The organism is Clostridium saccharoperbutylacetonicum N1-4(HMT), from assembly GCF_000340885.1.
Taxonomy (GTDB): domain Bacteria; phylum Bacillota; class Clostridia; order Clostridiales; family Clostridiaceae; genus Clostridium; species Clostridium saccharoperbutylacetonicum.
Genome location: NC_020291.1, coordinates 1,612,397 through 2,535,142 on the forward strand (window position 1 = coordinate 1,612,397; position 922,746 = coordinate 2,535,142).

Sequence of the window (922,746 nt, forward strand, 5' to 3'; positions counted from 1 at the left end):
TTTTTAGTAATTCTAAGCATTCCTCGCCACTATGTGCAGTTGATATATCCATAGCAAAACTACTCATTATGTCTCTCTCAATTGTTAAGGTTACATTACTATCATCAACAATCAATACTTTAGCTTTAGGAGCAATAAAAGGTTTTACAATAATATTTTTTGATGTGACCATATCTATTTACCTCCTAAATCTTCAATATATGATTGTGAAATATAAAGAAAGGAATCACTTACTGATAAAAATACATCGACAATAGCTGGTTCAAAATGGGTTCCAGTCCCTTGTGATATTATTTCAACAGCATTTTCATGGTTGAATGGTTTCTTATATACACGTCTTGAGGTAAGCGCATCATAGACATCAACAATAGCCATAATACGTGCACATAAAGGAATATTATATTCTGAAAGGCCATATGGATATCCAGTACCATCCCATCTTTCATGATGACAAAGAGCCATATCTTTAGCTATGAATAGAAAATTTTCTTCATTTGAAGCATCTATTACCTTTTGGAGTGCAGCCCCTCCTAAGATAGTATGTTGTTTCATGTAATCACGCTCATTTTTATTATAATCTTCTGTTTTTAGAAGTATGTTATCAGAAATGCCTATTTTTCCTATATCATGAAGAGGGGCTGAACGAATAATGTTGCGAATATAATCTTCTGTAAAAATATCTGGATATAATCCTGCATCAACCATTGCTAATACTAAGATTTCTATATATTTCGCTGTTCGCTTAATATGTCCACCTGTTTCACCATTTCTGCATTCAACTAGCTCTGCAAGTCCAACAACGATACTGTCTTGCAAGTTTTCTATAGTTTGTGTTTTTTTAAGTACAAGATATTCAAGTTCCTTTCTGTACCGTGCAAGTTCCAAATGAGTATTAATTCTAGTTAGCATTAATTCAGGTACGAAAGGTTTACTTATAAAATCTACAGCACCAAGTTTAAGGCATTTTAATTCACTTTCAATATCTGTTGATGAAGTCAAAAATATAACTGGTACTTTATTTAATCTATCCATTGATTTAATAGTACTCATTACTTCATATCCATTTATACCAGGCATATTTATGTCAAGTAATATTAAATCTGGAGTATTTTTTAGTAAGAATTTCATCGTTTGTATAGCAGAAGTCAACAGAGTGACTTTATAATATGGTTTTAAAACCTGTTGTGAAAATTTTAAATTAGTCACGCTATCATCCACGATCAAGATATGTTCCATATGATTCCCCCTAACTAATTTTTAAAAAATATATTTGGAATCTATATACTAAATAAAGTGTTCTCATTTAGCCCCGATATAAATAACATTTAATAATAGTATATTTATTTTTAAATTATAACTAAATGACAAATTTAAGTAACTATATATTAAATAATTATATAAGTTTTAAAAAAAAATATAAATTAACAATCCCCTAATATTATTTTAGCAGAATTATGGCAATAAGTAAAAGATAATGTAAAATAATGAAGGGGTAAATAAAATTTTAATTAAATGTATAAATATTGTAGTTTACGTAAGAAGTAAGAGTATTTTTATAATTTAAATTTGAGAAAAATTGATGGAATTTTCGACATCAACTTGTAATTATTCGCTTTTACTTCTTACCTATTTTAAAATGCTAGTTTGAATCTGACATACTTATTATTTTAATACTCTGAGTATTGCTAATAATATAAGCAGAGCACCAGAAAGCCAGGACAAGTTTAAATTTAATTTTTGTGCAAATTTTTTCCCAAGGAAACTGCCAAAGGAAACTGCAATAAGGCCGATAATAAAGCAGAGTACTAAAACTTCAAAATAATTTACATTGCATAAACTTGAGCCAATTCCAACAGCAAGACTGTCTAATGATAGGGCTAATCCTAAATAGAAGGATTCTTTAATATTTAAAGATTTAGAATTATCAAAATCTGCTTTAATTTCATCTGCATAGACCTGTAGAATAAATTTAAAATCAAAAATTTTAAAGGTTAGTGGTTTGTCTGACCTAGAATATTTGGAAATATATGATTTAAAAATACTTTCAAACAGCCTGTATATTCCTAGTAACATTAAGAGAAAAAAACCTAAAATTACGGGGAGATTACTTGGAAGAAAACTTTTTAATATAGAACCAATAAGTAAAGAACAAGCTAGTGTGATTGTACATACGAGGTTTATAATAATTTTTGATATATGAGGAATATGAATTTTAGAAGTCCCATAAGCAATGCTTGCTACAAAGGAATCTATACATAAGGATGATACTAATAATAAAGATTCAAGCATAAATATTACCTCAGAAGTTTTGATACACTTTATGATATGAAAAATAATTACTATTAGTGACAAATTTTGAGGAATTATTTAGGAAAATATTAACTCAGAATTACAATTGAAATAAATTATAGATACACAACGTAAGAATTAGACATATGCGGAACTTACCGAAATTAAACACATATTTATTACAGCGAACTAATGAAATTTTCGCTGGATGGGTTCTAAGTGGAAGGATGCACCCATTTCTGCATGTTCCTAAAGTAAATTTATGACAAGCAGAAAGTGGAACAACCTTCCACTAATAACCATCACAGTTTAATTTCATATGCCGCTTGCACAAATATGTATCTAATTTCTAGTGTAGTGTTACGCTTATAATTTCTCAATAGTGTATTTATATTCCATTTATAAGTTTGATTATTTATTTGGATATCTATAATAATACTTGTAAACTTAGTATATTAGATTAAAGTTGAAGTGAAATAGGATAGTTAACTTTGTGAATAGTATAAGTTGGATTGATAACTTACAATTGTACATTGATAATTGCAATATATATATTATAATTAGATTATATAGTAAATTTCAAATGTAGAAAGATTGCACATCAAAAGAAAACTATATTATTAATAAAAGATATTACAGAAGTTAAATTAGTTATATCATGAGTATTAGTAATAATTGTATTAGCAACAAATGGAGGAGAAATATGTATAAATTAATAGCATTAGATATGGATGGAACTTTATTAACAACAGATAAAAAGGTTTCGATTAAGACTCAAGCTGCAATAAAGGCGGCAGAAGCAAAAGGTGTTAAAGTTGTACTGGCATCAGGAAGACCGTTAATTGGTTTAACCAAGCATTTAGAAGAACTTGATTTAATGAAAGATGAAGATTATGTTTTGAGTTTTAATGGTGGATTAGTTCAAAATGCCAAAACAAAAGAAATTGTATCTAAGTTACCATTAAAGGGTAAAGATTTAAAATACTTATATGAGATCAGTAAAAAAAATAATGTAAATATTCATGCCTTTTCTGCAAGAGAAGGATTAATAGCTCCTAAAATTAGCAAATACACAGAGTATGAGGCAGAAATAAATGAAATAGATATAAATGTGAGAGATCTTAATGAAATTGATGATAAGGAAGACATTATTAAAGTTATGATGATTGACCCACCAGAAATATTAGATCCAGCTATAGAAAAATTACCTAGTGAAGCTTATGAAAAATACAATGTATTTAAGAGTTCGCCTTTCTTTTTAGAATTTACTAACAAGGAAGTTGATAAAGGATTAGGTTTGAAAAAGCTTGCAGAGTATCTTGGTATAAAACAAGAAGAAATAATTGCTTGTGGTGATGCAGCTAATGACTTATCTATGATAAAGTATGCTGGACTAGGAGTTGCTATGGCAAATGCAACTTCAGATGTAAAGGAAATAGCTGATTTTATTACTACATCAAATGACGAAGATGGAGTAGCAAATGTAATAGAAAAATTTATTTTATAAGATATGCTTTATGGGTAAATAATATATGGGGAAGAATAAAATTTCTATGTTCAGCAAAATTAAATATAGAAAAGTAGCTGATGCCTTAAAAAATGGGAATTATATAGTGAGTGGGAGGGGATACGAGCTATGAGATTAGTCCCAATTGAAAGTGTAAAGCCTAATACAGTTCTTGGAAAAACCTTATATGATGTAGACGGTAGAGTTTTGCTAAGGGCGGGAGTTGTTTTAAGAGAAGTTACAATTGCAAAAATAAAAGAAATAAATATTTTATCTATATATATTGTTGATAAATATAGTGATGAGGAAATTGACGATATCATAAAACCAGAGATAAGGCAAAAAGCAATTATAACTATAAAAGAAGCCTTTTCCAATATTGGAAGACTTAACACTACTGATCAAGAAAGAAATAAAGAAAGTGATTACACATGGCAAGAACAAAGCTATTTTTATAATATAGGAAAAATGGCAGTTAATATAATTGAAGATATTTTAAAGCATAAAGATGTACTGTTGGCTTTAGTTGATATAAGAAGTATGGATAATTATATGTATTCTCATTCAGTAAATGTTGCTGTAATATCACTTACAATAGGAATAACTTTTCAGATGCCCAAAAAGAAATTGGAAGCTCTTTGTATAGGTGCTTTGATTCATGATATTGGAAAATCATTTTTGCCAAAGAGACTATCTGACATAGAAGCTGAATTAACTGCTGATGAAAAAGAAATGATTAAGCAACATCCGAGATTAGGATATAAATATTTATCAAGTACTTATAATATAAATAGTTTAAGTAAAATGATTGTATTACAGCATCATGAAAGACCAGATGGGAAAGGTTATCCAGATAGATTAAACAAAGATAATATTGTGGATTTGAGTTATATAGTAAGCATTGCGGATGCTTATGATAATTTATCAACAGATTTACCTGAAAAAAGAGCTATGTTTCCTAGTGATGTATTAGAGTATTTAATGTCTAATGCTGGATCAATGTTTGATTATAATATTGTTAATATTTTTTGCAGAATTGTTATTCCTTATCCAAAGGGAACTATAGTGGAAATCAGTACTGGAGAAAGGGCATTAGTAAGAGAAACAATCCCAGGTTTTCCGCTAAGACCAATTTTGAAAATAATTGAGAGCCAGAGAGTAACTAGGATTGGTGATGAAATTAATCTAATTAAAGAAATTTCTATAGTAATTACAAAAGTTGTACATGATGTATAGAGTGGTAAAGTATTAGTAATATAGAGTTAATATTAAGACACAATAAAAAGTTACAAGTGATAAGTAATTGTAAACACTTATCACTTGTAACTTTTCTTATTTTTCAGGAATTTATAATGCAGTAAAATCTGTGGATAATGTATAAAGTTAATTTTTACAAATATCTATAAATTCAAATTTAGTAACATCAAATAGACCCTTATCAGTAATTTTTAAATCTGGAATCACTGGTAATGACAAAAATGACAATGTCAAAAATGGATTGAAATTAATATCTGGAGCTATAGCTTTAATAGCAAAATGAAGATTTTTTAAATCATCTTCAATTTCATGATACTGTCTGTTAGTCATAAGCCCTCCAATTTCAAGGGAAATATGAGCTAGGATAGTTTCATCTTTAACTATAATTATTCCACCATGCATTTTTTCTAACTCTTTAGCAGCAAATAGCATATCTTTATCATTTGTACCTGCAAGGATTAAATTATGGGAATCATGAGCAATAGTAGTTCCAATTGCACCTTCCTTAAGACCTAAGCCTTTTAATATTCCAAGACCAACATTTCCAGAGCCTTTATGTCTTTCAATGACTGCAATTTTTGCTAAATCATCTTTAGGAGAAGGTTTGAATTCTGTATAATTATTATGATTCATAGATTTTATATCATCAACATTTAATTCTAAATGAATACTTTCTAATTTGTTTGGAATTATTTCTATTACATTTAATTTAGTGTTATCCTTACGTTTTATGCTAATGGTAAAGCTATTTTCACTAAGAAAGGGTAAATTAACAGTATTGCTGTATAAGCCAGAAGCTTTTTTTACTAAACTAGCGTTGTAATTAGTAATTTTATTGTTATCAACAATAAGTTTTCCAGCCTTAAATACTTTAGAAATCTTAAATTCTTCTAAATTATCCAAAATAATAAAATCAGCAATATATCCAGGAGCAATAGCACCCTTATCATTTAATTTATAAAGATTAGAAGGATTAATAGTTGCCATTTGAATTGCAGTTTCAGGTTTCAAACCATTCTTTATAGCATAAACAATAGAATTATTAATTGAGCCATTGTTAGCAATATCATCAATATGTTTGTCATCAGTACAAAAACAAAATCTACTGCTATTATTTTCATTTACCGCTGGTAGTAATTCTTTTAAATTTTTAGCAACAGTACCTTCTCGAATTAGGATATGCATTCCTCGTCTGATTTTTTCTAGGGCTTCATTTGCATTGATACATTCATGATCTGTTAAAATGTGAGCACTTCTATAAGTGTTTGACATCATAGGTGTAAAACCAGCTCCATGCCCATCAATTACTTTATTATTATGTACAGCATCATAAATTTTATCAATAATATTTTCTTTACAATAGGCTACAGAGGGATAATCCATAACTTCAGCCAAACCTAGAATTCTATCATTTTTATAATAATTTATGAGATCTTGAGATAATAAGGTAGCGCCAGAACTTTCAAAACAAGTTCCAGGAACACATGAAGGAAGCATGAAATATATATCAAAAGGAAGGTCTTTTGAAGAATTTAGCATAAAATCTATGCCATCAGTGCCCATTACATTAGAAATTTCATGAGGATCAGCAATAATAGAAGTTATTCCGTTTAATAAAGCATACTTAGAGTATTCTGCAGGGGTAACTAAGCTGGATTCTATATGACAATGTGAGTCAATAAGGCCGGGACAAATATATTTGTTAGTACCATCTATAATTTCTTCACCATCGTAATTTCCAATACCAACAATATAACCATCTTTGATTCCTATACTGCCAACAAATCTATCTTTATTAAAAACATCTATTATAGTTATATTTTTAATTACTAAATCACATTTGATTTCTTTTCTAGATGCTTTTATAGTGTTTATTAATGTTTGTTTATTCAAAGTAATATCCTCCTCCTAATAATCATCAGATTATAAAAAAAGCGCAAAGCGCAATCACGTTAAAATATATTTTTATTATTATAATTAAGTTAATTACTATTGTCAAAAAGATAAAAGGTTTACAATAAAATAAATTTTATTTCACGTATGATTTGGAATATATGAAGTGAAATTTTATTTATATATACGTATATTAAAAAAATATAGGAGATGAGCATCTGTTAAGATAGTCATCTTCTATATTTATATATAATTAAATAAATTCTATGCATGTAGGAGTTGGAATATTCTCAGATTTTATGAAAGTAAGTACTCCTGTTAATTGATTAATAGAGAATATTGTTATATTGTCAGAATTCTCGTTAGCACTAAGTAAAAAGTTTCCTGTTGGATCTAATTGAAAATCTCTAGGAGAATCACCTTTGCAAGAAAATGAATCGATATATTTTAAGTGGCCATTATTTTTGTCAATTAAAAATAAACTTATTGAATTATTTCCTCTGTCAGAAGTATATAAAAATTTATTATTATTGTGAATTCTAATTGCACCTCCAGATTTTTTCTCAGTGTAATTAGGTGGTAAACTACTCAAAATTTGAATATTTTCAAAGAGATTTTCTGAATTTACGTTATATTTAAAAACAAAAATTTCAGAAGTTAATTCACTTATTACATAATAGTATTCAGGGAATGTTTTTGAATAAGTAACATGTCTTGGTCCTGTTCCAGCAGGAAATGTATAATTAAGATTATCCTTATAATTAAGAGTACCATCATTAATTGTTGAAACCATCAGTTTATCAGTTCCTAAATCTATTGAAATAATATAATTTTCATCATGTGTAAACATTGAACAATGGATATGAGGTTTTTCTTGTCTTGAAATATTTATACTATGTCCACAATGGCTTCCTAAAATAGGAGAATCTAAAATTAATCCATCTAAGGTTTTATATATAAGCATCTTATTTTCATGATAATTTGATGAAATCAGTATTTGTTTATCTTTGCTTATACTTACATGACACGGTGGTTTTTCTTCTGAGATATAGTTATTTATTATATTTAGCTCATCTTTTTCTTCCCAATATTTAAAAGAGGAGACCCCAGCTTTTTTATCATCTTTGCAGGAAGAATATAGAATGTGTCTATCTCTATCAATAGATAAATATGTAGGGTTTTCTATTTCAAAAGCTAAATTTACTTTTTCAATATGACCTGATGTAGTATTAAAATTAATTCTATAAATTCCTTTACTATTATTCTTAGTATATGTTCCGATATATCCAATTGCGATATTATTATTTGACATAAATACACGAACTCCTTTTTCTTACATATGTATTAGTATAGCATAAAGCTAAAAACAAAGCACAGTAATAAGATTATTATGTGAGGGTTTGTGATATATATACAGATTTAATTAACTTAAGTCGTGCTGCAATGTTGATTACAAAAGGAATTTTGATATAATAAATTATAAGCAAAAAATAGCAATGTCTATAATTTTTTAGTTATAGTAAAAGCACTTGCTGAGAAGTATATCATATGGATAATGTGAGGGTTACTGTTTTCAGTAATATTATCCTATGAGTAAGAAATATTTAAATAGAAGGGGGACTTAGGAATGCCAATAAAAATTCCTATACAATTACCTGCGTTTCAGGTTTTATCTAATGAAAATATCTTTGTAATGAATGATGAAAGGGCTAATACTCAAGATATAAGACCATTAAAAATAGCAATTTTAAATTTAATGCCTAAAAAAATAGTTGCTGAAAATCAATTGTTGAGATATTTATCGAATACACCTTTACAAGTTGAAATAACACTTATTCAAACAAAAACTTATATTTCACAAAATACACCATCAGAGCATTTAGATAAATTTTATAGTTATTTTGATGATATAAAGGATCAAAAATTTGATGGACTGATAATAACAGGTGCACCAGTAGAAAAAATGGAATTTGAAGAGGTTACATACTGGAATGAACTCACTAAGATAATGGAATGGAGCAAAACTAATGTGTTTTCTACAATTCATATTTGTTGGGCATCTCAAGCAGGCTTATATTATCATTATGGAATACCTAAATATGATTTGGAAGAAAAGATGTTTGGAGTATTTCCACATTGGGTAAATGATGAAAAAGCAGATCTTACTAGAGGTTTAGATGATGTATTTTATGCACCTCATTCAAGACATACTGAAGTGAAACGAGAAGATATTGAGAAAGCACCAGAATTAGAGATTTTATCTGAATCTGAAGAAGCTGGTATATTTATTGTCGCAACAAAGGATAGAAGAGGTGTGTTTATTACAGGTCATATGGAATATGACAGAAATACACTTAAAGATGAATATATTAGAGATAAAGAGAAAGGTGATAATGTAGCAATACCTAAAAATTATTTCAAGAATGATGATGTGAATGAAACTCCTAAGTATATATGGAGGGCAACAGCAAGTTTAGTTTTTGGAAATTGGTTAAATTACTGTGTATATCAAAATACACCTTTCGATCTTAATAAACTATAAATTAATAAAAAATGACATGCTTTAATTTTGATAATTTCATAAGCATGTCTTTGTTTTTTTCTATTGATTTATTAAATTTTATGGACTAAACTTAGGATAAATAAAAATGTGTAAAAGAGTAATAGCTTAATATATTTGGAAATATTAAATAGGGGTAAAGTAATGAGAAGAGAGTATTTATGTAAGTTCTTATTAATTAGTATATGTATAATTTTGATTTTATCAGCGATAAATTGTCATGATTTATTTACATGGGCACTAGAAGTATTACCGGCTATAATAGCGGGGGGAGTATTGATAGTTACATATAATAAATTTAAATTTTCAAATTTCACTTATTTGCTTATATGGATTCATGCAATAATATTAATAATAGGTGGGCATTATACGTATGCTGAAATGCCATTGTTTAATTGGATAAAAGATATTTTTCATTTAAGTAGAAATTATTATGACAGGGTAGGACACTTTGCACAGGGATTTGTTCCTGCAATAGTTCTTAGAGAAGTGTTTATTAGAAATAAAGTAATAAAAAACAGAGCATGGACTAATTTTATTGTGATTTCTATATGTCTTGCAGTTAGTGCTTCTTATGAATTGATAGAATTTGCTGTTGCAACATTTACTGGGGAAGCAGCAGATGCTTTTTTAGGAACTCAGGGAGATGTTTGGGATACTCAATGGGATATGACGTTTGCATTGATTGGAGCAATTTTTTCAATAATAGCATTAGGGAAGTATCATGATAAATTATTGGAGAAATTATAATTGCTCCAGTACCCTTTGATAAGTAAATCAAATTATTGTAAATAATATATAAAATGAGGTGTATTATAAATGAATAAAGAAAATAATTCAAAACATTGGAAATTTGGGATTTTTTATTATAATCCAGATGACCCATCAGAAGTTATTGAAAAAAATAATGGGAAAGGATCAACAATTAACTTTGCAAGTAAAGGAGGAAGAAGAACTTTTGCCCTTATGATGATACCTGCCTATATAGCAATTATTTTAGTCATAGCAATATATTTATTTTACGTTTAATTTCTGTGTTAATGTATGTAAGTTATGTATAATTAATAATTAAAATACAATATGATTAATCCAATTTGAATAAAAAGTATGAATGGTACACCAAACTTAAATTTTATATGTTTAGTTTTATGTCTAAAAGCAGACATTCCAAACAACATACCAATAGAGCCACCAATTATGGAAATGCCAATAAGTGTATTTTCAGGTATTCTCCATTCCTTGTGAATAGCCTTTTGTTTGTCAATAAGCATGATGATAAAGCCAACTAAATTAATTACTAATAAATATGCTAGAATAATTTTTAACATAAGTTTCACTCCTAAATAAACAATGTAAATTATAACAATATAATTTATTTTAGAGTATAAACCTAGTATAGTAAAGTATATTCTAATTTCAACCGCCTAAAGTAACATCCTGTTCATCATACCAAGCTAGAGCGTTATAAAAATCTTTAGTTTTAAAATCAGGCCAATAATTTTCTAGAACATAAAAATCTGCGTAAACAGCTTGAATAGGCAACAAACCACTCAAACGTCTACGTCCACCCCAGCGAATTATCAAATCAATTCTAGAAATATCCTTTGAATGAATGTAACGTTGAATGTTTTTATTAGAGGCACTGCTATTTTTTAATAAATTTAAATCCCACTCCCAACCATAATTAATTAAAAAGTTTACCTTTATTCCACCATTACCGAATTTTCTTCTTGTGGTGAAAGGTAATAATTCAACTGGAAAGCAATTAGATTCTGTATTTCCCAATACTAATATTTCACAATCTTCTTTAGTTAAGAGAATTACTGAATCGATGCACGCCTTGGTAAAAGCTATTGTTTGATCTTTGGGACGTTTAGTATTATCTACAGTAAAACCATAAAAGGTCACTTCTTCAACCTGTTCTTTTTGGCATAACTTAAAAACTTCAAGTCCGGGATTTATACCATGCTGATATCCCTTATCTTTAGTCATAGAATTAAACATAGCCCACCGTCTATTTCCATCAGGAATAATACCTATATGTTTTGGAATGCGCATTTTTATATCACCTCATAAATTTTAATTTTGCCTTTTAGAGTATATCCAAATGGGAGAAAAAAATACACACATATAAAAAAAGCGCGAAGCGCAACCAAGATCATAAAACGAGAAAATCATGCACCTTAAAAAAGCGCGCACCTATGAAAAGAGTGCGAAGCACAATAAGGAACTTATTTCGCGCAACCACGATCATAATGAAAAAAACAAGAACCTATGGAAATAGTTTGAAGAACAATTAGGAACTTATTTGCGCAACCAAGATCATGAAACGAGAAAATCATGCACCTTAAAAAAAGCGCGCAGCTATAAAAAGAGTGCGAAGCACAATACGGAACTTAATATTAAAAATCTACGGCTCCACAGTCGCCTGCGATTTTTTTATGCATTGGAAAAAGACGTATTTCCGCTTTAGGACAAAAAACACCCACAGACATTCTCAGAAGAGAAAATCCGTGGGTTTCCTTATATTGATATATTTAGTGTTACTATTTGGCTCGACATGACAGAGTTGGCAAGAATCGTTTTCGGTTTCCTGAATTATTCAATAATTCTATGTCCTGTCTCTGCCATTCCTTCTGTAATTTCATTGTTATCTAATGTCAACATCGAGCTTCCATGTCCGGCAAAAATGACCGACATAATTTTATCGTTCATTTTTAACTGATCGTATTAATCTCGTATAAATGCAAATCTCATGCAAAACAAGAATTTACAAATATTTTTTTCCTTCGCCCCATGCATTTCCAGCTTTCTCACCTAATGAAAAATAGCTGTTGCTGAACGAATCAAAAAATAACATTCCTGTTTTCTTGGCATTAATTCTGCCGGTGCTATCTAACACTGACTCATCTGCCGCTACATTGACAATCCTGGCAAGTACAGTAGTGAAATTATTTACTCTTACAACATCTATAAGTTCGCATTCGATGACTAGTGGACTGACTTCGATGATAGGGGCATTGACGTGTTCACTCTTTACAGCCTTCAAGCCTGTTTTTGCAAATTTATCAGGAACTCTATGGCCGGTTACAATTCCAAAGTAATCAACTTCCTTTATCAAATTCTTATTAACAAGTGCAACAGTAAATGCACGTCTCTTTTTAATATTCTCATGCGTCTTACTACGTGGACCAATACATAATGAGAGATCACCGGCATTCGTCCTTGTACACTCATGCAAATTCATCACATTGACTGTTCCATCATCATTATAAGTGCCAACCATTAAAACCGGCGCTGGATAACCATACGAAAAAACGTTTGGACCTAAATTTTTCATCATAATAGCAACCTCCTCTTAGTTCTTCTCTCTCAACTGAAGCCCGTCACGGTAAGCATCACCGACCTTCTCACCAACGGACAGATATGACTTATTCATCCAATCGAAAGTGATCGGATGGAATTTTTTAAATGATACCTTGCCATCTTCTCCAAGAATCCGTTCATCCAAACTTACATTGACGATTTCGCCTACAAGTCTCCAGGTTTCCTCATCATAGCTCTTCACTCTGCACTCAACGGCAAAAGGAAGCTCATCGATAATCGGTGCATCTACGAATTCGGACTTTGTTGTATGGAATCCGGACTTCTCAAACTTATCTTCCACTTTACTTCCTGTTGTTATACCAAGGTAATCACAGGCAACTTCATTTTCCACATCCGCCATACTTACAACAAAGGAACCTCTGGCAAGAATCCCCTTTAACGTATTTCTCTGGGATGCTACGATAATAGTAATTTCTGTCTCATGCGTGATTCCACCCCATACTGCTAACATGGCTGTAGGCTTTTCAGCCTCATCATAAGATGAAATCATCAAAACCGGCATCGGTGTGATGTATGGCTTTGCTCCGATATTTTTTCTAGACATATTTATCCTCCTTAAATTATGTGATAAATCACAGTTATTCAATGCATTATGCTCTTAAAGATATGATTTCTTATAGATTTCAAGATAATCTTCATCCGTAAGCAGTAACGGGTCTGCGGTAATGTCGCCGCCGAGCACCTCGTGTATTCTCTTAGTATACTTTGTGAGCTCTTCTTCATTGATTCCTGCATCACTTATGCGGAGATCTTTACATCCGACTAGTTCATCCAATGCTCTGATAAAATCTTTTCCGGATGTCGGGTTCTCCACTCCCATTGCTTTTGCCATTTTGATCATCTGTTCTTCTGCAGCCTTACGTTCTGCAAAGAAATCATAATAGGCATGAGCAATCATAATCGTTACTAATCATTATATAGATTTTTACCTTCCAAATCAGCGCTAAATATTAACTTGAATTATGGCATATTTTAACCTACAATTAGATAGAAGTATATCTGATTTACCAAAAAACGTTGCAATGCTTGAAATAATTGCTCAGAAATCTGAAGAAAGGAATGTTGTTATGTCTTGGAATTGCGATACTGAAATCGATCACGCATTAGAAAAACTCAGTCAGGACTTTCCGCACCTCAATTGGGACTTTAGCCCGGATCCATTCTCAGGAAATAACGAACTAATTTCGCATTGGTTAGGAGAGAAATCCGAGGAAGTTATGGTGGGTGTATTTAAAGGGAAAAAAATTGAGGAGCGTTTTCACCGCCAGGACTTTTTTTTCATTCATTTTGCTTACCACGGAGATTATGATGCATTAAGCGCCAACTATAACAATCGGATCACGGTAAAAGAAGGAGATTGCTATATCGGTCAGCCCTACAGCGGCTATGCTGTTAAGCATGATTCTGATCACGAATGTATTATTCTCGGAGTGCTGATTCGTAAAGAAACCTTTTTTCGGGAATACCTGAGTGCGCTCTCAGCAGATAGCTCCATGCTTAATTTTTTTCTGGAACCACAGAAAAACAAATATGCAGAAGAGTTCGTTCATCTGGAAATTCCAGCTTCTTCGCCAATCTGGCAGCTGCTGAATGTCATGATTCTTGAATATGCCCATAAAACAGAGGACTCACAGAAAATTTTAAAACCTATGGTCATGTCCCTTGCAATGTATATTTCTTATGAGTACAAGCGTCAGCATCTACCTACTGGTACGACATTAATTGACCGGATTATGGAATATATCGAATCACACTCTGATTCTGTAACATTGAATGACATTGCATCCCATTTCGGATATCACCCCGTTTATATTTCCCGTCTTTTGCCGAAAAAGACAGGCAAGACCTTTTCTGCTCTGCTAGCAGAATCACGTATGCGAAGAGCCAAGCTATTATTGGATCATACGGATCTTTCCATTGAAAAAATTGCTGATATGCTCGGATACAGCAATAGCAGCAATTTCTATAAGACCTTTAAACAGTATTATGGTACTTCTCCTCGCCAGCTTTAATGGTCAATGTTACGGCTTTAACGTGAAATGCATAAATAACGTTATTAACCCTTTTTTTAACCGTAACACTGATTAGTTTATCATGCAAGATCTCACCTTTATTAAATTTAGTACAGTTCTCAAGAAATTGGCTGCTTCTGCTCGTCACCTGCTTTGGTGCAGTCTTCAGATGCTAACAAAGATGGCGAGAATAAGGATCAGCCAGTTCTTCAAAGTTTATCTATGTTTTTTCGGTCGGAGCGAGTTTTAAAGAGATTGAGCTAATGCAAATTTATACGATTCCGCTTCCTTCCAAACTTAAAGCTTTTCAATACAAATCAACTTTGAATATTAAATATTGAACATTGATAATTGAAATATATATAATAAAAAAACCTAAGTATAAATAAGGGAATATTATACTTAGGCTAGCCATAAAATGACTAAAGTTATATTTTATAAGGGGTAAATAACAATCAACTACTTTATAATATTATTATAATCATATTATGTGTCAAATTTATGGCAATAAATAATAAACTTCAATTAATGATTTTTCTATGATAATAGTATATACTAAATTATTGTTGAGATATTTTTGTTAACAATGTAAATTAAATATATAATTGGATGATATAATTAAATCAACAGGTGAGGTGACAATAGGTGATAGGTTTAATTGGTATAAAGAAAGACACTCCGTTGGAAATAAGAGAAAAGTTTATAATAAAAACTAAAAAACGTGAACTATACTTGAATGAATTACTTACGGAGTTAAAAGAAGCAGTTATTTTAGCAACCTGTAATAGAACAGAGATTTATTTTAATGCATCTTTTGAAAAAGAAGAATTATTAGAAAAGGTTTTTTTAATTTTTAATTGGAATTTTGAGTATAGAAAGTACATATTTATTGCTAGTGATAAAGGTGCATATAGACATCTTTTTGAAGTATGTTGTGGATTTCACTCTAAAATACTTGGAGAAGATCAAATTTTAGGCCAGGTAAAAGAGGCTTATGAAAAAGCAATAAAATTTAAAGCTGTATCTTTAGAATTACATAGATTATTCCAAGAGGCTATTACTGCTGGAAAGAGATTTAGGAAAGAGGCTAAATTGTTTGAAATTCCAGTCTCTTCTGCATCAATAGTTATAAATGAAGCTATAAAACAAAAGTGTAATAGTTTTATGGTTTTAGGATATGGGGAAGTTGGGCAACTTATTTTGAAATATTTACTTTCTCACAAGGTTGAAATTATATACTTAGTGGTTAGAAATGCTAAAGTTAATGATGAGATAAATGATAAAAGAGTTAAAGTAATTGATTTTGAAGGGAAAAATAATTATATAGATAATGTAGATTGTATAATTAGCTGTACATCTGCACCTCATGCAGTCGTTAGAAAAGGTGATTTTAATGAGGAAGGGAACAAAATTTTAGTGTACGATTTGGCTGTTCCAAGAGATGTAGAAGAAGAAGTTTCTTTTATAAGTAGAACTGAAGTTTATAATATTGATACTATAAGCCGAATCGATGATAACAACAAATTATTAAGAAAAGAAAGAATGGAAAATAATAAAGATATTATGCTTAAATATCTTAATGAATATGAAGAGTGGCTTAAGCTTAGGGAAGTTTCTCCTGTTATACAAAAATTAAGAACTTTAGGTAATGAAGTTTATGAAAAGAGGAGCAAAACTTTTATACATAAAAGTGATAATGATAAGGATATAATTTTAGCTGATAGATTAATTAAAAGTACATCAGATTTTTACATAAATAGAGCCATTGAAGTTGTTAAGGAAGAAGCTTTAAAAGGAAGTGGTGAAGAATGGATAAATATAATGCAAAAGATATTTTTCACGAAGGAATAGATTATTCTTATATTTCATTGATATCAAAAAAGCTTAGAATAGGAATAATTGGAGGAGGAAAAGCTGGTACAATAAAAGCAAAGCATTTTGTTAAGAGTAAATCTTATGTAGAAGTCTTAGCAAAAACTTTTGACGAGGAAATAATTGAATTAGCTAAGAACTCAAAAGACAATTTAAAGCTTATAAATGAACCCTTTAATTTTAGATTTTTACATGATAAACATATAGTAATTTTAGCCTTTAACGATGATATTTTAAAAAATAAAATAAAAGACTATTGTGATGAAAAATATAAAATATACATAGATTCTTCTGATTTTATGAATGGCATGGGAGTTGTTCCAGTTCAAAGAAATACCGATAACTTAACTTTTGCATTGAATACTGAATATGGAAATCCTAAAGGTTCAGTTTTTCTTTCTAATAAGATAGAAAATTTATTAAAAGAATATGATAGTTTTATGGAGTTTATCACTAAAATACGAAATAAAACAAAAGGGCTGGAACCGTATAAAGATGATATAATTAAATTTATAGTAAGTGATGAATATAAAAAAGCTTTTGATGATGGAAAAAGTGAAGAGGAGCTAAGAAATAATTTCCCAAAGAATATTGTAGATTACTTACTTGAGCCTTAGAATAAAAAGATAAGGAGGGGAAAATAAAAAGTGGATAAGTTTATAATAGCAACAAGAAAAAGCCAATTAGCGCAAGTGCAAACTGAAATAATAATGAAGAATTTAAAAGATAAGTTTAATATAAATAGCGAAAAATTGCTTATAGTTACAGAAGGGGATAGAAGATTAGATGTTTCCTTAACTAAAATTGGAGGAAAAGGTCTTTTTGTCAAAGATATAGAAGTTGCTTTGCTAGAGGAAAGAGCACATGGTGCGGTTCATAGTATGAAGGATGTACCCTATGAATTAAGCAGTGAATTTGAAATTGCAGCAATAACTGAACGAGAAGATATAAGAGATGTCCTTATTTCAAAGGACAATATACCTTTTAAAGAAATGAGATCAGGAGCTGTAATAGGGACTAGCAGCATTAGAAGGGCATGTCAGCTTAAATTACTTAGAAATGATTTGGAAATTGTATCAATTAGAGGAAATGTGCAAACTAGATTAGAAAAGATGAAAAGGGAAAATTTAGACGGCATTATTTTAGCTAGTGCAGGATTAAAGCGGTTAAATGAGGAAAATTTAATAACTGAATATTTTGATCCAAAAGAATTTATACCAGCAGTTGCTCAAGGTGCATTAGGAATTGAGTGCTTAAGGAATAGTGAAAGCAGACAATATTTCAATAAATTGGAAGATGCAAATGCAAAATTAACAGTAGAAGCTGAAAGAAGCTTTATGAAAGAATTAAATGGTGATTGTCATAGCCTTATTGGCGCATATTCAGAAATTAAAGGTAATGATTTATATATGATTGGTATATATGATATTGGTGGAAAAATAGTGAAAAAAGATATCCTAGGAAGTGTAGATAAGAATGTTGAATTAGGAAAGAACCTAGCAAAAAAGATCCTACAAATTTAATTGCGAACTGTTAACTGCCAGCAGGGTACACTAAAGAGCATAAACTGTAAATTGTAAATTGTTAACTGTAAACTGTTAACTGAACTAAGGAGGGTGTTATGAGTCAAGTATATATAATAGGAACAGGACCTGGTGACGAAGAATTATTAACATTGAAAGCAGTAAAGGCACTTAAGAAGTGTACAGCTGTTCTTTATGATAGATTAGTTTCAAATAATATATTAAATTATTTAAATGAAAATTGTGAAGTTTATTATTGCGGAAAAGAGCCTGGGGCTCATTCAAAAACTCAAGAGGAAATAAATGAACTCTTGGTTGAACTTGCAAAGAAAGGACATATAGTTGGAAGAATAAAGGGTGGAGACCCTTATGTTTTTGGAAGAGGTGGAGAAGAGGTATTAGAATTAAGAAAAGAAAATATTTCTTTTGAAGTTGTTCCAGGGGTAACATCGCCTATTGCAGTATTGAATTATGCTGGAATTCCAATAACTCATAGAGGTATTGCACAAAGTTTTCATGTTGTAACTGGTAAATCAGCACAAGATTTAAATGTTAATTTTAAAGCTTTAGCTGGGGAACAAGGAACCTTAGTTTTTATGATGGGGCTAAGCAATCTAGATAATATTATTAGTCAGTTAATAGCTAATGGTAAATCACCATTAACTCCATGTGGAGTTGTAATGCGAGGGACTTCAGCAAAACAAAAAAAGGTAATAGGAACATTAGAAAATATATCTGAAAAAGTTAAAGCGGCAAATTTAAAATCACCATGTATAATAGTGGTTGGAGAAGTTGTAACTTTAAATGAAAGTTTAAGTTGGTATGAAAATAAGCCACTTTTTGGTAAAAATATCTGTATTACAAGAACTAAAAAGCAGTCAGAGAATCTAAAAGAGAAATTAGTAAAAATGGGTGCAGAAGTTACAAGCTTTAATGCTATAGAAATAGAAAGCTGTGCAGAAAAGTTAGATGAATATTTAAATACAATAGAGAATTATGATCATATAGTGTTTACTTCAGTTAATAGTGTGGAAATATTTTTTGATTATTTAGTTGAAAAAGCGTATGATGTAAGAAGAATTAAGGCTAAGATTTCTGCAATTGGCCGTGCCACTGAAAGAGCCTTAAACAATAGAGGTATTGTATGTTTTGCAAAGGCTAAAGAATTTGTAGGTGAAGGCTTAGTAAGTATTTTGAAACCTAACTTAAAGGTAAATGAAAAGTTACTTTTACCATGTTCAGCTAAGAGCAGACAATACATATATGAAGAATTAGTTAGAACAGGTGTTGAAGTAGATAGAGTATTTATTTATGATACAATTTGTGGTAAGGTAGTAAATAAAAAATCTTTTGAAGAAGTTGATATAGTATTTTTTACAAGTCCATCTACTGTGAAAAATATGGTTGATATGTTAGGAATAGATGAAATAAAAAAGAAACAGGTTATAGCTATAGGACCTAAGACAAATGAACCTTTAATAGAATTAGGAATAGAGGCTTATGTATGTAAAGAACATTCTGAAGATGGTTTTTTAAAGGAAATAGAAAACTTATTATTAAGAGAGAGGAAGTGAAGCTTTTAGTGATCAGGTAATTGATATTATTACTCTTGATCAACTAAAATTATATTATGATTAAAAGAGGAAGAAGACTTAGAGCAAATTCAGCTATTCGTGATATGGTTAGAGAAACAATATTAAATTCCAAGGACTTTATATATCCTATTTTTGTTGTTGAAGGTAAAAATATAAAAAATGAAATTTCTTCGTTACCAGGAAATTATCATTTTTCAATTGATAGATTACATGAGGTAATTAATGAGGTAAAAGAAGCTGATATTGCAGGAGTTTTACTTTTTGGAATACCAGAACATAAGGATGAATGTGGTTCAGAAGCTTATAATGATAACGGAATTGTTCAACAAGCTATAAGAGAAATAAAAAGAATAGATAAGAATTTACTTGTTGTTACTGATGTTTGCATGTGTGAGTATACTTCTCATGGACATTGTGGGATAATTCATGATGAAGATGTGGATAATGATGAAACCTTAGATTATTTAGCTAAGATATCTGTATCTCATGCAAAAGCAGGAGCTGATATTATTGCGCCTTCTGATATGATGGATGGGAGAATTGGAGCTATCAGAAAAGCATTAGACGAAAATGGATTTAAAAAAATAAGTATAATGAGTTATTCAGCAAAATATTGTTCAGCATTTTATGGACCATTTAGAGACGCAGCAAATTCTGCACCTCAATTTGGTGATAGAAAAACTTATCAAATGGATCCAGCAAATAGAATGGAAGCTATTCGTGAAACACAAATGGATATAGATGAAGGTGCTGATTTTATTATGGTTAAGCCTGCACTTGCTTATTTAGATATAATTAGGGATTGTAGAGAAAACTTTAATCTGCCTTTAGTAGCCTATAATGTAAGTGGAGAATTTGCAATGATAAAAGCAGCTGGTAAACTTGGGCTTATCGATGAAGAAAGAGTAATGATGGAAACATTAACGTCAATTAAGAGAGCAGGAGCAGATATTATTATCACGTATCATGCTTTAGAAGCGTCGAAAATAATTAACTCAGTTAGGAGTTAGGAGCAGTTATGAGTTATGGATGAAAGCATTAAGTGGGATTTCATAATTAACTAAGAACTTAAGGAGGAAATTATTGTGAAGAATCTTGAGATATTTAAAGAGTCAGAAAAGTATATGCCAGGTGGAGTTAACAGTGCTGTTAGAGCATTTAAAGGAATTAATTTAAATCCACCTATAATAAAATCTGGAAAAGGCGTAATGATTACAGATGAAGATGATAATGAATATATAGATTTTGTATTAGCGTGGGGGCCATTACTCCTTGGACATAGTGATGAAGATGTTGTAAAGGCTATTCAAAAAATTAGTTTGAAGGCAGTAGCTTTTGGGGCTCCAACAAAATTAGAATTAGACATGGCTAAATTTATGTGTACCAATTTAGATAATATTGAAATGATTAGAATGGTTAATTCAGGTACAGAGGCTACTATGAGTGCAATAAAACTAGCAAGAGGATATACTAATAGAAATAAGATAGTAAAATTTGCTGGATGTTATCATGGGCATTTCGATGGATTTTTAGTAGAAGCAGGTTCAGGAGTAATGACTGGAGGAATTCCTGGTTCTCTTGGGGTTCCAAAAGAGAGTATAGAAAATACGTTAATAGGTATTTACAATAATAAGAAGCAAATAGAAGAATTGTTTGAAAAGCATGGTAATGAAATAGCAGGAGTAATTATTGAACCAGTAGCAGGAAATATGGGCGTCATAAAAGCAGAAGATGACTTCATGGAAACTTTGAGAAAACTATGTGATTCTTACGGTGCTTTATTAATTTTTGATGAAGTTATGAGTGGATTTAGAGTTGACTTTAAAGGAGCTCAGAGCCTATTTAAAGTTAAACCAGATTTGGTTACTTATGCTAAGATTATGGGAGGTGGACTTCCATGTGGAGCTTATGGCGGAAGAAAAGAAATAATGGAAAAATTATCGCCATTAGGTGGAGTTTATCAAGCAGGAACTATGTCAGGAAATTCAATTGTTATGGCAGCAGGACTTGCAACATTAAATAAAATTAAGAATAATTTGGATTATTATGATCATATAGAAAAAATGGGAGCTAAGTTTGAAGAGGGTGTACTAACTATATCAAAAAAATATAATTTACCAGTAGTTATAAATAGGGTTGGTGGAATGATGACTATATTCTTTACTGATCTTAAAGTAGTTAGAACTTACGATGATGTTAAAAAATGCGATGTTGAGAAATTCAATAAGTATTTTGAGCATATGTTAAAGAATGGAATAAACATTGCACCATCACAATTTGAAGCTATTTTTTTAAGTGCAAAACATGAAGAAAGTCATATTGATAAATTTATAAAGACATTTGAAGAATTTGCATGTAATTGTTAATTACGATATTAAGTTTGTAAAGGAAATGGCCAACATATGAATAAGATAAATTATCAAAAGGAACTAGATTTTTTGATAGAAAATTTAACAAAGGAAGAAAAAGTACCTACATTGTTACTACATAGTTGTTGTGCACCTTGTAGCAGCTATGTCTTAGAATATTTATCGCAATATTTTAAGATAACAATTTTCTTTTATAATCCTAATATATATCCTTTGGAAGAATATGCTAGGAGAGTTGAAGAACAAAAGAAATTTATTTCTGAGCTTAAAGTTAAGAATAAAATAGAGTTTGTTGAAGGAGAATATGATACAAAAAGTTTCTATGAAATAGCAAAAGGGTTAGAAGAGGATAAGGAAGGCAACGTAAGATGCTTTAAGTGTTATGAATTAAGACTTAGGGAAGCCGCAATTGCCGCTACGAAAGCTGGTTTTGATTATTTTACAACTACATTATCAATAAGTCCTCATAAAAATTCACAAAAATTAAATGAAATTGGCAAAATGTTAAGTGAAGAGTATAATGTAAAATATCTATATTCTGATTTTAAGAAAAAAGAAGGATATAAGCGTTCAATAGAATTATCTAAAGAATTTAACTTGTATAGGCAAGATTATTGTGGGTGTGTATTTTCTAAAAATGAAAGTATGAAGGAAAAATAGGCTATTTACAGTGGATGAAATCTTGTTATTATAGAATAAAGGAGATGATCAAATGTCTGACAAAATCATAGACTTCAATGAATTAAAAAATAAAGTTAAAGATAAAGATGTAGATAAGTTTGAAGAATATATTTACTCAATGTATTATAAATTGGCTGAAGGTAAAATGAATATGGCAGATTTCTCAAAAAATATAATGTCTTATATGCAAGAAAATAATATATCTCAAGATAAACTTATCAATATACAAAAAAAATTTTTAGAGAGATATGGAATAGATCCATCTACCATAGAAGAGCAATTTAATATTCCAGGCTTTAATATGAATAACAATAATTATGAAACTATGAAAAAGACAGCTAGTTTCCATGATAAATATAAAAGCAGAATAGCAACAAGAACAATGTCTGAGTATTTTGTAAAAAATGAAAAAAATGATTTAAAGATATTTTTGGAAAATACAGATGTTATTTTAATAAGTGAAAAGAACGTGGATTTAAATGACAATGAACTAAATGAATTTTTGTGTTCATATAAAAAAGTTATTGATGATAAGAAGATAAATATAATTTTATGTGAAAATACAAAAAGTTATGAATATTAGTTAGTGATGTTAAGATATCATTAAAGGTACAAATAAAAATACAGTAAAGAGGCCATCACATATAGGATAAAAAATCCGTTAGTGAAAGCTTCTTTTTTTTGTTATATAAAATAAAGATATCCAAAGCGAGAATTAGACTTATGCAACAATTACCGAAATAAGATACATTTATCTTCCGCAGGACTAGTGAAATTTTCGCTGGAAGGTTCTAAATGGCGGCTTGTCGTAATTTCAGCGTGTTCCAGATGTAAAAGCTCCAAGGAGAAAGTTCATGTTTCCAAATATAAAATTTGGACATTCACTTTTGGACAAGCTTTAAATGAAACAAGCCCCCATTAAGAACCATCATCAGCTCAATTTCACATGCCTGCTTCCAGAAAAATGTATTTTATTTCTAGTGTAGTGTTACGATTATAATTTCTCAATAATACATATATATTACATTTATAAGTTGAATTATTAATTTGGATATCTATAATTGTTAAGTTGAATAATTGATTAAGCATGAAATCTTTAAAAATAAACGTGTATAGAATAAATAATAAGGACTTTATTTTTTGAATTGGAGAAAAGTATATATTTTAAGGAATAAAAAGAATATTTTACATTAAATTATAATTAACTTCCGTTTATGACTTATTTTGTATCTTTAACGACTAATATATTTACTTGGATTAATTCATATGTTAGTCTTTATTTGAACATTAATAGTTTAATTTAATAGCAAAGAGTAAAAATAACTATGCATAAATTGGAAATTGCATAGGGATTTTTAAGTGGCTGAATAGGGGGGGATTTTATAGGTAAAATGGATATTTAATTATGTTACAAAGGAAGGAAAATATTTATTGTTAAGAAGGGGAAGTGTAAATATGATCAAAAGATCGCCAATGTTTTTATTGACATTTACATTATTATCTGGATTTGCTCTGAATACGTATACAGCAAGTGCAAATACAGATATAGGAACGACTGCATTAGTTACTACAAAACAAGCTGTATCAGTTGTGAGTACAAGTGCTCTTGCTAAAACCCCAGGGTATTCTAATCCTCTTATTACTCAAAAGTTTGGAGCAGATCCGTTTGCCATGGTTTATGATGGCAGAGTATATGTTTATATGAGCAGTGATGCTTTTATGTATAAAAACGGAAATGTATCTGATAATGATTATAGTAATATTAAGACTATAACATGTATATCATCCGATGACATGGTAAATTGGACAGATCATGGTGAAATTCCAGTTGCAGGATCGAATGGTGCAGCAAAATGGGCAAGTAATTCTTGGGCGCCAGCTGTTACACATAAGATTATTAATGGAAAAGAAAAGTTTTTTCTGTATTTCGCAAATAATGGAGGAGCAATAGGAGTTCTTACAGCAGATACACCTATTGGACCATGGACAGATCCTATTGGAAAACCTATTGTTACTACTAGCACTCCAGGAGTAAATGGTGTTGTATGGCTTTTTGACCCAGCAGTATTGATGGATGATGATGGAACAGGTTATTTGTATTTTGGTGGGGGAATACCAGGAGGAAGTAGCCCTAGTCAAAGTCAAATTGCAAATCCTAAAACAGGAAGAGTCATAAAATTAGATAGTGATATGATTCATACTACTGGAAATGCATCAGTAATTGATTCACCTTTTATGTTCGAGGATTCTGGTATTCACAAATACAATGGAAAATATTATTATTCATATTGTTCTAATTTTTCTGGTACACATCCAACAGGAACTCCACCTCAAGGAGAAATTGCTTATATGGTAAGTGATAATCCTATGGGACCGTTTACTTATAAAGGTACTTTTCTTAAAAATCCAGGAAGTTATTTTGGAGTAGGCGGAAATAATCATCATGCTGTGTTTCAATTTAAGAATCAATGGTATGTAACATATCATGCTCAAACGCTTGGAAAAGCAATGGGAATTACAAAAGGATACCGTTCACCACATATCAATAAGCTTGAATATGATGGAAGCGGACTTATAAAGACGGTTCAAGCTGATATGCAAGGTGTGGGTCAAGTTGCTAATCTTAATCCATATAAAAGGACTGAGGCAGAGACAATTGGATGGAATAGTGGACTTTCAACTGAAAAAAGTAAAGCTTCAGGAAGCATGGTAAGTAGTATTAATCTTGATGTTACAAATATAAATAACGGTGATTGGCTTGCAGTATCAAAAGCTGATTTTGGAAGTGGAGCTAAATCATTTAAGGCCAATATTGCATCTACTGTAGGAGGAACAATAGAAATACATTTGGATAGTTTAGATGGACAGCTTATAGGCACCATTAATGTAAGTCCTACAGGTGGAGAACAACAATGGAAAGAAATGAAATGTGACGTAAAGAGTGTTAGTGGAGTGCACAATGTTTACTTTAAGTTTAATGGAAATGGCACTAACAACTTATTTAATATTGACTATTGGCAATTTATTTCTTAATTAATAGGTTAATTACAAATTACATGGAGAAGTCCAAATATTAATAAAATAAAATTGCATGAAAGGGAGAAGGTAGAAATGAATGTTAAGGTAAGAAGGCTATTATTGTCATTGTTAACGATTTCTATAACGGGTTCACTATGTGTAGGATTATCAGCAACAGCTAATGCTGCATCAAATGTTTCAATAAATTTATCAGCAGAAAAGCAAGTGGTTCGCGGTTTTGGAGGAATGAATCTTCCAGCTTGGGCTGGAGATTTAACAGCAGGTCAAAGAGAAACAGCTTTTGGTAATGGAGAAAATCAGTTAGGCCTTTCTGTCTTGAGAATTTATGTAGATGATAATAAAAATAATTGGTATAAAGAGTTGCCAACTGCAAAAAAAGCAATTGAACACGGTGCAATAGTTTTTGCTACACCATGGAATCCACCAAGTGACATGACTGAGACTTTTAATCGTAATGGTGATACATCAGCAAAGCGACTTAAGTATGATAAGTATGCTGCATATGCACAGCATCTTAATGATTTTGTTTCATATATGAAGAATAATGGTGTAAATTTGTATGCTATATCTATTCAAAATGAACCTGATTATGGAAAAGAGTGGACATGGTGGACACCACAAGAGGTACTTAAATTTATGAAAGAAAATGCTGGAACAATAAATTGTAAGGTAATGTCTCCTGAGTCATTTTCTTATCAAAAAAATATGTACAATCCTATTTTGAATGATTCACAAGCTCTTGCTAATATGGATATTCTCGGCACCCATACTTATGGTACTAAGGTTAGTGATTTTGCTTATCCACTTTTTAAACAAAAAGGAGCTGGAAAAGAACTTTGGATGACAGAAGTATATGTACCAAATAGTGATGCTAATTCAGCAGATCGTTGGCCAGAAGCATTAGATGTTGCAGAACATATAAATAATGCTATGGTAGAGGGAGATTTTCAATCATATGTATGGTGGTACATTAGAAGATCCTATGGTTTCATTAAAGAAGATGGTAATGTAAGCAAGCGTGGTTACATGATGGCTCATTTCTCTAAATTTGTTCGTCCTGGATATGTAAGAGTTGATGCAACAAAGAATCCAACAACAAATGTTTATGTATCTGCGTATAAAGGCAATAATAAAGTAGTTATTGTTGTAATAAATAAAGGAACTTCTGAAGTAAAGCAAAGTTTTAATGTTTCAAACAGTAAAGTTTCTAGTGTATCGTCATGGCAGACTACAGCAACAGCAAACTTGGCTAAATCAGCTTCAAGCATAAATGTATCTAATGGAAGTTTTACAGCAACACTTCCAGCACAAAGTGTGACTACCTTTGTGGGTGAAATTAATTAGAGTGGTTTTAAGTATAAGTATATTATTGCTAATTTGTATGTCTATATTAATATCCCCAAATATAAATGGTACATTCCATTATAACTTATCAAGAATATAAAAAGTTGAAGGAGGATTATTATGTTAAGATCAAAAGTTATCAAAATGTCTGTAGGAGCAGTTGCACTTAGTTTATTTTTTTCAATGTCTACTTCTATAAATGCAAATGCTGCAATGTCTAAAAATAAGTTTATAGGAAACATAATTGGAAATAGTGTTCCGTCTAATTTCACAACTTACTGGAATCAAGTAACACCAGAAAATGCCACTAAGTGGGAATCGGTTGAATCAACCAGAGATAGGATGAACTGGTCTGGTGCAGATACTGATTACAATTATGCAAAAAGCAAGGGGTTAAAATTTAAATTCCATACATTAGTGTGGGGAGCTCAAGCACCAAAATGGATAACAAGTCTTTCAGCGGCAGATCAAAAAGCAGAGATATCTGAGTGGATTCAAGCTGCAGGTCAAAAGTATTCGGGTTCAGAGTTTGTAGATGTTGTAAATGAACCGTTGCATACTAAAATAGATTTTAAGAATGCTATAGGTGGAGATGGTGCAACAGGCTGGGATTGGGTTGTTTGGTCCTTTGAACAAGCAAGAAAGGCATTTCCTAATTCAAAATTACTAATTAATGAATATGGTATCATTGGAAACCCTAGTGAAGCCGATAAGTATGTAAAAATTATAAATATACTTAAGAGCAGAGGTCTTATCGATGGAATAGGTATTCAATGTCATCAATTTAATATGGATACGGTTTCTGTAAGCACAATGAATAATGTTTTAAACAAATTATCAGCAACTGGTTTGCCAATATATGTATCAGAACTTGATATAACTGGTGATGATGCAACACAATTAGCAAGATATAAGGAAAAATTCCCAGTATTATGGGAAAACCCTAATATTAAAGGCGTAACCTTATGGGGATATATCCAAGGGCAAACATGGAAAAGTAATACTCATTTGATTAATTCAAATGGAACTGAACGTCCAGCACTTAAATGGTTAAAATCATATTTAGCAAGTCATTAATTAATATAATTTAATAATTGAGTAAAGGAGAGATATTGAATGATAAATAGAAAAATAGGTATTTTCTCAATAGGATTAGCTATGCTTTTAGGAACAATGACTACAATGACTTCTATAGCTGCCAATGCTGCAGCGAATCCAAATCCTACTTGGCAAGTAGGTTCAGTATGTTTTTATAATGGGCCAACAAATGCATGGGATGCTGTTTCAGTTAAGGATCCATCTATAGTTTATGCTAATGGCAAATATCATTTGTTTTATACTGGTTATGATAAAACTGGTAAGTTCCAAATGGGATATGCTTCTGCATCTACAATTAATGGGCTAAGCAGTGCTCAGCATAAAAAGCTGAACTTAAATGGAAATGGAACTGGAAGTTATGGTGCACCACAAGTTTTTTATATGGAGTCTAAACAAATGTGGTATCTCATTTACCAAGGTAGCCTAGGAGCTTGTTATGCAACAACAACTAATATAGATGATCCAAATTCATGGAGTGGACCAAAATCTTTGGGGGCTAGTGGAAACATGGGTTGGGATTATTGGGTTATCTGTGATGATAAATATGCATATCTTTTCAATACACCATCAGATGGTTCGCATAATATTTACTGTCGTAAAACATCTCTTGCAAACTTTCCAAATGGTTGGGGACCAGCTACAGTGGCAGTAAAAGATACTTTTGAAGGAGCTTGTGTTTATAAATCCAAAGCAGATAATAATTACTACATGTTAGTTGAAGATATGAAGGATAATAGGTATTATGAACTACATCAAGCTAGTAGTTTAAGTGGTCCATGGACAAAGGTTAGTGAAAAGTGGGCGTCTTCCCATAACTTATCGTATACTGCTAATAAGTGGACAAATCGTGTTTCTCATGGTGAAATACTTCGTTCAGGCATAAACCAAAAATTAGAGATTAATGATATTAATAAAGTTGATTTCTTAATTCAAGGTTCTACTGATGGTAACGTTGCATATGAAAAAATCAAGTGGAATCTTGGGATAATAAAAAATTATAAGTAAGGGATAGCATCTATTCAGAATTTAGAGACAATCAAATTAAATTCAGGTAATTTATAGAAAGTATTAAATCATATATTGGATTTAGTCATTAAATTGTGATTTAAACAATAGATGTTCGGAAGAGTATGTAAAAGGCTATGAAAAATTAATTAATTTAAAATGAGATGAGGAGGATAAATTTATGAAAAAAAAGATTTTCAATGTATTACTAATGTGCATGATGCTTTTAACATTTATATGTGGTTCATCAAGCACAGCATTAGCAGCAACATCAACAAGTCCAACTATGCCACCATCAGACTTTGACAGCTTTAAAAGTAATATTTCACATGGTACTGTCAAATATATTTATTACCAGTCAACAGCAACAAACAGTCAACGTAGGGCAAAGATTTATTTACCACCAGGATATTCAGCAGACAAAAAGTATAGTGTAATGTATTTATTACATGGCATTGGTGGAAGTGAGAATGATTGGACTAATGGTGGAGGAAATGCAAATCTTATTGCCGACAATCTCATTGCAGCAGGGAAAATTAGCCCTTCAATAATAGTAATGCCAAGTTGTAATGCAACTGGAGCAGGAGTATCTGATGGTTATGAAAATTTAACCAAAGATTTGATTAAAAGTTTAATTCCTTATATAGAAAAGAATTATTCAGTTTATACTGACAGGGCTCACAGAGCTATATCTGGATTATCAATGGGAGGTGGACAATCGTTTAATATTGGTTTACCAAATTTAAACTTATTTCCATATGTTGGTGCTTATTCTGCAGCCCCAAATACCCATTCAAATTCTACATTATTTCCTGATGGTGGCGCTGCAGCAAAACAACAGTTAAAACTATTATTTATTTCTTATGGTACCAATGATAATCTTATTAGCTTTGGTACAAGAGTGCATGAATTCTGTGACTCTAAAGGAATTTCAAATACCTATTGGTTATACCAAGGGAGAGGGCACGACTGGAGTGTTTGGAAACCAAGTTTGTGGAGCTTTCTCCAAATGTTAGAGAAATCAGGATATACTGTGGGTAAGTAAGACGCATCTAAAGTTAAGTGCCTGCTTTAAGTGTTGCTGCAGGAACTTATAGTTCTGCTCAAACAGTAACTATTAGCAGTAAAACTTCAGGTGAAGCTATTATTATACAACTGATGGAAGCATTCCTACAACTTCATCTACAGTATATAAAAGCCCAATAACAATATCGAAAACTACGATATTAAGAGCTATTGCTACAAAAAGTGGAGAACTGCTATGTTGAACTTTCTCCAACTACCATTTCCAGCAAAGCAAGACAATAGAAAGTAAAATGACTAAGTATTATAGGGGGAGGTTTAATGAAAAAAATTATTATTTCAATTATTGGTATTGTAATTATAATGTCAGCTTTTACGTTTAATGCAAATGCTGCAACATCAGTAAAAATTCCAGTACTAATGTATCATAGGATTGAGACAAATCCTAATGTAAATGACACTTGGCAAATAGGCTTAAATGAATTTAAGCAGGAAATGAAATACTTAAAAGACAATGGGTATACTACGCTTACTAATGATCAATTTTATAACATCATTACTAAAAAAGCTTCTATGCCAGTAAAACCAATTCTTCTAACCTTTGATGGCGCAACAATAGACTTTTATAATAATGCATATCCAATACTTAAACAATATGGATTTAATGCTACAGAATATGTTGTTACAGATCAGATTGGAACGTCTTGGGGAAGCTCGTCAGATACAATTAGAATAATGAATGAAAATCAACTCAAGACAGTTGCAAATAACAAAATAGAGTTGGAAAATCATTCTACAACACATGGACATATAGCAAATTTGAGTACTGCAGAATTAACAAAGAGGGTAAGTGGTGCAACTACTAAACTTAAAACTTTAACAAGCAAACCAGTAGAATACTTTGCATATCCATTTGGTGAATCAAGTAACAATTTTGTTAATGTATTAAAAAGTTTAAATGTAAAAATGGCATTTAAAGTAGGTGGAGGAATGGCTACAGATTCTAGTGACTTAATGAACATGCCAAGAATAGCTATTGTTAATACCGATAACATTACAACATTTACAAAAAAAATAACAACTGGGAACTAGCTATAAAATATTAAGATAATAATTATATATTAAGGGAGGAAAAACTATGAAAAAATATCTAAGCGTAATTTTGTCAGCAACTCTTATGATGTCTACATTTCTTACTTCGGGAATTCAAGTAAATGCAGCAACAACAACTAATGTAGCAGCATCTGTCCCAAGTAATGCCAATTTATTAAACACTTATGGTAAAGTGTTTGGAAAGGTAGGAAATATATTAAATGGAGGTCAAATTTCAGATAGTAACGCAACAAATGCTATAAAGAAGCAATACAATAGTTTAACTGCAGAAAATGAAATGAAACCTGATGGTATTTTAGGTTCCTCTGCAAATGTGATTTCTATATCACAAGCAAAAGCACTTGGGTACTATATTCCTGATAATTATCCAGAAAGTACAGTTCCAAAACTTAATTTTGCAACTGTAGATAATATGTTGAAATTTTGTTATGACAATGGATTATCAATGCGTGGTCATACACTAGTTTGGCATTCACAAACTCCAGATTGGTATTTCAGAACAGGCTATAACGGTAATGGAGGATATGTAACTCCAGCAGTTATGGATAAGAGAATGGAATTCTATATTAAGAGTGTTATGGGACATGTTTTTTCAAGTAAATATGGAAGCGTTATTTATGCATGGGATGTTGTGAATGAATACTTACATGCAGAACCTGCTGGAAGTTCTAAAGCTACTGGATGGCAAAAGATTTATGGAAATCTTGGGACAAAACCAGGTTTTGTAAAACAAGCTTTTCAATATGCATATGATACATTAGCATATTATAAATTAACAGATAAAGTTAAATTATTCTATAATGATTATAACGAATATATGGAAGTAAATGATATTATCAGTTTGATTAATTACATTAATTCAGGCAAAAAAATATGTGCAGGAATAGGTATGCAATCTCATTTAAGTACTAATTTCCCATCAGTTGCTTATTATAAAAATGCATTAGATGCATTTGCAAAAGCAGGCTTTGAAATTCAAATTACAGAACTTGATGTTGGATCTACTTCTTCATCAGAACAATCAAAATACTATTATGATTTAATGACTGCTATTTTATCTTCTAAAAAATCAGGTGCTAATATTACAGCTCTTGTATGGTGGGGATTAAGTGATGATCATTCATGGCGTTCTAAAGATAAACCATTATTATATTCTAATTATTCAACACCAAAAGAAGCATATAATTCAGTATTAAAAGCATATTTTGATGCTGGATATACTATGAAATAATTAATATCTTTGGGCTATTGCATTAACGGATTAAAACCCGTTAGCAATAGCTCATTTTTTGAAAAAATAGCTGTACACTAATTATTTAGTGCACAGCTTGCTTTAATGTATTTGTTATAAAGGGGAATTAAGAATCACAAAGGTTGCTAGACCTTTTGTAATTGAAGTAATATCTTCATTCGAAATTGTTGATAAATCATGAGCACTGCTATTTAAAGTTATTAGTTTAGCTTTTGCATGCACTTGATTGGATTTATCATAAAGTTCTTTTGAACTTTCGTATGGAACCATAGCATCAGAATTGCTATGAATTATTAAAGTGTTAGGTATTGATGCAGTAACATAATCTATAGGATTATATTTTTTTGATAAATCATCCTTGTTTTTTATAGATTTAAAAATTTTCAATAAATCATAGTTTAAATTCTTAGTATCTAAAAGACTTAAGTCAGTTGGACCAGCAAAATCAATTAAATATTTTATCCTTGAAGGATATTTACTTAATTCTGAGTCATCAACAAATTCATCTTCTTTGCTATAGCTAGCCATAAGTGAAAGGTAAGCTCCAGAAGAGATACCTATAACTCCTATTTCGTTAGTATCGATATTATAATCTGAACTATTTTTGTATAGCCATCTTATAGTATCTTTAACATCTGATATCTGCTTATTAAATTTTTCTTTATTTTTCATTAATTCATAAGAAGTACTTACTATTGTATAGCCTTGATCTCTAAAAGTATCTAGAAGAGGGCTTAAAGCATCAGGAATATTCTTATCACCATATGCAAAACTTCCTCCATGAACATAAAGGAGTACAGGGGAAGTTTTATAAACTTGTCGTGTTGGACCATAAATATCCAATGATAATGGAACCTTATTAGTGTTTTTATAAATGACATCTTTATAATTCATAGAACTTAGAGCTATGCTTGGATTAAATTCTTGTGAAGTAAGCACTGACTCTTTTGATAAAATATATTTATCAACAATTCTATAGCCTAGTAATATTCTTTTATGAAATATTGTAGTAAATGCAATGACTACAGTTAATAAAAGAAGAAAAAATGTTTTGAAAAATTTCTTCATGATAATTCACGGGCCTAATAATAAATTAAAAAAATTATAAAAGTAAATTAGGCGTCTCTCCTTCTATAAAATTTTCAAAATATAAAGTTCACTTTGTAAAGATATCCAAAGCGAGAATTAGACTTATGCAACAATTACCGAAATCAGATACATTTATCTTCCACAGGACTAGTGAAATTTTCGCTGGAAGGTTCTAAATGGCAGCTTGTCGTCATTTCAGCGTGTTCCAGATATAAAATCTGAACAAGCTTTAAATGAAACAAGCCCCCATTAAGAACCATCATCAGCTCAATTTCACATGCCTGCTTCCAGAAAAATGTATCTGATTTCTAGTGTAGTGTTACGATTATAATTTCTTAATAATACATATATATTACATTTATAAGTTGAATTATTAATTTGGATATCTATAAAGGTTATATATTTTGAATTAAAAAATGTGATTTAAACATACCTTAATATAATTTCTATATTAAGAATAACTTATACATAAATTATAGCACAAAAAACTAGGTGAATTTAGAAAGTAAGAATTTTGTAACTTATTAGTAAAAATTTGAGAAAAATATGACATAGAGGTAAGATTTAGTTAAGAGAGATGTTAAATTGTAATTAGAACTTATATATGAATAATATTTTATAGATATATGAATATTAATAATATATAAGAATAAAATAATTAGTTATCAATTTGTTTGAAGGGGAATTTATGAATAATCCTTTTGATATACTTATTTATTTAGATGAGCCTTTAGTTACAAATTTATCATCCTTAGTGTTAACTGGATTTATAGAAACAGTAACTCAGAAGCAAGCCTTCGATAGGTCTTTAGCAGCAGGCTTTCATGAAGGAGATAGAATTGAAGATTCCAATCAGGGAAGTATTACTAGAATTGAAAGAGAAGGGTATAAGGATAAGAATAAATTGCAAGCTAGTAATAATATATTAAGTCATCATATGGAAAAAGATATAGATGCAAGAAATTGCATAAGAGAAGAAAAAGAAATTAAAACTACCTACACAACCTTTGTGTTAAATGGGAGTTTAATAGACTACTTTAATAAAAATAATCAATTAAAACATAAGCATGAAAATGATATTGAGAATAATAATATAGAGGCAGGAGATTTGATAGAACTTAATGGTACCATTACTAACAAAGGTGTTATGCCTTTTATTGACACGCTTATTAATTTAATAACTATATTTGGACCAGAATATTTGGATAATATAACTAAAGAATGTAATCTAAATATTAATTTTTCTATATATCTAAAAATGTTGACTTATATAAAAAGTATATTAGCATATAATAACACTGCAGATTTGATAATGAAAAGTGGCAAAGGAACAGCTATCTTAACTGTTAATCAAGATAATTTTTTAAATAGTAAATTTAATATGTTTGATAATATAAATTGTAAATGCAGAGTAGTAGGAAAAGTAATAAAAACCTGTACAGAGGAATTTGACTCTATAAGTTTACTTAGGAAAACAGGACAGGAAGAATTTTATGAAAGGTTTATAGAGGGATGCAAGCCACTTTTAGAATGTTTAAAGAAAAATAATATTTTGGTACCAGAGTGCCCAAATTTAAGAATAAATGAATGTGCGATTCAAATTATGCCATTAAACATTTACATGTAAAAAAATATTAAAAACTCATGTATTTTATAGAAAAACACTTGTATATCTGTAAAATACATGGTAATATAGAAAACAAGATGAAGGATGTTAATATATATTCATATTTGACAGCAAAGATGAATATTTATGCATTTTTAATACAGTATTGAGGTGAATTTATAATGAAATTTAGAAGTACTAGAGGTTTAGAAAAAGATATGCTATCAGCTCAAGCCATAATCAATGGGATTTCCAAAGATGGCGGTTTATATGTACCAGATGAATTTCCAAAGGTATATGATGAGTTGAAAAAGGACACAAAAGTTAAATATGAAGATTTAGCATTTAAAGTTATTAATGAATATTTTACGGATATTGATGATGCAGAATTAATGGGGGCAATTAATGATGCATATAATGATAGATTCAGTGTAGAAGTTAAAAATAACTTTTTAGAATTATATCATGGTCCTACATGTGCATTTAAAGATGCTGCATTATTATTTTTACCGCAAATTATGAAGAGAGCTAAAAAGCTTTGCAATGTTAAAGAAGATATAACAATTCTTACTGCAACCTCGGGAGACACAGGAAAAGCTGCTCTAGAAGGCTTTAAGAATGTTGAAGGCTTCAAAGTTGTAGTTTATTATCCTAAAAATGGAGTAAGTGCAATTCAAGAAAGACAAATGTCAAGTCAAGAAGGAAACAATGTTAAGGTCATCGGAATAAAGGGGAATTTTGATGATGCTCAAACAGGAGTTAAAGAAATCTTTGGAGATGATGAGTTTAGAGCAGGGCTAGTTCAAAAAGGATTCATTTTATCCTCGGCAAACTCCATTAATATTGGAAGACTTGTACCTCAAATAGTGTATTATTTTTACGGTTATTTTAATTTAGTAAATCAAGGTGTAATTAAATTAGATGATTCAATAAACGTTGTGGTTCCAACAGGTAACTTTGGAAATATATTAGCAGGCTATTATGCTAAACAAATGGGATTACCAATAGATAAATTTATTTGTGCATCTAATGAAAATAAAGTCCTAACAGATTTCTTTGAAACTGGAGTATATGATAAGAAGAGAGAGCTTGTATTAACAGAATCTCCATCAATGGATATACTTGTGTCGTCTAATCTAGAAAGATTATTGTTCGAAGCAAGTGGAAGAGATACAACAGTTGTCAGCGAATTAATGAAAGATCTAAATACAAAAGGTGTTTATGAAGTTAATGAAAAAATTAAAGGATTTATAAAAGAATTCTATGGAAACTTTGCAAATACTGAAGAAGTTTATAAAGCAATAAGAGAAGTTTATGAAAAAGATGGTTATTTAATGGACACTCATACAGCAGTAGCATATGTAGTTAAAAATAAATATGTTGAAGATACAAAGGATGATAAACCAGCTTTAGTTCTTTCAACAGCAAGTCCATTTAAATTCCCAAGAAGCATTTGTAATGCAATTGATATTGATGTAGAAGGAATAGATGATTTTAAAGTATTAGAAAAGTTATCAACTAAAACAAGCAATAAGATACCAACTAACTTAAGTGGGTTAGAAACTGCTAAAGTATTACATGATGAAGTATGGGATAAGTCAGAGATGAGAGATGCTCTATTATCTTACTTAAATGCATAGGGGCAATGTGTATGATTAGGGTAAGGGTACCAGCTACATCAGCAAATATGGGGCCAGGATTTGATTCATTAGGAATTGCTTTAAATTTATATAATGAATTTGAATTCAGGGAATTAGAAGAGAGCTTAAAATTCAATGGAATGCCAGAGGAATTTTGTAATGAAGATAATATAATATATCAAGCAATGAAATATTGCTTTGATAAAGCGGGCTATAAAATAAAAGGATTAGAAATAAGTGAACTCAAACAAGATGTACCAGTATCTAGAGGTCTTGGAAGCAGCTCCACATGTATAGTTGGGGGACTAGTTGGAGCTAATGAAATCTTGGGGAAGAAGTTTTCAGATGATGAATTATTAGATATGGCAGTAGAAATTGAAGGCCATCCTGATAATGTTGCACCAGCACTACTTGGGGGCATGGTTGTTGCAATAGTCGATGAAAACAAGACTTTTTATGATAAAGTAAATATAAAAAAGGGACTGAAGTTTGTTTCAATAATTCCTAATTTTAGATTATCTACAGAAAAAGCTAGGAGTGTACTTCCAAAGGAAATAAGCTTAAAAGACGGAGTTTACAATGTTTCAAGAGCAGCTCTTATGGTTTCAGCTCTAGGAAGTGGTAATTTTGAATTAATAAAATACGCGTGTAAAGATGCCTTTCACCAAAATTACAGAAGTAAATTAATTTCTGGTTTTGAAGAGGTGTATAATAAGAGCTATGAGTTAGGTGCATGGGGATGTTACCTAAGTGGCGCGGGTCCAACAATCATGGCAATTATCGACGAAAAGGATGAGCGCTTTAGCAATAAGCTTGGAGAATATTTAAAACAAAAAGGATTTGAATGGAATATATTAGAGTTATCTTTAGATAATGCGGGGGCAACCGTTATAGAAGGTGCAAATGAATGAGTGGAGATTACTTAGTTATAGATAAACGGGTTTTACCTGATGTTTATGAAAAAGTTCTTTATGCAAAAAAACTTTTAAAAGATGGTAAAGTCAAAGAGATAACTGAAGCAGTAAAAATTGCAGGAATAAGCAGAAGTGTATATTATAAGTACAAGGATTTTGTATTTGATTTTTCAGAAACCTCTGAAGGAAGAAAAGTTACTTATAATATTATCTTTAAAAATGAAAAGGGGCTTTTATCAAATATAAGTAATTATATTACTGAAAAAGGTGGGGATATCCTTACCATAAATCAAGGGATTCCTTTAAATGGATATGCGAATTTAAGCATAACAATAGATCTTTCAACTGTAGAGGGAGATATTAAGACCTTAACTGAGGGCTTGCTTAATATTAGGAATGTTGAGAAGGTAGAGTTTATTGGGATGGAGTAGGAATAGCGAGGGAAACCTCGCTATTTTTACCATGTATTTATTATATTTTTTGTAGAGTAGTGATTATAAAATCTTTTTAAGGCTACTATTGAGCAGTTACACATATAGTTTGAAGAATTCCAATTCCATGCTGCATTATTTATTAGCACCTTTCATAAGAGCAGAAACTACTTCTGGGCAATCTAAATTTAATGTATTTCTATTTAATAAACCATAGGTGTCTGATTTCCCAGCTGTAGAGTATCCATTATCCCACCAAACAGGAGTAATATGTCTAGATTTTGCTGCTTTAACATAATATTCAGCATGGATTGCCCTAGCTGAGTTATTGTTTTTATTAATTGTACCAAATTCACCAATAACTACAGGATGTCCACTTTTTACGAATTTATTAGCAATTGCATCAAATTCAGAATCTAATTCACTTTTGTCTGTGGCAGTTCCCCAATTAGCTGTACCAGCTTGATCCATGGCGAAGAAATAAGGTGAGTACATGTGTAATGATATTATAATTCTCTTATCATTATTTGGAATAACATAATCATTAACTGCTACAGAAGTTGTTGATGCAGCAAGTGTAGGCACCATAATACATCTAGTTTTATTGTTTCCACCAGTGTTCCTGATTGTATTTACAGCAGCTAGGTTATAGTTATTAATTACTTCACGATTTTCATGGGAGCCACCTGTCCATTCGTTAGATGCTCCAACTGGCCTCGGTTCATTCATTGTTTCAAAAATTAAATGGTCACCATATTTATTAAATCTATTTGCAATTTGTGCCCATGCCTTAGTTAGTTGAGCTTTTACTTGTTCCTGTTTTTCATAAGTTGGTATTAACCAAGAGTCTTCATGATGCATATTAAGAATAACGTACATATCGTTATCAAAAGCGTAATTCATAACTTCTTCAACTCTGTCAAACCATGCTGAATCAATTGTGTAATTAGGTGAAGATCCCATATGGTTATACCACGTTGTCGGAATTCTAACAGTATTAAATCCTGCCGCTTTGATCCTATCAATCATAGCATGAGTAGTTTTAGGATTTCCCCAACTTATTTCGGAGGAAAGTGAATTAGATGTTGAAGTGCTATAAGCATCAAGGGTATTTCCTAAATTCCATCCAATTTTCATATCGTCAACAATTTGTTGTGCTGTAACATCGCGCATTCCAGTGTAAGCAGTAGATGCTGAAGCTGGAATTGCACTAAAAAGGGCAAGTGTAGAAAAAGTAAGTGCTAAAATTAATGATTTTTTTCTAATAATCATGATATCATCCCCTTAATTATTTTTTAAAGAATATAATTATCTCATGCATTTTTATAAATCAAATCAAAAGTAAGCTTTCTTTTAAGTTTATCAAATTATGAGTTGTGTAAATTATCTATTATTTTTTGCGCATTTACTATTCATGAATATTCTAAGTACATATGACACTATTATAGACATTCTAAGAATGCGAGTTATGTACACATATATTTTAACAAATAATTTTCTTATTTCGAATAGTTGTTTGCGATGAAATAACTCTATATTACGATAATAAGATATAACTTTAGATTATATATTATTAGATCTCTATAAATTCATAAATTAATATTATTATGGATTATGATATATAAAGTGGAATGAATAGCATTAATAGGTAATATAATATTATCAACTTTACTATTTACAACGTTTATGATATTATAATCTTAAAAAAATTATTTTGGGAGGAAAAATACTTATGGACATAGACCCGGAACAGACGAGTATAACGTTACAATTAATTTTAATAGTTGTTTTAACGCTGATTAATGCATTTTTTTCATCAGCAGAAATGGCTATAGTATCTTTAAACAAAAATAAGATAAAACTTCTTGAAGAAGAAGGCAATAAAAAAGCAAAACTTTTATCCAATCTTATGGAAGAACCTACAAATTTCCTATCTACAGTACAAGTAGGAATAACACTTGCAGGCTTTTTAAGTAGTGCGTCAGCAGCAACTGGAATATCAAAAGAGTTAGGCATTTACCTACAGAAATTGAATGTTCCTTATAGTGGACAAGTTGCTTTAATAATAGTGACAGTCATATTGTCATATATTACATTAGTTTTTGGAGAACTTTTTCCAAAAAGAATAGCACTAAAAAAATCAGAAGCTATTGCAATGCTTTGTGTTAAACCAATAATGTATGTATCTAAAATTACAGTTCCATTTGTGAGACTACTTTCAGCATCAACTGATATATTAGTTAAAGTAGCTCATCTTGACAATGATGATTCAGATGAAAAAATATCCAAGGAAGAAATACGATCTTATGTGGAAGCTGGACAAGAACATGGAGTTATTAATGAAACTGAAAGAGAAATGATAAATGGTATATTTAAGTTTGATGATAAACTAGCACATGAAGTAATGACACCAAGAACAGAAGTATACATGATTGATATAGAAACCCCTTTAAATGAATATTTAGATGAATTAATTGAAGAAAGATATTCGAGAATTCCTGTATATGAAGGCGATACGGATAATATAATTGGTATTCTTTATATGAAGGATTTATTTAGTGAAGCAAGAAAATTTGGTTTTGAAAATGTTAATATTAGGAGTATAATACACCCGCCATATTTTGTTCCTGAAACTAAAAAGATTGATGAATTATTCAAGGATTTACAGGAATCTAAAACACATATGGCCATATTGATTGATGAGTATGGAGGCTTTGCGGGTGTAGTTTCAATTGAAGATTTAATTGAAGAGGTTATGGGAAACATAGATGATGAATATGATGAGGATAACCCTGAAATAGAAAAGCTTGATAACAATACTTTTATAATATCAGGTATGCTTTCAATTAATAATTTCAATGAATACTTTAATGTGGATATTAAAAGTGAAAATTATGATACTATGAGTGGATTTATTATTGAAACTATTGGTTATATACCGGAAAATAATGAAGTAAATCATATTGAGTACAAAGATTTAGTATTTAAAATAAAAGAAATGAAAGAAAAGAGAATTGAAAAAATAAAACTTTTTGTTAAACAGAAAGAATTAGTCTCATAATTATAGATATCCAAAGCAAGAATTAGACTTATGTGATAACTTACCGAAATCCAATACATTTGTCTTCTGCAGGACTAGTGAAATTTTCGCTGGAAGGTTCTAAATAGGAGCTTATCACCATTTTAGCGTGTTCCAGATGTAAAATCCCCAAGGAGAAAGTTCATGTTTCCAAATATAAAAGCTCCAGGGAGAAAGTTCGTGTTTCCAAATATAAAATTTGGACACTTACTTTTTGGACATTCACTTTTAGACAAGCTAAAATGGAACAAGCCCCCATTAAGAACCTTCATCAGCTCAATTTCACATGCCTGCTCCAGAAAAATGTATCGGATTTCTAGAGTAGTGTTACGGTTATAATTTCTCAATGATATATGTATATTCTATTTACAAGTTTGATTATTAAATTGGATATATATACTGAAAAAAGAATTATTTAAGGTATAAAGATTTACCAAGGAAATCAATATTTATTGATAATTGAGCATTGCAATATATATGATAGTGATGATGAATGATAGAGGAAGAAACATTTGTAGAATTTCGAACTAAATCATTCATCATTTTTTTCTATTATTCTGGTAAAAGCACTAAATAACTAGCAAACGTAACATTAAAAAAATTTAATAATCGTAATATTTGAAACTTGAATTAGCTAGAAAACCTTATAAATCAATGGATTAAGCAATAGTGCTCTTAAATAAAATTGACTATCATAGCATTTAAGCGATTGAATGATATTGGGAGAGATAATGAAGATTAGTTAATTATAACTAGGAACGGCAATAAATCTAGTGAAAAAATTTGACTAATTTGGACATTTACAATTGCTTAGCAAAGGAATATATTACTATCTATAACAATTCAATAACATATGTTTTTTGAAAAGGAAAATGAATTATGGAGGGAAATTTTATGAATTCAGGAACAATATCAATTTTAATTTTTGCTGGTATTGGAATCGTAGCGCTAATTTTATTATTATATGGCATAGGATTCACAAGTATTGGCACAGACGAAGTGGGGATAGTTGAAAAATGGTGGAGTTTAAAAGGAGCTGTACCAGCAGATGGTTTAATTGCATTAAATGGTGAATCAGGCTATCAACCACACGTACTTAGAGCTGGTGTTCATTTTAAAACACCTTTTAAGTACAAAGTAAAAAAAGTAAGACTTGTAACCATACCACAGGGACAAGTAGGTTATGTCTTTGCTAGATCAGGTGAAAGCCTTGCAGATGGACAAACTTTAGGAAGAGTAGTAAGTGAAAGTAAATCCTTTCAAGATGTAGTTGCATTTTTAAATAATGGTGGACAAAAAGGTCCTCAAAGGCAAATTCTTCGTGAAGGTACTTATGCCTTTAACTTAGCCCAATTTATAATTATTACTAAGGACAAAGTACATTCAATATTTACATCAAAGGATGAATCAGCTCAAATAGAAACTATGAGAAGCGATTTGTTAAAAGTGAATGGATTTCTTCCAGTTATTATTTCAAGTTCAAAACATCTTGAAGATGAAGATGCTTACACAGCACAAAGAAGCAAAGATACAATAGGAATAGTTACTGTTAATGAAGGTCCAACCCCTGATAATGGAGCTATAATTGCTCCGATAGTAGGAGAAGGAATAGATAATGAATTTTACCATAATAATTTCCAAGAACCAGAGAAGTTCTTGGCTGCTAATGGTAGAAAAGGTAAGCAGATGCAAGTATTAACAGATGGTGTTTACTTTATTAATAGGTTATTTGCTAATGTAGACATAGTACCTAAAAGTATAATAGATATAGGATACGTTGGTGTAGTTGTAAGTTATTTTGGTGATAAAGGTGAAGATGTATCTGGAGCAGATTATTCGCATGGAGAACTTGTTGAACAAGGTAAGAAGGGTATTTGGAGAGAATGTATGATGCCAGGTAAATATCCATTCAATACTTATGCTGGTAAGATTATTCCAGTTCCAACTACTAATGTTATTTTAAAATGGATTAGTGGACAAGTTGGAGATCATAAATTAGACGATAACTTAAAAGAAATAAGTTTAATTACTAAAGATGCTTTTGAACCTAATTTACCACTGACTGTAGTATTTAATATTGATTATAGAAAAGCTTCTTCAGTTATTCAAAGATTTGGAGATATTAAACTATTAATTGAACAATCACTTGACCCTATGATAGCAGGTTATTTCAAAAATATTGGACAAACTAAGACTTTAATAGAATTAATTCAAGATAGAAGCACTATTCAAGAACAAGCGTCTAGAGAAATGAAAGATAAGTTTAAGTTATATGACCTAGAATTACAAGAAGTATTAATTGGTACACCAGCTGCTTCTTCAACTGATAAGAGAATTGAACTTATTTTAGCTCAATTGAGAGATAGACAAGTTGCATTAGAAGAAATTAAAACTAATGAGGCTAAACAAAAATCAGCTGAGAAACAAAGAGAATTAAACGAAGCTATTGCAAAAAGTGCAGCTCAAGCAGCTCTTACACAATCAAGTATTGATATAGAAGTTGCAGACAATAAAGGTAAATCTGAATTAAAATTAGCTGAACAATTAGCATTAAAAACTCAAAAGCTTGCTGAAGCTGATAAATATAAGAGAACTCAAGAAGCAGATGCTTCAAGATATACAAAAGAAGCTGAAGCTGCAGCTAATGCAAAAGCAACTGAACTTAATGCAGCGGCTAATGCTAAACAAGTAGAGTTACAAGCTGGTGCTGAAGCCTTTAAGCTTGAAAAGGTTGGTGCGGCACAAGCCTTGAATATTAAAGCAGTTGCAGAAGCTACAGCTGAACAAGAAACTAAAGTTGGTCTTGCAAAAGGTACTGCTGCTAAAGCATTGGTTGATGCTTATGGTGGACCTGAATTACAAGTACAACAAAGTGTATTAACAGCATTTGCAGAAGCATTAAAAATAAGCAAATCACCTCTTGTACCACAAACTGTAATTATGGGAGGTACTGAAGGAAAAACTCCTAATGCAATGGAAGGTATTTTGAGTATGATTTTAGCTAATATGGCTAATACTAACGGATCAATAGTTAATATGGTTAATTCAAATGAGTCAGTTGTTGCTAAAGAAAAGAATGATAAAATTAATGTTAAAGAAGTTGAGGATAAAAATGAAAAAACTTCAACTAAGAAGACTGAAATGTAAATTCATGTAAATAAAGATATCCAAAGCGAGAATTAGACTTATGCAACAATTACCGAAATCAGATACATTTATCTTCCACAGGACTAGTGAAATTTTCGCTGGAAGGTTCTAAATGTCAGCTTGTCGTCATTTCAGCGTGTTCCAAATGTAAAATCTGGACAAGCTGAAAATGAAACAAGCCCCCATTAAGAACCATCAGTAGCTCAATTTCACATGCCTGCTTCCAGAAAAATGTATCGGATTTCTAGTGTAGTGTTACGATTATAATTTCCCAATCATGCATTTATATTCTATTTATAAGTTTGATTATTAATTAGGATATCTATATAGATTTAATACAAGTTTTTATTAAATTTGAGATAACTTAGTTATATATCAAAGAAAGATAAATACAGTTGTGTTCAGCAGTCTTATAGAGTTTTTTATAGGCTGGTATAGCACAACTGTATTTTATTGGGTGAAGCTCTATATAAGGATGGATTTAATAGTTAATTTAGACTATTTATATATTATTTATAAATAGTTTATAAAAAAATTATATATATTTATTATACTTAATTCGAGCTATTAAAAAGAAATTGTTAATTTCAATTTTAATTGTTTTTTAGCTAAAATATTGAGGGGATGGGATTTGTGAAAAAAATAAATAATAACAATAACCATCATAAGTACTGCACTGAAGGGTAAGGTGTTAGTATAAATTATTAAATAAATCTTAGAAAAGGCAACGAACAAATGGGTATGAGAGGTTTTTTGATAGATAAATTAAAGGGTATTTTATCTTCAGTTGTCAATTCTAAGGTTTATTTTGTTATAATTTAATATTTTATTTAAAGTCTAATGGGTTAATTTTTATAAAGAAAAGGTGGGGGAGGATGAAACCTGTACTTAAAGTAAGTGAACTGACAAAGAAATATAAAAATGATCGTGGAATTATAGATATATCTTTTGAAGTTGAGCAGGGAGATATATTTGGACTACTTGGACCAAATGGATCAGGAAAAACTACTATTATGAAAATCATCACCGGCTTATCACATGCTGATAAAGGTAGTGTTCAAATATTTGGAAATAATATTTTAAAAGAAAGTTTGAAAGAAGTAGGATGTCTTATTGAGGAACCTGCAATATATGAATATCTTACAGCTAGAGAAAATTTAAAGCTTGCAGCAAATTATTACGATGAAATAAAGAAGCCTAGAATAGATGATATTCTTACACAAACGGGATTGATAGAGCATGCAGATAAGAAAGTTAGAAAGTATACTCCAGAGATGAAGCAGAGATTAGGAATAGCATTAGCTTTTATTTCTAAACCTAAATTAATTATTTTAGATGAGCATAATAATAAATTGGATAGTAATGGAATTGAAGAGATTAAGGAAATGATACTTAAACATTCAAGGCTTGGAGCTACATTTCTTATTTCTAGTCATAGACCACATGAAATAGAGTCAATGTGCAATAAAGTTGGAATTATAAAAGAAGGAAGAATATTAGAGGTAGTTTCAATGAGAAATGCATTAGAAGAATGCGAAAATTTTAAAAAATATTATTTAATGCAGGTTGGAGGAAAGGAGATATATGAAGCAAATAAAAGCTGGAATAATTAGTGAGAGCACAAAATTATTTTCTAGAGACAAATATAGAAGGTTATTAATTTGTATTGGTATTCTAGTTATATTAATAGTTCTTTTTGATAATTTTACTAAAGGATATAACAATGTCTCGTTGTCAAATCCACCACTGAATATTTTATCAATATTAAATATAGCTTTAATTCCAATCATAAGCTATATGGCAGCTGCTGATTTATTTACCTTAGAGTATAAAAATGGTTCGATCAAGGCAATCTTGACAAGGCCTATAAGTAGGAAAAATATTATTATTACTAAGATGTTATCTATTTTAATTTATGAAATGAGTATATTGTTTACAGTATTTATATTAAGCTCAATCTTAGGAATAGCTCTTGGAAAAACCCAAATATTAAGTATACCAAAGATTTTTCTTGCATATGTTATGTCTATCTTTCCAATAATTCCAAATATATTTTTTTCAATATTAATTTCTCAATTCTCAAAAAATGGCTTTTCAACAATAATGCTTTCAATTCTTATTTTTATTATTCTCTTTTTATCTTCATTATTAATTCCATCAATATCGTCAATGATATTTATTTCATATGTAAATTGGTATAAAATATTTATGGGAGTGCAAGTATCAATAAAAATAGTAGTAGAAGTTATTGGGTTATTTATAATATATTCATTAATATTTTTTTATGGAGCATATGTTATATTTAAAGCGAGAGAATATTGATTTTTGAAGGCACATTAGAATTAGTTCGGAAATAGTAAGCGACTAGGCTACAAGTTTTATTATGGTGCTTAATTGTTATATAAATTAGGAGGATATTATTATGATGATAAAAAAGCGTCTTGCTATTTCAAATATTATTATGTTAGTAGTCCCTGCAATATTAATTGTGGTAATTGCTGGTGGATTATTAGAAGCTTTTACAGAGAAATATGGCAAAAAAATAAGAATTATTAATGAAGGGACTGGGACATATAAGGTACAAAAGGCATTGGATTCTTATATAAAAAATAAAGATGTAGACAATGAGAAAATAGAGGAGAGTCTAAAAAATGCAGGTTACAATTTATTAATCACTGATAATGGGGCTACTGTATTCTCAAATCTAACATATGATGATAAAGATGCTATATCTAAAATTAATGAGGATATATTATCTTCATCAGATTCAATGGTACTTGAGGTAAATGCTATTAGTTTAATAAAAAATAGTATACTTAATGATGGAAAACGCATTAATATAATTGCAATCAAAGCAAATAAGTTTATGAGCAAACAACAATTTAAGTCGGATATGAGAGCTTTTTTTATAAGTTATATAAGTGTTGTATTAATAATAGCATTAATTATAATTACATTAACTAACGGTATATTATCATCACGTGTGGCTAAAAGCCTAATTGAGCCATTAGATTTATTGAGTTATGGTGCAGGACAAATAGAGGAAGGAAATCTTGAATTTAAAATCAATTATGATGGTAAAGATGAATTCTCTAAGGTTTGTGCAGATTTTGATAAAATGAGAATGAGATTAAAAGAATCCATAGATATGAAGTTAAAATATGAAGAGGACAGAAAAGAATTGGTTGCTGGAATATCTCATGATTTAAGAACGCCACTAACAACAATAAAAGGATATGCAAAAGGTTTAAAGGATGGAGTTGCAAATACGCCTGAAAAATGTGAAAGGTATCATGAAATTATCTATAGTAAGGCATGTGATATGGATATGCTAGTGGATAAATTATTTTTATTTTCTAAATTAGATACAGGAAAATTTCCCTTTATTTTTGAAAAAGTGAATTGTAATGATTTCTTTTTAAGTTTTTTAAATACAGTTGTTAATGAATTTAAAGTAAAAGGTCTTGATTGTAGTTATGAAAATAATTGTGAGGATAATGTATATTTTAATATTGATTGTGAAGAAATGCACAGAGTGTTAGCAAATATACTTGAGAATAGTGTAAAATATAAAGGGAAAGATGTTGGAAATGCTAAAATTAAAATAGATAAAAAGGAAGATGAACTTGTCATAATAGTTCAAGATGATGGTCCAGGGGTTATAGAAGAAAATCTTTCACGCTTATTTAAAGGTTTTTTTAGAGAAGATGCATCAAGATCTAACCCTAGTGAAGGAAGTGGGCTTGGCCTTTCTATTGCGGAATATATAGTAAAAGCACATAAGGGAACAATTAGAGCTGAAAATAATAATGGGCTTACAATTATTATAACATTACCAATTTATAATGAATAAATTGGTATAAAGGAGTTCTTTTTGAATAAACTTATAAATACATACAACTTTGTTTGATTTTTAACAATAAATATATAAGAACGAGATTATTAATATATGGGTGTTATGGGAGCGATAAAAATGAAAAAAATACTTATTATAGAAGACGATAAGCTTATAGCTGAATTAGAGAGAGATTATTTAGAAATAGGTGGCTTTGAGATAGAAATTGCAATGAATGGAGATGAAGGCTTGAATCTTGCATTAAATAAAGAATTTGATTTAATACTTCTGGATTTAATGCTTCCAGGTAAAAGCGGTTTCCAAATTTGTAAAGAGGTAAGAAAGCATAAAGAGATACCAATATTAATGGTTACAGCAAAAAAAGAATCTATAGATAAAATTAGAGGTCTTGGAATCGGCGCAGATGATTATATTGTTAAGCCTTTTGATCCAAGTGAACTTGTAGCAAGAGTAAATGCGCATCTTTCACGTTATGATAGATTAACTACAATAGAAAAAAAGAAGGAACTTTCAGAGCTTGAGGTTATGAATTTTGGAAGGCTTAAGATATATACAAAGGCTTGGAGGGTGTATGTTGAAGATAAGGAAATTAAATTTGCAAATAAAGAATTTGAACTATTATTATTTCTTGCAACAAATCCTAATATAGTTTTTTCTAAAACAGCTCTTTTAGATAGGATTTGGGGAATGGATTCTCTTGCAGATGTTCCTACAGTGACTGTACATATTAATAGAATAAGAGAAAAGATTGAGGAAAATAGTAGCAATCCTAAATACATAGAAACCGTATGGGGAGCGGGTTATAGATTCAAAATATAATTTTAAATTATATTTTGAATCTATTATTAAATTTAGCTATATCATATTATAGGATTCATTTGAATAGTTTAAATTAAAAACAGAAGAACAAACTAAAAATGTTAATTCGAAGCAATGTTTGATATCCCAAAAATAAGATGCCTGTCCTTTGGAGTAATTAGATAATATATCATCAATTGAAGCTTTTAGTGTAGATAAATTATTTAAATTTAAAGAACTTGTTTTAGAATTAAATTGATTTCTTAATTTATCAAAATTCTTAAGTAAATATTTTTGTAATTCACGTTCGTATTTTAAATGTGATGGAATATTGCCAATTGAACCAGAAATGTGAGAGTGGCAACAGAAATCACATAGATAATGAACTACAATTCCTAATTGTAAGGAAGAGAATGCATCAAACTTTTTCACTGAAATAAGTTTTTCTATTTTTTTATTTATATAGGACAAAGATTTTTTCATATAATGAGGGTGAGTTTTAACATGCCAGCTTTGATCAACCATTATTAATCCAAAGTTAAACATAAATTTAGAGAAACCTTTGGGAATGATGTTTATATTTTTACTTAGGAGTAATTCACCTAGTTTAACATGAGTTTTTACTTTCATAATTAATCCTTCCTTTAGTATTAAAATAATTCGTTCGTGACGCGATTTTGAAAGAAAAATGTAGAATTTTAGAAACTATATATTTTATAATACATATTTACATTATAAATGTAAAGATAATATAAAGAAAATTTAAAATTATTATAAAATTTAGAAAAAATAAATAATTCAAAATTAACCTTTTATTGGCTTAGAATATAGTGTATAATGCATAGTAATACTTTAAAGTGCGTGTTTACGACGCTTTTTTTTGTAATAGACAACTAAATGGGGGGGCTATAAATGAATATTTTTAACACTTATAAAGGGCTGCCGAGAAGTATATATGCTCTATTTTTCGTGCAGATAATTAATAGGTTTGGGGATTTTGTATTTCCATTTTTATCTTTGTTATTAACACAAAAATTAAATTTCTCTTATTCAATTACGGGTGTGATTGTAATGATAACGTCATTAGTTTCAATGCCTGCAGCACTTTTAGGAGGAAAATTTGCAGACCAGATTAGCAGACGAAAAACTTATTTTGTGGGTCAGGGATTAGCAGCAGTAGCTATATTAATTTGTGGAATTATAAAAAATCCTATAATCATTGTTGTATTGTTAATCATTTCAGCATTTTTTAATGGTTTTGTAAGACCAACACTTTCAGCTATTATTGCTGATGCATTAACACCAGAAAAAAGACAAATTGGAGGGTCATTGACTTATTTAGGAATAAATATAGGAGTTGCAGTTGGACCTATTGTAGCGGGATTTTTGTTTAATAATTATATTTCACTTCTGTTTATATTAGATGCTTTAACTTCATTTATTGCAATAATAATTTTTTATATCTATATAGATGAAACAAAACCTAAACTTAATGTGAAAGAAGATGAAAATTCAAAGGAAAAAGAAGAAACAGGTAATTTGCTTCAAATCTTATTGAAAAGACCACAATTAACACTTTTTATGATATTTAACATGTTTTATTGTTTTGCATATACCCAAATTTCATTTTCAATGCCTATGATGTTAAATGAAGTTTTTGGAACTGAGGGTACCACAAAGTTTGGATATTTAATGAGTATAAATGCGCTGACTGTAATATTTTTAACTGTTATAATCATCACAATAACAAGAAGATTAACAACCCTTGTTAATATAATTCTAGCAGGAATTTTTTATGCAATAGGCTTTGGAATGATAGGGATAATAGGAAATTCCTTCTTTCTATATATAATTTCAACCATAATCTGGTCAATAGGTGAAGTTATAGCATCAACCAATAATGGTGTGTATATAGCTAATAACAGTCCTAAAAATTTCAGAGCAAGAATTAGCGCAGTTAGTAATTTAACTTATGCTATTTCAATTTCTTTAGCCACTTCACTAGTTGGAAGATTCATAGATTCCTATGGCTTGAATAAAGTATGGACATTAGTATTTGTTGTAGTTGCTGTTGGGGTAGGTTTCATGATAGCATTACACATATATAATTTAAAGAGCAAGAAAAAGGCAGTGAAACATAGAGAAGTTGCTTGTTAAATTTAGTTTAGAATAAATTTTTCTTATATGGTAAACATATTTCATATAAGGAGGCGCTTTTATGACAAATAAACGAAAGGTTACCAAAAAGCAAATGGCTTCTCTAGGATTGAAAAAAACAGAAAATGGTGATTATGAATATACAAATCCAGAAGATAAAACAAAATCAAAATATAAACCTGTACGAAAAGAGTCTAATTAAAAGGCTCTTTTTTGTTGGAATTAATTGTATTCATAAGTAGATTAGAGAGTTTATATACACAAAACAGTTTTTAATTATAATATTTCAATTAGTGTTGTCAGATTTAAAATTATTATTACGAAATGAATAGTATAAAAGAAAATATTACTCTTCCAATATTGGCACAGGAAAAAATTAAAAGTTTAAGATTGAAAGAAGGTGCATTTTGATTTCAGATATTGAATTACTTAACCTTTTAAATACAAAACCAGAAGCTGGTCTGAAGGTTATGATGGAAAAATATATGCCGCTTATTTATACAATAATATTTAATAAACTTTCAGGGATATATTCAAAGGAGGATATAGAAGAATGTGTAAGTGATGTTTTTTTAGCAATATTTCAAAATAGGTATAGGATCAATTTGGAAAAGGGATCTATAAAAGTTTTTTTAGCAGTGGTAGCCAAAAGAAAAGCAATAGACTTATATAGAAAAAATAAAAATAATAACTATATTCCTTTAGAAGATATTTCAGAAGATTTATTCTGTATAGAAAATCATGTAGAAGCTTCGGTAGTTACTAAAGAAAACAATTCTATTTTAATTAATGCCATAAAATCTTTAGGTGAACCAGATGGTGAGATAATTATTAGAAAATATTACTTACACCAAAGTTCAAAAGATATTTCTAAGGAACTAGGGATTAAGGTTAATACTATTGATAAAAAGGTATCAAGATGCATGGGAAAATTAAAAAAATTATTAGGAGGTATTATATAAGTTGGAAGATAAATTGTTTGCAAAATTAGATGAATTAGATATAAAAGAGACAAATTTGCTATTAGATGATGAAATTAAAATACAAATGAGTATTTTAACAAAAAGAAGAATTGAACAATCCATAATGAAAAAAGCAGGATATGAGCCTGAAAATAAAACACTTAAAGATAAAATTTATAATATTTTAGGAGGATTAATTATGAAAAGAAAAATCGCACTAGCATTATCAGGAGCGTTAATTTTAAGTTTAGGAGGAGGGGGATTTGCATATGCAAAAACTACTCCAGTAGCATATGTTAGCATGGATATAAATCCAAGTGTAGAATTAGGAGTTAATACTTTTAACGAGGTTGTGTCAGCTGAAGCTTATAATGAAGATGGAAAAAAAGTATTAGAAGGCACAAACTTAATTAAAACTGATGTTGATAAGGCTGTAAGTACAATAATTACTAATGCTATTGAAGATGGATATGTAAAAGAAGATGGTACATCAGGTATCGAAATAGCTACAGCTTCTGACAAAGATAAAGTTGCGGATAAGTTAGAGGAAACTGTAAAAGAAGTAGTTAATAAAACTTTAGAAGATAATGAAGTTGATGCAACAGTTGAAGCTGAAAAGGTGGCACTTCAAAGAAGAGATGAAGCGAGAAAGCTTGGAATTACACCTGGAAAGTTAAATCTTATACAAAAACTTCAAGAATTGGATCCATCAATAAAAGTTGAGGATTACAAATCAAGTTCTGTTAAAGAGATCATGAAAAAGACTAATGAATTAAGAAAAGCTAACAAACAAAATGAAGAAAATTTAGAAAGTACAGCAACAGATAGTGAAAATGTAAGTAAGGATAGTGAAACAACTACTCAAAATGATGATAAGCAAAGCACTTCAACACAAAATACAACTGATTCAGATAAAACTTCAAATGTAAAAGAGGAAAAAAATAATGGTGTTTCTAAAACAAATGAGAATAATGGTAAAAAGGACGATGAAGTTAAGAATGACTTAAAGCAAGGCAACAATGCTAATTCAACTTCAGAAAAGAAGAATAATAGTAATGCAAATGCTCAAGGTAACAATAATTCCTCAAAGTCAGAAAATAACAATAAAAGCAATAGCAGCAATAAAGGAAATAATAAATAACAGTTAATAGCTGAAAGAAATAAGATAACCTGCTTTATAGTGGTGGGTTATCTTATTTTTTAGGAATAATTTATTTTTTTACCACATAACATAAATTTATAAGGGTGTTATAGAAAATGATTTGATATTATTTACTATAAATTATCAATAATAATAAAATATATATTAAATAATATTTAATTATTAAATTTATACTAAATTTATAAAGGAAATTTCTAATATTTGTAGAATATAATATATATAATTATAGGAGGTGGTTAAAATGGGATAATTGTTTTATGATAATTAATTTGGGTTATGGTATAAAATAGACATCCTTTGCATAAAGACGTTAACATAAGTGTTTATTAATGTTATTAAGATAACATTTTTAATATAGTATAGATGTGTCCTCATAAGCATCGATATACTAATTGAAAAATAACAGATATAGTTACGTAGTAATTGTAAAAGGAGAGTGGCATATGGGTAAAAAATACATTATGTTTGTTAATGAAAATGGGTTTTTAACAGACAAAGATGAGAATTTCACGATGGTTGGGGTAGTATTTGAATGCGATTATTGCGGTGATTCTAAGTATTATGAATGTGAACTTAAAATGAAGTTGGATGAGTATAAGAATAAGGTATTTAGTGGTGGTACTAATGTATTTTTAGATGATATGATTCTTAAAGAAGAGGTTTACAGAGGGATAAATAAGAGAGAAAGAACAAAATTTGCAAGTGAATTAGCATCATTATTTAAGGATTTCAAATTTTCAATAGTTACTAGTACTGTTAAAAGAGATATGTCAGATTCATATTCAAGAGCAGCTAAAAAATTATTGAAAGAATTTTATACTTATGTAATGAAAAAGAATGGACAATCAGGTGGGATTATTTTAGAAGCAAAAAATGATAAGAGTGGTAATCAACAGGCTTTCTTTGATATATATAATGATAGAAATGAGAACTTAAATATAATAGGTGACGTTTCTGAAAAGATTAGTAGTTTTATGATATGTGATAAAAGCAACAATATGTTTGGAACTGGTATAGAGTTATTGAATGTATTAAATAATATATTGTTTAGAGTATCTAACGGTTTTAAAGAATTCGATTCAAAAATAATATCTTATGTTGAATATGGTAATAGAAATAAAGTTTTTGATATTATTAAACGCAAGATATATAAAGATGTAGAAATAAGAATTGGAGAAGAACTATCAAGTGAAAAGCTTGTTAACAGTGCAACTCTATTTAATCAAGAATTAAAGGAATTAAAAGAATTAAAAGACGAATTAGTATTTAAGAACATAATAATTAATAAACAAGAAGAAAAAATTGAACAGTTAACTGCTAAAGTTAATTTATTAAATGAACAGTTAGAAGCAGTTTTATTTAATAAGGAAAGTGAAAATATGATGTCTAAAATTCTTTCTGAAATAAATGTCAAAATTCAAGGCTTCGATAAAATGACTAAAGTAGCTAAGAATTAAACTTTGAATTTAAATGAAGAACAGAATAATAATTATGAATATTAGGATATAGAAGTGGTAAGAAAATAAATGGGTTAGAACTACCTCAAAGTAAAATAATGCTTTGAGGTAGTTTTTTTATGCTTAATTTTTAGAAGAAAAAGTGCTAGGTGATCTATTAAACATATTTTTAAAGGAACGAAGAAAGGATGAATAATCATTAAATCCACATAGTGCATAAACTTTAGTAATGGACTCTCCTGATTTAATAAGATCCTTAGCCAGTAAAAGCCTTTTTTGATTCACATAATTGTGAACAGTGTATCCAGTTTCTCTTTTAAACTTGTGCATAAGATAATATTTACTAAGGTAAAATTTTTGAGATAAAGTTTCTATGGAAAGATCTTCACATAAATTATTATTTATGTACTTTAAAATTGTTTCTATTTGCTTATCGTATTTAAGGTTAAGAGAATTTTCATCATTTATATATGCATTATCTAGGTGAACTCTATTTAAATATATAAGCAATTGGATAAATAATGAATTACTTAAAAGCTTGCTGCCAAAGTTATTTGAATTAAAGGAGTTTTCAAGAGATTCAATTATAAATTTAATATTGTCTTGAAAATTTGTTTCTAATCTAATGAGATTAAAACTCTTTTCGTTTGCTAATTTAAAGCATGTCAATAAATCACAGTTTTCATAGCTATGATTATCTATAAAATTTGAATCAGCCCAAATAATGATTCTTTCATAAGTTTTAGCTGGATTAATAATAGGTTTATGGACATCATGGTTATTAACAAGTAAAATATCCCAAGGTTTTAAATTATAAGCCTTACCTTCAATTAAATAAGTTACATCTCCAGAGAGAAAAATTATTATTTTATTAAAGTCATGGTAATGAAATTCAAATTCTTGATTTTTTTTATCCTTTAAATGAAAGAGTTGAAAGTCTCTATTTAAGTAGCCAGATTTATTATTAATATAATCTTTATTCATATAGCAATCACCTTTTAAATTTATATATAAGTTCTATATGCATTCCAATTATCAATTAATTGAACTTTATCCTTGGAATTATAGATATCCAAAGCGAGAATTAGACTTATGCAACAATTAGCGAAATCAGATACATTTATCTTCCACAGGACTAGTGAAATTTTCGCTGGAAGGTTCTAAATGGTGGCTTGTCGTCATTTCAGCGTGTTCCAGATGTAAAATCCCCAAGGAGAAAGTTCATGTTTCCAAATATAAAATTTGGACATTCACTTTTAGACAAGCTGAAAATGAAACAAGCCATAGAGGAAACTCGACTCACTTTCGTTCGCTGAGTAAGCGATTCACACCAAATCACAGATTTGGGTTCTCTGCTTAACAACCATCATCAGCTCAATTTCACATGCCTGCTTCCAGAAAAATGTATCTAATTTCTAGTGTAGTGTTACGATTATAATTTCTCGATGATGCATACATATTCCGTTTATAAGTTTGATTTTTAATTTGGATATCTATGTCAGTATTTATAATTGGCACATATATAGTCAATTTAAATGATAGAGCACTTTTTGCAATATTTCAAGCAATATATGCACTATTTATTGCGAAAATGTTGAATATAATTATATTATGGTAAAAACATATTTGGAGGAAAAAACAATGAAGTTATATAAATTATTGCAGGATATAAAGTACGAAGTGATTAATGGCGGTGTTGATATAGATATCTCAAATATTAGTTATGATTCAAGAAAAATAAAAGAAGATTCAATATTCGTTTGCATAAATGGGGCAAATGTGAATGGACATGATTATATAAAAGAAGCAATAAAAAAAGGCGCTTTAGCAATAATAATTGAGGAAGAAATACAAGTTAATAATGAAAATATAACTGTAATAAAAGTAGATAATTCAAAAGTGGCATTAGCAAGTATTGCAAACTTATTTTATAATAAGCCATCAAAAGAGATTAATTTAGTTGGAGTAACAGGGACTAATGGAAAAACTACGGTTATTCATTATATCAAAGATATACTAGAAGCATATAATAAGAGAACAGCTGTAATAGGTACTTTAGGCTATGAATTTGAAAATAAAGAGGCAAGTATACAAAAAATAAATCCAACAACACCAGAAGCATTGGAGTTACAAGGTTTGTTTAGAGAGTTCATTGATAAAGGTGCTGAAAATGTAGTAATGGAAGTTACGTCCTCTGCGTTGGCAAAGTATAGAGTTGAAAATTGTGACTTTAATGTTGGTGTATTTACAAATTTATCTCAAGATCATCTAGATGAACATGGTACTATGGAAAATTATAAAAATGAAAAAATGAAATTATTTAGAAAATGTTCTATAGGAGTTATTAATTTAGATGATAAGATTGCAGAAGAAATTATAGAAAAAGCAACTTGTAAGATTTTAACTTATGGAATAAATAAAGAAGCTGATATTAAAGCAACAGATATTAGATATAAAAATGATTGTGTTATCTTTAAGATTAAGTTTAAAGAAATGAATTGGTCTTGGTGGTCAGGGAAAGATTTAAAAGTTAATATTCCAGGGAAAGTGACTGTTTATAATGCTTTAGCAGCAATAGGTGCTTGCTTAGGGCTTGGAATGGATATTAGTGATGTTATTAGTGCATTATCTAACCTTAAATATGTTCCAGGTCGATTAGAAATGGTAACAAACAGTTTAAATAAAAATATAATAGTTGATTATGCGCATACACCAGATGCTTTGGAAAGATTATTAATGATGGCAAGAGAAACTACTGATGGAAGATTAGTAACTGTATTTGGCTGTGGTGGAGATAGGGATAAATCAAAGAGAAAGATTATGGGAATGGCAGCTGGAATTTTATCAGATTATTGTATAATAACCTCTGATAATCCAAGGACAGAAGATCCAGAAAAGATTATTGAAGATGTAGAAGAAGGAATGGAGAAAATAAATTCAAGCTATGAAAAAATTGCAGATAGAAGAAAGGCCATTGAAAAAGGCTTAAAGCTTTTAAAAGAAGAGGATTTGTTAATAATAGCAGGAAAAGGTCATGAGAATTATCAAATAATAGGTGATGAAAAGATACATTTTGACGACAGGGAAATCGTTAAAGAAATTTTAGGATAAATTAAAGATATCCAAATCGAAAATTAGACTTATGCAACAATTACTTAAATCAGATACATTTATCTTCCACAGGACTAGTGAAATTTTCGCTGGAAAGTTCTAAATGGCGGCTTGTCGTCATTTCAGCATGTTCCAGATGTAAAATCCCCGAGGAGAAAGTTCATGCTTCCAAATATAAAATTTGGACATTCACTTTTGGACAAGCTGAAAATGAAACAAGCCCCTATTAAGAACCATCATCAGCTCAATTTCACATGCCTGCTTCCAGAAAAATGTATCTGATTTCTAGTGTAGTATTACGATTATAATTTCTCAATAATACATATATATTATATTTATAAGTTGAATTATTAATTTGGATATCTATAATAATATGGTTTAGAAGTTAAATTCAAAAAGTTAAAAAATCTCTGCAATTTTAGATTGTAGAGATTTTTTGTAATAAGTATTATTAATTCTAATTATAGTATATAGATATATTATAAAGGAATGGTCTAAAATATTAATTATATTAGAAGGAGAGGAATGAAGATCTATGAGAAATACATTAATTATTAGTGAAAGTCATTATGGAACTGCTAAAAGGGCTGCGGACATAATTGCTTTAATTTTAGGAAATTCAAGAAGTGTTGATGTAAGCAAGGTTCCACTGGAAATTAATAAATATAAAAATATAGTCTTGGTATTTGGGTTTTATGGATATAACACTGGAAAAAAGCTTAAAGAATATTTAGTGCTTGAAAAAAATAATATGGTAACTAAAAATGTAGCTATTATTGGAGTTGGATTATCGTGCAAAGATATTACTAAATATGCAGAATCTATTGAAAATTGTATTGGTAAAAAGGCAGAGTTTGTAGATTTTGTTCAAGGAGAATTGAGAATTGATAAGCTTACTGAAGAAGATAAAATAATTTTAATGGATTTTTTTAAAAAGACAAATATGAAATTCGAGGATATGGGGAATTTTGATAAGAAAAAAGCAATTGAATTAGCAAGCAGATTAGCAAGAATTTTAAATAAGCCTGAACAAGAAATGGAAAGGGAAGAATTAATAAATGAAATTAATAAGTTTATTACGAGTCATAATACCTGTACTCTTTCAACTGGAAGTGGAAATTTTATTAGAAATACACCAATAGAACATATATATTATAAAAATAATTTCTATTTTATTAGTGAAGGCGGATTTAAATTTAAGGGATTATTACAAAATTCAAATGTGTGTATAGCTATATTTAATAATTACACTTCTATGAGTAATCTTAAAGGGCTGCAGGTATCAGGGAAGGGGATGCTGATTCCTTATTTAAGTGAGGAATATATTGAAGGGATGAGCTTTAAAGGAATAAAAATGGAAACTTTGAATAATATTCCAATAAACATGAATTTGATAAAGGTTGTTCCAGAACAATTTGAGTTTTTAAATACAGATTTTAAAAATAAAGGATTTGATTCAAAGCAGTATTATTTTGCATAATAAAAAAGGCGCTATGTAGTTTTTATAATTATCAGCAACGTGACTATATAGAGTTGGTTTACTTGTATATAGATATTGTATTAAAATATAGTATAATAATTAATAGATTAAAAAGTGAGAGGAACTAAAGTCTATGGATATTAAGTCGAATGAATTATTTTGGAGTGCTGGAATAGATGAAGTAAAAAAGGGTTATATTGAAACTGAAAATGATTATAGATGTATTATATGTGAAGAAGCTTATGAAAAAGGACGCATATTTGAAGTGAATTCAAAATTATATGATGCAAGAAAGGCAGCAGAATTACATATTCAAGAAAAACATGGTTCAATGCTTGAATATTTACTTAGAATGAATTCAAATTTCACAGGCGTGTCTGAGGTACAAAGAGAGTTAATAACACTAATAGCTCAAGGGTTAACGGATAAAGAAATAGCAGCAGAGCTTGGAGTTGCACAATCAACTATAAGAAATCATAGATTTAAGTTAAGAGAAAAGGAAAAGCAAGCAAAATTATTCTTAGCCATGATGGATTTACTTTCAAAAAATACTAATAAGAAGATTAATAAATTAGATAAAGGCATTATATGTGATCCTCATAAAACAGCAACTACCATAGATGATAGGTTTAATATAACTGATGAAGAAAAATTAAATGTAATTAACACATATATGGATGAAAATAAAGCTTTGAAGAGCTATCCTGCTAAGGAAAAGAAAAAAATTATTGTCTTAGAAGAGATATCAAAGAATTTTACAAATGGAAAGACTTATTCAGAAAAAGAAATAAATAGGATCCTTGAAAGAGTGTATGAAGATTATGCAACAATAAGAAGGGCGTTAATAGAGTATGGTTTTATTGAAAGAGCTAAAGATTGTAGCAGTTATTGGTTAAAAGAATAAATTTAAATTAAAAATAAAGGGGCATATATAGATGGATAAAAAATTTAGTATGCATGGATTTTTATCCAAGTATCCTAGAACAGAAGAAACTATTTTAAAACACAATATAAATGTGGATAATCTTAAGGAAATTTACGAAGATTATATGGAATATAAAAATTCATATGAAAGTCAAGCAGAGTTTATAGCTAATATATTGAGATCAGAAAATATGGTACATTCAGTTAAATCCAGAATTAAGGATCCAGATAGATTAATTGAGAAGATTATAAGAAAAACAGAAGATAGAAAGAGTAAATATGGAAGTGATTTTGAATTTACAGTAGAAAACTATAAAAATGAAATAAATGACTTAATAGGAATTAGGGTTATTCATATTTTTAAGGATCAATGGCAGGGAATACATGAATTTATTTCTAAGACTTGGAATGTAATTGAGATTACAGCTAATGTTAGAGATGGTGATAACATAGAAGTTTTTGATGATCCTAGTATTGAGGTAAGATCGAAAGCATCTGGATATAGATCTGTTCATTATCTTGTGGAATTTTATCCAACGAATCAAAAGGTTATTGCCGAAATACAGGTTAGAACGATTTTTGAAGAAGGTTATGGAGAAATTGATCATAGATTAAGATATTCACATAATGAAATTCCAGAAATTTTGAAATCAAACTTATTATTATTTAATAGAATTGTAGGAAGTGCAGATGAAATGGCATCTTTAATCAACAATTTAAGCAAGGAATGGGGAGAAAAAGAGACAAATTATAAAAAAATAATAGAGAAACAAAAAGCAGAAATATATAAATTAAAAAACAACAAAATACAAAATTAGCAGTATGAATTATAACTAGTAACGATTCATTTAATTTCCTTGACCGACAATAGCTAGTCTTTATATAATTATATATAAAGAGTATTGAGAGGGGGTATTTAAATGATTTATGTGCCTCAATTTAAATTGAAAAGTGGTATGGAACTGGCTTGCGATATAGAACTAGATTCTAAAATGAAATCAAAAGCCTTGCTATTTAAAAAAGGAACTATATTAACAAAAGATAATATTGATAATTTAGTTAAGTTCGGTATTGTTGGCGTTTATATTGAAGACGGAAGAAATAATGAGATTTTAGATTACAAATTAAGAAAAGAATCAGTATTTGCAATTAAAAAAATATTTGATGTTTGCGAAAACACTCATAAGATTTTGGATGAAAATAGTATAAAAGAAATTGAGAAAATATCTGAAAAACTTGTTGAAAATATTAGTAAAAATAAAGGCGTTACTGTAGGAATTTCTGATTTGCAGACCTACGATGAAGATACATATTTACATTCTCTAAGTGTGACTGTCATATCAATTGCAATAGGAGCAGAATTGGGATTAGATAAGCAACAGCTTTGCAATTTAGGTGTATGTGCTTTGATGCATGATATTGGAAAAGTTGAAATTCCTATTGAACTAATTTCAAAACCAGGTAAATTAACTGATATTGAATTTGATATAGTAAAAACACATGCAACATTAGGTGCAAATTACATAATAAAAAATGATTTGTTAGATAAAGAAATATATTTAGGGATAATTAGTCATCATGAAAAATATGATGGATCTGGATATCCGAATGGATTGAAAAAAAATGAGATACCTATTTTTGGAAGAATAATTACAGTTGCAGATGTGTATGATGCTTTAACAGCCAAAAGACCTTATAGACAACCAATAAAACCATTTGAGGCAATTGAATATATCATGGGTGGCGTAGGGACTAGCTTTGATTATGATGTGGTTAAAGCTTTTTTGAGAAAGATAGAACCATATTCTGTAGGAGTTCATGTAAGATTGAGTGATGGTAGAAAGGGCATTATAATGAAAGTAAACCATGAAAATCCATTAAGACCAATATTAAAAATTGTAGGGGGAGATGGGGAAGTTTTAGATCTTTTAAGTGATTCCAGTTTGAAGAATATTGTTATTAAGGGTATTGATTATAATTATTTGATAAAATAATATTGGAATATTTGCGAAAATAATGATAAATTTTGATAAATATTATGAAAAAAAATATAAATTATGTGTTCCAATTCGTCATAATTGTGTTATAATAGAGTTAACCCTAATAAATACTAAATAAAACCCCTTAACAATTTTCTCTCTCTAAAGCAGTAAATAAGCTTTCTTATTTACTGCTTTATTTGTGTGTGAGGATATTATGAAAAATAAATAATCAGTATGATAGACTTTGGAGAGCTAAAAAATAAAGGGACTATACAGATAATTTTTTTTTGTTATAATAAAATGTGTAAAATACATAGTAAATTTATAAGAAAAATCAGAAAAATATATTTTGATTTTTTCTTATGTCAAAAAATGAAAGGAAGAAAATAATTTTGGAAGTTTATTTTGATAATAGTTCAACTACAAAACCTTTAGAAGAAGTAATAAACGAAGTGACTTTTGGAATGAAGGAGTTTTATGGAAATCCTTCATCTTTACATAATTTAGGCTTAAAGAGTGAGAAGAAACTCAAAGAATGTAGAGAGGTCTTAGCGAAAACTATAAATGCTGCTGAAAATGAAATACATTTTAATTCTGGTGGAAGTGAAGGAAATAATTTCATTCTTAAAGGGCTATTGAAAAGCGGATCACATATTATTACAACACCATTTGAGCATGCTTCAATTTTAAATACAATAAAGAAATTAGAAGAAAATAATATTAAAGTGACCTTATTAAGAGTCGATGAAGAAGGAAAGATAGATTTAAATCATTTGAGAGATGCAATAACTAAGGAAACTGTACTTATTTCAATAATGCATGTAAATAATGAAATTGGAGTAATTCAAGATTTAGATGACATAAGTAAAATAATAAGAGAAACCAGTAGTAGAGCTAAATTTCATGTGGATGCTGTTCAGAGCTATGGAAAAATTCCTATTGATGTAAAGAAATTAAATATAGATTTTTTAACAACAAGTGCTCATAAAATTCATGGACCAAAAGGAGTTGGATTTATATATGTTAAAAAGCCAAACGCATTAGTTTCATTAATTGAAGGCGGTGCACAAGAATTTGGCTTTAGAGCTGGGACACAAAATGTACCGGGAATTATGGGTATGAGTTTGGCTGGTAAGATAGCTAATGAAAATATGAAAGATAATTATGATAAAGTGCTGAAAATAAAAGAAAAGTTTATTGAAAAGTTAAAAAATATTCCCAATATAAGGATAAACAGCTTATTAAATGATAGTTTTTCACCGTATATTTTAAATGTATCTTTTATAGGTGTTAGAGGTGAAGTTTTACTTCATTATTTAGAGGAAGCAGGAATATATGTATCTACAGGATCAGCTTGTTCATCGAAAGAAAGAGAAAGAATTGGCGGTAGCTATGTCTTAAAGTCTTTAGGTTTAAGTAAGGATGAAATTGCTGGAGGAATTAGATTTTCTTTTTCAGATGATAATAAAGAAGAAGAAGTTAATTATGTAATTGAAATTTTAGAAAAAGGATTAAAATTTTTGAGGAGGATTAAGAAATAATGAAAGAACTTATTTTAGTAAAATATGCCCCAGAAATATTTTTAAAGGGATTAAATAAAGGAAAATTTGAAAGAAAATTAAGAGATAATATCGGAAAGAAACTTGAAGGAATAAAAGCAGAATTTATACATGATAGTGGAAGATATTTTATAAGAACTGATGAGGTAGAAGAAAGTATTAATAGAATAAAAAAAGTATTTGGAGTATTGGAAGTATGCTTGGTTAGAGAAGTAGAAATTGATTTTGCTGCAATAAAAGATGAAGCTTTACAAAAAATGAAGGAAGCAAAGGGTAGTACTTTTAAGGTTGTAACAAATAGAGCAAATAAAAAGTTTGAATTAAATTCTATGGAAGTGTCAAGAGAAGTTGGAGCATATGTTTTAACTAATTTAGATAGGGAAATAAATGTTGATGTTAAAACTCCAGAAATCCTATTAAATATAGAAATCAGAAATAATTATGCTTATGTTTGGTCTAATAATGACATAACAAAAGGGGCAGCAGGTATGCCTTATGGTACAAATGGTAGCACTATGTTAATGCTATCAGGTGGAATTGATTCACCAGTTGCAGGATATCTTATGGCTAAAAGAGGAGTAGAATTAAACTGTGTATATTATCACAGTCATCCATATACTTCAGAAAGAGCTAAAGACAAGGTTAAGGAATTAGCTAAAATACTTTCCGAATATACTGAAAAAATAACCTTATATATAGTTCCATTTACAGATATTCAAATGGAGATTATAGATAAGTGCAGGGAAGATGAACTTACTATAATAATGAGAAGATTTATGATGAGAATAGCATGTAATCTTTCTGAAAAGTATGGAATAAACTCTGTTAGTACAGGTGAGAGCATTGGGCAAGTAGCAAGTCAAACTATGGATGGACTTATAGTAAGTGATGATTGTGCGGATAGACCTGCATTTAGACCTTTAATAGCTATGGATAAGACGGATATTATGGAAATAGCAAGGAAGATAGGAACTTATGAAACTTCTATACTTCCATATGAGGATTGCTGTACTATATTTGTACCTAAGCATCCAAAAACAAATCCAAAGCTTAATGAAATTAGAAAAGAAGAAGAAAAATTAAATATAAATGAATTAGTAGAAAAGGCAATTGATAATATTGAAATTGTGAATTTCTAGGATTTAAAAACAAAGTTGTTATTCATTATATATAATTAGAATAAAACATTTATACATATTTCTAAGTTGAATTTTGTATAAATGTTTTTTTATTATAAAGGATGTAAACATTTATAATAATTCATAGGATTTAATAAATAATTGCATAGAAAAAATTGAAATAATATAAAAAATGTGATATGCTCATTGTAGTAACATGTTATGTACTATTAGATAAAAAATAGTTATAATAAAATTAAAAAACATAACTTTATAACTTGAAAAATAGAAAAGAGGTAAGAGTATGATAATAGTAAATTGTGCATTGAGACAAGATGACGTAATAAAGATTGTAGAAGAAATCGAAGTTGAAGGTGAAAAAGTATTTAAATTTGTAAAAAAAGAAGGTCTTAAATTATTTTTTGATTGTAGCCTTGAGGATTCAGCAAAAGCTGCTACAATTGCAAAACAAGCAATAAAAGATACTCAACTTGGTAAAGCTTTATTTTTTAGCGTAAATCCAGCATAATTATAAAAGAAATAATAGATTGTCCATATTCAACAGTACAGATAAATGTTAAATATGGACAATCTATTTTTATTATTTTTTAATAAATAATATTAAATTATGTAAATAGAATCAAGAATCATAAATTCTCAATAAAATTAAAGAGAAAACTAATATTACAGATGCAAACCAAATCGACTTTACACCTACCCATATGCTAGTTATTCCACCAATGCAAGAGCCTAGCAAAAAAGATAATATTATTATTGAATACCTCATAGTGCTTGCAGCAGCTTTTTCATCTTTTCGAGTGAATGCAATATATGCTGAGTGACAAGCTGATCTTAAATTCCCTGTGCACATAGTTGTGCAATATGGAGAATCAACCAAAGTTCTAAACGAAGATATTTGAACAGCTGAAACAAAAGAAATAGGAACTGTAATAAAAATATCAGGAATTGAGTTTGGTATAAATCCAATAATAAATAATACAACTATTTCTAAAGCAAGAATAATAGATTCGGAATTAATGGTGAAAGCAATCGAAGGAGGACTAAAATCCTTTATTCTTTCTGCAACTAGAGTTCCGACTATAAATGCTAAAATTGGGAAAAAGGCCATTAATGCTTGCATAAAATGTCCTTTAGTAAATTCTATTCCTACTAAAACAATGTTTCCGGTTTGAGCATTTGCAAAGACTCCGCCTCTACAAATAAAAGTATAGGAATCTAAAAATCCACCAACTATTGCTAGAAGAAACCCCAATTTAACTGATTGTGAAATTTTTGGATACATTTTAGTTTCGTTGGTATTTGTATTATTATTTGTTGTTGTATTTTTAGTAATCAATTCTATAATTACTCCTTTCATATTATTGAAAACATGATGTTTTCATATTTACTATAATAGTTAAAGATGATATAAAAATCAACTTTCTTGAAAATTTTTTAGAATTATTGACATGCAATAGAAAATACTATATTATAAATTTAATTACAGTTTAGCACGTTAAAGCGATAAAATATAAATGGATAATAGTGGGGTGGAAAATGAGTAAGAAGAATATGCTTCCAGAGGGAACAAGAGACTTGATTTTAAACGAATGTATAATAAAGAGAAAATTAGAAAGAGATATAGACAATCTATTTGAAAAGTGGGGATATAAAGAAGTTATTACACCAACTGTTGAATTTTATGAAACTTTCAACCATGATTCACAAACATTAAAAGAAGAAGATATGTATAAGTTTTTTGATAATAGGGGACGTATTTTGGTGTTGAGGCCAGATATGACAATTCCTATAGCTAGAGTTGTTCAAACAAAATTAAAGGATGTAGAATTTCCAATTAAGTTAAGATATACTTCTAATGTATTTAGAGTGCATGAAAGCTTAGGTGGTAAAAGAAATGAATATACCGATTGTGGTGTAGAATTTATAGGTCTTGAAAATAAAAAGTCTGATTTAGAAATTTTAGTGCTTGCATTGGAAGCATTGAAAAAATTGGGATTAAGTGACTTTAAACTTGAAATAGGTAATATAGGAATATTTAATGGGGCTTTTAATGATTTGAAAATAAATGTAGAAGATAAAGAGATAATCGCAAATTTTATTGAAGAAAAAAATTTAAAAAATTTAGAGGATTATTTAGGTAACTTAGAAATTAAAGAAGAATATAAAAAATTTTTCAATAAACTTCCTTGGCTATTTGGAGATAAACAAATCATAAGTGAAGCAAAAAAATTAGCATTTAATAATGAAATAATTGAAAATTTAAAATATCTTGAAGAGTTATATAATCAGTTAGAGGAATTGGGATATGGTGAAAGTGTGACTTTTGATTTGGGAATGGTTCCAAGACTCAATTATTATACAGGTATAATTTTTAGAGGTTATGGAGAAGGCCTTGGAAATACTCTATTAAGAGGTGGAAGATATGATGGTTTAATAAAATTTGCTAATTCTTTTGTGCCAGCTGTTGGGTTTTCAATAGATATTAATTCGGTTATCTCAACTTTTGAATTAGATGAAAGTTGTATTAAAACAGAAAATGAATATAAGATTTACTACAATGATAAAGATAGAATTAAAGCAATTAAAAAGAGTGAAGAACTTAGAGAAGAAGGGTATATTGTTGAATTACTTCCGAATAATGATATTAATGAAATAAAAATTATTAATGGGGGCGAACTATAAAATGAGCATAAGCATAGCATTGACAAAGGGGAGACTAGAACAAGAAACAATAAAAATATTAGACAAGGCAAAATTTGATCCATCTGAACTAAAAAATAAAGGAAGAAAACTTGTATTTAAAGATAAAACTCAAGATATAGATTATTTTTTGGTTAAAGCTGCTGATTCAATAACTTATGTTGAACATGGAGTAGCTGACCTTGGAGTTGTGGGGAAGGATACTATTTTAGAATATGATAATAATTGTTATGAAGTATTAGATTTAGGTTTTGGAAAGTGTGGTTTTATAGTTGCATCATTACCTGAAAATGATATTTTCAAGAAGGTTGGACATATTAAGATAGGAACTAAATATCCAAAGGTTGCTAAAGATTACTTTAAAAAGAAAGGAATGGATGTCGAGGTTATAAAAATAGAGGGCTCTGTTGAACTTGCACCAATACTAGGATTGTGTGATGGTATCGTAGATATTATGGAAACAGGAACAACTTTGAAGGAAAATGGATTAGTTGTACTTGATAGAATTTGTGAAATAAGTGCAAGATTAATAGTAAATAGGGCTAGTTTTAAAATGAAACAAGCTGAAATAGGAAATTTTATAGAAAGGATTAAAGAAGTGATAAATAATTGACAAAAAACGTGAAATGTTGATAATTATAATTAGTATATTTTAATTTATTAATAAAAATATATATTAAAAATTAAAAAAACGATTTTTGGCAAGGTAGAGGGGGCGGTTTATTCCATGTTAAATTTGATGGAAATAACAAAAGAAAATAAGGAAACCTTAATTAAGGAACTTAAAGGAAGAGTTGCAGAGACAGAACAGGAAATAATATCAAATGTGAATGGCATTTTATCAAAGGTTAAAAGCGAAGGGGATAAAGCTTTATTTGATTTTACAGAAGCCTTTGACAAAATTGTTCTAAAGAATTTGGAGGTTTCAAAGGATGAAATCGAGGAGTGTTTTAATAAGGTTGAAGATGATTTTATTGAAGCATTAGAAGAAGCAAAAGCAAATATTGAAGCTTATCATAATAAGCAGAAATCAAATGGCTTTTTAATGACAAAAGATAAGGGAGTTTATCTGGGGCAAAGAGTACTTCCTTTAGAAAGAGTTGGAGTATATGTTCCTGGTGGGACTGCTGCATATCCTTCATCAGTACTAATGAATGTAATTCCTGCAAAAGTTGCAGGGGTAGATGAAATTATAATGGTTACTCCTCCTGATAAGGATGGTGGAATTAATCCATATATAGGGGTAGCTGCTAAAATTGCTGGAATAGATAAGATATATAAAGTTGGAGGAGCTCAAGGGGTAGCTGCCTTGGCATATGGAACTGAGACTATTCAAAAAGTTGATAAAATTGTTGGGCCTGGAAACATATTTGTTGCTACTGCAAAGAAGCTAGTATTTGGAGAGGTTGATATAGATATGATTGCAGGGCCTAGTGAAATATTAGTTATCGCTGATGAAAAATCAGATCCAAGTTTTGTTGCTGCAGACTTAATGTCACAAGCGGAACATGATAGGTTAGCATCTTCAATATTAATAACAACTTCCAAAGATTTATATGAAAAAGTAGAAGTAGAATTGGAAAAGCAAATTAATACTCTTGAAAGAGAAGAAATAATAAGAGCTTCCCTTAAAGATTTTGGTACAGCAATAATATGTGCAAATATTGAAGAGTGTATTGATATATCTAATGCAATTGCTCCTGAGCATTTAGAAATAATGGTAGATGATCCAATGCAATATTTAGGAATGGTTAGAAATGCAGGATCTGTGTTCTTGGGAAGGTATTGTCCAGAACCTATTGGAGATTATTTTGGAGGAACAAACCATGTATTGCCTACTAGTGGTACAGCAAGATTTTTTTCACCATTATCAGTTGATAGTTTTATAAAGAAATCTTCATTTATTTATTATTCAAAAGAAGCAATTGAAGAAAATGGAGAAAAGATAATAACTTTAGCAAATAAAGAGGGACTTACAGCTCATGCTAATTCAGTGAAAGTGAGATTAAACCATGGGCGTGTATAATGAGTATATCGATGCTTATGATGAATATGTTGTTAGACTAGATAGTAATGAGATATATCTAGAAATGGATGAAAATATGCACAGGCAGATGAAATCTTGTTTAACTAGCATGGAGTTACATAGATATCCTACTAATGAAATGAACGAAATTAAAGAGTTATATGCAAAATATTCAAGTGTAGAAAGCAAAAATATTATAGTAAGTAATGGTTCTGATGAAGCAATTGAACTGGTTATAAGTAGGGTGATAAAGCAAGGGAAAAAAGCATTAAGTTTGTGCCCTGATTTTGTAATGTATGATTTTTATGTTTCAAGATTTGGTGGAGAGCTTGTAACCTATAATATTGATAAAACTATGAATTTTAAGGTGGAAGAATTTATAGAACTCGGAAAGCAAGAAAAGGTTGATTTGATTATTTTTTCTAATCCTAATAATCCTACAGGGATAAGTATAGAAATAAAAGATATAATTAAAATATTAGAAGAATTTAAAGATACAATAGTTCTTGTGGATGAAGCTTATTATGAATTTCATGGGGAGTCTATGCTCCAGTATATAAATAAGTATAAAAATCTCATGGTGACGAGAACTCTTTCAAAAGCATGGGGACTTGCATCCTTGAGAATTGGTTTTTTAATTACTCATGAAGGTAACGTAGAGGAATTATTAAATTATAAAGTGCCTTATACAATAAGTTCTTTTTCACAAAATTTAGCAGCTATAGTATTGAGATATCCACAAAATGTTGTGAAAAATACAAAGCTAGTAGTAAAACAAAGAGAAGCGCTATATGAAAATCTAAAGGAGATTCAAAAAAATGCAGCTATGAAAATCGAGTTTTACCCATCTAAAGGAAACTTTATTTATGGCAGAACGAAACATAAGGATGCTTTAATAAAAGGACTCGAAAATAATGGCATTGTGATTCGAAGTCTTAAAGGCGATACCTTTAGAATAACTGTTGGATCTGCGATGCAGAATAGAAAAGTGGTAGATGCCATAGCAAAGATTTTTATGTATTAATTATTCTATTATACAATTTTAGGAGGCAAATATGATAGAAAGAAGTTCAAAGAGAGAAAGAATAACCCAAGAAACAAGTATTAATTTGGAACTTAATTTGGATGGAAGTGGAAATAGTCAAATAAACACTGGCATTGGCTTCTTTGATCATATGTTAAATTTATTTGCTTTTAATGGAAAAATGGATTTAAAAGTTTCTGCTAAAGGTGATTTAGATGTATGTGATCATCATACAATTGAGGATATAGGAATAACTCTTGGTGAGGCTTTTAAGGAAGCTTTAGGAGATAAAGCTGGAATTAATAGATATGGAACGTTTTATGTTCCTATGGATGAAACTTTAGCTTTGGTATCCTTAGACATAAGCAATAGACCTTATTTGGTTTTTGATTGTGATTTCAAAAGAGAAAAAGTAGGAGAAATGTCAACAGAGATGGTTGTGGAATTTTTTAGAGCTTTTGCTTTCAATGCTGGAATAACTCTTCATTTAAAAGTTTTATATGGGGAAAATGATCATCATAAGATTGAAGCATTGTTTAAAGCATTAGGAAGAGCTATTAAGGAAGCAAAGTTTAGAAGTGAGGAAAATGGAATACCATCTACAAAAGGAAGGATTTAGGCAGTTTACAGTGCACAGTTTACAGTTTACAGTTGGGGGACAAAGTTGTGGGAAAAATAACAAACTGTAAACTGTACCTTGTAAACTGTAAACTGAACAATTGGGGTGTTTGAATGATAGTAATAATTGATTATGGAATGGGAAATTTAAAAAGTGTTAAAAATGCTCTTGATTTTCTGAAATTAGAAAGTAAAATTTCGGCTGAGATAGAAGAAATTCAGAAGGCAGATGCATTAATATTGCCAGGGGTTGGAGCTTTCCCGGATGCAATGGACACTATTGAAAAACTAGCTTTGGATAAAGTTATTAAAGAAGAAGTGAGGAAGAAAAAACCTCTTCTTGGTATATGCCTTGGTATGCAGTTACTATTTGAAAAAGGCTTTGAAGGAATTGAAAGAAAAGGTCTTGGATTGCTAAAAGGGAATATTGTTAAAATGAAAGAAGATAAAAGTAACAGTGTAAAGATTCCTCATATTGGCTGGAATAATTTGTTATACAATAAAAAAGATGAACTTTTTAATTCAATAGAAGAAGGAAAATTTGTTTATTATGTTCATTCATATTTTGCGCAAGATTATAATAAGGAAGATTTAATTGCGTATAGTGAATACGGTGATAACAAAATTCCAGGTGTTGTTAGGAGTAGCAATGTCATTGGGGCTCAATTTCATCCAGAAAAGAGTGGAACTGTAGGATTAAGTATTTTAAAGAACTTCGGGGAGTTGATTAAATGATAATTTTACCAGCAATTGATATCATAGATGGAAAACCAGTAAGATTATATCAAGGAGATTATGATAAAAAAGAAATAGTTGCAGAAGATGTATTTGAGACAGCAAAGTCTTTTCAAGCTGTTGGGGCTGAATATGTACACTTAGTTGATTTAGATGGAGCAAAGAGTGGGAGCAATGAAAATCATGAACTAGTAATAAAAATTGCTAACATGCTTAAAATTCCTGTGGAGCTTGGAGGAGGAATACGTTCTTTTGAAACAATAAAATACTTATTAGATAATGGAATTTCTAGAGTTATTCTTGGAACCATAGCAATGGAAGACGAGGAGTTACTAAAAAAAGCAATAAATACATATGGAGAAAAGATTGCAGTTGGAATAGATTGTAAAGATGGAAAAGTATATGGAAGAGGCTGGTTAGCTGGAAGTGATTTAGATTATATTGAATTTGCTAAAAAGATGGAAGCTGTTGGTGTTAAAAACATAATAGTAACTGATATAAGCAAAGATGGGACCTTGGAAGGACCAAATGTTGAAATGCTTAAAAAGTTAAAAGAAACAGTTAATATTGATATTACTGCATCTGGCGGGATTAGAGATATTGAAAATATAAAGGATTTAGCAGAAATAGGATTATATGGTGCAATAACAGGTAAAGCAATATATGCAAAAACCTTATCCTTAGAAGAAGCAATAGTTGTTGCTAAATCAACTGTAACCTACTAACTATAACTGTGAATTGTAAATTGCCACAGGATACCATAAAGGGCATGAACTGTAACTTGTAAACTGTAAACTGAAAAAGTTGGGGGTGTTTTATGCATACAAAGAGAATTATTCCATGTCTTGATGTAAAAGAAGGAAGAGTTGTAAAAGGTATTAATTTTGAAGGCTTAGTAGACGTTGGAGATCCTGTTGCTTTAGCTGAATATTATAATAAACAAGGTGCAGATGAATTGGTTTTTTTAGATATTACTGCCACCCATGAAAAAAGAGGTATAATGGAAAAAGTGGTTCAAAGTGTAGCTGAAAAGATTTTTATTCCATTTACTGTTGGTGGAGGATTAACCAATTTAGATGATATAAAGTCTATCCTTAGAGCAGGAGCAGATAAAATAAGTTTAAATTCAGCTGCAGTAAGAAATAAGAAGCTTATAAAAGAAGGAGCCTTCTATTTTGGGAGTCAATGTATAGTATTAGCCGCAGATGCTAAAAAAAGAGCAGATAATACTGGATGGAATGTTGTGATAAATGGTGGGAGAATAGATACAGGGATAGATTTGCTAAAATGGATTGAAGAAGCAACATCCCTTGGAGCAGGAGAAATACTATTAACATCAATGGATGCAGATGGAACTAAAAAAGGCTTTGACCTAGAATTAACAAAAGCAGTGAGTGATATAACTAATGTTCCTGTAATTGCTTCAGGAGGGTGTGGATGTTTAAAGGACTTTTATGATGTATTTGAAAATAATATTGCTGATGCAGCTTTAGCAGCTTCGCTTTTTCATTATGGAGAACTCACAGTAGATGAAGTTAAACAATATTTAAATGAAAGAAATGTTCCTGTGCGTATTTAATTAGAGAGATATATAATAATGGTTGGAGGAAAAATTCTAATGGATATTTGTAAAAGAGTGGAGCAAGTTGATTTTGAAAAAAGCAATGGTTTAGTTCCGACTATAGTTCAAGATTATGTAACTAAAGAAGTTCTAATGTTGGCTTATATGTCTAAAGAAAGTTTGAGGAAAACCTTGGAGGGAGAAACGACTTGGTTTTATAGCAGAAGTAGAAATGAACTTTGGAATAAGGGAGCAACTTCTGGTCATTTTCAATATGTTAAGGAAATAAGAATAGATTGTGATAATGATACATTGCTAATCCTTGTGGAGCAAAATGGTGCTGCATGTCATACAGGAGAAAAAAGCTGTTTTTATAGAATGTTATAATATTGCTACTAATGAAATGTTTACTGAGTATATGATAATGGAGGGATAGGAATGGATGGAAATATTAAAGCCTTATATGATGTGATTTTGAAAAGAAAAACCGAAGGTGAAGAAGGGTCTTATACAAAATATCTTTTTGAAAAAGGAACAGATAAAATATTAAAAAAAGTTGGAGAAGAATGTACTGAGGTAATAATTAGCTGTAAGGAAGATAATAAGGAAGAACAAATTAATGAAATATGTGATCTTACATTTCATCTTCTTGTATTAATGGCACAAATGGATATTTCAGTTGAAGAAGTTTCAGCAGAACTGGAAAGAAGAAGAAATAAAATTAATAATTTAAAAAGTGAAAGAAAGCCTATAATAAATGTCTAATACAAGTAGAATGAATTATAGATATACGATGCAAGAATTAGCGAAATCAGATACATTTATCTTCCACAGGACTAGTGAAATTTTCGCTGGAAGGTTCTAAATGGAGGCATGTCGTCATTTCAGCGTGTTCCAGATGCAAAATCTGGACAAGCTGAAAAGAAACAAGCCTCCATTAATAACCATCGTCAGCTCAATTTCACATGCCTGCTTCCAGAAAAATGTATCTGATTTCTAGTGTAGTGTTACGATTATAATTTCTCAATGATGCATGTATATTCTGTTTATAAGTTTGAGTATTAATTTAGATGTCTATATGAATTTTATCGAGAGGATTGTTTTTTATAGAGCAATTCTTTTTTTTATTCAAGAGAGTTAAGGTGTGGTAACTAGTATTGCGAACAAAAAAAGAAAACCTGTAGACTATGAGCACAGGTTTTCGTATGTCCATTTGAGAAAGGGAATAAATGAACATACCATTGTGGGTTTATATAACTTTATAGTGTATACTATAAAGTGTATGGGCATAATAATAGTTAATTAATTTTATTATACAATAAACAAAGAAAAAAACAATATTTTTTTATAATGCGACAATTAACTTTTAAAGAAATGTTTATTAAATGGTTGAAATAAATAAAAAAGTTTGATTTAATGTAAAAAAACTGTGAAAAATAAAAACATAAATTATTGAAGAAAAATCTTAATTATATTTTAGGGAGAAAAAATTATGATTGAAATTAGAAAAGAAGATTTATTAAAAGACACAATAGATTATGAAGAATATTCAGAAAATGTATGTAAGTTAACAATAGAAGAATTAAAGGCAGAAGGTTTATTGAAGTGTGGGGGGTGTTGTATGAAGGGTGAAAATAAAGAGAATAAATGCAGTAATTGTAAAAGTAAAAATAGCTGTAAAAAATAGATATCTGTGAAATTCAAATATTATTATTTTATTACAAATTATAATATATTGTAGATTTAAGTATAGTAATAATATATAATGAATTTGTTTGTTAATACATAAAAAGATTCGGAGGGATCTAGGTTTGGGAAAGCCAAGTATTTTTAGTAAAGAATATGAAAAAAAAATGAAAAAGAGAAAAAGAACTATATTGATATTTTCTTTAGCTGTAATAGTGGTAATAGCTGTACTTGTATTTAAAGTTATTTATAATCCAATTGATTATAAAAACATTAAAAATAATATACAAGCCTGGATTGATAGTGATACTACTAATGTAGACAAAAAGACACAAACTGAAACAAAAGCTAATAATAATGAAGATACGAATAAGAAGGAAGAGCCGGCTAAGAAAGAAACACCAAAGCCTGCAGAAGAATTTATTAATATAACTTTAGCCAGTGGAAATACTGCTAAGGCAATATACGTTGATAATAATGGTGAAAAAATATTTAAAACCTTAGAGAGTAGTGATACAGGAATAAGTTTTGACTTAAGTCCGTCAGGAAAGCAAATAATTGTCATGGATACGAATGCTGTAATAACATTATATAATGTAGATGGAACCAATAAGGTTGTATCAAAGGATCAATATGTATCTACAAAAGGAAGTGTTTTTGCAAAAGACGCTATAATTCAATCTAACCCAGGATATTTGTGGAATGTCAATCCTAAATTTATTAGTGAAGATAAAATCATTTTTGTGACTAATAGACCTTATTTTGGAGGTGCAGCACTTAAACAATATATATGGATGACAGATATTTCAAATGATAGTGATAAAATATTTTGGGATTTAGCTGGTCAGAGCATAGAAATTGGAGCAAAGGAAGAAAAAGGAGTTAAAGTCACTGTTGACGGACAGACTCATTATATAGATATGAATGGTAATAATATTCAATAAAGATAATATTAATTAATAAATTATTTGATAAGATTTACGGGTTTATGGTATAATGACCTAGTTAAAATAGATGTACACTGTTTAGGAGGAAAGAATAAATGAAAGCTAACGTAGAAAAAATAGAAACAAATGTGATAAAACTAGAAATAAGGGTTGAAGCTGAAAAATTCAACGCAGCAATAACTAAAGCTTATAATAAAAATAAGAGTAGATATAACATTCCAGGTTTTAGAAAAGGAAAAGTTCCAATGGCAATGGTTAAAAAATTCTATGGAGTAGAAGTATTCTATGATGATGCAGTTAACTTTGCTATTGAAGAATCATATCCAGCAGCATTAGATCAAGAAAACATTAGACCGGTAGACTACCCACAAATTGATGTAGTTGAATTAGGAGAAGGTAAGGAATTAGTTTATACTGCTACTGTTGCTACTTATCCAGAAGTAGAATTAGGAGAATACAAAGGATTAGATATTAAAAAACCTATGTATGAAGTAGAAGATAGCGAAATAGAAAAGCAAATAAAAGATATGCAAGAAAAAAATGCTAGAATTGAAGTTAAAGCAGAAGGTGCTATAGCTAAAGGTGATATAGCTGTTATAGATTTCAAAGGATACATAGATGGAGTTGCTTTTGAAGGCGGCGAAGGAAAGGAGTATTCATTAGAAATTGGTTCTGGAACATTTATTGATAATTTTGAAGATCAACTAATTGGTTTAGCAATAGGAGATAAGAAGGAAGTTAATGTAACTTTCCCAGAAGCTTACGGTAAAGAAGATTTAAATGGTAAACCAGCTATGTTTGAAGTTGAAGTTAAGCAAATAAAAGTAAAAGAATTACCAGAATTAGATGATGAATTTGCTAAAGATGTTGCAGCTGTTGATACATTTGCAGAATTAAAGGAAAATTTAAAGAAGACTTTAGAAAAGAACAATGAAGAAAAAGCTGAAAGAGAATTTGAAGAAGCTGTTATTACAGCAATAATAGAAACTTCAAAAATGGATATTCCAGCAGCCATGATAGAAAAAGAAATTGATTCTATGATGAAAGACCTTGAAGGAAGATTAAAATATCAAGGATTAAGCTTAGAACAATACATGGAATTCACTGGAAATACAACAGAAAAAATGAGAGATTTCATGAAAGAAAATGCTGAAAGAAAAGTTAAGGCAGATTTAGTTCTTGAAGCAGTTGCTAAGGCAGAAGATATCAAAGCTACAGATGATGAAGTAAGTGCAAAAGCTTTAGAATTAGCAAAAATGTATAGCCCTAAAGAGCCAGAAAAAATGGCTGACGTTTTAGCTAAAGCTCAAAGAAGTATTCTTGAAAAAGACATAATATTAGAAAATACAATTAAATTTATAAAAGAAAATTGCAAATAATTTATTTTGCGATATAATATAAAATAAGCATAACAATTAAGATTGCCAGAAAAATTTTTCTGGCAATTTATTCAAATAAGGATTAACAAATTAATCCAAAAATTATATAATTAATGTTAGGCAAGAATAAAATAGTAGAGGAGGATTTATATGGCTTTAGTACCAATGGTTGTAGAACAAACAAGTAGGGGAGAACGTTCCTATGATATATTTTCTAGATTGTTAAAAGAAAGAATAATTATGTTAAGTGGCGAAGTAAACGATGATACAGCCAATTTAATAGTAGCACAATTATTGTTCTTAGAAAGTGAAGATCCTGATAAGGATATATTTTTATATATAAATAGTCCAGGAGGATCTATAACAGCAGGAAATGCTATTTATGATACTATGCAATTTATTAAGTGTGACGTGTCAACAATATGTATTGGAATGGCAGCTTCAATGGGAGCATTTTTACTTTCATGTGGAGCAAAAGGAAAGAGATATGCTCTTCCAAATGCTGAGGTTATGATACATCAACCACTAGGTGGATTCCAAGGTCAAGCAACAGATTTTGAAATTCATGCTAAGAGAATATTAAAGATGAAAGATACTTTAAATAGGATTTTAAGTGAAAATACTGGAAAACCTTTAGAAGTTATAAAAGCTGACGTTGAAAGAGATAACTTTATGTCTGCTGAAGAAGCTAAAAATTATGGCTTAATAGATGAAGTTATGATAAGACACAATACAGGAAAAGATAAATAGGATAAAGTATTTAATTAATGCGTTTAAGTGAGGTGAATGTATGGCTAAGTATGATGAAAAGAAACAGTTAAAGTGTTCTTTCTGCGGGAAAACACAAGAACAAGTAAAAAGATTAATTGCAGGGCCTGGTGTATATATTTGTGACGAATGTATTGACTTGTGCTCTGAAATCATAGCAGATGAATTTCAAGAAACTGTTGATTTTGACCCAAAAAGTGTTCCAAAACCAAATGAAATTAAAGAGTATTTAGATTCTTATGTTATTGGTCAAGAAAGAGCAAAGAAATCTTTGGCGGTAGCAGTTTATAATCATTATAAGAGAATAAATACTAATAAAGAAGAGATGGATGTTGAGCTATCAAAAAGTAATATTTTATTATTAGGACCAACTGGTTCTGGTAAAACATTACTTGCTCAAACTCTAGCAAGATTTTTAAATGTACCTTTTGCAATAGCTGATGCTACAACATTAACTGAAGCAGGATATGTTGGAGAAGACGTAGAAAATATTCTTTTAAAGCTTATACAAAATGCAGATTATGATGTAGAAAAAGCAGAAAGAGGAATAATATATATAGATGAAATAGATAAGATTGCTAGAAAATCTGAAAATCCATCTATTACTCGTGATGTATCAGGAGAAGGTGTGCAACAAGCTCTTCTAAAGATTTTAGAAGGAACAGTTGCATCAGTTCCACCACAAGGTGGGAGAAAGCATCCTCATCAAGAATTTATACAAATAAATACTTCTAATATATTATTTATTTGTGGTGGAGCCTTTGATGGAGTTGATAAGATAATAGAAAAGAGAACAAGAAAGAGTTCTATGGGATTTGGAGCAGAAATCCAAGCTAAACATGAAAAAGATGTAGGAAGCTTGCTTAAAGAAATTATGCCAGCTGATTTATTAAAGTTTGGTTTAATCCCTGAATTTGTTGGAAGACTTCCAATACTTGTTACATTAGAATCTTTAGATAGAGAAGCGTTAATTCAAATTTTAACTAAACCTAAAAATGCTCTTGTAAAGCAATATAAGAAGCTATTTGAAATGGATGATGTAAAATTAGAATTTGATGATAAATCTCTTGATGCAATTGCAGATGAAGCTATAAGCAGACAGACTGGAGCTAGAGGCTTAAGAGCTATCATTGAAGATATAATGAATGAAATAATGTATGAAATACCTACAGATAATAGAATAACTAAGGTTACAATAACAGATGATACTATTAAGAGTAAGAAAGAGCCTATTATTGAAAGGCTTGAAGAAGGAAAAGTTAGACCAACTTTAGTTAAAGCTAGAACTAAAAAAGGTATAGAATCAGCTTAAGATATTTATAAATCTATAGAAACAAGTTAGTATACTTATTACAGGTTATACTAGCTTGTTTTTTATTGTGCATAAAATCATAAAAGATGAATAATGAATGATTAATAATTGATTATTGAGCATTGAGAATTGCAATATATATTTATAAATTAAGAATATATTTGTAATAATAAGCAAATAATACTAATAACAAAAATGTAAGTAGAAAGGAGATAATAACAATAATGTTATTATGGTTATTGTTATTATGTTAAAGGTTATGACGAATATATTAATGATTTTGCAAATTATAGTTTTAATTCTTATGGTTTATGTTATGTTTAACTCCATGAATAAGCCACAAAAGACTAGAGAAGTGGTAATTGATAGGGAAAATACAAAAGAACTAAATAAATTAAATAAGTTAAGACAAATAAGTTTATCAAAACCGTTAACAGAAAAAAGTAGACCTTCAACCTTTGAAGAAGTAATAGGTCAAGAAAAGGGAATTAAGGCATTAAAAGCAGCACTGTGCGGCCCTAATCCACAACATGTGATTATATATGGCCCTCCTGGAGTTGGAAAAACAGCAGCAGCTAGATTAGTATTGGATGAGGCTAGAAAGTCAAAATTATCACCTTTTACACAAAACTCTAAATTTGTTGAACTTGATGCAACCACATTAAGATTTGATGAGAGAGGTATTGCAGATCCTCTTATTGGCTCAGTACATGATCCGATATATCAAGGAGCAGGATCATTAGGGGTTGCAGGTATTCCTCAACCAAAGGCTGGGGCAGTTACTAAGGCTCATGGAGGAGTTCTTTTTTTAGATGAAATAGGAGAATTGCATCCGATTGAATTAAATAAGCTTTTGAAAGTTTTGGAGGATAGAAAAGTTTTTTTAGATAGTTCATATTATAGTTCTGAAGATAGTAATATGCCTAGGTACATAAAAGAAGTTTTTGAAAATGGATTGCCAGCAGATTTTAGATTAATTGGTGCTACAACAAGATCGCCAGAAGAAATAATACCTGCAATTAGATCAAGATGTGTCGAAATATTTTTTAGAGCACTATTACCAGAAGAAATAGAAAAAATTGCAGCTAATTGTGTTAATAAAGTGGGGTTGATGATTACAAAAGAAGCAATTGAAGAAGTGAGTAAATATTGCACTAATGGAAGAGAAGTTATAAATTTAATACAATTAGCATCAGGAATAGCAATTAATGAGAATAGAATTGAAATAATATTTGAGGATATTAAATGGGTATTAGAAAATGGGCAATATAATAAAATAGTTTCTAATTTTATACCGTCCAAATCAAAAGTTGGAGTTGTAAATGGTTTAGCAGTATATGGTGCGAATATTGGAATGCTAATGCCACTTGAAGTAAGCTGTAAAAGAGTTGATGATAGAAGAGGAGAATTAAAGGTTACAGGAATAGTAGAGGAAGAGGAAATCACAAATAATAATAAAAAAATTAAAATGAAAAGTACCGCATATTCTTCAGTTCAAAATGTACTAACAGTTTTAGATAATTTATTTGACTTGAATACTGATAAATATGATATACATGTTAATATACCAGGTGGAATGCCAGTTGATGGCCCATCGGCTGGTATTAGTATAGCTACGGCAATATATAGTGCTATAACAAAGCAGGCAGTTAATAGATTTGTTGCAATGACAGGTGAGATAAGCATTTTGGGGTCAGTTAAGGCTATAGGAGGGGTGAAAGCAAAAATATCAGCTGCACTTAAAGGAGGGGCCACAAAAGTTATTATACCTAAAGACAATTTTGATGAGTCTTTAAATGAAATAGCTGGAATTGAAATAATTACAGTAAGCAAATTTAGTGAAGTTATAAAGGTTGCAATAGAAGTTAGAGAAGTTGTTAATGGAAATGATGTGGAAATATTATCAGCAGAAGCAAATTCTTCATTAAAAAATTAAAATTAATACAAAAATTGTAATAAGCCAATTTAGTTTTTCTTTAAAATTAGGAGAAACTAAATTGGCTGCAATAAATATTTTTACACATTTTCTTTTTTTTATTAATATATATATGGTATAATAGATGGATTAAACAATAATTATTATAAGGTATAAAATAATTTTAAGTTTGAAATTGTTTAGATGACATATGTTGATTTTTTATGTTTTGAAGACATAATATAATAGATAGTTTTTGTATTAAGAATTATTGAAAAATTTAATTATTATGTGTATACTATTTAAGTCAAAAAAAATATGTTATTAAGATATGGGGGGAAATAGTACTATGAAAAAGTTATATACGATTCCGCTAATTCCTTTAAGAGGATTGACTGTTTTTCCTAATGTAGTTGTGCATTTTGATGCGGGAAGAGAAAAATCCACAGCAGCCATTGAACAAGCTATGCTAGATGGACAAGAAGTCTTTCTTGCGGCTCAAAAAGATTCTGTGGTAGAAGAACCTGGTCAAGATGAAATTTATTCTATTGGAACTATATGTAAAATAAAACAAATTCTTAAAATGTCAGATAATACTATTAGAGTTCTCGTGGAAGGAAAAGAAAGAGGCAAAATAGTAGAATATATAGAAGAAGGACAAAATTATTTGAAAGTTTCAGTTGAAGCATTAGAAGAGGAAGTTGAAAAAAGTGAAGAATTAGACGCTTATATAAAGCTTTTGAATAAAGAATTTAATAGATTATTAAAACTAGTTGAAGAAAATTATGGAGATGCTGTTAAATTAGTTGATTCTTCAGAGCAACCAAGTCAATTTATAGATATGGTAGCTTCGTATGCAATTACAGAGGAAAAATTAAAGCAAGAAATTCTAGAAACTATGAATTTAGCAAAAAGATCAGAAAAAGTATTAGAGAGAATAAAAATAGAAATTTCAATTGCTAAAATCCAAAGGAAAATCGCTAATAAGGTTAAAAGCAATGTCGCAAAGGAACAAAAGGAATATTATTTAAGACAACAATTAAATGCAATCCAAGAGGAATTAGGCGAAGATGATGATGATAAGAAGGAAATAATTAAATACGAGGAAAAAATTAAAAAAGCAAAACTTAATAAAGAAGTTAAGGATAAAGTTAATTATGAATTATCAAGATTAAAAGGAATGAATCAAACATCATCGGAAAGTAATGTTGTTAAGACTTATTTAGATTGGGCATTAGATATTCCTTGGGGAAAATATACTAAGGAAAGTATTAATGTTGTAAAGGCAAGAGAAGTTTTAGATAATGAACATTTTGGTCTTGAAGATGTTAAAGATAGAATAATAGAATATTTAGCTGTAAAGCAATTTAGTAAGTCTCAAAAAGGACCGATTCTTTGTTTAGTTGGACCACCAGGGGTTGGAAAAACATCCATTGCTAGATCTATAGCTCATGCCATTAATAGAAAATATACAAGAATATCTTTAGGTGGAATGAAAGATGAGGCAGAAATAAGAGGTCATAGAAAAACATATGTAGGAGCTATTCCAGGTAGAATAGTTTATGCAATGAAGGAAGCAAAATCTATGAACCCACTTATGCTTTTTGATGAAATCGACAAGATTAATTCAAATTATAAAGGAGATCCATCTGATGCTTTGCTAGAAATATTAGATAGTGAGCAAAATAAGGATTTTAGAGATAGCTATTTAGAGGTTCCTATGGATCTATCAAAGGTTATGTTCATAGCTACAGCAAATACGTTAGAAACAGTGCCAAGGCCTCTATTAGATAGAATGGAAGTTATTGAAGTATCAGGATATACTTATGAAGAGAAATTTAATATAGCTAAAAGACATTTAATCCCTAAAATATTTAAAGAATTAGATATACCAGTAAATAAAATAAATATTGAAGATAATTCAATTATGGATGTTATTGAAGGTTATACAAGAGAATCAGGAGTCCGTGGCTTAGAAAGAAAGTTGAATTCTCTTGTGAGAAAAGCTTTAGCAGAAATGTTGAAGGATGGGAAAAAAGAAGTCTCTATTAGTAGTGAAAATGTTGAAAAATTATTAGGAAAAAGAAGTTTTGACATTGATAAAATAGATAAAGTGGACAAAGTGGGCGTTGTTACTGGAATGGCATGGACAGCTTATGGTGGAGATACGCTTCCAATAGAAGCTATGGTAATGACAGGCTCAGGTAAGTTAGAGCTTACAGGAAAACTTGGTGATGTTATGCAGGAATCTGCAAAAACAGCATATAGTTATGTAAGAGCTAATGCACTTAAGTTTGGTATTAATGAAACTTTTTATAAGGAAAAGGATATACACATTCATGCACCTGAAGGAGCAGTTCCAAAAGATGGTCCATCAGCCGGTGTTACAATGGTAACGGCACTTGTATCAGCTTTATCAGGTAAGAAAGTTAAGCATAATGTAGCAATGACTGGAGAAGTAACTTTGACAGGAAGAGTTCTTCCTATTGGAGGTTTGAAAGAAAAATCATTAGCAGCATTTAGAGCTGGTGTAGATACAATAATAATTCCAAAGGAAAATGAGAAAGATATAGAGAAGATACCTAATTCCATAAGAAATAGTTTAAATATTATTTCAGCTAAGGAAGTAAATGAGGTATTGAAAAATGCACTAATTGGAGAGGATGCTAATGAGAATTAAAAAGTCGGATTTTGTTACTTCAGCAGTAAAGAAAAATCAATATCCTATAGATAATCGAGCTGAAATTGCGTTTGTAGGCAGATCTAATGTTGGAAAAAGTTCAATAATAAATGCTTTAACAAACAGAAATAAATTAGCTAAAGTAAGCCAAACACCAGGAAAAACTAGATTAATTAATTTCTTTATAATAAATGATGATTTTTATTTAGTTGATTTACCTGGTTATGGATATGCTAAAGTATCAAAATCAGAAAAAGAGAGTTGGGGAAAGACCATTGAAACCTATTTAACAAGTAGGGAACAATTAAAAAGAGTTGTTTTACTTGTGGATTCAAGGCATAAACCAACAGGCGATGATATTTTAATGTATAAATGGATTAAGCATTTTGGATATGATGTTATAATTGTTGCAACAAAAAGCGATAAACTTTCTAGAAATGAATTGAAAAAAAATGAAAAAATAATAAAGGAAACTTTAGAATTAACCTCAGAAGACAAGTTGTATTTCTTCTCGTCTGTAAGTAAGGATGGAAGAGATCAATTAATAGATAATCTTTTTCTTGAATTCGCTACAGATATAGATTAAAATATCTACTTTTTATAAAAGGTATAAAAATTTTTTCATTAGAATGTATTTTAATATTAAAAGAGTCTACTACAAATATTTTGTAGTAGGCTTTTTTGTGCATATATAGAAAAAATGGAATTTTAGAAATCTGAGAGTTTGATGAAACCTAGGGTTGTCATTCATTATTACTTATTCATTAATTGGCAAAGTCAATTAGTGTGCCGCAGACACTTTGTTCTTGAGAATAAAATCTTGTATAAAAACTAGTGTCAAAAGTTATGTGGGAGAATAATATATAGTATAAAAAAGAAAAAATATTTCCAAGGAGGAATAAATATGGAAATGAATGATATCCTAAATGGTTTAAATTCATGTAGTGATGATTGTTGTGAATCAGCTTCAAACACTTCAGGATGCGGATCAAGTTTTGGTGGCCCAGGATTTGGAGGCTGCGGAGGTTTTCCAGGTGGAGCAGGTTTTGGTAATCCATGCGGTTGTGGTTTTGGAAGCTGGATTTGGATTTTATTAATATTATTCTATTGTGGTTGTGGAAAGAACTTTGGTAGAGTAGGAAGCGGCTATGGATACGGTGGTGGCTGTGGTTGTGGCTGCGAAAAGAAACGTGAATGTTGTTGCGAAGGTGGAAACTACGGTGGATTTTTAAGTAACTGTTCACCATATTTGTTTGTATTAGTAATTTTATTCCTTTGCAATAATAGCTTCAATGGTTGTGGAGTTGGATCAGGAATAAATCCTTGCAATAATAATTTTGGCTGCATTACTGGCTGCTAGAATTCGTAATTTTTAGAAAGGAGAGATAATTATGTCTAAAAAGAAATGCTGCTGTCAAAAGAAACATGATGAATGCTGCTGCCCTAGTAACTCTGGTTTTTTGGGAGGCGGAAATAGCTGTACACCAATAATATTCTTATTAATTGCATGTGGTTCTGGATTATTAAATTGTAATAAATCCTATTTAATTATTTTACTATTTTTATTATGTGGCGGATGTAGTTTCTTAGGTGGAAATCACGAAGGATCTAGCTGCTGTTAATTTATAAGATAGTGGATAGAGGGCTTTTAGGCCCTCTAAAAAAATGCCTAAAAACATAAACATTTTTTTAGTAATATACATATATTAGTAAGAGGTAATTATAATGAAAGGGTTTTAATATGGCTAAGCATAAACATAGAGATCAAGATTCAACAAGAAATGATACAAATGCTAGTGCCAACACTAACAATAGCACAAGAAGCAGTATACCTTTTGGTATAGATCCAATGCAATTGATGGGATTATTAGGTGGCAATTTTGATATGAATAATATGGGTAATATGCTAGCTTCAATGAATACAAATGGATTTAATTTGGGAAATTTGAACTCGATAGCACAAATGATGGGGTTGAATTTGGACAATAATCTTTTTCAAAATAGTATGACCAATCAAAATGTTGATAATAATAAGATTTATCCTAATATGAGTCAAAATCCTAAGAAATATTCTAATAACACAAATTCAAAGAGTGCTGAAAATTCATATGTAGATAGAAGTAGTAAAAAAAGTGAAAACAGTGGCAGTAGCAAAAGTATCAAAGAAAATGATCCGAATTTGGAGTTTTTAATGGCTTTAAAGAATTATGTTCATCCAGATAGAGCACGGCTAATAAATAAAATAATTGAAGCATATAAAACTGGAGAATTTGATGAAAGTTAAAATTAATCCAAAATTACTGAATATTAAATTAGAAAGTGTCAATAATATCAATGTAATAGATAGTGGTTCTATTATAGACTTGATGAAACATTCATTTCATTAAGTATCCCCTCATCCCCCTTAGGCCGCATAGTGCGGCCTTATATATTTTATTTGGCTTTTTGTATAGCACTAATTTTATAAGAAGCAGCATCTTTTTGTAAGTCTATAACAAAGATGAATTCTGATTTATCATTTCTATTTCCTTTTAAGTTACTCTTTTCAAAAGATAATCTCCATCTTATTGAATAAGGCTCTCCAGATTGGGTCCATTTATAATCATAGAAAAAAGCATTTTGAAAAGAATAGGAATAATTATCTTTATCTAACCCCCAAAGTAAAGATAAGTTTTCTTTATCAATTCCTGTGGTGAATATGTCAGGGAGATCATCAACAATATATGGTAGTTCTATTAAATTTATAAAGTTTGTGATAGATTCTAATGAAGGAACATTAGAATTATTATTACTAGTGTTAAGAGTCTTATTATTAATAAGCATAAAGGTATTTAATGAAGAAAGTCCTCCGGAAGAAGACAGAGAATAGCATTGAGGAGTTTTTTGGTTTTTACAATCTAGTATTCCAAAAATATTATTATTACTATAATATACTAAAGTGAAGTTTTTTCCATTCCAATGAAATACATAACATGCTGATTTATCATTTTTACTGCCTTGAAGAATAATTTCAGGAATATTGTCTCTAGAAATGTCATGAATAAAAACTTTAGGTTCCCAATGAGTATTATTATTAAAAAGTGTTTTATCTTGAACTTGATTTGATAGATAATAACTATTATTAGAGGATGTAATATTTAAGTCAATTTTGTTTTGGGCATTTACTATTTGTAAAGAATCTTTTTTTCCGTCACCAGTAAGGTCTATTTGTGATGTTTGAGAAGGATTTAAAGGAGATATAGTTTGAGTTGCTTTATAATTATATGGGTTAAAATGAATAATAATTGTTGTTAGAGTAATTATTACTGCTATATACAATAATAAACTTATTAAATTTCTTTTATTTATTATTAAGATTTTCATTATGTATCACCTCGTTAAATTATATGATTATTTTGGGATACATATTAATCATAATGAAGAGATTAACTAAAAAAAGACTGTAACTATAAATTTGTATTTATAGCTGCAGCCCGGAACTAAGATTTATTGACAATTAGTACAATAACCATAAAAATAAACCTTATTACTAACAATTCTATAATCTGTATGAGTTTCTGCCAAAGAATTAAGATTATCTAGAGTTAAATCTTTGAAATCATCAACTTTGCCACAACCTAAACATTGTAAATGTGGATGTGGAGCTGAATTGCCATCATATCTAAAGTTTCCTTCTCCAACATTTATTTCTTGAATTAATCCAACTTCGACTAATGTTTTTAATGCTTTATATACAGTAGCTAAACTCATAGTCGGGTATTGAACGTGAATGTCTGTATAAATAACATCAGCAGAAGGATGTGAAGTAGTATTAAGTAAATAGTTATATACTGCAAGTCGCTGAGGAGTTAATTTTAGCTTTTTTTCTTTAAAAATTGAAGCTATATAGTCCATATTGTACACCTCGCTTTCAACTGTTTTATTAAAAATTATAACATGTAAATATCTATATAGTCAATTATATGGAGTAAAATTATTTATTGATAATAATTATTAATACAAAAAAGTTTTATAAAAGAATAAAAAGAGGTTGTATAGGAAGGAAAAGTCTGCTAAAATAAAGGTATAAAGAATGTTAATAAATTAACATACTTTTAAAGAATTATATTATTACTTTCGTGAAGCCACAGACTAGATACTAATTTTTATTACAGACTTTAGAATATATAGCCTATGATAAAAATCAATACAAGAAACAATAAGGAGGCGTATTTTTGTGGGAAAATATAAGGTTGGAGATGAGTTAATAATTGTAAATGATCCAGGTAAGGATAATGAAAAGTTGAGAGAATTAACAACTTTAAGTGTTGATGGAGATTTTGCACAAATATCTTGGGGGATACAAATATTAAATGTAGAGTATGATAAGCCAAATGTAACTTTGACTTATAAAAATGCTAATGGTGAAAAGAATAAAGTTTTTGCAGTATGCAAGGATGTTGAAAACTTTGTTCAAGAGAAAGTATTAGAAAAAGCATTACTTAGAGCTTTCCAAAACGAAATTATAAATATTTCTGTTTGTAAGAATAAATAATAATTAAAATTGATAAGAGTAACTTTGGTTTGAAGTTACTCTTTTTTTTAATTAATGTTAATGAAATTATAGGGAAAATGTTTACTTTTTATCATTCATGTAATATAATTGATTTGTAATAATAGAAAATTGAGAGAATTATGAAAAAAAGGGTGGGGTATTATGAGTAAATGTCCATTTTGGTCAAATTCTAGGGAAAAAGTTGAATGCTATAGTGAGTGCCCGATATTTGGAAGCGAGCTAACACAAGGAGAGGGAAGTGAGAAATGTGTTTTTCATGATTGTTCTGATGTAAGCGATATAAGCTTTAAGGAAAGCATGAAAGAAGAATATAATTTCTTGAATGTTTCAATGTATGATAGTGAAAAATATCTAAATATGAATTTTTAGATAGAAAGAGCGAGATAAAAATTATTTTATCTCGCTTTAATTATATAGAATTATCATAAAAATAGTGTCATAAATATTCAAAATTATTAATGTTTAGATGTACAAAGTAATACTATACTTCATATGAATTTGTATATTTATGAAGCAGAGAATGTTTTAATGACCACAAATTTTGAGATAAATCGACATAATAAGTATGAGGATTTTCAAATCTAAGTACTTCAGGCCACAATTTTTCTGTTTCAATTTTTGAAAACTCTTTTATTTCTAAAACAGATGGAGATTTATATACACATTCACCTTTTTTAAATATTTCAACTTGAAGTTCTTTAGTGTAGAAATTTTTGATTTTTTTCCTCTTCCAAGTGTGGATAGGATCAAATATCACTAAAGGTTCATTTTCATTAATTATTTCATCTCTTAAGGTAATTAAATCAGCTAATGCTTTATGAGAGGTTTTATCGAAAATTCTAATTATCTTTTTAAAACCTGGATTAGTTATTTTTTCATCATTTTCACTAATCTTAATTTTGGGAATTATCTCATCTTCGTTGTCTAAAGCAACTAGCTTATAGACTCCACCAAAAACAGGTTCGGATTTTGCAGTTATAAGTCTTTCTCCAACTCCAAAGGAATTTATACATGCACCTTGATCTAGTACATCTTTTATGATGTGTTCATCCAAAGAATTTGAAATAACTATATTACAATCTTCATAGCCAGCATCATCCAGCATTTTTCGGCATTTTTTTGTTAGATAAGTTATATCACCAGAATCAATTCTAATACCACGAGGACGCTTACCAAGAGGCTTTAAAATCTCATCAAACACTTTAATTGCATTTGGAACACCTGATTTTATAACATTATAGGTATCAATAAGTAAGACACAATCATCAGGATAAATTTCAGCCCAAGCCTTAAAAGCTTCATATTCGGTATCGTACAATTGAACCCAGCTATGAGCCATAGTTCCTACAGCAGGAATGTTAAACATTCTATCAGATAAAGTACAAGCAGTTGAACTACATCCACCAATAATAGCAGCTCTTGCACCATAAATTGCACCATCGTATCCTTGAGCTCTTCTTGAACCAAATTCCATTACAGGACGTCCTTCAGCAGCTCTGCATATTCTATTAGCCTTTGTAGCAATTAATGTTTGATGATTTATAGTTAAAAGAATCATAGTTTCAAGAAATTGAGCTTGTATTACAGGGCCACGAACAGTTACTAAAGGTTCATTTGGAAATACTGGATTTCCTTCTGGAACTGCCCAAACATCACAAGTAAATTTGAAGTCTTTTAAATATTCAAGAAATTCGGCAGAGAAAATATTTTTTTCTCTTAAATAAGTGATGTCATCATCTGTAAATTTTAAGGTGCTTAAATAATCTATTAATTGATCAACACCAGCCATTATACAATATCCACCTTCATCAGGAATTCTTCTAAAAAACATGTCAAAATAAGCTATTTTGTCTTTAAGTCCTTTAGCAAAATAACCATTTCCCATAGTTAATTCATAAAAATCAACTAACATTGTTAGATTTCTTTCATCTCTTACGTTGAAATTAGATTTATTATTCATAAATAATCTCCTTTATAAAAACCATTAAATAATTTCAGTTTAGTTATGTACATATTTTTTCTTTAGAATTAAAATACATAAAACTATTGTACATCTAGAAGACATTGATTACAATATAGTTGCTGTAAACTTATAGATATCAAACGCAAGAATTTGACTTATGCAACAATTACCGAAATCAGATCCATTTATCTTCCACAGGACTAGTGAAATTTTCGCTGGAAGGTTGCACCCATTTCTGCATGTTCCTAAAGTAAATTTATGACAAGCAGAAAATGAAACAACCTTCCACTAATAACCATCATCAGCTCAATTTCACATGCCTGCTTCCAGAAAAATGTATCTGATTTCTAGTGTAGTGTTACGATTATAATTTCTCAATGATGTATGTATATTCCATTTATAAGTTTGAGTATTAATTTGGATATATATAGGTTTGTAACATGAATAATAGATTTTAGATGGAACTTAGAAATTCAAATGAATTTTTACATCTATGAAATTAATCTAATAATTATGGGTAAAATTTAAGATAAATAATAATAAAGAAAAGAAAGAGGGATTTTTGTAGTGGGGGTTAACCTTGATAAGTACCAGATGAGTGCAGTAAAGGCAGAGGAAAGAAATGCATTGATAGTAGCAGCACCAGGCTCTGGAAAAACAACAGTTATTATAAATAAAGTTGACCATTTGGTTGAAAATAAAAAAGTTCCTAATGGAAATATAATAGTAATTACTTTTACAAAAGCGGCAGCACAAAATATGAAAAATAGGTATGAAGCTGCTTTTAATAAAAATAGATCTCCTTTCTTTGGAACGTTTCATGGCCTTTTTTATAAAATTCTTTTAAGAAGTGGAAAAAATATTGAAATAATAGATGGATCAATTGTTCACAAAATAGTTAGCAACGTTTTAATGAAATATTTTGATGAAATTAATGAAGATAAAGTAAAGGAAGCTGTAAATAATATTTCTTTATTTAAAACTTCAAGAGTGCCTTTGAGTGAATTTAAATCTTCTCTTGCAAAAGAAATTTTTATTGAAGCTTTAGAAAAATATGAAGACTATAAGAAAGAAAATAACAAACGAGACTTTGATGATTTAGCAATTGAAGTTTTGGAGATGCTTCAAAGAGATGAAAATATGCTTGAAAGTTATAGAAAATTATTTAGGTATGTATTAGTTGATGAATTTCAAGATTGTGATGAAATGCAGGTTGATTTCTTAAAGCTAATAAATGATGGAAAAGAAAATTCACTTTTTGCAGTTGGAGATGAGGATCAATGCATTTATTCATTTAGAGGCTCAAAGCCAGAATATATGGTTAGCTTCGATAAAATATTTAAAAATGGTAAGAAATATTACTTATCAGTTAATTATAGAAGTAAAATGAATATAGTTGATAAATCAAAAGAAATAATAAGATTTAATAAGGAAAGAAATAATAAAGAAATACATTGGAATAGAGAAGCTGAAGGCATTATTAAATGGTTTAATCCATATAATGAAAAAATGCAAGGAGAAAGTCTGGCTGATATTATTGAAAAGAATAGAAGTTTGGGTACTCCTTATGAAGATAATGCAATATTATATAGAACTAATATAGAATCTATGACGATTATAGAGGTATTAGCAAAAAGAAAAATTCCATTTACTTTGCTAGATAGGGAATACAATTTCTTTGAAAATTTTATATGCAAAGATTTAATTGCATATTTAAAATTATCCATTAATCAATTTGATTTAGAAAGTTTTATACAAATAATAAATAAGCCTTTTAGATATATAAGTAAAGGAAATATTGCATATATAAAAAATTATGCTAAGGAAGAAAATCCTTTTGATATATTGATTAGTAAAGAAGATATTCCTCCATTTCAAAAGAAAAAGTTTGATGATTTAAGAAAAGAAATAAATTATTTAAATAAAATATCATTATCAGCAGCAATTTCCTGTATAATTACAGACCTAGGATATATGGAGCATTTAAAAGGATATGCTAAAAAGCTTAATCAAAGTATAGAGGATTTGGAAGATATAATAGAGGAATTTAAGGTGGCTGCAGAAGGCAGCAAAACTATATTTGAATTTTTGTCACATATTGAAGAAGTCAAGCAGTCAATAGAAGAAAGCAAGAAGAAAACTAAAAGAGAAGGGGTTATATTGAGTACAATCCACGGGGTCAAGGGAATGGAGTTTAAAAACGTCTATGTTATTAACTGTGTTGAAGAAACAATACCTCATGCTAATAGTATAAAAGATAATATTGAAGAGGAAAGAAGACTTTTCTACGTTGGAGTAACAAGAGCTATAGATAATCTTTATTTATTTTCACCAAGAAATAGAAAAGGACAGTTTAAAGAGGTTTCACGATTTATAATTGAAGGAAAGTTAAATGATTTGCCAGTTGATACCTTTGGATATGAAGTTGGAAACAAGGTTGCGCATAGAACCTATGGAGTGGCTGAAATAGCAGAACTTGATGAAAAGGACAACGATAAGATTAAACTGAAGTTTGGTGATGGGACATTTAGGAGTTTTTCTTTGAAGGTGTTGGTGGATAATAATTTGATTGAGAGGGCTGAGTGATAGATAAAGGATAAAACTCACTTTGTCTTAGATATATTTCTTAAATGAAAGTGTGCTAATTAAATTACTAAAAATTTAAAAGGGAAATTTATATGAAGAAAATTCAATTGCCTAAACCAACAAGTCAATGTGAAGAGGAACCATATGTCCAAATGAATAATAGTATGGTAATAATTAGATATTCGTATGAAGATGAGCGATTAAGCAGTGTGATTTCAATAAAATTTAAAATAATCTATAGTTTTACCTATACTGAATGCGAGTATATGGATACTAGTGATTATACTTTTGGATTAGTTGAAATTGATAATTCAAGAATCAAAAGTGATTTGTTGACAGTTTGGGATTTGAAAAATAGACCTATTGATGAAGCTTTTGGTGGAGAAGTAGAGAAGATAAAACATTATAGATTATATTTTGATGATTATGGTATGTATGACATCATATGCAAAAATATTCAAATTGGAGAAGAAGTCAAATAAAGATTATTTGATAAATGCTAATTTTACATATTTAATTGAAATATGCACTGATGTATAATTATGGTATATAAATTTTAGGGGGAAAATAGATGAAAAAACCAAAATTAAAAAATGTAATTATAAGTTCATTAATAGTAACTTCAGTGTTTGCTTTAAATCCAATAGGCGTTTCAGCAGAATGGAAATCTGATAGTAATGGCTGGTGGAATACAGAAGGAAATTCTTGGTCTGTTGGCTGGAGAAATATAAATGGTAAGTTGTATTATTTTAATGCTAATGGATATATGGCCCATGATACTACAATAGATGGACATTATTTAGATTCTAATGGAGCTAGTACAACATCAAATACTCAAAATCAAACAGAGTACTCTGAGCCAGCAACAGGAGATATGACAGGGTGGCAGAAACTCAGGGGGCATAAATATGAAAGTGTAGCAGAAATTTATTTTAAACTGGAAAATGGAATTCAAAGTGTTCAAGTAAAGGATATAAGAAATGTTGATGAAAATAAAGTTGTTGAATGGGTAGACGATAATGGCGTAAAGAGACATAACACTGTTGGAGAAATATATCAATTGTTTAAGTATTCTAATACATATACAACAGATTGGTTTAGCAATAAATTTGGAAATTTATATGGCGAGTGGCTGTTAACGGGTTCATTGGATGCAGATAACGTGGTAGCAGATTATTTACAAAAGACAGGACAAATTAAAAATAGATCTTATGTAACACTTACTCCAACTACAGTAATTGAAACTGAAGAGAGGAAAGAAAAAAATATTAGTACTGAAGAAATAATAAATAATATTGAAAAATATATGGATAAGGAATATAAAAAAGAAAAAAATAAAACTGCTGATGACAACAATTCCAGTGATGAATGAGTAATTAATGTAGTTAAAAATTAATTTTCTATGAAAGTTGTATAAGCTATTCAGTAAAGATTACTTAATATAATTCGAAAAATACAATATAAACATATTAAGTAAGAAGGTGGAAGGGTGAATATAAGAAGTGGTAGTACTGTAAGTGTATATAAAAAAATGCATGAATACATTATTGAAGAAAAGAAAAAAAACGCTCAATTAAATACTACTCTTAATTCAAAAGATAAAAACAAAAAGAACTCTAATAATGATAGTTTTATCAAAAATATTATTGATCAGAAAGCTCAAATGAATGATATATTAGATAAGGTAAATCAAGAGAACTTTAAGAGAAGAGTACAATTAGAAGATGAAAAAAATGAAGCTATAAAAAATGTAAAAGATGTATGTAAAGCTAATAAAGCATTATTTTCAAAGGATAAAGGATATTCAAAAGAACTAGATGCTATATTATCTGGTAATGTAGATGAAGTCATAGATTCAATGGATTTCGCTGATGTTTCTAAACATATTGGGAATTTAGAATATGGTGTTGCAAAAGGCACAAGTGAAGAGATAATAAAAAAATATCAAGAGGCTTTAAAGAAATATTATGAAGAAGGTGCAGATAAAAAAGAAACTTTTGCTCAATATATGGGAGATAGTAAAGGCTTAAATATTGATGAAGTTATGTCAAGTAAGTCAACAAGTGATCAGGTTAAAGGTCATTTAGCTGCATTGGAATGCTTAAAAGCTTCGTATAAAGGGTTATATGATACTATAGATAGAATAAAGGCATTTAAAGAAGAAAGTGCTAGGAGAGTCAAAGAATTAAAAGAAAATATGGAAAAAAATATTCAAGCTCTTGGGAAATTTGAGAAGATATAGAGTAAAGTATGCTATATTAGTGAAAATATAAGAGTCTTGAAGCTTTTAAAGGCAAGATTATTTTAGTATAACCTTGCCTTTTTTTATTGAAATTATTGTTGAATTTATTATAAAGATATTCATTTCTTCTCTACATCACCTATCTCTAAGTACTATCGCTTGTACATAATTATAATTTATGACTGATAATTCTAATCTATATTACGTTAAAACTGTTTAAATAGTATATAAAATCATTAAGTAATTATTAGATAATTACTTAATGGATTTGTTTATTGCTTTTTTAAGATATATAGAACTAATAAAACATTGTATGAATATGCCTAATAATATATAATTTATAGTGTATTTATCAATAATTAAGAAATATAAATAAGATAAATAAAGGTTGTGTTTATATGGAATTAAAAAGGTTTAATCAAAAAGATATAATTTTTGCCCTAGATATAGGTACGAGATCTATTATAGGAACAGTTGGAATAATTAAAGATAAAAAATTTCAAGTAGTATGTGAGAAATACTTGGAACATGAAGAAAGAGCCATGGTAGATGGACAAATTCACGATATAACTTTAGTAGCATCTGTTGTTCAAAAAGTTAAAAGTTATTTAGAAGAAGAACTTCAAATACAATTAAATGAAGTATCAATTGCTGCGGCAGGAAGATTCCTTAGGACAATTGATGTTAAGACTGAACTTGAGCTTAATGAAGATGAAGAAGTCAATAAAGAAATTGTAAGAGGCCTTGAATTAAGTGCGGTTAAGAAAGCAGAAGAAGAAATTTCTGCTGTAACTGAAGGAAAACTATATTGTGTTGGATATTCAGTAAAAAACTATTATTTAAATGGATTTTTAATATCTAATCTAATTGGTCATAAGGGAGAAAATATTGGAGCTGAAGCAATAGCTACATTTTTACCAAGATCTGTAATAGATTCTCTTTATGCGGTTATGAATAGAGTTAATTTGAAGGTTGTAAATTTAACTTTGGAACCAATTGCTGCAATGGAAGCAGCTATACCAAAGAATTTAAGACTTTTAAATATTGCTTTAGTAGATATTGGAGCAGGTACTTCCGATATAGCAATAAGTTCAAAAGAAAGTATTTCAGCTTATGGAATGGTGCCAATGGCAGGAGATGAAGTTACAGAAACAATTGTGCAGGAATATCTAGTTGATTTTAATACTGCAGAAAATATTAAAAGATCTATAGTAAATGAAAAAGAAGTTACATACATTGATGTTTTAGGAATGGAAAATACAGTTTTATCAGAAAATGTGTTTAAGCTTATTAATTCTATTGTTACTAAAACAGCAGATGAAATATCTAAGAAAACTTTAGAATTAAATGGGGGGAAAGCTCCTAGTGCAGTATTTTTAGTTGGTGGTGGAGCACACACACCAGGCATTTTAGAAGCAATATCTGAAAAATTAAATTTACCACCTCAAAGAATTGCTATTAAGGATAGACAAGCAGTAATTGAATGTATTTCTGATAATAAACTAGGATCAGCTGGAGTAACTGTATTAGGAATTGCTTTAACGGCATTAAGGAGTATGGGAAATGACTTTATTGACGTTATTTTAAATAATGATGTAATTAGTTTGTTTAATTCCCATAAGCATACAATCATGGATGTTTTACTTCAAGCAGGAATAAATCCTTCATTATTAATAAGTAAAAATGGTAAAAGTGCTAGATTCAATTATAATGGCTGCAAGAGAATTGTCTTTGGTGAATATGGTACCAATGCTAAAATTACAATTAATGGAGAAGAGGCAACTTTAGAAACAGAAGTTAAAGCTAATGACAATATAAACTTAGAATATGCTCAAAATGGTAGAGATGCGGCACCTAAATTATCTGAACATATTAGAAATATTAATTCAATAGCTATTAATTTAGGAGATGAAATAATAAACATTGATCCTATAATTCTTGTTAACGAAAAGCCAGAAACTATAAATTATATAATAAAAAACAATGATGATATAAGAGTGTTTTTGCCAACTAAGGTAAGCGAATTTAAAAAATATGTTTTAAAAGAAAAAGTGAATTTAATAAAAGATGATATGCCTTTAGAGGATGATTATGAATTAATCGAAGGTGATTATATTATTAAAGAAGTTGTAGAAGTTGATGAAATTGAAACTGTTCAAGAAAACATAGTAAATGATGATAAAGAGTTTGACGGCTTTGAGGAGGAGGCAACTATTGAACTTGATAAAGAAGTAATAGATAGTTCATCTAAAAAAGAACCTGCAATAATTAATGATGGATTTCATAGTATAACAGTAACTATCAATGGAGAAAATAAAATATTAATGGGAAAATCAGAATATGTTATTGTTGATATTTTTGACTATATAGATTTTAATTTGACTATAGCTCAAGGGATAATTAATTTAACTTTGAATGGGGAGAAAGCTGCATATACCGCTAAGTTAAAAGAAGGCGATGTTGTAGAAGTATTTTGGAGTAAAAACTAGGAGAATAATTGTCAGTAGATAATTATAAATGGGCAATATTAACAATGATCAATTAAGAAATATGGAGGAAGCAATAAGTGATAGATTTTAAAAATGAAGCAGACGCTATAAAAGAGGAATTAATTAAAATAAGAAGAGATTTGCATGAGCATCCAGAGCTTGGCTTTGAAGAAGTGAGAACTTCTAAGGTGATCAAGGCTTTCTTGGAGGCAAATGGAATACAATATATTGAAGTGGCTAAAACAGGTGTATGTGGAATTATAAAAGGAACTAAAGAAGGCAATAATAAAACGGTAGCTTTAAGAGGAGATATTGATGCTCTTCCTATTAAAGATGCGAAAACCTGTGAATTTAAATCTAAAATAGATGGGAAAATGCATGCCTGTGGACATGATGCACATACGACAATTCTTATGGGGGCTGCAAAGTTATTAAATGATCATAAGGATGAATTTTCTGGGAATGTAAAGTTATTATTTGAACCGGCTGAAGAAACAACGGGGGGAGCTACTCCTATGATAAATGAAGGAGTTTTAGAAAATCCAAAGGTTGATTGCGTTCTTGGACTTCATGTAGATGAAGAAACTGAATGTGGAACTATTAAAATAAAAAAAGGTGTTGTAAATGCAGCTTCAAATCCATTCAACATTAAGATTACAGGACAAGGAGGACATGGGGCCTCACCTCATACTACTGTTGATCCAATTGTGATTGCAAGTCATATTGTAGTAGCACTTCAAACAATAGTTAGCAGAGAAATAGCTCCTGTAAATCCTATTGTTATAACAGTTGGAACTTTACAGGCTGGAACAGCTCAGAATATTATTCCAGGGGAAGCAACCTTAAGTGGAATGATTAGAACTATGACTAAAGAAGATAGAGCCTTTGCAGTAAAAAGATTAAATGAAGTAGTAAATGGAATTGCTCAAATGTCTAGAGCAAAGGCAGAAATAAAAGTAGATGAAAGTTATCCGTGTCTTTATAATGCTGATGAATTTGTAGATTTAATTTGTGATAGTGCAACAGAAATTATAGGGAGAGAAAATGTTATAGAGCAAAGAGCTCCTAAAATGGGGGTTGAAAGTTTTGCTTACTTTGCTAATGAAAGGCCAAGTGCATTTTATTTCTTAGGTTCAGGAAATAAAGAAAAAGGAACTACTGAACCTGCTCATAGCAATTTGTTTAACATTGATGAAGATTGCCTTACCATAGGGGTTTCTATTCAAGCGTTAGCAGCTTATAATTATTTAGCTAAATAAGCAAAGAGAAATTAGGATAATAGACATAGCAATGTTCAGTGGTCAAGGATCAGTGTTCAATTGTCAGTCAATCATTGACCTGGGACAGTTGAATATTGATAATTGACCATTTATGCCTTATTAGAGTGTTCGGAAATATTAGAATTGACAAGGTGTGATTAAAAAGGTAAAATTCACAAGGATGATTAAATGAAAAATGTCAATTGAAAACTATAAAATTGAAATTGTTAACCATAAAACTGAAAAGCAACAACTGCAAACATAGAAACAATAACTAGTAAACTGACCAACTGCAACAGAAACTCTAAATTGTAGATTGTGATCTATAAACTGCAACTGTAAATTGTGAAATACAACTGTGAATTGTAGACTGAACAACTACAACTGTTAACTGTAAATTGTAAACTGTAAACTGTAAACTGAACAAAAGGTGGGATTATATTTGAAAATAGAAATAGGTCCAAATGAGGCGGGCCAGAGATTAGATAAATTTTTAAGAAAATTATTAAAGGATGTACCATTAAGTGCTATCTTTAAGGCTTTAAGAAAAAAAGATATCAGAGTAAATGGTAAAAAGCAAAATGAAAAATATTTCCTAGAAGAAGGAGATATCGTTGAAATTAAATACATACAAAGCAATAAAGAAGACAAATCTGAAAAATTCATAAAAGTTGATCCTAAAAGAATTAAAATTGTATATGAAGATGAAAATGTGTTAATAATTGAGAAGTGGCCTGATGTATTAGTGCATTCAGATAATAAGGAGAGTCAGGAACCTAATCTTACAGATTATGTACTTTCATACTTAAATGAAAAAGGTGATTATATACCAGAGAATGAATTGACCTTTACACCAGCAGCATGTAATAGGCTTGATAGAAATACAGCTGGAATGGTTGTCTTTGGGAAATCCTTTGAAGGATTAAAATGTATTAACGAAGCTATAAGAGAAGATGAAGTTAAAAAATATTATTACACTCTAGCAAAAGGAAAAATAAGAGATGGACTTCATGAAGCTTATATCTTAAAAAATCCTGAAACTAATATTTCAAAGATATATGAAACAGAAGTTCCGGGATCTAAAAAAATTGCAATGAAAATAACTACAGTAGAAACTAATGGTGCTTATTCCCTTATAGATATTAATTTAATTACAGGAAGAAGTCATCAAATTAGGGCTCATTTAGCTCATTTAGGAAACCCTATTATTGGAGATAATAAATATGGAGATAAGAAACTAAATTCATTTTTTGAAAATAAATATGGTTTAAATTATCAATATTTATATGCATACAAATTAAATTTCAGACAAATTAATGGTAAGCTTGAATATTTAAGAAATAAGACTATTGCAGTTGCATTACCTCCAATACTTAAAAAAATAAAGCAAGATGTATTTAAATTTTCACTTTAACAGGAGGTAATTATGGAAGAGAAGTCGACCAGCAGTAGTAAAGGCTTTTTAATTCTTTCAGTTGCTGGGCTTTTAACGAAAGTAATATCAGTATTTTACATACCTCTTCTTCAAAGAATAATAGGGCTTAACGGCTATGGAATATATCAAAACTGTTATGAAGTATTTTTATTTGCTTATGCAGTTACAAATTTAGGTACTCAGCCAGCTATAGCAAAAGTAGTGGCAGAACTTACGGCATTAGGAAAACCTAATGATGCTGTGAGGGCTCTTAAAATATCGCGGACTATTTTAGCAGTAGTAGGAGCAGTTATAACAATATTTTTGATGTTATTTGCATTTAATATTGGAGATGCTATTGGAAATCCAGATGCATCCTATGGAATATTAATGCTAGCTCCAAGTATATTTGTTACAACGCTTTTATCATCTTATAGAGGATATTTTCAAGGTAGACATAGTATGACTGCTATAGCCGTATCTCAAGTATTAGAGCAAGTTATCAATATTGCTGTAAGCTTAGCATGTGCATATTTCTTAGTTAAAATAAGTATTAAATATGGTAGTGCTGGAGGTACAATTGGTACTTCGGTTGGAGCAGCAGTAGCCTGTGTTTACATGGTTTATATTTATAGCCGAAATAATTATGAAGAAGAATCTATTGAAGAACAAAAAGATAACAAAAGAGTAAGGACAAGGCATATAATTAAAAAATTAATTAGATATGGGTTGCCAATTACATTGACTTCAGGTCTTCAAAATTTCGGAAGCTTAGTTGATATGGTTAATGTAAATAGTAGACTGGCGTTTGCAGGCTTTAGTATGGAACAAGCTCAAATGCTTTATGGTGTACTAGGTAGGTATAAAACTTTGTTATCAGTTCCGCTTATAGTTGTAACAGCGCTTGGAACAACTGTTTTGCCAACTATAGCAGCAGCTATGGCCTTAAGGGATAAGAAAGAAATAAGGAGAAAGTCTTCTTTTGCCTTTAGATTAACTTTTATAATAACAATACCAGCAGCTGTAGGGCTTTCTGCTATGGCAAAGGAAGTTTTTGAATTACTATATGGAACAGAACAAGGATTTAATTTAATGGTAATAGGTTCAGTAGTACTAGTGCTTATGGCTGTTGTACAAATACAAACCGTTATACTTCAAAGTATGAACAAGCTTTATTTTGTCCTTGGTACTTTTTGTATAGGTATAATTGCTAAAATAGCTGCAAACTATATCTTAGTTGGAATACATGATATAAATATTCTAGGAGTAGTTGCAGGTAACTTTTTGTGGTTTGTAATACCAATGATTTTAAATCAAAGAGCTTTAAAGAAAGCTCTTAGGGTGAAAATTCCACTATTTAGAAATATGCTTCAACCACTTTTTGCGTCAGCAATAATGGCATTAGTTATATATATACTTAAAACACCAACAAATATATTAATTACAATTACAAATGGAAATATGGCATTGAAATTAATATCAACAATAATTATTATTTCTGTTTCAGGGTTTGCTTATTTATACATAATGATATTATTTGGAGGAATTAGAAAGAGTGATGTAGATGCTATTTCTGTAAGGATTTATAACTATCTTCCTAGATTCCTAAGGAAAAAACTTAAATAATTATAAGTGATCAACTTAAATAATGCTCAATTATCAATGTGTACATATGTATTGATAATTGAGCATTTATTATTGATAATTAATTATTAAACCTAGGATTATTGTTTAGATAGTTCTAGGTTTTATTCATTTTCTCCGAAAGTTCCAAGGTAAACAAATATTGAGAAAACAAGGCCCATGATAATGAAATTATTTATAATTAAGGAGTGAGTATATATATGTTTTGAAAAAATATTTATAATTAAAAAAGTTAAAAAACCAAGCATTAAATATATTATAATATTAGATTTGTTTAAATTAAGATTAATATGTTTCTTAACCTCATGAAGATTAAGGATGAATCCAATAGTGCAGGCTATTAGCATGGTTATACTATATCCAAAAATATTAATTGAAGGAATACCTGTAAAGATAAATAAGCATATCAATTCAATTATAGCTTCAATTAAGGAGTTTCTTAGAATAATACCTTGTCTATTTAGTCCATTCAAAATTCCAAACATAGTTATTGCAGGAAAAAATATTGGTGAAGTTAGGGAAGCAAATCTTATATATTGTCCCAAATCAGATCTGCTATAAAACATTTCTCCCAAGGAATTTGGGATTACATTACAAATTATCGAAGTTGCTATTCCAAGTAAAAAAGCAACTTTTAACACTTTTTTAATTCTAATGGAAGCTTCATATTGTTTACCTAATACCAAGGATTGAGAAAGATCTGGGATTAGTAAGGTATTAATTGTAGTAACAATAATTAATGGTATCATAATTACGCTAAGAGCCATTCCAGTATATTTTCCAATCATAGATAAAGCTGTAGGATAATTAAAACCAGCAGCAAGTAACCGTCTAGGAACAATTAAGGTAGATAAAGTTCCTAAAATATTAGTTAAAAAGCCATTTAGACATAAAGGAAGTGCTATCACTATGACATCAAAAAGAAGCTGAACTCTACTTTCTGTTCGTTCTTTTGATAAAGGCATTTTTTTGATTGAATATTTATAATAAATATATAAAAAAAATAAACTTTGAAATTCGCCTATACATAGTGCAACTGTAGCAAGTGTAACCATGCTTTCAAGGGTTTGAGCTTTGGTTAAGAAAATAAGAAGGCTTACAGTTAAAATTCTCATAGCTTTTTCAAAAATATCAATTATAGCTGGAACTGTAATTTTTGAAGTTCCATAAAAGTAACCCTTTAGAATATTAGAAATTGCTATACATACCATAGCAGGACAAATTACTTTTATTGCACTTATAGTTCTAACGTCATTAACTCCATATTTGCCTATGACTGGGGCTGATAAAAAAACAATAATACCAATTAAGAAAGCCCAAGATATATTAAACAATGAAACAATTCTAATGGTCTTGACTATGTTTTGATGTTCACCCTTTTGATTGTAAACAGCAGTTATTTTAGAAATTGATGCAACGATACCAGCAGTCATAAGACATATAAATAAATTGTAAATAGGCATAACAAGATTATACAAACCCATTCCCTCAGCACCTAAAACTTTAGAAAGGTATATAGAAAAAATAAAGCCAAGGATCCCAGTGGTTATATTTGAGGCTATAAGTAAAAAAGAATTTTTTAAAAAATTGTCATTAGGCAAAATTATTTCACTCCTTTAAGCTTGGCACAATGCAAAAAATATGTAATACTTATAGATATCAAAGCGAGAATTAGACTTATGCAACAATTACCGAAATCAGATACATTTATCTTCCACAGGACTAGTGAAATTTTCGCTGGAAGATTCTAAATGGCGGCTTGTCGTCATTTCAGCGTGTTCCAGATGTAAAATCTGGACAAGCTTTAAATGAAACAAGCCGTAGAGGAAACTCGATTCACGCCAAATCAGTTTTTTAAAGGAGGTTAACTCATGAATGAGTTAACTAAGTTCAAGAAACCAAATCATAGATTTGGACTTTCACTTATCTGCTTAACAACCATCATCAGCTCAATTTCACATGCCTGCTTCCAGAAAAATGTATCTAATTTCTAGTGTAGTGTTACGATTGTGCATGTATGTTCCATTTATAAGTTTGATTATTAATTTGGATATCTATAATTGAAGTTTTAGATGTGCCCTACAATAAAACATATTCCAAATAATCACAAATTATGAATTAAGAATTTAATGTTAATGCTAATAGTTCATAAGATGTGTTTACAAAGTTTATTAAGGAAGATACAATTATATTAGAAAGACTATTAACGCAATTATTAGGGGGAGATAATATGAATAAAATTTCAAATATAGAAATGATAAACTTTTTCTACAATGCAATGCCAGTAATAGAACAGCTTTTTGATGAGGATGTTTCAATGGGAATAACTGATACGGAAAAATATGTTGCAACGAGATATTGTAAGGAATTGGAATTGAGTGCAAAAGAAGGTGACAAGATTCCAGCAGGAGGAGCTATAGCAGAGGTAATAAGAACTGGAAACGCTGCTATAAAGGTTGTGCCTGAAAGTGTATATGGGGTTGTAATGAAGTCATATGCAATTCCAATAAAAGAAGATAATAAAATTGTTGGTGTTTTTGCAGTGGCAAAAAGTTTAGCAAAGAAAAATGAGGTTACCACTATTACAAAAAATTTAACAGAATCCCTTTCGCAAATTTCAGCAGGCATTAATGAAATTTCAACAGGAGTACAAGATTTAGCTGGAATGAATGAAAAATTGTTGGGGGAAACAAAGGTTGCTAATGAAAAAGCACAAAATACTGATGAAATAGTAAATTTTATTCAAAGTATTTCGTCTCAAACTAATCTTTTGGGCTTAAATGCTTCAATTGAAGCTGCTAGAGCTGGAGATGCAGGAAAAGGCTTTAGTGTTGTTGCGCAAGAAATTAGAAAATTATCAAATTCCTCAAATGAATCAATTAAAAAAATTGACGATGTAATAAAGCATATTTCATTGGCAATAGGAAGTATTAATAATAATTTGAGTAAATCAAATGATGTTTCTCAAAATCAATCTGCTGCTTTAGAAGAAATTGCTGCATCAATTTCAGAGCTGAATGTTACAGCAAAGAAATTAGAAGAATTAGCTGATAGGCTATAATTATACATAAATAGGTAAAGATATCCAAAGCGAGAATTAGACATATGCGGAACTTACCGAAATTAAACACATATTTATTACAGCGGACTAATGAAATTTTCACTGGATGGGTTCTAAGTGGAAGGTTGCACCCATTTCTGCATGTTCCTAAAGTAAATTTATGACAAGCAGAAAGTGGAACAACCTTCCACTAATAACCATCACAGCTTAATTTCATATGCCGCTTGCACAAATATGTATCTAATTTCTAGTGTAGTGTTCGATTATAATTTCTTAATGATGCATGTATATTCCATTTATAAGTTTTATTCTTAAATTGGATATCTATAATTAAAAACAGGGAAGTTCCTTTAAATAACTAAATGGAAGCTACGCTCTAGTTCCAATTTTTTGATTGGAAAGAAGAGAACAAGCTTCCATTTAGTGCTTTTGTAGTTTAGTTAAAAGTCCTTGATAATATTATTTTAAATTTTCAGGGTTTAATACTTTAAGTTCGTCAATTACAAATAAACCATCTTTTCTAATTAAAACATCATCAAAATAGATTTCACCGCCACCGTAATCAGCTCTTTGAATTAATACTAAATCCCAATGAATAGCTGAATGATTTCCATTTGGAGCATCATCATAAGAATTTCCTGGAGTGAAATGAATTGAACCAGCAATTTTTTCATCAAATAGAGTATCTTTCATAGGATGAAGGATGTATGGATTTACACCAATTGCAAATTCACCAACATATCTTGCACCGTCATCAGTGTCTAAAACTGCATTGATTCTTTCAGTATCATTAGCTGTAGCATTTACAATTTTACCATCTTTAAATTCAAATTTTATTTCATTAAAAGCAAATCCATTATAAATTGATGGAGTATTATAAGCTAAAGTACCATTAATTGAGTTTTTAACAGGAGCTGTATAAACTTCTCCATCTGGAATGTTAAGTTTACCATCACATTTAATTGCAGGAATATCCTTTATTGAAAAAGTTAAATCAGTACCTGGACCAACAAGTCTTACCTTATCAGTTTTATTCATTAAGTTAACTAATGAATTCATAGCTACTGACATTTTTGAATAATCTAAATTACAAACATTATAGTAAAAATCTTCAAAAGCTTCTGTGCTCATATCTGCATCTTGAGCTAAAGAAGGTGTAGGATATCTTAAAACACACCATTTAGTGCTTTTGATTCTTATTTTAGAATGTACTTCAGAAAAAATATGTTTGTTATATAAATTCATTTTTTCTTCTGGAACATCAGAAAGCTCAGAAGAATTTTTGTTGGCTCTAATTCCTATATAAGCATCCATATCCTTCATTCTTATAGCTTCATATTTACCCATAAGTTCTAATTGTTCTTTAGTAGCGCCCATTAGTAATTCACGCTTTGATTCGCTGTTGTTTACAGCTAAAAAAGGAACAGCTTTAACTTTATATGCTTCTTTTATTAATTCTGTAACTAAAGGCGATTCCATTCCATTAGATTCGATAAGGACTTTTTCACCTTCTTTAAGTTCACAAGAATAATTAATTAAATTATTTGCAAGTTGAGTATTTCTTGGATCTATCATATATGTTTCCTCCTTGAATTTTGTGAGTTTATTTTGCTCATAAGTATTGGTTTATTTCATTAATTTAACCATTATATAGTATACCATATAAATAAGATTTTTAAATATTGGTCTTATTTATTTTACTTTACAATATAAATATAGAAGGGAGAATTAAGGATTAATTTTTAGGGGAAATATCTAATTATTAATTATCAATTGTCAGTAGAAATGTATAATTATCAACGATTAACTTTCAATTATCAAGGAAAAATTATTATGGAAAATATTTAGTTGATAGTTGAGCATTAACAATTTAAAGTTAAGATTCAAGTCCAAATAGCAAGATAGTAATCAATGAACAATGATAATTGAATATTGTTCATAGTAAGGGGAGAATGAAGTGAAAAGGTTTCTAAAATTTTTGATTATTTCAATAATAATTGTCGTTTCGGCCTTTGGGGTTTTTAGTGTTTCAAGTCAATATAGAATGAATACCTTAGGAAGTAATGTAAGCTGGAGTGTAGCTTATAAAAATTGTAATGGAGCTGAGGCTTTTGACAAAGATGAAAATAGAAATACATATATTGCCTTTGACAATTCTATTAAGGTTATTAAAGAAAATGGATTAGAAGAAAATTTAATACAAGATAAAACTTTAAAAATTGAAAATATGATTTTTTATAATAATAAGTTATATTTTATATCAAAATCAGAGCTATATTCTTATGGCCTTAACAATAAAGCCTTAAAAGTGTTGCTAGACAATATACCTTGTGAAGGCAAATATTTAGATAGAAACCTAATTATAAAGAATTCAAACCTACTTTTATCAATAGGCAGTGCAACCAATTCAGGAATTGCTAGCTGTGATAGCAATTATTCTCCAGATAAAATTCCCTATGATAGAAGTTCTATGGATATAATTTTAAATGGAGCAAATTATGGAGATGAAAAGACAGGGGCATTTATGCCCTATGGAAATTCAAGTCAGGAAGGACAAAAAATTAAGGCTCAAAATTTAGCTAATGCAAGTGTGTATGAAATAAACTTAAATAATAATAAATCAGTCTTATATGCGTCAGGTTTAAGAAATATCACTGGGTGGGATTTTGATGATAAAGGAGATTTAATTGGAATTATCGGAGGCATGGAGAATGTTGGAGAAAGGCCTGTTGCAATGGATTCTGATTACCTTTATAAAATAGATAAAGGTAAGTGGTATGGATGGCCAGATTTTAGTGGAGGAGATCCAATAAATTCACCTAGATTTAAAGGAGAAAAATTAGTAGCACCACTAATTGCAAATCCACCTAATAAAATTGTAGCAGGTCCAATTTATAAATATACTGAAGCTGGAACTATGAGGTATTTAGCTATAGATAAAGAAGGTAAGATATTAGATAAAGATACAAAAATATATTACGATAGTAAGCAAAATATTATAACTTCATTAAGTTCAAATTATATTATTTCTGATTTGCTAAAGTTAAAAGATAAGAGTGAAATAAAAGGCATAAAATATTATGAAGGCGATGTTTATATATTAGATTCAGGACTTGGCTGTATTTATAAAATGCAAGCTAATAATTTAAAATTTCAATTTAAACTTCCAATGCAGGTTTGGATATTTGTGGGAGTAATGTTGGCGATATTAGTAAGTTTAATTATTTATAAATTACAGCGTAAGAGAAAAATTAAAAGGTAATTAATTTTTATAGCAGTTTTAGAAAATAAATTTCTAGGCTGCTAATTTTTTTGTAATTTTTAGAGTGAAAAAGTAGTTTCAAATACTTGGAAAAAATTATAGATTTATATTAAAAATGAAAAATATTATATATCAAAATTCGAGTTAAGTCAACAAAGTTGTCTTAAAAAGTAGAATTTGAGGAATGAAAAGAAGTATTTGATAAAAATAATGAAAAAAATAAGAAAATTTCTTTTTATTCCAAATTTTATACGTTTAATTCTTAAAATAATGACATTTATTGGAGAAATAAAGAGGGATATATGGCCTTAAAAGGTTTAAATTACTAGTTTTATGGGAAAATAGCTATAATATATTATTAATTAGTATAGCTACAATTAAATTACAATACTATACTTTAGTATAATATTCAAGGTTATATTTTAATTGTATAATAACTTACAGAAAATATGAAAAATATTACAAGCATGAATTTAACAATATGATTGAAAAACATTATTTGAGGAGGATTAAAAGTGGATGTAATTCAGCAAACGAACAGAACCATATTATTTGAGGAAATCAATCCTGAAAAATTAGATTTACTTACAGTTGTAGGTGATACAAAGGGATTGAACAGCTTAAATGACGATAAGATAAAGGAAATTAATGAATTGCTTTTAGTAAACAGCTTTGATGAATTTTTAGATAAATTCTCACCAGTAGTTTATTCCTTTTACAATGCAACTAACCAAAAGGTTATGTATACCTTAAAGAAACCAGAAAATTTTCCACAAGAGTTAATAACAGAAATTCCAATTAATAAGTCTAATGACTTCTTAAAAATGTTGTTTACGTTAATTGATACAAAACGTGCTCAAGGAATAGCTAATGTTGATTTCAAATTTGAAAATTTATTGGATATGATATCTCCTAAAAAGGTAATGGATGATATAAGACAAACTAGAAAAGAAATTCAATATACTTACAGCAAATATGATGAATTAGATGAGGAAGATCCAAGTAAGTTAGATTTAGGGGACAAGCTTAATGTGATGTTTGAAGAAGCAAGCGGAAATTATAATAATATAATGGCAATGCTTCCACTAGCGATTGAAGATATTAAGACAAGATTATTACTTGGTGGAGATGATAATAATAATTCTAATGAACCTCTTAAGCTTGGAGTATTAAGCATGGGGGAAAATGGAGAATTAAAAGTTTTAGAAGCTCCAAAAGCAGAAGAAACTTCTTTAATTGCCATAGATGATAAAGCAAATATGGGATTAATTGAAGCTTTTGAAGAAGATTATGATGAAGTAAATGAAACTAAATCAGATTATGTAAAAAGCTTAGTAGTTAGAACCTTCTGCCCATTAGCATCAACTATGGAAAGCAGTGTAGATATAGATGTTGAAATAAACAACTATAACACTTATTTAGAATTTTATAAGAGTTCAAAAGATGATTTTATAAAAACTGTTAAACCACTAATTGAGAAGATTTTAGGAGTTAAAATGTTCTTCGATCAATATAAGACTAAGAGCAAAGGAATGAAGCCAAGCTTACTAGTTACAAATACAAAGCTTAGCAGATTAGTTAATGCTCAAAATCTTCCGAGATTAGATACTTTCTTAAGCTCAGTAAATGATAAGAATGATTTTGATAATACAATTTGGTTTGGAGTTGTTCCATCAATTGAGCTTGAAGGGCAAGGTAAAAATAAGGTTAGAAGAGAAAGATTTAAATCTAATAAGCAGGCAGAAAAAACAGATTCAAATTCAATGGAAGATTTGTCAATGCTTTTAGATACGGTTCGAAAGTATCGTATACAAGTATTCTTTAGTTTTGAACCAAGAGAAGATACGACTTTTAATCATATAGCAACAAATGGAATCGAAAAATTTATGGATAAATGTGAACCGCTAATGCACAATCCTTATAGTGAATTTGCAATTCCATGTATACCTAACTTTACAGTAATTCCAAAGGAAAAATCAGGGGTTGTTTTAGATAAGAGAATGGTACTTTCAGAAGAAGGGGCAGCAGAATTATCTAAAGAAAAAGAAGACATCTTGAAACTATGGATTGAAGGGGTTTATGTAGGAAGTTCATATATTGCAGCAGGAGTTGTAGCTGCATATCAATGTCCAGAATACTTGAGAGAACAATTAAAGGATGTATATAGTGAATATCCAGGAGTGAGATTTGATATAGAAGCAGGGTCTAATTCACTTATGATAACAACAACTTTAGCTAAGGAAATATCAGGTTTCACTAATGAAATTAAAAATATGATAAATAGGAAAAACTTTGGATTTGTATTCTCTTCAGAAAATGCAAAGCTTCAAGGTAAAGATATAAAACAAATTACAGTATATAAAGCTAGAAGCTTACAAGCTACTGAAAATGATTTTGAATCAATTTATAAGACACTTGTAACTACATATATAGAAAGAATCTTAAGATTCTACACAAATGATTTTAAAGAAGATAATATTATTAAATTCTTTAGTAATAATCCAACAAGTGTTAAGAGTAAGTGGATGGCACACAAAGGATATAGCAATGCTATCGTAAAAGATGGCGATGATATTAACTTTGTAATAAATGAAAGAACTGGAACTTGTAATATCGACTTAGTATTTAACGGAAATGTTAAGAACTTAGAGGTTGAAATTACACGTAATGACGCACATTCAGAAGTGGGCTAATTACAATAAGTAACTAAATACTTATTTTAATTATATATAAAATTTTAAGGAGGAGAAAAAATGGGATTTAGAGTAAAAGTTGAGGGCGCAGAAAGCATTGATTTAAACATTGAAAGTATCGAAACAGTAGAATTCAAAACAGATACTCCAGATGATTCAAATGCTCGTTCAACAGATTTAGGAACAACACTAGTTATTACAGGTAAAATTTTAACACCTGTAAATGGAGAGGCAGCAGATACTACAATCAAGCTAGCTCAATGGTCATTAGTACCAGCAGAAAAAGCTGATTGTTATAGAAAGGTAACTGTTGATGTTATCTCAGCATCTCAAATTGTAAGACAATTTTCATTACCAAATGCTTTCGTAGTTAGCTATGAAGAAGAATATGGTGATGTAGAAGGTGTAGGAACATTCAAATTATGTGCTAAACAAAAGAAAGATAAAACTGCAGCAGTAAAATTTGAAGGCGGTTTTGCTGAATAGAATTAAAGGAGGATATTAAGAATGGGATTTAAAGTTAAAATTGAAGGCGCAGAAACAATTGATTTAAGCATAGAAAGTGTTGAAACTGTAAAACTTACTACAGATACTCCACAAGATTCAAATGCAAGATCAAAAGACGTTGGAAGTACAATGGTTATAACTGGAAAAATATTAACAGCAGTAGATGGAGATCCATTTGACAGCACAAGAAAAATGGGTACATGGTCATTAGTACCAGCAGAAAAAGCTGACTGTTACAGAAAAATTACTGTAGAAGTAATTTCAGCTGATCAAGTTATCAGAAAGATAACATATCCAAATGCTTTTGTAGTAGACTACAAAGAAGTTTTTGGAGACACTGAAGGTATTGGTACTTTCGAACTTGTTGTAAGACAAAAGAAAGACAAATTAAGCATTGTTACAATAGAAGGCGGATATAGCGCTTAATATAACAGCAGCAAACCAAAGTAAGTAATATGATGTGTTCCGGTTTCTGTGGAATTTAGATGGGTGATTCTAAGACCAGAAGTTGCACCCAAAATGCTTGCTTCAATGACAAGCATTGAACAAGCGTTTTGGAACAACTTCTAGTCAAGAATCGCTACCATCAAAATTCCAATGAAACACTCCACTCATCATATTACTTATTTCTAATATAGATACAAACAACCGAAAAGGACTAATCTCAATTGTTTCTGGTGCTATATAATATAGCTATGAGATTCTAACTTCAAGAAGACATAACCATTTCAAGTTGCATACAAAGCAAGCTTGGGACAAGCTGAACTGGAACAACTTCTGCTGAAGAAATATCTACAGCCATATTCTAAATTCAACACAGAACAAAAGAGCGTACCACTTTGTGGTATTATAGGGATTCAAAATTATAAGGAAATTAAGCTTAGGGTATTTTGAATTGTGAGAATCCAAACTAGGAAATCCGTAAGGATTTCACCTCTCAACTGTAAATTGTGAACTGTAGAATGTAAACTGAACAAACCGGGGTGTAATGTGAAAGATTATTATAAAATATTAAATCTAACTACTAATGCAACAGCCGATGAGATAAAAAAAGCTTTTAGAAGTCTTGCTAAGAAGTATCATCCAGATAGAAATCCTGATGATAAAGATGCTTTAAGCAAATTTCAAGAAGTAAATGAAGCTTATGAAGTATTAAGCAAAGAAGAAACAAGAAAGAAATATGACAATGAAAGAGCCAATTTTAAAGATAAAAGTGGCAATAGAGAAAGTAATGGAAAAACTAATAGGACTAATAATGATAATAGAAAATATCAAGACAAAGGTGAAAGCATAGATAACTTAAATAAATATTTTGAGAGCTTCTTTGGATTTAATGCTAATAGCAGTGAAGTTAATAAAGACAAGTTAAAGAAAGAAAAGAATCCAATAGATACTAGCAAAATGTTTGATAGTTTTTTTAATGTAAAAAGAAAGTAATGGAGTGGTTACTTTGAATGATGAAAACAATGTGAAATTTAATAATAAATTACTAATGACAATACAATTAATAAATGTGTGTATAGGAATTATAATTGCTTTAATCTGTGTAGTTGCCTATATAACTATAGACTCAATTTACATAAGGGGATTTTTAATCTTAATTGCCTTAGGTTTTGGTTTAGCAGGCTTTATTAATTTGTATAAGAAACTATATAGAGAAGATACAGTTAAAGATGAAAGTAATATAAGCAGAATTGAATTAGTTAATGAAGAAAATGAAATCATAAGAGTTTGGGAGATAGGAGAGAGGATTTCCTTTATCATTGGAAAAAACTCAATGGACAATGAAGTTTTTATAGATTTGAACTGTTCTATTTACTCAAAGTTTATTGATAATAATCATGCAGTTTTAAATTATGCAGCAGGAAAATGGTATATAGAAGATCTATCAGATAGAAGCGGCATAACCATTAAAAAAAGTGATGATGATACAAAATACAGGATAGTAAAAGATGCTCCTTGTGAATTAAAAAGGGGAGATATTTTATTTATATCTAAGATTAAACTTTTACTTAAGTAGATAAGTGAGAGCCCAAGTTATGATTGTGATTCTTGAATTAAGTTAATTTGCTTATGAAAATTAACTTTTTTAACAAAAATATTGGTGCAATCATTTACTCAAAGACTGAAAGAAGTCGAGTTGTTTCATATATAACAGAATTAAGAATTGTGAATTGTGACTAAAAGTCGAAGACTTTTGCCACTCAACTCATAACTCTAAACTCATAACTCATAACTGAATAAATTGGAGGGTTAAGAATGGGATTAATTAGATGTCCAAATGGACACATGTTTAGTGAAAGACGTTATGGCAGCATTTGTCCATACTGCAATATAGATACTTCAACAAAAGAGAGGCCAGAACCAGTTCAAGAAAAATTTGAAATAGAAGCAAATCTTTTATATCAAGAAATTGACCCAGTATGTGGCTGGCTTGTATGTATTGAAGGGACAAGGGTTGGTAAGGACTATAAAATTAAAAATGGAAAAAACTTTATAGGTAGAGCTGATGATATGGATATACAAATTATTGGAGACAACGGCATTTCAGCAAGGAATCATGCAATAGTGGTTTATGATCCAAAGAAAAAGAACTATGTATTATTACCAGGAGATTCCTCAGGAATTGCTTATTTAAATGAAGAACCTGTGTATATGCCATCAGAGTTAAAGCCTTTTGATGTGATTGAGCTTGGAAAGAGTAAATTTTTATTTGTACCATTCTGTGGAGAACATTTTGAATGGCAGGATAATGAGTAGGTGCATTTATGCTAAAGGAAATTAATTATTCGAATTTAAATTTAATATTTTTTCTCTGTGTAATGCTCATAGTTCTTCTTGCTTTAAGAGGGTATTTATTTCATAAAATAAATGAGAAAACCTTAGAAATAGCACAGGAAATAAGTATTGGCCAGGAAGAAATCCAAGAAGATTATGGAGATGTTATTACAACCAGTAATGGTACCTTAGCTGTTATGGCAGATGGACTTGGAAATAATGAAGCAGGAAGAATTTCAAGTATTACCTCAGTTAAAACCATAATAAAAATGTTTGAAGAAGAAGGAAGTAAGGATAGATTTCCTTATTTTTTTAAGAAAGCCTTTAATAAAGCAAATCTTGAAATCTTAAAAAGAGTTGAAAATGATAGAGGTGGAGCAAGTGTAATGGCTGTAGCTGTAACCAATAATTTATTAAATTATGCTTTGGCTGGAGATGTGATGCTTGCAGTTTTTAGAAATAAAGAACTTATTAAATTAAGTAATGGACATACAATAAGTGAATTAGCACAAAAAGAATACTATAAAGGTAAGCTTCAAAAAAAAGAAGCCCTTTATGCTATTAAAGAAAGAAAGCTGCTTTATTATATTGGGCAGGAAGCCCTTGGAGATATAGAACTTTCTAAAACACCAATTAGGCTTAACAAAAATGACATAATTGTGATAATGACAAAAGGAGTATATGAAGGTTTAAGATGGACTGATTTTGAAAAAATCTTAGGAGATAAGAACTGTAATATAAATGAAAAATGTGAAATAATCATGGGAAATGTTGAAAATAACAATAAAAATAATAGCAATGGAAGTATTATACTTATGAAATGCAAAAGCAATGGTCGATGAGCAATGAGCAATGCTCAATTGTCAATGGAACTACATTATTAAGCATTGATAATTGAAAATTATTAGAGTCCATTGATCATTGAAAATTGACAATTGAATAACAAGGTTAGGGTGAAGATAATGAGGAAGCTAAACTCAAAATTTAATACAAGTTTTGTATCAGAAGAAGGAACGTATCTGCAAAATAAAGATTATTTTGCATTTGTTGAATTAGATAATTATGCATGTTATGTAATAGCTGATGGAATAGATGAAGATAAAGACTTAGAAAGTGCTAAGCTTGCTGTAACAACATTTATAAAAAACTTTTCAGCAAGACCTACCATGAATAGATTCTTCTTAAGAAAATATTTAAGGGATGTGAACAGTGAATTAATTGGAAGCAGCAGAAATGTAAGATTAAAGGCTTCAATTACTGTAGTTGTAACTAATTATAGTAAAGTAATTTATTCGGTTATAGGAAACACTAGATTTTATTATTTCAAAGATGGCTACTTAAAACATAAAAGTAAGGACCAATCTTTAGCTCAAAATTTAGTAGATGATGAAATGATTCCTCAAGATGCTATTGCAAAGCATTTTGAAAGAAATAATCTTTCCTCCTATTTAGGGCAAAGCAATTTAGGAAAGATATATATGTCAAAGAAAATTAAAGTCGCAGATGGAGATGTTTTTGCATTACTTACAAAAGGTGTATGGGAAAATTGTGATGGCAAGGAAATCGAAGATGCTTTAGAAGGTGCTAAGGAACCTAAGGAAGTCCTTGATAGCGTCGAAGATATGATTTTATCAAAGCAGCTAAAAGATATTGAAAATTACACCTTAGCTTTGACTTTTGTAGAAAAAGCATATTTAGATCCTAAAAGAAGCAAAAAGATAAAAATAGCAATAATAGTTGCAATACTCTTACTCTTAATTATAGCAATCGGGGTAGGGGCATTTATGATATATAAAAATAAAAAAGAAAATGATATAGCTGCAATGAATAAGGCAAAAAATAATGCAGAACAATACATTCAAAATGGAAATATGGAAAAAGCAGAGGAAGAATATAAAAAAGCTTTAGATATAGCAGAAAAGTATAAGCTACCTGAAGAACAAGACTTAGATGATGATTATAAAGATACAGGAATAGTAATCGATGGAGATAAAGCTTTAGATGGAAAAAAATACGAAGATGCTCTTGATAAATATGTACTTGCCTTGGAAAAGGCAGGAGATGCAGAAAATATTGAAAGAAGTTATGTGTTAAAAAAGATGGATTTAGCAAAGCAGGCTATAAAGATTGCAGATTTATTAACCTTAGGAGATAAGCAAGTAGAAAATGCAGATTTAGATGGAGCTTTAGGGAATTATCTACAAGCTAAAGATTTGGCAATAGATGCAAATTTAAAGGATGAAAAGAAAGAAGCTATGGATAAAATCCAAAAGATTTATGATCAAAAAGGAGCAGATGCTAAGCAAAAGAAGGCTGATGATGATAAGGCAGCAGCAGATGCTAAGCAGGCAGCTGATGATCAGAAAAAACAACAAGACGATGCAGCTAAAAAAGCAGAAGATGATAAGAAAGCTGCTAAGGATAGCGAAGCAAAAGCCATAGATTTAAGAAAAAATGGAGATTTAAAATATACAGCAGGAGACTATGTAAGTGCAAAAATGTACTATGCATTAGCTAAGGAAGCTTTTGAACAAGCTAATGATAACAGCTTAGCCGATGAATTAGTGGAAAAAATAGCACTTATGGATAAAAAAATTAATGAAACTTCAGATAAGAAAAGTGAAGCAGATAAATACAAGGCAGAAGCTGATAAAAAATATTCAGCAGGAGATACAAGCTCTGCCAAGGTACTTTACCTTTTAGCCAAAGACGTATATAGCAGCTTGGGAGATGCAGATGATGTAACAAAGGTAACTGAAAAAATAGCTGCAATTGATCAAGTAACAGCAAAAGCCCAACCTACAGCAAAATAAAATTTAAACGCAGGTGAAAATATGGATGATAGAATTTATGAAAAATTAAATGAAATAAAAGACTTAAAGGATAGAGTGTTGCTAAAACAAATAATGAATAGTGTGTTTGAAGCTTTAGAGGAGCATTCAAATAATAAGGTATATGAATTAGAAAAGAGAGTATTTAGTGAGTTACCTTATATCAAGGAAAAGTATAATGTTTATTCAACTATTGTAAAAAGAGATAGATATGATGTTACAGAAGACTTTTTATTTCCAATGATTAAAGAAGATCTAGAAGATAAGGTATATGCTGCTGAAGAAATTCAGCAGTCCCTTGAAGCTAAGGAACATAAAAATTTATTTAAGATTTACATTAAAGGCGATTACTCCACTTATAAGAAATTTCTTGAAGAAAGCTTTAAGTTAAAAGGAGTAATTAAAACAGATAAAAAGACACATGAAGCCTATTTTACAGTTGCTCAAAATTGTGAATACAAAAATATAGTATACAAATTATATAAAGGCTTCATAAATAGCAACATAGCTTGGACAACAATAAATAATCCATATATTCATAAGTTTGCAAATGTTATTTTAACAGGCTGTGAAGATAGCATTGAAGAAGAGGAAAACATTACTTCAATAGAAGTGGATTTTCAGGAATATAGTGAGTTTATAGAATATGACATGATGCCACTTTGGAATGTAAGAGAGTTAATCTTAAAAGGTGATGGCTTCCCAATACCTTGCATTGATAAGGTTGGCTATGAACACAATATTTCAATTGAAAAAGAAGGAATAAATAACGGCTATTTAGTTGATCATGAAAATGAAGCTATTGACGGGGTTACCTTTACTAAAAAAGCTGTAGTAATTGCTTCAAATATTGATAAAGCAGTAGAGTGGAAATTATTAAGCATTATAGGCAGTGATAAAAATAGTAAGAAAAAGTATGAACACGAGCTTATGAGTAATGAAGTTAATATAAATTTTTCTAATAAGTTAGCTTTTGATAAAGCTTATACTATAAAGACAAAAACAGAGCTTGCAAGGCTTATAAATTCCTTTAAAGCAGCAAAATATCTGAATTTTAAAGAGGTTGTTTTAATGGAAGAGACTTTAGAGGAAGACAAGGAGACTTATGAAGTTAATGATTTTATCATTGATGAAATAAGAGAAGATAAAATAAAGAAAGTTCTTGTTTTATATTTTGAACCAATTGATAAAGAAAATTATTTAAACAAAGACATTTTAAGCTTTTTAGTTTCAGAAGTTCAATTTATTTATCCAGAATACAGATGTGAAGGAAGATTAATATGAATTATATTTGGGAAGCATTGTTAAAAGCAGATAAAGAAAAGATTCCCAGAGGGGATATTAAATTTATACCTGCAGAAATCTATAGTCCCTATATTGAAGTTGCATTAGAGCATCTTAATTCAGTTTCCCTTCCAGAGGATAAAGTTATTGAAGTAAATCAATACTATAGATTTTATGAAGTTTTCAAGGATTTATTTAATATAAATGTTCAGGAAAGCAGGGAATTTAGAGAAGTTCTTTTAGATATTTTGTTACATTACCTAGGAGAATTAGATTTAAAGCAGGGTTTAAATAAAACAGAGATATATAAAAGGTTTTTATATAAGGATATATTAAACGAGGTTTATGGAGAAAAGCTAGCAAAGGATATAAGGAGTTTTGATAATAAGGAAAGGGATGTTTTATTAAATGGTTTCGTTACCTTATATAAAACTGGTACTTCGATTCAGCTGCTAAAAAAAATTATCAAGGAAATCTTTAAAAACAGCATAGTTTATTTGAATAAAGATAAACCCAAAAGTATCTATATTTATTTAGATGAAGTGAAAGAAAAGAAACTTGAAAATAAAATAGAAGTTGTTTTAGAAACTTTTTTACCTATTAATATGGAGCCCTTTATATTTTGGGATAAGCATTTTGGAATTATTGGACTTGATTATACTATGAGAATTAATGAGATAGTTATGGTGGAATAGCAATGGTCAATTATCAATGCTCAAGGATAAATTATGGAGTAATAACTGACGATTGATAATTGAAGATTGGCCATTGATTTTAGGAGGATGAAATGAGTTTATATTCATATAAGCTGCATAAGAGCAGTGAGGGGACAGGCAGAAAAACTAAATATAGAGAAAAAGATTTAAGACTCATGACTACTTTTCAGTTAAGAGAAATATGTAACAAAGAAAAGTTAGTAAAGAGTATAATGAATCCTCTTGATAAAGAAGAACTTGTAAGGCTCATAATGAAGTATAGGGGAGAAAAAGATTTAAAGCTTATAAAAAAACATCAAGCTGGTGGAGTTGAAAGACTTGAGAGTTTTTTAGGAAGAAGTAAAAAGGAACTAATTAAAAATAACAATATAGATTATCCAGGAAAGCTTACAATATATGAAGCTTTAGCTCTTGAAATTTATGACAACTATATTTTGAAGAGTAAGGAAAAGCTTGAAGAATGCAATGTACTTTTAGTTGATAACAATTATAAAGTATGCACTATCTTTAATATAAAAAAATTAATTCAAAATAATAAAGAAGAATATTATTTAACGAAGAGTGAATTTATAGAAGCACAGGAGTCAGAGAGCAAGCATTATAGCCTTTTGTTCTTTTCAGAAAAGGATTCAGAGCTGCTTTATGATATTTATGAAAATAATGTTGTTGAAAAGGATCATATTTTAAGCTTTATTTCACTACCTATTCTTCAATTTGAAGTAAAGCCTTTAGTAGAAACAAAAATGCCTTTAGCTATTGATTTCGGAACTTCAAATACAACAGCTGGAATTTATATAGATAAAGAAATCTTTCCAGGGTTAAAGGAAACTGAAACTGATAGTGAAAGTTACGAAGATGATAGAGTAAAATTCGTTAAGCTAATAAATGAAACTAAAGAAAATATTGAAATAACACCCCTTATACCAAGTGTTGTAGGAGTTAAAAATATAAGGGATGCTGAAATTGAATATGTTTTTGGCTATGAGGCAATGCTGGAGTCTAGAAGAAGATATGTTGAAGATGGAATGAGTTTATTTTATGACATAAAGAGATGGATAAGTGATTTTGAAAAAGAAGAAAAAGTTATAGATGTAAAGGAAAAAACAACCTTTATAAAAAGAAAAGAAATTATAAAGGCTTACTTAGAATACATTATAGCTTTAGCGCAGCAGAGGTTTAAATGTAAATTTAAAAACATTTATATATCATGTCCATCAAAACAAAAATATAAATTCCATACTTTATTTAAAGATATTTTAAGAGATTATACCGTTGAAAGTGAAAATATTTTAGAAGAAAGTGCAGCAGTACTTTACAATACTATTTCTGAGTTAATTGAAAAAAAGAAATATGTACAAGGAGAATGGTACAAGGCTCTTATTATAGATTGCGGAGGTGGAACCACAGATCTTACTGGCTGTAGCTTTAGAATTTCCAACAGCAGAGTTTCTTACAAGTTAGATATTGAAACCTCTTATGAAAATGGTGATACAGATTTTGGAGGAAATAATCTTACCTTTAGAATAATGCAGTTTATAAAAATTCTAATGGCAAATGAGTTAGTTAATAAGGATAAAAGCATTAAAAAAGCTATAATAGATGAATTTAAAATAGATGTATTTAGATTTGTTGATAAGAATGGAATAAAGGAACTATATGAAACCTTAAATGAAGAATATGAAAAGGCAGAAAGCATTATACCAACAAAATTTCAACTGTATGAAACAAGAAGTAAAGAAGATTACTGCAAGGTTAGAAGTAATTATTATTTCTTATTTGATTTGGCAGAAGAAGTTAAAAAGCTATTCTTTTCAAATCCAGATATGTTGAAGGTAATTTTAGCACCAGAAGGAATTAAAATTTCTGAAGAAAATTTAATTAACTTTGATAAGTGGAAATTATCTTATATGAATAGAGGAAAGCTTGAAGTAGTTAAGGAAGCACCAAGTGTTTCACTAAGCATATATGAAATAACAACTTTAATTAAAGGCGATGTCTACAGCATAATAAAGAAATTTTTAGAAAAGTTATATGAAAATGATGAGCTTTACGATTATTCATTAATTAAACTAACTGGACAATCTTGTAAGGTGGACATCTTTAGAGATGCTTTAAAAGAATTTATACCAGGAAGAATAATTGAAATAAATAAGAGCAAAAAAGAAACAAAAGAAGAATATGAATTAAAACTAGCATGTCTTAAAGGTTCTTTGAAATACTTATATGCTAAAAACTTTGGATATGCAGACATAAATATAGAAAGTAAAACACCAACACTTCCATATGTCTTAACTGCTTATACTCACACAGGAGAGCAAAAGACCTTAATAAAAGGAAGAGAAATAAATAAAGGCTTTATATCAAGATTTATGGATAGGATTCTTCTTAAATTATATTTAAAGGATAGTCATGATAAGGTTAAGTTCGAATATGATTATCAATTTAATGAAGAAGAATTAGAAAAAGCAAATGCAGAAATAATAGGAGAAAAATTTCCTATTAATCAACATGAAACAGACAATATTGAAAACAATGAAGTTAAGTTTTTTGTATGGGAAGAAGAAGAGCTTTGGGGCTTTTATGTATTAGCTATTTTAAGGAAAGATGAAGAGCTATATATAGGAAAGGAAAAGTTCTTCTATTTTGAAAATGATAAGTGGGAAGAAAACTTTTTCGACGGAAGAAAGTAAAATAGTTCACAGGTTACAATTTACAGTTTACAGTTAGGAGCTGGCGCGTTCGGGATTTTGAAGTACTACTTACAGTTGTTGGCTAGCACGGCTGGGTTTTAGAATTAAAAATGAAATACGGCTCACATGCGTTTGCTGGATAAGTGATTCACACCAAATCATTTTTTTAGGATGTTAATTCGTATACACGAATTAACTAAGTTCGAATAACCAAATTCAAGATTTGGATTCTCACTTATCTACTTGAGAATTTGCTTGCGGAATGCGGGTTAAGGGGATTTTGAAGACGAGGAGGGAAAAAGGTGTTTCAAAATAATTATCCACTATTTAATGGTGGAAGGCTTTTGAAAATAGAAATGCTTGAGGAGCTTAGGGATTTTCCTAGAGAATTTTTTAATGCACAGTTTAGGGAATACTCCAATGGAATAATTTCTGGATGCGATATTGAAGTTTCTGATGATTATATAAAGTTGACAAAAGGAATAATAAAATATCAAGGGGTTCTTTATCTTTTAAAGGAAGAAAAAAAGATTGAATATGTCTGTAACAATAAGCTTATGCTTGTAAAAATAAAATTTCTGCCTGAGAAATTGGAAAGTGATTTTAAAATAAATTCAACTGAAATAAGTTTAACGGATAAATTAGAACTTAGAGAAGATGAAATTGAAATCTGTAGGTTTAAATTAAGAAGTGGTGCAAAGCTTAGAATTAATCATACGGATTTCACAGACTTGAGCACTGAATATGATACAGTAAATACAATTTATGCACCTTATGCTGCTTGTGGAGATACCAGTTTAAATCCTGAGATTTTAAGAAGGTTTGGGAGAGAAGCCTTAAGCTGTAATTTAAATGAAGCTTGGGATATATCATTTGCTATGCTTTGTGTTCAAAGTAAAGAAGCAATTCAAAAAGAAATAATAGTAAGTTATCTTATGAACAAGTTAGGAATTGAGTTTAAGGAATATGGGAATGAGGAGCTATACAACTATCTTTTAGAAGTACTGAGAAGCGTGAAAGATGGAAGAGATAGAAATGGACATAGAGGCAGTGGAAGATTTAAAAAGATACTAATTGATTAGCAAGTCTCAAGGATTAATCGTCAAATTTTAACGATCAATTAATGAGAATATAGAAATATAAAATTCAAAAACAATGAGATCTTTATATTTAGATTTAATTATAGAGTTTTAAGGAGAATCAAAACAATAAGGAAGGGATTGATGTAATTTTGATGGAAGATTTTATGTCCTATAATAATTTGAGAATATCTACTTATGATGTTAAATCTATAGAGGAGATGTATATAAAAAATGAATTAAATGATCATGCTGTTTTAAAGCTTACCTGCATTATAGATGATCAAATGAAAGATGATTATGTACAAAAGACAGATGAGAGAACACCAATAGAAGTATTTTATGAAAAAGAAGAAGCACATACTTCTTTATTTAATGGAATTATTAAAAATATTAAAGTAATTACTGAAGGTTATGTGTATAAATTATTTATTGAAGCTAAAAGTTTTGATTACACAATGGATATTCAGAAGAAAAAAAGAGATTTTCAAAACATAAATATGACTACTCATGAGTTAATAGATGAAGTTATGAAGGCTTACTCTAAGGCAAATTATGATATAAATATTCCTAATGAACCAATTGGAGAATTTATATTGCAATATAATGAAACCGATTATGAATTTTTAAAGCGTATAGTATCAAGATATAATCAATGCCTTATATGTGCAATGGAATTACAAGAAATTCATTTGCATCTAGGAACTCCTGAAATTCCTGTAGAATCCAAGACAAGCATAGTAAATTATAAAGTATCAAAAGCAATAGAAGAATATAATGATATAAAAAATAATGACATAGCTGATGCATTAGAAACTGATTTTATAACATATCAAATAAGAACTCAAGAGATATTTAATTTAGGGGAAAACTTTACTTTTAAGAATAAGCAATTTTATATTAAAAGCGCAAATTATACAATGGAAGGTGCTAATTTAGAAAACATATATGAATTACGAGTTAAAACTGGTCTCAAATCAAAACGTCTTTATAATATGAATGTTATAGGAATTTCAATTAATGGTTCAATCTTAGAGGTTCAAAGAGATAAAGTAAAAGTTAAACTCGAAATCAGTAGTGATATAGATACTTCAACAGCCTATTGGTTCCCATATGCAACTGTTGCAGCATCTCCAGATGGTGGAGGTTGGTACTGCATGCCTGAAGTTGGGGAAAGAATAAGATTAAATTGTCCAACTAAAGATGAAAGTAGAGCTTTTGTTGTAAATGCAATAGATAGCCACGAAGGAAAATCAGGCTCAGAGGCAGGGGGAGATAGAATGTCAAATCCTGATAATAAATCGTTAAAAACTGATTCAGGGCAAGAAGTAAAATTCACTCCAAGCGGGATAGTTATAGAATGTAGTGGTGGACAAGCATCTGTGAATTTAAATAACGATGGAACGGTTGATGTTGTAGGACAAAATAATATAAATATTGCGTGTGCTCAAAAACTTTCATTAAGAGCTGAAAATGAAATGACAATAAGTGCACAAAAGTCTGTAGATATTTTATGTGAAGCTGGAAGCAGTCTAATATTATCAGAAGGTGATGAGATATTAGTGAGTGGAACTAGAGTTCAGAATAATGGATAAATAGTATTAAAAGATATTTTTAAAATTTAAATAAAAAATTTAGGATAAATTTTAATATAAAAGGAGGAGTTAGTTATGGATAACATAGATGAAAAAATTGCAAAGCTGAAAATGCAGCAAAGGCTTGAAAAAGAAGAAATGAACAAAGTTACGGAGGAAAATAGTGTAGATTCTAAGAAAGAAGAAATCACGCTTGAGGAAGTAATAGAGCAAATGAAAGCGGGCTTTGTAAATATAAATAATACTGAATTTAGATTTGCGAAGAAAGAATATTTAAAAGGCAAGTTACAAATTCCAATTCCATTAGCTTATTTTGAAGAAAAGGCAAATACTGATAAAAATGTTACTTTAATTAATGATAATAATGGAGTAAGTTTCACATTAGCTTATGTAGACAAAGGAGCTCAGAAACAAAGTTTTGCAAGCTTTAAAAAAGGTATGGAAAAAAACTTTAAGGATATCGGACTTTTCTTGGAATGGATAGAAGAAGGAGAAGCCGGGGAAGGTACTTCAAAAGTATCATATGGAACATATATGACGCCAACAGGAAAAGGACAACTTTATAATTTGATTTTTTATAGAGAATTTAAAGGAACATTGATGATTGGTAATTATAATTGCTTTGAAAAAGATCTAAAAACATGGGAACTTTTAATTAAGGCGAGCATAATGCTTATGAAAATAAAATAAATATAAAGCTGAGTTAATTAAATGAGGGAGAAAATTTAGAGGGAGTGATAAAAATGGATGGAAATCAAATTGTTGAAGCTATTAATTATGAAAAAATAAGAGTTAATGGTTACAATCTAGAGGCAATTAAAAGTTTGAAAATTGAAACTAATATAAATGAACATGCTCTCTTAAAGTTAACAGGAATTTTGAAGAATGAAGTTAAAGACGATGATATTAATTCGACTACAAATAACAAAACTATAGAAATTTGTTATGTAGAAAAAGAGAGTACGACTTTATTTTATGGTGTTGTTACTAATATAGAAATAAATGTAGAACTTGATGTATATACGTTAAATATTGAAGCAAAAAGCATGTCTTACCTAATGGATATAAAACAGAAATCCAAATCTTTTCAAAACACATCAATGACAACTCATGCTCTTATAGATTCTATAATGAAAAATTATAGTGCCTCTAATTATATTTTGAACATACCTAATGAGGAAGTAAAAGAATTACTTATACAATATGAAGAAACAGATTGGGAATTTTTAAAAAGAATAGCTTCTAAATATAATCAAGGTCTATTTTCAGTTATGGATGGAAAGGCAATACAGTTTGTAATGGCAGTGCCAGAGCAGGCTAAAGAATTAAAAGCAGAAAATATAAATTATAAAATATATAAAGATTTAAATAGTTATAAATATATGCTTGAAAATTATCTACAAGATGCAAGTGAAGCCGACTATATGACATATGAAATAGAGAGCCATGAAATTTTGAAGCTTGGAGATAATATACAATTTCAAGGACAGACTTTTTATGTATATGAAGGGATTTATCAAATCAAAGATAGTATATTGGCAAATTGCTATAAATTAAGAGTTAAAAATGGGTTAAGGCAGGAAAGAATATATAATACAAAAGTTATTGGTAGCTCAATTGATGGGAAAATCATACAGGTTCAAAGTGATTTGGTGAAAATTCATTTAGAAATAGATGAAGCTCAAGATACAGGAACAGCGTATTGGTTTAAATATTCTACCATGTCAGCATCAAGTGACGGAAGTGGATGGTATTGTATGCCTGAAATAGGAGATAGTGTAAGAGTATATTTCCCAACAAAGGATGAAGATGAAGCTTTTGCAGTCAGTGCGGTAAGTAACTATGAGCAAGGAACAGGTGAAGCAGAAGATAGAATGGGGAATCCAGACGATAAGTATTTAAGAACTAAAAATGATAAGCAAGTAAAACTTACACCAGGTGGAATCTTTATTTCTTGTGATAGTGGTCAGGCAGATATGAGTCTTACAAGTGATGGGACACTTAGTATCACAAGTCAAAATAATATAAATATTAATGCAGCACAAGATATTAAAATTATAGCTCAGAAAAGTTTTTTAATAAGTGCAAAACAAGGTGTGAATTTTGCTTGTGATAAAGGTGGAGGATTAGAATTTAATAGTTCTGGTGAAATAAAAGAAAAAGGTACTCAAGTTAATGTTAACGCAGAGTAGGTATATAGAAAGTAAAAGCTACAAAACTGATGATTAATTTTAAATGTTTTAAATCAACTTAAAAAGAAGGATTCCCAAAATAGAAGGAAGGGATTGGAATGAATAGAGAAGAGGCATTAGAACATTTCGATGAAAATATAACGAAAAAATTAGCTGAAGATTTTAAATTAAAGGTTGAAGAAAATTTTAAAGCAAATGAAGAAAAGATTAAAAATTTAATAATAGCTGCAATGAAAAGCATAATAAAAAAAGCAAAAGATTTTCAAGAAATAAAGAAAGAGTATAAAATAGCAGTTTTTCAATTTGAACTTCTTAGAATTAATATTCTGAATCAATCGTATAAGATATTAGCTCATGGCTATAATTCATCTTGGTATTTAGATTCGGATTCTATATATGAAGAAATAGATTTAAGCTTTTTATTTGAACCTTTTGATAGCTTCAAGGAAAAATTAAAAAAAGAAAAAAAAATGTATATGGGTAAGGTTAATGATTATGATATTGAAAAAATAATATTTGAGCTTGTATCAAAATATTATATGGATATATCAGAAAATGTAAGAAATTGGCTATGGGATTTAGATGAAGAGGATTGGATGCAAGAAAGTTCAGTAGATAATTATTATGTAGTAAAGTGGAGCGAATATCATGGAAAAAGTGAAACGCTTTTTGCTATGGATAATAGGGAAAAGAATATAAAAGAACTTTTAGAATTAAAAAAACAAGATGAGGAAAAGTTGCCGTTTGTATATTCCGTGTGGAAGAATAGTGTATTTGAAAATGGTGATTTAACTAATCAGAATATGTTATTTATAAATTTTAAAGGAAGTAAGCTTAAGAATATAAATTTTTCAGAATGCTGTATAGTAAGAGGACAGTTTAAGGCTACAGAAATAAAAAAATGTCAATTTGCAAATTCAAAATTAGTAGGGACTTCTTTTGAAAATTCAAAAATTGAAGACTCTGAATTTAGCAGTGGAAACTTGTTAGGGGGAGATTTTAGAAAAGCAGAGCTTAGATATGTAGATTTCTCAAATTCAAATCTTAAAAATTCAAATTTTATAAATGCAAAGTTTAAAAACGTATCCTTTGAAGGTGCAGATTTAGAAGGTGCAATATTTAGTGCTAAAGATATTCCTTTTATAAATTTAACTTCAGAACAGCTTCAAACTATATATATAGACGGAGGCGAAGAAATATGAAGTACTTTATTTTAAAGCAAGACAGAAAGCTCGAAAATGCAATTGAAATAAAAGATTTTAATAATAGTCAAAAGATAACTTTATTAAAAGAAGATGAGAAAAAATATAAAGATTCTACGAATGTGCCTGTTAAAGGAGATGAAAATAGTATTTATCCTGATCTTATACAAGCGCCTGTGTTGCTTATTTCAGATGAACTTCATAAACTTTTTAAATTATATGAAAATACTATAGTTTATAAAATAGCAGTATTTTCAGATTTAGAAATGGAAACACAAAAAGTATATAGATTAGTGCTACCAGAATTACTAGATGCATTAAGTGATAAAGCTGTCTACTTTAAAAATGGCTGGATAGATAAGATTGTCTTAGATTCTAAGAAAATAAAAGATTACAATATATTTCAAATTAAAGCAGGGGTAGATTATTATTTTATAGTGTCGCTAGATGTAGTTGAAAGCATGCTAAAAAGAGGTCTATTTGTGGGTATTAAATTTGAGGAAGTAGAGGTGATATAAGATGGCAAGTGATAACGAAGAGAAATATGGTGTCATAGCAGGTACAGCAATAAATGAAACTGAAAAAGGTGTTAAAGACACCGTAAATACAATAAATCAAACTGTGACTATGGCAGAAAGAGTTGGAGGCTTTCTTAAAAGGGATATTGGCAATGAAATTGATTGGTTAATGTTATCTCCAGAAGAAAAAGCAGCTGAAAAAGAAAAAGAGAAGCAGGAAGCAGAAGCGGCTGAGGCAGCTGCTCAAAAGAAAAAGGATGATGATAAAAAAGCTGCTGATGCTGAGGCAGAGAGAATAAAAGAACTTCAAAAAAGTTATATAGTACATACAGCGGCTATTACTTGCAGCTGCGCACTTCATGAAAGTTATGTCGTAGTTCCAGTTGGTCATGGAGAATTTATACATGGAATTCCACAATTAAATGTAGGAGATAGCAAGCCAGAAATAAATATAAGAAATTTTGGAATATGTAATAGTCCTCAAAATCCAAGTGTGCAAGAAAATGCTAAAAAAATAGCAAAGGATATTAAAGATAGACCAAAAAGTTTTACGGAAAAGGTAATGGATTTCTTTTCAAAACCACCAGAAGAAGATGTAGGTAAAGATTTATTAAAACAATGTGTTGGGGTATGTACTCCAATGATAGCTACAGAATGGATAGATGGGAAGGAAGATGTTCTCATTGATGGGAAACCAGCATTGCTTGGAAAGTGTACACTTCGATGTACATTTGGGGGAGAAATTAAATTATATACAAGTGGACAAAAAGGGTAAAGGAGACAATTTTAATTTTAGTATGTGAGAAGGAGGGACTAATATGATGCTGACATATAAAAGTTTGAAAATAGAAACACCTTATAATGCGCTTCAAGTTGAAGATATAGATATAGTATATCCTATTAATGACCATGCGTATTTAAAGGTAAAACTGCTAATAGAAGATGGAAAAATATTAGAGTATTTAAATAAAAATGTTAGTGAAGAAAAAATAACTGTAGCAAGAATTGAAGAGACAGGTGAAGAAACTAAGCTATTTTTAGGAAAAATAAGTGAAGTTTTTATGACTTATGAAAGCAATGTTCAAGTTATGGAAATACATGCTATTTCTTATACAAAGGAATTTGATATTAAAAAGAATAGTAGAACTTTTTGTGATTTAGATATGACCTATCAAAAAGTTATAACAAAGGTGTTAGAAGCTTATGCTAATAAAGCCTTTACAGATAGTATAACAAATGGACAGGCAATAGGGGAATTTGTGCTTCAATATGAAGAAACAGATTGGGAATTTTTAAGGAGAATAGCAAGCCATTTTAATGGTGTGTTACTTGCAGAAGCTACAGAAGAGTATGGACGTTTTCACTTTGGAATACCAGAATTAAATAACAATGTAGAAATAAATAAAGAGGATTATGAAGTTGTAAAAAATATCGATAGCTATAATCAGCACACAGCTATGGGATTTGAAGAAAATTTTCTTCAGGAATATACAAACTGGGATATTATTAGTTCAATCAAATTAACCCTTGGTGAAAAAGTTTTATTTAATAAGATTGAATGTGTAGTAGCGAAAATTCATATTGAAGTTTACAAAGAAGAAATTAGGACAATATATACTTTAGGTCTTCAAAGAGGACTTAGAACATCACTTAAGGTAAATCATAAGATTTTTGGAATGAGTATTCCTGCAACAGTTAAAGATGTAAAAGGAAATACTATGAGTGTTCATTTTGAGATAGATCCAGTATATGAAGTTGGTTCAAATCAAAAATATTTTACTTATGCTATAGAAAGCAGTGCTTGGTATTGTATGCCAGAGAAGGAAAGTCAAGTTCATATATATTTTCCAACCAATGACGAAAAAGAAGCGATTGCAGTTCATGCTGTAAGAGTGGGAGGCGGTTCAGCTAAGACACAAAATCCAGATATTAAGTCATTTTCTCATACCGGTGGAAGTGAAATGAAATTAACACCAAGTGATATGAATTTTTCACCAGGTGGAGGAGGTGTAAGCTTAAACTTAGCTCAATCAGGAGATGTGTCCCTTAATGGGCAAAACATAAATCTTACAGCATCTGAAAATTTAGAGCTTGGAATGAGAAATGGAAGTGGAAACACGCCACCTTTTAGACCACAAAATGTAGAGGTTTCTGCCAAAAGCAAAATAGAAATAGTTAAGGGAAGCATTGGAATACAAATGGCGGATGCAACCTTTTTAAAGGGAAATACCATCAAATATGAAGGAAGTATTAAAGATCCAGCAGAGTTGCCAGATGAAATAGCTCATAGAAATGACGGAGATGCAGATAAAATAAAGGAAATTAATAATCAGGCTAAAGCGGAAATGGAAGCCAAAGTAGATGAGGCTAAAAGCAAGATTGGATTTGGAGTAGTTGCTTCAGTTATTGGGGCAGTTGCAGTTGGAGTTGGGATTGCAGTATTTGCAGCTGCTACAGTTGCAACAGGAGGTTTAACTCTTGCTATAGCTGGAGTTGCAGTAGCCTCTGGTGCTACAGCGTTCACGGTAGGTATAGCTGAAAGTAAAGAAGGTTTGTCGGATTATAGTAAAGCTCAAAGTGGGGATTACTCGAAATCGGATAACTTTTTTAGGGATAAGATATGCGGTGGAAATGAGGCACTTTATAATGCTATAAAATATGGATCAGTTATGATAGCTGGAATAAGTACAGCTCTATTAACAGGTGGAGCATCTTTGCAGGAAATGGCACAGACAATGGGGAAAATTGGCCTTGATTCTGGTATCAATACAGGTTTTGAACTGCTCGCAGATTACGCAGATGATGGGCAAGTAAATAATGGATGGGAAAGCTATGCAAAGTCCTTTGCTTTAAGCTGTGGCTTAAGTGGCGGAGGTACAACTGCATTTAAAGGGGTAGAAAAAGTTGGAAAAGTTGCAAAGCTAGGCTGTTCAACATTAGGTAAAGTTAGGCTAGCTACAGATGTGGCTGTAGATATGGCAGGCCAATTGGCAACAACCGGAGATGCAAATCTAACAACTACATTAATAAGAAAATATGTTAGTAATAAAGTATGCTTCTCTGACCCAGTGGATGGAGCAACAGGAAGTTTATATATTCCAGCAACAGATATAGTATTACCAGATATTTATGAAGAATTTAAAATTGAAAGAAAATATGAATCTGTAAATAACAGAATAGGACTTCTTGGACTAGGATGGACAACAAATTTTGAAACTTGCCTTGGAGTTGAAGGAGATAAAATAAATGTACTTTGTCCAGATGGTCATATTGAAAGCTTTTATTTAAGTGATGATAAATGGGTAAATGATAAAGGCGGAGCTAAGATTTATTCCTTAAAACAAGAAAAGGATTATTGGATATTTAAAACAGCTTTTGATAAGAAAACTTATAAGTATAATAGTTCAGGGAAATTAATAAATATAACTGACAGACATGGAAATAAGCTTTCTGTAAGTTATATAGGAGAAAATATAGAGACTTTAACTACCTTCTCAAATTATAAGTTATTCTTTACTTATAAAGATGGAAAAGTAATCGAAATAAAAGATGAGCTAGGAAGAATAGTTAAGTATAAGTATGATGGCGATTATTTAACAGACGTTATTCATGTTGATCAAGGAATTACAAGATATACTTATGATGATAAGGGATATATAAGCAGCATAACAGACCAAAATGGACATACTTATACTAAGAACTTCTTTGATAATAAGGGAAGAGTAATACGTCAAGACTTCCCAAATAATGATACTTGTAAAATAACTTATGATGATTCAGAAAAAGAAGTAACCTTCTATTATACTAAGAGCCAAAGAACAGAAAAAACAAGATTTAATAAAGATGGCTTAATAACACATCTATTTTATGAAGATGGAAGTACAGAAGAATACAAATATGATGATTATGAAAATAAAATATATATAAAAGATAGAAATGGATATGAAACTCACAAGGTTTATGATGAATTTGGATATTTATTAAAAGAGATTTTACCAAATGGATTAATAACAGAATACACTTACGATGAAAATGGAAACATAATAAAAGAAGCAGATAATGAAGAAAAAGAAATTATATATGTTTATGATAACATTGGTAATTTAATAGAGAAGAAAACAAAACTTTCAGCATCAAATTGGACAACTGAAGGATTTACATATGATTCAAATGGAAGAATTTTAAGTAAGACAGATGGAAATGGAAGCAGTACAAGATATGAGTATGAATATCTTGGAGGTTTAGATGGAAAACTAGGAAAAGATCCAGTAAGGGTAATAACAAACAGTGGATATGAGTATGAATATACCTATGACAAAGTAGGCAGAAATACTGAAATAAGTACAAAGTATGGAACAATAGAATTTGGTTATAATAACTTAAATTTTGTAGCAAGTATAAAAGATGTTAATGGAAATGTGACAATAAAAAATTATGACAACATGGGGAATCTAACAAGTCTTTATACTCCAAATGCATGTATGAAGGGAAATATTTCTGATGAAGGCTACAAATACTCTTATGACCATATGGATAGGCTTATGAGCATAAAAAATCCACTTGGAATTGTAGAAAAAAACATAAGAGACAGTGAAGGAAATATAATAAAGGAAATAAATCCAAACTATTATAGTGATGAAACTTATGATGGAATTGGAGTAGAGTATGTCTATGATAAGGATAATAGAAAAATAAAAACAATTTATCCTGATGGAGGAATAGAAAGATTTTTCTATGACTCAAATGGAAATGTTATAAGGCATATAAGTCCGGAATATTATAATGCTGAAACAGATGATGGTTTAGGTTATAGTTATACTTATGATTCTATGAATAGATTAAGTTCAATAATAAATGAAGAAGGAATTGCAGAAAAGACTTTTGAATATGATCTTCATGGAAATATCATAAAAGAAATAGATGTTGAAGGAAATGCTATATTATTTAAATATGATTTAGTTGGAAATTTAATTGAAAAAAGAGTTCCAGTTGAGAAAGCTGAAGCAGAAATTAAGTATAACGTAACTTGCTATGAGTATGATAAAAATGGAAATAAGATACTTGAAAAGCATGGAATAACCTTAGTTTCTGAAAAGGAAGCTTGCAGTAATTATCATGAGATTTATTTTGAATATGATGAAGAAAACAGATTGATTAAAGTTAAAGATAAGTATGGAGCAAAAGCAAAATACAAATATGACTGCTTGAATAATAAGACTTATGAAAGCTTTAAGATCAATGATAAAACTACTAAAGCAATTCATTATATTTATGATAAAGTTGGAAATCTAGTACAAAAGAAAGAAGAAATAAACGGAGGCTTTGTAGCACCAGAAACTGCTGGTAAAAATATTTGGGCCGTAACAAATTATGAATATGACAAGAATGGCAATATAACAAAGATAGTAACTCCAAAAGGCTTTGAAATAGGAAGGGTTTATGATAAGGCAGATAGAGTTATAGAGCAACATGAAAAAGATGAAGCAAATGGAATCTTTAGAAGTTATGTTTATAATTATGATAAAGCAGATAATGTAATCAGTATAAGTGAATATTCTGGAGAAGAAGCTAAGCTTATAAGTAACAAATTTATAAGCGAAAATGACTATAGAGTACATTGGACTGAAAGGCATGAAAATAGAAAAGAAAATGAGAAGTTATTTGAAAAACTTAATTTCAAGGAAGATGAAGGAAACTCGACTCACATTCGTTCGCTGAGTAAGTTCCACGAGACAAATGTAAAATTTGGAGTGTCACTTAAGAAAAAGGCTTATACTTATGATGCTCAAAACAGACTTACTCATTTCATAAATGTTTCAGGAAATACAACAAGATTATTCTATGATAAAAATGATAGGATAATAAAACAAGTACTTCCAGAGCAATATGATAGAGCTAAAGATGATGGAGTAGGAACAACTTATACTTATAACTTAAAGGGAAAAGTTATTGAAGTTAAAAATGCTTTAGGAGAAACAATAACTAAAAATACTTATGATCCTAAAGGAAATATAAAAACTTCTATTGATGGAGAAAATAATAAAGTTGAGTATACTTATACACTACTCGGACAAATTAAAGACATCATTACTCCAAATTCAAGAAAAGAAAATAAAGCAGCTCAAAGCTACAAGTATGATGCAAGAGGAAATATTACAGGAATAACTGATGGTAATGGAAATCAAACAAGCTATCTTCTCGATGATTGGGGAAGAATAATTCAAATAACAACACCAGAAGGCGGAGTTGAGAAATATACTTATGATTATGCTGGAAATATAAGAAGTACAACAGATGCAAATGGTGGGACTATAGAATATATCTACAACAGTTTAGGACAAGTATGTGAAATAAGAGATCAGGAAGGAAATAGTGAATATTTCTATTATGATAAGGAAGGAAATCTTACAAAGCATATAGATAGAAATCAGAATTATGTAGATAGAAGCTATAACTTAGATAGAAATATAGTTTCAGTAAAGGCTTATAAAATTGATGAGGAAGCAATTGCCTTAGAAGCAAAGAAAACTGAAGAAGCTAGAATAAAAGCTGAGGAAGAGGCTGAAAAGAAGGCAGAAGAAGGTTTTGTAAGTAGTCCATTAAGCCAATCTAGCCATCGTAGAAGCTTTACAGAAAGACTAAAAGATAGAAAAGAAAGAGAAAAGCAAGAAGAAAAATCAAATAAAACAAATGCAGCTGGAAAATCAGAAGATCCAAATAAAAATAAGCTGAATGTAATAGATCAAAGATTTAAATATAATCCTGATGGAACTTTGAAAAATGCATATACAGGAAATATGCAATATGAATATGCTTATAATATTGAAGGAATGCTTGAAAATAAGAGTGCTTCTGGAAGAACACTTTTAAGCTATACTTATGATAAAAATAATAATATAAAAACTATTAAAGATATAACAGGTAAGAGTAGTATTTACAGCTATGACGAAGCTGACAGAGTTAAGTTAATTCAAGATGATAATCAAAATAATCTTGCTATTTATGATTATTATAAAAATGACAGTATAAAATCTGTTACTGTCGGAAATGGATTAAAGACAGATTATACTTATGATGGTGATGGAAATGTCCAAAGCTTAGTTACGATATCATCAAATGGTGAAGTTTTAGTAGATTATAATTATGCTTACGATTTAAATGGAAACAGACTTCAAAAAGTAAGCTCAAAGCATAAGAACTTCTATAGTTATGACTCAATGAATCGTCTTGTTGATTCAAATTATGATGGCAGAAAAGAAAGCTTCACTTATGATAAGGTAGGAAATAGGCTAACTAAAACTACAAATGATATCACTGAAAAATATGTTTATAATGTAAAAAATCAATTAAAAGAACTTCATAACAAAAATGGAGCAAACTACTTTACATATGATAAACAAGGAAATACAATAAAAGAAGAAACTTCAATTGGAAATAATATTTTTGAGTATAATACTTTAAATCAGCAAGTTAAAGCTATAACTAAAGATGGAAATACTTTAGTAAGTAGATATGACACTGAAGGATTAAGAGCTGAAATTGAAGAAAATGAAAAATTAACTAAGTTTATTTTCCATAAGGATAATGTTTTAGTTGAGTCTGATAAAGATTATACTGTTGTTTCTAGATTTACTAGAGGATATGAAGTTGTAGCTGCTGATATTTTGGAATTGAGCGAAGGCGAAGAAGTTAACCTAAATAGGAATTACTATACTGTTGATGAGCAAGGTAGTACAGTATTTATTACTGATAAGAATCAGCAAGTTAAAAATGAGTACTACTATGATGCTTTTGGAAATGTTTTAGAGACACAAGAACAAGTTCATAACAGGATAACTTATACTGGTCAGCAGTTTGATGGAATCACAGGGCAGTATTATTTAAGAGTGAGATTCTATAATCCTGTAATTGGTAGATTTACTCAAGAAGATATTTATCGTGGTGATGGATTAAATCTTTATGCTTATTGCGGGAATAATCCTATTAGGTATTATGATCCTAGCGGATATGAAAAATTGCCATCAGATGATAGAGTTGTATGGGCTATTGATGAAGATGATAAATCAATACAAGATGCACTCAAAGGTATAAATACTGGAGAAAGAGGAAATAGTTTGGCAGTACTAAAAGGTACTACAGAAAGAGATAGAAAAACTAATAAGCTATTAGAAGAACATGGATTAAAGGGAATTATGTATACAAAAAAGAACGGAAAATCAATACCAGATTTTGACCCAGTATCTATGTTTAATGTTAAAATCCCTAATATGAGTGAAAAGAGACAAGGTTTAGGTAAGAATTATGATCAAACAAGGGAAGCAATAGCAAATGAGATAATCAAAAGTAATGGGGATATAAATATTTTAAGGGAAAATGGGGTTGTAAATAGTAAAGTCACTAATAAAACACTGGGTGAAGTAAATAATTTTTTAGATAATAAAGCAAAAGAAATATTGAATAAAGATTTAACATTATCAGAGAAATTAAGTCAACTTAAAAAAGAAGTTGCCAAGCTTGAGTATAAAAATAAGGTAAAGGTAAAAACAGTACATGAAAAATGTAATCCAGATGCTCAATTAGTGCCAACTAATATTAACGGTAGTTTTTCACATGATGGTGGTGTCAGTGAATGTAAAAATAACAATACAAAACAATGTATTGGTAAAGGAAGAAATTAGAAGGATGTGTTGAAATGGAAATTTTGAATGAAATAGAGCACAAATATTTAGGAAATATTTGTTGTGTAGCCGATGAAGATGGAAATCCATTTGAATGGAGTAAAGTTAAAAGTATAACTATTTTTAATAGAAACTATGAAAGTGTAAAAATAAGTTTCAATTTCTTCTGCTTTAATAAGTACTTCGAGGTAAATGAGGTATTTGAGGATATAGCTGAAAATGTTGATAAAAGTATAGTGGAAAATTATAAACTTTTTATTGATGATAAAAAAGAAATAGAAGAGATATTTTTTGAATGGTTTAAAAGGGATGTTGAATGTATATTAGAAGATAAAGAAAGCATGAGTAATAAGGAAAATATATATGCATTAATAAAAATTGTTGAAGTTAGAATCTTTACTGATGGATATGCAGTTATTTTTGAAACACCATGGCATGATGAATTATTAGGAATTGAAAAAAAAGTGTTTGAAGATGGAGCTGAAGATATATCAATTCAATTGGAATCTGATATTGATGTTGTTGAAATGGATTATGAATAAACAATAGTTAATCAAATAGAAATAACTTATCAATGAATATATAATAAGATTAAATACAATTAAATTTACTAATAATTAATAAAAAAGGTTTTGCAGCAGGTGATAAATTGAATCACCTGCTTTTATAATGATTGGGGAGAATTTATGATAAGGCAGATAGAGTAATAGAGCAACATGAAAAGATGAAACTAATGGAATCTTTAGAAGTTATGTTTATAATTATGATAAAGCAGATAATGTAATCAGCATAAGTGAATATTCAGGAGAAGAAGCTAAGCTTATAAGCAATAAGTATATAAGCGAAAATGACTATAGAGTACATTGTAGAGAAAATGATAGATGTGTATAAGGGAAAAAATTTTATAGATACTGAGGTTGGATATATATTAATCTCAATCTATGAGTATTTATGTACGCCGAATCTTCAAAACAGTAGAGAAATATTGAATAATGTTAGTTCACAATTTCAAACATACTTAAGAATGTTAGTTGAAGTTGATGGATAATGTTATTCCCTAGTTATACAAGGCTATCACTAGTTGATATTATTAGAGCTAATGATATTAAGCTTAAAAGAATTAAATGAACAGCATAGTGAGAAATTGTAAGGCTTTTGTTAAGTATTATATCTCATCTAATATAATCAGAATTTGTTTTTAATAGTACTTAAATAGTGAAACAACCTAATACCGAAGAAATAATATTCGGTAATGAGAAAGTCTGGCTATTTTAGAGAAGAGTAAAGATTATCAGGTAAAATATAAAGGAAATATCGATAAAAACACATGTAATTGTAGCAAAGGTTAGATTACTGAGAATAAGGTGTTATATATTTTAAATATAGTAAATAGTGTTCTAACAGCAATTAATATACAAGATACAAAAGATTTACTTAATAAATATATGAAGGGAAAATAAATATTATGAAATATACTATTAGAAAACTTTTTGAAGTTATTGATGAAGTTAAAGATGAAAATGAGTTTTTTTATGAATTAGAAGGTGGAGATGAAGGTGCAGATTACTTTATTGAATTAATAACAAATTTTTCACCAAGAGAAAAAGAGATTATTAAATCAGAGTGTCATGAACAGTGTTTAAGTAATTTAAGTTTAGGAGAACAAGAGGTAGATGTAGATGGGTTTCTAGTATTTGAACGTATGGCACATGAAGAAGATTACAGAATTTTAAGAGTTAATAGTATAGATGAAGTTGAAAAAATTATTTTTGGAAAAGCTGAGATAACTAATATGTTTACAGCAGATATAGTAATTTTGGAAAATGGAAAACGAAAGAAATACTCTATAAAAGATAAGAAAGGAAATAGCATAAACTTCGAATATTTTTATAGAAAAGATTATAAAGATTTAGATGATGAGTATTTTCTTCAATGGCTTTAGATATATACATAGTTATTGTTTTTATAGGAATTATGTTAAAATTTAACAGATATTTTGGATATTGTCATGTATATTATGATAAAGAAGACAAATGTTAGGCAATTGAATTTTTTGAGACATCTCCAATTACATTTAAAGGATAATTCTTTTTAATACTCAATGTTCTAATAAACAATTAGGTATTGAAAAAGGAGAATCAATAAGGCAGATATAGTTGTTATTAACGACAAGATATGATGGAAAAGGAAATTCAAAAGTTGGAAATTAAATAAGTAGGGTAAGATATGGAGTGAATAATGAGAATGAAGGAAAATATTATAGAAAAGAAATTAATAGATGAATTAAGAAATAATATTTTAGGATCAGAAGATGAAGAAATGGGGTTTTTGGTTAGATTAAGAGATGGAGAAGGATTAGATAAAAAAAAATTAGAAAACACATATATTATTTTAGATGAGATGATAAGAATATATGATAATTATAATCAAATAGATAAGAAAGTTATTGAGCTAATTATGAATATTCCAAGAGATATGAATAGTTTTATCGAGTGGAACCCAGGATGTAAGGATGATATCGAAACAGCCATGGTCAAATTTTTAAGATATATTAGTAGAATACTTAAAACAGAATAAATCTATTATAACTGTATATTAGATGACAGTAGCTTTACATAAGATCAACTAATGATTGGTGTTAAATATGGATAATTAATATTTAAATAAAATTGGAGAGATAAATATGGTTAATGAAAAAAATATAATTGAACTTGCAAATGGGGATGGGATAATAAGATATTTTAATAAGTTATCTTTGAACTATAATTTTCCAGAAGATACTCGAAAGATACTTGAAGAAATAGGTGTACCTAAATATGTTGCACCATTTATAGAATTTTTTGATGAGTCAAATGGAGGTGGAAAAAGGTTAAGTGACCATTTTGATTTAAATTTATACCAAGACTCTGAGAGTGTTGAAAAAGATGAACTAGAAAAGATAAAAATTTATTTTAAGGAGTATATTGTCTTAGGAAACATTGAAACTGATGTCTTTGTTTTGAATGAGAAATTTAGAGTTATCCAGATTAATTATGAAACATTAAATGAGTATTATGTTAATTATTCTTTAAATAAATTTTTAGAAAGTTTATTAGTCTACAAAAATATTGTGGATATAGTACGTAGTAGAGGAGCGGAAACAGCATTTTTTGATGATGAAGTAACAGAAAAGGATATTAAATTATTAAGGGAAAAATTATCAGAAATTGATAAATATTCATTCATTGATGATAGTTTTTGGAGTAATGAAATAGAGAGATTAGAAGAAAACATATAGAAATAAACAAAAATACTTGTAGAAATTAAACACAATATTAAGTGAAAAATCTAGAAAGTAGACTAACAAAAGGTGGATTTTGTTTGCAAAAAATCAATAAAGGTATAAGGTTAATTATTTACTATTCCTGAATGGGAATAATATTAACTGTCATTAAAAATTATAATAACAAGATAGAGTTAAGCAAAGAGTTTATAAAATATTTGAATGAAAATACTAATTATAAAAAAATAATGTATTGTAAAATGGTAACGGTTTGCTTTATGAATTATAAAACCATTGATATAACTAGTGTTTTTACTAATTTAAAAAGTGTATCAAATTCGTAAAATTTTCGCTATAAATAAACCCTCATTTTTGTTAAATTAATAACCGAAATGAGGGTTTATTTTGAGAAGAAATTACTTTGTAAAATTGATAAGATACATGAAAAAGGTATATAGTATTGAAAATGGATTAAACAAATTAACATCATTTATTTTAGTTAAAAGTTTGAAGGGACTTACAAATTGGTTATAATAAATATAGACAAACAAAATATAATTAACTAGAAAATAAAAAAATAACACACTTTGGATATAAAAATAAAATATACAATGATAGGAAGTGATGGTATGCAGGAAGGATCAATCTATTTAAAACGTGATGCTTATAATAAATTATTAGAATGGAAAAATAACCATACTAATAAAGTATTATTAGTAGAAGGTGCAAGGCAAGTTGGGAAGACCTACTTAGTAAAAAAATTTGCCAATGAGAATTATAAAGATGTAATTTACATTAATTTATTAGAAGAAAGTGGAGAAGATTTACTCTCTATTTATAATAAAATAAAGGATGAACGCTCAAGTGGAATACTTGATAGAGAAAATACTAATTCTTTAAAGGAAATGTTTAAACGATTTTCTAAGAAATTCATAGACAATAAGGAATGTGTAATAATAATTGATGAGATTCAAGAAGAATATAAAATATACAATATGATAAGACAATTTGCAAGAGAATTTGAAGCTCACTTTATTATGACAGGAAGTTATCTAGGCAGAGTTGTAATGAAAAAGGAATTTTGGTCTCCAATGGGAGATGTGGATTTTCTTGAAATAAAACCATTATCTTTTGTAGAGTTTATTAATGCGATTAATTTAAGCGAAGTTTATGAAGCTTTAGATTTATTTGGAAAATCTGAAAAGAATAACTATGAACTTATTTATAGTAAATATAAAGACTATTGTATTGTAGGTGGATATCCAGAAGTAGTTTGTGAATATTTAAATGGTGGTGTGGATAACTTAGAAGGATTATTTGAAAAGTTATTACGTATTTTTTGTGAAGAATCTGCAAGATATTTTGATGGAGACATATTAACAGCAAGAATGTTTGAAGATTGTATAAATGCAATAATTCAAATGCTTGCAAATAATAAAAAAGGTTTTAGTAGTGGAAGTTATACTGAAGAATTGCAACAAATTATAGTAAAACAGTATTCAAGTAATATAAATAAAGAAAATTGTAATAGAATTCTTCAATGGTTTCATACCTCAAAATTTGTTAAAGATTGCGATAAATTAGTGGAATTCGATTTTACTAACATAAAAAAACGCCAAAGATATTTTCTGTCAGATATAGGAATGGCAAATTATGTTTTGAATAAATCCAATATATTATTATCAGAATCTAATGGTGTATTGAATGAGACTTTTGTCTATCAATGTCTAGTAGATAAAATACCAACAGTTCCAATGTTTGCTGTATATGGGGATGGAGAATTAGATTTTGTTTATAGAAATAGAGAAAATGCTTATGTTTATGGTATAGAAGTTAAAGCAGGAAAGAACTCAGGAAAAACTATAACTAAGTCATTAAATAATGGGAAAATAAATTTTGCTATTTATCTTAAAGGATTAACAGAAGGTGGAGTAGCAAATAAAATATATACAATTCCAATATATTTATTCCCACGATTTGAGTTTAAAGATATAAAAAATATTTAGTAAGTTAAACTGTACGAAAAGACTTTAATCATTAGTTGAATTTGCTATTGATGTTTATAAAAAGATTTAGGAATGACAAACTGTATATAATAATTATGCATAGAGAAGCTTAGAGTTGGGAGAAGGTGAATTAAATGAAAAAAATAATACAAATAGGAACTTCTGATTTTAAAGAATTGATAGAAGAAAATAATTATTTCGTAGATAAAAGTTTACTTATAAAAGAATTTTTTGAGAATGGAGCCAAGATTATTCTTACTCCAAGACCAAGAAGGTTTGGGAAAACTTTAAATTTAAGTATGTTAAGATATTTCTTTGATATAAGAACTAAGGAAGAAACAAAGAATTTATTTAAAGGGTTAAAAATAGAAAATGAAAGCAAAATATTAGAAAATCAAGGAGCATATCCAATAATTTTTATTACATTTAAAAATCAAAAGCATTTATCTTATGAAGATTTTAAAGTTGGAATACAGATGATGCTGTCCAATTTATATAAGGAGTATGAATATTTATTAGAAAGTGATAAGTTGTCTGAGTTTGATAAGGCAGATTTTAAGGAAATAATATCAAGAAAAGCTCCAGTAGGGGTTTTCTCAGAGGGTATAAGTAATCTGATGATGTATATTAATAAGCACTATGGCAGAAAAGTAATGTTATTTATAGATGAATATGATGTACCAATTCAAGAAGCTTACTTAAATAAAGGAAACCCGACTCACATTCGTTCGCTGGGTGCGTTCGAGGAGCCAAATACAAGATTTGGACTCTCACAGCATGATGAAATGATTGTTTTAATAAGAAATTTATTAACCTCTGCACTCAAAGATAATATGTATTTAGAAAAAGCCATGATAACAGGAATACTTAGAGTTGCAAAGGAAAGCATTTTTTCGGGACTTAACAATCTAGAAGTAGACACTATTTTAGGATATGATTTTAATGATAAATTTGGATTCACAGAAGAAGAAGTTGAAAATTTATTAAACTATTATGACACGATGGCTGAGATAGAGAATATAAAGAAGTGGTATAATGGATATATTTTTGGTGGAGAAGTAATATATAACCCTTGGTCAGTTTTAAATTATTTAAAAAAGAAGAGAGAAGGTTTTAAGCCTTATTGGATTAATAGCAGCAGCAATGATTTGATAAAAAAGCTATTGCTTAAAGGTGACAATAATATGAAGCTTGAACTTGAAGAGCTTATAGAAGAAAAATCAATATACAAAGTAATTGAGGATAATATAGTAATGTCAGAGGTGGAAGATTCAAATGAAAATATTTGGAGTTTTTTACTGATGAGTGGATATTTAAAGGCAATTAAAACTGAAAATGTAGAGGGAGTATTAAATTGTGAACTCAAAATTCCTAATCAAGAAGTATTGATTTTCTACAATAATTTAATTAAAAAATGGTTTTTAGAAACTATAACGAATCAAAAATATGAATTAATGTTAGAAACATTAATAAGTGGGAATATAAAAGTATTTGGGGGTATTTTTAAAGAATTTGTAATTAATAATTTAAGTTATTTTGATGCATCAGGAAAAGAACCAGAAAGAGTTTATCATGCTTTTGTACTTGGAATGCTTATATCACTTTCAAATGATTATGAAGTAAAGTCAAATAAAGAAAGTGGTTATGGAAGGTACGATGTTATTATAATACCTAAAGATGTTTCTAGAACAGGAATTATTATTGAATTTAAGAAAATTGATTATTTCTTAGATGATACAATAGAAGAAGCAACAAAAGATGCCTTAAAGCAAATAGAAGAAAAGAAGTATGAAACTGAGTTAGTACAAAGAGGGGTACAGAATATATTAAAGCTGGCAATTGTATTTAAAGGTAAAGAGGTTAAAGTTACACAAGGTTAGAATATAGAATTTACAAGGTAGTCTGAATGATAGACTACCTTATTTCGTGTACCTAAATTATAAACTAAGATACTTCTTGATTTACTATTTAGGTACTAAATACATATTATTTAAAAGCAACAGTTTAGCTTCTAAATTATAAAACCATTGATATCATTAGTGTTTTTGCTAATTCAAAAAGTGTATCAAATTCGGAAAAATTTCACTATAAATAAAACCTCATTTTGGTTAAGAATAACCAAAATGAGGTTTTACAATTAAGAAAAATTATTTTTCTATGAGTTTGTCTTTTCTATCTAAATTAAGATAGGTATATAATGGATATCATTAGTGAATAGCCTTTTTACTGTATCTCTTTCCAGAAGCTTCAACGCTGGTAACAGTTACTAATGCATCTTCATCGAAGTCGCTGACTATTCCTTTTAACTTTGCAATTTCTAGCCTTGATACAACTACATAGATGACATTTGTTGATTTGCCTTTATAAGCACCTTCTCCATGTAATAAGGTAACACCTCTTCCAAGTCTGTCAGTTAATGCTTCAGAAATATCTTTATTTTTTTCAGATACAATGATTACAGCTTTTGACTCATCGAGACCTTCAACGGTAATGTCTATAGCTTTAAAAGCAATAAAGTATGCCATTAGTGAATACATTGCTCTATCCCAGCCAAAGAGTATACCAGATCCACCTAATATAAATAAATTAATGAACATTACGATTTCTCCAATAGAGAAACTACTTCTTTTATCCATGATAATTGCAACTATTTCAGTTCCATCTAAAGAACCGCCATTTCTTATAATTATACCTACGCCAACGCCTAGTATAATTCCGCCAAATATAGTTGCTAGTAGTATGTCTTTAGTTATACCTGGTATTGGATGTAAAAAAGATACGCCAATTGATAAGCATATAACGGAAAATAAGGTTGATAGAGCAAAGGTCTTACCTATTTGCTTATATCCCAAAACTAGGAAAGGTATATTTAAGATAAATACAAATAACCCTAAAGGTAAATTTGTTATATAACTTGCCATTATGGATATACCTGTTATTCCACCATCGATTATGTTATTAGGGATTAAAAATATTTCCAGACCTATTGAGGCAAGAACTGAACCTATGCTCATCAATACAACTCTATAGACAAGAGTTAAAATGTGATTATTCTTACTTTTCATATAATCGCCTCCTATTTTATTTTTATACGTTCTTTATGCATATTATACTATAGTTTAGCCTAATTACAAAATTATCAATATATATATGAAAAGTATATTCAAAAACTGAAGAAAAAATTTCAAAATAATGGTAAAATGTAATTAATATATGGATGTAGGAGGAAAAGTTATGGGAAAGACTTTGGTAATTGATTTAGAAGATGTTTGTCTACAAGGAGACATATTAGATGTAGGAGAAAAAAATCTTGGAATTATCTACAATATATCAAAGGACGCAGAAGAGGAGTTATCCTTAGATTATGTTGATAATAATAGTAAAATAAATTTGAAAAGTAGAAAATATGATGCATGTACTTTCTTTTTTGATTTAAATAAGATATGGACGAGCTTTGAAAAGGAGCGCTTAATAAAGGAGATGAGCTCATATATAAAAGATTCTGGAGAAATATTTATTTGGGATATTAATAAAGAAAGAGGAAAAGTATTTAATAATAAAATAAAGGTTATCTTACCAAAAGGAAAAGTCAAGGAATTTACTTTCAAAAATTTAAATATACTTTTAAGTTCAAATATTGAAGAAATAAAAAAAATTCTTGTTAAATATTTTAAAATAGAGGAAGTTAAAGCTTGGGAAGATGTTTTTTTTGTGAGAGGAACTAAGTTAAAAACTGAAGTTATAGTAGAAGAAAAAATTGATTGTGAAAGTGCTAATTATAGCTGTTTAACATAAATTAATTCCTGCTAATTTTGTCCCCACTAGGAGGGGATTTTTTTTGCATAAAAATGAATTTTGTTGCAAAAACTATAAGTAAAGTATTGATAGCTTGACACTAAATATAACCTAAAGTATACTATTAGTATACTTTAGGTTATATTTAGTGAAGTTGGTAAATTGGAGGAATAAAAATGGGGATGCTTGAACGAAAAGAAAAGGAAAAGCAAATTAGAAGAAATGACATAATCAATGCAGCAGAAAAAGTATTTGTTGATAAAGGTTTTGAAAATTCAACAATGGATGATATAGCTAAAGAAGCTGAATTTACTAAGAAAACCATATATTCGTATTTTAGCAGTAAGGAAGAATTATATTATGAAATAATGCTAAAAGGATTTTTAATGATAAATGAACTGGTGGAGAAAAAGTTATCTGAAATCTCTGATAAGACAGAAAGTGAAAAAATAAAAACTATGGGTATGTGTTTTATTGAATTCAAAGATAAATATCCTGCACACTTTAAAGCAATGATGGACTATCAAAATAAAGATGAGGATTTTCATAGTAAAAATAAATCAACAATAGTCGGGAAGTGCTATGAAGAAGGAGAAGTGACTATAGATATTTTAAAGAAATGTGTGGCTAGAGGAATTGAAACAGGAGAATTTTCAAATAAGATTGATCCTATAGCAATTGTATTTACACTATGGTCACATTTAATGGGACTAATATGGTTAATTGATAAAAAGGAAAAGTACATAAATAACAGCTACAACAAAACAATGTCAGAATTAATTGATGTGGGTTTTGAAATTGTAATTAACTCAATAAGAAGTAATTAGAATTGTGTAAGATAAAGGATTAAAGGAGTTTTTGTATGATTAATGTAAAAAATATTCTGATTATAGTCATTTGTATTTTGATTTTATGTGGTGGAGTATATGGTATTAAATATTTTATGGATGTTAAACAATATAAAGAAGCTATAAAAGAAATTAAAATAGCAGATGTTGATTTGTCAAAAATAAAAGATGGAAATTATCCAGGTGAATTTGAGACATCTTTTATTGGAGCCGAAGTTAATGTTAAAGTTGAAAAACATAAGATAGTAGATATTGAATTAGTTAAACATAAAAATGAAAGAGGAAAGAAGGCAGAGATTATTCCAGAAGAAGTAGTACAAGCTCAATCTCTTCAAGTCGATACGGTTTCAGGTGCTACTAATAGTTCTAAAGTTATTTTAAAAGCTATTGAAAATGCGCTAAAAAGTGCAGATAAGATTAAGCAATGAATGTTAATTGAGTTGAAAATTGTTGTTTGGAATGCCTTTAAAGGACTAACACTAAATTAGCGTTAGTCCTTTTTATTAAGGGATTAATAAGGTATACTATATAAAGTATTAAAAATTATTATTATTTTCAAATTTAATGATACATGAAAGGACGAGTTACAGATGAAAGTATTGTTAACAGCAGTTGATTCTAAATTTATTCATAGTAATTTAGCTGTTAGATATTTAAAGAATTTTACAAAGGATCTTGATTATGAAGGAAAAATTAAAGAATTTACTATAAATGATAGAGAAGGAAGAATCCTTGAAGAAATAATTAAGGAAAAACCTGATGTAGTTGCATTTTCAACTTATATTTGGAATGTTGAATTAATTTCTAGAATTGCTAACTTAATTAAAAGAGTGGATTCTAATATAGAAATTTTATATGGTGGACCAGAGGTTTCTTTTGACTCAAGAAGTTTTCTTCAAAATAATGTAGGAGAATACGTTATTGAAGGCGAAGGAGAAAAAACTTATAGGGATTTCATATTATATAAATTAGGAAAAATGAAATTAGAAGAAGTTAGAGGTCTGCATTATAAAGCTAATGAAATAGTTCATTCTAATGAAAAACGTCCATTAATGTCTATGGAGGAAATTGTATTTCCTTATGAAGAAGGCGAAGATTTAAGTAATAAAATTGTATATTACGAAGCTTCAAGAGGCTGCCCCTTCAACTGCAAATATTGTCTTTCATCTACAAGTCATGGAGTTAGATTTTTAGATATAGATAGAGTATTAAAGGATTTAATGTATTTTATAAATAAAAAAGTTAGATTAGTTAAATTTGTTGACCGTACCTTTAATTGTAATTCAAAATTTGCAATGGCTATATGGGACTTTTTAATAAACCAAGACACAAATACTCAATTTCATTTTGAGATATCAGCAGATATATTAAAGCCTCAGGAAATAGAACTTTTAGCAAATGCTCCAAAAGGAAGATTTAGATTTGAAGTTGGAGTCCAAACTACTAATGATGAGGTTTTAAGAAATATTAATAGATTTGTTAATTTCAGTGATATAAAAGAAAAAGTTTTAGAAATTGATGCCTTAAGAAATATAGATCAGCATTTAGATTTAATAGCAGGACTTCCAGGAGAGGATTATGAATCTTTTGAAAATTCTTTTAATGACATGTATGAAATAAGACCGGAGGAAATACAACTTGGATTTTTAAAACTATTAAAGGGATCTTCCATGAGAGAAGATGCAGATAAATATGGAATGGAATATTCACCATATCCACCATATGAAATTTTGAAAACAGATAAGATATCTTATGAAGAACTTTTAAAACTTAAAAAAGTTGAAGAAATGGTTGATAAATACTATAATTCTCAAAAGTTTAAACTTATAATAAAATACTTTGAGGAAAAATTTGATAAGCCTTTTGATTTTTATTATAGCTTGGGAATGTTTTTTGAAGAGCAAGGATACTTTAATAAAAATATAGGAAATGTTGAGTATTATAAAGTGTTTTTAGACTTTAATGAGTTAGCCCTAAAAGAAAGTAATAAATATTTAAAAGAAATAGTTAGGTTTAATTATTTGACTTATTATAAAAAAAGAGGGTTGCCAGACTTCTTAAGAAGTGAAATGGACAGAGAAGAAGAAAAGAGTATTAAAGAAAAGCTAAGAGAAGAGTATTCCTTTAAGGAACATCATTTAGAGAAGTTTAGCATGAATATAGAGCTATATATGTCAAAAGACGAACTAGTAGAAGAAACTACATATTATTTGTTTAATAATAATAATGAATATATTAAATTAGATAATATATAAAGTTAAACTTATGCTAGCAAAGGGAACAATACCAAAGAGTGCATAGTCCATAAAAAAACAGAGCCTTATGGGCTCTGAAAAAGTTTAGGCATATGAAAGAAAATAACAAGAAATAGACTAGAATGTTCATTTGTTATTTTTTGATTATGCCTTAATTAATTTATAATTTTTTGACTGGAACCTGTATTTCAGACAAGTATTCATGGGAGTTTTCTTCGCTACAAACTCCTTTTAGGGGTAGTGCACGTGCAGACCCGTAAATGGTATATTCATTTTCTTCAATCCACTGTGCTAGAAAATTATATGCAGGAGCAATATTTGAATAATCACCTGGAACTAATACACTTGCAACTTGTTCTATTGGGATAGTTTCTTTGAAAGTAAAGCCACCAGCATCATTTAATAATTTTTCAACAACAACTGAAACTTCTATGTCAACTGGCCCTTCTTTATAATCTTCATCGTAGTAAGTAGCATAAGCAATATTACCACAAGAAATCTGTTCATCTTGAATATATTTGCTTAACTTTTGCCAAAGGATTCCTTCTGCGTCAAATGTGGGTATAGTATCTCTTAATGAGATAACTTTATAGGACGGTACTGATTTTAGTGTGACATTATAATTCATATTGATTTTCTCCTTTTTTAAATTCTTAATTGTAGCAGTGATTTTTCTTAGTTTATCTTTTTCGGCTTTAATATTATTTTTAACTTCTTCTTCTTTTTGTTTTAAAATGTCTCTCAATTTAGCATCAGATTGCTCATTCACAGCAATGGCTATATCAGACACATTAAAGCCCATATCGCGAAGGGCAACAATGAGATTAAGTTTGGTGATTTGCTTAGCTGAATAATACCTATATCCGGTGAATGTATCTATTTCAGCAGGCTTAAAAAGTCCAACCTCATCATAATATCGCAGCATACGTACAGATACCATTGTCAGTTTAGAAAAATATCCAATCTTAAACATAAAATCAACTCCCTGAAAAATATCATTGCTAACTACAAATTAAGAATAATGCCTCACACTATGTTAGAGTCAATATCTTATTTTATATTTTATCATATTATTGCAGAAATGAATTTGACATAGAATATATTAAGGAAATAGTAGAAGATAGCATACGCAAAATTAAATGATTTTTAGTAAAGTTTACTGACAGGAGATTCTTGTCAGTATTTTTTTATATTTAGAATACCACCGATTAAGGGTGGTGCTAACTTGAAAAATTATAATTGACATACATATTATCTTGTATTAATATATCTTTAAGATACATATATATAACTAAAAGATATATTATGGGGGAGTTAAAATATGAAGAGACAAAATGTTAGAAAATTGTTTTTAATAAGTTCAATGTTACTGTTTCCAATAACTATATATTATTTTTCACCATATTTAATTATTCAAGGAGCATTGGAAGGAGTAATTAATGGTAGTTTCATTATATTTCTTTTAATGTTAATAAGTTCTGTTTTTTTAGGAAGAGCATATTGTGGGTATTTGTGTCCAGTTAGCGGAATACAAGAATGTACTGTGCTCATTAATGACAAAAAAGCTAAACAGGGTTGGAAGAATAATATAAAATATGTAATTTGGCTAATATGGATAATAGGTATAATTCTTTGTTTTGTATTTAGCAAACAAAAATTAACGGTAGATTTTTTTTATATGACTGATCATGGAATATCAATATCAAATATATATGGATACATTATATATTACTTGGTAATACTTCTAGTTTTTATTCCATCTGTCTTATTTGGTAAAAGAATCTTTTGTCACTATTTTTGTTGGATGGCACCATTTATGGTGATAGGCAATAAATTAGGAAATCTGCTTCATATTAAAAAAATCAGATTAGAAGCTCACAAGGATAAATGTATAAATTGCCATATATGTGATAAGAGTTGTCCTATGAGCCTTAATGTTTCAGAGAAAGTTAATGTGGAGAAAATGGAGGACAGTGAGTGTATATTATGTGGAGCTTGTGTTGATAGCTGTCCTAAAAAGGCTATTACTTATAAAGTGAACTAAAGGGGATAGATAAGTGAAAAAAACAAGATATGTATTGCTTGGGTTGCTTCAAGAAGAAGAACTAAGTGGATATGAAATGAAAAAAATTATAAATATGCGAATGTCGTTTTTTTGGCAGGAAAGTTTTGGACAAATATATCCGGAACTTAGCAAAATGATGAAGGAAGGATTAATTGATTTTTCTAAGCAGGAACCATCTGATAAAATAAAACGTGAAAAAATAAGATATACAATAACTTCTAAAGGGCAAAAAGAGCTTAAGCAATGGATGGAAGCAGAAAATGAAAAGGATACTGCCAGAAGTGAATTGCTTTTGAAGATGTATTTATCAACTGATAAAAATTCTGAAGAAATGAGAAAACATATTATTAAGTTCAAAGAAGAAGCTGAGGGAAAATTAGAGTTATTCAAATTATTTGATGCAGATTTAAAGCAAAATATAGAAATGCATAATAATCATAAGAATATATTATGCGTCTTAAATTTGGGTATACGCCAGACCAAATTGTATGTTGATTGGAGTAATGAAATGTTGGAGCTTTTGAATAAAGATTATGAATAAAACTGAAGATACAGTAAATTTTACTGACAGGAGATTCTTGTCAGTATTTTTTGTATAGAGAATAATACCAGTTAGATGAAAGATTCTATTTTCCGCTGATAATTTCACTTAACTGGTGAATATTATTAACTACAATTTGCAACAGGTTAAGTTAGAAAAAGTGTTTTTTTATATACAAAGAATAGTCAATGGAAAATTTATACTTAAATATCTTGACAATTATGGATTACAGTTGTACTCTTAAAGTGGATTACAATTGTAATACTAAATAAAGGAGTGAAGGTTATGGAAGAAATACCTAAGATATCTGAGGCAGAATGGGAAGTAATGAAAATCGTTTGGTCAGAAAAGCTGTGTACATCAAATCAAATTATTGAGGCTTTAGAAAATATAAAGGATTGGAAACCTAAAACAATAAAGACTTTAATAAGTAGATTAGTTAGTAAAAATGCACTTGGATTTAAAGAAGAAGGAAGAAAATATCTTTATTATCCTTTAATAAATGAAAATGAATGTATACATGCAGAAAATCAAACCTTTTTAAGTAAAGTTTATAATGGTGCCATTAAAAATATGTTAGTAAGTTTTATCAAAGAAAGTGATTTAAGCAAAGAGGATATAGAAGATCTTAAAAGTATACTAGATGAAAGGAATAAGTAATTTATGTATTATTTAGGCCAATTATTTAAAGTAATACTTCAAACATCTATTACAACTAGTATATTAATTTGTTTACTTCTTATTTTTAGAAAATATTCAAAAGGAAGGTTAGGAATTAAATTTCAATATACCTTATGGTTTTTAGTAATATTCCGTTTAACTATATTTAAGCTACCTGAAAGTCCATTTAGTATCTTTAATATTATTAATGGAGTAGGAAACAATATTTTGTTATTGTTCTCAAATAAAACTGAAACTTTCGGAACTGTATTGGCACGAAGTGGAAGTAAAATTAGCTCTTTAGATAACCATGATGTGATTCTAAGAACCATAAATTCTATGGATTTTTCTACTGATAAAGTTATGAATTCTAGTTTATCAGGAATGAATATTTTTAGTTTTATTTGGCTAATTGGAGTAATATTTATTTTCGCTTATATACTTTTTGTGTATAGAGGACTAAGAAGAAAGATAAATAACAATGGTAAATCGAACAATAATGAACTTCTAAGTATATTAAAACAGTGCAAAAATGAAATGAGCATCAAAAAAGAAATAGCTTTAGTTGAAACGTCCATTGTGAAGATTCCTGCATTATTTGGTTATTTTAAGCCTGTAATATTAATTCCTAATAATATTAATAAGGTAATAGATGTTGATAAATTAAGATATATATTTCTTCATGAATTATCTCATTTAAAACGTAGAGATATAGTTATAAATTGGATAATTATTTTCTTAAAGGTAATTTATTGGTTTAATCCAATTATCCATTATGGCTTTAGAAAAATGAAGGAAGATATGGAAGTATGCTGTGATTCGCTTGCACTTTCTTATACTGAAGATAAAGAAGTTAAGGAATATGGTTATACAATTATTGAGATGATTGACAAGTTTTCTAAGTCAACACATTTAATTGGAACAACTTCGATAGTAAATAATAAGTCTGAAGTAAGAAGGAGAATTGTTATGATAAAATTATTTAATAAAAAAGCCTATAGATTTTCTGCAATGGCAGTTGCAGCTTTACTAGTAATTAGTAGTGCTGTACTTACTAATGCAAGAGCAGCTTCAAACATAAATGGCAGCAATGCAGCAAAAGTTGATAAAATTGACTATGCGTTTGTTAAGGATTCTAATATAGTTGGTGAATGGAAGAGCTTAGATTTTGTTAAGAACATAGAAGAATTTAAGGTAAATACCAAGCAGTTCACTGGCGATTTATATGTAAAAGATATAAGTTTTACAGAGGATGGAAAGGTTCCAAGAACAGTTTTTACCTGGACAAAGGATCATATTATTAATGACGTAGACAAGACAGATAGTAGTTATGTTATCAAAGATATTGATGGGACAACTTATATGTTCTTTCAATGGAAAAGTGGAGATTATACAATTAGAGGTATGGAGCCCTATTACTATGTATTACAAAAGGTTAGTTCAACACCAGCACTCGATATTAACATTTCTGGAGACAAAGTTGAAACAAGAGTTGACAAAGTTGATTATCCTTTTATAAATGATACTGAAGTACTTGGAAAGTGGGAAAGTGTTGATTTCGTTGAAAATGTAGATAAATTTAATCCTGATAAGAAGGCATGGAATGGGGATTTATATTTAAAAAATTTAATTTTCGATGAAAATGGCAAAATTGAAGATAAAACTATAACTTGGACAAAAGATTTAGTATTAGATGTAAATAATAAAACAGCATCAAAGTACATAATAAAGGAAATTAACGGTTCAAAATATATGTTCTTTGAATGGAAAAATGGAGATTATAGAGAAAGAGGAGCAACTCCTTGGTACTATGTTTTAAAACAAGTTAGTGAAAGTTAAATAATAAATTATTAATTTTTATAAGTATAACCTTAATAATTTTGTAATTGATATAAGATACCTTTAATAGTATAATCAAATGGGAAGTAAGCCAAGATGGAATAATTGGATATTGGTGGATATAATTTACTTTCATAGACTTAACTAAGGAGTAGAAAAGATGAATTATATATTAGCAATGGTAGTAGCCCTTTTAGGTGCAATGATTACCATGCCTTTTCTTATGAGATTAGCTAAAAAGATACATTTTACAGATAAACCAAATAAAAGAAAGCAACATAAAGCACCAACACCATTATGTGGTGGAATAGCTTTATATATTGGTTTTTTCATATCATATTTTGCATTTTATCAAGATGATTTTGAAAAACAAAAAACAGTATTTATTGCAGCCACAATGATATTAATAATAGGGCTTGTAGATGATTGGTATAAAACTAAAGGAAAGGAATTTCCTATATTTCCTAGATTGGTTATTCAATTGATAGCAGCTGTTTTAGTGTTTAACTCTAAGATTGCTTTTTCAGGCTTTACTAATCCTTTTACAGGACATTATATAGAACTTAATTCCACTGTACAATTTATACTTACAATAACTTGGATATTTGGAGTTACTACTGTAATCAATTGGTCAGATGGAATGGATGGATTAGCAGGAGGATTGTCTTTAATATCAGCAATGACATTCTTGGTTGCTGCAATAATATTGAAGCAAAGTGAATCAGCAATGATATCTGTAATTTTAGTAGGAACTATTTTAGGTTTCTTATATTATAATAAATTCCCAGCACGGGTGTTTATGGGCGATTCTGGAGCTAATTTTTTAGGATTTATTTTAAGCATTACAGCTTTAGATGGAGCTTTTAAACAAACTACTATTATGAGTTTGTTTATACCAATATTAGCTTTAGCAGTGCCTATCTTTGATAATCTGTTTGTTATCTTTAAAAGATTTTCAGAAGGTAAACCTGTATATCAAGCTGATAGAAGTCAAATACATTTTAGATTGGCAGAAAAAGGTTTTACTACTGTTCAAGTTGTAAATTACATAATGTTAATAAGTTTAGCTTTTAGTATAGCATCATTACTTTTATTATGGATTAAGAAATAAATATATAATTTCTTTACAAATATGATTTAATAATATATAATGGCTAATTATAAGACTTATCAAGAGTGGTGGAGGGACTGGCCCGAAGAAACCCAGCAACCGATATATTTGAAAATATATAAGGTGCTAAATCCTGCAGCGTAAGAGCTGATAGATAAGGTGTTTTGAAGATTTAAAGTCTAAAGGAAATACCTTTAGGCTTTTTTGTTCTTTAAAAATAATTGACAATTGAGCATTGACGATTGAAATTAGAAACTCTCAGTTATAGATATCCAAAGCAAGAATTAGATATATGCGGAACTTACCGAAATTAAACACATATTTATTACAGCGGACTTATGAAATTATCACTGGATGGGTTCTAAGTGGAAGGTTGCACCCATTTCTGCATGTTCCTAAAGTAAATTTATGACAAGCAGAAAATGGAACAACCTTCCACTAATAACCATCACAGCTTAATTTCATATGCCGCTTGCACAAATATGTATCTAATTTCTAGTGTAGTGTTACGATTATAATTTCTCAATGGTGTATGTATATTCCATTTATAAGTTTGATTATTAATTTGGATATCTATAATAAAAATTAAATCGGTAGAGGTTGGATAAAATATGAATGTATTTGAACTTGCAATAAGCAGGAAAGAAGTTCTTAGATATCTTGGATACAAAGGGCAAGCTCTAGATGAAAACCTAGAGAGAATTATTGATGAAGCTAGAGAAGAAGGGAAAAAGGTAATTATCCCAAGAGTTATATATGAATATAAAGATATAATAACTGTTGAAGCTGGTGTGGAAGTAATAGGCACAAATTTAATTCTTAAAGGAAAAGATATAAAAGAGCATTTAAAAAAATCAAAGAAATGTGTATTATTAGCTGTGACTTTAGGTAATGAAGTGGAAAAGAAAACTAGGCTATATGAAAAAACTGATTTAACAAAAGCACTTATACTTGATGCTTGTGCTACTACAGCAGTAGAAGAAGTCTGTGATGCTGTAGAAAATGTTGTTAAAGAAAAGGCAGCAGCAAATGGCTGTAGTATTACTTTTAGATATAGTCCTGGGTATGGAGATCTGCCATTAGATGTTCAAAATAGCTTTCTAAGAGCATTAGATGCGCAAAAGAAAATTGGACTTACAGTATCTGAAAATAATTTATTATTTCCCAGGAAATCTGTAACAGCAATAATTGGTATAGTTGAAGGTGAAATAGAAAAGAAAAAAAGGACTTGTAAGGAATGTAATAATTACGAAAATTGCAATTTTAGAAGAGAGGGTGAATCCTGTGGGGCTTAAGGAAATTATAAAGGATAACATTTTAATATTTGATGGAGCAATGGGAACTATGCTTCAAAGGAAGGGGTTAAAGCTTGGCGAAAATCCAGAGGTTCTAAATATAAAAGAACCACATATTATAGAAGAAATTCATAAAGAATATATAGATAGTGGAGCTAATGTAATAACTACTAATACTTTTGGAGCTAACGAATTAAAGTTAAAGCTTTGCAATTTAGAAGTAGAAGAAGCTGTAGATGCAGCTGTTAAAATTGCAAAAAGAGCAAAAGGTAATAGTAATACTTATATTGCTTTAGATATTGGCCCAATAGGTGAGCTTTTAGAACCTATGGGAACTTTAAGCTTTGACAAGGCTTATGAAATTTTTAAACGTCAAATTGTTCAAGGTGTTAAATCAGGTGCAGATATAATTTTAATTGAAACTATGACTGATTTATATGAACTTAAAGCAGCAATATTAGCAGCTAAAGAAAATTCAAAGCTGCCTGTATTTTGTACAATGACCTTTGAAGAAAATTTAAGAACTTTTACTGGCTGTTCTCCAGAGGCTATGGTACTTGTTTTAGAAGGACTTGGAGTTGATGCTCTTGGAGTTAACTGTTCCTTAGGACCAAAACAATTAAAGCCTGTTATTGAAGAAATATGCAGTTTGGCGCATATTCCAGTAATGGTACAGCCTAATGCAGGGCTTCCAACGCTAGATTTAAATGGTGAAACAAAGTACGATGTAACTAAGGAAGAATTTGCTGATACCTTGTGCAGTTTTATTGATTTAGGAGTTAGAATAATTGGAGGATGCTGTGGCACAAGTCCTGAGTATATTAAAGAATTAGCTGCTAGGGTTAAGGATAAAAAATTAGCGCCAATTGAAAATTTAACGTACTCTGCAATTTGTACGCCATCAAAGGTGGTAAGAATAGATGGTGTTAGAATCATAGGTGAAAGAATTAATCCAACAGGAAAGAAATTGTTTAAAGAAGCCTTGAAAAATGAAGATTTGGATTATATATTAAAGCAAGGAATATCTCAAATAGAAGCTGGAGCCCATATTTTAGATGTTAATGTTGGACTGCCTGAAATTGATGAAGCAGCTATGATGCATAAGGTTGTGAAGGAATTGCAGGGAATTGTGGATATTCCACTTCAAATTGATTCCTCAGATCTTAAAGCAATAGAAACTGGCCTTAGATATTATAATGGAAAGCCTATATTAAATTCCGTAAATGGAGAAGATGCAGTTTTAGATAGAATACTTCCATTAGTTAAAAAATATGGAGCAAGTGTTGTAGGTTTAACTTTAGATGAAAGAGGAATTCCTAATAAGGCAGAAGAGAGATTTAAAATTGCTGAGAAAATAATAAATAAAGCAGCTGAATATGGAATAAAAAAAGAAGATGTATTTATTGACTGCTTAGTTTTGACTGTATCTGCACAGCAGAAAGAAGTTCAGGAAACTTTAAAGGCTGTAAGAATGGTTAAAGAGAAGCTGGGTGCTAAAACAGTGCTTGGGGTTTCAAATATTTCCTTTGGATTGCCAAATAGAGAATTAGTCAATGAAACTTTCTTAGCTTTAGCTCTTGCAAATGGTTTAGATTTACCAATAATAAATCCAAATGCTAAGGGTATGACAAGAGTAATTGATTCCTATAATGTTTTGTATAATTATGATAAAGGGGCAGAAGTATATATTAATAATTATGCTAATGTAGAAGTATCAACAGAAATTACTGCTAAGGATGGAGCAACAGTAAATAATAATTTATCTGTAAGTAATAATGAAAAAGCTGATTTGAAATATATAGTTATAAAAGGTTTAAAGGAAGAAGCAAAACAAGCTACTATAGAATTGTTAAAGGAGAAAAAGGAACTTGAAATAGTTAATGAATATTTAATTCCAGCATTAGATGTGGTTGGAGAAAAATATGAAAAAGGTGAATTGTTCCTTCCACAGCTTATTCAAGCTGCTGAAACAGTAAAAAATGCCTTTGAAGTTTTAAAAGCTGAAATAGCGAGGAATAATACTGAAGCTATATCAAGAGGAAAAATAGTAGTTGCAACGGTTAAAGGCGATATTCATGATATAGGTAAAAATATTGTAAAAGTCATTTTGGAAAACTATGGATATGAAATGATTGATTTGGGTAAAGATGTACCTATAGAAACAGTTGTGGAAGAGGCTAAAAAGCATAAAGTGTCGCTAATTGGTTTGAGCGCTCTTATGACTACGACCCTAAAAAGTATGCAAGAAACAATAAAAGCTTTGAAAGAGGATGGATATCAAGGAAAAGTATTTGTTGGAGGAGCAGTGCTTACTAAAGATACGGCAGAAAGAATAGGGGCTGACTTTTATGCTAAGGATGCAAAGGAATCAGTAGAAATAGCTAAAAAAGTATTTGGATAATGCTTTGAGGGGAATTTAAAAATTTAACATCTAATATGAATATTCTTTGATATTTTGGGTATAACATAAATGATGTTCCAAATCCAAAAACCAATAAAGGACTTATACTAATCTTCAAGAATAGTATAAGTTCTTTTTATTATATAGAAATTTATTAGAAAGATGTATATAATTTGTATTAAGTTATTACATTATTACAAATTATGTAGTCATTATATTATAAATTGGAGTGGTAATTATTAATATAGATTTTTTAGGTGGAGCTTTAGAAGTTGGTGGAAGTTCAATCTTAATTAAAATAAATAATAAAAATATTTTATTTGATGCTGGTATTAGGCAAAATGCAAGCAAGGATAGTATGCCTAATTTTAGGGATATTCAGACTTATGGTGGCTTGGATGCAATAATCATAAGTCATGCTCATTTAGATCATATAGGTTGTCTTCCTATTATTAGTAAAGAATATCCGAATGCTAAAATATACATGAATAATATGACTAAGGATTTAGTTAAGGTTTTGTTATATGACAGCTTGAAGATAATGAGTAACAGGGAGGCAGAAATTCCTTTATATGCTGAAGTAGATGTGGAAAATACCTTGAACAGGATTTTTACTATAAATTATGAAGTGAAATTCCCTATCTTTGAAGATATGCATGTTACCTTTTATAATGCAGGACATATAGCAGGTGCCAGCTGTGTGTATTTACAGAGTCCCGAGGGGGCAGTATTTTATTCAGGTGATTTTTCCGTGTTTTCTCAAAGAACTGTTGAAGGAGCGAAATTGCCAAAGTTAAGACCTGATGTAGCAATAGTTGAATCTACTTATGGAGATAGATTACATTCTAATCGTGAAGTTGAGGAAAGAAATTTAATTGAAGCAGTAAAGGAATGTATAGAAAACAATGGAAAGATGCTGATACCAGCGTTTGCCTTAGGCAGGGCTCAAGAAGTCATTCTTATTTTAAAAAGTGCCATGAATAAGGGGCTTATAAAAAATGTTAAGGTTTATGTTGATGGAATGGTAAGAGATATTAATAGGGTTTATAATAAGAATCCATTATTTCTAAAGAATTCTCTTGGAAAGAAAATATTAAGAGGTGCAAGTCCTTTTTACGATGATAATATAATGGAAATTATGATTACAGATAATAGAGAAGAAATACTTAACCAAAAGGAACCTGTAATTATTATTTCAAGTTCAGGTATGCTCACTGGTGGTCAAAGTGCCTTTTATGCAGAAAAAATAGCACCAATGGAAAATGGATACATTATTATTACAGGATATCAAGATGAAGAGTCACCGGGAAGAAAGATTTTAGAGCTTACTGAAGCTGATGAAAATAGTGAGAGATATTTAAATATAAATGGTTTAAATATTCCAGTTAAATGCAATGTAAGAAAAGTTGGATTATCAGCCCATGCAGATAAAAATGAAATTAAGGGCGTATTAGAAAGAATATCAGCAAGAAATATTATTTTAGTTCATGGTAATGAAGAAGTTATAAGAAGTTTAGGTAAAGAAATATCAGATGAATTTATAGGAAGAACTTTTACACCAGCTTGTGGAGAAGAAATTGTTATAAACATCAGAAATCCTAGAAAGCAGTTATATAAGAACTTTCCATATGTTTTGAGGAGGAAAGAAGCATTAAATGAAGCTAATATAAATGAACTATGGAAGTGTGTTAATGAAAATTATAATAATAAGCTTTTGACAATTGAAGAATTGGCATTTATATGGAGTGGAGAAAAGAAATTTGGAATTTTACAAGATAAAGGAATGAATAATTCTTCTAGTAATAATAGTGATAGCAAGACACAGGATTTTAAAAAAATTATAATAAATAGTATATATTTTGAAAGTGATGTAAAGCGATTATTTTTATTTAAGGCAAAAACTAAGGAAGATATAGAAGAAGCATTAAAACCAAAGGAGCTTACTCAACAAGAATTGATACAGCTTGTACAGGATAAATTTAAAGCTTTTGACTACAAAAAAATTAGTGTAATGCTTGGAACAAAAGAAATAGTATTGAATTTCGATTTTCCTCAAGGAGTAGATTCTAATATTGAGGGCTTAATGAAGGAATTTTATGAAGAAACAAAATGGAAAATATGTATTAATGAAAAAATAAATAATAGTGCAGCAGAGCTTCTTATTAAAAAAATAATTGATCCAACATTGATTAAAAAAATATCCTTTTATCTAGAAAAGTTTTCTATAAATGTATTTCTTAATGGAAAAGATTCTGGGGCTGTAAGTGAAAATAAAATATTTGAAAAGGAAACTGGGTGGAAGCTTGTAATAGTTGAAGAAGGAAGTTCAGCAATTAATAATGTTTTAAGTAGTGATAAATTATTTTTTGAAGTTGATAGAATTAAAGCTATAGAGCAAAATGTAGCCTTAAATTCTATTGACAAAGCTTTTGAAAATGAAGAACATAAGCCTTATAAAAAAAGTATAAAGACTAATGGAAATGTGAAATATATTGAACTTGTATTTATATCACCTAAAATAGGACAGAAATATGAAGAAAAGCTTGAACACCTTTCACTTGAAATAGGCTGGAGTATTGCTATTTCTGGCAAAGTAAATCAAAATGAATTAATTAATATAGCAAAGCTTTTATGCGAAAAAAATGAGGTGTTATTAAAGAAAAATCCATCCTATAATCCAAGTAATATGAGCATTTCATTAAATATTACAGAGGGTGAAGAAGGTTTTGAGAAGGTTAAGTTTGAATTCGAAAAAATGACAGGATGTAGTATGACCTTAAATTAGCTGCTGAAGAATTAATAGAAATAAGTGATGAGCAAAAGCTCAAAAACTTATTTCTATTTTTTTGAGGAAGGATTTGTGATATATACATCATGTGGGGCAATGCTTTAATTAAATTTTGGACATCATTTTTGTCATATATATGTTGCAATTATCAATGTTCAATTCCCCACAGGGTACCCTTTCAGGGCATCAATTGTCAATGAAGGTTGATTTCCTTTGGAAATCTTTAAACTTTGAAGAATTATTTTTGCAATATAGATATCCAAATTAATATTCAAACTTATAAATGGAATATACATACATCATTGAGAAATTATAATCGTAACACTACACTAGAAATTAGATACATTTTTCTGGAAGCAGGCATGTGAAATTGAGCTGTGATGGTTATTAAGCAGAGAACCCAAATCTATGATTTGGTGTGAATCGCTTACTCAGCGAACGAACGTGAGTCGAGTTTCCTCTAAGGTTGTTCCATTTTCTGCTTGTCATAAATTTACCTTAGGAACATGCAGAAATGGGGGCAACCTTCCACCTAGAACTCATCCAGCGAAAATTTCACTAGTCCTGTGGAAGATAAATGTATCTGATTTCGGTAATTGTTGCATAAGTCTAATTCTCGCTTTGGATATCTATATAGGTCTTTTATATTCTTTAATAGGATAATATAAAATTTTCGATAATATTGGTATAAAACGTCTAATTTTGGGAATAAAAAGAAGAATTAATAAGAAGAATATAAATTATTGGAGTTTAAGGAGTGATTTTATACGTTTAAAGAAAAATGCATTTACATTATTTATGAATTATGAGAGTATGTATTTATTGAGAGTTAAATAGTTACTTGCAAACGATACAATGTATTATATGGATTAAATTACTACCTATGTAAAGGTATTAAGGTAAGCGTTTAATTCAATATAAATAAAAAAATATGGTTATAAAATGGAGGAATGAAATGAAAAGAGAATTAAAAAAAAGCAAACAAATGAAAAAAGATTTCAAATTATTTTCACAAAGAGTAGCATTAGCTACTTTAGCGTCTTCAGTGGTTATGTCATCAACATTTATTACTAGTGCTAGTGCTAGTACATTAAGTGGAAATAAAAGTGCTACTACCGCAAGTGATGCAAAAACGGCAGAAACTACAAACAATTTAAGTATGGCTACAAGAACTACTTTAGCAGCAGTATCTGTAGTAAATAATTCAGTATCTATATTAGATAGTGAAGGGTGGTTAGAATCAGCAAGCGTAGAATGGAGTCCTGTTGAAGAGGCTATTGGATATAATGTTTATTACAAAGCAGCAAATGGAGCAGATTCTACATATAAACAATTAGACAATCAATTAATTAGAAAATATCAATCATATTTTAGAGCTGATGTATTAGGTTTAGCACAAGGAAATTATGTGATAAAAATAGTCCCTATTATAAATAATCAAGAAGCTTCTTCCTCACAAGCAATCACAAAAACTCTTAAAGTAGATACAAATACAAGAGAAGGTTTTGCATTTTCAAAACAATCACCAATGGGTACAGGTTCTGGTGGATATAAGGATGATGGTACTGTAGCAAGTAATGCAAAAATATTATATATTACAGCAGGCAATGTAAATACAGTAACAGCAGATGTTGTAACAAATGCTAAGGGAACTAAAACTACTTGTACTGGTATCGTTAATATTTTAGCAGCACGTCAAAAGGGTTATGATAAAACTCCACTTATTATTCGTATGGTAGGAGAAATTAAAGGCTCTGATATTAATGGACTTAACAGTTCTGGATATTTACAATTAAAAGGCTGTTATAATGTAACGCTTGAAGGCGTAGGAGAAGATGCTACAGTTTATGGATGGGGAATACTTGTTAGAAATGCTCATAATGTAGAAGTTAGAAATCTTGGAATTATGATGTTCCCAGATGATGGTGTTTCACTTGATACTGATAATGAAAATATATGGGTCCATAATAATGACTTTTTCTATGGAGCACCTGGAAGTGATGCAGATCAAGTAAAAGGAGATGGATCTTGTGATATAAAACAAACTTCAACTTATGTTACAGTATCATATAATCATTTCCATGATTCGGGTAAATGTTCACTTTGTGGAATGTCAGATACAAACAATTTCTTTGTAACCTATCATCATAATTGGTTTGATCATTCTGACTCAAGACATCCACGTATTAGGGTTGGTTCTGTTCACGTGTACAATAATTATTTTGATGGTAATTCAAAATATGGAGTTGGTGTTACAAAAGGTGCTTCTGTTTTTGTAGAAGGTAACTATTTTAGAAATTGCAAATATCCAATGTTAAGTTCATTACAAGGCAGCGATATTTATGAAAATCCTAAAGGAGGCTTTTCAGGAGAAGCAGGTGGAATAATTAAAGCATATAATAATCAAATTGTAGGAGAAACAAGACTTGTTTATGCTAATCAGGATGCTAATCAATTTGATGCGTATTTAGCTTCGTCAAGAAATGAAGCAGTTTCAAGCACCTACAAGACAGTAAGTGGAGGAAATACTTATAACAACTTTGATACAGCTTCAAGTATGTATTCATATACACCAGACTCACCAGAAGCAGCAAAAGATAAAGTTACTGCTTATGCAGGAAGAGTAGATGGTGGAGATTTCAAATGGACATTTACAGATGCAGATGATGCTGATCATTCAATAAATGCTGAATTAAAGGATAAGATTGTGAATTATACATCTGACTTAGTAGCTGTTGGAGGAAACTCAGTAAGTAAATAAAGACTTGAAAATAATAACTATAATTTTTTTGAAATTATAGTTAACGTGAACAATGAGTATTTTAAAGAGAATGATATATATTTACTATAAAAGTTATATATATAAATTCTAACTAAGATTATTGTACAGCTCAATTTAAGAAATACTCAATTGATGCGACCATCAATTGATAATTGGTAATAGGACATTGATTATTGGAATAAATACAAAATTAATATTACGTATAAATTATAATGAAAAAGGGGATAGTATTATGTCAAAAAAATTAAAAACTTTATTAGCAAAATTAGCAGTTGTGTCTATGGCTCTATCTATTTGTTATGTTTCAGGAAATCCTGCTGTAAATACTTTTGCAGCAACAACTAGTTTAAAAACTACTACTGGTAGTGCTGTAACTTTCAAAGCTGCAGAGGTTGTTACAGTTAAAACTTTTGATGAATTAAAAGCAGCTGTTGCAGCAGCAGTGAGTGGACAAACAATTGAAATTGCAGCAGATAGGCTTGATTGTACAAGCCAGCTTGTACTTGATAAAGTAAATTCAGGTATTACAATAAAGGCAGCAGATGGATATTCTCCAGTGTTAGATTTTTCTTCATTTAGAGATGCAGCTAAGAAAGCAAGTCCTAAGGCAACTGGAGATTCATATGTAGGTGTTAGAGTAAGTGGAGGTAATTATACAATCCAAGGACTTACAATTGAAAAGGCATATGATAATGGAATGCTTATAAAGCCAAATTATAATAGTACATTACCAGCAGCAAAACAAGTTCCTGGAAAGCCTGATGACAATAACATTATTGACTGTGTATTCAGCTATAATGGTGATGCAGGTCTTCAAATTTCAGGAAGTAATGGTCTTGAAGATATAGGAATTAGTGTGCGTCCAAGCAACAATACAGTAACAGGTTGTGTGGCGTATAGAAACTTTGACCCACTAACAACTGGTGGAAATGCTGATGGATTTGCAGCAAAACTTTTCCTTGGAACAGGTAATGTATTTTCATATTGTGTATCAGCTGAAAATTCAGATGATGCTTGGGATAGTTTTGGTGTGGGAAATAGTGATTTAACCTATGACCATTGTGTAGCATATCATTGTGGAGATGCATCGGTTTATAGTGGAGCTTATGATAAAGCCAATGGGCTTCCAGTTGATAAGGATTTAACAATTGGTAAATGTAAAGGTAATGGGAATGGATTTAAGATGGGTTCTGGCTCATCAAAATATGGAGCTCAAACAAATGGTGTTAGAAATATGACAGATTGTTTAGCAGTTGATAATATGTCAAAGGGCTTTGATGAAAATAATGGAACAGGTACAATTAACATAACTAATGGTATGTCCTTAGGAAACAAAGCAGGTGATTATCAACTTGATCTTATGAAGGCTGGAACCTTTACAAATGTACAAGCATTTGCACAAAAGAATCTTAAAGCTCCAAGTGGTGGAAGTATAACAATTGTAGATACAACAAAACAAGCAGCTATAAGAACAGAAGTAAATGCAGCAATAGCTAAGATGAGACAAGAACTTGCGGATAAAAAAATTCCAACTCGTATGAATTTTAGTTTCTGGAAGTAATTAAATGAAAAGCCATACAAGATAGGTGATTAAATACCTAATTTTGTATGGTTTTTCTCTTTATCTGTGGATAATATATGAAAAGGACTATTAAAATGAGCTGTGTATAAGAAAATAATAAAAAACAAATCATATTCGCCTGCATAAAATGTTCTCATATGCAGTAATCACTTTGTTCTTGAAAAATATAGAATAGAATATACATGTCACAAATGATATAATATATTTCGACATATGATTATAAATAAACGTTAAGATAAAATATTTAAATGAACGGAGATGTGTTATGGAAATTATTTCAACGATTGTAAGTCAAATTAGCATTATGTGTGTATTAATGATAATTGGGTTTATTGTATATCGTAAAAAATTAATTAATGATGAAGGCTCAAAACAGCTTTCAAATTTGTTAGTATGGGTTATTAATCCTATGATTATGTTAACTCGTTATCAAATGAATTTTTCAATGGAGAAGTTAATTCAGCTTGGAATATCATTTATAATTTCTTTAGCTGTAATGATAATAGGATTTCTAATAGGAAAAATTTTCTTTAAGAAGGAACAGAGAATTGATAAGTTTGCAATAGGTTTTGCAAATGCAGGCTTTATTGGTATTCCTTTAGTTACAAGTATTATAGGTTTAGATCAAGTCTTTTTCCTTTCAGCATATTTAGTTTGTTTTAATATTTTAAGTTATACATATGGAATTTACCTTGTATCAAATAACAAAAGTTTAGTTACCTTAAAAAGTATTGTGTTAAATCCAGGAATTCTTGCTGTAGTCATTGGATTGATAATTTTTATTTCACCAATAAAGTTGCCTGATTTCTTATATAACTCTTTTAACTTAGTTGGACAAACTAATACCCCTATAGCTATGATTTTACTAGGTACATATATAGCAAAGAATAAGGTTATTACGTTATTTAATAATAAATATGCTTATTTTGTTTGCTTTATAAAATTAATTGTAATTCCAATGGTAATATTAATTTTATTTAAATTTCTTCCAGAAAATCTAGCAGAAATCAAAAAAGTTGTACTAATAGCAATGTCTACTCCAGTTGGTCTTACAGTACCAATGTTTTCACAAATGTATGGTGGGGATTATGAATATGGAGCGAAGTTAGTAGGGTTAAGCACTTTATTATCATTAATTACAATTCCTATGATATTGTATTTAGCAAATATTATTTGGTAAATGGAAGGTTGATTAATAATATTAACAGGTTAAGTCGAGAATTTAATGAAATAAAAACATAATAAAACAAGCACTAAAGGAAATTTTGATCGTGTACTAGGGATATAAAGTGAAATTATAAAAAACTATTGACTTTAGACTAAGTATATAGTTTATAATTATAGGTAATAAAATTAGTATAAATATTTTTGGCGAGGATGTCATAACTTTTTTGATGTCCTTGCTATTTTTTTGTAAAAGAAAATTATTGGGTATTAGAAACTTGAAAGAGCTATGAAATATATATTTTTTAAGTATTAATGAACAGTGTAAAAAATTAACAAAACATAAATTATTTAAAAGAGTGATGTAAGATGATAAGTAAAATTAAGATAACAGCAAAAACTAAACTTTGTTTGAGAAATACTATATTATTTTCTATTTTGATCAGTGTTTCTGCTCAAATATATATTTACCCATTTAGCAGTCGATTTGTTTTAGGCCTTGGGGTAGTTGCAATTGGTTTTGTGCTTGCAATTACAGAGCGTTCTTATCCATTAGTAATAGGAATAATCAGCGGGATTCTAACTACACTTATTCGAAGTTTTGGTTTAGCATGGGCTTCTTATAGCTATTCATTGGAAGTGGTAATACAATTTGCTCCAGCAGCTATATTTTATTTTGCTTATGGAATGTTAGGAACAATATTTCCGCTATATAAGCAGAATAAATCAATACTACGTTTATATTTTTCGTTATTAGGTTTTGATGTAATATGTAACCTTATAGAGATATCGGTTAGAAGCATGATTTCCTTAGATGCTATTAAGATAATAGTATTTACTGCAATTATACGTGCTTTTGTACAATGTATGATTTTTTTAATATACAATTATCAAAAGTTATATATTAAAAAATCAGAACACCAGAAACGTTACGCGGAATTAAATTTAATGGTTTCAAAGATATATGCAGAAGCATTTTATTTACAAAAATCTACTAATGACTTAAATAATGTTATGAAGGAAGCTTATAATTTGTATGAAATGACTAAAGGTGAAGCACAAGTTTCAACTAAAGCTTTATCTATAGCGCAAAATGCTCATGAAATTAGAAAAAATAATGATCGCGTGCTTAAAGGTATTAATGCATTGGTGGAGAACGTTGAGAAAACTGAATATATGTCAGTCTCAGAAATTTTCTCCATAATATCGGATAACACTAAAAGACAAATAGAAAGTATAAATCCTAATATTTTCATAGAATTCAAATTAGAAAAAGATATCTATATAAGAAGGTATTATGATGTATTTGCAATCTTGAATAATTTGATTATTAATGCAATTGAAGCATGTGATGATAAGAGTACGATTAGTGTAATCGGTGAAATATCAGAAAAAGAACTTGCACTTATAGTTTGTGATAATGGGACAGGCATTGAGGAAGATGTATTACCATATATTTTTAATATTGGATTTTCCACTAAATTTAATCAGGATACTGGAGCTATGTCTACAGGAATAGGACTGTGTCATGTAAAAAATCTCATTGATGATTTAGGTGGTTCAATAGAAGTAAAAAGTCAGGTTAGTATGGGAACAAAGTTTATTGTTAAGATACCAATTGTAAAGTTGTAGGTGATAAGAAACTAGTTGAGAAAGAAATCCTTTTAGGAATTGTTATAATATATATTTTATGAAAAGTCGAGGGCTTTTCAGTATGAATTATGAAGTGTAAATATAAATTGCTACATTGATTATACAATGTGCAATATTTAATAGGGGGAGCTGTTTATGGAAACAACATTTATAGTTATTGATGATGATATAGCAATATGTAAGATTTTAGAGCAAACTATTAAGAAAAATCAATTAGGCAGGGTATTATCAATATTGACAACAGGAAAAAATGCAAAGGATGTTATTTTAAAAATTAATCCTGATATTGTACTAATTGATTTATTATTACCAGAAGTTGATGGTATTGAAATTGTAAAGAATATTATTTGGAGTGGATATAAGGGGAAAGTTATAATGATATCTCAAGTTGAAGAGGGAGAAATGATTTCAAATGCATATAAGAGCGGGATACTTTTTTATATAAATAAACCTATAAATATGATTGAAACAATAAGTGTAATTACTAATGTGAAAAAGCAAGTTGAATTAGAAAAGTCCATTTCTATGATTAAGAGTGTAGTTTTCCAAGAAAATATTGAAAAAAATCAAAGTGCAAAAAAGGAATCAGAAGATTCATTAGAAGATAAATTAATGAGTATTTTTTCAGATATAAATATTGTAGGCACTGCAGGAGTAGATGAACTTAAGCTTGTTATATTGAATATAGTGAGTAAAAAACAAGTTAGTCCATCAAAGCCTTACCAACTTAAAGGAGTATATATGGACGTTGCAAGAGAGCTATATGGGGATATGTTAGCTTCTATTAATTGCAAATCTATGGAGCAGCGTATTAGAAGAACTATTACTAAGGCAATGACTTCATTAGCCAGTTTTGGAATTGAAAATGAAGAGAACAGTTTATATAAAGAATATGCATACTCCCTATTTGATATTAAGCAGGTGAAGCAAGAAATTAAACATTTGAAACATCCATCTTTTATTCAAGGAAAAATTAATACCAAAAAGTTTATAGAAGGAATATTGATTAAGATATTAAATTAAAACATATTTAAAAACTACAGAAAACTACAGAAAACACAAAATGATAAATCTCATTGACTTAAATACTTTTGAAATATATAATCTTATTCAAGATAAGTAGAAGCAAAGGAGCTTTGGTGTACATGCCAAGGCTCCTTTTTGGTTATATAGAAAAAATATGATTTTAGAAATTTGAAAGGCTTATGAATTCAAATGTGGTGCAGCCACGTTGTTGAAGAAACCTATAAAAATTATCATTGGAATGGAGAAAGAACTATGGAAGAGAATAGCAGAGGAAAAGAAAAAGTAAGCTTAAATACTGCACAGCTATTAGTCAAATGTTTAGAAGAAGAAGGCGTTAAATATATTTTTGGTATCCCAGGTGAGGAAAATCTGGAAGTCATGAATGCAATTAATGATTCATCTATTAAATTCATTACAACTAGGCATGAACAGGGTGCAGCATTTATGGCAGATATATATGGCAGGCTAACAGGAAAAGCAGGAGTATGCTTAGCTACTTTAGGGCCAGGGGCAACTAATTTGGTTACTGGGGTTGCAGATGCTCATAGTGATGGAGCGCCACTTGTTGCAATTACTGGTCAGGTTGGAACTGAAAGGATGCACATTACTTCACACCAATTCTTAGATTTATGTAAGATGTTTGAACCAATTACAAAGAGAACAAAGATGATAGTTCGACCTAATACAGTAAATGAAATTGTAAGAATTGCTTTTAAATATGCAGAAAGTGAAAAGCCAGGTGCATGTCATATAGATTTACCTGTTAATATAGCTAAGATGCCAGTTGAAGAGTGTGAAAAGCCATTAATAAAAAAAATACCACCAAAGGAACTAGCGGAACTTGATACTATTGAAGAAGCTGCTGCTGCAATATTTAAAGCAAAGAATCCTATAATATTGGCTGGAAGCAGTGCAGTTAGAGGACAAGCTAGTGAAGCATTAACTAAATTTGCAACAGATTTAAAGATTCCCGTTGTCATGACGATGATGTCAAAAGGAATTATCCCTTGTGATAATCCTTATTCTATAGCAACTATCGGTATTCCGCAAAAGGATTATGTAAATAAATTAATTGAGAAGGCAGACATGGTGATAGCAGTTGGATACGATATTGTTGAATATGCACCGTCAAAGTGGAATCCTAAAGGGGATATAGAAATCATACACATTGACACAAGGTCAGCACACATTAATAAATTGTATCAAACAAAAGTAGAAGTAATTGGTGATATTTCAGATTCACTTTTGAAGGTTGCAAGAAGAACTTCTAGAAAAGATGAGCCTAAATATGCTTTAGACATTAAGGAAAAACTTGAAATGGAAAATGAAAGCTATTCAAAGGACATGTCATTTCCTATGAAGCCACAAAAAATATTGGCAGATGTAAGAACAGTTATGGGAGCAGAGGATATTGTAGTTTCAGATGTAGGGGCACATAAAATGTGGATAGCACGACATTACAACTGTTATAAACCAAATACTTGCATAATATCTAATGGGTTTGCAACTATGGGAATTGGGGTACCAGGTGCAGTTGCAGCAAAATTAATAAATCCAGATAAGAAGGTGCTTGCAATTACTGGGGATGGAGGCTTTATGATGAATTCTCAAGAAATTGAAACAGCTATTCGTATAGGAACTCCATTTGTAACTCTAATCTTTAATGATAGCAACTATGGACTTATAAAATGGAAGCAACTTGAACAATATGGTAAGAGCTGCTATGTGGATTTCACTAATCCGGATTTTGTGAAATTAGCAGAAGGTATGAATGCTAAGGGATATCGTATTGAAAAGGCTGAAGATTTAATACCAACACTAGAAGAGGCATTTAAGCAAACTGTTCCAGTTATTATTGATTGTCCAGTTGATTATGGTGAAAACATACGATTAACTGAACGCTTAAAAGAAATTTATGCTAGTGATAATTAAAAGATAATAAAGTAAAGAATGTTTAATTTAATAAGAGTGTAAGTGAATTTTGAAGATGTGGGGATAAAGATTTGCATATGCGATTGTATAATAATGTTTAATTTTAAAATTATGATAGTGTAAAGTGAGCTATGAAAAAAATCAAGGGGGCAAGAAATGATTAAATTAGATAATATAGTTAAAAATTTTGGGGATGTTCATGTATTGAAGAATGTTAGTTTAACAGTGGAGGAAGGGGAAAAACTGGTTGTTATAGGGCCAAGTGGATCTGGTAAATCAACACTCATAAGATGTATGAACTATTTAGAAGAACCTACATCAGGAAAAGTTACTGTAGATGAGTGTGATTTAAGCTTAAAGAAAGAATTGGCTAAGGTGAGGCAATCAACTGCAATGGTTTTTCAACAATTTAATTTATATCCACACATGACAGTATTAGAGAATCTAACACTGGCACCAATAAAACTTCAAAATGTGAGTAAGAAGGATGCAGAAGAATCTGGATTGAAGTATTTAGAAAAAGTAGGACTAGAGGAAAAGGCAAATGCCTATCCAAGTCAATTATCAGGAGGTCAGCAGCAAAGGGTAGCAATAGCAAGAGCACTTAATATGCATCCAAAGATAATGTTATTTGATGAGCCTACATCAGCATTAGATCCAGAAATGATTCAAGAAGTCTTGGATGTTTTAGTGGGATTATCAAAGGAAAATATAACAATGGTGGTTGTAACTCATGAAATGGGATTTGCAAAGCAAGTAGCAGATAGAATTGTGTTTATGGATGGAGGTCAAATAATAGAAGAAGGAACTCCAGATGAATTTTTTTCAAATCCAAAGAATGAAAGAGCAAGAAGTTTTTTAAACAAAGTAATAAGATAAATAATATTATAAAAAAGGGGAGCTATATATGAAATTGAAAAAGGTATTTTTAGCATTAGGATTAGGAATGTGTATTATGATGTCAGGCTGCAGCTCAGCACAAACAGCAAGCAGTTCAGGGGGAAGTAGCTCTGAAGCAAAAGAGATACAAGCAATAAAAGATAGAGGGGTACTTAAAGTTGGGGTAAAAGTCGACGTACCTAAATATGGATATAAAAATCCTCAAAGTGGGCAAATTGAAGGTTTTGAAATTGATTTGTCAAAAGCAGTAGCAAAGAAATTATTAGGTGATGAAAACAAAGTTGAATTTCAAGGGGTTACAGCTAAGACAAGAGGTCCACTTCTTGATAATGGCGAAGTAGATATGGTTGCAGCGACATTTACTATTACAGATGAAAGAAAGAAAAGTTATAATTTCTCAGACTCTTATATAAAAGATGGAGTTGGATTACTTGTTAAAAAGAGTCTTGGAGCAAAATCATTAAAAGATTTAAATGGAAAAACTATAGGTGTGGCTCAAAGCTCTACAACTAAAGCGGCTCTAGAAGATGAAGCAAAGAAGCAAGGCATCACCCTTAAATATTCTGAACTTGGTGGCTATCCAGAACTTAAGGCAGCATTAGATTCAGGAAGAATTGATTGTTCTGCAGTTGATGCATCTATTTTAAATGGGTATGTAGATGATTCAACAGTGATTTTAGATGATAGATATAATCCTCAAGAATATGGTATTGCAAGTAAAAAAGATAATACTGAACTTGCTAAAGTTATAAATGGCGTAGTAAATGATATGAAATCTTCTGGTGAAATGGATAAATTAATTGCAAAGTGGGAAATTAAGTAATGAATGGACCTTTTTCGTTATTTAAATGGGAAGCACTTTTTAAAGACTTTAGCATATTCATTGAGGGATTTATAACAACACTTGAAGTATCAATATTAGGGCTTATGCTGGCCCTAATACTTGGAGTCATTTTTGGAATGCTATCTACAAGTAAAATCAAATTTTTTAAAATTATAAGTAGAATATATGTTGAGATAATTCAAAATACGCCCCTTGTAATTCAAGTATTCTTCTTATTTAATGGTTTGCCATATGTAAAAATAGTATTGCCAGTGTTCCTTATAGGAGTACTTGGAGTAGGGGTATATCATGGAGCATATATATCTGAGGTTGTAAGAACTGGTATAATATCAATACCAAAGGGACAGTTTGAGGCTGCAAAATCACAAGGTTTTTCACACATTCAAACAATGAGATATATAATATTACCACAGACAGTAAAGATAATAATACCGCCACTTGCAAATCAGTTAGTAAATCTAATAAAGAATACATCTATATTAGCAATGATTGCAGGAGGAGACTTAATGTATACAGCTGATTCATGGTCAAGTTCAAATATGTACTATGGACCAGCATATGTGATAACAGGTGTACTTTATTTTATATTGTGTTATCCACTTGCAATGTTTTCAAGGAAACTTGAGCTAAGGGAAAAAAAGAAATCGTCAATTAATATTGAAAAATCTATGGCTGCACAAACTATTGCAGCGGAAGGAGGGCTATAATTATGTCAACAGTATTTAATCAAACTAATTTGATGTTTTTAATGCAAGGAATAAAATTGACATTAACTATAGCCCTAGTATCAATTATCCTTAGTATGTTTTTTGGAACTATTCTTGCCGTCTTAAGAAATTTTTCAAAAGGAATCTTAGGAAGATTTGCAGCTGTATATATAGAAATTTTTAGAAATACTCCATTACTATTATGGATATTATCTATTAGATTTTTAGTTCCAATAAAACCTATGTATTCAGGAATTCTATCATTTACACTATTTACTTCAGCAGTTATGGCAGAAATATTTAGAGGTGGGATGAATTCTGTAAGTAAGGGGCAATATGAAGCGGCTTATTCACAAGGTTTTTCGAAATTCCAAGCATTAAGATATATTATTTTGCCTCAAAGTTTTAGACGCTGTATTCCCACATTTTTATCACAGGCAGTTACTGTAATAAAAGATACATCCTTTTTATGGGCAGTTGGAATAGAGGAATTTACAGGAAAAGGTATGATTCTCATGGGAAGTTTTGTCTCATCATCCCAAATATTTTTATTGTTTGGAGCTATAGCAGGAACTTACTTTATAATTAACTTTGCTATATCATGTGGTGTTAGAAATATTAGAACTGAATATTAATAATATAAAATTCTATTAGAGCAGGTTTGTTATTAACCTGCTCTGTAAATTTTTCACTTATAGTGAAGTTTTTTCTTATATTTACGAATATAAAGAAGTAGATAATATAATTTATAAAACACAGAACGGAGGAATTTATTTATGAAGATAAATTCAAAAACATTGAGAAATGTTAAAATAACTAAAACCATAATATTAATATGGTTCTTGTCGCTTATAGGAACAGTTGCTATTGGAGGGGTAGGTTACTTTAGCACTAATAAGATGTATAATTTAACAAATCAAATTAATAGTGATGTCATTCCTAAACTGAGGGATTGGGGAGACGTTAATGGATATATGGGCGTTTTACGGAACACGTTAACAAAAATAATTGATAGGGATTTTGATCCTGCAAATGAAAAATCAATGCTAGAACTTCATGATAATATAACTACTATAATTGAGCAAGAAACAGTTGCATGTAAAGATGATGAAAATGAAGCAAAGCTGGTTAATGATGCTAAAACAGCATTTGAACACTATTATTCCTTTATACCTAATATTATAGAACAAAGAAAACAAGGACTAACACCAGATAAACAAATAACTAATGTAGACATGGGAAAATACGGATCAGATTTGGCTAAAAATATTACTGATCTTGTAGATTATCAAAAGAATGCTGCTAATATAAAAAATGATGAAGCAAGAAAGCTTTACCACAATAATATGATTATATTTGGCATTATATTTGGATTATCTTTATTGATATTATCAATAATTTCATTGATAGTGGCTGTAGCTATAAAAAATCTTATAGGAGAATTTACAGCTAAATTAAAAACTTTATCAGAAGGTGATTTCACCATTGAAATTGATACAAGCTTGAAAAACGAGTTTGGTGTTATGAATGCAGCCTTGAAAAAAACTATTGATTCAATTGCAAATATCTTAAAAAATATTGAATCAGATTCAGGATTGATATCTGAACAAGCTAGTTCTCTGTCTAATCTATCTGAGGAAATGAATAATTCAACAAAAGAAATATCAAATGCAATAGAGGCTGTTGCTCAAGGTTCTTGTAATCAAGCAGCAGAACTTTCAACTATGAATAGCTCTTTAAATTCTTTTGGAGTAACACTAGATGATGTTGCAACGACTATAAGTGGTGTAGATAGTAGTACTAAGGAAATAAGTGCTAAAGCTCAAAATAGTAATAAGGAATTAACACAGTTAATAAGTTCAATAGGAGATATATCAAATTCCTTTAATGAAGTAACTTCAAAAATATCAAATTTAACTAATAGCGTTAAAGCTATAACTGAAATTACAGTTTTATTGAATGATATAGCTGAACAAACAAGCCTTTTAGCTTTGAATGCAGCAATTGAAGCAGCAAGAGCTGGAGAAGCAGGAAAAGGATTTTCTGTTGTTGCTGAGGAAATAAGAGATTTAGCTGAGCAATCAAAGAATTCTTCGAGTGATATTAATGAATTAATAAGTTCTATAGAAAATGAAACCAATGTAGTAACAAAAACTACTACTGATGCAAATGAAGCTCTTTCAAAGCAGATTTCTATTATAGATATATCAATAAATTCGTTTAAAGATATTATTGTTTCAATAGAAGCTATTATACCTAAGGTTAGTGAAATTAATAATTCTATATTAGAAGTAAATAAGAGTAAGAATAATATTATTTCTGTTGCAGAAAATACTTCAGTTGTTGCAGAAGAAAATTCTGCCTCAGCAGAAGAAATTTCAGCTACAACTCAAAATATGATAACTTCTTCAGATAAAGTAGAAGGAACCTCTAAGTTATTAAAAGAAAAGACAGCTTCAATGATAAATCAAATTGAAAAATTTACTCTATAACTATATAACTTTTTGCTAATTTATGGTATGTTATTTATGTATGCATAATCAATAATAAATTTATTGGTTATGCATACAGTTGTTTAAAGGAGGTTTAATATGGCTAAGATTATGTTGATAGAGGATAATGAAAATATAAAAAATGAACTTATTGAATTTTTAAGAAGATATGGATATGAAGCTTATGGACCAAGCGACTTTGAAAATATAGTTGAAATAGCTTTAAAAGAAGAACCAAATTTAATTTTACTTGATATAAATCTTCCCTACTATGATGGATATTATATATGCAGGGAAATTAGAAAACAAAAGGATATACCTATAATAATTGTAACAAGCAGAGATAGTGAAATGGATGAAATTATGAGTATGAATCTTGGAGCCGATGATTTTATTACAAAACCATATAATACTCAGATACTTCTTGCAAGAATTGCAGCGGTTCTAAGAAGAGCTTCAGGAGGCAATTCGTCTTCTGAAATAGTTGAACATAAGGGATTAAAGTTAAATATAACAAATGGAAGTGTAAGTTTTAAAGAAGAAAAGATTGATTTAACAAAAAATGAACTTAGAATACTTCTTTGTCTGATGAAAAATAAAGGTGGAATAGTTAAAAGAGATGACCTAATGGATTATTTGTGGAATTCGGATATTTATGTTGATGATAATACTTTGTCTGTGAATGTCACAAGATTAAGAAAGAAACTTCAAGAGATAGGATTTAAAGATGGAATAGAAACTAAGAGAGGATTAGGTTATATTTTGTTATGAATACAAAGGAATATTTTCTTTCAAAGGCTCCATATATTGTAATTAATTTAATAGTATATTCGTTAATTCTTGTTATTATGGGGATAATTAATGTCTCTGGAGTTATAATGTTTGTTGTTTTTTTAATTTGGTTTTTGCCTTTGACCGTGTATATAATAATAGATTACTTTAAGAAGAAAAGTTTTTTTGATAATATCAATTCAATTATTGAAAATTTGGATAAAAAGTATCTATTGCCTGAATTAATAAAATCACCAAATTTTTATGAAGGAAGAGTTATATATGAAACATTAAGTGACTGTAATAGAAATATGCATGAGCATGTTAATTTTTATAAACATCTTCAACAGGAATATAGAGAGTATATTGAAGCTTGGGTGCATGAAATAAAAACGCCAATATCATCATCAAAATTAATTATAGAAAATAGTGAAAGCAAAGATAAAAATGCTTTAGGAGATGAACTTAGAAAAATTGAAGGCTATATAAATCAAGCGCTGTATTATTCTAGAAGCACTGATGTAAGCAAGGATTATATAGTGCGTGAATTTGAAATAAAGGAAGCAATTCAAGAGGTGATTAGAAATAATAGGAGGGATTTTATAAATAAAAAAATATCTGTAGACATTGAACAAGTAGTTGGAAAAGTGATTACAGATATTAAGTGGATAATATTTATTGTAAATCAAATTATTATTAATTCAATAAAATATAGTAAGACTAATAATGCTAATTTAAAAGCTTATACAACTTTTGGGAAAGAAAATATCATATTAACAATTGAGGATAATGGAATTGGTATTCCTAAAAATGAGATAAATAGAGTTTTTGATAAAGGCTTCACAGGTGAGAATGGAAGAAAGTATGGGAAATCTACGGGGATAGGTCTTTATTTGTGCAAAAAGCTTTGTGAAAAGTTAGGCCTTGGAATATCTCTAAGATCTGTAGAAGGTGAAGGTACTGAGGTTAATATAATTTTCCCAATTGGAGATTTTTCAAACATAAAATAGTCGCAATTAATAAGTGTAACATTAAATAATGATTGTTTTGATAATTTGAGTTAATATTCCCTATGGTTACTCGATAATATAAGTAATGGATAATTTTAGGGGGAATAGCTGATGAAAGTTGAAGAGGAGAAGATCCTATCAGTACAAAAGAAGTGCTTTAAATCAATTTTAAAAGCTAACAAACACAAAGAAGAAGATTTCTCGAAAATTATTAAAAATTTTCAAAAAGTACATAAGAAGATGTTTAATGTATATTTAATAGCAGAAAAAATAGAAAATAATGCTGCTGTAAATGCTGAAGAATATTCGTTTATAAAAGAAAACGCACCAGGTCTTTTACAAGCAGCCGAACTAGAAAATCAAAGGAAAAATGAAAGTAAAATAGAAGAAAAAATACAAAATTAATTCATTAAATGTAGAGCGCTTACCTTATTTGAATAAGTAGGTGCTCTATATTTTATGATTATTATTTAATTTACCTTACAATAATGAAAGAAATATGAAAGCTAATTCAATATGAAAAAAAGGTGCTAGATATTAGAATATAGTCATGGAGTTAGAAAAATCCAATTTAATTAGAAAACGGAGGAACAATTATGGAAAATATTTTAAACGTACAAAATGTAGAAAAGTATTATGGAAGTAAAGACAATGTGACTAAAGCACTTGATAATATAAGCTTTAAAGTTCAAAAAGGAGAATTTGTTGGAATTATGGGGCCTTCTGGTAGTGGGAAAACTACTTTGTTAAATTGTATTTCAACAATAGATAAAGTTTCTACTGGAGAAATAATAATAGATGAAGATGATATTACAAGATTAAAAAGTAGGAAATTAGAAAAATTCAGAAGAGATAAGCTTGGATTTATATTTCAAGATTTTAATTTATTAGATACATTAACTGCATATGAAAATATTGCATTAGCCTTGACAATTGCCGGTAAGCGAGGAAAAGAAGTTGATGAATTAGTTAGGAAATCAGCTGAAAGCTTAGAAATAACAGAAGTGCTAAACAAATTTCCATATCAAATGTCAGGAGGACAAAAGCAAAGGGTTGCATCAGCTAGGGCTATAGTAAATAATCCAAAGCTTATATTAGCGGATGAGCCAACAGGAGCTTTAGATTCTAAGGCTGCAAAATTGCTTTTAACTTCTATTGAAAAATTAAATAAAGAATTAGAAGCTACTATTTTGATGGTAACTCATGATGCTTTTACAGCAAGTTATGCTCATAGAATATTGTTTATTAAAGATGGAAAGATTTTTAATGAATTAGTCAGGGGAGAAGATTCTAGAAAAGATTTTTTTAATAAGATTATTGAAATTGTAACTCTTCTTGGAGGTGATTCTAAAGATGTATTCTAAAATGGCTCTAAACAATGTAAAGAAAAGCTTTAAGGATTATACTATATATTTTTTGACTTTAACTTTTGCAGTATGTATATTTTATAGCTTTAACTCAATTGAATCTCAATCTGTAATGGCTGATATGAGTAAAGGTCAGGCAGGATACGTTAAAGTAATGGAACAAATGATTTCAATTATATCAATAGGAGTTTCTGTTATTTTAGGTGGGTTAATAATATATGCAACTAAATTTTTGATTAGTAAAAGAAAAAAAGAATTTGGAGTATATATGATTTTAGGAATGGCCAAAAGAAAGATGTCAAAGATATTATTTTTTGAAACTTTATACATCGGTATAATATCCTTAGTGGCTGGATTATTACTTGGACTACTATTTTCACAAGTATTATCAATTTTTACCGCTAAACTTTTTGCAATGCAAATGACAAAATATAGCTTTGTAGTATCAACAAAAGCTATATTAAAAACAATCTTATACTTTGCAATAATGTATTTATTAGTAATGATATTTAATGTAATTATTGTTTCAAGATATAAATTGATTGATTTATTATGTGCAGACAAGAAAAATGAAAGGGTAAAGATTAGAAATCCTTTTTTAGCAGCACTTATTTTAATTCTTTCAATAATTGTTTTAGGCTATGCTTACTATTTAGTAAATAAGGCTGGCTTAAATTTCTATGATAATAGATTTAAAGCATCTATAGCCCTTGGAATTTTGGGAACTGGACTTTTCTTTTATGGAATTGCATCAGCTGCATTTTTTCTACTTCAAAAAAATGAAAATTTGTATTTAAGTGAATTAAATATATTTAATATAAGGCAGATTTCAAGTAAGTTTAATACTAATTTCATTTCTATGACAATAATTTGTTTAATGCTTCTTGTGACAATAGGTACTCTAGCATCAGGGCTTAGCATTAAAAATTCTATGGAAGGTACATTGAAAAATCAAACACCCTTTGATGCATCTATTGTATTATCTAGCAATAAAGGCAATGAGGTGCCTTCAACAATTGATGTTTTAAAACAGTTGAATTTGGATTTAGATAAGGATATTAAGTATTTCACTATTGCAAGTTATGAATATAATGCAAGTGCAAAAGATTTATTGAATAAGTATGCAGTTACTGATGATCAAAAAGGTGTGCTAAATATGAAGATTTTTGAAAAACTAAGTATGATTAAAGTATCTGAATATAATGACATGAGAAACTTAAAAGGTGAAGCAAAAATAAATCTTAAGGATAATGAAATTTTAGTATCCTCGAATTACGAACCGTTAAAAGAATTATTAACTAAGTTTGTAAATAATGAAAACTCAATAAAACTTGGAAATAAGGAATTTAACCTTAAAGAAAAGAAAGTTAATGAGGAGGCTTTTTCAACTTCACCTTCAAGTGATAGTTTATTAACCTTAATCGTTCCAGATAATTTAGTGGAAGGCTTGAAACCAACAGAACAAATGGTGAACTTGAATTTTACTGGAGACAATAAAGAAAAAGCTAAAGCAGAATTAACTACTATACTTAATGATTTTACCTATAATGCTGGCAATGAAAGTGAAAAAGCTAATTATAATATTTATGGGTTTACAAGGGAAATGGCATATGAGGCCAATAGAGGCGTATCAGCATTAATATTATTTATAGCTGTATATTTAGGAATAGTATTTTTACTAGCAAGTGCAGCAGTATTAGCACTTCAACAATTATCTCAGTGTAATGAATCAATAGAACGATATAGAGCTCTAAGAAAAATAGGTGCAACTAAGAAGATGATTAATAAAAGTATATTTAAGCAAGTGGCAATATTCTTTACATTACCATTAGGTCTTTCAGTGGTCCATTCTTATGTTGGAATAAAAGTGGTAAACAATTATTTAATTGTATTAGGTTCTTCAGACCAGTTAAAATCTATTTTAGTTACAGCTTTGATAATGGTTATAGTTTATGGCGGATACTTATATGCAACTTATATAGCTTACAAGAATGTAGTTGCAAATGAATATAATTAGTTATTAATCCAAACCAAGAATCAGACTTATGCGGTAACTTACCGAAATCCAATACATTTGTCTTCTGCAGGACTAGTGAAATTTTCGCTGGAAGGTTCTAAATTGGAGCTTATCACCATTTTAGCGTGTTCCAGATGTAAAATCCCCAAGGAGAAAGTTCATGTTTCCAAATATAAAAGCTCCAGGGAGAAAGTGCGTGTTTCCAAATATAAAATTTGGACACTTACTTTTTGGACATTCACTTTTAGACATGCTAAAATGGAACAAGCCATAGAGGAAACTCGACTCACGTTCGCTCGCTGAGTAAGCGATTCACACCAAATCAGTTTTTTAAAGGAGGTTAACTCATGATGAGTTAACTAAGTTCAAGAAACCAAATCATAGATTTGGACTTTCACTTATCTGCTTAATAATCATCACAGCTTAATTTCATATGCCGCTTGCACAAATATGTATCTAATTTCTAGTGTAGTGTTACGATTATAATTTCTCAATAATGCATAATGCATACATATTCCATTTATAAGTTTGATTATTAATTGGGATATCTATAGAATAAATATACATTGAAAAAGTAATTATTGAAAGCTTAAAGAGACCTTAAGCAGAAATTAAAATACATTGATTATGAGCATTGACAATTGATCAATGTAACATATATATTAAGGCATATTAAAAATTTAAATTAGTTTTAGTATGCTTTTTTATTAGTGATTATAGAATTATTATCTAAAATATAGTAAATTATATAGTAGTATACATAAACTTATTAAAGTAGGAGGAAAAATTATGTACGATAAAATAATGGAATCAGTAGAATACATTAACAGTAAGGTTAATAGAAAGCCTAAAATTGCAGTAATCCTTGGAACAGGGTTAGGAGATTTGGTTAGTGAAGTAAAAGAAGTAGAAGAAATTCCTTATGAGAATATTCCAAACTTTCCTGTGTCAACAGTTAAAGGACATGAAGGTAAGTTAGTATTTGGAAAAATTAATGGAATAGAAGTAATGTTAATGCAGGGAAGATTTCATTACTATGAAGGTTATACAATGAAGGAAGTTACATATCCAATATATGTGATGAAAAAATTAGGTATAGAAAAAATCGTTGTAACTAATGCTTGTGGTGGAATAAATAAAAGTTTTGAGCCAGGAACATTAATGATCATTAATGACTTTATAAATTTATTTGGAGATAATCCTTTAATTGGAATAAATGATGAGAGACTTGGGCCAAGATTCCCTGATATGTCAGAGCCTTTTAAGTTAGAATTTATTGATAAGGCAAAGAAAATAGGAGAGGAATTAAAAATAAATTATGCAGAAGGAGTTTATGCAGGATTTATGGGGCCTTATTATGAAACTGCAGCAGAAATAGTGATGATTGGACGTCATGGAGCTGATGCAGTTGGAATGTCAACTGTACCTGAGACTATAGTTGCAAATTATTTAGGAATGGATGTACTTGGAATAGCTTGCATAACTAATATGGCTACAGGAATACAAAAAGTAAAACATTCTCATGATAGAGTAGTAGAAATAGCTCAAAAGGCTTCTATAGATTTATGTAAGTGGGTAGCAAGGATTATAGAAGAAATTTAGTAATATGTAGACTGAGATTGGGTATAATAAATAAAGTTTGGAGGCTATTGTAACGTGAGTTGCAATAGTCTCTAAATATTATTGAATATTTTCATAATATAAGATATAATTTGCTAAAATGTATGTAAAAAAAGTATAAATAGAGAATAGTTTCTTAAATTAGGAGAATTAATATGATTATGTGGATTAGAAATAAAATTTATTCACTTTTTTCAAGCAATCAGTATTCATTCAAACGTCAAAATATAAATATATGCTTAATATATGCTATAATTGGTATTGTTTGGATTTATTTTTCAGATACAATTATTGCAATAATTGTAAAGGATCAGAATGGAATATTAAAATTCAGTATTTATAAAGGTTTTCTATATATAATTGTAACAACAATCATTCTCTATTTATTAATTGGAACATTTTTGAAAAAAATATATTTTGTAGAACGACAACTTAATAATACTCATGAAGAGCTTGAAGCTTATGCTCAACAATTAGCTGCTTATGAAGAGGAATTACGAAGTCAATATGAACAAATAAATGAAGAGCAGCAAAAACTAAATAAAAGCGAAGAAAAGAGTAGAGCAATTATTAAAGCTATTCCAGATGTCTTGTTTATTATCAATTTTCAAGGTGTTTTTATAGGATGTGAAACCGATGATGATAATTTGCTATTAGTATCAAGAGAAAAATTTATAGGAAGAAGTATCGCAGAAATTATGCCAAATGAAGTAGCTGAACTGGCTGATAAAAGTTTAAAACTTCTATTGCAAACTGGTGATTTACAAAGTTTTGAGTATAAGTTAATTGATGAAGGAATTGAAGGCTATTTTGAAATAAGAATGGTTAAGAATGGAGAAAATGAAGTATTAGCTATATTAAGAGATATAACTGTTAGAAAGAAATTAGAAGAAAGTTTGCAATACTTAAGTTATAATGATCAATTAACAGGACTATATAATAGACGTTTCTATGAGGATGAATTGATTAGGTTAGATGTGAAAAATAATTTTCCTCTGACCATAGTTTTAGGTGATGTAAATGGCTTGAAATTAATTAATGACTCTTTTGGTCATGTTGTGGGGGATGAGTTAATTAGAAAAACAGCACAAATAATAAAAGAAGGCTGTAGACCTCAAGATATTATCGTTAGGTTAGGCGGAGATGAATTTGTTATTTTGATGCCTAAAACAGATACCGATGAAGCAGAAAGGATTATTAAAAATATTAATAGTTTAGCTAAAGAGGAAAAAATACAGAATATAGATTTGTCTATTTCTTTTGGATATGAGACAAAACATAATGTGGAAGAGAATATCCAAGATATATTTAGAAAAGCTGAAGATTATATGTATAAAAGAAAGCTTTTTGAAAGTTCAAATATGAGGGGAAAAACTATTAGTACAATAATTAATACCCTTAATGAAAAGAATAGGAATGAAGAACAGCATTCAGTTAGAGTATCACAATTATGTGAAGCTATGGGGATGAGGCTCAAGTTACCAGAGACAAGAGTTCAAGAGTTAAAAACAGCTGGATTATTGCATGATATAGGAAAAGTAGCAATAGCAGAAAGTATTCTTAATAAGACAGGAAAACTTACAGTTGAAGAATATAATGAAATTAAGCGACACCCTGAAATTGGATTTAGAATATTAAGTACAGTAAATGAATTATCAGATATTGCAGAGTACATACTTTCCCATCATGAAAGATGGGATGGAAGTGGATATCCTAAGGGGATTAAAGGTGAAGAAATTCCTATGGAAGCACGCATTATATCAATTGCAGATACATATGATGCAATAACTAGTGATAGAAGTTATCGAAAAGCATTAACAAAGGAGTTTGCGATAGAAGAGTTAAAACGAAACTCTGGAAGTCAATTTGATCCCAAATTAGTTAATTTATTTGTAGATGAAGTGATTGATTTTTTATAGGATTTGCATTATGTTTCAAAAAGTTGTATAATTTTGGATTAAGTATTACTTAGTGGAAAAAATGTATTAACGTGATAATTATTAGATATTAAGAGAAGGAGGATATCTTGATAATTTTAGTTGTCATGTCTTAATATCATTGAAAGGAGATGTTATGTTTAAAATTAGACAAAGTTTTGAGCAGTATAGGGGACTACCGAGGGAAATTTATATTCTTTTTATTGGGAGAATTATAAATTGCCTTGGATCCTTTGTTGGCCCTTTGATGACGCTTATTTTAACACAAAAATTTGGTATGTCTTCAGCTGAATCTGGAAGCTTTATTGCATTGCAATCATGTTTGCAGGGGATTGGTTTGGTGATAGGTGGAAAAATGGTTGATTCCTTTGGTCGTAAAAAAGTAATAGTTGTATGTCAATCATTAGGTGCTGTTTTGATTATTTTATGTGGAATTATACCAATATCAATGCTTACGGCTAAAATGATGATAGCATCATCCTGCCTTTATTCAATGGCATTTACAGCGTATGATGCATTGCAAGCAGATGTTACAAATACTAAAAATAGAAAAGTTTCATATTCCTTATTATATATGGGAATAAATATTGGGTTTGCTATTGGACCAATTATTGGAGGGTTTCTATATAAAAATTATATATCATTAGTATTTATTGGTGATGCAGTTACAACTATAATTTCTATGGTTCTTGTTATGGTCTTAATTAAAGAGAAAACAATTTATAAAAGTACAATAGAGAATGAAGAAGAAAACAAAATGGAAGAAAGAAATGAGTTAGAAGATAATGTAGAAGGCTCAGTATTTAAAATTTTAATGAGTAGGCCAATTCTTCTTGTATTTTGTATGATTATGTTTTTTAGAAATTTTACATATGCAGAGTGGCCTTTTGCTTTGCCGCTTCAACTTGGAAAGATATATGGAAGTGATGGAGCAAGTATGTTTGCGTTATTAGGAGCTGTAAATGGGACGATTGTAATAATTGGAACTCCTTTCCTAATGAAACTAACTAAAAAATTCTCGGAATTAATGAATATATGTTTAGGAAACTTTATATATGTAATTTCCTTTTTTATGTTTGGATGCATAGGTTCTATGCCGTTGTTTATTATGGCGGTTTCGCTTATGACTTTTGGAGAGATAATTGGAGCAGCAAATTCATCTGCCTTTATTTCCAATAATTCTCCGGCATCTCATAGAGGTAGATTAAACTCAACCTTATCAATAATAATAATGAGTGGTGGTGCACTTTCTCCTATGATAATTGGAAATATAATAGAGAAGTATGGATTAATGCCCGGATATACCTTGGCTGCTGCTAGTGCTTTATTAGCTGTGGTTTTAGGAATTATTGCAGAGAAAATTGCAAAAAATCGAATGATTATTAGGAATAGCGCAACTATTTGATAGCAAGAATTATTTGACAATTTTTATTGTTTATTCTAAAATATTTTTTGGGAAAAAATTAAGAGGAGTGGTTATACATGATAAAAGAAAATGGTAATATTTCAATTGATACTGAGAACATATTTCCTATTATTAAGAAATGGCTATACTCTGATAAAGACATATTTATAAGAGAAGTAATAAGCAATGCATGTGATGCAATTAGTAAATTTCAAAGGTTAGTTTCTCTTGGAGAGGCAAATAACAATGGAGATGATATATATAAGGTTACAGTATCAGTAAATAAGGAAAAGAAAACTCTTAAATTTATTGATAATGGTATTGGTATGACAGAAGAAGAGGTTAAAAAGTACATTAACCAAGTAGCTTTTTCTGGAGCAACTGACTTTATGGAAAAGTATAAGGACAAAATGGATGAAGGAAAAGATATAATTGGACATTTTGGACTTGGGTTTTATTCAACTTTTATGGTATCAACTAAGGTACAAATAGATACTCAATCTTATAAAGAAGGAGCAGAATCTGTAAGATGGGAATGTTCAGGTGGTACTGAGTATGAAATTGCACCTTCAGAGGAAAGAAAAACAAGAGGTACAACTATCACATTATTTATAGATGATGAAAGTACAGAGTTTTTAGAAGAATACAAGGTTAGAGAAATAATAAAAAAATATTGTTCATTCTTACCAACAGAAATATATTTAGAAGATGAAAATAAGCCAAAAGAAGAACCGAAATATGAAACAAAGAAAAATGAGGATGGAACTGAATATCAAGAATTAGTTGAGCCAGAAGCACCAAAACCTTTAAATGATACAAATCCATTGTGGGTTAAGGCTCCTAAGGATTGTACTGATGAAGAATACAAAGATTTCTATAGAAAAGTATTTATGGATTTCAATGAACCTTTGTTTTGGATTCATTTAAATGTAGATTATCCATTTAATTTAAAAGGAATATTGTATTTCCCTAAATTAACTCATGAATTTGAAGCAACTGAAGGTCAAGTAAAATTATATAACAACCAAGTGTTTGTTGCTGATAATATTAAGGAAGTAATTCCAGAATTCTTATTATTATTAAAAGGTACAATAGATTGTCCTGATTTGCCTTTAAATGTTTCAAGAAGCTTCCTTCAAAATGACAAAGAGGTTTCAAAAATTTCAAATCATATAGTTAAGAAGGTTGCAGATAAATTAGTAGATTTATTTAAAAATAGCAGAGAAGAATTTAATAAGTTCTGGCCAGACATACAAATATTCATTAAATATGGTTGCTTAAGAGATCCAAAATTCTATGATAAGATAAAAGAAATAGTTATCTTCAAGAATTTAAAAGGTGAATTTGTAACATTAAAGGATTATCTTGAAGCTAATAAGGAAAAGCATGAAAATAAAGTCTTCTATGCTAACGATGAAAAACAACAATCACAGTACATTAAAATGTTCAAAGAATATGACTTAGATGCAGTGATTTTAGATTGCTCATTAGATGATCACTTTATTTCATTCTTAGAAATGCATGAAGCAGGGGTTAAATTCAACAGAATTGATTCAGATATTTCAGATACATTAGGAAGCAAAACTGATGAAAATGATGAGACTGCAAAAGCATTAAATAAGGAAATTGAAGAGTTATTTAAAACTTCTCTCGGAGATAAAATTAAGAATTTATCAGTAGAAGGATTAAAAAATGAAGAAACTCCAGCACTTATACTTGTATCTGAAGAATCGAGAAGAATGGCTCAAATGAGCAAGATGTATGCAAAATCAGGAATGAGTTTCCCAGGAATGTTTGATGAAGAAAAAACTTTGGTAATTAATAATAACAATGCTATTATTAAAAAACTTTTAGAGGTATATAAGGATGATGGGAAAAAGGATGAGGTTAAGTTTATTTGTGAGCATATTTTAGATTTAGCTAAGATTGCTAACAAGGAATTAGATGCAAGTGAAATGGATGAATTTATAAAAAGAAATAATCAATTATTAAGTAAGGTTATATTATTATAATTTAATTGAATAGACAATGTGTTAAAATGGTTCTAAGCATCTAAAATAAATTTATAGGATGCTTAGAATCTATTTTTTTTCATCTAATTAGACAATTAATGATATGAAGATCATTGGAAAAATAAGGATGGAATATGACAAATTTAGTACTTTTAAAAAAATATATGAAAATTGAAATTGGATTTTAAATATGATAAAATATTTCTATATAAATTATAGCACGGTTTGACAAGGATGTTTAATTTGTGAGGAGCGTGGTTACAATTTATAAATTGTAACCAATAAGAAAGGAATATGCTGAATTTGTATGAGATGGAAGGGAAGCCTTATGATTGATAAAATTTTTAGACCTAAAATATTAAACAGACCTCGTATAGATAAAATGTTATCACAAATGTTGGAAGTGTCAGTGTTTTTTATATCAGCTTCCATGGGATATGGTAAAAGTACTGCTGTTAAAAATTTTTTACGAAAGAAAAATGAAATACAAACTATTTGGTTTGATAATCCAGATGAAGATATTGATTCCACTTGGAGATGGATTAAATTTTGCAATTCAATTAAAGTTGCAAATCCTAATTTAGGTCAAAAACTTAGCGCATATGGAGTTCCCAAAAATAATACAGATTTATATACAATAATAGAAACAATACAAAATGCAATAAGGCAAAAAACTGTAATGATTATTGACGATTGGTATGATGCGGAAAATATTTATGTTAATTATTTAATAAAAGCTATTGCGTTAGAAGAAATACCTAATTTGCATATTGTTATAATAAGCCGTAATAAACCTTCTAATCAATATATAGAACTTGAACTAAAGCAAAAATGTTTGGTGATGTGGCAGGATGATATTTCATATACGTTTGAGGAAACTGTAGATTTTTTTAAACTTAATGGAATTAGACTAAATGATGAAGAGAAGGAAAAAGTATATGAGTATACAGCAGGATGGACTTCTGCTACCTATCTTTCATTGATTCAATATTATAATGAAAAAACCTTTGATAATATACCTCAGGCAACAGAATTAATTAAGCTGGCAGTATATGATAAACTTGATGAATCTACTAAACAAATACTTTTAAAATTAGCACCTATTGATAAATTTACGTTGGAACAAGCTATTTATGTAACAGAAAATCAGTGCTCAAGAGATGTTATCAGAGCTTTATCATCGAATAACTGTTTTATAAGATATGATACTGAAAGTAAAATTTATACGTTACATTCTATTTTGAGAAGTGCATTGATAGAAGAGGCATTGCTAAATTCAGATATAATTAAGATAAATAATCTGTGTGGGGAATGGTACTATGAAAAGCACCATGATATGGAGGCTATAGAATATTACTACAAGGCAAATAACTTTGATCGAGTAATGGATATAATGGAAAGGAATACCTTAGTATCACTTACCAATGTTTGGGATAGAATTATGAAACCAGTTATAGAAATGCTTAGCATGGAGCAAAAGGTAAATAGACCTGTAGCATATTTGATTTATATTGTTTTTTATATTGTTTATTTAAATATAGAAAAAGGGAAAGAACTTTTATATGAATTTTGGATTATTTATGAAATGAATGAGGATTTACCATATAGGCAACAAGTATTGGGAGAGATAGCATATGTTGAAACACTAGGTATATATGGTGATTCTAGTAAGATGGTTCAATATCTTAAGAAGGCATATGATTTGCTTGGAGGAAGAGTATCAAGAGTAGGAGAAAATTCAATGCCGCTTACCTTTGGTTCACCACATTTATTAAGCTTATTTTATAAAAGTGAAGGCAGCTTAATAAATGATGAAGCAAACTTAAGGCAGTTTACAAAGTATTTAGCTAAGATTTCGGGCGGATGTGGCGAAGGTGGAGATTATTTAGTAAGTGCTGAATATTTTTTTGAAACTGGTGATTGTGATAAAGCAGAATTATTTGCATATAAGGCATTACATAAGGCTAAACTTAAAAATCAAACTTACATAGAAATATGTGCACTATTTCTTTTGATGCGAATTAGTGTAATTAAAAATGATGCAAGCGATGTTAAAGAAAAATATGATATTTTAACGGATCAATATAGAAATTTTGAAGTGCCAAGATTTTTTAATGGAACAGAAATTGCACTGGGCTATATTGATGGAATCACTGGAAATTTACCTAATATGAGTAAATGGCTCGAAGATGGTGAATGTCCTAATCTACAAATAGTTTTTCCATCTAGAAGGATGAAATATATTGTTTCTGCTTTTACTATGCTGCACGAAAAAAGTTATATTGAATTAGAAGTACAAGCGGAAATTATGTTAGAAGTTTATTTGACAAAAAAGCTTATCTTTGGGATTTTATATGCATATATGATAGATTCTATAGCAAAGTACAAGCTTTATGGAGTAGAAAGTGCTAAAGAATCGTTACAGAAAGCTATAAATTTAGCAAAAAGAGATAACATAGTAATGGTTTTTGTTGAACTTAGTCCTCATATAATCCATGTTTTAAGAGAACTTGCAAAAGAAGATGAGTTTGCTAAGGTATTATTACCAAAATGCGAGCGATTTAATGATATATATCAAAAGAATTATGCTAAAAGTGAAGAAATAGAATTGACACCGAGAGAACTTGAAGTTATGAAATTAGTGGACGAGGGGTACAAGCAAACTGAAATTTCAAATAAATTACATATAGCATTAATAACTGTAAAAAAGCACATGGCATCTGTTTACTATAAATTGGATGTTAATAATAAAACAGTAGCAATAAATTTATTAAAACAAAAAGGAATATTATAAAAAAAACATAAAAAAATACAATAAATTATACTTTAGTATAATACACAAATTTTCCAAATAGTAATATAATCTAATTGTTGAGAGATTTAATATGTTAGGGTAAATATAGATCAACTATGGGTGAAAATTGAATTTATAGAGTTAATGAAGGGTGTGGTAGTACTAATTAAGGGGTTAATTGTACTACCGAAAAATCAAAATATAGTAAATACTTTTTTGGGGATCTAAAAAACAAGGGGTTTAGGGATAGGTTCTGATTATAAGGTATTTATTATATTTTTTTCTAGAAAAATTAGGGAGAAAATTGTTAAGTTTGTTGAGAAGTATTGAAATATACAATATTGTAATATTTTGTGAAATTTACAATTTGTATGCTTTTAATATAGAATCAATTAAAAATTAGGGGGAGAGTTTAGATGAACACAGAACTTACTAAATCAGCAGAAGATATTTTAGGTTTCATTGGATATGAAGATAATATTGTATCCGTTGGAAACTGCACAACAAGATTGAGATTGAATTTAAGAGACAAAAGAAAGGTAGATGTTGGACAATTTAAAAAAGTTGAGGGAGTTTTAGGGATTGTTGAAACAAAAGAACAATTGCAAATAATACTTGAGCCTAAAAAGGCAAAAATTTTAATTACTGAATTCAAAAAAGTTTATGAATTCAAAAATAGAATTTAGATAAATCTTTAATAACCTCCTATAGTATGATATAATAGCTACGGATATTTTTTTTGATGGAGGATTTTGGAATGAAACACATAAAAACTATAAACAAACCAAATATAAAAAATAGTTTATGCAAACCAGGATGCAAAGAATGTGCAAACTCATGTCAATCAGCTTGTAAGACATCTTGTACAGTTGCAAACTTAGAATGTGAAAACTAATTTTCAAGCAGTAGCTTTATAGTTACTGCTTACTTTATATGTTTAGGAGGGAAAAGATTTGTCTTTAATACATAAATTTAAACAAGGTGAAAATTATTTTGTTTTAGATGTGAATACAGGTGCAGTTCATGTTGTTGATGAACTGGTTTATGATATATTGGATGATGATAAATTGAAAAATAAAAAGGAAGTAATGGAAGTCCTTAAAGGTAAATATAATGAAGAGGAACTTTCAGAAGCTTATGATGAAATACAAGAATTAGCAGAAGAAGGGATCCTTTATTCAGAAGATCAATATGAAGAAATTGCACATAGTTCTATGGATGACAGGGATTATATTAAGGCTATTTGTTTAAACGTAATTCATGGATGTAATTTAAGATGTAAATATTGCTTTGCTGATGAAGGTGAGTATCATGGACATGGTGGTGTCATGAGTGCTGAGACAGCTAAAAAGGCAATAGATTATGTTATTAAAAGAAGTGGTCCAAGAAAAAATATAGAAATTGATTTATTTGGTGGAGAACCAACCTTGATCATGGATACAATAAAGGAAATAATTCAATATGCTAGAGATAATGAAAAGAAGTGGGGCAAAAATGTTAGATTTACTATGACAACTAATGCAACGCTTTTAACTCCAGAAATGATGGATTATATGGATAAAGAAATGGGAAATATAATTCTTTCTTTAGATGGTAGAAAAGAAGTTAATGATAATGTAAGAATTAAGCCTGATAAGAGTGGTTCTTATGAAGATATAGTTCCTAATATTAAGGAAATGATTAAGAGAAGAACTAAAGGCAAAACTTATTATGTTAGAGGTACCTTCACAAGAGAAAATACTGATTTTTATGAAGATGTAATGGCTATGGTAAACGAAGGGTTTAGAGAATTATCTATAGAACCTGTTGTTTTAGAAAATGGACATCCTCTTGCAATCAGAGAAGAAGATATTGATACGATTTTTGAAAATTATGATAAGCTATATGAAGAAATGAAAAACAGAAAAAGAGAAGGAAATGATGAATTTAAATTCTATCACTTTAATATAGATTTACAAGGTGGTCCATGTGTTTATAAGAGAATTTCAGGCTGTGGAGCAGGTTTTGAATATGTGGCAATAACACCTCAAGGAGAAGTATATCCTTGTCATCAATTTGTAGGAAAAGAAGAGTTTAAGTTAGGAAGTATCCATGAGGATACATATAATTCAGAACTTGCTAAGAAGTTTAAGACAGCTCATATCTACAATAAACCTAAATGTAGAGAATGCTGGGCAAAGTTCTACTGTAGTGGTGGATGTCAGGCAAATAACTACAATTTTAATGGAGATATGAATATTCCATATGAAATTGGTTGTAAAATGCAGAAGAAGAGAATTGAATGTGCAATCGCATTAAAGGTTGAAGAAAACTAAAAATAAAAATATTAAAGATAATAATTTTGATAATATGCAAAGTTATTATCTTTTTCTATATCAATTGTCAAAGGTCAACTAATGAGAAAAGATCTATTGGACACTCACTTTTCTTTTAGAATGTATTAAACTATAATATACAATAATAATTAGAATTTATATATATAGATATCCAACGCGAGAATTAGATTTATGCAAAACTTACCGAAATCAGATACATTTATCTTCCACAGGACTAGTGAAATTTTCGCTGGATGGTTCTAAATGGCAGCTTGTCGTCATTTCAGCATGTTCCAGATGTAAAATCTGGACAAGCTTAAAATGAAACAAGCCATAGAGGAAATTCGACTCACGTTCGTTCGCTGAGTAAGCGATTCACACCAAATCAGTTTTTTAAAGTAGGTTAACTCATGAATGAGTTAACTAAGTTCAAGAAATCAAATCATAGATTTGGACTTTCACTTATCTGCTTAAGAACCATCATTAGCTCAATTTCACATGCCTGCTTCCAGAAAAATGTATCTAATTTCTAGTGTAGTGTTACGATTAGACTTTCTCAATAATACATATATATTACATTTATAAGTTGAATTATTAATTTGGATATCTATAATAAAAGACAAAGAGTAAATTGAAAATTATCTGTGATTTTTTGGGAGAACAATTAATGAAAGAATATATTTTGGAAAATGATTTAAAATTGATATACAGGCGTAGCGATTCTGAATTAACGTCGATTTGTATAGCAGTAGATGCTGGAGCAGGAGTTGAAAATGAAAAGTATGGGATTGCTCATGCAGCTGAACATATGGTTTATAAGGGAACAAAAAATAGGAATGAGAAAGAAATAAATGAAGGTTTAAGTAATGTTTTTGGTTTTAATAATGCTATGACAAATTATCCTTATGTAATTTATTATGGAACTTTGCTTAAAGAGGATTTAGAAAAAGGATTAGATTTATTAAGTGATATAGTTATTAATCCAAGTTTTAAGGAATTTGGCTTTGAAGAAGAAATGGCTGTAATAAAAGAAGAATTAAGGGAATGGGATGAAGAGTTAGAGCAATATTGTGAGGATAAGTTGTTTTTTAATTCCTTTGAAAGTAGGAGAATAAAATATCCTATTATAGGTACAGAAGAGAGCTTGAATAATATTACTTTGAAGGAAATAAGAGAATTTTACGAAATGCATTACTTTCCAGGTAATACATCTATAGTAATAGTTTCATCTTTAGAATTTGAACAAGTAAAAGCTGAAGTGAATAAATATTTTGGTGGCTGGAGAAGGCAGAGTGGTGAAAAGCAAGATAGAAATAGATTAGAGAGATATATTAAATATGAAGCATTGAAACCTGGCGAATATAATGATAAAAGAGAGGGCATAAAAACTTGTAGGGTTGAAATCATATTCCCTATAGATTCATTAAGTGAGAAGGAAATGAAATGTCTAAAAATCTTCAATCAGTATTTTGGAGAAGGCGTAAACTCTGTACTTTACGATACCTTAAGGACTAAAAATGGACTGATATATGATGTTATCACTAATGTTGCTTATGAAAACTATATAAAATTATATAAAATTTCATTTAACACATCAAAAGAAAATGTTGACAAAGCAATAAAGTTAGTAAAAGAGTGCATACAAAATATATCGAATTTAATATATAAGCTTGATGAAAAGCAATTAAACCAATTATTTAAAAGTTTTAAATTAAAAAGGTTATTCAGGGAAGAACAAAGTATAGTATTAGCAAAAGAATTAGCAACTTATGATTGTATGTTTGGTGATTATAATATTTACATTAATGAAACTGAGGATTTAAATAAGATTACAAGTGAAAAAATAGTTGAAGTTACTAATAAAGTATTAAATAATATGACAATACAAATAATTAATAAGGCATAGATGGAGGAAAAGATTATGTACAGTTTTAAAAATGATTATAGTGAAGGTGCTCATGAAAGAATATTAAATGCACTGGTTGAAAGTAATTTTGAACAAACAGATGGCTATGGTGAGGACTATCATACAGAAAGAGCAGTTCAAATATTAAAGGATAAAATAGATAATCAAAATGTAGACATTCATTTACTTGTAGGTGGCACTCAAGTTAATCTTACAGCAATATCAGCATTCTTAAGACCTCATCAAGCAGCAATAGGAGCAGATACAAGTCACATTAATTGTCATGAGACAGGAGCAATTGAGGCGACAGGACATAAGGTAATAACAATGAAAACAGATGATGGGAAATTAACACCAAGTTTAATTCAAAAGGTTGTGGATGCACATCAAGATGAACATATGGTTCAGCCAAAGCTTGTTTATATTTCTGATTCCACAGAACTTGGAACTTTATATACAAAAGCAGAATTAACTGATTTACATAATTGTTGTAAGAAAAATAAATTATTATTATATTTAGATGGTGCTAGACTTGGAGCAGCTCTTACAGCAGAAAAAAATGATTTAACTTTGGCTGATATAGCTAAATTAGTTGATGCATTTTATATTGGAGGAACTAAAAATGGAGCACTTTTTGGAGAAGCGCTTGTAATATGTAAGGATGAGTTAAAAGAAGATTTTAGATATTTTATTAAGCAAAAGGGTGGACTTTTAGCTAAGGGAAGATTGCTTGGAATTCAATTTGAAGAATTATTCAAAGATGATTTATATTTTGAATTGGCAAAATACGCAAATAATCTGGCTATAATATTAAAAAATGCATTAATAGAAAAAGGCTATAAGTTTTTATGTGAATCTTATACTAATCAACAGTTCCCTATTTTACCTAATGAGGTTGTAAAAAAAATAAGTGAAAAATATTCTTTTAATGTTGAAAGAGTAATTGATGAAAACAATACTGTGATTAGATTAGTAACCTCTTGGGCAACAAGTAAAGAAAAAGTATTAGAATTTGTGGAAGAACTAAATTTATAGTTTACAATTTACAGTTTACAGTTGGTGAAGAATAGTTTACAGTTTACAATTTACAGTTGATAAAAAGAATTAATAATTAAGAGGTATATTTTATGGTTGAAAAGTTACCACTATTACAAGAATTGCTTAAGTATCATGATGAAAAGAATTTACTTCTTTCAATGCCAGGAAATAAAGGCGGAAGTGGATTTCTAAGGGATGAGATTGGGAAGGAATTCGTAGAAAGATTAGGAAATTTGGATATAACTGAAGTTGAACCTTTAGATAATTTACACTATCCAGAGGGAATAATTAAGGAAGCACAAGAATTATTGGCTAAAACTTATACGGCTCAAAAAGCGTATTTTTTAGTTAATGGTAGTTCGTCAGGAAATATGGCTGCTATTTTCTCGGCATTTGAAGAAGGCGATGAGGTATTAGTTGAAAGAAATTGCCATAAATCAATTTATAATGGTTTGATAATGAGAAAATTAAAAGTTAAATATATTGAGCCAGTAATTGATGAGGAATATGGGCTTTTTTTACCTCCAGATAAAGAAAATATTTATAAGGCATTAAGCGAAGGTTTAAATCCAAAGGGGATTATTTTAACTTATCCTAATTATTTTGGAATCACTTATGATATTGGGGATATAATAATAGACTTAAAAGCAAAAGGGATTAAGGTTATTGTAGATTGTGCTCATGGGGCTCACTTTGGAATAAACACGAGACTACCTAAATCAATTGCAAGTTTAGGTGATTATGTTATTTTAAGTGCCCATAAAACATTGCCAGCTTTGACGCAAGGTGCATATCTTTTGGTTAATGAAGAAAATAATTTATTAGAATTTTATTTAAGAGCCTTTATGACAACATCACCGTCCTATTTAATTATGGCTTCTTTAGATTATGCTAGACATTATTTAGATAATTATGGTGAAAGAGATTATGAAATACTAATAGATAAAACTGAAAGCTGGAAAGAAAAAATTAATAAATTAAACAAAGTACACTTGCTTGATGAACATGCATTAAATAAATCACATACAGAAGAGGGAATGTATAGTATTGATTTAAGCCGATATATAATGATTTTGCCAAAAGGATATAGCGGACATAAGTTATTAGATTATCTTAGAAAAGAAAAAATACAGGCTGAAATGAGTTTTGCAAGAGGAGTAGTTTTAATATTATCACCTTTTAATACAGATGAGGATTTTAATATTATCTATAATGCTATTGTAAAATTAGAAATGAAGGATATAGTTGGTGAAACAGAAGCAAAGTATGTTTCTGAGATTCCTATAAAGAAATTAGAACCTTATGAAGTATTTGAAAAAACTAGTGAATGGTATGACATTAAAAAGTGTGAAGGAAGAATTGCAAAAGATTCAATAATACCATATCCACCAGGAATACCTGTAGTTTGCCCTGGAGAAGTGATTTCTAAAGAAATAATTGATATTGTAATAGATTATAGTAGAAATAAAAAAACTATTATTGGCGTTAAGGATAATAAAATAAGAGTAGTTATTAATTAGTTTTATGCAACAATTACCGAAAGCAGATACATTTATCTTCTTCAGCAGCTCAATTTCACATGCCTGCTTCCAGAAAAATGTATCTAATTTCTAGTGTAGTGATATGATTAAAAATTTCTCAACAATACATGTATATTCCACTTGGTTGTCTGATTATTAATTTGGATATCTATATATAGTTATGATAAAATATACACATATAAAAAAAGTAGCTATGCTACAATTAAGAACTTATATAAAAAAAGTAGCTATGCTACAATTAAGAACTTATATAAAAAAGTAGCTATGCTACAATTAAGAACATATAATATAATGGTATTTTTGACTTTTTAGTTCATGTGTCTAAGTAAAATATAGGATGATTTCTACTACTTGATAGTTAAACATTGACAGTTGACAATTGAAAAAACAATGTTAGGGGGCAAATCGATAGCTTATGGAAACAAATATTGCTACCAAGCAAAAGGAAAAAATTAAGGTGAAAAAACCTAAATTATATAAAGTTATTATGTATAATGATGATTATACTACGATGGAATTTGTTATTGAAATATTGATGGTTATATTTAATAAAAATCAAATTGAAGCTGAAAAAATAATGTTAGATGTACATAAAAAGGGCAAAGGACTGGCTGGAATATATAGCTATGATATTGCAATGACTAAAGTTACAACTGCAATGTCTTTGGCTAAAGAAAATGGATTTCCGTTTAAACTTACTGTGGAGGAGGCGTAATGAATGAAAATTACTAATGAAGTGAATTTAATATTACTAAAGGCTTATGAAGAAGCGAGTGGAAGAAATAGTGAATATATTACACCAGAGCATTTGCTTTATGCAGCTACCTTTGATAATGGTGTTGGAGATGCTATAAAAGAATGTGGTGGGAGTTTAGAGAATTTAAGATATAATTTAATTACTTATATTAGGACATATATTAATAAAATTGGTCAAGGGGAACCTCAAGAAAGTATTGAATTTCAAAGGGTGATTTTAACAGCAAATGAGCAAATTAAATATAGTGGTAAAGATGCTATAGACGTTGATCATATACTTGCAGCAATTTTTGATTTGGAAGATAGTTACGCCCGTTATTATTTAGAACAGGAAGGTGTTACTAAAAGGGACTTGTTATATTCTTTATGTCACAGTATAAACAATGAGGAAAATTCTTATGAAGATCAAATGAAGAAAGAACTTAAGGAAGATTCACAAATAAATTCTCATGAGGCAGAAGAAGACGAAGCAGTTGTTGCTAAGAAAAAAGAAGATGCTTTTCTTAGTAAGTTCACTATAAATCTAATTGAAAAAGTTAATGAAGAAAATAATGATCCTTTAATAGGAAGAGAAGATATTTTGGAGAGGAGTATTCAAATCCTCTGCAGAAGAATAAAAAACAACCCAATTCATGTTGGAGAATCTGGTGTAGGAAAGACTGCAATTACCTTTGGCCTTGCAAAGCTTATTAGAGAAAATAAAGTTCCTGATAGAATAAAGGGCAGCTCAATGTTTTCTTTAGACATAGGTTCTGTGATTGCTGGTACTAAATATAGAGGTGATTTTGAAGAAAGAATAAAGAGAATTTTAGATATAATAAGTAAGCAGGAAAAGCCTATTGTTTATATAGATGAAATTCATAATATTGTTGGCGCTGGAGCATTGAATGGTGGAGCTTTAGATGCATCAAATCTTTTAAAACCTTATTTAACAGAAGGGAAAATAAGATTTATTGGAGCAACTACTTTTGATGAATATAAAAAGTTTTTTGAAAAGGATAAAGCTTTAAGTAGAAGATTTCAAAAAATAGATGTTAAAGAGCCATCTATTAAAGAAGCTATAGAAATACTTAATGGGCTTAAAGGAAATTATGAGGAATATCATAATGTAATTTATACAAGTGATGCAATAAGTGATGCTGTAACTTTAAGTGATAAATATATCAAGGATAAATTTTTACCTGATAAAGCTGTTGATATTATAGATGAAGCGGGGGCTTATGCTCGTATGCACAATGAAAACTTGGAAGAAAAAATAACTATTGATAGAAAGAGCATTGAGGAAATAATATCAAAAGTGTGCAGTATTCCAAAGCAAACTGTTGAAAGCAGTGAAATAAATGCACTGCAGCACCTTGAAGCTAAATTAAAAGAAAATATTTTTTCACAAGATAATGCAATTGAAGAAGTTGTAAGATGCATTAAGATGTCTAGATCAGGATTAAATGAAGAAGATAAACCAGTTGCATCAATGCTTTTTGTTGGACCAACAGGGGTTGGTAAAACTGAAATAGCAAGGACTCTTTCTAAACTGCTTGGAATAGATCTAATTAGATTTGACATGAGTGAATATGGAGAAAAGCATGCGGCAGCTAAATTAATAGGATCTCCTCCAGGATATGTAGGGTATGAAGAAGGTGGATTATTAACAGATTCTATAAGAAAAACACCACATTGTGTATTGTTATTAGATGAAATAGAAAAAGCTCATGAAGATATCTTAGGGGTATTGCTTCAAGTTATGGATTATGCAACCCTAACAGATAATAAAGGCAGAAAAGCTGATTTTAGAAATGTAATAATAATAATGACTTCTAATGCAGGTGCAAAGAACATAGGGAAAAAGCTTATAGGTTTTGGTGAGCGTGAAGTTAAAGGTGAAGCTATAATGGAAGAAGTTAAGAAATTCTTTACGCCAGAGTTTAGAAATAGATTAGATAAGATTGTTGTGTTTAACAGCATGAGCGATTCAATGGCCTTAAGTGTAGCTAAAAAGCAATTAAATGATTTTGAAGCTAAGCTAAGTAGTAAAAATATAGAAATTAAATTTAGTGATGAATGTATAAAGCATGTTGCTAAGATTGGAACCTCTGATGAATTTGGTGCAAGAGAAATTGCAAGAGTTATAGCTTCAAATATTAAGCCTTTATTAGTTGATGAAATTTTATTTGGAAAATTAAGTGATGGTGGTAAATGCCAAATTGATTTAATAGGAGATAAATTTGAATTAACAATAAATTAAAACAATAATTAATGAATAAAAAAATAATATTTAGGCATAATATGTTTATACAAAGAGAAATCTTTAAACTAAAAGAGGAGGTGAACTATTGTAAAGTTATTATTTAACTTTAACAATGGGACATTTTAATGGAAGATAAACATTTAATATGCAAAGACTGCGGAAAAGAATTTACTTTTACTGTAGGAGAACAAGAATTTTATAAGGAAAAAGGATTTGAAAATGAGCCTGTTCGATGTGCTGAGTGTAGAAGAGCTAAAAAAGATCAAGCTAGAAGATAATTAATAAGTATAAAGTTGTTTGTTTATTAAAGAACCATAGAAATGTGGTTCTTTTTAATTGTAAAAATAATAATTTAATAAAAATATTTAAATTCTATTGAATTTTTTATACTTTTACTAGTATAATGTAAAAAAAGCTTTAATTGAAGGAATGATTTGAAAATTATATTTTCTTTATTTCTTTAAAAAATAATTAATAATGTACATTAAATTAATTACTATTTAATATAATTAAAAATGGTGATAAGGAATAGTATATGGAGTGAGTTTTTAAGAGAGCTAGAGGTTGGTGTAATCTAGTAAGCAAACTTTATAGAAGCAGCCTTTGAATTTTATAACTGAAAAATAAAAATTGTAACATACGATAATTTTTAATTAGGTTATAACGTATTCCTCACGTTATAGAGGCGGAGTATGAAAATATACTCTAACTGAGTGAACAATATTTATATTGTTTATTAGGGTGGTACCGCGAAGTAGTTCCTTCGTCCCTTTTTTGGGATGAAGGATTTTTTTATTCTTTAGGAGTTTATAATAAAGTTAAATCTGTGGATAACTTATTGAAAAGGCCAATTAAGTAGGTTTTGTGTGTCAAAAAGAATAAAAAATAAATCTTATTCGCCTGCATAAAATGTTCTTATATGCAGCATAGCTGCTCTTTCTAAGGTGCATATTTTTCTCACATGCGTTCGAAAAGGCAGATGCGTAAAAAAAATCTCCGGCTCCACAGTCGCCTGCGATTTTTTTATATTTTAAGGAGGTTATTTTAAATGGAAGAAATACTTGAAATTCTAGAAAAGAATAGTCGTTATAGTGATGAAGAAATTGCTGTGATGGCAGGAAAAACAGTTGAAGAAGTTAGAGAAGCAATCAGAGATTATGAAGAAAAAAGCATAATAGCTGGGTATACAACTCTTATAAATTGGGAAAATACAGGTAGTGAAACAGTTACAGCGCTAATTGAAGTTAAAATAACACCTCAAAGAGGAGAAGGCTTTGATAAAGTGGCAGAAAGAATTTATAAATTTTCAGAGGTTAAAGCATGTTATTTAATGTCTGGAGGTTTTGATTTAACCGTTATAGTTGAAGGGAAGACTATGAAGCAAGTGGCACTATTTGTTTCTGAAAAGCTTGCAGTTCAGCAATATGTATTAAGTACAGCTACTCACTTTGTGCTAAAAAAATATAAAGATCATGGAACAATATTTAAAGAAAAGAAACTAGATGATAGGGAGGCAATATTCATATGATTCTAGAAGATATGATTTTAGATAATGTTAAAAATATGCCTCCTTCAGGCATAAGAAAATATTTTGATATTATAAATGAAATGGAGGATGTAATATCACTTGGGGTGGGGGAGCCAGACTTTGTTACTCCTTGGAATGTTAGAGAAGCTGGGATTTATTCCTTGGAACAAGGGCATACACATTATTCTTCAAATGCTGGATTTATTGAACTTCGTACTGAAATAGCAAAATATCTTCATAGAAGATTTAGTTTAAATTATAATCCAGTAGATGAAATAATAGTTACCGTTGGAGGTAGTGAGGGTATTGATATAGCACTTAGAGCTTTAGTTGGACCAGGAGATGAAGTTATAGTTCCAGAACCAAGCTTTGTAGCTTATAAAGGATGTACAGCTTTTACTGGAGCAACTGCAAAGGTACTTGATCTTAAAGCAGAAGATGAGTTTAAACTTACAGCAGAGGCATTAGAAAAAGCTATTACTCCTAAAACTAAAGTTGTTATAATTCCTTTCCCTAATAATCCGACAGGTGCAATAATGACAAGAGATGAATTAGCTAAAATTGTAGAAGTTTTAAAGGATAAAGATATTATAGCAATTTCAGATGAAATATATTCAGAACTTTGTTATGGAGAAAAGCATGTCTCAATAGCATCTTTTCCAGAAATGAAAGAAAAGACTTTAGTGATAAACGGGTTTTCTAAATCTTATGCAATGACAGGCTGGAGACTTGGATATATTTGTGGGCATCCAGTTTTAATCGAGGCTATGAAAAAAATTCATCAATATGCACTTATGTGTTCTCCAACAACAGCACAGTATGCAGCTATTGAAGCATTAAAAAGTGGTGATAAAAATGTTGAAGAAATGTGTAAGGAATATAACAGAAGAAGAAGAGTGCTTTTAAATGGCTTTAGGAAAATAGGGCTAGACTGCTTTGAACCTCTTGGAGCATTTTATATATTTCCAAGTATTAAGTCTACTGGCATAACTTCAGATGAATTTTGTGAGCAGTTACTTATAAATGAAAAAGTTTTGGTTGTACCAGGAAATGCTTTTGGTGATTGTGGAGAAGGCTTTATCAGAGTTTGTTATGCATCATCTATGGAGGATATTACTGAAGCGTTAAAAAGAATAGAAAGATTTGTTAATAAAATAAAACGAAAGTAAGTTCAAAAAATGTTGTAAGAAAATTATATTTTGGATTTTTTTATGTAAAATTAATCATCAAATTAGTTTTGAAAGTGACAATAAAACTAATTTAAGCAAGGTGTAATCTGGCTTTAGCTATAAAAATAACAATTTATTGTCATAAAAGCAATAATATATTAAGAATATTGACATGATATTCTTAATATATTATCATATATGTGGTAGCGATACCATATACAATTCTTGGATCGGGGTGGAATTATGTCAGCAACAATAAGTGATATTGCCAGGAGAGCAAAAGTATCTCCAGCAACGGTTTCAAGAGTTTTAAATAGTTCGGGTTATGTAAAAGAAGATACAAAACAAAGAATATTAACGGCAATTAAGGAAATGAACTATACACCAAGTGCAATAGCAAGGAGTTTGTCAAAAAGTGAAACAAATACAATAGGAATTATTGTACCAGACATAACTAATACATATTTTGGTGAAATTATAAAAGGTGTAAGTGAAATTGCCGAAAAAAGTAATTTGAATATAATTTTATTTAATACAGATAATTATCTAGAAAAAGAAATAAGAGCCATTAATTTATTAAAAGAGCAAAGAATTAAAGGGATTATTATGACTCCAGGTTTTGGAGAAGAAAAATTTAATGAAACGTATTTAAAAACAATAACTTCACTTAATGTTCCAATAATATTAGTTTCTGCAGATATTAAATTTACTCAGTTAAATGGAGTTTTTGTAGATAATATTAAAGGTGGATATGATGCAACGAATTTGTTGATTAAAGAAGGCCATAATAAAATTGGAATTATGACTGGATTATTAAGTTCTGAACCCACAACTGATATGTTGGAAGGGTATAAAAAAGCACTATTTGATAATAATATAAAATTGAATAAAAATTACATATATCATGGAGAGTTTAAACTGGAAAAAGCATATGAATTAACAAAGAAAATGCTTTGTGAAGACGATCCTCCTACAGCACTATTTGTTTGTAGTAATATGATGACAATGGGAGTAATAAAAGCATTAAAAGAGGAACATAAGGATATTCCTAAGGATTTAGCCATAGTGGGTTTCAACAAAATTGACTTATTAGACATTGTAGGAATAAATATCACATATATGGAAGATAGTCCGCTTGAGCTAGGAAGAGCAGCAATGGAGATGCTCAGTCAGATTTTTAGCGATGCAGAAATGACAGACATAAGAAGGATGATTATTTCACCTCAAATAATAATTCGAGGGTCAGAAAAGAAGCTGTAAATAAGATTCTACAACGGGGTATAATCTTTATTTGTAGGCATAAAAATCAAGTTACATATTATACATAATTATAGTTAGATTAACAATAGTTAACATTTGTAATTTAAATCATGAAATTTTCATGATCTTAAATATTAATTATTTAATTAGGAGGAAGATTAATGAAAAAAAGATTATTATCATTAATTGCAGTTTCAGCAATATCAATGGCTTTATTTGCTGGATGTGGAAGTTCATCAGGTGCTGGTGACAAAGCTGGTAAGACTGAAGAAAAATTAAAAGTAGGTATGGTAACTGACTCAGGAACAATCGACGATAAGTCATTCAACCAAGGTACTTGGGAAGGATTAAAGAAGACTGAAAAAGATTTTGGAACTGAAACAAAATATGTTAAACCAAGTGGAGAAACTGAAGCAGACTACTTAAAGAACATTGGGGATCTTTATGACTCTGGATTCAAGTTTATAGCTACTCCAGGATTTAAATTTGAAACAGCTATTTTCAAAGCTCAAGATCAATATAAGGATGCACACTTTGTATTAATTGATGGTACTCCAAATGATGGAGCTACTCCAAAAGCAAACTACAAAGTAGGAGACAATGCAGTATCTATATTATTTGCAGAACATCAAGCAGGATTTATTGCAGGTGTTGCAGCATCAGTTCAACTTAAAGAAGGAGACCTAGGATTTATTGGTGGTATGGAAATTCCTGCTGTTCAAAAGTTCAACTGGGGATTCCAACAAGGTGTTGCTTATGCAAACAAGAATTTAGGAACTAAAATGACATTAAAAGCAGAAAATGTAGTATATCAAGGTACATTCAACGATTCAGCAGCAGGACAACAACTTGCAGCTCAAATGTATGACAGAGGCGTAAAAGCAGTATTCTGTGCAGCTGGTGGAGTTGGAAATGGTGTTATAACAGAAGCTAAAGCAAGAGCAGCAGCTGGTAAGCCAGTTTGGATGATTGGTGTTGATAGAGACCAATATCAAGATGGTGTTGGAGCAGATGGTAAGTCAATCGTGCTTACTTCAGCTATTAAGAAAGTTGAAGCAGCAAGTTACGACATGGTTAAACAATTAAAAGATGGTAAGTTCCCAGGTGGTCAAACATTAACTTTTGATATCACTAAGGATGCAGTTGGTATTCCAGAAAAGAATCCAAATTTAACTGATGATACAATGAAAACAGTTAATGATGTAATTGCAAAACTTAAAGATGGATCAGTTAAAGTAAATGACAAAAATGATGGATCATTAATTAAATAATATAGAATAAATTCCTAAAACAACGTAATTAGGATGAAGTGATATTAGTGAAGGATGTATTTCTGCAGTTCTATAGTCTTAATTGATTTAAAACTGATAGAAATTCCATCCTTCATTGTATATATAGAGCATAATGCAAATAACAAATTATGATCGAAATAAGGAGGAGTCTATTAATGGAATATGTAGTTGAAATGCTAAATATTCGAAAAGAATTCCCAGGAATAGTAGCTAATGATAATATTACTCTTAGATTGAAAAAGGGTGAGATTCACGCGTTACTTGGTGAAAATGGAGCTGGTAAGTCGACATTAATGTCAGTGCTTTTTGGAATGTATCAGCCAGAAGTGGGAAGTATAAAAGTAAGAGGAAAAGAAGTAAAAATATCAAATCCTAATGTAGCAAATGATTTAGGAATAGGAATGGTTCACCAACATTTTAAACTAGTTGAAAATTTTACTGTTACTGAGAATATAATTCTAGGCTGCGAACCTAAAAAAGGCTTAGTAGTAGACATTAAAAGTGCAGCTAAAAAGATAGAAGAGTTATCTAAAAAATACGAATTAAAAGTTGATCCATATGAAAAAATAGAAGATATATCAGTTGGAATGCAGCAAAGAGTTGAAATTTTAAAGATGCTTTACAGAGATGCTGAGGTGTTAATTTTTGATGAACCTACAGCAGTACTTACACCACAAGAAATTGAAGAACTAATGAAAATAATGAAAAATCTTATTAGAGAAGGTAAATCAATTATCTTAATTACTCATAAGCTTAAAGAAATTAAAGCTGTTGCAGATACTTGTACAGTAATTAGACGTGGAAAATATATAGGAAGTGTAGATGTTAAGGGAACTTCACAAGAAAAAATGGCTGAAATGATGGTTGGTAGACCTGTTAGCTTTAAAGTTGATAAAAAACCTAAAGAACCAGGTGAAGTAGTTTTAAAGGTTGAGAATCTTTCTGTTTTAAATAATAAGAAGGTTCTAGGAGTTAATAATTTTTCCGTAGAAGTTAAAGCTGGAGAAATCCTTGGAATTGCAGGAGTAGAAGGAAATGGACAGTCCGAACTAGTTGAAGCAATAACAGGAATGAGAACAGTAAAATCAGGAAAAGTTTATTTTAAAAATGAAGATATAACAAATATGTCAATACGTAAGCGTATAAGAAGCGGAATTGCTCATATACCAGAAGATCGTCAAAAAAGAGGCTTAGTATTAGACTATACAATTGAAAATAATATGGTTTTAGAAATTTACAATAAAGAACCATTTTCAAAGCATGGCTTATTAAATAAGGGTGCTATACACGATTATGCTGAAAAAATCATAAAGGAATTTGATGTTAGATCAGGAGAAGGTGGAAAATCTTTTGCTAGAACAATGTCAGGTGGTAATCAGCAAAAGGCTATAATTGGGCGTGAAGTAGAATTAAACCCAGATTTATTAATAGCTGTTCAACCAACAAGAGGTCTTGATGTAGGATCTATAGAATATATCCACAAAAGACTTGTAGAACAAAGAGATCAAGGAAAAGCAGTACTGCTTGTATCCCTAGAACTTAGCGAAATTATGAATTTATCAGATAGAATTGCAATAATTAATAGTGGAGAATTAATAGGAATAGTTAATGCTTCAGAAACAAATGAAAATGAAATCGGTCTGATGATGGCTGGAATTCAAAAAGGAGGAAAGTCAGATGAGTAAGAAAGAAGCGTTGAATTCTATACTTGCAGTTGTATTAGGATTAATAGCAGGTGCAATCTTAATGTTTATTATTGGAGATAACCCAGCAGAAGGCTATATGTATCTTTATAAAGGCGCACTTATAAATTTTAAAAGATTTGGTGATACCTTAGCTACAGCAACACCATTAATACTTACAGGACTTTCTGTTGGATTTGCCTTTAAGACTGGTCTTTTCAATATTGGTACACCAGGACAAATGCTTTTTGGTGGATTTTGTGCAACTGTAATTGGATTAACTTATGGAGCAGTGCTTCCAAGAGTTATATTATTACTTGTTATGATAGTAGCAGGAGCTATAGCAGGAGCTTTATGGGCTTTTGTACCAGGAATATTAAAAGCTAAATTTAATGTTAATGAAGTAGTATCAGCAATTATGATGAACTGGATTTGTTATTGGATAGTTTATTATGCTATACCAGCTTACTTTAAAGGTTCAACTGAAACAGAATCTAAGAGTATTGTGGAAGCAGCTTCCTTAAAGACAAAATGGCTTACAGACTTATTTTCAGGTTCTTATATTAATTTAGGAATATTTATAGCTGTAATAGCTGTTATAGTTATAGCTTTCATATTAAATAAAACAGTTTTAGGTTATGAATTAAAAGCTGTTGGTTTTAATAAGAGTGCAGCAGAATATGCAGGTATGTCGGTAAATAGAAATATAGTTGTGTCTATGATGATAGCTGGGGCTCTTTCAGGGCTTGCAGGTGTAGCTCAATATGTAGGAAATGCATCAAATATGCAAATTGGTGTAATGCCATCTCAAGGTTTTGATGGAATAGCAGTATCTTTATTAGGTGCAAACAATCCGGTTGGAATATTAATATCAGCTTTATTCTTTGGGGTATTATACTCTGGAAAAGGATTTATGAATGCAAATACAAATATTCCACCAGAAATAGCAGACACAATAATTGCAACTATAATATACTTTGCAGCTATAAGTGCAGCAGTACCAATGATAGTAAATGCAATTAAACATAGAAAAGCTATGGCACAAGCAAAAGTGGCTGAAAATAATGCTGTTAGCAGTAATATGCAGCCTGAAGAAAATCATGATGAAAATAAAGAAGAGAATAAAGAATTAGAGAAAGACAATATAGAATCAGGACAAAACAATATAGAAGAACCAAAGGAAACTGAAGATATAGATAACAAGGAGGAGAAATAATATGTGGGCAATACTACAACAAATTTTTCCATATGCTGTTGCATATACAATTCCTCTACTTATGACTGCCCTAGGAGCACTATATTGTGAACGTAGTGGTGTAATTAATATAGGACTTGATGGTTTTATGATTGTTGGTTCCTTCGCAGGGGCTTTAACAATATCTAAATTACAAGAATCTATGGGCGCAGGTAGTACTACTGCCATTTGGATAGGTTTAGTAGTTTCTATAATAGTTGGTATGTTATTTTCACTTTTACATGCCTTTGCAAGTATTAATTTAAATGCAGACCAAACAATAAGTGGTACGGCTATTAATATGATGGCAGGAGCTGTAACAATCTTTTTAGCAAGAACTATTACAGGAAGCGGACGTATTAGAATAACAAATGGATTTTATCCAATGGATATACCGGGTTTATCACAAATTCCGATAATAGGAGATCTATTATTTAAAAAGACATATATAACAACATGGGTTTCTTTAGGAATATTATTTTTAAGTGCTTTCTTAATATATAAAACAAGATTTGGTTTAAGATTAAGATCATGTGGTGAGCATCCACAAGCCTCTGATGCAGCAGGTATCAATGTTTATAAAATGCGTTATATAGGTGTTTTACTTTCAGGAGGCTTATCATCTTTTGCTGGTGCAGTAATGCTTGTAACTTTCTCAGGAGAATTTAATGGAAGTGTTTCAGGCTTAGGATTCCTAGCATTGGCAGCATTGATATTTGGACAATGGAAACCACTTGGAATTCTTGCAGCTACAGCTTTCTTTGGATTTGCAACAACAATTGCAAATGTATCTCAAGTTATTCCGGCACTTGGTTCAATTCCATTAGTTATATTAAAGGTATTCCCTTATGCAGCTACTTTACTTGCTCTTGTAGTATTCTCTAAATCATCTAGAGCACCAAAGGCTGAAGGAGAACCATTTGATAAAGGAAAGCGTTAGGCCGTTTACAGTGTACAGTGCACAGTTTACAGTTAAGGAGGAAAAGCTTTCAGCTTTTCTTATTTAAAGAAATCCCGTAAGGGATTTCAACCAAAACTGTAAACTGTAAATTGTAAATTGTGAACTGAAATAAAATAGATTAAGGAGAGATAGAAAATGGATATAGCAAAATATATTGACCATACAATTTTAAAGGCAGAGGCAACAGTAGAAGACGTAAAGAAACTTTGTGTAGAAGCAAAGGAATATGGATTTGCATCTGTTTGTGTGAATGCATGCTATGCAAAATTAGTAAGTACTGAACTTAAAGGAAGTGATGTTAAAACTTGTGTAGTAGTAGGTTTTCCATTAGGTGCTATGACTAAGGAAGCTAAGGCTTTTGAAACTGCTCAAGCAATTGAAAATGGTGCTAACGAAATAGATATGGTTATTAATGTTGGTGCATTAAAAGCTAAAAATTATGAACTTCTTAAAGAAGATATAGAAGCAGTAGTAAATGCAGCTAAAGGAAAAGCAATTGTTAAAGTTATTATTGAAACATGTTTATTAACTGATGAAGAAAAAGTTAAGGCTTGTGAGATTTCTAAGGAAGCTAAAGCTGATTTTGTTAAAACTTCAACAGGATTTTCAACTGGCGGAGCTACAAAAGAAGATATTGCTCTTATGAGAAAAACTGTAGGACCAGAATTAGGAGTAAAAGCATCAGGTGGAATTAGAGACTTTAAGACAGCTATGGATATGATAAATTCAGGTGCAAGCAGAATTGGTGCAAGTGCTAGTATTGCAATAGTTAAAGAAAGTAAATAATAAGATTCTAACAAAGAAAGCAAAATAAGATATAATCAATGGTTTTCAAATAATAAGCGAAAATAAGGAAGCGGTTTCATTAGAATTTATATGCTTTGAATCCGGATATAGTTCATTTTGTAAATGGATATGTATATTCTGAATCATAAAAGGAGGAAATCTTCATGGATTATAAAAAACTTATAAAAGTAGCTTTAGATTATAGAAATAGGGCATATTCACCATATTCTGATTTTAAAGTTGGAGCAGCGGTACTTTTTGAAAGCGGGGAAATCTATGGAGGATGTAATATAGAAAATGCATCTTTTGGAGCTACAAATTGTGCTGAAAGAACTGGTATATTTAAAGGAATATCAGAAGGGGAATCAAAAATAAAAGCAATAGCTATAGTAGGAAGTTTAGAAGAATACACATATCCTTGTGGAATTTGTCGTCAAGTAATTGCTGAATTTGGGGATGAAGATATTAAAGTAATTTTAGCTAAAAGTGAAAATGATTATATAGAAAAAGAAATGAAAGAAATTTTACCAGGAGCATTCAAAAAAGATGCATTAGGTAAATAATAATAGTTCACAGTTTACAGTTTAGGTACAAATTACTGCGTAATTTGAGTATAATATAAAAATTTCTGAAAGAAATTTTATCCTTAACTGTAAACTGAATAATTTTTTGGAGGTAACGAAATGAGCGTTCATATTAATGCACCAGAAGGTGCTATTGCAGAAAGTGTATTATTACCAGGAGATCCTTTAAGAGCAAAGTTTATTGCTGAAACTTTTTTAGAAGATGCAGTATGCTACAACGAAGTTAGAGGAATGTATGGATTTACAGGAACATATAAAGGAAAAAGAATTTCTGTTCAAGGAACTGGAATGGGTATACCATCAATTTCTATCTATGCTAATGAATTGGTTCAAAGCTATGGAGTTAAAAATCTTATAAGAGTTGGTACTTGTGGTGGATATAGTGAAAAAGTTAAAATAAGAGATCTTATCATTGCAATGTCAGCTTCAACAGATTCAAATTTAAATTTAGTAAGATTCCAAGGAAGAACATTTGCACCAACAGCTAGCTTTGAATTATTAAAGCCAGCTTATGATATTGCAGTTGAAAAAGGACTAGATCCTAAGGTAGGAAGCATTTATAGCTCTGATGTATTCTATGGAGATGATAATGAAGATTGGAAGAAATGGGCTAAGTTTGGATGCTTAGGAGTAGAAATGGAAGCTGCTGCATTATATACAATTGCAGCTAAGTTTGGAGTAAATGCATTAGCATTGCTTACAGTAAGTGATCACTTTGTAACTGGTGAAGTGACAAGTGCAGAAGAGAGACAATTAACATTTACAAATATGATGGAAGTTGCTCTTGATACAATAGTACAATTAGATAAGTAATAAATGAATCAATGGAGATTCTTGTTTGGATGATAATATACTCATAATTTTAAAGTTATTTGCTATATATGATTTGAAACAAGGATCTTTTTGATTATATAAATAAAATTTAAATTAAAATTTGGGAGGAGAAGGTAATATGAAAAAAAGAAAAGTCATGAGTTTATTTTTAGGATTAGGTATTTGTGGAATGCTTATGGGGCAAGGTGTTCCAGCTGCAGAAACAGCAAAATACATGGATGGAACAGCATCTGCACTTCAATACCAATATGTTAGTGGTGAAGTTGAAGCACTTCAATATCAAACATATAATATGGCTACAGAAAAAATTAAAGACATAGCTAAAAATTATAAAAAGACTAAACCAATGGCAGTAGTACTAGATCTTGATGAAACAGTACTTAACAACTATGGTAGTGAAATCGGAGATTTTCTTGATGGAAAACCATATAGATCAGACAGATGGCATGCTTGGGTATTAAAAGAAAAGGCTACAGTTATCCCAGGTGCAGATAAATTTTTAGATACAGCAAATACTTTAGGTATGCAAGTATATTATATTAGTAATAGAAGTGTTACAGAACAAGATGCTACAATAAATAATTTAAAGAAATTAGGATTACCTCATGCAGATAAGGCTCACGTTTTAGTTAAAACAGATAGTTCATCTAAGCAAGCAAGAGTAGATGCAGTTGCAAAGGATAATAATATAGTTATGTATGTAGGCGATAACTTAGGGGATTTCCCAGCAGATTTTTATAATAAATTAAATGATGCAAGAAAAGATATCGTTGAAAAAAATATTGATAAGTTTGGAACAGAATATATCATTCTTCCTAACGCAACTTATGGTGATTGGGATAACGCAACTTTTGGTTATAATTTTAAGAAAACTGATGCTGAAAAAATTCAAGATAGAATTAATGCATTAAAAACATATAATGATAAAGAAGCTCAAAAGATTAAGTAATTAATCTAAAAATTTAAGAGATATATAGTAAGTTAAAGTTATTCATATAGATACACAACGTAAGAATTAGACTTACGCGAAAATTACCGAAATCCAATACATTTGTCTTCCACAGGACTAGTGAAATTTTCACTGGAATGTTCTAAATGTGGGCTTGCCATCATTTCAGCGTGTTCCAGATGTAAAATCTGGACAAGCTGAAATGAAACAAGCCCCCATTAAGAACTATCAGCAGCTCAATTTCACATGCCTGATTCCAGAAAAATGTATCTGATTTCTAGTGTAGTGTTACGATTATAATTTCTCAATGATGTATGTATATTCCATTTATAAGTTTGATTATTAATTTGGATATCTATATAGATATCCAAAGCAAGAATTAGACATATGCGGAACTTACCGAAATTAAACACATATTTATTACAGCGGACTTAAATCAGTTTACAGTTAACAATTAACAGTTATCAGTTGAGGAAGAAAAGCTAATAGCTTTTCTTAAATTATACATTTTCGAAATACTTAAAGCGATTTCATACGTAACTCATAACTAATTCCAAGCCTGATTCCAGAAAAATGTATTTGATTTCTAGTGTAGTGTTACGATTATAATTTCTTAATAATACATATATATTACATTTATAAGTTGAATTATTAATTTGGATATCTATAGAAGCCATATATGGGAATTCCCGTGTATGGCTTTTTTAAAATTTTTAGGGGAGTATAAAATTCTTTTGTTTTAAAAGACAGTAATACCAATGGTTACAAGGGTGCTAAGCTGTAAAAAATGGTATCAAGAAAGAGCGTGGCGCAGTCACTTTTGTTCTGCCCAGGAAAGTATTGAATTTCAGAATAATGAGAGACTTATGAAATCTAGACATTCAAAGATGATAATGAATAATGAAGGTATTACTATGACAATATGGGAAAATAGAAAAAATTAGAGTATAATAATAAGGCATACATTATTGGCTGTTTTTTAGGAGGAAGATAAATGATTAAGAGGATTTTTTGGGCTGGAGATTCAACTGTAGCACAAAATAAAATAGATTCATATCCGCAAACTGGAATAGGACAAACTTTGGGTTTATATTTAAATGAGGACATTGTAGTTTATAACTATGCTAAGAATGGAAGAAGTAGCAAAAGCTTTGTAGCGGAAGGAATATTAGAAAAGATAAAGAAAGAAATAGAGGAAGGAGATTTTCTTTTTATTCAATTTGGACATAATGATCAGAAGGTTGATAAAGAGAGAAATACTGAACCATACTCTACTTATCAAGAATATTTAACTAAATATATTGAAGTTGCTAGAGAACAGGGAGCATATCCGGTATTGATAACATCATTATATAGAAGAATATTTTCTGAAGATGGGCATATTAAGGATGAAGTTCATTATGAATATCCAAATGCAATGAAAATATTGGGGGAAAGATTAGAGGTTCCTGTGATTGATTTATGTCAAAAGAGTAAGGCGTTATTAGAAAAAACAGGTGATGAAAATTCAAAAAAGTGGTTTATGCATCTTAAAAAAGGTGAATTTATATCTCATATTGAAGGTTTAGAGGATAATACTCATCTAAAATATGAAGGTGCAGTGATAATGGCTGAATTAGTGGCAGAAGGATTACAAGAATTAGGTGGAATTTATAAAGAATTGATAAAATATTAGTAATTAATTGTCGATTATCAATTGTAAATTGCCAATGAAGAAGAGATGCTCAGAAATTGTTGACAATTGAACATTGAAAATTGATAATTGCCGCAGGAGGAGTTTTATGAATATACAAATATTTGGAACAAAAAAATGTTTTGATACCAAAAAGGCTGAACGTTTTTTTAAGGAAAGAAATATAAAATATCAATTGATTGATATAAATGAAAAGGCTATGAGTAAAGGTGAACTTACAAGTGTACTTAAATCAGTAGGCATTAATGATTTAATAAACAATAAATCAAAGGATTATACAAAATTAAATTTTAATAATATTAGGAGTGCTGATGTAAAAACAGAATTATTATTTAAAAATCAAAAAGTAATGAATACACCAGTTGTAAGGAATGGTAAAGAAGCAACAGTAGGATATAAGGTGGAAGTTTGGAGTAATTGGATAGCAGCAGAAAAATCATGTAAAGAAATATAAGTAACAGGTCAAAAATTTAAAAATGATCTTCATTGCAGCAAAGCTGCTCCCTTTTAATGTGTGTATATTATAAAAAGCTTTTGAAAATACTAAGTATGAAAGTATTTTAGAAAGGATGATATGATTATGGCAAAAGCAGGTATGAGAAGACCTGATCCTAGCGACCCTCATGGAACAGAAAGCAATCATAAGATGAATTTGAAAAAAAATGATGTTATGGATGTTCCTCAAGAAATACAGGGAAAAGCTAAAACAGGTAAGAAAAAAGCATCATCAATTGAATAATTTAAATACAATTTAAATAATTTTAAGCTTTGGATGAAATAAAAATATTTCGTCCTTTTCTTGTTTACTGATTAAATTTAGTTTAGATGTAGAATTTTGTTAAAAGTAGAAAACTTGTTTTGACAAAAGATAAAAAATATAGAATAATATAAGTAAATAAGTATATAATTCTTGAAAAATGGGTTTTAAATCGAGTTTTATAGTAAGTGGGTTCAATTAATATTATTTGTAGAAAAATGAAAAAATTTTTTGTAAACTTAACTATAGTTTGCATAAAATTAATATATTATCAAAAGTATAAATTAGGGGTAGGATGCATATGGAGAATAAGGAAGAGAAGAAAACTAAAGTTGTAGACTTTAGTCAATTAGAAGAGGGAATGATTGTTGCCAAAGAGGTTCAACAAAATGGGAAGGTACTACTTAGAAAAGATATTCCTATAACTGGGCAAATGATAAAGAAAATAAGGAATATTCTTTTTATTGGAACAGTGGAAGTTTATGACAAAAAGGTGAGTGTCAAAAAGAAGGTTGCTAATTATGAGAAAGAGAAGCAATATATCAGAGTTCAAGAAGAATTTAAGGAAATAGCTTTTAAATTACAAAAAACTTTTAGACAATTAATTAATGATGATGAAATTGCAATGCATGAAGTCAGAGAGTTTGCAAAAAAAATTCAAAGTGAATTGACTCCTAGTAGTATAGTAATAAAAAATATAGTACTTTATGGGAGTGGAGATGATTCTATTTATAGACATTCAGTTAATGTGGCGGCACTAAGTGCTATTATTGGAAAATGGATTGGTTATGACCATGCAAAATTGAATTCTCTTGTATATTCAGCCATTCTTCATGATTATGGTAAAACAAAAATAGATAGGGAATTATTAAAAAAAGAAGCAACATTAACTACAAATGAATTCAATGTGATAAAAACTCATGCACAATTAGGATATAAATTCGTCAAAGAAATCAAACAATTGGATACTTCTGTTTCATATGGAGTTTTAATGCATCATGAAAGGTTAGACGGTTCAGGCTATCCATTAGGGTTAAAAGATGAGGCAATACATGCATTTGCTAGAATTATTGCAATAGCTGATGTATTTGATGCTATGAATTCCGATAGAGGATATAAGAAAAAGAGACTTCCATTTGAAGCGTTGCAAATAGTTAAAAATGAGAGTTTAGGAAAATTGGATTATGAATATACAAAAGTGTTTTTAGAGCATATTGTAGACTATTATACGGGGGAAGAAGTTTTACTAAACACTAATGAAACTTGCAAAATTATAAAAATGAATCCTAATGATTTAGAAAAACCGTTAATATTAAAAGATAACGATTTTATAGATTTAACAAAAGAAAAGGAGTTTTATATTAAAGAAGTTCTTATATAGTTTTACTTTAGGGGGATGGAGAGAAATGGACGGTAAAAAGGAATATTTTAATGTTCAAGAGCTGAAATCTGGAATGATTATTACAAGAGATGTGCTTAAAAATGGAGCTCTTTTAATTAAGGAAGGTACTGTAGTAAATGACGAGATAATAACAAGATTAAAGAAGGCATATTTCCTCGAAAAAATTGAAGTTAAAGTATCTCAAGCTGTAATAGCACAAAGTACCAAAGAAGCTGAAATGCAAAGGGTAGAAGAAACCTTTAAAGAAATAAGTGATGGGTTAAAAGATTTGTATGAAAAGTTTGGGAGAGTAAAAGAAAATAAAGTTAGTGAGCTTAGATTATTTGCTGAAAAGATTTTAAAGGAATTGAATTCTATAGAAATAGTGATAAGTACAGTGGCATTTAAAGGTAGCGGTAATGATCCACTATATAGACATGGAGTAAATGTAGCTGTATTAAGTGGTCTTTTAGGAAAATGGGTTGGTCTTGAACAATCAAAGGTTAACTTATTAATTTATTCAGCACTACTACATGATTTTGGTATTACTAAATTAGAAAAGAAGTTTCATACAAAACAAGATATTTTAATACAAGACAGGTATAAAGAAGTATGCCAACATGCAAAAATAGCTTATAAATATGTTGACAGTATTGACTATTTAGATAAAGCTGTAAGTTACGGAGTTCTTATGCACCATGAAAGAGAAGATGGATCTGGGTATCCGTTAGGAATAACTGGTGAAAAAATACATTCATTTGCAAAAATTATAGCTATTGCTGATGAACTCGATGTAATGAATTCAGATCCAAATTACATAGATAAAAGAGGCCCATTTGAAATTTTAGAAATAATAAAAGAAAAAAGTTTAAATAAATTAGATTTTGAATATTCAAAAATATTCTTGGAACATATAACAAATTATTTTATGGGTGAAGATGTATTATTAAATACAGGAGAAAAGGCAAAAATACTCCAAATTAATATTAACGAAATAGCAAAACCACTGTTATTAAAAGACGGAGAATTTTTGGATTTAAGTAAACATAAAGATGTATATATTAAAGAATTAGTATTACAATAAATTATTTTATATATTTATATATAGTTTTAAAATGGTAGTCTATTGCTAGGGGATAAGCAATAGGCTACCATTTTTGTACTAATTAGAGTTGAATTTTATATGTAAAATTAATAATCAAAAAATAATTAAATTTATCTTAAAAATTGGTCAAGTATTTCTTCAGTTGTGTGTTTAGTTCCATCAAGGATTGCATTATAATCATTTAATCTTTTACTTTCATCCTCGGATAAGTTTTTATTTGAGTTCTTTCTTTGCATTAAGTATTTAAAGTCTTCATAATCCTTATCACCAAGTTTTCCTTTAATAATGCAATCAGTAATTGAATTTAAAGTTTTTTGTTGGTCTTCTGAAAATGTATCACCTTTTTCTTTACATTTCTTTAATTCTAATAATACTTTTTTTTGGTCATAGGAAAGATATTTATGATTTTCCTTGCCAAATACATTGAAGCCTTTGCTTTTTCTATTTTCATCAGCTTTGTTTGTAGACCAAATAACATCAGAACTATCTGAAAAAGATGATGAGGTTGCCGTTGCTTTAATAGAAACAGATGTTAGGCAACTAAGGAAGATTAGAGAAATTATAATATATGAAATTGTTTTTTTAGTCATATTAATACCTCCGTAATTAATTTAATTTCAATAATTAGTATGTGGAAAAAATAAAAAATTATAAGCAGATATTAAAATTTAATATGATATTCAACGGAGAAAACTGGCAAATATTATACTAAAAATGATATAATGTAAATATAAACTAAAGGGGATGAATTTATGAATGAATGGATTAGAGAAAGTGTGTTTTTCCAATTCTTTCCGTTAGGTCTTTGTGGTGTATTGGAACCGGGAAAAGTATATGAAAAAGGAAAGAATAGATTTATTAAAATTGAAGAATGGATACCTCATTTGAAAGAAATGAGTATAAATGCAGTATATTTTGCGCCAATTTTTGAATCAACTTATCATGGTTATGATACAAAGGATTATTATAAAGTTGATGAAAGACTTGGATCAAATGAAGATTTTAAAAAATTATGTAATAAGCTACACACAAATCAAATTAAAATTGTATTAGATGGAGTGTTTAACCATGTAGGCAGAGACTTTTGGGCATTTAAAGATGTTCAGGCAAATGGAAGAAACTCGAAATATTGTAATTGGTTTGTAAATTTAAATTTTGATAGTAGAAGTCCTATGGGTGATGATTTCAATTATCAAAGTTGGAATGGCTGTTATGATTTAGTTAAGCTTAATTTGAAGAATAATGAAGTTTTAGATCATTTATTAAAGGCGGTTGAAACCTGGATAGATGAATTTGATATAGATGGATTAAGATTAGATGCAGCAGATAGTATAGATTTTGAATTCTTTAAAGTTCTAAAGAAGTTTACAGAAACTAAAAAGAAGAATTTTTGGCTTATGGGTGAAGTCATTCATGGAGACTATACTAGATGGGCAAATCCTGAAAGTTTAGATTCTGTGACAAATTATGAATGTTATAAAGGTATTTATTCAAGTCATAATGATAAAAATTATTTTGAGATTGCTCATTCTTTAAACAGATTGTTTGGTGCGGGTGGAATTTACAAAAATTTATGTTTGTATAATTTTGTAGATAATCATGATGTTAATAGATTAGCAAGTACTCTAAAGTTCCCTGAATATTTATATAACTGTTATACTTTGTTATATACAATGCCAGGAGTACCAAGCGTATATTATGGAAGCGAGTATGGTATTAAAGGAGTTAAGGGAAAAGGCACAGACTTGCCATTGAGGCCTGAATTAACGCTTGAAGAAATAGATGATTCAAATGAGAAATTATTTGAATTAATTAAGAAATTAGGTCAAATCAGAACTGAAAGCAAAGCATTAAAATATGGGAATTATGAGCAAGTAATAGTTAAGAATGAACAATTTGTTTTTACTAGAACAAGCGATGATGATAAAGTATATGTGGTTTTAAATTTAAGTGATAAAGAAAGTAATTTGGAGTTTGAAGCGAAGTTTACTCAGGGAATTGATTTATTAGATGAAAATAAGACCATAATTAATGGTGGAAAAGTTATGCTTAAAGTACCTGCATTTTCTGGAAAAATAATAAAAGGGTTAAAATAATTGGTATATTTGTTAATGAAATTATAGATTTAATAACAATAACAAAGGGGTAGGTAGAATGAATTTATTAGATAATGATTATAATAATTATGGTGGTAAATTGGGTGCAGAATATTCAAATGAAATGACAAAATTTGTTATTTGGGCGCCAAATGCAAATAATGTAAGATTAATTCTTTTTGGTAAGAATGGTATGAATTATACCAATCCACCTGAAGAAATATTAGATATGAATAGAAGTGAAAAAGGCACTTGGAGTATAGAAGTAAAAAGAGATTTAAAAGGGGAATTCTATAATTACTTGGTCACAAATAGTGGAAATGAAAGTGAAGTAACAGACCCATATGCAAAAGCAGTTGGTGTTAATGGAAATAGAGGGATGGTTGTAGATCTTAAAGAAACTAATCCAATAGACTTTGATAAAGATAAAAGACCTGAGCTCAGCAGCCCAACAGGATCAGTAATATATGAGCTGCATGTAAGAGATTTTTCTATAAATGAAAATTCTGGAGTTAAAGATGAGAAAAAAGGAAAATTTCCTGCGTTCTGTGAGCATGGAACTAGCATTCCAGGACAATATACAAAAACAGGAGTAGATTACTTGAAGGATTTAGGGATAACTCATGTTCATTTGCTTCCTGCCTTTGATTATATTACAGTAGATGAAAGTAAACCAGATGTGCCACAATATAACTGGGGATACGATCCACAAAACTATTTCGTACCAGAAGGTTCCTATTCAACAGATCCATTTAGTGGAGAAAAAAGAATAATGGAATTTAAAGAAATGGTTAAAACTCTTCATAAATCAGGTATAAGAGTTGTAATGGATATGGTTTATAATCATACTTATAAAAGTCATGACTCAAATCTAAACTTAGCGGTACCCAACTATTATTATAGGCAGGATTCATATGGTAACTTTTCTAACGGTTCAGGCTGCGGTAATGAATTAGCATCTGAAAGATATATGGTTAGAAAGCTCATAGTGGATTCAATATTATATTGGGCTAAGGAATATCATATTGATGGATTTAGATTTGATTTAATGGGACTACATGATATCGAAACTATAAGAATGATTAGGAATGAACTTGATAAAATCGATCCATCAATATTAATATATGGAGAAGGATGGACTGGCGGATGGACACCTCTTAGAGGAGAAGATTCAGCAGTAAAACAAAACATTGTAAAATTTGAAGATATGCAAATTGCAGCCTTTAGTGATGATACTAGAGATTCTGTTAAGGGACATGTATTTAATATAAATGAAAGGGGATATGTAAACGGTAGACCAGGGTTAGAAGAAAGTATTAAATTCTGCATAGTTGGAGCAACAGGTCAAGTAGGAATTAATTATGATAGAATTATATATTCTCGCTGGGCATGGGCTAACGAGCCGTATCAATGTATAAATTATATTTCAGCTCATGATAATTATACTTTATGGGATAAGTTATATATGGCTAATAGTGATTCCTCCTTGAAAAAGCGAATTAATATGAATAAACTAGCTGCAGCTATAATTTTGACTTCTCAAGGAATACCTTTCTTTCAAGCAGGAGAAGAATTTTTAAGATCAAAGAAAAATGATGATGGTAGCTTTAACCATGATAGTTATAATGCTCCAGATAGGGTTAATAATTTAGAATGGTCAAGAGTAGAGGAGTATAAGGAAGTTGTTAATTATTATAGGGGATTAATAAAGTTAAGAAAGAAATATAAGGCTTTTAGAATGAATACAAGGGAAGAAATTAGAAAAAATCTTTCATTTTTAGAATTTGGTGAAGAATTTTATAAACCAAATGTTGTTGCGTACAAAATAGAAGATAACAGTGGAAAAAATTTATGTAATACTATAGTTGTGATTTTTAATCCAAATGATGAGGAAGCATTTGTAGATTTGAAGCAATGTGGATGGAGTGTACTAGTTAATAAAGAAAGAGCAGGAGTGGAAGAGATTTACCCTATACCAGGTAATAATGTTACTGTTCCTTCGAAGAGTGCATATGTATTAATAAAAAAATGATTTAGATTTAGACGGAAGGTTTTCGGTGATATTGGTGGAAAAAGAGAGATACTTAGTGTTTTTAAATGATGTAAATAAAGATAAACCAAATGAATTTCATAATATAAATATGAAGGAATGCCCATTTTGTAATAGAGATAAACTAACTGATATTATTGATGAAAGTGGTCCATTTATTTTACTTAAAAATAAATATCCAACTATAAAAGATACTTGTCAGTTAGTTATTATAGAAACTTATGATTGTAATACTAATATGGGTGAATATTCAGAAGAATATATGCTTGACTTAATGAAGTTTGGAATTAAACATTGGTTAAGAATAGAAAAAAGTGAAGAATATAAGTCTGTCATTTTTTATAAGAATCATGGACCACGATCTGGAGGAAGTTTAAAACATCCACATATGCAGATTGTGGGCTTAGATGATATTGATTATAAAGAAAGAATAAAAGAAGCATATTTTCAAGGCATAGAAATTCATAAAACTGATAACTGCTTAGTAAATTTATCTCAAACGCCATTTAATGGATTTACTGAATTTAATATAATTATAAAGGATGATTTATCAGCAATAACAGAACTTTCAGGAAGTCTTAGAAAAATAGTTCATTATCTTTTAAATAATTATTTTGTAAAGTGTGATAGCTTTAATATATATTTCTACCATTTAGATGAAAGGATTATATGTAAAGTTATGCCTAGGTTCACTAGTTCACCATTGTTGCTTGGTTATGGAATAAGACAGATATCAAGTATTGAAAAAGAAATTGCTGATAAGGTTAAAGCATTATATTTTTCTTGAAAAAGAGGTATTTGTACATATGATAGAAGGAAATAGCTAAAATGATTTGCATAATTATTTTTACTATTTCCTTTTTTTGTTAATTATCAATTCTCAATAGACAAGTAAATTATAGATATCCAAAGCGAAAATTAGACTTATGCAACAATTACCAAAATCAGATCCATTTATCTTCCACAGGACTAGTGAAATTTTCGCTGAAAGGTTCTAAGTGGAAGGTTGCACCCATTTCTGCATGTTCCTAAAGTAAATTTATGACAAGCAGAAAATGAAACAACCTTAGAGGAAACTCGACTCACATTCGTTCGCTGAGTAAGCGATTCACACCAAATCAGTTTTTTAAAGGAGGTTAACTCATGAATGAGTTAACTAAGTTCAAGAAACCAAATCATAGATTTGGACTTTCACTTATCTGCTTAACAACCATCATCAGCTCAATTTCACATGCCTGCTTCCAGAAAAATGTATCTAATTTCTAGTGTAGTGTTACGATTATAATTTCTCGATAATGCATACATATTCAATTTATAAATTTGAGTATTAATTTGGATATCTATATTAATGTTCAATGCTTAACTATCAATCAAAGCTGATTTCCTTTTGAAAGCTTTAAGTTTTGAAAAATTCTTTTTAACATATATAGCTGGAAAATTATAAATTTATTATTGCCTAATGGAATCTTAGATTATGAAGTAGAAATGATGAATAATTAAGGAGGAAATTGCTACTAATATAATTATAAATATTGCAAATAATTAAAGTAGATAATTAATATTGCGGGGTGAAAATATGAATAAAAGTGAATTGGAAGAAGTAAAAAGCAATAAAAAAGTAAGAGGTAAAAAAGTTCCTTTAAAAATAATTCCCTTAGGCGGCTTAGGCGAAATAGGTAAAAATATGACTGCCTTTGAGTATAACGATGAAATAATTGTTATAGACTGCGGTTTAGCTTTTCCGGATGAAGATCTTTATGGAATTGACAGTGTGATTCCTGATGTAACTTTTTTGATTAAAAATAAAGAAAAAGTTAAAGGAATTTTTATTACTCATGGACATGAAGATCATATAGGTGCATTGCCATATATTTTGAAACAAATTAATATTCCTGTATATGGAACCAAAATGAGTCTGGGATTAATTGAAATAAAGCTTAAAGATCATAAAATGCTAAATGATTGTACTTTAGTAATGGTTGAGCCTGGAGAGTTAATAAAGCTTGATAATTTTAAAGTTGAATTTATTAGAAACAATCATAGTATACCTGATAGCTGCTCTATTGCGTTACACACGCCTATAGGAGTTGCAGTTCATAGTGGGGATTTTAAAGTTGATTTTACTCCTATTGATGAAAAGATGATGAATTTACAAAGGTATGCAGAACTAGGAAAAAGAGGTGTATTGCTTTTAATGGCTGATAGTACAAATGCTCTTCATAAAGGCTACACTATGTCAGAAAAATCTGTAGGTGAGACTTTAGAACATCTTTTCAGTAAGGCAAGTGGAAGAATTATAGTGTCTACCTTTGCATCTAATGTACATAGGTTACAGCAAATTAGTGACTGTTCTATAAAGTATGGAAGAAAAATAGCTTTTAGCGGAAGAGGTATGGAAAATGTATCAGAAGCTGCTAGAGCACTTGGTTATTTATTTATCCCAGAAGATATGATTATAAGTTTAGATGAAATTAAGAATTATCCTAATGATAAGTTGACTATAGTAACAACAGGTAGTCAGGGTGAGTCTATGGCTGCACTTACTAGAATAGCAGCTTCAACACATAGACATGTTCATATACAAGAAGGAGATATGGTCATAATTTCAGCAGCACCAATTCCAGGAAACGAAAAAGCCGTGTCAAACGTAATAAATGATTTAATCGAAAAGGGAGCTAATGTTATATATAAAGCAATACAAGATATACATGTATCAGGTCATGCCTGTGAGCAGGAACTTAGGCTTATTCAGGCACTTTTGAAACCTAAGTTTTTTGTGCCTGTGCATGGAGAATATAGGCATTTATTTACACATGCTAAAATAGCCCAAAGCATGGGAGTTGATAAAGCTAATACCTTTATTTTAGAAAATGGGGATGTCCTTGAATTGAATAAGACCAATGGGGAAGTTACAGGAAAAGTCCCTTTTGGAAGAGTACTTGTAGATGGTATGGGCGTTGGGGATATTGGAAACATGGTACTTAGAGATAGAAAAAATTTAGCGGAGAATGGAATTATAACAGTGGTTGTAGCTATAGATATGAAGAATAAGATCATAATTTCAGGGCCAGACATAGTTTCAAGAGGTTTTGTATATGTAAGAAATTCAGAAGAATTAATTGATCAAGTTAGGGATATAGTCACTAATGTTGTTGAGAGCTGTTTAGATAGAAACATAACTCAATGGGCAGAAATAAAAAATAGTATTAGAAGAGAAGTAGATAATTTTGTTTATGATAGGATGAAGAGAAAGCCTATGATTCTGCCTGTTATTGTTGAAATATAATATCAGAAGAGTGCTTTTATTGGTAGTTTTTGCTAAATGTTTTATTGAAAATATGATCAATTAGCCTTATTGCTAATTTTTACTTGACTCTGACCTAAGGTGTGAGTTTATAATAAGATTAAGGTACATGAAATAGATAACAAGACTAAAGCTTACAGCTGATAGATTTTGTAAGTAATTGATTGTGCTGAAGGAAAAGTTAAGTTAATGATTTTTAAGTTGACTTAATAAATCTTATTTGATTAGGAGAGGATTGAATTTTATGAAGAAGATACCATTTTCACCACCAGATATAACAGAAGAAGAAATAGAGGCAGTAGCTAACGTCTTAAGATCTGGTTGGATAACTTCAGGTCCAAAGCTTGCAGAATTTGAAGAAGGAATAGAAAAGTATTGTAAGGTTAATAAAGCTTTAGCATTAAATAGTGCAACAGCAGCAGAAGAATTAGTACTTAAAGTGTTTGATTTTAAAGAAGGAGATGAAATAATAACAACTCCTTATACTTATACAGCTACTTCAAGTGCAGCAATACATAGAGGTGTTAAGCCAATATATGTTGATGTAAAAAAAGATACTTTTATGTTAGATATAGATAAAGTTGCAGAAAAGATTACAGATAAGACAAGAGCAATAATCCCAGTTGATATTGCAGGTGTACCATTTGATTATGATGCATTAAAAAAAGTTCTTAAGGATTTAAATCGTGAAGATATTATGATAATTTGTGATTCAGCTCATTCTTTTGGAGCAAAATATAAAGGAGAGCCTGTTGGATCACAAGCACATTTTCATTCATTTTCTTTCCATGCAGTTAAAAATTTAACTACAGGTGAAGGTGGAGCCGTTACTTTCAATGATAATCATTTTGGGGATCACGAAGATTTACTTAAGTATATGAGATATACTGCAATGCATGGCCAAACTAAAGATGCTTTAAGTAAACTTAAGGCTGGAGCTTGGGAATATGATATCATAAATGATGGGATGAAATGTAATTTGACTGATATCGGTGCTGCAATTGGTGTAGTTCAACTTAAGAGATATGATGCAATGCTTGAAAAAAGAAGACAAATCTTTAAGGTATATACAGATATCTTAGGAAAAGAAGATTTTTCAATAATTCCATTTACTAAAGATGATAAGGGAACAGAAACTTCATATCATTTATATCTTTACAGAGTTAAAGGCTTTAATGAAGAAAAGAGAAATGCTGCTATTGAAAAGTTAGCTCAAATGGGAATAGCTACAAATGTACACTATAAGCCATTACCAATGTTAACATTATATAAGAATCTTGGATATGATATTAAAGATTATCCAAATGCTTATGCTCAATATGAAAATGAAATTAGTCTTCCAGTATACACTATATTATCATTAGAAGATGCTGAATATATAGCAAAAGAAGTTGTAAAGGTAATAAAAGAATTATTATAATTTTTAGTAGGTTTTTAACAAAAATGGGATGTATGTTTTAAGGTGTAGACTATTTTCATAGTTAGCACCAAGGACATATATCCTTTTTTAATAAATGATTAAGGATTAAAGAAGAAAAGTCGATAATTTAAGTTGACTCTGACCTAAGGTAGTAGAATAAAATATAGTTGATAAGGGGGGAAGGTATTGAAAATTGGTGAATTTGCTAAAAAATCAGGAGTAACAGTAAAGACATTGCTTCATTATGACAAAATTGGATTGCTTGAACCTAGTGAAAAAACTGATTCAGGATATAGGATATATTGTGAAGAAGATTTATTAAAACTACAGCAGATTACAACCTTAAAATTTATTGGATTATCCTTAAATGAAATAAGCCATATTTTACATGAAAGTGGAGAAAACTTAGAGAGTATGATAAGTTTTCAAAAAAAGGCCCTAGAGGAAAAGAAAAAGCATATTGATGCAGTTATTGAAGTTTTTAATAAAGCACAAAATACTGCAAGGAAAAATGGTTTTTTAGATGCTAGCAATTTAATTGATATTATTAAAGTAACTAATATGGAGAGCAGGGTAAGAGAACAATATAAGAGTGATAAAAACTTAAATATTAGGAGTAATCTTCATAGTTATAATACAAATAAAGTAGATTTTGATAAATGGTGCTTTAGTAATATAAACTTTTTTGAAAATGCAAAAATTTTAGAACTTGGATGTGGAACTGGTAAGCTTTGGCTTAAAAACAAAGAATATATAAGTAGTGATTTAGATATTACTTTATCAGATTTCTCTAAAAGCATGATAAAAATAGCTAAAGGTAGATTAGAAGAAGTTTCTCATGATTTTAACTATGAAGAAATTAATGCTGAAAATATACCCTATGAGGATGAAACCTTTGACATAATAATTGCACAGCATATGATATACTTCATTCCTGATATTGAAAAAGCTTTAGCTGAAATACAAAGAGTATTGAAGCCTAAGGGAATCTTTTATGTGACAGCAAACTCCTGCGAGGCGATGAAGGAACTAAATAAGCTTGCAGAGAAATTTGCACCTAATTTAGGGCTAGATACAAACGGGTATTCAGAGAGGTTTGACTTAGAACATGGAAAAGGAATACTTGAAAAATATTTTAGCAAAGTTGAGGTTGAAATTTTAGATGGAAAAATAATAGTAGATGATCCAAAGCCTGTAGTGTCCTATAAAGCATCAACAATTCAAGGTAGCTCTATACTTGTGGGTGAAAGAAAAAAGGAATTTACAAAGTATTTAGAAGAGCATATAAGAAAAAATGGTCATATATCAATAACAACAAAAACCTGTATGTTTAAAGCAGAGAAATAAAGGAGAGTAAAAAATGAACATTCCATTAGTAGATTTAAAAGCACAATTTAAAACAATTGAGGATAAAGCAACAAAGGCAGCTTGTGAAGTACTTTCATCAGCAAATTACATTATGGGGAAAGATGTAATAGAATTTGAAAAGGAATTTGCAAATTATGTGGGAGCTAAACATGCAATATCCGTAGGAAATGGAACAGATGCCTTAGTTATTGCACTTATGGCTTGTGGTGTTGGGAAAGGCGATGAAGTTATTACAACAACTTTTACATTTTTCTCAACAGCAGAAAGTATTTCAGCAGTAGGAGCAACTCCAGTTTTTGTAGATGTTGAAAAAGATACTTATAATATTGATTCAACAAAGATAGAAGAAAAAATTACTGAAAAGACTAAAGCAATTATGCCAGTTCATATATTTGGACAACCAGCAAAGATGGAGGAAATAAATAAAATTGCTAAAAAACATAACTTGAAAGTTATAGAAGATGCAGCTCAAGCTGTTGGGGCTGAGTATAAAGGTAAGAAAGTTGGAGTTATAGGGGATATAGGTTGTTTCTCATTTTTCCCAACTAAAAATCTTGGATGTGCAGGAGATGGGGGAATTATAACTACCTCTGATGATAACTTAGCAACCATTGTAAAGGCTCTTAGAACTCACGGTAGTGGTGAAAATGGACAAAGAGCATATAATTATTTAAATAATATTAATGAGGAAATTGAAGTTTCAGAAGGACATGATGATACAGTATATAATCCATTAAAATATTATAATTATTTAATTGGATTTAATTCAAGATTAGATACAATTCAAGCTGCAATTTTAAGAATAAAACTAGGGTTTATAGATAGTTGGAATGAAAAAAGAAGAGAAAATGCAAAAAATTATGATGAAAAGTTAAAAGAAACAGCATTAACTTTACCTGTAATAATAGAGGAAGGCAAGTCAGTATATAATATGTACGTTGTACAAGCTGAGAATAGAGAAGAAGTTATTAGTAAATTAAAAGAAAAAGGTATAAGCACAGGAGTTTATTATCCAGTGCCAATGCATTTACAAAAGGTATATAAGAACCTTGGATATAAAGAAGGAGATTTACCTGTGGCAGAATATCTATCACATAGAACTTTTGCTATACCAGTTTACCCAGAACTGAATACTGAGCAAAAAGAATATATAGTTGATACAATAAAAAATATAATTTATATAGATATTCAACGCAAGAATTAGACTTATGTGGTAAATTACCAAAATCCAATACATTTGTCTTCTGCAGGACTAGTGAAATTTTCGCTGGAAGGTTCTAAATTGGAGCTTATCACCATTTTAGCGTGTTCCAGATGTAAAATCCCCAAGGAGAAAGTTCATGTTTCCAAATATAAAATTTGGACACTTACTTTTTGGACATTCACTTTTAGACATGCTAAAATGGAACAAGCCATAGAGGAAACTCGACTCACATTCGTTCGCTGAGTAAGCGATTCACACCAAATCATAGATTTGGGTTCTCTGCTTAACAACCATCATCAGCTCAATTTCACATGCCTGCTTCCAGAAAAATGTATCTGATTTCTAGTGTAGTGTTACGATTATAATTTCTCAATAATATATATATTACATTTATAAGTTGAATTATTAATTTGGATATCTATAAATAAAAACTAAAAACATAATACTGGTAAATTTTATTATTTGAAGAAAAATATAAAAATATAACTGGAAATGAAATTTTCAGTTATATAACATATCAAATATTCAATTTACACAAATTATTATACATTCTCAATAAAAACTAAAAATAAAATAATTAAAGGACTAACTTAAGAATTTAAACCACTAAAATCAGAGAAAAAACTTCTAGAGGCACTGATTTTAGTGGTTTATATTTTGGGTAAATCTCTTTTTATATATCCTAATAATTAATTCGGTTAAATTCTACTCAAAATCCTTATATAAAAGACTTGGCTGAACCCCTTGATTATTTTGATATTTCCCACTAGAATACACATCATAATCACCTTCAATGCTGTGGTAGTATATTTGACACAATTCAATTCCTGAATAAATTCTTATTGGTTGAACACAGAATATTTCTAATGTCCAATATCCGTGAAAACCTACGTCACCAAATCCAGCAGTAACGTGAATAAATAAACCTAACCTTCCAACGGAAGAACGTCCTTCTAACATGGGTACATATTTATCTGTTCCAGTATACTCTATTGTTCTTCCCAAGTATAGCTTCCCAGGCTCTAAAACTAATCCTTCATCAGGTATAATTATCTTTTTTGCTTTATTTTGCTTTTTCATATCTAATACTGTTTCATCATAAACAAGTAATTCGTTATGTAATTTTAGATTATAACTATTTGGATTAAGTTGTTTTTCACTAAAGGGTTCTATTATTATTTCTTTTCCTAACTTATTCTTTATTTCTTTTCCAGAAAGTATCATTTTCCTTTTGCTCCTTTTAATTCATATATATAAATTATTAATTAACAATCTTATATATATGATATAATTATTTAGAATTTAATACAATAATTTGTTTAGGAAGGTACATATATGAAAGAAGTAATAATTAGTGTAAAGAAAGAATTTGTAAATAAATATAAAAAAGGATATTCTTTAATTTTAGAAGAGGCTTTGGTAAATCCAATGGTACTAAAAGAAGAAGGTCAGCTTATAACGTTTATAGATGATAAAAAAGCTTTTTTAGGTAAAGGGTATTATGGAAAGCAAAATAAGGGTTGTGGCTGGATTTTAAGTAATAGTAAAAACAGTAATGTAGATTATAAGTTTTTTTATGATAAGCTTAGAAATGCATTTTCTAAAAGAATGAAATATTATCATTCAAGGGATACCTCTGCTTTTAGAGTATTCAATGGTGAGGGAGATGGAATAGGCGGACTTACTATTGATTATTTTGATGAATATTATCTTATAACTTGGTATAGTAAGGGAATGTATGGATTTAAGGAATATATAATTAAAGCTATAAAAGCTCTAGTTTCTTTTGATGGAATATATGAAAAGAAAAGATTTGAAGAAAATGGCATGGTTGTTGATGAAGATAGTTATTTATGTGGAAAAAAAGCACCAGAACCTCTTATAGTTAAGGAAAATGGAGTTAATTTTGCAATTTATTTAAATGATGGAGCAATGGTAGGGGTATTTTTAGATCAAAAGGAAGTTAGAAAGTCTATTAAAGAAAAATACTCCAAGAATAAAAGAATATTAAATACATTTTCTTATACAGGAGCCTTTTCTATGGCAGCAGCAAAAGGTGGTGCTATTACTACAAGTGTTGACTTAGCAAGCAGAAGTTTAGAAAAAACAACTGAGAACTTTAAGATAAATAATATTGATTCAGAAAAACATGAAATAATTGTTGAAGATATTTTCCAGTATTTTAAACGAGCTAAGAAAGAAGAATTAAAATTTGATGTGGTTATTCTTGATCCGCCAAGCTTTGCAACCTCTAAGGACAATAGATTTAGTGCAGCAAAGGATTATAAAGATTTAATGAAGTCAGCTATTGAAATAACAGAAGACGAAGGGGTAATTGTAGCTTCAACTAATTGCGCTACCTTTAATATGGCTAAGTTTAAAAAGTTTATAGATGATGCTTTTAAAGAATTGCATAAAAATTATGGGATTTTAGAAGAGCACAGCCTTCCAGAGGATTTTGCAGTGACAGAAAAGTTCCCAGAAGGGAATTACTTAAAAGTTGTGTTTGTAAGAGTTTATTAATAAAAAAGTGATTACACTACTATAAGTAAAATATACGTGGTTTTTAAAATAATAAATTTGCAAGATATGTGAAGAATATAAGAGAAATAATTAGCTATACAGAGTTAATTTCGAATATTAATTGTAAAACGCCTAAAAGATATAAAAAAATAATTTTATAGACTTTGACCTTCTTTGACTATTAAATTATAATTTACTTGTAAAAACAAACAATACAAAAACAAGTATAAAAATAAAATAAATTAAGGAGGTCTTAAGTATGTTTGGATTGATACCTTTTAGAACTAATGGAGTAAGCAAGAAAGGAGGTTCATTTGATGATTTCTTTGATGGATTCTTTAATGATGATTTCTTTTCACCAATGAATTTTGGTTTTAGTAGCAACCAAAAATTTAAGGCTGATATAAGAGAAACTCAAAATGAATATTTAGTATCAGCAGAATTACCTGGTGTTAAAAAGGAAGACATCAGTCTAGAATATAGGGACAATACATTAATTATTTCTGCTAAAAGAGATGAAGTGATTAATGAAGAAAAGGATAATTACATCCGAAGAGAAAGAACTTATGGACAAATTTCTAGAGCTTTCCATGTAGAAAATGTTGATAATGCACAAATTTCAGCAAAATTTGAAAATGGTGAATTAAAGATTATTTTACCTAAATTAAATGAAACTATTAAAGAAAATAGTAGAATTTTAATTCAATAGAGAATATATAATTACCTTAGTATGATTTAAATTGTCCCTCTTTCTAGTTTATATAAATAAAAGTTGTATAAAATAATGGAACCCTTTAAAAGGGTTCCATTATTTTATGATCATTTCTTAAACATCGAAAATATTCTTTATAGTTAATAATACTAATCCAAGTCCTGATATTAATGAAAGCAATGCACCAACTACCATAAACGAAATTGTTTTTTATCAAAGGATAATACAGTATTTATCTCATGGATGGAAAGCAAGTGACTATATTGAGAGGTAAAGAAAGTGAAAAATTTTTGAGAAAAATAGAAGCTGCCGATTTTTTGACAGCACAACTAATAATGGCAAAGGTTACAGGGAACTTTAAAAGAAGAAATGAAAGAGAGAGTAAGCAGAGAAACAAATAGAAAACTGAAGTGAATGGTATATTTGAGAACCAATCTTAATATAAATAATTAGTTATATTATAGAGGAGGCTATTTTGTGAGCTTTATTAATAGTTTTTATATTAAGTATTTGGAGAAATTCGATGATATACCGTTTAAAGTAAAATTTCAAAATAACGAAGAATATGTTATTGGGGAGGGTACACCACAGTTTGAAATAACTGTTAAGAATGAGATAAGCAAAACAGAATTATTAAAAAGTACATCTATTGCCCTTGGAGAAGCCTATATGAGAGGTGATATTGAGATACAAGGAGACTTATTTCAAGTTTTAAATTTATTCCTTAGCCAAATGGATAAATTCACAACTGATGCTAAATCTCTTAAAAACTTGATTTTTACATCGAGTTCTCCAAAAAATCAAAAAAGTGAAGTTCAATCTCATTATGATATAGGCAATAATTTTTATTCTCTTTGGCTTGATGATACTATGACTTATTCTTGTGGATATTTTAAATCGGATAATGATAGTTTACATGATGCACAAATTAACAAAATTAATCATTCATTAAAAAAACTTAATTTAAAGGAAGGCATGAGTCTTTTAGATATTGGCTGTGGATGGGGTTCATTACTTATAGAAGCAGCAAAAAAATATAAAGTTCATGGTCTTGGAATTACCTTAAGTGAAGAGCAATTCAAAAAGTGTAATGAAAGAATAAAAGAAGAAAAACTTGAAAATTTATTGGAAGTTAAGCTTATGGATTATCGTGATTTAATTAAGAGTGGCAGAGGCTTTGATAGAGTTATAAGCATAGGCATGCTTGAGCATGTTGGAAGAGAAAATTATGAATTATTTATTAAAAATGTTGATGGGGTTTTAAAACCAGAAGGAGTATTTTTACTACACTATATTAGTGCTTTAAAAGAATATCCAGGAGATCCTTGGATTAAAAAGTATGTTTTTAAAGGTGGGGTAATTCCAAGTCTTAGAGAAATAATAAACATTTGTGGTGATTATAAATTCTATGTTATTGATGTTGAAAGTCTCAGAAGACATTATGTAAAAACACTTTTGTGCTGGAGGGATAATTATAATAAAAATATAGATAAAATATCAAAAATGTTTAATCAAGAATTTATAAGAATGTGGGAACTTTATTTAAGTTCATGTGCAGCAACTTTTAATAATGGAATAATAGATCTTCATCAAATTTTAATTACAAAAGGCTTAAATAATAATATTCCTATGACTAGAGATTATTTATATTAAAAAATCCATAAAGCAGTAATTGCAGCAATAATTGAACCTATTACATCAGATAATAAATCAAAGTTTGTGTCTTTAAGCCCATGTTGATTATTATAGTTTAAAGTAGAATCTAGAATAAATTCATATATCTCATAAATGCAGCCTAGTGAAATTCCAATAGTTGCTACAAATATAGAAACATAATATTTCGGAGAGGTTATATGAAGCACTAGTTTGTCTAAGATGGAATAAAAGAAAAGTGCAAAAGAAAATGAACCTAAAGCGTGTAAAAATCTGTCGTAGTGTTTAGTGCTATTATAAAGATCCATATAATCACCAATAAAATTATTGCCAATTATACTTATTAAAACTAACATTATAATATAAATATTAATTTTAAATGCATATTTATATTGGATAAATAGAAAAAACAAATATGCGATATAGGCTACTATGTTTTCACCTAGGAGCTTATATCTTTTTTTTATTATTATATTAATGCACGTATATATTGTTATAATAGAAAAAATAATAGTCATAATTAATAACAATGTATTATAATTCATAATAACACCTCATTGTAAATTTATTTAATATATCTGTTTTAATTATCAATTATAGAATATAGATATCCAACGCAAGAATTAAACTTATGTGGTGACTTACCGAAATTAGATACATATTTATTACTGCGGACTTAAGAAATTTTCGCTGGATGGGTTCTAAGTGGAAGGTTGCACCCATTTCTGCATGTTCCTAAAGTAAATTTATGACAAGCAGAAAATGAAACAACCTTAGAGGAAACTCGACTCACATTCGTTCGCTGAGTAAGCGATTCACACCAAATCATAGATTTGGGTTCACTGCTTAATAACCATCATCAGCTCAATTTCACATGCCTGCTTCCAGAAAAATGTATCTAATTTCTAGTGTAGTGTTACGATTATAATTTCTCGATAATGCATACATATTCCATTTATAAGTTTGAGTATTAATTTGGATATATATAATTAGAACATATATATTATCTTTTACTAAACAGAGGGGATTTATTCAAAATCATATAAAGATTACATTTAATAAAAAGATATAATTGGAGGTGTGTAAAATGACTGAAGGAAATGAGCAAAAAGTATATGATGCACTAAAAGCCTTAGAAATTAAATATATAAGGTATGAGCATGAACCACTTTATACTGTTGAAGACACTAAGAAATTAGATATAAACATTACAGGACAGCATTGTAAAAATCTGTTTTTAAGGAATTCCAAAGGGAATGTACATTATCTTGTTTTATTAGATGATGCAAAAAAGGTTAATCTAAAAGATTTAGCTAAACAAATAGAAAGTACAAAACTCTCCTTTGCATCAGAAGAAAGGTTATATAAATATTTAGGTCTTAGGCCAGGTTCAGTTACACCATTTGGCATAATTAATGATATTGAAAGTGAAGTTATAGTTTTAATTGATAAGGATATAACCAAGGCTGATGTGGTAAATTTTCATCCTAATGTAAATACAGCAACAATAGGGCTTTCATATTCAGATCTTGAAAAATTTATTAAATGGCATGGAAATAAAGTTTATTATGTAGACATAAGTATTTAATCATACTAAAATGCAATTTTTCATTGATATATAAGTATTCTTTTCGAGGTTTATAGATATCCAAAGCAAGAATTAGACATATACGGAACGTACCGAAATTAAACACATATTTATTACAGCGGACTAATGAAATTTTCGCTGGATGGGTTCTAAGTGGAAGGTTGCACCCATTTCTGCATGTTCCTAAAGTAAATTTATGACAAGCAGAAAGTGGAACAACCTTCCACTAATAACCATCACAGCTTAATTTCATATGCCGCTTGCACAAATATGTATCTAATTTCTAGGGTAGTGTTACAATTATAATTGCTCAATAATACATATATATTCCACTTATAAGTTTGATTATTAAATTGGATATCTATATGAGGAATAAATAGTGCACTTATAGTTTAATATATTATTAATAAAACAAAATAATATGGAGGCTACAATGCAAATAATAAGAAAAGCAGCTATAGTTATTATGATTATAATGATAAATACTGTAGTTATAGGTGAAAATTTTATTACTACCTTTGCCAACCAAACACAAAATTTAAATAGTAGGAATGCTGCAAATGTTGCAGTGCTTCTATATAGTTTTGAAGATTTATTCTTACAAGATGTTAAAAAAGAGTTAGAAAGAATTCAAGAGGAAAATCCAGATAAAGTTAAATTTACTTTTTACGACGGAAAAAATAATATAGCCAAACAAAATGAAATACTAGATTCACTACTTAGAAACAATGAAGATCTTATAATAGCAAATTTAGCAGATGTAAAAGAAAGTGTGGTTGAAGACTTTGTTAATAAAGTTAAAGTTAAAGAAATTCCTTTAATAGTGTTTCATGTTGATCCTAAAATAGCAGAAAAGCTATCGAAAAATTATAACAAAGTAGTTTTTATTACACCTAATGTGCCTAAATCAGGCTTTGCTGAAGGAGAAATTCTAGTTGATTTATGGAAGGCTGATAAGGACAGCATTGACAAAAATGGTGATGGTATTTTGCAATATATTTTATTGGAGGGGGAAGCAAATAATTTAGGAGCAATAGAAAGATCAAAATATGCCATTAAAGCAATCAATGATTCGGGAATAGAAACAGAAGAACTTGCGCATGTTAATGCAAATTGGTTAAAAGATATGGCAAAAAATGCAGTGGATAGTTTATTGCTTAGGTATAGTGGTAAAGTTGAAGCCATAATTTCTAACAATGATGCTATGGCAATTGGTGCAATTGAAGCACTACAAAAATATGGATATAATACAGGTGATAAATTTAAATATATACCAGTAGTTGGAATTGATGCGATACCAGAAGCTAGAGCTTTGGTTGACGAAGGATTTATGGAGGGAACAGTTATTCAGGATCCGAAAGCTTTTGCGGAAGCATATTATGCCGTTGGAATGAATTTAATTAAGAATGAAAATCCACTTGCAAATACTGATTACAAATTTGAAAATGGAGAGGTTGTAATTACTCTGCCATATGATAAATATGTGAAGAAGACTAGTGAGCCATAGGAATAAGTATGTTAAGGAAGGGATTAGGTTTGTTTCAATATATAACCCTGCACTTTTTGTACACCATAACTGTTTATTCTATGAGCATATTGTTTATCACTTTCACCAGGTTCTCGTTCTATAAAGACATCTAATCTATTAGCTGTATCAAAATGTTCATGTGAGCCTCTATCATTTACAACTACTTGTCCGTAGTTCTCTAAATATATTTTTGTATTTAAAGGAATTACATTATTGGCAACACCTCCAGGTATTAAAGGCTTGTTTTCACACGTAACAGCACCAGCACTGCTATTTTCAAAGTCCAGGGAGGTGTAGAAGGTAAGAATAAATTCTTTCCATTCAGGTGAATTTACATTCTCTTTCAGTAATGATTTCTTTTTCATTTCTTCTTGCTTGTCTTTTTCATATTGAATTTCAATAGGATTTTCAATTAAATGCAGTTCTGTGCTATGTATAATTGCTTGAGGTTTATCTTTTATAATTTCTTCAGTTACCATATGAATTGGTGTTGTGGTATTTATATTACTAGCATTAAATAAAAAAATAACATTTAATAAATACAGTAGCGTCTTTATTTTAAACATTTGTCAACTCTCCTTTGGCAATCCTAAATTTAATATGACATAAATATTTATTTTTAAATTATAACATAAATGTAAAATATTAACAGTAAAATTTAAAAAATTATACACCTATATAAAGAGCAGCTATGCTGCAACAACGGATCTTAATTATTTCAGTTCACAGTTTACAATTTACAATTGAGTAGAAAAGTCGATGGCTATGCCACAATACGCACCTATAAAAAGAGCAGCTATGCTGCAACAACGGAACTTATCTGCAACTTGAAACTTATTAAGATGAGGATATTCCGAAGGAATATCCTCCTTAATCATTTATTATTCAATATTCATAATTAACTACTTTAATCCTAAGCCTTGCCTCTTTGCTAGAATATGAGCTTCAATATCATTAGCTACATCAGCTGGATTATCACCTAAAGCAATTTTTCCACCAGTTACATCTTCAGCTTTATCGGTTAATAATTCAACTAATTTAGGAGCTCCTGTCATAAATGGAGTAGGAGATAAATGAGTGTAAGCACCATAAGCTAAAGCAAAGATTCCATCTATGGTTGCTTTTTGCTCCATCCATTCAGGGGCAGTTACTGCTATTGGCAGAGCAGAGACATCCACGTCTAAGTGATCAGCAAGAGCTGTTACAAGCATTGAAATTCTTCCTGTATCAGTACAAGTTCCGAAGCTTAGTACTGGAGGGATTTTTAACATATTACACACTTCTTTTAATCCTTCTCCAGCCATTTCGTTAGCTGCCTCAAGAGTACATAAGCCAGCTACTTCAAGAGCGTGATTTCCACAACCGCCAGCAACTACTAAAATATCCTTTTTTATAAGTTCTTTTGTTAGATTTATAGTCATCGAGTCTTGAGGACCATTTCTTAAGGTTGAGCAGTTTGCAAGGGCCACAACACCTTTTATTTTGCCAGCAGCTATCACTTCTACTAATGGGTCAAGTTTGTTGCCGATAGCTCCTAAGACGGCTTCAGTAGAAAAACCTGCAATGGCTTTTTGTATTTTCTTTGGAACCATAGGTACAATGTTTCTTTCTTTTCTCTTTTTATAGTTTTCTATACCGAGTTCAATTAATTTATCAGCCATTTTATCAACTTCATAAGGATTATAAGGTATTTTGTGTTCAACACCAGGTAAATCGATTATAGTACTTACAGCTACTAAAGTTACTTGATATTTTTCAGCATACATATCTATGGCTGGAGGTGAACAATTTTCTTCCATTGCAAATACATCTACAGTACCAGTAGCTAGTAATGGCTCAATAGTAAGCCAATTTCCCATATGCCCTATAAATACATCGTCCACTTCAAATCTTTGAAGCAATTCTTGACCTGTTTCAATTGAACCAACAATTCTAAGTCCCTTTGCACCAGTAGCTTTTGCTTTTTCCTGCACTTCCTGAGTTCTGGCTTTTAAGATTGTTGCAACTCCTGGCCAAGGTTGGTGTCCATTAAATACTATGTTTACATAGTCAGGATCCATAATCCCTAAATCCATGTTAACCTCATGAGGAGTAGGGGTCCCAAAAAGTATATCTTGAACCATTTCAAGTCCTATTTGTGTATTGTAAATTGTAGCAATACCAAGTCTAAGGGCCTTCATCGCTAAGGACACATGACTTCCATCCACATTAGTTAAGCAGCTGGCTACACAATTTTGTTCTTCATGAACTGTTCCTGCAGGATAGATCGCTAACTTTTTCCATAATTCTTTTCTCTTTTTGGGAGCAAAAGCTTCAACCATTATGTTTTTATCTTCAATATCGATGTGTTGCTGTTCTTCAAGAAGGGTAGCTAATTGAATTGCCATAGCATTAGTATCTTGATTTGTATCTATCCCAACTTTTTCACACATGAACTTAAGCTTATTAACATCAGTGATTTTAAATGGAGTTTTTCCTTCCCCGGTAGCCTTTAAAGTTCTAAAAGCTTCATAAGCATGATGACTGTAGGTGCCAGCACCCATTATATTTTTTAAAAGAAAGTTTCTCATGGCCATAGCATCAGGATCGATTCCACAAACTCCTTTTTCTTGACCAGTTTTTTCACTTATTCTACAAGGTCCATTAGAACATAATTGACAGCTTACACCTTGTAGGCAAAAAGTACATCTGATTTTTTCTTGCTGAGCATATCTGTCAAATACATTAGACATATTATCTTCACGAATTCTTTTAATCATTTCTTCAACAGAATCATGATAGCTGACTCTGCCTTGAAATCTTTCAGGACTTTTTTCACTCATAAAAATTTCACTCCTTAAATTTGGCTATAAAAACATGAACACAGTTGTGTTTTGTTTCCACAAAGATTTTATTGTTAATCAAAGAATAATTTTTCCAAAAATAAAAGTAATTATTCATAAATCGTTAATTGCCAAGGATGATTAACGTAATATATAGATACACAACGTAAGAATTAGACTTACGCGAAAATTACCGAAATCCAATACATTTGTCTTCCACAGGACTAGTGAAATTTTCGCTGGAAGGTTCTAAATGGGGGCTTGCCATCATTTCAGCGTGTTCCAGATGTAAAATCTGGACAAGCTGTAAATGAAACAAGCCATAGAGGAAACTCGACTCACATTCGTTCGCTGAGTAAGCGATTCACACCAAATCATAGATTTGGGTTCTCTGCTTAACAACCATCATCAGCTCAATTTCACATGCCTGCTTCCAGAAAAAATGTATCTGATTTCTAGTTTAGTGTTACGATTATAATTTCTCAATGATGTATGTATATTCCATTTAGAAGTTTGATTATTAATTTTGATATCTATAGACTCTTTATGAGAATTGAGAATTGAGAATTGAGAATTGAGAATTGAGAATTGATCATGGATCATCGAGTATTGAATGTTGAATCTTGCAATATAATTAAAATTTTATTGGATTTTCTAAGTATATAAAGCACTAAATAATAAAATACTATTTATGTAATAAAGTACTTAAGTGTAAAAACTTTAGATAAATATCATTACTAGGAGGACAATATGGATATTTTTAAGAAAAAATCAGTTGAGCAATTATTAGAAGGCGTACATAAAACTGCATTAAAGAAAAATCTTAAAGCAAAGGATATAGCAGCCTTTGGAATAGGTGCAGTAGTAGGTGTTGGAATTTTCGTGGCTACTGGAGAGGGCGCACATTTAGCAGGACCTGCAGTTATTATTTCCTTTATTATAGCTGGTATAGTAGCATGTCTTTGTGGTTTATGTTACTGTGAACTTTCAACAATGTTTCCTGTAGCAGGAAGTACATATTCATATTCCTATATAGTATTTGGTGAAATAGTTGCTATGATTATTGGATGGTGTCTTACAGCAGAATATTTAGTTGCTTGCAGTGCTATAGCATCAGGATGGTCAGGCACTTTTGTAGGAATATTAAATTCCCTAGGAATTTCATTGCCAACCGCGTTTATATCATCACCTGCAAAAGGAGGAATAGTGGATTTACCAGCAATAATAATAATTGCAATAATAACTTTACTTTTGTGTTATGGTATGCAAGAAAGTGCAAAGGTTAATAATATAATTGTAGGAATAAAAATAGCAATAATTCTTATATTTATAGCACTTGGAGCAGGTCATATAAATATAGCCAACTATCAGCCATTTATCCCATATGGTTTTGGTGGGATTTTTGCAGCAACGGCCACTATATTTTTTTCATATATAGGCTTCGATGCTATATCAACAGCTGCAGAAGAAGCTGAAAATCCTAAGAGGGATATTCCCTTAGGACTTATTATTTGTTTGATAGTGGTCACAATACTTTATGTATCCGTCGCAGTTGTGCTTACAGGAATGATTCCTTTTAAAGAAATAATATCAGAAAATGCAGTGCCCGGGGCTTTGGCAAGAGTAGGGATAAATTGGGGAGCAGCATTAGTAGGAATTGGAGCTATACTAGGAATGATTTCGACACAAATGGTTGTACTTTATGGTCAAGTTAGAATATTTATGGTCATGTCTAGAGATGGCCTTTTACCCAAGCTATTTTCAAAAGTACATCCTAAGTTTAAAACTCCGTACCTTTCTACGTTAATAACAGGTACTTTAGCAGCAATAATAGCAGGATTTTTACCACTAGACTTTATAGTACAATTTTTGAGCATCGGAACTTTATTAGGATTTTCGGTTGTCTCATTAGCAGTTATAGTTCTTAGAAAAACAATGCCTGATTTTAAGAGAACTTTTAAAACTCCATGGGTACCATTTACTCCAGCAGTGTCAATAATAAGTTGCATTGTTCTGTTGAGTCGTTTGCATATGAAAACTTGGATAGGTTTTTTAATTTGGTTAATAATAGGACTTTTTGTATATATTTTCTATGGAAGAAAACATAGCTTACTTCAAAATGGAGAAAAAATATAAGATCTATACTTATTTCTAAATTATTTTAAATAATTTTTTAATAGTGCTTATACATAGTAAATTTAAGGATTAAGGGTACTTTAATATTATATATAGAGAATTAAAATTAAAAAAAACTCATTTATCAGAATGTTAATATCTTGCGGAATAATATCAAAATATGATAATATACTAAGTGATTTGTTAATTTTTTATGATTATTTTGGGGAAAAAATTAAATCTTAGAAAATTGTAAGATATAAGATATGAATTTTGGGCTAATTAAAAAATAGGAGGACCCTTATGAACATTTTTAAGAAAAAATCAGTAGATAAGCTGCTGGATGGAGTGCAGAAGACAGGATTGAAGAAAAATCTTAAAGCAAAAGATATTGCTGCCTTCGGTATAGGAGCAGTAGTGGGAGTAGGTATATTTGTTGCAACAGGTGCAGCAGCTCACTTAGCGGGACCAGCAGTAATTATCTCATTTATTTTGGCTGGTATCGTAGCTTGTCTTTGTGCATTGTGTTATTGTGAACTTTCAACTATGTTTCCTGTAGCAGGGAGTACATATTCTTATTCATACATAGTATTTGGTGAAATAGTTGCAATGATAATTGGATGGTGCCTTACAGCTGAATACTTAGTTGCATGTAGTGCAGTAGCAGTAGGTTGGTCAGGTACTTTTGTAGATATATTAAAATCCTTTGGGGTTATGTTACCAGAATTTTTAACAGCATCACCAAGTAAAGGCGGAATAGTAAATTTACCTGCAATGTTAATAATAGGTATTATAACTTATCTTTTATATTATGGTATGAGTGAAAGTGCAAAAGTTAATAATATAATTGTTGCAATAAAAATATCTATAATTATTATATTTGTAATTCTTGGTGTAGGACATATAGATACAGCTAACTATGTGCCTTTTGCGCCAGCTGGATTTGGTGGGATTTTCGCAGCAACCTCGACTTTATTCTTTTCCTTTATAGGTTTTGATGCTATTTCAACAGCAGCTGAAGAAGCAGAAAATCCAAAGAGAGATATTCCACTAGGACTTATAACTTGTTTAGCAGCAGTTACAATTTTGTATGTTGCAGTGGCAGTAGTACTTACAGGTATGGTTCCTTATAAGGAAATAATTTCTGAAAATGCAGTACCAGGTGCTTTAGCTAGAGTAGGTATACATTGGGGAGCAGCATTAGTAGGTACAGGAGCTATTCTTGGAATGATTTCTACAATGATGGTTGTACTTTATGGACAAGTTAGAGTATTTATGGTTATGTCAAGAGATGGACTTATACCAAAGGTATTTTCAAAGGTTCATCCAACTCATAAAACACCACATATTTCAACTTTAATAACTGGAACAATTGCTGCAATAATAGCAGGATTTTTACCATTAGACATTATTGTAGAATTTTTAAATACAGGAACCTTATTTGGATTTATTGCAGTTTCTGCTGCAGTAGTAGTTCTAAGAATAACTATGCCAAACTATAAAAGAATATTTAAAGTTCCGGGAGCACCAGTTACACCAATTATAGCTATAATTTGTTGTATAGTATTATTATGCGGTTTGAAATTAATTACTTGGGAAGGCTTCTTAGTTTGGATAGCAATAGGCTTTATAGTTTACTTTGTTTATGGACGTAAGCATAGCGTACTTCAAAATGAAGATAGGGCAGAAAATACAGAAAACTTAACACCAGAAAATATAGAAAACTAAAAAGATAATAAAAGATGTAAGTTTTCAATATAAATTTGAAAGCTTGCATCTTTATTTTACATATAAGCTCTAGTTAAGATTGCACAGATCAATTTTAGATACCAAATTAATACTCAAACTTCTAAATGGAATATGTATGCATTATCAAGAAATTATAATCGTAACACTGTACTAGAAATTAGATACATTTTTCTGGAAGCAGGCATGTGAAATTGAGCTGATGATGGTTATTAGTGGAAGGTTGTTTCATTTTCTGCTTGTCATAAATTTAATTTAGGAACATGCAGAAATGAGTGCAACCTTCCACTTAGAACCTTCCAGCGAAAATTTCACTAGTCCTGTGGAAGATAAATGTATCTGATTTCGGTAATTGTTGCATAAGTCTAATTCTCGCTTTGGATATCTATAAAGAAATCCCGAAGGTGCTTTCTTTGAACAATTGCAATTTTAATATAAATGTAAGATTATTATTAGAAAAAGTTAATTGGTTTTATGCTATAATGTACGAAGAAAAAATAGTATAGAGTATGGACAATATACTTATTGCATAATAAAAGGAGTTTAAAATTATGAAATCTAAATTATTTATAGCAAAGTTAACTATGACATCTTTAGCAATATGTCTTTTCTTTACATCAGTTGAAGCAGTTCCAGTTTTTGCAGATTCATTTAAGTCTGTTACTTTAGGAGCTGATTTAAGCGAAGCTCAAAAACAAGAAATGTTAAAAGCTTTTGGAGTGACTAAAAACAGTGCTAATATATTAGAAGTAACTTCAAAGGAAGAACATACTTATTTAGCTAAAGTTGCATCAGAAGCTCAACTTGGAAATAAAGCAATATCATGCTCTTATGTTGAACCAACAGAAAAAGGCGGATTAAATGTTTCAACCAATAATCTAACTTGGGTTAATGATGGAATGATAAAAAATGCATTAATCACTGCTGGTATAGAAAATGCTAATGTTAAAGCATCAGCACCTTTTGAAGTATCTGGAACAGCAGCATTAACTGGAATATTAAAAGGTTTTGAAAATACTAGCACAGGAAAGAAAATAGATGAAAATAAAAAGGAAGCAGCAAATGAAGAATTAATTACAACTGGTGATGTTGGTGAGAAAATTGGGCAAAATGATGCCAGCAATTTAATGAATAATATCAAGAAAGATGTAATAAAAGATAAACCTAAAACAAAAGAGGAATTGAATAAAATTGTTGATAAGGCTACTAATGAATATAAGGATAAATTAACAGACAAAGATATTGAAAATATAAGAAATGTAATGAGTAAAATAAATGACTTAGATCTTAATTATAACAATTTAAAGGATCAAATGAATGATATAACTAATCAATTAAAAGATAAATTAAATACAAAAGAAGCCCAAGGATTTTTTGCTAGATTAGAAGAAATGTTTGCAGACTTTTTAGATTCAGTAAAAAGTTTATTTTAGTTGACAAATGAAAATAAAAATAATATATTAAAAGTATACTAAAGTAGTAAGGTTTAGAGGAGATAAGATGAAAATAACTCAAGAAGCAGATTATGGAATGCGTGTAATACTTTATCTGTCAAAGTTAGAATATGGAGCTAAAGTTGATGCAGCAACAATGGCAAAACATGAGGAGCTTCCATTAAGGTTTTTATTAAAACTTTTAAGGAAATTAATTGCACCTGGAATAATTAAATCTTTCAGAGGTATTAATGGGGGGTATTCTCTTAATAAGTTACCAGAAGAAATTACACTATTAGATGTTATAGAAGCCATAGATGGACCAATATATGTTAATAGATGTATTGCTGATCCAGGCTTTTGTAATGCTAAAAAGGGAAATAGATGTGAAATTCATAGAGCTCTTTCAGGAGTGCAGAAAAGTCTTGTTTTACAGCTATCAAAGATAAATTTTAATGATTTAAAAGATGGTAACTTTTAATACTTTGCACAGTAAATTAGCACTTAGGATTAGTGTGCTGACCTTAAGTCCTTTTCATGTATTAATTACTTGATGAGGATTTTATTTTTGCAATTTAATATCTATTAAATTACAAAAAATAATTTATAAGGAAATGTTAATGTTAATAGTACAAATTTACTAATAATGATATAATAATTATAAATGTCAATTAAATTGTAGTATATTAAGAATAATATTAAATAAAAATTTAGACAGTATGATTTTCTAAGGAGGAGAATGAGATGAAAGGCACAGTTGTAGCGACTTGGATGAGAACCAATAGAAAATTATTTGGTGATGCTACTGTTAACGATGCAATGGATTATGTTGGGTGGGGAGCAGAAAAAATTTTTTCACCTATCGAAAACATAGATGATGCAGAAGTTAATAAAATAATGAATTACATAGCAGATAAGGAAAATATGAAAGTTGGGGAACTTTGGAGGAAAATTGGACAAGACAATATAGTATCCTTTAGTCATGATTATCCTGCGTTTTTTAAACATGAAAATGTTTATTCGTTTTTAAAATCAATGTTTGATGTACATGTTGTTATGACAAAGAAATTTGCAGGAGCAAAGCCACCATTAGTATTGATGGAACCAATTTCAAATAATGAAGCTATTTTTAGTTATAATTCTTCAAGAGGAATGTTTGATTATTTCATGGGAATGCTACAAGGCTCTTGTCAGCATTTTAATGAAAAAGTAAAGATGGAAGAATTATCACGAACTAGTAATGAATTAAAGCTAAAGTTAACTTTTGATAAGGATATATATTATAATAAGAAATATTTCTTCAATAAATTACTCTCTTTAGGTTTTATAAAAAGCTTTGGAGGTAAAGCAGGTTTATTTACTTTTGTAATATCTGCAATAGTAATGCTTCCTATGTTAGGTTTTGATAACATTATTAAAGCGTTGATTGGAAGTATTGTAGCTGGAGTAGGAACTTTTGCAGGAGTTTCTTTGATGATGTCTCCAATGAATCAAATAAAAGAAGAACTTGATAGAATAATAAACAATAAATATAATTTAGATGGAAAAATTCAAACAAATGATTTCTTTGAGGAAATCTATGAGCTTCTTAAGAGTCATAAAAAGGTTATTCAAGCTGATTTTGTTGGTTTCAAAGGTGTTACAGATGAAATGAATACTTTTGTAAATAAAATTAATGAAATATCAACTTCTATGGATAATACTACTAATGAAATAAGCGGAGTAGTTGAACAAGTTGCAAATGGTGCATCTATGCAGGCACAAAATACAGAAACTGCTGTACAAGCTCTTAATGGTAATATTGAAGCATTAAGAAATATAGTAAATAAAGAAAATGGTAATAAATCAGAACTTGAAAATGCAATGATAAAGATAAATAATAGTTATGAAAATGTAGATAACACAAGTAAGAATATTTTAGATTCATTAGAGAAATTTAATGAAGTTAAGGAAAAAGGTACACATCTTGAAGGTAAGGCAAAGGATATAACTAATATTGTTGCTATTGTTTCAGGAATTGCTGAACAAACTAACTTGTTGGCCTTAAATGCATCAATAGAAGCAGCAAGAGCTGGTGAACAAGGAAGAGGCTTTGCCGTTGTAGCTGATTCCATAAGAAAATTAGCTGAACAGTCAAAGGATGCTGTTTTAGAGATAAATTCAAATTTAGAGATATTTGTTAAAGAAATAGAAGTATTATCAGATCAAATTGATAGTCAATACGATGTGCTAGCAAAAGAAACTGACACTTTAAAAGATGTTAGAGATATAAGTTTCGAAGCTAATCAATCTGTACAAAGTGTAGCTAATTCTATGATTGAAACAATTAATAGATTAAATACAGAGGCTGACTCTATAACTAAAGTTTATGATGATATAGAATCTTTAGCTGCCATTGCAGAGGAAAATTCAGCATCTTCTGAAGAAGTAAGTGCAAGTGTTACTAATTATACTAATGAAATTAAGAGACTTATAGAAAATATATATGACTTTAAAGGAATTACTGAAACCTTTAAAAATGATTTATCGAAGTATCAAATCTAAATTAAAGATGGGTAAGCTGTGTCTGATTGACAGGAAACAGTTTGCTCCTTTTTTAATTTTAAGTAACCTCAAGTGTAATAGATGATTATAAAGATTTTGCTTTTCATCAAGGAGTTACTATGGCTAAGAATGGAAATTTATATACAAATATTTCTTAAAAATAACATTTGAAGTCAAAGTTATAAAGGTAATAGTTATTAATTTAGCTGCTACCTTTATTTTTTTAGTAAATTCAATCAAATATCTCATTAATATAAGAGTTTCTTTATTAATTGTAATTATATGAAATGAAGTATAATTTTATAAATACTATTGAAATAATTAAACTAAAGTATGTTACCAATCGAGAATTACTATATAAAGTTTTGAGAGGTGGAATATTCTTGGATAAGATTAAAAACTTTATTATAGATGTTATTAAATATATGGTCAAGTATATGATTATATTAATAATTGCTATTGGTATTCTTATATTAGGAGTATACATGTGTGTAAAATATAATGATTTACATCCAAAGGTATGGAATGAATTTGAAAAAAACATACAAAAAGAATATGGATCTATAAAAAATGTGGAAGTTTACGACAATGAAAGGTGTATTTTTGTTAAGTATTCTTTAGAGAAAGATGTGGATTTTATTAGAGTTAAAGAGGTTTTTAAAGATACCAGGGATTTTTTGCTAACTGATGATGTATTCTCCAGCATTGAAAAATATCATAATAAAAAGTATCATAATGATTTTCATGAAATATATATCAGATTTTACAATGAAAAAGGAAGTGGAAACTTTTTGTATGAATTTCACTGTATTAGGAATAGTGATTCTGATGAAAAATATGAAAACTTTAAAATGTGGAATATTCGTACTCATGACCAAGAAAATCAAATATTTATTGATTAGTAAATATTGAAATTGTTAATACAATTATCATAGTGGATTTTTTAGAGATATCGTTGAAGATAGGAATATATTAAATTATAAAGTAGGTAGAGTAATGAAAAGAAAAATTATATATGTAGTTCCATTTGTTATTATTTTAAAGGAAGATAATTAAGAGGAGAGTTAGGTTATGCGTAAGAAAATAATTGCTATAACAGTAATTTTTATAGTTATAATATTTATTTATCATATAATTGGTGCGGTTTCTAATTATGTGATAAATAAAATGGCTGATAAGGGTGGAGATAGGATTAATAATATAATGATTTATAGGGATACTCCAGTGTGGGAATTAGCATTAGCTGTGAGGGATCAGGAGACAGAAAAGATAGAAAAAATAGGGAAGAATAATCAAGCGTTATTAAACTATCAAGATCCTAAATATGGTGCTACACTTTTATTATGGGCAGTAGGAATGGAAAAGTATGAATCAGTAGAAGCATTATTAAAATGTGGTTCTAATCCTAATATAGCTTCAACAAAGGATGGAGAAACACCACTTTTTTTAGCTGCAGGTTATTCTTGGATAGATAACAATTACAAAACTGATCCTAAGTATGTGAAAATTTTACTTAGTTATGGAGCAGATCCTAATAAAAATTATGTTGGACACGCTCATGATATTTTGGAGAAAGGCACAAGTCCTTTGATGAATTCTATTGGGTGTGGGCTTGAAAAAACAAAGGCGTTGGTAGAAGGCGGGGCTGACATTAATTATAAAACGAAAAGTGGAGCGAGTGCGGCAATTGAGGCATTGAATCATGTGGGGCCTAACACTAAAAGTGAAGAAATTAAATATGCATATTATTTAATAGTGGAAAAAAAAGCAAAAGTAAATGAGCCATATTATAGAGGGGAAAATGTTACAATGCCTGGTGATAATCCAGAAGATAAATTCTATCCAGTAGATATATTAAGAAATTGGATTATTGAATTAGGTTCAGAAGGATATAAAAAAAAGATGGAGATAGTTGATGAGTTTGAGAGACAAGGTATAGATTATTGGAAGACTAAAATTCCAAAAGATAGACTTGAACAAATTAAAAAGATTTATCCGGATGCGTGGGAGGAATATACAAAAAAGTATTAATAGATTGAATGTAGATGAAGAAATAAAGTCTGCAATAAGAGTATTAAAAATTATATCTAAAGAAATTTCTAAAAAAGAGACTGTGTGCAGTCTCTTTTTTCTTACATTCTACAAGGAACAGTTTAGAATATTTTTTAAAAGAATTGTATTTTTTTGAGTTTTAAAACTATAAAGATGAAAATTATAAGGAAAAATTATATAAATAGGGATGAATTGTAAAAAAAACTTCTTTTCATTCCTGATTTTATACGTTTAGAGTAAAATATATTAACTTTTATTCTAAATTATGAGAAACTTGTTTGAGTGTTTAAACGCAATAAATGTTGAAAAAATAATTATTATAAATTAAAAAATATATACTTTAGTATAATATGAAATATTTATAAAAAATATTACAATTTATAATTATAAACAGTTTGGAAAAGAGTGTAAGAAATAAAAAAACTTTATTCTTATAAAAAGGGGGAAAGGAAAAAAATTGAAAAAAGTAGGTGGGAAATTTACAACTTTATTAGAATTAATTAGGGGAATAAATATACTAAATTTAACACTAATTTTATCTATGATATTATCCATAATGAAAATTAATAAGTATATTGTATTTGTCGTTGTCATGCTTATTTCAACGTCTTTAATGAAATTAACACAGAAGATTATAGATAAACAATTGAATGGAGATAAATCAATATTTCAAAGCAAATTTTTTGTTTTTGTATCTTTTATTTTTAACATATCTTTTCTTGTATATTTTATCTATATAAAGGAATACATAATGATAACATTATTTAGCGTTTTGTTTATTGGAAGTTTTATATTGAAAAAATTACCAGATATAAGAAATAGATTTAATTATGGAGAATAGCATATGGGAGAAAAGGAAAAAACTTTTTTGGGATTTTTAGGTTTAATTATTTCAATAATAATATTTTGTATAGTAATTTTTAATACTATTGATTCCGATAGCATTAAAGTAAATACGTTAAGTGGAAAAATGATAGATTATTTATGTCAGAATAAATACGAAGAATTTTACGAAAATTTATCTTGTGACGAATTTCCAGACTTAAATAAATTCATAATATATCAAGAAAATATGAAACAAATATTAGGTAATATCAAAAGCTATAGAAGTATTGGGATTTATAAAAATAATAGTTTAGATGAAAAAAATAGTTTTTCTGCTGCATATGATATTAATTTTGAGAATTTTTCTGATAAAAAAGTAAGGATGATATTAACTTTTAAATGTATGAATAATAAGTGGCAAGTTTCTAAATATAAAATAGAATCAGAAAATCAAAATGATAATATAGAACTGAGGAATGATATTAAATATATAAATATGAGTATAAAAGATGATAATAAGGAAATTAGTGATGTAAGAAAAATGGCCTTAGATATTATTGAAAAATACAATAATGGAGAATACAAATACATTTATTCAATATTGGATTATGAACTAAAGAAAAAAGGTAATGAAGATGAATTTCTTAAATACCTAGAAAAGCAAAATAATACTTATGGTAAAATTTCTAATATTAAATTTGATAGAGGTGAAGTAGGAAAAGATAAATCAGAATATAAGCTTGATTATCATTATATTGAAGAGAAGACCAATAAGAAGATTTACCTTACATTCTGGATTAGAAATAAAGATAAATTATATTTATCAGGTATTAATTTTAGTGAAAATGTATGGTAAATCACTGAAAAATGACATTGAAGGTGTTAGTAAGTGGTATAAACAATTAGAAATAAAAAATATGAAAGGTTAAGGGGATAATCTTGGAAGCGAAGGATATAAAAAATGAGAAAAAAGATGTTATTGATGAAATATTACCTGAGGTATCAATTGAGTGTCTTAGAAAAATAAAATCATCATTTCTAGTGCTTAAGGATAGCTTTATTACTATAGCTAATAAGGATCTAATTGTATTGAAATATTTTATTAGCAAGAATTCTAATGTTAATATAACAAAATTTTTACCTCTAGTAGGTAGTGATTTAAGCAATGTGTCACAGGGGAAAAGTTCTATATTTTTTGCAAGTATGAGAAAAGCAACTAGCCAAATTACCAATAAATTAAATTATAAAAAAGGAGTTATTAATGTTGAATCTATTGCAGTTCCAGTAAAATACAAAGAAGAAATAGTAGGGTATATAAGTATAACTACAATGAATACGGAACTACTAAAAATTATAAATATATTTATTGAAAGTTTAGCTATTAATATAGAAAGAGAATTAGAAAAAATTTTTATAGAAGAAGAAATTAGAGAATTCACAAATCTAATTAACATTAAATTAGATAAAAAGCCTATAAATTGCTTGTCAGATAAAGAATTATTAGTTACAAGATATATGTTGATGGCATATTCGAATGCTGAAATTGCAAATGAACTTTTTATATCTGAATCAACTGTTAAAACATATTTAAAAAGAATATACGACAAATTTGGGACAAGTAATAGAGTCGACACAACAATTGCCATTATGTGCAGTAGAATTCTAGGGAAATTATAATATACCAGAAAGGTGAGTTAAATGTCATTATATACAAAATTAAAGGTAGTCCTAATAATTATACTTTCTATATTTGTTTCACTTTTTACATATAACTATCTTAAAAACTTAAAAGATGATACGACAGTTGTTGTTTCAACAGAAGATATAAATCCTCATACAATAATAAAGCCTGAAATGATACAAGAAATTGAAATAAGTAAGAGGGACAAAGAAAACTTTGAAAAAGATGCGATAATTTCAAAATCTAATTTTGAATATGCAATTTCAAATACAAAAATAAAAAAAGGTGATGTAATATCAAAAAACGGAAATGTAATTGCAGGATCAAAAGAAGAGCTTATAGAAAAAAAAGCAATGCTTGAGAATGGAGAAGTTAATGATGCTTATTTTATTTCAGAAAACAGCAGGATTACCACAGTAACATTAGATTCAGAAGGCGCTGTAGGAAATAAGCTAAATATAGGGGATTATGTTGATGTTATATTTTCACATACTGGAGATGAAAAAACAAGCTTTTCAACAACTATTATGCAGCATGTAGAAATATATGATATTCAAAAGTCAGGGAGTTTAGATTCTGCAAAAGATATTTCTCTTATTGTAACTCCACAGCAAGCAACAGATATTACTTATGCTAAAAGACAAGGAAAAATTGATTTGGCAATTAATTCCTTGAGTGGTGATAGTCAAACAGCTTCTTTTGCTAATTTAAAAAAGTTTTCTAATATGATGAATTCAAATTAATGATATGTTTAGTGAAAAAGAGATAATTGAATGGAGAAGTTAATATGAGTATTAGTAATAGGAAGAAGAGTAAAAATATTTTATTCTATTCTCCACAAGGAGGAACTGGAAAATCAACATTAGCAATAAATACAGCAATTTTTTCTGCAACATTTGGCTTAAAAACATTGTTGATTGATATGTCTATATATGGAAATATAATATCATCATTAAAAATTCAACAAAAAGGAGGTGGTGGATTAACTTCAATTATTACATTACTTGATTTAGACAAGGGGTTAACAATTTCTACTGATTTTAATGAGGAGGTGAAAAATTCAATTCGTAAAAATATAACTGTAGATAATTTAGATGTCATTATTAGTGCCAATCCTATTAAAATGGAAGCTATGAATGTAAATTATACTAAAGCAGTTATGGAAGTTATTGAGAATTTAAATTATGACATAATTATAGTAGATACATCATCAGAACTTGATGAGAAAAACTTCACATTACTTGAAAAAGCTGATTACATTGTGATGCCAGTTATACAAGATATTTCATGCGGATGGAAAATGGTGTTGTTTAAAGAAATTTCTGAAAGGTATATCGCAAAGAATGACAAAATTGGATTAGTAGTAAATAAATGTAGCAAGTATTCAGGGTTCAATAATATGGAATTTCAAAATGAAATTGGGTTCAAGATTGTTGGAGAAATTCCTTTATTCTTAAAGCAATATCAGAATTATATAAATAGTGGTGTATCAATTAATCAAATGAAAAATAGAAAAGCATATAAAAGTTTTGCTAAGATAGCTCAACAGATTTTAGAAAAAGTTAAGTAATGGAGGAAAAATGAGTGTTGAGAGTATAATAAAAGAACGACAGCTAGATCTTGAAAATAAACTTTATGAAAGGTCTAGTATTACTGAAAGCAATAATGAAATTTTTGAAGATAAAGATGAAGCTAAATTATTGCTAGAGAAAAAGATAAGGGAAAAACTAATTGAAAATTATAGTTTTAATGACATTAATTCTATTGAAAAATTTGGGATAATAAGAAATGCAGCTTGGTCAATGATTGAAGATGAAATAAATATGAATAATCTTACGATATATTTTGATTCATATGATAAAGCAGAGATAATCGAGCAGGTAATTTACACGATTTTTGGATATGGAGTTTTAGATCCATTAATAAAAGATTCTTCAATTACTGAAATAATGGTTAATGGTATTAACAAAATTTTTGTGGAAAAGAATGGTGTAATTGAAAGAGTAAAAAATAATCGTGGTGAATTTTTAAAATTTAATAGTAAAGATGAACTAATAAATATTATAGAAAAAATAGTTGCTCCAATTAATAGAAAAGTAGATGAAAGCAATCCTATTGTTGATGCAAGACTTCCAAATGGCTTTAGAGTTAATATATTATTAAGCCCAATCTCTTTAGATGGACATATTATTACAATTAGAAAATTTCCAGAATCTCCTTATACAATAGATAAATTGGTTGATTTTGGGATGCTTCCTAGTAATGTAGCAAAGTTCCTAGAAAATCTAGTAAAGAGTAAATACAACATAATTGTTTCAGGAGGAACTGGAGCTGGAAAAACAACATTTCTAAATGCTTTAAGTAATTTTATTAATGAGAATGAAAGAGTTATAACAATTGAAGATGCAGCAGAATTAAAATTATCAAGTTTGAATAATCTTGTTAGATTAGAGACAAGGCCACCAAATATTGAAGGTAATGGAGAAATTACTATGAGAGATCTGGTTCGGAGTGCTTTAAGAATGCGCCCTGATAGGATAATTGTTGGTGAGGTTAGAGGTGGAGAAGCACTAGATATGCTACAGGCTATGAATACTGGACATGATGGTTCTTTATCAACAGGTCATGCTAATTCATCTTTAGACATGCTTATGAGACTTGAAACTATGGTTCTAATGGCTGGAATTGATTTACCGCTGATTTCTATTAGGCAACAAATAGCATCTGCTGTGGATATTATCATACATATAAGTAAGCTTCAAGATGGGAAAAGAAAACTTATTGAAATAACTGAAATATTAGGAGTAAATAATAGCGGATACATAACGCAAAACTTATTTGAATTCAAAAGAGGTTCTTCTAACAATAAGGAAATTGGTGTTTTAGAATATACCGGAAATGCAATGAAAAAAACAAATAAATTAGAATTTGCAGGTATGAATTTTGAAAAAATATTAAATGAATACAATATGGAGGGATAACAATGCTAAATAAACTATTAATTAAGTTATATATTAAGGGATACAATTTTATAAAAAAAGATAACAAGGGTCAATCGTTAGTTGAATATGGGTTGATAATTGCTTTGATTGCAGTAGTAGCAATAACTTTGCTTGTTAAGATAAGTGGAGGTTTGACAAATACTTTCAATAAAATAATTTCTGCACTTCCAAGTTAATAGATAAGATGTGTTTTGCAAAAAAATTAGATTTGAATAATAGGGGACAATCATTAATTGAATTTGCAATTACATTACCAATTCTTTTAATTTTAATATTTGCTATGATGGGGATTGGTTTCTATATTTATGATATGTCTGTGTTTACTTTTGCTTCTAATAAAGCATTAGATACAGGGATAGGAAGAGTTGTTTCTGCGGCTATAACACCAACAGATATAGATAATATAAAGAATGATGCATTGAATTATACAAATGCAGCAATATTTGTTTCTAAACCTAAAATTGAAGTTAATAATAATGTAAATAGTTCTACAGGTGAATCAAGATTAACAGTTTCAATAGAAAGTGATTATAATTTTAAAATTTCTTTTGTAAATGAAATATTTGGAAGTAATCCAAAAGTATCATCAAAAAATTCATATATATATATAAAATAATTAGAGAGGTAGTAGTTAATGAAACCTACTTTGAAAAATAATAAGGGTAATATGTTAGTTTTGGTATGTGTTGCATTACCAGTATTTATAGGAATTGCTGGAATATGTTTAGATGGAAGTTTAGCTATTTATTATCAAACAAAATTAATGGCTGCAACTAAGTTTGCAGCCATCTCTGCATCTTCACATAATTATGTTGTTAGTGGCAAAACGGTAATTAATGCAACTCAAGATCAAGCAGAAGCTGCACTTAAAGAAAATTTTGGCGTAGCTAAATTGAGGAGTTTTAGTATAAACCAATCATCAAAAAATAAATGTACACTTGTAGCGGAGACAGAAGTTAATTTTGTTTTTGTTAAAATATTTGGAGTTAATAGTAAAAAGATAAGTGAAAGTTATACTGTCACAAGAAAATAAATTCAAATTGGAAGGGGAGTAGGATGGAACCATTAATTATTTCTTGTATTTTATTTGTAATCATATGCATAGTATTTATACCTTTAGATAAATTTATGAATAGAAACAAGTTACATAAATTAATAGTATTTCTAAATCAAGGTGATTTTAAGCAGAATAAAAATAAGGGAACATTTAAAGAAAAATTTTTTATGCTTTCTGAACGAACTTATAAAAAGTTAAATATTAAGATTAGTGAAGAAAAGTATGAGTTATATAAGGGAAAATTAATTTTAGCAAATATAAATGATAAATTGAGTGTAGAGTGTATTGTAGGAATGAAGATATTAATATCTATTCTAGCATTTGCTTATACAGGTATATTAGCTATTATCATGGACTTTTCAGGATTAATGATAGTATTGCTATTTATTTTAACAGTATTAGGATATTATTATCCAGATATCACGATTAATGTAAGAATAAAGAATAGGCAGCAAGAGTTACAGAGACAACTACCAAATACTTTGAAAACTTTAGCAATAACTACTGAAGCAGGTTTGAATTTTTGGGAAGCAATTAAAAAGGTATGTGAAATAAAAAATGGAGTTTTAGTTGATGAATTTCAAAATATGCTAGATGAGATTAATATGGGAGTATTACAAAAAGATGCATTATTAAAATTAGCAGAAAGGTGCAAAGTAACTGAGATCACGGTTTTTGTTTTTACAATTATGCAGAATTTGGAAAAGGGTTCCGGAGGAGTAATTAAGGCTTTAAATGAGCAAGCAAATGAAGTTTGGGAAATTAGAAAAAGCAAAGCAAGGGAGTTAGGACAGAAAGCATCAATAAAGCTTTTTTTCTCAATGTTAATATTTGTATTTCCGTGTTTGTTAATATTTTTGCTTGGGCCTGCAATTATGTCAATTTTTAAATTTTTCGTAAATAATTAGAGAATTAAGGTGGTGTGAAAGTGGAGCTGTTCTACATAAGTATTTTTGCTGGAATTATTGCTTTTTTAACTTGCAATGTTATAGAATATTTAGTTTTGGGAGATAAAGGGAAAAACAAGCAAATATCTAATTACTATAAATTTATTAAAGGGGATATTATAGTAGCAAAGAGGAAAAAAGTTTTACACAAAAATAATAATTTTGGTGGTGAGATAACTAAAGAAAAGTATGTTATGTATTCTATGCCAATTTGTGTATTAATTTTTATGATAAGTTATATATCATCAAGATCTATGGGACTAGCATTTTTTCTTAGTTTTTTAGGATTACTTTATCCAAAAACAATTATAAATAATAGAATTAAGAAGAAAAAATCGATAGTTAATATGCAATTAATAGATGCATTAAATTCCATTGTTGCTTCATTAAAGGCAGGATTATCAATTAATAGTGCATTGATAAAATGTTCTGATGATTTAGAAAATCTATATTCTTTAGTAAAAGATAAACCTATGTTAGAAGAATTTAATAAAATTAAAAGTGACTTAAATATGGGAATGTCAGTAGATGATACCCTTAGAAACTTTATGGTAAGAATGAAGATGGAAGATGTGGATGATTTTGTTCACTCAGTTATAATAGTAAGACAAAAAGGTGGAAATCTTGTTGAAGTAATGACAAATGTAACTCAAATGATTACTGATAAAATCGCAATTAGAAGAGAAATAGAAATTCTTACAACGAGCAAAAAAACAGAAGCGAAAATAATAACGATAATACCTATATTTATAATAATATCACTATCTATTTTTTCATTTGATTATATAAGACCTCTATATGACTCATTTTTTGGAAAAGTATTAATAGTTGTAGGATGTACATTTTTATTTCTAAATTATTTTATATCTAAAAAAATAGTTGATATTCAGATTTAGATTAATAAGACATTATTTTACTAGGGGATAATTTGGAGGTATTTTAATAATGAAGAAAAGAAATGAATTGGAAAATAACTTAAGAGTTCATAATAATGAAGCAATAAGCACACATTTTACAAATATGATGTTAATAATTACAAATAGCTGTAATTTAAGATGTAGTTATTGTTATGAAAAAAATCATGAGTATGATCCTAACAAAGATATGACGCTAGAAATTGCAAAAAAATCAGTAGATTTATTTTTTGAGCAAATTCCAGAAAAGGAAAATAGGACTAGCATAACTTTTTTTGGAGGGGAACCTCTAATGGCCTTTGATTTAATGAAAGAAATTATAAAATATTCGTATAATCATAAAACAATAGGAGGTTACAAAGGAAGCGGTTATAATTATGTTGTTAATACTAATGGTACTATCTTAACTGATGAAATGTTTTTACTGTTTAGTAAACTTGGTCATAAAATAAATATAAGAATAAGTGTTGATGGGTACAAAGATAATCATGATGTAACTAGAAAAACTATATTAGGAAATGGAAGTTGGGATATATTAAAAGAAAATTTGATGAAATATAAAATTTTGAAGGAAAAGTATGGTGTTAAAGTAGGATTAATAAACACTATAAATAAATCTAATTGTAAAGATATCTATTATAATTATTCATCATTATACGAACTTACGGGAATGAATATAGGATATTTATTTGTACATGAAGATAAGCTAGATGAGAAGGATTTTGAAATAATAAAGGAGCAGGTTGAAAAACTTCATAATTATTGTATTAAACGAAAGATGAGATTTTCAATATGTAATGTTGTAAGTAACAAAAATGAAATTAATGTGCAGAATAATGCTCCAATATGTAGTGCAGGGGTACGATCATTTACTGTAAATCATAAAGGGAAAATATACCCATGTCATAGATGTTATTTTAATAATATGGGAAGTATGTATACTATGGGAGATGTTTATAGTGGTATAAGTAGACATAAAATACAATTTATGTGCGATATAAATAATATGAATATGCTTCCAGAAAAATGTAGGCAGTGCGATTTTATTATAAGAAGAAATTGTCATATATGCTTCACTACAAATAAAAAAGTATATAATGATCCGTATAAAATTCCTATTGAATATTGCATGTTTCAAAAGGAATTATATTATATGTTGCGTGAAAAAGAAGCACAGGCATTAAAATTGAATAGATATGAGGAAGATGTTTTTGAATAAATAGTATGAAAACTTTTTGGGAAGGATAGTATTTTATAATTTTATATATAAGATGCTAAGAGAAAAATATGAATATATTATTTTTAAAGAAGAAAGCTTTTACAAAATTAAATTGTTTAATAATGGTGATTAATATAATAATTTATGTGTTAATTTATAATCTTTATGGAATAACACCTAGGTTTATTCAAATGATATTTTTAACTTCCATTTTGAGTGTTATTAGTGCTATCGATTTGAAATTAAATATTATTCCTAATAAATTAGTCTGTTTAATTTTAATTTTTGGGATTGTATTTAATATTTTAAATGAAACGATAACTTTAGGGAATATGATAGTAGGATTTTTTGTTATTAGCTTACCTTTGCTTATAATCTCTATTGTTCTTAAGGGAAGTATGGGTGGTGGAGATATAAAACTTATGGCAGCAGCAGGAGCTTTTTTAGGATGGAAACATATTGTTGTTGCTTTTTTTATAGCATCTGTGATTGGTTCATTAATATCAATAATTCTTATAATTTCAAATAAAATAAAAGGTAAGGATATGATACCGTATGGGCCATTTTTATCAATAGGAATTCTTATAGCTGGTTTATATGGTGATAAAATTATAAGTTGGTATATTGGAATTTGATATATTATGGTTATGCCAAAAGAGGAGTGTATTTATGAGAGTTTTAAATAAAAATAGTGATATGCTTTTAGCAGATGAAGTTATTATAGCAAATACATTTATGACTAGATTAAAAGGGTTGATGTTCAAAAAAAGTTTAGTGGAAGGAAATGTTTTGCTGATAAAACCATGCAATTCTATTCATACATTTTTTATGAAGTTTCCCATAGATATAATTTTTTTATCAAAGGATAATGTAGTTATACACATAATTGAGAATATGATGCCAGGGGAAATTAGTCCATTCATAAAAGGAGCTACAAGTGTATTAGAATTACAATCTGGTATAATAAGGAAAACTGAAACTAAAAAAGGTGATTTATTAGAGATTTTATAAAAAAGAAATAAAAAATGACCTAAAGGAGGACATACAAGAAAAAAATAATATGCTATCCTTGTTATAGTTTGATAAAAACATAAATTTATAATTTAGGGGTGGCGGAATTGAAAAGGGGAAATGCTTTATTTAAGAAAATATACCTGGTTACAATTTTAACGATGCTATTTACAATATTATTAACAGGAATACAGGTAATGGCATCAACAAATGGTCAACAAGGTAAGGTAAATTGGAAAAGTACTACAAAAGATGAGGAAATAGATTTACCAGATGGAGTCACTGTTGATGGAGGAGTATGGAAAAGTCCTACATACTCGTCAGCGGAAGAAGATACAAGTAGTTCAAAATTAATAGGAACATTAATGAATTCAGGGGAAGAAACGGGAGCGATAATAGCAGCTTTAATGGGAGTATTAGCTATAAGTGCGTCGAAAAGCGGAGCAAATGAGACTAATATTGAGACTGTAGCATCAGGAAACGGAATATGGGTTCCAGAAACTGATAGAGAAGCAGTAACAAAGATGATAAATGATGCAGCGAGTAAAAAATACTACATAGATGAAAATGGATTTGTAAAAGCGGTAGAAGGTGCGGCTGAAGATGCAAGTAAATCAAGTACATATTCGTCAGTAATAGATAGGTTGATAAATGGAAGTAGCAAAGTAGTAATAGGTGTAGATGATGGCTGGGTATCATCAGGAGAAAATGGATTGGAAGCAAATGCTTTTGGTAGTGATGGAGGTATAACTGTAGGAGATAATCATACTCCGCAAGTTGTAATAGTAAATGGAAAAGATACAGCAGGATCAAAAGCTGATATAACATTAGCCCATGAATTAACTCACGCCTTAAGAGGAGAATTAGGACTAAAAAGTATTAATACTGAAGGGGGAGTAAACAAAGATGAAGAAGCTCATACTATTGAATTGGAAAATAAGATAAGAGCAGAGCTTGGATATGCAATAAGAACAGATGGCGATAATACTGATGGTGGAGATGGAAGCTATGGAAAGTTTAATGATGCAGCTTCGGAAAAAGATTGGTATAGCATTATAGATAAATTACAAGGGACAACAACCTTATCTGGAAATGCATACTCGAATTATTCGGAGGGTTCAATAGTTGGTATAGTAATAAAATCAATATTTAGTTCTCTTTCGGATGTATTGTTGAAAAAGAAGAAGAAAAGTAAAAAGAGTAGAAGCTCAAGTTCAAGCTATAGTGTGCCAGAATATGGTGCTGGGTTTGATTGTAATTCTGATTGGGATTGTGATTGCAGCTGGGCTTGGGATTGTCATGGAGATTGTGAATGGGTTAGTGATTGTCATAGAGATTGGACTGCATTTTGGGACACAGCTTGGAACAGTGCCAAAAAGGGAGCAAATGAAGAGACTAATAAGGTTTTGACAGGAATAGAATCTATAATGAAGAATTTTATACCAATAATATTAAATGTATTAGGATTAGATAAGAGCAATAACTTGGATGATCTTTTTAATATTGGAGGAAAAACAGATGGATGGGCTCAAGGTAAAAGTGGAGCTTGGTATTATTTAAAGAATGGTGAGAAACAAACAGGCTGGATACATGATACTGATAACAAGTGGTATTATTTAGATAAAGATACAGGAAAAATGCAAACAGGTTTAATCTATGATAGTAATTTTAAAAATTATTATTATTTAGATGAACACGGGGTTATGCAAACAGGCTGGATACAAGATGAAGGCAGTAAAGATTGGTCTTACTTTGATGAGAGTGGAGCTAGGAAAACAGGCTGGTTTAAAGATGGTGATATATGGTACTATGTAGATAAAAATACAGGAAAAATGAAAACAGGCTGGATAAATGATGATGGAAAAACATATTATTTATATTCTAGTGGAGAAATGGCTACAGGTTGGGTAAAGCAAAGTGATGGGAATTGGTATTATTTTGATGGGACTAGTGGAGAGATGGCTAAAAACAAATGGGCACAATATGCTGATAATAGCTGGTATTACTTAGATGAAAAGGGCCTTATAGTAAAAGATAAATGGGAGCAGGATAGTAATGGAAGTTGGTTCTATGTAGGTTCAGATGGGGAAATGGTTAAAAATACATGGAAACAACAAAGTGATGGAACTTGGTACTATCTTGGTTCAGATGGGCAAATGAGTACAGGCTGGCAGCAGATAAACAACAAGTGGTATTATTTAGGCGATGACGGTAAGATGAATCAATACTGGCAAAAGATCAATGGAAAAGATTATTACTTCTATTCTAATGGTCAAATGGTAACAAAATGGATGCAGGTGGATGATAAAACTTATTATTTTAATGCCGATGGAGAGTTACAACCAACAGGATGGATAAATGATGACGGAAAATATTACTTCTTAGATTCTAATAATCACCTTGAAAAAGGATGGTTTAAGTATGGAAATAGTTGGTACTATTTGGATTCCGATGGTAAAATGCAAACAGGATGGAAACAAGATGGTGATAAGTGGTATCATTTGGATGAAGATGGACAAATGCAGGTAGGTTGGCAAGAAGTAGATAACAATTGGTATTATTTTGATTCTGATGGAAAGATGGTAGTAAATGATTGGGGAGAAGATTACAAGGGTGACTGGTTTTATTTAGGCTTAAATGGTAAAATGGTAACAAACCAGTGGATAAAGTATAATAATAATTGGTACTTTTTAAGACAAGATGATGGTAGAGTGCAAAAGGGATGGTTTAGTGATGATGAAACTAAGTTATATTATTTAGATGAGTCTACTGGTAAGATGCAGACTGGAGATAGAGAAATAAACGGGAAAATGTGTCATTTTGATGAAGATGGAAGGTTTCTAAGCTTTGATGGACAAGAAAAAGGAGATGCTGAATTAGATTATTTTGCTGCAGCTTTATTGGGGGTTGGGGCTTATATACTGCTTAGAAATGGTAAGAAAATATTCTCATCAAATGTTGGAAGTGAAGCAGAAGAAGCAGGTAGTAACATTAAATTTGGGAGCGATACAAAATCTACTCAAAAGCTTTCAAATCAGATGACTCAAAGGGGGTGGACTGAAAGTACAGTTAGAGATATTGTTAGCAAACCTTACACAACTCGTGCAAGTATAAATAAGGCGACAGGCAATTCTGCAACTGTATATTATAACAAAGCAGGAGGATATGTTATTATTGATGATATCACAAAATCAGTTGTTCAAGTTAGTGATAATATAAATCCTTCTACTTGGATTCCAGATCCAAGTATAATTGACCCATTTAAACCATGATTGGAGAATATAAAATGACGAAAAGCTTAAATGATTTATTAAATTCAATAAGTGTGTTAGAGAGATCAGATACTAAATATTACAAACTGAATGATTTTCATAGTGCTTTGAACAAAATGTATGGAGAGGCAGTTGAATTAAGTGATACAATTATAACTCCATTCTATATCTGTGATTCTGGGATATTAGAGATCTATGATTACGAACTTAATATAAGATTGGTAGATCATCCTAATGAAGAATCCTTTATACTAACAAAAACTGGGAAGAAAAGTATTCATGAAATAAGCTCTGAAATTATACAGAAATTAAGTAATTGTTATTTAGAAATAGTTAAGCCACAAAGAGTTCTTTTAACGAATATGTTAGAAAAATATGTTGATTATGTAAAGACTTCTCCTGAAATCAAAGAACGAATTAGCGAATATTTACATGAGTTTGATAATGAAAAATTATATTTTGAAGTTTATTAAAATCAAAAGTAATTGAATTTTTTGCAAATATTTAGGACATATGATATCTATTTGATGATATATTATGGAGGATATTAATTTTGATTTGAATTTGAAACTGAAGTGATTTTTTTAAACGGATGACGGTTGTCTATAGATAACCGTTTTTCTTTGTGTAAAACAAATGGAAGAAAAGAAGCTTTGCCGTTGAACAGAAAAAAGAAAGATACAAATAGTTTATTTCGTACAACATAGGATTGCAATTGTATATTATAGAAGAAATTTAATATATTGAAAGAAAAAAAGATATAGAAAATACATTAAGAAAAGTATGTATATGAACTAAATACAATAATAGCAAAGTAAATTTTCAAAAAAGTATTTTTTGAAAAAGGGCATGACAAACGAATTTTTTTAAAACACAAAAGATCACAAAAATTGGAATGCTATTAAGAAACCTTGTTTGTGAAACAGGTAATTCCCTAAGAAAAAATTAACCAGCTAAACATGGAATTATACCTGATATAATGATACCATTTTTTACGAGTATAGGCTGGTGGGATATATACTAAATTATATTAAATTTGGTTAGATTCCTTTATGGAATTTAAATAAAAAACTATTTAAGATATGAAATGCATATTCCCTAACGGGCGTAGGCAGAGTAGTAAATAAGAATATTAAAAATAATAAGAAGTGTAATGTTCGTTAGAAAGATAAATAGTTTCTATCAAATGTTACAACTAGATTATACAAGGAGGATATAAAATGTTTTCAATAGAGTATTTGATATTAAAAGAAGAAATTGAGAGAGTGTCTAACATCACAAATATTAAAGAGTTTGATACAGAGTTAAACACTATAGAAGGACAAATTAGTTTAAGTTTTAATGATGAAATAGAAGGATTTGTAGATAAAGACATACCTTATGCAGATGAATTATTGTTTACCTGGTTTAAAAGATTAAATAAGGTTTTGATTTATTTACAAACGAATGAATTTGTGGCACTAAGTATACCTGAAAGGGATAATGTCTGGTTTGAGTTTAAGAGAAAAGAAAATTTATTAGTAATTAATAAAGTTAAATCTGAACAGCAAACTAGTGTATATGATTTTGTTACAATAACACCAATAAAAAATATTGGAGTATTATGGCAGGAAGTAATTGTTATGGAAGAATTCTATAACAAAATAATTAATAAAACAAAGAAATTGCTTAATGATATTAAGTCGTATAATGCTATACTTGTGAATTCATTAGAGTATAAGGAGTTAAAAGAAATATTAGAAAAAGCACAATAATTCTAATATACTTATTTTAAATTTAAATAGTATTGAGAATATGGTGTTTCTAGGAAATACAATTAATAGGTATTAATATATTACTAAAAATTTATTCAATATCTCGAAGATATTAGTTTGAAAATATAAAAATATTCTGCATAATTAGACTTCTGTATTAATTTTGGTAGCAACAATAAGAAAAATATATTTTAAAAGCTGTAACAATTATTAAAAATAGGTTTCAATGCTTGTTGCTATTGAAATATATATAGCTTTGTAAAAGTTTTTTATGTCTGATTCAAGTAAAAAGTAAAATTCTAATGGATGCCATAAAGGTGTCTATTAGAGTTTTTTTTCAAGGTCTAACTTGGATACAATAGGATATAGCTTAGGCGTACTTTGGACGTAGGAAATTTAGTAAAATAAATGATTTGGTTGTATGAACAGTTTGCTATGATCTAAATCTACTCAATTTGTGACCTATATACAACATAAATATAAAAATTCAAGACTAACATTGTATGACATCTATACCATGGGGTGGATTTGGTACATTACTTAAAATAGGACTAATTAAGGCCGGAGAAAAAATAATTGTAAAACAAGCAGAAAAAGAAGTAATTAATACAGTAGATAAAGAAATAGTGAATAAATTAGATAAAGAAATAGTTGAACAATTGGGTAAGGATGCTACTAAGGGGGTAGGTAATCCTAAGATAATACGTAGTGTAGGCAATGATATTCTTGATATAATGGAAAGTAATGGTGGCCATACATTAGAAAAACATGTGTCTAAATCTAATGAAGATTTGATAAAAAGAGCCATACAGGAAGATGTTGAAGCTGCTACATGTTATACTAATAAAAGTACTGCAACAAAAGCTGTACAAGAAAATTTAAGAAAAAATGCTGATGAAATTTCTAAATGGTTAAATGAAGAAAGCACTGGTAAAAAGATTTTTGATGTTGAACATGAATATAGTATAGGAAAAGGTGTATTAGAAAATAGTAAACAAGTTATGTATAATTTATCAAAATCAAGAGTAGTTTTAATAAGAGATAGTTCTTCAGAATTAGGGTTTAGGATACTAACATCTTTTCCGTTGCCATAAAAATTATATGAGGAGAGTTAGAATGATTGATGAAAAACAATTAAATAAATTAAGATATTTTCTTGAATGCTATTTTAATGTAAGTGCTGATTATTCGGAATTAGATAGTCTTATTAAAGAGTATAAGAAAATTGAAAACAGAGAATACATTGAGGATTTAAAAGAGGAAATTAAATTAGCATTGTTGGCCAATAATATAGAATTTCTTAGAGGCTTTATAAAAAAATATGGTATGAGAAACATAAAAAATGATGATAAAATCATATGGCTTTTGAATAACATAAGAGATAATATTTAAAACTATATTTCACCTAAAAATTATTATGATTATGATATATAATGAGTGGATTGGAATGGAGAAAGAGTTATTATTTGAAAATATTGAAATAGAAGCATATATCCATGGAAAAGTGTTATATACTAGCGAATTATTAACAAGATCTATATATGATGATATTTGTTATTTTAAAAATGCTACAGATGTATGTATAAATAGAGATGTTGAATGTTTAGAGAAAGTAAGAGATATAGCTTTATATGACAAAGATTGGAGATGTTGCTATAGCTAACAAGTGAAGGTTTATTGAAGAATAAAGATAGAAAAGTATTTATAAAATAGTTATCTATATGAGTTAAGAATTACTAAATAAGCTCAAAACTTAATGAATATTTATAAGTAAACCAACTGAATAAAGAAAGAAATTTGAGGAATAAAATAGAAAGAATCATATTAGTTATCAATTTTACTGTATAATAATAATTCTGTAGTAAGTCTGCAGTTAACTGAGAGAAAAATATACTATAAAAGTAACAAACAGCTATCAAAAGAGGTTTCAATGCCGATTGCAATAGAAACATAGGTCCTTCTGTAAAAACTTCTTTTAGTCTGATTTAAGCTAATAACAAAATTCCAATGGATACTGTAAAGGTATCTGTTGGGATTTTTTTGAAGGTCTAACTTGGATACGATAGGACATAGCTTGGACGAACCTTGGATTTGGGAAATATAGTGAAATAAATAGTTTTGGCGTATAGATCTAAGTTTAAAGGTAATTCAGCTATGGAAAAAATATTAAATAATAAAATAAAGAATGAAGAATTCATATGCTGATATAAATAAAATAGAGGAATTGTTTAAACTATTTGGGGGTATAGATAATGTAGAGTAGTAATGAAACAATAAGTAAAATTTTAAATGTAAAGAGTGAGGAGATAGATATAAAATGTGAGTTGGATAAATGGTATGTTATGTTGCTAAATAAGACAATAGAGGAAATAAATATTAGTGATATTTCCAGAATGCTAAGACAAGATATATTGATAGCTGTTAGTAAGTCAATAGAAATTTTAAATATAAATCCATTAGCTGGAGAGATGTATGATGGACAATTATTAGAGTTACTCTATTCAGTAGATTTAAACAAATATAAAGAATATGTTAATAAAATTAAAGATATTCTCATAAAGATAAAAAATAATATAGATAGCTTTGAATGGATATGTACTGATGATTCTAAAGAATATTTAGAGATTTTAGAGAAATATTTGAAAAAAATTAGTTGAATGATTATTAATGTTTATATGGAAACTTCAATAGATAATAACAACTTGTCTATTGGAGTTTTCCTTTTTTGTATGCCAATAGTATATAATTATAGATATATATTTATGACACCTAGTGCGATTAATCTATGAGTAAGCCGGAAAAAAAGAGTTTGAAATTGAGGTGATTTAGATGCAGATTCAAAACCTTACATTGGATGAGTGGAAATTGGAGTAGGTAAAATTGTTGGAAGACAGTCAGCTGATGGTAAAGTAAGATGGAGATTAGATTTTTCCCATGAAGAAGGTCCTAATGCCACAAAATTTGCGATCCCATTTGAAGGCGATATTAGTTCAGTTGAATTGATATTTAAGTATTTAAATAGTTAGGAGAAAAATTATATGAAGAATGCTTAGTAGCTCTAGGGAATAATGCTCAGGCTATGAGTAGAAAAGAAACAAAAGATATTTTTGGAGAAATGATTGGTTATTTTTCGATGACTTCTTGGGGAAGGATAGATTTAAACAAAATTAATAGGAAAATAAGAGCAGATTCAATTCATGAAGGAATTAATAAGCTTAAGGAAGAAAACTTAATAGATAGGGATGTATATATACTGTGGGATGAAGCATCATTACCAGCTATTAAGACAGAAATTGAAAGTGTTATAAATGTAATATATGATATTACTGCAGTTAGTTTTGATACATGGATTTTTTGTCCATCAAAGAAATACTTGATAGAGTTTTATCATGAACATGAAATAACTATATGTCTTAAATAGTTGCATTTTAATGACTTGGGTTAATGAGCTTGAAAAATGCTTACTATATTTTTAGAGAAGGTGAAGGTTATTTCTTATTGGATTTAACTACAGATTTATTAAGTCCTAAAAAGCCATAATAATGGGGGTTTTAATATATGAATTTAAGTGTTGAAGAGGCTTATCTTGCAATGGTTGATTTTTTAGAAAAATATTATGAAAGAACTAATTCTGATGATATTGGTAGTTTGTTAAGTAATATGATCCTTATAAAAAAAGAAACTACAGCAGACCCAGCTACTTGGGAGGATTGGTTACAAGCTATTGATAATATAAGGAATAAAAAATAATAATTAATTTAGAAAAATAGCATTACTAATAGAAATTAAAGTTATTTAATTGTAAACGTCAAAGAATTGATATGTAGTAGTATAAAATTAAATGATAAAGGAACAGTGAAACCAAGCTTAGATACAGGTGGTCAATTAACATCATGGATTCAAATTTATACTGATTCAAAAGGAAATTTGATTACAACATATCCAGTTATAGCACCTTAATATACTATAAATGAAAGGATACAAGATAATTATGTTAGATAAGGAAATTATTTTATGGGATGAGTGTATTGAAATATTTAAAAAAGTAAGTAATAAAAGGCTAAATGAATTTTTAGATGAGATGGTGTTATTTATTACTAAGCACAAAATGAGTTTTAATGAAGTTGCAGATTTGAATTTTTTAGAGTTTATTTGCAGTATTGATTCTAATAAATTTATTATAGGAACAACTGGTGATAACTTTGAGGGACTTTCTAAAAAGTACATTAATACTAAACAACCAACTCTAAGAGAAATATTGAAAATTATATCTAATACAATTTGGGACTTAACAACAATTACAACAGATGAAATATGCCCACATTGTAAAAGTGATAATTTGAGAATATTAACTGATTTTAAAAAAGAGAATATTTATAAATCATGTGAAACATGTTTTTGGATTGAATGTAATGGGAAGGCGTATGTAAGGCCACAAGATCTTTTCCCAGCTGACAAAGATATAATATCAAGGTTAAAAGAAAATACATAAAACTAAATGCATAATAATTATTAAACTGAGTTCATAAAAAATAAAATGATTCAATTTATTATAAGTATACTTACACAACTCGTGAAAGTATAAATAAGGCGACAGGCAATTCTGCAACTGTATATTATAACGAAGCAGGAGGATATGTTATTATTGATGATATCACAAAATCAGTTGTTCAAATTAGTGATAATGTAAATCCTTCTGCTTGGATTCTAGATCCAAGCAGAATTGACAAATGTAAACCATGATTGGAGAAGGTAAAATGACAGAAAGCTTAAATGATTTATTAAACTCAATAAGTGTGTTAGAGAGATCAGATACTAAATATTACAAACTGAATGATTTTCATAGTGCTTTGAACAAAATGTATGGAGAGGCAGTTGAATTAAGTGATACAATTATAACTCCATTCTATATCTGTGATTCTGGGATATTAGAGATCTATGATTACGAACTTAATATAAGATTGGTCGACAGCCATAATAAAGAAGCCTTGATATTAACAAAAACTGGGAAGAAAAGTATTAATGAAGTAAATCCTGAAATTGTACAGAAATTAACTAATTGTTATTTAGAAATAGTGAAACCACAAAGAGTTCTTTTAACGAATATATTAGAAAAATATGTTGATTATGTAAAGACTTCTCCTCAAATCAAAGAACGAATTAGCGAATATTTACATGAGTTTGATAATGAAAAATTATATTTTGAAGTTTATTAAAATCAAAGGTAATTGAATTTTTTGCAAATATTTAGGACATATGATATCTATTTGATTATATAGTATGGAGGATATTAATTTTGATTTGAATTTGAAACTGAAGTCATAACGGCTTGGGGAAAAGCTGATTTTGATGATAATATGATAGAAATAGTGAATAAATTTTAGGGGAAGTAAGAGAATATGAAAGATATAATAATGACAATAATAAATGATTGGGATCCTATTGGATTATTTCCTATGGCTCCAACCGATGAATATATTTCAGAAATAGAAAAAATACAGGAAGTCCTAAAATCAAATAATTATATGACAATAGGGCAATTAGCATTTGAGATAAATAATATTTTTTTAAAAACATTTGGTGATGAAGTATATACAAAAAGTTTAAATGAATGTAAAAAGATAGCAGCAGAAATAATTAATAAAGTTGATGAAAAATAAACATATATAAGGGGTGAGAGGGGAACTTCAATATGTTTTGGTTCTGATGGTAAAGCTGTTTTATGTGATGATGGTATAGCTGAAAAGGATGAAACGATTGAGAATATTATGACTTCCATACCATGGGGTGGATTTGGTACATTACTTAAAGTAGGACTAATTAAGGCCGGAGAAAAAATAATTGTAAAACAAGCAGAAAAAGAAGTAATTAATACAGTAGATAAAGAAATAGTGAATAAATTAGATAAAGAAATAGTTGAACAATTGGGTAAGGATGCTGCTAAGGGGGCGGCTGGAGCTATAACAGTAGATTCAGAAGCATTATTTATTAAATACGAAAGACATATATTCTCTGCAGACCATATTAAGCAGGGGATAGAAAATCTCCGGAATAGCAGAAAAGAGATATATGATAATTTTGTGAATATAATAAACGAAAATAAAAGTAAATTAATACAAGGAAATAATCAGTTAAGAACCGTCATTAACGGCTATGAAGTAGAAATTAAGGCTTTCGTTAAAGATGGAAAAGTAGCGAGTATAGATGGACAAATAGGGTATTCAAATTGGAAGCCAGGTAGCGTAAATATAATAAATGTAGGATAATAAGGAGATGTAGGGATATGGATATTGAACAACTGCGTAAAAATATTAAGAGTCTTAGTGGTTCTAAACAAATTGAAAATTTCAATAATTTTAAAAAGATTGAAGAAGATATAGAAAGCTTTTTGAATGCTGAGCCAGGCAATATTGAGGTTTGGTTAAGACTTGCTATTCTACAATTACGTACGAATCTAAATGATTTAGAGAAATGTGAATTTTGCCTTAGAAAAGTTTTATTCTATGCCAATAATAATATGGATGCGCTAATATTATTGGCATTTGTACAATTATGGTGGCTTGGTGGCTTGGATAAGGAGATAAAAGAAAAACTTATGGCTTTAGAATGTTCAGACTGTGAAGTGATGTCTATGAAGTATTATATTCTTGCTTGGCACTATTATGATGATGATATCAGAAAGGCAGAGGAAATGTTTTTAAAGTCTATAGAAAAATACTCTTACCATGTAAATAATTATGCAGATCTAGGAATATTGTATATAAGTATGAATGAAGCTGAAAAAGGTAAGAAACTTATAAGTATAGCAATTAATAATGTTAAGTGTATATGCGATACAAGTAATTCTAATGTTGAAGTCTATGATGTTACAAATTTAGATGACTATATTAATGAGAGAATTAAGGGTGTATACATGGAAAAGGGTAACTATCTGAGCTTAAAAGAAAAATTATAGAAAAATGGATTATAAAATTTTTAATATCATACTACAAAACAAGGGTAAGACTGACTACAAAACTTATGAAAGCATATTTAAGATTCATAAGCTATAATATTATTAATATAAATTGCTAATCAAAACATAAGATATACTGCATAATAATAAATCTGTAGTGAGCAGATGAACAAAGATTAAATCAATGTTAAAATGGTAGTAATAGTAAAAACTATTGCTACCATTAACTTTTGTAACTACAGTTTCAGCCCTTAGGGGGCGGTTGAAGCTGAGGCTATTATTGCTAGGCTAAAAGAACTTGGAGCAACAGATGAAGCAATTTCCTTAATACAAAAATCTGAGGGAACAGCTGGTTTAGAGAGGCTAGAAAACTTATTAATGAAATATTATCCATGTGATGATATTGTTACATTGAGTAAATATGGAATAAGTACTGCAGAATATGAGGCTAAAGGAATAACCAATTCAAAGGTTCTTGAAAATGTTTCACGAATGCTTAATACTGAGGATTCATGCGTGTAACTTTATAGGTCAGTTGGTGCAGATGAATATGCTGACCTATAAAGTACTGGACAGTTTAATGTAGTACCAGGAGCTTACTCAGGAAAACAATTTGGTTTTAATTTTGATGAAATATTAAAATTAAGTTATGGACTTAAAGATACTGTTGCAATTTTAAAAATTAAGATACCAAAAGAAGTGTTTATTAAGTTTGATCTTACTTCAGTTGATACAATTACTCTAAAAAGTGGATCATTAACAGTTGAGGAAGGAGATTTATTAAATCTTCTTAATAAAAATATAATAGAGTTGGTTCAAGTATTTTAATAAGAGACAGGAAGTGAGATCATGTTGGAGTTTATTGCAGAAATATATTTATTTAATGACAATGGAGGTGCTATGGTAGGGGATGGATGGTCTGGAATGATGCCCTCTTTTAATATGGGTGATGAGTTTATAATGTCAAGAATATTAAGTGATAAACCACTAACAAAAGAACAGTGGCATGAAGTCATTATACAATTACCCTTTGGAGACGAGGATCAACAGGTAAAAGAAAAACTTAAGAATGGTTATGAATTCAAATTAAACTTTGGTAGAAGGATACTTGGTAAAGGTGTTATTACATGTATTTATTAGGTAAAGTTAGAGAAAAACTATATCTAAAATTATTTTATACTTAGTAATTATCTTAAATAGAATTAATATCTAAATACAAAAATATACTAGGTATTTACATAGTATTAAAGTAATAGAAACTTAATAAAAGTATGGTTAGAGAATTGCTGCATAATGTTAATTCTGTAGTGAGTAGATGAACAAAATTTAAATCAATGTTAAAATGGTAGTAATAGTAAAAGACTGTTATTGCCATTTGTATTTGAAACTACAGTTCAGCCCCAATGGGGCGGCTGAAGCTGAGGCTATTATTAGCTAGGCTAAAAGAACTTGGAGCAACAGATGAAGTACAAGTGATTCATATGTAGACCTTTATAGGGCTGTTGGTGCAGAGGAATTTACAGATAAAAAAAGTACAGGCACGTTCAATCCTAAGTCAGGTGGAAACGGAGGATTTGCTGGAAAGCAATTTGGATTTTTAATGGATGAAATATTGAAACTTAGCGATGATTTTCCAGACAGTGTTGCAATTTTTAAAGAAAGAACACCTAAAGAAGTATTCATTAAGTTAGATTTCAATGCGGTAGATACACGAATATTAAAAAGTGGGTCTCTAACTGTTGGGGAGGATGTCTTAGGTTTATTCAATAAATCATTAATAGAGGTAATGCAAGTATATTAGAGTAAAGAGGTGGTTTCATTTTGTTAGAATTTATAGCTGAAGTATATTTTTTTAAAGAAAATAGCGGAGCTATGCCAGGAGATGGGTGGCCTGGAATGATGCCTTCATTTAATATGGATGGCGAACTGATAGCTTCAAAAATATTATGCGATGGGCCACTTGCAAAAGAACAATGGCATGAAGTAATCATGCAATTGCCATATGGTGATAGGTTTGAAGATATAAAAGGAATTCTAAAAAATAATTATGAGTTTAAGCTAAATTTTGGAGGAAAAGTATTTGGTAAAGGAATAATAAAATATATAGATTGATAATTCCTTTAAGTCACTACAAATTTTAGGCAAAATTTACTGCATAAAAATTTGATTTTCATGTAAGGAGATAGATTTTAAGGACAGCAGTGAAAATATGCAAGAACTTGAGGGCTTTACCTTCTGGTATTTTGATTTTTAATATTGGTGGTTATAGTGATTAAGGATCTAATCAAGTTATATTTTCAAAAGTTACTAGTATTATAATTAGGTTGTTAGTTGCAAAACAAGATAACATTGATTTGGAGGAATTAAAAACTATTGTCAGAAATGAATTGGAAAAATCATTAACTGATATTTAATTAAGTGTAGGTATACATTTTTAAGTTCACTTACTACTAACAGAAAAATAAGTAAGCTGCAGTATTACTCTGTATAGTGATAAAATAGTATTCGAACTAACAATAAATATGTTTATTAGAGGAATAGGAAGTATTTGAATGATAGAAGGCAAAGAATTAGAGTTAGCTATAGAAGAATTTAATGTATTAAAAGCGGAAGAATTAATAGAAGCTGCACTAAAAGATGATGACAAGAATATTGAATTGTGGCTAAAATTAGCAGTTACAGAGTTTGTGTGCCACTTGTAGATTATGTAAAATGTCTTGACTGTATAGAGCATCTGTATGAAATTGATAAAAATAATATATATGCTTTAATTATAGAATGCTGTGTGTATCAGTTTCATCTGGGTGGAATTGATGAGAAGTTATTTCGTAAGCTTAATAATATAAATGATGACAATAAAAAAACAATGTCTATTATTAAATATATAATGTCATGGTATTATAGAGATAATGATGAAAAAAATATGATTAGTTTATTGGAAGAATCCATAAGTCTATATGATAGGTATGTATCAAGCTATGAAAAATTAGGAAAAGTCTGTATAAAGCAAGGTAATATAATAGAGGGGAAGAAACTAATAAGAAAAGCGTTAAATAATATAGAATTAATTTATGATAAAGATTCCATAGTAGATTTTACAGATTTTAATGAGTATATAGCTGAAAATGTTATAGGAATTCATTTAAGTAGTTTTAATAAAGAAAGAATAGAAAAAATATATAACAACTGTTAAAATTGTAGAAGAGTAGCTGATTAAGTATAGTTTATTTAATTTAGTTGCCGTAAAAATATAATTGAAATATTAATGGTTAAATAGTGAATAATAACAATTTACTACAAAAGTGGTAGCAAGTCACAATGTGAACTGCTACCACTAAAATTTTGATTTTAAAGTTATTCTATTAACCAATTAATTGGGATGCAAATAAAATTACAGAAAGAGTAATAATAAATAGTACAGTTGCCCAAGAAATAATATTTTGCACTTTTGTATTAATGTGTTTACCCATTATTCTTTTATCATTAATTAATATTATCATAAAGGTTAATATTATTGGTGATAGTAATCCTGCTATTTGTTGAGTAGCAAGTATAATATCAATAAGTGATATACCTGGAATTAATATAAATAACGCTCCAAGAATTATTATACCAGTATATATTCCAAAGAAAGCAGGGGCATCCTTATAGTCATTATCGACACCACTTTCCCAACCAAAGGCTTCACATATTGCATAGGAAGTTGATAGGGGAATAACGGCTGTAGCTAAAACAGAAGCTCCAAATAAACCTGCACCAAAAAGCATAAAGGCAGCATCACCAGCTAGTGGTTTTAAGGCAAGAGCTGCTTCTTCGGCACTATTTATTGATATTCCAGCTTTATAAAGAGTCACCGCTGTACATACAATTATAAAAAATGCTACTGCATTACCCCAAAAGGAGCCTAAATAAACATCAAGTTTCTCATATTTATAATCTGAAAGGCTTAATTTTTTATCAACTATTGAGGATTGTAAATAAAATTGCATATAAGGTGTTATAGTTGTACCAATCATACCTATAAAAGTAAGTAGGAAACCTGAATTTAGTTCAATTGTAGGAGTTGCCATTGATCTAAAAACATTACCCCAATCTGGTTTTGTTAAAAAAGCAGATATAATATAAGTAAAAAATACAAAGGTAAAAAGTAAGAAGATATTTTCTACTTTTTTATAAGAACCTTTAGTGACAAGAAGCCATATAGCTATTGATACTATAGGTATTGAAATAAATTTACTTATACCAAATAATTCTAAACTTGCAGCAATACCTGCAAAGTCTCCAAATACAACTCCCATGTTGGCTATAAGCAAAATACTCATTGCAAAAAAAGTTAATTTAACTCCAAATTTTTCTCTAATCAAGTCAGATAAGCCTTTACCTGTTACTACTGCCATTCTAGCATTCATTTCTTGAATTACTGCAAGGCTGAAGGTGATTAAAAGTAATCCCCATAACATTTTATAGCCATAGCTAGCTCCAACAGTTGCATAGGTTGTAATTCCACCCGCATCATTTCCAGCATTTACAGTTATTAAGCCTGGTCCGATAATTGTCATAATAAAGAATAATTTTTTTGATTTTCCTGAGAATACTTTTTTCATAATACAACCCTCCTTAATTGTTTGTATTCGTGAATACTATCATTTAAGGATACTACACCAACTAAATAATTTTCTTCATCCATAACAGGAACACAAACAAGATTGTACTTATGCATTAGGCTGATTGCATCTTCTATTTCATCAGTATCGTGTAAACTTTGAGGTCTAGTATTCATAATGTTATAAAGTTTATCATTTTTATTTGAAGTAATAAGAGAAAATAAAGAAATCATGCCTATAAGATTTTCTTTATCATTTGTAATGTATATATAATAGCCTTCTTCATCATCAGGTGTATTATCTTCAATCCATTTCAACACATCGCTTACAGTTAAATCAGGTAGAAAAGTTAGGAAATCCTTTGACATTATACTTCCTACAGTTTCTTTTTCGTATTCCATAAGTTCTCTGATTTCGTCTTGACTTTCTTCATCTAAATGAGTTAATAACTTTTCAGCTCTGTCTTCTTCTATTTCTTCTAAGATATCAGCTATTTCATCAGATGGCATTATTTCAAGAATATCAGAAGCTTTTTCGTCAGACATGGACTTTAAGATATTTACTTGGACATCAGTTTCAATTTCTTCAAGAACTTCAGCAGCTTTTTGATTATTTAAACTGTGGAATAATATATCTCGACTTTTAGTATCAAGATCTTCGATTATATCTGCAATATCAGCTGCATGTAAAGTTTCAATTTTATTTGCAGGCATATGAAGCTGCAAATTATTAATATCTGTGGATAGAGTTTGAACATCATTCCAAATAATTAATTTATTTCTTAATCTATAATTAAAAGTTTCTATAACTTTAATAAACGGATACTCAATACCAAGTCTTCTAAGTAAACCTCTTGTACCTATATCAACAGCAACAATTTGCCAGAGAGAATTTATGTTTCCAAGTCGCACATCATTTACACGCTCAACTTTTCTACCATTAATATCTACTATTTGCTTGTCTAAGAAATCTCTTACTAAAAAAACATCTTTTTCATTTGGAAATTTCATTACAAGACTTTCACTGTTAATTTTAATATAATATTTTTCTCTATCATCTTTAAAAACATCAAGCGCTTCAGCAGATATATAAAAGGATTTTCTGCCGCTAATAATTTGTACATAAACTATTGTTGGTTTTTCTTTGTTAAAGTCTAAAACGAAGTCCTTTAACTTACCAATAGTTTGATCTGAAATATTATGAACCTCTTTATTGAGAATTTTACTGAAAAAGAAATTTGTTGTTCTTTTCATGTACTTCACCCCTTTAAATTAGGGCATCAAAAGGGTATCCAAATTAATGCCCATAAAAATAGTATTACTTGAACTTAAATAAAAATACATATTATCCTCATCCGTATCATTATCATCCATTTGGATACACCTCCTTAAAAAATAAACCCCTTCACTTAAGGTGAAGGGGTAGTAATCTAAATAAAAATCATATAAATGCACATAAAATGCCTATACTAATATTAATTTTGATGTTTGCCTTCACTCGTTGAGTTTTAGCACTATACAGCATAGAAAAACTAAAGTTTTCGGCTACATTAAGTAGAACCTTAATCCGGTAATACCTGTTGACCCATTGGCGTCTTTCGACGTTTCCGGGCAGCAGCATGTATCTGTATAGGAGCCTCACCTAACAAAGTTTCAATTTTCTTGATAATTTTACTACTATATATAATGTTTAGTCAAGTGTATCTTTGTTAATATTTAATTAAATAAGGCACATGAAAGTAAATAACAAGTCAAAAGTTTCTATGCATATTTTTCATCAGGCAAGGAGGCAAATTGCTCTTATAGCGAGCTATTAGGGCAATTTGCCGACGTAGAATGATGGAAAATAGGCTAGAAAATAGACTTGTTATTTGTTTGAATGTGCCAAAAATAAAAGCAAGGAAAATTACTGTTTTCCTTGCTTTATAATAAGTCTATTTTTAAATTGATTCTATTGTATTTAAGAATTCTTGTATTGGTTGATTTCCAACTAGCTCATACTTATCATTAATGACAATTTTAGGTACACTTGATACCTTAAAGCGAGAAGACAAATCTCTAAAAGTTTGAGCTTCAATCATTTCTGCTTCAATATTTTCATTCATTAATGCAAGCTTATTAGCTGTTTGAACTGCACCAGGGCAGTGAGGGCAAGTTAGTGTAACAAAGACTTTGATATTAACAGGTTTATCTATTGCCTTTATTCTAGCTACTATACTTTCTGGAAGACCCTTTTGAGCTCCAGAAACCTCTAATATAGTACTAATAAAGGAATTTATTTCATGCCCAGCAGGTACTCCATTGAATTTAATACCTAGATAGTTTCTTTTTGCATCTAATAAAACCAAACTTGGTGCTAATTTTACGTTATATTTATCAGCTAAATCAGCATTATCTGCTAAAGTATATTTTTCTAAGTGGATTTTATCACTTAGCGCTTCAATTTCATCTACAAAATCTATAGTTGCAGCGCAACTGTCACAGTTGTTATCTGTAAATAAAAGTATATTCACATCATCAACTAAATTACTAAATACATCTTTTAATTGCTCTTCTAATTCTTTATTAAAAAGTTTCATAATATTTATTCCTCCTTGAATAATTTCTATAATTTGTTTTGATTAATATATTCATTGATTGCAAGTGCGGCAATAGCACCATCGCTTGCAGCAATAATAATTTGTTTATACATCGAATTTGTTATATCACCAGCAGCGAAAATCCCTGGTATATTAGTTTCTTTTCTTTCATTAGTGATAATTTCTCCACGTTCATTGAGCTTTAAAATATCTTTAAAAGGACCTATATTAGGTGTATGGCCTATTTCTATAAATATTCCATCGCCTTTTAAGCGGAATTGTTTAAGCGTTTCGGTATTTTCAAGTGATAGCCCTGTCATAACATCATCACCTGTAATTTCTAATATCTTTGTTTTTAAATATACAGATATTTTGGAATGACTATAAAGTTGATCCACTAAAATTTTATCTGCCCTTAACTGGCTTCTGTGAATTAAAGTTACAGAATTTGCAAATTTAGCAATATCGAGTGCTGCTTCGACAGCTGAATTACCGCCACCAGCAATGAATACATTTCTATTTTTAAATAGAGGAGCATCACATATTGCGCAATAAGCAACGCCTTTGCCAGCATACTTAATTTCACCAGGTACATCTAATTGTCGAGGTTTTGAGCCTGTGGCAACCAATAATGTTTTGGTTTTATAAGTTTCACCAGTTGATAATACAATCTGGTGTATTAAATTATCAGAAAAAGTATCAATAACTTCAGTATCTTCTAGAATGGGTATTTCTAATTTTTCAACATGATTTAAAAATTCATCAACTAAGCCTTCGCCACTAATGTTTGCAAAACCTAGATAGTTATCAACGGTAGAAGTATCAAGGATTTGACCACCTTTTCTTTTTGTAATAATTGCAACATCAAGTCCTTTACGTTTTGCATATAAAGCGGCATTAAGTCCAGCTGGACCAGCTCCGATAATTAGTAAATCATAGATGTTGTCAGGTTCAAGCTCTGGCTGACTTCTAAATATATCTGCAGTACTGAAGGATAAATTAAAATCCATATAAATCCCTCCTTATTCAAAAAAATTTTAACAAAATATTATTAATAGATTTGTGACAAAGTCACAGAAAAAAATATTTTAATTTTATATAGTTAATTTTATATGAATTTTTAAAATTCAAAAAATTTTAAAAGTTCTTTCTTAATATTAATTATACACAAAAAAACTTAATGTTAAAGAAAAAACGAAATAAAAATCATAATTTGTAATAATAAGGGATAACATATAATTAATTTATCTTCATAATTCCCCCACATTTCCTTTATATAATAAATATATAGAAAGCAATACATTATAATATGCGTAAAGGAGGAAATAGTTATGTTTTGTAGTAATTTTGGAGGACGTGGTGGCTTTGGACCAGGTAATGCTATGGGATATGAAGGAATGTTTTTAGGAATGGGCTTTAGATTATTGATATTTATTTTAGTAATATTTATAGGTATAAAATTATATAAAGAATTTATCAATAAATCTAATTCAGCCTTAAAGATACTTAATGAAAAATATGCAGGTGGAGAAATTAGCGAGGAAGAATATATAAAGAGAAGAAATATACTTTTAGACAGAAAAATTAAGTAAAACATAAGGACTAGAGTAAGGTAATTTAAAATAATCTATACTCTAGTCTTTTTTATAGCTATATAATATAGTCATAGGATAAAGGCGGTGAGAGAATTGAGTAATAACTTTAAAATATTAGTTGTTGATGATGAACAAAATATATTAGATGTAGTTAAGGCATACCTTGAAAAGGAAAACTTTGAAGTTATTTCTGCAATGGATGGAAGGACAGCAATAGATATATTTAATAGTGGCAACATTGATCTTATAATTTTGGATTTAATGCTTCCAGGGCTAACAGGTGAAGAAGTATGTAGAAGAATTAGAGCAAGTTCCAGCGTACCAATAATCATGCTTACAGCTAAAGCAGAAGAAGATGAAAAAATAGAAGGAATATCAATAGGAGCTGATGACTATTTAACAAAGCCCTTCAGTGTACGTGAACTTGTTGCAAGGGTTAGGGCTTTACTTAGAAGAACCTATAAGAATTTTGCACCTATGGCTGATATATTAACCTTTAACAATAAGGATTTAGAAGTTGATATAAAAAAAATGCTTGTTAAAAAAGAAGGCAAACTTGCCAGTTTAACAACAAATGAATTTAAAATATTAACTATTTTTATCATGAACCCTGAAAAAGTATTTTCAAGAGAAGAATTAGTAGAAAGAGCTTTTGGAGGGGAGTATGAAGGTTTTGACAGAACAGTAGATACATATATTAAAAATATTCGCCAAAAAATAGAAAGTAATCCTAAGGAACCTGTATACATAGTAACACTATATGGAATTGGCTATAAATTTAAACCAAATGCTGAAGAGGTGAAGAAATGAAAATATCTTTAGTAAAAAAATTATCCTTAGGTTTTATTTTAGCTGTTTTAGGGTCAATTATCTTGGTAAGTGTTATTTCCAATTACACAGTAGGAAGTAAATTTAAAAATTATTTAGTTGATGAGCATAATGCAAAGGTAGAAAATGTTGTTAAAATTATAGATGAATTATATAGTACACAAAATGGAAACAGCAAAATAAACACAGATGAAATACAGAGATATGCTGAGTTGCAAGAGATGTATATAGAAATTAAAGATATAAACAACAATACAATTTATTCTTCAGGAAAAGCTCATTTGCAGCATAAAAATATGATGGGGTCTATGATGGGCGGAGGAATGATGCGAAATTTTTCCGGCATTAATGTTGGAGAATATAATGAAAATAAATATCCTTTAACTGTTAATGATAAAAATGTTGGAAGCATAATTGTAGGCTATTTTGGAACTTCTTATTTATCTTCTGCATCAGTAACCTTTGTCAGTACTTTAAATCATTCCTTTATGATATCAGCTTTAGCAGCATTAGTCTTTGGAATTATTCTTAGTGTAGTTATTTCAAGGCAAATATCAAAGCCTCTAGCTAAGATAACAGAAACGGCAAATTTAATGAGAAATGGTGAGTTGAGTGTTAGGGTAAAGACTAATTCAAATACAAAAGAAATAATTGAACTTTCAAATTCTATAAATTACCTTGCAGAAACTTTAAGTAATCAAGAAATGCTTAGGAAGAGAATGACTTCAGATATGGCTCATGAACTTAGAACTCCATTAACTACCTTAAAGACTCATGTAGAAGCTTTTATGGATGGAATTTGGGAACCAACTAATGAACGGTTTGAAATTTTTTATGAGGAAATAGAAAGACTAACTAAAATGGTGGATAATCTACGAGATTTAGCAAAGCTCGAACAAATGAATATGAGCTTAAGCAAAAGTAAAATTAATGTTTCAGCTGAAATAGAGAAAATTATAGATAATTATAAACCTATTTATAATAAAGAGAATTATGAATTAATCAGCAGCATAGTTCCAGATATAACAGGAATGATAGATAAAGATAAATTGGTGCAGATTATGAATAACTTACTTTCAAATGCTTATAAATATTTGAAGGATAAAGGAAAAGTTACAGTTATATTAAAAAAAGAGAAGGATAATATTATAATTAAAGTTAGGGATAACGGGTTAGGAATACCTGAAAAAGATCTTCCTTACATTTTTGAACGTTTATATAGAAGTGATATATCTAGAAATAAAAATACGGGAGGCTCAGGTATAGGGCTTACAATAACAAAAGCTTTTGTTGAAGCTCATGGAGGGAAGATCGAAGTAGAAAGTGAAGTGAACGTTGGTACCACCTTTACAATAGTACTTCCAGGATTAATAAAAGAATAATATAAGTATATATGTTGCAAAAAGAATTGTTCAAAATTTAAAGATTTTAAAAGGAAATCAACATTAATTAATTATTGAGTGTTGAACCTTGATAATTTAAATATATATTGTTAATGAAATAAGAAGGAATGGAACTTGAATTGATTTGAGTTCCATTTTTTTATTGGAGTAAAGTTTAAAAAACTTAAAGATATCCAAAGCAAAAATTAGATTTATGCAACAATTACCGAAATCAGATACATTTATCTTCCACAGGACTAGTGAAATTTTCGCTGGAAGGTTCTAAATGACCGCTTGTCGTCATTTTAGCATGTTCCAGATGTAAAAGCTCCAAGGAGAAAGTTCATGTTTCCAAATATAAAATTTGGACACTTACTTTTTGGACATTCACTTTTGGACAAGCTGAAATGAAACAAGCCCCTATTAAGAACCATCATCAGCTCAATTTCACATGCCTGCTTCCAGCAAAATGTATCTAATTTCTAGTGTAGTGTTACGATTATAATTTCTCAATGATGCATGTATATTCCATTTATAAGTTTGATTCTTAAATTTGATATCTATATTTAAAGTAAATATATAAAGGTCTATTAAGTGGTAGTTGAGAATTGAAATTATGGCAAAATGATATATTAATAAAAAAGTATATAGAATTAATAAATAAAATGAAAATAAGTTAAAAATACAACGTTATCAATGATAAAAATGCATTTTGAGAAAATATGAATGAAAATCATTTTCAATAAGTAAAAAGAGTGGTATCATATAAGTGTAGTGATTGATATAAAGTATCAATTGAATGGAATTATTAATTTAAATTTTTTTGTAGTTTAAGTACTGGATTTAACTAAAACTATGATTTAACTATATGAAAATAGAATAGGGGGAGATTTGTATGCCATTGATACTAGCAGACAAAGGTAATGAAATGAATATTAAAAAAATTACTGGAAATGATGAAACAAAAAGATTTTTAAATAGCTTAGGTTTAGTTATTGGAGAAAGCATAAAGGTTATTTCTGAACTTGGAGGAAATCTCATAATCAGTGTAAAGGACAGTAGAGTTGCATTAGATAAAAGTTTAGCAAGCAGAATAATAGTTTAGGAAGGAATGGAATTATAATGAGTTCTTTAAAAGAAATAAAATGTGGAGAAACAGTTAAAGTAAAAAAGGTTGATGGGCTTGGAGCTGTTCGCAGACGTATCATGGATATGGGAATTACAAGAGGTTGTGAAGTTTATGTTCGTAAGGTAGCGCCACTTGGAGATCCAATCGAAGTTACAGTTAGAGGCTATGAATTATCACTTCGTAAAGCTGATGCTGAAATGATAATTGTAGAGTAAGATTAGGGGGAATAGAAATGTCAATTAAAATAGGTTTAGCAGGTAATCCTAACTGCGGTAAAACAACTATGTTTAATGAACTTACAGGTTCATCTCAATATGTTGGAAACTGGCCAGGGGTTACAGTTGAAAAAAAAGGTGGTAAATTAAAAGGTCATAAGGATGTTGAAATTGTAGATTTACCAGGTGTATATTCTTTATCACCATATACTCTTGAAGAAGTTGTAACTCGTAATTTTATGTTAAATGATAAGCCTGATGCAGTAATTAATATAATAGATGCATCTAACATTGAAAGAAACTTATATTTAACAACTCAAATTTTAGAGCTTGGAATACCAACAGTTATAGCTCTTAATATGATGGATATTGTTCAGAAAAATGGTCATAAAATTGATATAAATAAATTATCAAAAACTCTTGGCTGCCCTGTAGTTGAAACTTCTGCCCTTAAAGGTGAAGGTATTAAATTAGCAGCAGAAAAAGCAATTGAGGTCGCTAATTCAAATAATAAACCTAAATTTGCATTACAATATTCAAAGGAAGCAAATGACGCTTTCAAAAAAATTGAAGAAATCATAACTAAAAATATTTCAATTGAAGGAATAGAGAAACGTTGGCTTTCAGTTAAACTTTTTGAAAGAGATGAAAATATAATTGAAAAGTTAAAAATTTCTAAAGATATATTAGATGAAGTTGAGATCTTAATTACTGAATGTGAAACTGAACTTGATGATGATAGTGAAAGTATTGTTACAGGTGATAGATATGCATTTATTGGGGAAGTAGTTTCAGCTGCTGTTAAAAAGAATAGTAATATTAAGGAAACAACTTCTGATAGAATAGATAAAATTGTAACTAATAGATTTTTAGCTTTACCTATTTTTGTGGCTATAATGTATGTTGTGTATTATATTGCAATAACAATAGGAACAATAGGAACTGACTGGATAAATGACACCTTGTTTGGAGAAATAATTCAAGGAAATGTTTCTGATTGGATGGCAGGTGCAGGAGTTGCAGATTGGTTACAAGGATTAATATCAAGTGGAATAATTAGTGGTGTTGGAACTGTTATCGGGTTTGTTCCACAAATAGCTTTATTGTTCTTATTCTTATCTATCCTTGAAGATTGTGGATATATGTCGCGTGTTGCTTTTATAATGGATAGAATTTTCCGTAAGTTTGGTTTATCAGGAAAATCATTTATACCAATGTTAATTAGTTCAGGCTGCGGTGTACCTGGTATAATGTCTACTCGTACAATGGAAAATGAAAGAGATAGAAAAATGACTATTATGTTAACTACTTTTATTCCATGTAGTGCTAAGCTTCCAGTAATAGCTTTAATAGCTTCAGCCTTCTTTGATGATGCAACTTGGGTTGCTCCATCAGCTTACTTCTTAGGAATAATTATGATTGTTTCTTGTGGTATCATTTTAAAGAAAACTAGATTGTTTTCAGGTGATCCATCACCATTTGTTATGGAACTTCCACAATATCATATTCCAGGTTTAAAGAGTGTTATGATTCATATGTGGGATAGAGTAACAGCTTTTATGAAAAAAGCAGCAACAATTATTCTTGTTTCTTGTTCGGCAGTATGGTTCTTACAGACCTTTAACTGGTCGTTTGAAATGGTTGATGCAGATAATAGTATACTAGCTAGTATAGGAAATGTTGTAGCACCTATATTTGCACCGCTTGGTTTTGGAAATTGGCAGTCAGCAGTTGCAACTGTAACTGGACTTGTAGCTAAAGAAAATCTTGTTGGTACATTTGGAGTTTTATATGGAATTGATGGTGCGTCAGAAACTGATCCAGCTTTAATTAGTAATATTGGAGTAATGTTTACAGCAGCAAGTGGCTTTGCATTTATGGCCTTTAACTTACTTTGCGCTCCTTGTTTTGCAGCAATTGGTGCGATAAGACGTGAAATGGGAAATTGGAAATGGACATTCATTACTTTAGGTTTCCAAACTGGAACTGCATATATAGTTGCCTTAGTTATTAATCAAGTGGGAAATTATATATTAGGAACAGGAAGTTTAATTGGCGCAGTAGTATCTGTAATTATTGCAGTTGGTGTTGTGGCAATAGTTATACTAACTGGAAGAAATACTAAAGAAAAAGAAGTTAAGGGACAATTGAGTTATACAAGATAATAAAGAAAAAAGGCAGTGTTCATTCACTGCCTCAAATTTTAGAAATAGGAGAGTGGTATTTATGATAGCAACAATAGTATTAAGTGCAATTATATTTGGATTTATAGCATTTGTAATTGGTAAACAAATCAAAAAAGCTAAAAGTGGTGAAAGTGGCTGTGGATGTGGCTGTAGTGGTTGCTCTTCAAGCGATTCGTGTCATGGAATTAAAATAAAAAATTGATAAAAATAATTATGACACTTCATATATTTTTATGTTATAATAGCATTACTCTGAATATTTTGTGAGGTGACATATTTAGTGGATAATGAAATTCTAGAGATACTAAAACAAATGCAAAAGGACCAGCAGGAAATGAAAGCTGATATTAAAAGTATTAATGGAAGATTAGACAGAATAGAATCTGACATAAAAGACATAAAAGTTGATACTGGTTCGATTAAAGTGAATATAAAAGAAACTAGAGAAGATGCAAGAAGTTCAGAACTAGCAACAGCACAAAATAGTTTTGAGATAGCACAAATAAAAATGCGTATGAAAATGGCGTAAGTATAAAATTGAAATATTAGTATTATAGATAGGTTAGGGAGTAAGAGAGCTCCCTAGCCATTTTTTTTGCAATTTTCAGTGGACAACATTAATTCTGGGGCCTTTTAAAATATGTTTTTTATAAAGTTCGAAAAAATTTAACATATATACTTATTTCTAAAATGGTTAAAAGGTGATATTCTTAAGTAAGGAGAAAGGAAGTGGATTTCTTGAAAACATATAAGGGCTTTGAAGCATTAGATGAAAGATGTAAATATATTTTTAGTGTTCTACAAGAAAAGGGGCCTATTACTAAAAACGAATTAATAGATATGACAAAAATTAAGTTAACCACATTAAATAGAAGTCTTAAGATATTACTTGGTGAAAAACTAATTGTAGAAAGTGAAATTGGAGAGTCTACAGGAGGAAGAAAACCAAGCTTATATGATGTAAATAAAGAGGAATATTATCTTATAGGGCTTGATATATCCAGAATATACACAAAAATAGTTATAACAAATTTAAAGTTGGATATAAAGGGAGAAAGATTGTTAAGTAATGAATATAATATTGACTCTATATCCGAAATTATACCTAATGCCATAGAAGAGTTAGCTGAAAAAGTGCATATTAATGATTCGTATATTGTTGGTATAGGTATAGGTATAGTTGGTGGTTTTAATGCCATTCCATTGCAGAAAGAATTAGAAAAAAAATTTGCTTCAGCAATATTTATTGATAATGGTGCTAATGCAGCAGTTATTGGAGAGTATAATTTTGGAATGGGAAAGGGCAAAAATAACATAGCATATATTAATTGTGGTGTTGGAATAAGAACTGGAATTATATCGTCAGGGGTACTAATAAGAACAATTAATAATTTAGAGGATGCCTTTGGACATATGATTGTAGAAGCAAATGGACAAAAGTGTTCTTGTGGAAATTATGGATGTATAGAAAGTTATGTATCTATATTAAACATAACAGATAAATTTATAGAAGAAATTAAAGGGAGTAAAGCATTAGCTTTAAAGAAAAATTTAAACCACATAAATTACATGGATGTTTGCAGTTTAGCAGAAAGAAAAAATGAAATTGCTGAAAATATCATTAAAAATTCAGCTTTATATTTTGGAATTGGACTTGCAAATTATATAAAATTATTCAATCCAGAACTAATAATTTTAAGTGGGCCATTAATACAACATTCAAAGTTGTTTTATGATAAAGCAAAAGAAATTGCTACTCAAAAGTGTCATATAAAAGATACACGCATTAAATTTAGCAAAGGAGGATACTTTGAAGATAATTCTATAGCAGTGGGAGCATGTGCTATGGTTATAGAAAAAATACTAAATTAATCCGTTTAGCGCCGGCTACACGAGAAATGATAAGGATGTGAAATTATGAATCCAACAGCGTTTTCAATTGGAGGCTTTGATGTAAGATGGTATGGAATATTAATTGCAACAGGAATTGTACTAGGGATATTAATCTCACAATATAATTGCAAGTGGAGAGAAGTTGATTATGAAAATTTATTAAATATTGTACTATGGTCACTGCCAATTGGGATTGTAGGGGCAAGATTGTATTATGTTATATTTGAATTTGATAATTATAAAAATAATATTATAGATGCTTTTAACATAAGAAATGGAGGCTTGGCTATACATGGAGGGCTTATTTTTGCTATAGGAACAGCCTTGATTTATACAAAAGTCAAAAAATTAAACTTTATACAATTTGCAGATGTTGCAGCACCTTCAATTATTTTGGCCCAAGCCTTAGGGAGATGGGGGAATTTCTTTAACCAAGAAGCTCATGGGGATGCAGTAAGCTATGAATTTATTAAACATTTTCCTATGTTCATACAAAAGGGAATGAATATACAAGGAGTTTATTATAATCCTACGTTCTTATATGAATCTGTTTGGAATATTAGTGTTTTCGTAATATTAATGCTTTTACTTAGAAAGAGTAAAAAGAATGGAATTGTATTTATGACATATATTGGACTATATTCAATAGGACGATTTGTAATTGAAGGTATGAGAACTGATAGCTTGATGCTTGGAAATATTAGAATGGCTCAGTTTGTAAGTTTAACAGGAGTTATAGCTTGGATAATTTTTTTAGCAGTAAGTTATTATAGAGTAGGACTTAAGACAAGTAGAAATTGATTTAATTATATTTTAGAAATCTCTTAAGGGGTTTCTAAAAATATGAAAACTTATCACCAAAATGGTTAAAAGTATGGTATAATATTTAATAAAGGATTTGTAAATTAATATAATGAGAAAGTTGAGATTGGTCAATAGATACTAAAAATTATAAGTAATATGGAAGAAGGTCTTAAATTTGTTGCAATTTTTATGGTTAACCCCGTTAGGTTTCCTTGTTGGTGCCTTTGGAACTTTAATAGGAGCTGGTGGAGGATTTATTTTAGTGCCTATATTATTGCTGTTATATCCGGATAAAAGTCCAGATACAATAACTAGTATTTCATTAACAGTTGTATTTTTTAATGCATTATCTGGCTCTTTTGCATATTATAAAATGAAGCGTATAGATTATAAATCTGGAATAGTTTTTGCAATTGCAACACTGCCAGGTTCAATATTAGGTTCAATAATAACCTCATATGTACCAAGACAACTTTTTAATGGAATATTTGGAGTGATATTAGTTGTAGTAGGAATATTTTTGATATTTAAGACTAAAAATGAAACAAAAGAAACTACTATAGCAGTAAAGAATGGATACGTAACAAGAACAGTAATTGATGTTGAAGGAAATGAACATACATTTTCCTACAATCCTATAACAGGGATTGTTGTAAGTGTATTTGTAGGATTTATGTCCAGCTTTTTAGGAATAGGTGGAGGAATAATACATGTTCCTGTACTAGTTAATCTTTTAAATTACCCTGTACATATTGCAACTGCAACTTCCCATTTTGTTTTAGCAGTAATGTCCTTTTCAGGGACAGCAGTTCATGTAGTAAATGGAGTGCTTCAATCTAGCATTATACAGACAGTGGCCTTATCAATAGGAGTATTATTTGGAGCACAGATAGGTGCAAGATTTTCTAAGAAAATCTGTGGGACAGCAATAATTAAAAGTCTTGCAGTTGCTTTAGCTATTGTGGGAGTAAGAATATTTATTATGGCCTTTTAAAGTGATATAAAAATATTGTAATAAGAATTATGGATAGTATTTTGAAGAAATGCTATCCATAATTTTTTAGTTTAAAATAGAGTTATGTGAAAATATAATACATTCCTGACTTAAAATAAATAATATAGTTAAGTTGATTTCGAATTAACATTTTCATGGGCAGAATGTTTTTGGTTAATTGAAAACAAATTTTACAAAAAAATTTGATGGCTAAATGTGGAATTTAGAACATTATACATATTTCTTGTATGAGGAAGAGTTGAAAAATTATAATTTGTGGCATGGTAATTGCTTCTTAATTGATAGTACGAACTTAAATAGAAGAGAGTATGATTGATATCAATAGAGAGAAATAGTAATAATTGCAATGATGCGTAAAGATAAAAGAGAAGCAAAGATATTAATCAGGTAACTAAGGATAAAGCAAGAGGTATTTTTAAATAATAATATAGGAGGAGCATAAATGAAAGAAGTAGTTATTGTAAGTGCTGTTAGAACTGCAGTTGGAAAGTTTGGTGGAGCTTTGAAGGAAGTTCCAGCAGCTGAACTAGGGGCATTAGTTATTAAAGAAGCGCTTAATAGAGCAAAAGTTAAACCAGAATTAGTAGATGAAGTTATAATGGGAAATGTTATACAGGCAGGTTTAGGTCAAAATGTAACTAGACAGGCTATAGTAAAAGCTGGTTTACCAGAAGAAGTTCCTGGATTTACCTTAAATAAAGTTTGTGGGTCAGGATTAAGAGCAGTAAGTTTAGCAGCTCAATTAATAAAAGCAGGAGATGCTGATGTCATAGTAGCTGGTGGTATGGAAAATATGTCAGCAGCACCATATGTACTACCAACTACAAGATGGGGACAAAGAATGGGGAATGGAACTATTGTAGATACAATGGTTAATGATGCTTTAACAGATGCTTTTGAGGGATATCATATGGGAATTACAGCAGAAAATATAGCTGAAAAATGGAATTTAACGAGGGAAATGCAAGATGAATTTGCAACAGCATCTCAACAAAAAGCACAAGCGGCTATAGAAGAAGGGATATTTAAAGCTGAGATAGTTCCAGTAGTTATAAAAACTAGAAAAGGCGAGATAGTGTTTGATACAGATGAGTTTCCGAGATTTGGAACAACTATAGAAGATTTAGCTAAGCTAAAACCAGCTTTTAAGAAAGAGGGAACTGTTACAGCTGGAAATGCTTCGGGAATAAATGATGGTGCTGCAGCTATAGTAGTTATGAGTGCTGAAAAAGCAGAAGAACTTGGCTTAAAGCCAATGGCAAAAATAGTATCTTATGGATCAAAAGGATTAGATTCAGCTATTATGGGATATGGACCATTTCACGCTACTAAGAAGGCTTTAGAGAAAGCAAATCTAACGATAGAAGATATAGATTTAATAGAAGCAAATGAAGCTTTCGCAGCTCAAAGTTTAGCTGTAGCAAAGGATTTGAATTTTGATATGAAGAAAGTTAATGTAAGTGGAGGAGCTATAGCAATTGGGCATCCAGTTGGAGCATCAGGCGCTAGGATACTTACTACTTTGCTTTATGGAATGCAAAAGAGAGATTCAAAATATGGATTAGCAACTTTATGTATAGGTGGGGGTATGGGTACTGCACTTATTGTAGAAAGATTATAATAATAGATAAATTGATACGTATAACTATTATACCTTCACAAAGAGTAAGTTGAAAAAAGTGACTTGACTTAAAGTTAAGTCGCTTTTTTATGCTTTACATAACCAAACTTGGATATTCATATGTAACTTAATCACATACAAAAATATGGAAATTATCTATAATATAAGGTGAAGAATTATATATAGATATCCCAATTAATACTCAAACTTATAAATGGAATATGTATGCATTATCAAGAAATTATAATCGTAACACTGCACTAGAAATTAGATACATTTTTCTGGAAGCAGGCATGTGAAATTGAGCTGATGATGGTTATTAGTGGAAGGTTGTTCCATTTTCTGCTTGTCATAAATTTACTTTAGGAACATGCAGAAATGGGTGCAACCTTCCACTTAGAACCTTCCAGCGAAAATTTCACTAGTCCTGTAGAAGACAAATGTATTGGATTTCGGTAATTGTTGCATAAATCTAAATTTTATGTTGTGTATCTATAGTTTAAGCAAATAAAAATATAGAAAGGATAAGAGATGGAATATTTTTTGTTATTTTTAGAAGGTATTATAACTTTTATATCACCTTGCATCTTACCACTTTTGCCTTTATATGTTTCTTATTTTATTGGAAGCAATGAAAAAGAAAAAAGAGGTAAATATGATGCATTTACAAATTCGTTGGGGTTTGTATTAGGCTTTACCATAATATTTACATTACTAGGCACATTAGCAGGAACCTTTGGAAGCTTTATTAAAGAGGAAAATTCTATTATCAACTTTTTTTGTGGATTATTAGTAATTATCTTTGGGATGAATTATATTGGAATATTTAAAATTCCATTTTTGGAAAGAAGTTTGAAGCTAAATGCACAAATAAAAAATTTGAAATTCTTATCTTCAATTCTTTTTGGAATGATTTTTGCAATAGGTTGGACACCATGTGTTGGAACTTTTTTGGGAGCAGCTCTTATGCTTGCTGTTAATGCTCAAGACGTTACAAAGGGAGCGATAATGCTTTTAATATATAGTTTGGGCTTAGGAATTCCTTTTGTGCTATGTGCCATTTTAATTGATAAAGTTAAAGAAACCTTTGATTTTATAAAGAGAAATTATAAAATTATCAATACTGTATCTGGAATAATTCTTATTGTTATTGGTATTTCTATTATGACTGGATATTTAAATAAATTACTTTCATTTTTAACTGTATAGGAGGATTTTATGAAAAAGAAAGAATTGTTAATAGCAATAATATGTTTTGTAGGATTTTTGGGAATAGCTTATATAGGCTATAACTCCTTGAGTACCTCTTATAGCCAAAAGGATACTCAGAGTCAAACAGATAATTCACAAAACAAAAAGAAAGAAAAAGACTTCGTTGTATATGATGAAAATATGAATAAAGTAAAATTATCAGATTATATAGGAAAACCAGTTATAGTAAATTTCTGGGCTATCTGGTGTCCACCTTGTCAAGATGAAATGCCAATATTCAATGAAGTTTCAAGTAAATATAAGCAAGAAGAATTGGTAGTTTTAATGGTGAATATGACTGATGGACAAAGAGAAACTGTTGATATTGCTAAGAAATATATAAGTGATAATAATTATAATATGAAGGTATTATTTGATAAAGATATTTCTGCAGCACGAAGTTATAATATTGAATCTATCCCTAGAACTTTGTTTATTGATAAAAATGGAGATATAGTTAATGATCATTTGGGAGAGATAAGTAAAAAAGAAATGGATGCTCAAATTAAAGGCCTATTAAGTTAGTGAGGCATATTATAATTAAGAAACCATAGAGAAGCACAATGCTCTATGGTTTTCTTGTAAATTATGAAGAATTTCTCTGAGGTAGTGGAGTGCCATTAAGTTCTTCTTTATTATTGAATTTTAAAAGTTCATCTTTAAAAAAATTTAATTCTATTTTTAGGTTATTTGATTTCCATACCGCAAAAATATCAGAGTCCCTTGAAGGGTTAGAATAATTATATAGGCGAATTTTTTTATCAACTGGTATTTTATTATTACAAAAGGTAACTCCATCGCCATTTTTAACAGCTAGAATTAAGGAATTCATATTCTTAGTGTATTTTACTATATTTGGGGAAAATCCATTTAGTTTGCAGGCTTCTTTAATTCTTTCAATTCCATTGGAAGATTCATCAGAAGATATAACTACGAAAGGTTCATCCAGCAAATCTTTTATTGTTAAGTTATCTAATTTAGATAAAGGATTAGAAGTTGATATGGCAATTGCAAGTTCAACTTCTTTAAAGTGAATACTTGTAATATCTTTATAGGCTGCAAGTTCGAAATATGGAACAAAGACAATATCTAAGGCCTTTGAATTTAACTTTTCACGTAGCTCCTTAAAACCATATAACTCTAAATTAATATTTATATTTGGATAAGCTTTTCGAAAAGTTTCAACTAATTCAAGAATGGATTCTTCACAGTCGAAGGTTTCAGTACTTCCAATATTTAATGTGCCTGTCGAAGTATGACTTAAGAGTTTAGCATCAGAAACGGATTGTGTAAACATTTCTTCTAAACTGCTCCATTTCTTCACAAGAGCTTGTCCGCTTGGCGTTAAGGATATAGATTGATTATTACGTATAAAAAGGGATAATCCCAATTCCTTTTCTAATATTTGTATTTGTTTACTGAGTGCAGGTTGCGAAATATATAATGATTTTGAAGCTTCAGTAAAATTTAATTTTTCTGCCATTACCAGAAAATAGTTGATTTGCTGAAAAGAAACTTTATACATGTATTCACCTGTTCCTTTCTTAAATAATTTCTAAATTATAGATATTCAAAGCAAGAATTAGACATATGCGGAACTTACCGAAATCCAATACATTTGTCTTCCACAGGACTAGTGAAATTTTCGCTGGAAGGTTCTAAATGTGGGCTTGCCATCATTTCAGCGTGTTCCAGATGTAAAATCCCCAAGGAGAAAGTTCATGTTTCCAAATATAAAATTTGGACATTCACTTTTGGACAAGCTGTAAATGAAACAAGCCATAGAGGAAACTCGACTCACGTTCGTTCGCTGAGTAAGCGATTCACACCAAATCACAGATTTGGGTTCTCTGCTTAACAACCATCATCAGCTCAATTTCACATGCCTGCTTCCAGAAAAATGTATCTGATTTCTAGTGTAGTGTTACGATTATAATTTCTCAATGATGTATGTATATTCCATTTATAAGTTTGATTATTAATTTGGATATCTATAATATGTAAGTTCTAATTAAGATTTTACATCTGACATCAAGAAATCCTAAGGGGATTTCTTGACTAATGATAATTAATAATTGAAACGTATACATAATAAATGAAAACGTTTATTTATTTGGCTATAATATATTCAAATTAATTATAAACTATTTTGGATTTGTTGAAAAGAGACATTAGTTAGCAGAGTGTAGGAAGATATTAGTTTCAAAGGTTATAAGAAAGATGTGTATAACTTTTTGTTATAAGTAGGTATGCTTTTTTGTTATTAGACTATGTATACGTTTAAATATATAATTTGGTTATAACGGATATATTTAAAAGGTGTATATGTTATAGGTATATTGTTCACAAAACAATATATTGAAATGTTTTGAATTGAAATGTTAAAAAATAATCAAAGTATACATGGAGGGATTTTTAATGAAAAGTATGGAAACAGATGTAATTGTGGTTGCAGCAGGACTTTCAGGACTTGCTGCTGCAGTATCAGCAGCAGAAAATGGTGCGAGAGTAATAATGTTTGAAAAATCTAATACAACTGGTGGAGCTGCAAATATGGGAATGGGACCACTTGGTGTAGGCTCATCAATTCAAAGAAATCAAATGGTAGCACTTACTCCAGGAGAAGCTTTTAGAAAGCATATGTATTTTACTCATTATCGTGTAGATGCTCGTATGGTTCGTGATTATTATTTTAAATCAGGAGACACTATTGATTGGCTTGTAGATATGGGAGTTGAATTTTTAGGTGTATCAAGAGCTTTTGGAGCACCAGAAAATACAAGAGCATATTCTGATGGAGAATTCACATGGCATGTTGTGAAACCAGAAGGTGGCGGAGTTCCAGGTCCTCGCGCAGCTACAACAATGACAAAGAGAATGACAGAAAAAGCAAGAGAATTAGGTGTAGAAATTATTTTTGAAACACCTGTTAATAAAATTATTATGGAAAATGGTGAAGCTGTTGGAGTAATAGCTAAAAATAAGGCTGGAGAAGAAATTGAAGCAAGAGGTAAAGCAGTTATTTTAGCTACAGGCGGCTTTGGAGATAATCCTCAAATGATTAAAGAAGAAACAGGCTATGAATTTGGAAAAACTATTTTCAATTTTGCCATCCCAGGTATGAAGGGTGATGGAATCAAAATGGCTTGGGAAGCAGGTGCAGGACATACACCATGTTCAATGGAATTAATGTATCAATTACCAGACAATATGAACCACTTCATACTTGATGGTGCGTTCCGTCAACCATGTCTTTGGGTAAATAAATTAGGACAAAGATTTATGCCAGAAGATCAAATTGCAAATACAACCTTTACTGGAAATGCAATTACTGCACAGCCTGGAATGGTAGCATATGCAATATTTGATAGTAAACTTCTTAAGAAATATAAGAAAAGAGGACCAGATATTATATCTCACGTACATCCACATGATTTATTTGATCATTTTGATGAACAGTGGGAAAAAGATCTTGAAGCTGGATATGAACCAATAGCTCAAGCAGATACAATTGAAGAACTAGCAGAAAAAGCAGGCGTTGATGTAGCAGGGTTAGTGACTCAAGTGGAAGAATACAATGATATGTGCGCTCAAGGTTTTGATGAAATATTTGAAAAAGATAGACAATATATGCAGCCAATTGAAAAAGGTCCTTTCTACATCTGCCGTCAAAATGTTGGAGCTTATGGTTCAATAGGAGGAGTACTTATTAATCATAAAACAGAAGTTATGACAGGAGATTATAAAGTGATTTCAGGGTTATATGCTGTTGGTACAGATGCATGTAACATTTTTGGAGATAGTTATCCATTTATATTATCAGGAAACACAATGGGCTTCTGTTTAAATAGTGGCCGTATTGCAGGGGAAAATGCAGCATCTAAAACAAGCGATTTTTAATTAGTTAAGGGTTTATACTTGGCAGGTGATTTAAATTACTTGCCAAGCTATTCAATAAATAAAGGGTTAGATAATAAACTATATATGATATAAAAAAGAATTGTTGAAAATTTAAAGATTTCCAAAGGAAATCGCCATTCATTGATGCCCTAAAAGGGTACCCAGTGGGGTATTGAACATTAATAATTGAAATATATAATTTATAAAAATTTAAAAGGTAAGGTGAAATAATATGAGTAAATTTAAAGTTATGGGAATTACGGCTGGAAGACATGATGGAAATTCAGAAATTTTATTAAAACAAGCACTTCTTGAATGTGAAAAAGCAGGCGCAGAAGTAATAATGGTAAATCTTCATGATTATCATATAGAAGATTGTACAGGCTGCACTGCATGTTCACAAGGAATGGCAATGGGAAAACGCGTTCCTTGTACACTAAAAGACAAAGATGATAAAGATAAACTAACTACCGCTTTACTAGAACAAGATGCAGTAATAGTTTCAGCTCCAACATATGACTTAATGCCTTCTGCTACATATTTAAAATTTGCACATAGAAATTTAGCTTATGAATCTTCCTTTTTACAATCAATCGGTGCAATAGAAAAAAGAGATAGAGTAGCTGGAATTATTTCAGCTGGAGGATCAACACGTTCTTGGCAGTCTATGGCTTTAGAATGCATGGGAGCAACTATGTTTACACATTCCTTTAAAATTGTTGATATGATTTTAGCAAAAAGAGTGCCTACTGCTGCACAATGTTTATTAAATGATGAACTTATGGAAAGAGCATCAGAAATGGGGAAAAATATAATGAAAGCCCTTGAAACACCTGTAGCTGAAAGAAAATGGTTAGGAGAGGAAGGCTTTGGATGGTGTCCGAATTGTCATTCAAATGCACTTGTAAAAGGGGAAGTGCAATGGGATGGAACATATTGGCCAATTGAATGTCAAGTATGTGGTGCAGGTGGAGACTTAGAGAAGGATGAAAAAGGAGAATGGAAGTTTGTAATAGCTGAAAATGGATTGATTCGCGACCGTATGACAGATGAAGGTCGTCAACATCATTTGGTAGAAATTGGTGAAACTCATGGGATCTTCTATGTGCCAGAAAATAGAGCGATAATCAATGAGAAAATTAAAAAATTTAAAGAATTGAAATTTCCAACAATTGAGTAATAAATAATTAAACTGTCTAAGCAGCAAAGGGACTAACTTTTCATAATGTTGATAAATATAGTAACCTAGCTGCTATTTTTCTAAGCTTATATAAAAAATGGACGTAGAAATATAATATTTAATGACTATATCGATTTTATATTGGAGGAATCATTATGAAAATTAATAGAAAAGTAAGATTAGTTCAAGCATTATATGGTTCAATTATATTAACTGTGATGATGCAGCCTATTGGAATGTTGGGTTATGGTAGTTACATATGGATGTTGTTTATGCCATTATTACTATTTTTTGCATTTGGTGCTAACTTTAAGATTATACCATCCATGATAGTCTCGTATATATGTGGAGTGGCATGGGCACTTGTTAATGGAGTTTTAGCTGGACTTCTAGGAGGTCTTCTACCAGAAACAATGGTTAATATAGCCGCACCTATAATTGTGATATTCTGTATTTTAACCGTTCATGAAAATTTCTTAGCTAAAACTATAGTTGGCAATGTACCTGCTTTATTTATGGGCTTAGCATCAACGTTTTTCTCATTCTTGATTGTTCCAGCTAATGCACCAGCTATAACACCGGTACATTTAATAGGATTTTTCTTATATGGAATTTTACTTTCAGTTATATTAGCAGGTGGTGGCTTTGCAGTGTGTAGTTTGATATTTGGTAAAGATAAAGTTATTGAAGTGTTTGAAGGAAAATAGACGAGTTTAATTGTATATATGTTGTAAAAAGAATTGTCCAACAAGTGAATTTTTAATTTTAGACAATAATAAAGTTGTAAGGAATATTACTTAAAACTCACAAATTTAATAGAATAACTTAAAGAGCTATGCACATCTGAAAAGAGTGGCTATGCCACAATACGCACCTATAAAAAGAGTGGCTATGCCACAATACGGAACTTATACACCTATAAAAAGAGCAGCTATGCTGCAACAACGGATCTTAATTATTTCAGTTAGCAGTTAACAGTTTACAATTGAGTAGAAAAGTAGATGGCTATTCCATAATACAAAATTTTCCTGAAACCAAGAACTAATTCACTTTTCCCTTTGGGATTTCTTTAATTGCAATGTATAATTTTAATTAGAATTTATATATATGAACAGCTTATATTTTTATATATACATACTCAAATTGTTTTGGAAATTGAAGTCCCTTGTGGTTCAGCTACTTATTTTTTTTGTATATATATACTCAAATACCAATTAAAAGTATTGGAATTGGAAGTATAAGATTATATAATAGTGGTTGAATAACTAAATTTTCATTAGAAAAGAATATGTTCTAATATTCATAATAAAGATGAAGTTAAGAAAGGGAATTGATTTATGAAGAGAATCGAATTAATTCTTATGAAGCTTAAAGAGAAAACGAGTACAAATCCTAATGGCTGTTCTGCAATGGAAATTGCAGAAGAATTAAAGCTTATTAGAGGAAATGTTAGTACTGATTTAAATAAGTTAGTAAGTGAAGGTAGGGCTATCAAGTTAAAAGGAAAGCCAACTTTATTTATTGCTACTGATGAAGAAAAGGATGAATCAGAAGTATCTGTAATAAATAAATTTTCAGAGGCAAACCCAAGTTTATATACTGCAATAGAACAAGCTAAAGCAGCTATATTATATCCACCTAATGGTATGAATTTATTGCTTCTTGGAGAAACTGGTGTTGGTAAATCTACTTTTGCAGGTATTATATATAAGTATGCAATTGAAATGAAGGTAATGCCTAAAGAAAGTCCCTTTATAACCTTTAACTGTGCAGATTATGCTAATAATCCTCAGTTATTACTTGGACAATTATTTGGAGTGAAAAAGGGTGCATATACAGGTGCTGATTCTGATAAGCAAGGTCTTTTAGAAAAAGCCGATGGAGGGATTTTGTTTTTAGATGAAGTTCATAGACTACCAGCAGAGGGACAGGAAATGTTTTTTACCTTTATGGATAGAGGAGTTTATAGAAGACTTGGAGAAACTGATAGTGAAAGAAGTGCAAAGGTACTTATAATAACTGCTACAACTGAAGATCCAAACATGAATTTACTTCAAACCTTTACAAGAAGAATTCCAATGGTAATAAATATACCAGCCTTAAGAAATAGGGGAATGGAAGAAAGATTTAATCTTATAAAGCAATTTATGATTGAAGAATCTGGCCGCTTAGGAAAGAGTATTAAGGTATCAGTAAATTCCTTAAAAGCCTTTTTATCTTATGATTGCCCTAATAATATAGGACAGTTAAAATCTGATATACAGCTTACTTGTGCTAAAGCTTATGCAGAATTTCTTTCTAATAGAAAAGAAGATATAAGGATTAGTAGTCTAGAATTGCAGCCTTATATAAGAGAAGGGTTATATAAAGAAGTTGAGCATAGACAATTATGGAACAAATTAATTGATATAAATAATAGATATTGTGTTTTTGACAAAAATGAAAAGCAAATGATTTTTGAAGAAAAAGAACAAAATCAAAATATTTATGAAATGTTAGAGGCAAAAACCAGGGAACTTAAAGCAAAGGGAATTGAAGGTAAACAATTTGAAGAAGAAATGGAAAGTGACATAGAAGAGTATTTTAAAAATTACATGATTAAGTTTCATAATAAGGCGGATACTGCAAATTTTGAAAACATCATTGAACCATATATTATGAGTGTAATAAAAAAAGTTGTGAACTATTGTGAAACAGAATTAAAAAGAGAGCTTGATAAGCAGATATACTATGGCTTAGCAGTTCATATAAGCAATTCTATAGATAGAATTAAAAGAAATAAAAAAATTGAAAATCCAAAGTTAAATAAGATAAGAAAAGAATATAGTAAAGAATTCAATATTGCCCTAGAAGCTTTAAAGCTAATAGAAGAAGCTATAGACAGGGAAGTTCCTATTGATGAAGCTGGATTTTTAACTATGTTTTTAATTTACAATAGCGGAAAAATAAAAAATAAACGAGATAATGTAAAGGTAATAATCATTGCCCATGGGGAAGGAACAGCTACTTGCATGGCTAATGCAGTAAATGGACTTTTAGGAACACAATATACTAAAGGAATAAATGCCCCAATAGAGGAAAAACCACAAGTTATATTAGAAAGAACTAAGGATTACATTAGGGAAAATAAAATTACCTCAGATGTTTTATTCTTAGTTGATATGGGATCTTTGGTTACCTTTGGTAAAGAAATAGAAGTAGAATTTAAAATAAAAACAAGGACAATTCCTTTGGTAAGTACTTTACATTGCATTGAAGCTACTAGAAAAGCTATGATTGGATATACTTTAGATGAAATATATAGGGATACCTTGGAGGTGAATAATCTATATGACAACAATGTATTAGATTATATTCCAGAAGCGCCTGAAGAAAGAAAGTTAGCAATCATAACAGTATGTACTACTGGCGAAGGCAGCGCTAAAGCTATGAAGGCATTACTAGAAAGAAATCTAAAGTTTGAAAATGATTTTCTAGAAATAGTTCCTGTTAATTTTATAGGAAAAGAAAGCATATATAGTAGATTAGATAAATTATCAAATAAATATGAAATAATTTGTTTAGTTAGCCCTTTTGAACTTGAAAGTGATTATATACAATATAATTTGGAAGATATCATTGAGGGCAATTGCATAGAAAATATACAGGATTTAATAAATAGAGAAAAAGTTTATGCAAGGATGGAAGAAACCTTAGAACATCAATTAAAGAACATTGAAGGTAAAGCAGTTCTTAGTGATATAAAAAGGTTCACTACAACAGTTACTAAGCTGCTAAATATAAAATTAACCTCAAATGCAGTTATAGGAATAACACTTCATATGGCAGTAATGATAGATAGATTATGTGGTGATCAAGGTGTAGACGCATATAACAACATGGATTCATGCATAAAAGAAAATTCAGAATTATATAGAATAATAAAAACTGAATGTTCAAGATTAAATACTAAGTACACAATTTATATTACAGATGATGAAATATGCTATCTCATGAATTTATTTACAATGAAAAGTAGAAAAAATAAAGCACATTGATAATGTGCTTCAAAAGGTTTTCAAAAAGTAAAGCACATAAATACTTTTTGGAAACCTTTTTTATATTAAGCTAAAAAGGCTGAAATACAGGGCTTGAAGAAATTAATAAAAAAATTTTATTAATCCTTTAAGTTGGCATGAAGATTGCTATATATATTATTGAGATGCAAATCAAATAATTAAAATAGAAGGTGAAGAAATGGATACATTATCAATGGATCAAGTAGTTATGGAATTAGTAGTTAATGGCGGACATGCAAGAAGTAAATCTATGGAAGCTATTAAAGCAGCAAAAAAAGGTGATTTTGAGTTTGCAAAGGAAAAAATAAAGGAAGCTAATGAAGCCTTAAATAACGCTCATAATTTTCAAACTAGCTTAATTCAAAAAGAAGCAGCTGGAGAAAAAGTAGAAATAAGTTTACTTATGGTGCATGCTCAAGATCATTTAATGAATGCTATGACAGTAAGAGATTTAGCAAAAGAAATGGTTTCTATGTATGAAGAGTTTAGAAAGTAGTTATTATATTTATATTGCAATTGTCAATATTCAATTCCCCACAGGGTACCCTTTTAGGGCATCAAGGATCAATTGATGACGAAGTCCCTTCAGGATTTCTTGAATTGAAGGTACAATCTTAATTAGAATTTTTATATTAAAATAAAAAGTTAAATTTTAGGAGGAATAAAAATGAGATATATAACTTTAGTTTGTGCAGCAGGTATGTCAACAAGTATATTAATGGGTAGGATGCAAGAAAGTGCAAAGAAACAAGGAATAGAAGCAAAGATTGTTGCTATGTCAGAATCAAAATTTGAGGAATATGAAGAACCAACAGAAGTTTTACTTTTAGGGCCTCAAATTGAATATATGGCAGATGAAATGAAGGAACAATATGAACCAAAGGGAATTAAAGTAGCCGTAATAGATATGATGGATTACGGAACTCTTAATGGAGAAAAAGTTTTAAAGGATGCACTTGCATTATTAGATTAATCTAGAAAATTAGGATTAATATTTTAGTGAATTGCAAAACTAATGAAAATTAAATTGGATAAATTATTGAGGAGGAATTATTATGTCAAATTTTGATGCAAAAGCTATATCTAAGAAAATATCCCCAATATTAAATAAGATTCAAAAGAGTAAATTAGCTAATGGTATTTCAGGGGGAATGATGGTTGCAATGCCTATTACACTTTTTGGTGCCTTTGCTGCATTGTTTTTAAATGTACCAATACCAGCATGGAAAGGTTTTATTGCAGCAACAGGAATTGCCTATGCCTTAAATGTAGCTATTATGTTTTCAACAAACTTTTTAGCTGTAGTTTTTGCAGTAACTATAGCAAGCAGTTATGCAAAACAATATAAAGAAGATGGAACAGTTCCATCGCTATTAGCTTTGGTTTGCTTTTTCATAGTAACGCCGTTTACTACAGAGAAAGCAGGTACTACACTCTCTATGTACTGGTTAGGGGCACCTGGTATATTTTCAGCTATGATTATTGCTATAGTATCAACTAGAGTATACATCTATATTAAGCAAAAAGGGATCACTATTAAGATGCCTTCAACTGTACCACCTGTTGTATCAAGTAGTTTTAGCAGCTTGATACCTGGTTTTGCATCTATTATTATATTTATAATTGTTGCAGCTCTTTTTGCTGCAACCCCATTTAAAACTATGCACCAATTTATATATAACTTTGTTCAAACTCCACTACAAGGGGTTGGTGGAAATATTGTATCAATAATAATTTTATGGACATTTGCACAAGTATTATGGTTCTTTGGTATTCATGGAACATTGGTTATTTATTCAGTTGTACTTCCAATATTTACAGCAATGGATGCTGCACAATTAGCAGCATACTCAGCAGGAGAAGCTCTTCCTAACATAACAGGCCGTGCATTTGTAAGTACCTATACAATGTCTGCAAGTGCTATTGGATTTACACTACTTATGTTATTTGCAGCTAAGAGTAAACAATATAAAACTTTAGGAAAGCTAACAACAATACCAGCTCTATTTGGAATTAGTGAACCATTAGTTTTTGGTACACCTTTAGTATTTAACTTTAAGTTTGTTGTTCCATTCGTATTTATGAATGCAATTAACTTAACTATTGCATATTTCTTAACAGTAGTAGGAATAATTCCAAGAGTTGCAGGAATATCTGGTATGAGTGGAATACCAATAGTAATTACTGGTTTTGTAGAAGGAAGCTGGAAGATAGCTGCATTACAAGTTGTACTTGTAGGTTTGTCAACTTTAGTGTGGTATCCATTCTTTAGAAAAGCTGATAAAGAAGCTTATGAATTAGAACAAAATACAGAAAATCAATAATATAAGCTTAAAATAAAATATAGATATCCAGCGCGAGAATTAAACTTATGTGGTAAATTACCGAAATCCAATACATTTATCTTCCACAGGACTAGTGAAATTTTCGCTGGAAGGTTCTAAATGGCGGCTTGTAGTCATTTCAGCGTGTTCCGATTGATAAATCGGACAAGCTGAAATGAAACAAGCCGTAGGGGAAACTCGACTCACGTTCGTTCGCTGAGTAAGCGATTCACACCAAATCACAGATTTGGGTTCTCTGCTTAACAACCTTCAACAGCTCAATTTCACATGCCTGCTTCCAGAAAAATGTATCTGATTTCTAGTGTAGTGTTACGATTATAATTTCTCAATCATGTATTTATATTCCATTTATAAGTTTGATTATTAATTGAGATATCTATATGTATAAATAAATTTAAATTTTGACCACCACTTTTTTAGTGGTGGTTGAATTTGCAATTCGAATATTATTAATAAGGAGGAGAAGATTTTGAAAACAATAGCTTTAAATGATAAATGGTTATTTACAAAAGAAAATAGTGAAGTTTATATAGAAAAAGAAATAGATAAAGGTGAAAATGTGAACTTACCACATTGTTTTAATGATGTGGATGGACAAAGTGGAGAGGGTATGTTCAAAGGAGAAGTCTGTTATCAAAGAAAATTAAATATAACAGAGGAAGAATTAAAGAAGTTTATATTTTTAGAAATAGGGGCTGCAAGTCTTGTAGCTAAAGTATATGTTAATGGAAAATTAGCAGGAGAAAGTAAATGTGGATTTTCTATGTTTAGGGCTCAGATTACTTCTTTTTTGAAATGTGGAGAAAACCTTATTTCAATTATTGTGGATAATAGTCGCCATGATGATGTTTATCCTCTTATGGCTGATTTTTCATTTTATGGTGGTATATATAGAGAAGTAAAACTAATAGTAGCAGAAGCTCTTCACTTTGACTTATTGGACAATAGTAGAGACGGCATATATTTAACTCAAAAGGGTATTGGCGAAGATAAGTTTGAATTAAAGATAAATGGAAGAATTATAAATGAATTAACTGAAGCTAAAGCTTCTAAGGTTGAATTTAAATTATTAAATAAAGAAGATAACATAGTATTTAATAAAACAATTGAGGTTGAAGTTTTAAAGGAAGCAGGATTTGAATTAGTAGAAGAAATAAATAATCCTGAGTTATGGCAAGGGATAGAAAATCCTTACCTTTATAAATTTGAAGCTGAATTATACTCTGAAGGAGCAATCTGTGATAAACGAAGCATAGATATTGGCTTTAGAACAGTTGAAATTACTCCAGATAAAGGTGTTTTCTTAAATGGTAAAGCTATTAAGTTTAATGGTGTAAGCCGTCATCAGGATTTTGCAGGTATAGGCAATGCCTTAACAAAAGAACATATGGATTTAGATATGTCTATTATTAAAGAAATAGGAGCTAATACAATAAGACTTTCACATTATCAACATAATGATTATTTTTATAGCCTTTGTGACCGTGAAGGGATACTAGTTTGGGCTGAAATTCCATTTATCAGTATTCCAACTACTTCAGATAAAGAAAATACCAATGCAAAAGAACAATTAGAAAGACTAATAAAGCAAGCCTATAATCATAGCTCAATTTATTGCTGGGGAGTTCAAAATGAAATTACCATAGCAATAGAAAATGAACAAATATATGAAATGGTAAAAGAGCTTGCAGTTATGGCTAAAGAGTTAGACTCAAGCAGATTTATTGCACAGGCCAATATTCATTCTGTAGCTAATGAAAGTGCATTAAATGAGTTGACTGATTTTGTAGGTTATAACCTATATTATGGCTGGTACTACAAGGAAATGCAGGATTTAGGAACAAGATTAGATGATTTTCATAAAGCAAGACCAAATGTACCAGTAATGGTTACTGAATATGGAGTTGATACTAATCCAAAGCTTCATTCCTATAATCCAACAGTAAAAGATTATACTGAAGAATATCAGCTATTGTTCCAAAATAATGCCCTTAAAACTTTTAATGAAAGACCCTTTGTTTTAGGTGGTTATGTATGGGCTATGTTTGATTTTGGCAGCGAAATAAGAAATGAAGGCGGAGAAAAGGGAAGAAATCAAAAGGGCTTAGTGACTATAGATAGAAAGCTTAAAAAAGATTCCTTCTATTTATGCAAGGCTTATTGGTCAAAGGAAAACTTTGTTAAGTTAGCTGGCGAAAGATTTGTAAACAGACATGAAGAAATGAATGACATAGTAGTGCTTTCAAATATTAAGTATATTAAACTTTATGTTAATGATGAATTTGTAGGTGAAATTAATAGCAGTGAACCAATGAAAAAATTTGAGGCAGTTAAACTTGCTTTAGGGGAAAATAAAATTAAGGCAGAAGCTTTTGATGAAGCAGGAAATGTTTATATTGATGAAATGCTTTTAAAGCATGTTAAGGAAGCTGATGAAAGCTATGTACTTAAAAAACCAGAAGAACAAACCCATGTTACTAACTGGTTCCAAAAGTTTGATTTATCAAATGTTCAAGAAGTGGCAATTAAAGAGGGATATTATTCAACCTTTGATACCATTGAAGAACTCTATAAAGACGAAGAGGCAAAAGTTGTATTTAAGAAGTATTTTGGAGATTTAGCTGAAAGCCAGCAGTTTAAAGTAATGATGGGATTAATGACTATTGATAGTATGTCCAAGAGATCAAGATTTAACATACCAAAAGAACTATTAACTGTTATTAATACAGAATTGAATGTAATACCTAAAAAATAAGGCATATGAGTTCTAAATAAGATTGCAAATCTCAATTCAAAGAATATTTAAGATACCAACATTAATTGAGAATTGAACATTGATAATTGTAAAATATATATTAAAAAGACAGTTCGCATAAATAGTGATATACTCCCTTTAAAGTAGACATGGTACAGTTCAAATTTCGTTGGTTATTTTTTGCAAGAAAATCTAAATAAAGAGAGTATGGTTTTTTACAAATCAGCACTGAACTTTTAGAATTAAAAGGTGATATGCATAAAATATGATGATATAATAAAAAATAAAATTTAATGATAATTTTAGAGTTAGCAAATAATGAAATAGGATATTGATTTTAAATAAATGAAAGCTTTTACTAAACTATTTCAATAAGGAGGTACCATGGGAGTATTAAAGGAGCTTCAGAAGTCGGAGGGGTTTACTGAAGGTGAATTAAGCATTTGCTCTTTTATTTTAAAGAATCCAGAAAAGATTGCAGGTATGTCTACAAGGGATTTGGGAATGGCGACATTTACTAGTAAAGCAGCTATTACCAGATTTTGTAGAAAGATAGGATGCGACGGATATAATGATTTTAAACTTAAATTTGCAAGTGAAATAAAATCAATAAATTTAAATGATTTAGAAGAACAAAGTGAGCTCTCAGAGAGAGATAATATTGTTTCTATTATAAATAAGGTAAGTGAACTTCAAAGAAAAGTAATAGAAGAAACAAAACAGGAATTTTCTTTAGAGCAATTGGTGCGAATAGGAAATATATTGGAGCAGACAGAGTACATTGATTTTTATGTATATGATATGAATGTAAATATTGCACAGTATGGATGCAATCAGTTGTTTCATTGTGGAAAAATTGCCAATACATATATTGCTACAAATGTACAACAGCTATTAGCACTCAGAAAATTAGAAAAACATTTAGCTATTATTATAAGCAATACTGGGGAAAATTCTAGATTAATTGAAGTTGCTAAATCCCTAAAAAAAAATAAAGTGAAGACAATTGTTATTACTGCTGATAGGAAAACTACTTTGGGACAGTTAGGGGATGAATTTTTACATGCTGTTACGACAGAATATGTAGAAGGTTTGCAGATAAGTGCTTTTTCAACTTCTGTAAAATATATTTTAGATGTATTGTTTTGTCTTACATTTACAAAGCAATTTGAAACTAATCTGCAATTAAATAGAAGCTACGAAAAAATAGGAAAGAGTAAATTATGGGCATTACTACCTGATATGTAGAACTATTTTATTAACATAACAATCTGGCAAGAGATTTGTATACAATCATATTGCCAGATTTTTTGTTTTGTTATAGAAGTATCATTTCTATAATAATATTTTTTAAAGATAATTTCATGAAACGTTGTCTCATGAAATTATATATTTTTAAAACTAATTATGAGACAAAGGCTCGAAGTGCGCAAAAAGTATTTAACTAAAATATATAATTGCTATAATGAGTTTAGTTAGCTAACGATTACATTAAATGAGATTCTAAGGAGGAAAGCAAAATGGATGAAGAGTTAATAGTTATGGATATTATTGTGAATTATATACATACTGTTTGTTCATTCACAAGATTACTTAATGACATGTGTGTCAGAAAATAATTTAATTAGAGAAATAATTGAGATGAGAAAAGAAAGACAAGCGTAGTAAAATATGTAAAATCAATTAGATTTTGATTTGAATTCAATTCAAATAAGACTTATTTTTATGAATTACTTGAAAACGTTTATGAAATTTTAATTATTATAAAGAAATTATATTTTTAGGGAGGAATTATTATGTCATCATTTCAGGATAATATAAATGAAAAAGTGATACCAATGATTTTGAAATTTGTTAACTTAAAGGGTGTTATCGCATTAAAGGACGGTCTAATGTGTACATTACCTTTAACAATGGCAGGATCAATATTCTTATTATTAGCTTGTATTCCATATCAGCCATTAAATGATTGGTTATCTATTACATTAGGTGCAGGATGGACAGATCCATTATGGAAAGCCTTTGGAGCAACCTTCAACATAATAGCACTTATGGGAACAATGGGAATGGCATATACTTATACTAAAAATGAAGGATATGAACCTCTTCCAGCAGGCATAATAGCATGTGTAGTATTTGTATTAACAATTAGGACTTCTATAACAACAAAAGGCGGAGAAACAATAGGTGACGTTATCCCAATGGCATGGACTGGCGGAAAAGGAATGATAGCTGCAATTGTTATAGGATTAATAGTTGGTGCAGTTTACTCATGGTTTATGAAAAAGAATATTATAATAAAAATGCCAGAAGGTGTACCGCAAGGTGTTTCTAGCGCATTTGCAGCATTAATACCATCAGTAGCTATAATACTTGGAGCAACAGTAGTTTATGCAATATTCAATTGGGGATTACAAACAACATTAGTTGAATGGATATATAAAGTAATTCAAACACCATTACAAGGTATGTCAGATTCAATGGGTGGAATAATAGTAATAGGATTTGCAATGCCATTCTTATGGTGGTTTGGAGTTCATGGTTCAACAATAGTAGGCGGTATAGTAGGAAGTCTATTAGGGTCAAATGCATTAGATAATGCAGCTATAGTTGCAAGTGGAAAAGAATTAACTATAGCAAATGGAGCTCATATTGTTACAAGTCAGTTTACAGATAATTTTTTAACATTTACAGGTTGTGGTATAACAATAGGCCTTGTTTTATCAATGTTACTAGCAGGAAAATCAGCACAATCAAAGACATTAGGTAAACTTGCAATTGTGCCAGCTTTATTTAACATTAATGAACCAGTATTATTTGGGTTCCCGATAGTTATGAATCCATTTATGTTCTTACCATTCGTAGCTGTTCCAACAATAACAGCAATATCAACTTATTTGGCTATTAAAGTTGGTTTCTTACATCCATTTAGTGGTGTATCATTACCGTGGACAACTCCTCCAATAATTTCAGGTTTTATCCTTCAAGGTTGGAAGGGGGCATTATGGCAAATATTAATAATGGCTATGGCAACAGCTATATACTTCCCGTTCTTTAAGAAACAAGAGAGTATCAATCTTAAAGCTGAACAAGAAGCTGATCAATAATAGAAAACATGATTATTACTTTAAAATAAGATAACTAATACTAATCCAACCTTCAATTGGCGGTTGGATTAGTACTTAATAAGGCAAATTTTTCACCAATATAGTTTATAAAACATAGTGATAGCAATGAAACTAGGAGGATTATTTATGAAACTTTTTAAATTAGTAGTATCAGGAAGTGAACAAGATTTTTCAATTGCTTATAATAGTTCAAGTGATTTCATGAATTATAATGATTGTAAATATTCTGGTTCTGAAGAAGAAAAATACATTAGTTTTTTAGAGGATTTAAAAAAGAATGGTGGACCGCAGCCAGTAAATATAAAGGTTAAATTGAAAACTAAAACAGTTGATAGAGCATTTCCTAAAGATAAAGTTTTAAGTATAGAAAGTGTAGGGAATTTTGTAAGTGCATTATAGTTTAACTGCTAATACAAATATATTTGGAGGATTGTGATGTTTAAATTAGATGATAAAATAGATTTTCAAAGTAGAGAATGTTCTAACAGTAGGGGAACTTCTTATAGATATGATATCATGTGATTATGATGATGGTAGCTTTAGCAACAACACTTATAATAAACTGTTCGGTGGATCACCTTCAAATATTGCTATGAATGTAAAGAAACTAGAAGCCAAATCCATTGTTGCTTCTGCTATAGGAGAAGATGGGCTTCGAAAAAAGATAGCAGATATTGCGAATTATTTATAGATTTGAAAACTAGTAATTGTGTAATAGATTATATTGATGAAGAGGACAAGTTGGTTAAATATTTTGTATAAAATAAACGAGAAAAATTTGTATGAAAAATATTTTTTAGGTATAGGATTTTTAATAGGTTAAATAAAAAAATGTAATTATAGTAATTATGCAGATATATTAGATGCAGCAATGATTGTAAGTAAGTTACAGATAGGATAACAGCATAGATATAGAGGAGGAATTTTAATATGGCATTTGATAAGAATTTCCTATGGGGAGGAGCAGTTGCAGCTCATCAAATAGAAGGTGGATGGAATGAAGGAGGAAAAGGAGTAAGTACTGCTGATGTAATGACATCTGGAGCACATGGAGTGCCAAGAGAAATTACAGATGGAGTAATTGAAGGTTTGAATTATCCAAATCATGAGGCTATTGATTTTTACCATAGATATAAAGAGGATATTAAATTATTTGCAGAAATGGGCTTTAAGTGTTTCAGAACTTCAATTGCATGGTCTAGAATTTTCCCAAATGGGGATGAACTTGAACCAAATGAAGATGGTCTTAAATTTTATGATGATATGTTTGATGAAATTCTTAAATATGGAATTGAGCCTGTAATTACATTATCACATTTTGAAATACCATATGGAATAGTTAAGAACTATGGTGGGTGGAGAAGTCGAGAAGTTATAGATTTTTTTGTTAGATATGCTACCACAGTAATGGAACGTTATAAGGATAAAGTTAAGTATTGGATGACCTTTAATGAAATAAATAATCAAACAGAAACAGAAGTCGATTTATTTGCATTTACTTGTTCAGGAATTGTATTTAAAGAAGACGAAAATAGAGCAGACGTAATATATCAAGCTGTACACCATGAATTGGTAGCTAGTGCATTAGTTGTTAAAAAAGGTCATGAAATAAATCCAAATTTTAAAATTGGATGTATGCTTGCATTGGTGCCGGTTTATCCTTATTCTTGTAATCCAGAGGATATTATGCTTTCTATAGAATCAATGAATGATAGATATCTTTTTGGAGATGTTCATAGTAGGGGATATTATCCAAGTTATGCCCTTAAAAATTGGGAAAGAAAAGGCTACAACATTAAGATGGAGGCAGGAGATGCTGATATTTTAAGAGAAGGCTGTGTTGATTACATTGGATTTAGTTACTACATGTCAGTAGCAGTAAAATCGGGAAATGAAGAAACTAAAGATGACGGATCAGTATATTCAAAAGCAGTTAAAAATCCATACGTAAAAGAAAGTGATTGGGGATGGCAAATAGATCCTGTTGGATTACGCTATACGTTAAATTCTTTATATCAGCGTTATGAAAAACCATTATTTATTGTTGAAAATGGTTTTGGAGCAATTGATATAAAAGAAGAGGATGGTTCCTGCAATGATGATTACAGAATTGATTATCTAACTCAGCATATTAAAGAAATGAAAAAAGCTGTTGAAATTGATGGTGTTGATTTAATGGGATATACACCATGGGGATGTATTGATTTAGTTTCCTTTGGAACTGGCGAAATGAAAAAGCGTTATGGATTTATTTATGTTGATAAAGATAATGAAGGTAATGGAAAATTAGAAAGAAGTAAGAAAAAATCCTTTGATTGGTATAAGAAAGTTATTGAAACTAATGGAGAAATACTTTAATTAATAAATCATAGTATTAATAAATTAGTTACATTAATAAATAAAAATATCTTATTATCTATTAGATATTTAAGAGTGTAGAGTAACAGTCAAAGATATTATTAAAGCTAATTATACGAAGCAGGAGGAAATTAAATGAATAAAAAGTGGTGGAAAGAAAGTGTAGTATATCAAATATATCCAAGAAGTTTTAAAGACAGTAATGGTGACGGAATAGGAGATTTAAAAGGAATAATTGAAAAGTTAGATTATTTAAAAGAGTTGGGAATTGATGTTATATGGTTATCGCCAATTTATAAATCTCCAAATGATGATAATGGATATGATATAAGTGATTACAGAGATATAATGGATGAATTTGGGAGTCTTGAAGATTTTGATGTGCTGCTAGATGAAGCTCATAAAAGAAATATCAAAATAATAATGGATCTTGTAGTAAATCATACTTCAGATGAACATCGGTGGTTTATTGAGAGTAAAAAATCTGTTGATAATAAATTTAGAGACTATTATGTCTGGAAAAATGGGAAGGATGGTCAACCACCTAATAACTGGGGATCATTTTTTAGTGGCTCTACGTGGGAATATGATGAAGAAACGGAAATGTATTATCTTCATTTATTTTCAAAAAAACAACCTGATTTGAATTGGGAAAATAATGAGGTGAGAAATTCAGTTTATGATATGATGAAATGGTGGCTTGATAAAGGCATTGATGGCTTTAGAATGGATGTAATAAATATGATTTCAAAGGTACAAACTTTTCCAGATGGGCCTAAAGAAGAAAATGCCTCGTATGGTGATATAGTTCCATATGCAATAAATGGACCAAGAGTACATGAATTCCTTAAGGAGATGCATAAAGAAGTACTTTCAAAGTATGACATTATGACCGTAGGTGAAACTCCGGCAGTTAGTCCAGAGGATGTTTTGAAGTATGCAGGGGAAAATGAAGAAGAATTAAATATGGTTTTTCACTTTGAGCATATGGATTTAGGATTTGGCCCAGAAGGAAAATGGAGTAACCTTGGATTTAAGCTCACTGAACTTAAGGGGATTTTAACTAAGTGGCAAAAGGCCTTAGAGAATGACGGATGGAATAGTTTGTATTGGGACAATCATGATCAACCTCGAGCAGTATCAAGGTTTGGAAACGATAAGGAATACTGGCTGGAATCTGCCAAAATGCTTGGAACCTGCCTTCACATGATGAAAGGAACCCCATATATATTCCAGGGGGAAGAAATAGGTATGACTAATGTAGCTTTTGACAATATAGAAGATTATAGGGATATTGAAACTTTAAATTCATACGAAGAGTTGGTTGAAAAAAAAGGCAAAAACAAGGAGGAAATGATGCAGGCCATACATGACAGAAGTCGTGACAATGCACGTACTCCTATGCAATGGGATGATAGTGAAAATGCTGGATTCACTTTAGGAGAACCTTGGATAAAAGTGAATCCAAATTATATAAATATCAATGCTAAAGCACAAATAGACGACAAAGATTCTATATTTAATTATTACAAAAAATTAATAAGTATACGAAAAGAATATCCTATTGTAGTGTATGGAAGATATGATTTAATTCTTGAAGAAAGTGAAAAGATATATGCATACACAAGAACTTTAGACAATGAAAAGTTATTGGTTATATGTAATTTTACAGAAAAAGAAACCTTATTTCAAACTCCAAGTGATATAAATACAAATTCTCAAAAGCTAATAATAAGTAATTACGATGTATTTAATCATGATTTAACAAATATAGTACTTAGACCATATGAAACTAGGGTATATTTATTGCAGATATAATACTATTAAATTAGTTGCAAGTAGTTAAAAGCCTTTTAAAAAATTATATAGCTATATCAGATTGAGTTTTTTAAACCAATATTGATATAGCTTTTTTTGTATTTTAATTCACGAAATTTTTTTGTAGAAGTTTTAGCATTGTGCAAAAAATAGAAACTGTAATTAAGAATGAGATAAGAAATATATGACATGATGTAGGAGAAGTCACTATGAATAGAGTAAAATAAGATGGGCATTTTAATATTACATTTGTAAACATAGAATAAATTTTTTGAGTGTGCCTTAACTTTTTTATTAAAAACAATCTGCTTTAATGTTATAATTATTGTAAATAAGTTAAAAATTATAATGAGCATAAGTTAAATAATAGATTAGAATAATTATAAAGAGATAGGGGTGATTTCATGACCATATATTTAAATACTAATAAATCTTTTGAAAATTATAGAGAACTTGTGAATGAAGAGTATTTTGTAGATAAATCATCTATAATAACATTGCTTAACCAAAAAATATCTACGAAAAATAAATATATATGTGTAACAAGGCCAAGACGTTTTGGAAAATCAAGTGTTGTTGATATGTTAGGTGCTTATTATTCTAAGGTTATGGATTCAAAAAAGATTTTTAATAAACTTAATATAAGCAAGTCTGATGATTATGAAGAACATTTAAATAAATATAATGTTATAAGTATAAGTTTCAATAGGATACCAGATAAGAATAAAAGTTACGAAGGGTATATAGATTTAATACAAAGTGCATTAATTGATGATATAAAGAGTATGTATACCAATTTGGAATTTAAAAGCCATTTTACTATAAGTGATATGTTATTTTCCACAAAAGATAAATTTATATTTATATTTGATGAGTGGGATTATATTTTTAATAATAATCTTTTTATAGAAAATCAGAATGATTATTTAGAATTTTTAAGAAATCTTTTAAAGGATCAGCCTTATGTAGCTTTAACCTATATGACAGGAGTTCTTCCTATAAAGAAATATTCAAGTGGTTCAGCTCTTAATATGTTTGATGAGTTTACTTTTTTAAAGGATAGAATATTTGGAGAATATTTTGGATTTACAGAAAATGAAGTTATGAGGTTATGTGATAAAAATGGAGAAATGAAATTTAAAGAACTTGAAAGTTGGTATAATGGATATTTAACAGCAAAAGGTATTAAAATATATAATCCACGTTCAGTAGTTAAATCCCTTCAAAATAACCATTGTGAAAGTTATTGGACTAATACCGGTGCTATGGATGAGGTAGCAGAGTATCTTAAATACAATACACTAGAAATTAGAGATGATATTATAGAAATGGTATCGGGTGAAGAAATTGATATTATAATAGACGAAGAATTTAGAGCTGGTCAAGGAGCACCAAGAACTAAAGAAGAAATATACGCTGCTATGATAGTACTTGGATTTTTATCATATCATGATGGGTATTTAAAAATACCTAACAAGGAGCTTATGAAGGAATTTGAAAAGGCATTGAAGGATAAATCATTCGGTTATGTTTCAAAGGTATTAGAGAGCTCAAAAAGAATGCTAAAAGCAACAGTTAATGGAGATACAAAAACTGTTGAAGAAATACTACATGATATTCATAACTCGGAAATACCAATACTTCAGTATAATGATGAGAATAGTCTTTCCTGTGTGTTAACTTTAGCGTATCTTTCTGCTAGAGATACTTATAGAATAGAAAGGGAAGAGAAATCTGGAAAAGGGTATGCAGATTTTACTTTTCATCCTAGGCGAAAAAATGATATTTCTTTTATAGTTGAACTTAAGAAGGATGAAGTTCCAGAGATGGCAATAAATCAAATAAGAAAAAAAGAATATGTAGAAAAATTTAGAAAAGAGAATGAAGATAAGAAGATATTAGCAGTGGCAATATGCTATGACTCAAAAGAAAAAGAACATAATTGTAAAATTGAAGAGATCTAGAGTTATTAGATAGGCTGTTTTAGTATATCTCTATTTTTTTCTAAAAAGGTAAAATAAAAATTTGCAAGTAAGAATAAATATAATGTAGGAAGGGAAAATTTTCTTTGCGATATGGTGAGCATTATCATAAATAACTGAGAAGTTCACTAAAATTTAAACCCACGACAAATTGTCGTGGGTTATTTTAGTTATAAATATTTATAGAAAGACTTCATATTTATAAAGGTTTAAAATGATTTTTCAAAAAGTCAATACATAATAACCAATTTGTAAAAAGGTACTCAAATAGGAACAAGGAACAACATGAGAGCTTAAGACCTAATACGTCAGATATTATTGTAACTGTTTACTCGTTTTGTTATTATAAAGCCAACGAAAGTACTTTCAAAAAATTATTAATGAGATTTTTTTACAGTAATAAAACAAAAGATATATTTAAATATTAAATTACAGGAGGATCAGATTATGATGCAAAAAATTCAGCGTTTCGGTGCTGCGATGTTTGTTCCAGTTTTATTCTTTGCATTCTTTGGTGTTGTAGCAGGATTATCGATATTATTTATGAATTCAGATATTGTGGGTTCAATAGCAAATAAAGGCACAGCGTGGTATAACTTTTGGTATGTAGTTCAACAAGGTGGATGGACAGTATTTAACCAATTGCCATTATTATTCGTAGTAGGGTTGCCAATAGCGTTAGCTAAAAAAGCTCAAGCTCGTGCTTGTTTAGAGTCTTTAGTAATTTATTTAGTATTTAATTATTTTATTAACGCTATATTAACTCTTTCAAGTTCAACATTTGGCGTGAATTTTGAGTTGCAACCTGGAATTAACAATGGTGTTTCGAGTGGACTTGCAATGATTGCAGGTATTAAAACACTTGATACAGGGATGATAGGTGCTATTTTAGTTGCAAGCATAGCAGTTTATCTCCATGGTAAATTTTTTGAAAAGAAATTACCTGCATATTTAGGGATTTTCCAAGGTTCAGTTTTTGTAGTAATGGTAGGCTTTGCAGCTATGTTACCAACATCACTTGTTATGTGTTTCATTTGGCCAAAGATTCAAGCTGGAATGAGTGTATTACAAGGATTCTTAGCTTCATCTGGAATCATAGGAGTATGGATATATACATTCTTAGAACGTATTTTAATTCCAACAGGCTTACATCACTTTGTTTATGGACCATTTGTTTTTGGACCTGCAGTAGTTCCAGACGGTATTGCTTCATATTGGCCAAAGCATTTAGCAGATTTTGCAACAAGTGCACATTCATTAAAAGAAATGTTCCCAGCAGGTGGTTTTGCATTAACTGGAATGTCAAAGATATTTGGATGTACTGGGATTTCATTAGCTATTTACGCAACTGCAAAACCTGAAAAGAAAAAGATTGTAGCAGGTTTGCTTATACCAGCAACATTAACAGCAATTATGGTGGGAGTTACAGAACCACTTGAATTTACTTTCTTATTTATAGCTCCAGCATTATTCGGAGTGCACGCTGTATTAGCTGCAACTTTAGCTGCAACAGCATATGGTTTTGGGTTAGTAGGTAACTTTGGTGGTGGAATAATTGAATGGTTTTCTCTTAACTGGATACCACTTTTCAAATATCATGCAGGCACTTATATAGCACAAATAATAATTGGTTTATGTTTTATAGCAATATATTTCTTTGTATTCCGTTTCTTAATATTAAAGTTTAACTTCGCAACTCCAGGACGTGAAGCAGATGATGAAGAAACTAAGCTTTACACAAAAGCTGATTATAAAGCTAAACAAGGTGAAGCAGTAGAAGATAAAAAGGATGTTGCAGAAGATAATCAAGCAGTACAATTCCTACAAGCCTTAGGTGGAAGTGAAAATATTGTTGATGTTACAAATTGTGCAACTAGATTACGTGTATCAGTGAAAGATGAAAGTAAATTGGCTTCAGATGCTATTTTCAAAAAAGCAGGAGCACATGGCGTTGTGAGAAATGGAAAAGCTATTCAAGTTATTGTTGGATTATCAGTCTCACAGGTAAGAGAAGAGTTTGAAGGTTTAATTGGAAAAATATAAATCTCTATTTTTTCTATTTAATCTACGTGGCAATATATGAAGAATAATATGTATAAAAATTATGATAAAAAAATTAGGAGGAATTGAGATGAAAAAATTTTCGATTACTATTGCAGGTGGGGGAAGTACATTTACACCTGGTATTATATTAATGTTACTTAATAATTTAGATAAATTACCAATCCGTAAAATAAAATTTTATGATAATGATGCGGATAGACAATCAATTATAGCTGGTGCTTGTGAAATTATCTTAAAGGAGAAAGCACCAGAAATTGAATTCATAGCAACTATAGATCCAGAAGAAGCATTTACAGATATAGATTTTGTAATGGCTCATATAAGAGTTGGTAAATATGCAATGAGAGAATTAGATGAAAAAATTCCTTTGAAATATGATGTAGTAGGCCAGGAAACTTGCGGACCAGGTGGAATAGCATATGGAATGAGGTCTATAGGTGGAGTTATTGAAATACTTGATTATATGGAAAAATATTCACCAAATGCATGGATGTTAAATTATTCAAATCCTGCTGCAATAGTAGCAGAAGCAACTCGTAAATTGAGACCGAATTCAAAAATACTTAATATATGTGATATGCCAATAGATATAGAATCACGTATGGCAAAGATTTTGGGCTTAAAATCAAGAAAAGAAATGACAATTCGTTACTATGGACTTAATCACTTTGGTTGGTGGACAGATATTCGTGATAAAGAAGGTAATGATTTAATGCCAAAAATAAAAGAATATGTAGCCCAATATGGATATGTAGTTTCAGAAAATGGAGTTCAACATACTGATGCAAGTTGGGATGATACTTTTGGAAAAGCTAGAGATGTATTTGCTATTAATCCAGAAACATTGCCAAATACTTATTTAAAATATTATTTATTCCCTGATTATGTTGTAAAGCATTCAAATAAGGAATATACAAGAGCAAATGAAGTGATTGATGGTCGTGAAAAATTTGTTTTTGGTGAATGTAAAAAGATTATTGAAAATAAATCGACAGAAGGGTGTGCAATGAAAATAGATGAGCATGCTTCATATATAGTTGATTTAGCAAGAGCTATTGCTTATAACACAAAAGAGAGAATGTTGTTAATCGTTGAGAATAATGGAGCAATCAGTAATTTTGATCCAACAGGGATGGTTGAAATCCCTTGTTTAGTAGGTAGTAATGGACCTGAACCTATTGTAATGGGGAAAATTCCACAATTCCAAAAAGGTATGATGGAACAGCAAGTATCTGTTGAAAAATTAGTTGTAGAAGCATGGATAGAAAAATCATATCAAAAATTATGGCAGGCACTTACTCTATCTAGAACTATTCCAAGTGCATCAGTAGCAAAATTAATTTTGGATGAGTTAATTGAAGCAAATAAAGAATACTGGCCAGAATTAAAATAATTAAAATTTATTAGTTAATGCAAAATATACAAAATGTGCCTTTTGTATTTAAGATACTAATTTGTTATCTACAAATATATTTTGATATAATGTAGATAACAAGGAGGTATCACTATGAAATTAGAAGAGTTGATAAATAAAAATTATAGTAAGTTGAATGAAAATGATATATATATATTAAAATATGTTTTAAAAAGTAAAATTCAATGCTGCAATTTAGGCATTAATGAATTGGCAAAACGTTGCAATGTATCTAAAACTACTATATTACGATGTATAAAGAAGTTGGAATTTGAAGGTTATAGCGAATTTAAAGTACATCTAAAATTGGAAGAAAGTAATGTTTACAGTGAAAGTGAAGAAGATAATAATATTGAAAAACTAATTACAGATATAAATCAAACTATTAATTATTTTAAGAATAGGGATTTTACAAAAATATGTAAGTTAATTTACGAGGCTGAAAAAGTTTTTGTTTATGGAACAGGTGCACCACAGAGAGTAGTTGCTCAAGCTTTAAAACAAACTTTTTTTGCAGTAAATAAGTATTTATATGTTATTGAAGGAGAAGGAGAATTTGAAGGACTAACAGATAAGGTAGGTGAAAAGGATCTAATTATCATTATATCATTATCTGGAAATACAGCTTCCTTGGAGAAATATACAAATAAGCTTTCTTTAAAAGGCATTGAATATGTTTCTATCACTAAACTTATAAATAATAAGCTTTCAACAAAAACTCCATATAATTTATATGCAACTACATCAGAATTTAGGTTAGATAGTGGTAACAGCTATGAAACATTTACAATATTTTATATTTTAATTGAAGTATTGTTTAGACATTATGTTAAGTATGAAAAAGAACAGAAGGTTAAAACTTTAAAAATTGAAGAGTAATAATTTGCAGTAACTAGAAAAAATAGTTTTGAAAATAATCAAGAGATAGAGAAATAGTTATGTTTAAAAATATTTTAAAAAGGAAACCCAAAACTGTTGAAATTTTTTCACCTTTAAATGGGAAAGTTATTGATATTTCAGATGTGCCTGATCCAGTGTTTTCAGAGAAAATGATGGGGGATGGATTTGCTATCATTCCAAGTGACGGAAAGCTAGTATCACCAGTAAAAGGAACTATAATACAAGTATTTCCTACTAAACATGCTATATGTATTGAAGCAATAGATGGATTAGAAATCATAATCCATATAGGTTTGGATACTGTTGAACTTAATGGGTCAGGTTTTGATGTAAAAGTAAAAGTTAATGATAGTGTTGATGTTGGAGATTTATTAGTGAATATTGATATTGATTTTTTGAAGATAAACAATAAAGATACAGTAACCCCAGTAGTTATTTCTAACTATGCGGATAAAGTGAAAAGTATGACATTGGAAAAGAATTCAAAAGATGTTAAGTGTAAAGAACTAGTATTAAAATGTAATTTAATTTAAGTAAAAATATTAGAATTTAAATCCTAATTCTTAATTTAGGAGATGGAGAATAAAGACTATTGGAAGAGTTACAAAAGAAAAGAGTGATATGTAGCATTGTTATAAACAGTAAATGAATTTATGATGTTTTAACAGATTGTTATATTAACGATACGCACAAATAGAAACGCTTCAAAATTTTTCTATTGTGTATATTGATACTACAAGCAATAATATCAATAAGTAAACGTTTGCTAAGAAATTTCCCTAGTTAAAGGCTATATTAAAGTTCAATGGAGGATAAAAAATGATATATTTTAATGAAGTATTAGATTTACAAGAAAAGAAATTTGATATATTTACCATTGGTGAATTACTAATAGATATGATCTCCAATGATTATAGTGATAACTTTCAGTGCAATAATTACACAAAATATTTTGGTGGCTCTCCTGCTAATATTGCAATGAATGCAAAAAAATTAGGCGCAGAATCTGTGATTGCTTCTTCTGTAGGAAAGGATGGACTTGGTGATTTTTTAATACAACATTTAGAAAATAATCATATAGATACAAGTTATATTAGTAGAGTCGATTTTCCTACAAGTATGGTTCTTGTAACTAAGAGTAAAACAACTCCTGTACCTATATTTTATAGAGGAGCAGATTATAATTTACCATTTGATTCAAAGCTAAAATCAGTATTAAATAATACTAAAATTGTACATTTTTCTTGTTGGCCTATTTCTCAAAAGAATTCTAGAGAGACTATAGAAAAGGTAATTGTAGAAGCAAGAAAGAATAAGGTACTTATAGGATTTGACCCTAACTATCATGAAATGATATGGGAACATGGGCATGATGGAATAAAGTATATAAAAGATTTAATAAGTAAAGTAGATATAATAAAGCCTTCAGAGATTGATGCAGAGAGAATTTTTGGATCAGATATTCCTGAAAATCAAGTAAAGAAATTTATTGATTTAGGTGTAAAACTTGTAATTATGACCCTTGGGAAGGATGGTGCTATAGTTTCTAATGGATTAGAGACTATCAGATTCGAGACTTTAGCTAAAGAGGTAGTTGATACAACTGGAGCTGGAGATGCTTTTTGGTCAGGTTTTTATACTTCAATAATTAAAGGATATTCTATAAGAGAAGCATTAAATCTTGGATTTGCAGTAAGTGCGTATAAACTTAAATACGTAGGTGCTGTTGTTAACTTACCAACTATTGAAGAACTAAAAAGTACTTGTAGCATATAAGGAGGTTTTTAAAATGGCGGTTAAAAATAAAGTACAGCTTATAACTTACCCCGATTCTCTTGGAGGCGACTTAAAAACACTTAATAATGTACTTTTAAAATACTTCTCTGATATATTTGAAGGTGGAATACATATACTCCCTCCATTTCCCTCATCTGGAGATAGAGGTTTTGCTCCATTAACCTATTTAGAAATTGAGCCAAGCTTTGGTACCTGGGAGGATATAAAAGCTATAGGAGAAAACTTTGATATTTTAGTAGATTTAATGGTTAATCACATTTCTAAGAAGTCTAAATATTTTCAGGATTTTATTAAAAAAGGACGAAATTCAGAATATGCAGACTTGTTTATAACCTTAGACAAAATTTGGGAAGATGGAAAACCAAAACAAGAAGATATTGAAAAAATGTTTTTACGTAGAAAATTACCATATTCAACTTTTACTGTGGAAGAGACTGGTGAAGAAGAGAAGGTATGGACTACATTTGGTAAGACAGATCCTTCTGAACAAATTGATTTATATATAAAATCTCAAAAAGCAAAAGATCTTCTTAAAGAATTTTTTATGAACTTTAAGAAGCAAAATGTTAAAATAGTAAGATTAGATGCAGTGGGGTATGTTATTAAAAAACTTGGAACAAGCTGCTTCTTTGTAGAGCCAGAAATATATGACTTCCTTGATTGGATTAAAGAACTGGCAGATTCATTGGAAATTGAATTGCTGCCTGAAGTTCATTCACACTATTCAATTCAATATAAACTAGCAGATCACGGATTTTGGATATACGATTTTATTTTACCTTATACTATTTTAGATACGTTAATAAATAAGTCTAGTGAGAAACTTTGTGAGTACCTTAAAGTACGTCCTAAAAAACAGTTTACAATGCTTGACTGTCATGATGGAATTCCAGTTAAGCCAGATATGGATGATCTTATAGATACCAAGGAGGCAAGAAAATTAGTTGATGTATGTGTAGAAAGAGGTTCAAATCTTAGCCTCATTTTATCAGAGGAACACAAGGCTGAGGATGGTTTTGATGTACATCAAATAAGATGTTCTTACTATTCAGTACTTAATTGTGATGATGATGCATACTTAGCAGCTAGAGCAATTCAATTTTTTACACCTGGAATACCACAAGTATATTATGTAGGAGCATTAGCAGGAGAAAATGACACTGAAAATGTAAAGAAAACCGGTGAAGGTCGTGAAATCAATCGTCATAATTTTAGTATTGAGGAAATTGAACAGTCCCTTAAAAAAGATGTAGTTCAAAGACTTTTAAAGCTAATAAAATTCAGAAATGAGTATGATGCTTTTAATGGAGAATTTAAGGTTTTAGATTGTGCTAAAGATGAAATTAAACTTATTTGGGAAAAGGACTCTAAATTTTGTGAATTATTTATAGATATTAAAACCAATGAGAGTGTTATAAACTATATTGATGAAGTGGGTAATTTGGCTAAATATAAGATATAAATTAACTAAAGAAAAGGATATAACCTTAGGAGTAAATAAATTACATAGTAAAATTCAAGCAGACCGTACTGGTAAGCATTTATTTAAATTAAAGAAAACAGCATAAATATATTTTATGCAAGCAAAAAGAAGCTATCGCTAACGAATTTTAATCCGCTAATGCGATAGCCCCTTTCTAAATTTACCAAGTTTTCTAGGGTGTTTTCAGGAAAAGTTAAAATGAGTTATAATATTGACATTGAAGTCATATATCCATCTCTAACTGAATCTCCAAGCTTGCCTGGTTTTGCACTATCGCCTATAACATATACCTTTCTTTCCTTGCAAGCTTTCTTTAAATTTTCAACTACTTCAAGATTTGATTTCATTCCCATAGAAAAAATTACGGTATCAGCTTCAATAAATGATTCTTGTCCATCTTTTGAAACAAGAATACCATTCTTCTTAAATTCAAGGCATTTAGCTCCAAGAACTTGTTTAATAGATCTTTTATCCATTTCATCTAAAAGCGCATTTCTATAATATCCAAAAGTTTCATAAGCCATCATTGTATTCATCTCAACAACAGTAACATCTCTACCTTCATTTGCAAGATGAAGTCCTACTTCACAGCCAACAAGACCACCACCTACAAGTACAACTTTTTTGCCAATTCTATTTATAGAATCATATGCTTCAAGAGCATTCATAGCAGTTTCAATTCCAGGAATTTTTGGTACAAGCGGATGAGCTCCAACTGCAATAATTACTGCATCTGGATTTATATTATTTATAAGCTTTTCATCTGCAGCTGTATTCATAATAACTTGAATATCTGCATCATTTTCAACTTCTCTAATTAATAGATTTTTGAAATTCCTTAAATCAACTTTGTCTTCATCTTTATCTGTAAAATTAATAATTCCACCTAATTTATTCGACTTTTCAACAAGGGTTACTTTATGTCCTCTTTCCTTAGCGGTCAAGGCAGCCTGAAGGCCTCCTACACCTCCACCTATGATTAATACATTCTTGCTTTTTTCTGGAACAGGCATACGATCTGGATAATGTCCAAAACCTGAATTAGGATTAATAGCACATCTTCCCATAGAGGCTGGTGAATAAATTTTGAAAGCTTCTTCCTTAGGTATCTTTTCCCATAGTGGAATATCTGTCTTATGCTCACAGAACCCTGGATAACATTGGAAGCATCTTACACATCTTCTTATCTTATGAGCTTCACCATTTTTTGCTTTATTAGCAAATTCAGGATCTGAAAAGCCTTGTCTGCCAAGCTCAATAAAATCTGCCTTTCCTGATGAAATAATATCTTCAGCTAGTTCAGGACTATTAATACCACCAATTACAGCTACTAATGATTTATTTACAGCTCTTTTTATTTTTGCTGCATGCTCAACATTAACACCATGTTCATTAAAGAAATCTGAGAAGGTATTGGTTTGATTACCGGCCCATTTTAAGCCATTTGATACATGGATTATATCAACCTTTCCATCAATTAGTTTACAAAATTCAACTGTATCATCTATTGTAAGACCGCCATCAACACCATCTTCTGCACTTATTCTAAGCTCAATTATCATTTCATCTCCTATGGCTTCACGAACTGCATCAAGAATCATCATTGGGAAACGAGCACGATTTTCCATACTGCCGCCAAATTCATCAGTACGGTGATTTGTCCATGGAGAAAGGAATTGCTGCATATTGAAACCATGTCCGCCATGAACTAATACACCATCAAAACCACAGGCTTTAGCAAAACGTGAAATTCGTGCAAAATCATCACATACCTTCTTCATCATTGAAAGGTCCATTTCTTTAACTTCAATACCATCTTCTCTTACATATCCATCAGGGCCCCAAGGCTGATAAGGAGGTTTTGCTTCAGACCGTGAACCTTCATGGCAGAATTCCAAATATGCAATAGCACCATGTTTCTTAATTCTTGTAGCAAATTCTTTAATGTCTTCAAAATCTGATCCTTCATATTTATTAAAATCTACTGGACGTTCTAAAAATAAGCATGAAGCTTCTTCAGCATTAACAGAAATCTCTCCTGTTGATACAGCTGCTGAACCACCTTTGGCTCTATTTTCAACCATTCTATATACATTTTCCTTTATTTCAGGCAGAAATAGCACAGAATGTGCAAATAAGGTAGGGGCATTTATAATCCTATTCTTATAAGTATAGTTACGCACCTTAATTGGATTAAATAAATTTGGAAAATTACTCATATAAATTACACTCTCCTTTGTTAAATTACTCCATTATTGTTTATGATAACGTTTTATATTATTATGATAGCATAGCTGTTTTTTTTAACAATCATCAAAGGGATTGTTAATTATTGCTTAAGCAACATTTTGTATATAAAATGTTTATTAAATTTTTAAATGCATCCAAATATTAAAAAACAAGGAGTAGAAATATGAGGGAAAAAGATTTAAGAGTGATTAAAACAAAACAAAGCATCTATAATGCATTGCTTGAATGTATGAATAAATACCCAATGAAGAAAATTACAGTACACAAAATAACAGAACATGCTCAAATTAATCGATCAACTTTCTATAAGTATTATGTAGATAAATTTGATTTAATTGATAGTTATATTAAAGAAGTTCTCGATAATTTTGTGAAAAATATAAATGCTGATTTTATTAAGGCCTCTAACAATGAGATTTATGATTCGATATATCATGATTATTTTAAAAATATCTTGAAGTTTTTTAGTGATAACAGTGAAGCGTACAAAATTTTGTGGAATGCTAATATAGAACAAGATATTTTCATTGAAATGCTTAATATTCTTCAAGAAAATATAATTAATATTATTTATACCGATGGAACCTTTAATAAATCAAAAAATAACTATGCTAAATTATATTCTCATCTTTTTGCATCTAATTGTATGACCACTATTAGATGGTGGCTTGAAAGTGCTCCTGAAATGTCTATTGATGATGTCGGAGTACTTATGAAAAGTAACATGGAAAATGGCTTCTTCCAAACGTATAGATTAATAATTGATGATAAGTTACTAAGTAAATAGACACATTAATTATGATTTAAGATAAGCGCTGTAACAGCCTGTTTAAAGTGAAATTTTAGTTTAGATATATCATGGAAACATTTGCTCATACCAGCAGAAAGCTTCTTTTCTTGGCTTAATAGAGTGTGTTAAAACCTCTCATCTAATTACTTTGTAAAAGTATATTAAATGAGAGGTTTATTTATATGATTATATTTGTTAAATAACCAATAATTTTTTGCCTTTTATATACATTCAACTAACATATTTATAAATTCTTCAAATGAATTACATCGAATCAATTTATCTAAATTAATTTCATCAGATAAAATGTTTGTTAATGCATCAAACATATCGTTAAATACCTTTCTTTCGCTTTTATTTATAGTTAATAAAAAAATAATGCTTACTTGCTGATTTCCCCAGTTTAAAGGTTTTTTATTTACAAGTGTAAACATACCTGTTTTTATGGCATTCATATGCATAGAATGTGGGATGGCTATACCATTAAAGGCTGTAGAGGACATAGCTTCACGTTCAAATACTTCTTGTTTAAAATCAGGCTTTATATAGCCTTTTTTCTGCATTTCATCGCACATAAATTCAATTGCTTGATTTTCATTTTCAAAATATTTATCTTTAAAAAATAAGGATTCATTAAAAATTGAATGTAAATTCTCTAAAAATTCTGATTTTTGTTTATTTTTCTTTACTTCCTCAATTTTGTTAGCTATAAGTTTGCGATCTTTTTCTGTCAAAAAGGTATTTACAATAATAAAGGGGAAGGATTTAAAATTAACAAATTTAATTGTAGAAATAACAAAATCAACTTGTAGATCTTCTAATTCTTTTTCCTTTGTAACGATATTTTTAACTAATAGAGAATCACCAAAAGCTGAAGCTATGCTTTCTGCCAATTTTATATCTAAATCATAATGCTTAGGAAAAAGAATTGCACAAGTAATTTTAGTATGCATATTTTTTTGATTAACTAAATTAGCGCCAATATGCAAAGCTATATAAGCAATTTCATCTTCATTAATTTCACAATTTGTGTAATTTTTAATTTTGTATGAAATAGTAACAGCACAATCATAAATTAATGGACAATTACTTTTAATAGAGTCAGTTAAGGGATTTTTACTAAAGTTTCTACTTTTAATTCGAGTAAGTAGATTTTTTATATGTAGAGCAAAGCGTACTAAAAATTCGGGTTCATTAAAATCAATATAATATTGAGTGTTAATTTCTTTAATTAAATCGTTTACTATATTCATGCATTCTTTTCCAACAAATTGTTCCAAATTAATTTTATTGACATCTTTATAATCCACATTAGTTGCATTACTGATAATTAGCAAGGTTAATTCATAAATTTCATTTTCATTATAATTAATATCAAAAACATCTTGAAGCTTTTTTACTATCTCTTGCGCTATTCCATATTCATGGTTTTTAATTAATAATTCTTTACTTGCTTCTGTATAATCATAAATGTTATTATTTTTAATTCTATCAATAGTAATAGTAATATGTAAAACTAAATTCATTAAAGAATATCCATTAATAAAATAATGATATTTCTTAAATGCATTTACAATTATTGATTCAATTTCTTCAATGTCATAGTCCACAAAGGCAGCTTGTATTGTATTAATATCTAATGGATTTTCATTAAGCTTTTCATATAAAATTGAGTTCATAATTTTTCGTTTATTCTTTTCTAATCCATCTAAAGAAATATTATTCCCCTTAATATATAAAGTTAAATCAAATTTATAACATTTTTTCTTAACCTTATTTAAATCTCCTTTTAATGTAGCTTCACTGATATAAATTTCTTGACTAAGATCATATATGTCAATGATTTTCTCAGTATTATTAATTAGCTTTATAATAATATAATCGATTCGTTCTTCAGGGGTTTGAGGAATCAAAGAATCTGACATTTTTAAAAACCTTTGAACTTCAGGCTTATTTACTTTATATCCATTTCTTGATGAAATAATTAAGTTATTATTGACTTTTTTTATTTCTGAAATATAATTCTTTACACTCCTCAAAGAAACATTCAATTTTAATGATAATTGTAAAGCTGTGGTCCAATCGTCTTGATTTTGTAAATAACTTAATAATTTCAATGATTTTGAATTAACCATACAATCCCTCTATCTTAATTTATTTTGTTAGCTTTAAATATACTACATTTTATAGTTAAAACTTAAAACAGTCAAATAATTATTTGCACCATAGATAGGCAATAAATACCTGCACCTTTAGGGTGTATTTATTTAGTTGAAAGGCTTTCTATTTTAGGCAATAATATAGACATAAGCTAACCTTAAACGTTATCAATTGAACTTCGAAAGGGGAATTATAATATGAAAAAATTAAATGTTTTATTAGTTTGCGGTTCTGGTGCAAGCAGCGGATTTATGGCTGCAAATATGAGAAAGGCAGCAAAAGAAAAAGAAATAGACATCACTATAACTGCAAGAAGTGAGGCCGAAATTGATAATTATGTAGATGAAATTGATGCACTAATGATTGGACCACATTTGGCTTATTTACTTGACGAAATTGATGAAATTTTAGATGGGACTCAAGTAAAAGCAATTTTAATGAAACCAGAATATTATTCTACACTTGATGGTAACAAAGCTTTAGATCATCTATTATCAGAAATTTAATATTTAATAAACAAAGGAGGATAAAAATCATGAATAATTTAATTAACTGGCTTCAAAATAGCTTTTCACCAAAGATGAATAAAATTAATAATAATGTGTGGGTTGTTTCAATAAAAGATTCTATAATGCAGACACTTCCATTTATTTTCTTAGGTTCAGTATTTTGCTTGTTAGCTATCTTAAACGACTATTTTCCCAATTTACCTAGCTTTTGGACACCATTTGGATGGACGATGGGAAAAATCTCTCTATTTGTTGCTTTCTTAATTCCATTCAACTTGATGGAAAAGAAACGTCTACGTAAACAACGTCTTATTGCTGGTATGAGTAGCTTGATATTGTTTCTAATAGTAGTTACTCCTCAAGTTGAATTTGATAAGGTAATAGGTTTTGGACACACTTCTTTAGGTGCAGGTGGAATGTTTATAGCAATATTCTGCGGAATTTTTACTGGATATGTCATGAGCCTATTTGGAAAATTTTCTTTCTTTAAAGAAGATTCTGTAATTCCTGATTTTGTAAGATCATGGTTTGACGCAATGTTGCCTATAGCAATTATTATATGTACAGGCTGGATTGTTGTATTAATTATGAAAGTTGATTTATATAATGCTGTACTTTCAATCTTTATGCCATTATCTACATTTATCCAATCACCATTTGGATTCATTATAGTAATGTTTATTTATTGTTTCCTATATTCTATGGGGATTTCAAGTTGGGTATTAACACCAGTAACTTCACCAGTATTTTTAGCAGCTATAACTGCTAACATTGCAATGGCGCAAGCTGGGACAGCTACTGCTGCTAACTTAAATTTAGCTACAAGCAGTACAATTTATTCAGCATACCTATGGGTTGGCGGTATAGGATGTACCTTACCTCTAGTAATAATGTTAATACGTTCTAAAGCAAAGAAATTAAGTGCATTAGGAAAAGCTTGTCTTGTACCAAGTATTTTCAATATAAATGAACCAGTAGTATTTGGAACTATAGCTTGGAATCCATACTTAATGATTCCAATGTGGATTCAAGGAATTGTACTTCCTATAGTAACTTATATATTTACTAAAGTAATTCCATTTGCACCAATTCCAACTTTACAATTTGAAATGTGGTATTGTCCATTCCCAATTTCAACATGGATTACAACCGGTTCAATTAGCGGTATCCTATTACTAGTTGTAAATATTGTTATTTCGGCTACTATATGGTATCCGTTCTTTAAAGCTTATGAAGCACAAGAAATAAAAGCATTAAATGAACAAGAAGCTGCTAATTAGAGCACAATAAATAATAAATGCAAGAGGAGAAAACACATATGGATGATAATAAATTACAAGCAGCTATGGAAATAATTTTAAATGCAGGTGATGCTCGTGTAAAGTGTAAAGAAGCTTTAGATGCAATTGCAGCTTATGATTTTAAGCTTGGAAATGAAAAGCTTAAAGAGGCTCAAGTAAAAATTAGTGCTGCACATAAAGTACAAACTGATGCTATTCAAGGAGAAAGTGCAGGAGAAGCTAGCAGCTATTCAATATTATTTACCCATGCACAAGATACATTAATGACAATTAATAGTGAAATCATTATTGCAAAACAAATGATTAAAATCTTTGAAAGCTATGAAAAAAGAATTGCTGCATTAGAAAAATAATAATAACGTGTCTTCAAGAATTAACGCTTGGAGACACTTTTTAAAAAGGAGGAACAATATTATGAACAGAGTACCAAGTGGTTTTCCAAAAGATTTTTTATGGGGCGGCGCTGTTGCAGCGAATCAATTAGAAGGTGCATATGATTTAGATGGAAAAGGTTTATGCATTGCTGATATTAACGAATTTCATGACGATATAGCATTAGATAAAAAATATAATGGTGAAGTAACTTCTACATATATAAAAGAAGCTGTAAATAGCACCAAGAAAATATTTCCTAAAAGATGGGGTATAGACTTTTATCATACTTATAAAGAAGATTTGAAATTATTGGCAGAACTTGGGTTAAAAACCTTTCGTACATCAATAAACTGGGCACGAATATACCCAAATGGTGATGAGAGTACACCAAATGAGGCAGGATTAAAGTTTTATGATAATCTTATAGATGAAATTATTAAAAATGGTATGGAGCCAATGATTACAATATCTCATTATGAAATGCCATTAAACTTAACAACTGCTTATAAAGGCTGGTATTCAAGAGAGACCATTGGATTCTTTGTAAATTACTGTAAAGCTCTTTTTGACCGATTTAAAGGCAAAGTTAAGTATTGGATTATAGTTAATCAAATTAATCTTATTATTCACGAGTCCTTCAATCATTTAGGAATAGCAGAAGATATGGTAGATGATATGCTAAGTGCTAAATATCAAGGTGTTCACAATGAAATGGTAGCATGCGCTCTAGCAACAAAATATGCGCATGAAGTAGATCCAAATTATCAAATAGGCATGATGCTATGTGGCGGTCCTGCTTATGCTGCAACCTGCAAGCCTGAAGATGTATTTGCTACATTAAGAATAAATCAAATGGAATATTTCTTCTCAGATGTTTTATTACGCGGCTACTACCCTGGTTATGCATTTAGATATTTTGACGATAACAATATTCATATAGAATTTGGTGAAGATGATGAAGAAGCTCTAAAAAATACTGCTGATTTTATGTCTTTCTCTTATTACTATACTCGTATTTGTGATGCTGAAAGTGTTAAAGAAAAGCAAGGTACTTACAGGAATCCTGAATTATCTGCCAACCCATGGGGGTGGAGTATTGATCCAATCGGACTTCGCACATTTTTAAATTTATTTTATGATCGTTACCAATGTCCAATTTATATTACAGAAAATGGTGTTGGATATCATGATGTTTTAGAAGCAGATGGCTCAATTCATGATCCATACCGAATTGAATTCTTTAAAGCACATATTGAACAAATGAAAGAAGCAATTAAGGATGGAGTTGATTTACGTGGATATTATGCATGGGGACCAATTGATATAGTTAGCTGCTCCTCGAGTGAAATGAGTAAACGATATGGCTTTATATATGTTGACATTGATGATTACGGAAAAGGTAGCAGAAAACGTTATTTAAAAGATAGTTATACATGGATGAAAAAAGTTATAGAAACCAATGGTGAAGATTTAAATATATAAAAATCATACCAAAAATGTAGAAAAAATCTATCAAAATTAAAAAATAATTTTGATAGATTTTTTTCTATGCTCCATTGGCAGCATTTCAAATTTTTCTTTAAATTTTGAATAAAAGTAGTTTAAATTAGAGTATCCAATTTGCTCTGATATTGAATATATAGATGTAACAGGAGGAATAAACTATTAAAAAATTTAGATAAAACCAATAAAAATAATAGATGAAATATTTTGCCGAAAGCTATAAAATATAGATAAGAGTATAATTTTTGCTAATTTTTTGTGTTAAAATTAGTTTTCTTTGGACAAGATTACAGGAGGGGATGATTTGCATGATAAAAGGGATAAAGCTAAAAGTATTGTTACCATTAATAACACTTAGTTTGTTTTTTTTGGTGTTTATGGCAATACAATTTAATTCAACAAGTAATAATCTAAAAAAAGTACGGGAAATGAATAGTAAATACTTCTATACAAGTACTAAAGCTGATCAGCTAAAATTAGATGTTGTACAGGTTCAGCAATTTCTAACCGATATTAGTGCAACAAGAGGCGCAAAAGGTTTTGATGATGGTTTTGATGAAGCAGAAAAATATGCTAAGGATTTAGAAAGTGTCTTAGGTGAGCTTAAAGAAAAAAATCCAGAAAGTGCAAGTGAATTAGATAATATACAAAAAAGTTTTAAACCCTATTATGAAACTGGAAAGAAAATGGCTCAAGCGTACATAGACGGTGGCCCTGAAAAAGGAAATTTATCTATGGAGGAATTTGATTCTACTGCAGAAAAGATTAATGATGAAGTTGATAAATTTAACGAAGAAACAGCAAAAAATATCGAGATATCTATAAATAGTATTGAGAATGATATAAGAAATACAGTGATTTTAATAGGAATATCCATCGTAGCTTTAATAATAATATTAGTTATGACTTGGAGATATATCTCTAAACATATTGTTACACCAATAACTACTATGCTTTCGAAACTTAATGAAATGTCTAATAATGGCGGAGATTTAACCCAAAGGATAGATTTTCATAGCAATGACGAGATTGGTGAAATGGCAAAAAGTTTTAATTTAATGCAGGATTCTTTTAGGCAGATTATCCACGTAGTTATTAATGAATCAAGAAGTGTTGAAAATAAAGTTGAAAAAGCTAATGAAAATATGGGTAAGTTATCTGGATTAATCGAAAATGTTTATGCTACAACAGAAGAATTATCAAGTGGTATGGAGGAGACAGCAGCGTCAACAGAGGAAATGAGCAGTACTACGTCTTTAATTAACTTAGATATGAAAGGAATTGCAGAAAAGGCAAAAAGTGAAGCTGAGAATTCTAAGTTGATCAATGAGAGGGCTAATGAGCTTAAAAATAAAGCTGTTCTTTCTATGGAAAATGCTAAAAGAATTAATTCACAAACTCAAAGTAAATTATTAGAAGCTATTGAAAAAGCTAAAGAAGTTGAAAAGATAAAGGTTTTATCAGAAGCTATTTTAGAAATTTCATCTCAAACGAATTTATTAGCATTAAATGCATCAATAGAGGCTCAAAGAGCAGGTGAAGCAGGCAAAGGGTTTTCAGTAGTAGCAGAAGAAATTGGAAATCTTGCAGAAGATTCTAAAAATACTGTATCAGAAATAAGTAATGTTAGTAATATAGTTATGGAAATAGTAGACAACTTAGTTTCTACTTCTCAAGATATGATTAAATTTATCAATGAGGATATAGTAAGTGATTATGAAATGATTGTTAAAACAGGAGAGCAGTATAGTGAAGATGCAGCTATGATTTATGATATGACAACAGAATTTAGCAACAAATCTAATCATATAATGGATTCTATGTTTAGGGTTGGTGATGCTGTAAAGCAAATAACTGATTCAAATAATGAATTGGCTATTGGAACAAATAATATTGCAGAAAATATGAATACTATATCTGAAAGTTCAGGAAATGTTGTTGAATTAATTAAGGAAGTTAATGTAAGTACGAATGAGCTAGTTAGTATGGTTAATAATTTTAAGGTATAACTATTGTTACTAAAAAGAAATAAGTAAGAGAAAAGACAAGTATAATAGAGATGAAAAAAATAATAGGCCAGTATGCTTGCATATTTGGTCTATTATTTTACAGACTTTTTTTCACAGTCTGTTTTTTTTATATGAATTAGTGGGGAAGTTTTTAGTATATTAATGTTGCAATTTAAATTAATTTAGCAGTTAATATCCAAACAAATTTATTCATTTGTTGGAAGTCTACAGTGAAACCTTCAGCTTCAAATAATTTATTTAAAAATTTACAAGTTGAATAAAATTCTGTTTCTAGATCATGTGCTAGTGCTGGGAAATTCTTATTATAGGTATCTTTTATTATAAATTCTCTACTTTCAGTGGAATCATACATGGTATCTGTTATTATTATAGTTCCATTCTTCTTGAGTTTGCTCTTTAGTAATTTAATTGATTCTTCCTTTTCAGAATCTGTAAGGTGGTGAAAGGCATAACTACTGATGATAGCATCAATACTATTATCATCAATAGGCAAGGATAAAAATGTTCCTGGCAAGAAGGAGAGTGATGGAGCTTTTTTTAAAGCAATAGTACGCATCTTAACATTTGGCTCAATGCCTACAACATTATAACCAGCCTTTGAAGCAGCTAAGGTTAAATTTCCAGTACCTGCACCAATATCAAGGATTTTAGCAGCTTTAGATTTTGAAATATGCCTAACAGTTTCATCCAATATTTCTGTATAATTTTTAAAAACCTCCTCATACTCACCGTTTTTAATATAAACAGTTTCATCATAATTATCTGCCCAATCATCAAATAGAGCATTAAAGCGAAAATCAGATAATTTTATAGAAAAATCATATAAGTTTTGACTGAAATATCTATCACTTCTATCTGGTAAAATAACAACAATGTTACTTTTTTCTTTTGTTTTGTATGCCTGTCGTATAGCACCAGCCACAGCAGCACCAGAAGATGAACCAGCTAAAATACCTTCTTTTTGTGATAAAAGACGTACAAAATACATGGATTCATCATCAGGTATCTTTTCAACTTCATCTATATAATTTCTATCAAAAATACTAGGAATGAAGTGATTTCCGATACCCTCAACCTTGTAAGTGCCTTCTTCACCACCACCTAATATAGAACCGATTGGATCACTTAAAACTATTTTTATGTCAGGATTTTTTTCTTTGAGGTAGGAAGCGATTCCAACAATTGTTCCACCAGAGCCAGCGCCAGCAACTAAAATATCAATTTTACCATCTAATGCATCATAGATTTCTTTGCCAGTCTTTCTATTTGCAACTACATTAGCAGGATTATCAAATTGTTTTGGAACAAAGGAGTTTGGAATTTGTTTTGCTAATTCATTAGCTTTTGCTACAGCACCTTCAATTCCTTCTGAAGAGGGCGTTATTATAAGATCTGCTCCAAGAGCTTTCATTAAAATTTGTTTTTCAATAGAAAATTTTTCGGGAATAACAATTATTAAATTATATCCTTTTTCAAAAGCAGCCATAGCAAGACCAATACCGGTATTACCAGCACTTGCTTCTATAATTGTATAACCAGGCTTTAAAAGACCTTGCTTTTCAGCAGTTTTTATAATTTCCATTCCTATTCTATCTTTGATACTTCCGCCTGGATTTAAATATTCCAGCTTGGCAAAGATATTTACATTTTTATTTGGTGATATGTGGTTTAGTTTTAGCAATGGTGTATTTCCAATTAAATCTCTAATATCATTAATATAATTCATTATTATCACTCCTTATCTATAAAGTGCCTGTTTGAAGTCTTTAATTAAATCCTCAGGATCTTCTATACCTACAGAAAAGCGAACAAGACTATCTTTTATACCAAGTTTCTCTCTTAGTTCTAATGGAATTGAGGCATGTGTCATGATATAAATGTCATAATTTAAAGTAGCTTGATATATTATTGATTATTTGAAAAATAAATTACTAGCTTTAAAAAATATAAAATACACTAAACCAATATGATTAATAAAATATGCTTGTTTTTAGATGAATGTTACTAATATTTTTTTCCTTGCCTGATGAAGAATATCCATGAAATTCTTTAGAATTACCCATGTGAAAATATAGATTATGTACTAAAATGGTTGATTATAAGCTTGAGTATAATTAAATGTGATTAAAATAGTAGGAATTATAGAGTATTTGTTCAATATAAATTTGAACCTGAAAGATGCGTTGCAAGAGGGAGTAGGTTATTAAAAGATATGAGTTCTATGGAACAAAATACACTTCCTTAATATTTTATTCAACTATGATTTTGTACAGGGAATATGTAAAGTGAAAAGACAAGCATAAATATTTACACTACATTTGTAGTGGTTATAATTTTTTTATTACGAATTGTTTGATGGGATTTTATAGTAAACATTTTCAAAAAAATATGCACCAAAACAGAAAAAATACTCACTATATTGTAAAAGTATACACTAGTATAATTAAGCTGTACCCGGGAGAAATAAATAATTATTAAACTTAAAAAATTATTCTATTTTAGTGTGGAGAGTGATAATGTGGAAAATCTATTGAGAGATAAAAAAGCAATTGCAGTATTTATTTTACCAGCATTGATTTTATATTTAATAGTTGTATTTGTTCCAATAATTTGGTCTATTGTGTATTCTTTATTTTCAGGAATGCCAGGGATGGATTTTAAATTTACTGGCTTAAGCAACTATCTACATCTTTTTAAAGATGCTGACTTTATTAACAGTGTAGTGACAAATTTAAAGTATGTTGCAGTAGTTGTTATAGGACAAATTGGATTAGGATTTTTAGTATCATTATTATTTGTATTTGGGCTTAAAAAATATAAAACACTCATAAGAACCATAGTGTTCTTCCCAGTTGTTTTACCAACAGTTGCAACCTCACAATTATTTGCAAAGATTTATGAGATAGCACCCCAATATGGATTATTAAACAGCTTACTTCATGTGTTAAACTTGGATTTTTTTATTCAGCCATGGCTAGGACAACCATCAACAGCTCTTTGGGCTCTATGTGTAGCTGATATTTGGAAAGCTGTAGGATTATATGCATTAATCTTTTATGGTGGTTTAGTTGAAATTCCAGATGAAACTATAGAATCAGCCAGATTAGATGGAGCTAGTGGTATAAGACTTGTTAGACATATTATTTTACCTCTCGTTAAACCAGTTATAATTACTGGATTAGTATTAAGCTTAACAGGAACAATAAAGGCTTTTGATTCAGTTTTGGCATTAACAGCTGGAGGGCCAGGAACATCAACTCAAATGGTATCAATGTATATGTATGATACAGCATTTAAATATGGCCAATATGGTTATGGAAGTGCTATTGCTATATTTATATTATTTGAATGTTTAGTGGCAACAGGTATCGTAAATAAATTATCCAGAAATAATTAATTAACTTTAAGGAGGGTTTCTATGAATATTACACAAGGCGGAATGGAAAATGTAGGCAAGAGTTCCAGCAAGACTAAAATTGTAGGTATAGTATTAAAAATTCTTATAGGCCTTTTACTTGTTGTTGAAATATATCCAATTGTATGGCTACTTTTATCATCAATAAAGGGGCCAACAGAATTTTCTACATCACCTGTTTATGCATTACCAAAAGGATTCTATTTTAAAAACTATATAGATGCTTGGAATATAGGGAAAATGAGTATTTTCTTTAAGAACAGTTTATTTGTAACGACAGTAGCATTAGTTGTTATTATTGTTTTTAGTGCAACAGCTGCTTTTGCGATAACTAAATTAAAATGGAAATTAAGCAAAGCTACATTAACTTTATTTTTAATGGGAATAATGGTTCCGGTTCAAGTAGTTTTAATTCCTTTATTTATGATATATAAAAAGTCTGGATTATTAAATAATCCTTTAAGTCTTATTATTACCTATGCAGCATTTGGATTACCAATGTCTATATATTTGTTTGTAGCATATTTTAAGAATATTCCATTAGAAATAATGGAAGCAGCTGTAATGGATGGCTGTAGTATATATGGAGTATTTTTAAGAATAATTCTTCCACTAATACAAAATGCAATTGTGACTGTATTAACGTTGCAGTTCTTATTTAATTGGAATGACTTGATCTTTTCAATGACCTTTATAAGTAAAACAGATCTTAAGACAATTCAAACTGGAATGATGATGTTTACAGGTCAGTTTGGTCAAAAAGATTGGGGACCTATATTTGCATCAATAACAATGGGAACTATTCCAACCTTATTACTTTATATCGGATTAAATAAGATGGTAATTAAAGGAATGACAGCAGGAGCAGTTAAAGGTTAAATATATAATATTTAATTCTAGATATTAATGTCAGGCAAAGAGATTCGTTAAGAATTAATAACGTACAATAAATAATTTAAGAGTATATAATAGTTACTAGTATTCTGTTATAAAATTAGAAAAAAGTGTACATTAACTAAAAAAAAGTACACTATAACAAATAAATATGATGTGCTAATATTACAATGTAAACGTTATTCAAATATCTAAGTGTAAAAATAATTTGTTCAAATTTAATTTTAGGAGGGTATTTATGAAATCGATTAGAAAAAAGGTTTTAAGTGGAATTTTAGTAGGAATAATGAGTGGAGCATTACTAGCAGGGTGTTCTTCATCAGGTGGTGATAGTAGTAAACAATCAAGTGGAACAAAGGGGAAAACAGTTAAGTTCGTATCAATATGGAATGAAAGTACTGGTGTAGGAAAGGTTATAACTGACTTAACTAATGAATATAAGAAGGATCATCCTAACTTTAATCTAGAAATGGAAGTAGTTCAACAAACTGATTTAGATCAAAAGTTAAATGTACTTGCGGCTAGTAACGATCTTCCTGATTTATTTGTATCGCAAAGTAATTCACAATTGCTTCAATTTGTTAAAGCAGGTCAAATTATAGATATAGATACTTCATTACCAAGTGCAAAGGAAGCTCTTCTTCCAGCTACAGTTACAGGTGTAAATAACATATTAGGTACAGATAAATTATATGCATTGCCAACTGAAAATAACATTGAAGGAATTTGGTATAACAAAAAGATTTTTCAAGATAATAATATTAAAGTACCAACAACTTTAGATGAATTAATGGCTGCATGTCAAAAGTTAAAGGATAAGGGAATACAACCAATGGCACTGGCAGGAAAAGAAAAATGGCCGATAACTCGTCAAATTGCAAACATAGCTATGCGTAAAGCAGGCGTAAATGTTATAGCTGATGCAAACAGTGGAAAGGTATCATATACTGATCCTGCATTTGTAGAAGCAGCTAAAATGGTACAAGAAATGGGAACTAAAGGATACTTTGGAGAAGGTGTAACTACAATAGACTATAATGTTGCAAATGACAGTTTCTTAAATGGAAAAGCTGCAATGTACTATATGGGTAGCTGGGCTACTAGAGATCTTAATGATGATGCAAAAAATACTTTAGGAAAAGATGGCATTGGATTCTTTAACTTCCCAAGTGTAAATGGTGGAAAAGGAAGTCAAGAAGATTATTTAATGAACTTTGGAACATTACTAGCATTCTCAAAAGACAAGTTTGATGATCAAACAGCAGATTGGGCTAAATACATTGCTTCAAACTTTGGTGATTATTCAATGAATAAACTTGGTAATATTACTGGATTTAAACTTAACAAGACAACTGGAGATATACCAGTATATACAAAAATGGTAACAGATGAAATGAAAAAAGTTAAAAACAGTGGTCTATGGATGGAATACAATTTCGATCAAAAGACTAGTGACTTAAATCAAAATAATTCTCAACTTTTACTACTTGGTAAAATGACTCCAGAAGATTATTGTAAACAACTTGATGATGCAGTAAAAACTAGCTTGAAAAAGTAATAGTTAAATAATAAATTTTAAACATATAAATTCAAAAGCAACTTTGGGAAATTATTCTTTAGGTTGCTTTTGAACTATTTATTTTAAGAGGAGAAGAATGTATATGAACAATATAGAATATAAAGAAAACATTATTTTTACTGCTTTTAACTATATAGCATGGTTTGTTTTAGGAAATCTTTATTTTCTAGCGGCAAATGTACTTTTTATTGGATACAATATTATCTTTGGAATTGATATGTCATCAAATATTTCTATTTTAGGGTTCATTACATTAATTCCCATGGGGCCAGCATTAACTGCACTTTGTGCTTCAATGGGTAAAATAATAAGAGAAAAAGATATTAACATTACAAGTTACTATATTAAAGCATATAAGACAAATTTTAAACAGTCGCTGCAATTATGGTGTGCGGAATTAGTAATACTTTTTATATCTTATATTAATTTGAATCTTTCAGTAAAAGAGGGGATTTTAAGTGAATTTGCAATTTTATTTATTGCTATATGTGTATTCACAGTGATAATAGGAACAATTGCTTTCCCTATAATTTCGAGATTCAATTTTACAACTATAGATGTAGTAAAAATAGCTTTTATTTACTCTATAAAAAGGATACACGTCACTATTATTAATATAATTGCATTATTAATTGGCTTCTTTTTTATTTACATGCTTCCAATAACAGTATTTTTATGTTTAAACAGTTTAATATGCTTTGTTATTATGTTTAATAATAAAAATATAATAACAGAAATAGAAAAAGAATTAGCTTCAAATCAGCAATAAATTACCGTGTATATTTGATATAATATAAATATTGTAGAAGAGGGATATTATTAGAATACTGCAACTAGAGAGGTGATAAAGATTATTAATATAACACATAAATTACTAAATATGATTGAAAAATATTTTAAAATAAAAACTATTAAAAATAGATTTTTAGCAGTAATGATTATTTTGATTATTTTTCCAATACCTTTAATAGGAATAATTTCATTTATAAACTCTTCCAATATGATTGAAAATAATCATAAAGCATCATATCTCTTGAATTTGCAGAAGTCCAGTGAATTAATGGACAATAATTTAAAAAACACTACAAATATTATGCGAAGTATTACAAGTAATGAAAATTTGAGAAATGAACTTAAATCATCGAATGAAGTTACTGAAGCTACGGATAATTATTTTCCTATTCAAAGTGTTAATGTATTTAGTAGAATATTTAGGGAGTACACAATAGATACTACATATATTGATTCAATATGCTTATATGATAATGATGGACGGCTTTATTATTTTGGAACAAAATTTAGTGGAGCAACAGTATTAAAAAATAATCCTTACGATAAAATAAAAGAAAAAAATTGGTATAAAGAAGCAATAAAGGCAAATGGAAAAGAAGTAATACTAGGTTATAATATTTTAGATGAAGAAAGCAGAGAATTTTCATTTTCTACAGTGAAACTGGTAAGAGATGTGGACACTTTAAAGCCAATAGGACTTATGATTATTAATGTAAAGGAAAATGCATTTACTAAAGCTTTTCCTAATATAAATCCAGATTCTGAAGAAGGAACCTTTTTGGTTTTGGATAAAAATAAAAACAATAATAATAATAATTCTCCCATTGTCTTTATGAATAGAAATGACGAGGATATTAAAAAAATAGTAGATAATTCACAAGAATTTAATTCAAGCACTTTAGAGAAGCAAGGATATTCAGTAAGTAGTTATACTAATGATATTACTGGATGGGAAATTGTACATATTATAAAAAAGAGTCAATTACTAAAGGATACTAGGCTTATAGGAGTTTATACAGCCATAGTTTGTTTAGTGACAATTTTATTTGCATTGATATTATCAATAGTTTTTTCAAATACTATAAATAAACCAATAAAAAGATTAAAAAGAGCTATTTCAGATGTAGGTAAAGGCAAAAGGGATATTACTGAAGAATTTGGTGATGATGAAATAGGTATTTTAGGAAATCAATTTAAAGTTATGGTAAAAGAAAATTTAGAATTAAATGAGAGAATAACTAGCTCAAAGCTAAAGCAGAGAGAAGCAGAACTTAAGTTATTACAGGCTCAAATTAATCCACATTTCCTCTATAATACTTTAGACTCAATTTATTGGCTGGCAAAAATAAAAAAGGTTGATGATATTGCAGATATGGCTATTGCATTATCTGATATTTTTAAGTTGAGCTTAAATAAGGGAAGTGAAATAACAACTGTAAGAAATGAAATAAAGCAGGTGCAGAGCTATTTAATTATACAGAATTTAAGATATAAGGATAGATTTAAGGTAGACATTGATATAGATGATAAGATTATGGATTATGAGATAATAAAATTAATAATTCAGCCATTTATTGAAAATGCAATGATTCATGGGCTGGAACCTAAGGCTGGAGATGGAGAAATTAATATAATAGGGAAGTTAGAGGGAGACGAAATTGTATTTGTTATTGAAGATAATGGAATAGGTGTAGAGGATATTAATAAATTTAATTCAGGTTATGGCATAAAGAATGTTCAAGAAAGAATTGAACTCTATTATGGAGAAGAATATGGAGTTACATTTGAGAGTGAAATAAACAAAGGAACTATAGTCACGATTAAAATCCCATTTGAGAAAAAGATAATATTATAAGGGGAGAGTAAGATGATTAAAGCTGTACTTATTGATGATGAATATATTGTGGTTGAAGGATTAAAAGCCATAGTAAATTGGAGTGGATTTGGAATAGAAGTGGTTGGATCAGCTTCTGATGGTGTAAGTGGACTTGAGTTAATTGAAAAGGAAAAGCCTGATATAGTATTTACTGATATTACTATGCCTCGTATGAACGGGCTAACATTGATTGAGAATGCAAAGAAGATAATTCCAAGTGGAGTATTTATAATTTTTAGTGGTTATAATGAATTTGAATATGCACGAAAAGCTCTAAGTTTAGGAGTAATTGATTATCTTGATAAGCCTGTAACAATTGACAAAGTTGAAGAAACCTTAAAAGAAGCAATAAAGATTATTGACAAAAAAAAAGAAGAAACTAAATTGGTTGAAAACTTCTTAGAGTCTAAAAAGGCTATATTAGAAGGGTTAATTAGAAGATTAATAAATGGGGAAAATATTAATGATGAAAAATTGCTTTATATGTTAAATGATAACAATATAAATTTATTAAGCATGAACAATTTTACAGTAGCTGTTGCAAAGCAAGAGGAAGATACGGAGAATACTAAGAAGTTTATTAATGAGGTAAAAAAAACTTTTGACTTAAATAATCATAATAATTTAATAAGGCATTTTATTTTAAATGAAGGTAAAGAAGTAATCTTTATATTTTTTGAAATATCAGATATAAATAGTGAAACTGAATCTAACTTAATAAACTACATGACTAAAGTTAGAAAGCAGCTTCAAGAACAAAATATAGATTTCTATATGGGAATCGGGGAAAGTCAGAAGCAGGTTTTTGATATTAGTAAATCTTATTCAGATGCTAAGAAGGCGTTGAAGTATGCATTTTTTAAGGATACTTCTTCAATAATACACATTAGAGAGGTTGAATATAGTAATCATATATCAAAATTAGCAGATGATGGTCATGACTCAATAATTTTTAATATTAGATCTTCAAATAAACAGGAGGTTATAGGGCAGGTTAAAAACTTTTTGAAAAATTTAGAATCCTATAATTTACCGCCGGAAATGTTTTGCCATGAATGTTTAGAACTTATATATTTAGCTTTAAAAGTATCTACTGAGACAGGAAAAGATTATGTAGCTGAAAAAGAAGGAGGCTTTATACCTCATGTTGAAATTTTAAAAGCCAATACAGCCTTTGAGATTTCAGCTTGGATGATTTCATTTTTCGATGACTTAATGAATTGGATAGCTAATATACAGAAAAACAGCAATAGAAAATCTATTGTGAAGGTTAGGGAATACTTAGATGAAAATTACCATAAAGATATTACTTTAGATGAAATGGCCGAAATGGTAAACATTAATACTACTTATTTAAGTATGCTATTTAAAGAGCAAGTAGGAACAACTTATATAAAATATTTAACAAATGTAAGGCTTGAAAAAGCTAAGAAGCTGTTAAATGAGGGGTATAAGGTTAAGGAAGTAAGCGAGATGGTTGGATATCATAATAGTAGACACTTTAGTGAACTTTTCAAGAAAACTGTAGGTTTGACTCCAGATCAATTTAAAGGAAAAATTAAGTAGGATAGATAAAAATGATAATTATGGTTATAGTTATTGGGAATAGAGGCCAAATTTACAAGGAGTTATAAAGTTAAACCACTACGTTTGTAGTGGTTTAACTTTATAATAATGAATAAGCTTATAGGAAATACTTCCTTATAAAATATGATGGTGTACAGCTCCAAGCATGGCAGTAACTATTAATAATACGAGAACCATATGGAGATGCATATTTATTTTTAGGGTCGTATAATTCCCAGAAACAGTCAGCTCCATCCTTAACCATTTCTCCCCAATAGCTTCTCATACAAGATAGTGCTTCAGCTTTTCTGTTATTTAAAATTAAAGCTTCTATTAAATGGTGATATGCATAAGGAGTTACAAGATCAACTCTTGGAGAAACCTTTAGTAGGTTATCAAGTATTTGGCCATTAATATCTGTATCAAATACTTCAGCAAGTACAAACCAAATTTGTGAAATCCAAGATACTTGCTTTTGATTACCGCTTACAAAAAAGCCTTGTTCTTTATCCCATAGCTGATTAATTGCCCCTTTAGTAGTTTTCTTTATTTCTTTTTCAAGTTTTTCTTTTCTTTCAGCATCTCCTAATATAGAAGCCAATTTTTTTGCTTGTTTCAATGTGTATATTAGAATTGCTTGTGCTCCAGCCTGTTTGTTTAATTCATCATGCCAGTCTAAGAAGCACCACCAGTCGTCGCTATCACGAACTACACCGTTTTCATCTACACGATTTAAAGCCAGTTGAGCTTGATGATATGCAACTTCCCATAGATCATTTAATACAGTCAAATCTTTTGTTTCTTCATAATAATCGTAAAGACAAGAAATAAAGAATAGTGAATAATCGTATAATGCAGTATCATCGACCAAAAGCTTTGGCTCAATAAATAAACATGCACCAACTCTTCCTTCATTTTGAGCTAAACCTGCAAATAAGTATAAGCATCTCTTTACTAAATCATAGTTTTTAAAAGTATAATAATTTGCTTGAGCTTGTAGTCTCAAATCGCCAATCCATAAACGTCTATCTCTCTTAGGTCCATCTTCAAATACAGAATGCATACAATCTTGAAGGGTTTTTAAGGATATTTTATCCATTTTAATTAGATCATCAGAAATTTTAGTTAATGGAGAAACAGTTGACATATCAGCAGAAGATACAGCTATGCAATTTACATCTTCAATTACAATTTCATATTTAGGGGATGTATCTACTACCTTAATTTCCATATATCTAAAAGCATAACGTCTTGGCATGCTAACTGTATTTGGTAATATATCTATATGGAGGAACTCTTCTTGAATCCAGCTGCTGCTAATGCTTCCGTTATAAGTCGAACTATCTTCAGCTATTTCACATAAGGTTTCACCAAGTTTAATTCTAAGATGTGCAGGTGCATCAGGAGGACTTCCTACTGGTTTAAGCTTAAAACTTACATATCCAGCGTGATGATCACCAAAATCAATACATACGCTTTGACCTTTACCTAAAGAGATATTAGAAAGTTCATCAATTGATTTTCTTTCAGTTATTTCCCAGTCTTCTTTTCCTTTTTCAATGGTTACTAGCCCAATTGGTTTAACTGTATTTTTAATCAAACTTGGTTCTAGTGCTACTGCTTTATCTACAAGAGCTTGATTAACTTCCATTTTAAAATCTTTAATACTGTTAGTAATACTCATATATTCATCTCCTAATTTATGATTTATGCTAAAACTCTTTTGAAATGCAGAGTTTTAGAAACACTACTGTGATTTCTAACTAAGGGCTGTTATTATTTTAGATGATAACATTTTCATAAATTATCATCATAAACTAAGTATATATTTATAAAAAAATCTTAACAATTATCATTTCTAGTCAATTTGATTGATTGATTTTAATATTTGTGATAAATTTTTAATTAACAGACCATGGTGACTGTCACTGATTTAAAGGAGTTTTTATGAATTTAAATGATTTAACCCAATATTTGTATACTTATAATGAAGATGAGATATTTTACAGAAAATATTATGAAGCAAGACAGGATATCGTATTGCATAAAGGCCTTTTAGAAAATATAGATAAAGACTATATTATTAAACATAAATTAATAATTCCTGAAGTTTCAGATAAAGAAATACCAAAACAAATGGCTGATGAAACTTACTTTGAAATGAATAGTCAAAATAGTATTATTCTTCTTAAGCATAATCGCTATACGCCAGAATTTACACATAAGCATGTCTTTTTTGAATTAATTTATGTATTGGCAGGTCAATGTACTCAAAAAATAGGTGAACATCATATAGAAATGGGAGAAGGAGATATAACTATTGTTTCCCCTAATGTAAAACATTCTATTGCTGTGTTTGATGACAGTATTATTATCAATTTATTAATACGCAGAAATACCTTTGAAGATATATTTTTTGATTTTTTACGAAATAATAATTTACTTTCAAATTTTTTTATAAATAATTTATACAAAGAACAGCGAAATGATTATATTATTTTTAGAACAAGTAAAGATGAGGAAATAAGAAATTCAATTTTAGAAATGTTCTTAGAATATAAGAATCGTTCCAGGTATTATAATAATATTCTCAACAATCTTCTTATGGTGTTTTTTGCTAGATTGCTTCGCTCTCATGAAAAAAATGTTGAATTGCCAAGCCTCTTAAAAAAAGAGACATTGAGACATATAGAAATGATTACTTACATTCAGGATAATTATATAGGGATTACATTAGATGATGTTGCTAGGAGATTTCATTTTTCTAGTCCACATAGTTCAAAGTTGATTAAAGAAGCAACAGGACTTACTTTTACTCAGCTAATACAAAAGATACGTCTTGAAAGAGCAGAGAATTTGTTGCTCAATACTAATATTTCTATTGCAGATATCAGCAATAGTGTAGGGTATCCTACTGTAGAGCATTTTATTAGGCTATTTAAAAGGAAAAATGATATTTCTCCAAGTCAATATAGGAAAAATAATAAATTGAACTAGATGTTTTAGCTAATGCTGAAGATATACCTGCTAAGTGACAACCTTGGGCAACAAACAATTTTAATTAATAAAAGTTTTTCAAAGCCTTTTAAATCATTAGTGATATTAATTTTTTTACCATAGGCTTCACCGCCAGGCATTAAAATAGTTATAAAGATTTTTTAAAATTATGTCTTCATTGGAATTATGGAACTGAATTAAAAGTTTTACTGAGTGGAAAAGGCTGTGATGAGGAATTAAAAAGTGCAATGGAGGCAAGTATATATAACAAACCAAAAACTACTACATACTGAATTCGCAGTATATAGTAGTTTTTATTTCTTGATGATATAGTTCTTTTCTTAATGAAATTATATATTTTGAGCAAATAACTTATTTTATTTGATTGTGGCTAATTATATTAATTGGTTTTATTATGGTTAAACTCCTGAATAAGCTGAGAAACCACCATCAATTGGTATAACTATACCATTTACAAAGCTTGATGCTTCTTCATTTACTAAGAATAGAAGTGCACCTATAAGTTCTTCAGCTTCACCAAATCTTCCCATTGGAGTAGCGTTTAAAATCTTGTGAGAACGCTCAGTATAGCTTCCATCTGCATTTTTTAGAAGTGCTTCATTTTGTTTTGTTACAAAGAAGCCAGGAGCTATAGCATTCACTCTTATACCAACCTTTGACATATGAACAGCTAGCCATTGTGTAAAGTTTGATACTGCAGATTTTGCACCTGAGTATGCTGGTATTTTTGTAAGTGGAGTGAAAGCATTCATTGATGAAACATTGATAATGCTGCAACCTTTTCTTCCAATCATGTCTCTTGAAAATTCTTGTGATGGAAGTAAAGTTCCAAGGAAGTTTAAGTCAAATACAAATCTGATTCCATCTTCATCAAGATCGAAGAAAGTTACAAGATCTTTGTTTTCTTCTTTTAAATCTTCTTCATATAAATATTCCTTAGTAGTTGTTCCTTTTGGATTATTACCACCAGCACCATTTATTAAAATGTCGCAAGGACCAAACTTTTCTAAGATAACTTCATGAGCTTTTTTAAGACTTGCTTTATCAAGAACGTTAGCTTCAACGCCTATAGCAGTTTTTCCTTTAGCTACAACTTCAGAAGCCTTCTTTTCTGCACTTTCTATGCTTCTATCTAAGATTGCAACTTTTGCGTTGCATTCAGCTAAGGCATCAACCCAAGAGCTTCCAAGTACTCCAGCTCCACCAGTTACTACAATAACTTTATTACTTAAATCTATACTAAAAGGTAATTTCATTTTATATCTCTCCTTTATTTATTAGTTTTTTCTAGAGTTTCCCAAATTCCTGCAATATACATAGCACCTAAAGCACGGTCATATAAACCATAGCCAGGTCTTCCTGTTTCTCCCCAAATCATTCTTCCGTGGTCTGGACGAAGATATCCATCGAAGTTGTTTTTATGAAGCACTTTCATAATTGCAACAATATCTAAAGAACCACAAGGTGAGTAGTGAGCACTTTCTTCAAAGCTTCCATCTTCAAGAAGTTTTACATTTCTAACATGCATAAAGTGAATACGACCTTGGCTAGAATATTTATCTACCATTTCTACAATATTATTAAAGCTTGCTGATCCAAGAGAGCCAGTACAGAAAGTAAGTCCGTTGTATTTGCTGTCAACTAGCTTTAAGAATCTATCCAAGTTCTTTTCGTTTGTGATTATTCTTGGAAGTCCAAAGATATTATATGGAGGATCATCTGGGTGAATTGCCATCTTAATATCATTTTGTTCAGCAACAGGTATAATTTGTTTTAAGAAGTATTCTAAATTACTCCATAAAGCTTCTTCATCAACTTTTGAATATTGCTTGAATAAATCTGCAAGTTGATCCTTTGTATAGCTTGAATCCCAGCCTGGAAGTGATAATTCACCAGTAAGAGGATCCATTTTTTCAAGTTGTTCTTTATAATAAACAAGAGCAGTAGAACCATCTTCTAAAACTTTATCAAGTTGAGTTCTAGTCCAGTCAAATACAGGCATGAAGTTATAACAAATTACTTTAACTCCTGCTTTTGCAAGACGTCTTATGTTTTCTTTATAATTTTCAATATATTTGTCTCTTGTAGGTAAGCCAAGTTTTATGTCTTCATGAACAGGAACACTTTCAATAACATCAAATTTTAAGTTAGCATTTTCAACTTCAGCTTTTAATTTAACTATGCTTTCATTACTCCATACTTCTCCTACAGGAACGTCGTAAATTGCAGTTACTATGCTGTCCATACTTGGGATTTGTCTAATGTATTGAAGCTTAACGGCATCGTCAGCTCCATACCATCTAAATGATAATTTCATATTTTTAATCCTCCAATTTTAAATAATTTTTTATATTTTTGTAGCAGATGCCTTCAACAATTTCTTTTAGAAGCTCAGGATCATTTTCAAATTCATTATCATCAACCAATGAACCTATAAAGCTACATAATATTCTTCTGAAATAGTCATGTCTTGCATAAGATAAAAAGCTTCTTGAATCTGTAAGCATTCCAACAAAGTCAGCTAGCATTCCTTGGCTTCCAATTGATTTTAAATGCTCATACATGCCTTCTTTATGATCGTTAAACCACCAAGCAGCCCCAAATTGAATTTTTCCTCTTACACCATCTTCACCAAAGCAGTGAGGAAGTGCAGAAAGTACAATATTATCCTTTGGATTTAAAGTGTAAATTGCTGTCTTTGGAAGTCCAGAGTTTTCATTAATATCATTAAGAAGTTTTGATAATGATGAAGCTATATTAAAATCATTCATAACATCAAAACCTGCATCAGGACCTAACGTTTTAAACATAGTTTCATTGTTATTTCTCATTGCTCCTATATGAAGCTGCATTGCCCAGCCATTTTTGTGATATTCCTTAGCAAGCAATTTAAGAGTATAACATTTAAATTTTTCAGCATCTTCAGTTGATATTTTATCTTTATATAAGCGCTTCTTGAAAATTTCAGCTACTTCTGCTTCAGTAGTAGGTAAATAATATAAACTTTCTAGTGAGTGGTCAGAAAGCTTACAACCAATTTCATTGAAATATTCAACTCTGCTTATTAATGCTTCTATTAAAGTTGAATAAGAGCTTGTAATTTTGACACCAGAACTTTCTGATAAGGCATTCATATAATCTGTAAAACCTTCATTTAAAATGTTAAGCGCTTTATCAGGTCTAAAGGTTGGCAATACTTTAAAAGTTAAAGCCTTATTTTCAGCTATTAATTTATGATATTCCAAGTTATCAATAGGATCATCTGTAGTGCAAATTAATTTTACCTTGGAATTAGTTATAAATTTTACAGGAGATAAAGCTTCAGCAGCTATTTTCTTATTACAATGCTCATAGATTTTTTCAGCATTGCTTTCCTTTAAAATTTCTGTAACTCCAAAGAAATTTCTTAGCTCAAGATTAGTCCAGTGATATAAGGGGCTACCTATTAATCTTTCACAAGTTCTTGCCCACATTTTGAATTTATCAAAATCATTTGCAGTACCAGTAATATATTCTTCAGGTATACCTGCATATCTCATAGCTCTCCACTTATAGTGGTCAAACTCAAGAAAAATTTTAGAAATATTACTAAATACCTTATCCTCATAAATTTCTTTAGGAGATAAATGACAATGATAGTCATAAATAGGGGCATTTTTTGCAATATCCTTATAAAGGATATTTGCAGTTTTTCCCTTTAACATAAAATTGTTATCTAACAAAAAATCACCTCATTTTAAATATTAAGAAACATAATATTTATGATTAGTTGTACTTTAATATACGCACAACTTAATTAATAACTCTATTCTATATTGTAAGCTTATATAATACATTAACTATTTTGATATATTGTATAAAATTATTGCATTAAAATAATATAATTAAATATGCTGTTCTAGGAGCTTGAAAACAATTAACTTTGATTTACCTTAATTATATTAATAATTCAAAACGATGAATATGTTATTATTGCTATATAACTTGCAAAAATTGCTGTGATAATATTAATAATGGACCAATTATTAAAGGAATTTTTAAGATAGCTTTGAGTGTTAGAGCCAAATGACCTAGGTGATGAAATTAATAATTGAAACTGTTATTAGAATTGCAAACTTAGTTAAGGAGTATGAATTAGGCGAGGAGTATATAGTTCCTATTGTATTTAAAGGGGGAGTTTTGTTTTAGCAGTACAATCAGTGATATTGCGAAAAATGTACAATAAATGATATGGAGAAAAATGTACAAGGAATGATTTGAATTTTGCTTATAGACAAGTTATATAATTTAACAACTTGTCCATAAGCTTTTATATGATTGGAATTATGCTTTTAAGATAGAGTTATAGATATCTAAATGAATAATCAAACTTATAAATGGAATATACATGCATAATTGAGAAATTATAATCGTAACACTACACTAGAAATGTGATACATTTTTTTCTGGAGCAGGCATGTGAAATTGAGCTGATGAAGGTTGTTAATGTGGGCTTGTTTCATTTTCAGATTGTCCAGATTTTACATCTGGAACACGCTGAAATGATGGCAAGCCCACATTTAGAACCTTCCAGCGAAAATTTCACTAGTCCTGCGGAAGATAACTGTATCATATTTCGGTGATTGTTGCATAAGTCTAATTCTTACGTTGTGTATCTATAGTTAAGATGAAGTTATATTTAAAGTTATCGAAATCAAAAATAAGTTTTCTCTTCTTTTAATATCAAATTCTCCTTTATGCATTTCTATGATCTTCTTGCAGGTTTTTAGTCCTATACCTGTGCTATCTAATGCTTTTAAATTATTTATTTGGTTTTCTACAGTTATAAATAGTTTTTCTTTTTCAATGTAGTAGTTAACTTTAATCACTTTAGATTTATCTGCATATTTAGATAGATTAGAAAAAATATTATCAAAAACTCGTTGCATTGATATTAAATTCACTTCGAGTAAAAAAGGTGTATTGCAAGAAGAAAAATCAAAGAAAAATCCTTTATTGTCTAACAGGAAAATTTGCTCTTGAATTAGTTGTTCTAGTAGTTCATTTCCATTAAAGGTTTCTAATTCTAAAGCATCACAGGTATTAAAAACTGTAAAGTACTCAAACAGTTTATCTGATAGATATTTAATTTGATATGCTTTTTCCCTACTATTATGAATATATTGTTTAAAGTTTTCTTCAGTTTTATATTTTTTATATTCTATAATATCTAAATACCCAACTAATGCTGTTAGAGGAGTTCTTAGATCATGTGATAAGGCTGTAATCAACTCACTATTTGCAAGTTGAGCTTCACTTTCATTTTCTAACCTTTCGATAAAGGATTTTCTCATATCATTAATACTTTGAGCCAATGATGAAAGCTCATCATTGCTATCTATAGTAATATCATAGGTTAAATCTCCTCCTTCTAAGATTTTTATTTCAGTTTCAAGAAGTCCAATATAGGTGATTTTTTTGTTAATAAAAAACAGTATAAGAATTATAAAGAAAAGCAATGATATAGCGATTCCAGCAAAAGCTAGAAAATAGTAATACTTGTATTCAAAAAAGCATTCCATATGCATTTTTGCATCAGAATCAATAAATGACACATCAACAAGAGTATTACTAGGGAAAATTGGACTTTCTTTATATTGTTCATAACTTGTTACTTCATCATTTATATTAGAAGCATAAACTAAATCATTATCTTTATAAATATAAAGATTCACATTCTTGTTTTGGCGAATCCAACTTTCGATTTTGTCATGATCATTTATTGATAAGCTATTATCCGATACATATTCTTTAAACTCTGACACAGCTTGTTTTTTTTGGTTAACAAGAAAGGAAGTCTTGTTAAAGTAGTTATCTAATATATTTTCACCTGCTGTATATATTAAAAGAAATATACAAACAGATATAATAAATGAAAATACTAAAGCTATGATTAATTTAATTTCTAATTTAGTAGATAGAAATTTTTTATTCAATCCTGTACCCCTTTCCCCAAACTGTTTTTATATATTTTGGATTTTGTGGATCGGATTCTAACTTACTTCTTAAATTTCTTATATGAACCATGACTGTATTATTACAAGAGTAAAAATAGGGTTCGTTCCAAATACTTTCATATAAATTTTGTGCTGAAAAAATCTTTTTACGATTTTTAGACATCAATAAAAGAATACTATATTCAATTTCAGTTAAAGCGATTTCTCGCCCGTCTATTGAAATTTCGTTTGAAGTTAAATTTATTTTTAATCCGTTAATACTAATTGAATTTATTGAGTCACTTGCCTCTTTCCCTTTATAAACATAATATCTTCTAAGTAAAGCTTTGACTCTTGATACTAGTTCTGTATATGAAAATGGTTTTGAAAGATAATCATCACTTCCAGCAGAAAAAGCCATATATTTATCTGAATCTTGGGATTTGGCTGTTAAAAATAAAATTGGTGCACTTGTCTTCTCGCGAATTTCTATACACGCTTTAAATCCTGTTTTTTTAGGCATTACTATATCAAGGATTATTAAATCAATGCTTTCATCAACCTTGCATATAGCATCTTCACCATCTACAGCCTCTAGCACATTGTAGCCTTCACTTTCCAATAAAACTTTAACTATTTCTCTTATCTCGTCATTATCATCCGCAATTAAAATATTCCTCATAGTACTTATTGGCCACCTCCATTTGTTATTAGTATATAACGCTGTATTGTTTAAATCTACATTATTTAAGATGACTTAAGAATTCTTAAGATTTAGTATATGTAGATTTTAAGATGTTGTAGATAAACTTTTAATTATTAGATTACAAACAAGAAAGGAAAAAATTATGGATAGAGCAAAAAAACTATTAATAGGAAAAATATTATTGGCAATATTAGGTGGGATAGCTATTACGTTAACTATTAAGTATTTACCATATATTCTTGAAATAACAACATCCCTTGATAAGTTTAGGGATTATATAATTTCTACAGGGAGGTTTGGTTCATTTTTATTTATATTCTTTCAAATATTACAAACCGTGATTGCACCAATTCCAGGTGAAGTGATTCAAGTTGCTGGTGGATACATATATGGAGTTCCTCTTGGGCTAATTTATACCACATTAGGACTTATGATTGGTGGGATTATAGCTTTTTATTTCACAAGATTAATAGGAGCTTCCTTTATAGAAAAACTGATTAAAAAGAAAAAATCCAACTGGCTTTTGGATATTATGAATAGTAAAAAGTTTACAGTTATATTATTTGTATTTTTTATTATACCTGGTTTTCCAAAAGACTTTTTAATATATGTAGCAGGGTTAACTCCAATAAAGCCATTAAAATTCTTTGGAATTTTACTTATAAGTAGATTTCCATGGCTATTAGCTTCCGTAGGAATAGGATCTAATATTCATTATGGAAATTATATGTCAACAATAGTAATTTCACTTATAGCTTTAATAGCATTTGTATTAGGGATAATTTATAAGGATAAGCTTATAAGTAAGTTTTCCCAAGGTAATCAAGTTAATGAACAGATGTAGTTAAGTAAGTAAAAGGAGTCGAGGCATGTTAAAAAAATATATACCAAATATATTAACATTTATGAATTTATCGTTTGGAATTCTTTCAATAATTGAAGTTTTTAATAAAAATTTTAGTAGAGGAGCTTTATTTATAATTGCTGCTGCGTTAATAGATAGATATGATGGCAGAATTGCAAGATATTTTAAGGTATCCAGTGAAATAGGAAAAGAACTAGATTCTTTAGCAGATTTAATTTCCTTTGGAGTTGCACCGGCTATATTAATATTTTCTAAATATATTTTTGGTTTTCAGGCGTTTGGCGTGATTGGAATTATTTCAGCACAAGCTTATATTATATGTGGTTGTTACAGATTAGCAAAATATAATGTTAGTGAATTTAATGGAACTTTCACAGGAATTCCAATAACTATTGCAGGTTTAATTCTAGCATTATTTTCGTTATTTGTACCTAAAAATAACGTATTTGTAATAATACTATCAGTTATTTTAATGAGCGTTCTTGCTTATCTTATGATAGCAAAATTTAAGTTGAAAAAGATTTGATCTGGTGAATAAGCAAGGCTTGAATAAATGTTATCAGCCACAGAGGAGGAATTTTAATATGGAAGTAAAAAAAGATGAGTTTTGGAAAAATGTAATAAGAACTGTTATAGAATTTATGGTTATAGCTTTAATAATTTATCTTATTAAAGATTTGTTTAATCTAATTATTTTTACATTCTTATTTTCTTATTTACTATATAATTTGCAAAAATATATAGTAAGAAAAACGCGCTTGCCAAGAACCTTAGTAACGATTGTTTTATATATTATTATTTTTGGATTAATAATATTTTTTGCGTGTAGGTATATTCCTGAAATTATAAGAGAAATTCAAATCATATATGAAGAGCTATGGAAAATAAATGTACCTGATAATTGGAAAGGATATATAGATATCTTAAGGAAGCAGATTGATATATCAAAATCTTATGATACGCTTATGAATACTTTGATAGTTACTGGCAAAAGCTTAGTACAGGGAAGTGCTAATTTATTTATTTCATTAATATTAAGTATGCTTTTTATCTTAGATATAGAAAGAATAAAAAAATTTATAAGCAAATTTAAAACGAGTAAAGCATCAAGACTTTACAATCGTCTTGAGTATTTTGGATTAAATTTCTTAAATTCCTTTGGAAAAGTAATACAAGCTCAATTTTTAATAGCATTAGTAAATTCTATTCTTTCTACCATAGCTTTATGGATTATGGGATTTCCACAATTAATAGGTCTAGGCTTTATGATATTTGTGCTAAGTTTTATACCGGTGGTTGGAGTTATAATATCTTTAATACCACTTTGTTTAATAGCATTCAATGTTGGCGGTGTAATTAAAGTAATATCCGTTATTATAATGATTGCTTTATTACATGGGTTAGAAAGTTATATATTAAATCCAAAGTTAATGTCCGATAAAACATCATTGCCAGTATTCTTTATATTTATAATATTAGTTTTGGGAGAACAATTTATGGGAACATGGGGATTATTGTTGGGAATACCTTTAGTTATTTTTATTTTAGATATTTTAGAGGTTAAGGTATCAGATGAATAATTAAGAATTAAAAATTAAATTGAAAATGAAAGGGAAAGTTATGTTAAAGTTACTTAAATATTTTAAATTTAATAAAGTAATTGTTACTTCATTAGTTATAGTTATATTGCTCAAAACCTTAGGAATACTTTATGTTCCAACCTTGACGGCTAGTATAGTTAACAATGGAGTAGTAAAAGGGGATATGGATTATGTATTAAAGACTGGTGGGATAATGATAGGTGTTGCAATACTTACAGGAATATTAGCTATATTATCGACATATTTGTCAGCTAATTTATCAGCAGCTCTTTCGCGAGATATGCGTAGGAAAATATTTTTGCATTCACAAAAGTTATCTATAGAAGATTATAAAAAATTTTCTACTTCCTCTTTAATAACACGATGTACAAGTGATGTAAATCAAGTGGAAAATACAGTAATAATGATTTTTGAGATGATTATTCCTGTTCCGTTTATAACCTTAATAGGAATGTTATTAGCATTTTTTAAAGATAAGTATATGGCTTTAATAATACTTATAACAGGGGGATCGCTTCTAATATTTATTTTATTGATAAGTAAAAAAGTTATAAGTTTATCAATTGGAATGCAGGAAGAGTTAGATAAAATAAATTCTAGAGTTAGGCAATTTATTTCTGGAATACGAATTATACGTGCTTTTAATCGTGACAGGTATGAAAAAAAGCTAATGGATAGCACTTTTGAGAGCTATGCTGATATTAATATAAAAATGAACAAGATATTTGCAATGGGAATGCCGTTAATATTATTTATACTAAATTTATGTACTGTGGCTATTTTATGGTTTGGAGCTGTTAGAATAAATGCTGGAAAAATGTTAGTTGGAGATATTATGGCAGTTATAGAATATTCAATAATTATACTTGTGTATTTAGTTATGGCTGTAATGGTGCTTATGAATTTACCACGTGCTAGTGCATGTTCTAAGCGTATATTAGAAGTGTTGTCGTACAAGCCTGAAATTATAGATGAAAAAATAACTAACCAGATTTCAAATAATAAAAAAGTCTTAGAATTTAGAAATGTTATATTTTCATATAAAGATGCACAGGAGCCTGTACTTAAAGGTATTAATTTTACCTGTGAAAGTGGTAAAACAACTGCAATTATAGGTGCTACAGGTTCAGGGAAAAGTACTATTGCTAAATTAATACCAAGATTACAGGACGTAAAAAATGGAGAAATATTAATTAATGACCTTAACATAAAAAAGTTTCCACAAAAAGATTTAAGGAATAGTATAAGCTTTTCGCCACAAAAAGCATTTCTATTTAGTGGAACTATAGCTAGCAATATAAGACATGGAAAAAAGGATGCAACCTTAGAGGAAATACGAAGCGCTGCTATAACGGCTCAAGCAGATAACTTTATAATGGATTTAAAATCTGATTATGATTCAATAGTATCGCAGGGGGGAAGTAATTTTTCTGGAGGGCAAAAACAGAGAATATGTATTGCACGAGCTTTGATAAAGAAAAGTGATATATATGTATTTGATGATAGCTTTTCTGCCTTGGATTATAGCACAGATGCTAGACTCAGAAGAGCAATGAAGGAAAGGTTAAAGGATTCAATTATTATAACAATTGCTCAAAGAATAAGTACTATTATGGAAGCAGAGCAGATTATAGTTTTAGATAAAGGACAAATAGTAGGAAAAGGAACTCATAAGGAACTTATGAAAAATTGTTCTATTTATATAGAAATAGCAGAATCACAATTGAGCAAGGAGGAATTAGCTAATGAATGATGAAAGATCAAATGATATACTCTCCTTCGATAGTGAAATATCAATAGAAAAAGCTAAAGATACGAAGAAAACATTAAAAAGGCTAATGAAACTGCTCCTTAATCAAAAGTGGAAATTAATTGTTGTAATATTTTTTGCTATTATGAGTTTAGCCTTTACAATGATTGCTCCATTAATTTTTAGTGAGGCTATTAATACTATATATGATGGAATAAAAAATACATCTTCTAGTAGTTACTTTAATATAAGATTTGATATCATAATGAAGCTAGCTTTTATACTATTGGGAATATATTTGTTATCATTCATATCTAATTATATTCAACAGTATATAATGGCATCAGTAGCTCAAACTTTAGTGTTATCTATAAGGAAAAAAATAAGTGAAAAGCTAACAAAAGTCACTTTAAAATATTATGACACACATAAAAAGGGAGAAATTTTAAGCAGGATATCAAATGACTTGGAAAAAGTATCTGATACACTGCAGTCAGGACTCATGCAGTTTATTACAGCTGTTCTATCAATAATAGGAGCTGTCTCACTTATGATTTTTATAAATTGGATATTAGCCTTAGTAGCTATTTTTATTATTATCATGGGAATTATAGCAGCATCTATGTTTGAGAAAAAAAGCATTAATTATTTTACTAATAGGCAAGAATCTTTAGGAAAATTTAATGGGCAAATTGAAGAATATTTTACTGGGCAAATGGAGGTAAAGGCCTTTAATATGGAAGAAGATATAATAAAGGCTGTGGAAATGTCTAATGAGAAATTATATTTAGATGAGAAAAAAGCACAATTTATCACCTATGCCATAAATCCTTTAATACGCTTGATGAATCAGGTAGGATATGTAGTAATAGCTGCTATTGGAGCTATATTCGCTATTCAAGGAAGATTGTCTATTGGAATAATACAAGCTTTTTTTCAATATGTAGACCAAGCCTCAGAGCCACTAACTGAAGCAGCATATATATTAAATTCAATGCAGGCAGCTATTGCCTCAGCAGAACGAGTATTTGAAATCCTAGACGAAGTCGAAGAAGCAGGAGATATTGCAGATAACCAAATAATATCAAATCCAAAAGGTAATATAGAGTTTAAGAACATAAGATTTGGATATGAAAAAGAAATTCTAATTTCAGGCGTGAGTTTAAAGGTGACGGCAGGACAAAAAGTTGCTATAGTTGGTCCAACTGGTGCAGGAAAGACTACATTGATAAATTTGCTTATTAGATTTTATGACTTAAATAGTGGAAAAATAGAAATTGATGGGATCGATATTACCAACTTAAAACGAAGTGATTTACGAGCTTTGTTTGGTATGGTGTTACAGGATTCGTGGCTTTTTGATGGAAGTATAAAAGATAATATTTCATATGGAAGAGAAGGTGCAGATATTTCTGAAATTCAAAATTCAGCAAGACTTGCCAAGATTGATGATTTTATAAGAGCACTTCCACATGGATATGATACAGTTTTGAGTGATGAAAATTCATCCATATCTCAAGGGCAAAAGCAGCTGTTGTGTATTGCTCGTGCAATTTTAGCAGACCCTAAAATCTTGATTTTAGATGAGGCAACCTCAAGTGTAGATACACGTACAGAATTGGAAATACAAAATGCCATGGATAATCTAATGAAAGGTAGAACAAGCTTTATAATTGCTCATAGATTATCTACCATAAAGAATGCTGATAAGATATTAGTTATGGATAAGGGAAATATTGTTGAACAAGGTACACATGGAGAATTACTGACTAAAAATGGGTTATATAATAAGATATATAACAGTCAATTTTCACATGGGAAGTAATGATTTATATTGTCATAAAAGCTACAATGCATGAAATATTTTTGCCAATATTGGATTTGTTATTAGAATTATGTTTGTGGTAGAATTAAACAGAATGTAAAATCTGTAATTTAAATAATACTTAATTCGTTCAAAGAAAAGAAAGGCTAATATTTTTATTTGGTTTCCTACTTGGAGCGAGTGAAAGGAATGGCATAAATATGAAAACAATATACAAATGTTTCCCAGAAGGAAAATTTAAAGTATTAACAATGAGTTATGATGATGGAAGGGAGCCAGATAAAAGATTACTGTCACTATTTAATAAGTATGGAATAAAAGGAACCTTTCATTTAAATTCTGCACTTTTCAAGGATGCTCCACCAACACCTAATGATGTTTATGGCTTAAGAATACCTGAAGAAGAAATTAGAGAACTTTATAAAGGACATGAAATATCATGTCATACGGCTACACATCCAACTATAGCAAGAGCACCATTAGCACATGTAGCAAAGGAAATTATTGCTGATAGAGAAAAGCTAGAAGAACTAGTAGGATATACAGTAAGAGGTTTATCTTATCCAAATGGGTCTTATAGCAATGAAATAAAAACTATGCTGCCAAGCCTTGGAATAGAGTATGGTAGAGTAGTTGAAACTACAGGAACCTTTGATTTGCCAATAGATTTTCTTGAGTGGAAAGGAACTTGTAAGCATGCAGATCCCAATTTACTTAAATATGCAGAGGATTTTGTGGCATTGACTAAAAAACAATATATGTACATGTTTTATGTGTGGGGACACAGCTTTGAATTCCCTAGGGACAATAACTGGGAGGTAATTGAAAAGTTCTGTGAAAAAGTAGGTAATAGAGATGATATATGGTATGCAACTAATATTGAAATTGTTGATTATTTAAAGGCTTGTGATAATTTACAATATTCAATGAAGGGGGATTTTGTATATAATCCAAACTTCAGATCAGTTTGGGTCAGTGTAGCAGGAGAAATCTATGAAATTCCTGGAGGAAAGCAAGTTTACTTTAGTGAATCTACTAAAGATACCCAAAGCGAGAATTAGACTTATGCAACAATTACCGAAATCAGATCCATTTATCTTCCACAGGACTAGTGAAATTTTCGCTGGAAGGTTCTAAATGTGGGCTTGTCGTCATTTCAGCGTGTTCCAGATGTAAAAGCTCCAAGGAGAAAGTTCATGTTTCCAAATATAAAAGCTCCAGGGAGAAAGTTCGTGTTTCCAAATATAAAATTTGGACATTCACTTTTTGGACACTTACTTTTTGGACATTCACTTTTGGACAAGCTGAAAATGAAACAAGCCGTAGTTTGATTATTCATTTGGATATCTATATTAATAAATCATTAGTTTATAAAAAACTAATGTTAAAATCAAAAATGTAAGGAACAAAGGAGATGAGGACATCAATGTTGCAAAATATAGATGATTCTATACTATTATTTATAAAAAATAATATGCATAGCTATATTATGGACAAGGTTATGATTACAAGTACTCACTTAGGAAATAATGGTGCTATATGGATTTTAATAATCCTATTATTAATGATTAATAAAAAATATAGAAAGATAGGGTTTATAGCCTTAGGTGCTTTAATATTAAGTGCAATTTTAGGCGAAGGAATACTAAAACATTTGGTACAGCGAACACGTCCCTGTGTTAATATACCTGCAATAGATATGCTGATTAAAAAGCCCACATCATATTCTTTCCCATCAGGACATTCAGCTTCTGCTTTTGCAGTTGCAGCAGTATTAGCAAATTATTTTAAAAGGTATAAATTTGTTTTATTTGGGTTAGCATTATTAATAGCCTTTTCAAGGTTATATTTATATGTACATTACCCAACGGATGTATTAACTGGCATTGTTTTAGGGTTGATTTCCAGCAAAATAGCAATTGCTTTTTCAAAATATCTTACGGAAAAAATAGATAGTAAGGAATGCAGAACTTTTTAAATTAATAAAGGTTTTACATATTTTTATAGAATACTTTATTAAATTTATATTTATTTATATTTTGAGGAGGTATTGGGTATGAAAGAAATGGCAGGTTTATTTGGATGGATTGGTGTTTGGGGCTATGCAATAGCATTACTTAACTTTTTTATGAAGTATATAAATAAAATATATATAAATAGGTTACCCAAAGACAAGGAGAAATTCAAAGGTATTTATAGAGGCATAATGAAATTTGTAGTGAAATATCATAAAATAGCTGGAGTAATTGCATCAATAGCAATCGTAGTACATTTTTACTTAATGTATAGCTATAAAGGCTTATCAATACCTGGACTTATAGCTGCTATTGTAATGTGGCTTGTATTTACAATAGGGATATATGGCTTTGGAATCAACAAAAATATGAGGGGGAACTGGGTGAAAATACACAGGACCTTATCCTTTCTTTTAATAGTCCTTGTAGTATTTCACGTAATGTTTACAAAAGTATTATTAATACATAAATAATACTATAAGCTGCCACACTAATGACATAATTATCTTATATTATAAAGGTATAAGATAATTATTTATTATTTACCCCTTATAAAAATATATAGCCAGTATTTAGAATGATCTATTCACCCTAGTAGATCATTCTTTTTTGTTTTAAGTAAAGATATCCAAAGCGAGAATTAGACATATGCGTAACTTACCGAAATTAAACACATATTTATTACAGCGGACTTATGAAATTTTCGCTGGATGGGTTCTAAGTGGAAGGTTTCACCCATTTCTGCATGTTCCTAAAGTAAATTTATGACAAGCAGAAAGTGGAACAACCTTCCACTAATAACCATCACAGCTTAATTTCCTATGCCGCTTGCACAAATATGTATCTAATTTCTAGTGTAGTGTTACGATTATAATTTCTCAATGATACATGTATATTCCATTTATAGGTCTGATTATTAAATTGGATATCTATAACTTATTGGTTATAATAAAAATAAATAATGCCCAATTGAGAAGCAGGAGTTTGTAATAATTCTCAAGTCTTTATTATTAAAGAAGGAGAGGCTAGTAATGCTATTTGAAAGAACAAAATTTTATAACGATTTTAATCCTGCTCTGGATAAAAATAAATTAAAGCAAGGAATAGACTAGAATTTAATACTTTAATGGTCGATTTTTATAATAACAAAGATGGTGATAGGATTTGTGAATTTTTCTACGAGCATTGTTTGGAAAGATATTAAGACTGAAGTATATGATAATTGATTAATTATATAAAAACGTTCGACAAAATATTTGTGCAAATCTTTGTTATATAATGCTTTATGTCGAAAAATGAAGAGAATAATATATATAAATGATATGAATATTATTGATTAGAAAATCTGGGAAAAGGCTGTATATATGTCGTATTGTAAGCTTTGTGATTTTAGTAAATGTAGAATATAATTACTGTGCTTGTGCGATTGGAGTAGTAAACTGATATAAAAGAATTATTAAAGTAATTTTAATACAAACCGATAATTAAAGTGTAATAAATACATTTATTACTAAATTTAATTTGAGGAGTGGGTTATATTGGTCGAAAAGATTAAAAAAAGAAAAATTGCTATGGGTATTGTTACAAGTTTATTTATTGGTTTTTTATCAGGAACGAACTCTTTTATCGACAAGGCATACGCATCTGCATCCGCATTACCAGGGGTGCACCATGCTACTGTAGGAAATGATGTATTTCTAGGCGGAAATTACATAGAAGTTGGAGTTAATAAGCATGGATCTTTTGGTACGTCAAGTGCAGCGCCTGCTGGATTCCATCCAGTAAGCAGAACAATGCTAGGAATGGTGGTAGATGGAGATGGCTTTGATACAGGGAATGCATCAACTACAGGGGATTTCTTTTTGCCAGGTTCTCCATATGAAGGCTATGTGGTTGGATATAAAGATTCAGAAGGCACAAAAACATTAGCAAAGGTTTCTGAGAGAACATCAATGAATGGTATAACAAGTATTTCTACAACAGATACATCAAGTGGAGATACGCTCTCAGCAACAACTGAAGGAACTACTAATGATGGAAAATTAAAAATAACTCAAGTAGTGTCTTTTAATGTTAATGATAAATATTTCAAGGTAAAGGTGACATATGAAAATTTGAGTGGAGATAAAATCTATGATGCTAGATATCTAAGAAGCGTTGATCCAGATCAAGATGCAGATAAAAATAGTAATTATGCAACAAAAAATTCAGTTGTAGAAAATCCACCTGAAGATAGTAGAGCTATTGTTATTGCAAAAGGTGCTGTTACAAATGAACCATTTTTATATCTTTCTTCAGATTCAAGAGCAAGAGCAGCAATTACCAATCAGACAGATCCTTATAATACAAGTTGTTATATTGCTGATGGAGCAGGATTATTGAAAGCTGAGACAACAGCTGATACATGGATAGCTATTACTTTTGATTTAGGTGATATTGAAGCAGGAAGCTCTGTTTCCTTTGAGTTAATAAATAGTTTGGATCCAGACCTTAGTTCTGCATTAAATATAGTTGGAACTACAACACCACCGGCTGTAACTGTAACAACACCAGCAGCAGTAACAACACCGGCAGCTGTAACAACTAAAAAGCATCATGATACAACAAGTATATATACTGATAAAAAGAATGTGAATAATGATAGCACAAATAATAATACAACAAATAATAATACAACAAATAGTAAAGCAGGATGGGTAGAAGGTGAAAATGGCAAAAAATATCTAATAAAAGAGGATGGCTCTAAGGCTATCGGTTGGAAATTAGTGGATAATAAATGGTATTTCTTTAATAATCGTTCTGGTGAGATGGTGACTGGTTGGTATAAATCTGAAGTCGGAGATTGGTCTTTTGATGGAAAAGATACAGCAGGGGTATGGTTCCATTTAGGGGCAGATGGTAAGATGGATACAGGATGGTTTAAAGACATAGATGGTAAATGGTATTATTTGTGTGATGGAAAAAACTATGGCACTTTAGGGCATATGGAAACAGGTTGGAAATATATAGATAATAAATGGTATTATTTAAATGCTGATGGTGCTATGGCAAGTAACACAGTAGTTGATGGGTATGAATTAGGTAGAGATGGTGCTGCAATTTAGTAGTATATGAAATTTATATTATAGAGGTTTCGTAGCAATAAGTCTTTGGATTACATAAAACAAGTAAATGTGGAAAATAAAAATATGTTTTGATAAGTGCAAGAGTCAAAATTGATCCCAGTAAAGTATAGAAAATTGCTTTACTGGGATGTTTTAATTGGTTTGATTTTTTATAAAATTATTCTTTTCTCCAGATGCAGAAGTAAAAAAGGACTTGCAATCCACAGAGGCAGCGTGAAGAGTGCAAAAAATTCGATATTTAACTATATTGAAAAATAAAGTAACAAAAAGTTATAATAATATAAAATAACTTTTTCAATATATTAGAAGGTAGACGGAGAAATTAAAATGGAGATACGAGTATTAAAATATTTTTTAACAGTTGCTAGAGAAGAAAGTATTACTAAAGGTGCAGAAATACTACATATAACGCAACCAACTTTATCTCGTCAATTGATGCAGCTAGAAGAAGAACTAGGTGTTGAATTATTCACAAGAGGGAAATCTAAGATAACTCTTACTGATGAGGGAATGCTGCTTCGAAGAAGAGCTGAAGAAATTTTGGATTTGGTTGATAAGACGGAAAGGGAGTTCGGTGAACAGGATAACCTAATTACCGGTCAAATTTTTATTGGTGCTGGGGAAACTAATGCCATGCATGTTCTGGCCAATCTAATTAAGGAATTTAATAAAGAATATCCTCAAGTGAAATACAATCTATATAGTGGTAATGCAGATGATATTAAGGAAAAAATAGATAAAGGACTCATAGATATTGGTTTATTGACGGAACCAGTAAATATTGAAAAATATGATTTTGTAAGACTTCCTAATAAAGAAATTTGGGGAGTGCTTATGCAAAAAGACAGTCCGTTAGCTAAAAAAGAGAATATAAAACCAGAAGACTTAAGTAATATGGCAGTTATAAATACTAAACGTCCTATGGTTCAAAATGAAATCGAAAATTGGTTTGGTACTCAATATGAAAAAATTAATGTTATTGCAACCTATAACCTTATTTATAATGCAGCAATTATGGTAGAAGAAGGGTTAGGTTATGCTATATGCTTTGAAAAATTAGTTAATATAAATAATGAGACTAATTTATGCTTTAAACCTTTCTATCCTAAACTTGAAACTGGAACAGTTATAGTATGGAAGAAACATCAAGTATTTTCTGCAGCAACAACAAAATTTATTGAAAAAATAATTAATGCCTTGAAGGCATAACTTGAAATAGAAAATAGGTATTAGACATAATAAAAACATTAAGATAATATGTAGGTATTCAAAAGAAAACCTACATTTTTTTATTAAAATTTGATAAAGTGAGGGGAAAATGTGATTGAGGAAAAAATAAAATGCTTAGACTATTTAATATATAAGATGAAAAATAATTTATAAGGGGTGAATATAAATGACAATAAAGGAAGCATCAGAAAAAACAGGGATATCCATTGATAATCTGCGTTATTACGAAAGAATTGGCTTAATTCCAGAAGTACCGAGAACAGAATCCGGAATAAGAGATTATGATGAAATGGCAATACATTGGGTTGAGTTTGCTATGAGATTTAAGAAGGCAGGGGTCTCATTAGAGGCTATTCGTGAATATATACAACTTGCCATACAGGGACTCTCAACTAAGGAGGCAAGAAGGGATATATTGCTTGAAACAAAAGCTGGTCTAGAGAAAAAAATGCGTGATATACAGGAGACTATGGAGGTTATTAATTTTAAAATTGATAATTATGATCAAAAGTGCGAACCTATTACAAAGGAATTGATAGCTTCATGGAGAGCAGCTAGGAAAAAATAGAAAATATGAAAAAAGAACTAGATTGTTTAGATTATAAAATAGAGCAGTATGAAAAAGATATAGTTACTAAAGAAAATGAGTTAAAAAGGCCAGAAAATTAGATTTAAGAGGAGAAGAGGAGTCATGAATTTGATTCCTTTTTTATGGACAATATTTTTAGTTGTTTTTATAAAAAAGTCATTGACCTTGACTTGAGTTAAGGTTTTATAGTTAATATATCGATGAAAAACAAATACAATTAATTGTAAAAATATAATTTTTAATTTAGAAGGAGAGTCAAAATGAAGGTAACAGTTATTACAGGAAGTCCACATAAGAAGGGTACATCAGCTTTATTAGCAGATAAATTTATTGAAGGAGCTAAAGAATCAGGACATGAAGTATTTCGTTTTGATTCAGCATTTGAAGATGTAAAACCATGTTTAGCATGTGAATACTGTGCAATCCATGATGGAGAATGTGTACGTAGAGATGATATGAATGCTTGGTATGGAAAAATAATAGAGTCAGATATGGTAGTGCTTGTAACACCAATATATTATTACACAATGTCTGCGCAAATAAAGGCAGTTGTAGATAGATTCCATGGAAATAATGCTAAATTATCAGGAAATAAAAAAGCAATGATTATTGCATCTGCATATGGTGAGGATGCTTCAACAATGGAAGGCTTAGAAAAAACTTATGAAGCTATACTTGGTTTTATGAATTGGGAAGATGCAGGAAAGTTATTTGCAACAGGATGTCCTGTAAGAGAAGTGCTTGAACAAACTAATTTCCCAACTCAAGCATATGAATTAGGAAAATCTATATAATAAGGACTAATCAAAAAAATAATAAGTCCATTAGCCTAATTAAAAGTATATAAAGAAGAAGGAGAAATGAATATGCCAGTTATAACAGTAGAAGCAGGAAAATTAAATAAAGAGCAAAAGAGTGAATTAGTAAAGGAACTTACAGGAATTGCATCAAGGCTTATGAAAGTGCCTGAGCAAGCTTTTATAGTTTTATTAAAGGAAAATGAACAAGATAATATTGGATTTTGCGGACAGCTTTTATCAGAAAGAAAGTAAAGTTTTAACCATCAGATATTAAATCAGATATATAGTATGTTTTTTCGTACTACGTATATAAAAAAAGAGTACTTGTATAAATTCTATCGTAGTTATATTATTGGAGTGAATAATTTTGTGAAGTAAATAGAGAAAATAGGAGGAGATAATTATGAATTTTTGCTGGATAACATTAAATGTAAGTAATATGGAGAAATCATTAAAATTTTACCATGAGGTAATTGGATTGGAGATTTTTGAAAAATTCAATGCAGGAGAAGATCTTGAAATTGTGATGCTTGGAGAAAAGGACGGAACAAAATTAGAATTGATACATAATAAGAAACTAAATATTCCAGCTAAAGCTGAGAGACTTTCAATTGGTTTTCAAGTTAAATCTCTTGATGAAGCAATGGAACTTTTAAAAAATAATAATATTTCAATAAAAAGGGGACCAATTTCACCAAAACCAGGGACTATATTTTTATTTGTAGAGGATCCAGATGGTATTGAAGTACAAATAGTTGAACATAATTAGGTATAAATATTATTAAATATAAAAACAATTTATTTGACTTTTTACTAAGTTCATTATAGCTTGATTTTGAGAAAAAGACTTCTAAGAGGATGGTTTAAAATTAAAAAACTATCCTCTTATTTGTATATATGATTTATATATACATTTTATTTTAACAATGCCTTTTAAGCATAATTAAAATGAAATATAAGCATTAGTCGTAGAAAAAATCAAATGTTATACTTTTGAATATAGAAAGAATTTTATTTGATACGGAAGTTGAGGTGCTTTTATGTTTTCGAATCAAGCTCTTAGGAAATTAATTATTCCAATATTTTTAGATCAGCTTCTAATTATACTTGTTGGGATAATTGCTACAATGATGGTTTCTTATGCTGGAGAAGCTGCTGTTTCTGGTGTTTCATTAGTAGATATGATAAATATGCTTCTAATTAATGTATTAGCTGCACTTACTACAGGTGGCGCGGTTATAGTTTCTCAATATATTGGACATAAAGATAAAGGACAAGCATGCAATGCGGCAAGTCAATTAATCACAATATCTTCAATTATTTCTGTAGGAATTACATTAGGAGTAATTCTCTTTCATAAACCATTATTACAGATTTTATTTGGTAATGTGGAAGTCGATGTAATGAATGCTGCAATCACATATTTTGTTTTATCTGCGTTATCATATCCGTTTTTAGCTATATATGATTCTGGTGCTGCATTGTTTCGTTCTATGGGAAATTCACGTGTTCCTATGATTGTTTCTATTATTATGAATTTAACTAATTTAGTTTGGAATGCTATTGGAATATTTATGTTACATGCTGGAGTGGTAAGTGTTGGAGTTTCATCAATCCTTGCACGTTTAGTAGCTGCAATAATTATGGTATGTTTATCTCTAAATAAGAAGAATCAGATTTTTATAAGTTTTAGAGAAATTTTTTCTTGGAATGGAGAAATGATTAAAAAGATTTTAAATATAGCTATTCCTAATGGGATAGAAAATGGAATTGTTCAATTAGGACGAGTCCTTTTAATCAGTATTATAGCATTGTTTGGAACAGATCAGATTGCTGCAAATGGAATTACAAACAGTTTGGTAGGAATATCTATAAGTTTTGCAACAGCTATGAATCTTGCAATAGTTACAGTTATAGGCCAATGTGTTGGTGCGGGGGATTACAAGCAAGCAGATTACTACACAAAAAAAATAATAAAGATTACATATATAGGAACAATATGTATTAGTTTAGCACAAATTTTAATGCTGCCTTGGATACTAAGCTTATATACTCTGTCTGAGGAAGTAACTAAATTAACATATATTCTTGTAGTTATACATAATTGTTTTGCAATATTTTTATGGCCAGTTTCGTTTACTCTTTCAAATGGACTTCGTGCAGCAGGAGACGTACGTTTTACTATGGTCATTTCAATCAGTTCTATGTTTATTTTACGTATATCCTTTGGATACATTTTAGGAATTGTATTTAATATGGGCGTTGTTGGAATATGGATAGCTATGGGGGGAGATTGGCTGCTTCGATCTATTATTTACATCTTTCGATTTAAGGGCGGTAAGTGGAAGAATTTTAAAGTTATTTAATTCTAGTGCTACATAATTGTATATATAAAATAATGTAAAAATAATTATTGACTTAGAGTTAACTCAAGGGTTTATAGTAAAAGAGAAGTGATAAACTCATGGGAGTGTGGCGATGGTCAAATGCCTGCCCAAATTAAATAATAAGGAGATAATAAAATATGTTTTTAGAAAAAATAAATTCACCTATGGATATTAAAAAGTTAAAAATTGAAGAATTAAAAGTGCTAGCATATGAAACTAGAGCAGCATTAATTAATAAAATTAGTAATGCAGGTGGGCACAGTGGGCCAAACCTTGGAATGGTGGAAATGAGCGTTGCCATGCACTATGTTTTTGATTCACCAAAGGATAAATTTGTATTTGATGTTTCCCATCAAAGTTATCCACACAAGATTCTTACTGGAAGAAAGGAAGCTTTTACAGATCCAGCACATTTTGCTGACGTAAGTGGTTATACTAATCCCTTAGAAAGTGAGCATGATTTCTTTACAATAGGTCATACCTCAACATCTGTTTCATTAGCATTAGGTTTAGCAAAAGGGAGAGATTTGAAAAAAGAAGAAGAAAATATAATTGCAATCATTGGAGATGGTTCCCTTTCAGGAGGCGAAGCTTTAGAAGCTCTTGATTATGCAGGAGAATATAATAATAATCTGATAATTATTGTAAATGATAATGACCAGAGTATCGCTGAAAATCATGGTGGTATATATAAGACGTTACGAAAATTAAGAGAAACAAATGGAGCTAGTTCTGAAAACATGTTTACTGCATTTGGTCTTGATTACAGATATTTAGAAGAAGGCCATGATGTTGCAAAGTTAGTAGAATTCTTTGAAAGCGTAAAAGGAATTGATCATCCGATTGTTTTACATATTCACACTATAAAAGGAAAAGGACTTTCATATGCAGAAGCTAACCATGAAGGATGGCATTCTGGAGGACCATTTAATGTAGAAGATGGATCACCTAAAGGTGGTGGCTGGGTAAGTGACAACACTGTATTCGAAAGTTTAAAAGAGCTTCTAGATAATAATGATAAAGCTGTTGTATTAAATGCGGGAACACCAATGGGTCTTGGATTTGTTCCAGGTGTTCGTGAAGAGTATGTTGAAAGAGGACAATTTATAGATGTAGGAATTGCAGAAGAAAATGCGGTTGCAATGAGTAGTGGTATTGCAAAAAATGGTGGAACACCTGTATTTGGAACGTTTGCTCCATTTTTCCAAAGAACTTATGATCAGATGTCTCATGACTTGTGCCTAAATGATAATCCAGCAACATTCCTTGTACTTATGCCAGGAGTATACGGTATGAATACAAATACTCATATTGCTTTATGTGATATACAGATGTTTGCACACATTCCAAATTTAATATATCTTGCACCAACAAGTAAAGAAGAATATCAGCAAATGTTTAAATTTGCAACAACTCAAAAAGAACATCCAGTTGGAATCAGAGTACCAGGAATGCTGTCTGTAACTGGTGTACCTGATACAACAGATTATTCAGATTACAATAAAAATAAGGTTGAAAAGCAAGGATCTAAAGTAGCAATTATTGCAGTTGGACCGATGTTACAGATGGCTATTGATACTGAAAAGAAACTTAAAGAAGAGACTGGTATGGAAATTACAGTAATTAATCCTAGATTCTTAACAGGATTAGATGAAGCACTATTAAATTCTTTAAAAACAGATCACCAATTAGTAATTACTTTAGAAGATGGTGAGCTTATTGGTGGATATGGCCAAAATGTTGCATCTTTCTATGGGGATAGTACAATGAAAGTGAAAAACGTTGGTATTTCTAAAGAGTTCCATACAGATTTTAATCCAGTAGAATTATTAGCTGAAAATGGAATGTCAGTAGAAAAACTTACAGCTTATATCAAAGAAAATGTGAATGAATAAGAGTTCAAGGCATTGATGTATTAACATTTATTTGTGATTGGAAGAATAGTCTATACATATAAAATGTAATTACTCTAGTAGGATTAGAACATTTGCCTTCACGTGATTTGGGTTAACTGTTATTTTATTTATACTAAATAAGGCTAAAGTTCTAAGGAAATAGACATTTTCATTATTGCATAAAATTTGAGACTGTATGTAGATTTGTTAAAAAAATCTACATACAGTCTTCTTGGATAAATGTGTGCCATAAAAGGAAGCTTATGGAGCTTTTTTGTGGCTTACCAATTTAGCTTATAAAGGATTTGTAAAAATTATAAATAGGAAATGGAGAGATAAAAATGGATAGAAAAGAATTAGAAAAGGTATCTGACTTTTTACTTGGAGAAGAAAATACTGCTTATGCACCATATTTTATTGGAAAAAGTTATTTAGGTGTTTTAAACACCAAGGAAGCGTTTATTGCTAACGTTACATTTGAACCAGGATGCCGTAATAATTGGCATATTCATCATGGAGATGGACAGATATTAATCTGTGTAGGAGGTCGTGGCTGGTATCAAGAGTTAGGTAAAGAACCACAAGCTATAAAGAGCGGAGATGTAGTATACATTGCACCTGAAATTAAACATTGGCATGGTGCTGTACAAGATGAAGCTTTTGCACACTTATCATTATCAGTTCCAGTGGAAGGTGCTTCAAATGAATGGTGTGAACCTGTAACAGATGAGGAATATATGAAATTAAAATAAAGACTAAATGATTTGATAGAATTAATAGTGGATTTATATAGAAAGGAATAGTTACAATTATGAAAAAACAAACAGCTGGAAGAGATTCACTTGGCGCATTTGCACCTAAATTTGCAGAATTAAATGATGATGTTTTATTTGGTGAGGTTTGGGCTCGTGAGGATAAATTATCACTTAGAGATCGTAGTGTAATTACAGTGACAGCCTTAATGACAAAAGGAATTTTTGATAACTCTCTAAAATATCATTTGACAAATGCAAAAAATAATGGAGTTACTGCAGAAGAAATTGCTGAAATTATAACGCATCTAGCATTTTATATTGGGTGGCCAAATGCGTGGGCTACATTTAACTTAGCTAAGGAAGTATGGGTAGACTAGGTATTACAGAAAAAAGTATATGAAAGAAAACGTAAGAAAATCATAATATTGCTTATTCTATTATATTTGCTATATTATTATTAATTGCATTTACTGAAAATTTTTTAGAAGAAAGAGAATATAATTTTTTAAATCTAGGGATGTAGGAGAGTAACATATGAAAAAGATATTATATTTAATTAGACATGGACAAACGATGTTTAATCTTAGAAGAAAGGTTCAAGGATTCTGTGATTCACCACTTACTGAATTAGGAATTAAGCAAGCAAAAGTTGCAGCAAAGTATTTTGAAGATAACAATATTACATTTGATCATGCCTATAGTTCAACTTCTGAAAGAGCATGTGATACTTTAGAAATAGTTACTGATATACCTTATAAAAGATTGAAAGGTTTAAAAGAATGGAATTTTGGAACATTTGAAGGAGAAAGTGAAGACTTAAACCCACCGATTCCTTATGGTGACTTCTTCGCTAAGTATGGTGGAGAAGAAGAAAAAGAATTTCAAAAGAGAATTGCTGATACCTGCAAAAAAATAATGGAAGAAGATAATGAAATAGTTTTGGCAGTTTCCCATGGAGCAGCTTGTAGGAATTTCATGAGATATTGGGCTTATACAAGTTCTGTTGATCAAAAAGAAAGAATTGGGAACTGCTGTATATTAAAATTTGAGTATGAAAATCAAGAATTTAAACTAATTGAAATTATAAATCATAATTTTAATTGAAATCATAAACTTTCTTAGTTAAAGTATAGCATCAATAATAAATCCACGACCATTTGTATAAATTACAGATGAGCCGTGGATTTATTAGTCTTTTTACATGGAACATCAGTAAAATAGATGAAGTAATAAGGAGCGTATTTCAAAATAAAATAGTATTTGGAAATGTGTTTTAAAAAAATGAAAAAATATATTGACATTAAGTTGAGTTAAGGGACTATTCTAAAAGCGTAAGGATTATTTAAGTATAAATAAAGCAAGGAGATGAAATTATGAGTAAAACATTAGTAACTTACTTTTCAGTAAGTGGTGTTACAAAAAAGGTTGCTGAAAAAATTTCAATAGCTGCAGGAGCGGATTTATATGAAATAAAGCCAGAAGCTCCATATACAAGGGAAGATTTAAATTGGAATAATAAGAATAGCCGCAGTAGTATAGAAATGAATGATCCTAATTCAAGACCATCCATAGCTTATAAGGTGGATAATTTTGATGAATATGATGTTGTATTTGTAGGATTTCCAATTTGGTGGTATATAGCACCAACAATTATTAACACTTTTATAGAAAGTTACGATTTTTCAGGAAAGACAGTAGTTACTTTTTTTACTTCAGGTGGTAGTGGTCTAGGTAATAGTGACAAGATATTAAAGGAAGGTTGCAATCCTTCTGCTAATTGGATTTCAGGAAAAAGATTTAGTGCAGGAGTAACAATAGAAAACATTAAAGAATGGATGACGGATTTAGGATTATAAAAAAAGCTTATTGGAATATTCAAATAGTAAGCTTAAAAATTGTATATCTATATCTGAAGAATAATTAAATTTCAAAGGAGTAAGATGAAAATGGAATATGTAAAATTAGGAAACTCAGATTTGAATGTATCACGAATTTGTATGGGATGTATGGGATTTGGAGATGCAAGCAATGGTCAGCATAGCTGGACAATTGATGAAGAAAATTCTAGAAAAATTATAAAAAGAGGTCTTGAGCTTGGAATAAATTTTTTTGATACAGCAATAGGTTATCAAAGTGGTACTAGCGAAAAATATTTAGGTAAGGCAATTAAAGATTTTACGAAAAGAGAGGATGTCGTAATAGCAACAAAGTTTCTTCCTAGAACTGTTGAAGAAATAGAACAAGGCATTTCTGGGCAACAGCATATTGAAAAAATGCTAGATAAAAGTCTTCAAAATTTAGGGATGGATTATGTAGATCTATATATATATCATATGTGGGATTATCAAACACCTCTATATTATATATTAGAGGGTTTGAATAACGCAGTAAAATCAGGTAAAGCTCGTTATATTGGAATTTCAAATTGCTTTGCATGGCAACTTGCAAAAGCAAATGCTATGGCTGAAAAAGAAGGCTTTTCCAAATTTATTTCTATTCAAGGACATTATAATCTTATATTCCGTGAGGAAGAAAGAGAAATGTCACAACTTTGCAGAGAAGATAACATAGCTATGACTCCTTATAGTGCACTTGCTAGTGGAAGATTGGCAAAGCATCCAGAGGAAACGTCTAAACGTTTGGAACAAGACACATATGCAAAATTTAAATATGATGAAATGGCTGAATATGATAATGTAATCATTAATCGTGTATCAGAACTTGCAAAGGAGAAGAATGTTTCGATGACAGAAATTTCTTTAGCATGGTTATTAACAAAGGTTGCATCACCTGTAGTTGGAACTACTAAGCTTCATCATGTGGAAGGGGCAGTTAATGCCGTAAAATTAAAATTAACTGATGAAGAAATAAAGTATCTTGAAGAGCCATATGTACCACATAGATTAGTTGGAGTTATGTCGCAGAATACTATTTCCACAAGCACTGAGAAGAAAGTATGGTCTGTAGGTAATCAAAAAGTTTGATTTTTTGAATATACGAGCTTAAGGGGTGATTTAATCAAGCTTTAAGCTCATTAGTGTTTTAAAATATATTTATCTTTGTCTTTTTTCAATCATGTATTTCATATCTGCTTTTAAGGCTGCAATTAATAATTTGCCAAGTGAGTCTTTAGGCATGTTATCTTGATCAAATATTTCGTCAATATCTTTAATTGAACCCAGATCAAGAATAGCATCTAGAGATTTTTTTAGCGATTTAAAATCATCTCTAGTATTTACATAGTCTTCTTTCTTTATTCCATATATCCAGTATTCCTCAGGGGATTCGCTTATTAAAACTACCTTTTCAATAAAATTTTTTGAGGGATTTCTTTTTCCGCTTTCAATTAAGCTATAATAACTTTCGCTAACCTCGAGTTTAGCTGCCATTTCTTTTCTTCTTAGCTTTAGCTCTTTTCGAAATTTTTCTAAGCGTTCATTAAACATATGCTTATCTCCTTTATATATCTAGTGTACTTGCTTGTATACTACTTGATTTTACTTATTTTATACATAGACTACATATACGCAAGGTAGTCTATAATTTGCCTATTTTGTTCTAAAATATAAGAACATTTGATGTAAATTATATCTTTGATATAGTGTTGTAAGCAATTGTGTATTTTAAATTATAATTAAATTATAAAACAGCTTTACAAATTTGTAAAATATATATTTCAAATAAATGGAAAAATATTTTTGGTAGATGTAATTTTCTGAAAAGGTATCTAAAAATGATACTTTTAAATTAGAAATTAGAGGGATATAATTTTAAAATTTCAATAAAGAAAATAAATTTTAAAAAGTGAAAATTATTTTAAAAAAGTACTTTACATTTAAATGTAATATATTTACAATTGAGTCGAGGAGGATTGAGAAGGGATTTTAAAAAATGAGAAAAGAAATGTGGATAAAGGCTTATAAGGCTGCAGAAAAACTTCATATCATTAGAATGCAGTTTAGTAATATTGAAAATGGTAAGTGTGAAGTTGACATATTAGAAATAGAAAAGTTAAGAAAATTTATGAAAAGAGTATTGATGAAGTTAAATCAGCATGAGAGGTGACATATGGTGAATGAAGAAGAAATACTATTTAATAAACTTCATGATGTTATTAAAAATTCTTACTTGAATAGAAAGACACTTACGGTTTTAGAATGTGCAGAGTTTATAAATGTTAGTAAAGAAGAAATAAGAGAGTTAATAAATAAGCCTAATACTGACTTTCCTTATTTTAAAGTAGGAGCAAAAGTATTGATAAATAGAGATTTATTACTAGAATGGCTTAAAAAATATCATTAGAACATAGAAATATATAGACTGAATTTAAATTATCGCATGAATTTAATAAGAAAAATAAGTATAATATTTTCTAAATTGAAGCAATTATATTCAAAATTGAAATATTTTATATGTGGGAGCGTGAAAGTTATGGCAGATATTAAATGGATTAAATTAGCTACTGGTATGCCTGATGATGAAAGAATGAAGTTAATAGATGAAATGCCAGAGAGAGATACAGTTCACTATTTATGGATAAGATTACTTATACAAGCAGCTAAGACTAATGCTGATGGGGCAGTTTTCTTATCAGAGGATATGCCATATACTGATACAATGCTTGCTGTAATATTTTCTAGGCCTTTAGCATCTATAAAACTTGCATTAAAAACATTATTACGTCTTGGGATGATTGAAATAGATTCTGATAAAATAATCAGAATTGTAAACTGGGACAAGCATCAAAACATAGAGGGAATGGAAAGAGTTCGTGAACAAAATAGAAAAATAGCTGAAGCTCATAGAGAAAAGAAAAAATCAGAGAAGAATGCAACTAAAAGCAATAAGGAAGAAACTTATAAAGATGAAGCATTAGAAGAAGATATAGATTTAGGAGAAAATAAAGACTTAGATGAAAATGAGGTATTAGAAAATTTAGAAACTAGTGAAGAAGCTTATGAAAATGCTGTTAGTGATGATAAAACTAATACTCATACTAATGAATCAGTTAGTAATATCAGTGCTGAAACTGCTAATAATAATTGTACTGTTACTAAAAATACTAGTAACGTTACACAAAATAAAAGTAACGTTATAGTAACGAAACAGAATAAGAAAGAGATAGAGAATAAGAAAAAGAATAAGAATGAGAAAAAAGAGATAGATAAAGATAAAAACATAGAGAGTAATAAAAATAATGCTTGTGATTTAAATAATAAAACCTCAGCTTGTGATAAAGCAACAGGTCATTCTAGTATCTTTGAGCAGCATAATAATACTAAAAATGAAGCTGTAGAAGAAGCGGATATAAATCTTAAAGCTTTAGAGCTTATGCATTATCATGAAAAAATAACAGGGAAAGTTGGAGGTTGTGACTACGTTGCACTAAGATCAGCTATTGATATTCATGGAGAAAAGTGGGTTAAGATGGCTATGGATGTTAGCTTTGAGAAAAATTGTCCAGACATAAAGTATGCTATTGGTATATTAAAAAATTGGAGACGGGAAGGGTATCCAGAGGATAAGGTGGAGGTAAAGAAAAATGGGTTTAGAAGCGCTGGAAAGAATAGCACAGCGGATAAAAATGAATTTACAGGATTCAAACCAAAAGAACCAAAAAAACTTACAGAAGCCAAACGAAAGTGGGCAGAGGCGAACCTTATATAAATGCGAGAAATGTTCAGATACTGGCTGGATTTTAGTACCACAGAAGAATAGACAGACTCTTGCAATAAGTTGCGAATGCAGGATGATAGAGAAGTTGAAAAGTGAGTGGACTTATTCTGGAATCAATGTAGAACATGGTAAAAATACCTTTTCTAATTTTGAGGTTTGGAATAAAGAAGCTGAAAGATTAAAGGAAACTGCAGCATCGTATTGTAGTGACTTTGATGAAATTAAGGATAGAAGAAGAAATAGTATTTTATTATGTGGTCAAGTTGGAAGTGGAAAAACACATATTAGTATTGCTATTGCATTAAATTTCCTAAAGCAAAAAATAAAAGTTGTGTACATGCCTTATAGAGATATAATCACAAAGGTAAAACAAAATATGCTTGATCAAGAATACTATAGAAAAATGATATCAAAATATCAATTGTGTGAAGTATTACTTATTGATGATCTTTTTAAAGGAAAAATCAATGAAAGTGATATTAACATAATGTTTGAAATTATAAATTATAGATATCTAAACTTCCTGCCAATCATAGTTAGCAGTGAATTTTCTATTGATAGATTATTAGCTTTTGATGAAGGGGTAGGGTCAAGGATATATGAAATGTGCAAGGATTATTTAGTTGAAATTGAGAAGGGGATTTGGAATAATTATAGGCTTAGATGAGCAATTATAAATGGTCAATTGTCGCTGGTCAGTGATCAATTTTGGAGCTGTAAGGCCCAATTGATAATCGATAATTGAGAATAGAATTTGAATATGTTTGAATGTATTGTCAATTTAATTGACAATTGTAATATATTATGAAAAGGAGATTTTGAATATGAGAGAATCAGGAATGGTTAGAAACCTTGACAATGTGGGGAGACTTGTAATACCAAAGGAAATTAGAAAGGTATTAGGAATAAAGGAAGGAGAGCCACTAGAAATAGTAAAGGTTAATAATGAAATTGTTGTTAAAAAATATAGTAGGGGATGCATTTTTTGTGGAAGTGAAAAAGATATTTTGAGATACAAAGCTGTGCTTGTTTGTGGGGAGTGTAAAAGGAATTTGGGACAAGAATAATATTAAATATAGCAATGTTTACAAAATATGTTATAATCTAATGATAAATTGGAATTTGGAGGGACTTACATGAAATTTAATGAAAAAGAAATCAAATTAAAAGATGGGACAAGATGTATATTAAGAAGTCCTAATGAGCTTGATGCTGAAAAAATGCTTGAATATTTGAAAATGACATCAGAAGAAACACATTTTATGGTTAGATATCCAGAAGAAATTAAAATTACAACTGATAAAGAAATTGAATTTATTAAGGAAAGTTTAAACAGTAAGCAAGACCTTATGATTGCAGCATTTATTGATGATGAACTTGCAGGTAATGTAGGACTTAATTGTATAAGAGATCATATTAAACTTAGGCATAGAGCAGCCTTTGGAATTTCAATAAAGGAAAAGTATTGGAATAAGGGTATTGGAAATATACTTATTAAAGAAGTAATTGAGCAGGCAAAGCAAATTGGTTATGAGCAGATTGAACTGGGAGTATTTTCAGACAATGAAAAAGCCATTGATTTATATAAAAAGTATGGTTTTGAGACTTGGGGGATTATGAAAAATGCTTTTAAACTTAAAGATGGAAACTATCATGATGAAATTAACATGGGAAGAATGCTAGAATAGTTATTTAAATTCAAAAGGGAAGTATACTTATAAATTATTTGTAGTATGCTTCCTTTTTTGTGAAATTTCTTAATATATGTTACAAAATAATTATTTTAAGCTTAAATATTTTAGCAGGAAATCAGCCTTCATTAATTATTAAATATTCACGACTTTACCATACATATCTAGAGTTTTGTTATTTCTGAATTAACTCAGTTACCTTTATGTCTGGATTATGATAGCGGTCTCTGCTTATAGTTACTTTTTTATATTGTATAGATTTTTGTGGACACCATTGCATACAGGCAAGACAAGATTCACAGTGATGCTCCCATTTTGGCTTTCCTTCATCCATAACTATATTGTTTGCAGGACAGACCTTGGAACATATACCACAACTTATACATTTTTCATCAGTCCAAAAGTTCTTATCAATATTTTGGGGTTTAAAAGTTTTATATATCAATTTACCCAAGGTATTTATAATGGGATTAGTCTTATATTCAACCTGTAGATTATCCTTTATGTTTGAAGCTATTGTAGAAATTTGATTTTGCTGATTTTTAAAAAGTTTATCTTGTTTTTCTTTTGAGGCAGGAGAATATAATAGCTGATCGTTACCTGGTAATAAAATACCAAAGGATGCAGATAATTTAATATCTTTCTTATTCAGTAAGGTTTTTATTTGATTAAGAGATGTACCGACTGTTCCTCCAAAAGTTGATATAGCAAAAACATAGGTGTTCTTATTGATGTGCAAATTTTCTATAAAGTTTTTCACCATTACAGGTATTCCTGAAAAATAAACAGGAAATACAAAGCCTATTTTATCTGATTGAGTGTCTTCTGAAGTGGACATAGTGTTTTTGGAAATTTGTATAATTTCAGAGTCTTCTAATTGCTCACTTAGATCTTTTGCAACCTTTAAACAATTTCCAGTACCAGAAAAATAATAAATTGTTGTAGTCATGTTAATATCACTCCTTGATTTTTAATAGTAAGTTTATTATAGTAAAGAATTTAGATTAATTATATTCAACAACATGTAAAGTATTCGTTATCCCAAGCAGGAAAATATTTATTTTAAAAGTAATGCTGAAAATTTTTTGTGAAAGAAATTTTACTCAACTTATATTATAAATGATTTTGAATGAATGATTATCAATAACAGTGCATTGCCTGCAAAAAAGTAACTATGGTTAATTTGTAGTTGTTAATCTTTTTATTGTATCATTTAGATTTTCTACAGTAGTAAATCTATCTTTAAATATAGTAAAGTTATAATAATCATATAAGTCTTTAGCCAAAATATTTCCATTATTAAAAGTTGTATTTGTTTTTTCAGGTGTAATAATATTAAAACCATATTCAAAAGCAACTTTACAAGTAGTATCTATGCAATATTCAGTTTGCATACCGGTAATAATTAAATTAGTTATATCTTTGCTGTCTAAATATTCTTTTAAATCTGTTTGTCTAAATGCAGAATTGTAATTTTTAGACAGCACCTTTTCATTTTTATTTGGACTAATTTCATCATAAATATTCCAACCATCTGAATTTGGTTCTAGAATGCTCCCAATTTCTCCATTGTGCTGAACGAAAATCACTTCTGTATTATTTTCTCTACATATTTTTATTAGGCTTTTTATGTTATGTATAACTTCATTTATATCAAAAGGATTCAATTTTACTAATGCCTTTTGAACATCGATAACTAAAAGTGCTGTATTTTTCATTTTTTTATCTCCTTTTTTATTTCAAATTATAAATACTCTAACTGACTTATTTTTGTTTTATTATGTGCATAATAATGATCTATATATTTGAATATAATATTATAATTATTGTAACTAAAGTAGTTACAACAAAAATAAAAAAATTAAATTTCGTTATTTATTTTATTATTTAGATCTTTAATTAAATTTTCAAGTGTAACAGAAGATAGAACATTTTCCATAGCATCTTGAGCTTTAAATAACACTAATTCAAGAAGGCTTTGAATATTTTTCCCGATAGGGCAATCTGGATTAGGATTTTCATTGAATTGAAAAATGCCTCCTTCATCTACAACGTTAACTGCTTTATAAATTTCAAGTAAAGTTATATCGTTTAATGGCTTATTAATAGATGCACCTCCAGTTCCAGAAGTTACATTTATTAAACCTGCTTTTTTTAACATACTAGTTATTCTTCTAATTACTACAGGATTTGTATTTACACTGCCTGCAATAAATTCAGAAGTACAAAGTACGTCTTTTTGAATAGCTAAAACTGATAATATGTGAATAGCTACAGTAAATCGACTACTAATTTTCAATTTTTATCACCTCGTTGTAACTATTATAGTTTCAACCATAAAAACAGTCAAGTATATTTTAACATTTCCCAAATTACTTGTCGGATTTAAAATGAAAAAATATATGAATATAGTATTGACAAAATTAATCGATGTAACTATAATGATTACAACATGATGTAACTGACGCTGTTACATCTAGAGTTAATGTTATAAGGCGTTTTGTTTTGAAAGGTTTATATTTTCAAGATTGTGCAAAAAGTATATGTTACAGAAGACAATTCTTATAGATATAACTAAAGACTTAATTGAAAAAATAGATATGAAAAGGAGAGAATAAATTATGAAAGTAGAAATTTGGTTTGATTTTGTATGTCCATTCTGCTATATGGGTGAAAGGAAGTTTGAAAAGGCATTAGCAGCTTTTGAACATAAGGATGAAGTTGAAATAATATTTAAAAGCTTCCAATTAAATATGTCACAGAAAGATGTTAAAGGAAAAGACATTCATCAAGTTATAGCTGATAAGTACAATATTACTTATGAACAAGCTAAGGATAATAATGATAGAATCACAAAGGCTGCTGCTGAAGTTGGTCTTAATTATAGATTCGATATATTGAAATTGAATAACACTCAATTAGCTCATGAAATTTCGAAATATGCTGAAAGTGTTGGAAAGGGAACAGAGCTAGTGGACCTTTATTTTAAAGGATATTTTGAAGAAGGCTTAGATATAGGTAATGAAGAAAAACTACTTGAACTAGCAGAGAAGGCTGGCTTAGATATAAGTGATTTGAAAAATCAGTTAGCTGGAGAAAGTTTAAAAGCTAAAGTAAAAGAAGATGAAGCTTTAGCAAGGAAGCTAGGAATAAGCAGTGTTCCATATTTTGTTTTTGATAATAAATATGCTGTGTCAGGGGCTCAAGAGCCTGAACAATTTTTAAAAGCTTTAAAGCAAGCCTATAATAATTAAGATAGAGAAACCTAAAATAGACGGTAGTGTCGCAATTAACACTACCGTCTATTTTTAAGCTCTAAATTAAGCTACATCAAATTTGGTAACTTGTCTTTGAGTAATTTGGGCACCAGATTTCTTAGCAAAAGTGCCAGAATTAGTTTCAAAAACATTCTTAGCAACTATTGTGTCCATAAGGCCATTGATTTGGTCCTTAGTAAGATCTGGTTTAACACCAGCAACACTTAAAGTGCTTTTCTCACCAGATGTTGTTAAAAAAGTCATAGCTAAAGTATATTCCATTTAATCACCCCCTTTTTGCAGTTTACAGGTTATAATTTACAGTTTACAGTTAGAGATTAGAGTAATTTAGATTACGAAGTAATCTTCTCCTCAACTGTAAACTGTGCACTGCTAACTGTAAACTGTCTAAGCGTTTGCTAAGCTAGAAGATTCATTTATAAAGTAATCTCTAGTCTTAGCTTGCATAGCACCTTTAATTGCATCTGCAACAGCATATACATTTTCAGGTGCAGCATCTTTCTTGATGTTTGAAAAAGTCTTTTTAGTATAGATTGGATCACCTGCCTTGTCAGTACCTTTTTGAACTTCGATACTAAGGGAAACAGAATCAATGTTTTTTGTTACTGCCATTTGTTTTTACCTCCTTCATTGTCTTTTCATAAAGGATATATGGATAAAATTCGGTTGTAACATAAATAATTGAAAAAAGTTTTATTGAATAACATTTTTAATAAGCAGTTCAATATAAGCATTCCTCTTTTTAGGATCATTTAATTTAATTCCAAAAATTTCTGTAGCACGATCTCCCAACAAAACAGGAAATAGTAAACAGCTTAATAATTGCGTAACTAGTATCTGCAAAGTAACATCATCCTTATCTGGTCGAATTTGTTGAATCGTGGCTTTAATTAGTTCTACGCCTTCCATCTCTAGATATTCTTGAAATTTATTTTTAGTGGAATTCTCATAAATGCTTTGATGTATTAAATTTTTTATCTGATCAGGATACTTGATCAAATTTTTCGTATACTTATCAATGAAAGTTCTTAATCGAAGTTCGGGAGCTTCATTAGTATTTTTTAAACATTTAAATATGTTTTTTGATTGAATCATTAAATATTCAAGTGCTTCATTGATGACATTATCTTTAGAACCGAAATGATAATTAACTGCAGCAACATTTACGTCAGCAACTACAGCTATTTTCCGAATTGTAACATTTTGAAATCCTTCTTCAGATATAATGTTCAATGTAGCTTCTAAAATCTTGTCTTTTGTGTTGAGATTGCTCATATCTTTTTTCATTATAATTTACTCCTATATAGAATTTAGTTTTAAACATAGTTTGATTATTATTTTATAAATGATGGTTGTTTTTGTCAAATGAAATCTAAATGACCTTGCTTATTTTAATTGACATAAAACGAATTTAAAAGTATAATTTAATCATAATTTAAAACAGTGTTTTAAATTATGATTAAATTATAGGGGGATTGATATTATGGTACATGAGTATTTTCTATGGATTGCAACTTTAGCATATGGTCTACACATTGTTGAAGAAATGGTACTGGATTGGAGGGGATGGGCAAGAGGTTTTCTAAAATTACCTGCAGAATGGAACGAGTTTTATGTTTTTAATGCAGTGGTTATTTTATATGGATGCATTTCAGCAATTATTGGATGGAAATGTCCAATGATCGCTCTTTCATATCCTGCATTAATGTTAATAAATACTGTTTTTTTTCATCTCTTGCCAGTCTTAAAAAGCGGTAGGTTTTCCCCAGGATTGTTTACAGCGCTAATACTTTTTGTCCCGATTGCTGCTTTGACATACTATGGTGCTAGTGTTGATGATGTTATTTCCATCAAGTCAATTGTATTTTCAACCGTATTTGGTATCATTTTTATGGCATATCCAATTACTTTGCAAATTCTTAAAACAAAACCATTTTTTTTACAACAAAATAGAAATGACTAAAAGTTATAGTAGGATACAGCTAACATACGTATAAACTTGACCACATATTGGATTTAATAACCGATATGTGGCTTTTTCAGCTTTCATATATAGGAATATTTACACTATGTTTTGTATTGACAAATATAAAACATACTACTATAGTTTATAGTAGTATAATGAATGGTGGTGATTAAATTGTCTTCAATAAATTTAATAATACTCGGTTATTTGCAGAACAAAGAAAAAAGTGCTTATGAAATGGTTAAAGAATTTGATAGTTGGAATCTTAGTAATTGGTTAAAGATCAGTGATCCATCAATTTATAAAAATATAATTAAATTATGCGATAATGGATATTTAAATTCAAGAACTGTTAAAGAAGGTGAAATGCCCGAAAAAACATTATATTCAATGAATGAAAAAGGAAATACATATTTCAATGAACTAATGGAAGAAAGTTCAAAGAATATAGGAAAAGTTTATTTTGAATTTAATGCATTTTTTAATAATATTGAGCATTTATCAGAAGAAAAAAGAAAAGAATATCTAATAAACTTCAAAAACAAGATAGAAGAACGTAGACTTACTGTAGAGTCAAGATATAATCATGAAAAGCACAATGAAATAATTGGCTCTGGATTTTTTCTATTGGAACTATATAATGAATTTTATAATGTTTTAGAAAAATGGTCTGAAAAAGTTATTGATCATTATAATTAATTAATGAATGTCTCTAATAAATATTTATATTTGGAGACATTTTTTTACCCGAGTACTATATAATATAGTAATTTATTATACACTAATATATTTTTTATTATAATATTATTTAGGAGGTTTATCTTATGAAAAGAATATTATTTGCGCCTGGAATAGCTTCTATTGAAGCATTAGGAAGTATAACCAGATTAATTGCCATAGCAGATGAAATAAAAAGATTACAGAAAGATTGTAGTATAATGTTTAGAACTGCAGGAAGAGAAGCAGACTATGCTGCGGCCTGTGGATATAAAGTAGTGCAAGGATATAAACCTGAGTTTGATCTACAAAAGATGTTGCAGCAAGGTAACAATAATAGTAGAAATTCATCTAATAAATTCAATATCAGCAGTTTAGCTGATGTAATGAGACTTAAAGGTCTTATTTCTGAAGAATATGTTCAAAATACATTTAAAGAAGAAATGGAGCTAGTAGAAAGTTTTAAGCCAGATCTGATATTAGGGGAATTTGAAACATTAATGCCTATAGTTGCAAAGAAAATGGACATACCTTACTTTTGTACAGGAGGTACTTCAAGCAAGAAAGATTTCTCCAAGTTTGGATATTCAAATAAAACTAAATATGGATATGAAGAAAGTTATAATGAGCTTTTAAAAACTTTAAATTTAGATACCATAGAAAACATATGTGAACTTAATCAAGACTATAACTGCAGCAAAGTTTTTATTCCAAGCATATCTGAATTAGAGGCTTTAGAAGATAGTTCAAGATATATATTTTTAGGATCAGTTACACCCAAGAATTTTATAAAATCAGATTTTAACTTTGAAAAGAAACGTCCGTTAATATACGTATATTTAAGTGCTAGTCAAATAACACCGGCGATATATGAAAAGGTAATTTTAGATGCCTTTTTAGGTTCAGAATTTGATGTTATTGTCACAGCAGGAGGGAACCCTAGCTTTAAAAGCAATGTGTCCTCTAATACTAGTAATGTTCACTTTATGAGTATGGTTCCATCAGATAAGGTAGTAGAAATGGCAGATATAGCTATTCATCACGGCGGACAAAATACCACAGTACAGTGCATTGAAAATGAAGTACCTGCAATTATTTTCCCGGGAAATCATTTTGAACGTCATTTTAATGCTGAAAAAGCTTCTGAAATAGGATGTGCATCAAATCCTGGCATAAATAATTTTAATAGTGAATTCCTTTTAAAAACATGTAGAAAAATTATTAATGACAACGAATTTAAACAAAATCTCAAGATATATTCAGCCAAAATAAAAAGTGGTGGCGGTGCAGTTAAAGCTGCTGATTTTATATTGAATTATTAAATTCTGTAGAAGTTTATTATTGCGTGATTAAAAAATGATGTAGTAAATTATAAAAATGTCTTTGAAAATTGAATAATGAGATTTTTACAAAATATGCTATAATTAATGCAGATTAGTAAATTATTATGGAAGAGGAGGTAATTTATGAGCGTTTGTAAAAATGAAAATTTAATGATTATTTTTTATGTAAAAGATCAAGGAAAAAGTAAAGTATTTTATAAGAAATTGCTTGGGTATGAACCAACTCTAGATGTTGTAGGAATGACTGAATTTCACATAGTAAACAATGTTTTATTAGGATTAATGCCAGAAGAAGGAATCATGAGAATTCTTGAAAACAAAATACCAAATCCTAAAGATGCAAATGGAGTGCCAAGGAGTGAGCTATACATATTCGTTGACGATCCTGATGAATACTATCTCAGAGCAATAACTGCTGGTGGAACTGGTATAAGTAAAACAGAACTAAGAAATTGGGGAGATTATGTTGCGTATTGCTCTGATGTTGATGGACATATACTAGCGTTTGCAAAGAAAGCAAATTAGTGAGTTAGAAAATATAATGTACAAAAAATCTATGAAAATGGGGATTAATATATGGATGATATAAAACTTGTTAGAAGAGCAATAACAGCAGATGAATTTATTGAAATGAGACAATCGGTTGGTTGGGATTATCCTGAAAAAGAAGTGATTTCTATTGGACTTAAGAATACAATATTTTCAGTATGTTTAGAAAAAGATAAAGAGATAGTTGGTTATGGTAGAATTATTGGTGATGGTGCATTTACACTATATATTCAAGACATAATTGTTAAACCTGAGTATCAAAGGAGAAGCTTAGGTATTGGAATAATGAATGAAATTATGGAATATATAAAAAAGAATTATGCAAAAGGAACAATGGTATGCTTAATGGCGGCTAAAGGTAAAGAAGATTTTTATAAGAAGTTTGAATTTGTTGTTAGACCAAATGAAGTGTATGGTGCGGGTATGATTCAGTATATTGATAAATAACCTTTAAAATAAAACCAAATAAAGATAAAAGTTCAATGATTTTCTGGATGATAGTATTAATAATAAGGGCGGCAATATTTTGTTTTTCTATAAGTAATTATACTAATTATGGTAAAGACAGAGTTTGCAATAATATTTTAAAATTCAATTTAAAGTAAATGCATTTTTAGAAACTATATAGAAGCTTTGCAATTTATAGTAGAAGAATTTAAAGATAAAGTAGACTAGAAGTTTTTATTAATTTTTAAGGAGAGTAATGAATAAAGCGATAAACACTGAAAAAATATATGTTTATCGTTTTTGCTTATGCTACTTTATCAGGATTGTCATTATTAATAACAATTCCAAGTTTGGTTGAGATTATGGTATTTAATTTGCTAATAGAATTAGACAGGTTATTAATTTGTTTTTCCAAACGAATTAGCAAATATACTGCTACAGCAACGGCAAAACCATTATTTGAAAATTGAGTAATGTGTATTTTTAAAATATGTTATAATCACTGTAGAATAAGTGTCAGTTTATGGGGAGAAGTGATAAATTATGTTTCTTAGTTTTTTTCAAAATGCATGTATTTTAATAGCATCTATGAGTATTGTTCAACATTTTCTTAAAGATAAAAAAATTTCACTAGATATGTCCTTGAAAAGTAAGTTTCTATGGGGCTTTTATAATGGTATATTAGGTATAATACTGATGATAAATAGTGTCCCTATTACATCAGAGACTTTTATTGATTTTCGGTACATACCAATTTTATTTTCTGCTCTCTATAGTGGTTTTTTATCTTCAATTGTTTCTTCAATTTTGATAGGTATTTTTAGATTTCTAATTTTAGGAATATCTAATATATCACTAGTTGGATTAATAATAGCTTTGCTTATGGGGGTTGGATTTGGAATTATTTCTTTATTAAAGCTATCAAAGAAAAATCAATATATTTATTGTATGCTCTTCTTTATTATAGTATCAATTGCTTCGTCATTTGTGGTATCAGTACCGCAAAATTCAACAGGAGTTTTTCAAACCGTGATATTATACTATCCAGGATATTTAATAGTATCTTATCTTTCAATTAAATATGTAGATCACATACTGGAAGTAATTAAAATTTATCAAAGATTAAAAAATGAAGCAGCAAAAGATTATTTGACTGGTTTGAATAATGTAAGGCAATTTGATGATAGGTTCAATAGTATTTCTCAGATGGCTATACGAAAAGGAGAAGAGTTATCTCTGTTATTTATAGATATTGATTTCTTTAAAAAAATAAATGATACTTATGGTCATAATGCAGGAGATACTATTTTAAAAAGTTTAGCTCCAATCCTTATTAATACGTGTAGGACTTATGATGTTGTATCTAGAATGGGAGGGGAAGAGTTCTCTGTAATATTATTGGATTGCTCAGAATCTAAGGCTGTTAAAATTGCAGAAAGATTAAGAAAGAATGTTGAAGAGAATGATTTTTACATTTCAGATAATGAAGCTATAAAAATTACAATTTCAATTGGAATAGCATCATATCCTAAACTGACAAGCCAAATTGATAATTTGCTTGAAAATGCTGATATCGCATTATATGAAGCAAAAAACAGTGGAAGGAATAAAGTGGTTTTATTTAACCATGAAAATAATAATAATTTTTAAAACAGGGTAATGAATAAGGCGATAAACATTATAAAAATAAATGTTTATCGCCTTTACTTATGCTACTTTGTCAGGATCGTCATTATTAATAACAATTCCAAGTTTGGTTGAGATTATGGTATTTAATTTGTTAATAGAATTAGACAGGTTAATAATTTGTTTTTCCAAGCGAATTAGCAAATATGCTGCTACAGCAATAGCAAAACCATTATTAACGATCAAATTAATTAATTGATTTACCTCCATGACTTGATCACCTCCTATAAATGATATATGAGAAAAATACACTTAAGTATGGTGTTGTACTTTAAAGGAAGCAAAATTTCATGAATCTAATATCAACTCTTTAAAGATGAATAAAAAATAATATTGTTTTGAGAAGGATTAGTGGAAGGTGGAATAATCTCAACTACAATATGAGTTGGAGTAGCAACTGCAGCAGTTGTTGGAACAGCTATAGGTTTAGATGGTGCAGCAATAAAATAAGTAATGGAGAAAACGGTATTGACGAACAATGATATAAATGGACTAGAGGATATCATTAGATTAGATAAGAGACTTTTTAGAATAAATATATAACTACTATTTATGTTATAATTGAATTTGATTGGGAAGTTATTGCATGGTAGGGATAAAAATCTAATTTTTAGAAATTTTTAAAATCATACCTATACTTTGGGTTGCAAAGTATTAATTTCGTTCTTTTTAACATACTTTACTGGATAACAATGCTTAGAGTTAGTGTTAAAGGTTGAAAGTGAGGATATGATATGCGTATAAAAGCTTATAGTTAAGAGGTAGTATTTATCGTTTATGGGGGAAAACAATGGAGAAGTTTAAAAGTGATATTACAAAAAGGGAGCAAATGATTTTGCTCTTAAAAAAGTCAGGGTGGTATGAGGGGCGTCAGGTAGATATCTTAGGATTTGAACAACAATGTAATGAGTTAGGAATAGAGCTATTTGATAGTGCTAAAAAGTTTCTAGAAGAATTTATGGGAATAGACAAGTATGTAGAATTTAAATCTATTCACCCATGTGAGGAAGTTAAAGACTGGGACTATGACTATACATTTGATTTTAGAACAAATCCTCATGATAGAATATGGTGGAAACAATATCGAGAAATTTTAAATTTTGTTGAAGAAGAGTGTTTTTATTTGGGGATGTCAGGATATTACTATTCTGCTGCAGTAGCAATAGGTCGCTCAGGAAAATTATATTTTAAACATGATTATAATGATAAGATTCAAGTATTCGATGATTTGATAGACAGCATGCTTAGTGAATTAGACGACATGAATATAATAACTTCATCATTATATAAAGTTAAAGAAGATGAACATTATTACAATAAAAGTTTTATTATTGCTGATGATGTTGTAGAGTTTGAAAGAATATATGGAATTGATTTAGACAAATTTAATACTGAAACCTATGATGTGTTAGAAAAGGTATATCAAAGTTTGCCATCTTATATTGAAAGTCCAATATTTCTTCCTCGTTGGTATGGAGATGAGGAAAAAGAAGATAGATATTTTATAACAGTTACATATGATATGGAAGGAGTGCAGTTTTTTGGGAAATTGCCTATAGATGATTTTTTCCAATGGGAAAATAAATTACATGAGTTAATACAGATAGAAAAATTTCCGTTTAAATATAATTAGCAAAGTAAAAGAAAATTAATAATTGAAACACATATAAAAAGAAAGCAAGGAGAATAAGATGAATCCAGAAGAAATAGTTAAAAAGCAATTGGATTTTTATAATAAGCATGATTTAGAAGGCTTTGTGTCTACTTATCATAATGAGGTTGAAATTTATAATTTAATAGATAATTCAATTATGATAAAAGGTAAAGAACAATTAAAGAATAGCTATAGAGAAAGATTTGAAGTGTTAAAGGTTTATGCAGAGATAGAAAATCGAATTGTTATAGGAAATAAAGTAATTGATCATGAATATGTAACTGGCTTGGAAAAAGATGCAATAAAAAAAGCTGTTGCAATTTATGAAATTGAGAATAATTTAATAAAAAGAGTTTGGTTTATTTTTGAATAAATTAAACAAAAAATAATTAAGTATACTTACCGTATTATTCAGAAAATGAATTTTGCGGTATTTTTATATGAAAATTAAATAATATGATGTTTATCTTAAAGAATTAATTAAAGGTTTGTAAGCAATTTAAGGATACAATAACTATTAATAATTGAGAACTTAAAAGAATGCATAGTTCTATTAGTAAAGAAAATACTAATAGGAAGAGGTGAAGGATATGCAAATAAAGAAATTTTTAATAGTGCTTTTAGTATTTTTATTTATATTTGGGGAAGTTGCTCAAGCAGAACCGATTCCTACTTCAACTACTTTAAAAAAAGGTATATATGATATTTCACCTGAACACAAAGGGTATTATCGCAATATTAAACTTATAACTCCAGATAAACCTGTTACTATTACATTACTTAACTCTAAAGGTGCTCAGATATTGTTTGCGATACTTAGTAATGAAAATGACTATATAAAATTTGGACCTATAGAAATTGGAGAGATATTAATTGTAACTGGTGAAGGAGAAATATCTGTAATTCATTAAGAGTAGATTCTTATTCTTTTATAAATTTCTATAACACTTTTTGTAAATTATTGATTTGCAATTAATCAAATAAAAAAGAAATAATAGGAATTGAATGTGCCATAATGTAATTATAAATTACGGCGCATTTTTCTTTCAGAATTATTTTTGAGGTTGTTGGTTACTAAATTAAAATAATATAATTTAAATGTAGTATATAATAACTTACAGAAATTTATTTGGGAGATGGTTAAATGGAATTAGAGGAAATGAGTAGTTTTTTCAATAGCAGAGCTAAAAACTATGAGCAACATATGATGAATAATATTGAGGGAGTAAATGAACTTTATAGTGAAATTGCAAAATTAATACCAAAAATAAATGAACTGAATTTGCTTGATTTAGGATGTGGGACAGGTTTAGAGTTAGATGAAATTTTTAAAATTAATTCAACAGTTAAAGTCACAGGGATTGATTTAGCTGAGAATATGATGGAAAAAATAAAACAAAAGCATAATGATAAATTAAACCAACTTAATCTCATTGTTGGTAACTACTTTGATTATGATATTGGAACATGTATGTTTGATTGTGCTTTATCTGTGGAAACTCTTCATCATTTTACACATGAAGAAAAGATTAATTTGTATAAGAAGATTTTCAAAAGTTTAAAGCAGAATGGTTTTTATATTGAAGCGGATTATATGGCGCCAAGTCAAGAATATGAGGATTACCACTTCAATGAAAATAGAAGAATTCGCTCAAAATTAGGGATAACTGAGGGCTTCTATCACTATGATACTCCGTGTACTGTAGAAAATCAGATACAAATGCTGCAGAAGGCTGGGTTTAAATCTGTAGAAAAAGTTTGGGAATATACTAACACTGTTATTTTGTTAGCAAAAAAATAGTTTGGTTGTAATTTGAAGATTAATCTTAAAATATCTCTTTTTAGATTGATTACTTCTACTATAGCAAAAATATAGTAGAAGTTTTTTTCTGTACTATACTTCATTTTTGCATCTTTGTGGATGAGTAATTATATAGCCGCAGGCGTTATATTTAGATTCGGTATTGTTCATAATATTATTTCATATCAAAACTTGTTCTCAGATGACTAGTCATATTAATACAGTAAATCACAAAAATGTTCTTTGTAACTGTATAAGGCTACATTTACAAAATATGTTATAATTAATTTGATATAGTAATTTATTAGATAAAGTATTTGATTAAGATAAATTAAGAATAGCATTTTATAAAAATTATTATATTAATATTTGCATAATTAAGGAAGTGTAATATGGGAATACAAATAATTTCAGCTGGTAGTTGTTTACCTGAATTAATAGTAACAAATGACGATTTATCAAAATTTCTAGATACTAGTGATGAATGGATAAGTACCCGTACTGGTATCAGACAACGTCATATTGCTACAAATGAAACTACCACAGATTTAGGAGTAAATGCAGCTAAAATAGCTTTAGAGAATAGTGGATTATCATGTAATGATATTGATTTAGTTATATGTGCTACTGGAACACCAGATGTATGTGTACCAACAGTAGCAGCAAACATAAAAAAAGAATTAGGTATAGAAAGTGCTCCTGCATTTGACATGAATACTAATTGTTCTAGTTTTGTATATGCTATAACAGTTGCAGAGAGTTTAATGAAAAATTGTAACTATAAAAATGCAATTGTTGTTGGTGCTGATGTAAATAGTCAAATTTTAGATTGGGAAGATAGAGGAACAGCAGTACTTTTTGGTGATGGAGCTGGTGCAGTAGTATTATCAAACACTGAAAGCAAAGGGATTCTTTCCACCTATTTAGATTGTGTTATAGACAAGGACAATTCCCTTGCATGTAATAATAAAATAGAATCAACTCCATTTTTTGAGGCAGATTCTGAAAGAAATACAAAGGTAGTGATGAGTGGAAAGAGTGTTATGAGGTTTGCAACTAAGGCATTTTCAGAAGCAGTTAATGCAGTTGTAGAGAAAGCTGGCATTTCAGTAGAGGATATTAAATTAATAATTCCACATCAAGCAAATTTAAGGATTTTAAAAGCAGCTGCTAATAAGATGAATATAGATGAAAAAAATATATATGTAAATATAGATAAAGCATCAAATACCCAAGCAGCAACTATTCCAATTGCATTACATGAAATTTTAAGCAAGAATATGATAAGCAGAGGTGATATTGTTCTATTTGTAGCTTTTGGAGCGGGACTTTCATCGGGAGCAGTATTACTAGAGTGGTAATGCATGAAATATTAAATTCCATGAGAATATGGAATGACTTGTGTAATTGAATAATTTGATATGTTATATATTTCTTATGAAACACTACAACCAGATGATATTATCTTTCTAGTTTATAACTAAAAATGATAATACACATAGTTTTATAGTAAGGAAAAATTTAATCATATCACTGGTGAGTCAATTGTTCTCGCTCTAGTAGCTGCAATACCTGCTCAGCCATATATTCTGCAGGATAAGGCATTGAGTTTACAATCCACCATTCCATTGCACCAACAGCAGCTGAAGCAACATATTGCACCAGTATTTCCTTTCTTATATTTTGATTACTTCCAGTCATATCTAGGTGCTTTTCTATCTGCTTAATAGCGAGTGTTAAAAGACGCTCTCTAAAAATAGGCATGGATTTGTTAGTTAGCATATTGGAATAGAAAAAGGCATGCTGCTCAAGGTATCGAAATGTATTAAGTAGCGAAGCTTTTGGGGCAACATTGCTAGTTTCTCCATCTGACAAGCAACTTTCACATAATTCGTTTAAATGAGTATCTATACATTGATTCAGCAGATCAAATTTGTCCTCATAGTGCAAATATACAGTTCCACGGTTTACATTTGCTTCTTCTGCAATTTCGTTAATGGTTATCCTTTCAAAATCTTTTTCTGACATGAGCTTGATAAAGGCACCCATAATGGCCTGTTTTGACTTTATAATACGTCTATCCATAAAGATATCTCCTCGTCTTAAAAAATTTCGTGATATTCAACATTCAGTTGTATTTTGTTCATTAATAAACAAATCTGACTTTTTTAACTATTGAATTGCACTAGCATAGTTGATAAATTAATTATATTGAACAGATGTTGAAAAATCAACGAGAATTCAAATAAAGAAAGGCGGACGTTAACTTGAAGATATTTTATTTTACTGCTACAGGGAATAGTTTATATGTTGCAAAAAAGATTGGTGGAGAATTGTATTCAATACCTCAGATGATAAAGGCAGGAGAATATGAATTTGAGGATGAAGCTATAGGTTTTGTATTTCCTTGTCATGGATTCGGAATGGCAAAAATAGTTAGTAATTTTATCAAAAAGTCAAAATTTAAAGCTGATTACTTTTTTGCAATTATGACATATGGTGCTAAACCATTCTCAGGACTGAGGCATATTGAACTTGTAGCCGAAGAATCTGGTATCAAGTTCAACTATACAAATGAAATACTGATGGTTGATAATTTCCTTTCAGCATTTAAGATGGAGGAGGAAATAATAAATAAGAACCCAGAAGATATTGATGAAAGGCTTAATAAAATAATAGCTGATATTACAAATAGACGAAAATCTCTTGTAACAAAAGGAGTAGCATCCAATATTCTATCTAAATGCGGCCGTGGGCTGGCTGATAAACTTAGTAATAATTTTGCAGCTAAGCGATTTATAGTTAATGATAATTGTACTAGCTGTAAAATATGCGAAAAAGTTTGTCCTGCAAATAATATTAAAGTTGAGAATAAACCTAAGTTTTTAAGTAGATGTGAAACATGCCTAGCCTGTATACATCATTGTCCACAAAATGCAATACACATGAAATCTGAGAAAAGCAAAGCAAGATTTATAAATCAAAATGTTAAGCTTAAAGAATTAATTGATTCTAATAATCAAGCTTATTAAGAAGCACAAAATAATAAGTCAGAAATATTAGGATGAGCAGATAAAGATATGCCCTATAATTATTAATTAAGTGAAGATACATTAATTCAAAAAGAGCAGTAAATTGAAACCTAAACATGGATAAATACTATTATAGTATATATTTATGTTTAGGTTCATTTTATTATAGGAGTTATTTATTAACTATGTGTTTATAATAACAAACCAGTTATATATAAATTCACGATATATATTCTAAAGAATATGTGTCTAAAATGCGATGGAGAGTGATTTTAGATATGGTTATGAAATTGGTAAGCTAATATAGTTTGGATGAAACGGAAGTGTTCTCTAGATTTAAGGCAGTGAGGAGAAAATAGCTTAATTAATCTGGGATATAAGAATGATGAGAATAATAAATAAAAAAATACAAATATTTAGTATTGCGTTTTATAATTTCCAGTGTTATACTTCATTTAAGGTACTGCAGTACCTTAAATGAAGTATAATACTGGAGGTGTTTGAGTTTTGCCAATAATACAAACGAAGAAGTTAACAAAGAGTTATGGCTCGAAAAATAGTGTGTATGACATTAATCTGACTGCTAATGAAGGTGAAATATATGGTTTTTTAGGCTTAAACGGTGCAGGAAAAACAACTACAATGAGGATGTTGCTTAAAATGATTAATCCTACATCTGGTGAAATTTATTACTCTGGACAATCAATTTCAAAGCTGTCTTCTGAATTTTGGAATCAGGTTGGGTACTTAATTGAAACACCACATGCTTATCCAAACTTTACTGTAGAAGAAAATCTTATATTGTATGCAAAGCAAAGACTAATACCCGATTCAGAAATTAAGAAACGAATTGGTGACATTTCACAGCAGTTATTGCTAGATAATTACCTACAGGCTAAGGTAAAAGAGCTTTCCTTAGGAAACAATCAGAAAATTGGATTAGCAAAGGCGCTTATTCATAAACCAAAGATTCTTTTGTTAGATGAACCAACAAATGGATTAGATCCGGAGGGGCTTGTAGTTGTTCGTAATTCTCTATTAGAAATGGCTAAAAATGGGACAACCATTTTTATATCAAGCCATCTATTAGATGAGATGGAAAAGCTGGTAAGTCGAATTGGTATATTAGTTCATGGGTGTCTGCTACGGGAATTAAACTTTTCAGAATTTGAAACCTGCAGAGAATCCAAGCTTTACATAAAAACGGAGGGCTCCAGCAAGAAGCTTGCACATTACCTTGCTACAAAAAGCTTGGAATTCACATCAGTAAGTGAAGAGGAAGTACTTGTTTCGGATATATCTATTAACCAATATTCTGATTTATTACAGCAGTTAGAAAATCAGAAATTGAATCCAATGATTTTTCAACCTGTAAATGAAAGCTTGGAAGAATTCTTTCTTAGAACTATTAAGGAGGGCAAATCATTATGAAACAGATATGGTCGGTGACTAAAATTGAGTTTTATAAAATAAGACGAGGTCATATACCAATTTACATTCTAGCTTTTTATAGCTTTTTGTTACTTATCCATATGCAAGATAAGACGTGGGGAGAATTTTTGAAAAATACTTTTTTTATGTATTCTACTGTTATTGGATTAATGGGTTTTGGTATTTTAAGCAGTTGGGTATTTGGTAGAGAGTATCAGGATCAAACTTTTAAAGATCTTTTATCATTGCCAATTTCTCGTACAAGTTTAGTATGTGCAAAGTTTTTTGCTTTAGGATTATGTTTTTTAGGTATAACGGTATTAGCAATTGGTGCGACATTTGCTATAGGTTCTTGCTTAGATTTGAAAAATTTTGATGTGCTATTGACTGGAAATCTTTTAAAAAGGTTAGGGATAGCAACACTCTATAATTCTGGTCTTAGTTTTCTATTTCCTCTTATCGCCAGCATGACAAGAGGAATATTGGCTCCTGTTAGTACTTCTTTTGGAGCTGTAATTGTAGCTGCTATTTTTGGATCACAGCCTCTAGGGCGTTATATCCCGTGGACAATTTCTGGAATATATTTAAACAATCCTGAGCTTATTAATTGGATCAGTAAATTGACGATTTTTGTTATTCTATTTATTGGTGTTTATGGTACTATATTATGGTGGAATTATGTAGACCAAAAGTAGGAGGTTTTATCATGAACGACAATGTTAGTAGACGCCGAGGCGCTATACTTGAAAATGCGATTTTAGATGAGGCTTGGTTATTGCTTAATCAAATAGGATATAGCAAATTGACTATGGATGACGTAGCTCGTGCTGCAAAGACCAATAAAAACGCTATTTATCGCCGATGGCCACAAAAATGTCATCTTATTCTTGCTGCTGTAGAGCGAAAAGCACCACCAATAGAATTAGAAATCAGTGATTATGGTTCATTAAGAGAAGATTTAATTGCTCTATTTAAGGTTTTAGATCCAATTTTTGAAATTATCAGACCTGAGGATCTACGAGAGGTGATTTCAGATAAGTTTTCCGATACTACATCTTACGATTTATTTAGTATTGTTAATCACGATAATGGTATCCGTAAATTAATGGAAATCATTATAACGCGGGCTAATCAGCGCAAGGAAATTTCACTTTCAATAGATGATATTTCTGAAAAGGCTTTAAATTTGCCTACTTTACTAATTATCAATGAAATTGTATTATATGGAAGGCCTAATGAGGCGAGTAGTGAGGAGATTATTGATAATATTTTGCTGCCAATATATAAAGTACATAAATAATTCAATCAGTAAGAATAACATGGGGCTTATAATTAAGTTTCCATTGTTACTTCTTATTAGAAGTTGGATTCATAGAATAAATACAATTATATCAGAAAACCTATCATAATTTTATGGAAATTTGATACTGGAGCCAGCTTGGAATATAGCGTTATGGACGGAAAATCTTTGGATTTTTGAAATAAACAGTACAAGTAAACTAACAGGAATAAAGATATTGAGAACCACTTTAATCTTTTGAGTTTACATTATTATGAATATATTCAAAATATTAGATGAAAATATTGTGAACAAATTTAGTGAAAGTGTTTTTATAGCAATAGACTATAGTTACAAAGTTCTCATAATTTTTTTGATTGGAAGCAAGGGAGTATTACATTGAAAGCAGGGGAATTATGACTTCGAGGCATAATTATAGTCATTGGAAAACCAACAGAAATAACAAAAGGAAAGGCCAATGAAGCCAGATTCAATAAAATGGAATCTTAACTAATTACATAAATTCGGTGATGAAAATTTAAAAGCTTAATGAGAACGATAGTTCTTATCAATAAATAATTTGTTAAAGGAGTAAGTGATTATGAAAAAATATATTATGTTAATTTTATTGCCAGCGCTTATAGGAACATCTTTATTTTCAGGATGCACTGCAAAGGATAATAGAAATGAAAATGCTGTTCAAGCAGAAGAGATTAATGAACAAAAATCCGTATATCTCATGGCTGGAAAGCTTGCGACAGATAATCAAGTCAATGTAGCTTCAAAAATTTCTGCGAGAGTTTCAGATATATCAGTTAATGTAGGGTCAGTTGTAAATCAAGGCGATACTGTCATTAAATTAGATACTCAGGATTTGCAAGCTCAGGTAGACCAAGCCCAAGCAGCTGTAAATACTGCAAATGCAAATTTAGCTAATGCTATGAACAGTACACGTCCTGAACAAATAGCTCAAGCCCAAGCAACTTTGGACAGTGCTAAAGCAACTTATGATATTGCTAAAAAGAATTATTATCGTACAAAAGCGTTAACTGGTGTAGGAGCAGCTACAGAGGCGCAGCTTGAAACTGCACAGCAGCAACTTACTTCAGCAGAGTCAGGACAAAAATCAGCTGAAGAACAATTAGAAATGCTAAAAAAAGGCTCTACAGAAACAAGTATAGATGTCTACAAGGCACAAGTAAAGCAAGCGGAAGAAGCATTAAAAACAGCGCAAATAGTATTAAATAATGGAAACATTACAGCACCTATTTCAGGGAAAGTAACCGTTAAAAATATAAATAAAGGTGAAATAGCATCACCTGGCAGCACTCTTATTTCAATATCTAATCCTGATGCTTTATGCGTGAATGCATATGCACCCTTAAGCATTGTAAAAGATCTGAAAGAAGGACAAGCTGTAACTGTTAAAGTGTCAGAAATAAAGGATTCAGAATTTGAAGGAACCATATCAGTAATAAATTCAGAATTAAATTCTAAGAGTAGTAATGTTTTAGTAAAAATAACTTTAGTAAATTCAAATTCGCAATTAAAGCCAGGTATGTTTGCCGAAATTGGCGTGAGAAGTTAGGAGAGGATGATAAGAATGCAAGGAAAACGTAAAATAATAATTATTTGTATAGTTATAGCTATGTTAATAACTCTTGGCGGAGTTGGCGTATATTATTGGTATGAAAATGAATATTTTGTCTCAACTGAAGACGCACAGGTAGCTGGAGATTTTATAGATATAACTCCAAAAATTTCAGGAAGTCTTCTTGAATTTAGTGTAAAAGAGGGAGAAACTTTAGTTAAAGATCAAATAGTAGGGCACATGGATGAAAATGGAATAGCTGATGAAAATGTTAATTCTTCCTTACTTAGAGCGCCAATTAATGGGTTAATTATTAAAAAGGAAGCTGAGGAGGGACAATATATTGCAGCTGGAGCTACACTTGCAGTAATGGTTGATCAAGAAAAAATATATATAACTGCAAATATAGAAGAAACCAAGGTGGAAAAATTAAAAGAAGGGCAAAATGTAGATATAAAAATTGATCAATTTGAGGGAAAAGTATTTCAAGGCAAAGTTGAATATATAGGAAAAGCTTCAAATTCAGCATTTTCACTTCTTCCATCCTCTTCAGGTGGAACTTTCACTAAGGTTGTTCAAAAGGTACCTGTGAAAATTAAATTTGAGGAGAATCATGAAAATCTTCTACCTGGTACAAATGCAGACATAAAGATACATGTAAAGTAGGTGGGAGAATGGAAAATAAAAAAGAATCTTCAGCTAAATGGCTTATTATGAGCGTTGTAATTATGGCAATTTTTATGGTGAATCTAGATACTAGCATTATTAATATCTCTGTTACTAAAATGATGCAGACCTTTAATGCATCCATAGATCAAATCCAATGGGTTGTTAGTGCATATACTCTAACCTTAGGAGTTGTAATTCCATCAACAAGTTATTTTGGAGACAAATTTGGCACTAAAAACGTATTTATTACCGCGTTAATTTTATTTACCTTAGGTTCACTATTGTGCGGGATTTCATGGAATGAAAGCATAATGATAATTGCAAGAGTAATTCAAGGTATTGGAGGGGCTTGCATAATATCTCTTGGTATGGCAATATTAATGACTACTTTTGATAAAAGTGAACTTGGAATGGCAATAGGAGTAATGGGAATATTCGTAATGGCAGCCCCAGCTTTAGGGCCAAGTTTAGGTGGATATATTATTCAAAATTTTAATTGGAGATTTCTTTTCTTTATAAATCTTCCAGTTGGAATAGTTGCTACAATGATGGCAATACTTATATTCAAAAAATCAGAGCATAAATCCTCAAAGAAATTTGATATTATTGGATTTATAACTTCAAGTATTGGAATGTCCTGTGTTCTCTATGTACTTGGGAAAAGTGATTTAGACTGGAACGATATAAAAAATATCGTGCTTATGATTGTTGGATGTTATAGTCTTGTAATCTTTGTTGTGAATGAATTACTCATTGAAGAACCTATGCTTGATTTAAAACTATTAAAGAATTATACCTTTTGCATGAGTAATATTATTATGAACATTGCAATGCTAGCTCTTTATGGTGGTGTGTTTTTGATGCCGATATTCCTTCAACAAATAAGAGGACTTGACTCAATGAATACAGGCTTGATTTTATTTCCAGAAGCAATAGCAACAGCCATATCCATGATTTTATATGGGAAAATTGGCAACAAATTTGACGTTAGATTATTTGCTGTATTTGCATTAATTTTAATAGGCATTAATAGCTATAGTATGTCAAAAATTACGTTGGATACACCTAATATGGAGATAACAATTCTATTATTGATTAGAGGTTTTGGTGTCGGATTTCTCATGGCACCTGTTCAAACAATAGGTTTTAGTGGATTACCAAAGGAAGCAATGTCAAACGCATCTGCTTTAACTAATACAGTAAAACAAGTAGGGACTTCCATAGGTGTTACAATTATTACAAGCGTTATGCAGCATAGAAATGTGATTGATTACTCTAACTTAGCTTCACAAGTGACATCTTTTAATAAAAATAGTATGAAACTATATGAAATGCTTCAAGGGATGTTTATTAAAAGCGGGATGTCAGCAGGCAATGCTCAAGGAATTGCTTTAAACAAGATGTTTGGAGAAGTTGCACTTCAGGCACAGCTCCAAGCTCTTAATGATACCATGTTTGTAATTTCGATAATTACTGTTATTGTAATTATTCCAACACTATTATTAAAACAAGGTAAACAAGAAGAAACAAAGGTGGTAGTGGTAGAAGGATAAGATATATAATAGTCAGAAATTATGAATAATGCATTCTAATATTCTGTACCTTATTTATTCTTCAGAATATTGCTATAGTAGAATATACATTCTAAACCATATCACAATATATATTCTTAATAATATGCACCTAAAATGCCGGCTGAGAGTGATTTTGTATTAGCAATTTGTTAGTTAATAATATAGTAAAAGCATTATTTATTGGAGGAAGTTCAATGGTAAAGATAAATGAACAAAATAGTTTATATGAGCAGTTTTTAAAATATTCATATACAGATTTTATGGAACTATTTAATAAAGCAAAAACAAAAGAGGAATGGGATTTTTATGTTGCTTTATCTGAGTTAGTACTGAGGAGAGAACAATAAAGAACTGTAGTTAAAAATTAATGCTATTTATACTATACTTGCGAGAGTGAATTATGCAGGAAAAACATTCATATATGAGCCTATTTATTATGGAAGAAATAAATATGAAAAGAAAATAAAGATATGATGAAACTATTTGATACTGTGATGCTAAAATTGTTTATTTAGGGGCGTAATCTATCTATATGATAACTCATATAAAAGAAACAGTCTATATTTTTTTTGATTTATCCATATAATTAATATTGTTGCAACAAATAAATAATTGGATTGGAGAAAAAATATGATAAAGAAGAAAATAGCAAATATCCCTTTTGGACCATTTATTACAGTTTTAGCAGGAGCTATGGTTAATGGAAAACCGAACTATGCCACAATAGGTGCATATGGGGTTGTAAGTGAGAAGCCTGTATTGTATATTTCATTGAAAAATTCACACTATACAACTTCAGGTGTAGTGGAAAATGGATTCTTCAGTGTAAACATACCATCCTCCGAATCTATTTATAAGACTGATCTTTGTGGGTGCGTCTCTGGTAATAAAGAAGATAAATCGAATGTATTTGATTCTTTTTATGATGATGGAGGAAATGCACCAATGATAAAAGAATGTCCTGTAAATTATCTTTGTAAAGTAATACAGACAATTCCTATATTTGATTTTACTATGTTTATTGGGGAAATTGTTGCAGTATATGCGAATGAAGACTGTTTGGAAAATGGAACACCAAATGCTCTTGAGGTTAAACCAACAATTATGATGTATCCAGGATACTATAATTTAAAGGATAAAGTTGGTACAATATTTAAAACATATAGATAAATAAATTTAAAATATATGAAAAGAAATCAAGGCAGATATAGGTAATGTAATAAAATATTAGAATTTTATTAATCAAGTGACACTAAATAGGATTTTATATGGAATATATCAAAATATAAATAAATTATAGGAAAATTTTAGGAAAACTAGAGATAGTGTATAAGAAATAGATAATTAAAAGCTTTATAATAGTAATTGGGAACAAAAGATAATTTCCTCTCATAAATAAATACACTTTTTTAAAAGTATCTAGTTTAATCCATGAGCTAGGTACTTTTTTGTTATGGAAATTAGTATTTAGTTTAACAAAGGGAATGATCATAAATCACCCTAAAAGTAAATGCTTACAAAAGTAGGTGAATTTAAGATTAATTATTTAGGAGGAAAATGAAATGTGGACGATTGATTAAACAAAGAAATAGTTTCGTAAACTATTTAAATGTAGTAAAGGGGGCAGAAGAATATGTATTAATGAAGCAATTGATAAGGTATTATCGTTTTATCGAAGTAGTAAGGATATAAGAATCCAAAATTCTCAAAGAAGTAGTGGCAAGAGTGGAAAAATTTATTCTTCGAGTATGATAATGAATATATCTATAGTGCATTTTTAGATCAATATAATATGGATCTTCAGGATGTAAAGGAGATTTATGGGTGGAAGTTTAACCATGTTTAAAGCACTTAAGGAAGATAATAAAATAGTGAAGATAATTGGATATGGAGTTATGAACATAGTTAATAAAACACCTAAAGAGCAAAAGGAATATTATAAAAAAATCGAAAAACTTTATGAAATTCCAAAATCCAAAAATGAAAGAGAAAAATTAATGCTCAGAAGAAGCATTAATGGGTGATGGGGATTTAAGTGGAATATTATAAAAATTTTATATTATCATATGAAAAAAAGCAAGTTAAGAATGGGAATGTTTCACATTATTAACTTGTTTTTTATGCTTATGTAAGAAAGGAATGATTATTTATGGGATTGGATTGCAATAAATGTGCAAAAATTTACTATACTCTTGCTAGAAAGCCTCCACGCTTCAGCGTATAAGGATGAATGACAAGCTGTCCTTTAAATAAATTATGAAGGAAAAGGAGTGATAAAATGGACAATCTTACCTATATTTTAGGCAAAAAATATGCTCAAAGCATAGGCTGTGAAATACCAGGGTTTAATCCAACGCCAACAGGATTTGAATTAGTAACACATACAAATTTAAATAATATCTTAGAAAAATTGATTTTAGACGCAATTGGAAATGTATTATTTGATGGCAAAATGGTTATTAATACACCAAATATAAATTATAATAAAGAATTTATAATATCAGCATCAGAGTGGATTCAAGATTCTACAGATAAAGAAAAATACATTTGGACAAAGGTCCATAATCTTGCAACAAAAGATCTTGTGTGCGCAGTGTATAATGGCTTAGATGAAGAGGTGGCTGTAGGGGTTAAGACTCCTGATATAAACACAGTAATATTAAGAAATTCAAATCCTTTTAATGGTAGAATTGTAATTAATTATTCTATTGAAATGTCTTCTAATGGAGGCTCTAATAGTGATTCAAATGGAACTGTAAAAATGACAGCCAATGATAGCACTAGCAAATATTTAGCAGATTTAATAGATGGGTTAACAATTAAAAATATAAATGGAAGCTTAGTGGCAACAACTTTAGATGGTTTAACTGTTACAATAGCAGAACTAAACTCACTGCATAGTATTACTGAGGATATAAAAGATAGACTTAGTTCATTATCTGGAACAATATCATTAAAGGATACACATAAAGCTACTTATGCAGATTTAAGCATAACAACTGGAATAAAACAAGGCGATGCATATATAGTTGATGCAGATGAAACACAAGGTGGAGAACAAACGTGGTATGTATTTAATGATAAAAAGTGGGTTTGTCTAGGCGTAATAAGTGTATCTGTTAGAGATTTTTTAGTTAATCCACTAAATGTTGTAACAGAATCAACAGGAATATATAAAGAGTCACGCATAGATCCATTAATTGCAAGAAAATCTGATATTCCAAGTATACCTAATTTAAGTTTATTAACTACGTATACTCAAACTGATACAGATTTAGCAGATGCAGTAGTTAAGAAACATGATCATGCTAATAAAGCATTACTTGATACTTATACTCAAACAAATGCAGACTTAGCAAATGCGATATGTAAGATACATGACCACACTAATAAAGAATTACTTGATGCTTATACTCAGACTAATGTTGATTTGGTAGATGCAGTAGCTAAGAAACATGAACATGCTAATAAGTCTGTAATTGATAATTTCTCTGAGGATAGTGATGGAATACCACTATATAAAGGTAATCCGATTACAAGTAGTGGTAGTGGTGTGAGTGATTTAAGCACTTTTAGTACTGCTGATTTAAAAGACACAACAAATTATAGATATGTAACTGATGCAGAAAAAGCTAACATTAAAAACTTGTCTGCTGTTGTAGCAACACAAACTAATATAAATAACACTTTATCTACTATCACTAATGAGATTTCATCTAGTGCATCAAGTTCCAATAAATTAATCACTACTAATGAGGTAGATACAAAGATAAATCATGTTAAGTTTGTTGATTTAGCTGATGTAGATCATAAAGTAAAAATAAACTCATTTATTGTTACTAATCCCACTGGAACTCAATTAACTTATCGTGATTCCATAAAGGATTTGATAAGGATACAAAAAGTTACAGATGAAGGTGGAGTTGATTACTTTGATATTCCAAGTATAAAATTTAAAAATATGACTGGTGTACAAGATTTAGGCGGAAATTTAGAATTGACTTTGCAAAATCTGTTCACTACAGATTTGAAGGATATGCCAGCTAGTTATGAAAATGGTAAGGTATTAGTTGCAAATAGTGGTTTACAAGCATATGAATTAAAAGACATTGGAACATTAACTAATAGTAAGGAAAACTTTACTAAATCTATAGAGCAAACGGACTGGTATTACAATACTGATTTGGAAATTTATACATGTGTTGTATCTCATGGATTAAATTCCAAGAATTTAATTATAGGAATAGTTGATGCACATGATAATTTTATAAGTAATGTAATTTGGAAAATTATGGATAATAATGTGGTTATGTTTAAATCAACTACTGGAGATTCTATAAGAGTAATTATAAATTGTTCTCAAGGAGCTGCTGGTAGTGGTACAGGAGGAACAGGTGGAACTACAAATGTTATTTCTACTGATTTTATTGATGATACTAGGGTTAGAACAGATAAGACTTTTAGTTCATCTAAGATAATATCAACATTAAATAACTATGCGCAAAAGAGTACAGTTTACACAAAAAATGAATCTAATGCTTTATATGCTAGCAAATTAAATGAGCATATTCATGCTAATATGTCTATTTTAGATAGAATAACTGAAGATTCAAATGGAAATATCTACTTTGGTAATCAGAAGCTTTTAACTAATCTTAACCCATACACATATCAAAAACATTGGGAAAAACAAAGTTATACAGATTCTACGCTGCTTGTTGATGTTAATACAATTTTTAATACAAATCAATATAGTGCAATTTTAAACACAGAATTTACAATACAAAATAATATAGCTAGTGTTGATGAAAAAACTGATGCATTAGCTGGAAATCAAGTACATTTAGTTGTGATTGATAATTCAATGGTTGTATTAGATGTATTAATTGCACCAGGAAGCGTTCAAAAATATTTATTAGGAATATCACCTAATGTTCAAATAATGGTACAAGGTCAATTTAGTAGTAATTATTATTTGACAGCTTATTAATAAATTATAAATAAAAAGGAGGAAATAAATAATGGCAAAGATTTTAGGTTCAACAGCTATAGGTGGTAATATATCAAAAATGATAGAAACCCCAGATTACTTTTTAATAAACGGACAAGTATATGATAAAAATACACTTTCTCCAGATCCCTTTGATTTTTGTCCAGTAACTTCAAGTGCATTAAATGAGATGTCTTTAGCTCAAACTGCATATGTTAATGGTCACTGGGAAAGACAAAGAACAACAAACGGCTATATGATTGATAGTACAGACCCATCTACTTGCTATGTAGCAACTCAAGGAACATTTAATTCATCAACAGCTGGGATTTATAAATTAACTAAAAATGCAAATGGAACTTGGACAAATACACCATATACTGACTGGGGGGGGAGCTATAGTCCATTTATAGATATGATAAGTCAAGATAGTCAAAAAATTTATTATACAATTCATAGGATGGTAGGTGGTGGTTACGTTTATATTGGGCAATTAAATAAAACTACAATGAAATCTACTTATACAAATTTAGTAAATGTGGGAGCAGTAAGAATACTCAAAGATACTGATATGTATATTTATTTTACATGTAGCTCAGTCAATGAGACAACTATTAATGTTGGTAAATATGACAAAGTAGCAAATACAGTATCATGGTTATTAGCTGATAAATTTACAGCTGGTAATTTTTATAATTTTGAAGCTTCGGATATAGATAATAATGGTGTATTTTATTCTGTCAGAGATGGCTTAGGAATGGGAATGAGTGACCATTACGTAGGTATTAGAAAATTTGTGCTAGATACCTCAAAAGATACCATTATTGCATCAAATGTTACTTTAGATACATCATTATATCCAAATGGTAAAATACCATTGGTTACTGGTGCTGCTATGGGTGTAACACATACATTATTAAGGCATGCAGATTCAGGCACTGGAAAGAACTATATGACACATATAATTTATAATGGTGGAACTAGTGGCAACTATACTAATGCAGCTGACTCAGCTTTATACACTTATGAGATAGTAGATGATATTAATTGGAAACTTGTATCTTACACTAGTTTTAATCCGGTAATTTATAGAACATGTTTACCAATTTTAAATAATCAAACAATTATACTTGCTTATGAAAGTGGCTGTCATATATATGTTTGGGATTCTGGAACTACATCTTATAAGAAGGTATCGTCTTTTGATTCTCCAATAGGTGCTGTAGGAATTGATAGTAACAACAATATATATATTCAATATGCTGATACAAGCATAGAAATGATTTCAAATGTAATGCCAATTACTGTCTTTGCTGATTTTCAGGAAGATGTATATAACTACAATGGAACAGATATAAGTACAAATATAGTGGCATATGTTAAAAATTATCAAGGAAAATACTTACCAGCAAGTATACAAATTAATCTTTATGGTAATTGTAAATTTACAGATGATGGTAAGAGGACTAAAACCGTAACTACAACTAATCTTGATAAACTAACAATACCAGTTACTATTTATGATACTGGTAATTTAAGGGTTTCGGTAAAAATATTATAGGATAACAAATTATCATTTTGATGATAAAGATAGTTATAAAAAATCAATCAAATAAAAGAAAGAAATAAATAAATAATAGTCGAGGAAAAGAAGTAAATTAATGATACTTCTTTTTATTATGTTAAATTTTAAGGAGGAATAAATTATGGCAAAAATACTAGATTCTAATACAATAACAGGAGCAGTTCAAAAAGTGGTTGAGACTCCAACTGGATATATTATAAATGGACATTTTTACGATAAGGTACAGATGATTCCTAAACCATTAAAACTATTTCCAACACTAGGAGATACTACTGATTTAAGTATGTCACAAAAATTACTATTAGGCAGCCCAATAGCTAATCACTTTAAAACACAAGGAGATACTATTGTTAGTGATAGATATGATTCAACAATATCGTATGTTTGGGTAGTAGGAGCAAGAACTGCTACAACACAAAGATTATTAAAAATAAAAGAAAATAGTGGAGATGTTAGCTTAGTTAATTCAAATTCTTATGTATCTGTACCAACTTATAACCCGTTAGTTAGAGCTTATTGCGGGCAAGATTCTACTTATTTATATTATATAGTTTCTTGTGCTTCAGTATACACAGAATATTTTGTAAAAGTAGATAAAACGACATTAGTTATGACTGTTATAGAAAGCCTTTTAAATTATTCTTGGGGATCAGCAATAAAGGAAAATTCTACTCATATATATTATGGTAGAAAGCAAGGTTATGGTACTAGCACCTTAAAGAGATATAATAAAACAACTAGTACAACAGATACCTTTAGTATAACTGCTAAAACATCAAATATTTACTTTAGCACATGTTTCTCAGAAATAGTATCAAATAGTGATACTTCTTTCTACACCTATTCATTATCACATAATCAATCAACTAATAAGTTTGGAGTTACAAGATATGCTTTTGATACTACACAAACTTCTTTAGATAAAGTTTGCACTGAAGCAGATATGAATATAACTTGGGGTTCTATTACACAATTCCCTGTAGTTGCTTCTAATCCATCTGTTACTTATGAACCATTTATAACTACTGCTAGTAATGGTGATAAGTATCTTAATTTTGCAGTGTATGAAATAGCTAGTGGTTCAACTCCTACTAACATTCCAAGCTATGGTATATATACATTCTTACTTGATAATTCATCAAATACGTTAACATTTAAGAATTTTGTTCAGGTTACTGCTGATTATTTTAGAGGATTTATTGGAACTAAAAGCAATACATTCTTAGTTTGTGCTTCTTCAACAACTACTATATTTATGAATTTTGATGAAGCAAGTGCAAAATTCAGTATTACAGACACAATAAGCAATCAACCTTCACATATAGGAATAGACCAGTCTGAAAACATTTGGATAGTAAATGCACTTGGGGAAGTAGACTACTTAAATCCATTTGTACCAACTAATATAAATGTTGCTTATGAAAATTCAGCATATAAATATGAAGGAACAGATATAAGTACTTTCTGTACAGTTAATTGCCAAAACTATAGCGGAAAATATATTGAAGCTAAATTGCAATTAACATTGAAAGGTAATGGAGTATTTACTTCAAATAGCAGTAAAGTAATAACTGTAAATGCATTAGCCACTGGTGATTTAAAAGTTCCTATTAAAATTACTGGAGCTGGTAGCTTAACAGTATATCCGCAATTAGTAATGTAATAACAAAAATGGGGGCGGAATTCCCCTATTTTTATTTAAGGCACAATCAAAAAATAACAGGCCAGTATGTTTGTCTGTCATTTTTTTCATGTGCTTAATTAGGAGGTGAAAGTAAAATGAGTTTTGGTGATGGTATAGCAAAAAGCATTGGTAATGTAGGATATAGTAAAATAATACCTATTGCTGACGGAACTGCAATAGTGAACAGCAGTGTTGATGTAGATATTCTTCAATTTCTTAGTCCTTCAAGAGACAAAGACGTACCATTTGAAAGAACTGTAATTACTGATAATATTACAATAAATAATATAAGAATAAATTCTGATACTCAATTTGTTATTTCTGGTGTAGATATACCTATTACATGCTATACATGTGGTACTGAATGGCATAATGTGTTATCTACAGTAATTGATCAGTATTATCCTAATCCAGCAATGCTTAAAGCAACTTGTCAAGTTATAGATAAGAATGATGCTAATAAGTATATCACGCAGTATTTAACTATGAACTACACAAGAGTACATTCCAATATAATTCCTATCAGTTGTTATAAATCAAAATATTTGATGAATAACAGCAAGTATGTTTTAAGTAAGAGTATGGGACATAAGGAGCAATTGTATGACATTGATGTAGAAACAAAAGCAACTATTAATTGGGAAGAGGATTATGATATAGTTTGTAATCCAGCAGTTACATTTATAGAAAATAGAATTCCTTATACAAAAAATAGTATTACTTTAAATCAACCAGTTTCGGTAAATGTAGAGGATTATAAGCCTCCAATTATATCTCCAGATTTTTCTGGTGGAGCTTTAAATAGCTTCAGAATAGTAGTTCAAAAGTGTTCGTATTTTGAACAATACTTATCATTTAAAACAGGAAAAATAGTTGATATCAGTGGATTACCTCAAGGCATGGTTTATGAACTTGGATATTTAAAGGGTTCACCTTTAATTTCGGGAAAGTATCCCATTTCTATTAAAATGGAGGATAAATCTGTTCTCAGTGGGTTGCTAATTGTAACACAAGTGCCACGTGAACTTTAGGAAAGGAGGGTTAATAACATGGTTAGATATTATTTTAATTCCAATTCAGAAATAGTTTTAACTAATGATTTAGATATAAATATAGTTCAACATGTAAACCCAGTTACTCAAAAATATTTTGCCAATAAAGATGAGGCGATAGCGTGGGCAACGGAATATATAAAGCATTTTGATGAAACTCTAGTTAAATCAGATGAGAAAGTGGAACAATCAAATGAGATTGAGGACATAAAAGGAAAATAGATTAATCATCAAACAAATGAGTGATGCAATAGTGGAAACGCCTGCGGGTATAACTATGTAAAATTGTAAATGATAACTTAATAATGTATTTAAGTAATGGAGGAGAACCAAATCCAGATGGAGGAGGCTCTCCTTTTTTTTTGTTTCAAGAAGAAGGTTGATGATAAGTTTTGTGAATATTAAAAACTTATATATAATAATGCTGACTATTCTTATATGATGTAACAGTCAAAAGTAGAATGACAAGAAGTATCTAAAAAGGTACTTCTTATTTTCAATAAAAGAACTTGTTATATAAGTGAGAAAAAGAATGGGTTATCACTTGCTACTGATACGGTGAACCGTACCATAAATGACGTAGACTTTTACTAAATTTGTATGAAATATATTGACAATGTAATTAAGAAGAGTATAATGATTACAAATGCAATGAAGAGGAAAGTAACTTTAAGAATACTTATACAGAGAGTTTCCATTGGTGAGAGGAAGCAAAGAATATTAAAGTGAAAATGGCCTTGGAGCGGTGTACCGAGATTTTTATTATAAAAATTAAGGCTGCAACGGATTCACCCGTTATAGTGATAGAGTATAATCATATGATATATGACGTACTTGATGAGGTGCATATTGTAAGGTATGCATGAAATAGGATGGTAACACGAAGTTTAGCTCTCGTTCCTAAGATTAATTTCTTAGGACGGGAGCTTTTTTATATTTAAGTTTTATTATAAATAGGAGGATTTAGAAGATGAATATTTTTATTGGAGGGGCTTGGCCATACGCTAATGGTTCATTACATATTGGCCATATAGCTGCATTATTACCAGGAGATGTATTAGCAAGATATTATAGGGTGAAGGGAGATAATGTATTATATGTTTCAGGGAGTGATTGTCATGGAACTCCTATATCAATAAGAGCAAAGAAAGAAGGTGTATCGCCAAAGGATATAGCCGATAAATATCATGCAGAATTTAAAAAGTGTTTTGAAAGGTTAAATTTTTCATATGATTATTATGGTAGAACAGATGATGAATTTCATAAGAAGGATGTACAAGAAGCTATAGTCTTACTATACAATAAAGGATTAATTTATGAAAAGGAAGTAGAACAAATATACTGTCAACATTGCAACCAGTTTTTGCCAGACAGATATGTTGAAGGAGTGTGTCCAAAATGTAATTCAATTGCAAGAGGAGACCAATGTGATAATTGTGGCACTTTACTAGAGCCATTAGAACTTTCAGAAAGAAAATGTAAGTTGTGCAGCAATACACCAATAGTAAAGAATACAAAACAGTTATACTTCGCTTTATCTAAGTTTCAAAACACTATTAAAGAAAACCTAGATAAAACTCAAAGTAATTGGAGAGTTAATGCAATAAATAATACAGAAAGATACCTAGATGAAGGGTTATGTGATAGGGCTATATCAAGAGACTTATCATTAGGAATAGATATACCTATACAACAGTTTAGAGATAAAAAGGTTTATGTATGGATAGATGCTGTATTAGGATATCTTACAATGAGTAAAAAATGGGCATTAGAAAATAAAAAATCCTATAAAGAGTTTTGGGATGAAAATGCCACTTCATATTATGTACATGGTAAAGATAACATACCTTTTCATTCTATAATTTTACCAGCTTTAATAAAGGGCATAGGATATAATAAGTTGCCTGATAGGATAATATCCAGTGAATATTTAACATTGGAGGGTAAAAAAATATCAACAAGTAATAGCTGGGCCGTATGGGTGCCAGATATAATAGAACGTTACAACCCAGATGCGTTAAGATATTTTTTCTTAATTAATGCACCAGAAAAAAGAGATACTGATTTTTCTTGGAGAGAATTTGTGAATAGCAATAATGGTGAATTATTGGGGGCATATGGCAATTTAGTTAATAGAACTTTAGTTTTTGCTAAAAAATATTTTAATAGTAAAATTCCTAATGGAGAAGTAGCTATTAATATAAAAGAAGAAATAACTAGTTTATATAATGTTATAGGAAATCATATTGAACAAGGAAACTTAAAAGTTGCACTTGAGAAAGTTTTTGAATTTATAAGAAGTATGAATAAATATTTTGATGAAAATGCACCATGGATTACAGTAAAAGATAATTTGGAGGTTTGTGGTAATACAATATATAATTGTATTTATTCAATAGCAAATTTAGCAAACTTATTATCACCCTTTTTGCCAGAATCTTCAGGGAAGATAAAAGCATGGTTAGGTATTAGTGGGGATAGATGGGAAACTGTTGAGCCGAGGTATGGTGTTTCAATAGAGGAAGTTACAATATTATTTGAAAGACTTGATAAGAAGATAATAGAAGAAGAGAAAAATAGGTTGTTGAACTGTAAAAATTAAATATATATTATAATAAGGATATATATAAAATCTTTAAATTTACAAAAAATGACTCTTGCCATAGATGAAAAAAGTAATTTGCAATATAGAGCAAGGCAAAATGTTGTATTTGAACATGGATATTTAATTGGGAAATTAGGACGAAAGAAAGTATGTGCATTGGTGAAAGAAAATATAGAAAAACCTAATGATATAGCAGGCGTTGTTTATATACAAATGAATGATGACAAATCATGGAGGTGGGATGTAATTAAGGAAATGAAAAAATTAGGATATGATATAGACACAAATAAGTTGGTATAGTCTTGTAATTAACTATATTTAAAGAATATTAATATAGGTATATACTAAATTAAAAAGGTGTTATCACTTGCTACTGATACGGTGAACCATATCATAAATGAAGGATAGCATGTAAAATCAAAGAACAAAACTAAGGATATCAAGCTACACATCAAGGAAATAGTAAAATAGACTATTGTATATGTTAACTTTCTTAATAACCATGAATAAGTCTAGAGATATGGAACTAATAGAGCATAAATATAATTAACAACTTAATAACGTATTTAAGTATTTTAGGAGAACCAAGTTATTCTTATTTTACTTTTAGAAGAAGGTTCATGATAAATCTTATCAATATAAAAATTTGTATACAGTATAATAAAGAAAAACTTTCAAAAAGCATGTTATAATTGATTCAGAATGGGAAATAAATACGCAAAAATTTCTTATTTTTGCGTATTTTATAAAGACATATGTGGAAATGATTTCTGATAGTAATCTTATTCTTTATTATGTCATATTTCATAAATAGCTTCTGCTTCTTTTATTCCTTGATTAAATCCAGCCTTTGCAGATGCTGGAGTATGAGTTGGGTCATAAGGATTTTTTCCTATTGCTAAAATGCTATCTTTATTAGGTACAATAAGGGAAACAGATGAGCTTTTTTGCATTTCAGCAACATCTTCTTCAACGCTTGGAATTAGACCATGCTTTTGGGGCATAGGAGATAAAACTACAACTTTATCATAAGAAGCTGCTAAATGTGCATTTGTAGTTGAAACCATTCCTCCATCAATCCAATCTATTCCATTAAAGTTTACTAATGGCCAGAGTCCTGGAACTGCACCACTTGCAGTTACTGCATTTATTAGCGTTGTTCCTGAATCTTTATCAAGTACATGGAGATTTCCAGTTTCCGCATTTATTGCAGTGACCTTTAACTTTGAAGGCCAGATACTTGTGGTAAGTCGTGATTCAACTACTAATTTACGTTCTTCTACTGATGCCTTTGGAGGATATTTTTTTGCAATATCTCCAAATATCCTTCCTATTTCTTTTTTATTATCTTTACCATATTGAAACGCTTGAAGCCATAACATCATAAGTTCAGAGCTAACAGATGCATTTACTTCAGATGTATTTGGGATGAGTTGAGACTCATAAAGTTTTTTCATATCGTAGTTACTTGCTAATGCGGATCCAACAAACGAACCAGCAGAAGTTCCAATTATAACATCTGCGTCTGCTAAATTAAGTCCCTCTTGCAGTAAGGCTGTAATTATACCAATCTCCCAAGCAATTCCAGTTACTCCGCCTCCACCTAATACGACAGCTCGTGTTTTTTTATTAATGTTTTGCATGATAATACTCTCCATTTCTTTATTGTATTAACTAGTAAAGGGTTTAGATATAGTATAAACTATGAAGTAAGGTTTAGAGTCAAGAGAAATTAGTGAGGTATTTTATGAAAATAAATGAAGTTTCAAAAAAAACTGGGTTGTCTATATCTACTATTAGATTTTATGAAAAGGAAGGCTTGATTCCTGAAAAATATGTTAGTAGGGATACAAATAATTATAGGAATTATTCTGTAGATATAATTGAGTATCTATTAATGATAAAAACAGTTCATTCTGTGGGTTTTTCTTTAAAAGAGATCAAAGAGATAGAAAAAAGTAATGAAAATACATTTTCGATTGATAGAAAAATTGAACTCTTACAAAAAAAGATAAAGGAAGTAGAAGAGCAAAAAGAAAATTTAAATAAAACGGAAACTAGATTAAAAAAGATGTTGAAAAACAAATTAAATTTAAAATTTAGATTAACTGAAGGGGTTACCAATGAAGATAAGAATTAGTTCTGATAGTTTCTCGAAAAGCTAATAACGCTGTAGATTTGCTACGTTCTATTTCTATTTTATTAAACAGTTAACAGTATTATGATAAGAAGTATTTCTTAGGTACGTTTTTTATTTTAAATAAAATATTTTGTTATATTAAGTGAGAAAAAAAGGTATCACTTGCTGCTGATACGGAGAACCGTATCATAAGTAAAAGATAGCATGTAAAAAAAGAAATATTATAGATATAGAAATAATTATAAGAAATAAATATTGACACTTGAAAGTCTAATTGTTAAACTATAAATAGTTAGAGTTCTAAGTAAAGTTTAGGAGGAATTTGAATGACTAATTCTGGATACTCTGTAGAAACAATATATTCACAATTAATTAGAAGTATTGCGATAAAAATGAAACTCAGTTCTGATGAAAAAGTAAAAAAGTTAGGATTGAATTCTCAACAAGGACGTATGATTGGTTATATTTATGAACATCAAGATAGTGGTATTATTCAAAAAGATTTGGCAAAAGTCTTTCAACGTACAGAAGCAAGTATTACAAGTATGCTGCAAGGATTAGAGAAAAAAGGGTATATTGAAAGAAGAATTCCTAAAGAAAATGAGAGACAAAAAAATATATATGTATTGCCTAAAGGTGCTGAACTTATAGAAGATTTTAATAAATTGGTAGTCGAGGAAGAGGAAAATATTATTGCAAACTTGACGGAACAAGAGAAGGAAACTTTGTTAGCTTTGTTATTGAAAGTAGATAGAAATATATAAGTTATTAATATAATAACTTATATTAAAAAACTTAGAATTCTAAGAATACGAATTCTAATAATACTTATTATGGAGGATGAAATTATGAAACAAAAATTGTCAAATGAATATTATTTAGAAAGTGCACCGATTACTAAGGCAATTGCACATTTATCTATTCCTATGATGATCGGTATGTCAGTAGGTACAATATATAACGTTATTAATGCTTTTTTTATTGGACTATTAAACAATACAGATATGTTAACTGCCATTACTTTAGGATTACCAATCTTCACTATACTAATGGCTTTTGGAAATATGTTAGGAGCTGGAGGTGGAACATTTATAACTCGTCTCATTGCTAAACAAGACGTAGACAAAGCTAAGAAGATAGCTGGATATTCTTTTTATAGTAGTATTATCATAGGAATTTTGCTTGGAATGATTGCTATGATAGCACTTAATCCTATTGTTAAGATTTTGGGGGCAGATACTTCTGCTATTATTAATTATACAAAAAGTTATTCTTTAACTATGTTTATTGGTGGTTTTGCAATTATAATGAACTTCGCATTGGAGCAAGTTGTGCGAGCAGAAGGAGCATCAAAAGAATCAATGTTCGGAATGGTTGTAAGTACAATTTTTGGTCTTATATTTGACCCGTTATTTATACTAGTATTTAGATTTAATGTTGTAGGGGTAGCATTATCAATGATTTTAGCTAATATAGCTTCATCAATTTATTATATTTACTACTTGGAAACAAAAAGTGAGAATTTAAAAGGATTTATTAAGAATATTAATATTTCCCTTAAAGATAAAATAGAGATATATAAAATTGGGGTTTCTGAATTGTTCCTAGCTGGTTTTCTAATTATTACAACGCTTCTTTTGAATAATTATTCAATCAGATATGGAGAAAGTGTAGTAGCTAGTTTTGGTATTGCCTTGAGACTTGTACAAGTACCAGAATTTCTTGCAATGGGGCTCGCATTAGGAATTATTCCTTTAATTGCATATAATTTTTCTAATGAAAACTTTAAGAGATTAAAAGACAGTATAAAACAATCAGCTTTATGGATTTTAGGATTATCAGGTGGATTTGTTACTTTAGTTTTTATTTTTAGAAATGTAATTATTCATCTGTTTTCTAATGATTCAGCAGTATTAACTGTTGGAGTTTATATCATGGCGGCCATGCTTATTTCTGCATTTTTCAATGGATTTACTACATTATTTACAGGAATTTTTCAAGCATCAGGTCAAGGAATACCATCAACAATTATGGGAATTACACAAGGAATTCTTTTTATTCCTGTCATAATAGTATTGAATAATTTCTATGGATTGCATGGTGTTATATGGTCTATGACCATTACAGAGATAATTACCTTTTTAACTGGAGCAATACTATATATTATTTTTAATAATAAAATAAAAAAGAATCAAGTAGTAGCAAACTAGCATTAATAAATATTGTGTCTTTATAACCACCTAGATTTAATAAAGTAAGGCACATGAAAATAAATATAACTTTAATTATGGATAATATATATATAGGAACAAAATGAAAAAAGTATAGCTTAGTAGTATTTATTCATCTAGAATTTCTTTACCAATAAACTATTTCAAAAAGTTCTATGATATAATGACTTAAACAAATGAACTATTAATACAATTCTTCTACAGAAGGAGTTTAAAAATGAATGAATTTGATGAGCTTTTAGAGTTATTAAAAGAATTTAAAGAGTCCCAAAAAGCATTAATAGCTATAGGGGATGAAACAAGACAATTAATAATAAGTACGTTACTCTTGAGTGATTGCAGGGGAATAAGAGTAGGTGATATTGCAGAGAAGGCTAAGCTTTCAAGACCATCTGTGTCCCATCATTTACAAATATTAAAGAATGCAAATATGAGAAGTGTTCGAAAAGAAGGAACAAGGAATTATTACTATTTGGATGCAAGGGAAAATGAACTAAACAAGCTAATAAAACTTTTTGGTCATGTAAATTCAATTATGAAGTTGGTACCTGATAGAAGAGATAATTTTTAGGGTTGCGATATAACTGTTACGGAGAACTGTATTGTAAATAGAGGATAATATGTGAAATACTATAGGTATCAAGTTAGGTTTCAAGGGAGCAACAAAAGAAACTGTTGCATATGTTGATTTCAAAAATAACAATAAACAAAACTAGAGATATAGAATCAATAGAGCTTAAGTAGAGAACTCAAATCTATGATTTGATGTGAATCACTTAGCGAACGAATGTGAGTCGAGTTTCCTTTATTAATGAGTTACTTAAGTAATGGAGGAGAACCTAATCCAGATGGAACTGGAGGCGGTTCTCCTTCTTATTTTGCGTCAAGAAGAAAGTTGATGATAAATAGTAATTTCTCGGCATATACCTATTTTAGAAAGTCGCCTTGACAAAAAACTAAGAACGAGATAATATAGTTGATAATATCAATTAATTTGGGGGCGCGGTATGAATAAAGAGAAAGTAATTAGAAAAGAGATAAGATTAATTGTGAGAGAATTAGGTTTATTAAACCACAATTGCTTTAATTCAGGCTTGACACTTGCACAAGCGCACATATTAAACTACCTAAAGCAAAATGGAAATACTCCTTTTAATGAATTGTTAATAAACCTGGGTATTGATAAGGCTTCACTTAGTAGAATAGTTAGTAATATGGAAGCAAAAAATTATTTAGAATTGAAAAAGTCTGAAGATGATAAGAGAATGAAGGATATTTGCCTTTTACCATTAGGTTTAGCAACTATTAATGATGGGGATTATAAAGCAAATACATTTATGAATGAAATTTTAGATTTAGGAGATAGCGAGGACATAGACAATATTGTTAGGGCATTTAGAGTATTTCGTATTCTTGCATTAAAAAACAATCTTAGAAAGAATGATTCTAGAATTTTGATTGAAAAAATTTCAGAAAATTATATGGATGATGCAATAAAATTAGCAACAGAAGTATTTGCTCATGAGCAGGGTATTCCAGCAGAATCAATTGTAATTGATGCTGATTTAAAACCAATCTGGTGGTGTGCAAGAGTAGGAGAAGATATTATTGGAGTTGTTGCAACATGGAAAGAAAAAGATAAATGGAAATGGGGAAGATTTGCTATTGATAAGAGACTACGAGGTCTAGGTATTGGTCAGAGAATGGCTATTTATTCATTAAAAGAAATTTTTAGACAATATACGGACGAGTTATATATTGAAGCAAGAGAAGTAACTGTAAATATGTTAATAAAATTTGGATGTAAAGTTATTGGAGAAGCAGAAGATTTTTATGGCGAACCCATAACACCAATATTATTAAATAAAGAATTGTTTGATGAACATTTGAAAAGTTACATCAATGTATGAAAGTAATGAAGAAAAAATGTAAAAATATTGCTTAAAAACATGGTGTAATTAATTCATAAAGGTAAAATAAAGTGACACAGCAGTAGAATAAAAGCAAAAACAGCGACAAGGCATAAAATGGTGAATTATGTCTTGGCGCTGTTTTTATATGCTGATATACCACATATTAGTTTCATAATATATAATTTCACTTACCTTGAATCTGTTGACAGGATGTTGTTATTACCGAAATGAGTAAGAAGAAAGAATTCTGTATATATTCAAATATGTTTAATGCTACTTAGAGTTATCTTGACTTATTAATGGTATCCTTATAACGAAGTCCATGGCTAACAATAGTGAAGAATTAAAAGAATTAAATACGCACAGGAGTAGAAGAATTAGTGAAAAAACTCAATACTATTAGTATTAAAAGTACATTTTAAAGCATGAAAGGAATATTTTAGTGAGTAAAAGGAATATTTTAGATAAAATAAAGCAAATACTGAAAGTATTTGCTTTTAATGCATGATTTTCTATCTTTGGAGCAATATGTATTTACATAGTTTTAAGAGTGTGTAAATATGTAATTGTAGATAGCGGTAATGCAAAATAAATAGATATAGACGATTAGTTACCGAATGTATTATTATGTAATTCATCTTATAGAAGGAATTGAGTTTATGAGTAATAGAGAAATTATTAAAAAATTATTTTTATTATTTAAACCATATAGAAAAAATATTACTTTAATAATTATTGGATTAATAATTTCTTCATTGGTAAGTTTAGTAATACCTTTTCTTAGTAAAAGTATCATGGATGATGGATTTTTAAAATCAGACATAAAAAAGATTATGTTTATTTCTACGCTTTTACTTATAGCAATTACAGTTGATAACATAATATTATTGTTTAGAGAATATCTTAGAGTTAATCTACATTCTAAGATAAAATATACATTATTTGAAAAAGCTTTTAACCATTTATTAAATAGTAATTTAAGTTATTTTACCAATAAAAGTAGTACAGAAATATTAAGCAATATACAGTATAACTTAAATAATATAATTAAAATAACTGATCAAGACTTTTTTTCTCCAATAACACAAATATTTAATATGATTGGTGCCACAATTGGACTTCTCATAATAAATCCTAAACTCACAATTTTAATTTTATTCTCTATACCAATAAAATATCTAGTTGTTAGATTTTTTTCGAAAAAAAGAGAACGTTTAACAAAAACGTGTATAGAAGCAAATAGAAATTTTGCTAGTTGGTTTGGAGATGTAATTGATGGAATAAAAGAAATAAAACAATTTAATATATCTAATTGGAAAAAAGAAGAATTTGAAGAAAAACAAAAAAAAGTGATTAATATGGACAAACAGTTCTCATTATTAGATTCATATAATCTATCATTTGATTCATTTTTTCTTAAATTAATAACGATATTACTTTATATACTTGGAGCAAATTTATTTCTGGATTTAAATATGACAATTGGAAGTATATTTGCATTCATCACTTATAGTTCATATATAATTACTCCAATATATTCAATATTAAATATTAAATACATAGTTGCTGGGATATTACCTTCAGCAAAGAATTTTTACGAATTTTTAGATTTAGAGGTTGAAGATAAAATGCCATACAGTCAGCTACCAGCAATAAAAGGAAAAATCAATTTTGAAAATGTGCAATTTTCATATGATAGCACAAAAATTATTCTTAATAATCTTAATCTTACAATTGAAGCAGGTGAAAAGGTAGCATTAATTGGACTTAACGGAGCTGGGAAATCTACTATTTTAAATCTTATTTTAAGGTTTTATAAACCTATCTCTGGTAAAATTCTCATAGATGATAGAGATATTAATAAAATTAATATAAATCAATACCGTAATATAATTTCTACAATAAACCAACAGGTATATCTTTTTAATGGAACCATAAAGGAAAACATATTACTGTATAAGAATGTCGATTCAGATAAATTTAATAAAGCTATTGAAGATAGTCAGCTTAGTGATTTTATAAATAATGTTAGTGAAAATTATTTTATAGATTCAAATGGCAAAAATCTATCAGGTGGACAAAAACAAAAAATTGCCATAGCAAGAGCAATTCTTCGAGATACTCCAATAGTAATCTTTGATGAAGCAACATCAAATTTAGATATAGAAAGTTCAATGAAAACTTATAAATTAATAGATACAACTTTAAAAAATAAGACTATTATTATTGTTTCTCATAAATTAGAAATTTTGAAACATGTAGATAAAGTTGTATTAATTGATAATGGTAGCATTAGTGCTATTGGTAGCCATGATTACTTATTATCCAATAATGAAGTATATAAAAATTTGATATATAAGCATTATATAGATTAGTACTATATAGTGATATATATATATATTTTTCTTCAAGGGGGGTGAGACCTATGAGAAAACTAGGAAAAAAATCTAATAAATTTAGACAAGAGACTGAAAACTCTTGGGGAAGGTGCACTTGTACTTGTCAATCTAATTTATACAACAGTTATAGCCATTCAAACGGTACAGGGTACTAATAAAAAAATAGAAGTGATAGTCATATCACTTCTATTTTTATAGAATAGGAGGTAATATTTTTGAGTAAAGATCCTTTTATATACAAATTTAAAACACCTAGAAGTAATTATATATATGATATAAATACAAATATGCTTGTTAGTATTAATAAAGAAATTTATGATATTTTAGGAAAAAAAGATATATCAGATTCTATTGATAATTCTAGTGAAGAATTTGAAATAATAAATGAAATGAAAAAAAGTGGGTTATTGTCCCCTAATAATATAGAAATAATTGAACATCCTGAAAGCTATTTTTTAGAATCTACCTTTAAACGTAGATTAAATACAATAACATTACAAATTACTCAACAATGCAATTTAAGATGTAAATATTGTGTTTATTCAGGTGACTATGATACTAGAACTCATTCCAATAAAATGATGACCATTGAAGTGGCTAAGAGATCAATTGATTTTCTAATTAATAATTCAATTGATTCTAATATGTTGAATATAGGGTTTTATGGTGGTGAGCCACTGTTAAGATATGATTTTATAAAAGAGTGTATTGAATATGCTGAGAATAAAGCAGAAGGAAAAGAAATATCATTTCAAATTACTACTAATGCAACACTTATCACTCCTGAAATAGTCAGTTATTTCGAAAGGCACAATGTGTTTTTAACAATAAGCTTAGATGGTAATAAAGAAGCTCACGATAAAAACAGGGTATTTGCTACTAGTGGATGTGGTTCTTTTGATGTAATCATTAAGAATTTAGGAGAAATAAAAAAATCATTTCCTAAATACTTCAGTAAAATTCTTTTTAATACCGTAATAGATCCTAAGAATGATTTTTCTTGTACAAATAACTTTTTTACAAATTATGAGACTATAAAAGATTCAACCATAAGTACAAACTTAATAAATTATAACTATTCAAAAATTCATGTTGATAAAAATGAAGATTTCATTATAAATTGGGAATACGAGCTTTTTAAGTTATTTCTATATAAATTAGGTGAACTAAGTAAAAAACATATAACTAAGCTTCAAGATGCATATTTTGCTTCTATAAAAATGACTCTATTTGATAGGGGTGTTACGAATTTAAGACAAAGAAAAGCCCATCCGGGAGGTCCATGTATACCCGGAATACAACGATTATTTGTAAATACAGACGGAGTATTTTATCCATGTGAACGAGTAAGTGAAAAGTCTGAAATAATGAAAATAGGAAATATTGAGGACGGATTTGATATTGAAAAAATATATAAGTTATTAAATATAGGCAAAATAACTCAAGATCAATGCAAAAATTGTTATGCTTTTTATTTTTGTGGGTTATGTGCAGCATTTGCTGACAATCTAACTGAGCTATCCAAAGATATAAAATTAAATAACTGCGAGTCTACTCGCAAACGTGTAGAAAATATGCTAAAAGATTATTGCATGCTTCGAGAATTTGGATATGACTTCGAAAAAGAAAATTTATAAATAGTGGAGGTATATACATGGAAAGTTTGATGATATATCCATTTGATATAGAAAGTATGCCATTAGTAAGGCATGAAAAGTTACTTTCTAAATATTCAATAAAAGTATTAGTTTCACCAAATGGATGGGGAATGACTAATAAAGATGCTGGTATTATTGATAATAGTAATGAAACCAATATAACGATTAGTGAGAATTTTGAAAAAGAGATCACTAATGTTGATACTGTGCTTTTTGTAGAGTCAAATATCAAATTAGATTTTGAAACGGTGATATATCCTAAAGTTCTACTTGCCATAGAACAAAACAAAAATATTATTTGTTCAATTAAGCTAGAAGAAAAAATCAAAAATGAAATTATGCATAAGTGTATGGAAAAACATATTAGATTTGAATACTTGATGTCAAATGAAAAGAATGATATGCAATCAAAAGATGAACAAAAAGCATTATTTGAAATTAATTCTCCTGTTGTTTTTGTATGTGGGAATGATGAAAGAACAGATAAGTTTGAGATACAACTACTCTTAAGGGAGTACTTGTTAAAGGATGGCTATATTTTTTCTCAAATCGGAACTAAAAACTATTCTAACTTGCTTGATTTTCATGTTTTTCCGCAATTCATGTATGAAAATTCTTTGTCAGAGACAGATAAAATAATACGCTTTAATCATTATGTAAAATATATAGAATTAACAGAAAATCCAGATTTAATAGTTATAGGAGTACCTTTTGGTATAATGCCTTTTGATAATGAATTCAATAACAACTTTGGAATAATGCTTTATGAAATTTCCAATGCATTAAAACCAGATTATGTAATTATTTCCAATACTTATAGAGAATATTTAAAAGAAGATTTCAAAGACATGTGTAATTTAGTAAAATATAAATTTGGCTTTGATATTGATTGTTTTAATATATCGAATACTAGGATAGATTGGAATAGTTCTAAACAAGCATCCAGAAAGGCTTATACTAAAATACCGTCTACATTTATAGATGAAAAGATTTCACAATTTAAAGAGAATGATATACCAGTAGTAAATATTTTAAATGAAGATAATTCTTTATTTTTATATGAACATTTAATAAATAGTTTATCTGAAAATGAAAAAATCACATGGTTATAAGGAGTTAATATTATGGAAAATGATCGAAATAATAAAGAATTAATCAAAAATGAAATAGCAGAGGTCATGGATAAATTATTTAATATACAAATAGATGAAGAGTCATTAGATGAACCACTGTTAGGGAAAAGATTAAAACTTACAGCTAGAGATTTAGTATACTTGTATTTTGAAATTAAAAATATTTGGAACATAAATATTTCAGAAGAATCAATCATTTCAGGTAAGTTTCATACCATTAATTCTATAATTACGCTTATACAGGAAAATTAAGAATAGCCATAGTAATGCCGACGTATAAAGATAATATGTGATATAGATGCAACAGTGATTTTCAAGAATATTAAAACATTATAAAGCATTAAAGGAAAAATATATAAATTAAGGCATAAGTTTGGTTAAAAGAATACGAGTATATAAATATAGGATACTAATATATTTGGCACATGTGCCGTATGAAGGAGTGAAAAATATGAAAATAGGACATTCACAAGGAGCTACAATGAAAGTTTCTTTCTCTAGTTCACAAAATATAGGAAATAATATTCCTAAAACAAAAAAAGACAATGATAAAAGTGAAGAGCAAAAAAATGTATCAAATAATTCGAAAAACTTAAGCTTAAAAATGAAAAATGATAGAAGTGCTAATCTATTGAAACAAAAAGAAAATATAAACAAAGCAAAAAATGATTTCAAAGATAATGCCCTTAAACAAAATATGGATCCAAAAGCAATGAAAGATAAACTTGATGAATATGATAAGCAGCTTCAAGATATTGATAAAGAAATAAATCAAATAGAAATGGAAGAACAGAAAAAAGCTCTAAACAATGAAGCAGATGAAAAAAAGGCAGATGATAAAACAGATAATCATACAAATTCTCAAAATAAAAATAAAAATACTGAAAGTGATAATACAACAGATTTAATGAATGTTTTAGTAACATCTTCTGAAAACTTAAATATTATCAAACAGAATAAATCAATAAACGTAGGCTTAAAAGGTGAGAAAAAGGTTTTAGAATCTAATATTGAATTAGATGCTTCACGTGGATCATCTAAGGTAGATCGTGATAGACTTTCTAAATTAGATGATACAATTAAAGAAAGTCAAAAGAATATGTTTAATTCTTTACATGATATAACTAAAAATACGGGAAAAATTAATGGAGATAATTTAAAGGGTGATGATAATATAGATTCAAATTCTTCAGAGGCATTAGAGGATTTTGACGCTCAAAATTCAGACGCTGATTATGATAAAACTTCTTTAAATTCCCAATATATAAAAAAGTATGCTGAAAATTATGAGGAGAAAGATAAAGAAGGTAATACGATAAATTCATTATCATAGCAAGCATTTCAGTGAGTCTTCGATATGATAAATTAGATACATATCCATCATTAATAATAATTTTTTCTATAGAAGTCCAAGGGGAGAGTATAATTGTATTTTCATCTTGGTCTTTTTTTGATTATTTCATTTTTATTTTAAATTAGATTTCTTTAGTGAATATATTATTAGAATAAACTTTGTTGATTTGTTTTAAGGCAACATTCCTTTTTGTTTCCCAAGAGATATTTATACATATCAATAATCATAGCATTAGAAATTCTTTTTCGAAATTAAACCCTTTTATTTTTATTCATATCAACTTAAAAATAAATTAATTTCCATATTGTAGTAAAAGTTTTCGTGAAATATAAAAATGTAAACATAAAAAAATAAGGTGTTAAATTTAAGCTAATCATGACCGTGGTTGATTACTTTACGATAAACATATAACTATTGTTATTTTTTTGTCGGATAATATTAGGTATCACAATATATTTTTAGGAGGAAAGATGAATGAAAAAGAAAAAATTAAGTTTAATTGCAACTTTATGTCTTGTGACAACATTTGCTACCTCGGTTTCAATTACGGATACAATAGTAAAAGCTGAAACAACAAACAATGTTGAACAAGAAACATATAATTGGAATAGAGCTAAAACGGGAGCAGGTGGAGGTTTTATTCCAGCTGTGATTTTTAACCAAAGTGAGAAGGATTTGATTTATACAAGAACTGATATGGGTGGAGTTTATAGATGGAACCCTTCAAATAAAACCTGGAAAGCGCTTACAGATTGGGTAAGCCATGATGATTGGAATCTCCTTGGCTGTGAAAGTTTAGCTACTGATCCAGTTGAAACCAACAGGGTTTATTTAGCAGCAGGAACCTATACAAATGAATGGACTAATGATAATGGTGCTATTCTCCGTTCAACTGATAAGGGAGATACTTGGGAAAGAGTTAATTTACCTTTTAAAATAGGAGGAAATATGCCAGGTCGTTCAATGGGAGAGCGCCTAGCTATTGATCCAAATGATAACAGAATACTTTATTTAGGTACGCATAATGGTAATGGTCTATGGAAAAGTACAGATTACGGAGTTACTTGGTCTAAGGTAGATAGCTTTACAGCTGTTGGCGATTATATTGATTCAAATTTTAAAGATCAAATTGGAGTGGTATGGGTAACTTTTGATAAATCTACAGGAAGTAAAGGAAATGCATCTCAAACTATATATGTAGGAGTAGCAGATACTAAGCAAAGTATCTACAAGAGTACAGATGGTGGTGCAACTTGGTCAGCTGTTGAAGGTCAGCCAACTTTAGCTAATCAGTCAAGCTGGGTAACATCAACTACAGATTCAACTCCAAAGGCATTTTTACCACACCACGGAGTATTATCTTCTGATGGATACTTATATGTTACTTATAGTAACACTTGTGGACCATATGATGGAGCTAAGGGTGATGTATGGAAATACAACACTAAGACAGGGGAATGGAAGAATATAAGTCCTATTAAACCTACTAGCTCAGACAACTTTTCTGGTTATGCCGGACTAGCTGTTGATCCTGAAAATCCAAAGACTATAATGGTAACAAATTTAAACTGGTGGCCTGATGTTCAAATGTGTAGAAGTACAGATGGGGGTGAAAACTGGACATCAATTTGGTCTTGGGGATCTTATCCTGAACGTAAATTGAATTATACGCAGGATATATCAAAAGCACCTTGGCTTGATTGGGGTGAATATAAGAGTCCTCCAGAAGTTACACCAAAACTCGGCTGGATGGTAGGCGGAATTGCAATTGATCCATTTAATTCTGACCGCATGATGTATGGAACAGGTGCAACTCTTTATGGGACAGATGATTTAACTAATTGGGATAAAGGTAAAAAAATTGATATTTCAGTAAAAGCTGATGGTATAGAAGAGGAAGCTGTAAGTGCAGTAATCAGCCCGCCAGCAGGTGCAAATTTAATAAGTGGAATGGGAGATGTTTGTGGATTCCGTCATGATGATTTAACAAAGACACCAGATAAGATGATGTCTACTCCAAATTTTAGTACTACAAGTATGGATTATGCAGAGCTTCAGCCCAATTTTATAGTTCGTTCAGGAAATGTGTCAAAAGATAATAAAGACCGTGTAAAGAGCTGTGGATTTTCATATGATGGTGGTAAGAATTGGTTCCAGGGAAAAGATGCCGAGGGTATGGATGTTGATTCAGGAGGAACAGTTGCAGCTGCAGCAGATGCAACTGCAGTTGTATGGAGTCCAACATCTGGAAAGATTAGTTACTCTAAGACTAATGGAAGTGCGTGGACAGCATGTACTGGAATTCCAAATGGTGCTAAGGTAGCTTCAGACCGTGTGAATCCAAAAGTATTTTATGGATTCTCAGACGGAAAATTCTATAGAAGTAATGATGGTGGGGCTACATTTAAAGTGACAAATGCTACAGGTCTTCCTAAGAGTGGAACAGGTAAGTTTAAAGCAGTTCCAGGTAAAGAGGGAGAAATATGGCTTACAAGTGGAAGTAAACAAGAAGGAATATATGGAATGTGGCATTCTAAAGACTATGGTGAAACTTTTACAAAGATTGAAGCAGTGCAGGAAGCAGATACAATTGGATATGGTAAAGCGGCAGAGGGAGCGAATTATTTATCAATATATACGAATGCTAAAATAAATAATGTTCGTGGAATATTCCGTTCTAATGATGAAGGTAAAACATGGACAAGAATCAACGATGATAAACATCAATATGGAGCTGCAGATGCAGATATCAGTGGAGATGCTAGAATTTATGGAAGAGTATATATAGCAACTAATGGACTTGGAGTAGTATATGGAGATACCACTAAAGATAATACTCTAAAAGTTGTAGGTGACGTTAATAGCGATGGTATAGTCGATATTTCAGATTATATAGCTATGCAGAAGTATGTAATGGGAGAAACTATTGATATAAATACTCAAAACTCGGATATAAATGGAGATGGAAGAATTAATACAGCAGATCTTTTTGCTTTAAGAAAAATAATTAATAGTTAATATTTACAGCAGCGAAAAAGTATTTAAAATATAAAAATCCACAACATTTTGTTGTGGATTTTTTGATTGGCTAAGTAAATAAATTATGGAACAATATGTCTTATAAACGTTTTCTAACACGTGAGTTTTGTCAAATAAATTACATAAATAATAATAAATTTATCTTAAATGTATTTATAGAGAAAATAATAAGTTATATGACATATATTAGATAGAATGCGATATTTTAAGAAAAAATGGTGAAATTCGTGAGATAATATATACAGAAAATTTATTCTGTAAAATTATTAATGATTTAATTAATTTATGGAGTATTAGTCAAAATTATGAAAACTATTCTTTAGGGGGGTGAAAAATGAAGGGGACTTTTATAAAAATTAATTTTAGGGATTTTTATTAAACAAGGGAAAGGATGATCTTTATGAAAAGAAAAAAAATTTTAAGCGTTATGCTGGCAGCAGCTATTGTTTCAGCAAACTTATGTACTACACCTGTATTTGCAGCTGAAACTGCTAGTAACTTAGGCTTAGACTTAACAAATGTAAAAACAGATGAATCAACAAATGCAATAAATGGAACATTTAATGTGACTAATAATGGTGAAGAAGCAATTAATTTATCGGATGTAAAAATAAGATACTATTTTACAGCTGATAATAAAAAGGGACAAGAATTCCACTGTTACAATGCAGACATTGCAGACCCATATAAAAGCGTAACAGGAAATGTTACAGGAAAATTTGTTAAGATGGAAAGCAAGGCTGATGGAGCAGACACATATCTTGAAATAGGATTTGATTCTAGTGCAGGAACCCTTGATTCAGGAAAGACAGTAAACATTCAATCAAGCTTTAATAAAAAGGATTGGTCAAGCTTTAATCAAAGTAATGACTATTCCTTTAATGATGCTCAAAAAGTTGTAGTTTTAGTTGGTGGTAAGGTAGTAAGTGGAACTGAACCAACTGTATCAACAGTAGATCCAAGTAAAACAACAACAGGTGCTGCAGTAAATGTTTCAGGAAAAGTTGAAGTAAATGTATCTAATGGGTCAAGTGCAAATTCAATAGCACCTACATTCACAATTACGAATACAGGTGATGAGGAATTAGATCTTACAACCTTAAAACTAAAATATTTTTACACAGCAGATGGAGATGAAGCAGAAACATTTAATTGTTATTATGCAGGAACAGTAGGAGGAGATTATCAGAATCTTACTGGAAATGTAGAAGGAAAAATAGTTAAATTGGGTTCAGCAGTTGCTAATGCTGATTCATATATTCAAGTAGGCTTTAATGGTGGAACTCTTGCAGCAGGACAATCAGCACAAGTACAAGCATCAGTTAATAAGGATGGCTGGAAAGACTATAATCAATCAGATGATTATTCATATGGTGACAGTAAACATGTGGCAGCTTATGTAGATAATAAATTAATATGGGGAAGCGAGCCAGATGGTACACCAATTGTGATATCTGCAAAATTAGATAGAACAAGTATTTCAGTTGATAAAGCATCATTAAAAGATGAAACAATCAATATTACCCTTAATGGAAATACTTTTACAGGAATCAGCGGATTAACAGAAGGTACAGATTATACAGTTTCAGATGGAAATATAGTAACAATTAAGAGTTCTTATTTTGGAAACTTACCTGTAGGAAGTAAAGCACTTACATTTAATTTTGATAAAGGAGAAGCTCAAAAGTTAAATGTTAATGTTACTGACTCTAATGTAACGCCAGATGTTGATCCAGTAATATCACCAGTATCAGGAGATTACAATAAGTCAAACAAAGCAGATATGAATGTTCAAATGACATTAAACGGAAAATCTTTTGTTGATATTAAAAACAAAGATGCAGTTTTGAGTCAAGGTACAGACTATGTTGTAAATGGAGATGTAGTTACAATAAAACAATCTTATTTAGATACACTTTCAGAAGGACAAGCTACAGACCTTACATTTGATTTTAGTGGAGGAAAATCTAAAATATTTACAGTTAATGTAATCAAGGCAGTTGAAGATGGTTTAGTTATAAATATTCCAGATGTTACAACAAAAGCTGGAGCTACAGTTACAATACCAGTAACTATTACAGGGATTGATCCTACAGAGGGACTTAATGGATGTAATTTCAAATTAAAATATGATCCTGCTCTATTTGAAAATGTATCTATAACATCAGGAGATATTTGTGTGAATCCAGCTAAGACTCTATTTAAAACAATAGACAGTACTAGTGGAACAATGAGTATAATGTATGCTGATTCTACTGGAAAAGACCTTGAGGCTATAGTAAAAAATGGAGTGTTCATGAATATCAACCTTAAAGTTAAGGATTCAGCGGCAAATGCAACAAGTCAAATACAAGTAACTAAAGCTGGAAAGTTTGTTGATAAGGATTCACATGTTTATACAATAAATTATAAGGTTGGAAAAATAACTATTGGAGATGGTGGTGTAGTAACACCTGTACAAGATTCTACATTAGCTACAAATAGTGCAACTGTTGTATCTACAACATCAGCAGGGATACAAGTTGGCATGGTCTTAAATGGAAATAAATTTGTTCAAATACAAAATGGAGATAAGGTATTAGTGCAAGGTACAGATTATACAGTTGATGGAACAAAGGTGACAATAAATCCTTCGTATATTTCAACTTTACCAGAAGGAAGTAATGAGCTTACATTTAAATTTAGTGCTGGAAATGATGCGAAGTTTACCCTTAATGTTACAAAGCCAGCTACTGAAACATTGGCTGCAGGCATTGGAAAAATAGAAGCAAAAGCCGGAGATACTGTAACTATTCCTGTTACTTTATCACAAGCACCAACTGCAGGAATAGCAAACTTCTCATATAGAATCAAATATGATCCTAGTTTAGTAGAAGTAGTAGGTGTAGATGCAGGTAGTATAATTACAAATCCAGAGCAAAATTTTGTATCAGGAGTATATGAAGATACAAAAACAATATCTATCCTATTTATAGATAATGCATTGAGTGATGAAGAAACAATAAAAAATGCTGGTGTATTATCAAACATCAAATTAAAAATAAAAGATAATGCTCCAAAAGGTTTAATTCCTATAGAGTTTAATAATGATGATCATTCATTCTATGATATAAATGGAAATGAAATAAAAGCTGATTTTAATAATGGAAGTATAGAGGTTAAATAATAAACTATAGATATCCAACGCGAGAATTAGACTTATGCAACAATTACCGAAATTAGATACATTTATCTTCCACAGGACTAGTGAAATTTTCGCTGGAAGCTTCTAAATGGCAGCTTGTTGTCATTTCAGCGTGTTCCAGATGTAAAATCCCCAAGGAGAAAGTTCGTGTTTCCAAATCTAAAATTTGGACACTTACTTTTTGGACATTCACTTTTAGACAAGCTAAAATGGAGCAAGTTCCTATTAAGAACCTTCATCAGCTCAATTTCACATGTCTGCTTCCAGAAAAATGTATCGGATTTCTAGTGTGGTGTTACGATTATAATCTCTCAATTATACATGTATATTCCATTTATAAGTTAAACTCTTAAATTGGATATCTATATAAAAAAGTTAAAAAATACATTGGCTGATCTTCAAAATAAGGGATAAAAATAATAGATAAATAATGTGTATTGTGCTTGCTAATACATTAAACTATAAGTCTGGCTAAAACAGAGAAGATTATGCTGGCTGAATATTTCTTTGATATACCAAAGATCAGCCAATGTATAGAAAGTATTAATTAGATTGTCTTACAGCCAATTTTAATTGGTAAAATTATAGGGGGGAAATACAATGATAAAAGCAAAGTTAAAGATATTAGTTGCATCTGTTATGTGTTCAGCAATTTGTTTAACACCGTTATTCAATACTGCAGCTATGGCTGCTACTACAGCTCAAAATGCTTCGACAACTCAAACTGATGAATATCAACAACGTTTCATGACTATGTGGGGAAAAATTCATGATTCTAAGAATGGATATTTTAAGAACTTTACTGATGGGGGAACAACTTTAAAAGTACCATATCATTCAGTTGAAACATTTATGTGTGAAGCACCAGATTATGGACATGAAACAACAAGTGAAGCGTATAGTTATTATATGTGGCTTGAAGCTATGTATGGAAAATTCACAGGTAACTGGAATGAATTTAAAAATGCATGGGATTCAGCAGATAAATATATTATTCCTCATGGTCAAGATCAAGCGGGAATGAATGCGTATAATCCGAATAGCCCAGCAACTCTTGCTAATGAATATCCAACTATAAATAAGTATCCAAGTAAATTACTATTTGGAACACCAGTTGGAAAAGACCCAATTAACAATGAGTTAAAAAATGCATATGGTTCAGGGGAAATGTATGGAATGCATTGGCTTCTTGATGTTGATAACTGGTATGGCTATGGTAATCGTGGAGATGCAAATAGTAATGCTCCAGCATATATAAACACATTCCAAAGAGGATCAGAAGAATCAGTTTGGAAAACAGTACCTCAACCATCCTATGAAACTTTTAAATGGGGAGGGAAAAATGGATATTTAGATTTGTTTACAGGAGATAATAATTATTCAAAGCAATGGCGTTATACAGATGCACCAGATGCTGATGCTCGTGCTATTCAAGCAACATATTGGGCTGATGAATGGGCAAAAACTCAAGGTAAGGATGTTAGCCAATATGTAAGTAAAGCATCAAAAATGGGTGATTACTTGAGATATTCTATGTTTGATAAATATTTTAAACCTATTGGAGTAGGAGCAGATCAGCAAACAGAGGCTTCTGGTCAGCATTATTTACTTTCATGGTATTATGCTTGGGGCGGTGGCGCTGGTGGAGACTGGTCTTGGAAAATAGGATGCAGTCATAACCACTTTGGATATCAAAATCCAATGACAGCATGGGTAATGTCAAAGGATGCAGATTTTAAACCTAAATCATCTGGTGGTGCGTCAGATTGGAATAAGAGTTTAGATCGTCAATTGGAATTATATCAATGGCTTCAATCTTCAGAAGGTGGTATAGCTGGTGGAGCAACAAATTCACTCACAACTGATGCTGGAAGTTATCAAAAATACCCAGAAGGTACACCAACCTTCTATGGAATGGCTTATGACTGGCAGCCAGTATATCATGATCCACCAAGTAACAACTGGTTTGGTATGCAAACATGGTCAATGCAACGTGTAGCTGAATTATATTACAAAACAGGAGATAAGAGGGCACAAGCTGTACTTGATAAATGGACAAAATGGGTTAAGAGTGTAGTTAAACTCAATGATGATGGAACTTATGCAATACCAAATAACTTAACATGGTCAGGACAACCAGATACATGGAATGGAACGTATACAGGAAATCCAGGTCTTCATGTGGATGTAAAAGATTATTCACAAGATGTTGGAGTAACATCATCATTAGCTAATACATTAACTTATTATGCGGCAGCAAGTAATAAGTATTCAACATTTGATAAAGACTCTGCGAAGCTTGCAAAAGAACTTCTTGATCGTATGTGGAAATTAGACCAAGATAGCAAAGGATTATCAGTAGAAGAAGAACGTGCTGATTATAGTAAGATATTTGACACTAAGGTATATATTCCAGACGGATGGAGTGGAAAAATGCCTAATGGAGATGTAATTAAACCAGGTGTATCATTCTTAGACATTCGTTCTAAATATAAGCAAGATCCAGATTTTGCAAAGGTAGAAGAAGCTTATAAAGAAGGAAAAGCTCCAGTATTTAAGTATCATCGTTTCTGGGCACAGTCAGAAGCTGCCATAGCAAATGGTGCATACTCAATTTTATCTAAGGAATTCCCAGCTGACAGCATTCTAAAAGGAGATGTTACTGGTGATGGAACAGTTGATATCCAAGATTATATTGCATTACAAAAATATATCTTAGATCCAGCTACGCAAATAAATGCTGCAAATGCTGATGTAAATGGAGACGGAAGAGTAAATACAGCTGATTTATTTGCATTAAGAAAAATGGTATTGGATAATCAATAAACTTATAGGATAACAATTAGTTTATGTAAAGCTAACTAAATAACACATATATATAAGTTGTATATATAGATATCCAATGCAAGAACTATACTTATGCAACAATTACCGAAATCAGATCCATTTATCTTCCGCAGGACTAGTGAAATTTTCACTGGAAGGTTCTAAGTGGAAGGTTGCACCCATTTCTGCATGTTCCTAAAGTAAATTTATGACAAGCAGAAAATGAAACAACCTTCCACTAATAACCATCATCAGCTCAATTTTACATGCCTGCTTCCAAAAAAATGTATCTAATTTCTAGTGTGGTGTTACGATTATAATTTCTCAATGATGCATGTATAGTCTATTTATAAGTTAAACTCTTAAATTGTATATCTATATTTAGTTAGCAATATGAAAATATAGGGGGGAAAACAATGATAAGGAAAAAAATAGCATGTTTAATGCTTGCAGGTAGTTTATTTATGTCTTTTGTTCCAACTACCTTTGCTAATGCAGCTGATAAAGTTTCTGTAGGAAACTTAATAAAAAACAATACTTTTGATAATGGTGTAGGATTACCTTGGAATCAAGTTGAGACTTACCCAGCTGATGCGGACTTCGATATAGATAATGGAACTTACAATGTAACAATTAAAACACCTGATGAAACAAAATCAAAGGATACAAGATGGGGGGTTCAATTCCGTCATAGAGGCCTAACCCTTGAACAGGGACACACCTATGAAGTATCCTTTACAGTAAAAGCTACAGCAGATTGTAAAGTATATCCTAAGATAGGACAACAAGGAAAAGAATATAAAGAATATTGGAATTACAATCATAAAGGCTGGGAACCATTAAGCTTAAAAGCTAATCAACCTGTAACTGTTAAAGAAACTTTTACTATGACTGATCCTACAGAAAATGCATGTGAATTTGCATTCCATCTTGCTGGAGACTGTTTAGCAGCTAATCTTCCTTACACAGTTTCGTTTGATAATATAAATCTAAAAGATCCTCAATTTCCAGGATACGATAAAGAACCAGAAGAACCAACAAATGCTGTTCGAGTAAATCAAGTAGGATATTTTACAGATCTTGAAAAGAAAGCAACTGTAGTTTCTAGTTCAACTACACCTATAGCATGGAGATTATTAGATAGCAGCAATAATGTTGTAAAATCAGGACAAACAACTGTATTTGGAAAAGATCATGCATCAGGTGATAATGTTCATACAATTGACTTTTCTGATTTTAAAACAGAAGGAAAAGGATATAAATTAGCAGTAGATTCAGCAGATGTTTCTCCTAAGGAAAGCATGAAATTTGATATTGGCAATAGTATCTATTCAAAAATGAAATCTGATGCCATAAAATATTTCTATAATAATAGAAGTGGTATTGAAATAAAGGGGAATTATGCTGGAAGGGCAGATTTAGCAAGGCCAGCTGGGCATCCAAATGATGTATTAGGCAATGCACCAAATACCTGGTATAAAGCAAATTATACATTGGATGTAACCGGCGGATGGTATGATGCAGGAGATCATGGTAAATATGTTGTTAACGGTGGGATATCTACATGGACAATGATGAATCAATATGAGCGCGCATTATATAATAAGGTAGATCTTAAGAGAGCTCCTTTTGGAGATGGAACAATGAATATTCCAGAGAGTGGAAATGGAATTCCAGATATTCTTGATGAATCACGTTGGAATTTACAGACACTTTTAAAAATGCAAGTACCAGATGGTAATGAACTTGCAGGAATGGTACACCATAAGGCTCATGATGAACGTTGGACAGCTCTTGGAATACGTCCAGACCAAGATCCACAAAAGCGTTACTTACAGCCACCAAGCACTGCAGCGACATTAAATTTAGCAGCTATTGCAGCACAAGGGTCTCGTCTTTGGAAGAGTTATGATAGTGCTTTTGCAAGTAAATGTTTAGCATCAGCTGAAAAAGCATGGGATGCAGCAGTGGCACATCCAGATAAATTAGCACCACTAACAGGAGCTATTGGTGGAGGTGCATATGGAGACAATAAAGTTGATGATGAATTTTATTGGGCAGCATGTGAACTTTATGCAACAACTGGTGAAAGTAAATATTTAGATTATATTAAGAGTTCTAAATACTATTTACAAATGCCAACATCATTAACAGGAGGAGAGGATAATGGAATAACAGGTCCTTTCGACTGGGGAAATGTACAAGGCTTAGGAACAATAACTTTAGCTCTTGTGCCTAATGGATTACCAAAAGAAGATGTAGATACTGCTAAGAAAAATATTAAAGCAGCAGCAGATGCCTTTATAACTAATGAAAACAAAGAAGGTTATGGTACACCTATGACTGAAGGACCATATGGTTCACCTTTAAACGATGGTTCTGCACCATCTGGTAAAGGATATCCTTGGGGATCTAACTCATTAGTAGTTAATGAAGGTATTGTAATGGCTTATGCAAATGATTTCAGCGATAAAACAGATAATAAATATATTAATGGTGCTGAAAGGTCAATGGATTATATATTAGGATGCAATCCAAATGTACAAAGCTACATTACAGGCTATGGAAGCAATCCACTAGAAAATCCACATCATCGTTTCTGGGCATATCAAACAGATAATACTTTCCCTAAGGCTCCAGCAGGTGCTATGGCAGGGGGACCAAATTCAGGTTTAGAAGATCCATGGGTTAAAGGATCAGGATGGAAACCAGGTTCAAGACCAGCAGCAAAATGCTTTATGGATAATATAGAATCTTGGTCTACAAATGAAGTTACAATTAACTGGAATGCTCCATTTGCATGGATGAGCTCTTATATGGATGATAATGGAGGCCAGAAAGGCGGAAATGCTGTAAAGGGAGATGTAAATAATGATGGTGAAGTTGACAGTATGGATTATATAGCTTTACAAAAATATATAATGGATCCATCAAATAGTAATATAAATACTGCAAATGCCGATTTAAATGGAGATGGAAAAATAAATACAGCAGATCTTTTTGCATTAAGGAAAACAATTATAAATAGTTAAAAAAATATTTTACTAATATAAGGAAATATGGTATAATTATCACGTGTTAACGATAACATTGTCATATAAGTAATATTATCCCATTACATCTTAAATTCAAAATGTTGCACACTTAATAAAGGGAATTTAATTGTAAGGGATTAATTACTTAAAATAATATAAATTATGGGAGGGATAATAATGACAATATCTAGAATTAAGGGCTTAGTCGCTATGGGACTTTCAGCAGCAGCAATGTTTGTTGCAGCAACTTCATCAAGTATGTGTTTTTCTTGCCATTTTGAAGAAGTTAAAATGCCTAAATCATTATACAAGCGTGATTAGTTATAACTTAATTGTAAAGGCTATATAAAGAAAAAATTCCTTTGACATATTAATTATTTATGTCAAGGGGATTTTTTTTATAGCTCTCATTTATAAAGGTGCTTAAATTTATATTTTATAAAAAAGCATAACATAATACAATTTGGTCGTAAAAACTAATAAGAAATTAGAATATTATATTATGAAAAATTAGTGTAAACTTGGGAAAAAAGGTGGAAAAAGTGTAATAATTTGATAGATAATAAAAGAAAATGGATAGGAGGGGATATAAAATGCTAAAGAGAAAAGGGTACATTTCTTCAATTATTTCAATTATACTTTTAACAGGATTTATTGGAACTTTATGTCCAATAAAAGTTAAGGCTGATGAAAGCAGCATAAAATACAATTATGGAGAAGCACTGCAAAAATCAATAATGTTTTATGATTTTCAACGTTCAGGAAAATTACCTAATGATAAAAGAGATAACTGGAGAAGTGATTCAGGGATGGATGATGGAAAGGATGTAGGCTTAGATCTTACTGGTGGGTGGTATGATGCTGGAGATCATGTGAAATTTAATCTGCCTATGTCATATACGTCAACCATGCTTGCCTGGTCACTTTATGAAGATAAGGAGGCTTATGAAAAGAGTGAACAGTTAAAGTACATTAAAGATGAAATAAAGTGGGCAAATGACTATTTTATAAAATGCAATCCGGAAAAAGATGTATATTATTACCAAGTAGGTGATGGAGGGCAGGATCATTCTTGGTGGGGGCCTCCAGAAGTAATGCAGATGAAAAGACCATCATATAAAGTAGATATAAATAATCCAGGGTCTACAGTTACAGCTGAAACAGCAGCATCACTTGCATCAGCAGCCTTAGTTTTTAAGGACAGTGATTCTGAATACTCACAAAAATGTCTGAAGCATGCCAAAGAACTATTTGAATTTGCAGATGAAACAAGAAGTGATTCTGGATATAAAGCTGCATCTCCGTATTATACTTCTAATAGTGGTTTTTGGGATGAGCTTTCATGGGCTGCAACATGGCTTTACATGGCTACAGGAGACAGCGCATATTTAGATAAAGCAGAAAGTTATGTTCCGCATTGGAGCGTAGAACAGCAGACTTCAACTATATCCTATACATGGGGGCATTGCTGGGATGATGTGCATTATGGTGCAGAACTGCTATTAGCAAAAATAACTAATAAAGAAACATACAAAGAAAGCATAGAAAGGAATCTTGATTTTTGGACTACTGGATATAATGGAAGGCGTGTAACATATACACCAAAAGGATTAGCATGGTTGAGTGATTGGGGTTCTTTAAGATATGCTACAACCACAGCATTTTTAGCAGGTGTCTATGCTGATTGGTCAGGATGTTCTAAGGAAAAAGCTTCAACATATAACAATTTTTTAGAAAGTCAAGTTAATTATGCCCTTGGAAGTACAGGAAGAAGTTTTGTAGTGGGATTTGGTGAAAATTCGCCTAAAAATCCACATCATAGAGGTGCACAAGGATCTTGGTTAGATGATAAAAAGGTTCCAGGTTATAATCGCCATGTTTTATATGGTGCTCTGGTTGGAGGACCAAGTTCAAATGATTCTTATACGGATGATGTAGAGAATTTCAGATGCAATGAGCCAGCATGTGATTATAATGCAGGTTTTGTAGGAGCTTTAGCAAAGATGTATGAAAAACATGGAGGGGAACCTATAAAAGATTTTAAAGCAATAGAACAAAAAACTAATGATGAATTCTATGCGGAAGCTGGGGTAAATGCTAGTGGACCGAATTTCATGGAAATAAAGGCGTTGTTATATAATAAGTCAGGCTGGCCAGCAAAGGTTGGAGATAAGCTTTCCTTTAAATATTTTATAGACATTAGTGAAATTATAAAAGCTGGCTATACTTCAAAGGATATAACAATTTCAACAAATTACAATCAAGGAGCTAAGGTGTCTAATTTAATACCTTGGAATGAAGCTCAGAATATATATTATGTAAATGTTGATTTTTCTGGAACAAAAATATACCCAGGAGGACAGCCTAACTATAGAAAGGAAGTACAATTTAGAATGTCAGCGCCAGAAAAGTGTTCATGGGATAATTCTAATGATTTCTCATACAAGGGAATTTCAACTGTACCTGGAGGAACACCGCTTCAAACATCTAATATACCTGTATATGATGACAATGTTTTGGTTTATGGAAATACACCTGATAAAGGGGATAAGCCAGCTATAATTGGAGATGTAAACAATGATGGAGAAGTTAATATTTTAGATTATATTGCACTGCAGAAATATATAATGAATCCTTCAGCTAGTATAGAGTTAAAGAATTCAGATTTAAATGGTGATGGAAGAGTAAATACTAGTGATCTTTTTATATTAAGAAGAACCATAATTGAACAATAAATTTAATGAAATGGGGTAGAGTGAAATGATAAAAACAAAAAAAGGGTTAGCATTTTTGATTGCTTGTGCATTAATTACATCAGTTTTACCAATGACAAGTGTGCATGCAGAAGAGACAAATTCTATTAACATAAGCATTGATACAGGTGCTGACAATGCTAAAATTAGTCCATATATTTATGGCGCTAATTATGATTCTAATGGAAATGAAGGTACAATTCCACAAGTAGCAACTGCAAGCAGACTTAGTGGAAATAGGCTCACAGGATATAATTGGGAGAATAATGCTTCAAATGCAGGAAGTGACTGGAAGCATAGTAGTGACAATTATTTAAATATGAATAGACCATATGACACTCAAAATATACCAGGAGAAGTAGTCACTAATTTTCATGATGAAGCATTAAAAAATGGTTCAACATATTCTCTTGCTACGTTACAGCTGGCAGGATACGTTGCCAAGGACAAAAATGGATCTGTAAGTGAAAGTGAAGCAGCACCTTCAGCAAGATGGGATCAGGTTAAAGTAAGAAAAGGAAGTGCTTTTTCCCAAACACCAGATTTAACTGATAATTATGTTTATATGGATGAGTTTGTGAATTCGCTAATATCTAAATATGGTAAATCAGATACTGCAACAGGTATTAAAGGCTACAGTCTTGATAATGAGCCAGGGCTTTGGTCTGGTACTCATCCTAGAATCCATAAAGACAAAGTTACATGCGCAGAACTTATATCAAAAGGTACAGATTATGCGAAGATGGTAAAGGATATGGATTCAAAGGCAGAAATATTTGGACCAGTTTTATATGGAATGGGTGCATATCAAAGCTTACAAAGTGCTCCAGATTGGGATAGTGTAAAAGGAAATTACAAGTGGTTTCCAGAGTATTATTTAGATAATATGAAAAAAGCATCTGAAAAAGATGGAAGGAGATTATTAGATGTATTTGATATTCATTATTATTCAGAAGCTACTGGTGGTGGTATTAGAGTAACTGAAAGCAATGACACAAATGTTGATTGTAATAAGGCTCGTATACAAGCACCTAGAACCTTATGGGATTCAACTTTTAAAGAAGACAGCTGGATTGGTCAATGGTGTGGAGATTTTACTCCAATAATTCCTAAGATGCAAAGTGCAATAAATACCTATTATCCAGGAACAAAACTTGGAATAACAGAGTATAATTTTGGTGGAAATAATCACATATCAGGTGGAATTGCTCAAGCTGATACATTGGGTATTTTTGGTAAGAATAATGTATATTTTGCAGCATTATGGCCATTTGATGGTAAAAGTGATTACACACAAGCAGCGTTTAACCTATATAGAAATTATGATGGTAAAAAGTCAACTTATGGTGATATAAAAGTTAAGGCTGAAACTTCTGATGTTGATAATTCATCTGTATATTCTGCTTTAGACAGTAAGGATCCTTCTAAATTACATGTAATCATGATTAATAAAAATTATGATAAGCCTATGACTATGAGTTTTAATATTGGAGGAAATAAAGTTTATCAATCAGGAAAAGTGTGGGCTTTTGATGAAAGTAGCGCTCAAATTACAGAAAGAACTCCTATAACAAATATTACAGATAATAAATTCCAATATACAGTTCCAAAGTTAACAGCATGCCATATAGTGTTAGATCTTAAGCAAGGTTCAACAACTATGCCTGGGGATGTAAATAATGATGGAGAAGTTAACGTTTTAGATTACATTGCACTTCAAAAATATATAATGAATCCTTCTGCTGGAATTGAGTTAAAAAATGCAGACCTTAATGGTGATGGAAAGATAAATAGTGCAGATCTTTTTGAACTAAGAAAAAAGATAAATGAATAATAAAGTTAAGGTAAGGGAGTAGATAAAAATGTTTAAAGTAAAGAAAGGCGTAGCACTTTTGATAGCATATGCACTTACAATTTCATGTGTACCGATGATACATGGAAATGCAGCAGAAATAAGTCCGATTAATTCAAGTATAGAGAAAAATCTTAATCAAGATGTAGTTTCTAGTACTAATTCGGATATTAGCACCAGCAGCTTTGTAACCTGTGATGGGAATAAGTTTAAAGTAGACGGACATGATTTCTATTTTGTGGGACAAAATAATTACTATTTACCATATGCACCAGATTATATGGTAGATGATGTATTTGCTGACGCTCAAGCCATGGGTTCAAAGGTTATGAGAACATGGGGATTTATTGACGGAGCATCAAGCTGCGATGTAGTTTTACAACCTAGTCTTGGCGTTTATAGTGAAGAAGGATTTAAGCATTTCGATTATGCTGTGAAAAAAGCTAAGGAGTCTGGAATAAAACTTGTGATTCCATTTGTGAATAATTGGAAGGACTTTGGCGGAATGGATAAGTATGTTGAATGGACTGGGGCTGGCAATCATGATGCATTTTATACAAATGAAGCATGTAAAACAGCTTATAAAAATTATATATATCACTTCTTAAACAGAACTAACACATATACTGGAGTAAAATATAAAGATGATCCAACAATTATGACTTGGGAACTTGGTAATGAACCTAGATGTAAGTCAGATGCAACTGGTGAAACGCTTTATAACTGGGCAAAAGAGATGAGTGAATATATAAAGAGCATAGATTCAAAGCACCTTGTTGCACTTGGAGATGAAGGTTTCTTTAAGAGAGATGGAGCAAAGTATAATTGGGATTGGAACTATACTGGCGGTGAAGGTGTGGATTGGGATAAATTGATTAGTATACCTACATTAGATTATGGGACATTCCATTTATATCCAGATGGATGGAATGAATCTGTAGATTGGGGAACTAAATATATTAAGGATCATATTGATGCTGCAAATTTAGTAAATAAACCAGCAGTGCTTGAGGAATATGGAATTAAGAACAATCAATTAAATGTTTATACAACCTGGGGAAATGCAGTAATAAATAATGGAGGTGCAGGATTAATGCCTTGGATGTTATCAGGCATTGGATTTGATAACAGAACTTTATATCCAGATTATGATGGATTCCGTATAATATATCCTAGTGACATAGCTACTTTACTTTCTGATAATGCAAAAGTAATGAATGCTAAATCCATAGCTACAACTGGTCCTTCTGTAATGCTCGGAGATGTAAATGAAGATAATGCAGTTGATGTATTGGATTATACAGCACTACAAAAATATTTACTTGTAGGAACAGGTGATATAAATAAAGCAAATGCAGATGTAAATAAGGACGCAAGAATTAATACAGCAGATCTTTTTGCATTAAGAAAAATAATTTTAGAGGGATAAAAGTTTTAGGAATAAGTTGTTATTACTGAAAAAAGGGCAGGTTATTTTTTATAACCTGCCTGTAAATTTTTATTTATTGCGTATTAATAGTTCTTGAACAAAAATACAATCTTCAATTGTAGTATTAAAAAGAACATTTTTATATCGTTTATTGATTATATCTTTAACATTGTTTAAGCCAAGACCTCTTCCCTCTCCCTTTGTAGAAAAGTTTTTTTGGTACAGCTTATGAATAGGAGGTGTAGAACTCAAACAGGAGTTGCGTATATTAAAAATAACTTCATTGTCAGTATTTATGGCAGCAAAATGAATAAATTTATTATCACATAAAATACTAGCTTCTATAGCATTATCAAGAAGAATGCCGATGATCCTGCATATGTCAATAACACTCATATTAATGAGTTCTATATCATCTGCCATTTCGATTTTAACATCGATACCTTTTGAATGTGCATTAACAATCTTTGAAGATAACAAGGCCTTCAAGGGACTAATTTTAATATGTGATAAGTAAGACAAAGACATATCTTTATTTACAATTTCATCACTTTCAGGAAGTAAATCATTGTAATAGTAATTCTTTAATCCATTAATATCGTCAGTTTCTATATAGCCTGCTAAAGTTGAAAGAATATTCAAATAATCATGTTTGAAGCTTCTTAAATCTGAATACATATTTTCAAGCATGTTTGTATAATTTTGCAATTGAGAATATTCTTTAGATCTATGTTTGTTTACCAAAATGGTAAAGCAGTAATATGTTATAGTTGTAATTAATATAAAAAATATAAATAAATTTAGTGCATTAAATAGAAGCATATTTTTATTCCATGTTACTACAAAATCTTTTAAACTATATTGGTAGTATAAGAATATAATTAATAGAATACTTATTATAAATGCAATAGGTGGTTTATTTGAAATTTTAATATTAATATCAATTCGACTAGAAATCTTTAATAAGATTAGTCTAATAATTTTACTTAGAACAAAAACATTAAGCAGAATAAGAAGTTCTGACATGAAATTTAATAGAAGATTAGCATTTATGTCAGAATAATTATATTTTAATAGATATATTAATATTGCTCCTGTAATAGCATCAGAAATAAATAGTAATATCCATATAAAAGCAGAAAAAATAACAGAAATAAAAAAATTTCTATATATTAATAGCAAACAAGTAAAAATGCAAAGCGGCATTACATATATAGGCAAGGCAGCTTTGGTATTAATAAAGAAATAACCGATTAATATATATATTATTATTGAGAATTTAATTAATATATTTTTATTAGGCTTTACAAAAAAAGTAAAGTTTAGAGCCGGGACCAGAATCTCAAGCATGATAATTAACGGAAAAAGTATATTAAGTACTATTTCAAGCATTTCTTCAACAACCCCTTTATATACCTTAAGGATACATAGCAAATCTCACTATTTGTCATTTCTACAATCATCTTACTTTTATCAATGGATTTAATCTTTTTAGTATTAACTAAATATGATCTATGAGTTTTATAAAAATTAGAAGAAACTGCTTGTTCAATGTTTTTTAAGGTACCGTAAAATTCATATTGTCCTTTAAAAGTATGTACTGAAATTTTATGTTCTTTGCCAGCAGTTTCGAAAAAAAGAATTTCATCAAAATCTAAAAAAATAACATTGCTACCAACATCTATTGAAAGCTTGTTATCATTTTTTGTTTTTGCAGCATTTAGATTATTATGTACAGCATTAAGGCAATCAGCTATTTTAACTTTTATTGCATTAATATCTCCCTTAACTATGTAATCAAGTGCTTGGACTTTATATTGAAATGTAAGAAGCGTTAATTCAGCATGAGCAGTTAAAAATATAATATATCCCTTAGGATCATAGGTTCTTATTAAGTGTGCCAATTGAAAGCCATTAAGATCACTATTTAAGTCTACATCTAAAAAATAGATAAAACTATTTTGACTATTATCAATATACTGAATAACTTCGTGAGGATTGTTTGTAGAAAGTGCAATTTTACAATTGAATTTTTTAGTCTCATTAGATATAATGGCTTCAATTTTTTTTCTTTGATCTAGATTATCTTCACAGATTATAATATTATTCATAATTTTCCCCCTAAAACTATTTAAGTACAAAGTAGTTCTTATAGTCATTCTTTTTACTTAATTTTTGTTTTATATTCTTCAAAATCTTTATGTATCATATATATTTCTACATAAAATGAAAAAGTGCCCATATAATTATAGGCACCAAAACAAAGCTTAAAATTTGTATAAATACATTTTGGCAACCTGACAATCATAGAAAATTAAATTATCCTTAGACTCATAGCTTTGCGGCCCTACCTTTCAGTAAGTGTGCTATTAGCATTGTATTTTTATTATTACTAGATTTATAAATTTTTGTAGTTAGCATATTTTTTACCAAATAATCTGTAAGCTATTGGCGTAACTACTAAGGCTCCTTCTAAAATAGAAAAGGTTATTAAGTTGGTATATATGTTATTATGAAGCAATAAAGCTAAAATATAGAAAGCTATAATAACTATAATAGATTTTATCTTTAAAGATTTTCTCAATTTTAGGCTTATAAGAGGACGTTCTTCAGTATCAGCAGGAGCATATAATAATATAAGGGCAAAACTTATTAAAAATAAAATAGATACTAATAATAGATTTCTTTGTATATTTCGACTTAAGTAAACATTTCCGAAAAAGAGTATGTAATTTATAATAATACATTGGAAGGTCGAATTTGCATGAACTCCAGAAGCAAAAATTCTAAGAGCTGCAAAAACTAGAAAAGCAGTAAGGGCATATCCTAATATTCCTAGAAAATATGCAGTAGCAAATAAAATAATAGATTTAAATATAGTCAAAAAAATGACTAATATTCCATAATGAATTTTTTCCAAATCTTCAGTAGAAGCTGAGGTATTGTTTTTTATAAATTTTGTACATTTCTCACTTAATGGTTTTGAAAGTATCATAAAATCAGTCCTTTTTTGGTTAACGTTAACAACATATTCAATTTATTTTGTAGATAGCTATTTAAATTATCTACAAATATATTTTCTCATAATATTTATTTTCTCATAATATTTAGATTAAATAAACATATTTTTCTCTAAACGTACAAAATTAAGCATTAAAAGTAAAAATTAACATTTGATGTTCTGAAATATTCTTTTTATGCCTAAAAATGGACGTTTTATTACAATGGTATTGACTTTTTGATAAAATGAGTTCTAAATTTATTATAACTAATTGTTATAAAATGGAGATAATATGTTTATTTACATAATTATGAAAATATTTAAGACTATTGTATAAATTTTATTCAATGGAGGTGATTATATAATGCTTGACGTAAAATATTATATATACAGTTTGTTAATGTATCTATTAATATGTATTAGTCCAGTAATTCTTTATATAAAATTTAAGGAAAAAGCAAATGTATTGGCATATCTGAAGTTAACAGGAAATTCCCGAAAAGGTGTAATTGTTGGAAGTGTAATAAGTATAATCTTTGTAGTGTTAATAATTATAAAAAATACAATTATTGGTTTTGATAAGTTTAACACAAATTTGGGATTGCTTTGGATAAGTGGTTTATTAGTAGGTTTTTTTGAAGAGATTCCGTTTAGGGGATTTTTATTGCAAAAGTTATGGAATCATATGAATTTTTGGAAAGCAAATTTGTTAACAACAATAATATTTGTATTATTTCATATACCAGTATGGATGAGCAGTAATACGCCTCTTTTAAAAGCAGCAGTCAGCATTGGAGCGGTGAGTCTCGCATTAGGATATTTATTTAAGGAATATAAGTCTTTGTGGATACCAATAATATGCCATTCTATATATAATTTATGTATATGGATGGGATTGTAAATTAAAAGTGGATGACTGATAGTATATGATTTATATATATGTCAGTCATTTGTTTTTTTATTCTATAGGAAATTATATTGTTGGACAATCTGTGGATAACTTTTGAAACAGACTAATTAATTAGGTTTAATATCTTAAAAGAATAAAAAATAAATCATATTCGCCTGCCAGATTTTTCTCACATGCGTTTGAAAAGGCAGATGCGTAAAAAAATCTACGGCTCCACAGTCGCCTGCGATTTTTTTATTCTTTACGAGGAATTTATAATACAGTAAAATCTGTGGATAATATATGAAAAAGACTATTTAACTGAGTGTGTATAAGAAAAAGAATAAAAAACAAATCATATTCGCCTGCATAAAATGTTCTTATATGCAGATAGTTCCGTATTGCAGTAAAGTTCCTTATTGTGGCATAGCCACTCTTTTTATGAGTGCATAGCTGCTCTTTTTATAAGGGCATAGCTGCTCTTTCTAAGGGAATGTTCTTATATGCAGATAGTTTCCGTATTGCAGCATAGCTGCTCTTTTTATAGGGGCACATTTCTTGAAAGCGCAATTTTAAGGCCGAAAGCAACAAATGTGAGATAGATATTATTTTAGGAATGAAAATAAGATATTAGTGATTATAAGCTTGTATAAAGGCGATAAGTATATAATAATTTATTTGTTATAAAGAGTCATTTTGTCATATTTTTAGGAGGTGGGTGAATGAAAATTAAAGTGAATTACATAGCTATAATCATGACTATGTTATTTTCGCTAATGGCACCAATTAATGTGTTAGCAGCAGAAAATGATAATAGTGATGATTATCTTCACACTGATGGAAGTAAAATTTTTGATGCAGAGGGAAATGAAGTAAGGCTTACTGGTATTGCTTGGTTTGGGAATGAAACACCAAATTACTCATATCATGGATTATGGGCAAATACATTAGATGATATTTTAGACAAGGTTGCAGATAATGGTTTTAATTTATTAAGAGTACCCTTGTCAGTTCAATTAGTTAATGAATGGAGACAAGGAAATTATCCAATGCCTGATTCAATTAACGATTATGTTAATCCAGATTTGAAAAATAAGAACAGTTTAGAGATACTTGATAAATCTGTAAGTGTTTGCAAGAAAAAGGGTATAAAAGTAATGCTTGATATGCATAGAGTGATAGATGGAAGTCAATCTAATGCATGGTATACGGATAAATATAGTGTTGAAGATTATGAAGAATGTTGGAAATGGCTTACTAATCATTACAAGAATGATGATACTGTAATTGCTATGGATATATTTAATGAACCACATGGTAAAGCTTATAGGCAGGAACAATGTGCAAAATGGGATGAGTCAACTGATGCAGACAATTGGAAGCATGAGGCAGAAAAGGTTGGCAAAGAAATTTTGGATATTAATCCCAACCTTTTAATTATGGTAGAGGGTGTGGAGACATATCCTAAAGAAGGTAAGGATTATAGTTCAAAAGATGTAAATAATTATTATGGAACTTGGTGGGGCGGTAATCTTAGGGGAGTTCAAGATCATCCTATAAAAATAGAAAATCATCCTAATCAAGTAGTATATTCCCCACATGATTATGGTCCAGGGGTATCAAATCAACCTTGGTTTGAAAATGGGTTTACTAAAGAAAGTCTAGTGAAAGAAGTATGGGAACCAAATTGGTTTTATATCCAACAAAAAAATATTGCTCCATTGCTTATAGGTGAATGGGGTGGAAACATGGATGGTTCAGATAATCAAAAATGGATGCAGGGATTAGCAGATTTTATTAAAGAAAATAATATAAATCATACATTTTGGTGTTTAAATCCTAATTCTGGTGATACAGGTGGAATTCTTGGATATGATTTCAAAACTGTAGATACTGCTAAAATGGCGCTTGTTAAGCCTACTTTATGGCAGGAAAAAGAAAGTGGAAAATTTATTGGTTTAGATCATAAAATTAATTTGGGTAAGAATGGTACCCATGTAGCAGCAAATACAAATGTTAATCCGGCAGTTAAATTAGGCGACGTAAATGGCGATGGAAGTGTAGATACAATGGATTATATAGCATTACAAAAATATGTAATGGATTCGTCAAATACAATAAATACAAAAAATGCAGATATAAATGGAGATAATAGAATTAATACTGCAGATTTATTAAGTTTAAAAAAATTAATTTTACAATAAACATAAAATAATAAATAAAACGGGGTGATGTGTTTTGAGGATAAGGCTTAAAGGATTTTTACAATTAGCATCAATGGTAATAGTTACTTTGATCATGTTTGGAAATGTACAAGTTGCTTCGGCTAGTACTGAGATTCAAAACAATAGGGAACTTCAATATGGAGCATGGATTGGAAGCTGGCCGACTGCACAAGGATTGACAGATTTTCAAAACCTACAACAAAGGCATCTTGATGTAGTTAATATGTTTATTGATTGGAACACCGATTTTGATCATATTAAGCCAAACTTCGATGCCATATATGCAAATAATTCGATAGCTTCACTTACTTGGGAAGCTCATGGTCTTTCAAATGCAGATATAAGAGATGGAAAAAAAGATAATTATATAAGACAAATGGCTAAGGATATAAAAGCTTACAATAAAAGAATGATTATAAGATTATTTCATGAGGCAAATGGTAATTGGTATGCATGGGCTGTGGGGGATAGTAAGATAAATACAAATGAAACATATGTAGCTGCATTTAGGCATGTTGTAGATATATTTAGACAAGAAGGAGCTGCTAATGTTAAATGGGATTTTAATGTTAATGCTTCAAGTGTTGGACAAGGTGCAAGTTATTTGGGACATTACCCAGGAGATGACTACGTAGATATTATATCTATAGATGGATATAATTGGGGAACTACTCAAAGCTGGAGTAGTTGGCAATCTTTTGATCAAATATTTTCACAAGCCTATAATGCATTAAAAATAAAAAATAAACCAATGGCAATATCTGAATTTTCATCAGCAGAAAAAGGTGGAGATAAAGCAAAATGGTATGAAGACGCTTTTAATAATATAAGGTCAGAGAAATATAACTTGATTAATACAGTTGTTTGTTTTAATGAAAACAAAGAAACTGATTGGAGAATAAACTCTAGTGAAAGCGCATTAGAAGCTTTTAAAAAAGCTATTAATTTAGGGAAAAGTTCAAATGTTGAGCCAGAAGTTAGGCTAGGAGATGTGAATGATGATGGAAGCAAAGATGCAATGGATTATATAGCATTGCAAAAATATATAATGGATTCGTCAAATACAATAAATACAAAAAATGCAGATATAAATGGAGATAATAGAATAAATACTGGAGATCTTTTTGTTTTGAAAAAATTAATTTTAGAATAAATACTTAATATAGATATCCAACGCAAGAATTAAACATATGTGGTAACTTACCGAAATCAAATACATTTATCTTCCACAGGACTAGTGAAATTTTCGCTGGAAGGTTCTAAATGGTGGCTTGTCGTCATTTCAGCGTGTTCCAGATGTAAAATTTGGACAAGCTGTAAATGAAACAAGCCACCATTAACAACCATCATCAGCTCAATTTCACATGCCTGCTTCCAGAAAAATGTATCTGATTTCTAGTGTAGTGTTACGATTATAATTTCTCAATGATGTATGTATATTCCATTTATAAGTTTGATTATTAATTTGGATATCTATATAACTGAATTCCTTATGGAGATAGGTCACATTTTAATATGTGGCCTATTTCATTTTAAGTTTTTATTTAAACAATATTATATTCATGTTTTTTTGAAAGAATGAGCCAAAGGATTAAGCTTATAACTGAGGTTATTAAGTACATAAGTCCCATAATGATTATTCTATTAAAAAAATTAGAAGAAATCACAATCATGCCTATACATCCAAATAATGTTAAAGCACAATTTATAAGAGAAGACGCCGCACCAGTTTCTTCAGGTATCTGGTTCAGCATTATACTTGTTGTTTGTGGACGAATTAAGCTCCCAAAGAATGATGCAGGTATTAAGGAAATCATAAATATAACGGGGCTTAAATTACCAGTTATAAACATTGAAAATCCACTAATAGCCATAACGATGTATGCTATTGTTATATATGGAATCTTATTGTAGTGCTTTGATAATTTTACATATGCTAATGGTCCTAGAAGAAAGAAAACAGCATTTGCTGCAAAATAGTAACTATATACTTTGGGACTTAATCCAAAACCATCAACAAAAATATAAGAAGACGCTGATATAAATGACATAGATGGAATTGACATAATTGAAAAAGTAATAAGTAGAGACATAAAGCTTCTATTTCTTGATACCACTCCTATGTTGCTTATGGAACTTATTATGCTTCCAGTATATCGTTTTTCAATAGTTTCTTCCATAGCTATACTTCCAGCTAATGTTAAAATGCCTAAGGCTCCCAATACTTCAAATACACCTCTCCATGAAAGAACACTTAAAATCATAGCTCCAATAACAGGTGAAATTATTGGTGATAACATTGCCGTTGATTGAACTAAAGCTAAAACAGTTACAAGCTTCCTTCCACTATATGAATCTTTTACTATTGCTGTAGATACTGCAGTTGCTGCTCCACAACCAATAGCTTGTAAAATACGAAATAAAATTAATTGATAAACATTACCAGAAAACACACATGATATACTAGCGATAGTATAGATAGTAAGCCCAATGATTAGTATAGTTCTTCTTCCGTATTTGTCACTAAGAGGGCCCCATAAAATAGTTCCTAGTGCATAAAAAGCAAAGAAAAGTATTAATGTAAGATTTACAATACTAGTATTTGTATTAAGGCTTTCTACCATTTTTGGCAACGCTGGCAAATAGATATCTGTAGATAATGGAATAAATGCACTTAGTAACGTTATAAACGCTAGAAAGCCTTTTTTTCCTAAATATTTTTGTTTTTTCTCTTTTTCTACATAATTGTCTTTTATAATTTCCATATGTTCCTCCAATTTTAATAATGCTTTTTTGATTAGCTTGTTTTTATTTGTCCGAGGCCTCACCAGCATTATGCAGATTTCGTACTATAAGCCTTCCGTCCAATCTTATTTTTTGTGAAGACGTTGGAGAATGAGTTTATTCTTCTAGATATTCCTCAGTAAAATCAGCATCACTATATATACTTAGGATATAGAGTGATGTCTTACATATGAAGAGTGCATGTCTCGTTTCACCTTTAATCAATAGGTTATCACTCTCATTGATACAGTTTAGAGATATAATGTTTGATTATAGATCAATCCGTTCCACTTTGTGTCCTAAAAATTCCTCAAGTCTCTTATCGGAGTATTGGATATTGACTGTTTTATAGATATGCTGGTATCCTCGACCTAAAGGCCCTCGGTCAAACGGTTTATCCTTTAAATAATTCTGCTGAAATTCTCCCGAAAAACATTCAATGTATGCGTCGACGTAATTCATTGTAATTGGGAGCTGTCCATGGGCACTATAAATATCTTTGATATCATTTTCTAATCGTTTTATCTTTTTCCAGCTGTCTAGTGCCATGGAAAATGGTGCGTTTCTATCAGATTCAAAAAAGTAAATGATGACGTAATCACAAATCATATCTCCTGAAAAAAGTCTCTTTTTTTCTCTATCCAGCAGCATGATATGCCCGTAAGAATGCCCTGGTGTAAATATTACCTCCAAAGTTTTTCCGCCTAAGTCAAACAATTCGCCATCCTTTACAAAATGTGGAGTCAAGGTTCGAAGCAGGCTCCTTTCAGCGAATGCCTTGCTATCGAAATGTTCAATGGCTTCAGGCTTATTTTCTTTCAGAAAATTTACCCCCATCTCAGCTATGAACTGCCTTTCGTGCTTTGTGTCAAAACCCATAATCTGACCGTAGTCAGGCTGGTACAGCCATACGTCTCCAAAATATTCGCTTCCGTAGCTGTGGTCAGGATCGCCATGGGTCAATACCAGCATTACTGGCAGACTTGTTATACTTCGAATGATAGGCCTTATGTCCTCGAATCCATAACCGGCATCAATTAAGATCGCTTTTTTTTGCCCTAGGATAAGATAAAAATGCACAAGTGCAGCTTGAGTAATGACATATAAATCATCGTCTAGTTTTTGCACTTTACAGAAATTTGTTGATGTAATCATGATTATCACCTTCCTTTATTGTTATTAAGATTTCATCTATATACACATTTTATGGTTGTACAATAATTATATCAAGTACTATAATATTTAATGTATACTATCAAAAATGATAGTATTGAGTTGAAAAAATGAATGATGTGTACATATTGGAAATAAGATTCCTGCCACGAATCCAGGAACAACAGTGATAAAAGACTTCTTATCCCTTTATCTTTACTTTTGAATAATACTATGTATAATGAATACTAAGAAGTACAATAATATTTGATTGGTACTATTAAATATGATAGTAATGAGGTGGCATATGAAAAGAAAGTCTGAAGATGATTATGTAGAAAATTGTCCGATATCAAGCGTGCAAAAGATAGTACGTGGAAAGTGGACCATGGTTATCGTATTTTTCTTGAGCCAAGGTACTTTAAGATTTGGGGAACTTAGTAGGAAAATGCCACAGGTAACTCAGGCAAATTTAACGAAAGAGCTTAGAATGCTAGAAGAATACAGGATTATACATAGAGAAATATATAAAGAGGTTCCTCCTAAAGTAGAATATTCATTGACAGAGTTGGGGGTGAAGTTTTTACCAGTATTGAAATCCCTAGAAAAATGGGCAATAGAATATGAAAAAATGTCAAACTAATTTATCAGCCATTTTATTTTGTTTTAGATGAAACTCTTTTCGATATGCTTCCAAACTTTCATTAAACATAATGCCTATCCTTTATTTATAAGCTAGAGAATAATAGGCTGAAATATGATTCTATATTAGCCCTAAATTTGATAAATTATAAAAATAAAAGTATTGAAAAAAATTTGAAATTCATATATGATGTAACCATACTAAAATATAAACATGAAAAGAATATGAATGTAAAGGTGATGTAAATATGCTAAAAGAGGTAGTTTTAAATTAAACTAACTAAATAGGGATTATTTTAAGAAGTATATGAAAAAAAGCTTGAATAACTCAAGTTTTATTTATGGTGCAATCAATTAACAATAATGTTAATGTTGCCATGTTTATTTGTGTACTCTAAAAATAATCAGTATATAATGAGCATGTTACATCTTTATCTGCAGAATAGGAGCCGTGTTCTAAACACGGTATTTTTATGCCTATTTTTGCTACATTTATAGATATGTTATGAGATTTTAATTTGTATAATTTTAGGAGTATTAAAAAATAACAAGTCAATCTGCGAAGCCTATTTTCTATAATATTGGGTCAGCAGATTACCATAATAAAAAATAATCATTGTATTTTGAATTGTTATTTTATTTCGTATCCTTTACTAATAAGTTATATAAATTAAAATTGTATATTTCATGTTTGTATTTAGGTTAGGCACGTGAAAATAAATAGCAAGTGGATTTGTTATTTATTTGATAGTGACTCATATGATTATAAGGCTGTAAATGGATTGTTATGTTCATTTATGGTCTTTTTTTATTTATTTTTAAGGAGAATATTATGGTAATTTATATATTTGAAATTGAAGATTCCAAAAGAAAGACAAATTTTTTAAGAAATACTAGGATGGTGATTATTAATGGTTAATAAACTTTCAGCATATAAAATTTATTTATTATTTTCAGCGATTACTGCAATGTGTTTTTCACTGACAGCAACAGTTATGATAGTGTATCACATTGAAAATGTTCATCTAAATCCACTTCAGCTTATACTTGTTGGGACTACGTTAGAGACAGCATGTTTCATATTTGAGATCCCTACTGGTATAGTTGCAGATGTGTATAGTCGTAAATTATCCATTATTATAGGTGCAGTTTTAACAGGGGGAGGACTTATTTTAGAAGGATCTATTTCTAGTTTTATTTTCGTACTTACTGCACAGATTGTATGGGGAGTGGGTTCTACTTTTATCAGCGGGTCTCTTGAGGCATGGATTGCAGAAGAAGAGAGGACTAAGGATTTAGATCGAATTTATATAAAAGGAGCACAAGTAGGACAGATAGGATCAGTTGTTGGAATAGTATTAAGCACTGTAATAGCTAATTTTTCCGTAAGACTGCCTATTATAGTTAGTGGAGTTTTATTTATAATTCTTGCATTATTTTTAGGGTTATATATGCCAGAAAATAATTTTAAACCATCTGCTCCAGAGGATTTAAATACATTCAAAAAGATGGAATATACTTTTAAGTCTGGTCTTAAATTTATAAAAAGTAAATCTATAATCATGATTTTACTTTCTGTAACTTTGTTTTATGGATTGTCAAGCGAAGGGTATGATAGACTTTCTAATGCACATTTTCTGCAAGATACTATGCTTCCTAAGCTTTGGAATCTTCACCCAGTCACTTGGTTTGGGATCTTTGGAATTGCAGGAATGGTATTAAGTGCAATAGTTATGCATTTTATGTCAAATAGGCTTGATGATGATAAGAATAATAGTGGAAAGCTTTTGTTAGGTATAAATATATTTTATATATTATTTATGTTTATATTTGCTATTACAAAAAACTTTAGCTTAATGTTAATGGCTTATTTAGCGACAAATACCTTTAGAACTATAAATGAACCTATATTTAGTGCATGGATTAATGGACATATAGACGATAAGGCTAGAGCTACTGTACTTTCTATAAATGGACAAATAAATGCCTTAGGTCAAATTTTAGGTGGGCCAATTATAGGAATTATAGCTACAAATATTTCAATAAGTATTGGTATAGCATGTACTTCACTATTAGTAACACCAGTACTGATTTTATATGTTGCTTCTATGATAATGGATAAAAAGGTTGCTGATAGAGTTGGAGGTGGCGATTATGAAGAAAATAATTAATATAGGAATCGTTGCACATGTAGATGCTGGAAAAACAACTATAACAGAGAATTTATTATATTATAGCGGGGCTATAAAAGCGGTCGGAAGGGTTGATTTAGGTAATACACAGACAGACTCTATGGAGCTTGAACGTAAGAGAGGAATTACTATTAAATCGTCAACTGTATCTTTCACTTGGAATGATGTTAAAGTAAATATTATTGACACTCCAGGACATGTAGATTTTATTTCAGAAGTTGAACGCTCATTAAGTGTTTTAGATGGAGCAATAATAGTTATATCAGGAGTAGAAGGGATTCAGTCGCAAACAAGAATATTATTTAATACGTTAAAGAAGTTAAATATTCCAACAATAATTTTTATAAACAAGTTGGATAGAATTGGGGCAAATTCTAATAAAGTATTAAAAGAGATAAAAAAGAATATGTCTAGTAAAGTGGTTAGATTACAAAAGGTATACGACGAAGGAAGTAAAGAGGTTTATATAAAAAATCTACACGATATATGTATGATGAATGATGATGTTATTAATGTTTTATCAGATTTAGACGAAGCATTTCTAGAAAAATATATTAGTGGAATGGAGATTGATAAAAGAGAAATACAAGAAAAACTTTCATTATATGCAAGGGAAGGAAAGCTATATCCAGTATTTTGTGGCGCTGCAGCAATTGGACTCGGAATTGAAGATTTATTAGAAGGAATTTGCAGTTATCTCCCATTTGCAGGAGATGATTGTGTAAGGGATTTATCAGGAGTGGTTTTTAAAATTGAAAGAACAAGCACTAATGAAAAGAAGGTTTATGTAAGATTATTTAATGGAAAAATATCAGTAAGAGATAAAATTCAAATGCCTAATAAGGAGACAGTAGAAAAGGTAAAGAAAATTAATAGGTTAGAAAATGGGAAAATTACTGAGGCGCAGAGTATAAAAGCAGGGGATATAGGTATTTTATATGGACTTGCAAGCTTTCAAGTTGGAGATGTAATCGGAATTTCAAATAATAAAGTTAAAAATATATCTATGGCTAAACCAACATTAAAAACAACTATTTCTGCAATTGATAAAGAAAAAAATCCTGAGCTATTTAGGGCACTAACATTTCTTTCAGAGGAAGATCCATTATTAGAATTAGAGATGAACGATTTAGATAAAGAAATTCATGTTAATTTATTTGGTGAAGTTCAAATGGAAATACTGAGTGCTATAATAGATGATTTCTATGGAATAAAAGTAGAGTTTTCAAATATTCAAACCATTTATAAGGAAGCACCTAAAGGTGTTGGAACATCAATAATACATATTAAGGAAGAAGCAAATCCTTTTTATGCAACGGTAGGTTTGAAGATAGAGCCTTTGGGAAGAGGTGAAGGACTTAAGTATATTTCTAATGTTTCAGTAGGTTCACTGCCAAAATCTTTTCAAAATGCAATTGAGGAAGCAGTTATTAAGACTAGCAAACAAGGACTTTTTGGATGGGAGGTTACGGATGCTAAAGTTACACTTACCTGTGGTGAATTTTTTAGCCCAGTCAGCACGCCAGCAGATTTTAGGAATGTGACACCTATGGTATTTATGGAAGCCTTATATAAGGCACAAACTGTTTTGTTAGAACCATTACATGAGTTTGAATTAAGAATTCCTCAAAATGTTTTAAGTAAAGCGATTTGGGATTTGGAAACTATGAGAGCTACTTTTGATAATCCTGTTGTTATAGAGGATGAATTTTCAATAAAAGGATTGATTCCAGTAGAAAACTCAAAAGAATATAAAATGAAAATAGCTTCATATACACAAGGCAAAGGAATGTTTGTGACAAAATTTTATGGGTATAATGAAGTTCCAGCTGAATTTGGAAAGGTAAACCCAAGAACAACGTATGATCCATTGAATAAAAAAGAGTATCTTCTTCATAAATTAAACGCAATTAGGGATTAAGTAATCTATACATGATTATAATATTATGATTATTAGTTTGTAATAATTAATACTGGGACAAAGACAGCTAAGGCAGTAGTGGTTAATGATCCGGCACCAAATCATATTGATTTTAATGTTAGTGGAGTAACAACTACTCAAGGTAATGTTGATTCGCGTTCAATATCAAAAAATATTATAGTTAACGTTGGAGATATATACTACCCCCTAAATATAAATGGAAGTTTGTCCAACAGGTCACTATTGTCGAAATATAAGATTAATAATATTATAATATTGCACTTATTAATATGGATAGTTAATATAGTAAAAATTAATCGGGAGGAATAGAAAATGATAGGAACTGGTTTAGGCAAGATATTATCAGGAATTACAATAGCAGCAATGATTACAGGGGCAGGTATAGGCTTTGATAGAATGATTAATACAAACAAAATTGACAGTACTACTGCAGTAATTCAAAAGGCAGAGCAACAAATTGACGAAATAGGGAAACAAAATGATGCAGATAAAGGAACAGTACAAAAATTAATTGATTATGTTAAAGGACTAGAAAAACAAATAGATGATACCAATAAAAAATTAGATGATTTAGATAGAGAAGCATCTAAGTTAAATAGCATGTTAAAATAATATTTTAAAATCACTTTTTATAAAGGTTGAGGTATTAAAAAAAGAAGAGATTGATGATGACTAACATGGAATATAATAAAATATGCATTTAAGACACTTGCAGCAATGTAGGTGTCTTTTGTTATACAAAATTAAAAAAAGGCAGGTGCAATATGAACGAAGAATTAGTAAAAGATAAACTGGAGACACATGATAAAAGGCCCAACAACCATGGGGAACGATTAGATAAAATAGTAAGAGTGTGTTTGGGATATAGGAGTTAATCTTGTATCCTTTATTTTTTTGCCTAAAATTGTTATTATGTTTAATTTTATTAATGGCATAAAACATATCATAAGTGAAATAAGAGAAAGTAGTATAGTGAATAATTACTTTAATGTATAAATATAAATAATTAAGGCAAAAAGCATTTAATTATCTAAATGTTGATGTAAAATATTAGTAATAAATAGTTGGCTATTAATAATATATTAAATTAACAATGAAGCATTTATTATGTCATAAAAATTTACAATTTACTTAAAAGAAATAATAAGTAATTCAAAATTTAAAGATATATATGTTGCAAAAATAATTATTCAAGATTTAAAGATTTCCTAAGGAAATCAACATTCATTGATAATTGAGTATTGAACATTGATAATTGCAATATATATATATTAAGTTTTTAAATTAAATATTTAATTTAAGGAGGTAAAGAAAAATTATGTTTCAATCAAAGATTTTTAAAATGGTTCCTGTAGTCTTACTAGTTTTTTTATTTACATTAATCATTCCTAAAAATACTAATGCTGAAGTTATTTCTGGTAATTTTTCGGAGAAATCAATCAATAACCTACCAATAAGTAAAGTGACTACAGTCAAGGGCAATGACGTTCTGGTAATTGGTGAATCGTTTATTGCACTATCTCATGATATTACAAAATATCTTGAACAAGATGCTCGTAATGCTGGTGTCCTAGCTAATAATGAAAATTTTCGTGACTATGCAGTGAGTGGAACAAAGTTGTCTGGAGGCATTTATCCATCTATACCTAATCAATATAATAATGCTGCAAAACAAAGTAAAGTCAAGTATGTTATTATGGATGGTGGTGGAAATGACTGTTTACAACCAACAGGCCAATATGCTCAAGATGCGACTAATGCTCTGAAAAATCTTTTAGCTCAAATGAAGAAAGATGAAGTTTTAAAAGTTGTATATTTCTTCTATCCAGAGCCTCAATCAGATTTTGGAGGATTAAAAAATAGACTTGATATTTTAAGACCACAGATTCAAAATATAGTAAATAATAACATTAGCCCAAAATGTTATTGGCTTGATTTGAGACCTGTATTTGCAGGTAAATATAGTCAATATATAAAAGCGGATGGAATTCATCCAACTGCAGATGGATCTAAAGCTGCTGCGGATGCAATCTGGAAGGTAATTCAAAATAATAATGTATTTAATAAATAATAAATATATATTGAAAAAGTTAGAATTTGATAAAACTATAATTAGTGAAGAAGTTCAGAATATCAGTAATAAAGAAGGTAGATTTTTAGTTAATGAAATAGCTAATGAAGTACTTAACCTTAAAGAGCGATTTTAAAAATTGTTTATATGAGTATACATTATATAATAAATTATAAGATAAAAGGCAGTAGTCATGGGCAATCCACTACTGCTTATTTTTGCATAAAATTTTAAATATCATACTTACAGAATATATTATAATCAATGTGTGATGGTAAATTAATAAGCATTAGGGGGGATTTGGTTGGAAAGACGATTTAGCCTTTTGTTTGGAATAATTGGAAGTTTTTTTCTTACACAAATAAATGGATTATTTCAATTAAGAATGGCTTTAGGAAACGTAAATGGATATGTCACAGATGTTATATTTAGAATACTTTCAATTATAGGACTTATATGTATTATTTATTTTAGCATTTTATTGATTATTGGCACGATTAAGACAGCACTCAAAAGGTAGTAATGAATTTATGATTATGACGCAATATTCATAAGATGTTTAGAAATAAAGATTTTGTAATTACTACATTATTGTATTATTGAACTAAATCGCTAAAAGCGATGGCTTGGTTTGGTGATTAAATAAAATTTTAAAAGATATGTAAAATAATGCCTCGGAGTACTTCAACACCATAAATAAAGATAAAAGTGAATAAGTACTCAATTATGGGGATGGGGATTTTATGTTCTAAAATAAATAAAAACATATACTTTCAAGAAATACAGCTTTGAAATGTTAATAAAAATATATATTTTAAGGGAAATCGTAAATTTTGAATATTCATACGAGACGGTCTGCTTTTAGCGACTTCGTTCTAGTAATTGATTGCGATATTGAGATGCATAAATTTAAGATAGTGCTAATACAAAGTTTAGCTGTATCTTAAGTTTATGCTATTATTTTATGCTCAACATCGCAATCAAACCAACTCGAAGTATTAAATATTTGACCAAATTTAATGAAAAATAGAAATAGATTGATGGGTAAATTAAAAAGAAAGGAATGAGTTAATTGGGAAAAAGAAACAGTTTATTTGCAAAACTAAAAGAACTTACAGGGGTTAGTTATGAAAAAATAGCAAAGGAATTTGGAGTATCAAAGCAGCATATTAGCCAATCTTTTTCTAATCATTTAATGACTTATGAAAACTCTAATAAATTTATGGCATTGAATATACTCAATTTAAAGATAAATGAATATCAAGAGGAAATTAAAAAGCTAGAGAACTTCAAGGGAGAAATTTCAAATGTAAAGGGCGGAGCAAATTATGAGTTTTAAATGCGCAAGTTGGGATTTAGATAGAGGTAATGTTTGTAGTGTAACAGGAGATGGATGTATGTTCATGATTCCAAATAGTAAAGCATGTGTTGAAATGTGTATGGAGAAGGTCTAGATGCAGCTAAATAAGAGGAGTATATATTACTTGAAGTTACAATAATAAAAGCCAATAATGAGGAGATTGAGGAAACATATGATTTTCCTAGTAATTATACAGATAAGAACATAAATGAAGTTTTATGGGATAGGTACACAGATAAATATGGTGAGCTTAAAGAAATAAAATGAAAAGAGATTTAGTTTATAAGTTGTAGATTAAAATCAGGAATATAGAGGAAGTAGGAAAGTTTGATAATTTGAACCTACAAATTAATATTATAGGCTCAAAGTCATTAGTTTTAATATTCACATACTGTATATCTTTGGTGGCAAATAGTGCACATGTAGGTATGACAACCATTATGAACGTTCTACCCAATTATGATTATGTGTGGCTTGTATAATTTTATTTGCTTGATTAGTTTCAGTTGCATGAATTAAAGTATTAGACATTATAATTACCAGGTCAAATTAATATGTTTAGTTAGAAAGTGAGTTGGGGAATATGGAGCTATTAGATACTCCAATTTATACAGTTCATAAAGGTAATAATTCAGGGTTAATTAAAAAAGTGGTTGCATTGTATTTTAAACAAAGAGAAAAAATTGTAGATGTTACATGGGGGAAAGGTGCATTTTGGAAGGAAGTTGATCTGACTAAAATAAACGTGGTTGGTACTGATATAAAAACTGGCACAGATTTTAGGGACTTGCCTTATAAAGATAATTTATTTAACCATAGTGTAATAGATCCACCATATGCAAGAATAACAAATCTTAAAAGTATGGTTGATTGCTACAATACAGCGAGATTTACAACACATGAGGAAATAATAAAACTTTATGAAGATGGCTTAAAAGAACTTACAAGAATAACTAAGGAAGATGGATATATTTTAGTAAAGTGCCAGGCTGAAATAGAAGATTGCAAGTAAAAATGGATACATATAGAAATATTTAACATAGCTATGGAGTTTGAATTATATCTTAAAGATTTATTTATACTGGTAAATGAAAAGAATCCAAAGGCAATATATAAGCAGCAACATGCAAGAAAAACACATAGCTATTTATGAATTTTTCAGAAATAGTAAATAAAAAATTGATCTTTGAAAATTGAATAATGCGGTAGTGCGACACGTTGCTAATTGAAAAGATTATCTCTAACTTATTTAACATAATATGATATTGATTTATGTATGAATATAAAATAATTAAATGCGGATAATAACAGTACTTGATTAATTTCTAAATTAGATATAGAAGGAGACGCTAAATTAATGGAAAAGGTTTTGTTAATGACAATAATAAAATGTGTAGGAGTATATATACTTGCAATATTTTTAACGAAAATTATTGGAAGAAAACTTATTTCTCAAATGAATTTCTTTGATTTTGTTATGGGAGTCTCAATGGGATCAATAGTTGCTTATTCAGTTGTTGATAAACAGTTTGTGTCAACATCAGCTATAACAGCATTGATTTTATTTTGTGCTCTTACAATTGTAACTGGATATTTAAGTATGAAAAGTTTAAAAATAAGGAAAATAATAAATTCTGAACCAACAAATTTAGTGGAAAATGGAAATATAATAGAGAAAAATATGAAAAAAAATAAGTTAACAATTAATGAATTAATGATGAAGCTAAGAGAAAAAAGTATCTTTCATTTAGCGGATGTAGAATTTGCAATAATGGAAACAGATGGAGAATTATCTGTACTACCAAAAGCTAATAAAAAGCCACTTACACCTTATAATATGAAAATTAATGTAACTAGTTCAGGAATTGATAAGGATGTAATAATTGACGGAATTGTAGTTGATGAAAATTTAAAAAATATTGGGTTAGATCAACAATGGTTAAAGTCAGAATTGAATAAACAAAATATAAAAGAAATTTCGGAAGTATTTTACGCTGGGATTGATAGCTCGCAAAAATTATATGTATCAAAGAAAAATATGAGAAAAGAATAAGAAATAGATATTAAATACCGCATTATTCAATGAATTTGTGGTGTTTTTTATATTTAAAATACTACGCAATTCTAGCAATGCTATAGATTCTAATATTCCTAAAGATGTTGATTTAAGTGCAACTGGAAGTGGACAAGCAGGATATGTAATTACAACTTATTTGCCTAATGGATATCAAGGAAATAATGAGTTTGATAGAGTGGATTCAGATTATGTACTTCAATATTTTAAAGATATAAGATGCTATTTTAGAGGTAATGAAAAGGGAATCTGGATAGAAACTCAAACATTACCTATGGATAAATGCTTAGAACTTAAATCAACTTTAGGTAGTTGGTTTTATAAAATCGAATAATAAATAGAAAGAGAGTGATGTAATTGAATCAAAATTATTAGCTAAGTTTCCAGAATTATCGAAAGATGATGTTGATTCATTAAGAATGAGTATTGGTGGAGAAATTAATATAATGATAGAGAAAGTATCAATAAAGGATTGATAAAATAACTGATAAATAATGCACTGGTATATAGAATTGAGATTTTTAAACCAGTGCATTTCATTGTTGGCTAAAAATTAATAAAAATTTTTATAGATCCAAAATCTGAATTATATTTTAAATTTTTGTACCATTTCATTGAGTTTCTGTGAAAGCTCAGCTTGACTTTGTGATGATTTTGCAACATCAGTAATAGCACACGTTATTTGATTAACACTACCCAATATTTCTTCACTACCTGCTGCAGATTCTTGAGCTACAGCAGATACATTTTGTATGGCGCTACTTACTTGCATGACAACTTCATCCATTTGTTTTGATGATGATGCGAAGTCTTTTATAAGAACATTAATAAATTCAGCATCTTTTTCATATTGAACACCTGTATTCATAAGAAGTTCATAATTAGGTTTTACATTATTAGACATGAATTCAAGTACATCTTGTCCGCTTTTAGAAAGACTTCCAACTGCATTTTGAACTTGTGATACCATATTTTGAATATTAGTAACTGCTTCAGAAGACTGTTCAGCTAGTTTTCTTACTTCATCAGCAACCACTGCAAATCCCTTGCCTTTTTCACCAGCTCTTGCGGCTTCTATAGCTGCATTAAGTGCAAGAAGGTTTGTTTGCGTTGCCATATTTCCAATGGAATCAGCCATCATTTTAACTTCTTCTACAACTTTAGAATCTTCTATAGCCTTTAAAATATTTGAACGATTTTCATTATAAATTAAATTGCTAGTTTTGATATTTTCAGATGCTTTAGATTTTATATCAATAGCACGATTTTTTATTTCATTTACAGATACTGTTGCATCATTTGCATTTTTTGCAAGTATATTTGTAGTAGCACTTATTTCTTCTGTTGAAGCAGTTACTTCTTCAGTAGTAGCACTTAAATCTTGAACTCCTTTAGCAATCTGTTCTGTGGATTCATTCACTATTTCCATTTGAGATGAAATTTCTTCAGTAGTAGAAGAAAGTTCTTCGCTTGTAGCACTTATATCACTAGCACTATTCATTATTTCAATTATTAAATTTTGTATATTTTTTTTTGCATTATTTAAGGCTGTTGAAAGGTTACCTATTTCATCCTTTGAATCAACGTCTATTGATTTTGTTAAATCGTTATTTCCAAGAGCTTCAGCAAATAATAAAACTTTTTTTACTTGACTTGAAATCATAAATGATATTAATAAACCTAGTGTAATGGCAATAATAAAACCTAATATTACTATAAAAGTAGCAATATATGAAGAATTTTTATAGGTTGAGTTATTTTCTTTATAAGAATCATCAGCTTGATTAATATTATTTTCTATTAACTGGCTAGTGTTTGTAGCTATACTTTTTCTAGTTTCGGTGAGTTTTAGAAGATTAGCCTCAGCCTCATTATAATTATTTTCATTAGCAGATTTTATTATTTCAGTTGATCCAGAACTATATAATTTAATATTCTCTTTAAGATTAGAAAAAGTCGTTTCTTCTGATTTGGAAAGCAATGATTTTTCATATGTATCAATTAATGCATTGGTTTCATTAAGTAAATCATTAATTTCTTTTTCTATACTATTGTTGTCTACATCTTTGTTTTGTTGATAAACAAGTTTTAATAAGTCAGCACGAACGTCAGTAAGATTTTGTTTTATAGAAGTTAAATTATTTATAGAAGCTAAATTATAATCATGCATAGTAATTGCATTGATATTAATTTTATTCATATTATGTATTCCGATGAATCCAACAACTCCTATTAATATTGCAACTGTGATAAAAGCTGATATTAGTTTTTGTGCTATTTTCAAATTTTTAAACCAGTTCATAAATACACTCCTTATTCTCTTTTACTAATAGATTATTTAGTTATACTCCTTTCTTTCTTTAAAGCAAGAACACAATTATTACTTATTGGAACAATATAAGTATTTTGTCTTATTAGAATATTTATCAATGTGTTTTTTACGCTAAAAAAATACATTTTTTATATATTATTGTCATATATAGATGCCTATTTTTTAAATAAATAGAACTATTTTACTATTTTTTATACAATATTTACATATGTTTCAATATGTATTATAATAAAATGAGACAAAATACTTATAATGACCAATTATTGAGAAATTTATTGTTGACTAAGAAATAATTTCTTATATTTTTATAAGCAGTAACTAGGAGTAATACACTACTGCTTATTTTTTTGCATAAAATTTTAAATATCATGCTTACAGAATATGTTATAATCAATGTATGATGGTAAATTATTACGAGTTATGTTGTTACGAATTATGCGATGAGGTTAAAAAGTGAGATTAGGATGGAAAAGAAGATTTATCTAGGATGGGGTGGATTAATTGAATATGATTCATGGATTTTCAATTTTATATATACCATTGATTATTGTTGCATTAGTTTTTTGGATAAGAGATTTATATAGAGTATATCATCATGGAAAGATTATTATAAAACTAAATAAAGATAAAGGTTCGATGATTTTCTGGATCATAGTATTAATAATATGGGTAATAATGTTTTTGTTCTCTATAAGTAGTTATATTAATTATGGTGAAGACAGATTTTATAATAATATTTTTATGAGCATATTTTGGATAGAATTATCAATCATAAATATTATGAAGTCACTTAGAAAATCAGAAATACGAGAAAATGGAATATATAACTATGGGTGTTTTTTTTTATGGTCTAAAATTAAGAGCTATAACTGGGTATTATCAAATTCAATTCAATTTAAAGTAAATACATTTTTAGAAACTAATAGAAGCTTTGAAATTATAATAGAAGAAGAATTTAAAGATAAAGTAGATCAAGTAATAAGAAGTAAACTTGATTTATAGTTCTTATATTTACTTTTTATATTAATTCTGGCATATTTAGTGACAGAAGGTGACTTGATAGAAATAGGAATATTAACTATAACCATATTTTTATATTTAGGTTTAAAAAAATAGAATGAGTTCAAAATTTAATTTTATTATAGATACCGCACTATGTTAGAAATTGAAGGAGTTTTTATGCTTTAAATGCTACACAATACTAACAAAAAATGCGAAACAACATAGGAGCCTAAAAGGTTTGGAGTGGTATAATAGAATTGCAAAAAAACACTAAACTAGTGAATTTGGAAATTTATTATAGAGAGGAAATTATAATGTTAATAGAAAAAATTAACTTATGGAACGATAATGAAGATGTTACGTTAACAGCATACATTTTAGATAACGAGCACGAAACCAGATTAAAAAAACGTCCAACAATAATTATTTGTCCAGGTGGCGGATTTTTATATACTTCTAATAGGGAAGCAGAACCAATAGCAATGAAATTTGCTGGAGAAGGATATAACACTTTTGTGCTTAGATATACAACATATTTTAATAGTGGTAAAGTGGATTTTAATAATCTACCAGATGGAAATAGACAAGCAAAATATCCACAGCCTTTGTTTGATTTAGCTAGGGCAATATTGACTGTAAGAGAAAATGCAGATAAATGGGCAGTTGATAATAATAAGATTTTTGTATGTGGATTTTCAGCAGGTGGATATTTAGCTGCTAGTCTAGGTGTGCATTGGCAAGATGAACTATTAAAAGAAAAGTTTAATGTGAATAGTGATTTATTTAAGCCCAATGGTATGATATTGGGATATCCTCTATTAGATAATATTTTAATGAAAGAACTTTTATTAGAAGTTAATGATAAGTCTTTGGAACAATACTGGAGATTATCTTGTTATTCACTTTCTGGTGAATCAGAACCATCAGATGAATATCTTAAAAAATTAAGTCCAGTAAATCATGTGTGTCAAAATACACCTCCTACGTTCATGTGGCATACAGCTAATGATGAATTAGTAAGTGTAAGAAATTCAATAAATTTTGCAACAGAACTATCAAAAAATAAAATTCCATATGAACTTCACATATTTGAAGCTGGTAGTCACGGCTTGGCACTTTGTAATGAAGTCACAGCTAAGGATGAAACTCAGATTAAGCCAGAAGTTCAAGTTTGGTTTGATATGGCTTTAACATGGCTTAAGGCACAAGTGAAAAAATAGCAAATCAATTAAAATTTCTATTTTTATAAAATTGCATAACATTGTTTTATAAATTCTTACTTTACAATTAGTAAGATTAAAATTTCGCATTATTCAAGAAGTGAATTTGCGATTTTTTTGTACGTGATTTTAATAATAGATGCAGATTTTCTACACTAAATATAAAGCTTGCGCAGTAGATTTAAAAAATATGTTCTTTAAAAATTAAATAATATTACTTTTACAAAATATGTTATAATAAGTATTAAATAGTAAATGGCGTAATATAGATAGGAGGAGTTAAAATGAATGAAAAAATCATCTCTAGAGCTGGAGAAATTGTTGAGAAAAATACAAAGGAAGGAACTTATTGTGAATTGGCACTTATTGATTTAGAGGGGTATCCGACTGTTTCAACCATCACAGCTTCTAAAGCAGACGGTATTAATTGGTTGACATTCTGTACTGGAATTGGCAGTGATAAAGCTATTAGAGTTAATAAGTGCAATAGGGCAAGTGTTTGCTTCAATTCTGATGAGTATAATATAACCCTCGTAGGTACAATTGATATAATTACTGATCCAGATGTGAAAAAAGAAATGTGGTATGGAGGATTAACTAATCATTTTAGCGGTCCGCAAGACTCCAATTATTGTGCATTACGATTTAAAACGGAACGCTATAACCTCTTAGTTGACTGGGAAGAGGCGAAGGGAAGATTGTAAAACAATCAGAAAAAGAACAAAACAATATATTGCTTCTTTTAAGATAAAACCGGAAAGTTGTTATGAAAGATTACTTAAGGTAATAAGATTTGGCTCAAGTCCAGAAGATATTGAAAAGTTCTATGATGAATGGCGTGAATTGGTTAAGGATTTAGAAAGTGTTTGTAACAAAGAAGCAGCATAATAAAAGTGAAATTTGAATTTGACAGATTATTTATCTTGATAGTGTAGAGTGAACTATGAAGAAACAGAAATATAAAATAGATGCCAACATTAGTTAGTGGGGGTAATAAAATGAGGATTGAAATTAAAAAATTAACACCTGCTCATGTAGATGAATATATGAACTTTTTCGAGACAACACCACATGATGATAATATACCTGAACATACCTGTTATTGTGAGTGCTGGTGTAGCGCCGATCACCGTTTTGAAACAGGGATTCCATCACGTGAAGAAAGAAAAGCAATGGCTATTGAATATGTTAAGAGTGGACAGATACAAGGATATTTAGCATATGTTGATGATTGTATAGTTGGTTGGTGTAATGCAAACACAAAGACAGAATGTGTGAATTGTATAGGCTGGTATCGTTTTATGCCACAAGTAAATGAACTGGAGATTGATGTAAATGCTAAAGTAAAGTCGATATATTGTTTTCTTGTTGCACCTGATATGAAAAGAAAAGGAATAGCAAAACAATTATTGCAATATGCTTGTCAAGATGCGAAAAGCGATGGTTATGATTATGTTGAAGTATATCCCGAAAAAGAAACTACCGATGAACTTAAACATTTTATGGGGTTTGTTGATATGTATAAAAGCTTTGGATTTACTATTCATGCAGAAACAAATCAAAAATTTATAATGAGGAAGCAGTTAAAGGGCTCTAGAGGATAAGGAGTATAGGAAGCAAACATATTCCTATTTGCGTAGCTGTGCTCAAATCTTTTTTGATTAATTTACATATTTCTTTACATAATTTATATTTGTATGCTTTGTGCAAAAACTTATGTAAAGATTAAGGTATTTTTAAGTTAACATTAATTGCTAATTAATATTATAGTAATAAACTAAAAATGGAAAATAAATTTAATTAGTATAAAATGTTACGGGGGTACGTATGGAAACTAGAGAAATAAAACAACGATTATTAACAACCTGCTTACTGATATTATATTTGCTCGTATTAACCTGGATTATAATATTTAAAATGCAATTTTCAATTCAAGACTTGGACCATTTGCGAAGTATTAACTTAATACCATTTAAGGAATCGGTAATAGTGAATAATAGGATTGAATTTTCAGAAATATATGATAACATACTCGTATTTGTTCCATTTGGACTTTATGTTAGTATGTTAAAAAGTAATTGGTCTTTCTTAAAGAAAGTTGCTCCAATAGCAGGTGTAAGTTTGCTTTATGAAGTATTACAATTTATATTTTCAGTTGGTGCATCTGATGTAACTGACCTTATAGGAAATACATTTGGAGGAATAATTGGAATTGCAATATACATTGTTTTTCGTAGACTATTAAAAACAGATTTTAAAACAAATAAAATTCTTAATATTATTGCACTAATTGGGACAATAGGTGTGATTATATTGTTAGTAATTTTAGTGAGTTAATTTTAATACATGATATTCTTATTAAAAGCTTTAGGCTTATCACCCTTACTTATGCTGTTTTATAAGGATCGTAATTATCAATAACAATTCCAAATTTGGTTGAGATTATAGTAGTTATTTTTTTAATAGAGATAGATATGTAGTAAATGAATGAAGGAATGCGAATATTAAGTTGAAAATAATAGTTGACCATTGCCAATTACTACAATCTTATGGTCATACTGCATTGGTTTTAGAGTATATTCAATTGAGTTTGGTTCAAGTCGTATTGATTGTTGAATAAGTTGATCACCACTAAATATAATCATGAAAATCTTACCGGAAGAAGCATTTTTTACTTTATAGGAAACATTAGGCATCAACTTCAAATCATTAATGGTATAAAATCCTTCGGAAAATGTTTGAGGATTAGGAGCAGCTATAACAGCTAGATTATTCATAGTAAATGCTAGTAATAAGAAAATAGAAAATATAATAGCTGATTTTTTCATTAGCTTAACCTCTTTTCATAATTTAGATGGTATAGTTTATAATAAGTTTATTATATGTAAAGCATGAGAAAATATTCTAAGCACTTGATTTTATACAATTTTCTTTATGATTTTTGGTGATATTTGGTACCATATATAATTATGACACATTGGATTAAATTCATATGTATGAGTATTTATTTTTCTGGTGTTACATAGAAATACTGTAGCACCAGAGAAAATCCTTACTAGCAAATAATTTAAAAAATTTTGTTTTGCTAAATTTTTTACAACCTTAGTAAAGGGTAGGAACTGGGTAACATGCAACCTGACTTATAGATTTTTCATCAAATCCATAAAACACCCATTTTTTACCGTCCCATCTATAACCAGAAACTTCTCCTTGCTCTAGTCTTGTAGGATAGAACCAGAAAGGTTTTCCGTGTTTAGGCCATACATACGTATATGATTGTAAGCAGTCAACGATATATGAAACCTTTGGCTTTTTAGGTTTAGTTTTTGGTGGAGGAGAATTTGGTGGTCCATATTCTCTCATATGATTTTGCTCCTTAAAAAACGCTCTAAATTATATTATGATTGGAAACAGATATTGTTCATTTCACCTGCATAAAATGTTCTCATATGCAGCATAGCTGCTCTTTCTAAGGTGCACATTTTTATGCTAATCGTGAAGATATTTTAAGTATATTTCATAATTTTGATATAGAAAGAATACGCCATATAGATTATTGCTACATAAATCATGAAAAAACAGATTGTAAGTATTATTACATAAATGGATATAAAAAATAGTGAGAGTATTTGCATTTAATGCATTATTTTGGACATTTTAGGATAAATAATAATATTTAATTTTTATATATGGTAATATGTAAGAGGAAGGATGTTAATCGTTTTTGGTTATAATTTGGATGGTACAACTCCATAAACGATTAATCTGAATTTTAGTAAACTAGGGAGGAATTAAATATGTTGAAAAAAAAAGTAATTTTTACTGCTTTAGCAGCATTAGTTATGACAAGTTCTTTAACTATGGTTGAGAATACTGTTTTTGCAGCAACAACTTTAAGCACAACAGAAAATACTTTTGCTAAAGAAGCTTTAAGTACGCAAAAAATTTCTTCAGCATTTAACACACAGGCAGTACCGAAAACGATTACCTCAAATGAAATTGGTATTAATGGCGGCTACAACTATGAACTTTGGAAGGACCACGGAAACACCAGCATGACGCTAAAGGATGGTGGCGCGTTTAGTTGTCAGTGGAGCAATATCGGAAATGCGTTATTCCGTAAAGGCAAGAAATTCAATGACACCCAGACATACAAACAGCTTGGAAATATATCAGTAAACTATGATTGTAATTACCAGCCATCTGGCAATTCCTACATGTGTGTATATGGATGGACGAGAGGTCCTCTCGTGGAATATTATATAGTAGATAGCTGGGGCAGCTGGAGACCGCCTGGCGGAACATCAAAAGGCACAATTACAGTCGATGGTGGTATCTATGACATATATGAGACCACTCGAATCAACCAGCCTTCAATTGAAGGAAATAATACAACTTTTAAGCAGTATTGGAGCGTCCGCAGATCTAAACGCACTAGCGGAACAATATCTGTCAGCAAACACTTTGCCGCTTGGGAAAGTAAAGGAATGCCACTTGGAAAAATGCATGAAACTGCATTTAACATAGAGGGATACCAAAGCAGTGGGAAAGCTGATGTGAATAGTATGTCAATTAATATCGGAAATAAATAATAATCAATAAAACGCTCTTTTTCAAGAGCGTTTTTAAAAAAATATACACCTATGATTATAAAGGAGAAAATGAATTTTGGGCTGGGGAGTATAAGGTAAGTGGTAGGACTATATTTACTGAAAAAGATAATAAGGCTACTTATGAAGGTAATAGTAGTGAAATTTTCACGGTGACATATAAGGGAGATATATCTGAACTTCTTCAATAGGACATTTAGAAATATATAGTGAAGGTGAAAAACTGCAATTAAGTTTGAAAAACATATTTACAATATGGAAATTTAAATATATAATTAAAGATTAAAACTTTTTCTTTCTACTAGCTTTTGCTTAACAATATTATTTTAGCTTAAAAGTGATAAATATACAAGATAAAATAAGCATATGCGAGTGTATATTTGCAGTTTCGCTAGTAATTAGTATTAGTATATTAGAACAGTTTATATAAAGTTTAGTATTTTTTAGGTCTGATGATATAATACTTTTGGATAGAGACGTCTTTATACTAATTATAGATAAATTTGGAGAGTGATCTTAATGCAAAAAGTTTATGAAACTGAAAGACTTTTGTTAAAAGTTTTAGATAAATCTTATGCGGAAATGGTTGCTGATTATTGTTTAAGAAACAAATCTTTTTTAGAAGAGTGGGAACCTTTGAGGAGCGAAGAATTTTATACAAAGCAATATCAGGAAGAACAACTAGATAAAGCGTTAACAGATATAAAAAATAATAATTCATTAATATTATGGATATTCAAAAAGCAAGACGAGCAAAGAATATTGGGTTCTATTGCTTTTACTAACATAGTAAAAGGCGTATTTTTATCGAGTTATCTTGGTTATAAATTTGATAAAGATGAAATCAATAAAGGGTACATGACTGAGGCTATTCAAAAAGGAATTGAAATTATGTTTAATGAATATGGATTACACAGAATTGAAGCTAATATTATGCCAAAAAATAAAAGATCATTAAGGGTAGCTGAGAAATTAGGCTTTTATAATGAAGGACTAGCATATAAGTATTTAAAGATAAATGAAAAATGGGAAGATCATATACATATGGTTTTATTAAATGATAAGGTTTAGTAAGAGTTTTGGCATAGGTTTTGATTATAAGTTAATATTTAAGAGTTAGATTATTTGGAGTTGTGTAAAAAATAGTTTGGTTGCAATTGGGTTATTATTTTGTTGAAAGTTATTGTAATTTAAGCTAGAATTACATTAAATAGGAATGTGAATAAGTGTGAAAAAGAATTTTCATAGGTGATGAAGTTCGCTTTTAAATATCTCCTTTGAGATTGATGACCTCTACTATATCAAAAATATAGTAGAGGTCTTTTGTTTTATATTAGATATTTTATGGATACTAGACACCTTCAAAAGAAGAATAGGATAAAAAAATAAAATTTAAAGTAATTATTTGTACTTTTATGAGATTTTATATACAATAATATCAGGGGGGATGTGTTAATGAAGAAAAAACTTAGACCAATAATTCTAGTTATTGCTATTGTTCTAATAGGAATATCTGTATTTGGATGCGCTAAAATAAAAGATTTGGCTGGAAAAATTAAAGGTGATTTAGTGGGACAACAATTTACTGTAACCACCTATGATGATTATGGAAATAAAACTTTAACAGTTGAAGGTAGCAAAGTTACAGTAGGATTGCTGCAAAATAGTGATAATTTTGATAAAAAAGCTTCAGAATTTAAGTCAGAAGTATTGGAAGTTACAGTTAATGGAAATCAAATGTTCCAAGTTGGTAATACAGTAATATTTGCTGAAAATGGATTGGATATGATTGAAGGCTATGATGTTCCAACAGATGTTAATGTAAATAAAGGTGGCGGTTATGTTCCACTTGATAGATTCGTTAATGATGTTAAAAATAAAATAGGAAAAGACAAGACAATTATTATAAGCTCACAACAAGGGATTCCTATAGGAGTATATCAAGGCAAAGACGTCTATGTTACAATACCAGAAGATTTACCTAAAATGACCAGAATAAATATAGATGGAAAAACCTTGTATATTCATAGAGCTAATTATACTATTCTTGATAGTAAAATGATAAAAGGCAAATAACAAAGTGGACAAGTATATAAAAATGTAATAGTATTTATTAACAAATCCTAATTGCTAAATTAAATAGTAATTAGGATTTTTTTTATTTAAGATGTTTGGGAAAATCATGCATAGGTAGTAAAAAGTTTTATAATACTATTTTGTAACAGCAATTTATTTTTTGAATAATATAACTATATAGATAATTGTTTATTTAGTTATGTTAAATATAAATTAAATAACTAAGCTGTATTGACAATAGATAGACAATATTCTATATTGAGTATATAGATATATATCTATATAGGAAAGGTGCGAATCAATATGGATTATGAAGGAAACTCAAAAATTTTCAAAGCATTAACTGATCCAAGTAGATTAAAAATAATTGATATATTATCGTGTGGCGAAAAATGTGCATGTGAAATTCTAAATTATTTTGATTTTACTCAACCAACACTTTCACATCATATGAAGGTATTAAGTGATTGTGGCCTTGTAGAGGTAAGAAAAGAGGGGCTTTGGAATTACTATAAGTTAAACATAAACAATTGTAATAAACTTACATTGTTTATGATGAATCTCATAACAGAAACAAAAGATTGCATTTGTAAAGATAAAGCTAATTGTACTTGTAAATAAGAATTATAGATATCAAAAGCAAGAATTAGGCTTACGCGAAAATTACCGAAATCCAATACATTTGTCTTCCACAGGACTAGTGAAATTTTCGCTGGAAGGTTCTAAATGTGGGCTTGACATCATTTCAGCGTGTTCCAGATGTAAAATCTGGACAAGCTTAAATGAAACAAGCCCCCATTAAGAACCATCATCAGCTCAATTTCACATGCCTGCTTCCAGAAAAATGTATCTGATTTCTAGTGTAGTGTTACGATTAGAATTTCTCAATGATACATGTATATTCCATTTATAAGTTTGATTCTTAAATTGGATATCTATAAGTTATAAAATAACTTAAATAGGAGGGATGAAGGTATGAAAACAAAAGTAGCATTTGTTTGCGTTCACAATTCATGCAGATCACAAATGGCAGAGGCACTTGGAAAGCTTTATGGAATTTCAGTATTTGAAAGTTATTCTGCTGGAACAGAAACAAAGCCACAAATAAATCAAGATGCAGTGAGAATAATAAAGGCCTTATATAATATTGACATGAACAAAACTCAAAAATCTAAACTTTTATCTGATATTCCAGGTGTGGATATCGTTATAACTATGGGATGTAATGTGGAGTGTCCATTTTTGCCTTGCAAATATAGGGAAGATTGGGGATTGGACGACCCAACAGGTAAAAATGATGAGGAGTTTATAAATACAGCTAAAACTATAGAAGAAAAGATAAAAGACTTAGCAAATAGAATTGAGAATAATGAAATTAATTTAGACCAATAATTAAATAGTAGGGGGATTTGAAAATGAATAACAAATCATCAAAACTATCATTTTTAGACAGATACTTAACTCTATGGATATTTGCAGCAATGGCACTTGGAATATTCCTTGGATGGGGAGTGCCATCATTATCAGCAGGACTTGCAAGCTTATCTGTTGGAACAACATCAATACCCATAGCTATAGGTCTTATTGTCATGATGTATCCACCACTTGCAAAAGTAAATTATAAAGAACTTGGAAAAGTATTTAAAAATCCAAAAGTTCTTGGTTTATCATTAGTCCAAAATTGGTTTATTGGACCAATCTTAATGTTCATACTTGCTTTTGTGTTCTTAAAATCCGATTCGGAATTAATGATGGGACTCATTTTTATTGGACTTGCTAGATGTATAGCAATGGTAATTCTTTGGAATAGTTTGGCAGATGGGGATAGTGAATATGCAGCAGCTCTAGTAGCCTTTAATTCTATATTTCAAGTAGTATTTTATTCAGTATTTGCATATATATTTATTACAGTTTTGCCACCAGTATTTGGACTTACAGGATATGAAGTTCATATTTCAATGGGAGAAGTAGCAACGTCTGTTGCAATTTATCTTGGAATTCCTTTTTTATTAGGAATGCTTACCAGACTTATATTAGAACCTATGAAGGGAACAGAATGGTATGTAAAGAAATTTGTGCCTAAGATTAGCCCACTAGCATTAATAGCTTTATTATTTACAATTGTAGTAATGTTCATGTTTAAAGGTAAATATATTGTAGAATTACCTTTGGATGTTATTAAGGTTGCAATACCACTAATAATATATTTTATAGTTATGTTTTCTGTTTCATTTTTCATAAGCTATAAATCAGGTATAAATTATCAGCAAACTACTACTTTATCATTTACAGCTGCAAGTAATAACTTTGAATTAGCAATAGCTGTTGCAGTAGCAGTATTTGGGATTCAATCAAGGGTAGCTTTTGCAGCAGTAATAGGTCCATTAATAGAAGTACCAGTAATGATTGCATTAGTAAATGTAGCATTACATTGGGGAAGAAAGTATTTTTTGTATTCTAAGGAAGAAAATAATTAATACGTTTATTATCAATGTTTTATAGAGGGTAGTGTTAAAAATGGATAGAGATAAAATTCTAAAACAGTTATTAAACTCTAGCGAAACACTTATCATGCCAGATGCGTTTGATCCAATTTCTGCAAAAATAATTGAGTATGCAGGATTTTCAGCTGTTCAATGTTCAGGATATAGTTATGCTATATCAAAAGGATATAAGCATGAGGACGATATTGATTTAAAGACTAATTTAGATATTACAAAAAGTATTGTTGATACAGTAAATATTCCTGTCATGGCAGATGGAGAAGATGGTTATGGTGAAGGGGAGAATTTTAAGAACACAATTAAAGAATTCATTAATACAGGTGTGTCAGGAATAAATATTGAAGATCAAGTTCATAATATGGAATGTAAAAAATTAAGAATTATAGATGAATTGGACATGTTAAATAAGATTAAGGATGCAAACAGTATTAAATTTGACCTTGGAAAAAATGATTTTATTATTAATGCTAGAACTGATGCACTCTTGTCATTAAGTAATAGGAAAGAGGCACAGAAATTAGCAATAGATAGAGCAAATAAATACTTAGAGGCTGGTGCAGATCTTTGTTTTGTAGCATATGTAAAAACACTTGATGAAGTTAAGTTGTTATCAAGAGAAATTAATGGACCTATTAGTATTGCTGCAGGACTACAATATAATATACAAGAATTTTCAATAAATGATTGCATTGAATTAGGAATTGCGAGAGTAAGCCTTCCTACAGTTATGATTTTGAATTCGATTGAAAGTATGGTTAAAAAATTAAAAGAAATAAAAAGTACTGGTAACTTTAATGAAATAATTAAGGACATCAATTTATTATATAATAGCAATCTGTTAGAAGAAATTTTAAATGGAAAAAATAAATCTTTGTTACAATAGTTTAACTTGGGTGAAGTAGCAAAAATTATATGCCTCTTATAAAATAGAGATGAACTTTCTATTTTATAGGAGGCATTTTTTTATTGTCGAGTAAAGTATAAAAATTTCGATTTTTTAAGCCAGTTATATCAACACTTAAGAATGATATGGCTTGTGAAAATGTGATTAAAAGAGAGCGTAGAGCAGCCACTTTTTTATGGGAAGCACTTTATTTAAAAGATTAAATTTCATACTATAAATTAATCAATTCCAATTACTTTGCTTCTACGCTCCATTAACACAGTATCATGCCAAATACCATTATTCATTTTTGCTATCTTTTCTCTAATTCCTATTTCTCTAAAACCACAGTTTTCATGAAGTTTAATACTTGCAACATTTTCTTTTATAATCCCTGATTGTAAAGTCCAGAAGTTATTTTCTTCAGATAGTTTTATCATGTCTATCAGAAGAGCATGACCTATTCCTAAACCTCTGTAATTCTCGCCTACATATATGCTGACCTCAGCAACGCCAGAATAAACACATCTGCTTGAAGTAGCACTTAGAGTAATAAAACCAAGTACTTTTTCATTTGATTTAGCAACTAGTCTACAAGATTTCACATGTCCATTATCCCAAGCTTCAAAAGTTGGTACTGAATTTTGGAAAGTAGCAATACCAGTATTGATGCCTTCTAGATAAATTTGTGAGACTTCGTCCCAGTCAGAATTTTTCATTTCTTCAATTGTATAATTCATAGTCTATTAACTCCTCCAATATAAAAAATATTTTATCAGTAAGAATGAACTAGTTATACATTTTTTAAATTTTCATCATTACAACAGTTAGATGTGTTTTCAGCCTTAGTAAGAGCCTCAATTATAATATTTAATCCATTAAAAACTGTTAAACGTTCTTCAGTAGATATTTGATTAAAAATATTCATAAATTTATCATCCATTTTACTTTCAATATCTCTAAAAAGAATTAAACCTTTATCCGTTAATTTAATATCTACACTTCGTCTATCTGTTTTTGACTGAGCTCTAAATACAAATTCTTTTTTTACAAGGCTGTCAACAGTTCTACTCATGGTACTTGTGTCTAAACCTATCAATATAGCTAAATCTTTTAAGGTAATACTCCCAATGCGTCCTATCTCAACTAAGGCATGGCATTGAGCTAAAGTAACTTCTAAACAACAACTGTCTTGCTTGTTTAATAAGCCAAGTTTTCGCTCTAATAATCTGATTAATTCTCTAAAATTTTTACTATTAATATCATTCAAAGATATCACTCCTTAGGTAAATAATAGCACTAATAGTTGTAATACACAATTATTGTTTAATACAAATTAATTAGATTTTAACTTTTCATTTTGTTTTTTTAATATTACTGAGCACTAGTAATTGATTGCGATATTGAGATGCATAAATTTAAGATAGTGCTAATACAAAGTTTAGCTGTATCTTGTTTATGCTATTATTTTAGTCTCAACATCGCAATCAAACCAACTCAAATGGTGCAGAATTGAATAAGTGTAGATAACATTAAAGGCTTAAATAAAAAGTCTTTTTTTGTTATCTATTTTAAGCAAAATAGTATAAAAATGGATAATATTAAATGTAAAAAATTACTAAATTTCTTAGATATAAAGGAATTTGTATTACGATTATTGTTGGATTTTACCAGGTATGGAATTAGAATAAGTATATAGAATGCGCATTCGTTTATTATTGAAAAATAAAGGAGAAATGATAAATGAAAAATTACTTTAAAAAGTTTTGTTTAATGTTTGTTATGGTATTTACAGTTATTAGTGTTGGATTAATTCAAAATGGAACTATGGCTAGTGCGGCTACTACATATGATGCTAAAACATTGGATACTGGTATCTATTGGTTTGGTAAAGGAAATGTATCTCAAAAATTCGTTTCAGGAGAAAGTAATAAATACTTTGACTCTTCTAAGCCAACTGTTATTTATATTCATGGCTGGCAAAAGGATAAAACAGAAAAGCTATATAGAGAAATTTTTAATCCTAGTCACAATGATTCTAGTTACGGTGCTGATGTAGATACTGTGAATTATTGGGTTGATAAAGGATGGAATATAGGTATTTTTTACTGGAATCAATTATCCGATGAATCTGAAGTTAAAGATGCAGAAGCTAAAATTTGGACAACTTCTGGATCTAAAGGTATGAGATGGAGAAAAGTTGACGGTAGCTATAATTCAATCAATGTACCTACTGTATCTGCTGCTCAACTTTTTGTAGATGATTATGTAAAAGCTATGAAAAATTTTTCGGGTAGTGAAATAAGATTGGCAGGTCATTCTTTAGGAAGTCAAATGGTTATAAATGGTGGTATGCTTATCAGTAACTTAGTTGATAGTGGAACAATTAGCAGTAATATTTTACCTGATAGAATATGTTTGCTAGATCCATTCTGGTCAAAGGGTGAAAAATCTTATTTAGACAACAAATGGACTGGGGAAGTTAGCCGTAATTATGTCACATCATTAAAAACAAAAGGTGTTGTTTTTGAACAATATAAGTCAAGTAATATAAATGATCTATGGATTGGAGATAGTAATGACGGAATGAAACAGTTAACTGCTTTTATAGATGTTTATCCTGATTATACTGGTCTGATAAACCAAGCTTCTAAACATGGAGCATCAAGAGATTTATATTTTTATTCAATGGGATTTGATGCTCCAGCCGAAATGGTAAATGGAGTTGATACTGGAAATGATGCAGGATATGCGCCTACTAGTACTTCAAGAATACTTGAAATGATGAATTCAAAATATAAGTGGACACAAAATGCTGGAAAATCTACAAATACTCCTGCTGATGATAATTTCAATAAAACTACTAAATAAAAATATTTATAGTAGATCATATTAATTAACCACTACAAAATTGTAGTGGTTAAGATTTTGGGCATCAAATCATTACAAGTTAAATATGAATAGCACTGTTCACATAAGTGCAGTAATGATGCTACATCATAAGAGAATAAGGTGTACAAGTATATAAGTGCAGATAACCTTAAAGGCTTAAATAAAAAGTCTTTTTTTTGTTATCTATTTTAAGCAAAATAGTATAAATATTGATAATAAAACATGTAAAAATTTACTGAAATTCTTAGATATAAAAGAATTTGTATTACGATTATTGTTGGATTATATTGGGATAACAATTAAAATAAATATATAGAATGCGCATTCATTTATTATTGAATATAAGGGAGAGAATGATAAATGAAAAATTATTTTAAAAAGTTTAGTATAATGTTTGTTATGACATTAGTTATTATTGGATTTGGTATCATTCAAAATGGAAGCAGTGCTAATGCAGCCGATATAGGATGGCAAAGATATGAAAAAACATCTTCTTATTTTTTATATGAGGGGAGTTGGTCTTACACTAATGGTTCGGCTTATCTTGATGCATTTACATATAATTCTTCAGCTGACCTTAGATTCAATTTTTATGGAAGCAAGTTGAGATTTTATTCATTAGGGCGTTCTGATCATTCTTTAAATGCTGTAATAAACATAGATGGTATAGATTATCAATTTAAAGAAACAACAAGCTATTCAAATGATTATTCTCTAGATTTTGAGAAAAATGGACTGGAATTAAAGAATCATTCAGTAGTAGTAAAAAAGCTAGATGCTAATAATAGATGTCTATCATTTAGGGCTATAGATATAGATTCAACAGGAAAGATGTTGCCATATGATTATACAACTTTAACAGCTTTAACTAGTGAAACTAGCAATGCTATAACATTGAAGTGGAACACAGCTAATAGTAGTAATGTTACAGGTTATAATATAAAAAGATCAACAACATCAGGTGGAACTTATGAAACAATAGCAACTAGCAGTGATACTAGTTATACAGATACAAATGTACAATTGGGTGTTACTTATTATTATATTATTACACCTATTATCGCTAGTAAAGAAGGAACTAAATCAAATGAAGCTTACGCAATATGTAAATTTAATGAATCAATATCATTAGATAAATCATCAATAAATGTTAATGTAGGTGATACACAACAATTAACAGCAACAACAACTCCAGCAGGAGCACAAGTAACTTGGACATTAGATAATACAGGAGTAGCAACAGTAGATTCAACTGGAAAAGTTACTGGAGTAAAAGAAGGAAGTTGTACAATAACAGCTACAACTGCTAATGGCTTAACTGCAACCTGTGTTGTAACTGTGACTAAAGAAACTAAGTCGATTTCCTTAAATAAGTCAACTACAAGTTTAACAATAGATGATTCAGAAACCTTAATTGCAACAACAACTCCAGCTGGTATAAATGTTAAATGGAGTTCATCTGATACCTCTGTTGCAACAGTAGATTCAAATGGAAAAGTGACAGCTATAGGTTCAGGAACAGCAACAATAACAGCTACAACATTAGATGGAAGCAACTTAAGTGCGTCATGTTTAGTAACTGTAGCACAAAAAGGAAATGATCCAGCACAAGCAGGTTCAGAGTATATAACTAATATTGCTCATGCCAAAGGTGATAATACGAATAATCCTGGCGGAGAGGTTACGATTATATTTCATGGAACAGCTGATACTACATTGAGTGTAGTAAAAACAGCAGATGTAAAAGACGTATGGGTAGGAGATAATTTTACATATACTCTTGTAATCACTAATACTGGGACAAAGACAGCTAAAGCAGTGGTAGTTAATGATCCAGCACCAAATCATATAGATTTTAATGTTAGTGGAGTAACAACTACTCAAGGAACAGTTGATTCAAGTTCGACATCTAAAAATATTATAGTTAACGTTGGAGATATTCCACCTACAGGAACAGTAACAATTAAGATACCAGCAACAGTTATAGCGTAAATTAATTGTTTGAAAAGATAATTAAATATAAAGTTTATAAAAGGTGCTTGCAGGATGTAGGTACCTTTTAGTATTGTTATATAATGGGGAAATATAGTGTGTAAATATATTATTTGTTGATTTTAGGCGAAAAATAGTATAATATTAAATTCATAAGAAAATGTGGAAACAGTGAAAAATTCTCTTTATTTGGGCACTTTGAGAATTTAGAGTTAATAGTGCAACCGACCACTAATTAGTTTAACGCTGATTAGTGGTCTTTATTATTTAAAGCAGAAAGGGGCTATGCTTTATTTAGTTGTATTATGAAAATGATAATAGAAAATTATATCTTTAAATGTTACGGAGAGGAATCTAGGGAGGAATAAATTATGAAATGGTTTGAAAATTTAAAAATTAAGCAAAAGTTGATATCCGCATTTATAGTAGTAGTGCTATTTATAGTGATTGTTGGGGTTATTGGTATTGCAAATATGAGAGCAATAAATTTAAATGCAATTTCTATGCATGATTACAATCTAGAATCTATAAAGCAACTAACTACTATAAGGCAAAATGTAAGTGACATAAGATTTGATGTATTAAAGATTGATGCTCAAAGAAATATGAACAATCAAAATGATGCACTTGAAAAAGAAATTAATAAATTAGAAGATGAAAATAATAGTATTATAACAAATTATGAAAAATCAATATTATCTGATGAAGAAAAACCAACATTCTCACAACTTAAAGATAATTTAAAAACATACAAAAGTACATATGAATTAGTTGTGAAACTTGCAAATGAGAACAATTATACAGAGGCTGATATAAAATATTCACAATTATCATCGATAAGGACAGAAATATATACTAATCTGAGTGATTTAATAAAAATAAATACAAATCAGGCAGATAACTCATATAGTGAAAACAACTTAATGTATAAAAATTCTTTATACAAAATAATTACAATAGCATCTTTAAGTTTGCTAACTGCCATTATATTGGGTATTTTGATATCAGTTTGGATTTCAAAGCAGATAAATAAAGTTTTAAAATTTGCTGAAGCAATTGGAAGAGGGGATTTAACTCAATCAATAAAAATTGATACAAAAGATGAAATTGGAAATCTATCTAAAGCACTGAATAAAGCTAGTAAGAACATAAAAGATTTAGTAAACGAGATAATTAATAGCGCTGGCGATATGAGTGCAACAAGTGAAGAACTGTCAGCAACTGTTGAAGAGGTTTCTTCTAAAATGGAAGTAGTAAATGAATCGGTAGAACAAATATCAAAGGGAGTTCAAGATTTAAGTGCTACTACTGAAGAAGTAAGTGCGTCAACAGAGGAAATAAGTGCCAATACAAATGGGCTTGCAAACAGAGCAGGTGAAGCTGATACAGCTGTAAATGAGATAAAAAAACGAGCAGTTGAAATTAAGGCTAAAGCAACAAAGGATATAGAAGAGAGTAATTTAATTTATATGAAAAATCGCTCTGATATCTTAAAGGCTATTGAGGAAGCAAAAGTAGTTGAAGAAGTTAAAATGATGGCTGATTCTATTGGAGGTATAGCTGAACAAACAAATTTATTAGCTTTAAATGCAGCAATCGAAGCGGCAAGAGCTGGAGAGCAGGGAAGAGGCTTTGCTGTAGTTGCAGATGAAGTAAGAAAGCTTGCAGAGCAATCTTCACAGGCAGTTGTAAATATTCAAAATATGGTTATGCAAGTACAAACAGCAGTAAATAAATTATCACAAAGTGGAGAAAATGTACTTGATTTCATTGATAATAATGTAAAACCTAATTATGAATTTCTTAATAAAACAGGTATGCAATATGGGAAGGATGCTGAATTTGTAGATAACATTATAGGCGAAATTTCAGAAGCATCAGCTAACATGAATGATGTGATTGAACAAATAGCATCTGCGATACAAAATGTATCTGCAACTGCACAAGAATCAGCTGCAAGTTCTGAGGAAATATCAAATAGTGTTAATGAAGTAACTTTTGCTATCAGTGATGTGGCAAAATCTGCGCAAAGCCAGGCAGAACTGGCACAAAAGTTAACGGAGATGGTACAAAAATTTAAAGTATAAAGACTAAATATAACAATGTAATATATAATAGTAAGCAGTAGCAGTTCACAATCCACTTCCTAAAACAAAAGCTTATATCTGCACAGTTGATAAAGATCTTAAAATGACTTTGAAAGAAAAATAAAATTAATTAAAAGATATAGTTCCAGAATTATATTTCTGATATTGATATGACTATAAAGTATCAGATTTTATTAAATTTAAACTATGCCAAAATTTAATAAAAAACTATTAAGCAACGGGGAAATTAACCACAAAATGGCTAGAGTTATCATTAGAGAAATAGTGACGCTCTAGCTATTTTTTATTAATTTTTTAAATTGCTCACTTTTTCTAGGTTACTCAAATACAAGAAGAAAGGAGCAAAAAATATAGAATTAAAACAGGTGAGCTAATATATTCTGCAGATAATAATAATCTTTATTCTATTGATCTAAAAGACATATCAACAAAAAGATTGGGAATAATGAATGGAGAAGACATGAAGATTTTTAATGGAACAATATATTTTATAAATGTAAGTAATAATAGACATCTTTCAAAAATGACGGTAGATCTAACAACTCCAAAGGTAAGTTTCGCTGATTTTTCTGATTATGAAATAAATGAATATTATCCAACTAGCAAAGGGATATTTGCACGAAAGGGTGTTAATGTTGATAATAGTTATATATACTTACCTATATAAGGTATAGTTTATTTTTTACGTATAAGCATATAAAAATCGGCTTTTTATAGCAATGAGTAAGATTAATATGAAATAATTTTAAATATTGGAGGTGGTTTCATGTTTACAAAATTAAAAGGAGGTAATCATATGTGGTTTGCATTTGCAATATTGTCTGCAGTATTTGCAGCGCTTACATCTATATTGGCAAAAATAGGTATTGGTAGTATAAACTCGAATTTAGCAACAGCTATACGGACTGCCGTAGTTTTAGTAATGGCTTGGGGGATAGTTTTTATCACAGGTGTACAAAATCAAGTTTCGAATATAAATCAGAAGAGCTGGATTTTCTTAATTCTATCTGGTATTGCTACAGGATTGTCATGGCTTTGCTACTATAAGGCATTGCAGATTGGAGAGGTTTCAAAGGTTGTTCCTGTGGACAAGTTTAGTATTGTTATTACAATGATACTTGCTTTTGTAGTTTTAAAGGAAACATTAACTGTAAAAACAATTATTGGAGGTATATTCATTACTATCGGAACATTTGTTATGATTTTATAGCAATTGACTTGTTATTTATTTTATTGTGCTTTATGATAGCCTGTGTAATCAAATTAAACTAAAGGACTTAAATAAGACTATGAATTGCAAATCTTATTTAAGTCCTTTTTTATTGTGAAAATAAAATTCAAAATTAGTTTATAAACAGTTTAACTTTGATTTATTTCTATTTAACCTTTCAAATATATACTGTTGAATGTAAGAGAGGAAAAGGGTGTTGGAAAAAATGAAGATAGGACTTTTTACTGAGAGTTACATGAAATTTGATACAGTTAGTGTTAGTAAGTAAAATTTGCAAAATAATATTTAGCTGGAAAAGTTAGATGCTTTTTATAAAAATATATTATAGAGGAGATAGTTAAAATGAATATGGAGATTTTTAAAATAATAAACAATTTAGCAAATAAAAATATAATTTTAGATAAAATAATGATTTTCTTTTCGGAATATGGTCCTTATATATTTATGGCGGCCATTGTAATAGTATTTATTTCAGGACTTAAACAAAAGAATTGTGAAAATAGAAAAATTGCTGTAAGTACGGTTGTTGTAACAGTAATTAATTTAATTATAAACATAATCGTTAGAAGTATATTTCATGTGGATAGACCTTTTGTTCACAATAAGGTGAATTTATTATTGCCTCATGATTCAGCTTCATCCTTCCCAAGTAATCATGCAACAGGAACAATGAGTATAGCATTGGGACTTGAAAAATACAATAAATTACTTAGTAGAATATTAACTATATTATCAATAATTATTGGTTTTTCAAGGGTTTATGTTGGACATCACTATCCTATGGATGTAATAGGTGGATATATAATTGTTTTTGCAGTAAATTATATTTACAATTTGAAATTAAGAAGTAAAGTTGACAATTTATATGAACTAGTCGAGAAAAAAATAGCAGAAAGATTAGGAAAGTTACACAGTAAATTATTTCAACCAAAAAGTTCAAATTAAATTCTAATGTTAATCGAGAAAAGTATAATTTACATAAATTTCATGCAATTTTCATTTTCTTTGAATAGAATAAAAAATGAAAATGAGATGATAGAATAAGGGGCATGAGAATGAAGATATTATTTGCTGAAGACGATATTAGATTAGGTAAACTAATTACTCATATGCTAAAAAAAGAAAGTAAATATCACGCAGAATGGGTCAACAATGGAAATGAAGCCTTGTTCTTGGCTTCTAATTTTCACTATGATTTGATAATATTGGATTGGATGATGCCAGAGATGGATGGAATAACCGTTTGTAGAAAATTACGTGAAAAGGAATATAATGGAGCAATACTAATTTTGACTGCGAAAGATTTTGTATCAGACAAAGTAGAGGGATTGGATGCAGGTGCTGACGATTTTCTTGTGAAGCCTTTTGAATTTGAAGAGTTGTTTGCGCGTATTCGAGCATTGTCAAGAAGAGGCACTCAGCAAATTAAAGCTGATATTATACAATACAAAGATATTTTATTAAATAGAACTACTTTCATATTACAAATAAGGGGAAAAGAAATTCAACTTACACCAACGGAATTTCAACTGTTAGACTTATTAATTATAAATCAAGGCTGCGCATTAACCAGAGAAGTAATCCATGATAGGGTATGGGGATATGAATCTGATGTGAATTATAATACAATAGATGCATTTATACGTATCCTGAGGAAAAAGATTGATGATGCAGGTTATCCGTCTTTGATAAAGAGTATTCGAGGGGTAGGTTATAGGATTGAATAATAAAAAAGACTTATTTTCTAAAACCAGAGGGTATTTAAGAGCATTTAACAGTAGAATAATTATTACAGTTCTATTTTTATTCATAGTTCTTACGAGCATGGTGATGGCTGTTAGTATTTACAATGAACAGAAGACAGAACTAAAAGATATAATAGAGTCTGAAGTGGCAGAACTACAACAAATACAAGTTGATGAAATGGATGGGATAGATAGTGCCTCCCAATCTACGACTCAAGATGATAGCTCTTATGAAATGTTTTTCAATTATTTTATAAAACCTAATGGTGAAGTAATTGTAAGGGATGAAATTTCTACCACTATACGATCTCAGATATTAAATTATATAAGTGGATGGAAACCAAGTGAGCCTCAGATAAAATATAATACAATAAAATCAACGGACGGTAAAATAAGAAATATATTAATTGTGGCACAAAATGTACAGCTAAAGGAAGGGCAATGGGGAACGGTATATGTAGGTAAAGATGTTACATATATTTGGAGTATTTTTCAAAGGGCCTTTTGGATTCTTTTGGGATTTTCGTTATTATTTTTTTTGATTTCAATTTTGTGCAGTAGATTTATGACCAATAAAGCTATGAAACCAATTATTGAAGCTTACGATTTTCAACGACAGTTTGTTGCTAATGTGTCACATGAACTTAGAACGCCATTAACAGTTATAAGTGCAGGATTAGAGGTTATAAAATTAGAAGAAAAGGATAAATTGTCGTCTTTTTCTTGTGAGGTACTCGAAGATTTACAAAAGGAAGTAAGAGATTCAACAAAGCTCATCAATGATTTACTATTCTTGGCTAAAACAGATAGTAGAGAATTGGAATTAATTATTGAATCAATAAATGTAGTTAACTTAATTAAGCAAGTGGCAAGAAAATTTCAATCATATGCGGAAAAACAAAATATAAAAATATCAGTAAAGGAATCAAAAGAGTTTAATATATATTCAGATGCAGATAGATTAAAACAAATTTTAAATATATTGGTGGATAATTCTATAAAATACTCACCGAATGGTGGAAGTATATATCTATCAGTAGGACGAGAATTGTTTATGGGAGAAGATAGTGTTTGTATCAAGATAACTGACCAAGGGATTGGTATTAGTAATGAGGAGCAAAAAAATGTATTTAAACGATTTTATCGTGTAGATAAACAAAGACAATACGGCATAGGTGGCGCAGGATTAGGTTTATCTATTGCCAGTGAAATTATATCTGCTCTTAGTGGTACCATTGAGGTAGTAAGTGAAATAGGGAAAGGAAGTACATTTATCGTATGGTTGCCAGTTGAGATTAAAAAAATTTAATAATTTAATTTTCATTTAAATTTCATTTTTATATGCAAGAATAGTAACATGAAAAAACAATAATAAGTTTTATGTAGTTTTTAATTACAACTTATAAGGCGCATTTAAAAAATAAATACGCTCTTTTCTTTCATGTGCCTAAATTCAAAACCTAAGGAGGTAAAAATGGAAAATTATAATACAAAAGAAAGTAAAAATTTATTAAGTAAAGTTCCAGAGGTAACTATTTTCTTCTGGATAATCAAGATTTTATGTACGACTGTCGGTGAAACATTTTCAGATTATTTAAGTGTCAACCTTGGATTAGGCTTAACTCTTACCACAATTATAATGGGAATAGTATTTATGGGTATATTATATCTTCAATTCAGAGCAAATAAATATGTGCCAGGTATTTATTGGTTAACAGTTGTACTTATAAGTGTATTTGGAACCTTAGTAACCGATAATCTAACAGATGCAATGGGAGTACCACTTGAAGTCAGTACAGTAGTTTTTAGTATACTATTAGGATTAACTTTTCTTTTTTGGTATCTTAGTGAAAAAACACTGTCTATACACTCGATTTACACAAAGAAAAGAGAAATTTTTTATTGGTTCACTATTCTTTTCACATTTGCACTTGGAACAGCAGTAGGAGACTTATATTCTGAACTGCTTGGTCTTGGCTACCTTCGTACAGGAATAGTAGTTGCTATTGTAATAGCTTGTTCATTTTTAGCATGGAAATTTATGAAACTTGATGCAGTATTAGCGTTTTGGGTTGCGTATATTTTTACTCGCCCACTAGGAGCATCACTTGGGGATTATTTATCTCAACCTAAAGAATATGGGGGATTAGGTTTTGGTACAACAGTTACTAGCGTAATTTTTATTATACCTATTTTAGCTATAATAATATTCCTTGCTGTTACAAAATGTGATATAAATCCCAAAAACAAAATAGTAGTAGAAAATCAAACAAATGGAAGTAAGAAAAATGCTTTGGCACAAACTATTGCGGTATTGTGTATTTTCTTAGTTGTTGGTGTAGGTGGTTATGTTTGGTTAAGTAGGAATATAGCACCTGAATCTAATTCTTCGCAAACTACATTAAACGGACAATTAACAAATTTCATTACAATTGAAAATGACATACTAAAATCTGTGAATTCAAATGACTTTGCTTCAGCCAAAAAAAGAGCTGATGATTTAGAGCATGATTGGGATACATCAGAACCGCAGTTAAAGAAAATAGATAGTACAACATGGACGCAAATTGATGGAACCATTGATAGTGTATTAGCGGGAGTACGTTCAAAAAATCCTGATGCCAGCAAGTGCAAATCAGTCCTTGAAAATTCACTTAGTGTATTAAATGGAGCAAATAATACAGAGAATAATATGGAGGGAAATACAGATTCTACTGCTGAGAATAATACAAATACTAATACTAATGTAGAGAAAAATACGAATAATAATACAGATACTAGTGAAACACCAAAATCTGAATCTCCGCAAACTGTATCGCAAAATGCATTAAAAGGACAATTAACAAATTTCATTACAATTGAAAATGATATGCTAAACTTCGTAAATTCAAAGGACTTTGCTTCAGCGAAAACAAAGGCTGACGCATTGGAGCATAATTGGGATACATCAGAGCCTCAGTTAAGGAAAACTGATAACAAAACATGGACTCAAATTGACGGAACTATTGACAGTGTATTGTCAGCAGTACGTTCAAAAAATCCTGATGCTAGCAAGTGTAAATCAGCAATTGAAAATTCAATCAGTATCTTAAATGGAGCAAACAAATAAAAATGAAAAACGGTCATCAACAGGTGATCGTTTTTTATGGTGCGCCCAGCATGGGCATGGACTAATAGGTGAGAGTGCGTGTTCTTAACTTGGGAGGTCTGATAGATAAGTATCAAACGAATTAAATTTCTAGGATACAACCTATATAGTGATATATGGATGAACTATCATAAGTCAGGCAGAACTGGCACAAAAGTTAACGGAGAGGGTACAAAAATTTAAAGTATAAATACTGAATATAACAATGTACTATATAATGGTAAGCAGTAGCAGTTCACAATCCACTACTGCTTATTTTGTGCTTAAATTCCATTTCTAAAACAACATAAAAAGTATGCTTGCCAAAAAGCGTAGTATAAGATATATTATTGTAAATAAGATCTAATAGAACATTAAAGGCTTAAATAAAAAGTCTTTTTTTATAATCACTAATTGATTCCACGATAAAATAAATTATATGGGAGATTGAAATTTTGGAATGGGACTTTCTATTTGCAAAAAAAATTATAGATTTTCATAATGGAGAAATAGTGGCTATTAATAACAATATTGGAGTAAGTTTTATAATCAAATTACCTTGTACTAATATTAAGAACAATCAGTGAGAAATAACTGATTGTTTTTAATTTTCATAAAATCACATAAAGTTCACACAATTATTAGATATCAATAAGATATTCTCTTATTATAATTTTAAATATATGAAATAAAAAGCTTTAAGAAGTTGTAGTAGTTTATATAAACAGAAAAGGATTGGTGAAGTTAATGAAAAAGAAAAAAATTATATATATTATAGGAATATTGATAATTACAGGTACATTAAGTGCTGCATTCTATGTGGAACATATGTATAAAGCAAACAAAAGCATAGATACAAAAGCAGAAAGCATACAAAATGGGAAGGTGAATCTTGTAATAGACACTGAAAATAAAGCTGTGCTTCCTAAAAACTTTAGAACTACAAAAGATAAGATTAACAGTGAAAAAGCAGGTGATGTTAATCTGGCAGGAATGTCTGATCTAAATATTTCCGGTAGTGGTGCTCTTTCAGAAAAAGGTTTAGCTATGATAAAAGAAAAAATAGGTAGTAAGTCCATCATAGATGTTGACCTACGTCAAGAAGATCATGGATTTGTTAATGGTATGGGAATAAGTTGGTTTGGAGATAATGATCAAGCTAATAAAGGAATTTCCAGAGATCAAATTATAGCTGATGAGAAAAATAAATTAAATGGAATATCTAAAGATAAACACGTTGCTTTTGATAAGCTGCCTAAAGGTAAATCTATAAATACAATTAGTGAAATTAACAATCCAGAAAGTGTACAAACCGAAGAAGAACTAGCTAAAAGTCTAGGTATGAGTTATCTGAGAATCACTGTAACTGACCATGAAAAACCATTAGATGATCAAGTAGATTTATTTGTTGGATCAGTGAAAAATCTTCAACAGGATACTTGGTTGCATTTTCACTGTAGAGGAGGAGCTGGGAGAACTACTACTTTTATGGCAATGTATGATATGATGCATAATGCAAAAAATGTCAGCTTTGAAGATATAATGAAACGCCAAACTTTAATAGGTGGATCAGATTTATTAAAAGGCGAAGATCAAGATGAAAGTCAAGATAGGTCGAATTTCATGGAAGAATTTTATAATTACTGTAAAGATGATAAAGATGAATTTCAAACATCATGGTCTGAATGGATTAAAAGTAATAAAAAATAGCACTATTCAAACTTGATTTAATAGTAAATTTATCAACTGCTTCAAAGTATAGATATCCAAAGCGAGAATTAAATTTATGCAACAATTACCGAAATATGATACATTTATCTTCCGCAGGACTAGTGAAATTTTCGCTGGAAGGTTCTAAATGTGGGCTTGTCGTCATTTCAGCGTGTTCCAGATGTAAAAGCTCCAAGGAGAAAGTTCATGTTTCCAAATATAAAAGCTCCAGGGAGAAAGTTCGTGTTTCCAAATATAAAATTTGGACACTTACTTTTTGGACATTCACTTTTGGACAAGCTGAAAATGAAACAAGCCGTAGGGGAAACTCGACTCACGTTCGTTCGCTGAGTAAGCGATTCACACCAAATCAGTTTTTTAAAGGAGGTTAACTCATTCATGAGTTAACTAAGTTCAAGAAACCAAATCATAGATTTGGACTTTCACTTATCTGCTTAATACCCTTCAACAGCTCAATTTCACATGCCTGCTCCAGAAAAAAATGTACCATATTCCTAGTGTAATTTAGTAATTTTAATTTCTCAAGAGAGTATATATATTCCATTTATAAGTTAAACTCTTAAATTGGATATCTATAGCCTAGAAAAAGTATTATATTAAAGTAGCTGTTGCAAATATGTAACAGCTACTTTTTGTTCAGATAATAAAAATTTAACATCAGTTTATAAATAGTTTAACTTTGATTTGATTTTAATTAACTTTTCAAATTTATACTATTTTATATAAGAGAAAGGGAGTTGAAAAAGATGAAGATAGGACTTTTTACTGACACATATTATCCACAAATCAATGGAGTAGCAACTTCTGTTCTGATGCTTAAAAAATATCTTGAGAGGCGTGGACATCAAGTATACGTATTTACAACAACAGATCCAAATGCTGATAGTGAAGAAATAAATGTATATAGAGTACCAAGTATACCTTTTATAAGTGCAAGGCGTGTTGGAATGTTCTATAATCCACGTCTATCAAAAATTATAAAAAGAATAGGACTTGACGTGATTCATACACATACAGAATTTTCTCTTGGTATTTTTGGGAGAGCTATGGCTAGAGAATTAAGTATTCCTCTTTTACATACATATCACACTATATACGAAGATTATACACATTATTTAGGAAAACTTGGAGTATTTGATCCTATTGCTAAAATGGCAGTAAGGAAAATAAGCATAAATTTTTGTGACTCAGTAGATAAAGTAATTGTTCCTACAGATAAAGTAAAACAATTACTTTTATCCTACAATGTAAAACAAGATATTTCTGTTATACCTACAGGAATAGAACTTACAAAATTCTCTAAACTTAATTTAAATTCTTATAAAATACAAAAGATAAGAAAGAGTCTTGGAATTGAAGAAAAGGATAAAATTTTACTTTATATTGGTAGATTAGCAAAAGAAAAAAATATTGAAGAAATTTTAATTAACTTGAAGTTTTATTTAAAAGATAAAGAAAATATTAAATTTCTATTAATTGGTGATGGACCAGAAAAAGCTATTTTAGAAGAAAAGGCAAAAGAACTTGGAATCGATAAAGAAACAATATTTGCAGGGGAAAGGCCATGGAGTGATATTGGAATATATTATCATTTAGGAGATGTTTTTATAAGTGCATCACAAAGTGAAACTCAAGGACTTACTTATATTGAAGCCTTAGCTTCAGGAGTACCTGTTGTAGCAAAAGCTGATAAATGTTTAGATGGTGTAATAGAAAATAATGTTAATGGATATACATTCTTTACGCAAGACGATTTTGGAAATGCTTTAGATTCGATTCTCAATAATAATTTAAAGAAGGAGACCTTGTCTATTGGAGCATTAAAATCCTCAAAAGAATTTTCTGCTGAACATTTTGCAAATAGAATGGAAGAATTGTATATAAAAATGCTTTCAGTAGATTTTTATAGATATTATATAATCAATAGTTAACATAGGATAGCGTAAAGTGAGTTATGAAAAATAGAAATAAAATCTATATGACAATATTAGGAAAGCTATATAGCATAGAAAGGAGAGTCAAGTATGAAAATTAGGACTCATGTAAAACTTGCAGAATTAGCATTTCGGAACATAAAAGTAGTTCCGAAAGGATTCTCTAAAGTTATGTTCAATTTTGGACTTGTCATGGTTGATCAAAGCTGGCTTGTAAAAACACATCCACATTATATGCAAAAATCTTTTAAATATGTTATTGAAAAATTAGAAGAACTTTTATCAATAAAAAGGTTCAACGGTTATTATTCAATGCAGCTTGGTGTAGTTATTCATTATTTATGTGATTTTTGTTGTAATGCACATATATCTGGATCTGTAGGTAATATAATATCCCATGTAAAGTATGAGCGGGAATTACAAATGTATTTATTAGATAATTTTGAGGAACTAGGAAACCATTTTAATAAGAAAGCAAATAATAGGATAAAGAGATTAAATAATATTACTAAAATAAAGGAAGCAATTGAAAATATTTTAGATAATTATATGAAAAATCAAGCATCTTATTTTTGGGATATTAAGCAATGTGTTAAGATAACATCGGTAGTATGCTCGAATGTATTTGCCTATAATGAGAATTTATCAAGAAAAATTGTATTAACTGAAGGAATTGGCTACTCATGATATAATGAATTAAGGAGGCGAAGCTAGTGACTATAAAGAAACGTTTATTTATATCAAATCTTTTAATGATTGCTATACCTGCAATCTTAGGCCTTATAATGGTAGGTGGTACAATATTTGGAGTTATGGAAATAATGGGAGAGCATGATCCAAATGAAAAATTCTTTTATGAATCTATGGATAAAATCAATAAACTTACAAATAAATGGTCTGAAAATATGAATTTTGATAAAATGAAAGAAGATATAGATAAATTTAATGATAAGAATAAAGATAGGAATATTTCTTTGAGAGTTTATGAGGGACAGAATCTGGTATATCCTTTATCAAACGCTGAAGACACCTCTATCTTAGATACTGCCTTAGCTAAAAATGATAATCATATGCTTATTATGGATAATGTAGCAATTTATAAGGAAACAGTAGGTAAATATAACGTAGTCATAGAAGACACCGACTTTACTCATTATAATAAGGAAAATAGCAAGGTTTATGATAGGGTAATATATACTTTGGGAATAGTAATGCTTTTTTTAGTTATTGCTATAATATTGTTTACTAATAGATTTTTAACTAGTTTTGTATTTAAACGAATTATTACACCATTAGAAACTTTAGTATATGGTGTGCATCAAATTCGAGATGGTAATTTGAATTATTATATTGATTACAATGAAAACGATGAATTTCAAGAAATATGTTCTGATTTTAATGAAATGGCCAAGCGGCTTTTAGATTCTGTAAAGGCTAGACAAAAAGATGAAGCTAACCGTAAAGAATTAATTGCTGGAATTTCTCATGATTTACGAACACCTTTGACATCGATAAAAGCATATGTGGAAGGCTTAGAAACAGGTGTGGCGTCTACTCCAGAAAGTCAAAAACGCTATTTGGAGACAATAAAGAATAAAACTAATGATTTAGAGCATATTGTAAGTCAATTGTTTTTATTTTCTAAGTTAGATATTGGTGAATTTCCTTTGTATTTGGAAAAAGTTAATATTGGAAAAGAACTTTTAAGTATTGCAATTAATCTATTTGAAGAATACAAGGAAAAGGGATTAATCATTACAATGATGGAAAATGTAAAGGATGTTTATATTGAAGCAGATATTGTACAGTTACGTAATGCTGTAGTCAATATTTTAGAAAATAGTGTTAAATACAAAAATAAGGAACAAGGTCGAATGAAAATAAGCTGTAAAGAGAAGGATAACTACGTAGAAATTAAATTAGAAGATAATGGCCCAGGTGTTAGTGAAGAAGCACTTGAGAAGCTATTTGATGTTTTTTATAGAACAGATCCATCTCGAAGTAATCCAAGTAAAGGCAGTGGATTAGGCCTTTCTATAACAGCAAAAATTCTAGAGCAGTTAGGTGGAGCAATAAAAGCTGAAAATGTTGCAGAAGGTGGTCTTGCTATTATAATGACACTACCGAAATATATAAATAATAAGTCTAAGAACAATTGAAAATAGTTCTAACGTCAAGGGGAAATATGGAAGGCAAAATAATTGATGATTGTTTTTGGATTAAATACAATACAGGAGAGAAAATAACTAGTAATTATTTTGTTATCTGAAGAAGTGTAGGGGGAATAGTATTGAAAAAAATTCTAATTATTGAAGATGATAACTCAATTGCTGAAATTGAAAGAGATTTTTTAGAGATAAGTGGATTTGAAACTTTTATTGTGGCTGATGGAATAGAAGGATTAAAGCATGCTTCTTCTGGAGAATACGATTTAATACTTTTAGATTTAATGCTGCCAAATATAGATGGGTATGAAATTTGTAAAAGAATACGCGGAACAATTGATATCCCAATAATAATGGTTACAGCTAGAATAGAAGATATAGATAAAATAAGAGGTTTGGGTTTAGGAGCAGATGATTATATTTCTAAGCCTTTTTCTCCTACAGAGCTTGTTGCAAGGGTAAAAGCTAATTTAGCACAATATGAGCGATTAACAACTGGCAATTCAGAGAAAAATGAAGAGCTAAAAGCTGGTAATGTTACTATTAATTCAAAGGCTCATCGTGTTTATGTAGATGGAGAAGAAATTGAATTTAAAAACAAAGAATATGAACTATTATTATTCTTAGTTACAAATGCTGATATTGTTTTTAATAAAGAAATATTATATGAGAAGATTTGGGGAATGGATGCATATGGAGATATTAAAACTGTTGCAGTTCATATCAATAGACTAAGAGATAAAATAGAAAAAGATCCATCTAATCCTGTACATATCCAAACTGTGTGGGGAGCTGGGTATAGATTTAAAGTTTAATTAAAATATGGTATAGATATCCAAAGCAAGAATTAGACATATGCGAAACTTATCGAAATCCAATACATTTGTCTTCCACAGGACTAGTGAAATTTTCGCTGGAAGGTTCTAAGTGGAAGGTTGCACTCATTTCTGCATGTTCCTAAAGTAAATTTATGACAAGCAGAAAATGAAACAACCTTCCACTAATAACCATCATCAGCTCAATTTCACATGCCTGCTTCCAGAAAAATGTATCGGATTTCTAGTGTAGTGTTAGGATTATAATTTCTCAATAATGTATGTATATTCCATTTATAAGTTTGATTATTAATTAAATTTATAAGTGTAGGCAATAATCTTTTAATAGATTAAAGCTTGCACTTATTTTTTTGTTTAGCAAATAGTTTAACTTTAGTTTAACTTTTAAGTATTTTGAGTTTAACATTCACTGATATTATTTAATTAAGATAAAAATGGTAAAAAGAATGAATTTAGCAAGAGGGTGGGAGTGAAATGGAATATATACAGCGTACAAAATGGAACATTTTAATTAATGGTTCAGCATTAATTGGTATAATCTTAACAATTACATTTTTTGTATATGGTATTCAGATGAATTTATTTACATCTCAAGCAGCACTACAAACATTTTTACAGCCCTTTGGTTGGTTTGCACCAATAATATTTATAATATTTCAGGCTGTACAGGTGGTATTACCTATATCTCCAGGAGCTATAGGATGTGTTGGAGGCGTTTTGATATTTGGGTCAATTCAAGGGTTTATTTATAATTATATTGGTATTTGTATTGGTTCAATTGTAGCATTTTTGCTCGCTAGGCATTATGGACTTAACTATGTTGTAAATATGTCGAATAAAAAAGTTTTCAATAAATATATTAGTTGGCTTAAAAAACCTAGCTTTGAACGTATATTTGCTATAGCGATATTTTTACCAGTAGCACCTGATGACTTTCTTTGTTACATTGCAGGGCTTAGCAAAATGAAATTCAAAAAATTTGTTATCATTATACTTTTAGGTAAACCTTTTGCAATTGCTATGTATAGTCTTATATTAAATATTATAGTTCAAAAATTATTACCTTTAATGCAAGGAGGAATTATACGATGAAAGTGTTTTTATATACTGGTCTTTTAAAACTTGTAGAGAAAAGTGGAATAGGAAGAGCTATACATCATCAGCAAAAGGCATTAGAAGATAATAATATTTTATATACAACAAAATTTTATGATTCGTATAATATTGTCCAACTTAATACTATATTTCCAGATTCGATTTTTATTGCAATTTTATCAAAGATAAGAGGTAAAAAAATTATATATTATGGGCATTCCACTATGGAAGATTTTAAAAACTCCTTTAAAGGCTCAAACTTCATTGCCCCTATGTTTAAGCAATGGATTAAATTTTGCTACAGTCTTGGAGATATAATAATAACTCCAAGTGAATATTCTAAAAAAATATTAACAAGTTATAATCTTAAAAAACCTATTTTTGCTTTATCTAATGGAATTGATCTTTCATTTTTCTATAAAGACTTAGAAGGTGGAAAAAGATTTAGAGAAAAGTATGGTTTATCTGAGAAGGAAAAAATAATCATTTCAGTAGGTCACTACATGGAGCGCAAAGGCATAAGAGATTTTATAAAATTAGCAAAAAATATGCCGGAAATAACATTTATTTGGTTTGGATATACCAATCCTAGTCTTGTACCTCACTCTATACAAAATGAAATTGATACCGCCCCAGAGAATGTGAAATTCCCAGGCTATATATGCAGAGAGGAATTGCGTGATGCTTATAGTGGAAGTGATTTATTTTTGTTTTTAACATATGAGGAGACAGAAGGAATTGTATTACTAGAAGCTCTTGCAATGAAGACTCCAATTCTAATTAGAGATATTCCAATTTATAAAGAAATGTTTCTCGACGGAAAAGAAGTGTATAAAGGTAAGACTATTGGAGAGTTTAAGGAAAAAATTGAAAAGATACTTACAGGAAGACTGCCATTATTGCAAGATTCGGGTTACGAGTTAGTAAAGGAAAAAGATATCAGAAAAATAGGGATGCAATTGAAATCGATATATAAAAATTTATAGTTTAAAAAAATATTTGAAATTTGAAGGGAGAAGAGAATTATGAAAAATTTAAAAGATAAAATAATGGAGTTTTTAAGGAATGAAAAGGTAAAGAAATTTGGTAAAAGAGTTTTTAATAAAAAAACAGTTATAACAGCATTAATACTTTTGATTATAGTTGCAGCAGTAAAAATATCTTTTTTACTAATGTTTGAGATAAACGGAGTTGTTAAAAATATTGATGGTAAAAACATTACAGTAGCAAATCTTATAAGTACGAAAACAGTAGATGTAGGAAATTATCCAATTGAAGCCAAACAAATAAAGATTGGAGATAAAATAGAAATTACAAAAAATTTAAGTGGAGATATTTTAAATATAAGAGATAGAAATAGTGACCAAATGAATAGAGAAGATGGTTCAAGAGACAACAGAAAAGAAAAAGATAATAAAAATGAGAAAAATAATCATAGAGAGAAAAATTAAAATAGGTCCATAGTTCTTGATAAAGGTTAAAAGGAATGCATGTACCTTTTGCAAAAGATTACTAATGTGAAAGTACATGCATTTCTTATAATTTTACCATAGGTATTAGTAACTTAGATACTATGAGAGAATTAAAAACTTAAAGAAGGGATGAACAAAGGATGTCATTGTTACAAAATATAGATAATTCAATTTTAGAATTTATTAAAAATAATATGCATAGCTCAATTATGGATAAAATTATGATTATATGTACTTATTTAGGAAATGGAGGAGCAATATGGATTGCAATAGCTGCGTTATTGACAATTAGTAAAAAATATAGAAAAGTTGGTTTTCTAACATTAGGTGCTTTAGCACTAAGTGCAATTTTAGGTGAAGGAATATTAAAACATCTGATTCAACGAACACGACCATGTATAGATATACCTGCAATTGACATGTTGATTGCTAAGCCTTTATCTTATTCATTCCCATCTGGACATGCAGCTTCAGCATTTGCAGCAGTGACAGTATTATCTAAATATTTTAAGAAGTATAGAATAGTGCTTTTGGGGTTAGCATTATCAATTGCATTTTCAAGATTATATTTATATGTACATTACCCATCGGATGTAATAGCAGGTATCATTTTAGGGTTAATGTGTGGTAAAGCTTCAATGACTCTATTACAATTTATAACAGGAAAAATAGATGACAGCGAACCAATAGCTTTTTAAAGTATACATAATTTTGCTAATAAAAATATATATTGCTGTGAAATGGTGATTTTTGAAATTGAGTAAAAATACATAGGATTTTATCATTTATTTTAATAATATTTATAGTATTTCATGTGGCGTTTACAAGAGTATTATTAATTCATAAATAGTAACGAAAAATCGAAGTATAAAGATTTAAAGGGAGTAACACACAACTTTAAAGTTTGGGTTGTTATCAAACGTGAATAATTTATATTTCAATCAGAAACAATAACTATAAAAATGTCTGGTATTTTAAAGGAGAGTTCTATTTATGAAAAAAAAATTCGCTTTAATTGTTGTTATAAATCTTATTGGAATAATAATTGGTTGCGGTGCAAGCACTGTGGAAGCTGCAATAGAAAAAGATAGGTTGCAAACAATAATAGAAAGAGGAGTAATAAATGTTGCTTCAGGATACGATGTTCCATTTTTTTATATGGATTCTAAAACAAATCAGATAAGCGGAATTGATGCTAATATCATAACTGAAATTGTAAAGCGACTTGGAATTAAAAAAACTGAAGTGAAGAAAGTACCATTTGAAATCTTATTAGAAAAATTAAATACTGATGATAGTATTGATATTGCAGCTAGCGGAATATATATAATTCCTGAACGTGAAAAGCTTGTGGTATTTACACAACCTTTGTATAAAGAAACAGAAGCTGTTATTGTTCCAAAATTTTCTGAAATTAATTTTATGAGCGATTTAAAAAATGCAGTAGTTGGAGTAGAAAAAGGAACAGCATTTGAAGAGTTGGCAAAAAAGTGGAAGGAAAATAACTTAATAAAGGATATAATGTTTTTTGAAAATTCATCTGAATTATTGAATGTTATAAATAACGGGAAAGTTGATGCAGGTATATCTGATTCCGTTGTTGTAAACTACTTATTATTAAAGAATAAAAACCTTTTATTAAGAACGCTAAAAGGTTATACTACTGAAATACCTGGAACTGTAGGAATAGCTGTTAGAAAAGATGATAAATCTTTATTAAATGCATTAAATAAAACAATTAGTGATATGAAAGCAGATGGTACATTGTATACGATTCTTGTAGATAATGGATTAGATAAAAGTAATATAATTGAAAATCGATGACATAAGTGTAAATTTAACATATGTTATAACTTTAATATTGGCGTGTTATGTGATTTGCATGTGGAATCTATATTCCTGGTATTGGGTAGTATATTTTAGATTAGGGATTATAAAGAAAAAGCAACATTTATATAGTGAAATTTTTATACACTTTTTAAATTAATATTTTTTAAAAAAATTTAAAAATTGCTTAAGCTATAAAAGAATAGTATCTAATATTATGAAGACAATAAAATAGACTAATATTTAAGGAGTGATATTTATGGAGGAAAATCCTATGTTTTGTTATCAGTGTGAACAAACAGCTGGAGGAAAGGGGTGCACAAAGAGTGGTGTATGCGGAAAAACGCCAGAAATCGCAAATTTACAAGACTTAATAATATATCAATTAAAAGGAATTTCTTGCTATGCAAAGCCTTTAATTGAACAGGGTAAAACTATAGACAAAGGAATAGTTAAATTTGTTGAGAATGGTTTATTTACAACATTAACAAATGTAAACTTTGATGCTGAAGTTCATATAAGATTATTAAAGGAATCACAAAAAATAAAAGAATATTTAAGAGATCAAGCACCAGAAGGACAATATCCAGATGCAGCAACATATAATTTAAGTGACTCAAAGGAAGAGATGTTAAAGGATTCAGTAAAAGCAGGGATAATGTATGATCAGAATCTAGATGCAGATATTCGTTCCTTAAGATCAACTATACTATATGGATTAAAAGGTGTAAGTGCTTATGGGCATCAAGCAAGGTTTATTGGTTACAATAATGACCAAGTAGATAATATTTATTTCTTAGGATTAGAAGCTACTACAAATGATAAGTTAAGCTTGGATGATATGATACGTATGACAATGAGAGTAGGAGATATGAGCGTGCAAGTAATGCAACTTTTAGATGAAGCTAATACTAGTAGATACAAAAATCCTTCACCTCATAAGGTAAATGTAAATATTAAAAAAGGCCCATTTATTATAGTATCTGGTCATGACTTGAGAGATTTAGAAATGCTTTTGGAACAGACAGAAGGTAAAGAAATTAATATTTATACACATGGCGAAATGTTACCATCACATGGATATCCAGAACTAAAAAAATATAAACATCTAGTAGGCAACTTTGGTTCTGCATGGCAGAATCAACAAAAAGAATTTGATGGAATTCCGGGATGTATTTTAATGACTACTAACTGTTTAATGAGACCAAGAGAAACTTATAAGGATAGAATATTTTCAACAAGTGTTGTAGGCTGGGATGGGATAAAGCATATCGATGTTTTAGAAGATGGAACTAAGGATTTCAGTGAAATAATAAATAAAGCATTAGAATTAGGTGGTTTTAAAGAGGATGAAGAAGAAAAAGAAATACTAGTAGGCTTTGGACATCATGCAACATTATCTCATGCTGAAGCAATTGTTAATGCGGTTAAGGAAGGAAAGGTTAGACATTTCTTCTTAATTGGTGGGTGTGATGGTGCAAGGCCAGGAAGAAATTATTATACTGAATTTGCTCAAAAGGTTCCAGAAGATTGTGTTATCCTCACACTGGCATGTGGAAAATATAGATTTAATAAATTAGACTTTGGAGAAGTTGCTGGACTTCCAAGATTATTAGATGTAGGTCAATGTAATGATGCATATTCAGCAGTTAGAATTGCAACAGCACTTGCAGATGCTTTTAATACAGATGTTAATGGATTGCCATTATCAATAATTCTTTCATGGTATGAGCAAAAAGCAGTTGCTGACCTTTTAGCATTACTTTCATTAGGTGTAAAAGGAATTTACCTTGGACCATCACTTCCAGCATTTATAAGTCCTAATGTATTACAATATTTAGTGGATACATTTAATATAACACCTATAAGTGAACCGGATGATGATTTGAAAACTTGCTTACAACAAGGTGTGTAAAATATAGAAAAATACATTAACAATATTAATTAAAGTATGATAAACTATTTAAAAGAATCTAATTGATGAAGGTTATATTATCAATTAGATTTTTTTGTATTATTATAAACGTACATCTATGTATTTATATAATAGTTGTATTTTTATAGTAATAGCTGTCATTAACCACAGTATTAAAACTTAAAAATAAATACTTTTACATATTTTATACTATAGTCTTTTCTAAAATGATAATTTTATCATTTTGCATTTTTTTCACGAGAAGGGATGGTAAGTTGAAATAAATCTCAATTTCTTCTTGTGTTACATCTTTAGGAAACTTACGTCGTCTTAAATGTGCATATCTTTTATAGTTATATCTTCCCCAAAAATACATTAATATAAAGCAACTACCTGCAATAACAATGGTGATTATAAAAATATGTATTATTGCACTTACATCATCTAAGGAAGATAACTTGTTATAAAAATTAGATAAATTTAATGACCATAATACTGTATATAATAATGAAAATAATACAATAGATAATAAAGTTTGAATTATATAATACAGCATGACAAGCCATCCAATTGTAGTTATTAATATTTCTAATATTCTAATGCTCTTTTTTTGCAATCCATCAATTATATTCATGTTTAAATACCCCTATCAGGACTATTCCATGTTGCAAATTTTTTTTTGTTTCCAAATAATGCTTTTGGAATAGCTCTTAATATAACTACGGCACTAAAGTACCAAAAAAAAGTTGGATACCAAATTGCCCATAAATAATATTTTAATAATTCATCATCATATCGTTTATCTAATGACATTGCTACAATGAATTGAATTAAGCAGATAAAAGATAGATATTGACCTTGCCAAAAGATAATGGAAAAGGTTTGGGTTCCAATAGCGAGTTGTACAGTCAGTATTATAAACAATATAAACCATGTTATTGACCAAAATATGCTTAATATTTGTTCTATGTATACAGGCATCAAACGCCTATATTTCCAACTTAAAAATATGTTCCAGTGGCGCATTATGACTTCAATGCCACCTTGAGCCCATCTTACTCTTTGATTCCATAAACCAACAAGTGTTTCAGGCACCAACATCCAGCAAAGAGCTTTGGGCTCATATCTAATATCCCAAAAACGTTTTTGAAGTTTCCACGTTACTCCTATATCTTCTGTAATTAAGTCTCTGTCCCATAATCCACAATCTATTAAGGCCCTTTTTCTATACACTACAACAACGCCTGAAACAGTCATTACTTTTCCAAGTAATCTTTGTGTTCTTTTAATCAGGCTGATAATACTTGAGGATTCACATAGCTGTATTTTAGCTAATAAAGAACTACGGTTGCGGACTCTAGGATTTCCGGTTACAGCACCAACTCTTTCACCATAGTTTGGAGTAATGAAATGAGGTATCATATAATTTAAAGCTTCACAATCAAGATACGCATCTGCATCTATTCCAGCCAAAAACTCTCCTTTTGATGCAATTAAGCCTAGGTATAGCGCATTTGCCTTACCTGCATTAGTTTTAAGCTGAATAACTCTTAATTTTTCATATTCTGCCGATAGGGTGTTTAATATTTTTTCAGTTTTATCTTTACTACCATCATTAATAGCTATGATTTCATAGTTAGGATAGTTTAGATTATTAAGACGTTTAATTGTATCTTCTATAGTATTTTCTTCATTATGACATGGTATTAAAATTGATACCATGGGACTCTCAGTTAAGGGTAATGTGGGCTTTTTCTCTCTTCTGTAATAAAATAGAACACCACCAATTATCCAAATTGTACTCATTATAAGTGGATACCAAAATACAAATGATGATGCATATGTTATTAATTTATTCATAAAAACTCCTTGAAAACTAATATAGAATTCCTTGATATTCTTGTATAATGCATCTTGACAAATTATTTAAGAAAGAAATTAACTTAAACTAGATTATAATTATTATGTGGAGTATAAAGTAAAATATTCAAAGCATAATTTTGAAATTAAAATTGATAGATGGTATAGATACACAATGCAAGAATTAGACTTATGTGGTGACTTAGCGAAATTACATACATTTTTATTCCACAGGACTTATGAACTTTTCGCTGGAAGGTTCTAAATGGCAGCTTGTCGTCATTTCAGCGTGTTCCAGATGTAAAATCTGGACAAGCCATAAATGAAACAAGCCCCCATTAAGAACCTTCAACAGCTCAATTTCATATGCCTATTCCAAAAAATGTATATAATTCCTGGTTTAGTGATTTGATTAAGGCTTAACAAATTCATATTAATTTTCTATTTATAAGTTAAACTCTTAAATTATACATTTTCGAAATCTTTAAAGAGATTTCATACGTAAGTCATAACTCATAACTGATCCCAAGCCTGCTTCCAGAAAAATGTATCTGATTTCTAGTGTAGTGTTACGATTATAATTTCTCGATAATGCATACATATTCTATTTATAAGTTTGAGTATTAATTTGGATATCTATATAGTTGGCTATTAATAATAGTAAATAAATTATGAACTTTAAAAAGTTATTGCCAAGTAATTGTTGGAACATGCTATAATTGACTTATAATGGTAAGGAGTTTATTGTCATTATAAATTAAAAAATGTAATTAAATTGAAGGTGAAATAATGAATTTTTATGAAGAAAAATATATTTTAGGTAGTTGGAAATTTAATGATGGTAAAGGTGCTCTTAGTATTGAAAAGATAGGTGAGACATACAAGTGTGCTTGGAAGATAGACAAAGAAAATACTTGTTATGAGTATTTTGGAATTGGAATATTTGTTGATAATAAGTTACTTGTGTCAAGATATCAGAAGCAAGTTCCAATGGCTGGAATTGGCGTGTATAAGCAAATAGGTGATTTAAGGTCGAATTCAGCACTTTGGGCTTCAACACAAAATTTTGATATATTAGGTTCAGGAATTGCATTAAGGAAAGAAACAAGTGAAAGTTTTGAAGGCAATTATAGGGTTAGGTATTTTATAAAAGAATACGAATCTCCTATTTTTGATTTAAATATTATAAAAAAGGAACAAAGTGATAATTTATATGACCTTAATTGGGCTGTTAACAATGAAGTTAAATTACATGGAATTGGTACAATTGATAATGGACAAATGTATCTTGCTTATGGAGGAGTAGATTTTGAGTATGAAGTGGTTGTTTTAAGTAATGATAGTGCAAGGACATTGAATGGTAAATGTGCTTCGGTAAGCGGTTGTAATATTAATGAAGAAATTTATATTAGATAGTTGTAAAATATGGATTAAATGAAATTTAAATATATTTTAATCCAGCCTATTTATGGGGATTTTTTATTCAAGAAGAGAAAAATTATCAGATTCTCAATTACTTTAATTAAGTTATTTGCATTTTAAAATTGGATAATGTTGCGCTTGTAATATGTGTTATAATTTATGCATACTGGTAAATTAAGAAAGGGGAACTACATTATGAAAGCACAAATTAATCTTATTACGATTTGGACAAACGATATAGAGAAAATGAAAAATTTCTACAATCAAGTTCTTGGATTTAAAATTGAAAATGACCTTGGCAATTATGTTGAATTTGAAAATGCTGGAGTAAGATTTGCCATTTGTATGAGAGAAGTAATGCACGGATATAGTAACGAATATAGGAAAGAAGCATTTGGACAGGGATTTGAACTTGCTTTCCCATGTGAAAATCCTAAAGAGGTTGATGAATCCTTTAAAAAGTTAATCTCAAAAGGGGCAATATCTATTCATGAACCACAAGATATGCCTTGGAGTCAAAGAACAGCACTATTTGCCGACCCGGACGGAAATATTCATGAAATTTTTGCAGAAATTAAATAGCGTATAATCTTTAATTTGCTTTTAAATTACAACTATGAGCTAACAAAAAATACAGCTATATAAAAAACAAATCATCTTTTATCAATTATTTTTCTAGAAATGTCTACGTGGCAGAGTGCAGTTTAGAAATGTAGGCGTATTGTAATATTGCTTAGCACTAGGAAGAGAATATGTGATAAAAACATTGAGGACTTAAATAATAAAGTCCTTTTTTGTTATCTGTTTAAAGTAAAATAGTATAAATATGGATAATAATACATGTGAAAATTTACTAAAATTCTTAGATATAAAGGAATTTGTATTACGATTATTGTTGGATTTAATTGGTATTAGAATTAAAATAAATATAAGGAATGCGCATTCATTTATTATTGAAAAATAAGGGAGAGAATGATAAATGAAAAATTACTTTAAAAAGTTTAGTATAATTTTTATGATGGCTTTAGCTATTATCTGGATGAGTATTCTTCAGAATGGAAGCGTTGCTAATGCAGCTACAGACTATACAAGAGGAGTACAATATCTTAATCCTCTGGAAGGTTTTAACAGATTCGATGATAGCGATGGCAGAATCACATATTCTAGCAACTTTAAAGAAATTACCCAAGTAGAGCCAAGTACAAGTAATACTTCGGGTTTATACAACAAAAATAGAATGGATTTAGCTAATGGTGCAGGTAATGGTACCATTAAATTTTCTTTTTATGGAACTGATATAGCACTAATAGATTATATCGCTAATAATAGAACTCAAAATTGTACTATAAGCTTCGACGGTGGAAATACTAATGAAATATTTACATCGTATAGTAGTTCTTATAGTCCAACAAGTGCTATTCCACAAAGTGCTTTTTATGTAAAAAAGGGACTTGAGAATAAAAGACATGATGTAATAATTAACATTCCTGCATCTAGTACAACTTGGTTCTGTATCGATGCTATAGATATAAATGGTTATTTATTATACAATAATGAATCAATAACTTTAGATAAATCAGCAATTAATTTAACAATTTGTGATTCAGATAAAGTAACAGCAACAACAACTCCATCAGCAGTAGGAGTGACATGGAAATCAAGTGATCCATCAATAGCAACAATAGAAGTAGATCCTGCTAACGGAAAAATTGTAAAAATAAATGCACTTAAAGAAGGAACTTGTACAATAACAGCAACTACAGCAGATGGAAGCAATTTGAGTGCTCCATGTACTATAAATATAACTAAAAAAAGTGAACCAATACCAACACCAGACCCCAACCAACAGACACAGAGTATATAACTAATATTGCTCATGCCAAAGGTACCAATACTAATAACCCTGGTGGAGAGGTTACGATTATATTTCATGGATCAGCTGATACTACCTTGAGTGTAGTAAAGACAGCAGATGTAAAAGAGGTATGGATAGGAGATAATTTTACATATACTCTTGTAATAACTAATACTGGAACAAAGACAGCTAAAGCAGTAGTTGTAAATGATCCAGCACCTAATCATATTGATTTTAATGTTAGTGGAGTAACAACGACTCAAGGAAGTGTTGATTCAAGCTCAACCTCGAAAAATATTATAGTTAATGTTGGTGATATTCCACCTGCAGGAACAGTAACAATTAAGGTACCTGCAACTGTAATTCTTTAATTAAAAAAGTAATTCAATATTATAATACAAAAAAAGATTATAAGTACAGATATTTCTCGGTATCTAAAGATTATTGGGGATATAATATCATTCAGTAAAGATGATTTACAAAACAATGAAGTTATTAATATAAAGAAAACTGAAGAAACCGAAAAATTATTTTATGTACTAAATTCAAATAAATTAATTAAATCATATAGACAACGTGAAGAGTTTTATATTTTATTAATGGATTAAATGATGATTATTCAATTATATAAAAGTATTTTAAATAAAACTGTACGAGCTTAATCGAAGTTCACTATCTTAAATTAAGTTCGTGCAACTTTATTTATAGTTGTGAAGTTTTAATTAAAGAATAAATACTAGGTAAGTTTATGATTACAAAGAACATATGCTGTTTTATAATTGGCTAAGAATTGGGATTAAAGTGTAATATGGTTTAAAAGATATGAATGTGTCTATTAAATAAAATAAATAGTTTAGTTATGAAGCTAAAAGAAGGATAATTTTTTCTTTTGTCAAATATTAAAATTATTACATTCAATAAATTACAATATATGTATTTACAGAAGGTTTTTTGTTGTCTGATAAACGTTCGTTTTTGAGACAGTAATCATAAATTTACTCATATTATCATTTAATTTATACATATCTTCTAACATTGGTCTGTTTAGAACATATACTTTTACAACCTTATTAATAAGCTCTGCAAATTCTTTTCTACCTTGTATATAGTTTCTACCGAATCGTTCAATAGCTGAAACTATGATATTGTCTCCATTAACAGCTACTTGTTTCAAGAGTTGATATTGAGGCCTTTCAAAGTGCTTGCCGGTTTCCTTTTCCTCCATGATTATTATATCTTTATTATTTATTCTATTTCTTTTGCAGAAATCTTGAAGCTCAGAGCTATACATTTGTCTATCTGTCTTTTGCTTTCCCGTAGTTGATACTCTAACATAATAAAACCATCTATTCATAAAATACATCATTAAAATTTAATTACTTGATGAATATAGTATATAAAACATCTACGCAAAGTTAAATTCATTTTACGTAGATGTTTGTAAATAGTTTGTTATACTTTACACATGCAATTTTACAGGGTTTTTAACCGTAGAGATATATAGTTGGAATGAACTTTCAGTGGCAAATAATGTCTTGTTGGCGGATTCTACACGAATATTGGACATCCACTAGCTGAATAGTTTGATTTTCTATATGATGCTAGTTATTACAGTATAAACCATATATTGATTATATTTGGAAAAATGATATAATTTAATTTATTAAATCAGTACAATTTGAATTTAGTATATAAATCATGAAAGAGATGAGGGGAAAAATGACGAATATTATCGATAACATTAGTGAAAATATTTCAAAAAATAATTCATCTAGTAATAAAACTGAAAAAAGTGTGAATTTTAACATGTTGGTTTTAATGTTAGGGTTTGCAGGATTTGTTTCAGCCGCTGATAATTGGTTTGTTTCACCGGCCATTTCAGCAATTGCAACAGAATTTAGTATATCAATTTCTATGGCTGGTGTAGTATTAACATCATATATGATACCGTATGGATTTTTGCAACCATTTTATGGATTTTTTGGCGACTATTGGAGCAAGTATAGTGTGTTAAAGTATATTGTATGTGGTTTAGCTATTGGAACTTTAGGAAGTGCTTTTGCTAGTTCACTATTAGTATTATGTATTTTTCGTATAATCACAGGATTTTTTGCGGCTGGTATTGTTGCTGTATCATTGGCGTTAATAGGAGATACTGTTCCAGTATTAGATAGACAAATTTATGTTGGAAAATTTATGGGAATTGTTTTTTTAGGACAAGGTTTAAGTGCAGGCTTGGGTGGATTAATCACTAAATTCATTAGCTGGCGCGGAGCATTTGTCTTTTTTGCTATAGCAGCTACAATTTCAGCTATAATTTTATTGACAAAATCACCTAAGGATAAAAAAATTGTATCCAATGGAAAAGGGAATTTTTTTTATAAAGCTAAACGAACTATATGTTCTGCTAAAGGAAGAATTATTTTTCCCTTATCTCTAATAACAGGATTCTTATTACTGGGCGTATATTCGTATCTAGGAGCATTTCTAAATAAGATTATAGGATTGGATTATTTACAATGCGGTATAGTAATAATGTTTTATGGATTTTCTTGCTTAATAGGTGGAACAAAAGTTGGAAATTTAAGCAAAAAAATTGGAAAGAAAAACGTAATACTTTTAGGAGAATTTTTTGCTTTAATTGCAATTTTATTTTTGTATTTTCTTCATTATTGGCAATTTGCTATATTAGCTACAATTTTATTAGGATTAGGTTATATATCTATTCAATCTACTTTGGCCACACTGGCATTTGATATTACAGATGATAGTAAAGGACTTTCATCAGGCCTAATAGGTTTAGGACTTTTTGGAGGTGGTGGTTTAGGTAGTTTGTTTAGTGGGTGGTTACTTTTTATAGGAGGATATCAAGTTATTTGGCTCGTTTTTTTTAGTGTAATATTGTTATTTATTTGTATTACGCTAAAAATTAAATTATATTAAATAAAATTATCATATATAAAGAGGAGGAATTCGATGATAAAAAAAACTTTATGGGGGGCTCATTTATTTGTCCCAGGAAACAATGCAGGATTTTTATGCAAGCTACCAATAATAAATGTAAAAAATATAATTATTGACTTAGAATTTGCAACTAAAATGCCATTTAAAACGGATGGTAGATATTTAACACGTAATGCTATTTCATATATTAGATCAATCAGACCTGATATAAATATATGTGTTAGAGTAAATCTTTCTTCTGCAAGGGAACTTCAAGATGAAGATATAAAAACTGTTATTCAGGCTAAGCCAGATTCTATTAGAATACCATCTGTTAGCAATAAGTATGAAGTTGAATATGTAGATGAATTACTTACAAAATTTGAAAAAGAAAATAAAATGGAAATTGGAAGCATAAAATTACATCCCATGATTGAAAATCCACAAGGATTAAAACATATATCAGATATAATACAAGCAAGTAATCGTGTTGAAGCAATTGCATTGGGAGGTGAAGATTGGGCATATAATTGCGGCCTGCATAGAACTAAAGAAGGGCATGAGTTAGAGCTTATAAAATTTGAAATGGTAACTGTAGCCGCTGAATACAAAATTTTAGCTATTGATACAGTTTTTTCATTTTTAGATGATACAGCTGGATTAATTTCTGATTGTAAAAATAGTAGAATACTAGGATTTAGAGCTAGATCTACAATAAATCCAAGACAACTTGAAATTATAAATAATGCATATGCACCATTAAATGAAGAAATAGAGTGGGCAAAATCAACTTTAGACGATTTAACAGAAGTTAAATTTAATAATACAATAAATTACGTATCAAAAGGAGTTATAGTAGATCCACTGGCTATTTATCAAGCAAAAGATATACTAAATAATATTAATGAGGTGAATTTAAATGAAGTTAGTTAATGATAATATTAATTTATTAAAAAATAATTCTAAAATAAAAAAATTAGATATAAAATTAAGTTTAACGGAAATTAAAGAATGCATGTACAAGTACAAATCAGATTCTATGTGTAAAACAGATATAGAAATTAATGAATATGATGGTATTACTGTATTACTAAAAGGTAGTAGTGATGAAACAATAGAAACTGATTGGAAATATTTCAATGATATTGTTACTTACATAGTTAACAATAGAAAAGAGGATATAAAGAAAGATACATTTAAAAATGAATGTATTATTAATGAACGTGATAGAAATTATACAAGACCATATGAAATTTTAGCAAGTGATTATGTTAATCAATATTCTAATGGTAGATTATATATTACAGGACATGTTGCTTCTTTAATGGATAAATTAGATAAATGTATTCTTGAATTTGCAAAACAAGAAAATGCAATTGAATTTTATTCAGAGCCATTATGGTATGAAGATGAACTTGAAAAGTTTGGGTATAGCAAAGATAATGAAAATTTATTTAAAATAAATAAATTTGATGATAGGTCTGATATATATTGGCAAAATGCTGTATGTGATAATATTTGGGAATCCTTAGAAAATAAAACGATTGATAAATTTACGGTTTACAGTTCATTAGGAGTATGCAGTAGAACTGAAAGAAATCAAACATATTTTTTTGAACGAATGAATGTATTTCATATGAGAGAAATAGTAGCTGTTGGAGAAAAAGAAAATGTAATTAAATTTCGTGAACGTGCTATTCAATTTGTAATTGAACTTAGTCAAAAATTAAAATTGAATTTTTCATTAGAAGAAGCTAGTGATCCATTTTTTATTGAAGATACGAACACATTGAAAGACACTAATTCCAAATTAGAACTACCAGAAGTTGTAAAAGTTGAATTTAGACCACATTTATATGATAATAAGTCACTTGCATGCGCTAGCTTTAATGTTCATGGAAACTTTTTTGTAAAAAAATTCAATTACATGAGTAAAAACAATGATGAGAATTTATGGACTAGTTGTATTGCTTTTGGATTGGAAAGATGGTGTTGGGCTATCCTTGTTCAATTTGGAACAGATGTAAATAAGTGGCCTGAGCATCTAAAAAGCTTAATATTTTAATTAAGTGGAAAATGTTAATATATTTACTCAAGAAAAATACGAAAAAGTAGATTATAATTTTGGAGATGATATCAATAATTTATTATTGAATAAGTTTATTACTAAACTTTGTTTTGATGCAATAGTAAAAGAACCATGTATATGGCCAAGTTTTGGATTAGTTACTTTTAACAGTTCTGGTTTTCATAATGATATGGATTATCATCTATTGGTAAAGAGCGGTAAAAGTATTGTTCCATATTTTTATTTGTGTTTTGAAATAGGATGCAATAGTTCATATAGTAAGGGAATAATTATTGTTAATGAACTAGAAATATTAATGAAAAAAATAAATGGAGTGCAGCTGCATCTGGAGATTTGATAATAGTATTATTGGTTATGGTGAGTATTTATGAATCAATATTTATCGATAATAGGTAAAAAAATATTAATGGCTAGAGAAGAACGCTATTTAAAAAAAATAAAAATTAGTAAAAATCACAAATGCATTATAGAACTATCGTTGAACATTCCAGGGTTTCCGAAGTCAGGGGGAATATGGGCAGGAGTTTTTAAAGTTTGCATTAGGTCTATTCAAGATAATATTCCATCACAATTGTTATTATATAACATAGATATTGCAGGATATTATGCAGTATTTAGCTCTTATATTTCATTAAAGGATACAAAAATAAAAAGTTGTCTAATTGAAGAGCAAAATATGTGGGGAAGGCTAGTTGATATAGATTGTTTTGAAAATGGAGTTAAGATATCAAGAGAAGATGTAGGCTTCAAAGAACGTAAATGTATTTTATGTAATAATTACAATTCAGTATGTATAAGAAATCATGTTCACAATATTAAAGAATTAAGATGTGAAGCCGAAAAATTAGCTAAAAATATTGAATGAAATAGAAGGTGAAAATATTGAATTATACTGTTTTAGAAAAAAGTGGTAGTGATGCTTCATATGATTTAATAATAGAGGCTATAGAACCAAAACCAGATAATGGTTATATAGTAAAATCAGTTGTTGCTACAAATAATAAAATAATAGAAGATATGATTAATAATATGTTAAATTTTGAATTTTTACAAGGCATTAGCTGGGGGTTAAGATTTAATTTCTTTCAACATATACCTGATCAATGGATACTTGAAGCGCGTTTAGAATCTCTTTTTGAGAAAATGACTAAAAAAGAAATGAGTATTAATAGATAATTTTGTTATAACTAATTATATTAAAAGTACAGAGAAGGTGAAAAGGAAAGAAATGAAAAAAGAAATATTAAACTTGCCTAATGTGAAACAACCTGATTACCCATATAATCAAGTGGTAAAAGCTGGGAATACTTTATATTTATCAGGCCAAGTATCATGTGATTTACAAAGTGGACAATTTATATTGGGAAATATTGAGATTCAAACAAAAAATGCATTAGAAAATATAAAATATTTACTTGAAAACTCAAATTCTTCAATGAATAATATCTTAAAAGTTGTAGTATATATGAAAAATATTTTTGAAGTTGATAAAATGAATGAAATTTATAAAATGTATTTCAAAAAAAATGAATTACCAACAAGAGTAGCAATTCAAACTACATTTCCAAATAAAAATATAGAAATTGAACTAGAAGTAGTTGCTTTAACAAATTAAAATATTATAGGGGCTGTCGCATTAGCGTATTAAAATCCGTTAACGACAGCTCTTTTCTGGTTTATAAACAAGTTGGAAAAACTGATAATGTTGTAGTGAGTATTGGAGCAACTGACAAGTTCAGTGAGAATGAATTAAATGATGCAGTGAATTGCGTAAAGAAAAGTTTTAAAAGTTATAATGGAGCTACTCTGACAAAATTATGGTATGATAAAAAAAATCAGATCAATTTATTGAGGGGTATTTGAAAAATGGGAGAGGTTCAGTGAATGGTGTTAAAACTGAAAATGTAATTGTTTTGCTATCAAATTTTGATGTAGATTCTTCAGGTGGGGATGGAAGTTTAAATCCAAATTCAACTTATGATAATTATAATTGGATATTAATAAGAGACAGTAAAACGGATAGTTGGAAAGTTGATGATCGTGGATATTAAAAAAGAAAATAACTAAATACATTGTATACATAATTACAAGAAGTTCACAATTTTCTATAATGCCTGAATTAATAAAAAAGTTGTCACATGCTTGACATAAATATTATGTATTATAAATATATAAAGTAGTTAAAACATTATTTACCCCTTATTAAATATAAATATCCAATATGCAGAATGATCTATTCACCCTAGTAGATCATTCTTTTTAGTTAGTTTTAATAGGGTTTATTTATTAGAAATTTTAGATAATTATGCGCCATATCAATTTTTTATATACAAGGTCTATGAACCAAGTAATATGGCTTTTAACCCAAATTATAATGGCTATTAGCCAGATTTGTGATGTTAAAATACCGTGTATGCTAGTAATTATAAATACTAGCATAACCTTAATGTTTATGCATAAAATGTATTGACAATTTAATAAGCTGAATATATACTAAACTTATAAGAAATGAAGGAATTGAATAACTTATCAAGAGTGGTGGAGGGACTGGCCCTATGAAACCCAGCAACCGATCAAGTAATGATTTACGATGACGTGGTGCTAATTCCAACAGCGTTAGCTGAAAGATAAGAGAGAAAATTTTTATGCAAAGATGCACTAGAGATTAATCTCTAGTGCTCTATTTCTATATAATAAGTTTTTAATTTATCTTTGTACTGCTATTGTATCTAAGATAGAGATTTTTATATAAAAATATATGAGTATTTTGATAAGAATTATAAGCTTATAATTTAAATATATTGGGGGTATAAATATGTCAAAATTAAGTAATAGATTAGATTGGTTTTCTGAATCTATAATAAGAAAAATGACTAGAATAGCTAATAAATATGGAGCAATAAATCTTTCACAAGGTTTCCCGGATTTTGATCCACCTAAAGAGATACTTAATCAATTAAAAGAAGTTTCAGAAAAAGGTCCACATCAGTATTCGGTGACTTGGGGAGCACAAAATTTTAGAGAAAAGCTAGCATTAAAGCAAGAGAGATTTATGGGAATTAAAATAAATCCAGATGAAAATGTGTTAGTAACCTGTGGAAGTACTGAAGCTATGATTTGTGCGATGATGAGTGTTTGTAATCCGGGAGATAAAGTAATTGTTTTTTCGCCATTTTATGAAAATTATACAGCAGATACAATTTTATCTGGATCTCAGCCTATCTATGTTGAATTAAAGCCGCCAGCTTTTAACTTTGATAAAGAGGAATTGAAAAATGCATTTAAGCAAAATCCAAAAGCACTTATTCTTTGCAATCCGTCAAATCCTACAGGCAAAGTATTTACCGAAGAAGAGCTGCTATATATAGGAAGCCTTGCAAAAGAATATGATACTTTTGTAATTACTGATGAGGTTTATGAGCATATAATTTTTAAGCCTCATAAACACACTTATTTAGCAGCTTTAGATGGAATGTTTGAAAGAACAATTTCATGCAGTTCATTATCAAAAACATATTCAATTACAGGATGGAGACTTGGATATATTATTGCAAGCAAAGAGGTAATAGAAAATTGTAAAAAAGTTCATGATTTCTTAACTGTAGGAGCAGCAGCACCTCTTCAAGAGGCAGCAATTAAAGGCTTGGAATTTGATGATGAATATTATGAAGAATTGAGTAAAATTTATAGAAAAAAAAAGAAAAAAATTATTTTTTGGATGGATTAGACGAAATAGGGCTTAAGTATTACGAGCCTCAAGGTGCATACTATGTAATGGTTGATATATCTGAATTTGGATATGATGATGATTATGAATTCTGTAAATGGTTAGCTAAAGAAATTGGAGTAGCAGCAGTACCAGGTTCAAGTTTTTTCAAAGAAAAAGTAAATAGTTATATAAGATTTCATTTTGCAAAGAAAGAAGAAACCTTAAAAGAAGCTCTTAAGAGACTTGAAAAACTTAGGGAATATAGAAATAACTAAATTAATTAAAGCAAGATAAAGTTAAAAGCATTAGCAATAAATACAAAAACAATAAATTTTGGAGGGAATAAAAGATGAAGATTTTAAAGAAATTAGCAGCACTAGTGATTATAGGAACAATAGGAGCAAGCTTGGTTGCCTGCGGAAGCAGTAAAGAAAGTGCAAAAACAGATAGTAAAGAAGTGGGGAATAAAAATATTGTAATTGGTGTATGCCCAGGACCTTATGGGGATATGGTCAAGGAGGCGTTAGCACCAGCCTTAAAAGCTAAAGGATATACAGTTTCGACTAAGGAATTTAGTGATTATATTCAGCCAGATAAAGCCTTAGATAATAAAGAAATAGATGCAAATTTATTTCAACACACAGAATATTTAAAGAAATTTAGTTCAGATAATAATTTGAAAATTTCACCAGTAATAGTTGTACCAACTCTTTCAATGGGAGTGTTCTCAAATACCATAAAGTCATTAGATCAATTAAAAGATGGTGCTAAAATAGCGATACCAAATGATGCTTCAAATTTAGCAAGAGCATTAAAATTATTAAAGGAAAATGGAATTATTAAGTTAAAAGAAAACATTGATGAAACTAAGGCTACTGAAAAAGATGTTGCAGAAAATCCTAAGAATATTAAATTCACACCAATTGAAGGTGCACAACTTGCTAGAAGTATTGACAGTGTTGATTTAGCAGTAGTTCCAGGAAATTTTGCATTTGCGTCTAAGCTTGATTATTCAAAAGCAGTAGCTGTTGAAAAATTAGCAGAAAATTATAAAAATGTTGTTGCAGTTAGAACAGAAGATTTAGATAAAGATCTTGGAAAAGATTTGAAAGAGGCTGTACAATCTAAGGAATTTAAAGATGCTATTGAAAATGGGAAATTTAAAGAATTCAGTAAACCGGATTGGTGGAAATAATTTAAAACAATAAGTTGTGAATGAAAATATAGATATCCAACGCGAGAATTAGACTTATGCGAAACTTACCGAAATCAGATACATTTATCTTCCACAGGACTAGTGAAATTTTCGCTGGAAGGTTCTAAATGGCAGCTTGTCGTCATTTCAGCGTGTTCCAGATATAAAATCCCCAAGGAGAAAGTTCATGTTTCCAAATATAAAATTTGGACATTCACTTTTGGACAAGCTGAAAATGAAACAAGCCATAGAGGAAACTCGACTCACGTTCGTTCGCTGAGTAAGCGATTCACACCAAATCACAGATTTGGGTTCTCTGCTTAAGAACCATCATCAGCTCAATTTCACATGCCTGCTTCCAGAAAAATGTATATAATTTCTAGTGTAGTGTTATGATTATAATTTCTCAATGATGCATGCATATTACATTTATAAGTTTGATTCTTAAAATGTATATCTATATATAATTAGATATATATTTTCATTCATTAAAATAATAATACGTATTTAAAGATCACAAGAAATATTAAAATGGTCATTAATATAAGTTCCAATTATCAATGTTCAATTGTCATTAGCTACGAAAGCCCTTACGGATTTTTTGATGTGAGATGTAAAATCTTAATTAGAACTTATATATTTATAAAATTTAGAAGGTGGTGAAAATAATGATTGTATTAAAAGATGTTAATGTTGAATTCAAGTTAAAAGGAAATTTAGTTCGTGCAGTGAATAATGTGAATTTAACGATAAATAAAGGTGAAGTTTTTGGAATTGTAGGCTTAAGTGGAGCAGGAAAAAGTACTTTGGTTAGGGTTATAAATTTACTACAAAAACCTTCGTCTGGACAAGTTTTTATTAATGGAAAAGATATTACTAAATTAAATAGGACAGAACTTAGAAAAACGAGACTTAAAATAGGTATGATATTTCAACACTTTAATTTAATTGGTGGGAAAACAATTTATGAGAATATAGAATTTGTTCTGAAAGCAAATAATTATGAAGAAGAAAAAAGAAGGGATAGGATTTATGAATTATTAGAACTTGTAAATCTAAAGGATAAGGCAGATGTATATCCTTCAAATTTAAGTGGTGGGCAAAAACAACGGGTTGGAATTGCAAGAGCTATTGCAAATAATCCAGAAATACTGCTTTGTGATGAAGCAACATCAGCATTGGATTTGGAAAATACTGAGGAAATATTAAACCTTTTAAAGAATATAAAAGATAAGACTGGAATTACAATAGTGTTTATAACTCATGAAATGGAGGTTGCAAAGAAATTATTCAACAGAGTTGCAGTAATGAGTAATGGGGAAATAGTTGAAGTAAATGATATATATTCAATTTTTTCAGATCCTAAGCATGAAGTTACTAAATCATTAATAAGTAGAAATTCCAATTTAGATTTGCCAAAAGAAATTATTAAGTCTATAAATGAAGGGGAAATAATTAAAGTTTACTATAAAGGGGATAATAGTTTAAAGCCAATTATTTCTGATGCAGCTAAGAATTTTGATGTAGACATTAGCATTATTCATGGAAAAATTGATTATATTGATGGAAAGCCAATTGGGATATTAATAATAAGTATAACTGGACATAAAGATGAAATAGCTAAAGCAAAGGTATATATTAAGGAAAATGTTATTAAAACAGAAAGAATTGTTAATGAATATTTGGAGGTGATTTAGCAAATGGATTCTACAATTGAAATATTAAAAAGTGAACTTGGTCAAGCGGCTTTAGATTCGGGAAAAATGATAGGAACAGCAATGATTATATCATTAATTGTTGGAGGAGCTTTAGGTCTTATATTATATTTAACATCTAATAAATTATTTTTTAAAAATAATTTAGCTAATTCATTTGCAGGATTTGTTATAAATATAATTCGTTCACTTCCGTTTATAATATTATTGGTTTTATTACTTCCAATTACTAAAATAATAGTTGGTTCTAATATTGGACCAGAAGCAGCAACAGTTCCTATTACTATTGCAGCAATTGCATTTTTTGCTAGATTGTCAGAGGGAGCTTTTAATGAAGTTGATAGTGGGGTAATAGAAGCAGCAATTTCATCTGGTGCAAGTTTACGCCTTATTTTGTTTGATGTATTAATAGTAGAAGCTTTTCCAAGTTTAATAAGGGCAATTACAGTAAATTTAGTAAGCTTAATTGGGTATTCAGCTATGGCAGGAATTGTTGGCGGCGGAGGAATAGGTGATTTAGCAATAAGATATGGATATTACAGATATGAAACTGGGGTAATGATTGTAACGGTTCTTATTTTATTGGTTTTAGTACAAGCAATTCAAATAACTGGAGATGCTTTGGCTACAAAGTTATCTAGAAAATAGAATTATTATTTTTATTAGTTTCAAAGCATTAAGGGGGCAGAAAAATGAAATATGATTTATTAAGAAATATAATTAAGGATACAGAAAGAATTATCTTTGGAGAAGAAATAGATAAAAAATATTTAACGGATGGACTTAATTTAGATTATGGGGAAGCTGATGTTTTGGTTTTTGTAGAGAATGGGGAGGAAATCAGTAATATAATAAAGTTTGCCAATGAAAATTTAATACCAATTACACCTAGGGGAGCTGGAACCTGTCTTACTGGGGCAACAATACCTAATAAAAAAGGAATAGTTTTAGATTTATCAAAAATGAATAATATATTAGAATTAGATGAAGAAAACTTTAATATAACTGTAGAGCCAGGAGTCTTATTACAGGATGTTCAAGTATATGTAGAAGAAAGAGGCTTGTTTTATCCTCCAGATCCAGGTGAAAAAGCTTCAACTATTGGAGGCAATATAAGCACTAATGCTGGTGGGATGAGAGCAGTAAAATACGGAGTAACCCGCGATTATGTACGTGAACTAGAAATAGTTACAGGAAATGGTGAAACAATAACTGTTGGAAGTAAAACTATTAAAAATAGTTCGGGATTGGATTTAAAGGATTTAGTTGTAGGATCTGAAGGCACTTTAGGGATTATAACTAAAGCTACCTTAAAGCTTATACCAAAACCTAAAAATACAGTTAATATATTGATATCATTTGAAAAGCTAGAAGATGCTATAAAAAGTGTAAGCAAAATAATAAAATTAAATGCAAATCCAACTGCAATAGAATTTATGGAAAGAAATATAGTGGAAAATTCAGAGAAATACTTAAATCTAAAATTACCTTCCAATATAGGAAATGCTTACTTGATTCTTACATTTGATGGTGAAGAAAAAGAAATAATTTTAAATTACACCAATGCAAAAGAAGCAGCAATAAATAGTGGAGCGTTAGATTTTAAGGTTCTAAATGAAAATGAAGCTATAGATACTTGGAAAATAAGAGGTGCGCTAGCAAGTTCAGTAATGGAATTTAATGAACAACTGCCTATAGATATAGTTGTACCTATAAACAAAACATCAGAGTTTGTTGAATTCACCAATAAAAGTGGGGACAAGCATGACTTACAAGTTATTTATTTTGGACATGCTGGAGATGGAAACACTCATGTGAGTATAATAAGAAACGGCATGGAAAAAGTGAATTGGAAGAAGAAATCCTATGATTTGGCCTATGAATTATATATAAAAAGCCATGAACTCAATGGTCTGCCATCAGGTGAACATGGAATAGGATTAAGTAAAAAAGAATTTTTTAAGAATGTTACTGGAGAAAAAGAATTGCGATATATGAAAGGGTTAAAAGCTGTATTTGATAAGAATAATATTTTAAATGAAGGAAAAGTGTATTGTTAGATTCTCATAAAATACAATGTTTGTAAATATGTTTTAATTAACTAAAAGATAAATTTGATTTATGAACAAATAATAAAGTCCTTTTTTGTTATCAGTTTAAAGAAAATAGTATAAATATGGATAATAGCTTATGTAAAAATTTACTAAAATTCTTAGATATAAGGGAATTTGTATTACGATTATTGTTGGATTATATTGGAATAACAATTAAAATAAATATAAGGAACGCGCGTTCATTTATTATTGAAAATAAGGGAGAGAATGATAAATGAAAAATTACTTTAAAAAGTTTGTGATTATGTTTGTTATGTCTTTGGTATTAACGATAGGATTTTCTGTCAGTGCCTTTGCTAGTGATGATGGAGTTATTGGAATTGCAAATTTAAACAATACTACAGAAAATAGTGCTAAAGTTGGATCTATATTAAAAGATCCTGAAAAAGGTTGGAAGAGGTATGATGATGCAAATAATAAAATAGTCTATGGTAGTGGGTGGAGCAGCTATAATAATGGACCTAATGTATATAAAGGAGCTTATACTCATAATAATAAAACGGTAGGAAAAGCACTTAAATTTAAATTCTATGGAGAAAAATTAAGAATATTAACTTGGACAGCTAATGATAATTCTGGTGCGGATGTTAAAATTGATGATAAGGATTATGGAAATTTTAGTAATTGCTCTAATTCTTATGAAGGTTCTTATCTTTTTTTTGAAGAATTGAATTTACCTAAAGGGGTACATGAAGTATCACTGATTACTATTGATAAAAAATATACAGTATCTAAAGATAATTGGTTCGCACTTGATGCAATAGATATAGATTCAAATGGTCAGTTATTACCATATGATGAATATTTAACATTAGATAAATCAACACTAAATCTAACAAAAGGGGATTCAGGACAATTAACAGCAACAACCACACCAGCAGGAGCAAAAGTGACATGGAAATCAAGTGATCCTTCAGTAGCAACAGTAGATTCAACAGGTAAAGTTACAGGAATAAAAGAAGGACAAGCAACGATTACAGCAACAACTGCTGATGGCTTAACAGCAACCTGTGTTGTAACTATAACACCAAACGGAACTGATCCAAATCCTAATCCAGATCCAACAGATACAGATAAGATAGTAAATATAGCACATGCAAAAGGTTATAATACAAATAATGCTGGTGGAGATGTTACAATTATATTTCATGGATCAGCTGATACTACCTTGAGTGTAGTAAAAACAGCAGATGTAAAAGAGGTGTGGATAGGAGATAATTTTACATATACTCTTGTAATAACTAATACCGGGACAAAGACAGCTAAAGCTGTAGTTGTAAATGATCCAGCACCAAATCATATTGACTTTAATGTTAGTGGAGTAACAACTACTCAAGGCAGTGTTGATTCAAGTTCAACCTCAAAAAACATTATAGTTAATGTTGGAGATATTCCACCAGCAGGAACAGTAACAATTAAAGTACCTGCAACTGTAATTCTTTAATTGAAAAATTAATATGTTTAATATAAGACACTTGCAGAAATGTAAGTGTCTTTCAATATTAGTCGCAATAGGAAAAAGAAGTGTTTTAGCCTAAACAAATCTGTATATATTTCATAATAAATACGTACAGAACTGAATTCTATTTACACAGAATTTACTCTTACATACGGAATTTAACTTTTCATTTTAGGATTGTAAAATCGCATTATTCAAGAATTGAATTTGCGATTTTTTTTATACGCAATTCTAAAAAAATATATTATAGGTATTTTTATCAAAAATCTTCTTAAAATAATGCTATAGAACAATTTTGGGTTAAATAATGCTTTAATACTTTTCAACAGGGTAATGATTTGGGAGGATATTATTTATGAAAAAAAATTATAGAAAAATAATAATTTTAGCACTTCTGATTACACATTGTATTGGATTAGGTAAAATATGTAGTGCTGAAATCACTAACAACCCAATCCAAAATAATGCCTCAAACAAAGATAGACTGGAAAATATAAAAGAAAAAGGGGGAGTAACTGTTTTAACAACTGATCTTCCTCCATTTTCTTTTCTAGATACCAAAACTAATAAGGAAACTGGAATATATATAGATATAATAAATAACATTGCAGAACAATTAGGTGTTAAAACAGAATTCAAAGTAGTCCCATTTTCAGATTTAGTTGAAACCTTAAATACTGATGATAGCATAGATGTAATAGTTACTGGACTTACCATTATAGATGAACGTAAAAAATTAGTAAGTTTTACTGAACCATTATCTAAAAGTTCAGAGGTTATCGTCACACCTAAAGTTTCATCAATCAATTTTAAAGAAGATTTAAAGAATGTAGTTGTTGGAGTGCAAAGAGGAACAGTTCATGTAAATTATGCAGAAGATTGGAAAAGAGAAGGCAAAATAAAAGATTATATACTTTTTGATAGTATTTCCCAATTGTTATCAGCGGTAAATACAGGGAAAATAGCTGCTGCAATAGCAGACTCCACTGTTACAGATTATACAATACGTAGAGATAATCTATATTTAAAAATAATAAAGCCATATACACCAGAATACCCTAAATTTGTAGCAATAGCAGTAAGAAAAAGTGATATTAGTTTATTAAATGAATTAAATAAACTAATTAATAATATGAAAAATTTTAAAGTTATCGATAAAATTTTTGAAAAATATGGCTTAGATGATGAATATTCAGTTGGCAAAGGACAATAGAGGTACCGCCAACATTTCCAGATTAACTATACTATAATAGTAGGATGCAGATGGAACATTAATTTATATAAACAAGCTGAAAATGGTGTAAGTATACCACCAGTATATGAAATAGTAAAATGATTGACATAATAATGATGAATTGATCTTTGTAAATTGAATATTACGGTATTTATAAATATAAAAAACAAATAGAATCAGATTTTGTTTGTTGCTTAATTGAAAAATATTTTATACTGTGTTATTATTTTTATATCCCTGGAGGGGGGATATAAAAGGAGGTATAATGGTGGCTGAACAACATGAACATGAAAATACAAAAGCAGTTATTAATAGGCTTTCAAGAGCTATAGGACATTTAGAATCTGTTAAAAAAATGGTGGAGGATGGAAGGGACTGTAGTGAAGTACTAATTCAAATTTCTGCGGTAAAATCAGCAGTAAATAACATAGGAAAAATAATTTTGCACGACCATATCAATCATTGTGTAGTGGATGCTATAGAAACTGGCAATAAAAAAGTTTTAGATGATTTATCTTTTGCAATTGATAAATTTATTAAATAAATTAGGAGGAATTTTATTTTGAAATCAAAACATAACATTGCTATATTTTGGGCAATTTTATCAGCAGTTTTATATGCAATTAGTTTACCAGTTTCCCAAATACTTTTGAAAAAAATTCCTCCAACAATTATGGGGGCGCTTTTATATTTAGGAGCAGGTTTTGGAATATCTATAATATATTTGTATTGTTATAAGACTGAGGACGTAAAAAGTGAAATGAGACTAACAAAGAAAGAATTGCCTGCTACTATTTGGATGGTAGTTGTAAATATAGCATCAGTTATTTTTATGATGGTAGGGTTAACTATGACTACATCAGCAAATGCATCATTACTTAATAATTTTGAAATTGTTGCGACTTCTTTACTTGCATTTTTCTTTTTTAATGAGAAAATTAATAAAAGATTATGGATTGCAATTACTTTGATTACTGTTTCAAGCATAATTCTTTCAGTAGAAGATATAAGTGGTTTTGCATTTTCGATTGGTTCTATTTTTATTTTATTTGCCTGTGCTTGTTGGGGAATTGAAAATAATTGTACGAGAGTGTTATCAGTAAAAGACCCGCTACAGGTAGTAACAATTAAAGGGTTAGGTTCAGGTTTTGGGGCGCTAATAATATCATTTATTATTAAAGAGAACACTAATAATATTGCTTATATTATTGCTACACTTATATTAGGATTTGTTTCATATGGATTAAGTATATTTTTTTATGTGCGTGCACAAAGAGAACTTGGAGCGGCCAAAACAAGTGCATATTATGCTATAGCTCCATTTATTGCAGCAGGCCTTTCATTTATTATTTTTCTTCAAGTTCCTACAACTTCATTTGTTATTGCATTGTTAATTATGATAGTTGGAACTTATTTTGCCTCTACAGATAGTAAATAGAGAGCATAAGTAAGATATTTAAAAGTTAATATAAAATATTTAAAATACCGTATTATTCAAAGGAATGACGGTATTTTTTTTAATCGAACAACAGATAGTACAATAACTATTGATGGGAATAAACCTGAAATTTGTTCATTCTCTAATGGAGCTAATACAGCTCAACATTATTTGTACTATGAAAAAACAGGACTAGAAAAAAGTTGCATAAAATTGTGATTTATAATCCAGAAAGTAATTTAAAAAGAGCATTTGTTTTAGATGATGTAGATATAGATCCAGACGGATATATTCTTGGAGATAAAAATATGTCAATTACATTTGATAAAAAAACAATGAATATAACAGAAGGAAACTTTGGACAGGTGATAATACTAATAATCCTGGTGGAGACGTTACAATTATATTTCATGGATCAGCTGATACTACCTTGAGCGTAGTAAAAACAGCAGATGTAAAAGAGGTATGGATAGGAGACAATTTTACATATACTCTTGTAATTACTAACACTGGTACAAAAACAGCTAAAGCGGTAGTAGTAAATGATCCGGCACCAAATCATATTAATTTTAATGTTAGTGGAGTAACAACTACTCAAGGCAGTGTTGATTCTAGTTCAACATCAAAAAATATTATAGTTAATGTTGGAGATATTCCACCAGCAGGAACAGTAACAATTAAAATACCTGCAACTGTAATAGCATAAATTGATTTTTTGAAAGATAATTTAATATAAAGCTTATGAAAGGTACTTGCAAAATGCAGGTACCTTTTAATATTGTTACATAATTAGAACAAATGGATATTTTATAAATTATTAGAAGCTGTTTTCTGGTTTTGTAACTGGCGGAAAGTATGAATTGTTCTGTGTTTTTAGAATACAAAAGAATTTTTTTGTGAAGAATGTTTAGAGTAGATGTAATAAATAAAAGATATTCTTAAAAATTTAGCAATATGATATTTATTAACAATACATGCTATAATTGAAGTAACGTAGTTAGATTATGATGACGTAAATTATTAATTGAGGTAGGATAAAATGGGTTTAAAAATATTGAAAACAACTGGTACTAATATTGATTTTATAAAACTTATAAAACTGTTAGATGATGACCTTGATGAACGATATGGGGAACTACAAAAGCAGTATAATAAGCATAACAAAGCTGACTATATAAATGATGTGATAATTATTTATAAAGATGAAATACCTGTTGCATGTGGAGCCTTCAAGGAGCACAATATTGAGGACATAGAATTAAAACGAATATTTGTAAAAAAAGAATACAGACGTCAAGGATTATCCAAATTAATAATTAGTGAATTGGAGAAATTAGGAAGAGACAAAGGGTATAAATATGCTCTGTTAGAAACAGGAATAAAACAGCATGAAGCAATTAATCTGTATAAAAATACTGGCTATGATATAATAGAAAATTTTGAGCCGTACAAAGGAAATACAAATAGCGTATGTATGAAGAAAAAGTTATTTGGGAAACAAACAATGCCAATTTGTGTTCCGGATTTGTCATTAAGACCATTTAGTCTTTTTGTAGAGAGGACAATGCCATTTTCACCAAGCATTTTGTACAGGGCTTGGACTGAACAGTTTGATCTCTGGTTTGCAGAACCAGGTTCAGTCTTGATGAAAGGAGAAGTCAACACTGCTTTTTTCTTTGAAACGGCTTTTGAAGGGAATCGCTATCCACACTATGGGCGTTTTCTCAGACTTGTGCCTGACAAATTGGTTGAACTTACATGGATAACTGGCGCTGGTGGAACTAAAGGTGCTGAAACAATTGTGACTGTAGAATTGAAGGAAATAGAGGATGGAACTGTATTACGATTAACTCATGCAGGGTTTCTAGATGAAGAGTCAAAGAATGGGCATGAGCAAGCATGGCCAATGGTTCTTGCACAATTAGAGAATAGATTGATCAAGTTCTGCCACAGTTAACTCGTATATTGTAGAAAGTATATAGTAATTAAATAAAGAATGAAAAATTGCACCTAAGGTTATGGTTAAGTGCAATATATAAAATTGGTTATAGGTTTTTACGGTAACTTTCAAGATCTTAACAAATAGATGTTGTAATATAAGATACAAGTTTTTGTTCAGTGTAATTGTCTATGTTTCCTAAGTGAAGTTGTGATCGAGTTTATACATTGACAATCATGTTTGATTGTCAGCTATTATTTAAATTTGTGGTTGGGTTTGCTAGTAGGCATTTGTTTTAGCAATTGAGTGTTTATATACAGTTGAAAAAGTAGATTTATTTATATAAGAGAATGATTTTGGGTATAGTGCTTATGGGAGAACTAAATATATTAGATTAAAATGGAGAAAAAGATACTTCTCCAGCACCAATTATTATTAGAATATCGCCTTCTTGGACAGGTCCCAATTTTACGGTTTCGTTTAGGTTCAAAAAACGTAAAAATATTTTCTGATTACCTTTAGAATCAATTACTACTACACTAAGAGTTTTATCAGGAGTTATTAGTTTAGCTGTAATATATTTTCCACTATATTGAGTGATACTATGTATACCTTGTGTATAAGTAGTAGAAATAGGGATTGGCTGTGCTTGTGGCGTTTTAACAAATAAAAATATATAAATTAGAAAAAACACTAAAAATCTCTCTATTTTCATAAGAACACCTCCATTATATTAGTATTTTATTTTAATAATTAGAATATGCATCCTACTGATAATTAAAGTGTCAATAATGTTTTATGTCGTAATACTAGTATAAAGATGTATGCTTAAGAAAATTAATGATTGTCACAGCACTGACATGAATATTATGTATCATAAATTTATAAGATAGTTAAACATTATTTTCCCCTTGTTAAAAATAAATATCCAGTTTAAAGAATGGTCTATTCACCTTAGTAGATCATTCTTTTTATTTATAGAAAAAGTAGATTAAAAAAGGATGAGAAAAAGTATGATTCAAAAACATAAATTAATCTTAGATGATGATTACAAGATGGCTATAAGTAGTAAGGAGAAGAGTTTGTGTTTGTGGATTGATGGTGGGTGCTATGCTTTTGGAGAGGATGGAAAGATGTATAGTGATTGTTTTACTCCAAATGGTTTTAGAGCTAATGAGAGTGGAAAATGAATACAGTAAATTCACAATGTATATATTAAATGCATTTTTGGGAAGACTTTAGGCATGATTTATGGAAGAATAAAATTATATATAATATAATTAAACAAAGGACGTGATAATATAATGAGCAATCTTATGAATAATGAAAATATAAAGCTTTTATATAAAGAGATAGTTAATGTAATTGATAATAGCAAGAAAAATGTAGTTATGGCAGTAAATTCTGAAATGGTAATTTTATATTGGAATATAGGTAAAATTATTAAAACTGAAATATTGCAAAGTGAAAAGGCTGAGTATGGGAAATCGGTTATTAGTGATTTAAGTAAGGAATTAACTAATGAATATGGGAAAGGCTATAGCCAGGCTAATTTATTTAATATGGTCAGATTATATGACACAATTCAAGAGTCTGAAATTTTACAGACACTGTCTGTAAAATTGACTTGGTCACATTTGTTAAAGCTGATAACAATTGATGATGATTTAAAAAGAGATTTCTATACTCCAATGTGCATTAATGAGCATTGGAGTGTAAGAACTTTAACTGATAGAATAAATTCTATTTTAAAGGAAGCACCTATTCATATTCATTCATAGGTGTAAGTTCCAGATACTAAAGACAAGCTTTAGAATGTCACTTAAAAGAACTGCTATATCTAAAAAGCCAGAATTAACAATTAGGAATGACTTAAAGCAGCTAAATGATAAAAATAAAATGACAACAGATTTATTTTTCAGAGATCCTTATGTATTAGATTTTTTACAATTGCAGGATACCTATTCAGAAAAGGATATTGAGAATGCCATATTGGCAGATTTGGAGAAATTTATTCTTGAGATGGGAAGAGATTTCGCATTTCTAGGCAGGCAAGTAAGGATGACTTTAGGCAATAAGGATTATTATATTGATTTATTATTTTATCATAGAAAATTAAGACGACTTGTTTTAATAGAACTGAAATTAGGAGAATTTTTACCAGAGCATAAAGGGCAAGTAGAACTGTATCTAAGATGGCTTCAAAAGAATGAGATGAATGATGGTGAAGAGCCACCTATTGCTATAATATTATGTGCAAGCAAAAATGAAGAAGAAATAGAATTGCTTGAGGTAGATAAAAGTGGAATACATGTTGGGCAATATTTAACTCAATTACCACCTAAGGAATTATTTCAGGAAAAACTACACAAGGCAATAGAAAGAGCTAGAGATAGTTTGGCATCAAGAGAATTATAGTAAATAAAATTAAGATTTGGGGTGGGTTGTAATGAGAAAATTATTGTTAACTGCATATGGTTTGTGTTCAGAGGAAATACGAAATGCATTTTTTAAATTAGTACCTAAAGACTTCAAGGATTTAAAGGTTGGGATTATATCAACCTCGCAACCAAAACTAAAGGAAAAACATCCTCAAATGATTTCAGTAAAAAATACCTTTCATGAGCTTGGATTTAAAAAAGTTGAATTTATTGATATTGAGTTTGAGGATATCTTGAAGTTAAAAAAGTATGATGTAATATTCCTTAATGGTGGTTATCCTTTCTATTTGATATACCATTTAAAAAAGAGTGGAGCAGATATAATTCTAAATGAATTAATAAACGATGATAAAATTGTAGTAGGTTTAAGTGCAGGTTCTATTGCATTAGGCCCAGATAATGAGATGTGTAATTATATTTATCCAGAAGATAATACCTTTGGAGTTGCAGATTTGAGTGCATTAAATGCAATTGATATACGAATCTATCCACATTATAAGGAACATTGTGGACTTAATCCTGATTTAGAAAAAAGGATTTTTGAATTTGAACTAGAGTACAATTGCAAAGTAACACGATTAAATAATGATCAAGCAATACTAGTTTTAGATGATACAGTAGAAAAAATAGGTTAAAAAACAACACTTTTAAATATAAATTAAAGGAAGTTAATACGTCCCCTAAAAATTTTTATGAACATTATTATTTAACATAGCCATTATTTAATGCGTTGATTTATAGAATTGAAGTTCTTTAATCAACGCATTTTTCTTTATACTATATCTAAAAGCTCTGAAATATCACATATGGTATGTTTGGAATATGTACATATAGTAGTTTTATCATATTTATAAAAGCAAGAGTCAATTCCGCTGTTAATTGCTCCTTGCACATCAGAAGTAGGGCTATCCCCAACCATTAGTATTGAACTTTTAGGAACTCCAGCCAGAGTTTTTACACAAAAGTCAAAGAAATACGGTGACGGCTTTTCATGTTTTATTGTTTCAGAGATAAAATGTCCATCAAATAAGTTTATTATGCCAGCCTTTGATAAGCGTTTTATTTGGGTTGAATATACACCATTTGAAGCTGAATATATTTTTTTACCCATTGCTCTTAGTTTTATTAAGGTATCTTCTGCATTAGGAATAAGAGCAGAGGAATTGTCAAGATAGAGCCTGTACTTTTTTTCTACAGCTTCACCATCGACTTGGAGATCATAAAGCTTAAAAAACTCACTAAAGCGGGTATTAAGAACAGTTTCTTTAGAAATTTTGCCTTGCTCAAGTTTGTGCCATAAAGCTTGATTTATTTTTTTGTATTGTTGTAATAACTCCTCTGTGTAGGTTAGGTCTGTCTCTTTAATGACTTCTTTGAAGCTATCTTTTTCAGCAACATTAAAATCTAAAATAGTGTTGTCTAAGTCCATTAAAATAATATCATACATAATATTGTCTCCTTCTATATACGTTTTTTATGATAATAATATGATAAACCCATTAAACGGGAAAGTAGCAAAAAACTTATTATAGTGCCTTCTCTTATATAAAGAGCATGGCTAGTTATTAGAGTTAGTACTAGTGTGGCAAGCATAAAGAAAATATCAAACCTCATTCTTATTACTGTTAAGCTGCATCCAAGCTTTTGACCTAACACCAGGCATAAACTTTCGAGAGGAAACTTGATGATTTCCATAGAAAGAATTGCACCTAAGCTAATTGAAGCTAAGCCAAGCCCAAGCATAAATATAACTAATTTAAAGAAATAAGCTTCTATTACTAAATTATTTAAAATAGAATAAACAAATAAATTGATAATATAACCATTTACTATTGTAGCTATTATTTGAATAATATCATAGCGATTTAGAGAAGCTTTTCTAATAATAAGATAGATTATGAAAAATAATAAATTTAATAAGTTTAGAAAAGTACCAATTTCTAAATTTAAAAGGTCAGCTATCAGCAAGGCAAAAGCATTAAGCATACTTTGACCAATTTCAGCCTTGATTTGCAAAGAAATTCCTAAGCCAAGCATTAAAAACAATGCTATTGAGGATAAAGCTTTTTTTATATATTGAACCTTCATTTTATTCACCTCGTATAATGAGCATATATTATAAAAAATAATAAATTTAGTGAGTTTAGAAAAGTTCCAATCTCTAAATTTAAAAGGTTAGTTATCAATAAGATATATAGATATTCAAACCAAGAATTAGACTTATGTAACAATTACCGAAACCAGATACATTTATCTTCCACAGGACTAATGAAATTTTCGCTGGATGGATTCTAAGTGGAAGGTTGCACTCATTTCTGCATGTTCCTAAAGTAAATTTATGACAAGCAGAAAATGGAACAACCTTCCACTAATAACCATCACAGCTCAATTTCATATGCCTGCTTCCAGAAAAATGTATCTAATTTCTAGTGTAGTGTTACGATTATAATTTCTCAATGATACATCTATATTCCATTGATAAGTTTGATTCTTAAATTTGATATCTATAGTAAAAATTCATTATACGTTTCCTTTCTTAATATTTTTTACTACAATTAACATAAGACGTTGTGGATTAGTTTTCTCGTCTTGTAATTAATTATTTTATATAAGTATGATAAAATGAAATAAGAATATTTTATATGAGAAATATCATATTTTAGGAGAAGAATAAAATGTTTTTTGATAAGGAAATACCATCAATAATATTTGAAAATGGAAAGAAAAGAACTTTTAAAAAAAATCATAATATTTATAAAATAAACAGTAAAATAACACATTGCTATTTTATTTTATCAGGTACAGTTAAAATTTATATAGATCATACAAATGGAAGGCGTTCAATTCTTGACTTTGCTTTAGAAAATGATTGGTTAGGAGAACTTTCTTTGTTCCATGAGGAATCTGATATAAAAGAAAATAAAGTGCTTCAAGAGGTTGAATGCTTAGAATTTGATATAGAAAAATTACAAGCCTTATGCAAAGAAAATGCAGAAGTTTCTTTTTACTTTGCAGCATATATTTCTAATAAATTATTAACCAGAAGTTATCGAATGAGTGAAAATTTGAATTATTCCTTGGAAAATAGGCTGGCAACTTTTATTCTCCAATATGAGCAAAAAGGTATATATAATATAAGCCACACAGATGTTTCTGAATATATGAATGCTAGCTATCGCCATGTACTATATGTTATAAAGCAGTTTTGTGAAAATGGTGTGTTAGCTAAGGACAAGGAAAAAGGGTATATTATTTTGGATATGGAGAAATTAGAGCGATTGCAGGAAGAAAAGTAAAGTTATAATCAAGTAGCATAAAATTTAAAGTAAGACAAATTCAGCTTGCTATTAATTTAATGCTATTTTTTTGTTTTGTAAAGCTTACAAAATGTGAACTTGGTAATACATGATTTTTAAGTCATAGGTACTCAAGCTTGTTAATTTTTTATGGAAATAGGAGTGGCACCTTAAAGCACCGATTCATATACTGTCATATAATAAAAATGGTTTTTAATAGCTGCTTATGTTTTTATGTGAATAATTGCAACAATTAAAAATTTGTTTATATAACTAAAAAAGAAAATTAATTGAAATGGAAAAAGAAAACTATATGAATGAACTAATATATTTATACAGATAATTTAGGAGGAAATTTATGAAAAATAAAGAAATATCATTAGAAGAAATTATGAAAGATGCAGATCTAGCATCAGGGTTAGATTTAGATATGTTAATAGAGGAATATGTATATGAAGATGAAAATGAAGATGAGGATATAGAAGGAGAACCTAAGAAAAAAACTAAAAAAGAAATAGAAACTGATGGAGAAAGATGTCATAGGTGTCATGTGCCACCAATTAAAATAAGTTGTGATTTAGAAGTAGCTGTTGGACATAAAAATAAGATTATTTATGTGCAACCAGGAAAACTACAATATTTTACAGCAACTGCAAAAAAATGTTGTGGTGATGAGACAATTGAAATAGAATATTGCGGTGATAATATAAAGTGTATATGTGGGGAAGCAGTTATACGCGGTTCTCTTGGATATTATAAAATAGTTAAATCAGGAATAATATTTATACCTCGTCGAAATCTATCTGAATTTCCTGATGAGTGGTTTCCAACAGATATTTTATGTTTCAAAGCAAAAAGTAAATGTGATAATGACGTTAAATTTGATGTAATATTCACTTATTCTAGATGTGTAGATAGACATTGTAAATGTCATTAAATCTACTAGAAAATTATATATAAATTAGAAGATAATGAAATTTAATAAAGAAGAGGATAATAAGGCTCTGTAAATAATTTTGTGTAAGCTAAATAGAATGAACTTCTTCTTGTCAATAATTGAGATAACAAATTATTACAAGAAGAAGTCTTTTTTATTTGCTGATATTGATGAAAGAGAGACTTTGTACAAAACCAGTCATCAAATTATGATAAAATAAATCGTTTATCAACGCACAAAAAGGAAAAGTTTGTATAATCTATATATTAGAAAGCATTAACATTAGAAAAAATGGAGGAAACATTATAATGAGTGACAATAAAGAAAATACAAATTATGGTAAGAGTGTAGAATATTCTCGTGAAAGTGCTGAGCCTTGCGCTATCGTTAAGTCTCAAGTAGAATCACTAACTGAACAAGTTGCAGTAAATCCTACTGTTATTGAACCAGGACCTGTATTTGTTAAGATTCCAGTTGTATTGGCAGAGACAAATATAACCATTCCTGTTGAAGCTACTATCAAATTGGACAAAGCAGCTATGGAAATTAAACGAATTAAAAAGAATGTATTTTTAACCCAATCTCGTATTATTCCATTTTCTCAAGATGATCGACCTGGTACTGGAGTACTATTTATAGAAGGTTTTATAAGAAAGAATATTGAGTATGCAACACAAACTTGTACTACAGCTGGAACTCCAAATGTTTGTGGAGATATAAGACATTGTACAGTTGAAGTACCTTTTAATTTCACTACAAGAATTACTTTCCTTAGACCACCAATTTTTATTGAAAATACTACTCCAAGTGAATTAGAATTTTTTACAGATAAACTTCAAGGTTGCGATGTTTGTTCAGATCCAGTGATTGGACGTAATCCTTGCGATCAGAGTTCTTTCGTTACTGAATTCTTTAATGAAAAACCTTTTACTGAATTAGTAAAAGCGGACATTACTGAAGTTGATATTCACACAAATCCAACTAGCAGCTGCAAAACTCCTACAGAACAAATGTTTACTAAACTCACAGAAAAAGTAGTAGTAAATTTAACACTAAAAGTATTACAAAAACAACAAGTAAGAGTTACAGCAATATGCTAATATAACCTGTCCTAAATTGATGCTAAAAATAAAAAACAATATAAAATCAAGCAGTTTTTTATAAAATAAATAGAAGAGCTATTTTGTAATCAAAGAAGTTATATATTATATGAAGATTTTTCATGTAATTTGATATTGTTTAAAATTAATAATTCAGACAATTTTTAGGTTTTAGTATCAATAATTTTAATAAGATAGAAATGAAATTAAGGATTTACATTAATAAAAAGATAAAATTTCAAAATATAAAGTTTTTAGATGTAAATTTATATCAGTTAAATTCAGAAAATAATTTCTAAGCAAAAATTTGATTGTTTTTTGAATATTATAGGACAGTAGCTAGTTTTGTTTTTGTATAAAACTATCCACTGTCCTATTAAATAGTTCTTATTATTTTCCTTAAGATAACTTTTTTCTTTTTTCTCATGTCCAGCTAAAGTTATGGAGTAATAAGCGTATTCTAATGTCTATCAAATCTATCTGCTGTAAGAAGAGCCTTATCTAGCATATATCTAATCTATTTGTAGAAAGAATTACTACTATACCTTCTTCTTGTTCAAAACCAGCTATCAAATTATTATAAATTAAATCATATATCAGTGGCACAAAAATGAAAGGTTTGTATATTATATATATTATAAAGTATTCACATTAGATAAAATGGAGGGAACATTATAATGAGTAATTATGGAGAAAATGCAAATTATGGCAAGAGTGTAGAATATTCTCATGAAAGTGCTGAGCCTTGTGCTAGCGTTAAATCTGAAGTGGAATCACTAACTGAACAAATTGCTGTGACTCCTTTAGTTATTGCACCTGGACCTGTATTTGTTAAGCTTCCAGTTGTATTGGCAGAGACAAATATAACAATTCCTGTTGAAGCTATTATCAAATTGGATCAACCAGCTATGGAAATTAAACGAATTAAAAAGAATGTATTTTTAACCCAATCCCGCATTATTCCATTTTCTCAAGATGGGCAATTTGGGACTGGAATACTATTTATAGCAGGTTTTATAAGAAAAAATATTGAATATGCAACTCAAACTTGTACTACAGCTCGAACTGCAAATGTTTGTGGAGATATAAGACACTGTACAGTTGAAGTGCCTTTTAATTTTACTACAAGAATTACTTTCCTTAGACCACCAATTTTTATTGAAAATAGAACTACAAGTGAATTAGAATTTTTTACAGATAAACTTAAAGGTTGCGATGTGTGTTCAGATCCAGTAATCGGACGTAATCTTTGTGATCGTAGTTCTTTTGACACAGAATTCTTTAATGAGAAACCTTTTACTGAATTAGTAAGAGCAGATATTACTGAAATTGATATTAACACAAATACAACTATAAGCTGCAAAACTCCTACAGAACAAAGTTTTACTAAACTTACAGAAAAAGTAGTAGTAAATTTAACACTAAAAGTATTACAAAAACAACAAGTAAGAGTTACAGCAGTAATATAATAAAAAAATTTAAATTTAGAAATTTAATTAAAGATTAAATATAAAGTACGTTTACTAAATTACAAATTAATTACTATGTTGCAGACCTAAAGCTTACTAAGAGAGGTTTTAGGTCTGTCTTTAGGACGAGATAAATATTGGTGTAAAGATATCAAAAGTGAGAATTATACTTATGCAAAACATACCTAAATCAGATACATATTTATTACAGCGGACTAATGAAATTTTCGCTGGATGGGTTCTAAGTGTAAGGTTGCACCCATTTCTGCATGTTCCTAAAGTAAATTCATGACAAGCAGAAAGTGGAACAACCTTCCACTAATAACCATCACAGCTTAATTTCATATGCCGCTTGCACAAATATGTATCTAATTTCTAGAGTAGTGTTATGATTATAAATTTTCAATGATGCATGTATATTCCATTTATAAGCTTGATTCTTAAATTGGATATCTGAATCATTACTAGAAAAATAAAAAACAATATAAAACTAATAATTTAAAATCTATATTGTAATTAAATTAATTTTATGAAAGCTTATATACTTAAATTAATTAAATTCTTAAGTGGAGGAGAAGTTATGGAAAGAATATACTATTCAAGACAATATTATAATCAAATTAAGAGAAAACAGTATAAAGAATTCTTAGAAGAAGATAATATTAAAACTGGTAGTATAGAAGATAATAAAATAAATGACAATAACATAAAAAATAATAGCTATGGTTCTTCAGAAATTAATAATGATAATGGAAGATCAAATAAAGAAAATACAAATGTTTCTAAGTGTGTAGAAGCTTGTCATGAAAGTGTTAATTCATGTGAAATCGCTACTGATCAAGTAGAACCACTAACTGAACAAATTTCTGTAACTCCTAATGTTATTACACCTGGACCTGCACTTGTTAAGATTCCAGTTGTATTGGCAGAGACAAATACAACGATTCTTGTCGAAGCTACTATCACATTGGATCAAGCAGTTATGGAAATTAAACGAATTAAAAATAACGTATTTTTAACAGAATCCCGTATTATTTCATTTTGTCAAGATGATCCACTTGGTACTGGAATAATATTTATAGCAGGTTTTATAAGAAAGAATATTGAGTATACAACTCAAACTTGTACTGTAGCTGGAACTCCAAATACTTGTGGAGATATAAGGCACTGTACAGTTGAAGTACCTTTTAATTTCACTACAAGAATTACTTTCCTTAGACCACCGATTTTTATTGAAAATAGCACTTTAAGTGAATTAGAATTTTTTACAGATGAGCTTCAAGGTTGTAATGTTTGCTCAGGTCCAGCAATTGGACGTAATCCTTGCAATCAGAGTTCTTTCGTCACCGAATTCTTTAATGAAAAACCTTTTACTGAATTAATAAGAGCGGATATTGCTGAAGTCAATATTCACACAGGCCCAGCCTTGAACGGTAGAATTCCTATAGAACTAATGTTTACTCAACTCACGGAAAAAGTAGTAGTAAATTTAACATTAAAAGTATTACAGAAACAGCAGGTTAGAGTTACAGAAATAGAACTATAAAATTCTATGCAGAAATTTAATTGTTACTAAAGTATTATGGTACAGTAGATAGTTTTGTTTTTATATAAAACTATCTATTATCCCATTAAACAGGATTTGCGATTTATTATAGAGCTAATTTACCTAACTCACCTTCATATAGAGTTTTTTTAAAATGTAAAGAAGAATTCTTTCTCTAATATTAACATCTGGAAGCCATACTTCAATATGTCTATCAAATCTACCTGGTCTTAAAAGAGCCTTATCTAGCATATCTAATCTATTTGTAGCGGCAATTACCACTATACTTTCTTCTTATCAAAAACCAGGCATTTTCATTAAAAGAGCATTTAAGGTTTGATCTTTTTTACCATTACTTCTTGCCTTACCTATAGCATCAATCTCATCAATGAATATTACAGCTTGAAAATCTAAAGCATCAGAGGAAGAATATCTAAGATGGGTAAAACATCATAGGAAAAAGAACCTTAACTTAGGATATACCTAAAATTAAAGTTCTCAAAAAATATTTATAGCCTCTATAATAAGCAAAAGTGCTTTATTATATCCACCTCTATATAGAATTGTTTTTAATGTTGAGCAGTGCTTATTTTGATTTCTTAATTCTTAGTATACTTTTACCACTGATTTAGAACACTTATTACATAATTAATTTCTGATTCACTTATTCCATACCATATTGGTAAACTTAATACTGTCTTCGAAATGTTTTCTGCCACTGGAAAATCTCCAGACTTATATCCTAAATCTTTATATGCCTTTTGAAGATGAATAGGTATTGGATAGTGGATTAAAGTTTCAATTCCATTAGCCTTTAGATAATTTACCAGCTTATCTCTAAATTCTGTCCTTATTATAAAAATATGCCATATAGATTCATATGCTGAGTTTATAAATGGAAGAGTTATTTTATTATTCTTAATTCCTTCAAGATATAGTTTGGCAATTTCTTGTCTAGCAGCATTCCATTTATCAAGATATTTTAGTTTTATTCGTAAAAATTCTGCTTGTAGTTCATCTAGTCTTGAATTAACTCCTTTATATTCGTTATTATATTTAATTGTTGAACCATAATTTCTTATAGCTCGTACTTTTTGTGCTAAAATACTGTCATTAGTGAGAATACATCCACCATCGCCTAAAGCTCCTAAATTCTTTCCAGGATAAAAGCTAAAGCCAGCTGCATCACCAAGATTTCCTGTTTTTTTGCCCTTATATATGGATCCATGTGATTGGGCTGAATCTTCTATAAGTTTTAAATTATATTTTTTACAAATTACTTTTATTTTATCAATTTCTGCTGGTCTTCCATACAAGTGAACAGCAATAATAGCTTTTGTTTTTGGAGTAATAGCTTCTTCAATTTTATTTACATCTATATTAAAGGTATTAATATCGGGTTCTACAAAGACAACCTTTGCACCAGCATAAGAAACTGCCAGTGCAGTAGCAATAAAGGTGTTAGAAGGCACAATGACTTCATCTCCACCACCAATATCATATCCTCTTAAAATAATGGAAAGGGCATCTAATCCATTTCCGCAGCTTATACAATAATTAGTATTACAATATTTAGAAAACTCTTGCTCAAAAGCTTCTACACTGTGTCCTAAAATAAATGAATTTCTATCATATATTGTCTTAAAAGCATTTACAATTTCATCTCTTATTTCTGTATGCATTGGTTCTAAATTCAAAAACGGTATTTTCATATAAATCACTTCCTAATATCTATTACATGCTTCTTGCATATAAAAGTCCATATTTCGTATATAATCATTTTCATTATAATAATCAGATGCAAGCACTAAAAGAACTGCACCATCGCTAAAATCATACATTTCTCTCCATACGTAAGGCCCAATATATAGACCTACTGATGAACAGTCTAATAAAAACTCTACTTCTTCTTTTGGATTTTTAACTTTTATTTTTACAGAGCCATTAACACATATGAGCACTTGATGAAGTTTTCTATGAGCATGAAACCCTCTTGTTATATTAAGCGGTACTTTTGAAATATAATAAATTCGTTTTATATCAAAGGGAACATCTACCATTTCTTCGATAGGTGTCAAATCCCCATATTTACTATTTATATTTATAAATTTTAACAAGGAACAATTATACATGGTGCCTCCTTAATAAATATTGTTACATATCTTTTAAAAACTTTCTTAAATATTCTTCGTCTAATTCAAAGCTATTTTGATAAAGCACAATATTAGGATTGTAATGAATCTTTGCATCTAAATAATAGCACTGTTGTCCTAGGACACCAGCTATATTCGAATAGCAGGAAAGTTTTATTTCCTTAGGTAATATACAAATAATTTTTACACTTTTATTAGCAAATAAAATATTTGTAAATCCAGCGCCACTTGCACCGGCTATAAATTCAGCTTCAGAAAAAATTTTTAATTGGTCTTGAAAGGACATTATTTCTGGGTATATAATTTCATAACCATATTCTTTAAAAATTTGTTCGATTTTATCTTGATTCAGTAGTAATCTAGTTCCCAAACAATTTTTTCTAGACATAAATAATTTTCTAGAAGCAGTACCATTGATGGATAAATTATCATGAAGTAGATTCGCAGCTAAATTATTCATGATATAATCTTCATATCTTAACAATGTATTTTTCTTTAGATCAATAGGTCCAATAAGTAAGTCTGATATATATATTAATTTTTCAATATCATAACAGTATCCTGCTTTTAGTGGAATAATGTTTCTACCGTGAATGTTTAGCATATCTAATTCATCTTTGAAAGATTTAATTTTAAGGCATCTTTCATCCACTAATATTGGAACTTCATTATATCCTTCTATCTCATTAATCAAGCATAATTTAGATAATATTTCCATGTTGAAATGAAAATAATTAAAAGAAGCATTTGATAAAAGCATTATACCTTCTTCAATTTTCTCATTTGATTTTTCATAGTAAGCTAAAGTAACATTCTTATCCGCAAAATATACATTACTCACTGATAAATTAAATCTATTTTCATGATCCCTTAGTGGTAAATCATAAATACAATTATCATTTTCATCAAAAATTATGCTATTTTCACCAACTAAGTTTACATTATATAATTCAGCTATATAAATTTCTGGAAATTTAACATTTATATAATTATTAACCTCAGTATTATCTCTATAATCTGGTATATAATTTTTCTCGGAATGTTCCTTTTGTTTAATAGAATACTTGAAATTATGAATATTACAATATTCTTTACATGAAATATTATTTAATCTTCTATCAATGCTCATTTGTTAGCGCCTCCTGCTTTAGCATATAGGTAAGGTTTAGTGCTGCAAATTGAATTATTTATTTTAACTTTTCATTTTTTAACCATTGTTCATATCCTAAGTTTGCCCAAGGCATTCCTCTGGAAAAATTATATTTCCAAGGATAAACTTCTTGTCCTGTAAGTTTATTTTTTATATCTTTAGTTAAACATATTTTTTTTGCTGGATTTCCAGCTACTACTGTTTCTTTTTCAACATCTTTAGTTACTATGCTCCCGGCACCTATTAAGGATTCCTCTCCTATATTTACTCCGGGTAGAATTATGCTTCCAGCAGAAACTACTGCATAATCTTCTATAGTAGAGCCTATTATATTTTGTGAGGGTGGGGTAGGATCATTAGTTAATATTACATGTGGAAAAATCCAAACAAAATTTTTTATTACACTTTTCTCACCTACGAATACATTGCTATGAAGACTAACATAATTTCCTATGATACATTCTTCCTGAACATCAGAGGAGGTTCCAATTCTAACATTGTTACCTATTAGCGAACTTTCTCTAATAGTTACTCTATGGCCAGTTTGAAAGTTATTTCCTATAGTTGTATTACCATAAATAATTGTTTCACTCCTAATTAATGCATTTTCTCCGATGATTAAAGGATGAATCTTATTTATTCTATCAGAATAAAAATTCATTAAATACTCTCCAAGAATACATCTTGCTCCTATAAAACTTCCTTTTTTTATATGAACGTTATCTCTTATTATTACTCCATAGTCTATAAAACAATCATCTTCGATTATTACATTATCACCAATAGTGACATTATCTTTTAGTTGTGCAGTTTTAGCTATTTTGTTATTACTCACTAAACTCCTCCTTTTAAACAGCATTTTTAGCATATATATTTAGAGTTATTTTCAGTATCTTTCAAGTACATTTTATGAATATTAGCAAAAAGTGTACCTTACTTATATATGAAAATATATTTGTATGGACAATTTCATGAAATAAAATATAAAAATTGAATAATTGTTATAAAAAAATAAGTTATCTAATATCTAATAATTTAATATTATAAAGTAAGTATTATTTATTAATAGTTAAAGGGATGATATTTATGAATTTATGTTATATAGAAAAAAGTTTTAAATATTTAAATTTGTTAAAAATGTTTGTAAAAAGCACTGTTAATATAAAAGCAATTAAATGTATTGAAGACTTAAAAAGTGAAGATTTGCTAATAATATCTAATGAGTATGCTAATTATGAGCAATTAGTTAAAGATTCACCTAATATCCTTATATGGGAAAATATATATAGACAGTTTTATAATTATTCAATTAATAGATATATGTCAAATTATGATTTTTATCATCTGAAGTATTCTTTAAAAAAGGCAATAAAACCTGATATTGAATCTATTGTTGTAGGTTCATCATATGCTTTGTTTGGAGTTGAAGAGAGTATCCTAAACAGTCCTTGTGTTAATTTGGCATTAGCTTCTCAAGATATTTATTATGCAACCCTAATTGGGCAATATGTAATTAATAAAAATAAGAATATTAAAAAAGTATTTATTGGAACAGGTTATTATTATTTTTATAGTGATTTATCTCTCACTCAAGGAAGCGAAATAATGCGAATAGCAGATATTTATTATCCTATATTTGGAGATAGGCATAATTGCAAGGATTTGCCCAAAAGTCAAAACACAATTTTAAATGAAGATGAAATATTTAATATTGAAAAAATAGTTGATATCTTTTGCAATGAGTTATTTGAAGAAGTTAAAGGTAAATATTTTACTGATGCAAGAGATAGATTTAAACTTAGAATGGTATTTAGAGGAACATGGGATCAAAAATGGTTTGAACTTGATGATATTTTGCAAGAAGAATCTGCATATGAAAGGGTAAAGTCCCATAATAAAGCGATTATGTATTTAGATTCATATAAAGAAAATATAAATATTCTTAATTCATTTGTATCGTTTTGTAACAAAAGAAAAGTTAAAGTTTATATGATGGCATTTCCAAGCACACGATTTTATAAAAAATACCTTTTAAAAGATTATAAAGAATCTTATATGTCAGCTCTAAATTCAATTGACGGAGACATTCAGTTTATTGATTTTAATGATTTAGATATCTTTGATGATAAAGATTTTGTTGATATGGATCATTTAGATAAAAGTGGTGCAATTAAGATTTCAGAATTTATAAATAACTTAAACTTGTAGATAATAATATGGACTAATATGGTATCGCCAACATTTCTGACAAAACCCATGCTAAGAAATTTTATGGATTATTCCTGAATTCAATGGTCTCAACTTATTAAATTCAGGAATATTTTTAGTATAGAATATTTATATATATTATATTTTTTATTGCCAATCTCTGAATGATATATTGTATTATTTATTTCATCTATACCAAAATCAGAATACCTTCTATTTTCCCTAGAAAAAATGTTTTTAACAGATTTCTTATATATATTGTATATACTATAGGTTGATTTATAAGCTTTATCAGTATAGATTATATTGTTATTAGAATAAGTTAGATATTCCAATTTCTCTAACTTATTCTAATAACAATATTTAAAAAGTACAGAGTATCACACTTTTTTCAGTATATTCATAAGATAATAGGATGCTAAATGACTGGTTGATAAGATTAGATTAGATATACAAAATATATATAGTTAAAATTACCATATGGTTGAGTATAAAGGCATATTTAGGGAGTGGTTTCATGAATAATAATAAGATTGCATTTATAATCTGTGTTTTAAATGAAAGCCAGTTTAAAGCATGTGCTTCATATATTAATGATTTAGAAATTCCTTTAGGCATTGAAGTAGATGTAATTAGTATTAGAGAGAGTAACAATATTGCGCAAGCTTATAATAATGGATTAAATCAAACAGATGCTAAATACAAGGTTTATCTTCATAGTAATACTTATATAATAAGTAAAAGCTTAATAAAAGATATATTAGATATTTTTGTTAATAATAACCAAGTAGGTCTAATTGGCGTTGTTGGAGCAAAAAGATTACCGGCTAGTGGTTTATGGTGGAATGATGTATGTAAAGTAGGAGAAGTAAATATTTTAAATAATGGAACTAAAGAATATTATAAATTAAATAACATTATAGAGAAATATGAAATTGTTGAGGCTGTAGATGGATTAATAATGGCAACGCAATTTGATATAAAATGGAAAGAAGAAATATTTGATGGTTTGTATTTTTATGATATTTCAGAGTGTATGGAGTTTAATAAAAAAGGCTTTCAAGTTGTAGTTCCAAGACAAGAAAAAACATGGTGTATACATGATTGGGGTACTGAAGTTGATAGCGAACTTCAAAATGAAACTGAAAAATACAGAAAAGTTTTTCTGAAAGAATATCCAATTATAGAAAATAGAAATATTTGTACATCAGAAGATTTGTTTGATTTCAATAGAGAAGAGGCTATGAATATATTGGTTCAAAATAGAAAAATTTTAGAAAGCTATGTTTATGCGATGAAAAATAGCCTAGTATTAAGTGATTATGAGAGTGTATCAAGTAATGCTTATAGTTTTGCAGCTAAGGCTTCTTGGGATGTTTATCACCCTGACTTTTATCAATCCCCTGAGATAGAGAATATGCTTTTAGAATGTGCAAATAAATTACCTGCAGAGGATTATGTTATAAAGGATAGAAATAGCAAAAAAAGAAAAGTACTTCATGTTTTGAGCGAAGGATACTCTACAGGAGGTCATACAAGATTAGCTAAAAATTGGATAAAAGGTGATGCTGATTCTATTCATTCGTTAGTTACTACCTGGCAAATAGAAAGTACTCCACAGTGGCTTTTGGATGAAATTAAAAATAGTGGCGGATGGATTTTTTCCCTTGAAACTGTTTCTGACAAGCATGTTGAAAGAGCTGCAAAGCTTAGAAAGCTAGCATATGAATGGGCTGATATTGTAGTGCTTCATATGCATATGATGGATCCAATACCAGTAATAGCATTTGGAATAGATGATGGACCACCTGTAATTTATATGAATCATGGAGATCATCTTTTTTGGCTTGGAGCAAGTATAGCTGATTTAGTTGTAGATCTTAGACCTTCTGGACAAAAGCTGACTTTGACTAGAAGAAGTTGTAATAATTCTTTTATATTACCTATACCGTTAGAAGCTAAAAAAGTTTTTAATAGAAATGAAATTAGGGGAAAATATAAAATAAACGAAAATGAAATTGTTATATTAACCATTGCTTCCAATTATAAATTTAGGAGTATCAATGATTATAATTATATTAATATTATAAAAGAGATAGTTAGCAAAGTTGATAATTGCAGAGCTTATATTATTGGTCCTAACGATATAGGAAAATGGCATGAAATAAATGTTGAAACAGGTGGAAAAGTAAGAGCATTAGGAGTAGTAACAGAAATAGAAGAATTTTATCAAATATCAGATGTCTATTTAGATTGTTTTATGATGGGAAGCATGACATCACTATTAGATGCTTCTAAATATGGACTATCAATAATAAAATTCACAAATAATTATTGCCCCATTCTTACTGAATTTGATGAAGAATTTGAAGTATGTAGTTATAACAATATAAATGACATTATACAAGAAATTAATGAAATAAAGAACGGTAATATTGAAACGTATGAGAAATATAAAAGTGTTAACGATGCTATAGAAAAAAATCATATATTGGATACTAAGGAAAAAATCAAAAATATATACAGTAGGGTAGATAATCACAGAGTAAATAGAAAATTGACCATAAGTAATGGTACAGAAGATTATGATCTTTTTTGGATTCTCTTAATTAATAGGGGATATGTTTACTAAGGGATGGATAAAGAGAATATAGGAATATAAAAAAGATTTTAGATAAAGATGCATAAATGCCCAAAGTAAAAACTTTACTTATGCATATCAGTCGAAATGAAGGTCATGCATTTCTAGTTTTAGATATATACTCATAGTATAAGTGCAATGTTAGAATATGGCAAGCTATAGATATATTAATAAGGAAATACAATATAGATTTAATAACAAAAGGGGGATGAACATGCAATCAAACAATACTCCGCTATTAACAGCTCATTTATTTGTTTTAAAGAAGAATTCATGGGACGGATTTGATGAAATGTTAAAAAGACTTAATGAAAATGGAATAACAGTGAAATTGTATGAACCTAATGATGCATTATTAGATATAAATCCTAAAAATCCACGTGTTTATGTTTCACTGGGAGAAAATGTAGAACAATTTTCAACACTGTATGCTATGCCTTATCATGAGAGAAAGCGTTGGTTACATTACAAGTCTCCAGCGGACATTCAACCAGGTTATTTATTTTACTGCTGGCTCAACCGGACGGATCCACTCCCTAAAAATAAAATAATACCTGATATTCAGTTTTCATCTGATACTCCATTAGTGTCAGTGTTCACAGCTGCATATAAATCAAAAGAAAAAATTCAGCGTCCTTATCGATCCTTATTGAATCAGACCTATACCAATTGGGAATGGGTAATTGTAGATGATTCTGGTGATGAGGATGCCACATACAATCAAGACTTACTACCGCTAGATGACCCACGTGTGAGGAGATTTCGACAAGATTACCGCAATGGCTATATTGGAGCAACTAAACGGTATGCAGCAGGTCTGTGTACGGGAGAAATTTTAGTAGAAGTAGATCATGATGATGAGCTAACTCCTGATTGTTTAGAGAAAATAGTCCATACATTTCAGAAGCATCCTGAATGTGGCTTTGCATATGGGGAGAGTGCAGAGGTGTACGTAGGGAGCAACGATGCACAATGGTATGGTTGGGATTGTGGCTTTGGATACGGTATATATTATCGGGTTTGGGTACATGAAATGAATCGATGGCAAAATGTGTTAAGAAATACTGTCATCAATGGGACTACCATACGTCATTTAGTTGGGTTGCCCAATCATCCACGTGCGTGGACAAGAGAGTGTTACCATCTGCTTGGAGGGCACCGCGAAGAACTATTGGTCGCAGATGATTATGACATGCTAGTTAGATCATTTCTTTGCACTAGGTATGTATGCATTCCTGATTTGGTCTATATACAATATAGAAATGAGAATGGGGATAACTCAACTTTTACTAGAAATCAGCAGATCCAAATTCTCGTAAGTGAATTGTACAGATATTATAGTGAAAGAATCCATGCAAGAGTTAATGAACTTGGAGTACATGAATATGTGTCATATAGTCGTGTATGGGAGAGAGAACCTAATGACGTAGCTCTTAAAGCAGCTAATATAATTAATGAGGATTCATCTAGAATTTCAATGTTGTTTCCAATTCCATACTCTTGTTCTGCAATTAAGCATGACCAATTAATTACGACTATTCAAAAGGGTATAGAAACTAACTTTAAAGAAATAGAAGTAGTGGTTGTAGGTTATATTCCTGAAGAGGTCGAGTCTTTTGCATCTAAAGCGCCTATGGGAGCAATTCGATGGTGGCCAATGGAGCCAAAGGATTCATTAGAAACCTGTATCCAATATGCCAAATTTTGCTCTTCATGTAAAGAAAAAGTTGTTATACTACCAGAATCGCTACAAGAATGATTAGAACATTACTATAAGCTGATTCTAGCTTATTTGAATCCAAGTTAGATAAAAATGAGCAATAAAATTTTCCTCTGTTATAATGTGATCAATATTTTTCATATTATAATGGAGGATTTTTTTACGTTGTTTATCTTTTATATTTTTTGTTAGTATTAACTTTTATGTACGTGGAAATAAAATATACACTCCTATAAATTATGAAGCCTTTTGATTAATGCAAAATAAGAACAGAGTGTCGAACTTGTCGACACTCTGAGTCGTGGAAAAGCACGACTTTTTACACTATTATTAGATAGACAAGATTATATCAATTGCTACACCACTAGTTAAGCCTCCCATGCCAGTGGTAATTTCTACTGATATTAGATTACATGCACTTACAGGAATATTTTCAGCTATAAATGCGCAAGGATTTGGAGTAGCTGCATTATTTGGTCCGGTTATTGTTAAAGGAGTACCTACGGCTGAAAACGTAAAGCCACCATCTGTACTTATAACAATCGTAGCAGTTACTAAGTCGGTTGCTGTTAAGATATTGTTTCGGATGTTTAGTCTCAAACCTGTAATAGTTCCATTAGCCGGTATGACTACAGAATTTCGTGCAAAGTCCGTACCGGAAGTTCCTAGTCCAACGAAGTGGCCAGTAACAATAGATTGTTGATCTGTACCTAGATATAGGATTGAAGAACCTTGAGATCCTTGTGTGCCTTGAGCCCCTTGAGATCCCTGAGAACCTTGAGCCCCCTGAGATCCTTGAACACCTTGAGGTCCTTGAACACCCTGAGCGCCTTGAGCCCCTTGAGGTCCTTGAGCGCCTTGAGCTCCTTGAACACCCTGAGCGCCTTGAGCCCCTTGAGGTCCTTGAGCCCCTTGAGATCCTTGAACGCCTTGGGAACCTTGAGCACCTTGAGCACCCTGAGAACCTTGAGAACCTTGAACACCCTGAGCACCTTGAACACCTTGAGCGCCTTGAGAACCTTGAGAACCTTGAACGCCTTGACGACCTTGAGAACCTTGAGCGCCTTGAGAACCTTGGGCCCCTTGAGCACCCTGAGAACCTTGAGGTCCTTGAACACCTTGAGCCCCTAGAGAGCCTTGAACACCTTGAGCGCCTTGACGCCCTTGAGGTCCTTGAGCTCCTTGAACACCTTGAGCGCCTTGACGCCCTTGAGGTCCTTGAGCGCCTTGAGAACCTTGAACGCCTTGACGACCTTGAGAACCTTGAACACCCTGAGCACCTTGACGCCCTTGAGGTCCTTGAGCGCCTTGAGCACCCTGAGCACCTTGAACGTCTTGACGGCCTTGAGGTCCTTGAGCGCCTTGAGATCCTTGGGCGCCTTGAACGCCTTGACGACCTTGAGAGCCTTGACGGCCTTGAGGTCCTTGAGCACCCTGAGATCCTTGACGCCCTTGAGGTCCTTGAGCGCCTTGACGGCCTTGAGGTCCTTGAGCACCTTGAGAACCTTGACGCCCTTGAGGTCCCTGAGCACCTTGAGATCCTTGAGCACCTTGAGCCCCTTGACGACCTTGAGAGCCTTGAGCGCCTTGACGGCCTTGAGGTCCTTGAGATCCTTGAGCACCTTGAGCGCCTTGAGGTCCCTGAGCACCTTGAGATCCTTGAGCACCCTGAGCACCTTGAGCGCCTTGACGACCTTGAGAGCCTTGACGGCCTTGAGGTCCTTGAGCACCCTGAGATCCTTGACGCCCTTGAGGTCCTTGAGCGCCTTGACGGCCTTGAGGTCCTTGAGCGCCTTGACGGCCTTGAGGTCCTTGAGCACCTCGACGGCCTTGAGGTCCTTGAGCACCTTGAGAACCTTGACGCCCTTGAGGTCCCTGAGCACCTTGAGCGCCTTGACGACCTTGAGAGCCTTGAGCGCCTTGACGACCTTGAGAGCCTTGACGGCCTTGAGGTCCTTGAGCACCCTGAGATCCTTGACGCCCTTGAGGTCCTTGAGCGCCTTGACGGCCTTGAGGTCCTTGAGCACCTTGAGAACCTTGACGCCCTTGAGGTCCCTGAGCACCTTGAGATCCTTGAGCACCTTGAGCCCCTTGACGACCTTGAGAGCCTTGAGCGCCTTGACGGCCTTGAGGTCCTTGAGATCCTTGAGCACCTTGAGCGCCTTGAGGTCCCTGAGCACCTTGAGATCCTTGAGCACCCTGAGCACCTTGAGCGCCTTGACGACCTTGAGAGCCTTGACGGCCTTGAGCGCCTCGAGGTCCTTGAGCCCCTTGAGATCCTTGACGCCCTTGAGAGCCTTGAGGTCCTTGAGGTCCTTGAGCACCCTGAGATCCTTGACGCCCTTGAGCGCCTTGACGCCCTTGAGGTCCTTGAGGTCCTTGAGAGCCTTGACGGCCTTGACGTCCTCTTGGGCATGGAGGACAGTTGCAACAATCACAGCAGTTTTTTTTGTCCATTGGTTCCAATAACCCCAATAAGCACATAGGATTCTGCTGGTTACCATATTCTACATCATCATATCTATCGCAAAAAGAATTTTTCCTTTTATCGTCTCTTTTATCATCAAAATAACTATTCTGCCCCACAATAAATCGTAACCTCCTTTAAAGCCTATACCATGGTATTACAATGCCATGTTATTACATACTATGGGTGGTGTCATAATATGTTACAAATTGCGAATAATCATATTCATAGAATACTGATAAAAATACAAACTTTAAAATATAATAATGTAGTAATTTATATTTACTAAAAAAATTATTTTATCTAACTTTTTAATGTCACCACTTTTATTTTCTTACATACGATGTATTATGAATATTAAATAAAATTACATTTATCATAATCTTTCAAGAGGAGGAGAATTTATGTCCATTAACTTCAAAAAATTTTTGCCACGTCCGGGTCTTGTAAATAAACAAGGACGTTTGCCAGATCCTTCCGAATTAGTTTGCATTGAAGTACCTAAGATATTTGATCAATGCTTAATAAAAAGATGTCTTGTATACGGTGAAGGCCCTGACACAAATACAACAGATTATGAATTGAGAAGTGATCCCCTAACAGATCCTAAGAGATATATTGGTAGTAGGGACTTCAATGTAAAGTTGGTCTCTGTGGATAAGATTCCACTTAAAGGAAAACAAGGTTTCAAAAAAATAGTTCTTTCTTACATTATTTCTTTCTATGCAGATTATCTTGACTGCAATGGTGTAAACAAAAGTGAATTTTATGAAATTAATAGAACTGATGTAATTGGGAAGTTCTACTGTCCTGATTCTATAGCTCAAATTTCTGCTGGTTTTGTATCTGCTCACCATGTTCAAGATTTAGATCCTAATATAATAAAACTTGAAATGGTTGCTGAAGCACTAGACGGTGAATTACTAAAAGATAGAGAAGGAAACTGTGTTTTAGACATCACTTTGGGGTATTTCATTGTTGTAAAATGTGAGCTTATTGTACAGCTTCTTATCCCAGCTTATGACTACTGTCCAGTTCCAAAAGAACCATGTGAAGAAGAACCAGAGGAAGATCCATGTGAGAGATTTGAAAAAGCTCCAATTCCTAAGTTCTATCCAGATCAAAACTTAGAACCATTATTCTCAGAGTGTGATGATAACGATAGAGGTTATAATGATGGAGAATATAATGATGGCGAATATAATTAGCAAAGATTATTCTCCGAATAGATTTTAATTACCTTATAAATCTTTTATTTACGCGTTGTACTAGCTACTAAAAGTATGTTTAAAACAATTGTAAATATATTTTTGTCAGAAATATTCTTGAAAAACAATTAGAATTAACTAATGTATATAGTTTTAGTTCTATTAAAACTTGTTCTATGACAAATAATGGGGAATAAGTATTAAAGGTTTTTAACAAAATAAGACCATGCCTTTTTAGAATCAATTATAAGAGATTCGCCTACGAGGCGGATTGTTGTCATTTTAGAATCTGAAAGTTTATTATTAAAAATGTTTCCTATATTTTGCATAGAACTAGGTATTATTACATTATAAACAGAATCAATTAATATAAAGGAAACTATAAACAAGACATTCAAATTATTAAATTTTCAGTATTATAATAAGTGAACTCTACAATTTCAATCATCTTCCTTATTATTGATTTTTACTTAATTTAATTATAATTGAACTTTGATAGAGTTCTTTAATAATTTAACTAGCACAACGCATAAATTTTATAAGGAGATTCATATGATTTATTTAGATAATGCAGCTACATCATTTCCAAAACCATCAGCAGTTTATGAAGAAGTACTAAATTGCATGAGAAATTATGCTGCTAGCCCAGGACGAGGTTCTTATGACATGTCTATAAAAGCAGCTCTAAAAATTATGGAAACAAGAGAAGAAATATGCAAATTATTTAATATTCCCAGTCCTTTTAACTTAATCTTTACAGGCAATTCAACCGAAGCATTAAATATAGGAATTAAAGGAGTTTTAAAAAAGGGAGATCATGTTATTAGTACAGTAATTGAACATAATTCTGTCTTAAGGCCATTGCATTCAATGAGCAAAAGCGGAGTTGAAGTCACTTTGGTAAATGTAGATAAAGCAGGGTATGTTAATATTAATGATATTAAGGAAGAGATTAAGAAAAATACTAAGATGATCATTATCAATCATGCATCTAATGTACTAGGTAGTCTTCAAGATATCGAAAATATTGGCAATCTTTCAAAGGTAAAAGGAATTATATTTATGGTGGATGCATCTCAAAGTGCTGGAGTTATTCCTATTGATGTGGAAAGAGATAACATTGATTTATTAGCATTCTCAGGGCATAAAGGATTATTGGGACCTCAAGGAACAGGATGCTTGTTTATACGAAAGGGAATAAAATTAAAGAATTTTAAAGAAGGTGGAACCGGAAGCAATTCTCATTTCATGGTTCAACCAGACTTCATGCCAGATCAGTTTGAAAGTGGAACTCTAAATACACCAGGAATTGCTGGTTTATGTGAAGGAATAAAATTCATTAAGAGAGTTGGAGTAGATAATATACAAAAATGTGAAAAAGAATTGATATCATATTTATTCGAGGAATTAAAAAAACTACCTTATGTAAAAATTTATGGGAATAATTCTGTAAAACAAAGAAGTCCAGTACTTTCCTTCAATATAGAGGGAATTGATGCTTCTATTGTTGGTGAACAACTGAATGAAGAAGGAATAGCTGTACGAACAGGTTACCATTGTGCACCTTTAATACATGACGTGATTGGTACAGAATATGCTGGTACTGTGAGAGTGAGTCCAGGATATTTTAATACCTTTGAGGATATAGAAAAACTAATAGTAACAATCCTGAGGATTTATAAAGGATAATGCGAAATGAAGGATGCGGTACATATATAATTATATATGTAATAAAAAATATTAGGATGTGAAAGTTATGAATTCTTATGGTAATTCAAACTCTCCTTATCAAATAGATAATCCTGGTGAGTGCGAAAGATATACAATGCTTGAATATATACTAAAGATGCAGAATAGATTAGATGATTTAAGTAATATAATTGATTTGATGAGCCCACCGAAAGATATAACTGATATTTGTCCGACTGGGTGTGCTAAAAATGTTAAAGTGGCAGTAATTGGTGCCGGAGAAGCTGGATTAGCTGCTGCCTTTGAACTAAGAAAGACAGGTTGTAACATTACTTTATTTGAAGCAAGCCATCGAATAGGAGGAAGGGTATACACTTATTACTTTGATAGAAATAGAAAGTACTATGGTGAATTAGGTCCAATGAGTATACCAGTATCACATGAGACTACCTGGCATTATATAAATCTTTTTAAACTTCATACAAGCCCTTTTGTACATCATAATGATAATGGTTTGTTTTATGTTAGAGATGAACGGGCGATTAATGATGCTAAAGGGAAAAGTGTGGAAAATAATATATATCCTAAGTTTAATTTAAGCCAAATTGAGAGAAAAAAAGCATGGTCTGAACTCCATGAAAAGATATATATAAAATATTTAAGATCTCTTCCAATAGAATTAAGAAGGGAATTAATTCAAGTTAAATCTGAATATTCAAAGAGTATAATAGAAATAGATAAATTAAATTATAGAAATGCATATGAGAATGTGGATCTTAGTCAGGATTCTATATCAATGCTTGCGTATTTGGAAGGCAAAGAACAGTTTTTTAGTTTAAGTCTTACTGAAATGCTTCAGCAATACTATACAGCAGATTTTGAATATACTTATCGTATTACCGATGGTATGATTAATTTACCTCATTCATTATATGAAGCGCTTTGTGACAAAAAGGAAGAGGCTTATAGAGGTATTAGTAAAGAACAATTAGGTAAAATAGAAATAAAAATGGGTTTCCCTGTTAGTGGAATATATAATTCTTTTTCAAAAGATAAAATTATACTTAAATATACGGATTATAGAAATACTAAAGAAACATCTGAAGAATTCGATTACGTAATATGTGCCATACCATTCTCAAGCCTAAGGAGAATTGAAATTGAACCTCTTTTTTCAACTACTAAGATGCAGGCTATAAATGAAATGAACTATGAAATAGCACAGAAGATATATCTACATCTTAAGGAAAGATTTTGGGAAATGGGAAATGCATCAAAAAAGATAGTAGGAGGATGTTCTTTTACGGATCTTCCTTTAGTTTCAATTCACTATCCTTCAGATCATGCAAAACCTGTAGCTAATAAATATGGCAAATGGGTATTAAAGCCTGGGGCAAGCCCTGAAGAGGCTGGTGTATTACTAGCTAGCTATAGCTGGTGCCAAGACGCAGTGAGATTGGGAAATGAAAATCCAGAATTGCAAATTGATGATGTAATGAGATATATAGAAAAAGTTCATGGACTTTCGCCTCATTATTTAGATGACAAGTTAATTGACTATAAGTCATTAATTTGGTCGGATGTACAATATATATGGACTGCAGGAGCATTATCAAAGCCGGAGGATAAAACGCTTTTTTCCTATGCTGTTACAGTTCCCGAAATGGGAGACAGGGTGTTCTTTGCAGGAGAGCATATTTCACAAAAGCATGTTTCTCAGCAAGGGGCTCTTCAAAGTGGAATGATTGCTGCTAATGAAGTAGCGAAGAAGATGAAGGATAATTAGATTTAAACAGAGAAGTTAATTATAATTAAATCTAATTTTTTCTTTTATATAAGTTGCACTAAAGATTTTAGCATCAATCTTTAGTATTTAAATTCAAGTATAGTGGCAGCTGATTCCCTGTAGATAGTAATTAAGAGAAAAAACCTCAGAAAATATTTCTGAGGTTTTTTAACTGAAAGTACAAAGTACTTGTAAATTTAAAAGCCTTTATAGGAACCATATAAGATTACATTTTCTGTATCTCCAGGCTGAATAGGAGGGCTTATTGCTATATTATAAGTTTTATCTATAGGAAGTGGATTATTATTTAGGGAATTATCATATTCATCAGATACATAATAGTTATTTATTTGTCCACTGGAAGCGCGAGTTACTTGTAAATCAACAACTATATAATAAATTGATAATGGAGCTACAGTTCCCGTAACGTTTACCGTTCTAGTAATTGAAGTATTTGGGGGATAGGGATCGCAGTTATTTCCACAAGCCTCTTTGCACACTTTAAACAAAATAGCTTCAAGTTCTTCTTTACATATCTTTATACATTTTCCACAACAATAATCTTGAAAGCATTTGTCATCACAATCTTTTTTACAACAATCAACTTGAAAGCATTTGTTATTACAATCTTTTTTGCAATAATCATTTTGGGAGTGCTTATCATTACAATCTTTTTTACAACATTTATTAGAATAAGGCTCATAATTTATTATTATAAATGGTACAAGATAGCTGTTTGAACTTGTAGCAGATCCAAAGCTTGTAAGGGTATCTTTATTTCTTCCATAAAGTATTATACCTTTATTCCTTAAGCTGTTTTTTATCCATGAGGAAACAATAGTGGTAATATCTACTGTTACTGATACATTAGTAGTCAATGGATAAAAATTTATTATAGTATTGTGATTATAATTAGGGGAATTGTTATAAGTTGTATAGGTGCTAAAGTATTCATAAAGCGGACTTATGGAGATTTTTTTGCTAGTATCATAAAAAAAATTATCAGCCTTAAAAAGCGTAAGCTTTGCACTGGATATTATAACATTAGAAGGTATTGATGAGATATCCCAAAATAAATAGCTATAATAGTTATGTTCACCATCAGAGCCTACTATTATTGTATCTTCATTTAAACTTTTATCAGGATATTTATTTGAAATTGTTAAACTTTTAATAGCTGGAATCGTAATACTTTTCATTATTAACCTCCATTTCTTCGCTATCGTTGGCCATATAAAATGAAACTTAGCTTCAGAGGGAGTTTTCTAAGTGCCCCTTAAGGGTAAATATTCCTCTGAAGGTTAGTTGAACTTATACCCACAAGGGGCACAATGTAACTACAAGGGTCATAATGTCTAGGAGCTCTCCACTGTTAGCTCCCACCTTAAAGAAAAGTAGAGAACAAAAATCTTTTATTTTCTGTGAATCACTTTCGCCTTTAGGTGAGATGGGAGTGTTACCTTATGTAAGTTTTATTTAGAATCATATCACTTCAATATATGAAATTTATAAAAAGAAGTGAATAAAATTGCAATCTACTATTGGAAATTTATCTGTTATGTTAGACTTTTATTTGCAGAAATAATTATAATAGCTACATTTTAAATCTTCTTTCCTTTTGTTAGAAAGCATGGAGTTGCATAACAACTCCATGAAATTTATATTATAGTTTATATTATTGTTGGAAACTACTGAGAACTGATGTCGAAGTAACTGATTGGGTGCTGGTTAATTTTGGATAAATAACTATCTGATAAGTTCCATTACCTGCCCAAGCTCTTTGAGGACCTGTAGGACTAGCAGTAACAGAAAATGCTTGGTAAAAAGTTTGTTTAGCACCAGCACGAGAAGCAATAGCTCGAATCTCAATATAACCTGCATCATTAGCTGCAGGGATAGTTCCAGTAACGTGAATTGTTGCAAGAGTAGTTGATTGTGGAGTATCAAAACTTGCCATTAAATAACATCTCCTTTAATTAATTTCTTGGATTTTCTCATATTTTTATAATATATTATATTACTAGTCCTTTAAATTGTGACAATATAATACATATTTCGGTAATGTGTAAAGTGATTTGTTTCATATTTATGATTCAATGAATTTTGCTCATTAATTTATATTACGTTAACATTAAATTTATTTGAAAATGAGATTTGACTAAGGTCAATGATAATAAATCATAATTTAAATCATCAAAGAATACAATATAATAATCATAATTTTGGAGTAATGAAATGGAACAAGAATTACAAAATATGAAAAAGCAGATAAAAGATAATATACAATATTTATTAGATAATAAGAAATTAGAAAAATCATTATTTCTTATAGATAAATACTTTAAAGTTGTTTCGTTTGATCCAGAAATGTATTCACTGAAATTGATTATAACTATGATGAAAGGAATTACTTTAGATTCTGAAAATATATTAAAAAATGTATTAGAAAGAGAACCATATAATGAAGAGTTATTATTTAATCTTAGTTACTTAATGGATAAAAAGAAAGAAGAGAAACAAGCCTTAGAATATTTTTGCAAGGCAAAATTGTTTAATCCAAGTAGCAATGTAAATGTTGGAGATGTAATTTCGAATTTTAAACCTATAAGTAGTAATTTGAGGATTTTAAATGGTACTATCGAAATTGCAAATCAAATAAACACTATAACAAAAGGTCTTAGGAAATTGGGATTAGAGGCAAAAGCGTTAAATTATTACCCGAGTTATCTAGGATATAAATGCGATTATGTATTAGACATTAATTTATATAAAGATATTAATGCAGCAAATGTAGAAACAAAAAAGCTTGCTGCTAAAATGATAGCAGAAAATGATGTATTCCATTTTCATTTTGGAACGAGCTTAGCTATAGATTATAGTGATTTGCAGCTTCTTAAAAAATTAGGTAAAAAAGTTTTAATGCAACATTGGGGATCTGATGTAAGAATGTATTCTAAAGCAGTTATGGTAAGTCCAAATGTGAAAGTTAAAGAATTAGATGAAAATACAATAAAAAGACGGTTAGATTTTTTATCAAAGAATATTTCACACTGCGCGGTTTGTGATTACGAATTATATGATTATGTAAAAGATTATTATGAAAATATTCATATAATACGTCAATGCATAGATTTAAGTGATTTCAAGTTAAATAATGCTAAGAATGATAAATTATTAATAGTTCATGCACCAACCAATAGAGAAATTAAAGGCACAAAATATATTCTAAAAGCTATAGAAGATTTAAAACTGAGCTATGATTTCGATTTTAAACTTATAGAAAATATGAGTTATGAAGATGCAATGAAAACTTATAGAAATGCTGATGTTGTTATTGATCAGTTGTTAATAGGTTCATATGGATTGGTGGCAATTGAAAATATGGCATTAGGTAAACCAGTAATATGTTATATAAATGAGAAGATGAAAGAAAAATATCCAAGTGAATTACCAATAATTTCATGTGGAATTGAAGATATTAAAGAAAAAATAGAATATTTAATAAAAAATCAGGATGCTTTAAAAATAATTGGGCTCAATGGACGCAAATATGTAGAAAAATATCATGATATCAATAAGCTGAATTCTGAGATAGTTAAAATATACGAAGAAATATAATGGAAGGCAAAGAGTATGGTAAAAGATAAAAAAATACTGATTACAGGTGGAGCTGGATTTATTGGAAGTAAGATATGTGAAAGACTATTAAATAATAATGAAATATTAATTTATGATAATCTGAATAGAAACTCGGTCAAAGAAACTGAATTACTTAAGATGAAAAATATAAAATTGGTTAAAGGAGATATACTAGATTATAAATCTTTAAAAAGTGCAGTGGATGAATTTAAACCTGAAATAGTAATACATTTAGCAGCTATAGCAGGAATTGATACTGTAATAAGAAATCCAGTAAAAACAATGAAGGTGAATATGATAGGTACTTATAATGTTGTAGAGTCTATTAAAGATTATATAAAACAGATGGATAGATTCATTAATATATCAACTAGTGAAGTATTTGGATCATATGCATTCAAAGTAGATGAACAAAGTACTACAAATTTAGCACCTGTAGGAGAAGCTAGATGGACATATTCTGTAAGTAAACTTGCAGGAGAACATTTAGCACATAGTTATTATAAGGAATATGGATTACCTGCAATTTCAGTAAGACCTTTCAATATATATGGAGAAGGACAGGTAGGAGAAGGTGCAATTCATTCATTTATATTAAAAGCATTAAAAGAGGAGGATATGGAAATCCATGGTGATGGAGATCAAATAAGATCATGGTGCTATATAGAGGATTTTGTTGATGGCATAATGCTTTGTTTAGAAAAAAAAGAAGCAATAGGAAATTCTTTTAACATTGGAAATCCAAGAGGAACCATTACAATTTCTATGCTTGCTCATAGTATAAAAACCATATCAAATTCAAAGTCAAATTTAGTATATGTGCCAAAAAACTATGTTGATGTAGAAATAAGAATTCCAAGCATTGATAAAGCAAAAGAAATATTGGGGTATCAACCTAAATATGATTTGATTTCTGGATTGGAGAAAACAATTGCGTGGTATAGAGGAAATATGAAATAAGTTTTATATTAGAGGTTTAATATGAATAGAAATATAGTTATTACAGGTGGTACAGGATTTTTAGGAGGAAGTTTAATAAATACTTTTAAGGAAGATGATATATTATATAATTTGGGAAGAAATAGAAATGAAAGTTGTAAAAATATATATTGGAATTTAAGAGATAGCATGGAAAATATAGAAATGCCCTTCGATGTAGATACTATAATTCATTGTGCATCTATTGTAGGAGATTGTAATTCAAATATTAGGGACTATATAGATATTAATGTAGGAGCCACATTAGAACTTTTAGAATATAGTAGAAAAACGGGTGTGAAACAGTTTATCTATATCTCCACTGGAGGAGTGTATGGATTTGAAAGTAATCCATTTAAAGAAGAGGAACAATGCAATCCACATGGTATATATAGTTTATCCAAGTACTTTTCAGAAAAGCTTTGCATGGAATATCAAAATAAAATTAAAATCACAATTATAAGAGTTTTTTTCCCATATGGAAAAGGTCAGAAAGGAAGATTAATTTCAAATCTTATTCACAAGATATTAAAAGGTGAGAAGGTAATTTTAAATAATGAAGGAATGCCGTTAATTAATCCAATTAATATTGTAGATTTATGTAATCTTATTAATGGGGTTGTTGAGAAAAGGCTTGAAGGGATATTCAATGCATGTGGAGACGAAATAGTATCTATAAAAGAACTTTGTCAAAGAATAAGCGATAAGTTTGGTATTAATAATGTACAATATGAATTTAATAATATAGAATGTAAAAATATGTTAGGAGACAATAAAAAAATAAAGGACAAATTAAATTATTCTATGAAAGTAAAATTATTAGATAATATATAGATATACAATGCAGGAATTATACTTATTTAACAATTACCGAAATCAGATACATTTATCTTCCACAGGACTAGTGAAATTTTCGCTGGAAGGTTCTATAAGAAAATTAAAAAGACTAAGATTGTATGGAGAAGGATTGCATATATGTTGAAGAATGTAGTGTTAATAATGCCTAATTTTAATTGGCGTATAAAATTTGATATTCAAAAAGATCCACCTATGGGGATTGCATATATAGGTGCAGTTTTAGAACTTAATGGATATAAAGTAACGATTATAGATGCTAATGCTGAAGAATTAACATTAGATGATGTAATAGCAAAAATAATGAAAATAAGTCCAGATTTTATTGGAATTAGTGCAAATTATTCACCTCTAAATAATCTAGCAATAGAGTTATGTGAAAAAATAAAGGATTATAATAAGAACATAATTGTTAGCGTTGGTGGAAATCATGCTACTGCCAGCTATAAGTATATGTTAGAAAAATCTAATGGAGCAATAGATTTTGTAATTAGAGGACAAGGTGAAACTATAATATTAAATTTATTGGAATCACTTGGAAAGGGTACGGAAGTTAGTAAGGTCAAAGGAATTGCTTATATAAAAAATGGAGAGGTTATATGTACGGAGCAACAAGAATTAATTAAGAATATTGATGATATTCCTATGCCAGCATACCATTTGTTAGATATGAATTTATACGATAGATATAATATAGTATCATCTAGAGGGTGCCCATATAGATGTACATATTGTGCTTCAAGTGTAATAGTAGATAAAGTGGCCTATAGATCTCCTGAAAATATAGTGAGAGAAATAGAATATTTAATAAAAAATTATGGACAAAAAATGTTTTGGTTTTCAGATGATACTTTTACATCTAATTTTAAGCACACAAATCAACTTCTTAATTTGATAATAAAAAGAAATTTGAATATAAAATGGAGTTGCCTTACAAGAGTAAATAGGACAAGCAAAGAACTTCTTGAGAAAATGAAGAAAGCAGGATGCATATATATTTCTTATGGAGTAGAAAGTGGAGATGCAAATATGCTTGAAAAAATGAACAAAAAAATCACACTGGATCAAGTTAGGGAAGCTCTACGGATTACAAAGGAAATAGGTATTGATATGTATACATTTTTTTTGATAGGCTATCCAGGAGAAACAATTGAATCTGTGAATAAAAGTTTTGATTTAATAAGAGAAATTAAACCAACTGGAGCAAGCTTTGCAGTAGTAATTCCGCTGCCTGGAACAAGTTTGTGGAATTATCTTTATAAGCAGGGCTATTTGGATTATGATAGAATCAATTGGGATTATCTTTTTGCTAAGTCAGGTAAAGATAAGTATGAAAATTACTCAGCCAAATTAGCATCTACTTGGTGTAATATAGATGAAAAAAAGCTTGTAGAATTATGTGAACAAGGTCAACGGTTAGTAACTTAGAAATTAAGGAAAAGTTATGTTAAGGAAAGTGTAACAAATTAGAAATTTAAATAATAAAAATGAATAATAAATCAATGTCCTTTAAGAAGGATTAATTCTTCTTAAAGGACATTGATTTTTAGTCTATGGTATGAGAAGTTCATTAAAAACAATACTTTTAAAGTTGTAGCAACATATTAGTATAAAAACATATTATATATTAAATTTAACGGAAAAGGGAATTGACTAATAGGAGAGGATTCAATGTTAAACAAAGATAAATTGATTTATAAGATTAACAATAAAACAGCTGCAATAGGCATTATTGGTTTAGGATATGTAGGCCTACCTTTGGCGGTTGAATTTGCAAAAAGTGGGTATAAAGTACTAGGATTTGATATTCAAGAGAAAAAAGTGAACATGATTAATAATGGAGAAAATTATATAAGTGATGTTATAGATGAAGACCTAAAATTTGTAATTGAAAATAGAAGGTTAAAAGCAAGTAATGAGATTAAGTTTGTGAAAGATATTGATGTAATCTTAATCTGTGTTCCTACTCCATTAGATAAGTATCAACAACCAGACATTAGCTATGTTAAAGAATCTACAGAATCAGTTGGAAAGTATCTACATGAAGGTATGCTTGTAATTCTTGAAAGTACAACTTACCCAGGAACTACTGAAGAATTAGTATTGCCTATATTAGAATCAATGTCCAGTTTAAAGTGTGAAGAAGACTTTTATTTAGCATTCTCACCTGAAAGGGTGGACCCGGGAAATTCAATGTATAATACTGCCAATACAGCAAAGGTAGTCGGAGGAGTAGGTAAAGATAGCACGGAAATAGCAGCAGCATTATATGGAAATGTTTTAAACAGCGGAATTTTTGAAGTATCTAGCCCAAGGGTAGCTGAAATGGAGAAAATTCTTGAAAATACTTATAGAAATATAAATATTGGGTTGATTAATGAAATGGCAGTTATATGTAATAAGATGAATATAGATATTTGGGAGGTTATAGAAGCAGCAAAAACTAAACCTTATGGTTTTCAAGCATTTTATCCTGGTCCAGGGCTTGGTGGACATTGTATACCATTAGACCCATATTATTTAACTTGGAAAGCTAGAGAATATGATTATCACACAAGACTTATAGAAACCTCAGGAGAAATTAACAATTTTATGCCTCAATATATAGTGCAAAGAGCTGCCAGCATATTGAATAGATTTAATAAACCTTTAAATAAAGCTAATATTTTGATATTAGGAATAGCTTATAAAAGTGATATAGATGATTATCGAGAAAGTCCTGCTCTTAAAGTAATAGAGAATTTTCAAAAACAAGGTTCAGAAGTAACATTTTATGATCCATATATAACATCTTATAGGTATAAGGGGAAAGAGTGTAAAGGTGTAGAATTAACAGTTGAGATGTTAAAGAATGCAGATTTAGTTGTTATAACTACTGCCCATAAAAAATATAATTATAGCTTTATTCAAGAAAATTCTATATTCATATTTGACACAAGAAATGCAACTAAGGACGTTGAAAATAAAGATAATATTGAATTGTTATAAGATATAAGAAAGCTAGGGGAAACCTTAGCTTTTTAATTTAATATAAATTATCCTTATTTTTGAATTTATTAGAGCTGGAAAGTAATTTTTATTTTTTAAATATAACTAAATTAACTATTGATTTTCAAATATAAGAAACGGTCATTTTATAGATGTAATATACAGATAATCACATTTTTATACAGAGAACATATTATATATCGAGGGCTGATGTAATGGTTAATGCTAAATTCAAAATATAATTTATGAATTAATTAAACGTCTTAGCTGCAATTAGAATAGTATGAAAACTAGAATTGAGTAGAAATTTAATAGTATAAACTTGTAAGCATATAACAATTTTTTTATGCAAGGGGGATTAAATGAAGAATCAAGTAAGTTTATGTATGATTGTAAAAGATGAGGAGGAATATTTGCCAAGATGTTTATCTAGCATTAAGGATATAGTTGATGAAATCATTATAGTTGACACTGGTTCTAGTGATAAAACAGTAGAAATTGCAAAGAATTTTGGGGCTAAGATTTATTATTTTAAATGGAACAATGATTTTAGTGAAGCTAGAAATGAATCTTTAAAATACGCCACAAAAGATTGGATACTTATATTAGATGCAGACGATGAATTGAATTCAGAATCTAAGGAAACATTTAAAGTGTTGTTAAATACTGAATTAGATGAAAAAGCAATTTATCATTTTGAAACCTTAAGTTACTATGGAAACAGCATAGACAATGATAATATTGCTATAAATTTAAATCCGAGGTTATTTAAAAATAATCGAGGTATTCATTATGAAGGAGAAGTGCATAATCAATTAATTAGTGTCAAAGGAGACTATAATGCAGTCTGTAATGAGATAAAAATATATCATTATGGTTACATTGATAAAAGAATTATTTCTAAAGATAAAAGAAATAGAAATATATTTATTTTGAATGAACAAATCAAAAAAAATCCTAATGATGGGTTTGTTTATTTTAATTTGGGAAATGAATATGGAGCATTAGATGATATGAATAAAGCTTTAGAATGTTACTATAAAGCCTATGAAAAGTTTGTTCCTAATACAGGCTATAGTTCTTTATTGATATTGCGAATAATTATTGCCAATTTGAAATTAAAAAATTATAATAAAGCCCTAGAATTTGTAGATATTGGAAGCTTGTATTATCCAAAATGTACAGATTTTTACTTCTACAAATCTCTTATTTGGCATGAGCTTGATAGACCCACTCTTCAAATAAAAGCATTGGAAAAATGCATCGAACTTGGTGAACCACCTTCAGAATTGAAATTTATATTTGGAACATGGAGTTATAGAGCTTATTATGAACTAGGTAATGTTTATATGAAGTATAAAGATTATAATACTGCTTATAACAATTATGTTGAAGCTTTAAAATTAAAACCTGATTATATTGAACCTTTATACAATATAGCTGATGTATTAAAAGCACAAAATGTATCATTAGAAGAGATGAAAAGAATAATGGAAGAGTCATTTCCAGAGGACAAAAAGGATTATTATAATATTATTGCTGATTTATTTTATCATGTTGGATATTATAGCACAGCATTAGAATATATAAAAAAATATGAAGATTCAGTAAATGTTACTGAAAATACTATCATATTAAAATCAAGATGTCTTATAAGAAATGGTGATTTTGAAGAATACACTAATATAAATGATATAGATAAAAAAAGTTCATATTATATAGTTTTTTCCATGTATAAAGTTCTAAGCTTTATATTATTAAATAAATATGAAAATGCATTATCTATAGTAAATAGTATTAATGAAGATAATTTATCTGATTATAATAAAAAGTACTTAAGAGTATATTCAGAGTTAATAAAACTATTTACCAAAGAACCAACAAAGATGTTGTCAGAGGATGAAAACGATAAAGAATATATGAATATAATTTTAGAAGTTATAGAAATATTGCTTATAAATGATAAATTTGATGAGTTAGCAGTAGCTGTTAATTTATTGAATGTAGTAGACACTAAATACGCATTACTTTACCTTGGAAAATTATATTATAAACATGGATATATTGACCTTGCTAAAAAGGAAATATTAAGATCAATAAAGGAAGTTGATATATATGATGCAGAAGGTCTTGATATATTAAAATATTAAATTGATTAATCTTCCTGCTTCGTCTCCAGTTAAACGAGTATCATAAGGATATTGACAAACAGTTCTGAAATTATCCATAAGATACTCGCCATTTATATTAATCATCTTTCTGTGCATATAATAATTTCTGTATTTCTATAACTCTGATTTAATGCAGAATCAAGAGCTTGTTCAAGATAATTTGTTTGATTGTAAGCAGGTATCAATATGCTTACTAATGGAAATATATCTTTAGAATAATTATCTAGAAATTTATTTCTAGATTCTTCAAATCCATTTGTTGTATTTACATAGCAGCAATCATGAATACACCATGCAGTATGTTGATTCGGAACTACTACCTTAAATCCTTTTCGAAAAAATTCAACACTTTGTGAAAGATCATAAAAATGCCATCCATTAAAAATGTCTTATCTCCAAGGCAAATCAGATTGTGTTATCATTATAAGCCCATCTATTCCTTTAACATCTGAATACAAATCTTTAATTTCATTGAAGTTTAGTAATTCCATAGTTCCTCTATGGCTGTAATAAACTTTTCCTACCTTATAATGATCATCCCACCATATTCTTGATACTGGGATAATTTTCGCTCCAACCATTCCCATAAGACCTATATCTGTATCTCTTTTGAAAATATCTAATACATCTCTAATAAAATTTATACTTTGTACAGTTAACATGTTCGCAATTTCTAAGAGTATAGATCAAATTTAGATGAATAAACTTTTTTACAACATGTATAGGTAAATAATCTGATTTTTAATATATTTAATACTTATTTATAATCAATTATATTCTATGGATATATTGCGGTATTGTTACATGGATTAATTTAAGAATACTTAATTTTATTCATATAATTAAAAAACAGTTGAAACGAAATAGCAGGAACTAGTAACGTTTATACAGTTCCTGCTTATCAAGGAATGTGTAATGCTAGTAAATAGATATGATTGCAATTCAATACAGATAGGGAAGTCATGAAGATAATATATATTGCTTTAACTAAAACCTAGCTTTTCGAAATATTTTTTATTATACAATATTCGTTCATCATTTGGTCTAAACTGACTAGCAATTTCATTATGCTCATATGCTAATTTATAGTTTCCTAGTTTGTCATAGCAAACACATAGTTGTAAATGAGGCAGCCATGTCCAACAGGAATCGTTAAAAAATCCCCAGCTATCTTTTGGCTTCTCAAGTTTTGTAGCTTCTTCATACCAAAAAGCCGCTTGTTTATATTTCTTTTCATGTAAGAAAGAAAAACCAATTTTACAGCAAGCTTCAGCTCTTGGAGTGTCGTATTCAAAGCTTCTAAAAGCATATTTTCTAGCTTCTTCTATTTTATTTATTGATTGATAGTAATCGCATATTTTTCCACAAACTCGAATGTTATCTTCAAACCAGCCTTGTTTTGAATCTAAAAACTTGTTATAGTATTCTAAAGCCTCATCGTATATATTGTGGTCATACAATTCATTACCATAGTAAAGTATATCTCTAGGAGTAAATTCTGCTCCTTGCTCTAGTTTACCTCGATAAATTTCAAGATTTCGTTTAGGTGTATGCTTTATCTTTTTATGGGTTATGCCAATTTCGCTATTGAATATATTTCCTCCCACGGCTAAATATTCATGAACAAAACCATACCACTTAAAATTATTAACTCTTTTAACTAAGCGATTACGTCTGTAACTTGCGGTTACATTTCCATACTCATCAAAACCTATATTATACTTTGCAGTTACAGAGTCTACAGAAGGATCTAAAGTTTCTTTTAAAGTTTTAAGTTTTTCTACATCTTCAGGAAGTATAACATCATCAGCATCTAACCAAAGAATATAATCTTTAGTGGCATTGCTAAAAGAAAAGTTTCTAGCAGCAGAAAAATCATCAATCCACTGAAAATCATAAATTTTTGACGTGTATCTACCAACTATATCCTTTGTCTTATCGCTTGAGCCAGTATCAACAATTATCATTTCATCAGCTATGTCTTTTACTGATTCTAAGCATCGTGCTATTGAATCTTCTTCATTTTTTACTATCATACAAAGACTAATAGTTATCAAATAACCACCTTCTTTAAATTTTACATTATATAATATGACAATAAAAATATTTTGATACAAGTTTTATTATATGAAGAAGATTGTCGGCTTAGGAATAGACAGGCGATCCAAGTTATAATTTTATTTTATCAGAATATAGTTGTATTTAAGGCACTAATAATTGTATAAAAATAATTAACTAGTGCTGTAGTTGTGGCAATACCAGTTAATGTGCAGCTATCCTTAAATATTTGCTAATTTAAAAAATAGTATATACAAAAATATTTCATACAAGACCAAAAAGAGCTATCGCTAAACAAACTTTAATTTGCCAATGCGATAGCTCTATGAAATTAAAAATTTATTAGAAAGTTATAGAATTAATACTTCTATTAACGGCAGTTCCAGAAGTAACGTTATTTGCTACAGTAAAGATAACTCGAAGTTGATAAACAATAGGACCAGTTACTGTTGCTGTATCAACGTAAGTGTTAGGGATTTGAAAACGTTGAGTTCCAGCTGAAGCAATAGATCTTTGGGTTATTCTTGAATTAATTAAAGTGCCGTTGGCGTATAACCTTACTTCAAAAGTTTGATCAGAGTTTGCTGTAGTTATAGTTTCCACAGCAACAACAGAATCGATTTTAATATTTTGTCCAATTGTTGCAGTTACAGTTTCAGATGCTACTGTTATCTCAGTGTTAAGAGGAGGAAATACTGTAATTGAGCCAGAAATCTCATTAAAGAATAATTGAGGAGCACCAGTTATGCCAGTAGCACCAGTAGCGCCAGTAGTTCCAGTAGCACCAGTAGCTCCGGTGGCACCAGTAGCACCAGTAGTTCCGGTAACACCAGTAGCACCAGTAACGCCAGTAGCACCAGTAGCTCCGGTAACACCAGTAGCTCCGGTAGCGCCAGTAGTACCAGTAACTCCGGTAGCACCAGTAACGCCAGTAGCTCCAGTAGCACCTGTAGCACCAGTAGTTCCAGTAATACCAGTAGCACCGGTAACGCCAGTAGCTCCGGTAACACCAGTAGCACCTGTAGCACCAGTAACGCCAGTAGCACCAGTAGCTCCGGTAGTACCAGTGTCTCCAGTAGCACCGGTAACGCCAGTAGCACCAGTAGAACCAGTAACTCCGGTAGCTCCAGTAACGCCAGTAGCACCGGTAGTACCGGTAGCACCAGTAACTCCGGTAGCTCCAGTAGCACCGGTAACGCCAGTAGCACCGGTAACGCCAGTGTCACCAGTAGCACCGGTTACACCAGTAGCTCCAGTAGCACCAGTAGCTCCGGTTACGCCAGTAGCACCAGTAACACCAGTAGCACCGGTAGCACCAGTAGCTCCAGTAGCACCGGTTACGCCAGTAGCGCCGGTAGAACCAGTAGCACCAGTAGAACCAGTAGAACCAGTAACTCCGGTAGCACCGGTGGCGCCAGTAGCACCAGTAGCGCCAGTAGCACCAGTAGCGCCAGTGTCTCCAGTAGCACCAGTAACGCCAGTAGCACCGGTAACGCCAGTGTCACCAGTAGCACCGGTTACACCAGTAGCTCCAGTAGCACCAGTAGCACCAGTAGCTCCGGTTACGCCAGTAGCACCAGTAACACCAGTAGCACCGGTAGCACCAGTAGCTCCAGTAGCACCGGTTACGCCAGTAGCGCCGGTAGCACCAGTAGCTCCGGTGGCGCCAGTAGCACCAGTAGCTCCGGTGGCGCCAGTAGCACCAGTAGCGCCAGTAGCTCCAGTAGCACCTGTGTCTCCAGTAGCACCGGTAACGCCAGTAGCACCAGTAGAACCAGTAACACCAGTGACGCCAGTAGCACCAGTGACGCCAGTAGCACCGGTAACTCCGGTAGCACCAGTAGTTCCAGTAGCACCAGTAGCTCCGGTAGTACCAGTAGCTCCGGTAGCGCCAGTAGCTCCAGTAGAACCAGTAACGCCAGTAGCACCGGTAACGCCAGTAGAACCGGTAACGCCAGTAGAACCAGTAACTCCGGTAGCACCAGTAGCTCCAGTAGCTCCAGTAGAACCAGTAACTCCGGTAGCACCAGTAACTCCGGTAGCACCAGTAACGCCAGTAGCTCCAGTAGCACCTGTAGCACCAGTAGTTCCAGTAATACCAGTAGCTCCGGTGGCACCTGTAGCACCAGTAGTTCCGGTAGCGCCAGTAGCACCGGTAACGCCAGTAGCACCAGTAACGCCAGTAGCTCCGGTAACACCAGTAGCACCAGTAACGCCAGTAGCACCTGTGTCTCCAGTAGCACCGGTAACGCCAGTAGCACCAGTAGCTCCGGTAGTACCAGTGTCTCCAGTAGCACCGGTAACGCCAGTAGCACCAGTAACTCCAGTAACGCCAGTAGCACCGGTAGTACCGGTAGCACCAGTAACTCCGGTAGCTCCAGTAACGCCAGTAGCACCGGTAGTACCGGTAGCACCAGTAGCACCTGTGTCTCCAGTAGCACCGGTAACGCCAGTAGCACCAGTAGAACCAGTAACACCAGTTACGCCAGTAGCACCAGTGACGCCAGTAGCACCGGTAACTCCGGTAGCACCAGTAGTTCCAGTAGCACCAGTAGCTCCGGTAGCGCCAGTAGCGCCAGTAGAACCAGTAACGCCAGTAGCACCGGTAACGCCAGTAGAACCGGTAACGCCAGTAGAACCAGTAACTCCGGTAGCACCAGTAACGCCAGTAGCACCAGTAGCACCAGTGTCACCAGTAGCACCGGTAACGCCAGTAGAACCAGTAGAACCAGTAACACCAGTAGCGCCAGTAACTCCGGTAGCACCAGTAGCACCTGTGTCTCCAGTAGCACCGGTAACGCCAGTAGAACCAGTAGAACCAGTAGCACCAGTGACACCAGTAGCACCGGTAACTCCGGTAGCACCAGTAGTTCCAGTAGCACCAGTAGCTCCGGTAGTACCAGTAGCTCCGGTAGCGCCAGTAGCTCCAGTAGAACCAGTAACGCCAGTAGCACCGGTAACACCAGTAGCACCGGTAACACCAGTAACTCCTGTAGCACCAGTTACGCCAGTAGTACCAGTAACACCAGTAGCTCCTGTAGCACCAGTAGCTCCGGTAGCGCCAGTAGCACCTGTAGTTCCAGTAGCACCGCTTGGAATAAATTCTATATTTAAGAATGGCCTTTGTGTTGTAACCGTCCATTCATCTGAAAAATAACCTATTATAGTGTCAATTATATTTTCTATTCCAACTAACGTAATACCATTGTTTGGTATGATGTTATTGACCCACTGAGCTACTATATCGGTTATATTAATTCTAATAAAAGTACCAACATCTGCATCTGTAACAGTTGTAAAATCAGAAGTTGCATTCAATGCAGGTGCATTATTCCAGGTAACAGTGTTCTCAGAAAAGTCACTTGCATTTGTAAATACACTAACATTTTGTGGTGATAACACTGCATCTGGTAGATCTTTTCTATAAACAAATAAATTTAGTGAGGCATTTAATAGAGTGTTTCCTGGGGGAATGACACCAGATAAATCAAACTTTAATAAACTTCTAAACACATCGTTTGGCTGAACAAATCTTCCTGTAAACAAAAAACTTGATAAACCAAAGTTTGTATTAGGATTTAGCTGCGATATATACGCATCATCGGTAGGACTAAGAAGTACAATGGGCATTGTATCATCTCCTTATTTTTTTCCTCTTATTGTGTTTTTATGGCAATTATTATAAACTGCATTACTATAATATATGTAAAATAATAAATTTGGACACAACGTAACAAATAGCTACATTAAAAAAACATATATACTTAATTTGGTATTTTTTATAAATAATAAATTCATATTATGAATACTATAACTTAAATAATTATTTATATAAGTTGCCATAATAACATTGCAATAATTGTCATAAATACAAATCTGAAATCTTTATCATAACTTATATATTTTTAGAAAAATAAAAACCTAAATCACACTTTAATGTGATTTAGGTTGATGTGTGTATTAATAATTACTGTTATTCTTGTTTGTAATATCTTTCTGAAACTTAGCAACATATTCGTAGGATATAAAATGCCCTTTCAGATTTTCGCCAACAATACTACAAATTTGGTTTAAGAACTTATCATCTTCCTCTGTTATTTGTGTGTAATAGTGAAATACATATGGATTGATATAACCACACTCCTCAAATATTTTGTGTATATCTGATAAGGTAAAAAACTTATTATAACTTCTATTTAATATTGAATTTTTGTTATATATAAAATCTCCACATAATAAGCCTTTTACCACTGAATAGTGCATTGTATTAGGTATAGTAGCGATTATATATCCTCCAGGCTTTAGAAATTTTTTTATCTCTTTTAGTAATTTCCAGGGGTCTTTACTAAATTGAAGTTTATTTCCAAGAATTATATAGTCAAAAAAATCTACTTTACTTTCTTTAAAATTCATAATATAGTTTTCTTCAAAGTCTTCAGTCATTACTTCTATCATTTTTCCACATATCCTAGCTATATTTTCATTTGTCTCTACACCATACAGTTTTGCATTAGGATACGTGTATTTTAATCTAAGTAATGTAGCACTTAGACCACAATCGAACTCAAGAATATTTAGTTCTTTATCCCTGGGTTCATTTATACGATCTATAATATGAAATTTTAATAGACTTTGGGAATTAGAGTTAAAGCCCCATTTTTCTTCAAATCTTTGAGCATTTATTTTTAAAACACTATTAAATTTGGCATAATCTTTTTTGAAAGATGTGCTGCCAAAATGGTGTATAAAACTATCATTACAAACCATAAGCTTATATCCGGCTTCAGCAATTCTCATACACAAATCATCATCTTCAAAATTTCCAGGAGTAAATCTTTCATCAAAGATACCAATTTTATTAATAACGTCTCTTTTAACTAACATACAAAATGCTACAAGTCTAGCTTTTTGCTCCCACTTTTCTGGTGTTGAAATATTATTACTATCTGCAAATTCAATTATGTGTTCCACATCATTATAGGGCACATTTATAACTTGATAATTAGAGCAGTTATTGGTTATAGATGAAGTTGCTCCAATTTTATCATCACTATAAAGGCATATTTTAAGATTATCAAGCCATCTTGGTGTAACTTTAGTATCGTTGTTTAAAAATAGCAGATCATTATCTTTCTCAGATGCTTCTATTCCAAGATTACATCCTTTTGGAAATCCTACATTTTCATCGTTTAAAATAAGTTTGATATCGGTTTGTTCTTTAAGCCATTCTCGAGTGCCATCAGTAGAATTATTATCAACAACAATTATTTCATAAGTTTGAGCAGAGGTGTATTTTCTTATACTATCAAGACAGATACGATTATAATTAAGATTGTTATAGGTTAAAATTATTATTGAAGTTTTTTTATTTTCAAACATTAATTTTCATGTCTCCTCTAACTAATTTAGAAATGTGACTATTCTTCATTCTCTAACAATACTTAGAAAATAAAGTAAGTATATTGTTTAATTATATTTTATGAATATTAGCAAAAAAGTGTACTTACGTTGTAACTGTATATAAAAAATCAAGAGGTAGACTGGTCTTGCGGTGGAATAATTATAAGTTTAAAAAAGAATTTATCTTTTCACAAAGTTTTATCCAATCAAAATTATTTCTTGTATTGAGTTGAATACAATTGAAAACTTCTTCAAGAGTTATTTCATCAGAACAAGCTGTAATGAGCTCTTTTGAAAGAGCCTCAAAATCATTTATAGGAAATATACTTCCATATTTTTTGTCATCAATAATATCCCATGAACCATCAACATCTGAAGATATAATGTAATTTCCATTAAAGGCTGCTTCAGCAAATACTTGAGCAAAAGCCTCCCATCTAGATGTTAAACAAAATATTTTTGATTTTCTGTACTCTTCCATCAGTAGCTTTCTATCGTAAATTGGTCCTGTAAAAATAATTTTACTTTTTAATTCTGGATAGGCTGATAAATAATCGTTTATATACTGATTAAAGGCTGGCTCAATACTGCCTACTAATTTTAACTTCCAACCTTCAATTTTTTCTGCAGCAATTTTGAATGCTTTCATTATAATTTCTGTGGCCTTTTCATAAGTTCCCAATCTTCCTACTGTTAAAATAGTATTCTCTTTTTGGCTATATTCAACAATATCACTATTAAAAAAATCATAAAATCCATTAGGTATATATTCTACTTTCACAGGCCAACTAGCATCAATTATCTTTTTAAGATTCTTTGATTCTACAGAGATCAAAGTGCAACTATTTAATAAATTAATATTTTGTTGATTAAAGCCTATCCTGCCTAGCCGATGTATATTTAGATCCAGTTTTAAATAAATTTTTCCCTTTGGATTAATTGACTTAAATTTTTCTATCATACATAAATTAAAATCATAGTAACCTATAAGCATCAGGATATCAGTTTTTTGTAATAATGATGTAACAGAATTTTCATTCTCCATAAAATTGAGATTAATGTTTTGGGTCATTATTTCATCATAATGCTCTTCATTTTTATTGCATAAAATTGCAACTTCATAATTCAAATGTTTTTAAAAGATATAAGGTATTAATCCTACATCTTTTGTAAGATGAAAGTTTTGCAATCCAGCCCAATATAAGGTAAAAGATTTTTTCATAATAAACCTCCAGTTTATTAAAATAATATATTTGTTTTTGATTTTTCATAACTGCTAATTTCAGTAGAGTTATGTTGTTTTACAAGAGAAAAACTCAAGGCTAATAGCCTCGAGTTTAAATGATTTTTTATTCTAGAACTTATTATCATATTGTAAGTAATTAAAGAATAATTTTTTATAAATCAAATACAAAAGAACTTCGCACCTGATTTTGTCAGGTTAAGAGACACCCATTTGGTGTCCCACCTAACCAATATCTAAGAATTTAATTGGCTTTTCAATTGATTATTAGCAATTACATGAACCTGATCCACATGTTGCTACTGCTCCAAGTGTTGCGTTGTTGATAGAAAGAGTACCAACAGTAACTGCACTAGTAACAGTTGCAACTACAGTATAAGTACAGCAATCATCAAAACAAGAATCGCTGTCACAAACAAAGAAAGTGAATGTTTCTGATGCAAGTAATGCTACCAATTGGAATGTCCATGCAGGTCCAACAGGAACTGGAGTAGTTTGACCTCTGCAAAGTTTGAATACTTGGAAGTTTATAGTTCCTGTAAAGGCAACCAAAGCAACAAGATTACTTGCAAATTCTAGCTTTATAGTTGGATTACATAAGCAAGAAGTATTTAGAGTAAGAGTAGTAAGGGGAAAAGTAGTTCCTGCGACAGTAGCAACTGGAATTGTAGTTGCGCTAGGGCAACCACATTTTACGATAGTTGGACACAATTTGCATTTTGGCTCTCTTTCTTTTCTACAACTTACGCACTCACACTCATCTTTTCTGTGATGACCACAATCATCATTATAAAAACCTTTTGACATTGAATTCATAAACGAACTCCTCCTTTTAATTGGATAAATTTTAATTTAGAATTGCTATATGGGTAATTGACGTCTCTAGTTGTTTGTTCAGTGTTTCTACTATAATATATGAATTTTATCGAAGAACGGTGATGATAATACGTTAGTTTTATTATAAATATAATAACTCAGTGAAAAAAAGTATTACCAAACTTATATAACTACTAATATTAGTAGAGTTACGTTATTCATTTAACTGTAGAAGCTTTAATTATCCTTTCAGTTATAAGAAAGTTGATAATCTTTGCTAATTATAATGTCAATCATTGTCATCACTGTCATCACTGTCTGAGAATAATGGGTCTAAATTTTGATCAGGATAGAACTTAGGAATTGGAGCTTTTTCAAATCTCTCACATGGATCTTCCTCAGGTTCTTCTTCACATGGTTCTCCTGGAACTGGACAATAGTCATAAGCTGGTATTAGGAGCTGCACAATAAGCTCACATTTTACAACAATATAGTAACCTAAAGTGATATCTAAAACATCGTTTCCACTTTCATCTTGTAGTAATTCACCGTCTAGGGCTTCCGCAACCATTTCAAGTTTTATTATATTAGAATCTAAATCTTTGGATTGCTGAACAGGTACAAAACTAGCAGAAATTTGAGCTATAGAATCAGGACAGTAGAACTTCCCAATTACATCTGTTCTATTAATTTCAAACAATTCACTTTGATTGACACCATTAGCATCAATATAATCTGCATAGAACGAAATACTATAAGAAATAACTATTTTTTTGAAACCTGGCTTTCCAATAAGTGGAATTTTATCCACAGAGAGTAGCGTTAAATTAAAGTCCCTACTGCCAATATATCTCTTAGGGTCTATTAGTGGATTGCTTCTTAATTCGGAATCTGTTGTATTTGTATCAGGACCTTCATCGTATACAAGACATCTTTTGATTAAACATTGATCAAAGATTTTAGGTACTTCAATGCAAACTAATTCAGAAGGATCTGGTAAACGTCCTTGTTTATTTACAAGACCGGGACGTGGCGAAAATTTCTTGAAGTTAATCGACATAAATTATCCTCCTCTTCAGAAGTTATAGTAAATGTAAGTATAATTTGATGCTTACAATATACAATATGCCAGAACATTAAAGTGGTGATAATAAAAAGTTAGATTAAAAATTTTTTTTGTAGAGGGCATAATAAGTTTTCACTAAAAATATAATCTTATAAAGGAGGGAGTGAGCATGAGTAGTGTATACCCTTGGATATATGTTGATTATACAAATAATATATGGAAGTTTTTCCGAAATGATAATGAAGAATTACGATATAAAATTATGTACGGAGAAGGAAAATGGACAAAAGAAAGTTTAATTGATAAGGAGGTTCTGGGGTTTTCTGTTTATGTTGAGGAAGATGAGACAATACATATAGTATACAGCAATATTAAAAGAGAGCTAAAGTACTGTACTTTGAAGGATAAGCAATGGGTAGGAAAGATGCTCTATCAAATGGAAAGTAATGAATTTGAAATACAAAATTTAAAAGTTGAAATTATCGGATATGAGATGCATATCTTTTATTTACTAGTAAGTAATGATGGTAGCGACCATGGAGTGTTAATGCATTGTATATGGAACGGAAAAGAAATAAGAGTTAATGCATTACAAGATATTATTTTGACACCTAATTTAAAAGAACACTATTCCGTAAATGTAGATGAAAAGAAAAATATTGATGTATTTTTTATTACAGATGAAGGTGATGAGAAATCTTTAAACTATTGCAATTTTCAAAATCATAGATGGTCATCTGTAAAAAGGCTTTATGGTATTCAAGGAGAGGATATCGGCTTTCAAGTGTTAAGGAATCAAAAATATATTCATATATTAAATAAGTCTAGAGAAGATTCTATATATTTATTGGATCATGTTTGTATAGATACGAGTGGAAATATACAGGAGTTCAAAGTTCATGAAAGTAGCAAGGAATTGATGGAACCTATATTATTTATTGAAAGTAATAACTTGTATTCTTGTTGGCTGGAAGAAGACGAGATTTTTTATTCGGTTTTTGATTCTGAAAAGTGGGGAAGTAAATTATACTTTGATAGGGGGAATAAAGTTGCAATGATTCGGTATAATTGTTTTATTTGTTGCGATGGAGAGAGTTCCCTTAAAGAAGTTGGAGTTTATGGAACTAATGAACTAGATTTGTGTTTGTTAGTTCCAAGTCAGTTTGTAGTAAATATGAAGGATTCATTCAAATATGAGGTAAATCAAGCTAACGCAGCTACACTACATGAAGAAGAATCGCTTCAAAGCTTAAAACTTGAGTTATCTCGGGTAAAATCAGAAAAGAAAAACTTAGAGGAGAAAATCGTTTCTTTAAATATGCAATTACAAAAGAAACAAAAATTTATGGAAGAATATGAAGATCGAATTGCTAGAATATTAGAACAAAAACGAAAAGCAGATGAGAATTATAACGTATTTTTAGAATTGCAGCAGAATATTCAAAAAGAGCTAGAGGATGCAAATCAACAGTTGGAAAATGAAAGAAAGATTAAAATAAGTATTGAAAATAAACTGAAAGAATGTAAAGAGGAAAATATAATAATTAGGCAACAAGTTAAGATGATAAGTGAAGAAAAGAACAAATTGTGTGAAGAACTTGAATTTGAGAAGAATCAATCCATTATGGAACGATTATTAAGAAAGAGGCCAAGTGGAATATAAAGTAACTACTAAAGTTTCATTGCATATAATAAAGTAGGAAGCCTTTATAAGTTATATTAGGAGAACACAAAATAGAGGTGATTAGATTAATATGAGGACAGAAGACTATGATTATACAATGACCTTTACTTCTCATAATAGGGCACTATATATATATGAACGGTTAGTTCGGAAAAATATTCAAGCAAAACTAGTTAGTGCTCCTAATAAAATTAATATTAGCTGTACTCAGGCAGTAAAGTTCAAAGAAATGGATATTGAAGTTGTTCAAAAGGAATTGCAAAAGAACAATATTTATCCTACTGCAATGTATAAGATTATAAAAGAAGGAAAAAATGAAACTTATGAATTAGTTCAATAAGATCTGGTTAACCAGGTCTTTTTATGTTTTTATTGCATAATAAGCAAGTACACAGCATAAATTTTAGTATAAGTAAAAGTGGGGGGATGGCTAATCTATGGGTGATAAAAGAGAGGAGATGATTTATTATGTATCAAACTTAGGCACAGGTAGGGTGTCTATTATTGACGGAGATAGTCATCATATTATAAAGGAAATTGAAATTGGTCCAAGGCCTCAAAACATCAGCGTAGATGAAAATAATAATGTGTATATAGCTAGTGATAGAAATAGTAAAGTCACACTTATTAATGATTTATATGATTCTAATAAAACATGGAATATGCCTAATAACGGAAATATACAAATAGATTCCAATTCTCAGAAGATTTATGTCTGTGACACAGAAGAAGTATGCATTTATAGTTTAAGAACTGGTGAAAAGATAGGTTGCATAACAGGCTTTATTGCTGCCGATGGCTTAGAACTGGATAAGAATAAGAAAAGATTATTTGTATTGGATATTTTACAGAATGAAATAAAAGTTTATGATACATCAGATTTTCATTTAATCAAGTTATGCAAAAATGTGGGTATTTCACCTAACTACATTCTCATAGGAGAAAATGAAAGGTATATTTATATTGCTAATAAAGGGGTTAATAAAGGGCAACATACAGGTAATATCTCTATATTGGATTTTGAAAGCGAAAATATTTCATATATAAATTTTCAAAAGGGATCTGTTATTACAGCTTTGGAGCAGAGTGGAATTTTTTTATATGCAGCAAATAGTGGATTAAATAGAATTGAAGTTATAGATGTATTAAAAAGAGAACGTATAGCAATGATAAAAACTACCCTACCAGAATTGCAAAGACTTAGATTATCTCCTGACAAAAAAACACTGCTTGCAACTAGTCGAAGTGCTGATGGGAAGGGGGCAGTTGATAGAATTGATACTTGTAGTAATACTATTTTAGATACTTTTACTTTTGAGCAAAATAATAGTATGCCATATGATATTGGAATAGTAATGCAGCGTAAACTTCAAGTGCAGGAAGAATCTTTTATTTTGACAGATTCAGAAGTTAAATTGAAACAAGAAAATGGAACTACAATACTTGCCAAAAAGGTGTTATCTACCTATCAAGAAAAAATGATTTTCCAAGAGGTATCAATTAAAGTATCGGAAAAAGAGGAAGAGATTATAAATATAGAAGAAATTATATTCCAAAAATGTGAAATTATAAGCGAAACAAAAAATAGAAAAATTATAGATAGTCGAAAAGAGCATTCAATACTACAATATAAATTTTACATTCCTTATTACATAGGCTACAAAGATGAACAGGAACAAAAGTATGTTATTGAAGGAAGGCTTGAAGGAACCCAGAAAGCCACATTATATATACCAGCTTATGCAGAACAACAGGGAATGGAATTTGTGATCAATTCTTTTACTAAATTAACAAGCACTCCAGTGATTATAGACAAAAACCTGAAGTTTGACGTTAGCGTTTTAATTTCAACAAGAGTGCTTGTAGATGCAATAGTATTTATTCCACTTTGTAAGAATTGTGACGGTTGGCGGAGAAGAGATGGAAAATAATGATTAACTCCTAGAAATTTTCATATCATTGAAGAGAGGTGGGGAAAGGAAGAAATAATACATACATCACTCTTACCTTGCATAGATTTTACTTTTTGTGTTGAAGAAAATAGAAAGTATTATCTGTTCATCTTACAAAGGTAAAAATACTTAAAAGAGAAAAAGAAGAATTGCAAGCAAAACTTAAATATGATTTATTAAGTCACTTTTTAATAGATGAACTGATATTATATAAGTGTTAAATATATAATGAAGTTACTATTACGGATAAAAGAAGGGATAAAATGAAAGGGATAATACTAGCTGGCGGGTCTGGAACAAGATTATATCCAGTAACTAAAGCTATTTCAAAGCAAATGGTACCAATATATGATAAACCAATGATTTATTATCCAATGTCAGTTTTAATGCTTGCTGGAATAAGAGATATATTAATTATTTCAACACCAAGAGATATAGTTGATTATGAAGAATTATTTAACGATGGACATACATTAGGAATAAATATTAGTTATGAAGTTCAAGAAAAACCTAATGGTCTTGCAGAAGCGTTTATAATTGGAGAAGAATTTATTGGTGAAAGCAATGTTGCAATGGTACTTGGAGATAATATTTTCTATGGTCAAAGCTTTTCGGACCACTTAAAAGAAGCTGCAGCTATAGAAAAGGGAGCATGTATTTTTGGCTATTATGTTCAAAATCCAAAATCATTTGGGGTAGTTGAATTTGATCAAAATGGAAAAGTCATCTCATTAGAAGAAAAACCAGAAATACCTAAATCTAAATATGTAGTGCCAGGACTTTACTTTTATGATAATTCAGTTGTAGGAAATGCTAAGAAATTAAAACCTTCATTAAGAGGTGAACTAGAGATAACTGATTTAAATAAAATCTATATGGAAGAAGGAACTTTAAAAGTTCAATTACTAGGGAGAGGAATGGCATGGCTTGATACAGGAACTCACAGTTCTATGCTTCAAGCTTCTAATTTTGTTGAAGCAGTTCAAAATACACAAGGAACGTATATTGCGTGTATTGAAGAAATTGCTTATAGAAAGGGATGGATAACTTCCAAGCAAGTTATTGATTTAGCAAAACCATTAATGAAAAACGGGTATGGAGAGTATCTAATGAATATAATTGAGGAAGTTGAAAGTAAAAAAATAAAATAGAATAATTGGAGCATGATTTTAATTTCATCTGATTATGCATTTAGTGGAAGTTCTAAAATACCATTAGCTGAATATGATTTAACATGTCCATGTAATGCTTACGGAAAGACTAAACTTTTAGGTGAAAATTATATTAGAGAATTTTCTTCAAAATATTTTATTATAGTAATAACCAGATCTTGAAACATTTAGTGCTTTACATGCCTTCTTGATGCTTAGATGGTCCTGATTATCCTTTATGTACTGGAACCTTACTTGTTCTTTTGTTTCAAGAAGGCCTGGTATTTTTTAGAGTTTCTAGCTCCTTTTTTAATTCTGTATTTTCTTGTTTTAGTTTTTTAATCTCATATTGATATGAATAGAGTGCGGTTCCATGGCCTGGAAACGCACTCTCTCCGTATTTTTCATATTCACTTATCCAACGATATAATGAGTTATAGTGTACAACCAGTGCCCTGGAAACCTCCGATACAGGCATGTTATCTTATATAACTAACTTTACTGCTGCTATTTTAAACTCTTTCAGCAATTTCTTTTATAAGCTTGGCTGTATTATTAAGTTCAGCTATACTGCTATTAATTTCTTCTATATTAGCAGCTTGCATTTCAAAAAGTTGATTATTTTCATAAACTTTACCTGTGATACTTTCAACTGAAAGTCTTAGGTTATTTAGAACTGTAGTAATTTCATTTATTGATTGACTGGTAGAGCTCGATAAGTTTCTTATTTCATTAGAAACTACACTGAAGCCTTTTCCCATTTCTCCAGCTCTTGCTGATTCAATGGCAGCATTTAATCCTAATAGGTTTGTTTGCTTTGATATATTTCTAACAAAGTCTATAATTTCATTTGTCTTTTTCATATCTTCATTAGTCTTATTTATTTCATTTAATATATCATTACTAGATTTAGCTACGTCTTGTATTCCAGATGCGACATTTTCAACAACATTTGAGATTTCATTAAAGGAGCTTACAAAAGCTTCTGCGTGGGCATCAATATCGTTACCCCAGTCTCTTTTACCTATAGCTATACTTCCAATTATTTTTCCATCTCTATTTTTTATAGGAGCTGCTACAGCTTTTAATGGAACACCGAAGTATTCTTTTGATATATTGCTAACTACTGTTCTGTTTTCTTGCATACATTTATAAGCAGGGATATCAGTAGGTAATGAGTGACCTTCTCCATAACTATTACCAACACTTGTATCATGTCTTACTACTTTAAGTATCTTTTCTCTATCAGAAACTAGCATGCTTATATCATCACCGAATAAAGAACTAATAAAGGGTAATAAATAACTTAGGTTAAGAAGTATGTCTTCGTCTTCAAAAATTTTCATGTTTTAAACTCCTTTTAATTAATATATTTTAAAATTAAATGCCATATCTGACAATATCAGTTTAAGTGTTGTGAGATGTTATGTCAATAAAAACACGTTCTTATATATAATGGATTCTGAAGCAAAAGCTGTTTTATATATTGACTGATAAAATTGAAAATCATAAATTAATATATTTTTTCTAAAGAACAAAGACATAACGTTGAAAAATAAAAGTAGTGATATTTTCCATATGAATATAATATTAAGTGGTATTTTATGTAATTTTGATGTAAAATAGAAAATGGGTAAAAATGTATCATATATTATTTTTTAGGATATTATAGGAGGGGTTATTGGGATGGATGAAATTGGTTACAATATGTTTAAAAATAGATCATATATATTAACTCGTAATGAAAAAGTTATAGATGTAGGTGATGCTTTTTTAGAATTGACTGGTTATACTCAACAGGATTTTTTATATAAAAATATGTTTGAAGTATGCAAAGAACAATTGAGGTTAACTATTGATATATGTGATGCAGATATTAGCGCTAGAGATAAAGAAGGGTTCATTTTTACAAAGACCTTTGAAGCAAGAGAGATTTATATGTTTATAGAAGAAATAAAGAATATAAATGAAAAAATTTATTACTTTGTGGAAAAGCCTGATTCAAGGCTTGAATATAAGTTTCAATATGTTGAGCAGATTTCTTTAGATAATAGCTGTGGTATTTGTATATATTCAGAAGATCTAATTTTATTGAAAGCTAACCAAGCTTTTTTGAATTATTTAGAAGAGCCTTATAATATTAAAGAAAATAGCATTGGGTTAAATATAAATAGGTTTATTAAAGGTTTTGAAGGCGATTATCATGAAGAAAAAATGCGAGAGATTATTAAAAAAAGAGAAGTTTATCGTATTTCACAATATGAACATAAAAAATCAGAAACTTGTAAATTTTATTGGGAATCCTCAATTATACCTATTTTGGAAAATGGAAGGGTAAAATATTTAATTCAAAATATTACAGATATTACAGAAAGAATTTTAAACAGAAAACGTATTGAAGAACAAAATAGATTAATAAAAGAACAAAAAGAACAGGTGGAAGCCATAATTGAAAATATGTCTGATGCTGTAATAATATTCGATAAGGCTGGAAAATACACTAATTTCAACAAAACTGCAAGGGAAGACTATCTTCCTATCTTAAGTAATCTTAGTTGTGCTGGAGATAAAATTGGAAAAGCTGAATGTTATGATATGGATTGGAATTTAATACCGGAAGAGGATATGCCATCTCGAAGAGTGATTAGAGGAGAAAAATTATTAGGTTATAGAATCTGTATAAAATATGAGAAGACTACTATGTATATTGAAGTAAATGGTGTTCAAATCTATGATAAAGAGGGTAGTTTTACAGCTGGAGTGCTTTGTTGCCAGAATGTTACTGAAAAAGTGAAAATAAAAAATAAATTAAGGGAAAGAGAAGAAAAATACAAGAGTTTATTTAATAAGATGAATCTAGGACATTCCTATTATAAAATAATCACAGATGAATCTGGACAGCCTATTGATTATATAATTACAGAAATTAATCCAGCATATGAAAAAATTACGGGAAATAATAGTGCTAAACTTATTGGAAAAAAAGCTACTGAAGCATTCCCAAACATTAAAAAATCAAGTGTTGATTGGATTGCATTATTCGGTAAGGTAGCGTTGACAGGTGAACCAATATCTATGGAAGTTTATTCAGATATAATGGATAGGTGGTATAATGTCAACTATTACTGCCCTAAAAAGGGATATACAGCAGCTATATTTTCAGATATAACTTTGATAAAGGAAAGTGAAAAGGATTTAGAAAGAATCCAAAAAAGATTGATCGAAGCTCATGAGTTAGCACATTTGGGAGATTGGGAATTTGATGTTGCAAAAAATAATATTTACTGGTCAGATGAAATATACCGTATATATGGATTTGAACCACAGACCTTTGTCCCTACCAAGAAAACTTTAAGTAAATATACTCATCCAGAGGACTTGGAATGTGTTAAACAAGCAGAAGAGGATTTAATAAATGGGACTCTAGATAGTATGGAATATAGATATATGGGTGCTAATAGCAAAATGGGCTGGATTAGTTTAAAAGCTAAGAAATCTTTTGATAAGAATGGCAATCTGATTTTTTTGAGAGGAACAATACAAGACATCACAGAGAGAAAGCTTTTAGAGGAAGAAATAATAAAAGCTAAGGAGGAGGCAGAAGCAGCCAATAAGTTGAAAAGTGAATATATAGCTAACATGTCTCATGAACTTAGAACTCCAATAAATGTTATGCTAGGAGCAATACAGTTGTTTGAATTATATGTAAATGGAGATATGCTTTCCAACAAAGGAAATATGGTTAAGCATTTGGCATCAATGAAACAAAATTGTTTAAGGATTTTAAGATTGGTAAATAATTTGATAGATACAACTAAAATTGATGCGGGCTTCATGCAAATTGAATTGAAAAATCACAATATAGTTAGTGTTGTTGAAGAGATAACACTATCAACTTCGGAATTTGTTAAACTTAAAAATATTGAGCTTGTATTTGACTGTGACTCTGAGGAAATAATAATAGCTTGTGATGTTGATATGATTGAAAGAATAATACTTAACCTTCTTTCAAATGCAGTTAAATTTACAAAAGTTAATGGATATATTCATGTAAATGTAACTAGAAAGGAGGGAAAAGTTATTATATCCATTAAAGACAATGGCATTGGCATACCTCAAGATAAGCTTAATACGATATTTGAACGTTACAAACAAGTTAATAAATCATTTACAAGAGAACAAGAAGGTAGTGGTATAGGATTATCTTTATCAAAATCTCTAATAGAAATGCATGGAGGTAATATTTCTGCAAAAAGTATATTAGGAGAAGGTAGTGAATTTATAATAGAATTGCCAGATAAAAAGATTGCCTTTGAATATCGCAAAGAGAACTATGTGGAAAATAACCATAATTTTATTGAAAAAATGAACGTTGAATTTTCTGATATATATAAATAGTATGTTCCCTTACATAGCAAGAAATATAAATTGTTGTGTGAGGGAACATAATTTTTTTATCTATATTATTCATAATATGGAAATTGTAGAAAATAAAAGTTAAGTTATATAAAAATATGTTGAAAATATACTTTGGAAATGATACAATAAACATACAGATAATTGTCGAATTTGGTAAAATAAATGCATTTTTAAGAAGAAATGCTTAAAAGTTTATAAAGAAAATATATTTTGGAGGTATGAATATGTTGAAATTAAGTAATATAAAAATAAAAAGTAAATTACAATTATTAAGTTTAGTATTATTAATGTTTACAATATTAGTTGGTGCTTTTGGTTACATTCAGTTAAAGATAAGTAATGACAAAATGGAATCAATGTATAACAATAAATTAAATGCAATTGACTGGTTAAATGATAACAGAAATCAAGCTAGAGCAATTGAAGCTGATATATATTACATAATGTTATATCCAGATAATAAAGATAAGCAAAATGAAAAAATGAAGGACATTGAGCAAAGGAAACAAAACTTTGATGGCAATTTTCAAAACTATAAAAAATTAGAGTTAGATAAGTATGAAAAAGATTTAATTCCAACACTAGAGGATAATTTATCAAAATATAGAGACGGAAGAGATGAAGTGTTAAAACTCGCTTTAGCCGGAAAACAAAAGGAAGCCTTAGAGAAGTTTGAAAATATTAAAGATGTAGCTAATAGTTTTCAAACAAATTTAAAAGATTTAGCAACATATAATCAAAAAGCAGCTAATGAAGTTTATAATTCAAACAATAAGAATTATAAAGAAACAACAATAATGTTTGCTATAATTATAGCTGTTTCTATAATAGTAGGTTATTTAATGTCTATGGTCATCACAAGAAATATAGTTAAGCCATTAGATATTGCAGTTAATTATTTAGGTATACTATCAGGTGGAGACTTTACAAGTGAAATGCCTGCAGAAGTTAAGAAGAGAAAAGATGAGATAGGAACAATGGCAAAAGCTTTAGATAATATATATGTAAGCTTAAGAGGATTAATTAAAAATATTATAGAGGAATCAGATAATATAGAAGAGGTTGTTAACACTGTGAATAATGAGGTGAAAGTTCTCAATGGAAATATTGAGGATGTTTCAGCAACTACACAGGAACTTTCAGCAACTATTGAGGAAACCTCAGCTTCAGCAGAAGAAACCTCAGCAACTTCTCAAGAAATAGGAAAGGCAGTACAATCGATAGCAGAAAAATCACAAGAGGGAGCAATTCAAGCAGGAGAAATAAATAAAAGAGCGCAAGAAACTAAAGAAAATATTGAAAAATCTCAAAAACTTGCTCTTAGTACATTTTTAAATACAAAAGATGGACTAGAGAAAGCTTTAGAAAATTCAAAAGTTGTTGAACAGATTAACGTGTTATCTGATTCTATTATGAAGATAACAGAGCAGACAAACTTATTAGCATTAAATGCAGCAATAGAAGCGGCAAGAGCTGGAGAGGCAGGAAAAGGTTTTTCAGTAGTGGCAGATGAAATCAGAAAACTTGCTGAACAGTCAAAGGATGCAGTATCGAAAATACATAATGTAACAAATAAGGTTGTAGAATCGGTTAATAGTCTTTCACTTAATTCAAATAATCTTTTAGACTTTATGTCAAAGGATGTTCAGAATGATTATAGTAATATGCTTGAAGTAGCAGGAAAGTATAGTGAAGATGCAAAATTTGTAGATGACCTTGTAATGGACTTCAGCTCAACCTCAGAGGAACTTTTAGCATCAATTAGTGATATTTTAAAAACTATAGAGGGAGTAGCAGATGCTTCTAGTGAAGGAGCAAATGGAACTGTAGATATAGCAAATAAGGTAATAGAAATTAGTGATAAATCTAATGCAGTCTTAGAACAGGTTGCACATACAAAAGAAAGTTCAGATAAATTAAAAATTGAAATGTCCAAGTTTAAAATTTAGAGAATGTATTTTAAATACCACATAAATAAGACAGAATGTTGTCATATTTATGTGGTATTCTTATTATAAGGGGGGATAGTATGCAAATAAATCGTTTGTTTAAAATAGTATATATTTTACTTGATAAAGATAAGGTTTCTGCTAAGGAATTGGCAGAGCATTTTGAAGTGTCTGCAAGGACTATATATCGTGACATAGAAATTCTTTCTGCCAGTGGAATTCCTGTATATATGAGTAAAGGAAGAAATGGCGGAATTAGCTTGCTTCCTAATTTTATATTAAACAAAACAGTTTTGACAGCTGAAGAAAAGAATAATATTTTATCTGCTTTATACAGTATTAACACCTTCGATGAAACCTTAGTGGAAAGCACCTTATCAAAGTTAGGCTTGTTTTTTGGGAAGAACAATACCAGTTTCTTTGAGATTGATTATAGTGATTGGGGAAACTTGATAAAAGAGCAGTTTGAAAAATCTAAGGAAGCAATTTTAGCGCGTAAATTGTTGTCTTTTGATTATGTATCGGCACAAAATAAATCCAGTAGAAGGATGGTTGAACCTTATGTACTTTGGTTTAAAGATAAAACCTGGTATTTAAAAGCTTTTTGCCTTGATAAAAATGAGCTTCGTAGTTTTCGTTTTAGTAGAATGAGAAATGTAGTAGTTACAGATAAAATATTTGTTCCACGGGATATAACTTTAAAAATGGAAAAAGATGATAGGAAGTACAATTATCCAACAAGTAAAATTGTTATGCGTATAGAAGCTGATAAGGAATATAGAGTGTTAGACGAGTTTCATGAAAATAATGTTATTCGAAATACTGATGGCAGTCTCACAGTAACCATGAATTTTGTTGAAGACGAGTGGGTATATGGATACATACTTTCTTATGGCAGCTCTGCTACTGTTTTAGAGCCTGAACGAGTGAAGGATATAATAAAAACACGATTAAAAGAAAATTTGAAAAATTATTTATAATATGACACAGTGTTATCATATTATTAGAATTATAATTGGATTAAATAAAGTATAAGGAGATGTTTATATGGGGAGAGCAACTACTAAAAACGATTTAATAAGTGCAGCAAATAGCAATTTTGAAAAATTGACTATGCTTGTTAATTCGATGTCGGAAAAAGAATTGATAACACCATTTGACTTTTCAGGAGATGATAAGAAGAAAGAAGCACATTGGAGCAGAGACAAAAACCTTAGAGATGTTCTTATTCATTTATATGAATGGCATCAGCTTCTTTTGAATTGGGTTTCAACTAATATGAGTGGTAATGAAAGATCATTTTTACCAGAGCCATATAATTGGAAAACTTATGGAGCTATGAATGTAGGCTTTGTTGAAAAGCATCAAAACACATCTTTAGATAAAGCCAAAGAAAGCTTGATGCAATCCTACCAAGCAGTTATGAAATTGGCAGATACTTTTTCAAATGAAGAACTGTTCTCAAAAGGTACATATAAATGGGTTGGTGGCAGCACCTTGGGATCGTATTTTGTAAGCACCACTGCAAGTCATTATGATTGGGCAATAAAAAAAATCAAAGCTCATATTAAGAATTGTAAGGGAATGTAGTTGAATGCAATATTAGATTTTAAGATAATGAATGTGCAGACATATTATAAGTAATGAAGAATTTTATGAAAATTATTTATATTACTGGGTTTCGAGAAGAAGTATAGATAAAAAGCGTTAATTGAAATAATCAAAAAAATTGTTATATTTCAATTAATGCTTTTATTTTGGGCAATTAATATAAGAGAGAATATTAATTGCTGTTACTATTGAAATCTTTAAGTAGTTCAATAAAATTTTCAAGTTTGGAATCGTTCCAATTTGCAATTCGTTCATAAAAAGCAGTTTCTTTTTCTTTTAAAGCCTCTATTGTTCTTTGTCGTCCGAGTTCAGTTAGAGATAGAAGTACACCTCGTCGATCGCTTGGAGACTGTTCGCTTTTTACATAGCCCAGATTCTTTAGCTGATTTAAAAGGCGACTAACTGAACTTCGATCCATAGCCGTTGATTCTGATAGAACTGTTGCATTTGCTGGGCCAAAGGAGAAAAGCCAACGAACAATAAGAAAAGCTGCAGGTTGTAATGTAGAATCGAAACTTGCTGCAGTTCTGACATTAAGTGCATGGGATGCGCTAATTATTACATTTAGCTGCTCACCTAACTTCAGCTCTAATTGAACCCTATTAGTATTTTTGTTTTGTGAATTTTCATTCATAGCTTACCTCGATTAAATTAATTTAGTAAAAATAGTTGACATATATCAAATAATTAAATATACTTGATATATGTCAAGTATATTTAATTATCTGAAGTGTGTCAAGGGATTTAAGTATTAAATTATATTGTGCAAATATATAATAATGTTCTACACTATACTGAATTAAAGGAGGCTGCTATGGATAAATCAAAAACAATTGCAATTACTGGTGCTACAAGTGGACTTGGACAATTAGTTGCAACTGAATTAGTAAAGCAACACACACATCTTATATTAACGGCTAGAAACAAAGAACGAGCTGAAGCAACCAAAAAAATGCTGGAAAATATTAATCCTAAAGCTAAGATTGACTTTTTCTTTGGAGATTTATCATTAATGAAAGACGTAAAAAGGGTTGGGGAGGAGATTAAGGCTGCTTACCCTAGAATTGACATATTAGTAAATAATGCTGGACTGCATGCCTTTGAACAGAGATTAACTTCTGAGGGTTTTGCAGAAATGATAGCAGTTAACTATTTAGCGCCTTGGTTATTAACTAATACATTGCTGCAAACCCTAATGGGGTCAGAAAATGCACGGATTGTAAATGTTGCTTCTGAGGCATCACGTAACCATGGTGAACTCAAGTTGCCAGAAGACTTGACAGATGTATCTGATTTTACAGCTAAAGAGTCCTCTATTGTCTATGGAAAAACCAAACTATTAAATATTATGTTCACTGCGGAATTGGCACGGCGTCTTTCAGGAACTGGAGTTATAGTTAATGCCCTTAATCCAGGTTTTAATGTTACTGGTCTTGGGCGAGAGCTTTGGTTTGCTCCTCTACTTGAACGTATATTGAAGTTTTTGCATATTGGGGATCCACGTAAAGGAGCAGATATTATAATTCGTTTAGCAACAGATTCCAAATATGATGGTGTAACAGGTGGATATTTTAATGTTGTAACAGGAGAACCTATAATTCCTATATATCCAGGTGAAGATAAGATAATGCAAAACAAGTTATGGAGTGATACTGAGGTATTGCTGAAACAAAAAGGTTTTGTAGAGTAAATTGGTAAATATAAATGAAACTAGAGATATAAAGATTAATATTAATGATAACTTAATAATATACTTAAGTAATAGAGGAGAACCAAGTCCAGATGGAAATGGTTTTCCTTTTTATTTCGCTTCAAGAATAAAATTCATAATAAATCATAGAAATATGTATACAATGCTGATTATGTAGAGACGTCTTTATTCAGAGAAATAAATTTCTGCAAAATATTCATGCTTCATATCTTTATGAAGTAATGCAAAACTAAATTTGATATGAAGAGATGTATTTTTTAATTTAAAATGCTTACACAGCAAGTGAAGATATTCCTGTAATTCATTTTCGTTTCCCCAAAAACTAATATGGTTGTAATTTCCTAATATATGATATTTTGATATTTTTTCTTCCTTTGTCGCAGAGTCAAGATATCTGCATAATTCAGTTGAAGGAACTATATTTTTATGAATAGATAGTCCTAAAATATCACTATCTTCTATAATTGAGTAATTATCATCTATAGTATAAGAAACCCATTGGTCAAAGGTCTCTATTCCATTTATCTGAGTATTATCTAGGTTATTGGGAAAGGGTTTAAGGTTAATTTGATAAATGGGAATATCTAAAGTTTTTTCTGTAGTTATTTTAGAAAAAGTATTGTCATTAGAAAAATTTTGTATATGTTTAAGCATATTTGTCATTTCATTAGTATATTGGCCAAGTTTAGTTAATACAGCAAGCTTCTCTTCAATAAAGCTGTTCTGCTCCTCCATCATAGCCAGGTATCCACTTATGTTTTCAGAATCTATTTTTTCTTTCATCTGTTCTAAAGGTATCTCAAGATATTTACCTATAAGAATCATTTCTAATATGTCAAGATGCTCTAAGGAATAATAACGATATCCGTTCTGTTCATCAATAATAGGCTTCAATAAATCCTTGCGATCATAATATCGTAGGGTATCAAGAGATATGTTGTATAAATTACTTACTTGACCAATTCTTAACAAATTTTGCATAATTACCTCCTAAAATATAATCTTGACCCTTGAGTAACTCTATGGTTTATGATGAGTATAACATCGATAAATGAGATTTGCAAAGGAGACTCATGACACAAATTAGTATTGGAAAGTATCAAGATAGTGATTTTAAAGAAGTGATATCTATATTAGTCAGTTCATTTGAGAAGAAGTTTTATCACAGGCAAAACTTGACGGTGAATAACATTTAGTAAAAATGTTTTAAAAAAGGTGGAAAAATAACTATGAAAAAAAGAGTTTCAAAAATGTTTACAGCATTATTTATGATTGCAATTATTTTAGGAGGAGTAATTTTAATTCAAAATGATTTTAAATTTAAAGAAAAATCCGTTGATATTAAAACGTCAAAAGGTATTTTGAAAGGGACTCTAGTATTGCCACAAAAGCTATCAGATAAAGCAGGTTTAGTTGTATTCATACATGGAGATGGTCCAGCTGATGCATCATATAATGAGCAGTATAAACCACTATGGGAAGAATTGGCTAAACAAGGTTATGCATCCTTATCATGGAGTAAACCAGGCATTGGTGGTTCAGAGGGGAATTGGTTATTGCAGTCAATGGATGACAGAGCAAGTGAAGCAAATGAAGTCATTGAGTGGGCAAAGACTTTACCTGAAATTGATAATAACAGAATTGGTTTATGGGGAGCAAGTCAGGCAGGCTGGGTTATTCCCAAAATAGTTCAGATTAATAAGAATATTTCTTTTAATATACTAGTAGCACCTGCAATAAATTGGGTTGAGCAAGGCAGATACAATACTTTAAAAGAACTGGAGAAAAAGGGTGCAACGAAAGATGAGGTCATTAAAAAAGAAAAAGAATTTGCAAATGAATTGGAACTTCTTAAAAAGGATGCAAGCTATGAAGATTATGTGAAAGAAGTTGGAGAAAAAGAAGCAGTATCAGAGGATCGTTGGACTTTTATTAAGAAGAACTATAAAGCAGATGCAACAGAAGATATTAAACATTTTAATAGTCCTGTAAAGTTATTTTTAGGTGGTAAGGATATAAATGTAGATAGTGAAAATACAAAAGAAATTTATGAAAATGAAGTGCCTTCAGAACTTTTAAATGTTACATTGATACCAACAACTGACCATTTTATGATTAAAGCTTCTTTAATAGATTCTAAGGCAAAAACCTTCTTTGTTGGACTTTTTGCTCCAAGAGAGCTTGCAGATAAAGAATATTATAAAGAAATCATTGAATTTTTGAAACAGATTTAAATAAGAAGGTTCCAGTATAAAGAATTTACTATGAAATAATTACTTCACCTTTTCCAATAATAACAATTCTATAGCTAGGTTCAAGAGGAATCAAGCTATAGTTTTCTGATTTTGGTGGTAAATGAATAGATTGTATTTGGCGTTGGTCTTCATCAAATAATGCCATATAAACACTATTATCAGGTGATATATTTTGAATAGTATAACGATTTTTTGGTGTAATATTGAGATTAGATAATTGATACACACCTTCTTTAAAGGTTGTTGCTGCAAATGTAGGAATTAATACAAAGGAACTAAGTAGTACACATATTAAAATTAATTCTGCTTTTAAAAATTTTTTCATAAAAACCACCTTTCAAATTAGTTATACTGATGTTATTTTCTAATCAATGAACACATCTCCATTACCAACTATTGCAATTCTGTAGTCAGGTTTTAGTGGTAATAAATTATATTTTCCAGATTGAGGACCTAATCGTATAGATTGAAGTTGAAGCTGATTTTCATCAAAAAGAAGTATATAAACACTATCTTTTGGAGATACATTTTGAACACTGTAGGTATTTTCTGTGGAAAAATTAAAATCAGCAGCTTTATAAATACCTTCTTTAAAAATGTTAACAGCAAAGCCTAAATGTACTAAATTAAATGATAAAAATATTGTAATTAAGAATATTAATAAGAATTTTTTCATAGTATAACCACCTTAAGATCTTAGTATAAACTTATTATGTGAAACTTTAATTTAAATATTCAAAATTTAAATTGGTGATTTGATGAAAAAATCTGTCAAAATTATTTTATGATTTTGATAGGTTTTTCTTTTTTGGCACGAATTAATATATGTAAGTATAAACTTATTAAATGCAAGCTTGCTTTGTGGGAAGAGGTTAAAAATGAAGGTGAATGAATATAACTACATTAAAGAATTAAGGAATAGGAATGAAAAAGCTTTAGATTATGTTATTGACAATTATAGCTGGATCATAAAATCTATTGTAGGAAAACATCTATATGGTATTCATAGTGTCCAAGAAGAATGTATAAATGATATTCTCTTAGGGGTTTGGAACAACATAAATAGCTTTGATGAAAGTAAAAGTGATTTTAAAAATTGGGTTGCAGGTATATGTAAATTTAAATGCATTGACTATAAGCGAAAATACTTAAAAGATCTGCAACATGAGAATATAGAGGATTTAAATATCAGTGAGGATGGTATTGAAAGGAAAGCATTAGAAAATGAATTGAGTAATGAAATAGAAGTTTTGCTTAATTGTTTAAAGGAAAAGGATAGAGATCTACTTTATAAGCTATATGTTGAAGAAATGGACATTAATGAAATAAGCTCAGAATATGGAATGAAAAAAGAAGTTATATACAATAGATTATCTAGGGCAAAAAAGAAAATAAAATATATATTTAATACTAATAGAAGAGGTGCTAAGTATGAATAATGATATATATAGTATGCTTAATGATGCAAAAATTAATTTAGATGAATATAAAAAAGATGATTTTAATGATATTGAAAAGAAATTACTTAAAAAGAATATTAGAAAATCTATTAAGATCAATAGTAAGCAAAGTAATAGAAGAAAAGTAATAGCAGCAGCTGCAATAGTGGTAGTACTAACAGGCATGTCTTTTGGGAATACAAGAGCTTATGCTTTAGCAAAAATAAATTTAGTCAGTGAAAGCATTTCGAGTGTCTTAGGAATAGAGAAGAATTTAGAAGATTATAATACTGTAGTTAATAAAGCTATTACGGATAATGGCGTAACAGTAAAATTAAATGAAGTAATATTAGATGATAATGAATTGCTTATATCTACTAATATAAGCTCAGATAAGATTTTAAAAGAGGATGATTTTTGGAATGGCAATATGACTCTGTATATAAATAATAAGAAAGTTAAATTTATAGGAGCAAGTGGGGGGATAGAAAAAATAGATGATAATACTACACAGCAAGTAATAGAATATGATTTAGATTCAATAAAAGATATGGATTTAAGTGGAGATTTGAATATGAAAATATTATATTCAAAGATTACGTTAAATGGTGATGAAGAGAATGTAAATGGGACTTGGAAATTTGAATTTAAAACCAATGGAGATAAACTTAAAATAGACACTAAAACAGTAAACCTTGATTATGGCTTTGAGCTTGATAATGGAAATAAATATATATTAGAAAAATACACAAGTAATGCTTTAGGTCAAAAAGTGTATGGTAAAATCATCAATAATTCAGCTAATAAAGAAACCTGTAATATTTTATTAAAGGGACATGATGATTTAGGAAATAAGGTGATATTTGATTTATCAAGAGGAAGAAAAGATGATTTTGTACTAAAATATGAAAATGTTCTAGTTGGAAATATGAATGGAAAGGCTAGTAAATTAATTTTGACACCATATGCAGTTAAAATGCCAGAACATAGTGGTAAAGAACCAAGTTTTGATGAGTATAAAAAAGTTGGAGAGGAATTTACAATAAATATTAAATAATTGTTTATTTTAATTTAAAAATTAATTATTTAAATTTTTATTATGTATTTAAATAGTTGAGGAGAACCAAGTCCAGATGAAAATGGAGGAGGTTCTTTTTTGTTTTGAATGTTATCAATAAAGTGAAACAAAATACAACAAAATATAATAAAATGCTTGACGATGGTAAAAAGAATTACTATAATTTGATCATAGATTACTTTTGAAAGGATAGATTTTTTATGGAAAATCAATTTTATACAATAGATAAAATAGCAGAAATATTAGGAATGCATCACAAAACTATAAGAAAGTTTATAACAGAAGGAAAGCTTGCAGCAAGTAAAGTTGGAAAGCAATGGAGAATTTCTGGTCATGATTTAAGTCTTTTTATGGAAAAAAACAATGTTAATATAAATGATAAAAATATTACAGAAGAATCAAATATTGATTTTATTACTAATGGAGAAGTTAAAGTCACTGAAAAGCAAAAAATCAATGTGTCAACGGTTGTTGATATAAATGATGTAGATAAAGACGAATATTTTAGAATATCAAATACGCTTATAGCGGTAATGAATTGTAAAGATCCTAAAATGGGCAAATCGACAATTAATATGAAATACGATGAAAAAGAAAATAGGTTAAGGGTTTTACTATGGGGGACTGTTAGCTTCATTGAAGAAATGTTAAAATCCATTTCTATGCTTGTGGAACAAAGAGATTTATAAGGAGAGTGAAGATTTTGAATTATAGAGTAGTAAATAAAAATAATGTTAAATATATTGAATTTGCTTCTGAAGCTTGGAAACTTTCTTCAGAGCAAGATGTGGTGGATTGCATATCTATTTGTATGGAAAAGGACATTTATACAATTATCTTTCCTTCAAAGGTGTTATCTGAAGATTTCTTTAATCTTAAGACAAGGCTTGCAGGTATGGCATTACAAAAATTTATAAACTATCATGTGAAAGTTGCAGTGATTATAGAAGACGAAGAACAGTATAATGATAGATTTAAAGAAATGATTATGGAAGCTAACAAAGGAAACAATTTTAGAACCTTTAAGAATATTCAAGAGGCTGAAATTTGGATTTCGAAATTATGACACTAAGGAGAAGTGAAAATGAATAGTGTATTTAAAACTGAAGCAGGAAGAAAGGCGGTTATAAAACTTTATGATGAATTTCTTCAGAAATCGGCATTAGCCTATGAAAAATTTTATGTGAATACTAGATATGGAAAGACTTTTATTATAGCTAGTGGTGAGAAAAGTAATCCACCTCTTATATTACTACATGGGAGTGGTATGAATTCTGTAATGTGGTTAAGAGATATAAAAGAGTATTCTAAAACTTACAGAGTGTATGCAATAGATATGTTAGGTGAGCCGGGGAAAAGTGATGAAAACAGGTCTTCTTTAAGTGGTCCTTGTTATGCAGAATGGATTAAGGAGGTATTTGAGAATTTATCAGTGGAAAGGGCAAATATTATTGGGATTTCACTTGGAGCATGGCTAGCAATAAAGTTTTCAGTATATTATCCAGAAATGGTAACTAAACTTGTATTGCTTTGTCCATCTGGTGTTGGACCACAAAAGAAAGCTTTTATTTTTAAAGCTTTAATTCATGGGATTTTAGGTGAAAAGGGTATAGATAAATTATATTACAAAGTTAATGGTAATCAGCCTATACCAGAAGAAATGTTAAAATATCAAAAACTTATAGGAAGGCACTTCAATTATAGGAGAGAGAGCATTCCTATATTCTCTGATGATGAACTAAAGCTGTTAACAATGCCAACAGTGCTATTTGTAGGAGAAAAGGATATAATGTTACATTCAGATAAGACTGCAAGGCGTTTAAGTAGCTTACTTCCACATGCAGAAATAAATCTTTTGCCTGAAGCAGGACATTCTAATGTTAATGATATAAGCAAGATAATAGAATGGTTGAATTAAAGCCTTTGTTATTCAACTATTAAAGAATTTGTCAAAAATAATAATCTAAAAAGCTACTACTGAAAGATTGTTTTAGATTAGACTAACTTAGGTTATAATAAAACTAAGTTAAGACAAAATGAAATGGAAGTGATTAAATGGAATTCAAACCACTGCCAATAGGTATAGATAATTTTGAGAAAATAGTAACAAGAGGATATTACTTTATTGATAAGACCCTACTTATAAAAGATTTGTTAGATAATAAAGCGGATGTTAATTTATTTACAAGACCAAGAAGATTTGGAAAAACACTAAATATGAGTATGCTTCAATATTTTTTTGAAAATAACCCTAAAGATAATAGTTATCTTTTTGAAGGATTAAATATAATGGAAACTGGAGAAAAGTATACTTCTCATATGGGGCAGTATCCTGTAATTAATTTGTCTTTAAAATCTGCTAAGCAGCCTAATTTTGAGTTGGCATTAAAGTGTATTAGGGATGAAATTGTAGATGAATTTAGGCGACATAAGTATGTTTTAGAGAGTAATAAATTGCAAGAGGAAAAAGAAAAATATTTAAAAATTACAAAGGCAGAAGAAGATGATTCTCTTTATGTAACTTCATTAAAATTTTTATCACAATGTTTAGAGAAATATCATGGAAAGAAAGCCATAATCCTTATAGATGAATATGATGTGCCTCTTGAAAATGCATTTTTTGAAGGGTTCTACGATAAAATGATAGCTTTTATAAGATCTCTTTTTGAATCAGCCTTAAAAACAAATTCTTCCTTAGAATTTGCTGTAATGACAGGTTGTTTAAGAATTTCAAGAGAAAGTATATTTACTGGATTAAATAATTTGAATATAATTTCAATATTAAATGATAGATATGCTGAGTATTTTGGATTTTCTGATGATGAAGTTAAGGAATTAACTAAATATTATAAATTAGAAGAAAAATATTCATTAATAAAAGAGTGGTACAATGGATATATATTTGGACAGACAAATGTTTATAATCCATGGAGTGTAATAAAATTTATATATGATTTGCTTGCTAATATTAATGTTTTTCCATCATCATATTGGGCAAATACGAGCTCAAACAGCATAGTGAAAAGTCTTATTGAAAAAGCAGATGATGAAACAAAGTCAGAAATAGAAACATTGATTGAAGGGAAGACAATAGAAAAGCCTATTCATGAAGATATAACATATGATGAAGTTTATGATAGTATGGATAATTTGTATAATTTCATGTTCTTTACAGGTTATTTTAAGAAAGTAAATGAAAGGTTAGAGGATGATACAAGGTATTTAGAAATTGCAATTCCTAATAAAGAAATAAAATATATTTTTAGGGAAAAAGTTTTAAAGTGGTTTAATGCTAAAATAAAAGCAGAGGATTTATCAAAAGTATATACCTCAGTATTAAAAGGTGATGTAGAAACTTTTCAAAGTGAGATAAACAGACTTTTAAGAAAAACCATAAGCTTCAATGATGCATATGAGAACTTTTATCATGGCTTTGTTGTAGGAGTACTTTCTGGGATTGATGGATATATAGTAAAATCTAACCGAGAATCTGGAGATGGAAGAAGTGATATTTATATACGCCCTCTTTCCATATTTCAAAGAGCGGTAATTATAGAAATAAAAGTATGTGATAAACCTAAGGATCTTTTTACTAAGTGTGACAAAGCTCTTGAGCAGATAGAAGAAATGAAATATGAAGAAGAACTTAATGAAGAAGGTTATGAAGATATCATTAAATATGGGATGGCCTTTTATAGAAAAGACTGCTTGATAAAGGTTAAAGAGGAGTAATTGCAACATATTATATGGAATAGGATATAATGATTTATATTTATAATATGTATTTATAAGAGGAATATCTATAGTAATTGAATTTGATGAAAAGGGTCATAAAAAGTAAGAATACTTTGCTTTTTTGGGCTCTTTTTTTATGTAAGGAAGGTCAAAAATTGAGGTGGACTTTGTTTGGTATTTTGATATTTATCTGTTTCAATATATTATCGAGATATAAATATATTTGAATTAGATTAGGAAGAGGAACTTGATGGCAATTTTACTTTTTGTAGAAGAATAATAAGACTAGAATATTGAAACGTAAGTATTAAAATAATGAAGACATAAGCTATAAGTTCATTTTGAAATAGTAAAAATGAATGTAGGAATTAAAGTAATAAAATTATGCCTTGATAAAAAACTTGAAGTAATATTGAAAAGGCGGCTAAAGAGTATTTTAAAAGTTAAGAATATCAAATTATGTGAAAAAATAATGTAATTAAGTAATATTTTGTTGTATAATATTTGTAAAGATTTATTTTAATTTAAAATATTTAGATGATAAGTATACATTAGTTAATAAAATTAATGCTTAACAATTATAATTTTACAAAAACAAACAATAATTTTATGTTTTTTTGTATTTTTATAAATGTTATTAAAAATGTCTATTGAAGTGCACAGAAGATAATTATACTTTATGTTTTTGTTATAATCCTGTTAGAAACCAATGATAAAATTAGAATTAATTATATATAGTCAAGTGTAAACAATTACGCTTTTGATTATAAATAAATTAAATAGGAAAGGAGATTATAATTGTAAAAATTAATACAAATCAAATATTTAGAAGGGGGGAAAGGGATTAATGGGAAACATCAAAAATCTATCTAGAACTATTTTGGTATCAATTCTTTTGAATGTATTTCTATTGGCATTATCAATGGAAATACCAGTGTTCTCCAATTACGCATATGCAGCAGCACCAGCGATTTCATCAACAAATTTTGAAAACAGTGCTACAAGTTCTGTTACTTATGGAAATGGTATATATGTTGCAGTTGGTCCTAATGGTTTAGTTAAAAGATCAACTGATGCATATACTTGGAGTACTGTTAATACAGGGGCTAACACTAATTATAGGAGCGTTACATATGGAAATGGCTTATTTGTAACAGTTGGTGATGGTGGAAAAATTTTAACATCTTCTGATGGATTTACATGGGTGTCAGAATCATCAACAACCACTGATAATCTAACCAAAGTTATTTTTACAGGTTCAAAATTTTATGTAATTGGAAATTATTACAATGGATCATTTACAGGGATTCTATTAAAATCCGATGATGGAATTTCATGGAGTACAGTTGAAGTTGGCCTTGGTAGCAGTAGCAAAGGATATAGTTCGCTTGCCTATGGAAACGGAATAATAGTTGTTGGAGATCAACAAGGAAATACATATACATCAAACAATGATGGAACTTCATGGATATATACAGATTTGAAAGCATCTAATTCAAGTAATGTAAATTTTATTTCATATTTAAATAATAAATTTTATGCTAGTGATAGTAATGCTTATTTGTATTATTCATCAGATGGAATCAATTGGAATCAAGTAGGGGCACCTTTTAGAGTAGTCAGTTCAGGAGGATGTGCCCAAGCCTTTTGTGGATTTTATGATGGAACTAAATATTATATGCTTGGTTTTGATTTAAGTTCTTATGGTGGAGTTATGACATCTACAGATGGAATTAATTTTACAGTAGAAAGAAAAGATTCTACATCCATTGCTAGGGACTGCTTATTTGCTAATGGTAAATATATTCAAGCAAATGATCAAGGTTTACTAGTGTCTTCTGATGGAGTTAATTGGAAGCATGCATTAGTAAATGGTGATTTTACTTCCATTGCTTTTGATGGTACTAATTATTTTACAGCAGGTTCCACAGGAGCATCTGATGGAGCAATTTATAAATCTACTGATTATTCAGATTGGACAATGTTGCAGATTCCTTTAAATAAAGGGATTAATGGAATAGCCTATGGTAATGGAAAATATGTTGCAGTCGGTAATACTGCTTCAAATGGAAAAGGTACTATATTAAAATCTACTGATGGAACAAGTTGGACATTAGGAAGCTCACCAAATAACGAACAGTCTGGTTTGTGTTCAATAACATATGGAAATAACATGTTTGTCGCAGTAGGAAGTAATCTTAGTATTATTACTTCAACGGATGGGGAAAACTGGACATCAAGAAAATATGATAATGCCACTTATACTTTAAGATCAGTTGCTTTTATTAATGAAAAGTTTGTAGCATGTGGTGATAATGGAAAAGTATTTTATTCTGATGATGGGACAGCTTGGACTGATGGTAGTTTTTCGGGTTCGGATGTTAGCTTTTACGGTGCTGCATATGGTAATGGTAAATATGTTTTAGTTGGACAAGAAAATAGTAATTATAATGGATTTACAACTACGTCTACAGATTTAAACACATATACAACAGCAAAGCCAGAAACTGACCTGTCCTATTTTACAGGTATAAAATACGCAAATGGTAACTTTTTAGCAATTGCTAATGGTGCTAATGACCCATATCATGCATTTATATCAACTTCTACAGATGGATTAAATTGGAGTAACACCGATTGTAATAATACATCATACATATTTGGTGTTGACTTCATAAACACTAAGTTTAGGGTTATTGGCTCAAATGGATTTGCGTTAACTGCTGATATTCCAAGTGTTTCTCAAAGTGCACCAACAGTAACAGCAATAAGTCCAACATCAGGAACAGCATCAGGGGGAACAGTTGTAACAATAACAGGGACAGACTTCACTGGAGTAACAGCAGTAAAGTTTGGAAGCACAAATGCAACAAGTTATACAGTAGATAGTGCAACCCAAATAACAGCAACAGCGCCAGCAGGAAGTGCAGGAACTGTAGATATAACAGTAACAACAGCAGGAGGGACAAGCTCAACAGGTAGTACAGATCAGTTTACCTATATGCAAACAGTAGCAACGCCAACCGCAAGTATATCAGGCGGGGCGGTAGCAAGTGGAACAACAGTAACATTAAGCAGCGGAACATCGGGAGCAACAATATACTACACAACAGATGGAACTACACCAACAACGTCAAGTACACAATATACTGGGGCAATAACAGTAAACAGTGCAATGACAATCAAGGCAATAGCAGTAAAGAGTGGAATGACAGATAGTGGTGTAATGAGTGAAAGCTACACAATAATGGGAACTGTAGCAACACCGACAGCAAGCATAACAAGCGGGGCGGTAGCAAGTGGAACAGCAGTAACATTAAGCAGTTCAACCTCAGGAGCAACAATATACTACACAACCAATGGAACTACACCAACAACGTCAAGTACACAATATGCTGGAGCAATAACAGTAAACAGTGCAATGACAATCAAGGCAATAGCAGTAAAGAGTGGAATGACAGATAGTAGTGTGATGAGTGAAAGCTATACAATAATGGGAACTGTAGCAACACCGACTGCAAGTATATCAGGCGGAGCAGTAGCAAGTGGAACAACAGTAACATTAAGCAGCGAAACCTCAGGAGCAACAATATACTACACAACCAATGGAACTACACCAACAACGTCAAGTACACAATATACTGGAGCAATAACAGTAAACAGTGCAATGACAATCAAGGCAATAGCAGTAAAGAGTGGAATGACAGATAGTGGTGTGATGAGCGAAAGCTATACAATAATTGGAACAGCAGCAACACCGACTGCAAGCATAACAAGCGGAGCAGTAGCAAGTGGAACAACGGTAACATTAAGCAGTGTAACCTCAGGAGCAACAATATACTACACAACCAATGGAACTACACCAACAATGTCAAGTACACAATATACTGGAGCAATAACAGTAAATAGTGCAATGACAATCAAGGCAATAGCAGTAAAGAGTGGAATGACAGATAGTGGTGTGATGAGTGAAAGTTATACAATAATGGGAACTGTAGCAACACCGACCGCAAGTATATCAGGCGGGGCGGTAGCAAGTGGAACAACAGTAACATTAAGCAGCGAAACCTCAGGAGCAACAATATACTACACAACCAATGGAACTACACCAACAATGTCAAGTACACAATATACTGGAGCAATAACATTAAACAGTGCAATGACAATCAAGGCAATAGCAGTAAAGAGTGGAATGACAGATAGTAATGTAATGAGTGAAAGCTACACAATAATGGGAACAGTAACATATACACTTAACTATACAGCAGAAGCAGGTGGAAGGATTGAAGGTAATACATCACAAACAGTAAATAGTGGAGGAAGCGGAACTACAGTAACAGCAGTGGCGAATTCTGGATATCATTTTACAAGTTGGAGTGATGGAAATTCTTATGCAAGTAGACGAGATATGAATGTAGCTATAAACATAAATGTAAGCGCAGGTTTTGGACTTAATTTACCGAGTAACACAGATACAACACCTGTAGCAGTAAGAATTATTGGCACTGGACAAGTAAATAATACTTTAGAAGCTCAATTAATTGATGTGAATGGTGCAGATGTTACTACCTCCGCAGCAGTAACCTATAGGTGGTATAGAATTCCAAGTGAAGATTCTGAAGGCGGAACATTAATAGGTGAAGATAAAACCTATAGATTAGTTAGTGATGATGCAGGAAGTTACATTAAATTAGTAGTATCTTATATAGATGAACACTTTAGAAGAATTACATCGAGGATATTAGGAAATACATCAAATAATACAAATTCATCAGGTAGTAAGAATTCTAATAGCTCATCAACTCAACAAATTACAGTAAAAGTAACAGATGGAAGTAATGACACCCCAGTTTCACAAACTGTAATAGAGAGAATAACTGCAAGTGATGGAACTAAGAAAGATACAGTAACTTATACAGCCGATAAAGCAAAAGAAACAATAGCAGCATTAACTAGTGCTGGAAAGGATACTGCAAGAATAGTTGCAGCAGATTCAGATCCTTCTGTATCTGAAACTCAGGTTAATATCCCTAGAGATACACTAAGTGCACTTTCAAGTGGAAATGTAAATTTACAAATAGAAACAGGTGGTGCAATAGTTTCATTACCAAAAGAATCTGTACAAGGTCTAGCTGGAAGTGGACAATTAAATGGAGATCTATATTTTAGATTAGTTCCAATAAATGATACAACAAGGCAGACAGAAATTAAAACAACTGCAGATAAAGAAGCAGCAGTAAAACTAGTTACAGGAAATAAAGGAGTGCAAGTATTAGGAACACCAATGACTATAGAAACAAATATGAGTCAAAGAGATGTAGATATTGTATTACCATTAAAAGGCGTTATAATTCCAACAAATCAAAATGAAAGACAAGCTTTTTTAAATGATCTTGGAGTATTCATTGAACATAGTGATGGTGAAAAAGTGCTTGAAAAAGGTCAGGTAGTTGAATATTCACCAGGTGTCTTTGGAATCAAATTTACAGTAAAGAAGTTCAGTGATTTTACAATAGTAAAATTAAATAAGAGCAATCAAATTGGTTGGAAAAAAGACAATGGTTATTGGTATTTCTTTGACAAAACTGGAACTATGATAACTGGATGGTATAAGTCAGAGACTGGCGATTGGACCTTCGATGGTAAAGATACAGTAGGACAATGGTTCCATTTAGGTAAAGATGGAAAGATGGATATGGGCTGGTTTAAAGATACTGATGGTTCATGGTACTTCCTATGTGATGGCAAGGATTATGGTGCTTTAGGTTACATGGAAACTGGATGGAAATTCATAGATGGTAAGTGGTATTTCTTGAAAGGAAATGGAGCTATGGCAACAGGTTGGACATATGTCGATGGCAATTGGTACTATCTACAATCAAATGGAAGTATGTCAAGCAACACAGTAGTTGATGGTTATACATTAAATGCAAGTGGAGCTTGGGTTCAATAAAGTAATAATGTAATAAGGGAGAACTAAATCCAGATGATAATGGAGGAGGTTCTCTTTTTTTTATTTTGTTTAAAGAATATATTTATAATAAATTATGTGAATATAGAAATTGTAAAATAATGTTTAAATATATGATGGAGACTATTTACAATAACAGACAATTATGTTATTATTTTTTATGAACGTATGTTCTGTGGGTGAAATTTAAATATATACTAATATATTTATTAGTATAACTTTATATTACTTACTAATAACTCTAAATTATTAAAAAATATAGGAGATCTTATAACTATTGGAGGCTAAATACTATGAAAAAAGGCGATAAGTTATTTGTAAGAATTGATTATAAAAATAATGAATTAGAAACTACTTCACAGGATTTTCAAGATCACGTAGAATATTTAAAGGGTGTAGCAGCTGAAAGATACTTTGTTGGGGGTGGCTTCAACAATGCTACAAGTGGTATGATTATATTTGAAGCCAAGGATTTGGAAGATGCAAAGTTGATTTCTCAAAAAGATCCTATAATTGAACGAAATCTTTATACAACTGAAGTGTACGAATGGGAGTTGCTGATATTATCAGATTTTTAATGGCAGAAAGTCAGTAAAACATAAGTTTAATAAAGAGGTGATATCGAGAAATGTTATATGATAGTTTATACATAAAAGAAATTCGTCTCAAGCAGGAAATTAATAAAGAAGAAAGTTACATTAAAGATTTGCCTGTAGTTAATAATTTAAATAGTGTGGCTTTATCTAGCAATGTAACCTTTTTTGTTGGTGAAAATGGTAGTGGAAAATCAACCTTATTAGAGGCCATTGCTGTTAATAGTGGGTTTAATGCAGAAGGTGGAACTAGAAACTTTTGTTTTTCATCACGGGAAACTCATTCTGATTTATATAAGTATATAACTGTAGTGAAAAGTGTTAATAGACCTAAGGATGGATTTTTTCTAAGGGCAGAAAGTTTTTACAATGTAGCAACTGAAATAGAACGGCTCGATTCAGAAAGTTCTATGGGCAATCCTGTTATATATAGTTATGGAGGGACATCCTTACATAAGATGTCTCATGGTGAAAGTTTTATTACACTCATGACTAATCGTTTTAGTGGACATGGACTGTATATTTTAGATGAACCAGAAGCAGCATTGTCACCATTAAAGCAAATGGCTATGCTTACCATAATTAATGAACTAGTTAAGAAAAAATCCCAGTTTATCATTGCAACTCATTCACCTATATTAATGGCTTATCCAGATGCGGATATATTTGTTATAGATGAGGATGGAATCACTAAAACTCCATATAAAAAAACTGATAACTATATGATGACAAGAAAGTTTTTAGAGAATCCTGAAAAAATGATGAAGTATTTGTTTGAATAGACTAGCATTGAAAATTGGTTTAGTGGTATTTTTCTATTTAATAATCAGATCAAGAAAATTTAATTTGAAGATTTTAAAATAAAAAACACGATTATAGTGCTTGATTATGGGCTGTCCAAACACGCATTTATTTTTTAAAAGTGAATAATTTATCAAAATACTTATAATTTATTTGTAATATGACATATAGCTGTCTTATTAAGCTTAGTATAATAGCCTTATCAAATAATATTAGAAAGGAGTTACGATTATATGCATGAAGTGATATCAAAGGGTATACTATCTAGTAATAATGGAATGAATATTTATAGAGGATGTACTCATGGCTGTATATATTGTGACGCCAGAAGTCATTGTTATGGAATGGATCATATTTTTGAAGACATAGAGATTAAGTCTAATGTGATGCAGCTATTAGAAGATACACTTAGGAAAAAACGAAAAAAGTGCATGATTGGAACAGGTGCAATGAGTGATCCGTACATTCATCTAGAAGAAAAGCTACAAAACACAAGAAGATGTTTAGAGATAATTGAAAAATATGGATTTGGATTAGCAATACAAACTAAATCAAATAGAATATTAAGAGATTTGGATTTGCTAAAAAGTATAAATAATAAGGCAAAGTGTGTTGTACAGATTACATTAACCACTTATGATGAAGAATTATGCAAAATTATTGAACCAAACGTTTCTACAACAAAAGAACGCTTTGAAGTGTTAAAGATAATGAGGGATAACAAAATTCCTACAGTAGTTTGGATAACTCCTATTTTACCGTATATAAATGATACAGAAGAAAATATAAGAGGAATTTTAGATTATTGTATAGAAGCTAAAGTTAAAGGAATTATAGTATTTGGCATTGGCTTAACCTTAAGAAATGGGAATAGGGAATATTATTATGAAAATTTAGATAAGCATTTTAAAGGTTTGAAAGAAAAATACATAAGAGAATATGGAAATAGTTATGAAGTAATAAGTAGAAATCATAAAGAAATTATGAAAATTATTAAAGAAACCTGTGATAAGCATAATATTATTTATGATGTTAGAGAAGTTTTTGATTATATGAGAGTTTTTGAAGAGAAAAATAATGAAGTTCAAATAGGGTTTGATATATAGTAATTGCACTAATCAATGGAAGATTGGTGCTTTTTCTTATTAAAAAAGCATAAGTTCTTGAAAATAAAATCATTCTTTAGTAGTATCTTTCTATTTAATAATTACATCAAGAAAATTTAATTTGAAGATATATAAATAAAAAACGCGATTATAGTGCTTGGTTATAGGTTGTCCAAACACGCATTTATTCCTTAAAAGTGAATAATTTATCTTTTAATTTCCAACAATAACTATAGAAAAGTGTATAGTTTTGAAGGAGATTTCTACTTATGAAAAAATTAGTCAGTTTAATAATTATAATTATAGGTTTTGCTGGGATAATTGGTGGATGTATTACAAAGAGTAGTAAATTTGCAATAACAAATATTACAACAGAGAAGCAAAGCTTAGAAACAATAAAGGAAAAAGGTCTACTAACTATTGTTTCTCCACCAAAAGAAGTCCCATTTTTTTTTATAAATTCTGAAACAAATAAAACATCTGGAATTGATGCTGATATTATAACTGAAATTGCAAAGCGTCTTGGGATTAATAAAATTGAAGTGAAAGAAGCACCATTTTCAAATTTATTAGAAAAATTAAAGACTGACGATAGTATAGATATGGCAGTTGGAGGAATATTTATAACTCCAGAAAGAGAGGCTTCAGTAGATTTCACTAAGCCTTTATATAAAGAAACAGAAACTGTTATTGTTCCTAAGTATTCTGATATTAATAATAAAAGTGATTTGAAGGAACTAGTCATTGGAGTAGAAAGAGGAACAATATTTGTGGATTTAGCGCAAGAGTGGAAGAAGAATAATTTTATAAAAGATGTAATGATTTTTGAAAGCACAACAGATTTATTAAATGCTATAAATTTAAGAAAAGTTGATGCTGGAATAGCCGATAGTATTGTTGTAAACAGCTTTTTAGCAGATGGTGGTAGTTATCTTCCTCTAAGAACATTAAAAGATTATACTCCTGAGGTTAATGGGACTTTGGGAATGGCAGTTCGGAAAGCCGATATATCCTTATTGAATGAAGTAAATAAGATAATTGATGATATGAAAGCAGATGGTACATTATATGCTATTCTTGTAGACAATGGATTGAATAGAGATAATATAGTCCCCCAATAATGCAATAAGTGTATAGCTATGGTTAGAGCATAGGAGCTATATTATTGATATAGGGAATGATATATAATTAATTTTAGAAATATAAAGGAAAAAGCACTATAGGAAGTGCTTTTTATGAGAAATTTAAACGAACATTATTATATATTATAAATTTATAATCATTTTTGAGTGGAATTAAAGTATTTTCGGTAGAGTTAGGTGCTATTCGTATGAGTTGTTGTATTTTTTTATCAGAGTCAACTATTATTAATAAGCCTTCAACATAAGGTTCATTATTACGAACCTTATAAAGTGTATTTTCATTTAAGCCTAAATCATTCATTGTATAAAAACCTTGTGAGTAAGTTTTAGGTTGAGCTATTGCTGTAACTGTATTTATGCTAAATAATAAGAATAAAGAGATAGAAAAAACAGTTATAAATTTTTTCATTTGTAAAACCACCTTTAAATTTAAATTTTATCTCAAAATATATTGTTATTATGTGAAAATAATAAATTAATATTCAAATTTAAGTTGAAGTAATACTAGTTAAAGATATTAGAGGGAGCCTTATTGGTGAAGCACTAAAAGAAGATAGTGAATGGATTGCAATTATTGCACAAAAAGTAATGTTATAGAATCAAGTTTTAAAATGATATTTACAAATATGCAATAATAAACAAAAAGATAAATAGTAACTTGTAAGTGTATAAAAGGAAGGGAGATAAGATAGGATGGATAAAGAATTTACGAATAAAAAGTTCTGGGAAAATGTTGCAAAGTGGTATACGCCAATGCATGAAAGAAAAAACGCAAAATTATATAGAGATTTATGTGAGGTTATATCAAAATCATTGGATAAGAATATGCAGGTTTTAGAATTGGCTTGTGGAACTGGACAACTTACCTTTCCGTTATGTAAAAAAGTAGCTTCTTGGGAAGCAACAGATTTTTCAGAGAAAATGATTGAAGAAGCAAAGTCAAGAGCAGCTAATTTACCTATTACTTTTACGGTGCAGGATGCAACTAACTTGCTGTATGAGGATGGAAAGTTCGACACAGTAATTATTGCTAATGCTCTTCATATTATGCCTAATCCTGATAAGGCACTAATAGAAATTAGACGTGTACTCAAAAAAGGAGGATTGTTGATTGCACCTACATTTGTATATGATGGAAAAATCAACAAGCTGCGAATTTGGTTAATGGAAAGGATTGGATTTCATACTTTTTATAAATGGAAGTCTGATGAATATATAGAATTTGTCAGTAATAGAGGCTTTGATATAATTGATAGTAGTGTGATTGAAGGAGAGATGTTGCCGGAATGTGTATTGCTTTGCAAAACACAAATCAATTAAATAATTATGAATTATGATATAATATAACTTATGGTATTTTGGGGATTATAAAGAAAAAATGTATTGATTGTGAGGTGAATTTTATGAATATTGACTTAGAAAATAAAGTTGCAGTTATTACAGGGGCTGGAAGAGGGATAGGAAAGTCTATTGCAATATCATATGCACAGAACGGTGCAAAAGTATGTTGTTTATCAAGAAGTCAGAAGGAAATTGATGCTACAGCTAGTTATATTAAAGGGGAAGATGGAAATGCAATAGCATTAGCTTGTGATGTTAGCAATTATACTGAATTAGAGGAAGCGTTTAAAAAAATTTATAAAATTTATGGCCGAATAGATATAGTAGTTATAAACGCAGGGGTTGATTGTGACAAAGCACCAGTTGAAGAATTAAGTATTGAAGCGTGGAAGAAAGTAATGGATGTTAATTTTACAGGAGCCTTCTATACAGCTAAAGCAGCAATTCCATATTTAAAGAAACAAGGGGGTGGAAAGATAATTACTATAGGTTCTGGACTTGGACATAAAGGGAGAGCGGATAATTCAGCTTATTCATGTTCAAAAGCAGGACTATGGATGTTAACAAGAGTTTTAGCTCAAGAGTTGCATAAATTTAATATTAGTGTAAATGAATTAATTCCAGGGCCAGTTGTAACAGATATGGGAAATGACAGTATGAAAGATGGTAGTTCAGCTTTTTCAGTTGACAGTGAATGGACTAAGAAACCAGAAGATGTTACGAATCTCGCCTTGTTTATGGCGAATCAACCATTAATCGGACCAACAGGTCAGAGTTATAGTTTGATGAGAAGAGATCTTTGATTCAGAAAATATAAAATTACAAAATAGTTAAGGTTGGGAAACAATTATGAATAAAGAATTATTAGAAAAAACATTATTATATATTCAAGATATATTTCAAAATGATTATAGTGGACATGATTATTATCATAGTATTAGAGTTTATAAATTAGCAACTTCTATTTGTAAAGGAGAAAATGCTGATTTGGAAATAGTTCAATTAGCTGCGTTATTACATGATGTAGATGATTATAAATTATTTGGTGGGAACGTAGGAACTACTTCTAAAGCAGAAGCATTTTTAAAGAATAACGAAATTGCTGATGCAAAAATAAAAGCTATATGTGATATAATTGCGTCAATATCTTTTAAAGGTACAGATACAAAGGTTCCAGAAAGTTTTGAAGGAAAAATAGTACAAGATGCCGATAGACTTGATGCAATTGGGGCTATTGGAATTGCAAGAACCTTTGCATATGGAGGCAGCAAAAATAGAAGCATGCATATACCGAATGAAAAGCCCAAAGAAGATATGGATGAGGAAGAATATATTAAATCTGAAGGAACAACAATTAATCATTTCTATGAAAAATTGTTGAAATTAAAAGCTTTGATGAATACAGCTACGGCTAAAGAAATGGCTGAATCAAGACATAGATATATGGAAAATTTTCTTGATGAATTCTTTAGTGAATGGGATGGGGTGTTATAATAATAAAAACAGAAAGATTATTGCTAGTTCCATAAAACAAAGAATTTTGAAAAAATATAATTAAGATAGGGTTTATTTTTATTTAGATAAATATGTTAGCATTTCGCATTAACTTAGAATTATTTCTAGCAATACAGTTCAAGAAGTAATTTTAAAAATAAGATATTATTTTTTTGAGGTGATAACATGGATAACTGGGAAATAGTAAATGCAGTTCAAAGGATGCAAGATTATATAGAGGATCATATTGTTGAGGAAATTACTCTTAATGATCTCTCAAAAGCAGCAGGATATTCTCAATGGCATAGTGCTAGAATTTTTAAGAAATTACTAAATAAAAGTCCATTTGAATATATTAGAGCATTAAGGCTTAGTAAAGCTGCTTTGGTATTACGTGATGAACATCCAAGGGTAGTTGACGTAGCTTTTGATTTTGTATTTAGTTCTCATGAAGGCTTTACAAAAGCCTTTTCGAAACAATTTGGAATTGCGCCAAGAAAATATATCGAAAATACACCGCCAATTGGTCTTTTCATTCCTGATAGTATCCATGATTATTATCTGATATTAAATAAAGGAGCGAATGTTATGGAAGAAAAGAAAGAAAAGAATACTATTTTTGTTCAAGTGGTAGAACGCCCAAGGCGAAAGGTATTGCTAAAAAGAGGCGTCAAAGCAACTGAATATTTTGCTTATTGCGAAGAAGTTGGATGTGATGTTTGGGGAATGCTTTCTAGTGTTAAGGAAGCACTTTATGAACCTATTGGAATGTGGCTTCCTAATCATTTAATTAAAGAAGGAACTTCAAAATATGTTCAAGGGGTGGAAGTACCACTAGATTATGATAAACCAATTCCAGAAGGATATGATCTTATAGAGTTGCCACCTTGCAAAATGATGGTATTTCAAGGTGAACCCTATGATGATGAAAAATTCATGAATGAAATTTCAAGTGTGTGGAAGTCTATTGAAAATTATAATCCTGAATTGTATGGATTTGAATGGGCAGAAGAGGAAGCACCAAGATTTCAGCTTGCCCCAATGGGTTATAGAGGTTATATTGAGGCAAGACCAGTAAAACAGATAAATAAAAGAAATGAGAGCAACTTTTAATCTGAAATTCTTATAATATGAATCAATAAAAATAAATAATAGCTTGTAAAATTGCATTATTCAAGAAATGAACTGCTCCATGTCTACTTGACAGGGAGTAGTTCACAATTGGTAATAGGATATAATCTTTTATTTAACGTTTTAGTTTAGGAGAGTATAAGAATGATTAATTACAATACAGTTGAAAATATAGCCATTGAAAAAATACATAGTACATTTATAGATGCATTTTCAGATTATCAAGTAAAAATGGATCTACCTCTTTTAAAGCTTCAACAGATGCTTAAGCGAAGAGGTTATGTTGCAGCAGCTTCAATAGGAGCATTTAATGATGATGTTTTAGTTGGATTTCTTTTAAATGCAATTAGACCATGGAATGGAAAATTATCTGCCTACGATACAGGAACAGGTGTTATAAATAGTTATAGAAATAATGGAATAACAAGTAATATGTTTCTGAGTGCAAAAGAATTGATTAAAGAAATGGGAGTGGAACAATATGTACTGGAAGTAATCCAATCTAATACTCCTGCAGTTAGCCTTTATAAAAAACAAGGTTTTGAAATTTTAAGAGATTTTGAATGTTTTATCTTAGATAAAAATAGGTTTAAAGCTATGCCTAAATATAAGGTTCAAAATATCAAGATAATTACAGAAAGTATATGGCTAGAATTAATAAAATTCTGGGATTTCATGCCATCTTGGCAGAATTCTATTGATTCAATTAATGCAGCAGCAGATACCTTTAAATATTCTATAGTAAGCATTGAGGGTAAGATTGTTGGTTATGGAATCATTGATATAATTACAGGAGACATTCCTCAAATAGCGGTAGACAAAAACCATAGAGGTAATGGAATTGGAAAGAGCATATTTGCAGATTTATTGAAAAGTACAGAAGCTGATAGTATTAAAGTTTTAAATGTAGATAGTAAGAGTACAGCCATGAAGAATTTTTTACTAAAGTTAGGGTTTGATCAAAATGTTAAACAATATGAAATGAGTTTAAAACTTTAAACTCATTTCATAATTTAAATTTATAGAAATATTATTATGATTTCCTACCAGTTTTAAAAAGAATAATCACTATAATTTGAGTTACTAATCCAAAAATACAAACACCATACCATCCAAAGTGAGAATAACTATAGGTACCTAGAAAAGAACCCATTGCTCCTCCAAGAAAAAAACTAACCATATAAATAGTATTGAGTCTATTACGTGTTTCCTCATTTAAAGCTTGTACTATTGCTTGATTTGATACATTACAAGCCTGCACTCCTAGATCAAGAAAGACAATTCCTAAAATAAGTCCCCATATTTTAAAACCAAACATAAAGAAGATTAAATAAGCAATTATGACTACAACTATACTGATGCCTATTGCAAATCTAGGACCTTTCTTATCTGCCATTTTTCCAACTATCGGAGCTGCAAGAGCACCGCTGATTCCAACTAATCCTAATAATCCAGCTGCTTCAGACCCCATATTGTAATGAGGGCTTTCAAGTAAAAATATAAGTGATGTCCAAAATGCACTAAAAGCTGAAAACATAAGGGCCCCGATAAGAGAGGTTTTTCTTAAAATTGGCTCGGTTTTTATCAAATATATCAAGGATTTTAACAATTCAGTATATTTAATGTTAGAGGTAGGTTTACATAAAGGAACTAATTTTCTTAGAATAATCATAAGAATAAACATAGTGATAGCAGCAATAAGATAAACTGTTCTCCAACCAAAGTAGCTGCCTATAAGTCCACTGACAGTACGAGAAATCAAGATTCCAATTAATAAACCGCTCATAATTGTTCCAATTATTTGACCTCTTTGTTTTGGGTCTGATAATTGTGCAGCTAAAGGAATAATAAGCTGAGGAATAATAGAAGTAAAGCCAATGAGAAAAGAGGAGAAGCTTAGGATGAAAATATTTGAAGAAAAGAACATACACATAAGTGAAAGGATTGAACATAAAAGCATTATGATTATTAAGTTTCTTTTCTCTTTTATATCCCCTAAGGGTAATATAAATATCATTCCAACGGCATAACCTATTTGTGTTAGCATAGCTACAAAACTTATACTTAATTGATTTACATGAAAGGTTTTGGCTATATCAGCTAATAATGGCTGGATATAATATAAATTTGCTACAGTAGCACCACAGGCTATTGCCATAACTAAAATTAATAAACGGCTTAATGTATTAGAATTAGCTTTTAAATTGTTTGAAGTATAATTAGTTTTTATAATAGTGTTATTTGCTTGATACATTTAAAAATCACTCCTATCTCAATAAATTGAGTATTTTCTTTATTATTTTCTTATTTCTTAAGATTTAAGTTATATCGTTAAATAGTTATAATGAAATAAAGAATTAGAATAACAATTAAATTGAATTTTTAGTATTAAAGATATTGCTATTCTAATAAGTAGGTAAAAATAATAATTTAGCGAATAAGATTAGTGAATATCTTTTCTTCTCTTTCTGGTTTTTGAATAATTCCTTGTCCATTTTCTACAAGCTTCATAAGCCAAGCCATATTTTTACCTAGTATTCTCATTATTTGTATTCCTTCTTCGTCTTGCATTACCTCACCTGGTAATCTACCATTAATAACATTCCAGTAATTTGAAGTGGGGATTAGCATTTCAGAATGATTAAGATAATTATTTAATTGATCGAAGGTTGGAATTCCACCAGCACGTCTTGCAGCGACTACGGCAGCTCCGACTCTAAGTCTTAGCATGCTATCATTAGCTTCTGCAACACGAAAAGCTCTATCTAAAAAAGCTTTCATTGTTCCAGCAATTGCAGAATAGTGTACTGGTGAACCCAAGATTATTCCATCTGCACCTTTCATCTTTTCAATCCAATCATTAACAGGATCAGTAGTAATAGCACATTTTCCATTTTTATTCTTTGTACAATATCCACAAGCAACACATCCTCTAATAGTCTTATTTCCAACGTGGATTATTTCTGTTTCTATCCCTTCTTTTTCAAGTTCCTCAACAACTATTTTTATTCCGTGATAAGTATTACCTTCTTTAGATGGACTTCCGTTAAAAGCTACAACTTTCATTAATTTTTCCTCCTTAAATTTAATAATTTTATACATGTTATTAATTAGACAGATTTGGATTTGACTAGAATTTTAATTATTTCATAAATTAAGTAGTTCAAAATTCAAATTCTTACTAAAAATATTATTAAACTGAACGTTTAGTTTATAAATATATAATATACTAAACGTTTAGTAATGTAAATAGTTTTTTTTAAATTAAAAAAAGTATAGTATAATATACGTATAGTTTATTAAATGTATTGTTTTGATTTGATTACAACGGAGGTAAGTACAGATGGAAAAAAAATTAGGTCGTCCGCGCAGTGAAAAAACTAAAAATGCAATTCTTACTGCTGCATATGAGTTATTGCTCGAAAATGGTTTTGGAGCAGTCACAATTGAAAAAATTTCTGAAAAAGCTGGAGTTAGTAAAGCTACTATTTACAAATGGTGGCCGAATAAAGCAGCTGTTGTTATGGATGCTTTTTTTGATGCGGCTGCTGAGAGACTTCCAATACCTGATACAGGATCAACTATTAAGGATATGACGATTCAAGTAAATAATTTATCAAAATTTCTAGTTAGTCGAGAGGGAAAGGTAATTAATGAGATAATAGCAGAAGGTCAGTATGATCAAAAACTAGCTGAGACATATCGAACAATGTATTTTAATCCTCGCCGACTTGATTCACGACGTATTTTAGAACGCGGAATTTCAAGAGGGGAACTGAAGGGAAATTTGGATATAGAATTAATTATAGATTTGATTTTCGGCCCAGTATTTTATAGATTATTAATTACAGGAGATGTGGTTGATGAAACTTTTATAAAGAAACTAATAAATTATGCATTTGAAGGAATAAAGTAAAATTTAATATTAATAAAGTACTATCCCTTATTTATGATAGGGTGAACCATATAATAAATAAAGGATAATAAGTAAATTTAAGTGAAATAAAAACATGGCAAAACATATTGCAATATGTTTAATCCTAGAGTATATAATTCTAGTTGCTTAGGCAACTGGTATTACTAAATTTTTAGGTTATAAAAATAGTAGCTTCCAATCACGATGCGGGGCTGCTGTTTTTTTTGAGACTTTTTTCTATAAGTAACGCTATGAATGTTAGTAGTGCTAGTAAAAATAATCCTGTCTGAAATAACAACATTAAATAAAGTATTAATTTGAGTTGGTTAATTTTGACTGCTGGTTAGAATGGATATATTAATTAAAGGTAATAAATTATCGTAATACGATAATTTATTATTGACAAATGAAATGTGTAAGTATACACTTAAAATGAAAAATATGGTTTTATGGAGGTATTTATGAATCAGAAGAATTTGTCAAAATGTATTAAGATTATTGTAATGGCAATGGTGTTGTGTGGTGCAATTATATATTTTGAGGCAATACCATATATAGGGGATAGTCTTGTTAAGCAGGAAAAGGAATTCCAATATTGCTATTGGCCATGGTTGATTTTTATTTGGTGTACAGCGATTCCATGTTATTTGGTTTTGTTTTTGACGTGGAGAATAGCAGATGAGGTAGGGAAGGATAATTCTTTTTCCAGGATAAATGCAATGTATTTAAAGTGGATCATGCTTGCTACACTTACCGATTCAGGATTCTTTTTTATTGGAAATATTGTATTGCTGTTGCTTAAAATGAATAACATGGGGATTTTTCTGCTATCAATATTAATTTGTTTTGTTGGAGTATGTATAGCAGTGGCATCAGCAGTCTTATCTCATCTAGTGCAAAAGGCAGCATTTATGAAAGAAGAAAATGAATCTTATATATAGGGGTGGAGTGTGATGATAATAATTAATGTAGATGTAATGATGGCGAAAAGGAAAATGTCATTAAAAGAATTAGCTGAAAAGGTAGGAATTACAAATGCGAACATGTCTGTGTTAAAGACTGGAAAAGTAAAGGGGGTAAAGTTTACTACTTTGAACGAAATATGTAAAGCATTAGATTGTCAGCCGGGGGATATATTGGAATACAGGGAGGATGAAGATGAAAAAAATTAAGCTTGACATATATAGCGAATGTTGTGTATTTTATTATGAAACCATTAGAATGGATATTTTTGATAGTACTGTATTTCTGTGATGTGAATCCAGAAAATCGGATTGCGGTGCAGTATCTGCCCAAAAAATAAGTAATAAAAATTGGTTGACAGTAAATATGAAAGAGTGGTGGGAATAATGGAAAAGCATATAAAATATATAATTATGTTTGCTGTGTTGCTGATAATTGAAATCCTTATTGGAAGATTCATGCATCACGGTTTTATCCGTGATTATGGAGGAGATATACTAATAATTCCTTTACTATATACATTTATACGGATATTTTGGCTGGAGGATAGCAAAACTACAAGATTATATCTTCCATTAGGATTGTTCTTATTTGGAGTGTGTGTAGAGCTTTTACAAGCTGTTAATTTTATTGACATTCTTGAAATTGGAAGGAATTCGACGCTTGGAATCATCATTGGTTCTACATGTGATTGGAAAGATATATTATGTTATTTGGCTGGAACTGTATTGATATCAGGCTGGAATTATAAAAACTTATTAAAAAGAATTACATATTGACTAGGTTATGAGTAATACCTGTAGAATGTGTGATTTAAGCAATATAAGTAAATGAGGAATTTACTAAAGTTTGATGTAGAATAGTTAAAACTAACTTGCCATATAAAAATGAAAAATGGTAAGTTTTATTTTATTTATATATAATATAAATATGTTGCAGAATGGTAAATAATTGCGAAGCACAGTTTGCAGTTTGTAAAAGATAGTTTGTTGGAGAGGATATTATGAAAGATAAATTTTTATGTGTTATGGCACAATATGACAAAGAAACAGAATTAAAATTAAAAGAAATTCAAAAATTGTTATCAGATAATGGATTTGTGGGAAAACAAACGCCTAACTTACCAAATCATATCACGATTGGGAGTTTTGATATATCACAAGAAGAATTGGTTAAAGAAAAAGTGAAAATGGTATCAAAACAATTTCATAGTTTTGATATTAAATTAAATAGTATTGGATTGTTTGGACTTGATGTTTTATTTATAGCACCTTCAGTTAATCATGAACTTTTAAATTTGCAACAATACTTCAATAACGATTATGCTGACGGATTTGGTTGGACAGCACATACAACAATGCTAATAGACGACCACGAAACAATTCAAAAAGCATTACCTTATTTAGCAAATAATTTTAAAAATTTTACCGGTAAAATAGAATCTATTAGTTTATATGAATTTTGGCCAACTCGCTTTATTTTAAAAGAAAAATTGTTATAGGTATTACACAATCTTCTTATATGGTGTAACAGTTAAAAGTAGAATGATAATAAGTAACTAAGCGGTGCTACTCATTTTTGGTAAAAGAACTTGTTATATAAGTGAGACAGAGAATAGGCTATCACTTGCTACTGATACGGTGAACTATATCATAAATGAGTGAGTTTTTTCAAAAAGTGAAGATATAAAAAGGCATTACTTAAATGATAAAAGGCAAATAAGGACTTATTCCTTTGATTTGGAATAAGTCCTTATTGCTATTTTGGGGTAATTTTATATTGGAGACACCAATTTCATTCGTGCCAAAACGGTTCAGCTTATTTATCTCTATATCACTGATGTGATTCATCAGAAGCACAATGTTTTGTATATAGGTATAGGGTTACTATATATTATACAATCCTAACCTTGCTTTCTCTGAATTACTACCTTACCCATCTTAGGATTTGTTTCGCACCTACGATATGCTTCCGCTAATCCTTGAGATGTAAATGGGAAAATCCCGCTCAAATGAACCTTCAATTTTTGCTCATGGACGTTTTGAAGAATAGACACTAAATCATCGTGGTTTGGTTCTGCATGAACAAATTGAGCTTCAATTCCGCGAATTTGTGGATGTTCATTAATCTCCATGGCTACCAAAGAAATGAGCTTGCCACCATCCTTCAAAACAGAGTAACTTTTTCGCCCAGTTTCACCTATCTTCGCATCTAGAACTGTAGCTGATCTATCCATAACCATATCCAATACAATATCTACAGGACTACTTATAGCCTTTGTAAAATCAGTTGTGGTATAATCAATTACCTCGTCGGCACCTAATTGTCGCACAAATTCATGGTTAAATTCACGGGCTGTTGCAATCACATATTCACCTGCTTGTTTAGCGAGCTGAACAGCAATATGTCCTACACCCCCAGCGCCTGCATGAATTAGAATACGCTGTCCTGGTTGTAGTTTGCCATACCTAAACAAAGACTGCCAGGCGGTCAAACCAACCGTTGGCAATGCAGCAGCTTCATTAAAAGACATATCGGGTTGGATTATTGCAAGTGCGTTTTCTTCCATTGCAACATAATCTGCATAGGCTCCACCGTTGTTAGTAGGAATACCCATAACACGATCGCCAGGTTTCAAATGGGTAACTTTACTTCCAACCTCAATGACAACACCGGCAAGATCGGCACCGAGAACATAAGGCAACTGAACAGGTAAAATATCTTTAACAGCCCCAGAACGTAATACAGAATCTGCTGGATTGATTGAAGCAGCATACATTTCTACTAGTACCTGTGTTTCTGTGATTACTGGCACATCTATTTCTTGTTCCTGTAAAACCGCTGGAATTCCGTACTCTTTTAAAACAATTGCTTTCATAATAAATTCCTCCTTGTATTTTCAAAGTTTGTTTCAGCCAATTAATAATTTATAAACATTTGTTTACTTATTAACTATTGTCTGATAATGTGATATTAACAAAGTAACTTGTTAGCTTCAATTGTTAAAATAACTGCAACTGTTCATTAATTAACAAAATTCCATTTATCGTTCATTAACTAATAAATATTTCATATAGCAAAATGCGTATAGTTAATTTTATTGAAAAAATTCACATAATATTTTAAGGAGGGGCTTATGGATAGACGAATACTAAAAACACAAAAAGCAATTATTGGAGCATTTATCCAACTGCTCGCAGAGAAAGAATTTGAAGATATTACAATTAATGAAATATCAGATCGAGCTGATGTTAGCCGCGGAACTGTTTACTTGCATTACATTGACAAATTTGATTTGCTGGATAAATGTATTGATATTTATTTTAAAAAATTATTTGAAAGCTGCATGACTCTCAACGGTACTACGCTTTTACTTTCAAAATCTTTTATGATTCGCACATTTGAGTATTTGGAAGAACATGCTTTCATATATACCACTCTGCTAGTTAACAAAGGAATCCCTACTTTCAGAAACCTCATGATGGATGTGATTCTAGGCAACCTTAGTGAGGTTATAGATGCCAGCAGCATAAAACGAGATATTAACAAGGAGGTGACGTTACAGTTTTTGGCTTCAGCTATTGTTGGTCTACTAGAGTGGTGGATTATTAAATCAATACCTATTCCAGCTAAGGATATAGCAGAACAGTTGTGGTCACTGTTAGAACGTTTTCAGGTAATCCCGCATTTACCGGATTCTAATTAATCATGCTGAGGATTTCCTTGCAGCCTCACAAGTTATTATAAAAAATAGCACTTACTAATGATACAATGATACGATGAACCATATCATAAATAAATGATAATAAGTAAACTAAAAGGAAATTGATATGATATAAGTGAGATTCTAAATCTATGATTTAGTTAATCGAACTTACACACAGTGCAAGTAAATTATAACAAAATAAAAAATAGGGCATAAAACGTACGGGGATATGTTTTATACCCTATTTTTTATAATTATAGTTGCCTATTTAACAGGTATCACTATAATATAATTAAATCATGATATGGTTATACAACCAAGTTTTCCCCATCTTTAAATGCTCTTAAAGATAACTCATTAAAAACTTCCTCGTCAGTTCCACAGTAATGAATGCAATCCTCCAAGTTCCAACCAAACACGTTGAAAATATTATTGACATATTTAATGGCTTCTGCACCCTTTTTAGGATCTAAGCTTCCTTGAGCAAATATAGTTATTAACTTTTTACCTGCATGTCTAGGAATAAATTTATGTGGAAGCTCTTCAACCATTGGAAATGTACGGTCTAACCAAATTTTTGCCTGACCTGTAATTTGATACATATATATTGGAGAACCAAATACAATAGCATCTGCCTCAGCAATAGCTTTATACATTGGCTGTAAATAATCATTAACAGCACAGCCATCATGAGTACGACAATAAAAACATCCTTGACATCCACGGATTCCAGGGTTATTTAAATCAAATTCAATAACCTCAGCGCCTTTGGATTTTGCTCCTTTTGCTACTTGATCTAATAATTTTGTTGTATATCCATTTTTTCTTGGACTACCTTTAAAAATAACTACTTTTGACATTTCGCATCTCTCCTTATAATATAAAAATTAAAATTCTATGCTATCTATATACCCTTAAGAATCTTTTCAATCCAACTGAAAATACGTTCATTTGCGATTAATTTGGCTCCAGCTTGGCAATGGAATTCAGCACCTTCTTCAGCTGTAAATAAAATAAAATCTTTGTGGCAGGTAAGCTCCCCATGCAACTGCCTTGCTTGATCTCTAAGCAGTTTGTCATTTTCCGAATCAACGATTAAGGTAGGGCATTGTATTTTTTCTGCTAATCCTTTCATATAAAAATCTCCAACCTTTAGAATGAATTCAGCAGGGGTATTTACACCAAATACATACATTCCATGTGAAAAGCTCCATTTTGCTTTTGAGTTTAATTCCATTTTTTCCTTAACAGTTTTATTAAATCCCTCTGAATTAGAAAGTGCAAAATTTAAAAATTCTTCTCTTGGCATATTAAAGATACTTGTAAATCCTCCTAAAAAGTCATATACTCCTCCATTTGCTATGCAGCCTGCAAGTCGATGTTCAAAAGCTGCAGCTCTAGGAGCAAGATACCCGCCTAAACTTTGTCCCCATAAGACAATCTTCTTTGGGTCTACTTCTTTTTTTGTAAGCAGATAGTCTACCACTGGAGTTATAACCTTCTCGTAGTCATGTCTGAAAAATAGTTGCTGTTTATGTACAGCCTCTCCTTGTCCTGGTCCCTCAAAAGTAATACAGTGCATACCGTGTTCAAGTGCATCCATTGCCATTCCGTAAAATGCTTCTTTTGTTCCATCAAAGCCAGTCATAGCAATTAAAACTGGTTTAGGTTCCTCTGAATCCTCTAATTTATAAAAATGTCCTGTAAGTGTTGTATTTTCATAGGGGATTTTCACTTCTTCAATAACAGGCTTATTAAGTTTCATAACATGGGAAAAGCAATCTAGGCTCGCATTGTATAATTCCTCTATCTTTGGGTCTTCTGGATTTTCATGAAGGTAGAATTCTGCAATTCTATAATAATTAGAAGCTCTAAGATAAGCTTTTCTTGCACTGATTAAGTGGCCATCTGAATAGCTATCTTCTGCAACTTTTTGCAAACGCTTGGCTGTTTTGGCCCATTCTTCACACCAGCTTTGATAGTCTCCTTCTTTAATCTTTTCTGCTGTTGAAACCACCTCTCCTATATCAGCAGCTTTGAAAGCAGTGTCTCCAAGAAGTCCCAATACCTTGGATGCGAATTGATCATCTTTAAAAATCAAATTATTCATAGTAATTCTCCTTTACAGTATTTATTGTTTATGCAACACGTTGTTGCTATAATTAAAATATATCAGATACAGATTTGTATTCAACCAACAATACTTATAGTTTGTTTTATATACAACAAAGGAGTGAAAATGTTGCAGAATAAACATGATATTCGAACAAAACGGACACATCAACAGATAAGAGATGCACTTATTGATCTTATTTTTGAAAAACATTTCGATAATATTACGGTTGGTGATATCACTAATCGAGCTATGATTAATCGTTCTACCTTTTATAGGTATTATCAGGATAAATACGACGTTGTACTAAAAATTTTTGAAGACGCAATGGAAAAAATGAAGAAAGATTTAGGCGTTCCAAAATCCAGCCTTAAGTATCTTAATGAAGAACAAAGATCTGATCCATGGGTGAAACTATTTGATCACTTTGCTGAAAACAGTAGATTATATCTGGCAATGCTGGATGATTCATGTAACATATGGTTTATATCTAGACTGCGCAGCTACATCATCTCAATGTTAAGAGAACGTGAAAATTTACGAAGCTCCTTCATTGCAAGCAACGAAGACTGCCCCCCTGAGATACAAGAAATGGCATTCTTATTTACCGCTAATGCTTTAATAGGTACTATTGATTGGTGGTTAAAGTCAAAATGTACTCCTGATTCAGAAAAAATGTCTTATTTATTTAGATCTTATTTTAAGAATGGCTATGTAGGAATGTTGAATAAAAATTAATGTTGCGACTTAAATTCTGCATTTATAAAATTATACTATTAGCGTAATTAAGAGAAGTAACATCGAAATTAAATTCTTGATAGAATATTAAGACACATTTTCTTAAATTATAAAAAGCAATAAGAAAGTAAAAGAATGAAAAGACGACATAAAATACTAGCATCATACGAAAACATAAGTAGAGCTTATTATAAATAATTAAGCTTATAATATTATAAAGTATATACTTTTTTATATCTGAAGAAGTTCTATTAAGAGAAACAAAAGCGAATTTTAATGAAATATATAAATTGGATACCGCAATAAAGGTAATAGAAATAAGTTTAGATAATAAAGCGATAAAAAATGGCTATATCACTTATGATACGATGAACCACATCATAAGTGAGTGATAAATTCACTAAAATTGGAAATTGCGTGCAGAAATATATTTTTAGAATGAATAAGTTTTATGTCATACTTTCTTATATGCATTTTTTATTGGATAAAGGAGGAAGTAGGGTATGAGCATTAATTTTTTGACTTTTACATATAAAATTGCACGAGAGCCATCGAAGAACAGAGTCTATGTGTGGCGAGCGATTAAATTTAAATAGGTTCTGTTTCATAACTTCAATAGAAATATAGAAAGATTTGTTGAAGGAAAACAATATTAAATAGAAACTGCCCCTGAAATACAAGTTCAAGAGCAGTATGTAAGTAAATAAAAGCGCTATGTAAATGATCCAGAAAACCTAATAAATTCTATCTCATTTGAATTTAAAGATACAGTTGTATTTTTACCAATAAAGGTAAAGTGTTTATTGTACAGATAGAAATTTTCGAATGTTTTTACAGTCGTTATATCTTTCTTATCAGTAGAACTTGGATATGTAACATACTGAAAATCGTTTATTTCGATTTGTCTGCCTGATTTTAGAGAAATATACACATTGTTTTCCATAATAACACCCCCTTCAATTATATTTTACCATATGTTGATAAAAAAAGAAAAAAGAGGAACGAAAATTAAGTAATAAGATTGCTGATTGGGATCAGTGGAATAAGATTTCATAAGTTATTGAAAGTGCGTGGTAATTTAGTGTTTTTTGAAAATTGAACAATACATTTTTTACCATAAAGTGGTATAATTGATGTATGGTTAATTTGATTCCTTAAAATATGCAAAGGAGTGAATAGAATGAGAGTTTTAATTGCACCAATGTCAGCAATTGTTGAAACAAAAGGCCCTTTTTTCAAGAACAGTATTATTAGCAGATAAATTTATTAAGAGAGGTCATGAAGTTGCATTATGTGCAGCAGAAGATCCTAATTATCATAGTATAGAAAACGTAAAAAATTATTATGCTCCGATTCCTTCTATACTAGGAATTCCTAAATTAGATAATAAAAATATATTAAAGTATTTGAAAGAAAGTATAATGCATCTTCGGTCGTTAAGCTAAATGCAGGAAAGATGTTAGAAGTAAATAATTTTGATTATAAAATAATAAAAGGATTAGTTGAGGAATTTAATGAAAACTCAACGTATGCAAGTAATTCCAAGAAAGCAGGAGAGAGGTTGTTGAGTCTTGGAGGAGTTACAAAAGCAATTCAAGCTATTGAGAAGTTAGTATAGTTTAAAAATTTATTGATATTGGACTATATAATGAATTATTTTTAATACCGTATTATTCAAGGAATTTTACGGTATTTTTCTTGTACAATTTTAAAACCAAATAAAAAAAGCCCCATTAAAGGGGCAAAAACTTAAAAGTTTTTTATGATAATTGAGCAAAATTATTCAAATTATATATAGTTAATATAAACATTAATATTTTAGAAGTATTGCATTACGCAGAGTGAATTTGTGAGATTTTTATACGTAGTTCTAAAAATAGATAAAAAAGTCCCCTGAATAGGAAGCTAAATGTAAGAGTTTAGAATTAATAAGAATGGAACAAAAAATTAAACGCAAGAGGTTACTTTTAATTATATTAAGAGAGTTTATTAATTATGTATAATACTAAAAACATAAGTATCACATCTTATTGAAGTTTGGTGTTCTTCGTTATAGAATAAAAGAAAATACCGAACAAGGGTTCTTATGATGAAATGTATTATTGAATATAATGGATAGGTTAATCGATTCTGTACTTGTAAAAATATATAAAAATATAAAACAATATGGATTTTTTTGAAATATTATGATAATATATTAATGATAAAACAACTCGTTAAAATTTAGAAAACACAGATTAGAGGTAGATTGAGTAGAATTGCTTGGTCTACCTTTATTTTTTTAATAAATGGTATTATAATAATAATTTTGTATTTTTCACAGTAGTTATAGGTTTATATATTAATTTTAAGTGTATACGTATTCTGCAATTGACATAAAATGCCATAATGGTAAAATATATACAAACTGATAAATGGAAGTGAAGTTGAGTTATGTCAAAAGTTCTTTTTTTAAGTATTTCTGCTCATGGTCATGTTAATCCTACATTAGGATTAGTAAATGAATTAATAAAACAAGGAGAGGAGATTACTTATTTTTGCTCAGAGGATTTTAGAGAAAAAATTGAAAAAACAGGTGCTGAATTTAAAAGTTATAGGGTAGAAGCAAAAAAACATAATACGTCTGACAATATGGGGATAGATAAAATTCTCGATTATATAAATGAAATACTTAAATTAAACGATAAAATTATAAAAGACATTCTAGATCAAATTAAGGATAGAAAATTTGATTATATTATCTATACAGCTATGTTTCCTTTTGGAAATGCCATTGCTCAAATACTAAGAATACCTTCTGTTTCTTCTTTTGCAGTGTTTGCTACCCCTAAAGAATTGATGTATCAACACAAAGAATTAGCAGATGAAAAGTTAATAAGGAGTCATCCAGCTATAGATACTTACAAAAATGTTTCAAAACAATTAAAAGAATTTTATAATGTTGAAATGCCTCATAACATTTTTGAATTATTTTTTAACAAGGGTGATATAAATATTGCATATACTTCTAAATATTTTGTTGCACATCCAGAATATTATGATGAGAGTTTTAAATTTATTGGTCCACCAATATATGATAGAAAAGAAAACTTGGATTTTCCTTTTGAAAAATTAGAAGGAAAGAGAGTTGTTTATATTTCACTGGGTACAGTGTTTAATAATACGGATAGTAATCTCTATGATATCTTTTTTAAAACATTTGCTAATACTGATAATATTGTTGTTATGGCAGCATACAATGTGGACTTATCTCAATTTGATATACCTCATAACTTTATTGTAAGAAATTATGTTCCTCAATCAGAGGTTTTAAAGTATACAAATGTAGCAATAACTCATGCAGGAATGAATAGTACGAGTGACTTATTGTATAATAATATACCTTTTGTAGCAATACCTATTGGTGCAGATCAACCATATATGGCAAAAAGAGCCGAAGAGTTAGGGGCAACTATTTCTCTTGATAAGGATAATCTTACTCCAGAAATTTTAAGAAATTCTGTTGAGAAGGTTCTAACTGAACCGAGTTATCTTGAAAATATAAAAAAGATAAGCAGTTCTTTTAAAAGAGCTGGTGGTTATAAAAAGGCAGTTGAAGAAATTTTTAAGTTAAAAAGAAAAAAAGAATTATGATATATACGGGTATGGGAGTAATCCTGTACCCTTTATTTTTTGTATATAGTTATATCTTTCTGACCAAGTAAGAAAGTTAAACTGCAATCCGGGTTAAAATCATGTATAATTTAACTGTTAAAATTTAATATATTATCATAAATAAACCGAACCTTTTTATATATACTTGTGTCTTATTGGTAATAACGTTGTTATTTTTTTTTTTTTTTGGAAGGAGGCAAAAAATGGAAATTAATACTAATGACATCATCTATGTTAAGGTATCAAGGAATAGAATTACTTACAAATTATTTATGGAAAGATGCTTCAGTTGAAAATAAGAGCAACGCAAAGAAATTAATGGAGGAGCTTATAATAAATAGATTTCAAAATTTCTATGTACAAGATCAAGGAGGATTTAGCCTTTATCCTAAATCACAAGATGCAACTTTAGATGGTACAGGAACAGCTTTAAGTTTATTTGATTCTACCGGAATGTTATCAAGAGATAAACAAAAATTATTGTGGGGGAACTCTAATAATCAGCTAATAGATTTAGGAATAAAACAAACTTCTACACTGAGAGAAAGTGATTTTACTTCAATTATAAATGGGAAAGATATTAATTCAATTCGTTTATACAAGGGGGAATTAAATTCTACCAACTATGAAGAGAATGTTGCAGGAATTATTTATCCTAAAGAAACAACAGTTTTATACTCAGCGAGTGTATACGAGTCGAGTTTCCTTTAAAAATGATAACTTACTAATGTATCTAAGTAACGGAGGAGAACCAAGTCCAGAGAGAGGAGGTTCTCCTTCTTTTGTTGTTTCAAGAAGAATGTTGATGATAAATCCTGTGAATATAATAATTTCATAGACAACATTTTCCACAAAAACCATGCCAAGACAAAAATAAGAATGGACTAGTCAAAATATACATGCTACAATATGAATGAATATATTTTTATTCATTCATATTGCTATTAATTATCGAAAACATCTTTTATTTAGAGGTAGTATTGTCATCTGTATCATCAACTATAATACAAAAAATTTATTCTTATATTATAAAGTAATACCAACGAATAAAAGCTTTCTATTTGTAAACATGAGGAGGGTATCAAATGAAAAAGGTTACTGTGTTTATGGGTACTTCACAAAAGCAGGCAACTTACCAAGCAGTTCAGGAATTCGAAAAAAATTTAAAGTCATATACAGATATTGACTTTGAGTATGTTTTTTTAAAAGACTATCACCTCAAATATTGTAATGGCTGTAAGGTATGTTTTGAAAAGGGAGAAGAAAATTGTCCTTTGAAGGATGATAGGAATTTACTTATTGAGAAGATGAATAATTCAGATGGAGTTATTTTTGCCACTCCCAATTATTCATTTCATGTAACTGCACCATTGAAGAACTTTTTGGATCGACTAGCTTTTGTTTTTCACCGACCTCAATTTTTTGGTAAGACTTTTACAACTATTGTTACTCAAGGTATATTCGGAGGAGCCTCTATCGTAAAGTATTTGGGGAATATTGGAGAAAACTTAGGGTTTCACGTAACAAAAGGATGCTGCTTGAATACATTAAAACCTATAACAATGCGTCAACAGAAAAAAATAACACAGGAAGTCAAAAAAGCATCCACAAGATTTTATAAGGAACTTATGCGTCAAACGTCGCCAACTCCTTCTATTTTCAGATTGATGATGTTTCGGATATCCCGTACAAGTATTATGAATATTTTGAATGAGACGTACCGGGATTATATTTATTTTAAAGAAAAAGGATGGTTTGAATCTGATTATTATTATGATGTCTCTTTAGGATTATTCAAAAATATTGCAGGTAAATTTTTCGATTTCTTAGGGGGATGGATGGCTAAGCATAGATAGGGTATAATTGTTATTAATAGAAAAATGGAGGTTGGTTAATTGAACGATAAAAAAGAAGTTATATTTAATTATGGGAGAGAGCTATTCAGTTCCAAAGGATTTAAAGATATAAATGTGTCTGATATTACAAAAAAGGCTGGAATAGGGGTAGGTACGTTTTATAACTACTATTCCTCGAAAGAGAAGCTTTTCATGGAGATTTTTTTAGAAGAAAATGTAAAACTTAAAAAAAGTATTTTGGAATCTATAGATCTGAATGGTGATCCCTTAAAAGTAATTAAAGAATTAATGTTTATGAACATTAGTGGCATAAACTCAAATCCAATACTTAGAGAATGGTATAACAGAGATGTCTTTAGTAAAATAGAGCAACATTACAATGAGGAGAACGGAATAAAATATGTTAATTTCGTATATAACAGTTTTGCAGAGTTAATAAAAAAATGGCAGGTTGAAGGGAAAATGCGAAATGATATCGATTGTGAAATTATTATGGCTATTTTTACTGCAGTGATAAATATAGATACCCATAAGGACGAAATTGGGATTCAATATTTTCCACAAATTTTAGATTACTTAGCTGAATTTATAATTAAAGGTTTGATTGATTGCAACCAATAGGGATATGACTAAGATTCATTAAAAGAAGTTTTATTCTTAATTTAAACATTAAGGTTGTGTAATTTAAATGGTGGAAACCCATTCTGAAAAGATTAAGTCAAATCATTCGGTAGCGAGTTATGGAGATAAATAGGTAACTATCTATTTTAAGCGTTGACAGTTAGTTAGTAGGTTGAATAAATTTAATAAATTAACAAAACAAAAGCTTAAGGGACATTATCAATATTACGGAATTACAGATAATTCATATATGATAGGTCAATTCTGCCTAGAAATAAAGAAAGCACTTTTCAAGTGGTTGAACCGCAGAAGCCAAAGGCAAAGTTTTGATTTGGATAAGTTCAAGATGTATATGAAATATAATCCGTTACCTAAGCCCAAAATTAATGTAAATATATATATATAGCAAGTTCTGTAAAATAACATAAAGAGCCGTATGCCTTAATTGGGCACGTACGGATCTGTGAGGGGAAAAGTATCATAAGTAAATGAGATTTGAATAATAGGGCAGAAGGAGAAACAACCCAATAAGGAGGTATCCTCCTTCTTTTTATGATAACCATATTAAATATTGCATAGCTTGGCGAAGGAAATTTTGTTTATAAAGCTGCCTTTATATCTGATGAAAAGATTGAGCACTAAAAGCCATTTGCTCAATAATTAATAATTTTGAGTGGCAAGTGATAAATGCAGAAATCTTAGAAAGTCCTTTTTAATGTATCAAATTGCTTAAAAAATTCCATTATTTCTTGGAGCGGTTTTTGCTGCCCACTTAGAAACCATTTTCGCCAAACAGCATAAACGCCTGCTGACATGAAAGTTGTCCAGTATTCACCACTATCAGGAGCATAAAATTTGTTTATTTCTTCTATGAAAATCTGCTGAATTATTGGTTCATATCCACGGTCAACAGATGAAAGTAAATCATCACTAAAGGTGCTGAAAAACTTTAATTGGATATCAAATTTATCAGAGAAGGATGGATTCTGATGAATCGTATAAAATACAGCTGCAATCTTTGGCTGGTAATACTCATACAAAATCTGTTCGAGATCGTTAAAATTTCGGTAAAAAGCCATACGGCTTACCCCTGCCCGTTTACAAACTTGTGAAACTGTTAATTCCGACAATTTTTCTGTTGCAAGCAACTGCAGCATGGCTGTTGTTATAAAATCCTTTGTATCTTTTTTGATGGCTTGCGAGTGATTTGTTGCTGCCATTACAATACCTCCCTTACTGTCACATATGATCGTTTATGTGTTGATTTCACCTTGATAATAGTATATGCTAATGGAACAGAGGTTACAAGTGAAACATTAGTTAGGAGGAATTAATTATGGAAAAAGAGTTAGTTTTAGTAACAGGCGGAAGTGGCTTCATTGCCGTACACATAATATTAAAGCTTTTGAAACTGGGATATCGAGTTCGTACAACACTTCGCACATTGTCACGTCAGGATGAGGTTAAATCAATGCTTGCAAAAGGTGGAGCAGTTGATTTTGAAAATCTGGAGTTTATACAGACAGATTTGACAAGTGATACAAACTGGATGAAGGCGGTGACTGATGCAAATTATGTTATTCATGTAGCATCACCAACACCAGCCACACGTCCAGATGATGGTGATGAAATGGTGAAAATGGCTGTTGATGGTACATTGAGAGTGATGAAGGCAGCGAAAGAGGCAGGTGTTAAACGTGTGGTTCTAACTTCTGCTTCAGGGGCAGTGATTGCAGTCCATAAATTTCATCAGGAGATTTTCACAGAAGAGGATTGGACAGATTTGTCAAGCAATATCGATGCATACCAACGTTCAAAAACTATGGCAGAGCTTGCGGCTTGGGAATTTGCAAAGAGAGAGAATATGGAACTTTCTGCTGTTAATCCTGTGGCGGTCATGGGACCTGTACTTGGACAGGATTATTCTCACTCTAATCAGATTATTCGTGCGATGCTCAGAGGAGATATGCCATTTCTTTTAAATATTGGATTTGATTATGTTGATGTTCGAGATGTTGCGGAATTACATGTTCTTGCGATGACATCTCCAGAAGCAGCGGGAGAGCGATTTATTGCTACTACGGGTGAAAATCTTACATATAAAGAAGAAGCGAAAATTTTAAAGAAATACTTAGGAAGTAAAGCAAAGAAAGTATCGACTAAGGTACTGCCGGATTTTATAATTAAATTTATGGCAATTTTTAAAAAGGATTTGCGTATGCCAGCAACATTTTTAGGACAAAACACAGCTTGTAGCAATGCAAAAGCTAAAAAGTTACTTGGCTGGCAGCCAAGAACAGCAGAAGAAGCAATCGTGGCAACTGCAAAAAGTATGATTGAACTTGGACTAATCGATAAATAGATATTAAAATTATATTAAGCGTCTCTATATAGCAGGCGATCATTAAGTTTTTGAGTTGCATTCACTTAGTTAAAAATCACACTTGACAGCGATACAAGGAATAGTAACTGCAACAGTAATGGTTACTCAAGGATTGAGTTATATGAAAAGCTAAAACCTTTTATAGAAAAATATATAAGAACATCACTTGCTACTGATACGGTGAACCATATTGTAAATCACGTAGACATTGTCAAAAATCATTTATATGACTGACTTTAAGATATACAACTATGTTTTATGCAGTATCATAAATAAAATAAAGTCCAGAATAATAGGGAAGGTTAATTTACCTTCCCTATTATTCTGGTTAAGCTAAATATTAAACTTAATACCAGTAAGTTCTTCGCTAAGTTGCCACAATCTCCTAGCTAAATCTGTATCTATGGCCCAAGGACGTACCCCATTTTCCTTTAAGCTATCAGCTGTAACAGCCTCGGAGATATCGCAATCCTCACAATATACACCACCCATCTCATTTAGTAAAGGGCTGGTTGCGCACCATACTGGTGTGGCTGCACCTTGCTCAATGTTTTTAAATTCATTTACAGGTTGCTTATCAGCAGTTTTTTTATCTTTATTCTTAAGCTCTTGTGTAGTAACTTTTCCGTCAAGAGAAAATCTACCAAGGTCTGTAGTTGGAATTAACCCTGGGTGAACTGCAAAAGCTCTTACTCCATATTCCTTACCTAATCTATCAAGCTCAACAGCAAAAAGTATATTGGCAGATTTTGATTGGGCATAGGCTTTCCATTTATCATATTCTGTTTTTTGAAAATTAGGATCTTCAAAATTAACACCTCCAAGACGTTGAGCTCTTGATGAAACTGCAATAACCCTAGCACTACCAGCTTTTTTTAAAGCAGGCCAAAGTCTTGCTGTTAATTGAAAGTGTCCTAAATGATTTGTAGCAAATTGAGATTCATACCCTCTATTATCTCTCATTAAAGGTGGAGTCATGATTCCAGCACTATTTACTAAGATGTTAATGGGCCTTCCGGAAGCTATAAATTTCTCTGCAAAACTATTTATAGAATCAGAGTCCATAAGATCTAAAGTTCCTAGCTCTATATTTTTAATTCCATCTATGGCTTTCTGTGCTTTCTCAATATTTCTTGCTGGTACTATAACTGTGGCGCCAGCTTCGGCTAAAACTTTAGCAGTTTCCAATCCGATTCCCGAATAACCTCCAGTAACAATTGCTATCTTACCTTGTAAATTAAGATTTTCTATAACTTCTTTTGCAGTTGTAGAAAAACCATATCCTGAATTTATTGGTGATTGAATAGTATGTTTCATATCTTTCTCCTTTTTTATGCATGGCATATTTTTAAAATAAATTTAGCTCGCTAGCGTTATATTTAGTATATTTCTTAGAGTGCAGTGTAAGTCAATAGGGAATTTCAAACTATTTGCTAAAATGAAAAAGTAACTTCATGATTGCAATAGTAAATTCATCTTACAAGAAGTTAGTCTTGCACATAAATCTAGTTGAACTATTTTTATCATACATTTGAGATGATTGATCCTGGTAGTGGCTTAACTATTTCCTAATTATCTAAATAGAAATATTGAAAAGAACCGTATATGCAGTTCTGCTGTTCGTCTTACCATTGACATTCTATTGCCGTTGTGTTATTTATATCATATCTTATAGCAGAATACTAAGTTCAAGAATTTAGTATTGCAAATAATAAGGTAGGCGGAATTTAGTCTTGCACAGAAAGTTCGGCTACCTATTTCTGATGCCCAAATATGCTTATAATGATAAAATAACTGCATTATTTGGCATTTAGCTAACTTATTTTATCATCTAAATTTGAATTTAGTGTTGCATTTTCAATGCCTTATCTAAATCACGAATTTAACTTTTCACTTAACGATTTCAAACTATTTCAAAAATATCGTATAATATTGAATAATAAGTATTGTAACCTTTATAATAGTAACAAAAGTATTAGTTAATATTATAGATTGTTATTTAGAGAGGTACGGGTATGAATTTATCAATAAAAGAAGTAGCAGAAAAATTTAATATAACACCTTATACATTAAGATATTATGAAAGAGAAGGCTTGATACCATCTGTACAACGTAAAGATAATGGTAGGAGGGTTTACACAGATGTTGATTTAGGATGGCTTCAAATTGTGAGCTGTATGAAAGCTACAGGAATGTCTATTTCATATATAAAAAATTATGTTGAGCTTTGCACTAATGGAAAAGATACATTAGAAGAGAGACGTAAGATTATGTGTAAGCAAAAAGAAATAATTAATGAAGAGATAAAAAAATATACTGATCTTCTTGAACTCGTAGATATGAAGTTAGACTATTACGATGAGAAAATCTCCAAAGATGAATTAAAAAAGATAATTACTGAAAAAAAGAAATAATCTATTTTAGATTAATGAATCAAGGCAAGATTATGATTTTAAGAAAGGCTATATTATAAGAGTGAAAAGTAATTAAAAAATAACAATAGGTAGGATATTCAAAGAAATGTGGATTATATTTTAATAATGGTTGTCACTTGCTACTGATACGGAGAAACATAAAATAAATAAAGAATAAAGAGTAAGTTTTAGGTAGAATAAATATAAAAGATAAACATGAACAAAATATGTGTTTATTTATTATTTAAAAGTTAGTAGTTCTCTAAGTTGCGCTAGGGACTACTATTTTTTTGTTAATAAATCTACTATAGATATCCAAAGCGAGAATTAGACTTATGCAACAATTACCGAAATCAAATACATTTATCTTCCACAGGACTAGTGAAATTTTCGCTGGAAGGTTCTAAATGGCGGCTTGTCTCCATTTCAGCGTGTTCCAGATGTAAAATCTGGACAAGCTGTAAATGAAACAAGCCCCCATTAATAACCATCATCAGCTCAATTTCACATGCCTGCTTCCAGAAAAATGTCTCTGATTTCTAGTGTAGTGTTACGATTATAATTTCTCAATAATACATATATATTACATTTATAAGTTTGATTATTAATTTGGATATCTATAAATATAAAAAAATATACACCTTAAAAAAAAGCAGCTATGCTGCAAATAAGATCATTATATGAGGCCTTAAAAAAAAGCAGCTATGCTGCAAATAAGATCATTATATGAGGACCTTAATAAAGGCAGCTATGCTGCATATAAAATCATTTATATGAGGAACCTTAAAAAAAGCAGCTATGCTGCAAATAAGATCATTTATATGAGAATCTTAAAAAAAGCAGCTATGCTGCAATACGGAACTATCTGCAAATAAGAACATGATACAAGAACCTTTAATAATTTTGTGTGAATTAATAGAGACAGAAGAAAAAAATATTGACACGGAAGAAATAATATTATAATATTACTTCCAAGGAAGAAATAGTAAGAGGAGAAGTTGAGATGGATATTGTTAATGAGATTATATTATCACTAAAGAAAATACAAGAAAAGAATGAAATAAGTGTACCAAATGTTAAGGATAAACTTAACTTTTCACAAATTCATTGCATTGCCGCTATAGAATATATTGAGGATGCTAACATAACAAAATTAGCACAAGAATTAAGTATGACAACAGGTGCTATAACCAAAATGTGTAGAAAGTTATTAAATGAAGGTTATGTTTCGAAGTATCAAAAAGAAGGAAATAATAAAGAAGTGTATTACAATTTTACTGAACTAGGAATGAATGTGTGTGAAATTCATAAAAAAATTCATGATAAATCATATAATAAGAAAAAAGCTATTATAGAGCAATATAATGATGAAGAAAAAGCTATTATATTAAGGTTTCTAGATGATGTGAATTTAATAGTTGAAGATACATTTTCTGATATAAGGAGGAGAGCTTATGAGTAACATTACTATGATAAGTTTAATTTGGGGTTTATTTTGGGGATATTGGGTATTGGCAGCTATAAAAACTAGATCAAAAGTAAAAAAAGAAGCAAGTGGTCAAAGAAGTATGCAGAGAGTGCTTCATGTCATGTTTGTGGTTATTGCTTATGTTATTACTTTCTTTCAATTTAAAAATACATTTTTGGAAAATAAGATAATACCTAATTATGAATATGTGGAATATACAGGGCTTACAATTTTAGTATTATCTCTTTTGTTTGCAATATGGGCTAGAATAGAATTAGGAAGAAATTGGAGTGGGGCGATTCAAAAAGTTGAAGGGCAAAGGCTAGTTCGTAGTGGCCCATATAAGTACATAAGGAATCCTATTTATACAGGAGTGGTATTTGGATTTTTAGGGACTTTTATTACATTTGGAAACCTAGCTTCCCTTATAGGCTTCTTTATGATTTTACTTGTTTATATTATAAAAATAAGTAGGGAACAGAAATTTTTAATAATGGAATTTGGGGAAGAATATAAAAAATATATAGAAGAATCATGGGCATTAATTCCTTTTATATTTTAAAACTATATTGTTAATGACAAGGTGTTGAATTAATTGATGTTATTATAGTTACTAAAAAAATTGAAAACTTGAGAGTAAAAATGAAATTTTGAGGTGAAAGGTGTATCTATGACTTATATTATATTGATCATTATCATATTAAAATTTTTTAGGATAATTAATGGAAAGAATAAACGAATTAAGTTTCCTAATCTATGGTTGTTACCTATATTATTTATACTAATGCTTATTGAGGATTACGCAAAAACATTGAATTTTACATTGAAAGAAATTCTGCTAATAATAATTTTTTCAATTATTGGATTAGGAGTAGGAATAATTCGTGGAAGAACATTAAAATACAGTAAGGATGAATCTAAAGATGAAGTTTATTACAGTGAGTCATATTTAAGTCTTGGAGTGTATATTATCCTTATTTTCATGAAATGGTTTCTTAAATATGTTGGTGGAGATATAACAAGCTTTATAAGTGTAGGAATTCTTATATTTGGATGTGCTTCTATGATAGGAAGAAGTATATGGCTGTCATATAAATATTTTCAATTTTCAGGTAATGCTAAATAGTTTTCAACGTTTTTGCATTAATATTTTACAAAATATAAATCTTATCTTACTCCAAAGAGTATTAGGAAAATTACTAAGGAATATAAAATGTATTACAAATAAAGTATGAGAGCATGTATGATTATGGATAGTATGCGGAAAAAATGATACATAAACATTTATGTACTAACTGCATGTTTAAAATGCATGATACTATTTAAGTAATTAAATTATTACCTTAAATATGCTTTAAAATGATTACAAAAAAATGGAACACTGCTCCAAAATGTTCTATAATCGTTTTAAAGAGGAGGGCTTATATCTATTCTTGTTATTTTAAATTAAATTATCAAAAGAATTTAGATTATAAAATTAAGCAGTCTAAAAAATTAGAGAGTACACATTTTTCATCAAATGAAATTATTAAAGAGTAAAGGAGAATCACAATGTTATACAGTGAAATATTAGAAAAAGCAAGGACATGTATAGGAGATTGTTGTAAAGCTTGTCATGAATGTAATGGAAGAACTTGTAAGAACAAAATTCCAGGACCTGGTGCTAAAGGAATTGGTGATGTAGCCATGAGAAACTATGATAAATGGAAAGAAATAAGAATTAATATGGATACTTTGGTAGAAAATAAACCAGTTGATACAAGTGTTCAATTATTTAATCAAAAATTTAAATACCCAATTTTTGCTGGACCAGTTGGAGCAGTGAATCTTCATTATGGTGATAAATATGATGATATGTCTTATAATGATATTCTAGTTTCCTCTTGTGCAAAAAATGGTATACTAGCATTTACTGGTGATGGGACGAATCCAGAAGTAATGAAAGCAGCAACTGAAGCGATCAAAAAAGAAAATGGACTAGGTATACCAACTATTAAACCTTGGAACTACGAAACTATTTTAGAAAAAATGAAATATGTTAAAGCATCAAATGCCGTTGCTATTGCTATGGATATTGATGCAGCAGGATTACCTTTTTTGAAAAATATGACACCTCCTGCGGGAAGTAAATCTGTAAAAGAATTAAAAGAAATCATAGAAGCTTGTGATAAGCCATTTATTGTTAAAGGAATTATGACTGTTCAAGGAGCCTTAAAAGCTAAACAAGCTGGTGCAAGTGCCATTGTTGTATCTAATCATGGAGGAAGAGTCTTAGATCAATGTTTATCAACAGCTGAAGTGTTAAAAGATATTGTTGATGTTGTAGGTACTGATATGAAAATCTTTGTTGATGGTGGCATTCGTAGTGGTGTAGATGTCTTTAAAGCACTTGCTATAGGAGCTGATGGTGTTTTAATTGCTAGGACATTTGTAACAGCACTATATGGTGGAGAAGAGGAAGGTATTCAAACATATGTTGATAAAATTGGAAGTGAATTAATGGAAACCATGACAATGTGCGGGGCACATAGTCTGGATGAAATTACTCGTGATATGATTTCAATTCCTTGGTAAGGAACTGATGAAAAACGAATACTTGTTAATTTGACATGATAATGTAAGGAAGTCGCTAAACACGGGGCAGGGATATTGCAAAACGAATATTTGCTAATTTAATATGAATATAACCATGCAAAATTGAAAAATAATATCTTAATTTATGCATGGCTCTTTGTATTAATATTCTAGAAAGTAAAGTCAGTAAAAAAAGCTTACCATATAAAAATTAATATGGTAAGCTTTTTGCTATTTATATCGGTTAATGCGCATTATGTCTAGTTAGTACTATGCTTTTTTATTTTACAAGATTATTTGCAGCCACTATCTAGATGAGAATAATATTTAATAGACCAAGTCTCAATTTCTTTAATGATTTTTGTAAGGTCTCTTCCTTTTTCAGTAAGGTAATATTCAACTTTCGGCGGAATTTCAGCATATATTTGCTTATTAACTAAGTCTTCAGTCTCTAATTCCTTAAGTTTTTCATTTAATACCTTCTGACTTATTCCGTTAGTTATTCGTTGAAGCTCTAGAAATCTTCTAGGTTTATCATATAAATGGCATAATAAGACTGCCTTCCATTTACCTCTGATAAAATCCATTGCAAAATCTAATAAACATATGTAGTGTTTGCCATTATACTGTATCATTTTCTTACCTACCTTTAATCTTTTATGTTTAACAGGACTGTATTAAATATATATTAGAGTTATAGCCATATATTGAGTGCTTTTATAATAACAAATTTTTAGAATAAAATAAACCTATACAATTATAAACCAAAATTTTATTTTTCATTAGAGTTTAGATATTATAATAAATCTTACTTAAAAGTAAGTAGTCTAACAAAAAAGTACGTACTTGTTACTAAAATTATTTAACTATATAATAAGCACATATTAAAAAAATAGGTTATATATGGAGGTAAATATATGAAAGTAGTAGCTTTTAATGGAAGTCCTAAAAATAATGGAAATACCTTTGAGGCAATAAAGGCTGTAGCAAAAGAGTTAGAAAAGGAAAACATTGAAGTAGAAATTGTTCATGTTGGAAATAAAGTAATCCGTGGCTGCATGGGCTGCGGTGGATGTGGTAGAAATATGAACGAAAGATGTGTATTTCAGAATGATGAAGTTAATGATTGGATTCAAAAAATGAAAGAAGCAGATGGGATTATTTTAGGTTCTCCTGTACATTATTCAGCTATAGCAGGAACTATGAAATCATTTTTAGATAGGGCATTTTATGTTACATCTGTGAATAATGGAATGCTTAGGCATAAGGTAGGGGCTAGTGTAGTTGCAGTTAGGAGATCTGGTGGGGTTCCAACATTTGAACAATTAAATAATTACATTAATTATTCAGAAATGTTAATGCCATCATCAAATTATTGGAATGTAGTTCATGGTGCAAAACCAGGAGAAGCATTGCAAGATGAAGAAGGAATGCAGATTATGAGTGTTCTAGGAAAAAATATGGCATGGTTAATGAAGCTTGTTAATTCAGGAAAAAATAACGTAGAAGAAAACGAAAGAGAAGATAAAATATTTACAAACTTTATAAGATAATTATTTAGGAATAAAAATGAAAGATGTAGTAATAGTGAGTGCAGTAAGAACTGCAATAGGAGCTTATGGAAAGACTTTGAAAGATGTACCGGCAGTTGGATTAGGTGTAATAGTAATAAAAGAAGCTGTTAAAAGAGCAAACATTAAACCGGAGGAAATTAAAGAAGTTATCTTTGGAGATGTATTCAAGCAGGCCTTGGACAAAATCCAGTTACCTTATTTATCATCTTTATACTTATTACTAGGGATTGCTTACTGACGAGATAACTTTTTACCCCATTCATTTAAAATTTCTAATGCAGGAACCAACTCTTCACAAATATCTGTCAGTGAATATTCCACATGTGGTGGAATACTGCTGTACTCTAATCTTTTTACAAGACCTTGTTCTTCTAGGGATCGTAAAGAGCGAGTCAGCATAATATTAGTGATTCCGGGGATATTTCGCTTAAGCTCATTATATCTAATACTTTTTTTGTTGTATATTACCGACATAATTGGTATTTTCCATTTTCCTCCAATCACTTCGAGCGCATCAATAATAGGGCAAGTTTCATGATAATTAGGTTGATTTGCATTTAGTTCATTTTTCATATGTAAAACCTCCATATTAGGGAACAAAAATGTGCGTACTTGTACTTATGTTTCTTAATGAATAAAATAGTAACATATAAGATAATCAAATACAAGGAGGCAAAATATATGAAAAAAGATTTAGGCGCAAAAACTTTGGTTTATCCTACACCGGTTTTGGTTATATCTACTTATGATAAAGAAGGTAATTCCAATGCCATGACTGCCGCTTGGGGTGGGATTTGTTGCTCATCTCCACCTTGCGTGGCAATTTCATTACGCAAAGCTACGTATACCTACGATAGTCTTATGGATAGAAAGGCCTTTACAATAAATATTCCTTCAGAAAAATATATTAAAGAGGCTGATTATTTTGGAATGGTGTCAGGGAAAAAGGAAGATAAGTTTGCAAAGACCGGGCTTACACCGATAAAAAGTGAATTTGTTGATGCTCCTTTTATTGATCAATTTCCAATAAATATAGAGTGTAAAATTATACAAATTAATGAGCTTGGTCTGCATACTCAGTTTATTGGTGAAGTTATGAATGTTAAGATAGATGATATTGTTCACGAAGGCGATGTCAATCAACCGATTATAGAACAAATAAGGCCTTTACTATTTGCTCCAGATAGTAGAAATTACTATGGAGTTGGAGAACAAGTTGCCAAGGCGTTTTCTATAGGTAAGGAGATTAAATAATATAACAAAAAAGAGAAGTCGATCTTATTAAATAAACCTCTCTTCTCAACTTAATTATAGCATATGTAAAATAGAAATATAAGTCTATATTTCTCACTGTATATATATTAAGATAATGTAACTATAATAAAATATGAGGAGAATTTATATGAGTATTGAAAACAAAGCACCAATATAGATATGACTTTGGATAAAGGACCATTTTATCATGGAACGAAGGCAAAACTCGAAGTAGGGGCTTTAATTAAAATAGGATTTTCATCTAATTATGGTGTAGGTAAGAAAGCTAATTTTGTTTATATGACAGCAACTTTAGATGCTGCAATTTGGGGAGCAGAGCTAGCAATTGGTGATGGCAATGAAAGAATCTATATAGTTGAACCTACTGGCGAATTTGAAAATGACCCTAATTTGACTGATAAAAAGTTCTCAGGAAATCCTACACGTTCCTACCGTACAAGGTTTCCTTTGAAAGTTGTTGGTGAAATAAGTAAATGGAAAGGGCATTCACCAGAAGCACTTAAAAATATGAAAGATAATTTAAATAAGCTTAAAGAACAAGGAATTGAAGCTATAAATGAGTAAAAATTATATTAAGCAATTTTAAAATATGCATGTATCAAGGATATAAAAAATTACACAATTGAGGAGAACCAAATCAAGATAATTTGAGTGGTTCTCCTTTTTTTAATATAGATATCCAATTTAAGAGTTTAACTTATAAATGGAATATGTATACACTCTTTAGAAATTAAAATTACAACTTTACGCTAGAAATATGATACAATTTTTCTGGAGCAGGCATGTGAAATTGAGCTGTTGAAGGTTGTTAATGTGGGCTTGTTTCATTTACAGCTTGTCCAAAAGTGAATGTCCAAATTTTATATTTAGAAACATGAACTTTTGGACACGCTGAAATGACGGCAAGCCCGCATTTAGAACCTTCCAGCGAAAATTTTACTAGTCCTGCAGAAGATAAATGTATCATATTTCGGTGATTGTTGCATAAGTCTAATTCTTGCTTTGGATATCTATAATATTAAAATCTTTTCTTACTAATTCAATAAATAAGGACATTGCAGGGCTAATCCACTTATTTTTGTGATAAGCATAAATTGCTGTGACTTTAGCATCTAAAGAGTCTAGTTTTATTTCCTTTAACTTTCCACTATCAAGCTCTTCTTCTACTGTAAAACGCGGTAAAAATGAAATTCCAAGATTACTTGCAACACATTTTTTTATAGCTTCTATACTCCCAAGTTCGATTGTATTATCTAAGAATATATTTTTATCAAAAAAATAACTTTCAAGGATTTTTCGATAAATAGATTCAACTTCATTAATGATAAGGCTTGTATTTATTTTTTGATTAGGTTTGCTGAAATCTAATTTTTCTTGATCAAATTGAGGGGAGCAGACTAAAGCTACGCCAAAATCAGAAAGTTTAACAGCATTTAAGCTTTCATTCTTACTTCCTACATTATACATTAATCCAAGGTCTGCTTCACCACTGGCTAACATATTTTTTATGTCATAGCAATTGAGGGAAACCATAGAAAGTTTTACATTAGGAGCTTTTTCTTTAAACATATATAATACGTTTTGCAATTTATAAGACATTAAAGATTCTGCAACAGCAATTTTTAATTCTCCAGTAATATTATTACCATATTTGCCAAGACTCTCAATCTTTTTCACTGTATTAAGTAGTTCATCAGCATATGGGATTAGTTCCTTTCCTACAGGAGTCAGTACCATATTACGTCCTATTTTTTCAAATAACTTGATTGAAAGTTCTTGCTCTAGCTGCTGAATTTGTGAGGTTACAGTGGATTGAGTATAACCTAATTTCATTGCTGCATTTGAAAAATTACCTTCTTCTATAATGCCTTTAAAGGTTTTAAAATGTCTGATATCCATTAACTTCACTCCAATCTCTATATTAAGATAATAATATATTGAAAAAAACGAATTGTCAATTCGAATATATCAATTTTACAAATATATAATCCTCTGATAATATAAAGTCATAGAGCAGGTGCAAGTTAATTTAGCAAGTTTTATGAATGCTCTTACATTAGATATATTGCAATTATAAACGTTCAATACTCAATGAGTTATGATCAATAAAGGTTGATTTGCATTAGAAAGTATTAAGTTTTGAACAGTTCTTTTTGCAACATATATTTATATATTCTTATATCAATATTTGTTAAAAAAATAACAAATAAAATTTTCATTATGGGAGGAATAAAAAATGAAAGATGTAGTAATAGTAAGTGCAGTAAGAACTGCAATAGGAGCTTATGGAAAGACTTTGAAAGATGTACCAGCAGTTGAACTAGGAGCAATAGTAATAAAAGAAGCTGTTAAAAGAGCTAATATTAAACCAGAGGAAATTAATGAAGTTATCTTTGGAAATGTACTTCAAGCAGGTCTTGGACAAAATCCAGCAAGACAAGCTGCTGTGAAAGCGGGATTACCTGTAGAAATACCTGCATTTACAATTAATAAGGTTTGTGGTTCAGGCTTAAGAGCTATAAGTTTAGCAGCTCAAATTATAAAAGCTGGTGATGCTGAGGCGATAGTAGTTGGCGGTATGGAAAACATGTCAAGTGCACCATTTTTACTTGATAATGCCAGATGGGGACAAAGAATGGGACATGGCGAATTTATTGATGAAATGATAAAAGATGGTTTATGGGATGCATTTAATGACTATCATATGGGAGTAACTGCAGAAAATGTAGCTGAGAAATGGAATGTGACAAGAGAAGAGCAAGACGAGTTTTCACTATTATCACAACAAAAAGCTGAAAGAGCTATTAAGAATGGAGAGTTTAAAGATGAGATAGTTCCTGTAGTAATTAAAACAAAAAAAGGTGAAGTAATATTTGATCAAGATGAATTTCCTAGGTTTGGTAATACAATAGAAGCACTAAGAAAATTAAAGCCTATTTTTAAAGAAAATGGTACAGTTACAGCAGGAAATGCATCTGGATTAAATGATGGAGCTGCAGCATTAGTAATTATGAGCGCAGAAAAAGCTAAAGATTTAGGAATAAAACCACTAGCTAAAATCACTTCTTATGGTTCAGCAGGCTTAGATCCAGCAATAATGGGATATGGTGCTTTTTATGCAACAAAAGCTGCTTTGGATAAAATCAATTTAAAAGCTGAAGATTTAGATTTAATTGAAGCAAATGAAGCTTATGCATCACAAAGTATAGCAATAACTAGAGATTTAAATTTAGATATGGATAAAGTTAATGTTAATGGTGGAGCTATAGCACTTGGACATCCTATTGGGGCATCTGGGGCACGTATTTTAGTAACCTTGTTACATGCCATGGAAAAAAGAGATGCAAAGAAAGGACTTGCAACCTTGTGTATTGGTGGAGGCCAAGGAACTGCCTTAATCGTTGAAAGAGAATAATTGAATTTAAGAAGGGGTGTATAAAATGACTTTATTAGCAGATCAAATAAAGAATGCTGCATTAAATTTTGGATATGAAAAATGTGGGATCATTAAAATATCTGACATAGATGGATATAAAGAAAAACTTGAGGAACGAATTGAAAAGGTTCCAGAAGCTAAAGGTTTTTACCAAGGTCAGTATCGTTTTACACAGCTTAAAGATACTTATCCTTGGGCTAAATCAATTGTAATATGTGTGAGAAAATATGGAAAATATCATATTCCAGAGCATTTAAAAGGTATGATTGCAAAATACTATTTGGTTGATGGAAGAAAAGATGAGAATTCTAAAGATTTTCAAGATAGTTTAAAATATGAAAAATACATGAAAGATTTAGGACTTAGAGCAGAAACTGAAAGAGGATTTGGTCTTGTACCATTACGTTTTGCAGCTATGAAAGCAGGGCTTGGAATAGTTCGAAAGAATAATTTCTTTTATACTGAAAGTGGCTCCACAGTGTATTTGGAAGCATGGCTTATTGATAAGGAATTAGAAAATATAGAAACACCAAAGGTAAGGCCTTGTTCTGAGAAGTGTAATCTATGCATGAAGGCGTGTCCTTCAGCTTCTTTATCAAAACCATATACAATGAATCCTATAGCTTGTGTATCTTGCATAACTACCTTTATGGGAAGAGATATGCCCAATGAAAAATATAAAGAACAAATAGGAGCTTGGGTTTATGGCTGCGATGCGTGCCAAGATGTTTGTCCTATGAATAAAAACAGTTGGAAGGAAATAGAAGAGTTCCCTAATTTGCAAGAATTAAGTGAACAAATATCTCTAGAAAAAATTCTTAAAATGGACTATTCCTATTTAGAAGAAGTGATGCAGGCTAAGTTTTGGTATATAGATAAAGCAAGTGTTTGGAAATGGAAAGTTAATGCTATTAATGCAATGGTAAATAACTATGAGGAGCACTATAGAGATCATATATTGGAGGCTTGTAAAGATAGTAATTTGAAAGTTCGTGAAATGGCTGAGTGGGCAGTTAATAAATTGGAACTACAATAAATGTCTTTTTGATAATTCTTGACCGATCGTTCTCAAAATGTTATTATTGATTTTACAAAGGAGGGAACTCAATGGGACGAAGTAAAGAATTTGATGAAAATGTAGTTCTTCAAAAAGCAATGGAATTGTTTTGGAAACAAGGCTATGAAAAGACATCTTTGAATGATTTAGTAGAGCATATGGGAATCCATCGTAGAAGTTTATATGATACCTTTGGTGATAAGCGTACATTATTTTTAAAAACGATGGATTTTTATGAAGAATTAATAAGAAATAAAATACAGGCTGGAGTTTTAAAGGCAGAAACTGCAAAACAAGCTATACGATTTATCTTTGATTTTATTATCGAAGGATATGAAGATAAACAATGGGGATGCTTAACTGTTAATTCGGCTACAGAGCTAGCTCTTATGGATAAAGAGATAAAAGAAAGAATAGAAAGAACCTTTATGCAAACAGAACAACTCCTTGCTGATCTTATTCGAAAAGGGCAACAAGCAGGTGAAATTTCAAGGGAGTATGAGCCAGAAGTTTTAGCAGAAGTACTTCATAATACCTTACATGGAATTCGTGTACAGCTAAGAATATCAGCCAGCAAAGAAAAATTACATCGTATTGGGAATTTTTTTATGGATTTGTTAAATAAATAATTTTTTAGACTAATTAGAATGAACATTCTCAAAAACATTTATGTCCCTTTGAGTTCCTGTGACTAATAGAAAAGTATAACTGCTATTTATAGATATCCAAAGCGAGAATTAGACTTATGCAACAATTACCGAAATCAGACACATTTATCTTCCACAGGACTAGTGAAATTTTCGCTGGAAGGTTTTAAGTGGAAGGTTGCACCCATTTCTGCATGTTCCTAAAGTAAATTTATGACAAGCAGAAAATGAAACAACCTTCCACTAATAACCATCATCAGCTCAATTTCACATGCCTGCTTCCAGAAAAATGTATCAGATTTCTAGTTTAGTATTATAATTATAATTTCTCAATTATTCATGCTTATTACATTTATAAGTAAAACTCTTAAATTGGATATCTATAGATGATGCAGAAAACCTAGAAAACTAATGAAAGTGCATCATTAACAAAGTCTTTTTATTGGATGAAAAAATTTTACATTAATTAGAATGATCGTTCTAATTAATATATATATTTTATAATTAATGTTCTCTCACATAATAAAGAATTTTAATAAAAATTGTTTCGAGATTCTATTTTATCAAAGCAGAATTCTGAAAGTCATAGTTTTGAAGAATTGAATCAGGAAATGGTAAGACTAAAATGCAATTACGTATAAAGTATGGGCTTAAGGAGGTGATCGTAAAAGGCAATATCTTAAGGAAAAAGTATCTAACCTATAAATAAAAAATTAGCGCATTCGTATTCTATACGAGAGCAAGAATTAATAAGGAGTGAATAAAATGAGTTTAATAACTGTAAATGAAGAAAAATGTATAAAATGTGGAATGTGTGTGGTGGAATGTCCAACAGGAGTATTAAAACTAGAAGCTGATGGTCCAAAAGAAGTTAATCCTAATGCATGTTTAGAATGTGGTCATTGCGTAGCTGTATGTCCTAAAGAAGCTATAGATAATAAGAAATCGCCATTAGCTATGCAAAATGAGATAGGAGAAATCAAAAAATTAGATCCAGAAGAAGCAAAGAATTTTATTCGAACACGTCGTTCTATTCGTTCATATAAAAATATACCAGTTGAAAGAGAAAAGTTATTGCAGCTTGTTGATGTTGCTCATTTAGCACCAACTGCAAGTAATTCACAAGGTGTATCGTTCTTAATAGTAGATGATAAAAAAAGAATTGAATTAGCAGTTGAAGAATGTATTAACTGGTTTGATAGTAATGAAACTTTGAGTAAGATGTTGAATGGAATGATTAGTGGTTATAAGAAGAATAAAGTTGATACAATCTTAAGAGATGCACCTAGTATAATTTTAACCTTAGCTGATAAAGACTTTCGTAATGGTAGAGAAAATTCAATTCTCTCATTATCATATCTAGAATTATATGCGCCATCACTTGGCCTTGGTTCATGCTGGGCAGGGATATTTGAAATTTGTGCACTTAATGATAATTCACCAATGTACAAGCTTTTTAATATTCCAGAAAATAAGAAAATAACAGGAGTAGTAATGGTAGGATATCCTAAGCATAGTTTTAAAAGATTTACAGAAAGAAAACCATTAGAAGCTTCATTTTATGAAAATTAAACAATTAAAGAATTAATAGAAATGACTCACCATATAAAAATCAAAATGGTGAGTTTTATTATGTCTTTATATAGTAATTTGACAAAAGCAAATAAATTTTATTATAATTTCCTTTAATATGTATAAAAGAGCTGGGTTTGTAAAGAAATCAGAGAAAGAAAATAACTCATGGCGAGAAGGTTTAATAGAACTTGAATTTGAAATGGAACTTTAGTAAAAAATAAAATTCCAATTTAAGTTTTTGTGTTAATGAAAGATATTGAAGAGAGGAAATAATAATATGGAGATGGAAATTAGACTTGCATATGAAAATAAAATGGAAATTAAAGAGCTGTTTTTAGAATACACAGAAATGCTGGTTGAAAATGACCCGGATTTTGCAAAATATTTAGAAGTGCAGAACTATGATTCAGAACTTGAACATTTAGCAGATAAATATGGATTACCAGAGGGGAGGTTATATATAGTAAAAGTTGAAAATGAAGTAGCTGGCTGTATTGGTTTAAGGAAAATAGATAATGAAAACTGTGAGATGAAGAGATTATATGTTAGGCCTAAATTTCGTGGACATCAAATTGCCAATAAGTTAGTAGAAATGATAATTGCTGATGCTAAAGAAATTGGATATAGATATATGCTTTTGGATACATTACCTTTTTTAGAAGGAGCTATATATTTATATAAGAAATTTGGATTTCATGAAATTGAATCATATAACAATAGCCCAATGAATACCTCAATTTATATGAAGCTAGCTTTGCAAAGATAAATTTTAGCTAATTTAGTTTGTCAGAGGTGATTTTACTTTCTATGTAATAGAAGAGAACCAAGCCTAGATAATAGGAGTGGTTCTCTTACTTTTAGCATATTGAAGCTATGCCCTAACTAATTTAATTGAATATAGATGTAAAAAATCAATCCTATAATTAGTAGGCAAAAAAAGTTCAATAATAGAAACTTTGATAGGTATTCCTTCTTTTTATTAGGATATTCAAGAATCAAAATCTTGTAAGAAATAATACTTGCCAGTGAGGCAATAGGCGTACCCAACCCGCCAATAGTTACTCCATAGAATAATGCATGCCAATCGAATGAAAAAGGAGCAAGCAAAATACTGCTTGGAACATTACTTATGATTTGACTTAATAGTAATGAGGATAAATAAATATTTGTTGAGGTATTAGTTAAAACCGTTAGAAAATTACGTATTGCTGCAATGTTAGATATATTGCCTACTGAAATGAAAAAACAAACAAAAGTAATCAATAATCCATAATCAAGTTTTTTCAATAGGCTTTTATTTAAAATAAGTGTCACCAATATTAAAATAGGTAAGGTAATATAATAAGGTATAGTACCAAGAATATTAAGTATAAGTAAAACAAATAATGCTGAAAACACGATTATTTTCTTTTTTTCAAGTACTGATGCATCCTTCATACTAAAGGAAATTTGTTTTGGACTAAAAAAGAAAGTTATGCAAAGAAGTAAAAATAAACTTACAATACAAATTGGTAATGAATAAGAAAAAAAGTTTCCAATATGCAATTGATAATGTGAAAAAATATATAGATTTTGAGGATTTCCAATTGGTGTAGCACAGCTTCCAAGGTTTGCGGAAATAGTTATAAGAATAGTTGGTAAAATAATATTATAACCAGATTTCCTAGAAATGTTGATTAATAATGGAGTAACTGCCATTAGTGCTACATCATTAGTTAAAAACATGGAAGATATAAAAGCAAACAAACACAAAACTTGAAGTAAAATTCTTTCGTTTTTACACCGATTCAAAATCAATAAGGATAAGTGATTAATTAAAGAATATTCTTCAAAAGCTTTCACTATAATCATCAATTCAAACAAGCAAATAATCACCTTAAAATCTACGTATCCCCAATTAGGAGTGTTAAAAAATGAAGTTACAATGGCAGCAAATAAGGAAATGGATAAAAAACAATCATTTACCAAGAATGTTTTTATTTTTGATAGTTTTTCAAGCACAATTTCACAGTTTTTATTTAAAAAGAATATTTTAAATTCATTCAAAGCATTTGACATAGTTTTCATTATAGGATCACCTTCTTTGAGTAATTTATTTATGGTGGTGTGGAGGCTTTGGAGGATGGCCATCTCTTTCATGAGGTGGAATATGTTCTCTCATATGAGGTGGTAATGGTTCATTTAAATCATAATCCTCAAGAATAGCTTGTGCTTCGAAGTGAGTACAAAGCTTTTTAATTGTGTTATAAAATGAATATTTTTCTTCACTGGATAGAGTCTCAAATACTTGTTCTGAAATATCATTTTGGTTTTCAAATTTTTTTAAAAAATCTAAACCCTCAGAGGTTAAAAATACACGCATTTTACGCTTATCCACTTCATCTTTTGTCCTTTTAATAAGATTGGAACGTTCCAATTTATCTAGTAGCTCTGATAATGTTGCTGATCTAATATCTAAGATTTCAGTAAGCTCTTTTTGGATGAGTCCATCATTTTGAGCTATAATATTTAAAAGTCTAACTTGACCACGATAAGGTGTATAATGAGCTCGTGCTTTATACAAACTTCTCTGGTACATATTTATAAATTTGTTTAGTGTGATTAATAATTCATCAGATGAGATAATTATTTCTTCATCCTTTTCGTTCTTTTCATCAATAGTGTTAGTATCCATTTGAATCCTCCTTTGAATATAATAAGGTACCTAACTATATTTATAATATAAACTGCTTTTGCATGCAAGTCAAGAAAAATTTAAAGGTACCTAACTATTTTTTGCTATTTGAATTTAAAAGAATAGCAATTGGAAAACAAAAAGAAGTTTAGATTTTATGAAAATGAACCATATAATAATAGCTTAATAAATACATCAATTTAAGTGGGGACTAGCTATGTAAAGTTAATTTGTAACTACTTTAGTTTGTTAATATTGATTCGTCACGAAATAATTTTTCTGTTATACTGGGATTAACAGGAAGGAGAGCAAAGTATATGTTAGAACAAAAATGCCAAGAAGAATACATACGAAGAATTCATAAAGTGCAGGATTATATCGAGCATCATTTAGGAGAACACTTGTCCATTGAGGAACTTTCAAAGGCTGCAGGATTTTCCAAATTTCATTTCAGTCGTATTTTTCAAGGAATTTTGCATGAGTCTTTAGCTCATTATGTGAACAGGCTTCGCATGGAGAAAGCACTTTTTTTGTTGGCATATAGGGAAGATAAAAATATGACAAATATTGCATATGAACTTGGTTATACTGATTCAGCCGTATTTTCACGTGCATTTAAGAATTATTATGATAAGAGTCCAAGCGAATATAGGAAGAAATATAGCAAGAATTGCAAAGCTTCTTTTTTATTGTCTGAGTATAATAAGGTCACAGCGAAGAAAGAATGGGAAGACAATTTGTTTCCTGTGACTGGGCAGATTACTATTACAAATTTAGAAGAAAAGCGGGTTGCGTATGTGAGACATACAGGGACTTATGAGATATTGGCAAAAGAGTATGCAAATCTGATGCAGCTGTTATTTGCTCATGCAAAAGGGCAGAAATTTTTTGTAGAGGGTCAGAGCTGGCTGATTGTCATGTATCATGACAATCCTGAATTTGGAGAGGAGAGCCAGTTTCGTACAAGTTTATGTCTAACGATGCCAGAGAATATTCAAATTAAGGAAGATGGAATCCTTGGGACTATGAAGTTAGAAGGCGGTTTGTATGCAGTTGGACATTTTCAGATTCAGCAGAAACAATACTGTGATGCCTGGAATTATATGTATCAGAAATGGTTAACAAGTAGTGGTTATGTTCCAAGAAACTCATATCCCTTTGAAGTATATCGCAACGATCCGCATGCCAATGAGAGTCATATCCATGAAGTAGATATATATGTTCCAATTGAGCCCATTCTTTTCTAATATGCTGCAAATTAATTTTGAGGTGAGCATATGGAAAAAAATAAAATTCAACCAAGAAAAAAGATTTTGTTAGAAAAGACAATAAACAATGACTATAATAATATTACGGGAATAATTGTACTAAAAAACGGTGAAACATTATATGAAAATTACTTCAATGGATATACTGCTATTGATACTGTACATGTAGCCTCGGTAACAAAAAGTGTTTTTTCTGCTTTGATTGGTATTGCTATAGATAATGGATATATTAAAAGTATAGATCAGAAAGTATTGGATTTTTTCCCAGAGTACACTACTAAGCGAGGCGAAAAAACAATACAAAGTGTTACAATTAAGGATATGCTGACTATGACAGCTCCGTATAAATATAAGTCAGAACCATATACAAAGTTTTTTTCAAGTGATAATTGGATGAGGGCTGCACTGGATTTATTAGGAGGAAAGGGCAAGATAGGAGAATTTATGTATTCAGCCATCGTAGGAACACATATTTTGTCAGGTATTCTTGTAAAATCAACGGGGCAATCAGTCCTTGATTTTGCAACAGAAAATTTATTTTCACCATTGGAAATTAAGATTGGACAGAATGTGGTATTGCATAATAAAGAAGAACATCTTGCCTTTCTAAAGGATAAAAATGTTAGCGGTTGGGTTGTTGATTCTCAAGGAATAAATCCAGCAGGTTGGGGACTTACCTTGACTCCTATAGATATGGCTAAAATAGGCCAATTATACTTGGATAGTGGACTGTGGCAGGGTAAGCAAATTATACCTAAATGGTGGATAGCTGAAAGTACAAAAGAACACAGTCGATGGGATGAGTATGAGTTATCTTATGGTTATCTTTGGTGGATTATTGATGATGAAAAACAAATCTACGCAGCCTTGGGAGATGGGGGAAATGTGATTTATATTAATAGAAAAAAAGAAATTGTAGTATCTATTGCTTCACTTTTTATGCCACGCGCTAAGGACAGATTGAAACTTATTAAGGAATATATTGAACCTGTATTTGAGTAATTGATGAGAGCCAAGTCCAGATGAAAATGGAGGAGGTTCTTTTTTATTAAATTATATGAAACTGGATTTGTAAATGTAAATATCAGCTACTTTAGGTTGTTAAGATTGATTCGTCACGAAATAATTTTTCTGTTATACTGAAATTAAGAAATAGTAATTAAATGGAGGGAAATATGAAACGAAAAGCAGTATTTTTTGATATTGATGGTACTCTTTATAATCCTGCTATAGGTGTTCCTGATAGTACCATAAAAGGAATTAAAGAATTAAAACAAAATGGACATCTTGCTTTTATATCAACTGGTAGAGCGAGGGCTATGATTCCACAAGATTTAGTAGATTTAGGATTTGATGGAGTACTTGCTGCTTGTGGAACTTATGTAGAATATGAAGGTAGAGTAATATATAATATAGATTTGGAAAAAAGTATAGGTGATAATATAATAAGTATTTTAAAGAAACATAACATTTTCTTTATATTAGAAGGACAAGATTATTTATATATGGATTATAATGAGGATTTTGAAGGAGATAAGTTTTCCGTTAAAAAATTCAAGAGAGCCTTTGGTGATAAAATAAAGCCAGTTACTGGATCAGAATTAGATTATCATTTTAATAAGATCACCTGTAAAACAAATGAAAATAGCAATTTTAAAGAAGCATATAAGACCATTGAAAAATATTTTGACTGCATTTTTCATAATGCACAATTTATTGAATTAGTTCCCAAAGGATTTTCCAAAGTAAAGGGAATAGAAGCTATAATAGAGCATTTAAATATAGATGTTGAAAATACATATGCCTTTGGTGATAGTTTAAATGATATTGATATGCTTAATTATGTTAAATACGGAATAGCCATGGGAAATAGCAGTCCAGAAGTTCTTGAAATAGCAAATCATAAGACCGATACTATTGAAAATGATGGAATTTATAAAGGACTAAAAGAATTTAATTTAATATAGAATATAATTTAATAAGTGAGTATTTTCCAAAAAGAAGATCAAATAGATTGATATATATTAAAATTTATTTGGTCTTTTTTTATAGTATTAATTATGAAAGTTTACAAATTAAAGCAAAAAATGCGAGGAAATAAATTATAGGATATAGTATCCTAAATTTGGAGGTAAGGTAATGGAATGGTTAGAAAATTTTAGTAAAGCAATTGATTATGTAGAACAGAATTTAGATGGGGATATTTCGTATGAAGAAGCAGCTAAAATTGCATGTTGTTCACCTAATTATTTTCAGCGTATGTTTGCTTATGTAACTGGTATAACCTTGATTGAGTACATAAGGCGTAGAAGAATGACACAAGCAGCTTTTGAATTACAGACAAAAGACATGAAAGTTTTAGATGTTGCAATTAAATATGGATATACATCACCAACAGCATTTAATCGTGCATTTCAAAGTGTACATGGTATTAATCCTGCTGTGGCAAAATCTCAAGGATGTCAACTTTGTGCATATCCCCCTATTAAATTCTCAATTCAAATACAGGGAGGTAATGATATGCCATATAGAATAGAAGAAAAAGCTCCAATGAGAATTGTTGGTGTTCGTATTCCACTAACAAATGAGATAGATAAAAATTATCAATTAATCCCATCGCTTTGGGAACAAACAAAACAAAACGGAATGTTTAATGAAATTTTGAATTTGAATAAGCAATTAGAAAAAAGCATATTTGGAATATCAATTTATGATTCAAAGGATGAAATTTATTATTATATTGCTACTGTTACAAACAAACCTGTACCAGAAGGAATGTATGAATGTGAAATTCCTAAATCTGCTTGGGCTGTGTTTGAATGTAAGGGGCCATTCAAAGAATCAATACAAATCATTTATAAACGCTTTTTTACAGAATGGCTTCCGTTTTCAGGATATAAACATGCAGAAATTGGAGATGTAGAACTATATTCAGTATATGATGAAGAAAAAGTTAGTGGATATTCAGAAATGTGGATGAGTATCAAAAAGGAGAGGAAGTAAAATGGAATATGAAGTAGAAATTAGAGAAATAGAACCAATTAGAGTGGCATTTATGAAATATAGAGGAATTGCTATGGAAGCAAATAAGGTGTTTCCTAATGTATTTAAATCAATTAGAGGAAAAGCAGATGGTGCACCATTCTTTAACTATATTACAATGAATCCCGAAACTAAATTTGGAGATATTGAGCTATGCGTACCTACAGCAATGACTCCAAGTGGAAATGGAATTGAAGTTAAGGAAACTCCTAGAGTAAAAGCATTATGTGTAACTCATAATGGGTCTTATGAAACTATGTTTCAAGCATATAAGGAGATTGATGCTTATGCAAGACAAAAGGGAATTAAACTAAGTTCTGAATTTCGCGAAGTATTTATTAAAGGTCCAGGTATGATTTTTAAGGGGAATCCTGAAAAATACATTACAGAAATAATATTTGCTATTGAGGAGAATTAATATGGAAGCAATCCAGGTAGAAAATGTTGTTAAATCTTATAAAAATGGTGTCGAAGCATTAAAAGGGATTTCCTTAACAGTCAAAAAAGGTGAAATTTTTTCCCTTCTTGGCCAGAATGGTGCTGGGAAGTCAACTTTAATCAATATCCTAACAACGTATCTTAAGCCAACATCAGGTACTATAAAAATATTAGGCAATGATATATATACAGAAACTGACAAAGCAAGAAGAAGTATTGCATGTGTTGCACAGAAAATTTCAATTGATACTTATTTATCATTAAAGGAAAATATGATCTTTCAAAGTAGATTATATAAAATGCCAAAAGCTGAAGCAGAAGAACGTATGAAGACATTGATTTCGTGCTTTTCTTTAGAAAAATATTTAGATTATCCTGTTTTGTCTTATTCTGGAGGGGTGAAAAGACGATTAGATATTGCTTTAAATCTTATGTCAAAGCCGCAGATTTTGTTTTTAGATGAACCTACAGTTGGTATGGATATTCAATCTCGTATAGCTATGTGGAAGATGATGAAAAAAATAAGAGATGAATTTGGAACTACGATTTTCCTTACAACGCATTATCTTGAAGAAGCAGATGAGTTAAGTGATACTATGTGTATTATGAGAGGTGGAAAGGAAGTAGTACAGGGAACGCCAGCTAGATTACGTGAATTAATTAAACAGGATACTTTATGTATTCGGTTTGCAAATAAAAATGAATCAAAAAGCTGTTGTATGGAACTAAGTAATGTTAGGAAAGATTTAAAGATAATTATTAGTAATGAAAAAATTTTAGTTTATTCAAAACAAAGCAGGGAGGAGTTTAAAACAATCAATAAGTGGTTATTTGAAAAAAAGATAGAATTCGAAGGTATTGAAATAGTTAAACCAGCCTTGGAAGATGTGTTTTTAAGATTAACAGAAGTGAATGGATTGGAGGAAATTTCATGAATGTCATAACTCTTTTACAACGTAATGTTAAATGGCGTTTTCACAATAAATTTACTGTTGTAATCACTATTTTACAGCCAATGCTTTGGCTTGTTTTGTATAGTGCTGTTGCCAGCCAAGCTATGAGTGGAATAGGAATCAGGAACTATACAACTTTTATTTTACCTGGACTAATAGTGCTAGTGAGTTTTGGTTCATGTAGTAGTAGTGGAATTATGAACTATTTAATGAAAGCAGATGGAAGTTTTTATAGAATACTAATTGCTCCAATTAGTAGAAAATCGATAGTGCTAGGACAAGTACTCGAAGCGGTGTTATGCACATTTATTGAAGTTGGAATAATGTGTATTGCTAGTTTATTTTTCTCAGTAAAAATTCAAACCAACCTTTCAGGAATTTTAATTATAATACTAATTATTTTCCTAAATGCAATGAGTTTATCATCCTTGACGTATGCAATAAGTTTAGTACTACCAAATGAAGTAGTATATGAAACAGCAATGAATGCTATAGTATTGCCGGTATTCTTTTTAAGTACAGCTCTTTTCCCAGAAAATACATTAACTGGCTGGCTTAAAGTTGCTGTAAATTTGAACCCTTTTACGCATGTAATTAATTTATTACGTACTTTGATGATAGAAGGACGTGTAGAAATACTTCAGCTTATTATAGTAATAGCTATGCTTATTGTAATTGGTGGGATTACTTTTTTATTAGCTTTATTTAGATTAAAGAAAGAAACTAGTTTATAATACTGATTTATTTTCAGAGTCTTATTAGTGAAAATTATTAATAAGCTTTTAAAATTATTGATTTTGTAGAAAAAATAGCCTATACCTACAAAATATTATATAATCAAAAATATAATGTCGTGGCGTCACGACTTATTTTTGTAATAATGAACTTTATACAGCGAATTGATGTTAATTGTTAGGAGGTAAAGCATTCTAATATTATATAGATAATATTAGAATGCTATATATAAAAAACTTGACAAAAATAGTTGCTGAAACTAAAATAGTTATAACAACTATTTTGAAGCAGGTGATTATTTGAATAGAGAATATGATTACACAAAGTTAATTGGTTATTTAATAATTAAAGGCGAAGTTTGTATAAAAAGAAAAATTCTTAATGCCTTTTTAGAAAAGGGATATGACATTACATTTGAACAATGGACAGTTTTAAACGTATTATATGCAGAACCGGGACTGATTCAAAGTGAAATTGCTATAAGAACCTATAAAGATAAAACAAATGTCACAAGGATATTAGATGTTCTTTCTAAAAATGGATATATTGTAAGAGAGCAGCATGAAAGTGACAGAAGAAGCTTGTGTGTATACCTTACAGATAAAGGTACAAGAATGTTCGATGAGCTTATACCTAGCGTTGAGTTGCTTAATGAACAATTTAAAAAAGGACTGTCAGATGAAGAAATTAAAATATTTGAAAATGTTCTAGAAAAAATATATAAAAACGCTGAATAGTGTTTTTATATATAATAGTTGTTATAACTAATATTGATATAGCTATTAAAATATTTATTAAAGGTGGGATAGTTCATGGTTAATTTATCTTTAAAAGAAAAATTCGCATTTAAGTTCATTTTTAATGAAAAAAGAATCTATCAAAGATGGTACGGAAGATTTTTAGGTTTTGGAATAGACTATGGAAGGTTAAAGAGAGTAGTGGCAAGAATATCAAATTGGCTACAATGGTGTGATGAATGGACTAAAGAAGGTGATCAATTATACAAGAAAGCCGAGGAAGAATTGATAAACGGATATGAGATTAAAGCAAAAGCATTATTTCATGAAGCAGTGGGATGTTATCATGTTGGTCAGCATATATTTTTTATCGATAGTAACCAAAAGGAGAGAACACAAGAAAAAGCTAGGATAAGTTATAAAAGAGCAATTGATTTGGATAATGAAAAGGAAAGGCCGATTCGTATTGAAATTCCTTTTAATGGAGCAATAGTACCAGGGTATTTAAGATTATCAAATATGTCTAACGGACCACTTGTAATCTTCATAAATGGAATGGATAACATTAAGGAAGCAGAAGGTCATTCGCAAGGAACATTATTTCAAAAATATGGATTTAATTTCTTTACTTTTGATGGAATTGGTCAAGGTGAAATGTGGAAAGCTATGAAATTTGATGAAAAAGAATATCATAAGGTGGTATCAGTAATCATTGATTGGTTTGAAAAGCAGAAAATATATGATATTGATATTAAAAGAATTGCATTAGTTGGATTTAGTTTAGGTGGATATTTAGCACCAATGTGTGCAGCATATGATAAACGTGTAAAATGTGTAGTTGGAAATAGTGGAGTGGTTTATATAGGTGGATTAGCTGGATTAAAAAAGCTTAATCCAATTTGGCAAAGGGGTGTCACATATATGACTAAGAGTGAGACATTAGAAGAAGCTGTTAATAGTTTTGATTGGGATATTGAGGATTCGCCTAATTTACAAGTACCGTTGTTGTTTTACCATGCAGGAAAAGATGAGGTCATGCCTTCTCCAAAACTTCATGCTGAAAAAGTAATGAAATGGGCAAGGGGAGATAAGACGCTTAAATTTTATGAGGATGCAGAACATTGTACAATGAATTATTTAGATGAAGTTTTTCCTGAGATAGTAAACTGGCTTAAAATAAAGTTATAAATGTAAATATAAATTGTAATGCCACAAATTCATTTTTGAATTGTATAGTGTCAAGTAAAAAGATAGGATTTCTTGTACAATATGGCTTTCCAGAAGATATTCATGCAAGACCCTTGGAAAAGTATCTTGAAAAGTTATGTGTTTGTTATATATTTTTGTTAAAAAAACTTAATTTATAACGGCGATAATGCAAATTAAAAAAGTAGTCTTCATATTTGAGAAAACTACTTTTTTATGAAATGGAATAAGTATAGTAATATTTACTATATAGATATCCAAATTAATAATTCAACTTATAAATGTAATTTATATGTATTATTGAGAAATTATAATCGTAACACTACACTTGAAATCAGATACATTTTTCTGGAAGCAGGCATGTGAAATTGAGCTGATGATGGTTCTTAATGGGGCTTGTTTTATTTACAGCTTGTCCAGATTTTACATCTGGAACACGCTGAAATGACGGCAAGCCGCCATTTAGAACCTTCCAGCGAAAATTTCACTAGTCCTGTGGAAGATAAATGTATCTGATTTAGGTAATTGTTGCATAAGTCTAATTTTCGATTTGGATATCTTTGGGTTAGAAATTGCACAAGATTAAACTATTAAGAGTTAGCTAACTTATCCAATTCCATTGTAAAAGTTGTTACTTCTTCAACACTTGCATTAGTTTCTTCTATTGCAGCAGATTGTTGCTCTGTTATATCTAATGTAGTATTTGATACTTGCATTGTTTTAGTTACTGAATCTTGTATTTTAGCTAATAAAGTACCAATATCAGCTGTTGTTTCTCGTGAAGTTTCAGAAAGTTTTCTTATTTCAGAAGCAACTACACTAAAACCTTTCCCCATTTCTCCAACTCTTGCAGCTTCAATAGATGCATTAAGTCCAAGCATTTTTGTTTGATTAGCTATATCTTTTATGTAGCCTAAAATGTCATTTATTTCATTTGTTAGGTTTTGAACATTAGATATCTCATTATTTAATTGGGTTTGGTTTTCAGTAACCTCCATTGAGGAAGCTGCAAGCTCTTCAGTAGCAGAAGAAATTTGTTCGAAACTTTCAGTTAGCGTTCCAGTTAATTGTTTTATTTTTAAACGTTGATAACCTTCGTTTGATAAGGTATTAGCAACTGAAAATAGTACTTCAGCTGCTGATTTAATATTGCTTTCATCTACTATTTTTACTTCAGTGGCAGCATTGTAATATGAGTCTTGGTTTAAACCAAGTTCATTTGCTGTATTTTTAAACTCTTTTTCATTAGGACTATCATAAAGTATTTGACCTCCAAGTATTGTACCGATCAATTGGCCATTAACAATTATAGGTGCTGCAAAATCAATAAGTCCAGAATGGCATTTGTAAATATAAGGCTTTCCAGTCTTGAAAGCTTCCTCTCCAGCAGTACTATGACACTTTGCACAACGACTTTTCCCTAAACTAGTAGATTGGGTTAAGTTTAAACAAATATTTGTGTAGCTGCTTGGCTTAGTGAATGGATTTCCATGTTTATCCACTGTAACGCTTGCAATATTCATACTATTTGCAAAATCATCTTGGAATTTTTGAAGAAATGGCAAATCAATGATATCGCTTAATTCTAAATTGTCTAATTCAATAATGTCTTTCATTAACAATTCCCCCCTGGTAAAATCTTTATATTAATATAATTGGGAAGATTATATATTTTAGAAAATAATTTGGAAAAAAATCTATAAAAACCCTAATTAAATAATATATTATACTATAATATTACAATAAAAATGAATATTTTACAAATAATAAAGTGATCATAGGCTGGTTTGCTGTTTTTTTATGATAAAAAATAAAATGAAATGGATAATTATACAAAAAAATATATGTTGTGAAAAATTGTAAAAAGTGAAGTATAATATTTAGAGAGTAAATAATTTAAAGGGAATATAAAGATGGAAAGTATTAAATTCTTAAAGAAAAGTGATGTAATAAATGTATATGTATTTAAATTTGTTTCTAATGGACAAAAGAGAAATGATAAAAAATGACAAGGTTGTGGTGGAATGCTAAATTCTGATTTAAAGATGAGAATATAAATAGGAGTATATAGAGGAGGGTAAAGATGTTAGAGAAAGTACCCACAAGTGAGGATTTAATTTCTTTAATTGGAAAACCATTATTTGAAGTTTGGACCTCATTATGTAATATGATTGATCAAAAATATGACATGGAACATTTATGGAATGATGGAGGTAAAGCATGGGCGTATGAGTACAAATATCGTAGAGGTGGAAAAACACTATGTGCATTGTATGCGAAAGAAAATTGTTTTGGCTTTATGGTTATCTTTGGGAAGAATGAACGAGAAAAATTTGAAGAAGATAAACAAAATTATTCCATTGAAGTACAAAAAATCTATAATGAAGCTAAAACTTACCATGATGGAAAATGGATGATGTTTGAATTAACAGATGCTTCTTTAATTACAGATATGGAAAAATTGTTACTTATTAAAAGGAAGCCAAATAAGAAATGATATAGACATAATGTGCAGTAGGTATAATATATAGGAGATATACCACCTGCAGGAACAGTTACAATTGAAGTACCTGTAACAGTAATTCTTTAATTAAGAAAGATAATATATTATTATATTCATATAGAGTAATATGTTGAGGTGGTTTTATGAATATTGAATGGTCAGAGTTAAATAAAAAAATGCAGCTACAGATTAAGAAAAAAGGCACTTTTTATGAAGGTATTGATACCTTATTAGAACTGAGAAAAGAATTGATGAAGGAAATTGTGAGTCTTAAAGGAGCATTAAATAGAGAAGATTTCAATGCTATGCCTTTTATTAATGCCAAAGGTTATCATAATAAAACAATTGCTTATTCTTTATACCATATTTTTAGAATAGAAGATATAGTATCAAATTCTTTGATTAAAAAGAGAGAGCAAGTATTCTTTAAAGATAATTACAATGAAAAAATGAAATCCCCTATAATAACAACCGGTAATGAACTTATTAAACAAGAAATTTCAGTGTTTTCAGCAAAACTAAATTTGGATGAATTATATAACTATATTAAAGCTGTAGATATTTCAACAACACAATTATTAAAGGAACTTTCCTATGAAGACTTAAAAAAAAAAATGACTGAACTAGATAAGGAAAAGCTTAAGCCGTTGAATGTAGTTAGCGAAGCTGATAACGCTTTATGGTTAATTGATTATTGGTGTGATAAAAATATCCAGGGATTAATTCAAATGCCGCTTTCACGACATTGGATAATGCATATAGAAGCTAGTCTTCGTATTAAAAATAAAATATATAAAGGCTAATTTTATGAAGAAAACAAGTAATATTTTGCAGATAGTGTTTGTAGAATATTACTTGTTTTTATTTAGGCCATTATGTTGAAATAGTATTTTTATAGGAAGTTCCCCATTCAATCATTGAATCAAGGATAGGCTTTAAACTATATCCAAGCTCAGTTAATGTATAGTCAACTCTTGGGGGGACTTCAGCATAAACTTTTCGAGTAAGTAAGCCAGACTCTTCCATTTCTCTTAAGTTTTGAGTAAGAACCTTTTGGGTTATTAATCCGACAGATTTTTTTAATTCTCCAAAGCGCTTTGTTCCTTCAAGCAAATCTCTTATTATTAATACCTTCCATCTGTTTCCTATAAGCTGTAAAGTCATTTCTACAGGACAAGCGGGTAATTCTTTAGCCAACCTAAATACACTTCCTTTCCTAATAGTATCTAATTAGATACTATAGCACTTTTAAGTGCTTACTTTACATTAGATATCATAAAAATTATTATAAAATTAAAGGTTAAGAAAATCAATAGAAATATGATTCAATTTTTAACTAATAAATTTTAGCACAAATTATGAGCTATGAATTGCATGGTTAAGATAATTACTTTATTTCTAATAAATATAAAAATAACAGATTAATAAAAACTGATTTTATTATGAGCTTGTGGGAGTGAACCAATATGAATAAAATAGAGCAATTAAATTTTTTAATAAAGGAATTAATAAGTGAACAAGAAAGATATAAAAATCTTAAGATTCCAAAAGAATATAATGAAAAACGAAAATTATTACGTGCTTTAATGAATGTTAGAGAACCCTATGAGGCTAGTGAGGAATTTATTAAAGTTCAAGATGAATTTTTAAAAACTGAAAGTGAAGAAAAGGGAATTGTAGAACTAAAAGACTTAGCTACGTTAGATGAGCAGTTTACTGAGAAGAGTAATAAACATGGAAATAAGATAAGCTTATGGCAAGGGGATATTACAAGCTTAAAAGTAGATGCAATTGTAAATGCAGCGAATAATCAAATGCTTGGATGCTTTGTCCAATGTCATGCATGTATAGATAATGCAATTCACTCAGCAGCAGGAATACAACTGAGAAATGAATGTGATGAATTGATGAAAAAGCAAGGATTTTTAGAACCAACAGGAAGTAGTAAAGTAACTAAGGCTTATAATCTTCCTTGCAAATATGTTATTCATACAGTAGGTCCAATTATAAGTGGAACATTAGCAACTGATGATTGTAAGAAGTTAGAAGCTTGTTATAAAGCATGTTTAGAAGCAGCTATAGAAAATGGCATAAAATCAATTGCATTTTGTTGTATATCAACAGGAGAATTCCGCTTTCCAAGAGATAAGGCAGCGGAAATAGCTATAAATGCAATAAATGATTTTCTAGATAGGAACGATGAAAAAATAGAAAGGGTTGTTATAAATGTTTTCAAAAGAGAAGACTTTGAAATTTACAAAAACTTATTGGGATAATATAAGAGAGGCAGTAGAACTAATCAAAAATGCTGATTATGTAGTTATTGGAGCTGGATCAGGGTTTACTGCTTCTGGTGGTATTTATTATGGAGATGAAGAATTATTTAAAAAGTGGTTTCCTAAACATTATCAAATGGGCTTTAAAAATATTCTTGAGATGCAGTCAGCGTTTTGGGATTTAACAGAGAAAAATGTGCTCTCCTATTGGGGATATTGGGCAAGGCATATTCAAAATATTCGTTACAATACACCTGCAACTAAGCCATATTTAACTTTAATGGAACTATTGAAAAATAAAGAGTATTTCATTTGTTCAACTAATGTGGAGAGTCAATTTGAAAAAGCAGGTTTTCCAATTGAAAAGATGTTTGCACCACAGGGAAACTATGGATTATTTCAATGTTCAAAGCCTTGTACACAAGAGGTTTACGATAATAAGGAAATGATAGATAAAATGATTAGTAATATGGGGGATTCCTTAAAAATTAAAGAAGAAGACATTCCTAGGTGTCCTAAATGTGGTGAATTTTTAGTGCCCAACCTTCGAGTAGATGATACTTTTGTGCAAAAACCACACTTTGTTAATATATCTAAATATGAAAAATTTATCAGAGATGCTAAAGATAAAAAACTTGTATTGTTGGAGTTAGGAGTAGGTTATAATACACCTGGAATCATAAGATATCCCTTTGAAAATATAACTAATAATTATCCCTTTGCAAATTTAATTAGAATCAATATGAGTGCTGCAGGAGTTCCTACAGAGATTGAGAAAAAATCAGTTAGCATATCAGAAGATATAGGAAAAGCATTGAGTGATATTCTTAATTACTCACATGAAAATATAGAAAAGTGATTTAATGAAGGGGGAAAGCGTAACAAAAATAATTTTAGAGTTAAATTTTATTTTTATAAGCAGATAAATCTTTTACACTTGACAATTTAAAGCAATGCTTCTATACTCTTAGTAGAAATTTAATAATAAAACCTTTTTAGGATGTGGATTTTTCTAGAGGAATTCTATTTTCGCCACACAATTATTTTATGTGATAATTGTGTGGTTTTTTGCGTTTTAAAGAAAGAGGAGGAATGGTTATGAAAAAATGGCATTATGCATTAATTGTTTTTTTAGGAGGATGCTGTTATGGAATATTATCAACATTTGTAAAGCTTGCGTACTCAGCAGGATTTTCATCAGCAGAGGTAACAGGAGGGCAATATTTTTTTGGTACAGTACTTATATGGGCTGCAGTTCTAATAACAAAAAAGAAAAAAATATCATTGAAACAAACTTTAAAGTTACTTTTATGTGGAATTCCATTGGGGTTAACAGGTCTTTTTTATTATCAATCATTAAAGACGCTTAATGCTTCCTTAGCAATAATCTTTTTATTTCAATTTGTATGGATTGGTACATTGTTTGATTGGATATTTAATAAGAAAAAACCTAATAAACAAAAACTTATTTCCATAGGTATTGTACTAGTGGGGTCTATTTTAGCAGCAGGAGTTACTTCACAAAATAGTGGAGATTTTTCATGGCAGGGAATGATTTGGGGATTACTTTCTTCAGTTACTTATACAGGATTTATGTTTATTAGTAGTACAGTTGGGAAAGATACCCCACCAGTACTAAAAAGTGCAATTTTTTCAACAGGTGCCTTAATAGTAGTATTTTTATTGTTTCCACCAAAATTTTTATTAGATGTTTCTGTGCTAAAAGGATTGGCTCCATATGGATTGCTTCTAGGATTATTTGGAGTTTGTCTTCCACCACTTTTATTCTCAATTGGAATGCCACAGGTTGGGATGGGATTAGGAACTATATTATCTGCTTCAGAGCTTCCGGTGGCTGTGACTTTATCATCAATAGTTCTGCAAGAGCCTGTTAACTCTATGCAATGGGTAGGAGTAATACTTATATTTGTAGCAATTATAGGTAGTAATATATCAATAGGAAAAGATGATACAGAATTATCCGATGATGTACAAGAAAATTATGGTTAAAATTAGACTATTACTAATAGAGATATAGAATATTAATTAAAGAAAACGCAATAAGAAGAAAAGTTTTTAGATTTAATAGTAAATAAATGATAATATAGAAAGCTAGCTAATTCTATGAAGATTAGCTAACTTTTATATGTTAATATGAATTTATTTTTTAAGGAGTTATAGTGAGGGGATATTATGCAATTTTTGTTTTCTGTATTCGGCAGGAGTGATCTTATAATAACCTTTGAACTTTCTGCAAAAATAAGCAGCACTTGAAAACCCGGTAACTAATGATATATTCGAAATGGATTTGTGTGTGTTCTTTAATAAAATTGCTGCCTGTATTAAACGATATTCAATAAGGTAAGAAACCGGCGATTGATCGATTCCTTGACGAAAAGCTTCCAATGTACTGCTTTTGCTAATGTTAGCAGCAGCTGCTATATCTTCAAGTCCTATATGTTCTACATAATGGTCATGGATGAATTGCAGCATAATTTGTAAACGAGAAGCTTGAAAGATAGATTTTGCTCCGTGTGCAGGAGTCCGTTCAAGATTTATATTTTGAAACAGATGTTTCCATAGCTCAGTAGTCAGAAGAAGTGTATTAAGAGGCGATAAAGAATCCCCTTTATGTTCCTGAACGTCATAGATTTGATTTAATAACATTAGAATATTATTCTGCCATGAAATATTCGGATCCAGAATTTGATAAGCAGGACCAGATGACAGTATAGGTAAAATATATGAATCATGAATTAGGCTTCCTTCCATGGCAATTAGTTCCGGTGCAAATACAATATTGGGCATAATACCACCATCGCTGGTTTCAAAGCGATGTATTGTTCCACTGTTTATAAAGATTCCCCAACCCTTTTCCAAATGGATTCTGTTTTTCCCAATTAGACAATTTACAGTACCTTTTGAGACTGTTACAAATTCAACCTCTCGATGCCAGTGCCAGTCTATGCATCCAAGATCGAATTGCCAGATATCATCTACATAATATGCTATAGGGTATTTGTCGTTGCCATGAGCAGCGATTTCTCTTAACGTTTCATCGGTAGTCATTTTGTAGAACTGCATTATTTTTCACCTCTGTTATATTGTACAATTAATTTGTGATTTTGTGTAATGAAAAAACATTATGACTGGGATATAATCTAATAAAACAGATGCAGAATTGCGTGCTGATAAAAACTAAAATATTACACGGAGGATTTAAAATGGAGTTTAAGTGGTTAAATAGAAGTACAATAACTAAAGAAGGAAAAAGAATAGAGATTTTTGCTCCCAAAGAGAGCGATTTTTTCTGTAATAATGGGGCGGTTGGAGATGAAGGGATTACACCAGAATCTCTTAGTAATGCTCCCTTTTATTATACAGAGGTTACTGGAGATTTCATCATGAGAGTAAAGGTGTCACATGATTTTAAAGACATGTATGATTCTTCTTCTATTATGATAATGCAGGATATAACTCATTGGGCAAAAGCATGTTTCGAACTTACAGATTTTAATACACATGCGGTTGTTAGTGTCGTTACAAAAGATCAGTCTGATGATGCCAATGGTTGTAATGTAGAAGGAAATTCTGTCTGGCTTCAGGTATGTCGTGTAGGACAATCCTTTACATTTCATTATTCAATAGATGGAGATAATTACTATATGATGCGATTTTTTAATTTACCAGCAGAAAAAACCTTGAAAGTAGGTCTACTGGCACAGGCGCCTACAGGTAGTGGTGGAATCCGTATATATGAAGATTTAACCATAGAAAAAAAGAAAGTCAAAAATATTCGAATGGGAAAATAAATATAGGAAAATAAATTTCGGATTGGCAAAACATCGAAATTAAAAGGAATTATTATATCACTAAATGAAGGAGGAGCTCAAAGTGATCCAAATATTATTAGTTATTATTTATCTTGCGTTTATTAGTCTTGGACTACCAGATTCGCTGTTGGGAGCTTCCTGGCCATCCATGTATCTAGAGTTTGGCGTACCAGTTTCTTATGCTGGTATAATATCTATGATTATTGCTTTTGGAACTATTTTATCCAGCCTGCAGAGCGACAGGCTTACACGTAAGCTGGGAACCAGTAAAGTTACAGCAATAAGTGTAGCAATGACAGCATTTGCGCTATTTGGTTTTTCTATATCACATTCATTTATAATGCTTTGTCTTTGGGCTATTCCATATGGACTTGGAGCAGGAAGTGTGGATGCTTCCTTGAACAATTATGTAGCACTTCATTATGAAAGCCGCCATATGAGCTGGCTGCATTGCATGTGGGGTGTAGGTGCGACTCTCGGACCATACATTATGGGATATGCATTGGCAGGTGGACATAGCTGGAACTCAGGATACTTATATATAGCCATCTTACAGATTGTACTTACTGCAATTTTGATTTTTAGCATTCCTCTATGGAAAGAACGAAAATCTGTTGCAAAAAATGTATCTGATAATGAAAAGACTACACATAAAGCATTATCATTAAAAGAAATTATTAAAATAGCTGGAGCTAAGGAAGTTATGCTTTGCTTCTTTTGCTACTGTGCTTTAGAACAGACGACAAGCTTATGGGCTAGTAGCTACCTGACAATTTACAAAGGGGTCGCAACTGATACAGCAGCTAGTTTTGCTAGTGTATTTTTTATAGGAATTACGGTAGGAAGGGCACTTAGTGGATTTATTACTATGAAACTAAATGATTTGCAGATGATACGACTTGGTCAGGGAATTATTGCAATTGGGATTATAGTAATGTTTTTGCCTATGAACGAAAATGTGTCCTTAGTAGGATTAATATTGATTGGACTTGGATGTGCACCAATTTATCCTTGCATTATACATTCAACACCTGCACATTTTGGAGAGGATAAATCTCAAGCAATAATCGGTGTTCAGATGGCAAGTGCATATGTGGGGACTTGCTTAATGCCTCCAATCTTTGGATTGATTGCTGGTAATATTAATGTAGGATTATTCCCAGTATATCTATTACTTATACTTGTCATAATGATTGTAATGAGTGAATTATTAACAAAGAAAACAGCTTTGAGTAAGTGATAAGCAAAGAATTAATGAAAGGGAGAAATATACTCATTTATTTATATTCCAATAGTATCTTATTAGAAACTATAAATCCTCAAAGTGCCTATGCCACTTTAAAGTGCTTACTTCACAGTAGTAAACTATGCACTTATAATAAAAACATAGGAAGTGGCCACTTCGTATTATAAGGAACTTATAATATGAGTTTTAAAGAAATAATAAAAAATGTTATTGGAAATAAAGGAGATAATAAAATGAAAGAAGTAGTAGAATTTTTACAAGCAAATCCAGTTCAATATTTAGCAACAGTTGGACGCGATGGGAAAGCAAAATGCCGTCCATTTATGTTCAGTTTAGAGCAAGAAGGAAAACTATGGTTTTGTACAAATAACACAAAAGATGTGTACAAGGATCTTCAAGAAAATCCTGAATTAGAAGTATCTATTTCAAGTCCAGAATATGCTTGGATTAGATTAAATGGAAAAGCTGTATTTGAAAACAACATGGCAGTTAAAGAAGCCTGTATGCTAAATCCTATAGTAAAGGGACAATACAATGAAGCTTCAAATCCAATTTTTGAAGTATTCTATTTAGAAAATGCAAAAGCAGTTATTGCAGATTTCTCTGGTAATCCACCAAAGGAATATAATTTATAGTAGAAACTTGAAAGTCTTAAGAATTCTTAAGACTTTTTTTCATAAAAGCTTAATATTTGTTTTTTATATAGATTAAAGATAATGTGATTGTAAAATTAGTGATTAACAAATAGTAATTATTTTATAAATCGTTATAATTACCTTTGCTAAAGTACATAATAAGTATGCAATAAAATTATTAATGGATATGCTAATGGTGATTGTATGGAGGAGTTAGAGTGAGAATTTTTAAAAAGCTAATATCTTTTATTATAGTTTTAGTTATAACAAATAGTATACTAATATATTGTAGTGCAAAGAGTACAAATACTATATCAGCTATTACTTCAAATAGACCAGTTAAGGTAGGAGTGTTACTAAATAATTTCTATAATTCGTATAACTTAAGTATTAAAAAAAGTTTGGAAGATATTCAAAAAGAAAAGAAAAACGAAATTCAATTTATTTTCTTTGATGGAGAGAGTAACCCTGCGAAACAAAGTGTAATTTTTAATAATATGCTTCAGAATAATTATAATTTATTATTGATAAGTACGGTTGATAAAAAAACACCTGAAATGATAGAAGATTTTGTTGATAAAGCTAAACAGAAAGACATTCCATTAATTTTTTTTAATATAAGACCTGACAATTTAGACATAATTAAGAAATATCAGAAAGCCATTGCTATAAATACTGATTCAATGCAAGCTGGTATTCTACAAGGAAAAATGATAGCTGATTATTGGAATGAAAATAAAGAAATGGACAAAAATGGTGATGGTATAATGCAATATATATTGATAAAAGGGCAACCGGAAAGTTATTTGACAGAAACAAGATCAAATTATTCTATTTCCACTATTAATGAGGCAGGAATAAAGACACAGGAACTTGCAGCAGTAAGTGCAAATTGGGATGAGGACTTAGCTAAAAGTGTTATGGAATCATTGTTTCTTAAATATGACGGTAGCATTGAAGCTATAATTGCAAATAGTGATTCTATGGCAATAGGTGCTGTTAAAGCACTTCAGACGTATGGATATAATTTAGGCGATAAAACAAAGACCATTCCCATTTTTGGAATTCATGCTACACCAGAAGTTCAAGAATTAATAAAAAAGGGTTTTATGGCCGGTTCTGTTTTACAGGATACTCGCGAACTTGCAGATGCTTTCTATTCTGTAGGAATGAATTTGATTTTAGGTAAGGACCCTCTTGAGGGTACAAATTATAAATTTGATAAAACAGGAGAAATAATTAATATACCATTTCATGAATATGTGTACCAAAAGGAAGATAAATAATATAATAATTTTAAAGGCCTAACATTTATTTGAAATGTTTTGGCCTTTTTATCACGAAATTTTATTAATCTAAAACTTCATATCTTTCCTTGATAAGTGATTCTACAGCATTATCTAGATCTTTGTTTTTAACAAGAATATAATCTGTATCATAAGTAGAAATGGCAAATATGCTTATTCCTTTTTGTGCTAATATTGTACTAATTGAAGCTAAAATTCCAATTAAAGAAAAGTCAAGTGGTCCCTCAATCTTTAAGATCCTCCAATCTCTTTCGCATTTTATCTCGCTAGGAATACTGTCCTCAAGGCATACAATTGATAATTCATCAGATGTTTTTGTTATAGAGAAAAAATCGCTATCTTGTGCCCATTTAGGAATTGATTCATTTCTAGTAAGTCTGCATACCCCGTATTTATCCTTAAATAATTTCATTGTTAATATTTTTTCTATCATCTTTAAGCTTTATCCTTTCTTTAACCAGTGAAACCCATTAATATTAGCTAGCCATATGTGATTTAAGTTTCACTATATTAGTTTTTATACTATAAAATAAAAAAGCCTCAGAAATATTATAAAAATATCTCCCAGGCTTTTATCCTTCCGTGTACACAATAAATTGTGCGTTTTCTCTCGGACCTGCCAGTTATAAACTGCGGAACCCTAGAAAACTAAATTATATAAAATTTTGATAATTTATAAGCTGCAACTAATAAATGGATTCTAGCATAATATCAAATTTGAGTCAAGTCGATACACTTTCATCTCAAATAATGAAGGTTAGAGTTTATAGATATTTTTAATTTTTAAAACTTTACTTGATGAAATCGATATATATATTAGTTTATATTAGTAATTTGTTAGGATATAATATAATAAAGATTTATTGTAGCTATTGAGGTTGTTTTAAATAAAAATTCTGCAAGTTCATAGCTAATTGCTGTTTAAGCTACTATAATAATTGGGAGAAAGTTATAATGGATGAGAAGAAAATTTTAGAATTACTTTTTAATACTTTTGTTAAAATGTGTGATTATATTGAAACAACAGATGAAATTGGATGTATAAAATGTCCTTGCAAAGAAGAATGCATTTTAAAAGGAAATAATACTGATTTTAAGTATTTTAAACCTGTTGTTGAAAGCATAAAAAAGAAATTATAATTTTCAGTGCAGGTGAATATATGAAAAAGATTATGAATGAACAATTAATTTATGAAATACTTTCCGTTGTAGAAGAAATTCCAGAAGGGAAAGTAGCTACATATGGACAAATTGCTAGTCTTATAGGCAGAGACAAAAATGCAAGGCTTGTCGGGAAGGTTTTAAGCCAGTCAGAATTTTATGGGGAATATCCATGCCACCGTGTGGTAAATCATTCAGGAAGATTAGCACCAGGTTGGAAGGAGCAACGATTTCTACTATTAGAAGAAGGTGTATCATTTAAAGATGAGAATCATGTTGATATGAAGGAAAATAAATGGGATTGTTAATTTTGTAACAGTTAAAATTACGTTTTTTCATTCTAGAACTTATACGCAGTGAAAATTTAAATTACTTTACTTATTATATTTTATAGGAGGCTATTTAAAAGCGTAAAACTTAAAAGGAAGAAGGTACTGGTAGATGGTGAAGGAAGCATTATTTTTGAACTATTTTAATGACTTAAAAATAATACTAGATAATGTATTTAATGAAATAGTTGTAGTTGATAATAACAATAAGATAATTTTTATTAATAGAGCTGCTAGTATTCTCTTTGGAATAGATAGCAAAAATAGTTTAGGGAAAGCTTTTAATGAATTAATACATAACGTTGAGTTAAGTAACTTTTTAACTAATAAAAAAGAGGAAGTTAAAAAGTCTATAGTAGTTAATAATTTGAATTTGTCGTTAAGTATTATGTCTTTGATTGAAGATAAGGATGTAGTAGGATCAATACTCATTTTTAGCAATATAACAAACTATAATGAATTGCTTCAAAAGCTTGATAAGGAAAGGGACAGTCGCGAAATATTAAATACTGTAATTGAGACGGCTTATGATGGTATGGTGATTATTGACAAGAAGGGAATAATCACTATGATGAGCAAGGCATATACTGATTTTTTAGGAATAAGAAGAGAAGATGCAATTGGCAAACATGTAAATGAAGTTATAGAGAATACAAGAATGCCAATAGTACTTGAAAGCGGTAAAGAGGAAGTAGCGCAGCTTCATAAGATTAAAGGAAATTATATGATAGCGTCAAGAATACCTATAATAAAAAATGGAGAAATTATTGGGGTTGTAGGAAAAGTATTATTTAGAAATGTTAAAGAACTAAATAGCCTTTACAAAAAGATAACTGTTATAGAAAAAGAATTAGCAAATTATAAATCACGGCTTAAGGAATTCAATACAGCCAGCTATTCACTAGAAAATATTATAGGAGAAAGTGATTCTATCCTTTTGGCTAAGGATATAGTGAAAAAGGCTGCTCATACAAGTTCGAATGTGCTTATTTTAGGGGAAAGTGGTACTGGTAAGGAAATTTTTGCACATGCTATACATTCAGAGAGTAATCGTTATGAAGGACCTTTTGTTAAAGTTAATTGTGCAGCAATTCCAAGCGATTTGCTTGAATCAGAACTGTTTGGTTATGAAGCCGGAGCTTTCACAGGCGCAAGAAAAGAAGGGAAAATAGGAAAATTTGAAATTGCAAATGAAGGTACAATATTTTTAGATGAGATTGGAGATATGCCTCTTCATATGCAGGTAAAGCTTTTAAGAGTTATTCAAGAACGAGAAGTAGAGAAAGTTGGTGGAGTTGCAACTAAGAAGATTAACATAAGAATAATTGCTGCAACAAACAGAAATCTTGAAAAATTAGTTTCAGAGGGCAAGTTCCGTGAAGATCTGTATTATAGACTTAATGTTGTAACAATTGAAATTCCTCCTTTGAGAGAACGAGGCAATGATATTATACTTATTTCAAATCATCTCATTAAGAAGCTTTCAATGAATTTAGATAAGAAAGTTAAAGGAATTTCAAAAGAGGCGGAACATTATCTTAAAATATATGAATGGAAAGGTAATGTTAGAGAATTAGAAAATATACTAGAGAGAGCTATTAATATTATGGGAGATAGTGACATAATTGATGTAGATGATTTGCCGAAAGAAATTACAGGTAAAAAAGCTGCAATAATTCCTAAAAGGCTTCAGGACATTCTTGAAGAAAGCGAAAAGAATGCTATTATTCTTGCACTTAGGGCAGCAGAGGGAAATAAGACAAAAGCAGCAAAAATTTTAGAGATAGGCCGGACTAGTTTATATGAAAAAATGGAAAAGCATAAAATAAAAATGTAGTTGTACGAATAAACGTACAACTAATTTTTTTCTCATAAATAATTGTATAGAAATCCGAACAGTATGTAAATGTTTACTTAAAAATATGTACGGAAATCTATACACTAATTTTAGATATCGCAGATTTTATTAATGATTCACAATGGACAAACCTCCTATTCTAGGTCTATTTTATCTCTAAGGCTTTGGCACGAGTCTTGCTTATATAAATAAGTATAAGTGAACTTATTAATAAATATTACATTCTTGTTTTTAGAGTATATAAAAAGGAGGAGGAAATATGAGCAAGATAATGTCAGTTGAGCAAGCAATCTCCTTAATAAAAAATGGAGACACAGTTGCTGTAGGTGGTTTTATAGGCATTGGACACCCAGAGGAAATTACTAAGAGGATTAAGGAAATTTATCTAGAGGAAGGTAAGCCAAATAAGTTAACTCTTGTTTATGCAGCAGGTCAAGGAGATGGAAAAGAAAAAGGTTTAAATCATTTTGGCCAGGAAGGTCTTCTTTCTAAAGTAATAGGAGGACATTGGGGGTTAGCTCCTAAGATTCAAAAGTTAGCAATCGAGAATAAGATAAAGGCTTATAATCTTCCTCAAGGAGTTATATCCAGTCTTTATAGAGATATTGCAGCAGGAAAGCCAGGAACAATTACTCATGTGGGGTTGAAAACTTTTGTAGATCCAAGAGTTGAGGGAGGAAAATTAAATAGCTGTACTACTGAGGATGTTGTGAAGATGATTGAAATTGATGGAAAAGAGTATCTTTACTATAAAGCTTTTCCTATAAATGTTGCAATAGTTAGGGCTACTTATGCAGATGAAGAAGGAAATGCAAGTCTTCAAAAGGAAGCCGCAACGCTTGATGGTTTAGCAATGGCTCAGGCTGCAAAGAATTCTGGTGGAAAAGTAATTCTTCAGGTTGAAAAAATAGTATCAAAAGGAACTTTAGATCCAAAGTTGGTAAAGATTCCAGGAATCCTTGTGGATGCAGTAGTTGTAGCTAGTGCAGAAAATCAAATGCAGACCTTTGGTGAAAGCTTTAATCCAGCTTTCTGTGGAGAAATAAAGATGCCAGCTAATACTATTAAATGCCTTCCAATGGATGAAAGAAAAATAATAGCTAGACGTTGCGCCATGGAGCTTATACCAAATGCAATCACAAATCTAGGAATTGGAATGCCAGAGGGAATTTCCATGGTGGCAAATGAAGAACACATAGGTGATAGCATGAGACTTACAATTGAATCAGGTCCAATTGGAGGAATACCAGCTGGTGGCTTGAGTTTTGGAGCAGCTATTAATCCAGATAGTATAATAGATCAATCTTCTCAGTTTGATTTTTACGATGGTGGAGGTTTAGATATAGCATTTTTAGGACTTGCCCAGTGTGATGAAAAAGGAAATATCAATGTAAGTAAATTTGGTCCTAAAATAGCTGGATGTGGAGGATTTATAAATATAACTCAAAATGCAAAGAAAGTTATTTTCTGCGGAACTTTTACTGTAGGTGGACTTAAAACTAATATTTTTGAAGGTAAGCTAATCATTGAAAATGAAGGTAAGTCAAAGAAATTTATCAAGGATGTTGAGCAAATAACTTTTAGTGGAGATTATGCAAAAGATGTAAAACAGGTAGTTCTTTATATAACTGAAAGAGCAGTTTTTAGATTAACTAGTGCTGGAGTGGAATTAGAAGAAATAGCTCCTGGAGTAGATTTACAAAAAGACATTCTCGATCAAATGGATTTTAAACCAATAATATCAGAAGAATTAAAGACAATGGATAAAAGAATTTTTGAAGACAAACTTATGAATCTTAAGTAATGTATTAATGTAAAGAATAGCTAAGTATGGATAAAACGGTTGATAAACCCAAATAATATAATAATGGAGGTTTTATATATGGCAGTTATAGGTATTTTATTAAGTTTAATATTATTGATGGTCATGGCTTATAGGGGGTTCTCAGTTATTGTTTTTGCACCTATATTTGCAATTGCAGCAGCTATATTCTCTGGGATGGCAGTTATGCCAACCTATACGGAAGTATTTCTACCTAACTTGGGGAATTATGTAAAAGTTTACTTTCCATTTTTCTTGTTAGGTGCTGTATTTGGTAAAGTTATGGAGCAATCTGGTGCAGCAAAATCTATCGCTAAATTTATAGTTGAAAAGTTGGGTAAAAAGCGTGCAATGTTATCTGTAATTTTATCAGCAGCCATTTTAACTTATGGTGGTGTAAGTCTTTTCGTTGTTGCGTTTGCAGTGTATCCATTTGCAGCATCAGTATTTAAAGAAGCTGATATTCCAAAGAGACTTGTTCCTGCAACTATCGCTGTTGGCGCTTTCACATTTACTATGGATGCACTTCCAGGAACACCTCAAATTCAAAACTCTATACCAATGAAGTTTTTTAATACAGATCTTTATGCAGCACCTGTATTTGGAACCTTAGGTGCGATTATCGTTTTAGTTTGCGGGGTATCTTATCTTGAATGGTGTAAACGTAAAGCTCAAGCAAAGGGAGAAGGCTATGGGGAAAATCATAAAAATGAACCAGTACTTGTTGAAGATGGAAGTTTACCAAATCCATTTATATCAGTATTACCATTAATATCTGTACTTGGATTGACTTTGGTTTTACAAAAATTAGTATTCCCTAAATGGGATATAGTTTCTTGGGTTACTAAAGCACCTTATAATATTCCTGAAGCAAGTGTTGTAGGTTCAATGAATAACTGGGCTTTAATGATTGCACTTGTATTTGGTATTCTTCTTGCAATTTCTATTAATCCAAAGCGTATGAAAGGTAATTTAGCTTCAGCGATTAATGCTGGTGCAATTGGATCATTATTAGCTGTTATGAATACAGCATCAGAAGTAGGCTTTGGTAATGTTATAAAAACTTTACCAGGATTTCAATCTATAGCTCATGCTTTAACTAACATTAATCCAGACGGTAGTCCACTACTTTCAGAAGCAGTTACAGTAAATGTGCTTTCAGGAGTTACTGGTTCTGCATCAGGAGGAATGAGTATAGCACTCGATACTTTTGGAAAGGAATATTTAAATTGGGCAAATAGTGTTGGAATAGATCCACAATTACTTCATCGTGTTGCTGCAATGGCATCAGGTGGAATGGATACATTACCTCACAATGGCGCAGTTATAACTTTACTTGGAATTGCAGGGTTAACTCACAAGCAATCATATAAAGATATTTTTGTGATCACTTGTATTAAGACAGGATCTGTGTTTATATTAATAGCTTTACAAAGCATATTACATTTTATTTAATAAGTATTTAGTATATCAATAAAGAAATATAAATAGTTTTCTATTGAATGTTATAAGTAAATTATACAAGGGGGAATTGAAAATGAACGGATTAACTATAAAAGAATTAAATATTGGTGATAAAGCATCTTTTCAAAAGACTATTACAGAAACCGATGTATACTTATATGCTGGTATAACAGGAGATTTAAATCCAGCTCATATAAATCAAGTTGAGGCAGAGAAGACAATGTTTCAAGGGCGAATTGCCCATGGCATGTTAACAGCTGGTTTAGTATCAGCAGTACTTGGAATGCAATTGCCAGGACCAGGTTCAATATACCTTGGACAAGAACTTAAATTTGTTGCTCCTGTGAAAATAGGAGATACAATTAAAGCTGAAGTTGAGGTTATAGAGAAGTTTGAAGATAAGAATAGAATAAAATTAAGTACCATATGTACAAATCAAAATGGTGTTGAAGTACTGGTAGGGGTTGCAAACATAATGCCACCTAAATAACCTATTTACCAGAAGAGCTGAAAATAACTCTAGTGTGAAAAGGATCCACTGTAGTTTGAAGCAACTCCAGACATAGGCTAATATGATTTGGCAAATTATAGTTCAATTATAGTTACTGTATTACTTGGAGCTTTTGCATCTACCATACCTAGTGCAAAAGCTCCTGATATAGTGAGTGGAAAAGTGGAGTTGGATAATAAATGTGTTTAATAATACCTATATGTCTTATATATATCATGAATCAGAATTTCCTTGGAAAAAATTTAAATGTAGTTTAGTAATAAAAATTATAAAACAGTATAATTCATAAAAATGTTGTGATCGAAAAATAGAGATCTTGCAGTTATGTTTTTTATTACTAAATATAGACGAATCCAATATATTAAGTATTTGTGGATATCATAATCTTATAACGAAAGGAATGGATGTTAAAATGAAAATATTTGTTTTAGGTGCCGGAACTATGGGGGCTGGAATTGTACAGATTTTTGCAGAAGCAGGTTATCAAGTAATAATGAGAGATATTGAAGAGAGCTTTGTTCAAAAAGGGATTACAAACATCACAAAGAATCTTGATAAAGCTGTTAAAAAGGAGAAGATTACAGAAGAAAGTAAAAATGAAGTACTTGGAAGAATAATAGCTACAACAGATATTAACTTAGCAAAAGATGCAGACTTGGTTATAGAGGCAGCTATCGAAAACATGAATATAAAGAAGAAAATATTTGCTGAACTTGATGACGTATGTAAGCCAGAAACAATACTTGCAACCAACACCTCATCGTTATCAATAACTGATGTAGCCAGTGCAACTAAAAGACCAGATAAGGTAATAGGAATGCACTTCTTTAATCCTGTACCAGTAATGAAGTTAGTAGAGGTAATAACAGGAATGGCTACTTCAGCAGAAACTAAGGATACAGTTATTGAAATTACAAAAAAAGTTGGTAAAGATCCAGTAGAGGTTAAAGAAGCACCAGGATTTGTAGTTAATAGAATACTAATTCCTATGATAAATGAAGCAGTGGGAATTTTAGCTGATAATGTTGCAACAGCAGAAGATATAGATATAGCTATGAAGCTAGGAGCTAATCATCCAATGGGACCATTAGCTTTAGCTGACTTGATAGGAAATGATGTATGCTTGGCTATAATGGAGATACTATATATAGAATTCGGGGATCCAAAATACAGACCTAATCCTATGTTGAGAAAAATGGTAAGAGCAGGTTACTTAGGAAGAAAGACTGGCAAGGGCTTCTATGACTATTCAAAATAGTATAATAAGTTTTTGTTATTAGCATTAATCACTATAAATATTTAATTATAATAAATACTTATAGTGAAATTTTTAAAAATATAGGTTGATGGGGGAGTTAAAAATGAAAGAAGTAGTAATAGCAAGTGCAGTTAGAACTGCACTAGGTTCTTTTGGTGGAAGCTTAAAAGATATGCCAGCAGTTGACCTTGGGGCTATTGTAATAAAGGAAGCACTAAGTAGAGCAGGGGTAAATCCAGAGATTGTAGACGAAGTAATAATGGGAAATGTACTACAGGCAGGACTTGGTCAAAATCCTGCAAGACAATCAGCTATGAAGGCAGGTATTCCTTTAGAAGTATCATCATTTACAATAAATAAAGTGTGCGGTTCAGGATTAAGAGCCGTTAGTTTGGCTTGTCAAATGATATTATCTGGTTACAATGATATAGTTGTGGCAGGTGGGATGGAAAGTATGTCAAGAGCTCCATATGTGTTAAATGATGCAAGATGGGGGCAAAGAATGAATGATGGAAAACTCATTGATAGTATGATTAATGATGGACTTTTGGATGCATTTAATAAATATCATATGGGGATTACAGCAGAAAATATAGCAGAACAATGGAACATAACTAGAGAGATGCAGGATGAATTTGCTCTTAGATCACAATTAAATGCAGAAGCTGCTATTAAAGCTGGAAAATTTAAAGATGAAATAGTGCCAGTAGCCATACCTCAAAGGAAAGGTGATCCAAAGATCTTTGATACTGATGAGTTTCCAAGGCTTGGTTCAACTAAAGAAGGCTTAGAAAAATTAAAACCGGCATTTAAAAAAGATGGAACTGTTACAGCAGGTAATGCGTCAGGAATCAATGATGGTGCAGCAGCTTTTGTAATAATGAGTGCAGAAAAGGCAGAGGAATTAGGAATAAAGCCTTTAGCTAAAATAGTATCTTTTGCATCTAAAGGGGTAGAACCTTCAATTATGGGGTATGGTCCTGTACCTACAGTTAAAGAAGCTTTAAAAAGGGCAAGTTTAACAATTGAAGATATTGATTTAATCGAAGCAAATGAAGCGTTTGCATCGCAATGTTTATCAGTAGCTAAGGATTTAGAATTTGATATAAATAAAGTAAATGTAAATGGTGGAGCTATAGCATTAGGACATCCAGTTGGTGCATCAGGAGCAAGAATATTAGTTACGCTTATTCACGAAATGATAAAAAGAGATTGTAAAAAAGGCCTTGCAACTTTGTGTATAGGCGGAGGACAAGGAACAGCAGTTATTATAGAAAGATGCAATTGATAGAGGAATGCAAGTAGATACAGATGTAGCCATATTAATAGAAGTAGAAGACTTTGCAACAGAGGATCAAACTGAAGGAATGGCTGCATTTTTAGAAAGAAGAGCAGAAAAGAATTTCAAAAATAAATAATATTATAGAATTTTGCTAAAAATCTATTAGAGGTTTATATATAGTTTGTTATAAAGTAGGTTTAAATAACAAGGAGGGTAATTTAATGAATTTTAAGTTAACTAGAGAACAAGAATTAGTACAACAAATGGTTAGAGAATTCGCAGTAAATGAAGTTAAACCAATAGCTGCTGAAATCGATGAGACAGAAAGATTCCCTATGGAAAATGTTGAAATAATGGCTAAGTTAGGAATGATGGGTATCCCATTTTCTAAAGAATTTGGTGGAGCAGGCGGAGATGTACTTTCATATATAATCGCTGTAGAAGAATTATCAAAAGTTTGTGGTACTACTGGAGTTATACTTTCAGCTCATACATCATTATGTGCATCAGTAATTAACGAAAATGGTACTAAAGAACAAAGAGAAAAATATTTACCTGATCTTTGTAGCGGTAAGAAAATTGGTGCTTTCGGATTAACTGAACCAGGTGCTGGTACAGATGCTGCAGGACAACAAACAACTGCTGTATTAGAAGGTGACCATTATGTATTAAATGGTTCAAAAATATTCATAACAAATGGTGGAGTTGCTGAAACTTTCATAATCTTTGCTATGACAGATAAATCAAAAGGAACTAAAGGAATTTCTGCATTTATAGTAGAAAAATCATTCCCAGGCTTCTCAATAGGAAAATTAGAAAATAAGATGGGTATCAGAGCATCTTCAACCACTGAATTAGTTATGGAAAACTGTATAGTTCCAAAAGAAAACCTATTAAGTCAAGAAGGTAAGGGATTTGGAATAGCAATGAAGACTCTTGATGGAGGAAGAATTGGTATAGCTGCAAAAGCGTTAGGTATTGCAGAAGGAGCTTTTGAAGAAGCTGTTAATTACATGAAAGAAAGAAAGCAATTTGGTAAGCCATTATCAGCATTCCAAGGATTACAATGGTATATTGCAGAAATGGATGTTAAAATTCAAGCTGCTAAATATTTAGTATACCTAGCAGCAACAAAGAAGCAAGCTGGTGAGCCTTACTCAGTAGATGCTGCAAGAGCTAAATTGTTTGCTGCGGAAGTTGCGATGGAAGTTACAACTAAAGCAGTACAAATCTTTGGAGGGTATGGATATACTAAGGAATATCCAGTAGAAAGAATGATGAGAGATGCTAAGATATGCGAAATCTATGAAGGAACTTCAGAAGTTCAAAAGATGGTTATCGCTGGAAGCATTTTAAGATAGGAGGACTTTTATAATGAATATAGTAGTTTGTGTAAAACAAGTTCCAGATACCACAGCAGTAAAAATAGATCCTAAAACTGGTACATTAATAAGAGATGGTGTTCCATCAATAATGAACCCAGAGGATAAACATGCTTTAGAAGGTGCGTTACAATTAAAAGAACAAGTTGGAGGAAAAGTTACTGTAGTTAGTATGGGACTTCCAATGGCTAAAGCAGTTTTAAGAGAAGCATTATGTATGGGAGCCGATGAAGCTATCCTATTAACAGATAGAGCTATGGGAGGAGCTGATACTTTAGCTACTTCAAAAGCAATAGCTGGTGTAATAGCAAAATTAGATTATGATTTAGTATTTGCTGGAAGACAAGCGATTGATGGAGATACTGCACAAGTTGGTCCAGAAATAGCTGAACATTTAAATATTCCTCAAGTAACTTATGTTCAAGATGTTAAAGTTGAAGAGAAATCATTAATTGTAAGCAGAGCATTAGAAGACGGACATCAAGTAATTGAAGTTAAAACTCCATGTTTATTAACTGCAATCGAAGAATTAAATGAAACAAGATATATGAATGTTGCAAAAATCTTCGAAACTTCTGATGATGAAATCAAAGTTATGAGTGCAGCTGATATAGATGTAGATGTAGCTGAATTAGGACTTAAAGGTTCACCTACAAAGGTTAAGAAGTCAATGACTAAAGAAGTTAAGGGCGCAGGAGAAATCGTAAGAGAAGCACCTAAAAATGCAGCATACTATGTTGTAGGAAAATTAAAAGAAAAACACTACATCTAAGCAGACATCCAAAATCTATGATTTGGTTATGGTCGCTTACTCATTCTACGTAGGAGAAGGAGTTTCATATATAAAAAATAGGAGGGTAATTTATTATGAATATAGCAGATTACAAAGGCGTTTGGGTCTTTGCTGAACAAAGAGAAGGCCAATTGCAAAAAGTATCTTTAGAACTACTTGGTGAAGGTAGAAGAATTGCTGATGAATTAGGAGTAAAGTTAACAGCTTTATTACTTGGAAATAATATAGAGACACTCGCTAAAACTTTAGCAGAACATGGTGCAGATGAAGTTTTAGTTGCTGATGATAAAAACTTAGAACATTATACAACTGAAGGTTACACTAAAGTTATTTGTGACTTAGCAACTGAAAGAAAACCTGGAATCTTATTTGTAGGAGCTACTTTTATTGGAAGAGATTTAGGTCCAAGAATAGCTGCTAGATTATCTACTGGATTAACTGCTGATTGTACATCATTAGATGTAGATGTTACAAATGGAGATCTTTTAGCAACAAGACCAGCCTTTGGTGGTAACTTAATGGCTACAATTGCATGTCCAGACCATAGACCACAAATGGCTACAGTAAGACCAGGAGTATTTGCCAAAATTACTACTGATCCATCTAAATGTAACATTGAAAAAGTTAATGTTACATTAGATGATTCAGATATTAGAACAAAAGTATTAGAAACAATTAAGTCAAAGAAAGATATCGTTGATATAGCTGAAGCTGATTTTATAGTTGCTGGAGGTAGAGGAGTTGGAAATAAAGAAAACTTTACACTACTTAAAGAACTAGCTGATGCTTTAGGTGGAACTGTTGCTGGATCAAGAGCAGCTGTTGAAAAAGGATGGATTGACGGAGCATACCAAGTTGGTCAAACTGGTAAAACTGTTAAACCTCAAATATATATAGCTTGTGGTATATCAGGAGCTATCCAACACGTTGCTGGCATGCAAGATTCAGAGCTTATAATAGCTGTTAATAAGGATGATTCAGCTCCAATAATGAAGATTGCGGATTATGCAATAGTTGGAGATCTTACTAAGGTAGTTCCAGAATTAATAGCTCAAGTTAAAGAAATTAAGAGTGCTGAATAATTCAGTTTAATTAGGGTTTGCTAAGCAAGCCCTAATTTCTGTTAAAATTTGCTTCTTTAAGTTAAATTTAATTAAGTGATTTTTCTAAAAAGTTGCAAAAGAGATATAAATTTTTTAGAATTATGAAACACTTTTAACTTAAATCAATAACCAACATTTCAATAATAAAGAAGGTATATTGGGGGAATACAAATGCTAGAAAAATCAGTTAAAAAAAGTACCAGATTCGCAATTAAAGCAAAACTTATTTTAGTAATGCTACTATTATTAAGTATACCTGTACTTATACTTGGACTAATCAGTTATTATGTTGCTAAAGCTGAGCTTGAAAATAACGGAAAGATTTTATTAAAAAATAGTGTTGAGATGACATTACAAGCAATAGATAACAATCAGAAACTTGTGGATCAGGGAAAACTAAGCCTTGAGGAAGCTCAAGAAAAAGTTAAAGAATATATGCTTGGTAAAAAACAAGCTGATGGCACAAGACCAATTAATAAAAATTTAAGTTTGGGACAAAACGGTTACCTACTGGCATATACTCAAGATGGAGTTGAAGCAGTTCATCCAAGTTTAGAAGGTAAAAACGTGTTAGATTCAAAAGATAAAAAAAATGGCAATTTGTTTGTTAAAGATCAGATAAAAATAGCAAATGATGGTGGCGGATATTTAACTTATTACTGGACTATTCCTAATTCAGATAGTATTGCAGATAAAATAACTTATCAAAAGACTGATCCTCATTGGGGTTGGGTAATTTGTGCTGGAACTTACATGAATGATTTTAATGTTGGTTCAAATAAAATTTTTATTACTACTATAATTATATTATTAGTGGTGTTTATTCTAGGTTCAACCATCATAATGATTTTTTCAAAACACATATCCACTCCAATTAAAGAAATCAGTAATGCAGTAGATGCGGTGGCCTTAGGTAATTTAAATATTGAAAGGTTAAAAATCAAAAATAGAGATGAAATCGGTAATTTGAGCGATTCATTTAATGTAATGGTTAAAAATGTTAATTCTTTTATAAGTTCAGTTAAAAATTCAGTTGATATTGTTTTTGACTCTTCTCGATTGTTAGATGAAATAGTTTATGAAAATACTGCTTCAATTAATGAAGTTGCATCATCTGTTGAAGAAATTGCCAAGGGCTCAAGTCAACAAGCTAGAGAAACTGAGAACGGAGTTCTCAGGGTAAAAAATTTATCAGAGAAAATAGATTTAGTAACCAGACTAACTGTAGAAACCAACGATATTGCAATTGAAACAGCTGATATAAGCCATAAAGGCTTAAATGCAATTGAATTACTATCAAAAAAATCAGATGAAAATAATACAGCTACTGAAAAGACAAGTGATATAATAATGGAAGTTGATAAAAATTCTGTTGAAATTGGAGTTATTACTGAAGCAATAAGTCAAATATCAGAACAAACAAACTTATTATCTTTAAATGCTGCCATAGAAGCTGCTAGAGCTGGTGAACAGGGAAAAGGTTTTGCTGTAGTTGCTGAAGAGATTAGAAAATTGGCTTCACAATCTTCAAGGTCTGCTGAAAAAGTCAAAGAGTTAATCATCGGGATACAGGATAAATCAAAGATTGCTGTAAAAACTATAGAATCTGGAAAGATTATAGCTAAAGAACAAAGCAAATCAGTACTAGAAGCCAAATATATATTTAGCGAAATATTAAAATCTGTAGAAAAAATTACAGATGATCTGAAAAACTTAAAAACTTACAGCCTTGAAATGGAGAATGAAAAAGACGAATTAATTGATGTTTTAGAAACTCTTTCAGCTTCAACTGAAGAAAATTCTGCAGCTACTGAGCAAATTTCAGCTACAAGTGAACAGCAATTAGCAAGTATTAATCAAGTAGCTAAACATACTCAAGACTTGACTCAACTTGCAGAAAAACTTAAAGAAGCAGTTGGTGCGTTTCAAATTTAAAACATGTTAAATCTATTAAAATAAAACAAGTGGACTTAATATGATCGGGAGATGCATTCGTTGGAGCTGTGTTAAAGCAGTTGTCTGAAATTGAAGATAAGAGAGATTTGAGTTTTGAAGAATGGAAATAATGAAATGAAAAAGCTATAATAACAAGATAAATAAAAACTTCGCTTATAAGTGATCCGGTAAATGCAAAATAAGTGAATACTGACTTAACTAAAATTGAGACCCACGACGAATTGTCGTGGGTCATTTGATTGTAGTTAGAATACCACCTGGTGATACTGATAATATGGTTTTTCACAACATATTAAAGGAATGATTAAAGCAAAAGTGCATTAACAGATAAAAACAATCTGATTATACTAAGATAGAAAATGAGTAAAAATTTTAATTTTTACCAATATTAATTCTTGACAAACGAACTGGTAAGGAATAATATTCAAATATACACAATGTGTAAAAATACTAAATGTATAAGAAAATACAAAGTGTAAAAAAGAGGTGAAGAGATGGATGTAAGAGATATATCTACTGAAAGTAGAATTGAGAGAAAAAAAAGGGAGACTAGAGAGAAAATTGTTAAGATCTCTATGAATTTATTTCAGGATCAAGGCTTCAATAATACAACAATGGAGCAAATAGCAGAAAAAACAGATATCGCAAGAAAGACACTTTATAATTATTTCCCAGTAAAAGAAGCTATAGTTGATGAATATGTAAGAGGAATTTCACAAAAATTAGCTGGAGAAAATCTTGAAACTATTTGGAATCTTCCAAATACTAAATCTCGATTAGTGGCTTCGCTTAACCATACTTATAGTTGGGTTGAAGGCAACAAGGAAATTATGGGGATATGTATGAATTATCGCCTGCGAAATATGTGTAATGATTCAAAGACTCAAAATGCTGAGACTGGAACTCAAAGTATCTTGAACCAAATTATTAGCAGAGGACAGGAAACAGGTGAAATTAGAAAGGATATTTCAGTTAAACTATTGGTGACTCATATAAATATTCTTCGAAGCGCAATGACCTTTGAATGGGTAAATAGTACATCAAGGTTTGAGCTTCATGATGAAATAGCAAAATTGGTAGATTTGTTTCTGTATGGAGCAGATAACCGATTAGATAGTTCCAAAAAATCTGAGCTAGATAATATAATAAGTCAGGAGGAATAATAGAGATGAAGTATTTTTTTACCTGGAAAGAGGCATTTAAATCAGATGCATCACTGGTAGGAGGTAAGGGATGGAATCTAGGACGCTTAGACAGATATGGCTTTAGTGTTCCACAAGGAGTAGTTCTTATTGCTAAGGCTTATGATGAGTATATAAAATACAACCAATTTGATAAAGTAATCAGCAATTTATCTTCAATAATTCATCTAAATAATTTAGATGAAGGCAATGTTAAGGATGGACTGGATCAATTAAGAAAAAAAATAATGAATGGTTCAATGCCGCCAGCTATTGTTGAGGAATTATCAGGGCTTCTAAATAGCAGTGGAAAATTAAAAAAATCGTGGGCAGTAAGATCTTCAGCAGTTGCAGAGGATTCTGTAAAGGCTTCATTTGCTGGCATACATGATTCATTTTTGAATGTTTGTGGTTTAGAGGAGATTCTATCAGCTGTGAAAGAGTGTTATGCTTCATTGTGGTCACCTCGGGCAGTTGCATACCGTAGAAACATGAATATAAATGATGATGCTGCGACCATGGCAGTAGTGGTTATGGAAATGGTGGAAGCGCAGGCAGCTGGAGTAGGGTTTACGTGCGATGTCCAAACAGGACGTCAGGATGTTATGATTATTAATGCCAATTTTGGATTAGGTGAGTCAGTTGTGAATGGTGCAGTGGAGCCAGATACATATTATCTAGAGGCTGAAACATTAAACTCTGAAGCAAAGCTAATCCAACGAAAAATTGGAAGCAGGCAAGGGATGACTGTGTTAAATAAGGAAGGTGGAACTAAACTTATACCAATTGACTCAGCTGTTTCGCAGGTGTTGTCTGACCAGAACGTCAAAAAGCTAGGTCGTCTTTTGCAGAGAGTATTTGATGCTCTTGGAAATAGTGAGCAGCATCAGGATGTTGAGTGGGTTTATAACGGTAGGGATTTTGTTTTAGTCCAAGCCAGACCTGTGACTATTCTTCCAAGAAAGACTTTTCCTGCTTTACAGGAACAGAATGATGTTTGGTCTAATGGCAATTACCGAGATTCTGTTCCTATGGTGCAATCTCCTTTAAACCGTCGGTTAATGAAAAACATTATTGATATCATACATCATACGAGTTTTACAAGCTTAGGTTATAAACTACCCGTTGGAATACAGTTTTCTAAGTTTTATAATGGAAGGCTTTACTGTAACTTATCAGCTTACCAGTGGGGTCTGTATGCTTCTATGGGGGGACGACCAGAGGGATTTAATGATTTTTGGGGAGGTCATCAGCCAGCGATTAATATTGGTGATCAGAAACCAGAACCTGGATTTGAAGATCGTGCAAAGAAGTTCAGTGAGCTGGTTAATGAGGCTAGGAAAAATGCTCCTAAGATTTGGGATGAGGTGTCGACTTCAATTCAAAAGATAACTGGAAGCAGGCTTGAAACTTGGAAGGATCAGGATTTTATTGCTGGTTATGATGAGTTAGGACAAATTGCCGGAATGCTTGCTAAGGAATTTAACTTTTTAGCTGCGGTTGGTAGCATGCCAGTGTTTATGCTGATTCAAAGTCTGAACAAATACTTTGAGGGCAGAGAGCTGATGATGCTGAATGCATTGATGATAGGTGGAACAGATGGCATCACAAGCGCTGAACATGGGTATAGGCTGGTGGAATTGGCTGAAATTGCAAGAAAAGATGTAGATGCTGCAAAATATCTTAGTGAAATCTCTTTTGATGCATTGGGATGGAGAGAACTGCCTGATAATTCTCCATTTAAGAAGGCTTTTTGTGAATTTGTCAAAGAATATGGGCATCGTGCAGTATATGAATTAGATATCATCAATCCTCGTTGGAATGAGGAGCAGACCTATCTTCTAGGTATTATTCAGAGTACTGTGAATATAGCAGATATTAGTAAATTGAGAAAAGAGCAGAAAGAGAAGCGAGAACAGGTCTGGAAGGAGATTAAAGATAAAGTCCTAGATTCTGAGCAAATTGCTATAAGAAATTTAGTCAAGGAGTGTCAGATTGGGGCTGGAGTTCGTGAGGAGACAAAATCAGTATTAGCTGAAGTCATGGAGGCTTATCGAATAATTGCCAAAAAATTAGGTTTCCGTTTTTATGAAAGAAATCTCATTAAGGAAGAAGAAGACATATTTTTCTGTACTTGGTCGGAAATTTTTTCTGTATTAAATGGAGAATGGAACGGAATTGGACTTCAGGCTCTGATTGATATGAGAAAAAAATGGAAGAAAGAAATGGAGTTGTTAGCTCCACCAGACGTAATTTTAGGAGAGACACCAAGGTTTGAAAAACAGGTTAGTTGTATTTCAAGTAATTATCTAGAAGGTGTACCAGTTGCTGCTGGGAAAGCCTCAGGATTAGCTAGATTAATCAAACATCCAGATGAGGGAGTACGATTACAGCCAGAAGAGATTATGGTGGTCCCATCCACTGATCCAGGGTGGACGCCGCTATTTTTAAAAGCAAGGGCTGTTGTTATGGAAACAGGAGGATTTTTATCACATGGAGCTATTGTAGCAAGGGAATATGGAATCCCGGCGGTAGTAAATGTACCAGGAGTAATGGATATTATTAAGGATGGATGGACAATATCCGTAGATGGAAATAACGGTAAAATATTTTTTGATGATAAAGACATTAAAATTTGATAGGGGAGAATTTTGATATATGTGCCATAATTAAGTAGAATACAAAAGAAGGAGATGCTCAGTTATGCTATGGAATCAAGTAAGAAAAACATATCCAAATAAATGGATTGTATTTGATAGTTTAAAACAATATGAAGAAAATAATAAATTAATCATTGAAGACGTAGCAATAATAGAAGTTTATGAAGCAAAAGCATACCTTGCATTATTAGAAGAATCACCATTAACAGGCTATGCAGTAGGGAAAAATTCAGGTGTACCACGTTCAAAAATATATAAGGTTTTAGATAGTCTTGCTATGCGTGGAGATATTTTAATTAGCCATGGAAGTACACAACAGTACGTTCCAATTCCAGCAAAAGAACTTATTAAAAATCGTCGGGTAAAAGCTGAAGAAAATTTTAAACTTGCAGAAAAATCTTTAGAACAATATAATCAATCTGCAAAGAATCGTGAGAATATCTGGAATATAACTGGTCATGACGAAATACTTGATAAAGTAAAAGAATGCATCATCTCAGCAAAACATAGAATTCTGATTGAACTTTGGAAAGAGGAATTCAAAGAATTAGAATCTGAATTAAAAAAGGCATCTGATAAAGGAGTAGTAGTAACCATTATTTAGAAAATTTATAGAGGTAAAACTTATTAAGTTGAATGATTTAAATCAATTACTATGTTCGGTACTAAAAGTTCTATTACTTACTACCGATACGGTGAACAGTATCATAAATAAAATAAAACTTCCAATTATTCATAGCAAATTATACGAAGTTAGGCAGAAAAAAACTCAAGCCTTGAATTTAAGCTTGAGTTCAAAAGTTATAGAAGTCCGCCTAACTTTGGATAATTACAATAGCACGAAACCGCGGAAATATAAGCAGTTATTATGGGGATTGAATAGTCTCATTCCCTTTAATTTTAAAAACAAATTAAAAATTAAAGTTTAAAAATATAGGGGTAAAGATATAAAAACGTATTAAATAGTGCAAAACCGGCATAGTTTCCCCCTCCCCATTACAGGCTATATTACGAATGTTATGAAGTTTTGGTGGTTATAGGAGGAGAGTTACAAAATGTAATAGACCTATTGAGTTTGTTTGAGCCGCAGTGAGTGCATTTTGATAAATCTCTACCTGTAATTTCTTTAATTAGTTCAAGAATTGGAATTTTATCTCTAAGTAAAATAGGTGTATTAGTAAGTTGTTTACAAATATTCAGTTTTGTAGTTTTATTTCGATTACCTAGCAAGCCGTAGTGCCTAATTTTCATAAATCCACTTGGAAGTATATGAATAAGAAATCTTCTAATAAATTCATCAGCAGAAATAGTCATTACCTTATACTTATTTTTGTCTTTGTAATCACGCCATTTAAATGTGGCATTGCCATTGTCAATGCTTAGAATACGGGTGTTTGATATAGCAACTCTATGTGTATATCTACCTAAATATTCGACGACGCAGGCAGCATTTTTAAAAGGTGGTTTACAGTAAACAATCCATTCTTTAGAATATGTAGCTGAAAGTAATTTTTCGAATTCAATTTCATCTGAAAGATAATTTTGATTCCCATGAAATTCAAGATTATTTTCATAGTATAATTGCTTAAGATAATACAGAAACTTGCCCCTAAATTTACGAGATAATACTTTAACCGGAATAAAAAACTTTTTTCTGCTGCTTATCCATTTGCCGATCGACGATAGTCCGCCGCCAGGTACAATGCAGTGAATATGTGGATGATGCATAAGATTCTGACCCCAAGTATGTAGAATTGATGTAAAACCAAGTTTTGCACCAAGGTATTTTTTATCAAAGGATAATTCAGATAAAGTTTCAGAAGTAGCCTTAAATAAAATGGTATAGAGTTGTCTTTGATTTTGATATACCATAGAATTTAGAGTATCTGGAATAGTGAATACGACATGGAAATAGCCAACGTTAAGTAAATTGGATTTTTGATTGTAAATCCAGCGCTCTTTTGCAAGAGCTTGGCATTTGGGGCAGTGCCTGTTACGGCAGGAGTTATAAGAAATCTGAGTATTTCCACAGTTATCACAAACATCTACATGACCACCTAAATGCGATGTTCTGCATTTTCGTATTGCAGACATAGCTTTATGTTGAACAAGAGTAAGCTTATGTTTATTCAAATAATCTTCACCATATTCTATAAATATATCTTGAACCTCAACCATTAGTTTTCTCCGTTTCTGTCAAGAAATCTAGAGGACTTTGTACATTTAAAGATTGAATTTTAAGTAAATGCAAATAAAAACATGTAGAACTGATATCTGAATGCCCAAGTAATTGTTTAATATGAAATATACTTATGCCAGATTCTAGTAGATGTGTAGCAAAACTATGCCTTAAGCTATGGACGGTAACTTTTTTAGAAATATTAGCTTTTTCTATGTATTTGTGGAATATATTTTGTACAGCCTTAGAAGTAATGTGTGTTCCGGTATTTACTCGGCTGTAAAAAAGCCATTCTTTTGGACGATAAGCTTTCCAATAAACTCTTAGAATTTCAAGGTTAGCTTGTGAAAGCAATGCATAGCGATCTTTAGAGCCTTTGGCATTGCGGATAAATAACTGCATTTTTTCACTATCAATATCAGTAACTTTTAGAGAAGCAACTTCACTAAGTCTTAGTCCAGCGCCATATAGAGTCATTAATATACATTTATCTCTAAGATTATCACATGCATCAAAAAGGCTTTGGATTTCACTTTTAGTAAGTATTTCTGGAAATTTACGTTGCCTGCGGTGGCGAGGTATTTGTTTGTAATTCAAAGTAGCATTTAAAGTTACACCATATAAGAATCTAAGGCCGCTATTGTATGAATTTACACTTCCGGAAGTAAGACCTTTTTCTGTTGAAAGATAGTGCAGGAATTTTCTAATATCTTTTTCGTCAAGTTCAGTAGCGGGTTTGTTAAAGTGGTCTTGAAAAATTTTAACTTTAGTATAATATTCAGCTTGGGTATGTTTGCTTAGACCTCTAAGTTCCACATCAAATGTCAATTTTTCTAAGACTTGTTCTTTTGTCATAATTAAAACATCTCCTTTAAATTTAGAATTATCTATATATTAAAGGATTTATAGAAAAAATAAACTGGTATAATTAAAATATGAGTTCTAGATGTAAATGTATTACATATTACCACCGCGCTAGCGGTTTAGTGCTATTCATACAATGGGTAGTTATATAAACAGAAAACTAATTAAATGATAGATAAAGTTTAGGGCAAGTATAATAAGTGAATGCGAAAGTTATTAAAATTGGAGAATAGTGCAGGGGTTAGTTACGCTTCGCCTCCACCATGAAACCCACGAAAATCTAAAATTTGGATTTTCGTGGGTCTTTTATTTTGTAGATTTAAAATTATTAATAGTGAATCGTGCTGTAAGTAACATAGAATATTTTAATTGATAGAAAGTAGTAAAAAAGTAACACACTCACTATGAACAAGAGGAGTGTAATAAATTAAAAAAACTATTTTTTTCGCTAAATATATCACATAATAAACTCATGCTAAAGTTTATAAAATCATCCTCATTGAGTGAAAAATGATCTGTGAATGTTTTGCCTGATATAGAAAACATATGAAAGAATCCTGTTATTAAAAATTCAGAGAATGAGTTAATTTCATTGTGTCAAAATCTGTTCTTATACTTCCGTCTGCCTTTCCTTCATCAATTATCTTTGCAATTTCTTGAGCCAATTGCTCACTAACTTTATTAAACTCAATACGTTTAGCAGAATTTTCTGCTGTAGGCTTAATATACCCAATATAGTTCATTAAGTTCAATGTATTAGGAGAGTCCTTATAAAATTGAAAATAAGCATTTGTTAAGTGTTTAAGCTTTTCAATTCCGTTATTTCCATTTACAACTGCATTCTTAAGCGTACAGAAAAGTCTTTCAAATCCTCTAATTATAACTGAGAACAGTAAATCTTCTTTATCAGTAAAATACTGATAAATAGTTTTTCTGGTAAATTGCGATTCCTTAGCTATCGCTTCCATTGAGGCTCCATTATAGCCAATCATAGTAAAGACTTTTTCGGCAGCATTTATGATATCTTTTTCTCTTACTAATTTTTCTTTTTCTTTTCTAGAAATTGTACACATAAAATATTTGCAGGTATTTTATATGAGACTTCTTAGGTAGTACACCTCTAAGTTTTGGATAAAATTGGAATATAGATTACTTAATAATAATATTATTATTATAAGAATTAAATTTCTAAGAGGGGAAGATTGATATCAAGGCATAAATTTTCTTTAATAATCCATAGTATATTATAAAAATTTTGGGGGTGTACAGAAAAATGGCAAAGATTAACACAGTACAAGAAGCGGTAGAAAATATTAAAGATGGTATGAAAATTATGACAGCTGGTTTTTTAGGAGTAGGTGCTCCATTAAAGATGATAGATGCATTAGCAGAGACAGATGTTAAGGACCTTACACTTATTCAAGCTGTATCAGCTCACCCAGGAGAAACTCACGATGTTGGTAAGCTTGTAGCAAATAAACAAATAAAAAAATTTATAGGTGCACATATTGGAACTTGTCCTGAAATACAAGAACAATATAATGCAGGTACATTAGAAGTGGAATTTATACCTATGGGAACTATAGTAGAATGTATAAGAGCTGGAGGAGCCGGGCTTGGTGCAGTTATAACTCCAACTGGTCTTGGAACTGAAATTGAAAAGGGAAGAGATAAACTTATTGTAGATGGAAAGGAATATTTAGTATTTCCATCAATAAAGGCAGATATTGCACTAATTAAGGGTTATAAAGCTGATAAACTTGGGAATATCGTATATAGAGGGACAACCAAAGGAACAAATACAAGTATGGCACTTGCTGCTGATTTAGTTATAGCTGAAGTAGATGAAATTGTAGAAGTGGGTGAAATTCCCCCTGATAGTGTTGGAACACCAGGCATATTAGTAGATATAATAGTTCAAGGTGATTCTCTTGAAGATAGAACAAAATATTTTGAAGATTTATGGACACGAACTAAAAAAATGAAATAGGGGGTTAAAAAGATGAATGGTAAAGAGATAATTGCAAGGAGAATAGCGAAAGAGTTTAAAGAGGGAATGGTTGCTAATTTAGGATTCGGTATACCTAATATGGCTGCAAACTATTTACCAGAAGGGATGGAAATAATACTACAATGTGAAAATGGTGCATTGAGGTTTGGAGCAACTCCTAGCATAGGGGAATCTGATCCAGACTTAGCAAATTCCGGTGGAGCTCCAATTACTTTATTACCAGGAGCATCAACATTTGAAATGGATCTATCCTTTGCAATAATAAGAGGAGGACATGTTGATATAACTGCATTAGGTGCTTTAGAGGTTGACCAAGAAGGAAATATTGCTAACTGGAAGATACCGGGAGTTTTTGCACCAGGTATGGGAGGTGCAATGGACCTTTTGGTAGGAGCAAAATATGTAATAGCTGCCTTAAGTCATAATGATAAAAAAGGTAATTCAAAGGTGCTAAAAAAATGTACATTACCTTTATCAGCTGCAAAGTGCGTTGATCTTATAATTACAGATAAAGCAGTTATGAAGGTTACAGATAAAGGATTAGTATTAATGGAAGTGGCACCAGGTTTAACTGTTGAGGAAGTAGTAAAGATAACTGAGGCTGATTTACTAATAGCTGATGATGTCAAGGAAATGGAAATATAATAGGACAATTGCTAATGCTGTAAATAGAGCTAGAATATCTTTGGAGGTAAGCTTACAAGATTATAAAATTATGCATTATGAAAATTATTAAAATGCTTATAATAATTAATTGTATAACATAGTATATAAATTTATTTAATAAATAGTATAAATAGGCTAAGCATGATTTACAAATTTAAAATAATTCTTGCTTAGTCTATAATTATATGAAATAGTTCAGTATATTAAAAAATTATTTATTTATGCTGGGGGAAGTTACAGATGATAAATATTTTAATTGTAGAAGACGATTTACCTATATCAAATTTAATAAAACATAATTTAAATATTATAAATTATGGAATGGCTGAATACTAACTTATATATTAAAGAAGGATAGAGTAAGTGGTGGATTTTAAAGGTCGTGCATCGCCTCCACCATGAAACCCACGAAAATCTAAAATTTGAATTTTCGTGGGTTATTTCAGTTCTTGGAGATTTAGAGAAAGGTTTTGTATCTATAATCCTATAAGAGAATATCATATTATAAGCAAAAATTTTAAGAAATTTAGCATATGCAAAGGTGAACCATATACGTGGATAACCCAAAAAATGAGAAAAGAATTTATAGTAAATATGTTTCCACATACAAAGCATGTAGAGTGTGTTGTGAAGATAGAGAAGAAATAGATTTTCTTGATTCACTCTTTATTGACTTTTTAAACGTATAATAGTATAATAATAAAAAAATTGAAATTTGAGGTGAAAAAATGATTAATTTTTCTTGCTAATTTTTAAAGTACATTTAATACAAAGATAAACAGGTGCGTTCCGTTTGTTTTGTTGTACTTATGCAAGAAAGTTATTCTTTTTTCTCGTAATATATGCACTTGTGTTATGCTATAATGATTAGCTTAACTACGTATGTCTATGAGCTGCAAGAATAATTAATTCTTGCGGCTCTTACTTTTGTGTGCCCAGCATGGGTACGTACTAATCGGTGAAAGTCCGTAATGGGGGCTGATAGTGCCAACCATTAGCCTAAGACAAGGGTGTCCATCGTGAGATGGAATCTGAAGGAAGTCGGCGGCAAAGCCTTGGTCTGAGGTACACGAATTACATTTGAGGCTCAAAGCTACGGGTAAACTTGCAAAACAAAGTAAAGCCCTATAACTATCCGAAGTAGCTTGAGTAAATGTAGCAGATGGATGAGGTGAAAGTGCGTGTTCTTACCTGGGGAGATCTGATAGATACGTACCATAAGAATTAAATTTCTAGGTCACAACCTATATAGTGATATATAGCTGAACTATCAGAAGTCAGCAGAAGTCATAGTAACTCCGCTAATCGCGATAGCGGATGAAGGACTGAACGTTAGGAGGTTTACAACTTTGGATAAATCAAAGAAATTGCAAAGAAAGCAGAAAACTCAATATAGAGACCAATTGATGGAAGTAGAAGTGGAACTTCAAGGTAAATCAAAGGTGCCGAGTAATTCTAGGGTTTTACCAAATAGAGAAAGCGTAAACGATGGAGCATTTGATACTAGTAGATTACTTGAAGAAGTTCTAGAAAGAAATAATATGCTTTTAGCACTTAAAAGAGTAATTAGCAATAAAGGTAGTCATGGTGTTGATGGAATGAAGACCGATGAACTTCGTGAGCATATCAAGAAACACTGGGAAACAATTAAAGTTAAACTACTAGAAAGTAAATATAATCCGTCACCTGTAAGGAGAAAAGAAATATCTAAACCAGATGGTGGAGTTAGACTTTTGGGAATACCAACTGTACAAGATAGATTAATTCAACAAGCAATTGCTCAAGTATTATCTAAAATATATGAACCTCTATTCTCCGAAAATAGTTTCGGTTTCCGACCTCATAGAGGAGCAAAGGACGCTATAACGAAATCAAAACAGTATATAACTCAAGGAAATAGATGGGTTATAGATATGGATTTAGAGAAATTCTTTGATAAAGTTAATCATGATATTCTCATGAACAAACTTGAAAAGAAGATACAAGACAAAAGGTTATTATCTCTAATAAGAAAATATCTTAAAAGCGGAATTCTCATAAATGGGGTCTCGGTAGCAAGTGAAGAAGGGACACCACAAGGTGGTCCGTTAAGTCCGCTATTAGCTAATATAATGTTAGATGAATTGGATAAAGAACTTGAAAGACGAGGTCACAAATTTTGTAGATATGCAGATGATAATAACATATATGTTAAAAGCAAAAGAGCAGGGTTTAGAGTAATGAAATCTATAACCAATATAATTGAAAATAATTTGAAACTTAAAGTAAACAAGGATAAAAGTGCAGTAGACTTTGTATCAAAACGAAAGTTTTTAGGATTTTCGTTTTACTTCTCGAAAAGCGGAGCAGAAATAAGAATCCATGAGAAATCTATAAAGAAATTCAAGGAAAAGGTCAAATTCTATACTAACAGAAATAAAGGAATTAGTATGGAATACAGGCTACACAAATTAAATCAAATCACAAAAGGATGGATTAATTACTATGGAATTGCTAACGCACGCGGAAAGCTAATTGAACTAGATAAATGGATTAGAAGAAGACTAAGAGCTTGCATATGGAAACAATGGAAGAAGATCAGCACTAAACAAAGAAATCTGGCTAAATTAGGAATCGATAAATACAAAGCATGGGAATATGCAAATACAAGAAAAGGCTATTGGAGAATATCCAAAAGCCCAATTTTGAGCAAGTCTTTAAACAATAAATACCTAGAATCTCTAGGATTTATTAGTCTAACACAAACATATCAAATGAGACATTAAATTCTGATGAACCGCCGTATACCGAACGGTACGTACGGTGGTGTGAGAGGTCGGAAAACAAAATAATTGTTTTCCTCCTACTCGATTTATAAATAATTCGAATAAGGAGGATAAATAAGATTATGATAAATAAAGACACTTTGCTAACACATGATAATCTCCATATAGAGTCGGATATTGAAGGCGATATTTATATGGAGTAATAACAAAGTCGCCTATTGTTCCGACTTTGTTATTTATACTATTAATTACAGAGGAGGACAAAAATATGTCTTTAATAAATGTTACAAACCTAACCTTTGCTTATGAAGGTAGTTATGATAATATTTTTGAAAATGTAAGTTTTCAAATTGATACAGATTGGAGATTGGGCTTTACTGGAAGAAACGGAAGAGGAAAGACTACTTTTCTAAATCTTTTGATTGGGAAATACGAATATAATGGGAACATTTCACATAATGTGACTTTTGAATATTTTCCTTATGAGGCGAAGGAACAAAGTAATTTCACCATAGATGTAATAAGGGAGATTAGCCCAAATTCAATGGATTGGGAAATAGTAAAAGAATTATCTTTATTAGATATGGACTACGATGCTTTATATAGACAGTTTTATACACTATCTAAAGGAGAGCAGACCAAAGCATTGTTGGCTGCTATGTTTTTGAAGGAGAACTCCTTCTTACTTATTGATGAGCCTACAAATCATTTGGATGCTGAAGCTAGGCAAAAACTAAGTAATTACTTGAAAAAAAAGAAAGGATTTATTCTAATTTCACATGATAGGTCTTTTTTGGATAATTCTGTTGACCATATCTTGTCTATTAATAAAACCAATATTGAAATACAAAAAGGAAATTTTTCTTCATGGTGGAGAAACAAAGAATTACAAGATGGTTTTGAGCTAGCAGAAAACGAAAAATTGAAAAAGGATATTAACAGACTTTCCAGCTCAGCAAAACGTACATCTACGTGGTCAGATAATGTTGAGAGCAGCAAGTATGGAACTACTAATTCTGGGAGCAAATTAGATAAAGGATATGTTGGACATAAAGCTGCAAAAATGATGAAGCGTGCTAAAAATATAGAAGCTAGACAACAAAACATGATTGAGGAGAAATCAAAGCTTCTTAAAAATATTGAATCTAATGAAAGTTTAAAAATAGTACCGCTTACTTTCCATGATAAAAAGCTTGTAGAACTTACAGATGTTGCAATTGAATATGATTATAGAATTGTCTGTGAAGGAATAAGCTTCGCTATAGAGCAAGGTGAAAGAATTGCTATTCAAGGAAAGAATGGCAGCGGAAAATCAAGTCTATTGAAGTTAATTTATGGAGAAGACATCCCCCATAGTGGAATTGTAAGAAAGAATAATAAGTTAATCATTTCGTATGTTTCACAAGATACTTCAGATTTATATGGTAACTTATCTGAGTATGCAGATAAACACTGTATTGACGAGAGTTTATTTAAATCAATTCTTAGAAAGCTTGATTTTTCAAGAGAACAGTTTGAAAAGAATATCGAGGATTTTAGTGGAGGACAGAAGAAAAAGGTATTGATTGCCAAAAGTTTGTGTGAACGGGCACATTTGTATATTTGGGATGAACCATTGAATTTTATTGATGTCATTTCTCGTATGCAGATTGAGAAATTGTTAATTGAACATGAACCTACAATTTTGTTTGTTGAGCATGATAGTGCATTTTGTGAAAATGTTGCAACAAAAACAATAAGATTGTAAAGGTAGAAATGGTAATTAATATGTTTAATGGGAATATAAAAGTAACACACAATAGGCTCCATGCAAAGCCAGATGTTTTGGGCGATGCTTGCATGGAGTAGTATAAGTCGCTAATTATACTGGCTTTGCTTCCTAACTATTAATAGTAAGGAGGAAGCCTACATGAAACAGACAAAAACAAAATATGGAAAAATAAAACAAATATTATCAAATTTAAAATTACCTGATTATAGATACGAGCAGCTTACAAAAGCTATTTTTCATCAAAGAATAGATAATTTTGAAGATATGCATATACTACCAAAAGCGTTAAGGATAGCTTTAGTAAATGAGTTTGGAAATAATGTATCTAGTGTAATACCTGTTTTTTCACAAGATTCTAAACAGGCTCAAAAATTGTTATTCGAATTGACTGATGGAGAAAGAATAGAAGCTGTTGGATTAAAGTATAAACAGGGGTGGGAATCGTTTTGTATTTCTTCCCAATGTGGTTGTGGTTTTGGATGTCGTTTTTGTGCAACGGGAAGTGCTGGATTTAAGCGCAATCTTACTGCTGATGAGATAACTGACCAATTACTTTATTTCTATTTTAATGACCATAGATTGAATAGTATTTCATTTATGGGAATGGGTGAGGCTTTTGCAAATCCGGAGTTATTTGATGCAGTAAAAATTTTAATTGACCAAAATTTATTTGGGTTAAGTCAACGAAGAATTACTATTTCAACAATTGGCATTATACCAGGAATTCAAAGATTGACCAAAGAATTTCCACAAGTGAATCTGGCTTTTTCACTCCATTCACCATTTGAAAGTCAACGAAGCGATTTAATGCCTATAAATAAAAGATTTCCATTAAATGAGGTAATGAAGACATTAGATGAACATATCATTCATACGGGACGACGAGTGTTTATTGCTTATATTATGCTTGAAGGAATTAATGATTCGAAAGAACATGCAGAGGCAGTTGTAGGTTTATTGAAAAATCGTGGTTCATGGGAGAATTTATATCACATTGATTTGATACCTTATAATTCTACGAACAAAACAACTTTTAAATTTCAATCTTCAAGTGCTATCAAGCAATTTTGCAGTATACTAAAGAAAGCTGGTATTAGTGTAACTGTTAGAGCACAATTTGGTTCTGAAATTAGTGCTGCTTGTGGACAGTTGTATTATGAAAATGAATTATGATGTTGGTTTAAAAATATCATTCTAACAATAGGCCCCCTCAACTAAAAAAAGGGGGCTAATTCTTAAGTATCATCATTCTATCAAAACACATGTGGAATGCGTGGTAAAAACAGAAAAGAAATAGACTGATGTCAAAGGATTTAGAGAATTTTAAGTAAGTATTGCAGTGTGTTTTATGTTTCATCATACTGATTTTTAGTCAACTACGGACAACAACAGATCATATTAAGACAATTGAAACGTTGAAAATGGAAGATAATTATGATTTGATTTTTGTAGTGATGCAGTACAATCAGGTATTAAAGATAATACCGCAACTTTCAGAAAATATAAGTCGATATATTGTATTAGTTGGCAATAATATGAGTCCATCACATTGCCGAGAACAGATTTGTAATCAATCATCTACAGAAAAAGAGATTGCATTTGGATTCCAGGGGACGGGAGGACACAGAGAAAATGAAAGAGTTATAAGTATGCATTTTAAAGTTGCAATGATAGCTTTAGAGAATAAAAAATGAGGTTGGTTAATAAGCAAAGTCGTTAATATATAAGATATTGAAACTAAAATGAGATGAAATTTATAGTGGATTTCAAAGGTCGTGCTTCGCCTCCACCATGAAACCCACGAATCTAAAATTTAGATTTTGATGGGTTCTTTTATTTTGTTTTAAAAGTGTTTAGAAAAATTTCTATCAATAATAATTAAAAAGAAGTAATATTAAATTATTTCAAAACTAACAAAAGTGAATAATATCATAAATAAGTAAAGATAGTAATAAGTCTAATTTTTAAAAATAATTATGGAAAGGGTTTACCTATATTTAATTTCAAATATTCTAAATCGCCAGATGGTAAGGGATATGATTTAAATCCACGACTTGTAAAACAAGGGACAATAACAGATGCTAAGATGTTTAAAACAGGACAAGTTGAAATTAATTTTAAAGATTCTCCACATGATCCTTGGAGTGAATTAGAAGTTGTGAAAATGTTAGGTTGCACTTATACTATAGGCACTTCAGTACTTTTGAGAGGCAAAACTCTAGCAGAAGTAGATCCAAATAAGTTTATACTTTATGGGCAAATATTTCTTTTAAGTATTATTTTATGCGTTTGGAGAAAAATGTATTTATTTAATTTAAAAAATATGAGAATATGTAATTGTTTAAATAGATTAATAGTTACTTTTAATTACTATAATGTCAGCTTATGAGCAAGGGAGGTATTTATTTAAGAAATAGTATGATTTTCAAAAGGACATAGTTTTTTTAGTGAATTGCAAAACTAATAGAAAAGTAAATTTAAAGGTGGAAATAAAAAATGTTAAAAAGATCAAGTTCATTTTTATTGGCTTTAGCAACTAGTATTTAGCGTTGGAGTAAATACCAATACAGTGAAAGCTAGTGCAGCTACAACTACATGAACAATAAGTTCAAGTGCACTTGCAAAGATTCAAGGATATTCTAGTCCTCTTATTACACAAAAGTTTGGAGCAGATCCATTTGCGATGATTTATAACGTTAAGGTATACGTTTACATGAACGGCAATGCCTATGTATAGCAACGGAAAGCTAAAGTGTTAGTTAAATCCAAATAAAAGAAAGTATGGATATTAAAATGATTTGAAGATAAAAAAGATATTATTCTAAAATCCATAGATTAAATATATCAAAATCAGAGAAATAAATTTATTAGAATTAAGGGGGGATTATTATGAAAAAAGTATTAAGTATGATAATTATTTCAGCTGCTTCAATACTACTTTTTCCAGTAGTATGTCATGCAGAGAATCCAATTGTACAAACTAGGTATACTGCTGATCCTGCTCCAATGGTTTATAACGGTACTTGCTATTTGTATACCGGGCATGATGAGGATGGATCAACTTACTACACTATGAACGACTGGAGATGCTATTCCTCAACAGATATGGTAAATTGGGTAGATTGTGGTTCACCATTATCTTACTCTACATTTAGTTGGGCAAAAGGTGATGCATGGGCTGGTCAATGCATTCCTAGAAACGGTAAATTCTATTACTATGTTCCTGTAAACCAAAAAAATGGGGGAATGGCAATAGGTGTTGCTGTTTCAGATAGTCCTACTGGACCTTTTAAAGATGCTCTTGGACATCCACTAGCTTCTACTGGTACTGGTGATATTGATCCAACAGTATTTATCGATGATAACGGACAAGCTTATTTATATTGGGGAAACCCTAATCTCTATTATGTAAAGTTAAATCAAGATATGATTTCCTATTCAGGAAGCATTGTAAAAGTACCTTTAACCACAGAAGGGTTTGGAGTGCGTAATGGAAATGCTCAAAAACCAACTTTATATGAAGAAGGTCCATGGTTCTACAAACAAAATGGAATGTATTACATGGTATATGCAGCTGGAGGTATACCTGAATATATTTGTTATTCCACAAGTACAAGTCCTACTGGGCCATGGCAATATAGGGGGAAAATCATGCCTACTCAAGGCAAAAGCTTTACAAATCATCCAGGAGTAATTGATTATAAAGGAAATTCCTACTTTTTCTATCATAATGGCGCTTTACCAGGAGGCAGTGGCTTCACACGTTCAGTATGTGTAGAGCAATTTAAATATAATGCTGATGGCACATTTCCAACAATAAATATGACCACAACCGGTGTACCTGCTATTAGTAATTTAAATCCATATGTAAAAACTGAAGCTGAAACAATTTGTACAGAATCAGGTGTTCAAACAGAAAAATGCAGTGAAGGTGGACAAAATATATCTAATATTGAAAATGGTGATTGGATAAAGGTTAAAGGTGTTAATTTTGGTACAGGTGCAGCATCTTTTAATGCAAGAGTAGCTTCAGCAACCAGCGGAGGGAATATTGAACTTCGTCTTGATAGTCCAACAGGTACTTTAATTGGAACATGTAGTGTTCAAGGTACTGGTGGCTGGCAATCTTGGGTTAATAAATCTTGTAAAGTAAGTGGTGCAAAAGGTGTACATGACTTATACCTAAAATTTACTGGAGGAAATGGTTATTTATTAAATGTAAATTGGTGGCAATTTAGTAGTAATGATTCCACAGGAGGAAAATTATCATATGGAGGAGATAATTAAGATATTAGTAAATAGATAGCATTATATTAAAAATATTAATTCAAATTTATGTTGTAGTTTTTAATACAGAATGAAAATAATACAATGAGTTGGTAAACAGTGTGATTACTCTTAAAGAAAGCACTGGCAAAATAAATTAATATACCACAATTTATCTTACACTGCCAACAAGTGGACAAATCGCGTTTCTCATGGTGAAATACTTCGTTCAGGCATAAATCAAAAACTAGAGATTAATGATATTAATAAAGCTGATTTCTTAATTCAAAGTTCTACTGATGGTAACGTTGCATATGAAAAAATTAAATAGAATCTTGGGATTATAAAAAATTATAAATAAGAAATATTATTATATTCAGCATTTAGAGACAATCAAAAAATAAATCTAAGGGTAATGACTTTTTTAGTTTGTCTAACATGTTCGATGAGTCAATGAAAATTAGTTGAGAAGATCAATGTTTATATAATTTAACACATTATAGAGTGAATTTTAATGAAAAAGTTTATTATTTCAATTTTGAGTAGTGTAATTTTGGTATCAGCATTTGCATTACATGCAAATGCTGCAACATCAGTAAAAATTCCAGTATTAATGTATCATAGATATTGATGTAAATCCTAATAAAAATGATACATGGCAAATAAGTTTAATTGAATTTAAACAGGAAATGAACTACTTAAAAAGTAATGGTTATACGACACTTACAAAGTAGAAACTTTAAAAGAATTTAAAGAAAAACTTGAAAGTGACAAAACTTTTGAGAATGTTGATATCATTAAATTGTTAGAATGGTTTCAAGATATACGCTATAGCAGTAAGGTTATTACAGATGATGATGTTTCCCGGATTAAACATTTTACTGCAAGTACAATAGAGGTAAAACTACAGGTAGGTGAAACATATGTATTGAATGTATATAGTAAAATAGGTGGTACAGAAACGTACACACTTAGAATTGTTAATCATATTGAATTATGGATGTAAGAATAAATGTTGTGACGCAGAATATTTTTAGTTGGTGGATTTTAAAGGTTGTGCTTCGCCTCCACCATGAAACCCACGAAAATCTAAAATTTGGATTTTCGTGGATTTTTTTCATGTAGGAATATTAGCTCTTACTCGATTAGGCTTAAATATTACTACATTTAGATATTATAAAATCTACTGTTTCAATTAGATTATCATCAGCTAAGTCAGCTGGAGATTTACCTTTTAAATCAGCTATAGAAATCAAATTACTATAAGGTATAGAAGAAAGCAGTTCTATATCATTAAGATAATCTTTTATAAGATTTAATTCTTCTTCATTTCGAACCTTATTAGCGATAGCATAGATATTATCTACTCCGATTTCCTTAGCCATTTTTTTAACATTTACAGCGGTTTCAAGACTTCTTTGACCTGGTTCTACAACTACAATAAATGTATCAATTCCCTGAGCAGTACCTCTAGAGAGGTGTTCAAGACCTGCTTCCATATCAATAATTACACTTTCCTGTCTCTTTAATACAATATGGTTTATAAGTCTTTTCAGAAGTTTATTTTCTGAGCAATAACAGCCAACCCCACCTTTTATAACTGTTCCAACAGCTAGAAAGTCTACACCTTCATGATGAATTGAAAAACGATCTGGGATATCTCCAACAAATGGGTTTAGAGTATAAAGTCCTTTTCCTATATCTTCTCCAGTACCCATCTTTTCCTCAATTAGTTTTTCCATCTCTGCTATTGGTTTGATTTCATGTTCTTTTATATTTATTCCTAGGGCAGAAGCAAAGTTTGCATCAGCATCAGCATCAATTGCTAATACCTTATAACCCTTTTGAGCAAGTCTTCTCGCTATTAATGCAGATATAGTAGTCTTACCAACTCCACCTTTTCCGGTCATTGCTATTTTCATTTTTTTATCCTCCTTTTTTTATCTCTAAATAGTTTTCTTTTACATTTGCTGCAAGTTTTTAATAATTCTAAGTCGCTTTTAGATATATTCTCTATTCTTTTTTTTATATAATCTAATTTTATAAGTTTAATTGAGTCACCGCATTGAATACATTTATCAATTTTATCATAGTCCTTAATGTCAAAATCCATTATACAGTCCCCCTAAAATTAGATGTGATGTTTAAGGCTGCTCTTTTTTCTTCTATTGTTTCAATTATTATATGTGCAGCCTTTGATGGATCCTCTTCAACAATAAAATATCCATCTACTAAATTTTTCAATCCTAAAGTAAGAACATTGGTAACTAGCGTACTTCCGCTAACAGGAGGCATAAGTCCTATATGAAGTGGTAATCCAAGTCCGGCTACCCAAGTTCCAATTGATATTGCTTTCTCGCTCATAAGTTCTGGAGCAGAAGCTACTAAAGGTAGTTGATTAAGATCAACTCCTAGTTCATTAGCAAGAGCAACAGCTAGATCAACGCCGCGACTATTATCAACACAAGAGCCCATGTGAAGTACTGGTGGCAGTGGAGAATTCAATCCAGCTTCGTTTCCGAGCAGTGTTAAAACAGCTTTTAAACTCTCTCCGGCATATTTAAGAGTTGCTTCAGAATTCATCAATGAATTTTTGGCAAAGGCTCCAGCACCACAGCCTGTAGCTAATATTAATATATTGTTTTCCAATAATGTCTTAGCCATTTCTACAAAGTTATGATCTTGAGTTATTTTAACATTATTGCATCCTGCAAATAGAGTAATTCCTCTGATATTTCCATTAACTATGTTATCAATTATGGGCCTTAGAGGTTTTTCATTGTCAATTTTGCTAAGAAGGTTAACTATAGATTCTGTGCTAAATCCAGCAATTATTTTATTTTTTTCCTCTGGAATTAATACTTTATTAGTATCACGCCTTTTAAAGGCTTCTATAGCTTTTCTAATAATTTCTTTTGCGTTTTCGATAGCTTTATCGCCTATTAAATCTGCATGGTCAGCACCAGATATCTTAGCTTCGACCATAGTTGTATATAGTTTTGTGTGATAACAGGATGCAATTTTAGAAAGAGAAGGCATAATACATTGTACATCTACAATCATTGCTTCTAGGGCTCCTGTAAGGATTACTAATTCTTGTGAAAGATAGTTAGAGGCTAGTGGTATACCCCTCCTTAATAAGACTTCATTTCCAGTACAGCAAACTCCCACGATGTTGATTCCACCTGGTGCTCCAGCATTTATTGCCTCCTGTTGCATTTCGTCTGCTACATCTACTATAATCTCGCTAAGTAATGGATTGTGGCCGTGAACAGCAATATTAACAGCATCAGCTCTAATAACTCCAAGATTTGCTTCACTAATTACTGGTTCTGGAGTACCAAACAAGATATCGGAAAGATTTGTTGAAAGCTCCATCCCAGTAAAGTCACCAAGAGCACATCTAAGACCAGCTAACAATAAGTTGATTGGATCTGCATCAGTACCCATATGAGTTCTAGACATAATATCTGTAACAGAAGATTCAATGTTGTTTAAGGCAACACCTAAACTATTAAGTTTGTTTAATCTGGATGTGGTTATATTGCTAGCTAGCCAAGTACAAGGGTCTTCTTCGAAACGAGAATAATCCTCTAAACTTTTATAAGCAACCTCTTTAGCTATATCATTTACACTTTTTCCATCAACATTTATATTTAATTTTTTAGCAACAGATTTTAGCTTTTCTACATCTTTAATTTCATAGTTTTTAGTCTCTCCTTTTGCAATATGCAAGATAGTCTTTGCAATTTCTTTTCCGTGAAGTGAATGAGCAGCGGTACCAGATGCTATCATTCTAACTAAATTACGAGCAACAATTGTATCTGCATTAGCACCACAAATTCCTTCTTGGGCTCCGTTTCCAAAAGGATCAATTCTACAAGGACCTTTCATACAAATTCTGCAGCAGATTCCTTTTTCGCCAAATCCACAAAGAGGTTTCATCTTTTCGTAACGATGCCAAACTAAATTAATTTTTTCTGCTTTAGCTTTATCAATTAGACAATTATTTGAACTGTTATAACATTTATTCATCTTTTATTCCTCCTAATATAATAAATTAATATGTGGTATTAATTAGATAAGGCCCAAAGCTTTAGTTGGACAGGCTGAGTAACAAAATGGGGCTTCATTATTAAGCTGTCTTTCAATACACATATCACATTTAACTGCAAGTTTTTTAATTTTAGAATCCTCATTGTAAGAAGTCATATTTATAACTCCATAAGGGCAAGCTTGTTGACAGATTCCACAACCTATGCATTTGTCTTCATTTAATTTCATTATATCTTGAACATCTTCAATGGCTTTATTAGGACATAGCTTTAGACAATAAGCATCCTTGCAGTGTCTACAGTAAACAGGAAATTTTAAGTTATCATTTTCAGTTATCATAATGTTTGGAATAATAGTTCTTTTATCAGCCTGACCATTAGCTATATATTTACTTAACTTTCCTGTTGCACAGGCCAATTCACAGCTTTTGCAGCCTAAACAGTGAGAAGGGTCAGAAATAACCAATTTTAGTGGCTTACGGTTCACACAAATCACTCCTTTAAATAATATTTAGAAAAATTAGTATCTGAAATAAATTTATATAAAGCAAATTTCATGCCAATACAGGAAATATATTGAAATTATTTAGAAAATTTATTAATAAACTTTTTTAAAAAGAAAAAGCACTGCTTTAATGGGATTTTTAATGATGTTTTAAATACATTCTTATAAACAATTAATTATTAGAATGGAATTTTATTGATTAGTATTGTATATTTTACTAAGAATTTAGTGTAAAAAAAATTTACAGTGTAAAAATTTTTTTACACTGTAAAAGTGGTCAGGCATCTATACTATATCTTTTCATTTTATTATATAAGGTTTGACGGGTGATTCCTAAAGCTTGGGCAGCAATAGTTTTATTATAATCATACTTCTTAAGAGTATTTACTATTAGTTCCTTTTCAACAATATTAATATCTTCAGATGAATTAATAGTGGATACATTAAGGTTTTTAATTGAATTTAACTCTTTTATAATATCTTTTTTAGTAATTTTATTAGTATCGGAATTTATAGCCAGTCTTTTTACTAAATTCTCAAGTTCACGTATATTTCCAGGCCAGTTATAGTGAATTAATTGTGCCATTCCATCTTCTTCAACTTCTTTTATATCAAGATTAACTTCTTGACAAAAGTCAGATAATATCTTAGTTACTAAACTAGGTATTTCTTCAAATCGATCACGTAGAGAAGGTAATGTAATATTAATTACATTTAATCTATAATAGAGGTCTTTCCTAAAAGTACCCATAGATACCATTTTTTCTAAATTTTGATTTGTTGCCGATATTATTCTAATATCTAATTTCTTTGTAGTTATCCCACCAACTCTTTCAAACTCTTTTTCTTGCAAAAGTCGGAGTAGTTTGGACTGTATCTCTAGAGGAATATCTGCAATCTCATCTAAAAACACTGTTCCACCATCAGCAGACTCTAGCTTGCCTGCTTTACCATTTTTCTTAGCGCCAGTAAATGCTCCATCTTCATATCCAAATAATTCTGATTCAAAGAATCCTTTAGGAATGGTTGTACAATCAATGTAGATAAAGGGCTTATTTCTGCGTAGACTTTCGCTATGAATTACTTTAGCAAATCTACTTTTTCCAGTTCCACTTTCTCCTCTTAATAGCACAGTAGCATCAGTTTTAGACACCTTATTTATATAGACTCTAATTTCTTTCATCTTATCACTATTACTAATTAAATCTGAGTCATCAGATTCAGATTTTAATTCCATAGCCTTATATTTATAATATTTCATTTCTTTTTCCAAGAAGGATATTTTATCTAATAATAGCTTTATAAAATCAGATTCAAGAGGAATCAATTGATGAAGAACACCTCGAGATTCATCAACTGGACTTTCAAATATAATATAGTGATTGCCGTTAATAGTTTCTTGCCATATTGTAGGATTGCCAGAAGATAAGACTTCTTCATATTTTGTAGTCCAACCTAAGAACTTGATACTTTTCTTTTCAATGTTATAAGAATCTATATTAAAAAAATCTTTATATTGCTTATTAATTTTAATTATTACACCATTTCTATCAATTAATGCTAAACAATTTGTCATGCTATCTAATATTGTTTCATTAAAATTATTTATTTCTAGAGCAGTTTCTAAGCTTTTATTTAGTTGTTTGTTTAAGTTGCAAATCTGAGTTGAAGTATGCTCTATTTTATTATAATTCTGTACCAATTTTAATGAGTGAAGAGTTAGGTTTAAAATATTGTTATCTCTTTTTATTAATTCAGAGTTTTCGTTAGATATGTTCGATAAAATATGGCTTTTAGTTAACTCAAACTCACAATAGCTATCTCCTAAGGTGTTGCAGCACACCTCTATAGCATCCATATCCTGTCCGCAAATAGTACTTACAGCACCTGCTAAAAGACCACCTTCAAAAAAACAAACAGGCTTGCCAGTATATTTCATATCTTTACAGGTAAAGCATTCATATAATTGAATTACAATTTTTTCATAAGATATAAGGTTGATCCGAGCGTTACCTATACCAAGCTCTGAAACCTTTGTTATTAGCATATCATAATCTGTAATATTAAGACGGGAACCAAAATTTTTGGCAGTATTATAATATAGGTCTTCTTCAACTATTTTAACTTCATTTTGAGAGTTGAGTATGTTTATTAAAGATTTTAGGTTGGATTCTAACTCATTTGATTTTTCAACAGTTTCTATTTTCTTCATGGGCAAAATAACCTCCTTTCAAAATAAAGATTATTTATTATATTATAATAAAGTATATTACAAATTAAGCAATTTGGTAATAGTCAAGAAAGATGGAGGAAAATAAATTGAAAACTAGAAAGTAAATAAACGCAACAGCAATTATAGCAGTATTGGTATTTAGCGCATTTATGGCTACATTTAATGAAACTGTACTAAATGTAGCATTATCAAGTATTATAAAAGAAATGAATGTTACGCCTGGAACTGCTCAATTGTTAATTACAGTTTAAATGATAAGACCAATTATGATGAATACTGCATTACTAGTTGCTCCAAAAGAAAAGATAGGTTCATTAATTCAGTTAAAAGGTGAAAATAAATACAAAAATTCAGAGAATAATATTATTGTCAATGGAAATCCATCACAGATGATGGTTATAAAGGAATACATCTATATAATCAAAAGAGTAATAAGCATTATTCAATTGAAATACAAGCAAATACTAAAAGCGATAGAATGATAAATGATTGGCTTCATATACATTTATAAATAATGAGGTTGATTTTATAAGTAAAGTTATTAAAATTGGAGAATAGTGCAGGGGTTAGTTACGCTTCGCCTCCGCCATGAAACCCACGAAAATCTAAAATTTGGATTTTCGTGGGTCTTTTATTTTTTTGATTTAAAATTACTAATAGTTAACCATAAAATAAGTAAATTATTCAGGTAAATAAAATATAAGATAGATTATTTTGTAGTATTAGACTTATATTTATAAGTACAAAAAGTAGCATCTAATAAATTTCATATTAGTGTTAGAATAATATATTAAAAGACATTTAAATTTTGATTTTAATATAGTTGAGATATAATAGAAATAAATAAGAAAATATAGAAAGAAGAGTACATAATATGGTGATTGAGGAATTAAGAATAGGTAGAAATTTCACACAGAATGAAAAAACAATTTCTGAATTTATATTAAATCATCCAAATGAATTTCAAAAAATGACTAGTGAGGAATTAGGAAAGGTAACTTTTACGAGTAAATCTACTGTTGTTCGTTTATGTAAAAAGTTAAATGTTTCAAGTTATCAAGAATTAAAGAAAATATTATATTCAGAACTTAATGAGGAAAGAATACTTGGAAAAGAAGATGTATGTCCAACTTTAAATAAGAAAAGTACAAATAGAGAGATTTCGGATTTACTTCAGCAGGTATACAAAAAAGCTATTGATGAGGTCAATTTGTTAAATAATCAGATTATTATAAATCGGATTATGAATCAACTAGTTGCAATGGAAAAGATAGAATTTTTTTCTACAGGAATAGGATATTCAGTACTTGAAACAGTATCTCATAAATTTAATTCTATTGGAATAGAAGGTAATGTAAGCAGCACTTTGAATGAACGTTATTTGGCATCTGCTAAAAAAAAGTTTAAAATAATGGCTTTTGTTTTGTCCTTTTCTGGAAATAATCCATTTGTTATACATGCAGCAGAAGTATTGAAGCATCTAGGGATATACGTAGTAGGGGTGGTAGGAACATTAAATGATGATATATCTAAGTATTGTGATGAATTAATAAATATACCATCAGATAGATTTGTAGAGGGAATGGATATGCCTTCAACCCAACATAGCATTAATTATATTTTTGATATGATGTTTACACGAATTTTAGCAGACCAATACGAGGAGATAATAAAAAGGCAGAAAGAAATACATTACGATTACGATAAAGATGTATTTGCAGTGACACGAAAGTATCAAAAATAAAATATAAATAAAAGAAGATTGTGAAACGGCGGTACAATACCCTTTAACTATATTGTGATTTAAATGATGCGGAGTTATATTCTTATTAAAGAAAATAAATCACATCTTAAAAGATAGGGGAGAAGAAATATGGAAGAAGCAATAATGGAACTAATAATGAATGCAGGATGTGCTAGAAGTAAGGCGATGGAATTAATAATGAAAGTTAAAGAGGGAAATTTAGAAGAAACAAAGAAAAGTATGGAAGAAGCAGATGAATTTTTATCAAATGCTCATAACGTTCAAACAAAATTAATTCAAGAAGAAGCAGCTGGAAAGAAAACAGAGATAAATTTATTAATGGTTCACGCACAAGACCACTTAATGAATGCTATGACTATAAAAGACTTGGCTAAAGAAATCATAGAAATGTATGAAAAATTTAGTTAGATTAAATAGAATAATTTAGCAGGAGATAGTGAAATGAATGATGTAAAATATAATGAGGGGACAACAGAAAGAAGACAGTATATACTAAGTCCTGTAGATGGAGAAATAATTAAAGAGTCTCAAATAATCGATAAGGTTTTTCAAGAAAAGTTATTTGGAGAATATGTCTGCATTCATCCGAAAAGCAGAAAATTATTATCTCCAGTTAGCGGAATAATTGAGAAAATAGAAAAGTATGAACATTATATTATAATAAGATCAGATTTAGGTACAAAAATATGGATATATTTAGGAGCATATGCTATTTCGCTAGATGGAAGGTATACAAAGGTAGTTGTTTCAGAAGGAGATAGAGTAAATGCAGGAGACGTGCTGATTATATGTGATTTTGAAGAAATTGAAAGGCTGGGATATGAAATTAAAATTATAATGTCTGTCATTAACCAAGATAATATATTGGATGTTATTTCTTTATCAAAGGAAGATGTAAAAGGGAAAGATAAAATATTAGTTGTTATTTTTGCCATGATTCGTGATAAATTAATGTGGTAGTAAATGATTAGAGTGATTGCAGCAGATATGGATGGAACTCTGCTAAATAATAATCATGAAATGGATATAGAAACTTATTTGAATATTAAAAAGGCTTGTAAGCAAGGAATTCGCTTTATTATTATTACAGGACGTAATTTTCAAGGGGTAGTGGATGCTGCAACTATTGCAGAAATTAACGAATTTCTAAAGACCTTCTTTAAGCTCTATCCAACAGCAACAGAAAAGGAGCTTTCTTACTATGTAAAAGATAGTGCATTGAAGCCTATGGGTAAAGATTATGTCTTTGCACGGAAATGTATTTGGATTATTTTATAGTAACTAAAAAATATTGACAATATTCTTTAGTTACTATAAAATATATTTGGTGATAAAAATGAAACAAAATGAAATTCTAGAAAAAATAATTTGTTTTTCTAATAAAGTTAGTCAAAATAATAAAAGACCCAATAATTATGGAACTGAGCACACACTTTATTCAGCTGAAATTCATATGATAGAAGCTATAGGCAATCACAAAAATGCTAATGCTAGTGAACTTTCTACTATTATGGGAATTACAAATGGAGCTATTAATCAGGTAGCAAATAAACTTATTAAAAAAGGACTAGTTGAACAATATCGAATGAAAGATAATAAAAAAGATGTATTTTATCAATTAACACCTCAAGGAGAAATTGCTAATGTTGAGCATAGTAATTATCATAAAGAACAATATCATCATATGGAAGAATATATAGATGAACTTGTTCCGGAGGAAATTAATATCATAAATAAGTTTCTCGATGAATTAATTAATTCTTGGCCTCCTAACTAAAGGAGGCTTTATACAGGCATAATGTTTTAGTAACTAAAAAATATTTTTATGGAGGTATTAAAATTGAAAAAAAAATTTGAGTTAACAGAAATTACTACACCAATGTTATTAGAACTTTTAAAGGACGAAATTATTTCGCCAGAATGTTTTTTGAAAGAGTGTAAATCATCTCTCCAAAGTTTTCAGAGTACTATTGATAAAAAATTTCCGCCTGATTTAATAAATTTTATTTCAATGCCATTATGGGTATATATAAATTTAAAAAATAAGTTAGGCAATGAAAAAGCATTTGAAATAATGAGAATAGTATTGCTTACAGGGGGAGTAGCAATGCAAAGCATTCTGTTTAATTCTATTAATAAACCAAGAACTTTTGAAAATTTTATTGAACAGGAATTGCAAATTAATAAAACAGGAACAACTAAGTGGAATACTCTAGAAATAGTTTCTAAAGATAAAAATAAATTTGAGATAAAAATAACTAAATGCCTTTATCATGAATTAACAACTTCTTTACAAATTCCTGAAGCAACAAAATTAATCTGCCAAGTGGATAATGCAGTATTTAATTCTTACTTACCTGAAGAAATTACATTTCATCGCGATGGTCTAAATCAACGTATTGCAGATGGATGTAATGAATGTCATTTTACTTGGGAATGTAAAAATAAGATTGAACATAAATAATCAATAATATGTCTTAAATGATGTAAAAACTTATTTAAATTATGATGATTTACTTGGACAAGGGTGGCATATATCACTAGGAGTAAAGTAATTACAACATATATATAATATTTGTAATGTAAGGAGAGAAATTAAATATGATGTCAAAAGTAATTCTTATTACAGGTTGTTCTTCAGGAATAGGTAGAGAAATGGCTGAGAGATTGTCTGAAAATGGTTACACAGTAGTTGCTACGGCAAGAAATTTAAATGATATGGAAAATCTAAATGTGGCTTTAAAACTTTCTTTAGATATTACTAACAATGAATCCATATTAGATGCAGTTAATAAAGTAATGCAACATTTTGGAAAGATAGATGTTCTGATTAACAATGCTGGTTATGCTTTCAGAAGTGCTGTAGAAGAAATATCAGATAATAATATTGAACAAATGTTTAATGTTAATGTTTATGGTATTATACGAATGATTAGAGTAGTTGTTCCCTATATGAGAAAGGAAAGGTCAGGTAGGATAATAAATATTAGTTCAATTGCTGGTAAAATGGTTCTTCCAGTCAGTGGTGCTTATTGTGCTTCAAAATTTGCGACAGAAGCATTAAGTGATGCACTTCGCTTGGAGCTATCAGCTTTCGGTATTTCTGTTGTAGTTGTAGAGCCTGGAAATATTCGAACAAACTTTATGAAAACAGTTCAAAATAATTCAGATAGAATCATATCAGACTCTAATTCTCCGTATGATGAACTATACAAAAATTATAAAACTTTTAACGATAATGCACGTACTAATGAACCAGGGCCAGAAGTTGTTTCTTTAGTTGTACAAAAGGCTATAGAAGCATCAAGACCCAAAAAAAGATATATGGCTGGCGTTCCATCTTTTAACCGCATGATGACTCATTTTGGAGACGGAGTGAAAGATTGTGTTGTTAAATCTCTTTTTAAGATAAAGTGATTCTGATAATCAAAAGGCTTATATTTACTTAAATATATTGAAAGTGAACATAAATGTAGGTGTATAAGTTTGGAATTTAAAATAAGTTATCAGTAGATATTAATGTATGTTAAATTTTCTGAAAGACAGAGAGATTGATTTATGAGAAGCGGACAAGATATTGCTATTTTGGGAGAAATAGTGTTGCCTTTATAATAAGGAAGAAAGATTAAGGGAAGAATTGTTAAGTATCATGTTAAAGTGCGTTCGTTGTGAAGGGAATTGGTAATTAACAATAAAGAAATAATTCCTTATGAAGTAACACATATAGATGCACATTCAGATTTAGGGTTTTCGTCAAATGTTAATTAGGGGTTATTTTACATCCATCTATGCGGAGGATATTCCTCATCGTGCAAAAAACTTACCATTAGCTTCTTTTATAATTCTTATTATGTATTGTGTATAAAAGAATATGCTGCTGTGCGTTAAATAAAAAAACCGATATTGCAGCAGTATTCTTTTCTTGCTCTCATTTAAATATAGTTATACGGCAGTTTTGAATAATCAAAGCCTTCATTTATATCATTAAAAGAAGATGAACGATATAACTTGCTTGTTAAAAAATTGAAAGGGAAGTTAGATGGAGAAGATGAATGCAATAAATATTGAGAATCTTAAAAAATCTTATGATGGACAGATTGATGCTTTGAACAATATCAGTCTTTTTATACATATATATTCATAACTATATAAAAGTTTTGAATACTATTTTATGCTTATTATTGAGCATAATAAATTTTAATATGGATTTACAAAGCTTTGATGCACGTTTCGTCTTAATTGGTAAGGTGTTTATTTTATTTAATTTGTGCTGTCATATTAAAGATAATTTCGGCCATTTCATATGTCGACTTGGTCAATCCATATTTCAGCCAGTGTTGTATTAGGCCAATACTTCCATTAAGCACAAATATAAAATAAAACTCCGTTGTCGATGAAGGTACTGCCAAATTCATTATTTCGCATTGCTCATATATCATCGTAAAAAGCTTTTTTTGGAAATTAATATCACCTCGTTCGCTGAGCAAAATCTGGATGTGCTTGTCATTGTCCGCGATGTATTGCAAAAATCCTTGGATAATATGTACGATACTGCTCTTGTCCATTTGACTATGAAGACTGTCAATAAATTTTCTAAACGATAATAGAACATCATGTTCGATTTTATGAAGAAGGTCGTTTTGGTCAGTATAATGCGCATAAAAAGTTGTTCTGTTTATATCTGCCCTTTCGCAAAGTTCTTTAATGGTTATTTTAAAAATGGGTTTTTGCTCCATTAGTTCCATAAGGGCATCTTGCAATGCCAGTTGTGTATATTTAGTTTTTCTGTTCTGTTTCATTTCTTTCATAAACATCCTCCTGTTCGCAGTATAAAATTTATAAATTCACATGCAAACCGACAAATGTGGATCATTATGTTGTCAACACAACAAATTAAAAACATCTGCAGGTTGTGAAAACAACACTGTGATGTTATTATAATTTTATCAATCTAGATTGTCAAGGACGGACTGGGCTCAGGAGGAGTTATCTTGATTTTTAGTTAGCCTATACCGTGGTCCATTGTAAGAATATTTTTCCTCATGTTGTTTGAATGTATATTTCGCATGCGTCAAAGAGAGAACATCTTTTAAAAAAATAACAGCAGGGTGTATGTAATAACGGATTACAGAGCTTAATAAAAAAGAAAAATCTAATTTAATTAGTGGCCACTGCATTGAAAACTGGAGCTTCCAAATGATTATTGAAAAGAGGGTGTGTTTGATGATTTTATACTTTTCCGCCACAGGTAACAGCAGGTATGTTGCGGAACGAATTGCAAGGGAGACAAATGATAAAACCGTTTCATTAAACCTATTAATAAAACAAAATAAAAAAGATGACCTTATTTCAGAAACGAAACCATTTGTATTTATTTGCCCAACCTACGCATGGAGGTTGCCGCGAGTAGTAGATGATTATATAAGAAGGACTGTCTTTAAGGGAAATCGCAAGGTATATTTTGTTATGACCTGCGGAGATGAAACCGCGAATGCAATCCGATATGTGAAAAAGCTATGCCAATATAAAGGTTGGGATTTACAAGGTTTTGCGGAAGTTATAATGCCGGATAACTACATTGTTATGTTCCCAAGTATTGATAAGACAAAGGCAAGAAAGATTATCGAGGGAGCACAACCGTTAATCAATCAGATTTCAGTAGATATTTATAATGGAAATGGTTTCTCTATTCTTGCTCAAAAAGGTATTGTTGGGTGGTTGGAAAGCGGACTAGTGAACGACATATTTTATAAGCTTTTTGTACAGGCTAAAGGATTTCATGTTGATGAAGCAAAATGCCTTTGTTGCGGTAAATGTGCAGAGTTATGTCCGCTTAACAATATTGTCATAACTAGCGGAAAGCCTGTTTGGGGAGATCGCTGTACCCATTGTATGGCTTGCCTTCATAGATGCCCCACAGAATGTATTGAATACAAAAAGAAAACACAGGGTAAGCAGAGATATTCTTTTGATAATCAATAGTCTTTTTTATCTCTTACAAGTGAAATTGGAGAGAGTATAGAATTTACTGTTTGATTGCCTAAATAGAAGCCAATATGTTTATTACCACAGTCTGAATTTAATAGACTGTGTTTTTCTTTTTGTTTACATTTGCAGATAAACAAAATTTATGCAAAATTGTTAAAACATTAGATGAATATGAATTAGTATTAACTTTTGAAAATGGAGAGATAAGATTATTTGATATGGCATAATATTTTAAAAAAAGGAATATTTTAAGAATTAAATAGAAAACTAGAGATCGCAGAAATTTTAGAGAGAACAGGCTTTTTGAAAGTTTGTTCTCTGAAGAATTTTCGCGGTCTTTTTGTATTGCTAAAAATACTATTTCTGCTGAGGTATTATATAAACCTTTAAAAAAGCGGGACTTGTTAAATCATTAGGATTAATTAAATATTTCGTAAATAAAATTTGAAAGAAATCATATATATTAAATAAATATGAGCAATTTGATAGGAGATGGATAGATGAAGAAAAATTTAATTAGGGGTATTGTTGTAATAGTAATAACAGCTATGGTTTTATCTGGGTGTGGAAAAAATGGAGGGTCTGATAATACAACAGCTACAGCAACAACACCAACAAAAGTAGATAATAATGTACAGCTAATTAAAGCAACAGACATTTCTAAAAATCCTCAAAAAGCAAAGGAAAGAACTGATACTTTTGTTGCTGGATTAGCATCAGCCCCAGGAGGTGTATTTTTACCTTATTTCTATGAAAATGGATATGATGGTAATGCTACTGGACCTATATTTGCATCACTTGTTGTTCTTGACAGCGAGGGAAAGCCAAAGGCAGATTTGGCAGAAAAGTGGGAGATATCCTCAGATAATTTAGTTTATACTTACCATTTAAAAAAGGATTTGAAATTTAGTAATGGGACATCTGTAACTGCAAATGATGTTGCATTTACTCTTACATTATTAGCTGATCCAGCATATGCAGGGTCTGTGGATATATCAACATTTTTTGTAAAGGGAGTAGATGATTACAAAAAGGGAAATGCTGATTCAATTTCTGGGGTAAAGGTAATAGATCCTTTGACAATAGAAATTACAACTGAAAAAGTTAATGCTCAAAATTTATTAAACTTAGGTGGTCCTGTAATATCTAAAGAATATTATGGGAAAGACTACAAAAAGGGGAAACTTGAGTATTTAAAAGACTTATATCCAGCTCCAATGGGAGCAGGTCCTTATAAATTTTCAAAATATGTACCAGGTCAGGAAATTGATTATATAGCTAACGAAAACTATTATGGTGGAAAGCCAAGCATAGAAAATCTAATATACAAGGTTAGTTCGGCAGATACAGCGCTACAATTATTCCAAACTGGTGAAACAGATACTGTAGGTGTTCCTTTGACTGAAGATAATTTACAAGCACTAAAAGAGCTTGGGTTTGCAGATATACAAATTTCATTAGCAAATAATTTTGGATTAATATATTTTAATAACGAAAAACCTACTTTAAAGGAAACAGCAGTAAGACAAGCCCTTTATTATGGGTTAGATAGGCAAAAGCTTGTTGATATTCAGTACCAAGGTCACGCTAAAGTTGCAGATGTTCCTAATTCACCACTTTCTTGGGCTTATACTGAAGATGGTATTACTAAATATGGTTTTGAGCCTGAAAAGGCTAAAAAACTTCTTGATGATGCAAGTTGGAAAGTTGGCTCTGATGGGATTAGAGAAAAAAATGGTGTTAAACTTAAATTAAACTATTTAACAAGAAAAGGTGATGATGTCTTTATATCCATAGCTAAAGAGAATTATAAAGATTTAGGTATTGATTTTACTGCTGAAATGATAGATTTTGATACTGAGATATCTAAATTTACTAAAGGTGATTATGACTTAGCTGCTTTTTCAACTTCGCTTTTAACTGATCCTCATGATGCTGTGTCAGAATTTGCAAGTAATTATCCGCAAAATTATTCTCATTACTCAAATCAAAAAGTAGACAAACTAATTAGTGATGGAATAGGAACAATTGATTTAGAGAAGAGAAAAGCTATTTATAAAGGATTATATAAAGAGTTTACTAATGATCCACCAGTGTTACTAACAGTATATAAGCAAACATTAAGTGCATCTAATGCCAGAATACCTGGTTTAGTTAAGGATGGGTATAGTAATTATGACTTAATGCTTCCTAAAATAAAAATTACAAAATAGACTATAAAATAATTGTTTGAAATTATAATGTTTAATCGATTTTGGTTAAGCATTATAACTTCTTGGAGGTGAGAGTTTGAAAAAATATATTCTAAGAAGAATATTGATTATGATACCAACACTTATTGGGGTTTCAATTCTTATATTTTTCCTATTTGCAGCAATGCCAGGAGATTATTTTGATTCTTTTGTAAGACTTAATCCAAGCAGATTAGCAGAACTTAAAGCCCTTTATGGTTTGGATCAACCTGTGATTAAGCGATATTTTATGTGGATATCAGGAGTATTATCAGGGAATCTTGGCTTTTCACTGAAGTATCAAGAGCCTGTAACCTCGTTGTTAAATAAATATATGTGGAATTCTTTTATTGTGGCTATAGTATCAGTAATTATATCTTGGACTGCAGCTTTAATTATAGGAGTAGCTTCTGCTGTTAAGCAAAACTCTTGGTTTGATAGGATAATAACTGTATTTGTATTTGTATTTATGTCCTTTCCATCATTTTTCTTGGGATTACTTATGATAAAATTTATTTCTGTAGATTTAAACATATTACCTATCGGAGGAATGATAGATACAGGAAGTACGACAACTGGATTTGCTTATATCTTAGAGGTTGGAAAACATATGGTTTTACCAGTGAGCCTGCTTACATTATTAAGCCTAGGATCATTAACTAGATACTTTAGGTCAGGTATGATTGATGTTATAAAAATGGATTTTATAAGAACAGCTCGAGCAAAAGGATTGAAGGAAAAAACAGTAATTGTCAGACATGCTCTAAGAAATGCAATTTTACCAGCTATAACCTTGCTTGCATTTGAGCTACCTGGATTATTTTCAGGAGCTATTATAACAGAACAAATCTTTAATTGGCCAGGAGTTGGGCATATTCAGCTTGAAGCGGTAAGCACCAGAGACTATCCTGTTTTAATGTCCTTTACTTTATTATTAGCAGCACTTACAATATTGGGAAATCTTTTGGCAGATGTACTATATGCCTATGCTGACCCTAGAATTAGACTAAAATAATTGAAATGAGGTGAGCATATGATATTTAAGATTAAATCAAAAGTTAAGAGAGATTCCTTGTGGAATCAAAATATAAAACGTTTTAAAAAGAATAAATTTGCAGTGGGAGGCTTATGCTTCATTATAATTATGTTGCTTTTTAGTTTTATAGGTCCATTCCTATCTCCATATTTACCAGATAAGGTAGATCCGTTGATGATAAATAAGCATCCAAGCTTTAAGCACTGGATGGGGACAGATCAGCTTGGAAGAGATATATTAACAAGATTGATGTCTGGTGGCAGAATTTCTTTAACTATAGGAATTGCATCCATGACCCTTTCTATAATTATTGGAACAATATTAGGTGCTATATCAGGTTTTTACGGAAAGCTAATAGATAGCATAATTATGCGTTTGGCAGATATACTTATGTCTATTCCAAGTCTTCCACTGCTTATAATATTGGCAGCATTGATGTCAGAATGGAAAATACCTCAAGAATCTAGAATTTATTTAGTTATGATCATGCTTAGTTTAGTTGGTTGGCCGGGACTTGCAAGGTTAATTCGTGGACAAATTCTTTCCTTGAGGGAACAAGCATTTATGGATGCAGCAGAAGTACTTGGATTAAGTGATAGGCGTAAAATATTTTCGCATCTAATCCCAAATACAATTCCACTATTAATAGTAATTGCAACCTTGGGGGTAGCTGGGGCTATACTTAGTGAATCAGCATTAAGCTTCTTAGGACTAGGGGTCACCCCACCAACTGCTTCTTGGGGAAATATGATTGACGCAGCTAATAGCTTTATGGATTTTAAAAATAGGCCTTGGCTATGGATACCACCAGGAGCAGCATTATTGCTTACAATTATCTCAATAAATTTAGTGGGCGATGGGTTAAGGGATGCGTTAGACCCTAAGATGAAAAGGTAGGTGAATAGCTATGAATGATGTTTTATTGGAAGTAAAAAACCTAAGGACCTACTTTAAAACTGAGGATAGTATTTTAAAAGCTGTTGATGACGTAAGCTTTCAAATTAAAGACGGTCAAACAGTCTGTATTGTAGGTGAATCAGGTTGTGGCAAAAGTGTCACAGCACTTTCAATCTTAGGCTTAATAGGGAATCCATGTAATATTGAAAGTGGAGAAGTGATATTTAAAGGTAAAGATTTACTTAAAGCTAAGAAAAAAGAAATGAACTCTATTAGGGGAAATGAAATATCTATGATATTTCAAGAGCCTATGTCGTCCCTTAACCCATTAATGACAATAGGAAAACAAATAGTAGAGCCCTTAATTGAACATAAGAAGCTTGATAAAATAGAAGCATTTAACCAAGGAGTTGAACTTATTAAAAAAGTTGGAATCTCAAGAGCTGAAGAAATAATGTATTCATACCCTCATGAATTAAGTGGCGGCATGCTTCAAAGAATCATGATTGCTATAGCACTAAGTTGTAATCCAAAGCTTTTAATTGCTGATGAACCAACTACAGCTTTAGATGTTACTATTCAAGCGCAAATATTAGATTTAATAAACAACTTAAAGAATGAATTTAATACATCTGTGTTACTTATTACTCATGATTTAGGTGTGGTGGCTGAAGTGGCTGATTATGTTATTGTTATGTATGCAGGGAAAATTATAGAGGAAGCGCCTGTGGTGGAATTATTTAAAAATAATATGCATCCATATACAAATGGGCTTCTAAGGGCTAAACCTATACTTGGTAAACGTACTGAAAGGCTCCATACCATTGAGGGGAGTGTTCCAAATCTTTCAGATTTAAAGCCTTCCTGCTATTTTAGTGATCGTTGTACTAAATGTAAAGAAATATGTAAGCGTAAGGCACCAAGCCTTGAAAAGGTTAAATACAACCATAAAGTTGCTTGCTGGCTTTACCAGGAGGAAGAATAATATGAGTGAGATATTATTAGAAGTAAAGAATTTAAAAAAGTACTTTCCAATAAAAGATAATCTAACTAAAGCTACTATTGGAGAAGTCAAAGCTGTAAATGGAGTATCTTTTACTATAAATAAAGGTGAAGCCTTTGGGCTAGTTGGTGAATCGGGAAGTGGGAAAACAACAGTTGGCAGAACGATTCTTAGATTAAATGAAAAAACAGATGGAATGGTTAAGTTTAATGGAGTTGATGTTCACAGTTTAAAGAGGAAAGAATTAATAAAACTTAGACCTAAAATTCAATATATTTTTCAGGATCCTTATAGTTCGCTAAATCCTCGTATGAGAATTGGTGATGCTATAGCTGAACCTCTTATAGAACATGGTTTAGCTACAAAAAAGAATGTACGTGAAAAGGTTGTAGAATTATTAAAAATTTGTGGACTGTCTGAATATCAGATGCATAGATTCCCCCATGAATTCTCAGGAGGGCAAAGGCAACGTATAGTAATAGCAAGAGCTCTTGTTCTAAATCCAAAGCTTGTTATAGCAGATGAACCAGTGTCAGCCTTAGATGTATCTATACAAGCACAAATTATAAATTTATTTAGTGACTTAAAGAATGAGAAACAACTGTCTTATCTTTTTATATCTCATGATTTAAGTATAGTCGAACATTTATGTACAAGGATAGCTATAATGTATTTGGGAAATATTGTTGAGATTGCAGATAGAGATGAACTATTTAAAAACCCTCTTCACCCATATACAAAGGCATTATTATCTGCAGTTCCAATACCAGATCCAACAATAAAAAGAAAGCGAATAATCCTAAATGGAGATATACCAAATCCAGCAAAACCACCAAGTGGATGCAAATTTCATACGCGATGTCCATATGCTATAGATAAATGTAGGAATATAGAACCAGAGTTTAGGAATGTTTCTGAAGGCCATGAAGCTGCATGTCACATTATTTAAAATGAAGCATATTGCAATATTTGAATTTCCTCACGGTTGTTGTGGTGAGGCAAGTAATCTTTTAGCTAAGTTTCTTCGTGATAACGGTATTGAATGTGAATATGTATGCGGGATTAAGGAGCAACAATCACATGTATGGTTAGAATGTGAGGATTATAATTGATTAGCGATAGTAATTTTTAGCATCACAACTATTAAAAACTGTATATTTTTGAAACACCGTATTATTCGATTTTACGGTGTTTTTTAATAAGTTAAATTCGATACCTTTACCTTAATCATTATATAAAAAAATATTTTTTGAATTAATAGCTTTTCATACATATATGTATGAAAAATATATATTAGTCATTAGCAATAATAGCTAATATAATAGTAAATGTTAGGAGGTTTGGGAAGTTTTACATCCTTATGAGGAGAACAAAACTCAAAGAAATTACCTATCTTTATTTAACTTAATTATGAAAGGGGAAAATTATTATGTCGTTAAATCCTAAATATAATGAATTTTTAAAACAAGATTTTGATAAGATGTATGAAATGGGAGTTGATAAGGTAAGAGAGCTATATGTTGAAATGATGAAAGCAGGTAAAAGAGTTCACAAACAAGTTGGTTCAGTAGAAGACCGCATTGTTAAGACTTCGGTAAGAAATACAAAAATTAGAATTTATACTCCCGAAGAAAAAGCTTCAGATGGAGTAATTATTTGGATGCATGGTGGTGGATTTGTATTAGGAGACATTGAACATGGAGATTCTACTTGCAGAGAATTATGCAGCAGAGTAAAATGCCTCGTAATAAGTATTGAATATGGTCTTTGCCCACCACAAAGGTTTCCAGATCCTCAAGAAGAATGCTATGAAATTGTAAAATTTGTATATCAAAATGCTAAGAACTTTGATATAAATAGCAATAAGATTTGTGTTGCAGGTGACAGTGCAGGTGGAACTCTTACTGGTTCTCTTTGCCTGATGGCTAGAGATAGACAAGAATTCCCCATTGCCTTCCAAATGCCTGTTTATGCATGCTTTGATTGGAATGATATGGGAGAAAGAAAATCCAGACGAGAAAATGGTAAGGGATACAGGCTTACACAATATGGTATTCAATGGTTTGTTCAATTTCTATATAAGGATCGCATAGTTGATGGTAATAATGAGCTAGCTTCTCCGTTGCTTGCTAAACACTTTGATAGACTTCCTCCTGCATTAGTTATTACAGCTGAATTCGACATATTAAGAGATGAAAATCATGACTACGCGCAGGCATTGATTGATGCTGGGGGTGAAGCAGAATATGTATGTTATCCTGGAGATCTTCACGGTTTTTTAGGTTTCAAGCAATTAGGGCTTGAATCTCCCGATCATTGCTATGATTTGATGGCTGATAGAATTACTAAGGCTTTCAATAAGATAAAATAGGCTCAAGTACTACTTATAAATTTTTTAATATAGATTGATACGGTAAATCTAATTTACATCTCTAACAATTGTTATATTTATGTTTTTCAAAATAATCGATTATATAATCTTTGAATTGTTTAGCTGCTTGAGATAAATAGCGATCTTGAACAAAAGATAAAGAGGTAGTTTGTTTGCAAATAGGTTCCATTATATGCAAGGCAAAAGGTTTATTTTCTGGGAGTCCACTCCATTGAGATGTTGGGAGTAGAGAAATTCCTAGATTTAAATTAACCATATTTATTATGTTTGCGGCTATATCACTTTCAAAAATAATATTTGGGGTGAAACCAGCTTGATGGCAGAGCGTTTCTGTTAAATCACGTATACCGAAGCCCTCGGGTAAGCTGATAAATGGTTCATTAGCTACCTCAATTAAATTAATATACTTACGATTTGCAAACCTGTGTCCGTTAGGAACAATTAAAAATATTTCTTCTGTTATTAGAGGTATGCTTTTTATATAGTCACCATCAATAGGTACTGAAGAGACACAAAGATCAACATTACCATTTTGAAGTTGTTGCTGCATTTTTACTGTTGTTCCTATGGTTTGACGAAAACTTGTATGTGGATAAAGTTCTAAATACCCTTCAAGGAGTTTGGAGAATGGATATAAATTATTTGCAGCTATAGATACTTTCTCATTTTCATTCCCTTGCATATCCCATATTTCTTTTTTTGCATCCTCAAGCTCAAGGAACACTCTTTCTACTCTATGAAGAAATGCTTTGCCAAACTGGTTAAGTTTAATCTGTCGCCCTATACGATCAAATAAAGGAACGCCCAAGTCTTCTTCTAAACGACCAATAGCTTTACTTAAGGATGGTTGCGCGACATGAAGTTCATCAGCAGCATGAGTCATATGTTCATGCATAGCAACTGTCTGAAAATATTTTAATTGAAGTAAGTCCATATATTTTTCACACTCCTTAAATTAGTGATCTTAAAGCTACTAATATAAGGAAAAGTATACATTAATGATTAGCGATAATCAAGAATAGAATAAATATTATGGATGTGCAAAAGCCAATTCTTTGATATAAGGAATTCCTATTATTTTACTAAATCAAAATTGTCAAAGTTAAAAATAAAGGAGAAAAGTTATGGAAAATAATGTAGAAAATTTAATAAAAAATTATAAAGGAAATGGAATACCTAAAATTGATATACATGCACATTATCTGCCACAAGCTTATAAAGAAGCATTATTAAATAGCGTAGAAAAAAATCCAGATGGATTTCCAACACCAGAGTGGGATCCAGAAGTGCATTTACAAACAATGGAGCAGCTAGGTATATCCAAATCAATGCTATCAATATCATCTCCTAATATTAATTTTGGGGATAGAAATGCTGCTAAAATCCTAGCTAGAAAAGTAAATGAAGATGGAGCAGAACTTATGAAAAAATATCCTGATCGATTTGGTCTGTTTGCCTCTTTACCACTGCCTAATGTAGAAGATAGTATAGAAGAAATTCGATATGCAAAGGAAATTTTGCAGGTTGATGGTTTTGCTTTACCTACTAACACGCAAGGAGTTTATCTAGGAAACCCTTGCTTAAATCCTATATTTGAAGAGTTAAACAGGCACAAAGCCGTGGTTGTTCTTCATCCCAATAAGCCAAGCAGTGTTCCTGAAAATGTTGTGGAAGGGTTACCCATTCCTATGATGGAATTTTTCTTTGATACAACTCGTACTGTAATTAATCTGATATTAAAAGGGACATTAAAGAAATTTCCTGATATTAAATTCATCATTCCCCATGCGGGTGCTTTTCTGCCAATACTTGCTGATAGGATTGCTTCTGCAATTCAAATGGCACCGGACTCATTTGGTGAGAATATAAAAGGAGAAGCAGATAGGATAGATATCTATGATGCTTTAAAAAATTTATATTATGATGTAGCTGGAGTTTGTCTACCTAGACAATTAGCGGCTCTTTTACAGATTGTTAATGTTGATCATTTATTATATGGAAGTGATTATCCTTATACCCCGAAATTTGGATGTATTATACTAGCTGATGCTTTAGATAAAACCAATTTGCTTAATAATGAACAGCGTCATGCTGTCTACCATGATAATGCATTAAAATTATTTTCACATTTAAAAGATGAGTAAAATTTATTAAGAGAAAAATTAAAAGTTATCAATAAATAATACAGTTAATTTATTGATAACTTTAATGTTAATGATTATGACACTACTTATTTTGGGAGTACAGAATATTTTAGACATGCAGGCCGCTCAACAATACCTTATATTCTTCGCTTGAAAATGGAGTATTTATAAAAATAGACAGTGATTGCTGAAATCCTGTTGTTATAAGAATATTATCTGATGTGTTAAAATATAGATTAATTATTGGAATTCATAAGATAAACTTACAGCAATAGGAAATTATAATATGATATTAGAAGGAAAGGATTTTATTTATGAAAAAATATAAACATGTATTTACTAAATTCTTAAGTGTTTTACTAAGTATATTCATTTTATCTCTAATCGCTTGCTCTAATAATGTCAAAGAAAATAGTAAAGCAAAAGAGTCTGTATTGGAAATCGGATCTGATGATTCTAATTTTGTTCAATTAACTAAAATTAATGATAATGTCTGGGTACATACAACATACTATAGCTATAATGGAAGTAGAACTTTATCAAATGGTTTGTTAATTTTAACATCTAAAGGATTAGTACTAATAGATACTCCTTGGACTGATGAGCAAACAAAAGAATTAATTAAATTAACAAAGGAAAAATTCAAGCAGGATATTATTGCCGCAGTAATAACACATGCTCATATAGATAGAATTGGTGGGATTAAAACATTATTAGATAAGAAAATAGATGTAAAATCTACCACATTAACAGCACAGCTAGCTGAAAAATATGGTTTTGATAAACCTAATTCGTTAATTAATAATGACGATGAAGTGTTAGAGTTCGGAAAAACCAAGCTAGAGGTATATTTTCCTGGTAAAGGTCATACTATTGATAATATTGTTGTTTGGTTACCAGAAGACAAGATTTTATTTGGGGGATGTATTGTAAAGCCAGTGGAATCTAATTCAATTGGAAATACTGCAGATGCTGATATAAAAGAATGGCCTAATTCTATTAAAAATTTGATGAATAAGTTTTCTGATTCTGAGATAGTCATAACATCACATGGAAGTTGGGGGAATAAACAGATATTAACACATACTCTTGACTTATTAAAAAAAGCATAAAGATATATGGTAATAATCTCATTTAAGTTTAACTAAATATCAAATAATGATATTCACCTCTATAAGTAGTTCGTTTGCAACTACTATAATTGGCATAGAAAATATACAAGCATTGCTATCTATGCCAATTTAACTTGATATATGAGATATATTTTTAAGGGAAAGTTATTATTATCTGTTCAAACATTTTTAAAACAATTATATATACTAAAGTTCATATAGAAGTATATTTATGATACTTTGAGTATAGTGAGAGGAATGGTAGTTAATATGAAAAATAATGTTGATTTCAATTCAGGCGAATATCAATTACACTCTAATCCTAATTTTAATTATCAATTAAACCGCACCTATAATGTAAGTAATGGGAACCTTGATGAAATTTTAGAACTCGCTAAAAAAATAACTGATATTAAAGTGTGGGAAAAAGAAATGATGGTTCTTGCTAAAAAAGCTTTAAAGGAAGAGAGAATAAAAGATGCTATTGCTTATTTCAGAATGACAGAATTCTTTATGTATGATGGTAATCCAGATAAGATAAAAACATATGATAAGGCAATAGAATTGTTTTATAAATATCATGAGGAATTGTTTCAATCTGGAATATTAAAGTTTGACCGTGTTCCATATGACCAAGGGTATCTTCCAGTAATACATGCAGTGCCTGAAGGAGAGTGTATAGATACAATTCTAATACATGGCGGATTTGATTCCTATATGGAAGAATTCCTTCCTTCGCTGTTGTATCTCAGGGAAAATGGCTTCGACGTATATCTATTTGAAGGGCCAGGTCAGGGAAATGTCTTAAGGAAACAAGGAATTACATTTTCAATTAAATGGGAAAGGCCTGTAAAAGCTTTACTAGATTATTATAATTTAAACGATGTGACAATAATAGGTATATCCATGGGGGCTATTCTAGCACCAAGGGCAGCAGCGTTTGAAAATCGAATAAAGAGAGTTGTAGCATGGAGTGTATGTGTTAACATGTTTGAATTACTTCTCGATGCTATTCCTACAGCAGAACAAGAGGTTTTAAAAGAATTGCTAGGACAAAATGATAAAGATACTATAAATAATATAATGTATAACCAGATGGAGAAAGAACCTTTAATAGATTGGGCAATGCATCATGGCTTTTATAATATGGGAGTAAATAACCCTTACGATTATATGCTGGCCGCAAATAAATATGAATATAGAGATGTTGCGGATAGGATTACACAGGATTTTATGTTACTAGGCGCTGAAAAAGACCATTTAATACGTATAGAAAAATATAAAGATGCTATTGATAGTCTTAAAAATGTAAAATCATTAACATACAGAATGTTTACAGAGAAAGAGAATGCAGCAAGTCATTGCAATACTGGAAATCCTAAATTAGTTCTGGATACTATCATTTCATGGATAAAAATAATTAAAAATAGAGAGAAGTAGTTTTTAAGGCACTTATGGAAAGCATTTTAAGAGCTGTTAAATTAATTAAGGATATAGTAAAAAACAAAATTCAAAGAGAAAAGCTATGTCGGCTAAACTCAAAAGTGAAGCAGATGCGCACCTATAAAAAGAGTGCGAAGCACAATACGGAACTTAATATTAAAAATCTTCGGATCCACAGTCACCTGCGATTTTTTTATAGAACGGCAGCAGATAAGAAATTAAGAAAAAATACTTTAAACATAAAAACAACATTATAAATGATAATGTAGTGTATTTAGATAATGGAGGAGAACGAAATCCAGACAGAGGAGGTTCTCCTTTTTTGTTGCGAAAAAAATGTTGATGATAGGTCTTGTGAATATAACAATAAGTAGATAATTAATAATGCAAATATAAAATATTCCTTTAGTTATATGGAATGTTTATTAAGGTAAGCTTGGTTTTTATTGGTTAATTTTAAATTAAGTGGATTAATAATATTGACAATGTTATTATAACGAGTTAATATGTATCTATAATATATATATCGAAATGATATATATCATAAATATATATGGAGGTGAAAAATGTTAGAGTATATTATTCTTGGTTTTTTAATGAGTGGTGAAATGAGTGGATATGATTTAAAGCAAAAAATGATTGAAAGTACATCAAACTTTTTTGATGCAGGTTATGGGAGCATATATCCTGCTTTGAAAAGAATGGAAGCTAAGTGTGTTATAAGTTTAAGGGAAATTATCGAGGGCGGAAAATATAAAAAATTATATGCTATAACTGAGCTGGGAAAATCAGAGTTCCTGAATTGGCTTGAACTACCAGTGGAATTTTCAAGGACAAAGCCAGATCATCTTATAAAGATATTCTTCTTCAAGTTTTTGCCGAAGGAAAAGGCCATAACACATTTAAAATTTTTTATTAAAGAAGTTGAATCTTTTATAAGCATTTTTGGAAAATATGAAAATCAAGTTAAAGAACAATTCGATGTTTATCAATTTTCTACATTTTTATTTGGACTTGGTTACTATGAGTATATAGTAAAATATTGTAATGACTTATTAAATAAACTAAATGATTAGGGAGGATTTATAATGTTACGACGACAAAATGTAAGAAATGCCTTTTTAATAATATCTTTTTTATTATTCCCAATCACGCAATTTTATTTTTCTCCTTTTCTTATTATATGGGGTGCTTCAAAGGGGTTGATTACTGCAAGTGCTGTTATATTCTCAATGTTTTTCCTTTTTTCATTATTGTTTGGACGAGTATTTTGTGGCTGGTTATGTCCCTGTGGTGCTATGCAGGAAATATTATTTAAAGTAAATAATAAGAACCCTAAAACTGGCAAGCTTGATTATATTAAATTTTTTATATGGGTTCCGTGGATGATTACAATAGTAACTGTAGCATTATTGGCAGGTGGATTTAAAAGAGCAGATTATTTTTTTGTAATGGATCATGGAATTTCAGTAAGTAATATATATATGTATATTCCATATTATATTGTAATTTTATTATTTTTTCTTAACTCTATAATTTTTGGTAAAAGAGCAAACTGCCATTATTTATGCTGGATGAGTCCATTTATGATTATTGGAAGAAAAATTAGTAACTTTTTTAATATTCCTTCATTAAGAATTAAATCTGAAAAGGATAAATGTATTAATTGTAAAAAATGTAATAGCGAATGTCCAATGAGTCTTGATGTTAACAATATGGTTAAGTGTGATAAATTAGAAAATCACGAGTGCATTTTATGTGGCAAATGCGCCGATATCTGCCCGAAGAATGTAATTAAATTTAATTTTGGAAGAATACAATTTGCTAAAAAAAATAGAATATAATCATTGGAAGGAAGTTTTTTTATGAAAGTAATAACAATTTTAGGAAGTCCGAAAAGACACGGCAAAACAGCAAAAGCTCTTGACATGTTTGAAGAGAATCTTATTTCACAAGGACACGAGGTAGAAAGGGTGCAGCTTAGTGAGCATATTATTAAAGGATGTGTTGGATGCTATGCGTGTATGGCAAATAACGATGGACCCGGATGTATTTTGAAAGATGATGCGGTATTGATATTTAAACGAATGATATCAGCAGATGCTGTTGTATATGCTTCTCCTATTTACTGTTATGATTTTACCTCACAGTTAAAAACTTTTATCGACAGGCATTATTGTCTTACAATAAATTTTGGTTCTCCAAATCACACATCATCAATTGAGGGAAAGAAGGTTGCTCTTTTAATTACATGCATGGGTAGAGAAGAAGGAAATGCAGATCTTGCGGAGGAAATTTTCGATAGGTCAATGAGAAATGTACTAAAATGCAATTTAGTTGGAAAATACACTGTCCCGTTAAGTGAGGCACCTGATTTTAATGATAGAGCTAAGAAAGTTGTCGATAAGTTGGCAAAAGATATCATACAAAAGTAACTCTTGTAAAAAGTATTGAATCTAATGCAGTGAAGTTTGTTTATCTTGAATTGGTAAAAGAAATAAATAGTTGGATTATAATAATTTGTGTTTTGTAATTTATAAGAGAGGAAGAGTGAATTAATTTGAGTAAAATAGATATGATGGATAAAAACATCAAGAGTAAGACTGTTTCGAAACGCATCATGCAGTTGATATTTGTTATAATAGGAATTTTAGCTATATACACAGCTTATCTAGGATTTGCTTATGGTGCGGTTAACTGGTATTATGGATTTCCAGTTGGGCAGGAATATTCAAAAGGATTTCTTATGCTAGATAGCAACCTGCGTTTTTACAGTGGATTATGGTTAGGCGTTGGAATTATAATGTTGTGGATGATTCCACGGATTGATAAGGATAAGGACATGCTTCGTGTTATTGCAATATTATTTTTTTTTGGTGGAATAGGGCGCTTAATATCAATATTAACATGTGGCCTGCCTTCGTATATGTACATGGTTTTCGTGCTACTTGAATTGAGTTTTCCGCTTCTCACGTTGTGGCAAAAGCGTATTTTGAAATGATGTATACGTTAATGTACGAATAGTTAATTTAATATATTATAATGTTTCAACTTAATATTTAAAATTATGTTTAAGAAGCCAAATTTTCATACTGGGAATTTGGCTTTTTATATAGTTTGGCATAGATGATTAATTAATTTATAGTACCAAATATAATAGAATTTTCAGGAATATCAAGCCCTGAAATGAGATTTAAAGCTAGCTGACTCAGTATTATTCAATCTTTGATAACTAACTCATGAGATGATAATCTACATAATAATCATAAAATGTATATTTTTCATCGTAAAATTGGAAGTGATGAATTTATATATTTTTGATAAGTGATTTTATGCATTTCAAGGAATAAGAATTTACTTGATTTTTGTATTATGAGAATATGTAGTAGTAAATATTAGATGAGGAGGAATAGTATATGAAGTCGAAAAAGATAATCACAGTAATAATAAGTGCAGCTTTATGTCTAGGTATGCTTGTAGGCAATAACAATTTTCAAACAATAGCAAAAGCTGCTGAAGTTAATGTTAATTTAATTAAGAATGGAAATTTTGATAAAAACTTAGACGGTTGGGGGAGTTATACAGCTTATGGTGGAGATGGCAGAATAAGTTTAAAAGATGGAGCGATTAATATACAAGTAGATAACTGTGGAACAGTATCATATGGTGTACAAGTTTATAATGATGGTTTTAAAATGTACAAAAACGGAAAATATCATTTAGAATTTGATGTTAGTTCTACAACTGATAGAAAAATTGATTATAGAATTCAACGTAATGGAGGAGATTATCGTTCTTATTTTGGAGAAACAATTGATATAAGTAAAGATGTAAAAAAAGTGTCACAAGATTTTGTTATGAACGATGAAAATGATATGTCACCAAGATTTGCTTTCAATTTAGGTAATGTAACAGGAAAAAATATTAATCCGCACTCTATTAAAATTGATAATGTTAAATTAGTTCTTATTGATGATACTGGAGTACAATATGATGAAGAAAAACCAGAACAAAAAATTGTTTTAAACCAAGTTGGTTATAAACCAGGAGATAAGAAAAAGGTTGTATTTAGAGCACAAAGTGAAGATAGTAAATTTAGAGTTGTTTCAGCAGAAACAAAGAAAGTTGTCTATGAAGGAAACATTAACGGTAACTCTTACAATGAAGCAGCTGGAGAAACAGATAGATTTGGTGATTTTTCTTCTGTTACAGTGCCAGGCAAATATACTATTGAAACAGATGGTTTAGGCAGTTCCTATGAATTTACTATAGGACAAGATGTCTATAAAAATGTATTTAAAGATTTAGTTAGATTTTTCTATATGCAAAGATGTGGACAAGAAATACCAAAAGAATTTGGTGGTACATGGTCACATCCAGCTTGTCACACAGACCTTGCTAAAATATATGGTTCAGATAAAAAAATTGATGTATCTGGAGGCTGGCATGACGCTGGTGACTATGGACGTTATGTGGTTGCTACATCAAAAGCAGTTGCAGATCTTTTATCTGCTTATGAAGATAACAAAGGAGCCTTTGGAGATGATTTCAACATACCTGAAAGTGGGAATGGAATTCCTGATGTTTTAGATGAAGTAAAATATCAGCTAGAGTGGATGTTAAAGATGCAAGAACCATTAAGTGGTGGTGTTTATCATAAAGTAACTTGTGCTAACTTCCCAGGAACTGTTATGCCACAAGAGGAGAAAGAAGAACTTATTGTATGTCCCATTTCAACAACTGCAACAGGAGACTTTGCAGCAGTTATGGCAATGGGTTATCAAAACTTTAAAGATGTAGATCCATCACTTGCTCAAAAATGTCTCGTAGCAGCAGAAAAGGCTTGGGCATACCTTGAAAAGACACCAAATGCTGTGGTTAAGAATCCAGATGGTATTGTAACTGGAGAATATGGTGACTCTGATGATACAGATGAAAGATATTGGGCAGCTGCACAACTTTTCAAGGCCACTGGTGAGAGTAAATATGATAATGCCTTTACCGAAATGGCCAAGGCAAAAATTCAGAATGGGTATGATTGGGCTCTTGTAGGCGACTATGGTAATATGGCTTACCTTTCAGCAAAGGATGCCAATCAAAATGTTGCTAATAATATTAGAAATAACATTTTAAATGAAGCTCAAAAAATTGTAGCTTTGGATAGAAATGATGGTTATAATGTTCCCAATGGAAAAGATTATTCTTGGGGTAGTAATATGGGCATGAATAATAATGCTGTACTTCTTGCGCAGGCATATAAACTTTCACCTAATCCAGAGTACTTGGAATATGCGAAAGAACATATTAATTATTGCTTTGGTAAAAATTCATTAAGCAAGTGCTTTGTTTCAGGTTATGGTTCCGATTCATTAAAAAATCCACATCATAGACCATCTATAGTACAAGGTAAAGCAATACCAGGTATGATTGCAGGTGGCCCAAATAAGAATCTAGAGGATCCAATTGCAAAAAACCTGTTAGAAGGTAAAGCTCCTGCTAAATGTTATTTAGACAATTCAGAAAGTTATTCAACTAATGAAGTAGATATTTACTGGAATTCACCAATTGTGCATGCAATGGCTGAATTAAATATGGATTAGAATAATTGAAATGAATAGAGTAAATGAAGGTAGATTAGATAGAAATATTTAATCTGCCTTCATCTTTCAATAAGGGATTGAAAGATTTGAAAATTTTGTTATTAAGGACAGGTCAACATTAATAAATAATAATAGTTCTAATTTACTTTAAATTGAGATTCAAAAGTTTTAATAAATTCTCCTAATGTTGAGGAAATATATCCTTCGCTTCTCCAAATTAAATTTGGAGTTGTAGTCCAAGGATTATTTTTAATTGGAATGACATGCATAAATTCGCCTAACATATTATCAACCATTGAATTCGGCAAAATTGTTGCACCAAAATTACTTAAAATCATTTTTAAAAGTAAACCAGAGTCATGGCATAGACATGAAACATTTAACTTTAGTTCTTTTTTCTCGAATTCACTTATGATTTTCTTATATAAGCTGGTTGAATCTGGTGCATTAAGAAGAAGAAGTGGAACGGTGGAAATTTCTTCAAGAGAAATATGTTCTTTTTTCCATTCGAAATCTTTAGAAGCAACAAAGACACACTTATCTAGTTCCAGCTCCTTGGTTATGTAACCTTTTGTATTAAAAGGTCGTGCTGAAACAACTAGGTCAATTGTATGATTTTTTAATAAATCCATTAGATGAGATATATTCCCCTCATGAATTTCAGGAATAGTGAAGGGATATTTTTTACGGAAATTTTTTAAAACAGGAAGCATAATTTCTGAACAATAAATAGTGGTACCAATTGATAGCTTTTTTGACATTTGCAGATTATATTCTTGTACTTCCGTAATAGCTTCATCCATTGTGTAAAGTATTCTTCTAGCATTTTTTAAAAAAATTCTGCCTTGTGGAGTAAGTGACATACTTTTTTTGTTTGTACGATTAAAAAGAGTGACTCCAAGTTTGTCTTCTATTGTTTGTAGCTGTCTAGATAAGGGTGGCTGAGCCATAAATAAGCGTTCTGCTGCTTTTGTAATACTACCTTCTTCTGCAATTACAACAAAATATTTTAACTGACGAATATCCATGATATAGTTAACTCCTTTCTGTTATACCTTAAAGGTATTAAAACATACATTATTGATATTTTCAATGTATGTTTTCTAAGCTTATAATAATAATGCAGAAACAAGAAAAAGAGGTGATACATTGAATGTTATAGTATCAATTACTGGAGCAACAGGATCAATTTTTGGAATACGTATTCTAGAAATATTAAAGGATATTAAAGAAGTAAAAACTCATCTTATATTATCAAGCTGGGGAAAAAAGACTTTGGAAGCAGAAACAAACTATACAATGGAAGAAGTGGAACAGCTTGCTGATTTTATATATGAAACAGCAGACCTTGGAGCAAGAATCTCAAGTGGATCATTTCAGGTAGATGCTATGATTATTGCACCATGCAGCATGAAAACACTTGCATCCATTCGCATTGGGCTTGCAGATAATCTTGTATCACGTGCCGCAGATGTTATTTTAAAGGAAAGAAGAAAATTAATTCTCTTAACAAGAGAAACACCTCTGAATACAATTCATTTAGAAAATATGCTTGCATTATCTAAGATGGGAACAATTATATTGCCACCAATGCCAGCATTCTATAATAATCCTCAAACAATAAATGACATAGTAAATCACATTGCATATAGAACAGTGGATCAACTTGGAATCATTCTTCCTAATTTAAAACGTTGGGATGGATTAAGAGAAAAATAGGTTTAAATATACTGGGAGATATAACAAGAAATGAAACAGGTATATTTCTGTTTTAAATAAATACCATATAATTCTATGATAAATCAGGAGGTTAAAAAATGGCTTACAGAGACTTAAGAGAATTTTTAGAACTATTAGAAAAAGAAAAGCAATTAGTTAGAATAAAGGATGAGGTTATGCCTGAACCAGACCTTAGTGCAATCGGGCGATGTGCCCCAGATATGGAAAGTGCACCTGCAATTTTTGTAGAAAATATTAAAGGATACAAAAGTCCTGTTGTGCTTAATGTCCACGGATCATGGCAAAACCATGCACTAATGTTGAACATGCCTAAGGATACTCCAGTCAAAGATCAATTTTTTAGGCTAAAAGAACTTTGGGGTAAGTATCCTGTGAAACCGGTCTGGGTTGATAAAAAAAATGCTCCAGTAAAGGAAGTTGTAATAGAAGAGGATATAAATCTTTTCGATGTACTTCCGTTATTTAGAATTAATGAATTTGATGCTGGATTTTATCTTTCAAAAGCACTTATAGTTACTAGAGATCCTAATAAACCTGAAAATTATGATGAGCAAAATTGCGGAATATATCGTATTCAAGTAAAAGGAAAGGATAAAGTTGCAATTCAGCCGATGCCATTCCACGATATCGCAGTTCACTTAAGAAATGCTGAAGAAAAGAATGAAAGGCTTCCAATTGCAATTTGTCTTGGGAACGATCCGGTTCTAAGCTTCATGGCTAGTACACCAATTGCATATGTACAATCAGAATATGACTTTGCAGGTGCTCTTAAAGGAGAACCGATAGAACTTACAAAAACTGAAAATAGCAACCTTGATATTCCAGCTCGTTCAGAAGTTATACTTGAAGGTTATATTGAACCAAGGGTTAGAGAAATCGAAGGACCATTCGGTGAATTCCCAGGAAGTTATTCGGGCGCACGTCTTCAACCAATTGTGAAAATAACAAAGATTACACATCGTAAAAATCCTATATTTGAAAACTTGTATCTTGGAATGCCTTGGACAGAGGTTGACTACTTAATCGCGCTTAACACAAGTATTCCTCTTTATGATCAATTAAAGAGAGACTTCCCAGAAGTACAAGCCGTAAATGCTATGTATACACATGGTATAGGTGCAATTGTATCTACAAAATCTCGTTTTGGAGGGTATGGAAAAGCTGTTGCAATGAGACTTTTATCAACTCCTCACGGAATGTCATATACAAAGATTGTTATTGTTGTAGATGAATTCGTAGATCCATTTAACTTAGAACAAGTAATGTGGGCTCTTACAACAAGAGTACGTCCAGATAAAGATGTATTCAAAGTTCCATACGCTCCAGGTATGCTACTAGATCCATCTTCAGAGCCTGCAGGAATGCATACTAAATTGGTTATTGATGCAACAACGCCAGTAGCACCTGATTTTGGAAGAGATACAGAGCTTTTAGGAAGTCCAATAGGGGTAGAAAAATGGACAAAAATTCTTAGAGATTTAGTAAAAGAAGGAGGCAACAAATAATGAAATGTCCTAGATGTGATTCGGAATTAGTAAGCGTAATGGTAAAATCACCAGTTGGTAATGCATGGGAAGTATATTTATGTGATACATGCAAATTCTCATGGAGAAGTACAGAGGGTGAAAATATAACGGACCCAGAACAATATGATAAAAGGTTCAAATTAAATTCAGAAGAATTTAATAAATTAGATCAAATTCCTCCTGTCCCACCATTGCTAAAAAAGAAATAATGATTTGTAAGTTTAACAATATAGGGATTCTTTTGCAATGAAATTGTAAATGCACCAATAATGAGCTATATTAGGATGAGTCAAAATAAATTGAAAAATAATTACAGAGTTTGGGAGTGTTATTATTGAGTTAAGAAAGACCTGTTTCTAAGAATTATTCTTGAATCAAGTCTTTTTTGTTTTGAAGGGAGATATACATGTAGAACTTTCAACTTTAGAGGATTTACGGGAATGTTAATAATACAAAAATTTTGTCTGTTCAGAATTGTATTATTGAATAAATAATACAGTTATATGTCTTTAGAAATTACGATATGTAAATATATGGAAAAGACGTGAAATGATAACGTTTTATCTCGCTTAATCTAATTTTATTGCATATAGGGATTGTTTTTATAGTATACAGTGCTATGATACTAGCATATAATGATTTACTATTTAATCATTTGACGATGAAATGTCTTCAGCATTAAATCTAAAGTATTCATTATAGAGGATAACAATAGGTTCTAATATTTACTGATTTTAGAGTATATAAGTTGCAATAAAAACTTTTTATTTGACTGCTTTGTATAGGTTTAAAGCTAAATAATAAATATAAATTATTTGTTGAGACTTATATTCATTGAGTGATTAAAAAATAAAAAGTGGTGGATGAAATTAAAAAATGCTAATTACAGTCTTGAACATTGTTGTATATAAGTGATTAGAATCTATATTGTTAAAAAAATAACAATGTTTTTTATTTTAGGAACTATGGTATTAAAAGATCTTCAAGTTTTTTTCAAAATCAGTTTTGAACCTATTGAAATATGATTCATATTTAGCCTTAAAAAGTTAGATAAACTAAGGCTTGAGGAATTCCACAAACAGATAAATTAATATTTATTAAAAATTTAGGAGGGGAAAATTATGGAACAGTTAGGAGTATTTGAAACAGCAACAGAGGCATGCGTAGCAGCTACAGTTGCACAAAAGGAGCTAGTGCTCAAATATACACTTGAGGACAGGGATCGTTTTATAGGTAATATCCGTAAGAATATTATTGGTAACATGGAAATGCTTGCTGAGATGGAATTTGATGAGACAGGTTATGGCAGATTAGAAGATAAATTAGCAAAGAATACAGGTGCGGTTATGCTATCTCAGGGTACAGAAGCTATTCCACAAAATATGTATGCCTCTGATAAGGGACTTACAGTAGAATATTATGCACCATTTGGTGTCGTAGGTGCTGTTACACCTGTAACGAATCCTGTTGCTACAGTTGTAGGAAATGGTATTGCGAATGTCGCAGCAGGAAATGCAATTGTATTTAATGCTCATCCTTCAGCCAAGAAGACTTCAGCAAGGGCAGTACATTTAATAAACAAAGCTGTTATTGAAGTTGGTGGACCTGGTAATTTATTTACAATGCCAGCAGAACCTACTTTAGATTCACTTAATGAAATTATGGCGTATCCATCAGTTAAATTATTGATAGGAACAGGTGGGCCTGGAATGGTTAAAACTCTGATGTGTTCAGGTAAGAAGGTTATTGCGGCTGGGGCAGGTAATCCACCATCAATTATTGATGAAACAGTAGATTTAGCAAAAGCAGCAGCAGGAATTTATGAGTCAGCTTCTTTTGATAACAATCTGCTTTGCATAGCAGAAAAAGAGTTGTTTGTAGTTGATACTATATTTGATGAGTTTATGAAAAGGTTAGAATCAGTAGGAGCTTATCGCGTAAATACGGAAGAAGGAAAAAGATTAACAGATATTTGTGTTGTAAAAGCATCAGGTGGTAGTTATGCTGCGAATAAAAAGTATGTAGGTAAGTGTGCAAATATAATTTTAAAGGCGGCAGGTATAAAAATTAATAATGATCCTAGAATGGTTATTTTTGAAGCACAGAATGATGATAAATTAGTTCATACGGAGCAGATGATGCCTATTATACCTGTTGTTAGGTGTAAAAATTTTGAAGAAGCAGTTGAAAGAGCAGTTGCAGCAGAGCATGATTGCAAGCATTCTGCATCTATTTGGTCAAATGATATAAACAGAGTAACTGCTTTTGGAAAAGTTATAAATACAACTATTTTTGTTCAAAATGGAGGGACAATGGCAGCATTTGGTATTGGAGGCACTGGAACTAATGCACCGACTATTGCTACACCAACAGGTGAAGGTGTAACAGGACCCCAATCATTCGTAAGAAGAAGGAGGTTCTGCATGGCAGGTGGCGGAAATTACCTTTTATAACAGGATAAATAATAAAGAAATGCTCTGTTAAAAGGTTATCAATATACAAGGAGTGATACGAAAATGCAGATTGAGAGTTTTCAAGATTTGGTTAAGAATGCTCAAAGTATAGAAAAGAAAAGTAGGATTGCAGTGGTGGCTGCTCATGATAAGCACACTCTACAATCTATAGTGAAAGCCAAAAAAGATAATTTAATAATTCCTATATTGATAGGAAATGAAATGGTAATTGTAAAGATGTTGATAGAATTAGGAGAAGATTCTAGAGAATATAAAATTGTACACGCAAGAAATATTGATGAATGTTTGGTTATTGCAGTTGAAATGATTCATAAACACATTGCAGATTTACTTATGAAAGGGAAACTTGAAACGTCTACTATGATGAAAGTAATCTTAAAAAAAGAGAATGATTTGAAAAAAGATAGAACTATGTCCGTAGTCGGCTTTTTTGAAACTGAGAAGTATCATAAATTGCTTTCTGTAAGTGATGTGGCAGTTAATATATATCCGGATGTGGAAAGAAAGAAGGATATTTTGTTAAATGCAGTAAAGATTTTAAATTTAATGGGAGTAGAAAATCCCAAGGTAGCTCTTTTGACAGCAACCGAAAATATAAATCCTAAGATGCCTGAAACTGAGCATGCAAATGATTTAAAGCAGATGAACAAAAATGGAGAGATACAGGGGTGCATTGTGGAAGGACCTATTTCCTTTGACTTGGCAACCAGCAGGGAAGCAACACGAATAAAGGGATACGAAAGTCAAGTTGCAGGAGATGCAGATTTATTATTGATGCCAGATCTTGTTTCTGCAAATGTATTAGGAAAATGTTTGACAGGATTTGCAGGTGCGCAGACTGCTGGTTTATTAGTTGGCGCAAAGGTTCCAATAATATTAACATCTCGTTCTGCCGAAGCTTCTGATAAATATTATTCAATTGCACTTGCTGCCTATGTTGCACAAAATTATTAATTTAGGAAAGAAGTGGTGGATATAGTGAAAACTTACGTTATTCTAGCTGTAAATACAGGATCAACATCTACAAAGATTGCTGTATTTGAGAATGAAAAAGAAGTGTTTAATAAAAATATAAGCCATGATATTGATAAATTAAAAGAATTTAAACAGATACAGGATCAATTAGGATATAGAAAAGAAATAGTTGAACAGGAACTTAAGGCTCATAGAATTTCTATAAAGAATATTGAGATTTTTGTAGGAAGAGGGGGCGGTTTGGTACCAATTAAAGGTGGGACGTATTTAGTAAATAGTAAACTTATTGAACATGCTAGCAAAGGAATGTCAGGACAGCACCCAGCACAGCTGGCATCTCAGATCTGTAATATCTTTGTAAAAAAGTATGGTGGAAGAGCTTATGTTGTAAATCCGCCCGATGTTGATGAATTTGAAGAAATCGCAAGAATTACTGGATTATATGGTGTATACAGAGAAAGTAAAGTTCATGCGCTAAATCAAAAGGAAGTTGCATTGAGATATTGTAATACAAATAATAAAAAATATGAAAATAGTAAACTTATAGTTTGTCATATTGGAGGGGGAATTTCAGTGACAGCCCACAATAATGGCAGGATGGTAGATTCTAATGATATTATTAATGGTGATGGACCTATGACGCCTACAAGAGCTGGTGCATTACCTATTACAAAGGTAGTAAGAATGTGTTATAGTGGAAGGTTTACAGAAAAAGAGCTGTACAATAAATTGACTAAAGAAAGTGGTTTGATTGATCATCTAGGAACATCAGATATTAGAAAAATTGAAAAGCGTATTATGCTAGGTGATAGATATGCAAAACTGGTATATAATGCAATGATTTATCAAATTGGGAAAAGTGTAGGAGCAGCTGCTTGTGTTTTAAAAGGAAAAGTAGATGCAATTATTTTAACCGGTGGAATAGCGAACAGTGACTATTTGGTGTCAAAGCTGGATGAATATATTAGCTGGATTTCTAAGATCAAGGTTATACCTGGAGAATTTGAAATGGAAGCGCTGGCAGCCGGGGCTCTTAGAGTAGTGCGTGGTGAGGAAGAGGCTATATTATACACAGGGCATCCTATTTGGAGTGGAGTTACTGCTTAAAAATTGTTAAAAAGATATTGATATTTCATGATTATATTTAGACGCTTTTTAGTATATTTGTAGGAAATTAAGAGGGACATTTGGAACTTTGTGGAATATTAACATTAAGATTTATTTTTGATAATTAATAGTAGATGTAGGGATGGCAACAAAAACATTATTTTTATTTAGTGGCAATAGGGTCACTCACATTTTCTACATTTCCTGTTTTCGTTACTTTTCTTGAATCATGTTTTTTTTAAGAGAAAATCAAGTTGTCAGATATTGTGATTGCAACTATTACATTCTTGGGTGTTGTGTTTGTTATTCCGAAGTTTGAATTCGGAAGTAATCTAACTCAAGGTGTTGTTTTTTATTCAACCATTAAATCTAAATAATTCATATTATTGTTGGTTAATGCTTTAATTTAAAAATGAACAACTTATTAAACACCATATTATTCACAAAAATTTTACGGTGTTTTTTATATCGTAATATTTTTATTGCATTATAAAAGCAATCCGTTAATTGATTTTATTGAATCGCTTTTTTCATGCTAATTTATCTAGTCTAGGTGCGGATATTAATTGGTTTTAAGAATTTAGTCAATCTACTCAACTTACTTAGAGTAATAATAAAAGTTTAAAATTAAAGACATTGATAAAAGTGTATTTATACAATATATCAGTATAAGTACACTTTTTTTGATTGAGAATATAATAAGGCCTAAGAAAGATAAATACATTTTACATAGTATTTACGCTCCTTTTAATAGTTTTTAGATAGAAATTTTAAATTTGTCATTGAAAACGTAACACAATTTTGAAGTTGTTTAAATTGAAAAGGTTTTATACATACTATAAGATAATAACTGAAAGAACTAATGTTAAAGTATATAAATAAAATAAATGGAGGTTTTATTATGGAAACTAACAAATCGTCTCTTAAAGGAAACGTACAAAGGTTAGGTAGTTTTTTAAGTGGTATGGTATTACCTAATATTGGCGCATTTATTGCTTGGGGGTTAATTACAGCTTTATTCATTCCAACAGGGTGGATGCCAAATGAATATTTGGGCAAGCTAGTAGGGCCTATGATAACGTTCTTACTACCATTACTTATTGGGTTCACAGGTGGTAAAATGGTTTACGGACATAGAGGTGGAGTTGTTGGTGCAATAGCAACAGCAGGGGTTATAATAGGTGCTTCTATTCCGATGTTCTTAGGAGCAATGATCATGGGGCCAGTTGGTGGGTACGTAATCAAAAAATTTGATAAATTAATAGAAGATAAAGTACCAACAGGTTTTGAAATGCTAGTTAACAACTTTTCAGCTGGAATCATTGGTGGAATTGTAGCAATTTTAGCCTATACATGTATTGAACCAGTAGTTTCCACATTTTCAAATACATTGGGAAGTTTGGCTACTATAGTTACTAATTTAGGGCTTTTACCATTAATAGATATATTTATAGAACCTGCTAAGATATTATTCCTAAATAATGCAATTAATCACGGAATATTAACTCCTCTTGGAGTACAACAAGCAGCGGATGCAGGTAAATCAATATTCTTCTTACTTGAAGCAAATCCAGGACCAGGTCTTGGTATACTTTTAGCTTATTCTTTATATGGAAAAGGAAATGCAAAACAATCAGCTCCAGGAGCTATAATTATTCACTTCCTTGGAGGAATACATGAAATATACTTCCCATACATTTTAATGAAACCAATATTAATATTAGCAGCAATAGCTGGTGGAATATCTGCAGATTTAGTATTTGTGTTAACTCATGCAGGGCTTAGAGCAGCATCTTCTCCAGGAAGTATATTTGCAATATTAGCTATGACAGCAAGTGATTCATATGTAGGTGTTATAGGAGGTGTTGCAGTAGGCGCAATAGTGTCTTTCTTAGTAGGTTCATTGATTCTTAAAGCATCAAAAGATAATGCAGAAGAAGAAAACTTCGATGACGCACAAGCTAAAATAAAAGATATGAAGGCAGAAAGTAAAGGTGCAAAGGTTGAAGAAGCTAAAGTCAGCTTATCAAAAACTGATGTTAAGATGATAGTTTTTGCTTGTGATGCAGGCATGGGATCTTCTGCAATGGGAGAATCTATTCTAAAGAAAGCATTAAAAGATGCTGGAATTACTGGTATTGATGTAAAGCACTCATCAGTTGATAGTATTCCGCAGGAAGCTAATGTGATATTTACTCAAGAAAACTTAATTGAGAGAGCAAGAAGTTCAGCAAATAATGCTGCTAGCATAATTACAATTAAAAATTTCTTGGATCGTTCTAAATATGATGAATTTATAAATACATTAAAATAATACATAAGTTTATCATTGTCAAATATAAAAAATTACTAGTAATAAAGGGCAATTGGTTTAATGATTGTCCTTTATTGTAATAAGTGTAGGCTAGAGAAAAAAATGATATCTTTAAGATATTATTTTTTTAAGAATGATAGTTAAAAAAATATCAAACAATTGTGGATATATGAAGGTATTTATAAATGAGTACAAAAAAGAAAAGGTCATTAACATAGATATAAATTTATAAGAATACAAAAAATAAATTAGATGTCTTAAATTAAATACTTAATAGCACTTATCAAGAAAGGAAAGGCAAATGCTTTTCCTTTAAAAATAAAAAAGATTGATTAATATTTAACAAGCAATCTTTTAGGACTAATATAAATATTGATTATTAAAGATGAAAAGTCGGGAGTTAAATACCCATTGGCTGATTATGAACTAACCCCGGATATGGCAATAGTTGATGTTGAACTTATGATTAATATGCCAAAGAATTTAACGGCAGCTTCAGGAATAGATGCATTAATTCACGCTATAGAAGCATACGTGTCAGTACTTGCATCAGAATATACTAATGGATTAGCACTTGAAGCAATAAGGTTAATATTCAAGTATTTACCACAGGCATACGAGGAAGGCACAACTAATGTGAAGGCAAGAGAAAAAATGGCTCATGCATCAACTATAGCAGGCATGGCATTTGCTAATGCATTCTTAGGAGTATGTCACTCAATGGCTCATAAATTAGGAGCAGAACATCACATACCTCACGGTGTTGCTAATGCACTATTAATTAATGAAGTAATAAGATTTAATGCGGTGGACAATCCATTAAAACAAACAGCATATCCACAATATAAATATCCAAATGTTAAAACAAGATATGCTAGAATTGCAGATTACTTAAACTTGGGTGGAAAAACAGAAGATGAAAAATTAGAATTATTAATTAAAGCTATAGATGAATTAAAAGAAAAGTTAGATTTACCAAAAAACATTAAAGAAGCTGGAGTAACAGAAAAGAAATTCTATAGAACCTTAGATGAAATGTCAGAGCAGGCTTTTGATGATCAATGTACAGGAGCAAATCCGAGATATCCATTAATAAAGGAAATAAAGCAGATGTTTATAAATGCTTATGATGCAGCAGAATAAATAGGCGGTATTTTATATAAATAGTAGTTTGGTAAATATTAATTGATTTACAAAACTACTCTATGTAGTAGTTTTTATTTAAAAGGATGGATAGTGACTATAAGATTTTTATAACTTTAAATTTGTCATTAGAAACGTACCACAAATTTGAACTTGTTTAAATTGAAACCGTATTTAGGATGATTTAATATATAAAGTGAAGGAGGCAATATTAATTAACATTGATGTAGTTGCTTAAAAATTAATCAAGACTCAAGTTATTTTAGCAGTATGGTCTCCAAATGAATGTTGACTAAAATGATATAAAAACTTGAAATAAGTCTGTGTCAAGTTAATGATTTTGTTTCTAATGGATGCATGGAATTTTTTGTGATTGGAAAATCTATTTTTAAAGAAACTAAAAAATTACAGCCAATAATGATTCAAGCATTCATGAAAATAGAATATTACAAATATGATCAGTTTGTGAATATAAAAAATAAAAAGTAAGTCAGGTGATATATTATGAATAGTTTAACGCCGAGACAGCAATTTATATTGAACACAGTGTTAAATGAAGAAACTTTTAATATTAAGCGACTTCATAAAGATCTTGATATCAGTGAAAGAACTATTTTAAGAGAAATTTCTTCTATTAATAAAAGGTTGAAAAAAAATAGTGTGACTATATTTAATGATGAAAATATGAATTTAAGCATTTCAGGTAAAAAAGAAAATATAGAAGATATAAAGAAATCATTGGAAATAGTTCCGATTCCGTGGCTGTTTAGCAAAGAGCAAAGACAAGTAGTAATTATATGTGAATTGTTAGTTAGTAAGGAACCATTAAAGGCTTCATATTTTTCTCACAAATTTAATGTTGTAATGGGAAGCATAAGTCTAGATATAGATAGTATTGAAGAAAGGCTTATTTCTAAGAACTTATGCATTATTAGGAAGAGAAGTTATGGCATAAGTATTCAAGGATCAGAATGGAATAAAAGAAATGCATTAGTGGAATTGATTTTTGAATTTAAACCATTTGAGGATCTATTAGCATTCCTTTATGATGAAAAAGTTGATCCTATAATTAAGAATTTTTTTAATATTATTTTTGGAAGTGAAGATATTAAATTAATAAAAGATATATTAAAAGATAATGATTTAGGTTACCTTAAGGGAAATGATGTAAAGTATTTCAGTCTATTTATCCAATTATTACTATCAATAAAAAAGACAAAAAATGGAGAAAATATATATTTACCTAACCATATTAAAGAAAATATCTTATCATTAGAGGAATATAAGAAAATACAGTACTTAGGTGAATTATTACAAGAAAAAAATATACATATAACTGAAGATGAACTTGTTTATTTGTGCTTGTACTTAAGTGACTATAAATATTACATTAGTAATGAGCAATTTGTAGAATCAGACATTAATTATGAGAATATAGCTAAGGAAGTTACGGAAGAAGTATCAAAAAAAATACATGTTAATATTGCAGAGGATGGGCAATTAATAAAGGATTTGGCCCAACATTTTAGACAAACATTTTATATGTTAAATTTAGGATTAAAAGTAATAAATCCATTAATTAATGAAATAAAAGAGCATTATACAAATTTATATTCAGTTATAAAAAATACTTGTAGATTAATATTTTCTAGATATAATTTAAAAATTCCACCAGAAGAAGCGGGATATATAACCATGCATATTGCTGTTGCAATACAAAAGCAGCAAGCAATGTTAGGAAATATTAAAGTGCTTGTAATATGTCCAAGTGGTATAGGAAGCTCAAGAATCTTATGTAATAAAATAAAAGAACTTTTTAGCGAAATAGGAATTATTGATGTAGTATCACTACACGACATTAATAATACTATCGATAAAAATAATTATGATTTGATATTGTCAACAGTACCAGTAAACTTAAAGATGAAAGATAATTTAATTGTAATTTCACATTTTATGACGGAAACTGATATAGATAAGATTGGCAATTTTATATCTAATTTTAAAGTTAATAATAGAGAAGAACTAGAGCTATTTGCTGAAGCCGAAGATGATGGGGTTACAAGTAATGAATATGAATTGGCTAATACTATGGTTAAAAATTTTCAATTAAAAAAATCAAACAGTGAGTCATTTGTTGATTTGATAAATTTTATTGTAGAAGATATTCATGAAATAAATATTGGTAAAGATAAGGAAATAATAAGAAAGCTTATTTTTAAAAGAGAAGAAAAAGGGAATGTAGTTATTCCCGAAACTAGTGTAGCACTTATTCATACTAGAAGCGATGAAATAGTAAGGCCATTTGTAGGAGTATATAGGATTAACAACCCTCTTTCAATGAAAAGTGTGGGGTTTTCAGAAGAGAAGGTAGATACATTTATAGTTATGTTTGCGAGAAATGATGAAAGTAATTATATACTTAAAATTCTTGGAAAGATAAGTGCATCCTTAATAGAAAAGAAAGAATTTGTAAAGGTTTTAAAGTCAGGTAATGCTATAGAGATTAGAGATTATTTAATTAATATCATTAATAACGAGGAGGAAGATTAAATGGAAAAAGGAATATTAGCAAAAGACGGAATAGTATTAAATGTAAAATCAGAATCTAAGGATAAGGCAATAGAAAGAGTAGGTCATCTTTTAATTAGTGGCGGATATGTTAAAGATAATTATATAGAGGGAATGAAAGCTAGAGATGCAGAAGTTACAACTTATATGGGAAATGGCGTAGCAATACCTCATGGTATGAATGAATATAAAAAAGAAATACTTGAGTCAGGAATAGTTATAGCACAATATCCTGATGGAGTAGATTTTGGTGATGGGAACACAGCATATATAGTAATTGGAATAGCTGGAAAAGGTGATGAACATATGGAAATATTATCGAAAATAGCACTAACTGTTCAATACGAAGAAAATGTTGAAAGACTTAGAAATGCAAAATCTTCAGAAGAAATAATTAAAATTATAGAAGAGGGAGAGATGTAAAATGAAAGCAATTCAATTTGGTGCAGGAAATATAGGAAGAGGATTCATAGGTGCATTACTTTCCAAAGCAGGGTATAATGTAGTTTTTGCAGACGTAAATAAAGAAATAATTGATAAAATTAACGTAGATAAAAAGTATACAATACATGTTATGGATGTAGAGTGTGAAGAAATAGTAGTTGAAAACATAAGTGGAGTTATTTCAATAAATAATGAGATTTTAGAGGAGATAAAGGAAGCTGAAATTATAACAACAGCAGTGGGGCTTGTAGTTTTGCCAAGAATAGCCCCAACAATTGCTAGAGGAATAAAGCTTAGAAAAGAAGCCGGAATTAAAACTCCATTGAATATCATCGCGTGTGAAAATGCCATAAAAGCAAGCTCTCAGTTAAAGGCAGAAGTTGAGAAGTACCTAGATGAAGGAGAAATTGTTTACTTAGAAGAATTTGTTGGATTCCCAGATTGTTCAGTAGACAGAATAGTTCCACCAGTTAAAAGTGAAAATATTCTAGATGTGGTAGTTGAGAAATTCCATGAATGGAATGTTGAAGAAAAAGCTTTTAAAGGAACAATTCCAGAAATAGAAGGTATGAACTTAGCAGATAATTTAATGGCATATATAGAAAGAAAACTATTCACATTAAATACTGGTCATGCTATTACAGCATATATCGGAAATTTAAAAGGATATAACACTATAGATGAAAGTATAGCTGATGAAAAAATATATAATATTGTTAAAAAAGCTATGACAGAAAGTGGAATGGGGTTAGTAGAAAAACATAAATTTGATAAGGAAGTTCATCTTAAATACATTGATAAAATAATTGGAAGATTTAAAAATCCTTATTTAAAGGATGATGTATCAAGAGTTGGAAGGGAACCTCTTAGAAAATTAAGTGAAAATGATAGACTAATTAAGCCATTAATGACTGCTAGGGGATTCAATTTAAATGTGGACAACCTATTATTAGGAATAGGTGCAGCGCTTCATTATAAGAATGGAGAAGAACCACAAAGTACAAAATTACAAGAATTGATAGATGAAAAAGGAATAAAAGATGCTGTGGCAGAGATAGCAAATATAAATGATAATGACTTGCTAGAAAGGATAGAAAAAGCTTATACAGATATTTTAGAAGTATAAGAGCTTAAGGTGGATTTCTATCCACCTTAAATATATTGTTATATTATACATTAATGGTCAATCTTCCATAAGTATGCAAATAAGATTTATAATGGATTTTGTAATAAAAAAGTAATATTTGAATATATATAATATTATATAGACAATTGAAGATAATATGATAAAATACTCAGTAGGCATAAAAGAAAGTGTGGAGGTGAGGCTTAAGGGAAGAGTAATTTGTATGTAAAAAAAGCGCCAGGACTAAGTGGAATTTAGCTTAAAGCGAATTTTTAGCGAGTTAGTTTTTAAGAAAAAGAATTTAGATGATAGAATCTTTTTAAAGGAAACTAGACTCACATTCGTTTGCTGAGTAAGCTCAACTAATCAAATCGAAGATTTGGAGTTTCACTTATGTTGACGAGGTTGGGGAGTATCGAAACTTCGGCGGGTGCCCCACGGTATCGCACTACCGTAAACGACTGGTAAAACTGTAAAGTGATTTACAGCACAAGTTCAGTCTGGTGTTAAAACCTTTGTTTTAGTTTTAATTCCTAGGATTATTATGCCTTTTTATTTTTTGCTAGGATGGAATTAAAAGAGGATTAAAATTTAATATGTAAAGAAGAGAGGAAGAATAAATATGTGCGGAATAGTTGGATATTTTGGAGACAAGACAGCAAAAAATTTCTTAGTAGATGGATTATCAAAGTTGGAGTATAGAGGTTATGATTCAGCCGGCATTGCTGTAGTTAATGAAGGTAAGGTAAATATAGTCAAGCATAAAGGTCGTCTTGCTAATTTAACAGAGAATTTAGATGGCAATAAAGCTGAAGGCACAGTTGGTATCGGTCATACTAGATGGGCAACTCATGGCGAGCCATCAGATATTAATTCACATCCACACCAAAGTTCAAAAGGAGATATTACTGTAGTTCACAATGGAATTATAGAAAACTATCTAGAATTAAGACAATGGCTTAAAGGACAAGGATATGAATTTATATCTCAAACAGATACTGAAGTAATACCAAATTTAATTCACTATTACTATAAAGGAGATCTTTTTCAAGCAGTAGTAAAGGCAACTGAAAGATTAGAGGGAAGTTATGCTTTAGGAGTAATAAGTGGACAAGAACCAGATAAATTAGTAGCAGTAAGAAAGGATAGTCCATTAATTGTAGGCTTAGGACAAGGTGAAACATTTATTGCTTCAGATATTCCAGCAATAATAAGTTATACAAGAGATATTTATCTTTTAGAAGATAGAGAATTTGTTGTTATAACTAAGGATGGAGCTAAAATTTTAAGCGGTGATGGAACAGAAATAAAGAAAGATGTTTTCAAAGTAACTTGGAATGAGGATGCTGCTGAAAAAGGTGGGTATGATTCATTTATGCTAAAAGAAATTAATGAGCAACCAAAAGCTATTAAAGATACATTGGCTTCAAGATTATCAATGAATAATGACATTAACTTTGAAGATTTTAAATTATCTAAGGAAGATCTTGATAAAATAGATAGAATCTTTATAGTAGCTTGTGGAACTGCATATAATGCAGGGCTAATGGGAAGTGTAGCTATTGAGAAATTAGCAAAAATTCCAGTTGTAGTTGATATAGCATCGGAATTTAGATATAAAGATCCATTGGTAACTAATAAATCTCTTGTAATTACATTAAGTCAATCAGGAGAAACTGCTGATACATTAGCAGTTCTTAGAGATTGTAAGAAAGTTGGAGCTAGAACTTTGGCTATAACTAATGTTGTAGGAAGTAGTATTTCTAGAGAAGCTGACAATGTAATCTATACAATGGCAGGTCCAGAAATAGCTGTAGCTTCTACTAAAGCATATACAACACAAGTAGTTGTAATGTATTTAATGGCAATGTATTTTAGTGAATTAAGGGGATTAATGACTAAGGAATTAGATAAAGAATTAAGGGAAGCTTTATTATTAGTACCTGAAAAAGTTCAAATAATTTTAGATAAAGCAAACGAAATAGAAGAAACTGCAAATCTTTTAGCTAATGAAAAAGATGTATTTTACTTAGGAAGAGGTGCTGATTATGCATTATGTATAGAAGCATCATTAAAGCTAAAAGAAATTTCATATATCCATTCAGAAGCTTATGCTGGCGGAGAGTTGAAACATGGAACAATTGCACTAATAGAAAAAGGAACTAAAGTAATAGCTCTATTAACTCAAAGGTCACTTAGAGAAAAAATGATAAGTAATATAGTTGAGGTTAAGGCTAGAGGAGCAGAAGTAATTGGTATTGCTTATGAAAATGATGTATTAGATGAATCAATTTTCGATAAAGTAATCAGAATTCCAGAACTTTATAACTTGGTTTCACCAATAGTAGCTATAATTGCATTACAACTTTTAGCTTATTACACAGCTAAGAATAAAGGCTGCGATATAGATAAGCCAAGAAACTTAGCTAAATCAGTAACTGTTGAATAATTAGTAGGTTAAAATATTTTACTGTTGTGAGTTATAATTAATGTTGTCATATGCTATAATTAATATTGTCATAATGATTATAATTAGCATTGTCACAATTATGTATTTGCTGTAAGCAATAAAGTTTGTTTAAAAGTTGATGATATAAAATATATAAGGCATAGAGTAATAAGAACAATATTGTTATATTACTCTATGTTTTATTTTATTGCTTCATAAATTTTATTAAGGCTGTTATGTAAAAATAAAGTAATATTGTAAGTTTTAAAGTATAATGAAGATAGGGTATTTGGGAATAAATACCTTGTCTTTTTTATTGTGTGCTTTAGCGTTAAAAGACCCCCCCATGCTATGCGGGGGGTGAGCAAGTGGTTATATAGGTATTCCTTCAAGAAAGCTAGTCATTACGAATATCAGTATATACTTTATTACATGAGTCAAATAATGCATTTAGGTGTATCAAATTAAATCCCTTTGCATTATCTTGACATTTAGTATAAGTATCAGCATCTTCTGGATTATGAGATATATTAAGTTTTGAGTAATCTGCTGCTAGCAATCTATATCCATTAAATATTTTATAATTATCAAAAGAATTAGTAAATGCTGTAAATAAATATTCTAATGCTGATGGTAATATTTTCCCCCCCTCTGCTGAACGAAGGCAGAAGATGTAGTTGTCTTAGCGTCATATTTAAAATACTCAAGTAGTTCTTTATAAATGCTATTACCTCCAATGGATAATAATAAATTTATAACATATTAAAATGTCAATTTACGGTTTCGAGTAAAACCCTTGCCAGGATTTTTAACGAAAAGCTCAGTTGATTCTCCCATTTCTTTAATAATATATGTTAGCTTGTATTTTACAATTTCTGAGTACTTAATCATTGATGAGACTTCCTTAAATTTTTATATATTTAAGAGGCTGCACCGCATTTTTCTATATATTTGTCAAGTGTTTATTGTTAAAAAAGAGCAAGATATATTTTTATACCTTGCTCTTTTGAACGATATCAATGTCATTTTGTTAACTAAATGACATTGATCATTTAAGTCGTGAATTTAAGGAATATCTTGGTTTTAACATAATTCTTCTATCTTCTTTTCTATAGCTGACAGCTTATTTAAAATACGACCTTGCGTTGTGTATTTAAATTCTTCTGCAATATATATTGACAAGAAGGCTTCTCCAGTATCTTGATCTATTTGGTATAAAACTTCACTTACATATCCATATAAATTTTCCTGCTGTTGATTAAATATATGAACCTTAGAACCTTCTTTGGTTACAATATTTAAAATATCTTTTATTTCTTCTGAGTCTTGAACGACTTTAACTTGACCACCATCAGCATAACAAAATTCAACTTTCATCGTCTCACCACCTTTATACAAACTAATTATACCAAACTCAGAAAATTCATTCTAGATATATACTTAGAATTTTTAGAAATAATGAAGAAATTGTTGATTTAGATTATTGGTATAAAATATTAATTTAGTATAAACTTTTTTTTCAACGCATAATAAAACCATTAAATAAATGACTAGGAGAATTCAATTGAATCCTATGGATTTGATGCTGGCTCATCTTAATAACTAACTGTATCTGATAAGATTATGATGGATAAAAGCTTTATAGAAACCTTAGATAGTTTCAAGAAATTTATGTTAAGTAATAATGTTCCTAATTATGTTGTTCGTTATTGTGTACAGCTAAATAAGATTATTGAATATGTTCTTAGTGAGGATTACGAGGAATATAAAGAAAAATTAAAAGTTCAAATTTAAATGATATAATTTTATCTCCATTATCAAAAATAAAAAATCCTTCAAACTTGCATTCAAGAGCAATAGCAGTTTCTATTAGTTCCTGTTCTGAAAAATTATCTCGATTTAATTTATTAGTTTAATTTTGACGAGAAGTACCAATCATATCAGCTAAATATGATATAGGTATTTTTTCGTCTTAGCAGGATTTTTGTCTTTTGCCTATAGTTAATACCCTGAATATTTACATCTTTAGCTTATTTACATATGACAATATACATTGAATAGATTAACTGAAACTAATGATATTTATAAGAAATAACAGGAAGAAAAGCGTTTTTAGATTCGCAATAAATGTATAAAAGAATTAGATCAATGTTTCTATGATTATTGATATAAAGTGAAAGAAACAATAAAATCACAGATTAAGGGATACTGTGAAAAAGGTATCATTTTTTTAGATTAGGTGTTCAGAAATGAATGCCTATTTTTTATTGTATAGGAAAGTATAGAAGTTTCAAATTTTTAAAGCCAGTTATATCAACACTTGAGAGGAATGTGCTTTGTGAGAATGTGATTAAAAGAGAACGTGGCACAGCTACTTTATCATTATTTGAAAACTTTACGGAGATATTAACTGAATTATTCCGTTTAATCTTAACTAAAACATTAAAAAAGCAATATGTGATAAAAAACACTTATGTAAAATAATAGAAATAATGCCGTAAAATGGTAAACGTTTGCATTAGGGGGTTCCACCAATATTATACAATAAAATTTAAAACAATTTAAAATAATTAAAAAAATCTAAACATTTACAGGAAAAAACTGTAGAATAAGCTGAAAAATTAAGTTATATTTTATAATATTTTACAGTATAAACCATAATAGGAACGAGCTACAATGAAATTGTGATTGAGAAAATCAAACATAATAATATTAAGGCAAATTTAATGAGTGGCAGATCAATACATTTGTATATTTTTGAAATGTTATGTCGACGAGTTATACTAATATCTTTTACTATGGGCAAACCTACATACTAGTTTGACATAAAGTGAAATATCTCAAATGAATTTTATATTCTACCTGAATCTAGTTAAACTTCAAGTGCACTTTGATTAAGAAAAAATATACAGTGCATATTCGATTTGTTATTTTCTTTTATGTGCCTGATTAAATTTAGAATGGAGGTTTTAAGTTGAAAGGATTAATTTTTAACAAAAACAGAGAAATCGAAGTAAGGGAGGTTAATGAACCGCGAATTTGTTCCAAATGTGAAGTTAAAATTGAAATAAAATATTCAGGAATATGCGGAACAGATTTACAAGTTTTAAAAGGAAATTTAGAATGTAAATCAGATATTATTAGAGGTCATGAAGCAGTTGGTATAGTAACAGAAGTTGGGGTTAATGTGAAAAATGTAAAAGTTAATGATAGGGTAGTTATTGATCCTAATCAATACTGTGGGAAATGCTTTTATTGTAGAAATGATCAAACTAATTTTTGTGAAGGTGATAATGGCAAGTTAGCTGTTGCCGGAATGAATAAGGATGGATTATTTGTAAAATATTTTGTATGTGATGAAACTTTTGTATATAAAATACCAGACGATTTAAGTTTAGAAGCTGCAGTATTAGTTGAACCATTAGCTTGTGTACTTCATAATATTAAAGCTGCAAACATACAGCCAGAAGATTCTGTGCTTATTATAGGTTCTGGACCAATGGGGATGCTTTGTCAATTGATTTGTAAAAGAATAGCTGGGCTTACAGTAAGCATTGAAAAAAATGATTTTAGAAAAAGAATTTCACAAAGATTTGTAGATTATGCATATTATCCAGGAGAATTAACAACAGAAAAAGTAAAAAAAATAAATGATGGCAAAAAATTTGATGTAATTATAGATGCAGTGGGAAATCAAATGGAAATATGTGAGGCTATGATAGAAAAAGAAGGGAGAATTGTCATATTAGGAATAGATACTTCATATAATTTCAAATTTAATCCTGCTCATTATCAAAATAATGGAATAAGAATAATAGGTGCTGGAGAATATAATTTAATGTTTGAAAAAGCTATAAAATGCGCTACAAAGTTGGAAAATCTGGAAGGATTGGTGACTAAGATATACCCTATAGAAAAAAGCAAAGAAGCATTTAAAGAACTGCTATCTGGTGATATGGAATCTGTGAAAACAGTTTTTGAATTCCAGTAAAACAAATTTTAATATGAATTAAATTTAGTAATAAGCAGTTATTCAAATATAAATACTTTATTTATATTTTATTTAATCAAGATCCGTAATTTTAGGAATCGAAAGGAGAAAAATTATGAAGATAAGTAATTTAAGTAAAATAGATAAGTTTGTGAAAAGCAAAATATCTAAAGATCAATATCTAGTATGGATACCTAAAGTTTGGAATACTATATGTTTTCAAAATATATTGTGTGAAAATGAAAATGAAATTAAAGTTGATGCTTATGAATATATTTCTAATTTAATACAATTTTTAAAATCAAAAAATTATAATCTTCCAATGGATAATAATTTTGATAAGAGCTCTATTTACTGTTCACTAGTTAGATATTCTACTGCTTGGGATTATAACCATGATGGAAAATTAGAAATGGGAACCTTTTTAAAAACGATTATATTGTTACCAATGTTAAAGAATATAGGAATAGATATATTATACTTGCTTCCTATAACGGAATACAGCGAATTATATATAAAAGGGGATATTGGCGGACCGTTTGCAATAAAAAATTATTTTAAACTAGATGAAAATTTACATGATGATATGTTGGATGACATGTATGATTTCACACTTGATGATGAATTTGCATCTTTAGTAGAGGCATGTCACCTTTTAGGAATAAGGGTAGTTAATGATTTTATACCAAGGGTTACTGCGCGTAACAGTGATATAATAAAAGATCATCCAGACTGGGTGTATTGGATAAAAAAAGAATATATAAATGATTTTAAAGTGCCTAATATACCAGAGTTAGGATTTTTTGAGGAATGTACTCACGATAATTTAGAAATAATATATAAATCAGAAGAAACTAAGATTCATTTAAGTAAATTTTCTAAGTCGCCAGATAAATTAGATAGTAGTTTGTGGAAAAGATTAAAAGAACAATCTGAAAGAACAGGAGAAGATCTGTTATTGCTAGTTGAAAAGGAAATGAAAATAACAACTCCGCCTGCACACTCAGACTGGGTAAATGATGTACAGCCGATTTGGACAGATATCACATTTTTGAAAATATATATAGACGTATATCCAGAAGCTAAAAAATTTTTAAGTGAGAATCAAGCACCTTATGTCATGTTTGATACTATAAAAGCTAATAGGTTTCCTGGAAGAGAGCCTAATTATGGTTTATGGCGACTTTTTGAAGATGTTTTACGCCATAATATCACTAAATATGATATAGATGGGATAAGAGTAGATATAGGACACACTTTACCTCAAAAGCTATTAAATCATTTATTTAATGTTGTAAAAGAGATAAAACCTAATGCAATATTTATGAGTGAAGATTTATTTAATAGAAATCATGAAAGAGCTTATGAAAGTGGATACAATATAATGTTGGGAAGTGAATGGTTAGAAGTGTCAAGGATAAGTAAAGATAATCTAATTAATTTCTTAACAGAATTACGGGACATGAAGATTAAAGTATTTGGATGTGCTGAAACTGCTGATACTCCAAGAATTGTAACTAGAAATGGTGGAATTCAATTAGCTCGTTCAATTGCAGTATTTAATATGTTTATACCCAATGTAGTTCCTTTTATAACTACAGGTGGAGAAGTAAATGAGGATGAACCTATAAATTGTGGGTTAGCAGATAATACAAATGGAGCAGAAATACCAAGAGCATTTTTTAATAAAATGAAGATTGAATGGACTAATAAAAATGCTCAAGCAATGCTTCAGTTATTGAAGGACTTAAAAGAGTGTAAAAGTGAATATTTATCTCTATTAAATTCCGAATATTTTGAAATTTTAAGTTCCTCAAGTGAAGTAATTATATATGCTTATAAGAATGGAAGGAAAGCTCTTGTATTATTATTTAACTTAAATATGAATAATGAAAAAAAAATAATACTAAATGAGTCAATTAACTTTATAGAAAATCCTAAAATTGTTATAAACAGTGTAGAAAATGATCAAAGAAGAGTATTAAATAATGAATCTGATATGCTAAAACCTGGACAAGCTATTGTTTTAGTTGGTAATTGTAAAATCAATTAAAAGTATTTGAATTGAAAAACTGAAAATATTATATGATATGTGGAGGAATGAATAATGAGCATTGTAGATAAAAATGAAGTAATAATATGGCATGAATTTGATGGAAAGGCAGATACAACATTACGTTTATTAGAAGATATAACTAGAGAAGTAAGCGAAAGAACAAACGTAAATTTTAAACTTAAAATGATGAATATAGTAGATTTTATAAAAGGGCTCAGTGCCATTCATAAAACAAAAAATGGTCCACATATGGCATTTATACCATCAGATTTAACTGTATTTGCAGAGAAAGGATTATTTTCAGAGGTGCCAGAATTGCTATTTAATGGATATGCTGATAAGAAAATATATGAAACAATGAGCTATAAAGGGAAACAATATGGTGTACCTATATTAGGTGGAAATAATGAAGTTATATATTATAACAAGAAGATATTAAAAGATATTCCAAAGGATTTTGAAGATTTAAGAAAAATGAAGGCTGGCTTTGAAGAAAAGGGAATTATTCCAATAGCTGTTGATATGGAAATACCTTATTGGTTTATACCATTTTTATCAGCTTTTGGTGGATGGCCAATTAAAGATAAAAATTTAGAATTAGATTATGAAGCCTTAAAAGAAACATTTTCATTTTTAAGAGAACAAATACAAGAAGGCATAATTGTTCATTATAAGGCAACTGATGCTATGTTAAGTAATTTTATTGATGGAAAGATAGCATGCATGATGAATGGAGAATGGGTATATAATTATTTACTTGAAGAATGTGAAGATATATTAGGTGTATGTTTAATACCAACTATAAGGGGCAAGCAAGCAAAGGTAACTACCTCAACTATAGGATGGGTATTTCCTTGTGATTCATTGGAATCAGAATATAAAAAACCTATAATGGAACTTGTAAAATACATGATGAGTGATGAGTGTCAACTAAGGCTATTAAATGGAGTAAATAGAATACCTGTTAATAAAAAAATAATTGAAGAAGTTAAACAAAATGGATCTGAAACTAAAAAAGGTATTTTAGAACAACTTAATTTTAGTGAAACAATTCCAGTAAACTTTAAAATGAGAGAAATATGGGATGATATAGAAAATGGATTGAAAATGTTAAAGAATAATTCAATTTCAATAGATGACATAGTAAAAACTGTAATGTATAAAAAATAATTTAAGGCATCTGTAATAATAATTAATATTTCTTAGGAGGTACACAACACGGGAATAATAAGAAGAAGGATGTGTAAATATGAAAGTAACACTTTTTAGTCAAGTATCAATAGATGGAAAACTAACATTAGGAGCAGGGAGTTCTAGTAAAGATTTATTTACTCTTTTAGATGATAATGATAAAAAATTTATTCATGAGTTTAGAGGAAAAGTTAATGGTATAATGGTTGGTAAAAAAACTATAGATACAGATAATCCATTTTTGACTAATAGATATCAAGAAAATAGAAATCCAATAAGAATAGTTCCAACAAGTAAAATGGATTTAGATTTTTCTTCAAATATTTTTACTGATAACGAAAAGACAATAGTGGTAACAACAGAGGATGGAAAGGATGACGAAAAAATAGATTATATAAAAAGTATAGGTAAAGAATGTTTAGTTTTTGGAAAAGACAAAGTAGATTTTACAAATTTATTTAAACATTTAGAAAAGGAATTTAATATAAAAAGTATAATGCTCGAAGGAGGTGGATATTTAAATTGGACACTTTTTGAAGAAAATCTAGTAGATGAAATAATACTTATGCAATTACCAGTAATAATAGGTGGATATGACAATGTTTCACTAGTAGATGGGGAAGGATTCAAAGATATAGAGTCATTAAAGAAATTTGAATTTTTAGAGTGTAAACCAAGAAAAAATTACAGTATGCTAAGATTTAAAAGAAAAAAGCAGCTAGCAAAATTTGTGATTTAAAGTATAAGATTATCTAGTAACATAATATACGGAATCAAGGAGGTAAAATTGAATAAACAATGTACTAAGGCAGTTATATTTGATATGGATGGAGTTCTTGTTGATAGTGAACCTATGTATTTTGAAATAGAAAGATATTTATTTTCATACTTCAAAGTAAATGTGTCTAAAGAGCAACATGAAGCTTTGGTTGGTACTAGCTTGGAAAATATGTGGGAAAAGCTTATAAAAGATAATAATTTAAAACAGAGCAAGGAGAAGATTGTGGATTATCATAAAAAATATGTTATAAAACATGTGGAAGGCTTACGTGAACTCTTGCCAACAAAAAATATAAAAGAGCTTTTAGAAGATTTAAAAGAAAAAGATATAAAAATTGGATTAGCTTCATCATCACCAAAAGATTTAATAAATATAATTTTAAATAAGTTAAATATAAAAAAATTTTTTCAAATTATTGTTAGTGGAGATGAGGTTGAAAAAAGTAAACCTCATCCAGAAATATTTATAAAAGTTGCACAACTTTTAAATGTAGCACCAAATGAATGTGTTGTAATAGAGGATTCATCAAATGGAGTAAATGCAGCTGTTGCCGCGGGCATGAAGTGTATTGGATTTTCAAATCCCCATTCAGGAAAGCAAAACTTGGAGAATGCAGATATTATAATAAATGAATTCCCTAATATAAGTTCATATCTAGACATTTAGCGTATAAATTTATTTTGTTTCGGTATCGATACCAAGAATTATTAAGGAGAAGGTGTTAATAATGAATCTTGAAATAGATGATAAACTTAAAGAAGAATGCGGAGTTTTTGGAGCCATAGATTTCAGTAAAGAGTTAAATTGTAGTGAGTTAACTTATTATGGATTATATTCACTACAACATAGAGGTCAGCAAAGCTGTGGAATAGCAGTACACCTACAAGACAAAATAAAATATCACAAAGAGTTAGGCACTGTAAGTGAAGTATTTAATGAAGATTTGCTTAATGATTTGAAAGGAAATTTATCTATAGGTCATGTTAGATATGCAACGAATGGACAAAATTCAAGTATAAATGCACAACCTTTTATAATTGCTAACGAAGAAAAAAAATTAGCAATTGCTCATAATGGACATATTTTAAATACAAATGCTTTGAAAAGTCAATTGACTAAGTATAAATTAAATTCATCAATAGATTCAGAAGTGCTAGGATATTTGATATTAAAGGAACAAGAGAAGGGCATATCAATAGAAAATAGTATATTAAATATGATGGATAATGTAAAAGGAGCATATTCTTTGATTATAATGACGAAAGATAAACTTATAGGAGTAAGAGATCCTTTAGGGATGCGACCTCTATGTATTGGTAAATTAAATAATTCATATATTATAGCATCGGAAAGTTGTGCTTTAGATTCTATAGGTGCTGAATTTATAAGAGATGTAGAGCAAGGTGAAGTGGTTACTATAGATAAGGAAGGAATAAGAAGCATAAAAAAACAAGTGAAAGAACAAAAAAAGCTTTGTGTATTTGAATTTATCTATTTCGCAAGAGAAGATAGTAAAATAGATGGAATCAGCGTTTATAAAGCAAGAGAAGCCATAGGAAGGGAACTAGCAAAATTATATAATATTGATGCCGATCTGGTTGTAGGTGTACCTGATTCTGGAATACCAGCGGCACTCTCATATGCTAAGGAAAGTGGAGTTCCATATGGACAAGGCTTTGTAAAAAATAAATATATTGGCAGAACATTTATACAATCTACTCAAAGTGAAAGAATAATGTCTGTTAAAATTAAGTTAAATCCAATAGAGGAAAATATAAAAGGAAAAAGATTAATACTAATAGATGATTCATTAGTTAGGGGTACAACATTAAAATGTATAGTTAAACAATTGAAAGGAGCTGGAGCAAAAGAAGTACATGTTATAATTGCAGCTCCACCTATAAAATTTTCATGTTTTTATGGAGTAGCAACATCAAATAACAAAGAATTAATAGCCTATAATAAGTCTATAGATGATATAAAAAAATATATATCAGCAGACTCATTAAATTTCATGAGCATTGAAAATTTATTAAAGTCTGTTAGAAAACAGAATAATAAATGTGAATTTTGTACAGCATGTTTTAATGGAGATTATCCATATTTAAAGGAAGTACAAATTAATTTAGCCAAAAAACTAAGTAATTTTTAGCTTGCTTACATATTAAGAAGAAAGTTAATTATAAAAAAGAGTAACACTATATGTGTTACTCGCAAATAAGATGGAAATGAGGAAGAAACATGATTGAAAAATTTTTTAAAAAGAGCCCATATTTAAGCGCGATGTTAGCAATAGCAATACCGGTGTCCATTCAAAGCTTGTTTCAGGCTTCTTTAAGTGTTATTGACCAAGCTATGGTAGGACAACTGGGAGAAAATGCAATTGCAGCTGTTGGGTTAGGATCGAGATTTCCTAATATTTTTATTATAACTTTGAATGCAATTGGTGCTTCAACCTCTATTATGGTATCTCAATTTTGGGGTAAAAAAGACAAAGAAAATATAGCACGCTCATTTGGTGGGAATTTATTTATTGGACTTCTTATAACTTTAATATTTTCTCTACTTTCGTTTGGATTTCCAAATCAAGTATTAAGCTGGTATACAAAAGATGCCAAAGTAATTGAATTAGGAAGTGAATATCTTAAGACTATTGCAGTTGGATATATACCAATACTTTTAATAACTATGTATTCATCGATTTTAAGAAGTACAGAACATGTTAAACTACCTATGTTTGCAGGAATATTTGGTATTCTAATGAACACTTTATTAAATTATATTCTTATATTTGGTAAGTTTGGATTTGGAGCAATGGGATTACAAGGTACGGCTTATGCTACAACTATAACTAGACTTTTAGAAGCTTTAATTCTTTTTACATGCATATATGCAAAAAAATATCCAGGAGCATTTAAAATAAAGGAAATATTTAACTTATCAGCTGAGTTTATTAAGAAAATTATAATTATATCTACTCCAATACTAATAAATGAATTTTTATGGGCAGTAGGGGAAACAATGTATTCTATTGTATATGGGAGAATGGGAACAGATGAAGTTGCAGCAATGACATTAACATTTCCAATACAAAGTTTAAGCATTGGTTTATTTTCAGGTGTTAGCGTTGCAGCTGGGATTATGATAGGAAATAAACTTGGTAAGAATGAAAATGAAGAGGCTTTTAAATATTCAAGAAAGTTTATTAAATTAGGTATTGTAGGTGCAGCAATATTTGGAATTGTGTTAATTATGTTATCAAAATTATATGTAGTTATATTTAATATCTCTAATGATTTAAAGGATTGTACAATCAAGATATTAATTATGTTTGCATTAGTATTATGGATTAAAGTTTCAAATATGATAATAGGAGGTGGAATTTTAAGAAGTGGTGGACAAACTAAGTATACATTATATTTAGATATGTTTGGAACATGGGGAATAGGAGTTCCATTTGGATTTATTTCAGCATTTATTTTCAAGCTTCCTATTGAATGGGTTTATTTGATAATTTCTAGTGAGGAACTAGCTAGATTAATTATTGGACTTAAATTGATGTATTCAAAAAAATGGATGGCAAATATTACTGAAAACAATACAGGAGAATGTAGTATAAATAAATAGCTATAACATATATTGAAATATTAAACAGACAAGCGAAAAATCAAGAGAATAAAAAGATTCCTGATTTTTTTAGTCAATAAATAGTTTTAAATAAATATTGCGTATATGAAAATATAATCCATAATTAAATTCATAACAATGGCTAACCTTTTGACTACAGTACTAAAATAGCATCTGCGAACGTAATGGTAAATTGTTTGAATGATAAAAAATTCTCTCACAAAATAGGAGAAAATTTAGAAAAAACATATAAAATAAAAAAAGCTGCACTATAAGGCATCTAAACCAAATAATACAGCAATCTATCAATTTTAATGGTGCCGCTAGCCGGACTCGAACCGGCACGGTATCGCTACCAGAGGATTTTGAGTCCACCACGTCTGCCATTCCATCACAGCGGCATGTCAACTGACAAAAGTTATTCTATCACGTTTTAAAAAATATAGCAATAGGAAATTTTAAATTTCTTTATTTTAGTAAAAATTCTAGTATATATACTTATTGATATTTATTATATAATTATAATTGTAGAAATATTTAGACAATATTTTAGCAAATTAAATCTAATACATGTTATTTATTCATGTTAAGTGAGTATCTTGAAATAAAAGTAGAGAAAAGTGTATAAATTTTTAAATAAAGGTTGTGGGGAAGCAAATGATTTGCTAGAATAGGAATAGGGGAAATGTGCCCCAGCGGGTTATTTCATGACCAGCTACAATTTTAATGCTTAGAAATAAGATTAAGAATTTGTAATTATCTAATTAATTAGGGAGGAGCAAAAATATATGATGTATTCAAAAGAAGTTGAAGAAATGTGTGTACTTGCTAAAGGTCCTAATCACGGATCAGCGCCAATTCCTGTAGAAGGAAGATGGGTTCAATCAAAAGAAGTAACTGATATATCAGGATTAACTCACGGAATAGGTTGGTGTGCACCACAACAAGGAGCTTGTAAATTAACTTTAAATGTTAAGGATGGTATTATCCAAGAAGCATTAGTTGAAACAATTGGATGTTCAGGAATGACTCATTCAGCTGCTATGGCTTCAGAAATCTTACCAGGAAAGACTATATTAGAAGCATTAAACACAGACTTAGTTTGTGACGCTATAAACACAGCTATGAGAGAATTATTCTTACAAATCGTTTATGGAAGAACTCAAACTGCATTCTCAGAAGGTGGACTACCTATAGGAGCAGGTCTTGAAGATTTAGGAAAAGGTTTAAGATCTCAAGTTGGTACTATGTATGGAACTTTAGCTAAAGGACCAAGATACCTTGAAATGGCTGAAGGATATGTTACAGAAGTTGCTGTAGACGAAGATAAAGAAATCATTGGATATAAGTTTGTTAACTTAGGAAAAATGATGGAAAGTATCGCTAAAGGTATGGATGCTAATGAAGCATTAGAAAAAGCTAAAGGTCAATACGGAAGAGTTGCTGACGCTGCTGAATTATTAGACCCAAGACATAAATAATTATTTGTAAAGGAGGATTTTTAAAATGGCATTATTTGAAAGTTATGAAAGAAGAATTAACCAAATCACTCCAGTATTAGAAAAATACGGAATGAAAACTATGGAAGATGCTAAAGCAGTTTGTGCTGAAGTTGGAGTAGATCCATATACAATCGTTAAGGAAACTCAACCAATCGCATTTGAAAATGCTGGATGGGCATACGTTTTAGGTGCTGCTATAGCAATAAAGAAAGGTTGCAAGAAAGCTGCTGATGCTGCTGAAGCAATCGGAGAAGGATTACAAGCATTCTGTATCCCTGGATCAGTTGCAGACGATAGAAAAGTTGGTTTAGGACACGGAAACTTAGGAGCTATGCTTTTAAGAGAAGAAACTAAATGTTTCGCATTCTTAGCAGGACACGAAAGCTTCGCTGCTGCTGAAGGTGCTATTAAAATAGCTGAAAAAGCTAACAGAGTAAGAAAAGAACCATTAAGAGTTATCTTAAACGGTCTTGGAAAAGATGCTGCATTCATCATTTCAAGAATCAATGGTTTCACATATGTTCAAACTCAATTTGACTACTATACTGGAGAAGTTAAAGTAGTTAAAGAAAAAGCATACTCAAACGGAGAAAGAGCAAAAGTAAGATGTTACGGTGCTGACGACGTTAGAGAAGGTGTTGCAATCATGCATAAAGAAGGAGTTGACGTATCAATCACTGGTAACTCAACTAACCCAACTAGATTCCAACATCCAGTTGCAGGAACATACAAGAAAGAATGTATCGAACAAGGTAAGAAATACTTCTCAGTAGCATCAGGTGGTGGTACAGGAAGAACTCTTCACCCAGATAACATGGCTGCAGGTCCAGCTTCTTACGGTATGACTGATACTATGGGAAGAATGCACTCAGATGCACAATTCGCAGGATCATCATCAGTTCCAGCTCACGTTGAAATGATGGGATTAATCGGAGCAGGAAACAACCCAATGGTTGGTATGACTGTTGCTGTAGCTGTTGCTGTTCAAGAAGCACTTGCAAAGTAATTGATTTTACTAGATTAAGGGCGAATTAGTAAGCTAATATAAACTATTTTAAATACACATATCTAATAGATTTTAATGTCTATAGATGTGTGTATTTTTTTATACTCAAAAAGAGACTCCCATCTATATGTGTGTGGAGGTGGATATTGTTGAAGAAAATTAATATGAGAATAAAAAGTATCAGCTTATTCAACAGGTGTAAGAAGGTCAACATTAATAAATATACAAATAAGTGATTTAGATTTAGAAAATGGATATTGTTACTATAGGCACACTAAAAACAGAAAAGCTCAAACAGTATCTATACCACCAAGTATGTGTAACATTCTAAAAGAATATTTAGAATATTTGCCAAGTGAATGTATATATTTATTTCTGACTATCTTAGGTGAGCAAATGAAAGTTGCAAGTCTTACTCACACATTAGAAGAATATAACCGTTCTAGAGATGTACAAAGGACAGGTATCCATAAGTTTAGACATTGGTTTTGTAAGAAAAGCGTACTGCTAGGAATGGATTTGATTAGGCTACAAAAAATTGTGGGTCATAGTAATCTAGAGATATTGAGAAATTATGTGAATTTATTAACTCAAGATTTAAAGAAAGATGAGGTTGTTTTTAATCCGCTAGAAGATATTCAGAGGAAAAATAAAGAAGCAAAACATATAAGACTTAGAAAATAATTAAACTCTGGGCATTGTTCATGAGTCAAATTTTACTTAAAAATTATTCAGTAAATCAGACTTTGGTAAGAAAATAAAAAAATGACTTATTGTGGTGTAATAAGTCATTTGAAAATAGTACTGAGCTTGGACAATATTAAATTATAGTTGCAGTAATAATTTAACAAGCCTAACAATTATAATTATAAGAAGTAATTGTGACAACATTATGTCAAATTAATCAACTTGATACAAATTATTCTATTTAATATAGTAAATGAAATGATGAGTAGATAATTATAAAAATAAAAAGGACAATCTCCTAATGGGTAACAGACTATCCTGAATACTGTGTAAAAGGGTAATATTATGAAAAAATTATCGTCATCATGGTTTTATTATATTTACAAATGCACCTAATGAAATTATACCGAATATAGTAGAAGCTAATGTTCCATATCAAGGTTGTATAAATATAATGAAATCAAATATAATTTGGTATAAGTACAAAGAAAAAAAGAATTATTAATATAGAAAGGACTATCAAAAAACAGATAGTCCTTTCTTATGCAAAAAAATAGAAGCCTTGATTTTTCATTATTTAGAAAACCCGCAGGCAAATTAATAGTTACTTGCAGGTTGTTGCTAACAGCTTCTATTACTGAGTAAATCCGAATTGACTACTGTTGTAGATTGATAGAAACAGACATAGTCGTTGGTTTCATCAAATACTTTGTAACCAGCACTTTTCAAGAGTTCGATCTCTTTTTTAAAATCTTCAATTGAAGTATCCTCTCGATGTATTTCGATTGATTCTCTAATTACCATCCAAGCCCCACCTTTATATAAAATATTATTGATTATTTGTATTTAGTTGCTCTTTGTATGCAGCAATGATTGCTTTATCCAATTTTTGACTTAACTTCAAAACATAGTCGTTGGTTAATTCTTTATTGTTTGCTATTTCTATATGTAACATATCTCTATACATATCTATATTGTATGATATTAAATCATCCATTATTCTCACTCAACCTCCTTTCATGCCTATAAATTGCTTGTATCTATGGATAAACTTGTTATTTATAGATATCATTTAGAAGCGAAAAATTATAATATGCATATTTGTTAATAATTAAATATACATATGAGAAAGTGTCGTTTCTTTTGCAATCCAGTTAGTTGGATTTTATATAAATTGTAATATACATATTTGATAATAAAATGTTACATTATATGAAATTGATATTTGTATAAAAACAACAACAAATTTTAAGTTTCCCTCTTAATACTACTTGCTATTTACTTTAAATGCTTATCACAAAATCAATTATAGAGATATTTCCAGCAGTTTACAAATTAAAAAAAAGTAAGTGATTTCCATTAAATTCACTTACATTTTTCCTTGTTATCTTTGCAACATTTTTAGTGTTCATGTATTGAGTCATTTATGTCTAAATATAATGATACTATTTTTGTATTCATTGGATACGTAAATTTTCCGAATAGTGCAATTTATTTTTTGTTGAAATAAGTGTAACATTTGAAAGCAATATTACTAATGCTATTGTTTCTAATATTATGTTATTTATGAAAATTAACATCTTTAAAATGTAAAAAGAGTCGACATTATTTTATTTATCATTGTAATATAATGATAAAATTTGCGATAAAAAATACATTTAATTTTTATAGAAGATTCTGTTTGTTTAATATTTAGTTTTTCATCATCAGTCACTCTATAATACGCTCAAACCTTTGGATAATTAAAGAATAATCTATATTTAACTCTTTTGCTCTTTCAACACCTTTAACGCTTTACCATATTAATATTAGTTTTTTATATATCAACGCTCTAACATAGGATGTTTAATAATATAAGATTATTTATATAGAAATTTTAAGTAGATAAAACAATAAAGGGCTGTTTGCAACAGCCCTTTAATACAATTTTGTTATATAAGAAATAACGCTTTTAAGTTTTGAATAAAGTTTAATTAAAATATCTAACTTTTATTGTTATTAATTTGGATCTAGTGTATTTAAGTGATATACATTATTTGGATCCACGCTAGACACTGTACTATTTTTAGTAATCTTAGTATGTGTAGTTTTAGTTGACGCAAATGCAACATTTGTTAATAACATTGATGTTGCCATTACTGCCAATATAATTTTTTTCATAAATTTCCCTCCTAAAAAAGTTTAGTTAAGTCTATAAATCCTTCATTTAACATTATAGCATAATATTAGAAAATATAATGAAAAATTTTTTTTATCTGTTTCATTTTTTCTCTTGACTTTCTGCTAAAATATTTACTTTTTTCTTCATTTCGACCTCTATAATACTCTCCAATCTCTGAATAGATTAAAGAATAATCTATATTTAATTCTTTTGCTTTATCTGCCATCAGCATTAAATTTTCTTTATCTTCTTTTTTTATATAAATAAGCACTAACTCATAAATTACTTGTTCAATTAAACTTAGATTTTCCTTATCATTTTTTTCGCATAGTTCTAATGCCTGTAAAAGATACGTCTCAACATCTTCATTTACATATATAAGCACTTTTGCAGCCAAATACAAAATCTCGTTGAGATATTCACTGTTTAGACTGTATATCAAAGATTCTTTGATATACATGGCTGCTGTTTTATAGTCTTTTTTATTAAAATATAATTCGGAAAGATTCCTGTAAGTCATGGATATAAAGCCTTTATCATCATAGTTCATAGCAATATTTAGTGTTTCCTTGTATTCTTTTTCGGCTTCGTCAAATTTATGATAATCATTGAAACAATTAGCATATACCATTTTAACCTTTAATAACATTTTATAATCCTTAATTTCAAATTGTTTTAGTATTTCAAAATACTTTAAAGCACTATCATATTCACCTAGTTTTTTATATGTCAATCCCCTGAAGTGAAGTATCATTACAGAAAGATCATCATTCACTATACTATTATTTAGTTTTTCTGCGTAGTCTAATTGTTGTAATGCTCTAGCATAATTCTCGGTAAATATATTATTTCTGGATTTATATATATATAAATTCACTTCTTCAAAACTATTTTGAGAATTAATGCTTATTTTTAATCCAAGATCACACATTTGATCACTTTTAGAATAACTATGTTTATAGTAGTACAAATCAGCAGATAATTTATAAAAATCTATTTTTTTATCATCTGTAATGTTATACTTTTCAATTAGTTTTTCGGCTTCAATAATTTTTTTTTCAAGAAAATTAATTTCAATTGAATTAATTTCTATTTTATGTAACTCATTTAAAATATTATTTTGGAAAACATAATTTGCTTGTTCATCTTCATCTATCATTAATTCCTTTGGTGTAAGTAATGATAAATCCATTCCTTTCTCCTTTGCAATTCTATTTAAATTTTCGGCAATTCGATATGCTAAATTATAACTTAACTTTTGCTTATTATTTTCGATCAGGCATATCATAGTTCTTGTACATACACCTGCTGAAATTTCCTCTTGAGTCGCTCCAAGAATTATTTGTCTTATCTTCTTTAATCTTTCACCTTGCATCATGATTTCATTATCAAACATTGTTATAGCCCCCCACTCTGCCATTTTTATCATTAGAAAGTAATCGTATAACTCTACATTACTAAAAATGGACTAAAAACGAAATGCACTTTTATGCTATTTTTTAGACGTTAAATTTTGTCATTTATATACAACACAAAATTTAACATATATTTCTATATATAAACATATTATACCAACTCGGATTAATATTCAATAAATCTCAACTTAATATTTGTATTAAATTGTTATTTTATTTAATATGCTTAAATTCTTATATCTCAAATTTCACAAGTTGATTCTTTTTATACATAAAAATGTATGTTTAATGACAAGAATATTAATTATTTGGTAAATGTAGTGTGTGATTCGAAAAATATACAAATAATTAATATGGGATAAGTGTTTATGGGGCAAAAAATTAAAGTGAATTTTATTAAGTTGGAGAGGAAATTAAAATATCCATCAGGAAATCGCCCAGAAATAATAAAAAGTAATGAAGATGAAAGCATAGCTGTAACTTTAAATGTTATTGATAGTCTACTAGATGAAGAGCGTGTATGGGAATTAACGATGAAAATGCAGATGAATATGTTGAAGCAGTAGATGATGATGAAAGCATTAAAGTATCAGTAAAAGATAACGAAGTAAATATAAACGATTTATTTGAGGGGCTTGTTAGTAACATAAGTATTGATGAAGTAATGATGTGAGAACCTTAGAAATTGAAGCATTAAGCAAAACAGTTTTGATGGATATAGAAAAAAAGAGCAGAATGTTCCAAAAACCGTTGTTATTTCACAACTTTTTTATTTACAAAGAATAAAGCAAAGTAATAGTATGATGTTGCAAACTAAAATGTTAATATATTCATATAGTGGAAAAATAGTAAGTGGCTATTATATAGGGATAATTAAGAACCTTTGTGTGAGAGGTAAACGTTGATGAGTGAGGAATATAAAATTTATTTAGATAGTTTTAATACAAATGAAAAGATTGATATAACTAGAATTTTAGAAGTTGAAAAAGAACTAAAGGTTAAATTTCCGGCTGATTATGTGGATTTTATGGAAAAGTTTAATGGCGGAGAAGGTTCTGTAGGAAAAGAGTATTTAATTATGTATAAAATAAATGAAATCATTGAAGTTAATGATGATTGTGAAGTTTCAGAATATGTACCAGGAATTATACTTTTTGGAAGTAATGGTGGTGGAGAGTATTTTGCTTTTGATTATCGTGAAAGTGAAATTAAATACATAATAATTCCGTCTATGCTTGATTATGATGATATCATAATTCAATCTGTTACATTAAAAGGATTATTTAAACGTCTATATAATGGGATGATATTTGAAAATTGCTTTGTAGATGAAGGAGATAAATAGAAATGGAAAGAGTATTGAATTACAATTATATTCAAGAAAAAGTTAAGGTCTTTTCGTGGCAAGATATTAAGTATATATATGAAATACATTATTATCAAGATTTTAATGAATATTATGAAGAAGTTTTTCTATTAGACATTGTCTTTATTATTTTTACAATAGATAAAAAGCAATATTCAATTAAAATTAGATTTCATGAAGTAGAGAATATGAATTTATACATAGGAAGCAAAGTTGTTCAAATAGTATGTTTTGACATAGTTGATATTAAAGATGATGGATGGAGTTCCTTAAATTATTTAGTGCATGATTTGGAACAAGATGGTGATATAAAGTTTTATTGTAACAAGATAGAGATAATTTCAGTTGATGAAAGTAATTATAAATTATAGATTTATGAGAAGGAAAATGTAAATTAATAAGAGAGGATTAAATATAATGAATGCAGATATAATTAAAAAAAGCCTTATTTCTATGGCTGTTCTTGATATTATTTTTAGTGAAGAGGAGTGGTTAAGAGTATATGCATGGTATCCAAATTGGAATGAAAAAAGTTCTTTAGCAGTAATTGATAATGGTGCTGGAGATACTATGCATATAGTATTTTCAAATGATGGATGCATTATTAAAGGGTTTGATCATGAATCTGAGTTATCACCTCATGCTCAAGAAGAATTTGAAGTCTGGAAAGGAATTTATGATGATGTTCCAAAGGTGTTATTAGACTTACTTGATGATGAAGAAATTGAAAAAGATGATGTGACATTCTGTATTTGGCAGGATAAGAATCATAAGGAGTGGCAAAAGGGAAAAGTAGAAATTTCAGAAGGTTGTGATGATGGTTCTAATTATATGCTTAGTAGAATATTTTCAGCGGAAGGTTATATAGATTGGGCAAAAGATTATTGGGAATTAGGAGAGAGGTTAACTTTTGAAGATGTTAAAAAGGTATTTAACCATCAACCAATTACCGAAGAAATGGTAAGAAAAATAAATCCAGATAGAAATATAAAAAAGGTAATGGAGGAACTTATAAAAATAAATTATCCTGTAGAGTACAAAAGTTAATTAAATAGAAAAAATAATTAATGTGTAAAAGTTTTGTGTTAGGGTGTGACAAGCATAGATAAGAATATGACTTATAACAAATTAGATACAGAAGTTGATAATTTTCTTAAAACAATAGATAGTGTTTTAAATTCAAATACCTTTTTGTTAGTTATTTCACTAATAGAACAACCTAAAGATTTAAAGGAATTTTTAAATGAATTCATTAGAAGCAAGCAATTTAAGAAATTAATGCTTGAACAAGATAAGATTCGCTGTTTGGGGTGTTATAGTTATTATGACTTTATAGAAGGTGAAGTAGTTGAGTTAATAAATTATACAGGAGAATTTTATAAACCGAATTTTGAACTTTCAATAGAAAAGATATCTTATGATGGTTTAGAAAAGATTTTATTAAATATGATAACTACAAATAAAAGTGTTTATAAAAAGCAATTATCTTCTGATAACGCAAGTCCAATTGTAAATATGTTTCTAGATAAAATATTCAAAGGCAATAATATAAAAAACTTAACAGATGAATGGAATATATATAGTGTAAAACCTAACTTTTTAAATACAACATATATGATTGATAAGAATAGTGGAAAGGAAGAGCAAAATAAAAGGTTGTGCTATTTTGATAATTGTGGATTCGATAGTTGCACAGTATTTTATAATAAAGAAAGGCTATATATGCTATTAACTAATGGAATGCCATAATTATCATGTTTGCATAACTTTTTATTTTTGTTATAGATAAAGAATAAGTAAAGTAATAGTAGGATGTTGCAAACTAAAATTTTAAAATATTTATTTATAAGCAATATATGGAGTTGATTTAAAATAGAAGAGAGAAATAAAAGAAAAGAACGAATGTAAGAATTACTATAAAAAAACAAAGAGAGTAGAAAATTAGAAATTGAACCATTATTAAAAGAGTGTGTTGAGGTATTACAATCTAATGTAGAAATTTTATCACAAGTTGAATCAGAGAAGATGTATTATGCTCTTCAAAAAGCATTTTCATTTACATCATCGGGAAGAATAGAGTGGGATAACTTTAGAAATAAAATTAAAGTTGCAAACTTACAAGATATTATTGGTATTTTGAGTAAAAAATATAAAGCAAGAGATTATGATATTGTTACCTTATGGGGGTATGGAAATTCGCCAGTGATTAAAACAAATTTACAAAATGCCATTAAGCATATTGAGGCTATAAATGCTATCGGCAGCGATCAGTGGGCATATTGTCATTCATATAAATTTGTAATAGAATTTTATCATGATGACAGTATAGTGATAGGATTTCATAATTAAAATGCAATATTATTTAATGAAAAATATTCTTAAAAATATAAAAATTAAAATTTACAAAAATATAAACTCAGTTCTTTTAATCAGGAAAGTTGGTGATAATGTGGCATGCATTGCTGAATTTGGGATTATAGATGAATTTGAAAAAGATAAAGATTATTCAGTGCAGTATGAGCCTCAAAAATATAATTGTATTGCAATTGATGATAATATTTTAAATGATTGGTGGACTGAACTGATATTAATTAAAACGTACTTTAATAGTTATTCTAGACCAAACTTTGCATTAGCAAGGTGGGGAGTTACTCTTATTCCACCAGAATCATTGGAGGATTTTTATAACATTGTATTAAAAGATAAGCGTTCTAAATCATCAAAAGAATTGATCGATTTAATGATATTATTAAGAAAGGCAATTTCCGAAAATAAATTTATAATTCACTATGGAGTATAAATACAATTTTACTTAGTTAGAAATTTTATTGAAATGCATAAGAATTACAAATCTATAGTTTTTGCAGAAAATTAAATTTTGAGAATTAACTATTTACATTATTGAAATTATGTTTAGTTAAAATGAAGTATTAAAGGAGAGGTGAATTTTATGTTATTGAATAATGGAATTACTGGGTTTTCAGATGACAAAGCATTACTACCAATGATGAGTTGCGATGAATTTAAAAGAATTTGTTATGAAATCGCTATTAGCCTTAAGTTTAATATAGAAAGTTTTGACTTTAAACTAGAAGGGAAGAACTTTTATTCTGCTAAAGTTAAAATTAATAATGATACAATATTTATTTTACTTAATGCGTATTATCCGATTATTGCCTTTGCATTAAAAATCAGTCCATTTAATAATGAATATTTAGATATTGAAATGCTAAGTAATGAATTCATAAAATTTTATCATATATTAACTGTTTCAGAATTAGAATCTTCAATAACAAATGAAGAAAAAGAATGTTTAAATGATTATGAATTGAAGCAATTAAAATATTATAAGCCTGATAATGTAGCAGGAGTTATTTTTAATTATTGGGATTGATAAGGATGATATTGAGTATTAAAAATGAAAAGTTTTTGGAGGAATTCAAAATGAAATTAATTTCAAAATATGGGTGGTCAATAGTTCCTCAAGGTAACAGTTTTTTGTATTATGATATGAATAGTAAAGGTGAAGAAATAGGCTATTTTAGATATTCTTTTGATAATAGTATTGTTAAGATAGATAAGGATACTTATTCTGAATGCAAATATGGTAAAGGGTATAAGAACATATTAAAGTATTTTGAGAATGATGCAGTTGTACCAAGTTCTATAATGTGTGGTGATGGCACAGTTATTGTTACGGAATTTAAGGATTCGTATATTCATATGTTTGATAGAAACGATAATTTGATTTGGATCAATGAATCAATGAATCAATGGGGTCATATAACAATATATACAGTTTAGCATATGAAATTGGCTTTCTTTGGTGTGTCTATCCCACCTCAAATATGATAAAAAAATTTTCGTTAAATACCTTTAAAGAAGAAGTTTCAATTACTTAGAATAAATGTTTTTTTGAAGAAATTAACTAAATATAGTACAATTACACATATTATTATATTTAGGAGGACTTGATAAATGAACAGTAGAGAAATAAAAATAGGAAAGAAATATAGACATTTTAAAGGAAATGAATATTTGGTGCTTTATGTGGCAAAACATTCTGAAACCCTTGAAGATATGGTGGTTTATCAAGCTTTGTATGGAGAAAAAGGAATATGGGTTCGACCATTGAGTATGTTTTTAGAGACAAAAGAAGTTGATGGTAAGATTGTAAACAGATTTGAAGTGATTGATAATTAAACAGAATTAGTTTAAGAAATTTACTGTGATGTAGAAATCATGTTGTTGAAAAAAGTTGCTACCCAAATGGCAATAGTAGGTTAATTTAAGTTAAGGTAAAAAAGGAGCGTTTAATTTGAATTTTATTGGTATAGATGTTCATTTACATTCAGTAGTTGCTGCTGTCATAGATGAAAACTTAAATATTATAGATGTTAGTAATGTTTCTTTTGAAGAAGTGATAAATATGATTCATGAATATTTGCCTATTGTAATTGCTATTGATGCTCCATCAAGTTTGAACAAAGGTCTTATGAATGATGAGGAGTATAGAAAAAATATAGGTAGAAAGATAAATGGCCACTATAATAAAAAAGTATCTGAATATGAACTTTCGAGAAGAGGAATAAATCCATTCCCAACACCAGACAATATAGAAAAAGTAAGAAGCAGAAATGATTTATCATGGATGGAGCAGGGATTTTGGTTATATAACAACTTATTAGATAAAGGATACAAGCTCTTAGATCAGAACAATTATGTGGATAGTATGGAGAAGGGGATAGTAGAAGTATTTCCTCATGCATCATTTTCAACTTTGGCAGGACAACTATTGCAAAATAAAAATACTGATGAAGGATTAAATCAAAGATGGTTATTATTACAGCAGTTAGGACTTAATAATTTAGACTTTATTATGAAGGCTGTAAAAAGAAAAGATAAGGATGATTATTTAGATGCAATTGTTGCAGCATATACTGGATATGCAATTAGTAATGGAAAAGGTAGTTTTGTTGGCGATGCTACTGAAGGACAAATTGCTTTACCAATTAGAGATATTAAGGAATCATATAAAAGAAGTAAATATAAAGAAAAATCTATTGTTAAGGAATATCAAGATGATTGTAGTTATGAATATGAATTTCTTCATAATGATAGTGTATTATGGTTAAAGTATTTTACACCAATAAATAATTCTCCTAAAATAAAAGAAGTGATAAATATTGAAGAAGGGAACTTTAGTGTATTTGCTATTATAACAAATAATGAGGGCAAATCAGCTGAGGTAGAATTAACTAACATGAGGGGAAAAACTCAAGGGGTAAAAGTTACTGATAAATATAAAAGCATTTTAAAAGAATTCTGGGGAAGCCATGGTGATGGTATTACATATTCAATTAAGATAATAAATTGATTTCAATAGTAATGGAAAAGTGGTATGAAAGATTATGTTATTCTAAGCTTAATAGAGATTATGCACATACATGGAAATTTTTTTGCTGAATTAAATGAAAAGGACAACTCGCTAAGGGGTAGCAAGTTATCCTGAATACTGATTAGTTATTTAAAGGGTAAATATTTATGAAAAAAAGTCTTATCAAGTTTATGTTTTTATTATAGGGGGAGTTTGTGACAAGTTTATGGCAAAATAATTAAATTAAGCTAAATGATTTATTAAATACAATTAAGGTTATTGAGGTGTTGAAATGGGACTTGTATTAGGTGTAATTGGTGTTTTGATAATGATCATAATTGGTATGCTTTTTGGTAGAATGATGCAGCTTGTGGGATTAATCATTGAAGCAAGTGTGAAATTGTTCAAAAAACTATTTTAAAATTATGAGATATGATAAGGAGAATCGTAAAAATTAATGAAGATATTCAAATTTAATGGTTGTTTATGTGGAATTAAATTTATGTAGTTAGGAGAATGGGAATGGAAATTAAGTTTATGACGTTACTTATGAATTGGATTAATTTTGGATTAATAATTTTAATAATAATAGGAATTTATAAAGGGGTAAAAGGATTAAAAAGTTTTATAAATAGAAACAAGCAAATGAATGAAAAGATAGATGCTATTTTAGAGGAACTAGAAAAGAAAAAGTGAATAATACTAATAATGTATTTTACTAAATACTTATACTATATTAATTTTTGATTGATATATATGAGTATTTTTTATTTATCTTATTTTCCGAGCAGAAAAAGAACACTGGATTTTATTGGAAATTTCAGCATTAAACCTCAAGCTGTAATAAAAAATTGCTATAAGTTATTAAGTTAGGTGATTTTTAGAAGAAATTAATAAATAATTTAAGCTATAGAACTACATGGTCAATGAATTGTAGCAGAATTAATTCATAATAAGTCGTTCGTATACCATTTTTGCCATAGCTTCATCACTCTCTTTCATACCACTCTTACTCCATTCCATTAAGACATTATAAAAACCTCCTGCTATGAATGCATTGTTATATTTCTTAGATTCAATAGAACAATGATTTTTACATGCAATAGAATTACAAAGTGAATGGAGGAATTTAACAGATTTTTCTAGTATTAAAGTATTTAAATCAGAATTAATTAAATTAGTAATTAATTTTTGATGTTTTCTGAAGTGAGAGAAAAACGAGTATGTAAATTCATAGCTATCGGCCTCAGTATAATTTGAAATAAGATTAGAGTATTCTTCGAAAATTTCATCAAGATAAACACTAATAATATCTTCTAATATATTGTAATTTCTATAAAAAGCCATCCTAGATACGCCAGCTTTCTGCGTTACCTCAGTGATAGAAATGTTTTTAAAGTTTTTTTTCTCCATTAAGATCATAAGAGCTGTAAAAATACTTTCTTTTGTTATCTTATTTTGAGTATCATTGTATTTATTTGCCATGAACATTATCCTTTCTTTTGTAACATCTTACGTATATACTATTGAACTATTTCTGTATTCAAATTATACTATACTCATCAAGGAGTTACAAGTGAAACGTCTAAAGGAGGATGTTATGAAAGTATTATATTTTACAGCAACAGGTAATAATTTGTATGTGGCTAAGAAAATTGGAGGGGAAAGTTATTCTATTCCTAAATTAATGAAACAAGGACAATTTGAGTTTGAAGATGAAAAGATTGGTATTGTATTTCCGAGTTATTATGGAGGGGTTCCTAGAATTGTTGAGGAGTTTTTAGATAAAGTTAAACTAAAAAGTGAGTATATTTTTGCGGTAGTGTCATTTGGATCTTTTTCAGGAGCAGTCATACCTGAGCTTTTAGAAATTGGAAAAAGAAATCAAATCCAGTTTTCATACATTAACGAAATACTTATGGTTGACAATTACCTTCCAGTGTTTGATATGGATAAAGAGATGAAAAAAGAGCCAAAGAAAAATATAGAAGAAAGTCTTGCCCAAATAATCAAAGATATCCAAAATGAAAAAGTATATATCAAAAGACACGCTACAGTTATAAGATTTATTGAAGCAATAATAAAAAAGTTTCATTCTAGTACTAAGGGGAATCCTGAATATGATAAGAATTTCTATGTAGAAGATGCCTGTAATAGCTGCAAAATTTGTGAGAAAGTTTGCCCAGTAAATAATATTAATGTAGATACTGAACCTGTTTATAAAGGAAATTGTGAGCATTGTTTAGCATGTATTAATCATTGTCCACAGAATGCTATTAGGCTAAAAGGTGAAAGAAGTAAAACTAGATTCATTAATAAAAATATTGCATTGAAAGAAATAATAGATTCAAATAGCTAGCTTTATACTATGTCACAGCAAAAAAAGTCGTGTCACGAAAAATAAAATTGTGTTAGAAATGTATGAAATACTATGCAAAGAAGAGTGGAGCAATCTATAATCAAAATAATAAATTTCTTATATTACTGGAATAACCTGTTTTTTACTTAACGAAAAATATTTTGTCAATCATGGTATCTTGAATTTGTTCAAGAATTTTTCTAATATCCGATTCTTTGCCAGAAGTAAGAAGCCATTTAATTGTAGTTAGTACTAAAGAGGAGTAAATGGTTGAATAGTAGTCTAATAAAGAGTTGTCTTTGCAGGCATTATGAATTATTAGATATTGTTTGAAATTTTCTTTTAATAAATTTTGACAATCATCATATAGGTGGAGAGATTCTGTTTTAATTTTCCATAATGCAAGAATGGTCTTTTTTTGGTCATAAAGATACTCATAGGTTTTATAAAGAATAGAAAAAAGTTCGTTTTTGTTCATGTCACTAAAGCGTTCATTACTAAAAGAAGTAACATTTTTCATGATTTCATTGATAAGTTGTTCTGCTAATTCATATTTGTCTGAATAGTGTTTATAAAAAGTAGAACGATTTATTAAAGCCTTATTTAATATGTTTTGTATAGTAATTTCATTAAAATCTTTTTCAGAAAGTAATTCAATAAATGTATTTCTAATATTTGCACGTGTTTTAATTACTCTTAAGTCTGTTTTTTGTTGCATATCCGTCATCCCCATTCCATAATTAATTACCATTAAATATATCAGATATTAATTACACATATAAATTTTAACAAAATGAAAATAAAAGGCAAGAGCAACAGGTTGTTTAGTAGTAAGCAACCTGTTGCTTTTTATTTTGAAATAAATAAAAAGTCTAGGAAGTACTATTATTAATACATTCTATTTTGTATGGTTATGCAACAAAAAGTAGTAGATTTGTTTGTTATCAAACAATTTTACGATTTTTATTGATTGAAAAGAATTGAAGGAAAAAATAAAATAAGGTTATACAATGATAATTAATCTCAATAAGGAAAGAGGAGGTAGAATTTATGATGCTTTTGATGGAATAAAAGTATGCGTATATGATGAGATTTTCAATAGTAAAAAAGAGATCGATAACTTAAAAATGGGATAACTAGAATGCATTTACGCAGCACAAAGTCAAAAATAATGAAAGGTGATGAATATTATGTTAAATAACAAAATAATAAAAGAAAAATTTCCTGTTGGATTTTATAATGATTTGCACCAAGATTTTAGTATAAATTTTCAGATGAATCGCTTTTATAATTGGTCAAATGATGAAGAGATGCTTAAAGAAATGAAGAAAGTTAGTCCATACATTCATAATTACGAAGACTATATTAATAAGTTTCTAGAATTGTCAGAAAAAGCATTGAAGGAAGGAAAAAAATTAAGGGCTGCTTATTACTTGAGAGGAGCAGAATTTTATATATCCGAAACAGATCCGAAAAAGCAAGCTTGTCGTAAACATTTTATTTCATTAATGCAAGAATATTTTCATGTCAAGGATAGTCAACACTACAAGGTTCCTTATGAGAATGGATTTCTTTCGGCTTATCGCTTTACACCAGAAGCGCCAAAGGGAACTTTTGTGATGTTTGGTGGCTTTGACAGCTATATAGAAGAAATATTTTCAGTAGCTATGATAATTAAAGATGAAGGATATAGTGTTATATGTTTTGATGGACCAGGACAAGGGGCTACTATTGAAGATTATAAAATATCTATGACTCATGAATGGGAAAAACCTGTAAAAGCTATATTAGATTTCTTCAAAACTGATGATGCAACTTTATTTGGACTTTCTTTGGGTGGTTATCTTGCAATAAGAGCAGCTGCATTTGAAAATCGAGTTAAATGCGTAATTGCTGATGATATTTGTGCAGATTTTTATCAGATATTGCTAAGACAAATTCCTGTGAATTTAAGAGAAGAGTTTCAGGCTCTTATGTTGAATCAGAATGACCAAGAAGTGAATTTTTTAATAAAAAAATTAATGAAGGAAAGTCTTATGTTGGAATGGGCAGTAAACCAAGGCATGCATATTACAGGAACTCAAACACCTTACGACTTTATGAGTGAAATGATGCTTTTTAATACAAAAGAAATATCAGCAAAAGTAGAGCAGGACGTTCTTTTAATGGCTGCACAGGAAGATCATTATATACCACTTAACCAATTATTTGAACAAAGTAAATCTCTTATAAATGTACGTTCTTTAACAACACGTATGTTTACAAGAAAAGAGAATGCCCAAAATCATTGTCATGTAGGAAACATTGGACTTTCTATAGAGGTTATACTAAATTGGCTAGAACAAAATTCAAAACAGAAGACATTATTGATAAACAACTTGTAATTTAGACTTATGTGATAACTATTTTTTCATCTGGCTACTTGATTAGGTGCAGTTCAAATAGAACCAGATGCTTATTTTAGTTCGAAATTCATTCACATAATATGTTGTAATTAATACATGATAATTTATGTATTAACATAATAAGCAAATGAATAAAAAGATAGATGGAATTTTAGATGAACTAGAAAAGAATAAGTGAATAATATTAATAATGTGATTTACTAAATACTCACACTATATTAATTTTGGATTAATAGGTGTGAGTATTTTTATGCATAGAAGAAGATACTCCAATTTATAGGTGAGTGGATGTGCATGTCAAAGAAAAATGGAGTTATATTAAAAATTATTATAATAATGGAGAACAATCATTTATTATTTCATAACTTTTTATTCATTTGTTAGATAAAGAATAAGAAAAGTAATAGTAGGATGTTAAAAATTTAAATGTTAAAATATTTATATAAGGGAATGACTATTTTGAAGAAGATGTTCTTTAAAAATTTGCTATTACTGTAACAGTGTAAATGATTTTGAGAATAATGAAGACTTAAAGTTTTATTGTAAAGATTGAAATGATTTTATTGGTTGAAAGTAATAATGAATTATAGATTTTTTAGAAGAGATTTTAAATGAAATAAGGAAGGAAATTGATATGAGCGTGGGTTACTATCTGATTAATAAAACAAAAAAAGAGCAAATAACATTTTCTCATCTTCCTGCTGAGACAGCTAGAGAATTAACAGGAAATCCAGTTACTTCAGCAATTACTACTTGGTACATGCTCAAAAACTTAGGTGATGACATAAGTTTTATTCCAGATCAATACTATGAAAATGAATCTTCACTAAAAGAAGCATCATTAGATGAAATTTTAGGTTACAATGATATGACAAATTTAATAATAGAAGATTTAATAGGTTTAAGGATATTAAAGGATAATGGAATTGAACATTTTTTTGAGGATGAGCCTGAAGTGTATATAAGAAGATTAGAAAATGTATGGATGGATGAAAACTAAGATGAATTTTGAAAAGTGAAATTGGCTTAGCATATGAGAGGGAAAATAAATAAGCGCCATGGAAAAAGGTTGAAGATTGATACAATTAGATTCTATGTAAGAAATAATTAAATTTAATATAAGTTGATTATAAACCGTTTTATATGGTTGATAGGAGGAAAAGTGATAAAGTTATTAGAAAGAGATTATTTTAAAAATAAGGATTTTACAGCATATATTATTAAATCAATGCAGGAAGCACTTTCATATGGATTATTAGATGGAATTGATGATGAGCAAGAACTTAAGGATATGGAGGAATATATTGAAACAAATTATGATTTTTTAGATAACAATTGTAATAATTATAAAGAACAATCTGTTTCTAGCAAGATACTTCATCTTAATATAAATGATATTAGTTGTTATTCAGATATTTTGGGAGAAAAACTTATTTCCTTGCTTAAAAGTATAAATGCAGAAAATATAGAAATTATACTGGATACAAAATGTGATTGGTTTAGTCAAAAAAATAACTATAAACCAGTTCGTAAAGCATTGAAGGAATTAAGAGAAATAGTTGGAAGGAAAAACTATTATGGTGCCTTTGATGTAGATTTAAAGCATCTCAAACAAATGATAGAGATTGTATTTTGGTTAGGAAGATGTAATGCTTCATTACCTTACATTCATTTAATTTGTGAAAAACAAAGAGTAAGTTTTATGATATGTAAATATGGGAATTTACATGTTGACACATATTCAAAAGAAATAGATAAAAGTATTGAAGAATCATATTCAAAAAGTGGTTTTATTTCTATAGATAATGAATATGAGTTTCTTGAAGATGAGTTTAAAGGAAGAAAAATCAAAATTTAAATTGTTGAGTAATAGGAGATTTAAGTTTAATGAGAAGAGTAAGAGATGTATTTTATATAAATGCAAATTTTAATGAGAAATATTTTATATATTATGGAATGGAATTTAAAGAATTTATTAAACATAATCCAATAAAGATAGAAAACATTTTGGTCACTGAAGGAAATTATATTGCTAATAATTTTAATAGAAGTTGGTTCTTGGAGACGGCTAATGGAAAAAATGATATTTTAGAGTTATCAAAGGAAGATATTTATGGTTTAGGTAATTTCCATTGGTTAGACTATAATAATGAAGTTGATTTAAATAGCTGCACACCAGAAGAAAAGGCAGAAGTATTATATTTATCACATTTTGGCAAGCCTTTGAATTCACCATTTTTTAGTGGAATAAATAATGACTTTGTTTATCTTTCTCATGATGACGGGTGGTTTTGTAAATTGTATTGCAAAGATATGTGTGTATTTAAAGATATAATTGCAAATAAAATTATAGAGAGTTTTTCCACAAATAAAAGAAGGAAAATATATCCTATGCCTGAAGATATAAAAGAAGAGATCCTTGAATTAACTAAAAAAGGACTTTTAATAGACTTCTCTAATATATACAGGGATAATAAATGTATTAGTTTAAATTATTATACTATTGGTCATTATGAAGATATGGACGAAATGTATAATAATCTCGAACGAAACAAGTACAGAGCGGATGTTAAAGGAATAATTGAGCATAAAAATAAGTCATGGAAAATACAAAGCAGAAATAATTAAAGTATTAATCTATTGGGTATCTTGCTAGTTGTCATAGGGTATCACCTTCTTAAGTAAAGATACAACCTTATTATACCAAAACAAAAAGTGACTATGTAGCCACATAGCCACTAATTTTTATTTTACGCCACGAAAAATGATTTTCACTTATATAAGCTAATAAGATCATTCACAAATATTTCTCCATTTGTAAAATGAATTTTATTGTTGCTTAAAAGTCCATCCAATGATTGAATTGTTTTTTCGATCATAGAAATTTTCCATTTTTTACTTAAATCTGTTTTAAAGCTAATATAAACTTCATTTTTTAACGGTTCAAATACTATTGAACACAAAGTATTCTCCTGACTAGTTTTTCTTAAAATTTCAAAGGCTTCATTTATACCAAAGCTATGAATATTATTATCAATATATTCATGAGCACAAATATATCTATCAGCACCTATACCATATACTTTATTATAATTTGCTTCCTTAAAATCCCCATTTGGAAAATTAGTCATAATAATAAAATCATTATTAATCTGACTTATTATATTTGTATCAATTCCTTCTTCCAGAATAAATGCATCACCAGTTTTATCAGCGATAATAGTATGTAGCCCTAAATCTGGGTATAATGGATTTCTAGGATACGAGATTACTCTTTTATTAAGAATTTCAAAAAATTCAGATGTTTTTCTTGTTTTCTTTAGCGCCTCATCAAAAATATCGAAAGCAAACCAATCATTTTCGTCACAACTTGATTTAAAACCTGGACTATATTGTACTGCTTGAGTACAGATAAAAAGACCGTCACTATTAATACCAGCAACATCAATGTATTTATTTTCCATTAATGCTGAAAAATTAAAAATATTTTTATAATTATAACTATTAATTTTCAGTTTTAAATCAATTTCATCAGTATCAAAATTCATACCATAAATAGTTTTTTCTTGACCGTATACTGCAAAACTTGTACACATTTTAGAAACTCCTTTTAATTTATAATATTGTCATATATAGATATCCCAATTAATAATCAAACCTATAAATGTAATATATATGTACTATTGAGAAATTATAATCGTAACACTACACTAGAAATTAGAGACATATTTGTGCAAGCGGCATATTAAATTAAGCTGTGATGATTATTAAGGAGATAAGTGAAAGTCCAAATCTATGATTTGGTTTCTTTAACTTAGTTAACTCATTCATGAGTTAACCTCCTTTAAAAACTGATTTGGTGTGAATCGCTTACTCAGCGAACGAACGTGAGTCGAGTTTCCTCTATTGGTTGTTCCACTTTCTGCTTGTCATAAATTTACTTTAGGAACATGCAGAAATGGGTGCAACCTTCCACTTAGAACCCATCCAGCGAAAATTTCATAAGTCCGCTGTAATAAATATGTGTTTAATTTCGGTAAGTCCGCATATGTCTAATTCTTGCATTGGATATCTATATGCTTAGAGTATTTAGAGAATCATTTAGTTATTTTACCATTGGTTTCACCACTTTCTTAAACTTATATTTAAATGATATCACTGGCTACATCAGTGTATCAACCTAATACATTTTTCAGAAACAAAAATGCGCCATCTAGCGTTTGCTTTATGGCACATTTTATTATTGATTTTCTTTTTTCATTCTGAAAATAATTTTCTGTATACTTTTGGTGGATAAATAATACATTTCAGAAAGACTTTTCACAGAAGTACCCTCTTGATATATCTTATAAATATCTGCATTTCTCGCAGAAGTTTCCTCTTTACTTCTAGTAGTTTCTCCCCAATGTTTTTTGTTGCATTCTTTTTTAGGAATATATATGTATTCACCCTCAACATATTTTTGAATTAAATCCAATAATTCTTGTGGCAACACATCTGTTGCTTTAATATAGCTCATTAGTATGCTCCTCCTAAATACAATTTCATTTTAGGATTGAGCAAAGGTTATTTCATATTTAATTATTGATATCTATGCAATAGCCTCTGCTATGCATTAACTACAGGTCTAGTCATAAGGCAATTTCCTCCATTTCTTCTTAGTTACTGTAAATTATATTTATTATTTCTCACATCTAATGTATAAGTTTAAAATATTATAGTACATTTTACCACAAATTAGGATAAAGCGACAACTATAAAATTGCGCAAAAACTAACTTATGAAAGTAATCATTTAACTTTATTTGTTCCTCATAGCAAAAAAGTCATGGATGTGTTTTATTAGGTTTACTGGGCAAATGTTTTTTTCTTTACTTGGTAATAAATAGATGATAAGATAGTTAAATAGATTTAATTAAATATATTTAACTATTTATATGGAAGGTGAAAAATTATGATTGAAAACAATATAGCCTTAATTGCAAATTATTTTTGGAAAGAATCTATTAACAATATTAGTAATACTTTATCTGAGGCACAAATTAGTAATTTTAATATGAATGATTACTATTACCTTACATCAATTTATCAACTAGGTGCACCTAAATTGGGAGATTTAGCTACAAAACTTAATTTGACAAAGCCTGCAATTTCAGCATTAGTTAAAAGATTAGAGAAGAATGAATTAATAGTAAAAACTCAATCTAAAGAGGACAAAAGGGTTTATTTTGTGAGCCTTACTAACAAAGCAATTAAAATTATTGAAGGAGATAATAAGTTATATGCAAGTTTATCAAATGTTTTTAGTGATTTCTTAACAAATGAAGAAATGGAGATTGTTGATAATTTATTGCAGAAAGTAGTAGATAGATTTATACAACTGTAAAGATACATAACTAAATTGAACTTAATTAGTTTATTGGGGGAAGTTATAATGAAAAATTTAAAGTACTTTGTTTTGATTACAGATATAGGATTCGTGATTTATTGGTTTATTACGCTGTTTCATTTAATTCCAGAAAATCTATTGTTTAAAGATTATACTAATCCTATTTTATTTGCATGGAATTGGTCATTCTTTCCGCTTGATATGGCAATTTCTATAACAGGATTTTTAGGGCTATACTTGTATCGTAAAAAGAGTATATTATGGAAGAAAATTAGTTTGATTTCGCTTGTTTTGACAGTATGCTCAGGATTGCAGGCTATTTCATTTTGGTTAATAAGGTATGACTTTGATCCAATCTGGTGGATTTTTAATTCTTATTTGCTTATATATCCATTATTCTTTATAAAAGGTTTATTAATTGATAATTGTGAGAGGTGTTAAAAGTGAGTTGGATTTATTTAATTTTAGCAATAACATTTGAAATTTTAGGAACAACTTTAATGAAGTTGTCAGATGGTTTTTCAAATGTAAAATATGCTATAGCCATGCTTATTTTTTATGTTCTAAGCTTAAGTATGTTAACATTGGCTTTAAAGAAGTTAGAGATAGGAATTGCATATGCAATTTGGTCAGGTGTAGGGATAGTGTTATTATCTATTATTGGAGTTATATTTTTTAAAGAATCAATAAATTTGCCTAGAATAATATTTGTAAGTTTTATCTTGATAGGTACAATTGGATTGAATCTGAGTAGATAATGAAATCTTACGGTAGATTTTGTTTTGATCCTAATTCTGGAGGTATAAAAATATGATTTTTCTAAATTTTAAGAAGAATTAGTTGATTTAATGATATTATTAAGAAATAGGATTTCCGAGAATAAATATATAAAATAAAGAATTTAGAAACCTATTAATAATACATATAAATTAGATGTTAAGGTTGGAGTTGAACATTAAACCTCCAACCTTAAAGAATTACTTAAATTATGATTAACACGAACTTGTTCTTAAATCAAAGGTTCCAATTGGTTCTGGACCTCTTAATATTTTTCTTTTTATATGAAGACTTCCATTTGAAGAAGTTCTAATCTTCCATTCAATCAACATTATTTGTCCATTTACTATCTCAATGCCTTGTATTCCACTTGCTCTAACACATGAGCCGTCATTGAAGTAAGGTATTTCATTCACTTTTGGAAAATGAGGTCTATGGGTATGCCCGCAGATGATCATAATTTTGTTAGTTTTAATCCAATTACTATAAATACGTTCAATTTTATGAATCTTTTCTGAACTTTTTACAGGACTTGCAGGGTTTATAAATCCTACAGAGTGAAGAAATCTCCAAAAATATCTTACTGTGAGCCTAGTAAAAAACCATATCTTGTCATTCATTATATCTCCTTGATGACCATGAACAGTTAATATTTCTTGGCCTGTATCTTTATGCTTAAAAACTACTGACTCATGTACTTGGAGGTTGGGGAATAATTCTATTTCTTCTTCGTTATAATCATCATAAAATTTATAATAATTCTTTTCTACAAAATTTTTATATTTTAACTGTATGTTATGATTACCATATAGCATAATCAATCTATCAGAATTGAAAAACTTTTTTAATATAGAATATACATCATCATGTGCAAGTCTTATGTGTTTAAAATTAGAATGTTCCCAAAGTTCATCTCCATCGCCAACTTCAACATAAGTATAACCATTATTAAAATAGAATTCTAATGCAAATAAAAAGATATTTTGATTTTTTGCAAATTCATCAGATGGGGTACTATCGCCTCTATGACAATCGCTGAAAAATATATATTTAGAGTTGTCATCAAAGTATTCAATTTTGGCGTTATTATAAGCTTCTGTTAATCTTTTTTTTGCTAGCTTCTTTTCTAATATCATATAACACCGTTACACAAAATCTACTAAAATCTAATATTCGGAGTTTTATATTTTCTTTAAATAAGTTTTAATGATCTTTTCCTTTTATACTATTATTAGTTCTAATAAATTTATAACGGTTTTCACCATCCTTCCAAATTTGAATTCTCCTTGTTGCTTTCGTGAAATAATCTCTTTAATTTATTATAACTCAAACAGATGTAATTAATCTGCCATTTTGAATAAGAATATATTTAAAATAATAAAACTGTCCAACATAAAGGGAGTATTTTATTATATGGGAAAATCAGAATGTGTTGCAACATAGTCATATTATGTTTATAAGATTATTGTTTTATATAAGAAAATAAAGTTACTTATAAAAATAAAAATATTTGCTACATAAGGAACATATGGTAAAATTAAAGATAATATTGTAGAAAGTAGGGGAAAAGATGTTAATATGGAAGAATGAATATTCAATAGGCGTTGACATGATTGATAAGCAGCATGAGCATTTGTTTGATATTGGAAATCAAGCATATGAACTATTAAAAAATGAGCTCCGTGTGGACAAGTATGATGAAATTGTTCAAATACTAGAAGATTTGCGTCAATACACTAAATTTCATTTTGAAACAGAAGAAAACTATATGGCCCAAATTAACTATCTTCAATTATCTGATCAGAAAATGGAGCATGAAAATTTTATAAAAAAAATATCAGATATTGATTTTAGAAAGTTGGATGAAAACCCTAATAAGTATCTAGATGATATACTTTCTTTCGTTTTTGGTTGGATATTAGACCATGTTTTGAATAAAGATAAATTAATAGCGCAAAATCAAGGTTAAGTAAAGAGCTAATATTTAAGTTTAGTTTTAATTTATAATATGATTACTTTATTGTTTAAAATAAAGTAAAGTTACATTCTTAATACTTGAATTGAGGACAGTTGAAATAGACTGTTCTTTTATTATGTAGAAAAATAACATTAGGAGCTTTGGTATTTATAATTGCCAATCAATATTTTTTATCCTGTGAAAACTTAAAACAAATAATGTCATATTAAAAAGTTAACAAATTTGAATTCAAAATAATATGATATAAAAATAAGTTATTTTGTTTGAGGAGATTATATATGGGGTACTATATTAAAGTAGAACCTAATGTAAAGATTTATGTAGAAGATCTTAATGAAGGAGCTGATAATACTATTTTATTTATACATGGCTGGCCAGGCAGTCATAAATTATTTGAATATCAATTTGATGTTTTACCAAAGTTAGGATATAGGTGTATTGGTATAGATACAAGAGGTTTTGGAGAGTCAGATAAGCCTTACAAAGGTTATAATTTCGATAGGTTGTCAGATGATGTAAGGTGTATAATTGATGCCTTAAAGTTAAGAAATATAACACTAGCAGGACATTCAACTGGAGGAGCAATTGCTGTAAGATATATGGCACGTCATAAAGGTCATGGAGTATCGAAGTTAGCTCTTTTTGCAGCTGCAGCTCCAAGTCTTATTAAGCGCCCGAACTTTCCTTATGGTTTAGATAAAGAGACGGTTATCAATCTTATTGAAGGAACATACAGTGATAGACCAAAGATGCTTCAAGGGTTTGGAGATATATTTTTCTATCAACATATAAGTGAAGCCTTTTCAAATTGGTTTTTCCAATTAGGATTACAGGCAGCAGGGTGGGCAACAGCAGCAATTGCAAATGCCTGGATAAATGAAGTTTTCTTTTCTGATTTAGAAGAAATAAACGTTCCGACTCTAATTATTCATGGAATTCATGATAAAGTTGTGCCTTTTGAATTAGGAGAGATACAAGAAAAATGCATTAAAGATTCGAAGCTTTTGCCTTTTGAATTTAGTGGACACGCTTCCTTTTATGATGAGAAAGATAGATTTAACAAAGAACTTATTAAATTTATTGAAGAATAAAATACTTTTAATTAAGAGTGCTAAAGTAAATATATTGAATGTATTTTAAGGTTATGCAAATGGGAGAAAATATTTATCCTATTTGCATAATCTTTTTTGATTCTAAAATTTTTAGAAGATTTTAGATAATATTCTTAGTTTAAAGTTGCACAATAAAACGAATAATAGCTTATTTAAAATTAAATTATAATACAATTTAATTAAAGAAATATTATAAAAAGACAAGAAACGGTGTAAATAAATGTCTGAAAAGTGAGAAAGTATATATAATTAGTATTATAATATTACAATATGTAAAAACAAAATTATGAAGAAAAAAACAAAAAATAGTATAATATGCTTAAAATAAATAATAAAATTTTGAGAGGTGTATTGAGTATGGAAATTAAATGGGATCAAAATTTAGCTGTTGGTGTTGATAAAATTGATAATCAGCACAAAGAATTGTTCGATAGAATGAATAAATTAATATTAGCAATGAAGGAGGGGAAAGGAAAGACTGAGGTTATGGATACATTGAAGTTTTTAGAAGATTACGTTGTTAAACATTTTAATGAGGAAGAAGAACTTCAAAAAAGAAATAATTACCCAAAGTATGAGACTCAACATAAGGAACACGAAGAGTTCAAAATGGATTTAAATAATTTTAAGAGTATGATTGAAAAGGAAGGTTTATCTTCAGCTTCAGCCATAAAATTACAAAATAGTATGTCACTTTGGTGGAGAAAACATATAAAGGATTTGGATATGGATTTAGGAAAATTTTTGATGAAGGTTTAATTGACATAGGTTTATTTGTTTAATTAATAGAGTGAATAATATGGGTATGAAAGAACTATGCAAAGAAAGTAAGAGCAATCCTACTGAAAGGCATAGTTTTTTTATTTTATTTACAATAGAACGTAAGTTCGATATAATGGTTTTATAGTATTTAATTAATAGGGGAGTAAGATAAGATGGATAAAAATGTTTATGAACTCATAAAAGATATTGAATTGCAGAGAGAAAATATTAATAATTGGGAACAAATAACTAATATATTTGTTAATTCTATCAAAAGAAGAGGGCTTAGTGAAGGTGAAGTAGAGAAAGTTAACAATATTATAATAAAAGGAATTAAAAACGAAGAATTATATTGAGTATGGTGTATAATTGATATAAAAGATAAAATGTTATGAATTAATTACTTTGATTAAGAGATACTAAAAATTTAACAAATAAGTAATTTAAATTTTATAATGGAGAAAAACATATGAAGGATTATATTGAATTTATCACTAAAGCATGGGAAAAATTTATAGATACAGGAAAAGTGGATCCAAAGGTTAGAAGAGAAATTGCTGATTCATGGATAAGATGCAGAAAGTATGGGGTTAATCCTCATAATGGGAAGGGAAATATTAAGCATCCAGATATAAATAAGTTAATCAATAAAAATAGTGAACTTATTTCTGTTGCAAGACCTGTTATAGAAAGTATATATAGTATGGTTCATGGATCGGGCTTTGCTATATTCTTGGTTGATAGAGATGGATATATTATAGATATAATAGGTGATAAGGATATAATGGAAAGAGCAGAAGATTTGAATTTCCTAAAAGGAGAATTGTGGTCCGAAAAAGTAGTTGGAACTAATGCTATAGGAACTGCATTATATCTAAATAAACCAGTTCAAACTATAGGGGCAGAGCATTATGGAATAAATCAACACTCTTGGACATGCTCAGCAGCTCCAATATATGATGAAGATGATAATTTAATTGGATGCATTAATATGTCTGGTAATTATTATAATGCCCATTCACACACTTTGGGTATAGTGACTGCAGCAGCTCAATCAATACAAAAGCAAATGGAACTGGCTATTTCATATAAATTACTTAATGCCACTTTTGATTCCATATCAGAGGGTATGATAGTTATGGATGAGCATATGAAAATAAAAAGAATTAATGGTCAGGCATTAAAAATTTTAGACATAGCTTTAGAAGAAGCTATGAATATGGATATAAAGCATGTTTTAAAAGGAATTGATTTTTATAAAAGTATAAATAATATAGAATGGGATTTTTCTATAAATAATGAAAGAATAAAGTGCGTTATAAATATACGTCCAATAAGCAAAAATGGTAAAAATAGTGGAATGGTAATAACTTTCTCAAAAGTTGAAGTAGTACATAAATTAATTAATAAATTTGTTGGATACAAAGCTCAATATCAGTTCAAAGATATTACAACAAATAATTTAGAAATGAAAAAAATGATAGATTTTTCTAAGAAGGCTGCAAAAAGCGACTGTAATATTTTAATTCAAGGAGAAAGTGGAACTGGTAAGGAATTAATTTCACAGTCAATACATAATTATAGCAATCGAGCAAAAGGACCATTTGTAGCTGTGAATTGTGCATCAATTCCAAGTGAACTTGTTGAAAGTGAATTATTTGGATACGAAAAAGGTGCTTTTACAGGAGCGTCAAAGGAAGGACATCCAGGAAAATTTGAATTAGCAGATGGTGGGACAATTTTTCTAGATGAAATTGGAGAATTGCCTTTAGATATTCAAAGTAAACTTCTTAGGGTACTAGATAATGGAAAGATTGTTAGAGTAGGAGGAACTTTTGAGAAACAATTAGATGTGAGAATTATTGGGGCTACCAATAGGATATTGAAAAATGAAATAAGGAAGAAAAATTTCAGAGAAGATTTATACTATAGACTAAGTGTAATGGAAATAAAAACAATACCTCTTAGAAGAAGGAAAGAAGATATAGATTTGCTTGTAAATGAATTTATTAATAATTTAAATTTAAAAAGTAAAAATAACGATGTAAGTGTAAAAAACTCCTATATTGATGAGTTGAAAAAATATGATTGGCCAGGAAATATACGTGAACTTAAAAATGTTGTTGAAAGAGATTACTATATAAGTGAAGGTGAAATTGTAAATATAGATTTCTTAGATAGTGACAATACCCATGAAAAAGTTATTGAACAGAAATTATTAAAAGAAGGATTTGATATAATACCCCTTAGTGAGATTGAGGAAAAAGCAATAAGAAATGCTATAATGGAGTGTAATGGAAATATTCAATTAGCAGCTAAACTATTAAATATAGGAAGAGCAACTTTATATAGAAAGTTAAAAAGTTATGGAATAGATGTATCAAAATGAGAATGAAGTATAGAGTGTATCAAAATGATAATAAAAAAATGTATCATTTTGATACATTTTTTATTTTAAATTAAGTTTACGATTTGCTATAGTTTTATTACGAAGCTTTAGAAAATAAGTCATGTGAAGTTGTTAAAATAAAAATATAATTTTATAGTGACAGCTTTGGCATAGATATTGCTCTATATAAATGTGAATAAATTAACAATTAGTTATTAGGAGGAGTTTATATGAAAGCTGCATTATGGTATGAAAAGAAAGATGTTAGAGTTGAAGAAATCGAAGAACCAAAAATAATAACAAGTGATGGTGTAAAGATCAAAGTAAAATGGTGTGGTATATGCGGTTCAGATTTGCATGAATATTTAGGAGGACCTATATTTATACCAGTAGGACAGCCACATCCATTAAGTGGAACAACTGCTCCAGTTGTTTTAGGACATGAGTTTTCAGGAGAAGTTGTAGAGATTGGTAATAATGTAACGAATTTTAAAGCTGGAGATAGAGTAATAGTAGAACCAATAGTTGCATGTGGAAAATGTCCAGCATGTCTTGAAGGAAAATATAATTTATGTTCATCTTTAGGCTTTCATGGACTTTGTGGAAGTGGAGGAGGATTAGCTGAATATACAGTTTTCCCAGAGAAATTTGTACATAAAATACCAGATGAAATGTCTTATGAACAGGCAGCTTTAGTTGAACCAATGGCTGTGGCATTACATTCAATTAGAATTGGTAAATTTCAAACAGGGGATACTGCATTAGTTTTAGGCTCAGGACCAATAGGGCTTGCAACTATAGAATGCTTAAAAGCAGCAGGTGCAAAATTAGTAATAGTATTGCAAAGAAAATCAATAAGACAAGAATATGCTAAAAGAGCAGGTGCAGATGTAGTATTAGATCCTAATGAAGTGAATATAGTAGAGGAAGTTAAAAAGCTTACAAATGGATTAGGGGTTGATGTAGCTTTTGAAACTACAGGAGCTCAAGTTGGTTTAGATATAGGAATTGAAAGTATAAAATTCGAAGGAACCTTAGTAATAACAAGTATATGGGAAGGTGATGCTAAAATTAATCCTAATTCATTAGTATTTTCTGAAAAGAAGATTATTGGAACTTTAGCATATAGACATGAATTCCCAGCAACTATTGCTCAAATGAAGGATGGAAGAATAAAGGCAGAAGGGTATGTGACAAAGAAAATACATTTAGATGATATAGTTGAAGAAGGCTTTGGAGCACTAACAGGTCCAGAAAAAAAGAAACATGTTAAGATTTTAGTAACACCAGATAAAGAACTTTTAACAAATAACTAATATAAATAAATTTGAAGAGGCTATCGTTACGATAGCCTCTTCAAATTTATTAGGTTTGAATCTTTTCTTAAAATTAAGGAAGAAAGATTAAACTTTAAATACTTAAAAATAGTTGCAGATGCTGGATATGAAAGTGAAAAAACAATTTATTTCTTGCTATGGCACTTAAGATAAATAAATTACATGGTAAAATTCAAGCAAACCGTACTGGTAAATATTTATTTGAATTAAAGAAAACAGCCTAAATATATTTTTAAAAAGTCTTTTAAAGAGGCTTGTTAACGTGCGTCTATTTTTAATGATTTAATAATTAGCAAAGTAGTGCTTCACAAGAAAATAGTAATTTTAATGAATTATTCTAAAATCTTTAACATAACTTGTATATATTTTTAGTTTGTTAAAAATTGCTATGTATATATAGAGAGTATTTTAAAATAAATACCATATATTGATTAATTATTAAAATATGGTAATTGAAGATAAAATTGGTTATAGATTATAATGCATTTAGAAAAATAATATATTGGGAGGTGTTTTTTTTATGAACAGTGTTAATGAAAAATTTGAGATAAGTCATCCACAAAAGAGAATTTGGTACAATGAGATATTGTTTCCTAATACACCAATGCATAATATTGTATCAAAAATTCATATTGGTACTAACTTAGATATTCATCTATTAGAGAAGACAATAAATCTAATTATTAAAAAAAATGATTCATTAAGGTTAAAATTCTGTGAAGAGGAGGGAAAATTATATCAATACGTGGATAAATACAAATTTGTTAATATACCTTTCCTAGATTTTACAATATACAATGATAATGCTGAGAAAAAAATTAAAGAATTTTGTATGAATGAAGGTGTGAAAAGTCTATACAGACAAAATGAACTACTATTCAAGTTCTTTATTTATAAAATTAATAATGAAAGAATGGGAGTATGTTTTTTTATACATCACATTATCTTCGATGGTATGTCTTGTAATTTATTACTCGAACAACTTTCTAATATATATCAACAATTATGCAATAATGAAATTGTTGATTCTAATCTTGAAAATTCATATATAGATTTTATAGCTGATGAAAGAGAATACTTAAGTTCTGAAGAATTTAAAAAAAATAAGCAATTTTGGAACCAAAAATTTTCAAATCTAAACGCAAATTCTTTATATATAAATCCTAAAAGTATCAAATCAAAAACAAAAGCATTCGTATTAAATAGTGAGCTGCGAGATACACTTAAAGAATTTTTGAAGGAACATAACATTACTTTAAATAAATTTTTTATTTCTATTTCAAGTATATATATGAGCCGGATATTCGGGGATAATGATATAACACTTGCTGCTGCCTGCTTTAATAGAAGTAATGAACGCCAAAGGAAAACTATAGGTATGTTTACAGGAATTATGCCTTTAAGAATAAATTTAGAAGATGATATTAGTTTTAATGAATTTTTAAATTATTTGAATAGTGAACTCAAAAGCTGTTATGCTAATCAAAAATATCCTTATGACTTATTGGCTCAGGATTTAGAACTAAGGAAAAGGGGAGTTGATTCTTTATTTAAATTTTGTGTAAATTATTTTTCATTTGAAAGTTATAATGTAAAAAATAATTACAATATGAGTATTAGTAATGAGATTTTTGCTCAAGAATACACAAATATTCCATTGCATATTTTTATTAAAGAATTAAAAAAGAATGAAAATATCGAGTTAGAAGTTCAGTACAGAATAGAAGATTACACTGAAGAGCAAATTACACAAATGGTTAATAGTATGGAGTGCATTGCAAAGCAGATTATTAGTGATCTTAATATAAAAATTTCAGAAATACAGATAGTTTCTGAAAAAGAGAAAAATCTTATATTAAATGAATTTAATAATACAAAAAAAGAATATCCTAAAAATGAATCAATAGGTAAATTATTTGAAAAAGTAGTTGATGCCTCTAAGGATAAAATTGCATTGGTGTCAAAAGGTAAAGCTTTAACATATAGAGAGGTAAATGAAAGAGCAAATCAAATTGCAGCTGCATTAAGAAAAAGAGGAATAACAAGAAACAGCATAGTACCAATATTATGTGACAAAAATTTAGAAACTATTATAGGAATGCTGGCTATTGTAAAAAGTGGAGGTGCCTATTTAGCAATAGATGGAGAATATCCTAAATCAAGAATAGATTATATGTTAGAAGAAGTTAGAAGCAGAGTTATTTTAGGAAAAAAGAGTTCATTAGCTAAGTTTAAATTTGAAAATTATATGGAAACAATAAATTATGAGGATGAAGAGATATTAAATGAAAGTACAGATAATCTAGAACAGATTAATACTATAGATGATTTAATCTATGTAATGTATACATCAGGTTCTACAGGAAAACCTAAAGGAGTATGTATAAAGCAAAAAAATGTAATCAGACTTATAAAGAATACTAACTTTATTGAACTTAAAGAAAATGACAGAATACTTCAAACAGGCTCTATTGCATTTGATGCGTCCACTTTTGAGGTGTGGGGAGCGCTTCTTAATGGAACGCAGTTATTTGTAGAATCAAAAGATGTTATTTTAAATCCAGAATTACTTGAAGGTTACTTAAGAGAAAATAAAATTACAATATGCTGGTTTACCGCACCATTATTTAATCAATTATGTAAAGAAAATATAAATTTATTTAAGCCATTAAGATGTTTATTAACTGGTGGAGATGTGGTTTCGCCTATTTCTGTAAGCAAGCTAAAAAGGGCTCATAAGGATTTGATGATAATTGATGGATATGGACCAACTGAAAACACTACTTTTTCAACTACTTATGCTATAAGCGGAGAATGGGATGAAAATATTCAAATACCAATTGGTAAGCCTATTGCTAATTCAACCGCCTATATAATGGATAAGAACAACAACTTACTTCCAATAGGTGTTCCAGGAGAGTTATGTGTAGGTGGAGATGGAATTGCAGATGGATATTTAAATCGCGAAGAGCTTACAAAAGAAAAATTTATAGAAAATCCTTATGTAAAGGGAGAAAAAATATATAGAACTGGTGATCTTGCAAAATGGCTGCCAGATGGGAATATATCCTTTATGGGACGGATTGATAATCAAGTAAAAATTCGAGGCTTTAGAATAGAGCTGCAAGAAATTGAAGCACAATTATTACAATATTCAAGAATAAAAGAAGCAGTAGTAGTAGATAAAAATGATGAAAGTGGAAATAAATATTTATGTGCATATGTTTTAAGTGAAGAAAAGGTTTCATCAAAAGAAATAAAGGAGTTTTTAAAAAAGGTACTGCCTAATTATATGATACCTTCATATATAATACAGCTTGAAAAATTTTCTCTTAATTGTAATGGGAAGATTGACAAAAGAGCATTGCCAAGCCCTGATTTATCACAAAAGGATACTGAATTTATAAAAGCTAGGAGTGAAATTGAATTAAAACTTGAAGATATTTGGTGTCAGATATTTAATCTTAAAGAGATATCAATAAAAGATAATTTCTTTGATATAGGCGGAAATTCACTAATGGCCGTAAATTTAGTTTCTAAAGTTCATAAAGAATTTAAGAGGAGAATTGTTGTTACAGATGTATTTAATAGGCCTACCATAGAAGAATTAGCAGAATATTTAAAAGTTATGTCTGTAGAGGAAGCTTTTAATTTTAATGAAATCGAGAAAGTAGAGGAAAAAGAGTATTATGAAGCATCAGCAGTGCAAAAGAGAATATATGCAATAAATCAAATAGATTTAAATAGTACAAACTATAATATACCTATTGCATATTTAATAAAAGGTAATTTTGATAATGGACGATTGGACAAGGCGATTTATGAATTAATAAATAGGCATGAATCGTTAAGGACAAGTTTTCATGTGCTTGATGAAAATATATTTCAAAAAGTTCATAAAAAAGTGAACTTTAAAGTTGAGCATATAAAAATAAATAGTAAATTTAATGAAGATAAAATTAAAATTGAAAATTTTATAAAACCATTTGATTTGGGTAAAGCACCGCTTATCCATGTTAACCTTATCAAATTTGATGACGCATCAATATTACTCATAGATATACATCACATAGTTTCAGATGGAGTTTCGATAAGCATAATAACAAAAGAACTATCTTCATTATATAATGGAGAAAAACTTGTAATGCCCAAAGTTCAATATAAGGATTTTTCTAATTGGCAAAATAATTTATATAGAAATGGGTTATTAGATGGTCAGGAAAAATATTGGCTTAATATGTTTAAAGGAGAAATTCCTAAATTAAATATGCCTTCAGATTATAAAGAAATACCAACTGAAAGTTTTAAAGGAGATATATTAACCTTTGAAATGGATGAAGCATTAACTTTAAAAATAAACCAAGTTATAAATAGCTTAGGGGTAACAAAGTTCATGTTTTATATGGCAGCATACAACGTACTTTTATATAAGTATACTGGTCAAGATGATCTAATAATAGGAACTCCAGCAGCGGGAAGAACTTCTGAAGAGTTGAAAGATACAGTAGGAATGTTTGTTAATACATTACCTTTAAGAAATAAAATAAATAAGAATAGTAGTTTTAGGGAGTTCTTAAAGGAAGTTAAGGAAAATTCCTTAAAAGCATTCGAAAATCAAAACTATGATCTTAAGAACATAATTGAAAAATTAAATATAAAGAAAGTATCACTTTTTAATGTGGTTTTATCTTTTCAAAATATAAATATTGATAATTTAAGGTTAGAGGATACAGAAATATCAGCATATAGGTTGAAAAGCACTATGGCTAAATTTCCTATTTCTATGATATTAAAAGAGGATAAGGACAAAATATCAGGTGAATTAGAATATCAAACAGAATTATATAAAAGGGAAACAATAGAAAGTTTTATAAAACATTATATTAATATAATAGAAAGAGTTCTTGAAGATTTGGATAAGCCTATTGATAATTTTGATATGTTATCTAAGTGGGAAAAAAATATTATATTAAATGAATTTAATAATAGAAAAAAAACTTACGCTCATAATAAAACAATAAAGGAGAGATTTGAAGAAGAAGCTAAAAATTTACAAAATAAAACTGCACTTGTATCAAATGGACAATATCTAGCTTATAAGGAATTAAATGAAAGAGCAAATCAGCTTGGGAATTTATTAATGAAAAATGGAATAGGCAGAGAAGACATTGTACCAATATTATGTGATAGAAGCATAGATACAATAATTGGCATGCTCGCTATAATAAAAAGCGGAGCCGCATATCTGCCAATAGATGAAGATTATCCTGAAGCAAGAATAAGATATATGCTTGAGGACAGTGGAAGTAAGATAATATTAATTAAAAGACATCAATTAGATAAGGTTAAATTAGAAAAAATAAATATACAATTAATAGATTTAAATAGTAAAGAAATATTTAAAGAAAGTAAAGAAAATCTTCCCAGCGTAAATTCGGTTACAGATTTAGTATATGTGATTTATACGTCAGGATCAACTGGAAAGCCTAAAGGAGTATGTTTAGAAAATAGGAATTTAGTAAACCTTGTAAGTAATTCTGAGTATATAGGGATTAACAGCAATGATAAAATTCTTCAATCTGGATCTTTGTCTTTTGATGCATCAGTATTCCAGGTTTGGATTACACTGCTTAATGGAGCAGAATTACATTTGGAAGAAAAAGCTTTAATAATTAATGAGAATGAATTAGAGGATTATATTAATAAAAATGAAATAACAACAATGCTTATGCCAACCCCATTATTTAATCAATATTGTGAGAGCAATATAGAAATATTTAAAGATTTAAGATGTTTAATTGTTGGAGGAGATGTTTTATCTAGCAAGCAGGTAAGTAAAATAACAAAAATATATAAGAATTTAAAAATTCTAAATGCATATGGACCAACTGAAAATGCAGTGATTTCAACATTGTATGAAGTCAAGGGAAAATGGAATGAAAATATAGCAATACCTATAGGAACTCCAATATCTAATTCAACAGCGTATATAATGGATAAAAATAATAACCTGCTTCCAATAGGGACGCCAGGAGAACTATGTGTAGGTGGAGCCGGCATTGCAAGAGGATATTTAAATAGAGAAGAGCTTACAAAAGAAAAATTTATAGAAAATCCATATGTGAGTGGAGAAAAAATTTATAAAACTGGTGACCTTGTAAAGTGGCTGCCAGATGGAAATATACACTTTATGGGAAGAATGGATTATCAAGTGAAAATTAATGGCTTTAGAATAGAACCGCAGGAAATTGAAGGAGAATTATTAAAATATTCAAAAGTAAAAGAAGCAGTAGTGGTGGACAAGAGTGATGAGAGTGGAAATAAATATTTATGTGCATATGTTGTAAGTAAGGAAAAAGTTTCTCCAAAGGAAATAAAGGAATTTTTGAAAAGGGAACTTCCAAGTTATATGATTCCTTCCCATATAATGCAGCTTGAAAGGATGCCCGTTAATTCTAATGGAAAAGTTGAAAGAAAAGCACTTCCTACTCCAAAGTCATTTGATTTTAATTATGAATATATAATGCCTAAAAATAATATTGAAGAAAAAATTTCTAAGGCATGGAGTAAAATATTAGGGATAAAAAATATAAGTACTGATTTGAATTTCTTTGAAATAGGGGGCAATTCATTAAAGGCAATTTCAGTAGTTTCAAGATTAGCAAAGGAATTTAGTATTGCTATAAATGATATATTTAAGTACCCAACTATACAAGAATTGGCACTTAACATTAAGTTTATAGAAGAAATATCAAGATCAGAGGTTAGAGCAGCTAAGGAAGAGGTAAGTATTACAGAGCTTGAGGAAGGAAACAAAATTCCCAAAGCCATAAAATCAGATTATGATTTATATATAAATAATATTAAAAAATATAGAAATTTTCGAGTAAATGATAAAGTGACTTACAAAAATATTCTGCTTACAGGTAGTACTGGGTATGTTGGCATAAATATTTTAAAAGAGCTTTTAATAAGCACAGATAGTAAAGTATATTTGTTATTAAGAGGTAAGGATATTAAAAAAGCTGAAGATAGAGTAATTAAAAAAGCTGATTTCTATTTTGGAAAAGAATTTTATGTCAGATATAAAAATAGAATAACAATTTTAATAGGGAATATATCAGAGGATTATCTAGGCATGGATATTGATGCTTATAAAAAATTATCTTTAGTAATAGATTGCATAATTAATTCTGCAGCTAATGTAAAACACTATGGTAAGTATGAAGGTTTCTACAATATAAATGTTTTAGGCACAAAGCATTTATTAGATTTTGCTGAAAAAGGTTTAATGAAGGACTTTAATCAAATATCTACCATGAGTGTTGGAAGCGGAAGAGTTCCCAATAAAGAAGTTGTTATGTTCTCAGAATTGGATATTGATATTGGCCAAGAGTGCGATAATGTATATGTACGTTCAAAATTAGAAGCTGAAAAGTTAGTTGAAGAAGCCGGTAAAAAATCACTAAATACTAAGATATTTAGACTTGGAAATGTAACGTTTAATTACGAAACAGGACTATTTCAAGAAAATATAAAAGAAAATGCATTTTACAAGAATATCAAAGCATTTATTAAACTTAAATGTTTACCAGAGATAAAAGGAAATATTTTTGATTTTTCTTATGTAGATCAATTAGCTAAAGCAATTATTCTTCTTTTTGACAAGACTAATTACAGAAATGAAGTATTCCATATAGAAAATCCTAAAAAATTAAGTGCAAGTGATTTAACAAGAGCATTAAGAAGACAATATAAGGACATAGAGCTTAAAAATAAGGAGGATTTTCTAGCTTATATTTCACTAAAGAGAGAAGATGAAGAATTAAGGGAATATGTTGAGGATGTTATGGTTCATCTAGGATTGCTTGAAAATAATGATCTAACAACTTTTATAACTGTTAGTGATAGAACAAATGCTATTTTAAAAGAATTTAATTTTGAATGGGGTAAACTAGATGAAAGTGCTATAAAAAGAATGCTCGATTATTGTGAAAAAGTTAATTTCTTATAATTATTCAGCTTAGAATAAGGCTTTGGAGCATTAACAGGTCCAGAAAAAAAGAAACATGTTAAGATTTTGGTAGCGCCAGATAAAGGACTTTTAACAAATAACTAATATAAATATATTGAAGAGGCTGTCATTACGAGAGTCTCTTCAATTATATTTATGTTCTTTAGTTGAAGCTTGACAGATAAAATAATGCCACATTTATTTTAATCTGATGTTATTACAGATGTTAACTAAATACCTTATTAGGCCGAAAATGAAAACCACAGAAAGTAAGACCATGATAATGTTTAAATAGTTTATTTTAATTATAGATTTGGCTAAATTTATGTGCTTTGAATACGATTATAAATAATATAGGGTAAATTATAAATAGGTTAAGGGTATTGAGAAGGAGATGACATAATGTTCAACAAAATAAAGATATCTCAAAAATTGGTCGCTACAAGTATAATAAGTACAGTATTTCTAATAGCCGTTGGTATGGTAGGCTTGCGTAACATGAACACAATCAATGAGAATGCAGATAAGATTTATAATAATAATGTGATATCACTAGAAAAAATGTATTCTGTAAGAATTAATAACAATCAAGCAATAGTTGATATGGAGCATATAATTAATAAAGATTTTAAGAGTGACAGCAGTGAGAGAATACAAGAAATGACTAATATTACTACTTACAATAATGAACTTTATGCAGCTTATGAAGAAATTCCACATTCGAGTCAAAAAGAAAAAGATGATTACGAGAAATTAAAAGTTGATTTAGCTAAATATAGAGAAGCAAAAACTAATATAATGAATGCTGTTAAAGCAAATGATTATGATAAGTCTCAAACGTTATATAAGACAGAGTATATTACAGCAAGTAAAAACTTAATTGATAGTATAAATGCAATAATTGATGATAATATTAAGGAAGCTCAAGTGATGACTGATGCAAATCATAGCATTTTTAAAAGTTCATCAATGATTGAAATTGTAAGCATAATTGCTGGGGCATTAATAGCATTATTTTTAGGTTTGAGAATGTCATTTTGGCTTAAAAAGAGAATTAATAATGTTGTAAATTTTGCGCATAATTTAGCTTCTGGCGATTTAACTCAAGAACTTAAAATAACGGCAGACGATGAGCTTGGAATTATGGGAAGAGCATTGAATGCTTCACTAAATAATACGAGAGAGCTTGTTTCAGAACTTGTAGACGGAGTAAGTGAAATGAGTGCATCAAGTGAAGAACTCACAGCAACAATGGAAGAAGTTTCTGCAACCATGATAAATATAAAGGAATCAGTTCAACAAATTTCACAAGGGAATACTCAGTTGAGTCATTCTACTATAGAAGTAAGCAACTCTTCAGAGGAAATGAACGATTTGGTTAAAAAGTTAGCTGATAATACTATGAAATTAGAGCATACATCAGATGAGATAATGGAGAGAGCATTAAAAGTTAAAGATGGTGCAGAAGGATCCTCAGCTACTGCAAATGAATTATATAATGAAAAGGAAATAAAAATTAAACAAGCAATTTCAAATACAAAAGTAGTTGAAGAAATAGGTAAAATGGCAGAGGTTATAGGAGAAATATCAGAACAAACCAATCTTTTAGCACTTAATGCATCAATAGAAGCTGCTCGTGCAGGTGAGGCTGGTAAGGGCTTTGCAGTAGTAGCAGATGAGGTAAGAGGTTTAGCAGAGCAATCTGCTGGAGCAGTTACAAATATAAGTAATACAGTTGGAGAAGTTAGAAATTCCATTAATTATTTAGTTGAAAATATAGAAGACGTATTAAAATTTATAGATAATCATGTTAAACCAGATTATGAAAAATTAAAATCAGTTGGACAAAGGTATAAGGAAGATGCAGAGTTTGTAAATAATATGTCACAACAAACCTTGTTATCAGTAAATACCATAGCTAAAAATATTTCTGAAGTAAACAATTCGATGACTAATATTTCAGCAACTAGTGAGCAATCAGCATCAAGTTCAGAAGAAATATTAGCGAGTATTAGTGAATCTAGTTTGGCTTTAGAAGAAGTTGCAAAGCAGGCACAAGGTACCTCTGAATTAGCAGAAAGATTAAGTAAAAAGATACATAGATTTAATATATAGATATCCAAAGCAAGAATTAGATTTATGCAACAATTACCGAAATATGATACATTTATCTTCCGCAGGACTAGTGAAATTTTCGCTGGAAGGTTCTAAATGTGGGCTTGTCGTCATTTCAGCGTGTTCCAGATGTAAAAACTGGACAAGCTGAAGATGAAACAAGCCCACATTAATACCCTTCAACAGCTCAATTTCATATGCCTGCTCCAGAAAAAAATGTATCATATTTCTAGTGCAGTTTTGTAATTTTAATTTCTCAATAGTGTATACATATTCCATTTATAAGTTTGATTATTAAATTGGATATCTATATAAGAAGTAGTAAGGTAAAATAGTTTGGGGACAAGCTTAGAGGCTATAGGAAATTCCTATAGCCTCATAATATTTACAACTTAATATTTTTAATATCATCAAAATTAAATTGTGGAAACCAGATATGTAAAGATGGTAAGAATTATATTAGTAACGCCGTATTCTATTGAGCTTTTAATACAAATATAGAAATTATTTTGGTGAAGTTTTCTTTTGTGAAAAATAAACACTGAAAATTATTATTAATACTCCTAATATTTGAATAGGATTGATAGTTTGTTTTAAGAATATAAAGCCTAGTAAAAATGCTGTTAGAGGATTAACTGGACCAAGGAAGGATACCTTGGTTGGAGATAATTTTGAAATTCCTCTAAACCATAAATAATAACCTAAAGCAGTATTAAATATTCCTAATATAGCAAGTCCTAATATGTTTGTACTATTAAGAGTTGGAATACCACCTTCTATTAAAAAAGTGGCAGGAATTAATATAAGGCTTCCGTAGAATAGTTGCCATGAGGTGAAAACCATATTATTAACTCCTTCAGGTTTACCCCAATATTTAGTTAATACAACGCCTAGTGCCATAATGATAGCACCTATAAGGGCAGCCATTACACCAACAAGATCTATTACAGCATCTTGTTTTAATAATAAGAGAGATACGCCTGTAAGGGTCATTATAACTGCAATAAAGGAATTCTTATTTGGACTTTCTTTAAGAAAGATCCAGCTAAAGAAGATGGTGAAAATAGGTTGTACACTTCCTAATATTGAAGCTATACCACCTGGAAGTCTGTAAGCAGCAATAAATAAAAATAGAAAAAAACCGCCAATATTTAAAGTTCCTAAAATGATAGCTTTTAAGAGCCATGCTCCTTTAGGAAATTGTCTATAATAAAGTAAAAGTATTAATCCGATAGGAAGGCCTCTCATGAGTGCTACAAATATTGGTTTGTTTATTGGAATAAGTAGTGTAGTTATTATATAAGTTGAGGCCCAAAGCATTGGCGCTAGCATTGTTAATAAAGTATCTCTTAAGTTTTTCATAGTAACCCTCCTTTGGTAACATTTTTGGATTTGAAGTTATAGTATACATAGTTCAATTGTTAATGATAATTTATCAATGTTCAGCTGTCAGTGATTAATGATAAATTAATAATGAAATAATTTCAGGATTTCTTGAATTTAGAGGTACAATCTTAATAAGAAATTATATATAAATTTTTGCAATTATCCACTAATTGTGTTATTTCCAATGTTTTTTGGGAGAAATAATATTTCGAGTGCTGGAAATATCATTAGTAAACCAAGGAAAACGAAACCTAATTCATAGGAAGTATTAATTTGTAGAAAAATTTGAAGTATAGTAACAACAACTGTAATTAGTGCTATGCCCATTCCTTGAGATAATGTTGAAGTAACTGCATTTAAAGTATTAGCACTATTTCTATCTTTTGGATCTATTTCGGAAAAAGTCAATCCACTATAAGCAGTTAAAGCTAGAGAACGTCCTACACCTGAAACCAATGCAAGAAACATTATCCAAATTGGGAGAGTATCAATTTTAATAAAGGCTAAAGCAATTGATGAAAGAAATACCATTAATAATGATAGTAATAGCGAACCTTTATAAGCTAACTTTTGAATAATAATATTTGTGAAAGGCTTTATTCCAATATTTCCAACAAAAATAAATAATACATAGCTTCCTGCTTTTACTGCTGATAAGTGAAATACTGTTTGTAAAAATACTGTTAGTATGTAAGGTAGTGCTCCAACGGATAACCAGAAAACAGATCCGCTTGTTTGACAGATTCTAAAAGAAGTTATTTTTAATGAAGCAAGTGAAAATAGGGGATTGTCTACCTTTTTTAAGTGTTTAAAAACTATAAAGCTTAATATAAAACCTAAAACAATTGATCCAAGGGCGTAAAGCCAATAGTTCCTTCCAGCACTGGCAAGTTCTGCTCCAACTAAAATTAGTCCAGATGCAAATGCAATTTCTATAAAACCTAAAAGGTCAAAAGGAGCTGTATTTTGATTTTGATCAGCATCAATTAATTTTAATCCAATTAATACAATAATTAAGCCTATTGGTACATTGATTAAGAAGATCCACTGCCAACTCCAATAAGTTACAATAAAGCCGCCAACAATTGGAGCTATTGCAGGTGCTATAAGTGCTGGCCAAATCATATAGCTAACCATTTTTAAAAGCTGTGAAGCAGGTGTTTTTTCTAACACTATCAATCTTGCAGTTGGTGTCATTAAAGCTCCAGAAATTCCTTGAATAATTCTCATTATTAAAAGGAAAGTGAAGTTTGGTGCAAAAGCACTGCTTAAAGAACTAAGGCTAAAGATAATAACAGCAATAATCCAAATTTTCTTTTTACCAAAGCGATTTGCCATCCAACCACTTAAAGGTATGAAAACAGCAACTGTAATTAGATAAACACTTACAAGTAATGCTATAGCAGCAGAATCAGTGTGAAAATATTTAGCCATTCCAGGTAGTGCAGTGGTTACAATTGTTCCATCTAAAATCTCCATAAATAAACTAGCAGCCATTAATAAGGCTATTTTTATTTCTTTTGTCATTTTAATCACCGTTCTTTCTTAATCTAATTTTTAAATTCTTAAGATTATAGGAATTTGTACAAGTCCTAGTTAATTCAGTTAAATATGTATAAAAATATAATAGCGGGATAGTATTATTAGAATTATAGATTGAATTCATCCATAAACTAAATATAATTTTAATATTAAGTATCTTAATATTAAGATTGTTTTTATTATAAAGTATATTTTTTTTAAAGTCAATTATCTTAATGTTAAGATTATTAACGTTAATAAGATTTTTGTTGATATTTGATTTTTCTGATGCTAACATTAATATTATGAGTAAAGATAATGTAGATTTAATAATTGAACAATGGACAGATGAAATACCAGAATTAAATACAAAGGCTATGGCTATTTTAGGAAGATTGAAGAGGGTAGCTAAATTTACTGAAAGGAGATTAGCAGATAATTTTTCGAAATTTAAGCTTAATAGTGGAGAGTTTGATGTACTTGCAACTTTAAGAAGATCAGGAGGCGAATTTAAATTAAAACCTACAGAACTATATAATCTTTTGATGGTAACCTCAGGTGCAATGACTAACAGGGTAGATACCCTAGAGAAAAAAGGCCTAGTCATTAGAGTAAATGATACTGAAGATAGAAGAACTGTATATGTAAAATTAACAGAGGAAGGATTAAAAGTGATTAATACGGCTGTATATGAGCATGTAACTGTTGAAGAAGATCTCTTAAACATGTTAACAGAGGAGGAAAGAGAAACCTTTGATTCACTTTTAAGAAAGATTAATTTAAATTTGGAAAAAAATAAATAATGTAAGGGAAAGCTCAAATCCTTGAGCTTTCCCTTACATTTTTGTTTCAAGAAGAAGTTTTATCAAAGAACTAAAGGCAGATTTTCATAAAATCTTCAGAACTTATCACTTTACTAAATCCTAAACTTTGAGCAATTAATGTTGCTTTATGGAGATCTTCACTATTTATTGTTCCAATATCATTGCTTACATCTATTGTGCCAGTGGCATCTGATAAAAATTTAACGTTATATCCTTTGTGAAATGCATCTCTAGCTGTTGTATCGCAACACATCTGCGTCATATATCCAGAAATAATTACTTCATCAATATCTTCTTTTATTAATATTTCTTCTAAATTGGTCTTATAAAAACTACTAGGTTTGGTTTTTTCAATAATATAGTCACAAGATTTTTCTAGAATCTTTGGATGTATCTCCCACTCGTTTGATTTTCTAATAAAAGTATTTCCATCACTTCCTGTGTGTTGAACAATTATTGTAATCATATTGTTTTCTTTTGCATAATCCATTACTTTAAGTATATTATCTAAACTATTGCTAGGATATGTTACTTTTAATTTTCCAGTAAAATATTCATTTTGGACATCAATTACAAGTAGCGCTTTTTTCATCTTTTATTCCACCTTATCATTTATTAATATTGATCTGTTTGCTATAATAATCATATCTTAAATTTAAGTTTAAAGGGGAAAGAGTTTAGTCACTTTTACTTGAAAATTGAAAGGATTTTTTATTGTATGTTTGATGAAATAGATTTAAAGATTATAGAAATGTTGAAAATCAATTCTAAGATGCCACTTAAAGAAATAGGTGAGGTAATACATTTAACACCGCAGGGAGTATCGAATAGGATTATACGCCTTCAAAATTTAGGAATTATAACTGGGTACACTATTTGTATAAATAATGCATTGCTTGGCAAGAACATAATAGCCTATATTACTATTTTTATGAAAACAACAAAACACGATAAGCTAATTAAGTTTCTACAATCTAATAGTCTTGTAGATGAAGCACATAAAATTAGTGGTGATGGCTGTTATTTACTAAAGATTATCTGTTTAAATATGGATGAAATAAACTCTTTTCTTGATTGTTTAACGGAATTTGGCACGTATCGATTAAATTTATCTACAGCTTCAATAAAATAATTATAATTTTATAAGTATGTGGAAGGAGATATGATTATGGAATTTACAGCAAGAGATATAATGGCCATATTGACTGTATTAGGAACTTTAATAGCTTTACATATAAAAGCCTTTTATAACTTTTTTATGTCCATAGTAAAAATGAAATATAAAGAAGTGCCAGGGAAGCAATCAATGTTTAGTGTTGTTGTACAATGGTTGGGTTATATTGGCTTTATTATGTATATGATTGTACTGGGGAGTTTTCTTGCTGAAAGCTTTTATCAAGAGACTCCTATTAGTAAAATGAAAAATATGACAGCAGCATATTTTTTTGAAATGGCTATATTTATTATAGTTACAATTATAACAGTGTTAGCAGCTATTGATACAATACAAAAATTTAGATATTTAAATAAAGCCTTTAGAAATAAATTAGAAGGCGAATTGGTTAAATTAGAAGATGATATTCAAAGCAAAAATATGAAAAATATATATGCTTTTAGTATTTCTGCTGCAATGTTTTTATTTATTATTATAGAAAGAATTTCAAGCGGTGTTGAAGTTACAAGCAGTAAAATTGTTTTGTTTAATAATAATGAAAAAGTTGAAACATTTTTAATAGCTTTAATAATGGAATTGATCGTCAGTACTTTATTAATAATATCAATAAATATGAAGGAAATAATAAAAACTATAAAGAGTAAATCATTATATTTAATACTAATTGATGATGAAGAAATTTATTGTAGTTGTTACCTTGAATATAAAAATCATTATTTAGTTATAAAAAAAGATAAGAAATTTGAAAGATATATAAGTAAAACTAAAGTGAAGGAAATAAGAAAGATTAGAAGCAATTAAATTTAAAGAAATATATTTAGCTAATTATTCTTTGAATTTTATCTGTAGAACTTTTATATTTGGAAATATGGACTTTCTAATTTGAGCTTTTATCCTCAAATGATAATTGAATATTGATAATTAGAACCTATATTAGAACTTAAGGGTGAATATCCTCAAAAATAATAATTGAGGATATTTACCCTTATTTTTTTATTCTTTAGTAATTTATAATGCAGTAAAATCTGAGGATAATATATGAAAAAGGCTATTTAACTGAGTTGTGTATAAGAAAAGAATAAAAAACAAATCATATTCGCCTGCATAAAATGTTCTCATATGCAGCATAGCTGCTCTTTCTAAGGTGCACATTTTTCTCACATACGTTCGAAAAGGCAGATGCGCACCTATAAAAAGAGTGCGAAGCACAATACGGAACTTAATATTAAAAATCTCCGGCTCCACAGTCGCCTACAATTTTTTTATATAAAATTATAGAATTTTAGAAAGTTGAGAAGCTGATTAAATCTAGGAGTTTATAAGATTAAATGGCAATGTTGATTTACTCATCTATAAGCTTTGCCTATTTTTCTGAAGGGCATTAGCTATAATATCACAATATTGCACCATATGTTCAATTGGTACAATCATACCTTCTTCAAGCCATTCTCCGGCTGAATAAACTAATGCAGGAGAATAAAACTCTGCAATGATATCTATTGGAACAATAAATTTAGCTCCATTAGTTACATCGAATTCTAGTTTGGATTTTATGCATTGAAGCACTATTTTTTGAAGCATCTTCATTGCAGAACCATTATTTAGTAAGCCGATAGTATACATTTTCTTATTTTCGCGCATATGTTCAAGAAGAAGTTTGAATAAATTAGCATAATATTGATTTGGATTATCTTCAGACGTATATTGCAAACTCTTTTTTTCAAAATCCTGTATTAATTGTCTGAGCATAAAATCAAGTAATTGGAATTTATCTTCAAAATGTTTATAAAAGGTTGTTCTATGTATCATAGCTTTATCACAGATGTCTGAAATGCGGATATCGTTAAAATTTTTTTCTGTAAGTAAGTCTATTAGGGTATCAAATAATAGTTTATGCATTCTTCGAGTTCTTAAATCAAGATTTTCATCATTTACATTAATATTCATATGGACCTCCTAACAAAATAATCTACAAATATTAAAAAATGTAGACGCTATATATAATTTAAAAATATTGTTTCTTGATAAGACTATATCAACAGTATAAAGTATAAACATACACTTGTAAACAGAATCTACACATGTATCTCTTTAATACATATGTAGAGATTAAAATAAATGGAGAGGTGATTATCAATGAAGCAAAGAATAAAAAGAATCTTAACTATTGGAAGCATAATTGGACTTATGACTAGTAGTGTTGTACCAGTATCTGCAGCAGATACTTCAATTAAAACTCAAAATTTACAAAGTATTAAAGAGAAAAAAAATCTTCCGTTAGAGGAAGCTATAGCTGGAGCTATAAATAATAGTGATAAATTAAATTTAAAATCAAGAGAAATAAAAATGTATGAAGATAAGATGAGACTTCAAGAGAAATACAATGATTATTATAATTCTATAAATCAAAAAGTATATGATTATCCTTACGATAAGCTTGAACTTCAAGAAAAACAAAGCAAACAAGCTAAGGAATTTATGAAAGATCAAATAGCAAGTGATATTACTAATAAATATAACGATATGGTTTTAAAAGAAATTGATCTTAATAAATCAAAGAGGGCTTTGGAATTCAAGAAAATAGATTTGGAATTTATTAAAGGAAAATTATCTTTAGAAATGGCAACACCTACAGAGGTTAAGGATGCACAAATTGAATTAACTTCATTGGAAAATGATATAAGGGCAAAGGAAAATTTATTAAACGACAATAAAGATTATTTTAAAGTTATCACTGATTTAGATGTAAAAGATAACTATAAACTTGACTATAGTATGAATTATGAAAAATTTAAAATAACTGGCTCGGTGGATGAGTATATAGATGACAAAATAGATACCTATTTAAACTATGATAATAAAATATTTAAATTATCTAAGGATTATATGAAAAAGCTAAAAGAAGATGGAATAAAGGATATTATGAGTAAAACTCCAGAAACTCTTCCAGATAGAGCTTCAAATATAACAGTTAAGGCTGATGGAACTACTGAATTTGATGCTGGTTCATATGCTTTAAGATTAATAGACTATCAACAAAAACAGCAGGAATACTTAGCTAAATTGAATGCTTATGGAGAATATATTGATGGACAATATAGTGTCGATGAAGCAAAGGTAAATATAGATGAAGCTAAGAGAAATATAAAAAATGCAATGAAGGAAAGTTATTCAACCCTTTTAGCATTGGAAGATAAGATAAATAATCTGAAGGAGCAGGAAACTTCAGTAAATACAAAATTAAGCTTTGCAAAAGCTCAAGTAGATATGGGATTAATGCTCCAAAATGATTATGATAAGCAGGTTTTAGAAAGTGAAGATTTAGATACTGGTATAAGAAAACTTGTGTATACCTATAACAATTTAAAAGACAATATACAAATGCCATGGATATTAAGTAGTAAATAAGTTGAAGATTAATGAACAAATAAGGTTGTAATGAAATTAAAAATCTAGATAAGATGAAGAATAGCGCTTCATACAGGGAGGAAATATGAATAAAAAAATAATAGCGGTTTGTTTAGTATGTTTTAATCTTTTTATGTTAAGTGGCTGTAGTAGTGATAATAATTCAACAGCAGAAATAAAAACTTATCCAGTAAAGACTGTGGAGCTTAAGGATGAGAGTTATCCAATTTCTTTAGAGTATGAAGGGCTTACAGGAGGAAGTGAAGTTAGAAAACTTTCCTTTAAAAGTTCTGCTAGAGTAAGTAAAATATATGTTTCTAAAGGGCAACAAGTAAAAAAGGGGGATAAGCTTGTTGACTTAGATAAAACAGATTTGGATTTTGCAGCAAATGGCTCAAAAGCTCAAATGGATGCAGCTTCAGCACAATATGAAAAAGCAGTAAATGGAGCTCAAGCAGAGGATATAAACAAAGCGCAAATTGCAGTAAAGAATGCTGAAGATAATTATAATTACTGTAAAGATTTATACAATAAAAATCTTAGTTTGTATCAAATGCATGCAATAACTAAGCAGCAGCTAGACGATATTAAAATTAAATTAAATGGCAGTGAAAGTGAGCTTAATGCAGCAAGGGAAACATTAAAACAACTTCAAAATGGAACTAGAAGTGAAGATGAAAATGTGGCACTAGCTCAACTAAATGCAGCAAAGGCTGATTATGCTTCAAAAGTAAACTTAGTTCAAGATGCTTCTCTTATAGCGGATGTTGATGGATATGTTGTAGATATTTTAGGTAAAGAAGGTGAAATGCAGTCAGCAGGGTATCCTGTAGTATTAATTAGAAGTGAAAATCAAGTGGTTACAGTAGGTTTATCTGATGAAGATGTAAAGAAGATACAAATAGGAACTAAAACACAAGTTAAAATTGACAATAATACTACAGATGGAGAAGTTATGAATATAGTTCAAATGGCTGACAGTAAGTCGGGAACTTATAGTGCGGAAATAAAATTAATAAACCCAATAGACAATAATAAATTTTATATAGGTCAATCAGTAAAAGTTTATATTAGTGAAGGTGAAAAGAAAGGATTGTGGATTCCTATTACAAGTATTTTAAATGATGGACAAGATTATGTTTTTGTGGTTGAAAATGGACATGCCGTTAAGAAAAATGTGACCTTAGGTCAAACTAATGAAAATTTAGTAAATGTTGAAGGACTTAAAAATGGAGATAAGCTTATTAATGAAGGAATGAAAAATATAAAAGCTGGATATCAGGTTTCAGCAGAGTAAGGAGGATATACTATGGGATTGATTAACGCAGCAATTAAAAATAAAAAGATAGTTCTGTTTTTAGTGCTAATTACTATCTTAAGCGGTTTAGCTTGTTATTACTATATTCCTAAACAGGAAAGTCCAGATGTTTCCTCCCCAGCAGCAATGATTACAACTATTTATCCAGGGGCTTCTCCTAAGGATGTAGAAAGCTTAGTTACTAAAAAAATCGAAGACAAGATAGAAGAAATTGATGGTTATGATTATGCAGAATCTTTTTCTCAAAATAGTGCATCTATAGTTATTGTTTACCTAAATAATGATGCTGATAAAGATAAAGCGTGGCGTACACTAAGAGATAAGATAAAGGATTTAAAAGCTGATCTTCCAAATGGAGTTGAAGAAAGTAAAATAGATACAAACCTTACGCAGACAGCAGGGATGATTTTAAGTATATCAGGTGACAATTATTCCTATGAACAATTAGGAAATTATGCTGATGATATAAAGAAACAATTAGGTGGCATCAGTGGGATTTCAAGATTTGATATAAAGGGAAAACAAGATAAGCAAGTAAAAGTTCAAGTGGATTTAAGCAAAATAAATAAATCTTCTATTTCTCTTGAAGAAGTATGTGGTGTACTTCAAGCACAAAATGTGGAAATTCCATCTGGATCTTTAGAGTTAGCTACTGGAAAGATAAAAGTGCAGACACCCGGAAGCTTTACTTCACTTAAAGATATAGAAAATACAATTGTTGGGGTTTCCTCAGATACAGGACAAACTTTAAAGTTAAAAGATATTGCAACTGTAAGTATGGATTATGATGATGATAGTGCATATAAATTTACTGACAATGGGAAAAAAGCAGTATTGCTTGCAGGATATTTTCAAGATAATAAAAATATAGTTTTAATTGGTGATGATGTAAGAAAAAAATTAGATGAAATAAAGAAACAATTGCCACAGGATTTAACTATAGATGAAGTTACTTTTCAGCCAAAAGATGTAGATGATTCAGTTTCATTTTTTATGAAAAACCTTGAAGAAGGAGTAGTTCTCGTAGTAATTACTGTTTTGATAGGAATGGGAATTAGAAATGCATTAGTTGTATCTTCGGTTATTCCAATATCAATAGCTCTATCTTTTATTGCTATGGAGGTTTTAGGGATAAAAGTACATCAAATATCAACAACGGCACTTATTATAGCCTTGGGAATACTGGTGGATGATGCTATTGTAATAGGAGATGTTGTTCAAGTAGGCATTGATGAAGGCTTACCAGGAGATGAGGCAGCCTTTAAAGGAATTAAAAAATTATTTGTGCCTGTATTTACCTCTACTTTAATAATAGTTGGTGCTTTTGCTCCTCTTTTAAGTATACCAGGAGCTGTAGGGGAGTTTATAAGTACACTGCCACAAGTAGTTATGATTTGTATAACTTGCTCATATATATCAGCCTTATTTATAACTCCAGCTATGTCATCTTTGTTTTTTAAGAAAAGTAAACAACCAACAAAAGAAAATAAAATTCAAAAATTCTTTAATAAGCTTTTAACTTATGGACTTAGCCATAAAATAAAAATTATTGCAGCTTCTTTGCTTGTTTTAGTAGTATCGATGGGATTAATAAATTTATTAGGAACACAATTCTTTCCTTATGTAGATAAGAATGTTATTTACATAGATATTGCTAATGAAAAAGTTGAAGATATTAATAGTACAGGAAAATTAGTTAGCAAGGTAGAAGAAGTTTTAAAAGAACAAGAAGAGGTTACAAGCTACACTTCAGCTATAGGCGGAGGTATGCCTAGTTTTTATATTACACTTCCTACGGTAGCACCAGCTAAAGATGTAGCTCAAATTATGGTGAAGGTAGATTTAGAAAAGACTAAAAAGTTTGAAACAAGAGAAAAACTTGTTGAGTATGTTCAAAATCAATTGGACAGTAAAATATCTGGAGGAACTGCTACAGTAAAACTTTTAGAACAAGCAATGCCAATTGGGGCACCTGTTAGATTAAGGCTTACTGGAGATGATTTAGATAAAATATATGCAGCTTCAGAACAGATACAAGAAAAATTAAAGGATATGTCAGGAACTACAAATGTAAGAGATGATGCAGCTAAAAAGACTTATGAATATGAAGTGCTTATTGATAGCACAAAAGCATCTCAATATGGTTTGTTAAAATCTGATATTTTAAAACAAATGAATATTGCTTTAAAAGGATATAGCAGCTCTGTATATAGAAAGAGTGGAAATGAATATGATATATTAGTTAAAAGCAATATCAGTTCAGTAGAAGATTTAAAGAATTTACAAGTAAAATCAAGTATTGCAAGTAATAAAATCTTATTAAATCAAGTGGCAACAGTAAAGCTTAATTCGCAGTTAGATCAAATAAAACATTATAAAAAGGATAAGACGGTAACAGTATTTAGTGATGTAAAATCTGATTATAATGCAAGCGATATTGAGAGTAAGTTAAAAGCAGAAATAAATAAAATGGACTTGAATGGTGTAAATGTTCTTTATGATGGAGAGCAAAATCAAATAGAAACTAACTTTACAAGCCTTGGAGTTGCAGGCGTGCTTACTATAATAATAATTTATTTAATTCTATTTGTTCAATTTAAGTCATTTGTACAACCTTTTGTAATAATATATTCGCTGCCATTATCGCTGATGGGAGTAATAATAGGTTTAATAATATTTGATATGCCATTATCATTAACTGCAGTTATGGGTATAATAAGCTTGATTGGGGTAGTTATAAGAAATGCAATACTTCTTGTAGAATATATAATTGAGGGAAGACACGAAGGGCTTTCTATAGATGAAGCTTGTATACATGCAGTAAGCCAAAGGTTCAGACCGATAATATTAAGCTCAACAGCAACCATAACAGGGCTTATACCACTTGCATTTTCTAATAGTACTTTATTTGGACCTATGTCTGTAACTATAATTTTTGGCCTTGCATCAGCAACTTTCCTAACTTTTATAGTTGTCCCAGTAATGTATTCTTTGGTTAATAATAGGCTGGAGGCTAAAAAGAAATAAGAACAATGAGGATGTCAAGGTAACAAGCATTTCATTTATAGTTACTTACATAATATGATGACCTTTATTATAAAAATTGGATTAAGATCTTATGTAAATTAAAAAAAGGAATACTTAGTGCAAGAAATGCTCTAAGTGTTCCTTTTTTTATGTACGTTAATCCAATCGATTAAGGTAGTTGCGAAAAATACTTTCATGTTCTTGCAAAATACCAAAAAACTCATCATCTATTTTTTCAACTACTGGAAGGGCTGTTTTAACCATATCAAGCCCTTTTGGCAAAAGAATAACTGAATTTGCTCTACTATCGTCAGGGTTAGCAGTTCGCTTTATAAAGTCGTTCTTTTCTAAGCCTCTGATAATTTGAGATGTAGACATAACATCCATATCTGCAAGTTTTGCAATGCTTACCTGTGTGACATTATCATCTGATTGGCTAAGATAATTTAATGTAGTAAGCACTACAAATTGTGGATGAGTAATGCCTAATTTACGAAGTTCTTGTGTAATGATTGAATGCCATTTATTATATACTCGGATAAAAAGAAGACCAGTTGAAGATTCTGCATCATCTTTAAATCGAGCTGATGGAAAGTCCAATTTATATTTCAACCTCCTTTTTGATTTTCATGACAGATTTAGGGACATCGGAAAATACACCGCAAAGAAAGTTTAAATCTTCTTCTGATGGATTTTCTTTTTCTAATTTTACAGTATGTTGAATAAAGTTTCTACCATCTTCCTGAAAAATATCATGTCCAAAATGAATATTTCCCATTTCAGGAACTTCAGTTTTATCCCAATAAGAAGCATTTGGGACGATGTTAGTAAGAGTAAATGTCATTTCTGGCATTCCTTTTAATTTCATTGTTCCGGTAGTTCCAGTTTTTAATTCACCATTAAATTTAAGATTTTCTAAATCTTCTTCCCAAATATATCTCTTTGCAGGATCAGAATAATAGGACCAAATAGCTTCCTTAGGCGCATTTACTTCAACTTTAAATTGTAATTCCATTTTTAATTCTCCTTTATATGTATATTTATTATATGTATACTTATTATAAGTATACATATAATATTTGTCAACAAGAAGTATGAATGTAAGAAATTAAAAATTTTCAAATGTTTTAACCAATATTTCCTATATTATCTTGGAAAAAGGGAGTAATATAATTAGTTAAGGAATAAGTTTTTATAAAATAATTTGATTTGTTTTAATTATATTAAGGAGTGGAAATGTTGAATAATAATTTTAAAAGTTATAATGTTGAAGCATGGGATATTTTACAACATCTTTTTAAGGTTAATAAAATAAATGATCATACCCTTCATTTTGTAGGTGAATTTTCAGGAAAATTAGATTTGGAAAGGTTAAGACAAGCAGTCGATATTTCAATTGATGCATTTCCTTTGATTAGATGTGTGTACAATGAAACAAAAAGAAAGCCTTTTTGGGAAGATAAAGGTTATACGGCAGAGGATGTTATAGAATATATAGAAGCACATGATACTGATGAAGAGATGATTCAGCATGTTTATCAAGAAATAGATGAGTTTAATGGACCACAATTAAGGATTAAAGTGATTCAAAGGGAAGAAAAGCATATAATGTGTGTACTGATAAATCATATGCTATGTGATGCGGCTGGATTTAAGGATTATTTATATATGCTAAGTGATATTCATACTAATATAGATAGAAAATTAGATTATTCTATTGCAGCTATGGGGAATCGAAAAATCAAGCAAGTCCTAAAAGTATTTTCGATTTCAGATAAGTTGAAAATTATGTTTAGTAAAATAAATATGTCTGTGAATGATGATTCGAGCTTCGATTTAGAAGGAGATCTTAATAACCCCTTTATTGAACTTCGTAAAATTGATAAGGAAAAATTCCTTAGGCTTAAAGCTTTTGCAAAGAAACATGATGCAACCATTAATGATATTATGCTTACAGCTTACCAAAGGGTTTTGTTTCAACTATTTGGCAAAGCTATAAGTATACCTTGTACTGTTGATTTAAGAAAATATTTATTAAATCATAAGGCAGAGGGGATATGTAATCTACCTACTAATCTTTTTTGTAATATAGGTTCAGAAGTTGGTGAAACATTTGAACAAACTATTTACAAAGTAAAGCAGACGATGGACAAGCAAAAATCTAATAATAGTTGTGTTAAAAGTTTAATCATGTTAGAAAAAGTTTTTGATATTTTTCCTAATAAGCTTGCAAGAAGCATTCTTGAGAAGAACTTCTCGAATCCACTTATTGCATTTACTAATATAGGAATAATTGATAAAAAGAAAATTGTATTTGGAGAAATTGAGATTACTGAAGCTTTCATGACAGGGTCAATTAAATATAGTCCATATTTCCAATTAGCTGTATCAACCTTTGCTGATAAAGTAACTCTTAGTGTAAATTTATATGGGACCAAAGCAGATAGAAACAAGGTTTCAGATTTTTTAGATAAGTTTATTGCTGAATTGCAAACTGCTATGTAGTTATTAGGATAATAAAATATATTTGCAAAAAGTTAAATTTGTGTTATGATAATTAAAAATGTGAATAAGTTAATTGATAAGGCAAAGGAGTCTATTTTATATAACTGTGTAAGTTGTATGAAATTGGCTCCTTTTTATATAATAAAAAATCCTTTATTTAAATTAAATATACTCAACATAGTGCGGGTTTATTGAAAATGCGGTTTTAGAAACTTTTGCACTATTTTTCTGATGCTCAAAATAGTGGCTAGAAATGAGATATACACTATGTTAAGCTAATGTATACGTTAGCTTACTGTAAGTAAATGCCAAAATGTTGCTAAAAAAACGAGTTAAAATTAGCACTAATATGACAATTTAAGCGTATTTTTTGATTTTTTTTCATTACTTTTTTCATGTAAGCGATATATAATGGATTTATAAAAGGAGATGATATTATGAAACAAAAAGTAGTAGACATGGATAAGGTACTTTTAGATAATGAATTTTTTGTGTTTCATAAAATAGATGATTCTCATTTTATGGGGAGACCACACTTTCACGATGGATTTGAAATTCATTTTACATTAACTAATGAAACTACATATTATGTTGATGGTAGAAAATTTGTAATGGATTCCGGAGCCATAGCAATTTTTAATTCTGAAGAAATTCATCGAGTAGTAGTGGATAACAAAAAATTGTACGAAAGATATTGCATACTATTTAAGCCTCGATTTATCGATGTTTTAAAAGATAATTCCCTTGATATTCTTCAAGTATTCACTAATCGAAGAAAAGGTTATAACTGTATTCAACTTAGTGAATTATCAAAGGAACAATTAGTGAAATTATTTAATGAACTGATAAATTACTATCAAGATTCAGAAAGCAAGTTTCAAGATTTAAAGATAAAAGTAAAGTTTATAGAAATTCTTATAATAATATCTGAACTTTTTAATAATTTTCTTGAAGATAAAAAAAATATAAACTATGAAGGTAATACACAATTTTATTCCTTGTTAGATTATATTAAAAATAATTACATGGAAGATAGTAATTTAGATGATTTAGCCAATGAATTTTATATAAGTAAGTCTACGATTATAAGATTGTTTAAGAAGAATATTGGTATGACACCTACACAATATTTAATTTATATTAGGATAATGGCTTCTAGAAATTATCTTGAAGCTGGTTATAGTGTGAAAGATGTGGCATATAAAATAGGATACAAGGACGAATCCAGTTTTATTAAAAAGTTTAAAGAGTTACAAGGCATCTCCCCGAAGCAATATATGTTGAATTTACAACGGAAGGGGTTAAAAGATGAAAAATACTATTGAAAATTATCTGAATTTAGTAGTTAATAACTTAATTAATTTAGATAATCAAGGTGATTTAGCAAATGAATTTGTAAGTGTTTCTACAGCTGAAGCAGAAAAAAAAGGTTTTTTTGCTAGAGATTTTGGAATGGATCAATGGGATTGGCCACAAGGTGTAGGAATATTTGGACTTAGCCAAAACTTAGAAAAGAATAGGGAATACATTGTTAATTGGGCTAAAACAGAAATTAACAAAGGGCTGCCTACAAAAAATATAAATACTATTTGCCCATTGTTATCCCTAGTGGACTTTAAAGAATTTGAACAACTTTCGTTAGAGTGGATGAGTTGGATTGATGAGAATTTTCCAAGGACATATGAAAGTGGACTGCAGCATATTACTTCAGGAGTAGATAAGTTTTCTCTTAGATTAAATGAAGGTCAAATTTGGATAGATACTTTATTTATGACTGTATTATTTATAGGGAAAATGGGAATGAAATATGATAAGCAAAAATGGATTGATGATTCAGAATATCAGTTTCTACTACATACAAAGTACTTAGTTGATAGAGAAACAGGTTTGTTTTATCACGGCTGGGACTTTACTAATAATTCAAATTTTGGAGGAAATTTCTGGTGCAGAGGAAATAGCTGGTTTACAATGGCAGTTCCATTATACTTGCGTTATTTAGAAGATAGATTACCAGAATCAATTGTAAAGTATTTAAAGAATCTATATATTAACCAAGTAAGGGCTTTAGTGAAATATCGTGGAGAAGATAAATTGTGGCATACAATTATTAATGATAGCAGCTCTTATACAGAAACCTCTGGTTCTTCAGGTATCATTGCAGGTATCTATATGGGAATCCAACAAGGATTATTAGGAGCAGAAGAATTTGAAAGCTTTTGTAAGGAATCTGTTGATGCATTGATTGATAGGATTGATGAAAAAGGAAATGTCCTTGGTGTATCAGCTGGTACAGCAATTAGTAACAATAAAGAAGATTACAAAAATATTATTACAGCTCCTATGGCGTATGGCCAAGCTATGATGATTTGCGCATTAACAGAACATTTAAATTACCATAAGCAGAAAGGACAGTAATAATAATGAGTGTTATTATTTATCTTTTGCCAGCTCTAGGTTGGGGGTTAATGCCAGTTTTTGCATCGAAAGCAGGTGGCACACCTAAACAACAGCTATTAGGCACAACAATTATAGCATTCTTAGTAGGACTAGTATTTAGTATAATTGCAAAACCAACATATACGGGACAAGCTTTTATGATTTCATGTATGTCAGGAGTTTTCTGGACCTTTGGACAGCTATTTCAATTTAAAGCTTTAAAAGAGGCTCCTGTATCAAAAGGAATGCCAGTTTCAAATGGTACACAATTACTATTTACTACTCTTGTTTCTGGAGTGATTTTAGGAGAATGGGCTTCAGGTAAGCAAACTATTTTTTCACTAATTGCTTTAGGCTTAATTATTTTTGCAATTTGGCTTTTAGCCAATGAAGGAGCAAATAAGCAAGCTTCAGATAGTAAGTCAGGAAGTAAGGGTTGGATTATTTCGATGATAATTTCATCCTTGTTTTTAACTGGATATGTGACAACGAATGCTTACTTTAAAATATCTAGTTTTGAAATCTTTTTTCCTCAATCATTAGGGATGATAGGTACTGCTTCAATAATGTACATTATTTCTAATAAAGAGGAAAAAGCAGGCTTTAAAAACGCTATAAGAAACTGTGTTACAGGGTTGTCATGGTCGATTGCAAATATTTCAATATTTTTTACTGCAAGCCGCTTGGGTGTAGGGTTAAGTTATACGATTTCTCAGCTATGTGTGTTTGTGTCAATTTTTGCAGGCATTATTATTTTAGGCGAAAAAAAGACATTAGGAGAAAAGAAAAGAATTTCTCTTGGAGTTATTATATTCTTATTTTCCATTGTCGTTTTAAGTATATATAAATAATTTAAATTAGGGAGGAAAAGATTTATGAAAATGATTAAAAAATTAATATGTTTAGGAATAGGCTTATCTTTAGTAGCAGGTCTTGCTGGATGTGGTAATTCAAAATCAGCATCAAGTAACACAGTTAGATTATTTGTATCAGGGGATAAATCAGAAGGAAATGCTTATTCAAAGATGGCAGAAAAATATGAGAAGGAAACTGGGGTTAAAGTTGAAGTAACTGATATACCTTATGATGATTTAAAAACAAAAATTTCTAAATCAGTACAAGCTAATGATTCACCAGATGTTGTTCGTACATCACAAATATCTCCAGATTGGTCAGATTCATTACAAGATTTAACTAGTATTGCTCGTTCAGGAAATACAATGAAGAGCTTAAATATTAATGATGAAAAAGGTACTGTTAAGGGATTACCAACAGATGTTACAGCAGTTGGAATGTTCATAAACACAGACTTATTCGATAAGGCTGGAGTATCATATCCTACATCAAAAGACAATGTTTGGACTTGGGATCAATTCTTACAATCTTTAAAAACAGTATTAGATAAAAGTGATGCAAAATACGGTATGGTAATGGATGCATCAGACCATAGATTAAGAGCATTTACATATCAATTTGGTGGAAAAAACTTCTTTGTAAATGATGCAAAAGATTCATATACTACTGATGACAACACTAAAGCAGCATTACAAAAATTTGTTGAATTAAATGATAATCATATTATGCCAAAATCAGTTTGGACAACAGGTGAAGATCCATCTGCTATGTTTAAGAGTGGACGTGTAGCAGCATATATGTCAGGAAGCTGGCAAATTAATGACTTCAGCACTAACATTACAAACTTTAAATGGAAAGCTGTATTCATGCCTTACGAAAAAGTTAGAGCAACAAATATGGGTAGTAACTTTATGTTAGCATTTAAAAATGGAAAGAACCCTGAAGGTGGTCTTAAGTTCTTACAATGGTTATACACTAAAGAAAACTATCAACAATTATGTGAATATGCAGGATATATTCCAGCAGTTGAAGGTTTAGATATTAAACATGAAAAAGGTCAAGATGCATACAAAACTTTTAGTGAAGAAATTGCAGCGGCAGCACAACCAATTAGCAGTCAACAAACACAAGATGAAGTAACAAAGACAATGACTGGTTACCGTGGTTTATCAGGTGCTCTTAAGAAATCAATGATTAAAGTTATAAACGGTGAAGAAAAAGTTGATGATGCAATAAAAGATACAATTCAAGATTACAATGAAGGTTATTTGAAAAAATAAATTAACATTAATTTAAATTATAGGAATCAAATAACAAGTTAGTATTTGATTCCTATATGTATTTTGGGAGGGATTATTAAAATGAATTTTTTTACCTATGATTTGATAAAGGGCAGTTCGTTAAACATCTGGAAATATTCTGAGTTAAAGTCAGAACCTGTTGTAGCTCCTTATTGCACGATGGAAGGGGAAATAAACGCAACTGAAGGTTATTTTGAAATTGATTATCCTGTTAGAAAAGATTTTTTAACTAGGATACCAGAAGTTATACCATTTAACAAAAATGAACTATTTCCTAATCTTTATTGTGGATTTGAAAGCCCTAGGGTAGATTTTTCTTCATTTTTAAATACACCTCACTGGGTACATACTTCTTTGTTCAACAATATTGAAAGTAATATAGATCAAACAGTTTCTTTTTCAATTATTACTTGTGGTCGTGTAGTTATCTGGGTTAATGCAGAGCAAATTTTGGATTTCTCGCCTTATAGCCGTAATCATGGGTCAGAAATAATTGCTGAACTGCCATTAAAAGCAGGAAAAAATGAGGTTGTTGTTTATTTAGATGATCTTGCAGAACGTGATGTAAACTTCTTCTTTGAAATGAAGCTATTATCAGAGGTTCAATTAACTGTAAAGGTTCCATTAGATTATGAAGCTCGCGAATTAACAGAAAATATTAACTTTCTAGAATCTTTATATTTTGAGAAAGATGTTTATTTAGAAGGGAACGTTATTGTTAATTCTGATACAGCCTTTGATGGTAAAGAAGTTAGAATTAGCTATGGAGAACAGTACTTTCAATCAGAAAATGAAGCAAGTGGTGATATCACAGATTTTCATAGAGAAGATCAATGTTTAACAGTAGCAAAGGGTGAAATTCTAATAGGAACAGTAGAAAGTATTCCTACAGCAGGTGTGACAACAGTTTATGTAAGTGTAAGGATGTCAAATAAAGATTGGCTTATAAAGAAGCTAGTTTGTTGTATATATAATGAAGGTGAATTACACATTTCTTTAGGAACTTCTATTGAAGAAAGAAAACAAAAGGCTTTAGAAATTTTTTCGAAGCTTGAATTAATGGACATGAATAGTGCATTAGCAGAATTTGCAGTAACAAAAAAATTAAGTGAAAAAGCATATGAAAAAATAAAACCAGCCATAGAAATGGTAAAATCTAAAGGTGATTGTGCAGATTTTATGTTTTCTCCTTTGCTAGCTGTAACTACAAAATACCATAATGAGTTACCAGATGAGTTTAAAGCTATTATGAAGGAATGTGCTCAAGATTTTAGATTTTGGATTGATGAACCAGGTAATGATGTTATGTGGTATTTCAGTGAAAATCATTCATTATTATTTCATACTTGTCAGTATTTTGCGGGATATCTATATAAAGAAAGTAATTTCACAGCAGCTTCTAGAACAGGTAAGGAACAATATGAAATTGGTAAAAAGCGTTTAGAAGAGTGGTTTGATACCTTCTTTGCTTATGGTTTTTCTGAATGGAATTCAACTACATATTTACCAATAGATTTAATTGGATTTTTCAGTTTATATTTAGCTGCTCCTGATAATGATATTAAAGAAATGGCTAAAAAAGCTTTAGATTTCACATTTAAAGTGATAGCAGTTAATTATCATGGCCGTGTTTTATCTTCTACTTTTGGACGTATTTATGAACATGACATTAAAGCAATGCGAATTGGTGAAATTTCTAATGTCTTGGCGATTGCATGGAATAAAGGGTACTTTAATAATGCATTAAGAGCATCAACTTTATTTTGTATGTCAGACTATGTTCCACCAAAGGAATATATAAATTTCATTGATTTAATGGAAGAAACTACACTTGAAGCTAATTACCTTCAAGGGATTAATAAAGTTGAAACTTATTTATATAAAACAAATGCTTATTCCTTAGCAGGTGCAATTAAATACAATCAATATAAAAAGGGGCACCAACAACATATGATGAATATTTCACTCGGAAATGATGCCACTCAATTATGGATTAACAATCCTGGTGAGTATGCGCATAGTGGTGAAAATAGGCCAAGTTATTGGGCAGGAAATGCCAGCTGTCCTTCAATTGTACAATACAAAAATATTCAGGTTTTAGAATATAATATTGCTGATAATCTGATTCCAAAGATTCATTTGTATTTGCCGCATTGGAGTTTATCAGAAATTCAGACGAAAGATAAATGGTTATTTATTCGTAAAGATAATGCTTATTTAGGTATCTTTTTCTCTGAAGGTTTAACTATTGAAAATCAAGGCGATACGAGAGGCAAGGAAGTATATGCATTAGGACATAAACATCGTATTCTTGTAAAATGTTCATCATTAGAAGAGGCAGGATCTTTCCAGAACTTTATTGATAGTTTAAATAAGCTTAAAATCAATGATAGAGAGATTAAACTAAATGACAGTCAATTAGGAGAAATTAAATATCAAGATGAAGACTTATTTATCAATGATAGAAAAATAGAAAGACAAAAAACTTATGATATTAAACCAACTATTGAGAAACTATTAGGAAAAGAGGGGAGAAAATGAAAAAATTTTCAAAGAATAAATGGCCGTTATTTTTTACAGGAATAAATATTGTTCTATTTTGTTTATTTTTCCTTTTGCCAGCTATACTAGGATTATATTATTCATTAACTGATTATAAGGGATATTCAGGTGAAAAATTTATAGGATTAGCAAATTACATGGAGTTATTAAAAGATAAGAGCTTCTATAAAGCACTATTAAGAACTGCAGAATATACAATTGTTGATGTACCTATATTGTATGCTGTTTCATTATTAGTAGCAGTTATGTTAAATAATGATAAGGTAAAAGGTAAATTTATTTCTAAAATTATATTTTTCTTACCTTGGACAATTTCAGGAATTATAGCCGGTGTAATTTGGCGTTGGTTATTTGGTGAAAATTTTGGTTTCATAAATTATGTAATCAGTGAACTACATGGAGAGCCAGTTCCTTGGTTTACAAATGGTAATTTTGCATTTATGGTAATTGTATTTGCTTCAGTATGGAGTTATACAGCCTTTAATATGTTACAATTCATGACTGCATTGAAAAATATTCCAAAATCTTTGTATGAAGCAGCTGATATTGATGGAGCGAAATGGATTGATAAATTTAGACATATTACGCTTCCAACTTTAAAGCCAACTTCTTTCATGGTTATTTTGCTTGCAACAATCAACGCAATGAAAGAATTCGCATTAATTCAGTCCTTGACTAATGGAGGACCAGGTACAGATAATATGTTAATTGTACAATATATCTATTCAACTGGTTTTGATAAAATGCGTGTTGGTTATGCATCAGCAGCATCAATGGTATTATTTGTTGTTTTACTAGCATTAGGTATAATTCAAATGAAGATAGGAGGAAGCAGCAATGAAGAATAAATCTCAGGGAGCATCTGTTTTATATGATAAAACGTCATCATCATTATTAACTGTTGGATTATGGATTGTAGCTTTCCTATACTTGTTTCCATTACTATGGTTTATATTAAGTTCTTTTAAACCAGGGAGTGAACTATTCTCATATCCATTAACCTTATTACCAAAGAGTCCAACCTTTGATAATTATGTTAATTCATGGTCGACTTTGGATTTCTTTACATACATTTTAAATACATCAAAGGCAGCAATAATTACAACAATTCTTACTGTATTAGCTAGTGCTTCTTGTGGATATGCATTTGCTAAGTATGATAGAAAATGGTTAAAGTTTTTCTTTATGTGTGTTATTGCAACAACAATGTTACCAACAGAAGTTATTATGAATCCAACTTTCTCTGTTATTAAAATGTTAGGATTATATGATAGCAGCGCAGGTATCATAATTCCATCGATCAATACTGCTACAGGTATCTTTATGTTTAGAACTTTCTTTGTATCAGTACCTGATGACTTAATTGAATCTGCACGTATTGATGGAGCTTCTGAAGGAAAAATCTTCTTCCGTATAATGTTACCTTTAGCTAAACCTGTTATTATGGCGTTAAGTATCTTCTCTTTCCAATGGAGATGGAATGACTATATTTGGCCATTAATAGTTTTAAATGATCCTAAGAAATATACTTTACAAGTTGCTATTAGAAGTTTAGTAGGAGCTGAAAATATTAACTGGTCACTACTAATTGGAGCATCTGTAATTTCATTAATTCCATTATTACTTGTATTTATTGTATTCCAAAGATATATTTTAGATTCAAATGTAACAAGTGGATTAAAAGACTAAAAATTAATAAATGGTGAATGTTTAATGATGAATGATTAAGTGAGAAATTACAAAGTAAAAAGTGAGAATCAAAATTATATATTTTGTTATTCGAACTTTCTATGAGAGTTTCAACTGATATTATTCATCATTAATTCTTTATAAAAAGGAATACACTCTCTTTGAGTGAAGAGTTTCAAATTATATTATTAATTATTTGAAAAAACTAATTGTTCAATTAATCGAAATGGAAGAGATTAAAGCTGAAAATAAGAAACTCAAAGAACAATTAGAAGTTCTTTGAGGAAAATTATATGAAAAGTTATAAATTACATTGTTTATGTGTAGTCTATGTGTAAATGCCATGACAAGGGGCTTGTAATGCCTTGTACACGAGATATAGACGAAAGGAGGATTTAGTGAGTAATTGGTAAAGATATCCAAGGCGAGAATTAGACTTATGCAACAATTACCGAAATCTTATACATTTATCTTCCACAGGACTAGTGAAATTTTTGCTGGAAGGTTCTAAATAAAACAAGTCCCCATTAAGAACCATCATCAGCTCAATTTCACATGCCTGCTTCCAGAAAAATGTATCTGATTTCTAGTGTGGTGTTACGATTATAATTTCTCAATAATACATATATATTACATTTATAAGTTGAATTATTAATTTGGATATCTATATATACACTCTCACTAAAGATAAGCTATGATTGATTATACTATTTTATCTGACTCAAAAAGAATTCAAATTAATCGAGAACCTACTAGAGCATTTTATGTTCCTAAAGGAAATGATGGCAGCAATTACAATTGCTTGGATTTAAATGGGGAATGGGACTTTAGTTATTATACCTCTCACAAAGATATTCCAACTGATTTTTTAGCAGAAGATAATTTTGAAAATAAAATAATGGTTCCAGGAAATTGGCAGATGCAAGGCTACGGAAAGCCTCATTATACCAACATAAATTATCCATTTCCAATAAATCCACCCTTTACTTATGATAATATTCCTACTGGTATTTATAGGAGAAATATAAATCTAGAAGCTTATAATGTAACAGATAATTATTTTATAAGATTTGAAGGGGTAGATAACTGTTTTTATTTATATATTAATAATAAGTTAGCTGGTTTTAATAAGGGAAGCCGAAATGGGTCTGAATTCAATATTAGTGAGTTTTTAAAGGAAGGAATTAATACTGTTACGGTTGTGGTTTTTCAATGGTCAGATTCTTCATATATAGAAGATCAGGATATGTGGTGGTTAAGCGGAATATTTAGAGAGGTCACATTAATAACAAGACCAAAGAATTTTATCTTTGATTTTTTTATAACTACTACTTTAGAGGATAATAATGCTAAGGTTTCTTTGGAACTAAAATCATATATAAAAGAGGGATTACCTTTAACAATTACTATTTCTGATCAAGATCAAGTCTGCGTTAAAAAAGCATTAACAGTAAATGAAAACTGCTCAGTAGAATTTATTATGGAAAATCCAAAGCTTTGGACAGCAGAAACTCCTTATTTATATGAATTAAGCTTGGAAACAAAAGAAGAAATAATTACGCATAGGTTTGGTATTCGTCAAGTTGAAATAAGTGAAGGCTTAATTAAAATTAATGGGACACCAATTACTTTTAAAGGTGTTAACCGTCATGAATTTAATGAAATCTTTGGACGCACAATTTCTAATGAACAAATGGAGACTGAAGTTAGGTTGATGAAGGAAGCTTTTATTAATGCTGTAAGAATGTCTCATTATCCACAGCATCCTTATTTTTATTATTTGTGTGATAAATACGGCTTGTATGTTATAGACGAAGCTGATTTAGAATGTCATGGGATTGGTTCAACTGGAGATAAAAATTTATTAAGCAGTGATCCTCATTGGCTGCCAGCTTATATGGATAGAATGGTTCAAGTGGTAGAACGCGATAAAAATTTCACTTCAATCATTATATGGTCTGTTGGAAATGAATCTGGTAATGGTACTAATCATCATGAAATGATTGATTGGGCTAAACAACGTGATCCTAGCAGGCTGCTACATCATGAAGGGGAGTCAAGGGATTGTGTTAATGCAGAGACAAAAGCTTATGAAAGAGATGTAGAACATGCTGATTTTAATTCTACCATGTACACAGAATTTCATGTTTTACAAAAGGTTGGAGAAGATGCTGCTATAAAGAAGCCTTTTATTCTTTGTGAATATGTTCATGCAATGGGAAATGGACCTGGTGGTTTAAAAGAATACTTAGATTTGTTTAATAAGTATCCTAAATTACAAGGAGGCTTTATTTGGGAATGGCGTGATCAGGGAATTAAGAAAGTATTGCCAAATGGAGATATAACATATTTATATGGTGGTGACTTTGGTGACTATCCAAACGATTATAACTTTGTTTTAGATGGCTTAGTTCAGCCAGATATGACTCTTAGTCCAAGTTACTTTGGAGTTAAAAAGGCTTATCAGCCGATTAGTATAGATCAGTTAGATGATAGAAATTACAATTTGATTAACTCGACAGACTTTACTATTTTTGAGGATATGAATATTAAATATGAAATCTATTCACAAGAGGAGTTATTTGTTAGTAAGGAAATTTTAATTAGAGAATTGCTGCCTAAAGAGAGCATAACAATAGAAGTACCAGTAGATATAAAAGAAGAAAATACTGATATAATAATAAAATTTACTATTCCTGAGTTATCAGATAAGTATAATGTTTTGATCACCTCAATTAAGGAAGCGTTTGTGTTAAGACATCATATAGCAGATACATTGGAGACAAAAGATAAATTTATAATCAATACTAAGGATAAGAACAAGCTTGTTGCAACCTTTGGTGATAAACAATTAAACATAGCATTAAAAAATGGTGATTGGGAAATTTGCACCTTAAATAATCAGTTGCCAATCCTTGCAAAACCTAAGCATAATTTTTGGAGAGCAATAACAGATAATGATTTTGTTTCTGCTCATATGTGGAGGGAATTTGGAGTGGATCACTTGATGTCTAGGACTAAAAGTGTAACCTTGAATCAAAATGTAGAAGATAAAATTAGTTTAACTGTATCAGAGAATTATGGTGCATCAGCAAAATATTGGGGAATTGATTTAACAACTACTTATGTATTTAACAGTAATGGTTGCATCAAAATTAAAGTTGCAGGTACGCCAATTCACAATTACCCAGAAACTTTACCTAGAATTGGATTAAGTTTCAATTTATCAAAGGAATACTCAAAGTTTAATTGGCTAGGAAGAGGGCCATTAGAATCATATAACGATGCACTTAATGGAACAACCTTTGATTTTTATAAGCAAGACATTGAGGAGCTTGGCTTTAATTACTTGTATCCACAAGAAAATGGCAATCATTTTTCAACTTATTGGCTACAAGTGGAGAATTCTGATATAGAAAACAAATTGATGATTAAAGGAGATAAAACTTTTGAATTTTCAAGTCGTCAGGTTACACAAGAAAATCTAGATGAAGCACGACATATTCATGAATTAGAGAAAACAAATAACATTTATCTTTATTTAGATTTTAAGCAGCATGGAATAGGCAGCCGAAGCTGTGGCCCCGACGTTCAAGAGCAATATAAATTAAAACTAGAACCTTTTGAATACACATTTGATTTGTCAATTTTATAGTACTTATGTTGCTATTAACAATGTCAAATCTTCAATGATCAATGAGTGATTTAGGTTGATTTCCTTAGGAAATCTCTATGTTTTGAATAATTTTTTTGCAACATATATAAGTTCTAATTAAGTTTTTACATTTTCATTCAAGAAATTCTGACGGGGGTTCTTGAACAATGGCAGCTGATAATTGAACATTGTTAATTGAAATCTACGAAACGATAAGATGTGGCGTGGAAATGTTGGGCTAATAATTGAATATTGTTAATTTGAATATTTAAGAGCGTATTTAAGTATAAGAAAGGAAGGAAACTATGAGAATTGGAATTAGAGCACATGATATTGAACATGATAGTTTAGAGGAACTAGCAGAAATTGCACATAAGAAGAATATAAAAAGTTTTCATTTTGCGCCCAAAAAGGTAATTAATGAATTTCACATTAAAAAAGGATGTTTAACACCAGGTTTTGCTCAATATGTTAAAAATATTTTGCGAAAAAATGAGTTGAACATAAGTATACTTGGTTCTTATGTTAATTTAGCAAATCCTAATGATGATGGACTTAAGGAGGAAATAGAAACCTTTAAGGAACATATACGCTTTGCAAAATACATGGGAGAAAGTGTAGTTGCTACTGAGACCGGCTGTTACAATAGAGAATATGTTTATACAGAAAAAAATGATACTGAAGAAGCCTTTCAAAGGTCTTTAAATTCCATAAAAGAAATTGTTGCAGAAGCTGAAAAATTTGGAATTGTGGTTGGGATAGAAGGAAGTATAGAACATGTAATGAGTACCCCTCAGAAACTAAAAAGATTATTAGATAATGTTAAATCAAATAATCTGCAAATTGTTTTTGATCCAGTTAATTTAATTGATGCAAGCAATTATGATAAGATGGATGACATAATAAAAGAGTCCTTTCAGTTATTTGGAGATAGAATAATTTGTGTACATACAAAAGATTTTATTTATAAAGATGGAAAGCCTAAAAGAGTTTCTATCGGAACAGGGCAATTTAATTATCCTTTATTGTTATCCTTAATAAAAGAAAGTAAGCCATTCATTGATATAATATTAGAAGAAACTGTGAATGAAGATAGGGATGCAAGTATTAAATTTATAGAAGAAACCTATAAGAAAATATAAGTTGGTGTCTATGTTCATTAATTTTAGGAGTTTATTTAGAAATTTAGTGATGTTATTATTGAGGAGTAAGCTATTCATTAAAAACAATCTATAAACGTGTTGACGTTTACTTTGATTCGTGATATACTTCACACATAACATAAAAAGAATATAAATATCAGGCATGTGACTGGTAATGCAGGCAGGACTTGAATAAGCTAATATTTTATTAGTTTATTTGAGTCCCTTTTTATTTTGGCCAAATAAAAAGTCTACTAAGATTATTTAATGAGAGGAGACTAATAATATGAATTATAAAGAAGTAGCAGCAAAAATTTTAAAAGCCGTAGGTGGAGATGAAAATGTTGAACATTTAGAACATTGTTCAACAAGATTAAGATTCAACCTTATTGATAATAGCAAAGTAAAAGTGAAAGACCTTGAAAATATTCCTGAGGTAATTGGTGTTAAGCAAAATGTACAATGCCAAGTTATTATTGGAAATGCAGTTGTTGAGGTATACGATGAGGTAAAAAAACTTATTTCTGATAAAGGAACCAGTGTTAACAATAATAAAGAGAAAAGAAAAATAGGTGCAATAGTTTTAGATTTTGTTATAAGTGTATTCCAACCGTTGATTCCGGCTATAGCTGGAGGTGGTATTTTAAAGTCACTCTTAATGCTTTTAAATATGCTAGGTATATTATCAAATACTACATCTACATATAAGATATTAAATTTTGTTGGTGATGCACCATTATATTTCTTACCATTATTAGTAGCAATTACTACTGCTAATAAAATGAAAGTTAATCCATTAGTTGCAGTATCTGCTGTTGCAGCACTATTAACACCTAATTTAGCTAAGATGCTAGGAGATGGAACTTTATTTTTTAATATACCAGTACAGAATATAAACTATGCATATCAAGTTTTCCCAGCAATATTATGCGTATTATTGTATTCACAGTTAGAAAAATTCTTTAATAAAATTAGCCCAAAGGTTATTCGTAGCTTCTTTGTTCCAATGATGTCGTTACTTATAACTGTACCAATAACTTTACTTGTTCTTGGACCAATAGGTTATAATTTTGGGCAAGGGTTTGCAGGTGTAATATTATTTGTTTTTGGTAAATTTGGTTGGATAGCAGTAGCAATCTTAGCAGCATTCTTGCCGTTTATGGTAGTTACAGGTATGCACAAAGCAATGATTCCTTACGTTATTACTTCTTTAGGTCAATCAGGTAGAGAATTAATATATAATGCTGCATCACTTGCACATAATATCTCAGAAGCTGGCGGATGTTTTGCTGTAAGTATTCGAACAAAAGATAAAGCATTAAGATCTACTGCTGTATCAGCAGGTATATCAGCATTATTTGGGATTACAGAACCAGCATTATATGGTGTTACAATTTTACATAAACGTGTACTTTATGGTGTAATGATTGGAGCTTTTACAGGTGGTGCTTTCTTAGGAGTTCAAGCAGTTGAAGCATATGTAGCAGTAGGACCAGGAATCGCAAGTTTATCAATGTTTATTTCTGAAACCTTACCAAATAATTTAATGAATGCGATAATGGGCTTAGGGGTTTCATTTGTAGCTTCATTTATTGCAGTATCAGTTTTATGGAAAGAAGAAGCACCTAGTAAGGAAGCTGAAAAAGTTGAAAATAATAAAGAAAAATTTAATGCACCATTAGAAGGAGAATTAATTCCCTTAAGTGAAGTAAAGGATGAAGTGTTTTCTAATAAATTAATGGGTGAAGGTTTTGCAATAATTCCTTCTAAGGGAGAACTATATGCTCCAATAGACGGTACAATTGAAATGATTTTTGAAACAAAACACTCCTTAGCAATGAAATCAGAAGAGGGTACTGAAATTTTATTTCATGTAGGATTAGATACAGTGAATTTAAAAGGAAAATACTTCAATCCAGAAGTTTCTGTTGGAAAGAGTGTAAAAAAAGGCGATTTACTGTTAAGCTTTGACTTAGATAAAATTATTGCAGAAGGTTTTGATCCAGTAACAGCAACAATTATTACAAATAGACCTGATGCGAAAATAGGAACTGTAGAAAGTAAAAAGGTCACTAAGAAAGATAATGTTTTTGAAATAAATTAGATTGGAGTTGATTTATATAATGTCATTTAGAGAAGATTTTTTATGGGGAGGAGCAATCTCAGCAAATCAAGTTGAAGGTGCCTTTGATGCTGATGGAAAAGGAATGTCCGTAGCTGATGTAGCAAGTTATAAGCCGAATTTGAGTGTAGAAGACTATGCTGGTCATAATAAGGTTACTTTAAAAATGATTGAAGAAGCAAAGGAAGATCAAACTACGGAATTCTATCCAAAGAGAAGAGGAATTGATTTTTATCATCATTATAAAGAGGATATCGCTTTGTTTGCTGAAATGGGTTTTAAAGCTCTAAGAATCTCTATCGCCTGGACAAGAATTTTTCCAACAGGAGAAGAAAGTGAACCTAATCAAGAAGGAATTAAATATTATAAAAGTATATTTAAAGAACTTAAGAAACATAATATTGAACCAATTGTTACATTATCACACTATGAAATGCCATTGCATTTAAGTTTAAAATACAATGGATGGGTAGAGAGAAAATTGGTTGATTATTTTGTTAAGTTTGCAAAAGTATGTTTTGAGTCTTTTGGAGAATATGCTAAGTATTGGTTGACCTTTAATGAAATAGACAGTGTTGGAAGACATCCATTTACAACAGCAGGAATTATTCCAGATAAATGTCCAGAAGGAAAGATTGATGAAGCTATATATCAAGCTTTGCATCACCAATATGTCGCAGCAGCTTTAGCAACAAAAGAATGTAGAAAAATCATAAAAGATAGTAAAATGGGATGTATGCTAACCAAGCTTACAACATATCCAAATACTTGTAATCCAGAAGATGTATTGCTTTCGTTAAATAGTAATTTAGGAAATCATGTTCATGCTGATATTCAGATATTTGGAGAATATCCTAGATTATATAAAACCTTCTTGAAAAATAACGGAATTAAAATTAAAATGGAAGAAAATGATGAAGAAATATTAAAGGAAAACACAGCTGATTATTTATCTTTCAGTTACTATATGTCAAGAACAGAGTCGGCAGATACGACTAAAGAAAAGGCATCTGGAAATACTATAATGGGTGTGAAAAATCCTTATCTGCCTTCTACAGAATGGGGCTGGCAGATTGATCCTGTAGGTCTGAGAATATCATTAATTGAACTATATGACAGATATAGAATTCCATTAATTATAGTTGAAAATGGTATGGGAGCTAAAGATGTAATTGAAGCAGATGGAACTATTCATGATTCCTATAGAATTGATTATTTCAGAGAACATATAAGAGAAATGAAGAAAGCCGTTGAAATGGGAGTTGATTTAATAGGTTATACTAGTTGGGCACCTATTGACTGTATAAGTGTTTCTACTTCTCAAATGAGCAAAAGATACGGCTTCATATACGTTGATCAAGATGATGAAGGAAATGGAACTATGAAAAGATTAAAAAAGGATTCTTTTATCTGGTATAAAAATGTTATAAAAACAAATGGAGAAATTTTAGAATAGAGATAATAGGGGGAATGAGCTTGAAAATAAAAAAAGTACTTAATTCTAGTGTGGTTTTAGCTATTGACGAGAATAACAAAGAATTCGTTTGCTTGGGCAAAGGTATAGGCTACAATAAAAAAAATGGAGATATGGTTGAAAAAAAGAGTATCGATCAAATTTTTATGCCTGTAGAAAACATTCAAATAAATGAGTATTTAAGCCTATTAGATTCAATTCCCCCAATATATCTTGATATAACTCAAAAAATTGTTTCAAAAGCTGAAAAAGATTTGGACTCTAAGCTTAACATGAGTATATATTTTACATTAAGTGATCATTTGAATTTTGCAGTAGAAAGAGCAAAGAAGAATATTAATATAACAAATCGTGTTTATTGGGAAATAAAAAATTACTATTCAGAGGAATTTAAAATTGGATTATATGCTTTAGAACTTTTAAATGAAATAACAGATATCAAGCTTCCAGAAGAAGAAGCCGCAAATATTGCTTTTCATTTAATAAATGCTCAATCACAAAGTAATGACTCAAGAGATAGTATGAAATATGCTAAAATGATTGGTGGAATTGTTAATTTGGTTAGATATTCCATTGGAAGCGACTTAAAGATGGAAGGAATTCATTATCAGCGTTTTATTACACATGTTAAATTTTTTACAGAACGGTTTTTTAATGATGTAATGTTGAAAGATGAGAATGATCCAATGTTTGAACAGATAGCAACATTATATCCAGAAGCAATGGAAATTGCTTTTAAAATAAAGGATTATATAAAAAAGGTTTATGACGGAGTTATTCCAAAAGACGAATTAACTTATTTAGCAGTTCATATAAATAGATTGCAAGCTTATAATGAAATAAATTAATATGATGAGCTTAATAGGCTGATTATAAATTTGTGAATCATTTCCACCATAAAACCCACGAAAATTGAAGTTGATTTTCGTGGGTTATTTAATTGTGTGAGAAAGTAAACTACTTATAAAGTAAGTAGAAGAAAAGAGGCTAGTGCAAATGAACAGAAGAAATTTCTTGTGCTAAAATAAATGCCGGTCTAGCCATGTAAAAACAATTACTTTGTTAAACGGTGAAAAATGGAATCAATTTAGTTAGTGTAAATGTTAATGTGATATTGACATTTACAGGTAGCACTACTATCGGTTTTTAATTTGATTTTAAAGGTTATTAGTAGATTAAGATATCTCTATTATGAAATATTCTTACATATATAAAAATAACTCCATAAGTTCAATTAATATAAAATAAAAAATAACAAGCAATAAGATATTAACTTTTATTTTATATGTGGAAATGTTTAAAATAAATGTTGTTAACAGAAGACATATGAATTATAGTGCTACGCCAATTGGGTTTATATTGGATATTACTATATCATATGTCTTAATAAATCTGTTTTCAAGAGATAATTTTTTGAAGATTTCCATATAATTAATTTCTTTTTTTGTAAGAAATAATATAAAAAGTGAAAGATATTTTTCTAAATATTTTGAAGCAACACCATGAAATTTTTTTAGCCATTTCTCTAAAATAATTTGGAATGACCATATTATTTTATCATTCAGAACTTCTTTTGTACGCCTTTTATTATGTGCTTTTGCTACTAAAGAAATATATCGATCACCATATGGTACTATATAAGCTTTCTCATCAATTAAATAATAAATTTTTTTATTAAAGCTAGGTAAATGCCAATGACATCTTGAAATTGGTTTAACTATAATAGAATTTTCACCGCTTTTAGCAGCTACAACCCAAATATTGTGGCGTACTGTTACAGTGATATTTCTGCTTCCTTTAAAATTCTCAGGAATTAATTTCTTAGCAATATGTACATCTCCTCTTAAATTTGATGGAACACTCTCATAGTTAAGTCCCTGCAATACTTTATGTCTCCAATAAAAAGCTGTAACTAAGCTTATTTCCAATTTTTCTGCACAAAATCTTAAGGATTTTCTTTCAAGCACATATTCAGTGAATTTGATCCATTTAGTAGATTCCTTTTTAGAATAACTCCATAAAGAATTAGAGACATTAGAAAACGTTTTGCCGCATTCTTTGCATTTATATCTTTGAATTCCTTTAAATGATCCATATTTGATGTAGTGTTTTGACTCACAAGTAGGACATTTTTCAATAATTCTATTTAAATAGATATCCTTTTTTATCAATGCAGTAATATGAGAGTTTAATAAATTTAAATTGGCATCAGTTTTTATCAAGAAAATTACCTCAATTCATTGTTAAAATATAAATTAAATATTCAAATCATCTTAATAATTGCCTAAATAGTAAGTTTCTAAACATTACCAACATTTATTTTAAACATATATATATGTGATATTTTATTACATAAGCATTAGCTGTTAAGCAAATTATTAGTTGTTAAAATATTTGCTTAATAGCTTGCTTTTTTAATATAAATTTTTTAAATGCAGTCAAATAATTAGAAAAACAAGTGGTAAAAAGGTAAAGTTTTTAATTAGCATTGCTATAGATTTTTAAAAAATTATCAAAGGTATTCACAGATTTTGATATTTCTATTATTGAATATTATTAATTATAAAATATGCATATATAAGCTATTATGGTAAAATAAGTTTAGCAATCTGAAAATATGTTCTTTTGAATCGTGGCTCATTAAATAGAAAGATTCAAATATAGATTTTTAGTAATGTAGAAAATAAATTGGAGGCATAGAAAATGAAGAGAGAGTTGGGAATTGCACGTTGTGGACTAGCTTGCTGTTTGTGTTCAGAAAATGAAAAATGCACTGGGTGTAATACAAGTGAATGTCCAGATAAAGCATGGTGCCAAAATCGAAAATGCTCTATAGAAAAAGGTATAGATGGTTGCTATTCATGTGAAAAAGAGTGTCATAAAGGGCTTTTGAATAAAGTGAAACCATATGGATTTAATTTATTTATTAAGAGATACGGAATTAATGAATTTCTTGATTGTTTAGAAAGAAACGAAAAAGAAGGTATTATATATCATAGAGAAGGAATAATTGGTGACTATGATGATTTTGATAATGTTGAGGAGCTTATTGCATTTATTAAAACTGGAATTAAGCAAATCTAATTAAAGTATTATAATTAATCATATTATCTAAATTATGTAATTGACAAAATAAAAAGCAAGATATATAATATGTACAACAAATGGAATGGCATTCCATATATGGAACGAAGGGAGAGGGGTGCTTGAATACAGCAATTTTAAGAGGAATAGAAGTTTTAAGGTTTGTGGGTGAAAGCGATGAACCTGTTACTATAGCTGAAATAAGCAAGTTTCTTGATATACCTAAAACGAGTGTTTTTAACATAGTTAATACATTATTAAGTGAAAATTTTCTTGTGATAAATAACCCAAGATTAAAAAGTTATGAATTAGGTATTGGTGTTTTTGAACTTGGAAGTTTGTATTTAAACAAAGCTGAATTAACAAAAATATCAAGTTCAATATTAGAAAACTTATCTAATAAGGTTGGTGAAACCGTATTCTTGGCTGTAGCAAATGATAATGAACTCGTATATTTAGATAAAAGGGAATCAAAAGGTAATTTGAGAACAACTGGCAATTTAGGATCTAGGATATCAATGTATTCAACAAGTTTAGGTAAAGCTATATTAGCAACTTATAATGAAGCACAATTAAATAAATACTTTGATGAAGTTACACTTGTTCCGAAAACTTCTAATACAATAACAGATAAAGCGTTATTATTAGAAAATTTAAATTCAATTAGAGAAAGAGGCTATTCTATTTCTAATGAAGAAAATGAAGAGGGATTATTTTGTATCGCGGTACCAATATATAACAGAGTAAGTCAAGTAATAGCAGCAGTATCTATTTCTACACTAAAAATAAAAATTAGTACTGAACGTATAGATGAGTATAAAGAATACTTAACTATGGCTGCTTTAGATATATCCAAGAAATTAGGTTATGCAAAAGAAAGGTTATATTAATTTTAAGATGACTTTAACTGTCATCTCAAAGTTAATATATTAAAAATATAATTTCAATATGGAACGCTGTTCCTAATACGGAACGATAAGAGGAGGAATTTTATGTTTAAAGGAATTTATACGCCATTAGTCACACTTTTCGATGAAAATGGTAACATTGACAAGAATAATTTAAAAATTTTAATCGAAAAATTAATTGATGATGGTGTAGATGGGATTGTAATACTGGGGTCCGTTGGAGAATTTTTTAATATTTCTTCTTTAGAAGATAAAAAGGATTATATCCAGTTTGTATCTAAGGTTGTAAAGGGAAGAGTAAAATTAATAATTGGAACAGGTAGCAATAATATAGAAGAGGTTATTGAACTTAATAATTATTCTAATGATTTAAAAGCTGATGGCGTTTTAATTATAACTCCATATTTCTTTGGGCTAGATGAAAATTATATGTATGAATATTACTCAAAAATAGCGCAAAATACGAAATTACCTATTATAATTTATAATTTTCCTGCTAAGACATCTATAAATCTATCATATGATTTAATACTTAGACTAGCAAACGAATTTAATAATATTGTTGGTATTAAGGATACTACCGATTCTATGAGTAATGTTAGAAGATTTGTACAAAAGATTAAGAAAGTCCGTAAAGATTTTTGTGTGATTTCTGGGTTCGATGAATATTTGTTACCTAACCTATTATCTGGTGGTGATGGTATCATAGGAGGCCTAACCAATATAAATGCAAAATTATTTACAGATGCTTATAAAGCTTTTTTAGATAAAGATTTTGAAAAATTGTTGATTTATCAAGATAAAATTAATAATATGACTGAACTATATGACTTAACTAATCCATTTATCGTAGGACTTAAAGAAGCTGTTAAGGTCTCTCTAAAATTGGATATAAACACAACTATTAGAAATTATGATATTAAAATCGATGAAGAAATTAGAGGGAAAATAAAAAAACTTGTGCAAAGTTAAATAAAGGTTGTAATTATATTTCAAAGTTAAAAAAATTTTATTTATGAAAGGAGCTTTTTAATGTTAGATAAATCTATAATACAAAAAAGTACCTCAGAACGTAAGCTGTGGTCACAATTTGATTCTCTACAAATGGGAATGGATTGGGATGAAGAAGATATTAAAAAACCTCAAATTCTTATTGATGATGTATTTGGTGATAGCCATCCAGGAAGTTCTCATCTTATTGGATTGACAAATCAAGTAAGCATTGGTGTGTATGAAAAGGGAGGACGCCCAGGGCAATTTCATGTTACTGATATTTGCGATGGATGTGCGCAAGGGCATGATGGTATGAATTTTGTATTAGCTTCGAGAGAGGTTATTGCAGATATGGTAGAAATTCATAGCTCATTTGTTTCTTGGGATGGGATGGTTTTGATTTCTTCTTGTGATAAATCAATTCCTGCTCATCTTAAGGCGGCAGCTCGTAAGGCTATACCAACTATATTTGTTCCAGGTGGAAGTATGAGACCAGCACCAGATATGTCAACATCAATTAAGGCTGGAGATATTTCATTAAGAGAAAAGAAAAAAGATGCCATAACGGCTGAAGAAGTTCGTGATTTTAAGTTAACTGGTTGTCCATCTGTCGGAGCTTGTCAATTTCTTGGTACTGCAAGTACTATGCAATGTATGGCTGAAGCTCTAGGTTTGGCATTACCCGGAAGTGCACTTATTCCTGCTACAATGAGAGATATAACAGCTATGGCTAGAAAAGCTGGAAGGCAAATTATGAATTTAGTTAAGGCTAAAATTACTACAAAGGATATACTTACTCCAGAAGCATTTTATAATGCAATTGTTGTACATGCAGCTATAGGTGGTTCAACTAATGTTATGTTGCATCTCCCTGCCATTGCTTATGAATTAGGTATAGAATTAAAACCAGAGCTATTTGATGAGATTAATCATAAGATTCCACATATAGGAAACATATACCCTAGTGGGGAATATCCAACTGAAGCTTTTTGGTTTGCTGGTGGAATTCCTATGGTTCAATGGTTATTAAAGGATTATTTATATTTAGATGTATTAACAGTAACAGGTAAGACTTTAAAAGAAAATCTTGAAGATATAAAGAAGGATGGTTTTTTTCAAAGAATAGAAGGATATCTCCGTAATTATGGATTAAGCCGTGAACAGTTGATAAAGCCAGTTGAAACAACAAAGGAAATGGGATCTATTGCAGTTCTTAAAGGAAATTTAGCTCCAGAGGGTGCAGTTATTAAATATGCAGCAGTATCAGAAAATATGATGTATCATGTAGGAGCTGCAAGAGTTTTCAATTCTGAAGAAGAATGCCATAAAGCTATAATTGAAGATAAAATTAATCCTGGAGAAATATTGATTATCAGATATGAGGGACCTAGGGGGTCTGGGATGCCAGAAATGCTTATGACAACAGAAGCCATAGTATGTGATAGTAGATTAAATGGATCAACAGTTTTATTGACGGATGGGCGTTTTTCAGGGGCAACGAGGGGACCATGTGTTGGGCACATATCACCTGAAGCAGCAACAGGAGGACCAATAGCGTTAGTAGAAGATGGAGATTTAATCGAACTTGATATAAAGGAACGTAAGCTTAATATTGTTGGAATAAAGGGGAAAACATATACATCTGAAGATGTTGAAAAAATATTGGCAGAACGAAAAGCAAACTGGATACCTTACAAAATAGAAAAAAGAAAAGGAGTATTTGGACGATATACAAAGTATGCTGTATCAGCCATGAAAGGCGCTTATTTAGAGTAAGGCGTATTATAAACATTCTGTAAACGATTAGCTTTGTAGACCTTGTTAATTTTTATGATTTAGATAAAAAGACATATGAATAAATAGTCAAAGGAGAGAAGTTTATGGCTAAAATTAAAAATCCAATATTAAGAGGATTTAATCCAGATCCAAGTATTTGTAGAGTTGGTGAAGACTATTATATTGCAGTATCAACTTTTGAATGGTTTCCTGGAGTGCAAATTTATCATTCTAAAGATTTGATTAACTGGAATTTAGTAGCACGGCCTCTAAATAGAATTTCACAACTAGATATGAAAGGAAGTGCTGACTCAGGTGGTGTTTGGGCGCCATGTTTAAGTTATAGTGATAATAAATTTTGGTTAATATACACAGATGTAAAAGTTACAAAGGGAATTTGGAAAGATTGCTATAATTATTTGGTTACCTGTGAAACTGTTGATGGAGAGTGGAGTGAACCAATTAATCTAAATGGATCAGGTTTTGATCCATCTCTATTCCATGATAAAAATGGTAAAAAGTATTTGCTGAATATGCTATTTGATAATAGAGTATATAATCATAGATTTGCGGGGATTGTAATGCAGGAATATTCTCCACAAGAGGAAAAATTAATTGGGGAACCTAAACTAATTTTTAAGGGTACAGAGCTTAAGTTAACAGAAGGACCTCATTTATACCAAATTGGTGATTATTATTATCTTTTAACAGCTGAAGGTGGTACAAAATATGAGCATGCAGCAACAATAGCACGTTCTAAAAATATAGAAGGTCCTTATGAAGTACATCCTAATAATCCAATTCTTACGGCATTGGATAAGCCTATGAACGAATTGCAAAAGTGTGGACATGCATCTATTGTACACACTCATATTGATGAATGGTATTTAGTTCATTTAACTGGAAGGCCACTACCATCAGATGAAATTCCTAGTGCTGAAGTAAGAGGATATGATAAAGAAACAGGAAAACCACTTCCACATACAGCACCAAGGGGATATTGTCCACTTGGAAGAGAAACAGCTATCCAAAAACTTGAATGGATAGATGGCTGGCCATATGTAGTAGGTGGAAAAGAAGGTGCAATAGAAATCGATGCACCTAATATTGAGGAAGTAAAATGGGAAGCTAGTTATCAAGAATTAGATCATTTTGACAGTGATAAATTAAACATTAATTTTCAATCATTACGTATTCCGTTAACTGAGAATATTATGTCTTTAAGAGAAAAGCCAGGGAATATGCGATTATACGGAAAAGAATCATTAATATCCAAATTTACTCAGGCTTTAGTTGCGAGAAGATGGCAGTCTTTTAATTTTGATGCAGCTACAAGTGTGTCTTTTAATCCAGATACTTTCCAACAAGCAGCAGGGCTTGTATGCTACTACAACACAGAGAACTGGACAACAATTGATGTTACATGGAATGAAGAAAAAGGTAGAGTAATTGATATTATTTCTTGTGATAACTTTGAATTTTCACAACCATTATCTCAAAATATGATTCAAGTACCAGAAAATGTTGAATATGTACACTTAAAAGTAGAAGTTAGAGTCGAAGAGTATAAGTTCTTTTATTCCTTTGATGGATCAGAATGGAATGAGATACCTATAAGTTTTGAATCTAAAAAATTATCAGATGATTATGTAGGTGGAGGAGCCTGCTTTACAGGAGCATTTGTAGGAATGCACTGTCAAGATGTTAGTGGAAAAAATAAATACGCAGATTTTGATTATTTTATGTATAAAGAATTGTAATTACTTCAATTGTTTATGTTGTTATTTGTTATGATTATTGGTATTTGTAAATGAAAGAGAAAAACATAAGTACACAAATTGAAAATTGTTATAAAAATAATGCTTGCGGAATTCCGCAAGCAGATATATAAATATCGATCATTATATGGATATTTATATAAAATATGATAAATATTACAAAGAAATATGAAGCTTAGAAACAATTTTATGAATTAAAAATGGAGGAGATTCAAATGAACATTAGTCAAGCAACATCTAAAGTATCTGAAAAAATTACTTTAAAAGAAAAAATGGGTTATGCAACAGGAGATTTAGCTTGTAATTTTATTTATCAAACAGTAAGTAGTTTCTTATTATTCTTCTATACAGACGTTTTTGGGATTTCTGCAGTAGCAGCAGGATTTATGTTTCTAATTGTGAGGATGATTGATGCTGTAATGGATCCACTTATTGGAACAATAGTTGATAAAACCAATACTAAATATGGTAGATTTCGTCCATACCTATTATATGGTGCATTTCCATTTGCAGGGGTAGCAATCCTATGTTTTACAACACCAGGATTTTCTGATCCTATGAAATTAGTATATGCTTATATTACATATACTTTGCTATCAATAACATATTCAGTGGTTAATATTCCTTATGCAGCTCTAACTTCAGCGATTACTCAAGATAATAAGGAAGTTGTTAGTTTAACTTCTGTTAGAATGCTATTTTCTAATATTGGAGGATTAATTGTTTCTTTTGGGGTTCCACTTTTAGCAGGAATATTTACAAATGCAACAGGAAAAACAAGTACAGGATGGCAAATTACTATGTCAATAATGGGAGTTTTAGGAGCTCTTTTATTAATCTATTGCTTCATGAATACAAAAGAGCGTGTTCAAATTAATCATTCTGAAGAAGCAAAAATTAATGTTAAAGATATTTTTATCCAATTAAAATCAAATCGTCCCTTAGTAATAATATGTCTTTTCTTTATTCTTAATTTTGGTGTTAATTCAATTGTCAATTCTGTTGGAATTTATTATGTTACTTATAATGTTGCAAGACCAGATTTAGTAAAATGGTATGGTTTAATGGGAACTTTACCTGCATTAATTCTTATGCCATTAATGCCAACAATGTATAAATTGATGGGGAAGAAAAAGTTACTATTTACTGCTTTATCGTTAAAGGCAATTGGCTTAATAGCGTTATTCCTTGTTCCACCTACAATGGTTCAACTTGTATTTGCAGGACGATTAATTGCAGCATTAGGAACTATAACTGCAGGCGCTTTTACATGGGCATTAATTCCTGAAACTATCGATTATGGTCAATATAAGACAGGTAAACGTGCAAGTGGTGTAATATATGCGTTAGTTGGATTCTTCTTCAAGTTCGGTATGGCAATTGGTGGAATTGTACCAGGCTTAATCTTGGCGAATTTTGGTTATGTGGCTAATCAGGCACAAACTGCAACAGCATTGCATGGAATTTTGCTTACAATGACTGTTATTCCAGTAATATTTGTAATAATAGAACTTGCTGCAATATTCTTCTACAACTTGGATGAAAAAGAGCATAAAAGAGTACTTAGTGAATTAAATAACGCAGGAATGTAGTTCTAAAATGCATTAAAGTATCTTGTTTGTGAATTAATATAAATAAAGAAAAATATAAGTTTGTATTTATTCTAGGATATTTTTAAGTTGAGAAACATTGAATATTACTGATACTGTGAAAAATATCATAAATAAATGTTAGCTTTAATAAAATCTTAGATATAATTGATGCAAAGCTTACCATATAAGATATGGTGAGCTTTGCTATTTTAACTAAACCCAGATTTTTCTTTGAGTTCTTACGGATAACATTGGGAAGTTAAAAGTAATCATATCATCAATAAGAGAGGAGAACTTAAAATTAACTAAAGAACTTTATATGTATACTATGATAAAATATGTATAGTGGTAAGAATGGAGGGAGAATATGAATAATAAAGAGGGAAAAAATAAATTTGAATTAGCATTAACTATAGCATTAAAATTACCAGGAGTGAAAGTAAATAGGGCTAGTTTTTTAAAAAAAGAACTACGTAATTATGTTTCAAAAGAAAAAATTAATCAAGCTATTAAATCAAATACAATAGAAGCAGAAATTGATTTACATGTATTGGATAAGGTAGCAAAAAAAATAATAAGTAAAAGAACGACTCAAACAGCAAGAACTTCTTTTTTTGCAGGATTACTGGGTGGATTTGCTATGGCGGCAACTATACCAGCAGATACATTGCAATTTTTTAGAGTAGCACTTAAAATTGCACAGGAATTAGCATATTTATATGGATTTGAAGATTTATGGATAGATGATAATGCTGATAGTGAAAAAGTCAGAAAAGAATTAATACTTTTTTTAGGAGCAATGTTTGGGGTCGGTGGTGCAAATGCTACATTAAGATTGATTTCAACTAATATAGCAAAGCAAGAATTAAAAAAACTACCAAGGCAAGTATTAATTAGGAATATATATTTACCTGTAATAAAGAAAATAGCGGAGACAATAGGTTTAAAGATGACAAAAGACACCTTTACCAAAGGTGGAACTAAAGCTATACCTCTTTTAGGTGGTGTAATTTCTGGAGGTTTAACATATATATCTATGAAGTCTATGGGGAATAGATTAAGGCTAGCATTAGAAAGTTCAGTTGATAAAAATTATACAAGAGAAGATTTGAAAAATGATATTCAAGATTTAGAAAGAGTTACTGGAGAAACTATAGATATTCAATATGAAGCTGTAGAGAGTGAATCTAATGATGTAATTGAAGAAGCATCTATAGAAAAGGAAGAAGGCTTTTGAGAGAATTAAATTTAGATATAGGAGGCATTTTTAATTGAAAAATAAGTTGTTTATAATAGAAGGATTACCTTGTACTGGTAAAAGCACAACAGGAAAATTTGTATCAGACTTTCTTTTAAAAGAAGGACATGCTGCTTTATACTTTGACGAAGGTAATTTAGAACATCCAGCAGATTATGAATTTCATGCATTTATGACAAGTAATGATTTGCAAATATTGAGTGATGAGGAATTACAACAAGTTAAAAATATTGGAGTTGAAGAAAATTCAGGTTTAGTTATACCACTTTCTAAGATAAGTGGAGAGTTATTTGATAAAATAATTCCTTTTAAAATATATGATTGTTTACCATGGGAAATAGAAAAAACAGTAATGCTAAATTATTGGGCTGAATTTGTAAAGCAGGCATATAAGGAAGATAAAATTTATGTTTTTAACTGCTGTTTTTTACAGAATCCATTATGTGAAATGATGATGAGATTTAATTATACTTATGAAAAGATTAAAGAATACATAATAAATATTTATGAAAATATAAAGGACTTAAATCCTGTAGTGATTTATTTGAAAAATTCTAAAGTAAAAGAAAGAGTTGCTGAAATTGCTATAGAACGAGATGATGACTGGCTGAAAAGTGTTATTGAGTATCATACTTCGCAAGGTTATGGAAAGGCAAATGGTTTAAAAGGTTTTGATGGATATATTACATGTCTTGAAGAAAGACAAAAGTTAGAATTAAAAATTTTAGAACAACTAAGTATTGATAAAATTATTATTGATACACCTTTTGAAAATTGGGAAAGAACTCATAATAAAATTAGAGAATTAATTAAAGCGTTGGACGATTAATAAAAAAATATAATTACAGTATTAAATATAAACTGTACCCTTTGTTATATTATAATTTCAAAAGGTACAGTTTTGTTTAATCAAATTTTAGTACTTGAGTTTATTTCCAAGTATTATTATTGGTTGTACAATTTTCTAATGTTACGTTATTGCTATTATCTAATAAATAATCAAATTTATTATTACTAATTTCTGAATCTCTTACTGTTATTGTACTATTACTATTTCCTAAATAATCTGTAGTCTTAAAGAAATATTTATTATCCTTATCATAGTCTTGAGTTGTTGATTTTGTGTTATTTCGTATAATACATTTATTTAACAATACATTTGAGTTATCTGTTGCTTCAAGAAAACTCCAACTAAAATTATTATTATCAGCAAATTCACATTTTTCAAAGGTAACTTCTTTTGCGTTAGATACTGCAACTATATTGCTGAAAGCTTCGTGATTGACTATTTTATTATTTGTAAATTTAATAGCTTCAGAGTTTGAAATATCAATTGCCCTTAAGGAGCAATGATCTATTTTACAATTTGATGCTGTAAGTCTTTTAACAGAGTTTAAACTAATACCTATACTTCCACATCCATATAATTCTGAATTTTCTATAGAAATATCATTACTATTATTGAAGTTAAGTACACCCGCATTACATTCATATGGTTCAGGTGTGTGACCTGCAATTATATTTTTTATAGAAACATTATTAACATTTGTAAATTTCATTATATTAGCATAGCGAGGAGATACTTTTATTTCTGTAGTTCCTGAACCAGTACCTTCAATAGTTAAATTATGAAGGTTTTTTATGTTTAATTCTTTTCCATCATAAACGTTTTCCCATACAACAGAATTATCTGAGTTATTATTTTGTTGAATAGTTGATAAATTATATACTCCTGGTTTTAACAAGATTCTTTTATTTGATCCTATGGCATTAACAAATTCCTGGGAAGTTCCAACAGTAACTTCAGTAATTTGTTCTTTAGAAGTATTGTTATTGGCTGTTCCAGTTGGCTGAATTATAGTTCCATCAGGACCTAATTTATAATTATCAATAGTTACATCATGAACCATATACCCATCGGAATTAAAATAATACCATTTACCATTTATTTGAGTCCATCCTGTGGCCCATGGAGTATCGATTGAATACCACCAGCCTTTACTGTCTTTTTTCCAAGAAGCATTAGCACCAATTGGATTTAGCATAAATACAGAAGTCATAATTAATAATGAAGAAACTATTTTTGTTAATTTCATTTTTATCATCTCATACACCCCTAAAAATTATTTTTTTATAGTTTAATTTTACCATTAAAAATATTCCTTTGAGAATATTGGTTGATAAATAATTTGGATTATATGGATATTTAAGAAAAAATATCAAAATAATAATTAATATAATCCTGCAAAGCAATTATTTTTGTATGAACTAGCATAAGTAATAAGTATATAGGAGATGTAAAGAAGATTGGAAAAGGGGCAACAACATGAAGTATAGTAAGATAATTTGTGAATAAAGTAAAAATATATATAAAAATTAGTATAAAAACTATAATTTATATGGTTTTAAAATAACTGGAAAATTGGTAATATAATGAAAACGATATAAAGTGATTAATAAAAGGGGTAATATTCAAGTAGTATGTAGATAAGTTGCAAGAAATATTAAAATTGTAAAGTAACTAAATGGTACAATGAAAGGGGAATCATTTAATGAAAAAAAGAGGATTAAAATTATTTCTAGCATCTTTAATGTGCTGTACGCTTGCACTATCTGTTGTAAACGTCAACACAAATGCAGCTACTACAGATTATTGGCAAAATTGGACTGATGGAGGCGGGACAGTAAATTCAAACAATTTATCTGGTGGACAATTTAGTGTTGACTGGAAAAATTGTGGGAATTTTGTTGTTGGTAAAGGATGGAACTATGGTTCATATACTAGAGTTGTAAATTATAATGCTGGAGATTTTTCACCATCAGGTAATGGGTATCTATCTTTGTATGGATGGACAAGAAACTCACTTATAGAATATTATGTTGTTGATAACTGGGGAAGTTATAGACCTACTGGTACTTATATGGGTACTACAAATAGCGATGGAGGCACCTACGATATTTATAAAACTATGAGATATAATCAACCTTCAATTGACGGTTACTCAACATTTCCACAATTCTGGAGTGTTCGTCAATCTAAGAGATCTACTGGTACTAATAATGCTATTACTATGAAAAATCATGCTGATGCATGGGGAAGTAAAGGTATGGCACTTGGATCTAGTTGGGCTTACCAAGTGGTAGCAGTAGAAGGATATCAAAGCAGTGGACATGCCAATGTAAACGTTTGGTAATTTTGTTTGATTAAAGGTTTATATAAAATGATATTTAAATCTTAGACCAATATAAATAATGCTTATCTACATATTACTTAAATATTACCTGTAAGGAAATTAATCATCTTAAAATTTATTCAAAGTTATAATTTTTTACATTAGTTGGGAGATATATCAATGAAAAAATTATTAATAATACTTTTAATGGGAATTATGCTTCAGATAAGTGGGTGTTCGCAAATTAAGTCAGATAGCCTTACCTTAGTAAAAGGTGGAGAGATCATAAGTAAAAGGTCAAACTATTATGGAAGAGTGGAAGAGATGCATAATTTTTATATTGGTAAATATGAGGTGACTCAAAAAGAGTGGGTTGATATAATGGGCAGTAATCCCTCGCATTTTATAGGTGACAATTTGCCAGTGGAAATGGTAAGTTGGTATGATAGTGTTGAATACTGTAATAAACGAAGTATAAAGGAAGGTTTAAAACCTTATTACAATATAGATAAAAATAAAAAAGATTCTGATAATAAAAATAATAATGATGATATAAAGTGGACAGTAACTATTAATGAAGGTGCTAATGGGTATAGGTTACCAACGGAGGCTGAATGGGAATATGCTGCAAGTGGTGGGCAGCTGAGTAAGAATTATACTTATTGTGGAAGTGATAATCCAGATGAAGTAGCATGGTATTGGAGAAATGCTGGGGAAAAATACTTACAAGGAAATTGGGATTGGCCTGTAATAGAAAATAACAAGGATAAAACAAAGCCTGTAGGCGGTAAGAAATCAAATGAGTTAGGGCTTTATGATATGTCTGGAAATGTAAGGGAGTGGTGTTGGGATTGGTATAAAGGTCTTGATATGAGTGTTATATCTGCCAGAGTTACTAAAGGTGGTGGTTGGGTCGGAGATCTAGAAAGCTGCGATCCATATTATAGTGGTAAGTATGATGCAAATGGTAAAGGACCAGATCAAGGCTTACGAATATGCCGTAGCGAATAAATGGAAGCTGTGACTATTAATTTATATTGTAAACTTAATTATAGAGCATTTTGTAGAAAAATGAGGAATGAAAACCGGTGCTAGTAATATTGTAATTTAGTAAAATATAAGTATGGGTGTGCATAATTATGAGAGGTGCTAATAAGCATAAAATTAAGTGTAAACCTTTTAAAACTAAATTTATTTTACGAAAGGTGTTGGTTTTATGAGTTTAAGATGGGATGACAAGTTATTAATTGGGGTTGAAAATGTCGATAAGCAGCATAAGGAATTATTTAATTATTTAGATAAGTTTTTATCTGCTGTAAAAGAAGGAAAAGGAAAACAAGAAATAGAAAACGCGTTGAATTTTCTAGAAGACTATACAATAAAGCATTTTCATGATGAAGAAGAAATTCAAAAAAGATATAGATATCCGAGAATGAATGAACAATGTAAACAGCATGAAGCATTTAAAAAAGAGCTTAAAGATTTGAGAAGTGGATTTGAGGATATTGGAGCATCAGTGTTATTGGCTTTAAATGTTCAAAATAAAATGGTTAATTGGGTTAAAAATCATATATCAACGCTAGATAGAGATCTAGGTGAGTACATAAAGAATAAAAAATAATAAACTTTTAAATATACTTGTATAGGATATAGAAGCGATTAATAGAACTTAGTTAAAGTAATTACACTTTTCTGAGTTCTATTTTTTATTCTTTAGAAAAATCTATAATAAAGTTAAATCTGTTGATAACTTATTGAAAAGGCCAATTAAGTAGGTTTTGTGTGTCAAAAAGAATAAAAAATAAATCTTATTCGCCTGCCAGATTTTTCTCACATGCGTTCGAAAAGGCAAATGCGTAAAAAAAATCTCCGGCTCCACAGTCGCCTGCGATTTTTTTACTAAAATAATTATTTCAATATAAAATTGAGATAAAATTATTCCAACAGCTATACACTAAAAATTTGTAATATGTTATAATTTTAGAAAAAGCATTTTTAGGGAGAGAAATTGATAACTAATGTTGAAAATTGTTGTTTTACAAGGAATAACGACTTAAGGGTATCAGTTTATTATTTTAGGTATATAAAGGGGAGAAAATGTATGGAATTATTGAATCATTATAAGGGGTTTATTATTATTGGAATTTCAGGGTTTATTGGATTTTTAGGGATAGTATCTCTAATTAAAAAGCCAAAGGCACTAAGTAGATTTGAGGCTTTTTGGACAGCCTTAGTACTATGTTCAGAAGGAGTTTACTTGGGATTTTGCATTAATAGTCAAGAGGCTGTACTTGAAATTATATTTTTAGGGGTTGCTATATTTCTATTATGGGTAATAATATTATTTCTATTTAGAAGACCTAAATTCGAGCATAGAGGAATAGTAATGATAACCTGCTTAGTAGGAATTATACTTTATCTAGCTTTGTTTTATTTGAATCATTTTAATTTATTAGGATAAATAATTTATAGATACATATTTAAGGCTTATGTTATTTGTTTAGTAACATAAGCTTTTTTGTTGCTAATTGAGAAAAAAGTCATAATTTGAATTTTAAATGTGAAATTTGATTATAAAAGTAGAAGAAATTAAGAAAAAATATGTAGAAAATGATAGAATATGATAGAATATATGAAAGGAGGCGAATTATGCATATTTTATCAATCTTTCGAAAAAAGATAATTGAGTATTTACATTTAGTAGTTATGTGCGTTAGCTTATATTATGTATCAAAATTTAATTTTGTATATTTGGATGCATCTGCAGAAATAGTAACTGTTCTTTTTGGATTTATACTCATATTAATAATATTAAGTACAATAAAAGCATGTGATAGTAAGTATTTTCATTTGATAGCATTTATACTTAGTATTTTTGGAATTATTGCATTATTTGTTGATGATTATGGAGAAAATAATTTATTGTATATTTTATTTCAATATTACGAATGTATTTTATTGAATTTATCGGTTAAGTATATAAATAAAAAGGCTAATTTGAGTAACCTATTTTCTGAAAATAAAATTCTTGTAAGCTTATTTTTATTTATTACTTTTGTTATCAGTTATGTATCAAAAAACTATGATACTAAATACTCTTTAGATATACTTGGAAGTGTAAGTGCAGTATTAATTATACTCGGATATATAATTTTCTTTTATAGAATTATTAAAACTAAAGCTAATATTCTAAATGGAAGTAAATTGAATTTGTTTTCATTGATATTTTTCAAGAGTTTATCATATCTTTGTTTTTCATTATTTAATGATACAACTATTAATATACTGGGGCACTTGTTTGAAAATATAGTGTACTATTACATATTTAATATAATTATCAAAGAGATAGTTATAAATCCTTATAATAATTTATTTAATAGGTTTATGAACAAATCACAGGAGTTAGAAATTGCTAATAAAAAGATAGATAAAATAAGTCATAAGGCTGCTAATATAGAAAAATTAAACGATAAATTCATTAATTTAATTCCAGATGGAATTATAATAATCAGAGATAAGAAAATCGAATCTGTGAATGATAGACTTTTAAATATGTTTGATATTAATGACGAATTAGAAGTTGAAAAGGCTGATTTTGATAAAATACTAGATAGTTCACAATTAGATATTTTTATGTCAAGAATAAATAGCATGGATAGCAGGATTTTAGAAAAACCGCAAGAGTACGAGATAAAATGGGACGGAATGAAAAAATGGGTCGAAGTAAAGTCATTAATTGCCAATGATGAAAGAGGAGAATATATCATTTCTGCAATACGAAATATTGAAGATAGAAAAAAGGTTGAAGAAGCAGAAAAATTATTAGAACTAAAAAATAAAGAGGAAAGTCTTAAAAATGATTTTTTTGCGAATATATCACATGAACTTAGGACACCAATTAATGTTATTTATTCTGCTCTTCAAGTTCAAAATGGTTATTTAAAAAAGGACAACTGTAATGAAAATGTATTAAAATATAATTTGATAATTAAACAAAATTGTCTAAGACTTATGAGATTGATTAATAATATCATAGATATAACAAGAATAGAAAGTAGTTTTTTTATACCAAACTATAAAATAGAGAATATTGTTTACTTAGTAGAAGAAATAACTATGTCAATTGCAGTCTATGTTAAAAGTAAGAATATTAAACTAATCTTTGATACAGAGGTGGAAGAAGCCTATGTTAATTGTGATTCGAATTTGATTGAAAGAATTATGCTTAATGTGCTTTCAAATGCAGTGAAGTATGGAAAAGAGGGCGGGAATATTTTTGTTAATATCTATAAGGATGGTGAAAATAATATTTTAATTTCAGTGAAAGATGATGGTATGGGAATACCAAGTGACATGCAGGCAAATATTTTTGAAAGATTTTCAAAGGTTGACAACAGCATATCTAGGAAGATAGAAGGTAGTGGGATAGGTTTATCTCTTGTTAAGCAGCTTGTGGAAATTCAACAAGGAACTATTGTTTGTGAAAGTGAATTGAATGTTGGATCAGAATTTAAAATAACCTTTCCAACTGTAGAATATTCTTTAGAAGATGTAACAGATGAGGAACAGTTAAATTGCTATTCTAATAATGCTATAGAAACTGCTGAAATTGAATTTTCTGATATTTATTAATAATTAGTAAAAGTTAAAGGTAATAAACATTTATGAGTAAGTGTTTATTACCTTTTTCATTTAAGTACAAACTATTGACAAATTATCCCTTGAACTTTACAATGCTTCCGAAATAGATAATAAGAAATTTGATTAACTAAATAGTTAATTAAAAATAAGAAGGAGATGATCAGTTGTGAAGGGAAAGGTTCTCATGGCGACATTCAAAAGGAATTTTATTGTTATGCTTAGGGCATATCCAATGAGTTTTTTTGTAGGAAATCTTTTAACAGGGTTTTACACAGTAGTAGGAGCATTGTTTATGTACAAGATGCTTTTTAACGGAGCAGTTGGGAAGGAATTTTTAGGTTACACAGGTACTGGAGATTATATGAGCTATGTAATTTTAGGCAGCTTAACTTACATTTATGTTGTTAGGACATGCTTAAATGTAAGTAGGAGTCTTATTACTGAGTTAAGGGAAGGTACCTTGGAAAGCTTGATGCTTGCACCTTTTAAAAGGGGAGAATATTTTATAGGAAATATGCTTCAGCAGACTGTCGCTACTACCTTTGAAGTGAGTATATCTTTAATTATTGCTATTCCCTTTGGTTTGAATTTAAGCAGTGTAAACATATCAGCTCTTATTATTTCAGCACTTTTAGGTTTATATGGTTTCTTTGGATTGTCTATGGTCCTTGCTTCTATAATGCTGTATACAAGAGATACTTATATTTCACAAAATACTTTATTTGTAGGAATGCTTTTGCTATGTGGTATAACTTTTCCAACAGAATATTTGCCAACAGTTTTAAGGTGGATGGGAGAATTAATACCTGTAACTGAAATTTCAAATTTAGTAAGAGGCTCAGTGCTTTTAGGTAAAGGAATCTTTGAGCAGACAAATACAATTATTTATGTATTTTTATTAAGTACCGTTTATATGATAATAGGATTTTTAAGTCTTAAGAAAATAGAATTTATAGCATTAGAAAAAATTCAAGGATAGGTGATAAGCATGATAGAAGCAAGAAATTTAAAGAAGATATATGAAACTAAAATTAGTAAAGGATTATTTAAAAGTGAAAAAGTTAAATTTGAAGCAGTCAAAGACGTGTCTATAAAATTAAAGGAGGGACAGATAATAGGACTCTTAGGTATTAACGGGGCTGGAAAAACGACTACTATTAAGATGCTGACAACCTTACTTTCCCCAACCTCTGGAGAATATTTTGTTGATGGAATTGATGCAGTTAAAAATCCAATGGTTATAAAAAAGAAAATTAATATGGTTGCTGGTGGGGAGAAAATGATTTATTTTAGACTGACTCCACAAGAGAACCTATGGTATTATGGACAGCTATATGGAATACCAAATAAGCTTCTTCAAGAGAGAATTGATTATCTTCTTAAGTTGGTTGGTTTATATGAAAATAAGGATAAAAAAGTAGAGGAATTTTCTAAAGGAATGAAGCAAAGGCTTCAAATTGCCAGAGGACTTATTAATGATCCTCAATATATATTTATGGATGAACCAACCTTAGGCTTAGATGCAGTAACTTCAAAAGAGTTGAGGGAAAATGTTAAAGTACTTACTAAAGAAAGAGGCAAGGGAATATTATTAACCTCACATTATATGGAGGAAGTTGAAGAACTTGCAGATTATATTTATGTTTTAGATAAAGGAGAAATAATTAAACAGGGAACGGTTAAGGAATTGTCCAAGGATGTATTTACAAAAATAGAATATAAATTAATTCTTCATAATAATATAGAAGGTTTTGATAACTATTTGTTTAATATTTTAGCCAGTAAGGATAGCACAGTTGAAGTATATAATGATGAAAAGACTTACAAAATCATAAGTTCAAGAAATTTAAGTCTTGATATATCAAAAGCTTGTATAAATAAAGGAGCAATTATAAAAGAATATTACGAAATTGTACCTAACCTTGAAGACACTATAATAAAACTTTCAAAGAAGGGAGCATAATTTATGAAGACATTTTTTAAAGTTTGCTCCGCAGAAATGAAAAAACAGCATTTAAATTATTTTCACAGCAAATTAATCTATGTTTCATTATTTTTATGGCCAATACTTAATTTTATAACTACCTATTATAGTTTTAAGCCTTTTCGAATAAATAATAGTAATATTAGCTATCTTAATGAGGAAAATGTGGTAATATTTATAGTATTAGGATATATGGCAATGAGTTTGTTTAGAAGCTTGGTTCAATCGGCTTGGAACTTTTCTTTTGAAAGAATAAGTGGAACCTTGGAATTAATTTATTTATCGCCAGCTTCAAGGCAGGGGGTAATCTTAGGGAATGCTTTATCTTCACTTTTTGAAAGTGTTGTATTTATGGTACTTTTTACAATAGGAGTGCTAATCTTTAAAAGAGAGGTTTTGAATATTAATTATTTAGCATTGATGATAGTTTTTATTATAACCTTAGCAATGGCAGTAGTATGGGGGATGTTATTGAATTCGATCTTTTTGTTTTCAAGAGATTCAGGTTTTTTATTTACAATCTTAGAAGAACCTATGGAGATATTTTCAGGAGTAAAGGTACCAACCTCAGTATTTCCAATGTGGGCAAAGGTTATAAGCCTTGTGTTTCCATTAACCTATGCTATTGAAGCTGTAAGAAAGGTTGTATTAAATGGAAGTCCTTTAAGTGAAATGAATAATTTTATTGTTATTGGCTTAGGAATAATAATACTATTATATATTGCATGTATACAAATAATTAAGCTGGTTGAAATTCATAGCAGAAAAACAGGTGATTTTACTTATTTTTAATAAGCTTTTAATTGTATATTATATATACTACAAAATAATTGTTCAAAACCTAAAGATATCCTAAGAATATCTTTAAGCTTTGAATAGTGAGTTGTGAACGTTGATATAGATATCCAAATTAATAATAAAACTTATAAATAAGGTGGAGATAGTTAATGATTAAAAATGTAGTCTTTGATATTGGAAATGTATTATTAAATTTTGAACCAAAAGAATATGTAAGATCTAAAGTCATTGAAGAAAAAGTTGAAGAAATATACGAGAGTATTTTTAAAAGTGAAGAATGGCCAATGCTTGATAGGGGAACAATTACTGAAGCAGCTGCTAAAGCAAATATAATTAAAAGAAAAATTGAAAATGAAGAGTTTATTAATGCAGTTTTTCAAGATTGGTATGCTATTTTGTCACCTATAGAAAGCAGTGTGGATATATTAAAAAAATTAAAAGAAAATGGGTATAAGCTTTTTTATTTATCTAATTTTCATTTGGCTGCTTTTGAATATGTAACTAAAAACCATGATTTTTTTGAATTATTTGATGGAGGAATTGTTTCTTATAAGGAAAAGCTTCTTAAGCCAGAAAAAGAAATTTATGATAAAATTTTAGATACATATAAACTTGAACCAAGTGAAACTATATTTATAGATGATACAGAAGAAAATGTTACAGCAGCAAGGAAACATGGTATACATGGAATTGTATTAAAAGATCCCAAAGATTTACAAGCCTTATTAAACGAATTTCAGGTTAAGGTTTGATAACTTTTATAGTGAAAAGGAAGCTTTATGAAGATAGCTGTTATTTATGAAAAAGGAATTAAAGGTGAGTTTGTATATTCTCCACTTAATGAAATGTTTTGTGCAATGCACATATTGATAAAGCCTGAGCATCATTTGCATAGAAATAAGTGGATTCAAAAGATAGCTAATAATGAAAAAATGTTAGAAGCTATAAAAAAATATTCTGATATTACAGAGGAATATTGCATAGTAATGGATTTTTGTGCTTATTTTGAAGAATGTACAGAGTTAAATATATTGAGTGCTATAGAATTTTTATCACAAGTACCTCTTAATAAAATAAATAAAATCTTTAAAGCCTATGATAAAAGAATGAACCAAAGCCAATATAAAGAATTCTTGGAATTGTTAAAAAGGTTTTATATTGAAATATTTGCGGAAGAATTAAAATATATAGAACCGATGATAACTAGAATATTAAAGAAAAAAGCCAAACTTGCAGAAGATATTGGAATCTTTAACTTTGTAGAAACTATTCATGAAAGAATAAAGGTGGAAGAGGAAAAAATAAAATTCTATAAGAATAAAGAATATGTGGTAAAGAAAGCTGAAATCAAAACAATTACCATAAATCTATCAACTTTTATAAGTCCTCATTTAATGCTTGGAATAATAAATAATAATTTATATTTAACATATTTAGTGGAACTAGATACTTATGAAAAAGAAAGTCCCAAGGATTTAGAAAGAGCTTTAAAAGCTTTAGGAGATGGAACCAGATTACGAATTCTAAAAGAAATAAGCAGAAAAGGTAAGAGTACACAGGAATTAAGTACTTTACTAAATATATCAGAAGCAGCGGTATCTAAAGCTTTAAAACTTTTGCAAGAAGGTGAGCTAGTTAAAAAAGAAAGACAAGGAAATTATATAATATATACTGTTAATACAATTTCAATTGATTTTATTGCTTATAAGATATATGAATATATTTATTAAATTCTCAATTATAAATGTTCAATTATTAATTAATGTTGGAAGTTAAAAGGAGAAAGTTCATGTTTCTTAACATAAAATTTGGACATTCCCTTTTGGAGAGTTGATTTTTATTTATGAATTTATTAATTTGCGATATAATATTAATTAAAACTTATATAAAAGAATATATATGTTGAAAAAGTATTATTCAAGAAATAAAGATTTCCAAAGGAAATCAACATTTATTTATAATTGATGCCCTAAAAGGGTACCCTGTGGGGTATTGAACCTTGATAATTGCAATATATATATTTGAGAGGAGACAAAGTTCATGAAAATAGCAAATGGTGTTGAAATGCTTGAATTAGCAGCTAAAAATATGAAAGGTGAACCTACATCCATTTATCCAATATTAATATGTGATAAGGAAACAATTATTTTAGTTGATGCTGGATATCCAGGACAATTAGAGCAAATTCGTAAAGAAGTAGAAAAAACAGGCGTAAAATTTGAAACTGTGAATATGGTGCTAATTACACATCACGATATCGATCATATTGGAAGTCTTGCAAGTATAGTGAAGGAACTGCCTGAGGTAAAAGTGCTTTGTCATGAGGAAGAAAAAGCATATATTGAGGGAGTTAAGAAGCCACATAAATTAGCTATGCTAGAAGCTAATTTAGATAATTTATCACAAGAAATGAAAGGCTTTTATGAACATTTTAAGGTTGGTTTTGAAAAAGCGAGAACAAAAGTTGATAGAACCTTAAAAGATGGTGAAGAGTTACCTTATTGTGGTGGCATAACAATAATTTATACACCAGGACATACTATGGGACATAGCTGCTTATATTTTAAAGAAAGTAAAACTCTTATAGCGGGAGATCTTTTAATGGTTAAAGAGGGAGTTCTTGTTAAAGCTCCTGAGTCAATTAATTTTAATGATGAGTTATGCTTAAAATCCCTAAAAAAGCTTATGCAATATGATATAGAAAATGTGGTTTGCTATCATGGAGGCATATATAGCAATAAAGTTAATGAACGAATAAATGAATTAATAGAAACATTAGCACAATAAAATAGGAAGGGCATTAGTAAAATTTTGTCTAAATATAAACCTACGAAAATTTTTCGTAGGTTTATATTTTAAATTTAATTATTTATGATTGGTTATAATAACATTAATGTAAATTATAGTAAAAATATAATGATTAAATTACAATTATATGTTATATTATATATAAAAATAATAGTTAAGATAAATGTATGGAGGTGCTATTACATTTTTGGTGATTACTAAGATATAAAAAGTAGAAATGAAAACGTTAGAATATATGGTTAAGAATAAGTAGAATAAATGTATTTTTATTCAAATATTTAACAGCTGATTTAAATAAAAGGGAATTGATGGATTATTCATCAGCATAGTACTTAAAACTCCTAGTTTAAATTGATATGAGATCTCAATGGAATACCTTTTAGAGGCATAATATTATTTATTTGTAAGAAAAAAAGTGGATAAATATTATAAAAGATATTATAATGTATCATATTATGCATTTTTAACTATTATGGAATATATTCAAAGAATTTTAATAATTAATTGTGAATTTTAGGGGGAGACATGGCAGAAACAATATTACTAGCATTACTATTTGCAAAAATAAGGAGATATGAAATAAAACCCCTTTTTAAAACATGGACGTTTTATCCTATAATCATATTTGAAATAATTTTTTTGTTTGGACAGCTTAGTATTTTCTTAGGGCATTATGAATTTATTAGTTTTCTGAAAAGTTTGAATACATTTTATTTCTGCACATACTTATTATTAGTTTTTAAATATAGAATATACCTTCAATCAATAATAGGTTCTATTTTTATGCTTATAGGTGGAGGTTTAAATGATATTGTAATAAAAGCTAATGATGGCTTTATGCCAGTTTTTCCGACTTTATCCTATTTAACAGGATATGCTAAAACTGAAGCATTTGTTATAGTAAAAGACATTCATATGTTAGGAAATTCACAAACTAAACTAAAGATACTAACAGATTTTATTGATTTAGGTTATAGCATTCTTAGTATAGGAGACGTATTTATAAGAGCATTTGTATTTATAATAATCTACAATTCAATAAAGAAAATTAATAATCAAAGGAGAAAATAAATGTTAAGGTTAACAGTGTTTGAATTTATATTTAGGGGGATGCCAGAAGCATTTGTAGTAATGTTTGCAATGCTTATGTTATCAAATGCACGTATAGATCGTAATAGATACATAATTTCGAGTTTGTTACTGGGATTTGGTGAATATGGAATACGATTTCTACCTATAAGTTTTGGAGTACATACTATATTAGGCATATTTATAATGATTATAATTATGTGGAGTATAGATAATGTAGATGTTATTTTTGCAATAAGATCTTCATTAATATTAACTATAACTATGTTCATAATAGAAGGGTTAAATATAATTGCACTAAAGCTTATTTTTAAGGATGTATTTGATACAATAATGCTAGATACCAAGTTAAGGACATTAACTGGAATTCCATCATTAATAATTTTAGTAATAATAAGTTATATTATTTATTATTTAAAAAAAAGGAAGAATTAGATATGTTTAAAATTGAAAGAATATGTGAAAAAATTTCAGGATACATTTCTCAAGAATTGAATTTTGATGATGATAAAAGGGCTGTAATCAATTATGGAATATTTGGTTTATTTCAAACAGGAATGTGTATTATCTTAGTTATTTTATTTGGGATATTTTTTAATGTGACAATAGAAGCGCTTATAGTATCTTTTACTATAAGTATCTTAAGGAAAAGTTCAGGAGGGGTTCATGCAAAATCTCCAATGAGATGTGCAGTTATTGGTACAGCTTCAAGTATTGGTATGGCCCTATTAAGTAAAAATATTAATATGAGTTTGGTTATGGTTATATTAGTTGGAAGTGTAATTTTCATATGGTCATACTATATTATAAATAAAATTGCACCAGTAGATAGTATAGCAAAACCTATTAAAAATATTGAAAAGAGGAAAAGATTAAAAGGAACTTCAATTAAAACCTTGAGCTTTTATTTAATTACTATAATAACTATTATTTTAAGTTATCTATATTTAGAAAATCGAAATTTATTAGGTTACATATTATGTGTTTATATGGGTTTGTTATGGCAGGTATTTTCTTTAACTAAATGTGGACATATTGTATTAGGCAAGTTGGGATAATTAAAATTAATCACTGAGGGGAGGTGAAAAAATGAAGAGTAAAATTTTAATGGGTATAGCTACAATAGCAACTGTTTTTGCTTCAATTGTAGCTACTTCAGCATGTTGGTATGTTCATTATCAACCTGAAGAGCCAAAATGCTTGAGAGATGAATAAATTGAAAAATGAGACCAAATTATTGGTCTCATTATAGTAAGTATAAGGGGCAGTGTATGAAAAAAATAATAAATAATAAACAAAAACAAATTAATGATATAGTTTCAGTAGTTAAATTGTCTACACTTTTGCTTATTGGTATAATTTTATCTAAAACATTTGTTAAAAATAACTCGGCAATATGGGAATCTAGTACTTTTTATATTCTCATAATTTTATTTATACCATTAATGCTCTTCGTTTTAGTATACTTAGCATGGTCTTTTTCAGTTGAAAATAAAATTAAGAATAAATATAGAAATATTTTTAATATAATTGAAATAAATTTCTTTTTAATTGTATTTTCCGCAATTATATGGGTATGTGGAGTAAATGGAAGTCAATATAAAATTTTGTACTTATTTATAATTATAACGACAACAATTCAATACGGAATGAAGCGTGGATTAATAGTTTCAATCATATCGTCATTAATTATTTTAGGGATGGATATTATGGTTGTCCCAAATGCTTACTTAAATGATTTTTTTCAAGATGATTTAATTTTGGTAGGAATTTTTATTTTAACAGCATGGCCTTTGGGGTTTTATGTAAAAATAGAAGGTGAACATATTAAAAGGTTAGAAGAACAAATAAATATTGATGGGCTCACTGAATTATATAATCACAGATATTTTTGTGATACCTTAATTGAGAAAGTTAAAGCTGGAGAAAGGAATAATAAACCTGTATCCATGATTTTTATAGATATAGATTATTTTAAACAATACAATGATACATATGGGCATCAAAAAGGAGACTATGTACTTAGAAAAGTTGCAGAAATTATTAAAGGAAATATAAGAGAAGGAGATCTTTCAGCTAGGTATGGAGGAGAAGAATTTGCAGTGATTCTACCTGATACTAATGAGAAAGAAGCCTTGAATCTTGCTGAGCATCTAAGAGAACGAATAGAAAATACATATTTTGAAGGAGAAGATAGTCAGCCGAATGGTAAGATTACTGCTTCTATGGGAGTATCTGTTTATCCTGATAAAGCAAAAGATGATATAGAATTAATAAAAAGTGCTGATGATGCTTTATACAGGGCAAAATTTATAAATAAGAATAAGGTTGAATCATATACTTCTATTTTAGATGAGATTAAAAGCAACATTGATGAAAAAGATGTTGAACTTGTTACATCTATAAAAACTTTAATTAGCGTTATTAATGCTAAAGATAAATATACATATGGACACGTAGAACGTGTGGTAATTTATAGTAGGCTTATTGCAGAAAAGCTTCAGCTAAGCAAAAGAAATAAAGAAATTTTGATTTATGGTGCATATATGCACGATATTGGAAAGATAAATACTAGGAAAGAAGTTCTAGTGAAAAAGATGAAGCTTACAGATGAGGAATGGGAGGAACTTAAGCAGCATCCTGCCAATGGGGCAGAGATAATCAAGTCTGTTGAATCTCTTAAAGAAATTACTCCATTAATAATAAGTCACCATGAAAGATATGATGGAAAAGGATATCCGAATAGGTTAAAAGGGGATGAAATACCTTTCCTTGCAAGAATTCTTACAGTAGTAGATAGCTTTGACGCCATGACTTCAAATAGACCATATAATACAAGAAAGTCTTACGAAGATGGAATACAGGAACTTGAAAGATGCAGTGGAACACAATTTGATCCTGAGATTGTAAAAGCTTTTGTTGAAGTAGTTAGAAATGACATAGAAGTGTCAGATTTAAATGGTATGAACAGAAAGTATGCCAATTAAATAGTTGTTTTTAAAATGATGATTGGAAATTAAACATTTAATTGGCATATTATTAAAACCACCAGAAATAGCTTGGTTGCTATTTTGGCGGTTTTTAATATATAAACTAAAGTAAAGTATCAACACCATTTACATTAGCTTGTTCATTTTCATCAATTGGAATAACAATACATTTCTTTCCATCAATTATTTGTGATTTTATTTGAGCTACTTTTTGAGGTTTTACTTGAAGAATAATGTCATAATCAGAATTTGATTCTTCTTCAACAGCTAATTCATGATTAGAATTTTGTTCAAAAGTTCTATCTGAATCGTCATCTAATTTAATATCAGTCTTTGCTTCTAAAATTGTATCTGCTGCTGATTCTAAAGAACTCTCTTTTTCTATGCTTTCTTCTTTTTCTGAAACTAATTGAGAGCTTTGTTTTGTTTCTTCAAGTCTTTCTTCAAGAAATTTGACTTTCTTCTCAAGTCTTTCTTCTTTTTTTCTTTGCTCATTTGCTGTAAGTGCTTTTTTATCAATTAAATGATCAACTATAGGAGGGGTATCCCCAAATACGTCTATATAGGATTTTTCAATCTTAGCAGTGATTTCTTCTGAAATTCCACTTTCCATTAAAAGATCTTGAATATTATCATTTGATAGAAGTATAGGTTCAGCATTTTTGCCATTAACAGCAATGTGTTCTTCTGCCATGCTACTAAGAGTTTCTTGAATTTCCATAAATAAATGTTCTGATTTTTCCTCGTCACAGCCAACAGCTTTACTAATGATAGTTTGGAATTTTTCCTTCTGTTCAGTTGCAGTTTCTTTTGAACTGCAGCCTAAAACTTCTTCCATTACTTCCGGATGTGAGTCTTTTGCGTTTTTTGCATAGTATATAATAGAATGAATATCAGTGCTTCGATCTATAAAAGCTGGAAATACAAATCCAAGGTCAGGAACTCCAACTATCCAGTCTCTAATACGTGCTCCAATTTTATGTTCATCTTCAAGATATCCAAGAGCAGGTTTTGCAAGTTCTACTGGACAAATTGCACATAAAATATATTCGTAAACTTCTTCAGATTCATCTAACTTAGAATTATCTGTAGTCCTTGTCATAACATCATAAGCATCGTGAAAAAGAAGTATTAGAAAATTACCAGTATAGTCATAGCTATCTATAATTTTATTGTAGAAGTCATCAAGCTTCGCATCATCTTTTAATCTGCTCTTTTTAAGCTCCATTAGAGAAAGTTGGTGGCTTCCCATACCTTCTTCCTCTAAAGGGAAGTTAAGCTCTAAAAGATTATTGCCAATTGTTCCAGATAGGGTCTTTTTAGCAATTTCTAGATATTTATAAAATTCTTCATCTCTTAAATTTAAAAAAGTTTCCTTAAGTTTTAATACAATATTCTTTTGGCCATCTACATAGCAGCCACACATTCTGGTAAATGTACAATCATCCTTTTTTAAACGTCTTTTCAATTCTAATATGTCTTTTTTTCTCATATAGCGCCCTTCCATTTCGTGAATATTAATTTAGTACATAATAAGAATATGTTACCTAATATAGTATAGTTCGCAATTAAATAGCATGCAAGTATATAAATTAATTTCTAATATTAATGCCTCATATTGAATGTAAATGAACATTTATATTTTAAAACTTTGAATAGTGATTTTGTCCCAAACAATGTTTATTTTAAACTAAATTGTTATGTAAAAAGTTTTTTGCATAACAAAATTAGACATGCAATTATATTACAAAAAATAAATATATAATTATGTTTAAAAGTTGTAAAAAACAAGTAAATATTAAAAGGAAAAATGTTGAAAGTGTCGAATTTTATTTATAGGAATATATATGGTAAAAGAGGAGAGGGCAATATATGAAGAAGAGTATTGGTGGGATAAAGGGTAGAATTTTAATAGCTACAGTTTTAGTTGTTTTAATAACTGTAGTAAGTATTAGTGGTATTTCAATTTATCAAGTTAATAAAAAGAATTACAGTGATTATTTAACTAATTCTAAGGGACAAATGAACACAGTTTCCCAGGCAATTAAAATTTTCTATGACCAAATAGATAAAAACCTCGATATGCTTGCAACAAATCCTTTAGTAATGTCGGCAGATAATACTATAACAAGTTATAAAGGTACAACAGAAGAAACTCAAATGAAACCTTCTGCTAATGGAGAACTTGAAAAAGCAATTTACAAAGTATTTGAACAATATGGAAATAGCCATGAAGGAACAAACTATGTATATTTAGGCACTAAAGATGGAAGATATATACAATGGCCTGAAACTACAACCTTTGCAGGCTATGATCCAGTAATAAGACCTTGGTATGTTCAGGCTAAAGATAAAAATGGAAAAATTATTAGAACAGAGCCATATACTTTTAAGTCTGAAATGCTTACAAGTAATGCACGTTCATTTACAGATAAAGATGGAAACTTTATTGGAGCTATAGGTCTTGATGTGAAGCAATCTAAAATCAGTGAAATGTTAAATCAAATGAAGATTGGTGAAACTGGATTTTCAATGATAATACATACTACAGGTGCTATAATGGCAGACGGGAAAAATCCTGATAATAATTTTAAGAAAGTACAAGAAATTGGAATTGCTGGCTTGGATAGACTTTTAACTGATCAAACAAATGCATTTGAGGTTGTAATCAATGGTGAAAAATATCTTGTAAATCCTTATAAAGTAGAAGGTACCGATTGGATTTTAGCATCGCTCATAACTCAAAAAGAGTTAACAGGTAATGCAAGAGAAATAATGAAGGTGGTAATTATCTCAGCATTGATAATACTAGTATTAGTAAGTATTTTAATTAATTTTATTTCTAGCAGTATAACAAAACCTATAGTAGCCGTTACAGGAAGAGTAAAAGAATTTGCTAATTTAGATTTTTCATCAACTAATCAGTTAAGTTCTGCTTACATAAATAGAAAGGATGAAACTGGTGAGATGATAAGGGCTCTTAAAATTATGAGAGAAAATGTAGCAGACTTTATTCGAAAAGCAGCGGATACAACGGAACACATTGCTGCATCATCAGAAGAACTAACTGCTACTTCAGAGCAAGCAGCTACTGCATCAGAAGAAGTTGCAAAAACTATTGAAGAAATTGCAAAAGGAGCTTCGGATCAAGCTAAGGATACAGAAATAACAGCTAATAACATAGGGGAACTAGGAACTTTGTTAGAGAAGGAATTAAATTATACAAAAGAACTTAACGTGGCAGCAGTTCGAATTGAAAAGCAAAAAGAAGATGGTTTCTTGATTTTAAAAGAACTTATCAATAAGACACAGAAAAATAGTGATGCATCTAGTAATGTTTATAATATTATAATGAGCAATAATGATAGTGCAGAAAAAATTAATAGTGCCAGCACTATGATTCAAAGCATTGCAGAACAAACTAATCTTTTAGCTTTAAATGCTGCAATAGAAGCAGCAAGAGCAGGTGAAGCAGGGAAAGGCTTTGCAGTTGTTGCAGATGAAATAAGAAAACTTGCAGAGCAATCAAATAATTTTACAAATGATATTAAAACTATAATAAATGAGTTAAAAACTAAATCTCAAAATGCAGTTGATTTAATGCAGGAAACAAAATATGTTGTTGAGGAACAAGCTACTAGCGTTAAAGAAACTGAAGGAAAATTTAAAGGAATAGCCGAAGCAATAGATATAATAAAAAATATAATTGAAAAACTCAATCAGTCTACAAGTTTGATGGTTGAAAATAAAGATAAAATTATTGATTTAACACAAAATCTATCAGCAATTTCTGAAGAAAATGCTGCAGCAACGGAAGAAACAGCAGCATCTATGGAGGAACAATCAGCAACAATCCAAGAAATAGCTAGTGCAGGTGAAAGGTTAGCTACAATTGCAGAAGAGTTAAAGGTATCAATAGATAAATTTAAATTTTAGTTTCAAAGATAAATTATAAAATTAGTGAAAAAGCAAACTACTTAATCAACTAGTAGTTTGCTTTTTTAGTTCTAATAATTTAAGAAATGAATTATGGTTAATAAGATGTAATACAATATTGTATTAATCAATGCGATATTGTATTGATTAAGAAAACGTTTAAACAAGTTGATTAATAAGTTTTTTTATTAATTTTAATACATTTTTGTATTAAAAAATGTACTATTTCTAATAACGTTTTCAAAAAAGTAATGTTAATTAAAGTTGAAATTTAAATTTATTAGCAGCAAGAAAACAAGTGAAATAGGGGGACTTAGAGATAAAACAAAGAATAAAAAAGCTTCAATAATAAAAGTTGGCATGCTAATTGCTTTAAATATTAGTGTTGAAAGATACAGAGTAAGAAGAAGGTGTATTAAGTGGACAAGGTTAAAAGTATCGATGAAGTAATGGAATATATCAAAGATGGTATGACTATTATGGTAGGTGGTTTTATGGGAGTAGGTACTCCTGAAATGCTTATTGATGCAATTGTTAAGAAAAATGTTAAAGATTTAACTATAATTGCCAATGATACTGGACTTCCGGATAAGGGAGTTGGAAAGTTAGTTGTAAATAAGCAGGTTAAAAAAGTAGTAGCATCCCATATTGGATTAAATCCAGAAACAGGGAAGCAAATGAATACTGGAGAAATGGAAGTAGATTTAGTACCACAAGGTACTTTAGCTGAAAGAATTAGATGTGGTGGAGCTGGAATTGGAGGTTTTTTAACTGAAACAGGCATAGGAACAGCTGTTGAAGAAGGAAAACAAAAACTGAAATTAAATCACAAAGAATACATTTTAGAATTGCCTTTAAGAGCAGATATGGCACTAGTTGGAGGTTCAGTAGTAGATAAGAAGGGGAATATTTTCTATAATGCTTCAACAAGAAATTTCAACCCATTAATAGCAACTGCAGCAGATTTAGTTATTGTTGGAGCTGAAAAAATAGTTGAGGTTGGGGACTTAGATCCAAATCATGTTATGACACCAGGTATTTTTGTTGATTATATTGTTGGAGGTGACAATTAATGGATAGTAAAAATGCAAAGGAGTTTATTGCTAGGAGAATAGCAAAAGAACTTAAAGATGGGGATGTTGTAAATTTAGGAATTGGATTGCCGACCATGGTAGCAAATTATTTACCACATGGAATTGATGTGACATTTCAATCGGAAAATGGTTTTGTAGGATTAGGCAATGCGCCTGAAGAGGGAAAAGAAGACAAAGATATAGTTAATGCCGGAGCACAGTATGTGACTATTAACAATGGGGCAGCTTTTTTTGACAGTGCAACCTCTTTTGGAATAATTCGTGGTGGACATGTTGACGTTACTGTTCTTGGAGCCTTGGAGGTTGATGAAAAAGGTAATCTTGCAAATTATATGATACCAGGAAAGATGGTTCCAGGTATGGGTGGGGCTATGGATTTAGTAAGCGGTGCAAAGAAGGTAATAATTGCAATGCTTCACACTGCAAAAGGTGAATCAAAAATACTTAAAGAATGTAGACTTCCTCTTACAGCTGTAGGCAAGGTTAGTTTAATTGTTACAGATATGGCTGTTATGGAAGTCACGAAAGAAGGTCTTTTATTAAAGGAAATAGCAGAAGGTTTGACAGTTGAAGAAGTATTAAATGCAACAGAGGCTGAATTAATTATACCTGACGACTTAAGAGTCATAGCAGTTTAAAGTGAAACTTGATTTAGATGGGGAACCCATCGAAATCTTAGTTGAACTTATACCCTCAAGGGGTACCCAGTCCAGGAGCATGCAGTCGTTAACTTTCAATTAAATAAGTGGGAGTGTTACGAATGCTAGCTATCGGATAATAATATTTTAGGAGAGTGATTTAAATGAAAAAAGTAGAATTAAAAAATGTAGCTCCATACAATGCTCCAAAGCATTTTGATATGAAGGCAATGAAATTACACGGAGAAGCAGAAACAGGTGCAAAGCAATTTTGGATGGGAATGTCATATTTCTTACCAGGTGGAGGAGCAGAATATGCTTATGAAGATTCTCCAACTGAAAAGATTTATTTCGTATTAGATGGTGAAATAACAGTAAAATCAAAAGATGAAACTTTTGTACTTAAAAAGGATGATTCTATCTTTATTGGACCAAATGAAGGCAGAGAAATGATTAATGAAACAAATAAAGTAGCTACTGTTTTAGTAGTAGTAAGCAATAATTAATATATTTCTAAAGACCCAATTAGCAGGAAGGTGGAGAAAAAATGGATTCTAAATTTATTAATAATTTATTTGATGTTAAAGGAAAAGTAGCAGTAATAACTGGTGCAACAGGTGCTTTAGGAAAAGCTGTTTCCTTTGGATATGGGTTAGCTGGCATGAAGGTTTTTGTTACAGGAAGAAGTGATAAAAAGTGCCAAGAACTTTGCAGTGAATTAGAAGCTCAAGGAATTGAATGTGGATATTCTACAGGAGATCCAGCAGTTGAAGCTGATGTAAAAAAAGTTGTTAATGATGCAGTAGGTAAATTTGGTGAAATCAATGTGTTAGTAACAGCAGCAGGGTATAATAACCCTCAACCAATCGTTGAACAAGCTTTAGAGGAATGGAAGAAAATCATGGATTCAGATGTTCAAGGTACATGGTTATTCTGTAAATATGTTGGAGAAAAAATGATCGCTCAAGGTAAGGGTGGAAAAGTTATACTAGTATCTTCAGCTCGTTCTAAAATGGGAATGGCAAATTACACAGGTTACTGTACAGCAAAAGGTGGTATTGACCTTATGGCTCAATCTCTTGCTTGTGAATGGACAGCAAAATATAAAATCAATGTTAACACAATTAACCCAACAGTGTTCCGTTCAGATTTAACTGAATGGATGTTTGATCCAGAAAGTGCTGTTTATCAAAACTTCTTAAAACGTCTTCCAGTTGGTCGTCTTGGAGAACCAGAAGATTTTGTTGGACCATGCATCTTCTTAGCATCAAGTGCTAGTGACTTTATGACAGGAGCTAATGTTGCTACTGAGGGTGGATATTGGGCTAACTAATAAACTAATAAGTATTTTATAAAATAATGTTTCCATAAGGCAATTAAACTGACAGTAATGTGATTTTTATAAAAATATTAATTGAAAAATTATTAATACACTCATAATCTTTTAAAAAGGCAGCTATGCTGCATATAGAAATAATTAATAATAAATGATATTTGGAGGAATTTAAAATGGGAAAAAAAATATATGTAGATTTAACTCATCCTTTTAGTGCAGATATACCAAGATGGCCTTATTTCGTTAAGCCAGTAATTGATTCTATGCATACTTTAGCCAAAGGTGGAGTTCTTACACAAAGAATAGATTGTGTTCAACATACAGGAACACACTGTGATGCACCACGTCATGTTATGGAATATGAATTTGATGGTAGACGTGCTCGTTACACTCATGAAATGCCAGTAGATGCATATATGGGAGATGCAGTATGTTTAGAAATCAACATTGAACCTTGGGGATTAATATTGCCAGAACATCTTGAAGATGCTTGTAAGCGTGCAAACATTAAGCCAGAAGAATTAGAAGGAATGGTAATTTGCTTAAATACAGGAATGCATCGTAAATTTGATGATTCAAAAGAATACTATCATTACTCATGTGGTACAGGTGTTGAAGCTGGAAAATGGTTTGTAAAACATAAAGTTAAATGTGTGGCTATGGATATGCAAGCTTTAGATCATCCACTTCATACTGCTATGGGTAATAATGGTGGTACTCGTATGAACTTAATAGGTAATTCAGGAAGATCTATTACAGAAGAATATAAGGAAAAATTCGGCGAAGAAGCATATGCTGAATTTGATAAAGATGAATATATCAGAATTCATGGTAAAGAAGCATATGATGCTAAATTTGGTGATTTAGAAGCAATTGGCTGCTGGGGAACATGGGAACCATGCCATAAGCAAATGTTAGGACATGGTATTGTTGGAGTTGAAAACCTTGGTGGAAATTTAGATAAAGTATCAGGAAAACGCTTCAGATTCTTATGTATGCCAATTAGATGGTACATGGGAGATGGATCAATGGTTCGTTGCGTTGCAGAAATCGATGAAGATGATGTAAATGATGTACCAGATAGAACTTATACTTACGGGGGATTTTAGGCAGTTTACAGTTTACAATTTACAGTTCACAGTTTATGCGCTTGAGGGGATCTTGTGAGTAGTTTACGGTTGGTGAACAATTTAATTATTAATAAAGTAATTTTGAGGATGCTTCTATGGAGTATCCTTGAAATTTAAAAATTCCAATAAAGAAAGAGGATATAGTTATGGAAAATTCAGAAAATAAAGTAATATTAACAGTTGCAACAACAGGAGCTTGGCCTACAAAAAATGAAACTCCTTATGTTCCATTACAACCAGAGGAAATAGCTAATGAAGTTTATGAATGTTGGAAAGCTGGAGCTTCTGTTGCACATATTCATGTTAGAGATAATGAAGATAAAGCTTCAATGAGTTTCGAGAAGTTTGAAAAAACAGTAAAGCTTATTAGAGAAAAATGTGATATTGTAATAAATTTAACTACTTCAGGTGGAATTGGTTTAATGGATGAAGTTAGAATGAAACCATTCCAAGAATTAAAACCTGAAATAGCGTCTTATGACTGTGGAAGTATGAACTGGCAAAATACTACTGTATTTGAAAACAGTCCGAAGTTCTTAGAAAAATTAGGATTATCTATGCAAGAGCATAATGTTAAGCCTGAAATTGAAGTTTTTGATGCAGGTATGGTTTATAACGCATTATATTATTACAAAAAAGGAATTTTAAAAGGACCTCTTCATTTCCAATTTGTATTAGGAGCAGCAGGTGGAATGACTGCAACAGTTGAAAACTTAGTATACTTAAAGAGTTTAATTCCTGCTGATGCAACTTGGGGGGCTATTGGAATAGGTAAAGGGCACCTTCCAATATTATATGCGACTTTAGCTTTAGGTGGAAATGTAAGAGTAGGAATGGAAGATAATATTTTATATGCTAAGGGTCAATTAGCTAAATCTAATGTTGAGTTTGTTGAAAGAACTAAGAGAACTGTTGCTGAAATGGGCAAACAAATAGCAACTCCAGCTGAAGCTAGAGAAATCTTAGGACTTAAAAACTGCTAATTAACTTATTTAGAAGTTAACAGTTAGAAGTATAGTTACAAATAAAAAGCACAATTATGTGTTTTTTATTTGCACTTTAGTAATGCAATATTGTATTGAATAATACAAAAATATAGCAATGCAGAATTTTATGGAATAATTCAAGGAGGCTTAATAAATGGCTAATTCAATTAGAAATATAACAGTATTTGGACCTGGAATGATGGGGAGTGGAATCGCTCAAGTTTTTGCAGGAAATGAAGATTTAAAAGTAACAATTTTTATTAGAGAAAAATTTGAATATGAATGTATGGATAAAATAAAATCTAATCTTCAGGTATTAAAAGAAAATGGAGTGATAACTGAAGAAAAAATCAAAGGGATTTTGGATAGAATTGCTTTAACAGAGGATTTACAAGAAGCAGTTAAGGATGCTGATTTCATAGTAGAATGTATTCCAGAAAATATGGAATTAAAACAAGATTTATTTAAAAGATTAGAACCTATCTGCAAGGATACAACAATATTTGCAACAAATACTTCAGTAATGAGTATAACTGAAATTTCAGAAAAAGTGAAAGATAAATCAAGACTTGTAGGTACTCATTTTTGGAATCCTCCATATTTAATACCACTAGTAGAAGTTATTAAATCAGATTATACTTCAGATGAGATAATGGACAAGACAATGGAACTACTAAAGAAAGTAGAAAAACATCCAATAAGAGTAAATAAGGATGTACCAGGTTTTGTTGCAAATAGATTACAACATGCTCTTTGGAGAGAAGCAATTTCTATAGTTGAACATGATATAGCAGATGCAGCAACTGTTGATGAGGCAATAAAATATAGCTTTGGATTAAGACTTCCAGTACTTGGACCTATGGAGAATTCTGATATGGTTGGAACTGATTTGACTTTATCTATTCACAGTTATATATTGAAGCATTTAGAAAATTCAACAGAACCTTCACCTATATTAAAAGAAAAAGTGGAAGCAGGAGATTTAGGCTTTAAAACAGGAAAGGGCTTTCAAGAGTGGTCTGCCGATCAAGCTAAGAAATCAAATGAAAGACTTAGAGATTATTTAATTAAAGTCCTATATAAAAATAAATAATCATTAAATTATATAGATATCCAAAGCGGGAATTAGACTTATGTGAAACTTACCGAAATCCAATACATTTGTCTTCTGCAGGACTAGTGAAATTTTCGCTGGAAGGTTCTAAATAGGAGCTTATCGCCATTTTAGCGTGTTCCAGATGTAAAATCCCCAAGGAGAAAGTTCATGTTTCCAAATATAAAAGCTCCAGGGAGAAAGTTCGTGTTTCCAAATATAAAATTTGGACACTTACTTTTTGGACATTCACTTTTAGACAAGCTAAAATGGAACAAGCTCCAATTAAGAACCATCGTTAGCTCAATTTCACATGCCTGCTCCAGAAAAATGTATCGGATTTCTAGTGTAGTATTGTAATTTTAATTTCGTAAGAGTGTATACATATTCCATTTATAAGATTGATTATTAAGTTGGATATATATAGACTGATTATTGCAAAGTTGTACATTGTAAATTAACGTGAAACAGTTTGGTTATTTTCAGAATAAAAAATAATTGTCATTGAATCCTTAAAGTTACTTTGATATATTTATTTTATAACGATATTTTATAAAAAACTAAAATATTCTTGAATGGAGTTATTATTGATGAATAAGAATGTTTTTAAAATAGACAATGACATAATAAATGAATTGGATTTATTGATGGATGAGAAATCCATAGAGGTGGATGATGTAACTTTAGCTTTATTAAATTCCTTTAGGAAAACGATTAAAGAGCAAAAGGAAATAATAAGTGAGTTGAATTTTTATAAAGGAATACAATTAAGTCCATTTTCTATAGGAGATGCTATATCTGATGGTATATGTGTAGTTGATAATAAAGGCATTGTAGTCTCTATAAGTAAGGGCTATACAGATATAACGGGAATTACTGAAGAAGAAATACTTGGAAAAAATATAAGTATGTTAATTAAAGAAGAATATTTTAGTGAAGCTGTATCTTTGGAAGTAATAAAGAAAAAAAAGAAGGTTTCGTCTCTATCTGTTATTAGTAAAAACAATAAGAGAGTGTTAATAACAGGGACGCCATTTTTTGATGATGCTGGAAAGGTTTCTCATGTATTAACGGTAATGAGAGATTTAACAGAGCTTATTAAATTAAAGGATGAACTAGAAGAGGCGGAAAATAAAAGTAAAAGATATTTAGATGAATTAAAATCTCTTAAAAATAAATATAGAAAAACTGAAGGGATAATTGGAGAAAATGTAAAAATAAAAGAATTAAAAGAATTAATAAAATACGTCTCAAAAACAGATGCTACAGTGCTAATTACAGGTGAAACGGGAAGTGGTAAAGAAGTATTTGCAAAGCAGATTCACAATGAAAGTACTAGAAAAAATATGCCATACATAAAAGTAAATTGTGCTGCTATTCCTGATAGTCTTTTGGAATCAGAGTTATTTGGATATGAAAGGGGAGCTTTTACAGGTGCTCAAAATAAAGATAAATTAGGAATGTTTGAAATGGCTAATGGTGGAACTATATTACTGGATGAAATAGGAGAAATGCCTATGAATCTACAATCTAAATTATTGAGAGTTATTCAGGAAAAAGAACTAATGAGAGTTGGAGGTACAAAAACAATAAAATTGGATGTTAGAATAATTGCATCTACGAATGTAAATATAGGTGAATTGATTAAATCAGGGAAATTTAGAGAAGATTTATTTTACCGTCTAAATGTAGTACCTATAAAGATTCCGCCACTTAGAGAAAGAAAAGATGATATACCTTTTTTAGCTAGTAATTTTCTTGATAGGCTTAATATTAAGTATAATAAAAACAAGAAGTTTGAAGATATAGCACTTGCAAACTTTCAATATTATGATTGGCCTGGGAATGTAAGAGAACTAGAAAATGCTATTGAGAGATTAGTAGTAATAAATGATAATACTTATATTAATTCAACAGAAATAGCTAATATGGTAGGTATGGATAAAATTACACTTCCAGGTTTAGAAGGTGATATGCCTTTAAAAAAAGCAGTTGATATGTTAGAAAAAGAACTTATAGAAAATGCATTAAGAAAACATGGGAGTACTTATAAAGCAGCTAAAGTACTTGGGGTTACGCAGCCTACAGTATTTAGAAAAGCTAAAGCGTTAGGAATACCATTAAGCAATGCTTAATTTAGCAATTATTAATTAAACTTACGAAAAATTCACAAATTTAGTTATAGAAATCAAGGAGGATATTATGTTAAAAGATTTAAAAAAAGAACTAACTTCAGAGGAAGAAAAAAGACCTTATTCAAAATATTTTAATCAATCAATTGCCAATCCTAATGAAGAATTATTGGAAATATTAAAGAAGGGTCCAATGGATCCAAGTAAAGCTATTATGCCAGAAGATATAAGACATTTGCTTGAAGCAGGATATGATGAAGTTGAAACTGGTTATTGTATTCTTCCAAATGGGACTGGTTATGTAGCAGTTAATAATAAATTTCCAGGTGTAACTTTAGACATGATTAACTGGTGGTTTGCATGGCATGCCCTTGAAGATATGCGTTATATGTTATGGTTTAGAAAAGGCCATTTTGGCATTTCTGTAAGTGACGAAGATAGAGAAATAATACTAAATCCTAATACTCCTATGTTAGAAAAATTTCAAGGTCGTACTCATTATGTAATTGAAGATGCAGGTAATGGACCAGAAGATATTCAAATTTCATTTTTAAAACCAGAACAACTAGGTTTTACTGCTGATGAATTAAAAGAAAAAAAGGCAACTGTTGTTTCAGCAAATGGTTTATCACAAGCACGTGCAGGAGGGCCAAAGGCACCAGCTATAATGATTCATTATTTTAGAGAAACTCCAGATGGAGTTGAATCTCGTTCAAGATTTTGGATGGGCTATAATATGATTGATGGAAAGCCTTGCAAGCTTCTTCCAGATGGAATTCAAATTCCAGTTCAAGCACCAATGGGATTAGCTTTTCATAATGTTGAGGAATATAGCAATTTAGCTGTTATTTTACCTAGCCTTTATAAAGAAATGAACGGAGAAATTTCCTAGGAAATTTAATGCTTAATTTGATGATATAAAACAAAAATGTATTAGATATAATACATTTTTGTTTTGATAAATATTAATTAAATAAAGAGTTTTGGAAAGTTCTAATACATAATTGTATTACTATCAAATTTCACTAAATTTATTTTGAAGCAATTTTATATGGAAATTGTTATTAATATACATAGAAAGGAAGTGTTTAGAGGCTATAAGGAATTTTTAAAGAATAACTGTTTTGAATTAAAATAATGGCATGATAATTGCTATATAATATTTTAAGAAAAGAATTACGTAAACATTTAATGGGGGAATACTAATGAAGAATAAAAAGGGCGACTTTTTGTGGGGAGTTGTGTTGCTAATATGGATATTAATTTTAGCAATACCAGATACACGCACAGTTTTTTTAGAAGTCACAGATGCACATCCGTATATGGGAGGATTTTTTAAGTTTTTTATATTAGCGAGCATGGGAGATTGGCTTGGAATTAGAATTTTAAATGGACAGTGGATTGTACCAAAAGGTTTTATTTATAAAGCTATTGTATGGGGAATAATTGGAATGATGATAACACTTGTATTTACGGTGTTTACAGCAGGAGCTGGGGCAGCACAGGCTGCAGGAAGGCTTCCTTTTGCAGGATCAACATTAGCTCAAGCATTTTTTGGAAGTACTATTATGAATTTAACCTTTGGACCTATGATGTATATTTATCATAAGTTTGGAGATTTATTTGTTGATTTGAGTTATGAGAAAAAAATAAGTCAATTAACAGTAAAAGATTTTGTTGATAGAATTGACTGGTATACAATAGTAAGCTTTTCATGGCTTAAGACATGTACATGTGTTTGGATACCTTGTCATACAATAGTATTTTTATTACCACTAGAGTATAGAGTTCTAGCCTCAGCCTTTCTTTCAATTTTACTTGGCATTATAATTGCAGTTTCTAAAAAAGGCAATAGGCAAATTGAATTTGCCAAATAAAAGCAGCCAATATAAAAATGCATAAGTAGAAGTACAATATTAGTTAAAGAAGGGAAATTATAATGCAGTTAATTCAAGGATTAAATTTATTACAAGACCAATGGCTTTGGCTAATACTAGCGGCATTTTTCATTGGTTTTTCAAAGACAGGAATAAGCTCTTTTACGATGCCAGCTATTCCTATAGTAGCAAGTGTATTTGGAGGAAAGGATTCTACAGGAATTATATTACCTATGCTTATAGTTGGGGATATATTTGCTTTATATTATTATAACAGGCATGCAGAATGGAAAAATATAAGAAAATTACTTCCATGGACACTACTAGGCTTAATACTAGGAGTTATAGTTGGAATATATGTAAATGATAAAACGTTTAAAGCTTGTATAGCTGTTTCAGTTTTAATTTGTTTAGTAATATTAATTTATACTGAGAAAAAAGGTGAAAATTTTAAAGTGCCCCAAAGCACTTTATTGTATGCATTAACAGGCATTTTATGTGGTTTTACATCAATGATAGGGAATGCAGCTGGGCCTATTTTTAGTGTTTATCTGTTAGCTAAAGGTTTTAAGAAAAATGATTTTATGGGGACAACAGCGTGGTTTTTCTTTATTATTAATTTAACGAAGGTACCATTGCAAATATTCTTTTGGAATAACATTCCTATAAAAACAATTTATTTAACAGGATTGATGATACCAGCCATAGCAGTTGGCGCATTTTTAGGAGTTGTTATAATTAAAAAGCTAAATGAAAGATTATTTCATCTAGTGATTTTAGGAGTTACAGCACTAGCAGCAATAAGACTTTTGATTCCTTAAATTAGATTCAAATATAAAAATGTATTGCAGAAGCCTTATAAATTGAAATAGTTCAACTAAAGATATCCAACGCGAGAATTAGACATATGCGGAACTTACCGAAATCAGATACATTTATCTTCCACAGGACTAGTGAAATTTTCGCTGGAAGGTTCTAAATGGCGGCTTATCGTCATTTAAGCGTGTTCCAGATGTAAAATCTGGACAAGCTAAAAATGAAACAAGCCCCCATTAAGAACCATCATCAGCTCAATTTCACATGCCTGCTTCCAGAAAAATGTATCTAATTTCTAGTGTAGTGTTACGATTATAATTTCTCAATGGTGCATGTATATTCCATTTATAAGTTTGATTCTTCATTTGGATATCTATATAAATGATTAAAGTTGAAAAATAAATATAAAAAATTTTGGTTAATCAAGTTATTCAATGATTAAATTTAATTAACAATATTCTATCTCTTAAGTTTTACCGAATCAAAGAATAACTTATTAATATACATAGTATTTTGTAATTCTCATCAAAAATACCTCCAGGTTTTCTGGAGGTATTTTTATTCTATAATTGTAAGTCCCCATTTTTTCAATTCTATAAATGCACCTTCTAAACTTTTACCTTTTTCGGTTAATTCATATTCAACTTTTGGTGGGATTTCTGGATAAACAATTCTTTTGACCAATCCAAATTTCTCTAATTCACGTAGTCTAAGGGATAAAGTTTTTGGACTTATTCCATCTAAAGAACGTAGAAAATCTCCAAATCTTATTGTTCCATCTATCAATAAATCTCTTATTATTAAAAAGGTCCATTTACTACCTATGATGTCTATTGCAGCCTCAATAGGACATTTTTCATTAGGGTTTCCTCGTTCAAGTTTAACTTCTGACATAAATAAAACTCCTTTCAAGCGTTGATTTATCACAATACTTACTTTTTTGAAATTATATGAAAAAAATATCACTACTTTCCTAAGTATATCATAGGTGCTATAATTTCAACAAGCAAGAAATATAATAAAAAGGAGATTAAAATTATGAAAACTTTTGAAAATTACAAATTAAAAAATATGAACTTAAAGAACAGGATAGTTATGCCACCAATGTGTATGTACTCATCTGACGAAACTGGTATAGCAAATGATTTTCACTACACCCATTATGTAACTAGAGCTATTGGTGCTGTAGGGCTTATAATTGTTGAATCAACAGGAGTAAGTGAAAATGGAAGAACAACAGACAGAGATTTAGGGATTTGGGATGATAAGCATATAGACAAGCTTAAGAAAATTGTTGATGGTGTCAATAATTATGGTTCTAAAATTGCAATACAATTAAATCATGCTGGAAGAAAATATACAGGAACTGCTAGCCAAGCTGTAGCTCCAAGTGCAATTAAATTTGATGAAAAAAGTACAGTTCCTAAGGAATTAACTAAAGATTATATTAAAGAAATCGTACTGAACTTTAAAGAAGCAGCTAAAAGAGCAGATAAAGCTGGCTTTGATGCTATTGAAATACATGGGGCTCATGGTTATTTAATACATCAATTCTTGTCTCCATTATCAAATTTGAGAGAAGATGAATATGGAGGAGATATAAAAAATAGAACTAGATTTCTTAAAGAAATACTAGAAGCCGTAAGGGAAGTATGGCCAAAGGAAAAAACAATTATGCTTAGAGTATCAGCTTATGATTATAAAGAGGGTGGAATTACTATAAATGATATGGTGGAAATTATAAATGAAATAAAAGAGTATATTGATATAGTGCATGTAAGTACTGGAGGTTTAATTCCAGTAGAAATAAGTGCATATCCAGGATATCAAGTTAATTTTGCTAGTACAATTAAAGAAAAATGTAACATTCCTACAATAGCTGTTGGATTAATTACAGATGTCAATATGGCAGAGGAAATAATATCTAATGGAAGAGCAGATTTAGTTGCAATAGGCAGGGAACTTTTAAGAAATCCATATTTTGTATTAAATGAAGCAAAGGATAGAAATTTAGATATCAATTATCCAGAACAATATAAAGCTGCTTTGAAATAATAGACGAAAGTAAAATTTCTAATTTATTGATATGATAAATTGGAGAGTAATTTATTAAAAATGAATATATAATTACAACATGGAACTTACCATATACAAATTAATATGGTAAGTTTTTTGTTAGGTATGTTTTAATAATATATAACTTTTGTTTTTAATTTGAATACACTTTTAAAGAATTTTCTGGTGCTTTTCTTTTTGCTAAGGAATAAACTAAATAAATCAATAATGATATTAAAAGGATAATCATATTTGATATAAATCCAATAACAACCTCTGTTATATCAAATGAATGATGCAATGAAGTAAAATACACACAAATACGCTTTTTGATAGGTCTCTTATAACTGCTAATGCAATAGAAAAAGCAAGAGTACCAATAAGAAAAGAATTAAAGTTCGTTTGAGATTGACTAGTAGCACCCATAAACCATAAAGGTAAATGCCAGACACCCCAAATTACGCTTACGTTAATTTGAACAAACTTCAATATATGGTATAATTAAGTGAGGAAATTTGGAATAAATAGGTGGGAAAATGTTAAATCGTAAGATAAATTTTTTTATTAGTGTTGTAGAAAATGGAAGTTTTTCTAAGGCAGCAAAGCAGTTCTATTTGTCTCAATCGGCAATTAGTCAGCAAATTAGCCAGCTTGAAGAGGATTTGGGAGTGTGTTTATTTAATCGTAGCGGGTATCGTCCGATTTTAACAGAACCAGGAAGATATTATTATAATGAATGTAAAAAAATATTAGAACAATATAAAAAAATAGTTGAAGCAACCAAGAAATATGATGTTTCGAAAAATAGAAAACTAAGAATTGGAATAACAGGTCCTCTTGAAAATAAACATTTACCAATTATTATTAAGGAATATAAAAGACAATATGGTGATTTAGTGATTGAGTTAAAGAAAATTAAGTTTGAAAGTGGAGTAAACCAGTTACTAGAAGAAAAATTGGATATTTGTTTTGGAATTACAAATGATTTTAAAGGAAAAGAAAATATAAATACTGTGAAGTTATTAAAACATAATGTATGTGTTGTTTGTTCAAAAGACCATCCTTGGGCAAATAGAAAATCGGTAAATAGTATAGAAATAGCTGAGCAGCCAATTGTATCTTTTTCAAAAAGCATGGGGAAAGGATTTTATTTGGATTTTATAAAGTCCTTTGAAGAAGATGGAATTATGCCTAATATAGTACAGGAAACTGATGAATTAGAAGAATTGCTATTGGCGGTTAAAATTAATCAGGGAATTGCTTTAACCTCTAGAGAAGTAGTTGACGAAGATAGTGGTATTTGTATACTTGATATTGATAATACACATCATAGTGCAGAGTTCTGTATGGGATATTTAAAAAAGAATGATAATGAATTTATAAAAGCACTAGTGGATATTACTGCAGATTATTTTAGAACTATTATAAGTAAAAATAATGGTGTTTATAAGTAAAAACTAACTATTTTCTTTATTATAGTTGTACTATTATATAAGCATAACAATTGTTAAGAATTTAACGTGGAGGGTATGCTATGTCAAAAATTATAGTAACAGGTGTAGATGGAAACTTTGGCGGAGAAGTGGTTAGGAATATAACTAAATTAGTAAAAAAAGAAGATCTTATATTAACATGTCCTTTTTCAAAAGGGTTAGAAGCATTTGAAAAAGAAGGGTTTGATACAAGAGTAGCAAACTTTAATACATATGAAGGCTTAGAAGCTGCCTTCAAAGGTGGAGATGTGATTTTAATTATTTCAGCTCCATTTGTAGGTGAAAAACGTCAAAATGCGCATAAAAATGCAATTGATGCTGCAAAAGCTGCTGGCGTAAAGAAAATAATATATACATCCCTTGTAAATGCAAGAGATCCAGAAAACCCAAGTGTTGAGAAAATAGATCATGCTTATACAGAAGAATATGTTTTAAGTTTAGGAACGGATTATATTTTCCTTAGAAATTCTCAATATGCTGAAGCGATGATTACTAGTTATTTAACTTCAAATGGAGTTATGGTAAGTTGTCAAGGTGATGGAAAGATGTCGTATATTTCTCGTAAAGATTGTGCATTAGCAGCAGCTTATGCCTTAACAAAAGACGACCTTCATAAAAAAATTCTTAATATAAATGGACCAGAATCTTTAACTTTACATGAATTTGTTGAAATTGGTAATAGAGAAACTGGTATGAAGGTTACTGTTAAGGATACTACTGAAGAAGAAGTTTACGCAGCCTTTGATGCAATTGGAGTTCCAAGAACTACAGGTGGTAAGTTCCTTGATGGCTCTCCAGCACCATATTCAAGTGATGGGATGGTAACCTTTGCTCGGGCAATACGTCTTAGCAAAATGGATGAATTTACAGATGATTTTGAAAAGTTAACTGGAACAAAGGCTAGAACAGTTGCAACCATGTTTGCAGCGCATGATGATTATCAAGTTGGAAGAAGAAATTCTACGGATAATTAATAAACAAGAATTTACAACAAACTTAATTACAAAGTTAAATTTGTTGTAAATATTTTTTTGTTCAAAAGAGTTAGGGATAAAATAAACCACGTATATATTCTTTTAGATACAAAATTTTATATAGAAATAATTATTAGTATATAAAATTCTTACATTAGTTAAAGCAGAGTTGTGATACATGTGAGAACCTAGTATAACAGCTTAAAATATAAATAGTTATGAGGAGAAAGTAATGATTGATGAAACTTTAGAAGAATTAATAAAAATGGCTCCGATGTTTCAGTCATTTTTAAATCAAGATATTGGTATAGCCATATCTGATACTACAAAATATCTTTTGGTTCTTAATGGAGATAAGGTGAGGTTTACCTTTAAAGAAGGTGATACAATGCTGAGCTTAGGCTTTCAGGATATGCTTGATGAAATAATAAGAACTAAGAAAACAACAACTACAATAGTCCCTAGAGAGGTTGCAGGTATCACACTGAGATCAGTTATTAATCCTGTGCTTAATTCTAAAAATGAAGTTGTGGGATTATTCAGTGTAACGCTAAATATAGATAAAGTAAGTCAAATTGAAGAGGTGTCAGAGGATCTTACAGCATCAATTGAGGAGACAAATGCTTCTATACAGGAAATTGCGGCAGGTGCAAAAAATCTAAATAATATGGTTAGTTCTATCAAAAATAATGCAGTTGTTGCAGAGGAGAGCATAAAGTCTGGAAGTAGCGCTATTGAATTAATACAAGCAATTTCAGCTCAATCTAATTTACTTGGTTTGAATGCAGCTATAGAAGCTGCAAGGGCTGGTGTCAATGGACAAGGATTTTCAGTTGTTGCTACTGAAATGAGAAAGCTTGCTGCTCAGAGTAAAGAAACGGCTATAAAAGTAGCTGATTCACTTCAGCAGATTGAAAAGACAGTAAAAGAAGTACTAGCTGATGTAAATGATGCTGGACAAATTTCTGATAATCAATATATAGCTACAAGTGAAATATCTAAATCTATTGAGGTAATAACTAATAGGGCAATGGATTTAGTTAAAATGTCAAAGTTTGATTAAAAATATATAAGTGGATTAAAATAGAATTAAAAACATAAGAAAGAGTAATAAATAAATTGGCGAACTAGCTGAAATTAAATTTATTACTCTTTTCGATTTTTATTATATAAGTTCTAATTAAGATTGTACATTTCAATTCAAGAAATCCTGAAGGAAAAGTGAGAATCGAAAAAGAGAATTAGTTCTTGGTTGCAGGAATGTTCCGTATTGTGGAAAAGCCACTCTTTTCAGATGTGCATAGCTGCTTTTGTGGGTGCGTAAAAAATGATCTTAATTGCAGATAAGTTCCGTATTGCAGCATAGCTGCCCTTTTTAGAAGTGCATAGCTGCTTCTTTTATATGTGTACATTTCGTTATTCGAACTTTCTCTGTGAGCTTCGCCATTAATTGATAATTTGAATATATATTGCATTTTACAAAAAGTATATGATAATATTAATTTAATTATATAAAGTAGAGTCATTAAAGGAATGAGAACAATGGATGCAGTAAAAATTTTTAAAGCATTAGGAAATGAAACAAGATTAAATATATTATTATGGTTAAAGGATCCAAAGAAAAATTTTGATCCACAGATACATTTATCAGTAATGGACGATTTTCCAGGTGGTGTGTGTGTAGGTTCCATAAGAAAGACTGCTGGCTTAAGTCAATCAACTATATCAGGGTTTTTATCAATTTTAGAAGATGCCCAGCTTATAGAATCAAGAAATATTGGGCAATATACATATTACAGAAGAAATGAAGAAACCATAAAGGAAATATCTAAGTGGATTAAAATTGAATTAGAAGTATAATGAAAGAGTAATAAATAAATTGGCAGAGTTTGCTAAATTTTATTTATTACTCTTTTTAATTTCTATTGCATTAAAAGTTTGAATGTGTTAATCTGTATTTAGCGATTTAATTAATCGGTAAATACAGATTAATTAAAATTCTAAATCTAGACTAGTAGAAATGAAATAAAACTATGTATTTTTTGAAAAATTATAGGAAGACTTATTACAAAGCATTTAAAAATTACATTGTAATTTGAGAATAGGTATTAAAATAAAGCATAAGGGAGAAGTGATAAAATGTCACATTTAAGTAAAGGCTTAGAAAACTGTAAATTAGAATTAACAAACAGATTGGTGTTTCCTCCAATGGCAACTGCAAAATCAGATAATGGAATGGTAAGTAAGGAAATGCTAGATTATTATGATGAAAAATCTAAAGGGGGTTATTTTTCTTTAATTATTATTGAACATAGTTATATAGCACCTCAAGGAAAGGCTAGCAAAGGCCAACTTTCTATAGCTGAGGATTGCAATATGGAAGGATTAAAAAAATTAGCTGAAGTTATTCACAAAAACGGTTCGAAAGCTATAATGCAAATTAATCACGCAGGGAGTGCAGCAAAAATGGAAGTGACAGGATATGAAAATGTAAGTCCTTCTGCGATAATTAATCCGCTTATAAAATCAGATCTTCCAAAAGAACTTACCAAAGAAGAAATTAAAGAAATAATTGAATATTTTAAAGTAGCAGCAAAACGTGTAAAAGAGGCAGGCTTTGATGGTGTAGAAATACACTCAGCTCATTCATATCTTTTGGATCAATTTTATTCACCAATAACAAATAAGAGAACTGATGAATATGGTGGGGATGTATTAGGCAGAATTAAAATTCATTTAGAAGTTATAAATGCAGTTAAAGAAGCTGTAGGTAATGATTTCCCAATTCTTCTTAGACTGGGAGCTTGTGATTATAAGGAAGGAGGAACAACAATTGAAGATAGCAAAATAGCAGCTGTAGAATTCCAAAAAGCAGGAATAGAAATATTGGATATCTCAGGTGGATTATGCGGTTATATGGTTCCTGATAAGGTTAACGAGCAAGGATATTTTTCAGAAATTACAGAAGCTATAAAAGAAGTCGCTTCAATGCCAGTTATATTAACTGGTGGAATAACTGAACCAGAAGCTGCAGAAGAATTAGTGGCTTCAGGAAAAACTGATCTTGTAGGTATTGGAAGAGCAGCCTTTAAGGATTCAATGTGGGCAAAAAATGCTATTGAAAGTCTTAAATAATAAAAAAATTAAAGTTACAAGGTTTTAATAAATATAGTTGGTTATAGTAAAGTTTATAGGTAGAAATAAAAAAGTGAAGTTCCTTTAATGAGAACTTCACTTTTTGTTTTAAAAATTAAATATTAATTTTTAGTTAATGATATAGTAATTTAAGATATAAGTTCTGATTTAGAGTGTAACTCTAAATTCAAGAAAATCTGAAGGGACTTCGACATCCATTCGTAAGTTTTACAATATATACTACAATTTATATATGATAGCAAATATTTATGTTGGAAAAAAGAATTGTTCAAATTTTTAAATGGGATATATTGACATATATGTAAACGTTATAGTATTCTATTGTTAGATAAACCATATAGCAATTAAATTCTCTTATGGTAAACATTAAAAATATAAGAAGGAAGTAGATATTTTATGAAAAAAGAAAAAAAGAAGTTTCGAAAAAGTGTATTTATCATGTTGGTTGCATCTTTAGTATCTACAAATTTTATCCTTTTACCTACTACTCGAGCCTCTGCAGCTACAATTAATCAAGATGGACTTGTTAAAGTAATTGTAGATGGGAAAGGCTTTGATCCTCAGGGAAGAATGGTGGCCAAATTCGGATCGCCTAAAATTGATGGCATAATTGATGACATGTGGAAGGCTGCACCAGTTGTTACGCCAAAATATGTGTCAGGAAACCTTGATACATCAGCAGAATTTAGAGCTTTATGGGATGATAATGCTCTATATATTCTTGCACAAGTTAAAGATAAAAATTTATCTGTGCAATCTGGAACTCCATATGCCCAGGATTCTTTAGAACTCTTTTTAGATGAGAATAACGACAAGACACATGATTATGGCATAGATGATTTACATTTTAGAGTGAATTATGAAAATACTCAATCTGTAGATGCTGGAAATATTGAGAGGTTGTATACAAAAACTCAAATGACTCAGGATGGATATGTAATAGAAGCAAGAATTGCACTTAAGTCTGTACCTCAAAATGGTAAGGTACTTGGACTTGAATTACAGGTTAATGATGCAAAGGGAGCAGATAGAGCAAGTACCATTAATGTTTTTGATTCAACAGGTACTGCATGGAATGATACAGCTAAGTTTGGTGGCATATTGTTAACAGGCAGGGATAATAATGCTGTAAGTGGTTTGAATCCATACGATTTATTGAGTTTAATTGACAGTACTAAAAAACTTGATTTGACAAACTATAAAAATGCAAATATATTAAATGATAGTATAACAGCTGCAAAAGAAGTACTTGCAAAGGAAAATGTTACTCAAAAGCAAATTGATGATCAATATACTGCTGTAAAGGCAGCAATGGATAAGCTTGTACTCACAGATGAAGCAGCAAATGCTAAACAATTCAAACCAGTTCCAAATGAATATAGGGTAAACAGTACAAAACCTGGTACAATTGAACAAATGGAATATACAGTGACTAATGAGGATAATAGTAAAACTGTTAAGAAGATGAATGTTTATCTTCCTAATGGATATAATCCTTCTGATAATACTAAGAAGTATAATATTTTATATCTAATGCATGGTGGCGGAGAGAATGAAACCACTATATTTGGTGGTCCAAGCGAGAGCAAGGATCTAAAGAAAATTCTAGATAACATGATTGCAAATGGCAATATTGAACCACTTATTGTTGTTACACCTTCATTTTATACTAATAGTAAAGATGCAGTAAAGGATACTGCCATTTTTAATAAGGAATTGATTAAGTATGTTGTACCTATGATAGAAACTAAATATCATACCTATGCTGCATCAGGAAGTTTAAAGGACTTGAAGGCTTCCAGAAGCCACAGGGCATTTGGCGGATTCTCAATGGGATCAGTAACTACTTGGTATACATTTATAAATTGCCTTGACTATTTTAAATATTATATGCCATTAAGCGGTGACTGCTGGTCATTAGGACAAGGAAATGGAGGAATAAAACCTGTTGAAACAGCACAATACCTTGCAACAGTAGCGAAAAACTCTGGTTATAAACCAACTGATTATTATGTGTTCTGTGCTACAGGTGCTAAGGATATCGCTTATCCTAATTTGAAACCTCAAGTTGATGCTATGATGAAATTAAAGGATAGTTTCATTTTTTCAGCGGATACAACTAAAGGAAATTTCTATTTTATAGTAAGCCCTGATGGGACACATGCTTGGAATTGGGTAGATCAGTATGTTTACGACATATTGCCAGATTTGTTTAAAAACTAGGTAGTAAAAATTTTATCTTAAATGTAGTTATAAATCATAAAAAATGCATCATAGAACTAAGATAATATTTATTATAATTATTGTAGGTACTATTTTTGCGTTAAAAGCGCAAAAGCATTATAAAAATATAAATTTTGAAATATATTTAAATCAAGAGCTGTCTTAAAATAGACTTTATTTTTCTATTTTAAGACAGCTTATTTTATGTTTAGAATGCTGAAAAACTTAATTTATTAAAGTGAAAATTCAGCGATGTAAGTTTTACAATATATGTTATAATTAGTATATGATAGTTATTGTATGTATAACATATATTTTTGGGAGGGATAGAAATGGAACGAATGCCATATAAGCGACCAACGACACATTATGATGAAAGAATTAAGCAAATAGATGAAAAAATTTGTGAATTAATAAATAAACGTAAAGAAAAGTCAGAGAATAATCCTGGTTATCCACCTTTTGAATACATATCTAAATGGGCAGAAAAATTTAATTTATATGAGGATTTATTAAAATCGTTTTTTGGTGCTTTATGGAACGAAAAATTGTATATACCACTAGTTAAACCAGAAGGATTTCGAATGAATTTACCAGTTTTAAAGTCGCTTGAGATAGATGAACACCTTTTTTCTATAATGGCCATACGACAGTATTCAAATTCTAGCGTTGTAAATTTTAATATAGATTGGGATAATACAAAGGATATATCGGAAATTAGTCCACGACATAGTAATTTTGAGATGGTTGTAAGTGAAGAATATGAATGCCGAATGTTAGATGGCTGTGGAGGAGGAGGTCATTTTCATTATAACTTTATTGTATGGCCACCATTACCTGATGATCTTTCAGGAATTGAATTGACTTTTAAAGAATTTACCCCACCATATAGAGATAAGCAAATAGGTAATGACATTGTAATTAGGTTGTAATAATTAATTAAAAATTGACAAGTGAAGTATTTATAAATTATTTATTGGAACAGCTATAGTGAATAGGAGGTATCTTAATGAATACAATGCCGTTTTTTGGACAATTTCTAGCTTCATTTTTTGTTATTATTCCAATAGTTTTAAGTGGTCTAAGTATATATGCACTTATTTTATTAATTAAAGCATTAAAGATTTATATTAATAAAAATTCATAATGTTCTTGTTAAATTCATTAAAAAAGGGCGGTATTGCATGATTAAAAATAACTTAACAGCATTATCTGGGTATATATTCTTGAGATGTTTAACTTTCTTTTCTAATTTTGTTATTGGGTTTAATTCTTCTAAAATTAAGTCAGAGCAAGACTTAATAAATAGAAGGAGTTTTGAGGAAATAAAAATGTGGATTACTTTTATTTTGGTGATAATTTTATATTGTATCTTTGCAAGATTTATTCTAAAAGATCAAGGTAGTAGGATGAAAAATTTATTATCTGTGAGCCTTATATCTGTAGTAGGTTTAATTCTTTGTGTTGGTTTGGCTTTAGGCTATCATAATTTTGAAGCGTTATATTTTTTATATACTTCAGCCTTCTCACCAATATTTCCTACTTATATTAAAGAAGGTGGATTGCTTGTGCAATTGCCATATGCGATAATTCCTTGCATACTTATGGGATTATCAATACGAAATATTTAGTAAGCAACATCAATTAAACTTTTACATCTGCTAAATTTTTGTGAATTGTTGTGTATTAAAGAGAGATAGTCAATAAGGAGGTGTTCGTTTATGATAATACGAAAAATGCAATTTGAAGATATTCCACGATTAGCAATATTATATAAACAATTTTGGAATGAAAATTCAAATATTAAAAAAATGCAAAAACAATTTGAAAAATTCCAACATTATGATACACATATTCTGCTTTGTGCAACGGAAGAAAGTAAATTAATAGGCTCAGTTATGGGTATTGTTTGCGAAGAACTTTATGGCGATTGTAGACCTTTTTTAGTAATTGAGAATATGATAATAGATAAAAATTACAGAAAAAAAGGAGTTGGAAAAGCATTATTTTTAGATCTTGAAAGTATTGCAAAGGAACGAAATTGCACACAAATTATTTAGTTACAGAGACTGACAGATTAGATGCTTGTAGTTTTTATGAATCAGTTGGCTTTAGTCCATCTACCAATAAAGGATATAAAAAAAAGTTATAGTTATATTCACCAAATTCATAAAAGCAGTAGCTAGGAGCAATCCACCACTACTGCTTATTTTTTGTGTAAAATTTTAAATATCATACTTACAGAATATGTTATAATTAATGTATGATGATAAATTAGAACGAATAATAAATAACTTGTATTTTCAATTAGAAATGGAGGAACTATAATTAATGAATATAGGGTTATATAAAAATATTGAAAGCTATATGCTAGAATGTATGAACGATAGTGCCCATGATAAGGAACATATTTATAGGGTTTTATATATGGCATTAGATATTGCTAAATATGAAAATAAAGTTGATATGGATGTTCTGATTATTTCTTGTTTGCTTCACGATATTGGTAGAGAAGAACAATTTAACAATTCGAAATTATGTCATGCTCAAGTTGGCAGTGAAAAGGCATTCAACTATGTTATAAATAATGGTTTTTCTGAAGAAAAAGCTGCTCATATAAAATCATGTATATTAACACATAGATTTAGAAGTGATAACCCTCCGAGCAGTATAGAAGCAAAGATATTATTTGATGCGGATAAATTAGATGTGACTGGAACACTTGGAATTGCACGAACATTATTTTATATAGTACAGGTATCAGAACCATTGTATTCCATCGAGAAAAATGGAACTATATTAGATGGTACAAGTGATAAAAATCCATCTTTTTTTCATGAGTATAAATATAAGTTAGAAAAACTATATGATAAGTTCTATACTAACAGAGGAACTCAAATAGCTAAAGAAAGACAACGCTCTGCCATTGAGTTTTATACAAGTATGTTAAAAGAGGTTAAAGATTGTTATTCTAAAGGTATAAGTGAGCTAAACAATATACTAGAGTAAATATAGATTATAGAAAAGTTAATTCGGATTTTTCTTATTTCACGAACTAAGAGTTATAAACATTTTTATCAATATGTTATCCATAGTAAGAAAATAAGATATAGGCTTTGTTTTATAGGATAAGAGACTCACTATATACGGAGCCTCTTTTATATATTATGGAGTAACTAATCTTGTTGGAAAATCATTTGCATTATAACACATTACTGCATCCCCTCCTGATGTTTTATGTATTTTAAGCATTAATCTTTGATTATTAAATGCAACTTGATCTAAATTATATGAATATACTGTCGGATGATTTCCTCCACCTGTTTTTGATATATCAATAGTTTGAGTTCCTAGTAGCACTTCACCAGTTCCATTACTATTAACTTTGTATAAGTCAACCGCTACATTGGAAATTCCTGGATTATTTGTCCATAATGTAAAATTCCATTTACCTGCATTATATGTTCCATTAATTGTTGGTGTAGTCCATAAATTATTACCTGTACTTATAGTTTTTATAGGCTGCCATCCACTAATGCCACTTTTAACTGTCTGCATATCTTGACTTGCACTACTTACACCATTTACTGGTTGATTAAATAAATACCATGTACTGCTTGGCAAATATGAACCTGTAGGGATATCTGTAGTACTTCCTTGTTGGTATACCCGAACATAATCCACATACATTTTAGCTGGTAAAACAGTTGTTCCATTAGGGTTTCCAGGCCAATTTCCACCTACTGCTAAATTAAAGAGGATAAAGAATGGTTTATGAAATTCATCAGTACCGTTAATATTATTAGCTATATTTGCTTCTAAATATTGAGTTCCATCTACAAGCCATTTAATTGCATTTTTGTCCCATTCAATTGAATAAACATGGTATTGAGTAACATCAATATTTGGAGTAACTTTTCCATATTCAGCATGTCCATTAGTATCCCAGTGAATAGTACCATGAGTATATGGTTCATTATTTATATGTTCCATAATATCAATTTCCCCACATGCTGGCCAGCTCACTTGTGGAATGTTTTCTCCTAGCATCCAGAATGCTGGCCATATTCCTTGTCCAGCAGGAAGCTTCATTCTTGCTTCTACTTTTCCATATGTAAAACTTTTTAATGCTTGTGTTTTCATACGAGCTGAAGTATATCCCATTCCTCCATAAGATTCTTTTCTAGCTTCAATCACAAGATTTCCATTTTCTATTCTTGCATTTTCAGGACGATTAGTGTAATATTCTAATTCATTATTTCCCCATCCACCAGAACCGGTTCCAGTGTCGTAAGTCCAATTTCTAGTATTAATTGTATTTCCATTAAATTCATCTGACCAAGCAAGATTCCAGGAAGTATCCGCTGCTTTTGCCTCTTCCCCTGGTACGATAATTCCAAGCATAGTAATAAAGAATATAGTTGTTGTTGCTAATATTTTTCTTTTTAACATATGATCACCCCTATTAATTTTATTTGTTTATTTGATATTCTCATAATAACTAAATAAAATAAATACATTTTTCTCTAAACATATAAAATAATGCATAAAAAGTAAATTTATTATTTAACCAACTTATTTTCCTAATTTTATTCTTTTTATTACCCAAAATGTCTGTTTAATATCTTCTTTATGATATCTAATACCTCTATTTATTACAAAAATCATTCTTCATTATTAAATGCAAGAAATCCTGTAAGAAAAGTGAGAATCCAATGCATAATAAAAATGCAATATAAAAACTTAGCTTTAAGTTTTTATATTGCATTTTTATCTGTTCACATATTAATATTCATAACTCTTTTTATTTTCACATAAAATAATATTTATCTTTTTATCTTCTATAACCTTTTTATATGAGCATAGGAATTCATTTAGCTCATTGTCATTTAAATCTATATTTTTTTCACTTATTAAGACAATATCTGTATTTTCTAAGAGCACTTTCAAATCATTTTTTTCTTTAGTGTGTCTTAATTAGAATATTGAGGTATAATAAACATTGTTATTTAATGTAGTTAAATGAGGATGGTGAATTAATGAATAAAAACATAATTGTCTATATTGCAACAAGTTTAGATGGATATATTGCAAAGGAAAATGGAGCGGTTGATTGGCTACTTGGTGATAGTAATAATCTAAATGTAGATAACGGATACAATGAATTTTATAGCACAATAGATACAGTTGTAATGGGTAGAACCACATATGAACAAGTTATTAATGAATTATCTCCTGACATTTGGGTATATGAAAGTAAAAAGTGTTATGTAGCAACAACAAGGAAATGTGAGCCTGATAATAGAGTAGAATTCATAACAGAAGATATTACTGGATTTATTAAAAACCTAAAAAAACAACAAGGCAAAGATATTTGGCTTGTTGGTGGTGGAAAGTTAATTGACCAATTTATTAAGCAAGACCTCATAGATAAGTACATTATAACGATAATACCAACTATTTTGGGCAATGGGGTTCCCCTTTTTATTGGTAAAAATCCTGAAATTAAACTTAAACTTATTGAAACGAAAATGGTTGATGGCATGGTTGAACTTACTTATGTTAGAAGATAATTTCTTATAAGATTATGAAATCATTCTTCATAAGATGTTTAGAAATAAAGATTTTGTATTTACTACATTATTGTAAATAATGGCGTAGCGAAGATTAATATTAGGCGAGGTGTTGTTATGATAGAAAAATTAATTCCATTGAAAGATGGAAAGAAGGTGTTTATTAGATATTATAATCAGTTATCTAATGCAGAAACGATTTTGTATCTGCATGGGGGACCAGGTGATAACTGTGAGAACTTTAATTATGCTGCTTATTTACTTTCTAAAAACTTTAATATTGTTATGCTTGATCAAAGAGGTGTTTTAAGATCTGATAGAGTAGAGGAAAATGAACCATTAATTGTTCAAATGCTTGTTGATGATTGCGAGTATATTAGAGAACAATTAAATATTGAACAATGGATTTTAATAGGACATTCATATGGAGGATTTTTAGCATTATTATATGCATATCAATTTTCAAAATCAATAAAGGCAGTTATATATGAAAACCCTAACTGGAGTAGTTTAGAATCCATTAAAACACTTAACCGGAATACATCTAATTATCTTCGTAATATCAATGAGTACGAATTGGCTAAAGAAATTGATTATAAATTGAGTAACTGTAACAATTTTGAAACGCTTGCTAAATTACAAATGGAAATTCCGTGGGAATACCGTAAAGAAGTTTATTATATCAAAGAATGGACAGATGAAATTAAAAGATATTGTTCACTAGAAGATATTTCATCTGATCAATGGGAAAATAGTATCATTCATAGTAAGCGAATTATAGCTGATAAAATTAATATCAATAACTATATTCATTATATAAAAGAAATATCCTGTGGATCTTTATTGATTAAAGGCGACCATGATCCTGTAATAAGTATAGATTTTCAAGATTACTTTGTGCAGAATTCTCTTAATGGTAAATTGGAGATAGTTGAAGATTGTGGACATTTTATTCATACTGATCAAGTCAAAGATTTTTGCAATATAGTTACTAATTTTATAAATGCAAATGAGCATAATGCATGTTAATACGCAAACTTCATAAAAGATAAAATGAAGAGCAGTAGGAACAATCCACTACTGCTTTTTTATTTACATAAAAATAGAGGCAGTTATACAGGAAATGGTCATAAATCCACCTCTAAATAATAAATTATTAATCTTCAATAAGATGGATTAATCCCTGATTAAACACTTGTTTGACATGATCATTAGATAAAGAATAATATACTATTGTACCTTCTTTTCGATATTTAACTAATTTAGCTTGTCTTAGTGTTTTTAATTGATGAGATACTGAAGAACGATTCATATTTATTAGTGAAGAAATATCACATACACACATTTCAGATTTTGAAAGTACATGAAGTATTTTTATCCTTGTTGTATCACCAAATATATTAAACAAATCGGCTAAATCAGATAATATATTTTCTTCAAGCATATCTTTTCTTACTTCATCAACTATTTCATGGTGGATTGCTATGCAATTACAGTTATCTATCTTTTCAACTTCATTAAACATAATAAAAAAACTCCTTTAATTTAATTAGTTGTATATGTGCACACATATACAACTGTTATATAGCAATATATGCATAATGAAAAAAAACGACAATAAATTATTATAGAGATAGTATATGGCATCATTGAGGTGAGCGATACTATCTCTATTATTATATTTAGGAGACAATATTCCATATTTGATGTAGTAAATAAAAAATGTTCTTTGAAAATTGAATAATGTAATATTTACAATTTATGTTATAATTAATTCATAATGATAAAGTATAAACTTAAGATTATATATATTTTGAACAGGAGGGGATTTATTTATATGGGGATACTGTCTAACAGCGTACATACGGGTTTATTTGTTGAAGATATTGAAAAGATGGTGACGTTTTATAGGGATACCTTGGGCTTTGAAACAGATTGGGATGGAGGATCGTTTGTAAATTTCAAAGTGAAAGACGGTGGATTGTTTATGTTTGACAGGAAACAATTTGCTGAGGCAATGAACCAACATTATTATCCATCAATGGGATTTAATCTGACAATGCAAATAGGCATAGGTGTTAAGACTAAAGATGATGTTGATAGAGAATATGAACGGCTAACGGCACTTGGAGTTAAATCACTCACAGGAGAGCCATTTACACAACCTTGGGGACAAAGAAATTTTTGGATTGCTGATCCTGAAGGTAATTACATTGAAATTGGTTGCTGAACTTATGAAGTACTCAATATACAATGTTAGAAGTTGTTTTACTTAGCAATATTCTTATAAGATGTAGCAATAAAATTTTTGCTATTGCTACATTTTTGCAAAGTAATTTATGTAATATTGAGTAGGGATATTATATTAAGTTAAATAGTAAAATTAAATCACGTGTTAGTAATATAAATTAGGGGGATAGAACATATGGACAAACAATATTTAATAAAAACTGCAGAGGACTTTGTTGAGCATTCACAAGATAACTATATAACAAATGAAATAGCAATTTCGGAAAATGTTATAGGAATGAAAATTTTTGATGCTCCAATTTTTGCATTTGGTTCTGTGGCTGATGAATACTTTACATTATTGAAACAACCATCAGTAATTGGGAAACATTTCATGCATCCAAAAGAATGGTTACCACAATCAAAGACTGTTATATCATTTTTTTTACCGTTTAGCGATGTAGTTAAAAAAGGAAATAGAAGGAATATGTCATGGCCTACAGAAGAATGGCTTCATGGACGTATTGAAGGTCAGAGTTTGTTAAATAAGTTGTGTATACATTTAAAGTCTGAATTGACTAATGCAGGATATAATAGTGTCGTACCCAGTATAGATGAAAGATTCTGGTCAAATGCTAATAATCCAAATCACGAAGAAAAATTTACAAGCAACTGGTCTGAAAGACATGCTGCTTTTATATGTGGACTTGGAACCTTCGGGCTTTCTAAAGGACTTATAACCAAAAAAGGTATATCAGGAAGATTTGGTAGTATCATCACAGAATTATATTTATCATCTGATAAGAGAGAATACGAAAATATATACCAATACTGTTCAATGTGTGGTAAGTGCGTAAAAAATTGTCCAGTCAATGCAATATCCATAGAAAATGGAAAAAATCATATTATATGTTCTGAATTTTTGGACAAAACAATGGAAAAACATAAGCCCAGATATGGTTGTGGAAAATGTCAGATAGATGTGCCTTGTGAATCTAGAATACCTAAACAACATAATGTAAAATGAATATTATATTTGCCATTTTAACATTTGTAGTTGCTATATTTGTGTGAATTGTGATGGATATAAATAACAAAATTTAAAGTAGTCCGAATATTGAGTATTGATTAATATGTTATTGATAAACTTACTAGCAAATTATATGAAATACTACAATTAGAATTAAAAGCAGGAAATGAAATAGTTGAATAATTATAGAAGGTTAAACAGATTTAAAAGTTTCATAAGAGATGTAATATTAAATTATCCTGTAGAAGTTATTAATATATTAAGAATATGGAGGTAGTAAATGAAAACACTGATTTTTTTAGCTAAAGGATTTGAAACAATGGAATTTAGCGTGTTTGTAGATGTTATGGGCTGGGCAAGAAATGATTATGGGTATGATGTTTCAGTTGTAACTTGTGGATTTCAAAAACAAGTTATAAGTACCTTTAATATTCCTGTAATGGTAGATAAAACAATTAATGAAATTAATGTTGATGAGTATGATGCACTAGCCATTCCTGGTGGCTTTGAAGAATTTGGGTTTTATGAAGAAGCTTATAATGAGCGTTTTCTAAATTTAATAAGAGAATTTAATTCAAAAGGGAAAATAATTGCTACTATTTGTGTTGGAGCTTTACCAGTAGGTAAAAGTGGAATCCTAAAGAATCGTAAAGCTACTACATATCATTTAAGAGATGCATATAGGCAAAAACAGTTAAAGGAATTTGATGTTAATGTGGTAAATGAACCTATTGTAGTTGATAAAAATATTATTACTTCATATTGCCCAGAAACAGCTTCTGGTGTGGCATTCAGACTTTTAGAAATGCTCACATCAGAGGAACAAATGAAAATTGTTAAAGCTGCTATGGGATTCTGATATGGTTATGAGAAGATAAAACTTATCGTTACAAATTGGATAAAGAAATGTAAATAATGAGAATGCAGAATGATCTATTCACCCTAGTAGATCATTCTTTTTATTTTTGGAAATTTATTAGAAAATTTGTTTCAAAATCTGTGAAATACCATCTTCAATATATTCCTCTTCCACATTTGAGATATTAAGTTTTAAGATAGAGTCTTTTTCATGGAAGGAACGTAAATAATTATTAGTTGTTCCATCAACAATAATTGATTTCCTTTTCAACCGCTGAATAACCTGTTCACATGATATTTGTTCATTCAATTGAATATAAGTATGGAAAGCAATATTTTTTATAGGAGTATATTGAAAGAAAGCCTGATTACACATTTTTAGATTTTTTTCTAATGCTGATATTAAACAGTTTGCTCTTGAATAATAAGTTGCTTTCATTTTTTCTTTATGTCTTTCAAACATACCGTTTTTAATATAGATTTCTAATGCTGCCTGAGAAAGCATAGAGCTGTCTATATCAAGAATACGTTTATATTGGCTGAATGCTTCAATCAATTTTTCAGGGATTACAGCAATACCTATTCTTAATCCAGGGAAGATGATTTTTGAATAACTCTTTAAATATATGACATGTGTAAAATTATCATAGGAATAGATTGGATCAGCTTTTGAATTTTTTTCAAAATCAGCTAAATAATCATCTTCTACAACAAATACATTATATTTTTGTGCTAGTTCTAAAATTCTCTTTTTCTCTTTTTGAGAGTAAGACGTTCCAAGAGGGTTATGATATCTTGGCATAGTATAAAAAAAATTAATATTTTCTTCTCTAAATAACATCTCTAATTCTTCTAAATCAATTCCCTGACTAGTTCTTTTTATACCAATTACTGGTACCTTTAGTGTTTGTAAGGATTCGATGAATAAATGATAACCGGGTTGTTCTATTAATATCACTTTTTTATTATTTGGGAAAGGAATTGAAGCTAAGATGGATAATGCTTGCTGAATGCCAGAGGTTATAAAAATATTTTCTTTCTTGGCAAACACTTGATAATTGGTTAACTGTTTTTGCACCACATCGATTAATGAAGGCAATCCTCTAGGAGTACCATAGATAAATAAATCATTCTTATAGATGTCAATTGCTTGATTTATACAGTGCTGAAAATCCAAATATGGGAATACCATGGAATCGGGTGCAGAAGAGGAAAAGTTAAGTACAGTTTTTTCCCATTGGTTTAATTCGTTTTTTGATGTTACAACATAATATCCGCTTTTGGGAAGTGAATAAAGTACATGTTTTCTTTCTAATTCAGTCAAAGCACGAATAACAGTACTTTTGTTGCAATTATATGATGCAGATAAGCTGCGAATAGAAGGAATTTTCTCTCCTTGTTTATATATACCGCTTTTCACTAGGTTTTCAATTTCGTTTAATAATGTTAAATATTTATACATAGCACACACCTCTATTTCTGTACCGGTACACGTTGAGTTTGTTTATATTGTAACATAACAATATATTAATTAAAATAATGTATAGAGGAAACAATACCTTTTAGTTTACATTCTTCTTTATAAAAATATGAATATAAAAACAATTGGAGAATTATAAAGGGAGGCAGATGGAAATGAAATTGCTCTATGAAAAACCGAAAGCAGAAGATTATGTTAGTTTGAGACTTCGTTCAGGAATGGGAAATAAGGACTTGGAAAGAAGTAGAAAAGCAATAACGAATTCTTTGTTTACAGTATCTATTTATGATAATGAAAAATTGATAGGATTTGGAAGAATTGTAGGTGATGGAGGGATCACTTATGTGGTAAGTGATATTATGGTAGATGAAAATTATCGAAGAAAAGGCTTTGCAGATAAAATAATGAAAGAAATCAATAAATACTTTGAAGAAAGTACTTTTGAAGATAGTTATATATGTTTGATAGCAAACAGTCCTGCTGATTCATTATATAATAAGTATAAATTTGAGTATTTGCCGCCAAACAGGTGTGGCATGTTACGTAAACAAAACAGAATAAAATGAGCAGCTTGTTCTTTTTGTTCTGACATATGACAACTGAAACAACTCAATTTAAAATAGCATCATAAAATTTAAAGTTAAATTAGGGTAAACAAAATGGGAAATAGCAATAAAACAAATGAAAATCATGGAGGAAAAATAGATGAAAAAGGTACTCAAAATAATCAATAAGATATTACTATGGATTGTGGGAATTATAGTTGTATTAGTGATAATTTCAGCAGTAACGCATAACATTCTGAAACCAATTGAAAAGAGCAAATATAAAATTGGTCAGACAATAAATGTAGATGGTAAAAATATGCAAGCTTATGTGACTGGCTCAGGGAAAAAAACAGTTGTGTTACTAAGCGGACTAGGAACCGCTTCACCAATTACAGATTTTATGCCACTGGCAGAAAGATTAAGTAAGGATTATAAAGTTGTAATTCTTGAATATTTTGGATACGGCTTTAGCGATACGACAAAAGATGAGCGTTCTAATGAAAATATTGTGAATGAAATAAGAGCAGCACTAAAACAATTGGAAATTAGTGGACCATATATATTGATGCCACACTCCATATCAGGAGTATATGCTATGCACTATGCAATAAATTACCCAACTGAAGTGGAAGCAATTATTGGAATTGACGAGTCTGTACCTAATCAAACAAAAATCAATAAAGATGCTAACATGTCACCATATTTGACGTTGCTTAACACATTGGGAATTATAAGGGATGTAACATACCTTTTGCCAGGTACCGATGATGGTATGAACAAAAACAATTATTACACTGCTGAACAAGTTAAGATGAAAAAAATAGCAACAGCTTGGAATGGCTTAAATATCTCTGTGATAAATGAATATAATATGGTAAATACAAATACTAAAGAGCTATATGACATGAAATATCCAAAGGATTTGCCTGTCCTATCATTTATATTGAAAGATTCAGTGGACACTGATAGTGAATGGCTACCGCTTCATGAAGAAATGATTTCAAACGCTGCTATACAAAAGATTGAAACTCTTAATGGAGAACATTATTTACATTGGACAAATGCTGATAAAATTGCGGAAATGACAAAAGAGTTTATTTCCACACGTCTAAAATAGCAGATTAAAATTAGTATAAAGAAAATATTAAGAAAAGGTGCTAATCCGTTGGAAGAGCACTTTTTTCGTTATCTAATAAAAAAATTTGAAACTTTAGTACATTATTTTGAGTCTAATAAGTGTAAAATTGATATTAATGGAAAATGTTAATAATGGAGAGATGCGAAAGGCGTGGCTACTATGAAATCAAAAATACTTAATTTTAAAACAGATGATGAAACTCGTCTTATAAAGAAGTCCATAGCTGGAGACAAGCAGTGCTTTAGTGAGCTTATAAAAAAATATAAGATTTATTTATATAAAACAGCTTTTACTTATGTGAAAAATGAAGAGGATGCATTAGAAATATTACAGGAATGCACTTACAGAGCTATGATTAGTATAGAGAAGCTTAAAAAATATGAATATTTTAAAACTTGGATTACAAGGATAATTATAAATTGCTCTTTGGATTTTATAAAGAAAGGGAATACTGTATGTCCACTAAATGATGAAGTGAACATAGAAGCTAAAGATATATCTATAGATGAAAAGTTGGATTTATATAATGCTATAGATTTATTAAAAGATAACTATAAAACTGTAATTATTTTAAAATATTTTAATGATATGACCATAGAAAATATCGCAAGAGTAATGGAAGCACCAGAAAATACAGTTAAAACTTACTTAAGAAGAGCTAAGGAAAGTCTTAATAAGATTTTAAAGGAGGATTACTTAAATGAACAATAATGAATTTTTTAATATAAAAATTACTGAAAGTATTGATAGAGCTATAGATAAAGCTATAGATAAAGGTATAGCAAGGGGGAATAGTGAAATAAAATATAAAAAATTTAAAAAAAGAAAAATAGAAATTGGAATTACAGCAGCATTAATTAGTTTAGTAATTACTTTTGGAACTATAAATCCAGCTTTAGCGGCCAAATTACCTATAATAGGAAGTATGTTTAAAGTAATAGAAAAAAATGTTGATTCTCCAGCAGATTACTCTGAGTATGCAACCTCCTTAAATACAGTGGTATCTGATAATGGAATAAAAGTTACTTTATCGGATATTGTATGTGATGGAGAAGAATTATATGTAACATATAAAGTTGAAAGTAAGGAACCTTTTAAATATGAGTTAAATGAGAATAAGCCATTAGATAGTGATCAACTTTTGGAAAATGAAGCATATCACAAGGTTAGTTTTTCAGATAAAGAATTAGCTATGGGTAAGGTTTCTGGATTAGATGGAAAGTTCATAGATGAACATACCTTTATAGGTATGAAAAAATATTACTTAAAGTCATTAGGAGAAGAAATTCCTGATAGTTTTGATTTTGAAGTTAAAATCACTTCAATAACAACACATGTTTTTGAAAATAATAATAAAAATCAAATTTTCAATGGAAATTGGGCATTTAAGGTGCCAGTTAAAGTTGATAAATCAATAAGCAAAAACATACAGGTCAATTATAAAACAGATAATGGATTTTCAATAGATTCTATTATAATTACACCATTTAGTGTGGTAATAAATAGTACTAATCCAGATAATGAGTATTATAATATGAAAGTAATTGACGATAAAAATAGAAAACTTAAATTTGATAGTGGGAGATCATTTGATGAAAATAAGAAAATAAATTATTTTGGGGCATTATCAAAGGATTGTAAGAGTTTAAGAGTTATTATATATAAGGATAAACTAGAGGAAAAGGAAACTATTAAAAATTCAGATGGTAGCGCTGAAATAGGTTATGAGGAAGTTGGAGAGGAAATCCTTCTTGATAAAACTATAAGCATAGAGTAAAATATATAAAAATATATCCTAAGGAAATATTTAATAGAAATGTTTTCTTGGGATTTTTATAAATATAAGCGATTTGATTGTAATATTTTAAATGGTGACATATTTCTGAAAAATGGAATTCTAAAGCTATTTTATTTGCAATGATTGGGCAAAGCAGTATAGTTTATTACTATAACAGCGATAAGAAAGTATATTTATTTTGTACAGTTATAGAAGCTATTGGAGCTGTTGCTGGTTTGACGTCAATCATTGGAACTGGTATGGGGTGGTTTTAATTGGCAGGATTTAAAAAAGAGAGGATGGAAGAACTTGTATTGCATAATAATTTAAAAGAAGTCAGAACAGAGCAAAAATTATCATCATAGATTAAATAATATCAAAAACATAACTTACCATATAAAATAATATGGTAAGTATTTCTTTTTATGTATATAATATAATTACGTGAAAAAGCGGATAGAGTAATTAGAAAATAGTAACAATATTACAAATAAAGAAGGTTATGAAATGGATGTTATGGTAGGAGTATTAGGTGCAATCATAATAATTATAATTGGAATGCTTTTTGGGAGAATTGATAGAATTATAGGACTATTCATTAAAGAAATAGTTAAAGTTTTTAAGAAATTATTTTGAGAAATTTAATAATGTTGGGAGCATTAGTGTTATGAGAAAGAAGATTAGCTTGTTAATTATACCATTATGTTATATAGCCACAATTTTAATAGCAATATTTGCAATATTAACTTATCTTAAAAGAAGAGATGGAATGTTATTTGCTTCTCAGATATTTTTAACTTTAGTAGCTTTAATAAATAGTATAAAAGCAACGATTAAATACAGAAAACAAGAAAAGTAAAATTATTAAAAAAAATAACTTGATAAAGTGTCTATGTAAATGAGGGGAGCTATGTCCAGATGGTGGAAGAAGTTCTCCTTACAATTTTGCTTCTAGAAGAAGGTTAATGATAAATCCTGTGAACATAAAAATATGTATATAGATAACTCAAAACACATAAATTTAGAAATATAAAGTGCCTTCTGGAGATAATAAATAATATGCAAAATAAAATATTTACTATTTTTTGATACATAATTCTCTTACACTTATAGCGGTAAGTACAATTAATCCTCCTATGAAGGCATAAGTTCCAGGGATTTCACCAGTGAATAAAAATACCCAGAAAGGATTAAGTAAGGGTTCTAGGACAGGAATTAAAATTGCTTCAATTGGAGAAACATATTTAACAGCTAATGTATAAAATATATAAGAAACTCCTAACTGGAATATTCCTAAAATTAATATTCCTAAAATGCTATTTAAGCTTGGAACTGATTGAAAGAAGAAAGGTATGGCTATAATGAATGTAATTATATTTCCAAGGAAAGTCATTTCTACTGGAGAACCATCTTTTATAAGTTTTAAGAATATTACAACTCCAGCCATTGAGATACCGCTGAGTATTGCAATGAAATTTCCTACAATAGTACCTTGTCCTAAATCTCCTATAAAGAATAAAGTCATTCCCAGCATAACAAAAACAATTACGGCTAAATCAGATTTTTTGATTTTTTCCTTTAGGAAAATTTTTGAGAATAATACTACCCATATAGGTGCTGTAAATTGCAGAAGTATTGCATTTGCTGAGGTTGTAAGTTTATTAGCAGTAACAAAAAATATGAGGAGGGATGAATACGTGCATGCACCTAACAGTTTTGTCTTTCCTAAGTGCATTACTGGCTTTTTTAAGTATAAAAACATAACTATTGCAGCAATACCACTACGTGCTCCAGCAATAGCCATAGGATTCCAGTTGACTAATTTGATAAATAAACCTCCGATGCTCCATAAAATTGATGCTGTTACTAGATATAATATTGCTTTTTTTCGATACTTTTCCATACTTGACTCCTTTAATATAATTTATTGAAATTTAGATGAAATTTTATACGTTGAATTTAATTGATGAACTTACAACTTATACTTTATTAGTTGTATAATGACATTATATAAATTGAAATTATACAGTACAATAATTAAAAAAGCATTTTGTACCGGTATAAAATGACTAATATATTTTAAAAAATTGAGATAAATTAAAGGATAAGATTATGAAAAAGAAATATGAAATTATCATAGAACATATTGAAAAACTTGTAGAGAATAATGAATTAAAGCAAGGGGAAAGATTACCTACAATACGAGCTTTGGTTAATAAGTTTGAGTGCAATAAGTCTACAATAATAAGAGCTTATAAAGAGATGGAAATGAATCATAGAATATACTCTATTCCCAAAAGTGGATATTATTTGGTGGAAAAGAACAATGAAGAGAATATTGAAAATGGGATTATTGATTTTTCATTGGTAGTTCCTGATTCTAAATTACTTCCATATAAAGAATTTAATCATTGTATAAATAGGGCAGTAGAATTATATAAAAATGATCTATTCATATATGGAGATACTGAAGGCTTTAAATCCTTGAGAATATCGCTAGTTAATTTTTTTTCAGAATATCAAATATTCACTTCAATGGAGAAAATATGTATTACTTCTGGTTCACAGCAAGCGATCAGTATTCTTTCTAAAATGACTTTTCCAAATGGAAAAAAGAATATTCTAGTTGAGCAACCAACCTATAGTCTTGTGCATAAATTAGTAGAAATGAATGGCGATAAGTTAATAGGAATAAATAGGGATCTTAGTGGCATAAATTTGGAGGAATTAGAGAATATCTTTAGAAATGAAGATATAAAGTTTTTCTATACAATTCCAAGGCTTCATAACCCATTAGGTACAAGCTATTCAGAAAAAGAAAAGAGATGCATTGCAGAATTAGCTGAAAAATATGATGTTTACATTGTTGAAGATGATTATTTAGCTGATTTAGATAAAAATAAAAAATCATTACCAATTTATTATTATGACATATGGGAACGAGTTGTATATTTAAAAAGCTTTTCTAAAACCTTTATGCCAGGAATAAGATTAGGAGCAGTTGTTCTTCAAGAAAAATTAAAAAGTGAATTTTTGAAACATAAGAGATATTATGATTTAAGCACTTCAGCATTAGAACAAGGGGCTTTAGAAATTTATATTAATAGCGGAATGTATAAAAAGCATATTAAAAAAATCCAATTTGCGTATATGAAAAAAATGAATTATTTAAAAGACTGCTTAAAAAATATAGATACAACGGGAATTCAATTATTTACTCCAGATACAGGATTTTTTATATGGATACAATTTACTACTTATGTAAATATAGAAGAAATAAATAAAAAATTAAATGAAAAAGGTATTTATATAGCAGAGGGAAAGGAATTTTTTATAGGGAATAATTCAAGAATAAATGGTTTTAGGTTGTGTATATCTAAACTTACAAAAAATAAGATAAAGTTAGGTGTACAGATATTATTTGAAGAGATACATAAATTAATTTAGAATATTAGTAGTAATATTTTATTAAAACAAAAAGTAATAGATGAAGATATTGCTTTTGATGATGTTGAAAATGGAAAAGGACAGTTATATGTTCTTTTTATGAGTAAGGGCCATATTTGCACAGGATGTATAATATAAATTTTAATATATTGAGGTAGTAAAGATAATGAAGATAGACAGATTACTTGGAATTCTCGTATATCTATTAAATCGCGATAAGGGAGATTTTTTATGAATAATGTATATAAATGTTGTCCAGAATTTGAAAGTGAGAAATTTAGATTAAGATTTATTTCTGTAGGGGATTGTGATGATTTATTAAAAGTATATTCTGATAATAAAGCAGTAGCTTTATTTAATAGTGATAATTGTGATGGAGATGTTTTTTACTATACTACACATGAAAGAATGAAGCAGGCTCTTGATTATTGGAAATTTGAATATGATAGAAAGGGTTTTGTAAGATGGTCTATAATTGATAAAATAAATAACACTGTAATTGGAACTATAGAATTATTTCATAGAGATGCAAAAGATTATTTTACTAATTGCGGGCTTCTTCGCTTAGATTTGAGAAGTGATTATGAAAGAAAAGATACCATAATAAATATTTTAAATTTAATTATTGATAAAACTTATTCGTTGTTTGAATGTAACATGATCGCAACAAAAGCAATTCCTATTGCAAAGGAAAGGATAAATGCTTTGAATACCTTAAAATTTTCATCTACTGAAAATAAGTTGATAGGTCATGATGGGACTGAATATTCATCATATTATTTTAAGAATAAATAAGGAAAGTTATAATTTATGATTTAGTTAATATAACTTAAACACAGTGTAATCAAATAGTAGCAAAATAAAAATAGTAGATTTCCAATTGCAAGTCGGAACTACTATTTTTTGTATTATTACAGTATGTTTTCCAATAAGTATAATTTTATAAGATTATTATAGACATCCAATTTAATAATCAAACTTATAAATGGAATATA

839 protein-coding genes, 1 tRNA gene, 16 pseudogenes, 7 riboswitches and 2 other annotated features (1 of these 865 running past the window's edge) are annotated in these 922,746 nt (G+C 29.8%); of the genes and pseudogenes, 706 read left to right on the forward strand and 150 right to left on the reverse strand.

Translation table 11 applies throughout. The annotated features are described in order from the left end of the window. The 3 genes from CSPA_RS07205 to ytaF all read right to left on the reverse strand — a co-directional run. Positions 1-172, reverse strand: partial view of a response regulator gene (locus CSPA_RS07205; protein ID WP_015391565.1) — the start only. It extends 899 nt beyond the left edge of the window; 172 of the gene's 1,071 nt are visible here — the first part of the coding sequence; the start codon lies at positions 170-172; its stop codon lies off the left edge, out of view. A 2-nt stretch (positions 173-174) separates the two neighbouring features. Continuing rightward, positions 175-1,236, reverse strand: coding sequence for a response regulator (locus tag CSPA_RS07210; protein WP_015391566.1), 1,062 nt, complete (start codon positions 1,234-1,236; stop codon positions 175-177). Positions 1,237-1,662: 426 nt separating this feature from the next. Next, positions 1,663-2,289 carry a sporulation membrane protein YtaF gene (ytaF, locus tag CSPA_RS07215; RefSeq protein ID WP_015391567.1) on the reverse strand — a complete coding sequence of 209 codons (627 nt, stop codon included), beginning with the start codon at positions 2,287-2,289 and terminating at the stop codon, positions 1,663-1,665. A gap of 703 nt (positions 2,290-2,992) precedes the next feature. On the opposite strand from ytaF, the gene yidA reads away from it, so the two are divergent. Together yidA and CSPA_RS07225 are read left to right on the forward strand one after the other, a co-directional pair. Continuing rightward, positions 2,993-3,796, forward strand: coding sequence for a sugar-phosphatase (yidA, locus tag CSPA_RS07220; protein ID WP_015391568.1), 804 nt, complete (start codon positions 2,993-2,995; stop codon positions 3,794-3,796). A 129-nt stretch (positions 3,797-3,925) separates the two neighbouring features. Beyond that, on the forward strand, positions 3,926-5,032 hold the full coding sequence (locus CSPA_RS07225) for an HD-GYP domain-containing protein (protein ID WP_015391569.1): 1,107 nt from the start codon (positions 3,926-3,928) through the stop codon (positions 5,030-5,032). A 147-nt stretch (positions 5,033-5,179) separates the two neighbouring features. On the opposite strand, the gene ade is transcribed toward CSPA_RS07225, so the two are convergent. Continuing rightward, a complete protein-coding gene (ade, locus tag CSPA_RS07230; RefSeq protein WP_015391570.1) occupies positions 5,180-6,946 on the reverse strand; it encodes an adenine deaminase in 1,767 nt (588 codons plus the stop codon). Between the two features lie 253 nt (positions 6,947-7,199). Next, positions 7,200-8,258, reverse strand: coding sequence for a lactonase family protein (locus CSPA_RS07235; protein WP_015391571.1), 1,059 nt, complete (start codon positions 8,256-8,258; stop codon positions 7,200-7,202). Positions 8,259-8,573: 315 nt separating this feature from the next. Here CSPA_RS07235 and metA point away from each other — a divergent pair, with 315 nt between their 5' ends. From metA to CSPA_RS07250, 3 genes are all read left to right on the forward strand, one after another. Continuing rightward, on the forward strand, positions 8,574-9,488 hold the full coding sequence (metA, locus tag CSPA_RS07240; protein WP_015391572.1) for a homoserine O-acetyltransferase MetA: 915 nt from the start codon (positions 8,574-8,576) through the stop codon (positions 9,486-9,488). Positions 9,489-9,650: 162 nt separating this feature from the next. Further along, positions 9,651-10,256 (forward strand): DUF2238 domain-containing protein, encoded by a 606-nt coding sequence (locus CSPA_RS07245; RefSeq protein WP_015391573.1) that lies wholly within the window; start codon positions 9,651-9,653, stop codon positions 10,254-10,256. Positions 10,257-10,325: 69 nt separating this feature from the next. Further along, positions 10,326-10,535, forward strand: a complete 210-nt coding sequence (locus CSPA_RS07250) for a DUF5808 domain-containing protein (protein ID WP_015391574.1) — start codon at positions 10,326-10,328, stop codon at positions 10,533-10,535. Between the two features lie 32 nt (positions 10,536-10,567). On the opposite strand, the gene CSPA_RS07255 is transcribed toward CSPA_RS07250, so the two are convergent. The 5 genes from CSPA_RS07255 to CSPA_RS07275 all read right to left on the reverse strand — a co-directional run bounded on the left by CSPA_RS07255 (position 10,568) and on the right by CSPA_RS07275 (position 13,791). Next, complete coding sequence (locus CSPA_RS07255) at positions 10,568-10,834, reverse strand: DUF1294 domain-containing protein (protein ID WP_015391575.1); 267 nt, start codon at positions 10,832-10,834, stop codon at positions 10,568-10,570. 88 nt (positions 10,835-10,922) lie between these two features. Continuing rightward, entirely contained in the window at positions 10,923-11,564 is a 642-nt protein-coding gene (locus tag CSPA_RS07260; RefSeq protein WP_015391576.1) for an undecaprenyl diphosphate synthase family protein, read from the reverse strand. A 712-nt stretch (positions 11,565-12,276) separates the two neighbouring features. Continuing rightward, on the reverse strand, positions 12,277-12,849 hold the full coding sequence (locus CSPA_RS07265) for a flavin reductase family protein (protein ID WP_015391577.1): 573 nt from the start codon (positions 12,847-12,849) through the stop codon (positions 12,277-12,279). Between the two features lie 15 nt (positions 12,850-12,864). Beyond that, a complete protein-coding gene (locus CSPA_RS07270; RefSeq protein ID WP_015391578.1) occupies positions 12,865-13,437 on the reverse strand; it encodes a flavin reductase family protein in 573 nt (190 codons plus the stop codon). Positions 13,438-13,491: 54 nt separating this feature from the next. After that, positions 13,492-13,791, reverse strand: a complete 300-nt coding sequence (locus tag CSPA_RS07275; RefSeq protein ID WP_015391579.1) for a dehydroquinate synthase/iron-containing alcohol dehydrogenase family protein — start codon at positions 13,789-13,791, stop codon at positions 13,492-13,494. A 64-nt stretch (positions 13,792-13,855) separates the two neighbouring features. Here CSPA_RS07275 and CSPA_RS07280 point away from each other — a divergent pair, with 64 nt between their 5' ends. The 17 genes from CSPA_RS07280 (at position 13,856) to CSPA_RS07355 (ending at position 32,798) form a co-directional block, all read left to right on the forward strand. Next, positions 13,856-14,905 (forward strand): helix-turn-helix transcriptional regulator, encoded by a 1,050-nt coding sequence (locus tag CSPA_RS07280; protein WP_242838575.1) that lies wholly within the window; start codon positions 13,856-13,858, stop codon positions 14,903-14,905. Between the two features lie 645 nt (positions 14,906-15,550). After that, entirely contained in the window at positions 15,551-16,756 is a 1,206-nt protein-coding gene (gene hemA, locus CSPA_RS07285) for a glutamyl-tRNA reductase (protein WP_015391581.1), read from the forward strand. Then, positions 16,714-17,394 (forward strand): NAD(P)-dependent oxidoreductase, encoded by a 681-nt coding sequence (locus tag CSPA_RS07290; RefSeq protein WP_015391582.1) that lies wholly within the window; start codon positions 16,714-16,716, stop codon positions 17,392-17,394. Before hemA ends, CSPA_RS07290 begins: the two co-directional genes overlap by 43 nt. A 30-nt stretch (positions 17,395-17,424) precedes the next feature. After that, on the forward strand, positions 17,425-18,300 hold the full coding sequence (gene hemC / locus CSPA_RS07295; protein WP_015391583.1) for a hydroxymethylbilane synthase: 876 nt from the start codon (positions 17,425-17,427) through the stop codon (positions 18,298-18,300). Between the two features lie 98 nt (positions 18,301-18,398). Continuing rightward, positions 18,399-19,874, forward strand: coding sequence for a uroporphyrinogen-III C-methyltransferase (cobA, locus tag CSPA_RS07300; RefSeq protein ID WP_015391584.1), 1,476 nt, complete (start codon positions 18,399-18,401; stop codon positions 19,872-19,874). A gap of 56 nt (positions 19,875-19,930) precedes the next feature. Beyond that, on the forward strand, positions 19,931-20,905 hold the full coding sequence (gene hemB / locus CSPA_RS07305) for a porphobilinogen synthase (protein WP_015391585.1): 975 nt from the start codon (positions 19,931-19,933) through the stop codon (positions 20,903-20,905). Between the two features lie 75 nt (positions 20,906-20,980). Further along, complete coding sequence (gene hemL / locus CSPA_RS07310) at positions 20,981-22,261, forward strand: glutamate-1-semialdehyde 2,1-aminomutase (RefSeq protein WP_015391586.1); 1,281 nt, start codon at positions 20,981-20,983, stop codon at positions 22,259-22,261. Positions 22,262-22,297: 36 nt separating this feature from the next. Continuing rightward, positions 22,298-22,924 (forward strand): epoxyqueuosine reductase QueH, encoded by a 627-nt coding sequence (locus CSPA_RS07315; protein WP_015391587.1) that lies wholly within the window; start codon positions 22,298-22,300, stop codon positions 22,922-22,924. 52 nt (positions 22,925-22,976) lie between these two features. Continuing rightward, complete coding sequence (locus CSPA_RS07320) at positions 22,977-23,528, forward strand: DUF3867 domain-containing protein (RefSeq protein WP_015391588.1); 552 nt, start codon at positions 22,977-22,979, stop codon at positions 23,526-23,528. 872 nt (positions 23,529-24,400) lie between these two features. Then, on the forward strand, positions 24,401-25,978 hold the full coding sequence (locus CSPA_RS07325; RefSeq protein WP_015391589.1) for a glycoside hydrolase family 43 protein: 1,578 nt from the start codon (positions 24,401-24,403) through the stop codon (positions 25,976-25,978). A gap of 78 nt (positions 25,979-26,056) precedes the next feature. Then, complete coding sequence (gene xynC, locus CSPA_RS07330; protein WP_015391590.1) at positions 26,057-27,328, forward strand: glucuronoarabinoxylan endo-1,4-beta-xylanase XynC; 1,272 nt, start codon at positions 26,057-26,059, stop codon at positions 27,326-27,328. A 120-nt stretch (positions 27,329-27,448) separates the two neighbouring features. Then, the gene (locus CSPA_RS07335; RefSeq protein WP_015391591.1) at positions 27,449-28,405 is read left to right on the forward strand and encodes an endo-1,4-beta-xylanase; all 957 of its coding nucleotides are present in this window, start codon (positions 27,449-27,451) and stop codon (positions 28,403-28,405) included. Positions 28,406-28,444: 39 nt separating this feature from the next. Then, positions 28,445-29,431, forward strand: a complete 987-nt coding sequence (locus CSPA_RS07340) for a glycoside hydrolase family 62 protein (RefSeq protein WP_015391592.1) — start codon at positions 28,445-28,447, stop codon at positions 29,429-29,431. A gap of 181 nt (positions 29,432-29,612) precedes the next feature. Further along, the gene (locus CSPA_RS07345) at positions 29,613-30,476 is read left to right on the forward strand and encodes an alpha/beta hydrolase (RefSeq protein WP_015391593.1); all 864 of its coding nucleotides are present in this window, start codon (positions 29,613-29,615) and stop codon (positions 30,474-30,476) included. A gap of 121 nt (positions 30,477-30,597) precedes the next feature. Further along, positions 30,598-30,699: a chitobiase/beta-hexosaminidase C-terminal domain-containing protein gene (locus CSPA_RS30480; RefSeq protein ID WP_242832630.1), complete on the forward strand. Its 102-nt coding sequence runs from the start codon at positions 30,598-30,600 to the stop codon at positions 30,697-30,699. A gap of 76 nt (positions 30,700-30,775) precedes the next feature. After that, a complete protein-coding gene (locus CSPA_RS07350) occupies positions 30,776-31,546 on the forward strand; it encodes a polysaccharide deacetylase family protein (RefSeq protein ID WP_015391594.1) in 771 nt (256 codons plus the stop codon). Between the two features lie 46 nt (positions 31,547-31,592). Then, complete coding sequence (locus CSPA_RS07355; protein ID WP_015391595.1) at positions 31,593-32,798, forward strand: endo-1,4-beta-xylanase; 1,206 nt, start codon at positions 31,593-31,595, stop codon at positions 32,796-32,798. Between the two features lie 114 nt (positions 32,799-32,912). Here the strand turns inward: CSPA_RS07355 and CSPA_RS07360 are convergent, their stop codons facing one another. Further along, complete coding sequence (locus CSPA_RS07360; protein ID WP_015391596.1) at positions 32,913-33,887, reverse strand: alpha/beta hydrolase; 975 nt, start codon at positions 33,885-33,887, stop codon at positions 32,913-32,915. A 709-nt stretch (positions 33,888-34,596) separates the two neighbouring features. Between CSPA_RS07360 and CSPA_RS07365 the strand changes: the two genes are divergently transcribed. From CSPA_RS07365 to CSPA_RS07380, 4 genes are all read left to right on the forward strand, one after another. Beyond that, a complete protein-coding gene (locus CSPA_RS07365; protein WP_015391597.1) occupies positions 34,597-35,535 on the forward strand; it encodes a DUF6414 family protein in 939 nt (312 codons plus the stop codon). Between the two features lie 161 nt (positions 35,536-35,696). Continuing rightward, a complete protein-coding gene (gene thrC / locus CSPA_RS07370) occupies positions 35,697-37,154 on the forward strand; it encodes a threonine synthase (protein ID WP_015391598.1) in 1,458 nt (485 codons plus the stop codon). A gap of 11 nt (positions 37,155-37,165) precedes the next feature. Beyond that, complete coding sequence (gene thrB / locus CSPA_RS07375; protein WP_015391599.1) at positions 37,166-38,065, forward strand: homoserine kinase; 900 nt, start codon at positions 37,166-37,168, stop codon at positions 38,063-38,065. Continuing rightward, positions 38,062-38,499, forward strand: coding sequence for an ACT domain-containing protein (locus CSPA_RS07380; RefSeq protein ID WP_015391600.1), 438 nt, complete (start codon positions 38,062-38,064; stop codon positions 38,497-38,499). The genes thrB and CSPA_RS07380 overlap by 4 nt, the downstream gene beginning before the upstream one ends. A 135-nt stretch (positions 38,500-38,634) precedes the next feature. Here the strand turns inward: CSPA_RS07380 and CSPA_RS07385 are convergent, their stop codons facing one another. Beyond that, positions 38,635-39,771, reverse strand: a complete 1,137-nt coding sequence (locus tag CSPA_RS07385) for a glycoside hydrolase family 5 protein (RefSeq protein WP_015391601.1) — start codon at positions 39,769-39,771, stop codon at positions 38,635-38,637. Between the two features lie 460 nt (positions 39,772-40,231). On the opposite strand from CSPA_RS07385, the gene CSPA_RS07390 reads away from it, so the two are divergent. The 6 genes from CSPA_RS07390 to CSPA_RS07415 all read left to right on the forward strand — a co-directional run bounded on the left by CSPA_RS07390 (position 40,232) and on the right by CSPA_RS07415 (position 49,400). Next, positions 40,232-41,560 (forward strand): hemolysin family protein, encoded by a 1,329-nt coding sequence (locus tag CSPA_RS07390; protein ID WP_015391602.1) that lies wholly within the window; start codon positions 40,232-40,234, stop codon positions 41,558-41,560. A 912-nt stretch (positions 41,561-42,472) separates the two neighbouring features. Beyond that, on the forward strand, positions 42,473-44,725 hold the full coding sequence (locus CSPA_RS07395) for an SPFH domain-containing protein (protein WP_015391603.1): 2,253 nt from the start codon (positions 42,473-42,475) through the stop codon (positions 44,723-44,725). 875 nt (positions 44,726-45,600) lie between these two features. Further along, complete coding sequence (locus CSPA_RS07400) at positions 45,601-46,338, forward strand: ABC transporter ATP-binding protein (RefSeq protein WP_015391604.1); 738 nt, start codon at positions 45,601-45,603, stop codon at positions 46,336-46,338. Continuing rightward, positions 46,310-47,047: an ABC transporter permease gene (locus CSPA_RS07405; protein WP_015391605.1), complete on the forward strand. Its 738-nt coding sequence runs from the start codon at positions 46,310-46,312 to the stop codon at positions 47,045-47,047. Before CSPA_RS07400 ends, CSPA_RS07405 begins: the two co-directional genes overlap by 29 nt. A gap of 100 nt (positions 47,048-47,147) precedes the next feature. Beyond that, on the forward strand, positions 47,148-48,578 hold the full coding sequence (locus CSPA_RS07410) for a HAMP domain-containing sensor histidine kinase (protein WP_015391606.1): 1,431 nt from the start codon (positions 47,148-47,150) through the stop codon (positions 48,576-48,578). A gap of 120 nt (positions 48,579-48,698) precedes the next feature. Further along, complete coding sequence (locus CSPA_RS07415) at positions 48,699-49,400, forward strand: response regulator transcription factor (RefSeq protein ID WP_017810777.1); 702 nt, start codon at positions 48,699-48,701, stop codon at positions 49,398-49,400. A gap of 36 nt (positions 49,401-49,436) precedes the next feature. On the opposite strand, the gene CSPA_RS07420 is transcribed toward CSPA_RS07415, so the two are convergent. Next, positions 49,437-50,009, reverse strand: a complete 573-nt coding sequence (locus CSPA_RS07420) for a zinc dependent phospholipase C family protein (RefSeq protein ID WP_015391608.1) — start codon at positions 50,007-50,009, stop codon at positions 49,437-49,439. 282 nt (positions 50,010-50,291) lie between these two features. On the opposite strand from CSPA_RS07420, the gene CSPA_RS07425 reads away from it, so the two are divergent. The 5 genes from CSPA_RS07425 to CSPA_RS07440 all read left to right on the forward strand — a co-directional run bounded on the left by CSPA_RS07425 (position 50,292) and on the right by CSPA_RS07440 (position 55,117). Continuing rightward, the gene (locus CSPA_RS07425; protein WP_015391609.1) at positions 50,292-51,536 is read left to right on the forward strand and encodes an MDR family MFS transporter; all 1,245 of its coding nucleotides are present in this window, start codon (positions 50,292-50,294) and stop codon (positions 51,534-51,536) included. A gap of 61 nt (positions 51,537-51,597) precedes the next feature. After that, positions 51,598-51,738, forward strand: a complete 141-nt coding sequence (locus CSPA_RS30015; protein WP_015391610.1) for a hypothetical protein — start codon at positions 51,598-51,600, stop codon at positions 51,736-51,738. Between the two features lie 205 nt (positions 51,739-51,943). Then, on the forward strand, positions 51,944-52,498 hold the full coding sequence (locus CSPA_RS07430) for a sigma-70 family RNA polymerase sigma factor (RefSeq protein ID WP_015391611.1): 555 nt from the start codon (positions 51,944-51,946) through the stop codon (positions 52,496-52,498). A gap of 1 nt (position 52,499) precedes the next feature. Next, a complete protein-coding gene (locus CSPA_RS07435) occupies positions 52,500-53,639 on the forward strand; it encodes an anti-sigma-I factor RsgI family protein (protein ID WP_015391612.1) in 1,140 nt (379 codons plus the stop codon). A 464-nt stretch (positions 53,640-54,103) separates the two neighbouring features. After that, on the forward strand, positions 54,104-55,117 hold the full coding sequence (locus tag CSPA_RS07440) for a hypothetical protein (RefSeq protein ID WP_015391613.1): 1,014 nt from the start codon (positions 54,104-54,106) through the stop codon (positions 55,115-55,117). 123 nt (positions 55,118-55,240) lie between these two features. Here the strand turns inward: CSPA_RS07440 and CSPA_RS07445 are convergent, their stop codons facing one another. After that, complete coding sequence (locus CSPA_RS07445; RefSeq protein ID WP_015391614.1) at positions 55,241-56,101, reverse strand: AraC family transcriptional regulator; 861 nt, start codon at positions 56,099-56,101, stop codon at positions 55,241-55,243. Positions 56,102-56,758: 657 nt separating this feature from the next. Between CSPA_RS07445 and CSPA_RS07450 the strand changes: the two genes are divergently transcribed. From CSPA_RS07450 to CSPA_RS07485, 8 genes are all read left to right on the forward strand, one after another. Beyond that, a complete protein-coding gene (locus tag CSPA_RS07450; protein WP_015391615.1) occupies positions 56,759-58,228 on the forward strand; it encodes a UDP-N-acetylmuramoyl-L-alanyl-D-glutamate--2,6-diaminopimelate ligase in 1,470 nt (489 codons plus the stop codon). A 535-nt stretch (positions 58,229-58,763) separates the two neighbouring features. Next, positions 58,764-59,708, forward strand: coding sequence for a flavodoxin domain-containing protein (locus tag CSPA_RS07455; protein WP_015391616.1), 945 nt, complete (start codon positions 58,764-58,766; stop codon positions 59,706-59,708). Positions 59,709-59,841: 133 nt separating this feature from the next. Further along, positions 59,842-60,612, forward strand: a complete 771-nt coding sequence (locus tag CSPA_RS07460) for a DUF2087 domain-containing protein (protein ID WP_015391617.1) — start codon at positions 59,842-59,844, stop codon at positions 60,610-60,612. Positions 60,613-60,643: 31 nt separating this feature from the next. After that, a complete protein-coding gene (locus CSPA_RS07465) occupies positions 60,644-61,450 on the forward strand; it encodes a RelA/SpoT domain-containing protein (protein ID WP_015391618.1) in 807 nt (268 codons plus the stop codon). A 102-nt stretch (positions 61,451-61,552) separates the two neighbouring features. After that, positions 61,553-62,626 carry an HD-GYP domain-containing protein gene (locus CSPA_RS07470; protein ID WP_015391619.1) on the forward strand — a complete coding sequence of 358 codons (1,074 nt, stop codon included), beginning with the start codon at positions 61,553-61,555 and terminating at the stop codon, positions 62,624-62,626. A gap of 380 nt (positions 62,627-63,006) precedes the next feature. Further along, the gene (locus CSPA_RS07475; RefSeq protein WP_017810775.1) at positions 63,007-64,155 is read left to right on the forward strand and encodes a cysteine desulfurase family protein; all 1,149 of its coding nucleotides are present in this window, start codon (positions 63,007-63,009) and stop codon (positions 64,153-64,155) included. Continuing rightward, entirely contained in the window at positions 64,155-65,312 is a 1,158-nt protein-coding gene (thiI, locus tag CSPA_RS07480; RefSeq protein WP_015391621.1) for a tRNA uracil 4-sulfurtransferase ThiI, read from the forward strand. The genes CSPA_RS07475 and thiI overlap by 1 nt, the downstream gene beginning before the upstream one ends. A 283-nt stretch (positions 65,313-65,595) precedes the next feature. Continuing rightward, positions 65,596-65,820, forward strand: coding sequence for a hypothetical protein (locus tag CSPA_RS07485; protein WP_015391622.1), 225 nt, complete (start codon positions 65,596-65,598; stop codon positions 65,818-65,820). A gap of 111 nt (positions 65,821-65,931) precedes the next feature. Here the strand turns inward: CSPA_RS07485 and CSPA_RS07490 are convergent, their stop codons facing one another. Next, positions 65,932-66,669, reverse strand: coding sequence for a YoaK family protein (locus tag CSPA_RS07490; protein ID WP_390624462.1), 738 nt, complete (start codon positions 66,667-66,669; stop codon positions 65,932-65,934). A 179-nt stretch (positions 66,670-66,848) separates the two neighbouring features. Between CSPA_RS07490 and hisZ the strand changes: the two genes are divergently transcribed. The 21 genes from hisZ to CSPA_RS07595 all read left to right on the forward strand — a co-directional run bounded on the left by hisZ (position 66,849) and on the right by CSPA_RS07595 (position 86,947). Next, entirely contained in the window at positions 66,849-67,994 is a 1,146-nt protein-coding gene (gene hisZ, locus CSPA_RS07495) for an ATP phosphoribosyltransferase regulatory subunit (protein ID WP_017810774.1), read from the forward strand. A gap of 1 nt (position 67,995) precedes the next feature. After that, positions 67,996-68,625, forward strand: a complete 630-nt coding sequence (gene hisG, locus CSPA_RS07500; protein WP_015391625.1) for an ATP phosphoribosyltransferase — start codon at positions 67,996-67,998, stop codon at positions 68,623-68,625. 114 nt (positions 68,626-68,739) lie between these two features. Next, the gene (hisD, locus tag CSPA_RS07505) at positions 68,740-70,038 is read left to right on the forward strand and encodes a histidinol dehydrogenase (RefSeq protein ID WP_015391626.1); all 1,299 of its coding nucleotides are present in this window, start codon (positions 68,740-68,742) and stop codon (positions 70,036-70,038) included. After that, positions 70,025-71,062 carry a pyridoxal phosphate-dependent aminotransferase gene (locus CSPA_RS07510; RefSeq protein WP_015391627.1) on the forward strand — a complete coding sequence of 346 codons (1,038 nt, stop codon included), beginning with the start codon at positions 70,025-70,027 and terminating at the stop codon, positions 71,060-71,062. The genes hisD and CSPA_RS07510 overlap by 14 nt, the downstream gene beginning before the upstream one ends. Before the next feature lie 31 nt (positions 71,063-71,093). Continuing rightward, on the forward strand, positions 71,094-71,681 hold the full coding sequence (hisB, locus tag CSPA_RS07515; RefSeq protein WP_015391628.1) for an imidazoleglycerol-phosphate dehydratase HisB: 588 nt from the start codon (positions 71,094-71,096) through the stop codon (positions 71,679-71,681). Between the two features lie 113 nt (positions 71,682-71,794). Continuing rightward, positions 71,795-72,415, forward strand: coding sequence for an imidazole glycerol phosphate synthase subunit HisH (gene hisH, locus CSPA_RS07520; RefSeq protein ID WP_015391629.1), 621 nt, complete (start codon positions 71,795-71,797; stop codon positions 72,413-72,415). After that, the gene (hisA, locus tag CSPA_RS07525) at positions 72,412-73,140 is read left to right on the forward strand and encodes a 1-(5-phosphoribosyl)-5-[(5-phosphoribosylamino)methylideneamino]imidazole-4-carboxamide isomerase (RefSeq protein ID WP_015391630.1); all 729 of its coding nucleotides are present in this window, start codon (positions 72,412-72,414) and stop codon (positions 73,138-73,140) included. The genes hisH and hisA overlap by 4 nt, the downstream gene beginning before the upstream one ends. Before the next feature lie 92 nt (positions 73,141-73,232). Further along, a complete protein-coding gene (gene hisF / locus CSPA_RS07530; RefSeq protein WP_015391631.1) occupies positions 73,233-73,994 on the forward strand; it encodes an imidazole glycerol phosphate synthase subunit HisF in 762 nt (253 codons plus the stop codon). A gap of 39 nt (positions 73,995-74,033) precedes the next feature. Beyond that, a complete protein-coding gene (gene hisI / locus CSPA_RS07535) occupies positions 74,034-74,363 on the forward strand; it encodes a phosphoribosyl-AMP cyclohydrolase (protein ID WP_015391632.1) in 330 nt (109 codons plus the stop codon). Positions 74,364-74,414: 51 nt separating this feature from the next. Beyond that, positions 74,415-74,741 (forward strand): phosphoribosyl-ATP diphosphatase, encoded by a 327-nt coding sequence (gene hisE, locus CSPA_RS07540; RefSeq protein WP_015391633.1) that lies wholly within the window; start codon positions 74,415-74,417, stop codon positions 74,739-74,741. A gap of 727 nt (positions 74,742-75,468) precedes the next feature. Further along, positions 75,469-75,663 carry a hypothetical protein gene (locus CSPA_RS07545; protein ID WP_015391634.1) on the forward strand — a complete coding sequence of 65 codons (195 nt, stop codon included), beginning with the start codon at positions 75,469-75,471 and terminating at the stop codon, positions 75,661-75,663. A gap of 124 nt (positions 75,664-75,787) precedes the next feature. Then, complete coding sequence (locus CSPA_RS07550; protein ID WP_015391635.1) at positions 75,788-76,606, forward strand: hypothetical protein; 819 nt, start codon at positions 75,788-75,790, stop codon at positions 76,604-76,606. A 98-nt stretch (positions 76,607-76,704) separates the two neighbouring features. Continuing rightward, the gene (tig, locus tag CSPA_RS07555) at positions 76,705-77,988 is read left to right on the forward strand and encodes a trigger factor (protein ID WP_015391636.1); all 1,284 of its coding nucleotides are present in this window, start codon (positions 76,705-76,707) and stop codon (positions 77,986-77,988) included. A gap of 150 nt (positions 77,989-78,138) precedes the next feature. Further along, a complete protein-coding gene (gene clpP, locus CSPA_RS07560) occupies positions 78,139-78,738 on the forward strand; it encodes an ATP-dependent Clp endopeptidase proteolytic subunit ClpP (protein WP_015391637.1) in 600 nt (199 codons plus the stop codon). 40 nt (positions 78,739-78,778) lie between these two features. Further along, positions 78,779-80,068 carry an ATP-dependent Clp protease ATP-binding subunit ClpX gene (gene clpX, locus CSPA_RS07565; RefSeq protein WP_015391638.1) on the forward strand — a complete coding sequence of 430 codons (1,290 nt, stop codon included), beginning with the start codon at positions 78,779-78,781 and terminating at the stop codon, positions 80,066-80,068. A 259-nt stretch (positions 80,069-80,327) separates the two neighbouring features. Beyond that, the gene (gene lonB, locus CSPA_RS07570; protein WP_026106427.1) at positions 80,328-82,004 is read left to right on the forward strand and encodes an ATP-dependent protease LonB; all 1,677 of its coding nucleotides are present in this window, start codon (positions 80,328-80,330) and stop codon (positions 82,002-82,004) included. 328 nt (positions 82,005-82,332) lie between these two features. Further along, positions 82,333-84,663, forward strand: coding sequence for an endopeptidase La (gene lon, locus CSPA_RS07575; RefSeq protein WP_015391640.1), 2,331 nt, complete (start codon positions 82,333-82,335; stop codon positions 84,661-84,663). Then, complete coding sequence (gene yihA, locus CSPA_RS07580) at positions 84,653-85,249, forward strand: ribosome biogenesis GTP-binding protein YihA/YsxC (RefSeq protein WP_015391641.1); 597 nt, start codon at positions 84,653-84,655, stop codon at positions 85,247-85,249. The genes lon and yihA overlap by 11 nt, the downstream gene beginning before the upstream one ends. Positions 85,250-85,567: 318 nt before the next feature. After that, a complete protein-coding gene (locus CSPA_RS07585; RefSeq protein WP_015391642.1) occupies positions 85,568-86,023 on the forward strand; it encodes a hypothetical protein in 456 nt (151 codons plus the stop codon). A gap of 31 nt (positions 86,024-86,054) precedes the next feature. Next, a complete protein-coding gene (locus tag CSPA_RS07590; protein WP_015391643.1) occupies positions 86,055-86,285 on the forward strand; it encodes a hypothetical protein in 231 nt (76 codons plus the stop codon). A gap of 119 nt (positions 86,286-86,404) precedes the next feature. Further along, positions 86,405-86,947, forward strand: a complete 543-nt coding sequence (locus CSPA_RS07595; protein WP_015391644.1) for a hypothetical protein — start codon at positions 86,405-86,407, stop codon at positions 86,945-86,947. Positions 86,948-87,096: 149 nt separating this feature from the next. On the opposite strand, the gene CSPA_RS07600 is transcribed toward CSPA_RS07595, so the two are convergent. Then, positions 87,097-88,026 (reverse strand): hypothetical protein, encoded by a 930-nt coding sequence (locus CSPA_RS07600; protein WP_015391646.1) that lies wholly within the window; start codon positions 88,024-88,026, stop codon positions 87,097-87,099. Between the two features lie 123 nt (positions 88,027-88,149). Continuing rightward, positions 88,150-88,557 (reverse strand): transcriptional regulator PerR, encoded by a 408-nt coding sequence (gene perR, locus CSPA_RS07605; protein ID WP_015391647.1) that lies wholly within the window; start codon positions 88,555-88,557, stop codon positions 88,150-88,152. A 322-nt stretch (positions 88,558-88,879) separates the two neighbouring features. Between perR and CSPA_RS07610 the strand changes: the two genes are divergently transcribed. Together CSPA_RS07610 and CSPA_RS07615 are read left to right on the forward strand one after the other, a co-directional pair. Then, a complete protein-coding gene (locus tag CSPA_RS07610) occupies positions 88,880-89,197 on the forward strand; it encodes a hypothetical protein (RefSeq protein WP_015391648.1) in 318 nt (105 codons plus the stop codon). 162 nt (positions 89,198-89,359) lie between these two features. Beyond that, a complete protein-coding gene (locus CSPA_RS07615) occupies positions 89,360-89,587 on the forward strand; it encodes a hypothetical protein (protein ID WP_015391649.1) in 228 nt (75 codons plus the stop codon). Positions 89,588-89,699: 112 nt separating this feature from the next. On the opposite strand, the gene CSPA_RS07620 is transcribed toward CSPA_RS07615, so the two are convergent. Next, positions 89,700-91,178, reverse strand: a complete 1,479-nt coding sequence (locus tag CSPA_RS07620) for a nicotinate phosphoribosyltransferase (protein WP_015391650.1) — start codon at positions 91,176-91,178, stop codon at positions 89,700-89,702. Positions 91,179-91,748: 570 nt separating this feature from the next. Here CSPA_RS07620 and CSPA_RS07625 point away from each other — a divergent pair. The 8 genes from CSPA_RS07625 (at position 91,749) to CSPA_RS07660 (ending at position 102,797) form a co-directional block, all read left to right on the forward strand. Beyond that, positions 91,749-93,767 (forward strand): ATP-dependent helicase, encoded by a 2,019-nt coding sequence (locus tag CSPA_RS07625; RefSeq protein ID WP_015391651.1) that lies wholly within the window; start codon positions 91,749-91,751, stop codon positions 93,765-93,767. Positions 93,768-93,859: 92 nt separating this feature from the next. Further along, positions 93,860-94,249 (forward strand): hypothetical protein, encoded by a 390-nt coding sequence (locus CSPA_RS07630; protein ID WP_015391652.1) that lies wholly within the window; start codon positions 93,860-93,862, stop codon positions 94,247-94,249. Positions 94,250-94,338: 89 nt separating this feature from the next. Continuing rightward, positions 94,339-95,139: a hypothetical protein gene (locus CSPA_RS07635; RefSeq protein ID WP_015391653.1), complete on the forward strand. Its 801-nt coding sequence runs from the start codon at positions 94,339-94,341 to the stop codon at positions 95,137-95,139. 117 nt (positions 95,140-95,256) lie between these two features. Beyond that, positions 95,257-96,009 carry a hypothetical protein gene (locus tag CSPA_RS07640; RefSeq protein ID WP_015391654.1) on the forward strand — a complete coding sequence of 251 codons (753 nt, stop codon included), beginning with the start codon at positions 95,257-95,259 and terminating at the stop codon, positions 96,007-96,009. A 398-nt stretch (positions 96,010-96,407) separates the two neighbouring features. Continuing rightward, a complete protein-coding gene (locus CSPA_RS07645; protein ID WP_015391655.1) occupies positions 96,408-98,498 on the forward strand; it encodes a cell division protein FtsA in 2,091 nt (696 codons plus the stop codon). Positions 98,499-98,575: 77 nt separating this feature from the next. Next, complete coding sequence (locus CSPA_RS07650) at positions 98,576-99,757, forward strand: M20 metallopeptidase family protein (RefSeq protein WP_015391656.1); 1,182 nt, start codon at positions 98,576-98,578, stop codon at positions 99,755-99,757. Positions 99,758-100,199: 442 nt separating this feature from the next. Beyond that, positions 100,200-101,171 carry a pseudouridine synthase gene (locus tag CSPA_RS07655; protein WP_015391657.1) on the forward strand — a complete coding sequence of 324 codons (972 nt, stop codon included), beginning with the start codon at positions 100,200-100,202 and terminating at the stop codon, positions 101,169-101,171. Between the two features lie 12 nt (positions 101,172-101,183). Further along, the gene (locus CSPA_RS07660) at positions 101,184-102,797 is read left to right on the forward strand and encodes a putative polysaccharide biosynthesis protein (RefSeq protein ID WP_015391658.1); all 1,614 of its coding nucleotides are present in this window, start codon (positions 101,184-101,186) and stop codon (positions 102,795-102,797) included. A 122-nt stretch (positions 102,798-102,919) separates the two neighbouring features. Here CSPA_RS07660 and spoVB read toward each other — a convergent pair whose 3' ends face one another. Beyond that, positions 102,920-104,416 (reverse strand): stage V sporulation protein B, encoded by a 1,497-nt coding sequence (gene spoVB / locus CSPA_RS07665; RefSeq protein WP_015391659.1) that lies wholly within the window; start codon positions 104,414-104,416, stop codon positions 102,920-102,922. 629 nt (positions 104,417-105,045) lie between these two features. Here spoVB and CSPA_RS07670 point away from each other — a divergent pair. Then, positions 105,046-105,876: a methyl-accepting chemotaxis protein gene (locus tag CSPA_RS07670; protein ID WP_017810772.1), complete on the forward strand. Its 831-nt coding sequence runs from the start codon at positions 105,046-105,048 to the stop codon at positions 105,874-105,876. A gap of 459 nt (positions 105,877-106,335) precedes the next feature. Here CSPA_RS07670 and CSPA_RS07675 read toward each other — a convergent pair whose 3' ends face one another. Next, positions 106,336-107,451 carry an aminopeptidase gene (locus CSPA_RS07675; RefSeq protein WP_015391661.1) on the reverse strand — a complete coding sequence of 372 codons (1,116 nt, stop codon included), beginning with the start codon at positions 107,449-107,451 and terminating at the stop codon, positions 106,336-106,338. Between the two features lie 382 nt (positions 107,452-107,833). Between CSPA_RS07675 and CSPA_RS07680 the strand changes: the two genes are divergently transcribed. From CSPA_RS07680 to CSPA_RS07810, 28 genes are all read left to right on the forward strand, one after another. Next, positions 107,834-109,138, forward strand: a complete 1,305-nt coding sequence (locus tag CSPA_RS07680; RefSeq protein ID WP_015391662.1) for a PQQ-dependent sugar dehydrogenase family protein — start codon at positions 107,834-107,836, stop codon at positions 109,136-109,138. 515 nt (positions 109,139-109,653) lie between these two features. Continuing rightward, positions 109,654-111,831, forward strand: a complete 2,178-nt coding sequence (locus tag CSPA_RS07685) for a hypothetical protein (RefSeq protein ID WP_015391663.1) — start codon at positions 109,654-109,656, stop codon at positions 111,829-111,831. A gap of 60 nt (positions 111,832-111,891) precedes the next feature. Beyond that, complete coding sequence (locus CSPA_RS07690; RefSeq protein ID WP_015391664.1) at positions 111,892-112,317, forward strand: hypothetical protein; 426 nt, start codon at positions 111,892-111,894, stop codon at positions 112,315-112,317. 21 nt (positions 112,318-112,338) lie between these two features. Further along, positions 112,339-112,764 (forward strand): hypothetical protein, encoded by a 426-nt coding sequence (locus tag CSPA_RS07695; RefSeq protein WP_015391665.1) that lies wholly within the window; start codon positions 112,339-112,341, stop codon positions 112,762-112,764. Positions 112,765-113,328: 564 nt separating this feature from the next. Beyond that, positions 113,329-113,775 carry a DnaJ domain-containing protein gene (locus CSPA_RS07700; protein ID WP_015391666.1) on the forward strand — a complete coding sequence of 149 codons (447 nt, stop codon included), beginning with the start codon at positions 113,329-113,331 and terminating at the stop codon, positions 113,773-113,775. A gap of 13 nt (positions 113,776-113,788) precedes the next feature. Then, the gene (locus CSPA_RS07705) at positions 113,789-114,358 is read left to right on the forward strand and encodes an FHA domain-containing protein (RefSeq protein ID WP_015391667.1); all 570 of its coding nucleotides are present in this window, start codon (positions 113,789-113,791) and stop codon (positions 114,356-114,358) included. A gap of 239 nt (positions 114,359-114,597) precedes the next feature. Beyond that, positions 114,598-115,098 carry an FHA domain-containing protein gene (locus tag CSPA_RS07710; RefSeq protein ID WP_015391668.1) on the forward strand — a complete coding sequence of 167 codons (501 nt, stop codon included), beginning with the start codon at positions 114,598-114,600 and terminating at the stop codon, positions 115,096-115,098. Between the two features lie 8 nt (positions 115,099-115,106). Continuing rightward, positions 115,107-115,958 carry a PP2C family protein-serine/threonine phosphatase gene (locus tag CSPA_RS07715; RefSeq protein ID WP_015391669.1) on the forward strand — a complete coding sequence of 284 codons (852 nt, stop codon included), beginning with the start codon at positions 115,107-115,109 and terminating at the stop codon, positions 115,956-115,958. A gap of 120 nt (positions 115,959-116,078) precedes the next feature. Then, complete coding sequence (locus CSPA_RS07720) at positions 116,079-117,929, forward strand: PP2C family protein-serine/threonine phosphatase (RefSeq protein WP_015391670.1); 1,851 nt, start codon at positions 116,079-116,081, stop codon at positions 117,927-117,929. Between the two features lie 21 nt (positions 117,930-117,950). After that, the gene (locus CSPA_RS07725) at positions 117,951-119,231 is read left to right on the forward strand and encodes a hypothetical protein (protein WP_015391671.1); all 1,281 of its coding nucleotides are present in this window, start codon (positions 117,951-117,953) and stop codon (positions 119,229-119,231) included. Then, on the forward strand, positions 119,228-119,926 hold the full coding sequence (locus tag CSPA_RS07730; protein WP_015391672.1) for a hypothetical protein: 699 nt from the start codon (positions 119,228-119,230) through the stop codon (positions 119,924-119,926). The genes CSPA_RS07725 and CSPA_RS07730 overlap by 4 nt, the downstream gene beginning before the upstream one ends. A gap of 92 nt (positions 119,927-120,018) precedes the next feature. After that, positions 120,019-122,637 (forward strand): Hsp70 family protein, encoded by a 2,619-nt coding sequence (locus CSPA_RS07735; protein ID WP_015391673.1) that lies wholly within the window; start codon positions 120,019-120,021, stop codon positions 122,635-122,637. A 302-nt stretch (positions 122,638-122,939) separates the two neighbouring features. Continuing rightward, complete coding sequence (locus CSPA_RS07740; protein ID WP_015391674.1) at positions 122,940-123,719, forward strand: hypothetical protein; 780 nt, start codon at positions 122,940-122,942, stop codon at positions 123,717-123,719. A 164-nt stretch (positions 123,720-123,883) separates the two neighbouring features. Continuing rightward, positions 123,884-125,311, forward strand: coding sequence for a contractile injection system protein, VgrG/Pvc8 family (locus CSPA_RS07745; protein WP_015391675.1), 1,428 nt, complete (start codon positions 123,884-123,886; stop codon positions 125,309-125,311). Between the two features lie 75 nt (positions 125,312-125,386). Further along, positions 125,387-126,001 carry a hypothetical protein gene (locus tag CSPA_RS07750; protein WP_015391676.1) on the forward strand — a complete coding sequence of 205 codons (615 nt, stop codon included), beginning with the start codon at positions 125,387-125,389 and terminating at the stop codon, positions 125,999-126,001. A 53-nt stretch (positions 126,002-126,054) separates the two neighbouring features. Continuing rightward, positions 126,055-127,503 carry a phage baseplate assembly protein V gene (locus CSPA_RS07755; protein ID WP_015391677.1) on the forward strand — a complete coding sequence of 483 codons (1,449 nt, stop codon included), beginning with the start codon at positions 126,055-126,057 and terminating at the stop codon, positions 127,501-127,503. A 98-nt stretch (positions 127,504-127,601) separates the two neighbouring features. After that, on the forward strand, positions 127,602-128,705 hold the full coding sequence (locus CSPA_RS07760) for a pentapeptide repeat-containing protein (protein ID WP_015391678.1): 1,104 nt from the start codon (positions 127,602-127,604) through the stop codon (positions 128,703-128,705). Beyond that, on the forward strand, positions 128,702-129,223 hold the full coding sequence (locus CSPA_RS07765; protein WP_015391679.1) for a cupin domain-containing protein: 522 nt from the start codon (positions 128,702-128,704) through the stop codon (positions 129,221-129,223). The genes CSPA_RS07760 and CSPA_RS07765 overlap by 4 nt, the downstream gene beginning before the upstream one ends. 1 nt (position 129,224) lies before the next feature. Next, positions 129,225-129,998, forward strand: coding sequence for a DUF4280 domain-containing protein (locus tag CSPA_RS07770; RefSeq protein ID WP_015391680.1), 774 nt, complete (start codon positions 129,225-129,227; stop codon positions 129,996-129,998). Positions 129,999-130,041: 43 nt separating this feature from the next. Beyond that, a complete protein-coding gene (locus CSPA_RS07775; protein ID WP_015391681.1) occupies positions 130,042-137,901 on the forward strand; it encodes an RHS repeat-associated core domain-containing protein in 7,860 nt (2,619 codons plus the stop codon). A gap of 14 nt (positions 137,902-137,915) precedes the next feature. Beyond that, a complete protein-coding gene (locus CSPA_RS07780) occupies positions 137,916-138,443 on the forward strand; it encodes a hypothetical protein (RefSeq protein ID WP_015391682.1) in 528 nt (175 codons plus the stop codon). A 305-nt stretch (positions 138,444-138,748) separates the two neighbouring features. Beyond that, on the forward strand, positions 138,749-138,949 hold the full coding sequence (locus CSPA_RS07785) for a hypothetical protein (protein ID WP_015391683.1): 201 nt from the start codon (positions 138,749-138,751) through the stop codon (positions 138,947-138,949). Between the two features lie 417 nt (positions 138,950-139,366). Continuing rightward, positions 139,367-139,843: a hypothetical protein gene (locus CSPA_RS07790; protein WP_015391684.1), complete on the forward strand. Its 477-nt coding sequence runs from the start codon at positions 139,367-139,369 to the stop codon at positions 139,841-139,843. A gap of 296 nt (positions 139,844-140,139) precedes the next feature. Beyond that, entirely contained in the window at positions 140,140-140,478 is a 339-nt protein-coding gene (locus tag CSPA_RS07795) for a hypothetical protein (RefSeq protein WP_015391686.1), read from the forward strand. A 106-nt stretch (positions 140,479-140,584) separates the two neighbouring features. Continuing rightward, a complete protein-coding gene (locus CSPA_RS07800; RefSeq protein WP_015391687.1) occupies positions 140,585-141,178 on the forward strand; it encodes an SUKH-4 family immunity protein in 594 nt (197 codons plus the stop codon). A gap of 390 nt (positions 141,179-141,568) precedes the next feature. Continuing rightward, complete coding sequence (locus tag CSPA_RS30705) at positions 141,569-141,697, forward strand: hypothetical protein (RefSeq protein WP_017810768.1); 129 nt, start codon at positions 141,569-141,571, stop codon at positions 141,695-141,697. A gap of 53 nt (positions 141,698-141,750) precedes the next feature. Continuing rightward, positions 141,751-143,169 (forward strand): ATP-binding protein, encoded by a 1,419-nt coding sequence (locus CSPA_RS07805; protein ID WP_241393465.1) that lies wholly within the window; start codon positions 141,751-141,753, stop codon positions 143,167-143,169. A gap of 134 nt (positions 143,170-143,303) precedes the next feature. Further along, positions 143,304-145,049, forward strand: coding sequence for an AAA family ATPase (locus CSPA_RS07810; RefSeq protein WP_015391689.1), 1,746 nt, complete (start codon positions 143,304-143,306; stop codon positions 145,047-145,049). A gap of 327 nt (positions 145,050-145,376) precedes the next feature. On the opposite strand, the gene CSPA_RS07815 is transcribed toward CSPA_RS07810, so the two are convergent. After that, positions 145,377-146,234: a YitT family protein gene (locus CSPA_RS07815; RefSeq protein WP_015391690.1), complete on the reverse strand. Its 858-nt coding sequence runs from the start codon at positions 146,232-146,234 to the stop codon at positions 145,377-145,379. Between the two features lie 169 nt (positions 146,235-146,403). On the opposite strand from CSPA_RS07815, the gene CSPA_RS07820 reads away from it, so the two are divergent. From CSPA_RS07820 to CSPA_RS07835, 4 genes are all read left to right on the forward strand, one after another. Further along, positions 146,404-146,964, forward strand: coding sequence for a glycoside hydrolase family 18 protein (locus CSPA_RS07820; protein WP_015391691.1), 561 nt, complete (start codon positions 146,404-146,406; stop codon positions 146,962-146,964). 176 nt (positions 146,965-147,140) lie between these two features. Continuing rightward, positions 147,141-147,791: a TetR/AcrR family transcriptional regulator gene (locus CSPA_RS07825; RefSeq protein ID WP_015391692.1), complete on the forward strand. Its 651-nt coding sequence runs from the start codon at positions 147,141-147,143 to the stop codon at positions 147,789-147,791. A 35-nt stretch (positions 147,792-147,826) separates the two neighbouring features. Continuing rightward, positions 147,827-148,240, forward strand: coding sequence for an FMN-binding protein (locus CSPA_RS07830; RefSeq protein WP_015391693.1), 414 nt, complete (start codon positions 147,827-147,829; stop codon positions 148,238-148,240). Between the two features lie 162 nt (positions 148,241-148,402). Then, positions 148,403-150,067, forward strand: a complete 1,665-nt coding sequence (locus CSPA_RS07835; RefSeq protein WP_015391694.1) for a B12-binding domain-containing radical SAM protein — start codon at positions 148,403-148,405, stop codon at positions 150,065-150,067. A 160-nt stretch (positions 150,068-150,227) separates the two neighbouring features. Here CSPA_RS07835 and CSPA_RS07840 read toward each other — a convergent pair whose 3' ends face one another. After that, entirely contained in the window at positions 150,228-151,040 is an 813-nt protein-coding gene (locus tag CSPA_RS07840; RefSeq protein WP_015391695.1) for a MerR family transcriptional regulator, read from the reverse strand. 348 nt (positions 151,041-151,388) lie between these two features. Here CSPA_RS07840 and CSPA_RS07845 point away from each other — a divergent pair, with 348 nt between their 5' ends. From CSPA_RS07845 to CSPA_RS08110, 55 genes are all read left to right on the forward strand, one after another. Then, entirely contained in the window at positions 151,389-152,111 is a 723-nt protein-coding gene (locus tag CSPA_RS07845; RefSeq protein WP_015391696.1) for a 4Fe-4S binding protein, read from the forward strand. A 13-nt stretch (positions 152,112-152,124) separates the two neighbouring features. Next, positions 152,125-152,673: a PadR family transcriptional regulator gene (locus CSPA_RS07850; RefSeq protein ID WP_015391697.1), complete on the forward strand. Its 549-nt coding sequence runs from the start codon at positions 152,125-152,127 to the stop codon at positions 152,671-152,673. Between the two features lie 285 nt (positions 152,674-152,958). Then, positions 152,959-153,333, forward strand: coding sequence for a CopY/TcrY family copper transport repressor (locus tag CSPA_RS07855; RefSeq protein WP_015391698.1), 375 nt, complete (start codon positions 152,959-152,961; stop codon positions 153,331-153,333). Between the two features lie 3 nt (positions 153,334-153,336). Continuing rightward, a complete protein-coding gene (locus tag CSPA_RS07860; RefSeq protein WP_015391699.1) occupies positions 153,337-155,172 on the forward strand; it encodes a M56 family metallopeptidase in 1,836 nt (611 codons plus the stop codon). A gap of 160 nt (positions 155,173-155,332) precedes the next feature. After that, on the forward strand, positions 155,333-156,283 hold the full coding sequence (locus CSPA_RS07865) for an MraY family glycosyltransferase (protein WP_015391700.1): 951 nt from the start codon (positions 155,333-155,335) through the stop codon (positions 156,281-156,283). Between the two features lie 53 nt (positions 156,284-156,336). Then, positions 156,337-156,444, forward strand: a riboswitch (SAM riboswitch). A 450-nt stretch (positions 156,445-156,894) separates the two neighbouring features. Next, positions 156,895-157,578, forward strand: a complete 684-nt coding sequence (locus CSPA_RS07870) for a vitamin B12 dependent-methionine synthase activation domain-containing protein (protein WP_015391701.1) — start codon at positions 156,895-156,897, stop codon at positions 157,576-157,578. Continuing rightward, positions 157,568-159,979 (forward strand): homocysteine S-methyltransferase family protein, encoded by a 2,412-nt coding sequence (locus tag CSPA_RS07875; RefSeq protein WP_015391702.1) that lies wholly within the window; start codon positions 157,568-157,570, stop codon positions 159,977-159,979. The genes CSPA_RS07870 and CSPA_RS07875 overlap by 11 nt, the downstream gene beginning before the upstream one ends. A 229-nt stretch (positions 159,980-160,208) precedes the next feature. Next, positions 160,209-162,764: an MBL fold metallo-hydrolase gene (locus CSPA_RS07880; protein ID WP_015391703.1), complete on the forward strand. Its 2,556-nt coding sequence runs from the start codon at positions 160,209-160,211 to the stop codon at positions 162,762-162,764. A 958-nt stretch (positions 162,765-163,722) separates the two neighbouring features. Then, positions 163,723-165,528, forward strand: coding sequence for a pectate lyase family protein (locus tag CSPA_RS07885; RefSeq protein WP_015391704.1), 1,806 nt, complete (start codon positions 163,723-163,725; stop codon positions 165,526-165,528). A gap of 253 nt (positions 165,529-165,781) precedes the next feature. Continuing rightward, positions 165,782-167,110 carry a hypothetical protein gene (locus CSPA_RS07890; protein WP_015391705.1) on the forward strand — a complete coding sequence of 443 codons (1,329 nt, stop codon included), beginning with the start codon at positions 165,782-165,784 and terminating at the stop codon, positions 167,108-167,110. Between the two features lie 286 nt (positions 167,111-167,396). After that, positions 167,397-168,311, forward strand: coding sequence for an AEC family transporter (locus CSPA_RS07895; protein WP_015391706.1), 915 nt, complete (start codon positions 167,397-167,399; stop codon positions 168,309-168,311). Positions 168,312-168,664: 353 nt separating this feature from the next. Next, positions 168,665-169,927, forward strand: coding sequence for an ATP-binding protein (locus CSPA_RS07900; RefSeq protein WP_015391707.1), 1,263 nt, complete (start codon positions 168,665-168,667; stop codon positions 169,925-169,927). A gap of 156 nt (positions 169,928-170,083) precedes the next feature. After that, positions 170,084-170,971: a response regulator gene (locus tag CSPA_RS07905; protein ID WP_015391708.1), complete on the forward strand. Its 888-nt coding sequence runs from the start codon at positions 170,084-170,086 to the stop codon at positions 170,969-170,971. A 255-nt stretch (positions 170,972-171,226) separates the two neighbouring features. Further along, a complete protein-coding gene (locus CSPA_RS07910; RefSeq protein ID WP_015391709.1) occupies positions 171,227-172,906 on the forward strand; it encodes an acetolactate synthase large subunit in 1,680 nt (559 codons plus the stop codon). Positions 172,907-173,062: 156 nt separating this feature from the next. Next, positions 173,063-173,785 (forward strand): amino acid ABC transporter ATP-binding protein, encoded by a 723-nt coding sequence (locus tag CSPA_RS07915; protein ID WP_015391710.1) that lies wholly within the window; start codon positions 173,063-173,065, stop codon positions 173,783-173,785. 28 nt (positions 173,786-173,813) lie between these two features. Beyond that, the gene (locus CSPA_RS07920) at positions 173,814-174,629 is read left to right on the forward strand and encodes a transporter substrate-binding domain-containing protein (RefSeq protein WP_015391711.1); all 816 of its coding nucleotides are present in this window, start codon (positions 173,814-173,816) and stop codon (positions 174,627-174,629) included. Continuing rightward, positions 174,629-175,357, forward strand: coding sequence for an amino acid ABC transporter permease (locus CSPA_RS07925; protein WP_015391712.1), 729 nt, complete (start codon positions 174,629-174,631; stop codon positions 175,355-175,357). Before CSPA_RS07920 ends, CSPA_RS07925 begins: the two co-directional genes overlap by 1 nt. Positions 175,358-175,359: 2 nt before the next feature. Next, the gene (locus CSPA_RS07930) at positions 175,360-175,992 is read left to right on the forward strand and encodes an amino acid ABC transporter permease (protein ID WP_015391713.1); all 633 of its coding nucleotides are present in this window, start codon (positions 175,360-175,362) and stop codon (positions 175,990-175,992) included. A 141-nt stretch (positions 175,993-176,133) separates the two neighbouring features. Further along, complete coding sequence (locus tag CSPA_RS07935; RefSeq protein WP_015391714.1) at positions 176,134-177,849, forward strand: methyl-accepting chemotaxis protein; 1,716 nt, start codon at positions 176,134-176,136, stop codon at positions 177,847-177,849. Positions 177,850-177,948: 99 nt separating this feature from the next. Continuing rightward, positions 177,949-178,620, forward strand: a complete 672-nt coding sequence (locus CSPA_RS07940; RefSeq protein WP_015391715.1) for a response regulator transcription factor — start codon at positions 177,949-177,951, stop codon at positions 178,618-178,620. Beyond that, a complete protein-coding gene (locus CSPA_RS07945) occupies positions 178,617-179,630 on the forward strand; it encodes a sensor histidine kinase (protein WP_015391716.1) in 1,014 nt (337 codons plus the stop codon). Before CSPA_RS07940 ends, CSPA_RS07945 begins: the two co-directional genes overlap by 4 nt. Before the next feature lie 111 nt (positions 179,631-179,741). Next, a complete protein-coding gene (locus tag CSPA_RS07950) occupies positions 179,742-180,035 on the forward strand; it encodes a hypothetical protein (RefSeq protein ID WP_015391717.1) in 294 nt (97 codons plus the stop codon). 191 nt (positions 180,036-180,226) lie between these two features. Next, positions 180,227-180,994: an ABC transporter ATP-binding protein gene (locus CSPA_RS07955; RefSeq protein ID WP_015391718.1), complete on the forward strand. Its 768-nt coding sequence runs from the start codon at positions 180,227-180,229 to the stop codon at positions 180,992-180,994. Then, positions 180,984-183,014: an FtsX-like permease family protein gene (locus tag CSPA_RS07960; RefSeq protein ID WP_015391719.1), complete on the forward strand. Its 2,031-nt coding sequence runs from the start codon at positions 180,984-180,986 to the stop codon at positions 183,012-183,014. The genes CSPA_RS07955 and CSPA_RS07960 overlap by 11 nt, the downstream gene beginning before the upstream one ends. 789 nt (positions 183,015-183,803) lie before the next feature. Next, on the forward strand, positions 183,804-184,616 hold the full coding sequence (locus tag CSPA_RS07965; protein ID WP_015391720.1) for a purine-nucleoside phosphorylase: 813 nt from the start codon (positions 183,804-183,806) through the stop codon (positions 184,614-184,616). Between the two features lie 173 nt (positions 184,617-184,789). Next, complete coding sequence (locus CSPA_RS07970; protein WP_015391721.1) at positions 184,790-186,553, forward strand: bifunctional diguanylate cyclase/phosphohydrolase; 1,764 nt, start codon at positions 184,790-184,792, stop codon at positions 186,551-186,553. Between the two features lie 154 nt (positions 186,554-186,707). After that, positions 186,708-187,976, forward strand: coding sequence for an MFS transporter (locus tag CSPA_RS07975; RefSeq protein WP_015391722.1), 1,269 nt, complete (start codon positions 186,708-186,710; stop codon positions 187,974-187,976). Between the two features lie 77 nt (positions 187,977-188,053). Continuing rightward, positions 188,054-189,988 carry a molecular chaperone HtpG gene (gene htpG / locus CSPA_RS07980; RefSeq protein ID WP_015391723.1) on the forward strand — a complete coding sequence of 645 codons (1,935 nt, stop codon included), beginning with the start codon at positions 188,054-188,056 and terminating at the stop codon, positions 189,986-189,988. Between the two features lie 328 nt (positions 189,989-190,316). Beyond that, a complete protein-coding gene (locus CSPA_RS07985) occupies positions 190,317-192,782 on the forward strand; it encodes a helix-turn-helix transcriptional regulator (protein WP_017810766.1) in 2,466 nt (821 codons plus the stop codon). A 416-nt stretch (positions 192,783-193,198) separates the two neighbouring features. Beyond that, the gene (locus tag CSPA_RS07990) at positions 193,199-193,468 is read left to right on the forward strand and encodes a PTS transporter subunit EIIB (RefSeq protein ID WP_015391725.1); all 270 of its coding nucleotides are present in this window, start codon (positions 193,199-193,201) and stop codon (positions 193,466-193,468) included. Positions 193,469-193,539: 71 nt separating this feature from the next. Continuing rightward, positions 193,540-193,677, forward strand: a complete 138-nt coding sequence (gene scfA, locus CSPA_RS07995; RefSeq protein WP_009172015.1) for a six-cysteine ranthipeptide SCIFF — start codon at positions 193,540-193,542, stop codon at positions 193,675-193,677. A gap of 58 nt (positions 193,678-193,735) precedes the next feature. Continuing rightward, positions 193,736-195,097 carry a thioether cross-link-forming SCIFF peptide maturase gene (scfB, locus tag CSPA_RS08000; protein ID WP_015391726.1) on the forward strand — a complete coding sequence of 454 codons (1,362 nt, stop codon included), beginning with the start codon at positions 193,736-193,738 and terminating at the stop codon, positions 195,095-195,097. Positions 195,098-195,764: 667 nt separating this feature from the next. Beyond that, positions 195,765-197,003, forward strand: coding sequence for a M16 family metallopeptidase (locus CSPA_RS08005; RefSeq protein WP_015391727.1), 1,239 nt, complete (start codon positions 195,765-195,767; stop codon positions 197,001-197,003). A 15-nt stretch (positions 197,004-197,018) separates the two neighbouring features. After that, entirely contained in the window at positions 197,019-198,038 is a 1,020-nt protein-coding gene (locus CSPA_RS08010; protein ID WP_015391728.1) for a threonine aldolase family protein, read from the forward strand. Between the two features lie 92 nt (positions 198,039-198,130). Next, positions 198,131-199,561 (forward strand): aminotransferase class I/II-fold pyridoxal phosphate-dependent enzyme, encoded by a 1,431-nt coding sequence (locus CSPA_RS08015; protein WP_015391729.1) that lies wholly within the window; start codon positions 198,131-198,133, stop codon positions 199,559-199,561. Positions 199,562-199,997: 436 nt separating this feature from the next. Next, complete coding sequence (locus CSPA_RS08020; protein WP_015391730.1) at positions 199,998-200,297, forward strand: ATP-dependent Clp protease adaptor ClpS; 300 nt, start codon at positions 199,998-200,000, stop codon at positions 200,295-200,297. Between the two features lie 3 nt (positions 200,298-200,300). After that, on the forward strand, positions 200,301-202,580 hold the full coding sequence (gene clpA, locus CSPA_RS08025; RefSeq protein ID WP_015391731.1) for an ATP-dependent Clp protease ATP-binding subunit ClpA: 2,280 nt from the start codon (positions 200,301-200,303) through the stop codon (positions 202,578-202,580). A 128-nt stretch (positions 202,581-202,708) separates the two neighbouring features. Next, on the forward strand, positions 202,709-202,861 hold the full coding sequence (locus CSPA_RS08030) for a zinc-ribbon domain-containing protein (RefSeq protein WP_015391732.1): 153 nt from the start codon (positions 202,709-202,711) through the stop codon (positions 202,859-202,861). Between the two features lie 231 nt (positions 202,862-203,092). After that, positions 203,093-203,357 (forward strand) — a binding site (T-box leader). A gap of 274 nt (positions 203,358-203,631) precedes the next feature. Further along, entirely contained in the window at positions 203,632-204,111 is a 480-nt protein-coding gene (locus CSPA_RS08035; RefSeq protein WP_015391733.1) for an Lrp/AsnC family transcriptional regulator, read from the forward strand. Next, positions 204,108-205,280, forward strand: a complete 1,173-nt coding sequence (locus CSPA_RS08040) for an aminotransferase class I/II-fold pyridoxal phosphate-dependent enzyme (RefSeq protein ID WP_015391734.1) — start codon at positions 204,108-204,110, stop codon at positions 205,278-205,280. Before CSPA_RS08035 ends, CSPA_RS08040 begins: the two co-directional genes overlap by 4 nt. A gap of 243 nt (positions 205,281-205,523) precedes the next feature. After that, positions 205,524-206,540: a LacI family DNA-binding transcriptional regulator gene (locus tag CSPA_RS08045; RefSeq protein WP_015391735.1), complete on the forward strand. Its 1,017-nt coding sequence runs from the start codon at positions 205,524-205,526 to the stop codon at positions 206,538-206,540. Positions 206,541-206,701: 161 nt separating this feature from the next. After that, positions 206,702-207,811 carry a BMP family lipoprotein gene (locus CSPA_RS08050; RefSeq protein WP_015391736.1) on the forward strand — a complete coding sequence of 370 codons (1,110 nt, stop codon included), beginning with the start codon at positions 206,702-206,704 and terminating at the stop codon, positions 207,809-207,811. Between the two features lie 176 nt (positions 207,812-207,987). Then, a complete protein-coding gene (locus tag CSPA_RS08055) occupies positions 207,988-209,517 on the forward strand; it encodes an ABC transporter ATP-binding protein (RefSeq protein WP_015391737.1) in 1,530 nt (509 codons plus the stop codon). Continuing rightward, positions 209,510-210,730, forward strand: a complete 1,221-nt coding sequence (locus tag CSPA_RS08060; RefSeq protein ID WP_015391738.1) for an ABC transporter permease — start codon at positions 209,510-209,512, stop codon at positions 210,728-210,730. Before CSPA_RS08055 ends, CSPA_RS08060 begins: the two co-directional genes overlap by 8 nt. 1 nt (position 210,731) lies before the next feature. Then, entirely contained in the window at positions 210,732-211,688 is a 957-nt protein-coding gene (locus CSPA_RS08065; RefSeq protein WP_015391739.1) for an ABC transporter permease, read from the forward strand. A gap of 156 nt (positions 211,689-211,844) precedes the next feature. Further along, positions 211,845-212,495 carry a deoxyribose-phosphate aldolase gene (gene deoC, locus CSPA_RS08070; protein WP_015391740.1) on the forward strand — a complete coding sequence of 217 codons (651 nt, stop codon included), beginning with the start codon at positions 211,845-211,847 and terminating at the stop codon, positions 212,493-212,495. Positions 212,496-212,659: 164 nt separating this feature from the next. After that, the gene (locus CSPA_RS08075) at positions 212,660-213,058 is read left to right on the forward strand and encodes a cytidine deaminase (RefSeq protein ID WP_015391741.1); all 399 of its coding nucleotides are present in this window, start codon (positions 212,660-212,662) and stop codon (positions 213,056-213,058) included. A 120-nt stretch (positions 213,059-213,178) separates the two neighbouring features. Continuing rightward, the gene (gene deoD, locus CSPA_RS08080; protein ID WP_015391742.1) at positions 213,179-213,892 is read left to right on the forward strand and encodes a purine-nucleoside phosphorylase; all 714 of its coding nucleotides are present in this window, start codon (positions 213,179-213,181) and stop codon (positions 213,890-213,892) included. Positions 213,893-214,031: 139 nt separating this feature from the next. Beyond that, positions 214,032-214,862, forward strand: a complete 831-nt coding sequence (locus tag CSPA_RS08085; protein WP_015391743.1) for a 5'-nucleotidase, lipoprotein e(P4) family — start codon at positions 214,032-214,034, stop codon at positions 214,860-214,862. A gap of 758 nt (positions 214,863-215,620) precedes the next feature. Then, positions 215,621-215,806 (forward strand): hypothetical protein, encoded by a 186-nt coding sequence (locus CSPA_RS29695; protein ID WP_017810763.1) that lies wholly within the window; start codon positions 215,621-215,623, stop codon positions 215,804-215,806. A gap of 50 nt (positions 215,807-215,856) precedes the next feature. After that, a complete protein-coding gene (locus tag CSPA_RS08095; RefSeq protein ID WP_015391744.1) occupies positions 215,857-216,537 on the forward strand; it encodes a rhamnogalacturonan acetylesterase in 681 nt (226 codons plus the stop codon). Between the two features lie 106 nt (positions 216,538-216,643). Next, a complete protein-coding gene (locus CSPA_RS08100) occupies positions 216,644-217,009 on the forward strand; it encodes an arsenate reductase family protein (protein WP_015391745.1) in 366 nt (121 codons plus the stop codon). Positions 217,010-217,135: 126 nt separating this feature from the next. Then, entirely contained in the window at positions 217,136-217,294 is a 159-nt protein-coding gene (locus CSPA_RS30020; protein WP_015391746.1) for a hypothetical protein, read from the forward strand. Between the two features lie 319 nt (positions 217,295-217,613). Further along, the gene (locus tag CSPA_RS08105; protein ID WP_015391747.1) at positions 217,614-218,693 is read left to right on the forward strand and encodes an HD-GYP domain-containing protein; all 1,080 of its coding nucleotides are present in this window, start codon (positions 217,614-217,616) and stop codon (positions 218,691-218,693) included. A gap of 25 nt (positions 218,694-218,718) precedes the next feature. Further along, positions 218,719-219,777, forward strand: a complete 1,059-nt coding sequence (locus CSPA_RS08110; RefSeq protein WP_015391748.1) for an HD-GYP domain-containing protein — start codon at positions 218,719-218,721, stop codon at positions 219,775-219,777. A 131-nt stretch (positions 219,778-219,908) separates the two neighbouring features. On the opposite strand, the gene CSPA_RS08115 is transcribed toward CSPA_RS08110, so the two are convergent. Next, entirely contained in the window at positions 219,909-220,388 is a 480-nt protein-coding gene (locus tag CSPA_RS08115) for a hypothetical protein (RefSeq protein ID WP_015391749.1), read from the reverse strand. A gap of 162 nt (positions 220,389-220,550) precedes the next feature. Between CSPA_RS08115 and CSPA_RS08120 the strand changes: the two genes are divergently transcribed. The 7 genes from CSPA_RS08120 to CSPA_RS08150 all read left to right on the forward strand — a co-directional run bounded on the left by CSPA_RS08120 (position 220,551) and on the right by CSPA_RS08150 (position 231,240). After that, positions 220,551-221,894, forward strand: a complete 1,344-nt coding sequence (locus tag CSPA_RS08120) for an alpha-amylase family glycosyl hydrolase (protein ID WP_015391750.1) — start codon at positions 220,551-220,553, stop codon at positions 221,892-221,894. A gap of 58 nt (positions 221,895-221,952) precedes the next feature. Beyond that, positions 221,953-223,926 carry a type I pullulanase gene (gene pulA / locus CSPA_RS08125; RefSeq protein ID WP_015391751.1) on the forward strand — a complete coding sequence of 658 codons (1,974 nt, stop codon included), beginning with the start codon at positions 221,953-221,955 and terminating at the stop codon, positions 223,924-223,926. A 25-nt stretch (positions 223,927-223,951) separates the two neighbouring features. After that, positions 223,952-224,731 carry a DUF4931 domain-containing protein gene (locus tag CSPA_RS08130; protein ID WP_015391752.1) on the forward strand — a complete coding sequence of 260 codons (780 nt, stop codon included), beginning with the start codon at positions 223,952-223,954 and terminating at the stop codon, positions 224,729-224,731. Between the two features lie 789 nt (positions 224,732-225,520). After that, the gene (locus CSPA_RS08135) at positions 225,521-227,230 is read left to right on the forward strand and encodes a ribonuclease J (protein WP_015391753.1); all 1,710 of its coding nucleotides are present in this window, start codon (positions 225,521-225,523) and stop codon (positions 227,228-227,230) included. Positions 227,231-227,492: 262 nt separating this feature from the next. Continuing rightward, entirely contained in the window at positions 227,493-228,668 is a 1,176-nt protein-coding gene (locus tag CSPA_RS08140) for a DegT/DnrJ/EryC1/StrS family aminotransferase (protein WP_015391754.1), read from the forward strand. Positions 228,669-228,854: 186 nt separating this feature from the next. Next, positions 228,855-230,015 carry a MerR family transcriptional regulator gene (locus tag CSPA_RS08145; RefSeq protein ID WP_015391755.1) on the forward strand — a complete coding sequence of 387 codons (1,161 nt, stop codon included), beginning with the start codon at positions 228,855-228,857 and terminating at the stop codon, positions 230,013-230,015. Between the two features lie 13 nt (positions 230,016-230,028). Then, positions 230,029-231,240, forward strand: a complete 1,212-nt coding sequence (locus CSPA_RS08150; protein ID WP_015391756.1) for a DegT/DnrJ/EryC1/StrS family aminotransferase — start codon at positions 230,029-230,031, stop codon at positions 231,238-231,240. 705 nt (positions 231,241-231,945) lie between these two features. On the opposite strand, the gene dcd is transcribed toward CSPA_RS08150, so the two are convergent. Then, entirely contained in the window at positions 231,946-232,464 is a 519-nt protein-coding gene (gene dcd, locus CSPA_RS08155) for a dCTP deaminase (RefSeq protein WP_015391757.1), read from the reverse strand. Between the two features lie 111 nt (positions 232,465-232,575). Between dcd and CSPA_RS08160 the strand changes: the two genes are divergently transcribed. From CSPA_RS08160 to CSPA_RS08170, 4 genes are all read left to right on the forward strand, one after another. Beyond that, the gene (locus CSPA_RS08160; protein ID WP_015391758.1) at positions 232,576-233,763 is read left to right on the forward strand and encodes a class I SAM-dependent rRNA methyltransferase; all 1,188 of its coding nucleotides are present in this window, start codon (positions 232,576-232,578) and stop codon (positions 233,761-233,763) included. Between the two features lie 259 nt (positions 233,764-234,022). After that, complete coding sequence (locus CSPA_RS08165) at positions 234,023-234,472, forward strand: Hsp20/alpha crystallin family protein (protein ID WP_015391759.1); 450 nt, start codon at positions 234,023-234,025, stop codon at positions 234,470-234,472. A 257-nt stretch (positions 234,473-234,729) separates the two neighbouring features. Beyond that, positions 234,730-234,876 carry a hypothetical protein gene (locus CSPA_RS29065; protein WP_200864799.1) on the forward strand — a complete coding sequence of 49 codons (147 nt, stop codon included), beginning with the start codon at positions 234,730-234,732 and terminating at the stop codon, positions 234,874-234,876. A gap of 76 nt (positions 234,877-234,952) precedes the next feature. After that, entirely contained in the window at positions 234,953-236,128 is a 1,176-nt protein-coding gene (locus CSPA_RS08170; RefSeq protein WP_015391761.1) for an SAM-dependent methyltransferase, read from the forward strand. Here CSPA_RS08170 and CSPA_RS08175 read toward each other — a convergent pair. Beyond that, positions 236,125-236,673 (reverse strand): DUF2238 domain-containing protein, encoded by a 549-nt coding sequence (locus tag CSPA_RS08175; RefSeq protein ID WP_015391760.1) that lies wholly within the window; start codon positions 236,671-236,673, stop codon positions 236,125-236,127. The two genes, CSPA_RS08170 and CSPA_RS08175, sit on opposite strands and share 4 nt — an antisense overlap. A gap of 542 nt (positions 236,674-237,215) precedes the next feature. Between CSPA_RS08175 and CSPA_RS08180 the strand changes: the two genes are divergently transcribed. After that, positions 237,216-237,716: a prolyl-tRNA synthetase associated domain-containing protein gene (locus tag CSPA_RS08180; protein ID WP_015391762.1), complete on the forward strand. Its 501-nt coding sequence runs from the start codon at positions 237,216-237,218 to the stop codon at positions 237,714-237,716. 433 nt (positions 237,717-238,149) lie between these two features. Continuing rightward, positions 238,150-239,223, forward strand: a complete 1,074-nt coding sequence (locus tag CSPA_RS08185) for a galactose ABC transporter substrate-binding protein (RefSeq protein WP_015391763.1) — start codon at positions 238,150-238,152, stop codon at positions 239,221-239,223. Positions 239,224-239,246: 23 nt separating this feature from the next. Here the strand turns inward: CSPA_RS08185 and CSPA_RS08190 are convergent, their stop codons facing one another. Beyond that, on the reverse strand, positions 239,247-239,810 hold the full coding sequence (locus tag CSPA_RS08190) for a 3D domain-containing protein (protein WP_015391764.1): 564 nt from the start codon (positions 239,808-239,810) through the stop codon (positions 239,247-239,249). A 336-nt stretch (positions 239,811-240,146) separates the two neighbouring features. Continuing rightward, the gene (cooS, locus tag CSPA_RS08195; RefSeq protein WP_015391765.1) at positions 240,147-242,066 is read right to left on the reverse strand and encodes an anaerobic carbon-monoxide dehydrogenase catalytic subunit; all 1,920 of its coding nucleotides are present in this window, start codon (positions 242,064-242,066) and stop codon (positions 240,147-240,149) included. 750 nt (positions 242,067-242,816) lie between these two features. Here cooS (CSPA_RS08195) and CSPA_RS08200 point away from each other — a divergent pair. From CSPA_RS08200 to CSPA_RS08390, 45 genes and pseudogenes are all read left to right on the forward strand, one after another. Continuing rightward, the gene (locus tag CSPA_RS08200; RefSeq protein WP_015391766.1) at positions 242,817-244,202 is read left to right on the forward strand and encodes an amino acid permease; all 1,386 of its coding nucleotides are present in this window, start codon (positions 242,817-242,819) and stop codon (positions 244,200-244,202) included. A 282-nt stretch (positions 244,203-244,484) separates the two neighbouring features. Beyond that, a complete protein-coding gene (locus CSPA_RS08205; protein WP_015391767.1) occupies positions 244,485-245,909 on the forward strand; it encodes an amino acid permease in 1,425 nt (474 codons plus the stop codon). Between the two features lie 569 nt (positions 245,910-246,478). Then, a complete protein-coding gene (locus CSPA_RS08210; protein WP_015391768.1) occupies positions 246,479-247,360 on the forward strand; it encodes a DUF1002 domain-containing protein in 882 nt (293 codons plus the stop codon). Between the two features lie 67 nt (positions 247,361-247,427). Continuing rightward, positions 247,428-247,841 (forward strand): RrF2 family transcriptional regulator, encoded by a 414-nt coding sequence (locus CSPA_RS08215; protein ID WP_015391769.1) that lies wholly within the window; start codon positions 247,428-247,430, stop codon positions 247,839-247,841. Between the two features lie 263 nt (positions 247,842-248,104). After that, positions 248,105-249,904 carry a heme NO-binding domain-containing protein gene (locus CSPA_RS08220; protein WP_015391770.1) on the forward strand — a complete coding sequence of 600 codons (1,800 nt, stop codon included), beginning with the start codon at positions 248,105-248,107 and terminating at the stop codon, positions 249,902-249,904. 383 nt (positions 249,905-250,287) lie between these two features. After that, positions 250,288-250,806: a hypothetical protein gene (locus tag CSPA_RS08225; protein WP_017810761.1), complete on the forward strand. Its 519-nt coding sequence runs from the start codon at positions 250,288-250,290 to the stop codon at positions 250,804-250,806. A gap of 169 nt (positions 250,807-250,975) precedes the next feature. After that, entirely contained in the window at positions 250,976-251,935 is a 960-nt protein-coding gene (locus CSPA_RS08230; RefSeq protein ID WP_015391772.1) for an ankyrin repeat domain-containing protein, read from the forward strand. Positions 251,936-252,413: 478 nt separating this feature from the next. Then, the gene (locus tag CSPA_RS08235; protein WP_015391773.1) at positions 252,414-252,797 is read left to right on the forward strand and encodes a hypothetical protein; all 384 of its coding nucleotides are present in this window, start codon (positions 252,414-252,416) and stop codon (positions 252,795-252,797) included. A 3-nt stretch (positions 252,798-252,800) separates the two neighbouring features. Beyond that, a complete protein-coding gene (locus CSPA_RS08240; RefSeq protein WP_015391774.1) occupies positions 252,801-253,637 on the forward strand; it encodes a hypothetical protein in 837 nt (278 codons plus the stop codon). An 83-nt stretch (positions 253,638-253,720) separates the two neighbouring features. Next, positions 253,721-254,458, forward strand: a complete 738-nt coding sequence (locus CSPA_RS08245) for a response regulator transcription factor (protein ID WP_015391775.1) — start codon at positions 253,721-253,723, stop codon at positions 254,456-254,458. A gap of 21 nt (positions 254,459-254,479) precedes the next feature. Beyond that, positions 254,480-255,205 carry a Flp pilus assembly protein CpaB gene (gene cpaB, locus CSPA_RS08250; protein ID WP_015391776.1) on the forward strand — a complete coding sequence of 242 codons (726 nt, stop codon included), beginning with the start codon at positions 254,480-254,482 and terminating at the stop codon, positions 255,203-255,205. Between the two features lie 44 nt (positions 255,206-255,249). Then, complete coding sequence (locus CSPA_RS08255) at positions 255,250-256,032, forward strand: CpaE/TadZ family protein (protein ID WP_015391777.1); 783 nt, start codon at positions 255,250-255,252, stop codon at positions 256,030-256,032. Positions 256,033-256,042: 10 nt separating this feature from the next. Then, the gene (locus CSPA_RS08260) at positions 256,043-257,443 is read left to right on the forward strand and encodes a TadA family conjugal transfer-associated ATPase (protein WP_015391778.1); all 1,401 of its coding nucleotides are present in this window, start codon (positions 256,043-256,045) and stop codon (positions 257,441-257,443) included. Between the two features lie 2 nt (positions 257,444-257,445). After that, positions 257,446-257,640, forward strand: a complete 195-nt coding sequence (locus tag CSPA_RS08265) for a Flp family type IVb pilin (RefSeq protein WP_015391779.1) — start codon at positions 257,446-257,448, stop codon at positions 257,638-257,640. Between the two features lie 8 nt (positions 257,641-257,648). Then, the gene (locus CSPA_RS08270; RefSeq protein ID WP_015391780.1) at positions 257,649-258,080 is read left to right on the forward strand and encodes a TadE/TadG family type IV pilus assembly protein; all 432 of its coding nucleotides are present in this window, start codon (positions 257,649-257,651) and stop codon (positions 258,078-258,080) included. A gap of 18 nt (positions 258,081-258,098) precedes the next feature. After that, the gene (locus CSPA_RS08275; RefSeq protein WP_015391781.1) at positions 258,099-258,497 is read left to right on the forward strand and encodes a TadE/TadG family type IV pilus assembly protein; all 399 of its coding nucleotides are present in this window, start codon (positions 258,099-258,101) and stop codon (positions 258,495-258,497) included. Positions 258,498-258,520: 23 nt separating this feature from the next. After that, positions 258,521-259,429: a type II secretion system F family protein gene (locus tag CSPA_RS08280; protein ID WP_015391782.1), complete on the forward strand. Its 909-nt coding sequence runs from the start codon at positions 258,521-258,523 to the stop codon at positions 259,427-259,429. A 20-nt stretch (positions 259,430-259,449) separates the two neighbouring features. Then, positions 259,450-260,364: a type II secretion system F family protein gene (locus CSPA_RS08285; RefSeq protein ID WP_015391783.1), complete on the forward strand. Its 915-nt coding sequence runs from the start codon at positions 259,450-259,452 to the stop codon at positions 260,362-260,364. A 49-nt stretch (positions 260,365-260,413) separates the two neighbouring features. Next, a complete protein-coding gene (locus CSPA_RS08290) occupies positions 260,414-261,601 on the forward strand; it encodes a radical SAM protein (RefSeq protein WP_015391784.1) in 1,188 nt (395 codons plus the stop codon). A gap of 68 nt (positions 261,602-261,669) precedes the next feature. Next, positions 261,670-262,236: a prepilin peptidase gene (locus tag CSPA_RS08295; RefSeq protein ID WP_015391785.1), complete on the forward strand. Its 567-nt coding sequence runs from the start codon at positions 261,670-261,672 to the stop codon at positions 262,234-262,236. A 34-nt stretch (positions 262,237-262,270) separates the two neighbouring features. Further along, positions 262,271-262,612: a DUF192 domain-containing protein gene (locus tag CSPA_RS08300; RefSeq protein WP_015391786.1), complete on the forward strand. Its 342-nt coding sequence runs from the start codon at positions 262,271-262,273 to the stop codon at positions 262,610-262,612. 98 nt (positions 262,613-262,710) lie between these two features. Next, a complete protein-coding gene (locus CSPA_RS08305) occupies positions 262,711-265,884 on the forward strand; it encodes a colicin E5-related ribonuclease (RefSeq protein ID WP_242838576.1) in 3,174 nt (1,057 codons plus the stop codon). 14 nt (positions 265,885-265,898) lie between these two features. Then, positions 265,899-266,357 carry a hypothetical protein gene (locus CSPA_RS08310; RefSeq protein ID WP_017810756.1) on the forward strand — a complete coding sequence of 153 codons (459 nt, stop codon included), beginning with the start codon at positions 265,899-265,901 and terminating at the stop codon, positions 266,355-266,357. A gap of 747 nt (positions 266,358-267,104) precedes the next feature. After that, the gene (locus tag CSPA_RS08315) at positions 267,105-267,638 is read left to right on the forward strand and encodes a hypothetical protein (RefSeq protein WP_015391789.1); all 534 of its coding nucleotides are present in this window, start codon (positions 267,105-267,107) and stop codon (positions 267,636-267,638) included. A gap of 503 nt (positions 267,639-268,141) precedes the next feature. After that, positions 268,142-268,732 (forward strand): RNase A-like domain-containing protein, encoded by a 591-nt coding sequence (locus CSPA_RS08320; protein WP_015391790.1) that lies wholly within the window; start codon positions 268,142-268,144, stop codon positions 268,730-268,732. A 22-nt stretch (positions 268,733-268,754) separates the two neighbouring features. Next, positions 268,755-269,030, forward strand: coding sequence for a hypothetical protein (locus tag CSPA_RS08325; protein WP_015391791.1), 276 nt, complete (start codon positions 268,755-268,757; stop codon positions 269,028-269,030). A 25-nt stretch (positions 269,031-269,055) separates the two neighbouring features. Next, on the forward strand, positions 269,056-269,301 hold the full coding sequence (locus CSPA_RS08330) for a hypothetical protein (RefSeq protein WP_241393463.1): 246 nt from the start codon (positions 269,056-269,058) through the stop codon (positions 269,299-269,301). A gap of 619 nt (positions 269,302-269,920) precedes the next feature. Beyond that, positions 269,921-270,295 carry a contact-dependent growth inhibition system immunity protein gene (locus CSPA_RS08335; protein ID WP_423219813.1) on the forward strand — a complete coding sequence of 125 codons (375 nt, stop codon included), beginning with the start codon at positions 269,921-269,923 and terminating at the stop codon, positions 270,293-270,295. 201 nt (positions 270,296-270,496) lie between these two features. After that, positions 270,497-270,664, forward strand: coding sequence for a hypothetical protein (locus CSPA_RS29700; protein WP_158399831.1), 168 nt, complete (start codon positions 270,497-270,499; stop codon positions 270,662-270,664). A 17-nt stretch (positions 270,665-270,681) separates the two neighbouring features. Beyond that, positions 270,682-271,059, forward strand: a pseudogene (locus CSPA_RS08340) (CDI toxin immunity protein); the annotation flags it as partial. Between the two features lie 137 nt (positions 271,060-271,196). Further along, entirely contained in the window at positions 271,197-271,388 is a 192-nt protein-coding gene (locus CSPA_RS08345) for a hypothetical protein (RefSeq protein ID WP_015391795.1), read from the forward strand. A gap of 66 nt (positions 271,389-271,454) precedes the next feature. Then, positions 271,455-271,598 (forward strand): hypothetical protein, encoded by a 144-nt coding sequence (locus CSPA_RS29705; RefSeq protein ID WP_157228421.1) that lies wholly within the window; start codon positions 271,455-271,457, stop codon positions 271,596-271,598. Positions 271,599-271,629: 31 nt separating this feature from the next. Next, complete coding sequence (locus CSPA_RS08350) at positions 271,630-272,130, forward strand: hypothetical protein (RefSeq protein ID WP_015391796.1); 501 nt, start codon at positions 271,630-271,632, stop codon at positions 272,128-272,130. Between the two features lie 53 nt (positions 272,131-272,183). Continuing rightward, positions 272,184-272,381, forward strand: coding sequence for a colicin E5-related ribonuclease (locus CSPA_RS30965; RefSeq protein WP_144053552.1), 198 nt, complete (start codon positions 272,184-272,186; stop codon positions 272,379-272,381). Between the two features lie 14 nt (positions 272,382-272,395). Continuing rightward, a complete protein-coding gene (locus CSPA_RS08355) occupies positions 272,396-272,854 on the forward strand; it encodes a hypothetical protein (protein WP_015391797.1) in 459 nt (152 codons plus the stop codon). Between the two features lie 183 nt (positions 272,855-273,037). Continuing rightward, positions 273,038-273,298 carry a DUF1871 family protein gene (locus tag CSPA_RS08360; protein ID WP_015391798.1) on the forward strand — a complete coding sequence of 87 codons (261 nt, stop codon included), beginning with the start codon at positions 273,038-273,040 and terminating at the stop codon, positions 273,296-273,298. Positions 273,299-273,406: 108 nt separating this feature from the next. Further along, on the forward strand, positions 273,407-273,904 hold the full coding sequence (locus CSPA_RS08365; protein ID WP_015391799.1) for a polymorphic toxin type 35 domain-containing protein: 498 nt from the start codon (positions 273,407-273,409) through the stop codon (positions 273,902-273,904). A 17-nt stretch (positions 273,905-273,921) separates the two neighbouring features. Beyond that, a complete protein-coding gene (locus CSPA_RS08370; protein ID WP_015391800.1) occupies positions 273,922-274,593 on the forward strand; it encodes a tetratricopeptide repeat protein in 672 nt (223 codons plus the stop codon). Positions 274,594-274,971: 378 nt separating this feature from the next. Further along, positions 274,972-275,115: a hypothetical protein gene (locus tag CSPA_RS29710; RefSeq protein WP_017810754.1), complete on the forward strand. Its 144-nt coding sequence runs from the start codon at positions 274,972-274,974 to the stop codon at positions 275,113-275,115. A 177-nt stretch (positions 275,116-275,292) separates the two neighbouring features. Then, the gene (locus tag CSPA_RS30710; RefSeq protein WP_017810753.1) at positions 275,293-275,421 is read left to right on the forward strand and encodes a hypothetical protein; all 129 of its coding nucleotides are present in this window, start codon (positions 275,293-275,295) and stop codon (positions 275,419-275,421) included. Between the two features lie 21 nt (positions 275,422-275,442). Beyond that, entirely contained in the window at positions 275,443-275,733 is a 291-nt protein-coding gene (locus CSPA_RS08375; protein ID WP_015391801.1) for a hypothetical protein, read from the forward strand. Between the two features lie 460 nt (positions 275,734-276,193). Next, on the forward strand, positions 276,194-276,394 hold the full coding sequence (locus CSPA_RS08380; RefSeq protein ID WP_015391802.1) for a hypothetical protein: 201 nt from the start codon (positions 276,194-276,196) through the stop codon (positions 276,392-276,394). Between the two features lie 20 nt (positions 276,395-276,414). Next, positions 276,415-276,705, forward strand: a complete 291-nt coding sequence (locus CSPA_RS08385; protein ID WP_015391803.1) for a hypothetical protein — start codon at positions 276,415-276,417, stop codon at positions 276,703-276,705. A gap of 440 nt (positions 276,706-277,145) precedes the next feature. Continuing rightward, positions 277,146-277,295, forward strand: coding sequence for a hypothetical protein (locus tag CSPA_RS30025; protein ID WP_015391804.1), 150 nt, complete (start codon positions 277,146-277,148; stop codon positions 277,293-277,295). Beyond that, the gene (locus tag CSPA_RS08390) at positions 277,253-277,786 is read left to right on the forward strand and encodes a tetratricopeptide repeat protein (RefSeq protein ID WP_242832627.1); all 534 of its coding nucleotides are present in this window, start codon (positions 277,253-277,255) and stop codon (positions 277,784-277,786) included. Before CSPA_RS30025 ends, CSPA_RS08390 begins: the two co-directional genes overlap by 43 nt. A gap of 169 nt (positions 277,787-277,955) precedes the next feature. Here CSPA_RS08390 and CSPA_RS08395 read toward each other — a convergent pair whose 3' ends face one another. From CSPA_RS08395 to CSPA_RS08410, 4 genes are all read right to left on the reverse strand, one after another. Beyond that, on the reverse strand, positions 277,956-279,197 hold the full coding sequence (locus tag CSPA_RS08395) for an Nramp family divalent metal transporter (RefSeq protein ID WP_015391806.1): 1,242 nt from the start codon (positions 279,195-279,197) through the stop codon (positions 277,956-277,958). Further along, the gene (locus CSPA_RS08400) at positions 279,194-280,450 is read right to left on the reverse strand and encodes a magnesium transporter (RefSeq protein WP_015391807.1); all 1,257 of its coding nucleotides are present in this window, start codon (positions 280,448-280,450) and stop codon (positions 279,194-279,196) included. The genes CSPA_RS08395 and CSPA_RS08400 overlap by 4 nt, the downstream gene beginning before the upstream one ends. A 232-nt stretch (positions 280,451-280,682) precedes the next feature. Next, a riboswitch (M-box (ykoK) riboswitch) is annotated at positions 280,683-280,853 on the reverse strand. Between the two features lie 283 nt (positions 280,854-281,136). Then, entirely contained in the window at positions 281,137-281,775 is a 639-nt protein-coding gene (gene pdo, locus CSPA_RS08405; protein WP_015391809.1) for a protein disulfide oxidoreductase, read from the reverse strand. 26 nt (positions 281,776-281,801) lie between these two features. Beyond that, on the reverse strand, positions 281,802-282,785 hold the full coding sequence (locus tag CSPA_RS08410; RefSeq protein ID WP_015391810.1) for an NAD(P)/FAD-dependent oxidoreductase: 984 nt from the start codon (positions 282,783-282,785) through the stop codon (positions 281,802-281,804). Between the two features lie 321 nt (positions 282,786-283,106). Between CSPA_RS08410 and CSPA_RS08415 the strand changes: the two genes are divergently transcribed. The 14 genes from CSPA_RS08415 to CSPA_RS08475 all read left to right on the forward strand — a co-directional run bounded on the left by CSPA_RS08415 (position 283,107) and on the right by CSPA_RS08475 (position 296,219). Then, positions 283,107-283,367 (forward strand): SHOCT domain-containing protein, encoded by a 261-nt coding sequence (locus CSPA_RS08415; protein WP_015391811.1) that lies wholly within the window; start codon positions 283,107-283,109, stop codon positions 283,365-283,367. 96 nt (positions 283,368-283,463) lie between these two features. Further along, a complete protein-coding gene (locus CSPA_RS08420) occupies positions 283,464-284,180 on the forward strand; it encodes a response regulator transcription factor (protein ID WP_015391812.1) in 717 nt (238 codons plus the stop codon). Continuing rightward, on the forward strand, positions 284,177-285,580 hold the full coding sequence (locus CSPA_RS08425; RefSeq protein ID WP_015391813.1) for a sensor histidine kinase: 1,404 nt from the start codon (positions 284,177-284,179) through the stop codon (positions 285,578-285,580). The genes CSPA_RS08420 and CSPA_RS08425 overlap by 4 nt, the downstream gene beginning before the upstream one ends. 895 nt (positions 285,581-286,475) lie before the next feature. Then, positions 286,476-286,685: a FeoA family protein gene (locus CSPA_RS08430; protein WP_015391814.1), complete on the forward strand. Its 210-nt coding sequence runs from the start codon at positions 286,476-286,478 to the stop codon at positions 286,683-286,685. Between the two features lie 17 nt (positions 286,686-286,702). Next, a complete protein-coding gene (locus tag CSPA_RS08435; protein WP_015391815.1) occupies positions 286,703-286,924 on the forward strand; it encodes a FeoA family protein in 222 nt (73 codons plus the stop codon). Between the two features lie 17 nt (positions 286,925-286,941). Then, on the forward strand, positions 286,942-289,089 hold the full coding sequence (feoB, locus tag CSPA_RS08440) for a ferrous iron transport protein B (protein ID WP_015391816.1): 2,148 nt from the start codon (positions 286,942-286,944) through the stop codon (positions 289,087-289,089). A gap of 61 nt (positions 289,090-289,150) precedes the next feature. Next, entirely contained in the window at positions 289,151-289,312 is a 162-nt protein-coding gene (locus CSPA_RS29075; RefSeq protein WP_015391817.1) for a FeoB-associated Cys-rich membrane protein, read from the forward strand. Positions 289,313-289,390: 78 nt separating this feature from the next. Further along, complete coding sequence (locus tag CSPA_RS08445; RefSeq protein WP_017810752.1) at positions 289,391-289,639, forward strand: hypothetical protein; 249 nt, start codon at positions 289,391-289,393, stop codon at positions 289,637-289,639. 200 nt (positions 289,640-289,839) lie between these two features. Then, on the forward strand, positions 289,840-290,982 hold the full coding sequence (locus tag CSPA_RS08450; protein WP_015391819.1) for an ROK family transcriptional regulator: 1,143 nt from the start codon (positions 289,840-289,842) through the stop codon (positions 290,980-290,982). A 45-nt stretch (positions 290,983-291,027) separates the two neighbouring features. After that, positions 291,028-291,804: a prolipoprotein diacylglyceryl transferase gene (gene lgt / locus CSPA_RS08455; protein WP_015391820.1), complete on the forward strand. Its 777-nt coding sequence runs from the start codon at positions 291,028-291,030 to the stop codon at positions 291,802-291,804. Positions 291,805-291,982: 178 nt separating this feature from the next. Continuing rightward, on the forward strand, positions 291,983-292,801 hold the full coding sequence (locus tag CSPA_RS08460) for a sulfite exporter TauE/SafE family protein (protein ID WP_015391821.1): 819 nt from the start codon (positions 291,983-291,985) through the stop codon (positions 292,799-292,801). A 463-nt stretch (positions 292,802-293,264) separates the two neighbouring features. Beyond that, positions 293,265-294,443, forward strand: a complete 1,179-nt coding sequence (locus tag CSPA_RS08465) for an acetyl-CoA C-acetyltransferase (RefSeq protein ID WP_015391822.1) — start codon at positions 293,265-293,267, stop codon at positions 294,441-294,443. Between the two features lie 531 nt (positions 294,444-294,974). Then, positions 294,975-295,652, forward strand: coding sequence for a cytochrome c biogenesis CcdA family protein (locus CSPA_RS08470; RefSeq protein WP_015391823.1), 678 nt, complete (start codon positions 294,975-294,977; stop codon positions 295,650-295,652). 9 nt (positions 295,653-295,661) lie between these two features. Beyond that, positions 295,662-296,219 (forward strand): TlpA family protein disulfide reductase, encoded by a 558-nt coding sequence (locus CSPA_RS08475; protein ID WP_015391824.1) that lies wholly within the window; start codon positions 295,662-295,664, stop codon positions 296,217-296,219. A 61-nt stretch (positions 296,220-296,280) separates the two neighbouring features. Here CSPA_RS08475 and CSPA_RS08480 read toward each other — a convergent pair whose 3' ends face one another. Beyond that, positions 296,281-297,219: a LysR family transcriptional regulator gene (locus tag CSPA_RS08480; RefSeq protein WP_015391825.1), complete on the reverse strand. Its 939-nt coding sequence runs from the start codon at positions 297,217-297,219 to the stop codon at positions 296,281-296,283. Positions 297,220-298,085: 866 nt separating this feature from the next. Between CSPA_RS08480 and CSPA_RS08485 the strand changes: the two genes are divergently transcribed. The 22 genes from CSPA_RS08485 (at position 298,086) to gtfA (ending at position 326,855) form a co-directional block, all read left to right on the forward strand. Beyond that, a complete protein-coding gene (locus tag CSPA_RS08485; protein WP_313885896.1) occupies positions 298,086-299,594 on the forward strand; it encodes an FAD-dependent oxidoreductase in 1,509 nt (502 codons plus the stop codon). A gap of 232 nt (positions 299,595-299,826) precedes the next feature. Then, entirely contained in the window at positions 299,827-300,774 is a 948-nt protein-coding gene (locus tag CSPA_RS08490) for a flavodoxin family protein (protein WP_015391827.1), read from the forward strand. A gap of 155 nt (positions 300,775-300,929) precedes the next feature. Beyond that, entirely contained in the window at positions 300,930-301,481 is a 552-nt protein-coding gene (locus tag CSPA_RS08495) for a DUF1097 family protein (RefSeq protein ID WP_015391828.1), read from the forward strand. 630 nt (positions 301,482-302,111) lie between these two features. Beyond that, on the forward strand, positions 302,112-304,811 hold the full coding sequence (locus tag CSPA_RS08500) for a sigma-54-dependent transcriptional regulator (protein WP_015391829.1): 2,700 nt from the start codon (positions 302,112-302,114) through the stop codon (positions 304,809-304,811). A gap of 199 nt (positions 304,812-305,010) precedes the next feature. Continuing rightward, positions 305,011-305,328: a PTS sugar transporter subunit IIA gene (locus tag CSPA_RS08505; protein WP_015391830.1), complete on the forward strand. Its 318-nt coding sequence runs from the start codon at positions 305,011-305,013 to the stop codon at positions 305,326-305,328. Positions 305,329-305,499: 171 nt separating this feature from the next. After that, entirely contained in the window at positions 305,500-305,805 is a 306-nt protein-coding gene (locus tag CSPA_RS08510) for a PTS sugar transporter subunit IIB (protein ID WP_015391831.1), read from the forward strand. Positions 305,806-305,887: 82 nt separating this feature from the next. Next, positions 305,888-307,156, forward strand: a complete 1,269-nt coding sequence (locus CSPA_RS08515) for a PTS sugar transporter subunit IIC (protein WP_015391832.1) — start codon at positions 305,888-305,890, stop codon at positions 307,154-307,156. A 490-nt stretch (positions 307,157-307,646) separates the two neighbouring features. Next, positions 307,647-309,932, forward strand: coding sequence for a beta-galactosidase (locus CSPA_RS08520; protein WP_015391833.1), 2,286 nt, complete (start codon positions 307,647-307,649; stop codon positions 309,930-309,932). Positions 309,933-310,316: 384 nt separating this feature from the next. Next, a complete protein-coding gene (locus tag CSPA_RS08525; protein WP_015391834.1) occupies positions 310,317-311,180 on the forward strand; it encodes a MurR/RpiR family transcriptional regulator in 864 nt (287 codons plus the stop codon). A gap of 348 nt (positions 311,181-311,528) precedes the next feature. Then, entirely contained in the window at positions 311,529-311,597 is a 69-nt protein-coding gene (locus tag CSPA_RS30485) for a hypothetical protein (RefSeq protein ID WP_081604004.1), read from the forward strand. A gap of 131 nt (positions 311,598-311,728) precedes the next feature. After that, a complete protein-coding gene (locus tag CSPA_RS08530) occupies positions 311,729-313,039 on the forward strand; it encodes a PTS sugar transporter subunit IIC (protein WP_015391836.1) in 1,311 nt (436 codons plus the stop codon). 147 nt (positions 313,040-313,186) lie between these two features. Continuing rightward, positions 313,187-313,459, forward strand: a complete 273-nt coding sequence (locus CSPA_RS08535; protein ID WP_015391837.1) for a hypothetical protein — start codon at positions 313,187-313,189, stop codon at positions 313,457-313,459. Positions 313,460-313,520: 61 nt separating this feature from the next. Beyond that, positions 313,521-313,751: a PfkB family carbohydrate kinase gene (locus tag CSPA_RS08540; RefSeq protein WP_278245690.1), complete on the forward strand. Its 231-nt coding sequence runs from the start codon at positions 313,521-313,523 to the stop codon at positions 313,749-313,751. A gap of 239 nt (positions 313,752-313,990) precedes the next feature. After that, positions 313,991-315,418, forward strand: a complete 1,428-nt coding sequence (locus CSPA_RS08545) for a 6-phospho-beta-glucosidase (RefSeq protein ID WP_015391839.1) — start codon at positions 313,991-313,993, stop codon at positions 315,416-315,418. Between the two features lie 135 nt (positions 315,419-315,553). Next, positions 315,554-317,236, forward strand: coding sequence for a glycoside hydrolase family 13 protein (locus tag CSPA_RS08550; RefSeq protein ID WP_015391840.1), 1,683 nt, complete (start codon positions 315,554-315,556; stop codon positions 317,234-317,236). A gap of 404 nt (positions 317,237-317,640) precedes the next feature. After that, the gene (locus CSPA_RS08555; protein WP_015391841.1) at positions 317,641-319,200 is read left to right on the forward strand and encodes an AAA family ATPase; all 1,560 of its coding nucleotides are present in this window, start codon (positions 317,641-317,643) and stop codon (positions 319,198-319,200) included. A gap of 465 nt (positions 319,201-319,665) precedes the next feature. Further along, on the forward strand, positions 319,666-321,261 hold the full coding sequence (locus tag CSPA_RS08560; protein ID WP_015391842.1) for an alpha-glucoside-specific PTS transporter subunit IIBC: 1,596 nt from the start codon (positions 319,666-319,668) through the stop codon (positions 321,259-321,261). 88 nt (positions 321,262-321,349) lie between these two features. Continuing rightward, a complete protein-coding gene (locus tag CSPA_RS08565; RefSeq protein ID WP_015391843.1) occupies positions 321,350-322,675 on the forward strand; it encodes a 6-phospho-alpha-glucosidase in 1,326 nt (441 codons plus the stop codon). A 114-nt stretch (positions 322,676-322,789) separates the two neighbouring features. Continuing rightward, complete coding sequence (locus CSPA_RS08570; protein WP_015391844.1) at positions 322,790-323,575, forward strand: MurR/RpiR family transcriptional regulator; 786 nt, start codon at positions 322,790-322,792, stop codon at positions 323,573-323,575. Between the two features lie 59 nt (positions 323,576-323,634). Beyond that, entirely contained in the window at positions 323,635-324,129 is a 495-nt protein-coding gene (locus CSPA_RS08575; RefSeq protein WP_015391845.1) for a PTS sugar transporter subunit IIA, read from the forward strand. Between the two features lie 286 nt (positions 324,130-324,415). Beyond that, positions 324,416-325,372 carry a carbohydrate kinase family protein gene (locus CSPA_RS08580; protein WP_015391846.1) on the forward strand — a complete coding sequence of 319 codons (957 nt, stop codon included), beginning with the start codon at positions 324,416-324,418 and terminating at the stop codon, positions 325,370-325,372. Between the two features lie 13 nt (positions 325,373-325,385). After that, positions 325,386-326,855 (forward strand): sucrose phosphorylase, encoded by a 1,470-nt coding sequence (gtfA, locus tag CSPA_RS08585; protein ID WP_015391847.1) that lies wholly within the window; start codon positions 325,386-325,388, stop codon positions 326,853-326,855. Between the two features lie 224 nt (positions 326,856-327,079). Here gtfA and CSPA_RS08590 read toward each other — a convergent pair whose 3' ends face one another. After that, positions 327,080-329,095, reverse strand: a complete 2,016-nt coding sequence (locus tag CSPA_RS08590) for an oxidoreductase (RefSeq protein ID WP_015391848.1) — start codon at positions 329,093-329,095, stop codon at positions 327,080-327,082. 194 nt (positions 329,096-329,289) lie between these two features. Between CSPA_RS08590 and CSPA_RS08595 the strand changes: the two genes are divergently transcribed. Further along, positions 329,290-329,913: a TetR/AcrR family transcriptional regulator C-terminal domain-containing protein gene (locus CSPA_RS08595; RefSeq protein WP_015391849.1), complete on the forward strand. Its 624-nt coding sequence runs from the start codon at positions 329,290-329,292 to the stop codon at positions 329,911-329,913. Positions 329,914-330,137: 224 nt separating this feature from the next. Here CSPA_RS08595 and CSPA_RS08600 read toward each other — a convergent pair whose 3' ends face one another. Continuing rightward, on the reverse strand, positions 330,138-332,051 hold the full coding sequence (locus CSPA_RS08600) for a BglG family transcription antiterminator (protein ID WP_015391850.1): 1,914 nt from the start codon (positions 332,049-332,051) through the stop codon (positions 330,138-330,140). 222 nt (positions 332,052-332,273) lie between these two features. On the opposite strand from CSPA_RS08600, the gene CSPA_RS08605 reads away from it, so the two are divergent. The 5 genes from CSPA_RS08605 (at position 332,274) to CSPA_RS08625 (ending at position 337,773) form a co-directional block, all read left to right on the forward strand. After that, positions 332,274-332,582: a PTS sugar transporter subunit IIB gene (locus CSPA_RS08605; RefSeq protein ID WP_015391851.1), complete on the forward strand. Its 309-nt coding sequence runs from the start codon at positions 332,274-332,276 to the stop codon at positions 332,580-332,582. 29 nt (positions 332,583-332,611) lie between these two features. Continuing rightward, positions 332,612-333,865: a PTS sugar transporter subunit IIC gene (locus CSPA_RS08610; protein ID WP_015391852.1), complete on the forward strand. Its 1,254-nt coding sequence runs from the start codon at positions 332,612-332,614 to the stop codon at positions 333,863-333,865. 38 nt (positions 333,866-333,903) lie between these two features. Then, a complete protein-coding gene (locus CSPA_RS08615) occupies positions 333,904-334,239 on the forward strand; it encodes a PTS sugar transporter subunit IIA (RefSeq protein WP_015391853.1) in 336 nt (111 codons plus the stop codon). A 61-nt stretch (positions 334,240-334,300) separates the two neighbouring features. Further along, the gene (locus CSPA_RS08620; RefSeq protein WP_015391854.1) at positions 334,301-335,743 is read left to right on the forward strand and encodes a glycoside hydrolase family 1 protein; all 1,443 of its coding nucleotides are present in this window, start codon (positions 334,301-334,303) and stop codon (positions 335,741-335,743) included. A 329-nt stretch (positions 335,744-336,072) separates the two neighbouring features. Then, positions 336,073-337,773 (forward strand): methyl-accepting chemotaxis protein, encoded by a 1,701-nt coding sequence (locus CSPA_RS08625; protein WP_015391855.1) that lies wholly within the window; start codon positions 336,073-336,075, stop codon positions 337,771-337,773. Positions 337,774-337,945: 172 nt separating this feature from the next. On the opposite strand, the gene CSPA_RS30880 is transcribed toward CSPA_RS08625, so the two are convergent. From CSPA_RS30880 to CSPA_RS29085, 3 genes and pseudogenes are all read right to left on the reverse strand, one after another. After that, complete coding sequence (locus tag CSPA_RS30880; RefSeq protein WP_242832628.1) at positions 337,946-338,605, reverse strand: class I SAM-dependent methyltransferase; 660 nt, start codon at positions 338,603-338,605, stop codon at positions 337,946-337,948. A 9-nt stretch (positions 338,606-338,614) separates the two neighbouring features. Then, positions 338,615-339,520, reverse strand: a pseudogene (cysK, locus tag CSPA_RS30885) (cysteine synthase A); the annotation flags it as partial. A gap of 12 nt (positions 339,521-339,532) precedes the next feature. Further along, positions 339,533-339,664: a PLP-dependent transferase gene (locus tag CSPA_RS29085; RefSeq protein WP_200864800.1), complete on the reverse strand. Its 132-nt coding sequence runs from the start codon at positions 339,662-339,664 to the stop codon at positions 339,533-339,535. A 648-nt stretch (positions 339,665-340,312) separates the two neighbouring features. Here CSPA_RS29085 and CSPA_RS08635 point away from each other — a divergent pair. From CSPA_RS08635 to CSPA_RS08660, 6 genes are all read left to right on the forward strand, one after another. Next, a complete protein-coding gene (locus tag CSPA_RS08635; protein ID WP_015391857.1) occupies positions 340,313-341,191 on the forward strand; it encodes a carbohydrate ABC transporter permease in 879 nt (292 codons plus the stop codon). A 21-nt stretch (positions 341,192-341,212) separates the two neighbouring features. After that, positions 341,213-342,088, forward strand: coding sequence for a carbohydrate ABC transporter permease (locus CSPA_RS08640; protein WP_015391858.1), 876 nt, complete (start codon positions 341,213-341,215; stop codon positions 342,086-342,088). A gap of 253 nt (positions 342,089-342,341) precedes the next feature. Further along, positions 342,342-343,661, forward strand: a complete 1,320-nt coding sequence (locus CSPA_RS08645; protein ID WP_015391859.1) for an extracellular solute-binding protein — start codon at positions 342,342-342,344, stop codon at positions 343,659-343,661. A 103-nt stretch (positions 343,662-343,764) separates the two neighbouring features. Next, on the forward strand, positions 343,765-344,451 hold the full coding sequence (locus CSPA_RS08650) for a DUF624 domain-containing protein (RefSeq protein ID WP_015391860.1): 687 nt from the start codon (positions 343,765-343,767) through the stop codon (positions 344,449-344,451). Between the two features lie 111 nt (positions 344,452-344,562). Next, positions 344,563-346,329, forward strand: a complete 1,767-nt coding sequence (locus tag CSPA_RS08655) for a cache domain-containing sensor histidine kinase (protein ID WP_015391861.1) — start codon at positions 344,563-344,565, stop codon at positions 346,327-346,329. 12 nt (positions 346,330-346,341) lie between these two features. Further along, the gene (locus CSPA_RS08660) at positions 346,342-347,916 is read left to right on the forward strand and encodes a response regulator (RefSeq protein ID WP_015391862.1); all 1,575 of its coding nucleotides are present in this window, start codon (positions 346,342-346,344) and stop codon (positions 347,914-347,916) included. A gap of 118 nt (positions 347,917-348,034) precedes the next feature. Here the strand turns inward: CSPA_RS08660 and CSPA_RS08665 are convergent, their stop codons facing one another. Further along, positions 348,035-349,600 carry an alpha-L-rhamnosidase-related protein gene (locus CSPA_RS08665; RefSeq protein ID WP_015391863.1) on the reverse strand — a complete coding sequence of 522 codons (1,566 nt, stop codon included), beginning with the start codon at positions 349,598-349,600 and terminating at the stop codon, positions 348,035-348,037. Positions 349,601-349,863: 263 nt separating this feature from the next. On the opposite strand from CSPA_RS08665, the gene CSPA_RS08670 reads away from it, so the two are divergent. After that, positions 349,864-350,913, forward strand: a complete 1,050-nt coding sequence (locus CSPA_RS08670) for an AraC family transcriptional regulator (RefSeq protein WP_015391864.1) — start codon at positions 349,864-349,866, stop codon at positions 350,911-350,913. Between the two features lie 419 nt (positions 350,914-351,332). Here the strand turns inward: CSPA_RS08670 and CSPA_RS08675 are convergent, their stop codons facing one another. The 5 genes from CSPA_RS08675 to CSPA_RS08695 form a co-directional block, all read right to left on the reverse strand. Continuing rightward, positions 351,333-352,190, reverse strand: a complete 858-nt coding sequence (locus CSPA_RS08675; protein ID WP_015391865.1) for an SDR family oxidoreductase — start codon at positions 352,188-352,190, stop codon at positions 351,333-351,335. A gap of 14 nt (positions 352,191-352,204) precedes the next feature. Then, positions 352,205-353,251, reverse strand: a complete 1,047-nt coding sequence (uxuA, locus tag CSPA_RS08680; protein WP_015391866.1) for a mannonate dehydratase — start codon at positions 353,249-353,251, stop codon at positions 352,205-352,207. A 4-nt stretch (positions 353,252-353,255) separates the two neighbouring features. Beyond that, entirely contained in the window at positions 353,256-354,656 is a 1,401-nt protein-coding gene (gene uxaC, locus CSPA_RS08685) for a glucuronate isomerase (RefSeq protein WP_015391867.1), read from the reverse strand. 939 nt (positions 354,657-355,595) lie between these two features. After that, entirely contained in the window at positions 355,596-356,909 is a 1,314-nt protein-coding gene (locus CSPA_RS08690; protein ID WP_015391868.1) for a HAMP domain-containing sensor histidine kinase, read from the reverse strand. After that, positions 356,902-357,591: a response regulator transcription factor gene (locus CSPA_RS08695; RefSeq protein ID WP_015391869.1), complete on the reverse strand. Its 690-nt coding sequence runs from the start codon at positions 357,589-357,591 to the stop codon at positions 356,902-356,904. Before CSPA_RS08695 ends, CSPA_RS08690 begins: the two co-directional genes overlap by 8 nt. 166 nt (positions 357,592-357,757) lie before the next feature. Between CSPA_RS08695 and CSPA_RS08700 the strand changes: the two genes are divergently transcribed. From CSPA_RS08700 to CSPA_RS08800, 22 genes are all read left to right on the forward strand, one after another. After that, entirely contained in the window at positions 357,758-358,459 is a 702-nt protein-coding gene (locus CSPA_RS08700) for a TVP38/TMEM64 family protein (protein ID WP_015391870.1), read from the forward strand. Between the two features lie 25 nt (positions 358,460-358,484). After that, complete coding sequence (pssA, locus tag CSPA_RS08705; protein ID WP_015391871.1) at positions 358,485-359,006, forward strand: CDP-diacylglycerol--serine O-phosphatidyltransferase; 522 nt, start codon at positions 358,485-358,487, stop codon at positions 359,004-359,006. A gap of 58 nt (positions 359,007-359,064) precedes the next feature. Continuing rightward, positions 359,065-360,060 carry an AI-2E family transporter gene (locus CSPA_RS08710; protein WP_015391872.1) on the forward strand — a complete coding sequence of 332 codons (996 nt, stop codon included), beginning with the start codon at positions 359,065-359,067 and terminating at the stop codon, positions 360,058-360,060. 25 nt (positions 360,061-360,085) lie between these two features. Beyond that, positions 360,086-361,834, forward strand: a complete 1,749-nt coding sequence (locus tag CSPA_RS08715; RefSeq protein ID WP_341274146.1) for an ABC transporter ATP-binding protein — start codon at positions 360,086-360,088, stop codon at positions 361,832-361,834. Then, a complete protein-coding gene (locus tag CSPA_RS08720; RefSeq protein WP_015391874.1) occupies positions 361,827-363,656 on the forward strand; it encodes an ABC transporter ATP-binding protein in 1,830 nt (609 codons plus the stop codon). Before CSPA_RS08715 ends, CSPA_RS08720 begins: the two co-directional genes overlap by 8 nt. 200 nt (positions 363,657-363,856) lie before the next feature. Next, the gene (locus CSPA_RS08725; protein WP_015391875.1) at positions 363,857-364,717 is read left to right on the forward strand and encodes a polysaccharide deacetylase family protein; all 861 of its coding nucleotides are present in this window, start codon (positions 363,857-363,859) and stop codon (positions 364,715-364,717) included. A gap of 135 nt (positions 364,718-364,852) precedes the next feature. Further along, positions 364,853-364,987 (forward strand): hypothetical protein, encoded by a 135-nt coding sequence (locus CSPA_RS30720; RefSeq protein WP_017810746.1) that lies wholly within the window; start codon positions 364,853-364,855, stop codon positions 364,985-364,987. Between the two features lie 95 nt (positions 364,988-365,082). Next, the gene (locus CSPA_RS08730) at positions 365,083-365,634 is read left to right on the forward strand and encodes a phosphatase PAP2 family protein (RefSeq protein WP_015391876.1); all 552 of its coding nucleotides are present in this window, start codon (positions 365,083-365,085) and stop codon (positions 365,632-365,634) included. Positions 365,635-365,712: 78 nt separating this feature from the next. Beyond that, on the forward strand, positions 365,713-366,144 hold the full coding sequence (locus tag CSPA_RS08735) for a hypothetical protein (protein WP_015391877.1): 432 nt from the start codon (positions 365,713-365,715) through the stop codon (positions 366,142-366,144). Between the two features lie 1,065 nt (positions 366,145-367,209). Then, on the forward strand, positions 367,210-368,775 hold the full coding sequence (locus CSPA_RS08740) for an N-acetylmuramoyl-L-alanine amidase family protein (RefSeq protein ID WP_015391878.1): 1,566 nt from the start codon (positions 367,210-367,212) through the stop codon (positions 368,773-368,775). Between the two features lie 348 nt (positions 368,776-369,123). After that, entirely contained in the window at positions 369,124-370,005 is an 882-nt protein-coding gene (locus tag CSPA_RS08745) for a LysR family transcriptional regulator (RefSeq protein ID WP_015391879.1), read from the forward strand. A 187-nt stretch (positions 370,006-370,192) separates the two neighbouring features. After that, positions 370,193-370,594 carry a MerR family transcriptional regulator gene (locus CSPA_RS08750; protein WP_015391880.1) on the forward strand — a complete coding sequence of 134 codons (402 nt, stop codon included), beginning with the start codon at positions 370,193-370,195 and terminating at the stop codon, positions 370,592-370,594. A gap of 281 nt (positions 370,595-370,875) precedes the next feature. Continuing rightward, a complete protein-coding gene (locus CSPA_RS08755; protein WP_015391881.1) occupies positions 370,876-371,409 on the forward strand; it encodes a flavodoxin family protein in 534 nt (177 codons plus the stop codon). A gap of 72 nt (positions 371,410-371,481) precedes the next feature. Next, positions 371,482-371,667 carry a 4-oxalocrotonate tautomerase DmpI gene (gene dmpI, locus CSPA_RS08760; RefSeq protein ID WP_015391882.1) on the forward strand — a complete coding sequence of 62 codons (186 nt, stop codon included), beginning with the start codon at positions 371,482-371,484 and terminating at the stop codon, positions 371,665-371,667. A gap of 151 nt (positions 371,668-371,818) precedes the next feature. After that, a complete protein-coding gene (locus CSPA_RS08765) occupies positions 371,819-372,184 on the forward strand; it encodes a VOC family protein (RefSeq protein WP_015391883.1) in 366 nt (121 codons plus the stop codon). A 271-nt stretch (positions 372,185-372,455) separates the two neighbouring features. Further along, positions 372,456-373,781 (forward strand): MATE family efflux transporter, encoded by a 1,326-nt coding sequence (locus tag CSPA_RS08770; protein WP_015391884.1) that lies wholly within the window; start codon positions 372,456-372,458, stop codon positions 373,779-373,781. A 158-nt stretch (positions 373,782-373,939) separates the two neighbouring features. Further along, positions 373,940-375,697 (forward strand): 1-deoxy-D-xylulose-5-phosphate synthase, encoded by a 1,758-nt coding sequence (locus tag CSPA_RS08775; protein WP_015391885.1) that lies wholly within the window; start codon positions 373,940-373,942, stop codon positions 375,695-375,697. Positions 375,698-376,038: 341 nt separating this feature from the next. Next, entirely contained in the window at positions 376,039-376,449 is a 411-nt protein-coding gene (locus CSPA_RS08780; protein WP_015391886.1) for a cupin domain-containing protein, read from the forward strand. 59 nt (positions 376,450-376,508) lie between these two features. Further along, positions 376,509-376,829, forward strand: a complete 321-nt coding sequence (locus CSPA_RS08785) for a carboxymuconolactone decarboxylase family protein (protein ID WP_015391887.1) — start codon at positions 376,509-376,511, stop codon at positions 376,827-376,829. A gap of 157 nt (positions 376,830-376,986) precedes the next feature. After that, positions 376,987-377,556, forward strand: a complete 570-nt coding sequence (locus tag CSPA_RS08790) for a histidine phosphatase family protein (protein ID WP_015391888.1) — start codon at positions 376,987-376,989, stop codon at positions 377,554-377,556. A gap of 269 nt (positions 377,557-377,825) precedes the next feature. Next, a complete protein-coding gene (locus CSPA_RS08795) occupies positions 377,826-378,308 on the forward strand; it encodes a flavodoxin (RefSeq protein ID WP_015391889.1) in 483 nt (160 codons plus the stop codon). A 90-nt stretch (positions 378,309-378,398) separates the two neighbouring features. Continuing rightward, positions 378,399-379,436, forward strand: a complete 1,038-nt coding sequence (locus CSPA_RS08800; RefSeq protein ID WP_015391890.1) for an aldo/keto reductase — start codon at positions 378,399-378,401, stop codon at positions 379,434-379,436. Positions 379,437-379,505: 69 nt separating this feature from the next. Here the strand turns inward: CSPA_RS08800 and CSPA_RS08805 are convergent, their stop codons facing one another. After that, positions 379,506-379,898 carry a helix-turn-helix domain-containing protein gene (locus tag CSPA_RS08805; RefSeq protein WP_015391891.1) on the reverse strand — a complete coding sequence of 131 codons (393 nt, stop codon included), beginning with the start codon at positions 379,896-379,898 and terminating at the stop codon, positions 379,506-379,508. A 445-nt stretch (positions 379,899-380,343) separates the two neighbouring features. Here CSPA_RS08805 and CSPA_RS30030 point away from each other — a divergent pair, with 445 nt between their 5' ends. The 6 genes from CSPA_RS30030 (at position 380,344) to CSPA_RS08830 (ending at position 383,816) form a co-directional block, all read left to right on the forward strand. Beyond that, positions 380,344-380,517 carry a hypothetical protein gene (locus CSPA_RS30030; protein ID WP_015391892.1) on the forward strand — a complete coding sequence of 58 codons (174 nt, stop codon included), beginning with the start codon at positions 380,344-380,346 and terminating at the stop codon, positions 380,515-380,517. 3 nt (positions 380,518-380,520) lie between these two features. Continuing rightward, the gene (locus CSPA_RS08810; RefSeq protein WP_015391893.1) at positions 380,521-380,754 is read left to right on the forward strand and encodes an excisionase family DNA-binding protein; all 234 of its coding nucleotides are present in this window, start codon (positions 380,521-380,523) and stop codon (positions 380,752-380,754) included. A 129-nt stretch (positions 380,755-380,883) separates the two neighbouring features. After that, complete coding sequence (locus tag CSPA_RS08815; protein ID WP_015391894.1) at positions 380,884-382,119, forward strand: phage replisome organizer N-terminal domain-containing protein; 1,236 nt, start codon at positions 380,884-380,886, stop codon at positions 382,117-382,119. A gap of 82 nt (positions 382,120-382,201) precedes the next feature. After that, positions 382,202-382,795, forward strand: a complete 594-nt coding sequence (locus CSPA_RS08820; protein WP_035280945.1) for an ATP-binding protein — start codon at positions 382,202-382,204, stop codon at positions 382,793-382,795. 157 nt (positions 382,796-382,952) lie between these two features. Beyond that, positions 382,953-383,195, forward strand: coding sequence for an AbrB/MazE/SpoVT family DNA-binding domain-containing protein (locus tag CSPA_RS08825; protein ID WP_015391896.1), 243 nt, complete (start codon positions 382,953-382,955; stop codon positions 383,193-383,195). A gap of 69 nt (positions 383,196-383,264) precedes the next feature. Further along, the gene (locus CSPA_RS08830; RefSeq protein WP_015391897.1) at positions 383,265-383,816 is read left to right on the forward strand and encodes a GNAT family N-acetyltransferase; all 552 of its coding nucleotides are present in this window, start codon (positions 383,265-383,267) and stop codon (positions 383,814-383,816) included. 178 nt (positions 383,817-383,994) lie between these two features. Here the strand turns inward: CSPA_RS08830 and CSPA_RS08835 are convergent, their stop codons facing one another. The 3 genes from CSPA_RS08835 to CSPA_RS08845 form a co-directional block, all read right to left on the reverse strand. Next, positions 383,995-384,768 (reverse strand): EFR1 family ferrodoxin, encoded by a 774-nt coding sequence (locus tag CSPA_RS08835; RefSeq protein WP_015391898.1) that lies wholly within the window; start codon positions 384,766-384,768, stop codon positions 383,995-383,997. A 229-nt stretch (positions 384,769-384,997) separates the two neighbouring features. Beyond that, positions 384,998-385,537, reverse strand: coding sequence for a cysteine hydrolase family protein (locus tag CSPA_RS08840; RefSeq protein ID WP_015391899.1), 540 nt, complete (start codon positions 385,535-385,537; stop codon positions 384,998-385,000). Positions 385,538-385,680: 143 nt separating this feature from the next. Further along, positions 385,681-386,118, reverse strand: a complete 438-nt coding sequence (locus CSPA_RS08845; RefSeq protein ID WP_015391900.1) for an Rrf2 family transcriptional regulator — start codon at positions 386,116-386,118, stop codon at positions 385,681-385,683. 322 nt (positions 386,119-386,440) lie between these two features. Here CSPA_RS08845 and CSPA_RS08850 point away from each other — a divergent pair, with 322 nt between their 5' ends. Beyond that, positions 386,441-387,073, forward strand: coding sequence for a DsbA family oxidoreductase (locus CSPA_RS08850; protein ID WP_015391901.1), 633 nt, complete (start codon positions 386,441-386,443; stop codon positions 387,071-387,073). 66 nt (positions 387,074-387,139) lie between these two features. On the opposite strand, the gene CSPA_RS08855 is transcribed toward CSPA_RS08850, so the two are convergent. The 3 genes from CSPA_RS08855 to CSPA_RS08865 all read right to left on the reverse strand — a co-directional run bounded on the left by CSPA_RS08855 (position 387,140) and on the right by CSPA_RS08865 (position 388,384). Beyond that, positions 387,140-387,358 (reverse strand): DUF2922 domain-containing protein, encoded by a 219-nt coding sequence (locus CSPA_RS08855; RefSeq protein WP_015391902.1) that lies wholly within the window; start codon positions 387,356-387,358, stop codon positions 387,140-387,142. Between the two features lie 126 nt (positions 387,359-387,484). Next, entirely contained in the window at positions 387,485-387,709 is a 225-nt protein-coding gene (locus tag CSPA_RS08860; protein ID WP_015391903.1) for a DUF1659 domain-containing protein, read from the reverse strand. An 81-nt stretch (positions 387,710-387,790) separates the two neighbouring features. Then, positions 387,791-388,384: a TetR/AcrR family transcriptional regulator gene (locus tag CSPA_RS08865; protein WP_015391904.1), complete on the reverse strand. Its 594-nt coding sequence runs from the start codon at positions 388,382-388,384 to the stop codon at positions 387,791-387,793. 196 nt (positions 388,385-388,580) lie between these two features. Between CSPA_RS08865 and CSPA_RS08870 the strand changes: the two genes are divergently transcribed. The 5 genes from CSPA_RS08870 (at position 388,581) to CSPA_RS08890 (ending at position 392,119) form a co-directional block, all read left to right on the forward strand. Then, complete coding sequence (locus CSPA_RS08870; protein ID WP_015391905.1) at positions 388,581-389,060, forward strand: HXXEE domain-containing protein; 480 nt, start codon at positions 388,581-388,583, stop codon at positions 389,058-389,060. A gap of 177 nt (positions 389,061-389,237) precedes the next feature. Beyond that, the gene (locus tag CSPA_RS08875) at positions 389,238-389,762 is read left to right on the forward strand and encodes a PadR family transcriptional regulator (protein ID WP_015391906.1); all 525 of its coding nucleotides are present in this window, start codon (positions 389,238-389,240) and stop codon (positions 389,760-389,762) included. Positions 389,763-389,887: 125 nt separating this feature from the next. After that, on the forward strand, positions 389,888-391,102 hold the full coding sequence (locus tag CSPA_RS08880) for a glycosyltransferase (protein ID WP_015391907.1): 1,215 nt from the start codon (positions 389,888-389,890) through the stop codon (positions 391,100-391,102). A 144-nt stretch (positions 391,103-391,246) separates the two neighbouring features. Then, on the forward strand, positions 391,247-391,648 hold the full coding sequence (locus CSPA_RS08885) for a VOC family protein (RefSeq protein ID WP_015391908.1): 402 nt from the start codon (positions 391,247-391,249) through the stop codon (positions 391,646-391,648). A gap of 51 nt (positions 391,649-391,699) precedes the next feature. Continuing rightward, positions 391,700-392,119 carry a GNAT family N-acetyltransferase gene (locus tag CSPA_RS08890; protein WP_015391909.1) on the forward strand — a complete coding sequence of 140 codons (420 nt, stop codon included), beginning with the start codon at positions 391,700-391,702 and terminating at the stop codon, positions 392,117-392,119. A gap of 304 nt (positions 392,120-392,423) precedes the next feature. On the opposite strand, the gene CSPA_RS29090 is transcribed toward CSPA_RS08890, so the two are convergent. Next, entirely contained in the window at positions 392,424-392,609 is a 186-nt protein-coding gene (locus CSPA_RS29090; RefSeq protein ID WP_081603980.1) for a YvrJ family protein, read from the reverse strand. A gap of 53 nt (positions 392,610-392,662) precedes the next feature. On the opposite strand from CSPA_RS29090, the gene CSPA_RS08900 reads away from it, so the two are divergent. Then, positions 392,663-393,769: a diguanylate cyclase gene (locus CSPA_RS08900; RefSeq protein WP_015391910.1), complete on the forward strand. Its 1,107-nt coding sequence runs from the start codon at positions 392,663-392,665 to the stop codon at positions 393,767-393,769. 57 nt (positions 393,770-393,826) lie between these two features. Here CSPA_RS08900 and CSPA_RS08905 read toward each other — a convergent pair whose 3' ends face one another. Next, positions 393,827-394,015 carry a YvrJ family protein gene (locus CSPA_RS08905; RefSeq protein WP_015391911.1) on the reverse strand — a complete coding sequence of 63 codons (189 nt, stop codon included), beginning with the start codon at positions 394,013-394,015 and terminating at the stop codon, positions 393,827-393,829. Between the two features lie 580 nt (positions 394,016-394,595). Here CSPA_RS08905 and CSPA_RS08910 point away from each other — a divergent pair. From CSPA_RS08910 to CSPA_RS08930, 5 genes are all read left to right on the forward strand, one after another. Next, complete coding sequence (locus CSPA_RS08910; protein WP_015391912.1) at positions 394,596-395,438, forward strand: SUKH-3 domain-containing protein; 843 nt, start codon at positions 394,596-394,598, stop codon at positions 395,436-395,438. A gap of 58 nt (positions 395,439-395,496) precedes the next feature. Then, on the forward strand, positions 395,497-395,832 hold the full coding sequence (locus CSPA_RS08915; protein ID WP_015391913.1) for a nuclear transport factor 2 family protein: 336 nt from the start codon (positions 395,497-395,499) through the stop codon (positions 395,830-395,832). A 217-nt stretch (positions 395,833-396,049) separates the two neighbouring features. Further along, positions 396,050-396,370, forward strand: coding sequence for a hypothetical protein (locus tag CSPA_RS08920; protein WP_015391914.1), 321 nt, complete (start codon positions 396,050-396,052; stop codon positions 396,368-396,370). A gap of 233 nt (positions 396,371-396,603) precedes the next feature. Continuing rightward, positions 396,604-397,260, forward strand: coding sequence for a class I SAM-dependent methyltransferase (locus CSPA_RS08925; RefSeq protein ID WP_015391915.1), 657 nt, complete (start codon positions 396,604-396,606; stop codon positions 397,258-397,260). A gap of 392 nt (positions 397,261-397,652) precedes the next feature. Continuing rightward, the gene (locus CSPA_RS08930) at positions 397,653-398,621 is read left to right on the forward strand and encodes a beta-ketoacyl-ACP synthase III (protein WP_015391916.1); all 969 of its coding nucleotides are present in this window, start codon (positions 397,653-397,655) and stop codon (positions 398,619-398,621) included. Between the two features lie 169 nt (positions 398,622-398,790). On the opposite strand, the gene CSPA_RS08935 is transcribed toward CSPA_RS08930, so the two are convergent. Next, positions 398,791-399,345 carry a TetR/AcrR family transcriptional regulator gene (locus tag CSPA_RS08935; protein ID WP_015391917.1) on the reverse strand — a complete coding sequence of 185 codons (555 nt, stop codon included), beginning with the start codon at positions 399,343-399,345 and terminating at the stop codon, positions 398,791-398,793. A 182-nt stretch (positions 399,346-399,527) separates the two neighbouring features. Here CSPA_RS08935 and CSPA_RS08940 point away from each other — a divergent pair, with 182 nt between their 5' ends. The 19 genes from CSPA_RS08940 (at position 399,528) to CSPA_RS09015 (ending at position 419,052) form a co-directional block, all read left to right on the forward strand. Next, positions 399,528-400,292: an EFR1 family ferrodoxin gene (locus CSPA_RS08940; protein WP_015391918.1), complete on the forward strand. Its 765-nt coding sequence runs from the start codon at positions 399,528-399,530 to the stop codon at positions 400,290-400,292. A 507-nt stretch (positions 400,293-400,799) separates the two neighbouring features. Beyond that, the gene (locus tag CSPA_RS08945; protein WP_015391919.1) at positions 400,800-401,723 is read left to right on the forward strand and encodes an ABC transporter ATP-binding protein; all 924 of its coding nucleotides are present in this window, start codon (positions 400,800-400,802) and stop codon (positions 401,721-401,723) included. Beyond that, on the forward strand, positions 401,720-402,418 hold the full coding sequence (locus tag CSPA_RS08950) for an ABC transporter permease (protein WP_015391920.1): 699 nt from the start codon (positions 401,720-401,722) through the stop codon (positions 402,416-402,418). Before CSPA_RS08945 ends, CSPA_RS08950 begins: the two co-directional genes overlap by 4 nt. 11 nt (positions 402,419-402,429) lie before the next feature. Next, positions 402,430-403,023 carry a TetR/AcrR family transcriptional regulator gene (locus CSPA_RS08955; RefSeq protein ID WP_015391921.1) on the forward strand — a complete coding sequence of 198 codons (594 nt, stop codon included), beginning with the start codon at positions 402,430-402,432 and terminating at the stop codon, positions 403,021-403,023. Between the two features lie 580 nt (positions 403,024-403,603). Then, entirely contained in the window at positions 403,604-404,590 is a 987-nt protein-coding gene (locus tag CSPA_RS08960; RefSeq protein ID WP_015391922.1) for an efflux RND transporter periplasmic adaptor subunit, read from the forward strand. A 15-nt stretch (positions 404,591-404,605) separates the two neighbouring features. Beyond that, complete coding sequence (locus CSPA_RS08965; protein WP_015391923.1) at positions 404,606-405,259, forward strand: HlyD family secretion protein; 654 nt, start codon at positions 404,606-404,608, stop codon at positions 405,257-405,259. Positions 405,260-405,267: 8 nt separating this feature from the next. Beyond that, a complete protein-coding gene (locus tag CSPA_RS08970) occupies positions 405,268-406,815 on the forward strand; it encodes a DHA2 family efflux MFS transporter permease subunit (RefSeq protein WP_015391924.1) in 1,548 nt (515 codons plus the stop codon). 215 nt (positions 406,816-407,030) lie between these two features. Continuing rightward, the gene (locus CSPA_RS30035; RefSeq protein WP_015391925.1) at positions 407,031-407,183 is read left to right on the forward strand and encodes a hypothetical protein; all 153 of its coding nucleotides are present in this window, start codon (positions 407,031-407,033) and stop codon (positions 407,181-407,183) included. 283 nt (positions 407,184-407,466) lie between these two features. Continuing rightward, positions 407,467-408,006: a flavin reductase family protein gene (locus CSPA_RS08975; RefSeq protein WP_015391926.1), complete on the forward strand. Its 540-nt coding sequence runs from the start codon at positions 407,467-407,469 to the stop codon at positions 408,004-408,006. 387 nt (positions 408,007-408,393) lie between these two features. After that, a complete protein-coding gene (locus CSPA_RS30725; protein WP_015391927.1) occupies positions 408,394-408,528 on the forward strand; it encodes a hypothetical protein in 135 nt (44 codons plus the stop codon). 70 nt (positions 408,529-408,598) lie between these two features. Next, positions 408,599-408,682 (forward strand): Gp15 family bacteriophage protein, encoded by an 84-nt coding sequence (locus CSPA_RS31045; RefSeq protein ID WP_081604005.1) that lies wholly within the window; start codon positions 408,599-408,601, stop codon positions 408,680-408,682. Beyond that, positions 408,657-408,860: a Gp15 family bacteriophage protein gene (locus tag CSPA_RS08980; RefSeq protein ID WP_015391928.1), complete on the forward strand. Its 204-nt coding sequence runs from the start codon at positions 408,657-408,659 to the stop codon at positions 408,858-408,860. Before CSPA_RS31045 ends, CSPA_RS08980 begins: the two co-directional genes overlap by 26 nt. Before the next feature lie 254 nt (positions 408,861-409,114). Then, positions 409,115-411,826 carry a hypothetical protein gene (locus CSPA_RS08985; protein WP_015391929.1) on the forward strand — a complete coding sequence of 904 codons (2,712 nt, stop codon included), beginning with the start codon at positions 409,115-409,117 and terminating at the stop codon, positions 411,824-411,826. Positions 411,827-411,857: 31 nt separating this feature from the next. Beyond that, complete coding sequence (locus CSPA_RS08990; RefSeq protein WP_015391930.1) at positions 411,858-413,387, forward strand: hypothetical protein; 1,530 nt, start codon at positions 411,858-411,860, stop codon at positions 413,385-413,387. 145 nt (positions 413,388-413,532) lie between these two features. After that, complete coding sequence (locus CSPA_RS08995; protein ID WP_015391931.1) at positions 413,533-415,074, forward strand: hypothetical protein; 1,542 nt, start codon at positions 413,533-413,535, stop codon at positions 415,072-415,074. A 116-nt stretch (positions 415,075-415,190) separates the two neighbouring features. Next, a complete protein-coding gene (locus tag CSPA_RS09000; protein ID WP_015391932.1) occupies positions 415,191-416,126 on the forward strand; it encodes a hypothetical protein in 936 nt (311 codons plus the stop codon). Positions 416,127-416,144: 18 nt separating this feature from the next. Next, positions 416,145-416,369, forward strand: coding sequence for a hypothetical protein (locus CSPA_RS09005; RefSeq protein ID WP_015391933.1), 225 nt, complete (start codon positions 416,145-416,147; stop codon positions 416,367-416,369). A gap of 420 nt (positions 416,370-416,789) precedes the next feature. Continuing rightward, positions 416,790-417,052: a binding site (T-box leader), on the forward strand. 65 nt (positions 417,053-417,117) lie between these two features. Beyond that, a complete protein-coding gene (gene metG / locus CSPA_RS09010) occupies positions 417,118-418,749 on the forward strand; it encodes a methionine--tRNA ligase (protein WP_015391934.1) in 1,632 nt (543 codons plus the stop codon). 48 nt (positions 418,750-418,797) lie between these two features. Then, complete coding sequence (locus CSPA_RS09015; protein WP_015391935.1) at positions 418,798-419,052, forward strand: TIR domain-containing protein; 255 nt, start codon at positions 418,798-418,800, stop codon at positions 419,050-419,052. 497 nt (positions 419,053-419,549) lie between these two features. On the opposite strand, the gene CSPA_RS09020 is transcribed toward CSPA_RS09015, so the two are convergent. Beyond that, positions 419,550-420,395, reverse strand: a complete 846-nt coding sequence (locus tag CSPA_RS09020; RefSeq protein WP_015391936.1) for a patatin-like phospholipase family protein — start codon at positions 420,393-420,395, stop codon at positions 419,550-419,552. Positions 420,396-420,499: 104 nt separating this feature from the next. Here CSPA_RS09020 and CSPA_RS09025 point away from each other — a divergent pair, with 104 nt between their 5' ends. The 20 genes from CSPA_RS09025 to CSPA_RS09105 all read left to right on the forward strand — a co-directional run bounded on the left by CSPA_RS09025 (position 420,500) and on the right by CSPA_RS09105 (position 449,698). Continuing rightward, entirely contained in the window at positions 420,500-420,892 is a 393-nt protein-coding gene (locus CSPA_RS09025) for a MerR family transcriptional regulator (RefSeq protein WP_015391937.1), read from the forward strand. Between the two features lie 326 nt (positions 420,893-421,218). Next, a complete protein-coding gene (locus CSPA_RS09030; protein ID WP_015391938.1) occupies positions 421,219-421,656 on the forward strand; it encodes a MarR family winged helix-turn-helix transcriptional regulator in 438 nt (145 codons plus the stop codon). An 84-nt stretch (positions 421,657-421,740) separates the two neighbouring features. Then, positions 421,741-423,102 (forward strand): MATE family efflux transporter, encoded by a 1,362-nt coding sequence (locus CSPA_RS09035; protein WP_015391939.1) that lies wholly within the window; start codon positions 421,741-421,743, stop codon positions 423,100-423,102. 238 nt (positions 423,103-423,340) lie between these two features. Continuing rightward, entirely contained in the window at positions 423,341-423,694 is a 354-nt protein-coding gene (locus CSPA_RS09040; RefSeq protein ID WP_015391940.1) for an ArsR/SmtB family transcription factor, read from the forward strand. A 240-nt stretch (positions 423,695-423,934) separates the two neighbouring features. After that, complete coding sequence (locus CSPA_RS30500; RefSeq protein WP_017810740.1) at positions 423,935-424,072, forward strand: hypothetical protein; 138 nt, start codon at positions 423,935-423,937, stop codon at positions 424,070-424,072. 58 nt (positions 424,073-424,130) lie between these two features. After that, on the forward strand, positions 424,131-425,033 hold the full coding sequence (locus CSPA_RS09045; RefSeq protein ID WP_015391941.1) for a GNAT family N-acetyltransferase: 903 nt from the start codon (positions 424,131-424,133) through the stop codon (positions 425,031-425,033). Positions 425,034-425,695: 662 nt separating this feature from the next. After that, positions 425,696-427,411: an ABC transporter ATP-binding protein gene (locus CSPA_RS09050; protein ID WP_015391942.1), complete on the forward strand. Its 1,716-nt coding sequence runs from the start codon at positions 425,696-425,698 to the stop codon at positions 427,409-427,411. Positions 427,412-427,461: 50 nt separating this feature from the next. Continuing rightward, the gene (locus CSPA_RS30730) at positions 427,462-427,590 is read left to right on the forward strand and encodes a hypothetical protein (RefSeq protein WP_257788319.1); all 129 of its coding nucleotides are present in this window, start codon (positions 427,462-427,464) and stop codon (positions 427,588-427,590) included. Between the two features lie 60 nt (positions 427,591-427,650). After that, positions 427,651-429,072 carry a Cys-rich peptide radical SAM maturase CcpM gene (ccpM, locus tag CSPA_RS09055; RefSeq protein WP_015391943.1) on the forward strand — a complete coding sequence of 474 codons (1,422 nt, stop codon included), beginning with the start codon at positions 427,651-427,653 and terminating at the stop codon, positions 429,070-429,072. 17 nt (positions 429,073-429,089) lie between these two features. Next, positions 429,090-430,205: a TIGR04066 family peptide maturation system protein gene (locus tag CSPA_RS09060; RefSeq protein ID WP_015391944.1), complete on the forward strand. Its 1,116-nt coding sequence runs from the start codon at positions 429,090-429,092 to the stop codon at positions 430,203-430,205. A 12-nt stretch (positions 430,206-430,217) separates the two neighbouring features. Further along, positions 430,218-430,478 carry a hypothetical protein gene (locus CSPA_RS09065; RefSeq protein ID WP_015391945.1) on the forward strand — a complete coding sequence of 87 codons (261 nt, stop codon included), beginning with the start codon at positions 430,218-430,220 and terminating at the stop codon, positions 430,476-430,478. Between the two features lie 199 nt (positions 430,479-430,677). Next, positions 430,678-431,559, forward strand: a complete 882-nt coding sequence (locus CSPA_RS09070; protein ID WP_017810739.1) for a hypothetical protein — start codon at positions 430,678-430,680, stop codon at positions 431,557-431,559. A gap of 495 nt (positions 431,560-432,054) precedes the next feature. After that, a complete protein-coding gene (locus CSPA_RS09075; protein ID WP_015391947.1) occupies positions 432,055-434,598 on the forward strand; it encodes a dockerin type I domain-containing protein in 2,544 nt (847 codons plus the stop codon). A gap of 421 nt (positions 434,599-435,019) precedes the next feature. Further along, positions 435,020-437,785 (forward strand): X2-like carbohydrate binding domain-containing protein, encoded by a 2,766-nt coding sequence (locus CSPA_RS09080; RefSeq protein ID WP_015391948.1) that lies wholly within the window; start codon positions 435,020-435,022, stop codon positions 437,783-437,785. A 618-nt stretch (positions 437,786-438,403) separates the two neighbouring features. Then, positions 438,404-440,629: a glycoside hydrolase family 48 protein gene (locus CSPA_RS09085; RefSeq protein WP_015391949.1), complete on the forward strand. Its 2,226-nt coding sequence runs from the start codon at positions 438,404-438,406 to the stop codon at positions 440,627-440,629. A 416-nt stretch (positions 440,630-441,045) separates the two neighbouring features. Further along, complete coding sequence (locus tag CSPA_RS09090; RefSeq protein ID WP_015391950.1) at positions 441,046-443,661, forward strand: glycoside hydrolase family 9 protein; 2,616 nt, start codon at positions 441,046-441,048, stop codon at positions 443,659-443,661. 180 nt (positions 443,662-443,841) lie between these two features. After that, entirely contained in the window at positions 443,842-443,985 is a 144-nt protein-coding gene (locus CSPA_RS29395) for an AgrD family cyclic lactone autoinducer peptide (protein ID WP_015391951.1), read from the forward strand. A gap of 272 nt (positions 443,986-444,257) precedes the next feature. Beyond that, a complete protein-coding gene (locus CSPA_RS09095) occupies positions 444,258-446,399 on the forward strand; it encodes a glycoside hydrolase family 9 protein (RefSeq protein WP_015391952.1) in 2,142 nt (713 codons plus the stop codon). A 25-nt stretch (positions 446,400-446,424) separates the two neighbouring features. Continuing rightward, a complete protein-coding gene (locus CSPA_RS09100) occupies positions 446,425-448,251 on the forward strand; it encodes a glycoside hydrolase family 44 protein (RefSeq protein WP_015391953.1) in 1,827 nt (608 codons plus the stop codon). A 28-nt stretch (positions 448,252-448,279) separates the two neighbouring features. Then, positions 448,280-449,698, forward strand: a complete 1,419-nt coding sequence (locus CSPA_RS09105) for a cellulase family glycosylhydrolase (RefSeq protein WP_015391954.1) — start codon at positions 448,280-448,282, stop codon at positions 449,696-449,698. 69 nt (positions 449,699-449,767) lie between these two features. On the opposite strand, the gene CSPA_RS30505 is transcribed toward CSPA_RS09105, so the two are convergent. The 3 genes from CSPA_RS30505 to CSPA_RS09120 form a co-directional block, all read right to left on the reverse strand. Continuing rightward, positions 449,768-450,406 carry a sensor histidine kinase gene (locus CSPA_RS30505; protein ID WP_241425103.1) on the reverse strand — a complete coding sequence of 213 codons (639 nt, stop codon included), beginning with the start codon at positions 450,404-450,406 and terminating at the stop codon, positions 449,768-449,770. 671 nt (positions 450,407-451,077) lie between these two features. Then, complete coding sequence (locus CSPA_RS09115; protein ID WP_015391956.1) at positions 451,078-451,809, reverse strand: LytR/AlgR family response regulator transcription factor; 732 nt, start codon at positions 451,807-451,809, stop codon at positions 451,078-451,080. A 177-nt stretch (positions 451,810-451,986) separates the two neighbouring features. Beyond that, positions 451,987-452,076, reverse strand: a riboswitch (cyclic di-GMP riboswitch). Positions 452,077-452,096: 20 nt separating this feature from the next. Then, entirely contained in the window at positions 452,097-452,693 is a 597-nt protein-coding gene (locus tag CSPA_RS09120) for an accessory gene regulator B family protein (protein ID WP_015391957.1), read from the reverse strand. A 370-nt stretch (positions 452,694-453,063) separates the two neighbouring features. Here CSPA_RS09120 and CSPA_RS09125 point away from each other — a divergent pair, with 370 nt between their 5' ends. The 3 genes from CSPA_RS09125 to CSPA_RS09135 all read left to right on the forward strand — a co-directional run bounded on the left by CSPA_RS09125 (position 453,064) and on the right by CSPA_RS09135 (position 456,966). Further along, a complete protein-coding gene (locus CSPA_RS09125; protein ID WP_015391958.1) occupies positions 453,064-453,600 on the forward strand; it encodes a CPBP family intramembrane glutamic endopeptidase in 537 nt (178 codons plus the stop codon). A gap of 710 nt (positions 453,601-454,310) precedes the next feature. Continuing rightward, complete coding sequence (locus CSPA_RS09130; RefSeq protein WP_015391959.1) at positions 454,311-455,792, forward strand: cellulase family glycosylhydrolase; 1,482 nt, start codon at positions 454,311-454,313, stop codon at positions 455,790-455,792. Between the two features lie 34 nt (positions 455,793-455,826). Beyond that, on the forward strand, positions 455,827-456,966 hold the full coding sequence (locus tag CSPA_RS09135; RefSeq protein ID WP_015391960.1) for a dockerin type I domain-containing protein: 1,140 nt from the start codon (positions 455,827-455,829) through the stop codon (positions 456,964-456,966). 391 nt (positions 456,967-457,357) lie between these two features. On the opposite strand, the gene CSPA_RS09140 is transcribed toward CSPA_RS09135, so the two are convergent. Both CSPA_RS09140 and CSPA_RS09145 read right to left on the reverse strand, forming a co-directional pair. After that, positions 457,358-458,578 (reverse strand): multidrug effflux MFS transporter, encoded by a 1,221-nt coding sequence (locus tag CSPA_RS09140; protein ID WP_015391961.1) that lies wholly within the window; start codon positions 458,576-458,578, stop codon positions 457,358-457,360. Positions 458,579-458,867: 289 nt separating this feature from the next. After that, positions 458,868-459,752: an MBL fold metallo-hydrolase gene (locus tag CSPA_RS09145; RefSeq protein ID WP_015391962.1), complete on the reverse strand. Its 885-nt coding sequence runs from the start codon at positions 459,750-459,752 to the stop codon at positions 458,868-458,870. A gap of 304 nt (positions 459,753-460,056) precedes the next feature. On the opposite strand from CSPA_RS09145, the gene CSPA_RS09150 reads away from it, so the two are divergent. The 13 genes and pseudogenes from CSPA_RS09150 to CSPA_RS09195 all read left to right on the forward strand — a co-directional run. Continuing rightward, a complete protein-coding gene (locus CSPA_RS09150; protein ID WP_015391963.1) occupies positions 460,057-460,392 on the forward strand; it encodes a winged helix-turn-helix transcriptional regulator in 336 nt (111 codons plus the stop codon). A gap of 910 nt (positions 460,393-461,302) precedes the next feature. Continuing rightward, entirely contained in the window at positions 461,303-462,562 is a 1,260-nt protein-coding gene (tetA(P), locus tag CSPA_RS09155) for a tetracycline efflux MFS transporter TetA(P) (protein ID WP_015391964.1), read from the forward strand. Continuing rightward, positions 462,546-464,504: a tetracycline resistance ribosomal protection protein gene (tet, locus tag CSPA_RS09160; RefSeq protein ID WP_015391965.1), complete on the forward strand. Its 1,959-nt coding sequence runs from the start codon at positions 462,546-462,548 to the stop codon at positions 464,502-464,504. Before tetA(P) ends, tet begins: the two co-directional genes overlap by 17 nt. A gap of 333 nt (positions 464,505-464,837) precedes the next feature. Then, positions 464,838-465,137 carry a hypothetical protein gene (locus tag CSPA_RS09165; RefSeq protein ID WP_015391967.1) on the forward strand — a complete coding sequence of 100 codons (300 nt, stop codon included), beginning with the start codon at positions 464,838-464,840 and terminating at the stop codon, positions 465,135-465,137. Between the two features lie 152 nt (positions 465,138-465,289). Then, on the forward strand, positions 465,290-465,400 hold the full coding sequence (locus tag CSPA_RS30510; protein WP_241393459.1) for a hemolysin XhlA family protein: 111 nt from the start codon (positions 465,290-465,292) through the stop codon (positions 465,398-465,400). Positions 465,401-465,843: 443 nt separating this feature from the next. Beyond that, the gene (locus CSPA_RS09170) at positions 465,844-466,596 is read left to right on the forward strand and encodes an SGNH/GDSL hydrolase family protein (protein WP_015391968.1); all 753 of its coding nucleotides are present in this window, start codon (positions 465,844-465,846) and stop codon (positions 466,594-466,596) included. Further along, a complete protein-coding gene (locus CSPA_RS29715; RefSeq protein WP_017810737.1) occupies positions 466,580-466,732 on the forward strand; it encodes a hypothetical protein in 153 nt (50 codons plus the stop codon). Before CSPA_RS09170 ends, CSPA_RS29715 begins: the two co-directional genes overlap by 17 nt. Before the next feature lie 168 nt (positions 466,733-466,900). Continuing rightward, entirely contained in the window at positions 466,901-467,116 is a 216-nt protein-coding gene (locus CSPA_RS09175) for a hypothetical protein (RefSeq protein ID WP_015391969.1), read from the forward strand. A 552-nt stretch (positions 467,117-467,668) separates the two neighbouring features. After that, positions 467,669-467,935, forward strand: a complete 267-nt coding sequence (locus CSPA_RS09180) for a hypothetical protein (RefSeq protein WP_015391970.1) — start codon at positions 467,669-467,671, stop codon at positions 467,933-467,935. Then, positions 467,925-468,050: a hypothetical protein gene (locus CSPA_RS30735; protein WP_015391971.1), complete on the forward strand. Its 126-nt coding sequence runs from the start codon at positions 467,925-467,927 to the stop codon at positions 468,048-468,050. Before CSPA_RS09180 ends, CSPA_RS30735 begins: the two co-directional genes overlap by 11 nt. A 489-nt stretch (positions 468,051-468,539) precedes the next feature. Further along, the gene (locus CSPA_RS09185) at positions 468,540-468,968 is read left to right on the forward strand and encodes a TRM11 family methyltransferase (protein WP_015391972.1); all 429 of its coding nucleotides are present in this window, start codon (positions 468,540-468,542) and stop codon (positions 468,966-468,968) included. Between the two features lie 345 nt (positions 468,969-469,313). Further along, the gene (locus CSPA_RS09190) at positions 469,314-470,009 is read left to right on the forward strand and encodes a DUF421 domain-containing protein (RefSeq protein WP_015391973.1); all 696 of its coding nucleotides are present in this window, start codon (positions 469,314-469,316) and stop codon (positions 470,007-470,009) included. A 136-nt stretch (positions 470,010-470,145) separates the two neighbouring features. Further along, positions 470,146-470,364 (forward strand): annotated as a pseudogene (locus CSPA_RS09195) (glycoside hydrolase family 25); the annotation flags it as partial. A gap of 252 nt (positions 470,365-470,616) precedes the next feature. Here CSPA_RS09195 and CSPA_RS09200 read toward each other — a convergent pair. Continuing rightward, positions 470,617-472,332 (reverse strand): methyl-accepting chemotaxis protein, encoded by a 1,716-nt coding sequence (locus tag CSPA_RS09200; protein WP_015391975.1) that lies wholly within the window; start codon positions 472,330-472,332, stop codon positions 470,617-470,619. Positions 472,333-472,869: 537 nt separating this feature from the next. On the opposite strand from CSPA_RS09200, the gene CSPA_RS09205 reads away from it, so the two are divergent. From CSPA_RS09205 to CSPA_RS09225, 6 genes are all read left to right on the forward strand, one after another. Continuing rightward, positions 472,870-473,364: a DUF5673 domain-containing protein gene (locus CSPA_RS09205; RefSeq protein ID WP_015391976.1), complete on the forward strand. Its 495-nt coding sequence runs from the start codon at positions 472,870-472,872 to the stop codon at positions 473,362-473,364. Between the two features lie 314 nt (positions 473,365-473,678). Beyond that, the gene (locus CSPA_RS09210) at positions 473,679-474,584 is read left to right on the forward strand and encodes an alpha/beta hydrolase (protein ID WP_015391977.1); all 906 of its coding nucleotides are present in this window, start codon (positions 473,679-473,681) and stop codon (positions 474,582-474,584) included. A 284-nt stretch (positions 474,585-474,868) separates the two neighbouring features. Next, positions 474,869-475,288 (forward strand): pyridoxamine 5'-phosphate oxidase family protein, encoded by a 420-nt coding sequence (locus tag CSPA_RS09215; RefSeq protein ID WP_015391978.1) that lies wholly within the window; start codon positions 474,869-474,871, stop codon positions 475,286-475,288. After that, positions 475,257-475,472, forward strand: a complete 216-nt coding sequence (locus CSPA_RS29490) for a hypothetical protein (protein ID WP_144053527.1) — start codon at positions 475,257-475,259, stop codon at positions 475,470-475,472. The genes CSPA_RS09215 and CSPA_RS29490 overlap by 32 nt, the downstream gene beginning before the upstream one ends. Positions 475,473-475,582: 110 nt before the next feature. Next, on the forward strand, positions 475,583-476,188 hold the full coding sequence (locus tag CSPA_RS09220) for a GNAT family N-acetyltransferase (protein WP_015391979.1): 606 nt from the start codon (positions 475,583-475,585) through the stop codon (positions 476,186-476,188). A 223-nt stretch (positions 476,189-476,411) separates the two neighbouring features. Continuing rightward, positions 476,412-476,921 carry a VanZ family protein gene (locus CSPA_RS09225; RefSeq protein ID WP_015391980.1) on the forward strand — a complete coding sequence of 170 codons (510 nt, stop codon included), beginning with the start codon at positions 476,412-476,414 and terminating at the stop codon, positions 476,919-476,921. A gap of 167 nt (positions 476,922-477,088) precedes the next feature. On the opposite strand, the gene CSPA_RS09230 is transcribed toward CSPA_RS09225, so the two are convergent. Continuing rightward, a complete protein-coding gene (locus tag CSPA_RS09230) occupies positions 477,089-477,412 on the reverse strand; it encodes a hypothetical protein (protein WP_015391981.1) in 324 nt (107 codons plus the stop codon). A gap of 274 nt (positions 477,413-477,686) precedes the next feature. Next, a complete protein-coding gene (locus CSPA_RS09235) occupies positions 477,687-477,947 on the reverse strand; it encodes a hypothetical protein (RefSeq protein WP_015391982.1) in 261 nt (86 codons plus the stop codon). A gap of 581 nt (positions 477,948-478,528) precedes the next feature. On the opposite strand from CSPA_RS09235, the pseudogene CSPA_RS09240 reads away from it, so the two are divergent. The 7 genes and pseudogenes from CSPA_RS09240 to CSPA_RS09270 all read left to right on the forward strand — a co-directional run. Further along, a pseudogene (locus CSPA_RS09240) lies at positions 478,529-479,167 on the forward strand (glycoside hydrolase family 11 protein); the annotation flags it as partial. Positions 479,168-479,713: 546 nt separating this feature from the next. Then, positions 479,714-480,265, forward strand: coding sequence for a GNAT family N-acetyltransferase (locus tag CSPA_RS09245; RefSeq protein WP_015391984.1), 552 nt, complete (start codon positions 479,714-479,716; stop codon positions 480,263-480,265). A 167-nt stretch (positions 480,266-480,432) separates the two neighbouring features. Further along, a riboswitch (Fluoride riboswitch) is annotated at positions 480,433-480,497 on the forward strand. A 152-nt stretch (positions 480,498-480,649) separates the two neighbouring features. Further along, positions 480,650-481,270, forward strand: coding sequence for a DUF5052 family protein (locus CSPA_RS09250; RefSeq protein ID WP_015391985.1), 621 nt, complete (start codon positions 480,650-480,652; stop codon positions 481,268-481,270). A 303-nt stretch (positions 481,271-481,573) separates the two neighbouring features. Continuing rightward, on the forward strand, positions 481,574-481,891 hold the full coding sequence (locus tag CSPA_RS09255; protein ID WP_015391986.1) for an ArsR/SmtB family transcription factor: 318 nt from the start codon (positions 481,574-481,576) through the stop codon (positions 481,889-481,891). A 354-nt stretch (positions 481,892-482,245) separates the two neighbouring features. Next, entirely contained in the window at positions 482,246-482,662 is a 417-nt protein-coding gene (locus CSPA_RS09260) for an arsenate reductase ArsC (RefSeq protein ID WP_015391987.1), read from the forward strand. Positions 482,663-482,685: 23 nt separating this feature from the next. Further along, the gene (arsB, locus tag CSPA_RS09265) at positions 482,686-483,747 is read left to right on the forward strand and encodes an ACR3 family arsenite efflux transporter (RefSeq protein ID WP_015391988.1); all 1,062 of its coding nucleotides are present in this window, start codon (positions 482,686-482,688) and stop codon (positions 483,745-483,747) included. 40 nt (positions 483,748-483,787) lie between these two features. Further along, positions 483,788-484,657 (forward strand): isocitrate lyase/PEP mutase family protein, encoded by an 870-nt coding sequence (locus tag CSPA_RS09270; RefSeq protein WP_015391989.1) that lies wholly within the window; start codon positions 483,788-483,790, stop codon positions 484,655-484,657. Positions 484,658-484,896: 239 nt separating this feature from the next. Here the strand turns inward: CSPA_RS09270 and CSPA_RS09275 are convergent, their stop codons facing one another. Together CSPA_RS09275 and CSPA_RS09280 are read right to left on the reverse strand one after the other, a co-directional pair. Continuing rightward, positions 484,897-485,397 (reverse strand): GNAT family N-acetyltransferase, encoded by a 501-nt coding sequence (locus CSPA_RS09275; protein ID WP_015391990.1) that lies wholly within the window; start codon positions 485,395-485,397, stop codon positions 484,897-484,899. Between the two features lie 53 nt (positions 485,398-485,450). Next, complete coding sequence (locus CSPA_RS09280) at positions 485,451-485,927, reverse strand: MarR family winged helix-turn-helix transcriptional regulator (protein ID WP_015391991.1); 477 nt, start codon at positions 485,925-485,927, stop codon at positions 485,451-485,453. Between the two features lie 473 nt (positions 485,928-486,400). Here CSPA_RS09280 and CSPA_RS09285 point away from each other — a divergent pair, with 473 nt between their 5' ends. The 20 genes from CSPA_RS09285 (at position 486,401) to hcp (ending at position 510,727) form a co-directional block, all read left to right on the forward strand. Continuing rightward, positions 486,401-487,528, forward strand: coding sequence for an Ig domain-containing protein (locus CSPA_RS09285; protein ID WP_015391992.1), 1,128 nt, complete (start codon positions 486,401-486,403; stop codon positions 487,526-487,528). Positions 487,529-487,909: 381 nt separating this feature from the next. After that, the gene (locus CSPA_RS09290; protein WP_015391993.1) at positions 487,910-489,541 is read left to right on the forward strand and encodes an Ig-like domain-containing protein; all 1,632 of its coding nucleotides are present in this window, start codon (positions 487,910-487,912) and stop codon (positions 489,539-489,541) included. A gap of 155 nt (positions 489,542-489,696) precedes the next feature. Continuing rightward, positions 489,697-489,780, forward strand: a riboswitch (cyclic di-GMP riboswitch). Positions 489,781-489,912: 132 nt separating this feature from the next. Beyond that, positions 489,913-491,628, forward strand: a complete 1,716-nt coding sequence (locus tag CSPA_RS09295) for a methyl-accepting chemotaxis protein (protein WP_015391994.1) — start codon at positions 489,913-489,915, stop codon at positions 491,626-491,628. Between the two features lie 481 nt (positions 491,629-492,109). Then, a complete protein-coding gene (locus tag CSPA_RS09300) occupies positions 492,110-492,316 on the forward strand; it encodes a hypothetical protein (RefSeq protein WP_015391995.1) in 207 nt (68 codons plus the stop codon). A 129-nt stretch (positions 492,317-492,445) separates the two neighbouring features. Then, on the forward strand, positions 492,446-492,859 hold the full coding sequence (locus tag CSPA_RS09305; protein ID WP_026106419.1) for an EamA family transporter: 414 nt from the start codon (positions 492,446-492,448) through the stop codon (positions 492,857-492,859). A 363-nt stretch (positions 492,860-493,222) separates the two neighbouring features. After that, the gene (locus CSPA_RS09310; protein WP_015391997.1) at positions 493,223-493,825 is read left to right on the forward strand and encodes a phosphatase PAP2 family protein; all 603 of its coding nucleotides are present in this window, start codon (positions 493,223-493,225) and stop codon (positions 493,823-493,825) included. A 110-nt stretch (positions 493,826-493,935) separates the two neighbouring features. Further along, on the forward strand, positions 493,936-494,607 hold the full coding sequence (locus CSPA_RS09315) for a response regulator transcription factor (RefSeq protein WP_015391998.1): 672 nt from the start codon (positions 493,936-493,938) through the stop codon (positions 494,605-494,607). Then, positions 494,600-495,934 (forward strand): ATP-binding protein, encoded by a 1,335-nt coding sequence (locus CSPA_RS09320; RefSeq protein ID WP_015391999.1) that lies wholly within the window; start codon positions 494,600-494,602, stop codon positions 495,932-495,934. The genes CSPA_RS09315 and CSPA_RS09320 overlap by 8 nt, the downstream gene beginning before the upstream one ends. Before the next feature lie 165 nt (positions 495,935-496,099). Then, positions 496,100-497,734, forward strand: coding sequence for a COG4705 family protein (locus tag CSPA_RS09325; protein WP_015392000.1), 1,635 nt, complete (start codon positions 496,100-496,102; stop codon positions 497,732-497,734). A gap of 765 nt (positions 497,735-498,499) precedes the next feature. Then, entirely contained in the window at positions 498,500-499,462 is a 963-nt protein-coding gene (locus tag CSPA_RS09330) for a phosphatase domain-containing putative toxin (RefSeq protein WP_015392001.1), read from the forward strand. A 767-nt stretch (positions 499,463-500,229) separates the two neighbouring features. Then, entirely contained in the window at positions 500,230-501,414 is a 1,185-nt protein-coding gene (locus tag CSPA_RS09335) for a glycosyltransferase family 4 protein (protein ID WP_015392002.1), read from the forward strand. Positions 501,415-501,507: 93 nt separating this feature from the next. Next, positions 501,508-502,104 (forward strand): zinc dependent phospholipase C family protein, encoded by a 597-nt coding sequence (locus tag CSPA_RS09340; RefSeq protein WP_015392003.1) that lies wholly within the window; start codon positions 501,508-501,510, stop codon positions 502,102-502,104. A 26-nt stretch (positions 502,105-502,130) separates the two neighbouring features. After that, complete coding sequence (locus CSPA_RS09345; protein WP_015392004.1) at positions 502,131-503,576, forward strand: sensor histidine kinase; 1,446 nt, start codon at positions 502,131-502,133, stop codon at positions 503,574-503,576. 131 nt (positions 503,577-503,707) lie between these two features. After that, on the forward strand, positions 503,708-504,397 hold the full coding sequence (locus CSPA_RS09350) for a response regulator transcription factor (protein WP_015392005.1): 690 nt from the start codon (positions 503,708-503,710) through the stop codon (positions 504,395-504,397). A 495-nt stretch (positions 504,398-504,892) separates the two neighbouring features. Further along, complete coding sequence (locus tag CSPA_RS09355; protein WP_015392006.1) at positions 504,893-505,510, forward strand: TVP38/TMEM64 family protein; 618 nt, start codon at positions 504,893-504,895, stop codon at positions 505,508-505,510. After that, a complete protein-coding gene (locus CSPA_RS09360) occupies positions 505,507-506,499 on the forward strand; it encodes an LTA glycolipid anchor biosynthesis glycosyltransferase, IagA/BgsA family (RefSeq protein ID WP_015392007.1) in 993 nt (330 codons plus the stop codon). Before CSPA_RS09355 ends, CSPA_RS09360 begins: the two co-directional genes overlap by 4 nt. Before the next feature lie 39 nt (positions 506,500-506,538). After that, positions 506,539-506,964: a hypothetical protein gene (locus CSPA_RS09365; RefSeq protein WP_015392008.1), complete on the forward strand. Its 426-nt coding sequence runs from the start codon at positions 506,539-506,541 to the stop codon at positions 506,962-506,964. Positions 506,965-507,125: 161 nt separating this feature from the next. Beyond that, positions 507,126-507,683: a phosphatase PAP2 family protein gene (locus tag CSPA_RS09370; protein WP_015392009.1), complete on the forward strand. Its 558-nt coding sequence runs from the start codon at positions 507,126-507,128 to the stop codon at positions 507,681-507,683. Between the two features lie 295 nt (positions 507,684-507,978). Next, the gene (locus CSPA_RS09375; RefSeq protein WP_015392010.1) at positions 507,979-508,809 is read left to right on the forward strand and encodes an ABC transporter substrate-binding protein; all 831 of its coding nucleotides are present in this window, start codon (positions 507,979-507,981) and stop codon (positions 508,807-508,809) included. A 262-nt stretch (positions 508,810-509,071) separates the two neighbouring features. Further along, positions 509,072-510,727: a hydroxylamine reductase gene (gene hcp, locus CSPA_RS09380; protein WP_017810732.1), complete on the forward strand. Its 1,656-nt coding sequence runs from the start codon at positions 509,072-509,074 to the stop codon at positions 510,725-510,727. A gap of 205 nt (positions 510,728-510,932) precedes the next feature. Here the strand turns inward: hcp and pgaD are convergent, their stop codons facing one another. Further along, a complete protein-coding gene (pgaD, locus tag CSPA_RS09385; RefSeq protein ID WP_015392012.1) occupies positions 510,933-511,361 on the reverse strand; it encodes a poly-beta-1,6-N-acetyl-D-glucosamine biosynthesis protein PgaD in 429 nt (142 codons plus the stop codon). 2 nt (positions 511,362-511,363) lie between these two features. Further along, a complete protein-coding gene (pgaC, locus tag CSPA_RS09390; protein WP_015392013.1) occupies positions 511,364-512,587 on the reverse strand; it encodes a poly-beta-1,6-N-acetyl-D-glucosamine synthase in 1,224 nt (407 codons plus the stop codon). A 789-nt stretch (positions 512,588-513,376) separates the two neighbouring features. On the opposite strand from pgaC, the gene CSPA_RS09395 reads away from it, so the two are divergent. The 4 genes from CSPA_RS09395 (at position 513,377) to CSPA_RS30515 (ending at position 516,235) form a co-directional block, all read left to right on the forward strand. Then, the gene (locus CSPA_RS09395; protein ID WP_015392014.1) at positions 513,377-514,003 is read left to right on the forward strand and encodes a hypothetical protein; all 627 of its coding nucleotides are present in this window, start codon (positions 513,377-513,379) and stop codon (positions 514,001-514,003) included. Between the two features lie 201 nt (positions 514,004-514,204). Further along, positions 514,205-514,591, forward strand: a complete 387-nt coding sequence (locus CSPA_RS09400; RefSeq protein WP_015392015.1) for a VOC family protein — start codon at positions 514,205-514,207, stop codon at positions 514,589-514,591. Positions 514,592-514,988: 397 nt separating this feature from the next. Further along, complete coding sequence (locus CSPA_RS09405; RefSeq protein ID WP_017810731.1) at positions 514,989-515,873, forward strand: Ig-like domain-containing protein; 885 nt, start codon at positions 514,989-514,991, stop codon at positions 515,871-515,873. An 86-nt stretch (positions 515,874-515,959) separates the two neighbouring features. Next, complete coding sequence (locus tag CSPA_RS30515; RefSeq protein WP_017810730.1) at positions 515,960-516,235, forward strand: DUF11 domain-containing protein; 276 nt, start codon at positions 515,960-515,962, stop codon at positions 516,233-516,235. 566 nt (positions 516,236-516,801) lie between these two features. Here CSPA_RS30515 and CSPA_RS09415 read toward each other — a convergent pair. Next, positions 516,802-517,218 carry a recombinase family protein gene (locus CSPA_RS09415; protein WP_015392016.1) on the reverse strand — a complete coding sequence of 139 codons (417 nt, stop codon included), beginning with the start codon at positions 517,216-517,218 and terminating at the stop codon, positions 516,802-516,804. Positions 517,219-517,583: 365 nt separating this feature from the next. Here CSPA_RS09415 and CSPA_RS09420 point away from each other — a divergent pair, with 365 nt between their 5' ends. The 20 genes and pseudogenes from CSPA_RS09420 to CSPA_RS09515 all read left to right on the forward strand — a co-directional run bounded on the left by CSPA_RS09420 (position 517,584) and on the right by CSPA_RS09515 (position 535,717). After that, on the forward strand, positions 517,584-518,807 hold the full coding sequence (locus CSPA_RS09420) for an MFS transporter (RefSeq protein ID WP_015392017.1): 1,224 nt from the start codon (positions 517,584-517,586) through the stop codon (positions 518,805-518,807). A 33-nt stretch (positions 518,808-518,840) separates the two neighbouring features. Continuing rightward, entirely contained in the window at positions 518,841-519,740 is a 900-nt protein-coding gene (locus CSPA_RS09425; RefSeq protein ID WP_015392018.1) for an HpcH/HpaI aldolase/citrate lyase family protein, read from the forward strand. Continuing rightward, complete coding sequence (locus CSPA_RS09430) at positions 519,727-520,872, forward strand: hypothetical protein (RefSeq protein ID WP_015392019.1); 1,146 nt, start codon at positions 519,727-519,729, stop codon at positions 520,870-520,872. Before CSPA_RS09425 ends, CSPA_RS09430 begins: the two co-directional genes overlap by 14 nt. 4 nt (positions 520,873-520,876) lie before the next feature. After that, entirely contained in the window at positions 520,877-521,233 is a 357-nt protein-coding gene (locus CSPA_RS09435; protein ID WP_015392020.1) for a triphosphoribosyl-dephospho-CoA synthase, read from the forward strand. A 30-nt stretch (positions 521,234-521,263) separates the two neighbouring features. Then, a complete protein-coding gene (locus CSPA_RS09440) occupies positions 521,264-521,761 on the forward strand; it encodes a citrate lyase holo-[acyl-carrier protein] synthase (RefSeq protein ID WP_015392021.1) in 498 nt (165 codons plus the stop codon). Between the two features lie 8 nt (positions 521,762-521,769). After that, positions 521,770-522,072: a hypothetical protein gene (locus tag CSPA_RS09445; RefSeq protein ID WP_242838577.1), complete on the forward strand. Its 303-nt coding sequence runs from the start codon at positions 521,770-521,772 to the stop codon at positions 522,070-522,072. A 52-nt stretch (positions 522,073-522,124) separates the two neighbouring features. Continuing rightward, on the forward strand, positions 522,125-522,511 hold the full coding sequence (locus CSPA_RS09450; protein ID WP_015392023.1) for a RidA family protein: 387 nt from the start codon (positions 522,125-522,127) through the stop codon (positions 522,509-522,511). A 244-nt stretch (positions 522,512-522,755) separates the two neighbouring features. Then, positions 522,756-522,947 (forward strand): DUF4829 domain-containing protein, encoded by a 192-nt coding sequence (locus tag CSPA_RS09455; protein ID WP_015392024.1) that lies wholly within the window; start codon positions 522,756-522,758, stop codon positions 522,945-522,947. 472 nt (positions 522,948-523,419) lie between these two features. Beyond that, positions 523,420-523,530, forward strand: a riboswitch (SAM riboswitch). A 181-nt stretch (positions 523,531-523,711) separates the two neighbouring features. Next, a pseudogene (locus tag CSPA_RS09460) lies at positions 523,712-524,880 on the forward strand (pyridoxal phosphate-dependent aminotransferase). Between the two features lie 74 nt (positions 524,881-524,954). Continuing rightward, the gene (locus CSPA_RS09465) at positions 524,955-525,800 is read left to right on the forward strand and encodes a MetQ/NlpA family ABC transporter substrate-binding protein (protein ID WP_015392025.1); all 846 of its coding nucleotides are present in this window, start codon (positions 524,955-524,957) and stop codon (positions 525,798-525,800) included. Between the two features lie 668 nt (positions 525,801-526,468). Further along, on the forward strand, positions 526,469-527,497 hold the full coding sequence (locus CSPA_RS09470; RefSeq protein WP_015392026.1) for a methionine ABC transporter ATP-binding protein: 1,029 nt from the start codon (positions 526,469-526,471) through the stop codon (positions 527,495-527,497). Between the two features lie 3 nt (positions 527,498-527,500). Further along, the gene (locus CSPA_RS09475; RefSeq protein WP_015392027.1) at positions 527,501-528,163 is read left to right on the forward strand and encodes a methionine ABC transporter permease; all 663 of its coding nucleotides are present in this window, start codon (positions 527,501-527,503) and stop codon (positions 528,161-528,163) included. A gap of 44 nt (positions 528,164-528,207) precedes the next feature. Then, the gene (locus tag CSPA_RS09480; protein ID WP_015392028.1) at positions 528,208-529,575 is read left to right on the forward strand and encodes an FAD-binding oxidoreductase; all 1,368 of its coding nucleotides are present in this window, start codon (positions 528,208-528,210) and stop codon (positions 529,573-529,575) included. Positions 529,576-529,843: 268 nt separating this feature from the next. Beyond that, positions 529,844-531,073, forward strand: a complete 1,230-nt coding sequence (locus CSPA_RS09485; protein ID WP_015392029.1) for an Ig-like domain-containing protein — start codon at positions 529,844-529,846, stop codon at positions 531,071-531,073. Between the two features lie 370 nt (positions 531,074-531,443). Next, on the forward strand, positions 531,444-532,301 hold the full coding sequence (locus CSPA_RS09490; protein WP_015392030.1) for an ABC transporter substrate-binding protein: 858 nt from the start codon (positions 531,444-531,446) through the stop codon (positions 532,299-532,301). Positions 532,302-532,587: 286 nt separating this feature from the next. Continuing rightward, entirely contained in the window at positions 532,588-532,866 is a 279-nt protein-coding gene (locus tag CSPA_RS09495; protein ID WP_015392031.1) for a metal-sensing transcriptional repressor, read from the forward strand. A gap of 18 nt (positions 532,867-532,884) precedes the next feature. Next, entirely contained in the window at positions 532,885-533,760 is an 876-nt protein-coding gene (locus CSPA_RS09500) for a DMT family transporter (RefSeq protein WP_015392032.1), read from the forward strand. 215 nt (positions 533,761-533,975) lie between these two features. Beyond that, positions 533,976-534,194 (forward strand): hypothetical protein, encoded by a 219-nt coding sequence (locus CSPA_RS09505; RefSeq protein WP_242838578.1) that lies wholly within the window; start codon positions 533,976-533,978, stop codon positions 534,192-534,194. Beyond that, a pseudogene (locus CSPA_RS09510) lies at positions 534,125-534,466 on the forward strand (DUF7507 domain-containing protein); the annotation flags it as partial. The gene CSPA_RS09505 and the pseudogene CSPA_RS09510, both read left to right, overlap by 70 nt. Positions 534,467-534,799: 333 nt before the next feature. Continuing rightward, entirely contained in the window at positions 534,800-535,717 is a 918-nt protein-coding gene (locus CSPA_RS09515; protein WP_015392035.1) for a GNAT family N-acetyltransferase, read from the forward strand. Between the two features lie 376 nt (positions 535,718-536,093). Here CSPA_RS09515 and CSPA_RS09520 read toward each other — a convergent pair whose 3' ends face one another. After that, positions 536,094-536,414, reverse strand: coding sequence for a hypothetical protein (locus CSPA_RS09520; RefSeq protein WP_015392036.1), 321 nt, complete (start codon positions 536,412-536,414; stop codon positions 536,094-536,096). A 298-nt stretch (positions 536,415-536,712) separates the two neighbouring features. On the opposite strand from CSPA_RS09520, the gene CSPA_RS30045 reads away from it, so the two are divergent. From CSPA_RS30045 to CSPA_RS09535, 4 genes are all read left to right on the forward strand, one after another. Continuing rightward, on the forward strand, positions 536,713-536,889 hold the full coding sequence (locus CSPA_RS30045) for a hypothetical protein (protein WP_015392037.1): 177 nt from the start codon (positions 536,713-536,715) through the stop codon (positions 536,887-536,889). 126 nt (positions 536,890-537,015) lie between these two features. Further along, positions 537,016-537,480, forward strand: a complete 465-nt coding sequence (locus tag CSPA_RS09525; RefSeq protein WP_241393458.1) for a DUF1016 N-terminal domain-containing protein — start codon at positions 537,016-537,018, stop codon at positions 537,478-537,480. 34 nt (positions 537,481-537,514) lie between these two features. Beyond that, positions 537,515-538,117, forward strand: a complete 603-nt coding sequence (locus CSPA_RS09530; protein ID WP_015392039.1) for a PDDEXK nuclease domain-containing protein — start codon at positions 537,515-537,517, stop codon at positions 538,115-538,117. A 31-nt stretch (positions 538,118-538,148) separates the two neighbouring features. Continuing rightward, positions 538,149-538,775 (forward strand): Type 1 glutamine amidotransferase-like domain-containing protein, encoded by a 627-nt coding sequence (locus CSPA_RS09535; protein ID WP_015392040.1) that lies wholly within the window; start codon positions 538,149-538,151, stop codon positions 538,773-538,775. A gap of 137 nt (positions 538,776-538,912) precedes the next feature. Here CSPA_RS09535 and CSPA_RS09540 read toward each other — a convergent pair whose 3' ends face one another. Both CSPA_RS09540 and CSPA_RS09545 read right to left on the reverse strand, forming a co-directional pair. After that, positions 538,913-539,587: a YjjG family noncanonical pyrimidine nucleotidase gene (locus CSPA_RS09540; RefSeq protein WP_015392041.1), complete on the reverse strand. Its 675-nt coding sequence runs from the start codon at positions 539,585-539,587 to the stop codon at positions 538,913-538,915. 14 nt (positions 539,588-539,601) lie between these two features. Beyond that, on the reverse strand, positions 539,602-540,228 hold the full coding sequence (locus CSPA_RS09545; protein ID WP_015392042.1) for a DUF6198 family protein: 627 nt from the start codon (positions 540,226-540,228) through the stop codon (positions 539,602-539,604). A 587-nt stretch (positions 540,229-540,815) separates the two neighbouring features. Here CSPA_RS09545 and CSPA_RS09550 point away from each other — a divergent pair. The 5 genes from CSPA_RS09550 (at position 540,816) to CSPA_RS09570 (ending at position 546,488) form a co-directional block, all read left to right on the forward strand. Next, on the forward strand, positions 540,816-541,436 hold the full coding sequence (locus tag CSPA_RS09550; RefSeq protein ID WP_015392043.1) for a cyclic nucleotide-binding domain-containing protein: 621 nt from the start codon (positions 540,816-540,818) through the stop codon (positions 541,434-541,436). A gap of 358 nt (positions 541,437-541,794) precedes the next feature. Next, the gene (locus CSPA_RS09555; RefSeq protein ID WP_015392044.1) at positions 541,795-542,373 is read left to right on the forward strand and encodes a hypothetical protein; all 579 of its coding nucleotides are present in this window, start codon (positions 541,795-541,797) and stop codon (positions 542,371-542,373) included. Positions 542,374-542,681: 308 nt separating this feature from the next. Beyond that, positions 542,682-543,473 (forward strand): CsxC family protein, encoded by a 792-nt coding sequence (locus CSPA_RS09560; protein WP_015392045.1) that lies wholly within the window; start codon positions 542,682-542,684, stop codon positions 543,471-543,473. 677 nt (positions 543,474-544,150) lie between these two features. Next, positions 544,151-544,942, forward strand: a complete 792-nt coding sequence (locus CSPA_RS09565; RefSeq protein ID WP_015392046.1) for a CsxC family protein — start codon at positions 544,151-544,153, stop codon at positions 544,940-544,942. Positions 544,943-545,522: 580 nt separating this feature from the next. Next, positions 545,523-546,488: a CsxC family protein gene (locus CSPA_RS09570; RefSeq protein WP_015392047.1), complete on the forward strand. Its 966-nt coding sequence runs from the start codon at positions 545,523-545,525 to the stop codon at positions 546,486-546,488. Between the two features lie 147 nt (positions 546,489-546,635). Here CSPA_RS09570 and CSPA_RS29105 read toward each other — a convergent pair. The 5 genes and pseudogenes from CSPA_RS29105 to CSPA_RS09590 form a co-directional block, all read right to left on the reverse strand. Beyond that, positions 546,636-546,893 (reverse strand): annotated as a pseudogene (locus CSPA_RS29105) (AAA family ATPase); the annotation flags it as partial. Positions 546,894-547,105: 212 nt separating this feature from the next. Beyond that, positions 547,106-548,200 carry a DegT/DnrJ/EryC1/StrS family aminotransferase gene (locus CSPA_RS09575; protein WP_015392048.1) on the reverse strand — a complete coding sequence of 365 codons (1,095 nt, stop codon included), beginning with the start codon at positions 548,198-548,200 and terminating at the stop codon, positions 547,106-547,108. Between the two features lie 12 nt (positions 548,201-548,212). Beyond that, entirely contained in the window at positions 548,213-548,620 is a 408-nt protein-coding gene (locus tag CSPA_RS09580; RefSeq protein ID WP_015392049.1) for a sugar 3,4-ketoisomerase, read from the reverse strand. Positions 548,621-548,642: 22 nt separating this feature from the next. Continuing rightward, a complete protein-coding gene (locus CSPA_RS09585) occupies positions 548,643-549,770 on the reverse strand; it encodes a glycosyltransferase family 61 protein (RefSeq protein WP_015392050.1) in 1,128 nt (375 codons plus the stop codon). A 58-nt stretch (positions 549,771-549,828) separates the two neighbouring features. Beyond that, complete coding sequence (locus CSPA_RS09590) at positions 549,829-550,626, reverse strand: N-acetyltransferase (RefSeq protein ID WP_015392051.1); 798 nt, start codon at positions 550,624-550,626, stop codon at positions 549,829-549,831. Positions 550,627-550,877: 251 nt separating this feature from the next. On the opposite strand from CSPA_RS09590, the gene CSPA_RS09595 reads away from it, so the two are divergent. The 3 genes from CSPA_RS09595 (at position 550,878) to CSPA_RS09605 (ending at position 556,399) form a co-directional block, all read left to right on the forward strand. Continuing rightward, positions 550,878-551,999 carry a hypothetical protein gene (locus CSPA_RS09595; RefSeq protein WP_015392052.1) on the forward strand — a complete coding sequence of 374 codons (1,122 nt, stop codon included), beginning with the start codon at positions 550,878-550,880 and terminating at the stop codon, positions 551,997-551,999. Between the two features lie 517 nt (positions 552,000-552,516). Continuing rightward, entirely contained in the window at positions 552,517-554,631 is a 2,115-nt protein-coding gene (locus tag CSPA_RS09600; protein WP_015392053.1) for a glycosyltransferase, read from the forward strand. A 442-nt stretch (positions 554,632-555,073) separates the two neighbouring features. Next, the gene (locus tag CSPA_RS09605; RefSeq protein ID WP_241393487.1) at positions 555,074-556,399 is read left to right on the forward strand and encodes a glycosyltransferase; all 1,326 of its coding nucleotides are present in this window, start codon (positions 555,074-555,076) and stop codon (positions 556,397-556,399) included. A 291-nt stretch (positions 556,400-556,690) separates the two neighbouring features. Here CSPA_RS09605 and CSPA_RS30520 read toward each other — a convergent pair whose 3' ends face one another. The 3 genes from CSPA_RS30520 to CSPA_RS30530 all read right to left on the reverse strand — a co-directional run bounded on the left by CSPA_RS30520 (position 556,691) and on the right by CSPA_RS30530 (position 558,798). Further along, complete coding sequence (locus CSPA_RS30520) at positions 556,691-556,960, reverse strand: hypothetical protein (RefSeq protein ID WP_242838579.1); 270 nt, start codon at positions 556,958-556,960, stop codon at positions 556,691-556,693. 110 nt (positions 556,961-557,070) lie between these two features. After that, on the reverse strand, positions 557,071-557,478 hold the full coding sequence (locus CSPA_RS30525; protein ID WP_242838580.1) for a hypothetical protein: 408 nt from the start codon (positions 557,476-557,478) through the stop codon (positions 557,071-557,073). 9 nt (positions 557,479-557,487) lie between these two features. After that, positions 557,488-558,798 carry a hypothetical protein gene (locus CSPA_RS30530; RefSeq protein WP_242838581.1) on the reverse strand — a complete coding sequence of 437 codons (1,311 nt, stop codon included), beginning with the start codon at positions 558,796-558,798 and terminating at the stop codon, positions 557,488-557,490. A gap of 433 nt (positions 558,799-559,231) precedes the next feature. Between CSPA_RS30530 and CSPA_RS09615 the strand changes: the two genes are divergently transcribed. The 3 genes from CSPA_RS09615 to CSPA_RS09625 all read left to right on the forward strand — a co-directional run bounded on the left by CSPA_RS09615 (position 559,232) and on the right by CSPA_RS09625 (position 563,510). Then, complete coding sequence (locus CSPA_RS09615; protein ID WP_015392056.1) at positions 559,232-560,035, forward strand: hypothetical protein; 804 nt, start codon at positions 559,232-559,234, stop codon at positions 560,033-560,035. Between the two features lie 552 nt (positions 560,036-560,587). Further along, on the forward strand, positions 560,588-561,724 hold the full coding sequence (locus CSPA_RS09620; protein ID WP_015392057.1) for an aminotransferase class V-fold PLP-dependent enzyme: 1,137 nt from the start codon (positions 560,588-560,590) through the stop codon (positions 561,722-561,724). Positions 561,725-561,791: 67 nt separating this feature from the next. Next, complete coding sequence (locus tag CSPA_RS09625; protein WP_015392058.1) at positions 561,792-563,510, forward strand: flavin monoamine oxidase family protein; 1,719 nt, start codon at positions 561,792-561,794, stop codon at positions 563,508-563,510. Positions 563,511-563,707: 197 nt separating this feature from the next. Here the strand turns inward: CSPA_RS09625 and CSPA_RS09630 are convergent, their stop codons facing one another. Together CSPA_RS09630 and CSPA_RS09635 are read right to left on the reverse strand one after the other, a co-directional pair. Beyond that, positions 563,708-564,709, reverse strand: coding sequence for a DNRLRE domain-containing protein (locus tag CSPA_RS09630; RefSeq protein ID WP_015392059.1), 1,002 nt, complete (start codon positions 564,707-564,709; stop codon positions 563,708-563,710). 476 nt (positions 564,710-565,185) lie between these two features. Next, on the reverse strand, positions 565,186-565,467 hold the full coding sequence (locus CSPA_RS09635) for a hypothetical protein (RefSeq protein ID WP_015392060.1): 282 nt from the start codon (positions 565,465-565,467) through the stop codon (positions 565,186-565,188). A 278-nt stretch (positions 565,468-565,745) separates the two neighbouring features. Between CSPA_RS09635 and CSPA_RS09640 the strand changes: the two genes are divergently transcribed. From CSPA_RS09640 to CSPA_RS09665, 6 genes are all read left to right on the forward strand, one after another. After that, positions 565,746-567,128 (forward strand): glycosyltransferase, encoded by a 1,383-nt coding sequence (locus CSPA_RS09640; protein WP_015392061.1) that lies wholly within the window; start codon positions 565,746-565,748, stop codon positions 567,126-567,128. Positions 567,129-567,143: 15 nt separating this feature from the next. Then, positions 567,144-568,109, forward strand: coding sequence for an NAD-dependent epimerase/dehydratase family protein (locus CSPA_RS09645; protein WP_015392062.1), 966 nt, complete (start codon positions 567,144-567,146; stop codon positions 568,107-568,109). A gap of 21 nt (positions 568,110-568,130) precedes the next feature. Continuing rightward, the gene (locus tag CSPA_RS09650; RefSeq protein ID WP_015392063.1) at positions 568,131-568,961 is read left to right on the forward strand and encodes an NAD-dependent epimerase/dehydratase family protein; all 831 of its coding nucleotides are present in this window, start codon (positions 568,131-568,133) and stop codon (positions 568,959-568,961) included. 141 nt (positions 568,962-569,102) lie between these two features. Beyond that, complete coding sequence (locus tag CSPA_RS09655; protein WP_015392064.1) at positions 569,103-570,410, forward strand: B12-binding domain-containing radical SAM protein; 1,308 nt, start codon at positions 569,103-569,105, stop codon at positions 570,408-570,410. A 243-nt stretch (positions 570,411-570,653) separates the two neighbouring features. Then, positions 570,654-571,970, forward strand: coding sequence for a nucleotide sugar dehydrogenase (locus CSPA_RS09660; RefSeq protein WP_015392065.1), 1,317 nt, complete (start codon positions 570,654-570,656; stop codon positions 571,968-571,970). A gap of 362 nt (positions 571,971-572,332) precedes the next feature. Then, positions 572,333-574,120, forward strand: a complete 1,788-nt coding sequence (locus tag CSPA_RS09665; RefSeq protein WP_015392066.1) for a tetratricopeptide repeat-containing glycosyltransferase family 2 protein — start codon at positions 572,333-572,335, stop codon at positions 574,118-574,120. 101 nt (positions 574,121-574,221) lie between these two features. Here the strand turns inward: CSPA_RS09665 and CSPA_RS29720 are convergent, their stop codons facing one another. The 8 genes and pseudogenes from CSPA_RS29720 to CSPA_RS09700 form a co-directional block, all read right to left on the reverse strand. Continuing rightward, positions 574,222-574,326, reverse strand: coding sequence for a glycosyltransferase family A protein (locus tag CSPA_RS29720; protein WP_158399832.1), 105 nt, complete (start codon positions 574,324-574,326; stop codon positions 574,222-574,224). A gap of 90 nt (positions 574,327-574,416) precedes the next feature. After that, positions 574,417-574,803: pseudogene (locus CSPA_RS30535) on the reverse strand (glycosyltransferase); the annotation flags it as partial. Between the two features lie 321 nt (positions 574,804-575,124). After that, positions 575,125-576,198: a glycosyltransferase gene (locus CSPA_RS09675; protein ID WP_015392068.1), complete on the reverse strand. Its 1,074-nt coding sequence runs from the start codon at positions 576,196-576,198 to the stop codon at positions 575,125-575,127. Between the two features lie 343 nt (positions 576,199-576,541). Further along, complete coding sequence (locus CSPA_RS09680; RefSeq protein ID WP_015392069.1) at positions 576,542-579,829, reverse strand: DNRLRE domain-containing protein; 3,288 nt, start codon at positions 579,827-579,829, stop codon at positions 576,542-576,544. Between the two features lie 330 nt (positions 579,830-580,159). Further along, positions 580,160-581,578 (reverse strand): glycosyltransferase, encoded by a 1,419-nt coding sequence (locus CSPA_RS09685; RefSeq protein WP_015392070.1) that lies wholly within the window; start codon positions 581,576-581,578, stop codon positions 580,160-580,162. A gap of 181 nt (positions 581,579-581,759) precedes the next feature. Then, a complete protein-coding gene (locus CSPA_RS09690) occupies positions 581,760-582,728 on the reverse strand; it encodes a glycosyltransferase (RefSeq protein ID WP_015392071.1) in 969 nt (322 codons plus the stop codon). 381 nt (positions 582,729-583,109) lie between these two features. Next, the gene (locus CSPA_RS09695; protein WP_015392072.1) at positions 583,110-583,658 is read right to left on the reverse strand and encodes a DUF4489 domain-containing protein; all 549 of its coding nucleotides are present in this window, start codon (positions 583,656-583,658) and stop codon (positions 583,110-583,112) included. A 289-nt stretch (positions 583,659-583,947) separates the two neighbouring features. Further along, positions 583,948-584,718: a hypothetical protein gene (locus tag CSPA_RS09700; RefSeq protein ID WP_015392073.1), complete on the reverse strand. Its 771-nt coding sequence runs from the start codon at positions 584,716-584,718 to the stop codon at positions 583,948-583,950. Positions 584,719-584,893: 175 nt separating this feature from the next. Between CSPA_RS09700 and CSPA_RS09705 the strand changes: the two genes are divergently transcribed. From CSPA_RS09705 to CSPA_RS29115, 5 genes and pseudogenes are all read left to right on the forward strand, one after another. Then, positions 584,894-586,387: a hypothetical protein gene (locus tag CSPA_RS09705; RefSeq protein ID WP_015392074.1), complete on the forward strand. Its 1,494-nt coding sequence runs from the start codon at positions 584,894-584,896 to the stop codon at positions 586,385-586,387. 91 nt (positions 586,388-586,478) lie between these two features. Beyond that, complete coding sequence (locus CSPA_RS09710; protein WP_015392075.1) at positions 586,479-586,748, forward strand: putative Se/S carrier protein; 270 nt, start codon at positions 586,479-586,481, stop codon at positions 586,746-586,748. 97 nt (positions 586,749-586,845) lie between these two features. Then, on the forward strand, positions 586,846-588,339 hold the full coding sequence (locus CSPA_RS09715) for a YncE family protein (protein ID WP_015392076.1): 1,494 nt from the start codon (positions 586,846-586,848) through the stop codon (positions 588,337-588,339). A gap of 284 nt (positions 588,340-588,623) precedes the next feature. Then, complete coding sequence (rfbA, locus tag CSPA_RS09720; protein WP_015392077.1) at positions 588,624-589,511, forward strand: glucose-1-phosphate thymidylyltransferase RfbA; 888 nt, start codon at positions 588,624-588,626, stop codon at positions 589,509-589,511. 12 nt (positions 589,512-589,523) lie between these two features. Next, positions 589,524-589,676, forward strand: a pseudogene (locus CSPA_RS29115) (sugar nucleotide-binding protein); the annotation flags it as partial. 103 nt (positions 589,677-589,779) lie between these two features. On the opposite strand, the gene CSPA_RS30970 reads toward CSPA_RS29115, so the two are convergent. Beyond that, the gene (locus CSPA_RS30970) at positions 589,780-589,989 is read right to left on the reverse strand and encodes a transposase (protein ID WP_017810715.1); all 210 of its coding nucleotides are present in this window, start codon (positions 589,987-589,989) and stop codon (positions 589,780-589,782) included. A 34-nt stretch (positions 589,990-590,023) separates the two neighbouring features. Further along, positions 590,024-590,857 carry a methyl-accepting chemotaxis protein gene (locus CSPA_RS09730; RefSeq protein WP_015392078.1) on the reverse strand — a complete coding sequence of 278 codons (834 nt, stop codon included), beginning with the start codon at positions 590,855-590,857 and terminating at the stop codon, positions 590,024-590,026. Positions 590,858-591,197: 340 nt separating this feature from the next. Here CSPA_RS09730 and CSPA_RS09735 point away from each other — a divergent pair, with 340 nt between their 5' ends. The 4 genes from CSPA_RS09735 (at position 591,198) to CSPA_RS09750 (ending at position 597,469) form a co-directional block, all read left to right on the forward strand. Beyond that, positions 591,198-593,909 carry a PAS domain-containing sensor histidine kinase gene (locus CSPA_RS09735; RefSeq protein WP_015392079.1) on the forward strand — a complete coding sequence of 904 codons (2,712 nt, stop codon included), beginning with the start codon at positions 591,198-591,200 and terminating at the stop codon, positions 593,907-593,909. Positions 593,910-594,154: 245 nt separating this feature from the next. Continuing rightward, on the forward strand, positions 594,155-595,879 hold the full coding sequence (locus CSPA_RS09740) for a methyl-accepting chemotaxis protein (RefSeq protein ID WP_015392080.1): 1,725 nt from the start codon (positions 594,155-594,157) through the stop codon (positions 595,877-595,879). Between the two features lie 80 nt (positions 595,880-595,959). After that, a complete protein-coding gene (locus CSPA_RS09745; RefSeq protein WP_015392081.1) occupies positions 595,960-596,859 on the forward strand; it encodes a helix-turn-helix transcriptional regulator in 900 nt (299 codons plus the stop codon). A 67-nt stretch (positions 596,860-596,926) separates the two neighbouring features. Next, entirely contained in the window at positions 596,927-597,469 is a 543-nt protein-coding gene (locus CSPA_RS09750; protein WP_015392082.1) for a ClbS/DfsB family four-helix bundle protein, read from the forward strand. A gap of 193 nt (positions 597,470-597,662) precedes the next feature. Here the strand turns inward: CSPA_RS09750 and CSPA_RS09755 are convergent, their stop codons facing one another. Continuing rightward, positions 597,663-598,124: a MarR family winged helix-turn-helix transcriptional regulator gene (locus CSPA_RS09755; protein WP_015392083.1), complete on the reverse strand. Its 462-nt coding sequence runs from the start codon at positions 598,122-598,124 to the stop codon at positions 597,663-597,665. A 180-nt stretch (positions 598,125-598,304) separates the two neighbouring features. On the opposite strand from CSPA_RS09755, the gene CSPA_RS09760 reads away from it, so the two are divergent. Then, complete coding sequence (locus tag CSPA_RS09760; protein WP_015392084.1) at positions 598,305-599,180, forward strand: SDR family NAD(P)-dependent oxidoreductase; 876 nt, start codon at positions 598,305-598,307, stop codon at positions 599,178-599,180. Between the two features lies 1 nt (position 599,181). Next, positions 599,182-599,358 (forward strand): hypothetical protein, encoded by a 177-nt coding sequence (locus tag CSPA_RS29725; protein ID WP_017810714.1) that lies wholly within the window; start codon positions 599,182-599,184, stop codon positions 599,356-599,358. An 8-nt stretch (positions 599,359-599,366) separates the two neighbouring features. Here the strand turns inward: CSPA_RS29725 and CSPA_RS09765 are convergent, their stop codons facing one another. After that, positions 599,367-600,182 carry a MerR family DNA-binding transcriptional regulator gene (locus CSPA_RS09765; RefSeq protein ID WP_015392085.1) on the reverse strand — a complete coding sequence of 272 codons (816 nt, stop codon included), beginning with the start codon at positions 600,180-600,182 and terminating at the stop codon, positions 599,367-599,369. Positions 600,183-600,430: 248 nt separating this feature from the next. Between CSPA_RS09765 and CSPA_RS09770 the strand changes: the two genes are divergently transcribed. After that, positions 600,431-601,435, forward strand: coding sequence for an alpha/beta hydrolase family protein (locus CSPA_RS09770; RefSeq protein ID WP_015392086.1), 1,005 nt, complete (start codon positions 600,431-600,433; stop codon positions 601,433-601,435). Positions 601,436-601,463: 28 nt separating this feature from the next. On the opposite strand, the gene CSPA_RS09775 is transcribed toward CSPA_RS09770, so the two are convergent. Together CSPA_RS09775 and CSPA_RS09780 are read right to left on the reverse strand one after the other, a co-directional pair. Further along, positions 601,464-601,781, reverse strand: a complete 318-nt coding sequence (locus CSPA_RS09775; protein WP_015392087.1) for a hypothetical protein — start codon at positions 601,779-601,781, stop codon at positions 601,464-601,466. A 39-nt stretch (positions 601,782-601,820) separates the two neighbouring features. Next, positions 601,821-602,132, reverse strand: coding sequence for a hypothetical protein (locus CSPA_RS09780; protein WP_015392088.1), 312 nt, complete (start codon positions 602,130-602,132; stop codon positions 601,821-601,823). A 202-nt stretch (positions 602,133-602,334) separates the two neighbouring features. Here CSPA_RS09780 and CSPA_RS09785 point away from each other — a divergent pair, with 202 nt between their 5' ends. From CSPA_RS09785 to CSPA_RS09835, 11 genes are all read left to right on the forward strand, one after another. Next, positions 602,335-602,895, forward strand: coding sequence for a sigma-70 family RNA polymerase sigma factor (locus CSPA_RS09785; RefSeq protein ID WP_015392089.1), 561 nt, complete (start codon positions 602,335-602,337; stop codon positions 602,893-602,895). Continuing rightward, complete coding sequence (locus CSPA_RS09790; RefSeq protein WP_015392090.1) at positions 602,888-603,952, forward strand: DUF4179 domain-containing protein; 1,065 nt, start codon at positions 602,888-602,890, stop codon at positions 603,950-603,952. Before CSPA_RS09785 ends, CSPA_RS09790 begins: the two co-directional genes overlap by 8 nt. A 221-nt stretch (positions 603,953-604,173) precedes the next feature. Next, the gene (locus tag CSPA_RS09795) at positions 604,174-604,662 is read left to right on the forward strand and encodes a helix-turn-helix domain-containing protein (protein WP_015392091.1); all 489 of its coding nucleotides are present in this window, start codon (positions 604,174-604,176) and stop codon (positions 604,660-604,662) included. A 14-nt stretch (positions 604,663-604,676) separates the two neighbouring features. After that, on the forward strand, positions 604,677-605,039 hold the full coding sequence (locus CSPA_RS09800; protein ID WP_015392092.1) for a DUF4180 domain-containing protein: 363 nt from the start codon (positions 604,677-604,679) through the stop codon (positions 605,037-605,039). A gap of 12 nt (positions 605,040-605,051) precedes the next feature. Then, the gene (locus tag CSPA_RS09805; RefSeq protein ID WP_026106415.1) at positions 605,052-605,891 is read left to right on the forward strand and encodes an alpha/beta fold hydrolase; all 840 of its coding nucleotides are present in this window, start codon (positions 605,052-605,054) and stop codon (positions 605,889-605,891) included. 137 nt (positions 605,892-606,028) lie between these two features. After that, positions 606,029-607,705, forward strand: coding sequence for an AAA family ATPase (locus tag CSPA_RS09810; protein ID WP_015392094.1), 1,677 nt, complete (start codon positions 606,029-606,031; stop codon positions 607,703-607,705). 850 nt (positions 607,706-608,555) lie between these two features. Continuing rightward, on the forward strand, positions 608,556-613,661 hold the full coding sequence (locus CSPA_RS09815) for a chitobiase/beta-hexosaminidase C-terminal domain-containing protein (protein ID WP_015392095.1): 5,106 nt from the start codon (positions 608,556-608,558) through the stop codon (positions 613,659-613,661). A gap of 311 nt (positions 613,662-613,972) precedes the next feature. Then, positions 613,973-614,257, forward strand: coding sequence for a YciI family protein (locus CSPA_RS09820; protein WP_015392096.1), 285 nt, complete (start codon positions 613,973-613,975; stop codon positions 614,255-614,257). A gap of 50 nt (positions 614,258-614,307) precedes the next feature. Then, complete coding sequence (locus tag CSPA_RS09825; RefSeq protein ID WP_015392097.1) at positions 614,308-615,054, forward strand: AAA family ATPase; 747 nt, start codon at positions 614,308-614,310, stop codon at positions 615,052-615,054. 252 nt (positions 615,055-615,306) lie between these two features. Continuing rightward, positions 615,307-616,179 carry an SPL family radical SAM protein gene (locus tag CSPA_RS09830; protein ID WP_015392098.1) on the forward strand — a complete coding sequence of 291 codons (873 nt, stop codon included), beginning with the start codon at positions 615,307-615,309 and terminating at the stop codon, positions 616,177-616,179. 269 nt (positions 616,180-616,448) lie between these two features. After that, complete coding sequence (locus CSPA_RS09835; RefSeq protein ID WP_015392099.1) at positions 616,449-617,300, forward strand: ABC transporter substrate-binding protein; 852 nt, start codon at positions 616,449-616,451, stop codon at positions 617,298-617,300. A gap of 112 nt (positions 617,301-617,412) precedes the next feature. On the opposite strand, the gene CSPA_RS09840 is transcribed toward CSPA_RS09835, so the two are convergent. Then, on the reverse strand, positions 617,413-617,730 hold the full coding sequence (locus tag CSPA_RS09840) for a hypothetical protein (protein ID WP_015392100.1): 318 nt from the start codon (positions 617,728-617,730) through the stop codon (positions 617,413-617,415). Between the two features lie 284 nt (positions 617,731-618,014). On the opposite strand from CSPA_RS09840, the gene CSPA_RS09845 reads away from it, so the two are divergent. The 5 genes from CSPA_RS09845 (at position 618,015) to CSPA_RS09865 (ending at position 622,286) form a co-directional block, all read left to right on the forward strand. After that, positions 618,015-618,641 carry a class I SAM-dependent methyltransferase gene (locus tag CSPA_RS09845; protein WP_015392101.1) on the forward strand — a complete coding sequence of 209 codons (627 nt, stop codon included), beginning with the start codon at positions 618,015-618,017 and terminating at the stop codon, positions 618,639-618,641. Between the two features lie 83 nt (positions 618,642-618,724). Further along, positions 618,725-619,465 carry an SDR family NAD(P)-dependent oxidoreductase gene (locus CSPA_RS09850; protein WP_015392102.1) on the forward strand — a complete coding sequence of 247 codons (741 nt, stop codon included), beginning with the start codon at positions 618,725-618,727 and terminating at the stop codon, positions 619,463-619,465. A 46-nt stretch (positions 619,466-619,511) separates the two neighbouring features. After that, positions 619,512-620,156, forward strand: coding sequence for an HD domain-containing protein (locus CSPA_RS09855; protein WP_015392103.1), 645 nt, complete (start codon positions 619,512-619,514; stop codon positions 620,154-620,156). Positions 620,157-620,342: 186 nt separating this feature from the next. Continuing rightward, positions 620,343-621,269, forward strand: a complete 927-nt coding sequence (locus CSPA_RS09860) for a helix-turn-helix transcriptional regulator (protein ID WP_015392104.1) — start codon at positions 620,343-620,345, stop codon at positions 621,267-621,269. Between the two features lie 162 nt (positions 621,270-621,431). Further along, positions 621,432-622,286 carry a GNAT family N-acetyltransferase gene (locus CSPA_RS09865; RefSeq protein WP_015392105.1) on the forward strand — a complete coding sequence of 285 codons (855 nt, stop codon included), beginning with the start codon at positions 621,432-621,434 and terminating at the stop codon, positions 622,284-622,286. A 34-nt stretch (positions 622,287-622,320) separates the two neighbouring features. Here the strand turns inward: CSPA_RS09865 and CSPA_RS09870 are convergent, their stop codons facing one another. Both CSPA_RS09870 and CSPA_RS09875 read right to left on the reverse strand, forming a co-directional pair. Beyond that, positions 622,321-623,541 carry an MFS transporter gene (locus tag CSPA_RS09870; protein WP_015392106.1) on the reverse strand — a complete coding sequence of 407 codons (1,221 nt, stop codon included), beginning with the start codon at positions 623,539-623,541 and terminating at the stop codon, positions 622,321-622,323. Between the two features lie 176 nt (positions 623,542-623,717). Next, complete coding sequence (locus CSPA_RS09875) at positions 623,718-624,353, reverse strand: flavodoxin family protein (protein WP_015392107.1); 636 nt, start codon at positions 624,351-624,353, stop codon at positions 623,718-623,720. A 277-nt stretch (positions 624,354-624,630) separates the two neighbouring features. Here CSPA_RS09875 and CSPA_RS09880 point away from each other — a divergent pair, with 277 nt between their 5' ends. The 6 genes from CSPA_RS09880 to CSPA_RS09900 all read left to right on the forward strand — a co-directional run bounded on the left by CSPA_RS09880 (position 624,631) and on the right by CSPA_RS09900 (position 627,667). Further along, on the forward strand, positions 624,631-625,203 hold the full coding sequence (locus CSPA_RS09880; protein WP_015392108.1) for a TetR/AcrR family transcriptional regulator: 573 nt from the start codon (positions 624,631-624,633) through the stop codon (positions 625,201-625,203). 461 nt (positions 625,204-625,664) lie between these two features. Next, a complete protein-coding gene (locus tag CSPA_RS09885) occupies positions 625,665-626,144 on the forward strand; it encodes a DUF2975 domain-containing protein (protein WP_015392109.1) in 480 nt (159 codons plus the stop codon). Between the two features lie 9 nt (positions 626,145-626,153). Continuing rightward, positions 626,154-626,375 (forward strand): helix-turn-helix domain-containing protein, encoded by a 222-nt coding sequence (locus tag CSPA_RS09890; RefSeq protein ID WP_026106414.1) that lies wholly within the window; start codon positions 626,154-626,156, stop codon positions 626,373-626,375. Positions 626,376-626,410: 35 nt separating this feature from the next. Further along, the gene (locus CSPA_RS30890) at positions 626,411-626,506 is read left to right on the forward strand and encodes a DUF6688 family protein (RefSeq protein WP_341274143.1); all 96 of its coding nucleotides are present in this window, start codon (positions 626,411-626,413) and stop codon (positions 626,504-626,506) included. 46 nt (positions 626,507-626,552) lie between these two features. Then, positions 626,553-626,945, forward strand: coding sequence for a ribosomal maturation YjgA family protein (locus tag CSPA_RS09895; RefSeq protein WP_015392111.1), 393 nt, complete (start codon positions 626,553-626,555; stop codon positions 626,943-626,945). 224 nt (positions 626,946-627,169) lie between these two features. Further along, positions 627,170-627,667 carry a 2'-5' RNA ligase family protein gene (locus CSPA_RS09900; RefSeq protein WP_015392112.1) on the forward strand — a complete coding sequence of 166 codons (498 nt, stop codon included), beginning with the start codon at positions 627,170-627,172 and terminating at the stop codon, positions 627,665-627,667. A gap of 402 nt (positions 627,668-628,069) precedes the next feature. Here the strand turns inward: CSPA_RS09900 and CSPA_RS09905 are convergent, their stop codons facing one another. Beyond that, positions 628,070-629,044 carry an NADP-dependent oxidoreductase gene (locus CSPA_RS09905; protein WP_015392113.1) on the reverse strand — a complete coding sequence of 325 codons (975 nt, stop codon included), beginning with the start codon at positions 629,042-629,044 and terminating at the stop codon, positions 628,070-628,072. A 258-nt stretch (positions 629,045-629,302) separates the two neighbouring features. On the opposite strand from CSPA_RS09905, the gene CSPA_RS09910 reads away from it, so the two are divergent. Further along, positions 629,303-629,872 (forward strand): TetR/AcrR family transcriptional regulator, encoded by a 570-nt coding sequence (locus CSPA_RS09910; RefSeq protein ID WP_015392114.1) that lies wholly within the window; start codon positions 629,303-629,305, stop codon positions 629,870-629,872. Between the two features lie 308 nt (positions 629,873-630,180). Here the strand turns inward: CSPA_RS09910 and CSPA_RS09915 are convergent, their stop codons facing one another. After that, complete coding sequence (locus CSPA_RS09915) at positions 630,181-630,732, reverse strand: flavodoxin family protein (RefSeq protein WP_015392115.1); 552 nt, start codon at positions 630,730-630,732, stop codon at positions 630,181-630,183. A 44-nt stretch (positions 630,733-630,776) separates the two neighbouring features. Beyond that, entirely contained in the window at positions 630,777-631,982 is a 1,206-nt protein-coding gene (locus tag CSPA_RS09920; protein ID WP_015392116.1) for an alpha/beta hydrolase family protein, read from the reverse strand. 129 nt (positions 631,983-632,111) lie between these two features. Here CSPA_RS09920 and CSPA_RS09925 point away from each other — a divergent pair, with 129 nt between their 5' ends. Then, positions 632,112-632,723: a TetR/AcrR family transcriptional regulator gene (locus CSPA_RS09925; RefSeq protein WP_015392117.1), complete on the forward strand. Its 612-nt coding sequence runs from the start codon at positions 632,112-632,114 to the stop codon at positions 632,721-632,723. 712 nt (positions 632,724-633,435) lie between these two features. On the opposite strand, the gene CSPA_RS09930 is transcribed toward CSPA_RS09925, so the two are convergent. Next, on the reverse strand, positions 633,436-633,666 hold the full coding sequence (locus CSPA_RS09930; protein WP_015392118.1) for a hypothetical protein: 231 nt from the start codon (positions 633,664-633,666) through the stop codon (positions 633,436-633,438). 268 nt (positions 633,667-633,934) lie between these two features. Here CSPA_RS09930 and CSPA_RS09935 point away from each other — a divergent pair, with 268 nt between their 5' ends. The 6 genes from CSPA_RS09935 to CSPA_RS09955 all read left to right on the forward strand — a co-directional run bounded on the left by CSPA_RS09935 (position 633,935) and on the right by CSPA_RS09955 (position 638,854). Then, positions 633,935-634,168, forward strand: coding sequence for a hypothetical protein (locus CSPA_RS09935; RefSeq protein WP_241393454.1), 234 nt, complete (start codon positions 633,935-633,937; stop codon positions 634,166-634,168). A gap of 11 nt (positions 634,169-634,179) precedes the next feature. After that, positions 634,180-634,341 (forward strand): hypothetical protein, encoded by a 162-nt coding sequence (locus CSPA_RS29730; protein WP_017810708.1) that lies wholly within the window; start codon positions 634,180-634,182, stop codon positions 634,339-634,341. A gap of 815 nt (positions 634,342-635,156) precedes the next feature. After that, positions 635,157-636,356, forward strand: coding sequence for a macrolide family glycosyltransferase (locus CSPA_RS09940; RefSeq protein WP_015392120.1), 1,200 nt, complete (start codon positions 635,157-635,159; stop codon positions 636,354-636,356). Positions 636,357-636,608: 252 nt separating this feature from the next. Then, positions 636,609-637,088 carry a hypothetical protein gene (locus tag CSPA_RS09945; protein WP_241393453.1) on the forward strand — a complete coding sequence of 160 codons (480 nt, stop codon included), beginning with the start codon at positions 636,609-636,611 and terminating at the stop codon, positions 637,086-637,088. 374 nt (positions 637,089-637,462) lie between these two features. Then, positions 637,463-638,233 (forward strand): NAD(P)H-dependent oxidoreductase, encoded by a 771-nt coding sequence (locus tag CSPA_RS09950; protein ID WP_015392122.1) that lies wholly within the window; start codon positions 637,463-637,465, stop codon positions 638,231-638,233. Positions 638,234-638,272: 39 nt separating this feature from the next. After that, on the forward strand, positions 638,273-638,854 hold the full coding sequence (locus CSPA_RS09955) for a TetR/AcrR family transcriptional regulator (protein WP_015392123.1): 582 nt from the start codon (positions 638,273-638,275) through the stop codon (positions 638,852-638,854). Between the two features lie 698 nt (positions 638,855-639,552). Here CSPA_RS09955 and CSPA_RS09960 read toward each other — a convergent pair. Next, a complete protein-coding gene (locus tag CSPA_RS09960; RefSeq protein ID WP_015392124.1) occupies positions 639,553-640,074 on the reverse strand; it encodes a TetR/AcrR family transcriptional regulator in 522 nt (173 codons plus the stop codon). 116 nt (positions 640,075-640,190) lie between these two features. On the opposite strand from CSPA_RS09960, the gene CSPA_RS09965 reads away from it, so the two are divergent. Continuing rightward, on the forward strand, positions 640,191-641,216 hold the full coding sequence (locus CSPA_RS09965; RefSeq protein ID WP_015392125.1) for an SDR family oxidoreductase: 1,026 nt from the start codon (positions 640,191-640,193) through the stop codon (positions 641,214-641,216). Positions 641,217-641,570: 354 nt separating this feature from the next. Here CSPA_RS09965 and CSPA_RS09970 read toward each other — a convergent pair whose 3' ends face one another. Beyond that, on the reverse strand, positions 641,571-642,554 hold the full coding sequence (locus tag CSPA_RS09970; RefSeq protein ID WP_015392126.1) for an oxidoreductase: 984 nt from the start codon (positions 642,552-642,554) through the stop codon (positions 641,571-641,573). 698 nt (positions 642,555-643,252) lie between these two features. Here CSPA_RS09970 and CSPA_RS09975 point away from each other — a divergent pair. The 5 genes from CSPA_RS09975 (at position 643,253) to CSPA_RS09995 (ending at position 647,693) form a co-directional block, all read left to right on the forward strand. Next, the gene (locus CSPA_RS09975) at positions 643,253-643,651 is read left to right on the forward strand and encodes a MerR family transcriptional regulator (protein WP_015392127.1); all 399 of its coding nucleotides are present in this window, start codon (positions 643,253-643,255) and stop codon (positions 643,649-643,651) included. Between the two features lie 1,003 nt (positions 643,652-644,654). Further along, on the forward strand, positions 644,655-645,113 hold the full coding sequence (locus CSPA_RS09980) for a MarR family transcriptional regulator (RefSeq protein WP_015392128.1): 459 nt from the start codon (positions 644,655-644,657) through the stop codon (positions 645,111-645,113). After that, positions 645,106-645,681: a methyltransferase family protein gene (locus tag CSPA_RS09985; protein WP_015392129.1), complete on the forward strand. Its 576-nt coding sequence runs from the start codon at positions 645,106-645,108 to the stop codon at positions 645,679-645,681. Before CSPA_RS09980 ends, CSPA_RS09985 begins: the two co-directional genes overlap by 8 nt. Before the next feature lie 198 nt (positions 645,682-645,879). Further along, positions 645,880-646,245, forward strand: coding sequence for a DUF1453 domain-containing protein (locus tag CSPA_RS09990; protein WP_242838583.1), 366 nt, complete (start codon positions 645,880-645,882; stop codon positions 646,243-646,245). A 425-nt stretch (positions 646,246-646,670) separates the two neighbouring features. Further along, positions 646,671-647,693: an alpha-hydroxy-acid oxidizing protein gene (locus CSPA_RS09995; protein ID WP_015392131.1), complete on the forward strand. Its 1,023-nt coding sequence runs from the start codon at positions 646,671-646,673 to the stop codon at positions 647,691-647,693. A 293-nt stretch (positions 647,694-647,986) separates the two neighbouring features. Here CSPA_RS09995 and CSPA_RS10000 read toward each other — a convergent pair whose 3' ends face one another. After that, complete coding sequence (locus CSPA_RS10000) at positions 647,987-648,328, reverse strand: winged helix-turn-helix transcriptional regulator (RefSeq protein ID WP_015392132.1); 342 nt, start codon at positions 648,326-648,328, stop codon at positions 647,987-647,989. A 282-nt stretch (positions 648,329-648,610) separates the two neighbouring features. Here CSPA_RS10000 and CSPA_RS10005 point away from each other — a divergent pair, with 282 nt between their 5' ends. Together CSPA_RS10005 and CSPA_RS10010 are read left to right on the forward strand one after the other, a co-directional pair. After that, on the forward strand, positions 648,611-649,246 hold the full coding sequence (locus tag CSPA_RS10005) for a flavodoxin family protein (protein ID WP_015392133.1): 636 nt from the start codon (positions 648,611-648,613) through the stop codon (positions 649,244-649,246). 16 nt (positions 649,247-649,262) lie between these two features. After that, positions 649,263-649,456, forward strand: a pseudogene (locus tag CSPA_RS10010) (thiolase family protein); the annotation flags it as partial. 42 nt (positions 649,457-649,498) lie between these two features. Here the strand turns inward: CSPA_RS10010 and CSPA_RS10015 are convergent. Further along, the gene (locus tag CSPA_RS10015; RefSeq protein ID WP_015392134.1) at positions 649,499-649,840 is read right to left on the reverse strand and encodes a winged helix-turn-helix transcriptional regulator; all 342 of its coding nucleotides are present in this window, start codon (positions 649,838-649,840) and stop codon (positions 649,499-649,501) included. A gap of 108 nt (positions 649,841-649,948) precedes the next feature. On the opposite strand from CSPA_RS10015, the gene CSPA_RS10020 reads away from it, so the two are divergent. Together CSPA_RS10020 and arr are read left to right on the forward strand one after the other, a co-directional pair. Next, complete coding sequence (locus tag CSPA_RS10020; protein WP_015392136.1) at positions 649,949-650,521, forward strand: flavin reductase family protein; 573 nt, start codon at positions 649,949-649,951, stop codon at positions 650,519-650,521. Positions 650,522-650,701: 180 nt separating this feature from the next. Next, on the forward strand, positions 650,702-651,106 hold the full coding sequence (arr, locus tag CSPA_RS10025) for an NAD(+)--rifampin ADP-ribosyltransferase (RefSeq protein ID WP_015392137.1): 405 nt from the start codon (positions 650,702-650,704) through the stop codon (positions 651,104-651,106). 426 nt (positions 651,107-651,532) lie between these two features. Here the strand turns inward: arr and CSPA_RS10030 are convergent, their stop codons facing one another. Continuing rightward, entirely contained in the window at positions 651,533-652,441 is a 909-nt protein-coding gene (locus CSPA_RS10030) for a LysR family transcriptional regulator (protein WP_015392138.1), read from the reverse strand. A gap of 337 nt (positions 652,442-652,778) precedes the next feature. On the opposite strand from CSPA_RS10030, the gene CSPA_RS10035 reads away from it, so the two are divergent. The 5 genes from CSPA_RS10035 (at position 652,779) to CSPA_RS10055 (ending at position 658,023) form a co-directional block, all read left to right on the forward strand. Further along, positions 652,779-653,957 carry an acetyl-CoA C-acetyltransferase gene (locus tag CSPA_RS10035; protein WP_015392139.1) on the forward strand — a complete coding sequence of 393 codons (1,179 nt, stop codon included), beginning with the start codon at positions 652,779-652,781 and terminating at the stop codon, positions 653,955-653,957. A gap of 25 nt (positions 653,958-653,982) precedes the next feature. Then, positions 653,983-655,014 carry an epoxyqueuosine reductase gene (locus CSPA_RS10040; protein ID WP_015392140.1) on the forward strand — a complete coding sequence of 344 codons (1,032 nt, stop codon included), beginning with the start codon at positions 653,983-653,985 and terminating at the stop codon, positions 655,012-655,014. 71 nt (positions 655,015-655,085) lie between these two features. Then, positions 655,086-655,664: a TetR/AcrR family transcriptional regulator gene (locus tag CSPA_RS10045; protein WP_015392141.1), complete on the forward strand. Its 579-nt coding sequence runs from the start codon at positions 655,086-655,088 to the stop codon at positions 655,662-655,664. A 783-nt stretch (positions 655,665-656,447) separates the two neighbouring features. Beyond that, positions 656,448-657,254: a nitroreductase family protein gene (locus CSPA_RS10050; RefSeq protein WP_015392142.1), complete on the forward strand. Its 807-nt coding sequence runs from the start codon at positions 656,448-656,450 to the stop codon at positions 657,252-657,254. A gap of 280 nt (positions 657,255-657,534) precedes the next feature. Continuing rightward, positions 657,535-658,023, forward strand: a complete 489-nt coding sequence (locus tag CSPA_RS10055; protein ID WP_015392143.1) for a GNAT family N-acetyltransferase — start codon at positions 657,535-657,537, stop codon at positions 658,021-658,023. A gap of 116 nt (positions 658,024-658,139) precedes the next feature. On the opposite strand, the gene CSPA_RS10060 is transcribed toward CSPA_RS10055, so the two are convergent. Continuing rightward, positions 658,140-659,324, reverse strand: a complete 1,185-nt coding sequence (locus CSPA_RS10060) for an SLC13 family permease (protein ID WP_015392144.1) — start codon at positions 659,322-659,324, stop codon at positions 658,140-658,142. 25 nt (positions 659,325-659,349) lie between these two features. Further along, positions 659,350-659,931, reverse strand: a complete 582-nt coding sequence (locus CSPA_RS10065) for a MarR family winged helix-turn-helix transcriptional regulator (protein WP_015392145.1) — start codon at positions 659,929-659,931, stop codon at positions 659,350-659,352. 317 nt (positions 659,932-660,248) lie between these two features. On the opposite strand from CSPA_RS10065, the gene CSPA_RS10070 reads away from it, so the two are divergent. From CSPA_RS10070 to CSPA_RS10110, 9 genes are all read left to right on the forward strand, one after another. Continuing rightward, positions 660,249-661,178 (forward strand): AraC family transcriptional regulator, encoded by a 930-nt coding sequence (locus CSPA_RS10070; protein WP_015392146.1) that lies wholly within the window; start codon positions 660,249-660,251, stop codon positions 661,176-661,178. A 30-nt stretch (positions 661,179-661,208) separates the two neighbouring features. Beyond that, positions 661,209-662,201 (forward strand): serine hydrolase domain-containing protein, encoded by a 993-nt coding sequence (locus tag CSPA_RS10075; RefSeq protein WP_015392147.1) that lies wholly within the window; start codon positions 661,209-661,211, stop codon positions 662,199-662,201. A gap of 173 nt (positions 662,202-662,374) precedes the next feature. Next, complete coding sequence (locus CSPA_RS10080) at positions 662,375-663,166, forward strand: Cof-type HAD-IIB family hydrolase (RefSeq protein WP_015392148.1); 792 nt, start codon at positions 662,375-662,377, stop codon at positions 663,164-663,166. A gap of 172 nt (positions 663,167-663,338) precedes the next feature. Then, positions 663,339-664,202, forward strand: a complete 864-nt coding sequence (locus CSPA_RS10085) for an AraC family transcriptional regulator (RefSeq protein ID WP_015392149.1) — start codon at positions 663,339-663,341, stop codon at positions 664,200-664,202. 1 nt (position 664,203) lies between these two features. After that, positions 664,204-664,659 carry a GyrI-like domain-containing protein gene (locus tag CSPA_RS10090; protein ID WP_015392150.1) on the forward strand — a complete coding sequence of 152 codons (456 nt, stop codon included), beginning with the start codon at positions 664,204-664,206 and terminating at the stop codon, positions 664,657-664,659. A 1-nt stretch (position 664,660) separates the two neighbouring features. Then, positions 664,661-665,614, forward strand: coding sequence for an ABC transporter ATP-binding protein (locus CSPA_RS10095; RefSeq protein WP_015392151.1), 954 nt, complete (start codon positions 664,661-664,663; stop codon positions 665,612-665,614). After that, positions 665,611-666,366 carry an ABC transporter permease gene (locus CSPA_RS10100; RefSeq protein ID WP_015392152.1) on the forward strand — a complete coding sequence of 252 codons (756 nt, stop codon included), beginning with the start codon at positions 665,611-665,613 and terminating at the stop codon, positions 666,364-666,366. The genes CSPA_RS10095 and CSPA_RS10100 overlap by 4 nt, the downstream gene beginning before the upstream one ends. Before the next feature lie 300 nt (positions 666,367-666,666). Then, positions 666,667-667,104, forward strand: a complete 438-nt coding sequence (locus tag CSPA_RS10105) for a MarR family winged helix-turn-helix transcriptional regulator (protein ID WP_015392153.1) — start codon at positions 666,667-666,669, stop codon at positions 667,102-667,104. 75 nt (positions 667,105-667,179) lie between these two features. Continuing rightward, positions 667,180-668,292, forward strand: a complete 1,113-nt coding sequence (locus CSPA_RS10110) for an alpha/beta hydrolase family protein (RefSeq protein WP_015392154.1) — start codon at positions 667,180-667,182, stop codon at positions 668,290-668,292. A gap of 608 nt (positions 668,293-668,900) precedes the next feature. On the opposite strand, the gene CSPA_RS10115 is transcribed toward CSPA_RS10110, so the two are convergent. After that, a complete protein-coding gene (locus CSPA_RS10115; protein WP_015392155.1) occupies positions 668,901-669,926 on the reverse strand; it encodes a PocR ligand-binding domain-containing protein in 1,026 nt (341 codons plus the stop codon). 467 nt (positions 669,927-670,393) lie between these two features. Here CSPA_RS10115 and CSPA_RS10120 point away from each other — a divergent pair, with 467 nt between their 5' ends. Both CSPA_RS10120 and CSPA_RS10125 read left to right on the forward strand, forming a co-directional pair. After that, positions 670,394-670,807 carry a DUF3788 domain-containing protein gene (locus tag CSPA_RS10120; protein WP_015392157.1) on the forward strand — a complete coding sequence of 138 codons (414 nt, stop codon included), beginning with the start codon at positions 670,394-670,396 and terminating at the stop codon, positions 670,805-670,807. A gap of 149 nt (positions 670,808-670,956) precedes the next feature. Continuing rightward, on the forward strand, positions 670,957-671,616 hold the full coding sequence (locus CSPA_RS10125; RefSeq protein WP_015392158.1) for a hypothetical protein: 660 nt from the start codon (positions 670,957-670,959) through the stop codon (positions 671,614-671,616). Positions 671,617-671,686: 70 nt separating this feature from the next. On the opposite strand, the gene CSPA_RS10130 is transcribed toward CSPA_RS10125, so the two are convergent. Then, a complete protein-coding gene (locus CSPA_RS10130; RefSeq protein ID WP_015392159.1) occupies positions 671,687-672,010 on the reverse strand; it encodes a winged helix-turn-helix transcriptional regulator in 324 nt (107 codons plus the stop codon). Positions 672,011-672,279: 269 nt separating this feature from the next. Between CSPA_RS10130 and CSPA_RS10135 the strand changes: the two genes are divergently transcribed. The 3 genes from CSPA_RS10135 (at position 672,280) to CSPA_RS10145 (ending at position 675,099) form a co-directional block, all read left to right on the forward strand. Then, positions 672,280-673,089 carry a protein-ADP-ribose hydrolase gene (locus CSPA_RS10135; RefSeq protein WP_015392160.1) on the forward strand — a complete coding sequence of 270 codons (810 nt, stop codon included), beginning with the start codon at positions 672,280-672,282 and terminating at the stop codon, positions 673,087-673,089. Then, on the forward strand, positions 673,040-673,948 hold the full coding sequence (locus CSPA_RS10140) for an SIR2 family NAD-dependent protein deacylase (protein ID WP_015392161.1): 909 nt from the start codon (positions 673,040-673,042) through the stop codon (positions 673,946-673,948). The genes CSPA_RS10135 and CSPA_RS10140 overlap by 50 nt, the downstream gene beginning before the upstream one ends. 239 nt (positions 673,949-674,187) lie before the next feature. After that, the gene (locus CSPA_RS10145; protein WP_015392162.1) at positions 674,188-675,099 is read left to right on the forward strand and encodes an EamA family transporter; all 912 of its coding nucleotides are present in this window, start codon (positions 674,188-674,190) and stop codon (positions 675,097-675,099) included. A gap of 165 nt (positions 675,100-675,264) precedes the next feature. Here CSPA_RS10145 and CSPA_RS10150 read toward each other — a convergent pair whose 3' ends face one another. Beyond that, the gene (locus CSPA_RS10150) at positions 675,265-676,158 is read right to left on the reverse strand and encodes an AraC family transcriptional regulator (protein ID WP_241425100.1); all 894 of its coding nucleotides are present in this window, start codon (positions 676,156-676,158) and stop codon (positions 675,265-675,267) included. A 155-nt stretch (positions 676,159-676,313) separates the two neighbouring features. On the opposite strand from CSPA_RS10150, the gene CSPA_RS10155 reads away from it, so the two are divergent. The 4 genes from CSPA_RS10155 (at position 676,314) to CSPA_RS10170 (ending at position 680,089) form a co-directional block, all read left to right on the forward strand. Beyond that, positions 676,314-676,901, forward strand: a complete 588-nt coding sequence (locus tag CSPA_RS10155; protein WP_015392164.1) for a DUF1349 domain-containing protein — start codon at positions 676,314-676,316, stop codon at positions 676,899-676,901. Positions 676,902-676,983: 82 nt separating this feature from the next. After that, on the forward strand, positions 676,984-678,162 hold the full coding sequence (locus CSPA_RS10160) for an MFS transporter (RefSeq protein WP_015392165.1): 1,179 nt from the start codon (positions 676,984-676,986) through the stop codon (positions 678,160-678,162). Positions 678,163-678,401: 239 nt separating this feature from the next. Further along, positions 678,402-678,803, forward strand: coding sequence for a pyridoxamine 5'-phosphate oxidase family protein (locus tag CSPA_RS10165; RefSeq protein ID WP_026106412.1), 402 nt, complete (start codon positions 678,402-678,404; stop codon positions 678,801-678,803). 218 nt (positions 678,804-679,021) lie between these two features. After that, a complete protein-coding gene (locus tag CSPA_RS10170) occupies positions 679,022-680,089 on the forward strand; it encodes a galactose ABC transporter substrate-binding protein (RefSeq protein WP_015392167.1) in 1,068 nt (355 codons plus the stop codon). Between the two features lie 64 nt (positions 680,090-680,153). Here CSPA_RS10170 and CSPA_RS10175 read toward each other — a convergent pair whose 3' ends face one another. Continuing rightward, entirely contained in the window at positions 680,154-680,543 is a 390-nt protein-coding gene (locus CSPA_RS10175) for an ACT domain-containing protein (RefSeq protein ID WP_015392168.1), read from the reverse strand. Positions 680,544-680,669: 126 nt separating this feature from the next. Then, a riboswitch (guanidine-I (ykkC/yxkD leader) is annotated at positions 680,670-680,765 on the reverse strand. Positions 680,766-681,064: 299 nt separating this feature from the next. Between CSPA_RS10175 and CSPA_RS10180 the strand changes: the two genes are divergently transcribed. From CSPA_RS10180 to CSPA_RS10250, 18 genes and pseudogenes are all read left to right on the forward strand, one after another. Next, positions 681,065-681,250: a hypothetical protein gene (locus CSPA_RS10180; RefSeq protein WP_015392169.1), complete on the forward strand. Its 186-nt coding sequence runs from the start codon at positions 681,065-681,067 to the stop codon at positions 681,248-681,250. Between the two features lie 20 nt (positions 681,251-681,270). Beyond that, complete coding sequence (locus CSPA_RS10185) at positions 681,271-681,579, forward strand: MGMT family protein (protein WP_015392170.1); 309 nt, start codon at positions 681,271-681,273, stop codon at positions 681,577-681,579. A 133-nt stretch (positions 681,580-681,712) separates the two neighbouring features. Then, positions 681,713-683,437: a sigma-54-dependent Fis family transcriptional regulator gene (locus CSPA_RS10190; RefSeq protein ID WP_015392171.1), complete on the forward strand. Its 1,725-nt coding sequence runs from the start codon at positions 681,713-681,715 to the stop codon at positions 683,435-683,437. 280 nt (positions 683,438-683,717) lie between these two features. Then, a complete protein-coding gene (locus tag CSPA_RS10195; protein ID WP_015392172.1) occupies positions 683,718-685,262 on the forward strand; it encodes an acyl CoA:acetate/3-ketoacid CoA transferase in 1,545 nt (514 codons plus the stop codon). 78 nt (positions 685,263-685,340) lie between these two features. Next, the gene (locus CSPA_RS10200) at positions 685,341-686,735 is read left to right on the forward strand and encodes a GntP family permease (protein ID WP_015392173.1); all 1,395 of its coding nucleotides are present in this window, start codon (positions 685,341-685,343) and stop codon (positions 686,733-686,735) included. Between the two features lie 82 nt (positions 686,736-686,817). Then, a complete protein-coding gene (locus CSPA_RS10205) occupies positions 686,818-687,234 on the forward strand; it encodes a MaoC family dehydratase (RefSeq protein WP_015392174.1) in 417 nt (138 codons plus the stop codon). Positions 687,235-687,321: 87 nt separating this feature from the next. Next, the gene (locus CSPA_RS30740) at positions 687,322-687,444 is read left to right on the forward strand and encodes a hypothetical protein (protein ID WP_017810705.1); all 123 of its coding nucleotides are present in this window, start codon (positions 687,322-687,324) and stop codon (positions 687,442-687,444) included. 223 nt (positions 687,445-687,667) lie between these two features. Continuing rightward, positions 687,668-688,513, forward strand: coding sequence for a 3-hydroxybutyryl-CoA dehydrogenase (locus CSPA_RS10210; RefSeq protein WP_015392175.1), 846 nt, complete (start codon positions 687,668-687,670; stop codon positions 688,511-688,513). A gap of 103 nt (positions 688,514-688,616) precedes the next feature. Continuing rightward, positions 688,617-689,801: an acetyl-CoA C-acetyltransferase gene (locus CSPA_RS10215; protein ID WP_015392176.1), complete on the forward strand. Its 1,185-nt coding sequence runs from the start codon at positions 688,617-688,619 to the stop codon at positions 689,799-689,801. Then, positions 689,788-689,931, forward strand: a pseudogene (locus tag CSPA_RS29505) (crotonase); the annotation flags it as partial. The gene CSPA_RS10215 and the pseudogene CSPA_RS29505, both read left to right, overlap by 14 nt. A gap of 85 nt (positions 689,932-690,016) precedes the next feature. Further along, positions 690,017-691,156, forward strand: coding sequence for an acyl-CoA dehydrogenase (locus CSPA_RS10220; RefSeq protein ID WP_015392177.1), 1,140 nt, complete (start codon positions 690,017-690,019; stop codon positions 691,154-691,156). Positions 691,157-691,169: 13 nt separating this feature from the next. Next, a complete protein-coding gene (locus CSPA_RS10225; RefSeq protein WP_015392178.1) occupies positions 691,170-691,949 on the forward strand; it encodes an electron transfer flavoprotein subunit beta/FixA family protein in 780 nt (259 codons plus the stop codon). Positions 691,950-692,044: 95 nt separating this feature from the next. Next, positions 692,045-693,052 carry an electron transfer flavoprotein subunit alpha/FixB family protein gene (locus tag CSPA_RS10230; RefSeq protein WP_015392179.1) on the forward strand — a complete coding sequence of 336 codons (1,008 nt, stop codon included), beginning with the start codon at positions 692,045-692,047 and terminating at the stop codon, positions 693,050-693,052. A gap of 192 nt (positions 693,053-693,244) precedes the next feature. Continuing rightward, complete coding sequence (locus CSPA_RS10235; protein ID WP_015392180.1) at positions 693,245-695,008, forward strand: methyl-accepting chemotaxis protein; 1,764 nt, start codon at positions 693,245-693,247, stop codon at positions 695,006-695,008. Positions 695,009-695,013: 5 nt separating this feature from the next. Then, positions 695,014-695,136, forward strand: a pseudogene (locus tag CSPA_RS30540) (carbohydrate kinase); the annotation flags it as partial. Positions 695,137-695,523: 387 nt separating this feature from the next. Then, on the forward strand, positions 695,524-696,192 hold the full coding sequence (locus tag CSPA_RS10240) for a TetR/AcrR family transcriptional regulator (protein WP_015392181.1): 669 nt from the start codon (positions 695,524-695,526) through the stop codon (positions 696,190-696,192). Positions 696,193-696,197: 5 nt separating this feature from the next. Further along, positions 696,198-698,849 carry a PEP/pyruvate-binding domain-containing protein gene (locus tag CSPA_RS10245; protein ID WP_015392182.1) on the forward strand — a complete coding sequence of 884 codons (2,652 nt, stop codon included), beginning with the start codon at positions 696,198-696,200 and terminating at the stop codon, positions 698,847-698,849. Positions 698,850-698,913: 64 nt separating this feature from the next. Then, positions 698,914-699,474 (forward strand): TrmB family transcriptional regulator, encoded by a 561-nt coding sequence (locus CSPA_RS10250; RefSeq protein ID WP_015392183.1) that lies wholly within the window; start codon positions 698,914-698,916, stop codon positions 699,472-699,474. Positions 699,475-699,887: 413 nt separating this feature from the next. On the opposite strand, the gene CSPA_RS10255 is transcribed toward CSPA_RS10250, so the two are convergent. The 3 genes from CSPA_RS10255 to CSPA_RS10265 form a co-directional block, all read right to left on the reverse strand. Beyond that, complete coding sequence (locus tag CSPA_RS10255) at positions 699,888-701,048, reverse strand: IS91 family transposase (protein ID WP_015392184.1); 1,161 nt, start codon at positions 701,046-701,048, stop codon at positions 699,888-699,890. Beyond that, positions 701,041-701,904, reverse strand: a complete 864-nt coding sequence (locus CSPA_RS10260) for a tyrosine-type recombinase/integrase (protein WP_015392185.1) — start codon at positions 701,902-701,904, stop codon at positions 701,041-701,043. The genes CSPA_RS10255 and CSPA_RS10260 overlap by 8 nt, the downstream gene beginning before the upstream one ends. 572 nt (positions 701,905-702,476) lie before the next feature. After that, the gene (locus tag CSPA_RS10265; protein WP_015392186.1) at positions 702,477-702,986 is read right to left on the reverse strand and encodes a TetR/AcrR family transcriptional regulator; all 510 of its coding nucleotides are present in this window, start codon (positions 702,984-702,986) and stop codon (positions 702,477-702,479) included. 200 nt (positions 702,987-703,186) lie between these two features. Between CSPA_RS10265 and CSPA_RS10270 the strand changes: the two genes are divergently transcribed. The 8 genes from CSPA_RS10270 (at position 703,187) to CSPA_RS10305 (ending at position 713,413) form a co-directional block, all read left to right on the forward strand. After that, on the forward strand, positions 703,187-703,903 hold the full coding sequence (locus CSPA_RS10270; protein ID WP_015392187.1) for a CoA transferase subunit A: 717 nt from the start codon (positions 703,187-703,189) through the stop codon (positions 703,901-703,903). 12 nt (positions 703,904-703,915) lie between these two features. Continuing rightward, on the forward strand, positions 703,916-704,569 hold the full coding sequence (locus tag CSPA_RS10275; RefSeq protein ID WP_015392188.1) for a 3-oxoacid CoA-transferase subunit B: 654 nt from the start codon (positions 703,916-703,918) through the stop codon (positions 704,567-704,569). Between the two features lie 1,370 nt (positions 704,570-705,939). Next, the gene (gene ltrA / locus CSPA_RS10280) at positions 705,940-707,355 is read left to right on the forward strand and encodes a group II intron reverse transcriptase/maturase (protein WP_015391326.1); all 1,416 of its coding nucleotides are present in this window, start codon (positions 705,940-705,942) and stop codon (positions 707,353-707,355) included. Positions 707,356-707,623: 268 nt separating this feature from the next. Continuing rightward, entirely contained in the window at positions 707,624-709,102 is a 1,479-nt protein-coding gene (locus CSPA_RS10285) for an Lsa family ABC-F type ribosomal protection protein (protein WP_015392190.1), read from the forward strand. 162 nt (positions 709,103-709,264) lie between these two features. After that, positions 709,265-710,299, forward strand: coding sequence for a Cfr family 23S rRNA (adenine(2503)-C(8))-methyltransferase (locus CSPA_RS10290; RefSeq protein ID WP_015392191.1), 1,035 nt, complete (start codon positions 709,265-709,267; stop codon positions 710,297-710,299). Positions 710,300-710,547: 248 nt separating this feature from the next. Beyond that, complete coding sequence (locus tag CSPA_RS10295; RefSeq protein ID WP_015392192.1) at positions 710,548-710,820, forward strand: hypothetical protein; 273 nt, start codon at positions 710,548-710,550, stop codon at positions 710,818-710,820. A 299-nt stretch (positions 710,821-711,119) separates the two neighbouring features. Next, on the forward strand, positions 711,120-711,515 hold the full coding sequence (locus CSPA_RS10300) for an acetoacetate decarboxylase family protein (protein WP_144053529.1): 396 nt from the start codon (positions 711,120-711,122) through the stop codon (positions 711,513-711,515). A gap of 500 nt (positions 711,516-712,015) precedes the next feature. After that, the gene (locus CSPA_RS10305) at positions 712,016-713,413 is read left to right on the forward strand and encodes a glycoside hydrolase family 43 protein (protein WP_015392194.1); all 1,398 of its coding nucleotides are present in this window, start codon (positions 712,016-712,018) and stop codon (positions 713,411-713,413) included. 1,130 nt (positions 713,414-714,543) lie between these two features. Here the strand turns inward: CSPA_RS10305 and CSPA_RS10315 are convergent. The 5 genes from CSPA_RS10315 to CSPA_RS10335 all read right to left on the reverse strand — a co-directional run bounded on the left by CSPA_RS10315 (position 714,544) and on the right by CSPA_RS10335 (position 720,164). Further along, positions 714,544-715,314, reverse strand: a complete 771-nt coding sequence (locus CSPA_RS10315) for an ATP-binding protein (protein WP_015392196.1) — start codon at positions 715,312-715,314, stop codon at positions 714,544-714,546. Beyond that, a complete protein-coding gene (locus tag CSPA_RS10320; RefSeq protein ID WP_015392197.1) occupies positions 715,311-715,505 on the reverse strand; it encodes a hypothetical protein in 195 nt (64 codons plus the stop codon). Before CSPA_RS10320 ends, CSPA_RS10315 begins: the two co-directional genes overlap by 4 nt. Then, positions 715,505-717,427, reverse strand: coding sequence for an anaerobic carbon-monoxide dehydrogenase catalytic subunit (gene cooS, locus CSPA_RS10325; protein ID WP_015392198.1), 1,923 nt, complete (start codon positions 717,425-717,427; stop codon positions 715,505-715,507). Before cooS (CSPA_RS10325) ends, CSPA_RS10320 begins: the two co-directional genes overlap by 1 nt. 42 nt (positions 717,428-717,469) lie before the next feature. Continuing rightward, positions 717,470-717,934, reverse strand: a complete 465-nt coding sequence (locus tag CSPA_RS10330; RefSeq protein ID WP_015392199.1) for a 4Fe-4S dicluster domain-containing protein — start codon at positions 717,932-717,934, stop codon at positions 717,470-717,472. Between the two features lie 295 nt (positions 717,935-718,229). Beyond that, the gene (locus tag CSPA_RS10335; protein WP_015392200.1) at positions 718,230-720,164 is read right to left on the reverse strand and encodes a sigma 54-interacting transcriptional regulator; all 1,935 of its coding nucleotides are present in this window, start codon (positions 720,162-720,164) and stop codon (positions 718,230-718,232) included. Between the two features lie 125 nt (positions 720,165-720,289). Here CSPA_RS10335 and CSPA_RS29520 point away from each other — a divergent pair. The 9 genes and pseudogenes from CSPA_RS29520 to CSPA_RS10375 all read left to right on the forward strand — a co-directional run. Then, positions 720,290-720,430, forward strand: a pseudogene (locus CSPA_RS29520) (MFS transporter); the annotation flags it as partial. A 6-nt stretch (positions 720,431-720,436) separates the two neighbouring features. Then, positions 720,437-720,667 (forward strand): hypothetical protein, encoded by a 231-nt coding sequence (locus CSPA_RS30065; RefSeq protein ID WP_173682200.1) that lies wholly within the window; start codon positions 720,437-720,439, stop codon positions 720,665-720,667. 392 nt (positions 720,668-721,059) lie between these two features. Continuing rightward, on the forward strand, positions 721,060-721,929 hold the full coding sequence (locus CSPA_RS10345; protein WP_015392201.1) for a MurR/RpiR family transcriptional regulator: 870 nt from the start codon (positions 721,060-721,062) through the stop codon (positions 721,927-721,929). A gap of 129 nt (positions 721,930-722,058) precedes the next feature. Continuing rightward, the gene (locus tag CSPA_RS10350; protein ID WP_015392202.1) at positions 722,059-722,358 is read left to right on the forward strand and encodes a PTS sugar transporter subunit IIA; all 300 of its coding nucleotides are present in this window, start codon (positions 722,059-722,061) and stop codon (positions 722,356-722,358) included. 33 nt (positions 722,359-722,391) lie between these two features. Beyond that, entirely contained in the window at positions 722,392-722,910 is a 519-nt protein-coding gene (locus tag CSPA_RS10355; RefSeq protein ID WP_015392203.1) for a PTS glucose transporter subunit IIA, read from the forward strand. A gap of 3 nt (positions 722,911-722,913) precedes the next feature. After that, positions 722,914-723,228, forward strand: a complete 315-nt coding sequence (locus CSPA_RS30975; protein WP_015392204.1) for a conjugal transfer protein — start codon at positions 722,914-722,916, stop codon at positions 723,226-723,228. Between the two features lie 58 nt (positions 723,229-723,286). Next, positions 723,287-723,727, forward strand: a complete 441-nt coding sequence (locus tag CSPA_RS10365) for a MarR family transcriptional regulator (RefSeq protein WP_015392205.1) — start codon at positions 723,287-723,289, stop codon at positions 723,725-723,727. A gap of 63 nt (positions 723,728-723,790) precedes the next feature. Then, a complete protein-coding gene (locus tag CSPA_RS10370) occupies positions 723,791-724,414 on the forward strand; it encodes an L-2-amino-thiazoline-4-carboxylic acid hydrolase (protein ID WP_015392206.1) in 624 nt (207 codons plus the stop codon). Positions 724,415-724,551: 137 nt separating this feature from the next. Continuing rightward, positions 724,552-725,367, forward strand: a complete 816-nt coding sequence (locus CSPA_RS10375; RefSeq protein ID WP_015392207.1) for an SDR family oxidoreductase — start codon at positions 724,552-724,554, stop codon at positions 725,365-725,367. 839 nt (positions 725,368-726,206) lie between these two features. On the opposite strand, the gene CSPA_RS10380 is transcribed toward CSPA_RS10375, so the two are convergent. After that, positions 726,207-726,758 (reverse strand): TetR/AcrR family transcriptional regulator, encoded by a 552-nt coding sequence (locus CSPA_RS10380; protein ID WP_015392208.1) that lies wholly within the window; start codon positions 726,756-726,758, stop codon positions 726,207-726,209. A gap of 415 nt (positions 726,759-727,173) precedes the next feature. Here CSPA_RS10380 and CSPA_RS10385 point away from each other — a divergent pair, with 415 nt between their 5' ends. The 8 genes from CSPA_RS10385 to CSPA_RS10420 all read left to right on the forward strand — a co-directional run bounded on the left by CSPA_RS10385 (position 727,174) and on the right by CSPA_RS10420 (position 735,476). After that, the gene (locus CSPA_RS10385; protein WP_015392209.1) at positions 727,174-727,932 is read left to right on the forward strand and encodes an EFR1 family ferrodoxin; all 759 of its coding nucleotides are present in this window, start codon (positions 727,174-727,176) and stop codon (positions 727,930-727,932) included. Positions 727,933-728,438: 506 nt separating this feature from the next. After that, entirely contained in the window at positions 728,439-730,151 is a 1,713-nt protein-coding gene (locus tag CSPA_RS10390) for an ABC transporter substrate-binding protein (RefSeq protein ID WP_015392210.1), read from the forward strand. 76 nt (positions 730,152-730,227) lie between these two features. Next, positions 730,228-731,184, forward strand: a complete 957-nt coding sequence (locus tag CSPA_RS10395) for an ABC transporter permease (RefSeq protein WP_015392211.1) — start codon at positions 730,228-730,230, stop codon at positions 731,182-731,184. 18 nt (positions 731,185-731,202) lie between these two features. Beyond that, a complete protein-coding gene (opp4C, locus tag CSPA_RS10400; RefSeq protein WP_015392212.1) occupies positions 731,203-732,102 on the forward strand; it encodes an oligopeptide ABC transporter permease in 900 nt (299 codons plus the stop codon). A 10-nt stretch (positions 732,103-732,112) separates the two neighbouring features. Continuing rightward, positions 732,113-733,087: an ABC transporter ATP-binding protein gene (locus CSPA_RS10405; RefSeq protein WP_015392213.1), complete on the forward strand. Its 975-nt coding sequence runs from the start codon at positions 732,113-732,115 to the stop codon at positions 733,085-733,087. A gap of 1 nt (position 733,088) precedes the next feature. After that, positions 733,089-734,054, forward strand: coding sequence for an ABC transporter ATP-binding protein (locus tag CSPA_RS10410; protein ID WP_015392214.1), 966 nt, complete (start codon positions 733,089-733,091; stop codon positions 734,052-734,054). 1 nt (position 734,055) lies between these two features. Then, the gene (locus CSPA_RS29735; RefSeq protein ID WP_157228418.1) at positions 734,056-734,217 is read left to right on the forward strand and encodes a transglutaminase domain-containing protein; all 162 of its coding nucleotides are present in this window, start codon (positions 734,056-734,058) and stop codon (positions 734,215-734,217) included. Positions 734,218-734,534: 317 nt separating this feature from the next. Beyond that, entirely contained in the window at positions 734,535-735,476 is a 942-nt protein-coding gene (locus CSPA_RS10420) for an alpha/beta hydrolase (protein WP_015392216.1), read from the forward strand. A gap of 61 nt (positions 735,477-735,537) precedes the next feature. On the opposite strand, the gene CSPA_RS10425 is transcribed toward CSPA_RS10420, so the two are convergent. Then, positions 735,538-736,431 carry a LysR family transcriptional regulator gene (locus CSPA_RS10425; RefSeq protein ID WP_015392217.1) on the reverse strand — a complete coding sequence of 298 codons (894 nt, stop codon included), beginning with the start codon at positions 736,429-736,431 and terminating at the stop codon, positions 735,538-735,540. 190 nt (positions 736,432-736,621) lie between these two features. On the opposite strand from CSPA_RS10425, the gene CSPA_RS10430 reads away from it, so the two are divergent. The 8 genes from CSPA_RS10430 to CSPA_RS10465 all read left to right on the forward strand — a co-directional run bounded on the left by CSPA_RS10430 (position 736,622) and on the right by CSPA_RS10465 (position 745,796). Further along, positions 736,622-737,641: an amidohydrolase family protein gene (locus CSPA_RS10430; RefSeq protein ID WP_015392218.1), complete on the forward strand. Its 1,020-nt coding sequence runs from the start codon at positions 736,622-736,624 to the stop codon at positions 737,639-737,641. A gap of 314 nt (positions 737,642-737,955) precedes the next feature. Then, entirely contained in the window at positions 737,956-738,753 is a 798-nt protein-coding gene (gene bla, locus CSPA_RS10435; protein ID WP_015392219.1) for a subclass B1 metallo-beta-lactamase, read from the forward strand. A 270-nt stretch (positions 738,754-739,023) separates the two neighbouring features. Beyond that, on the forward strand, positions 739,024-740,193 hold the full coding sequence (locus CSPA_RS10440) for an alpha/beta hydrolase (protein ID WP_015392220.1): 1,170 nt from the start codon (positions 739,024-739,026) through the stop codon (positions 740,191-740,193). Between the two features lie 569 nt (positions 740,194-740,762). Next, on the forward strand, positions 740,763-741,272 hold the full coding sequence (locus CSPA_RS10445) for a PadR family transcriptional regulator (protein WP_015392222.1): 510 nt from the start codon (positions 740,763-740,765) through the stop codon (positions 741,270-741,272). Between the two features lie 12 nt (positions 741,273-741,284). Beyond that, positions 741,285-742,040 (forward strand): 4Fe-4S binding protein, encoded by a 756-nt coding sequence (locus CSPA_RS10450; protein ID WP_015392223.1) that lies wholly within the window; start codon positions 741,285-741,287, stop codon positions 742,038-742,040. Positions 742,041-742,061: 21 nt separating this feature from the next. After that, complete coding sequence (locus tag CSPA_RS10455; protein ID WP_015392224.1) at positions 742,062-742,631, forward strand: flavodoxin family protein; 570 nt, start codon at positions 742,062-742,064, stop codon at positions 742,629-742,631. 125 nt (positions 742,632-742,756) lie between these two features. Continuing rightward, on the forward strand, positions 742,757-743,197 hold the full coding sequence (locus CSPA_RS10460; RefSeq protein ID WP_017810697.1) for a DUF4345 domain-containing protein: 441 nt from the start codon (positions 742,757-742,759) through the stop codon (positions 743,195-743,197). 415 nt (positions 743,198-743,612) lie between these two features. Then, positions 743,613-745,796, forward strand: a complete 2,184-nt coding sequence (locus CSPA_RS10465; RefSeq protein ID WP_015392226.1) for a glycoside hydrolase family 9 protein — start codon at positions 743,613-743,615, stop codon at positions 745,794-745,796. Positions 745,797-745,933: 137 nt separating this feature from the next. Here CSPA_RS10465 and CSPA_RS10470 read toward each other — a convergent pair whose 3' ends face one another. Continuing rightward, positions 745,934-746,824: a LysR family transcriptional regulator gene (locus tag CSPA_RS10470; RefSeq protein WP_015392227.1), complete on the reverse strand. Its 891-nt coding sequence runs from the start codon at positions 746,822-746,824 to the stop codon at positions 745,934-745,936. 121 nt (positions 746,825-746,945) lie between these two features. On the opposite strand from CSPA_RS10470, the gene CSPA_RS10475 reads away from it, so the two are divergent. The 12 genes and pseudogenes from CSPA_RS10475 (at position 746,946) to glmS (ending at position 763,665) form a co-directional block, all read left to right on the forward strand. Continuing rightward, complete coding sequence (locus CSPA_RS10475) at positions 746,946-747,515, forward strand: non-oxidative hydroxyarylic acid decarboxylases subunit B (protein ID WP_015392228.1); 570 nt, start codon at positions 746,946-746,948, stop codon at positions 747,513-747,515. 98 nt (positions 747,516-747,613) lie between these two features. Next, complete coding sequence (locus CSPA_RS10480) at positions 747,614-749,041, forward strand: non-oxidative hydroxyarylic acid decarboxylases subunit C (protein WP_015392229.1); 1,428 nt, start codon at positions 747,614-747,616, stop codon at positions 749,039-749,041. Next, positions 749,041-749,271 (forward strand): non-oxidative hydroxyarylic acid decarboxylases subunit D, encoded by a 231-nt coding sequence (locus CSPA_RS10485; protein ID WP_015392230.1) that lies wholly within the window; start codon positions 749,041-749,043, stop codon positions 749,269-749,271. The genes CSPA_RS10480 and CSPA_RS10485 overlap by 1 nt, the downstream gene beginning before the upstream one ends. Before the next feature lie 912 nt (positions 749,272-750,183). Then, the gene (locus CSPA_RS10490) at positions 750,184-751,515 is read left to right on the forward strand and encodes an aldehyde dehydrogenase (RefSeq protein WP_015392231.1); all 1,332 of its coding nucleotides are present in this window, start codon (positions 750,184-750,186) and stop codon (positions 751,513-751,515) included. A gap of 63 nt (positions 751,516-751,578) precedes the next feature. After that, a complete protein-coding gene (locus tag CSPA_RS10495) occupies positions 751,579-752,490 on the forward strand; it encodes a phosphate acyltransferase (protein ID WP_015392232.1) in 912 nt (303 codons plus the stop codon). A gap of 24 nt (positions 752,491-752,514) precedes the next feature. Then, a complete protein-coding gene (buk, locus tag CSPA_RS10500; RefSeq protein ID WP_015392233.1) occupies positions 752,515-753,618 on the forward strand; it encodes a butyrate kinase in 1,104 nt (367 codons plus the stop codon). 901 nt (positions 753,619-754,519) lie between these two features. Next, positions 754,520-755,932, forward strand: coding sequence for a PTS mannitol transporter subunit IIBC (locus tag CSPA_RS10505; RefSeq protein WP_015392234.1), 1,413 nt, complete (start codon positions 754,520-754,522; stop codon positions 755,930-755,932). 375 nt (positions 755,933-756,307) lie between these two features. Further along, positions 756,308-757,075: pseudogene (locus CSPA_RS10510) on the forward strand (bifunctional acetaldehyde-CoA/alcohol dehydrogenase); the annotation flags it as partial. 504 nt (positions 757,076-757,579) lie between these two features. After that, positions 757,580-759,628 carry a BglG family transcription antiterminator gene (locus CSPA_RS10515; protein WP_015392236.1) on the forward strand — a complete coding sequence of 683 codons (2,049 nt, stop codon included), beginning with the start codon at positions 757,580-757,582 and terminating at the stop codon, positions 759,626-759,628. Continuing rightward, positions 759,629-760,069 (forward strand): PTS mannitol transporter subunit IIA, encoded by a 441-nt coding sequence (locus CSPA_RS10520; RefSeq protein WP_015392237.1) that lies wholly within the window; start codon positions 759,629-759,631, stop codon positions 760,067-760,069. A gap of 1 nt (position 760,070) precedes the next feature. Continuing rightward, positions 760,071-761,216 (forward strand): mannitol-1-phosphate 5-dehydrogenase, encoded by a 1,146-nt coding sequence (locus CSPA_RS10525; RefSeq protein ID WP_015392238.1) that lies wholly within the window; start codon positions 760,071-760,073, stop codon positions 761,214-761,216. Positions 761,217-761,838: 622 nt separating this feature from the next. After that, on the forward strand, positions 761,839-763,665 hold the full coding sequence (glmS, locus tag CSPA_RS10530; protein WP_015392239.1) for a glutamine--fructose-6-phosphate transaminase (isomerizing): 1,827 nt from the start codon (positions 761,839-761,841) through the stop codon (positions 763,663-763,665). 397 nt (positions 763,666-764,062) lie between these two features. Here glmS and CSPA_RS30070 read toward each other — a convergent pair whose 3' ends face one another. Beyond that, on the reverse strand, positions 764,063-764,224 hold the full coding sequence (locus CSPA_RS30070) for a hypothetical protein (RefSeq protein WP_015392240.1): 162 nt from the start codon (positions 764,222-764,224) through the stop codon (positions 764,063-764,065). Positions 764,225-764,748: 524 nt separating this feature from the next. Further along, on the reverse strand, positions 764,749-765,042 hold the full coding sequence (locus CSPA_RS10535) for a hypothetical protein (RefSeq protein WP_015392242.1): 294 nt from the start codon (positions 765,040-765,042) through the stop codon (positions 764,749-764,751). Between the two features lie 246 nt (positions 765,043-765,288). On the opposite strand from CSPA_RS10535, the gene CSPA_RS29740 reads away from it, so the two are divergent. From CSPA_RS29740 to CSPA_RS10575, 8 genes are all read left to right on the forward strand, one after another. Beyond that, positions 765,289-765,459, forward strand: coding sequence for a hypothetical protein (locus CSPA_RS29740; RefSeq protein ID WP_157228417.1), 171 nt, complete (start codon positions 765,289-765,291; stop codon positions 765,457-765,459). Between the two features lie 1,180 nt (positions 765,460-766,639). Continuing rightward, the gene (locus CSPA_RS10545; RefSeq protein ID WP_015392244.1) at positions 766,640-767,656 is read left to right on the forward strand and encodes a zinc-dependent alcohol dehydrogenase; all 1,017 of its coding nucleotides are present in this window, start codon (positions 766,640-766,642) and stop codon (positions 767,654-767,656) included. Between the two features lie 115 nt (positions 767,657-767,771). Beyond that, on the forward strand, positions 767,772-769,709 hold the full coding sequence (locus CSPA_RS10550) for an alpha-amylase family protein (RefSeq protein ID WP_015392245.1): 1,938 nt from the start codon (positions 767,772-767,774) through the stop codon (positions 769,707-769,709). Between the two features lie 54 nt (positions 769,710-769,763). Further along, on the forward strand, positions 769,764-770,882 hold the full coding sequence (locus CSPA_RS10555; RefSeq protein WP_015392246.1) for a sugar ABC transporter substrate-binding protein: 1,119 nt from the start codon (positions 769,764-769,766) through the stop codon (positions 770,880-770,882). A gap of 79 nt (positions 770,883-770,961) precedes the next feature. Continuing rightward, positions 770,962-771,642 (forward strand): dihydrofolate reductase family protein, encoded by a 681-nt coding sequence (locus CSPA_RS10560; protein WP_015392247.1) that lies wholly within the window; start codon positions 770,962-770,964, stop codon positions 771,640-771,642. Positions 771,643-771,690: 48 nt separating this feature from the next. Continuing rightward, positions 771,691-772,350, forward strand: a complete 660-nt coding sequence (locus CSPA_RS10565) for an HAD family hydrolase (RefSeq protein WP_015392248.1) — start codon at positions 771,691-771,693, stop codon at positions 772,348-772,350. Positions 772,351-772,411: 61 nt separating this feature from the next. Then, positions 772,412-773,836, forward strand: a complete 1,425-nt coding sequence (purF, locus tag CSPA_RS10570; RefSeq protein ID WP_015392249.1) for an amidophosphoribosyltransferase — start codon at positions 772,412-772,414, stop codon at positions 773,834-773,836. Positions 773,837-773,925: 89 nt separating this feature from the next. Beyond that, a complete protein-coding gene (locus CSPA_RS10575) occupies positions 773,926-775,311 on the forward strand; it encodes an MATE family efflux transporter (protein ID WP_015392250.1) in 1,386 nt (461 codons plus the stop codon). A gap of 315 nt (positions 775,312-775,626) precedes the next feature. On the opposite strand, the gene CSPA_RS10580 is transcribed toward CSPA_RS10575, so the two are convergent. Beyond that, positions 775,627-775,712, reverse strand: a tRNA-Leu gene (locus tag CSPA_RS10580). A gap of 387 nt (positions 775,713-776,099) precedes the next feature. Between CSPA_RS10580 and CSPA_RS10585 the strand changes: the two genes are divergently transcribed. The 3 genes and pseudogenes from CSPA_RS10585 to CSPA_RS29135 form a co-directional block, all read left to right on the forward strand. Continuing rightward, positions 776,100-776,792, forward strand: coding sequence for an iron-sulfur cluster assembly scaffold protein (locus CSPA_RS10585; protein ID WP_011968823.1), 693 nt, complete (start codon positions 776,100-776,102; stop codon positions 776,790-776,792). A 25-nt stretch (positions 776,793-776,817) separates the two neighbouring features. Continuing rightward, positions 776,818-777,819, forward strand: coding sequence for a GGGtGRT protein (locus CSPA_RS10590; RefSeq protein WP_015392251.1), 1,002 nt, complete (start codon positions 776,818-776,820; stop codon positions 777,817-777,819). Positions 777,820-778,014: 195 nt separating this feature from the next. Beyond that, positions 778,015-778,503 (forward strand): annotated as a pseudogene (locus tag CSPA_RS29135) (tyrosine-type recombinase/integrase); the annotation flags it as partial. An 832-nt stretch (positions 778,504-779,335) separates the two neighbouring features. Here the strand turns inward: CSPA_RS29135 and CSPA_RS10605 are convergent. From CSPA_RS10605 to CSPA_RS10610, 3 genes are all read right to left on the reverse strand, one after another. Next, positions 779,336-779,503, reverse strand: coding sequence for a Spo0E family sporulation regulatory protein-aspartic acid phosphatase (locus CSPA_RS10605; protein WP_017810693.1), 168 nt, complete (start codon positions 779,501-779,503; stop codon positions 779,336-779,338). A 1,001-nt stretch (positions 779,504-780,504) separates the two neighbouring features. Next, on the reverse strand, positions 780,505-780,666 hold the full coding sequence (locus CSPA_RS30075; protein WP_015392255.1) for a hypothetical protein: 162 nt from the start codon (positions 780,664-780,666) through the stop codon (positions 780,505-780,507). 65 nt (positions 780,667-780,731) lie between these two features. Next, positions 780,732-782,063: a helix-turn-helix domain-containing protein gene (locus CSPA_RS10610; RefSeq protein WP_015392256.1), complete on the reverse strand. Its 1,332-nt coding sequence runs from the start codon at positions 782,061-782,063 to the stop codon at positions 780,732-780,734. Positions 782,064-782,450: 387 nt separating this feature from the next. Between CSPA_RS10610 and CSPA_RS29530 the strand changes: the two genes are divergently transcribed. The 14 genes from CSPA_RS29530 to CSPA_RS30085 all read left to right on the forward strand — a co-directional run bounded on the left by CSPA_RS29530 (position 782,451) and on the right by CSPA_RS30085 (position 789,521). Next, complete coding sequence (locus tag CSPA_RS29530; protein WP_015392257.1) at positions 782,451-782,648, forward strand: hypothetical protein; 198 nt, start codon at positions 782,451-782,453, stop codon at positions 782,646-782,648. Continuing rightward, positions 782,603-782,755 carry a hypothetical protein gene (locus tag CSPA_RS30080; protein ID WP_015392258.1) on the forward strand — a complete coding sequence of 51 codons (153 nt, stop codon included), beginning with the start codon at positions 782,603-782,605 and terminating at the stop codon, positions 782,753-782,755. The genes CSPA_RS29530 and CSPA_RS30080 overlap by 46 nt, the downstream gene beginning before the upstream one ends. A 231-nt stretch (positions 782,756-782,986) precedes the next feature. Then, positions 782,987-783,427, forward strand: coding sequence for an SMI1/KNR4 family protein (locus CSPA_RS10615; RefSeq protein WP_015392259.1), 441 nt, complete (start codon positions 782,987-782,989; stop codon positions 783,425-783,427). A 2-nt stretch (positions 783,428-783,429) separates the two neighbouring features. Then, positions 783,430-783,819 (forward strand): hypothetical protein, encoded by a 390-nt coding sequence (locus tag CSPA_RS10620; protein WP_015392260.1) that lies wholly within the window; start codon positions 783,430-783,432, stop codon positions 783,817-783,819. 46 nt (positions 783,820-783,865) lie between these two features. Then, a complete protein-coding gene (locus CSPA_RS10625) occupies positions 783,866-784,495 on the forward strand; it encodes a hypothetical protein (RefSeq protein ID WP_015392261.1) in 630 nt (209 codons plus the stop codon). A 66-nt stretch (positions 784,496-784,561) separates the two neighbouring features. Next, positions 784,562-785,197, forward strand: coding sequence for a hypothetical protein (locus tag CSPA_RS10630; RefSeq protein WP_017810692.1), 636 nt, complete (start codon positions 784,562-784,564; stop codon positions 785,195-785,197). A gap of 198 nt (positions 785,198-785,395) precedes the next feature. Further along, complete coding sequence (locus CSPA_RS10635; protein ID WP_423200909.1) at positions 785,396-785,797, forward strand: CDI toxin immunity protein; 402 nt, start codon at positions 785,396-785,398, stop codon at positions 785,795-785,797. 16 nt (positions 785,798-785,813) lie between these two features. Continuing rightward, on the forward strand, positions 785,814-786,248 hold the full coding sequence (locus CSPA_RS10640; RefSeq protein ID WP_241393449.1) for a hypothetical protein: 435 nt from the start codon (positions 785,814-785,816) through the stop codon (positions 786,246-786,248). Between the two features lie 150 nt (positions 786,249-786,398). Then, positions 786,399-786,842 carry a hypothetical protein gene (locus CSPA_RS10645; RefSeq protein WP_015392265.1) on the forward strand — a complete coding sequence of 148 codons (444 nt, stop codon included), beginning with the start codon at positions 786,399-786,401 and terminating at the stop codon, positions 786,840-786,842. 50 nt (positions 786,843-786,892) lie between these two features. After that, positions 786,893-787,252 (forward strand): hypothetical protein, encoded by a 360-nt coding sequence (locus CSPA_RS10650; RefSeq protein WP_015392266.1) that lies wholly within the window; start codon positions 786,893-786,895, stop codon positions 787,250-787,252. Between the two features lie 174 nt (positions 787,253-787,426). Then, positions 787,427-787,651, forward strand: coding sequence for a DUF1653 domain-containing protein (locus tag CSPA_RS10655; RefSeq protein ID WP_015392267.1), 225 nt, complete (start codon positions 787,427-787,429; stop codon positions 787,649-787,651). A gap of 115 nt (positions 787,652-787,766) precedes the next feature. Continuing rightward, a complete protein-coding gene (locus tag CSPA_RS10660; RefSeq protein WP_015392268.1) occupies positions 787,767-788,825 on the forward strand; it encodes a DUF429 domain-containing protein in 1,059 nt (352 codons plus the stop codon). 292 nt (positions 788,826-789,117) lie between these two features. Next, positions 789,118-789,246, forward strand: a complete 129-nt coding sequence (locus CSPA_RS30745; protein ID WP_015392269.1) for a hypothetical protein — start codon at positions 789,118-789,120, stop codon at positions 789,244-789,246. Positions 789,247-789,347: 101 nt separating this feature from the next. Next, positions 789,348-789,521, forward strand: a complete 174-nt coding sequence (locus CSPA_RS30085) for a hypothetical protein (RefSeq protein ID WP_015392270.1) — start codon at positions 789,348-789,350, stop codon at positions 789,519-789,521. Positions 789,522-789,767: 246 nt separating this feature from the next. Here the strand turns inward: CSPA_RS30085 and CSPA_RS10665 are convergent, their stop codons facing one another. Next, entirely contained in the window at positions 789,768-790,310 is a 543-nt protein-coding gene (locus tag CSPA_RS10665; protein ID WP_015392271.1) for a TetR/AcrR family transcriptional regulator, read from the reverse strand. Between the two features lie 115 nt (positions 790,311-790,425). On the opposite strand from CSPA_RS10665, the gene CSPA_RS10670 reads away from it, so the two are divergent. Next, the gene (locus CSPA_RS10670; protein ID WP_017810691.1) at positions 790,426-791,184 is read left to right on the forward strand and encodes an EFR1 family ferrodoxin; all 759 of its coding nucleotides are present in this window, start codon (positions 790,426-790,428) and stop codon (positions 791,182-791,184) included. A 142-nt stretch (positions 791,185-791,326) separates the two neighbouring features. On the opposite strand, the gene CSPA_RS10675 is transcribed toward CSPA_RS10670, so the two are convergent. Next, the gene (locus tag CSPA_RS10675; protein WP_017810690.1) at positions 791,327-791,902 is read right to left on the reverse strand and encodes a TetR family transcriptional regulator; all 576 of its coding nucleotides are present in this window, start codon (positions 791,900-791,902) and stop codon (positions 791,327-791,329) included. Between the two features lie 292 nt (positions 791,903-792,194). Between CSPA_RS10675 and CSPA_RS30750 the strand changes: the two genes are divergently transcribed. The 5 genes from CSPA_RS30750 (at position 792,195) to CSPA_RS10695 (ending at position 796,217) form a co-directional block, all read left to right on the forward strand. Beyond that, on the forward strand, positions 792,195-792,320 hold the full coding sequence (locus CSPA_RS30750) for a hypothetical protein (RefSeq protein ID WP_015392274.1): 126 nt from the start codon (positions 792,195-792,197) through the stop codon (positions 792,318-792,320). A 54-nt stretch (positions 792,321-792,374) separates the two neighbouring features. Beyond that, positions 792,375-793,568, forward strand: a complete 1,194-nt coding sequence (locus CSPA_RS10680) for an alpha/beta hydrolase (RefSeq protein ID WP_015392275.1) — start codon at positions 792,375-792,377, stop codon at positions 793,566-793,568. A 655-nt stretch (positions 793,569-794,223) separates the two neighbouring features. Next, the gene (locus tag CSPA_RS29745; RefSeq protein ID WP_015392276.1) at positions 794,224-794,589 is read left to right on the forward strand and encodes a hypothetical protein; all 366 of its coding nucleotides are present in this window, start codon (positions 794,224-794,226) and stop codon (positions 794,587-794,589) included. A 162-nt stretch (positions 794,590-794,751) separates the two neighbouring features. Further along, positions 794,752-795,447 (forward strand): hypothetical protein, encoded by a 696-nt coding sequence (locus tag CSPA_RS10690; RefSeq protein ID WP_015392277.1) that lies wholly within the window; start codon positions 794,752-794,754, stop codon positions 795,445-795,447. 29 nt (positions 795,448-795,476) lie between these two features. Then, positions 795,477-796,217 (forward strand): hypothetical protein, encoded by a 741-nt coding sequence (locus CSPA_RS10695; protein WP_015392278.1) that lies wholly within the window; start codon positions 795,477-795,479, stop codon positions 796,215-796,217. A 143-nt stretch (positions 796,218-796,360) separates the two neighbouring features. On the opposite strand, the gene CSPA_RS10700 is transcribed toward CSPA_RS10695, so the two are convergent. Further along, complete coding sequence (locus CSPA_RS10700; RefSeq protein WP_015392279.1) at positions 796,361-797,185, reverse strand: linear amide C-N hydrolase; 825 nt, start codon at positions 797,183-797,185, stop codon at positions 796,361-796,363. 644 nt (positions 797,186-797,829) lie between these two features. After that, positions 797,830-798,108 (reverse strand): CD3324 family protein, encoded by a 279-nt coding sequence (locus CSPA_RS10705; RefSeq protein WP_015392280.1) that lies wholly within the window; start codon positions 798,106-798,108, stop codon positions 797,830-797,832. A gap of 434 nt (positions 798,109-798,542) precedes the next feature. Between CSPA_RS10705 and CSPA_RS10710 the strand changes: the two genes are divergently transcribed. Genes CSPA_RS10710 through CSPA_RS10720 form a run of 3 tightly spaced genes read left to right on the forward strand, consistent with a single transcriptional unit; the run spans position 798,543 to position 799,735 of the window. Continuing rightward, the gene (locus tag CSPA_RS10710) at positions 798,543-798,974 is read left to right on the forward strand and encodes a MarR family transcriptional regulator (protein WP_015392281.1); all 432 of its coding nucleotides are present in this window, start codon (positions 798,543-798,545) and stop codon (positions 798,972-798,974) included. Positions 798,975-799,022: 48 nt separating this feature from the next. Next, the gene (locus CSPA_RS10715; protein ID WP_015392282.1) at positions 799,023-799,418 is read left to right on the forward strand and encodes a YvaD family protein; all 396 of its coding nucleotides are present in this window, start codon (positions 799,023-799,025) and stop codon (positions 799,416-799,418) included. 2 nt (positions 799,419-799,420) lie between these two features. Next, positions 799,421-799,735, forward strand: coding sequence for a DMT family transporter (locus CSPA_RS10720; RefSeq protein ID WP_015392283.1), 315 nt, complete (start codon positions 799,421-799,423; stop codon positions 799,733-799,735). A gap of 234 nt (positions 799,736-799,969) precedes the next feature. On the opposite strand, the gene CSPA_RS10725 is transcribed toward CSPA_RS10720, so the two are convergent. Next, complete coding sequence (locus CSPA_RS10725) at positions 799,970-800,890, reverse strand: metallophosphoesterase (protein WP_015392284.1); 921 nt, start codon at positions 800,888-800,890, stop codon at positions 799,970-799,972. 434 nt (positions 800,891-801,324) lie between these two features. Here CSPA_RS10725 and CSPA_RS10730 point away from each other — a divergent pair, with 434 nt between their 5' ends. The 8 genes from CSPA_RS10730 to CSPA_RS10765 all read left to right on the forward strand — a co-directional run bounded on the left by CSPA_RS10730 (position 801,325) and on the right by CSPA_RS10765 (position 817,461). After that, a complete protein-coding gene (locus CSPA_RS10730) occupies positions 801,325-801,723 on the forward strand; it encodes a bacteriohemerythrin (protein WP_015392285.1) in 399 nt (132 codons plus the stop codon). Between the two features lie 287 nt (positions 801,724-802,010). After that, the gene (locus CSPA_RS10735) at positions 802,011-802,823 is read left to right on the forward strand and encodes an alpha/beta fold hydrolase (protein ID WP_015392286.1); all 813 of its coding nucleotides are present in this window, start codon (positions 802,011-802,013) and stop codon (positions 802,821-802,823) included. Positions 802,824-803,201: 378 nt separating this feature from the next. Beyond that, positions 803,202-803,603, forward strand: a complete 402-nt coding sequence (locus tag CSPA_RS10740) for a bacteriohemerythrin (RefSeq protein ID WP_015392287.1) — start codon at positions 803,202-803,204, stop codon at positions 803,601-803,603. 176 nt (positions 803,604-803,779) lie between these two features. After that, positions 803,780-803,962, forward strand: coding sequence for a hypothetical protein (locus CSPA_RS10745; protein WP_015392289.1), 183 nt, complete (start codon positions 803,780-803,782; stop codon positions 803,960-803,962). Between the two features lie 113 nt (positions 803,963-804,075). Continuing rightward, positions 804,076-805,995: a sigma-54-dependent Fis family transcriptional regulator gene (locus tag CSPA_RS10750; protein WP_015392290.1), complete on the forward strand. Its 1,920-nt coding sequence runs from the start codon at positions 804,076-804,078 to the stop codon at positions 805,993-805,995. A gap of 230 nt (positions 805,996-806,225) precedes the next feature. Continuing rightward, positions 806,226-807,311, forward strand: a complete 1,086-nt coding sequence (locus CSPA_RS10755; protein ID WP_015392291.1) for a 2,3-butanediol dehydrogenase — start codon at positions 806,226-806,228, stop codon at positions 807,309-807,311. Positions 807,312-807,852: 541 nt separating this feature from the next. Then, complete coding sequence (locus CSPA_RS10760; protein ID WP_015392292.1) at positions 807,853-815,346, forward strand: non-ribosomal peptide synthetase; 7,494 nt, start codon at positions 807,853-807,855, stop codon at positions 815,344-815,346. 402 nt (positions 815,347-815,748) lie between these two features. Continuing rightward, positions 815,749-817,461 carry a methyl-accepting chemotaxis protein gene (locus CSPA_RS10765; RefSeq protein WP_015392293.1) on the forward strand — a complete coding sequence of 571 codons (1,713 nt, stop codon included), beginning with the start codon at positions 815,749-815,751 and terminating at the stop codon, positions 817,459-817,461. Positions 817,462-817,965: 504 nt separating this feature from the next. Here the strand turns inward: CSPA_RS10765 and CSPA_RS10770 are convergent. Together CSPA_RS10770 and CSPA_RS10775 are read right to left on the reverse strand one after the other, a co-directional pair. After that, positions 817,966-818,823 (reverse strand): EamA family transporter, encoded by an 858-nt coding sequence (locus CSPA_RS10770; RefSeq protein ID WP_015392294.1) that lies wholly within the window; start codon positions 818,821-818,823, stop codon positions 817,966-817,968. A 183-nt stretch (positions 818,824-819,006) separates the two neighbouring features. After that, positions 819,007-820,374 (reverse strand): MFS transporter, encoded by a 1,368-nt coding sequence (locus CSPA_RS10775; protein WP_015392295.1) that lies wholly within the window; start codon positions 820,372-820,374, stop codon positions 819,007-819,009. A gap of 230 nt (positions 820,375-820,604) precedes the next feature. On the opposite strand from CSPA_RS10775, the gene CSPA_RS10780 reads away from it, so the two are divergent. After that, on the forward strand, positions 820,605-821,171 hold the full coding sequence (locus CSPA_RS10780; RefSeq protein ID WP_015392296.1) for a MarR family winged helix-turn-helix transcriptional regulator: 567 nt from the start codon (positions 820,605-820,607) through the stop codon (positions 821,169-821,171). 70 nt (positions 821,172-821,241) lie between these two features. Here the strand turns inward: CSPA_RS10780 and CSPA_RS10785 are convergent, their stop codons facing one another. Then, on the reverse strand, positions 821,242-821,784 hold the full coding sequence (locus CSPA_RS10785; protein ID WP_015392297.1) for a cysteine hydrolase family protein: 543 nt from the start codon (positions 821,782-821,784) through the stop codon (positions 821,242-821,244). 126 nt (positions 821,785-821,910) lie between these two features. Between CSPA_RS10785 and CSPA_RS10790 the strand changes: the two genes are divergently transcribed. Beyond that, positions 821,911-822,324 carry an Lrp/AsnC family transcriptional regulator gene (locus tag CSPA_RS10790; RefSeq protein ID WP_015392298.1) on the forward strand — a complete coding sequence of 138 codons (414 nt, stop codon included), beginning with the start codon at positions 821,911-821,913 and terminating at the stop codon, positions 822,322-822,324. Between the two features lie 36 nt (positions 822,325-822,360). Next, positions 822,361-823,167: a hypothetical protein gene (locus CSPA_RS10795; protein WP_015392299.1), complete on the forward strand. Its 807-nt coding sequence runs from the start codon at positions 822,361-822,363 to the stop codon at positions 823,165-823,167. 549 nt (positions 823,168-823,716) lie between these two features. Here CSPA_RS10795 and CSPA_RS10800 read toward each other — a convergent pair. Further along, positions 823,717-824,313 carry a TetR/AcrR family transcriptional regulator gene (locus CSPA_RS10800; RefSeq protein ID WP_015392300.1) on the reverse strand — a complete coding sequence of 199 codons (597 nt, stop codon included), beginning with the start codon at positions 824,311-824,313 and terminating at the stop codon, positions 823,717-823,719. A gap of 189 nt (positions 824,314-824,502) precedes the next feature. Here CSPA_RS10800 and CSPA_RS10805 point away from each other — a divergent pair, with 189 nt between their 5' ends. The 3 genes from CSPA_RS10805 to CSPA_RS10815 all read left to right on the forward strand — a co-directional run bounded on the left by CSPA_RS10805 (position 824,503) and on the right by CSPA_RS10815 (position 830,119). Further along, on the forward strand, positions 824,503-825,774 hold the full coding sequence (locus tag CSPA_RS10805; RefSeq protein ID WP_015392301.1) for a hypothetical protein: 1,272 nt from the start codon (positions 824,503-824,505) through the stop codon (positions 825,772-825,774). 85 nt (positions 825,775-825,859) lie between these two features. Beyond that, positions 825,860-827,071: an efflux RND transporter periplasmic adaptor subunit gene (locus tag CSPA_RS10810; RefSeq protein WP_015392302.1), complete on the forward strand. Its 1,212-nt coding sequence runs from the start codon at positions 825,860-825,862 to the stop codon at positions 827,069-827,071. Positions 827,072-827,083: 12 nt separating this feature from the next. Beyond that, positions 827,084-830,119, forward strand: coding sequence for an efflux RND transporter permease subunit (locus CSPA_RS10815; protein WP_015392303.1), 3,036 nt, complete (start codon positions 827,084-827,086; stop codon positions 830,117-830,119). Positions 830,120-830,275: 156 nt separating this feature from the next. On the opposite strand, the gene CSPA_RS10820 is transcribed toward CSPA_RS10815, so the two are convergent. Continuing rightward, the gene (locus CSPA_RS10820) at positions 830,276-830,719 is read right to left on the reverse strand and encodes a MarR family winged helix-turn-helix transcriptional regulator (RefSeq protein WP_015392304.1); all 444 of its coding nucleotides are present in this window, start codon (positions 830,717-830,719) and stop codon (positions 830,276-830,278) included. Position 830,720: 1 nt separating this feature from the next. Further along, positions 830,721-831,134 carry an SRPBCC family protein gene (locus CSPA_RS10825; RefSeq protein WP_015392305.1) on the reverse strand — a complete coding sequence of 138 codons (414 nt, stop codon included), beginning with the start codon at positions 831,132-831,134 and terminating at the stop codon, positions 830,721-830,723. A gap of 221 nt (positions 831,135-831,355) precedes the next feature. On the opposite strand from CSPA_RS10825, the gene CSPA_RS10830 reads away from it, so the two are divergent. The 13 genes from CSPA_RS10830 (at position 831,356) to CSPA_RS10890 (ending at position 850,708) form a co-directional block, all read left to right on the forward strand. Continuing rightward, entirely contained in the window at positions 831,356-832,624 is a 1,269-nt protein-coding gene (locus CSPA_RS10830) for a DUF1298 domain-containing protein (protein WP_015392306.1), read from the forward strand. 437 nt (positions 832,625-833,061) lie between these two features. Continuing rightward, the gene (locus CSPA_RS10835) at positions 833,062-833,949 is read left to right on the forward strand and encodes an AraC family transcriptional regulator (protein ID WP_015392307.1); all 888 of its coding nucleotides are present in this window, start codon (positions 833,062-833,064) and stop codon (positions 833,947-833,949) included. After that, on the forward strand, positions 833,933-835,039 hold the full coding sequence (locus CSPA_RS10840) for a glycoside hydrolase family 88/105 protein (RefSeq protein ID WP_015392308.1): 1,107 nt from the start codon (positions 833,933-833,935) through the stop codon (positions 835,037-835,039). The genes CSPA_RS10835 and CSPA_RS10840 overlap by 17 nt, the downstream gene beginning before the upstream one ends. 5 nt (positions 835,040-835,044) lie before the next feature. Beyond that, positions 835,045-835,911 (forward strand): GRP family sugar transporter, encoded by an 867-nt coding sequence (locus CSPA_RS10845; RefSeq protein ID WP_015392309.1) that lies wholly within the window; start codon positions 835,045-835,047, stop codon positions 835,909-835,911. 24 nt (positions 835,912-835,935) lie between these two features. Beyond that, the gene (locus CSPA_RS10850; protein ID WP_015392310.1) at positions 835,936-837,195 is read left to right on the forward strand and encodes an ABC transporter substrate-binding protein; all 1,260 of its coding nucleotides are present in this window, start codon (positions 835,936-835,938) and stop codon (positions 837,193-837,195) included. A gap of 81 nt (positions 837,196-837,276) precedes the next feature. Next, positions 837,277-839,757: a hypothetical protein gene (locus tag CSPA_RS10855; RefSeq protein WP_015392311.1), complete on the forward strand. Its 2,481-nt coding sequence runs from the start codon at positions 837,277-837,279 to the stop codon at positions 839,755-839,757. Continuing rightward, positions 839,754-840,626 (forward strand): carbohydrate ABC transporter permease, encoded by an 873-nt coding sequence (locus CSPA_RS10860; protein WP_015392312.1) that lies wholly within the window; start codon positions 839,754-839,756, stop codon positions 840,624-840,626. The genes CSPA_RS10855 and CSPA_RS10860 overlap by 4 nt, the downstream gene beginning before the upstream one ends. Further along, positions 840,616-841,467, forward strand: a complete 852-nt coding sequence (locus CSPA_RS10865; protein WP_015392313.1) for a carbohydrate ABC transporter permease — start codon at positions 840,616-840,618, stop codon at positions 841,465-841,467. Before CSPA_RS10860 ends, CSPA_RS10865 begins: the two co-directional genes overlap by 11 nt. A gap of 694 nt (positions 841,468-842,161) precedes the next feature. Then, positions 842,162-845,122 carry a beta-galactosidase small subunit gene (locus CSPA_RS10870; protein WP_015392314.1) on the forward strand — a complete coding sequence of 987 codons (2,961 nt, stop codon included), beginning with the start codon at positions 842,162-842,164 and terminating at the stop codon, positions 845,120-845,122. Positions 845,123-845,427: 305 nt separating this feature from the next. Next, positions 845,428-846,264 (forward strand): sugar phosphate isomerase/epimerase family protein, encoded by an 837-nt coding sequence (locus CSPA_RS10875; protein WP_015392315.1) that lies wholly within the window; start codon positions 845,428-845,430, stop codon positions 846,262-846,264. Between the two features lie 286 nt (positions 846,265-846,550). Beyond that, on the forward strand, positions 846,551-848,368 hold the full coding sequence (locus CSPA_RS10880; protein WP_015392316.1) for a beta-glucoside-specific PTS transporter subunit IIABC: 1,818 nt from the start codon (positions 846,551-846,553) through the stop codon (positions 848,366-848,368). A 19-nt stretch (positions 848,369-848,387) separates the two neighbouring features. Beyond that, positions 848,388-849,842 carry a glycoside hydrolase family 1 protein gene (locus tag CSPA_RS10885; protein ID WP_015392317.1) on the forward strand — a complete coding sequence of 485 codons (1,455 nt, stop codon included), beginning with the start codon at positions 848,388-848,390 and terminating at the stop codon, positions 849,840-849,842. Between the two features lie 14 nt (positions 849,843-849,856). Continuing rightward, positions 849,857-850,708 carry a PRD domain-containing protein gene (locus CSPA_RS10890; RefSeq protein WP_173682147.1) on the forward strand — a complete coding sequence of 284 codons (852 nt, stop codon included), beginning with the start codon at positions 849,857-849,859 and terminating at the stop codon, positions 850,706-850,708. A 483-nt stretch (positions 850,709-851,191) separates the two neighbouring features. Here the strand turns inward: CSPA_RS10890 and CSPA_RS10895 are convergent, their stop codons facing one another. Then, positions 851,192-852,082 (reverse strand): IS1/IS1595 family N-terminal zinc-binding domain-containing protein, encoded by an 891-nt coding sequence (locus CSPA_RS10895; RefSeq protein WP_015392319.1) that lies wholly within the window; start codon positions 852,080-852,082, stop codon positions 851,192-851,194. A 481-nt stretch (positions 852,083-852,563) separates the two neighbouring features. Between CSPA_RS10895 and CSPA_RS10900 the strand changes: the two genes are divergently transcribed. The 8 genes from CSPA_RS10900 (at position 852,564) to CSPA_RS10935 (ending at position 862,078) form a co-directional block, all read left to right on the forward strand. After that, complete coding sequence (locus CSPA_RS10900; protein ID WP_015392320.1) at positions 852,564-852,944, forward strand: hypothetical protein; 381 nt, start codon at positions 852,564-852,566, stop codon at positions 852,942-852,944. Positions 852,945-853,066: 122 nt separating this feature from the next. Continuing rightward, positions 853,067-853,834, forward strand: a complete 768-nt coding sequence (locus tag CSPA_RS10905; RefSeq protein ID WP_015392321.1) for an IclR family transcriptional regulator — start codon at positions 853,067-853,069, stop codon at positions 853,832-853,834. 102 nt (positions 853,835-853,936) lie between these two features. After that, the gene (locus tag CSPA_RS10910) at positions 853,937-854,824 is read left to right on the forward strand and encodes a dihydrodipicolinate synthase family protein (protein ID WP_015392322.1); all 888 of its coding nucleotides are present in this window, start codon (positions 853,937-853,939) and stop codon (positions 854,822-854,824) included. Positions 854,825-854,884: 60 nt separating this feature from the next. Then, positions 854,885-856,621: a dihydroxy-acid dehydratase gene (gene ilvD / locus CSPA_RS10915; protein ID WP_015392323.1), complete on the forward strand. Its 1,737-nt coding sequence runs from the start codon at positions 854,885-854,887 to the stop codon at positions 856,619-856,621. 104 nt (positions 856,622-856,725) lie between these two features. Next, positions 856,726-858,381, forward strand: coding sequence for a glycoside hydrolase family 43 protein (locus tag CSPA_RS10920; RefSeq protein WP_015392324.1), 1,656 nt, complete (start codon positions 856,726-856,728; stop codon positions 858,379-858,381). Between the two features lie 233 nt (positions 858,382-858,614). Continuing rightward, positions 858,615-859,991 (forward strand): glycoside-pentoside-hexuronide (GPH):cation symporter, encoded by a 1,377-nt coding sequence (locus tag CSPA_RS10925; RefSeq protein ID WP_015392325.1) that lies wholly within the window; start codon positions 858,615-858,617, stop codon positions 859,989-859,991. Between the two features lie 367 nt (positions 859,992-860,358). Then, a complete protein-coding gene (locus CSPA_RS10930) occupies positions 860,359-861,228 on the forward strand; it encodes an EcsC family protein (protein WP_015392326.1) in 870 nt (289 codons plus the stop codon). A gap of 34 nt (positions 861,229-861,262) precedes the next feature. Further along, a complete protein-coding gene (locus CSPA_RS10935) occupies positions 861,263-862,078 on the forward strand; it encodes a P-loop NTPase family protein (RefSeq protein ID WP_015392327.1) in 816 nt (271 codons plus the stop codon). A 100-nt stretch (positions 862,079-862,178) separates the two neighbouring features. Here the strand turns inward: CSPA_RS10935 and CSPA_RS10940 are convergent, their stop codons facing one another. Next, positions 862,179-863,354, reverse strand: a complete 1,176-nt coding sequence (locus tag CSPA_RS10940; protein WP_015392328.1) for a right-handed parallel beta-helix repeat-containing protein — start codon at positions 863,352-863,354, stop codon at positions 862,179-862,181. Between the two features lie 447 nt (positions 863,355-863,801). On the opposite strand from CSPA_RS10940, the gene CSPA_RS10945 reads away from it, so the two are divergent. The 16 genes from CSPA_RS10945 (at position 863,802) to CSPA_RS11020 (ending at position 878,729) form a co-directional block, all read left to right on the forward strand. Continuing rightward, the gene (locus CSPA_RS10945; protein ID WP_015392329.1) at positions 863,802-864,443 is read left to right on the forward strand and encodes a glycoside hydrolase family 11 protein; all 642 of its coding nucleotides are present in this window, start codon (positions 863,802-863,804) and stop codon (positions 864,441-864,443) included. Positions 864,444-864,602: 159 nt separating this feature from the next. Beyond that, entirely contained in the window at positions 864,603-865,433 is an 831-nt protein-coding gene (locus CSPA_RS10950; RefSeq protein WP_015392330.1) for a formylglycine-generating enzyme family protein, read from the forward strand. Positions 865,434-865,638: 205 nt separating this feature from the next. Then, positions 865,639-866,043, forward strand: coding sequence for a bacteriohemerythrin (locus CSPA_RS10955; protein WP_015392331.1), 405 nt, complete (start codon positions 865,639-865,641; stop codon positions 866,041-866,043). Between the two features lie 480 nt (positions 866,044-866,523). Next, positions 866,524-866,883: a hypothetical protein gene (locus CSPA_RS10960; RefSeq protein WP_015392332.1), complete on the forward strand. Its 360-nt coding sequence runs from the start codon at positions 866,524-866,526 to the stop codon at positions 866,881-866,883. A 188-nt stretch (positions 866,884-867,071) separates the two neighbouring features. Beyond that, positions 867,072-869,054 (forward strand): MASE3 domain-containing sensor histidine kinase, encoded by a 1,983-nt coding sequence (locus CSPA_RS10965; RefSeq protein ID WP_015392333.1) that lies wholly within the window; start codon positions 867,072-867,074, stop codon positions 869,052-869,054. Between the two features lie 175 nt (positions 869,055-869,229). Next, entirely contained in the window at positions 869,230-870,042 is an 813-nt protein-coding gene (locus CSPA_RS10970; protein ID WP_015392334.1) for an ABC transporter permease, read from the forward strand. Positions 870,043-870,051: 9 nt separating this feature from the next. Further along, positions 870,052-871,026 (forward strand): ABC transporter ATP-binding protein, encoded by a 975-nt coding sequence (locus CSPA_RS10975; RefSeq protein ID WP_015392335.1) that lies wholly within the window; start codon positions 870,052-870,054, stop codon positions 871,024-871,026. Positions 871,027-871,029: 3 nt separating this feature from the next. Further along, positions 871,030-871,839 (forward strand): ABC transporter permease, encoded by an 810-nt coding sequence (locus tag CSPA_RS10980; RefSeq protein WP_015392336.1) that lies wholly within the window; start codon positions 871,030-871,032, stop codon positions 871,837-871,839. A gap of 155 nt (positions 871,840-871,994) precedes the next feature. After that, positions 871,995-872,597, forward strand: coding sequence for an HAD family hydrolase (locus tag CSPA_RS10985; protein ID WP_015392337.1), 603 nt, complete (start codon positions 871,995-871,997; stop codon positions 872,595-872,597). 27 nt (positions 872,598-872,624) lie between these two features. Next, positions 872,625-873,575, forward strand: coding sequence for an ArsR/SmtB family transcription factor (locus tag CSPA_RS10990; RefSeq protein ID WP_015392338.1), 951 nt, complete (start codon positions 872,625-872,627; stop codon positions 873,573-873,575). 310 nt (positions 873,576-873,885) lie between these two features. After that, positions 873,886-874,632, forward strand: a complete 747-nt coding sequence (locus tag CSPA_RS10995) for an MBL fold metallo-hydrolase (RefSeq protein ID WP_015392339.1) — start codon at positions 873,886-873,888, stop codon at positions 874,630-874,632. A 546-nt stretch (positions 874,633-875,178) separates the two neighbouring features. Beyond that, a complete protein-coding gene (locus tag CSPA_RS11000; protein ID WP_015392340.1) occupies positions 875,179-875,724 on the forward strand; it encodes a DUF5317 family protein in 546 nt (181 codons plus the stop codon). Further along, positions 875,725-876,177 (forward strand): hypothetical protein, encoded by a 453-nt coding sequence (locus CSPA_RS11005; protein WP_015392341.1) that lies wholly within the window; start codon positions 875,725-875,727, stop codon positions 876,175-876,177. 2 nt (positions 876,178-876,179) lie between these two features. Next, positions 876,180-876,800, forward strand: coding sequence for an accessory gene regulator ArgB-like protein (locus tag CSPA_RS11010; protein ID WP_015392342.1), 621 nt, complete (start codon positions 876,180-876,182; stop codon positions 876,798-876,800). 31 nt (positions 876,801-876,831) lie between these two features. Continuing rightward, positions 876,832-876,957 carry a cyclic lactone autoinducer peptide gene (locus CSPA_RS11015; protein WP_015392343.1) on the forward strand — a complete coding sequence of 42 codons (126 nt, stop codon included), beginning with the start codon at positions 876,832-876,834 and terminating at the stop codon, positions 876,955-876,957. A gap of 56 nt (positions 876,958-877,013) precedes the next feature. Further along, positions 877,014-878,729, forward strand: a complete 1,716-nt coding sequence (locus tag CSPA_RS11020; RefSeq protein ID WP_015392344.1) for a bifunctional diguanylate cyclase/phosphohydrolase — start codon at positions 877,014-877,016, stop codon at positions 878,727-878,729. Positions 878,730-878,835: 106 nt separating this feature from the next. On the opposite strand, the gene CSPA_RS11025 is transcribed toward CSPA_RS11020, so the two are convergent. Continuing rightward, entirely contained in the window at positions 878,836-880,224 is a 1,389-nt protein-coding gene (locus tag CSPA_RS11025; protein ID WP_015392345.1) for a DUF4317 family protein, read from the reverse strand. A gap of 380 nt (positions 880,225-880,604) precedes the next feature. On the opposite strand from CSPA_RS11025, the gene CSPA_RS11030 reads away from it, so the two are divergent. The 13 genes from CSPA_RS11030 to CSPA_RS11090 all read left to right on the forward strand — a co-directional run bounded on the left by CSPA_RS11030 (position 880,605) and on the right by CSPA_RS11090 (position 893,775). Next, positions 880,605-882,668 carry a methyl-accepting chemotaxis protein gene (locus tag CSPA_RS11030; RefSeq protein ID WP_015392346.1) on the forward strand — a complete coding sequence of 688 codons (2,064 nt, stop codon included), beginning with the start codon at positions 880,605-880,607 and terminating at the stop codon, positions 882,666-882,668. A 264-nt stretch (positions 882,669-882,932) separates the two neighbouring features. Then, entirely contained in the window at positions 882,933-883,118 is a 186-nt protein-coding gene (locus CSPA_RS29540) for a hypothetical protein (RefSeq protein ID WP_144053530.1), read from the forward strand. Then, positions 883,088-883,741, forward strand: a complete 654-nt coding sequence (gene atoD, locus CSPA_RS11035; RefSeq protein ID WP_015392347.1) for an acetate CoA-transferase subunit alpha — start codon at positions 883,088-883,090, stop codon at positions 883,739-883,741. Before CSPA_RS29540 ends, atoD begins: the two co-directional genes overlap by 31 nt. Then, positions 883,741-884,400 carry a 3-oxoacid CoA-transferase subunit B gene (locus CSPA_RS11040; RefSeq protein WP_015392348.1) on the forward strand — a complete coding sequence of 220 codons (660 nt, stop codon included), beginning with the start codon at positions 883,741-883,743 and terminating at the stop codon, positions 884,398-884,400. The genes atoD and CSPA_RS11040 overlap by 1 nt, the downstream gene beginning before the upstream one ends. A 164-nt stretch (positions 884,401-884,564) precedes the next feature. Continuing rightward, positions 884,565-884,906 (forward strand): cupin domain-containing protein, encoded by a 342-nt coding sequence (locus CSPA_RS11045; protein ID WP_015392349.1) that lies wholly within the window; start codon positions 884,565-884,567, stop codon positions 884,904-884,906. Between the two features lie 41 nt (positions 884,907-884,947). Beyond that, positions 884,948-885,733, forward strand: a complete 786-nt coding sequence (locus CSPA_RS11050) for an SDR family NAD(P)-dependent oxidoreductase (protein ID WP_015392350.1) — start codon at positions 884,948-884,950, stop codon at positions 885,731-885,733. Between the two features lie 176 nt (positions 885,734-885,909). Beyond that, entirely contained in the window at positions 885,910-886,845 is a 936-nt protein-coding gene (locus CSPA_RS11055; protein WP_015392351.1) for a cyclase family protein, read from the forward strand. A gap of 167 nt (positions 886,846-887,012) precedes the next feature. Next, positions 887,013-887,849, forward strand: coding sequence for a beta-keto acid cleavage family enzyme (locus tag CSPA_RS11060; RefSeq protein ID WP_015392352.1), 837 nt, complete (start codon positions 887,013-887,015; stop codon positions 887,847-887,849). A gap of 157 nt (positions 887,850-888,006) precedes the next feature. Beyond that, positions 888,007-888,945, forward strand: a complete 939-nt coding sequence (locus CSPA_RS11065; protein WP_015392353.1) for a 3-hydroxyacyl-CoA dehydrogenase family protein — start codon at positions 888,007-888,009, stop codon at positions 888,943-888,945. 590 nt (positions 888,946-889,535) lie between these two features. Further along, on the forward strand, positions 889,536-891,080 hold the full coding sequence (locus CSPA_RS11075; RefSeq protein ID WP_015392354.1) for a sigma-54 interaction domain-containing protein: 1,545 nt from the start codon (positions 889,536-889,538) through the stop codon (positions 891,078-891,080). 67 nt (positions 891,081-891,147) lie between these two features. After that, complete coding sequence (locus CSPA_RS11080) at positions 891,148-891,969, forward strand: DAPG hydrolase family protein (RefSeq protein ID WP_015392355.1); 822 nt, start codon at positions 891,148-891,150, stop codon at positions 891,967-891,969. A 313-nt stretch (positions 891,970-892,282) separates the two neighbouring features. Continuing rightward, positions 892,283-892,954, forward strand: coding sequence for an Mpv17/PMP22 family protein (locus tag CSPA_RS11085; protein ID WP_015392356.1), 672 nt, complete (start codon positions 892,283-892,285; stop codon positions 892,952-892,954). Positions 892,955-893,016: 62 nt separating this feature from the next. Then, a complete protein-coding gene (locus CSPA_RS11090) occupies positions 893,017-893,775 on the forward strand; it encodes a sulfite exporter TauE/SafE family protein (protein ID WP_015392357.1) in 759 nt (252 codons plus the stop codon). A 553-nt stretch (positions 893,776-894,328) separates the two neighbouring features. Here the strand turns inward: CSPA_RS11090 and CSPA_RS11095 are convergent. Beyond that, entirely contained in the window at positions 894,329-894,664 is a 336-nt protein-coding gene (locus tag CSPA_RS11095) for a winged helix-turn-helix transcriptional regulator (RefSeq protein WP_015392358.1), read from the reverse strand. A gap of 144 nt (positions 894,665-894,808) precedes the next feature. Here CSPA_RS11095 and namA point away from each other — a divergent pair, with 144 nt between their 5' ends. Beyond that, entirely contained in the window at positions 894,809-895,825 is a 1,017-nt protein-coding gene (gene namA, locus CSPA_RS11100; RefSeq protein ID WP_015392359.1) for an NADPH dehydrogenase NamA, read from the forward strand. A gap of 279 nt (positions 895,826-896,104) precedes the next feature. Here namA and CSPA_RS30980 read toward each other — a convergent pair whose 3' ends face one another. Next, positions 896,105-896,314 carry a CPBP family glutamic-type intramembrane protease gene (locus CSPA_RS30980; RefSeq protein ID WP_157228415.1) on the reverse strand — a complete coding sequence of 70 codons (210 nt, stop codon included), beginning with the start codon at positions 896,312-896,314 and terminating at the stop codon, positions 896,105-896,107. A gap of 47 nt (positions 896,315-896,361) precedes the next feature. Between CSPA_RS30980 and CSPA_RS11105 the strand changes: the two genes are divergently transcribed. From CSPA_RS11105 to CSPA_RS11150, 11 genes are all read left to right on the forward strand, one after another. Beyond that, complete coding sequence (locus CSPA_RS11105; protein WP_015392360.1) at positions 896,362-897,279, forward strand: LysR family transcriptional regulator; 918 nt, start codon at positions 896,362-896,364, stop codon at positions 897,277-897,279. 80 nt (positions 897,280-897,359) lie between these two features. Then, positions 897,360-898,292 carry an NmrA family NAD(P)-binding protein gene (locus tag CSPA_RS11110; RefSeq protein ID WP_015392361.1) on the forward strand — a complete coding sequence of 311 codons (933 nt, stop codon included), beginning with the start codon at positions 897,360-897,362 and terminating at the stop codon, positions 898,290-898,292. A gap of 232 nt (positions 898,293-898,524) precedes the next feature. Continuing rightward, a complete protein-coding gene (locus CSPA_RS11115; RefSeq protein ID WP_015392362.1) occupies positions 898,525-899,355 on the forward strand; it encodes a methyl-accepting chemotaxis protein in 831 nt (276 codons plus the stop codon). Between the two features lie 470 nt (positions 899,356-899,825). Then, the gene (locus tag CSPA_RS11120) at positions 899,826-900,152 is read left to right on the forward strand and encodes an ArsR/SmtB family transcription factor (RefSeq protein WP_242838584.1); all 327 of its coding nucleotides are present in this window, start codon (positions 899,826-899,828) and stop codon (positions 900,150-900,152) included. 279 nt (positions 900,153-900,431) lie between these two features. Next, positions 900,432-901,427: an NADH:flavin oxidoreductase gene (locus CSPA_RS11125; RefSeq protein ID WP_015392364.1), complete on the forward strand. Its 996-nt coding sequence runs from the start codon at positions 900,432-900,434 to the stop codon at positions 901,425-901,427. 417 nt (positions 901,428-901,844) lie between these two features. Further along, the gene (locus CSPA_RS11130) at positions 901,845-903,671 is read left to right on the forward strand and encodes a sugar-binding protein (RefSeq protein ID WP_015392365.1); all 1,827 of its coding nucleotides are present in this window, start codon (positions 901,845-901,847) and stop codon (positions 903,669-903,671) included. Positions 903,672-904,003: 332 nt separating this feature from the next. Beyond that, positions 904,004-904,603, forward strand: coding sequence for a hypothetical protein (locus tag CSPA_RS11135; RefSeq protein WP_015392366.1), 600 nt, complete (start codon positions 904,004-904,006; stop codon positions 904,601-904,603). A 77-nt stretch (positions 904,604-904,680) separates the two neighbouring features. Beyond that, positions 904,681-904,818, forward strand: a complete 138-nt coding sequence (locus CSPA_RS30090) for a hypothetical protein (RefSeq protein ID WP_015392367.1) — start codon at positions 904,681-904,683, stop codon at positions 904,816-904,818. Between the two features lie 37 nt (positions 904,819-904,855). Next, positions 904,856-905,302 (forward strand): hypothetical protein, encoded by a 447-nt coding sequence (locus CSPA_RS11140; protein ID WP_015392368.1) that lies wholly within the window; start codon positions 904,856-904,858, stop codon positions 905,300-905,302. A gap of 90 nt (positions 905,303-905,392) precedes the next feature. After that, positions 905,393-905,731: a GNAT family N-acetyltransferase gene (locus CSPA_RS11145; protein ID WP_015392369.1), complete on the forward strand. Its 339-nt coding sequence runs from the start codon at positions 905,393-905,395 to the stop codon at positions 905,729-905,731. 271 nt (positions 905,732-906,002) lie between these two features. Beyond that, entirely contained in the window at positions 906,003-906,680 is a 678-nt protein-coding gene (locus CSPA_RS11150) for an HD domain-containing protein (RefSeq protein WP_015392370.1), read from the forward strand. 156 nt (positions 906,681-906,836) lie between these two features. Here the strand turns inward: CSPA_RS11150 and CSPA_RS11155 are convergent, their stop codons facing one another. Beyond that, a complete protein-coding gene (locus CSPA_RS11155) occupies positions 906,837-908,123 on the reverse strand; it encodes a glycoside hydrolase family 16 protein (RefSeq protein WP_015392371.1) in 1,287 nt (428 codons plus the stop codon). Positions 908,124-908,456: 333 nt separating this feature from the next. Continuing rightward, positions 908,457-908,633 (reverse strand): annotated as a pseudogene (locus tag CSPA_RS29545) (DUF3867 family protein); the annotation flags it as partial. A gap of 77 nt (positions 908,634-908,710) precedes the next feature. On the opposite strand from CSPA_RS29545, the gene CSPA_RS11165 reads away from it, so the two are divergent. Both CSPA_RS11165 and CSPA_RS11170 read left to right on the forward strand, forming a co-directional pair. Further along, entirely contained in the window at positions 908,711-909,244 is a 534-nt protein-coding gene (locus tag CSPA_RS11165) for a dihydrofolate reductase family protein (protein WP_015392372.1), read from the forward strand. Between the two features lie 117 nt (positions 909,245-909,361). After that, the gene (locus CSPA_RS11170) at positions 909,362-910,273 is read left to right on the forward strand and encodes an alpha/beta fold hydrolase (protein ID WP_015392373.1); all 912 of its coding nucleotides are present in this window, start codon (positions 909,362-909,364) and stop codon (positions 910,271-910,273) included. Positions 910,274-910,400: 127 nt separating this feature from the next. On the opposite strand, the gene CSPA_RS11175 is transcribed toward CSPA_RS11170, so the two are convergent. After that, entirely contained in the window at positions 910,401-910,769 is a 369-nt protein-coding gene (locus tag CSPA_RS11175) for an ArsR/SmtB family transcription factor (RefSeq protein ID WP_015392374.1), read from the reverse strand. A gap of 312 nt (positions 910,770-911,081) precedes the next feature. On the opposite strand from CSPA_RS11175, the gene CSPA_RS11180 reads away from it, so the two are divergent. The 3 genes from CSPA_RS11180 to CSPA_RS11190 all read left to right on the forward strand — a co-directional run bounded on the left by CSPA_RS11180 (position 911,082) and on the right by CSPA_RS11190 (position 913,362). After that, positions 911,082-911,474: a VOC family protein gene (locus tag CSPA_RS11180; protein ID WP_015392375.1), complete on the forward strand. Its 393-nt coding sequence runs from the start codon at positions 911,082-911,084 to the stop codon at positions 911,472-911,474. Positions 911,475-911,669: 195 nt separating this feature from the next. Beyond that, positions 911,670-912,500, forward strand: a complete 831-nt coding sequence (locus CSPA_RS11185; protein ID WP_015392376.1) for a 4Fe-4S binding protein — start codon at positions 911,670-911,672, stop codon at positions 912,498-912,500. 283 nt (positions 912,501-912,783) lie between these two features. Beyond that, the gene (locus CSPA_RS11190; RefSeq protein ID WP_015392377.1) at positions 912,784-913,362 is read left to right on the forward strand and encodes a DJ-1/PfpI family protein; all 579 of its coding nucleotides are present in this window, start codon (positions 912,784-912,786) and stop codon (positions 913,360-913,362) included. Between the two features lie 117 nt (positions 913,363-913,479). Here CSPA_RS11190 and CSPA_RS11195 read toward each other — a convergent pair whose 3' ends face one another. Continuing rightward, positions 913,480-914,823, reverse strand: a complete 1,344-nt coding sequence (locus CSPA_RS11195) for an aminotransferase-like domain-containing protein (protein WP_015392378.1) — start codon at positions 914,821-914,823, stop codon at positions 913,480-913,482. Positions 914,824-914,996: 173 nt separating this feature from the next. Between CSPA_RS11195 and CSPA_RS11200 the strand changes: the two genes are divergently transcribed. The 7 genes from CSPA_RS11200 (at position 914,997) to CSPA_RS11220 (ending at position 919,163) form a co-directional block, all read left to right on the forward strand. Next, the gene (locus CSPA_RS11200) at positions 914,997-915,407 is read left to right on the forward strand and encodes a GNAT family N-acetyltransferase (protein ID WP_015392379.1); all 411 of its coding nucleotides are present in this window, start codon (positions 914,997-914,999) and stop codon (positions 915,405-915,407) included. Positions 915,408-915,546: 139 nt separating this feature from the next. Continuing rightward, entirely contained in the window at positions 915,547-916,506 is a 960-nt protein-coding gene (locus CSPA_RS11205) for an alpha/beta hydrolase (protein ID WP_015392380.1), read from the forward strand. Positions 916,507-916,686: 180 nt separating this feature from the next. Then, entirely contained in the window at positions 916,687-917,238 is a 552-nt protein-coding gene (locus CSPA_RS11210; RefSeq protein WP_015392381.1) for a sigma-70 family RNA polymerase sigma factor, read from the forward strand. Further along, the gene (locus tag CSPA_RS11215; RefSeq protein WP_015392382.1) at positions 917,228-918,304 is read left to right on the forward strand and encodes a DUF4179 domain-containing protein; all 1,077 of its coding nucleotides are present in this window, start codon (positions 917,228-917,230) and stop codon (positions 918,302-918,304) included. The genes CSPA_RS11210 and CSPA_RS11215 overlap by 11 nt, the downstream gene beginning before the upstream one ends. 140 nt (positions 918,305-918,444) lie before the next feature. Beyond that, on the forward strand, positions 918,445-918,579 hold the full coding sequence (locus CSPA_RS30755; protein ID WP_017810678.1) for a hypothetical protein: 135 nt from the start codon (positions 918,445-918,447) through the stop codon (positions 918,577-918,579). A 232-nt stretch (positions 918,580-918,811) separates the two neighbouring features. After that, a complete protein-coding gene (locus CSPA_RS30760; protein WP_015392383.1) occupies positions 918,812-918,940 on the forward strand; it encodes a hypothetical protein in 129 nt (42 codons plus the stop codon). A 31-nt stretch (positions 918,941-918,971) separates the two neighbouring features. Beyond that, positions 918,972-919,163, forward strand: coding sequence for a hypothetical protein (locus CSPA_RS11220; RefSeq protein WP_015392384.1), 192 nt, complete (start codon positions 918,972-918,974; stop codon positions 919,161-919,163). 219 nt (positions 919,164-919,382) lie between these two features. On the opposite strand, the gene CSPA_RS11225 is transcribed toward CSPA_RS11220, so the two are convergent. Continuing rightward, positions 919,383-920,207 (reverse strand): DMT family transporter, encoded by an 825-nt coding sequence (locus CSPA_RS11225; protein WP_015392385.1) that lies wholly within the window; start codon positions 920,205-920,207, stop codon positions 919,383-919,385. 209 nt (positions 920,208-920,416) lie between these two features. Here CSPA_RS11225 and CSPA_RS11230 point away from each other — a divergent pair, with 209 nt between their 5' ends. Then, positions 920,417-921,751, forward strand: a complete 1,335-nt coding sequence (locus tag CSPA_RS11230) for an aminotransferase-like domain-containing protein (RefSeq protein WP_015392386.1) — start codon at positions 920,417-920,419, stop codon at positions 921,749-921,751. Positions 921,752-921,982: 231 nt separating this feature from the next. Then, complete coding sequence (locus tag CSPA_RS11235) at positions 921,983-922,546, forward strand: GNAT family N-acetyltransferase (RefSeq protein ID WP_015392387.1); 564 nt, start codon at positions 921,983-921,985, stop codon at positions 922,544-922,546. The last annotated feature ends 200 nt before the right edge of the window (positions 922,547-922,746 follow it).

Bases quoted from the DNA above. Each gene is read 5' to 3' on its own strand.
- CSPA_RS07960 (WP_015391719.1), top strand. From the start codon at position 180,984: ATGTATTCTAAAATGGCTCTAAACAATGTAAAGAAAAGCTTTAAGGAT.
- CSPA_RS08725 (WP_015391875.1), top strand. From the start codon at position 363,857: ATGAAAACAATATACAAATGTTTCCCAGAAGGAAAATTTAAAGTATTA.
- CSPA_RS09465 (WP_015392025.1), top strand. From the start codon at position 524,955: ATGAAGATTTTAAAGAAATTAGCAGCACTAGTGATTATAGGAACAATA.
- CSPA_RS08570 (WP_015391844.1), top strand. From the start codon at position 322,790: ATGAAATTAGAAGAGTTGATAAATAAAAATTATAGTAAGTTGAATGAA.
- CSPA_RS09025 (WP_015391937.1), top strand. From the start codon at position 420,500: ATGAAAATAAATGAAGTTTCAAAAAAAACTGGGTTGTCTATATCTACT.
- CSPA_RS10305 (WP_015392194.1), top strand. From the start codon at position 712,016: ATGAAAAAAGTATTAAGTATGATAATTATTTCAGCTGCTTCAATACTA.
- CSPA_RS08040 (WP_015391734.1), top strand. From the start codon at position 204,108: ATGATTCTAGAAGATATGATTTTAGATAATGTTAAAAATATGCCTCCT.
- CSPA_RS07915 (WP_015391710.1), top strand. From the start codon at position 173,063: ATGATTAAATTAGATAATATAGTTAAAAATTTTGGGGATGTTCATGTA.
- CSPA_RS10930 (WP_015392326.1), top strand. From the start codon at position 860,359: ATGAATAATAAAGAGGGAAAAAATAAATTTGAATTAGCATTAACTATA.
- CSPA_RS09525 (WP_241393458.1), top strand. From the start codon at position 537,016: ATGAATAATGAAAATATAAAGCTTTTATATAAAGAGATAGTTAATGTA.
- CSPA_RS09680 (WP_015392069.1), bottom strand. From the start codon at position 579,829: ATGCCCATTGTACTTCTTAGTCCTACCGATGATGCGTATATATCGCAG.
- CSPA_RS08985 (WP_015391929.1), top strand. From the start codon at position 409,115: ATGGACAATCTTACCTATATTTTAGGCAAAAAATATGCTCAAAGCATA.
- CSPA_RS08610 (WP_015391852.1), top strand. From the start codon at position 332,612: ATGAATAATTTAATTAACTGGCTTCAAAATAGCTTTTCACCAAAGATG.
- CSPA_RS10550 (WP_015392245.1), top strand. From the start codon at position 767,772: ATGAAGATAAGTAATTTAAGTAAAATAGATAAGTTTGTGAAAAGCAAA.
- CSPA_RS10165 (WP_026106412.1), top strand. From the start codon at position 678,402: ATGAAAGAAGTAGTAGAATTTTTACAAGCAAATCCAGTTCAATATTTA.
- CSPA_RS07600 (WP_015391646.1), bottom strand. From the start codon at position 88,026: ATGAAAATCTTAATAATAAATAAAAGAAATTTAATAAGTTTATTATTG.
- CSPA_RS10800 (WP_015392300.1), bottom strand. From the start codon at position 824,313: ATGAATATTAATGTAAATGATGAAAATCTTGATTTAAGAACTCGAAGA.
- pssA (WP_015391871.1), top strand. From the start codon at position 358,485: ATGTTAAAAAAATATATACCAAATATATTAACATTTATGAATTTATCG.
- CSPA_RS10700 (WP_015392279.1), bottom strand. From the start codon at position 797,185: ATGTGTACAAGTTTTGCAGTATACGGTCAAGAAAAAACTATTTATGGT.
- CSPA_RS30755 (WP_017810678.1), top strand. From the start codon at position 918,445: ATGATTGGGCAAAGCAGTATAGTTTATTACTATAACAGCGATAAGAAA.
- CSPA_RS30045 (WP_015392037.1), top strand. From the start codon at position 536,713: ATGATTCAAAAACATAAATTAATCTTAGATGATGATTACAAGATGGCT.
- CSPA_RS30735 (WP_015391971.1), top strand. From the start codon at position 467,925: ATGAGTTTTAAATGCGCAAGTTGGGATTTAGATAGAGGTAATGTTTGT.
- CSPA_RS10805 (WP_015392301.1), top strand. From the start codon at position 824,503: ATGAAGCAAAGAATAAAAAGAATCTTAACTATTGGAAGCATAATTGGA.
- CSPA_RS08475 (WP_015391824.1), top strand. From the start codon at position 295,662: ATGAAAAAGAAAGAATTGTTAATAGCAATAATATGTTTTGTAGGATTT.
- CSPA_RS10605 (WP_017810693.1), bottom strand. From the start codon at position 779,503: ATGGATGATTTAATATCATACAATATAGATATGTATAGAGATATGTTA.
- hisH (WP_015391629.1), top strand. From the start codon at position 71,795: ATGATAGTAATAATTGATTATGGAATGGGAAATTTAAAAAGTGTTAAA.
- CSPA_RS09630 (WP_015392059.1), bottom strand. From the start codon at position 564,709: ATGAAAAGTATTACGATTCCAGCTATTAAAAGTTTAACAATTTCAAAT.
- CSPA_RS07290 (WP_015391582.1), top strand. From the start codon at position 16,714: ATGGATAAATATAATGCAAAAGATATTTTTCACGAAGGAATAGATTAT.
- CSPA_RS08620 (WP_015391854.1), top strand. From the start codon at position 334,301: ATGAACAGAGTACCAAGTGGTTTTCCAAAAGATTTTTTATGGGGCGGC.
- CSPA_RS07595 (WP_015391644.1), top strand. From the start codon at position 86,405: ATGGCTAAGCATAAACATAGAGATCAAGATTCAACAAGAAATGATACA.
- CSPA_RS09920 (WP_015392116.1), bottom strand. From the start codon at position 631,982: ATGAATAATTTGATTTTTAAAGATGATCAATTCGCATCCAAGGTATTG.
- CSPA_RS29695 (WP_017810763.1), top strand. From the start codon at position 215,621: ATGGTTACAAGGGTGCTAAGCTGTAAAAAATGGTATCAAGAAAGAGCG.
- deoC (WP_015391740.1), top strand. From the start codon at position 211,845: ATGGATATAGCAAAATATATTGACCATACAATTTTAAAGGCAGAGGCA.
- CSPA_RS09790 (WP_015392090.1), top strand. From the start codon at position 602,888: ATGAATAATGATATATATAGTATGCTTAATGATGCAAAAATTAATTTA.
- CSPA_RS10285 (WP_015392190.1), top strand. From the start codon at position 707,624: ATGTCTTTAATAAATGTTACAAACCTAACCTTTGCTTATGAAGGTAGT.
- CSPA_RS09795 (WP_015392091.1), top strand. From the start codon at position 604,174: ATGGAAAATCAATTTTATACAATAGATAAAATAGCAGAAATATTAGGA.
- CSPA_RS08370 (WP_015391800.1), top strand. From the start codon at position 273,922: ATGGATATTGAACAACTGCGTAAAAATATTAAGAGTCTTAGTGGTTCT.
- CSPA_RS09250 (WP_015391985.1), top strand. From the start codon at position 480,650: ATGAAGAAAAAACTTAGACCAATAATTCTAGTTATTGCTATTGTTCTA.
- CSPA_RS11150 (WP_015392370.1), top strand. From the start codon at position 906,003: ATGAATATAGGGTTATATAAAAATATTGAAAGCTATATGCTAGAATGT.
- CSPA_RS10735 (WP_015392286.1), top strand. From the start codon at position 802,011: ATGGGGTACTATATTAAAGTAGAACCTAATGTAAAGATTTATGTAGAA.
- CSPA_RS08575 (WP_015391845.1), top strand. From the start codon at position 323,635: ATGTTTAAAAATATTTTAAAAAGGAAACCCAAAACTGTTGAAATTTTT.
- CSPA_RS07935 (WP_015391714.1), top strand. From the start codon at position 176,134: ATGAAGATAAATTCAAAAACATTGAGAAATGTTAAAATAACTAAAACC.
- CSPA_RS08515 (WP_015391832.1), top strand. From the start codon at position 305,888: ATGTCAAATTTTGATGCAAAAGCTATATCTAAGAAAATATCCCCAATA.
- CSPA_RS10445 (WP_015392222.1), top strand. From the start codon at position 740,763: ATGTTAGAGTATATTATTCTTGGTTTTTTAATGAGTGGTGAAATGAGT.
- CSPA_RS09440 (WP_015392021.1), top strand. From the start codon at position 521,264: ATGAATCAATATTTATCGATAATAGGTAAAAAAATATTAATGGCTAGA.
- CSPA_RS07365 (WP_015391597.1), top strand. From the start codon at position 34,597: ATGAATAATCCTTTTGATATACTTATTTATTTAGATGAGCCTTTAGTT.
- CSPA_RS10040 (WP_015392140.1), top strand. From the start codon at position 653,983: ATGACTTTATTAGCAGATCAAATAAAGAATGCTGCATTAAATTTTGGA.
- CSPA_RS07460 (WP_015391617.1), top strand. From the start codon at position 59,842: ATGGATATTAAGTCGAATGAATTATTTTGGAGTGCTGGAATAGATGAA.
- CSPA_RS10675 (WP_017810690.1), bottom strand. From the start codon at position 791,902: ATGCAACAAAAAACAGACTTAAGAGTAATTAAAACACGTGCAAATATT.
- opp4C (WP_015392212.1), top strand. From the start codon at position 731,203: ATGATATTTAAGATTAAATCAAAAGTTAAGAGAGATTCCTTGTGGAAT.
- CSPA_RS10390 (WP_015392210.1), top strand. From the start codon at position 728,439: ATGAAGAAAAATTTAATTAGGGGTATTGTTGTAATAGTAATAACAGCT.
- CSPA_RS08165 (WP_015391759.1), top strand. From the start codon at position 234,023: ATGTTTGGATTGATACCTTTTAGAACTAATGGAGTAAGCAAGAAAGGA.
- CSPA_RS07785 (WP_015391683.1), top strand. From the start codon at position 138,749: ATGACTATAGAGTACATTGTAGAGAAAATGATAGATGTGTATAAGGGA.
- CSPA_RS10180 (WP_015392169.1), top strand. From the start codon at position 681,065: ATGGATGAGAAGAAAATTTTAGAATTACTTTTTAATACTTTTGTTAAA.
- CSPA_RS07770 (WP_015391680.1), top strand. From the start codon at position 129,225: ATGGCAAGTGATAACGAAGAGAAATATGGTGTCATAGCAGGTACAGCA.
- CSPA_RS09855 (WP_015392103.1), top strand. From the start codon at position 619,512: ATGAATAAAGAATTATTAGAAAAAACATTATTATATATTCAAGATATA.
- CSPA_RS10655 (WP_015392267.1), top strand. From the start codon at position 787,427: ATGAACAGTAGAGAAATAAAAATAGGAAAGAAATATAGACATTTTAAA.
- CSPA_RS10250 (WP_015392183.1), top strand. From the start codon at position 698,914: ATGCTATGGAATCAAGTAAGAAAAACATATCCAAATAAATGGATTGTA.
- hemB (WP_015391585.1), top strand. From the start codon at position 19,931: ATGATTAAAAGAGGAAGAAGACTTAGAGCAAATTCAGCTATTCGTGAT.
- CSPA_RS09150 (WP_015391963.1), top strand. From the start codon at position 460,057: ATGAAAAGAAAGTCTGAAGATGATTATGTAGAAAATTGTCCGATATCA.
- CSPA_RS09730 (WP_015392078.1), bottom strand. From the start codon at position 590,857: ATGAAAATTTTTGAAGACGAAGACATACTTCTTAACCTAAGTTATTTA.
- CSPA_RS11000 (WP_015392340.1), top strand. From the start codon at position 875,179: ATGGCAGAAACAATATTACTAGCATTACTATTTGCAAAAATAAGGAGA.
- CSPA_RS09405 (WP_017810731.1), top strand. From the start codon at position 514,989: ATGAAAAATTACTTTAAAAAGTTTAGTATAATTTTTATGATGGCTTTA.
- CSPA_RS09075 (WP_015391947.1), top strand. From the start codon at position 432,055: ATGAAAAAGAAAAAATTAAGTTTAATTGCAACTTTATGTCTTGTGACA.
- hisZ (WP_017810774.1), top strand. From the start codon at position 66,849: ATGAGTAAGAAGAATATGCTTCCAGAGGGAACAAGAGACTTGATTTTA.
- CSPA_RS07990 (WP_015391725.1), top strand. From the start codon at position 193,199: ATGAACACAGAACTTACTAAATCAGCAGAAGATATTTTAGGTTTCATT.
- CSPA_RS07840 (WP_015391695.1), bottom strand. From the start codon at position 151,040: ATGTTTAAGATTGGATATTTTTCTAAACTGACAATGGTATCTGTACGT.
- feoB (WP_015391816.1), top strand. From the start codon at position 286,942: ATGTCAATTAAAATAGGTTTAGCAGGTAATCCTAACTGCGGTAAAACA.
- CSPA_RS08375 (WP_015391801.1), top strand. From the start codon at position 275,443: ATGTTGGAGTTTATTGCAGAAATATATTTATTTAATGACAATGGAGGT.
- CSPA_RS09480 (WP_015392028.1), top strand. From the start codon at position 528,208: ATGAAATATGATTTATTAAGAAATATAATTAAGGATACAGAAAGAATT.
- CSPA_RS09045 (WP_015391941.1), top strand. From the start codon at position 424,131: ATGAATAAAGAGAAAGTAATTAGAAAAGAGATAAGATTAATTGTGAGA.
- CSPA_RS08230 (WP_015391772.1), top strand. From the start codon at position 250,976: ATGCGTAAGAAAATAATTGCTATAACAGTAATTTTTATAGTTATAATA.
- CSPA_RS08735 (WP_015391877.1), top strand. From the start codon at position 365,713: ATGAAAGAAATGGCAGGTTTATTTGGATGGATTGGTGTTTGGGGCTAT.
- CSPA_RS09760 (WP_015392084.1), top strand. From the start codon at position 598,305: ATGGATAAATCAAAAACAATTGCAATTACTGGTGCTACAAGTGGACTT.
- CSPA_RS11190 (WP_015392377.1), top strand. From the start codon at position 912,784: ATGAAAACACTGATTTTTTTAGCTAAAGGATTTGAAACAATGGAATTT.
- CSPA_RS08330 (WP_241393463.1), top strand. From the start codon at position 269,056: ATGATTATGATATATAATGAGTGGATTGGAATGGAGAAAGAGTTATTA.
- CSPA_RS07780 (WP_015391682.1), top strand. From the start codon at position 137,916: ATGGAAATTTTGAATGAAATAGAGCACAAATATTTAGGAAATATTTGT.
- CSPA_RS09700 (WP_015392073.1), bottom strand. From the start codon at position 584,718: ATGTCGATTAACTTCAAGAAATTTTCGCCACGTCCCGGTCTTGTAAAT.
- CSPA_RS09495 (WP_015392031.1), top strand. From the start codon at position 532,588: ATGGTGGCTGAACAACATGAACATGAAAATACAAAAGCAGTTATTAAT.
- CSPA_RS07735 (WP_015391673.1), top strand. From the start codon at position 120,019: ATGAGTTTATATTCATATAAGCTGCATAAGAGCAGTGAGGGGACAGGC.
- CSPA_RS09615 (WP_015392056.1), top strand. From the start codon at position 559,232: ATGTCCATTAACTTCAAAAAATTTTTGCCACGTCCGGGTCTTGTAAAT.
- CSPA_RS30975 (WP_015392204.1), top strand. From the start codon at position 722,914: ATGATTAGAGTGATTGCAGCAGATATGGATGGAACTCTGCTAAATAAT.
- CSPA_RS29715 (WP_017810737.1), top strand. From the start codon at position 466,580: ATGTATTTAATAAATAATAAATATATATTGAAAAAGTTAGAATTTGAT.
- CSPA_RS08430 (WP_015391814.1), top strand. From the start codon at position 286,476: ATGCCATTGATACTAGCAGACAAAGGTAATGAAATGAATATTAAAAAA.
- CSPA_RS08295 (WP_015391785.1), top strand. From the start codon at position 261,670: ATGAATATATTATTTTTAAAGAAGAAAGCTTTTACAAAATTAAATTGT.
- CSPA_RS08275 (WP_015391781.1), top strand. From the start codon at position 258,099: ATGAAACCTACTTTGAAAAATAATAAGGGTAATATGTTAGTTTTGGTA.
- CSPA_RS09140 (WP_015391961.1), bottom strand. From the start codon at position 458,578: ATGGAAATTATAAAAGACAATTATGTAGAAAAAGAGAAAAAACAAAAA.
- CSPA_RS10030 (WP_015392138.1), bottom strand. From the start codon at position 652,441: ATGGATATCAGACATTTTAAAACCTTTAAAGGCATTATAGAAGAAGGT.
- CSPA_RS11145 (WP_015392369.1), top strand. From the start codon at position 905,393: ATGATAATACGAAAAATGCAATTTGAAGATATTCCACGATTAGCAATA.
- CSPA_RS07845 (WP_015391696.1), top strand. From the start codon at position 151,389: ATGAAGAGACAAAATGTTAGAAAATTGTTTTTAATAAGTTCAATGTTA.
- CSPA_RS11105 (WP_015392360.1), top strand. From the start codon at position 896,362: ATGTTAAATCGTAAGATAAATTTTTTTATTAGTGTTGTAGAAAATGGA.
- CSPA_RS07405 (WP_015391605.1), top strand. From the start codon at position 46,310: ATGAAGCAAATAAAAGCTGGAATAATTAGTGAGAGCACAAAATTATTT.
- CSPA_RS08750 (WP_015391880.1), top strand. From the start codon at position 370,193: ATGACAATAAAGGAAGCATCAGAAAAAACAGGGATATCCATTGATAAT.
- CSPA_RS10910 (WP_015392322.1), top strand. From the start codon at position 853,937: ATGTTTAAAGGAATTTATACGCCATTAGTCACACTTTTCGATGAAAAT.
- CSPA_RS07695 (WP_015391665.1), top strand. From the start codon at position 112,339: ATGGGATTTAAAGTTAAAATTGAAGGCGCAGAAACAATTGATTTAAGC.
- CSPA_RS08240 (WP_015391774.1), top strand. From the start codon at position 252,801: ATGGGAGAAAAGGAAAAAACTTTTTTGGGATTTTTAGGTTTAATTATT.
- CSPA_RS10085 (WP_015392149.1), top strand. From the start codon at position 663,339: ATGGAATGGTTAGAAAATTTTAGTAAAGCAATTGATTATGTAGAACAG.
- CSPA_RS08785 (WP_015391887.1), top strand. From the start codon at position 376,509: ATGAAAAAACAAACAGCTGGAAGAGATTCACTTGGCGCATTTGCACCT.
- CSPA_RS09325 (WP_015392000.1), top strand. From the start codon at position 496,100: ATGGAAAATTATAATACAAAAGAAAGTAAAAATTTATTAAGTAAAGTT.
- CSPA_RS07225 (WP_015391569.1), top strand. From the start codon at position 3,926: ATGAGATTAGTCCCAATTGAAAGTGTAAAGCCTAATACAGTTCTTGGA.
- CSPA_RS07615 (WP_015391649.1), top strand. From the start codon at position 89,360: ATGAGTAAATGTCCATTTTGGTCAAATTCTAGGGAAAAAGTTGAATGC.
- CSPA_RS09230 (WP_015391981.1), bottom strand. From the start codon at position 477,412: ATGAAAAAATCAGCTATTATATTTTCTATTTTCTTATTACTAGCATTT.
- CSPA_RS11210 (WP_015392381.1), top strand. From the start codon at position 916,687: ATGAAATCAAAAATACTTAATTTTAAAACAGATGATGAAACTCGTCTT.
- CSPA_RS09850 (WP_015392102.1), top strand. From the start codon at position 618,725: ATGAATATTGACTTAGAAAATAAAGTTGCAGTTATTACAGGGGCTGGA.
- CSPA_RS10375 (WP_015392207.1), top strand. From the start codon at position 724,552: ATGATGTCAAAAGTAATTCTTATTACAGGTTGTTCTTCAGGAATAGGT.
- CSPA_RS09650 (WP_015392063.1), top strand. From the start codon at position 568,131: ATGAATAGAAATATAGTTATTACAGGTGGTACAGGATTTTTAGGAGGA.
- CSPA_RS09950 (WP_015392122.1), top strand. From the start codon at position 637,463: ATGAAAAAGGTTACTGTGTTTATGGGTACTTCACAAAAGCAGGCAACT.
- CSPA_RS09085 (WP_015391949.1), top strand. From the start codon at position 438,404: ATGATAAAAGCAAAGTTAAAGATATTAGTTGCATCTGTTATGTGTTCA.
- CSPA_RS30015 (WP_015391610.1), top strand. From the start codon at position 51,598: ATGACAAATAAACGAAAGGTTACCAAAAAGCAAATGGCTTCTCTAGGA.
- CSPA_RS09355 (WP_015392006.1), top strand. From the start codon at position 504,893: ATGGAATATATACAGCGTACAAAATGGAACATTTTAATTAATGGTTCA.
- hisF (WP_015391631.1), top strand. From the start codon at position 73,233: ATGCATACAAAGAGAATTATTCCATGTCTTGATGTAAAAGAAGGAAGA.
- CSPA_RS08395 (WP_015391806.1), bottom strand. From the start codon at position 279,197: ATGAAAAAAGTATTCTCAGGAAAATCAAAAAAATTATTCTTTATTATG.
- CSPA_RS11095 (WP_015392358.1), bottom strand. From the start codon at position 894,664: ATGTCAGAAGTTAAACTTGAACGAGGAAACCCTAATGAAAAATGTCCT.
- CSPA_RS07250 (WP_015391574.1), top strand. From the start codon at position 10,326: ATGAATAAAGAAAATAATTCAAAACATTGGAAATTTGGGATTTTTTAT.
- CSPA_RS09695 (WP_015392072.1), bottom strand. From the start codon at position 583,658: ATGAATTCAATGTCAAAAGGTTTTTATAATGATGATTGTGGTCATCAC.
- CSPA_RS09300 (WP_015391995.1), top strand. From the start codon at position 492,110: ATGAAGATTTTTAATGGAACAATATATTTTATAAATGTAAGTAATAAT.
- CSPA_RS10385 (WP_015392209.1), top strand. From the start codon at position 727,174: ATGATTTTATACTTTTCCGCCACAGGTAACAGCAGGTATGTTGCGGAA.
- CSPA_RS09830 (WP_015392098.1), top strand. From the start codon at position 615,307: ATGCATGAAGTGATATCAAAGGGTATACTATCTAGTAATAATGGAATG.
- CSPA_RS09415 (WP_015392016.1), bottom strand. From the start codon at position 517,218: ATGAATAGATGGTTTTATTATGTTAGAGTATCAACTACGGGAAAGCAA.
- CSPA_RS09715 (WP_015392076.1), top strand. From the start codon at position 586,846: ATGGGTGATAAAAGAGAGGAGATGATTTATTATGTATCAAACTTAGGC.
- CSPA_RS07985 (WP_017810766.1), top strand. From the start codon at position 190,317: ATGATTGATAAAATTTTTAGACCTAAAATATTAAACAGACCTCGTATA.
- CSPA_RS08970 (WP_015391924.1), top strand. From the start codon at position 405,268: ATGGAAAATAAAAAAGAATCTTCAGCTAAATGGCTTATTATGAGCGTT.
- CSPA_RS08410 (WP_015391810.1), bottom strand. From the start codon at position 282,785: ATGGATTTTAATTTATCCTTCAGTACTGCAGATATATTTAGAAGTCAG.
- CSPA_RS08565 (WP_015391843.1), top strand. From the start codon at position 321,350: ATGAAAAAATTTTCGATTACTATTGCAGGTGGGGGAAGTACATTTACA.
- CSPA_RS09545 (WP_015392042.1), bottom strand. From the start codon at position 540,228: ATGAAGGTTCAATATATAAAAAAAGCTTTATCCTCAATAGCATTGTTT.
- CSPA_RS08755 (WP_015391881.1), top strand. From the start codon at position 370,876: ATGAAGGTAACAGTTATTACAGGAAGTCCACATAAGAAGGGTACATCA.
- CSPA_RS08625 (WP_015391855.1), top strand. From the start codon at position 336,073: ATGATAAAAGGGATAAAGCTAAAAGTATTGTTACCATTAATAACACTT.
- CSPA_RS10155 (WP_015392164.1), top strand. From the start codon at position 676,314: ATGGAGTTTAAGTGGTTAAATAGAAGTACAATAACTAAAGAAGGAAAA.
- CSPA_RS09965 (WP_015392125.1), top strand. From the start codon at position 640,191: ATGGAAAAAGAGTTAGTTTTAGTAACAGGCGGAAGTGGCTTCATTGCC.
- CSPA_RS10485 (WP_015392230.1), top strand. From the start codon at position 749,041: ATGAAATGTCCTAGATGTGATTCGGAATTAGTAAGCGTAATGGTAAAA.
- CSPA_RS10925 (WP_015392325.1), top strand. From the start codon at position 858,615: ATGAACATTAGTCAAGCAACATCTAAAGTATCTGAAAAAATTACTTTA.
- CSPA_RS10610 (WP_015392256.1), bottom strand. From the start codon at position 782,063: ATGTTTGATAATGAAATCATGATGCAAGGTGAAAGATTAAAGAAGATA.
- CSPA_RS10275 (WP_015392188.1), top strand. From the start codon at position 703,916: ATGAATGGTAAAGAGATAATTGCAAGGAGAATAGCGAAAGAGTTTAAA.
- CSPA_RS07790 (WP_015391684.1), top strand. From the start codon at position 139,367: ATGAAATATACTATTAGAAAACTTTTTGAAGTTATTGATGAAGTTAAA.
- CSPA_RS10645 (WP_015392265.1), top strand. From the start codon at position 786,399: ATGTTATTGAATAATGGAATTACTGGGTTTTCAGATGACAAAGCATTA.
- CSPA_RS10270 (WP_015392187.1), top strand. From the start codon at position 703,187: ATGGCAAAGATTAACACAGTACAAGAAGCGGTAGAAAATATTAAAGAT.
- CSPA_RS08210 (WP_015391768.1), top strand. From the start codon at position 246,479: ATGAAATCTAAATTATTTATAGCAAAGTTAACTATGACATCTTTAGCA.
- CSPA_RS09050 (WP_015391942.1), top strand. From the start codon at position 425,696: ATGAGTAATAGAGAAATTATTAAAAAATTATTTTTATTATTTAAACCA.
- CSPA_RS08850 (WP_015391901.1), top strand. From the start codon at position 386,441: ATGAAAGTAGAAATTTGGTTTGATTTTGTATGTCCATTCTGCTATATG.
- CSPA_RS30745 (WP_015392269.1), top strand. From the start codon at position 789,118: ATGGGACTTGTATTAGGTGTAATTGGTGTTTTGATAATGATCATAATT.
- CSPA_RS09985 (WP_015392129.1), top strand. From the start codon at position 645,106: ATGAGTAACATTACTATGATAAGTTTAATTTGGGGTTTATTTTGGGGA.
- CSPA_RS10145 (WP_015392162.1), top strand. From the start codon at position 674,188: ATGAAAAAATGGCATTATGCATTAATTGTTTTTTTAGGAGGATGCTGT.
- CSPA_RS09145 (WP_015391962.1), bottom strand. From the start codon at position 459,752: ATGATTACATCAACAAATTTCTGTAAAGTGCAAAAACTAGACGATGAT.
- lgt (WP_015391820.1), top strand. From the start codon at position 291,028: ATGAATCCAACAGCGTTTTCAATTGGAGGCTTTGATGTAAGATGGTAT.
- CSPA_RS10195 (WP_015392172.1), top strand. From the start codon at position 683,718: ATGAGCAAGATAATGTCAGTTGAGCAAGCAATCTCCTTAATAAAAAAT.
- CSPA_RS09030 (WP_015391938.1), top strand. From the start codon at position 421,219: ATGACTAATTCTGGATACTCTGTAGAAACAATATATTCACAATTAATT.
- CSPA_RS08870 (WP_015391905.1), top strand. From the start codon at position 388,581: ATGGTACATGAGTATTTTCTATGGATTGCAACTTTAGCATATGGTCTA.
- CSPA_RS30510 (WP_241393459.1), top strand. From the start codon at position 465,290: ATGAACGAAGAATTAGTAAAAGATAAACTGGAGACACATGATAAAAGG.
- CSPA_RS07315 (WP_015391587.1), top strand. From the start codon at position 22,298: ATGAATAAGATAAATTATCAAAAGGAACTAGATTTTTTGATAGAAAAT.
- CSPA_RS11120 (WP_242838584.1), top strand. From the start codon at position 899,826: ATGAGAACAATGGATGCAGTAAAAATTTTTAAAGCATTAGGAAATGAA.
- CSPA_RS07545 (WP_015391634.1), top strand. From the start codon at position 75,469: ATGATTGAAATTAGAAAAGAAGATTTATTAAAAGACACAATAGATTAT.
- CSPA_RS09090 (WP_015391950.1), top strand. From the start codon at position 441,046: ATGATAAGGAAAAAAATAGCATGTTTAATGCTTGCAGGTAGTTTATTT.
- CSPA_RS10430 (WP_015392218.1), top strand. From the start codon at position 736,622: ATGGAAAATAATGTAGAAAATTTAATAAAAAATTATAAAGGAAATGGA.
- CSPA_RS07905 (WP_015391708.1), top strand. From the start codon at position 170,084: ATGGAAACAACATTTATAGTTATTGATGATGATATAGCAATATGTAAG.
- CSPA_RS09115 (WP_015391956.1), bottom strand. From the start codon at position 451,809: ATGAATAATATTATAATCTGTGAAGATAATCTAGATCAAAGAAAAAAA.
- CSPA_RS09210 (WP_015391977.1), top strand. From the start codon at position 473,679: ATGTTAATAGAAAAAATTAACTTATGGAACGATAATGAAGATGTTACG.
- CSPA_RS08060 (WP_015391738.1), top strand. From the start codon at position 209,510: ATGAGTAAGAAAGAAGCGTTGAATTCTATACTTGCAGTTGTATTAGGA.
- CSPA_RS09845 (WP_015392101.1), top strand. From the start codon at position 618,015: ATGGATAAAGAATTTACGAATAAAAAGTTCTGGGAAAATGTTGCAAAG.
- CSPA_RS11220 (WP_015392384.1), top strand. From the start codon at position 918,972: ATGAGAAAGAAGATTAGCTTGTTAATTATACCATTATGTTATATAGCC.
- CSPA_RS08140 (WP_015391754.1), top strand. From the start codon at position 227,493: ATGAAGAAGATACCATTTTCACCACCAGATATAACAGAAGAAGAAATA.
- CSPA_RS07400 (WP_015391604.1), top strand. From the start codon at position 45,601: ATGAAACCTGTACTTAAAGTAAGTGAACTGACAAAGAAATATAAAAAT.
- CSPA_RS10175 (WP_015392168.1), bottom strand. From the start codon at position 680,543: ATGATAGAAAAAATATTAACAATGAAATTATTTAAGGATAAATACGGG.
- CSPA_RS09575 (WP_015392048.1), bottom strand. From the start codon at position 548,200: ATGAAAATACCGTTTTTGAATTTAGAACCAATGCATACAGAAATAAGA.
- CSPA_RS08695 (WP_015391869.1), bottom strand. From the start codon at position 357,591: ATGAGGAATATTTTAATTGCGGATGATAATGACGAGATAAGAGAAATA.
- CSPA_RS07725 (WP_015391671.1), top strand. From the start codon at position 117,951: ATGGATGATAGAATTTATGAAAAATTAAATGAAATAAAAGACTTAAAG.
- CSPA_RS10975 (WP_015392335.1), top strand. From the start codon at position 870,052: ATGATAGAAGCAAGAAATTTAAAGAAGATATATGAAACTAAAATTAGT.
- CSPA_RS09960 (WP_015392124.1), bottom strand. From the start codon at position 640,074: ATGGCAGCAACAAATCACTCGCAAGCCATCAAAAAAGATACAAAGGAT.
- CSPA_RS10125 (WP_015392158.1), top strand. From the start codon at position 670,957: ATGAATATTGAATGGTCAGAGTTAAATAAAAAAATGCAGCTACAGATT.
- CSPA_RS08425 (WP_015391813.1), top strand. From the start codon at position 284,177: ATGAAAATATCTTTAGTAAAAAAATTATCCTTAGGTTTTATTTTAGCT.
- CSPA_RS08700 (WP_015391870.1), top strand. From the start codon at position 357,758: ATGGATAGAGCAAAAAAACTATTAATAGGAAAAATATTATTGGCAATA.
- CSPA_RS07690 (WP_015391664.1), top strand. From the start codon at position 111,892: ATGGGATTTAGAGTAAAAGTTGAGGGCGCAGAAAGCATTGATTTAAAC.
- CSPA_RS07380 (WP_015391600.1), top strand. From the start codon at position 38,062: ATGAGTGGAGATTACTTAGTTATAGATAAACGGGTTTTACCTGATGTT.
- arsB (WP_015391988.1), top strand. From the start codon at position 482,686: ATGAATAACAAATCATCAAAACTATCATTTTTAGACAGATACTTAACT.
- CSPA_RS07865 (WP_015391700.1), top strand. From the start codon at position 155,333: ATGAATTATATATTAGCAATGGTAGTAGCCCTTTTAGGTGCAATGATT.
- CSPA_RS07885 (WP_015391704.1), top strand. From the start codon at position 163,723: ATGAAAAGAGAATTAAAAAAAAGCAAACAAATGAAAAAAGATTTCAAA.
- CSPA_RS08280 (WP_015391782.1), top strand. From the start codon at position 258,521: ATGGAACCATTAATTATTTCTTGTATTTTATTTGTAATCATATGCATA.
- CSPA_RS08435 (WP_015391815.1), top strand. From the start codon at position 286,703: ATGAGTTCTTTAAAAGAAATAAAATGTGGAGAAACAGTTAAAGTAAAA.
- CSPA_RS09430 (WP_015392019.1), top strand. From the start codon at position 519,727: ATGAAGTTAGTTAATGATAATATTAATTTATTAAAAAATAATTCTAAA.
- hisE (WP_015391633.1), top strand. From the start codon at position 74,415: ATGGATGGAAATATTAAAGCCTTATATGATGTGATTTTGAAAAGAAAA.
- CSPA_RS10515 (WP_015392236.1), top strand. From the start codon at position 757,580: ATGAATAGTTTAACGCCGAGACAGCAATTTATATTGAACACAGTGTTA.
- CSPA_RS09555 (WP_015392044.1), top strand. From the start codon at position 541,795: ATGAAAAATAAAGAAATATCATTAGAAGAAATTATGAAAGATGCAGAT.
- CSPA_RS10525 (WP_015392238.1), top strand. From the start codon at position 760,071: ATGAAAGCAATTCAATTTGGTGCAGGAAATATAGGAAGAGGATTCATA.
- CSPA_RS07395 (WP_015391603.1), top strand. From the start codon at position 42,473: ATGAATTCAGGAACAATATCAATTTTAATTTTTGCTGGTATTGGAATC.
- yidA (WP_015391568.1), top strand. From the start codon at position 2,993: ATGTATAAATTAATAGCATTAGATATGGATGGAACTTTATTAACAACA.
- CSPA_RS11085 (WP_015392356.1), top strand. From the start codon at position 892,283: ATGAAGAATAAAAAGGGCGACTTTTTGTGGGGAGTTGTGTTGCTAATA.
- CSPA_RS09820 (WP_015392096.1), top strand. From the start codon at position 613,973: ATGAAAAAAGGCGATAAGTTATTTGTAAGAATTGATTATAAAAATAAT.
- uxuA (WP_015391866.1), bottom strand. From the start codon at position 353,251: ATGAAATTATCATTTAGATGGTATGGAGCTGACGATGCCGTTAAGCTT.
- CSPA_RS09475 (WP_015392027.1), top strand. From the start codon at position 527,501: ATGGATTCTACAATTGAAATATTAAAAAGTGAACTTGGTCAAGCGGCT.
- CSPA_RS07645 (WP_015391655.1), top strand. From the start codon at position 96,408: ATGGAATTAAAAAGGTTTAATCAAAAAGATATAATTTTTGCCCTAGAT.
- CSPA_RS08665 (WP_015391863.1), bottom strand. From the start codon at position 349,600: ATGAGTATTACTAACAGTATTAAAGATTTTAAAATGGAAGTTAATCAA.
- CSPA_RS10870 (WP_015392314.1), top strand. From the start codon at position 842,162: ATGATTGATTATACTATTTTATCTGACTCAAAAAGAATTCAAATTAAT.
- CSPA_RS09535 (WP_015392040.1), top strand. From the start codon at position 538,149: ATGAGAAAATTATTGTTAACTGCATATGGTTTGTGTTCAGAGGAAATA.
- CSPA_RS09425 (WP_015392018.1), top strand. From the start codon at position 518,841: ATGATAAAAAAAACTTTATGGGGGGCTCATTTATTTGTCCCAGGAAAC.
- CSPA_RS07255 (WP_015391575.1), bottom strand. From the start codon at position 10,834: ATGTTAAAAATTATTCTAGCATATTTATTAGTAATTAATTTAGTTGGC.
- CSPA_RS10740 (WP_015392287.1), top strand. From the start codon at position 803,202: ATGGAAATTAAATGGGATCAAAATTTAGCTGTTGGTGTTGATAAAATT.
- CSPA_RS08015 (WP_015391729.1), top strand. From the start codon at position 198,131: ATGGTTGAAAAGTTACCACTATTACAAGAATTGCTTAAGTATCATGAT.
- cpaB (WP_015391776.1), top strand. From the start codon at position 254,480: ATGTCATTATATACAAAATTAAAGGTAGTCCTAATAATTATACTTTCT.
- CSPA_RS07940 (WP_015391715.1), top strand. From the start codon at position 177,949: ATGGCTAAGATTATGTTGATAGAGGATAATGAAAATATAAAAAATGAA.
- CSPA_RS11180 (WP_015392375.1), top strand. From the start codon at position 911,082: ATGGGGATACTGTCTAACAGCGTACATACGGGTTTATTTGTTGAAGAT.
- CSPA_RS07950 (WP_015391717.1), top strand. From the start codon at position 179,742: ATGAAAGTTGAAGAGGAGAAGATCCTATCAGTACAAAAGAAGTGCTTT.
- CSPA_RS10585 (WP_011968823.1), top strand. From the start codon at position 776,100: ATGATGTATTCAAAAGAAGTTGAAGAAATGTGTGTACTTGCTAAAGGT.
- CSPA_RS09600 (WP_015392053.1), top strand. From the start codon at position 552,517: ATGAATAATAATAAGATTGCATTTATAATCTGTGTTTTAAATGAAAGC.
- thiI (WP_015391621.1), top strand. From the start codon at position 64,155: ATGAAAGAACTTATTTTAGTAAAATATGCCCCAGAAATATTTTTAAAG.
- CSPA_RS10850 (WP_015392310.1), top strand. From the start codon at position 835,936: ATGAAAATGATTAAAAAATTAATATGTTTAGGAATAGGCTTATCTTTA.
- CSPA_RS08510 (WP_015391831.1), top strand. From the start codon at position 305,500: ATGAGATATATAACTTTAGTTTGTGCAGCAGGTATGTCAACAAGTATA.
- CSPA_RS07385 (WP_015391601.1), bottom strand. From the start codon at position 39,771: ATGATTATTAGAAAAAAATCATTAATTTTAGCACTTACTTTTTCTACA.
- CSPA_RS08480 (WP_015391825.1), bottom strand. From the start codon at position 297,219: ATGTATAAAGTTTCTTTTCAGCAAATCAACTATTTTCTGGTAATGGCA.
- CSPA_RS08050 (WP_015391736.1), top strand. From the start codon at position 206,702: ATGAAAAAAAGATTATTATCATTAATTGCAGTTTCAGCAATATCAATG.
- CSPA_RS08055 (WP_015391737.1), top strand. From the start codon at position 207,988: ATGGAATATGTAGTTGAAATGCTAAATATTCGAAAAGAATTCCCAGGA.
- CSPA_RS11040 (WP_015392348.1), top strand. From the start codon at position 883,741: ATGGATAGTAAAAATGCAAAGGAGTTTATTGCTAGGAGAATAGCAAAA.
- CSPA_RS30730 (WP_257788319.1), top strand. From the start codon at position 427,462: ATGAGAAAACTAGGAAAAAAATCTAATAAATTTAGACAAGAGACTGAA.
- CSPA_RS10705 (WP_015392280.1), bottom strand. From the start codon at position 798,108: ATGAGCTATATTAAAGCAACAGATGTGTTGCCACAAGAATTATTGGAT.
- CSPA_RS08350 (WP_015391796.1), top strand. From the start codon at position 271,630: ATGTTAGATAAGGAAATTATTTTATGGGATGAGTGTATTGAAATATTT.
- CSPA_RS10235 (WP_015392180.1), top strand. From the start codon at position 693,245: ATGCTAGAAAAATCAGTTAAAAAAAGTACCAGATTCGCAATTAAAGCA.
- CSPA_RS09305 (WP_026106419.1), top strand. From the start codon at position 492,446: ATGTGGTTTGCATTTGCAATATTGTCTGCAGTATTTGCAGCGCTTACA.
- CSPA_RS09035 (WP_015391939.1), top strand. From the start codon at position 421,741: ATGAAACAAAAATTGTCAAATGAATATTATTTAGAAAGTGCACCGATT.
- CSPA_RS10095 (WP_015392151.1), top strand. From the start codon at position 664,661: ATGGAAGCAATCCAGGTAGAAAATGTTGTTAAATCTTATAAAAATGGT.
- CSPA_RS09945 (WP_241393453.1), top strand. From the start codon at position 636,609: ATGTTAAGGTATCAAGGAATAGAATTACTTACAAATTATTTATGGAAA.
- CSPA_RS29710 (WP_017810754.1), top strand. From the start codon at position 274,972: ATGAAATATTATCCATGTGATGATATTGTTACATTGAGTAAATATGGA.
- CSPA_RS11215 (WP_015392382.1), top strand. From the start codon at position 917,228: ATGAACAATAATGAATTTTTTAATATAAAAATTACTGAAAGTATTGAT.
- CSPA_RS07410 (WP_015391606.1), top strand. From the start codon at position 47,148: ATGATGATAAAAAAGCGTCTTGCTATTTCAAATATTATTATGTTAGTA.
- CSPA_RS09905 (WP_015392113.1), bottom strand. From the start codon at position 629,044: ATGAAAGCAATTGTTTTAAAAGAGTACGGAATTCCAGCGGTTTTACAG.
- CSPA_RS09420 (WP_015392017.1), top strand. From the start codon at position 517,584: ATGACGAATATTATCGATAACATTAGTGAAAATATTTCAAAAAATAAT.
- CSPA_RS09315 (WP_015391998.1), top strand. From the start codon at position 493,936: ATGAAGATATTATTTGCTGAAGACGATATTAGATTAGGTAAACTAATT.
- CSPA_RS30970 (WP_017810715.1), bottom strand. From the start codon at position 589,989: ATGCCTGTATCGGAGGTTTCCAGGGCACTGGTTGTACACTATAACTCA.
- CSPA_RS09005 (WP_015391933.1), top strand. From the start codon at position 416,145: ATGGTTAGATATTATTTTAATTCCAATTCAGAAATAGTTTTAACTAAT.
- CSPA_RS08645 (WP_015391859.1), top strand. From the start codon at position 342,342: ATGAAATCGATTAGAAAAAAGGTTTTAAGTGGAATTTTAGTAGGAATA.
- CSPA_RS08910 (WP_015391912.1), top strand. From the start codon at position 394,596: ATGGAGAAGTTTAAAAGTGATATTACAAAAAGGGAGCAAATGATTTTG.
- CSPA_RS10065 (WP_015392145.1), bottom strand. From the start codon at position 659,931: ATGGATACTAACACTATTGATGAAAAGAACGAAAAGGATGAAGAAATA.
- CSPA_RS11080 (WP_015392355.1), top strand. From the start codon at position 891,148: ATGTTAAAAGATTTAAAAAAAGAACTAACTTCAGAGGAAGAAAAAAGA.
- CSPA_RS09640 (WP_015392061.1), top strand. From the start codon at position 565,746: ATGGAACAAGAATTACAAAATATGAAAAAGCAGATAAAAGATAATATA.
- CSPA_RS10185 (WP_015392170.1), top strand. From the start codon at position 681,271: ATGAAAAAGATTATGAATGAACAATTAATTTATGAAATACTTTCCGTT.
- CSPA_RS09910 (WP_015392114.1), top strand. From the start codon at position 629,303: ATGGATAGACGAATACTAAAAACACAAAAAGCAATTATTGGAGCATTT.
- hisA (WP_015391630.1), top strand. From the start codon at position 72,412: ATGATAATTTTACCAGCAATTGATATCATAGATGGAAAACCAGTAAGA.
- CSPA_RS08820 (WP_035280945.1), top strand. From the start codon at position 382,202: ATGATAGAGAAGTTGAAAAGTGAGTGGACTTATTCTGGAATCAATGTA.
- CSPA_RS08830 (WP_015391897.1), top strand. From the start codon at position 383,265: ATGAAATTTAATGAAAAAGAAATCAAATTAAAAGATGGGACAAGATGT.
- CSPA_RS10885 (WP_015392317.1), top strand. From the start codon at position 848,388: ATGTCATTTAGAGAAGATTTTTTATGGGGAGGAGCAATCTCAGCAAAT.
- CSPA_RS11025 (WP_015392345.1), bottom strand. From the start codon at position 880,224: ATGAGAAAAAAAGACATATTAGAATTGAAAAGACGTTTAAAAAAGGAT.
- clpX (WP_015391638.1), top strand. From the start codon at position 78,779: ATGGCTAAGTATGATGAAAAGAAACAGTTAAAGTGTTCTTTCTGCGGG.
- CSPA_RS07470 (WP_015391619.1), top strand. From the start codon at position 61,553: ATGATTTATGTGCCTCAATTTAAATTGAAAAGTGGTATGGAACTGGCT.
- CSPA_RS10640 (WP_241393449.1), top strand. From the start codon at position 785,814: ATGAAAAATATTCTTAAAAATATAAAAATTAAAATTTACAAAAATATA.
- CSPA_RS10630 (WP_017810692.1), top strand. From the start codon at position 784,562: ATGACTTATAACAAATTAGATACAGAAGTTGATAATTTTCTTAAAACA.
- CSPA_RS11170 (WP_015392373.1), top strand. From the start codon at position 909,362: ATGATAGAAAAATTAATTCCATTGAAAGATGGAAAGAAGGTGTTTATT.
- CSPA_RS08965 (WP_015391923.1), top strand. From the start codon at position 404,606: ATGCAAGGAAAACGTAAAATAATAATTATTTGTATAGTTATAGCTATG.
- CSPA_RS08400 (WP_015391807.1), bottom strand. From the start codon at position 280,450: ATGAAAAGAACAACAAATTTCTTTTTCAGTAAAATTCTCAATAAAGAG.
- CSPA_RS10150 (WP_241425100.1), bottom strand. From the start codon at position 676,158: ATGACTACCGATGAAACGTTAAGAGAAATCGCTGCTCATGGCAACGAC.
- CSPA_RS09645 (WP_015392062.1), top strand. From the start codon at position 567,144: ATGGTAAAAGATAAAAAAATACTGATTACAGGTGGAGCTGGATTTATT.
- CSPA_RS08615 (WP_015391853.1), top strand. From the start codon at position 333,904: ATGGATGATAATAAATTACAAGCAGCTATGGAAATAATTTTAAATGCA.
- CSPA_RS10205 (WP_015392174.1), top strand. From the start codon at position 686,818: ATGAACGGATTAACTATAAAAGAATTAAATATTGGTGATAAAGCATCT.
- CSPA_RS10115 (WP_015392155.1), bottom strand. From the start codon at position 669,926: ATGAAAGACATTATTGAATTAGACAATTTAGAATTAAGCGATATCATT.
- CSPA_RS10075 (WP_015392147.1), top strand. From the start codon at position 661,209: ATGGAAAAAAATAAAATTCAACCAAGAAAAAAGATTTTGTTAGAAAAG.
- CSPA_RS10625 (WP_015392261.1), top strand. From the start codon at position 783,866: ATGAATGCAGATATAATTAAAAAAAGCCTTATTTCTATGGCTGTTCTT.
- cooS (WP_015391765.1), bottom strand. From the start codon at position 242,066: ATGAGTGAAAAAAGTCCTGAAAGATTTCAAGGCAGAGTCAGCTATCAT.
- CSPA_RS09365 (WP_015392008.1), top strand. From the start codon at position 506,539: ATGAAAAATTTAAAAGATAAAATAATGGAGTTTTTAAGGAATGAAAAG.
- CSPA_RS10995 (WP_015392339.1), top strand. From the start codon at position 873,886: ATGAAAATAGCAAATGGTGTTGAAATGCTTGAATTAGCAGCTAAAAAT.
- CSPA_RS09200 (WP_015391975.1), bottom strand. From the start codon at position 472,332: ATGAACTGGTTTAAAAATTTGAAAATAGCACAAAAACTAATATCAGCT.
- CSPA_RS09255 (WP_015391986.1), top strand. From the start codon at position 481,574: ATGGATTATGAAGGAAACTCAAAAATTTTCAAAGCATTAACTGATCCA.
- metA (WP_015391572.1), top strand. From the start codon at position 8,574: ATGCCAATAAAAATTCCTATACAATTACCTGCGTTTCAGGTTTTATCT.
- CSPA_RS10020 (WP_015392136.1), top strand. From the start codon at position 649,949: ATGAAAAAAGATTTAGGCGCAAAAACTTTGGTTTATCCTACACCGGTT.
- CSPA_RS10755 (WP_015392291.1), top strand. From the start codon at position 806,226: ATGAAAGCTGCATTATGGTATGAAAAGAAAGATGTTAGAGTTGAAGAA.
- CSPA_RS08800 (WP_015391890.1), top strand. From the start codon at position 378,399: ATGGAATATGTAAAATTAGGAAACTCAGATTTGAATGTATCACGAATT.
- CSPA_RS07765 (WP_015391679.1), top strand. From the start codon at position 128,702: ATGAAGTACTTTATTTTAAAGCAAGACAGAAAGCTCGAAAATGCAATT.
- CSPA_RS10345 (WP_015392201.1), top strand. From the start codon at position 721,060: ATGGTGATTGAGGAATTAAGAATAGGTAGAAATTTCACACAGAATGAA.
- CSPA_RS29740 (WP_157228417.1), top strand. From the start codon at position 765,289: ATGATGGATAAAAGCTTTATAGAAACCTTAGATAGTTTCAAGAAATTT.
- CSPA_RS08135 (WP_015391753.1), top strand. From the start codon at position 225,521: ATGAATAAAAGTGAATTGGAAGAAGTAAAAAGCAATAAAAAAGTAAGA.
- glmS (WP_015392239.1), top strand. From the start codon at position 761,839: ATGTGCGGAATAGTTGGATATTTTGGAGACAAGACAGCAAAAAATTTC.
- CSPA_RS09120 (WP_015391957.1), bottom strand. From the start codon at position 452,693: ATGATACTTTCAAAACCATTAAGTGAGAAATGTACAAAATTTATAAAA.
- CSPA_RS10940 (WP_015392328.1), bottom strand. From the start codon at position 863,354: ATGATAAAAATGAAATTAACAAAAATAGTTTCTTCATTATTAATTATG.
- arr (WP_015392137.1), top strand. From the start codon at position 650,702: ATGACTTTGGATAAAGGACCATTTTATCATGGAACGAAGGCAAAACTC.
- CSPA_RS08215 (WP_015391769.1), top strand. From the start codon at position 247,428: ATGAAAATAACTCAAGAAGCAGATTATGGAATGCGTGTAATACTTTAT.
- CSPA_RS30075 (WP_015392255.1), bottom strand. From the start codon at position 780,666: ATGAAAAAAATTATATTGGCAGTAATGGCAACATCAATGTTATTAACA.
- CSPA_RS09875 (WP_015392107.1), bottom strand. From the start codon at position 624,353: ATGAAAGTTGTAGCTTTTAACGGAAGTCCATCTAAAGAAGGTAATACT.
- CSPA_RS08960 (WP_015391922.1), top strand. From the start codon at position 403,604: ATGAAAAAATATATTATGTTAATTTTATTGCCAGCGCTTATAGGAACA.
- CSPA_RS10465 (WP_015392226.1), top strand. From the start codon at position 743,613: ATGAAGTCGAAAAAGATAATCACAGTAATAATAAGTGCAGCTTTATGT.
- CSPA_RS09750 (WP_015392082.1), top strand. From the start codon at position 596,927: ATGGGGAGAGCAACTACTAAAAACGATTTAATAAGTGCAGCAAATAGC.
- CSPA_RS09375 (WP_015392010.1), top strand. From the start codon at position 507,979: ATGAAAAAAAAATTCGCTTTAATTGTTGTTATAAATCTTATTGGAATA.
- CSPA_RS08255 (WP_015391777.1), top strand. From the start codon at position 255,250: ATGAGTATTAGTAATAGGAAGAAGAGTAAAAATATTTTATTCTATTCT.
- CSPA_RS08865 (WP_015391904.1), bottom strand. From the start codon at position 388,384: ATGAAAAAAGATATGAGCAATCTCAACACAAAAGACAAGATTTTAGAA.
- CSPA_RS07455 (WP_015391616.1), top strand. From the start codon at position 58,764: ATGAGAAATACATTAATTATTAGTGAAAGTCATTATGGAACTGCTAAA.
- CSPA_RS08715 (WP_341274146.1), top strand. From the start codon at position 360,086: ATGAAAGGGAAAGTTATGTTAAAGTTACTTAAATATTTTAAATTTAAT.
- CSPA_RS09895 (WP_015392111.1), top strand. From the start codon at position 626,553: ATGGAAAAGCATATAAAATATATAATTATGTTTGCTGTGTTGCTGATA.
- CSPA_RS08200 (WP_015391766.1), top strand. From the start codon at position 242,817: ATGGATATTTTTAAGAAAAAATCAGTTGAGCAATTATTAGAAGGCGTA.
- CSPA_RS07440 (WP_015391613.1), top strand. From the start codon at position 54,104: ATGGGTAAAAAATACATTATGTTTGTTAATGAAAATGGGTTTTTAACA.
- CSPA_RS10495 (WP_015392232.1), top strand. From the start codon at position 751,579: ATGCAGATTGAGAGTTTTCAAGATTTGGTTAAGAATGCTCAAAGTATA.
- CSPA_RS08500 (WP_015391829.1), top strand. From the start codon at position 302,112: ATGAAGAGAATCGAATTAATTCTTATGAAGCTTAAAGAGAAAACGAGT.
- CSPA_RS08770 (WP_015391884.1), top strand. From the start codon at position 372,456: ATGTTTTCGAATCAAGCTCTTAGGAAATTAATTATTCCAATATTTTTA.
- CSPA_RS29735 (WP_157228418.1), top strand. From the start codon at position 734,056: ATGAAGCATATTGCAATATTTGAATTTCCTCACGGTTGTTGTGGTGAG.
- ytaF (WP_015391567.1), bottom strand. From the start codon at position 2,289: ATGCTTGAATCTTTATTATTAGTATCATCCTTATGTATAGATTCCTTT.
- pgaD (WP_015392012.1), bottom strand. From the start codon at position 511,361: ATGAATATAATTGATGGATTGCAAAAAAAGAGCATTAGAATATTAGAA.
- CSPA_RS10795 (WP_015392299.1), top strand. From the start codon at position 822,361: ATGGAATTTACAGCAAGAGATATAATGGCCATATTGACTGTATTAGGA.
- CSPA_RS09400 (WP_015392015.1), top strand. From the start codon at position 514,205: ATGAAAGCACAAATTAATCTTATTACGATTTGGACAAACGATATAGAG.
- CSPA_RS10295 (WP_015392192.1), top strand. From the start codon at position 710,548: ATGGAAGATAATTATGATTTGATTTTTGTAGTGATGCAGTACAATCAG.
- CSPA_RS30725 (WP_015391927.1), top strand. From the start codon at position 408,394: ATGAAATGTGGACGATTGATTAAACAAAGAAATAGTTTCGTAAACTAT.
- CSPA_RS10920 (WP_015392324.1), top strand. From the start codon at position 856,726: ATGGCTAAAATTAAAAATCCAATATTAAGAGGATTTAATCCAGATCCA.
- CSPA_RS09685 (WP_015392070.1), bottom strand. From the start codon at position 581,578: ATGTTTGAAAATAAAAAAACTTCAATAATAATTTTAACCTATAACAAT.
- CSPA_RS07910 (WP_015391709.1), top strand. From the start codon at position 171,227: ATGGAAGAGAATAGCAGAGGAAAAGAAAAAGTAAGCTTAAATACTGCA.
- CSPA_RS08220 (WP_015391770.1), top strand. From the start codon at position 248,105: ATGAAAGGCACAGTTGTAGCGACTTGGATGAGAACCAATAGAAAATTA.
- CSPA_RS07920 (WP_015391711.1), top strand. From the start codon at position 173,814: ATGAAATTGAAAAAGGTATTTTTAGCATTAGGATTAGGAATGTGTATT.
- CSPA_RS09335 (WP_015392002.1), top strand. From the start codon at position 500,230: ATGAAGATAGGACTTTTTACTGACACATATTATCCACAAATCAATGGA.
- CSPA_RS07810 (WP_015391689.1), top strand. From the start codon at position 143,304: ATGAAAAAAATAATACAAATAGGAACTTCTGATTTTAAAGAATTGATA.
- CSPA_RS08835 (WP_015391898.1), bottom strand. From the start codon at position 384,768: ATGACTACAACAATTTATTATTTTTCTGGTACTGGAAATTGTTTAAAG.
- CSPA_RS30080 (WP_015392258.1), top strand. From the start codon at position 782,603: ATGGGAATTAACGATGAAAATGCAGATGAATATGTTGAAGCAGTAGAT.
- CSPA_RS09625 (WP_015392058.1), top strand. From the start codon at position 561,792: ATGAATTCTTATGGTAATTCAAACTCTCCTTATCAAATAGATAATCCT.
- CSPA_RS10670 (WP_017810691.1), top strand. From the start codon at position 790,426: ATGAAAGTATTATATTTTACAGCAACAGGTAATAATTTGTATGTGGCT.
- CSPA_RS07830 (WP_015391693.1), top strand. From the start codon at position 147,827: ATGATTAATGTAAAAAATATTCTGATTATAGTCATTTGTATTTTGATT.
- CSPA_RS08260 (WP_015391778.1), top strand. From the start codon at position 256,043: ATGAGTGTTGAGAGTATAATAAAAGAACGACAGCTAGATCTTGAAAAT.
- CSPA_RS09105 (WP_015391954.1), top strand. From the start codon at position 448,280: ATGTTTAAAGTAAAGAAAGGCGTAGCACTTTTGATAGCATATGCACTT.
- CSPA_RS10575 (WP_015392250.1), top strand. From the start codon at position 773,926: ATGATTGAAAAATTTTTTAAAAAGAGCCCATATTTAAGCGCGATGTTA.
- CSPA_RS08925 (WP_015391915.1), top strand. From the start codon at position 396,604: ATGGAATTAGAGGAAATGAGTAGTTTTTTCAATAGCAGAGCTAAAAAC.
- CSPA_RS10845 (WP_015392309.1), top strand. From the start codon at position 835,045: ATGAGTGTTATTATTTATCTTTTGCCAGCTCTAGGTTGGGGGTTAATG.
- CSPA_RS10140 (WP_015392161.1), top strand. From the start codon at position 673,040: ATGTTTTCAAAAGAGAAGACTTTGAAATTTACAAAAACTTATTGGGAT.
- CSPA_RS08795 (WP_015391889.1), top strand. From the start codon at position 377,826: ATGAGTAAAACATTAGTAACTTACTTTTCAGTAAGTGGTGTTACAAAA.
- CSPA_RS08365 (WP_015391799.1), top strand. From the start codon at position 273,407: ATGACTTCCATACCATGGGGTGGATTTGGTACATTACTTAAAGTAGGA.
- CSPA_RS07415 (WP_017810777.1), top strand. From the start codon at position 48,699: ATGAAAAAAATACTTATTATAGAAGACGATAAGCTTATAGCTGAATTA.
- gtfA (WP_015391847.1), top strand. From the start codon at position 325,386: ATGGCGGTTAAAAATAAAGTACAGCTTATAACTTACCCCGATTCTCTT.
- CSPA_RS08320 (WP_015391790.1), top strand. From the start codon at position 268,142: ATGACATCTATACCATGGGGTGGATTTGGTACATTACTTAAAATAGGA.
- CSPA_RS10045 (WP_015392141.1), top strand. From the start codon at position 655,086: ATGGGACGAAGTAAAGAATTTGATGAAAATGTAGTTCTTCAAAAAGCA.
- yihA (WP_015391641.1), top strand. From the start codon at position 84,653: ATGAGAATTAAAAAGTCGGATTTTGTTACTTCAGCAGTAAAGAAAAAT.
- CSPA_RS10120 (WP_015392157.1), top strand. From the start codon at position 670,394: ATGTTAGAGAAAGTACCCACAAGTGAGGATTTAATTTCTTTAATTGGA.
- CSPA_RS10650 (WP_015392266.1), top strand. From the start codon at position 786,893: ATGAAATTAATTTCAAAATATGGGTGGTCAATAGTTCCTCAAGGTAAC.
- CSPA_RS09070 (WP_017810739.1), top strand. From the start codon at position 430,678: ATGAAAATAGGACATTCACAAGGAGCTACAATGAAAGTTTCTTTCTCT.
- CSPA_RS07900 (WP_015391707.1), top strand. From the start codon at position 168,665: ATGATAAGTAAAATTAAGATAACAGCAAAAACTAAACTTTGTTTGAGA.
- CSPA_RS09190 (WP_015391973.1), top strand. From the start codon at position 469,314: ATGGAAAAGGTTTTGTTAATGACAATAATAAAATGTGTAGGAGTATAT.
- CSPA_RS09080 (WP_015391948.1), top strand. From the start codon at position 435,020: ATGAAAAGAAAAAAAATTTTAAGCGTTATGCTGGCAGCAGCTATTGTT.
- CSPA_RS10835 (WP_015392307.1), top strand. From the start codon at position 833,062: ATGAAACAAAAAGTAGTAGACATGGATAAGGTACTTTTAGATAATGAA.
- tig (WP_015391636.1), top strand. From the start codon at position 76,705: ATGAAAGCTAACGTAGAAAAAATAGAAACAAATGTGATAAAACTAGAA.
- CSPA_RS08160 (WP_015391758.1), top strand. From the start codon at position 232,576: ATGAAAGAAGTAATAATTAGTGTAAAGAAAGAATTTGTAAATAAATAT.
- CSPA_RS09745 (WP_015392081.1), top strand. From the start codon at position 595,960: ATGCAAATAAATCGTTTGTTTAAAATAGTATATATTTTACTTGATAAA.
- CSPA_RS10880 (WP_015392316.1), top strand. From the start codon at position 846,551: ATGAATTATAAAGAAGTAGCAGCAAAAATTTTAAAAGCCGTAGGTGGA.
- CSPA_RS10715 (WP_015392282.1), top strand. From the start codon at position 799,023: ATGAAAAATTTAAAGTACTTTGTTTTGATTACAGATATAGGATTCGTG.
- CSPA_RS08660 (WP_015391862.1), top strand. From the start codon at position 346,342: ATGATTAAAGCTGTACTTATTGATGATGAATATATTGTGGTTGAAGGA.
- CSPA_RS07970 (WP_015391721.1), top strand. From the start codon at position 184,790: ATGATTATGTGGATTAGAAATAAAATTTATTCACTTTTTTCAAGCAAT.
- CSPA_RS08775 (WP_015391885.1), top strand. From the start codon at position 373,940: ATGTTTTTAGAAAAAATAAATTCACCTATGGATATTAAAAAGTTAAAA.
- CSPA_RS09270 (WP_015391989.1), top strand. From the start codon at position 483,788: ATGGATAGAGATAAAATTCTAAAACAGTTATTAAACTCTAGCGAAACA.
- CSPA_RS07710 (WP_015391668.1), top strand. From the start codon at position 114,598: ATGGGATTAATTAGATGTCCAAATGGACACATGTTTAGTGAAAGACGT.
- CSPA_RS09660 (WP_015392065.1), top strand. From the start codon at position 570,654: ATGTTAAACAAAGATAAATTGATTTATAAGATTAACAATAAAACAGCT.
- CSPA_RS07670 (WP_017810772.1), top strand. From the start codon at position 105,046: ATGAATAAAATTTCAAATATAGAAATGATAAACTTTTTCTACAATGCA.
- dmpI (WP_015391882.1), top strand. From the start codon at position 371,482: ATGCCAGTTATAACAGTAGAAGCAGGAAAATTAAATAAAGAGCAAAAG.
- CSPA_RS09275 (WP_015391990.1), bottom strand. From the start codon at position 485,397: ATGAATTATACAATTGAAGAAATGAAAAATTCTGACTGGGACGAAGTC.
- CSPA_RS11225 (WP_015392385.1), bottom strand. From the start codon at position 920,207: ATGGAAAAGTATCGAAAAAAAGCAATATTATATCTAGTAACAGCATCA.
- CSPA_RS08110 (WP_015391748.1), top strand. From the start codon at position 218,719: ATGGACGGTAAAAAGGAATATTTTAATGTTCAAGAGCTGAAATCTGGA.
- CSPA_RS08810 (WP_015391893.1), top strand. From the start codon at position 380,521: ATGGTGAATGAAGAAGAAATACTATTTAATAAACTTCATGATGTTATT.
- CSPA_RS08655 (WP_015391861.1), top strand. From the start codon at position 344,563: ATGATTGAAAAATATTTTAAAATAAAAACTATTAAAAATAGATTTTTA.
- CSPA_RS09450 (WP_015392023.1), top strand. From the start codon at position 522,125: ATGAAAAAAGAAATATTAAACTTGCCTAATGTGAAACAACCTGATTAC.
- CSPA_RS10785 (WP_015392297.1), bottom strand. From the start codon at position 821,784: ATGAAAAAAGCGCTACTTGTAATTGATGTCCAAAATGAATATTTTACT.
- lonB (WP_026106427.1), top strand. From the start codon at position 80,328: ATGACGAATATATTAATGATTTTGCAAATTATAGTTTTAATTCTTATG.
- hisB (WP_015391628.1), top strand. From the start codon at position 71,094: ATGATAGAAAGAAGTTCAAAGAGAGAAAGAATAACCCAAGAAACAAGT.
- CSPA_RS10695 (WP_015392278.1), top strand. From the start codon at position 795,477: ATGAGAAGAGTAAGAGATGTATTTTATATAAATGCAAATTTTAATGAG.
- CSPA_RS07750 (WP_015391676.1), top strand. From the start codon at position 125,387: ATGGATAACATAGATGAAAAAATTGCAAAGCTGAAAATGCAGCAAAGG.
- CSPA_RS07325 (WP_015391589.1), top strand. From the start codon at position 24,401: ATGATCAAAAGATCGCCAATGTTTTTATTGACATTTACATTATTATCT.
- CSPA_RS08605 (WP_015391851.1), top strand. From the start codon at position 332,274: ATGAAAAAATTAAATGTTTTATTAGTTTGCGGTTCTGGTGCAAGCAGC.
- pdo (WP_015391809.1), bottom strand. From the start codon at position 281,775: ATGAAACTTTTTAATAAAGAATTAGAAGAGCAATTAAAAGATGTATTT.
- CSPA_RS08150 (WP_015391756.1), top strand. From the start codon at position 230,029: ATGAACATTCCATTAGTAGATTTAAAAGCACAATTTAAAACAATTGAG.
- htpG (WP_015391723.1), top strand. From the start codon at position 188,054: ATGATAAAAGAAAATGGTAATATTTCAATTGATACTGAGAACATATTT.
- CSPA_RS10035 (WP_015392139.1), top strand. From the start codon at position 652,779: ATGAAAGATGTAGTAATAGTAAGTGCAGTAAGAACTGCAATAGGAGCT.
- CSPA_RS08265 (WP_015391779.1), top strand. From the start codon at position 257,446: ATGCTAAATAAACTATTAATTAAGTTATATATTAAGGGATACAATTTT.
- CSPA_RS09015 (WP_015391935.1), top strand. From the start codon at position 418,798: ATGACTCTTGCCATAGATGAAAAAAGTAATTTGCAATATAGAGCAAGG.
- CSPA_RS09515 (WP_015392035.1), top strand. From the start codon at position 534,800: ATGGGTTTAAAAATATTGAAAACAACTGGTACTAATATTGATTTTATA.
- CSPA_RS30035 (WP_015391925.1), top strand. From the start codon at position 407,031: ATGGTAAAGATAAATGAACAAAATAGTTTATATGAGCAGTTTTTAAAA.
- CSPA_RS08380 (WP_015391802.1), top strand. From the start codon at position 276,194: ATGGATGAAATATTGAAACTTAGCGATGATTTTCCAGACAGTGTTGCA.
- CSPA_RS09245 (WP_015391984.1), top strand. From the start codon at position 479,714: ATGCAAAAAGTTTATGAAACTGAAAGACTTTTGTTAAAAGTTTTAGAT.
- CSPA_RS10680 (WP_015392275.1), top strand. From the start codon at position 792,375: ATGTTAAATAACAAAATAATAAAAGAAAAATTTCCTGTTGGATTTTAT.
- CSPA_RS09980 (WP_015392128.1), top strand. From the start codon at position 644,655: ATGGATATTGTTAATGAGATTATATTATCACTAAAGAAAATACAAGAA.
- tet (WP_015391965.1), top strand. From the start codon at position 462,546: ATGAAGAAAATAATTAATATAGGAATCGTTGCACATGTAGATGCTGGA.
- CSPA_RS08880 (WP_015391907.1), top strand. From the start codon at position 389,888: ATGAAAAGAATATTATTTGCGCCTGGAATAGCTTCTATTGAAGCATTA.
- CSPA_RS09810 (WP_015392094.1), top strand. From the start codon at position 606,029: ATGGAATTCAAACCACTGCCAATAGGTATAGATAATTTTGAGAAAATA.
- CSPA_RS08935 (WP_015391917.1), bottom strand. From the start codon at position 399,345: ATGGATAGACGTATTATAAAGTCAAAACAGGCCATTATGGGTGCCTTT.
- CSPA_RS09530 (WP_015392039.1), top strand. From the start codon at position 537,515: ATGTCACTTAAAAGAACTGCTATATCTAAAAAGCCAGAATTAACAATT.
- thrB (WP_015391599.1), top strand. From the start codon at position 37,166: ATGATTAGGGTAAGGGTACCAGCTACATCAGCAAATATGGGGCCAGGA.
- CSPA_RS30020 (WP_015391746.1), top strand. From the start codon at position 217,136: ATGGCAAAAGCAGGTATGAGAAGACCTGATCCTAGCGACCCTCATGGA.
- CSPA_RS09585 (WP_015392050.1), bottom strand. From the start codon at position 549,770: ATGAGCATTGATAGAAGATTAAATAATATTTCATGTAAAGAATATTGT.
- CSPA_RS08310 (WP_017810756.1), top strand. From the start codon at position 265,899: ATGACGAAAAGCTTAAATGATTTATTAAATTCAATAAGTGTGTTAGAG.
- CSPA_RS10725 (WP_015392284.1), bottom strand. From the start codon at position 800,890: ATGATATTAGAAAAGAAGCTAGCAAAAAAAAGATTAACAGAAGCTTAT.
- CSPA_RS10590 (WP_015392251.1), top strand. From the start codon at position 776,818: ATGGCATTATTTGAAAGTTATGAAAGAAGAATTAACCAAATCACTCCA.
- CSPA_RS08095 (WP_015391744.1), top strand. From the start codon at position 215,857: ATGATTAAGAGGATTTTTTGGGCTGGAGATTCAACTGTAGCACAAAAT.
- CSPA_RS11010 (WP_015392342.1), top strand. From the start codon at position 876,180: ATGTTTAAAATTGAAAGAATATGTGAAAAAATTTCAGGATACATTTCT.
- CSPA_RS09395 (WP_015392014.1), top strand. From the start codon at position 513,377: ATGAATTTTTATGAAGAAAAATATATTTTAGGTAGTTGGAAATTTAAT.
- CSPA_RS07715 (WP_015391669.1), top strand. From the start codon at position 115,107: ATGCTAAAGGAAATTAATTATTCGAATTTAAATTTAATATTTTTTCTC.
- CSPA_RS10110 (WP_015392154.1), top strand. From the start codon at position 667,180: ATGGTTAATTTATCTTTAAAAGAAAAATTCGCATTTAAGTTCATTTTT.
- pgaC (WP_015392013.1), bottom strand. From the start codon at position 512,587: ATGAATAAATTAATAACATATGCATCATCATTTGTATTTTGGTATCCA.
- CSPA_RS08745 (WP_015391879.1), top strand. From the start codon at position 369,124: ATGGAGATACGAGTATTAAAATATTTTTTAACAGTTGCTAGAGAAGAA.
- CSPA_RS09470 (WP_015392026.1), top strand. From the start codon at position 526,469: ATGATTGTATTAAAAGATGTTAATGTTGAATTCAAGTTAAAAGGAAAT.
- CSPA_RS10425 (WP_015392217.1), bottom strand. From the start codon at position 736,431: ATGGACTTACTTCAATTAAAATATTTTCAGACAGTTGCTATGCATGAA.
- CSPA_RS10405 (WP_015392213.1), top strand. From the start codon at position 732,113: ATGAATGATGTTTTATTGGAAGTAAAAAACCTAAGGACCTACTTTAAA.
- CSPA_RS09785 (WP_015392089.1), top strand. From the start codon at position 602,335: ATGAAGGTGAATGAATATAACTACATTAAAGAATTAAGGAATAGGAAT.
- CSPA_RS10810 (WP_015392302.1), top strand. From the start codon at position 825,860: ATGAATAAAAAAATAATAGCGGTTTGTTTAGTATGTTTTAATCTTTTT.
- CSPA_RS10980 (WP_015392336.1), top strand. From the start codon at position 871,030: ATGAAGACATTTTTTAAAGTTTGCTCCGCAGAAATGAAAAAACAGCAT.
- CSPA_RS08560 (WP_015391842.1), top strand. From the start codon at position 319,666: ATGATGCAAAAAATTCAGCGTTTCGGTGCTGCGATGTTTGTTCCAGTT.
- CSPA_RS08290 (WP_015391784.1), top strand. From the start codon at position 260,414: ATGAAGAAAAGAAATGAATTGGAAAATAACTTAAGAGTTCATAATAAT.
- CSPA_RS09770 (WP_015392086.1), top strand. From the start codon at position 600,431: ATGAAAAAAAGAGTTTCAAAAATGTTTACAGCATTATTTATGATTGCA.
- CSPA_RS09220 (WP_015391979.1), top strand. From the start codon at position 475,583: ATGAGGATTGAAATTAAAAAATTAACACCTGCTCATGTAGATGAATAT.
- CSPA_RS10520 (WP_015392237.1), top strand. From the start codon at position 759,629: ATGGAAAAAGGAATATTAGCAAAAGACGGAATAGTATTAAATGTAAAA.
- CSPA_RS08325 (WP_015391791.1), top strand. From the start codon at position 268,755: ATGATTGATGAAAAACAATTAAATAAATTAAGATATTTTCTTGAATGC.
- CSPA_RS08180 (WP_015391762.1), top strand. From the start codon at position 237,216: ATGACTGAAGGAAATGAGCAAAAAGTATATGATGCACTAAAAGCCTTA.
- CSPA_RS07955 (WP_015391718.1), top strand. From the start codon at position 180,227: ATGGAAAATATTTTAAACGTACAAAATGTAGAAAAGTATTATGGAAGT.
- CSPA_RS09595 (WP_015392052.1), top strand. From the start codon at position 550,878: ATGAATTTATGTTATATAGAAAAAAGTTTTAAATATTTAAATTTGTTA.
- CSPA_RS07945 (WP_015391716.1), top strand. From the start codon at position 178,617: ATGAATACAAAGGAATATTTTCTTTCAAAGGCTCCATATATTGTAATT.
- CSPA_RS08595 (WP_015391849.1), top strand. From the start codon at position 329,290: ATGAGGGAAAAAGATTTAAGAGTGATTAAAACAAAACAAAGCATCTAT.
- CSPA_RS11230 (WP_015392386.1), top strand. From the start codon at position 920,417: ATGAAAAAGAAATATGAAATTATCATAGAACATATTGAAAAACTTGTA.
- CSPA_RS09840 (WP_015392100.1), bottom strand. From the start codon at position 617,730: ATGAAAAAATTTATAACTGTTTTTTCTATCTCTTTATTCTTATTATTT.
- CSPA_RS11185 (WP_015392376.1), top strand. From the start codon at position 911,670: ATGGACAAACAATATTTAATAAAAACTGCAGAGGACTTTGTTGAGCAT.
- CSPA_RS09735 (WP_015392079.1), top strand. From the start codon at position 591,198: ATGGATGAAATTGGTTACAATATGTTTAAAAATAGATCATATATATTA.
- CSPA_RS10730 (WP_015392285.1), top strand. From the start codon at position 801,325: ATGTTAATATGGAAGAATGAATATTCAATAGGCGTTGACATGATTGAT.
- CSPA_RS07630 (WP_015391652.1), top strand. From the start codon at position 93,860: ATGAAGAAAATTCAATTGCCTAAACCAACAAGTCAATGTGAAGAGGAA.
- CSPA_RS11130 (WP_015392365.1), top strand. From the start codon at position 901,845: ATGAAAAAAGAAAAAAAGAAGTTTCGAAAAAGTGTATTTATCATGTTG.
- CSPA_RS08825 (WP_015391896.1), top strand. From the start codon at position 382,953: ATGAGAGAATCAGGAATGGTTAGAAACCTTGACAATGTGGGGAGACTT.
- CSPA_RS07620 (WP_015391650.1), bottom strand. From the start codon at position 91,178: ATGAATAATAAATCTAATTTCAACGTAAGAGATGAAAGAAATCTAACA.
- CSPA_RS08815 (WP_015391894.1), top strand. From the start codon at position 380,884: ATGGCAGATATTAAATGGATTAAATTAGCTACTGGTATGCCTGATGAT.
- CSPA_RS09000 (WP_015391932.1), top strand. From the start codon at position 415,191: ATGAGTTTTGGTGATGGTATAGCAAAAAGCATTGGTAATGTAGGATAT.
- CSPA_RS09310 (WP_015391997.1), top strand. From the start codon at position 493,223: ATGAATATGGAGATTTTTAAAATAATAAACAATTTAGCAAATAAAAAT.
- CSPA_RS10760 (WP_015392292.1), top strand. From the start codon at position 807,853: ATGAACAGTGTTAATGAAAAATTTGAGATAAGTCATCCACAAAAGAGA.
- CSPA_RS10535 (WP_015392242.1), bottom strand. From the start codon at position 765,042: ATGAAAGTTGAATTTTGTTATGCTGATGGTGGTCAAGTTAAAGTCGTT.
- CSPA_RS09765 (WP_015392085.1), bottom strand. From the start codon at position 600,182: ATGCAAAATTTGTTAAGAATTGGTCAAGTAAGTAATTTATACAACATA.
- CSPA_RS07965 (WP_015391720.1), top strand. From the start codon at position 183,804: ATGTACGATAAAATAATGGAATCAGTAGAATACATTAACAGTAAGGTT.
- CSPA_RS09215 (WP_015391978.1), top strand. From the start codon at position 474,869: ATGAATGAAAAAATCATCTCTAGAGCTGGAGAAATTGTTGAGAAAAAT.
- CSPA_RS29075 (WP_015391817.1), top strand. From the start codon at position 289,151: ATGATAGCAACAATAGTATTAAGTGCAATTATATTTGGATTTATAGCA.
- lon (WP_015391640.1), top strand. From the start codon at position 82,333: ATGAAAAAGTTATATACGATTCCGCTAATTCCTTTAAGAGGATTGACT.
- CSPA_RS09285 (WP_015391992.1), top strand. From the start codon at position 486,401: ATGAAAAATTACTTTAAAAAGTTTTGTTTAATGTTTGTTATGGTATTT.
- cooS (WP_015392198.1), bottom strand. From the start codon at position 717,427: ATGAATAAATGTTATAACAGTTCAAATAATTGTCTAATTGATAAAGCT.
- CSPA_RS07820 (WP_015391691.1), top strand. From the start codon at position 146,404: ATGGGAAAGACTTTGGTAATTGATTTAGAAGATGTTTGTCTACAAGGA.
- CSPA_RS09225 (WP_015391980.1), top strand. From the start codon at position 476,412: ATGGAAACTAGAGAAATAAAACAACGATTATTAACAACCTGCTTACTG.
- CSPA_RS08100 (WP_015391745.1), top strand. From the start codon at position 216,644: ATGAATATACAAATATTTGGAACAAAAAAATGTTTTGATACCAAAAAG.
- CSPA_RS10555 (WP_015392246.1), top strand. From the start codon at position 769,764: ATGAGCATTGTAGATAAAAATGAAGTAATAATATGGCATGAATTTGAT.
- CSPA_RS08185 (WP_015391763.1), top strand. From the start codon at position 238,150: ATGCAAATAATAAGAAAAGCAGCTATAGTTATTATGATTATAATGATA.
- CSPA_RS09710 (WP_015392075.1), top strand. From the start codon at position 586,479: ATGAGGACAGAAGACTATGATTATACAATGACCTTTACTTCTCATAAT.
- CSPA_RS10875 (WP_015392315.1), top strand. From the start codon at position 845,428: ATGAGAATTGGAATTAGAGCACATGATATTGAACATGATAGTTTAGAG.
- CSPA_RS10210 (WP_015392175.1), top strand. From the start codon at position 687,668: ATGAAAATATTTGTTTTAGGTGCCGGAACTATGGGGGCTGGAATTGTA.
- CSPA_RS07925 (WP_015391712.1), top strand. From the start codon at position 174,629: ATGAATGGACCTTTTTCGTTATTTAAATGGGAAGCACTTTTTAAAGAC.
- CSPA_RS08345 (WP_015391795.1), top strand. From the start codon at position 271,197: ATGAATTTAAGTGTTGAAGAGGCTTATCTTGCAATGGTTGATTTTTTA.
- CSPA_RS08270 (WP_015391780.1), top strand. From the start codon at position 257,649: ATGTGTTTTGCAAAAAAATTAGATTTGAATAATAGGGGACAATCATTA.
- CSPA_RS10865 (WP_015392313.1), top strand. From the start codon at position 840,616: ATGAAGAATAAATCTCAGGGAGCATCTGTTTTATATGATAAAACGTCA.
- CSPA_RS09930 (WP_015392118.1), bottom strand. From the start codon at position 633,666: ATGGAAAACAATGTGTATATTTCTCTAAAATCAGGCAGACAAATCGAA.
- CSPA_RS10005 (WP_015392133.1), top strand. From the start codon at position 648,611: ATGAAAGTAGTAGCTTTTAATGGAAGTCCTAAAAATAATGGAAATACC.
- CSPA_RS29530 (WP_015392257.1), top strand. From the start codon at position 782,451: ATGGGGCAAAAAATTAAAGTGAATTTTATTAAGTTGGAGAGGAAATTA.
- CSPA_RS10230 (WP_015392179.1), top strand. From the start codon at position 692,045: ATGAATATAGCAGATTACAAAGGCGTTTGGGTCTTTGCTGAACAAAGA.
- CSPA_RS07635 (WP_015391653.1), top strand. From the start codon at position 94,339: ATGAAAAAACCAAAATTAAAAAATGTAATTATAAGTTCATTAATAGTA.
- CSPA_RS09295 (WP_015391994.1), top strand. From the start codon at position 489,913: ATGAAATGGTTTGAAAATTTAAAAATTAAGCAAAAGTTGATATCCGCA.
- CSPA_RS09125 (WP_015391958.1), top strand. From the start codon at position 453,064: ATGCTTGACGTAAAATATTATATATACAGTTTGTTAATGTATCTATTA.
- CSPA_RS09860 (WP_015392104.1), top strand. From the start codon at position 620,343: ATGGATAACTGGGAAATAGTAAATGCAGTTCAAAGGATGCAAGATTAT.
- CSPA_RS09570 (WP_015392047.1), top strand. From the start codon at position 545,523: ATGGAAAGAATATACTATTCAAGACAATATTATAATCAAATTAAGAGA.
- CSPA_RS08490 (WP_015391827.1), top strand. From the start codon at position 299,827: ATGAGTAAATTTAAAGTTATGGGAATTACGGCTGGAAGACATGATGGA.
- CSPA_RS08905 (WP_015391911.1), bottom strand. From the start codon at position 394,015: ATGGAGGTAAATCAATTAATTAATTTGATCGTTAATAATGGTTTTGCT.
- CSPA_RS08115 (WP_015391749.1), bottom strand. From the start codon at position 220,388: ATGACTAAAAAAACAATTTCATATATTATAATTTCTCTAATCTTCCTT.
- hisD (WP_015391626.1), top strand. From the start codon at position 68,740: ATGTTAAATTTGATGGAAATAACAAAAGAAAATAAGGAAACCTTAATT.
- clpA (WP_015391731.1), top strand. From the start codon at position 200,301: ATGAAAATTACTAATGAAGTGAATTTAATATTACTAAAGGCTTATGAA.
- CSPA_RS07270 (WP_015391578.1), bottom strand. From the start codon at position 13,437: ATGTCTAGAAAAAATATCGGAGCAAAGCCATACATCACACCGATGCCG.
- CSPA_RS08020 (WP_015391730.1), top strand. From the start codon at position 199,998: ATGGAAACAAATATTGCTACCAAGCAAAAGGAAAAAATTAAGGTGAAA.
- CSPA_RS10775 (WP_015392295.1), bottom strand. From the start codon at position 820,374: ATGACAAAAGAAATAAAAATAGCCTTATTAATGGCTGCTAGTTTATTT.
- CSPA_RS11090 (WP_015392357.1), top strand. From the start codon at position 893,017: ATGCAGTTAATTCAAGGATTAAATTTATTACAAGACCAATGGCTTTGG.
- CSPA_RS08930 (WP_015391916.1), top strand. From the start codon at position 397,653: ATGGGAATACAAATAATTTCAGCTGGTAGTTGTTTACCTGAATTAATA.
- CSPA_RS09835 (WP_015392099.1), top strand. From the start codon at position 616,449: ATGAAAAAATTAGTCAGTTTAATAATTATAATTATAGGTTTTGCTGGG.
- CSPA_RS09100 (WP_015391953.1), top strand. From the start codon at position 446,425: ATGATAAAAACAAAAAAAGGGTTAGCATTTTTGATTGCTTGTGCATTA.
- CSPA_RS08535 (WP_015391837.1), top strand. From the start codon at position 313,187: ATGAAACTTTTTAAATTAGTAGTATCAGGAAGTGAACAAGATTTTTCA.
- CSPA_RS09170 (WP_015391968.1), top strand. From the start codon at position 465,844: ATGTTTCAATCAAAGATTTTTAAAATGGTTCCTGTAGTCTTACTAGTT.
- CSPA_RS08525 (WP_015391834.1), top strand. From the start codon at position 310,317: ATGGGAGTATTAAAGGAGCTTCAGAAGTCGGAGGGGTTTACTGAAGGT.
- CSPA_RS08730 (WP_015391876.1), top strand. From the start codon at position 365,083: ATGTTGCAAAATATAGATGATTCTATACTATTATTTATAAAAAATAAT.
- CSPA_RS10265 (WP_015392186.1), bottom strand. From the start codon at position 702,986: ATGTGTACAATTTCTAGAAAAGAAAAAGAAAAATTAGTAAGAGAAAAA.
- CSPA_RS10070 (WP_015392146.1), top strand. From the start codon at position 660,249: ATGTTAGAACAAAAATGCCAAGAAGAATACATACGAAGAATTCATAAA.
- CSPA_RS08190 (WP_015391764.1), bottom strand. From the start codon at position 239,810: ATGTTTAAAATAAAGACGCTACTGTATTTATTAAATGTTATTTTTTTA.
- CSPA_RS07345 (WP_015391593.1), top strand. From the start codon at position 29,613: ATGAAAAAAAAGATTTTCAATGTATTACTAATGTGCATGATGCTTTTA.
- CSPA_RS09755 (WP_015392083.1), bottom strand. From the start codon at position 598,124: ATGAATGAAAATTCACAAAACAAAAATACTAATAGGGTTCAATTAGAG.
- CSPA_RS07390 (WP_015391602.1), top strand. From the start codon at position 40,232: ATGGACATAGACCCGGAACAGACGAGTATAACGTTACAATTAATTTTA.
- CSPA_RS10985 (WP_015392337.1), top strand. From the start codon at position 871,995: ATGATTAAAAATGTAGTCTTTGATATTGGAAATGTATTATTAAATTTT.
- CSPA_RS11135 (WP_015392366.1), top strand. From the start codon at position 904,004: ATGGAACGAATGCCATATAAGCGACCAACGACACATTATGATGAAAGA.
- CSPA_RS10420 (WP_015392216.1), top strand. From the start codon at position 734,535: ATGTCGTTAAATCCTAAATATAATGAATTTTTAAAACAAGATTTTGAT.
- CSPA_RS08005 (WP_015391727.1), top strand. From the start codon at position 195,765: ATGAAAGAATATATTTTGGAAAATGATTTAAAATTGATATACAGGCGT.
- CSPA_RS09870 (WP_015392106.1), bottom strand. From the start codon at position 623,541: ATGTATCAAGCAAATAACACTATTATAAAAACTAATTATACTTCAAAC.
- CSPA_RS08010 (WP_015391728.1), top strand. From the start codon at position 197,019: ATGTACAGTTTTAAAAATGATTATAGTGAAGGTGCTCATGAAAGAATA.
- CSPA_RS09370 (WP_015392009.1), top strand. From the start codon at position 507,126: ATGTCATTGTTACAAAATATAGATAATTCAATTTTAGAATTTATTAAA.
- CSPA_RS11055 (WP_015392351.1), top strand. From the start codon at position 885,910: ATGGGAAAAAAAATATATGTAGATTTAACTCATCCTTTTAGTGCAGAT.
- CSPA_RS09705 (WP_015392074.1), top strand. From the start codon at position 584,894: ATGAGTAGTGTATACCCTTGGATATATGTTGATTATACAAATAATATA.
- CSPA_RS08545 (WP_015391839.1), top strand. From the start codon at position 313,991: ATGGCATTTGATAAGAATTTCCTATGGGGAGGAGCAGTTGCAGCTCAT.
- CSPA_RS09490 (WP_015392030.1), top strand. From the start codon at position 531,444: ATGAAAAAAAATTATAGAAAAATAATAATTTTAGCACTTCTGATTACA.
- CSPA_RS08030 (WP_015391732.1), top strand. From the start codon at position 202,709: ATGGAAGATAAACATTTAATATGCAAAGACTGCGGAAAAGAATTTACT.
- CSPA_RS08600 (WP_015391850.1), bottom strand. From the start codon at position 332,051: ATGGTTAATTCAAAATCATTGAAATTATTAAGTTATTTACAAAATCAA.
- CSPA_RS08555 (WP_015391841.1), top strand. From the start codon at position 317,641: ATGACCATATATTTAAATACTAATAAATCTTTTGAAAATTATAGAGAA.
- CSPA_RS11115 (WP_015392362.1), top strand. From the start codon at position 898,525: ATGATTGATGAAACTTTAGAAGAATTAATAAAAATGGCTCCGATGTTT.
- CSPA_RS11060 (WP_015392352.1), top strand. From the start codon at position 887,013: ATGGAAAATTCAGAAAATAAAGTAATATTAACAGTTGCAACAACAGGA.
- CSPA_RS09605 (WP_241393487.1), top strand. From the start codon at position 555,074: ATGCCTTATCATGAGAGAAAGCGTTGGTTACATTACAAGTCTCCAGCG.
- CSPA_RS10135 (WP_015392160.1), top strand. From the start codon at position 672,280: ATGAATAAAATAGAGCAATTAAATTTTTTAATAAAGGAATTAATAAGT.
- CSPA_RS07590 (WP_015391643.1), top strand. From the start codon at position 86,055: ATGTCTAAAAAGAAATGCTGCTGTCAAAAGAAACATGATGAATGCTGC.
- CSPA_RS07745 (WP_015391675.1), top strand. From the start codon at position 123,884: ATGTCCTATAATAATTTGAGAATATCTACTTATGATGTTAAATCTATA.
- CSPA_RS08950 (WP_015391920.1), top strand. From the start codon at position 401,720: ATGAAACAGATATGGTCGGTGACTAAAATTGAGTTTTATAAAATAAGA.
- CSPA_RS08840 (WP_015391899.1), bottom strand. From the start codon at position 385,537: ATGAAAAATACAGCACTTTTAGTTATCGATGTTCAAAAGGCATTAGTA.
- CSPA_RS08075 (WP_015391741.1), top strand. From the start codon at position 212,660: ATGGATTATAAAAAACTTATAAAAGTAGCTTTAGATTATAGAAATAGG.
- CSPA_RS08300 (WP_015391786.1), top strand. From the start codon at position 262,271: ATGAGAGTTTTAAATAAAAATAGTGATATGCTTTTAGCAGATGAAGTT.
- CSPA_RS11110 (WP_015392361.1), top strand. From the start codon at position 897,360: ATGTCAAAAATTATAGTAACAGGTGTAGATGGAAACTTTGGCGGAGAA.
- CSPA_RS10100 (WP_015392152.1), top strand. From the start codon at position 665,611: ATGAATGTCATAACTCTTTTACAACGTAATGTTAAATGGCGTTTTCAC.
- CSPA_RS09815 (WP_015392095.1), top strand. From the start codon at position 608,556: ATGGGAAACATCAAAAATCTATCTAGAACTATTTTGGTATCAATTCTT.
- CSPA_RS11155 (WP_015392371.1), bottom strand. From the start codon at position 908,123: ATGTTAAAAAGAAAAATATTAGCAACAACAACTATATTCTTTATTACT.
- CSPA_RS08995 (WP_015391931.1), top strand. From the start codon at position 413,533: ATGGCAAAAATACTAGATTCTAATACAATAACAGGAGCAGTTCAAAAA.
- CSPA_RS10440 (WP_015392220.1), top strand. From the start codon at position 739,024: ATGAAAAATAATGTTGATTTCAATTCAGGCGAATATCAATTACACTCT.
- CSPA_RS09260 (WP_015391987.1), top strand. From the start codon at position 482,246: ATGAAAACAAAAGTAGCATTTGTTTGCGTTCACAATTCATGCAGATCA.
- CSPA_RS29730 (WP_017810708.1), top strand. From the start codon at position 634,180: ATGTTAGAAGTAAATAATTTTGATTATAAAATAATAAAAGGATTAGTT.
- CSPA_RS09290 (WP_015391993.1), top strand. From the start codon at position 487,910: ATGAAAAATTATTTTAAAAAGTTTAGTATAATGTTTGTTATGACATTA.
- CSPA_RS09330 (WP_015392001.1), top strand. From the start codon at position 498,500: ATGAAAAAGAAAAAAATTATATATATTATAGGAATATTGATAATTACA.
- pulA (WP_015391751.1), top strand. From the start codon at position 221,953: ATGAATTTATTAGATAATGATTATAATAATTATGGTGGTAAATTGGGT.
- CSPA_RS08890 (WP_015391909.1), top strand. From the start codon at position 391,700: ATGGATGATATAAAACTTGTTAGAAGAGCAATAACAGCAGATGAATTT.
- CSPA_RS08670 (WP_015391864.1), top strand. From the start codon at position 349,864: ATGAATTTAAATGATTTAACCCAATATTTGTATACTTATAATGAAGAT.
- CSPA_RS10790 (WP_015392298.1), top strand. From the start codon at position 821,911: ATGTTTGATGAAATAGATTTAAAGATTATAGAAATGTTGAAAATCAAT.
- CSPA_RS10955 (WP_015392331.1), top strand. From the start codon at position 865,639: ATGAGTTTAAGATGGGATGACAAGTTATTAATTGGGGTTGAAAATGTC.
- CSPA_RS09360 (WP_015392007.1), top strand. From the start codon at position 505,507: ATGAAAGTGTTTTTATATACTGGTCTTTTAAAACTTGTAGAGAAAAGT.
- dcd (WP_015391757.1), bottom strand. From the start codon at position 232,464: ATGATACTTTCTGGAAAAGAAATAAAGAATAAGTTAGGAAAAGAAATA.
- CSPA_RS08765 (WP_015391883.1), top strand. From the start codon at position 371,819: ATGAATTTTTGCTGGATAACATTAAATGTAAGTAATATGGAGAAATCA.
- CSPA_RS10470 (WP_015392227.1), bottom strand. From the start codon at position 746,824: ATGGATATTCGTCAGTTAAAATATTTTGTTGTAATTGCAGAAGAAGGT.
- CSPA_RS30065 (WP_173682200.1), top strand. From the start codon at position 720,437: ATGATAAGACCAATTATGATGAATACTGCATTACTAGTTGCTCCAAAA.
- CSPA_RS10050 (WP_015392142.1), top strand. From the start codon at position 656,448: ATGAGTTTAATAACTGTAAATGAAGAAAAATGTATAAAATGTGGAATG.
- CSPA_RS08465 (WP_015391822.1), top strand. From the start codon at position 293,265: ATGAAAGAAGTAGTTATTGTAAGTGCTGTTAGAACTGCAGTTGGAAAG.
- namA (WP_015392359.1), top strand. From the start codon at position 894,809: ATGAAAACTTTTGAAAATTACAAATTAAAAAATATGAACTTAAAGAAC.
- CSPA_RS07425 (WP_015391609.1), top strand. From the start codon at position 50,292: ATGAATATTTTTAACACTTATAAAGGGCTGCCGAGAAGTATATATGCT.
- CSPA_RS10060 (WP_015392144.1), bottom strand. From the start codon at position 659,324: ATGAAAACTATGTCAAATGCTTTGAATGAATTTAAAATATTCTTTTTA.
- CSPA_RS09655 (WP_015392064.1), top strand. From the start codon at position 569,103: ATGTTGAAGAATGTAGTGTTAATAATGCCTAATTTTAATTGGCGTATA.
- CSPA_RS08710 (WP_015391872.1), top strand. From the start codon at position 359,065: ATGGAAGTAAAAAAAGATGAGTTTTGGAAAAATGTAATAAGAACTGTT.
- CSPA_RS11015 (WP_015392343.1), top strand. From the start codon at position 876,832: ATGAAGAGTAAAATTTTAATGGGTATAGCTACAATAGCAACTGTTTTT.
- CSPA_RS30890 (WP_341274143.1), top strand. From the start codon at position 626,411: ATGAAACCATTAGAATGGATATTTTTGATAGTACTGTATTTCTGTGAT.
- xynC (WP_015391590.1), top strand. From the start codon at position 26,057: ATGAATGTTAAGGTAAGAAGGCTATTATTGTCATTGTTAACGATTTCT.
- CSPA_RS11175 (WP_015392374.1), bottom strand. From the start codon at position 910,769: ATGTTTAATGAAGTTGAAAAGATAGATAACTGTAATTGCATAGCAATC.
- CSPA_RS08885 (WP_015391908.1), top strand. From the start codon at position 391,247: ATGAGCGTTTGTAAAAATGAAAATTTAATGATTATTTTTTATGTAAAA.
- CSPA_RS08550 (WP_015391840.1), top strand. From the start codon at position 315,554: ATGAATAAAAAGTGGTGGAAAGAAAGTGTAGTATATCAAATATATCCA.
- CSPA_RS10745 (WP_015392289.1), top strand. From the start codon at position 803,780: ATGGATAAAAATGTTTATGAACTCATAAAAGATATTGAATTGCAGAGA.
- CSPA_RS10750 (WP_015392290.1), top strand. From the start codon at position 804,076: ATGAAGGATTATATTGAATTTATCACTAAAGCATGGGAAAAATTTATA.
- CSPA_RS07340 (WP_015391592.1), top strand. From the start codon at position 28,445: ATGATAAATAGAAAAATAGGTATTTTCTCAATAGGATTAGCTATGCTT.
- CSPA_RS09540 (WP_015392041.1), bottom strand. From the start codon at position 539,587: ATGTATGATATTATTTTAATGGACTTAGACAACACTATTTTAGATTTT.
- CSPA_RS08065 (WP_015391739.1), top strand. From the start codon at position 210,732: ATGTGGGCAATACTACAACAAATTTTTCCATATGCTGTTGCATATACA.
- CSPA_RS09020 (WP_015391936.1), bottom strand. From the start codon at position 420,395: ATGCAAAACATTAATAAAAAAACACGAGCTGTCGTATTAGGTGGAGGC.
- cobA (WP_015391584.1), top strand. From the start codon at position 18,399: ATGAGTCAAGTATATATAATAGGAACAGGACCTGGTGACGAAGAATTA.
- CSPA_RS10215 (WP_015392176.1), top strand. From the start codon at position 688,617: ATGAAAGAAGTAGTAATAGCAAGTGCAGTTAGAACTGCACTAGGTTCT.
- CSPA_RS29085 (WP_200864800.1), bottom strand. From the start codon at position 339,664: ATGACACATGCCTCAATTCCATTAGAACTAAGAGAGAAACTTGGTATA.
- CSPA_RS10770 (WP_015392294.1), bottom strand. From the start codon at position 818,823: ATGAAAAACTTAAGAGATACTTTATTAACAATGCTAGCGCCAATGCTT.
- CSPA_RS10860 (WP_015392312.1), top strand. From the start codon at position 839,754: ATGAAAAAATTTTCAAAGAATAAATGGCCGTTATTTTTTACAGGAATA.
- CSPA_RS09975 (WP_015392127.1), top strand. From the start codon at position 643,253: ATGAATTTATCAATAAAAGAAGTAGCAGAAAAATTTAATATAACACCT.
- CSPA_RS29745 (WP_015392276.1), top strand. From the start codon at position 794,224: ATGAGCGTGGGTTACTATCTGATTAATAAAACAAAAAAAGAGCAAATA.
- CSPA_RS10945 (WP_015392329.1), top strand. From the start codon at position 863,802: ATGAAAAAAAGAGGATTAAAATTATTTCTAGCATCTTTAATGTGCTGT.
- CSPA_RS09185 (WP_015391972.1), top strand. From the start codon at position 468,540: ATGGAGCTATTAGATACTCCAATTTATACAGTTCATAAAGGTAATAAT.
- CSPA_RS11030 (WP_015392346.1), top strand. From the start codon at position 880,605: ATGAAGAAGAGTATTGGTGGGATAAAGGGTAGAATTTTAATAGCTACA.
- CSPA_RS07445 (WP_015391614.1), bottom strand. From the start codon at position 56,101: ATGAATAAAGATTATATTAATAATAAATCTGGCTACTTAAATAGAGAC.
- CSPA_RS11140 (WP_015392368.1), top strand. From the start codon at position 904,856: ATGATTAAAAATAACTTAACAGCATTATCTGGGTATATATTCTTGAGA.
- CSPA_RS08085 (WP_015391743.1), top strand. From the start codon at position 214,032: ATGAAAAAAAGAAAAGTCATGAGTTTATTTTTAGGATTAGGTATTTGT.
- CSPA_RS08495 (WP_015391828.1), top strand. From the start codon at position 300,930: ATGAAAATTAATAGAAAAGTAAGATTAGTTCAAGCATTATATGGTTCA.
- CSPA_RS07720 (WP_015391670.1), top strand. From the start codon at position 116,079: ATGAGGAAGCTAAACTCAAAATTTAATACAAGTTTTGTATCAGAAGAA.
- thrC (WP_015391598.1), top strand. From the start codon at position 35,697: ATGAAATTTAGAAGTACTAGAGGTTTAGAAAAAGATATGCTATCAGCT.
- CSPA_RS10900 (WP_015392320.1), top strand. From the start codon at position 852,564: ATGAAGAGAGAGTTGGGAATTGCACGTTGTGGACTAGCTTGCTGTTTG.
- CSPA_RS08955 (WP_015391921.1), top strand. From the start codon at position 402,430: ATGAACGACAATGTTAGTAGACGCCGAGGCGCTATACTTGAAAATGCG.
- CSPA_RS07795 (WP_015391686.1), top strand. From the start codon at position 140,140: ATGAGAATGAAGGAAAATATTATAGAAAAGAAATTAATAGATGAATTA.
- CSPA_RS07855 (WP_015391698.1), top strand. From the start codon at position 152,959: ATGGAAGAAATACCTAAGATATCTGAGGCAGAATGGGAAGTAATGAAA.
- CSPA_RS10410 (WP_015392214.1), top strand. From the start codon at position 733,089: ATGAGTGAGATATTATTAGAAGTAAAGAATTTAAAAAAGTACTTTCCA.
- CSPA_RS08980 (WP_015391928.1), top strand. From the start codon at position 408,657: ATGGGTGGAAGTTTAACCATGTTTAAAGCACTTAAGGAAGATAATAAA.
- CSPA_RS08415 (WP_015391811.1), top strand. From the start codon at position 283,107: ATGTTTTGTAGTAATTTTGGAGGACGTGGTGGCTTTGGACCAGGTAAT.
- CSPA_RS07870 (WP_015391701.1), top strand. From the start codon at position 156,895: ATGAATGTATTTGAACTTGCAATAAGCAGGAAAGAAGTTCTTAGATAT.
- CSPA_RS10380 (WP_015392208.1), bottom strand. From the start codon at position 726,758: ATGAAAGAAATGAAACAGAACAGAAAAACTAAATATACACAACTGGCA.
- CSPA_RS08990 (WP_015391930.1), top strand. From the start codon at position 411,858: ATGGCAAAGATTTTAGGTTCAACAGCTATAGGTGGTAATATATCAAAA.
- scfA (WP_009172015.1), top strand. From the start codon at position 193,540: ATGAAACACATAAAAACTATAAACAAACCAAATATAAAAAATAGTTTA.
- CSPA_RS11235 (WP_015392387.1), top strand. From the start codon at position 921,983: ATGAATAATGTATATAAATGTTGTCCAGAATTTGAAAGTGAGAAATTT.
- CSPA_RS30085 (WP_015392270.1), top strand. From the start codon at position 789,348: ATGGAAATTAAGTTTATGACGTTACTTATGAATTGGATTAATTTTGGA.
- CSPA_RS09940 (WP_015392120.1), top strand. From the start codon at position 635,157: ATGTCAAAAGTTCTTTTTTTAAGTATTTCTGCTCATGGTCATGTTAAT.
- CSPA_RS08975 (WP_015391926.1), top strand. From the start codon at position 407,467: ATGATAAAGAAGAAAATAGCAAATATCCCTTTTGGACCATTTATTACA.
- CSPA_RS07420 (WP_015391608.1), bottom strand. From the start codon at position 50,009: ATGAAAGTAAAAACTCATGTTAAACTAGGTGAATTACTCCTAAGTAAA.
- CSPA_RS30750 (WP_015392274.1), top strand. From the start codon at position 792,195: ATGATAATTAATCTCAATAAGGAAAGAGGAGGTAGAATTTATGATGCT.
- CSPA_RS08580 (WP_015391846.1), top strand. From the start codon at position 324,416: ATGATATATTTTAATGAAGTATTAGATTTACAAGAAAAGAAATTTGAT.
- CSPA_RS08640 (WP_015391858.1), top strand. From the start codon at position 341,213: ATGAATATTACACAAGGCGGAATGGAAAATGTAGGCAAGAGTTCCAGC.
- CSPA_RS07755 (WP_015391677.1), top strand. From the start codon at position 126,055: ATGGATGGAAATCAAATTGTTGAAGCTATTAATTATGAAAAAATAAGA.
- CSPA_RS07835 (WP_015391694.1), top strand. From the start codon at position 148,403: ATGAAAGTATTGTTAACAGCAGTTGATTCTAAATTTATTCATAGTAAT.
- CSPA_RS11020 (WP_015392344.1), top strand. From the start codon at position 877,014: ATGAAAAAAATAATAAATAATAAACAAAAACAAATTAATGATATAGTT.
- CSPA_RS07975 (WP_015391722.1), top strand. From the start codon at position 186,708: ATGTTTAAAATTAGACAAAGTTTTGAGCAGTATAGGGGACTACCGAGG.
- CSPA_RS10765 (WP_015392293.1), top strand. From the start codon at position 815,749: ATGTTCAACAAAATAAAGATATCTCAAAAATTGGTCGCTACAAGTATA.
- CSPA_RS09485 (WP_015392029.1), top strand. From the start codon at position 529,844: ATGAAAAATTACTTTAAAAAGTTTGTGATTATGTTTGTTATGTCTTTG.
- clpP (WP_015391637.1), top strand. From the start codon at position 78,139: ATGGCTTTAGTACCAATGGTTGTAGAACAAACAAGTAGGGGAGAACGT.
- CSPA_RS09065 (WP_015391945.1), top strand. From the start codon at position 430,218: ATGGAAAATGATCGAAATAATAAAGAATTAATCAAAAATGAAATAGCA.
- CSPA_RS08920 (WP_015391914.1), top strand. From the start codon at position 396,050: ATGCAAATAAAGAAATTTTTAATAGTGCTTTTAGTATTTTTATTTATA.
- CSPA_RS10960 (WP_015392332.1), top strand. From the start codon at position 866,524: ATGGAATTATTGAATCATTATAAGGGGTTTATTATTATTGGAATTTCA.
- CSPA_RS09885 (WP_015392109.1), top strand. From the start codon at position 625,665: ATGAATCAGAAGAATTTGTCAAAATGTATTAAGATTATTGTAATGGCA.
- CSPA_RS09780 (WP_015392088.1), bottom strand. From the start codon at position 602,132: ATGAAAAAATTCTTATTAATATTCTTAATTACAATATTTTTATCATTT.
- CSPA_RS10255 (WP_015392184.1), bottom strand. From the start codon at position 701,048: ATGGTTGAGGTTCAAGATATATTTATAGAATATGGTGAAGATTATTTG.
- metG (WP_015391934.1), top strand. From the start codon at position 417,118: ATGAATATTTTTATTGGAGGGGCTTGGCCATACGCTAATGGTTCATTA.
- CSPA_RS07350 (WP_015391594.1), top strand. From the start codon at position 30,776: ATGAAAAAAATTATTATTTCAATTATTGGTATTGTAATTATAATGTCA.
- CSPA_RS07930 (WP_015391713.1), top strand. From the start codon at position 175,360: ATGTCAACAGTATTTAATCAAACTAATTTGATGTTTTTAATGCAAGGA.
- CSPA_RS08805 (WP_015391891.1), bottom strand. From the start codon at position 379,898: ATGTTTAATGAACGCTTAGAAAAATTTCGAAAAGAGCTAAAGCTAAGA.
- CSPA_RS09165 (WP_015391967.1), top strand. From the start codon at position 464,838: ATGATAGGAACTGGTTTAGGCAAGATATTATCAGGAATTACAATAGCA.
- CSPA_RS07355 (WP_015391595.1), top strand. From the start codon at position 31,593: ATGAAAAAATATCTAAGCGTAATTTTGTCAGCAACTCTTATGATGTCT.
- CSPA_RS07360 (WP_015391596.1), bottom strand. From the start codon at position 33,887: ATGAAGAAATTTTTCAAAACATTTTTTCTTCTTTTATTAACTGTAGTC.
- CSPA_RS10055 (WP_015392143.1), top strand. From the start codon at position 657,535: ATGGAGATGGAAATTAGACTTGCATATGAAAATAAAATGGAAATTAAA.
- CSPA_RS07235 (WP_015391571.1), bottom strand. From the start codon at position 8,258: ATGTCAAATAATAATATCGCAATTGGATATATCGGAACATATACTAAG.
- CSPA_RS10335 (WP_015392200.1), bottom strand. From the start codon at position 720,164: ATGAAGAAAATAGAAACTGTTGAAAAATCAAATGAGTTAGAATCCAAC.
- CSPA_RS08315 (WP_015391789.1), top strand. From the start codon at position 267,105: ATGTTTTCAATAGAGTATTTGATATTAAAAGAAGAAATTGAGAGAGTG.
- CSPA_RS10260 (WP_015392185.1), bottom strand. From the start codon at position 701,904: ATGACAAAAGAACAAGTCTTAGAAAAATTGACATTTGATGTGGAACTT.
- CSPA_RS09620 (WP_015392057.1), top strand. From the start codon at position 560,588: ATGATTTATTTAGATAATGCAGCTACATCATTTCCAAAACCATCAGCA.
- CSPA_RS10780 (WP_015392296.1), top strand. From the start codon at position 820,605: ATGTTAAGATTATTAACGTTAATAAGATTTTTGTTGATATTTGATTTT.
- CSPA_RS07895 (WP_015391706.1), top strand. From the start codon at position 167,397: ATGGAAATTATTTCAACGATTGTAAGTCAAATTAGCATTATGTGTGTA.
- CSPA_RS10615 (WP_015392259.1), top strand. From the start codon at position 782,987: ATGAGTGAGGAATATAAAATTTATTTAGATAGTTTTAATACAAATGAA.
- CSPA_RS07675 (WP_015391661.1), bottom strand. From the start codon at position 107,451: ATGATAGATCCAAGAAATACTCAACTTGCAAATAATTTAATTAATTAT.
- CSPA_RS10620 (WP_015392260.1), top strand. From the start codon at position 783,430: ATGGAAAGAGTATTGAATTACAATTATATTCAAGAAAAAGTTAAGGTC.
- CSPA_RS09560 (WP_015392045.1), top strand. From the start codon at position 542,682: ATGAGTGACAATAAAGAAAATACAAATTATGGTAAGAGTGTAGAATAT.
- CSPA_RS10825 (WP_015392305.1), bottom strand. From the start codon at position 831,134: ATGGAATTACAATTTAAAGTTGAAGTAAATGCGCCTAAGGAAGCTATT.
- CSPA_RS08035 (WP_015391733.1), top strand. From the start codon at position 203,632: ATGGAAGAAATACTTGAAATTCTAGAAAAGAATAGTCGTTATAGTGAT.
- CSPA_RS10290 (WP_015392191.1), top strand. From the start codon at position 709,265: ATGAAACAGACAAAAACAAAATATGGAAAAATAAAACAAATATTATCA.
- CSPA_RS11045 (WP_015392349.1), top strand. From the start codon at position 884,565: ATGAAAAAAGTAGAATTAAAAAATGTAGCTCCATACAATGCTCCAAAG.
- bla (WP_015392219.1), top strand. From the start codon at position 737,956: ATGAAAAAATATAAACATGTATTTACTAAATTCTTAAGTGTTTTACTA.
- CSPA_RS30025 (WP_015391804.1), top strand. From the start codon at position 277,146: ATGATAGAAGGCAAAGAATTAGAGTTAGCTATAGAAGAATTTAATGTA.
- CSPA_RS09040 (WP_015391940.1), top strand. From the start codon at position 423,341: ATGAATGAATTTGATGAGCTTTTAGAGTTATTAAAAGAATTTAAAGAG.
- CSPA_RS11165 (WP_015392372.1), top strand. From the start codon at position 908,711: ATGAATAAAAACATAATTGTCTATATTGCAACAAGTTTAGATGGATAT.
- CSPA_RS09970 (WP_015392126.1), bottom strand. From the start codon at position 642,554: ATGAAACATACTATTCAATCACCAATAAATTCAGGATATGGTTTTTCT.
- CSPA_RS07335 (WP_015391591.1), top strand. From the start codon at position 27,449: ATGTTAAGATCAAAAGTTATCAAAATGTCTGTAGGAGCAGTTGCACTT.
- purF (WP_015392249.1), top strand. From the start codon at position 772,412: ATGAATCTTGAAATAGATGATAAACTTAAAGAAGAATGCGGAGTTTTT.
- CSPA_RS09130 (WP_015391959.1), top strand. From the start codon at position 454,311: ATGAAAATTAAAGTGAATTACATAGCTATAATCATGACTATGTTATTT.
- CSPA_RS09060 (WP_015391944.1), top strand. From the start codon at position 429,090: ATGGAAAGTTTGATGATATATCCATTTGATATAGAAAGTATGCCATTA.
- CSPA_RS08790 (WP_015391888.1), top strand. From the start codon at position 376,987: ATGAAAAAGATATTATATTTAATTAGACATGGACAAACGATGTTTAAT.
- CSPA_RS08900 (WP_015391910.1), top strand. From the start codon at position 392,663: ATGTTTCTTAGTTTTTTTCAAAATGCATGTATTTTAATAGCATCTATG.
- CSPA_RS07210 (WP_015391566.1), bottom strand. From the start codon at position 1,236: ATGGAACATATCTTGATCGTGGATGATAGCGTGACTAATTTAAAATTT.
- CSPA_RS07730 (WP_015391672.1), top strand. From the start codon at position 119,228: ATGAATTATATTTGGGAAGCATTGTTAAAAGCAGATAAAGAAAAGATT.
- CSPA_RS10710 (WP_015392281.1), top strand. From the start codon at position 798,543: ATGATTGAAAACAATATAGCCTTAATTGCAAATTATTTTTGGAAAGAA.
- CSPA_RS07280 (WP_242838575.1), top strand. From the start codon at position 13,856: ATGGCATATTTTAACCTACAATTAGATAGAAGTATATCTGATTTACCA.
- CSPA_RS07860 (WP_015391699.1), top strand. From the start codon at position 153,337: ATGTATTATTTAGGCCAATTATTTAAAGTAATACTTCAAACATCTATT.
- CSPA_RS08915 (WP_015391913.1), top strand. From the start codon at position 395,497: ATGAATCCAGAAGAAATAGTTAAAAAGCAATTGGATTTTTATAATAAG.
- CSPA_RS10365 (WP_015392205.1), top strand. From the start codon at position 723,287: ATGAAACAAAATGAAATTCTAGAAAAAATAATTTGTTTTTCTAATAAA.
- CSPA_RS08720 (WP_015391874.1), top strand. From the start codon at position 361,827: ATGAATGATGAAAGATCAAATGATATACTCTCCTTCGATAGTGAAATA.
- CSPA_RS10560 (WP_015392247.1), top strand. From the start codon at position 770,962: ATGAAAGTAACACTTTTTAGTCAAGTATCAATAGATGGAAAACTAACA.
- CSPA_RS29395 (WP_015391951.1), top strand. From the start codon at position 443,842: ATGACAATATCTAGAATTAAGGGCTTAGTCGCTATGGGACTTTCAGCA.
- CSPA_RS07800 (WP_015391687.1), top strand. From the start codon at position 140,585: ATGGTTAATGAAAAAAATATAATTGAACTTGCAAATGGGGATGGGATA.
- CSPA_RS09565 (WP_015392046.1), top strand. From the start codon at position 544,151: ATGAGTAATTATGGAGAAAATGCAAATTATGGCAAGAGTGTAGAATAT.
- CSPA_RS09235 (WP_015391982.1), bottom strand. From the start codon at position 477,947: ATGAGAGAATATGGACCACCAAATTCTCCTCCACCAAAAACTAAACCT.
- CSPA_RS11075 (WP_015392354.1), top strand. From the start codon at position 889,536: ATGAATAAGAATGTTTTTAAAATAGACAATGACATAATAAATGAATTG.
- CSPA_RS30500 (WP_017810740.1), top strand. From the start codon at position 423,935: ATGAGTTACTTAAGTAATGGAGGAGAACCTAATCCAGATGGAACTGGA.
- CSPA_RS10225 (WP_015392178.1), top strand. From the start codon at position 691,170: ATGAATATAGTAGTTTGTGTAAAACAAGTTCCAGATACCACAGCAGTA.
- CSPA_RS08105 (WP_015391747.1), top strand. From the start codon at position 217,614: ATGGAGAATAAGGAAGAGAAGAAAACTAAAGTTGTAGACTTTAGTCAA.
- hcp (WP_017810732.1), top strand. From the start codon at position 509,072: ATGGAGGAAAATCCTATGTTTTGTTATCAGTGTGAACAAACAGCTGGA.
- CSPA_RS10220 (WP_015392177.1), top strand. From the start codon at position 690,017: ATGAATTTTAAGTTAACTAGAGAACAAGAATTAGTACAACAAATGGTT.
- CSPA_RS09915 (WP_015392115.1), bottom strand. From the start codon at position 630,732: ATGTCAAAAGTAGTTATTTTTAAAGGTAGTCCAAGAAAAAATGGATAT.
- CSPA_RS07260 (WP_015391576.1), bottom strand. From the start codon at position 11,564: ATGCGCATTCCAAAACATATAGGTATTATTCCTGATGGAAATAGACGG.
- CSPA_RS09865 (WP_015392105.1), top strand. From the start codon at position 621,432: ATGATTAATTACAATACAGTTGAAAATATAGCCATTGAAAAAATACAT.
- CSPA_RS10665 (WP_015392271.1), bottom strand. From the start codon at position 790,310: ATGGCAAATAAATACAATGATACTCAAAATAAGATAACAAAAGAAAGT.
- CSPA_RS09995 (WP_015392131.1), top strand. From the start codon at position 646,671: ATGTTATACAGTGAAATATTAGAAAAAGCAAGGACATGTATAGGAGAT.
- CSPA_RS30090 (WP_015392367.1), top strand. From the start codon at position 904,681: ATGAATACAATGCCGTTTTTTGGACAATTTCTAGCTTCATTTTTTGTT.
- CSPA_RS30760 (WP_015392383.1), top strand. From the start codon at position 918,812: ATGGATGTTATGGTAGGAGTATTAGGTGCAATCATAATAATTATAATT.
- CSPA_RS07465 (WP_015391618.1), top strand. From the start codon at position 60,644: ATGGATAAAAAATTTAGTATGCATGGATTTTTATCCAAGTATCCTAGA.
- CSPA_RS07825 (WP_015391692.1), top strand. From the start codon at position 147,141: ATGGGGATGCTTGAACGAAAAGAAAAGGAAAAGCAAATTAGAAGAAAT.
- CSPA_RS10320 (WP_015392197.1), bottom strand. From the start codon at position 715,505: ATGGATTTTGACATTAAGGACTATGATAAAATTGATAAATGTATTCAA.
- CSPA_RS07265 (WP_015391577.1), bottom strand. From the start codon at position 12,849: ATGATGAAAAATTTAGGTCCAAACGTTTTTTCGTATGGTTATCCAGCG.
- CSPA_RS08355 (WP_015391797.1), top strand. From the start codon at position 272,396: ATGACAGAAAGCTTAAATGATTTATTAAACTCAATAAGTGTGTTAGAG.
- CSPA_RS10815 (WP_015392303.1), top strand. From the start codon at position 827,084: ATGGGATTGATTAACGCAGCAATTAAAAATAAAAAGATAGTTCTGTTT.
- CSPA_RS07585 (WP_015391642.1), top strand. From the start codon at position 85,568: ATGGAAATGAATGATATCCTAAATGGTTTAAATTCATGTAGTGATGAT.
- CSPA_RS07490 (WP_390624462.1), bottom strand. From the start codon at position 66,669: ATGAAAGGAGTAATTATAGAATTGATTACTAAAAATACAACAACAAAT.
- CSPA_RS08175 (WP_015391760.1), bottom strand. From the start codon at position 236,673: ATGAATTATAATACATTGTTATTAATTATGACTATTATTTTTTCTATT.
- CSPA_RS10505 (WP_015392234.1), top strand. From the start codon at position 754,520: ATGGAAACTAACAAATCGTCTCTTAAAGGAAACGTACAAAGGTTAGGT.
- rfbA (WP_015392077.1), top strand. From the start codon at position 588,624: ATGAAAGGGATAATACTAGCTGGCGGGTCTGGAACAAGATTATATCCA.
- CSPA_RS08120 (WP_015391750.1), top strand. From the start codon at position 220,551: ATGAATGAATGGATTAGAGAAAGTGTGTTTTTCCAATTCTTTCCGTTA.
- CSPA_RS10490 (WP_015392231.1), top strand. From the start codon at position 750,184: ATGGAACAGTTAGGAGTATTTGAAACAGCAACAGAGGCATGCGTAGCA.
- CSPA_RS07245 (WP_015391573.1), top strand. From the start codon at position 9,651: ATGAGAAGAGAGTATTTATGTAAGTTCTTATTAATTAGTATATGTATA.
- CSPA_RS09740 (WP_015392080.1), top strand. From the start codon at position 594,155: ATGTTGAAATTAAGTAATATAAAAATAAAAAGTAAATTACAATTATTA.
- CSPA_RS08470 (WP_015391823.1), top strand. From the start codon at position 294,975: ATGGAATATTTTTTGTTATTTTTAGAAGGTATTATAACTTTTATATCA.
- CSPA_RS11065 (WP_015392353.1), top strand. From the start codon at position 888,007: ATGGCTAATTCAATTAGAAATATAACAGTATTTGGACCTGGAATGATG.
- CSPA_RS09550 (WP_015392043.1), top strand. From the start codon at position 540,816: ATGTTTTTTGATAAGGAAATACCATCAATAATATTTGAAAATGGAAAG.
- CSPA_RS08590 (WP_015391848.1), bottom strand. From the start codon at position 329,095: ATGAGTAATTTTCCAAATTTATTTAATCCAATTAAGGTGCGTAACTAT.
- CSPA_RS10080 (WP_015392148.1), top strand. From the start codon at position 662,375: ATGAAACGAAAAGCAGTATTTTTTGATATTGATGGTACTCTTTATAAT.
- CSPA_RS07485 (WP_015391622.1), top strand. From the start codon at position 65,596: ATGATAATAGTAAATTGTGCATTGAGACAAGATGACGTAATAAAGATT.
- CSPA_RS07450 (WP_015391615.1), top strand. From the start codon at position 56,759: ATGAAGTTATATAAATTATTGCAGGATATAAAGTACGAAGTGATTAAT.
- CSPA_RS10200 (WP_015392173.1), top strand. From the start codon at position 685,341: ATGGCAGTTATAGGTATTTTATTAAGTTTAATATTATTGATGGTCATG.
- CSPA_RS10240 (WP_015392181.1), top strand. From the start codon at position 695,524: ATGGATGTAAGAGATATATCTACTGAAAGTAGAATTGAGAGAAAAAAA.
- CSPA_RS10315 (WP_015392196.1), bottom strand. From the start codon at position 715,314: ATGAAAATAGCAATGACCGGAAAAGGTGGAGTTGGTAAGACTACTATA.
- ilvD (WP_015392323.1), top strand. From the start codon at position 854,885: ATGTTAGATAAATCTATAATACAAAAAAGTACCTCAGAACGTAAGCTG.
- CSPA_RS07275 (WP_015391579.1), bottom strand. From the start codon at position 13,791: ATGATTGCTCATGCCTATTATGATTTCTTTGCAGAACGTAAGGCTGCA.
- CSPA_RS10090 (WP_015392150.1), top strand. From the start codon at position 664,204: ATGGAATATGAAGTAGAAATTAGAGAAATAGAACCAATTAGAGTGGCA.
- CSPA_RS09665 (WP_015392066.1), top strand. From the start codon at position 572,333: ATGAAGAATCAAGTAAGTTTATGTATGATTGTAAAAGATGAGGAGGAA.
- CSPA_RS10190 (WP_015392171.1), top strand. From the start codon at position 681,713: ATGGTGAAGGAAGCATTATTTTTGAACTATTTTAATGACTTAAAAATA.
- CSPA_RS09900 (WP_015392112.1), top strand. From the start codon at position 627,170: ATGAAAGATAAATTTTTATGTGTTATGGCACAATATGACAAAGAAACA.
- CSPA_RS08780 (WP_015391886.1), top strand. From the start codon at position 376,039: ATGGATAGAAAAGAATTAGAAAAGGTATCTGACTTTTTACTTGGAGAA.
- CSPA_RS11005 (WP_015392341.1), top strand. From the start codon at position 875,725: ATGTTAAGGTTAACAGTGTTTGAATTTATATTTAGGGGGATGCCAGAA.
- CSPA_RS10355 (WP_015392203.1), top strand. From the start codon at position 722,392: ATGAATGATGTAAAATATAATGAGGGGACAACAGAAAGAAGACAGTAT.
- CSPA_RS10450 (WP_015392223.1), top strand. From the start codon at position 741,285: ATGTTACGACGACAAAATGTAAGAAATGCCTTTTTAATAATATCTTTT.
- CSPA_RS09520 (WP_015392036.1), bottom strand. From the start codon at position 536,414: ATGAAAATAGAGAGATTTTTAGTGTTTTTTCTAATTTATATATTTTTA.
- CSPA_RS11195 (WP_015392378.1), bottom strand. From the start codon at position 914,823: ATGTATAAATATTTAACATTATTAAACGAAATTGAAAACCTAGTGAAA.
- CSPA_RS11205 (WP_015392380.1), top strand. From the start codon at position 915,547: ATGAAAAAGGTACTCAAAATAATCAATAAGATATTACTATGGATTGTG.
- CSPA_RS09340 (WP_015392003.1), top strand. From the start codon at position 501,508: ATGAAAATTAGGACTCATGTAAAACTTGCAGAATTAGCATTTCGGAAC.
- hisI (WP_015391632.1), top strand. From the start codon at position 74,034: ATGGATATTTGTAAAAGAGTGGAGCAAGTTGATTTTGAAAAAAGCAAT.
- CSPA_RS07775 (WP_015391681.1), top strand. From the start codon at position 130,042: ATGATGCTGACATATAAAAGTTTGAAAATAGAAACACCTTATAATGCG.
- CSPA_RS10890 (WP_173682147.1), top strand. From the start codon at position 849,857: ATGAGCTTGAAAATAAAAAAAGTACTTAATTCTAGTGTGGTTTTAGCT.
- CSPA_RS10015 (WP_015392134.1), bottom strand. From the start codon at position 649,840: ATGAAAAATGAACTAAATGCAAATCAACCTAATTATCATGAAACTTGC.
- CSPA_RS09825 (WP_015392097.1), top strand. From the start codon at position 614,308: ATGTTATATGATAGTTTATACATAAAAGAAATTCGTCTCAAGCAGGAA.
- CSPA_RS30030 (WP_015391892.1), top strand. From the start codon at position 380,344: ATGAGAAAAGAAATGTGGATAAAGGCTTATAAGGCTGCAGAAAAACTT.
- CSPA_RS08675 (WP_015391865.1), bottom strand. From the start codon at position 352,190: ATGAAATTACCTTTTAGTATAGATTTAAGTAATAAAGTTATTGTAGTA.
- CSPA_RS10000 (WP_015392132.1), bottom strand. From the start codon at position 648,328: ATGATACAGTATAATGGCAAACACTACATATGTTTATTAGATTTTGCA.
- CSPA_RS11125 (WP_015392364.1), top strand. From the start codon at position 900,432: ATGTCACATTTAAGTAAAGGCTTAGAAAACTGTAAATTAGAATTAACA.
- CSPA_RS08530 (WP_015391836.1), top strand. From the start codon at position 311,729: ATGTCATCATTTCAGGATAATATAAATGAAAAAGTGATACCAATGATT.
- CSPA_RS30720 (WP_017810746.1), top strand. From the start codon at position 364,853: ATGTTTCCAAATATAAAAGCTCCAGGGAGAAAGTTCGTGTTTCCAAAT.
- CSPA_RS11050 (WP_015392350.1), top strand. From the start codon at position 884,948: ATGGATTCTAAATTTATTAATAATTTATTTGATGTTAAAGGAAAAGTA.
- CSPA_RS08650 (WP_015391860.1), top strand. From the start codon at position 343,765: ATGAACAATATAGAATATAAAGAAAACATTATTTTTACTGCTTTTAAC.
- CSPA_RS07815 (WP_015391690.1), bottom strand. From the start codon at position 146,234: ATGAAAAGTAAGAATAATCACATTTTAACTCTTGTCTATAGAGTTGTA.
- CSPA_RS09635 (WP_015392060.1), bottom strand. From the start codon at position 565,467: ATGGCAAGTTTTGATACTCCACAATCAACTACTCTTGCAACAATTCAC.
- CSPA_RS09580 (WP_015392049.1), bottom strand. From the start codon at position 548,620: ATGTATAATTGTTCCTTGTTAAAATTTATAAATATAAATAGTAAATAT.
- CSPA_RS07510 (WP_015391627.1), top strand. From the start codon at position 70,025: ATGGGCGTGTATAATGAGTATATCGATGCTTATGATGAATATGTTGTT.
- CSPA_RS07660 (WP_015391658.1), top strand. From the start codon at position 101,184: ATGGAAGAGAAGTCGACCAGCAGTAGTAAAGGCTTTTTAATTCTTTCA.
- CSPA_RS08045 (WP_015391735.1), top strand. From the start codon at position 205,524: ATGTCAGCAACAATAAGTGATATTGCCAGGAGAGCAAAAGTATCTCCA.
- CSPA_RS10480 (WP_015392229.1), top strand. From the start codon at position 747,614: ATGGCTTACAGAGACTTAAGAGAATTTTTAGAACTATTAGAAAAAGAA.
- CSPA_RS10840 (WP_015392308.1), top strand. From the start codon at position 833,933: ATGAAAAATACTATTGAAAATTATCTGAATTTAGTAGTTAATAACTTA.
- CSPA_RS09205 (WP_015391976.1), top strand. From the start codon at position 472,870: ATGATTCATGGATTTTCAATTTTATATATACCATTGATTATTGTTGCA.
- CSPA_RS09880 (WP_015392108.1), top strand. From the start codon at position 624,631: ATGGAAAAAAAATTAGGTCGTCCGCGCAGTGAAAAAACTAAAAATGCA.
- CSPA_RS07320 (WP_015391588.1), top strand. From the start codon at position 22,977: ATGTCTGACAAAATCATAGACTTCAATGAATTAAAAAATAAAGTTAAA.
- CSPA_RS10830 (WP_015392306.1), top strand. From the start codon at position 831,356: ATGTTGAATAATAATTTTAAAAGTTATAATGTTGAAGCATGGGATATT.
- CSPA_RS08860 (WP_015391903.1), bottom strand. From the start codon at position 387,709: ATGGCAGTAACAAAAAACATTGATTCTGTTTCCCTTAGTATCGAAGTT.
- CSPA_RS10855 (WP_015392311.1), top strand. From the start codon at position 837,277: ATGAATTTTTTTACCTATGATTTGATAAAGGGCAGTTCGTTAAACATC.
- CSPA_RS08855 (WP_015391902.1), bottom strand. From the start codon at position 387,358: ATGGAATATACTTTAGCTATGACTTTTTTAACAACATCTGGTGAGAAA.
- CSPA_RS10455 (WP_015392224.1), top strand. From the start codon at position 742,062: ATGAAAGTAATAACAATTTTAGGAAGTCCGAAAAGACACGGCAAAACA.
- CSPA_RS08360 (WP_015391798.1), top strand. From the start codon at position 273,038: ATGAAAGATATAATAATGACAATAATAAATGATTGGGATCCTATTGGA.
- hisG (WP_015391625.1), top strand. From the start codon at position 67,996: ATGAGCATAAGCATAGCATTGACAAAGGGGAGACTAGAACAAGAAACA.
- CSPA_RS08205 (WP_015391767.1), top strand. From the start codon at position 244,485: ATGAACATTTTTAAGAAAAAATCAGTAGATAAGCTGCTGGATGGAGTG.
- CSPA_RS08505 (WP_015391830.1), top strand. From the start codon at position 305,011: ATGGATACATTATCAATGGATCAAGTAGTTATGGAATTAGTAGTTAAT.
- CSPA_RS07890 (WP_015391705.1), top strand. From the start codon at position 165,782: ATGTCAAAAAAATTAAAAACTTTATTAGCAAAATTAGCAGTTGTGTCT.
- CSPA_RS10950 (WP_015392330.1), top strand. From the start codon at position 864,603: ATGAAAAAATTATTAATAATACTTTTAATGGGAATTATGCTTCAGATA.
- CSPA_RS09095 (WP_015391952.1), top strand. From the start codon at position 444,258: ATGCTAAAGAGAAAAGGGTACATTTCTTCAATTATTTCAATTATACTT.
- CSPA_RS10990 (WP_015392338.1), top strand. From the start codon at position 872,625: ATGAAGATAGCTGTTATTTATGAAAAAGGAATTAAAGGTGAGTTTGTA.
- CSPA_RS07760 (WP_015391678.1), top strand. From the start codon at position 127,602: ATGAATAGAGAAGAGGCATTAGAACATTTCGATGAAAATATAACGAAA.
- CSPA_RS10245 (WP_015392182.1), top strand. From the start codon at position 696,198: ATGAAGTATTTTTTTACCTGGAAAGAGGCATTTAAATCAGATGCATCA.
- CSPA_RS11200 (WP_015392379.1), top strand. From the start codon at position 914,997: ATGAAATTGCTCTATGAAAAACCGAAAGCAGAAGATTATGTTAGTTTG.
- perR (WP_015391647.1), bottom strand. From the start codon at position 88,557: ATGGACTATATAGCTTCAATTTTTAAAGAAAAAAAGCTAAAATTAACT.
- CSPA_RS10350 (WP_015392202.1), top strand. From the start codon at position 722,059: ATGGAAGAAGCAATAATGGAACTAATAATGAATGCAGGATGTGCTAGA.
- deoD (WP_015391742.1), top strand. From the start codon at position 213,179: ATGAGCGTTCATATTAATGCACCAGAAGGTGCTATTGCAGAAAGTGTA.
- CSPA_RS09775 (WP_015392087.1), bottom strand. From the start codon at position 601,781: ATGAAAAAATTTTTAAAAGCAGAATTAATTTTAATATGTGTACTACTT.
- CSPA_RS10965 (WP_015392333.1), top strand. From the start codon at position 867,072: ATGCATATTTTATCAATCTTTCGAAAAAAGATAATTGAGTATTTACAT.
- CSPA_RS09925 (WP_015392117.1), top strand. From the start codon at position 632,112: ATGTTGCAGAATAAACATGATATTCGAACAAAACGGACACATCAACAG.